Annotated in this window: 744 protein-coding genes, 28 tRNA genes, 1 other RNA gene, 35 pseudogenes and 2 riboswitches (1 of these 810 cut by a window edge); of the genes and pseudogenes, 372 read left to right on the top strand and 436 right to left on the bottom strand. The window is 40.0% G+C overall.

Annotated elements, in window-relative coordinates:
- The 3 genes from HBH39_RS10155 to bioA all read right to left on the bottom strand — a co-directional run.
- Window positions 1–871, bottom strand: partial view of a diguanylate cyclase domain-containing protein gene (locus HBH39_RS10155; protein ID WP_167677928.1) — the 5' portion only. It extends 83 nt beyond the left edge of the window; the window shows 871 of its 954 coding nt (coding positions 1–871); it begins with the start codon at window positions 869–871; its stop codon lies off the left edge, out of view.
- Window positions 871–5,748 carry a PAS domain S-box protein gene (locus tag HBH39_RS10150; RefSeq protein ID WP_167677926.1) on the bottom strand — a complete coding sequence of 1,626 codons (4,878 nt, stop codon included), beginning with the start codon at window positions 5,746–5,748 and terminating at the stop codon, window positions 871–873. Before HBH39_RS10150 ends, HBH39_RS10155 begins: the two co-directional genes overlap by 1 nt.
- Window positions 5,749–6,048: 300 nt before the next feature.
- Window positions 6,049–7,413, bottom strand: a complete 1,365-nt coding sequence (bioA, locus tag HBH39_RS10145; RefSeq protein WP_167677924.1) for an adenosylmethionine--8-amino-7-oxononanoate transaminase — start codon at window positions 7,411–7,413, stop codon at window positions 6,049–6,051.
- Window positions 7,414–7,511: 98 nt separating this feature from the next.
- Here bioA and bioB point away from each other — a divergent pair.
- The 4 genes and pseudogenes from bioB to bioD all read left to right on the top strand — a co-directional run bounded on the left by bioB (window position 7,512) and on the right by bioD (window position 11,246).
- A pseudogene (bioB, locus tag HBH39_RS10140) lies at window positions 7,512–8,563 on the top strand (biotin synthase BioB).
- Window positions 8,564–8,592: 29 nt separating this feature from the next.
- The gene (locus HBH39_RS10135) at window positions 8,593–9,726 is read left to right on the top strand and encodes an aminotransferase class I/II-fold pyridoxal phosphate-dependent enzyme (protein WP_167677922.1); all 1,134 of its coding nucleotides are present in this window, start codon (window positions 8,593–8,595) and stop codon (window positions 9,724–9,726) included.
- A 39-nt stretch (window positions 9,727–9,765) separates the two neighbouring features.
- Window positions 9,766–10,560: a methyltransferase domain-containing protein gene (locus tag HBH39_RS10130; protein WP_167677920.1), complete on the top strand. Its 795-nt coding sequence runs from the start codon at window positions 9,766–9,768 to the stop codon at window positions 10,558–10,560.
- Between the two features lie 2 nt (window positions 10,561–10,562).
- Window positions 10,563–11,246: a dethiobiotin synthase gene (gene bioD, locus HBH39_RS10125; protein WP_167680040.1), complete on the top strand. Its 684-nt coding sequence runs from the start codon at window positions 10,563–10,565 to the stop codon at window positions 11,244–11,246.
- A 165-nt stretch (window positions 11,247–11,411) separates the two neighbouring features.
- On the opposite strand, the gene HBH39_RS10120 is transcribed toward bioD, so the two are convergent.
- Complete coding sequence (locus HBH39_RS10120) at window positions 11,412–12,479, bottom strand: 3-deoxy-7-phosphoheptulonate synthase (RefSeq protein ID WP_167677918.1); 1,068 nt, start codon at window positions 12,477–12,479, stop codon at window positions 11,412–11,414.
- A 226-nt stretch (window positions 12,480–12,705) separates the two neighbouring features.
- Complete coding sequence (ppsR, locus tag HBH39_RS10115; protein WP_167677916.1) at window positions 12,706–13,518, bottom strand: posphoenolpyruvate synthetase regulatory kinase/phosphorylase PpsR; 813 nt, start codon at window positions 13,516–13,518, stop codon at window positions 12,706–12,708.
- 127 nt (window positions 13,519–13,645) lie between these two features.
- Between ppsR and ppsA the strand changes: the two genes are divergently transcribed.
- The 5 genes from ppsA to HBH39_RS10090 all read left to right on the top strand — a co-directional run bounded on the left by ppsA (window position 13,646) and on the right by HBH39_RS10090 (window position 20,796).
- Window positions 13,646–16,015, top strand: a complete 2,370-nt coding sequence (ppsA, locus tag HBH39_RS10110) for a phosphoenolpyruvate synthase (protein WP_167677914.1) — start codon at window positions 13,646–13,648, stop codon at window positions 16,013–16,015.
- 146 nt (window positions 16,016–16,161) lie between these two features.
- Window positions 16,162–19,206: a D-2-hydroxyglutarate dehydrogenase YdiJ gene (gene ydiJ / locus HBH39_RS10105; RefSeq protein ID WP_167677912.1), complete on the top strand. Its 3,045-nt coding sequence runs from the start codon at window positions 16,162–16,164 to the stop codon at window positions 19,204–19,206.
- 16 nt (window positions 19,207–19,222) lie between these two features.
- Complete coding sequence (locus HBH39_RS10100) at window positions 19,223–19,663, top strand: DUF1285 domain-containing protein (RefSeq protein ID WP_167677909.1); 441 nt, start codon at window positions 19,223–19,225, stop codon at window positions 19,661–19,663.
- 131 nt (window positions 19,664–19,794) lie between these two features.
- On the top strand, window positions 19,795–20,211 hold the full coding sequence (locus tag HBH39_RS10095; protein ID WP_167677907.1) for a MarR family winged helix-turn-helix transcriptional regulator: 417 nt from the start codon (window positions 19,795–19,797) through the stop codon (window positions 20,209–20,211).
- Window positions 20,212–20,295: 84 nt separating this feature from the next.
- Entirely contained in the window at window positions 20,296–20,796 is a 501-nt protein-coding gene (locus HBH39_RS10090) for a GNAT family N-acetyltransferase (RefSeq protein WP_167680039.1), read from the top strand.
- Window positions 20,797–20,878: 82 nt separating this feature from the next.
- Here HBH39_RS10090 and fur read toward each other — a convergent pair whose 3' ends face one another.
- Entirely contained in the window at window positions 20,879–21,310 is a 432-nt protein-coding gene (gene fur / locus HBH39_RS10085) for a ferric iron uptake transcriptional regulator (RefSeq protein ID WP_167677905.1), read from the bottom strand.
- Between the two features lie 343 nt (window positions 21,311–21,653).
- Between fur and cobB the strand changes: the two genes are divergently transcribed.
- Together cobB and HBH39_RS10075 are read left to right on the top strand one after the other, a co-directional pair.
- Window positions 21,654–22,388, top strand: coding sequence for a Sir2 family NAD+-dependent deacetylase (gene cobB / locus HBH39_RS10080; RefSeq protein WP_167677903.1), 735 nt, complete (start codon window positions 21,654–21,656; stop codon window positions 22,386–22,388).
- Window positions 22,385–22,858, top strand: a complete 474-nt coding sequence (locus HBH39_RS10075) for an AAA family ATPase (protein ID WP_167677901.1) — start codon at window positions 22,385–22,387, stop codon at window positions 22,856–22,858. The genes cobB and HBH39_RS10075 overlap by 4 nt, the downstream gene beginning before the upstream one ends.
- Window positions 22,859–22,919: 61 nt before the next feature.
- Here the strand turns inward: HBH39_RS10075 and HBH39_RS10070 are convergent, their stop codons facing one another.
- On the bottom strand, window positions 22,920–24,206 hold the full coding sequence (locus HBH39_RS10070) for a citrate synthase (RefSeq protein WP_167677899.1): 1,287 nt from the start codon (window positions 24,204–24,206) through the stop codon (window positions 22,920–22,922).
- Between the two features lie 412 nt (window positions 24,207–24,618).
- On the opposite strand from HBH39_RS10070, the gene sdhC reads away from it, so the two are divergent.
- The 8 genes from sdhC (at window position 24,619) to sucD (ending at window position 34,223) form a co-directional block, all read left to right on the top strand.
- A complete protein-coding gene (gene sdhC / locus HBH39_RS10065) occupies window positions 24,619–25,014 on the top strand; it encodes a succinate dehydrogenase, cytochrome b556 subunit (protein ID WP_167677897.1) in 396 nt (131 codons plus the stop codon).
- Window positions 25,008–25,355, top strand: coding sequence for a succinate dehydrogenase, hydrophobic membrane anchor protein (sdhD, locus tag HBH39_RS10060; RefSeq protein ID WP_167677895.1), 348 nt, complete (start codon window positions 25,008–25,010; stop codon window positions 25,353–25,355). Before sdhC ends, sdhD begins: the two co-directional genes overlap by 7 nt.
- Window positions 25,356–27,122: a succinate dehydrogenase flavoprotein subunit gene (gene sdhA, locus HBH39_RS10055; protein WP_167677893.1), complete on the top strand. Its 1,767-nt coding sequence runs from the start codon at window positions 25,356–25,358 to the stop codon at window positions 27,120–27,122. It begins immediately after the preceding gene.
- 15 nt (window positions 27,123–27,137) lie between these two features.
- Window positions 27,138–27,845, top strand: coding sequence for a succinate dehydrogenase iron-sulfur subunit (locus HBH39_RS10050; protein ID WP_167677891.1), 708 nt, complete (start codon window positions 27,138–27,140; stop codon window positions 27,843–27,845).
- A 223-nt stretch (window positions 27,846–28,068) separates the two neighbouring features.
- Window positions 28,069–30,891 (top strand): 2-oxoglutarate dehydrogenase E1 component, encoded by a 2,823-nt coding sequence (gene sucA / locus HBH39_RS10045; protein WP_167677889.1) that lies wholly within the window; start codon window positions 28,069–28,071, stop codon window positions 30,889–30,891.
- A 27-nt stretch (window positions 30,892–30,918) separates the two neighbouring features.
- A complete protein-coding gene (odhB, locus tag HBH39_RS10040) occupies window positions 30,919–32,106 on the top strand; it encodes a 2-oxoglutarate dehydrogenase complex dihydrolipoyllysine-residue succinyltransferase (RefSeq protein ID WP_167677887.1) in 1,188 nt (395 codons plus the stop codon).
- A gap of 78 nt (window positions 32,107–32,184) precedes the next feature.
- Window positions 32,185–33,351 carry an ADP-forming succinate--CoA ligase subunit beta gene (sucC, locus tag HBH39_RS10035; protein ID WP_167677885.1) on the top strand — a complete coding sequence of 389 codons (1,167 nt, stop codon included), beginning with the start codon at window positions 32,185–32,187 and terminating at the stop codon, window positions 33,349–33,351.
- Window positions 33,351–34,223, top strand: coding sequence for a succinate--CoA ligase subunit alpha (gene sucD / locus HBH39_RS10030; RefSeq protein WP_167677882.1), 873 nt, complete (start codon window positions 33,351–33,353; stop codon window positions 34,221–34,223). The genes sucC and sucD overlap by 1 nt, the downstream gene beginning before the upstream one ends.
- Window positions 34,224–34,344: 121 nt before the next feature.
- Here the strand turns inward: sucD and HBH39_RS10025 are convergent, their stop codons facing one another.
- The 6 genes from HBH39_RS10025 to HBH39_RS09995 form a co-directional block, all read right to left on the bottom strand.
- The gene (locus HBH39_RS10025) at window positions 34,345–34,746 is read right to left on the bottom strand and encodes a CBS domain-containing protein (protein ID WP_167677880.1); all 402 of its coding nucleotides are present in this window, start codon (window positions 34,744–34,746) and stop codon (window positions 34,345–34,347) included.
- Complete coding sequence (locus tag HBH39_RS10020) at window positions 34,743–35,093, bottom strand: P-II family nitrogen regulator (RefSeq protein ID WP_167677878.1); 351 nt, start codon at window positions 35,091–35,093, stop codon at window positions 34,743–34,745. The genes HBH39_RS10025 and HBH39_RS10020 overlap by 4 nt, the downstream gene beginning before the upstream one ends.
- Before the next feature lie 13 nt (window positions 35,094–35,106).
- Window positions 35,107–35,877: a DUF1538 domain-containing protein gene (locus HBH39_RS10015; RefSeq protein WP_167677876.1), complete on the bottom strand. Its 771-nt coding sequence runs from the start codon at window positions 35,875–35,877 to the stop codon at window positions 35,107–35,109.
- Between the two features lie 9 nt (window positions 35,878–35,886).
- Window positions 35,887–36,621: a DUF1538 domain-containing protein gene (locus HBH39_RS10010; protein WP_167677874.1), complete on the bottom strand. Its 735-nt coding sequence runs from the start codon at window positions 36,619–36,621 to the stop codon at window positions 35,887–35,889.
- A 916-nt stretch (window positions 36,622–37,537) separates the two neighbouring features.
- A complete protein-coding gene (locus HBH39_RS10000) occupies window positions 37,538–37,972 on the bottom strand; it encodes a CBS domain-containing protein (protein WP_167677870.1) in 435 nt (144 codons plus the stop codon).
- Window positions 37,973–38,140: 168 nt separating this feature from the next.
- A complete protein-coding gene (locus tag HBH39_RS09995) occupies window positions 38,141–39,172 on the bottom strand; it encodes a Glu/Leu/Phe/Val dehydrogenase (protein WP_167677868.1) in 1,032 nt (343 codons plus the stop codon).
- A 410-nt stretch (window positions 39,173–39,582) separates the two neighbouring features.
- Between HBH39_RS09995 and HBH39_RS09990 the strand changes: the two genes are divergently transcribed.
- Window positions 39,583–40,023: a DUF4826 family protein gene (locus HBH39_RS09990; protein ID WP_167677866.1), complete on the top strand. Its 441-nt coding sequence runs from the start codon at window positions 39,583–39,585 to the stop codon at window positions 40,021–40,023.
- Between the two features lie 76 nt (window positions 40,024–40,099).
- Here HBH39_RS09990 and HBH39_RS09985 read toward each other — a convergent pair whose 3' ends face one another.
- The 6 genes from HBH39_RS09985 to HBH39_RS09960 all read right to left on the bottom strand — a co-directional run bounded on the left by HBH39_RS09985 (window position 40,100) and on the right by HBH39_RS09960 (window position 45,783).
- The gene (locus tag HBH39_RS09985; RefSeq protein WP_167677864.1) at window positions 40,100–41,230 is read right to left on the bottom strand and encodes a cupin domain-containing protein; all 1,131 of its coding nucleotides are present in this window, start codon (window positions 41,228–41,230) and stop codon (window positions 40,100–40,102) included.
- 86 nt (window positions 41,231–41,316) lie between these two features.
- Window positions 41,317–42,687 carry an adenylosuccinate lyase gene (gene purB, locus HBH39_RS09980; protein WP_167677862.1) on the bottom strand — a complete coding sequence of 457 codons (1,371 nt, stop codon included), beginning with the start codon at window positions 42,685–42,687 and terminating at the stop codon, window positions 41,317–41,319.
- Between the two features lie 40 nt (window positions 42,688–42,727).
- Window positions 42,728–43,339: a high frequency lysogenization protein HflD gene (hflD, locus tag HBH39_RS09975; RefSeq protein ID WP_432280153.1), complete on the bottom strand. Its 612-nt coding sequence runs from the start codon at window positions 43,337–43,339 to the stop codon at window positions 42,728–42,730.
- 25 nt (window positions 43,340–43,364) lie between these two features.
- The gene (gene mnmA, locus HBH39_RS09970) at window positions 43,365–44,480 is read right to left on the bottom strand and encodes a tRNA 2-thiouridine(34) synthase MnmA (protein ID WP_167677860.1); all 1,116 of its coding nucleotides are present in this window, start codon (window positions 44,478–44,480) and stop codon (window positions 43,365–43,367) included.
- A 152-nt stretch (window positions 44,481–44,632) separates the two neighbouring features.
- Entirely contained in the window at window positions 44,633–45,091 is a 459-nt protein-coding gene (locus tag HBH39_RS09965; protein WP_167677858.1) for an NUDIX hydrolase, read from the bottom strand.
- The gene (locus tag HBH39_RS09960) at window positions 45,091–45,783 is read right to left on the bottom strand and encodes an rRNA large subunit pseudouridine synthase E (RefSeq protein WP_167677856.1); all 693 of its coding nucleotides are present in this window, start codon (window positions 45,781–45,783) and stop codon (window positions 45,091–45,093) included. Before HBH39_RS09960 ends, HBH39_RS09965 begins: the two co-directional genes overlap by 1 nt.
- A gap of 457 nt (window positions 45,784–46,240) precedes the next feature.
- Here HBH39_RS09960 and HBH39_RS09955 point away from each other — a divergent pair, with 457 nt between their 5' ends.
- A complete protein-coding gene (locus HBH39_RS09955) occupies window positions 46,241–48,466 on the top strand; it encodes an NADP-dependent isocitrate dehydrogenase (RefSeq protein WP_167677854.1) in 2,226 nt (741 codons plus the stop codon).
- A gap of 118 nt (window positions 48,467–48,584) precedes the next feature.
- Here the strand turns inward: HBH39_RS09955 and cspD are convergent, their stop codons facing one another.
- The gene (gene cspD, locus HBH39_RS09950; protein WP_167677852.1) at window positions 48,585–48,791 is read right to left on the bottom strand and encodes a cold shock domain-containing protein CspD; all 207 of its coding nucleotides are present in this window, start codon (window positions 48,789–48,791) and stop codon (window positions 48,585–48,587) included.
- A gap of 196 nt (window positions 48,792–48,987) precedes the next feature.
- On the opposite strand from cspD, the gene clpS reads away from it, so the two are divergent.
- Complete coding sequence (clpS, locus tag HBH39_RS09945; RefSeq protein WP_167677850.1) at window positions 48,988–49,296, top strand: ATP-dependent Clp protease adapter ClpS; 309 nt, start codon at window positions 48,988–48,990, stop codon at window positions 49,294–49,296.
- A gap of 45 nt (window positions 49,297–49,341) precedes the next feature.
- Window positions 49,342–51,600 (top strand): ATP-dependent Clp protease ATP-binding subunit ClpA, encoded by a 2,259-nt coding sequence (clpA, locus tag HBH39_RS09940; RefSeq protein WP_167677847.1) that lies wholly within the window; start codon window positions 49,342–49,344, stop codon window positions 51,598–51,600.
- Between the two features lie 134 nt (window positions 51,601–51,734).
- Here clpA and infA read toward each other — a convergent pair whose 3' ends face one another.
- The 3 genes from infA to aat form a co-directional block, all read right to left on the bottom strand.
- On the bottom strand, window positions 51,735–51,953 hold the full coding sequence (infA, locus tag HBH39_RS09935; RefSeq protein WP_011496276.1) for a translation initiation factor IF-1: 219 nt from the start codon (window positions 51,951–51,953) through the stop codon (window positions 51,735–51,737).
- A gap of 78 nt (window positions 51,954–52,031) precedes the next feature.
- Complete coding sequence (locus tag HBH39_RS09930) at window positions 52,032–52,751, bottom strand: arginyltransferase (RefSeq protein WP_167677845.1); 720 nt, start codon at window positions 52,749–52,751, stop codon at window positions 52,032–52,034.
- Window positions 52,741–53,448: a leucyl/phenylalanyl-tRNA--protein transferase gene (aat, locus tag HBH39_RS09925; RefSeq protein WP_167677843.1), complete on the bottom strand. Its 708-nt coding sequence runs from the start codon at window positions 53,446–53,448 to the stop codon at window positions 52,741–52,743. Before aat ends, HBH39_RS09930 begins: the two co-directional genes overlap by 11 nt.
- Window positions 53,449–53,543: 95 nt before the next feature.
- Here aat and HBH39_RS09920 point away from each other — a divergent pair, with 95 nt between their 5' ends.
- Window positions 53,544–53,990, top strand: coding sequence for a glycine zipper 2TM domain-containing protein (locus HBH39_RS09920; RefSeq protein WP_244325795.1), 447 nt, complete (start codon window positions 53,544–53,546; stop codon window positions 53,988–53,990).
- A 64-nt stretch (window positions 53,991–54,054) separates the two neighbouring features.
- Here the strand turns inward: HBH39_RS09920 and HBH39_RS09915 are convergent, their stop codons facing one another.
- Window positions 54,055–54,441 (bottom strand): hypothetical protein, encoded by a 387-nt coding sequence (locus HBH39_RS09915; RefSeq protein WP_167677839.1) that lies wholly within the window; start codon window positions 54,439–54,441, stop codon window positions 54,055–54,057.
- 282 nt (window positions 54,442–54,723) lie between these two features.
- On the opposite strand from HBH39_RS09915, the pseudogene HBH39_RS09910 reads away from it, so the two are divergent.
- Window positions 54,724–55,499, top strand: a pseudogene (locus HBH39_RS09910) (Nif3-like dinuclear metal center hexameric protein).
- Window positions 55,500–55,558: 59 nt separating this feature from the next.
- Here the strand turns inward: HBH39_RS09910 and HBH39_RS09905 are convergent.
- The 9 genes from HBH39_RS09905 to kdsB all read right to left on the bottom strand — a co-directional run bounded on the left by HBH39_RS09905 (window position 55,559) and on the right by kdsB (window position 63,478).
- Window positions 55,559–55,894, bottom strand: a complete 336-nt coding sequence (locus HBH39_RS09905) for a YdbL family protein (RefSeq protein WP_167677837.1) — start codon at window positions 55,892–55,894, stop codon at window positions 55,559–55,561.
- Between the two features lie 14 nt (window positions 55,895–55,908).
- Entirely contained in the window at window positions 55,909–56,100 is a 192-nt protein-coding gene (locus HBH39_RS09900; RefSeq protein ID WP_244325635.1) for a YnbE family lipoprotein, read from the bottom strand.
- 10 nt (window positions 56,101–56,110) lie between these two features.
- A complete protein-coding gene (locus HBH39_RS09895; protein ID WP_167677835.1) occupies window positions 56,111–59,251 on the bottom strand; it encodes a YdbH domain-containing protein in 3,141 nt (1,046 codons plus the stop codon).
- 66 nt (window positions 59,252–59,317) lie between these two features.
- Window positions 59,318–60,163: a D-hexose-6-phosphate mutarotase gene (locus HBH39_RS09890; RefSeq protein WP_167677833.1), complete on the bottom strand. Its 846-nt coding sequence runs from the start codon at window positions 60,161–60,163 to the stop codon at window positions 59,318–59,320.
- Window positions 60,164–60,309: 146 nt separating this feature from the next.
- Window positions 60,310–60,897, bottom strand: a complete 588-nt coding sequence (locus HBH39_RS09885; protein ID WP_167680036.1) for a DUF938 domain-containing protein — start codon at window positions 60,895–60,897, stop codon at window positions 60,310–60,312.
- Window positions 60,898–60,905: 8 nt separating this feature from the next.
- Window positions 60,906–61,568, bottom strand: coding sequence for a response regulator transcription factor (locus HBH39_RS09880; protein ID WP_167677832.1), 663 nt, complete (start codon window positions 61,566–61,568; stop codon window positions 60,906–60,908).
- A gap of 370 nt (window positions 61,569–61,938) precedes the next feature.
- Window positions 61,939–62,325, bottom strand: coding sequence for an acyl-CoA thioesterase (locus HBH39_RS09875; protein ID WP_167680035.1), 387 nt, complete (start codon window positions 62,323–62,325; stop codon window positions 61,939–61,941).
- Window positions 62,326–62,526: 201 nt separating this feature from the next.
- A complete protein-coding gene (locus tag HBH39_RS09870; protein WP_167680034.1) occupies window positions 62,527–62,718 on the bottom strand; it encodes a DUF2897 family protein in 192 nt (63 codons plus the stop codon).
- Between the two features lie 22 nt (window positions 62,719–62,740).
- A complete protein-coding gene (kdsB, locus tag HBH39_RS09865) occupies window positions 62,741–63,478 on the bottom strand; it encodes a 3-deoxy-manno-octulosonate cytidylyltransferase (protein ID WP_167677830.1) in 738 nt (245 codons plus the stop codon).
- Between the two features lie 211 nt (window positions 63,479–63,689).
- Window positions 63,690–63,789, top strand: a riboswitch (TPP riboswitch).
- A 184-nt stretch (window positions 63,790–63,973) separates the two neighbouring features.
- On the opposite strand from kdsB, the pseudogene thiC reads away from it, so the two are divergent.
- From thiC to HBH39_RS09825, 9 genes and pseudogenes are all read left to right on the top strand, one after another.
- A pseudogene (gene thiC, locus HBH39_RS09860) lies at window positions 63,974–65,946 on the top strand (phosphomethylpyrimidine synthase ThiC).
- Entirely contained in the window at window positions 65,946–67,736 is a 1,791-nt protein-coding gene (locus tag HBH39_RS09855) for a bifunctional hydroxymethylpyrimidine kinase/phosphomethylpyrimidine kinase (RefSeq protein WP_167677828.1), read from the top strand. The pseudogene thiC and the gene HBH39_RS09855 overlap by 1 nt, the downstream one beginning before the upstream one ends.
- A complete protein-coding gene (locus HBH39_RS19970; protein WP_280117325.1) occupies window positions 67,733–67,861 on the top strand; it encodes a hypothetical protein in 129 nt (42 codons plus the stop codon). Before HBH39_RS09855 ends, HBH39_RS19970 begins: the two co-directional genes overlap by 4 nt.
- A gap of 8 nt (window positions 67,862–67,869) precedes the next feature.
- Window positions 67,870–68,538 (top strand): HesA/MoeB/ThiF family protein, encoded by a 669-nt coding sequence (locus tag HBH39_RS09850; protein WP_244325634.1) that lies wholly within the window; start codon window positions 67,870–67,872, stop codon window positions 68,536–68,538.
- Complete coding sequence (gene thiS / locus HBH39_RS09845) at window positions 68,535–68,774, top strand: sulfur carrier protein ThiS (RefSeq protein ID WP_167677826.1); 240 nt, start codon at window positions 68,535–68,537, stop codon at window positions 68,772–68,774. Before HBH39_RS09850 ends, thiS begins: the two co-directional genes overlap by 4 nt.
- Before the next feature lie 2 nt (window positions 68,775–68,776).
- Window positions 68,777–69,553, top strand: a complete 777-nt coding sequence (locus tag HBH39_RS09840) for a thiazole synthase (protein WP_167680033.1) — start codon at window positions 68,777–68,779, stop codon at window positions 69,551–69,553.
- Window positions 69,553–70,662, top strand: coding sequence for a 2-iminoacetate synthase ThiH (gene thiH / locus HBH39_RS09835; RefSeq protein ID WP_167677824.1), 1,110 nt, complete (start codon window positions 69,553–69,555; stop codon window positions 70,660–70,662). Before HBH39_RS09840 ends, thiH begins: the two co-directional genes overlap by 1 nt.
- Window positions 70,663–70,747: 85 nt before the next feature.
- A complete protein-coding gene (locus tag HBH39_RS09830; RefSeq protein ID WP_167677822.1) occupies window positions 70,748–71,029 on the top strand; it encodes a chemotaxis protein in 282 nt (93 codons plus the stop codon).
- 19 nt (window positions 71,030–71,048) lie between these two features.
- The gene (locus HBH39_RS09825) at window positions 71,049–72,377 is read left to right on the top strand and encodes a putative metalloprotease CJM1_0395 family protein (protein WP_167677820.1); all 1,329 of its coding nucleotides are present in this window, start codon (window positions 71,049–71,051) and stop codon (window positions 72,375–72,377) included.
- Window positions 72,378–72,391: 14 nt separating this feature from the next.
- Here the strand turns inward: HBH39_RS09825 and HBH39_RS09820 are convergent, their stop codons facing one another.
- The 6 genes from HBH39_RS09820 to HBH39_RS09795 form a co-directional block, all read right to left on the bottom strand.
- Window positions 72,392–73,291, bottom strand: a complete 900-nt coding sequence (locus HBH39_RS09820) for a LysR family transcriptional regulator (RefSeq protein WP_167677818.1) — start codon at window positions 73,289–73,291, stop codon at window positions 72,392–72,394.
- Between the two features lie 229 nt (window positions 73,292–73,520).
- Window positions 73,521–74,177, bottom strand: coding sequence for a nitroreductase family protein (locus tag HBH39_RS09815; RefSeq protein WP_167677816.1), 657 nt, complete (start codon window positions 74,175–74,177; stop codon window positions 73,521–73,523).
- A gap of 311 nt (window positions 74,178–74,488) precedes the next feature.
- A complete protein-coding gene (gene asnB, locus HBH39_RS09810) occupies window positions 74,489–76,153 on the bottom strand; it encodes an asparagine synthase B (protein WP_167677814.1) in 1,665 nt (554 codons plus the stop codon).
- Window positions 76,154–76,484: 331 nt separating this feature from the next.
- Window positions 76,485–78,140, bottom strand: a complete 1,656-nt coding sequence (locus HBH39_RS09805; protein WP_167677812.1) for a M28 family metallopeptidase — start codon at window positions 78,138–78,140, stop codon at window positions 76,485–76,487.
- Between the two features lie 115 nt (window positions 78,141–78,255).
- Window positions 78,256–79,002, bottom strand: coding sequence for an HAD-IIA family hydrolase (locus HBH39_RS09800; protein ID WP_167677810.1), 747 nt, complete (start codon window positions 79,000–79,002; stop codon window positions 78,256–78,258).
- Between the two features lie 137 nt (window positions 79,003–79,139).
- Window positions 79,140–80,516, bottom strand: coding sequence for an L-serine ammonia-lyase (locus tag HBH39_RS09795; RefSeq protein WP_167677808.1), 1,377 nt, complete (start codon window positions 80,514–80,516; stop codon window positions 79,140–79,142).
- A gap of 204 nt (window positions 80,517–80,720) precedes the next feature.
- On the opposite strand from HBH39_RS09795, the gene nagZ reads away from it, so the two are divergent.
- Entirely contained in the window at window positions 80,721–81,749 is a 1,029-nt protein-coding gene (gene nagZ / locus HBH39_RS09790; RefSeq protein WP_167677806.1) for a beta-N-acetylhexosaminidase, read from the top strand.
- A 282-nt stretch (window positions 81,750–82,031) separates the two neighbouring features.
- Here the strand turns inward: nagZ and HBH39_RS09785 are convergent, their stop codons facing one another.
- The 3 genes from HBH39_RS09785 to HBH39_RS09775 are packed head-to-tail and all read right to left on the bottom strand — an operon-like array spanning window position 82,032 to window position 87,244.
- Window positions 82,032–83,054 carry a peptidoglycan binding protein CsiV gene (locus HBH39_RS09785; RefSeq protein ID WP_167677804.1) on the bottom strand — a complete coding sequence of 341 codons (1,023 nt, stop codon included), beginning with the start codon at window positions 83,052–83,054 and terminating at the stop codon, window positions 82,032–82,034.
- Window positions 83,054–86,563: a transcription-repair coupling factor gene (gene mfd / locus HBH39_RS09780; protein WP_167677802.1), complete on the bottom strand. Its 3,510-nt coding sequence runs from the start codon at window positions 86,561–86,563 to the stop codon at window positions 83,054–83,056. The genes HBH39_RS09785 and mfd overlap by 1 nt, the downstream gene beginning before the upstream one ends.
- A 30-nt stretch (window positions 86,564–86,593) precedes the next feature.
- Complete coding sequence (locus tag HBH39_RS09775; RefSeq protein WP_167677800.1) at window positions 86,594–87,244, bottom strand: hypothetical protein; 651 nt, start codon at window positions 87,242–87,244, stop codon at window positions 86,594–86,596.
- Between the two features lie 156 nt (window positions 87,245–87,400).
- Between HBH39_RS09775 and HBH39_RS09770 the strand changes: the two genes are divergently transcribed.
- The 4 genes from HBH39_RS09770 to HBH39_RS09755 are packed head-to-tail and all read left to right on the top strand — an operon-like array spanning window position 87,401 to window position 90,895.
- Window positions 87,401–88,645, top strand: a complete 1,245-nt coding sequence (locus tag HBH39_RS09770; protein WP_167677798.1) for a lipoprotein-releasing ABC transporter permease subunit — start codon at window positions 87,401–87,403, stop codon at window positions 88,643–88,645.
- Window positions 88,645–89,349, top strand: a complete 705-nt coding sequence (gene lolD, locus HBH39_RS09765; RefSeq protein WP_167677796.1) for a lipoprotein-releasing ABC transporter ATP-binding protein LolD — start codon at window positions 88,645–88,647, stop codon at window positions 89,347–89,349. Before HBH39_RS09770 ends, lolD begins: the two co-directional genes overlap by 1 nt.
- Entirely contained in the window at window positions 89,346–90,587 is a 1,242-nt protein-coding gene (gene lolE / locus HBH39_RS09760; RefSeq protein ID WP_167677794.1) for a lipoprotein-releasing ABC transporter permease subunit LolE, read from the top strand. The genes lolD and lolE overlap by 4 nt, the downstream gene beginning before the upstream one ends.
- 59 nt (window positions 90,588–90,646) lie before the next feature.
- Window positions 90,647–90,895: a DUF3624 domain-containing protein gene (locus HBH39_RS09755; protein ID WP_167680032.1), complete on the top strand. Its 249-nt coding sequence runs from the start codon at window positions 90,647–90,649 to the stop codon at window positions 90,893–90,895.
- Here the strand turns inward: HBH39_RS09755 and HBH39_RS09750 are convergent.
- The gene (locus HBH39_RS09750) at window positions 90,892–91,395 is read right to left on the bottom strand and encodes a DUF2062 domain-containing protein (RefSeq protein WP_167677792.1); all 504 of its coding nucleotides are present in this window, start codon (window positions 91,393–91,395) and stop codon (window positions 90,892–90,894) included. The two genes, HBH39_RS09755 and HBH39_RS09750, sit on opposite strands and share 4 nt — an antisense overlap.
- A gap of 31 nt (window positions 91,396–91,426) precedes the next feature.
- Here HBH39_RS09750 and HBH39_RS09745 point away from each other — a divergent pair, with 31 nt between their 5' ends.
- Genes HBH39_RS09745 through HBH39_RS09730 form a run of 4 tightly spaced genes read left to right on the top strand, consistent with a single transcriptional unit; the run spans window position 91,427 to window position 97,014 of the window.
- Window positions 91,427–93,979 (top strand): DNA internalization-related competence protein ComEC/Rec2, encoded by a 2,553-nt coding sequence (locus HBH39_RS09745; RefSeq protein WP_167677790.1) that lies wholly within the window; start codon window positions 91,427–91,429, stop codon window positions 93,977–93,979.
- A gap of 36 nt (window positions 93,980–94,015) precedes the next feature.
- Window positions 94,016–95,815, top strand: coding sequence for a lipid A export permease/ATP-binding protein MsbA (gene msbA, locus HBH39_RS09740; RefSeq protein ID WP_167677788.1), 1,800 nt, complete (start codon window positions 94,016–94,018; stop codon window positions 95,813–95,815).
- Window positions 95,815–96,834 (top strand): tetraacyldisaccharide 4'-kinase, encoded by a 1,020-nt coding sequence (lpxK, locus tag HBH39_RS09735; RefSeq protein ID WP_167677786.1) that lies wholly within the window; start codon window positions 95,815–95,817, stop codon window positions 96,832–96,834. Before msbA ends, lpxK begins: the two co-directional genes overlap by 1 nt.
- The gene (locus HBH39_RS09730; protein WP_167677784.1) at window positions 96,835–97,014 is read left to right on the top strand and encodes a Trm112 family protein; all 180 of its coding nucleotides are present in this window, start codon (window positions 96,835–96,837) and stop codon (window positions 97,012–97,014) included. It begins immediately after the preceding gene.
- A gap of 85 nt (window positions 97,015–97,099) precedes the next feature.
- Here the strand turns inward: HBH39_RS09730 and metG are convergent, their stop codons facing one another.
- Complete coding sequence (gene metG, locus HBH39_RS09725; protein WP_167677782.1) at window positions 97,100–99,166, bottom strand: methionine--tRNA ligase; 2,067 nt, start codon at window positions 99,164–99,166, stop codon at window positions 97,100–97,102.
- A gap of 157 nt (window positions 99,167–99,323) precedes the next feature.
- Here metG and apbC point away from each other — a divergent pair, with 157 nt between their 5' ends.
- The 9 genes from apbC to HBH39_RS09680 all read left to right on the top strand — a co-directional run bounded on the left by apbC (window position 99,324) and on the right by HBH39_RS09680 (window position 107,668).
- On the top strand, window positions 99,324–100,439 hold the full coding sequence (gene apbC / locus HBH39_RS09720) for an iron-sulfur cluster carrier protein ApbC (protein WP_167677780.1): 1,116 nt from the start codon (window positions 99,324–99,326) through the stop codon (window positions 100,437–100,439).
- Between the two features lie 8 nt (window positions 100,440–100,447).
- Window positions 100,448–101,086: a uridine kinase gene (gene udk / locus HBH39_RS09715; RefSeq protein WP_167677778.1), complete on the top strand. Its 639-nt coding sequence runs from the start codon at window positions 100,448–100,450 to the stop codon at window positions 101,084–101,086.
- Window positions 101,087–101,299: 213 nt separating this feature from the next.
- Window positions 101,300–102,148, top strand: a complete 849-nt coding sequence (pabC, locus tag HBH39_RS09710; protein ID WP_167677776.1) for an aminodeoxychorismate lyase — start codon at window positions 101,300–101,302, stop codon at window positions 102,146–102,148.
- Window positions 102,149–102,161: 13 nt separating this feature from the next.
- Window positions 102,162–103,172, top strand: a complete 1,011-nt coding sequence (gene mltG, locus HBH39_RS09705; protein ID WP_167677774.1) for an endolytic transglycosylase MltG — start codon at window positions 102,162–102,164, stop codon at window positions 103,170–103,172.
- Window positions 103,169–103,813 carry a dTMP kinase gene (gene tmk / locus HBH39_RS09700; RefSeq protein WP_167677772.1) on the top strand — a complete coding sequence of 215 codons (645 nt, stop codon included), beginning with the start codon at window positions 103,169–103,171 and terminating at the stop codon, window positions 103,811–103,813. The genes mltG and tmk overlap by 4 nt, the downstream gene beginning before the upstream one ends.
- A gap of 24 nt (window positions 103,814–103,837) precedes the next feature.
- Window positions 103,838–104,797, top strand: coding sequence for a DNA polymerase III subunit delta' (holB, locus tag HBH39_RS09695; protein ID WP_167677770.1), 960 nt, complete (start codon window positions 103,838–103,840; stop codon window positions 104,795–104,797).
- An 80-nt stretch (window positions 104,798–104,877) separates the two neighbouring features.
- Entirely contained in the window at window positions 104,878–105,204 is a 327-nt protein-coding gene (locus HBH39_RS09690) for a PilZ domain-containing protein (RefSeq protein ID WP_167677768.1), read from the top strand.
- 45 nt (window positions 105,205–105,249) lie between these two features.
- Window positions 105,250–106,038 (top strand): TatD family hydrolase, encoded by a 789-nt coding sequence (locus HBH39_RS09685; RefSeq protein WP_167677767.1) that lies wholly within the window; start codon window positions 105,250–105,252, stop codon window positions 106,036–106,038.
- Window positions 106,039–106,537: 499 nt separating this feature from the next.
- Window positions 106,538–107,668, top strand: a complete 1,131-nt coding sequence (locus HBH39_RS09680) for a porin (protein WP_167677765.1) — start codon at window positions 106,538–106,540, stop codon at window positions 107,666–107,668.
- Window positions 107,669–107,747: 79 nt separating this feature from the next.
- Here the strand turns inward: HBH39_RS09680 and rsmF are convergent, their stop codons facing one another.
- Entirely contained in the window at window positions 107,748–109,211 is a 1,464-nt protein-coding gene (gene rsmF / locus HBH39_RS09675; RefSeq protein ID WP_167677763.1) for a 16S rRNA (cytosine(1407)-C(5))-methyltransferase RsmF, read from the bottom strand.
- Window positions 109,212–109,621: 410 nt separating this feature from the next.
- On the opposite strand from rsmF, the gene HBH39_RS09670 reads away from it, so the two are divergent.
- On the top strand, window positions 109,622–110,848 hold the full coding sequence (locus tag HBH39_RS09670) for a nucleoside recognition domain-containing protein (protein ID WP_167677761.1): 1,227 nt from the start codon (window positions 109,622–109,624) through the stop codon (window positions 110,846–110,848).
- Window positions 110,849–111,060: 212 nt separating this feature from the next.
- Here the strand turns inward: HBH39_RS09670 and HBH39_RS09665 are convergent, their stop codons facing one another.
- The 8 genes from HBH39_RS09665 to HBH39_RS09630 all read right to left on the bottom strand — a co-directional run bounded on the left by HBH39_RS09665 (window position 111,061) and on the right by HBH39_RS09630 (window position 118,673).
- Window positions 111,061–111,882: an alpha/beta fold hydrolase gene (locus tag HBH39_RS09665; RefSeq protein ID WP_167677759.1), complete on the bottom strand. Its 822-nt coding sequence runs from the start codon at window positions 111,880–111,882 to the stop codon at window positions 111,061–111,063.
- Window positions 111,883–112,032: 150 nt separating this feature from the next.
- On the bottom strand, window positions 112,033–112,713 hold the full coding sequence (locus HBH39_RS09660; RefSeq protein ID WP_167677757.1) for a M15 family metallopeptidase: 681 nt from the start codon (window positions 112,711–112,713) through the stop codon (window positions 112,033–112,035).
- A 14-nt stretch (window positions 112,714–112,727) separates the two neighbouring features.
- Window positions 112,728–113,855, bottom strand: a complete 1,128-nt coding sequence (gene dapE, locus HBH39_RS09655) for a succinyl-diaminopimelate desuccinylase (protein WP_167677755.1) — start codon at window positions 113,853–113,855, stop codon at window positions 112,728–112,730.
- Window positions 113,852–114,202 carry an ArsC family reductase gene (locus HBH39_RS09650; RefSeq protein ID WP_167677753.1) on the bottom strand — a complete coding sequence of 117 codons (351 nt, stop codon included), beginning with the start codon at window positions 114,200–114,202 and terminating at the stop codon, window positions 113,852–113,854. Before HBH39_RS09650 ends, dapE begins: the two co-directional genes overlap by 4 nt.
- A gap of 154 nt (window positions 114,203–114,356) precedes the next feature.
- Complete coding sequence (gene crr, locus HBH39_RS09645; protein WP_167677751.1) at window positions 114,357–114,872, bottom strand: PTS glucose transporter subunit IIA; 516 nt, start codon at window positions 114,870–114,872, stop codon at window positions 114,357–114,359.
- A gap of 77 nt (window positions 114,873–114,949) precedes the next feature.
- Window positions 114,950–116,686, bottom strand: a complete 1,737-nt coding sequence (ptsP, locus tag HBH39_RS09640) for a phosphoenolpyruvate--protein phosphotransferase (RefSeq protein WP_167677749.1) — start codon at window positions 116,684–116,686, stop codon at window positions 114,950–114,952.
- Window positions 116,687–116,695: 9 nt separating this feature from the next.
- Window positions 116,696–116,953, bottom strand: a complete 258-nt coding sequence (locus tag HBH39_RS09635) for an HPr family phosphocarrier protein (RefSeq protein WP_167677747.1) — start codon at window positions 116,951–116,953, stop codon at window positions 116,696–116,698.
- A gap of 151 nt (window positions 116,954–117,104) precedes the next feature.
- On the bottom strand, window positions 117,105–118,673 hold the full coding sequence (locus tag HBH39_RS09630) for a methyl-accepting chemotaxis protein (RefSeq protein ID WP_167677745.1): 1,569 nt from the start codon (window positions 118,671–118,673) through the stop codon (window positions 117,105–117,107).
- 274 nt (window positions 118,674–118,947) lie between these two features.
- On the opposite strand from HBH39_RS09630, the gene HBH39_RS09625 reads away from it, so the two are divergent.
- The 4 genes from HBH39_RS09625 (at window position 118,948) to HBH39_RS09610 (ending at window position 122,772) form a co-directional block, all read left to right on the top strand.
- A complete protein-coding gene (locus tag HBH39_RS09625; RefSeq protein WP_167677742.1) occupies window positions 118,948–119,658 on the top strand; it encodes a DUF3334 family protein in 711 nt (236 codons plus the stop codon).
- A gap of 38 nt (window positions 119,659–119,696) precedes the next feature.
- Window positions 119,697–120,731: a LacI family DNA-binding transcriptional regulator gene (locus HBH39_RS09620; protein ID WP_167677740.1), complete on the top strand. Its 1,035-nt coding sequence runs from the start codon at window positions 119,697–119,699 to the stop codon at window positions 120,729–120,731.
- A gap of 125 nt (window positions 120,732–120,856) precedes the next feature.
- Window positions 120,857–121,795, top strand: coding sequence for a transporter (locus HBH39_RS09615; protein ID WP_167677738.1), 939 nt, complete (start codon window positions 120,857–120,859; stop codon window positions 121,793–121,795).
- 20 nt (window positions 121,796–121,815) lie between these two features.
- Window positions 121,816–122,772, top strand: coding sequence for a DUF808 domain-containing protein (locus HBH39_RS09610; RefSeq protein WP_167677736.1), 957 nt, complete (start codon window positions 121,816–121,818; stop codon window positions 122,770–122,772).
- Between the two features lie 62 nt (window positions 122,773–122,834).
- On the opposite strand, the gene HBH39_RS09605 is transcribed toward HBH39_RS09610, so the two are convergent.
- The 8 genes from HBH39_RS09605 to HBH39_RS09570 all read right to left on the bottom strand — a co-directional run bounded on the left by HBH39_RS09605 (window position 122,835) and on the right by HBH39_RS09570 (window position 138,336).
- Complete coding sequence (locus HBH39_RS09605; protein ID WP_167677735.1) at window positions 122,835–123,224, bottom strand: DUF805 domain-containing protein; 390 nt, start codon at window positions 123,222–123,224, stop codon at window positions 122,835–122,837.
- Between the two features lie 160 nt (window positions 123,225–123,384).
- Window positions 123,385–125,844 carry a glycoside hydrolase family 15 protein gene (locus tag HBH39_RS09600; RefSeq protein ID WP_244325633.1) on the bottom strand — a complete coding sequence of 820 codons (2,460 nt, stop codon included), beginning with the start codon at window positions 125,842–125,844 and terminating at the stop codon, window positions 123,385–123,387.
- Window positions 125,845–125,876: 32 nt separating this feature from the next.
- Window positions 125,877–127,439 carry an MFS transporter gene (locus tag HBH39_RS09595; RefSeq protein ID WP_167677732.1) on the bottom strand — a complete coding sequence of 521 codons (1,563 nt, stop codon included), beginning with the start codon at window positions 127,437–127,439 and terminating at the stop codon, window positions 125,877–125,879.
- A 366-nt stretch (window positions 127,440–127,805) separates the two neighbouring features.
- Window positions 127,806–129,884 carry a glycoside hydrolase family 97 protein gene (locus HBH39_RS09590; RefSeq protein ID WP_167677730.1) on the bottom strand — a complete coding sequence of 693 codons (2,079 nt, stop codon included), beginning with the start codon at window positions 129,882–129,884 and terminating at the stop codon, window positions 127,806–127,808.
- A gap of 243 nt (window positions 129,885–130,127) precedes the next feature.
- Window positions 130,128–132,062, bottom strand: a complete 1,935-nt coding sequence (locus HBH39_RS09585; protein WP_432280108.1) for an alpha-amylase family glycosyl hydrolase — start codon at window positions 132,060–132,062, stop codon at window positions 130,128–130,130.
- 16 nt (window positions 132,063–132,078) lie between these two features.
- Window positions 132,079–133,968: a glycoside hydrolase family 13 protein gene (locus tag HBH39_RS09580; protein ID WP_167677728.1), complete on the bottom strand. Its 1,890-nt coding sequence runs from the start codon at window positions 133,966–133,968 to the stop codon at window positions 132,079–132,081.
- Window positions 133,969–133,990: 22 nt separating this feature from the next.
- On the bottom strand, window positions 133,991–135,496 hold the full coding sequence (locus HBH39_RS09575) for a tryptophan halogenase family protein (protein WP_167677726.1): 1,506 nt from the start codon (window positions 135,494–135,496) through the stop codon (window positions 133,991–133,993).
- Between the two features lie 83 nt (window positions 135,497–135,579).
- A complete protein-coding gene (locus HBH39_RS09570; RefSeq protein ID WP_167677724.1) occupies window positions 135,580–138,336 on the bottom strand; it encodes a TonB-dependent receptor in 2,757 nt (918 codons plus the stop codon).
- A gap of 489 nt (window positions 138,337–138,825) precedes the next feature.
- Here HBH39_RS09570 and HBH39_RS09565 point away from each other — a divergent pair, with 489 nt between their 5' ends.
- The 4 genes from HBH39_RS09565 (at window position 138,826) to HBH39_RS09550 (ending at window position 145,750) form a co-directional block, all read left to right on the top strand.
- Window positions 138,826–140,448, top strand: coding sequence for an alpha-glucosidase family protein (locus HBH39_RS09565; protein ID WP_167677722.1), 1,623 nt, complete (start codon window positions 138,826–138,828; stop codon window positions 140,446–140,448).
- A gap of 104 nt (window positions 140,449–140,552) precedes the next feature.
- Window positions 140,553–141,821 carry a sugar MFS transporter gene (locus tag HBH39_RS09560; protein WP_167677720.1) on the top strand — a complete coding sequence of 423 codons (1,269 nt, stop codon included), beginning with the start codon at window positions 140,553–140,555 and terminating at the stop codon, window positions 141,819–141,821.
- A gap of 113 nt (window positions 141,822–141,934) precedes the next feature.
- Window positions 141,935–143,149, top strand: a complete 1,215-nt coding sequence (locus HBH39_RS09555) for an RsmB/NOP family class I SAM-dependent RNA methyltransferase (RefSeq protein WP_167677718.1) — start codon at window positions 141,935–141,937, stop codon at window positions 143,147–143,149.
- Between the two features lie 354 nt (window positions 143,150–143,503).
- The gene (locus tag HBH39_RS09550) at window positions 143,504–145,750 is read left to right on the top strand and encodes a sensor domain-containing phosphodiesterase (protein WP_167677716.1); all 2,247 of its coding nucleotides are present in this window, start codon (window positions 143,504–143,506) and stop codon (window positions 145,748–145,750) included.
- Window positions 145,751–145,918: 168 nt separating this feature from the next.
- On the opposite strand, the gene ald is transcribed toward HBH39_RS09550, so the two are convergent.
- Window positions 145,919–147,034 carry an alanine dehydrogenase gene (gene ald / locus HBH39_RS09545; protein WP_167677714.1) on the bottom strand — a complete coding sequence of 372 codons (1,116 nt, stop codon included), beginning with the start codon at window positions 147,032–147,034 and terminating at the stop codon, window positions 145,919–145,921.
- Window positions 147,035–147,216: 182 nt separating this feature from the next.
- Here ald and lrp point away from each other — a divergent pair, with 182 nt between their 5' ends.
- From lrp to serS, 6 genes are all read left to right on the top strand, one after another.
- A complete protein-coding gene (gene lrp, locus HBH39_RS09540) occupies window positions 147,217–147,720 on the top strand; it encodes a leucine-responsive transcriptional regulator Lrp (RefSeq protein ID WP_167677712.1) in 504 nt (167 codons plus the stop codon).
- Window positions 147,721–147,931: 211 nt separating this feature from the next.
- Complete coding sequence (locus tag HBH39_RS09535; RefSeq protein WP_167677710.1) at window positions 147,932–150,619, top strand: DNA translocase FtsK; 2,688 nt, start codon at window positions 147,932–147,934, stop codon at window positions 150,617–150,619.
- A gap of 11 nt (window positions 150,620–150,630) precedes the next feature.
- Window positions 150,631–151,272, top strand: coding sequence for an outer membrane lipoprotein chaperone LolA (gene lolA / locus HBH39_RS09530; RefSeq protein WP_244325632.1), 642 nt, complete (start codon window positions 150,631–150,633; stop codon window positions 151,270–151,272).
- A gap of 6 nt (window positions 151,273–151,278) precedes the next feature.
- The gene (locus HBH39_RS09525) at window positions 151,279–152,610 is read left to right on the top strand and encodes a replication-associated recombination protein A (protein WP_167677708.1); all 1,332 of its coding nucleotides are present in this window, start codon (window positions 151,279–151,281) and stop codon (window positions 152,608–152,610) included.
- Window positions 152,603–152,977 carry a fluoride efflux transporter CrcB gene (crcB, locus tag HBH39_RS09520; protein ID WP_167677706.1) on the top strand — a complete coding sequence of 125 codons (375 nt, stop codon included), beginning with the start codon at window positions 152,603–152,605 and terminating at the stop codon, window positions 152,975–152,977. The genes HBH39_RS09525 and crcB overlap by 8 nt, the downstream gene beginning before the upstream one ends.
- 18 nt (window positions 152,978–152,995) lie before the next feature.
- Entirely contained in the window at window positions 152,996–154,282 is a 1,287-nt protein-coding gene (gene serS, locus HBH39_RS09515) for a serine--tRNA ligase (protein WP_167677704.1), read from the top strand.
- A 250-nt stretch (window positions 154,283–154,532) separates the two neighbouring features.
- Here the strand turns inward: serS and HBH39_RS09510 are convergent, their stop codons facing one another.
- The 6 genes from HBH39_RS09510 to punR all read right to left on the bottom strand — a co-directional run bounded on the left by HBH39_RS09510 (window position 154,533) and on the right by punR (window position 157,668).
- Window positions 154,533–154,883: a TusE/DsrC/DsvC family sulfur relay protein gene (locus HBH39_RS09510; protein WP_167677702.1), complete on the bottom strand. Its 351-nt coding sequence runs from the start codon at window positions 154,881–154,883 to the stop codon at window positions 154,533–154,535.
- Window positions 154,877–155,173, bottom strand: a complete 297-nt coding sequence (gene tusB, locus HBH39_RS09505; protein WP_167677700.1) for a sulfurtransferase complex subunit TusB — start codon at window positions 155,171–155,173, stop codon at window positions 154,877–154,879. The genes HBH39_RS09510 and tusB overlap by 7 nt, the downstream gene beginning before the upstream one ends.
- Window positions 155,170–155,526, bottom strand: coding sequence for a sulfurtransferase complex subunit TusC (gene tusC / locus HBH39_RS09500; protein WP_167677698.1), 357 nt, complete (start codon window positions 155,524–155,526; stop codon window positions 155,170–155,172). Before tusC ends, tusB begins: the two co-directional genes overlap by 4 nt.
- Before the next feature lie 12 nt (window positions 155,527–155,538).
- On the bottom strand, window positions 155,539–155,928 hold the full coding sequence (tusD, locus tag HBH39_RS09495; protein WP_167677696.1) for a sulfurtransferase complex subunit TusD: 390 nt from the start codon (window positions 155,926–155,928) through the stop codon (window positions 155,539–155,541).
- A 59-nt stretch (window positions 155,929–155,987) separates the two neighbouring features.
- A complete protein-coding gene (locus HBH39_RS09490) occupies window positions 155,988–156,647 on the bottom strand; it encodes a Bax inhibitor-1/YccA family protein (protein ID WP_167677694.1) in 660 nt (219 codons plus the stop codon).
- A 118-nt stretch (window positions 156,648–156,765) separates the two neighbouring features.
- On the bottom strand, window positions 156,766–157,668 hold the full coding sequence (gene punR / locus HBH39_RS09485) for a DNA-binding transcriptional activator PunR (RefSeq protein ID WP_167677692.1): 903 nt from the start codon (window positions 157,666–157,668) through the stop codon (window positions 156,766–156,768).
- A 113-nt stretch (window positions 157,669–157,781) separates the two neighbouring features.
- Between punR and punC the strand changes: the two genes are divergently transcribed.
- The 6 genes and pseudogenes from punC to HBH39_RS19775 all read left to right on the top strand — a co-directional run.
- Window positions 157,782–159,068: a purine nucleoside transporter PunC gene (gene punC, locus HBH39_RS09480; RefSeq protein WP_167677690.1), complete on the top strand. Its 1,287-nt coding sequence runs from the start codon at window positions 157,782–157,784 to the stop codon at window positions 159,066–159,068.
- 90 nt (window positions 159,069–159,158) lie between these two features.
- A tRNA-Ser gene (locus HBH39_RS09475) sits at window positions 159,159–159,248 on the top strand.
- Window positions 159,249–159,335: 87 nt separating this feature from the next.
- On the top strand, window positions 159,336–160,316 hold the full coding sequence (locus HBH39_RS09470) for a tyrosine-type recombinase/integrase (protein WP_167677688.1): 981 nt from the start codon (window positions 159,336–159,338) through the stop codon (window positions 160,314–160,316).
- 137 nt (window positions 160,317–160,453) lie between these two features.
- The gene (locus HBH39_RS09465) at window positions 160,454–160,654 is read left to right on the top strand and encodes a hypothetical protein (RefSeq protein ID WP_167677686.1); all 201 of its coding nucleotides are present in this window, start codon (window positions 160,454–160,456) and stop codon (window positions 160,652–160,654) included.
- 298 nt (window positions 160,655–160,952) lie between these two features.
- Window positions 160,953–161,555: a methyltransferase domain-containing protein gene (locus HBH39_RS09460; RefSeq protein ID WP_167677684.1), complete on the top strand. Its 603-nt coding sequence runs from the start codon at window positions 160,953–160,955 to the stop codon at window positions 161,553–161,555.
- A 287-nt stretch (window positions 161,556–161,842) separates the two neighbouring features.
- Window positions 161,843–161,980 (top strand): annotated as a pseudogene (locus HBH39_RS19775) (transposase); the annotation flags it as partial.
- Between the two features lie 170 nt (window positions 161,981–162,150).
- Here the strand turns inward: HBH39_RS19775 and HBH39_RS09455 are convergent.
- Window positions 162,151–162,462, bottom strand: a complete 312-nt coding sequence (locus HBH39_RS09455; protein WP_167677682.1) for a helix-turn-helix domain-containing protein — start codon at window positions 162,460–162,462, stop codon at window positions 162,151–162,153.
- Between the two features lie 101 nt (window positions 162,463–162,563).
- On the opposite strand from HBH39_RS09455, the gene HBH39_RS09450 reads away from it, so the two are divergent.
- The gene (locus tag HBH39_RS09450) at window positions 162,564–163,091 is read left to right on the top strand and encodes a hypothetical protein (protein WP_167677680.1); all 528 of its coding nucleotides are present in this window, start codon (window positions 162,564–162,566) and stop codon (window positions 163,089–163,091) included.
- Window positions 163,085–164,452 carry a DEAD/DEAH box helicase gene (locus tag HBH39_RS09445; protein ID WP_167677678.1) on the top strand — a complete coding sequence of 456 codons (1,368 nt, stop codon included), beginning with the start codon at window positions 163,085–163,087 and terminating at the stop codon, window positions 164,450–164,452. The genes HBH39_RS09450 and HBH39_RS09445 overlap by 7 nt, the downstream gene beginning before the upstream one ends.
- A 262-nt stretch (window positions 164,453–164,714) precedes the next feature.
- Here the strand turns inward: HBH39_RS09445 and HBH39_RS09440 are convergent, their stop codons facing one another.
- Window positions 164,715–165,758: a helix-turn-helix domain-containing protein gene (locus tag HBH39_RS09440; RefSeq protein ID WP_167677676.1), complete on the bottom strand. Its 1,044-nt coding sequence runs from the start codon at window positions 165,756–165,758 to the stop codon at window positions 164,715–164,717.
- 162 nt (window positions 165,759–165,920) lie between these two features.
- Between HBH39_RS09440 and HBH39_RS09435 the strand changes: the two genes are divergently transcribed.
- The 4 genes from HBH39_RS09435 to HBH39_RS09420 all read left to right on the top strand — a co-directional run bounded on the left by HBH39_RS09435 (window position 165,921) and on the right by HBH39_RS09420 (window position 173,075).
- Complete coding sequence (locus HBH39_RS09435) at window positions 165,921–166,391, top strand: hypothetical protein (protein ID WP_167677674.1); 471 nt, start codon at window positions 165,921–165,923, stop codon at window positions 166,389–166,391.
- A gap of 163 nt (window positions 166,392–166,554) precedes the next feature.
- Window positions 166,555–167,244, top strand: a complete 690-nt coding sequence (locus HBH39_RS09430; RefSeq protein WP_167677672.1) for a DUF4386 domain-containing protein — start codon at window positions 166,555–166,557, stop codon at window positions 167,242–167,244.
- Between the two features lie 431 nt (window positions 167,245–167,675).
- The gene (locus HBH39_RS09425; RefSeq protein WP_167677670.1) at window positions 167,676–170,546 is read left to right on the top strand and encodes a tyrosine-type recombinase/integrase; all 2,871 of its coding nucleotides are present in this window, start codon (window positions 167,676–167,678) and stop codon (window positions 170,544–170,546) included.
- A 1,569-nt stretch (window positions 170,547–172,115) separates the two neighbouring features.
- The gene (locus HBH39_RS09420; RefSeq protein ID WP_167677668.1) at window positions 172,116–173,075 is read left to right on the top strand and encodes a sensor domain-containing diguanylate cyclase; all 960 of its coding nucleotides are present in this window, start codon (window positions 172,116–172,118) and stop codon (window positions 173,073–173,075) included.
- Window positions 173,076–173,142: 67 nt separating this feature from the next.
- Here the strand turns inward: HBH39_RS09420 and HBH39_RS09415 are convergent.
- Window positions 173,143–173,842: pseudogene (locus HBH39_RS09415) on the bottom strand (IS5 family transposase).
- A 215-nt stretch (window positions 173,843–174,057) separates the two neighbouring features.
- Here HBH39_RS09415 and HBH39_RS09410 point away from each other — a divergent pair.
- The 4 genes and pseudogenes from HBH39_RS09410 to HBH39_RS09395 all read left to right on the top strand — a co-directional run bounded on the left by HBH39_RS09410 (window position 174,058) and on the right by HBH39_RS09395 (window position 178,284).
- Window positions 174,058–175,326 (top strand): sensor domain-containing diguanylate cyclase, encoded by a 1,269-nt coding sequence (locus HBH39_RS09410; protein ID WP_167677666.1) that lies wholly within the window; start codon window positions 174,058–174,060, stop codon window positions 175,324–175,326.
- Window positions 175,316–175,483, top strand: a complete 168-nt coding sequence (locus tag HBH39_RS09405) for an XdhC family protein (protein ID WP_208764143.1) — start codon at window positions 175,316–175,318, stop codon at window positions 175,481–175,483. The genes HBH39_RS09410 and HBH39_RS09405 overlap by 11 nt, the downstream gene beginning before the upstream one ends.
- Before the next feature lie 28 nt (window positions 175,484–175,511).
- Window positions 175,512–175,991 (top strand): annotated as a pseudogene (locus HBH39_RS09400) (IS66 family transposase); the annotation flags it as partial.
- Between the two features lie 166 nt (window positions 175,992–176,157).
- Complete coding sequence (locus tag HBH39_RS09395) at window positions 176,158–178,284, top strand: EAL domain-containing protein (RefSeq protein WP_167677664.1); 2,127 nt, start codon at window positions 176,158–176,160, stop codon at window positions 178,282–178,284.
- 501 nt (window positions 178,285–178,785) lie between these two features.
- On the opposite strand, the gene HBH39_RS09390 is transcribed toward HBH39_RS09395, so the two are convergent.
- From HBH39_RS09390 to HBH39_RS09380, 3 genes and pseudogenes are all read right to left on the bottom strand, one after another.
- On the bottom strand, window positions 178,786–180,177 hold the full coding sequence (locus HBH39_RS09390) for an alpha-amylase family glycosyl hydrolase (protein WP_167677661.1): 1,392 nt from the start codon (window positions 180,175–180,177) through the stop codon (window positions 178,786–178,788).
- A 138-nt stretch (window positions 180,178–180,315) separates the two neighbouring features.
- Window positions 180,316–180,519 (bottom strand): annotated as a pseudogene (locus tag HBH39_RS09385) (transposase domain-containing protein); the annotation flags it as partial.
- A 629-nt stretch (window positions 180,520–181,148) separates the two neighbouring features.
- The gene (locus HBH39_RS09380; RefSeq protein WP_167677659.1) at window positions 181,149–181,568 is read right to left on the bottom strand and encodes a BLUF domain-containing protein; all 420 of its coding nucleotides are present in this window, start codon (window positions 181,566–181,568) and stop codon (window positions 181,149–181,151) included.
- A 356-nt stretch (window positions 181,569–181,924) separates the two neighbouring features.
- Here HBH39_RS09380 and HBH39_RS09375 point away from each other — a divergent pair, with 356 nt between their 5' ends.
- The 12 genes from HBH39_RS09375 to HBH39_RS09320 all read left to right on the top strand — a co-directional run bounded on the left by HBH39_RS09375 (window position 181,925) and on the right by HBH39_RS09320 (window position 193,705).
- The gene (locus tag HBH39_RS09375) at window positions 181,925–183,109 is read left to right on the top strand and encodes a methyl-accepting chemotaxis protein (protein ID WP_167677657.1); all 1,185 of its coding nucleotides are present in this window, start codon (window positions 181,925–181,927) and stop codon (window positions 183,107–183,109) included.
- Window positions 183,110–183,160: 51 nt separating this feature from the next.
- A complete protein-coding gene (locus HBH39_RS09370) occupies window positions 183,161–183,445 on the top strand; it encodes an STAS domain-containing protein (RefSeq protein ID WP_348272993.1) in 285 nt (94 codons plus the stop codon).
- A gap of 24 nt (window positions 183,446–183,469) precedes the next feature.
- Window positions 183,470–185,119 (top strand): SpoIIE family protein phosphatase, encoded by a 1,650-nt coding sequence (locus tag HBH39_RS09365; protein WP_167677655.1) that lies wholly within the window; start codon window positions 183,470–183,472, stop codon window positions 185,117–185,119.
- A gap of 2 nt (window positions 185,120–185,121) precedes the next feature.
- Complete coding sequence (locus HBH39_RS09360; protein WP_167677653.1) at window positions 185,122–185,487, top strand: response regulator; 366 nt, start codon at window positions 185,122–185,124, stop codon at window positions 185,485–185,487.
- A 28-nt stretch (window positions 185,488–185,515) separates the two neighbouring features.
- Window positions 185,516–187,483 carry a chemotaxis protein CheA gene (locus tag HBH39_RS09355; RefSeq protein ID WP_167677651.1) on the top strand — a complete coding sequence of 656 codons (1,968 nt, stop codon included), beginning with the start codon at window positions 185,516–185,518 and terminating at the stop codon, window positions 187,481–187,483.
- Window positions 187,473–187,976, top strand: coding sequence for a chemotaxis protein CheW (locus tag HBH39_RS09350; RefSeq protein ID WP_167677649.1), 504 nt, complete (start codon window positions 187,473–187,475; stop codon window positions 187,974–187,976). The genes HBH39_RS09355 and HBH39_RS09350 overlap by 11 nt, the downstream gene beginning before the upstream one ends.
- Before the next feature lie 5 nt (window positions 187,977–187,981).
- Window positions 187,982–188,122, top strand: a complete 141-nt coding sequence (locus HBH39_RS09345) for a hypothetical protein (RefSeq protein ID WP_167677647.1) — start codon at window positions 187,982–187,984, stop codon at window positions 188,120–188,122.
- A 215-nt stretch (window positions 188,123–188,337) separates the two neighbouring features.
- On the top strand, window positions 188,338–190,308 hold the full coding sequence (locus tag HBH39_RS09340) for a methyl-accepting chemotaxis protein (protein ID WP_167680027.1): 1,971 nt from the start codon (window positions 188,338–188,340) through the stop codon (window positions 190,306–190,308).
- 75 nt (window positions 190,309–190,383) lie between these two features.
- A complete protein-coding gene (locus tag HBH39_RS09335; RefSeq protein ID WP_167677645.1) occupies window positions 190,384–191,220 on the top strand; it encodes a CheR family methyltransferase in 837 nt (278 codons plus the stop codon).
- A gap of 2 nt (window positions 191,221–191,222) precedes the next feature.
- Window positions 191,223–191,843: a chemoreceptor glutamine deamidase CheD gene (cheD, locus tag HBH39_RS09330; RefSeq protein ID WP_167677643.1), complete on the top strand. Its 621-nt coding sequence runs from the start codon at window positions 191,223–191,225 to the stop codon at window positions 191,841–191,843.
- Entirely contained in the window at window positions 191,836–192,888 is a 1,053-nt protein-coding gene (locus tag HBH39_RS09325; RefSeq protein WP_208764142.1) for a protein-glutamate methylesterase/protein-glutamine glutaminase, read from the top strand. The genes cheD and HBH39_RS09325 overlap by 8 nt, the downstream gene beginning before the upstream one ends.
- Window positions 192,889–193,024: 136 nt before the next feature.
- Window positions 193,025–193,705 (top strand): substrate-binding periplasmic protein, encoded by a 681-nt coding sequence (locus HBH39_RS09320; protein WP_208764141.1) that lies wholly within the window; start codon window positions 193,025–193,027, stop codon window positions 193,703–193,705.
- Window positions 193,706–193,928: 223 nt separating this feature from the next.
- Here the strand turns inward: HBH39_RS09320 and gloA are convergent, their stop codons facing one another.
- The 15 genes and pseudogenes from gloA to HBH39_RS09245 form a co-directional block, all read right to left on the bottom strand.
- Window positions 193,929–194,339: a lactoylglutathione lyase gene (gene gloA / locus HBH39_RS09315; protein ID WP_167677637.1), complete on the bottom strand. Its 411-nt coding sequence runs from the start codon at window positions 194,337–194,339 to the stop codon at window positions 193,929–193,931.
- Window positions 194,340–194,651: 312 nt separating this feature from the next.
- Window positions 194,652–195,293: an endonuclease III gene (gene nth, locus HBH39_RS09310; protein WP_167677635.1), complete on the bottom strand. Its 642-nt coding sequence runs from the start codon at window positions 195,291–195,293 to the stop codon at window positions 194,652–194,654.
- Between the two features lie 5 nt (window positions 195,294–195,298).
- Window positions 195,299–195,994, bottom strand: coding sequence for an electron transport complex subunit E (locus HBH39_RS09305; RefSeq protein ID WP_167677633.1), 696 nt, complete (start codon window positions 195,992–195,994; stop codon window positions 195,299–195,301).
- Window positions 195,987–196,610 (bottom strand): electron transport complex subunit RsxG, encoded by a 624-nt coding sequence (gene rsxG, locus HBH39_RS09300; protein WP_167680026.1) that lies wholly within the window; start codon window positions 196,608–196,610, stop codon window positions 195,987–195,989. The genes HBH39_RS09305 and rsxG overlap by 8 nt, the downstream gene beginning before the upstream one ends.
- Window positions 196,611–196,634: 24 nt before the next feature.
- A pseudogene (gene rsxD / locus HBH39_RS09295) lies at window positions 196,635–197,686 on the bottom strand (electron transport complex subunit RsxD).
- Window positions 197,687–197,688: 2 nt separating this feature from the next.
- Window positions 197,689–200,097, bottom strand: coding sequence for an electron transport complex subunit RsxC (gene rsxC, locus HBH39_RS09290; RefSeq protein WP_167677631.1), 2,409 nt, complete (start codon window positions 200,095–200,097; stop codon window positions 197,689–197,691).
- Window positions 200,091–200,672, bottom strand: a complete 582-nt coding sequence (gene rsxB / locus HBH39_RS09285; RefSeq protein ID WP_167680025.1) for an electron transport complex subunit RsxB — start codon at window positions 200,670–200,672, stop codon at window positions 200,091–200,093. Before rsxB ends, rsxC begins: the two co-directional genes overlap by 7 nt.
- Window positions 200,673–200,674: 2 nt before the next feature.
- Window positions 200,675–201,253, bottom strand: coding sequence for an electron transport complex subunit RsxA (gene rsxA, locus HBH39_RS09280; protein WP_167677629.1), 579 nt, complete (start codon window positions 201,251–201,253; stop codon window positions 200,675–200,677).
- Between the two features lie 154 nt (window positions 201,254–201,407).
- Entirely contained in the window at window positions 201,408–203,306 is a 1,899-nt protein-coding gene (locus HBH39_RS09275) for an EAL domain-containing protein (RefSeq protein ID WP_167677626.1), read from the bottom strand.
- Window positions 203,307–203,615: 309 nt separating this feature from the next.
- Window positions 203,616–203,691: transfer RNA gene (locus HBH39_RS09270), tRNA-Asn, on the bottom strand.
- A 30-nt stretch (window positions 203,692–203,721) separates the two neighbouring features.
- Window positions 203,722–203,797, bottom strand: a tRNA-Asn gene (locus HBH39_RS09265).
- 30 nt (window positions 203,798–203,827) lie between these two features.
- A tRNA-Asn gene (locus tag HBH39_RS09260) sits at window positions 203,828–203,903 on the bottom strand.
- 18 nt (window positions 203,904–203,921) lie between these two features.
- A tRNA-Asn gene (locus tag HBH39_RS09255) sits at window positions 203,922–203,997 on the bottom strand.
- Between the two features lie 18 nt (window positions 203,998–204,015).
- Window positions 204,016–204,091 (bottom strand) — tRNA-Asn (locus HBH39_RS09250).
- A 32-nt stretch (window positions 204,092–204,123) separates the two neighbouring features.
- Window positions 204,124–204,199, bottom strand: a tRNA-Asn gene (locus tag HBH39_RS09245).
- Between the two features lie 1,014 nt (window positions 204,200–205,213).
- On the opposite strand from HBH39_RS09245, the gene uvrB reads away from it, so the two are divergent.
- Window positions 205,214–207,247 (top strand): excinuclease ABC subunit UvrB, encoded by a 2,034-nt coding sequence (gene uvrB / locus HBH39_RS09240; protein WP_167677624.1) that lies wholly within the window; start codon window positions 205,214–205,216, stop codon window positions 207,245–207,247.
- A gap of 75 nt (window positions 207,248–207,322) precedes the next feature.
- Here the strand turns inward: uvrB and asnS are convergent, their stop codons facing one another.
- Window positions 207,323–208,723, bottom strand: a complete 1,401-nt coding sequence (gene asnS / locus HBH39_RS09235; protein WP_167677622.1) for an asparagine--tRNA ligase — start codon at window positions 208,721–208,723, stop codon at window positions 207,323–207,325.
- 188 nt (window positions 208,724–208,911) lie between these two features.
- On the opposite strand from asnS, the gene HBH39_RS09230 reads away from it, so the two are divergent.
- The 9 genes and pseudogenes from HBH39_RS09230 to HBH39_RS09190 form a co-directional block, all read left to right on the top strand.
- Window positions 208,912–209,247, top strand: coding sequence for a hypothetical protein (locus HBH39_RS09230; protein WP_167677620.1), 336 nt, complete (start codon window positions 208,912–208,914; stop codon window positions 209,245–209,247).
- A 312-nt stretch (window positions 209,248–209,559) separates the two neighbouring features.
- The gene (malQ, locus tag HBH39_RS09225; protein WP_167677618.1) at window positions 209,560–211,737 is read left to right on the top strand and encodes a 4-alpha-glucanotransferase; all 2,178 of its coding nucleotides are present in this window, start codon (window positions 209,560–209,562) and stop codon (window positions 211,735–211,737) included.
- 6 nt (window positions 211,738–211,743) lie between these two features.
- Window positions 211,744–213,981 (top strand): 1,4-alpha-glucan branching protein GlgB, encoded by a 2,238-nt coding sequence (glgB, locus tag HBH39_RS09220; RefSeq protein WP_167677616.1) that lies wholly within the window; start codon window positions 211,744–211,746, stop codon window positions 213,979–213,981.
- Window positions 213,982–214,012: 31 nt separating this feature from the next.
- A complete protein-coding gene (glgX, locus tag HBH39_RS09215) occupies window positions 214,013–216,121 on the top strand; it encodes a glycogen debranching protein GlgX (protein ID WP_208764208.1) in 2,109 nt (702 codons plus the stop codon).
- 203 nt (window positions 216,122–216,324) lie between these two features.
- The gene (locus tag HBH39_RS09210) at window positions 216,325–218,790 is read left to right on the top strand and encodes a glycogen/starch/alpha-glucan phosphorylase (RefSeq protein ID WP_167680024.1); all 2,466 of its coding nucleotides are present in this window, start codon (window positions 216,325–216,327) and stop codon (window positions 218,788–218,790) included.
- Between the two features lie 96 nt (window positions 218,791–218,886).
- Window positions 218,887–220,149: a glucose-1-phosphate adenylyltransferase gene (gene glgC / locus HBH39_RS09205; RefSeq protein WP_167677612.1), complete on the top strand. Its 1,263-nt coding sequence runs from the start codon at window positions 218,887–218,889 to the stop codon at window positions 220,147–220,149.
- Between the two features lie 9 nt (window positions 220,150–220,158).
- Entirely contained in the window at window positions 220,159–220,737 is a 579-nt protein-coding gene (locus tag HBH39_RS09200; RefSeq protein WP_167677610.1) for a glycogen/starch synthase, read from the top strand.
- Entirely contained in the window at window positions 220,712–221,629 is a 918-nt protein-coding gene (locus HBH39_RS09195) for a glycogen/starch synthase (protein WP_167677608.1), read from the top strand. The genes HBH39_RS09200 and HBH39_RS09195 overlap by 26 nt, the downstream gene beginning before the upstream one ends.
- A 16-nt stretch (window positions 221,630–221,645) precedes the next feature.
- A pseudogene (locus tag HBH39_RS09190) lies at window positions 221,646–222,227 on the top strand (IS110 family transposase); the annotation flags it as partial.
- A 20-nt stretch (window positions 222,228–222,247) separates the two neighbouring features.
- Here HBH39_RS09190 and tnpC (HBH39_RS09185) read toward each other — a convergent pair.
- From tnpC (HBH39_RS09185) to tnpA (HBH39_RS09175), 3 genes are all read right to left on the bottom strand, one after another.
- Window positions 222,248–223,804, bottom strand: a complete 1,557-nt coding sequence (gene tnpC, locus HBH39_RS09185; protein ID WP_167677606.1) for an IS66 family transposase — start codon at window positions 223,802–223,804, stop codon at window positions 222,248–222,250.
- A gap of 111 nt (window positions 223,805–223,915) precedes the next feature.
- The gene (gene tnpB, locus HBH39_RS09180) at window positions 223,916–224,263 is read right to left on the bottom strand and encodes an IS66 family insertion sequence element accessory protein TnpB (RefSeq protein ID WP_167675104.1); all 348 of its coding nucleotides are present in this window, start codon (window positions 224,261–224,263) and stop codon (window positions 223,916–223,918) included.
- Window positions 224,260–224,586 carry an IS66 family insertion sequence element accessory protein TnpA gene (gene tnpA, locus HBH39_RS09175; protein WP_167675102.1) on the bottom strand — a complete coding sequence of 109 codons (327 nt, stop codon included), beginning with the start codon at window positions 224,584–224,586 and terminating at the stop codon, window positions 224,260–224,262. Before tnpA (HBH39_RS09175) ends, tnpB (HBH39_RS09180) begins: the two co-directional genes overlap by 4 nt.
- A 155-nt stretch (window positions 224,587–224,741) precedes the next feature.
- On the opposite strand from tnpA (HBH39_RS09175), the gene HBH39_RS09170 reads away from it, so the two are divergent.
- Window positions 224,742–224,951 (top strand): glycogen synthase, encoded by a 210-nt coding sequence (locus HBH39_RS09170; protein ID WP_167677604.1) that lies wholly within the window; start codon window positions 224,742–224,744, stop codon window positions 224,949–224,951.
- 27 nt (window positions 224,952–224,978) lie between these two features.
- On the opposite strand, the pseudogene HBH39_RS09165 reads toward HBH39_RS09170, so the two are convergent.
- A pseudogene (locus tag HBH39_RS09165) lies at window positions 224,979–225,553 on the bottom strand (CoA pyrophosphatase).
- A 143-nt stretch (window positions 225,554–225,696) separates the two neighbouring features.
- On the opposite strand from HBH39_RS09165, the gene HBH39_RS09160 reads away from it, so the two are divergent.
- Entirely contained in the window at window positions 225,697–226,590 is an 894-nt protein-coding gene (locus HBH39_RS09160) for a DMT family transporter (RefSeq protein WP_167680023.1), read from the top strand.
- Window positions 226,591–226,657: 67 nt separating this feature from the next.
- On the opposite strand, the gene HBH39_RS09155 is transcribed toward HBH39_RS09160, so the two are convergent.
- Complete coding sequence (locus HBH39_RS09155; protein WP_244325791.1) at window positions 226,658–227,974, bottom strand: anti-phage deoxyguanosine triphosphatase; 1,317 nt, start codon at window positions 227,972–227,974, stop codon at window positions 226,658–226,660.
- Window positions 227,975–228,228: 254 nt separating this feature from the next.
- On the opposite strand from HBH39_RS09155, the gene HBH39_RS09150 reads away from it, so the two are divergent.
- Window positions 228,229–228,894, top strand: a complete 666-nt coding sequence (locus HBH39_RS09150; RefSeq protein ID WP_167677600.1) for an SDR family oxidoreductase — start codon at window positions 228,229–228,231, stop codon at window positions 228,892–228,894.
- A gap of 112 nt (window positions 228,895–229,006) precedes the next feature.
- On the opposite strand, the gene yfaE is transcribed toward HBH39_RS09150, so the two are convergent.
- The 5 genes from yfaE to ubiG form a co-directional block, all read right to left on the bottom strand.
- Window positions 229,007–229,405: a class I ribonucleotide reductase maintenance protein YfaE gene (gene yfaE, locus HBH39_RS09145; protein ID WP_167677598.1), complete on the bottom strand. Its 399-nt coding sequence runs from the start codon at window positions 229,403–229,405 to the stop codon at window positions 229,007–229,009.
- A complete protein-coding gene (gene nrdB / locus HBH39_RS09140) occupies window positions 229,380–230,510 on the bottom strand; it encodes a class Ia ribonucleoside-diphosphate reductase subunit beta (protein WP_167677596.1) in 1,131 nt (376 codons plus the stop codon). The genes yfaE and nrdB overlap by 26 nt, the downstream gene beginning before the upstream one ends.
- Window positions 230,511–230,584: 74 nt before the next feature.
- Window positions 230,585–232,873, bottom strand: a complete 2,289-nt coding sequence (gene nrdA / locus HBH39_RS09135; RefSeq protein ID WP_167677594.1) for a class 1a ribonucleoside-diphosphate reductase subunit alpha — start codon at window positions 232,871–232,873, stop codon at window positions 230,585–230,587.
- A 508-nt stretch (window positions 232,874–233,381) separates the two neighbouring features.
- Window positions 233,382–234,059 (bottom strand): HAD family hydrolase, encoded by a 678-nt coding sequence (locus HBH39_RS09130; RefSeq protein WP_167677592.1) that lies wholly within the window; start codon window positions 234,057–234,059, stop codon window positions 233,382–233,384.
- Window positions 234,060–234,091: 32 nt separating this feature from the next.
- The gene (gene ubiG, locus HBH39_RS09125) at window positions 234,092–234,814 is read right to left on the bottom strand and encodes a bifunctional 2-polyprenyl-6-hydroxyphenol methylase/3-demethylubiquinol 3-O-methyltransferase UbiG (RefSeq protein ID WP_167677590.1); all 723 of its coding nucleotides are present in this window, start codon (window positions 234,812–234,814) and stop codon (window positions 234,092–234,094) included.
- A 382-nt stretch (window positions 234,815–235,196) separates the two neighbouring features.
- Here ubiG and gyrA point away from each other — a divergent pair, with 382 nt between their 5' ends.
- The gene (gyrA, locus tag HBH39_RS09120) at window positions 235,197–237,896 is read left to right on the top strand and encodes a DNA gyrase subunit A (protein ID WP_167677588.1); all 2,700 of its coding nucleotides are present in this window, start codon (window positions 235,197–235,199) and stop codon (window positions 237,894–237,896) included.
- A 165-nt stretch (window positions 237,897–238,061) separates the two neighbouring features.
- Window positions 238,062–239,153: a 3-phosphoserine/phosphohydroxythreonine transaminase gene (serC, locus tag HBH39_RS09115; protein ID WP_167677586.1), complete on the top strand. Its 1,092-nt coding sequence runs from the start codon at window positions 238,062–238,064 to the stop codon at window positions 239,151–239,153.
- 69 nt (window positions 239,154–239,222) lie between these two features.
- On the opposite strand, the gene HBH39_RS09110 is transcribed toward serC, so the two are convergent.
- Entirely contained in the window at window positions 239,223–240,413 is a 1,191-nt protein-coding gene (locus HBH39_RS09110; protein WP_167677584.1) for an amino acid aminotransferase, read from the bottom strand.
- A gap of 440 nt (window positions 240,414–240,853) precedes the next feature.
- On the opposite strand from HBH39_RS09110, the pseudogene aroA reads away from it, so the two are divergent.
- The 10 genes and pseudogenes from aroA to HBH39_RS09060 all read left to right on the top strand — a co-directional run bounded on the left by aroA (window position 240,854) and on the right by HBH39_RS09060 (window position 251,102).
- Window positions 240,854–242,139: pseudogene (aroA, locus tag HBH39_RS09105) on the top strand (3-phosphoshikimate 1-carboxyvinyltransferase).
- Between the two features lie 176 nt (window positions 242,140–242,315).
- Complete coding sequence (gene cmk, locus HBH39_RS09100; RefSeq protein ID WP_167677582.1) at window positions 242,316–243,002, top strand: (d)CMP kinase; 687 nt, start codon at window positions 242,316–242,318, stop codon at window positions 243,000–243,002.
- 135 nt (window positions 243,003–243,137) lie between these two features.
- Window positions 243,138–244,805 carry a 30S ribosomal protein S1 gene (gene rpsA, locus HBH39_RS09095; protein WP_167677580.1) on the top strand — a complete coding sequence of 556 codons (1,668 nt, stop codon included), beginning with the start codon at window positions 243,138–243,140 and terminating at the stop codon, window positions 244,803–244,805.
- A gap of 76 nt (window positions 244,806–244,881) precedes the next feature.
- Window positions 244,882–245,169 carry an integration host factor subunit beta gene (ihfB, locus tag HBH39_RS09090; RefSeq protein WP_167677578.1) on the top strand — a complete coding sequence of 96 codons (288 nt, stop codon included), beginning with the start codon at window positions 244,882–244,884 and terminating at the stop codon, window positions 245,167–245,169.
- Window positions 245,170–245,296: 127 nt separating this feature from the next.
- Entirely contained in the window at window positions 245,297–245,590 is a 294-nt protein-coding gene (locus tag HBH39_RS09085) for a LapA family protein (RefSeq protein WP_167677576.1), read from the top strand.
- 2 nt (window positions 245,591–245,592) lie between these two features.
- Window positions 245,593–246,753 carry a lipopolysaccharide assembly protein LapB gene (gene lapB, locus HBH39_RS09080; protein WP_167677574.1) on the top strand — a complete coding sequence of 387 codons (1,161 nt, stop codon included), beginning with the start codon at window positions 245,593–245,595 and terminating at the stop codon, window positions 246,751–246,753.
- A 28-nt stretch (window positions 246,754–246,781) separates the two neighbouring features.
- The gene (gene pyrF, locus HBH39_RS09075; RefSeq protein WP_167677572.1) at window positions 246,782–247,483 is read left to right on the top strand and encodes an orotidine-5'-phosphate decarboxylase; all 702 of its coding nucleotides are present in this window, start codon (window positions 246,782–246,784) and stop codon (window positions 247,481–247,483) included.
- A 19-nt stretch (window positions 247,484–247,502) separates the two neighbouring features.
- Complete coding sequence (locus tag HBH39_RS09070) at window positions 247,503–248,315, top strand: SDR family oxidoreductase (protein WP_167677570.1); 813 nt, start codon at window positions 247,503–247,505, stop codon at window positions 248,313–248,315.
- 21 nt (window positions 248,316–248,336) lie between these two features.
- Window positions 248,337–248,888, top strand: coding sequence for a DUF2058 domain-containing protein (locus HBH39_RS09065; RefSeq protein ID WP_167677569.1), 552 nt, complete (start codon window positions 248,337–248,339; stop codon window positions 248,886–248,888).
- Between the two features lie 462 nt (window positions 248,889–249,350).
- Window positions 249,351–251,102 carry an acyl-CoA dehydrogenase family protein gene (locus tag HBH39_RS09060; RefSeq protein ID WP_167677567.1) on the top strand — a complete coding sequence of 584 codons (1,752 nt, stop codon included), beginning with the start codon at window positions 249,351–249,353 and terminating at the stop codon, window positions 251,100–251,102.
- A gap of 84 nt (window positions 251,103–251,186) precedes the next feature.
- On the opposite strand, the gene dacB is transcribed toward HBH39_RS09060, so the two are convergent.
- Window positions 251,187–252,707, bottom strand: a complete 1,521-nt coding sequence (dacB, locus tag HBH39_RS09055; protein WP_167677565.1) for a D-alanyl-D-alanine carboxypeptidase/D-alanyl-D-alanine endopeptidase — start codon at window positions 252,705–252,707, stop codon at window positions 251,187–251,189.
- A 485-nt stretch (window positions 252,708–253,192) separates the two neighbouring features.
- On the opposite strand from dacB, the gene pssA reads away from it, so the two are divergent.
- The 5 genes from pssA to HBH39_RS09030 all read left to right on the top strand — a co-directional run bounded on the left by pssA (window position 253,193) and on the right by HBH39_RS09030 (window position 258,011).
- Window positions 253,193–254,506, top strand: coding sequence for a CDP-diacylglycerol--serine O-phosphatidyltransferase (gene pssA / locus HBH39_RS09050; protein WP_167677562.1), 1,314 nt, complete (start codon window positions 253,193–253,195; stop codon window positions 254,504–254,506).
- Window positions 254,507–254,588: 82 nt separating this feature from the next.
- Window positions 254,589–255,350 (top strand): tRNA-uridine aminocarboxypropyltransferase, encoded by a 762-nt coding sequence (locus tag HBH39_RS09045; RefSeq protein WP_167680022.1) that lies wholly within the window; start codon window positions 254,589–254,591, stop codon window positions 255,348–255,350.
- A gap of 58 nt (window positions 255,351–255,408) precedes the next feature.
- Complete coding sequence (locus HBH39_RS09040; protein ID WP_167677560.1) at window positions 255,409–255,762, top strand: hypothetical protein; 354 nt, start codon at window positions 255,409–255,411, stop codon at window positions 255,760–255,762.
- Window positions 255,763–255,778: 16 nt separating this feature from the next.
- Window positions 255,779–257,746, top strand: a complete 1,968-nt coding sequence (locus HBH39_RS09035) for a RecQ family ATP-dependent DNA helicase (protein WP_167677557.1) — start codon at window positions 255,779–255,781, stop codon at window positions 257,744–257,746.
- Window positions 257,736–258,011 carry a hypothetical protein gene (locus tag HBH39_RS09030; protein ID WP_167677555.1) on the top strand — a complete coding sequence of 92 codons (276 nt, stop codon included), beginning with the start codon at window positions 257,736–257,738 and terminating at the stop codon, window positions 258,009–258,011. The genes HBH39_RS09035 and HBH39_RS09030 overlap by 11 nt, the downstream gene beginning before the upstream one ends.
- 82 nt (window positions 258,012–258,093) lie before the next feature.
- On the opposite strand, the gene eco is transcribed toward HBH39_RS09030, so the two are convergent.
- The gene (gene eco, locus HBH39_RS09025; protein ID WP_167677553.1) at window positions 258,094–258,606 is read right to left on the bottom strand and encodes a serine protease inhibitor ecotin; all 513 of its coding nucleotides are present in this window, start codon (window positions 258,604–258,606) and stop codon (window positions 258,094–258,096) included.
- Between the two features lie 265 nt (window positions 258,607–258,871).
- Here eco and HBH39_RS09020 point away from each other — a divergent pair, with 265 nt between their 5' ends.
- Window positions 258,872–259,900 carry a GGDEF domain-containing protein gene (locus tag HBH39_RS09020; RefSeq protein ID WP_167677551.1) on the top strand — a complete coding sequence of 343 codons (1,029 nt, stop codon included), beginning with the start codon at window positions 258,872–258,874 and terminating at the stop codon, window positions 259,898–259,900.
- 31 nt (window positions 259,901–259,931) lie between these two features.
- On the opposite strand, the gene iadA is transcribed toward HBH39_RS09020, so the two are convergent.
- Window positions 259,932–261,095, bottom strand: a complete 1,164-nt coding sequence (iadA, locus tag HBH39_RS09015) for a beta-aspartyl-peptidase (RefSeq protein ID WP_167677549.1) — start codon at window positions 261,093–261,095, stop codon at window positions 259,932–259,934.
- A gap of 9 nt (window positions 261,096–261,104) precedes the next feature.
- Window positions 261,105–262,553, bottom strand: a complete 1,449-nt coding sequence (gene yfcC, locus HBH39_RS09010; protein WP_167677547.1) for a putative basic amino acid antiporter YfcC — start codon at window positions 262,551–262,553, stop codon at window positions 261,105–261,107.
- A gap of 614 nt (window positions 262,554–263,167) precedes the next feature.
- On the opposite strand from yfcC, the gene HBH39_RS09005 reads away from it, so the two are divergent.
- Window positions 263,168–265,450 (top strand): bacteriohemerythrin, encoded by a 2,283-nt coding sequence (locus HBH39_RS09005; RefSeq protein ID WP_167677545.1) that lies wholly within the window; start codon window positions 263,168–263,170, stop codon window positions 265,448–265,450.
- A 262-nt stretch (window positions 265,451–265,712) separates the two neighbouring features.
- Here HBH39_RS09005 and HBH39_RS09000 read toward each other — a convergent pair whose 3' ends face one another.
- Window positions 265,713–266,630, bottom strand: coding sequence for a LysR family transcriptional regulator (locus tag HBH39_RS09000; protein ID WP_167677543.1), 918 nt, complete (start codon window positions 266,628–266,630; stop codon window positions 265,713–265,715).
- 292 nt (window positions 266,631–266,922) lie between these two features.
- On the opposite strand from HBH39_RS09000, the gene HBH39_RS08995 reads away from it, so the two are divergent.
- From HBH39_RS08995 to HBH39_RS08920, 16 genes and pseudogenes are all read left to right on the top strand, one after another.
- The gene (locus HBH39_RS08995; protein ID WP_167677541.1) at window positions 266,923–267,657 is read left to right on the top strand and encodes a histidine phosphatase family protein; all 735 of its coding nucleotides are present in this window, start codon (window positions 266,923–266,925) and stop codon (window positions 267,655–267,657) included.
- 48 nt (window positions 267,658–267,705) lie between these two features.
- Complete coding sequence (locus tag HBH39_RS08990) at window positions 267,706–268,476, top strand: SDR family oxidoreductase (protein ID WP_167677539.1); 771 nt, start codon at window positions 267,706–267,708, stop codon at window positions 268,474–268,476.
- A gap of 74 nt (window positions 268,477–268,550) precedes the next feature.
- Window positions 268,551–269,675: an NADH:flavin oxidoreductase gene (locus tag HBH39_RS08985; RefSeq protein WP_167677537.1), complete on the top strand. Its 1,125-nt coding sequence runs from the start codon at window positions 268,551–268,553 to the stop codon at window positions 269,673–269,675.
- Window positions 269,676–269,739: 64 nt separating this feature from the next.
- Window positions 269,740–270,951, top strand: coding sequence for an acyl-CoA dehydrogenase family protein (locus HBH39_RS08980; protein WP_167677535.1), 1,212 nt, complete (start codon window positions 269,740–269,742; stop codon window positions 270,949–270,951).
- 87 nt (window positions 270,952–271,038) lie between these two features.
- A complete protein-coding gene (locus HBH39_RS08975) occupies window positions 271,039–272,073 on the top strand; it encodes a phosphotransferase family protein (RefSeq protein WP_167677533.1) in 1,035 nt (344 codons plus the stop codon).
- 38 nt (window positions 272,074–272,111) lie between these two features.
- On the top strand, window positions 272,112–272,873 hold the full coding sequence (locus HBH39_RS08970; protein ID WP_167677531.1) for an SDR family NAD(P)-dependent oxidoreductase: 762 nt from the start codon (window positions 272,112–272,114) through the stop codon (window positions 272,871–272,873).
- Between the two features lie 75 nt (window positions 272,874–272,948).
- Complete coding sequence (locus HBH39_RS08965; RefSeq protein ID WP_167677529.1) at window positions 272,949–274,754, top strand: acyl-CoA dehydrogenase; 1,806 nt, start codon at window positions 272,949–272,951, stop codon at window positions 274,752–274,754.
- Between the two features lie 294 nt (window positions 274,755–275,048).
- Window positions 275,049–275,510, top strand: coding sequence for a MaoC family dehydratase (locus HBH39_RS08960; protein ID WP_167677527.1), 462 nt, complete (start codon window positions 275,049–275,051; stop codon window positions 275,508–275,510).
- A 70-nt stretch (window positions 275,511–275,580) separates the two neighbouring features.
- Complete coding sequence (locus HBH39_RS08955) at window positions 275,581–276,501, top strand: SDR family NAD(P)-dependent oxidoreductase (RefSeq protein ID WP_167677525.1); 921 nt, start codon at window positions 275,581–275,583, stop codon at window positions 276,499–276,501.
- 57 nt (window positions 276,502–276,558) lie between these two features.
- Window positions 276,559–277,740 (top strand): acetyl-CoA C-acyltransferase, encoded by a 1,182-nt coding sequence (locus tag HBH39_RS08950; protein ID WP_167677523.1) that lies wholly within the window; start codon window positions 276,559–276,561, stop codon window positions 277,738–277,740.
- Window positions 277,741–277,755: 15 nt separating this feature from the next.
- Window positions 277,756–278,244: pseudogene (locus tag HBH39_RS08945) on the top strand (AMP-binding enzyme); the annotation flags it as partial.
- A gap of 45 nt (window positions 278,245–278,289) precedes the next feature.
- Window positions 278,290–279,348 (top strand): patatin-like phospholipase family protein, encoded by a 1,059-nt coding sequence (locus tag HBH39_RS08940; RefSeq protein ID WP_167677521.1) that lies wholly within the window; start codon window positions 278,290–278,292, stop codon window positions 279,346–279,348.
- A gap of 76 nt (window positions 279,349–279,424) precedes the next feature.
- Window positions 279,425–280,423 carry an NADP-dependent oxidoreductase gene (locus HBH39_RS08935; RefSeq protein ID WP_167677519.1) on the top strand — a complete coding sequence of 333 codons (999 nt, stop codon included), beginning with the start codon at window positions 279,425–279,427 and terminating at the stop codon, window positions 280,421–280,423.
- Window positions 280,424–280,518: 95 nt separating this feature from the next.
- Window positions 280,519–281,160, top strand: a complete 642-nt coding sequence (locus HBH39_RS08930) for a cytochrome P460 family protein (RefSeq protein WP_167677517.1) — start codon at window positions 280,519–280,521, stop codon at window positions 281,158–281,160.
- Between the two features lie 253 nt (window positions 281,161–281,413).
- A complete protein-coding gene (locus HBH39_RS08925; RefSeq protein WP_167677514.1) occupies window positions 281,414–282,247 on the top strand; it encodes an AAA family ATPase in 834 nt (277 codons plus the stop codon).
- 21 nt (window positions 282,248–282,268) lie between these two features.
- Window positions 282,269–283,441, top strand: a complete 1,173-nt coding sequence (locus HBH39_RS08920) for a vWA domain-containing protein (protein ID WP_167677512.1) — start codon at window positions 282,269–282,271, stop codon at window positions 283,439–283,441.
- A gap of 218 nt (window positions 283,442–283,659) precedes the next feature.
- Here the strand turns inward: HBH39_RS08920 and HBH39_RS08915 are convergent, their stop codons facing one another.
- The 3 genes from HBH39_RS08915 to HBH39_RS08905 all read right to left on the bottom strand — a co-directional run bounded on the left by HBH39_RS08915 (window position 283,660) and on the right by HBH39_RS08905 (window position 286,678).
- Entirely contained in the window at window positions 283,660–284,352 is a 693-nt protein-coding gene (locus HBH39_RS08915; RefSeq protein WP_167677510.1) for a crotonase/enoyl-CoA hydratase family protein, read from the bottom strand.
- Window positions 284,353–284,585: 233 nt separating this feature from the next.
- Window positions 284,586–285,248: a nitroreductase gene (locus tag HBH39_RS08910; protein WP_167677508.1), complete on the bottom strand. Its 663-nt coding sequence runs from the start codon at window positions 285,246–285,248 to the stop codon at window positions 284,586–284,588.
- 206 nt (window positions 285,249–285,454) lie between these two features.
- Entirely contained in the window at window positions 285,455–286,678 is a 1,224-nt protein-coding gene (locus tag HBH39_RS08905; RefSeq protein ID WP_167677506.1) for a serine hydrolase domain-containing protein, read from the bottom strand.
- Window positions 286,679–287,562: 884 nt separating this feature from the next.
- On the opposite strand from HBH39_RS08905, the gene HBH39_RS08900 reads away from it, so the two are divergent.
- The 16 genes from HBH39_RS08900 to HBH39_RS08825 all read left to right on the top strand — a co-directional run bounded on the left by HBH39_RS08900 (window position 287,563) and on the right by HBH39_RS08825 (window position 310,856).
- Window positions 287,563–288,615 carry a porin gene (locus tag HBH39_RS08900; RefSeq protein ID WP_167677504.1) on the top strand — a complete coding sequence of 351 codons (1,053 nt, stop codon included), beginning with the start codon at window positions 287,563–287,565 and terminating at the stop codon, window positions 288,613–288,615.
- Between the two features lie 32 nt (window positions 288,616–288,647).
- On the top strand, window positions 288,648–291,779 hold the full coding sequence (locus HBH39_RS08895) for an ExeM/NucH family extracellular endonuclease (RefSeq protein ID WP_167677502.1): 3,132 nt from the start codon (window positions 288,648–288,650) through the stop codon (window positions 291,777–291,779).
- 62 nt (window positions 291,780–291,841) lie between these two features.
- Window positions 291,842–294,457: an endonuclease gene (locus tag HBH39_RS08890; protein WP_167677500.1), complete on the top strand. Its 2,616-nt coding sequence runs from the start codon at window positions 291,842–291,844 to the stop codon at window positions 294,455–294,457.
- A 235-nt stretch (window positions 294,458–294,692) separates the two neighbouring features.
- A complete protein-coding gene (gene ushA, locus HBH39_RS08885; protein WP_167677498.1) occupies window positions 294,693–296,387 on the top strand; it encodes a bifunctional UDP-sugar hydrolase/5'-nucleotidase UshA in 1,695 nt (564 codons plus the stop codon).
- A 1,032-nt stretch (window positions 296,388–297,419) separates the two neighbouring features.
- Window positions 297,420–299,726: a hypothetical protein gene (locus tag HBH39_RS08880; RefSeq protein WP_167677496.1), complete on the top strand. Its 2,307-nt coding sequence runs from the start codon at window positions 297,420–297,422 to the stop codon at window positions 299,724–299,726.
- 418 nt (window positions 299,727–300,144) lie between these two features.
- Entirely contained in the window at window positions 300,145–300,471 is a 327-nt protein-coding gene (tnpA, locus tag HBH39_RS08875; RefSeq protein WP_167675102.1) for an IS66 family insertion sequence element accessory protein TnpA, read from the top strand.
- A complete protein-coding gene (gene tnpB, locus HBH39_RS08870) occupies window positions 300,468–300,815 on the top strand; it encodes an IS66 family insertion sequence element accessory protein TnpB (RefSeq protein ID WP_167677494.1) in 348 nt (115 codons plus the stop codon). Before tnpA (HBH39_RS08875) ends, tnpB (HBH39_RS08870) begins: the two co-directional genes overlap by 4 nt.
- Before the next feature lie 111 nt (window positions 300,816–300,926).
- Window positions 300,927–302,483, top strand: coding sequence for an IS66 family transposase (tnpC, locus tag HBH39_RS08865; RefSeq protein WP_167677492.1), 1,557 nt, complete (start codon window positions 300,927–300,929; stop codon window positions 302,481–302,483).
- 14 nt (window positions 302,484–302,497) lie between these two features.
- Entirely contained in the window at window positions 302,498–302,971 is a 474-nt protein-coding gene (locus HBH39_RS08860; RefSeq protein ID WP_167677490.1) for a hypothetical protein, read from the top strand.
- Between the two features lie 79 nt (window positions 302,972–303,050).
- The gene (locus HBH39_RS08855; RefSeq protein ID WP_167677488.1) at window positions 303,051–303,527 is read left to right on the top strand and encodes a hypothetical protein; all 477 of its coding nucleotides are present in this window, start codon (window positions 303,051–303,053) and stop codon (window positions 303,525–303,527) included.
- Between the two features lie 30 nt (window positions 303,528–303,557).
- On the top strand, window positions 303,558–305,312 hold the full coding sequence (locus tag HBH39_RS08850) for a caspase family protein (protein WP_167677486.1): 1,755 nt from the start codon (window positions 303,558–303,560) through the stop codon (window positions 305,310–305,312).
- 81 nt (window positions 305,313–305,393) lie between these two features.
- On the top strand, window positions 305,394–305,918 hold the full coding sequence (locus HBH39_RS08845; RefSeq protein ID WP_167677484.1) for an AAA family ATPase: 525 nt from the start codon (window positions 305,394–305,396) through the stop codon (window positions 305,916–305,918).
- 48 nt (window positions 305,919–305,966) lie between these two features.
- Window positions 305,967–307,123 (top strand): IS3 family transposase gene (locus HBH39_RS08840; protein WP_167677482.1). Its coding sequence is split into 2 segments (ribosomal slippage): window positions 305,967–306,213 and window positions 306,213–307,123, totalling 1,158 coding nucleotides; the frame shifts between segments, so codons are not numbered across the junction.
- Window positions 307,086–308,450, top strand: coding sequence for an ATP-binding protein (locus tag HBH39_RS08835; RefSeq protein ID WP_167677480.1), 1,365 nt, complete (start codon window positions 307,086–307,088; stop codon window positions 308,448–308,450). Before HBH39_RS08840 ends, HBH39_RS08835 begins: the two co-directional genes overlap by 38 nt.
- A gap of 110 nt (window positions 308,451–308,560) precedes the next feature.
- Entirely contained in the window at window positions 308,561–309,484 is a 924-nt protein-coding gene (locus HBH39_RS08830) for a hypothetical protein (RefSeq protein WP_167677478.1), read from the top strand.
- Between the two features lie 55 nt (window positions 309,485–309,539).
- Entirely contained in the window at window positions 309,540–310,856 is a 1,317-nt protein-coding gene (locus tag HBH39_RS08825) for a DUF3644 domain-containing protein (RefSeq protein ID WP_167677476.1), read from the top strand.
- 434 nt (window positions 310,857–311,290) lie between these two features.
- Here HBH39_RS08825 and HBH39_RS08820 read toward each other — a convergent pair whose 3' ends face one another.
- Window positions 311,291–312,580, bottom strand: coding sequence for a tyrosine-type recombinase/integrase (locus tag HBH39_RS08820; RefSeq protein ID WP_167677474.1), 1,290 nt, complete (start codon window positions 312,578–312,580; stop codon window positions 311,291–311,293).
- Window positions 312,581–312,763: 183 nt separating this feature from the next.
- Complete coding sequence (locus HBH39_RS08815; protein ID WP_167677472.1) at window positions 312,764–312,964, bottom strand: hypothetical protein; 201 nt, start codon at window positions 312,962–312,964, stop codon at window positions 312,764–312,766.
- Window positions 312,965–313,128: 164 nt separating this feature from the next.
- Between HBH39_RS08815 and HBH39_RS08810 the strand changes: the two are divergent.
- Window positions 313,129–314,698, top strand: a pseudogene (locus HBH39_RS08810) (DUF3369 domain-containing protein).
- Here HBH39_RS08810 and HBH39_RS08805 read toward each other — a convergent pair.
- On the bottom strand, window positions 314,695–315,159 hold the full coding sequence (locus tag HBH39_RS08805) for a hypothetical protein (protein ID WP_167677470.1): 465 nt from the start codon (window positions 315,157–315,159) through the stop codon (window positions 314,695–314,697). The pseudogene HBH39_RS08810 and the gene HBH39_RS08805 overlap by 4 nt on opposite strands.
- A gap of 270 nt (window positions 315,160–315,429) precedes the next feature.
- Between HBH39_RS08805 and ccoN the strand changes: the two genes are divergently transcribed.
- The 11 genes from ccoN to ttcA all read left to right on the top strand — a co-directional run bounded on the left by ccoN (window position 315,430) and on the right by ttcA (window position 325,419).
- Entirely contained in the window at window positions 315,430–316,863 is a 1,434-nt protein-coding gene (ccoN, locus tag HBH39_RS08800) for a cytochrome-c oxidase, cbb3-type subunit I (protein ID WP_167677467.1), read from the top strand.
- Window positions 316,864–316,875: 12 nt separating this feature from the next.
- Window positions 316,876–317,490, top strand: a complete 615-nt coding sequence (gene ccoO / locus HBH39_RS08795) for a cytochrome-c oxidase, cbb3-type subunit II (protein WP_167677465.1) — start codon at window positions 316,876–316,878, stop codon at window positions 317,488–317,490.
- A 9-nt stretch (window positions 317,491–317,499) separates the two neighbouring features.
- Window positions 317,500–317,676, top strand: coding sequence for a cbb3-type cytochrome oxidase subunit 3 (locus HBH39_RS08790; RefSeq protein WP_167680021.1), 177 nt, complete (start codon window positions 317,500–317,502; stop codon window positions 317,674–317,676).
- Window positions 317,677–317,681: 5 nt separating this feature from the next.
- Window positions 317,682–318,638 (top strand): cytochrome-c oxidase, cbb3-type subunit III, encoded by a 957-nt coding sequence (gene ccoP / locus HBH39_RS08785; RefSeq protein ID WP_167677463.1) that lies wholly within the window; start codon window positions 317,682–317,684, stop codon window positions 318,636–318,638.
- Window positions 318,639–318,755: 117 nt separating this feature from the next.
- Entirely contained in the window at window positions 318,756–319,235 is a 480-nt protein-coding gene (locus HBH39_RS08780) for a FixH family protein (protein WP_167677461.1), read from the top strand.
- A gap of 16 nt (window positions 319,236–319,251) precedes the next feature.
- The gene (locus HBH39_RS08775) at window positions 319,252–321,645 is read left to right on the top strand and encodes a heavy metal translocating P-type ATPase (RefSeq protein ID WP_167677459.1); all 2,394 of its coding nucleotides are present in this window, start codon (window positions 319,252–319,254) and stop codon (window positions 321,643–321,645) included.
- Window positions 321,642–321,851: a cbb3-type cytochrome oxidase assembly protein CcoS gene (ccoS, locus tag HBH39_RS08770; RefSeq protein WP_167677457.1), complete on the top strand. Its 210-nt coding sequence runs from the start codon at window positions 321,642–321,644 to the stop codon at window positions 321,849–321,851. Before HBH39_RS08775 ends, ccoS begins: the two co-directional genes overlap by 4 nt.
- Entirely contained in the window at window positions 321,848–322,534 is a 687-nt protein-coding gene (locus HBH39_RS08765) for a sulfite exporter TauE/SafE family protein (RefSeq protein WP_167677455.1), read from the top strand. The genes ccoS and HBH39_RS08765 overlap by 4 nt, the downstream gene beginning before the upstream one ends.
- A 58-nt stretch (window positions 322,535–322,592) precedes the next feature.
- Complete coding sequence (gene etrA / locus HBH39_RS08760) at window positions 322,593–323,345, top strand: electron transport transcriptional regulator EtrA (RefSeq protein ID WP_167677453.1); 753 nt, start codon at window positions 322,593–322,595, stop codon at window positions 323,343–323,345.
- Window positions 323,346–323,447: 102 nt separating this feature from the next.
- Window positions 323,448–324,377 carry a universal stress protein UspE gene (uspE, locus tag HBH39_RS08755; protein ID WP_167677450.1) on the top strand — a complete coding sequence of 310 codons (930 nt, stop codon included), beginning with the start codon at window positions 323,448–323,450 and terminating at the stop codon, window positions 324,375–324,377.
- 79 nt (window positions 324,378–324,456) lie between these two features.
- Window positions 324,457–325,419, top strand: coding sequence for a tRNA 2-thiocytidine(32) synthetase TtcA (ttcA, locus tag HBH39_RS08750; protein WP_167677448.1), 963 nt, complete (start codon window positions 324,457–324,459; stop codon window positions 325,417–325,419).
- 95 nt (window positions 325,420–325,514) lie between these two features.
- Here the strand turns inward: ttcA and HBH39_RS08745 are convergent, their stop codons facing one another.
- Window positions 325,515–326,156 carry a DUF2987 domain-containing protein gene (locus tag HBH39_RS08745; RefSeq protein WP_167677446.1) on the bottom strand — a complete coding sequence of 214 codons (642 nt, stop codon included), beginning with the start codon at window positions 326,154–326,156 and terminating at the stop codon, window positions 325,515–325,517.
- Between the two features lie 142 nt (window positions 326,157–326,298).
- On the opposite strand from HBH39_RS08745, the gene yvcK reads away from it, so the two are divergent.
- The gene (gene yvcK / locus HBH39_RS08740; protein WP_167677444.1) at window positions 326,299–327,207 is read left to right on the top strand and encodes a uridine diphosphate-N-acetylglucosamine-binding protein YvcK; all 909 of its coding nucleotides are present in this window, start codon (window positions 326,299–326,301) and stop codon (window positions 327,205–327,207) included.
- Window positions 327,208–327,262: 55 nt separating this feature from the next.
- Here yvcK and HBH39_RS08735 read toward each other — a convergent pair whose 3' ends face one another.
- The 5 genes from HBH39_RS08735 to dnaQ form a co-directional block, all read right to left on the bottom strand.
- Window positions 327,263–328,456, bottom strand: a complete 1,194-nt coding sequence (locus HBH39_RS08735) for an amino acid aminotransferase (RefSeq protein WP_167677442.1) — start codon at window positions 328,454–328,456, stop codon at window positions 327,263–327,265.
- Between the two features lie 201 nt (window positions 328,457–328,657).
- Window positions 328,658–328,734 (bottom strand) — tRNA-Asp (locus HBH39_RS08730).
- 58 nt (window positions 328,735–328,792) lie between these two features.
- Window positions 328,793–328,869, bottom strand: a tRNA-Asp gene (locus tag HBH39_RS08725).
- Between the two features lie 130 nt (window positions 328,870–328,999).
- On the bottom strand, window positions 329,000–330,352 hold the full coding sequence (locus HBH39_RS08720) for a TIGR03503 family protein (protein WP_167677440.1): 1,353 nt from the start codon (window positions 330,350–330,352) through the stop codon (window positions 329,000–329,002).
- Window positions 330,352–331,089, bottom strand: coding sequence for a DNA polymerase III subunit epsilon (gene dnaQ / locus HBH39_RS08715; RefSeq protein WP_167677438.1), 738 nt, complete (start codon window positions 331,087–331,089; stop codon window positions 330,352–330,354). The genes HBH39_RS08720 and dnaQ overlap by 1 nt, the downstream gene beginning before the upstream one ends.
- 72 nt (window positions 331,090–331,161) lie before the next feature.
- On the opposite strand from dnaQ, the gene rnhA reads away from it, so the two are divergent.
- The gene (gene rnhA, locus HBH39_RS08710) at window positions 331,162–331,635 is read left to right on the top strand and encodes a ribonuclease HI (RefSeq protein ID WP_167677435.1); all 474 of its coding nucleotides are present in this window, start codon (window positions 331,162–331,164) and stop codon (window positions 331,633–331,635) included.
- A gap of 3 nt (window positions 331,636–331,638) precedes the next feature.
- Here the strand turns inward: rnhA and HBH39_RS08705 are convergent, their stop codons facing one another.
- Window positions 331,639–332,385, bottom strand: a complete 747-nt coding sequence (locus tag HBH39_RS08705) for a class I SAM-dependent methyltransferase (protein ID WP_167677431.1) — start codon at window positions 332,383–332,385, stop codon at window positions 331,639–331,641.
- A 105-nt stretch (window positions 332,386–332,490) separates the two neighbouring features.
- Here HBH39_RS08705 and gloB point away from each other — a divergent pair, with 105 nt between their 5' ends.
- Both gloB and HBH39_RS08695 read left to right on the top strand, forming a co-directional pair.
- The gene (gene gloB, locus HBH39_RS08700; RefSeq protein ID WP_167677429.1) at window positions 332,491–333,276 is read left to right on the top strand and encodes a hydroxyacylglutathione hydrolase; all 786 of its coding nucleotides are present in this window, start codon (window positions 332,491–332,493) and stop codon (window positions 333,274–333,276) included.
- A 152-nt stretch (window positions 333,277–333,428) separates the two neighbouring features.
- A complete protein-coding gene (locus HBH39_RS08695) occupies window positions 333,429–334,985 on the top strand; it encodes a LysM peptidoglycan-binding domain-containing protein (protein WP_167677427.1) in 1,557 nt (518 codons plus the stop codon).
- A gap of 75 nt (window positions 334,986–335,060) precedes the next feature.
- On the opposite strand, the gene HBH39_RS08690 is transcribed toward HBH39_RS08695, so the two are convergent.
- Both HBH39_RS08690 and HBH39_RS08685 read right to left on the bottom strand, forming a co-directional pair.
- Window positions 335,061–336,890: an AsmA family protein gene (locus HBH39_RS08690; protein WP_167677425.1), complete on the bottom strand. Its 1,830-nt coding sequence runs from the start codon at window positions 336,888–336,890 to the stop codon at window positions 335,061–335,063.
- Between the two features lie 48 nt (window positions 336,891–336,938).
- On the bottom strand, window positions 336,939–337,424 hold the full coding sequence (locus tag HBH39_RS08685; RefSeq protein ID WP_167677423.1) for a putative 4-hydroxy-4-methyl-2-oxoglutarate aldolase: 486 nt from the start codon (window positions 337,422–337,424) through the stop codon (window positions 336,939–336,941).
- Between the two features lie 196 nt (window positions 337,425–337,620).
- Here HBH39_RS08685 and HBH39_RS08680 point away from each other — a divergent pair, with 196 nt between their 5' ends.
- Window positions 337,621–337,935 carry a ribonuclease E inhibitor RraB gene (locus HBH39_RS08680; RefSeq protein ID WP_167677421.1) on the top strand — a complete coding sequence of 105 codons (315 nt, stop codon included), beginning with the start codon at window positions 337,621–337,623 and terminating at the stop codon, window positions 337,933–337,935.
- A gap of 156 nt (window positions 337,936–338,091) precedes the next feature.
- Here the strand turns inward: HBH39_RS08680 and pgm are convergent, their stop codons facing one another.
- Window positions 338,092–339,735, bottom strand: coding sequence for a phosphoglucomutase (alpha-D-glucose-1,6-bisphosphate-dependent) (gene pgm / locus HBH39_RS08675; protein ID WP_167677418.1), 1,644 nt, complete (start codon window positions 339,733–339,735; stop codon window positions 338,092–338,094).
- Window positions 339,736–339,750: 15 nt separating this feature from the next.
- The gene (gene seqA, locus HBH39_RS08670; protein WP_167677416.1) at window positions 339,751–340,434 is read right to left on the bottom strand and encodes a replication initiation negative regulator SeqA; all 684 of its coding nucleotides are present in this window, start codon (window positions 340,432–340,434) and stop codon (window positions 339,751–339,753) included.
- Between the two features lie 312 nt (window positions 340,435–340,746).
- Between seqA and HBH39_RS08665 the strand changes: the two genes are divergently transcribed.
- The 8 genes from HBH39_RS08665 to HBH39_RS08630 all read left to right on the top strand — a co-directional run bounded on the left by HBH39_RS08665 (window position 340,747) and on the right by HBH39_RS08630 (window position 347,683).
- Complete coding sequence (locus HBH39_RS08665; protein ID WP_167680020.1) at window positions 340,747–341,514, top strand: alpha/beta fold hydrolase; 768 nt, start codon at window positions 340,747–340,749, stop codon at window positions 341,512–341,514.
- Window positions 341,515–341,620: 106 nt separating this feature from the next.
- Entirely contained in the window at window positions 341,621–341,842 is a 222-nt protein-coding gene (locus HBH39_RS08660) for a DUF2788 domain-containing protein (RefSeq protein WP_167677414.1), read from the top strand.
- A gap of 8 nt (window positions 341,843–341,850) precedes the next feature.
- Window positions 341,851–342,123: a LexA regulated protein gene (ybfE, locus tag HBH39_RS08655; RefSeq protein ID WP_167677412.1), complete on the top strand. Its 273-nt coding sequence runs from the start codon at window positions 341,851–341,853 to the stop codon at window positions 342,121–342,123.
- Between the two features lie 51 nt (window positions 342,124–342,174).
- Window positions 342,175–342,702, top strand: a complete 528-nt coding sequence (gene fldA / locus HBH39_RS08650; protein ID WP_167677410.1) for a flavodoxin FldA — start codon at window positions 342,175–342,177, stop codon at window positions 342,700–342,702.
- A gap of 69 nt (window positions 342,703–342,771) precedes the next feature.
- On the top strand, window positions 342,772–343,962 hold the full coding sequence (gene earP / locus HBH39_RS08645; protein WP_167677408.1) for an elongation factor P maturation arginine rhamnosyltransferase EarP: 1,191 nt from the start codon (window positions 342,772–342,774) through the stop codon (window positions 343,960–343,962).
- 45 nt (window positions 343,963–344,007) lie between these two features.
- Window positions 344,008–344,568 (top strand): elongation factor P, encoded by a 561-nt coding sequence (gene efp / locus HBH39_RS08640; protein ID WP_167677405.1) that lies wholly within the window; start codon window positions 344,008–344,010, stop codon window positions 344,566–344,568.
- A 239-nt stretch (window positions 344,569–344,807) separates the two neighbouring features.
- Window positions 344,808–346,022 (top strand): pyridoxal phosphate-dependent aminotransferase, encoded by a 1,215-nt coding sequence (locus HBH39_RS08635; protein ID WP_167677403.1) that lies wholly within the window; start codon window positions 344,808–344,810, stop codon window positions 346,020–346,022.
- Between the two features lie 248 nt (window positions 346,023–346,270).
- Window positions 346,271–347,683, top strand: coding sequence for a TonB-dependent receptor (locus HBH39_RS08630; protein ID WP_167677401.1), 1,413 nt, complete (start codon window positions 346,271–346,273; stop codon window positions 347,681–347,683).
- Window positions 347,684–348,736: 1,053 nt separating this feature from the next.
- Here the strand turns inward: HBH39_RS08630 and HBH39_RS08625 are convergent.
- Window positions 348,737–350,752 (bottom strand): NADPH-dependent 2,4-dienoyl-CoA reductase, encoded by a 2,016-nt coding sequence (locus HBH39_RS08625; protein ID WP_167677399.1) that lies wholly within the window; start codon window positions 350,750–350,752, stop codon window positions 348,737–348,739.
- Between the two features lie 163 nt (window positions 350,753–350,915).
- Here HBH39_RS08625 and sppA point away from each other — a divergent pair, with 163 nt between their 5' ends.
- Both sppA and ansA read left to right on the top strand, forming a co-directional pair.
- Window positions 350,916–352,760: a signal peptide peptidase SppA gene (gene sppA / locus HBH39_RS08620; protein ID WP_167677397.1), complete on the top strand. Its 1,845-nt coding sequence runs from the start codon at window positions 350,916–350,918 to the stop codon at window positions 352,758–352,760.
- A gap of 134 nt (window positions 352,761–352,894) precedes the next feature.
- Entirely contained in the window at window positions 352,895–353,908 is a 1,014-nt protein-coding gene (gene ansA / locus HBH39_RS08615; RefSeq protein ID WP_167677395.1) for an asparaginase, read from the top strand.
- Window positions 353,909–353,999: 91 nt separating this feature from the next.
- Here ansA and HBH39_RS08610 read toward each other — a convergent pair whose 3' ends face one another.
- From HBH39_RS08610 to HBH39_RS08560, 11 genes and pseudogenes are all read right to left on the bottom strand, one after another.
- Window positions 354,000–354,281, bottom strand: coding sequence for a YeaC family protein (locus tag HBH39_RS08610; RefSeq protein WP_167677393.1), 282 nt, complete (start codon window positions 354,279–354,281; stop codon window positions 354,000–354,002).
- Window positions 354,278–354,594: pseudogene (locus HBH39_RS08605) on the bottom strand (zinc ribbon domain-containing protein). Before HBH39_RS08605 ends, HBH39_RS08610 begins: the two are co-directional and overlap by 4 nt.
- 52 nt (window positions 354,595–354,646) lie before the next feature.
- Complete coding sequence (locus HBH39_RS08600; RefSeq protein WP_167677391.1) at window positions 354,647–355,771, bottom strand: M14 family metallopeptidase; 1,125 nt, start codon at window positions 355,769–355,771, stop codon at window positions 354,647–354,649.
- A gap of 118 nt (window positions 355,772–355,889) precedes the next feature.
- Window positions 355,890–356,552 (bottom strand): response regulator transcription factor, encoded by a 663-nt coding sequence (locus tag HBH39_RS08595; protein WP_244325765.1) that lies wholly within the window; start codon window positions 356,550–356,552, stop codon window positions 355,890–355,892.
- Between the two features lie 116 nt (window positions 356,553–356,668).
- Entirely contained in the window at window positions 356,669–358,435 is a 1,767-nt protein-coding gene (locus HBH39_RS08590; protein WP_167677389.1) for a DUF885 domain-containing protein, read from the bottom strand.
- Window positions 358,436–358,763: 328 nt separating this feature from the next.
- Window positions 358,764–360,023 (bottom strand): DEAD/DEAH box helicase, encoded by a 1,260-nt coding sequence (locus HBH39_RS08585; RefSeq protein WP_167677387.1) that lies wholly within the window; start codon window positions 360,021–360,023, stop codon window positions 358,764–358,766.
- Window positions 360,024–360,090: 67 nt separating this feature from the next.
- A complete protein-coding gene (locus tag HBH39_RS08580) occupies window positions 360,091–360,486 on the bottom strand; it encodes a DUF2391 family protein (RefSeq protein WP_167677385.1) in 396 nt (131 codons plus the stop codon).
- A 129-nt stretch (window positions 360,487–360,615) separates the two neighbouring features.
- A tRNA-Ser gene (locus HBH39_RS08575) sits at window positions 360,616–360,703 on the bottom strand.
- A gap of 119 nt (window positions 360,704–360,822) precedes the next feature.
- Complete coding sequence (locus HBH39_RS08570; RefSeq protein WP_432280152.1) at window positions 360,823–361,446, bottom strand: YchE family NAAT transporter; 624 nt, start codon at window positions 361,444–361,446, stop codon at window positions 360,823–360,825.
- A 602-nt stretch (window positions 361,447–362,048) separates the two neighbouring features.
- Window positions 362,049–364,094 carry an alpha/beta hydrolase family protein gene (locus HBH39_RS08565; protein ID WP_167677381.1) on the bottom strand — a complete coding sequence of 682 codons (2,046 nt, stop codon included), beginning with the start codon at window positions 364,092–364,094 and terminating at the stop codon, window positions 362,049–362,051.
- Window positions 364,095–364,238: 144 nt separating this feature from the next.
- Entirely contained in the window at window positions 364,239–365,786 is a 1,548-nt protein-coding gene (locus tag HBH39_RS08560) for a fumarate hydratase (protein ID WP_432280140.1), read from the bottom strand.
- A gap of 140 nt (window positions 365,787–365,926) precedes the next feature.
- Here HBH39_RS08560 and pabB point away from each other — a divergent pair, with 140 nt between their 5' ends.
- A complete protein-coding gene (pabB, locus tag HBH39_RS08555; RefSeq protein WP_167677378.1) occupies window positions 365,927–367,351 on the top strand; it encodes an aminodeoxychorismate synthase component I in 1,425 nt (474 codons plus the stop codon).
- 72 nt (window positions 367,352–367,423) lie between these two features.
- Here pabB and HBH39_RS08550 read toward each other — a convergent pair whose 3' ends face one another.
- The 6 genes from HBH39_RS08550 to zwf form a co-directional block, all read right to left on the bottom strand.
- Window positions 367,424–369,607 carry an OsmC domain/YcaO domain-containing protein gene (locus HBH39_RS08550; protein ID WP_167677376.1) on the bottom strand — a complete coding sequence of 728 codons (2,184 nt, stop codon included), beginning with the start codon at window positions 369,605–369,607 and terminating at the stop codon, window positions 367,424–367,426.
- A 158-nt stretch (window positions 369,608–369,765) separates the two neighbouring features.
- Window positions 369,766–371,139 carry an IS4 family transposase gene (locus HBH39_RS08545; RefSeq protein WP_167675638.1) on the bottom strand — a complete coding sequence of 458 codons (1,374 nt, stop codon included), beginning with the start codon at window positions 371,137–371,139 and terminating at the stop codon, window positions 369,766–369,768.
- Window positions 371,140–371,283: 144 nt separating this feature from the next.
- Window positions 371,284–371,925 carry a bifunctional 4-hydroxy-2-oxoglutarate aldolase/2-dehydro-3-deoxy-phosphogluconate aldolase gene (locus tag HBH39_RS08540; RefSeq protein ID WP_167677374.1) on the bottom strand — a complete coding sequence of 214 codons (642 nt, stop codon included), beginning with the start codon at window positions 371,923–371,925 and terminating at the stop codon, window positions 371,284–371,286.
- Between the two features lie 19 nt (window positions 371,926–371,944).
- Window positions 371,945–373,771 carry a phosphogluconate dehydratase gene (gene edd, locus HBH39_RS08535; protein WP_167677372.1) on the bottom strand — a complete coding sequence of 609 codons (1,827 nt, stop codon included), beginning with the start codon at window positions 373,769–373,771 and terminating at the stop codon, window positions 371,945–371,947.
- A 12-nt stretch (window positions 373,772–373,783) separates the two neighbouring features.
- Window positions 373,784–374,482 (bottom strand): 6-phosphogluconolactonase, encoded by a 699-nt coding sequence (pgl, locus tag HBH39_RS08530; RefSeq protein ID WP_167677370.1) that lies wholly within the window; start codon window positions 374,480–374,482, stop codon window positions 373,784–373,786.
- Window positions 374,483–374,492: 10 nt separating this feature from the next.
- Window positions 374,493–375,962, bottom strand: coding sequence for a glucose-6-phosphate dehydrogenase (gene zwf / locus HBH39_RS08525; RefSeq protein WP_167677368.1), 1,470 nt, complete (start codon window positions 375,960–375,962; stop codon window positions 374,493–374,495).
- A gap of 325 nt (window positions 375,963–376,287) precedes the next feature.
- On the opposite strand from zwf, the gene HBH39_RS08520 reads away from it, so the two are divergent.
- Both HBH39_RS08520 and pyk read left to right on the top strand, forming a co-directional pair.
- On the top strand, window positions 376,288–377,142 hold the full coding sequence (locus HBH39_RS08520; protein WP_167677366.1) for a MurR/RpiR family transcriptional regulator: 855 nt from the start codon (window positions 376,288–376,290) through the stop codon (window positions 377,140–377,142).
- A 316-nt stretch (window positions 377,143–377,458) separates the two neighbouring features.
- On the top strand, window positions 377,459–378,898 hold the full coding sequence (gene pyk / locus HBH39_RS08515; protein WP_167677364.1) for a pyruvate kinase: 1,440 nt from the start codon (window positions 377,459–377,461) through the stop codon (window positions 378,896–378,898).
- Window positions 378,899–378,995: 97 nt separating this feature from the next.
- Here the strand turns inward: pyk and HBH39_RS08510 are convergent, their stop codons facing one another.
- From HBH39_RS08510 to smrA, 4 genes are all read right to left on the bottom strand, one after another.
- A complete protein-coding gene (locus HBH39_RS08510) occupies window positions 378,996–379,415 on the bottom strand; it encodes a DUF4019 domain-containing protein (RefSeq protein ID WP_167677362.1) in 420 nt (139 codons plus the stop codon).
- Window positions 379,416–379,577: 162 nt separating this feature from the next.
- Complete coding sequence (locus HBH39_RS08505) at window positions 379,578–381,857, bottom strand: acyl-CoA dehydrogenase (protein WP_167677360.1); 2,280 nt, start codon at window positions 381,855–381,857, stop codon at window positions 379,578–379,580.
- A gap of 24 nt (window positions 381,858–381,881) precedes the next feature.
- Window positions 381,882–382,523, bottom strand: coding sequence for a TetR/AcrR family transcriptional regulator (locus HBH39_RS08500; RefSeq protein WP_167677358.1), 642 nt, complete (start codon window positions 382,521–382,523; stop codon window positions 381,882–381,884).
- Between the two features lie 454 nt (window positions 382,524–382,977).
- Window positions 382,978–383,577 (bottom strand): DNA endonuclease SmrA, encoded by a 600-nt coding sequence (gene smrA, locus HBH39_RS08495; protein WP_167677356.1) that lies wholly within the window; start codon window positions 383,575–383,577, stop codon window positions 382,978–382,980.
- A 111-nt stretch (window positions 383,578–383,688) separates the two neighbouring features.
- On the opposite strand from smrA, the gene HBH39_RS08490 reads away from it, so the two are divergent.
- Together HBH39_RS08490 and HBH39_RS08485 are read left to right on the top strand one after the other, a co-directional pair.
- Window positions 383,689–384,270 carry a DUF4440 domain-containing protein gene (locus HBH39_RS08490; RefSeq protein WP_244325764.1) on the top strand — a complete coding sequence of 194 codons (582 nt, stop codon included), beginning with the start codon at window positions 383,689–383,691 and terminating at the stop codon, window positions 384,268–384,270.
- 41 nt (window positions 384,271–384,311) lie between these two features.
- Complete coding sequence (locus HBH39_RS08485; RefSeq protein ID WP_167677354.1) at window positions 384,312–384,818, top strand: YchJ family protein; 507 nt, start codon at window positions 384,312–384,314, stop codon at window positions 384,816–384,818.
- Here HBH39_RS08485 and HBH39_RS08480 read toward each other — a convergent pair.
- The 3 genes from HBH39_RS08480 to HBH39_RS08470 all read right to left on the bottom strand — a co-directional run bounded on the left by HBH39_RS08480 (window position 384,815) and on the right by HBH39_RS08470 (window position 388,205).
- Window positions 384,815–387,058, bottom strand: coding sequence for a sensor domain-containing phosphodiesterase (locus HBH39_RS08480; protein WP_167677352.1), 2,244 nt, complete (start codon window positions 387,056–387,058; stop codon window positions 384,815–384,817). The genes HBH39_RS08485 and HBH39_RS08480 overlap by 4 nt on opposite strands.
- Before the next feature lie 209 nt (window positions 387,059–387,267).
- Entirely contained in the window at window positions 387,268–387,555 is a 288-nt protein-coding gene (locus tag HBH39_RS08475; RefSeq protein ID WP_167677350.1) for a DUF406 family protein, read from the bottom strand.
- A 152-nt stretch (window positions 387,556–387,707) separates the two neighbouring features.
- The gene (locus HBH39_RS08470; RefSeq protein WP_167677348.1) at window positions 387,708–388,205 is read right to left on the bottom strand and encodes a VC2046/SO_2500 family protein; all 498 of its coding nucleotides are present in this window, start codon (window positions 388,203–388,205) and stop codon (window positions 387,708–387,710) included.
- A gap of 125 nt (window positions 388,206–388,330) precedes the next feature.
- On the opposite strand from HBH39_RS08470, the gene HBH39_RS08465 reads away from it, so the two are divergent.
- From HBH39_RS08465 to HBH39_RS08450, 4 genes are all read left to right on the top strand, one after another.
- Window positions 388,331–388,415 (top strand) — tRNA-Tyr (locus HBH39_RS08465).
- Between the two features lie 89 nt (window positions 388,416–388,504).
- Window positions 388,505–388,589, top strand: a tRNA-Tyr gene (locus tag HBH39_RS08460).
- 28 nt (window positions 388,590–388,617) lie between these two features.
- Window positions 388,618–388,702, top strand: a tRNA-Tyr gene (locus tag HBH39_RS08455).
- 170 nt (window positions 388,703–388,872) lie between these two features.
- Window positions 388,873–389,946 (top strand): PLP-dependent cysteine synthase family protein, encoded by a 1,074-nt coding sequence (locus HBH39_RS08450; RefSeq protein WP_167677346.1) that lies wholly within the window; start codon window positions 388,873–388,875, stop codon window positions 389,944–389,946.
- On the opposite strand, the gene queE is transcribed toward HBH39_RS08450, so the two are convergent.
- A complete protein-coding gene (gene queE / locus HBH39_RS08445) occupies window positions 389,943–390,611 on the bottom strand; it encodes a 7-carboxy-7-deazaguanine synthase QueE (protein WP_167677344.1) in 669 nt (222 codons plus the stop codon). The two genes, HBH39_RS08450 and queE, sit on opposite strands and share 4 nt — an antisense overlap.
- A 243-nt stretch (window positions 390,612–390,854) precedes the next feature.
- On the opposite strand from queE, the gene queC reads away from it, so the two are divergent.
- The 5 genes from queC to HBH39_RS08420 all read left to right on the top strand — a co-directional run bounded on the left by queC (window position 390,855) and on the right by HBH39_RS08420 (window position 394,609).
- Window positions 390,855–391,562 carry a 7-cyano-7-deazaguanine synthase QueC gene (gene queC / locus HBH39_RS08440; protein WP_167677342.1) on the top strand — a complete coding sequence of 236 codons (708 nt, stop codon included), beginning with the start codon at window positions 390,855–390,857 and terminating at the stop codon, window positions 391,560–391,562.
- A gap of 30 nt (window positions 391,563–391,592) precedes the next feature.
- Window positions 391,593–392,216: a rhombosortase gene (gene rrtA, locus HBH39_RS08435; protein ID WP_167677341.1), complete on the top strand. Its 624-nt coding sequence runs from the start codon at window positions 391,593–391,595 to the stop codon at window positions 392,214–392,216.
- 184 nt (window positions 392,217–392,400) lie between these two features.
- Window positions 392,401–393,078, top strand: coding sequence for a PAQR family membrane homeostasis protein TrhA (trhA, locus tag HBH39_RS08430; protein WP_167677339.1), 678 nt, complete (start codon window positions 392,401–392,403; stop codon window positions 393,076–393,078).
- A gap of 102 nt (window positions 393,079–393,180) precedes the next feature.
- Complete coding sequence (locus HBH39_RS08425; RefSeq protein WP_167677337.1) at window positions 393,181–393,534, top strand: MGMT family protein; 354 nt, start codon at window positions 393,181–393,183, stop codon at window positions 393,532–393,534.
- Between the two features lie 64 nt (window positions 393,535–393,598).
- Window positions 393,599–394,609, top strand: a complete 1,011-nt coding sequence (locus HBH39_RS08420) for a DUF3108 domain-containing protein (RefSeq protein WP_244325763.1) — start codon at window positions 393,599–393,601, stop codon at window positions 394,607–394,609.
- 90 nt (window positions 394,610–394,699) lie between these two features.
- Here HBH39_RS08420 and HBH39_RS08415 read toward each other — a convergent pair whose 3' ends face one another.
- Window positions 394,700–395,482 carry a class II glutamine amidotransferase gene (locus HBH39_RS08415; protein WP_167677335.1) on the bottom strand — a complete coding sequence of 261 codons (783 nt, stop codon included), beginning with the start codon at window positions 395,480–395,482 and terminating at the stop codon, window positions 394,700–394,702.
- A gap of 236 nt (window positions 395,483–395,718) precedes the next feature.
- Between HBH39_RS08415 and fadE the strand changes: the two genes are divergently transcribed.
- The 3 genes from fadE to HBH39_RS08400 all read left to right on the top strand — a co-directional run bounded on the left by fadE (window position 395,719) and on the right by HBH39_RS08400 (window position 399,557).
- Window positions 395,719–398,166, top strand: a complete 2,448-nt coding sequence (gene fadE, locus HBH39_RS08410; protein ID WP_167677333.1) for an acyl-CoA dehydrogenase FadE — start codon at window positions 395,719–395,721, stop codon at window positions 398,164–398,166.
- 73 nt (window positions 398,167–398,239) lie between these two features.
- Entirely contained in the window at window positions 398,240–398,671 is a 432-nt protein-coding gene (locus HBH39_RS08405) for a PaaI family thioesterase (RefSeq protein ID WP_167677331.1), read from the top strand.
- Window positions 398,672–398,900: 229 nt separating this feature from the next.
- Window positions 398,901–399,557: a class I SAM-dependent methyltransferase gene (locus HBH39_RS08400; protein ID WP_167677329.1), complete on the top strand. Its 657-nt coding sequence runs from the start codon at window positions 398,901–398,903 to the stop codon at window positions 399,555–399,557.
- A gap of 338 nt (window positions 399,558–399,895) precedes the next feature.
- Here HBH39_RS08400 and nadA read toward each other — a convergent pair whose 3' ends face one another.
- The 5 genes from nadA to astE all read right to left on the bottom strand — a co-directional run bounded on the left by nadA (window position 399,896) and on the right by astE (window position 406,030).
- Window positions 399,896–400,963 carry a quinolinate synthase NadA gene (gene nadA, locus HBH39_RS08395; protein WP_167677327.1) on the bottom strand — a complete coding sequence of 356 codons (1,068 nt, stop codon included), beginning with the start codon at window positions 400,961–400,963 and terminating at the stop codon, window positions 399,896–399,898.
- 110 nt (window positions 400,964–401,073) lie between these two features.
- The gene (locus tag HBH39_RS08390; RefSeq protein WP_167677325.1) at window positions 401,074–402,645 is read right to left on the bottom strand and encodes a dihydrolipoyllysine-residue acetyltransferase; all 1,572 of its coding nucleotides are present in this window, start codon (window positions 402,643–402,645) and stop codon (window positions 401,074–401,076) included.
- Between the two features lie 8 nt (window positions 402,646–402,653).
- Entirely contained in the window at window positions 402,654–403,631 is a 978-nt protein-coding gene (locus tag HBH39_RS08385) for an alpha-ketoacid dehydrogenase subunit beta (protein WP_167677323.1), read from the bottom strand.
- 3 nt (window positions 403,632–403,634) lie between these two features.
- The gene (locus HBH39_RS08380; RefSeq protein ID WP_167677321.1) at window positions 403,635–404,813 is read right to left on the bottom strand and encodes a thiamine pyrophosphate-dependent dehydrogenase E1 component subunit alpha; all 1,179 of its coding nucleotides are present in this window, start codon (window positions 404,811–404,813) and stop codon (window positions 403,635–403,637) included.
- A gap of 167 nt (window positions 404,814–404,980) precedes the next feature.
- A complete protein-coding gene (gene astE, locus HBH39_RS08375; protein WP_167677319.1) occupies window positions 404,981–406,030 on the bottom strand; it encodes a succinylglutamate desuccinylase in 1,050 nt (349 codons plus the stop codon).
- A 276-nt stretch (window positions 406,031–406,306) separates the two neighbouring features.
- Here astE and msrA point away from each other — a divergent pair, with 276 nt between their 5' ends.
- On the top strand, window positions 406,307–406,786 hold the full coding sequence (gene msrA / locus HBH39_RS08370) for a peptide-methionine (S)-S-oxide reductase MsrA (protein WP_167677317.1): 480 nt from the start codon (window positions 406,307–406,309) through the stop codon (window positions 406,784–406,786).
- 174 nt (window positions 406,787–406,960) lie between these two features.
- Window positions 406,961–407,914, top strand: coding sequence for a thioredoxin-disulfide reductase (gene trxB, locus HBH39_RS08365; protein ID WP_167677315.1), 954 nt, complete (start codon window positions 406,961–406,963; stop codon window positions 407,912–407,914).
- 95 nt (window positions 407,915–408,009) lie between these two features.
- Here trxB and HBH39_RS08360 read toward each other — a convergent pair whose 3' ends face one another.
- On the bottom strand, window positions 408,010–408,582 hold the full coding sequence (locus HBH39_RS08360) for a GNAT family N-acetyltransferase (protein WP_167677313.1): 573 nt from the start codon (window positions 408,580–408,582) through the stop codon (window positions 408,010–408,012).
- Window positions 408,583–408,753: 171 nt separating this feature from the next.
- Here HBH39_RS08360 and HBH39_RS08355 point away from each other — a divergent pair, with 171 nt between their 5' ends.
- The 5 genes from HBH39_RS08355 (at window position 408,754) to HBH39_RS08335 (ending at window position 418,214) form a co-directional block, all read left to right on the top strand.
- On the top strand, window positions 408,754–409,953 hold the full coding sequence (locus HBH39_RS08355; RefSeq protein ID WP_167677311.1) for an efflux RND transporter periplasmic adaptor subunit: 1,200 nt from the start codon (window positions 408,754–408,756) through the stop codon (window positions 409,951–409,953).
- Between the two features lie 2 nt (window positions 409,954–409,955).
- Window positions 409,956–413,159 carry an efflux RND transporter permease subunit gene (locus HBH39_RS08350; RefSeq protein ID WP_167677309.1) on the top strand — a complete coding sequence of 1,068 codons (3,204 nt, stop codon included), beginning with the start codon at window positions 409,956–409,958 and terminating at the stop codon, window positions 413,157–413,159.
- Window positions 413,160–413,672: 513 nt separating this feature from the next.
- Window positions 413,673–414,470 (top strand): LysR family transcriptional regulator, encoded by a 798-nt coding sequence (locus HBH39_RS08345; RefSeq protein ID WP_167677307.1) that lies wholly within the window; start codon window positions 413,673–413,675, stop codon window positions 414,468–414,470.
- A gap of 23 nt (window positions 414,471–414,493) precedes the next feature.
- On the top strand, window positions 414,494–417,193 hold the full coding sequence (locus HBH39_RS08340) for a bifunctional acetate--CoA ligase family protein/GNAT family N-acetyltransferase (RefSeq protein ID WP_167677305.1): 2,700 nt from the start codon (window positions 414,494–414,496) through the stop codon (window positions 417,191–417,193).
- A 268-nt stretch (window positions 417,194–417,461) separates the two neighbouring features.
- Window positions 417,462–418,214 (top strand): outer membrane protein OmpK, encoded by a 753-nt coding sequence (locus HBH39_RS08335; protein WP_167677303.1) that lies wholly within the window; start codon window positions 417,462–417,464, stop codon window positions 418,212–418,214.
- Window positions 418,215–418,360: 146 nt separating this feature from the next.
- Here HBH39_RS08335 and HBH39_RS08330 read toward each other — a convergent pair whose 3' ends face one another.
- From HBH39_RS08330 to HBH39_RS08260, 15 genes are all read right to left on the bottom strand, one after another.
- Window positions 418,361–419,797 (bottom strand): MBL fold metallo-hydrolase RNA specificity domain-containing protein, encoded by a 1,437-nt coding sequence (locus tag HBH39_RS08330; protein ID WP_167677301.1) that lies wholly within the window; start codon window positions 419,795–419,797, stop codon window positions 418,361–418,363.
- A gap of 506 nt (window positions 419,798–420,303) precedes the next feature.
- The gene (locus tag HBH39_RS08325) at window positions 420,304–420,696 is read right to left on the bottom strand and encodes a type II toxin-antitoxin system death-on-curing family toxin (RefSeq protein WP_167677299.1); all 393 of its coding nucleotides are present in this window, start codon (window positions 420,694–420,696) and stop codon (window positions 420,304–420,306) included.
- The gene (locus HBH39_RS08320; protein WP_167677297.1) at window positions 420,696–420,866 is read right to left on the bottom strand and encodes an acetyltransferase; all 171 of its coding nucleotides are present in this window, start codon (window positions 420,864–420,866) and stop codon (window positions 420,696–420,698) included. The genes HBH39_RS08325 and HBH39_RS08320 overlap by 1 nt, the downstream gene beginning before the upstream one ends.
- Before the next feature lie 514 nt (window positions 420,867–421,380).
- Window positions 421,381–424,113, bottom strand: coding sequence for an SIR2 family protein (locus HBH39_RS08315; protein WP_167677295.1), 2,733 nt, complete (start codon window positions 424,111–424,113; stop codon window positions 421,381–421,383).
- Between the two features lie 990 nt (window positions 424,114–425,103).
- On the bottom strand, window positions 425,104–426,504 hold the full coding sequence (locus HBH39_RS08310) for a tyrosine-type recombinase/integrase (protein ID WP_167677293.1): 1,401 nt from the start codon (window positions 426,502–426,504) through the stop codon (window positions 425,104–425,106).
- A gap of 98 nt (window positions 426,505–426,602) precedes the next feature.
- Window positions 426,603–426,692, bottom strand: a tRNA-Ser gene (locus HBH39_RS08305).
- A 574-nt stretch (window positions 426,693–427,266) separates the two neighbouring features.
- The gene (locus HBH39_RS08300; protein WP_167677291.1) at window positions 427,267–428,472 is read right to left on the bottom strand and encodes an MFS transporter; all 1,206 of its coding nucleotides are present in this window, start codon (window positions 428,470–428,472) and stop codon (window positions 427,267–427,269) included.
- 537 nt (window positions 428,473–429,009) lie between these two features.
- On the bottom strand, window positions 429,010–431,562 hold the full coding sequence (locus HBH39_RS08295; RefSeq protein ID WP_167677289.1) for a TonB-dependent receptor: 2,553 nt from the start codon (window positions 431,560–431,562) through the stop codon (window positions 429,010–429,012).
- Window positions 431,563–432,303: 741 nt separating this feature from the next.
- Window positions 432,304–433,311, bottom strand: a complete 1,008-nt coding sequence (gene ruvB, locus HBH39_RS08290) for a Holliday junction branch migration DNA helicase RuvB (protein WP_167677287.1) — start codon at window positions 433,309–433,311, stop codon at window positions 432,304–432,306.
- Window positions 433,312–433,355: 44 nt separating this feature from the next.
- The gene (gene ruvA / locus HBH39_RS08285; protein ID WP_167677285.1) at window positions 433,356–433,973 is read right to left on the bottom strand and encodes a Holliday junction branch migration protein RuvA; all 618 of its coding nucleotides are present in this window, start codon (window positions 433,971–433,973) and stop codon (window positions 433,356–433,358) included.
- Complete coding sequence (ruvC, locus tag HBH39_RS08280; protein WP_167677283.1) at window positions 433,970–434,491, bottom strand: crossover junction endodeoxyribonuclease RuvC; 522 nt, start codon at window positions 434,489–434,491, stop codon at window positions 433,970–433,972. The genes ruvA and ruvC overlap by 4 nt, the downstream gene beginning before the upstream one ends.
- 74 nt (window positions 434,492–434,565) lie before the next feature.
- The gene (locus HBH39_RS08275; protein ID WP_167677281.1) at window positions 434,566–435,312 is read right to left on the bottom strand and encodes a YebC/PmpR family DNA-binding transcriptional regulator; all 747 of its coding nucleotides are present in this window, start codon (window positions 435,310–435,312) and stop codon (window positions 434,566–434,568) included.
- Between the two features lie 117 nt (window positions 435,313–435,429).
- The gene (gene aspS / locus HBH39_RS08270; RefSeq protein ID WP_167677279.1) at window positions 435,430–437,208 is read right to left on the bottom strand and encodes an aspartate--tRNA ligase; all 1,779 of its coding nucleotides are present in this window, start codon (window positions 437,206–437,208) and stop codon (window positions 435,430–435,432) included.
- Window positions 437,209–437,487: 279 nt separating this feature from the next.
- Window positions 437,488–439,077 (bottom strand): diguanylate cyclase domain-containing protein, encoded by a 1,590-nt coding sequence (locus HBH39_RS08265; protein WP_167677277.1) that lies wholly within the window; start codon window positions 439,075–439,077, stop codon window positions 437,488–437,490.
- Window positions 439,078–439,100: 23 nt separating this feature from the next.
- Entirely contained in the window at window positions 439,101–440,321 is a 1,221-nt protein-coding gene (locus HBH39_RS08260) for a transporter substrate-binding domain-containing protein (RefSeq protein WP_167677275.1), read from the bottom strand.
- 318 nt (window positions 440,322–440,639) lie between these two features.
- On the opposite strand from HBH39_RS08260, the gene cmoA reads away from it, so the two are divergent.
- From cmoA to HBH39_RS08225, 7 genes are read left to right on the top strand one after another with little or no spacing between them, the layout of a single operon-like run.
- The gene (gene cmoA / locus HBH39_RS08255; RefSeq protein ID WP_167677273.1) at window positions 440,640–441,371 is read left to right on the top strand and encodes a carboxy-S-adenosyl-L-methionine synthase CmoA; all 732 of its coding nucleotides are present in this window, start codon (window positions 440,640–440,642) and stop codon (window positions 441,369–441,371) included.
- Window positions 441,368–442,360: a tRNA 5-methoxyuridine(34)/uridine 5-oxyacetic acid(34) synthase CmoB gene (cmoB, locus tag HBH39_RS08250; RefSeq protein WP_167677271.1), complete on the top strand. Its 993-nt coding sequence runs from the start codon at window positions 441,368–441,370 to the stop codon at window positions 442,358–442,360. Before cmoA ends, cmoB begins: the two co-directional genes overlap by 4 nt.
- 25 nt (window positions 442,361–442,385) lie before the next feature.
- The gene (locus HBH39_RS08245; protein ID WP_167677269.1) at window positions 442,386–443,159 is read left to right on the top strand and encodes an ATP-dependent zinc protease family protein; all 774 of its coding nucleotides are present in this window, start codon (window positions 442,386–442,388) and stop codon (window positions 443,157–443,159) included.
- An 8-nt stretch (window positions 443,160–443,167) separates the two neighbouring features.
- Complete coding sequence (locus HBH39_RS08240; RefSeq protein WP_167677267.1) at window positions 443,168–444,673, top strand: inactive transglutaminase family protein; 1,506 nt, start codon at window positions 443,168–443,170, stop codon at window positions 444,671–444,673.
- Window positions 444,673–445,617, top strand: a complete 945-nt coding sequence (locus HBH39_RS08235) for an alpha-L-glutamate ligase-like protein (protein ID WP_167677265.1) — start codon at window positions 444,673–444,675, stop codon at window positions 445,615–445,617. Before HBH39_RS08240 ends, HBH39_RS08235 begins: the two co-directional genes overlap by 1 nt.
- A complete protein-coding gene (locus HBH39_RS08230) occupies window positions 445,592–447,397 on the top strand; it encodes a hypothetical protein (RefSeq protein ID WP_167677263.1) in 1,806 nt (601 codons plus the stop codon). Before HBH39_RS08235 ends, HBH39_RS08230 begins: the two co-directional genes overlap by 26 nt.
- A complete protein-coding gene (locus tag HBH39_RS08225; protein WP_167677261.1) occupies window positions 447,375–448,523 on the top strand; it encodes a DUF3541 domain-containing protein in 1,149 nt (382 codons plus the stop codon). The genes HBH39_RS08230 and HBH39_RS08225 overlap by 23 nt, the downstream gene beginning before the upstream one ends.
- 142 nt (window positions 448,524–448,665) lie before the next feature.
- Here HBH39_RS08225 and HBH39_RS08220 read toward each other — a convergent pair whose 3' ends face one another.
- Window positions 448,666–449,007, bottom strand: a complete 342-nt coding sequence (locus HBH39_RS08220; protein WP_167677259.1) for a Grx4 family monothiol glutaredoxin — start codon at window positions 449,005–449,007, stop codon at window positions 448,666–448,668.
- 229 nt (window positions 449,008–449,236) lie between these two features.
- Between HBH39_RS08220 and sodB the strand changes: the two genes are divergently transcribed.
- The 8 genes and pseudogenes from sodB (at window position 449,237) to HBH39_RS08180 (ending at window position 463,668) form a co-directional block, all read left to right on the top strand.
- A complete protein-coding gene (gene sodB / locus HBH39_RS08215) occupies window positions 449,237–449,818 on the top strand; it encodes a superoxide dismutase [Fe] (RefSeq protein WP_167677257.1) in 582 nt (193 codons plus the stop codon).
- 287 nt (window positions 449,819–450,105) lie between these two features.
- Window positions 450,106–452,040, top strand: coding sequence for a PrkA family serine protein kinase (locus HBH39_RS08210; RefSeq protein WP_167677255.1), 1,935 nt, complete (start codon window positions 450,106–450,108; stop codon window positions 452,038–452,040).
- A gap of 69 nt (window positions 452,041–452,109) precedes the next feature.
- Window positions 452,110–453,381 (top strand): YeaH/YhbH family protein, encoded by a 1,272-nt coding sequence (locus HBH39_RS08205; protein ID WP_167677253.1) that lies wholly within the window; start codon window positions 452,110–452,112, stop codon window positions 453,379–453,381.
- 9 nt (window positions 453,382–453,390) lie between these two features.
- The gene (locus tag HBH39_RS08200) at window positions 453,391–454,947 is read left to right on the top strand and encodes a SpoVR family protein (protein ID WP_167677251.1); all 1,557 of its coding nucleotides are present in this window, start codon (window positions 453,391–453,393) and stop codon (window positions 454,945–454,947) included.
- A 322-nt stretch (window positions 454,948–455,269) separates the two neighbouring features.
- Window positions 455,270–456,358 carry an efflux RND transporter periplasmic adaptor subunit gene (locus HBH39_RS08195; protein WP_167677249.1) on the top strand — a complete coding sequence of 363 codons (1,089 nt, stop codon included), beginning with the start codon at window positions 455,270–455,272 and terminating at the stop codon, window positions 456,356–456,358.
- A 12-nt stretch (window positions 456,359–456,370) separates the two neighbouring features.
- On the top strand, window positions 456,371–459,640 hold the full coding sequence (locus HBH39_RS08190; RefSeq protein ID WP_167677247.1) for an efflux RND transporter permease subunit: 3,270 nt from the start codon (window positions 456,371–456,373) through the stop codon (window positions 459,638–459,640).
- Window positions 459,637–462,701: pseudogene (locus HBH39_RS08185) on the top strand (efflux RND transporter permease subunit). Before HBH39_RS08190 ends, HBH39_RS08185 begins: the two are co-directional and overlap by 4 nt.
- 76 nt (window positions 462,702–462,777) lie before the next feature.
- Entirely contained in the window at window positions 462,778–463,668 is an 891-nt protein-coding gene (locus HBH39_RS08180; RefSeq protein ID WP_167677245.1) for an MBL fold metallo-hydrolase, read from the top strand.
- Window positions 463,669–463,757: 89 nt separating this feature from the next.
- On the opposite strand, the gene HBH39_RS08175 is transcribed toward HBH39_RS08180, so the two are convergent.
- The 4 genes from HBH39_RS08175 to dapA form a co-directional block, all read right to left on the bottom strand.
- On the bottom strand, window positions 463,758–466,850 hold the full coding sequence (locus HBH39_RS08175) for an efflux RND transporter permease subunit (RefSeq protein WP_167677243.1): 3,093 nt from the start codon (window positions 466,848–466,850) through the stop codon (window positions 463,758–463,760).
- Window positions 466,847–467,929 carry an efflux RND transporter periplasmic adaptor subunit gene (locus HBH39_RS08170; protein ID WP_167677241.1) on the bottom strand — a complete coding sequence of 361 codons (1,083 nt, stop codon included), beginning with the start codon at window positions 467,927–467,929 and terminating at the stop codon, window positions 466,847–466,849. Before HBH39_RS08170 ends, HBH39_RS08175 begins: the two co-directional genes overlap by 4 nt.
- Window positions 467,930–468,428: 499 nt before the next feature.
- Window positions 468,429–469,529: an outer membrane protein assembly factor BamC gene (gene bamC, locus HBH39_RS08165; RefSeq protein WP_167677239.1), complete on the bottom strand. Its 1,101-nt coding sequence runs from the start codon at window positions 469,527–469,529 to the stop codon at window positions 468,429–468,431.
- Between the two features lie 3 nt (window positions 469,530–469,532).
- Window positions 469,533–470,417: a 4-hydroxy-tetrahydrodipicolinate synthase gene (gene dapA / locus HBH39_RS08160; protein ID WP_167677237.1), complete on the bottom strand. Its 885-nt coding sequence runs from the start codon at window positions 470,415–470,417 to the stop codon at window positions 469,533–469,535.
- A 353-nt stretch (window positions 470,418–470,770) separates the two neighbouring features.
- On the opposite strand from dapA, the gene HBH39_RS08155 reads away from it, so the two are divergent.
- Together HBH39_RS08155 and bcp are read left to right on the top strand one after the other, a co-directional pair.
- Complete coding sequence (locus HBH39_RS08155; RefSeq protein ID WP_167677235.1) at window positions 470,771–471,307, top strand: glycine cleavage system protein R; 537 nt, start codon at window positions 470,771–470,773, stop codon at window positions 471,305–471,307.
- A gap of 101 nt (window positions 471,308–471,408) precedes the next feature.
- On the top strand, window positions 471,409–471,873 hold the full coding sequence (gene bcp / locus HBH39_RS08150; protein ID WP_167677234.1) for a thioredoxin-dependent thiol peroxidase: 465 nt from the start codon (window positions 471,409–471,411) through the stop codon (window positions 471,871–471,873).
- A 185-nt stretch (window positions 471,874–472,058) separates the two neighbouring features.
- Here bcp and HBH39_RS08145 read toward each other — a convergent pair whose 3' ends face one another.
- From HBH39_RS08145 to HBH39_RS08120, 6 genes are all read right to left on the bottom strand, one after another.
- Window positions 472,059–474,215: a cation:proton antiporter gene (locus HBH39_RS08145; protein ID WP_167677232.1), complete on the bottom strand. Its 2,157-nt coding sequence runs from the start codon at window positions 474,213–474,215 to the stop codon at window positions 472,059–472,061.
- 497 nt (window positions 474,216–474,712) lie between these two features.
- Complete coding sequence (gene prpF, locus HBH39_RS08140; RefSeq protein ID WP_167677230.1) at window positions 474,713–475,888, bottom strand: 2-methylaconitate cis-trans isomerase PrpF; 1,176 nt, start codon at window positions 475,886–475,888, stop codon at window positions 474,713–474,715.
- Window positions 475,889–475,962: 74 nt separating this feature from the next.
- The gene (gene acnD, locus HBH39_RS08135; RefSeq protein WP_167677228.1) at window positions 475,963–478,551 is read right to left on the bottom strand and encodes a Fe/S-dependent 2-methylisocitrate dehydratase AcnD; all 2,589 of its coding nucleotides are present in this window, start codon (window positions 478,549–478,551) and stop codon (window positions 475,963–475,965) included.
- A 68-nt stretch (window positions 478,552–478,619) separates the two neighbouring features.
- Window positions 478,620–479,744: a bifunctional 2-methylcitrate synthase/citrate synthase gene (gene prpC / locus HBH39_RS08130; RefSeq protein WP_167677226.1), complete on the bottom strand. Its 1,125-nt coding sequence runs from the start codon at window positions 479,742–479,744 to the stop codon at window positions 478,620–478,622.
- 92 nt (window positions 479,745–479,836) lie between these two features.
- Window positions 479,837–480,715 carry a methylisocitrate lyase gene (prpB, locus tag HBH39_RS08125; RefSeq protein WP_167677224.1) on the bottom strand — a complete coding sequence of 293 codons (879 nt, stop codon included), beginning with the start codon at window positions 480,713–480,715 and terminating at the stop codon, window positions 479,837–479,839.
- Window positions 480,716–480,779: 64 nt separating this feature from the next.
- Window positions 480,780–481,436: a GntR family transcriptional regulator gene (locus tag HBH39_RS08120; protein WP_167677222.1), complete on the bottom strand. Its 657-nt coding sequence runs from the start codon at window positions 481,434–481,436 to the stop codon at window positions 480,780–480,782.
- Window positions 481,437–481,780: 344 nt separating this feature from the next.
- Here HBH39_RS08120 and HBH39_RS08115 point away from each other — a divergent pair, with 344 nt between their 5' ends.
- Genes HBH39_RS08115 through HBH39_RS08105 form a run of 3 tightly spaced genes read left to right on the top strand, consistent with a single transcriptional unit; the run spans window position 481,781 to window position 484,558 of the window.
- Window positions 481,781–482,524 (top strand): (Fe-S)-binding protein, encoded by a 744-nt coding sequence (locus tag HBH39_RS08115; RefSeq protein ID WP_167677220.1) that lies wholly within the window; start codon window positions 481,781–481,783, stop codon window positions 482,522–482,524.
- A 10-nt stretch (window positions 482,525–482,534) separates the two neighbouring features.
- Complete coding sequence (locus tag HBH39_RS08110) at window positions 482,535–483,920, top strand: lactate utilization protein B (protein WP_167677218.1); 1,386 nt, start codon at window positions 482,535–482,537, stop codon at window positions 483,918–483,920.
- Complete coding sequence (locus HBH39_RS08105) at window positions 483,920–484,558, top strand: LutC/YkgG family protein (protein WP_167677216.1); 639 nt, start codon at window positions 483,920–483,922, stop codon at window positions 484,556–484,558. The genes HBH39_RS08110 and HBH39_RS08105 overlap by 1 nt, the downstream gene beginning before the upstream one ends.
- A 212-nt stretch (window positions 484,559–484,770) precedes the next feature.
- On the opposite strand, the gene HBH39_RS08100 is transcribed toward HBH39_RS08105, so the two are convergent.
- Window positions 484,771–485,664, bottom strand: coding sequence for a LysR family transcriptional regulator (locus tag HBH39_RS08100; protein ID WP_167677215.1), 894 nt, complete (start codon window positions 485,662–485,664; stop codon window positions 484,771–484,773).
- 103 nt (window positions 485,665–485,767) lie between these two features.
- A complete protein-coding gene (locus HBH39_RS08095) occupies window positions 485,768–487,414 on the bottom strand; it encodes a methyl-accepting chemotaxis protein (RefSeq protein WP_167677213.1) in 1,647 nt (548 codons plus the stop codon).
- A gap of 470 nt (window positions 487,415–487,884) precedes the next feature.
- Between HBH39_RS08095 and HBH39_RS08090 the strand changes: the two genes are divergently transcribed.
- Both HBH39_RS08090 and HBH39_RS08085 read left to right on the top strand, forming a co-directional pair.
- Window positions 487,885–488,598 (top strand): histidine phosphatase family protein, encoded by a 714-nt coding sequence (locus HBH39_RS08090; RefSeq protein WP_167677211.1) that lies wholly within the window; start codon window positions 487,885–487,887, stop codon window positions 488,596–488,598.
- Between the two features lie 12 nt (window positions 488,599–488,610).
- A complete protein-coding gene (locus tag HBH39_RS08085) occupies window positions 488,611–489,360 on the top strand; it encodes an SDR family oxidoreductase (protein WP_167677209.1) in 750 nt (249 codons plus the stop codon).
- Window positions 489,361–489,452: 92 nt separating this feature from the next.
- Here HBH39_RS08085 and HBH39_RS08080 read toward each other — a convergent pair whose 3' ends face one another.
- The 13 genes from HBH39_RS08080 to HBH39_RS08020 form a co-directional block, all read right to left on the bottom strand.
- Window positions 489,453–489,986, bottom strand: coding sequence for a cell division protein ZapC (locus HBH39_RS08080; protein WP_167677207.1), 534 nt, complete (start codon window positions 489,984–489,986; stop codon window positions 489,453–489,455).
- A gap of 170 nt (window positions 489,987–490,156) precedes the next feature.
- Window positions 490,157–491,176 (bottom strand): quinone-dependent dihydroorotate dehydrogenase, encoded by a 1,020-nt coding sequence (gene pyrD, locus HBH39_RS08075; protein ID WP_167677205.1) that lies wholly within the window; start codon window positions 491,174–491,176, stop codon window positions 490,157–490,159.
- Between the two features lie 59 nt (window positions 491,177–491,235).
- Complete coding sequence (locus tag HBH39_RS08070) at window positions 491,236–496,080, bottom strand: NAD-glutamate dehydrogenase (protein WP_167677203.1); 4,845 nt, start codon at window positions 496,078–496,080, stop codon at window positions 491,236–491,238.
- Window positions 496,081–496,350: 270 nt separating this feature from the next.
- Window positions 496,351–498,660, bottom strand: coding sequence for an efflux RND transporter permease subunit (locus HBH39_RS08065; RefSeq protein ID WP_167677201.1), 2,310 nt, complete (start codon window positions 498,658–498,660; stop codon window positions 496,351–496,353).
- Between the two features lie 33 nt (window positions 498,661–498,693).
- Window positions 498,694–499,701: a YCF48-related protein gene (locus HBH39_RS08060; protein WP_167677199.1), complete on the bottom strand. Its 1,008-nt coding sequence runs from the start codon at window positions 499,699–499,701 to the stop codon at window positions 498,694–498,696.
- A gap of 58 nt (window positions 499,702–499,759) precedes the next feature.
- Window positions 499,760–501,124 (bottom strand): DUF1329 domain-containing protein, encoded by a 1,365-nt coding sequence (locus tag HBH39_RS08055; protein ID WP_167677197.1) that lies wholly within the window; start codon window positions 501,122–501,124, stop codon window positions 499,760–499,762.
- 13 nt (window positions 501,125–501,137) lie between these two features.
- Complete coding sequence (locus tag HBH39_RS08050; protein WP_167677195.1) at window positions 501,138–503,174, bottom strand: DUF1302 domain-containing protein; 2,037 nt, start codon at window positions 503,172–503,174, stop codon at window positions 501,138–501,140.
- A 316-nt stretch (window positions 503,175–503,490) separates the two neighbouring features.
- Entirely contained in the window at window positions 503,491–503,706 is a 216-nt protein-coding gene (locus HBH39_RS08045) for a DUF2835 domain-containing protein (protein WP_167677193.1), read from the bottom strand.
- 63 nt (window positions 503,707–503,769) lie between these two features.
- A complete protein-coding gene (gene pepN / locus HBH39_RS08040) occupies window positions 503,770–506,328 on the bottom strand; it encodes an aminopeptidase N (RefSeq protein WP_167677191.1) in 2,559 nt (852 codons plus the stop codon).
- 67 nt (window positions 506,329–506,395) lie between these two features.
- On the bottom strand, window positions 506,396–508,447 hold the full coding sequence (gene prc / locus HBH39_RS08035) for a carboxy terminal-processing peptidase (RefSeq protein ID WP_167677189.1): 2,052 nt from the start codon (window positions 508,445–508,447) through the stop codon (window positions 506,396–506,398).
- A gap of 20 nt (window positions 508,448–508,467) precedes the next feature.
- Window positions 508,468–509,088, bottom strand: coding sequence for an RNA chaperone ProQ (proQ, locus tag HBH39_RS08030; RefSeq protein WP_167677187.1), 621 nt, complete (start codon window positions 509,086–509,088; stop codon window positions 508,468–508,470).
- Window positions 509,089–509,353: 265 nt separating this feature from the next.
- On the bottom strand, window positions 509,354–509,812 hold the full coding sequence (locus HBH39_RS08025) for a GAF domain-containing protein (RefSeq protein WP_167677185.1): 459 nt from the start codon (window positions 509,810–509,812) through the stop codon (window positions 509,354–509,356).
- Window positions 509,813–509,879: 67 nt separating this feature from the next.
- Window positions 509,880–510,164, bottom strand: coding sequence for a YebG family protein (locus HBH39_RS08020; RefSeq protein WP_167677183.1), 285 nt, complete (start codon window positions 510,162–510,164; stop codon window positions 509,880–509,882).
- Between the two features lie 186 nt (window positions 510,165–510,350).
- Between HBH39_RS08020 and HBH39_RS08015 the strand changes: the two are divergent.
- From HBH39_RS08015 to HBH39_RS07995, 5 genes and pseudogenes are all read left to right on the top strand, one after another.
- Window positions 510,351–510,982: pseudogene (locus HBH39_RS08015) on the top strand (paraquat-inducible protein A).
- Window positions 510,983–511,040: 58 nt separating this feature from the next.
- On the top strand, window positions 511,041–511,637 hold the full coding sequence (locus tag HBH39_RS08010) for a paraquat-inducible protein A (RefSeq protein ID WP_167680016.1): 597 nt from the start codon (window positions 511,041–511,043) through the stop codon (window positions 511,635–511,637).
- Entirely contained in the window at window positions 511,624–514,305 is a 2,682-nt protein-coding gene (locus tag HBH39_RS08005) for an MlaD family protein (RefSeq protein ID WP_167677181.1), read from the top strand. The genes HBH39_RS08010 and HBH39_RS08005 overlap by 14 nt, the downstream gene beginning before the upstream one ends.
- A gap of 189 nt (window positions 514,306–514,494) precedes the next feature.
- Window positions 514,495–515,112, top strand: a complete 618-nt coding sequence (gene can / locus HBH39_RS08000) for a carbonate dehydratase (protein WP_167677179.1) — start codon at window positions 514,495–514,497, stop codon at window positions 515,110–515,112.
- A 212-nt stretch (window positions 515,113–515,324) separates the two neighbouring features.
- Complete coding sequence (locus tag HBH39_RS07995; RefSeq protein WP_167677177.1) at window positions 515,325–516,920, top strand: ABC-F family ATPase; 1,596 nt, start codon at window positions 515,325–515,327, stop codon at window positions 516,918–516,920.
- A 251-nt stretch (window positions 516,921–517,171) separates the two neighbouring features.
- Here the strand turns inward: HBH39_RS07995 and HBH39_RS07990 are convergent.
- The 3 genes from HBH39_RS07990 to HBH39_RS07980 all read right to left on the bottom strand — a co-directional run bounded on the left by HBH39_RS07990 (window position 517,172) and on the right by HBH39_RS07980 (window position 519,029).
- A tRNA-Leu gene (locus HBH39_RS07990) sits at window positions 517,172–517,257 on the bottom strand.
- A 41-nt stretch (window positions 517,258–517,298) separates the two neighbouring features.
- Window positions 517,299–517,374, bottom strand: a tRNA-Gly gene (locus HBH39_RS07985).
- Between the two features lie 218 nt (window positions 517,375–517,592).
- A complete protein-coding gene (locus HBH39_RS07980; protein ID WP_167677174.1) occupies window positions 517,593–519,029 on the bottom strand; it encodes a glyceraldehyde-3-phosphate dehydrogenase in 1,437 nt (478 codons plus the stop codon).
- A gap of 203 nt (window positions 519,030–519,232) precedes the next feature.
- Here HBH39_RS07980 and HBH39_RS07975 point away from each other — a divergent pair, with 203 nt between their 5' ends.
- Both HBH39_RS07975 and gap read left to right on the top strand, forming a co-directional pair.
- Window positions 519,233–520,075 (top strand): DUF2989 domain-containing protein, encoded by an 843-nt coding sequence (locus HBH39_RS07975; RefSeq protein ID WP_167677172.1) that lies wholly within the window; start codon window positions 519,233–519,235, stop codon window positions 520,073–520,075.
- A 188-nt stretch (window positions 520,076–520,263) separates the two neighbouring features.
- The gene (gene gap, locus HBH39_RS07970; RefSeq protein WP_167677170.1) at window positions 520,264–521,274 is read left to right on the top strand and encodes a type I glyceraldehyde-3-phosphate dehydrogenase; all 1,011 of its coding nucleotides are present in this window, start codon (window positions 520,264–520,266) and stop codon (window positions 521,272–521,274) included.
- Window positions 521,275–521,339: 65 nt separating this feature from the next.
- Here gap and HBH39_RS07965 read toward each other — a convergent pair whose 3' ends face one another.
- Window positions 521,340–521,756, bottom strand: coding sequence for a VOC family protein (locus HBH39_RS07965; RefSeq protein WP_167677168.1), 417 nt, complete (start codon window positions 521,754–521,756; stop codon window positions 521,340–521,342).
- A gap of 111 nt (window positions 521,757–521,867) precedes the next feature.
- Here HBH39_RS07965 and soxR point away from each other — a divergent pair, with 111 nt between their 5' ends.
- The gene (gene soxR / locus HBH39_RS07960) at window positions 521,868–522,329 is read left to right on the top strand and encodes a redox-sensitive transcriptional activator SoxR (RefSeq protein WP_167677166.1); all 462 of its coding nucleotides are present in this window, start codon (window positions 521,868–521,870) and stop codon (window positions 522,327–522,329) included.
- Window positions 522,330–522,449: 120 nt separating this feature from the next.
- Here soxR and HBH39_RS07955 read toward each other — a convergent pair whose 3' ends face one another.
- From HBH39_RS07955 to HBH39_RS07935, 5 genes are all read right to left on the bottom strand, one after another.
- Entirely contained in the window at window positions 522,450–522,899 is a 450-nt protein-coding gene (locus HBH39_RS07955; protein WP_167677164.1) for an Hsp20 family protein, read from the bottom strand.
- Window positions 522,900–523,153: 254 nt separating this feature from the next.
- On the bottom strand, window positions 523,154–523,846 hold the full coding sequence (locus HBH39_RS07950; RefSeq protein WP_244325762.1) for an alpha/beta hydrolase: 693 nt from the start codon (window positions 523,844–523,846) through the stop codon (window positions 523,154–523,156).
- Between the two features lie 18 nt (window positions 523,847–523,864).
- Entirely contained in the window at window positions 523,865–524,092 is a 228-nt protein-coding gene (locus HBH39_RS07945; RefSeq protein WP_167677162.1) for a DUF3389 family protein, read from the bottom strand.
- Between the two features lie 150 nt (window positions 524,093–524,242).
- Window positions 524,243–524,725 (bottom strand): FKBP-type peptidyl-prolyl cis-trans isomerase, encoded by a 483-nt coding sequence (locus HBH39_RS07940; protein ID WP_167677160.1) that lies wholly within the window; start codon window positions 524,723–524,725, stop codon window positions 524,243–524,245.
- 92 nt (window positions 524,726–524,817) lie between these two features.
- Window positions 524,818–525,999, bottom strand: a complete 1,182-nt coding sequence (locus tag HBH39_RS07935) for a lytic murein transglycosylase (RefSeq protein ID WP_244325789.1) — start codon at window positions 525,997–525,999, stop codon at window positions 524,818–524,820.
- 204 nt (window positions 526,000–526,203) lie between these two features.
- On the opposite strand from HBH39_RS07935, the gene HBH39_RS07930 reads away from it, so the two are divergent.
- Together HBH39_RS07930 and HBH39_RS07925 are read left to right on the top strand one after the other, a co-directional pair.
- On the top strand, window positions 526,204–526,563 hold the full coding sequence (locus HBH39_RS07930) for a DUF2750 domain-containing protein (RefSeq protein WP_167677158.1): 360 nt from the start codon (window positions 526,204–526,206) through the stop codon (window positions 526,561–526,563).
- 88 nt (window positions 526,564–526,651) lie between these two features.
- Window positions 526,652–527,314: a hypothetical protein gene (locus HBH39_RS07925; RefSeq protein WP_167677156.1), complete on the top strand. Its 663-nt coding sequence runs from the start codon at window positions 526,652–526,654 to the stop codon at window positions 527,312–527,314.
- Window positions 527,315–527,331: 17 nt separating this feature from the next.
- On the opposite strand, the gene HBH39_RS07920 is transcribed toward HBH39_RS07925, so the two are convergent.
- The gene (locus tag HBH39_RS07920; RefSeq protein ID WP_167677154.1) at window positions 527,332–528,282 is read right to left on the bottom strand and encodes a chemotaxis protein CheV; all 951 of its coding nucleotides are present in this window, start codon (window positions 528,280–528,282) and stop codon (window positions 527,332–527,334) included.
- A 193-nt stretch (window positions 528,283–528,475) separates the two neighbouring features.
- On the opposite strand from HBH39_RS07920, the gene HBH39_RS07915 reads away from it, so the two are divergent.
- From HBH39_RS07915 to HBH39_RS07895, 5 genes are all read left to right on the top strand, one after another.
- Complete coding sequence (locus tag HBH39_RS07915; RefSeq protein WP_167677152.1) at window positions 528,476–529,000, top strand: lipocalin family protein; 525 nt, start codon at window positions 528,476–528,478, stop codon at window positions 528,998–529,000.
- Window positions 529,001–529,063: 63 nt separating this feature from the next.
- Window positions 529,064–529,708 carry an LON peptidase substrate-binding domain-containing protein gene (locus tag HBH39_RS07910; RefSeq protein ID WP_167677150.1) on the top strand — a complete coding sequence of 215 codons (645 nt, stop codon included), beginning with the start codon at window positions 529,064–529,066 and terminating at the stop codon, window positions 529,706–529,708.
- 102 nt (window positions 529,709–529,810) lie between these two features.
- Window positions 529,811–530,461 (top strand): sigma-70 family RNA polymerase sigma factor, encoded by a 651-nt coding sequence (locus tag HBH39_RS07905; protein WP_167677148.1) that lies wholly within the window; start codon window positions 529,811–529,813, stop codon window positions 530,459–530,461.
- Window positions 530,454–531,137 carry a ChrR family anti-sigma-E factor gene (locus HBH39_RS07900; protein WP_167677146.1) on the top strand — a complete coding sequence of 228 codons (684 nt, stop codon included), beginning with the start codon at window positions 530,454–530,456 and terminating at the stop codon, window positions 531,135–531,137. Before HBH39_RS07905 ends, HBH39_RS07900 begins: the two co-directional genes overlap by 8 nt.
- A gap of 506 nt (window positions 531,138–531,643) precedes the next feature.
- Window positions 531,644–531,817, top strand: a complete 174-nt coding sequence (locus HBH39_RS07895; protein WP_167677144.1) for a hypothetical protein — start codon at window positions 531,644–531,646, stop codon at window positions 531,815–531,817.
- 110 nt (window positions 531,818–531,927) lie between these two features.
- Here the strand turns inward: HBH39_RS07895 and HBH39_RS07890 are convergent, their stop codons facing one another.
- Window positions 531,928–532,920 carry a 1-aminocyclopropane-1-carboxylate deaminase/D-cysteine desulfhydrase gene (locus tag HBH39_RS07890; RefSeq protein ID WP_167677142.1) on the bottom strand — a complete coding sequence of 331 codons (993 nt, stop codon included), beginning with the start codon at window positions 532,918–532,920 and terminating at the stop codon, window positions 531,928–531,930.
- A gap of 209 nt (window positions 532,921–533,129) precedes the next feature.
- On the opposite strand from HBH39_RS07890, the gene HBH39_RS07885 reads away from it, so the two are divergent.
- Window positions 533,130–533,543, top strand: coding sequence for a YccF domain-containing protein (locus tag HBH39_RS07885; RefSeq protein WP_167677140.1), 414 nt, complete (start codon window positions 533,130–533,132; stop codon window positions 533,541–533,543).
- Window positions 533,544–533,610: 67 nt separating this feature from the next.
- Here HBH39_RS07885 and HBH39_RS07880 read toward each other — a convergent pair whose 3' ends face one another.
- Complete coding sequence (locus tag HBH39_RS07880) at window positions 533,611–534,366, bottom strand: substrate-binding periplasmic protein (protein ID WP_167677138.1); 756 nt, start codon at window positions 534,364–534,366, stop codon at window positions 533,611–533,613.
- Between the two features lie 65 nt (window positions 534,367–534,431).
- Between HBH39_RS07880 and HBH39_RS07875 the strand changes: the two genes are divergently transcribed.
- The gene (locus HBH39_RS07875; protein ID WP_167677136.1) at window positions 534,432–534,899 is read left to right on the top strand and encodes an EVE domain-containing protein; all 468 of its coding nucleotides are present in this window, start codon (window positions 534,432–534,434) and stop codon (window positions 534,897–534,899) included.
- Between the two features lie 120 nt (window positions 534,900–535,019).
- Here HBH39_RS07875 and HBH39_RS07870 read toward each other — a convergent pair whose 3' ends face one another.
- Complete coding sequence (locus HBH39_RS07870) at window positions 535,020–535,775, bottom strand: TIGR00266 family protein (RefSeq protein WP_167677134.1); 756 nt, start codon at window positions 535,773–535,775, stop codon at window positions 535,020–535,022.
- Between the two features lie 140 nt (window positions 535,776–535,915).
- Window positions 535,916–536,843 (bottom strand): annotated as a pseudogene (locus HBH39_RS07865) (LysR family transcriptional regulator).
- Window positions 536,844–537,112: 269 nt separating this feature from the next.
- On the opposite strand from HBH39_RS07865, the pseudogene HBH39_RS07860 reads away from it, so the two are divergent.
- From HBH39_RS07860 to HBH39_RS07850, 3 genes and pseudogenes are all read left to right on the top strand, one after another.
- Window positions 537,113–538,272: pseudogene (locus HBH39_RS07860) on the top strand (homogentisate 1,2-dioxygenase).
- An 87-nt stretch (window positions 538,273–538,359) separates the two neighbouring features.
- Complete coding sequence (gene hppD, locus HBH39_RS07855) at window positions 538,360–539,400, top strand: 4-hydroxyphenylpyruvate dioxygenase (protein WP_167677132.1); 1,041 nt, start codon at window positions 538,360–538,362, stop codon at window positions 539,398–539,400.
- Window positions 539,401–539,500: 100 nt separating this feature from the next.
- Complete coding sequence (locus HBH39_RS07850; protein ID WP_167680013.1) at window positions 539,501–540,118, top strand: LysE family translocator; 618 nt, start codon at window positions 539,501–539,503, stop codon at window positions 540,116–540,118.
- Between the two features lie 48 nt (window positions 540,119–540,166).
- On the opposite strand, the pseudogene HBH39_RS07845 reads toward HBH39_RS07850, so the two are convergent.
- Window positions 540,167–541,278, bottom strand: a pseudogene (locus HBH39_RS07845) (GNAT family N-acetyltransferase).
- 211 nt (window positions 541,279–541,489) lie between these two features.
- On the opposite strand from HBH39_RS07845, the gene ggt reads away from it, so the two are divergent.
- From ggt to HBH39_RS07815, 6 genes are all read left to right on the top strand, one after another.
- Entirely contained in the window at window positions 541,490–543,199 is a 1,710-nt protein-coding gene (ggt, locus tag HBH39_RS07840; protein WP_244325788.1) for a gamma-glutamyltransferase, read from the top strand.
- Window positions 543,200–543,683: 484 nt separating this feature from the next.
- Complete coding sequence (locus HBH39_RS07835; protein WP_244325761.1) at window positions 543,684–545,294, top strand: methyl-accepting chemotaxis protein; 1,611 nt, start codon at window positions 543,684–543,686, stop codon at window positions 545,292–545,294.
- Window positions 545,295–545,404: 110 nt separating this feature from the next.
- On the top strand, window positions 545,405–546,601 hold the full coding sequence (locus HBH39_RS07830) for a porin (RefSeq protein ID WP_167677130.1): 1,197 nt from the start codon (window positions 545,405–545,407) through the stop codon (window positions 546,599–546,601).
- Window positions 546,602–546,613: 12 nt separating this feature from the next.
- Complete coding sequence (locus tag HBH39_RS07825; protein WP_167677128.1) at window positions 546,614–547,009, top strand: phosphate ABC transporter substrate-binding protein; 396 nt, start codon at window positions 546,614–546,616, stop codon at window positions 547,007–547,009.
- Window positions 547,010–547,701: 692 nt separating this feature from the next.
- Window positions 547,702–549,735: a bifunctional 2',3'-cyclic-nucleotide 2'-phosphodiesterase/3'-nucleotidase gene (locus tag HBH39_RS07820; protein ID WP_167677126.1), complete on the top strand. Its 2,034-nt coding sequence runs from the start codon at window positions 547,702–547,704 to the stop codon at window positions 549,733–549,735.
- A gap of 116 nt (window positions 549,736–549,851) precedes the next feature.
- Window positions 549,852–550,445, top strand: coding sequence for a histidine phosphatase family protein (locus HBH39_RS07815; RefSeq protein WP_167677124.1), 594 nt, complete (start codon window positions 549,852–549,854; stop codon window positions 550,443–550,445).
- A 117-nt stretch (window positions 550,446–550,562) separates the two neighbouring features.
- Here HBH39_RS07815 and HBH39_RS07810 read toward each other — a convergent pair whose 3' ends face one another.
- Window positions 550,563–551,642: an AI-2E family transporter gene (locus tag HBH39_RS07810; RefSeq protein ID WP_167677122.1), complete on the bottom strand. Its 1,080-nt coding sequence runs from the start codon at window positions 551,640–551,642 to the stop codon at window positions 550,563–550,565.
- 44 nt (window positions 551,643–551,686) lie between these two features.
- Complete coding sequence (locus HBH39_RS07805) at window positions 551,687–551,902, bottom strand: sulfurtransferase TusA family protein (RefSeq protein WP_167677120.1); 216 nt, start codon at window positions 551,900–551,902, stop codon at window positions 551,687–551,689.
- 170 nt (window positions 551,903–552,072) lie between these two features.
- Between HBH39_RS07805 and HBH39_RS07800 the strand changes: the two genes are divergently transcribed.
- From HBH39_RS07800 to HBH39_RS07785, 4 genes are all read left to right on the top strand, one after another.
- Window positions 552,073–553,542 (top strand): M48 family metalloprotease, encoded by a 1,470-nt coding sequence (locus HBH39_RS07800; RefSeq protein WP_167677118.1) that lies wholly within the window; start codon window positions 552,073–552,075, stop codon window positions 553,540–553,542.
- Window positions 553,543–553,579: 37 nt separating this feature from the next.
- On the top strand, window positions 553,580–553,933 hold the full coding sequence (arsC, locus tag HBH39_RS07795) for an arsenate reductase (glutaredoxin) (RefSeq protein WP_167677116.1): 354 nt from the start codon (window positions 553,580–553,582) through the stop codon (window positions 553,931–553,933).
- A 6-nt stretch (window positions 553,934–553,939) separates the two neighbouring features.
- A complete protein-coding gene (locus HBH39_RS07790) occupies window positions 553,940–554,320 on the top strand; it encodes a DUF2069 domain-containing protein (protein WP_167677114.1) in 381 nt (126 codons plus the stop codon).
- Window positions 554,321–554,435: 115 nt separating this feature from the next.
- Window positions 554,436–556,376 carry a PKD domain-containing protein gene (locus HBH39_RS07785; RefSeq protein WP_167677112.1) on the top strand — a complete coding sequence of 647 codons (1,941 nt, stop codon included), beginning with the start codon at window positions 554,436–554,438 and terminating at the stop codon, window positions 556,374–556,376.
- 59 nt (window positions 556,377–556,435) lie between these two features.
- Here HBH39_RS07785 and hda read toward each other — a convergent pair whose 3' ends face one another.
- Both hda and HBH39_RS07775 read right to left on the bottom strand, forming a co-directional pair.
- A complete protein-coding gene (gene hda / locus HBH39_RS07780; protein ID WP_167677110.1) occupies window positions 556,436–557,146 on the bottom strand; it encodes a DnaA inactivator Hda in 711 nt (236 codons plus the stop codon).
- Between the two features lie 76 nt (window positions 557,147–557,222).
- Window positions 557,223–558,311, bottom strand: a complete 1,089-nt coding sequence (locus HBH39_RS07775; RefSeq protein WP_167677108.1) for a DUF2066 domain-containing protein — start codon at window positions 558,309–558,311, stop codon at window positions 557,223–557,225.
- Window positions 558,312–558,389: 78 nt separating this feature from the next.
- Here HBH39_RS07775 and HBH39_RS07770 point away from each other — a divergent pair, with 78 nt between their 5' ends.
- On the top strand, window positions 558,390–559,622 hold the full coding sequence (locus HBH39_RS07770; RefSeq protein ID WP_167677106.1) for a uracil-xanthine permease family protein: 1,233 nt from the start codon (window positions 558,390–558,392) through the stop codon (window positions 559,620–559,622).
- A 55-nt stretch (window positions 559,623–559,677) separates the two neighbouring features.
- Here the strand turns inward: HBH39_RS07770 and HBH39_RS07765 are convergent, their stop codons facing one another.
- From HBH39_RS07765 to HBH39_RS07755, 3 genes are all read right to left on the bottom strand, one after another.
- On the bottom strand, window positions 559,678–559,878 hold the full coding sequence (locus HBH39_RS07765; protein ID WP_167677104.1) for a DUF1289 domain-containing protein: 201 nt from the start codon (window positions 559,876–559,878) through the stop codon (window positions 559,678–559,680).
- A 15-nt stretch (window positions 559,879–559,893) separates the two neighbouring features.
- A complete protein-coding gene (locus HBH39_RS07760) occupies window positions 559,894–560,592 on the bottom strand; it encodes a DUF445 domain-containing protein (protein WP_167677102.1) in 699 nt (232 codons plus the stop codon).
- Between the two features lie 179 nt (window positions 560,593–560,771).
- Window positions 560,772–561,125 (bottom strand): GNAT family N-acetyltransferase, encoded by a 354-nt coding sequence (locus tag HBH39_RS07755; RefSeq protein ID WP_167677100.1) that lies wholly within the window; start codon window positions 561,123–561,125, stop codon window positions 560,772–560,774.
- Window positions 561,126–561,423: 298 nt separating this feature from the next.
- On the opposite strand from HBH39_RS07755, the gene HBH39_RS07750 reads away from it, so the two are divergent.
- From HBH39_RS07750 to HBH39_RS07735, 4 genes are all read left to right on the top strand, one after another.
- A complete protein-coding gene (locus HBH39_RS07750) occupies window positions 561,424–564,474 on the top strand; it encodes a DUF748 domain-containing protein (RefSeq protein ID WP_167677098.1) in 3,051 nt (1,016 codons plus the stop codon).
- Between the two features lie 95 nt (window positions 564,475–564,569).
- Window positions 564,570–564,926, top strand: a complete 357-nt coding sequence (locus HBH39_RS07745; protein WP_167680010.1) for a glutathione S-transferase N-terminal domain-containing protein — start codon at window positions 564,570–564,572, stop codon at window positions 564,924–564,926.
- A 120-nt stretch (window positions 564,927–565,046) separates the two neighbouring features.
- Window positions 565,047–565,499, top strand: a complete 453-nt coding sequence (locus HBH39_RS07740) for a hypothetical protein (RefSeq protein WP_244325760.1) — start codon at window positions 565,047–565,049, stop codon at window positions 565,497–565,499.
- Window positions 565,500–565,580: 81 nt separating this feature from the next.
- Window positions 565,581–565,781: a DUF2986 domain-containing protein gene (locus HBH39_RS07735; protein WP_167677095.1), complete on the top strand. Its 201-nt coding sequence runs from the start codon at window positions 565,581–565,583 to the stop codon at window positions 565,779–565,781.
- Window positions 565,782–565,887: 106 nt separating this feature from the next.
- On the opposite strand, the gene fadR is transcribed toward HBH39_RS07735, so the two are convergent.
- Complete coding sequence (gene fadR / locus HBH39_RS07730; protein ID WP_167677093.1) at window positions 565,888–566,607, bottom strand: fatty acid metabolism transcriptional regulator FadR; 720 nt, start codon at window positions 566,605–566,607, stop codon at window positions 565,888–565,890.
- A 472-nt stretch (window positions 566,608–567,079) separates the two neighbouring features.
- On the opposite strand from fadR, the gene nhaB reads away from it, so the two are divergent.
- Both nhaB and dsbB read left to right on the top strand, forming a co-directional pair.
- Window positions 567,080–568,666, top strand: a complete 1,587-nt coding sequence (nhaB, locus tag HBH39_RS07725) for a sodium/proton antiporter NhaB (RefSeq protein ID WP_167677091.1) — start codon at window positions 567,080–567,082, stop codon at window positions 568,664–568,666.
- Window positions 568,667–568,786: 120 nt separating this feature from the next.
- Window positions 568,787–569,299 carry a disulfide bond formation protein DsbB gene (gene dsbB, locus HBH39_RS07720; protein ID WP_167677089.1) on the top strand — a complete coding sequence of 171 codons (513 nt, stop codon included), beginning with the start codon at window positions 568,787–568,789 and terminating at the stop codon, window positions 569,297–569,299.
- Between the two features lie 83 nt (window positions 569,300–569,382).
- On the opposite strand, the gene HBH39_RS07715 is transcribed toward dsbB, so the two are convergent.
- Together HBH39_RS07715 and HBH39_RS07710 are read right to left on the bottom strand one after the other, a co-directional pair.
- Entirely contained in the window at window positions 569,383–569,823 is a 441-nt protein-coding gene (locus HBH39_RS07715; RefSeq protein WP_167677087.1) for a YcgN family cysteine cluster protein, read from the bottom strand.
- Between the two features lie 22 nt (window positions 569,824–569,845).
- Window positions 569,846–570,124: a YcgL domain-containing protein gene (locus tag HBH39_RS07710; protein WP_167677084.1), complete on the bottom strand. Its 279-nt coding sequence runs from the start codon at window positions 570,122–570,124 to the stop codon at window positions 569,846–569,848.
- 120 nt (window positions 570,125–570,244) lie between these two features.
- Here HBH39_RS07710 and minC point away from each other — a divergent pair, with 120 nt between their 5' ends.
- Genes minC through minE form a run of 3 tightly spaced genes read left to right on the top strand, consistent with a single transcriptional unit; the run spans window position 570,245 to window position 572,007 of the window.
- On the top strand, window positions 570,245–570,907 hold the full coding sequence (gene minC / locus HBH39_RS07705; RefSeq protein ID WP_167677082.1) for a septum site-determining protein MinC: 663 nt from the start codon (window positions 570,245–570,247) through the stop codon (window positions 570,905–570,907).
- A 27-nt stretch (window positions 570,908–570,934) separates the two neighbouring features.
- A complete protein-coding gene (gene minD / locus HBH39_RS07700) occupies window positions 570,935–571,744 on the top strand; it encodes a septum site-determining protein MinD (RefSeq protein ID WP_167677080.1) in 810 nt (269 codons plus the stop codon).
- Window positions 571,745–571,746: 2 nt separating this feature from the next.
- Entirely contained in the window at window positions 571,747–572,007 is a 261-nt protein-coding gene (gene minE, locus HBH39_RS07695; RefSeq protein ID WP_167677078.1) for a cell division topological specificity factor MinE, read from the top strand.
- 80 nt (window positions 572,008–572,087) lie between these two features.
- On the opposite strand, the gene rnd is transcribed toward minE, so the two are convergent.
- The 12 genes from rnd to thrS all read right to left on the bottom strand — a co-directional run bounded on the left by rnd (window position 572,088) and on the right by thrS (window position 584,132).
- Window positions 572,088–573,203: a ribonuclease D gene (gene rnd / locus HBH39_RS07690; RefSeq protein WP_167677076.1), complete on the bottom strand. Its 1,116-nt coding sequence runs from the start codon at window positions 573,201–573,203 to the stop codon at window positions 572,088–572,090.
- Between the two features lie 59 nt (window positions 573,204–573,262).
- Window positions 573,263–574,936 carry a long-chain-fatty-acid--CoA ligase FadD gene (fadD, locus tag HBH39_RS07685; RefSeq protein WP_167677074.1) on the bottom strand — a complete coding sequence of 558 codons (1,674 nt, stop codon included), beginning with the start codon at window positions 574,934–574,936 and terminating at the stop codon, window positions 573,263–573,265.
- 213 nt (window positions 574,937–575,149) lie between these two features.
- Window positions 575,150–576,082 (bottom strand): alpha/beta hydrolase, encoded by a 933-nt coding sequence (locus HBH39_RS07680; RefSeq protein ID WP_167677072.1) that lies wholly within the window; start codon window positions 576,080–576,082, stop codon window positions 575,150–575,152.
- A gap of 3 nt (window positions 576,083–576,085) precedes the next feature.
- The gene (locus HBH39_RS07675; protein WP_244325787.1) at window positions 576,086–576,868 is read right to left on the bottom strand and encodes a class I SAM-dependent methyltransferase; all 783 of its coding nucleotides are present in this window, start codon (window positions 576,866–576,868) and stop codon (window positions 576,086–576,088) included.
- Window positions 576,869–576,930: 62 nt separating this feature from the next.
- Window positions 576,931–577,638, bottom strand: a complete 708-nt coding sequence (locus HBH39_RS07670; protein ID WP_167677068.1) for a M50 family metallopeptidase — start codon at window positions 577,636–577,638, stop codon at window positions 576,931–576,933.
- Window positions 577,639–577,728: 90 nt separating this feature from the next.
- On the bottom strand, window positions 577,729–578,151 hold the full coding sequence (locus tag HBH39_RS07665) for a hypothetical protein (RefSeq protein ID WP_167677066.1): 423 nt from the start codon (window positions 578,149–578,151) through the stop codon (window positions 577,729–577,731).
- A gap of 39 nt (window positions 578,152–578,190) precedes the next feature.
- A complete protein-coding gene (gene tsaB, locus HBH39_RS07660) occupies window positions 578,191–578,898 on the bottom strand; it encodes a tRNA (adenosine(37)-N6)-threonylcarbamoyltransferase complex dimerization subunit type 1 TsaB (RefSeq protein WP_167677064.1) in 708 nt (235 codons plus the stop codon).
- A gap of 43 nt (window positions 578,899–578,941) precedes the next feature.
- Entirely contained in the window at window positions 578,942–580,840 is a 1,899-nt protein-coding gene (locus HBH39_RS07655; protein WP_244325786.1) for an ATP-dependent DNA helicase, read from the bottom strand.
- Window positions 580,841–580,996: 156 nt separating this feature from the next.
- Window positions 580,997–581,356: a 50S ribosomal protein L20 gene (rplT, locus tag HBH39_RS07650; protein ID WP_011637486.1), complete on the bottom strand. Its 360-nt coding sequence runs from the start codon at window positions 581,354–581,356 to the stop codon at window positions 580,997–580,999.
- An 18-nt stretch (window positions 581,357–581,374) separates the two neighbouring features.
- The gene (rpmI, locus tag HBH39_RS07645) at window positions 581,375–581,569 is read right to left on the bottom strand and encodes a 50S ribosomal protein L35 (protein ID WP_055023949.1); all 195 of its coding nucleotides are present in this window, start codon (window positions 581,567–581,569) and stop codon (window positions 581,375–581,377) included.
- A gap of 88 nt (window positions 581,570–581,657) precedes the next feature.
- Window positions 581,658–582,200 carry a translation initiation factor IF-3 gene (infC, locus tag HBH39_RS07640; RefSeq protein WP_167680007.1) on the bottom strand — a complete coding sequence of 181 codons (543 nt, stop codon included), beginning with the start codon at window positions 582,198–582,200 and terminating at the stop codon, window positions 581,658–581,660.
- Between the two features lie 3 nt (window positions 582,201–582,203).
- Complete coding sequence (gene thrS, locus HBH39_RS07635) at window positions 582,204–584,132, bottom strand: threonine--tRNA ligase (RefSeq protein ID WP_167677062.1); 1,929 nt, start codon at window positions 584,130–584,132, stop codon at window positions 582,204–582,206.
- A 283-nt stretch (window positions 584,133–584,415) separates the two neighbouring features.
- Between thrS and HBH39_RS07630 the strand changes: the two genes are divergently transcribed.
- On the top strand, window positions 584,416–584,616 hold the full coding sequence (locus tag HBH39_RS07630) for a CPXCG motif-containing cysteine-rich protein (RefSeq protein ID WP_167677060.1): 201 nt from the start codon (window positions 584,416–584,418) through the stop codon (window positions 584,614–584,616).
- Window positions 584,617–584,620: 4 nt separating this feature from the next.
- On the opposite strand, the gene HBH39_RS07625 is transcribed toward HBH39_RS07630, so the two are convergent.
- Window positions 584,621–585,241: a riboflavin synthase subunit alpha gene (locus tag HBH39_RS07625; RefSeq protein ID WP_167677057.1), complete on the bottom strand. Its 621-nt coding sequence runs from the start codon at window positions 585,239–585,241 to the stop codon at window positions 584,621–584,623.
- A 28-nt stretch (window positions 585,242–585,269) separates the two neighbouring features.
- On the opposite strand from HBH39_RS07625, the gene HBH39_RS07620 reads away from it, so the two are divergent.
- A complete protein-coding gene (locus tag HBH39_RS07620; protein WP_167677055.1) occupies window positions 585,270–586,631 on the top strand; it encodes an MATE family efflux transporter in 1,362 nt (453 codons plus the stop codon).
- Window positions 586,632–586,693: 62 nt separating this feature from the next.
- On the opposite strand, the pseudogene HBH39_RS07615 reads toward HBH39_RS07620, so the two are convergent.
- A pseudogene (locus HBH39_RS07615) lies at window positions 586,694–587,395 on the bottom strand (IS6 family transposase).
- 122 nt (window positions 587,396–587,517) lie between these two features.
- Window positions 587,518–589,265 (bottom strand): annotated as a pseudogene (locus HBH39_RS07610) (methyltransferase domain-containing protein).
- Between the two features lie 251 nt (window positions 589,266–589,516).
- On the opposite strand from HBH39_RS07610, the gene tnpA (HBH39_RS07605) reads away from it, so the two are divergent.
- Entirely contained in the window at window positions 589,517–589,816 is a 300-nt protein-coding gene (gene tnpA, locus HBH39_RS07605) for an IS66 family insertion sequence element accessory protein TnpA (RefSeq protein ID WP_167677053.1), read from the top strand.
- A gap of 214 nt (window positions 589,817–590,030) precedes the next feature.
- Here the strand turns inward: tnpA (HBH39_RS07605) and hisIE are convergent, their stop codons facing one another.
- From hisIE to hisG, 8 genes are read right to left on the bottom strand one after another with little or no spacing between them, the layout of a single operon-like run.
- The gene (hisIE, locus tag HBH39_RS07600) at window positions 590,031–590,654 is read right to left on the bottom strand and encodes a bifunctional phosphoribosyl-AMP cyclohydrolase/phosphoribosyl-ATP diphosphatase HisIE (protein ID WP_167677051.1); all 624 of its coding nucleotides are present in this window, start codon (window positions 590,652–590,654) and stop codon (window positions 590,031–590,033) included.
- A 28-nt stretch (window positions 590,655–590,682) separates the two neighbouring features.
- Window positions 590,683–591,456 (bottom strand): imidazole glycerol phosphate synthase subunit HisF, encoded by a 774-nt coding sequence (gene hisF, locus HBH39_RS07595; protein ID WP_167677049.1) that lies wholly within the window; start codon window positions 591,454–591,456, stop codon window positions 590,683–590,685.
- On the bottom strand, window positions 591,438–592,175 hold the full coding sequence (gene hisA, locus HBH39_RS07590; protein ID WP_167677047.1) for a 1-(5-phosphoribosyl)-5-[(5-phosphoribosylamino)methylideneamino]imidazole-4-carboxamide isomerase: 738 nt from the start codon (window positions 592,173–592,175) through the stop codon (window positions 591,438–591,440). Before hisA ends, hisF begins: the two co-directional genes overlap by 19 nt.
- A complete protein-coding gene (gene hisH / locus HBH39_RS07585) occupies window positions 592,172–592,825 on the bottom strand; it encodes an imidazole glycerol phosphate synthase subunit HisH (RefSeq protein ID WP_167677045.1) in 654 nt (217 codons plus the stop codon). The genes hisA and hisH overlap by 4 nt, the downstream gene beginning before the upstream one ends.
- A 9-nt stretch (window positions 592,826–592,834) precedes the next feature.
- Window positions 592,835–593,902, bottom strand: a complete 1,068-nt coding sequence (hisB, locus tag HBH39_RS07580) for a bifunctional histidinol-phosphatase/imidazoleglycerol-phosphate dehydratase HisB (RefSeq protein ID WP_167677043.1) — start codon at window positions 593,900–593,902, stop codon at window positions 592,835–592,837.
- A gap of 54 nt (window positions 593,903–593,956) precedes the next feature.
- The gene (hisC, locus tag HBH39_RS07575) at window positions 593,957–595,000 is read right to left on the bottom strand and encodes a histidinol-phosphate transaminase (protein ID WP_167677040.1); all 1,044 of its coding nucleotides are present in this window, start codon (window positions 594,998–595,000) and stop codon (window positions 593,957–593,959) included.
- A gap of 31 nt (window positions 595,001–595,031) precedes the next feature.
- The gene (hisD, locus tag HBH39_RS07570) at window positions 595,032–596,324 is read right to left on the bottom strand and encodes a histidinol dehydrogenase (protein WP_167680006.1); all 1,293 of its coding nucleotides are present in this window, start codon (window positions 596,322–596,324) and stop codon (window positions 595,032–595,034) included.
- A gap of 33 nt (window positions 596,325–596,357) precedes the next feature.
- Window positions 596,358–597,257: an ATP phosphoribosyltransferase gene (gene hisG, locus HBH39_RS07565; RefSeq protein WP_167677038.1), complete on the bottom strand. Its 900-nt coding sequence runs from the start codon at window positions 597,255–597,257 to the stop codon at window positions 596,358–596,360.
- A 748-nt stretch (window positions 597,258–598,005) separates the two neighbouring features.
- Here hisG and HBH39_RS07560 point away from each other — a divergent pair.
- Together HBH39_RS07560 and HBH39_RS07555 are read left to right on the top strand one after the other, a co-directional pair.
- Window positions 598,006–598,082: transfer RNA gene (locus HBH39_RS07560), tRNA-Val, on the top strand.
- A 27-nt stretch (window positions 598,083–598,109) separates the two neighbouring features.
- Window positions 598,110–598,186: transfer RNA gene (locus tag HBH39_RS07555), tRNA-Val, on the top strand.
- Between the two features lie 789 nt (window positions 598,187–598,975).
- Here the strand turns inward: HBH39_RS07555 and HBH39_RS07550 are convergent.
- The 5 genes and pseudogenes from HBH39_RS07550 to pheS form a co-directional block, all read right to left on the bottom strand.
- Window positions 598,976–599,750, bottom strand: a pseudogene (locus HBH39_RS07550) (mechanosensitive ion channel family protein); the annotation flags it as partial.
- A gap of 51 nt (window positions 599,751–599,801) precedes the next feature.
- Complete coding sequence (gene lpxM, locus HBH39_RS07545) at window positions 599,802–600,737, bottom strand: lauroyl-Kdo(2)-lipid IV(A) myristoyltransferase (protein ID WP_167677036.1); 936 nt, start codon at window positions 600,735–600,737, stop codon at window positions 599,802–599,804.
- Window positions 600,738–600,900: 163 nt separating this feature from the next.
- On the bottom strand, window positions 600,901–601,206 hold the full coding sequence (gene ihfA / locus HBH39_RS07540) for an integration host factor subunit alpha (RefSeq protein ID WP_167677034.1): 306 nt from the start codon (window positions 601,204–601,206) through the stop codon (window positions 600,901–600,903).
- 3 nt (window positions 601,207–601,209) lie between these two features.
- A complete protein-coding gene (gene pheT / locus HBH39_RS07535; protein WP_167677032.1) occupies window positions 601,210–603,597 on the bottom strand; it encodes a phenylalanine--tRNA ligase subunit beta in 2,388 nt (795 codons plus the stop codon).
- A gap of 15 nt (window positions 603,598–603,612) precedes the next feature.
- Entirely contained in the window at window positions 603,613–604,596 is a 984-nt protein-coding gene (gene pheS / locus HBH39_RS07530) for a phenylalanine--tRNA ligase subunit alpha (protein WP_167677030.1), read from the bottom strand.
- Window positions 604,597–605,088: 492 nt separating this feature from the next.
- Between pheS and HBH39_RS07525 the strand changes: the two genes are divergently transcribed.
- A complete protein-coding gene (locus tag HBH39_RS07525) occupies window positions 605,089–606,594 on the top strand; it encodes a methyl-accepting chemotaxis protein (protein WP_167677028.1) in 1,506 nt (501 codons plus the stop codon).
- A gap of 124 nt (window positions 606,595–606,718) precedes the next feature.
- On the opposite strand, the gene HBH39_RS07520 is transcribed toward HBH39_RS07525, so the two are convergent.
- From HBH39_RS07520 to speA, 7 genes are all read right to left on the bottom strand, one after another.
- The gene (locus HBH39_RS07520) at window positions 606,719–607,600 is read right to left on the bottom strand and encodes a RimK/LysX family protein (RefSeq protein WP_167677026.1); all 882 of its coding nucleotides are present in this window, start codon (window positions 607,598–607,600) and stop codon (window positions 606,719–606,721) included.
- 40 nt (window positions 607,601–607,640) lie between these two features.
- On the bottom strand, window positions 607,641–607,991 hold the full coding sequence (locus tag HBH39_RS07515) for a DUF3802 family protein (RefSeq protein WP_167677024.1): 351 nt from the start codon (window positions 607,989–607,991) through the stop codon (window positions 607,641–607,643).
- An 86-nt stretch (window positions 607,992–608,077) separates the two neighbouring features.
- Window positions 608,078–608,653: a YceI family protein gene (locus HBH39_RS07510; protein WP_167680005.1), complete on the bottom strand. Its 576-nt coding sequence runs from the start codon at window positions 608,651–608,653 to the stop codon at window positions 608,078–608,080.
- A gap of 160 nt (window positions 608,654–608,813) precedes the next feature.
- Window positions 608,814–609,266 carry a YaiI/YqxD family protein gene (locus HBH39_RS07505; protein WP_167677022.1) on the bottom strand — a complete coding sequence of 151 codons (453 nt, stop codon included), beginning with the start codon at window positions 609,264–609,266 and terminating at the stop codon, window positions 608,814–608,816.
- Between the two features lie 12 nt (window positions 609,267–609,278).
- Window positions 609,279–609,920: a pyridoxamine 5'-phosphate oxidase gene (pdxH, locus tag HBH39_RS07500; protein ID WP_167677020.1), complete on the bottom strand. Its 642-nt coding sequence runs from the start codon at window positions 609,918–609,920 to the stop codon at window positions 609,279–609,281.
- 132 nt (window positions 609,921–610,052) lie between these two features.
- Window positions 610,053–610,997: an adenosylmethionine decarboxylase gene (locus tag HBH39_RS07495; protein WP_167677018.1), complete on the bottom strand. Its 945-nt coding sequence runs from the start codon at window positions 610,995–610,997 to the stop codon at window positions 610,053–610,055.
- Window positions 610,998–611,107: 110 nt separating this feature from the next.
- Window positions 611,108–613,021 carry a biosynthetic arginine decarboxylase gene (speA, locus tag HBH39_RS07490; protein WP_167677016.1) on the bottom strand — a complete coding sequence of 638 codons (1,914 nt, stop codon included), beginning with the start codon at window positions 613,019–613,021 and terminating at the stop codon, window positions 611,108–611,110.
- 581 nt (window positions 613,022–613,602) lie between these two features.
- On the opposite strand from speA, the pseudogene HBH39_RS07485 reads away from it, so the two are divergent.
- The 4 genes and pseudogenes from HBH39_RS07485 to HBH39_RS07470 all read left to right on the top strand — a co-directional run bounded on the left by HBH39_RS07485 (window position 613,603) and on the right by HBH39_RS07470 (window position 616,997).
- A pseudogene (locus HBH39_RS07485) lies at window positions 613,603–614,432 on the top strand (CvfB family protein).
- Between the two features lie 124 nt (window positions 614,433–614,556).
- Window positions 614,557–615,210 (top strand): YceH family protein, encoded by a 654-nt coding sequence (locus tag HBH39_RS07480; protein ID WP_167677013.1) that lies wholly within the window; start codon window positions 614,557–614,559, stop codon window positions 615,208–615,210.
- A 60-nt stretch (window positions 615,211–615,270) separates the two neighbouring features.
- Window positions 615,271–616,098, top strand: a complete 828-nt coding sequence (locus tag HBH39_RS07475) for an ABC transporter permease (RefSeq protein WP_167677011.1) — start codon at window positions 615,271–615,273, stop codon at window positions 616,096–616,098.
- Window positions 616,095–616,997: an ABC transporter ATP-binding protein gene (locus tag HBH39_RS07470; protein WP_167677009.1), complete on the top strand. Its 903-nt coding sequence runs from the start codon at window positions 616,095–616,097 to the stop codon at window positions 616,995–616,997. Before HBH39_RS07475 ends, HBH39_RS07470 begins: the two co-directional genes overlap by 4 nt.
- Window positions 616,998–617,224: 227 nt before the next feature.
- Here the strand turns inward: HBH39_RS07470 and HBH39_RS07465 are convergent, their stop codons facing one another.
- The 3 genes from HBH39_RS07465 to HBH39_RS07455 form a co-directional block, all read right to left on the bottom strand.
- Window positions 617,225–617,434 (bottom strand): cold-shock protein, encoded by a 210-nt coding sequence (locus HBH39_RS07465; RefSeq protein ID WP_025009607.1) that lies wholly within the window; start codon window positions 617,432–617,434, stop codon window positions 617,225–617,227.
- Between the two features lie 246 nt (window positions 617,435–617,680).
- Complete coding sequence (rlmA, locus tag HBH39_RS07460; RefSeq protein WP_167677007.1) at window positions 617,681–618,547, bottom strand: 23S rRNA (guanine(745)-N(1))-methyltransferase; 867 nt, start codon at window positions 618,545–618,547, stop codon at window positions 617,681–617,683.
- A 19-nt stretch (window positions 618,548–618,566) separates the two neighbouring features.
- Window positions 618,567–619,373 carry a hypothetical protein gene (locus HBH39_RS07455; protein ID WP_167677005.1) on the bottom strand — a complete coding sequence of 269 codons (807 nt, stop codon included), beginning with the start codon at window positions 619,371–619,373 and terminating at the stop codon, window positions 618,567–618,569.
- Between the two features lie 179 nt (window positions 619,374–619,552).
- Here HBH39_RS07455 and sbcB point away from each other — a divergent pair, with 179 nt between their 5' ends.
- Both sbcB and cdd read left to right on the top strand, forming a co-directional pair.
- Window positions 619,553–620,968 carry an exodeoxyribonuclease I gene (gene sbcB, locus HBH39_RS07450; RefSeq protein WP_167677003.1) on the top strand — a complete coding sequence of 472 codons (1,416 nt, stop codon included), beginning with the start codon at window positions 619,553–619,555 and terminating at the stop codon, window positions 620,966–620,968.
- A gap of 48 nt (window positions 620,969–621,016) precedes the next feature.
- Complete coding sequence (gene cdd / locus HBH39_RS07445; RefSeq protein WP_167677001.1) at window positions 621,017–621,907, top strand: cytidine deaminase; 891 nt, start codon at window positions 621,017–621,019, stop codon at window positions 621,905–621,907.
- A gap of 93 nt (window positions 621,908–622,000) precedes the next feature.
- Here the strand turns inward: cdd and HBH39_RS07440 are convergent, their stop codons facing one another.
- From HBH39_RS07440 to yceD, 10 genes are all read right to left on the bottom strand, one after another.
- Entirely contained in the window at window positions 622,001–622,873 is an 873-nt protein-coding gene (locus HBH39_RS07440) for an NAD(P)-dependent oxidoreductase (RefSeq protein WP_167676999.1), read from the bottom strand.
- Window positions 622,874–623,059: 186 nt separating this feature from the next.
- Window positions 623,060–623,548 (bottom strand): acyl-CoA thioesterase, encoded by a 489-nt coding sequence (locus HBH39_RS07435; RefSeq protein ID WP_167676996.1) that lies wholly within the window; start codon window positions 623,546–623,548, stop codon window positions 623,060–623,062.
- Window positions 623,549–623,687: 139 nt separating this feature from the next.
- Window positions 623,688–624,926 (bottom strand): beta-ketoacyl-ACP synthase II, encoded by a 1,239-nt coding sequence (gene fabF / locus HBH39_RS07430; protein ID WP_167676994.1) that lies wholly within the window; start codon window positions 624,924–624,926, stop codon window positions 623,688–623,690.
- Between the two features lie 151 nt (window positions 624,927–625,077).
- Window positions 625,078–625,311 (bottom strand): acyl carrier protein, encoded by a 234-nt coding sequence (gene acpP / locus HBH39_RS07425; RefSeq protein WP_011496723.1) that lies wholly within the window; start codon window positions 625,309–625,311, stop codon window positions 625,078–625,080.
- 163 nt (window positions 625,312–625,474) lie between these two features.
- Window positions 625,475–626,221: a 3-oxoacyl-ACP reductase FabG gene (gene fabG / locus HBH39_RS07420; RefSeq protein ID WP_167676992.1), complete on the bottom strand. Its 747-nt coding sequence runs from the start codon at window positions 626,219–626,221 to the stop codon at window positions 625,475–625,477.
- A 10-nt stretch (window positions 626,222–626,231) separates the two neighbouring features.
- A complete protein-coding gene (fabD, locus tag HBH39_RS07415) occupies window positions 626,232–627,158 on the bottom strand; it encodes an ACP S-malonyltransferase (protein ID WP_167676990.1) in 927 nt (308 codons plus the stop codon).
- Window positions 627,159–627,190: 32 nt separating this feature from the next.
- Window positions 627,191–628,150 carry a beta-ketoacyl-ACP synthase III gene (locus tag HBH39_RS07410; RefSeq protein ID WP_167676988.1) on the bottom strand — a complete coding sequence of 320 codons (960 nt, stop codon included), beginning with the start codon at window positions 628,148–628,150 and terminating at the stop codon, window positions 627,191–627,193.
- Between the two features lie 9 nt (window positions 628,151–628,159).
- Window positions 628,160–629,188 carry a phosphate acyltransferase PlsX gene (plsX, locus tag HBH39_RS07405; RefSeq protein WP_167676986.1) on the bottom strand — a complete coding sequence of 343 codons (1,029 nt, stop codon included), beginning with the start codon at window positions 629,186–629,188 and terminating at the stop codon, window positions 628,160–628,162.
- A 15-nt stretch (window positions 629,189–629,203) separates the two neighbouring features.
- Window positions 629,204–629,374 carry a 50S ribosomal protein L32 gene (gene rpmF / locus HBH39_RS07400; RefSeq protein WP_011496728.1) on the bottom strand — a complete coding sequence of 57 codons (171 nt, stop codon included), beginning with the start codon at window positions 629,372–629,374 and terminating at the stop codon, window positions 629,204–629,206.
- An 18-nt stretch (window positions 629,375–629,392) separates the two neighbouring features.
- Window positions 629,393–629,917: a 23S rRNA accumulation protein YceD gene (yceD, locus tag HBH39_RS07395; RefSeq protein ID WP_167676984.1), complete on the bottom strand. Its 525-nt coding sequence runs from the start codon at window positions 629,915–629,917 to the stop codon at window positions 629,393–629,395.
- Between the two features lie 235 nt (window positions 629,918–630,152).
- Here yceD and HBH39_RS07390 point away from each other — a divergent pair, with 235 nt between their 5' ends.
- The gene (locus tag HBH39_RS07390) at window positions 630,153–630,779 is read left to right on the top strand and encodes a Maf family protein (RefSeq protein WP_167676982.1); all 627 of its coding nucleotides are present in this window, start codon (window positions 630,153–630,155) and stop codon (window positions 630,777–630,779) included.
- Window positions 630,780–630,801: 22 nt separating this feature from the next.
- Here HBH39_RS07390 and HBH39_RS07385 read toward each other — a convergent pair whose 3' ends face one another.
- Window positions 630,802–631,449 (bottom strand): HAD-IA family hydrolase, encoded by a 648-nt coding sequence (locus HBH39_RS07385; protein ID WP_167676980.1) that lies wholly within the window; start codon window positions 631,447–631,449, stop codon window positions 630,802–630,804.
- A 78-nt stretch (window positions 631,450–631,527) separates the two neighbouring features.
- Window positions 631,528–632,484, bottom strand: coding sequence for a 23S rRNA pseudouridine(955/2504/2580) synthase RluC (gene rluC / locus HBH39_RS07380; protein WP_167676978.1), 957 nt, complete (start codon window positions 632,482–632,484; stop codon window positions 631,528–631,530).
- Between the two features lie 653 nt (window positions 632,485–633,137).
- Between rluC and rne the strand changes: the two genes are divergently transcribed.
- Together rne and HBH39_RS07370 are read left to right on the top strand one after the other, a co-directional pair.
- Window positions 633,138–636,587, top strand: a complete 3,450-nt coding sequence (gene rne / locus HBH39_RS07375) for a ribonuclease E (protein ID WP_167676976.1) — start codon at window positions 633,138–633,140, stop codon at window positions 636,585–636,587.
- A gap of 150 nt (window positions 636,588–636,737) precedes the next feature.
- Window positions 636,738–638,294, top strand: a complete 1,557-nt coding sequence (locus tag HBH39_RS07370) for a SulP family inorganic anion transporter (protein ID WP_167676974.1) — start codon at window positions 636,738–636,740, stop codon at window positions 638,292–638,294.
- Between the two features lie 94 nt (window positions 638,295–638,388).
- Here HBH39_RS07370 and HBH39_RS07365 read toward each other — a convergent pair whose 3' ends face one another.
- The gene (locus HBH39_RS07365; RefSeq protein WP_167676971.1) at window positions 638,389–639,294 is read right to left on the bottom strand and encodes a bifunctional methionine sulfoxide reductase B/A protein; all 906 of its coding nucleotides are present in this window, start codon (window positions 639,292–639,294) and stop codon (window positions 638,389–638,391) included.
- Window positions 639,295–639,462: 168 nt separating this feature from the next.
- On the opposite strand from HBH39_RS07365, the gene HBH39_RS07360 reads away from it, so the two are divergent.
- Both HBH39_RS07360 and ylqF read left to right on the top strand, forming a co-directional pair.
- A complete protein-coding gene (locus tag HBH39_RS07360; RefSeq protein ID WP_167676969.1) occupies window positions 639,463–640,302 on the top strand; it encodes an isopenicillin N synthase family dioxygenase in 840 nt (279 codons plus the stop codon).
- Between the two features lie 103 nt (window positions 640,303–640,405).
- A complete protein-coding gene (gene ylqF, locus HBH39_RS07355) occupies window positions 640,406–641,347 on the top strand; it encodes a ribosome biogenesis GTPase YlqF (protein ID WP_167676966.1) in 942 nt (313 codons plus the stop codon).
- A 104-nt stretch (window positions 641,348–641,451) separates the two neighbouring features.
- On the opposite strand, the gene HBH39_RS07350 is transcribed toward ylqF, so the two are convergent.
- The 3 genes from HBH39_RS07350 to HBH39_RS07340 all read right to left on the bottom strand — a co-directional run bounded on the left by HBH39_RS07350 (window position 641,452) and on the right by HBH39_RS07340 (window position 646,294).
- Window positions 641,452–641,922 (bottom strand): low molecular weight protein-tyrosine-phosphatase, encoded by a 471-nt coding sequence (locus HBH39_RS07350; RefSeq protein ID WP_167676964.1) that lies wholly within the window; start codon window positions 641,920–641,922, stop codon window positions 641,452–641,454.
- A gap of 301 nt (window positions 641,923–642,223) precedes the next feature.
- A complete protein-coding gene (locus tag HBH39_RS07345; RefSeq protein WP_167680004.1) occupies window positions 642,224–642,823 on the bottom strand; it encodes a glutathione S-transferase family protein in 600 nt (199 codons plus the stop codon).
- 42 nt (window positions 642,824–642,865) lie between these two features.
- The gene (locus tag HBH39_RS07340; protein WP_167676962.1) at window positions 642,866–646,294 is read right to left on the bottom strand and encodes a hybrid sensor histidine kinase/response regulator; all 3,429 of its coding nucleotides are present in this window, start codon (window positions 646,292–646,294) and stop codon (window positions 642,866–642,868) included.
- Window positions 646,295–646,581: 287 nt separating this feature from the next.
- Between HBH39_RS07340 and acs the strand changes: the two genes are divergently transcribed.
- From acs to HBH39_RS07325, 3 genes are all read left to right on the top strand, one after another.
- Complete coding sequence (gene acs, locus HBH39_RS07335; protein ID WP_167676960.1) at window positions 646,582–648,534, top strand: acetate--CoA ligase; 1,953 nt, start codon at window positions 646,582–646,584, stop codon at window positions 648,532–648,534.
- 205 nt (window positions 648,535–648,739) lie between these two features.
- Window positions 648,740–650,515, top strand: coding sequence for a DEAD/DEAH box helicase (locus HBH39_RS07330; RefSeq protein WP_167676958.1), 1,776 nt, complete (start codon window positions 648,740–648,742; stop codon window positions 650,513–650,515).
- Window positions 650,516–650,593: 78 nt separating this feature from the next.
- Window positions 650,594–650,854: a GrxA family glutaredoxin gene (locus HBH39_RS07325; protein ID WP_167676956.1), complete on the top strand. Its 261-nt coding sequence runs from the start codon at window positions 650,594–650,596 to the stop codon at window positions 650,852–650,854.
- Between the two features lie 66 nt (window positions 650,855–650,920).
- Here the strand turns inward: HBH39_RS07325 and HBH39_RS07320 are convergent, their stop codons facing one another.
- The 15 genes from HBH39_RS07320 to HBH39_RS07250 form a co-directional block, all read right to left on the bottom strand.
- Window positions 650,921–652,084 (bottom strand): DcaP family trimeric outer membrane transporter, encoded by a 1,164-nt coding sequence (locus tag HBH39_RS07320; RefSeq protein WP_167676954.1) that lies wholly within the window; start codon window positions 652,082–652,084, stop codon window positions 650,921–650,923.
- A 311-nt stretch (window positions 652,085–652,395) separates the two neighbouring features.
- A tRNA-Lys gene (locus HBH39_RS07315) sits at window positions 652,396–652,471 on the bottom strand.
- A 205-nt stretch (window positions 652,472–652,676) separates the two neighbouring features.
- Window positions 652,677–652,752, bottom strand: a tRNA-Lys gene (locus HBH39_RS07310).
- Window positions 652,753–652,876: 124 nt separating this feature from the next.
- Window positions 652,877–652,952: transfer RNA gene (locus tag HBH39_RS07305), tRNA-Lys, on the bottom strand.
- A 123-nt stretch (window positions 652,953–653,075) separates the two neighbouring features.
- Window positions 653,076–653,151 (bottom strand) — tRNA-Lys (locus HBH39_RS07300).
- Between the two features lie 124 nt (window positions 653,152–653,275).
- Window positions 653,276–653,351, bottom strand: a tRNA-Lys gene (locus HBH39_RS07295).
- A gap of 42 nt (window positions 653,352–653,393) precedes the next feature.
- Window positions 653,394–653,469 (bottom strand) — tRNA-Lys (locus HBH39_RS07290).
- 397 nt (window positions 653,470–653,866) lie between these two features.
- On the bottom strand, window positions 653,867–654,604 hold the full coding sequence (gene ybgF, locus HBH39_RS07285) for a tol-pal system protein YbgF (RefSeq protein WP_167676952.1): 738 nt from the start codon (window positions 654,602–654,604) through the stop codon (window positions 653,867–653,869).
- Between the two features lie 51 nt (window positions 654,605–654,655).
- Window positions 654,656–655,201, bottom strand: a complete 546-nt coding sequence (pal, locus tag HBH39_RS07280) for a peptidoglycan-associated lipoprotein Pal (protein WP_167676949.1) — start codon at window positions 655,199–655,201, stop codon at window positions 654,656–654,658.
- Window positions 655,202–655,224: 23 nt separating this feature from the next.
- Window positions 655,225–656,553 carry a Tol-Pal system beta propeller repeat protein TolB gene (gene tolB / locus HBH39_RS07275; protein WP_167676947.1) on the bottom strand — a complete coding sequence of 443 codons (1,329 nt, stop codon included), beginning with the start codon at window positions 656,551–656,553 and terminating at the stop codon, window positions 655,225–655,227.
- 41 nt (window positions 656,554–656,594) lie between these two features.
- Window positions 656,595–657,533: a cell envelope integrity protein TolA gene (tolA, locus tag HBH39_RS07270; protein WP_167676945.1), complete on the bottom strand. Its 939-nt coding sequence runs from the start codon at window positions 657,531–657,533 to the stop codon at window positions 656,595–656,597.
- Window positions 657,534–657,962, bottom strand: coding sequence for a protein TolR (gene tolR / locus HBH39_RS07265; RefSeq protein ID WP_167676943.1), 429 nt, complete (start codon window positions 657,960–657,962; stop codon window positions 657,534–657,536).
- Window positions 657,962–658,651 (bottom strand): protein TolQ, encoded by a 690-nt coding sequence (gene tolQ / locus HBH39_RS07260; RefSeq protein WP_167676940.1) that lies wholly within the window; start codon window positions 658,649–658,651, stop codon window positions 657,962–657,964. Before tolQ ends, tolR begins: the two co-directional genes overlap by 1 nt.
- Window positions 658,641–659,042, bottom strand: a complete 402-nt coding sequence (ybgC, locus tag HBH39_RS07255) for a tol-pal system-associated acyl-CoA thioesterase (RefSeq protein WP_167676938.1) — start codon at window positions 659,040–659,042, stop codon at window positions 658,641–658,643. Before ybgC ends, tolQ begins: the two co-directional genes overlap by 11 nt.
- A 924-nt stretch (window positions 659,043–659,966) precedes the next feature.
- Window positions 659,967–660,836, bottom strand: coding sequence for a flagellar protein MotY (locus HBH39_RS07250; protein ID WP_167676936.1), 870 nt, complete (start codon window positions 660,834–660,836; stop codon window positions 659,967–659,969).
- A 197-nt stretch (window positions 660,837–661,033) separates the two neighbouring features.
- Here HBH39_RS07250 and rnt point away from each other — a divergent pair, with 197 nt between their 5' ends.
- A complete protein-coding gene (rnt, locus tag HBH39_RS07245) occupies window positions 661,034–661,717 on the top strand; it encodes a ribonuclease T (RefSeq protein ID WP_167676934.1) in 684 nt (227 codons plus the stop codon).
- Window positions 661,718–661,796: 79 nt separating this feature from the next.
- On the opposite strand, the gene HBH39_RS07240 is transcribed toward rnt, so the two are convergent.
- A complete protein-coding gene (locus tag HBH39_RS07240; RefSeq protein WP_167676932.1) occupies window positions 661,797–662,402 on the bottom strand; it encodes a peroxiredoxin in 606 nt (201 codons plus the stop codon).
- A 308-nt stretch (window positions 662,403–662,710) separates the two neighbouring features.
- On the opposite strand from HBH39_RS07240, the gene HBH39_RS07235 reads away from it, so the two are divergent.
- Window positions 662,711–664,036 carry a Na+/H+ antiporter family protein gene (locus tag HBH39_RS07235; RefSeq protein WP_167676930.1) on the top strand — a complete coding sequence of 442 codons (1,326 nt, stop codon included), beginning with the start codon at window positions 662,711–662,713 and terminating at the stop codon, window positions 664,034–664,036.
- A 129-nt stretch (window positions 664,037–664,165) separates the two neighbouring features.
- On the opposite strand, the gene upp is transcribed toward HBH39_RS07235, so the two are convergent.
- Window positions 664,166–664,792, bottom strand: coding sequence for a uracil phosphoribosyltransferase (upp, locus tag HBH39_RS07230; protein WP_167676928.1), 627 nt, complete (start codon window positions 664,790–664,792; stop codon window positions 664,166–664,168).
- Window positions 664,793–665,031: 239 nt separating this feature from the next.
- Here upp and purM point away from each other — a divergent pair, with 239 nt between their 5' ends.
- Both purM and purN read left to right on the top strand, forming a co-directional pair.
- Window positions 665,032–666,069 (top strand): phosphoribosylformylglycinamidine cyclo-ligase, encoded by a 1,038-nt coding sequence (gene purM / locus HBH39_RS07225; protein ID WP_167676926.1) that lies wholly within the window; start codon window positions 665,032–665,034, stop codon window positions 666,067–666,069.
- The gene (gene purN, locus HBH39_RS07220; RefSeq protein ID WP_167676924.1) at window positions 666,069–666,713 is read left to right on the top strand and encodes a phosphoribosylglycinamide formyltransferase; all 645 of its coding nucleotides are present in this window, start codon (window positions 666,069–666,071) and stop codon (window positions 666,711–666,713) included. Before purM ends, purN begins: the two co-directional genes overlap by 1 nt.
- 88 nt (window positions 666,714–666,801) lie before the next feature.
- On the opposite strand, the gene cysB is transcribed toward purN, so the two are convergent.
- Window positions 666,802–667,776, bottom strand: coding sequence for an HTH-type transcriptional regulator CysB (cysB, locus tag HBH39_RS07215; protein WP_167676922.1), 975 nt, complete (start codon window positions 667,774–667,776; stop codon window positions 666,802–666,804).
- A gap of 402 nt (window positions 667,777–668,178) precedes the next feature.
- On the opposite strand from cysB, the pseudogene HBH39_RS07210 reads away from it, so the two are divergent.
- Window positions 668,179–668,960: pseudogene (locus tag HBH39_RS07210) on the top strand (hypothetical protein).
- Window positions 668,961–669,047: 87 nt separating this feature from the next.
- Here the strand turns inward: HBH39_RS07210 and HBH39_RS07205 are convergent.
- On the bottom strand, window positions 669,048–670,061 hold the full coding sequence (locus tag HBH39_RS07205) for a rhodanese-related sulfurtransferase (RefSeq protein ID WP_167676920.1): 1,014 nt from the start codon (window positions 670,059–670,061) through the stop codon (window positions 669,048–669,050).
- Between the two features lie 219 nt (window positions 670,062–670,280).
- Between HBH39_RS07205 and HBH39_RS07200 the strand changes: the two genes are divergently transcribed.
- Window positions 670,281–670,955, top strand: coding sequence for a glutathione S-transferase (locus HBH39_RS07200; protein ID WP_167676918.1), 675 nt, complete (start codon window positions 670,281–670,283; stop codon window positions 670,953–670,955).
- Between the two features lie 461 nt (window positions 670,956–671,416).
- On the opposite strand, the gene HBH39_RS07195 is transcribed toward HBH39_RS07200, so the two are convergent.
- From HBH39_RS07195 to hinT, 10 genes are all read right to left on the bottom strand, one after another.
- Window positions 671,417–671,965 (bottom strand): NAD(P)H nitroreductase, encoded by a 549-nt coding sequence (locus HBH39_RS07195; RefSeq protein ID WP_167676916.1) that lies wholly within the window; start codon window positions 671,963–671,965, stop codon window positions 671,417–671,419.
- 63 nt (window positions 671,966–672,028) lie between these two features.
- On the bottom strand, window positions 672,029–672,646 hold the full coding sequence (locus HBH39_RS07190) for an HvfX family Cu-binding RiPP maturation protein (protein ID WP_167676914.1): 618 nt from the start codon (window positions 672,644–672,646) through the stop codon (window positions 672,029–672,031).
- Window positions 672,647–672,766: 120 nt separating this feature from the next.
- Window positions 672,767–673,867 (bottom strand): phosphotransferase, encoded by a 1,101-nt coding sequence (locus HBH39_RS07185; RefSeq protein WP_167676912.1) that lies wholly within the window; start codon window positions 673,865–673,867, stop codon window positions 672,767–672,769.
- Window positions 673,864–674,538 (bottom strand): nicotinamide riboside transporter PnuC, encoded by a 675-nt coding sequence (gene pnuC, locus HBH39_RS07180; protein WP_167680003.1) that lies wholly within the window; start codon window positions 674,536–674,538, stop codon window positions 673,864–673,866. Before pnuC ends, HBH39_RS07185 begins: the two co-directional genes overlap by 4 nt.
- 5 nt (window positions 674,539–674,543) lie before the next feature.
- On the bottom strand, window positions 674,544–674,804 hold the full coding sequence (locus HBH39_RS07175) for a YkoF family thiamine/hydroxymethylpyrimidine-binding protein (protein ID WP_167676910.1): 261 nt from the start codon (window positions 674,802–674,804) through the stop codon (window positions 674,544–674,546).
- 72 nt (window positions 674,805–674,876) lie between these two features.
- Complete coding sequence (locus tag HBH39_RS07170; RefSeq protein ID WP_167676908.1) at window positions 674,877–677,066, bottom strand: TonB-dependent receptor; 2,190 nt, start codon at window positions 677,064–677,066, stop codon at window positions 674,877–674,879.
- Between the two features lie 59 nt (window positions 677,067–677,125).
- A riboswitch (TPP riboswitch) is annotated at window positions 677,126–677,234 on the bottom strand.
- 123 nt (window positions 677,235–677,357) lie between these two features.
- Entirely contained in the window at window positions 677,358–677,753 is a 396-nt protein-coding gene (locus HBH39_RS07165) for a YcfL family protein (RefSeq protein WP_167676906.1), read from the bottom strand.
- 36 nt (window positions 677,754–677,789) lie between these two features.
- A complete protein-coding gene (locus HBH39_RS07160; RefSeq protein WP_167676903.1) occupies window positions 677,790–678,269 on the bottom strand; it encodes a PaaI family thioesterase in 480 nt (159 codons plus the stop codon).
- The gene (locus HBH39_RS07155; RefSeq protein ID WP_167676901.1) at window positions 678,262–678,774 is read right to left on the bottom strand and encodes a PaaI family thioesterase; all 513 of its coding nucleotides are present in this window, start codon (window positions 678,772–678,774) and stop codon (window positions 678,262–678,264) included. The genes HBH39_RS07160 and HBH39_RS07155 overlap by 8 nt, the downstream gene beginning before the upstream one ends.
- Entirely contained in the window at window positions 678,771–679,127 is a 357-nt protein-coding gene (hinT, locus tag HBH39_RS07150; protein ID WP_167676899.1) for a purine nucleoside phosphoramidase, read from the bottom strand. The genes HBH39_RS07155 and hinT overlap by 4 nt, the downstream gene beginning before the upstream one ends.
- A gap of 160 nt (window positions 679,128–679,287) precedes the next feature.
- On the opposite strand from hinT, the gene HBH39_RS07145 reads away from it, so the two are divergent.
- Window positions 679,288–681,048, top strand: coding sequence for a M61 family metallopeptidase (locus tag HBH39_RS07145; RefSeq protein ID WP_167676897.1), 1,761 nt, complete (start codon window positions 679,288–679,290; stop codon window positions 681,046–681,048).
- Window positions 681,049–681,230: 182 nt separating this feature from the next.
- On the opposite strand, the pseudogene HBH39_RS07140 reads toward HBH39_RS07145, so the two are convergent.
- The 9 genes and pseudogenes from HBH39_RS07140 to HBH39_RS07105 all read right to left on the bottom strand — a co-directional run bounded on the left by HBH39_RS07140 (window position 681,231) and on the right by HBH39_RS07105 (window position 686,945).
- Window positions 681,231–681,937: pseudogene (locus HBH39_RS07140) on the bottom strand (CsgG/HfaB family protein).
- A gap of 94 nt (window positions 681,938–682,031) precedes the next feature.
- Window positions 682,032–682,496: a curli assembly protein CsgF gene (locus HBH39_RS07135; protein WP_167676895.1), complete on the bottom strand. Its 465-nt coding sequence runs from the start codon at window positions 682,494–682,496 to the stop codon at window positions 682,032–682,034.
- A gap of 12 nt (window positions 682,497–682,508) precedes the next feature.
- Window positions 682,509–683,087: a curli production assembly/transport protein CsgE gene (locus tag HBH39_RS07130; RefSeq protein WP_244325757.1), complete on the bottom strand. Its 579-nt coding sequence runs from the start codon at window positions 683,085–683,087 to the stop codon at window positions 682,509–682,511.
- The gene (locus tag HBH39_RS07125; RefSeq protein ID WP_167676893.1) at window positions 683,084–683,716 is read right to left on the bottom strand and encodes a LuxR C-terminal-related transcriptional regulator; all 633 of its coding nucleotides are present in this window, start codon (window positions 683,714–683,716) and stop codon (window positions 683,084–683,086) included. The genes HBH39_RS07130 and HBH39_RS07125 overlap by 4 nt, the downstream gene beginning before the upstream one ends.
- A gap of 133 nt (window positions 683,717–683,849) precedes the next feature.
- A complete protein-coding gene (locus HBH39_RS20110) occupies window positions 683,850–684,140 on the bottom strand; it encodes a hypothetical protein (protein ID WP_432280151.1) in 291 nt (96 codons plus the stop codon).
- 390 nt (window positions 684,141–684,530) lie between these two features.
- Window positions 684,531–685,508, bottom strand: a pseudogene (locus HBH39_RS20105) (beta strand repeat-containing protein); the annotation flags it as partial.
- Window positions 685,509–685,528: 20 nt separating this feature from the next.
- Window positions 685,529–686,089 carry a curlin gene (locus HBH39_RS07115; protein WP_167676888.1) on the bottom strand — a complete coding sequence of 187 codons (561 nt, stop codon included), beginning with the start codon at window positions 686,087–686,089 and terminating at the stop codon, window positions 685,529–685,531.
- 352 nt (window positions 686,090–686,441) lie between these two features.
- Complete coding sequence (locus tag HBH39_RS07110) at window positions 686,442–686,648, bottom strand: hypothetical protein (protein WP_167676886.1); 207 nt, start codon at window positions 686,646–686,648, stop codon at window positions 686,442–686,444.
- Window positions 686,649–686,651: 3 nt separating this feature from the next.
- Window positions 686,652–686,945, bottom strand: coding sequence for a protein kinase domain-containing protein (locus HBH39_RS07105; RefSeq protein WP_167676884.1), 294 nt, complete (start codon window positions 686,943–686,945; stop codon window positions 686,652–686,654).
- 3 nt (window positions 686,946–686,948) lie between these two features.
- On the opposite strand from HBH39_RS07105, the pseudogene HBH39_RS20100 reads away from it, so the two are divergent.
- Window positions 686,949–687,143, top strand: a pseudogene (locus tag HBH39_RS20100) (transposase); the annotation flags it as partial.
- A 21-nt stretch (window positions 687,144–687,164) separates the two neighbouring features.
- On the opposite strand, the gene HBH39_RS07095 reads toward HBH39_RS20100, so the two are convergent.
- The 9 genes and pseudogenes from HBH39_RS07095 to htpX all read right to left on the bottom strand — a co-directional run bounded on the left by HBH39_RS07095 (window position 687,165) and on the right by htpX (window position 697,821).
- Window positions 687,165–687,797, bottom strand: coding sequence for a LuxR C-terminal-related transcriptional regulator (locus HBH39_RS07095; RefSeq protein ID WP_167676882.1), 633 nt, complete (start codon window positions 687,795–687,797; stop codon window positions 687,165–687,167).
- Window positions 687,798–687,952: 155 nt separating this feature from the next.
- Window positions 687,953–688,279, bottom strand: coding sequence for a nitrite reductase small subunit NirD (nirD, locus tag HBH39_RS07090; protein WP_167676880.1), 327 nt, complete (start codon window positions 688,277–688,279; stop codon window positions 687,953–687,955).
- Window positions 688,276–690,881, bottom strand: a pseudogene (gene nirB / locus HBH39_RS07085) (nitrite reductase large subunit NirB). The gene nirD and the pseudogene nirB overlap by 4 nt, the downstream one beginning before the upstream one ends.
- 238 nt (window positions 690,882–691,119) lie before the next feature.
- Window positions 691,120–691,782 (bottom strand): ANTAR domain-containing response regulator, encoded by a 663-nt coding sequence (locus tag HBH39_RS07080; protein WP_167676877.1) that lies wholly within the window; start codon window positions 691,780–691,782, stop codon window positions 691,120–691,122.
- Window positions 691,770–692,984 (bottom strand): glycosyl transferase, encoded by a 1,215-nt coding sequence (locus tag HBH39_RS07075; RefSeq protein WP_167676875.1) that lies wholly within the window; start codon window positions 692,982–692,984, stop codon window positions 691,770–691,772. Before HBH39_RS07075 ends, HBH39_RS07080 begins: the two co-directional genes overlap by 13 nt.
- Window positions 692,977–693,849 (bottom strand): uroporphyrinogen-III C-methyltransferase, encoded by an 873-nt coding sequence (gene cobA, locus HBH39_RS07070; protein WP_167676873.1) that lies wholly within the window; start codon window positions 693,847–693,849, stop codon window positions 692,977–692,979. Before cobA ends, HBH39_RS07075 begins: the two co-directional genes overlap by 8 nt.
- Window positions 693,849–695,579, bottom strand: coding sequence for a nitrate reductase (locus HBH39_RS20045; RefSeq protein WP_167676871.1), 1,731 nt, complete (start codon window positions 695,577–695,579; stop codon window positions 693,849–693,851). The genes cobA and HBH39_RS20045 overlap by 1 nt, the downstream gene beginning before the upstream one ends.
- Before the next feature lie 20 nt (window positions 695,580–695,599).
- Window positions 695,600–696,661 carry a molybdopterin-dependent oxidoreductase gene (locus HBH39_RS07060; protein ID WP_167676869.1) on the bottom strand — a complete coding sequence of 354 codons (1,062 nt, stop codon included), beginning with the start codon at window positions 696,659–696,661 and terminating at the stop codon, window positions 695,600–695,602.
- A gap of 296 nt (window positions 696,662–696,957) precedes the next feature.
- Window positions 696,958–697,821 (bottom strand): protease HtpX, encoded by an 864-nt coding sequence (gene htpX, locus HBH39_RS07055; protein ID WP_167676867.1) that lies wholly within the window; start codon window positions 697,819–697,821, stop codon window positions 696,958–696,960.
- A 346-nt stretch (window positions 697,822–698,167) separates the two neighbouring features.
- Between htpX and pepE the strand changes: the two genes are divergently transcribed.
- Window positions 698,168–698,875, top strand: a complete 708-nt coding sequence (gene pepE, locus HBH39_RS07050; RefSeq protein ID WP_167676866.1) for a dipeptidase PepE — start codon at window positions 698,168–698,170, stop codon at window positions 698,873–698,875.
- A 66-nt stretch (window positions 698,876–698,941) separates the two neighbouring features.
- Here pepE and HBH39_RS07045 read toward each other — a convergent pair whose 3' ends face one another.
- Window positions 698,942–700,456, bottom strand: a complete 1,515-nt coding sequence (locus HBH39_RS07045; RefSeq protein ID WP_167676863.1) for an MATE family efflux transporter — start codon at window positions 700,454–700,456, stop codon at window positions 698,942–698,944.
- 23 nt (window positions 700,457–700,479) lie between these two features.
- Window positions 700,480–701,328, bottom strand: a complete 849-nt coding sequence (locus HBH39_RS07040) for an ion transporter (RefSeq protein ID WP_167676861.1) — start codon at window positions 701,326–701,328, stop codon at window positions 700,480–700,482.
- 222 nt (window positions 701,329–701,550) lie between these two features.
- Here HBH39_RS07040 and HBH39_RS07035 point away from each other — a divergent pair, with 222 nt between their 5' ends.
- Together HBH39_RS07035 and HBH39_RS07030 are read left to right on the top strand one after the other, a co-directional pair.
- Window positions 701,551–702,006, top strand: a complete 456-nt coding sequence (locus HBH39_RS07035) for a L,D-transpeptidase family protein (protein WP_244325784.1) — start codon at window positions 701,551–701,553, stop codon at window positions 702,004–702,006.
- A gap of 39 nt (window positions 702,007–702,045) precedes the next feature.
- Window positions 702,046–702,606, top strand: a complete 561-nt coding sequence (locus HBH39_RS07030; protein WP_167676857.1) for a VOC family protein — start codon at window positions 702,046–702,048, stop codon at window positions 702,604–702,606.
- A 467-nt stretch (window positions 702,607–703,073) separates the two neighbouring features.
- Here HBH39_RS07030 and HBH39_RS07025 read toward each other — a convergent pair whose 3' ends face one another.
- The 4 genes from HBH39_RS07025 to ndk form a co-directional block, all read right to left on the bottom strand.
- On the bottom strand, window positions 703,074–703,925 hold the full coding sequence (locus HBH39_RS07025; protein WP_167676855.1) for a M23 family metallopeptidase: 852 nt from the start codon (window positions 703,923–703,925) through the stop codon (window positions 703,074–703,076).
- A gap of 6 nt (window positions 703,926–703,931) precedes the next feature.
- On the bottom strand, window positions 703,932–704,804 hold the full coding sequence (locus HBH39_RS07020; protein ID WP_167676853.1) for a 6-carboxytetrahydropterin synthase: 873 nt from the start codon (window positions 704,802–704,804) through the stop codon (window positions 703,932–703,934).
- A gap of 389 nt (window positions 704,805–705,193) precedes the next feature.
- Window positions 705,194–707,635, bottom strand: coding sequence for an EAL domain-containing protein (locus HBH39_RS07015; RefSeq protein WP_167676851.1), 2,442 nt, complete (start codon window positions 707,633–707,635; stop codon window positions 705,194–705,196).
- A 244-nt stretch (window positions 707,636–707,879) separates the two neighbouring features.
- The gene (gene ndk, locus HBH39_RS07010) at window positions 707,880–708,311 is read right to left on the bottom strand and encodes a nucleoside-diphosphate kinase (RefSeq protein ID WP_167676849.1); all 432 of its coding nucleotides are present in this window, start codon (window positions 708,309–708,311) and stop codon (window positions 707,880–707,882) included.
- A 510-nt stretch (window positions 708,312–708,821) separates the two neighbouring features.
- Here ndk and HBH39_RS07005 point away from each other — a divergent pair.
- Entirely contained in the window at window positions 708,822–710,684 is a 1,863-nt protein-coding gene (locus HBH39_RS07005; RefSeq protein WP_167676847.1) for an ATP-dependent nuclease, read from the top strand.
- A 193-nt stretch (window positions 710,685–710,877) separates the two neighbouring features.
- On the opposite strand, the gene fdx is transcribed toward HBH39_RS07005, so the two are convergent.
- From fdx to trmJ, 9 genes are all read right to left on the bottom strand, one after another.
- Entirely contained in the window at window positions 710,878–711,213 is a 336-nt protein-coding gene (fdx, locus tag HBH39_RS07000; protein ID WP_167676845.1) for an ISC system 2Fe-2S type ferredoxin, read from the bottom strand.
- An 8-nt stretch (window positions 711,214–711,221) separates the two neighbouring features.
- Window positions 711,222–713,081, bottom strand: coding sequence for a Fe-S protein assembly chaperone HscA (hscA, locus tag HBH39_RS06995; protein ID WP_167676842.1), 1,860 nt, complete (start codon window positions 713,079–713,081; stop codon window positions 711,222–711,224).
- Window positions 713,082–713,172: 91 nt separating this feature from the next.
- Window positions 713,173–713,697, bottom strand: coding sequence for a co-chaperone HscB (gene hscB, locus HBH39_RS06990; RefSeq protein WP_167676840.1), 525 nt, complete (start codon window positions 713,695–713,697; stop codon window positions 713,173–713,175).
- Between the two features lie 45 nt (window positions 713,698–713,742).
- Window positions 713,743–714,066, bottom strand: a complete 324-nt coding sequence (iscA, locus tag HBH39_RS06985; RefSeq protein ID WP_167676839.1) for an iron-sulfur cluster assembly protein IscA — start codon at window positions 714,064–714,066, stop codon at window positions 713,743–713,745.
- Window positions 714,067–714,081: 15 nt separating this feature from the next.
- A complete protein-coding gene (gene iscU / locus HBH39_RS06980; RefSeq protein WP_167676837.1) occupies window positions 714,082–714,465 on the bottom strand; it encodes a Fe-S cluster assembly scaffold IscU in 384 nt (127 codons plus the stop codon).
- A gap of 56 nt (window positions 714,466–714,521) precedes the next feature.
- Window positions 714,522–715,736, bottom strand: a complete 1,215-nt coding sequence (locus tag HBH39_RS06975) for an IscS subfamily cysteine desulfurase (protein WP_167676835.1) — start codon at window positions 715,734–715,736, stop codon at window positions 714,522–714,524.
- 82 nt (window positions 715,737–715,818) lie between these two features.
- Window positions 715,819–716,280 (bottom strand): Fe-S cluster assembly transcriptional regulator IscR, encoded by a 462-nt coding sequence (iscR, locus tag HBH39_RS06970; RefSeq protein ID WP_167676833.1) that lies wholly within the window; start codon window positions 716,278–716,280, stop codon window positions 715,819–715,821.
- A 330-nt stretch (window positions 716,281–716,610) separates the two neighbouring features.
- A complete protein-coding gene (gene cysE, locus HBH39_RS06965) occupies window positions 716,611–717,432 on the bottom strand; it encodes a serine O-acetyltransferase (protein ID WP_167676831.1) in 822 nt (273 codons plus the stop codon).
- 23 nt (window positions 717,433–717,455) lie between these two features.
- Entirely contained in the window at window positions 717,456–718,175 is a 720-nt protein-coding gene (trmJ, locus tag HBH39_RS06960; RefSeq protein WP_167676829.1) for a tRNA (cytosine(32)/uridine(32)-2'-O)-methyltransferase TrmJ, read from the bottom strand.
- 150 nt (window positions 718,176–718,325) lie between these two features.
- On the opposite strand from trmJ, the gene suhB reads away from it, so the two are divergent.
- From suhB to HBH39_RS06930, 6 genes are all read left to right on the top strand, one after another.
- Window positions 718,326–719,129, top strand: a complete 804-nt coding sequence (suhB, locus tag HBH39_RS06955; protein ID WP_167676827.1) for an inositol-1-monophosphatase — start codon at window positions 718,326–718,328, stop codon at window positions 719,127–719,129.
- Window positions 719,130–719,270: 141 nt separating this feature from the next.
- Window positions 719,271–719,675 (top strand): phosphate-starvation-inducible protein PsiE, encoded by a 405-nt coding sequence (locus HBH39_RS06950; protein WP_167676825.1) that lies wholly within the window; start codon window positions 719,271–719,273, stop codon window positions 719,673–719,675.
- Window positions 719,676–719,833: 158 nt separating this feature from the next.
- Window positions 719,834–720,136 (top strand): PilZ domain-containing protein, encoded by a 303-nt coding sequence (locus HBH39_RS06945; RefSeq protein ID WP_167676823.1) that lies wholly within the window; start codon window positions 719,834–719,836, stop codon window positions 720,134–720,136.
- 123 nt (window positions 720,137–720,259) lie between these two features.
- On the top strand, window positions 720,260–720,928 hold the full coding sequence (locus HBH39_RS06940) for an AAA family ATPase (protein WP_167676821.1): 669 nt from the start codon (window positions 720,260–720,262) through the stop codon (window positions 720,926–720,928).
- Window positions 720,915–721,262 (top strand): ribbon-helix-helix domain-containing protein, encoded by a 348-nt coding sequence (locus HBH39_RS06935; RefSeq protein ID WP_167676819.1) that lies wholly within the window; start codon window positions 720,915–720,917, stop codon window positions 721,260–721,262. The genes HBH39_RS06940 and HBH39_RS06935 overlap by 14 nt, the downstream gene beginning before the upstream one ends.
- A gap of 63 nt (window positions 721,263–721,325) precedes the next feature.
- Window positions 721,326–721,688, top strand: a complete 363-nt coding sequence (locus HBH39_RS06930) for a VF530 family DNA-binding protein (RefSeq protein ID WP_167676817.1) — start codon at window positions 721,326–721,328, stop codon at window positions 721,686–721,688.
- Between the two features lie 28 nt (window positions 721,689–721,716).
- Here the strand turns inward: HBH39_RS06930 and HBH39_RS06925 are convergent, their stop codons facing one another.
- The 4 genes from HBH39_RS06925 to HBH39_RS06910 form a co-directional block, all read right to left on the bottom strand.
- On the bottom strand, window positions 721,717–722,550 hold the full coding sequence (locus HBH39_RS06925) for a hypothetical protein (protein WP_167676815.1): 834 nt from the start codon (window positions 722,548–722,550) through the stop codon (window positions 721,717–721,719).
- A gap of 43 nt (window positions 722,551–722,593) precedes the next feature.
- Entirely contained in the window at window positions 722,594–723,208 is a 615-nt protein-coding gene (gene ribA, locus HBH39_RS06920) for a GTP cyclohydrolase II (RefSeq protein ID WP_167676813.1), read from the bottom strand.
- A gap of 129 nt (window positions 723,209–723,337) precedes the next feature.
- Window positions 723,338–723,694: a YibL family ribosome-associated protein gene (locus tag HBH39_RS06915; RefSeq protein WP_167676811.1), complete on the bottom strand. Its 357-nt coding sequence runs from the start codon at window positions 723,692–723,694 to the stop codon at window positions 723,338–723,340.
- A gap of 116 nt (window positions 723,695–723,810) precedes the next feature.
- Window positions 723,811–724,272 (bottom strand): MerR family transcriptional regulator, encoded by a 462-nt coding sequence (locus HBH39_RS06910; protein ID WP_167676809.1) that lies wholly within the window; start codon window positions 724,270–724,272, stop codon window positions 723,811–723,813.
- Window positions 724,273–724,346: 74 nt separating this feature from the next.
- Between HBH39_RS06910 and HBH39_RS20095 the strand changes: the two are divergent.
- Window positions 724,347–725,589, top strand: a pseudogene (locus HBH39_RS20095) (NADH:flavin oxidoreductase/NADH oxidase family protein).
- Window positions 725,590–725,665: 76 nt separating this feature from the next.
- Here the strand turns inward: HBH39_RS20095 and nrdG are convergent.
- The 3 genes from nrdG to rssA all read right to left on the bottom strand — a co-directional run bounded on the left by nrdG (window position 725,666) and on the right by rssA (window position 729,441).
- Window positions 725,666–726,133 carry an anaerobic ribonucleoside-triphosphate reductase-activating protein gene (gene nrdG / locus HBH39_RS06900; RefSeq protein WP_167676807.1) on the bottom strand — a complete coding sequence of 156 codons (468 nt, stop codon included), beginning with the start codon at window positions 726,131–726,133 and terminating at the stop codon, window positions 725,666–725,668.
- Window positions 726,133–728,250, bottom strand: a complete 2,118-nt coding sequence (gene nrdD, locus HBH39_RS06895) for an anaerobic ribonucleoside-triphosphate reductase (protein ID WP_167676805.1) — start codon at window positions 728,248–728,250, stop codon at window positions 726,133–726,135. The genes nrdG and nrdD overlap by 1 nt, the downstream gene beginning before the upstream one ends.
- A gap of 234 nt (window positions 728,251–728,484) precedes the next feature.
- Complete coding sequence (gene rssA, locus HBH39_RS06890; RefSeq protein WP_167676804.1) at window positions 728,485–729,441, bottom strand: patatin-like phospholipase RssA; 957 nt, start codon at window positions 729,439–729,441, stop codon at window positions 728,485–728,487.
- Between the two features lie 137 nt (window positions 729,442–729,578).
- Here rssA and HBH39_RS06885 point away from each other — a divergent pair, with 137 nt between their 5' ends.
- The 3 genes from HBH39_RS06885 to HBH39_RS06875 all read left to right on the top strand — a co-directional run bounded on the left by HBH39_RS06885 (window position 729,579) and on the right by HBH39_RS06875 (window position 732,147).
- Entirely contained in the window at window positions 729,579–730,952 is a 1,374-nt protein-coding gene (locus tag HBH39_RS06885) for a DEAD/DEAH box helicase (protein WP_167676802.1), read from the top strand.
- Between the two features lie 56 nt (window positions 730,953–731,008).
- Complete coding sequence (locus tag HBH39_RS06880) at window positions 731,009–731,446, top strand: DUF3010 family protein (RefSeq protein ID WP_167676800.1); 438 nt, start codon at window positions 731,009–731,011, stop codon at window positions 731,444–731,446.
- Window positions 731,447–731,547: 101 nt separating this feature from the next.
- Complete coding sequence (locus tag HBH39_RS06875) at window positions 731,548–732,147, top strand: YgjP-like metallopeptidase domain-containing protein (protein ID WP_167680001.1); 600 nt, start codon at window positions 731,548–731,550, stop codon at window positions 732,145–732,147.
- A gap of 66 nt (window positions 732,148–732,213) precedes the next feature.
- On the opposite strand, the gene HBH39_RS06870 is transcribed toward HBH39_RS06875, so the two are convergent.
- The 13 genes and pseudogenes from HBH39_RS06870 to HBH39_RS06810 all read right to left on the bottom strand — a co-directional run bounded on the left by HBH39_RS06870 (window position 732,214) and on the right by HBH39_RS06810 (window position 751,760).
- Window positions 732,214–733,506: a peptidoglycan DD-metalloendopeptidase family protein gene (locus tag HBH39_RS06870; RefSeq protein ID WP_167676798.1), complete on the bottom strand. Its 1,293-nt coding sequence runs from the start codon at window positions 733,504–733,506 to the stop codon at window positions 732,214–732,216.
- A 288-nt stretch (window positions 733,507–733,794) separates the two neighbouring features.
- A complete protein-coding gene (locus tag HBH39_RS06865; RefSeq protein WP_167676796.1) occupies window positions 733,795–737,538 on the bottom strand; it encodes an AAA family ATPase in 3,744 nt (1,247 codons plus the stop codon).
- Window positions 737,535–738,812: an exonuclease subunit SbcD gene (sbcD, locus tag HBH39_RS06860; protein ID WP_167676794.1), complete on the bottom strand. Its 1,278-nt coding sequence runs from the start codon at window positions 738,810–738,812 to the stop codon at window positions 737,535–737,537. The genes HBH39_RS06865 and sbcD overlap by 4 nt, the downstream gene beginning before the upstream one ends.
- A 30-nt stretch (window positions 738,813–738,842) precedes the next feature.
- Window positions 738,843–739,607 (bottom strand): TSUP family transporter, encoded by a 765-nt coding sequence (locus HBH39_RS06855; RefSeq protein WP_167680000.1) that lies wholly within the window; start codon window positions 739,605–739,607, stop codon window positions 738,843–738,845.
- A 164-nt stretch (window positions 739,608–739,771) separates the two neighbouring features.
- Window positions 739,772–741,757 carry an NERD domain-containing protein kinase family protein gene (locus HBH39_RS06850; protein WP_167676792.1) on the bottom strand — a complete coding sequence of 662 codons (1,986 nt, stop codon included), beginning with the start codon at window positions 741,755–741,757 and terminating at the stop codon, window positions 739,772–739,774.
- Between the two features lie 147 nt (window positions 741,758–741,904).
- Window positions 741,905–742,287 (bottom strand): annotated as a pseudogene (locus tag HBH39_RS06845) (ribonuclease E inhibitor RraB).
- Window positions 742,288–742,297: 10 nt separating this feature from the next.
- Window positions 742,298–742,519, bottom strand: a complete 222-nt coding sequence (locus HBH39_RS06840) for an RNA-binding S4 domain-containing protein (protein ID WP_167679999.1) — start codon at window positions 742,517–742,519, stop codon at window positions 742,298–742,300.
- 66 nt (window positions 742,520–742,585) lie between these two features.
- Window positions 742,586–743,392, bottom strand: coding sequence for an SDR family oxidoreductase (locus tag HBH39_RS06835; protein ID WP_167676790.1), 807 nt, complete (start codon window positions 743,390–743,392; stop codon window positions 742,586–742,588).
- A 9-nt stretch (window positions 743,393–743,401) separates the two neighbouring features.
- A complete protein-coding gene (locus HBH39_RS06830) occupies window positions 743,402–744,601 on the bottom strand; it encodes an HD-GYP domain-containing protein (protein ID WP_167676788.1) in 1,200 nt (399 codons plus the stop codon).
- A gap of 108 nt (window positions 744,602–744,709) precedes the next feature.
- Window positions 744,710–745,195, bottom strand: a complete 486-nt coding sequence (locus HBH39_RS06825; protein ID WP_167676786.1) for a DUF2919 domain-containing protein — start codon at window positions 745,193–745,195, stop codon at window positions 744,710–744,712.
- Between the two features lie 40 nt (window positions 745,196–745,235).
- A complete protein-coding gene (ligA, locus tag HBH39_RS06820) occupies window positions 745,236–747,242 on the bottom strand; it encodes an NAD-dependent DNA ligase LigA (protein WP_167676784.1) in 2,007 nt (668 codons plus the stop codon).
- Window positions 747,243–747,332: 90 nt separating this feature from the next.
- The gene (zipA, locus tag HBH39_RS06815) at window positions 747,333–748,316 is read right to left on the bottom strand and encodes a cell division protein ZipA (RefSeq protein ID WP_167676782.1); all 984 of its coding nucleotides are present in this window, start codon (window positions 748,314–748,316) and stop codon (window positions 747,333–747,335) included.
- An 18-nt stretch (window positions 748,317–748,334) separates the two neighbouring features.
- On the bottom strand, window positions 748,335–751,760 hold the full coding sequence (locus HBH39_RS06810) for a chromosome segregation protein SMC (protein WP_167676779.1): 3,426 nt from the start codon (window positions 751,758–751,760) through the stop codon (window positions 748,335–748,337).
- Between the two features lie 161 nt (window positions 751,761–751,921).
- Here HBH39_RS06810 and cysZ point away from each other — a divergent pair, with 161 nt between their 5' ends.
- Window positions 751,922–752,695, top strand: coding sequence for a sulfate transporter CysZ (cysZ, locus tag HBH39_RS06805; RefSeq protein ID WP_167676777.1), 774 nt, complete (start codon window positions 751,922–751,924; stop codon window positions 752,693–752,695).
- Window positions 752,696–752,966: 271 nt separating this feature from the next.
- The gene (locus HBH39_RS06800) at window positions 752,967–755,264 is read left to right on the top strand and encodes a carbohydrate binding family 9 domain-containing protein (protein WP_244325756.1); all 2,298 of its coding nucleotides are present in this window, start codon (window positions 752,967–752,969) and stop codon (window positions 755,262–755,264) included.
- 82 nt (window positions 755,265–755,346) lie between these two features.
- Here the strand turns inward: HBH39_RS06800 and HBH39_RS06795 are convergent, their stop codons facing one another.
- Both HBH39_RS06795 and HBH39_RS06790 read right to left on the bottom strand, forming a co-directional pair.
- Window positions 755,347–756,576 (bottom strand): response regulator, encoded by a 1,230-nt coding sequence (locus tag HBH39_RS06795; protein WP_167676775.1) that lies wholly within the window; start codon window positions 756,574–756,576, stop codon window positions 755,347–755,349.
- 20 nt (window positions 756,577–756,596) lie between these two features.
- Window positions 756,597–757,718 (bottom strand): beta-ketoacyl-ACP synthase III, encoded by a 1,122-nt coding sequence (locus HBH39_RS06790; protein WP_167676773.1) that lies wholly within the window; start codon window positions 757,716–757,718, stop codon window positions 756,597–756,599.
- Between the two features lie 345 nt (window positions 757,719–758,063).
- On the opposite strand from HBH39_RS06790, the gene cysK reads away from it, so the two are divergent.
- Window positions 758,064–759,029, top strand: a complete 966-nt coding sequence (gene cysK / locus HBH39_RS06785) for a cysteine synthase A (protein WP_167676771.1) — start codon at window positions 758,064–758,066, stop codon at window positions 759,027–759,029.
- Window positions 759,030–759,409: 380 nt separating this feature from the next.
- Window positions 759,410–760,321 carry a LysR substrate-binding domain-containing protein gene (locus tag HBH39_RS06780; RefSeq protein WP_167676769.1) on the top strand — a complete coding sequence of 304 codons (912 nt, stop codon included), beginning with the start codon at window positions 759,410–759,412 and terminating at the stop codon, window positions 760,319–760,321.
- 101 nt (window positions 760,322–760,422) lie between these two features.
- Here HBH39_RS06780 and focA read toward each other — a convergent pair whose 3' ends face one another.
- Complete coding sequence (gene focA, locus HBH39_RS06775) at window positions 760,423–761,859, bottom strand: formate transporter FocA (protein WP_244325781.1); 1,437 nt, start codon at window positions 761,857–761,859, stop codon at window positions 760,423–760,425.
- A 1,084-nt stretch (window positions 761,860–762,943) separates the two neighbouring features.
- Here focA and HBH39_RS06770 point away from each other — a divergent pair.
- The 3 genes from HBH39_RS06770 to pflA all read left to right on the top strand — a co-directional run bounded on the left by HBH39_RS06770 (window position 762,944) and on the right by pflA (window position 768,148).
- Window positions 762,944–764,476 (top strand): DUF3360 family protein, encoded by a 1,533-nt coding sequence (locus HBH39_RS06770; RefSeq protein WP_167676765.1) that lies wholly within the window; start codon window positions 762,944–762,946, stop codon window positions 764,474–764,476.
- A 554-nt stretch (window positions 764,477–765,030) separates the two neighbouring features.
- On the top strand, window positions 765,031–767,313 hold the full coding sequence (gene pflB / locus HBH39_RS06765) for a formate C-acetyltransferase (protein WP_167676763.1): 2,283 nt from the start codon (window positions 765,031–765,033) through the stop codon (window positions 767,311–767,313).
- A gap of 97 nt (window positions 767,314–767,410) precedes the next feature.
- The gene (pflA, locus tag HBH39_RS06760) at window positions 767,411–768,148 is read left to right on the top strand and encodes a pyruvate formate lyase 1-activating protein (RefSeq protein ID WP_167676761.1); all 738 of its coding nucleotides are present in this window, start codon (window positions 767,411–767,413) and stop codon (window positions 768,146–768,148) included.
- Window positions 768,149–768,181: 33 nt separating this feature from the next.
- Here pflA and yfbV read toward each other — a convergent pair whose 3' ends face one another.
- Window positions 768,182–768,625, bottom strand: coding sequence for a terminus macrodomain insulation protein YfbV (yfbV, locus tag HBH39_RS06755; RefSeq protein WP_167676759.1), 444 nt, complete (start codon window positions 768,623–768,625; stop codon window positions 768,182–768,184).
- Between the two features lie 171 nt (window positions 768,626–768,796).
- Between yfbV and ackA the strand changes: the two genes are divergently transcribed.
- The 4 genes from ackA to HBH39_RS06735 all read left to right on the top strand — a co-directional run bounded on the left by ackA (window position 768,797) and on the right by HBH39_RS06735 (window position 773,830).
- Window positions 768,797–769,999 (top strand): acetate kinase, encoded by a 1,203-nt coding sequence (gene ackA / locus HBH39_RS06750; protein WP_167676757.1) that lies wholly within the window; start codon window positions 768,797–768,799, stop codon window positions 769,997–769,999.
- A 22-nt stretch (window positions 770,000–770,021) separates the two neighbouring features.
- Window positions 770,022–772,169 (top strand): phosphate acetyltransferase, encoded by a 2,148-nt coding sequence (pta, locus tag HBH39_RS06745; protein WP_167676755.1) that lies wholly within the window; start codon window positions 770,022–770,024, stop codon window positions 772,167–772,169.
- Window positions 772,170–772,512: 343 nt separating this feature from the next.
- Window positions 772,513–772,947: a hypothetical protein gene (locus tag HBH39_RS06740; RefSeq protein ID WP_167679997.1), complete on the top strand. Its 435-nt coding sequence runs from the start codon at window positions 772,513–772,515 to the stop codon at window positions 772,945–772,947.
- 658 nt (window positions 772,948–773,605) lie between these two features.
- Complete coding sequence (locus HBH39_RS06735; protein ID WP_167676753.1) at window positions 773,606–773,830, top strand: hypothetical protein; 225 nt, start codon at window positions 773,606–773,608, stop codon at window positions 773,828–773,830.
- A 111-nt stretch (window positions 773,831–773,941) separates the two neighbouring features.
- Here the strand turns inward: HBH39_RS06735 and hrpA are convergent, their stop codons facing one another.
- The 3 genes from hrpA to HBH39_RS06720 all read right to left on the bottom strand — a co-directional run bounded on the left by hrpA (window position 773,942) and on the right by HBH39_RS06720 (window position 779,600).
- Window positions 773,942–777,826, bottom strand: coding sequence for an ATP-dependent RNA helicase HrpA (hrpA, locus tag HBH39_RS06730; protein WP_167676751.1), 3,885 nt, complete (start codon window positions 777,824–777,826; stop codon window positions 773,942–773,944).
- 117 nt (window positions 777,827–777,943) lie between these two features.
- Window positions 777,944–778,360: a CBS domain-containing protein gene (locus HBH39_RS06725; protein WP_167676749.1), complete on the bottom strand. Its 417-nt coding sequence runs from the start codon at window positions 778,358–778,360 to the stop codon at window positions 777,944–777,946.
- A gap of 199 nt (window positions 778,361–778,559) precedes the next feature.
- On the bottom strand, window positions 778,560–779,600 hold the full coding sequence (locus HBH39_RS06720; protein WP_432280150.1) for an isoaspartyl peptidase/L-asparaginase family protein: 1,041 nt from the start codon (window positions 779,598–779,600) through the stop codon (window positions 778,560–778,562).
- Window positions 779,601–779,718: 118 nt separating this feature from the next.
- Between HBH39_RS06720 and HBH39_RS06715 the strand changes: the two genes are divergently transcribed.
- The 3 genes from HBH39_RS06715 to HBH39_RS06705 are packed head-to-tail and all read left to right on the top strand — an operon-like array spanning window position 779,719 to window position 785,734.
- Window positions 779,719–781,569 (top strand): autotransporter assembly complex protein TamA, encoded by a 1,851-nt coding sequence (locus tag HBH39_RS06715; protein ID WP_208764190.1) that lies wholly within the window; start codon window positions 779,719–779,721, stop codon window positions 781,567–781,569.
- A complete protein-coding gene (gene tamB, locus HBH39_RS06710) occupies window positions 781,569–785,477 on the top strand; it encodes an autotransporter assembly complex protein TamB (protein ID WP_167676745.1) in 3,909 nt (1,302 codons plus the stop codon). The genes HBH39_RS06715 and tamB overlap by 1 nt, the downstream gene beginning before the upstream one ends.
- Before the next feature lie 11 nt (window positions 785,478–785,488).
- On the top strand, window positions 785,489–785,734 hold the full coding sequence (locus HBH39_RS06705) for a DUF2164 domain-containing protein (protein WP_167676743.1): 246 nt from the start codon (window positions 785,489–785,491) through the stop codon (window positions 785,732–785,734).
- Between the two features lie 57 nt (window positions 785,735–785,791).
- On the opposite strand, the gene rplY is transcribed toward HBH39_RS06705, so the two are convergent.
- The 4 genes from rplY to HBH39_RS19765 all read right to left on the bottom strand — a co-directional run bounded on the left by rplY (window position 785,792) and on the right by HBH39_RS19765 (window position 788,782).
- The gene (gene rplY, locus HBH39_RS06700) at window positions 785,792–786,076 is read right to left on the bottom strand and encodes a 50S ribosomal protein L25 (RefSeq protein WP_167676741.1); all 285 of its coding nucleotides are present in this window, start codon (window positions 786,074–786,076) and stop codon (window positions 785,792–785,794) included.
- Between the two features lie 143 nt (window positions 786,077–786,219).
- Window positions 786,220–786,771, bottom strand: coding sequence for a DUF882 domain-containing protein (locus HBH39_RS06695; protein WP_167676739.1), 552 nt, complete (start codon window positions 786,769–786,771; stop codon window positions 786,220–786,222).
- A 239-nt stretch (window positions 786,772–787,010) separates the two neighbouring features.
- The gene (locus tag HBH39_RS06690; protein WP_244325755.1) at window positions 787,011–788,102 is read right to left on the bottom strand and encodes a L,D-transpeptidase family protein; all 1,092 of its coding nucleotides are present in this window, start codon (window positions 788,100–788,102) and stop codon (window positions 787,011–787,013) included.
- Window positions 788,102–788,782 carry a hypothetical protein gene (locus HBH39_RS19765; RefSeq protein WP_244325754.1) on the bottom strand — a complete coding sequence of 227 codons (681 nt, stop codon included), beginning with the start codon at window positions 788,780–788,782 and terminating at the stop codon, window positions 788,102–788,104. Before HBH39_RS19765 ends, HBH39_RS06690 begins: the two co-directional genes overlap by 1 nt.
- Before the next feature lie 239 nt (window positions 788,783–789,021).
- On the opposite strand from HBH39_RS19765, the gene HBH39_RS06685 reads away from it, so the two are divergent.
- On the top strand, window positions 789,022–789,294 hold the full coding sequence (locus HBH39_RS06685; RefSeq protein WP_167676737.1) for an HU family DNA-binding protein: 273 nt from the start codon (window positions 789,022–789,024) through the stop codon (window positions 789,292–789,294).
- Between the two features lie 583 nt (window positions 789,295–789,877).
- Here the strand turns inward: HBH39_RS06685 and HBH39_RS06680 are convergent.
- From HBH39_RS06680 to rnm, 6 genes and pseudogenes are all read right to left on the bottom strand, one after another.
- A tRNA-Leu gene (locus HBH39_RS06680) sits at window positions 789,878–789,963 on the bottom strand.
- A 407-nt stretch (window positions 789,964–790,370) separates the two neighbouring features.
- The gene (gene rluB / locus HBH39_RS06675) at window positions 790,371–791,243 is read right to left on the bottom strand and encodes a 23S rRNA pseudouridine(2605) synthase RluB (RefSeq protein ID WP_167676735.1); all 873 of its coding nucleotides are present in this window, start codon (window positions 791,241–791,243) and stop codon (window positions 790,371–790,373) included.
- Window positions 791,244–791,248: 5 nt separating this feature from the next.
- Window positions 791,249–791,853 (bottom strand): annotated as a pseudogene (gene scpB / locus HBH39_RS06670) (SMC-Scp complex subunit ScpB).
- 69 nt (window positions 791,854–791,922) lie between these two features.
- Entirely contained in the window at window positions 791,923–792,711 is a 789-nt protein-coding gene (locus tag HBH39_RS06665; RefSeq protein WP_167676733.1) for a segregation and condensation protein A, read from the bottom strand.
- Window positions 792,712–792,823: 112 nt separating this feature from the next.
- Complete coding sequence (locus HBH39_RS06660) at window positions 792,824–793,444, bottom strand: L-threonylcarbamoyladenylate synthase (RefSeq protein WP_167676731.1); 621 nt, start codon at window positions 793,442–793,444, stop codon at window positions 792,824–792,826.
- Window positions 793,444–794,300, bottom strand: a pseudogene (gene rnm / locus HBH39_RS06655) (RNase RNM). The gene HBH39_RS06660 and the pseudogene rnm overlap by 1 nt, the downstream one beginning before the upstream one ends.
- A 411-nt stretch (window positions 794,301–794,711) precedes the next feature.
- Here rnm and HBH39_RS06650 point away from each other — a divergent pair.
- From HBH39_RS06650 to xthA, 10 genes are all read left to right on the top strand, one after another.
- On the top strand, window positions 794,712–796,295 hold the full coding sequence (locus HBH39_RS06650; protein ID WP_167676728.1) for an anthranilate synthase component 1: 1,584 nt from the start codon (window positions 794,712–794,714) through the stop codon (window positions 796,293–796,295).
- 17 nt (window positions 796,296–796,312) lie between these two features.
- Window positions 796,313–796,927 carry an aminodeoxychorismate/anthranilate synthase component II gene (locus HBH39_RS06645; protein WP_167679995.1) on the top strand — a complete coding sequence of 205 codons (615 nt, stop codon included), beginning with the start codon at window positions 796,313–796,315 and terminating at the stop codon, window positions 796,925–796,927.
- Window positions 796,924–797,991 carry an anthranilate phosphoribosyltransferase gene (trpD, locus tag HBH39_RS06640; protein WP_167676726.1) on the top strand — a complete coding sequence of 356 codons (1,068 nt, stop codon included), beginning with the start codon at window positions 796,924–796,926 and terminating at the stop codon, window positions 797,989–797,991. The genes HBH39_RS06645 and trpD overlap by 4 nt, the downstream gene beginning before the upstream one ends.
- A gap of 14 nt (window positions 797,992–798,005) precedes the next feature.
- On the top strand, window positions 798,006–799,421 hold the full coding sequence (trpCF, locus tag HBH39_RS06635) for a bifunctional indole-3-glycerol-phosphate synthase TrpC/phosphoribosylanthranilate isomerase TrpF (RefSeq protein WP_244325753.1): 1,416 nt from the start codon (window positions 798,006–798,008) through the stop codon (window positions 799,419–799,421).
- Window positions 799,422–799,498: 77 nt separating this feature from the next.
- On the top strand, window positions 799,499–800,704 hold the full coding sequence (trpB, locus tag HBH39_RS06630; RefSeq protein ID WP_167676722.1) for a tryptophan synthase subunit beta: 1,206 nt from the start codon (window positions 799,499–799,501) through the stop codon (window positions 800,702–800,704).
- Window positions 800,697–801,506, top strand: coding sequence for a tryptophan synthase subunit alpha (trpA, locus tag HBH39_RS06625; protein WP_167676720.1), 810 nt, complete (start codon window positions 800,697–800,699; stop codon window positions 801,504–801,506). The genes trpB and trpA overlap by 8 nt, the downstream gene beginning before the upstream one ends.
- A gap of 97 nt (window positions 801,507–801,603) precedes the next feature.
- A complete protein-coding gene (locus HBH39_RS06620; RefSeq protein WP_167676718.1) occupies window positions 801,604–802,494 on the top strand; it encodes a hypothetical protein in 891 nt (296 codons plus the stop codon).
- Between the two features lie 255 nt (window positions 802,495–802,749).
- Window positions 802,750–803,298 carry a septation protein A gene (locus HBH39_RS06615; RefSeq protein WP_167676716.1) on the top strand — a complete coding sequence of 183 codons (549 nt, stop codon included), beginning with the start codon at window positions 802,750–802,752 and terminating at the stop codon, window positions 803,296–803,298.
- A 60-nt stretch (window positions 803,299–803,358) separates the two neighbouring features.
- The gene (locus HBH39_RS06610) at window positions 803,359–803,658 is read left to right on the top strand and encodes a YciI family protein (RefSeq protein ID WP_167676715.1); all 300 of its coding nucleotides are present in this window, start codon (window positions 803,359–803,361) and stop codon (window positions 803,656–803,658) included.
- Complete coding sequence (gene xthA, locus HBH39_RS06605) at window positions 803,658–804,467, top strand: exodeoxyribonuclease III (protein ID WP_167676713.1); 810 nt, start codon at window positions 803,658–803,660, stop codon at window positions 804,465–804,467. Before HBH39_RS06610 ends, xthA begins: the two co-directional genes overlap by 1 nt.
- Window positions 804,468–804,547: 80 nt before the next feature.
- Here the strand turns inward: xthA and HBH39_RS06600 are convergent, their stop codons facing one another.
- The 6 genes from HBH39_RS06600 to HBH39_RS06575 all read right to left on the bottom strand — a co-directional run bounded on the left by HBH39_RS06600 (window position 804,548) and on the right by HBH39_RS06575 (window position 811,460).
- Window positions 804,548–805,990 carry a methyl-accepting chemotaxis protein gene (locus HBH39_RS06600; RefSeq protein ID WP_167676711.1) on the bottom strand — a complete coding sequence of 481 codons (1,443 nt, stop codon included), beginning with the start codon at window positions 805,988–805,990 and terminating at the stop codon, window positions 804,548–804,550.
- 202 nt (window positions 805,991–806,192) lie between these two features.
- The gene (locus tag HBH39_RS06595; RefSeq protein ID WP_167676709.1) at window positions 806,193–808,436 is read right to left on the bottom strand and encodes a xanthine dehydrogenase family protein molybdopterin-binding subunit; all 2,244 of its coding nucleotides are present in this window, start codon (window positions 808,434–808,436) and stop codon (window positions 806,193–806,195) included.
- Between the two features lie 2 nt (window positions 808,437–808,438).
- Window positions 808,439–808,903 (bottom strand): (2Fe-2S)-binding protein, encoded by a 465-nt coding sequence (locus HBH39_RS06590; protein ID WP_167676707.1) that lies wholly within the window; start codon window positions 808,901–808,903, stop codon window positions 808,439–808,441.
- 3 nt (window positions 808,904–808,906) lie between these two features.
- Entirely contained in the window at window positions 808,907–809,581 is a 675-nt protein-coding gene (locus HBH39_RS06585) for a nucleotidyltransferase family protein (protein WP_167676705.1), read from the bottom strand.
- Complete coding sequence (locus tag HBH39_RS06580; RefSeq protein WP_167676704.1) at window positions 809,581–810,651, bottom strand: XdhC family protein; 1,071 nt, start codon at window positions 810,649–810,651, stop codon at window positions 809,581–809,583. Before HBH39_RS06580 ends, HBH39_RS06585 begins: the two co-directional genes overlap by 1 nt.
- A 164-nt stretch (window positions 810,652–810,815) precedes the next feature.
- Window positions 810,816–811,460: an MBL fold metallo-hydrolase gene (locus HBH39_RS06575; RefSeq protein WP_167676702.1), complete on the bottom strand. Its 645-nt coding sequence runs from the start codon at window positions 811,458–811,460 to the stop codon at window positions 810,816–810,818.
- Window positions 811,461–811,651: 191 nt separating this feature from the next.
- Between HBH39_RS06575 and HBH39_RS06570 the strand changes: the two genes are divergently transcribed.
- Entirely contained in the window at window positions 811,652–812,941 is a 1,290-nt protein-coding gene (locus HBH39_RS06570) for an alpha/beta fold hydrolase (RefSeq protein ID WP_167676700.1), read from the top strand.
- Window positions 812,942–813,301: 360 nt separating this feature from the next.
- Here the strand turns inward: HBH39_RS06570 and HBH39_RS06565 are convergent, their stop codons facing one another.
- The 3 genes from HBH39_RS06565 to HBH39_RS06555 all read right to left on the bottom strand — a co-directional run bounded on the left by HBH39_RS06565 (window position 813,302) and on the right by HBH39_RS06555 (window position 818,823).
- The gene (locus HBH39_RS06565; RefSeq protein ID WP_167676698.1) at window positions 813,302–815,305 is read right to left on the bottom strand and encodes a DNA topoisomerase III; all 2,004 of its coding nucleotides are present in this window, start codon (window positions 815,303–815,305) and stop codon (window positions 813,302–813,304) included.
- A gap of 297 nt (window positions 815,306–815,602) precedes the next feature.
- Window positions 815,603–818,086 (bottom strand): ABC transporter permease, encoded by a 2,484-nt coding sequence (locus HBH39_RS06560; RefSeq protein WP_167676696.1) that lies wholly within the window; start codon window positions 818,084–818,086, stop codon window positions 815,603–815,605.
- Window positions 818,086–818,823, bottom strand: a complete 738-nt coding sequence (locus HBH39_RS06555) for an ABC transporter ATP-binding protein (RefSeq protein WP_167676694.1) — start codon at window positions 818,821–818,823, stop codon at window positions 818,086–818,088. Before HBH39_RS06555 ends, HBH39_RS06560 begins: the two co-directional genes overlap by 1 nt.
- On the opposite strand from HBH39_RS06555, the gene HBH39_RS06550 reads away from it, so the two are divergent.
- From HBH39_RS06550 to HBH39_RS06540, 3 genes are all read left to right on the top strand, one after another.
- Window positions 818,789–819,439 carry an arylesterase gene (locus tag HBH39_RS06550; protein ID WP_167676692.1) on the top strand — a complete coding sequence of 217 codons (651 nt, stop codon included), beginning with the start codon at window positions 818,789–818,791 and terminating at the stop codon, window positions 819,437–819,439. The two genes, HBH39_RS06555 and HBH39_RS06550, sit on opposite strands and share 35 nt — an antisense overlap.
- A gap of 166 nt (window positions 819,440–819,605) precedes the next feature.
- Complete coding sequence (locus tag HBH39_RS06545; RefSeq protein ID WP_167676690.1) at window positions 819,606–820,673, top strand: DUF3083 family protein; 1,068 nt, start codon at window positions 819,606–819,608, stop codon at window positions 820,671–820,673.
- Window positions 820,674–820,893: 220 nt separating this feature from the next.
- Window positions 820,894–823,536 carry a parallel beta-helix domain-containing protein gene (locus HBH39_RS06540; RefSeq protein ID WP_167676688.1) on the top strand — a complete coding sequence of 881 codons (2,643 nt, stop codon included), beginning with the start codon at window positions 820,894–820,896 and terminating at the stop codon, window positions 823,534–823,536.
- A gap of 113 nt (window positions 823,537–823,649) precedes the next feature.
- Here the strand turns inward: HBH39_RS06540 and HBH39_RS19635 are convergent, their stop codons facing one another.
- Window positions 823,650–823,820 carry a hypothetical protein gene (locus HBH39_RS19635; protein ID WP_208764189.1) on the bottom strand — a complete coding sequence of 57 codons (171 nt, stop codon included), beginning with the start codon at window positions 823,818–823,820 and terminating at the stop codon, window positions 823,650–823,652.
- 33 nt (window positions 823,821–823,853) lie between these two features.
- On the opposite strand from HBH39_RS19635, the gene HBH39_RS06535 reads away from it, so the two are divergent.
- Complete coding sequence (locus HBH39_RS06535) at window positions 823,854–824,864, top strand: SO2930 family diheme c-type cytochrome (RefSeq protein ID WP_208764188.1); 1,011 nt, start codon at window positions 823,854–823,856, stop codon at window positions 824,862–824,864.
- Here the strand turns inward: HBH39_RS06535 and HBH39_RS06530 are convergent.
- From HBH39_RS06530 to HBH39_RS06520, 3 genes are all read right to left on the bottom strand, one after another.
- Window positions 824,847–825,908: an AraC family transcriptional regulator gene (locus tag HBH39_RS06530; protein WP_167676686.1), complete on the bottom strand. Its 1,062-nt coding sequence runs from the start codon at window positions 825,906–825,908 to the stop codon at window positions 824,847–824,849. The genes HBH39_RS06535 and HBH39_RS06530 overlap by 18 nt on opposite strands.
- A 10-nt stretch (window positions 825,909–825,918) precedes the next feature.
- Window positions 825,919–826,929 carry a protease SohB gene (gene sohB / locus HBH39_RS06525; RefSeq protein ID WP_167676684.1) on the bottom strand — a complete coding sequence of 337 codons (1,011 nt, stop codon included), beginning with the start codon at window positions 826,927–826,929 and terminating at the stop codon, window positions 825,919–825,921.
- 117 nt (window positions 826,930–827,046) lie between these two features.
- Window positions 827,047–829,524, bottom strand: coding sequence for a VolA/Pla-1 family phospholipase (locus tag HBH39_RS06520; protein ID WP_167676682.1), 2,478 nt, complete (start codon window positions 829,522–829,524; stop codon window positions 827,047–827,049).
- Between the two features lie 260 nt (window positions 829,525–829,784).
- On the opposite strand from HBH39_RS06520, the gene HBH39_RS06515 reads away from it, so the two are divergent.
- Window positions 829,785–830,522: a YciK family oxidoreductase gene (locus HBH39_RS06515; RefSeq protein WP_167676680.1), complete on the top strand. Its 738-nt coding sequence runs from the start codon at window positions 829,785–829,787 to the stop codon at window positions 830,520–830,522.
- Between the two features lie 65 nt (window positions 830,523–830,587).
- Here HBH39_RS06515 and HBH39_RS06510 read toward each other — a convergent pair whose 3' ends face one another.
- The 6 genes and pseudogenes from HBH39_RS06510 to pspA form a co-directional block, all read right to left on the bottom strand.
- Complete coding sequence (locus HBH39_RS06510) at window positions 830,588–830,944, bottom strand: ComEA family DNA-binding protein (protein WP_167676679.1); 357 nt, start codon at window positions 830,942–830,944, stop codon at window positions 830,588–830,590.
- A 168-nt stretch (window positions 830,945–831,112) separates the two neighbouring features.
- Window positions 831,113–832,158 (bottom strand): annotated as a pseudogene (locus tag HBH39_RS06505) (TIGR01620 family protein).
- A gap of 93 nt (window positions 832,159–832,251) precedes the next feature.
- A complete protein-coding gene (locus HBH39_RS06500; RefSeq protein WP_167676677.1) occupies window positions 832,252–833,709 on the bottom strand; it encodes a YcjX family protein in 1,458 nt (485 codons plus the stop codon).
- A 49-nt stretch (window positions 833,710–833,758) separates the two neighbouring features.
- A pseudogene (gene pspC, locus HBH39_RS06495) lies at window positions 833,759–834,153 on the bottom strand (envelope stress response membrane protein PspC).
- The gene (gene pspB, locus HBH39_RS06490) at window positions 834,140–834,379 is read right to left on the bottom strand and encodes an envelope stress response membrane protein PspB (protein WP_208764187.1); all 240 of its coding nucleotides are present in this window, start codon (window positions 834,377–834,379) and stop codon (window positions 834,140–834,142) included. Before pspB ends, pspC begins: the two are co-directional and overlap by 14 nt.
- A 20-nt stretch (window positions 834,380–834,399) precedes the next feature.
- Window positions 834,400–835,083, bottom strand: a complete 684-nt coding sequence (gene pspA / locus HBH39_RS06485) for a phage shock protein PspA (protein ID WP_167676675.1) — start codon at window positions 835,081–835,083, stop codon at window positions 834,400–834,402.
- A 180-nt stretch (window positions 835,084–835,263) separates the two neighbouring features.
- Here pspA and pspF point away from each other — a divergent pair, with 180 nt between their 5' ends.
- The 7 genes from pspF to fabV all read left to right on the top strand — a co-directional run bounded on the left by pspF (window position 835,264) and on the right by fabV (window position 843,145).
- Window positions 835,264–836,337: a phage shock protein operon transcriptional activator gene (gene pspF, locus HBH39_RS06480; RefSeq protein ID WP_167676673.1), complete on the top strand. Its 1,074-nt coding sequence runs from the start codon at window positions 835,264–835,266 to the stop codon at window positions 836,335–836,337.
- A gap of 160 nt (window positions 836,338–836,497) precedes the next feature.
- A complete protein-coding gene (locus HBH39_RS06475; protein ID WP_167676671.1) occupies window positions 836,498–838,153 on the top strand; it encodes an ABC transporter substrate-binding protein in 1,656 nt (551 codons plus the stop codon).
- A gap of 2 nt (window positions 838,154–838,155) precedes the next feature.
- The gene (locus HBH39_RS06470) at window positions 838,156–839,187 is read left to right on the top strand and encodes an ABC transporter permease subunit (protein WP_167676669.1); all 1,032 of its coding nucleotides are present in this window, start codon (window positions 838,156–838,158) and stop codon (window positions 839,185–839,187) included.
- Entirely contained in the window at window positions 839,174–840,064 is an 891-nt protein-coding gene (locus HBH39_RS06465; RefSeq protein WP_167676667.1) for an ABC transporter permease subunit, read from the top strand. Before HBH39_RS06470 ends, HBH39_RS06465 begins: the two co-directional genes overlap by 14 nt.
- Before the next feature lie 3 nt (window positions 840,065–840,067).
- A complete protein-coding gene (locus HBH39_RS06460; protein ID WP_167676665.1) occupies window positions 840,068–841,075 on the top strand; it encodes an oligopeptide/dipeptide ABC transporter ATP-binding protein in 1,008 nt (335 codons plus the stop codon).
- On the top strand, window positions 841,056–841,838 hold the full coding sequence (locus tag HBH39_RS06455; RefSeq protein ID WP_167676663.1) for a peptide ABC transporter ATP-binding protein: 783 nt from the start codon (window positions 841,056–841,058) through the stop codon (window positions 841,836–841,838). The genes HBH39_RS06460 and HBH39_RS06455 overlap by 20 nt, the downstream gene beginning before the upstream one ends.
- 104 nt (window positions 841,839–841,942) lie before the next feature.
- On the top strand, window positions 841,943–843,145 hold the full coding sequence (fabV, locus tag HBH39_RS06450) for an enoyl-ACP reductase FabV (RefSeq protein ID WP_167676661.1): 1,203 nt from the start codon (window positions 841,943–841,945) through the stop codon (window positions 843,143–843,145).
- 71 nt (window positions 843,146–843,216) lie between these two features.
- Here the strand turns inward: fabV and HBH39_RS06445 are convergent, their stop codons facing one another.
- From HBH39_RS06445 to HBH39_RS06400, 10 genes are all read right to left on the bottom strand, one after another.
- Window positions 843,217–844,101, bottom strand: a complete 885-nt coding sequence (locus tag HBH39_RS06445; protein ID WP_167676659.1) for an AraC family transcriptional regulator — start codon at window positions 844,099–844,101, stop codon at window positions 843,217–843,219.
- Between the two features lie 70 nt (window positions 844,102–844,171).
- Window positions 844,172–846,046 carry a peptidylprolyl isomerase gene (ppiD, locus tag HBH39_RS06440; protein WP_167676657.1) on the bottom strand — a complete coding sequence of 625 codons (1,875 nt, stop codon included), beginning with the start codon at window positions 846,044–846,046 and terminating at the stop codon, window positions 844,172–844,174.
- A 215-nt stretch (window positions 846,047–846,261) separates the two neighbouring features.
- Window positions 846,262–846,534 carry a nucleoid-associated protein HU-beta gene (gene hupB / locus HBH39_RS06435; protein WP_167676655.1) on the bottom strand — a complete coding sequence of 91 codons (273 nt, stop codon included), beginning with the start codon at window positions 846,532–846,534 and terminating at the stop codon, window positions 846,262–846,264.
- Between the two features lie 262 nt (window positions 846,535–846,796).
- Complete coding sequence (lon, locus tag HBH39_RS06430; RefSeq protein ID WP_167676653.1) at window positions 846,797–849,148, bottom strand: endopeptidase La; 2,352 nt, start codon at window positions 849,146–849,148, stop codon at window positions 846,797–846,799.
- Window positions 849,149–849,278: 130 nt separating this feature from the next.
- Window positions 849,279–850,559: an ATP-dependent protease ATP-binding subunit ClpX gene (clpX, locus tag HBH39_RS06425; RefSeq protein ID WP_167676651.1), complete on the bottom strand. Its 1,281-nt coding sequence runs from the start codon at window positions 850,557–850,559 to the stop codon at window positions 849,279–849,281.
- Between the two features lie 144 nt (window positions 850,560–850,703).
- Entirely contained in the window at window positions 850,704–851,315 is a 612-nt protein-coding gene (clpP, locus tag HBH39_RS06420; RefSeq protein ID WP_167676649.1) for an ATP-dependent Clp endopeptidase proteolytic subunit ClpP, read from the bottom strand.
- 90 nt (window positions 851,316–851,405) lie between these two features.
- The gene (gene tig / locus HBH39_RS06415; protein WP_167676647.1) at window positions 851,406–852,710 is read right to left on the bottom strand and encodes a trigger factor; all 1,305 of its coding nucleotides are present in this window, start codon (window positions 852,708–852,710) and stop codon (window positions 851,406–851,408) included.
- Window positions 852,711–853,042: 332 nt separating this feature from the next.
- Window positions 853,043–853,118, bottom strand: a tRNA-His gene (locus tag HBH39_RS06410).
- A 9-nt stretch (window positions 853,119–853,127) separates the two neighbouring features.
- Window positions 853,128–853,204: transfer RNA gene (locus HBH39_RS06405), tRNA-Arg, on the bottom strand.
- A gap of 86 nt (window positions 853,205–853,290) precedes the next feature.
- Window positions 853,291–853,367: transfer RNA gene (locus HBH39_RS06400), tRNA-Pro, on the bottom strand.
- Between the two features lie 294 nt (window positions 853,368–853,661).
- On the opposite strand from HBH39_RS06400, the gene folD reads away from it, so the two are divergent.
- Complete coding sequence (gene folD, locus HBH39_RS06395; protein ID WP_167676645.1) at window positions 853,662–854,516, top strand: bifunctional methylenetetrahydrofolate dehydrogenase/methenyltetrahydrofolate cyclohydrolase FolD; 855 nt, start codon at window positions 853,662–853,664, stop codon at window positions 854,514–854,516.
- Between the two features lie 64 nt (window positions 854,517–854,580).
- Here the strand turns inward: folD and cysS are convergent, their stop codons facing one another.
- Window positions 854,581–855,960 carry a cysteine--tRNA ligase gene (gene cysS / locus HBH39_RS06390; RefSeq protein WP_167676643.1) on the bottom strand — a complete coding sequence of 460 codons (1,380 nt, stop codon included), beginning with the start codon at window positions 855,958–855,960 and terminating at the stop codon, window positions 854,581–854,583.
- 143 nt (window positions 855,961–856,103) lie between these two features.
- On the opposite strand from cysS, the gene HBH39_RS06385 reads away from it, so the two are divergent.
- From HBH39_RS06385 to HBH39_RS06365, 5 genes are all read left to right on the top strand, one after another.
- A complete protein-coding gene (locus HBH39_RS06385) occupies window positions 856,104–856,595 on the top strand; it encodes a peptidylprolyl isomerase (RefSeq protein ID WP_167676641.1) in 492 nt (163 codons plus the stop codon).
- A gap of 3 nt (window positions 856,596–856,598) precedes the next feature.
- On the top strand, window positions 856,599–857,324 hold the full coding sequence (locus HBH39_RS06380; protein ID WP_167676639.1) for a UDP-2,3-diacylglucosamine diphosphatase: 726 nt from the start codon (window positions 856,599–856,601) through the stop codon (window positions 857,322–857,324).
- A 91-nt stretch (window positions 857,325–857,415) separates the two neighbouring features.
- Window positions 857,416–858,183 carry a tRNA isopentenyl-2-thiomethyl-A-37 hydroxylase MiaE gene (gene miaE, locus HBH39_RS06375; protein ID WP_167676637.1) on the top strand — a complete coding sequence of 256 codons (768 nt, stop codon included), beginning with the start codon at window positions 857,416–857,418 and terminating at the stop codon, window positions 858,181–858,183.
- 367 nt (window positions 858,184–858,550) lie between these two features.
- A complete protein-coding gene (locus HBH39_RS06370; protein WP_167676635.1) occupies window positions 858,551–859,147 on the top strand; it encodes a Yip1 family protein in 597 nt (198 codons plus the stop codon).
- Window positions 859,148–859,282: 135 nt separating this feature from the next.
- The gene (locus HBH39_RS06365; protein WP_167676633.1) at window positions 859,283–860,656 is read left to right on the top strand and encodes an IS4 family transposase; all 1,374 of its coding nucleotides are present in this window, start codon (window positions 859,283–859,285) and stop codon (window positions 860,654–860,656) included.
- 45 nt (window positions 860,657–860,701) lie between these two features.
- Here the strand turns inward: HBH39_RS06365 and fabB are convergent, their stop codons facing one another.
- Window positions 860,702–861,913, bottom strand: a complete 1,212-nt coding sequence (gene fabB, locus HBH39_RS06360) for a beta-ketoacyl-ACP synthase I (RefSeq protein WP_167676631.1) — start codon at window positions 861,911–861,913, stop codon at window positions 860,702–860,704.
- A gap of 150 nt (window positions 861,914–862,063) precedes the next feature.
- Here fabB and mnmC point away from each other — a divergent pair, with 150 nt between their 5' ends.
- On the top strand, window positions 862,064–864,088 hold the full coding sequence (gene mnmC, locus HBH39_RS06355) for an FAD-dependent 5-carboxymethylaminomethyl-2-thiouridine(34) oxidoreductase MnmC (RefSeq protein WP_167676629.1): 2,025 nt from the start codon (window positions 862,064–862,066) through the stop codon (window positions 864,086–864,088).
- A 63-nt stretch (window positions 864,089–864,151) separates the two neighbouring features.
- Here mnmC and purF read toward each other — a convergent pair whose 3' ends face one another.
- The 14 genes and pseudogenes from purF to HBH39_RS06285 all read right to left on the bottom strand — a co-directional run bounded on the left by purF (window position 864,152) and on the right by HBH39_RS06285 (window position 883,007).
- Window positions 864,152–865,666: an amidophosphoribosyltransferase gene (gene purF / locus HBH39_RS06350; RefSeq protein ID WP_167676627.1), complete on the bottom strand. Its 1,515-nt coding sequence runs from the start codon at window positions 865,664–865,666 to the stop codon at window positions 864,152–864,154.
- A gap of 35 nt (window positions 865,667–865,701) precedes the next feature.
- Window positions 865,702–866,190 carry a CvpA family protein gene (locus HBH39_RS06345; RefSeq protein ID WP_167676625.1) on the bottom strand — a complete coding sequence of 163 codons (489 nt, stop codon included), beginning with the start codon at window positions 866,188–866,190 and terminating at the stop codon, window positions 865,702–865,704.
- 427 nt (window positions 866,191–866,617) lie between these two features.
- Window positions 866,618–867,292, bottom strand: coding sequence for a cell division protein DedD (gene dedD / locus HBH39_RS06340; RefSeq protein ID WP_167676623.1), 675 nt, complete (start codon window positions 867,290–867,292; stop codon window positions 866,618–866,620).
- Window positions 867,293–867,321: 29 nt separating this feature from the next.
- A complete protein-coding gene (gene folC, locus HBH39_RS06335) occupies window positions 867,322–868,590 on the bottom strand; it encodes a bifunctional tetrahydrofolate synthase/dihydrofolate synthase (RefSeq protein ID WP_432280149.1) in 1,269 nt (422 codons plus the stop codon).
- 53 nt (window positions 868,591–868,643) lie between these two features.
- Window positions 868,644–869,429 carry a tRNA pseudouridine(38-40) synthase TruA gene (gene truA, locus HBH39_RS06330; RefSeq protein ID WP_167676619.1) on the bottom strand — a complete coding sequence of 262 codons (786 nt, stop codon included), beginning with the start codon at window positions 869,427–869,429 and terminating at the stop codon, window positions 868,644–868,646.
- 108 nt (window positions 869,430–869,537) lie between these two features.
- Window positions 869,538–872,999, bottom strand: coding sequence for a FimV/HubP family polar landmark protein (locus HBH39_RS06325; RefSeq protein ID WP_167676617.1), 3,462 nt, complete (start codon window positions 872,997–872,999; stop codon window positions 869,538–869,540).
- 245 nt (window positions 873,000–873,244) lie between these two features.
- Window positions 873,245–874,261, bottom strand: coding sequence for an aspartate-semialdehyde dehydrogenase (locus tag HBH39_RS06320; RefSeq protein WP_167676615.1), 1,017 nt, complete (start codon window positions 874,259–874,261; stop codon window positions 873,245–873,247).
- 164 nt (window positions 874,262–874,425) lie between these two features.
- Window positions 874,426–875,568 carry a 4-phosphoerythronate dehydrogenase PdxB gene (gene pdxB, locus HBH39_RS06315; RefSeq protein ID WP_167676613.1) on the bottom strand — a complete coding sequence of 381 codons (1,143 nt, stop codon included), beginning with the start codon at window positions 875,566–875,568 and terminating at the stop codon, window positions 874,426–874,428.
- Between the two features lie 63 nt (window positions 875,569–875,631).
- Window positions 875,632–877,302 (bottom strand): glutamine--tRNA ligase, encoded by a 1,671-nt coding sequence (gene glnS, locus HBH39_RS06310; protein ID WP_167676611.1) that lies wholly within the window; start codon window positions 877,300–877,302, stop codon window positions 875,632–875,634.
- A 157-nt stretch (window positions 877,303–877,459) separates the two neighbouring features.
- Window positions 877,460–879,769, bottom strand: a complete 2,310-nt coding sequence (gene feoB / locus HBH39_RS06305) for a Fe(2+) transporter permease subunit FeoB (RefSeq protein ID WP_167676609.1) — start codon at window positions 879,767–879,769, stop codon at window positions 877,460–877,462.
- Window positions 879,766–879,999 (bottom strand): FeoA family protein, encoded by a 234-nt coding sequence (locus tag HBH39_RS06300; RefSeq protein WP_167676607.1) that lies wholly within the window; start codon window positions 879,997–879,999, stop codon window positions 879,766–879,768. Before HBH39_RS06300 ends, feoB begins: the two co-directional genes overlap by 4 nt.
- A gap of 186 nt (window positions 880,000–880,185) precedes the next feature.
- Window positions 880,186–880,680 (bottom strand): GNAT family N-acetyltransferase, encoded by a 495-nt coding sequence (locus HBH39_RS06295; RefSeq protein ID WP_432280148.1) that lies wholly within the window; start codon window positions 880,678–880,680, stop codon window positions 880,186–880,188.
- A 102-nt stretch (window positions 880,681–880,782) separates the two neighbouring features.
- Window positions 880,783–881,061, bottom strand: coding sequence for a peptidylprolyl isomerase (locus tag HBH39_RS06290; RefSeq protein ID WP_167676605.1), 279 nt, complete (start codon window positions 881,059–881,061; stop codon window positions 880,783–880,785).
- 111 nt (window positions 881,062–881,172) lie between these two features.
- Window positions 881,173–883,007, bottom strand: a pseudogene (locus tag HBH39_RS06285) (DUF885 domain-containing protein).
- Between the two features lie 73 nt (window positions 883,008–883,080).
- Here HBH39_RS06285 and HBH39_RS06280 point away from each other — a divergent pair.
- Window positions 883,081–883,590: a diguanylate cyclase domain-containing protein gene (locus HBH39_RS06280; protein ID WP_167676603.1), complete on the top strand. Its 510-nt coding sequence runs from the start codon at window positions 883,081–883,083 to the stop codon at window positions 883,588–883,590.
- Between the two features lie 63 nt (window positions 883,591–883,653).
- Here the strand turns inward: HBH39_RS06280 and HBH39_RS06275 are convergent, their stop codons facing one another.
- The 9 genes from HBH39_RS06275 to HBH39_RS06235 form a co-directional block, all read right to left on the bottom strand.
- Window positions 883,654–884,901 carry a tetratricopeptide repeat protein gene (locus HBH39_RS06275; protein WP_167676592.1) on the bottom strand — a complete coding sequence of 416 codons (1,248 nt, stop codon included), beginning with the start codon at window positions 884,899–884,901 and terminating at the stop codon, window positions 883,654–883,656.
- Window positions 884,901–885,521, bottom strand: coding sequence for an energy transducer TonB (locus tag HBH39_RS06270; RefSeq protein WP_167676590.1), 621 nt, complete (start codon window positions 885,519–885,521; stop codon window positions 884,901–884,903). The genes HBH39_RS06275 and HBH39_RS06270 overlap by 1 nt, the downstream gene beginning before the upstream one ends.
- A 1-nt stretch (window position 885,522) precedes the next feature.
- Window positions 885,523–885,927 carry an ExbD/TolR family protein gene (locus HBH39_RS06265; protein WP_167676588.1) on the bottom strand — a complete coding sequence of 135 codons (405 nt, stop codon included), beginning with the start codon at window positions 885,925–885,927 and terminating at the stop codon, window positions 885,523–885,525.
- A gap of 13 nt (window positions 885,928–885,940) precedes the next feature.
- Entirely contained in the window at window positions 885,941–886,468 is a 528-nt protein-coding gene (locus HBH39_RS06260) for a MotA/TolQ/ExbB proton channel family protein (RefSeq protein ID WP_167676586.1), read from the bottom strand.
- On the bottom strand, window positions 886,468–887,823 hold the full coding sequence (locus HBH39_RS06255) for a MotA/TolQ/ExbB proton channel family protein (RefSeq protein WP_167676584.1): 1,356 nt from the start codon (window positions 887,821–887,823) through the stop codon (window positions 886,468–886,470). The genes HBH39_RS06260 and HBH39_RS06255 overlap by 1 nt, the downstream gene beginning before the upstream one ends.
- On the bottom strand, window positions 887,823–888,605 hold the full coding sequence (locus HBH39_RS06250; RefSeq protein WP_167676582.1) for a DUF3450 domain-containing protein: 783 nt from the start codon (window positions 888,603–888,605) through the stop codon (window positions 887,823–887,825). Before HBH39_RS06250 ends, HBH39_RS06255 begins: the two co-directional genes overlap by 1 nt.
- Before the next feature lie 1,004 nt (window positions 888,606–889,609).
- The gene (locus tag HBH39_RS06245) at window positions 889,610–892,468 is read right to left on the bottom strand and encodes a TonB-dependent receptor (protein ID WP_167676581.1); all 2,859 of its coding nucleotides are present in this window, start codon (window positions 892,466–892,468) and stop codon (window positions 889,610–889,612) included.
- Between the two features lie 424 nt (window positions 892,469–892,892).
- Window positions 892,893–894,101 carry a porin gene (locus HBH39_RS06240; RefSeq protein ID WP_167676580.1) on the bottom strand — a complete coding sequence of 403 codons (1,209 nt, stop codon included), beginning with the start codon at window positions 894,099–894,101 and terminating at the stop codon, window positions 892,893–892,895.
- Between the two features lie 213 nt (window positions 894,102–894,314).
- The gene (locus HBH39_RS06235; protein WP_244325751.1) at window positions 894,315–896,741 is read right to left on the bottom strand and encodes a DNA polymerase II; all 2,427 of its coding nucleotides are present in this window, start codon (window positions 896,739–896,741) and stop codon (window positions 894,315–894,317) included.
- An 80-nt stretch (window positions 896,742–896,821) separates the two neighbouring features.
- On the opposite strand from HBH39_RS06235, the gene dinG reads away from it, so the two are divergent.
- The 6 genes from dinG to HBH39_RS06205 all read left to right on the top strand — a co-directional run bounded on the left by dinG (window position 896,822) and on the right by HBH39_RS06205 (window position 902,413).
- The gene (gene dinG / locus HBH39_RS06230; protein ID WP_167676579.1) at window positions 896,822–898,897 is read left to right on the top strand and encodes an ATP-dependent DNA helicase DinG; all 2,076 of its coding nucleotides are present in this window, start codon (window positions 896,822–896,824) and stop codon (window positions 898,895–898,897) included.
- Between the two features lie 7 nt (window positions 898,898–898,904).
- Window positions 898,905–899,678, top strand: a complete 774-nt coding sequence (locus HBH39_RS06225) for a TSUP family transporter (protein WP_167676578.1) — start codon at window positions 898,905–898,907, stop codon at window positions 899,676–899,678.
- Complete coding sequence (locus tag HBH39_RS06220; RefSeq protein ID WP_167676577.1) at window positions 899,675–900,337, top strand: primosomal replication protein; 663 nt, start codon at window positions 899,675–899,677, stop codon at window positions 900,335–900,337. Before HBH39_RS06225 ends, HBH39_RS06220 begins: the two co-directional genes overlap by 4 nt.
- Window positions 900,338–900,346: 9 nt before the next feature.
- Window positions 900,347–901,090: a DUF2057 domain-containing protein gene (locus tag HBH39_RS06215; protein ID WP_167676576.1), complete on the top strand. Its 744-nt coding sequence runs from the start codon at window positions 900,347–900,349 to the stop codon at window positions 901,088–901,090.
- 39 nt (window positions 901,091–901,129) lie between these two features.
- Window positions 901,130–902,038 carry a histone deacetylase family protein gene (locus HBH39_RS06210; RefSeq protein ID WP_167676575.1) on the top strand — a complete coding sequence of 303 codons (909 nt, stop codon included), beginning with the start codon at window positions 901,130–901,132 and terminating at the stop codon, window positions 902,036–902,038.
- A gap of 93 nt (window positions 902,039–902,131) precedes the next feature.
- A complete protein-coding gene (locus tag HBH39_RS06205) occupies window positions 902,132–902,413 on the top strand; it encodes a late competence development ComFB family protein (RefSeq protein WP_167676574.1) in 282 nt (93 codons plus the stop codon).
- A gap of 24 nt (window positions 902,414–902,437) precedes the next feature.
- Here HBH39_RS06205 and ffs read toward each other — a convergent pair.
- Window positions 902,438–902,535, bottom strand: an RNA gene (gene ffs, locus HBH39_RS06200) — signal recognition particle sRNA small type.
- A 344-nt stretch (window positions 902,536–902,879) separates the two neighbouring features.
- Between ffs and HBH39_RS06195 the strand changes: the two genes are divergently transcribed.
- The 5 genes from HBH39_RS06195 (at window position 902,880) to HBH39_RS06175 (ending at window position 911,810) form a co-directional block, all read left to right on the top strand.
- The gene (locus tag HBH39_RS06195) at window positions 902,880–903,590 is read left to right on the top strand and encodes a hypothetical protein (protein ID WP_167676573.1); all 711 of its coding nucleotides are present in this window, start codon (window positions 902,880–902,882) and stop codon (window positions 903,588–903,590) included.
- 348 nt (window positions 903,591–903,938) lie between these two features.
- Window positions 903,939–906,383 carry an OmcA/MtrC family decaheme c-type cytochrome gene (locus HBH39_RS06190; protein WP_167676572.1) on the top strand — a complete coding sequence of 815 codons (2,445 nt, stop codon included), beginning with the start codon at window positions 903,939–903,941 and terminating at the stop codon, window positions 906,381–906,383.
- A gap of 242 nt (window positions 906,384–906,625) precedes the next feature.
- A complete protein-coding gene (locus HBH39_RS06185) occupies window positions 906,626–908,620 on the top strand; it encodes an OmcA/MtrC family decaheme c-type cytochrome (protein ID WP_167676571.1) in 1,995 nt (664 codons plus the stop codon).
- A 128-nt stretch (window positions 908,621–908,748) separates the two neighbouring features.
- A complete protein-coding gene (locus tag HBH39_RS06180; protein ID WP_432280147.1) occupies window positions 908,749–909,711 on the top strand; it encodes a DmsE family decaheme c-type cytochrome in 963 nt (320 codons plus the stop codon).
- A gap of 11 nt (window positions 909,712–909,722) precedes the next feature.
- Window positions 909,723–911,810, top strand: coding sequence for an MtrB/PioB family decaheme-associated outer membrane protein (locus tag HBH39_RS06175; RefSeq protein ID WP_167676569.1), 2,088 nt, complete (start codon window positions 909,723–909,725; stop codon window positions 911,808–911,810).
- 296 nt (window positions 911,811–912,106) lie between these two features.
- On the opposite strand, the gene HBH39_RS06170 is transcribed toward HBH39_RS06175, so the two are convergent.
- Window positions 912,107–915,331 (bottom strand): DEAD/DEAH box helicase, encoded by a 3,225-nt coding sequence (locus HBH39_RS06170; RefSeq protein WP_167676568.1) that lies wholly within the window; start codon window positions 915,329–915,331, stop codon window positions 912,107–912,109.
- Window positions 915,332–915,563: 232 nt separating this feature from the next.
- Between HBH39_RS06170 and HBH39_RS06165 the strand changes: the two genes are divergently transcribed.
- A complete protein-coding gene (locus HBH39_RS06165) occupies window positions 915,564–916,349 on the top strand; it encodes a tRNA (adenine(22)-N(1))-methyltransferase (RefSeq protein WP_167676567.1) in 786 nt (261 codons plus the stop codon).
- Between the two features lie 79 nt (window positions 916,350–916,428).
- On the opposite strand, the gene HBH39_RS06160 is transcribed toward HBH39_RS06165, so the two are convergent.
- From HBH39_RS06160 to HBH39_RS06140, 5 genes are all read right to left on the bottom strand, one after another.
- The gene (locus HBH39_RS06160; RefSeq protein WP_167676566.1) at window positions 916,429–917,613 is read right to left on the bottom strand and encodes a trans-sulfuration enzyme family protein; all 1,185 of its coding nucleotides are present in this window, start codon (window positions 917,611–917,613) and stop codon (window positions 916,429–916,431) included.
- A 247-nt stretch (window positions 917,614–917,860) separates the two neighbouring features.
- The gene (oleD, locus tag HBH39_RS06155) at window positions 917,861–918,910 is read right to left on the bottom strand and encodes a 2-alkyl-3-oxoalkanoate reductase (protein ID WP_167676565.1); all 1,050 of its coding nucleotides are present in this window, start codon (window positions 918,908–918,910) and stop codon (window positions 917,861–917,863) included.
- Window positions 918,910–920,607, bottom strand: coding sequence for an olefin beta-lactone synthetase (gene oleC / locus HBH39_RS06150; protein WP_167676564.1), 1,698 nt, complete (start codon window positions 920,605–920,607; stop codon window positions 918,910–918,912). The genes oleD and oleC overlap by 1 nt, the downstream gene beginning before the upstream one ends.
- Window positions 920,608–920,705: 98 nt before the next feature.
- The gene (locus tag HBH39_RS06145) at window positions 920,706–921,602 is read right to left on the bottom strand and encodes an alpha/beta fold hydrolase (protein WP_167676562.1); all 897 of its coding nucleotides are present in this window, start codon (window positions 921,600–921,602) and stop codon (window positions 920,706–920,708) included.
- A gap of 46 nt (window positions 921,603–921,648) precedes the next feature.
- Entirely contained in the window at window positions 921,649–922,698 is a 1,050-nt protein-coding gene (locus HBH39_RS06140) for a 3-oxoacyl-ACP synthase III (RefSeq protein WP_167679992.1), read from the bottom strand.
- Between the last annotated feature and the right edge of the window lie 48 nt (window positions 922,699–922,746).

The following is a 922,746-nucleotide window of genomic DNA, read 5'->3' as shown; positions in this document are numbered from 1 at the left end:
CTAATTCAATCAACAGGTCATGTAAATGTTCTTGTTCAGGTATTGTGGTGGCAACACCTGCGCTAATTGTTACATGTTTGGCCACATTGGAGTATTCATGCTGAATATTAATCGCTTGCACATTGGCGATTATTTTTTGTGCGATATGTTGAGCTCCAATAAATGTGGTGTTTGGTAATATACATATAAATTCTTCTCCTCCGTAGCGGGCGACGAGATCAAAAGGTCTGTTAACGGTATCACTTAGGGCTTTAGCGACCTTAAGCAAGCAGTCATCTCCTTGCTGATGGCCATAATGGTCGTTATATTGTTTAAATTGGTCAATGTCTAACATGATGAGAGATATGGGTTTTTGTTCGCGCGCGCACAAACGCCAATTTTCGGAAAATCGCTGCTCAAAGTGGCGTCTATTGGCAATGCCCGTTAATCCATCATACAAAGCAAATTTAAGTAATAAATCATTTTGACGTTTTAGCATAAACTGATTTTTTACTCTGGCTTTGGTAATAATCGGGTTAATCGGTTTATGAATAAAATCCACCGCGCCTAATTGAAAACCCTGGACTTCTTTTTCTTCGTCGAAATGGCCTGTAATAAAGATAACGGCAATGTCCGTTGTTTTTGGGTTATTTTTTAACTCGCGGCATACCTCAAAGCCATTTAAGGTTGGCATTTCGATATCAAGTAATACCAGATCTGGCTTTACACTTGAGCACATCTCTAATGCTTGATGACCGTCTTTGGCCATATGAATATCATAATCATCATGCAGTAACTGCCTTAAAATTTTGATATTAATAATCTGATCATCAACAATTAAAATTTTCCCTTTTACTTCTCGCTGGGAAATAAGTAAGTCAGAAATATCCATTATTTATTCCCTTTTATAATCTTATTTGCTGTGACTATTGCTTGTTTGAAATCTAGATTATTAATCTGATTCTTAAGTGTTAACCACGTTTCTGTTGCATTAACTTGAGTGAAAATATCTTGAAAAACATCTAAGGCATCTAAATTTTGTTCGGTCAAACAGGTAATTAATTTTATCATTTGTTGATTAATATCAGTTTGCGAAATCAGTGTCTCTTTAGGGCCTGCAGTGGGCACTGCTGTGTTTTCACTTTTTGTAACGTTTGGAAAGGCAATATTAAACATCTTCATACTATCGTTTAGTAATTGCTCAAGTTTATCTAACCAGATTTGTTTATCTTCGGTAGCTATAAAATATTTACCTTGTTGTTCGAGTTTCTCTGCATGAAAGGCTAAACTCTTAGCGCCCAAATTACTCGCAGTACCTTTAATTGTATGCGCAATTCTGACGATATTGCCCGTGTTGTCTTCGGTGAGTGCGCTGGCTAAAGATGCTAGCAATTCAACAATTTCACTTTCAAAACATTGAATAACCTCGATGACAAAATCTTGCTCACCACCAAATCTTTTTAATATAGATTCAGTTGATTCTAGAACCGCTGGCTCGGCTTGAGTGATGTTCGTGCTCGACTCTGTAGGTGCGGCTGAAGAGCTTGCTAATGTTTCGCGCCCAAGTAACTTTAACATGCAAGGAATGACTTTTTGCATATCAATGGGCTTGCCAATATGATCATTCATGCCAGCAGCGATACAGGCATCACGATCTGCTGGGGATGCATTCGCTGTCATTGCAAGAATGGGTAAATCATTATGACCATTGGCTCGAATTTGTCGGGTTGCTTCTAAACCATCCATATCTGGCATTTGCATATCCATAATCACAATATCAAAGGCGTTAGATGGATTAAGTACTTGTTTTACACCTTCAATTCCTCCGTTTGCTAATATGACTTTAGCACCTTGAAGAGTGAGTAATTCTTTGATTACCTGTCGATTTAATTGATTATCTTCAACTACCAGTACATGAGTATCCATTAGTGTTTTTACACTTGAGAGATTGTTTTGAATAGCAAATACTTTACCTTCTATAGCATTGTGTACTTTCTCTAATAATAATCGGCTAGTAAAAGGTTTACTTAAGTGGCCAAAGTAAGCTGAAGGATTATATTGTAGTATTTCATCCTGAGCCTGTTGTTCAAATGCCGTTAGAATGATGGTGGGTAATTGTTTGCTAGGCACAAGTTCATTGATAGCATCAATTGTATTTTGTCCATCGGCGACTATTGCTTGCCAATCTATTAACAATGCATCTATCGGATGCTCAGAACAAAGCGCTTGTTTAAAGATTGAAATGGCCTCGGTTCCGTTAGATGCCTGTATGGTGTCTGCGCCTGCTTGAGTAAGAATGTTAACGGTGGTATTACGATACATGTCTGAGCTATCAACTAATAGCAGCCTTTTTTGGTCTAGTCTGTTGACTGTAATTGGTTTGATATCTGATAAGACGGTAAAGGTTAAATTAAAGGTAAATTGACTACCTTGATGTAATTGGCTGATTACCTTTAACTCACCCCCCATTAATTCCACCAAGCGTTTGGTGATCGCCAGTCCTAACCCCGTGCCGCCAAATCGCCTTGACGTTGAAGATTCTGCCTGTACAAAGCCCTGAAAAATCTTATCGACATGTTCAGGATTAATGCCAATGCCTGTGTCTTTAACACTAAATTGTAAGGTAATTTGGTCATCTATTTGTGCCAAGGTGTTAATACTGATTGATACATAACCATGCTGGGTAAACTTTAATGCATTACCGGCTAAATTAATCAAAATTTGTTTTAAGCGTAATTGATCGATTTGCAAGGTGGTTGGAATGTTAGGATCAATATCAAACACGACTTCAATATTGGGGTTATGCATGTTAGCAGAAAGCACCACAGCCAGCTCGCGGAGCAAACTTTCAAATTCACATGCATGTATATCAAGTTCAAGCTTACCGGCATCTATTTTGGAAAAATCTAAAATGTCATTTAATAGTCCTAACAAAGATTTTGCTGCTGTTTCTGTTTTGAGTATGTAATCCATCTGCTGTGTGGTCATATTGGTGTGCTGGATTAATTGCAGCATGCCTAATACAGCATTCATGGGAGTACGAATTTCATGGCTCATGTTAGCTAAAAAAGCCGATTTAGCGGCGCTGGCGGCATCAGCTTGTTCTTTGGCATAACGTAAAGTTTGTTCCAATGCTCGCTGTGCGGTGATATCTCGATTAATTCCCACTACTTTAATTGGGCGACCAAATTTATCATGGCTGATTTGTGCACCAGCCTGCACAAAACGTACCGATCCCGTTGAGGTGACCACTCTAAAAATAGGATCATAAACTTGCTGACCTTCAACAGCCGCTTTCAACTTGGCTTCTGCTGCTGCGATATCATCTTTATGTACTCGCTCACCCCAATGTTGATAAGTTAATCCTTGCTCTCGAAGTGATAAAGGGTAGTCATAAATGGCGAACATTTGATCGTTCCATTCAAGTTCATTGGTCACTAAATCCCACGCCCAAACACCCAGTTCTGCGACTTCTGCTGCTTTGGTTAGTTGATTACTGGCTGCAATTAATTGGTCTTGTTGCTTAAGCATTAAGTCAATATTCACTGCGATACCCAGATAACCAAGAATATTTCCATTATGGCTTCGCATGGCCGTGAAGGATAAAGAGACTTGGCACTCTGAACCATCCTTACGCACATAAGTCCATATTCTGGTCTCTGGTTTGCTTGTACGGGCTTTATAAATGAACGTTTCGAATCCGCTAATTTCAACACCGTATTCTTGGGTTAATTGCTGGCTTCTTAATTCAACTTCTTCAGCGACATGTAACAGGGCCGGGCTTGTTTTACCCACTAATTCTTGTTGTTGATATCCGGTTAATAGTTCGGCACCACGATTAAATAAGGTAATTATTCCTCGTTCATCAGTGGCGATAATCGACACCTCGGTTGCCGCATCCATCAAATTAGTGAGTAATGACCCGAGTTCGTCTTTTTGTATTTGAAATAGTTTTCGCTCTGTGATGTTAGTTTGCAGCGATACATAACGTTCTATCTCATTTTGTTCATTGAAAATGGGCGCAATGACAGTATCAAACCAAATCAGTTCCCCTTGTTTATTACGGTTACAAATTTCACCATGCCAAGGTTTTCCGGATTGAATTTGTTGCCAAAGCGTTTGCCAAAATAATTGATCATGCTCACCAGATTTGATGATGTTGTGTGAATTTCCCATGATTTCATTATGTTGATAACCGCTGGTGGTGCAAAAGTTGTTATTCGCTTCCAATATTCGACCTTGGTTATCAGTGACTGAATACATCAGTTGTTGATTAATGGTGTCCAGTAGGATTTTATTTTCTGACAGTGCTTGTTCTAGCGCTTGCGTTCTAATGGCAACTTTACGTTCAAGATTTGCATTTAATTCAAGAATTTGCTCTTCAGCATTGTGCTCTGCGGTGATATCTCGGATGGTTTGGCTAACGCCAACGATCTTACCCGACTCATTATATAGCGCCATGGCCGTTTTACTGGTAAATAATACCGTACCATTGTGATCTACGTGGGTTGATAAATGATTAAGAACCGGTTGTCCTTTCAAGGCGCGCTTAAAAAGATGTTCCTCGTCTAATTGCAATGCATCTGGGCAAATTAGTTTGATACCATTTTGACCAATGGCTGATGAACTTTCATGACCAAAAATTTGTGTTGCGCCATTATTCCAGCCCGTAATAATGCCTTCACTGTCATAGCTAATAATGGCATCAAGAGAATGTTCTAATATGTTGGCTCGCCTAGCATTTTCAGCTTGTATCAGTTTTTTTCGGTGGTTTTGATAACCATATAGTCCAGCTAAAATGGTTAATAATAAGCTAACAAATAGTCCATTAATCGCAATTAGCTCTGTCGGTACTAGGTTTAAATTATTCAAAAAGCTAGGGTAAGGTTGTAAAGAGATTTGCCATTGACGTCCAAAAACATCAAATGATTTTATTATCTTCTCTGGACGAAGTGTGTGATTGTCACCAAGGTGGGTTTCGTAAAAATTAACCGGCTCTTCGGTTACGTCAGTTAAGATTAATTTAGTTGTACTTTTGTAGAGTCCTAAGTCAGCTAACACCTCGTTAGTGACCAAAGGAGCATAACTCCAGCCATAAGCTTGTGCTAACCGCTCTTGTTCTGTTGCTGGTGTGCTAGCGGTACGATAAATCGGCATCAAAATTAAAAACGATTGCAGAGGGTTACCGGTTGCTTGCACTAAGGTGATAGGGCCTGAAATTTGTACATTACCCGAAATAATCGCAGCATAAGCGGCAGTCTGCCTTGTGACTTCTGATGCAATATCAAGCCCAACTGCGGCTAAGTTACGCTCGACTGGCTCAATGTATTCAATAACATAGCGCTCGTTATCGTGAGGGTTTAGCTGACGTATTGCAAATGTAGGCCAATCATCTAATTGGGCTCGCTTTATAAAATCGGCTTCATGCTCAGGCAATACTCGGCGGATAAAACCAAAACCTCGTGCACCAGGAAATTCAATATCAACATCTCTAGACTGACTATATCGTTGAAACCGTTTTCGACTAATAGCATGCTCACCAGCGGTTAAAATTGTGCCACGAGCACCGCGTAAACCATATTGATAAAGTGTGAAACGTTCATCCACTCGATATTCAACATCATGGGCAGCGTCTTCTAGGGCAGACAGGATGGTTTTTTGATTGTTGTGGTTCGCCCAATAGGTAACAAGTGTTGTGATGAGTACACCTGATAAGAAAACACCTGCGGCTAATTTTGAGACGACTTTAAATTTAGGAAGTTGAATCATAGGTCACTTTGGCCAAATTAATCTAGATTAACTTTGAGTGACTATGTTGAATTAAGCAAGTTTTACATCCACTTAAATGGATTTTTGTTTCAGTTAATTTTATCTGTTTGAAAAAATTAAACCGCTATCTTGGATGAAATCAAGCAGGTAAAGCGACTAACCCATATTGAGACGATGTGCTCGCGAAGCTGGCCAAACTTAAACTCGTTAAGTGTTTTAGAAAACGTAACAAGCCAAACAAAATAAATGTTCAGCTTTTGGTGGTGAGTGATGCTTCAAGTTTGCTAAATCTGACTCTATTTAGCCATGGCTAATGAAATTGATATTTCTATTATTAGCATTGATGTTTTTAGCAACGGTTTTCATAGCTTGAGTGAGTTGTGTGAGTTGGCAAGATGAAATGGTATAGGGCGGCATGATATAGATGAGGTTGCTAAATGGTCTTATCCATACTCCTAAATTAACAAATGCTTGCTGTAGGCTAGCAGTATCAACTTGTTGATGCATTTCAATGACGCCAACAGCGCCTAATACTCTGACGTCTTTGACTTGCGGTAATGTGATGGCATTAGCTAACTCGCTTGTTAATTGGGTTTCAATTTGGCTTACTTGCTGCTGCCACTGATTTTGCTTAATCAAGTTTAAACTGGCTTGAGCTGCTGCGCATGCCAGCGGATTTGCCATAAAAGTAGGCCCATGCATAAATACTCCAGCGGGTGATTGACTAATCCCTTTTGCTACCTCATCACTACACAATGTCGCCGCTAAGCTAATATAGCCGCCGGTTAATGCTTTTCCTAAACATAAAATATCCGCTGTGATATTGGCATGTTGATAGGCAAATAACTTACCAGTGCGGCCAAAACCTGTGGCAATTTCATCTAAAATTAATAGCACTTGATACTTATCACATAGTTGTCGCAGTTTTTGTAAGTAGGCAGGTGCATAAAAACGCATTCCTCCCGCGCCTTGCATGATGGGTTCAATGATCACTGCCGCCACATCTTGATGATAAGTCGCAAAAGCCTTCTCTAGTGCCATAGTATCCGTTTCAGTTAATTCTCTATCTGCAAACGCAGTGCTAGGAGCATCTATAAAGATTTGCTGAGTCACATTCTGGCCAAACATAGTATGCATCCCACCTTCAGGGTCACAAACACTCATGGCAGCGAAGGTATCTCCATGATAACCGCGTTTAACGGTCATCAATTTGTTTTTGCTATTGCTCGCCTGTCCTTGCCAATACTGCAGCGCCATCTTAATGGCGACTTCAACAGCGATTGAGCCTGAATCAGCAAAAAATACCTTGGTTAAATTTGGGCTGGTCATTTCAACTAATAACTTACTGACTTCAATGGCTGGCTGGTGAGTAATACCGCCAAACATCACATGACTCAGTTGTGTGAGTTGCTGTTGCATTGCCGCTAATATAACAGGGTGGCTATAGCCATGAACGCACGCCCACCAAGAGCTAGTACCATCAATTAAAGTACGACCGTCATCTAAGGTTAATTCACAATCTCTTGCCGATACCACGCCATAAACCGGTAGTGCATGAGTCATTGAAGTGTAAGGGTGCCAAATGTGCTCACTATCAAACCCATAATCGATCGACTGGCTTGACGCGGTTGATGACAATGATGGAGGATAAATTGAGTTGCTCATAAATTAACCGTTAGTAAAGTTTGTTGGGTTGGCTGCGTTGACAGTTTACGGGCTATAGGTATGCTAGCCAACAGAAAATCAAAATAAAGGAAAAATCAATGTCGTTAGCAGAAGTTCGCCATGATTGGCAAAAAGCAGAAATTGAAGCGTTATTTGCGCTGCCAATGAATGATTTGCTGTTTAAAGCCCATAGTATTCATCGTGAGACGTTTGATCCTAACGAAGTCCAGATAAGCCGTTTATTATCAATTAAAACAGGTGCTTGTCCGGAAGATTGTAAATATTGTCCTCAAAGTGCTCGTTACGATACCGGCCTTGAAAAAGAACGTTTACTGGAAATCGAAAAGGTTATCACCGAAGCAAAAAGCGCAAAAGCAGCAGGCGCTTCCCGTTTTTGTATGGGAGCTGCATGGCGTAATCCACGAGATCGCGACATGCCATATTTGACTCAAATGGTAAAAGATGTCAAAGCGTTGGGGATGGAGACTTGCATGACCCTTGGCATGTTGTCAAAAGAGCAATCTGATCAATTGGCCGCAGCGGGATTAGATTATTACAACCATAACTTAGACACCTCGCCTGAATATTATGGCGATGTGATCACCACTCGTACTTATCAAAACCGGATTGATACCTTAACCAACGTTCGTCAATCAGGCATGAAGGTCTGTTCTGGGGCATTGTAGGTATGGGCGAAAAAGCACAAGATCGTGCTGGTTTATTGCAACAGCTGGCTAACCTTGAGCAACACCCAGATTCAGTGCCAATCAATATGTTGGTCAAAGTGGCGGGTACACCGTTTGAAAAACTCGATGATTTAGATCCGCTAGAATTCGTACGTACGATTGCGGTAGCGCGAATTATTATGCCTAAATCCCGTGTGCGTTTATCGGCTGGGCGTGAAAATATGAGTGATGAATTGCAATCAATGTGCTTTTTTGCGGGAGCGAATTCAATTTTTTACGGTTGCAAATTATTAACGACACCAAACCCAGAAGAAAATGATGATATGACATTATTTAAACGCTTAGGCCTACATCCTGAACAAGGCCCATCAGCCACTATAGAGCAGGATAGTGATTTAGTCGCAAAGGCAAGTGCTAAACAAGATAAGGCCACTAAACAGTTTTACGATGCTGCAGCGCTTTAGTTTGTTTAAACATTACGATTATTAACATTATGTCGCATCCAGTATCGACCAGAATCGCTCAGCAAATGGCTGAGCTTAATTCACAAGGGTTAGTTCGCAGTAGACGTTTGTCATGTGAGATTCATGATGGTGTCGGCATCGTGGATTTTAGTCATAATGATTACCTTGGATTGGCAAGCGAGCCTTTATTAGCCCAAGCACTGTATCAGGGTGCACAGCTTCATGGCGTTGGCAGCAAAGCATCGCCCTTAGTCAGTGGTTACAGTAAGGCTCATCAAGCATTAGAGCAAAAGTTGTGTGAGGTAACAGGGCATCAAGCCTGTATGTTATTTTGCTCCGGCTTTAGCGCTAATAATGCCTTAATGAAAACCTTATTTACCCATCACGATACCGTTATTGCGGATAAATTAGTTCACGCCTCCATTATTGATGGCGTTCAGAGCAGCGGCGCAAAATTAGCTCGCTTTGTGCATAATGATATTGATAGCGCCACTAGGTTGGTCATAAAACACCCTAATAGTGCTTTAGTGACTGAAAGCGTTTTTAGTATGGATGGCGACTGTGCCCCGATAAAGCAATTAAGTGATGTTTGTCAGCAATATAACACTTGGTTAATTGTTGACGATGCCCATGGCTTTGGGGTTGTTAATCACACTTTGTGCAATGCATCTTTTGTGGATATTCAAGTGGTTACATTTGGTAAAGCATTAGGTTGTCAAGGGGCGGCTATTTTAGCCAGTCAACATGTGATTGATTATTTAGTCGCAAATTCACGACACTATATTTATTCAACCGCATTGTCTCCTGCTAATGCTTACCTTGCCTTATCGGCTATTAATCTGCTTGAGTCTGAGCCGCAACGACTTGAGCAATTGAATAATAATATTTATTTTTTTAGGCAATTGGCGACAAATGCCGGTATTGCATTGAGTGAGTCAATCACGGCAATTCAGCCGGTGATTATTGGTAGTAATCAACAAACCATGGCCATTGCGACTCTGTTAGCTCAAGACGGATTTTCTGTTGGCGCGATACGTTCACCGACTGTGCCCAAAGGCAGTGCAAGGCTTAGGATCACCATAAATTCTAACCACACTCAGCAGCAAATTACGGATTTAGTGAATAAGTTAGCAACGCAATTGCACAGTGCTGGTTTACTCTAAAAATCAATAATTAACCGCAAATCTATTAAGAGAAATAAGATGTTAGATAAAACGGTTGCCAATACTTTCTCGAATGCGGCAAAGCATTATAAGCAGCATGATGTCCTGCAACGATTGACTGCAGCAAGTTTACTTAAACACGCACAGCTGCATGGTCACTTGGCTGATATTGGTTGTGGCCCTGGCACTTGTTTTAAGCATTTTGATGCGATATCCGAAGTCACCGCAGTTGATATTGCGCCAGGCATGCTAACCCAAGTGCAACACGATTATCCGCACTATCAAACTCTGTGCTGTGATGTACAAGCATTAAGTTTTGATTCCAGTTCGATAGATAGTGTTTATTCCAATTTGGCTTTGCAATGGTGTCAAGACTTTGCACAAGCTATTCATCAGTTGCACCGGGTGTTAAAAGTGACTGGCAGCTGCCATTTAGCGATTGTTGCCCAAGGTAGCTTACCCGAGTTAACCACATTAGGCTTTAGAACCAATGAGTTTTTAAGTTTACCCTCTATGCTTAGGGCATTTGGGATTGCCGAAATCGATGATCAATCTCAAATGAAGAGCGATAAATGGCTAATAAATGATGCCAAAATAGAAGCGGTAACGGTATATTTTGACGATTTACGTAGCTTACTTTATTCCATAAAAGGTGTTGGGGCTTCAGCACCGAATGCGCTAAATCAACTAAACCTTAACCAACCATCGACTGTGCTAACTAAATCTCAATGGGAACAAAAGTTGCTGTTAGCTCAACGCTTGCGCACCGAGAAGGGCATTCCATTAACTTATCAAATCGCGTTTATTCATGCTCAAAAGTGCAAGGAGAGATAATGATTGTTTTTGTAACCGGAACCGACACTGACAGTGGTAAAACCCTTATTTCATCTGCATTGCTACATAACGCTACGGGAAAGAAGTGCGGTTTTAAACCTATTGCATCAGGCTGCGAGCAAACTGTGGATGGTTTGCGTAACTCTGATGCATTAGCGCTGATGGCGCAATCAAATATGGGATTATCCTATTTACAGGTTAATCCAATTTCCTTTAAACCTGCCATCGCTCCCCATATCGCCGCCCAAAAAGTGGGCGTTTCGCTAACAGCCAAAGTGGTTACAGATCACCTTGTGGCTTCGCCGCTATTAGCTGCTGATTTTGCATTAATAGAAGGTGCTGGTGGATGGCGATTACCCTTAGGTAATGGTGAGTATCTATCTGATAGTGTGCGAGAATTAAATGCCTTAATACAGCAAGATGATCACACCATCAATGTTGGTATTATTTTAGTGGTTGGTATGAAACTGGGTTGCTTAAATCATGCTTTATTATCCATTGAGGCAATCAAAGCCGATGGGCTGAATATAATTGGCTGGGTGGCTAACCAAGTTGATCCTAATATGTGTGAAATTGAAGCAAACCTTATTAGCCTAAAATCATTGATCAGTGAGCCATTTTTAGGGTACGTACCCTATTTGGCAAATGCTAATGCGCAATCAGCAGCCAAGCACATCAAGCTTTGATTGGCTTTTGAACATCACTAGCTACCTTAAACAGGATAACCATGGCGACTGGAAAGAAAATAAAAGCAATAAAAGAGCGTCAGTAAAGACGCCCTGAGAAGGTTAACTCAAATTGCAAGTCATCCTTGAAGGCTAAGAACTCGCTTGCCTCTTGAGCAGGATTTGTTACTTGGCAGCCAGAATCGCTTTTCTGTCACGCGATGCTTGTGCTAAATCACGGAGTAATTTTTCTGAATCTTCCCAATGCAGACAGGCATCAGTAATGCTTTGGCCATAGGTTAGTGGTTTACCTTCAACCACTTTTTGATTACCTTCAATGATAAAGCTTTCTGCCATAATCCCCGCCACAGCAGTTGAGCCCGCACGCAGTTGACTCATAATGCTATCAGCCACTTTGAGTTGGTTTTTATGATTCTTTTGGCTATTGCCATGGCTAAAATCGACTACCATGCGCTGTGAAATTCCCACTTTTTCAAGCTGAGCGCGCACAGATTCGATATCTTTTGCTTCATAATTAGGCTGTTTACCACCACGCAGAATAATATGGCCAAACGGGTTCCCATGGGTTCGGTAAACCGCCATCGCACCATCTTTGTCTGGTGAGTAGAAAATATGGGGAACTTGAGCTGCACGAACGGCATCAACTGCAATATTGATATTGCCATCGGTACCATTTTTAAAGCCAACAGGACAAGAGAGAGCAGATGCCATTTCACGGTGGATCTGGCTTTCAGTAGTTCGTGCACCAATCGCGCCCCAAGTGATGAGATCGGCAATATATTGTCCATTAACCATATCTAAAAATTCAGTTGCTATGGGTAATTTGAGCTCGGTGATTTGTTGTAATAAATGACGCGCCATACGCAAGCCTTTATTCGGGCTAAAGCTGCCATCAAGATCAGGATCAGAAATTAAGCCTTTCCAGCCAACGATAGTCCGCGGCTTTTCAAAATAAACTCGCATTAAAATACATAAATCATCTTTCAATTCATTATGTAGTTTTGCCAATTTTTGAGCATAATCGAGTGCCGCATTGGTGTCATGAATTGAACATGGGCCTATGATGACCAATAAGCGTTGGTCGTCGCCTGAAATAATGGCTTCAACTTCACGACGCTGCTGCACTAAGTAGTCTGCGGCATCTTGAGTAAGAGGGTATTCAGACGCAAGTTGCGCAGGAGAAATTACCTTACATAAAAGGGATGTACGAAGTTCGTCTGTTTTGATGGTCATTCATATTACCGCTAAATCGTGAGATGCTTATATGCATCATAATAGTGCTGATTATAACCCCAAATGGTCGACTTTTGCGAGTCTAGCGCCTTGACGATTGCTGAAAATTATTGAAGTTACGCCATGTTTACAACATTGTGATTTTGATGACCACGAAAGCATGCTATTTATCAGTTGGTTTCGTGGTCAAAAAGTGCATAAAAGATTGTTTATAAAATCAAACAGCTTAAAACATATGGCGCTCTAATCCGGTAATGTCGAGTATTTTTGTGGCAATTTCTTCAACAGAGTGATTGGTGGTATTTACAAACGGGATTCGCTCTTTTTTGTAGAGCATTTCGACTTCTTTCACTTCAAGGCGACACTGTCTTAGTGATGAGTAACGACTATTTTCCATGCGGCTTTGCCTAATTTCATGTAAGCGCATCGGGTCGATGGTTAAGCCAAACAGCTTCGATTTATTACGTTTTAATGCCTCTGGTAACTTTAAATTATCCATATCATCTTCAGTAAATGGGTAATTGGCTGCTTTTATACCAAACTGCATCGATAAATACAGACTAGATGGTGTTTTTCCGCAACGCGAAACCCCGAGTAAAATAATGTCGGCTTCATCCATATGTTTCATGGTTTGGCCGTCATCATTTTCCATTGAGAAGTTAATTGCATCTATTCGGGCTTCATAACTGTGATTGGCTTTACCATGGGTACGATGCAAAACGGGTTTAGCTTCAACACCCAAATGTTGTTCTAATGGCGCAACAAAGGTGTTTAAAAAATCATAATCCATCCCTTCCGATGAATAAATAACGTTGCGAATGTCAGGATTCACAATGGAATGAAAAACCAAAGGTCTTTCACCTGTTGTAATAAAACAATCATTTATTTGTTGTTTCACTTTTTCTGCTCGTTGCAGGGTTTCTACGAAGGGAATAGTAAGTGCTTCAAATTTAATGGGAAACTGCGAAAGTACAGCATGCCCAAAAACCTCTGCTGTGATCGCCGTCCCATCTGAGATATAAAATACTTTTGGTGCCATTATGACCTCTTGTAGTAATAAAATTACAAATAAAATTATAGATTTACGAGTGTTATTGGGGAGTGTAGAATGCCGTTGCCCTCATGTGAAGTGGCCACTGAAATAAAAAACTTGCGGAGATAAAACTGTGCAGCAATACGTACTCTGGTATCAAGAATTAGGCATGGGTGATGTAAACAAGGTAGGCGGCAAAAACGCATCCCTTGGAGAGATGATCAGCAATCTTGCCAATGCAGGCGTTCAAGTACCTGGTGGTTTTGCAACTACCTCTCATGCGTTTAATGAATTCCTTGAACAAAGTGGTGTAAATCAAAAAATTTACGACCTGCTAGAAACCTTAGATGTAGATGATGTAACCGCGCTGGCGAAAGCAGGTGCACAGATAAGACAGTGGGTAATTGATACCCCGTTCCAACCAGAATTTGAAGCCGCAGTTCGTGAAGCATACGAGCAGTTGGCTAGTGAAACCTCAGATGCTTCATTTGCAGTGCGTTCATCTGCTACTGCTGAAGACATGCCAGACGCTTCATTCGCGGGACAACAAGAAACCTTCCTAAACGTTAAAGGCTACGATGCTGTTATTTTAGCGATTAAGCACGTATTTGCCTCGCTATTTAATGACCGTGCAATTTCCTATCGTGTACACCAAGGTTATGAACACCAAGGCGTTGCTTTATCAGCCGGTATCCAGCGTATGGTACGTTCAGACAAAGCCTCATCTGGTGTGATGTTCACCATGGATACTGAATCAGGTAATAATGATGTGGTGTTTATCACGTCTTCTTTCGGTTTAGGTGAAATGGTAGTACAGGGCGCAGTGAATCCTGACGAGTTTTATGTTCATAAACCAATTTTAGCGCAAGGGCACCAAGCCGTTGTGCGCCGCAATATCGGCAGCAAGTTAATTCAAATGGTTTACTCTGACGATGCGTCACACGGTAAACAAGTTAAGATTGAAGATGTGCCTGCTGAACAAAGACGTTTATTCTCCATCAATGACGCTGAAGTGATGGAACTTGCTAAACAAGCGGTGGTAATTGAAAAGCATTATGGCCGTCCAATGGACATCGAATGGGCCAAAGATGGTAACGACGGCAAGCTTTATATTGTTCAGGCTCGTCCTGAAACGGTTCGTAGTCGTGAAGATGTTCAGTTAATTGAACGTTATCATTTAAAAACTAAAGGTGATGTGATCTGCGAAGGTCGCGCAATTGGTCACAAAATAGGTAGCGGTGTCGCTAAAGTATTGGCATCAATTGACGATATGGACCAAATCCAACCGGGTGATGTACTGGTAACTGATATGACAGACCCTGATTGGGAACCTATCATGAAACGTGCCAGTGCAATTGTGACAAACCGTGGTGGGCGTACTTGTCATGCGGCAATTATTGCCCGTGAGCTTGGGGTTCCAGCCGTTGTAGGTTGTGGCAACGTAACGGATTTAGTTGGAAATGGTGAGATAGTGACTGTGTCATGTGCTGAAGGTGACACAGGATTAATCTACTCTGGTAAGCAAGAATTTGATGTGGTGTCTAATCGTGTTGACTCGCTACCAGACTTACCAATGAAAATTATGATGAACGTAGGTAATCCAGACCGAGCATTTGACTTTGCGCGTTTACCTAACGAAGGTGTTGGCCTTGCTCGTTTAGAGTTTATCATCAACCGTATGATTGGTATTCACCCTAAAGCGTTACTTGAATTCAACCAACAAGATGCGGCATTACAAACTGAAATCAATGAGATGATTGCAGGTTATGATTCACCTGTTGAGTTTTATATTGCCCGTTTGGTTGAAGGTATTGCCACGATTGCTTCTGCGTTCTACCCGAAAAAAGTGATTGTACGTATGTCAGACTTTAAGTCTAACGAGTACGCAAACTTAGTTGGTGGTGAACATTATGAACCAGAAGAAGAAAACCCAATGTTGGGTTTCCGTGGTGCAAGCCGTTATATCTCTGAATCATTCCGCGATTGTTTCGCGTTAGAGTGTGAAGCGATTAAACGTGTTCGTAATCAAATGGGCTTAACCAATGTTGAAGTGATGATTCCATTTGTTCGTACATTAGGCGAAGCGTCTCAAGTTATCGAACTGCTTAAAGAGCAAGGATTAGAGCGTGGTAAGGACGGCTTACGTGTCATTATGATGTGTGAATTACCGTCAAATGCGCTATTAGCAGATCAGTTCCTTGAGTATTTTGATGGTTTCTCTATTGGCTCAAACGATTTAACTCAGTTGACTTTAGGTTTAGATCGAGACTCTGGCATCATCAGTCATTTATTTGATGAACGAAACGATGCCGTTAAAGCCTTACTGGCAATGGCAATTAAAGCTGCCAAAGCAAAAGGGGCTTATGTCGGTATTTGTGGTCAAGGTCCATCAGATCATGCTGACTTTGCAGCTTGGTTAGTTGAGCAGGGTATCGACACTGTATCCCTTAACCCTGATACTGTGATTGATACTTGGTTATACCTTGCTAAAGAGCATGCATAAACCTATGAATTGATTAAATGGATAGCGGCATAATGAAGAGTTCTGCTAGCTAACATGCATTTTTATCAAGTTGTTTAAAAAGCCGCTTTGTAGCGGCTTTTTTTTGTTTATAATGGCTGACAACTAATAATAAATAGACGTCAGCCATGTTACCTTTGCTATCACATAAACAAACCTTAGAGCCCATTTATTTAGCGTATTTAGATGCGTTAGAACAAAGTGACTTCGAAGGTGAAATAGACAAACGCTACTCAGCTAGATTAGTACAGGCTACAGACAATTCTGTTTATCAATTTCTTCCCCAAGCAGTGGTTTATCCATCGAGTCAAAAAGACGTTGAAATTGTCCTGACTTTAGCGGCAAAACCAGAGTTTAAAGCTGTCACATTTAGTGCTCGTGGTGGTGGTACTGGTACTAATGGCCAATCATTAACCCATGGTTTAATTCTTGATGTTTCACGTCATATGAACCAAGTCTTAGAGGTGAATGTTGAGGAAGGTTGGGTGAAGGTACAAGCGGGCGTGATTAAAGATGCCCTCAACGATGCGTTACGGCCACATGGTTTCTTTTTTAGCCCTGATTTATCGACTTCCAACCGTGCAACAATTGGTGGCATGATTAGTACGGATGCATCTGGGGCTGGTTCATTGGTGTATGGCAAAACGTCAGATCATATTTTGGGGTTAACCAGCGTATTGATTGATGGCAGCGTACTTGAAACTCAACCAATTAGTGCACAAGACACTCAAGTTTCAGCGACTAATAATCCATTGGCTGACACCATTATTGCTCGCATTGCTGAAACCTGCCTTGAAAAACGCACCCAAATCGAAAATCGATTCCCAAAACTTAATCGTTTCCTTACTGGGTATGATTTAAAGCACGTTTGGAATGAGGATTTAACAGAATTTGATTTATCACGAATTTTAGCTGGTTCAGAAGGCACGCTAGCGGTTCTAACTGAAGCGAAACTAAATATTACGCCTCTGCCGAAAACCCGCATGATGGTCAATATAAAATATGATTCTTTTGAATCCGCTTTACGTCACGCACCCTCGTTAGTTGAGGCTAAGGCTACCGTTGTTGAAACCGTGGATTCCAAGGTACTTAATCTAGCGCGTGAAGATATTATTTGGCATTCAGTCGCTGATCTTATTAAAGATGTGCCGAACAAAGTCATTGAAGGCCTCAATATGGTTGAGTTTGCCGGTGATGACCAAGAAGTCCAACAAAAAGTTGCTAAGTTAGAAACTGTATTAACTGAGCAATTAAACAGTAACCTTTATGGTTTAGTGGGTTATCAAGTCACCAGTGATAAAGCCAGTATTGAACAAATTTATGCTATGCGTAAAAAATCGGTTGGTTTATTGGGTGCAACCAAAGGCAATAGAAAGCCTATCGCATTTGCTGAAGACACAGCCGTCCCGCCAGAAAACCTCGCTGATTTCATTATGGAGTTTCGCGCTCTTTTAGACGAACATCAATTGCAATACGGTATGTTTGGTCATGTTGATGCAGGTGTATTACATGTTCGGCCCGCATTAGATATGTGTGATGTGGCCGATGAAAAACTGCTAAAAGTAATTTCTGATCAAGTGGCAGCATTAACTCTTAAATATGGCGGATTAATGTGGGGCGAGCACGGCAAAGGAGTTCGTGGAGAATATGGTCCCGATGTCTTTGGTGATGAACTTTACTCAGTACTAGAGCAAGTTAAAGGTTTATTTGATCCAGATAATCGCCTCAACCCAGGTAAACTTGTCGCCCCCCCCAAATCGGGGCCATTGTTGTTTAATGTCGATAGTACTAAACGGGGCACTTTTGATAGGCAGATCCCCGTACAAGTGCGTGATGCTTTTCCTGATGTGATTAACTGTAATGGAAATGGGCTTTGTTTTAACTACAGTGCATACTCACCAATGTGCCCATCATTTAAGGCAACCGGAGATAGAATTCACTCGCCTAAAGGCCGTGCAGGTTTAATGCGTGAGTGGCTTAGATTGCTTGAAGCTGAAGGTGTAGATGTAAATGAACTCGCAAAGTCAAAACCTTATAGTCTTTTGCAGCGCACTCAAAATACGTTAAATGCCAAACGTGATTATGATTACTCCCATGAAGTGATGGAGTCGCTAAAAGGGTGTTTAGCCTGTAAAGCTTGTAGCAGCCAATGCCCTGTTAAAGTCGATGTGCCCAAATTTAGAGCTCAGTTTTTCGATATTTATTACAAGCGTTATTTAAGGCCAGCTAAAGACTATCTCGTCGCAGGCATTGAAGATGCGTTACCGTTAATGGCTGCTATACCTAAAGTCACCAACTTTGCCTCGCAAAATCCAGTTAGTCAGTGGGTGATCAAAAAAACAATTGGCTATGTAGATTCCCCCAAATTGTCAGTGCCCACTCTTAAACAACGTTTAGATGGCCACCCTAGCCGTGGCTACGATTTAGATGCACTTTATGCCATACCTGAAGCAGAACGTCATCAATATGTATTGGTGGTTCAAGACCCATTTAATACATTTTATGATGCCGACATTGTATTCAGATTTATTCAATTGATTGAAAAATTAGGCTTAAAACCTGTGTTGTTACCATTTAAACCTAATGGTAAACCTAGCCATATTAAGGGTTTTTTAACTAAGTTTGCCAAAACCGCCCAACATAGTGCTGACTTTTTAAATAAGGTTCACTCACTCAACATGCCTATGGTCGGACTCGATCCAGCATTGGTACTGTGTTATCGCGATGAGTATAAAGAAATACTTGGACAGGGACGTGGTAATTTTGAGGTGAAATTGGCTAATGAATGGCTGATGACTGTAATTAAACAATTTCCTGCAAGCCAAAGTGACGTGCCAAAAGCGTTTACTTGGTTCAGTCATTGTACAGAATCGACCGCAAAACCGAATACGGCTAAAGAATGGCAGGCGATATTTGCTCACTTTGGGGCGAGTATTGAAAGCCTGAATTTAGGCTGCTGTGGTATGGCGGGCACTTATGGCCATGAAATGGACAATCTCGAGCGTTCCAAGCAGTTATTTGAAATGTCTTGGCAATCCAGCATTGATAAAATTGCAGATAAAAGCCAAATACTGATTTCAGGTTATTCTTGTCGCAGTCAGGTTAAGCGTTTTGCTAAGTTTAAACCTAAACACCCAATCGAAGCATTATTAGCCTTAATGACGCAAGAATAATTTATTCAGGAATATGATGAGTAGCACACACAACAATATTTCAAGTCAAATGCAAAGTTTCACCCACAAAGATGGCGTGCAACTTTGCAGTGAGCAAGCTCTTTTCCATATTCAAGCTGATGGTGTCTGGCAATACCAACAAAGCCCACTTCCTACAAAGTTTGCTCGAATGTTTAGTCATATACTTCATTGTATTAATGATGAGCATTTACTCATTACACCTGTTGAAAAGGTGAGGGTCAGCATTGAGCGCTGGCCAATTTTATTGGTAGATGTGGTTAAAATTAATCAAGAATTTCATGTGACTTCTAATTTAGATACGCAATTTGTCGTTAGCGAGTTGGATATAATTGTTACAGAGCAAGAGATTACAGTGAGATTGCCAAGAGGCTTAACAGGTACATTAAGTCGAGCTTGCTACTACAGATACATTAATGAGTTTTTAACTTTTGACTAAAGTTGTCGATTTTAACGTAGATAATGGTATGTTTAATGAAGTCTGCATCTAGGCATTACAGATAAATTTGACTCACTATCAGTTGTCGTTGAAAACAAAAAATCAACATTGAAGCAGTCAGGAGGTCTAAATTGAAACGCTTTGAAAGTCTAAACTATTTAGTATCACATCTAAATTTAACTTTGCAGCAAGAGTTAGATATTCGATTAAAACGTTATCAGCTTGATATTAAGCTTTGGCCTGTATTATTTACTCTTTGGCAAGAAGAAGGCTTAACCCAGACCGAATTATCTAAACGCTGTGACGTTGCCAACTACACTATGACACGTTTACTAGATCAACTTCAGGTTCAGGGTTTAGTTACACGACATCAAGAAGCGGATAACCGCCGTGCATTTCAGATTTACTTAACCGATGATGGTAAGGCGTTAGAGCAAGATTTAGTGCATGAAGCGGAATGGGTTAATGAGCAATATCTTGCATTACTGACCCTTGATGAACAACAAGAACTTATGAGACTACTTAATAAAATCAATAAAATAGCTTAATCTCAAGCCACCTTTTTTGATACCATGACCGTTAAATTGATATAACGATAACAAGGACGCTGCATCATGGTTGGCACTACCGACATAATTACTGAAACAGAAAGACTTATACTCAGGCCATTTACACAGGCTGATGTTCCCGCACTGTTTATGATGAACAGCATAAAAGAAATGCTGACTTATATTCCAATGGAGCCGCTAACTGAAGAATCTCAAGCGACAGAGCTTTTTAATAATGTGATTTTGACCGACTATGCAAAATACGGCTTTGGTCGATGGGCAGTGCAGCACAAACAAGATAATAAAGTGATCGGTTTTTGTGGGCCTAAGTTTTTACCAGAGTTTAATAAAGTTGAGCTAGGTTATCGTTATTTTCCTGAATATTGGCGACAAGGTATTGGTTTTGAAGCGGCACAAGCTACTGTTAATACTTTTAAAACTCAGTTTAATATAGATTTATTTATCGCCTTGATATTGCATGGTAATGTAGCTTCAGAAGGTGTGGCTAAAAAATTAAACATGTCGATAGTTGAACAAAGTGATTATATGGGACATAAGGTTCATGTATATCAACGTACTTTATAATTTGACTGTATTTTTTCAATAAAAAACCAGCTTGATTAGCTGGTTTTTGATTATCTAATAACTATTATCTGTTAGTTTAATGCTATTGGTCAGCGTGGTCACAGGTATCGTTAGTGCAATGCCCGTATAAATATAAGCTGTGATGAGTCAATTTAATGTTATGACGCATTGCAATTTCATCTTGACGACGTTCAATAATTTCGTCTGAAAACTCAATTACTTTATCGCAAGTTAAACAAACTAGATGATCGTGATGCTTTTGAGTCGACATCTCAAAAACGGCTTTGCCACTTTCAAAATGATGCCGATGTAAGATTCCTGCATCGTCAAATTGGTTTAAAACCCGGTAGACAGTAGCCAAACCGATTTCTTCTCCAATTTCTAATAGTTTTTTATATAAATCCTCAGCACTAATATGCTGATTATCAGGATCTTGCATCAGTTCTAGAATTTTGACGCGCGGCAGGGTTACTTTTAATCCGGCTTTTTTAAGCGCTTGATTTCCATCTGTCATTGCTAATCTCTTGATTGCAGAACCAATTGGTTCGTCCGTGGATGTTACCCCATTATATGTGCTGAATTTAAAAACTTAAACCTCTTAAATTACATTATGAATGTTATTGCTGATTATTTACGAAAAAGACGCTGTTTTATTCGAAATCGCTTGTTAAATGAGTGATATTAAGCTTACTTATACTAAGGGATTATTGATGATTTGTCTTGATTTGGTGACACTTGATATTATGGAACTTAATCAAATATGAGTTAGCTGGAATCTTATTCATGACAATTTGCAGCTTATAACCCATTATTCAATATTAAGTAGTAAGCAACGCTAATAATTATAAGGAAAATCCATGTACCGGAATATTGTGATATTAACCGGCGCAGGCATTTCTGCCGAGTCAGGCATAAAAACGTTTCGTGATCAAAACGGTTTATGGGAACAACATTCAATCGAAGATGTTGCCACACCTGAAGGTTATGCGAATGATATCGAACTAGTCGAGCGTTTTTATAGTAGCCGTTGGCAGCAATTGCATTCTGACGAAGTCTCGCCAAATCCAGCACACTATGCTTTGGCAAAGTTAGAGCAAGCATTTGATGGTAATATATTGGTCATTACCCAGAATGTGGATGATCTACATGAGCGCGCAGGCTCAAGACGCTTGCTCCATATGCATGGTGAGCTAAATAAAGGTCGGTGCCCAAAATCATTACAAACATTTATACTACGCGAGCCCTTTGGGCCAGATAACTGCTGTACCTGTTGTATTCCGGCTAAACGTTTACGTCCTCATATTGTATGGTTTGGTGAAATGCCCTTTGGCATGGATAGAATTCATGACGCTTTAGATCGATGTGATTTATTTATCGCAATTGGTACCTCTGGAACGGTTTATCCTGCCGCAGGTTTTGTTGATAGTGCCAATCATCATGGGGCACAAACGGTTGAAGTTAACTTATTGGAGCCTGATAGACATAGCCAGTTTCAATATCATTTTACTGGTAAAGCGGGCGATATCGTTCCTCAATTGGTTGACGATATCCTCGACGGAAAAGTTATCGGTAGCGAACCAATAGCCCTATGAGTGATGTGAAGCAGCCTCAAAATAGCAGTAAATTAGTGATTATTATGCGCGGTTTACCCGGCAGTGGAAAATCCCACTGGGTTGAGCAATTTATTCTGTCTCAACCGCTTGCAGTGGCGGCTAGAATTAGGAAAACAGGCTACTTCTCAACAGATAAGCTATTTTTTGTCGATGATAAATATCGATTTGATGTCAATAAGCTGCCACAAAACCATCAAATTAATCTGAGTCTCTTCATTGAGGCGTTAGCACGAGCCGAACCTGTGGTATTTTGTGATAATACTAATGTATGTCATTGGGAGTATTTAGCGTATAAAACTGCCGCGATAGCGTTAGGTTACCAAGTAAAAATAGTACTTGTTGGCGATCCTAAATCAGCAGCACATCAGGTGCTATGCTCACAACGAAATACCCATCATGTATCGCTAAAACAGATTCAGAGAATGGCAAAGTTATTTGAAATAGATTAGGTTTCAATTACATAAAAAAGCGCCACAAGGCGCTTTTCGTTTGGTTATAACCGTTAATTGATTAACGTTTATCTAAGCTGACAAAATCACGCGCTGATTCACCAGTATATAACTGACGAGGACGGCTAATTTTGTGACCTGGTTGATCTAACATTTCTTTCCAGTGAGAAATCCAACCAACGGTACGAGACAATGCAAATAACACTGTAAACATATCATTAGGGATACCAATGGCTTTCATAATCAAACCAGAGTAGAAGTCAACGTTCGGGTAAAGCTTCTTAGAGATGAAGTATTCATCTTCAAGAGCAATACGCTCGAGTTCCATTGCTACGTCGAGTAATGGATCAACCACTTTGAGCTCAGATAATACTTCATGACACGTTTCACGCATGACTTTAGCGCGAGGGTCAAAGTTTTTGTAAACGCGATGTCCAAAGCCCATTAGACGGAATGGATCATTCTTATCTTTCGCTTTTTCGATAAACTCTGGGATACGGTCTACTGAACCAATTTCTTCGAGCATGGCAAGACAAGCTTCGTTCGCGCCACCGTGAGCCGGGCCCCATAATGATGCAATACCCGCAGCAATACACGCGAAAGGATTTGCACCAGAAGAACCAGCTAAACGTACTGTTGACGTTGAAGCATTCTGTTCATGATCTGCGTGAAGAACGAAGATACGGTCCATTGCACGTTCAACTACTGGGTTAACTTTATATTCTTCGCATGGCGTTGCGAACATCATAGATAAGAAGTTACCCGCATAGCTTAAATCATTACGTGGGTACACAAATGGTTGACCCATTGAGTACTTGTAACACATTGCTGCAATTGTTGGCATTTTTGACACCAAACGGAAAGCGGCAATTTCACGATGCTTTGGATTGTTCACATCAAGAGAATCTTGATAGAACGCAGAGAGTGCACCTGTTACACCACATAGCATCGCCATTGGATGAGCGTCACGGCGGAAACCACGGAAGAAGAATGCGATTTGCTCGTGAACCATAGTATGCAGTTTGACTGTGGTTTCGAATTTTTCGAAATCAGCTTGAGTCGGCAACTCTCCGTAGAGTAGCAAATAACATAAGTCTAAATAACTTGATTCAGTTGCAAGTTGTTCAATTGGATAGCCACGGTGTAATAAAATACCTTGGTCACCATCGATATATGTAATAGCAGACTCACATGATGCTGTTGCTAGAAAGCCAGGATCAAAAGTGAAATAGCCTTTCTTTCCTAATGTACTGATGTCGATTACATCGAACCCTTCAGTACCTTTCTTAATTGGTAAGTCGATTGAATCGTTACCTGGTAACTCTAATTTGGCTATATTATCAGCCATACCCCGTTCTCCTTACTTCATTCTTTTATATGAGTGCGGCATGTTAAGCGGTCATTACTTTACAGTGAATTTGTGTGATAGATCAATTTAAATAAGCGTTTAAATTTGTTAGACCATGGTATATATGTTGTCAGACCCGCATGTAGCTTGCGTTAGAATAAAAAATTAATAAAAAAACATAATTTGCATAATGTGATGTTTGTATTTGACAATTCTCGCGAGTATACTTGCCTGCGCCACTAAAGGCGACAAGCATCACAGTTTGGAAATTATTGCTTTACAAACTAAATTAGTGATCTCTCAACTGGTTAGGTGTTTGATAGTAGTTTGTTTTCTGGTTAAACATTTTATCAACATGAAAGATTGTTGAATGTTTAAGCAAAAAAGAAATGCATAACAAAAATAATGCTCAATGGAGCTGAGTGAGCAGAACGTGAAAAAGCAAAGACCTGTCCATATAGACCTGCAGACGATTCGCTTCCCTGCGACAGCGATCGCATCAATCCTACACCGTATTTCCGGTGTCATCATGCTGTTTGCTATTGGTATTCTTTTGTGGTTGTTAAATTCAACTTTAACTTCAGCAGAAGGGTTCGCTAGCATACAAACCTTGTTTGATAGTTTCGTTATGAAGTTTATCCTTTGGGGCATTCTAACCGCACTTGGTTATCACTTATTAGGTGGCATTCGTCATTTAATTATGGATACAGGTCGTTGGGAAGAACTGTCTTCAGGCATTGCTTCAGCTAAGGCAGTTTTTGCATTAGCAATAGCCTTTTCGATTATCGCGGGGATTTGGGTATGGTAACAAATGCAGCAAGTTTTGGACGCAGTGGTGTTCATGACTTTATTTTATTACGCGCCAGCGCAGTTATCCTAGCTTGTTATACCATTTTTATGGTTGGATTCATTGCCTGCAGTGCCCCATTAACTTTCGAAATTTGGCAAGGCCTTTTTAGTTCACTGCCAATGAAAGTGTTTACTCTGTTAGCGTTAATTGCGTTACTAATTCATTCATGGATTGGTGTATGGCAAGTGTTAACAGACTATGTGAAGTGTACCTCGTTACGTGGTGTATTACAGTTTACCTTTGTTGTGACCGCATTCAGTTATTTAGCGGCCGGCATTGTCATAGTGTGGGGTGTATAAGTGAGTATTCCAGTACGCGAATTTGATGCAATCGTTATCGGCGCTGGTGGCGCAGGTATGCGAGCAGCATTACAGATTTCTAAAGAAGGTAAAAGCTGCGCGCTTTTATCTAAAGTATTCCCAACTCGTTCACATACGGTTTCTGCTCAAGGTGGTATCACCGTAGCATTAGGTAATGCGCACGAAGATCATTGGGAACAACACATGTACGATACAGTTAAAGGTTCCGATTTTATTGGTGACCAAGATGCAATCGAATTCATGTGTCAAACTGGCCCTGAAGCGATTATCGAACTTGAACATATGGGCTTGCCATTTTCACGATTCGACAATGGCAAAATCTACCAACGTCCTTTTGGTGGTCAATCAAGAAATTTTGGTGGTGAACAAGCCGCACGTACCGCAGCAGCTGCTGACCGTACAGGCCATGCTTTACTTCATTGCTTATACCAACAAAATGTTAAGCACAAAACTCAGGTTTATTCTGAGTGGTACGCTTTAGATCTTGTTAAAAATGAAGATGGTGCCATTGTTGGTTGTACTGCGATTGAAATTGAAACCGGTGAAGTGGTTTATTTTAAAGCCAAGGCAACAATTTTAGCGACAGGTGGTGCAGGGCGTATTTATGCATCCACAACAAACGCTCACATTAACACTGGTGATGGTGTTGGTATGGCAGCTCGCGCTGGCGTTCAATTACAAGACATGGAAATGTGGCAGTTCCACCCAACGGGTATTGCTGGCGCAGGTGTTTTGGTTACTGAAGGTTGTCGTGGTGAAGGTGGATATCTACTTAACAAAGACGGCGAGCGTTTCATGGAGCGTTATGCGCCAAATGCGAAAGATTTAGCCTCTCGTGACGTAGTAGCACGTTCTATGATGACTGAAATTCGTGAAGGTCGTGGTTTAGATGGTCCATTAGGTCCACATTGTTTATTAAAACTCGATCATTTAGGTAAAGAAACCTTAGAAGCTCGTTTACCGGGTGTATGTGAATTATCTCGTACCTTTGCGCACATCGATCCAGCAGACGGCCCAATTCCAGTATTGCCAACTTGTCATTATATGATGGGTGGTTTACCTGCTAAAGTTAGTGGTCAAGTCATTCATATGAATGAAGATGGCACTGAAAAAGAAGTGACAGGTTTATTCGCAGTGGGTGAAATTGCTTGTGTGTCTGTTCATGGTGCTAACCGTTTAGGTGGTAACTCGTTACTTGACCTAGTGGTATTTGGGCGTGCAGCAGGTCAGCATTTAGGTAAGGCTTTAGATGAGACCGCTGATCCGAAAGAAGCTACTGAAGCAGAAATTAATGCGTCTTTAGCACGTTTGAACCGTTGGGAAAATAACAAAGACGGTGAAGATCCTGCAGTTATCCGTAAAGATTTACAACTTTGTATGCAACTAAACTTCTCTGTTTTCCGTACAGGTAAAGCAATGGCAGAAGGGTTAGAGCAACTAAAAGCGATTCAAAAGCGTTTAGAAAATGCCAAGCTTTCAGACAACTCTAAAGAGTTCAATACACAACGTATTGAATGTCTTGAGCTAGATAACCTTATGGCCACAGCGTTAGCAACAGCATATGCTGCTAACTTCCGTACAGAAAGCCGTGGTGCGCATTCTCGTGAAGACTTCTTAGAGCGTGATGATGACAATTGGTTATGCCACAGTATTTTTGACCCAGTAACTGAGTCGATGGCAAAACGCGATGTCAACATGGCACCTAAGTTACGTGAAGCCTTCCCTCCGAAGAAACGTACCTACTAAGCAGGAGTTGCAAAGATGAAATTAACATTTGCAGTGTACCGTTATAATCCTGATGTAGATACAAAACCGTACATGAAGGATTACACCTTGGAAGTGCCTGATGGCTCTGACATGATGGTGTTGGATGCATTAATTAAACTTAAAGAACAAGACTCAACACTTGCGTTTCGTCGTTCATGCCGTGAAGGTGTATGTGGTTCTGATGGTATTAATATGAACGGTAAAAATGGTTTAGCGTGTATTACGCCTGTTTCTACCTTCAAAGGTAAAAAACTAGAGATCCGTCCTTTACCTGGTATGCCAGTTGTGCGAGATTTAGTTGTTGATTTAACTCAATTCTATAAGCAATATGAGAAAATCAAGCCTTACTTAATTAATGATGAAAAAACACCAGCACGTGAACATTTACAATCACCTGAAGAGCGTGAGCATTTAGACGGTTTGTATGAATGTATTATGTGTGCATGTTGTTCAACTGCTTGTCCTTCTTTCTGGTGGAATCCAGATAAGTTTATCGGACCAAGTGGTTTACTCCATGCTTATCGCTTCTTAATCGATAGCCGAGATACCGCCACAGAAGCGCGTTTATCTGAGTTAGATGACGCATATAGTGTGTTCCGTTGTCACGGTATTATGAATTGTGTTGATGTTTGTCCAAAAGGATTAAACCCAACCAAAGCTATTGGCCATATTAAGTCAATGCTATTGAAGCGAGCAGTTTAATGCACTTAGAAGAGCCTTTAATACCCTTTAATTAGCTCTTTATGAGAGTCATCTTCCTCGCCGGAGATGGCTCTTTTGTGTGTTTATGGATTACCCTTTGTCACAAATTTGTTAAATCCATTGTTGTACAAGTCTTTGGCAGAGATAGAAAGTTAAGCATAATAATTATGTTGATTGTTATGCATTATGGCTAGCACGTGTATCAAGTTTGAAAGGAATAACAATGCACCAAGGCATCATGAAAGCCTGGCTTGAGTCATCACATTTAAGTGGTGCAAACTCAACCTATGTAGAAGAGATGTATGAAGCCTATCAAGAAGATCCGCAATCAGTAACTGCTGATTGGCAGCTTGTTTTTGATAATCTCCCTCCGGTTAACGGTGCCTCAGTAGATGTACCAGAAACTGCCCACTCTAAAGTTCGTGACTACTTCCGTAGCTTAGCATTAGAAGGTCGATTTAAAGGCGCTGCGCGCGTGACCGATCCTGAGCTAGATGCAAAGCAAGTTAAAGTTCTTCAGTTAATCAATGCCCACCGTTTTCGGGGACATCAAAATGCCAACCTTGATCCATTAGGATTGTGGAAACGCGAAGCTGTACAGGAGCTAGACCCTGCTTATCACGGATTAACCCAAGAAGATATGCAACGTGAGTTTAATACGGGATCTTTTGCCTTAGGCGGAGAAACCATGAAACTCCAAGATATTATTCATGCCCTAAAGAGTAGCTATTGTGGCTCTATTGGTGCGGAATATATGCATATTACTGATACAGATGAAAAGCGTTGGATCCAGCAACGTCTTGAACCAACCTTAGGCAAAGCTAACTATAGCCCAGCGATTAAAAAGCGTATTCTTGAAGGGTTGAATGCGGCTGAAGGTATTGAAAAATATCTTGGAGCTAAGTTCCCTGGTGCTAAACGCTTTTCGTTAGAAGGTGGTGATGCACTTGTGCCAATGATGCGCGAAATCATTTATCGTGCAGGTGAGGCGGGTACCAAAGAAATCGTAATTGGTATGGCGCACCGTGGTCGATTAAATTTATTAGTCAATATTTTAGGTAAGCGTCCTGGTGAATTGTTTGATGAGTTTGCTGGTAAGCATTCAGATACTCATGGTTCTGGCGATGTTAAATACCATCAAGGATTCTCATCAGACTTTGAAACACCTGGCGGTAATATTCATTTAGCACTTGCTTTTAACCCATCACATCTTGAAATTGTTAATCCTGTTGTGATTGGTTCAGTTCGTGCTCGTCAAGATCGTCGCGGTTGTAAAGACGGTTTACAAGTCATGCCAATTACCATTCATGGTGATTCTGCTATTACTGGCCAAGGCATAGTACAAGAGACATTTAACATGTCTCAAACTCGTGGCTTTAAAGTGGGTGGTAGCATACGTATTGTAGTGAACAACCAAGTTGGTTTTACAACGTCTAACCATGCTGATGTGCGTTCTACTGAATACTGTACTGATATCGCTAAGATGGTTCAGGCACCGATTTTCCATGTTAATGCTGATGATCCTGAAGCGGTAGCGTTTATTTCACAATTGGCAGTTGATTACCGTAACGAGTTTAAACGTGATGTGGTTATCGACTTAGTGTGTTATCGCCGCCATGGTCATAACGAAGCTGATGAGCCAAGTGCTACTCAGCCGCTAATGTATGCAAAAATCAAAAAGCATCCAACTCCGCGTAAAATTTATGCCGATAAGTTGATTGCAGAAAACAGCATCGCAGCGGATGAAGTCACAGGCCTGATAAATGAATATCGTGATGCACTTGATGCCGGTGATTGTGTTGTAAAAGAGTGGCGCCCAATGACGTTACATACAGTCGATTGGACACCTTACTTGAACAAAGAGTGGGATGACAGTTACCAAGGCTCTATGTCGATGGAGCGTTTGCAAAATCTTGCTAATAAACTCGTTGATATTCCTGAAAATCATAAGTTGCAGTCGCGTGTTGCTAAAATTTATGCTGACCGAGTTTCAATGGCTAAAGGTGAAAAACTTTTAGATTGGGGTTTTGCAGAAACACTCGCCTATGCTTCGATACTTGAAGATAACAAACGTGTTCGCATTACCGGTCAAGATTCTGGCCGTGGTACTTTCTTCCATCGTCACGCTGTTTTACATAATCAAAATGATGCCACGACATACATGCCACTGCGTAATATTGCAGATGTACAAGCACCGATAGATATTACCGATTCTGTATTATCTGAAGCTTCGGTATTGGCATTTGAGTATGGTTACGCCACAGCGGAACCTAGTGGCCTAACCATTTGGGAAGCGCAATTTGGTGATTTTGTTAACTGTGCCCAAGTTGTGATTGATCAATTCTTATCATCAGGCGAGCAAAAATGGGGACGTTTATGTGGTCTTACCATGTTGTTGCCTCATGGATATGAAGGTCAAGGCCCAGAGCACTCAAGCGCCCGCTTAGAACGTTTCTTGCAGTTGTGTGCCAACCATAATATGCAAGTTTGTGTGCCATCAACACCTGCTCAGGTTTACCACATGCTACGTCGTCAAGTGGTTCGTCCAATGCGTCGTCCATTAGTGGTTATGTCACCAAAATCTTTACTGCGTCACCCATTAGCTGTCTCTAGTATGGAAGAACTTGCTGAAGGTTCGTTCCAAAATATTATTGGCGAAATTGACACTTTAGATGCAAGTAAAGTTGATCGCGTCGTGTTTTGCAGTGGTAAGGTGTATTTTGAATTACTTGAAAAGCGCCGTAGAGAAAATATTACCAATATTGCACTGATCCGTGTTGAGCAGCTGTACCCATTCCCGGATGCGGAAATGCGCGCTGCATTAGAAGCTTATCAGCATGTAAAAGACTTTGTATGGTGTCAGGAAGAACCTCAAAACCAAGGTGCTTGGTACTGTAGCCAGCACCATTTCTGGGCTAATATTCCAGCAGGTGCTCAGTTAACTTATGCGGGGCGTGAAGCATCAGCTGCACCAGCATGTGGTTATCCAGCGTTGCATGCTCACCAGCAAGAATCATTAGTGAATAGCGCATTAAAACTGTCGTAATAGAAATAATATAAAGGGAAGCTTTCCATGAGTATCGAAATTAAGGTACCTGTTCTGCCAGAATCTGTTGCTGATGCAACGATTGCTACTTGGCATGTTCAACCTGGTGAACAGGTGACTCGCGATCAAAATCTTGTAGATATTGAAACGGATAAAGTTGTATTGGAGGTTGTTGCACCTGAAGATGGTTCAATTTCCGAGTTTCTTTTCCAAGAAGGTGACACTGTTCTTGGCGAACAAGTGATTGCGAAGTTTGTTGCTGGAGCTGTAGCTGGTCAAGAAGTGACTAAAGCTGAAGCATCTGCTCCAGCAGTCACTCAAGCAGATTCTGATGAAACTAATGACGCGTTAAGCCCATCTGTTCGTCGTTTAATTGCAGAGCATAATCTTGATGCAAGTAAAATTAAAGGCACAGGTGTTGGTGGACGCATCACTAAAGAAGATGTTGAAGCTTTTGCTAAATCAGCTCCTGCTGCGGCGAAAACCGCTACAGCACCAGTTGCACCTTTAGCTGGTCGTAGCGAAAAACGTGTTCCTATGACGCGTTTACGTAAAACAATCGCTACGCGTTTGTTAGAGGCGAAAAACTCCACTGCCATGTTAACGACGTTCAACGAAGTTAATATGAAGCCAATTATGGATATTCGTAAGCAATATCAAGACATCTTTGAAAAGCGTCATGGTATTCGTTTAGGCTTTATGTCTTTCTATATCAAAGCCGTAACTGAAGCTCTGAAACGTTTCCCTGAAGTTAACGCTTCCATTGATGGTGATGACATTGTTTATCATAATTATTTTGATATCAGTATTGCTGTATCAACACCTCGTGGTTTAGTTACGCCAGTATTACGTGACACAGACACCATGAGTTTGGCTGAAATTGAATTAGCAGTGCGTGAACTAGCGATTAAAGGCCGTGATGGCAAGTTATCGGTAGCTGACATGACTGGCGGCAACTTCACTGTCACTAATGGTGGTGTATTTGGTTCGTTAATGTCGACTCCAATTTTAAACTTGCCTCAAAGCGCAATCTTAGGCATGCATGCAATTAAAGACCGCCCTATGGCGGTTAATGGTCAGGTAGAAATCCTGCCTATGATGTACCTAGCACTCTCTTATGACCATCGTATTATTGATGGCCGTGAGTCAGTTGGCTTCTTAGTCGCGATTAAAGACTTCTTAGAAGATCCAACTCGTCTATTGCTTGACCTATAAGAGTCAGCTAGACACACCCTCGTCGCTGGCTCAAATTGAGCCAGTAGGATTTGATTAGAAGTATATGGATAGATCATCATGAATTTGCATGAGTATCAGGCAAAATCTTTATTTGCCGAATATGGTTTACCAGTGTCGGAAGGCATTGCGTGTGATACTGCACAAGAAGCAGTTGAAGCTGCGAGCAGCATCGGTGGCGATTTATGGGTTGTTAAGTGTCAAGTACACGCTGGCGGCCGTGGTAAAGCGGGTGGCGTTAAAGTCACTGGTAACAAAGATGAAATCAGAGCTTTTGCGGAGCATTGGTTAGGTAAGAACTTAGTGACATACCAAACTGACGAAAAAGGTCAGCCAGTTGCTAAGATTTTAGTCGAAACTTGCACTGATATTGCTAACGAATTATACCTAGGTGCCGTAGTTGACCGTAGTACACGTCGTGTTGTATTTATGGCTTCAACTGAAGGTGGCGTTGAAATTGAAAAAGTTGCTGAAGAAACACCAGAGCTAATTCACAAAGCTATCATTGATCCATTAACAGGTCCTCAGCCATACCAAGCACGTGATCTTGGCTTTAAGTTAGGTTTAAACCCAACTCAAATGAAGCAGTTCACCAAAATCTTCATGGGTCTTGCGACCATGTTTAATGACCATGATTTCGCTTTACTTGAAATCAACCCATTGGTGATTACGAAAGAAGGTAACTTACACTGTTTAGATGGCAAAATTGGTATTGATGGCAATGCATTATTCCGTCAACCAAAAGTTAAAGCGATGCACGACCCATCACAAGATGATGCTCGTGAAGCGCATGCGGCTAAGTTTGAATTAAACTATGTTGCACTAGATGGCAACGTAGGTTGTATGGTTAACGGTGCTGGCCTAGCAATGGGTACTATGGACATCGTAAACCTACATGGCGGCAAGCCAGCTAACTTCCTAGATGTTGGCGGTGGCGCAACAAAAGAACGTGTTGCTGAAGCATTCAAAATCATTCTGTCTGATAGTAATGTTAAAGCCGTTTTAGTTAATATTTTTGGCGGTATTGTACGTTGTGACATGATTGCTGAAGGTATTATTGGTGCGGTTAAAGAAGTTGGCGTGAAAGTGCCAGTTGTTGTTCGTTTAGAAGGTACTAACGCTGAATTAGGTCGTGAAGTATTGGCTAAGTCTGGTCTTGATATCATCGCTGCAACAAGTCTAACTGACGCGGCTGAACAAGTTGTTAAAGCTGCGGAGGGCAAATAATGTCTGTTTTAATTAACAAAGATACCAAAGTGATCTGTCAAGGTTTCACTGGTGGTCAAGGTACTTTCCACTCAGAACAGGCGATTGCTTATGGCACGCAAATGGTTGGTGGTGTTTCTCCTGGTAAAGGTGGTCAAACTCACTTAGGTCTTCCAGTATTTAATACTGTAAAAGACGCGGTAGCTGAAACTGGTGCAACAGCATCTGTTATCTATGTACCAGCGCCATTTTGTAAAGATGCTATTTTAGAAGCAGTTGACGCAGGTATTGAGCTTATCGTTTGTATCACTGAAGGTATTCCAACTTTAGATATGCTACAAGTGAAAGTGAAGCTTGAAGAAACTGGCGTTCGCATGATCGGTCCTAACTGCCCAGGTGTTATCACTCCAGGTGAATGTAAAATTGGTATTATGCCAGGTCACATTCATAAGCCAGGTAAAGTCGGTATTGTTTCTCGCAGCGGTACATTAACTTACGAAGCGGTTAAGCAAACTACTGATGAAGGTTTCGGCCAATCAACCTGTGTTGGTATTGGTGGAGACCCAATTCCTGGTACTAACTTCATCGACGTATTGGAAATGTTCCAAAACGATCCACAAACAGAAGCCATCGTGATGATTGGTGAAATTGGTGGTACTGCTGAAGAAGAAGCTGCTGAATACATCAAAGCAAACGTAACTAAGCCTGTTGTGTCCTACATTGCTGGTGTTACTGCTCCAGAAGGTAAGCGTATGGGCCATGCTGGCGCAATTATCGCTGGCGGTAAAGGTACTGCTGCTGATAAATTTGCTGCGTTAGAAGCCGCTGGTGTGACGACTGTTCGCTCTTTAGCTGACATTGGTAAAGCACTTCGTACTCGTACTGGCTGGTAATAACTACTTGTCCCCAAAAAGGCGCTAATTAGCGCCTTTTTTGTTTCAACTTAGTCTTGATTAAATCAACCTCAATTTACACCCACCGAGCAGCTTAGCGGATCTGTTATGTGACTTGATGTTAAGTATCTATCATGCCTTTGAGGACAATATCATCATAGGTAACAAAGCCCATAATATTACCATCCTCAACTACGGGGGCTTTATTAATGCCAAAACGTTCAAATAATCTTGCGGTGTAACGTACATCCATATCAGCTGATACTGAAAACACGGGCTTAATCATAATCTCATAGACATTGGTACGTTCAGGCGACTTGTCTTGTGCAAGCACTTTTCGTGCGATATCACTCATTAACACTAAACCATATTCATCATGCTTAGTGCGCTTATTGACAACTAAAATTTTAACTTGTTTGTGACTCGCTACCGCAATTGCTTCAGATACAGTATGTGTACCATCTACCATGGCAAAGTCTTGACTTAAAACGTCACGGTTACGAATGTGTTTTTTCGGATTCATAGTTGATCCTCTATTTCTTTTGTGAGTTCTTGCACTTGATGGGCAACACCAACGGCATCTCCAACATCAATTTGAATCGCTATGCCGCGTCCCTTGTTGGTATCGAATTTACCAACACTTGCGATGGTTTCTAAAATATGGCGTGACATGTGTTCTTCAACTAACCATAAAATCACATCTCGTTGCACATCTAACCCTAAGCCCATAAAGGTTTTTTTCTTTACTAAGCCTTCTCCGCGTGCATGGTTAATTACCGTTGCGCCAGTGGCACCTGCATCACGTGCGGCATCTAAAATTTCATCGGTACAGTCGTCATCAACAAAGGCGACAATTAATTTAAAGCGCATTTGTATGCTCCTCTTACTGCTCAGCGGCAGCTTTTCGTTTAGAGATATATTCAGCTATTTGGGCGTAGGCCATTACAGAGATAATCGGAAATAAACTGGCAAAGGCAATAAGGCCAAAACCATCAATTAAAGGGTTACGGCCATCTACATTGGTGGCTAAGCCAAGGCCTAATGCAGCAACAAGTGGCACGGTAACTGTTGAGGTGGTCACGCCTCCAGAGTCATATGCCAGTGGAATAATTATTTTTGGGGCGTAAAAGGTTTGAATGACCACAATAATATAGCCACCCATAATGTAGTAATGAATGGGGTCGCCAGCCACAATACGAAAACAACCTAAAGAAATCCCAAAGGCAACGCCAATAGCAACAGAAACTCGTAATCCTTGAATGCCAATGGTGCCGCCTGAAACTTCATTAGCTTTAATAGCTACAGCAATTAGAGATGGCTCGGCGATGGTGGTGCTAAATCCAATAGCAGCTGCAAAGATGTAAACCCATAAATAGTCTTGCCAGATAAATGGGGTCGGTGCACCATCAGGATGTAAAAATTCAGGCATGGTTAGTTGATTTGCCATGCTTTCCCCTATTGGGAATAAAGCTAGTTCAAGCCCGACTAAGAAAAATGTTAGCCCTATGATGACATACACAAACCCCAGAGCGACTTTACGCCAGTTGGGGATAGGGCGCTTTAGTACGCCTAATTGAAACCCAAATAAGATTATGGCTATGGGCACAACGTCTCTGGCAGTCAGTAATAAGGTTTCCAAAAGCTGATAAAACATGTTGGCTCCCTATAAGAAAATCATGCCGTAAATCATGACAAAGATCATTGGTGTGAGACTTGCAAATGCAATTAATCCAAATCCATCAAGCATTGGGTTACGTCCCTTAATGACGGTTGCTAACCCGACACCCAGCGCGGTAACTAAGGGGACAGTAATGGTGGAAGTGGTTACGCCGCCTGAGTCGTAAGCAATACCTATGATGCTTGGTGGGGCGAAAGCGGTAAGGGTCATAACTAAAATGTAGCCACCAATAATAATGTAATGAATTGGCCAGCCTTTTAAAATCCGCATTACGCCAAGTAAAATGGCTAAGCCAACTGAAATCGCCACTGTTAGCCTTAAACCCATTGCATATTCATCTAATGATTCTTGATTATCCTTAATAGCACCTGATTCAGCAGCGACTTTTGCAGCTTCATTAGCCACAGCAGTAAGTGCTGGCTCAGCTAGTGTTGTGCCAAATCCTAATGAGAAAGAAAATATTACTAACCAAAAGACGCTGCCTTTACGAGCCAGTGCTTCAGCTAAGGACTCACCGATGGGAAACAACCCCATTTCTAGGCCAAAAACAAAGAAGGTTAACCCAAGTACAATAAAAACCAGACCTACTAAAATTGACCCAAGGTTTTCAGGTGCTTGTTGAAGGATGAAAATTTCAAAAAATCCAACAACTAAAATGATTGGAATTAGATCTTTAAAACTATTCAACATGGCAGTTAATAGTTTTATCACTGCAGACATCCATTTCCCTTATAGTTGCTTATTAGACATTTTTAAGTTTGCCTTGCTGAAACGAAAATACAACATAATGATAACCTTCATCGCTATTTCTTTGATGTAAGTCAATAAATTGGAATTTATAACTCGCTAGGAGAATTTTAAATATCTGGAATTTGCCTATATATGAAAAACAGGCTTTTAATATTACATTTAGTCTGTTTGTGAATGGTTTTGCCGACGTTCATGAGTTGTTATAAAAAGTAATTCATTTTTTATCATTCAAAATCCATTAAACTACCAGGTAGATACTCAGTAGTGAGCACATCATGACAACTAATCCTACTTCTAATACTCTTTGGCTTTTTTGTAGCTGCTGCTTACTTTGTTTTAGGACAGTTAAAAGGCGGTGTTGTTTGTAGATCCGACACGTGAGCAATTCCGTTTTTGGATCAACCAATAGCTGAAAACTGTATTTAGCGCCATTTTTCAGTAAAACATCGTGTTTACTTAACACGCCGAAATTGAACTTTTTTGACACAACTTGTCCATTTACAACGACTTTTTCTAAACCCGACCAATTACTTGCTTGTAACTCAAAATTATCTTGATTGAGGTGATAGTTAAACCTGATCATGTCTAGGCTCCTGTATTTCTGCAATCAATATCGATGCATTAATAAAAGCAAACCAATGTGACATTTTCCAGTTGGAGAATATGAATATTTGATGATCATTTGCTAATTGCTTGCTACATAGAGGAATTTAAATTTTTGCTCTTTAAGCTTGCTAAATGAGTCAACATATACTTCTTTGGTGTTATTTGCTGATGGCAATATTCAGCCAAAAGCAGGGTACCAACAATCAAATGGCCTATGAGGGGTATGAGTTTAATAAAATGAAAGGGTTATGAAGGCTGAATTAAATCAGCAATAAACAAGTTATTCATCATCTTTACCATCTAAGCAATAGGCGCCGAGTAAGTCTTTCCAAGTCACAATACCCTCAAGTACGCCATTGTTTAATACAGGTAAACTGCCAATGTTGTTCTGTAAAATGATTTCACTTGCTTGCTTAACCGTTATATGAGGGGAAATGGTAATAGGATTATGTGTCATTACCTGATGTATTCGCTTATTAAGGGTTTCTGTATCACGCACTAGTTCAGCAGCTGTACCAATATTGGGGCTTAATGCATGCAAAAAATCACGATGCGACAAAATACCTTGTAAAATATCATCTTCATCAATCACTAATAAATGATGAAAATTAACATTATCAAATATTTGCTTTGCAACGGATAATCTATCATCCATATCAATAGTCACTATTCGAGTTGTCATAATTTGTGATATTAACGTTGTAGCTGCAGGCATGGTTATCTCTCCAAAGTCATAATCTAAATCAATTCATGAGTAGATTATTGAATACAAGCTAATCATATATTGTGGATAAATTATAGTACAACAAAGAGTTAACTAAGTTAGAAATCAAAAAAAGGGAGGCTAAGCCTCCCTAATCAACATTATTTTACATGTTAACGATTAACGTGCTGCATCAATAATGGCTTTAGCCATTTCATCAGCAACAGAGCCTGTTGTGCGGTTTTCTGCTTCAGCACGAGCAAAGATAGTTAACAATGTTTGATAGATTTGTTCAACTTTAGCAGTCGAAGCCGATTCATTATAATTGTTTTCAAATGACACATTAATAATGCCACCAGCATTAATCACATAATCAGGCGCATATAAAATGCCCATGTCTTTGAGTTTTTCACCATGACGAACTTCAGCTAACTGATTGTTAGCGCAGCCAGCAATGATACTAGCTTTTAATAAAGGCAATGTTGCATCATTAATAGTTGCACCTAAGGCGCATGGCGCATAAACATCAACGTCTTGTTCATAGATGTCTTGTGGCGCGACAACTTTAGCACCAAATTCAGTCGCAACTCGGTCAAGGGAAGCCTGATGAATATCTGTGACAACCAGCTCAGCGCCTTCTTTGTGTAAATGCTGACATAAATAATAGCCAACGTGGCCAACACCTTGTACGGATACTCTAATACCTTTTAAGCTGTCTAAACCACGTTGATGTTTTATGGCCGCTTTAATGCCTAAATAAGTGCCTAATGCGGTGAATGGGGAAGGGTCGCCGGATTTACCTTCTGTGCCTGCCACAAACGGAGTTTCACGGTTAGCGATCATAATATCTGATGTCGATACGCCAACATCTTCTGCAGAATAATATTTCCCACCAAGCGAATTGACAAAGCGCCCGAAAGCCAAGAACAGTTTTTCACGGTCGGTTGTTTTGGGATCGGCAATTATCACTGCCTTACCGCCACCCATAGCTAAACCCGCAAGGGCGTTTTTATAGGTCATACCACGAGATAGACGCAAGACGTCGGTTAATGCTTCATCATCAGATGAATAGTTCCACATACGACAACCACCGACACCGGGCCCTAGGTTGGTATTATGTACTGCGATAATTGCTTTTAAGCCACTTTCTTTATCATGACAAAACACGACTTGTTCGTGCTCATCAAACGAGACATGATTAAATACCGCCACGTAAACTCTCCACTTACTTTATGGTCGCGTGTTAGCGTTACTAACACTTCATTATAAAACTCACTTTTAAATAGCTACTTTATTTAAAGCGGTAAAAATAGCCATTTTTTGATACTACATCGATTAAATCGTCTTATTAAAGGCAGATTACAGCTATGGTTGTATGTGTTTTAAACGCTATTTTTATTTGTTGCTTAGTATGATTTAAAAATGGAATTTAGTATTGCAGCACGATAGCATTTAGCGATACTCTCAACAAAGGTTGATTTACTAATTTTTGTGACCAAGCTGGCAATTTAGCTTGCCGCTTTACGTAAACGTAAAGTATTTTAGGCAAGCGAATGGTTTATATTATTTTGGTGCTGATTTTTTAGTCAGCATTAATAGATAACAATAAGATAGGAAGAGTTATGACAGATGTAGTGATAGATAAGGTTGCTGAACAAGCCCCTGATCAAGAAGCATTAAGACAAGAATGGGTAAAAACACAATTTCAAAAAGCGAATCGATTTCTCGCAGAAAAAGGCGTTATCCCAAATAAAGTTTATGCTGATGAAAGTCGTTATCTCGCGCCTTATCTTGCAATTTGGAAAATGGATTCTAAACAGCCAACTAAGCAAACGTTTTGGGTGATGTCGGGTGATTTACCGTCAGATTATGTTGATGTAAAAGTGGCAAAAACAGCTCGTGAAGCTATGCGTCATTTTTCTATGATGTGGCAGTTGAAAGCTGAAAACTTACACAAATCTGGAGCCACACGTGACGAAACCCAACGTAAATTTGCTAACTTACTCGTATCTCGTGCTGAAAGTTTATACAAGATGCATGAAGATGAAAAACTTTGGTCTTAGTGATTAATTAATTGGCTGTTAAACTAAAGGCACTAAAAGTGCCTTTTCTTTATTATTCAGTTGTTTATCTAAGTTTTCACTCAGTTAAATAATACATGCCCTGATTAATTAATTGAGCTAAAAACTGAGTTATCTCAGCGGTTTTACACAATTTAGCTGCAGCTTGGTTATCAATGTAAAATGCATTTGCTAACAACTCGAGTTCATTTGAAGCGGTATTGACTAAGGGATAAACTTCACCATTTATAAATAGCCTTTTCTGTTGATCATTTTCTAAGCGCAACACCTTCAAACCGCCAATACGATTAATTGAAGCACCATCTTCAATAGCATCTAATAAATCTTGTGAATTCAAAGGGGCTTCACCTTCACAAATATCCAACTCGAAACGATTTTGACTGAGCAATTTACCTAACATTGTTTGATAGTTTTCTGGTTGGCTGGCCAGTTCGGCAAGTAGTTGCATGATACCTCGCTGTTGTTCATCACTGACAAGGCCTGGCTGGTTGGTTTCGTTTATGGAAGTAAACCGCTTATGGCCAGTATTGGAGTCGATTAATGAATCAGCTAGTTGGGTTAATAGCTCTTGCTGACTTGGTGCTCTAAAGCCAATTGAATAGCTTAGCGCTAAGTTAATTGTTTCACCACAATGTGGATAGCCTGGTGGTATGTATAACACGTCGCCTTTTTTGAGCACAACATCAATAATGGGCTCAAAATCGTCAACTAATGGTGAGTTTGCATCGCCACCGCGACGTCGGTGGTTGCCTATATCACCCACTCGCCAACGTCTTTCACCTTCGCCTTGTATGATGAAAACATCATAGTTATCTATGTGTGGGCCAACACCACCCTGTGGTGTTGCAAATGACACCATTAAATCGTCAAAGCGCCAATCGGGTAAAAATCGAAATGCTTCAACCAAAGGTTGTGCGTCGGGATACCAATGGTTAACGGCTTGGACTAACAACTGCCAGTTAGACTCACCATATTGATCGTAATCTTCAAATGGTCCTTGGATGACATCCCAACCATCCTTTTTGGTTACTACGATCCGAGACGATATTTCTTCTTCACAGGCTAGACCTGCTAATTCGTCAGCGGCGATTGGGTCAATAAAATCAATAAAAGCCTGAGTCAGTACCACAGGCTTTTTTTGCCAATGTTGTTTGATAAAGGTTTGGGTGTCGAAAGTTAATTGATACATGCTCAGACTCTTTGTTATTCAAATAAAAAGCGGCAACTCGATAATCAAGGTGCCGCTGATATTGCTAATTGATAGGTAAAGACAGACTATTTTAATTCGTCAACAAAGGCTTCTGCACGGCCAATGTAGTTTGCTGGTGTCATTTTTTTTAGCTCAGTTTTGACATCATCAGGTAACGCGAGACCATCAATGAATACCGCTAATTGCTGGGCATCAATTCGTTTGCCTCGAGTTAACTCTTTTAGTTTTTCATATGGCTTTTCAATGCCATAGCGACGCATTACGGTTTGTACAGGCTCTGCTAATACTTCCCAGTTGCTGTCTAATTCTTCACGTAGATGTGTTTCGTTAACTTCTAATTTGCTGATACCTTTTAATGTCGCTTGGTATGCAATCAAGGCATGCGCAATACCTACCCCTAGGTTACGCAAAACAGTAGAGTCGGTTAAGTCACGCTGCCAACGTGATACTGGTAATTTAGCCGCTAAATGCTGCATTAATGCATTTGCAATACCGAGGTTGCCTTCAGAGTTTTCAAAGTCGATTGGGTTTACTTTATGTGGCATGGTTGACGAACCGATTTCACCCGCAATTGTGCGTTGCTTGAAGTGACCTAATGCAATGTAGCCCCAAATATCACGGTCAAAATCAATCAAAATCGTGTTGAAGCGTGCAATGGCATCAAACAATTCGGCGATATAATCATGCGGCTCAATTTGCGTGGTGTAAGCATTCCAGTTAATGCCTAAGCTCGTCACAAAACGTTGTGAAAGTGCATGCCAGTCAACTTCTGGATAAGCCGATATATGGGCATTATAGTTACCCACAGCACCGTTAATTTTACCCATAATTTCGACAGCTTGAATTTGCTTTAATTGGCGTTCAAGACGCACAACCACGTTAGCCATTTCTTTACCTAATGTAGAAGGTGAAGCGGGTTGGCCGTGAGTACGTGACATTAAAGGGACTGTTTTGTTGTCATGGGCAAGTTTTTTGATCGCATCAACAATTTGCTGGCAATATGGTACAACGACTTGTTCACGGGCTTCATTTAGCATTAACGCGTGTGAAAGGTTGTTAATATCTTCTGAAGTACAAGCAAAATGCACAAATTCATCAATAGCCACTAACTCAGCATTACCAGCAATTTTTTCTTTGATGAAATATTCAACCGCTTTTACATCGTGGTTGGTGGTGCTTTCAATGGTTTTAACGCGCATTGCGTCTTCTTCGCTGAAATTGTCTTTAATGCTGTCTAATAAGGTTAAAGCCGCTTCGCTGAACGGTGGCACTTCTTCAATTTCTGGGCAACTTGATAATAGTTTTAACCAGTTTATTTCAACTTGAACACGGTACTTAGTAAGACCGAACTCGCTGAAAATCCCTCTTAAAGAGGCGGTTTTACTACCATAGCGACCGTCTACTGGAGAGATAGCAGTTAGTGCGGAAAGATCCATTTGAAGCTCCTTGATGAACTTTTGTTGTAGGGTGATTCGGTTAGTTATTTTTTTGGCTGTTCACAGCCATATCGAATATGGATTTGCGCGCAAACACCAAGTGACGACGCTTACCGCCCAATTGGCGCCATAATACAGCGCTACGCATGGCCGCTAACAGCAATGCACGAATTTTATTCTGAACCTTGGTTTGCTTTAAAAATGCCGGATTGCCTGAAATTTGTAATTTGGGCCCAAGTTCACTGATCACATCACTGTAAATACTGGCAAAGTTAGCAACGACTTGCTCATCAGTGATGTTGAAATGATTCAGTTGGCGATGTACTTGATTAATACGCTCAGCAAGCATACCTAAACCATTGGGGGAGCGAGCCAATTTTCGTTCAAGCGCTAGAATCCCCACTAAATAGCGGGTGGTTTCAACGTCTTTATTACTCCCATCACCTAGCTGATTTTGAATTAGCTGATAGCCTTTGTTTAGCAATTGCTTATCAGGATATACATCACTGGTGCTTTCTGGGTTGGTTACTAAAATCGTTTGAAGACTTGCTGCCAATGCTTGTTCGTCACTTTCACCATGACGGGCAATGTATTGGACTTGGCCTACAGCTTGTAAAATACCGGCAAAGGCCATTGTGCGTTCGTATAAGATGCTGTCAGTCACTGGGTGGCTCACCTTATCCTCTGATTAAATTGTCAATGATGCCGCCGCCTAAGCAAACTTCACCATCGTAAAATACTGCGGATTGCCCAGGCGTTACAGCAGCGACAGGGGCATCAAAAACAACTTCAATAGTATCAGTATCAATTAGTTTGATTTGGCAGCTAACATCTTGCTGGCGATACCTTGTTTTAACACTGATATTACTGCCATCGGCAGGGCCTTTTCGGTCAACCCAATGAAGTTGATTAACTATCATACCAGTAGACATAAGGCGAGGATGATTGCCACCTTGAGCAACGATTAATACATTGCGGTCTAAGTCTTTATCTACAACATACCAAGGGTCATCATTGCTGTTTTTTAAGCCGCCAATGCCCAAGCCTTTGCGTTGGCCAAGGGTGTGATACATTAAACCTTGATGGGTGCCGATGACTTCACCTTCAGCGGTTTCTATATCACCAGGCTGAGCAGGTAAGTATGTTGATAAGAAGTCGGTAAACTTACGTTCGCCAATAAAACAAATACCGGTACTGTCTTTTTTATCGTGGGTGATTAGACCCATTTTTTTAGCAATATCACGTACTTCATGTTTTTCTAGTTCACCCACTGGGAATAAACTACGAGCAACCTGCTGATGACTTAACGTATATAAAAAATAACTTTGATCTTTGTTATTATCGACACCACGAAGCATTTGTGTGCTGCCATCGGCATTGTCACGTCGACGAACATAATGACCCATGGCGATATAGTCAGCATCTAATATTTCATCAGCAAATTCTAAAAATGCTTTGAATTTGATTTCTTTATTACACATGATATCAGGGTTCGGTGTACGACCTGCTTTGTATTCCGCTAGAAAATATTCGAACACATTGTCCCAATATTCAGCAGCAAAGTTAACCGTATGAAGTTTGATACCTAGCTTGTCACACACAGCTTGGGCATCTTTTAAATCTTCACTGGCAGCACAATATTCATCCGTGTCATCTTCTTCCCAGTTTTTCATAAACAGACCCTCAACCTCGTAGCCTTGTTGCATTAGCAAATAAGCTGAAACTGATGAGTCCACACCGCCGGACATGCCAACGATGACTTTTTTAGCAAGAGTGGGTTCTTTTGATGTCATAGATCCTAAAACCATGTTGTGTATCAGCAAAGCACATTAGTTGCTTTAAACTGAGAGAAGTCAAACTGCAAATTCTGCGGCGCGTATTCTATCACGCATTCCCTTTATGGGCTATGTTGGGGCGTGGATTATAAATTTCAATTCTAAGGCAATTACAAATAATCACTATTTAGCAGCGTTGTGGGAGTATGCTGGCCTCGTTGAGCGATAAAATCGTCAATAGTTTTAAGCACTAAAGGGCTTCTTAATTGAGCTGATTTTTGTTCAATTTGTTCGCGGGTAAACCAATGAGTACGAATAATACTGCTGTCTTGAGGTTGAGCTTTTACCATGACGGGTAATGATGCGCAGAAGGTATAGCGAATAAAGGCAAGTGTTGGATTGGCTGTATATTGGTAAATTCCCACCAAATTGGTTGCTTCTATGACTAGCCCTGTTTCTTCAAACACTTCTCGTTGACATGCTTCAATTATCGACTCGTTTGCTTCAATATGGCCTGCGGGTTGATTGAATTTAGTTTGGTTGTCAATCAGTTCTTCGACGAGCAGAAAATGATCATTGCAATGTATCACCATTGCCACAGTCGTATTGGGTTTATAACGCTCGTTCATCAATTTGCTCCCGTATTGATTACTTTAAACTCACCATTAGCGATACCATCAAGGCTCCATTGACCTATTTTATAACGGATTAGCCTAAGGGTTGGGTGTCCTACATGTGCTGTCATACGCCTAACTTGACGGTTTCTTCCTTCACATATTTGAACTTCTAACCAGCTTGTTGGTATAGATTTACGCTCGCGCACAGGTGGAGTACGAGGCCATATCGATGGTTCAGAAATGCGTTTAACTTTAGCAGGCAGTGTTTTACCGTCTTTTAACTCTATGCCATCGCATAGGGCTTTGATTGCCATCGGAGAGGGTTCACCCTCAACTTGTACCCAATAAGTTTTAAAGGTTTTCTTTTGTGGTTGGGTAATTTGAGCTTGCAATTGACCATCATTTGTTAAAAGCAATAGGCCTTCACTGTCTCTATCTAATCTGCCTGCTGCATAAACATCTTTAATGGAAATAAAATCTTTAAGCGTCTGTCTTCCTGCTTCATCGGTAAACTGGCACAGCACATCAAAAGGTTTGTTAAATAATACAATCACAGGGTTTGCAACTCTGGGTTTACTGGCTTTGGCTTTAGTCCATACATTAGGAGAATGCTTTTTTTTAGATGACAGTTTATTACTCGCCGTATGAGCTTGTTTTGGCTTTTTAAAAGTTTGAGATTTACGGGGTTTAGCTGCAAGCACCATAACAATATGTCGTAACCTGGTATTGGATCCTCATTAAAAGGAGGAAAAATAAAATCATGAAATACAGTTTACTGGTTATTCGCCATAAGTGGAATTTGAATATTCTTGAGAATGCTCTATGATGTTGGCCTAAAAATTGTGATCTGTACCTAATTATCAGTGATATTGGTCAGAAATCAGCCTTACTTAGGTGAGGTGTTGACCAGTTTGGTATTGTGTAGCGTGTTTTATGCGCAATTAACAATACTCGATATATTCAAATAATAATAAAAAATGGGATAGGGGATTTCACAATCGTTGGTTTCACTATTCACGCTTGGTTTGGGGTGGATTGTTAAACTAACTACATCACAGCTTAAGATATCATCTTACTTGATGGAACCATGGTGAAGTCCTCAACATATCTGCACAGAATTATTCTAAAAAATTATTAATTTACAATAATGTAGGAAAAACCATGAAAGATAACTCTCCAACGATAATTTATACTGAAACAGATGAAGCACCCGCATTAGCAACGCTTTCTTTGTTGCCTATTATCCGTACCTTTACTAACGCAGCAGGTGTGCAAGTTGAAACTCGCGATATTTCTTTATCTGGTCGTGTCATCGCAAACTTCCCTGAAAAATTAACCGCAGAACAAAAAATTGGTGATGCACTGACAGAATTAGGCGAATTAGCCAATCTGCCAGAAGCAAACATTATCAAACTGCCTAACATTAGTGCGTCAATCCCTCAGCTAAAAGCTTGTATTGCAGAACTACAAGCTAAAGGTTATGACATCCCTAATTATCCGGATGAGCCAAAAACTGACGCAGAAAAAGAAATACAATCGCGTTATGACAAAATTAAAGGTAGTGCAGTAAACCCTGTATTACGTGAAGGTAATTCTGATCGTCGAGCGCCAACATCTGTCAAAAATTATGCGAAGAAGAACCCACACTCAATGGGCAAATGGGCAAGTGACTCAAAGTCACATGTCGCGCATATGTCTGAAGGCGATTTCTATGGCAGTGAGCAATCAGTTACTTTAGCTGCCGCAGATAAAGTCAGCATTGTTTTAGCTAAAAACGATGGCACAGAGCAAGTATTGAAATCAGGCTTAGCGCTATTAGCGGATGAAGTAATTGATACCGCTGTCATGAGCAAAAAAGCCTTAGTTGAGTTTTATGCCCGTGAAATTGAAGCCGCTAAGTCTGAAGATGTTTTACTTTCTCTTCACTTAAAAGCGACCATGATGAAAGTGTCTGATCCAATTCTATTTGGTCATGCAGTAAAAGTATTCTTCAAAGACGTATTTGACAAGCACAGCGCCCTTTTTGCTGAACTAGGTGTAGATGTAAACAATGGTTTTGGTGATGTGTATGCAAAAATCAAAGCTCTTCCTGATGCCCAACGTGCTGAAGTAGAAGCGGATATCGCAGCCGTTTATGCCGCGCGTCCAGCATTGGCTATGGTTGATTCAGACAAGGGTATTACAAATTTACACGTACCAAGCGATATCATTATTGATGCGTCTATGCCTGCCGCCATTCGCTCATCTGGTCAAATGTGGGGCCCTGATGGCCAATTAAAAGACACTAAAGCATTAATTCCAGATCGCTGCTATGCCGGTGTTTACCAAGAAACAATTGCATTTTGTAAAGCCAATGGTGCGTTTGACCCAACGACTATGGGTAGCGTACCAAACGTAGGCTTAATGGCGCAAAAAGCCGAAGAGTACGGTAGTCATGACAAAACATTTGAAATTAGTGCGCCAGGAACGGTTAAAGTAATTAACCAAGCTGGTGATGTACTAATGAGCCATGTGGTTGAAACGGGTGACATTTTCCGTATGTGTCAGGTTAAAGATGCACCAATTCGTGACTGGGTTAAGTTAGCGGTCAAGCGTTCGCGCTTAAGTAACACTCCAGCTGTATTTTGGTTAGACAGCAATCGTGCTCATGATGCTGAGTTAATCAAAAAAGTGAATGTGTATTTAGCTGAGCAAGATACTAATGGTTTAGATATCCGTATTATGAGCCCAGTCGATGCGACGCGTTTCACTTTAGAGCGCATCATCAAAGGTGAAGACACAATTTCAGTGACCGGTAACGTTTTACGTGATTATTTAACTGACTTGTTTCCAATCCTTGAACTAGGAACAAGTGCGAAAATGTTATCTATTGTGCCATTAATGAATGGCGGTGGATTATTTGAAACTGGTGCCGGTGGTTCAGCACCTAAGCACGTTCAACAAGTTGAAAAAGAAAACCACTTACGTTGGGATTCTTTAGGTGAATTTTTAGCCCTAGCGGCGTCGTTAGAGCATTTAAGCCAAACGACTGACAATGCACAAGCTCAAATTTTAGCAGATGCATTAGATGTGGCTATTGGTCAGTTCTTGGACAGCAATAAGTCACCTTCTCGTAGAGTCGGTGAATTAGACAATCGTGGTTCTCACTTCTATCTTGCAATGTATTGGGCCCAAGCTCTTGCTGCACAAACAAAAGACACTGAATTAGCAGCTAAATTTAGCACCTTGGCAGAAAATTTAACCAGCAATGAAGCAAAAATTGTTGCTGAATTGAATGACGCACAAGGCCCCGCAGTAGATTTAGGTGGTTATTATCGCTTAGATGCGGCTAAAGCTGAAAAAGCGATGCGTCCTAGTGCAACCTTAAATAGCTTTATTGCGGGCTAATTAGGTTTTAACTATAAAAAAATCGCGCATTTGGGCGCGATTTTTTATTCAAATTTGCACAAAATAAAAAGACAGGGATTAAAATCCCTGTCTTTTTGTTTTATAGTTTCATCAACAATTACTTTGTTGGTGAAATGGCTGATGCATGCATCCCCTTAGGGCCTGCTTCGACTTCAAAAGAAACTGGTTGTCCCGCTTTAAGCGTTCGATAACCTTCCATTTCAATAGTTGAATAATGTGCAAAAACATCTTCGCCACCCTGATCTGGGCAAATAAACCCGAATCCTTTGGCGTTGTTGAACCATTTAACAGTTCCGCTTGCCATACTTCCACTTCCTTCTCTTGTCTACTTACCAGTAAGATAGTAAAACTTATTATCCAGCGGTCTGTTATTCGCCGCCTGACAAACAGAATGAAATTTGTGCGAAAAGATGTCAAGTAGAAATTAACAAAAAGGCAACATTTAATTAATTTTATAGTTATCAATGGTCGACATTGAAATGAGAGGCTAGTATTAAAGCATGGCAAAAATAGGCAGCATTGAACAAACTGATCAAAAAGTTGAATCGGAATTACAAAGACCCAATATGTATAAGGTGGTTCTAAATAATGACGATTACACTCCAATGGACTTTGTGGTTGAAGTGTTACAACGTTTTTTTGATAAAAATGAACAGCAAGCAGTAGATATCATGCTGGCGATTCATCACAAGGGAAAAGGCTTGTGTGGTGTTTATCCATTTGGAATTGCAGAAACAAAAGTTTTACAAGTAAATCAATTTGCAAGAGAAAACCAACATCCGTTACTGTGTACATTAGAGAAAGAGTAAAAATATCTTATATCTGCAGTCTGTGGTTAATTTGAGGGGATGCTTATGCTGAACAAAGATCTGGAAGTCACCCTGAACCTAGCGTTTCAGCAAGCTAGAGATTCGCGTCATGAATACATGACGGTAGAACATTTATTATTAGCATTATTAGATAATCCTGCCGCATACGAGGCTTTAGTGGCCTGTGGTGCTGACATTAATAAACTTCGTGAAGAAGTCAGTAACTTTATAAAGCAAACTACACCCATTATTGCAGAAACCGCTGAAGATCGTGAAACTCAGCCTACATTGGGTTTTCAGCGAGTACTGCAGCGTGCAGTTTTCCATGTTCAATCTTCTGGGCGCAATGAGGTTACCGGTGCCAATGTGCTGGTTGCCATATTTAGTGAACAAGAATCTCAAGCCGTTTATTTGTTACGTCGTTGCGATATTAGCCGCTTAGATGTGGTTAATTTTATTTCCCATGGTTTTTCTAAGGATGAAGATAAAGCGGATAATCAAGACAACGAGCGTTTAGAAGAACAATCAGAATCTAGCGAAGATAGCAGCATGCTGGCGCAATTTGCGGCAAATTTAAATCAAATGGCCAAAGATGGATTGATTGATCCCTTGATTGGCCGAGACGCAGAAGTCGAGCGTGCAATACAAACCCTTTGCCGCCGTAGAAAAAACAACCCGTTATTAGTTGGTGAAGCTGGCGTGGGTAAAACAGCAATTGCTGAAGGTTTAGCTTATCGAATCGTTAAGCAAGAAGTACCAGAGGTTATGGCAAATGCTACTGTGTACTCATTAGATATGGGATCGCTATTGGCTGGTACTAAATATCGCGGTGATTTTGAAAAGCGTTTTAAAAGTTTATTAAAAGAATTATCGACAGATGAACATGCGATTTTATTTATAGATGAAATACATACCATTATTGGTGCTGGTGCGGCATCCGGTGGGGTTATGGATGCTTCTAACTTACTGAAACCACTCTTATCTAGCGGTAAATTGCGCTGCATGGGCTCTACAACTTTCCAAGAATACCAAAGTATTTTTGAGAAAGATCGCGCATTAGCACGTCGATTCCAAAAAATTGATATTAATGAGCCCTCTGTAGCCGAAACCACTAAAATTTTGATGGGCTTAAAGTCTAAATACGAAGAGCACCATGGCGTTCGCTATACCCATGCTGCTATTAGCAGTGCTGCTAGTTTATCTGCTAAGCACATTAATGATCGTCATTTACCTGATAAAGCAATTGATGTCATTGATGAAGCCGGTGCTCGTATGGTAATGATGCCTCAAAGTAAGCGTAAGAAAACCATTGGACAGGCCGAGATTGAAACCATTATTGCTAAGCTTGCTCGTATTCCTGAGAAGTCGGTATCATCGACTGATAAAGACTTACTTAAGAACCTTGAGCGTAACCTTAAAATGGTTGTGTTTGGCCAAGACAAAGCCATTGAGAGCTTATCATCGGCTATACGCTTGTCTCGAAGTGGTTTAGGTAACGATAAAAAGCCTGTGGGAAGTTTTATGTTTGCTGGTCCGACAGGGGTTGGTAAAACAGAGGTGACAAACCAATTAGCGGTGGCGTTAAATTTAAAACTGATCCGTTTTGATATGTCTGAGTATATGGAGCGCCATACCGTTTCACGTCTAATTGGCGCGCCTCCTGGATACGTTGGTTATGATCAAGGCGGCTTACTCACTGATGCTGTGATTAAAAATCCGCATTGTGTAGTGCTGTTAGATGAAATAGAAAAAGCCCATCCTGATGTGTTTAACTTGTTATTGCAGGTGATGGATCATGGCACATTAACAGATAATAATGGCCGTAAGGCTGATTTTAGACACGTAACCTTAGTGATGACCACTAACGCAGGTGTACAGGAAACTATTCGTAAATCGATTGGCTTCCAGCAACAAGATCATACTCAAGATGCCATGGCTGAAATAAATAAAGTGTTTTCACCAGAGTTTCGCAACCGACTCGATTCAATTGTTTGGTTTAACCATTTAGATATGACAGTGATTGCCAAAGTGGTTGATAAATTCTTAGTAGAACTTCAAGCACAGTTAGATGACAAGCGCGTTGTGTTAGAAGTGAGCGACGAGGCTCGAACCCTCTTAGCTGAGAAGGGTTACGACAAAGCCATGGGCGCACGCCCAATGAGCAGAGTAGTGACAGAACTACTAAAACGACCTTTAGCGGATGAGATTCTATTTGGTAAACTCGAATCTGGTGGTATTGCCCATATTGATGTGCAAAACGGTGAGTTACACATTGAGTGTGAAGTGCCAGAAAAAGTCTCGTAGTAGTTCATAAACTATTGATTAAAATAAGATGGTATTTGCCATCTTATTTTTTTCAACAACAAAAACTGAAAACTACGCCATAAAAAAACCGACATTATGTCGGTTTTTTTCATACGAAAACTAAACTTACATCATTAACGTGCGCGGAAGACGATACGTCCTTTTGATAAATCATAAGGAGTCAACTGAACAGTGACTTTGTCACCCGTTAAGATACGGATGTAGTTTTTGCGCATTTTGCCAGAGATGTGGGCTATCACCACATGACCATTTTCAAGCTCTACGCGGAACATTGTGTTTGGCAAGGTCTCAAGGATAGTGCCCTGCATTTCAATGTTGTCTTCTTTCGCCATTAATTAGTTATCCCATTAGCCTTCAAATATGAAAAATCGGGCGTATCATGCCGCAAAATTGCCTTGCTGTAAAGGCCGTTAACAAGAAAGAGGTGTATGTGCGTCACCATTTTGCCAACCATTTGCTGTGAGTATCTGATAAGGACGATATTGGCGCTTATAAGACATTTTTCGGTTGACATCGATCTGATAACCTAAATATACAAAATGTTTAGCCAATGTTCGTGCTAATTGACATTGGATTAAAATCATTAACGATCCTAGTGAGCGCTTTTGATATTCAGGATCAAAGTAACTATAAATAGCCGATAAACTGTAAGTTAAGTTATCGGTTACTGCTACTCCAATTAATTTGTCATCATCGTATAGCTCTATAAACATGACAGAAAGCCAATCACATAACAAAAAATCGTCAAACTGTGCTTGAGAAGGTGGATACATAGGGCCATCAGAATGCCGTGCTGTTATATAGCGCTCATAAAGCTGGTAATGTGCTTCAGTCGTTTTGTCGACGACTTTCCAATGTAAATCCTGATTAGCCTTTAACGTTCTTTTTTGACGCTTTGATAGGGTAAAGCTTGCCACTGGTACCCGGATAGACTGGCAAGCTTGGCAACTTGGGCAGCGAGGCTTATATATTGCATTGCCATTGCGCCTAAAACCCATAGCAAGTAACTGCTCAAACAGGTGGCCATCAAGTTCGGACTCTTGAATAACCAACAGCTGTTCTTGATTACCTTTAATATAATTACAGTCAAATGCTTTGCTAAGCCCGACAGATACTGATTTAGAATTCAAACTGAACCTCTTGTTTTTGCCAAGATGCGCTAGGTACTGGCGCATCTCTTTGTTGACGCAATATAGCTAAAAACTCATCACGACTGATTGCTTTGGCACCTAAGTTAGTCAAATGTGGATTAACTAACTGAGCATCAATTAATGCAAAATCAAGTTTAGCCAGATGCTGATTAAGCATAGCAAACGCCGCTTTAGATGCATTAGTTTGTCGATGGAACATGGATTCACCACAAAATACTTTACCGACAGGTATGCCATATAAACCACCAACAAGTCGTTGTTGATCCCAAACCTCAAATGAATGTGCTTTACCTTGTAAATGCAATTCGTAATAGGCCATTTGGATTTCTGCACTGATCCAAGTGCCTTGTTGGTCTGGGCGAGGTTGGGCACACGCAGCAATCACATCTAAAAACGCATGATTAATGGTGAAACGCCATGATGTCCTTTTAATATACTTGCGTAAACTTCGACTACCAAAATGCAGTTGAGGTACAAAAACGGCTCTTGGGTTTGGCGACCACCACAAAATTGGGTCACGTTCATTAAACCATGGGAATATGCCGTTATAATAAGCCTCGAGTAAACGTTTGGGATGTAAATCACCACCAATCGCCAATAAGCCATTAGGATCTTCTAAGGCTTGTTCAGGCGCAGGAAAGTATACGTGTTCATTTAAATAAGACAGTGAATTCACAATTGATTATAGTTAGTAAATAAGCCCTATTATTAACTTAGCGGAAAATACCTATGTTGAAAATCTCAAGTCGTGTTTTAACGCTTTTTTTACTGATGTTTTGTGGGATTGGCTTGATGAATAACCATACACAAGCCAAATATGAACGTAATCAAGCCGTGCCTGTTGAAAAAGTGCTCTATGGTCATATTGGATCGGTGAGAAATATTACCGAAAAACAGCTAGTGGAAGATCGTAATCAAGGCTGGCGAACTTTTGGTGGCGCATTAATTGGTGGGGTTGTAGGCCATCAATTTGGCGGCGGAAGAGGTCAAGATGTGGCCACCGTATTAGGAGCTTTATTGGGTGGTGGACTGGCTAATCAGTATGGAAACCGTGAATATTATCTAGAATATCAATTGGTGGAATTAATGATTAACCAAGAAGACGGTACGCAAGTGATGGTTGTTCAAGATCTTGATCCCGGGATGATATTTAATGCAGGGGATCAAGTGAGGGTTGTTTATTTAAAGGGCTATGTGCGGGTAGATATAGCGATGTAATTCTTGTTATTAAGTGTAAGAACTTTTAAAGGCGCTCGACAGCGCCTTTAAATTTATCAACACATTAAAAACCACGAGGTAAAGTTTGTTTACCTGAAGCTTGTGCTAATTTTGCTCGCCATAGTTGTTTTGGGGTAAGACCCACTGATTGGGTATTTTCAGATGTGGCAGTTTTTGTTGCTTCACCTTCACCTTCACCTTCACCTTCACGTTCAGTTTCAGCCTTAGCTGGTTTTTTCGTCTTCGCTGGTGTGCTGTCAACTGTGACTTCCGTTCCCGCTGCGTCACTTAATTGAGCCAGTTTGGCTTCAAGTTCGCTAAAACGTACAGATTTACCGCCATCAATTTTATACCAGCTACCAGATTGTTCGATTGAAACTGCTTTACCCGTTTGCTTTTCTAGTACAGCTTTTAGTGAACTAATCACCTCATCCTTTGTTAATGTTGTCATAATATAACCTATATTTTATCGAGCCATTTTTCTTTGGTTTCGGCTAATTTTAATGGTTAATAAGATAAAAAGTCCAATTTGCCGAGTTAATCCCTCGTATCAGCCCATTAACCCTAGGCTGTTTTCGGGTGGTCTAAGCATATTTTACTTATTGATATTATGTACTGATTCAATGAGATGAGTTTGCATAAAAATAGCCAAATATTGATATCTATGATGTTGTAATACCATGGATGAGGTAAACTAAAGTTAAGTGAATATGGAAGCTTCAAGGTTAACAATATGGCTATTTATCAATCTAATAGTGTTCAACGTCAAGCGCTAGAAAAATATCTAGCTGAGTTTTTAGCGGTTGATAAGTTTAAAGATTATGCGCCAAATGGTCTGCAAGTGCAGGGTACAGAGACAATTAGTACCATAGTGACCGGGGTGACTGCATGCCAGTCGTTAATTGAGCAAGCTGCAACATTAAATGCCGATGCGATTATCGTGCATCATGGTTTTTTTTGGAAAAATGAGCCAGAAGTGTTGACGGGTATGAAATATCGCCGAATTAAAGCCTTAATGGACAATGATATTAATTTGTTTGGCTACCATTTACCTTTAGATGCTCATCATGGTGTGGGGAATAATGCGCAATTAGCACATCAGCTGGGCATACTTAATCCCACTGTTTATGAACAGGTTGCGCAAGATTTATTGTGGCATGGCCATTTAACCCATCCTATGACGGCAAAAGATTTCTCTGCACATATCAAGCAAGTGTTGAATCGCGAAGCGTTACACATTGGTGATCAAGCTAAGTTAATTAGTACCATTGCATGGTGTACGGGGGGGCACAGGATTATATTGATTATGCCGTGCAAATGGGAGTTGATGCGTTTATTAGCGGCGAAGTATCAGAGCGAACCTTCCACAGCGCATCGGAACAAGGCATACATTATTTTGCAGCGGGGCATCATGCTACCGAGTTATATGGTATTCAAGCATTAGGTGAACATTTAGCTGAAAAGTTTGCTATAAAACATCACTTTATTGATGTGAGTAATCCCGTTTAAGCGAATTTAGTTCGGCCAATCAAATTATCGATAACGGTTCTATTGTTTGATATGAGCCGTTATTTTATTTGCCACTCACCTTGTTTATTTTGATACGCATGGCCTTTATCCGCTGCGGCAATGGCTTTTTCTGCGGCCAATTTAGCAACATCTTCAGTACTTATTCCATTCTTTTGAGCAATTCGTTGATAGTGCTGTTGTCTTTTTGAATTGACGTCTTTTACAAGTGCTTCTACTTCAACTGAAGGTTTGATGATACCTAAATAGCCATTTGTTTGCTCACCAACAACGGCTGTGGATTTAGCTTGTTGCAAGGTTATGGCATGCACATCAGTTGACAATAATATGCTGACGAATAAACCACATAGGACCAAAACAGATAAGCTGTGTTTCATTGTCGCTGCTCCAGTTAAAATAATTGCTCATTTTCGATTAAATTATCGAGCTCTTTGTCGACTTTAATTTTAATTTCGTGCTCAATTTTAACGTTTAGGTTAATTACAATTGGCTTGTCGGGCGGTTCAATTTTAACCGTTGGTGAGCAGCCAGATTGTAAACTAATAAAAATGAGTAAGGGTACAAAAACAACGGGAAGTTTCACTATATGTTCCTTAATTGATTGACTTCTCAATCGTCGATTCTAGTTGATGACCAATTTGGGTGCTTTTGTAAAGTTGGATCAAATTCTCTTCATGAGCATAGTTGAGATGTATTGGCCTGACAATATCTTTACTTTTACCTTTCACCGAAATATTGATTTGTGCATCACCATTGGTTTGCATATCAAAAGTGCTAGACAGTTGTTGATATTCTAAATGGGCTAGGGCGTCAAACACTAAGGTTAAATAGGGTTGAGTTTGTTTAAGTTCCTCTATTGCTGGGTTGTCAGCTACTTGGATCAAGCCTCCTGGTTGCCTTGCCGCAAGATTCCCACCACTAAAGCTAAATTTGCCATCTGCAAACTCGGCAGGTAGTACGCCATCAAAAATACCATCAGCATATACCCCAACTTGAGGCTGTTGTTCTAAAAATTTCTGTAAGCTAAGCCCTTGTAACAATAAATATCCAGTTGATTTATCATGCAATTTAACCACAAATTCAGGCACAATGAACTTACCATCGAGTAGCTCTCCTTCAGCCGTCAATTTGATATCTGTATTACTTAAGCCGGTTATTTTTTGCAACCAGTTGTTTAACGGTTTATCAGGGTTTACGCCAAGATCAATATTGGCTGTTAATTTTAGATTATCAAATAATAAACCTGATTTTCCTTTGGCGATGGTGATCTGACTCTCAGGACAACTTAAATGGCTAGATGCATATTGCTCTTCAGTGTTTTTTTGCCAGTTAAATTGACATTGACTGAAGATATAGCCATCTAAAATATAATTGTCTAAATAATCAATATTCAAGCGTGAAAACTCTGGGTTTAAGCGCATTTCAAATAGTTGCTTATCGGCTCGTTCAGTAAAGGAAAAACTACTGTTAATTGATGCTTTGCCCGCTATGTTTAAGCCAGTCGCTATAGGTTGGTTTTTACTTACCGTCGGCATGGCATCAATGAGTTCAGTGTCTAGCTGCCATTGACCCGCAATGGTTTTTGAAGAGGGTTGGATTAGATGCTGGCTATTGGCTGTGATGGTGTCAAATTGCCAATGATCTTTACTGCTTATAATACCATCTTTAATTTTGAGCTTTTGACTCAGGTTGACTAAATCTAGATTTAATAATGTTTGCCGACGCGACTTACCGGAAGCCTGATTGATTGAAGTTTGCTGAAGCTTAATTTCTGATAATGTCGCATCGATAAGGTGTTGGCTTGCTTGATTTTTTAGCTGCACATCAAGGGGGTGTTTGTCATCATTAATAAAGTCAAATTTTGTGTTTGGCTGCCATAACACATTGATAAGTTTTGATTGAAAAGTCTTAGTTAAAGACGATTGAGGTAAAGACTCATCAGTACTTAACCCTTGTTGATTATTCAAGGTTGCGTCTTTGATGACTAAGCTCAACGGGCTTAATTGTAACTCTGTTTTACCAAGTTTATTCACCAGTGTTGATGTTTGGGTTAAGTTAAGCTCAGCCTTAGCTGCCAGCAATGAGGATGTGGTTTTATTTTTAAAATGGATAAGGCTTCCATTTAGATGAGAGTTGGGTTTGATGGTGAAGGTTTGCAGATATTCATCGGGTAATTGCTCATCAAATAAAGTTTTGCTGAACTCAGATTGTAAGTCTAATGATAGATTGTTATAGGTGAGGCTATTAGCGATAAGTGCCTTATCTAATGTTGGTTTTGCAATTACATCAGCGGGTAATGCTAAGGAGAGTAAGTCTGTTTTTGTGGCGCTTTTTAAGGCGAGTTTCACATCAAACTTTACTTCTGCTTTATCATTCAGCGCAATATTTGTCAGTAAAAACTGATTATCGAAAATTAAGTTTTCAAGGCTAGCTGTAATCTTGCTGGTGTTAAAACTGAATGATGAGTTTTGGTTATCATCAAGGTTAATCCACAATTGACTTGGACCGTTAATACTTAGCTTAAAATCTAATGGTGTAGCGGATTTATTGGGCTTTTCAGCAATGTCGCCAGCTCTAACGCCAGCCTTAAATCGATTGATGAAGGCGAGATATTCTTGCGCCTTTTTGTCAGTAGTGATGCGTGTGATTAGCTGAAGTAATTGCTTATCTGACAGCTGAAATTGCTGATTTACCGGTGGAATTGACACTAACGCACTATAAGTTAATGCTGGCGGGGTATTGAGTCTGTGAGGCATTAATTGATTGCCAATATCAACATCGAGTTTAAATGATTCAGCAAGGCTGAATCCAAGTTCTGGCCACAACTGAGAGGCCACTGATAATTCTGTAAAGTGATGTGTCGATTGAATGGATTGGCTGGGTAAATCGTAATTAATTTTAGCATGCCAATTACCGTTAAATGCGATTTGGTTATCATTAATGGGTTGTAAAATAGCTTGTAATCGCTGCTGAGCCTCAAATATAGCCCCATGTGATACTGAAGTATTAACCGCTTTGTCATCAGATGTGGCATCTAGTTTGAGTGCTGCGGTTAAATAATGAGATAACGCATTTAGCCCTAGCTGGCTTTGAGTGAAGTTAAGCTTTGATTCAAAGCTCCACATAACCGGGGTAAACATGGCCGATAAGCTAAATAACTGCCTATCATCAAAACGCCACTGTGTATTTAATTCGCCAGCGGGAGTGAGGATAAAATAATCCATTTTTAACTGATGACGGATTTTATCTGCAATTAAGCCCTGACTATGTATTTCGGGTAATAGCAGTAACACTTCCCCTAGATCAATATGAGGAATTTGATTAAACACCAACTGCCATGCTGCACTGGTTTCGGTTTGTTGCTTAGCTTGACGATTGAAAAAACTCTCACCTAAATCAACATATATGCTTTTGGTAGTGAGTTTAACAATATCACTCGGTGCTAACCGCTGATTTTGGATGATGGATAGAGTATCGGTTAGCTCAAGTTCAAAGTCCTGAATTGCGATGTAGCTATCTTCGGTTTGTAAAATAAGCCTTGGAATGACCAATTGATTAATTGATATAAATTGTGAGTCTAAATTCAGTACCTGAATATTATAGGGCGTAAGTAATCTATTTAGCAGTTTGACACTTAATGGGGTTAAGTTTTGGCTAACGTACCAGCCTAAGCCGATAAGAATTACCAGCAAAAGGGTTAAAGTTCTTTTTAAGGTAATTAAGCCGTTAATCATTAATCATCTACATATTAAAAAGCCAGAGGATTAACTCTGGCTTAACAGTGTTGGCATAAAGTATAACTAAACCCAACGGATATGAGTAGTTAGGGTGTGGCTTTCCCCAGGTGCTAATTGCAACTTATCTTCTAATACGTTTGCCGCCTCTAAACATACCATAGACAAATAATCATCAGCATTGAAGCGCGATAGTCGGATTGATTTATCAATCCATGGATTCCACAATACGGCGGAATGACTATTCTCGCGGCTGATCTCAATGACACCATTTGGAGTCTGTAAGGTTTGCACTGCTGACAGATTGGTATAAACACGATCGGTTTCTTTATCAAATGTCACTTCGTCTTGGGATTGCTCAAAAGGCCCTTCACCAAACTCAATGTATTTTGAACCTGAAAAACCACTGGCTGATAGTTGGTGGATATCTCCAATTGGGAAATAAGTATGCAGCGCTTGAGTTAACGTGACAGGGTAGTTTGTAGTGTTTCTGTTTAGCAAGCTTACAGATAAGGTTTCGCCTAAGGTAAATAGCATTTTTACCTCAGTATCGTGAGGCCAATAGTGCTTGTTTGGCTTGGTTATTTTTAAACTGAATACCAAATCAATGAGTTCATCGCGCATATTAACAGAATCAAGTGACCAAATACTGGTGCGCGCAAAACCGTGTTGTGGGAACCCCTCAACGTCACTCATACCAAACCAAGGCCAACAAACGGGAATGCCTCCCCGAATGCCATTCCCAGGTTGATAATCATCAGCATCTGATACCCAAAGTAAAGGTGCTTTATTGGTGGGAGTAAATTGATCTATTTGTGCGCCTTGCAAAAAAATTCTGGCTTGGCATAAGCGGGTGTTGACCTCAACATAGTCGAGGCCGTTGGGATGCTTCTTGAAAGTCACTGAACCCATAATGCATGTCCTTGTGTTCAATTATTTATTGTGATTGGTCATATTGTCATTGTATGGAAAACAATGTACCGATTTTTGCTAATAAAAGTAAGCTGTTAAACAGTGTAAATAACCCTTTACTGGCGAGTATCATCATTTGAATGACTTTAGCGGCTAAAGTGCAGTAATCGATTATTTGCAGGCATCTCAAAATCAGTTTGCAGTTGAAAACCTTGCTGAACAGCGAGATCCATAATCCACTCAATATCTCTGATCCCGCTCAAAGGATTATTTTGAGTTAACCAAACATGAAAGTCGGCATTGCTTTGGCTAGTAAACTGGCCTTGATAATTAAATGGCCCGTAAATAAATAACTGGCTATTAGATTTACTCACAATTGCTAACCCATTGAAAAATGATTCAACTAAGGGCTTACTCATAATATGCAATGTGTTTGCTGTGTAGATGGCATCAAAGGTACTGACTGGCCAATTACCACTGACATCAAGCTCAATGGCCAAAGGTAAATTGCCTAATTCAGCTAGGTTAAAGCGGCAATTTAAATGGGGTAGGTTTATTGCCTGATCACTTGCCTGCCAACGTAAATGTGGTAATTGTTGGGCAAAATACTCAGCATGTTGTCCTGTACCACTTCCTACTTCAAGTAGTGTCTTAGCTTGTGTGAGAAGCGGGGATATCACTTTCAAAATAGGATGTTTGTTGTTTTCACAGGCTTGGGAAAAAGGTAAATGAATTGATAAGCTCAAGACAAATCAACCTTTTCCATTTCCAATTGTTTTAGAGCGATGACAGCCTGAGTACGATTACGAACTCCAAGTTTTCTAAAAATCGCTGTTGCATGGGCTTTGATGGTGGCCTCTGAGACCCCAAAATCATAAGCTATTTGTTTGTTAAGTAATCCTTCGGCAAACATTTGCAACACTTTATATTGTTGTGGGGTTAAATCTGAGAGTTTACCGGCCATTTGGTCTGTGGCATCGTCGCTGACGGGGACTATTTGAGTGCCCTCTGGCAACCAGATATCACCATAAAGCACAGCATTTAGCGCTTCGGCAAGGGTTTCCATAGATGATGATTTCGGAATAAAACCGCTACTACCATAGTGAATGGCTCGGCTTACGGTGTTGATATCTTCATGCGCAGAGATAATCACAACGGGTATATCAGGATAATGGCTACGCATATGGATTAGGGTGGAATATCCATGTGAGCCTGGCATTTGCAGATCTAATAAAATTAAATCAAATACAGCCGGCGCTTCATCCATAAGCTTCTGCAGCGCATCAGCACTGTCAGCTTCATACCATTGAGTGTTGTTAAATGTTGAGCTGAGTGCTTGGCGTAATGCGTTACGAAAAAGAGGGTGGTCGTCCGCAATGATAATATTTAAATTTTCTAGCTTCATGGCTGTTTTATTCTTTGTTGCACGTGAAGATTTATTTAATGTAACAGAAAAGTTACCTGATATTCCATTGCTTTCTTAAGTGTTTGCGGTGGGAAGGATACGTTATTAGACTTTAGTCTAATAGGTATAACCGCTTCAGTGCTAAGGATATTATTACCTTTGACAAAACATTGATGCTGACAAAATCGATGTTCTTCAAGAACAGCTCAGTTCAACAGCACATCAATCAAAAGCATTGGTTGGTGACGATAGCTTTGTTTGCGTTGTAAAAAGTAAACTGGCAGCAAGCAAAGTGTGGTTTGTTCTGCCACACTTTGTTTCTTTAAACTAGATAATAACGGCGTTTAATACTTTCACACTGAAGGCGATATTAGCAGTTGGACCATACTTTTACGGGATTGCGGTTTTCATCCACTGCGACAAAAGTAAAAACGCCGCGGATAGCATGTTCACGTTCGTCTTTGTACATGTCCTCAACGAAAATATTCACCTCAACTTTCAGAGATGTATTACCCACATGAATAACTCTGGCGATCAATTCAGCCAAGCTTCCGGCTGGAATGGCCTTTTTAAAATCAATGCGATCAGAGCTCACAGTAACCAAAGATTTACGACAAAAGCGCGTGGCGGCGATAAAGGCGGTTTCATCCATCCAAGCCAAGGCATCGCCACCAAATAAGGTGTTATGGTGGTTAGTGTTTGATGGAAAAATGGCTTTAATGACTCGCGCTTCTGATTTATCTATTCGCGCTAACATTTTATCTGACAATGTTTGAGTTGTGTTGAGAGTATTTAGGGTGTTTTGTTTAGTATTTACATCATGATTTGTAGAAAGTGGCATACTGCTTACATTACCAATATTTAAGGAACGTTTGAGAGTGCAGGCTACATTTTGCAGCCTGCATGAAGTGTTGCAATTAAGATTTAATGTGTTTAGATATAGATGATTATGGCTTAACTATGGTGCTTTAGTGTCATCGTCAGAATTAGGTGTTTCAGCTGAATGAGATTTCCCATCATCAATTTTTTTATCTTTGTGATCGCCTAACTGTGGCATTTTAAATTTAGCACTGTATTTGAGCACCGCTAAATTACTGGCAATGACACCCACAACCAAGATAATGATGAGCCATACTTCCAAACCGGACAAGTCCATGTTTAACCTCTTTGTGTTAATCAACCGCTAGACGAAGTTCGCACTTTTTAATATCTTCAGGTGTGTCAACATCTGGCCAGTCAAAGGCGCTGATGGCGATTTTAATTTTATGTCCGTATTCTAATGCGCGTAGCTGCTCTAACTTTTCAATATCTTCTAGTTTACCCAAGGGAAGTTTTGCAAAAGCATTGACGAAGCGGCGAGTATAAGCATAAACCCCAATATGTTTGTAAACAGGGTATTCATTGGTATCACGACCAAATGGAATACGAGCTCGAGAAAAATACAAAGCATAATGATTATTATCAAAGACCACTTTGACATTCATCGGATCGTCTAATTCGCTTTTATTGGTGATCTCAACACCTAAAGTGCCCATTTCAAATTCACCAGGATGCTTTTTAAATAGCGTGACTAATTGTTCAATCGAAATAGGGTCAATTAAGGGTTGATCGCCTTGCACATTAATCACTAAATCATCGTCTGCAAGCCCTAAGTGTCCAATGGCTTCATTGATGCGGTCGGTTCCAGAAGCTGCATCTGGACTGGTCATCACGACTTTTCCGCCAAAGCCTTCAACGGCTTGTTTAATGCGTTCATTGTCGGTTGCAACAAAAATATTATCGACACCTTTTGCTAAACTCGCACGCTCATATACGTGTTGGATCATGGGTTTACCATTAATAGGTGCTAATGGTTTTCCGGGAAAACGAGTAGAGCCATAGCGTGCAGGAATTAACAGAGTGACTTTCATTAATAAAAACCTATATTGACGGTAAATATAAAGCGCTACAGAGGCTTTATTTTTAAGGATAAACAACATTATATACCAGTGAATAACTTAGTCAGTAATTGATAAGAAACTTTTTTAAAAAGCAAGGTAATGTTTGATATGCGGTAAAAGTAATCAAACAGGACTAACCAGTTAGCACTTGTTATTGTGAATTAAATCTGATTATACTGCTGCCATCTTGTCGGAGTGCCAATAAGGCTGAGACCGTTAATTCGGGATCCGTTGAACCTGATCAGGTTAGAACCTGCGTAGGTAACAAGCATAATAATCTTGTGTGATTATTCATGCGTAAAACGTAAGTGGTTTTACCATGCCCACTTATTTTATCCGTGTTTATTCCTTTAGATTATTGACAGCAACTTGAGTCGAACACTTATTAATGTGTTTTCATGTTGCTCGCTCTCAACATATTTCCTCCAGACAAGCAACTTTCACTCATTTAATTCGAGGTTGCTCATGTCGAATCGTCGCCAAACCCGTGCCAGCGCACAAGCTTTTATCGATAACTTAAAACCGCTACAACACCCTAATTCTGAAAAAATATATCTGTCCGGCAGTCGTGATGATTTGCGGGTAGGGATGCGCCAAATACTGCAAACAGACACCCTAATAGGGGGCGATGAACAACACCAATCATGGAAGCGAATCCGCCGATTAAGGTCTATGACTGTGCAGGCGCTTATTCTGATCCGCAGGCAAACATCAATGTGCGTGAAGGCTTAGCAAAGCTAAGGCAATGCTGGATTGAAGAGCGCGATGATACAGAACAACTCGACAATGCTAGCTCGCATTTTACTCAGCAAAGATTAGCCGATGATGGCTTAGACCATTTACGTTTTGATGCGCTAGTGCCGCCGCGCCGAGCTAAAGCGGGTAAACGGGTGACCCAAATGCATTATGCTCGCCAAGGGATTATTACTCCTGAAATGGAGTACATTGCCATTCGCGAAAACATGGCAAGACAAGAAGTGACCGATACAGTGCTAACGCAAAAAGCGCAAGGCGAATCTTTTGGCGCTGAAATTGGCCCGTTGATCACCCCTGAGTTCGTGCGCAGCGAAGTGGCAAGAGGCCGAGCTATCATCCCGCTGAATATCAATCACCCTGAATCTGAACCTATGATTATTGGGCGTAACTTTTTGGTTAAAGTGAACGCCAATATTGGTAACTCAGCGGTGACATCTTCAATTGAAGAAGAAGTCGAAAAACTGGTCTGGTCGACGCGTTGGGGCGCAGATACCGTGATGGATTTATCGACAGGGCGTTATATTCATGAGACCCGTGAATGGATCATCCGAAATTCACCCGTACCCATTGGTACCGTCCCAATTTATCAAGCGCTGGAGAAAGTGAATGGCGTTGCTGAAGATCTTACCTGGGAAGTCTTTAGAGATACCTTGATTGAACAAGCCGAGCAGGGCGTTGATTACTTTACCATTCATGCTGGGGTGCTGTTACGTTATGTACCGATGACAGCAAAACGCTTAACGGGCATTGTGTCCCGTGGCGGTTCGATAATGGCTAAATGGTGTTTAAGTCATCATAAAGAAAGTTTTTTATACGAACACTTTCGTGAGATATGTGAGCTTTGCGCAGCGTATGATGTGTCGTTGTCTTTGGGGGATGGCATGCGTCCAGGCTCGATTGCCGATGCTAATGATGAGGCTCAATTCGCAGAATTAGAAACCTTGGGTGAACTGGTGAAAATTGCTTGGGAATATGATGTGCAAACCATCATAGAAGGCCCTGGGCACGTGCCAATGCAGCTAATAAAAGTGAATATGGACAAGCAACTTGCCCATTGTGATGAAGCGCCATTTTATACCTTAGGCCCGCAAACAACCGATATTGCACCGGGATATGATCATTTCACCTCAGGAATTGGCGCCGCGATGATGGCATGGTATGGCGTAGCCATGCTGTGTTATGTCACCCCGAAAGAACATTTAGGTTTACCCAATAAAGAAGATGTTAAGCAAGGGCTTATTGCTTACAAGATTGCTGCTCATGCTGCAGATGTGGCTAAAGGTCATCCGGCAGCACAGATACGGGATAACGCCTTATCAAAAGCGCGTTTTGAATTTCGCTGGGAAGATCAATACAACCTTGGGCTTGATCCTGATACCGCCAGAGCCTATCACGATGAATCCTTGCCGCAGGAGTCTGCAAAAGTGGCCCATTTTTGTTCAATGTGTGGCCCTAAATTTTGTTCGATGAAAATTACCCAAGATGTACGTGACTATGCCGCAAACATAGAGAAACAAGCCGAGAAAAAAGTTGAGGTGATTTCACCTGCGGACTATCGGTCTTATCTGACGGACAGCAATAGTTCCGATGATATTGCACTGCAGATGGCGCAAAAGTCTGCTGAGTTCAAAGCAACAGGTTCAAAGCTTTATCATCAAAAAACATTAGATGAGGTTGAATAATGGTTGCTAATGAACTGTCGTCGCAAATACCTGAAGTGGCAACGGCTAGTCGCCAACACGCATCGGTGACTAAAATTGTTTGGACGATAGCCGGTTCAGATAGTGGCGGCGGTGCGGGTATTCAAGCCGATTTAGCCACTATTCAGGATTTGGATTGCCATGCTTGTACCGTCATCACCACGCTGACTGCGCAAAACTCGGTCAATGTGACTTTGGTTGAAGCGGTATCTGATGCAATGTTATTGGCCCAATTAGATACCCTGAAGTTAGACATGCCGCCGGATGCAATCAAAATTGGTTTAATGGCTAATCAGCAGCAAGTTAATCAATTGGCAAAATGGTTAAAGGAGAGTTTTGCTAAAGAGGCTGACGTTCCGATCATTTTAGACCCAGTGATGGTGGCAACCACAGGTCAGCGATTAAGCCAAGCAGCAGTGGATTTTTCGCCATTTCGCGGTGTTGTTAATGTTATTACCCCAAATCAATCAGAGTTGATTACTTTGGCTTGTGAAGTTCAAAGGCAAACTAACCAGCAGTCACTTGCAGTTCCTGTGTTGGATTTATCCCAAATGGTGTCAATGGCGCAGCAAGTAAGCCGCTTTTTTGATTGTCATCTTGTTGCCAAGGGCGGCGATGCTAGATGGCAAGCTGATAAAGCAATGGATGTGTATGTCTGTCAGCATGTTGAGGGTGGCAGTATTGAACATAATAACAGTGTTTATGTGCTCAGTAGTGAGCGAATTGACACGGATAATAATCACGGCAGTGGCTGCATGCTATCCAGTGCCATAGCCTGTTTTTTAGCTCATGACTATGTGTTACATGATGCGGTGGTACTCGCTAAATCCTATGCCACTCAGGGGCTAAAACACAGCATTAAAATGGGTAAAGGCGCTGGCTATTTAGCCAAAACAGGTTGGCCTTCAACCCTTAATGTTATGCCACATATTGTTCAATTGACTGGGGCTTCTCGCCAATCGGTATTGCTGGATAATGCTAGTATTGAGCAACAAATGAGTCAGTCAATTCACCAAAAATTGCAGCTATCATTTACAAGGTTATCCTTACCGCTTGAAGTTTATCCTGTAGTTTCAAGTGTCTCTATGCTGGTGTTGTTGTTACAAGCGGGGTGTAAAACCCTGCAACTGCGGCTAAAACAAGAAATAAGCTGCTGTGATAAAGGCATCGCCTTTAAAAATCAACAGCAAAAAATCCTATGGATTGAGCAGCAAGTGGCTAATGCCATTGAGCTTGGCCGAAAATATAATGCACAACTTTTTATAAATGATCACTGGCAGTTGGCACTTAAATACGGTGCATTTGGTGTTCACTTAGGTCAAGAAGATGCCTTATCTGCTGATTTGGCGGCTTTAGCGGAAAATAACATCGCACTGGGGTTATCCAGCCACAGTTATTTTGAAATATTACTCGCCACGCAAGTTAATCCATCTTATATCGCACTGGGGCATATTTTTGCTACTACTACAAAAAACATGCCCTCAAAACCACAAGGGATTAGCAAACTCGCTCAATATTGTTCGTTGTTGAAGGATCATTTTCCAACGGTTGCCATTGGAGGCATCACGAGTGAAAAGCTAAACGATATTGCTGACACTGGTGTGGATAATGTGGCTGTGGTGAGGGCGGTCACTCAAGCGCACGATCCTGTTGCAGCTTTTCAAGCATTAAATCACATGTGGAGGTCTCTCAAAGGCTTATCACCTATCGCCCATTCAAAGAAATTAGCGAAAAGCGTCATTAACTCTGAACATTATCAGGAGGCATTGTGAAAACGAGTTTGAACGATCATCAATACATACTCTATTCCAAGCAAATGTTATTGGCTGATGTGTCTGAGCAAGGGCAACTTGCCTTGATGAACGCTGAAGTGGTGATTATTGGTATGGGGGATTAGGTCAGCTGGTGGCCCAATATTTAGCAGCATCCGGAGTAGGGCATCTGCATTTGCTTGATAATGATAAAGTTGAATTGTCTAATTTACCGAGGCAGATACTGTTTAATGCTAATGACATTGGCGTTGATAAGGTTAAAGTGGCGGCCAACAAACTGCAACAGCGCAATCAAGATTGTCAGATTGCAGCTCACCCCATTCGGTTAACTTCAGATAATTATCAAGCGTTATTTAATCAAATTACACCGCAACTACTATTTGATTGCTGCGATAACTTTGCCACGCGTCAATTAATCAATCGAATCGCAATAGAACGACAGATCCCGTTGTTCAGTGCAGCGATATCAGCCGATGAAGGTCAATGGTTTGCCTATGCGCCGTTATCGGATGACAAACAAGCATTCACGACAAATATATCGCCTTATGGCTGCTATCACTGTGTTTTTCCTGCGGATAGTCAATTGAGCCAAAGTTGTAGCCAAATGGGGGTTTTAGGACCTGCTGTTGGGGTGATGGCATCAATCCAAGCTTTGGCTGGTATCAATTATATTATTGGTCGGCAAGTTGAGTTTGGCGTGTTGCACCGCTTAGACGCAAAGTACTTGTCATGGTCGAAAGCGAAAATGAGCCTTGATCAACAATGCCGTGTATGTCGCAAAGCATTTATCTCCGCCCAATGAAAGTTAGACAAGTCGTAAATGAAGGGATCACCGTGATAGAAATACACATAAATGGCGAGCCACACCAGCTTGCAGCCACTATTAGTTTGACAAAGTTACTGAAGGCTAGGCACATCGAACCACAAAGCATTGCAGTGGTAGTGAATGAAATTATTATTCCACGCAGCCAATGGCCACAACACCAGTGTGAAATGGGTGATGTTATTGAACTATTTTCGGCCGTAGCAGGAGGATAATGATGTTAACGATAGCCGATCATCAATTTGAATCACGTTTATTTACTGGCACAGGCAAATTTACCAATTCAACAACCATGCTGGCATCAATAGAAGCTTCGGGCTCAGAGTTGGTGACCTTAGCCATGAAGCGCATCGACTTTAAGATGGGATCTGATGACTTACTTAAGCCATTACAATCTCGCGGTGTTAAGCTTTTACCTAATACCGCAGGAGCAAGAAATGCCAAAGAGGCCATATTTGCCGCAGAGCTTGCTTATGAAATGTTAGCCACTAAATGGATTAAGTTAGAGATCCATCCTGATCCTAAGTATCTACTTCCGGATCCTATTGAAACCCTCAATGCGGCCAAGGTCTTGTGTGAAAAAGGCTTTATTGTTTTGCCGTACATTCATGCTGATCCTGTGCTTTGCAAACGCTTGGAAGAGGTGGGTTGTGCTGCGGTTATGCCCTTAGGTAGCCCCATTGGCAGTAATCAAGGCCTGGCTACGGAAGCTTTTTTGAAAATTATTATCGAGCAGTCATCAGTTCCTGTGATTGTTGATGCAGGGATTGGCGCACCTTCTCAAGCGTGTCGAGCGATGGAGATGGGCGCGGATGCAGTATTGGTCAATACAGCTATTGCCAGTAGTGCTATGCCGGTTTTAATGGCGCAATGTTTTCAACAAGCGGTACAAAGTGGACGTAAGGCTTATGAAGCGGGGTTAGGGGCGATTAGCCATAATGCCAGTAATACCAGCCCTCTTACTGGCTTTTTAGCCACTAGCAAGGTGGGTTAATGACTTTTTCAAACCATTTCAATCAGTTAAATGTTGATGATTTATCCATGAAGCTCTATGCCTCAACATCGGCTGATGTTGAGCGCGCATTGCAACAGCCTAGTGGCAATTTAACTAGCTTGATGGCGTTATTATCTCCAGCAGCAGAACCTTACCTTGAACAAATGGCCCAAAGCGCAGCGCAAATAACCCGCCAGCGTTTTGGTGCCAACTTAGGCTTGTATTTACCATTATATCTATCAAATTTATGTGCCAATGAATGTGATTATTGTGGTTTTAGTATGAGCAATAAAATTAAGCGCAAAATCCTTAATGATGAAGAGATACTCGCCGAAGTCGATATCATCAAATCGCGAGGGTTTGATTCGATTTTATTGGTTTCTGGTGAGCATGAGACTAAAGTCGGTGTTGAATATTTTTCCCATGTGCTGCCACTAATTAAACAGCATTTTAGCTATGTTGCTATGGAGGTGCAGCCATTAAAAACAATAGAGTATCAGCGACTTGTTACCTTAGGTTTAGATGCGGTGATGGTTTATCAAGAAACTTACCGGTCACACACTTATGCCAAACATCATACTCGGGGTAACAAACAGGATTTTATTCACCGTCTCGATACCCCTGACAGAGTCGCACAGGCTGGCGTGGATAAAATTGGTTTAGGGGTATTACTGGGGCTAGATGATTGGCGACTAGATGCATTGCTGATGGGATATCATTTGGATTATCTAGAACGTCAGTATTGGCGAACTCGTTATAGTATCTCACTGCCCAGGCTTCGCCCTTGTACCGGAGGTATTGAACCCAAAGTGCTGTTAACGGATAAGGGCTTAGTGCAAATGATTTGCGCTTTTAGATTGTTTAATCAACAACTTGATATTAGCTTGTCTACACGAGAAACGCCTGAGCTTAGAGATAACTTGTTAGCACTTGGTGTCACCCAGTTAAGCGCGGGTAGCTCGACTCAACCTGGTGGTTATCAGCAACCTGACAGTCAATTAGATCAATTTGACATTAGCGATGAACGACCTGTAGCGGAAGTGATCGCCGCCATGAAAAACCACGGCTTTAATCCTGTGTTTAAAGATTGGGAAAATGGCTGGCGGTAAATTGTGTAATGGTTAAATACTGTACATTTTAGCTTGACTGAGCGATACTGTTTATCAGGCTCACCTGTTATTTTAAGGACGCGTTATGCAAATTCAATCGGCTTATTCATCGGGTGTTCAAGGTTTACAAAGTGCTCAGCAAGGTATTGCACAAGCAACAACGGCTGTCGCAACCCCAGACCCAAAACCTACTGCGGCACAATCCACCCAAGATACAGTGACGTTAAGTAGTCGTGCTGTTGAACAAACGGATAAAAATGCTGCCTTAGTGTCTGCAGTGGAATCTCAACAGCAAGGAGAAGCTTCGGTTAGAGTGATTGAAGCGGCCTCTGAAACTGTTGGCAGTATTATTAATATTGAGGTCTAAAGGTTAACGGCGGGTCGATATGGATATTCGTCAGCAATCTTCAGTTATCACTCAGCACTTTGCTGCGTCTACAACTAAGGCGCAGCAGGTTTCACCCAGTGCGTCGTCAATCTCAAGTGTCGTACCTAATAACCTCAGTTATTTACAGACAAAGCCATCAAGCCCCTCTGTTAGCAAACCTATTGTCGACACCAATCGACAGCTTGATATTGATGTCCATGAATCAAGTCAATACAGTCATTCGTCTGTTGAATTGCAACAGACATCAGCGGTTAAACGCTCACCGATACTGTCTTCTTCAACCCCCATATCCAGCCTTGCCAAATCCAGTGCTAATCATCAATTCAGTTTAAAGACTGGGCCGATGAGCATTGCCGCTATTAATCCAGCTCAAATCAGTGAGTCAAATAACATCAATTCTCAAGATGTGAATTCATTAGGTGATGCTCCTGTGGATGTGTTTACTGAACAAAACCCAACTTCGCCAATTAATCCTTTTGAGGCGCAACAAGAACAACAAGCTAAACCGCTATTTGATGCTGATGGTGAAACCCCGTTTGGTAACCGTGAAGAAGGTCAACAAAGTCCTCAACAAGTCAATGCAAGTAATGCTGAACAACAAGAAACTAGCCATGAAAATCAGGATGAAGATAAACAAGCCTCCAAAATAGAGCAAGTTGAAAAAGCCATTGAAAAACAGCAACAAAAAATTGAATTAGCAGAGCAACAACAAATAGATGAATTAGCTAAGCGTGATGCAGAAGTTAAAACCCATGAGCAAGCACATAAAGCCGTGGGCGGCATGTTTGCCCAAAGTCCAAGTTATAGTTATGAGAAAGGACCCGATGGTAAGCGCTATGCAGTAGACGGCGAAGTACAAATTGATGTGTCTGTCGTGAATGGCGATCCACAAGCTACCTTTAATAAAATGCAAAAAGTCTACGCAGCAGCCATGGCACCTGTTCAACCTTCTGCAGCTGATATTCGTGTGGCAGCCGAAGCCATTCAAAAAATGAACCAAGCTAAAGCTGAAATGGCGCAGCAAAGACAAGAGAAAATAACTCCTGCAGAAGATATTCAGCACATTAATGAATTAGCGAATACTTACAAGCAAACAATTGAGCAGTCTCAAGGATTTGAGCAAAGTCAGTTAGCGCCATTTAGTCAAGAAGAGTCCCCCACATCGGATCCACAAAGCCGCTTTATTGATAAGCTTAATCAACAAATCGACACTCAAAATCCACAAGTTCCCAATGCCACTTTGGCGTATCTTAATAATCAATTTAATTCACAAACGTCTGAAATCAACAGTCAGCAGCCGAAACAAACCTTTGAATTTACCGTGTAGAGATATAATTTTTTCTAGCGACTCGGATGAATGTCGTGTTGTTCAAGGATTAAGCTTTCTAATAATTTACTCGCAGGACCTTGGTTATCACGATTTGGAATCACCAAATTTAATGTGATTCTACGTTGTAAATTTCCATGTAAATTGAGCCTGTGTAATTGACCTCGCTCTAATTCCGCTTTTACCAAAAAGCTGGGGATCCAACAAAAGCCCATTTCGCGGCTTAAAATTACTTTGGCTTCATGAAAGTTAGAGACGGTTATGCGCTGCTCGGCTTTTAACCAACCTGTATCATTGATGGCATTAGATCCTGTATCCCTTATGACAATTTGTAGATGTTGTGCAAGTTGTTTGTCATCTTCGATTAAATCAAATTGCGCTAAAGGGTGGTTAGGGTGACACACTAAATCAAAGTCGCATTCACATAATGGCTGAGCTAAATAGCCTTTTGGAGGCATGGCACAAATAGCGATATTAACCATCTTTTGATTGATTAAATCATGAGTGCCAGAAATAACAGAATCAATGATAGTGACTCGCGTTCCTCGACCTCGCTGAATGAAAGACTGTAATGCATCAACAAGCTTGTCTGTTGGGTAAACAATTTCTTTGGCAATAGTAATACTGGGCTCCCAGCCTTGGCCTAAGTTAGTGGCTAATTGCTCAAGCTCGTCTACAGATTGGGTTAAATGACGCGAACGGCGCAATAATACCTCGCCTTGTTCGGTTAAAAAGGCTTTGCGGCCTTTCACTTCTAATACTTGGATGCCAAGCTGATGCTGTAATTTGGCAACCGCATGATTCAATGAAGACTGACTTTTATTAAGCTTTTCTGCAGCCTGAGCATAACCGCCGTAGTCAACAACGGCTTGTAAAATGCGCCATTGCTCTAGGGTTGATTTGGCTCTGTTCATGGGTAACCTCATATCTGCAAGCATTGCAAAAGAATAATGATGTTAGCATTAAGGATGTTAGGTTTCAAAAGTAATGATTAAAAAAATATTTTAAAACAGCAGCTTATTTATATCTATTTTGATACCGCTCGCACTTTTTGTTTGGTTTTATATCCCTCGGGCAGCAACAATAAAAGATCGCTGCAATAGCGATCTTTTATTTAGGTATTCAGGTTGTCATTATTGCTTTTTATAGCACAGTCAAAACTTGCTCTAACGGTAAGCGTGACTTAGGTAATGCAGCGTTATAATCTTCATCTGGATGATGGTAACCTATGGCTAATGCAACATCACATTGATAACCATCTAATTCTTTGGCAAATATTTCACCTATTAATTCTCTATCAACACCTTCCATTGTTGTTGAGTCAATTCCTAAGCGTGCTAACACATGCAAGGTGTTGCCTAACGCTAAATAAGTTTGCGCCTTGGTCCATGCACTGGTATCACCATTTTCATCTGTATTTAACTCAGCAAAAGAAAAGCTACCAAATGCTTGTTCACGTTCTTCCGCTTTAGTGCGCTTATCTGCAATGGCTTGGTCGACGACTTTAGCATAGTCTTCCCGGGTATATTTCGGGTTATAGGCAAACAAAATGACATGTGAGCTTGCTTTAATATGGGGTTGGTTGAACTGGAATTTGTTAGCAAAGGTGTCATACATGCGCTGTTTAGCGGCATCACTTTCTATAACAATAAACTTCCATGGTTGTGAGTTTATCGAGGAGGCGGACAAACGCATTGCTTGGAAGATAACATCTAATTGCTCTTGAGGTACGCGCTTTGTCGCATCATAACGTTTAGTGGTATAACGAGTTTGTAAGTCACTGATAATAGGGTGGGTCATAATATGCTCCAAAACTTAACCTTGATAACATTATCAAAATATGGTGTTTAAATATTGATGAGTGAGTAAATTGCTCTCTATTTAACTTAATAGGTTAATAGGCTTTCAAAGTACTCATGATTGCGATAATGATAGACTTGTCAGGTGAGCAAATAAACAGGCGAGTATTTGATTTATTATCAAAAATAAATTGTTAATGAAGTCTTTACAAAAATCCCTTCATCACTCAGTGATGAAGGGATTTTGTTGAATGCTATTGAGTACCTTGAGCAGTATTTAGCTGAGAGTAATCTGCCGAACAATGTCGTAGATTAATAACTGCTGGTGTGAACGTTTCTTACTGCACGACCTGATGGGTCAATAATGCCTTGTAAACTTTCGTCCCAAGCTAATGCTTCTGGTGTTGAACATGCCACCGACTTCCCACCAGGAACTGTTTCAGCAGCACTTGCCAGTGGGAAAAACTCTTCAAAGAAACAACGATAGAAATAAGCTTCTTTGGTTTCTGGTGTGTTATATGGGAAACGGAATTTAGCATTGGCTAATTGCACATCATCAACATGACTGGCAGCATGGTCTTTTAAACCGTCAATCCATGAGTAACCCACACCATCACTAAATTGCTCCTTTTGACGCCATGTAACTTCTTTAGGTAGTTTATGTTCAAATGCCTGACGTAAAATATGTTTTTCAATGCGGCCATCTTTAGACATTTTGGCTTCTGGGTTTATCCGCATAGCCACATCCATAAACTCTTTGTCTAAGAAGGGCACTCGCGCTTCTAAACCCCAAGCCGCCATGGCTTTGTTCGCTCGTAGACAATCAAATAAATGTAATTTATCTAATTTACGCACTAATTCTTCATGGAAAGCTTGTGCGTTTGGCGCCTTATGGAAGTATAAGTAACCACCAAATAATTCATCTGCGCCTTCGCCTGATAACACCATTTTGATGCCCATAGCTTTGATTTTTCGTGCCATTAAATACATAGGTGTTGCAGCGCGAATGGTGGTGACATCGTAGGTTTCTAAGTGATAAATCACTTCTTTAATAGCATCTAAACCTTCTTGGAAAGTGTAAATAATCGGATGATGGATTGTACCGATAGCATCTGCTACTTTTTGAGCCGCAACTAAATCAGGCGATTCTGCTAAGCCCACGGCAAATGAATGAAGCTGCGGCCACCAAGCACCTGTTTCGCCATCATTTTCAATACGGTGTTTTGCGTAAGTTTGGGTAATGGCCGATACCACTGATGAATCTAAACCGCCTGACAATAATACGCCATAAGGTACATCAGACATTAACTGACGTTTAACCGCAGCCTCTAGTGCATCGCGTAATTCTTCTACGCTAGCAGGGTTATCTTTAACAGCATCGTATTCCATCCAATCACGAATATAATACTTAGTAGGTTCTCCTTTTGCTGACGATAAATATTGGCCAGGTAAGAATTCGGCAACGGTTTTACAAACTGGCATTAATGCTTTCATTTCTGATGCTATATAAAAGTTACCAGCCGCATCATGACCACTGTAAAGTGGAATAATGCCCATATGATCACGACCCACTAGGTATGTGTTTTGCGCTTTGTCGTATAACACAAATGCAAAAATACCGTTGAGTTTATCTAAAAATTCGCAACCATATTCTTGGTAAAGTGACAGGATAACTTCACAATCAGAATTGGTTTGGTAGCTATATTTGTCACCGAGCTCAGCTTTGAGTTGTTTGTGGTTATAAATTTCACCGTTAACGGCTAAAACAATATTGCCATCTTGGCTAATAAGTGGCTGTGCTCCATGATCAACATCAACAATCGCTAAACGTTCATGAGCCAAAATTGCATGTTCGTCCGCATAAATACCTGACCAGTCAGGGCCACGGTGACGCAATAGCTTAGACATTTCTAACGCCACTTGGCGTAATTCACTTGCATCAGATTTGATATCTAAAATTGAAAATATTGAACACATAACACCACTCCAACTACATTGTTTAATCTTTATCTGTGTTTTACTTTGCCAGTATTTTATTTAATTTCCAAGACATATTTTTGATAAAAACTCATTAATATGGTCAATTTTGTGATTATTGTTTTGAATAACACTTTGCTAATTGAGCTTTATTTATATTATTGTGCATTTTATTGAGGATTGTTTGTTTTTTATCGAGTATAGGCAATGTTTTTGAAGATTTGTTAAAGATTTAGCAGAATATAACTTATTGGAAGTACATAGGTTAATTGCATAAAAAACCAACAAAAAAACGCATCCGAAGATGCGTTTTGATTAATTAAGCTACAAGTTATTTGGCAGGACGTAAATGATTAAACTCAGAACCTTTAAAATATCCAGGCCAATCTTGATTATTACCAAGCGTATGGGCAACATCAAAATACACTTGTAAATCTTGTAGTGCGCCTGATAAGTCCCAGTTTTCATGATAATGGTCGCATACGTTATGGTAACAGCCCTTCATGGTTTGCTGCATTTGTATTTTATATGCAGCGGTTGCTTCATCTAATGGCTCATTTCCGCCACCGGCAAAGACAGCAGGAACACCGTATTTTGCAAAGCTAAAATGGTCTGAGCGAAAAAAGCCTCCAGATGCTGGATTACGTTCTGCAGTCACTTGACGATTTTGCTTTGCAGCAGCCTCAGCCAAGTAATTTTCAAGCTCAGATTGGCCTTTACCCACTATGGTATAGTCTTTGGTTTTTCCATATATATTAGTGCTATCTAAATTTAGTACAGCAACCGTCTTATTTAATGGAAATATTGGATTGGCCGCATAAAAACGTGAACCTAATAACCCTTGTTCTTCACCGGTTGTCGCCAAAAAGGTAACGGATCGCTGCAATGGCTTGTCCTGCTTGGCTTGCTTTACAAATTGTCTGGCAATTTCCATGATACCAGCGGTGCCTGAGGCATTATCTAATGCTCCGTTGTAAATTTGATCACCGTCTTTTGTTTCATCTTTGCCAATATGGTCCCAGTGGGCAGTAAATAGAATATGTTCATCTGCTTGGCTAGTGCCAGGCAATGTGGCGACAACATTATAACTATCGCTATATTGGGTGCTGTTAGTAAATGAGATAGAAGCTGTCTGTTGTAGATCAACATTCATTGAACTACTGGCAGCTCTTGCCATTAAGGTCTCTAGTGAAAATCCAGCTTTCGCAAATACATTACTGGCAGAATCCAATGAAATCCAGCCTTCAACTTGAACTCTGTTTAACACTTCATCAGTGTTGAGGGCCAAGTCTTGTTGAGGGCCAGTCCAGCTATTTTCAACTACAGACCATGGATATGCCGCTGGCTTGGTATCATGAATAATGATTGCTCCTAATGCTCCTTGTCGGCTGGCCTCTTCAAATTTGTATGTCCAGCGTCCATAATAGGTCATGGCTAAGCCATTAAACAAATCACCATCAGGATTGGCAAAGCCAGGATCGTTAACCATGATTAGGGCAATTTTGCCTTTCATATCTAGCTGTTTATAGTCATTCCATTGATATTCTGGTGCATTAATTCCGTAACCAACAAAGACTAAAGGCGCATTCTCAATATTAATTTGTTGATTGGGGTGACGGCTACTTAGCACGATATCTTTACGGTACTGTAGTGGTAGATCTGCTAAGGTGATGGTTTGTTGCTCGCTGGCGGTATAGGTCACCATAGGAACGGCTTGTAAAAAACTACCGTTATTGGCACCGACCAAGCCCATTTTGCTAAATTGTTCGCTTAAATAATTTAGGGTGAGTTTTTCACCTTTTGTCGTTGGTGCGCGGCCTTCAAACTCGTCTGAGGCTAATACTTGAATATCTCGACGGAACAACTGTTCATCAAATTGAATAGCTGTTGCAACTATTTTTTCTTCAGAGGTGTTAGGCTTGGACGTATCATTGTTACAGGCGCTAATGAGTAAAGCCATGGCGCAAAGGGGAAACAAGTGTTTCATTGGGTTTCCTATTCTTATTGTAGTCGGTTGCATAATGAAGTATGCCAGCACCTTAAAACAAGGTGCTGGCTTCAAAAATATGTTACCTAATGTAAATTGACTTTAAGTTAAGTCACTACACAACATCTATGTCACCTGCACAAGAGAATACATGGTTAGGCCTGAATGGCTCTTTTTCGATGTCACTTAGTTGGCTTACCCCGCTGGTGACTAAAATGGTTTCGAGTCCAGCTTGAAAACCAGCCAATATATCAGTTTTCATGTTGTCGCCAATGATGACAGTGTTTTCTGAGTGAGCTTGCATATGGTTCAACGCCGAACGGATAATCCATGATGAAGGTTTACCAACGTAAAATGGCATTTTGCCAGTAATGCGTTCAATTGAAGCACATAATGCACCGCAAGCGGGGGTAAAGTTAGGGCCATGAGTGTCTGGATTGGTCGCAATAAAGCGAGCTCCACCTGCAACAAAGCGAGCAGCTTTATGGATCATATCCCAGTGATATGATCGGGTTTCGCCAACGATAACAAAATCAGGATTAATATCGGTAATGGTAAAACCAGCATTATAGAGCTCATGGGTGAGGGCGCCTTCACCTACGACATAGGCTTTGTTCCCTTTTTGATGTTTTAGAAAATCTGCGGTTGCCATAGCCGAAGTATAAAAACAGCTTTCAGGTACATTAATACCTGCAGCACCTAAGCGATTTTGTAAGTCTTTTCCGGTTTGTACAGGGTAATTAGTCAAAATAACCAGCGGGTTGCCTTGTTCTAACACCCGGTGAATAAATTTATCGCTACCCGGAATTAATTTATTGTCGTGCATTAATACACCGTCAATATCGCAAATAATATTTTTCATTGAGTATTTATCCTTTAATACAAACTGACTACATATAAAGCTAAATCTAGACATAACACAATCAATAAATAGCAAAATGCCTGTTAGGATCACTAACAGGCATTTTTTCATTTCGGACGTTAAGTGTTAGCTAAAAGTTAACATTCAACAATGTTCACGGCTAGGCCACCTTTGGCTGTTTCTTTGTACTTACTGCGCATATCTCTGCCTGTGTCCATCATGGTTTTAATCACTTTATCTAATGATACTTTATGATTGCCGTCGCCTCGTAGCGCCATTCTAGAAGCGTTAATTGCTTTAACAGCGCCCATGGCATTGCGTTCAATGCAAGGCACTTGCACTAATCCACCAACTGGATCGCAGGTTAACCCTAAGTTATGCTCCATGCCAATTTCAGCGGCATTTTCAACATGCTCAACTGTGCCGCCCATAATTTCGGTTAATGCAGCGGCTGCCATTGAGCAAGCAACGCCCACTTCACCTTGACAACCTACTTCCGCACCTGAAATTGAGGCATTTTTCTTATAAAGAATGCCGATTGCGGCAGCAGTTAATAAGTAGCGAGAACATACATCAATATCAACTTCCTGAACAAACATGTCGTAGTAACATAATACCGCTGGGATAATTCCTGCTGCACCATTTGTAGGGGCGGTAACGACTCTATCTCCCGCAGCATTTTGTTCATTAACAGACAAGGCAAATAAATCTACCCAGTCCATTGCGGTTAATGGATCGATATTATTACGACCTTCTGCTTTTAGGCGACGATATAAGGCTGGTGCACGTCGTCTTAATTTAAGGCCGCCGGGTAAAATACCTTCTTTTTGATAACCTCGTTCAACACAAGTTTTCATGGTTTGCCAGATATGCCATAAACCTTGTTTAACTTCATCTTCAGTGGCGATACTTAATTCGTTTGCCATCATCAAGGATGAAATACTTAAACCATTGTCGCAGCATTGTTGTAGCAGTTGACTGGCACTATTGAAATCAAAAGGCGCTTCTTTGATGGGCGTCGCTGGTGAGGCATTACGTTGGGTGATTTCATCCTCATCCAAAATAAAGCCGCCGCCAACGGAATAATAGGTACGCTGGTAAATTACTTCGCCCTTGTTTAAAGCGTATAGGGTCATGGCATTGGCATGAGCAGGCAGTGTTTTACGTCTGTGATAGGTAATACCCGATTCACGAGTAAATTTGACTAATCTACCATTGGCAATTTTTAGCGTTTGTTCATTGGAAACGGTTTGCAAAATGGTGTCAATATTATCGGTATTGACGGTTTCAGGTGCTTCCCCCATTAAGCCAAGAATTACCGCTTTACCGGTTCCATGGCCTTTACCTGTTTGACCGAGTGAGCCAAATAACTCAGCTTGTAACTCATCGGTGGCATCAACTAAGTTATTATCTGCCAGGTTTTGCATAAAAATTTTACCGGCTTTCATTGGGCCAACAGTATGCGAACTGGATGGGCCAATGCCGATTTTAAACATGTCAAATACGCTAATCATGATATTTAACCTTTATATGGTCGTTTATTGTTGTAATTATTAGAGAGTATAATGACTATAGATAATCGTGAGCCAGATACTCATTTGTAATGTGAGTATCCCACATTTTTTCGGTGGTCGTTCATTAGATTTTTTTATGCGATTTTTTCAGATTAGCCAAGCTTATCTGTGATTAAGTTAAGGTTAATATTTTAAGGGGTATGTTTGAGCTATTTAATGATGGACCTATGTGGTCTTACGGTTACTGAACAAGAAGCGCTGCAATTGCAACATCCCCAAGTTGGCGGGATCATTCTTTTTAGTCGTAATTTTGACAATAAAAACCAATTAATAGAGTTGGTTAAGCAGGTTCGAGCAATACGCCCTGAATTATTGATTGCGGTTGATCATGAAGGTGGCCGTGTTCAACGATTTAAGCAGGGGTTTACTCATATTCCCGCAATGGGGGATATTTTTCCTGCTGCAAAAGGTGATATGACATTAGCAAAGCAATGGGCTACAGAATGCGGTTTTCTAATGGCAATAGAATTATTAGCTTGTGATATCGATTTAAGCTTTGCGCCAGTTTTAGATGTCAACGGCGTTAGTGATGTGATCGGCAAGCGCAGTTTTAGTCCTAATCCAGATGAGGTTACCGCGTTAGCGTCGGCGTTTATTATTGGAATGCAACAAGCTGGCATGGCTGCGGTGGGCAAACATTTCCCAGGACATGGCAGCGTCGCCGCTGATTCACATATTGCAATGCCCGTGGATGAGCGAACAAAACAGCAAATTGAACAGTTTGATATGCAGCCTTTTGTTAACTTAATTGCCAATGGTCAACTGCATGGTGTGATGCCAGCTCATGTTGTTTATAGTCAAGTTGACCCCAATCCTGCAGGTTTTTCACCGTACTGGTTACAAACTGTGTTACGGAAGCAATTAAAGTTTAATGGCGTGATTTTTTCAGACGATTTGGGTATGAAAGGCGCAAGTTTTGCTGGCGATTACCTAGGACGTGCCAAAGCGGCATTAACTGCGGGGTGTAATATGATATTAGTATGCAATGATCCTGTTGGCGTAAAAACACTATTAGATCATTTTAGCTGGCCAGAGGTGTCACCAAGTGCCAATGCTATGATGTTGCGTGGCAATCAATCACAGATGATACTCTCCTTGCAGCAAGATACGCGATGTTTAGCTGCTATCGAAATATGTAAAAACATTTGGACGTTGGCAAACAATAAACACTAATAGTATGTAGCATGGTTTGCTGTTTTTTTAGACACTTAATTTGCTGTTATGCACAAGTATTGGTAAACATTCCAATGACGTGATACAAATTGTTGCAGATGGCATTTTAGATGCGACTATAGTGCTGTCTATTAAAGTCATATTTTACTCTTTATTGCATTTTTGCAGGCGGTCATCATGGATGGCCGCTTTTTTATGGCTCTTTAAAATGAAAAACCGGAGTCTTGGCTCCGGTTAATGTACTAAATAAATTGCTTAAAGCGCATTTAATGATGCAATCTTTTAGGGTAAGTAAGTTTGGCTTTCAATTTGTTGATTTTGAGAGTGTGTTGCTGACTTTTCCCCTAAATCAATCGGTCTTGCCATGGTGGGTTGTTCCATTTTCCTAATTTGCATCACAATGCCCATTTTAGGGTGGTCAAAATAATGCAATTCACCACTACGAACCCTGCGGTTTTGTTTTAACGGTATCGCTTGTAAATAGGGCTGCATTGACTTTTCAACTTGTGTATTTAATGCGTCATATTGATTAAATTCTGTTTTATTTGTCTCAAGCATTTTTTGCGTTTCTTTACGCAATGCAAAATTATTTTCAATATATAAATAATGGCTTAGATAAATATTAATGGTGCCATCTAACTCCCAAACCGGTTTTGTTTGTTCAGTTTCAAACAGGTTTCCAAGGCTTGCAAACTCATTAACCGTTAAATCAATGCTTGGCTGGTTATTTTTCTGTGTGGTGACACGCTGACCATGATAGTCATATTCATTAGAAAAATCCTTACCAGCAAAAATGCGTACTGGTTTAGCATTGCGTCGCCCTTGCATGTTTTGTTGCCAAGTAAGATGAATTAAAGGTTTAATATTCGATTCTCTACTGACGGTTTTTATAATATCTGCAAATTGGCTCTGGCTTTGGGCAAGTAATGTTGGCCCATCTCCCAAATAAGCTTTATTGGGCTGAGTGGCGGCAATACTGAAGGGAACTTGACTAGGGTGGCTTCTTACTTTGCTACTGGTTAAGTTGTCACCACAATCAGATTGCTGCGCTAATGACCAATCATTCGAGGTGCAGCCGTTTAAGCTAGCCGCTACACCAGTTATGTCTGTGCTGATAAGTGGCGTGATAAAGTCAATGGCTCGATTATCCACTTTCGCAGCAGGTGTATCTGGCCATTGCTCCGTGGAATTGTTTTGACGCTCAAAAATGAACATTTCAACTTCAAACCAAGTTGATGCTTGGACTGGTATTGTAGTCGACAGTATGCCTAATGCTGTTACTGTCATCGCGATTTTACGAAGCACTATTGCTCTCCAGTTTGATGTTTTGCAAGCTGCTCAAGTAAGGTTTTTAGTAATGCTAATCTGTCTTTACTTGTTTCAGTTGGAATGGTGAACTTTAACTTATTTGGGCCATCCATTCGATAGATTTGTGGCTGCTTTTGCAATAAATCGATAATAAACATTGGATCTATCTGGTGATGTTCACCAAATTCAATACTGCCACCTTTTGCATGCATTTCAATTTTTTGTAAACCCAAACTAGTTGCCTGATGCTTAAATACGGTTAAATCCATCAGATTGCGGGTTTGATCTGGCAGCATTCCAAAGCGATCAATAAATTCGACTTTGAGCTCATCAACCATAGATTCAGTATGACAATTCGCAATACGCTTATACAAGGATAAACGCATGTTGACATCACCGACATAGTCTTCAGGTAACAATGCGGGTATGCGTAAATCGATATCGCAAATTGCATTTAACATATTGGCCAGTGATGGCTCTTTACCTTGTTTTAGAGATTTTACTGCCGATTCAAGCAATTCCATATACAAACTGAAACCAATTTTACTGATATGGCCGCTTTGCTCATCGCCAAGTAATTCACCCGCACCACGAATTTCTAAATCTTGAGTAGCCAATAAGAATCCTGCACCTAAATCTTCTAATGCGTCTATGGCTTCTAAGCGTTTACGTGCATCGGATGTCATTCGTTTTGGGTGAGGAGTCATCAAATACGCATAGGCTTGATGGTGAGATCGACCCACACGACCACGTAGTTGATGTAATTGGGCTAGGCCAAACATATCAGCGCGGTGGATTAAAATAGTGTTGGCACTGGGTACGTCAATACCGGTTTCAATGATGGTGGTACACACTAATACATTGAAGCGTTGATGATAAAAATCTGACATGACCTTTTCAAGATCGCGTTCGCGCATTTGACCATGGGCGGTTACCACTCGAGCTTCTGGCAGTAAATCACGTATATCTTGTGCCGCTTTTTCAATGGTTTCGACGTTATTATGTAAATAATATACCTGACCACCACGTAAAATCTCACGGGATATGGCTTCTTTAACTGTGGCTTTATCATATTCACGCACAAAGGTTTTTACCGCAAGTCGCTTAGCGGGTGGGGTGGCTATGATGGATAAATCACGCATTCCCGACATCGCCATATTAAGCGTTCTGGGAATAGGTGTAGCAGTTAAAGTTAAAATATCGACATTGGCTCGTAGGGCTTTGATTTTTTCTTTTTGACGAACACCAAAGCGATGTTCTTCATCAATAATTAATAAGCCTAAATTATCAAATTTAGCTTCTGAAGACAGTAACTTGTGGGTGCCAATTATAATATCGACTTTACCTTCTTGCAGTGAGTCTAGTACTTGATTTTGCTCTTTGCTGGTACGAAAGCGTGACATAACCTCAATCACGACAGGCCAATCGGCAAAACGGTCTTTGAAGTTTTCAAAATGTTGCTGGGCAAGCAAGGTGGTAGGCACTAATACGACGACTTGCTTGCCGGCATTGACGGCAACAAAGGCTGCGCGCATTGCGACTTCGGTTTTACCAAAGCCGACATCTCCGCACACTAAGCGATCCATTGCCATTGGCGCTTGTAAATCGGTTAGAACGGCATCAATGGCAGTTTCTTGATCCACAGTTTCTTCAAACGGAAAAGCTTGCGCAAATACAGCATATTCTTCTTTATCAAGGCTTAAGGCCTCACCTGGTCGTGCTTGACGTCTGGCATACACATCCAGTAACTCTGCAGCGACGTCTCGAATGCGTTCAATGGCCTTTTTCTTGGCTTTTGCCCAAGTTTCGTTTCCTAACTTATTCAGTTGGGTGGTTTCTTCATTGCCTACACTATAACGGCTGATTAAATGCAAAGATGACACAGGTACGTATAATTTGTCGCCACCGGCATATTCAAGTTTTAAGTATTCAGCGACTAAGCCTCCGGTATCAAGAGTTTCTAAGCCTTGGTAAAGCGCAACCCCATGCTCTAAATGCACTATGGGTTGGCCAACCCTTAATTCTGCTAAGTTTTTGACTAAAACATCAGAACTGACTTGTTTTTGTTTTTCGCGGCGTCGTTGCTGCGAAATCCGATGACCGAACAACTCGGTTTCACAAATAACACTGACATTGCCCTTTGGCTCAATATCGATTAGTGCCCCACGAGACAAAGGCGATACTAATAAACCAATTGGATCTTTGCCGCTAAGGTAATCATCTAAGTGCTTAAATAATTTAGGCTTAATATCAATTTTGGCGAATAGTTCAAGCAATGCCTCCCGTCGCCCTTCAGATTCTGCCACAAACAATATTTGCTGTTGTGTTTGACTGAATTCTTTAAGCGCGAGTAGCGGCTGTTTTAATTTGTGATTCGCGTTGATATCAGGAAGCGCTGTGGCTTTGGCGCTTAATGCATGTTTTGGTAAAGCATCAATATCAACTTGTTTGGCTTCATTAAGCGGTAGATTAATGAGTTGGCTGCGCTGCATGGGTTTGAAGGCGCTAAACAGTTGATCGCTTAATAGGTATAGCTCTTTGGGTTCAAGTAAAGGCCGCAGTGGGTCGACTCGGCGATCTTCATAGCGAGTATGTATTTCGTCTAGGTGTTGCTGACACGACTTTTCAATATCACCAAGGGTGATTAATTGGCTTTGTTCTGGTAGGTAATCAAACAAGCTAGCCGTTTCATCAAAGAATAATGGCAGATAATTTTCAATCCCTGCAGGCATTAAGTTACGACTGACCAGCTGGTAGACGGATTCAGGTTCTTTTGAAATCACTTCAAAGCGGCGACGATAGCGTTGTCTGAAACCTTCAATGGCTGCACTGTCGGTAGGAAATTCTTTCGCTGGCAACATGCGAATTTGGTCGAGCGCCATGCCTGAACGCTGGCTATCAACATCAAAAAAGCGAATAGATTCGACTTCGTCGTCAAACAATTCTATCCGCAATGGCTGTTTTGAACCCGTAGGAAAAATATCAATAATTGAACCGCGAATAGCAAACTCACCGTGTTCGTATACTTGGTCGACAACATGGTAACCTGTGTCGGTTAAATGTTGGCGTACCTGACTTAATCCATAAATGTCACCTTTTTTTAGGATCATGACATTTGCGGTTAAAAACGATTTTGGCGGTAAGCGAACCATTAGGGTGTTGACTGGCACAATAACCACATTGTGCGAGCTCTGGCTAATTTGCGCTAATGACTCTAATCGTTGAGATATTAAATCTTGATGCGGTGAAAAATTGTCGTAAGGAAGCGTTTCACGATCAGGAAATAAACACACATTGACGGGGTGATTGGCTAATAAATAACTTAACTCGGCTTCTAGGGTTAATGCGCTGGGGGTATCGTGAGTGACAATAAGACTGGTGCCTGAGTGCTGTTTAATCAAATTGGCGATGGTGAGTGCTTGAGAAACTCCCCCTAGTGTGGCTAAGGTTTGAAGTTGTTGGCCTTTTTTGACACTGGGTGGCGCGATAACATTAAATTGCTTCATTTAATTAATAACTTGTTTTGATTTAAAAAATTATAAGGTGTCTTTGCGATGTTGTTTACGCAGTTTGAGCATTTTTTGTTGCACAGTTAAGCTAGCTTTAACGAGCTGCTCGACATCTTCATCCAATATTTGATTGAAAGCGAGTTCTGTTTGCCACTGCTCAGCCGGCTCCTTAGCACTGAAATTATCTGGCGAAATGTGGCTTGAACTTGTTTTATGCGTGCTCGATGGTGGTATTGGTCGTAAAGAAGATTGCGTCACTTCACAAATACATAAAACGGCAACCACTTCATTGTGAAGGTAAATATGTGCTTTGAACAGATCACCAATATTGAAAGGTTTATCTGACATAACACTTAAGCCACTGCCACCAAACTGGTAGCCTTTATATTGAATCCCTGATTGCGCTTCTTTTTCAATGACATGTTGTAAAACTAAATCAATTTTTCGTGATTGAAGTTTTAAAAAGTCAACAATGGCTTTGGTCTCAGAATCGAGTTGTCGCAGTTGCAGCAGGCAATTGGCTTCTAATGCCTTGACTTCAGAAAGCAATTTAAGCCCAGTCGATTGCATCTGTCTCAGTTGATCGTCATTGGGTAATGGCAAGCGTTTATCCCATGGTTCAAGATAAACGTTAAACTCATGAGGCACGCTAAAGTAAGAATTGCTGTCTGTTAACAAGGTTTGCCTCTTTATTTATCAAATTAATACCCCTATTATCGTGCCCAACTTGATGATTTAGCAAGTCATAAGCCTAAACGGAGCTGCTAATATGTATTTCCACTGGTTCAGTCTGCCAATATACGCTTGATAAAGAGCAACGGATGACTATTTTTTATGAATTTTAGATTTTCTTTATATGTCGGATTTCGATATTGGCGATCTCGTAAAGCTAATGCGTTTGCGTCATTTATTACCTTTTTTGCTGTTACAGGGATTTTTTTAGGCGTGTGTGCTCTGATTGTCGTTAGCTCGGTCATGAACGGGCTCGAAGGACAGTTGAAAAATCGGATTTTAGGCGCAGTGCCGCAATTAACAATATTGCATGAGTCTGGCTTCGAAGATTGGCAACAACAAATACGCTTACTGCATCAAGAAAAAGATCTTAAAAGCGAGATATTAGGGGTAGTTCCGTCTGCTACGACTCAAGGTATGTTGCAATCAGCGGCCAATATTGCTGCTGCGCAGGTTTTTGGGGTTTATCCTGAGTTAGAGCAAGGGTTATCGCCGATCATTTCTCATACCTATTCGAATGCTTTTGATGAATTAACTGCGGATAGCTATGCCATTGTGTTAGGCAGTGAGCTTGCACGTAAATTGAATGTTAGAGTGGGTGATAAAATCCGCTTACTCAGTGGTGATGGTGTGGTTTACTCCCCATTTGGCCCTGTACCTAGTCAACGTAAATTTGTCGTTGCAGGCGTGTTTGAAATGGGATCGCAAGTCGATGGAACTGTAGCTTATGTGCATTATCAAGACGCGCGTAAATTGATGCGACAAAGCCCTGAGGAAATTTCAGAATTAAGAGTGTATTTAGACGACCCATTTAAAGCGGCACAAATTGGCCCTAAAGTGATTGAAAACTTTAACCAGCATGGGATAAAGGTAACCGCGCGTGACTGGCGTGATGATTTTGGTCACTTATTCGCTGCGGTTAAAATGGAAAAAAACATGATGTCACTGATGCTCAGTTTAATTGTGGCGGTGGCGGCGTTTAATATCGTGTCAGCCTTAGTCATGATGGTTGTGGATAAAACCACTGATGTTGCTGTACTGAAAACCCAAGGATTAACTACTACGTCAGTGATGAATATTTTTATTGTTCAGGGCTCATTAAATGCCTTATTGGGCTTGTCATTCGGAACAATTTTTGGGGTGATATTAACCTTAAATTTAAACAGCATACTTAATACTTTAGGCGTGTCTATTTTAGGCGCAGGACAAATTTTGCCGGTGCAATTATCGATTAGCCAGTTAGTGATTATTGTTGTTGGCACCTTATTGATTACCCTAATCGCTACCATATACCCAGCACTGAGAGCCGCTAAGGTTCAACCCGCTACCGCATTGAGATACGAATAATGATTCAAAATCAACAGCTTTTATTGCAAGTAAAGCATGTTAGCAAACAATATCATGATGGTGATGTCACCACCCAAGTGCTTAAAGATGTCAACTTAGAGGTTTTTAAAGGTGAGCAATTGGCGATTGTTGGCAGTTCAGGTTCTGGCAAAAGTACCTTGTTACATTTAATGGGCACCTTAGATACTCCAAGTGATGGACAAGTATTGCTGGACGGCGAAGATATTTATCAATTGTCTTCTGCTCGCCAAGCTGAGTTACGTAATCAAGACTTAGGCTTTATTTATCAGTTTCACCACCTTTTGCCCGAGTTCAGTGCCCTTGAAAATGTTGCCATGCCCGCCTTTATTCAAGGTAAAAATAAGCAACAGACTCTAGCAGATGCCAAACTTTTGTTAGAGCGGGTGGGGTTAGGCCATAGGTTAGCGCATATTCCTGCGCAGTTGTCTGGGGGGGAGCGTCAACGAGTGGCGATTGCCAGAGCATTGATTAATCAACCGAAACTGGTTTTAGCTGATGAGCCAACAGGTAATTTAGATGCTAACAGTGGCGATGCTGTGTATGAACTGATCAGAGAATTAGCACAGCAATTTGGTACCGCCTTTGTGGTTGTGACCCATGATCATAAATTGGCCGCAAAAATGGATAGACAATTAACCATGAAAGACGGTGTTTTGCAGGATGTAGTAGGGACTGATGCATGAGTAAATGGTTACCTTTGCTGATCGGTTGGCGCTTTTATCGCGCTAGGCAGTCTAATGGTTTTATTGGCTTTATCTCGTTTGCATCAACCGCAGGTATCGCATTGGGCGTGGCGGTGCTGATTATTGTATTATCTGCGATGAATGGTTTTGAGAAAGAGTTACAAAATCGCTTACTTGGGGTGATATCTCATGGTGAGCTCGTGGGGGTTAATGAGCCCATTCAAGATTGGCAGGCTATTGCTAATAGTGCGCAGAATATACCTAATATCACCGGTGTCGCCCCTTTTATTCGTTTGCAAGGGTTGGTGCAAAAGCCCGGTGGTTTTCAAGGCATCGTAGTAAACGGTATTGATGTTCAGCATGAGCCTAATGTTTCTAGCATTGCTCAGTATATGAATGAAGCATCGTGGCGGTCACTGCAAGGTGTCGATAATCATATTGTACTTGGGCGAAGTCTACTTAATAAATTGCAGTTAGAGGTAGGCGATACCTTAGCCATGTATACCCCAGCTGCTGATAACAGCCGTTTATCTGCAGCTAAAAGTCACCGTTTTGTGGTCAGCGGCGTTTATGATCTCGGAGGAGAAATCGAATCAACTCAAGCCTATGTACCCATCGGCTATTTGAGCGAACTACTTGACCTTGGTACTGGAGTCAGTGGTTTGCGGATTCAGGTGGATAATGTCTTTAGCGCACCACAAATCATTAGAGATTTAGGTTATGCCCAGAGTGAATATTTATATTTAAATGATTGGACAAGATCCCAGGGACACTTATATCAAGACATTCAACTGGTACGAATGGTGATGTATTTAGTGCTGGCATTGGTGATCGCCGTGGCCTGTTTTAATATTGTGTCAACCTTAGTGATGGCTGTGAGAGATAAAGCCTCTGAAATCGCAATCTTAATGACCATGGGTTTAAAGCGAAGTGCCGTGATGGCCATTTTTGTGATGCAGGGCGGCTTAAATGGTCTATTAGGATGTAGTTTAGGCGGCATCATTGGGGTTGTTGTTGCCGTTAATTTAAGCGCAATTGCCAAGGGTGTGGAATCTATATTTGGGGTTCACTTTTTAGATTCAGATATTTATTTTATTGACTTTTTGCCATCACAATTGCAACAAAATGATGTGATATTTGTGGTGAGCTTGGGATTAGTGATGAGCCTGATCGCGACCTTATATCCTGCATGGAAAGCCACTAAAATAGCCCCAGCTGCAGCATTAGCCGGTCGATAGCTAATAAAACTCTAGGTAATTTGTCTCCTGATTTGCCAAATGAGAAAGTGAAATCAATGATGCGTTGTACTCAATGCGAAGAATCAATATTTCGTCAAAAACTAGGTCGCTGCTATCGCTGCATGGCCCAACTCGCATTATTGAGTGTTGTAGGTTGGCCATTATGGTTTCACCTGTTTGTGGATAATGCGACTGATGTTAAGTCTATCGCATTATTATTTTTTTGCTGTGCTTTTAGTGGGTTATTAGCGGTACATTTATTTATGTGGCTTTACTATCGTTACATCGGGAGCAACGAAAGGCATTAACCACGTTTTTTCCACTTGAATAAAATTGAATAGCGCCACAAGCTTTTGATCACTAAAAAACCAACGAGTGCGGATATTAATCCTAACGCAAAACAGCCTAATAAAAAGGGTGGGCCTATAGTCGATAAAGATGATTCAATCCATTGCCAACTGGCTTCAAAATGAAAATTTTCCGTTGGATGACCTAACATCCACGCCCCAAATAAATAGGCGGCATAAAACATAACAGGCATGGTGAGAGGGTTAGTTATCCACACCAGTGCCACAGCCACTGGAATATTGACATTAAACAGTATGGCCAAACCTGCCGCCGCAACCATCTGAAATGGCATTGGCATCCAAGCCACAAATAACCCCACAGCAAAAGAGCCAGGAGCTGATTTTCTATTTAATGCCCATAGATTGGGCTTATCTAATAGTTTGCCAAAGACTTGCAAATACTTATGTTTTTGCAAGGCTTTAGGATCAGGCATAAATCTTTCTATGAATTTTTTTGGCATCTTGGTTGGTTTCTGTCTTTACTAATACGCTATGGATCGTTTTATCTTTGGCTTCTGTATTAGTTGCCTAAGTGCATTGCTTTGGCCTGTTTTACCTGCGCAATGGTGCTTACCTTACTTATTATTTTTTGTCGTTATCTTTGTGCGTAAAGCTCCGAGTGTTAGTGGCGTGCTGTTTGCGGTTTGGTGGTTAAGTATCTATTTCTATTCTTTAGATTTTCAACCCAAGATGATTTCAAATAATAAGACGACAATTTCTGCGCAAATAGTATCACTTGTTAGTGAGCACCGCGACTGGATAAGTGCAGATGTGCGCTTAATTGAACCAAAATTAACCAGCTTTAATGTTTCGCAATTATGGCGACTTCCTTGGGCTGATAAGTATTATCGTTTAACTTGGCAAACGCCGCCTGAGGTAAGAGTCGGTCAGATTTGGCAACTCGATGTAAAACTTAAACCCATAACGAATATTGCCAACCAAGGCGGTTTTAATCAGCAACGCTATTATATTAATCGACATATAGTGGCGAAAGGCAAGATTAAGGCAGGTGAGTTGATAGGCCATAAGCTGAGCTTTCGACAACAATTGCTTACTCAATTTAAGCTTATAAGCCCGAAATTAGCCAATGGTGACTTACTGTTGGCGTTATTGTTTGGCGAAAAAGGGCAAATAAACGATCAACGATGGCAACAGTTAAGGCAAACCGGCACAGGGCATTTAATTGCTATTTCAGGATTACACTTATCTGTGGTGTTTGCGCTGTTTTATGGTTTTATTCTAGGCATATTGAAGTTGCTGTTTGGCTCTAAAATCTATAACAGCTTGATAGCAAGAGGTTATTTTCGCGGAAATACATTTAAATACAGTTTGTTTAGTATTCAAAGTGCTTTATTGATTGCGCTATGGGTGACGGTGGGATATGCCTATCTAGCCGGTTTTGCAGTGGCAACTCAACGTGCGCTATTAATGCTGGCAATGTTAGTCATATTTAGTTTTTTAAAACAGTATCATAGCCAATGGCAACGCTTAATGTATGCGCTGGCTGGTGTATTGTTATTTGACCCATTAGCCATCTTAAGTGGCGGTTTTTGGCTATCTTTTTGTGCCTTAGCGATTATTTTACGCTATGTAGATAAACAAGACCTGAATAGCGAAAAAGCGGATGTTGCAAAAGTGGAGCAAGAACGGCAAACATCGACTAGGCCAAAAAAGGGTTTATGGCTGCGCATATCAAGCGCTATAAAACAACTTTGGGCTATTCAATGGCGTCTTGCTTTAGGGCTTGGATTATTACAAGCCATATTATTTGGCACTATATCTGTTCATAGTATTTGGATTAATTTACTGGTGGTCCCTTGGTTTAGTCTGCTGGTAATTCCTGCGGCAATGATTTGTTTTATCCTGTGGTTGCTTTTATTGGTGGCCTTTCATGGTCAACATGAATGGCTTGTGCTGAAAATTGCTGATGCCTTGCTACAGCCGTTTAGTTATCTATTGTCAATGTCTGAAAACTTCTCTCATAGCATTATTTATTTAAGTGAAGCTTGGATTATTGCAGGCATATTCAGTTTGGTTGGTTGTGGTATTTTAGGCATGATTAGCTGGCGTGGGCGCTTAACCATGTTTGGCTTAATTCAAATCGATAAACAACTTGTGTATGGCAAGGAAGCTGGGACTTTTACGCGCACACTGTTCATCCTATTTGTGAGTTTGTTATTAAACCTGCCAATAATACAGTTACTATTTGGCAAGTTTGTAGTGGCTGATGATCTTGCTTGGCAAGCTTCTACATCAGTTCATGTTTTAGATGTCGCTCAGGGAACCGCTATTGTAATTCAGCAAGGTGATCATGCCATTATCTATGATACTGGGGCAGCCTTTGGTGACTTTAGTTATGCAGAGCGAGCAATATTGCCTTTTTTACGTGCCAAGGGGATTGATGCGATTGATTACTTAATTATTAGCCATCAAGATAATGATCACAGTGGGGGCTTAAATTTGCTGCTTAATACATACCCGAAAACACATTTGATTGCAGATTCTATTGAAGATGGCGTCCATTTGAAGCCGCTGACTAAGCACAGTTTATGTACCGCGAAAGAGATTAACTGGGGCAGGGTTAAGCTCAATTTTCTGGCTAACCATTTAGTTTCTGTCAGGGATAATAATCTTTCATGCGTAGTAAAATTGTCTATCGAGTCAACTTCTTTATTGTTGACTGGGGATATTGAGAAACTACGTGAGCTAAATATGTTAGAAAATCAACAAGATGTCAGCGCAGATATTTTGTTCGCTCCCCATCACGGTAGCCGAACATCATCATCGGATGCGTTTATTGAAGCTGTATCGCCAAAGGTGGTGATTTTTAATGCGGGTGACAATAATCAATATGGTTTTCCTAAGGCGGATGTAAAAGGGCGTTATCTAGCTAGAGGTATTGACGCTTACACCTCAGGCGAAACAGGTCAGTTAAGCATTAAAGTTAGTCACTCTGGTTATCAAATAAACACCTATCGGCAAGATTTAGCTCCTTTTTGGTATAACCGTTTGTTTAGATTTGGTCTGATTGTTAAAGCAGAGTAGAATGCCCGTCATGTTAGTTAGAGAAGAATTAGATTAATGTCATCACCCAAAAATGAAATGTGGACCGTTTTTAAACGCTTAATGACTTATGTTGTCCCCATGAAAGGTATGTTTATCATGGCCGTATTAGGCCTGTTAACTTATGGCGCTGTTGATGCTGGTTTTATTGCCTTTATTAAACCATTCATTGATGAAGGTTTTGGTTCTAATGCAACAACGGTTGCTGGAGTAGATGTTCCAACTCACGGCGGTTTTAACTCCGATAACAAGGTGTTGATGTTAGCGCCTCTAGTTGTCATGGGGATGTTCATTCTAAGGGGCTTAGCAAACTTTGTTTCTACCTATTGCATATCATATATGAGCGCTAAGTTGATTATGGACATGCGTCAGCAAGTGTTCGAACATTATCTTCGCTTACCGGTTAGTTATATCGACCGTGAAAACAGTGGTAATTTAATCTCACGCGTGACCTTTGATACTGAACAAATTGCTCGTGCATCAGGAAGTGCGTTAATTTCAATTGTAAGAGACTCAATTACCATCATAGGCATGTTGGCGATTATGTTTTTTTATTCCTGGAAATTGTCTTTGTGTATTTTGGTTATCGGGCCAGTAATGGGTGTGGTGATCAGTGTTGTCAGTAAGCGTTTTCGTAAGGTATCTAAGCAAATTCAGTCAGCAATGGGCGGGGTAACTGCTGCGACAGAACAAATGATCAAAGGCCATAAAAATGTATTATCTTTTGGCGGTCAACAAACTGAGATAGAACGTTTTTATAAAGTTAATAACGCTAACCGATATCAAAATATGAAGCTTGCTGTGGCGCAATCAGTTAGTCAGCCGCTTATTATGGTGATTGGTTCTTTTGCGTTGGCTTTTGTGTTGTATGCAGCCAGTTGGGATAGCATGAAATCAGAATTGACCGCTGGTACATTTGCGGCAATTTTGGGTGCAATGTTAGCTATGTTACAGCCTATTAAAAACTTAACCCGTGTTAATGCTGAATTTCAGCGAGGTATAGCAGCCTGTACCACAGTGTTTGAGCTGTTAGATACGGCACCCGAATCAGATAATGGAACTCATACGGTTGAACGTGCTCAAGGCCACTTACAATTTAAAAACGTTACCTTTAGCTATCCTGAACAAGATAGAAAAGCATTAGATAATATCGAATTTGAAGTGAAGCCAGGGAAAACGGTTGCGCTGGTTGGCCGCTCTGGATCAGGTAAATCTACTATTGCCAGTTTAATTACGCGCTTTTATGGTGGTTTATCTGAAGGCGATATTTTACTCGATGACACCAGTATTTATGACTATCAGCTGAAAAACTTGCGCGATCAAGTGGCGTTAGTATCACAACAAGTGACACTGTTTAACGACACTATTGCCAATAACATTGCTTACGCTTATCCAGGTGATGTCACCCGAGAGCAAATTATTAAAGCCGCTGAGTTGGCCTATGCAATGGAGTTTATTGATGCTTTACCAGAAGGTTTAGATACGCAAGTGGGTGAAAACGGCGTATTACTTTCAGGTGGTCAGCGTCAGCGTATTGCCATCGCTCGTGCCATGCTACGTGATGCCCCAGTATTGATTTTAGATGAAGCGACTTCAGCATTGGATACTGAGTCTGAAAAGGCAATCCAAAAGGGCTTAGATAATCTTCGCCATAATCGTACTTCAATTGTGATTGCCCACCGTTTATCAACGATTGAATCTGCCGATGAAATTTTAGTGATCGATCAAGGTTCAATTATTGAACGCGGGGTACACAAAGACTTAATTATGCAGCAGGGTGTTTACGCTAACCTATATCAAATGCAATTTGGTCATTAATGCAAACTTGGATAAATAAAATTTGGTATCAAGGGCATTGGGCTAAATGGGCCTTACTGCCCTTGTCGGCATTGTTTTGGTTAATCAGCTCCATTAGGCGTTGGTTATTTCAATGTGGTTTCAAGTCGATTTATCGACTGCCTGTGCCTGTTATTGTTGTGGGTAACATTACCGCAGGAGGTAGTGGTAAAACGCCAACGGTGATTTATTTAATCAATCTACTTCGAGCTAATGGTTTAAAACCTGGCGTTATAAGCCGTGGCTATGGGGCTAAAATTGACGGTGTTACTGCGGTTACTCAACACAGCAAAGCTAGTGATGTTGGTGATGAGCCGTTAATGATTGTTAGCCGTACTCAAGTTCCTATGGTTGTGGGTTCCAAGCGGGTACTTGCTGCGCAAACGCTTTTGGCTGATTATGATGTAGATATCATCATTAGTGATGACGGTTTACAGCATTATGCTTTGGGTCGAGATATTGAAATTGCCTTGGTTGATGGCGCTCGACGTTATGGAAATCAATGTTTAATACCAGCAGGGCCCTTACGTGAAGGCTTGTGGCGGTTAAATAATATTGATTGGATTATCAATAATGGTGGTCCAGTGATTAACAACTCAGAAAGTAAAGAGCAATTAATGTTACTTGAGCCTGCACCATTACAACCCGTGTTAATACCTAAAGGCCAACATGCTGATCTTGAAGTGATGAAAACACAGCCTATTGTTGCTATGGCAGGTATTGGTAATCCACAACGATTTTTTGATAGCTTGGTTGAGCAAGGTTATCAACTTGCCCATACCATCGCCTTTGAAGATCATCAAGCTTATGATCAAACCCAATTACAGCAACTTTCTGCCAATTATCCATTATTGATGACAGAAAAAGATGCGGTTAAATGTCGCGATTTTGCTGCACACAACTGGTGGTATTTGCCAGTAAATGCGAAGCTTAGCGAACAATTCGATAAACAGTTTATGAGTCAAGTGACTCAATTGATCCAACTTAAAAAGGAAATCTAAATGGCTTTTGATAAAAAGTTACTTGATATCGTCGCTTGTCCAGTATGCCAAGGTAAACTGGAGTTTGATAAAGAAGCGCAAACATTGATTTGTAAGTTTGATAAACTGGCTTACCCGATTGATGAGGGTATTCCGGTATTACTTGAAAACCGTGCCATGCCATTAGTGCCTAATGAATAAAGGCCGTTTAATACAGAGTTAAAGCTAATAAAAAAGCTGCAATTGAATCAATTGCAGCTTTTTTGTGTTGAATCAGAGTGAGGTTTTATTTCACTCGCATACCGGGTTGTGCACCTTCATGTGGTTCTAAAATCCACAAGTCTTTACCGCCAGGGCCAGCCGCAAGTACCATACCTTCCGACATGCCAAAACGCATCTTACGCGGTGCAAGGTTGGCGACCATGACCGTTAGTTTGCCTTCTAAATCTTCAGGTGCATATGCCGATTTGATTCCTGCAAACACTTGTTTGGTTTCACCACCTAAATCTAATTGTAGTTTTAGTAGTTTATTGGCTTCAGGAACATGTTCAGCTTTAGCTATGCGTGCAATACGTAAATCTAACTTAGCAAAATCATCAAATTCAATGGTTTCACTTATTGGGTCATCTTCTAGAGGATTACCACTTACCGCTTTGGCATCTAGAACTGGCGCTTTGTTATCAGCTTTAGCTGCTTGAGTCACTTGGAGGTTTTCTTTAGATGCATCTACCATGCTAGCCACTTTGTCTAAGTCAACACGCTGCATTAACGCTTTGAAAGGTAGAATTTCATGGCCAGTCATATCTGTGGCTAAGCTGTTCCATGTTAGCTCCATTTGCAGGAAGGCTTCTACATCTTGGCTTAAGCGAGGTAAGACAGGCTTTAAGTAAGTGACTAAAATGCGGAACATATTTAATGCATTTGAACATACTTCGTGGGCTTGCTGTTGCTTGTCTTCGTGCTTCACTAGCTGCCACGGAGCTTGATCAGCAACATACCCATTGGCAATATCCGCCATGGCCATAATTTCACGCATGGCTTTGCCATATTCACGGCTTTCATAATACTCAGCAATTTGCTCTTGTTTAGCAATAAAGCTTTCAGCAAGGCTATTGTCGCTAACTTGGGCTAATTTGCCATCAAAGCGCTTACTGATGAAACCTGCTGTACGTGAGGCTAAGTTGACTAATTTGCCGACTAAGTCAGAGTTAACACGTTGAGCAAAATCTTCTAGATTAAGGTCTAAATCATCAATACGGCTACTTAATTTAGCTGCGTAGTAGTATCGTAAATATTCTGGATCTAGATTGTCTAAATAGGTACGTGCTTTGATAAAGGTCCCTTTTGACTTAGACATTTTGGCACCGTTAACTGTCACATAGCCATGTGCATAGACACTGGTTGGTTGGCGATAATTTGCGCCATATAGCATGGCTGGCCAAAATAAGCTGTGGAAGTAAACAATGTCCTTACCAATGAAGTGGTAAACTTCTGCGGTTGAATCTTTTGCCCAAAAGTCATCAAAATTAATACCAGGGTTTTTATCGCAAAAGTTTTTAAATGACCCCATATAGCCGATAGGGGCATCTAACCAAACGTAAAAATATTTACCTGGTGCATCTGGAATTTCAAAACCAAAGTAGGGTGCATCACGAGAGATATCCCACTGCTGTAGTCCTTGCTCAAACCACTCGCCCAGTTTATTGGCCATTTCTTGTTGTAATGAACCCGAATTAATCCACTCTTGCAACATACCCTCAAATGCAGGTAAGTCGAAGAAGAAGTGCTCTGAGTCTTTCATTACAGGCGTTGCCCCTGAGACTGCTGATTTAGGATTGATTAAATCCGTCGGGCTGTATGTTGCACCGCAGCTGTCACAGTTATCGCCGTATTGATCTTCTGATTTACATTTCGGGCAAGTCCCTTTTACGAAACGATCGGGTAAAAACATCGACTTTTCAGGGTCAAATAACTGTGAAATCGTCTTTGATTTGATGTAACCATTGTCACGCAACTTGATATAAATATCACTTGCTAGTTCACGGTTTTCAGGGCTATGGGTACTATGAAAATTGTCAAACTGGATGTTGAAATCAGCAAAGTCTTGCTCATGTTCTTGTTGAACTTGAGCTATCATTTGTTCTGGCTCGATACCCAATTGCTGTGCTTTAAGCATAATTGGGGTGCCATGGGCATCGTCAGCACAGATATAATGACATTGGTGACCACGCATTTTTTGGAAACGCGACCAAATGTCTGTCTGAATGTATTCAAGCATATGGCCTAAGTGAATCGGGCCATTGGCATAAGGAAGAGCACTGGTTACCAGAATTTTACGCTGTGAATGTGTCATTTTTTCTCAACATCGATTTACACTAAAAATATTGCCCTGATACTAACCGATAAAAGCAGTTTTTTCATTAAAACATGAACTAAAAGTGCTTATTAATAACTAATTATTTATCAAGTTCTGATACACTTGCACAAATTTGCCAATGGGAGCCTTGCTTTTGTCTATTTCCTATACTGATTACCAACTCGATGCACAATTATTATCCCCAGTGCTCGCTATTCTGGATGCTTATGTCGATCCGTATTTAAAACAAGGTTTAGTGTCTGCGGGCTGTGTGGTTAAGCTTGATATTGAAGGTAAACGATTACAGTTGGGATTGGTTTATCCCTATCCTTGTATGACCCAGTATCGTGACACCGTTATGGCTATTACCAATCAATTAGCGGTGTTAGATGCCATTGATGAAGTCGAGTGCGAAATCGATTTTCAACCACGTGTTTATTCTGCCATTACCTCCGTTGCCCCTATCAACAATGTTAAGCAAGTCATTGCGGTGGCCTCTGGCAAAGGCGGCGTGGGTAAGTCAACAACGGCAGTTAACCTTGCTTTAGCGTTGAAAGCCGAAGGTGCTGAAGTTGGCATTTTAGATGCTGATATTTATGGTCCTTCAATACCTATGATGCTTGGTATCCCTCATTTCAGACCGCAATCGCCTGATGGAAAAATGATGACGGCTGCTTCTGCTCATGGCATTTCGGCGCAATCAATTGGTTTTATGCTAGCAGAAGGCGAAGCGGCGGTTTGGCGTGGCCCTATGGCAGCTGGTGCCTTGGTTCAATTACTCAATGAAACCCAATGGCCTGAGCTTGATTATTTAATCATTGATATGCCACCCGGGACCGGTGATATTCAATTAACACTGTCGCAAAAATTTCCTGTCAGTGGCGCGGTGATTGTCACCACACCGCAAGATATAGCCTTAGCTGATGCGCAAAAAGGCATCACCATGTTTAATAAAGTACAAATCCCTGTGTTGGGGATTGTTGAAAACATGAGTTTCCATTTATGCCCTGAATGTGGTCATAAAGAACATCCATTTGGAACTCATGGTGGTTCTAAAATTGCCGAGCGTTACAATGTGCCATTATTAGGTGCGTTACCGCTAAACATTAATATTCGAGAATCGATGGATGACGGTGCACCTTGTGTTGCCAAAGAACCCGATTCAGAAGTGTCAGCAATTTACCGTGAAATAGCCCGTAAACTGGGTGCTCAGCTGGCGCTTCAACAAGTACAATCTACAGTTTCCATTAGCATTTCAGACGACGAGTAAGGTTTAGCATGAATTCTCCACAATGTGTCATTATTGGTATTGCAGGGGCATCTGCCTCAGGTAAAAGTTTAATTGCCAATACCATTTATCATGAGCTTTGTCGTGATTTAGGAACTAATCAGATAGGGGTGATCAACGAAGATTCGTACTACCGTGATCAAAGCCATTTAACCATGGAAGAACGAGTGAAAACCAATTATGATCACCCAAAAGCACTTGATCATCAGTTACTTGCTAGTCACTTAGTTAAGCTTAAACAAGGTGAAGCCGTTGATATTCCTTGTTACAGTTATACCGAGCATACTCGAATTGCCGATGTGACGACAATGCAGCCAAAAAAAGTAATCATTCTTGAAGGCATTTTGCTGCTAACCGATCCTAAATTACGTGATTTAATGGATGCGAGTATTTTTATGGATACTCCATTAGACATCTGTTTTTTACGTCGCTTAACTCGTGATGTTGCAGAACGCGGCCGCACCATGGAAACGGTGATTTCTCAATATAAAAAAACTGTTCGCCCGATGTTTTTACAGTTCATTGAGCCCTCAAAACAGTATGCAGATATTATTGTTCCCCGTGGCGGTAAAAACCGAATTGCAATCGATATTTTAAAATCTCGTATTCAAGGTTTACTTGCTAAGTAAAGTCGTTTCACAGTAGGTAAGCGGTTATCGGTCTAACATAACAAAGGCTCAAATGAATTGAGCCTTTGTTATCTATATAAACAGGTTTTTTGGTTAATTTGCTTGGCAATAGATATGCGTTAGCTTTTAAGTGCACGAATTGAAAGTTTTGATAATGCTAACTTGTTAACGAGCGAAGCAAGTGATTGCTTGATGCATAAATCAGGATGAATAATGACCACAATTTGGGTAAATCAACAACCTCAAAATACGGTAAATGCAGCCGATCGTGGCTTAGCATATGGTGATGGTGCCTTTGCAACTATGCGTAGTTTGCCGATAATGCAACAATCAGCTCAACAGCGGATATTGTTTCTGGATTTACACCTCTCACGGCTTGAACAAACCTGTGCTCGGTTAGGTATTATGTGGTCTGCCTCCGCAAAATTAATTGATCATTTATTACACCTAGCCAGCAATCACCCAAATGCATGCATTAAGTTGTTACTTAGCAGAGGAGTCGGAGGGCGCGGTTATCAAGCGCCGGCCAATCAAACTGAATTACAAGTCACTGAAGTGACTTCAGTTCATGCTATTCCAGCGCATTACCTTTCTTGGCAGCAGCATGGAATTAAGCTTGCTACGTCAGCAATTAATCTCGGTCGGCAACCGCTTCTTGCAGGGATGAAACATTTAAATCGATTAGAGCAGGTGCTGATAAAATCACAACCCATCAAAGATGGCTTTGATGATTGGCTGGTCTATGACACCCAAGGCGTTTTAGTTGAAGCATCAATGGCCAATGTTTTTTTGGTCAAAGACAAGCAGATATATACTCCTGCGATTAATCAAGCCGGTGTTAGTGGTGTAATGCGAGAGGTGGTGATTGATACCATACTGGCTATTGGTTTTGCTGTAAATGCAACAACACTCACTGAAGATGATATTTATCAAGCCGATTCATTAATGATGAGCAATAGCTTATTAGGTTTAATTGATGTGGTTCAAGTTGATACTAAAGCACTTAAGCCGTGGCAGCACACCAAGCAAGTGGCTGATATATTAAAAACACATTTACAATAATTTATAGAATTTTATGAATACAATAAAAACGAGAATTTTTGCCAGTCTTATTCCAGTATTTACAATCATTTGTCTTGGTGGATATTGGTTTGCTAAAGACTTTATCGATTATAAAAAACAGCCTTTATCAATCACCCAAGCAACGACATTGAATGTTGCACCAGGTACATCTGTCCTTAAACTCACCCAGCAATTAGAAGATCAGCAAATGCTGACCGATAGTTGGAAAACTCGCTTTTTGGTAAAGCTCGAGCCTCAACTTGGGCAAATTAAAACCGGTTTATATCAAGTGCTTCCGGGTGATACCTTGGCGGACTTTTTGAATCGAGTCCGTTTAGGTCAAGAAATAGTTTTTTCAGTCACTTTAATTGAAGGTAAAACCATAAAAGAATGGTTACCTGTGTTGCAAAATTTACCACACATGACATTTGATGAGGATGTGTTTATTAAAGTGCTTGAAGCTAATGGGGATAACTCCGGATTACCTGAAGGGAAGTTTTTTCCTGAAACCTATCATTATCACGCCGGTGAAAACTTAGCATCTTTACTTCAGCGAAGTTACAGCATGATGCAAACTCATTTAGCACAAGCATGGCAACAACGTGATCCTGATTTAAAACTGACAACACCTTATGAATTGTTAATTATTGCCTCGATCATTGAAAAAGAAACCGCAAAAGCAGATGAGCGAGATTGGGTGAGTGCCGTATTTAACAATCGCTTAAAGAAAGGCATGCGATTACAAACTGACCCAACTATTATTTATGGTATGGGTGATCGTTACAAGGGTAATATTACCCGCAAAGATATACGCGAAAAAACCGCTTTTAATACATACCAGATCAACGGTTTACCACCAACTCCGATTGCCGCACCAAGCAAAGCATCGCTATACGCTGCAGCGAATCCTGCCAAGGTGGATTACATTTATTTTGTTTCTCGCAATGATGGTAGCCATGTATTCTCTACCACTTTGCAAGAGCATAATCGCGCCGTGAATGAATATCAGAGAAAAAGAAAATGACCCAGCAATTAGGAAAGTTTATTGTTATTGAAGGACTTGAAGGCGCAGGTAAATCAAGTGCTATTAATTTGGTTAAAAATATCATTAGCCAACACACAGGCCAAGATCCTGTCTGTACTCGTGAACCCGGTGGCACGCCATTGGCTGAAAAAATGCGCGACTTAGTTAAAATCGCAGACGAAAGCGATCCTTTATGTGATGAGGCAGAATGTTTGCTGTTTTATGCCGCCAGAGCACAGTTAATTACCAACGTTATTAAACCGGCAATGAGCGCAGGTCAATGGGTACTAGGTGATCGACACAATCTCTCCTCCTTAGCTTATCAAGGTGGAGGTAGGGGGCTTATGCCGTTGGTAAAGGCTATCAGCGATGCAACTTTAAAAGGCTTTAAACCGGATCTCACCTTATATTTAGATATTGATCCCACACTGGGTTTACAACGCGCTTCAGCCAGAGGCGCTTTAGATCGTATCGAGCAGCAACATATTGCTTTTTTTGAACGTGCGCGTGCTACATTTTTAGAATTTGCCGCTCAAGATGACAGTATTATTGTGATAGATGCTAGCCAAAATATTGAAAAAGTTCATCAAGATATTGTTAAGCAATTAACAAATGTCTGGGCGGTTGAGCGTATTAATTAAATTGATTTATATAGGCTTTTTATTATGACTGACTATGCTTTAACACAACTGCCATGGTTACAAATGCCGTTTGAGCGTTTTGCTCAGTTGTGCTATCAAAATCGTCATAGTCATGCGCAATTATTGCCGGTGGATGAGGCCTTAGGTGGCTATTATTTGGCAAATGAGATGGCGCAAATGGCGCTTTGTTTAAACAAAACCCCATTTGGGGCTTGTCAGCAGTGTAAGTCTTGTTTGCTTTATAAATCCGGTAATCACCCTGACGTCCATTGGGTACGCAAAGATGGCGCGCAAATTAAAGTCGATCAAATCCGCGAACTCTGTCAATCGTTACTGCATACCGCTCAGCAAGGTGGCGCTAGAATCGCTGTCATTGAAAACAGTGAAAGGATGAATACTGCAGCGGCGAATGCATTATTAAAGACCTTGGAAGAGCCGGGAGATAATACCCTGCTGATTTTGCAAACCGATACTCCAGCTAGTTTACTGCCGACAATTACCAGTCGCTGCCAAAAAATTGCTTTTATCGCCCCCCAAAAAAGCGATATCGTTAAGTGGCTAGATGAACAACACTTATTGCCACGGCCAGACGCTCAAGGAAAGCGCCATGATGTGACTTGGTGTTTAGGTGTGGTCGGTGGGCCGTTAAAACTGGCTGATAGCTTATCCTCAAAGCACTATCAGCAATTGCTAGATTATCGTCAAGATTGGGCGGCAAGTTTAAAAAATGGCCATTTACAAAATAGCTTATTGAAGTTGTCGGAACAACAAATTATTGATGCTCTTAAGGTTTTATATTTGTACTTAAGACAATATGTGTTAAAAAGTACTAAGCTAGATCCATTAAACCAAGCAAAGGTCATTGAGTTAGCGGGAAGTGTCATGCAAATGAGCCATAAATTAGCTACAATGGCGAATGTGAACACACAAGCATTATGTCAGCAATATCTACTGCAATTCAGGCATTTACTGGCCCTATCATAGGGCCTACTTAACGTAGTTTTTGCTATTAGGCTGTTTTAAGCAAATTGTTAATTTTTAGATTAGAGAATGAAGATAAAACTATGGTTGATTTGGTTGTAAATTACGATACCCTGCATCAGCTTTATCGAGCCTACATGCCGTTTATTAAACCAGCTGGCTTATTTGTCGCGACCACAGAAAGCCATTTTCTTGGTCAAGAGTTAACCATCGCCTACAGGCTACCAAGCAGCAGTCAAGTGAACGAGTTTAAAGGCACTGTTGTATGGATTAATCCTATTGGTGCATCTGGTGGTAGGCCTGCTGGCATTGGCATAAAAATAAAAACCGATGTTGATAGCCATAAACACCATATTGAAAAATTATTATCACAACAATTATCATCAGCTGATTTGACCTGCACCATGTAGGTGAGTATCCTCAGCATCCCATTTGTTTAGTACAGCATTTTAGTTATGTTAATTGATTCACATTGTCACTTGGACCGTTTGAAAGCGGCACCCGATCAAACCAGCCTGCAATCTATTATGGACAACGCCAAAGCACAGGGCGTTGACTATTTGCTATGTGTTAATGTTAGACAGCAAGGCTTTGAACAAATGCGTGATAAAGTTGCTCAGTTTGACAATGTTTTTCTATCTTCAGGTGTTCATCCATTAGATGTAAAAGATGGTTTAGATGTTGAACAAATTCGACGTTTTGCCTGTGATCCTAAAGTCGTCGCAATCGGAGAAACCGGGCTAGATTATTTTTATGCAGATGAAACTAAAATATTGCAGCAACAATGCTTTGAGCAACAGATTGCTTTAGCCGTTGACGTTAATAAACCGTTAATAGTCCATACCCGAGATGCACGAGAAGATACTATCGCTATGCTTAAAAATGGCGGTGCTGATAAAGTATCAGGTGTTCTGCATTGTTTTACAGAAACTTGGGAGATGGCTAAAGCGGCTATCGATTTAGGATTTTATATTTCAGTTTCAGGTATTGTTACGTTTAAAAATGCCGGAGAACTCAGAAGTGTCATTCGTAAAGTACCCAAAGATAGATTATTAGTTGAGACTGATTCACCTTATTTAGCGCCAGTGCCGCATAGAGGTAAAGAAAACCAGCCCGCTTATGTTCGTGATGTTGCAGAGTTTGTTGCTGAACTGCGTGGGGAGAATTATCAAGATTTAGCTGACTATACCAGTGAAAACTTTTTTAATCTGTTCAAAGATGCCGCCAAAATCATTGGCCGATAACACCAAAGCGTTTTCATAAATTACAGACAAAAAAAGACCCAAAACGATCCGGTTGTTTTGGGCCTAGGGAAATGGCTCATTAAAGAGCCGTGCGCTAGAGTTGAGAACATCTCTGAACAAATTATAGGCAGTGTTTTCAGCTTTAGCGAATTTATGAGTAAATATTTTTTATTTCCAAATTATTTTCCTCAAGCTATTGTTTTAAATTGGTTTAAATTATCTTCTTGCCACATATCATTCATTCAAAATTTAAAACCTTCATTTTTCTGCTTATTTCAAAGCATCATTTTAACTTGCACAGCGCATTAGAGATTAGTTAACTGTGTTAATTCTTCTGCAAAATGTAATCAGCCGATAAATATATCGTCCTATTTTTTTATCAACGGATAATTAAAGCAGAACTTGATGTTAGGTTTATGTAAAATAATGCTAATGGCATTATGGATGTTAAGGGAGTGAACAGTAAATGATTAAAAAAATGATTGGAGCTTGTCTTTTTTTGACAATTTTTCCAGCTCAAGCGGTCGAGGTATATAAGTCAGATTTATTGAATTTGGATATTGGTGGCAACCTGCAACTAGGTGTTATTAATCAAGAAAATAACAGTGGTGAGAATGCCACCACGGTATTTGATAATGGCACCCGTGCACACTTTGATTTTAGCAGTGAAGTGAACTCTGCATTAACTTTTAGAGGCTTTATTGAGTGGAATATCAATGCTGTTGCTCGAAATAGTATCGACAGCTACAACATTGGTAATAACTCGATTTCATTAAATAATGGAACGACGGATTTTTTAAAGCTTCGCCGTGGATTTTTTTCCGCTGAACATGACACTTGGGGCGAGTTTTCAATTGGTAAAAGAGTGGGGGCTTATGCTTCAGTTACCTCATCAACGGATATGTTTAATGTGTATTCTGCGATAGCCTCATCGACCTATGTATACGGTGATGGGGGTTTAACGGGAACTGGCCGAGTTGATAATGGTATTTATTGGAAAAAAGCATTTGGAAGTGATGAGCATAATTTTACTGTTAACCTTCAGGGGCAATTCATTGACGATACCACAGTACTAAGAGATGAAAATGGCGATCCAATAGAAGATGAAAACGGTAATGAAGTCAGCCTTAAAACCTCTGGTGGTCAAGCTGCCAGCGTAATTTATGCTTTTGACAAAGACAAACTGACCTTTGGTTTAGCGTATGTGAATGATGAAGCTGAAGGCAAAGGCATTGCGGTTAAAAATCCAAATGCAGTTGCAGGTACCATAACATCAACAATGGATGATTGGTATTTTGCTGCTGTTGCGGCTCATTCTGAAGGCATGTACCAAGACAATACGAATCAAATATTTGAAGGTACAGGTTTTGAAGTGATGCTGAGTAAAAATATTGGAAATTGGAAACCTATGATTGGCTGGAGCCATATATCGCCAGACAGTTATAATATTGCAGGTTTAACCAAGGCCAGCCAGTATGAGTTAGATATGTTCACATTGACCCTAAATTATAATATTAAGTCTCTTGGATTTTTTGCTTTTATTGAAGGTGTGATAGATAACGGCACCAATGCTGATGGTAGTGACAGTCAAGATGATTACGTGTCTGTTGGCATGTACTATCCATTTTAATGGCTAGATTGTGATGCAATTAAAAACTAACTGGTGAGGATGTTTGCCAGTTAGTTTTTTATCAATTTGGTGATGTTTATTAAAGAGATACTTTATCTCTGACCAAATCTCTTGGTAAATTATTTTTCAATCTATGACCTAAATGCTTTACCACACCAAGTGGGCGTTGATGATAACTGACAATCATTTCTCCCTGAGGATGTGTTGCTAACCATGCTTGTTGTTGAGCAGAGAAACTCGTGGTTTCAATATCTCTACCCATTAAAAAGTGTTGGGCTTGTGTTGCATCTAATTCAATGGCATTAGTGTGTTGTTTAGTGTTTTTCACTAACGCAATAATGGCTTCATGTTTAACTTTAAACCCTTTTTTGAGTGCATCAGCGAGTTTTAAGCCAATTCGCTGGAAGCGCATTTTACCAATAAGCGGGATGAACTCTGCAGGAAATAGCCAAAACTCATCATCACGTTGCATGATTTGATCCCCTTGCTGTAATTGAATATCAAAACGTGTCGCTAGGTAATCGGTTAATGCAATGAATTGTTTAGTCGCAACGGGTGTAAAAGGGAAATTCTTTTGCAACTTAGGTTGCTTTTTAATCCGTTCAACTGAAGCCGTTTTACGGATTTTGGCAACAAAGAAACCCTCACTATCATATATTTGTGGCCAAACGTGTAAAAAACCTTCTTCTGTACAGGCTTTGTCAGCATTTGGGAATAAGTTATTTAATGACACAAACTCTACAGCTTCTGGGTAAGTTTGTTGTATGTGATGACAAATTTGCTGATTTTCAATTTGGCTTAATGTACAAGTGGAGTAAATTAAGATCCCGCCAGGTTTTAAGGCTAGAAATGCCGACTCAATTAAGTCTTTTTGCGTTTGTGCGATTGCGGTAACATCGTTTATATCCCAGGTTTTTAATGCGTTGGGATCTTTTCTCACTGTGCCTTCGCCGCCACAAGGGGCATCTAATAAAATGGCATCAAAGGTTTCATAAAGGTATTCACCAAATACGCGTCCATCAAAATGGGTTAGGGCAGTTTGACTAGCCCCCATTCGTAGCACATTGGCATGCAAAACCTTTACCCGACTCGCGGAATATTCATTGGCTATTAATAAGCCATTATTTTGCATCAAGGCGGCAATTTGAGTGGTTTTAGAACCTGGGGCAGAGGCGACATCTAAAATAATGTTAGCTGTTGTATCTTGAGAAAATAATGCTGTTGGCGGTAGCATGGAACTGGCTTCTTGGATATAAAACAGCCCTTGTATGTGCTCGATGAGATTACCAAGTTGCTGTTCATTTTGAGGCTCATCAGAATCAAAGGTTATCCAAAAACCATCTTTACACCAAGGAATTGGTTCAAATTGCCAGCCTTTAGGCTGCATTAAAGTGATAAATTCATCGCTAGTGATTTTAAGGGTGTTTACCCTAATTGATTTACGCAGCGGTTTATCACAAATAGCAATAAATTCATCAAGCGACAGGTGGTCGGGTAATTCAGCAGCGATGTGTTTGATAAAGTTTGGATTTAGTTGAACCATAATGCAGATTATTTTGAGTCTCGTGGCATAATTAGTAAAGATCATAACATGGACCGCACATTAGAAGGCATAGAAAGCATGACAAAATAGCGATTGTCTTGGTTTTGATGAGCTTATCCTCATCATAATAAATAACTGATCGTTCAAGCTTGTGAAAATAACGGATAATAGCGTTAATTTTTTTGATTGTAGAATAACTACTTATCAAAAAATCTGCCTAGCTAGCATGCATTTCTCCTAGGCAACCTCTGTTTCATTATTGATTGTGATCAATGGAATGAATGATTAGTTTTTATGTAGTTAACCACGTTTAGTTGTGAGAGTTGGACTCATAGTTCGCCTTCTTTACGAGTGATACAAGACAAATAAAAGGCTATAACGTTTTAGGCCCAAAATACCAAGGAGCACATGTGTTAAATCGAGTTTGGTTTGGATTTTTTATTTGTGCATCTTTTGCCATTATCTTGCAATTGTTTGGTGGTAACACACAGGTGTTGGCTGATTCTGTGAATGGGCTGTTTGCCAGTGCTAAGCTCGGGGCTGAAATTTCCTTAGGTTTGATTGGCGTGTTGGCTTTGTGGATGGGGTTAATGCAGGTTGGTGAAAAAGCTGGAGTGGTTGGCTTATTTGCCAAGTTATTTGAACCTTTATTAAGTAAGTTAATGCCTGACGTGCCAAGAGGGCATCCGGCCTATGGCAGTATCAGTATGAATCTCACAGCGAATATGCTGGGGTTAGATAATGCTGCAACGCCATTAGGTTTAAAGGCCATGCAAGATTTGCAAAGTTTAAACCCCGATAAAAGTGTGGCAACTAATGCGCAAATCTTATTTTTAGTCCTGAATACTTCTTCTGTTACCTTAGTACCTGTGACGGTTTTTTTATATCGAGCTCAACAAGGTGCGGCTGCACCTGCAGATATATTTTTGCCAATTCTATTAGCGACCTGCGCGTCAACTTTAGTGGGTTTGTTAGTGGTGGCAATGGTGCAGCGTATCTCGTTATTGAATACTGTTATTTTAGGCTATGCTGCCATTTTATTATCACTATTATGTGGTTCCATTTTTTATTTAATGACCTTAAGTGCAGCGGCCATAGGTCAAGTTTCTAGTGTCTTAGGCAATGGCATTTTATTATTTCTTGTGCTGAGTTTTGTGATGGTGGCAGGTATAAGAAAAGTTGCCATTTATGATGAGTTTATTGAAGGTGCAAAGGGTGGCTTTAATCAAGCCGTGCAGCTTATTCCATACTTACTCGCCATGTTAATCGCTATTGGCTTGCTTAGAACATCTGGTGCACTTGATTACTTACTGCAGCTTTTAGCGAGTTTGGTGTCAATGATAGGGTTTGATACCCGATTTATTGATGCGATGCCTACAGCAATCATGAAGCCCTTTAGCGGTTCTGGTGCAAGGGCCATGATGCTTGAAACTATGGATTATCATGGTGTTGATTCATTTGCAGGGCGATTGGCGGCGATATTTCAAGGCAGTACAGAAACCACATTTTATGTATTAGCTGTGTATTTTGGCTCGGTAGGGATCCGAAATGGTCGTCATGCTTTAGGTTGTGGGCTTGCGGCTGACATTGGCGGCATTATCGCCGCGATAGGCGTATGTTATTGGTTTTATGGCTAGTTAACCTGATCAGCGGATAACAGCTTGCTTTCTAGAGGCTATTTTTACTGATAACTGCGTTAAATTTGTTTGCAATAGGCCATCTATTGACGCACAAATTTGCCTTGTTCTAAGCAAAAATATCTCTCTAGAAATCTATTCTAAAGTAAATTTCAATAAATTATTGTGTTAGCTAATCTCTTATCCGCAGTTCAGGTTAGTCAGAGTAAGTACTAAGCGTGTTTGTTTAGGAACTCGCTTATTACTTGAGTGACCTGTTCAGCTTGCTCTAGCATCGCGATATGACCCGCCTGCTGAATATGGATCAATTCACTGCCATCAATATCTTCACTCATCAGATAGCTTTCAAGTACAGTGCGTAACTTATTTTCGACCCCTACCATGACTAATGTAGGCAGAGTCAATTGTTCACACAGGTCTAATGTATCGCGCTTGTAAATCGCCATTTTGGCAAATTTTGCCAAAGCTATCGCTTGGTCTGCATTGTAGTTTTGTAAACGACTGCTAATTTGATCGGCAAAGTCTGTTTCTTGTGTAAGATTTTTTGCCAGCATTAGCGACGCAATCGTGTCTGCTAACTGTGGTTGAATTGCCTGCTGTGTGTGAATATCTTCTAACCATTGTTGGTATTTGAGGCAGTTAATCTGTGGCTCAAATCCAATAAAACTATTGAGCATGACTAATGATTTGATTTGGGTTGGCCTGTTTAGAATCATTTCCGCCGCAATTGCAGCGCCGCAATCATGGCCAACTAAATGATATTCCTCAATATTAAGTTGCAGTAATAGGGCTTCAATCTGACTCGCTACATCTAATAAACTGTAGGTGTTTTCAGGGATTGCACTTGACTGCCCGTGGCCCCACAAATCGATTGCAATACAGCGATAGTGGCTCGAAAGCTGGCTGAGTTGATGTTGCCACACCTGGCTATTTAAAAATAAACCATGAAGAAAAACCACAGTTGGCCCTTGGCCGACATCAATAAAATGCAATGGCTGATCATCGATTAAACCATGCTGAGAGGCTGAAAACATAAAAAACTCAATATTAATCACTTAAAAAATTAGCCGAGATTATACAGGACGAAATCATGACAGGACTATAGCTAATCGGCATTGGTTTCTACTTTAACTGTATTTGAAGGGTAAGATTAAATCGTTTGGATCAATGTTGGTTATTTGGCTTTAATCTGGTGCAGGTGCCACAAATCGAACATAATGTTCAACCAAATATTCAAGCTTGTTAAGGATTTGCGGTTTTAGTTCAATATCAGCAAACTCAATCACTTTCACTAATTGTTGGCTATCGTATTGAGCTAAAAAGTCATTTGATACAGGGTAATAGCTGATATGCCAAGGCTCAGGGCTAACGCCACTTAAGTGTTGCTGGTACGGAAAGTAGAAGCCAAATTGTTGTGCATATTCGCGCAACCAAAGGAAAAGCCTGTGACATGGACCGCCTGATTGATATTCATCGGTCGTTAAGCGGAGTTTGTCACGGCTAATGGTGTTTAAGTCAAAAACATCAATGTCTGTTCCCCAATGATGGCGTGAGCTACCAGGTAATGCAGACCAGAGCAAAATGGCTTGCATTAGCTGATCTTTGGATAAACTTGTAAAATCGAGTGGCTGATTATTGATATCGAGCAAGGTGCGTTTTCCACAGGCTTTGGCATTCCAGATGGTGAGCTGTTTATCAAAATTACGATGGGCTGAGCAAATGTTGATAGCGATACCTTCTTGAGCCGCTGCAGCTTGCATTTGTTTAAATGCGTTTAGAGTGTTTTGTTCAAGAAAAAACGCCTCAAAAGGTTGTAAAAAGCTGGCATCCAAACCATAAAGATGTGGATGCTCAACAGGGGACATATTATCCAACAAGGTTAGCAAAGTAACTTTTCCAGAATCCGCTCATAACATAATGCCAATAGTTCTAAATCGGCAGTATTAACGCATTCGTTCACTTTGTGGATAGTGGCGTTAACAGGGCCAAGTTCAATCACTTGAGCTCCAGTGGGCGCAATAAATCGACCATCTGAAGTGCCACCGGATGTTTGTGGGTCGGTATCGTAGCCAGTGATCTCGCGGATACTTTCTTTAGTGGCTTCAAGTAATGGGCCGTCACCCGTTAAGAAAGGTAAGCCGTTGTATACCCAGTCAATATCATAATCTAATCCATGAGCATCAAGAATACTCAATACTCGGGCGATTAGTATTTCGGCGGTAACTTCGGTTGAATAACGGAAATTAAACATCACGTTGAGATCGCCTGGGATCACATTTGAGGCGCCGGTTCCGCCATTGATATTAGCAATTTGAAAGCTGGTCGGCGGGAAGAAGTCATTGCCATTATCCCAATGCATTTGTGCTAATTCAGCTAAAGCGGGAGAGGCTTTATGGATCGGGTTGTCGGCTAAGTGAGGGTAGGCCACATGGCCTTGAATGCCCTTTACGGTTAAGTGACCCGTTAAACTGCCCCGACGACCATTTTTAACCACATCGCCTAATTTATGTGTTGATGAAGGTTCACCCACTAATGCCCAAGTGATTTTTTCATTACGGGCCTCTAACGTATCAATGACGCGAGTCGTGCCATTAATAAACGGGCCTTCTTCATCACTGGTGATCAAATAAGCAATTGAACCTTTGTGATCTGGATGTTTAGCAACAAAGCGTTCTGTGGCAATAACCATTGCAGCTAATGATCCCTTCATGTCTGCTGCACCGCGACCATGAAGATAATCGTCGATAATTGTTGGCTGAAAAGGCGGAGTATGCCAGCGACTTAAATCACCTGTTGGTACTACATCGGTATGACCGGCAAAGCAAAATACCGGGGATTCAGTGCCGCGTCTTGCCCACATATTGGTGGTGTCTTCAAACACCATTGATTCAATATTAAAGCCAATTTGACTTAATCTATCAGACATTAAACTTTGACACCCTTCATCAAGCGGTGTGACTGATTGACGTGAAATTAATTCTTTGGCTAAATCGACAACATGACTCATTTTTGGCTCCAAGCTTGGTATTGTGCTTCTTTAAAGCCGACTAGACAGTGTTGACCGTCATCTAATACTGGGCGTTTAATTAGGGTTGGGTGTGTCAGCATTAAGTCAATTGCTTTTGATTCGGTTAAATCGGTTTTTTCAGCTTCATTTAAACTTCTAAAGCTGGTGCTGCGTTTATTAAAAACGGTTTCCCAGCCCAGTTTGTCACACCATTGTATAATGGTGTTTTTGTCTAGACCTTGCTCGCGAAAATCATGAAACTCATGTTCAACTTGATTGGCTTCTAGCCATTTACGCGCTTTTCTTACTGTGTCGCAATTTTTTATGCCATAAAGTTTCAACGCCATTACTCCCAATATTGATTTTTATTTAGAATTTTTAACTATTGTGTCATCGAGGTACGCGTGGAACAAGCTAAAGGAATGTGTTTGAGGATATTTCAATCGCTGATACGAGTTAGCGTTGCAGATAACCAAAAGGCTATCTGCATAAGCATGCCATTCAAGACAGTTGCACTGTGAAAATAACGTCTTTACCCGCAACAACATGCCCTTCATTGATCTTATCGAGTCTTTTTATATCTTCCATATTGGCTAGCACTACGGGTGTTAATAAGCTTTCAACTTGGCCTGTTAAAAACTCAAGATCGAAAGACAAAATTTTATCACCTGCTTTAACCTGTTGGCCTTCTTCTGCTAGGCGAGTAAAACCATTACCACGCAATTCAACGGTGCCAACACCAAAGTGGACGAATAACTCTAAACCTTGAGCCGACTCAATGCTAAATGCATGATTAGTTTCAAAAATTTTTCCAATAGTACCGTCAATAGGCGCTAAAATAAATTGACCTGTTGGGTTAATTGCTATGCCATCGCCAACGATTTTTTCGGAAAAAACAACATCTGGAACTTTTTCTATTGCTATTATTTCGCCTGACACTGGAGCGAGTATCGCGATACCACCTGTTAACTCTTGTTGACCAGACATCAGACGCCGTATACGGCTTAAAAATCCCATTAGAACCAGCCTCTTTTCATTATTATGCTTTCATTGTAAACGTGATTTAGGTGATTAATAAATACTAGTATTTATTTTTAGTGTGTTAGCTTCACATTATTTACTAAGCTAAACTGTTTTATTGCTTCGTCAATGGCCGAAATCGTATTTAATTGGTTAATATGAGCCGCATGTTCAACAAATTGGGAATATTGACCTTTAACGACTTGTGACTTTACGGCTAATAGATGGTTAGGATTAATGCTGAGCTCATCTAATCCCATGCCCATTAGCAAAGGCAACACGGTTTCATCTCCGCCTATTTCACCACATAAACACACCTTAACACCGGCTTGTTTGCATTGAGCAATTATCATGGCAACTAATTTTAACACCGCTGGCGACAGTGTCGGATAACTGTGAGCGAGTTGTGTGTTGCTGCGATCTGCTGCCAAGGTGTACTGGGTTAAATCGTTGCTACCTATACTAACAAAATGTAAGTAGGGCAACATGGCATCGAGTGTCAATGCTGCTGCAGGTGTTTCAACCACAATGCCATATTCCACTTCAGCAAATTTTTGCTGTTGTTCAATCAATTGAGTTTTGGCTTGCTCAATTAATGCAAAGGCTTGTTGTAATTCTTCAAGTTTGCTGATCATTGGAAACATTAATCGCACCGAGCCAGTATTAGCTGCACGTAAAATGGCTTTTACTTGAGTAATAAACATATTTTGATGAAGTAAACTATAACGAATACCTCTTACACCAAGGGCTGGGTTGTCTTCGTTGTTTTGTTTTAAGCAAGGGATCTCTTTATCTGCCCCCACATCAAATGTACGTATAGTGAGTGGTTGGCCGTTTAAGGTATGTATTGCATCACAATAAAGTTTGTATTGTTGGTCTTCATCTGGCATTGCTTTGGCATTCATCAGTAAAAATTCGGTACGAAACAGTCCTATGCCTTGAGCGCCGACTTCCATCAAATGACTAATTTCATTTAAATTGCCAACATTAGCCCTCAGAATTATTGCTCGACCATCAATGGTTTGGCAGGGGAGATCTTTAAAAGCCATTAAGGCTTGTTGATGCGCAATTTGTTGCTGTTGTTTTTGCGATAACTGCTCGACTTGCTCGGGATCAGGTTTGACATACAATACGCCTTCGAATGCATCCAGCACTAATGGTGTGTTATCGGCAATGGTGCCAACTTGATTTATCCAAGGGCAATTTAACAATGCTGGAATGCCAGCCGCACGGGCCAAAATGGCGGTATGGCTGGTTAAACCACCGGACTCAAGCACTATGCCACTAATGTAATCAAGGGGTAACATGGCAAAGTCTGCTGGGGTTAAATCATCGGCGAGTAATATAGTCGCTTGAGTTAGGTTAGATAAATCGTGCTGACTAGAGCCTTGTAAAATTGCGATTAATCGCTTGGCTAAAAACCGAATATCTTGGCTACGATTGGCAAGATAGGGGTCGTCCATTTGTGCCAGTGCTTGGGCTTGTTCATTAAAGGTACGATTAACTGCTACTGGCGCACTAACGCGATATTGACTGATGTGTTGGCTGATTTCATCAACAAGCTCTTCATCTTCAAGCAGTAAAATATCAGCATCAATTAATTGGAAGTTTTCGCAGGTTGGGCAAACACGTTGTTGGCTTTTTTGTAAATGCTGAATTAATAAGGCAATGGATTGGCGTAAATGGTATTTTTCGGACTCGATTTCACTTAGTGGTAATAATCGAAGATCTAGCGGTTGTGGTTGTGTACTGACATTGAGCGCTTGCCCAAATGCAATACCCGAAGAAACCACAATACCGTTTACCTGCATAAAAACCTCTTAACTTAAAGTGATAAGTAATTCCGATACTTTTTCAACCGCTTGTTGAGCCTGTTCACCCTGTGCAAGTACCGTGACTTCCACCCCTTGATACAGTCCAAGAGTTTGTAATTTGAATAAACTTTTTGCGCTTGCTTGCTTGCCATTACATTCAACAATTACATCACAGTCAAAGCTTTTCGCTTCTTTGACCAGCAATGCCGCAGGGCGAGTGTGAATACCATGTGGGGCGGTAATGGTGACTGTTTTTTGATACATATTGATTGTGTTCGTCATGATATAAATTTAACGTGCCTAATATACCTTAATGCATTGAATCATCATAGCGACATAAAAATACCATATAATTAATCATCATGTTTCAAATGATTAATTACAATGGTATTAGCTGACTTAAGGTAAGAAATGATTAAATTTTAAATTGTTTTAGTGTGTTATCGATACTGGCGCTGATTTGGCCAAGCATTTGAGCTTGTTGTTTATTGGATTCATTTGCTGCGACTTCTTTGTGGGTTAAATCAGAAATCGCATTAATATTTAGATTAATTTCTTCTGTTACCATCGCTTGCTGTTCAGTGGCACTGGCTAATTGTGCTGTAACATCGCTTATGTTTGCTATAAGCAGTAAAATATTTTGCATTGCATCACTTGATTGGCTGGCTTTAAGTTGTAACTCATCTGACTGTTGTTGAGTTTGATTATTGCTGCGAAGTAGTGAATTTATCCCCTCATTAATTTTACTAACGATTTGGTTTATTTCATTAGTCGAATCTTGAGTGCGATTGGCAAGTGCTCGGACTTCATCTGCAACTACCGCGAAGCCTCGGCCATGGCTTCCTGCACGAGCAGCTTCAATTGCCGCATTTAAGGCTAGTAAATTTGTTTGTTCGGCAATGCTCTTAATGACATCTAATATAGACGTAATTTCACTGGACGATTTTGATAGTACTTGGCTAACTTCCACATTTCGTTTTAACTCTTGGCCAAGTGCCTCACCTTGGTCAACTGTCGTTTGCATCAATTTCAAACCTTGTTCTGCTTGAGTTTTTACTTCTGCAGCACTTTGTGCAGCTTGGCTGGTATTGCCCGCCATGTCTTGAGTTGTGGTTAACATTTCATGCATTGCTGTTGCCACACTTTGTGTTTCTTGATTGACGTTTTGACTGCTTTGTTGAGCGGTATTGACGTTGGTTAATAAATGCTCTGAATGAGTCGTTAATTGATCACTAATTGGATGTAACTGTGCGACCACATTCGCAATTTTTTCGACAAACATATTGAATGCTATGGCGAGTTGTGACACTTCATCTTTGCCTTTTTCATCAAGTCGTTGTCGTAAATCGCCTTCTCCAGCAGCAATATCTTTCATGGCATTAATGGCAACATTGATTGGCTGGGTGATAGAGTGATTCAATAGTAAAAAAAACAGGAAAATGGGCACAGAAATTAATAACATGATAATCAGGTAATCAATCATGGTACTTTTAAGGGCGCTATGGATTTCATCGGTTGGAGCTTGGGTAACAAAATATTTTTGCAGGGAGCTATCAAATTTTGCCAGCATAAATAAATCCGTTTGCTGATTGCCTTTTGAAAAACGTAATTCTGCAATTGCTTCCTTAGTATGGCTTTGTTCAAGCAAATTATTGACTGCGCTACTTCCTAACCAAACTGGATTGGCCATTGTGGTGACTAAACGTTTGTTATTGTGCAATATATAAATCGGATGAGAGGTTTGTTGATTAATATGTTCTACCAAATCGTTTAGTGTTTCATCTGAAGCGTGTTGTTGCAGAAAATCCAGTGTGGTGACCAATTGCTCGATTCCCACAGCAAGCTGGGCATATTTATCGGTTACTAAATTATTATATTGTTCCTTCACTGAGAAACTGCCAAAACAAACGGTGCCTATTGCCGCTAAAATTAGCATAATAAACAAGCGTTTTAAGATGGTTAGTTGGCGTAACATTGCAATCATTCCAGCAGCCTTTTCACATGAGATATATAGCAATCGATTATAAATATTTATCCTAACTTGAGGAGTGTCTTGTTAGTAAACTGTGACGTAAACAAGAGTTGTTAGTCAAAAGTGTTATTAATATTTGATTTTAACTAAACTATCTGTAAAACAGTAGGTTAACGCATTTGTGTTTGGTGTCGGTTATTATATGTGCTAATGATTTGTTTTTGTTTTGATTTTTTCTTCATTTACCCGCAAGATTAACCATAAGTTTAAATATAGGTATATTGCTATGAACTCGTCACAAACGGTTAACAACGACGATATTTTACTCAAGCTTTGTCATTCAGTTTCTCATGTCCTTTCAAGTACGAGTGCGAGCCATGTAACTCATGCTGGTATGGTGCAATCTATTTCTAAAACCCGCTTAAAGCCTGATCTTGGCTGTTTTTCAATTTTTGACGGAGGGTTTTCAGGTTTAGTTGTGATTAATTTTTCTGCCGATGCAGCCATTGAGATTTATCGACGTTATATGGTCAATATGGGCATGCCCGAAAGCGAATTAGCTTTTTCTCATACATCTGATGATGTAGCCAATGTGATGGGCGAATTGATGAACCAAATTTTAGGGGATTTTATTGGTAAAATCTCAAAAGAACTACAAACATCAATTAGTCAAAGTCAGCCTAAAATGTTGACAATTAATAAAGAATTAACGATTTCAGTTGATACTAATCTTGATGACGCTGTTGCACGTCGCGTATCGTTCAAAACAGAGAATAACCATATTTTCTATCTTGAATTTGCAATGGATAAAACAGAGTTTATCCGTTCATATGATTTTGAAATGGACGAAGAGTTTGATCCGGATTCACTCATTGAAACTCATCAAAAAACGGCCAATAAAGTCGCAGTTGAAAAAAGTAAATTATTAGCCGATCCCAGCGTAAAGGGGATTGTAGCTGATGATGCGGATGATTTATTGAACGAACTTGGATTATAAAATTTAATTATAAAAGTAATCATTAAGGCGAAGAACAAATGGCATCTAAAGCAACATCAATAGATATTGCTTATCGTGCCGGGGTATCGCAATCAACGGTATCCCGTGCGTTAAGGAACAGTCCTTTAGTTAATTTAGAAACCCGGCAGCGTATTCAAGCGATTGCCAAAGAAATGAATTATAAAGTTGATAAAAACGCCAGTAATTTACGCACCCAAAACAGTCATACTTTGGCATTATTAATTTGTGAAGATCCAACAAATGATGACTCACTCATTAATCCCTTCTTCTTATCTATGCTCGGGTCTATTACGCGGGCTACTGCCCAGCAAGGTTATGACTTATTAGTCTCATTTCAGCAGTTATCGAGTGATTGGCACGCAGATTATGAAGACAGTAATAAGGCTGATGGCATTATTTTACTCGGGTATGGCGATTACATGGACTACGCCCATAAACTGGAAAAATTGTTAGAACAAAATACTCACTTTGTTATTTGGGGAGCTGAACATAACAATAAATCAGTACTTTCTATCGGTTGTGATAATCATCAAGGTGGCTTGATTGCAACTGAACACTTAGTGAAACAGGGTAGAAAAAGCATTGCCTTTTTGGGCGATGCATCCAGTCGCAGCCCTGAGTTTAGAGACCGTTATTTAGGCCACTGTGAAGTGCTAAAAAACAATGGTTTAAAAGTGGATAAACGCTTGCAGCTTGAGGCTATCAGTACCGAAAGTTCAGGTTTTGATGCCGCTGAGCAATTGCTTGATAAAGGCATCGCGTTTGATGCCATATTTGCTGCCAGTGATCTAATCGCCATTGGTGCCATGCGTGCTCTTAAAAAACACGGGATTAATGTACCTGAAGATGTCGCTATTGTAGGGTATGATGATATTCCTGTCGCGACTTTTGCTAACCCCAGTTTGACCACCATCAAGCAAAATACCCAGTTAGCGGGTGAAATCATTGTTGACAGCTTATTAAAGCTAATACGTGGTCAAGAGGTATCTGGGATGTTGATACCAACTAATCTTATTGTGCGTCAATCATGCGGTAATATTGAGGAAAACTAAAATATCACTACCTTTACCGGGTTGTATATTGGCAAAATTAATTATCAGACGGGCTCGCTTTTGCTTGGAGTCCATTATTCATCATTTTTCAGCATTAAATTGCATAGTGACTCTAGGATTGAGTAATGAGACCTGCACTCACCCATGGCCCAATCATCTCGATACTGCCTATAAGGTTGTTAAACAACATTGTGTTATCGACGGGTTTGATAGCCTTTGCATCAAATGCACAAGATCTTGAACCAAGAAGTTACACTAATATTCCTATCGGAATGCATTTTTTAGTAGCGGGATACGTCCATTCTGAAGGCGATTTATCCCCAGCCCCGTCAGTTCCTCTACAGGATGCCAAACTTGCTATTGATAGCGCCGTTTTAGCATATGCCACAACCTTTGATTTTCTGGGGAGTTCAGCCAAAGTCGATTTATCAGCCGCTTATGCATGTGCAGATGGATCCGCAACCTTTCAGGGGGATTACGTATCCGGTACTGTTTGTGGCTATGGCGACCCTGTGGCTAAATTCACTTGGAACTTTTATGGCGCGCCAGCGTTAACTTTATCAGAGTTTGCTGGCTATCAAGAAGGGTTGGTGATGGGGTTAAGCTTGCAAGCCCATATTCCGTTGGGTACTTATGATGATGATAAATTACTCAACATTGGTACTAATCAATGGGTTTTTAGACCGGGCATTGGTATGTCATATCGTAAAGGTAACTGGTATTACGGCCTAAATGCCACTATCAGGTTTTATGAAGACAATGATGATTTTTATCAAGATGTGCTATTAAAAAAACAGCCACAGTACAGTATTCAAGGGCATTTAGTTTATTCCTTTACACCAAAGCAATGGATGTCATTAAGTGCGAATTATTTTTTTGGTGCAGAAACAGAAAAGAATGGTGTGGCATCAAATGATGATGAAAACAACTCACGCATAGGTTTAACTTATTCATATGCATTTAACCGCCAACATAGTATTAAAGTGAATACCAGCTTGGGGGTGATTACGCGAGTGGGAAATGATTTTACCACTGCGGGTGTATTTTGGTTATACGCGTTTTAGTACCATAAGAAGGACGTCATATGGCAGGGGCAAGTTTATTAACATTGTTAGATGATATCGCCACCATTTTGGATGATGTGGCGGCGATGAGTAAAGTGGCTGCAAGAAAAACGGCGGGCGTATTAGGAGATGATTTAGCCTTAAATGCCCAGCAAGTTTCGGGAGTCGCTTCAGAACGAGAGTTGCCTGTTGTTTGGGCGGTTGCGCTAGGATCGTTTAAAAATAAATTGATATTGGTACCACTGGCCATGCTCATTAGTGCCTTTATCCCTTGGGCTATCACGCCGTTACTAATGTTTGGCGGATTATTTTTATGCTACGAAGGCTTTGAGAAGGTTTATCACTCTTATCAACACCCAAAAGCAAAACAAGATCCACATCTTGATGACAGTGAAGTTGAGCAAAAGCTTCAGCATGATATTGATGATTTACACACTTATGAAAAACAAAAAGTCAAAGGGGCTATTCGTACTGACTTTGTATTGTCGGCTGAAATTATTGCCATAAGCTTAGGTGTTGTAGCGGGGTCGGCGTTGATGAATCAATTTTTAACCTTGTCAGTTATCGCCGTAGTCATGACCGTCGGGGTTTATGGTTTAGTGGCTGCTATTGTAAAAATTGATGATGTTGGCTTATACCTGCATCAACGCCAAGGTGAAGGAATGATGACTCGCATTGGGCGTAGTATTGGCTTAAAGCTTGTCACGAGCGCACCATATCTGATGAAAGGTTTAACCCTTGTTGGCACCATTGCCATGTTTATGGTTGGTGGGGGTATTTTAACCCATGGCATTCACGCTATTGCGGTTTGGATTGAATCAGCGGCCTTATGGACTGAACAAATTGCGGTTGTGGGTGGTCTGTTGGGCTTATTAACGCCCAGCTTATTAAATGCGCTGTTTGGTGTCGTTGCAGGTGGATGCGCGGTGGTGGTGATGAGCCAAGTTGAAAAATTTAAAACTAATCATGTAAACTGATATAAAATTAAAAAGCATATTGGAATCAATATGCTTTTTTTGCTGAAACTAAATATAAAATATTAACTGGCAAAATGGGTATCAGGTTCATTAATGGCTTTTGGGTTGGGGCCATACTCATTATCTTCTTTACTGTCGAAACAGAATACAACCAGTAAAAATAATACACCTATCAGTGGAATTAATGCCAAAAATAACCACCAACCTGAATGATTAGTATCGTGTAAACGGCGTACTGAAACGGCAATGCTAGGAATGAAAACCGCGAGGGTATAAATACCACTGAATAAACCATAACCTGTGGTGGCATCTAATGTGCCAATACCTAAATCAACAAGGTTTAACACAACAGTGATCACTAAATTGATTAGGCCAAACATCCAGTATTCTTTACGACGTGCTCGACCGCTGAATACAAAATAATTTTTTAAAACTTTTACATACCATTCCATTGATTTATTTCCTAATTTTAATTTAAAAGTAACAAAGCAGTTTATATAAATTTAGTTCTAATAATCAACAAAAAACGCATCTAAATTAATTAGATGCGTTTTTTCATGGGTAACAGTTACCTTGTTGGAGGCAATTTAAATTAATTGACTCGTAGAAACGTTACTTCAACTTATCTGTCACGATAGGGTAATGATCCCATACATTTTCATCTGTCATTGAGCGCACTAGCTTGACGTATTCTGCGTGAGTCCAGGCTAATGGGGTGGCGGCATTAGTGCCTTGACCCATTTTGTAATTGTAACGGGTAGGGTGACCGACACCGTCCCAAGACTGCTCGGGTAACATTAAGCCTTCGTTGGCAAAAGTCTCCATACCTTTAACATAGGTATTGATCAATTGCTGTTTATTGGCTGCTGTTAATGTACTAGTGGACTTGGCTAATGCCAATTCATAATGACCGCGTTCACCAGTAAAGAAAGGCCATACGCGTCCACGTTGATCTTCTGTGTTACCTTGCTCTGCATAGCTAAAACCAGTCACAATATCTTCACCATATCCATCGTTACCATATCGACGATAGCCAGGTACAGTTGTGCCATCTTTAGCGGTAAACTCATATTTAACCCGAAGATTGTGCTCAAGATCGGTATTATCAATCAACATTAAGCTGTTTTTTATCACTGGGTCTTGGGCATCTTTTACGCCATAACGGACGAGCTCTAAAAAGCCGCCATCTAAAATTTGGCGCTGGTCTAGGCCAGATTTGCCATTGTTGTCTAGTAACTTATCAGCACTATTAGGATTGCCATTTGGGCTGATGCGTACATAGTATGGCGCAATTTCACCTTGGGCATTTTTAGCAAAATCACCTGTGGTGGCTACCATTGATTGTTCAAGTTCTGCGGTTAATTTTTTCGCTGCAAGTAAGTAGGTTGCAGCGTTGTCATCCTTGGCTAATATTGCCAGTTCATTAGCTGCTACTAAACCAGCAATAACCGCAGCTGTAGTAGAGGGGGAGTAGCCGGCTTGTTCTTCCCAGCGTTCTTGCTGAGTGCTTGGTGGTGTGATGCTGGTATCATTCCAATCAAGTTTAACTTTACCGCCGCTTATTAAAAAATCGGCTGCGGGCTTGAGCATTTCTTGATACCACTTTGTTGCTTCAGCGTCAGTTAATACGCCAGCTTGCCATAGTTTCCAACCAAGCATGATTGGCATTGCGGTTTGATCAAGCTGTACACCCACCCACTCAATTTCACCATCTACGTGAGTTTTTTGTAAAAACCAGCCAGGTGTGCCTTCATAGCCAGGGGTGTTTTCTGTGACTTGCACTTTTTTAAGATATTCAAACGCCACTTTTGGCGTTTGCGTATCGCCCATGGCTAAAAATGCCATGGCGCATTGATAGAAATCGCGAGGCCAAACGGCTTTATAACCCGTACTACCTACTTTAGCCGATACCGTATCTCCCCAAGGATTGGAAAGGGAAGCAATTAAAGCTCCTGCATGGGTTTTATCTTCTTGGGCCTTTAATACTAAGGCGCTGGTATAGAGAAGTTTGCCATCATCAGTGGTGTTATTAGCCATCTCTTTTAATGGAGCTAGTGAGGCGAGGTAATCTTTCCAACCTAGATGTTTTTCATCGCCTAAATAGGCACTGAGTACCGCATCGTAACCATCTTTTAATGTGTTATCAGCGTTGGCTAAACTGTCTTTTTTATTACTCGCAAAACCAATAGCAAAATTGACTGTGTAGCTATTGTTATCCAGCGTTGGGTATTGAGCTGTTAAGGCTACATTACCAACGATGTCAGTGCCTGTGGTTTGATAAAGGTTATCTAACTGGCCATTATCAACAAGATCAATTAACCCATCAGACTGACCTACAAATCCGGCGCTCGCTTTCACAAAATCAACATCTGACTTAATGCTCATTACAGATGAATCAGCGGCGGTAGTATGTGCAATTAACGTATTACCTTCCACACTGGCAACATCGTTTGCACCGCTATTATCAATATGTGGGTTGGCATATAAGTAAGGGGTTATACCTTGTTCAAATGCGGTAAATACCACCTTCATCATCAAGCTATCACGATTAGGATCGGTAAAAATATGCTTTTCAATTTGATATTTACCGTCTTTATCTTTATTGATAATTTTATAAGCAAGTGAAAGAGGGCGGCCTTGCTCATCTTGATGCAGGTACTCAATAGTACTGATGGTGTCTTCTTTTTCGGTGTCAACAAACCCTTGACCTGCGATAACAAATTGCAGTTCTTTTAACTGAGCATTGTGGATCATACCGTACATGGTTTCAGTCAAAATGCCTTGTGCAACCGAAAACCACACTTTACTCACTGGGTTGCTAGCACTGTCTTGATACTGACCTGCTACATAGGGTTCATAAGATGTACCGATACCTGTTTTACCAGCAAAAGCCCATACGGGATCATTACCGGGTGCCCCAGGCGCAACGGTAGTATTAACAACAGGATTTGATACCGTAGCAGTTGTGACTTGTGACTGCGGCGCATCAGAACAGGCTGATAAACCGAATAAGCTCAATGTAACCGTGCTAGCAAGCAAGGTTTGAGTGAATCTTGAGTTTGTGGTTAACATTAATATCCCCATTTCATTGTTATCTTACTGAATTATTGTGTTTTATTATTTTGTTCAACAAATAGCACGGCAATACCTGAGATGATCATAAATACCCCGCCTAGCACAACGGCATAAATTGGTTGACCATCAAAAAATAACTTGAGTAATAACCCCAAAATGCTTGCGGCCAGCAGTTGCGGGATCACAATAAAGAAGTTGAAAATACCCATATACACGCCCATTTTAGTTGGTGGGATCACACCCGATAACATGGCATATGGCACAGATAAAATGGATGCCCAAGCAAAGCCCACCCCAATCATCGGCAGCCACAATAGTGAAGGGTCAGTGATAAAGTAGAAACTAATTAACCCAATGCCACCAATAAACATATTGATGGTATGAGTCAGTTTTATTCCCACTGCTTTTGCTAAAAAGGGGATAATAATGGCTGCAACAGCGGCAAATCCGTTGTAAGACGCAAATAACATTCCGACCCAATCTGCACCGTCGTTATAGGCTTGTGATACCACATCGGTAGTGCCGTAATGGTGCGAGGTTACTGCAGCTGTGGTGTATATCCACATGGCAAATAATGCAAACCATGCAAAAAATTGTACTACCGCTAACTGACGCATTGCTTTAGGCATGTGGAACAAATCATCTACCACATTAAATAGCATACCTAGCTCACTGCGATCTCTAGTTTGGTTATGCTTAAGCTTGAATGAACACAGCAGCTGTAAAGGGCCAAAACAAAATATACCTAAACTTAATATATACAGCTGCTTATCTAATTCTTGAGTGATAATAGCCGTAGTAAATACTGCACCAATCGTCATCCAAATCATCGCGCCTAAACGGTATTGAGTGCTGCTACGTTGATGCGTAGAAGGTATTGTTTGTTGCTGACTCTCGTGTTGATGGTATTTAGCCAGCTCCTCTGGCGAGTATTCTTTCGAGCTGACAATGGTCCAACCGACGGCAAGAAATAACACCGCGCCACCAAAATAGAAGGCATAGCGCACAGAATCTGCAATTTCACCTGCTGGCGCGGTATTAGCCACGTCAAAATAGTTAGTTAAAACGTAGGGCAGTGCAGATGCGATGACCGCACCAATACCAATAAAGAAGCTTTGCATTGCATAGCCAGTGGTGCGCTGTTTTTGTGGTAGGTTGTCGCCGACAAAGGCACGAAATGGCTCCATAGCAATGTTAATCGATGCATCCATAATCCATAACATACCTGCGGCAATCCACAGAGTAGGTGAGTGCGGCATGATAAATAGAGAGAGGGTTGTGAATACTGCACCAACAAGAAAATAGGGGCGGCGTCGTCCTAACCAGTTCCAAGTATTATCACTTAAATAACCAATAATTGGTTGTACGATTAGCCCTGTCAGTGGGGCGGCAATCCAAAGAATGGGGATTTCATCTATTTCTGCACCCAAGGTTTGAAAAATACGACTGACATTGGCATTTTGCAACGCAAAGCCAAATTGAATGCCTAAAAAACCAAAGCACATATTGAATATTTGCCAAAAGCTTAATTGCGGTTGGATGTGCTGGTTTTGCTGTATACGGTCTTGTTGATTATTGTTATCAGCCGACATGGATCTTCCTATATAGTGAGTAAGTTGATGACTTACTTTTATTGCTAAATCGATAGATAAAAAAATGGCGAATACACATCTCCCTAAGACGGGTATTCGCCAATGACCTAATACCTTTATCTCGCAAAGTGCCAAACAAAGTTAATCGAGGTACTCTAAAGCTGATACTTCCCCATGGCTGGATAGGTATCAGAAACGACCTAGCCCTTTCATCTCCACAAGCAGAGAGTGAAATTAGCAGGTTTTATAGTAGCCTTGTGGTCTGGATTGACACAACTAAATACATACGTATTCATCGTTTTTAGGCAACTTTGTTGGTACATTTTGGTTACATGTTTAGCGTTATCGTTAATGTATAAGTTATTGTTATTTAGTCGCTTTAAGCCGAATTGCGACTCCGCCACTTGGTGCCATTTTTAACATAACTTTGTCGTTTGCGGTTACGTTTTTCTGCTCAATAACATAATCATATGGGTTAGTTAACCAGTCGGCTTCATCACCATCACGATATATTTGAGCTATGTATTGAATATTAGGTTCTAAAAAATCTAACTTGATATCGATACTGCGAGCATTTTCGTCGGTTAACCCACCTAAAAACCAGTCTTCACTGTGGCGTTGTTTGCGAGCAAACACCACAAAATCACCCACTTCTCCGGCAATGGCTTTTGAATCGCTCCAATCTGTGGGGACATCTAAAATAAATTGGAAGGCATCGAGGCGCTCAACATAATTGCGCGGTAAATCTGCAGCCATTTGAATAGGGCTGTATAAAACAACATAGAGGGCTAGTTGCTTCATCAGCGTGGTTTGCACCCTATTTACGGCATCTAAGCCTTGTGGTGCAAGATTAAAAACCCCGGGAGTAAAGTCCATTGGCCCTGATAACATTCGGGTATATGGCAAAATGGCGGTATGTTCAGGATTATTGGGCGGTGTTCCCCAAGCATTGTACTCTTGACCGCGCGCACCTTCGCGGGCAATCCAATTAGGATAAGTACGACGCAGGCCAGTATCTTTAACCGGTTCGTGGGTATTAATGCTTATCCCGCGTTGAGCGGCCTCGGTGACACTGTGCAAGTATTCATTTACCATAAATTGGCCATCATGCCATTCATGGCGGGTGATCCCTTGATCATCTATCCGTTTAATATCTCCACCATCGGCGACGTAGCCTGTTTTAATTTGAGTTACGCCATGTTGTTGATACAAATCATATGCTTTGCTCATTTGCTGACGATAATTGGTGACCGAGCCTGAGGTTTCGTGATGACCAATTAAACGTACATTGTGCTTTTTACCATATTCACTGATGGCGTTAATATCGAAGTCAGGATAGGTTTTGGTAAAGCTAAATACATCACCATTATGGAACCAGCTGCCATCCCAGCCTTCATTCCAACCCTCAACCAATACGCCATCAAAACCGTATTTTGCGGCAAAATCCATATAGCGAATAGTTTCTGATGTGGTTGCGCCATGTTTGTCACCTGAGCCCCATGTTTTTTCGTTAACATGCATTGCCCACCAAATACCTATGTATTTACCGGGTTTAACCCAAGATACGTCGCCAAGTTTATTGGGCTCGTTGAGGTTTAAAATTAAATCTGAATTAAGTAAATCGGTGGCTGTTGAGCCAATTTGAATGGTGCGCCATGGGGTAGTAAAGCCGGGTTGCGTTTTTACCAGTATGCCATCAGACCAAGGAGTTAAATCGGCTCTGAAGGTACCATCTCGACGTTGATCGAGCACCATGGCCGCATAATCCGTTAATGCTGCTTCGTGGATGCTTAAATGGGTTCCTGTGGTCAGCTTGGCGGTAAACGGTGTATGAGCGCGATCAACTTTAGCCAATGAGGTGGTGTTATATAAGTATTCGTAGCGATTCCAGCCTCGACCTGGGATCCACCAAGCAGTGGTGTGATGGGGATCCGGTAGGCTAAATTCAGTGAGCTCTTGGGTAATATCTAGCGTGCTATATTGTGCTAGCCCAGTTTGTTTGGGAACCAAATAACGAAAACCAATCCCATCATTAAAGGCTTTAAATTCAACATCAATATTAATCTTGCCATTGGTGAGTGTCGCGATGATGGCGTTATGATGATCGCGAATAAATTCTCGTTCTCCCCAAGGTTGTTGCCAAGTATTGTCGTCAGTGTGTTGAGTGAATTGGCTAATGGTGAGTCCTTCACCTAATTCTCCTACTTGCTTGAATACTATCCCTAAACGACTTGGGTTAACGACGGTTTCACCTTTAAAACTGACTTGATATTCAGGACGACCATTATCATCTGAAAGTTGAATGTTTATTTGTTTGTCTGGTGAACTCACAGTGACTGTTTTTGCATGGGCATTAGGCATCAACGCCGCATAAGATAACGCAACTGCGCATGAAATGGCCAGTTTACAGGGGTTAAAGGCAATCTTAGTGTGATGTTGGATCATGAGGCATCCTTGTTGATTATTGTTTTTGTTGTTAAGGAATATATGCCGCTTTAAGACTCAACCGCAAAGAAATACATACGTATTCAGTCAATACAAATTCACCTTGTTATTGGCTATTTATCACGATTGGTCATATCTGGCTTTAAAACAACAATGCCCTGATAGATGATCAGGGCATTAGGGCTAATCTTTTATCCACAGCTCAGGTTAACTAAGTGGATTCATGCTAGCTTGGTCGTCAAATTAAAGAACCATTACCATTGATTGTAGTGGCGCTAGGGTAATTTCAAGCTTAGCTGTGCCATCAGCTTGAGTTTCAATAGGATAGACAACTTGTATCTGGCTCAATACATCATGCATATATTGAGTTTCAGTATGATTAAATTGCCAAGCCTTTAATAATGATTGCGGCAAGGTTAAACTAAATTGCTTACCGTTGTGTTGGTCAAAATTGCTGATCACCAGCATTTTTTGTTGTTCACTAAAACGGCTGAAAGCAAATACTTTATTATCATAACCAACCACATTTTGCTTACGTTGATAGGTGTCTAATTCTTGATACTCGCCTTTTAGCGCAGGTGCGCTATGGCTCAAGTTTAACAATCGTTGATAATAATCACGCAGCGCCTTTTCTTGTTCTGTAGACTGGCCGCCATCAAACTTGCCGTTATTCATCCAGCGTTGATGGGCTGGCACCCCTACATAATCAAAAATACTCGTTCGTGTGGCTTGGCCAAAACCGCCGTTTTCTCGAGCTGGTTCACCCACATCTTGACCAAAATACACTAGTGTTGGTGAACGGCTAATAAGGGTTGAAACTACCATCGCAGGTAAGGCTGCTTCCGGTGTGCCTGCAAAATCTGGGGAGTTTATCCGCTGCTCATCATGATTTTCTAAAAAATGCAGCATATGCGCTTCAATATCGGCGACTTTTGCTTGGTCCACAGCAATTTGAGCCGTCGATTTTTTATCGTGAATGATTGCTTTTAAGGTGTCGTATAAATCAACTTTATCATACAGATAATCCATTTTACCTTGCTGAATATAAGCGCGGTATAAGTTAGGGTTATACACCTCAGCTAATAAAAAGGCGTCAGTTTTAGCATGTTTTATATGGCTATTTAAATAACTCCAAAACTCAACCGGGACCATTTCGGCCATGTCATATCGAAAACCATCAACACCTTTAGCCAACCAATATTGCGCAATGTGTTCAAACTTACGCCATGAGTTTGGAATATCTTTAGCGTCTTGTTGTTGCCAAAATTGGTAATGTTCGGCGGCTGACTTATGCTCAAAACCAGCGGGCAGGCGAGGGAAGTCATAGCTACCATCTGGTTTAACGCCATAATTGATTTTTACCGTTTCATACCAGTCATTGGCATCAGGTTTGGCAAGGCGAGAGCCATTACCGGTCCATTTAGCAGGTGACTCTTTAAATTGACCATCGCTAAGCGGATGTGCTTCACCGCCTAAAGCTTGGTAACCATTAATGGCATCAGGTACGCTAAAATCTTGGCCAATTACATAATAAAAGTCATTATTTTTGGCGTATTCTACGGTGTTGTCATCACTAAAGCCAAAATCTTCTACGCCCTCAGGGGCAGAGAGTGATTGGTAATTACGGGCCACATGATTAGGGACAATATCTATGAGGACTTTCATACCATTTTGATGAGTACGAGCGATAAGCGATTCAAACTCGGCTAAACGGTTGGCGGGGTTATCGGCCAGATCGGGATTGACATTGTAATAATCCTTTACCGCATAGGGCGAGCCTGCACGACCTTTAACCACATCAGGATCATCATTACTGATCCCAATCTGAGTGTAATCATTAATCACTGCATGATGGGGTACACCTGTATACCACACATGGGTCACGCCTAACGATTTAATATCTTTAAGGGCGATATCGGTAAAATCGCTGAATTTACCCACGCCGTTTTCATCTATCGTGCCCCAAGGCTTATTGGTGGTATTAGTATTACCGTAAAGACGAGTGAACACTTGGTATACCACCGCTTTATGAGGTAAAGATGATTCAGCCTGTGCCAAGGTTTGCTTGTTTGATGCTTCTACCTGTTGCGCCTGACTGGTGTCATAAGAGGGTGAGCATCCAATTAACATGACTAAGCCTATGGGGCTTAACTTAGATAAGGACATAATACTTTTCATGATGACTTCTTCTTATTTATTTTATCGACAGCATAGTGACACTTTTAGGCGATAAAGTGAGTAGTTTGTCTAATGAATACGTATGCTGAGAGATAATACTGCGGCCTTGTTTGGCACCTTTTATGTGCTCGTTAAAGCGGTTCAAATCAAGTTTTGTGGTGTGCTCGCCTAAGTGATAAATGACCATTAGGTTTTCATCTTTAAATTGTCTAAATTGAACATATACACCATCTTTAGGTACATAGTGGGCAAGGGAGCCTTGGCTAATTGCTTTAGAATGCTTGCGATAATTCAGTAAGGTTTTAATAAAATGCTGCGCCGCTTTTTGGGCACTGTTTAACCCTTGACCGGTCAAGGCATTAACCGTGTCACCTGCAAACCCGCCCGGGAAGGGACTACGCACCACTCCATCATGGCGGCCTTCTTTAGGACTTGTCATTAACACTTCTGTGCCGTAAAAAATCTGCGGAATACGATTACTGGTAAGCACATACGCTATTGCCATTTGATAAAGCCCAAAATCCTCATTCAATAGGCTATAAATACGGTTAGTGTCATGATTGCCTTCAAATAGCACAAGTTTTGTTGGGTCGGCATACACCACATCGTTAGCGAGCATCTCATATAAATCCATTAGCCCTTTATTGGGATCGGTGTGAGTGAGACTTTTATGCAACATTTCAGCAATCGGGAAGTCCATCATGCTCGGAGTAAATGATTGATAGCCATCGTGGTTCACTTTACCTTGTTGCCAATAGCTAATAGTGATGGGGTTTTCGCTCCATTCTTCACCCACAATATTAAAGCTTGGGTATTCATCCATAATGGCTTTGCCCCACTTGGCTAAAAAGGCTTTGTCAGCATAGGAATAGGTATCTTCACGAATACCTGATAGACCTGCATATTCAACCCACCAAATACTGTTTTGAATTAAATAGGTGGCAAGGTGAGGATCGCGCTGATTAAGATCGGGCATGGTTGGCACAAACCAGCCCTCTTCAAATTCAGATCTATCAATCTTGGTGGCGTAGAGGTCTTGCACTGTGGTGCGATGATGACTGGTATAAACTTGTTCTTGATCAGGTTTACCTTGGCCGTTAATCCAAGTGCTACTTGGAAAATTAGACATCCATGGGTGATTTGAACCAATATGGTTAACCACCACATCTTTAATCACGCCGATGCCATGATCATTTGCCGCTTTAACGAGGGCTTTATAGTCTTCATTGGTGCCAAAACGAGGGTCAATTTGATAATAATCGGTAGTGGAATACCCATGGTAGGAGTACTTTTCGTGATTATTTTCAAGCAGAGGGTTAATCCAAAGCTGGGTGACACCTAAATCTTTTAAATAAGGCAGTGCTTGTTTAATACCTGCGATATCACCGCCAAAGCGACCGCCATAATCTGGTAAGTCAGGATTGATCTTTTCAAGCATATCTGGGTGATTATCGTTAGATATATCGCCATTCACAAACCTGTCGGGCGTTATAAGATAAATGACATCCTGATTGTTAAAACCCACACGCTTAGCTGAATTGGCTGCGCGTTTGAGTAATTGATAATCAAACTGACCAATGACTTTATTATTATCGATAATATCAAAGGATACGGTTTGAGGTGATGCGCCTTTTAAATCAAGGGTTACAAACACATGATTGTGGCTGTCCGTGGTATCAACCTTGACAAGTTTTACCTTCTTGCCTTGTTTAAGCTTAATTTGGTGTTTGGCAATATCTTTACCATAAATAAGCAGTTGCAACTGACTGTTGTGCATTTCTGCCCACCAAAATTGCGGTTCAACAGCAAAGTCTTGAATCGAATTGTCAAGGGCGTTTGCATGAGTTGCTACAAAACTAAAACTGATGCTTGCACAGAGTAGGCTAAGTTTAAGAAAAGATTTCATATAGACTCCTAATATCTTATGGCTAGCCACAAGTAGATAAAAACTGTTGATGGCTTGTGATCTGAGATAAGTTTTGCGCATAGATCGCTTTTAGATTGGCCAAAAACTCAAGCCTTTGTGCGTTAGTTATCACATTTGCAAGGGGGTTATAATCTTCAGGAATGATGCCTTGCCCGACCATGACTTGTAGCCACGCCTCATTGGTAAAGAGATTTTCTTGCTGCCTAAATAAATTGCCTGTGTCTTTGAATAGGGCAATTTTTTGCTGTAGCGATTCAGGAATGTCCATTTCGCGGCAAGCTTGCCAAATATCGTCGCTATTATCTGTTTCACAACTATCTGCGCGATGATTTAAGTGATAATGCAAAATAATAAAGTCACGAATTTGCTCAAACTCTAGTTTGGCTTGACGGTTATACTCATCAATCAGCGACGGATTGATTTGAGCATGGGGCATTAATTTGGTTAAGCGGATAATGGCTGTTTGCACTAAATGAATGCTGGTGGACTCTAAAGGCTCTAAAAATCCTGAAGATAAGCCAATTGCAACACAATTTTTCACCCATTGCTGTTGACGACGACCCGGCGTAAAACGAATTAATCGTGGCTCGCCAATGGCTGGAGCATCAAGGTTATCAAGAAGCAGTTGTTTTGCATCCGCATCTGACATTTTACTGCTTGCAAACACTAGCCCATTACCAGTTCGGTGCTGAAGTGGAATGCGCCATTGCCAACCATTTTTATGGGCAATTGAGCGGGTATAGGGGATAATTGGCTCGACTTTTTCACAAGGAACCGCCCATGCGCTATCACAAGGTAGCCAATGCTGATAACTGTCAAACCCTACCTTATATACTTTATCGAGTAACACTCCATGTAAGCCTGAACAGTCAATAAACAAATCGCCCGCAACAGTGTTACCGTTTTCTAGGGTGAGGGAGGTGATGAATTCATGCTCATCTTGATTCACTTGACTCACTTTACCTTCAATGCGGTTAACGCCTTTTTCAATGCTGTATTCGCGCAGCAGTTTGGCATAAAGCCCTGCATCGAAATGATAGGCATGGGTAAGCCCTGCAAGTTGATTATTGTGAATACGAGGCGTGGGGGAAAACTTACCTTGAATAGCCGCTTGGTAGTTAAATGAGTAATCCCATAACGATTTAGGATCAGGGTTATCGGCTAACCAGTAATGATGAAAGGCAGTATAGCCAATATCTTTACCAAACTCGCCAAAGGCATGCATGTATTTATCACCTAATTTGCCCCAATTTTCAAATTGGATCCCAAGTTTTATCGTCGCTTGAGTTTGGTGAATAAAATCTTGTTCGTTAATTCCTAATACATTATTAAAAATTTGCAGTGGCGGGATAGTGGCTTCTCCTACACCAATGGTGCCGATGGTGTCAGATTCAACCAAAGTAATGTCAAGCTGAGAAGGATATAGTTTTGAAAGCATTGCCGCGGTCATCCAACCTGAGGTCCCGCCGCCTACAATTACAATGTCTTTTATTTTGTTATTATTCATAGTAATCGCCTTACAATTTTATTGTTTTTTAAAGTAAAAAAGCCCCTGTAACAGGTTACAGAGGCTTTATTGTCATATTCAAGTTAGAACTTGTAGTTCGCACCAAACATGAAGTTGCGACCATAGTTTTGGTAGTCACGAACTAGACGCTCATCATCACCAAGATATGTGGTAAATGGTTCGTTAGTTAAGTTGTTCACTTGGAATACCACTGATAGACCATATAGTGCGTCAATACCACTTTCGCTAAAGTCATAACCGATTTGTGCATCAACAACGGTTTCTGCTTTAACATCAACGTTAACACGAGTTAAGCTGATTGCAGTTACTTCACCTAAGAAGTCACTACGGTAGCGAGAACTGATACGCGCTTGGAAACCTGAGTTTTCATAGTAAACAGTTGCGTTAAAGGTTTTCTCTGAAAGACCTGGTAGCGTAGTTGGTTCACTATCGTCAGTTTCTTTCACTTCAGAGTCGTTATAAGCACCGTTTAGAATAGTACCAAAGCCATCTAACACTTCAGTAAAGTAACCAAAGTCGATAGATAACGATGCCTCAATACCTTGTACATAACCACCGTTACCATTTTGCGGGCTAGAAACACGTCCTAGGCCATCACCACAGTTCGGGTCACTTGGTAAAATGGTACAGAAATCAACAAACTGATCTTGGTTAAAGGTATAGTTTTCTAAATCTTTATAGTAAGCGGCAACAGAGAAGTAACCCATATCGCTAAAGTAGTTTTCATAGCTGATATCGTACTGACGCGCTAACCAAGGACGTAGTTGTGGGTTACCACCACCGCCAGTCCATTTTGGATCTGCACCAGAAGGATTAGGGTTGTATGTATAGTTGATGTTTGAATTCATCTGATCCATACGGCCACGGCTTAATGTACGTGCAGCTGCAACACGAACCATTTGGTTTTCAGCAACTTCAAAGCCTAAGTTGATGCTAGGTAACCATTCCACATACGAGTCACCCGCTGTACGTGGGGTAAGCTCAATTGTGCCATCATCTAGTTTAGAAACTGCAGTACCCTTTGAACTTTGATCAGTATCAACTACTTGAACTCCAAAGTTACCAGTTAAAGGAATATCCCCGACTTCTGTGTCTAAGTCGGCTTTTACAAAGAAGGTGGTCACTTGCTCTTCGACTTGCCAAGAGTTAGTGATACGCTCTGGTTGGACTTCTTTAGCATTTAATTCGTTATAGTTGCCATCTTTATAGAAGCGAAGTGCATCATAAGATAACACATCACCCATACCGAAGAACGCAAGTGAGGTTGAGCCAGTTGAATATTGACTAGGTAACGTGAGCATATAATCTGGGTTAGTTACTGCATCGTAACCTTTCAGAGTTAAATAATAACCGTTATCTACTTTAGTTTTTTCACGATTAGTATAATTTATACCAAATTGGATTTTGCTAATCGCACCTTCATCAAATGAATAAGTTGAAGATAAGCGGAACGATTGTAACTCATCTTCAATTTCAGGTTTGTTGATAAAACCATCTTGGAAGTTCGCGCGTTCAGCGTCTGGTCCCCAACTAAATGCGCCACCTAAACGAATTAATTCTGGATCAGCATAGTTTAGTGATGGCTCGAAGATGTAACCGCCTTTGCCATCATAAGTAAAGCCTAAGTTTTCTACTTGACCATTACCGTTACCGCGACCTGTACCCGCATAAGTTTCAATACCAATATCAGTACGTTCTACTTTAGAAATCGCCACATCTGCTTCAATCGACCAGTTTTCATTGAAGATATATTCATTATTCCAGCCTGCAGAAATAGAATCTGCATCACGGGTATTCATATCATTACGAACAAGCACCATAGCATCATTGATAGTGCCTTTAGTGACTAAACCGTTTTCGGTTTCAATGGCTGTTATACCAGAATTTGCCCAACCGGCACCCCATTGGCCAGGTATTTCAATCCCTGTTAGTCTTTGTTGGTCAAAAAAACTAGTGTAAAACACATCAACAACAGATCGGAATTGATCGTTTGGTTGGAATTCTAACACCACCATAACACCATCACGTTCTAATTCTGATGAACGAACGTAAGGTTTAGCACCGCCAAGTACGAGTGGATTTGCATCGTTATAATCTAAGTTTGGGTAACCCCATGCTTGCCAGCGTTCTTCTTGGTTAGGTGACTGCATGCGTGAGTAACCTAATGCGATACCGATAGTATCGTCAGCAAATTGGTCTATATAAGACACACTTGCGCGATAGCCTTTATCGTCGGAGCCCGCGTTTAAAGAACCTAAGTCGTTCCACTCACCACGAGCGTTGATCGCGAAGGTTTGTTCGCCATGTTTAAGTGGGCTGATTGTTTGCATGTCAACCGTGCCGCCAATAGCTTGAGCCATTAATGCAGCATCAGGAGTTTTATATACCACAACCGAGTTTAATAGCTCTGAAGGATATTGGTCGAATTCTACGCCACGATTGTCGTTAATTGACGCTTGTTCGCGACCGTTCAAGGTCGCGATAGTGAAATCAGGACTTAAACCGCGAATTGAAACAACGTTTGCACGACCATCTAGTCGCTGAGCAGCAACCCCAGGAAGGCGTGCAAGTGATTCAGCAATACTGACGTCTGGTAATTTACCGATATCTTCAGCTGAAACAGCTTCAACAACAGAAGAGTTAGTCATTTTAACCGCTTGTGCTTCTTGTAAGCTGCGGCGTATACCGGTGACTTTAATCACTTCAATGTTTTCATCTGCAGTATTGGCTGTGTCGACTTCATCAGCAGCATAAGCGCTCATGCTTGCGCCAGCAGCAACAAGTGCGAGTGTTAGTAGGCTTGGTTTAAATAGCAACATTCATCTTTCCCCTTTAGCGAATACTTAACAACTTGATGTCCAGGTCTGGTTGTTAGTGTCCTTTTGATTTTGGTTACAGTCTTTATTGTGTTTGTACCAACGTTTAATTGACTGCATAAACGTTGGAGTTATGACCAAATTGTTGCACAACGGTGATGATACTACTCCTAGGGTTGTTTGGCCGACAATATTATGCATACGTATTCAAAAGCTAAGGCAGTATAATTTAGATGTCATTTAACATTTCTTTAACGGTTTTAATGGCTTTTTTATTGCGCTTAAGTCTTTGTAAATATGTAAATAAATCCATTAAACGCTGGTTTGTGTTTGGTTCTATTTTGTTGCATACGTATGCAGGCGTATTGAACCTGATTTCCTTATTCACGTATCCTCGCTGTAACAAGAATATAACGATGGCGTGTTAATGACGCTGTAACATGTTGTTAGCATTTAAAGAGTTTGGTGTTAGCGACTATTTAAGGGGAAGCAATGGGTCAGGTTAACTGGTGGCGGGGTGGTATTATTTACCAAGTGTATCCGCGAAGTTTGATGGATTCGAATGACGACGGTGTCGGAGATCTTCAAGGCATAATTACAAAGCTTGATTATATTGCTAGCTTAAATGTTGATGCGATTTGGATATCTCCTTTTTTCAAATCACCCATGAAAGACTTTGGTTACGACATTAGTGATTATTTAGAAATTGACCCAATGTTTGGCACCATGGCAGATTTTGATGAGTTGATTGCTAAAGCCCATGAATTAAATATCAAGATCATCATCGACCAAGTGTTAAGTCACACGTCAGATCAACACGCTTGGTTTGAAGAAAGTCGTCAAAGCCGAAACAACCCCAAAGCAGACTGGTATGTTTGGGCTGATCCTAAAGAGGATGGCAGTGCACCAAATAATTGGTTAGCTATATTTGGTGGTTGCGCTTGGGAGTGGGAACCGCGTCGTCAACAATACTATTTACATAATTTTCTGAAAAGCCAGCCCGATCTTAATTTTCATTGTGATGAGTTACGCCAAGCCGTACTAAGCAATGTTGAATTTTGGCTGAAAAAGGGCGTAGATGGATTCCGGTTAGATGCGATTACGTTCTGTTATCACGACGAGCAATTACGTGACAACCCAGCAAAACCCAAAGATCAACGACAAGGTAGAGGGTTTAGTGAAGACAACCCTTATGCTTATCAATACCATTATTACAATAACACTCGGCCACAAACCGTCGGGTTCATTGAAGAGTTACGGGCACTGATTAATCAATACCCTGGGGCGGTTACTTTAGGAGAGGTATCATCTGAAGACTCATTAGCCACCATGGCTGAATACACTCAAGGTGATGACCGATTACATATGGCCTATAGCTTTGAGTTATTAACTGATGATTTTAGTGCAGCTTATATTCGTCAAACGGTTGAAGAATTAGAAGCAAGCATTGGTGATGGCTGGCCATGTTGGGCTATTGGAAATCACGATGTTCAGCGGGTTGCGACGCGTTGGGGCAAAGGTGAAACGGATCCTGCGATGGTGAAAATGCTCAATGCGATGTTGTTTTCATTACGTGGCAGTATTTGCAGTTATCAAGGTGAAGAGCTTGGCCTAACCGAAGCCACCATTAGTTATGATGAACTGCAAGATCCTTTTGGCATTGCATTTTGGCCAATGTTTAAAGGTCGTGATGGTTGCCGTACACCAATGCCATGGGTTAAATCCCAATTGCAAGCAGGTTTTAGTCAAGTGAAACCTTGGTTACCTATATCGGGTGAACATGCAGACAAAGCGGTTGATATTCAGCAAGATGATCAACATTCGACGTTAAATAGTTACCGCAACTTTTTAGCATGGCGAAAAACCCAACCATTATTAATTGATGGAGATATTGAATTTTTGGATGCCGATCCCGCTATTCTGGCGTTTAAACGCACTAAAGCTGATAAAAGCATGCTGGTGTTGTTTAACCTTTCGAATGCCAATGTTGAATTTAATTGGTCTAACTTGGCTATTTCATCCGTGTTAGAAAACCATGGTTTAGTGGCTGGGCGAATTGAAGATGATGCAATCAAGCTTCCGGCTTATGCTAGTTTTTATGCTTTGATCGACTAATTAAATTGGTTGATTAAAGTTAACGGTTTGTTCTAGCTTAAAACGCTCGAAAATAGTGTATGTGTGTTTCATACAAAATAACAATAATTGATAAGTGATTTTTTATGGCGTCTACAATTTCAACTAGCAGCACCAGTGCTGCCCCTGTTAATAGTGGCAGTTATCGTTTTGCTCTGGTGTCGCTGACTTCTTTGTTTTTTATGTGGGGATTTATTACCTGTTTAAATGACATTTTAATACCTCATTTAAAATCAGTTTTTTCATTAAGTTATACCGAAGCTATGTTGATTCAATTTTGCTTCTTCGGTGCATATTTTTTGGTGTCTCTACCTGCTGGATCATTAGTTAAAAAGCTTGGTTATCAAAAAGGCATTGTGACAGGTTTGTCGATTGCCAGTTTAGGATGTTTGCTATTTTATCCTGCTGCTGATTATGCTGTTTATGGATTGTTCCTTGGGGCCTTATTTGTACTGGCATCAGGCATTACCATTTTGCAAGTTGCCGCTAACCCATATGTTAATGCATTAGGCAGTGCTGAAACCGCTTCAAGTCGCTTGAATCTTACCCAAGCTTTTAATGCATTGGGTACAACGGTAGCGCCATTTTTTGGTGCGGTGTTAATTTTATCGGTCGCTTCTGGTGCTACCGCTGAGTTAACCCACGCGCAAGCAGAAGCTGCTGTGGTTAAAATGCCATACCTATTGTTAGCTGGCATGTTAGCTTTACTGGCATTAATATTTTCAAAACTATCATTACCAAAAATTGTAGAGCACAGCGAACCTGCCGATGTAAACGGCAAAGTGAGCCACAAAGGTAAAACTAGCGCAACACAATCAGTACATCTTGTTCTTGGTGCGGTTGGTATTTTTGTCTATGTCGGTGCTGAAGTATCAATTGGTAGCTTTTTGGTTAACTTTTTAGGTGAAGAGCATATTGTCGGCCTACAAGAAGCTGATGCGGCAAAGTACATTACTTATTATTGGGGCGGTGCAATGGTAGGGCGCTTTATTGGTTCTGCCATTATGCAAAAAGTTTCCGCAGGAACGGTATTGGCATTTAATGCCTTTATGGCCGCTGTGTTAGTCATGGTAGCCATGAATACCGCAGGGGCTATCGCTATGTGGTCAATTTTGGCAGTTGGATTATTCAATTCAATTATGTTCCCAACAATCTTTAGTTTAGCGTTACGGGATTTAGGTCCACACACTTCTCAAGGCTCAGGCATTTTATGCTTGGCCATTGTTGGTGGCGCAATATTACCCCTGTTACAAGGGGTTTTGGCTGACTCAATGGGATTACAACCTTCATTTATACTTGCGGTTGTCTGTTACGCTTTTATTCTATTTTACGGCGCGAAAGGTTCAAAAATGTAAAAGCAGAACATCATTAAAGCGAAAGCGGCCTAATAGGTCGCTTTTTTATTGCTATCAGCTGGCTAAATACCTATGATCGCGGCTGTTTTCTTTTTTGTATTATTGAGAGTGTTATGCTGACTTATCCTTTATCTGGCAGTTCTTCTGAATTGGTGTTGAACGTATTAACCATGGTATTAACCCAAGGTAAACCGTTAGACCGCGCCTACTCACATAACTTCTCTGGTGTAAAATTAGACCCCACTGAGCAAGCTCGGATTACCGTTGTTACTGGTGATATTTTGCGCCGCCTAAACCTATATTGTTTTATCGTTGATATAGAGCCCACAGAGTTTGAACGTTTAGGCTCAAAGCTGTTAAACGGCTGGCATTTGTTTCACGGTCTTGAGTTACCCAAAATGCAGTATTCATTGCAAGTGGACGCCAAGTTATTAGCCGAAAAAATTGAGCAAGCTAAATTAAACCAAGTATTGTGGGATGGTTGCCCACAATGGTTAGATGAATTAGGCCAAGCACAGTTACAAAAGAAATGGCCTGCTGAGCGTCAAGCATTAATGCAAGCACCTAAACGTTATCTTCGAGTCAATACTTTAAAGTGCGATCGACAAAGTTTATTAACTAAGCTAAGTAAAGAAGGCGTGCAAGCTAAAGAGGTTGACGATGTTGATAGTGCAATTGAAGTTATTTCAGATTCAGCATTATTTCGTACCGAATCTTTTAAAAATGGCTTATTTGAGCAACAAGATGCTGGCTCGCAACTTGTTGCTGCAGCCGTTGATGCCAAACCCGGTATGCGCGTTGTAGATGCCTGTGCTGGCGCAGGAGGCAAGACATTACACATTGCAGCTCAAATGCAAGGTAAAGGTCGTTTATTGGCCATGGATATTGAGCAGTGGAAACTCGATAACCTTAAAACTCGTGCAAAACGCGCAGGTGCGCATAATGTCGAAACCCGTATTATTGCAAGTTCAAAAACCATTAAGCGCTTAAAATTGACCGCAGATAGAGTTTTACTGGATGTACCTTGTTCTGGACTTGGTGTATTAAAACGCAACCCAGACTCTAAGTGGCGTGATACCGCAGAGCGTCTACCTGTGCTTATCGATTTGCAAAAGCAAATTATTGATAGTTACAGTCGTATGGTAAAAGTAGGCGGCATGCTTATTTACGCGACATGTTCAATTATGCCAGATGAAAATCGTCATCAAGTGGATCGTTTTTTAGCAGAACATCCACAATTTGAGTTTATTGATGACGAAACAATATTGGTATCAGAACGTGGATTTGATGGTTTCTATTTAGCCAGAATGAAACGTGTTTCTGAATAGCTAAACATCACATTGAATCTATACCCATAATTAAGTAGTTAATTATGGGTTTTTTATTATCTGTTAGTGTTTCAACATAAACTATTTTTTGCTAGATAAATTTGATTTTACCATTTTATTTATAAGGTGATTTTTCTTAAAAAGTTAACCATTTACACTCATTTTTTTGTTATATACCGCTCATTTTTTTACATCAAAATTAAATTAAATATCTGTGAAAACTTAACTGGCTGTTTATTTAATCATCAAGATAAATTTATTCACTATTAAAGTTTGATAATGTTTGTCTTTATGCATAATCTAATACTAATCATTTAGCAGTTTTCGGCATTTAGTCTCTGTTTTTGGAGTTTTATGGACTCGGGTCAGCCAGATATGAAAGATTACCTTACTCAAGTTAGTACGAGTGATTATCGTTCTAGTATTGAGCGTTATAGTGCTATTTTAAACATGGTACTTGAAGGCCTACCTTTAGGCGAAATTCTACATGCATTGGTTCTACTGATTGAAGCACAAAAAGTGGGGACAAAAGCGTCTGTTTTACTGTTAAGTGATGATGGTAAACGATTGTTGTCAGGAGCCGCACCTAATTTGCCTTCTGAATACAATGAAGCAATAAATGGTGTTGGAATTGGCCCTAATGTGGGTTCTTGTGGAACCGCTGCTTTTTTATGTCAACGAGTGATTGTTGAAGATATTGAGAATCATCCATATTGGGAGGCTTATAAGCAACTTCCATTAAAGGCGGGTCTTAAAGCTTGTTGGTCTGAACCTATTTTTGATAGTGTTGGAAAAGTGTTAGGTACATTTGCTATGTATTACGACACAATAAAAGCCCCTACAGATCAAGATCTCAATTTAATTCAAGAAGCAGCAAGACTGGCAAGTTTAGCGATCGAACGCAGTCGTGGCCTTCATCTGCAACGTTTAAATAGTAAAATATTTGAAAATTTGCCCATTGCCTTAGTGATCACCAATGACAAGCATGATGTGTTATCGGTAAATCCTACCTTTTTAGAATCTACTCCAAGTTACATTGCGGATTCAAAATTTTTTGATATTGTCCAGTATTTGAGCTGCTCAGATCCTGAACTTGTTAACGATTTAATGCTTAGTATAGAGAGAGGGCATGCTTGGCAAGGGCAACTTAAAGGGTTAAAAGCGGCAGATGATATCATTGACATCAAATTAATTGTCACTGTGATCCGTGATTCATTGACACGACAAAATTGTTATGCATGGATGTTTACTGATATTACAGCGCGTAAAACAGCTGAAAAATTAATAGATTTTCAAAACAATTATGATCAGTTAACAGGCTTGGCTAATCGTAAATACCTATTCAAAAAATTAGAAGAGCTAATTAAGCAGGGAACAAACCAAGATTACCAATCAGCTAAATTCAGTATCATGCTGTTAGATTTAGATTATTTTAAACAAATCAATGATACCTTAGGGCATGACAATGGTGATCTTGTTTTGCGTAACGTGGCGAGCCGCTTAATTAAGGTGTTGCCTGAAAACAGCTTACCTGCACGAGTCGCCGCCGATGAATTTGCGATTGTCTTTTCCGGTAATCAAAATTCTGAAGATTTAGTGTCCCTTGCAAACCTTGTCAGTAAAGAAATTGGCCGTGAAATACTCATTAATGGTCAGCATATTTCACTGACAATGAGTATCGGTTTTGCGCGTTATGGTAGCGATGCCATAAGTGCCGAACAACTGCTAAATTGTGCCAGCCAAGCCATGTATAATGCCAAAGCAAGAGGGCGCAATTGTTATCAATTTTTCAATCAAGAAATTCAAATAGAAGCTGAACGTACCGCTAAGATTCACTTTCATTTAAAGAAAGCGATTCACCAGGGGGAATTACAACTTTATTATCAACCCATTGTAGAGCCCAAATCAGGTAAAATTGTTAAAGCAGAAGCTTTACTGCGTTGGCGATATAATGATGAGTTTATTCCTCCTGATGAATTTATTCCTATTGCTGAACAATCTGGCTTGATTGTTGAGATTGGCGCATGGGTGAGAAAGCAAGCTGTGATCACAGCTATAGAGTTACAGCAAAAAAACATCACTATGCCAATTTCAATTAACGTTTCAACGTTAGAGTTTTGGTCTTCTGAGCTTCAACACAACTTTATCCAATTTTTCGATGACATCTTACAAGAGCTCGATATTGATGTTTTTCCATATAAGTTAATTACTTTAGAGATCACAGAATCACTATTGATGAAGCAAAAAAATGAAGTCAATGAGTTGTTATCTATGCTGAGAAAGCGAGGTATACGTATTTCAATTGATGATTTTGGTACCGGATATTCATCATTGTCCTATTTAGTTAATTTTCCTGTTGATCAAGTTAAAATAGATAAATCATTTATACAGCAATTAGAAACCGATAAACGCCATAAAGCCTTGATAGAAGCAATTGTCAGTATCAGTAAAGCGCTCGATCTGAATGTGATTGCTGAAGGGGTAGAAACCGAAGCACAATTAGCCTTTATCAATCAACAGAACATCCCTTTTGTGCAAGGCTATTATTTTTATCGTCCTATGCCTAAGAACGAATTTATCTCTTTATTATCCGATAGTTAACCAGTTAGATTGCACGATTATGTCTTTCAATCATTTGTATGATTTAAAACAGTTGTTTATTTTGAGTTTCAATATAATAACCACACTTTATTCTGTTTAAGATGAGCCTTTTTATCAAAAAAAATACCGCTAATTTAGCGGTATTTTTTTATTACAATAGGCTAAAGTCTACGCCAATAGAGCTTTAGGATCAGTGAAAGGCAGATTTAATGCTTCTGCGACTTCCTTACAAACCAACTTCCCATGGATAACATTTAAACCATTAAGTAAATGTTTGTCATGTAACAATGCTTGTTTGTAACCCAAGTTCGCCAATTTAATGATGTAAGGTAAGGTAGCATTGTTCAATGCAAACGTTGAAGTTCGTGCCACAGCTCCTGGCATGTTTGCCACACAATAGTGAACGACGTCATCTACTATGTAAGTTGGATCTTGGTGAGTGGTGGCGTGCGAGGTTTCAACACAGCCGCCTTGGTCAATAGCTACGTCAACAATGGCACTGCCAGGTTTCATGCGCTTGATCATCTCTTTGGTAACAAGTTTTGGTGCAGCTGCACCTGGCACAAGTACACCACCAATAACAAGATCGGCTTCTAAAACATGGCGCTCAATCGCATCGGCAGTTGAATATATAGCTTTAACGGCAGAGCCAAACTGGACATTTAAGCGTCGTAAAGCATCAATGCTGCGGTCAAGTACGACCACGTCAGCACCCATACCTACAGCCATTTGCGCAGCATTTGTTCCCACCATGCCGCCGCCAATAATAACAACTTTGGCAGGCTCAACACCTGGTACGCCACCTAATAACATGCCACGGCCACCTAATGACTTTTCAAGAGCACGAGCGCCAGCTTGAATTGACATTCGTCCTGCGACTTCAGACATAGGAGCAAGTAATGGTAAGCCACCACGGTCATCTGTCACAGTTTCATAAGCGATACATACTGCACCGCTGTTAATTAAATCTTCTGTTTGCGGTAAATCTGGTGCCAAATGCAAATAAGTAAATAAGATTTGGTCTTCACGTAACATTGCACGCTCAACAGCTTGCGGCTCTTTTACTTTTACAATCATGTCAGCTTTAGCGAAGATTTCAGCTGCAGTAGCCAAAATTGAAGCACCTGCTTCGATATAATCTTGATCAGTAAAGCCAATACCAACACCAGCATCAGACTGAACAAAGACTTCATGACCTTTACTTGTCAATTCGCGAACGCTTGAAGGAACCATACCAACACGATATTCGTGGTTTTTGATTTCTGTTGGAACACCAATAATCATTTTTGAGCCTCGATTTGGATTGAACTCGTAGGAGTAACGAGTATTTTTCTTATAAATTCTTATCCCTGAACGTGCTTATTTCAGAGGTGTCTAGTATAGTACCGGCTAGGTAGTTTATGCTGCTGAAGTTTGATAATAAAAAGATAAAAATGTTGTTAAAGTGGTAAATTAGAGTTATAAATATGGCAAATAATAAGAACTATTCAGTTAAAGATTTAGACCGTATTGACCGTAACATTTTGAACGAACTCCAATCGGATGGTCGTATCTCTAATGTTGAATTGTCAAAGCGTGTTGGTCTTAGCCCTACACCTTGTTTAGAGAGAGTTAAACGACTCGAGAAACAAGGTTTTATCAATGGTTATGCTGCATTGGTCAACCCACATTACCTTGGTGCATCACTGTTAGTGTTTGTTGAAATCACCTTAAATCGTGATACTCCAGATATTTTCGATCGCTTCAATCGTGCTGTTCAGCTACTTGATGATATTCAAGAATGTCATTTAGTATCTGGTGATTTTGACTATTTGTTAAAAACCCGCGTGTCGGATATGTCTGCATATCGTCGTTTACTGGGTGAAACCTTGTTAAAATTACCCTCAGTTTCTGATACCCGTACATACGTGGTGATGGAAGAAGTTAAGCAAACTAATAAAGTCGCACTTAACCTTATTTCTGAGTCGTAAAAGGGCTGTAAATTGTTAACCCCTAAGAAAAATAGCAAGGAAACTTGCTATTTTTGTTCATAAAATCAGCTTGAAAACTTTATCACCCAGTAAGCGGTGAAATCCTCTTCACATTCCATTGAGCTTATCGTCTCGAAAGTGCATAATCACTGAAAATACTAACAAATTCTGTTATGTTAAATTCTTCTAATTTCAGGTATGGATAATTCGTTTGACTCAAGGAAATAGTGTAAAAACCCTAAGTGGTCTTCAGCGACTTCTTGAAGGTGGTTTAATTTTTTGTTGCATGATTGCAACCTACATTTTACTTGCTCTGTCTAGCTTCAATCCAAATGATCCGGGTTGGAGTCAGTCACATTTTCAAGGTGAAATACACAACTGGACTGGTGCTGTTGGTGCTTGGACTGCGGATGTATTATTTTATTTCTTTGGTTTTATTGCCTATCTAATTCCTATCATTATTGCGACAACAGGTTGGTTTTTCTTTAATCGAGCTCATCGATTATTGGAGATTGACTATTTCTCTGTGGGATTACGCATTATCGGTTTTATGTTAATGGTACTTGCGCTTGCCTCACTAGTGAGCATGAATGTTGATGACATTTATGTATTTTCTGCTGGTGGCGTTGCAGGGGATGTGATCAGTCAAGCCATGCTGCCATATTTTAATGTGTTAGGTACCACACTATTATTGCTGTGTTTTATTGGTGCAGGTTTTACGCTTGCTACGGGGATAAGCTGGTTAACCATTATTGAATTACTTGGTCATGGTTGTATTTGGTTAGCACTTAAAATATGGTCTATTCCTCAAAGCCTGACACGTGAGCGTGAAACAGAAGATACACGAGGCTTTATGTCTGTGGTTGATAACTTTAAAGCTCGCAGAGAAAAGGGTTTTGAAGAAGACAATGTAGAAACGGTAGCCGATATAAAACCAACAAGAGCTGATTCTGATACTGGTGCATCACCCATCATTAACGAACAACAACCTGAAACTAAAACTAAATCTTTTGAAGTGCCTATCTCAAAAGCGGATAAAAAGCGTAGCTTTTTTAGTCGAAAAGCGAAACAGGAATCCGTTGAGATTCAGTCTGATTTTGATGACGATGACACATTACAACCCTTAATGACTCATCAAGATATTAATGATATTGAACCTTCTTTTGTTCCTTGGAATGCTGAAGAGGAAGATAAAACCCCAAGTTTTTCCGCTATTGATGATGTTGAAGAGCTTGCCTCATTAGATCAAGTTACTCGTAATATTGACGAACAGGCACCTGAATTTGATACCACACATTCTACTGGGGCACTGGTAGCACGCCAAGCGCCTAAAAAAGAAGCCAAAATTGTAGATGGTATCGTGCTTATTGATGGCCAGACACCTCAAGAGGCCAGAAAACCAATGGCGCCACTACCAAGCATTAGCTTACTTGATGTGCCAGATAGAAAGAAAAATCCAATTAGCGAAGAAGAGTTGGAACAAGTTGCTAGATTGGTTGAAGCAAAATTAGCAGACTTTAATATTATAGCTAACGTGGTGGGCGTGTTTCCTGGGCCGGTAATTACCCGCTTTGAACTAGAATTGGCACCGGGCGTAAAAGCATCAAAAATCACAAATCTATCAAAAGATTTGGCGCGCTCATTGTTGTCTGAAAACGTACGTGTGGTTGAAGTTATCCCTGGTAAAGCTTATGTCGGCTTAGAGTTACCGAACAAATTCCGTGAAACAGTATTTATGCGCGATGTGTTAGACAGTCAAGAATTTAGAGACAGTAAGTCAACCTTGTCGATGGTATTAGGCCAAGATATTTCAGGTGAGCCAGTGGTAGTTGACCTTGCAAAAATGCCACATCTTTTGGTTGCAGGTACAACGGGTTCTGGTAAGTCTGTTGGCGTGAACGTGATGATCACCAGTTTGTTGTATAAATCTGGTCCTGACGATGTTCGCTTTATCATGATTGACCCTAAAATGCTTGAGTTATCTGTGTATGAAGGGATACCACATTTACTCTGTGAAGTGGTCACCGACATGAAAGAGGCCTCGAATGCTTTACGATGGTGTGTCGGAGAAATGGAGCGTCGTTATAAACTCATGTCCGCATTAGGTGTGCGTAACCTTAAAGGTTATAACATCAAAATTAAAGAAGCCGCTGCTATGGGCGAATACATACCCGATCCCTTGTGGAAGCAATCTGAAAGCATGCTAGATGAAGCGCCGCCGTTAGAAAAATTACCCGCAATTGTTGTTGTCGTTGATGAATTTGCCGACATGATTATGATTGTTGGCAAAAAGGTTGAAGAACTTATTGCCCGTATTGCGCAAAAAGCCCGTGCGGCTGGGATCCACTTAATTTTAGCCACACAACGCCCATCGGTAGATGTGATCACTGGCTTAATTAAGGCGAATATTCCAACACGAATTGCATTCCAAGTCTCATCGCGTATTGATTCTCGTACCATTTTAGATCAACAAGGTGCTGAAACCTTATTGGGTATGGGAGATATGTTGTATTTGCCACCAGGAACCAGTGTTCCAAGCCGAATTCATGGTGCATTTATTGATGATCATGAAGTACACAAGGTGGTTGCTGATTGGTGTGAACGTGGTAAACCGCAATATATTGATGAAATTTTAAATGGTGTTTCTGATGGTGAGCAAGTGTTATTGCCGGGAGAAACCTCAGATAATGAAGAAGAATTAGATGCATTGTATGATGAAGCTGTGGCATTTGTTACCGAAACCCGTCGCGGTTCAATTTCAAGCGTTCAACGTAAATTTAAGATTGGTTATAACCGCGCAGCACGTATTATCGAAATGATGGAGTCACAAGGTATTGTGAGTTCCCAAGGTCATAATGGTAATCGTGAAGTATTAGCGCCACCGCCACCAAAGCATTAATAGGAAAAAGTATGCTATTTAAGCAAGCTATGAAAATTTCAATTATGGCATCTACATTGATTTGCAGTGGAGCTGTATTTGCTGATGATGCCAGCGCACTTAGAGATAAACTGAGTAACATTGATAGCCTGCATGCAAAATTTGTCCAGCAGGTTACCGATGTAAACAATAAGCAAATTCAATCAGGTGAGGGTATCTTTGCCTTATCATATCCGAATAAGTTCTATTGGCATCTAACTCAGCCAGATGAATCGTTAATCGTTGCTGATGGTTTAAACTTGTGGATCTACAATCCATTTGCAGAAGAAGTCACGGTAATGGATGTGTCGCAAGCGGTAGATGCCTCACCAATAGCTTTATTGGTTCACCGTGATGAGCAGACCTGGTCACAGTATTCGGTTACCTCTGTTCAGGCTAAAGAGGACTGTTTTGATATTCAGCCTAAAACTGTCACTGGCAATGTGGTGTCAGTGAACGTGTGTTTTAAGCAAAATCAGTTATCATCTTTCAATTTAACTGATGAACAAGGCAATTTAAGCCAATTTAGTTTGTCTGAGCAGCGCGTAGTCAACGAAAGCGAACAAGCTATTTTTAGTTTTGCTATTCCTGAAAATGTTGATATTGACGATCAACGTTTAAAGCAGGTCCAATAAGTTACTGTGGCAAATTTAGATTTTAACTTCGCCCCTGATTTCAGGCCGTTAGCGGCTAGAATGCGACCACGTGTCATTAGTGAATACATAGGTCAAAAGCATCTGTTGGGTGAAGGGAAACCTTTACGTCAAGCATTAGAAGCTAACCGTGCTCATTCTATGTTGCTTTGGGGGCCGCCAGGTACCGGAAAAACAACCTTAGCGGAGCTTGTTGCGCATTATGCCAACGCACATGTTGAGCGGATTTCAGCTGTAACCTCTGGTGTTAAAGATATTCGTGCAGCGATTGAACAAGCGAAAGCTATTGCTCAAAGTCGTGGCCAACGTACCTTGTTATTTGTTGATGAAGTTCATCGATTTAATAAAAGTCAGCAAGATGCGTTTTTGCCTTTTATAGAAGATGGCACAGTGATCTTTATTGGCGCAACCACTGAAAATCCCTCATTTGAAATAAATAATGCGCTACTTTCCCGTGCCAGAGTCTATTTAATTAACCGCTTAACCGATGATGAAATAATTCAGATTGCTCAGCAAGCATTACAAGATAAAGAACGTGGCTTTGGTGAGAAGCAGTATGTATTACCAGACTTAGTCGCACAATCCTTAGCTAATATTTGCGAGGGCGATGCCCGTAAGGCACTTAATTTAATTGAATTAATGAGCGATTTAGTAGCGGATGGCGGTGAGTTTAGTTTAGATATGCTGACTCAAGTTGCGGGCCACCAAGTTGCAGGTTATGACAAAAATGGCGATCAATTTTACGATTTAATTTCAGCAGTGCATAAGTCTGTACGTGGCTCTGCACCCGATGCTGCACTTTATTGGTATTGCCGCATATTAGAAGGCGGTGGCGACCCGCTATATGTCGCACGCCGTTTACTGGCGATTGCTTCTGAGGATATTGGTAACGCAGATCCAATGGCAATGACGGTTGCATTAAATGCTTGGGACTGTTTCCATCGTATTGGCCCAGCTGAAGGCGAACGTGCGATTGCTCAAGCGGTTTTGTATCTCGCTAGCGCGCCTAAAAGTAATGCGGTTTACACTGCGTTTAAACAGGCGCGAGACCTTGCTCGTCAAACAGGCCATGAGCCAGTGCCTCATCATTTACGTAATGCACCAACTCAACTGATGAAAGACATAGGTTTTGGTCAAGAATATCGGTATGCCCATGATGAACCAGGAGCTTTTGCTGCAGGCGAAAACTATTTTCCAGAGTCATTACAGCATAGTCAATTTTATCAACCCACAGCTCGTGGTTTTGAAAAACGAATCAAAGATAAATTGGCTAACTTGCACCAATTAGATCAACAAAGTGAGCATAAACGATATGACTAATATCCTTTTTGTTGCCCTGGGTGGCTCGATTGGTGCAGTTTTACGCTATCTTATTTCATTATTTATGATCCAAGTATTTGGAAGCAGTTTTCCTTTTGGTACACTGATGGTCAATGTACTGGGATCGTTTCTAATGGGAATGGTTTATGCTCTTGGTCAGCTTAGCCATTTAAGTCCTGAACTAAAATCGATGATAGGTGTTGGTTTGTTAGGGGCATTAACAACGTTTTCAACTTTTTCCAATGATACTCTGCTGCTCATGCAGCAAGGTCTTTGGTTTAAAAGTATTCTTAATGTGTTGTTGAACGTCATACTGTGTATTTTCATGGTGTATCTGGGGCAACAACTAATATTTTCTCGCGTTTAACTTAAAAGAACTGACAACATGCTAGATCCAAAATTTTTGCGTACCGAATTGGAATTCACTGCTGAGCGATTAGCAACCCGTGGTTATCAACTTGATGTTGATCATATTTCCTCATTAGAAGAAAAGCGTAAAACGCTCCAAGTGCAAACAGAAGAGTTACAAGCTTCGCGTAATGCCATCTCTAAGTCGATTGGTCAAGCTAAGTCACGCGGTGAAGATATTGCACCTATTATGGCGCAAGTGGGTGATTTAGGTTCGCAATTAGACGCAAAAAAAGCGGAATTAGCCTTGTTATTGCAAGAGTTAAACATGATTGCAATGAGCATACCTAACTTGCCCGATGACAGTGTTCCAACAGGCGCTGATGAAAATGATAATGTGGAAGTTCGTCGCTGGGGCACACCAAAAGCATTTGATTTTGAAGTGAAAGATCATTTAGATCTAGGCGAAGGTGTTCAAGGCTTAGATTTTAAAAATGCGGTTAAAATTACCGGCTCTCGCTTTATTGTAATGAAAGGGCAAGTCGCACGTTTAAACCGTGCTCTTGGTCAGTTCATGTTAGATATGCACACTACCAAACACGGTTACACTGAAGCATATGTCCCTTTATTAGTGAATGAAGATAGCTTGCTTGGTACTGGGCAGTTACCAAAGTTTGGTGAAGACTTATTTCACACCAAACCTGCTACAGAAGAAGCCCAAAGCTTGTCACTGATCCCTACCGCTGAAGTTCCGTTAACTAACTTGGTCCGTGACACCATTGTTGAAGAAGCTGACTTACCGATTAAAATGACCGCTTTAACAGCGTGTTTTAGAAGTGAAGCAGGCTCATACGGTCGTGATACTCGTGGTTTAATCCGCCAGCATCAGTTTGATAAAGTTGAGCTTGTGCAAATCGTACATCCAGAACACTCTATGGCAGCATTAGATGAGTTAACTCAGCATGCAGAAAACATTTTGCAAGCATTAGAGTTGCCTTATCGTACCGTGGTGTTATGCACGGGTGACATGGGCTTTGGTGCAAGTAAAACCTTTGATATTGAAGTTTGGTTGCCAGCACAAAATACCTATCGTGAAATCTCTTCTTGTTCGAATATGAAGGACTTCCAAGCGCGAAGAATGCAAGCTAGATATCGTAACAAGGCAGATAACAAGCCAGCTTTATTACATACGCTTAATGGTTCTGGTTTGGCTGTAGGGCGTACGCTAGTGGCAATTTTGGAAAACTACCAAAATGCAGATGGCACTATTACAGTGCCGACTGTATTACGTCCATACATGGGCGGATTAGAGGTTATTGGTTAATCAGATTGTTGATGTAAGCTCACTTTTTCATTAGCGATTATTTGAAAAAGTGAGTGCTTGGGAAAGCAAAAAATGGCGCCACGGCGTAAAACTAATGTAATTTATTCTTTAATCATGTTTTTCTTTGGATTATTGGTATTGATTCAATTTGGGCAAGCATTGTTTATCGTATTTGAAAACGCTTTACCAAAATAATAAAAGCCTTGTTGATTATCTCAACAAGGCTTTTTTGTTTTTAAATTATCATGTGCTATAGGCATTTGGCCGGTTTAGGTAAACCTGCAATTTTAGTCGCTTGTTTAGCAGGTCCAACAGGAAACAGAGTGTAAAGGTATTTAGAATTACCTTTATCAGCACCAAGGCTTTGACCTATGGCTTTAACTAATACGCGTATAGCGGGACTGGTTTTATATTCCAAATAGAAATTACGCACAAAATGAATCACTTCCCAATGTTGCTCAGTCAACTCAATATTTTCAGTAGCAGCAATTATGGGCGCCATTTCCTCACACCAATCATAAACCTTTTTTAAATAACCTTGTTTGTCTGTTTCAATGCTAACCCCATTAAAATCAAACTGAAATTCGAACGCGTTTACCATGTAATTACCTTTGAGTGCTGTAATGACTGAGCGACAAACTCATTATAATCAATAATAGTAACTTGCACTTGGCTTAGACTGTCGATCTTTTCTTGCAAACCTCTTGCTTGCACATCATCTTGCAAAACAAACACTTGGTATTGCATAAGCTGTTGGCGTAAGTGTTGGTATAACAAGGCATTGATGGCGTCATCAGCCAGTAAAATGCTGTCAGCTGCTTGTATGTAACGTAAACAGGTGCTGAGTGCATTGTCTGATGTGGCAGATGTTTGAATGTGATGTAAAATCAAAATACTAAAACCTCATCGGCATCTTGTAATTGCTCTGCAATCACTTTTGCATTAACAATGTTTGCTTCAATGGCTAAATCATTAGCGGTCAAACCAAGTAAATTCATTGAATCTTGACAGGCTAAAACGGTTTCAATTTCATAAAGCTCAAAAGCTTTAAACACGGAAATATAATCTTTAGAGCCAACTTTTTCAGGCTGTTGGTTAGGTAATAAGTGCAACAATGCCTCGTTACAAAAAACTAAACTGACTTGTTGCTCAAAACTGGCACTAAGTAGTGCTAAATCAATTCCTTCGCGATTAGTCGTGCTGCCATATGGGCTATGCCTGAATAAAATATATATTTTTTTCATCGTATACAGACCTTAAAAGCTGATGAAACGATCAGCTTTTTCAATACCAATGACTAACTCACCTAAACCACCCATAGTGAATTCTGCACTGCTGTTCCATTGTGGTTTACCGTTTTCAGTCGCATCTTGAGGTGACAATACACCACGACGTAAAGCCGCTGAAACACAGTTAGTTAGCTGAATCTGATGTTTATTAGATAAATCCTGCCACATTTTATGTATATCATGTTCATCAGAAGCAGGGCAGTTAAGCGTGTTACTATTTAGCACTCCATCTTGATAAAAGAACACCCGTATAATTTGATGGCCTGCAGCAATGGCAGCATGACAAAATTGAATGGCCCGATAACTGGCGGTAGAGCCATAAGCTGGCCCATTAACTTGAACGATGAATTTACTCATTATAAAAAAAATGACCCTATTAATAGGGCCATTTTAGCGTAAAACTCTCACAATGACGATTAATCGTCGTTACCCATACCTAATAAATGTAATAGGCTCATAAATAGGTTTAAGAAATCTAAGAATAATGAGACGGTTGCGCGAATATAGTTCGTCTCGCCACCATTAACGATGCGACTTGTATCATATAAAATAAAACCGGTCATTAGTAATGCAATACCTGCATTCATTGCCATAAATAATACAGAGCTACCAACAAAAATATTAATAATGGCAGCACCAATCATCACCAGCAGACCTGCAAATAAGAAACCGCCCATAAAAGAGAAATCTTTTTTAGTGGTTAATGCATAAGCAGATAAGGAAACGAAAATAATTGATGTTAAACCAAAGGCTTGCATAATTATGGATGGGCCATTAGCCATACCAACATAATGATTTAAAATGTAGCCTAATGAAGCACCTTGCATACCAGTGAAGGCAAAAACCCAAAAAATTCCTGCAGCACTATCTGCTTTTTTCAAGGTCACAAATAATAAGACTAAACTACCTAGAGACAGGCCTAATGACATCATAGGACTAATATGTAATGCCATTGCTAAACCAGCACAAACGGCGGCAAAAGCTAATGTCATCGACAATAACATATAGGTGTTTTTAAGCAGCTTGTTGACTTCGGTTGTCGTTAAGCTGGGTGAAATTGTGGAAACTTGACTCATATTGCTCTCCATTTTAATAACTGTTTTTACAATGTTTTAGCACAGCTATTGACTGATATTTGTAGCGTTAACCATCATAACCTAGCTATGGCTGAGGTTAAAGCCATCTATACATGTTTTATGCTAGCCATTCTCTATGTAATTTTTCAGTATCACCTAAGTAATCTAATACCCATTGAAGTGCAGGTGACATTTTATCTTGAGCCCATGCTAAACAACACGGGCTTGTGGGTTTTGGATTAACTAACGTTTTTTCAATTAACATACCGCTGGCAATAAAAGGCTCGGCTAAATGGATTGGCATATAGCCAATGCCAAGACCTGCTCGAAAGCAATTGATTGCTCGAATCCAATCTGGCACCACTAAACGACGTTGGTTGTCCAAAAGCCAAGTTGTCCGTTTAGGAATTTCCCTAGAGGTATCTTCAAGACAAATTGCTGGATATTGTTTTAATTCCTCGTCAGTCAATGCTCGATCTATTTCCGCTAGAGGGTGGTTTTTACTGACTAAGAATGCCCATTCAATGTCCTTCATGTCTCGATATTGATAAACACCCCCAACAGGAATCGCAGTTGTAGCGCCAATTGCAATCATACTGCGGCCACTGGCTAATGATTCCCATACACCATTAAAGACCTCAATTCTGATAATAAGTTCCACATCATCAAAGTGGCGATAAAAATCGGCAATAAGTGAACTAATCCTGTCGGCTCTAACAATGTTGTCTAAAGCAATTGATAACGTTGGTTTCCAGCCATTAGCAACCCGCTGAGTTTCGCGCTTTAACTCATCCATTTGCCTCAGTAATTCCCGGGCGTGCTGCAAGAAGTGCTCACCAGGTTCAGTGAGGGTAACTGAGCGATGATGACGTTCAAATAACACCACCCCAATGTCAGACTCGACTTGCTTAACGGCATAGCTCACAGCTGAAGGCACTTTGTGTAATTCATTCGCAGCGGCCGTGAAGCTGCCAAGTCGAGCTACGATATCAATCATATTCAGAGTTTGTTCCGATAGCATATAAGGATCCTTGCTGTGATTTATTTTGAAGGCAGTATGCAAAATATAACGTTTCACGCCAGCCAAACTAATAATTAAAATGCCGCTTAATTTCAATTAACTGAGTGTCGATTATGACTAATCAATCATTTACGCCAAGTATTATAAGCAAATTTGGCTTTTTCCTCTATCTAACAGTACTAAGTATGTTGTGTTTTATTGCAACAGATATGTATTTGCCTGCATTTAAATCAATTGAAAGCTCATTTGATGCATCGACCAGTGAAGTGGCTATGTCACTTACAATATTCCTTGCTGGATTGGCTATGGGACAATTGTTATACGGTGCATTAGTGGAAAAGTGGGGTAAACGTAACTCACTTCTGTTTGGTTTAGGCGTTTTTGTTGCGGCAACTGCTTTAATTGCCGTAAGCGAATCTATTATGGTGATGAATATTGGGCGCTTCTTTCAAGCGATTGGGGTTTGTAGTGCCAGTGTAATTTGGCAAGCATTAGTGATTGAAAAGTACGATGCTGATGAATCACAAAAAGTGTTATCCAACATCATGCCGTTAGTGGCTTTGTCTCCAGCTGTAGCCCCTTTGATTGGTGCATTCTTTTTATCTAGTTGGGGCTGGCAGAGTATTTTTATCTGTTTAGCCATTTTAGGTGCTGTACTTGTGTTGTTAACTCAAGTGTTTGTAAAAGCGGATAATCCAAGCAAGGCTTGCAAATTAAACATAACAGCAAACTCGACAGAAGAAGCGAAATCAATGAGCTTTCGTCAAATGCTCAGCAATCCATTTTATGTGGGCAATGTGATGATATTTGCCGCATGTTCGGGTGCATTTTTCTCATATTTGACTTTATGGCCAGCAGTGATGGACAAGTTTGGTTATGATGCAACTGCAATCGGCTTAAGCTTTATTCCGCAGACGATTATGTTTATTTTAGGCGGTTATGGTGGCAAATTATTAATTAACCGTTTTGGTAGCGCCAAGGCATTAAGAATTCAATTAGGATTATTTTTTGCCAGCGCACTGCTTATCTCAGTGATGACCTTAGCTGTTAAAATGACCAGTATCTACCCATTATTAATTGTGTTTGCATTTTTGGCTGCTGCTAACGGCGCAATATACCCAATTGTTGTGAACAATGCCCTGCAAACATTTAAAAATGATGCAGCCAAAGCTGCTGGTTTACAAAACTTTATTCAAATCTCGATTGCATTTGGCGCATCAAGTATTGTTGCAGCTTTTGCGTCAGCAGGTGAACAAGCAATTGGTTTTGGTATTTTAGTGTCAGCAGTAATGGTATTTTGTGCTTTATATGCAAGTGGTTTTAAATCATGGTCGGCATTAAGGCAGTCATTTGTTATGCCAGATCCTGCAAGCGTTGCGTTAAGAAAGTTTAAAGACTAAACAATTTGACTTTTAAATCGTCAGCCGAGTAATTATTTTTTAAATAGGGCTTTACAGGTTAATCTGGTTGTCATATTATTCGCGGCGTTCGGAGGGATGGCAGAGTGGTCGAATGCACCGGTCTTGAAAACCGGCAACGGTTTACCCCGTTCTAGGGTTCAAATCCCTATCCCTCCGCCATATTAAATACGAAAGAAGCCGTTGATTATCAACGGCTTTTTTTGTTTTTGGCGTTAGAGAGGCTTTCCAAGAGGATTGACTCAGACAATGTACCTTTATCGAGCCCCCAATAACGTGTATTTCACACGTATCTGTTTAGCCAAGTCACTCCGTGATAAAGGCTTTCCTTTTGATGTTAAAGTGTCGCTATTAACCTCTGACAGAGCAGAGGCGGTCATTCGTAACATTGATGTTGCTGGCACACTGAAAAGAATCATTAATTCAATAGACCACAAAACCCGTATCAATGACTTTATTCGTTACGTCGATGAAGTGATAAACGAGATACGTGCTGAGTTTGATAACAACAATTCAGCCAGCACTGCGCAAGCGAAGGGGCACAAAATCCCCATCAGAGAAACAAAGCTGTATGAACACCGAGAAACCACGGCTATAGTCCAAGCAATGCCTGCTGTTACCCTTGATGAAGCATTAGTCGAATTTGTTGTTTCAAAACAGAAATCAGGCATTAGGCCACTGTCGATTAAACAACTCTCACAGCGAACCCGCCACTTCATTGAGCTATTGCCAATAATAGCTAACCGGTCATCAAAAAATACCCAAGCAATTTGCACTAACGACATCACCTCTGCCGATGCGATGAAGTACCGTGATGAGCTACTCACGCAAGGCAGAAGCTACAAAAGCAATAAAGAATATTTAGCGGCTGTCTTTCAGTTTTTTAAATGGTGTCAGTTAATGAACTACTGCAATCAAAATCCTTTTGAAAACGTGACAGTAGGGCAAAAGCCCAAAGTGAAAGCCAACCAAGAAAGAGACCGTTGGGATGCGAGCGAATTAAAAAGGCTTTTACACTCAGCTGAATTTAACGCTTCAACACCCGATTTTAAGTGGGTCACCCGATTGATGCTTTATGGTGGTTTAAGGCCATCAGAGGCGTGTCAGCTTAGACCTAGTAATATTAAGCTAATGGACGGCATTTATTGCATTAACATTGATGATAGCGGTGATAACCAGCGCCTTAAAAACCTAATGCTAAACGAACTACGCCCATTCATCCCAAACTGATAGCGCAAGGCTTCATTGAATTTGTCACACAACGACAATGCCAACCCCAGTTATTTGATTATAAGCCAGTCGGGGGCAATGAAGATTGGTCAAAAACCTATTGTAAACAGTTAGCTAAACTGCAAAGCCAAATAGGGATGAAGTCGAATCAACGTCCGACTTCATACGGTTTTAGACACACATTTATAGATGAAATGAAGAAATTAGATGTCAGTGAGCATATTGTCGCGCAATTGGTAGGGCACAGTAACCCAAACATCACCTACGGCCGCTATGGCAAAGATGTTCAGGTTAAAGCATTACTGCAATACCTTGAAAAAATTGAATATGATATTTGATGATCGGGTGATTAAATTTGAGGACATAACAGGGCAAAGCTAACAAGGTCTTGCTACAAATCAGTTTCGAGACTCTCGGCCAACTTCATTCAACTTTGACCAAATTTTAGTAATGTCTGTAAATCTTTGCTTGCCGAATTGGAAAAGCTACCCGCTTCCAAAATTGGAATTAGAGTTTAATAGTTTCCATTTATATACAATAAGTTAAAATTAGTTGACTAAAATAGCTTGATTAAGTTCGTGCTTCACCAATAATGCTCAAGCATTTTTAACTACTTATTGTTGCATGGATTCCTAGATGACAACCGACCAAATATTTGCCTATTTCCAAAACACTAAAAATCGTGATACTCGGGACGATCTTGTTTTTGCAGTAAGCAAGATGAAGCATGCAAGCGTTGCCATCGACTGTGGTTGTGGCGCTGGCTCAGATATTTTGTATTTACGCAAACAAGGATTTACTGTTTACGCTTTTGACATCGAATCTCAAGCTATTTCTATATGTGAGGAAAGATTTGGAGTAGACGATAAAGTGATTCTTACAAAAGATAGCTTTACCTCTTTTAACTATCCTTCTGCATCTCTAATAAACGCTGATGCTAGCCTATTCTTCTGTCGACAAGAGGATTTCGACAATGTTTGGGCCAATATTTCTGGCGCACTTGTGCAAAATGGCATTTTTTGCGGATCATTTCTCGGACCAGAAGATTCTATGGCAAGTGGTGATATAAATAAAGGTGCATATTGGCCAGATGTCCTAGTTTTTCAGGAACATGCACTTAAAGCTCTATTTGACGGTTTTAACATATTAAAGTTCACTGAGCATAGAGTTTCTGGCAAGTTATCAAATGGTTCTCCAACTTTCTGGCACATATACTCAGTAGTCGCTCAACGAATTTAACAAATATGAAATGCGGTGAAAGGTCCGACATTGATTAAAGCACTTAAAATGAAATTGCCCCTAAAATGTGTTGGCTTTGAATTGTGACGATAAAAGTAAGCCGACTTTGGCCTCAGAAAAACTCATCATGAAATCTGTCTTTGGAGCCTATCGTATGAGTCATTTCAACTCATGCTTGGGCTAGGTTACTAAAAGTATTCTAATTGTAATCATTTTTAGATAACTATTATACACCGCACAAGACAACAGTGGCCTAAGAAAAAATAAGTGCCACCCACATCAATCAAGGCAACGGGCTAAAACTGACAACTGATTTTGGCCAGCTACTCAATGGACCTGTGGGTTCGCAGCAAGAACTAACTCAATATTGTGAGCATTTACAAATGCGGCGACGGCACTTCGCAACAAGCTGCCAGTATTTTTAATAAATTGGCATGTTGATATAGGCTCTTCTGAGCCTATATCAACAGCGATACCAACAAAGTAAATTGCTTAATCTCATCACTGTTCCAACATATTACTGAAATATCTAGAAAAAATTGAATATGATATTTGATGATCGGGTGATTAAATGTGCGAACTTAACAGGGCTCAACTATTCACCTGAGCCCTGTTTGAGTGTTTTTAATAGTAAGCTTTTTTCATCATCACTTAGTGATGCAATAACAATAGCTAATTCCGCACTTTGGTCATCTTCACAAAAAAAGTAATTCAACGGCACATTCAACTCATTCGCCATTTTTTTTAACGATTGAATATCTGGAACATGTCGACCTTTTTCGTAGTGATTCATGCGGCCACTGGCTGAACTCTCATCCATACCGACTCTTATTCCAAGTTCTTTTTGTGAAATACCAAGTTTTTTCCGAGCCAGTTTGAGGCGTTCGGGGATTGGGCTGTTATACAATTTATTGTCATCATAAAAATCTCTCGTACTTAGATTGTCTAAGTTTTACTTATTTATGTATACTTAGCAATCCTAAGTTTTTATATTTTTGAGATCGAAACATGTCAAGCGAATCAATTTCTTTGAATCTAAAATTCAAAGAACTACTTAAAAAAGTACAAGAGAACCCAATTAGTCGTAAGAAATTCATAGAATTAGCAGAAAAAAACCTATTACTTACAAATGAGCAAGCAACAGGTTTTATCGCTAGAAACATTCATGTTTTGACTAAAGAAAACCTCATCATTGCTACAGGTGAGAGCCCTAATAGAGCCTATTTAATCACCGATACGCTTTTAACTTCTATAAATGCCGTTATTGAATCCAAAAAAACTGAAGTGTCCTTATGCAAGAATTCAATATCAAAAGACTTGCGTAATCAGGAGTTGAAAACAAACTCAGAATTAAAGTTAATATTAGGTGAAATAGAGACTTATCAGGGATATTTACAAAAATACCCTCAAAATCATAAAGAAATACTGCCACTTCTAGAGTCCTCTCGGGACAGCGCTGCAGATTTGTATGGTCGTCTCAATGCGATCAAAAAAATCATTAAAGCAACAGAGGCTAAGGAAAGTATGACATGTTAAGGGAGTGGCAAAAACAGTGTGTACAGCATGCAATAGAAGCTTATAAGCATCAATCTAGCTATCTTTTACTTGCATCACCAGGTGCAGGGAAAACCATTACAGCTGGGTATATTGGTAAAGGGCTTATCGATAATGACAAAATTGATTTTATTGTTTGCTTTTCACCTTCTCGTATAGTCTGTCAAAGCATTGAACACACTTTTGAACAAGTATTACATCGAAAATTCAACGGAAGGTTGGGCGCTTTAGGGATATCAAGAACATATCATTCTCTTATAAACACTACTGACTTGATTAATGATTTAAGTAACAGCAGAGTCTTAGTTATATTCGATGAAATTCATCATTGCGCAGGGGATGGTGATTCACCCGCTAATGCTTGGGGAATGCAAATTCTTGCGACTATTCAAAACTTAGCAACTTACACTTTGTCGTTAACGGGCACCCCTTGGCGCACAGATACTCTTCCAATACCGTTTGCAAAATATACTGATCCTGATGGGAATATTATCTGTGATTTTTCATATGATATTACAGAGGCTATTAGAGATAATGTCTGCAGAATGCCGCAAATAACGGCGATTGATATTGAACAAGTGGTAGTAAAAAACCATGATCAGTTAAGTACTTACCATAATTTAGAGACTTTAATTGAAGAAGGTAATATTAGTTACCAAGCCATTATAAAGCACCCAGAGGTCATCAAACACTTGCTATCTGAAAGCATAAGCAAGCTTGATAAACTGCGAATGAATGCACCAAATGCAGGCGGTTTAATCGTAGCATCCTCTTATCAACATGCCTTACAAATCCAAGCCATTTTAAATGGACATTTTAACAAAACATCCACTCTTGTTTCTTGTCGACAGGATGATTCTCCAGAGTTAATTAATCACTTTAAAAATGGGGTATCAGAATGGATCATCAGTATTGCCATGATAAGCGAAGGAACCGACATACCAAGATTACAAGTGTGCTGTAATCTTACTGATGTCACCACCGAACTTTATTTTAGGCAGATTTTGGGCAGGATTATACGAGTCACTAAGTCGCAATCGAATCTTGCATATATGTTTATGCTGGCAGAGCCTAAGTTGGTAGAGTATGCAAAACGACTAGACACAGCAGTACCAGGAAGTTACGTCTATAAAAAGTCGACTCAGTTGCTTGACAGTTTTGATAACTCTAATCCTGATGGAACAGTCAAAGCTGCAGTAGATCCATTCTATATTAATACTGACTTAGAGCTTACTCTAGGAAAAATAGATTTAAATCAAAATGAACGCTATATACCGGTCTCAGAGTTACAAATGTCTATGTTTAAATCAAAGATTCTGACGAGTTATTTAGAAAAGTTTTAACTGATACTGATATAAGTCAAAAATCCAGGGCTAAACTAATTGAAGTTTGATTAGCCCTGCCAGCCTTAATGATTGCTGTGGATGCGAGTGGTTACTTTTATTGTCGCTAGTGTCTGAATTTTCGTGTAAAAGTTGATATTTGTAACTCATTTCTGCCCCAAAGTAAGTTAGCTTAAAAGTTCTAAAAAACCGTCAACTGACTTACATTCAGCTCCAACTATTTGTTCGAAGGAATTAGGTTAATCACCAACTAAATAATCCTTTAATTTGAAGATTGTTGCTTTCTGTATTGCCCCGGAGTGCAACCAGTAAATTCTTTAAATGCTCTTGTAAAGGGCGCGGCAGACGCAAAACCGCTTTCGATACCAACAACAAGTACAGGCCAGTCTTGTTTGTCAGGTGCTTTTAATATCGTTTTTGCATGCTCAATCCGCATTTGATTTACATAGTGGTTAAAGTTTTTTGCATTGAATTGGTTAAGCATGACAGCTCTTATGCGATATTCTGGAACGTCTAACTCGCGAGCTATATCAGCGACACGTAAATTCGATTCCAAAAAAAGTTTTTCCTCAACCAGTAATACCTGAATGCGAGCAGCCAATAACTTCTCTTCGTCATCGGATGGTGTCGAGTTGCTTTTCTGTTCAAGCAGATGTTGGCGAAAACGAATTAAACTATGGGTGCTAGTTAGTATTACTAAAAATGCGAATGCCGAAAGCCAATCTTGTACTGCTCCATCCATAAAGCCTGATGGCAGAGTTGCTCCTATTAACATAACGCTGAAGACACAAAAAACAAACGAGGACAGATAAATGGTCGCTATTTTTCGCTGAGTTGCTGTCGTGTTATTAAGTACTCGATAGCCTTCCCAAAAAATAAGAATGAGCATACCAGGGTACAAGATATCAATTAGCTCAGTTAAAACGGTTGCTAACGCTGAAATCCACTCAGAATTTGTGAGCCAAATTTTTCCTAAAAACTGTATCAAGTGCCAAAGTATTAAGCATGATGAGAGTAACCCAACAAATAGAAGATGATGGTGATTGATGGGGTTACTTTTTCGAAAAAATGCGCGCGCAAATAACCAATATCCACTTGAGGTAAAAATGCCAAACATACCGATTAAATGATGATAAGGACTCCAATAGTTGCCGGTTAATTTATATGCGACGTACATGGCAGTAGAGGCGCAAAAAATTGCAAAGACGATATGAAAAAGGTGCTTTTCTCTGAGTTGAAAATGAATGACAGCAAAAGTTAGGCTGACAAAAACAACTAATAATTGCGCAAAATTTAATAATTCCAACTTTATACTCCATACACATTGTTCGTTAATTATAAATAAACTCTCCTCTTTTTTAAATCCTTCTAGTTTATTGCCTTTTTCGTGTATCGATTTTCAAATTAGACGCTTATGAAAGCCTTATAGATGGCACCATAGCGGTGAATTATGAAATTGAGGTTAGTTATGAATAGTAAATCAGTTATTGATATTGAAATAGAAAATGGTGCGCCAATAGTGCCACTTTGGAAAATATGGGGGCTTAGATTATTTTTCGCTGGAATGGTGTTTGTTCTGGGGAAAAATCAATTGCTTTATATTTTTGAGGGTGCGTCTGAATGGACACGTTGGCGAGGACTTGGCCATTCAATGTTGTTTGCCCTTGCCTTATTTGCAATTGGTGGCATGTTCCGTCCTTTGGCATTTCTTCCATTAATGATTTATGAAATCGTTTGGAAAGGCATTTGGCTTTTGGTCGTAGCGCTTCCACCTTGGTTAATAGGTGAGGAAATTCCAACAATCGTCAGTGTAAAAGGCTCTTTAATTGGCATTTGCTTAATTGCGATCTGTATTCCATGGAATTACGTCTGGTGGAGATATTTCAAACAGCCGATTGAGCCTTGGAGACGCAAAAAGCAATTGCCGGAGCAAAGCTAATAGAGAATGCAACAAAGGCTGCTAAAACAAAACAAATTTTTCAACTATGAATATGCTAGTCACACCTTTGCAGCCTTTATCTAATCAGCCAGTTATGGTTCAAAGTCAACTTAAAAACTAGGTGTTTGAGTACATGAGACAGAATATTTTAGGAGTAAACCATATGTCTAAAAATACAACAGCCCGACTCGCTGGTTTTATTTACTTACTGCTTGTCATAACTGGAATTTATAACTTGCTCTATGTGCCCTCGCAACTAATAGACATGAAAGATGTATCTTCAACCATTGAGAACATCTCAAATAATGAATTGTTGTTTAGGTCTGGTATTGTCGTCGGTATTTTCAGTTATATTATTTACCTAATATTACCGTTTGTGCTGTATAAACTTTTTCACGAAATTAACAGGGAAATTGCAATCATGATGGTTTTACTTTCTTCCGTTAGTGTGCCAATTTCTCTTTTTAATATGGTGCATAAACTTGATGTATTAACTTTGACCAGCAACGCTGCATATCTCAGTCATTTCGAGATGCAAACCATTCAGGCTAAAGTTATGTTGTCACTCAAATCATATAACAATGGCATTTCGGTAGTTCAAATATTTTGGGGGTTATGGTTATTACCATTTGGCTATCTTGTATTTAAATCTGGTCATATTCCAAAATTCCTAGGGGTTTGTCTGATGTTAGGCTGTTTTGGGTATTTGATAATTTTTCTAAAGAACATGCTTTTTCCTGAAATCCCGATACCTAGCTTCGTTTCTAAGCCTGCTTCTATAGGGGAATTGGGAACGTGTCTATGGCTATTAGTTATGGGAAGTAACCGCATCAGATTCAAAAATAAATTATAAGTGAGATATTTTAGTCTAGAATGCTTTGTTTACAATCACTGCAAACATTTACAAAATGTTATTGTGAAAAGTAAAACGAGAACTCAAGGTTGGCTGGGTGTTATTGAACGGCTGCTTTTTCACTTTAAGTTCAAATACAAAGAATTTTGTAAGCGACCGAAAATAGCAAAATAGCAGCCATTCGGCTCTAACGCATTTTTGTCCAAAACTGTGTGTGCATTAAGATAATTTTCGGCCAGAATCCGCCTAGCAAACCCTTGGTACACTACTCATACTTTGTGCGCTTTTCAAAAAGCTTGTCAAAATTGAACCTCAGTAATATACTTTTAAATCAATAGTTTATTTGAATAACACTTGTATTTTTCTTCATAAGGCGTATTATTATCACCAAGAATAAAGCTGGCTAAATAAAAGCAGCAGAATAGGGGATAATGACTCAAACAGTTAATCACTACATCGAAGTAAACCTCGCCTTTAGACCAATCAAAACCGCACCCTCTACCTTGCGCTCTGAACGCAGCAAAGCCGCTACACTATCTAAGTTAATTGGTCATCGTGATATTGCCTTAGTCACGCACAGTGATGTACTGAAGCTTATTCAGACGCTAAATAAACGATACGCCAACAAAACCATCAATGAGTTTTTAATCATTCTGCGAGCAGTGTTTCACTGTGCAGAACGTGATGGGGTGATTAGTAATAACCCCATGACAAACATTAGCAATCTGAAAGTGTTTCACGAAGAGCCACAGCCTTTCACTCTCAGTGAATTAGCGTTAATGAGTCAAGCAAAGACTGAATGTGAAAGTGGCAAAAACTTATATCAGTTGGGCGTATTAACCGGATTGCGCATTAGCGAATTACTGGCATTAAACTGGGAGTCGGTGGATTTAGCAAAGTCGTTGCTGCATATAAAAATCGCGCTAGTTGATAACATTTATAAGACGCCCAAAACAGCTGGTTCGGTTCGCAAAGTTGAATTATGCGAGCCAGCGATTGCGCTATTAACGCAGCAACATTCGATAACCGGTCACAAAAAAGCAGTTAACATTGCGGTGTTGCAAGCTGATAATAAAACGAAAAAAATTGAACGGCTTTCACCCGTTTTTTACAACAGCAAAACGAACAAACCGTTTCTTCACGCAAAACAATTCAACAAAACCTTCTTTACGCCCTTGCTCAAGATTGCAGGTGTCGCTCACCGAGGCGCGGGCCAATTAAGGCACACCTTTGCAAGTCAAGCGCTCACAGCGGGCATCTCGAAAGAATGGATAGCAAAGCAGCTTGGGCACACCAGCACGGCAATGATAGATATTCATTATGGTCGCTGGATGAGTCAAGATGCGCCTGACCATATTGCCGCCGTCGCTGAGCAATTTTCAAGTGTCTTTCGTCGTGTCAATAACGACAACAAAGCGGTTCAATCGCCACCTTCTGCGCCAGGTAATGACATCGCGCTCACTCCAGAGCAGTTAAAAGCTTTTCTACAGCAACATCCAAAATTGTTGATGCAGTGTGTGGGTCTGCTGCTTGAGCCGTCTGACGGGGGAGGGTGCAAGATGAAGATTATTAGAGCTTTTTTCGGATGCCTAAACTTTTCTTATAACATAAAAGGCCGCCGAACGGCCAAGTCATCACTTATTCATTCACTGCGTCTAAATGGTCCCTCAATTTCAGGGGTGCCGTACTTGGACAAAATGCAAAAATACTTTAGAACAAGAAATGAATTGCAAGCAGAGTGGAATGCATCATTATCGGATGACAATTTAATCGATACAAAAGAGGGGATTGTGCCACTGAATTCAATATCGCAAGAGCAGCGAATACAAATATTACAAGAAGTGCTGGGAGAGACAGCAAAAACCCCCGGCTTATATGAAAAACAAAGTCAAGACAAAGCAAAATCTAAAAGCAAGTTAAAACAATGGCTTGTGAATGGTAGTCTGCCACCTCAAATCGCTGAGTTAGTCGGAAGGTGCATAGCGTCCACGGACTATATTGATGCAAAAGAGATGAGTGCTGAATTTAATCAGTTTGAATTCCCGAGGAAAAATCAAAAACTAAAACAACTGAACAAATTTATCAGCTCACATAACGCACTTATTGGTAAACCCAAAACATTAAACTCAACTAATATTCAAGAGATACTGCTTAAAATCCCCATCAAATACGGCATTAGCGAAGATGAGATAAGTCATGTCGAGATGATGAACGCGATGAAGTTGTATTTGAAAACCTTTTTTCCGGAATATCCCATAAAGCTCATGGTGTTGCATCATGATGAACGTCTACCGACAGAAAAAACGGGCGGCCATGTTCATGTCTTTCTAAGTGCTCAAAATAGCATAACGGGCAAATATGATTTACGAGTGTCGCAAATTAAACGTGTGAATGAGTTTTTGATAAAACGCGGGGATGCTGCTGACTGCCTTCCTGAGTCAGGCAGGCTGCTCTACATCCAAGCAAGTGAAGTTTATAGTTATATGCAGCAGATGTTCTATGAATTTATCAATGCAAATTTATTTCACAAAAATGGTTTACATCTCGAGCTTTCGCCGGCATCCGAGCGTAATTCTGAGTTGAGAAAGAAAATGAGAGCTGATGCCCGACTACCCAAGCATCAACGAGAATTTAACTATTATAATCGCGTAATTGAAGAGTTTCAAAAGCAGGCCATCGAACTGGAAGAGCAATGTCAATCGATGACTGAACGCATCGAAAATGGCGAGCAAACACTGGCTAAATTACACTATGAAAACAAAGAACTGCAGCAGCAAAATCTTGATTGGCAACAAAAAACATGGGGATTACAAAATGAGTATAAACAATTGCTCGTTAAGCGCGATAACATAGGTGCTCATATTCAAGAAGCTCAGACGTTTATTCGCGAGCAGGCGTCTGTGAGAGACCAGTTAGATGTTGAAATCGAAAGCAAATATGCTGAAGTTAATAAGCTAATTCAAGTGGCCGCGGAAAAACAGAAGGAGGTCATTGAGCTTGGTGAGGAAATCGGCAAAAGACAGGCAGTATTAGCGCGTCTAAAAGAGCTTACCAATCAGGCTATACAGCCGATACAGCAGATGATATCAAAACTCATGATGCGTTTTGGCAGTAAAGATAGCAGCAAAGCAAAATACTATTTTAATCTTGTTATAGATGTATTCGACGATAAGTTATCACCTGTCTATCGTGATATTTCTATCGGTATGGCTAAAGCGCTCGGTGATAATGAACTAGAGGCGGCATTAATCAAGAAAAATAAAAAGCTAACGAATAATAGCCCTAGCAACCCTTATCAATAAAACGAAGATAGCTGACGTTACCCCTCAAAGCTTGTCAAAAAGGCTTATTGCGCCCATCTGTGCCAATAAGCCTTTTGCGTGCTTTATTTCAGCTCAGCAAAAGTATCAGTGACAATATTCCTCTGCTTTTTGTTATGGCGCACAGCGTCGCCTCTCGCAGGTGTTTGGGTAAATTAATCTGTTATGTCTAGCTATTTGATTAGTCTTTGCAGAGAGCCATTTTCGAATTATATGTGGTTACCATATAATTCAGCCTCAACCTCTTTTTTAACCGTCACAACATCAAACCCAAATACACATCTTTTAGGCTTTACTAATCAATATTGACAATAACAGTGTCAAAGCTGGCAGTAACAGTGTCAAAGCTGGCAGTAACAGCGTCAAATCTGGCAGTAACAGTGTCAAATCTGACAGTAACAGTGTCAAATCTGGCAATAACAGTGTCAGAGCTGGCAGTAACAGCGTCAAATCTGGTAGTAATATTGTATTTGAAAGTGTTATATCACTAAAAAACGGTATAACGACAAAAAAAAGTATGAACAACCCGTGGTCATTGTTGAGCTATCTAAGCGTAAATAATGACTGAATTGGCGTTTAAGCCGTTTAAACAGCAATAAAAGGGGAGACAACCTTATTATTGCGCTGAAGCGAATCAGAGGGCATTTAGCACTATTATCGAGTGGTTTATTTTCTTATAAAAACCGCACTCTACGAGTGCGAAAAAGCTTGTCACCGCAGTCTAGACTGCGAAAAATATTAACCCACTTGAAAAGTGGGATGACATAGTAACCCGGTACGCACCTATCCCACTTTTGGGTTCCCCAAGAGATGTGATAGGTGCTACGGGCAAGGGGAGTACCCCTTTGAACCCAACAGCCACATGCAAGCATGTGAAAAAATCAAAAGCGTCAGCAGCGTGTTTAATGAAAAGTATGGTTTGCAGTTAGCTTGCTTTTAATCCAACATTAGCTTGCTTTTAATCCAACAGTTGTCGGCGTAAAAAGCTCGTCCAAATTAGAGCTCAACTGAAAAGTAAAGTGAAAGACATCCCAGCAGTAACCACTGACACATTAGGTCACTAGTCCTGCCCCAAGTGTGCACTGGGCGGTTGAAGTTTGTGGGACTGGTGCCAATGCTAATAGTGTTGGCGCGTGAAGCGTAGTTAACCTTGTCTGGATAGTCAGAATAAGTGAGGGTGTGTCAGCAATAAAAACAGGGGTAGCTAGTTTTAAATTAGGTGGGGCGACACCCCATAACCTAATAGTGAGAAACCAGTAAATAAGGTATTAATAGAACAATGAAAAAAGATGAAAACCAACAAAATCGACCTTGAAAGGTACAATCAGAACATACAATTAGCTGAAAGGTTGTACAAAATACCACTACCGATATAAAGCAAATTCTTATAGCATAAATCATATTGATTAATTTGGATGTGGCATCGGCCAAGTCCAGCAAGCGATTTATGCCTTGCAAACAGCGCAAGCGTAACTCATAAATACTAAAACGTTATGCCACTACATTGTAAAAACACTCTACAATTAAGTAAATTTCAAAATAGGTGTAGATATGATTAAGCCTGAATTCCCGGACAATGAAGCAGAGAGACTTCATGCCTTAAGAACGCTCCAAATCCTCGATACGTCACATGAAGAACGCTTTGATCGTGTCACTCGAATGGCCAAGCGTATGTTTGGGGTGGAAATGTCACTGGTTAGCCTCGTTGATGACGATAGGCAGTGGTTTAAATCCAAACAAGGTTTAGATGCAACTGAAACACCTCGTGATATATCCTTTTGTGGTCATGCTATCAATCAGGATGGCTTATTCATTATTCCCAATGCGATTGAGGATGTGCGGTTTTCTGATAACCCTCTAGTTACCGATGCGCCTAATATCCGTTTTTATGCGGGTTACCCTTTAAAGTTGAGACAAGGTATAAATCTAGGGACATTATGTTTAATTGACTCGAAACCGAAGCATCTGAATGAAGAGGATAAGCAGCTATTAAACGATTTGGGTGCCATGATTGAGCAAGAAATCAGGTCAATTCAACTGTCAACACTGGATGAATTAACCTTGATATCGAACCGGAGAGGATTCCTGACATTGGCTGAACATGTCCAAAAGGTCTGCCGACGCAAGAAAATGCCGACGTCAGTTATTTTATTTGATCTTAATAAATTCAAACCGATTAATGATAATTTCGGTCACCACGAGGGTGATTTTGCATTAAAGCAGTTTGCAGAAGTGATGCGCAGCGTTTTCCGTGAGAGCGATGTGATTGGCAGACTCGGTGGGGATGAGTTTGTTGTTATGCTGACAGATACCAGTGATGAAAAAATTACGATCACCCTGGAGCGCTTTAGAACAGCAATAGACATAATGAATAAGGGCATTAATAAACCTTACCTTATAGAATACAGTGCCGGTGTAGCGAGCTTCTCTTTTGATACAGAGCAATCGTTAGAAGAAATGATTGCGGAGGCTGATGCCGCAATGTACGAAAAAAAAAGACAGGGCGCGTGAGAGCTCGTGAACGTGAAGAATCGCGTAATCCGGGTAGCCGGAGGTATCTCTAGCCTCCACATTTTACTTAGCAATACATCGGCAGCCACATTATAGTAAACGCCAGTGATACCATACTGGCGTATTTTCTTACTAACTTATCATATCTCGTTGATATTGTTTGGAAATGCTTAATCCTTGCGAAAGCATTCTCAACCAAATATCGATACTTGTAGAGACAACAAACCATGCTTTCTTTGTCGATATCTTGTCCATAATTTCGCTTTGGTATAATCGTCTCACCACCTTTAGAGTCAACATATGCCCTTAACGCGTCGCTGTCATAGCCTTTATCAGCGATAAATATGTTCACTTCCTACAAGACTTTCGGCACGAGCAATATCATTTTTCTGGCCTTCTGATAGCTCGAAATAGATTGGTAATCCACCACTATCCACGACCAGATGAATTTTCGTTGAGTTACCGCCACGACTCTTTCCAATACATTCATTATCTTGGGTCGCAGCTCCAGCGCTATGCTGATGAGCTTTGACTATTGAGCCGTCTGCAAATACCCAGTCATAATTGGAAAGTTTTGATAACTCTTTGAATAATATATCTAACAGGCCATTTTTTGACCACGGGTTAAAGAGGCGATAAACCTTGCTCCAGTCCCCAAACTCTGTTGGTAGATCACGCCATGGAATACCAGTTCGCAAGCGGTAAAGAATTCCTTCAAAGGTCATCCTATGTTCAGATTTTTTATAAATGCGGACAGTGTCCTTCATCGCTTAAAGCAGCTTTTGTCTCCGCTTATCAGTTAGCATTAGTCTCGGCATGGTATGGAGTTACAGTTTATTTTGTCGAAACAAATTATAATTCTTTACCATGCTGCTCAAAAGTCATCACGAAAGTTCAACACGCCCTAAGCTTGGGTATAGAGTTTAGTATTAATTTATTTTTGGCCTACAATTATTTATGGTCATAAATAAGAGACAAATAAATGGAAAATAATCCTTTATCCCCTTTTGAGATAGTTGAATCACTATTTGAAGGGGTTGTGATTCATAGTGCAACAACTGAAATTATTTATGCCAATCCCCGCGCTTTGGAGATTTTGAGGGTTACAGAAAACCAAGTGCTTAATAAAGATGTTCTTAATCCTAAATGGCATTTTTTATGTGGTAAAGGTAATGCTCTGGCATTTGAAGACTATCCTGTCAACATCGTTATCCGCACTAAACAACCGATTTTTAATGTCGAAGTTGGGTTTGTTGATAAATCTTCCGGCGACATTACTTGGATACTTTGCAATACATCCCCAAAATTTAACCAAGATGGCACAATCAAATACATCATTTCCAGTTTTATTGATATCACCAGTAGAAAAGTTGCAGTGCCACTCGAAGCAGTCGTCGCTAATGCTAACGATATCATCATTATTACTAAAGCCAATACCGATGATCCGCAAATTGTATACGTCAATGCTGCTTTTACAAAACTTACCGGCTACGAGCCTGATGAGGCCATTGGCAAGACGCCGCGTTTTTTACAAGGCCCAAATACAGACAAAGACACTCGCTCAAGAATTAGAGACGCCCTTAGGAACAGTCACGGTATTAGAGAGACCATAGTTAACTACACTAAAACTGGCGTGCCCTATTGGCTTGATATAAATATATTCCCGCTGAAAAATAGCTTAGGACAAATCACCTACTTTGCCGCGGTTGAACGTGATGTCACCAATGAAGTCATAAAAGTCGAAAATCTTACTCATCTCGCGTTAGAAGACCCGCTTACTGGATTACTCAATCGACGTGGCTTTGAGCAAGCAGTAACTAATACTTTTGCTGATAAAAATTTTTCCTTTCATACACTTGCACTTATCGACATTGATTATTTCAAAAACATTAACGACACTCATGGTCATGACGTGGGAGATATAGTACTGACTCAATTAGCAAACCTGCTAAAGAAATTCTTCAGAGATAGCGATCTTATCTGTCGTTTTGGTGGAGAAGAGTTTATCGTATTGATGCAAAAGTCAGATATAAATAACAGCTTAGTTAAGTTTGAACAGTTTCGAACCGGTGTTAAAGAAACGAGCTTTAGCATCAATAAGCAACTCAATTTATCCATTACCGTTAGCCTAGGTTTAATTCAAATACCCAGCAGCGATATTCATTTGGAATCCCACATAAAAAACGCAGATATCGCGCTGTATCAAGCTAAACGTGGTGGACGTAATCGCATACAGGTATTTGAGTTTTGAGCGATTGCAGCGTATTGGTGAATTAACTGATGCTCAAATTGATAAAATCTATGCGCCTATCGGATTGCAAATTGGCAGTAAAACCCCATTTGAAATTGCTGTTTCGATAATTGCTGGTTTAATTGATAAACGCCATAAATTGAACGCTCAACGTTAACATAACTCAACTGTATTAGTGTGATTACCAAGGGAAACTGAATAAAACCGGCAAAGCCGATGTGGTATTAAGCCTTATCCAAAAACTGTACGCAGTTAAGTCACGCGTTAAAGATAAAAGTACTGATGAAAAGTACATCGCCAGACAAGAGGCTAGCCTGCCTATTCTTATCAAGTTAAAAACTTGGCTTGAACAGCATCAGCTAAATTTGGTGGGTAATACTAAGCTGATAGAGGCAGCTAATTACTTGGCTAATCAATGAGACAAGCTCATTCGTTATGTTAATGATGGCAGACTAAGTATTGATAATAATCGTGCAGAGCGAGCGGTAAAACCGTTTGTGATAGGCCGAAAAATAGGTTATTTAGCCACACGGCAAATGGTGCTTATACTAGTGCAACACTTTACAGCATTGTGGAAACCGCAAAGGTAAATGGCTTGCCTTAATGAACTGTGCAAACCAGCACCGGATATCGACAGCTTGTTACCTTGGAATTTTAAACGATAGGTGTAGCTGCCCAGACGCTTACGGTTGATCGCAGTTCACGCCAGTTTTATTTAGATTGTGAATTTATTAACAATACAGTAAAGCGGAACTTAATTGATTTAAAAATTTGCATTATCAGTTAATGTGCATCAATACTGTAAACAAATAATTTTAATAATTTGTTGGTATGAAAAATAATCTTCTGAATAACCTGATTGAGTATATTCCCGTAGGGATAGTGGTTCATGGTTCTCAGTCGGAAATTCTTTTTTCTAATAAAATGGCCTCAGACATTCTCGGCCTCAGCAGAGCTCAGATGCAAGGTAAAGATGCTCTTGACCCTGCATGGCATTTCGCCCATCCGGATGGCTACACCCTAGCTGTAGATGATTATCCTGTTAATCGTGTATTCAAAAGCAAGGAAGGCTTATGGGGGATGATTCTTAAGGTTTACAGACCTATTTCACATGATAGTGCATGGGTATTATGTAACGCATTTCCTAGTTTTGATGAGTGTGGCGAGATATCTGAAGTTATTACCTGCTTTATTGATATAACGTCAGTAAAAAATGCAGAAAATGCTCTTAAGAGCTCTGAGGAGCGTTTGAATCTTATTTTGCAGGGTACCAATGATGCGGCTTGGGATTGGGACATTTGTCAGCACAATGTCTATTTATCTTCACGATGGTGGCAGATGATAGGAAGAGAACCTAATGAGCTAGAAGCCACAGAGGATTTGCTTTTCAAATTGCTTCATCCAGATGACTTAAAAAAAATCATGAATAGAGTAGCCGAGTTGATGCTTCCTTTTGGGCCTTCTAGTTTTGAGGCCGAATTCAGATTGCAAACCAAATCCGGTGATTATTTGCCTGTACTTTCCAGAGGGGTGGTTCTCAGGGACTCCGATGGCACAGCCTTACGCTTTTCTGGCGCCAATATGGATCTAACTGAGCGTAAAGAATCTGAAGATCGCATTTATCGATTAGCGTTCCACGATGTGCTAACAGGCCTAGCTAACAGAACCTTTTTGATGGAACATCTCAAGAGTGTACTTGCAAGATATGGAAATAGTAAACAGTTTGGCGCGTTACTTCTTATTGACCTAGATAATTTTAAAATCATCAACGACACCAAAGGACATGATGTTGGTGATGAACTCTTGAAATTAGTTTCTAAACGTCTACTTACGGCAGCTCGAGACTGTGATTTCGTCGCACGTTTAGGTGGCGATGAGTTTGTAGTTGTTTTGGATTATCTGACTTCAGAAAAACACTCTGCCTCGCATATGGCTGAGTCAATCGGAAAAAAAATAATAGAATTGTTAAGTAAGCCATTTGTATTTGCTGACCAAACGTTACTCACTACCCCCAGTATCGGGATCACTATGTTTGGCCAGCGAAATAAACAGCAGGATGAGCTACTTAAGCAAGCTGATTTAGCAATGTACCATGCCAAGGAAAATGGCAAGAATACTTTAAGTTTATTTGAGCCAGCTATGCAGTTCAAGGTAGAAAAGAGGGTTGAGCTGGCAAAAGATTTACGAGATGGGCTCGTAAATGACGAGTTCATACTTTTCTGCCAACCTCAAATGGACGCACTTGGCAAGCTTTGTGGTGGCGAAGTATTGATCCGTTGGCAGCATCCAGTACTAGGCTTAGTTATGCCCAACGAATTTATCCCCTTGGCTGAGCAAACTGACTTGATTATTCCTATTGGAGAGTGGGTATTGCGCAGAACCTGTGAAATATTGTGTGAGTGGGAGCAAAATTCAGCCCTAAAGCACCTTACACTGTCGGTGAATGTCAGTGTGAATCAGGTTTTAGCCAGCAATTTTGTCGAAAGGGTGTTAACTATAATTGATGACAATGGCGCTAATCCTAGTCTGATTATTTTGGAGTTAACAGAAAGTTTGTTGGCCGAGCATGTTGAAGATATCATTTTCAAAATGAATGAACTGAATAAGCGCGGGGTTCGATTTTCGATCGATGATTTTGGTACAGGCTATTCTTCTCTCAATTATCTTAAACGTTTCCCATTAACTGAACTCAAAATCGATCAATCCTTTGTAAGAGATATACCTTCAGATAAAAATGATGCAGTGATTACAGAGATTATTATTACTCTGGCTCAAAAGTTGGGATTGAGAGTGTTGGCTGAAGGTGTTGAAACCGAAGAGCAATTGCAATTTTTGTTGGATCATGATTGCCAATATTTTCAGGGGTATTTGTTTGGTAAGCCCAGTCCCATCGAATTGTTTGCTGGCATTGCTGAAGCCAATTCTGCCAAATTGTTGTATTCATTTGGAAAAAGATAGTTTATAAACCACTGATTAAAATTTTGGCTATATAACTAGCCCTTTCCCATTCGGCAAATGAAAGCGATCTTAATAATCGATAATTTGAGGCTTTCAGTCTGTGGCGACCGAGCCGCGGACTGCTATCGCAGCGCGCTGCTTTGGGCGTTAGGCGTTTTATCTAGTTTGGTGTTTTCTGATAGTTTGGAGGAATTATGTTGATTTCAATTGTTCTCGTTTAAATCTGGGCTTTATTAATGTTTCGATCAGGTTTGGCTGAATATAAGTATTATAAATCGGTCAAAACACTTGTGTTAATTTGCACTCACTCACCCACTGAGTTGAATTTATTTTTGGTAAATATAAGCAAAATACTCCCCACCAAAGAACGAGTAAGGTAATTTTTAATTGTGATATATTGATGCTCATGCAAATAACTAAATATATTTGTAACAAATATATATGCTACTCACATGATTATCTTAATTTAAAAACCTTAAATAGCCGCTTAGCCTTTAAATATTACTGAACATAAACTCTATACTCCCAAGGCGCCAACTTAAGGCTTGTGTCTTCAGTAAGCGTTGCCTTTTGTTTGCTAAATAGCTCTGTATATACTCCAGCTGTTTGTGGCCCCATAAATTGAATATCATGATCTTTATCAGAAAAATTAATCACAACAAACACTTTGTCTTTGGTATTTTCGCGGATAAAACTAAACACCTCAGTCGGATTAGTGTTATAAATACGCTCCATTGTCGCGCCATATTTACCATGCCACAACGCACTATTTTGTTTCTGCAAAGCTAAGAGCTTCTGAATCAATGGCTTAAATTTATGTTCTTTCCATTCGATAGGATCTTTTTCAAAAAATTCAAGTCGCTTACTATTCCCTGCTTCAAGTCCATTATAAATTAATGGCATACCTTCACCGACAATAGACAATACAATAGCTGTTGCTACTTTTTCTTCACTACCATAACGCTCAAACACGGTTCCTTCCCATGAATTAGCATCGTGATTTGAAACATACGTCATCCGATAGCTATTTTTCGGATACGCTCCCTCATTCCATGAATAGTATATAAACAATCTATTTAAATCAGCGTGACCACTTAAAATATCATGAATAGCTTCCTGCCAAGACCATGCATAAGTAGCATCAAAAGCTTGAGCATGTAAATCACGCATTTCCCATTCTGCTAACATAAAAACGGGCTTGATAGCGTCTAGCTCCGCTCTAACGTTTTCCCAAAAATCTATAGGAACAAAACCTGCTACATCACATCGATAACCATCAATGTTTGCTTCTTTGACCCAATACTTCATTGCATCGGTCATGTATTCACGCATTTCAGGTACGTTATAATCAAAGTCTATTATGTCTGACCAATCCCACCAAGGCGTAGGTTGAAAATTGCCTTGCGAATTTTTTGTATACCAATTTGGATGCTTATATCTTAATTCATTATCCCAAGCACTATGATTCGCTACCCAATCTAAAATAACGTACATACCTAATTCGTGAGCAGCATTAACAAAGCTTTTTAAGTCCTCTAAGGTACCAAATTCAGGATTTACTCCGTAATAGTCTTTTACTGAGTAAGGGCTGCCCAAGGAACCTTTTCTGTTTTCTTCGCCAATTGGATGAATTGGCATTAACCAAAGAATATCGACGCCAAGCTCTTTTAATCGTGGTAATTGATGCTCCGCGGCTTTAAATGTTCCTTCAGGGGTGAACTGCCGCGTATTAATTTGATATAAACTTGCGTTCCTACTCCACTGTGGGTGCGTTAACTTTACATACTCTTGAGGAACATAATTAGAAGAAATATTCGTTGCCTTAGTTTTTTTACTTATATTAGTGCAGGCACACAACCCTAAAACTAGTAATATTATTGTAAAGCTTTTCATATAGGAAACCTCTTAAACGATTAAGTTATAAGAATATGCGATGTTGCGAAGTTATTTTCAACAAACCGTTAACATGAATACGTATGCGATCCTTTATACCTGTGTATCATAGTAAGCGTAAAACCAAGCAGTGAAACGTTAATCCAAATTGCTCAGATCCACATTCCACGGTATTAAATCGGTTAAATCATTGGTAGGAAGACGCTTGGGTAACTCGGTAAACAAGTGTCTGAAGTAGTAATATGGACTGATATCGTTCGCGCGACAGGTCATCACTAAACTGTATAAATTCGCACTGGCATGCGCGCCATTGACTGACGTTGAGAACATCCAGTTTTTACGCTTATGTGAACGTCCACATAAGCGTAAAAACTGGTTATTTAGCCAAACGGCAAATGGGGCTCATGCTAATGCACCTTATTAATCCTAAATACTATGCGGTATGGGTAAAACCAAATTGATTTGACAATTTTTCACTTCAATCATATAGTCAATCTTAGTTAGCAATTGCAGGTTATGAGTATGTGTTATCGATGCAAGCTAATGAATTTAAACGACTTATATTATATTTAATACGGAAGCCTTGGGTTCAAATCCCTATCCCTCCGCCATATTAAATACGAAAGAAGCCGTTGATTATCAACGGCTTTTTTTGTTTTTGGCGTTAGAGAGGCTTTCCAAGAGGATTGACTCAGACAATGTACCCGCTTTTCACATGAGCGGAGCCCCAATAACGTGTATTGTACACGTATCTGTTTAGTCCAATCTCTTTGCTTTAAAGGTTTCCTTTGTATTTAGATGTTTAAATCTATCTTTCTAGTCTCGTGCATATCAACACTGAAGCTATTTTAGAATATTTAGATGTAGAAATACCACTGTTGTTGACTGTCTTAAGTATCATCGACGCAATAATTCATGAATTTATATAAATGAATATCTGCACTAATCATCGCCTTGTTCAAAATCTCATGTTAAACAGAAATAAGATTGTTTCGAAGTTCTAAAAGCATTAGAAAAGCTGCCGAGCCCGATATGTTATAGGGGTTAAATTCAGTTGAGGTTGTAAATTTTAAATTTATGGGCTCCATGTTTTTAGTTGCTGGCACATAAGCCATATCCCAAGAACTAAATTCCCTAGAGCATATTTCGCTATAATCAATAATGACTATATTGGAGTGTCGAGTATCTTTAAGAATTTTGTTGTAGGTCTCATTGACACTCTCTCTACTTCCTTCAAGACATTGAATAAAATAATTATTACTAAAGCAGAGCATGCCAGTGATACCCTGTTTTGCATTATGTAAACGGGCTTTTTTAAGAATATCTTCCAGAGAGGATTCGTTAAAGATTCCTGTAACTGAACTAGCATAGATTAAACGAGTTAGGTACATAAAATTCTCTTTTTTAGGGCTAAAGACTTATTAAATATAATAGAAATTTCCACAAATGCTATCGAGTAGTCATCAATAGCGAAAATTGAGATTTTGTGAACAGCCCAAGCCAAACACATGTTCGCAAGTTTATAAGTTTATCGTCTTTTGGCACGCGATTTAGATAATGTTGCAACTTAACTCTCTCGTTGGTCTGAGCTGTGTCTTGTTTACTTATGTCCAGAGATTAAATTGCCTCCATACGAGCGAGTTTACTAGCAAGACTTTGTTTGTCGGTAAAAAAGTAAAAAAAAAAATTAGCACTTAAAGAATTACTGTCTACACTGTAATTATTAGAGCTAATAAGGGACAGCCTTTTGAAAAAAAAGCTTTTTATTGAATCACCATTAACACTTCTTGTTTTAAGCACATTCATTGCTTTTATCGTCGGTTTGATATTGATGAATTGGCTTCCAGGGGTGCTTGTATTGGTTATCGCTTTGGTCGTTAACGCATTAGCAATGTGGCGATCATTACGATTGCTACCATCTGCTTTTGCAACAGAGACTAAAGTTGACATCAAGGCGGAAGCCTCTTCAAAACCAACTATTACGTCTGACGCTAGCCAATTACAACAACTTCTGGATACTCTTAAATCTATCCTTATTGAATGCAAGCAAAATGTAAATGATGTTAATGACGTACAATCAGATGCTATTGAAACTCTGGTTACTTCTTTTTCTCAATTAAAAGAGTTAGCAGAATTACAGCAAGCTAGGGTAACTCAGCTGCTCGCTTCTGAAAGTGATGAAAATGGTAATTGCTGGATGACGTCCTTCGCTCAAGAAACCAGTGAGACGCTAGAGCAGTTTGTTGAAACCACCGTTAATATGTCAGCAGCTTCTATGGATTTAGTCGAAAAGGTTGATCGAATAAATAGCATGGTCCCTGATGTCATGAAAGCGATGAAGGATATTGATCAAATTGCTTCTCAAACTAATTTACTTGCTCTTAATGCTGCTATTGAGGCTGCTCGTGCAGGTGAAGCAGGCCGTGGTTTCGCAGTTGTTGCAGATGAGGTTAGGTCGCTTTCAACACGGTCGGCGGGTTTTAGTAATCAAATCCAACAAAAACTGAAAAATATGGCAGTACAAATTGAAACCTTAACAGCAGATATTGGTGGTGTTGCTTCGCAAGACGTTACTTATGTAATGGAATCTAAAAAAAATGTCCACAAGGCTATTGAGAAGTTAATGGAAAATGCCGCTGGTAATCAACAGCACACTTCAGCCCTTGATGAACATAACCAAATATTACAACAATCTTTGCATGATGCGATGCGCGGGCTTCAGTTCGGTGATATTAATTCACAAAATCTAACATTTACTGCTGAACAGTTAACTCAAATTTATGAACAATTAACTATATTAATTAAACCGGGCAGCATGCAAGATGAAACAAAATTGAAAGAATGTAATGAACGACTTATAGAGTTTAGGAATCAGAAGCACAACCCTGTTTCTGCCAGTTCAATGGCTAGTGGAGACATTGATCTATTCTAGGGGTTAAATATAACAATTATAAAATATTAAAAAAGCCTGAGGATAATAGTAGTGGATATATATAATATTAGGTTACCAAATCGTTTTGATTTTAGTCACCACAAGATTTTTAATCAAGAGATTGAGTCTTTGTTTAAACAGTCGAATGTTAAAGAAATTCATTTGGATTTCTCTCAGGTAAATTATTTAGATAGTTCAGCGCTTGGTATGTTAGTTTTATTATCAAAGAAGAATGAAAAATTGTTTGGTGCTAAGCTGAGTATTAAAGGTGCTCATGGCAGTGCGTTTGAAATTCTTGAAATCGCTCAAATGGGTAGACTTTATGCCTTCATTTGAACGATATTATTCTAGCCGGCCCCAATGTCAGTATTGATTATTGAGGATAGCCCGGTCTTTGGTTTAATGTATAAGAAATTTTTTAAGGGAAAAGGAATTTCAATTGTTATATGTCAATCATTAGAAAAAGCAAAGCAAGAGATTGAAAATCCACAATACAATTTTGAGCTTGTGCTTTTGGATAATCATTTGCCAGATGGTAAAGGTATTGAAATATTATCTGACTTGAAATCGAAATTACCTTTAGTTGCTATCATTATGGTCAGCGCAAACAGTGAAACAGATTTTTTTGTGGAAGCATTCAAGCAAGGTATTGATGATATTGCACTAAAGCCTATTGATATGGAATTATTATGGCTTAAAATGAAAAAGTCATTTCATCAGCGTTATTTAGAAATACTCAATAATAATCAGCGTGAAGCATTAAACATTTGGCGAGATTCTCAACTACAGGAGCAAGCCCTTGCTAAACATTTAATTGGAGCCATGCATGGAAAAATTCACTCAGATATATCAGCAATAAATTACTGGGTTAAACCGTCATCATTATTTAGCGGCGATAGTATTATTCACTGTGATGGACCTGATGGAAGTCACTATGTGATGTTGGCCGATGCGATGGGACATGGGTTAGCTGCAACTGTGTCTTTAATGCCAATGATGCAGGCATTTGGTGCAATGGCTGATAAAGGTTTACCGTTATGTAATATTGTTTTTGAGCTAAACTCTAAGTTAAACCATCTATTAACAGAAGATCGTTTTGTTGCTGTCGTCATTATTCATTTGCAATTGATTAATAAAACTATTGAGGTCTGGAATGGTGGCATGCCGCCAGTAATAATTGTTGATGATCAATATAAAATAATAAAGCAAGTTAAGTCAGCCAACATGGCATTAGGTGTTTTGTCTGATAATTTGATTAGTGTTAGTACTGAAAAACTTGATTTAGTTGATAACCAAAGACTACTTCTTTTCAGTGATGGAGCCATAGAGACTCCATCAATAGAAGGTAATATGTTATCTGTCGATGACTTAGTATCGTTAGTTAAGTCATCAGAAGAACCGCTAGAAGCCGTAAAACTGCATTTTAATGATAAATGCGAATCGCCACCAGATGATATTTCTATTGTAGTTATTGATACCCACGATATTTTACAGACTTTAATTAAAGATGACGAAGTTATTTATACACAAGAGAGTGCATTTATTATTGAGCATACCTTACAGGGTAAATCTATGGATTTATTAGATGTACCAAGTCATTTGTGTGAATTGTTATCTAAGCAGTTACCGTTATCTTTGGTGTCTAAAGTTTTTACCGTATTAACAGAGTTGTATTTAAATGCGTTTGAACATGGCATACTTGAACTGAAAAGTGAGATTAAGTCAGAAGAAAATGGATTTTTAAATTTTTATGAGCAAAAACAGGAGAGAACAAATCATTTATCAAATACAAATAAAATCAAGTTGAAAATTCAATGGCAAAGTAATACGCAGCGTTTAGAAATATATATCGAAGATAGTGGTCATGGATTTTTTAATAAAGATATAGAACCAAGTGCTTTGTTTAAAAGTTACGGCCGAGGTCTATCTTTGATTGAGAATATAGCTGATTCCCTTGAAATTATACCTCCTGGTAATGCAACTAGAGTGGTATTGGTAGGAAAAATATAATTATGAGTAAAAGTATTTTAATTGTTGATGATTCAGCTTCAATTCGTCAAATGGTAGAAGTAACACTTAAATCAGCCAATTACCAAGTAACATTAGCATCAGACGGTCAAGAGGCTTTTGATTTATGTAAAGTAAAAAACTTTGACTTCGTATTAACGGATCAAAATATGCCACGGATGGATGGGCTGACTTTAATAAAATCGTTAAGAGGTTTAGCAGCCTATCGAATGAAGCCAATTGTGGTGCTAACCACAGAAGCCAGTGATGAAATGAAGGCCCGTGGTAAAGCTGCAGGTGCAACTGGTTGGATGGTTAAACCTTTTGATCCAGCTAAGCTTTTACAAGTGGCTTCTAAAGTGTTGGGATAAATCCTTTTATTAAATAGTTGGTAACATTATGTCAATGGATATGAGTCAATTCCATGGTGTTTTTATTGAAGAGAGTCAAGAGCATCTTGATGAGATGGAGCACCTATTACTAGCCCTTGATCCAACTTCACCCGATATCGAAGAGCTAAATAGCATATTTCGTGCAGCGCATTCAATAAAAGGTGGTAGTGGCATGTTTAGCTTTGATGCGCTAATTACTGTTACCCATGTTATGGAGAGCTTATTTGATAAAGCACGACAAGGTAAATTCAATTTCTCATCTCATATCATTGATGAATTATTAATTGCTGTAGATGTTCTTCGTAAGCTATTAAAAAGTTATGCAGAAAATACCGCAATAGATTGGGCTTTGGTTAATAGCGCGACGGCATCATTAGAAGTTATTTTAGATCCAGATTGTCGGCCAGAAGTACAAGATGATAAAAAAGGCTATGGATTTTTTAAACCACTTAATTCATCTAATAAAGAGAGTAGTAAACACGAAGAAGTCAAAGTTGAGGATGACGAAGGTTTTGGTTTTTTTGAACCAATAGGTGAAGAAAAGACAACAGATAAAGAAGAAGATTTTGGATTCTTCGTTGAATTAGACGATAACTTATCTGATTCAAATATTGCTCAACAAGAGATATCGAATAATCAGGATGATGATTTTAATACTGAAGCAGATCAATCAACTGCTCAAGCAGATGATTCAACGGATCAGATAACGAGTTATTCCCCGCAAACTAAGTCCGCTTCCCCTTCAAAATCAATTACAGAAACCAAAACTAAGGCTGATACTAGCGAAAGTAGCAGTATTAGAGTTGATATCGCAAAAATTGACAGTTTAGTTAATTTGGTCGGTGAGTTAGTGATCACCCAATCGATGCTCAACCTTATTGGTGATGAAATTACTGGTGTAGCTAGTGAAAAACTGCATTCTGCTTTATCAGAATTAGAGCGAAATACGCGCGAACTTCAAGAGGGCATCATGTCTATTAGGATGTTGCCTATGTCTTTTGTATTCAATCGCTTTCCTCGTGTTGTTAGGGATTTATCTAAAAAATTAAATAAAAAAATTGATTTAACAATTATCGGTGGACAAACCGAAATCGATAAAGGTCTCATTGAGCTCTTGGTTGACCCATTGACTCACCTTGTTCGCAACAGTCTAGATCATGGGATTGAATTACCTGAAGTCAGAACAGCTAATGGTAAACCGGAAACCGGTGTTCTTACCCTAAAAGCTGAGCAGAAAGGCGGTAACATATTGATTTCAGTATTAGATGATGGAGCTGGACTAAACCGTGATCGCATACTAGCCAAGGCACGAGAAAATAATATAGATATTCCCGAACATCCAACTGACCAACAAGTTTGGCAATTAATTATGGCCGCAGGCTTTTCAACTGCAGAACAAGTTACCGATGTTTCTGGTCGTGGTGTTGGTATGGATGTTGTGAAACGAAATATCGAGTCTATGGGAGGGCGGTTAGAAATATTTTCTGAAAAAGGCTTAGGATCGTCATTTCAAATCCGCTTACCTCTGACCTTAGCTATACTTGATGGAATGTCTATTTCCGTTGGGGGACAAATATTTATCATTCCACTTGTCAATATTATTGAATCTGTGCAACCACAAAGCGCTCAACTAAAGTTTATTGGTAATGAACAAGTTTTGGATTTACGAGATGCATACTGGCCAATTGTTAATTTATCACACGTGATGGATTTAGAGCCTAAGTCTTCATTAATTACAGAAGGTATTTTGGTGCTAGTTGAAACAAATAATACCCGCTTCGCATTGCTTGTTGACGAGTTAATTGGCCAACAACAAGCTGTAATAAAAAGTTTAGAGCAACATTATCGCCGAGTACAAGGCGTAGCTGGGGCGACTATTATGGGCGATGGCAGTGTTGCATTGATCTTAGATGCAGAATCATTGGCTTTGAAAATCGATGAGTCTTTAAAGCAAAGGGTTGAGTATGATAACTGAACAAAAAAAAGATGCTGATAGTCAAAATGGGACCACGCATGAGTATCTAACCTTCATCTTAGGAGATGAGCATTATGGATTAGATATCATGAAGGTACGTGAAATTAGGGGATATGAGCCAGTCACAAAAATCGCTAATGCCCCAGCCTTTATAAAAGGAGTATTGAACCTTCGTGGCGATATAGTTCCGATTGTTGATTTAAGGCTTAAATTCGATGTTGGTGAAGCTTCATATAACGAATTTACGATTGTCATTATGCTTCATATTAATGATCGTATTGTTGGTATTGTGGTTGACGCTGTGTCAGATGTTATCAATATGAAAGCTTCAGAAATAAAACCACCACCAGAATTTGGTGTTGCTTTTGACAGCCAATATTTATTTGGATTAGCGCCAGTTAATGAGCAAATGATTATTCTACTTAACATTGAAAAATTGATTTCCAGCCAAGAGCTGGGGTTATTTGATTCTACAGCATTGCCATCGGAGTGAGAAATATGGGTATCGGATCTTGGTTTGGAAATAATGGACATCAACAACAAGCGTTAACTCGTGCGGGTTTGGTTTTAGACAACAGTAGTACTTGTTTTATGATTGCAGACCCCAACGGATTATCGTCTATGCAAATAAAGCGGTGATTAATTTATTAACCGTTGCACAAGATGATATCCGTAAAGAGTTGCCGCATTTTTCAGTATCTTCTTTGATTGGAAGCAATATTGATATTTTTCATAAACAGCCTCAACATCAAAAAAATATACTCTCTCAGCTAACTCAAAGTCATACGGCAGAAATTAATGTCGGTGTTCGTTGTTTTAAACTCGTTCTCAATCCTTTACGTGATGAGCACGGCATGTCTCTTGGTACTTCAGTTGAATGGCATGATATTACTCAGCAGAAAAAACACGAGTTGCTGTCATTAAGAGTGACATCAGCATTAGAGGCAACCTCTTCAAATGTCATGGTTGCTGATAACGACCGTCAGATTATCTATATGAATAATGCTGTTGAGGCTATGCTTAGAGAAGCAGAACATGATCTGCGCAAAGCGTTACCACATTTTTCTGTAGATACCATCATTGGTAGTAATATGGATATTTTTCATAAAGATCCATCGCATCAGCGTAAATTACTAGCGGCTTTGGATAAAACCTATGTTGGCAATATTGTGGTGGCTGGCAGAAGTTTTCGATTAATTGCGAATCCTATTTTTGACCAACACAATAACCGTTTAGGTTCGGTAGTTGAGTGGATTGACCGTACCAAGGAAGTGGCTGCCGAACATGAATTAAGCCGTATTCTTGGGGCGCTTGAAACCACAACAACCAATGTCATGATTGCAGATGTGGACCGTAAAATTACCTACATGAATAAGTCAGTGGAAAACATGCTGCGAGTGGCAGAAGCTGATCTAAGAAAGGTACTTCCTCACTTTTCTGTTGATAAAGTGGTTGGCAGTAATATGGATATTTTCCATCAAAATCCTGCTCACCAAATGCACCTTCTTGAGAAACTAACGAAATCCTATACTGCGAATATTGTGGTTGGTAATCGACATTTTCGTTTAGTTGCTAACCCAATTTTTGCTAATGATGGTACTCGATTAGGTTCAGTGGTTGAATGGTTAGATCGTACTCAAGAGGTATTTGTTGAGTCTGAAGTGAATACGGTTGTTGAGTTAGCGGCAGCGGGTGATTTCACCAGTTTAATTTCAACTGATGGCAAAGAAGGGTTTTTCTTGAAATTATCCGAAGGGTTAAATTCTCTCTTGCGGATCACTGAAAGTGGCTTAAATGATATTAATCGCGTACTAAAATCGATTTCAGAAGGGGATTTAACTGAGCGTGTGACCGCTGATTATCAAGGATCATTTGAATTACTTAAAAATGGCTGTAATCAAACTGCGGAAAATCTCTCGCAGATGTTAGGTGAGATCCGTCAGGCTGCCGATACCATTAAAACGGCATCAAGTGAAATTTCTCAAGGAAATACTGATCTATCAAGTCGAACAGAAGAGCAAGCATCGAGTCTTGAAGAAACCGCATCAAGTATGGAAGAGCTGACAGGGACTGTGCGACAAAATGCTGATAATGCCAGACAAGCCAACACATTGTCTGCTAAGGCTTCAGAAGTTGCAATTAATGGTGGGGAACTCATTGATCAAGTTGTTGTTACCATGGCATCCATTAATGAGTCGTCACAAAAAATATCAGACATTATAGGTGTTATTGATGGAATTGCTTTCCAAACAAACATCCTAGCATTGAATGCTGCGGTTGAAGCCGCCCGAGCTGGTGAGCAAGGACGAGGCTTTGCGGTTGTTGCTTCAGAAGTAAGAACCTTAGCGCAACGTTCTGCTAATGCAGCTAAAGATATTAAAGCGTTAATTTCTGACTCTGTTAGTAAGATTAATAACGGTAATGAATTGGTCGGTAAATCTGGTGATACGATGAAAGAAATCGTGACATCAATTAAGCGAGTGAACGACATCATGGCAGAAATTGCTGCGGCATCGAGTGAGCAAGCTTCTGGGCTTGATGAAGTCGGTAAGGCCGTCAGTCAAATGGATGAAATGACCCAGCAAAATGCGGCATTGGTTGAGGAAGCCGCAGCGGCTGCAGAAAGTTTATTATCTCAAGCTGCTCAGTTAGCCACTAATGTTGCCCAATTTAAACTTGATGATAGTCATCAATATCATCAAGCTTCAATCGGTCACTCGTCACCTAAATCACGCATGATTTCTCATGATAAGGGTCCTGCACCCAAACGTGGCGTAATGAAGCCGTCAAAACCACAAGATGAGGATGAGTGGGAAAGTTTCTAGTGTTGAATTAGTCAATGGATGTAAGCCCTCATCAACGAGATGAGGGCTAAAATAGGTGAACACTGGGATATTATAATGACAAGCTCGGAAGGCTCGGATAATAGAGAATTTAGCTTTGCTAAAGCTAATTTTGAAGCTGTGAGAACCTTGTTATATCAATTAACAGGAATACGTTTAGCTGACAGTAAAGACTCGATGGTATATAGCCGGTTGGCTCGTAGGGTGAGGGCGCTAAAGCTACAAGGTTTCTCTGACTATTTGCAATATTTAAATCAACATCCACAGGAAGAAGAGCATTTTATCAACGCGTTAACGACGAACCTAACGTCTTTTTTTCGTGAACCCCATCACTTTGAAATTCTAAAAAAATATTTGTTGTCTCATGCTAATGTGAAAACGATTTGGTGCGCAGCAAGCAGCACAGGTGAAGAACCCTATTCAATTGCTATGGTCGTTGCTGAAACATTGGGTAAGTTTGATGTGCCCATTAAAATTATCGCTTCAGACATAGACAGCCAAGTGCTGAAAAAAGCCAAAGAAGGGATCTATGCAATTGATAAAATTAACTCTTTGTCAGAGGAACGTAAAAAACAATTTTTTTACAGAGGCAAGGGTTCGTTTGCAGGGATGGTTAAAGTGGTGCCTGAGTTACAAAGAATGATAGAGTTTAAGCAGGTTAATCTTCTTAAGCCCGATTGGCCTTTAAAGTACCCAATAGACATTATTTTTTGTCGTAATGTCATGATCTATTTTGACCGTCCAACTCAGCTAGTAATATTAGAAAGGATGGTTAATTTATTACCGAGTCATGGGCTTTATGTCGCAGGTCACTCAGAAACTTTTAATAATGCAACTCATCTAGTCAAACCTGCTGGCAATACTACTTATTATCCTAATAAGACTGTGAGGTAAGTTTGTTAAACTTTGATGTTAATAATTCTCACCTTGCCCCTAACCGATATTATGATCGGCATTTTCAGTGTGAGGCAGTAAAGATTTCACCAGGTGAATATTTTGCTACCACACAAAATACCCTTATTGTGACGGTTTTAGGCTCATGTGTATCAGTTTGTTTACGAGATCCTGTTTTAGGGATCGCGGGGATGAATCACTTTTTGCTACCACAAGATAACTACCCACAAATGGGCTGTGTAAATGAGTCAGCTCGTTATGGTGTATATGCGATGGAAATTTTAATCAATCATCTACTTAAGCTAGGTGCAAATAAAAATAGGCTTGAAGCTAAGGTGTTTGGTGGAGGTAATGTATTGGAGGGCATTACAACAGTGAATGTTGGTGAACGTAATGCTGAATTTGTGCAAGATTATTTACGAATGGAGCACATCCCTATTGTTGCGTCTGATTTATTGGACATTTATCCACGTAAAGTTTATTTTTTTCCTGACACGGGACGTGTATTAGTAAGAAAAATCAAGGTTATGCATAACAGTACGATTTTAGACCGTGAAAGTGAATATAAGTTGAAGTTACGATCACAAGCAAAAAGTGGAGATGTGGAGTTATTTGATGACTAAACAAATAAAAGTATTAGTAGTTGATGATTCAGCGCTGATCCGAAGTTTATTAGGCGAGATTATTCGAGCCGAGCCAGATTTTACTCTTGTTGGTGCTGCACCCGATGCGTTTGCCGCTAAGGATATGGTAAACACTTTTAATCCTGATGTAATTACATTAGATGTCGAAATGCCTAAGGTTGATGGGTTAACATTTTTAGACCGGTTAATGAAGGCTAGGCCCACTCCAGTGCTTATGGTTTCAAGTTTGACCGAGCAGGGCGCCGAGGTCACACTGAAAGCGTTAGAAATTGGAGCGGTGGATTTTTTTCCTAAACCTAAACTGGACATTGCTAACAGTATGGAGGCTTATCGTGCTGAAATTGTTGCTAAGATACGCTCAGTTGCTATGGCAAAGGTTCAGCCTAAACTGACTAGGAAAACGCCAACAAATACTGCATTTAAATATAAAACAACGGAAAAAATTATTGCTATTGGTGCCTCAACAGGGGGAACAGTGGCGCTCAAATCGTTACTTGCTGAAATGCCAATAGACAGCCCAGCCATAGTTATCACCCAGCATATGCCACCAGGTTTTACCAAAACCTTTGCTGAGCATCTTGATAAAATAAGTGCACTCCATGTAAAAGAAGCTCAAGATGGTGAAAGACTTATTCCTGGTTGTGTTTATTTGGCGCCAGGCGATCGACATCTTTTGGTGGTTCGTAGTGGTGCTGATTATCGAATCAAATTATCTGATAGCGAACGAGTTAGTGGTCATAGGCCTTCAGTCGACGTGATGTTTCAATCGTTAGCACAAACAGCAGGAAGCAATGTTTTAGGTATAATTTTAACGGGAATGGGTAAAGATGGCGCCGCGGGTATGTTAGAACTACTCAATTCTGATGGCATCACTATCGCACAGGACGAAGCAAGCTCGGTTATCTTTGGTATGCCTAAGGCTGCAATTGATTTAGGCGCAGCTCAGATGGTGTTGAGTTTGCAAGACATACCGAGCCAAATTGTACAAATACTTAATCGTCTGGGTAAAGAATATAGAATTTGATCGTAGATAACGGCTTTTATCGCGCTTATTTAAGGGGACATTAACTAATGGAAATACATGATATTTCAAGTTATTAGACCGTTAAGTCTGTATATCTTGGTATGTTTGTTATTGGTCCCTAGTGGCCATGCTAAGCATGCCTCTTATCCTTGTCGCCGCAGATAGCGCTCCGACTGCTTATATGGACAATGGTCAAGTTAAAGGAATACTTGTTGATATCGTGACAGAAGCTTTTAAAAGGGCTGGTTATACAGTCAATATTCAACTAAAACCTTGGGCACGTTGTTTGAACGAAGTACAAAACGGTACTGTAGACGGGATATTCTCTGTCTTCAAATTACCTGAGCGAGATGCCTACCTCACTTACACTGACAGCCCTATTATCAGTCAGGTTGAATCATTTTTTGTTCGAGCTGACTCTACAATTACCTTTGATGGTGATTTGACCAAATTTGAAGATGTTGAGATTGGTGTTATTCGAAATACCAGTTATGGAAGCAGTATTGATGAGATGATAAATAATAAAATTTGGAAACAGGTCACTAAAACCAATAATATTGACAGCCTTGTTGCAATGTTAGTTGGTGAGCGGTTTGATCTGGTTCCGAGCTATCATCACGTTTTTCTTCATGCAGCCAAGCGGCTAGGAGTGAGTGACAAAATTAAAGAACTGACGCCAATCGTGTATGAACTGCCCAGCTATTTAGCATTTTCCAACAAGCGTGATTATTCGGCAATTGTGGTCGATTTTGACAAGGCGCTGGCTCAGATGAAGAGTGATGGTACATTTGACGCTATCTATGATAAATATCTGTAGTCGTAACAAACGTAATAAACCTGCCTTGTACCAGATATTTCCCCTTCTTTTTCAGAGTACTTTTTTACTGTGATTGGCAGTCGAGCTAAGCTTACAATGTGACTTGATAAAAAGGCCGCTAAATTACAACGGCCTTTATTTGTACCCTGAAACTGTTACGAATAATTTTTATTAAAGGTGATTTATGGCTTACTAAGAGGGTAAATCATCTCACATTAACAGCCTATCCTAGCCCCTGTGTTGCAAATTTTTTTTGAATTAATTCAATTTTGTAGCCATCAGGATCTTCAACAAAAGCAATTTCTGTCGTGCCACCGGCAACCGGTCCTGGAGCTCGGGTTATTTTACCGCCAGCTTGGGCTATCGCTTCACAGCGAGCATAAATATCTTCCTCGCCTATGGCTAAATGACCAAAACCGGTTCCTAAATCATAGCTATCTTTGCCCCAGTTATAGGTTAATTCAATCACGGCTTGGCCTGTTGATTCCTCATCAAACCCAACAAACGCTAACGTATATTTATATTCTGGGTTGTCTGATTTTCGTAATAACTTCATTCCCATTACTTGGGTATAAAATTCAATGCTGCGGTCTAAATTACCAACACGGATCATTGTATGGAGTATCTGGGACATATGTGTAACCTCAAAACTAAAAAATTAATGATATCAGTAGGCAATGTATGTTGAAAGCCAATTAAAAAATGTTTGCTTAACTTCACAATTATGTTGTATGTGACTAGGAAATCTCATGTTATTCGTTATGATTTGTTTATAGCAAACGGGAGATTAAAATGACTACAGAATTAAAAATGGCTTTAGGCACAACAGTAATAATCGCAATTTGTTTTAGTGCTTTCTTTGTTTCGATGTTTTAGTAAACATAGCTCTAAAAGTAAAAAGCCGCATTGAGCGGCTTTTTGTATTTTGGGTGATTAACACAAGCCACTATTCTTCTGGGTAGACTTTATCTGAGTACTCACATAAGTCTTCAATAATGCAACTTCCACATCTTGGTTTTCTTGCGATGCAGGTATAGCGGCCATGTAAAATAAACCAATGGTGTACATCGACTTTAAATTCAGCCGGTACAACTTTAAGCATTTTTTCTTCTACTTGATCAACATTTTTACCCGTAGCAAATTTGGTTCGATTCGCCATACGGTATATATGAGTATCAACTGCGATTGTTGGCCAGCCAAAGGCTGTATTTAGTACTACATTGGCGGTTTTTCTGCCGACACCAGGAAGTGCTTCTAGTGCTTCACGGTTTTCAGGCACTTGACCTTCGTGAAGATCAATCAACATCTTACATGCTTTAATTACGTTAATGGCTTTGTTGTTATAAAGGCCGATGGTCTTAATATATTGTTTTAATCCATCAACCCCGAGATCGTAAATTGCTTGTGAAGTATTGGCTACGGGAAATAATTTGTCTGTGGCTTTATTAACACTAACGTCAGTGGCCTGTGCTGACAACGTAACCGCTACCAGCAGTTCAAAAGGCGAGCTAAAATTTAGCTCGGTTTCAGGTTTTGGATTATTGTCTCTAAGTCTTTGTAGAATTTGTATACGCTTATCTTTATTCATCTGAACTAACTAACCTTGGTAATGCGGGCACGCGTTACAGCTACCATTTCTGCTTTAGGTTGACGTTGAGCTATTTGGCTATCGATAACATTTTTTAATGCTATCAGTAATCCCATCGCGATAAAGGCACCAGGAGGCAGCATCGCAAGCAAAAATGGACTGTCTACTTGCCAGATTTGAATTGTCAGTGATTTGGCCCAATCACCAAGTAATAAATCTGCACCATCAAATAAGCTTCCTTGACCTAATATTTCGCGAGTTGCCCCTAATACAATTAACACCGCAGTAAAACCTAACCCCATCATTAACCCATCAAATGCTGAGTGGGCAAGGGTATTGCGGGATGCAAATGCTTCTGCACGACCTATGATGACGCAGTTGGTGACAATTAAGGGTAAGAAAATCCCCAAAGATAAATACAATCCATAGGCATAAGCATTAACCAGCAATTGTACGCAGGTTACTAGGGCTGCAATAATCATGACAAATACCGGAATTCTGATCTCTTTAGGCACAAACTCGCGAACCAAAGACACCATCACATTTGAACCCACTAACACAACCAAGGTGGCTAAACCTAAGCCTAAGGCATTAGTGATGGTGGCGGTCACAGCCAACAAGGGACAAAGGCCAAGCAATTGCACTAAACCAGGATTATTTGACCACAAACCTTGTTTAGCAAGCTCTTGATATTTACTCATGAGGGACTCCACACTGACGACCGCCTTGGTATAAATCTTTGCGGTTTTGGTCAATAAACACTAAGCCATTACGAATGGCTTTGACATAGGCTCTAGGCGTAATAGTAGCTCCGGTAAATTGATCAAACTCACCGCCATCCTTTTTTACATGCCACGCTTGATTGTTTTTTTGCCAAACTTTATTGGTAAAAGATAGTACCCAGTCTGATTTTCTAAGATCAATTTTATCACCTAAGCCAGGGGTTTCTTGATGGGATAATGTTCGTATACCTAACACTTGGTTGTGGTTATCAACACCCATAATTAACTTGATCTCGCCGTTATATCCATCAGGTGCGATCATCTGGATGGCAATAGCCTTTGGTGCGCCATCTTTAATTGCAATATATGCTGACAAATCATCCTTACTGCCCAGTAACGTGGGCGAATTGATGGCTACGCAATTATCAACGAGTAAATTATCCTGATATTGCATGGGAATAACTTGGGTAAGCGTTTGGGTTAACTCGGCTAATTCTTGCTGGGCAATGGTATCTTTAGTCAAACCATTCACAATAGCCACTAAACCTGTACACAGCAAGGCGAATAAACCAAGTAAAGCACCGTTCTTCAACATTAAATTTTCAGTTTTCAAAGCACATTAGCTCCCAGACCTGTGGCCATAGGTACGCGGGCGTACATAATGATCAATAAATGGTGCGCACATGTTGGCAAGTAAAACAGCAAAGGCGACTGCATCAGGGTAACCGCCATAGGTGCGAATGACATATATCAGTACGCCAATCATAGCGCCAAAAAGTAATCGACCTTTTGGGCTTGTGGCTGCGGTAACCGGATCGGTGGCAATAAAAAATGCCGCTAACATGGTGCCGCCTGAAAATAAATGCATTAAAGGGCTTATATGGGTATCTGGGCTCATGATAAAACCGGCAGATGAGCAGATAAATAAGGCTAATAAAATGCCGCTACTGATATGCCAACGGATAACTTTTAACTTCAAAAGGGCAAGTCCACCGATAAGGTAAGCAAAGTTTACCCAAAACCAGCCTATGCCGCCAAAGCCAGAAAATATCGGCTTGTTTAAACTTTCGGTTGTGGTTAAACCCATTGATAAATCTGTTTTTAAAGTATCAAGTGGTGTAGCCATCGTTGTGCCATCAATGGCTAATTTATGCCATTGACTAAGGTTATCACTTGGTAATTGTAAAATAGCGTGTATCGCTGACATTAACTCAACGGGGTGCTGGGCAACAACTGCTGGCGCTACCCAATCGGTCATTTGAACGGGAAATGAAATTAATAATAAAACATAAGCAGCCATTGCAGGATTAAAGAGGTTGTTTCCTAGTCCACCATATAAATGTTTGACAATGATAATGGCAAATAAGGTGCCAATTACAATTAACCACCAAGGGGCTAAGGGGGGATGGCAACGGCCAATAAAGCCGCTGTGACTAAAGCGCTGTTATCGGCTAATGTCGCTTTTACCGGTCTTTTGCGTAGATATAGGAATGCAGATTCGGCTAAGTATGCTGTTGCAATGGCAATAACTAATTGAATTAGTGTCCCTAAACCAAAAAAGTAACTTTGCACCACAATGCCGGGGATTAAACACAAAGCGACTCGTTGCATCACTGTGGATGTTTGCAATGTAGCGCTTACATGTGGTGATGAGGCAATTTTAAATGCCATTATTAATCCTCTTTACTTAATTGTTGTGCCAATTTTTTAGCTTTAGCTTTTGCTACAGCGGCTGCAATTTTTGCTTTTTTTTCCATCTGCTCTGCTGTCTTAGGTGCAAGAGGAGCCTCTAGCTCAACTGACTCAGGCATTGTGTCGGTATTGAACTCTGATACTGTTTCCGGTGGATTATTTGGTGTTTCTTTCTGTTCAGTATCATTTTTTTGTTGTGCTTTTTTGGCCTTCGCTTTGGCGACAGCCGCAGCTATTTTTGCCTTTTTGGCATCGATTTCAGTCGTATTGTTAGTTTTAGAGTCAAGCTGTTTATCTGCTTGCTTAGGTACTGAACTAACCAAGATATCGCTATCTTGAGGAGAAGTTTGTTCCTGATTTTCTAACGCTTTTTTAGCTTTTGCTTTGGCTATTGCAGCAGCAACTCGTTGCTTTTTAAGATCATTCTGACTGATGACGCTTTCATTGGCCAATGTGTTATTCACTGCTAATGGATGACTTTCTTTGTTAGTATCTTTCGTTGCTGTTTGTGCGATAGACTCAGACTCATTACTTAAAGCTTGCTTAGCCGCTAAAGCGGCTTTTTTTGCCTTAGCTCTCGCTACCGCTGCAGCAATTTTATCTTGTTGTAAACTGGCTGTGTTGCTTAAATGTTCAGTGACATCTGTATTATCAGATGCTGTGATATGTTTGGACTGAATACTAACATCGTTCGCGGTTTCAACACTTGAATAGGATTGTTGAGCTTGCGCCGCCTTCTTGGCTTTAGCTCGTGCAATTGCTGCACTGACTGCAGATTTTTTATCAATTACTGAACTATTATCTGAAGATACTGGTTCTGTCACATTAGATGGTGTGTTTGAACTCGCTTGTGCAGCTGCTTTTTTGGCTGCAATTCTCGCCATAGCGGCAGCTACTGCGTCTTTATCAGTGGTTTTCATATTAGCTTGGCGTTTGGCAGCTGCTTCTTTCGCTTTCGCTTCACGAGCTAGCTTTTCATCTTCAAGACGTTTTAATCTTGCTTCAAATCGCTGTTTCGCTTTTTCTGCTTGTATTTTTTCCTCTGCTTCAATACGTAAAGCAGACTTAGCAACCCGATAATACTCAACTAATGGAATATCACTGGGACAAACGTAGCTGCAACAGCCGCATTCGATACAATCTTTAAGGTTAAAACTGGCTGCTTTATCATATTCTTGAGCTTTTGAGTGCCAAAATAATTGTTGTGGTAATAATAATGCCGGGCAGGCAACGGCACATTCACCGCAGCGAATACAGGATTTTTCTATTGCATCTGGACCGATTTCGTCAGCAGAAGGCGCTAATATACAGTTAGTACCTTTTAATATTGGTACATCAAGTTGTGTTATCGCATATCCCATCATAGGGCCACCAACAATAACCTTATGCTGGTCTTTTGCTTCAAAACATACCTGCTGAAGCGCTGCGGATATTGGTGTACCAATGGGTAACCAATAATTGCCGGGCTGTTTAATTTGATTACCCGTTAAGGTCACAACCCTTTCTATAAGTGGTTTTCCATTAATAACAGCATCTTGAATCGCGTATGCCGTCCCCACATTGTGAACCACAATGCCCAGCTGTGATGGCAGGCTACCGCTGGGGACTTCTTTACCTGTGATAATTTGGATTAATTGTTTTTCACCACCCGATGGGTATTTAGTTGGAATAACCGTCACCCGAGCAATACTTGCTAATTTAGAGTTGGTTTTGATTGCCTTTTCCATCGCCTTAGCGGCTTCTGGTTTATTGTCTTCTATGGCAATAATGATGCGTTCGGGGTTTAAAATTTGATGAATAATTTCAATGCCGTTTGTTATTTCAAGGCTATGATCTCGCATTAAACGATCATCTGAGGTGATATAAGGCTCACATTCAACCCCATTGATAATAACTAAATTAATCTCACTAGCGGTGTTTAATTTTATATGGCTTGGAAAGGCGGCGCCGCCCATTCCGGCTATACCTGCAGCTTTAATTTTGGCGATTATTTGTGATGTTGATAAAGACGATAGCTCGTCACTTGCTAATGGGCACCATAAATCTTGGCCATCGGCTTCAACAATACAACTTAATTGCGGCAGGCCTGAAGGGTGATTACTAGCAACTTCCTCAATGGCAATAATTTTGCCTGATGTGGGTGCATGTACAGGTAGATAAAGAAAACCACTACCTTCTGTTAATACTTGGCCTTTAAGCACATGTTGACCAACTGTAACCAGTAACCGAGCTTGTTCTCCGACTTGCGGTACAGGCACGATAAACTGCTGTGCAAGTGGTAAGCGCGCAATAGGCTGTTGATTTGAATATTGTTTGAGCTCTGGAGGGTGAATGCCACCGGGTGATTGCCAAAGCGTTCCTTTATCTAATTGTTCTAATAAAGTTAGCACGGCTTTTCCTCTTGGCTAGCGGAAGTCACAACATTGACTGGAATGGCATTTAGTTTCCAATTCCAATTTTTTAACGTGGTTTCAACGGGCAGCATATCAATACAATCTACAGGGCAGGGTTCAACACACAAATCACATCCGGTGCAGTCTTTAGTGATAACGGTATGCATGAGTTTGCCCGCACCGACAATGGCGTCTACCGGACAAGCTTGGATGCATTTGGTGCAACCAATGCATTCTTCTTCTCTGATATAAGCCACTTTTTTTACAGTATCTTGGACTTCTGCATTCAATGGTTCAGGATCAACCCCCATCAATTCTGCCAATTTTTCCATTGTCGCAGTGCCACCTGGCGGGCATTTATTAACTTTATCGCCATTGGCAATTGCTTCAGCATAGGGACGACAGCCGGGGTAACCGCATTGTCCACACTGAGTTTGTGGCAGTAATGCCTCAACTTGATCTATGATTGGATTGCCTTCAACTTTAAATTTGTCGGCAGCAAATCCTAAAATAATACCAAAAATAACTGCAAGAATAGTTAAGATGGCAACCGCAATAGCAATACTAGACATCATTATTTCACTAGCCCCGCAAAGCCCATAAAGGCTAAAGACATCAAGCCTGCGGTGATCATGGCAATCGCTCCCCCTTTAAATGGAACTGGTACATCAGCCGCCGCAAGTCTTTCACGCATAGCTGAGAATAAAATAAGCACCAATGAGAAACCTACAGCAGCACCAAAACCATAAACGGCAGATTCGATGAAATTATGGTCTTCATTCACGTTAAGTAATGCCACACCTAATACTGCGCAGTTGGTGGTAATTAAAGGCAGGTAAATACCTAATGCACGATGTAAAGCAGCACTGGTTTTTTGAACGAGCATTTCAGTGAACTGCACAACTACTGCAATCACTAGAATAAAACTCATTGTTCGTAAATAAGTTAATTCAAATGGCTGCAAGATAAACTCATTGGTTAAATAGCTCAGTATTGAGGCTAAGGTCAATACAAAGGTAGTAGCCATGGACATACCAATAGCCGAAGCCAATTTACTCGAAACACCCATAAAAGGGCACAAGCCTAGAAATTTGACCAATACAAAGTTATTAACCAGTACAGTACCAATCAGTAATAATAGATAGTCTGTCATTTTGTTAAATAGGTTACTTAAATAATTGCTTATTATCTAAGTTTTGCGACCCAGAAACAACGGATAAAAAATAAGGTTAACGAGATTATCGTTAACCTTGTAAGTTTTTTGTTCAATTAGTTTGCCATTAACCTATAAGCACAGCTCAAATTGACTATTTAGTGACAGTGACAACTTCTGGCTGAGCAATATAGTAACCTTGTAAACCATCGACTAATAGCTTTTCAAGAGTGAGTTTTTCATCTTGGCGCTCAACACCCGTGGCGATAACTCGAATGCCAATCCTTCTTGCAATATCAACAATCATTCTAACAAAAAATTTATTATTGTTGTCTTGCTCAATCGCATCGCTGTAACTACTATCAAGTTTGATGAAATCAGGTCTAACTTCACGGAAAAATTTAAATGAAGTGAAACCAAGGCCGAAACGCTCTACCGCCACTTTGGAGCCGACTTTGTGTACTTCAGATACAAATTGATAGCTAGCCGCTAAATTGGCTTGCATACCGGCTTCATTGATTTCAAATATGAGTCTTGAGGCTACTTGCTTGTGATGAGACAAAATATCTTTTAACCAAAAAACAAACACATCTTGTAATGCGGAGGTTGCACTAATATTGACGCCAAAACCACCTTGTAAGGTTGGGTTTTCACTGAGTAATTTAATTGTGTTAATCACAATCATTTTATCGAGCTCTACACTCAAGCCGTGACGTTCTGACATCGCAATCACTGTGGATGTGGGTAAATGTTTGCCTTCACTATTGTAAAAACGCGCTAATAGCTCTCGGTAAACTTCGGTATCGTGATTACAAGGTTGAATGGGTTGATTGAAAAACTTCAAACTACGACGATTGATTAAGTCATTAATTGTCACTTTCCAGTGATCATCACCAAATTTATCATTGCCATTGAACTTTTCAAGCATGTGGTAACGATTAGGTCCAAGGGTTTGTGCGATACTAACCGCCGCATCCGCCATGGCCATTAAGGTGCTAGGATCACTTTTGGTTTCATAGGGCACCATACCTATGTGTCCTGCCGAATCAAATTGACTAATTTGTGTGTATTCATCAAATTGGTTTTTGATTTTTTCTAGAAACTTTTCACCTTCTTTTAAGGTGATACCATCAATGAAAATGGCAAAATCGCCACTGGATACGCGAAATATTTCTACTTGACCAGCTTGACGACTTGCTTTGCGAATACAAGTTGCCAGATTTGATAGGTAATCATCACCGGCAGCCCGACCATGAAGCTGATTGATGTTGGCAAGCTCAGATGCTTTTACTACCACAAGCACACCAAAAAGATGCTTTTCTGAGTTGGTAATTTTTTCCAAATAAGCATTGAAGCGTTGACGAGTTGAAAATAGCGTAATGGGATCTTGAAAAGCTGCTTTTGTTAATTGATCATTCTCCAAACGAATAACTTCAAGATTTTGTTTTAATTGTGAACGGCAGTTTTCTAAGGCTTTTCCGAGTGGTTTTAATGAGCCTTTAAATCTTGATGTTTCTATGGCCTGAAAAGATAGAGTACCGATATTGTCTATATATTGTGCGGCATAGTTAATACGACGACGGTGCATCACCATTAATAATGCGAAAATCAACATCAACAATAAATAAGCCCCAATGAGTAATCGTGCTACCGTTTCGAGTTCTTTAAAGTTGGTGTTGATAACTGAGCTGGCATCAAGGCGAACTTGCAAACGTCCTTCTGGGAATTGTTGAATATGGCCAAGATCGATGTTGAAGAGTTTGTCGGCAAAAATTTGTTGTTTTCTTGCTAGAGAGCCATAAGAGAAATTATGTTCACTGTCAGTTTGGTGAATATATTGGAAAAATTGAAATGAGTAATGTTTTCTCAGAGTATTAAAAAGGTCTTCACCATCACCTGTCCAATGACTATACCGTGCTAAATCTTCAGTAAATTGTTTACGAGCGGCTTCACCTTGAATCTGCACTTCATTGTTTTCAATCGTGTAGATTTGAAATAATAATAAGCCAAATATAACAAAGAGTATGATTTGAAAGGATTTTGATAAGCCCATAATATATCCATTTTATTAAGGTTTAAATGCAATTAATTCAGCTTGCTCGGTTGGATATGAGCGCTGCGACTACATATCCTAAAATGTCGATTCAAATCCGTTGATTATAGTCATTATCCGGCTTGCTGTGTTATAGGTCGAAATTAATAACTAAAATATTTTTAATTAAAATCACTATTTTAAACTCTAAAGGAGCCTAACAGATAATATCTTGAAAAATCACTAGCCGAATTGACTATATTTTAGCAGTTTTAATAATTTTTGCTGGATATATGAAAGAGATAACCCAGATAGGGTGACGAGAGATTGTGGCTCCCCAGACTGGACTTGAACCAGTGACATACGGATTAACAGTCCGCCGTTCTACCGACTGAACTACTGGGGAATCGAACTACTATAATTGTAGCTATTTAGATGGCTCCCCAGACTGGACTTGAACCAGTGACATACGGATTAACAGTCCGCCGTTCTACCGACTGAACTACTGGGGAATCGATACTAAATATTAATACATGTTTTGATGGCTCCCCAGACTGGACTTGAACCAGTGACATACGGATTAACAGTCCGCCGTTCTACCGACTGAACTACTGGGGAATTGATCAAAATGTTAAGTGGCTCCCCAGACTGGACTTGAACCAGTGACATACGGATTAACAGTCCGCCGTTCTACCGACTGAACTACTGGGGAATACTTAAATTTATTATATGGCTCCCCAGACTGGACTTGAACCAGTGACATACGGATTAACAGTCCGCCGTTCTACCGACTGAACTACTGGGGAATATATAATAATGCTTCAACTTAACCTTGCTATGGCTCCCCAGACTGGACTTGAACCAGTGACATACGGATTAACAGTCCGCCGTTCTACCGACTGAACTACTGGGGAATCGTTTAGCAATGTATTGCTGAGAACGGAGCGCATAGTAAAACGCTCTGTAGCATGAGTCAACTCGAGTTATAAAAAAAATTGAAATAATCTTGTTAATTGCTCATGTAATGCGCATCGTGCGCGACATTTCAGCATTAATCACAAATTTTGTTCAATTAAACATGAGTCATCGGTTTGCAAAAGATTAAATCATTCCATGACATAGCTTTAGCAATAGCCATTTTGAGGCGTAATAAATGTCAAGATGCTATGGATGTGGCTAAATCCTTTGATGACATACCTATCTCATCAGTGTCACAAATTTATTGCCCGCTATGAATGAAGCTGTTTTGAGCGAATTTTCTCACCTTATGCAAGGTCTGATAAATCTGATTGTGGGTTGGCATTAGTTCATCATTATCTGTGTCGAAAGGTGGCGAATTTACGTTTACCGTAAAGGCTGCTGTCAATCAATCTGGTACTTTATTAATAGAAAATTTTAGTTTTTATGTTGGGGAGACTTACAAATGTAATAAACTTTCATCTAGTCTCGATGACAGTTTCATGACATCACCATGACAGCAATCCCGCATGATGACTGGCGTTGAGTGACTTATCCACTAAATCTGTGGATAAGCTTGTGGGTTACTATGGCTTTTGGCTTGCAAACACTGATTAAGCCTAGCTTGAACTTAAAATGGCATATTTATTTAGCACTAACTTATGTATTTGATATATAGGTTATTTTAAAATGCAAGTGCTTTTTATATTCTACCAAAGCTTAACGTTGCAAAAATGTAATGAGTTTCACGACGATGTTGTGTATTAAATTCAAAAAATCAACCATATTTAGGCGATATCTTATGCAATTAAGCCATTGTAAGAATGTGTTTGTTTGTTTCAAATTATATTTGTCATATTGTGATTATTGATCTTAAAAACAAATTTAAATAGATCATGTCCTTGGTTTACTAGTCTATAAATTTGAATTTGGTTATGATGTCAGGCTAGATATTTTATGAGTGAGTGCTTGTGTCAGAACCTATTTTTCGTCTTGAATCGCAATTTGCACCAGCAGGTGATCAACCCACGGCCATTAAACAACTAGTTGAAGGAATAGATAATGGTATTGCGAGTCAAACTCTCCTTGGGGTAACAGGCTCTGGAAAAACCTATACCATTGCAAATGTTATTCAAGCAACGGGCCGGCCGACCATTATCATGGCGCCCAATAAAACATTAGCAGCACAACTCTACGGCGAGATGAAAGAGTTCTTTCCGCATAATGCAGTTGAATATTTTGTTTCTTATTATGATTACTATCAACCTGAAGCCTACGTGCCTGCATCAAATACTTTTATCGAGAAAGACGCTTCAGTTAATGCCCACATTGAACAAATGCGCTTATCAGCAACTAAAGCCTTATTAGAAAGAAGGGACGTGGTATTAATTGCCTCGGTGTCAGCTATTTATGGGTTGGGTGATCCTGATTCATACATGAAAATGCTACTGCATCTTCGTCAAGGCGATTTTATGGGGCAGCGTGATATTTTAATTCGATTAAGTGAGTTGCAATATACTCGTAATGATATCGAACTACAGCGAGGCACTTATCGCGTTCGAGGTGAAGTCATTGATATTTTCCCGGCTGAATCTGAGCGTGAGGCAATTAGAATTGAGCTATTTGATGACGAAATTGAACGCTTGAGTGAGTTTGACCCATTAACGGGGCAAATTAATAAGCGGATAGCACGAACCACCATTTACCCCAAAACACACTATGTTACCCCAAGAGAAAAGGTATTAGCGGCGACCGAAGAAATTAAGCAAGAGCTAAGAGAAAGGCGTCAGTTTTTGCTTGATAATAACAAGCTGATTGAGGCACAACGAATTACTGAGCGTGTCCAATATGATGTCGAGATGATGGTTGAACTTGGCTATTGCTCGGGCATTGAAAACTATTCACGTTATTTATCCGGTAGGGCGCAAGGCGAAGGCCCACCAACCTTACTGGATTATTTGCCAGCAGATGGTTTACTTATCATTGATGAATCCCATGTCACAGTGCCGCAAATTGGCGCCATGTACAAGGGCGATCGCAGCCGCAAAACCACCTTGGTTGAATACGGTTTTCGTTTACCTTCGGCATTAGATAATCGGCCATTGAAGTTTGAAGAATTTGAAAACTTGATGCCGCAAACCATTTTTGTGTCAGCAACACCCAGCCAATATGAATTAGATAAAAGTGACGGCGAAATTGCAGAGCAGGTGGTTAGACCCACAGGTTTGCTTGATCCTGTACTTGAAGTACGGCCGGTTTCGATTCAGGTAGACGACTTATTATCGGAAATTCATAAACGGGTACAAGTTAATGAGCGGGTATTAGTTACCACGTTAACCAAACGCATGTCAGAAGATTTGACTGACTATTTAGATGAACATGGCGTTAAGGTGCGTTATCTGCACTCGGACATAGATACGGTTGAACGCATGGAGATCATTCGCGATCTGCGCTTAGGACACTTTGATGTCTTAGTGGGCATCAACCTACTACGTGAAGGTTTAGACATGCCAGAGGTGTCTTTAGTGTGTATTTTAGATGCCGATAAAGAAGGTTTTTTACGCTCAGAGCGATCATTAATACAAACCATAGGTCGTGCAGCTCGAAACGTGAACGGTAAAGTGATTTTGTATGCAGACAGGATCACTAATTCAATGGCAAAAGCGATAGGAGAAACGGATCGTCGCCGCGAGAAACAAAGGTTACATAATGAAAAGTACGGCATTGTGCCTAAAGGTGTGGTGAAGCGCATTACCGATGTGATGGATGTTGGCGAAAGCAAGCAAGGCAGCCGAACATCTAACAAGGGTTATCAACAATCGGCACAACAAAGTAAAGTTGATGAGTCAAAGGCGCATTATGTAAGTGTGAGTGAGTTAAGTCATCAAATTGATCGGTTAGAAAAGCAGATGCATGAGCATGCTAAAAACCTAGAGTTTGAGCAAGCCGCAGCATTACGGGATGAAGTAAAGCATTTACGAGAGCAAATCATTGCAATTTCATAGACATTGATTAATAAAAAACGCGCTAAATTAGCGCGTTTTTTAGGGGCAATTTAGCTTGCAATTCTGCTTAATTGATTAGAAATTAGCAGAGCGTGGCGCGCGCGGGAATGGGATCACATCACGAATGTTGCTAACACCAGTCACATAAGAAACCAAACGCTCAAAACCTAAACCAAAACCTGCGTGGGGGACTGTGCCATAACGGCGTAAATCACGATACCACCAGTAATCTTCTTGGCTTAAATTCATTTCAGCTAAACGTGCGTCAAGTACGTCTAAACGCTCTTCACGTTGAGCACCACCGATGATCTCACCGATACCTGGCGCAAGTACGTCCATAGCAGCAACTGTCTTACCATCGTCGTTTAAGCGCATATAGAAAGCTTTAATGTCTTTCGGATAGTTTTTTACAACGACAGGAGCTTTGAAATGTTCTTCTGCTAAATAACGCTCATGCTCTGATTGTAAGTCAATGCCCCATTCAACTGGGAACTCAAAAGACTTACCACAGGTTTTTAAGATTTCAACTGCGTCAGTGTAATCAACTTGCGCAAAGTCACTGCTAACAAATGACTGCAAACGTTCAATTACGGTTTTATCAACACGTTGAGCAAAGAAAGTTAAGTCATCCATACGCTCAGCAAGTACGGCATTAAAGCAATATTTCAGCATATCTTCAGCCAGTTTTGCTGCATCATTTAAATCCGCAAAGGCGACTTCCGGTTCTACCATCCAAAACTCTGCAAGGTGGCGAGTGGTGTTAGAGTTTTCAGCGCGGAAGGTTGGCCCAAATGTATATACCTTTGATAATGCACACGCATAAGTTTCTGCGTTTAACTGGCCAGAGACGGTTAAGAAAGACTCTTTACCAAAGAAGTCTTTGTCGTAGTCAACTTTACCCGCATCGGTTAGCGGTAGGTTTTCCATATCTAAAGTCGATACACGGAACATTTCTCCCGCGCCTTCACAGTCTGAAGCAGTAATAAGCGGGGTTGATACCCAGATAAAACCTTGCTCGTTATAAAAACGATGAATAGCTTGTGATAAACAGTTACGTACACGGGCAACCGCACCAATAATATTGGTGCGTGGACGTAAATGTGCTAGTTCACGTAAATGCTCAATTGAATGACGTTTGGCTGCCATAGGATAGGTGTCTGGATCATCAACCATACCTGTTACATTGATAGCATTAACTTGTAACTCGAATGCTTGTCCGGCACCAGGAGATTCAACAACTTCGCCTGTCATTTCAACAGAACAGCCTGCGGTTAGTTTTAAAACTTCCTGTTCATAATTTTCTAGGCTATTTGGTACAACACCTTGAATAGGATCAAAACAAGAACCGTCATACACGGCTAAAAAAGAAATACCCGCTTTAGAATCGCGACGGGTTCTTACCCAGCCTTGGACGGTGACTGATGAACCAACGGCGTGTTCACCTTTAAATACTGAAGCGACAGATGCAATGCTCATTGTTGCTTTTTTCTCCAACACAAAATAGTAATATAAAATTGTGTTTATCTTACCTTTATGGTGGCTTTTCTCAAGCTGAAAACGCTATTCTAACGAGATAATTGTTATACTTTTATCTAATTAGATTAAATAGGCTTTAATTCGCACTCGTTTAGTGCTGTTAAGTTTATTCTTCAAGGGAATAATTAATGAATAAAATTGGCGTACTTCAAATCATATTAACGATTTTATCCTTGTTAGGTTGGAGTCTTGCGATATATGCTTTATTGATTTTCGGTGAAGCCCGACCAGACAGAGCTGTAGGCTATTTTTTATCACAAGGGGTTGAAGTTCGTCTTTATTGGGACCCTGAATTAACGGTGAGATTGGAATACATTATTTGGTCTTGTGCCGCTATCAGCTTTATGAATTTAGCCGTTAACTTTTATGCTAAAACGACTGCAAGGATTGGTTATTGGTTCAATATTCCATTGTTGTTATTAGTGTCTTTATCTGCAGGACTCTATATTCGCTACGTTATTTAATCATGAGTAGTAGTTGTTCTTTAATGGACACGAATCGCTATATTTTCTTCAAAATTTCTTGCCTCATTTTCGCCCTAAATCAGCTACAAAATGCACCAGTTTAGCAATCAGTGAACTATTTTGGTGCGCGAGTCATTATTAAAAAAATTAATTAAACGTATGTTTTAAAAAAGCTTTTAAATTTTAAGTTGTTAATTCATCAACATTTTCTGTTGTCACTTTTCTGCCATATAACTGTCGTCTCGTTGTTATATTCAACTGGCATGGTAACTGCTGCTTATTAACCAGTAGTTTATATTGTGGGGAACAAATATGGGGCTGGAGAAGTTACTATATTTGCAAGGCGTAGGTTCAGAGTTTATCGATTGCTTCGGTCAGTTAGTTCATATTCCGTCTAAGGATAGACTTGGAATATTAACGTCTATGCGAGCAAGTACATCTTTAATAGGTCTTTCTGAGCAACAACTTTGTCAGCTCAATGATTTACAAGTGCATAATCAAGTTAATGATGCGATTTATCAATTAGATGTACAACCTTGGTTATTACCATTGCACGGTTTTCAATGGTGTCTAAATCGTTTGCCCCATATTGATGTGTATTTACCTGAGGCCGATCCAAGCCAATTAGCATTTGAAATTTTTCAAGAAAATCAATTTATTGATAATTTTACTGCAACAGTCGCTCAGGCGAACATCGTCGGTGAATATTATTATGACGGCATTCGCTATTGTCAGTATCGTTTTGCTGTAGCTAACCCATTATTAATGGGTTATTACCAAGTCAAACTGACTATTACCTTTCAACGAAATTTTAAGGTTTATCGCGGTACTCTGATGGTGAGTCCCGATAAAACATTTTCGATTGATAAAGATGTTCAAATAAAAAAACGCTGGGGGCTTAATGCTCAGCTTTATGCGTTACGTTCTGACAAGCAATGGGGAATGGGCGATTTTGGTGATTTAGCTGATTTGATTGAGTTTGCGTCTGGGTATGGCGCTGATTTTATTCTGTTAAACCCATTACATGCGCTTGATATTAGTCAACCCGATAACCCAAGTCCTTATAGCCCTACCGATAGACGGCGGATAAATCCACTGTATATTCATATTGAATCAGTAACAGAATATTCAGCTATTCAAGCACAAATTGAATCAACGCCGTGGTTACAAAAGCGAGCGTTACTCAATCAATCCAGCCTGATTAATTATCAAGATGTTCAATGTGTAAAATATGACATATTTGCACTTTTGTATGAAATATTTTGCCAGAAACACGTCAACACCAATAGTAAGCGATATCAGGACTTTTTAACGTATATCGAGAAAGACAAAGTTGCATTGGAACAGTTTGTTGCCACAGAAGTAAGACTGGCATCAAAATATTTCAATCATGAAAAAAACTTCTATCTCTATTTACAGTTCATTGCTAACGAGCAATTTGTTCAATCCCAATTAACGGCAAAGCAATGCGGTATGCAGCTCGGACTGATAGGAGATTTAGCCGTTGGCGCGGTCAGTCATGGTGCTGAAATAAGTCAAAATGAAGAAGTGTTTTGTATCAATGCTAGTATCGGTGCTCCGCCAGATCCCTTTGCCGAGCAAGGTCAAAACTGGGGACTTGCGCCATTGGATCCGGTCAAGCTTAAGCAGCAAAATTTTACTCATTTTATCCAATTAATTCGCAGTAATATGCAACATTGTGGTGCGTTACGCATTGACCATGTGATGGGGTTACTGCGTTTGTGGTGGTGGCCAGCTAATCGACAATTAGGTAATGGCAGTTATGTTTATTACCCGGTTGAAACCCTAATCGCCATTATATGTCTTGAAAGTCATTTAGCACGTTGTGTTGTTATTGGTGAAGATTTAGGCATAGTGCCGCCAGAAATTGTCTCGAGCCTTGAAAATGCTGGCATTTTGTCTAATGAATTATTCTATTTTACTAAGCAACACGAGGGTTTTACCTCACCACAAGATTACAAATCTCAATGTTTAATGATGTTAGCTAATCACGATGTACCTACGCTTAAAGCGTGGTGGTTAGGTGATGATTTACTTTTGCGAAGGCAACTACAGCTTATCGACTCAGAGCAGAAGTTAACTGATTTACTCACTCTGAGACAAAATGAAAAACGTCAATTAGTGAGTTTGCTAGGTCAATATTTTGAGCAATACGCACAACAAAGCTCGCTAGATGAGATTGAGTTTGAACCACTGTTATTGGCCTGGATTGCATTAGGCGCTTCAGGAGAGTCGCAATTATTCAGTGTGCAGTTGAGCGATTTAGTCGCAGATAAACACAGTGTCAATATTCCTGGTACATGGAAAGAATATCCTAATTGGCAACAACGTTTGCCTATTACTATTGGCCAAATGCAAATAAGCCCACAAATTAATCAACGTTTAGCCGTTATTGCTGAAACCAGATTACATGGCCTCAATCAAGATTTGCTGGCCTGTCAACCCGATAACCCATCTAAAAACGGATAAATTGATATGAATGTAGCCAATCCATATTTTAGCCAAGGTAGCGATATTGCACTGTTAAACGGTGAGTATTCAGATATTTTCTCGTTATTAGGCATGCACAGTATTAATGATGGTAAAGCACTGATTGTTAGATGCTATTTACCAAATGCACTCGCAGTTGATGTGATAAGTGTTAAAGATGGTCGCAAAGTAGCCAGTCTTGAAATGGCCAACGAGCAAGGTCTATTTGCTGGCAAGATGGGGCGCAGAGTTAAGCCATTCAACTATGTGTTAAGGGTGCAATATCCATTGTGTCAGCTAGATATTGACGACCCGTATCAGTATTCAAGCCCTTTAAATGACCAAGATGTATATCTGTTTAATGAAGGAAGTCAGTTACAAGCTTACGCGTTTCAAGGTGCAAATTGGCTTAAACATCACAATAAGGAGGGCGTTCATTTTTGTGTCTGGGCGCCCAATGCACAATCTGTTGCCTTGATAGGTGATTTAAATCATTGGGATCGTAGACGTCATATCATGCGTAAGCATCCAGCGAGTGGTTTATGGGATATTTTTATTACAGATGTTGAAGCCGGACAGCATTATAAATTTGCCATAAAAAATAGTCAGGGTGACAGTGTGATTAAGTCGGACCCTTATGCGGTTTGTATGCAGCCATCACCAGATAACGCTTCAAAAATCCCACCGAAACAAGTCTACCAATGGCAAGATAGTCAGTGGTTGAGCAAAAGAAAAACACTAACATCTCATGATAAACCCATGTCGATTTATGAGGTTCAGTTGGCGTCATGGCGTCGAACAGGGGATGATGGCCAAAGTTATACCGACTATCAGCAACTGATTGCTGAGCTAGTGCCATATACCAAAGAAATGGGTTTTACCCATTTACAATTGATGCCCATCAGTGAATATCCCTTTGATGGCTCATGGGGGTATCAACCAGTAGGTCTTTATGCACCCACATATCGTTTTGGTGATGCAAATGGCTTAAAAGCTTTCATTGATGCCTGTCATCAACAGGATATTGCGGTATTACTTGATTGGGTACCAGCACATTTTCCTAAAGATCCCCATGGGTTAGTGCAATTTGACGGGACTCATTTGTATGAACATCAAGACCCGCGCAAAGGTGAGCATCCAGACTGGGATACCTTAATTTATAACTTTGATCGCGCTGAAGTGCGCAGCTTTTTATTAAGCAATGCCCATTATTGGTTAGCTGAATTTCATTTTGATGGCTTACGACTAGATGCTGTGTCTTCAATGCTATATCTCGATTACAGTCGTGAGCATGGGCAATGGCTACCTAATCAATATGGCGGCCGAGAAAATCTTGAAGCCATCAGCTTTTTACAAGAACTTAATGCACGGATGTATCAATGTTTTCCGGGCATTAACATGATTGCAGAAGAATCAACTGCATGGCCCGGAGTGACGCAATCAACGGATAATAAAGGCTTAGGTTTTGGGTACAAATGGAACATGGGTTGGATGAACGACAGCTTAGCTTATCTAAGTTGTGATCCCTTGTTTCGTCGTTATCACCATGGCGAACTGACTTTTAGCCTTGTATATGCTTTTACTGAGCAGTTCATATTATCGTTAAGTCATGATGAAGTTGTTCATGGTAAAGGCTCGTTACTGCACAAAATAACTGGTGATGATTGGCAAAAGTTCGCCACTTTACGAGCCTACTACGGCTATATGTGGTCGCATCCCGGTAAGAAACTCTTGTTTATGGGGAACGAGTTTGCTCAGCGAAATGAGTGGAATCACAACCAATCTTTAGACTGGCACCTATTAGAGTATGCACCGCACCAAGGGGTGCAAGATTGGGTAAGAGATCTTAATCAAATTTATAGCCAACACCCTGCGTTGTATGAGCTTGATAATCATTATGAAGGTTTTCAATGGTTAGATTGTGACAATGCTGACGCAAATGTTTTGGTGTATTGCCGCTTTGCAAAAGACAAGCAACAGCATCTGGTTGTGATCGTTAATATGTCTCCTGAGGTCTATCACCACTTTAGGGTTGGTGTACCCGAGAAGACGGAATATAGCGAATATTTAAGCAGTGATCATCGCCACTATGGTGGTAGCGGCGTGGTTAATAGCGAGCCACAGTTGGCTGAATCAATAGCTTGGCAAAGCATGCCACACAGCATTGTTGTGACCGTGCCTCCCTTAGGTTGTTCAATCTGGGGCATAGCAGAAACACTTGATGCACAAGAATTGGCTAAGTAGCGTAAAAGAGGCGATGGATGAGGGCATGTTTATGCGAATGACTCGAGGTTATCCATACCCGTTAGGGGCAACCATTGATGAGCAAGGTGTTAATTTTTCTTTGTTTTCAGCTAATGCGACTAAAGTTGTGCTGTGTATATTTGACCCAACAGGCAAAACAGAAATTGCGCAATACATAATGCAAGCTAGCACTCGGCAGATCTGGCACTGTCATTTAGCGGGTGCTCAAGCTGGTCTACTTTATGGTTATCGGGTATTTGGTCCTTATCAACCACAATTAGGTCATAGATTTAATCATCACAAGTTATTGCTAGATCCTTACGCTAAAAAGCTTGTCGGTAAATTGATTTATCACAGTGCGCTATATGGTTATGACATAGATTCAACTGAAGAAGACTTGTCATTTGATACTCAAGATAGCGCGCCCTATTTACCAAAGTGCCAAGTGATCGATCCGGCTTTTGCTAAAGGTATTCCAATTGAGCCGTTATCTATCCCACTTGAACGCAGCATAGTTTTTGAAACCCACGTAAAAGGCTTTACCCAACAAAATAGCGACATTGCCGAACACCTCAGAGGAACGTTTGCAGGTTTTGCATCAAAGCCTGTGCTTGATTATTTGCAACACCTAGGCATTACCAGTGTTGAGCTATTACCGGTACACGCTTTTTTCGATGAACCCTTTTTAATTGAAAAAAAGCTTAATAATTACTGGGGCTATAACAGTATTGGTTTTATGACACCCCATAGCGCGTATTTGTCAGGTGAAACGGATTTTGAAAAAGATGTCGCAGAGTTTAGGCAGATGGTGTCAAGCCTACACAGCGTTGGGATTGAGGTTATTTTAGATGTGGTGTTTAACCATACAGCAGAAGGTAATCACCTTGGACAAACCTTAAGCTTCAGAGGTATAGATAACGCCAGTTATTACCGCTTATTACCCAATGAAAAGCGCTTTAACATTAATGATACTGGCTGTGGCAACACCTTTAACCTGAACCATCCTCAAGTGTTGATGTTAGTCATGGATTCGCTGCGCTACTGGGTTGAAGTAATGGGCGTTGATGGATTCAGGTTTGACTTGGCCAGTTGTTTAGGCCGTGAAGCCTATGGTTTTGATCCTGGTAGTGGTTTTTTTGATGCGATCACCCAAGACCCAGTGTTATGTACGGTGAAATTAATCGCTGAGCCTTGGGATATTGGTCCGGGAGGCTATCAATTAGGTAATTATCCGGTTGCATTTAGTGAGTGGAACGATAGATACCGTGACACAATGCGCCGGTTTTGGCGTGGCGACACTGGATTATTACCAGAGTTTGCCAAGCGCTTTCATGGTTCGAGTGATTTCTTTGAACACAATGGCCGTGGTCCTGGAGCCAGTATAAATTTTATCACCAGTCATGATGGTTTTAGCCTGCATGATTTAGTGACATATACCGACAGACATAATCTTGCCAATGGTGAAGATAATCGTGATGGTCACCAAGAAAATTGTAGCCACAATTACGGCATCGAGGGCGAATGTGACGACCCACAAATAAACGCAATTCGTCAGCGACAAAAGCGCAATTTACTGACCTGCTTAATGCTGTCTCAAGGCGTGCCTATGTTGTTGGCAGGCGATGAGTCAAGCCAAACTCAGCGCGGCAACAACAACGCTTATTGTCAAGATAACCCCATAGGTTGGTTCGATTGGCAAAATATTGATTGGGATCTCGTCAATTTTACTGCGCAACTTATTCGTTTGCGGAAGAAGTTTCCTATTTTATGCCACCAAGCCTTTATTCATAAACCAGAAGCCTTATTTGATAACGGCTTAGCTTGGTTTAGTCGTCAAGGTGAACCCATGACAAAATCTTTATGGGGCGAATATCAAACACGCACTTTAAGTGTCATTTTAACCGGAAATTTAGCAGAGGCAGATGGCGCCGCAACTGAGAATACGGCTGCATTATTGCTGATGATCAATGCTGACGATAAAGCCAATGAATTTACCTTCCCGAAAATCGCTCACTTACAACACTGGCATTGCTTGCTACATACCCAAACCGTCGAACCTGTATTGCAAGCGGGTCAGCCTATTCGCTTAATTAGTCACAGTTTAATGTTATTTCATACCGAATTTACGAGGAGTCTTTAATGACAACCACTAATGAAAAAAACAGCCGACAAAAGGCCGCAGCTGACAGTAAGTCAAACAAAGAGACGAAAACTGCTAAAACGACCAAATCCACAGCAGCTAAATCTGCAAATAAGCAGACTAAAACTAGCGCAGATGCGAAAAGCAGTAAATCCACTAAAGTTGCTAAAGCACCTAAGGCAAGCAAAACGGATAGCCTTGCCATGCAACAAGCTGACAAACAGTTAAGCCCTATTATGAAAGGTGAAGGACCTTGCGATCCTTGCGACAGTTTGCCAGCCTTGTTTGCGCGTCATATTCGTTATGGTTTATGTCGAGGAGAGCAAGATAAGCATGAACTGTTTAATGCTACCGCTTTAAGCGTTAAAGAGCAGATGCTAGATAACTGGCGTCAAACAAGACTTAATGACAACAGCTATCAGCAAAAACAAATTGCCTATTTATCGCTTGAGTTTTTAATGGGTAGGACGCTTGGTAATGCATTGTTAAACCTGAATTTAGCCGATGAAACTCGAACAATACTGAATCAATATGCAACCGAGTTAGAATCGATTGAAGAGTTAGAAAACGATGCCGGCTTGGGCAATGGCGGTTTAGGGCGTTTAGCCGCCTGCTTTTTAGATAGCTGCGCCAGTTTAGATTTATCGGTTACAGGTTATGGTATTCGTTATCAATATGGCATGTTTGTGCAAAAAATTGTTGATGGTTATCAAGTTGAACAACCCGATCGCTGGTTACGTTTTGGCAATCCGTGGGAAGTACGTTTACCGCATCGTATTGTCACAGTTCCATTTTTTGGCCATACCGAAACTTATGTCGACAAAGACGGCAAGCGACAGCATGTTTGGAAAGACACCAAAAATGTATTAGCTGTTCCTTACGACATGCCCATTCCTGGTTTTAATAATGGCCGCATTAACACCTTGCGTTTATGGAAAGCCGAAGCAAATGATGAGTTCGATTTAGCTGAATTTAATGACGGTGATTATGCGGAAGCCGTGGCAACTAAAAACCTTGCTGAACAAATTACCATGGTGCTTTACCCTAATGATGCCAGTGTTAATGGCAAAGAATTACGTCTTAGACAGCAATATTTCTTATCGTCAGCCAGTTTGCAAGATTTACTCAATCGCTATGTCAGCCATCATGGTGAAGACTTTAGCCAGTTTAGTGCAAAAAATGTCATGCAATTAAATGACACGCATCCCAGTATTGCTGTGCCTGAGCTCATGCGTTTACTGATGGATAAATATGGCTTGGGTTGGGATAAGGCGTGGGATATCACCAGCCAATGTATGGCTTACACCAACCATACTTTATTACCAGAGGCATTAGAGCGCTGGCCATTAGCCATGATGCAAAACATGTTACCGCGGATCGTCGAAATCATTTTTGAAATCAATGCTCGATATTTAGAGTTAGTGGCTCATCATTGGCCGGGTGATATTCAAAAGTTACGCGATATGTCAATTATTGAAGAAAGCCCACAACAGCAAATACGCATGGCGTATTTAGCCATAGTTGCCAGTTTTTCAGTTAATGGTGTGGCAGGTTTGCATACTAAGTTATTAAAAAGTGGTTTGTTCAATGACTTCTATCAACTATGGCCTGAAAAATTCAATAACAAAACCAATGGTGTTACCCCAAGACGTTGGTTGGCCTATTGTAATCCGAAGTTATCTTCACTTATCACTCGGCGGTTAGGTGATGAGTGGGTGACTGACCTTACTAAACTTGCTGCTTTGAATGCTTTTACCAGTGATAAAGCCTTTGTAAATGAGTGGGCTGAAATCAAACTGGCGAACAAACAAGCCTTAGCTGCGTTTGTTAAACAGCAATGTCAGGTTGAGTTTGACCCTAAAATGATGTTTGACGTACAAGTAAAACGTATTCATGAATATAAGCGTCAATTACTGAATATTCTCCATGTTATCCATTTATATCGCCGGATTTTAAATGGTGATACTCAGGGGATGGTACCGCGTTGCGTATTGATTGGCGGTAAAGCTGCACCGGGTTATGCCATGGCAAAGCAAATTATTAAATTGGCCAACAATGTTGCTCATATGGTCAATTCTGATCCGCAAGTGACGCCTTATTTACGCATGGCGTTTTTACCTAATTACAACGTGAGTGCCATGGAAAAAATCTGCCCAGGTACTGACTTGTCAGAGCAAATCTCGACAGCAGGTAAAGAGGCCTCTGGCACGGGCAACATGAAGTTTATGATGAATGGCGCATTAACTATTGGTACGTTAGATGGTGCGAATATTGAAATGTTAGAGGAAGTCGGCGAAGACAACTTCTTCTTATTTGGCTTAAATGCCGAGCAAGTTAGCCAAACTAAATCACACTACAATCCACAGCAAATCATCAATCAATCAGCAGCCTTAACCGGGGTAATGGACATGCTAAGTAGCGGTCATTTTAACCTAGTGGAGCCAGGCATATTTGACCATATTATTGCCTCCATTAAAGAGCCCCATGATCAATGGATGACAGCGGCTGATTTTGACAGTTATCGCTTGGCACAAGAAGCGGTTGCTGCAACCTATTTAAATCAAGAAAAATGGCAAAAAATCAGCATCAGAAATACTGCCTGCAGTGGTAGGTTTTCAAGTGACAACACAATAGCTGGCTACCGCGACGAAATTTGGATGAAAAAATAACGACATGGATGTGTTGCATCCAACCTAAATACTTAGCGTGTCGTGTTAATTGCTTGTTTATATAACTCAATGATGGGTTTATTGGAGTCAAAACTTATGAGTAACGTTCGATATATTAGTAATTTAACTCGGGATACTTATGCCATTATTCTTGCTGGTGGACGTGGGTCAAGGTTATATGAGTTGACGGATTGGCGTGCCAAGCCTGCATTATATTTTGGGGGTAAATTTAGAATTATTGATTTTCCATTATCCAACTGTATTAACTCGGGGATCCGCCGTGTTGGTGTGGTTACTCAGTACAAGTCTCACTCCCTTATTCGTCATGTTACTCGTGGTTGGGGCCACTTTAAAAAGGAATTAGGTGAGTCAGTTGAGATTTTACCTGCATCACAACAAACTTCAGGTAATTGGTATGAAGGAACTGCTGATGCCGTATTTCAAAATATTGATATTATTCGCCACGAAATCCCTAAATATGTGATGATTTTATCTGGTGATCATGTTTATCGTATGGATTATGCGGGCTTACTGGCTGCGCATGCGGAATCCGGTGCCGACATGACGGTTTGTTGTCTTGAAACTCCAGTAGCAGAGGCTGCTGGAGCATTTGGGGTGATGGAAGTTGATGAAAATAATCGTGTTATAGGTTTTGAAGAAAAACCAGCTAATCCGAAAACCGTGCCGGGTAACTCTGAAAACTGTTTAGCTTCAATGGGCAACTACGTGTTCAATACTAAGTTTCTTTTTGATCAATTAAAAAAAGATGCCAATAATGAACACTCAGACCGTGATTTTGGTAAAGATATTATCCCATCAATAATTAAAGATGCTAACGTATTTGCCTACCCATTCACCAGTGCCGTACCAGATCAACCTGCCTATTGGCGTGATGTGGGTACCTTAGACTCTTTCTTTCAAGCCAATATGGAACTACTTTCGCCAACTCCGGCATTGAACCTATACGATGCTAAGTGGCCAATTTGGACGTATCAGGAGCAATTACCTCCAGCTAAGTTTGTTTTTGATGATGAAGATAGACGAGGAATGGCTGTCGATTCGATTGTTTCTGGAGGCTGTATTATTTCTGGCGCAAAAGTTAAACGCAGTGTGCTGTTTGATGAAGTCAGAGTGTGTTCATACTCGTCTGTCAAAGATTCAGTTTTACTGCCCGATGTGGTGGTGCTGAAAAACTGTAAAATTCAAAATTCGATTATTGATCGCGGCTGCATTATTCCCGAAGGTATGATTATTGGTTACAACCAAGATCAAGATAGAGCTCGTGGTTTTAGGGTGTCAGAAAAAGGCGTTACGTTAGTGACCCGCAAAATGTTGGGTTTAGCTGTCGGTTATGAATAAGGAATAAAAATGAGCCAACAAGGTCATAAACGGGTGTTATTAGTGGCGGCAGAAAACGATGCCCTCAAAGGTGCAAAAGTCGGCGGAATGGCTGATGTTATCCGTGATTTACCACCAGCTTTAAGTGAGGTAGGCGTTATTGCTGATGTCGCTATGCCCAATTATGGCTTTTTGGCTCAGCAATACCATGCCAAGTACTTGACTGAAGTTGCGATACACTTTGCTGGTAAAGCTGAAAAAGTGATTATCTATGTGATGCGTCGACCAGAAGCTAAGCATCAATTTAGCGGTCATGATCAGATAACCTCATCTGATCCATTAATATATTTATTTGAACATCCCTATTTTAATCATCAGGGGCAAGTTTACTGTAATGGCTCGCCAGACAGACCATTTGCACAAGATGCGACAAAATTTGCTTTGTTTTCGTTAAGTGTCGCAACGGCACTTAAGAATAATTTGCTCAATCATTATGATGTAATGCATCTTCATGATTGGCACGCGGCTATGGTGGCCATGCTACGAAGTTGTGTCACAGAGTTTAGCGCTTTGCAAAATATGTATGCCTTGTATTTTTACCATCCATAACTTGGCTTTACAGGGGATCAGACCTTATTCAGGTGATGAGTCATCATTTTGTCATTGGTTTCCACAATATGTATCAACGCTATTGCCAATCGCAAATACTAGTGTGTTTGATCCAAGATACACTAATTGTATCAATCCGATGCGGATGGGAGTTGTACTGAGTGATAAAGTACATCTTGTGTCAACCACTTACGCTGAAGAAGTGTTAAAAAGTTCTGATTATCAAAAAGGATTTTTTGGTGGAGAAGGGCTTGAAGCTGATTTAAAAGCCAAGGCAGAAATGGGCTGCGTTATTGGCATTATTAATGGCTGTATGTATGAAAATATGCCAAAAATTGAATCTGAACAACCCAAGATATCCTCTGTTGATTTGTTGGTGGATGCTGAAAATGCGCTGCTAGCTTGGCAGGCAAAAACGGATGTGGTGTCAGCAGTAGATAGCATTGCATTAAGTCGTATCAATCAATGTAAATGGCAACTTATACAGCAACAACATAACCAGTCATCGTCTGATGCAAGCACCACCAATCATTGCTGGCCGTTTTTAATGACTTCAGTTGGAAGATTAACCGAGCAAAAAGTGCTTATTTTATTGCAACATTTACCAGATGATGTAGAACCTGCACTCTCTGGTAAATCGGTTTTGGAAGGCTTGTTAATCATATTGGCCCGTCAACAGCCACAAGGGATATTTATTTTACTGGGCAGTGGCGACAAGCACATAGCCAAAGCTGTGCAGTCTATTGCTGCCAAATACAGTAACTTTTTATTTGTTAATGGTTATGATGAGACATTATCGAATACGCTTTATCGCCAAGGCGATTTATTTTTAATGCCAAGTTCGTTTGAACGTAAGCAATGGGATGGACTCCTCCTCAACTTGAATTGTTGACCTTTTTTTGGTCAATATGATGAGTTACCAATATTCAAATCAGGAGAAGCCCATGAGTCAGATCACTAGAGTCGGTGTTGATATTGCAAAGTCTGTTTTTCATGTCCACGCAGTTGATAGATTTGGAGAACGGCAGTGGAAAGGTAAATACTCTCGAACCAAGTGGCTGAATGCCATCACAGACAAAGTGCCTCAAGGTGCAGAAGTTGCGATGGAAGCGTGTGGTTCGTCGCACTATTGGGGAAGAGAGTTACAAAAACGGGGTTATAAAGTCAAAATTATACATGCTCAGTTTGTTAAGCCTTATGTAAAGAGCAATAAGAATGATGCGATTGACGCAGAGGCAATTTGCGAAGCCATGAGCCGCCCGAACATGCGATTTGTATGTGTAAAATCAAATCGGCAACAAGACATTCAGTCTATGCATCGGATCAGGGATAAACTGATGGTGCAAAAATCCTCCAAAGCAAATCAAATACGTGGTTTGGTCAGTGAATATGGATTGGTTGCGCCAGTAGGTATCAATAAGCTGAGAGAAGCGATCCCTCTTTGGCTTGAAGATGTCGAAAATGGTTTGTCAGCACTATTTCGTTCGTCTAGGCAAATACACCTAGCCATTTACCTTTGCTTTATATTCCATGGTAGTAAAAGCTCAACATCACTTGGGTTATCCGCCAAGCCTTGCAGGCAATTAGCGATATACTCATGTACGACTAGGTCGTTGGCCTTCGCCGTTTCGATGAGACTGTAAAGGATTGCGCTGGCACGTGCACCATGCGGTGTATTTGAAAATAGCCATGCCTTGCGACCTATCACAAAGGGTTTTATCGCCCGTTCGGCGCGGTTGTTGTCGATACTTAATCGGCCATCATCTAAGTAGCGCCTGAACTTTTCAAATTGATTCAGCGCATAAATGATGGCTTTACCTAATGCCATTTTCGGGGGGATTTTATCTTGATGCTGTAATAGCCATTGATGAAGTTCATCGATGATAATCTTGGATTTTTGCTGCCTTATGGCATATTTATCATCAGCAGATTTACCTTTAATCTGTTGCTCTATGCCATAAAGTTTACCGATAAGGTTTAATGCTACATCAGCTTTGCCTGTTTTTTTGTTATTCCCTTTAGCTTCGATAAATTTACGACGAATATGCGCCAAACAAGCTACCAAGGTCGCATCGGTTTGGGCGTAAGCTTGATAACCGTCCACTTGCAGATAACCAGAAAAACCCGCAAGAAAGTCAACGGCACATTGGCCTGCACGGCTGTTGTGATAATCATAGAGTACGATGTTAGTGTTGCCCTTGGGAGCATCATCACCACAGCAATATAACCACATGTAGCTAGTCGGTTTATCGGCTTTTAATACCTTAAGCGGGGTTTCATCCGCATGGATAATGTCTTGCGCTAGTAAACTGACTTTCAGGCGTTGATATAAAGGCTCAAGTAAATCGGCGCAGCGTATCATCCAACTCGACATGGTCTTGCGATTGAGCATAACACCAATATCAGAAAATAGGGTTTCTTGGCGATATAAAGGCAAGCCAAACTGATATTTGCAGGTGATGATATGACTAAGCAAACTTGGCGTTGCCATGCTTTTTGGGATAGGCGTTGCAGGCATGGGCGCAGTTTTTATCGCGACCTTAACACCTTGCTGCTCACATTGACGACAAGCATATTTCGGTCGAATGGTTTTTATTACCTTGATGTGCGCGGGGACAAATTCCAGCGTCTCGCTACAACTTTGCCCCATTTGATGCAGCGCCCCTTGGCAACAATCACAGTATTTGTCGGCTTCATCAATATCAACAACGACCTCTTCACGAGGAAGTTCAACTGGCAATGGCTTTCGCTTGGGTTGCTCTAATGATTTATCAAGCGTCGGTAGCTCTGTAAGTAGCGCTTTATCTTGCGCATCAAGGGTATCGACTTGTTCTGTACCTAATTCAGCTTCTGCTTCATTAAAGACTTCCCCCGCGCCAGGCAGTTTCTCTGATTTTTTAGCAAATTCTCTGGCGAGCTTAGCGTTGTATTGGACTAGTAAGTCATGAATTTGTGCACTTTGCTCGGCAATCAGGGCATCTTTTTCGGCCAACGTTTGCTGCAACTCAAGCAGCATTTGCTTGAGTTGTGCTGGGTCGTCAGGTAATTCATGGGGCAAGGTTTTCATGCCCGCAGTGTATCAGAAATAGCAAGCCAAATAAGGGGTTAAGCATTAATCCATGTCAGGGGTAGTGTCAACGATCCTTCACTGCAAAACGATCGCCCTTATTTGTCTCATTTAAGCTAAAGATTGATAGTTAAGTGATTGATGCCCAATCACATCAAAGCCTGATAACAACCATGAAAGCTGCTGCTCGGTTAAGCTGTAGGCTTGGCGGTCAACTTTACTGGGCCATTTAAATCTTTGCTTCTCCAAGCGCTTATACCACAGGGCAAATCCCGTTTTATCCCAATACAGCAATTTGAGTTTATTTTTAGCCTTATTACAAAACACGAATAGTGCGCCAGTATAAGCATCATGGGCGAATTCTTGTTCAACAATCGCCACAAGGCCATCAATGGATTTACGAAAATCAACGGCATCACGATGTAAATAAATGGCAGGTGGGTCGATAAACATCTTCATGGCGCAAGCTCTCGCAATAATTGCGCAAGAAAACTCGGCGAGACTGAGTGAGGCAAGTGCAATTTGGCATGAGCGAGTTCTAATGTGATAGCAACGTTTGGCGGCGCGAGTTCGAGTTGAGTCACTTGATGCTCAATGACTTTATGTTGTGAGATTTGGGCGCAGACGAAAGCGCCCTCAGTTGATGCCAAGCGCTTTTTGTGGGCATAAAAGCTCGATGTGGATAATTTATGTTTGCGGCAATAAGCACTGATATTTAAGCCGCTTTGCTGCTGCGCAAGAACGAGCTCTTGCCACTGCTGTTTATTACGAAAGGTTTTCATTATGTATCTCCCAATAAAACATGGGAACAAAATAAATCAACAGCATAGTAAGCGGTATGTGCCTTTGGGCAGACGCTTACGTTTGAACCGTGCGGCATTAGTCAGATGCTTGCCATGCGCGCTGGCAGCCATGCTTGGTACATGGTGTTGGCGGCTTGAAAGATACCATTGATAATAATGTCACTGGCTGGATATTTAATGGTGACAGTTTAGTGGAACAAGGATTGAATTTAATTAAACGATTTTCTGAGGTTTTGGATTTACACGGATCAGATGAATATAACCATGTTAGCCATAATGCAGCGAAACAACGATTTACTTGGTCTGCAGTAGCTAATGAATATTTACAAAAACTGTATAACTAAACGCTAAAAAGTTGTGGCTCTAATTAATTAATCTTCTAAATGGCGGCAAAGTAAATCAATAATTGCCGCCGTAACCCCCAAATAAACTTGTCTTGATAAGGCATAAAATGCACCTTATAGGGTATGCCTTTTCGCCAGTGTTCCGCTTGATGGCGATTAGCGGTTTGCTTAAAAAAACTTAATGGCACACTAAAGCAACTATCCACTTCGCCAGGGTCTATTTTTAGTTCGAAAGGCTGCCTTACCACCCCAACAACGGGAGTGATTTCAAATCCGGTTAAGGTTTTATGTGATGGGAATGTCCCCAATATTTCTACGTTGTGGCGTGCGAGTCCAATTTCTTCTTCAGCTTCACGCAGTGCGGTATCAATGGCATCAATATCTTGTGGCTCAAATTTACCACCCGGAAAACTAATCTGCCCGGGGTGATGACGTAAATGCATGGGTCTTTTAGTTAATAGGATATGAATTTGCTGATTAATCTCTTGAATAGGGATCAATACAGCTGCCTCTCTGCCGGGGAAGTGATCTGGTGCTGAAGTAATATTATTCACTGATAGTACTTGTAACTGAAATCGCACAATAAAATCATTCAAATGCATAAGTAACAACTAATGAAATATCTTATAAGTAGGCTAACGCATGTTATGCGAATGGCAAAGAAATAGTTTTCTATCTATATCACTTGAGCTTAGCAAATAACTTCCGTACTCTCGGCTTTTCTAATATTGAGTTGAGAACAATTGTGGTTGCCAATTTACTGTTATTACTTACGGCTGCTATTTGGGGCTTAGGGTTTGTAGCGCAAGCCTTGGGAATGGATCATTTAGCACCATTTATGTTTAATGGCTTGCGATTTTTGATAGGAGCTCTCAGCTTAGCGCCCCTGTTATGGTTTTTTGCAAAACGTAAAAAGCTGTTAATTGGTGCCCCACGGTCTTTGATGATAGCGTCAATCAGTGCCGGTTGTGTGTTGTTTATTGCCGCTTCTTTTCAGCAAGTTGGTTTGCTCTACACTACCGCGGCAAATGCGGGTTTTATTACCGGTCTTTATATTGTTTTGGTGCCTGTTTTTGGGTTGATTCTAAAACATCAAACAGGGATTAATACTTGGCTTGGCTGTGCGATTGCCGTTATAGGGCTGTTCTTACTGAGTGTTAAAGATGACATGACCATAGGCTTTGGCGACCTGTTACAGCTTATGGGGGCTTGTTTTTGGGCGATACATATTCTAATCATCGATCATTTTGCCCGTAAACATTCGCCTATATTACTTTCTCAGTTGCAATTTATCTTCTGTGGTCTTTTAAGCATTATGGTGTCATTGGCCATAGAAACTACCGAGATTGCTAATATTGGTTTAGCCTGGGCAGCTTTAGCTTATTCTGGTTTAATCTCTGTCGGGGTCGGTTATACACTTCAGGTTGTGGCACAAAAGAATGCGCATCCTGCACACGTGGCAATTATTTTAAGCTTAGAAACCGTATTTGCGGCCATTGGTGGCATTATGATTTTAGGCGAGACGTTAGATTCAAAAGCGTTAATGGGCTGTGCTTTGATGCTAGCAGGTATGTTAGTGTCGCAAATACCCTTGCGCTATTTTGTTAAGTCTTGGGGGCAAAAACCAAAGCTAAACTAAATCGATCCAGCTAATTTAAAAGCCAAGTTTAGTATTAATCTGAACTTGGCTTTTTTATGTTAGTAAATCATAGTTCGCGGCTTAAATCTAAAATCGCTGTGGTTTTAGAACTGAACAATTGTTGATGTAGCTTTGCTGCAAATTCATCTGTCATTCCCGATATGTAATCGGCTAGTACGCGCATTGGATTGTTATCTTCTGTAGCTGCATTTGACCAACGTTCAGCGGTATTGAGGGGTAACAGGCGTTCAGGATCTGAGGCAAAGGCTTCAAATAGTTCCATTACAATTTGTTGGCCTTTATATTCCAGCATTTGTATTTCAGGCTTACGGATCACAAACTTATACACAAACTGCTTGAGTACATGTAAAGCTAGTGCAAAATCGGCTTCTAACTCTGCATGATATTTTAGTAAGTGTTCATTGAACTCTGGTTTCGTTTTAATATTAATTGCAGTCACAAACGCATTGACTAAGGTTCCTATGGCATCTTTTCTCAGGTGATGTTCATAGGAAAATAATTTATCACCGATTTTAAGAATTTCAGCTTTAAGCCAAACATCATTGATCGATTGCAGTTGTTCGACAACATAAGCTTGCCATTGACCTCGATTAACAATCTCCATCACAATCGCATCTTCAAGATCATGCACTGCATAAGCTATGTCATCGGCCAATTCCATAATCGAACAATCTAATGATTTATATATTGTTTTCAAATGTGGGTAATTCGGCGGTGTATCAGTTTGTTCACTGCGCATGATCAGCTGTTTATCATTATCAGTTAAGCTTGAAAGCACCCACTCTAAAATTGGCTTATCGTCATCAAAAATACCTTTGACTGCCGGCCATTCAGATGGTTTTAGTTGACGATGGTTATTCACTGGTTTTTGATTGGTATCAATGACTAGCTGCGAAAACGGCGCAGGATATTTTAAGACGCCTAATAAGGTTCTGCGAGTTAAGTTCATACCCCATGAAGGAGTATAGGGCTCAAGGCGAGTTAATATTCTAAAGGTTTGGCCGTTTCCTTCAAAGCCACCGTGATCACGCATCATATAATGCAGCGCGATTTCACCACCGTGCCCGAAAGGAGGATGACCGATATCATGGGCTAAACATAAGGATTCAATTAAACTCATTGAATCTAATAAATACTTAAGTTGTGGGTATTTACGTCTTAATTGAGCCGCAATACCGGTACCGATTTGTGAAACCTCTAACGAATGAGTCAATCTTGTGCGGTAAAAATCATTCATGCCAATACCAAGCACTTGGGTTTTAGCTTGCAGGCGACGAAAAGCCGCAGAATGTAAAATACGTGCTCTGTCTCGTTGAAATGGGCTGCGGTGATCGTTTCTACGCTGTTTAACTTCACCTAACATGCGCTCATGCCAGAGATTTTGGTGGGCTTTGATATCTGTTGGTGCACTAATAGGGTCGGAAGTAGACTTAAAAGCGGATGACATAAGGCACAATCCTTTTATTACATCTTATGTAATTACTTTACGCATAAACCCTTGGTTAAGCCAGTAAACTTCAATGTGAATGATGAAACATTTTCAAAGTGAATTTGTTTTACTTTGCTCAATTGTGGCACTATTTAGGATTGATGTTGAATCGATTGAAAGAGAACACTATGCCAAAAAATATTGTTATTACCGGTGCAAATCGAGGTATTGGTTTGGCTTTAGCCAAAGCATTTAGTCGTCAAGGTGATACGGTTTATGCGTTATGTCGCCAGTCATCTGCTGAATTAGCCGAAATGAATGGTAAGGTGATCACTGGCATTGATGTGACCGAGCAAAGCGGTATTGATGCTATGACTATGGCCTTGAATAATATCAATATTGATGTGCTAGTTTGCAATGCTGGTATTTTGCGTGATGAGAATTTAGCTAAATTCAATTTAGATACATTACGTGCTCAATATGAAGTCAATGCACTGGCGCCCCTTAGAGTGGTACATGCGTTACAAGCTCAGCTTAACGAAGGCAGTAAAGTGGCGATGATAACGTCAAGAATGGGCTCTATTGCTGACAATGGCTCTGGTGGACGTTATGGTTATCGTATGTCTAAAGCCGCTTTAAACGCAGCTTCAATGTCACTCAGTATTGATTTAGCGCCTAGAAACATTGCGGTGGGTATTTACCATCCAGGTTATGTGCAAACTGAGATGGTTAATTATGGTGGTGATATATCTTCAACTGAATGCGCCAGTCGTTTGCTTCAATTGATCGATGATTTAGATATGTCGCAAACGGGTGTGTTTAGGCATTCAAATGGACAAGTTCTACCTTGGTGATGCTCTAGGCTAAAGCAAATTATTGAAGGAGAGGGCGGTATTTAGGGATAAATTAATGAATATTTTTGATTTGGCCTAAAATATTGTTTTGTATGTTGTTAATCTTGCTTGGTTATGCTTTTTCTAGATTGACGGTGTTGAGTGTTGAACTATTTTGATGTTTGGTTGCCTCACCATTAGCTCTCACTTTACGTGTCACTAATTGCAGGTTGTCTGTAGGTAATGCCAAATTAACATCGGTTTTAGGAATACAGCAACAGGGTAGGCATTCATTGGCCTCAAGATCCGCTATCGGTTGTTTAATATAACTAACTTCACCTGAAATAACCTGTGTCTTACAAGCGCCGCAAAAACCATTGCGGCACTCTGAAAATACCTTCACTTTCTTAAACTCAAGCGCCTCAAGCAAGGTGTGTTGCTTACCATCAAATAAGATAGCCGGTTGGCCGCTTAAACTGACAATCGGCGCTTTTATAAAGAAGTGTTTATAGGTCAAAGTCTGAAAACTCATCGCTGTCTACAGATGAATCGATTTGACCAACAAGATAGGAAGATACTTCAACTTCTTGTGGTGCAACTTGTACCGCATCGCTTTCTAACCAGTTTTTCATCCATGGCAATGGGTTGGATTGCTCGTCATAGGGTAGTGGTAAGCCAACGGCTTTCATGCGCTGGTTAGTGATGTATTCAACATACTGACATAAAATCTGTTCATTTAATCCAATCATTGAACCATCTTTAAATAAGTACTTTGCCCATTCCTTTTCTTGTTCTGCGGCTTTTACAAATAAATCATAAGAATCTGAATAGCACTCAATGGCAATTTCCGCCATTTCAGGATCATCCTTGCCAGCTTGCATTAAGGATAAAATATGTTGAGTGCCATTTAAATGTAATGCTTCATCTCGGGCAATTAGACGGATGATTTTAGCGTTACCTTCCATTAAGCGACGCTCAGCAAAAGCAAATGAACAAGCAAAGCTGACATAGAAGCGGATCGCTTCGAGTGCATTAACCGACATCATACAAAGATAAAGTGATTTTTTTAAAATACGCTGGCTAACAGTGACTTCTACACCATTAATCAGATGCGTACCTTCACCATGAAGATTGAATACCTGAGTTAAGGTAATTAAATCATCGTAGTACTTAGCAATATCACTAGCACGTTTTAGTATGTGCTCATTTTCGACGATATCGTCAAACACCACTGAAGGATCGTTAACAATATTTCGAATGATGTGAGTATATGAGCGAGAGTGGATGGTTTCAGAGAATGACCATGTTTCAATCCACGTTTCTAACTCTGGTAGTGATACCAAAGGCAAAAATGCCACGTTTGGTGAACGCCCTTGAATGGAATCAAGTAATGTTTGATATTTCAGGTTAGAAATGAAAATGTGCTTTTCATGATCTGGCAAACTTGAATAGTCAATTTTATCACGACTGACATCGACTTCTTCAGGACGCCAGAAAAAAGATAATTGTTTTTCAATTAACTTTTCAAAAACTTCATATTTCTGTTGGTCATAGCGAGCAACATTGACACTTTGACCAAAAAACATTGGTTCTTTGGTGGCATCATTAGATATTTGACAAAATGTAGAATAAGCCATTGTTCATGTATCCCAAAATAGCGGGGGTAATCCCCCGCATAAAACTTTCCATTCAACGCAAAACCTGTTTGAGGTTAAATCTTACAAGCGCCGCCTTCACAACCTTCATCTTCTTTTTCAACTGTGGTGATATCGTCAAGTTGATCAGAAGCTCCATCACGGGTGTTGTGATAGTAAAGTGTTTTAACACCTAATTTGTAAGCACCTAATAAATCCTTTAATAGGGTTTGCATTGGTACTTTACGGTTCTCAAATTTTGTGGGGTCATAGTTAGTGTTTGCTGAAATTGCTTGGTCAACAAACTTTTGCATAATGCCAACAAGTTGCAGATACCCATCGTTATTTGGCATGTTCCAAAGTAACTCGTATTGATCTTTTAAGGTGTCAAAATCTGGAACGACCTGCTTCAATTGGCCATCTTTACTGGCTTTAACACTGATTAAGCCGCGTGGAGGTTCAATACCATTGGTTGCGTTTGAAATTTGTGATGACGTTTCAGACGGCATTAATGCAGATAAAGTCGAATTACGTAAACCGTATTGTTTAATATCACTACGTAATGTTTCCCAATCCAGGTGCAAAGGCTCATCACATATTTTGTCCAAATCACGCTTGTAGGTATCTATTGGCAAAATACCTTGAGAGTAGGTGGTTTCGTGAAATAGCGGACATGCGCCTTGTTCTTTGGCTAATGTCATTGAAGCTTTTAACAAGTAAAACTGAATGGCTTCAAATGTTTTATGGGTTAGATTGTTTGCTGAACCGTCTGAATATTTCATGCCATTTTTGGCCAAGTAGTTAGCAAAGTTAATCACACCGATACCTAAGGTGCGGCGATTCATTGAACCCAGTTTGGCAGAGATTATCGGATAATCTTGATAATCCAATAAGTTATCTAATGCACGTACTGCAAGTTCAGCTAAAGGCTCAAGCTCGTTAAGATCTTTTATTGCACCAAGGTTAAGTGCAGATAAAGTACATAGCGCGATTTCACCATTTGGATCATCAATGTTGGTTAATGGTTTGGTCGGTAGCGCAATCTCTAAACATAAATTGGACTGCTTAATTGGAGCGACTTTTGAATCAAACGGGCTGTGTGTATTACAGTGGTCGACGTTTTGAATGTAGATACGACCTGTTGAAGCACGTTCTTGCATCATCAGTGAAAATAGCTCTACAGCTTTAATTTTCTTCTTACGGATGCTTGGATCTTGTTCATATTGTAAATACAAACGTTCAAACTCAACTTGATCTTCAAAGAAGGCATCGTATAAGCCTGGTACATCTGATGGGCTAAACAAGCTAATATCACCGCCTTTGATCAAGCGCTGATACATTAATTTATTTAATTGCACACCGTAATCAAGATGACGGACACGGTTGTCTTCAACACCGCGGTTGTTCTTTAGTACCAATAAAGACTCGACTTCTAAGTGCCATAAAGGATAGAACAGGGTGGCCGCACCACCGCGAACACCGCCTTGTGAACAAGACTTAACCGCGGTTTGGAAATATTTATAAAAAGGTAAGCAACCAGTGTGGAATGCTTCACCGCCACGAATTGGACTCCCTAAGGCTCGAATACGGCCGGCATTAATGCCAATACCTGCACGCTGACTGACATACTTAACAATTGAGGATGCGGTAGCATTGATTGAATCTAAGCTGTCATCACACTCAATTAATACACAAGAGCTAAATTGACGTGTTGGCGTGCGCACCCCTGCCATGATTGGCGTAGGTAAGGAAATTTTAAAGGTTGAAGTGGCATCATAAAAATCTTTGATGTACTTCAAACGAGTGTCTTTGGGGTACTTAGCAAACAAGCATGCAGCAACTAAAATATATAAAAACTGAGCACTTTCATAAACTTCGTGGGTAACACGGTTTTGAACTAAATATTTACCTTCTAGTTGCTTAACGGCAGCATAGGAGAAGTTCATATCACGCCAATGGTCAATATAGCTATCTAAGGTGTCGATCTCTTCACGAGAGTAATCGGCAAGGAGATGCATATCATACTTGCCCATTTCAACTAGGCGGGTGATATGGTCGTAAAGTTTAGGCGGCTCAAATTGGCCAAATGCTTTTTTGCGTAAATGGAAAATAGCTAATCGTGCTGCAACAAACTGATAGTCAGGTGCTTCAGGTGAAATTAAATCTGCCGCGGCTTTTATGATGGTTTCATGTATGGCTTCAGTGGGGATCCCATCAAAAAACTGTAAATGCGATCTCAGTTCTACTTCAGATACTGAGACATTTTTTAATCCCTTGGCAGCCCAAGTGATCACGCGATGAATTTTGTCTAAATCGATGGTTTCACGCTCGCCACTACGTTTAGTGACAGTCATATTGCTATTCATTGAAGAGAGGCCTTGATTATATCTATTGTAGTGATTGCTTGCGTCTATACATGATGACGATCGACAGTAATCACGCTTACGTTCCCTTGTAAAAACAATCATTGCGAAGCATTTACGGCGACGATGTTATTTGCTTGATGAAGTAACCCGTTCAGCTTAAGTCTACAAAAACAAATTGTGTCTTTGTAGTGTCTGTGATTGCATTTGACACACAAGATATGGTGTTATTTAAAATCTAACATACAAGATAGTGAGGTTGAGCGCATATTGCAAGCCACAATTTTTTTAATATCTTGTGGATAAGTTGAGGATATTTTTCAGTGTTAGTGAAAGCTAACCCTAGAGCCCAAATTTATATAGCTTTTCTACAGGATGATGAATCTTTGAGCTATTTTTAATGTTAAATTGATCGCAAAAAAAATCAGCGATCGAAATTTGAGGTGAATCTTTAGATTGATCTTTTATCAAATCTGATGTTAGCCAAAACTATGACCGCAAATGTAACTGGCTAAATTGATTTTACGGCTTTGAATATGTATTCATACAGCGATTCACTCGAAGCAAAATGCAAATCTGCTGGCCATGATGTCGGTGAATCGGTTGCGGATAAATAACCCCAATGGGCAGCACCAGCAATCATATTGGCATTGTTAGCCGCAACAATATCGCGCTCTGCATCACCTAGATATAAGATATGTTTAGGCAGTGTATTTAACTGTTGCGCAGCTAAAAGCATTGGCGCTTTATGTGGTTTTGGATGAATAGTGCTGTCGCCACTGATTAAAGATTTCAAACGGTGAGTTAAGCCCAATTTGGCAACCAATGGTCTGGCAAAAGAAGCATGTTTATTTGTTACCACACCGTACGGCATACCTACAGAATCCAAATGGTCAAGCAGTTCAGCCATTTTTGGGTACAAGATACTTTTATGCCCATTGATATGAGTGTAATGACGTAACAAAGCTTGCTGAAGCTGTTTTTGCTGTGATTCTGCTAATTGAGGTTGGGCAGCTTTGACTAACGCTAAACTACCATGAGTTACCGCATGGCAAACTTTATGGTAGTCAGTAGAAGGCAAACCTGATTCAAGTAAACTTAAATTAAGGGCATGAACTAAATCGGGGGCCGTATCGGCCAATGTACCGTCAAGATCAAATAAAATCGCTTTGATATTATATTGCTGCACACTGGCCTCGTTAAATCGGTTAAGAATAAAGATCAATCAATCTTTTGGGTCGCTATCATGTAGTTCACTTCTACACTTTTGGTATACTTAAACACCCCATTGATTGGGTTATAGGCAATACCCAGTGCATCTTTACATAGCAAATCCGTTTTATCGACTAACGACATTAATTCAGACGGCCTAATAAATTTACTGTGGTCATGGGTGCCAACGGGTAATATCTTTAGTAAGTATTCAGCGCCAACTATGGTTTGCAGATATGACATCCAGTTACGATTAATCGTTGAAAAAAACACATAACCATTGGGTTTTACCATATCGCAACAGGCTTTAATAACGGATAATGGATCAGGCACGTGTTCAAGCATTTCCATACAAGTAACAACATCATAATGTGCTTGATGAGTTTTACTGTGATCTTCAGCAGTTGTTTTTAGATAATTTACGCTCACTTGGCTTTCTAATGCATGTAAACGCGCAATTTCTAATGGCTCATTACCCATATCAATTCCATCAACATGAGCACCAATTTTAGCCATGCTTTCAGATAAAATTCCACCGCCACAGCCTACATCTAATACCTTCTTATCAAAAATACCGCCAGCAGTTTGGTCGATGTAATTTAACCTTAATGGATTCAGTTGGTGTAATGGTTTGAATTCACCGTTGGGGTTCCACCATGTTTGTGCCATTGCTTCAAATTTAGCAATTTCTTGTGGGTCGACATTGATAGGTGAAGAGGATTCTGTAGACATAGCTGTAACCTAAGATTATTCGATTGCCGCCATTATAACGACTAGAGCAATATTTAATAGAGAAGCGAATAACATTTAACTGGGCTTTTAAATAATAATTCAGCGTAGATGCTCGCAAAATAATCAAACGCGCTTTCAAATTGTTTAAATGCTATTCAAAAAATGCTGTAAATAAAGTTAAGGTAAAGCAAAAAGGAATCGATAATAGATAAACCTATAATACAATTAATACCTTAGTAATTTTTTAATCGATTGTTCAATTTGATTCGCGTTAACTCTGGCGACAATATTTATCTGTGTTAGAATGCCAAATCACGTTTTAAAGCATGACGATTTTATGGAATAACAATCGTTAGCTCATTTTCAGGGGAACGCGCAGTTTATGACTGATCTGGCTTCATCTATTTCGCCAATTAACATTGAAGACGAACTAAAGAATTCGTACCTCGATTACGCTATGAGTGTAATTGTTGGACGTGCATTACCTGACGTGCGTGACGGCTTGAAGCCGGTACATCGCCGCGTATTATTCGCCATGAGCGAACTCAAAAACGATTGGAACAAACCATATAAAAAATCCGCTCGTGTTGTCGGTGACGTTATTGGTAAGTATCACCCGCATGGTGACACTGCAGTTTATGACACCATTGTTCGTATGGCGCAGCCATTCTCGTTACGCTACACCTTAGTTGACGGCCAAGGTAACTTTGGTTCGGTTGATGGTGATTCCGCAGCGGCAATGCGTTATACCGAAATCCGCATGGAAAAGTTGGCGCACTCATTGTTAGCTGACTTAGAAAAAGAAACCGTAGACTTTGTGCCTAACTATGATGGCACTGAAATGATCCCGGCGGTTTTACCAACTCGTGTACCTAACCTATTAATCAATGGTTCATCAGGTATTGCGGTAGGTATGGCGACCAATATTCCGCCACACAACTTAAGTGAAATTGTCAAAGGTTGTTTAGCATTAATTGATGAGCCAAGCTTATCGATCGAACAGCTAATGGAATATATTCCTGGACCAGACTTTCCAACAGCAGCATCGATTAACGGTCGTAAAGGCATTATTGATGCCTACAAAACGGGTCGTGGTCGCGCAATTATGCGTTCAAAGGCTGAAATTGAAACGGAAGAGAATGGCCGCGAACGTATCATTGTTCACGAAATTCCATACCAAGTGAACAAAGCTCGTTTAATTGAGAAAATTGCTGAGTTAGTTAAAGATAAAAAAATTGAAGGTATTAGCGGTTTGCGTGATGAGTCTGATAAAGACGGTATGCGAATTGTTATCGAGATCAAGCGAGGTGAAGTAGGCGAGGTTGTGCTTAATAACCTGTACGCTCAAACTCAAATGCAGTGCTCTTTTGGTATTAACATGGTGGCATTAACCAACGGCCAGCCTAAGTTATTCAACCTAAAAGAAATGCTTGAGTGTTTCATTCTTCATCGCCGTGAAGTGGTAACTCGTCGTACCGTTTTCGAATTACGTAAAGCTCGTGAACGTGCTCATATCCTTGAAGCATTAGCGATTGCACTTGCTAACATCGATCCTATCATTGCGTTAATTAAAGCCTCGCCAACCCCAGCGGAAGCAAAAGCGAAATTAATTGCTCAAGGTTGGGCACTTGGTCATGTACAAGGCATGCTTGAAAAAGCAGGCGATGATGCAGCTCGTCCAGAGTGGTTAGAACCCGAATATGGGATCCGAGATGGACAGTACTATTTAACTGAACAACAAGCGCAAGCGATTCTTGAACTCCGTTTACACCGTCTAACTGGTTTAGAACATGACAAGATCCTAGCCGAGTATGAAGAGTTATTAGTTTTTATTGCTGGTCTTTTACATATTCTTCGTAGTCCTGAACGTTTGATGGAAGTCATCAAAGAAGAATTGGAAGAGATTTTAGAGCAATATGGTGATGAACGTCGCACTGTCATCAATGCCAATGAAATTGACATGAGTCTTGAAGACTTAATCACTGAAGAAGATGTTGTTGTGACCCTTTCTCACTTAGGGTATGCCAAGTATCAACCACTGTCTGATTATCAGGCACAGCGTCGTGGTGGTAAAGGTAAAGCAGCAACGAAAGTAAAAGATGAAGATTTTGTTGAGAAACTTCTGGTTGCCAATACTCACGATACCATCTTGTGCTTCTCTGACTTTGGTAAAATGTATTGGTTAAAAGTGTATCAATTACCACTTGCTAGCCGTACTGCTCGTGGTCGACCCATTGTTAACTTATTACCATTGTCTGAAGGTGAGCGCATTACCGCAATTTTACCGGTACGTGAATATGCTGATGATAAGTATATTATTATGGCGACTGCTGACGGTACCGTGAAGAAAACCGCGCTAACGGCTTACAGCAATCCTCGTGCAAACGGTATTATTGCGGTGAATCTTAAAGAGGGTGACCAGCTAATTGGTGTTGCTATCACTGAAGGTAGTGATGACATCATGTTGTTCTCTAATGAAGGTAAAGTCGTCCGCTTTAACGAGAAAGCACGTGATTCTGAAACCGGCGAAGCTAAAATTGATCCTGAATCAGGTGAAGAAATCGTAGCGCTTCGTCCTATGGGTCGTACAGCTACAGGTGTCCGTGGAATCAAGCTTGAAGATGGACAAAAAGTAGTCTCTTTGATCGTACCAAAAGGTGATGGCGCTATCTTAACCGTGACTGAAAACGGTTATGGTAAGCGTACTGAATTAAATGAGTATCCTGCTAAGAGCCGTGGTACGAAAGGTGTGGTTTCAATTAAGGTAAGCGAACGAAACGGTGCTGTTGTTGGTGCGGTACAAGTTGGTGATAACGATGAAATCATGTTGATCAGTAATAAAGGCACTTTGGTTCGTACACCTGCTGATGGCGTATCAATCATTGGTCGAAACACTCAAGGTGTGACCATAATTCGTACTGCTGAAGATGAAAAAGTAGTTGGCTTACAACGAATTGACGAAATTCAATCAGATGATGAATTAGACGAAAACGGTCAACCAATTACTTTGGAATCGGATAGCACAAATACTGTGGTAGCTGATACTGGCGATGTGTCTGCAACTGATAATTCTAACGAATAATTGTTAGCTTTTATTCTTTAAACGAGCGCCTAATGGCGCTCGTTTTGTTTTGCGGAATAAATTTCATCTAAAACGGGCAATTTTACGCTATTCATCAAGTTATAAAATCCTTACTATTAGTTGAATCAAAGAATACATTTATCAAAGTGCTGTAAGGAGTTGTTTGTGAGCGCAATTTATAATTTCTGTGCCGGTCCCGCAATGTTGCCACAAGCGGTAATGCAAAAAGCTCAACGTGAGTTTATTGACTGGAATGGTCTTGGGGTTTCGGTGATGGAGATTAGTCACCGTAGTAAAGAATTTATCGCGCTAACCAAACAAGCAGAATCCACATTACGTGAGTTGATGGCCATACCAGATAATTACCATGTACTATTTATGCATGGCGGTGGTCGTGGCCAATTTACTAATGTTGTGACTAACTTTTTAGGCGACAATGGCCGTGCTTTATATTTAACCACAGGGCAATGGTCTAGGTCAGCTATACAAGAAGCTAGACGTATCGCTGGTGATCAACAAATTGATGAAATCAATATTGTTGAGACAGTAAATGGTTTACAGCAAGTTACCTTGCCAGACTTACACTCACTGGATAACGATTATCGTTATGTGCATTATTGCGCTAATGAAACCGTTGATGGTATTGAAGTTTTTGACTCTATTGATAGTCCATGGCCAGTGGTTGCTGATTTATCATCAACCATTATGTCGCATAATATCGATGTGAGTCGTTTTGGACTAATTTATGCTGGTGCACAAAAAAATATTGGACCATCAGGTTTATCTATCGTGATCGTTCGTGATGATATGTTGAGCTTGCCTAGTTTAGTGCAGTCATCAATTATGGATTACAAGATCACCAAAGATAACGATTCAATGTTTAATACACCGCCTACCTATGCTTGGTATTTAGCGGCGGAAGTGTTTGAATGGTTAAAATCGATCGGTGGTATTGATGCGGTTGAAAAAGTAAATCAACAAAAAGCGGATTTACTGTACGCATGTATCGATAGCAATCCTTTTTACAAAAACGGGGTGGCTAAAGTAAATCGCTCTCGTATGAACGTAACATTTCAGTTAGTTGATGACAGTTTAGATGCTAAATTTTTAGCACAAGCCGAGGCTGCTGGTCTTGTCGCGCTAAAAGGGCATCGTATTGTTGGTGGTATGCGTGCCAGTATTTACAATGCTATGCCTATTGAAGGTGTGCAAAAGTTGGTTGCCTTTATGAATGAGTTTGCCAAGCAAAACAGCTAGCTTATACTTAATTTGAAATAAAGGGCTGTTACCCAATAAGGTTAACAGCCCTAGCTTTTTTAAATCTAATTAAATGACACTCGCAATTGACTTTGCGAGATAATCTACGTTTGCTTCACTAATACCAGCGATACTAATTCTGCTTGAACCCACCATGTAAATACTAAAGTCTTTTTTAAGTACTTCGACTTGATTTGGATTTACACCCAGGAATGAAAACATGCCTTTTTGTTTAGCAATAAAACTGAAATCACGATCAACACCATTTTCTATTAGCTTATCTACTAACATCTGACGGTTACCGTTGATGCGATCACGCATTACGGTTAATTCATCGAGCCATTGTTGCTTTAACGAATCATCAGCCAAAATGGTTTCAACTATCGCTGCACCATGAGCCGGTGGCATGGAGTAAATGCAACGAATTACATATAACAATACAGAAAATGCAATATCAGTTTGGGCAGAATCTTTGCCTATGATTGAACAAGCGCCAATTCGTTCACGATATAAGCCAAAGTTTTTAGAACATGAACTGCATAAAATCATGTTTTCAACTGCTGCAGCCATTTGGCGAACGCCATAGGCATCTTCGTTAACACCCACACCAAAACCTTGGTAAGCCATATCGATAAGTGGCGTAAAGCCTTGATGAGCAGTGACACTAATGACTTCATCCCATTGGTCATTGGTTAAATCCATGCCGCTTGGGTTATGACAACATGCGTGTAGCAAAACAACATCATCTTTTGAGATCTGTTTAAGAGCATCTATCATTTGTTGAAACTTTAACGTTTTACTGTCGTAGTCATAATAAGGATAAGTTTTTACGGTAATACCAGCTGCTTCGAACAAACCAGTATGATTTGCCCAAGTCGGATCACTTACCCATAAAACTGCATTGGGGTTACAGCGTTTGATAAAGTCAGCTGCCACACGCAGTGCACCGGTACCTCCTGGTGTAGACACTGTTCGAATACGATTTGCAAGTAAGGCAGGGTGATCATGTCCAAAAGCCAATTCGGTCATTAATTGATTAAAGTTAGCTGAGCCTGTAGGGCCGATATAAACCTTGGTATCTTCAGCGTCAGTGCGACGCTGTTCAGCTATTTTGACACAATCTAGAATTGGGGTGTGGCCTTGTGGGTCTTTATAAACCCCAACACCCAAATCGACTTTATTCGAATTATTGTCAGCTCGGAATTGGGTTAATAAACCAAGAATAGGATCTGCAGGAAGGGCACTTAGGCTTTCAAACATGTGTTTTACCTTTTATATTTTGTCTGTAGGTAGACTTTGTTTAGTATATTTGAGCTAGCATACCGTGGTTTAAAGCGTTAGTTAAATATAAAAATAGCTTGACAAATTTTCAGTTGGAAACTTTAACTGACATTAAAATAATGCTGTAATCTCTCCAAGGAATCTGCTGTAATGCTAGTCCATTACAAATTGAGTTGCACGTTATTTAATTTATCGCTGAACCTTCATTGTAATAGCGATTTTACTTGTAACTTAATTATCAATCACTAACGTATACCTTTGTATTAACAGATTGATTTAAAGTGTTCTTTGTAAATTTTTATGTAATGTATTTTTTCCACTTGAATTAGCTAAAAGCAACTTTCGCTGTCAGGCAATAAAAAGTGATCTGTAAACCTAGATTAAGCTAGCTTAATCTCTTGTTATTAAGAAGAAAGCGAATGAAGCAACTGCGTTTAGACCCTATAGCCAGAATGAATGGCGAAATTAATATCCCTGGTTCAAAAAGTATCTCAAACCGAGCATTATTATTAGCAACTTTAGCTAAAGGAACCACAACATTAACCAATTTGTTAGATTCAGATGATATTCGTCATATGTTGGCAGCTCTGACGCAATTAGGTGTTAAGTATTCATTAAGCGATGACAAAACCACTTGTACTGTGACTGGATTGGCTGGTGCAATCTCGTCTACACATGCTCAAACCTTATTTTTAGGAAATGCTGGGACTGCAATGCGACCACTGTGTGCGGCATTAACTTTAGGTGAAGGTGAATTTACCTTAACCGGTGAGCCAAGAATGGAAGAAAGACCGATTGGCGATCTTGTTGATGCTTTACGACAACTTGGTGCTCAAGTTGATTATCTTAAAAATGATGGTTTTCCACCTTTGACTATAAAATCAACAGGGCTAAGTGGTGGTGATGTAGACATAGCTGGTGATTTATCTAGTCAGTTTTTAACCGCTTTGCTAATGGTCTCTCCACTTGCAAAAGATACAGTCAATATCCATATCAAAGGCGAATTGGTATCTAAGCCCTATATCGATATTACTATTGCTTTAATGGCGCAATTTGGTGTTGAAGTGATTAATCATCAATACAGCCGATTTGAAATTAGAGCAGGACAAGAGTATGTATCACCTGGAAAAGTCTTAGTTGAAGGTGATGCCTCATCAGCTTCATATTTTCTTGCCGCAGGCGCTATTCAGGGGGCGAGGTTAAAGTTACCGGCGTTGGAAAGTTAAGTATTCAAGGTGATGTTAAGTTTGCCGATGCATTGCAGCAAATGGGGGCTGATATCGAGTGGGGTGATGATTATATTATTGCGCGTAAATCAAACCTCACTGCAATTCAAATGGATATGAATCATATTCCAGATGCTGCCATGACAATAGCTACCGCAGCGTTATTTGCGAAAGGGTCGACATCGTTGACAAATATTTATAACTGGCGCATTAAAGAAACTGATCGACTAGCCGCAATGGCCACTGAGTTACGTAAAGTAGGGGCTATTGTCGAAGAAGGCCATGATTACATCACCATTACCCCTCCTAAGGTGATTAATACTGCTGCTATCGATACGTATAATGATCATCGTATGGCAATGTGTTTTTCATTAGTTGCATTTGCTGACTGCGGTATCACAATTAATGATCCTGACTGCACATCGAAAACATTTCCTGATTACTTTAATCAATTTGCAAGGCTAGCTAATAGAAAGTAAGCATTTGTGAATCACTGTGTGGCAATTTGATCTGTTTTGTCAGTTTGCCACACGCTTCAATACTTATTTTGAAATTACCACGGTTTTTATTCCTAATTTGGTTTACAATACCGCCGCTTATTTTTCAGTAAACCCTTTTTATTTATTCAGGGATGATGTGTTTTTCGGAGGAATTTATGACTGAACAAGCTCCAATCGTGACTGTGGATGGTCCAAGTGGTGCAGGAAAAGGGACAATTTGCCAATTATTATCAAAGCATTTAGGTTGGCATCTACTTGATAGCGGTGCGATATATCGTGTACTTGCGTTAGCGGCAATTCATCATGATATCGAACTCGAAAACGAAGAAGCCTTAACATTAATGGCTGCACATTTGGATGTGCAATTTTTGACAAACACTGATAGCAACGCCATCAAAGTTGTATTAGAGGGCGAAGACGTAACTACCACTATACGTTCACAAGAATGTTCGGATGCGGCTTCAAAAGTAGCCGCTTTACCGCGAGTTCGAGAGGCGTTATTACGTCGCCAGCGTGCATTTAGTGCGATGCCTGGTTTGGTCGCAGATGGCCGTGATATGGGAACTGTGGTTTTTCCAAAAGCTCCGGCAAAAATTTTCTTAACCGCCTCTGCAGAAGAGCGTGCACAAAGACGCTTTAATCAGTTGCAGGACAAGGGCTTCGATGTTAAAATCGACCGCCTTTTAGCTGAGATCATAGAGCGAGATGAACGTGATATTAATCGTTCAGCATCGCCTTTAGTCCCTGCCGAAGATGCGCTTGTAATTGATACCAGTGGCATTGAAATAGAAGGTGTGCTTGACTTAGTGTTACAGCACGTTAACAAAAAAATTACGCTATAATTTAAATATTACTAACTTTATTAGTAATTTAAGCTTAAACTATACGTAGGTATTCATGTTAAGGACGACATGAATAATATTACTAGACTCCACATCTAGGATGGATGGTGGTTTATTACATTAAGTAAATTAAACATGACTGAATCTTTTGCTGATCTATTTGAACAATCCCTTCAACAACTTGAGTTCCGCCCAGGTTCTATCGTTCGTGGTACTGTAGTTGCCATCGAAAACGGTATGGTACTTGTTGACGCTGGTCTTAAGTCTGAAAGCCCAATCAATGCTGACGAATTCAAAAACGCACAAGGCGTTTTAGAAATTCAAGTTGGCGATGAAGTTGATGTTGCGCTTGACTCTGTTGAAGATGGCTTTGGTGAGACTCAATTATCTCGCGAAAAAGCTAAGCGTCATGAAGCTTGGATCGTTCTAGAAAAAGCGTACGAAGATGCTGAAACTGTAATCGGTATCATTAATGGTAAAGTTAAAGGTGGTTTCACTGTTGAATTAAACGGTATCCGTGCCTTCTTACCAGGTTCTCTAGTTGATGTGCGCCCAGTTCGCGACACCGCTCACTTAGAGTACAAAGAATTAGAATTCAAAGTTATCAAGCTTGACCAGAAGCGTAACAATGTTGTTGTTTCTCGTCGTGCTGTTATCGAATCAGAAAGCAGTGCTGAGCGTGATGCACTTCTTGAAAATCTACAAGAAGGCCAAGCAGTTAAGGGTATCGTTAAGAACCTTACTGACTACGGTGCATTCGTAGATTTAGGTGGTGTTGACGGTCTATTACATATCACTGATATGGCGTGGAAGCGTGTTAAGCACCCATCTGAAATCGTTAATGTTGGTGACGAAATCAACGTTAAAGTACTTAAGTATGACCGTGAGCGTACTCGCGTATCATTAGGTCTTAAGCAACTTGGCGAAGATCCATGGTTAGAAATCAGCAAACGCTACCCAGAAAACACTAAGTTAACTGGTCGCGTAACTAACTTAACTGACTACGGTTGCTTCGTAGAAATCGAAGAAGGCGTTGAAGGTTTAGTACACGTTTCTGAAATGGATTGGACTAACAAGAACATTCACCCATCTAAAGTTGTTAACTTAGGTGATGAAGTTGAAGTGTTAGTATTAGATATCGATGAAGAACGTCGTCGTATTTCTCTAGGCCTTAAACAGTGTAAAGTTAACCCATGGGATGACTTCGCTACTCGTTTCAACAAAGGCGACAAAGTATCTGGTAAGATCAAGTCAATCACTGACTTCGGTATCTTTATCGGTCTTGACGGTGGAATCGATGGTCTTGTTCACTTATCTGACATTTCTTGGAACGGTACTGGCGAAGACGCAGTATCTGAATACAAGAAAGGCGACGAAATCCACGCTGTAGTTCTATCTGTAGATCCAGAGCGTGAGCGTATCAGCTTAGGTGTTAAGCAAACTGAAGATGATCCATTCAATGCTTACTTAGCAGACAAGAAGAAAGGTACTGTTGTAAATGGTACAGTTTCTGCTGTTGACGCTAAAGGTGTTACAGTTGAACTAGCTGACACTGTTGAAGGTTATATTCGTGTTGCTGACATTTCTGCAGAGCGCATTGAAGATGCATCTACTGTTTACACAGTAGGCGATGCAATCGAAGCTAAGTTCATGGGTGTTGATCGTAAGAACCGTTCTATCAGCTTATCAATCCGTGCTAAGGATGAAGCTGAGCAGAAAGAAGCGATCGCTACTTTGAACAAGCAAGATGACGCAGTTATCAGCAATGCAATGGCTGAAGCGTTTAAAGCTGCTCGTAAGTAATCTAAATCGCCTGTCGTATGAGGAGTTCGCTCCTCATTAGGCGACTGTGTTTGGCTTGGAAAAAGGGAAAGCAAAGATGACAAAATCTGAACTTATCGAAAAACTCGCCACTAGGCAGTCGCAACTGTCGGCGAAAGAGGTAGAAGCTGCTATCAAAGAAATGTTGGAGCAAATGGCGACAACATTAGAAAGCGGAGAACGTATTGAGATCCGTGGCTTTGGTAGTTTCTCTCTTCATTATCGTGCGCCACGTATTGGCCGTAATCCTAAAACTGGCACTTCAGTTGAATTGGATGGTAAATATGTTCCGCACTTTAAGCCGGGTAAAGAACTGCGCGAACGCGTTGACGCGATTAATGCATAATTAGTTAGCTAGTGAATAAAAAGCCTCCATATGGGGGCTTTTTTGTATCTAATCAAAGTCAAAGCTGGTCAGGGATGCAATTATCTTAGATAATCAGATGATAAGATGTTAGCAAATGGAGATTAGTGTGAAAGCATTTTTTGCGTTTTTAATTGTTGGATTATTATTTTTGTTAGCAATCCTTTTTGGAGCTCAGAATGAGCAACTTGTGACAGTGAGTTATTTTGTTGCTGAAGGTGAATATCGCCTACCTGTGGTTTTAGCAATTGTCTTTTTATCGGGTTTTGTATTGAGTTGGCTTTTTGCTAGTTATTATTTATTTAAAATGAAAATGTCGCTTATAAAAGCACAAAAGTCATTAGTGAAACTAAATGCTAAATTGAATCAAGATCAGCAAAGTCATACAGGTGTTACGCCATAGATATGCTTGAAATTTTGTTCTTATTATTGCCTATCGCAGCAGGTTATGGCTGGTATATGGGTCGCAGAAGTATTCTTCAGCGCGATAGTCAAAATAGTAAAAAGTTAAGTCGTGATTATTTTACTGGCTTGAACTTTTTGTTGTCGAACGAATCAGACAAAGCCGTTGATCTCTTTATCAGTATGTTAGATGTTGACGACGAAACGATTGATACACACTTGTCTCTTGGTTCATTGTTTCGTAAAAGGGGCGAGGTTGATCGCTCCATTCGTATCCATCAAAACCTAATTGCACGGCCAAGCTTAACCAATGATCAGCGAGATATTGCCATGATGGAATTGGGCAAAGATTATATGGCAGCTGGATTTTATGACCGAGCAGAAGAAATCTTTTTAAACTTGGTTAATCAAGACGACCACACTGAAGAAGCTGAAACACAGCTTATTTTAATTTATCAAGTCACTAAAGAATGGCAAAATGCCATTGATATTACTAAAAAACTTCCTCGTAAAAGACAGCAAACCTTAAAGAATACCATTGCACATTTTTACTGCCAGATTGCCGATGAAACTGCTGATATTCCTCTAAAAATCAGAAAGCTTCAAGCCGCTATTAAACAAAATAGTACATGCGGGAGAGCTTGGTTAACCTTGGCTAAGATTTATCTTGATCAAGGTAAAATCAGTGAATGCAAACAAGCCTTAACAGAATTAAAATCAGCAGACATTGATTTGTTCGCTGACGGTTTGAATATAGCTAAACAAGTTTATCGAGAGTCTGATGATAGCCTTGGCTTTGAAACATTACTACAAAGTGCGTTATCTGAAGGTGCCGGTGCGAGTATTGCCATTGCATTAGCAGAACAAAAGCTTTCACAAAAAAATACTGAAGAGGCTGAATCTATGATGTTAGATACGCTCTATCGTCAACCTACGATGAAAGGGTTTCAGCACTTAATGAAGTTACATATTCAGCAAGCTGAAGATGGAAAAGCTAAAACTAGTTTATCTATGCTTGAGCAATTAGTTGAGCAACAAATTAAATATCGACCAAGCTATCGCTGTCATGCCTGTGGTTTTCCTGCACATGCGCTTTATTGGCATTGCCCATCCTGTAAAGAATGGGGCAGTATTAAACGCATTAAAGGCCTAGACGGCGAATAAACACATCTATAAAACTGTTGGAGAAAGCATGCCTAACAAATCCATCGTCGTTGCGTTAGATTATAATGACAAAGCTGAAGCACTTACCTTAATCGATAAATTAGACCCAAGTATGTGTCGATTAAAAATCGGCAAGGAAATGTTCACTTTATTTGGTCCAACTTTGGTAAAAGATATTCATCACCGAGGTTTTGAGCTGTTTCTTGATTTGAAGTTTCATGATATTCCTAACACTGTCGCCAAGGCGGTAAGTGCGGCGGCTGATCTTGGGGTTTGGATGACTAATGTCCATGCAAGCGGTGGATTGGCTATGATGCAAGCGGCTAAAAAAGCACTTGAGAGCTATGGCAATGATGCGCCGTTATTAATTGCAGTAACAGTGTTAACTTCAATGTCGGATGAGGATTTAGCATTATTAGGTATTAATGTGCCAGCATCCGAGCATGTACTTAGATTAGCAAAGCTTACGCATCAAGCCGGTTTAGATGGTGTGGTGTGTTCAGCTCAAGAGGCAACTTTATTAAAATCAACATTTGGTCGTGACTTTAAACTCGTTACCCCCGGAATTAGACCCGCTGGAAGTGATGTCGGTGATCAGCATCGTATTATGACACCTTCAAAAGCAATAGCGGCAGGTTCAGATTATCTTGTGATAGGACGCCCAATAACTAAGGCGGCAGATCCATTAGCTTCACTAACGGCAATACACCAATCGTTGTTAGCCAATTAATTTTATTAAAGGATTGTCAATGTTTGATTATTCAGATCAGAATGTAGTTGTTGTCGGTGGTACTTCAGGTATCAATTTACAAATTGCAGTCAGTTTTGCTAAAGCTGGTGCAAATGTTGCGGTGGCAAGTCGCAATATTGATAAAGTGAATGCAGCACTTGAACAACTCAGGATCGTTAATCCTTCAGGCAATCATGTCGGTGTGACATTTGATGTTAGAGACGAAGTCGCCCTTGCAGCAGGATTTCAAATCATTGAGCAATCTTTTGGGCATATTGATACCTTAGTGAGTGGTGCTGCGGGTAATTTTCCCGCCAGTGCCGCAAAGTTATCTAATAATGGCTTTAAATCCGTAATTGATATCGATTTACTTGGCAGTTTTCAGGTTTTAAAGCAAGCATATCCGCTTTTAAAACGTCCAACAGCATCAATTATTCAAATCTCGGCGCCGCAAGCTTATATCGCTATGCCACTACAAGTACATGTGTGTGCTGCAAAAGCTGGTGTTGATATGTTAACGAGAACATTAGCTATTGAGTGGGGATTAGAAGGGATTAGGATTAACTCAATTGTTCCTGGACCGATTGCTGATACAGAAGGTTTTAATCGTTTGGCACCTAGTGAAGCTTTACAAAGCAAAGTTGCCGAAAGTGTACCCTTACAACGAAATGGACAATGCCAAGATATTGCTAATGCGGCATTGTTTTTAGCTTCACCAATGGCTTCTTATATCACAGGTGTTGTGTTACCGGTTGATGGCGGTTGGTCATTAGGTGGTGCCAGTACAGCTATGACAGAATTAGGTAAATTGGCTGCTACCAAAGGGCTTTAGAAAAGTATAAAGGTTTTTAAAATGGCAAATGCATTACAAGATCAATTATTAAAAGCGGGTTTAGCAAGTAAGCAAAAAGTGCGTGATGTTAAAACCCAAAAGCGTCGAGATAAAAAGGCGAAAGTCGATGATGGTAGCGCAGCGCTCAAACAGCAAATTGCTGAACAGAAAAAACAACAAGCGATAAAAGACAAGCAGTTAAATGAACAAAGATTCAAACAAGCAGAAGAGAAGGGACAAGTACGCGGGTTAATTACCGAATTTGGTAAGTTTGCCATTGATATACCGAAAGAAGCTGAAATTAAATTTAACTATACATTAGAGAATAAAATTTACTCTGTGTACATTACAGACAAAATCCAAACTCAATTGTTAAATGGTTCCTTAGGTATCATACGTTATGAAGAAAAAAGTTATTTGGTGCCACATAAATTAGCTGAACGAGTGAATTTATTGGTACCACAATGGTGCGGTTATCTTTGGGATGCGAACGATACTGCATCAAAAGCTCAGGTCACTGAAGAAGATGATCCATACGCAGATTATGCGATTCCAGATGATTTAATGTGGTAACACTTGAGTTTTATTCCGTTGAAAATGCCTCTTATGAGGCATTTTTATTATAAAAAATTTTAAATTTACGGACTTTTTCAGTTTGGCAAATTGAGTCACTTATTGACCAAATCGATACTGAGTTTCAAGATAAATACTAGTCAATACAGATTTAAATATTAATAAATTGATTTATAAGAATATATTTGTATTGGTTCCCTGACACTTTGTATTAGTCATTTAATTATTTTTCAGTAGTCGTCAATGCAATATTTGTCAGTCTGCGGCAAAGGCCTGATATCAAGTGTTCAAATTTTAAATGATTCTAGGTTAAATTTATGAGTTAACTGTTTAAAAATCTGAACACTTATACCCAAAATTCAATTCTGCTCACTTAATTTGATTTATGCAAATAGCTTGTATTTGTAAGTCAAATTGGCTAGATTTAAACAACCGTTTTAATTACCTGTTTAAGAGAACAATATGAATCCATACCAAGCTCCATTGAAGGAAATGCAATTTCTATTAGAAGATGTGTTTGATGCACCAAATACTTGGCAACAATTGCCAGAGCTAGCTGAGATGGTCGATATTGATACTGCTAATGCCATTCTAGATGAAGCCAGTAAAATCAGCCGTGATCTTATTCATCCTTTAAACAGAAGCGGCGATGAACAAGGCGTTATTCATCAAGATGATAACGTCATCACACCAGACGGTTTTAAAGAGGTTTATAACCAGTTCTCTGAAGGTGGTTGGGCTGGTTTGTGCGGTGACGCCGCCTTTGGTGGCATGGGTATGCCTAAAATGTTAGGTATTTTAGTGGATGAAATGAATTATAGTGCATGTAATTCATTCACTTTGTATGGTTCTCTGACTGCCGGAGCTGCATTGTGTATTAATGCGCATGCTAATGAAGAACTAAAACAAACTTACCTACCCAAATTATATTCTGGTGAGTGGTCAGGTGCCATGGATATGACAGAGCCTCACGCAGGTTCAGATCTGCGTGGAATCCGCACTAAAGCAGTTCCACTAGATGATGGTAGTTATGCGATAACGGGTAATAAAATTTTTATCACTGGTGGCGATCATGACCTAACCGAAAACGTAATCCACTTAGTTTTGGCAAAACTACCTGACTCTAATGGTATTTCCTTATTTTTAGTGCCTAAAATTCGTGTCCATAGTGATGGCAGTCTTGGTGAAGCTAACGGCGTTACAGTCGGTTCTATCGAACATAAAATGGGCCTAAAGGCGTCAGCTACCTGTGTGATGAATTACGACAGTGCTAAGGGATTTTTAGTAGGGGAGCCTGATCGTGGTCTTGTTTGCATGTTTACTATGATGAACTACGAACGTCTAGCTATTGGTATTCAAGGTTTAGGTAGTGCTCAAGCGGCATATCAAATGGCTAGTGATTATGCCAAAGACCGTTTACAAGGTGTTCAAGCAGGTAAAAAACCTGGTAGTGAGTCGGATCCAATCATTGTCCATGGTGATGTTAGACGTATGTTGTTAACCATCAGAGCCATGACGGAAGCTGGCCGAGCGCTTTCGGTTTACACTGGCAAGCAGTTAGATTTGGCAAAGTATGCACAAGGCGACGTGCAAGCGAAAGCAGCTAAATATGTTGGCTTATTAACCCCAGTTTCTAAAGCATTTTTAACTGATCGTGGTTTAGATGCAACCATTATGGCTCAGCAAGTGTTTGGTGGCCATGGTTATATCCGTGAAACGGGCATAGAGCAATTAGTTCGTGATACCCGTATTGCTCAAATCTATGAAGGTACAAATGGAATTCAAGCCATCGACTTCTTAGGCCGTAAAGTGACTGGCGACAATTTAGCAACGCTCACACAGTTTGTTGATGAGACTTTAACTGAGCTCGAAGCATTAAACGTTTCTGCTGAACATAAATACGCTGTTAGTAGTCGTTTTAACGCATTGTTAGCCAGTGCACAGTTCGTTAATGATAATAAGTTAACTCAACCTGCGTTAATCAACGCAACTGCGGTAGACTTTTTGGATGCCTTTGGTTACACATTATATGGATTTTATTGGTTATTGATGGCTGATAAATCGTCTAATAATGTTGATACTGATTTTAGTCATCAAAAGCAGTACTTAGCAGAATTTTATATTCAAAAAATATTAGCCAAGGCTGATTATCACTTATCACAAGTTAACAATGGTGATAGCAGTATTATGCAAGTCCCTGAGTCTATGTTCTAAGCATCTTTAGAGTCTTATCAAAAAAGCACCGTCTAGCGGTGCTTTTCTTTTTCTTACCCATTAAATACTTATTATATCAGTTTCTTATTGGATGTTGGTTTGTTGGGCCTCTGGCTGAGTAACCAAGGGAATGTCCATCAGGTTTTGCAACACAATGGCTGAAAAAGGCGCTTTTTGATGTTTTTTAATGGTTGGACTTAAGCCATTTTCAATCAATACAAATAAGTAACGCTTACCATTTGATGCAGTAAATTCTCCAGCTAAATTTGCCACACCTAACATACTCCCCGTTTTTGCTTGGACTTTATTCTTTAAGGGGGCTTTATTGTAATATCGTTTGTATTTGAGGGTGCCCGACTTTCCAGCAATCGGGAGGCTGCTTAATAAATATTGGTATTGCTTAGTGTTGGCCATCAACTTTAATACAGCTAAAACTTGCTGTGCAGATAACAAGTTATAACGCGATAATCCTGAGCCATCAGCAATGTTAGCGTTAGTTAAATCAATGCCTAAATCAGTCAAAATATCAACCATAGCTTGAGTTGTCTGACTAAAATTAACCGAATGGCTAAAATAGTGTTCCGCACTGGTTCTTAATAAAGCTTCAGCAATCAAATTGTCAGAATCTAACAACATTTCGTCAATAAGCTGTGCGACTGGTTCTGATAAATGTTCTGCTACTAAGGTTATTTTTCTATCAATTAGCTGGTCTTCAGTGATAGTAAAACTGCCAGCGATTGTTAATTGCTGCTGTTCAAAAATGTTTTTTACTACATTGACTGCATAGCTTTCAGGATTGCTAATCGCAATAGCTAATGGCAATGATTTTGCGCCTATATGGCATCCGGTTAAAGTAAACTGATTATTATCATGTCTAATAAGTTGTAAGTGACAATTGTTATCTTTTGAGCTTGGGTTAACAAAAAAAGCATTATTTTCGACAAAAATTGGTTTATTGCCCATAACCTTAAGGGTTGCTTTCTGATTATAGCCATTGGCACTTAATCTGGCATAGACACAGTTTTTATCAATGATAAAACTGGATAAAGGGGCTGCGTAACAAATGCCTAAATCGTCCCACACCCAACCTGGTGCTTGTAAATATTTGTTGTTGTGTCCAATTAGATAAACATTGCCAGAGATATGCTTTATTCCCTTGGCTTTTAGTGAAGAAACTAAATTAGTTAGCTCACTATGGCTTAACTTAGGATCACCGCTGAACTTAAGATAGACATCGGCGTCTAGTATCTGGGCATTATTGATGGCTGGCGCTGACGTTAATAATTGGGTCTGGTAACGAAAATCAGCCCCTAACTGTTTTGCGCTGACTAAAGCTGTTAATAATTTTTGAATGCTGGCAGGGTTCATCAGCATTTGATCATTATGTTGATATACACTGCGATTGTCTTCAATATCCCAAACAGATAATGCTGTTATCGATTGTTGTGGTGCTAAAAGGTTTATTATTGCAGAAATATGTTGTTCATCAGCACTTAGGCTATGTTCCGTTGCGTTGAGTGATTCAGTAATTGGGGAGCGTTGTTCTTGTGCCGGTGTAATTGCTAACGGTAATGTTATGGTTGCCGATGCGTTTATACTTAACATTAAAAATGTAATGCTGACTAATGGCAGAATAGGGCGATAAGGCAATTTTAGAAACATATCAAGCAGAGTAAAATTAACATATTCTATAAACTACGCCACTTCGATGGATATTTAAATGGTTAACATAAAATAAAAACTTGCACTTTAATTGTTGCTAACTTATCAAGCTTGTATGATTTATCATCAAAAACCTTAGCTTGTTACCCCTTACAGTTAGAAATATCTTGCTCAACAGCGGCTAAATAGGTAGTTTCTATGACAATTCATTTATTTATATATTAGTTTTACCTTATAAGTCGCAGTAACTAGCGAAATATTAATTTAAAAGCATGTACCTGAAGTCTATGTATTTAAACATGGTGATGTAATCATTAGACAATGATAGGTATTTGGTTAAAACCGATTATTTTATGTCTAGCTCAGCTAGAACATTCGTTTTGATTATGTCAAATCCAATAATTCGGTACTAATTTAAGGAGGATGCCTTGCTTGATAAGCTTGGTGGAATTTCATTAGCAGCAGATTCGATTACCTGGTTGTTAACACCCCATAACTTTAAACAAACGTTAATCAATAGAATTTCGACAGCGACCCATTCTATTTATATTGCTGCACTATACCTTGAAGATGACGAGGCTGGTCGAGAAATCCTGTACGCTTTACTGGATGCGAAATCGAGAAACCCCAAATTAGACGTAAAAGTGCTAGTGGATTATCATCGTGCACGTCGTGGGCTCATAGGCCATAAGGGCGATAGCGGTAATTATTTACTTTATCGTAAAGCGATTGCAGAAGCTGAAATACCGATTGAGATTATCGGTGTACCGGTCAAATCTCGCGAATTTATGGGAGTATTGCATTTAAAAGGCTTCATCATTGATGATGCGGTAATATTCAGTGGCGCGAGTATTAATAATATTTATCTGCAACATGCTGATAAATATCGTTTTGATCGCTATCATTTAATTGAAAGTGCGCCGCTGGCAGACAGTATGCGACTTATGATCCAACAATATATTATTTGCGATCCTGCCGTCACTTCATTAACACAACCAGCTGAAACAGAAGTTGTTGCCGAGAAAAATGATGTACGCAGTTTTAAAAATCGTTTAAGTCACGCTAAGTATGAGTATAAAGCAACACGCACCGGAAATCGGGTGACACCTTTGGTTGGCTTAGGTAAAAAGAAAAACCAATTAAACAAAGCGGTAATTGACCTAGTAGAGTCTGCCAAAAACAAATTATTTATTTGTACACCATACTTCAACCCACCAGCAGCGTTATCTCGAGCATTAACTAAGCAGTTAAAAGCTGGGGTGAAAATTGATATTGTTGTCGGTGATAAAACCGCTAATGACTTTTATATTCCACCTGAAAAAGATTTTTCCACCATTGGTGCCTTGCCATACATGTATGAGCAATCATTACGTAAATTTGCTAAGCGTCAACAATGGGCTATTGAATCCGGTTTGTTGAATATTCATTTATGGAAACATGATCATCACTCGTATCACTTAAAGGGGATAAGCTGTGATGATAGAAAACATCTAATTACAGGTTCAAATTTAAACCCTCGTGCATGGGCATTGGACTTAGAGAATGGGTTGTTACTTCACGATGATTCAGGTGTGTGGAAGGCTCAGTTTAATGAAGAAGAAGAATTTATTTTGCAGCATACCGAGCGTCTATTTCATTACAGTCAGTTAGATTCACTTCGAACTTACCCAGAACCTGTTAAAAAAATTATGAACCGTATACGTAGATTAAAAGCAGACTTTTTGCTCAAACGTATCTTATAATTCAGCTCATTGAGTACTTTGAAAATCATCACTCTAATGAGTGATGATTTTTTTCATCTATCGAGATAATAATATGGCGCCCTTGCCAATCAATGAACATGCTGTTCATCGGTTATATCAATACAGAAAATCCTTATCAACAAAACCATTTGCTGCCCGAGGTAACAAATTAATTCGTTGCAATTATTGTTTGCTAGGCACGCAGTTTTGTACCTGTCACTTAAGGCAAGCTTTACAAACATCCATTAGCTTCTTACTGATCATGTATGACGATGAAGTCTTAAAACCAACAAACTCAGGTCGATTGATTGCTGATTTAGTCCCAGATACCCATGCCTATATTTGGGATAGAACCAAACCTAATGATGATATGATGGCACTTATTAGTGATGACAAATATCAACCCTTCTTGGTTTTTCCTCAGCAGTACCTTGAACAAGGACAAGCCGTTGTTGGACAGGTCAATATTAACGATATCGCAGGTAAAATACCTTTGTTGGTGATGCTTGATGGCAGCTGGCGTGAAGCAATAAAAATGTACCGTAAAAGTCCATATTTACATACGATGCCAGTTTTATCTTTTTCACCGGAAATACTGGCCACCTATGCATTACGTAAGGGAAGTCATGACTTTCAACTCGGCACTGCTGAAGTTGCTTCATTAGCCTTAGAGGCTTGTTCAGAACCATTAAATGCACAAGTACTTAGTAAGTGGTTTGATTTGTTTGTTGAATCATCATTACTTGGCCGAAATCGAAGAGCTAAGCACACTTTATTGCCCATTGAGGGGTTTATCAGCGAATATCAACAAGCAAGGGAAAAAGCACAGAATCGAAGTGAATAATTAGCGATATAGCAAGATACGCAGTAAGCTGGAGAAAGCAATTTATGGAGGAGTTAATATGTCCGATCTATTATCTAATCTTGATGATAAATTAGTTATCTTATTCAGACTTGAACCAGGATGTTTGGGACCTGATGGATTAGAGCATATTGAAGTGTTTTGCAACATTGCGGAGCGAGCCTTGCAATCGTTAAATCAATCAGTATGTCGTTGGCGATTAACCCCGCGCTATGACAAAAGCTTAGATGAAGTTCAATACAGCCTAGCCGGAAAAGTATTACCTCTTGATAAAGCAATAAAGTATTTACAGGCTTGCCATACTGAACATAGTCAATTAATGGGGGCATTTGAAGATAAATTAACCCAATTAATCAATCAGTACCTTGATCGTAAAGCTTCGTTAAAAACTTAAAAAGATACCAAATCCTATGATAGAGTCGCGAGATTTTCATACCACCCATTGCGAAAAGCTAAAGCAACTTTTCGGTTTTGAGGGCTTTAGACCTGGACAATTTGAGGCAATTAGTCACATTTTAAAGGGGGAGTCATCGCTGGCAATATTTCCAACAGGTTCTGGTAAATCATTATGTTATCAACACTGTGCGTTACAATTGCCTTATCTAACCGTCGTTGTTTCCCCATTATTAGCCTTAATTCAAGATCAGATTACTTTTTTACACAGTAAAAACATTGCCGCAGCCAGTATTGATTCCAGTCAAAGTCGTGAACAAACACAAGCAACAATGCAGGCGGTAAAACAAGGGCACTGTAAAATTTTAATGGTATCGGTAGAACGGTTCAAAAATGAACGTTTCAGGCAGTTTTTATCCAGTTTAACCATTTCACTATTAGTAGTTGATGAAGCGCATTGTATTTCTGAATGGGGACATAACTTCAGGCCCGATTATTTAAAACTGCCTCAATTGCGAGAGTCTTTCAATATTCCACAAGTATTATTGTTAACTGCGACAGCCACTCGTAAAGTGAAACAGGATATGTGCGCACGTTTTGGGATTTCATTAAATACCGTGGTGCAAACAGGTTTTTATCGCAACAATTTGTATTTAGATGTTGTACCAATCAGTTCTACAGAAAAAGACAACGTCTTGACAGCTAAGATAGCCAGTATGCAAGGAGCAGGAATTGTCTATGTCACCCTGCAGCAAACTGCAGAGCAAGTGGCTAATCAATTGTCTGAACAGGGAGTAAATGCAGCGGCTTATCATGCTGGTATGGATTCTGAAACTCGTAAATCAATCCAGCAGGCCTTTATGACCAATGAAGTGAAGGTCATTGTTGCCACAATCGCCTTTGGTATGGGAATAGACAAAGCTGATATTCGTTTTGTTATTCATTACGATTTACCCAAATCCATTGAAAATTACAGTCAAGAAATCGGCCGAGCAGGACGTGATGGTTTGCCATCTACTTGCATAACATTGGCTAATTTGGATGGATTGAACACCATTGAAAACTTTGTTTATGCCGACACTCCAGAGAAGGATGATATAGTCACGCTATTGACTTTGATAGCACAAGAAACAGATAGTCAAGGTAAGTGGGAGATGCAGGAGTTAACTGTGTCTAAAGCATGTAATATAAAACAGTTACCCTTGAAGACCTTGTTGGTTCAATTAGAGTTAATGGGTATTATTAGCCCAAGTTTTGCTTATTATGCAGAATTTAAATTTCAACTACGGCAAGATAAACAAACCATATTGGCTAAATTCAACCCTGAAAGAGCAGCATTTTTATCTTCTATATTTGCTCACACCCAGTTTAAAAAAATTTGGGGGCAGTTAGATTTTGATAGTTTACAACAAGATACAGGCGAGCAACGAGCCCGAGTTGTTTCTGCTTTAGAATACTTAGCTGAGAAAGATTACATTTTGTTAGAAACCAAAAAAATGACTCAAGCCTACCAAGTTAATGTTAACTTGATAAAAGATAGTCAATTAGCAAATAAATTATTTGCATATTTCAAAGATAAAGAAACCAAAGAAATCAATCGAATAGCTCATTTAATACGTTTCTTTGAGCTTGAAACGTGCCTATCTTATAATCTTTCTGCGTATTTTGATGACCGGCAAGCGCGTAATCCTTGTTATCATTGTAGTGTCTGTGATGGAAGGCCTGCTCAATTGAGTTCAAGTTTAGTTAAACAAAACATAGATACTGAACAGATAAGACACTTTTTACACAATCTTGATGAAATTGCCTTACAAAAAAATGCACAAATATCCGATGGTTCAAAAGTAAAGTTTTTAATGGGTATGGTTGTGCCAAGTTTAACAAGATTAAAAATTAAGCAACTACCCGGTTTTGGCATTTTAAGCCATTGGCGCTATAAAGAGATATGCGACTTAATCATATCAAAGGGATCAAATGAAATCTGACAGTGACGAACTACTTAAAAAGCATTCAAATTTAATTCATAGCCACGATGTAACTGTTGCCTCTCATACTCAGCGCGAAGAAGGTGAGTGGATGTTACAAACATTGATGATCAAAGGGTATGATGTACCATTCAAATACAAAAGAAACAAGAAATACCAAAACTTGACGGGCAAAAGAGTTAACTTAACATACTATCCTCGAGAACAAACTGTTGCTGGCTTTAAAATTGAAACGATGCAAGTGGTGCGGATCCGACTCGCTTAATGTGAATTATTCACGACTCAGTATTATAAAAAGGCTTAATACAGAATGTATAAAGCCTTATTTTGCTAATTAGTAGAATACTTTACTGCTGGCCACTGAAGCGAAACTCACTACTAACCTGCCAAATTCGATAGCGCAATTCAATATTCTCAGGTAAGTAAAAAACTTTAGCCAAGCGGCTGTCATAAGCCATTTTGATCCCTTCGCCCAGCATGACAAATTGAGCTTTTTCGGGTTCAGTGCACATTCTCATGGTGCTGCTCCCATCTAGCACCTTATCAACTTGGTAGTATGAATATCCCCAACCATCTAACGTTTTAAGTTCAACGGATCCCATCAATCGATGTTGGTTGCAATCAACCATCTGATTCTGACCAAATTGCACTTCTATCATGTAATTCGATTCATCTTCGAGTTTAGGTAAGGCCAATATATGTTGTTTATTACCCTGTTGAGGTTTAGGGAACATCTTAGTATCAGAATCCATATTCTCACTAATATGGCTGTAAACTTTTGTTTCAATGGCGATGTGATCGAATGCATCCTGACTTACGGGAGATATTGCTTCAGCAGCGCCGATAAACGCTATACTCATAGATACAATTGCGAGCGTTATAGGACTGGGTGTCTTGATCATAAAAACCTCTGTTTAATCTGTTAATGCTAAAATTTGAATTAACTTACTATTGCTGTAAACGGGTGAAACGTGCAAAAGGGTTATCAATTTATAAAAAATGTATACCTAAAATAATTTATAAGATTGAATATTCCATTATATGTAATCATTTGTTTTTTATTGATAACTATGACATAAAACAGATAAGTATATGTTTGTTCGACCTCAATTAAGGTTATGAAAAATGATCCAACATAGTCAAAGTTTAGAAAAATCAGCAGAAATCCTCCGCATTGCTGTACCCAGAATGACAGCGCTTAGTATCCCCATTACCCCTGAAAATTATGCCGTTTTGTATGAGTATTATACAGAGTCTAACTTAAACCTAACGCGGGCAATTGATGGTTTAATCGCCAACAATGTGTTTTTTTCAGCAAGTGTCAATACTGGCTTGTATAACCGTTTTATTGAAGAAAGAACACCAGAAGTTATTGAAAATGTACAAATTGAAACCCAAATTCTAATCAAAAGTTTATTCAACAAAGTTGAAGAAATATCTCAAGGCACGGGTGCATTTGGTGAAAACTTATCTCAGTTTGGTGAACAGTTGCAACAAAGCAAGAGCGCTGAAGAGCTAAATAGAATTGTGCTGAACATTGCCAGCGAAGTCGAGCAAGTGCTTGTAGATAACAATCGTATGAAGCAAGATTTAGTTACCTTAGGTAACGAATTAAGTTCGCTAAAAGCTGATATGGACAATTTAAGCAAAGTGGCGATGACTGATGAGCTTACCTCATTAAATAACCGCCGAGCGTACGAAAGCTTTGCATATAACCAACTCAAGTTATTTGAAGATAATCAAGTTGAATGTTGTTTAATGCTGATTGATATCGATCATTTCAAAAAATTTAATGACACTTATGGTCATCTAATTGGTGATAAAGTGCTTTCTTATGTGGCTCTTGCATTAAAAAATGCTGTTAAAGGTGATGACTTTGTTGCTCGCTATGGTGGCGAGGAATTTATCATTATGCTTCCCAATACTCAGTTGGACGATGCGGTCTCGATTGCAGAAAAGATCCGTCAACGTATTGCTGAAAAGCAACTCACCATTGGCAAAGAAGTGAAGCAAAGTTTAGGGCTTATTACAGTGTCTATTGGCATTGCTGCTTTTAGAACGGGAGATGATATTGACACGTTATTGGCTAGGGCTGATGAACAAATGTACTTAGCTAAATCCAGTGGCCGCAATTGCGTTAAATTTTTGAAATAAAACCATTTTTACGCAACGTTAATGTGCTGCGTTAAAATGGTGTACTAAATAACACTTCCCCAGCAGCAAGAGCATGTTTTCCTTTTGCATAAACTGAATGAATATTTAGGCTTTCAGCGTGAAGTAAGTTAATGTCTGCATCTACGCCTTTAGCTATCACGCCTTTATGATGAAGATTGAGAATCGTTGCCGGAGATTGTGTCACTGCCGCTAAAGCCAGCTCTAAAGGCACCTTATGTAACTTAACTGCATCCACCATGGCAAGGTGTAAGCTACTAACTGCTCCGACTTGTAAATTCACTAACTTACCTTTGCTATCAAAAACCGGCAGACTGGCATTTCCATCAGAACTCATGGTGAGCTGACTAATGGGTACATTAGCGTTAAGTGCCAGTGCTAAAGCTTTCGCGGCAGGTATTTCACCTTGTGCAATAATTTGTGCTGTCGTGCTAGTCGTAAAATCAATTACACCACCGCGCTTAGCAAATTCAACACCGGCTTTGAATAACGCCTCACTTCTATTGATATGAGTTGGGTAATATTGCGCAATTGGGATATCGGATTCTGCAATTACTTGATTAAGTAAGGTTAGCTTAGCGGGTTCATCTCCTACATGAATACTGACTATTCCCGCTTTACCGGCAAGCATGCCTGCAACCCTTGCCTCAGAGGTTAACCTTGCTAGCTCGTGTACCGACAATTGTGAACTACGATGATCCGCGATTGCGACTTCACCCACGCCAATGAATTTATCAATTAACATAATGTCATGCTTAATTGATTGGGTAATCGTCACCATAGGGTAATGGTATGAGCCGGTGTAACAAAATACCGATAAACCTTGCGCTTCTAATGCGTATGCTTTAGCTAATAAATTTTCAAGACTCCGCGTTTGTGCATCAGTGCCAAGCACGCCAACCAGTGTGGTGACGCCGCCTTTAATTGCATCATTCACATGCATTTCTGGCGTGCGGGTGGCATAACCACCTTCACCTCCGCCGCCAGTGATATGCACTAAAGAATCAACAAAACCAGGAGTTAAAATTAGATCCGAAGCATCAATGGTTTCAATTAAATTGTTGCTATCTAACTCGATAGAATCTTCTATTCCGATAATCTTAGTACCACCAATAAGTACGTCTTTACGTCCTAAAGGTGAGGGGGCATACACTTGTGCATTTTTAAACAGTTTCATGTTGATAACCTAACTGAAATTAATGGTTACGGCGAACACAATAAAAGCAATTGAAATCGATACCAGTAACAACATAAATCGCCAAATAAATTTAGCCCAAACAAACCAATCAACTTTAGTTACACCTAAACAGCCGATCAAAGACGCAGAGGTTGGAATGATGATGTTAGTAAAGCCATCCCCCAATTGGAAAGCGAGCACAGCAATTTGTCTTGGTAAGCCCAAAATATCAGAAAGTGGTGCCATAATAGGCATGGTTAATGCGGCTTGCCCTGAACCCGAAGCGATAAAAAAATTAAATACGGATTGAAATAAATACATACAAATTGCTGAAATCGTTTGTGGTAAGTCACCCAGAAGCAAACCTGTATAATGAAGCAGGGTATTCAGTACTGAGGGAGTATCAGCTTGATCTCCTCCCAATACAATGACAATTCCTTTAGCCATACCCACAATCATAGCGGCTGGCAATAAATCTTTTGCCCCCTCTTTAAATGCGTTGGCGACTTCATTAACACGCAATCTACCACAGATGATAGCAATCAAACCTATAGCACAGCCCAAGGTAAAAAATTGACTGGCCAATTCTGGAATGTAATAACCTCTGGCTATCACCCCCCAAATAACCCACACAATACCCAATAGAAAGGTGATTAAAATAATGCTGTCGGTTAAAGAGAACTGAGTATTAATTTCCGTTTTCAATGGTTTATCATGTTCGGTAAAACAAGGTGAAAGCTTTGGGTTATGTTTCACTTTTGATGCATAGCGCATGGTAAAGATAATGCCGACAGTGGTAAATATTATCCACATGACGACCCTGAACTCTAAACCAGACATCAATGGCAGATCGGCAATGCCTTGGGCAATGGCAACACTAAATGGATTCATCCAAGATGCAGCAAAGCCAATTTGGGTAGCCACATAGGTTACCAGTACCGTCACTATGCCGTCGTAACCAATCGCCCGCATTAACGGTAAAAGTACAATACAAAATGCGATGGCTTCTTCACCCATGCCAAATATTGCGCCACCAGCAGAAAACAACACAAAAAGAATCGGTATAAATGCCATTTCCAGTTTTTGTGTTTTAGCAATAAGTGTCAAAATTCCATTATCAACCGCTTTGGTTTGCATAATGATGCCAAATGCGCCCCCTGTGATAATGATAAACATCATTACCCCAATAGATGAGCCCCATTTACTTCCTGAAACCATACCCTCAAATGCGAAATTGAGAAAACCGACATTGCCATGCTCAGCAAATAAGGGCACGCCTTGGTAGTCTTGTGCAAATTGAAAACTACCCGCAATTAATTCTGATTTATTGGTATCAGGATTGACCATGACCTCGAAAAAACCAGCGGGGACAATGTGCGTGGTCAGCGCCGCAAATAATACGACAAAAAATAAAATGACAAATGCATCGGGCATCTCTCGAACTGTTATTGGCTTCATATTGTTTTTCATTTTTTGATAAGTGGCAGAAACAGAGTAATTAACAGGTGTTTATAACGCGTAGCTTACACCATATAAATGAGTTTATATTAAGGGCAAAAGTATAACGTAAATTTTGTACTCTCCCATCTGTTATATCTTCATTTAACGAGGTTTTTTGTTCTTTATTGATACGCTTGACATAGCTTTGTGAACATGCTGTTTTAAAAATGGGCAGTATCACTCCGATGAGGGAAAGTATCACAAATTTTATGAAGACAAATCTGCAACTTACAATCTGCTACTATGGAATATTTTTTATATTGTAAGCATTCCATGAATAAAGTGACTATAGTGATTATAGTGATTATGTAGATTGTTGTTTAGCCGTTCGTTAACTTTGTGTGCAATCTTATGAATTTTATTTAAGGCTGATATTCAATTGTATGGGGGCTTCAATGTGTATTGATAATGTTCTTTGTTAGCAGAGTTAATTGAATAAAGAGTAATGCTTGCTTAACTGTTTTGACATTTAAGTAATTGATTTTATGAAGCAAGTTTTCCCCGTGATGTTGTTTGATTTATTCAGGCTCGGCAAATTCAAGTTCACTTGTTAATTATATGGATATAACGCAATGACAGAGACTTATGTAGATATATTTCCTTGGAATGACAGCTTTAATGTAGGTGTGAGTGAAATCGATCAACAGCATGAGGTTCTTGTTCGCTTGCTCAATGAGGTTGCTAGTTGTATTGCCTTTCAACGGGCTGATATTAATTTAGACAAGTTGATTACTGAGTTAGTGAATTATGCAGTTTACCATTTTGAAACCGAAGAAAAGTATTGGAATGAGATGCTGCCAGCGAGCGTCCATACTGAGCAACATAAAAAGGGTCATGCAAGTTTCGTTAATCAGGTTAATGATTTAAAACAAGATATTAATCATTTGCCGGAAGATGTCTGGCTAGAAAAACTACTATCATTTTTAGCCAGTTGGTTGGCGTCTCATATATTAGAAAGCGATAAATATATGGCTCTGTTAGTGTTCGCCATCAAATCAGGAATGAATTTAGAGCAAGCAAGTATTGTAGCCGATGATAAAATGGTAAAGGCATCTAAAGAAACCATTAATGTGATTTTAGCGGCTTACAAAAGCTTGTCTGAAAACACCATTAGATTAATGCGTGAAATCAAAACAGGTAATCAAACACTCGAAAAACTGATTGAGATCGATCAGCATTTACAAGATGCGATGGATTATGCACAAATTGGACGGTGGTCTTTCCCTTATAATGGCAAAACGGCTGATTGGTCTGTGCAAATGTATCGCATCTTTGGACTAGAGCCTGATACTGAGGCTGGACCAGAAACACTTTGTAAGATAATGGATGAGGATTATCAGCAAGCTTTTTATAATTCATTACAACATTGCTTTGCAACAGGTGAGGAGCATCATGTTGAATATCCAATCGTCAGACCCAAAGATGGGCAAACGCGTTGGATAGAATGCCGCGGAAAACTCATTTATGGCAATGACGGTAGCCCGTTAAAAATTTCAGGATTTATTCAAGATATCAGTGTCCGAAAAGAGAATGAAGCGAAAGTAAGCCAACTTGCTTACTTCGATCCGTTAACGTCTTTACCTAATCGACAGTTACTATTTGATAGGCTGAATCAAGCGATTGCATTAAGTGAGCGCAATAAAGATTTCTATGCCTTACTGTTTATCGATCTCGATGATTTTAAAACTATTAATGACAGCCGTGGCCATGAGTATGGCGACATATTGCTTCAACAAGCAGCGATTCGTATTCAGCAATGCATTCGTAAAGGCGATACTATTGCTCGTTTTGGCGGAGATGAATTTGTAGTCGTATTATCCGAGTTAGATAAAACCGAGCTTAAAGCAGCAGCCATATCTAAACAGATTACCCATAAAATATTATTATCCTTATCAGCACCTTATGAAATACTAACCCAGCAATTTGATAGCAGTGCTAGTATTGGCATTATGATGTTTAATGGCAGTCAAATATCAGCGTCTAAGTTGATGAGGCAGGCTGATATTGCCATGTATCAGGCAAAAAAATCGGGTAAAAATTCAGCCTGTTTTTATGATCCTGAAATGCAAAATAAGATTAACCTCCGAATAGGGCTTGAAAGAGATTTACGTATAGGGATAAAAGAACATCAATTTGAATTATTCTATCAACCTCAGGTAGATAACAAGAATTGTGTTATTGGCGCTGAGGCCCTAATTCGTTGGCATCATCCCAAGCAAGGAATGATTTCTCCTGATTTATTTATTCCTATTGCCGAAGAAACCGGTCTCATACTTCCTATTGGTCATTGGGTATTAGAAACCGCTTGTAAACAATTGCAACAATGGCAAAAAAATTCTCAAACAGCCCATCTAACGCTTTCAGTCAATGTAAGTTATAAACAATTTCGCCAGGTTGAATTTGTTAGCCAAGTTACTCATTTACTCAATGAATATCAGCTTGAACAGGGAAAACTTAAAATAGAACTCACCGAGTCTATGTTAGTCGACAAAATGGAGTTTATTATTTTATCTATGCAACAATTGCAATCTCAAGGTGTACAAATTTCTTTAGATGATTTCGGAACAGGTTACTCTTCGCTGCAATATTTAAAGCGTTTACCTTTGAGTCAATTAAAAATTGATCGCTCTTTTGTGAGTGATTTGGAAAAAGACGCTAATGACAAATCGATTGTCGAAACAATCATTTTAATGGCTAAGGCTTTAAGCCTTAATGTGATTGCTGAAGGGGTAGAAACACTTCAGCAAAAAGAATATCTGGCAGAACATGGTTGTTTTTGCTACCAGGGTTACTATTTTGGTAAACCCATGCCGATAGGTGAATTTGAATCTCTTGAATCCATTAAATCTGATTAACACTCATAGAAAACGCTTTAATAAGTTGTACTAATCTATTTTTAAAACTTCATTATAATTTATTTCATTCATTAGCTATGTCGGTATTGACTCTAAATTCCCTTTATTAACAGGTGTATGCACTGGTTGGCTTCTTGTTTTGACTATAAATACAAACTGACTTGGTCTTATTTTTAGTTATCAATCAAATATATTCACGCCAACATACTTTTGTTCATCTGCATCATAGCTAGTATGTATTTAATCACTAACAATCTGCACTTTATTTATACTGCTGCGTTTTAGTATTCAATGCGGCCATAATCATCTTGTTACGAAGCCATTTATTAGCAGGTTCTTTGTCGACATTAACATGCCAATATAAATGCACATCGATACTCGGTAACTCAACAGGTAGTGGGTAAATATTGATATCTAGCATACTGCTGTACATCTCTGCGGCAGTTTTATGCAGTGTGAGTAACATATTGCTATTCATCACTACACGACAAGCTGATAGCGCATGTTGGCATCGTAAAGAAATATTGCGATGAAGGCCAATTCGCGACAGCTCAAAATCTTCAACGCCAGGACCTGTAGAGCGCGAAGAGACGAGTACGTGATCAAGTTTGAGGTATGTATCTAAATTCAATTGGTCAGAGATTTCTGGATGATTTTTACGGCTAACAACGACTAGCTCGTCACGTTGAAGTTGGGTATGTAAGATGTTTTCACTTACAGGTATCAAGGCATCAATGGCAAAGTCGATATCTCCACTAGCAAGCTTATTCTCCAACTCTGTACGTCTAACGCGTTTGATACTGCGTAAATGAATTGCAGGCGCTTCTTTAGCTAAACTCTCTTGCAATATTGGTAGGTAATAAGGCTCTAAAGAACCATGTAATGACATTGAAAAGTTTTTTCTTGAGGTGAGTGGTTCAAACTGTCTTGATTGAACTAAACAAACTTGTAATTGATGCAAAGCTTCCCGCACATCAGCAATTACATTTTTTGCAACAGGCGTTGGCCGCATTTCATTGCCTTGACGGATGAACAAAGCGTCATCGAAATAGGCGCGCAATTTACCTAAAGAGTGACTAACAGCTGGTTGAGATAAATTAAGTACCGATGCCGCTTTAGTGATATTACCTTCACAATAAATAGCGTCGAAAACCACAAATAAATTTAAATCAATTTTCATACATACTCCATTGCTTTTAGCTAATTAATCAATAAGCAACTTAACCATAACTGCAAACAATAATATTCGTTAAATTAATAATAGGGTATAAGAACTATTCATTTGCTCAATTTAGAGGCTGAGTCTAGCATAGTCAAGTGATTTAGATAGGACGGTCTAGGTGATAAAAAGATAAATTTGTACTGAAGTAATTGATATTAGTGCCAATTTCTCCTTTAGCAACGGATTTAAGATTAACTGCCTATTTTTCGCAACAGAGATCATTAAAAATTATTTAGGAATGAGTGCTCACATGGCTGCAATTTATTTAATTCGACACGGGCAAGCTTCATTTGGTAGTGCAGATTATGATCAGTTATCTGAAAAGGGCATTCAACAAGCTAATTTGCTAGGTAAATATTGGCGTGCTAGGCCTCTACCAAGCAAAATTTACTGTGGTGATTTATTAAGACATAGTCAAACATTAGCTAGTTTTAACAATGGTTTAGATGGGATTGCGGCCCCAACAATCATCCATTCTGGCTTTAATGAATTTGATCATGTTGAGATCCTGAAAAAGTACAAAGCTGAATGGCAGAATTTTGCCAAGATGAGTGAAGAGATCAATAAACTGGCTGAGCCCCAAAAAATTATTCAAAAAGAATTTGCACAGGCTCTTCATCGCTGGATATTTACTGACAATAGTAGAGATTATCAAGAAACTTGGTTGCAATTCAAAGCGCGTTGTATTCGTGCATTGCAAAATATTATTGATCAGGAGTTAGCCAAAAAGCGTCAGTTTAAGACAGAAGCTTTATCAAACCCGCAATCTAAAGACATTTTGGTGTTCACATCAGCAGGAACTATTTCTGTCATAGTGCAACATATTTTACAGTTAAATGATGAGCAAGCTTTAGCAATAAAACAGCAAATAAGAAATACCAGTGTTACTAAATTATTGTTTTCAGAAAATATGTTAAGCGTTGATTATTTGAATAATTATGGTCATTTAGAACAGGCCGGCGATGACTGGGTGACCTTTAGATGATGAGTTAATCGATCATTTGGGATAAACATTAATAAAAAGGGATTTAACATGGGCAATACAAATTTATTTGATTTAACTGGAAAAATTGCACTTGTAACAGGCGCAAGCCGTTGTATTGGTGAAAGTATCGCTATTTTGCTCGCTCAGTATGGCGCTCATGTAATTGTATCAAGTCGTAAAATTGATGGATGCCAGACTGTTGTGGACAAAATTGTTCAAGCTGGGGGAAGTGCGCAAGCGATTGCATGCCATATTGGTGACATGCAACAGATTGAGTCGATTTTTGCCGCAATAAAAGAGCAGCATGGCAAACTCGATATTCTGGTTAATAATGCAGCCGCTAACCCTTATTACGGACACATTATCGATACCGATTTAAACGCCTTTCAAAAAACCGTTGATGTGAACATTCGTGGTTACTTTTTCATGTCAAGTTTAGGCGCTAAATTAATGCGTGATACAGATGGCGGCTCAATCATCAATGTTGCGTCAGTAAATGGTGTTATACCAGGTGATATGCAGGGGATTTATTCCATTACTAAAGCAGCGGTTATTTCGATGACGCAAGCTTTCGCAAAAGAATGTGCGCCGTTCAATATACGCGTTAATGCCTTACTCCCGGGTGGTACAGACACCAAATTTGCATCCGCATTAGTCGATAATCCAGTTGTGTTAAAACAAATGATGCACCATGTACCTATGAAACGGGTGGCACATCCTGATGAAATGGCCGGTACTGTTTTGTATCTCGCGTCCAATGCATCTAGTTACACCACTGGTGCCGCCATCAATGTTGATGGCGGGTATTTAATCGGTTGAACTAACAATCCCAACCATATTGTCAGCTCAAAAGTTTACATATATTCATGATAAGAACAGATCAGGGAACAGAAATGAGTAGTAGCAAAAATACTAATATCAATAAATTATTTGAGCCTTTTTCGTTAGGTAAATTGTCGTTAAAAAATAAAACCGTAATGGCGCCAATGACTCGTGCCTTTTCACCTAACTATGCGCCCAATGATGAGGTTGCTGCTTATTATCGCCGTAGAGCAGAGGGTGAAGTCGGTTTAATTATTACCGAAGGCACTTTCGTTGGTCATGAAGGTGCAAATGGCTATGAAAATGTCCCCGCTATTTATGGCGAGCAAGCACTAGCCGGCTGGAAAAAAGTGGTTGATGAAGTTCATAGTGCCGGAGGCAAAATCGCGCCACAACTCTGGCATGTGGGATCGGTTAGAAAATCTGGCATTGGCCCTAATAAGAGTGCACCTGCCTATAGCCCATCTGGTCTTTATAAACCTGGCGCACCCAATGGGGTGGCCATGAGTCAAGATGATATCAATGAAGTGATTGCCGCTTTTGCCCAAGCCGCACTGGATGCGAAAAACATAGGCTTTGATGCCATTGAAGTGCATGGAGCCCATGGGTATTTAGTCGATCAATTTTTCTGGCAAGGCACTAATCAACGTGATGATCAATATGGTGGCTCCCTTGAAAACCGCACCCGTTTTGGGGTAGAAATTGTACAAGCCATTCGTGCAGCGGTAGGAGAAGACTTCACCATCATTTTCAGATTTTCTCAATGGAAACAACAAGACTATTCCGCAAAGCTTTGTGAGACGCCTGACGAGTTAGCACAATTTTTATCCCTATTAAGTGATGCCGGAGTTGATATTTTTCATGCCAGTACCCGTCGTTTTTGGGTGCCAGAATTTGAAGGTTCAGATTTGAACTTGGCGGGTTGGACGAAAAAGCTGACTAATAAACCTGTCATTACTGTCGGTAATGTGGGTTTAGATTCAGATTTTATCGGTGAAGGAAATGCAGATTTGTCCGGCACTTCAAATCCAACAGGTATTGATGAACTACTGGTACGGTTAAACAATGATGAGTTTGATCTAGTCGGTATTGGTCGCGCGTTATTAGTTGATCCGCAATGGGTTAATAAAATCAAACATAACGCGATTAGCGATATTAAGCCATTTAACAAAAAGTCATTAATGTCATTAAGTTAACATGTAATCTCAATGTTTTAGCGTGTCATTACTAAGCAAATATAACAATAAAAAGGTAAATATAATGAATTTTGAATATAGCGACAAAGTGAAGGACTTAATTGCCCGTGTTACTGAGTTTATGGACTTATATGTTTATCCCGTAGAAGCTGAAATGCACAAACAAGTCGAACTAGATCCTTGGTCAACACCACCATTAATGGAAGATCTAAAAGCCAAAGCTAAGGCGCAAGGTTTATGGAACTTATTTCTACCACTTAGTTACGGTAAATACAGTGCAGGGCTGACAAATTTAGAATATGCACCACTAGCTGAAATCATGGGAAAAGTATTATGGGCTCCTGAAGTATTTAACTGTGCAGCACCTGATACTGGCAACATGGAAGTGCTTGCAAAATATGGTAATGAAACACAAAAAAAACAATGGCTCGAGCCATTATTAGAAGGCAATATTCGCTCAGCTTTTGCAATGACTGAGCCAGATGTTGCCTCAAGTGATGCAACTAATATTGAATTGAGTATTGTCCGCGATGGCGATGAATACGTCATCAATGGTCGCAAATTTTATATTAGTGGCGCCTGCCGCAAACAATGTGAAATTATGATTGTCATGGGTAAGACTGATCCTGAAAACAGCAATCGATATATTCAGCAGTCACAAGTACTTGTCCCAATGAAAACCCCCGGTGTCACAGTTGTTAGACCTATGAAAGTGTTTGGATATGATGATGCTCCTGAAGGCCATGCCGAAGTAGTTTTTGACAATGTACGTGTTCCGGTTGACAACATTATTATGGGTGAAGGCAAAGGTTTTGAAATTGCGCAAGGACGTTTAGGCCCAGGCCGTATACATCACTGTATGCGCTCGATTGGTGCTGCCCAACGTGCATTAGATTTAATGTGTAAGCGTGTGAGTGAGCGAATCGTATTTGGCCAACCTATGATCAAACAACAATCTATTCGTGAAGATATTGCTAAATCAGCGTGTCAGATTGAGCAAGCTCGCTTAATGACATTAAAAGCAGCACAGAAAATGGACACTGAAGGTAATAAAGCCGCCAAAGATCTCATTGCAATGATTAAGATTGTTGCACCAAGCATGGCACTAGATGTTATCGATAGAGCCATTCAATGCCATGGTGCAGCAGGTGTAGGCCAAGATACCTTTTTAGCTCATGCTTGGGCTGCACAGCGTTCTTTGCGCCTAGCTGACGGTCCTGATCAAGTACATATGATGCAGCTTGGTCGAGATTTAGTGAAAAAAGTAGCTGGCTAATTGCCACACCTTTTGCCAAAGGGCTTCGCTAAATGGCAAGTTTCAAGATTTCATTTTAAACAGAGTCGTAATGAAGAGTATTCCTAGATGTCACAAGTTTCTGAAATAAATATCGATCAACTTACAGCATACCTAGAACAACATGTTGAAGGATTTAATGGGCCTATAATCCTGGATAAATTTCCCGGAGGCCAGTCTAATCCAACTTATAAAGTTTCTGCCCAATCCGGTAACTATGTTTTACGTAAACAACCTTCTGGAAAATTACTCAAATCAGCCCATGCGGTTGATAGAGAATATCAAGTCATTAACGCACTACAGCATACCGATGTACCAGTAGCTAAAGTTTACCACTTGTGTGAAGACACCAGTATTTTAGGGTCGATGTTTTACCTTATGGAGTTTTGTGATGGCAAAGTGTACTGGAGTGCTTCCTTGCCTGAAATTGCAACCAATGAGCAACGCAGCGCTATGTATGATGCCATGAATAAAGCATTAGTCGCCTTACATAGTGTTGATGTCACTAGTGTGGGTTTAGCTGATTATGGTAAAGCAGGCAATTATTTTGCCCGACAACTTGGACGTTGGACATCGCAATACCGTTTGTCAGAAATGCGTGAAATTGCTGCGATGGATCAATTAAGTCAATGGCTTGACGAGAATTTACCTGAAGATGATGGCCGTTGCTGTCTTGTACATGGCGATTTTCGTCTTGATAACATGATGTTTGCTAAAGACAAACCAGAAGTTATTGCAATTCTTGATTGGGAGCTATCCACTTTAGGTCATCCGTTTGCTGATCTAGCTTACCAATGTATGCAGCTAAGAATGCCTGCTGGAATGGGCAGTATTGATGGATTAAAAGACATAGATCGCGCCAGTTTAGGTATTCCTACAGAAGAGGAATACGTGGCTGCGTATTGTCAACGAATGGGTATCGATAAAATTGATAACTGGCATTTTTATCTAGCTTTTAGCTTTTTCCGCTTAGCGGCCATTGCCCAAGGTGTCGCTAAACGAGCAAGTCAAGGAAATGCTTCAAATGAACACGCTAACAAAGTGGGTTCATTTGTTGAGCCGTTGGCACAAATGGCACTGCAGGTAATTAAGCAACAAGCCTAATTGCCCAAATTGTATTGTTACTTAGAGGAATTACCTTCATGGATCCGTTATTAGATTTTACTGGAAAAGTTGCTGTTATTACTGGTGCCGCACAAGGATTTGGTAAGTTACTTGCGCAAGAGTTAGCTAAACGAGGTGCCAAATTAGTCATCAGTGACATCAATGAAAAGGGAGTGCTTAGCGTTGCTGATGAAATTTCGGCAACTGGTGCAGACGTTATTGCGATGAAATGTGATGTGTCTAAAAATGATCAATGTAAATTAATGGTTGATAGTGCCATTAAAGCTTTTGGCCGAGTTGATATTGGCGTCAATAATGCAGGTATCGCTCATGAGTTTATGCCGCTTCATCAGACCGATGAATCCATCATGGATCACCAGTTTGCAATCAATGTAAAAGGTGTGCAATTTGGCATGCGTTACCAAATTCAACAAATGCTGACCCAAGGCGAAGGTGCCATCCTGAATGTCAGTTCAATGGCTGGTATCGGTGGTGCGGCAAGAGCGAGTGCTTATTCAATGGCCAAACATGCGGTCATTGGTCTCACTAAAACTGCTGCGGTTGAATATGGTAAGGCTAATATACGTGTCAATGCTATTTGCCCATTCTTTACTCTTACGCCAATGGTAACCAATTTTGCAGATGATGAATTACAGCAAAAAATGGGTCAAGGAGCACCAATGAAGCGTCTAGGTGAACCTAAAGAAATTGTGGCTGTGATGTTGATGATGTTGTCACCAGCCAATACGTACATGACAGGGCAATGTATTGCGGTTGATGGTGGTGTTTCAGCCTTTTAACCCAACGTAACATCAATTAGCGACTAGTTGCTTTAACTCAGTTGAAGCAACTTTATGATAAGAGAGAGATTTTTGATGCCAGCAACGTTAATGAACCAGCGTGATCTTGAGTTTATGCTTTATGAATTATTTGATACCGAAGCATTAATTAATCGCCAGCGTTATCAAGATCATGATCGGCAAACATTTAATGAAGTTATCAATACTGCAAAAACCATTGCTGAAAAGTATTTTCTACCAATACGTCAAAAACTTGATATTGAGCAGCCAACCTTCGATGGCAAAAATGTACATATTATCCCTGAGTTAAAAACTGCTATCGATGCCGTTAATGAATCCGGTATTGGCTCGGCGACATCGGATTATGATGTTGGCGGTATGCAATTACCACCTATTATTGCCAGCGCGGCCAATGCTTATTTAAGTGTCGCTGGGGGCGTGGGAATGGGTTACAACATGCTCACCACAGCAAACGCCAATTTACTCGAAGCGCATGGTAGCCAACAACTGATCGATACTTGGGTGAAACCAATGCGAGAAGGGCGGTTTATGGGCACGATGGCAATGACTGAACCGGGAAGCGGTTCTGGTTTAGCTGACTTAACGACAAAAGCTGTGAAGGCTGAAGATGGAACTTACCGTATTAAAGGAAATAAAATTTTCATTTCAGGTGGTGATCATAACCTCAGTGAAAATATTGTCCATTTGGTGCTTGCTCGTCTCCAAGGCGCACCGCGAGGGGTAAAAGGTATTTCGCTTTTTGTTGTACCCAAATTTTTATTAAATGAAGATGGCTCTATTGGTGAAGATAATGAAGTCGCCTTGGCAGGATTATTTCATAAAATGGGCGGTCGAGCTCAAACGTCCACGGCGCTAAGTTTTGGTGAAAAAAACGGTTCTGTCGGCTATTTAGTCGGTGAAGAAAATTGCGGTTTAAAATACATGTTCCATATGATGAACGAGGCCCGCATCATGGTGGGTACCAGTGGTGCTGTGTTAGCCGTTGCCGGTTATCAGTATTCAGTGGACTATGCTAAAAATCGCCCTCAAGGACGTTTACCATCCTGTAAAGATCCTTTGTCACCCATGGTAAATATTATTGAGCATGCTGATGTCAAACGCATGTTATTAGCTCAAAAAGCCATAGCTGAAGGCGCAATGTCGTTGGTCTTATATGGTACACAGTTAAGTGATGATGAACGTACAGCAGACACCCCTGAACAACGACAGTATGCTCATACCTTGCTTGATTTTCTTACCCCTATTATTAAAACTTGGCCATCCGAATATGGCCCTAAAGCAAACTCTTATGCCATACAGGTATTAGGTGGCCATGGTTATATCAATGAACATCCCGTTGAAATGTTCTACCGTGATAACCGCCTAAATCCGATTCATGAGGGCACCACAGGCATACAGTCATTAGATTTACTGACGCGTAAAGTCCCGATGAATCAAATGAAGGGCTATCAAGCAACATTAGATGAGATGGCTAAAACCATCGAGCAGGCTTTGCAATATGAAAGTTTACAAGAATATTCAACCCAGTTAACCGAGGCAATTGCAACCCTAAAGAAAACTACCGATGCCGCCTTAACAGCCATGGCAACAAACAATATAGATTTGGCTTTAGCTAATTCAGTTAAATATTTAGAGCTATTCGGACATGTCATCATAGCCTGGCTATGGCTTAAACAAAGTATTGTGGTGACTAGAGCATTAGCTCAGGGGCCGCATAAAGAGGATGAATTGTTTTATAAAGGTAAATTACAGGCGGCGCAGTATTTTTATCGTTATGAATTACCTAAAATCTCACTTTGGGCCAAACTGGTTACCAGCACTGACAGTACCAGTTATGATATGCAAGCTGATTGGTTTTAAAAAGACGGTTAATAGCTGCTGCTTTTATTAATCTCATTCATGGAGATGCCCTAAAAAGCATTACTTATTATAAGTGATGCTTTTTTATTGATATTAATCAATGACTAAACAATATTAAAACTATCTTGAAAGCCAAAAAAACACTTCTTACCTAAACCTTCTGTATTCAATGTAGTTATATCATGATATCAAAACTATTCATTTGTTTTATTAAGTTGTGGCGATTAGCATGATAAAAACTTGTTAAATTTTAACCATAGTTCGACCCGTATTATGACAAAAGGAAAAGGAATAATGCCGACAATAATCAATAGAAATGACATTGCTGACTATGTAGGTTTTCAAGCTCAGCCAACAGAATGGTTTCAAATCAATCAACAACAAATCAATCAGTTTGCAGATTGCACCCTCGATCATCAATTTATTCATGTTGATGAACAAAAAGCAAAAGCAACCCCATTTGGCAGCACAATTGCGCATGGATTTTTATCATTATCTATGCTGTCGCATTTTGCAGAGCAATTCAGTGTGTTAATCGATGGCTTTTATATGGGGCTCAATGCTGGTTTTGATAAAGTCCGTTTTTTACAACCTGTCACCGTCAACAGTCGCATTCGTGCCCATGCCAAAATATTATCCATTGAAGAAAAAAAACCAGGTCAATTTAGATTATCAACCGAAGTGACAATAGAAATTGAAAATGGTGAAACGCCAGCCTTGGTTGCCGAGTGGATTTCGGTACAAATGGTTAAATAATAGGGCATGACGCTCGGGTTTGTTTGTAAGTATATGTAAATAAAGAATAACAATAATTAAGAGGTTTATTATGACAATCAGTTTTGAAGGAAGAGTCGCCATTGTTACTGGTGCAGGAAATGGTCTAGGACGTTCACATGCGCTGGAGTTAGCCAGACGAGGCGCTAAGGTAGTGGTTAACGACTTAGGTGGTGCACGAGATGGTAGCGGTGCCTCATCTGCAGCTTCCCAAGAAGTGGTTAAATTGATTGAAGATATGGGCGGTGAAGCAATTAGTCATGGTGCCAATGTAGCGAACTTTGACGAAGTACAAGACATGGTGCAACAAACCATGGACAAGTGGGGCCGAATTGACATTTTAATCAATAATGCTGGGATTTTGCGTGATAAATCGTTTTCAAAAATGTCTTTAGATGACTTTAAGTTAGTGATGGATGTCCATGTAATGGGGACAGTAAATTGTACTAAAGCAGTATGGGAAATCATGAAAGCGCAAAATTATGGCCGCATTGTCATGACAACTTCTTCCAGTGGTATGTATGGAAATTTTGGTCAATCAAATTACGGCGCAGCTAAAATGGCAGTCCTGGGTTTAATGAATACTTTGGTACTTGAAGGTGCAAAGAACAACATTTTAGTTAATGCACTTGCGCCTACCGCTGGAACGCGGATGACTGAAGATCTAATGCCTGAAGAGATAGTCAAGGCTTTTGCCCCAGAAGCAGTCACAGCAGGTTTATTAACCTTGTGTGATGAACATGCCCCTAATCGCTTTATTCTATGTGCTGGCGCAGGTGGTTATTCCAGTGCAACGATATTTGAAACCGACGGTTGTTTTATTCCTCAAGGATCACAAAATCCAGAAACCGTCAGAGAATTGTGGCCACAAATTACTAACACTGATAATCAAAGGGCTTTAACTTCAGGTGCACAGCAAGGTGAAAAATTTGTACTTAAAGCCATGGCGTATAGGAAGTCATTACAACAATAATCCTCAAACTAAACGACTTAGCCAATAATAAAAATAACCCTCAAGTAAGGAAACATTATGAGAGAAGCCGTCATTGTGTCTGCAGCGCGCACGCCCATCGGTAAAGCCTACCGTGGCGCATTTAATGATCTTTCTGCACCAACCTTATCTGCCGTTGCTGTCAACGCCGCCATTGCAAGAGCGGGCGTTGCCCCCTCAGAAATTGATGATTGTATATTTGGTGTAGCATTAACACAGGGTAATCAAGGGATGAACTTTGGCCGCCAGGTTGCAATGGCGGCAAAGTTACCGGTTTCAGTGCCCGGTATGACAGTTGATCGACAATGTTCGTCCGGATTGATGTCCATCGCCATTGCCGCAAACCAAATTATTTGTGATGAAGCCAAAGTCATAGTGGCAGGCGGATGTGACTCAATCAGTTTAGTGCAAAACGATAAAATGAATATGCACCGCGCGGTTGACCCAAGTGTTAAAGCCTATCGCCCCGCGATTTACATGCCGATGCTTGATACCGCAGAAGTGGTGGCCGATCGCTACAACATATCTCGCGAAACACAAGATGCTTATGCATTAATGTCGCAACAACGTACCGCAGCGGCACAAGCTCAAGGCAAGTTTGATGATGAAATTGTGCCTGTTAGCTGCACCAAGCTGGTTATGGATAAAATCACGGGGGATATCAACCAGCAACAAGTCACACTTTCTCAAGATGAAGGCAATCGCCCCTCGACAACGCTTGAAGGCTTGTCGGCTTTAAAAGCGGTGAAAGACAATGGCACCATTACTGGTGGTAATGCGTCGCAATTGTCTGATGGCGCAGCCGCTGTTGTCGTTATGGAGCATGAACTGGCCAAGCAACGAGGATTGACACCACTTGGGGCTTATCGTGGCATGGTCGTTGCGGGGTGTGAACCTGATGAAATGGGCATTGGCCCTATTTATGCCATTCCCAAGTTGCTTGAGCGACATGGTTTAACCATGGCCGATATTGGATTATGGGAAATAAATGAAGCGTTTGCTGTGCAAGTCATCTATTGCGCACAATATCTGGGTATTCCTGAAGAACGCCTTAACGTCAATGGCGGAGCTATTTCAATTGGTCATCCTTATGGTATGAGTGGTGCCCGTATGGTGATGCACGCATTAATCGAAGGCAAACGACGGGGTGTGAAGTATGTTGTCATCAGTATGTGTATAGGTGGTGGTCAAGGTGCTGCTGGCTTATTTGAAGTTTTATAAATATGAATTGTTCATAAGTTACTTGGCGCAGATGGCGAAGAAGTTGCCATTGGCGAGCCAGGAGAAATGTGGGTAAAAGGCCCACAAGTAATGAAGGGCTATTACAAACAACCTCAAGCGACAGCCGCGGTATTAAAAGACGGCTGGTTAGCGACAGGTGATATTGCCACAATGGATGAGAACGGCTTTTTTAAAATTGTTGATCGCTTAAAAGATATGATTAATGTGTCAGGCTTTAATGTATTTCCCAATGAAATTGAAGAAGTACTCGTTATGCATGAGGGCGTACTCGAAGCGGCTGCGGTTGGAGTTTCGTGTGATGCTACAGGATAAAGGGTTAAAGTTTTTATCGTTAGAAAAAATCCAGACTTAACCGAGCAAGATATTTTTGAACATTGTAATAAACACTTAACTAACTATAAACGTCCAAAAATTATTGAATTTATGGCAGAGTTACCAAAAAGTAACGTGGGTAAAGTATTACGAAAAGAACTACGACAATAAGAACAGTGTATTGGCTAAGTTTTAGACGTAACAAAAAAGAGCACTATGTTAGAAATATATGCTGGCGACACCGCCTTGAAGACCATAGGGGAAAAAGGCTTTTCCCCTGATCTTTTCACCTCTTTTCTTGGGGCTAGTGGAGGGCCTAAATGGTTCACTTTATTAGGCTTAGATAAGTATATTTTTGGTGATTTTTTTAAAGGTAGGCAGGTGCCTTTAAACCTAATTGGTTCAAGTGCAGGCGCATTTCGTGCTGCCTGTTTTGCCCAGCAAGATCCAGTTGCTGCCATTGAAAGACTTGCAAAAAGTTACAGTGAAACCGTCTACTCAGATAAACCTTCACCTCAAGAAATAACCACTAAAGCTATCGAATTACTTGATGATTTATTGGGGCACTCAGGTGTGGACGATATCATTAATAACCCTGTGTTTAAGGCTCATTTTATCGTGGCCAAATGCAATGGCTTAGTTGCTTCAGAAAACAAAGCACAACAAGGGATTGGATTATTATTAAGCATGCTTAAAAACAGCATTAGTCGCTCGTTACTCAATGGTCAGTATGAGCGGTTTATTTTTAAACCTACAAGCAGTGATTTAGTTATACAAGACCCAGATAACATCAGTACTTCAATAAAGGATTTTAGCTATAACAATATTAAAACCTCGTTATTAGCGTCAGGTTCAATCCCTATGGTGATGCAAGGCATAAAAGATATTGCTGATTGTCCAGAAGGTATGTATCGAGACGGTGGAATTATTGATTATCATTTTGATTTTAAAATACAAAATGATGGGTTAGTATTGTATCCACATTTTAATTCAAACTTAAAAGCAGGCTGGTTTGATAAAAATTTGTCTCGTAAAGTTCGCCTACAACATTATGACAATACTGTGTTACTTTGTCCCTCAGCACAGTTTATTAATACATTGCCCTATCAAAAAATCCCCGACCGCAGTGACTTCACCAAAATGCGCCCCGCGCAACGTTTACAATACTGGCAACAAGTTTTTGTAGACAGCCAGATACTTGCAGATGAGTTTAAACAGTTTTATCAGACTCAAGATATTAAACGAATAAAGAATATAAATCAGTTGCTTAACTAGCATGTTGAACTAGAACGACAATAGAATAATTATTTTTAACCCCCGACCTTAACACAAACAGTAAAAGAGAATAAAAATGACCACATTTAAAGCAATCAACTTAATCGCTCGACCAAAAGCAGGTCCAATCGGCCCAGATATTTTTGAAGTTGTTCAAAAACAAATGCCAACGGTTGGCCAAGGGCAGTTTTTAGTGAAGCAAAATCACATGTCACTTGATCCTGCGATGTTTGGTTGGATGAGTCCTGATACTGAGAGCTATATTCCACCCGTTGCGCTAGGCGAGGTGATGCGCAGTTCTGGTATCGGTGAAATTGTTGAAAGTAATCATCCTGATTACAAAGTTGGCGATCGGGTAATGGGATTAATGGGTTGGCAAGAATACTTTTTGAGTAATGGTCAAGGCCTCAATAAGGTGACAGCGCCGCTGCCTGATGAAGCCGTGTTATCAGTATTTGCCTTACCAGGTTTAACTGCAACGCAAGGGTTATATGGTGTGGGCAAACCGCAAAAAGGTGAAACCATTGTTGTATCTGGCGCAGCGGGTTCTGTTGGCTCGATTGTTGGCCAATTAGCTAAAGCGGATGGTTTAACCGTTATCGGTGTTGTGGGGAGTGATGAAAAAGCAGATTGGATTGTGAACGAGTTAGGGTTTGATGGTGCGATCAACTATAAGAAGGATGATATTGCAGCAAAACTGGCAGAACTTACGCCTAATGGTGTTGATGTTTACTTCGAAAATACAGGTGGACCGATTCAACACCATGTTTTTGCTCGTATGAACGCCCACGGTCGCATTGTCGTGTGCGGCATGATTGCTGATTACGCCAAAGAGGTACCGGATCTTGGCCCTAATTGGATCCAAGTGATTAAAAAGCGTTTAACCATTCAAGGCTTTACTATGCCAGATCACTTTGGTGATGTGCCAAAACTACTAGAAAAGTTAACTCCTTATGTGATGAAAGGCCAGATAAAGCACCGTGCCCACGTGCTAGAAGGACTTGAGTCTGCCATGACAGGTTTGAATCTTTTCTTTACTGGTGAAAACAAAGGCAAGCTTATAGTTAAGTTATAAGCTTTTAAATTAAATGGTTTTAGTATTTTAATGACCATAATGCCCCATAGTTAACCTGTATTATTAGCTATGGGGAAGGTGAAATGGATTTTAACATGACTATACGTGCAACATTATTTACCACAGCAACAGCGAGTTTAATGCTGTTATCTATCACATCAGCAGCGGTTTTAAGCCAAACAGTTCAAGCAAGTGAAAATACAGCGGTTGTTATAGATCAGCAAAGCTTTAGCTGTATTAGAGACATGACACCGGTTCGCCATTTTTATGTTGATAACTTATTAGGCAATCTTGATGGCACACTTGCCGTGGCAAATGCACCTGAAGGTGCTAAATACCCAACTGGTACAGTGATTCAGCTAGTACCAACGGAAGTCATGGTGAAACGTGAACCCGGAACGTCGCCAGCAACCGGTGATTGGGAATTTTTTGAATTAGAAGTTGATGAACAAGGTTCAACTATTGCCAAACGAGGCTTTACTGATGTGAACAATCGTTTTGGTGGAAACTGCTTCGCATGTCATCTTCCAGCAAGAGACAAATGGGACTTTGTGTGCGAATCCGATCATGGTTGCGAACCAATCCCTATCGATCACAGTATGACTGGTGCGTTGCAGCGATCTGATCCTCGTTGTGGAGAGCCTGCACTTGAGTCAGGTGATAGCATGGCCTTGTTTAAGCTTAAAGCAATGGTAACAATCGGTGCGGTTATGCAATGGTTTAAAGATATTTTTTAACTAGCTTTAAAAGAGAAAAATGAATTTGTTTTGCTCTTTATATAGCAGGTCATCAGCAAACCACGCTTGGGAATAGCACGAGCGAGATCTGCAAATAATGAAGGTTGCTGGACTATTTTTGCAGGCTTGTTTTAGTTCATAGCCAATATTTAGGTAAATATTTTCACTATGTTACAAAATGTAAGCCGATAAAGTCGCCTACATATAAACCGCTTAATCTCTAGAATAACAATAATATTTAATAGGTAAATTCATGTTTAAAAGTACTGATAATTATATTGCATCAAGCGACCTTACCATGGCGGTCAATGCCGCTATTGCCTTAGAAAAACCATTATTGATTAAAGGTGAACCCGGTACAGGTAAAACTCAACTAGCAGAAGAATTAGCCCGATCGTTTAACTGTAAACTTTATCAATGGCACATTAAATCAACCACTAAAGCACAACAGGGCTTATATGAATATGATGCGGTTTCTCGCCTACGTGATAGTCAGCTAGGGGATGAGCGGGTACATGACATTAGTAACTATATTGTCAAAGGTAAGCTATGGCAGGCCTTTGAAGAAACTGAGCGTCCTATTCTGTTAATTGACGAGATTGACAAAGCTGACATTGAATTTCCCAACGATTTATTGCAAGAGCTTGATAAGATGGAGTTTCATGTTTATGAAACCCAACAAGTCATCAAGGCAAAGCAACGGCCGATTATCATTATTACCTCAAATAATGAAAAAGAACTGCCAGATGCTTTTTTAAGACGCTGCTTTTTTCACTACATTAAGTTTCCCACGAAAGCAGAAATGCAAAAGATCATTCATGTACATCATCCAGATGTTAAACAAGATCTGCTTAAACAAGCGCTAGAGGTGTTTTTTGATTTAAGAGAGGTCAATGGTATCAAGAAGAAACCGTCGACCTCTGAGTTAATTGATTGGATTAAATTGTTGATGTCTGATGATATTTCCAAGCAAACCTTGTTGGATAACCAATCGGATATTATTCCGTTATTTGGTGCCTTATTGAAAAATGAGCAAGACGTATCACTGATTGAAAAACTGGCCTTTATGAGCCGTCGAAGTCGTTAATCACTATAGGTAATGTAAACAATGTTTATCGACTTCTTTCTGACTTTAAAAAAACACCAAGTTCCTTGTAGTTTACGTGAACTATTGGATTTAATTTCCCTGATAAAAAAAGGGGTTGTGTTTGCCAATGTGGAGGACTTTTACACACTGGCAAAAATTGCGCTGGTGAAAGATGAAATCCACTATGACAAATACGACAAAGCCTTTGCTGAGTACTTTAAAGGAATAGAAAGTATTGATATTTTTGATCAAATTTTACCTGAAGAATGGCTTCGTAAAGAATTTGAAAAACAGTTAACTCAGCAAGAAAAAGATAAATTAACATCGCTAGGTGGCCTTGAACAGTTAATGAAAGCCTTAAAAGAGCGATTAGAAGAACAAACGAAACGCCATGCTGGTGGCAATAAATGGATAGGAACAGGTGGCACATCGCCTTTTGGTGCTTATGGTTATAACCCCGAAGGCATAAGAGTTGGACAAGATAAAAATCGTCAATACAGTGCCGTCAAAGTGTGGGACAAACGTGAGTTTAAAAACTTCGACCAAGAGCGTGAGCTAGGAACCCGTAATATTAAGTTAGCCCTTAAAAAACTAAGAAAATTTGCCCGTACCGGAGCCAGTGAAAAATTAGATATCAATACCACCATTCGCTCAACAGCAAAAAATGGCGGTTTATTAGATGTCCACATGGAGCCAGAACGCCACAACGCGGTAAAAGTGTTAATGTTTTTTGATATTGGTGGCTCGATGGATGAGTATATTCACACCTGTGAAGAGTTATTCTCAGCTGCCCATAGCGAGTTCAAACACCTCAAGTTTTATTATTTTCATAACTGTTTATATGAAAAAGTTTGGCAAGATAATCGCCGACGTTATCAAAATACGATTGATTTGGAAGAGGTTATCCGTACTTATTCTGCTGATTACAAAGTTATTTTTGTTGGTGACGCTACCATGGGGCCCTACGAGATAATTGCAAGAGGTGGCAGTGTAGAGCATTGGAATGACAAGCCCGGAATCGATTATATGAATCGCGTTTTGAATCATTTTAATAAAGTCGCTTGGTTAAACCCTCAACCAGAGCATTACTGGACTATGCATCATTCAATCTCGATTATTCAGCAATTAGTTGCAAATAAAATGTATCCATTAACCGTCGATGGAATTGGTCGGGCCATTAAGGATCTTAGTTAACACTGGTTACAGTATCAGATTGACTCGCTCAAACTAAACCGCCCTGTATGTAATGTCATACAGGGCGGTTTGATGCACACTAACTCACTTTCTGTTTCAGATATCTGCGCCAAGCCAAAGCTGAGTTAATATAATCAGATTTTTCTTTAGGTACTCATTTGTAAATGCTTGCTGTCTTGCTGTGATTTGAGCTTAGATTGGCCATTTATCAATGTACTTTAAAATTTGAAGTTGATTTTTGTATCTAGCTCGATGGCGTCATCTAACGAGGCAAGTATGGCTTGTCTTTCTTTTAGCTTAGTCGCGTGATGCGATTTAAAATGAAGCGTTTGCAAGTGTTTCGCAACAGCTTGTGCCGTGTCCATTAAGTGTTCAGCGGGAACCACTTGATCTAGAAATCCTGCAGATACTGCCGCTTCAGGTGAATAGAGTTCAGCCATGATCACCGAGCGAGTTAAGTAATTACGCGGTATACGATTACGGGCGATTTCAATACCGGCTTGATGCATTGTCATACCAATTGCAACTTCATTTAGGCCAATTTTAAAATTGCCCTCACAACCGATCCGATAATCGCAACTGAGTAACAAAAAACCACCTTTTGCGATAGCATGACCTGAACAGGCACCAATAATCGGCGTTGGGAAAGCGAGCATCCTGCGAGATAATTTAGACCCAGCCGTGACAAGCGCAATAGCATCGTCCGAACTTTTTTTCATGGTTTTTAGATCATAACCACCTGAAAATATGCCTGTTTGACCGGTTAAAATCACCACAGCCTTGTCTTGTTCAGCTTTATCTAAAGCAGTATTCATTTGCTGAATAACTTCAGGTGAAATCGCATTCACTTTGCCATTATTTAAGCTAATTACATGAATATTGTTGTCAATTGATACCTTAATAAGTTCCATTTACTGCCTTCTATATATTGTCGTTAAGGGGTGTTAATGTCAGATTGCTAAACACACGATAGCTTGATGTCACCTTAAAGGGGTACTCTATACAGTAATTACTCTAAAAAAAAGCCTTAACCCTGTTTAGCCGCTAATTAATAAGCGGGTCTTAACCTTACATTAGCCATAGACGGTATTCACTACAGTAGGCTGCTTAATTAAAAAATATATTCTTTATGTTTTTACTTGGGTTAATCAAAAAAAGCCACAGCGTTATCGATAGACTCTCGCTCAGTTCTGGTCTTATTGATTAAAGCGTCATCATCGGCATAACCAAATGACATGCCAAATAATATTCCTCGGTCTTGTGGAAGATTTAGCACTTCTCTAACGGGATCAGGGAATTGGCCTAGTGCGCCTTGCATACAGCTTGATAAACCATGTTCTGACAAGATTAATGATAAGGTTTGGGCATATATGCCTAAATCGACGGCTCCCATAATGTCTAAGTATTTATCCATGGTAAAAAACACCGCGTGGGGAGCATCAAAAAATTGCCAATTACGAACCATTGCCATTTGCCGGGCTTTTTTGTCATCTCTGGCAATACCTAAGGTGCTGTATAGTGCATTGGCTGAACCAAACTGACGCTCACGATGAATACCGTTATATTTGGCGTACCAATTGAAATCAGGATTAGGCGTGGCACCACTCATTAATGTTTCCATGAATTTTTGTTTGAGGATGTCTTTGGTTTCTCCTGACACCACACAAGCTTGCCAAGGTTGCACGTTGCAGTTAGAGGGAGCGAGTTGTGCACTAGCAAAAATTTGCTTTAATGTTTCTTTGGGCACGGGTTTGTCAAGGAAGGCGCGTGTCGAATAACGTTGTTTTAAAATAGATTCAATCAGCATACTAGTTCTCTTGTTTTGGTTGATTAGTCATTTTTCAAGGTTTGGTTCTTTGTCAGCCTGTTATAGTACTATCAATTTCTATAGTGAATCACTTAAGCCCTGTACAAATAATCACTGCAATTATTATAAAAGATTAACAGAGCTTAGATAACTCTCATGTTTTAAGTCACTATGATGGTTTTTATTTTTTAAGCATTTCTAGAAACTTAAATTAAGGTAGTCAAAGTAAGCCTGCAGTTAAACAATGAAGTTACAATTGCACGAAAAAAAGCAATGGTTTCTAGTTTTGAGTTCAGCTCATCTTGAAAGCCAATGTCTGCACTATTTTTAACTATCACCACATTATGCTGCTGATTAACATAAATGTATTGACCATAGACACCAACACAAAAGAACTCACCATCTTCTGCCTCAGGCGGTAACCAGATTTGATAACCGTAACCCAGCTTACCTTGCTGAGGTTGTAAATAATCAGCTTGTGCTGTTGTAGCTGCTTTTATCCAATCAGCAGACACAATTTGCTGACCATTCCACTGGCCATTATTAAGTAACAAACGGCCAAAACGGGCATAATCCTGAGTGGTTACATTTAAACCTCCCAGTGCAAATGCAGCTCCTTGAGAATCGGTTAACCAAAATGCATCATCCTGCATACCGATATTGTTCCATATATCCTGTTGAAGCAGTTCAACCAATGATTTGCCAGTAACCTTTCTGATAATCATGCCGATAACGTGGGTATCCATACTGACATAATGGAAAGCTTGCCCAGGCTGTGACTCATTCACTAATTCGCTGGTCATTTCATCTAACGAGCCTCCTATAGCGAGTACTCGGCCCATTTTATTAATGTCGGAATAAAAATCTTGGTAATCCTCGTTCCATTTGACACCTGATGACATTTGTAAAACGTGTTTTACTTTAACATTGGCATAGCCTGATTGCGCGAGCTCGGGTAAGTAGAATTCAACTGATTTTTCGATATCAATTTTGCCTGCATCAACTTGCATACCAAACAGTATGGACACAAAAGATTTAGCCATTGACCAAGAGATCCGCTTATCTTGCTTTTTAGTTCCTAAAAAATAATTTTCATAAGAAATCTTGTCGTTTTTTATGACTAACAACGCGGTTGTTGCTCGGCGAGTCAGAAACGCTTCGGTATCTGTTACTTGATCACGGTAGACAAATGAATCAGGTAACGGCTTCAAATTGGTTTCAAACAAAAAAGGAACGCCTGTCTGGGTAATTTTTTGATGATGAAACGCCTTAGTTATATTCGAAAAATTATCTACAATTAAGGACTTATCGAACAAAGTGATCACTGTGTATAGTCGGGTTACATTTTGCCAGTTAAACGCCAGTAGGATTAGGCTGAAAATCAACATGGCTAACAAAGTGCGTTTGATGAACAGAAATAGAGCAGGCATACAGCCTCACAAATTTAAATACTAATGTTTACAGTAACCTATATTGATACTCACAATAAATCAACAAATTTACCTTTATCGAAACGGCTTAATATGAATATTGAAATTTCAAATCTAGTTACAGATCTAGGGCCAGCCTGTTCTATTTATAGAATTAATCAATAGCTATGTTATAAAAAATTTTTTTCATTAAAAATTAAAGTGTATATAAAATAATGTTTGTAATTATATTAAATATAGAACAATCGTTATTTGTTAATAAATAAATTAGTATTAACAGAATAACTTGTTGATTTATGTTTAGGTGACTTTAATTTGCTGTACGTTTTTTAATCAGTTGTGGGGTGGTGAATTTTATTACTTTTTAATTAAGACATATCTTTTATTTTTCTCAGTTATCTATCTTTTAGTTAATAACAAAGTTTTCAACTACGTAGGACTTGTTATATAGGTGTTAACCCTGGGAGCTATACATGTTTTTGTGATATTAATCCGAAGTTTTAGCTTGCTAATGAAGTGTGACTTACCTAACATTGGCTTGTTGATTTTAAGGGCTTCTTATAAAAAAATATCGAGATAAATGTTGCGCTTTTGTTGTGTTGCGTTGTTTTTTGTTGATGGGTATTTTAATTAATTCTCACAACTAAAGTAATTACTCTAGTTATCAATAATATATAACTTATTGCAATTTGTGTAGGCGCTTTGCTGAATCGTGTTAATGTTTTTGTTTCAATGTTTTTTTAGTACATAGTAATTTTAACGTTATATAGGATGGCGTTCGATAATAAACTTTGCCTTCAAATCAACCTCACATGAATAATCAATAAGTCAGAACACAATCTATTGCTTATCAAGATTGATGTTCACAAATGGAAATAAATGCGATGCTTAAAAAAACAACAGTTGCAATCGCCTTAGCCTCTTTATTTTGTGTGAATGCTGCCAGTGCAGTATCACTAAAAGAAGGAGACAACGGAGATTATATTCGCCTATTCGGTGAAGTGGGTGTTGGGGGTCATTTGGGTACCAATTCAGATTATAACCATGATGAATTTTATGATACCAAAGGTTATGTCGATGATAGTTTTGCCACTCTAGGCGTTAAAGGCCAAAACAGAAACTTTATCTATCGATTAGAACTAGACTACCAACGTCGGAATTGGCTTGGTGGTGATGGTGAGTTTGAACTTGCTATCGACAAAATGTATGTCGGCTATGTATTCAATGATTATCATTGGATTGAGCTGGGTTTAACCGATACGGCGTTTGACGAATACGATCACTTTGGTGACTTCACCTTTAATAAAGCAGTTGAAACTGGCGAAGCTGGCGATCAAGAAAACACGATTAAGTATGAAGCCAAATTTGAACACTTATTCTATGGTATTTCATACTCTTATGAAGGCAAACATAAAAGTGGTTTAGCACAAGGTGATATTGTCAACGGTTATCTTGGATGGAAATCAGACTTTATCTCGATTGTTGCCGGTGTTGAAGCGCGTGGTGGCTCTGAAGGTGTTTCTAAGTATGGCGAACAACAACTGGTTGGCTTAGGGATCCGAGTAAAAGTTATTCCACAATTTTCTCTTGGTTTTAATGGCTTCTTAGAAGACGAAGACCTATCTACTCGTAAAAGTGGTGATGTCCACCTTGGCTACGAAACATTCCGTAATTATGGTTTAACCCTGAGTGGTAAATATGATTTTAATGACTCATGGGAATTTATCGCTTCAGTTAATCATGAGCAATATGAAGGGTGGGACGTAGAAAGTCCTAACTACGATTATACCGAGCTTCCAGCTGAATACGGTAAAGATCGCCAATGGGCAAGCTTAGGTTTCAACTACCGTCCTGCAAGGGACATTGTATTGTCAGTTGAAGGCCGAGTTGGCGAAGCTCCAGAGGCAGCATATGCATATGCACGCATGTACTTCTAGCTCTATTCCAAGATAAAAATATCGAGTTTACTATGAAGAAAAGTTTTCTTTCATTGGCGATTGCCAGTATTTTCAGTTGTGGCGTTAACGCAGGTGTTAATGACCTACTGATCACCGAAATGGTGCAAAAAAATTATGGAGCCGAGTTGGGCTCAGTTGAAATTACCAATACCCATGCTACTGAATCATTTACCTTTAGTGATGATACAGCGGTGTTTATGTGGGGTAATGGAAAATATGAAAACCAAATGCGTAAAGCAGATGGTGAACCTTTATTAACTGGTATTACGATTGAACCAGGCAAGTCGGTTGTGGTTCTGAATAAAGACGCCAGTGACGAATATAAAAAAATAATTACTGATAATGGTGGTAGTTACATTATTGGTGAAGGCAATGGCAATTACAGCGATTTTTACTTAAGTGGCAATGACGGTTTTTATATTAAAAACGGCTCAACGATTATCGATCGCGTAGGCGCTGCTGATAATACTAGCGTCTGGGCACCCGATACCACTTTACGTCGTCGTATGGACAGTGAAGGTAATGCGCCAGCACCTTCAGCAAGTTTTAATGCTTCTCAATGGGAAGTTATTAGTCCGCTTGATATATCTACCGTCGGCATGCCTAATTTGGCTGAGGCTTATGAACCATTCGTATGTGCTGATTTAACCACTATTGCTGAAATTCAAGGCGAAAGTGGTCCATCGCCATTAAAAGGTAAAAAAGTCGCTGTTGAAGGCGTGGTGACAGCCGTTGTTAGTTTACCTAAAAAAGGTTTTTACTTACGTGATGTCGTTGCTGACGGTAATCCGTTAACTTCAGATGGTATTTTTGTTGAAAGTGGCAGTGCTGATAGCCAACTAGTTGGTCGTACTATTTGTTTAGGTAGTGAAGTTGCTGAAAGCTATGGCCAAACTCAGTTAGCGGCAGATGATTGGGAAGTTACCAATAGTGAGTTTACTCCAACTGTTGCTACCGACATTGAAATACTGGAGTCGGATGGTAACTCTTTTGAAACGACATTAAATCGTTACGAAGGTATGTTGGTGAATTTACCTGCTGATTTAAATCCTCTTGAGGATGGCAATCAAGACATGCGTGTTTCTCGTAGTTTCAGTTTTAACTACGACAGCTTCCGTAATAACATCACGTTGGCTTATAAACGTCCTAACTTGCAACCGAATCAGTTAAATGTGCCTGGTACACCTGAGTCGGAAGGGGCAGCAGCACAAAATGATGATTACCGTTTAATTGTTGAAAGTGCAACTAAAGCTAGCGACGGCAATATCCCATATTACCCTAACTTCAACATAGCGCCTGAGCATAACTACATTCGTATTGATGATAGTGTTGTGGGTATGCAAGGGGTAATTAGTTACAGTTTTGGTGACTACGCGTTAACTGTAACTAATGAACTCAACAATACTAACTTTATTCACAATCTACCAAGAACGGATAGTCCAGACATTTCTGAAGCGGTAGATACTGATCAATTTGCTATTCGTATCGCGAGCCAGAATTTGTTCAACTACTTTAACTCTCCGTTTGGTGGTGATCAGAATCAGTTTGGTCAAAGCCGTGGTGCCGATACTTTTACTGAGTTTACCCAACAAAAAACCAAACTTGTTGAAGCAATTCGTGCGTTAGATGCTGATGCCGTTGCGTTTATGGAAATTGAAAACAATGGTTATGGCTTGAAAAGTGCTATTGCCGATTTAGTCAATGAAGTAAACGTATACTACAACGACGAATATGCGAACAATTATGACAAGCCATACTCAACGGAAAACCGTTATGTATTTGTTGGCTTTGACCATAATGGTAATGGCATGTTTGATGAGTTGGATTCAGTGGGTTCAGATGCAATTGCTACCGGTATTATTTACCGTCCAAGCAAATTAAGTATCGAGCGTACTCGTGTTGTCACCATGCCTCAGCAAAAGGCACCAACCATTGTTAACGTGAACAATGAAGTGATTAAAGATGGCAAAGGCGAAATTTTAGAAAGTGGTCAAAACTATCATCGTGATGCCCTTGTTGTGACTTTCTTAGTGAACCAAACGGGTAAGCGATTAACCTTAGCAGTTAACCACTTTAAGTCAAAAGGTTCAACTTGTTGGGAAGACTGGCAAGGGGTTGAATTTGGTGACGCAACAACATGGACTAAAAAAGCACCGGATCCTGATTTCCAAGGTGCGTGTTCTGAGTTCCGTATCTCAGGTGCAGTACAATTAGCAGAAGAGCTTAAAAAAATCGAAGGTGACAAAATCATCTTAGGTGACCTTAATGCTTACGCTAAAGAAGATCCACTGTTAGTATTAACCGAAAATCCACGCAACAAAACGTTAATGACTGCAAGTCATACCTTTGTTGGTGCTAAGCCACAATTTAAAGTTGATGGTTCTCCTGTGGCGATCACCCATAGCTATGGGTACGTCGATATTATCTCTAAAGTATTTGAGAAAAAAGGTAAAACACCTTGGAGTTACTCATTCAATGATGAAGTGGGCTCTTTAGACCATATCTTAGTTTCACCTTCGTTAGAACCACGCGTGATTGATGCTGTAGATTGGCACATCAATGCTGCCGAATCTAACTTGTTTGACTATAACAATGAGTACAAAGGTGACTACAGCAATGAATACAATAAGTTCTATGCTGCAGATCATTTCCGCTCATCAGATCATGACCCAGCATTAGTTACATTAAGTTACTTACCTGGCGAGGCTGACTCAAACCGTTCAATTTATCTACCCAAGTTACAAAAGTTAATGAAAGTGCCTTATCAAATTCCAACTAAAGCTGCTGCTTTAGCGGGTGATATTGCCACTATCAAACTGACACCAAAAGACGATAAAGAAAAACTGGACTTAAGCCAAATGGTCGAGCCAAATGTAGTGCTTACCAAAGATGGCCAAGCTCTTGTTAATTTTGAAGTATTTGGTGCACCGTCAGCCGACTACCGAGTTAAAGTTGCACTTGAGCGTAACGGTGAAGTGGTTGAGGGTTCTTCAGTATCATTTGACATCGAAGTGGCAAATAGAGACGGGTTAGTTCCTCAAATAATTGAAGAAAAACATGATGGTACTGGTGGCAGTACAGGATTGTTTAGCTTGCTTAGTCTATTTGGATTATTGGCGTTCCGTCGCCGTAAAAGCCTATAACTTGAACTAATGATGAGGTGCTGGCTACGGTCGCACCTCTTCTATTGATAAAAGATATGATTATGAATAATAAAATCAATGCCGTAGCTAAAGCAGTCACACTGTTATTGGCTACAGCGGCAACCAGCGCTCATGCAGATTTGGTGATAACTGAATATGTAGAAGGGAGTAGCAGTAATAAAGCCGTTGAAATATCAAATCTAGGCACAAGCACTATTAACCTTGATGCTGATCAATATGTATTATCGCTTTACTCAAACGGTGCAGTAGACACCAGTAACACAGTTACCTTAACTGGAACGCTTGCAGCAGGTAGCAGTATTGTTTATCACAATGCTTCTGCAGAAGAGCAATTTAAAGTGGGTATTGAATCAACCGTTACTTATTTTAATGGTGATGATGCTTTAGTGTTGACCAAAAATGGCGCTGTGATTGATCGTCTCGGACAATTGGGGGTTGACCCAGGTTCAGAATGGACAGATCCAAACGATGCCAATTTTTCAACTAAAGATAAAACCCTAAGACGCAAAGCCAGCATTACCACAGGTGATACCAACGCAACAGGTGTGTTTCCTAATGCGGTAAATCAGTGGGTTGTTTTTGATAAAGACACGGCTGATGGTTTAGGTTGCCCAGGTGAAAGCGCTTGTTCTGCCGCGCCTACAGAACCTGGTGTACTGTTGATCACCGAATATATTGAAGGATCTGGTAGCAACAAAGCTGTTGAACTTTCAAATGTGGGTGGCAGCGATATTGACCTAGATGCGTCAGTTTACAAACTCAGTTTATATGGTAACGGCAGCGAAGAGGCTGGAAATACAGAAACCCTAACAGGTATTTTAGCTGCGGGGGCCAGTATTGTATTTCATAACAGTAGTGCTGATGAAGAGTTTAAAGTCGGCACTGCTTCAACGGTAACTTTCTTTAACGGTGATGATGCACTTGTGCTCACTAAAGATGATGTTGTTATCGACCGTTTAGGTGTTTTAGGAGAAGACCCAGGCAGTGCTTGGACAGATCCTAATGATCCTAACTTTTCTACCGCCAATAAAACGCTAAGACGAAAAGCAAGCATTACTGCGGGTGATACCGATGCCAAAGCACCATTTCCAGGTGATAACAATCAATGGTTAACCTTTGATATTAATACTTCAGATGGCTTAGGTTGTATGGGTGAAGTAGCCTGTGGTGATGTGCCGGTGATTCCAGATCCGGATCCTACACCTTGTTCAGGTTGTGAAGAGCTAACACCGGTAGCAGACCCAAATACTTTTGACACCAACATATACTACACCAACGTACTGAGTGGGAGTTTTGATGATCCACAAGCGCTGAAAAATGCAATATCAGTTGTTGTTGCCACAGGTCATAAACAACTGACATACAAACAAGTGTGGACAGCGTTAACTTATTCAGATGAAGATCCAAGCAACAGCAGTAACGTCATTGAGCTATATACTGGCAAATCAGTGTCCAAGCAAAACAATGGTGGCAACACTACCGATTGGAACCGTGAACACATTTGGGCAAAAAGCCATGGTTTCCCGAGCGAGTCTCAACTGGGTTATACCGACGCTCATCACTTACGCCCAACCAATGTTAAGGTAAATTCAACTCGCAGTAACTACGACTTTAATGAGTGTAGCGATACAGGAACTGAAGTTGCTGAAGCGCCAGGAAACTACCTTGATGCTGCTGCACGCTGTTTTGAACCAAGAGATGAAATCAAAGGCGATGTGGCACGTATGATCATGTATATGGATACACGTTACCAAGGTAACGATGCCAATATGCCTGATTTGGTCGCGGTCGATCGGATCACAACCGCTGAAGAAGTTGCTAATAACGAACCGCTTCATGGCAAGTTATGTACTCTTTACACTTGGCACCAACAAGATCCTGTCGATGCGACTGATATCAAACGTAACAATGCTGTTTATACCTACCAAGGAAACCGCAACCCTTACATTGATTATCCTGAATGGGTACAACAAGTCTATGGTGATGAATGTGGCGATCCCGTTAATCCAGTTCTAGATGTTGATATTATTATTACATCACCGGAAATGGTTAACGAAGGTGAGTCGTTAACGCTTGACGCTTCTGCGACCGTCGCAAAAGATGAAGCAGAGCTTAGTTTTAACTGGGTACAAACTTCGGGTCCAGCATTAGAGTTTGAGCCTACAAGCTCAGTGTTAACTTTAACGGCACCTGAAGTCAGTGAAGATGTTCAATTGCAATTTACGTTAACCGTCAGTGATGGTTCTCTAGAGAGCTCTGAAGTGGTTAGCGTAAAAGTAGTCAATGTACCACTTGCATTTGATATCAGCTTTACAGGTAACACCGACATTAATGAAACCGAAAGCACAGTGATCACCGCTGCCATAGCAAATGAGCCTGCTGGTTTGCAATACAGCTGGGAACAAGTTTCAGGTATGTCAGCTGATTACAGCGCTGATGGCTTGGTTCTTAATGTCACCGCACCAGAGGTATCGGTTGATCAAGCATTAGTATTTAAGCTTGTGGTCAGTCATGGCGAAGAGCAATACAGTACAACGGTCAGCATTAATGTGAAAAACCAACAAGAAAGCGGTTGGACTAAACCTGATGGAGCAGGCAGCTTAGGAGCAGGGATGTTACTACTTCTGCCGCTTCTATGGCGTCGTCGTCAATCTTAAGCTTGTGATCCTTAATTTTTTTGATAAAAGTTAAGTCACATAAGTCCAGCAGTATCAAGGTTTCTTGGTACTGCTGGTTTTTTTGTGTATTACTGAATGTGGATTAAACCCAAAGCTCAGTAAATTTCCTGAATTTAAATCAATAGCTTAAAACTATGTTAAGTCGCAATATACTGTTTAAGTTAAAAGTTGCATTGACCATATCAGGCAAAAATATTTAACAATAGGAATTTCTATGAAACCGTTTTTTAATCCTATTACCACTTTTTTATGTAGTCTTTTTTTATTGTCGGGCTGCTCTGATAACGAAAATCTAGCTAAAAGTTGTACAGAAGCCGCGGAACAGTGCGTTACATTTACAGTACTTCATACTAACGATCATCATGGGCATTTTTGGGCTAATAGCAAAGGTGAGTATGGTATGGCTGCCAGAAAAACCTTAATAGACAGCATAAGAGCAGAAGTTACCGCTCAAGGTGGGCAAGTACTATTGTTATCTGGTGGAGATATTAATACCGGAGTACCCGAGTCAGACTTGCAAGATGCCAAGCCTGATTTTATGGGAATGAATTTATTAAAGTACGACGCCATGGCTGTGGGAAATCATGAATTTGATAATCCGCTAGAGGTACTTGATCAACAGCGGGAGTGGGCAGAGTTTCCAATGCTATCGGCTAACATTTATCGTCAAGTAGGTGATAAATGGCAACCCTATTTTGAACCCTACAAACTCTTTAACATTGGTCATTTAACACTCGCAATTATTGGTCTTACTACCGAACAAACTGCGATCATAGGCAATCCAGATTATGTAAAGCCACTGCGATTTACTCCTGCACAAATTGCCTTAAAAAACCACCTTGCAACCCTGAGAATAAATCAACAACCAGATATGGTATTTGCACTTACCCATATGGGGCATTACGCAAATGGTAAACATGGAAGTAATGCACCAGGTGACGTTTTGCTTGCTAGAAGCTTAAAAAAAGGGCAGTTGGATGCCATTATCGGTGGGCATTCTCAAAATCCAGTATGTATGGAAGAAGACAGTGATCAGTATGTTGATTTTACCCCTGGTGATAAGTGTCTGCCAGATAAACAAAATGGCACGTGGATTATGCAAGCCCATGAATGGGGTAAATATGTCGGCCGCGCAGATTTTGAATATTACAACGACCAACTTCATTTAGCGAACTACCAGCTGATCCCAGTTAACTATAATGCTGCAGAAGAAGAAAACAGACCGGTAGTTAGTAATCCAATAGCCCAAGACGCTCAAATGCTTGAGTTATTAACGCCTTATCAACAATATGGTGAAAGCATTTTGAATAAGGTTATTGGTTATACACAGCAAAAGATAGAGGGTGATCGTAAGATAGTTCGCGACCAAATTACGACTTCAGGCGTGTTAATTGCTAAAGCACAAAGTAGTGGGCCAGTCAAAGCTGATTTTGGTATTTTAAATTCTGGAGGTATCAGGGGATCTATTGCTCAAGGGCCGATCCAATACCGTGATGTGTTAACTGTGCTACCATTTGAAAATTCGATATCTTTGGCAAAAATGCGTGGAGTTGAACTAAAAACATATCTCGCAAGAGTGGCAACTCAAACGAGAGGATCTGGTGGTTTTGCTCATTTTAGTGGCATTGAAATGTCTGTAAATTGCCAGAAAAAATCAGTCGATATTAAACGTATTGCAGGCAAACCATTTGATGCTATGAAACAATATAGTTTCACCTTACCTCGTTATAACGCAGCCGGCGGTAATGGCTATCCTGTTTTGACCAATGCTGTTGACACAGGATTAATTGATGCTGATATATTTTTGCAATACTTACAACAACATAACCCAATTAATCCAAACAGCCCAGAGTATAGCAATACGGTAAAATTTACTGATGCCAAAACACCTTGGGGTTGTGATAGCTAATTTTGTTTATAAGATAAAGTTACATTAGACACTTAGAGCCATTTGTGCAAAAGCAAATGGCTTATTAATTATTTGATAATAATGGATAATATCTGAATTAATGATTATCAAATTTTGTTCCAGTCTATTTTAAAAACTTACTAGAACACGTCTTTATACTATTGGCTTTCGACTTGATTGCTAGAAGGTAGAACAGAAAAGTTTAATAAGTCTGCTAATTCACGTTTTAACTTTAAGACTAAAATCCATTCTAAAACCAGTCAAAACTCTAACCACATGCTGAAGGAGTTTTGAGGCATCTAATTAAACCCAAAAGCGCTCTAAATAAAAACTTTGCACTAAAATGGTGCGGCAAAATAGATTTTTAGGTTGTATATGACTGATTTTAAAACCTAAAGCTCTAGATCCACGAAATGACAATAAAACCATTTGGAATGAAAAACCACAATGTAAATGGCACTTTAAAGCTGGATCAGTTTAACTGATTTTAAAGAGGAATTTTTATATTTTGACTGGATCACTTATTTTAAAATGACACTATAAGATAAGATCCGATTAGTTTTTGAAATGATAACGCTGGATCTTACTTAAAATAACCTAGAAGCCACGTAAATAAAGGGCTGAAAGAAAATAGATATACAGACATATATTATATGAAAATGCTAATAATGTCGAGTTTTTAATCACTCTGAATATAGAGTATGTAAAGGCTATTAACTCATAAGAAAATAAGCTCAACCAACTATAAATTTGCTGTAAGCAGCCATTCAGATTAACTAACTTCTGCTCCAAACGTCATTAGGGCTGACTGTACCATCAAGTAAGTTTAACTTTTGTTAAAGTACATTTTCTCATAGTGAAAAATATGAATCTGAGTTATCCGATTAGGTTCGTTTTTATTCAATTGAGAGTGGCTATTACCTGATTTTTCTGTGATTATTGATTGAACTAAAATTTTTCATATAGGTTGGCTGCTTCCAAGAAGCAACTCATCCTACTAAACCGCTTCACTATATAAATGGATGTCAAACTTTGCTCGATAAATCCAAATTGCACTGGAAAAAGATAAAAAAGATGCCCCGTACTCTTATATCAAGTGTAAAGAACTCATTGTCTCTCTGGCACGCTAAAGGATGGCAAAAATTATATTTCTTGAAGAATTGGCTTTTCAGTTTCAGGTCTAAATATGCTGGTAAATTAGGCTTTGTACATGTGGTGGGTCTAATGATGGTCACAGCAAATTTTGTACCGGCCCTTCAAGTTCAACTAGAACCACACTTTGACCAACCAGAACGACTAGCTTCATTTAAGGCACTATTTCTTTCTCTTGGCGGGGCAATGATAGGTGCTACCGCAATTGCTTTCTCACTCATAATGTTTGCAATGCAAGTAAATGTCGAACGTATGCCACATGGCTTATTCAGAAAGTTCAGCTCAGACATCAGGTTGTTGGGGGCATTTATCGCGACATTTTCATTGGCTGTCATCATCCCAGGATTTTCGTTGATACCAGATAAATCTTGGGTAGCAGGCGCTACTGTAGTAACAATTTGGTGTATGTCTTTAATTATATTGTTATTTATACTCGCGTATCGCAGAGCGCTTGCGTTGATTAGTCCTACTATGCAATTAAAATTGGTGGTCGCTGACACGAAAAGGGACTTTGAAATATTGGACAAAGCCGTAAGGCGAATGAGGCCCATACTTCGTGCCAATGCAAGTATTGATAAAGAGAATGAGGATATCATGGGTAAATACGATATGGACCGCCTTACCTATTTTCAGTTATATCCAAATTGGGCAGTATCAGCTGAGCAAGCAATTTCCTACTGTATTACATATTCAAGACGCCACGCAGAACAAGGCGACCACGAAGTTTCACGGGTTGCACTACATGGGATCGTTGCAATCAATGCATTCTATATAAAAACGAAGGGCAAAACTTTTTTTCCAAGTAACCCTTTTATTGATAATCCGCTAGCATCTGATAGCTTTCTAACAAACACACTTGAACATTTGCGGCAGAATGTGCAAGTAGGTGTTTCCCGGAAAGATGAGCAATTCATTGAACAGAATTTACACAGCCTACTTAAACTTACAGAACTCTACCTATCTATTGAATATGGTGAAGAGTATGACCCAAGGTCGCATGCACATTTGGTATCAGGTTATCTCACAGGTGCTGTAGAAAGTGTTGTTCCACATGACATGGCTGATGTTTTGCTTGAAGGTGTATCAATACTAGGAAGTGCGGCCCGACTTATCGTCGTACATGACAAGCCCGAATATATTGCCTCCATTTCGGAGAAAATCGCACTTATTGCTTGTACTGGGACTGTTAATAAAAACTACCAGCCTGTATCTCAAGTAGCAGTTAAACAGCTAGCAATGCTCACTTTTGAACTACTTCGGAGCAAGTCGTGGGAAGTGCGTTATGCAGTAAAAGAAGTGCGGGATGATGTAAAGCTGATTGCAGATATGTACCTCAAAATACCAGATTCCCCGCTTACGAGTGTTCATAGCTCAAGTCTAGCACCATACTACTCGGGAACCAGCAACGACACACTAATGGCATGGCTGTCGGAACTAGTAAATGCTTTATCAATGGCGGATGCTGATGACGAAAACGCACAACGAGTTGTTCACCACTTAGAAGAGTGGGCTGATGGACTGTATCAAACAGAAAAAGAAGTACTATTGCAGGCTATTGAGAAAAGATCTCAACTTACGTTCGATTTAATCCACTGGGTAGTACACACAACAAAACTACTTCTCGCTGTTTCTTGTTCTGATGTTTGTGATGATTATCATAGAGACAAACTAAGAAAATCGGCTTCTTGGTTGATTAGTGTGCTCTCTTGGATTCCTGACGACGAAGGAACAATAAAATATATAGAAACATACCGTATCGCAGATAATATCTTCGAATCCGCAGTAGATGCTCATAAACGTGGTTGTGATATCGAAGCGCTTGAGATTCGAAGCTTACTTCTTAGTTGGACACGTAAGGTCGGTAAATATCAAACTGGTTGGTCATCCTTAGAAACTGCTTGTTGTGGCTTGGCATGCTTGAATTTAATCCTTGAATTGCCAAATGAGAAACTGTTCACGGATATTGATACATATATTTCCAAGGACGATGCCCCTAATTTTGATATCCGTTCAAGGGCCGCTTCTGACCTACATGAAGAAGCAGATAAATTCCGCTCCGGATATGGTCGCAGCAATATAGATATGGCAATGGTGCATGCCGACCAATCAAGGCTTAGCATACTTCTGCATGGAGTAGCAGAACGCTTATGTCCAGAAACTAATGATGCTGGAATAGTTGAAGATTAGAATGAACACTAGGATGTACCATACAGTAGAGGATTAGTTCAAATTGGACAACTACGTTTAGGCTTGTCCCATAATGCAAATACTAAACGTACTCAGAAAGATTGGAATGTTCGAAAGAGCGTGACTTAGAGTTAGTTGGGTTGGGGCTTCGTAACTGTGGGCATCCTACTCTGAGTGTCGGATGCCCAGTTTAGTTAGCCAACTCTCTATATCAGCATAACCTAAAACACAGGCTCGCCGTCAAAGTCCATTGCATCTTTAAATGTTTTTCGGTCAACGAGAGCGATATTTTTTCCGAGTTTAGATACTTTCAAAAAGCCATCTACCTCACTTCCATTGTAAGCGTCTGCCCAAAGGCACATACCGCTTACTATGCTGTTGATTTATTTTGTTCCCATGTTTTATTGGGAGATACATAATGAAAACCTTTCGTAATAAACAGCAGTGGCAAGAGCTCGTTCTTGCGCAGCAGCAAAGCGGCTTAAATATCAGTGCTTATTGCCGCAAACATAAATTATCCACATCGAGCTTTTATGCCCACAAAAAGCGCTTGGCATCAACTGAGGGCGCTTTCGTCTGCGCCCAAATCTCACAACATAAAGTCATTGAGCATCAAGTGACTCAACTCGAACTCGCGCCGCCAAACGTTGCTATCACATTAGAACTCGCTCATGCCAAATTGCACTTGCCTCACTCAGTCTCGCCGAGTTTTCTTGCGCAATTATTGCGAGAGCTTGCGCCATGAAGATGTTTATCGACCCACCTGCCATTTATTTACATCGTGATGCCGTTGATTTTCGTAAATCCATTGATGGCCTTGTGGCGATTGTTGAACAAGAACTCGCCCATGATGCTTATACTGGCGCACTATTCGTGTTTTGTAATAAGGCTAAAAATAAACTCAAATTGCTGTATTGGGATAAAACGGGATTTGCCCTGTGGTATAAGCGCTTGGAGAAGCAAAGGTTTAAATGGCCCAGTAAAGTTGACCGCCAAGCCTACAGCTTAACCGAGCAGCAGCTTTCATGGTTGTTATCAGGCTTTGATGTGATTGGGCATCAATCACTTAACTATCAATCTTTAGCTTAAATGAGACAAATAAGGGCGATCGTTTTGCAGTGAAGGATCGTTGACACTACCCCTGACATGGATTAATGCTTAACCCCTTATTTGGCTTGCTATTTCTGATACACTGCGGGCATGAAAACCTTGCCCCATGAATTACCTGACGACCCAGCACAACTCAAGCAAATGCTGCTTGAGTTGCAGCAAACGTTGGCCGAAAAAGATGCCCTGATTGCCGAGCAAAGTGCACAAATTCATGACTTACTAGTCCAATACAACGCTAAGCTCGCCAGAGAATTTGCTAAAAAATCAGAGAAACTGCCTGGCGCGGAGGAAGTCTTTAATGAAGCAGAAGCTGAATTAGGTACAGAACAAGTCGATACCCTTGATGCGCAAGATAAAGCGCTACTTACTGAGCTACCGACGCTTGATAAATCATTAGAGCAACCCAAGCGAAAGCCATTGCCAGTTGAACTTCCTCGTGAAGAGGTCGTTGTTGATATTGATGAAGCCGACAAATACTGTGATTGTTGCCAAGGGGCGCTGCATCAAATGGGGCAAAGTTGTAGCGAGACGCTGGAATTTGTCCCCGCGCACATCAAGGTAATAAAAACCATTCGACCGAAATATGCTTGTCGTCAATGTGAGCAGCAAGGTGTTAAGGTCGCGATAAAAACTGCGCCCATGCCTGCAACGCCTATCCCAAAAAGCATGGCAACGCCAAGTTTGCTTAGTCATATCATCACCTGCAAATATCAGTTTGGCTTGCCTTTATATCGCCAAGAAACCCTATTTTCTGATATTGGTGTTATGCTCAATCGCAAGACCATGTCGAGTTGGATGATACGCTGCGCCGATTTACTTGAGCCTTTATATCAACGCCTGAAAGTCAGTTTACTAGCGCAAGACATTATCCATGCGGATGAAACCCCGCTTAAGGTATTAAAAGCCGATAAACCGACTAGCTACATGTGGTTATATTGCTGTGGTGATGATGCTCCCAAGGGCAACACTAACATAGTACTCTATGATTATCACAACAGCCGTGCAGGCCAATGTGCCGTTGACTTTTTAGCAGGGTTTTCCGGTTATTTACAAGTGGATGGCTATCAAGCCTACGCCCAAACCGATGCGACCTTGGTAGCTTGTTTGGCGCATATTCGTCGTAAATTTATCGAAGCTAAAGGGAATAACAAAAAAACAGGCAAAGCTGATGTAGCATTAAACCTTATCGGTAAACTTTATGGCATAGAGCAACAGATTAAAGGTAAATCTGCTGATGATAAATATGCCATAAGGCAGCAAAAATCCAAGATTATCATCGATGAACTTCATCAATGGCTATTACAGCATCAAGATAAAATCCCCCCGAAAATGGCATTAGGTAAAGCCATCATTTATGCGCTGAATCAATTTGAAAAGTTCAGGCGCTACTTAGATGATGGCCGATTAAGTATCGACAACAACCGCGCCGAACGGGCGATAAAACCCTTTGTGATAGGTCGCAAGGCATGGCTATTTTCAAATACACCGCATGGTGCACGTGCCAGCGCAATCCTTTACAGTCTCATCGAAACAGCGAAGGCCAACGACCTAGTCGTACATGAGTATATCGCTAATTGCCTGCAAGGCTTGGCGGATAACCCAAGTGACGTTGAGTCTTTACTACCGTGGAATATCAAGCAAAGGTAAATGGCTAGGTGTATTTGCCTAGACGCTTACCCTTTAGGGGACAGTACTCAAAAGTTGAAGAGCTTGTTTACTCAAAGTTTCTGGATGCTTACCAGAACAAGTATGAAGTTAGTCATAACAAAATGATTGCAGACGTTGAATTGGATATTCTTCTTACAGGCAAACATATGCTAACTAAAGACTACATAGTGGAAGTGAAATATATAAGAAAAGGGTTTAACTTTGGTTGGCTCAGAGAGGCTTATCTGAAAAACATCTATGCCAAGAGCGTTTATTCCCAAATTACAAATAGATTGCCGAATACATTATTGCTCATTGTGATCGGCTCCGATGCATATGATGAAGATAAATATAACGGATTACTTCAGAGACTGGGAAAAGATAGTATAGGTAGAAAAGGAAAAGATATAGTCCGTTTAATAACTAAACAGGAACTTATGAGTATTAATAATTCCGATTTGCAAGATAAGGTAGGAATACATGCCTAACAAATTGCTGCACTCGGATAAATTACTCGCTACGCTCCCAATTTTCCGGTGAGCAAGGCTTTAGCTTTTAAGGATAAAAATGAACATTGATGAAATAATAAAGTTAGCCAAGCTTGAAAATAAAACGCTATTTAAAGCGCTTTTTGTATCATTATTTCTATTTTTTGTTTTTGCACCTGGATGTGCGCTCTTAATCCTAGAGGGTAAAAGTGAGTTATTTAATTCACAATTAACCGTTACATTAGGTACTGGTTTGCTAATTTCTGCTCCTTTTATTTTTCTTGGGGTTGTTGTTTACATGCACCCATATAAGACACTATGCGAATTTAGACATAAAAGCGCTACAGAAGCAGCTTGGAACTTATTGATTGGAGCCGGTATCTGGTCTCTTCTTTCAGCAGGCGTTTCATTTTCTTTTATCCATACAGCAAATGAATGGCTCATGCTGAATGTATCAGAAAATATATTAATTCAATATGGTGCAGTTTGGTTTGTACTTTTTTCGGTATTCGGCGGTATTTTTTATATCAATTCGTCCCGTGAAATTAAAAGCTAACAAGGCAATAAGCGCTCGGGGAGAGAGCAGATGCGAGATTTAAAATACATATTAAAACAGAGTTATGAAAGCAGCAGAGCTTTGATCATAGGCATAAACGAATATCAAAATGCCTCTCCACTTGGATATGCCGTAAATGACGCAAAAGAAGTAAAAGATATTCTCATTGGAGAGCTGGGGTTTGAAGCTGAAAATGTTACTTATCTTACTGATAGTGATGCAACCAAATCTAACATCCTAAAATCATTTCTTTCGTTCACATCAGAGAGTGTGAAGGTCGATGACAGGTTACTCGTCTTTTTTGCCGGTCACGGGCACACTAAAACAGGGTTTCGAGGCGAAGTTGGTTATTTAGTCCCCTACGATGCAGATATGAATGATTACTCCACATTCATACGCTGGGATGAACTTACGAGAAATGCAGAGCTCATTAGAGCGAAGCATATATTATTTGTTATGGACGCATGCTACGGCGGTTTGGCCGTTAATAGAGACATCCGAGCTGGAAGTAGTCGATTTCTAAAAGATATGTACCAAAGATTTTCTCGCCAAGTAATAACAGCGGGAAAGGCAAATGAAGTTGTTTCAGATTCAGGAGGCCCGATACCAGATCATTCTGTGTTTACTGGCCATCTAATTGAGGGTATTCGTGGCAAAGCTGCAAATGAGCATGGTGTAATTACAGCTAGCGGCCTTATGGCCTATGTGTATACAAAAGTAGCCAACGATCTTAACTCTAAGCAAACTCCGCATTATGGACAGTTTGATGGAGACGGTGACTTTATAATTGCCGCGCCGAATATCGATGAGCTTTCAGGTGATGAGAAGAAGGATATAGATGAGCTTATATCGGTGCCATATGCGGAGGTGTCGAGGAATAATGTAACGCTGGAAGAAAAAGTCGATTACGTTAAAGAACTTTTATCTTCGCAAAAGTCTCACATTAAACTCCATGATTTTGCCATTGAAGAAGTGAGGTTGTTTCTTTCAAGAACTAGCGAAGATAATTTTGCGGTAAGTGGAAGCTATTCTGATGAAGAATTCTTAAATCGAATTTCGTCTTACGAGAAGTACACCAGAGATCTTGGTGCAATAGTTGCTGTAATGGCATATTGGGCGACTGAATCAGAAGTTGAGGTGCTGCATAAAATTATATCGAGAGCTAGTGATAGGCTTATTGAATCGCAAGGAGGCCTGAATGTTTGGTTAAATCTCCGGTGGTATCCGTTGTTATTGCTGCTTTATCAGGCTGGAATCGCGGCTGTAGAAAGTAAAAACTACCAAACTCTATCGGCAATCCTTTATACGAAACTTGGCGAGTCAGACTTCAGCAATCATGAACCTTATTTTGCCCAAAAACTATCGAGCGGAATTCTTGAGCTCACAAGGGCTGATGTATTTAAACGAATCCCGGGACATGAGCATCAATATACGCCTACAAGCGAATATTTATTTAAACAGGTTCAGCCTTTATTAGATGACCTGTTTTTTTTGGGTAAGGGATATGAAGCCAGCTTTGATGAATTTGAAATATTGTACGCCTTAGTAGTAGTGGACCTCAGACTTCAAGGAGAGCAAAGCATATGGGGACCGATCGGTAGGTTTGGATGGAAGTATTCGAACAGAGGTGAAAATTCACCTTTTGTAAGGCTTGCGACTGAATCTTCTAATTTGAAAGAGCATTGGCCACCGATAAAAGCAGGCATGTTTGGAGGTTCATATGAGCGCTTTGAAAAAGCTACAAACGAATTCAAAGATGTTCTTGGGCGGCTCAATTGGTGGTAGCACTCTAACAAACGCGTCAATCAGGACGCTCGCTAGCTCGCGCTAATTACGTGGGCGTTATAACCCTTAAAAGGAATTTTTATGAAGCTTGTATCTGTAGAAATCGAAAACATACGCTGCTACAAAGACCCTGTTAAGGTTCAGATTGATGACCTTACTACGTTTATTGGCAAAAACGATATAGGAAAGTCTACAGTATTAGAAGCATTAGAGATCTTCTTCAACAATGATACTGTGAAGATTAGCCAAGATGATGCAAACATCTCTAATGAGAATAAAGTGGTTTGTATCACCTGTGAATTCACGAATCTGCCAGACAGAATAATTCTTGATAGTGGGCATGAAACCACCCTAGAAAATGAATATTTATTGACGCCTGAGTCAACCTTAAAAATTAAAAAAACTTTTGATTGTGGAAAGAAAACACCAAGTTGTGATGTTTTTATTATTGCCTACCACCCGACAGCTGCTGGTGTAAGTAACTTACTTGAACTTAAAGAAAAAGATCTTCAGAAAATAATAAAAGATCAAGGCATTGATAGCGCCCTGAAAGGCAACCCTCTAATGCGAAAAGCCATATGGGATAATGTGTTGTGGTTGAATTAGCCGGACACTTCAATAAAGGAATATAATAATGCCATTATTGAGGTGAATATGACTAAACGAATAAGTAAACAATATCCAGATGACTTTAAACAAGAAGCTGTCGCTTTGGTTCTTGAACAAAATTACACAATAGTTCAAGCAGCAGCTTCTTTAGGTATCACAGATAAAATCCTTTACAGCTGGGTTTCTAAACACAAAAAGCAGGCACAAGGTGATACCTTATCTGTCGATGAACGCACCGAACTTATGCTGTTACGCAAAGAGAATAAACGCTTATTAATGGAGCGTGAAATCCTAAAAAAGGCCAGTGCCTTCTTTGCGAAAGAAATGAAGTAAGGTACTCATTTATCAAGACTCTTGTGTCGAAATACCCTATTTCGTTGGCGTGTAAAGTGATGCAGGTCAGTTCGTCAGCGTATTACGTTTGGCTTAAAAGGCCTGGTGAGCTTATCACTGCTGACACACTAGAATTATTTCGTCGAGCTAAAGCACTATTCAAGGCCAGTAGAAACAGCCTGGGTAGCCGAGAATTAGCTAAAGCATTACGCAAAGAAGGGTTTAGTATTACACGTTATCGCACTATTAAGTTAATGGCGCGATTGAAACTGGTGGTAACGCAACGTCTGGCTTATAAAGTCACCACGAAGCGTAAACACAGTGATAGCGTGGCTGATAATTTGCTTAATATGAATTTTAATCCTGTTGGGCCAAACCAAGTCTGGGCAGGAGATGTGAGCTATCTTAAAACAGGCGAAGGCTGGCTATATCTCGCAGTGGTGATGGATTTATATTCTCGCAGAATCGTCGGCTGGCATATCTCTAAGCGCATGACGAGAGGCTTAGTGGAGAAAGCATTTTTGAAGGCTTATAACTTGCGAAAACCACCTAAAGGCCTAGTTTTTCATAGCGATAGAGGTTCGCAATATACTAGTAAAGGCTATCGACGTTTATTAAAACAATTGGATTGCAGAGCAAGTATGGGCGATGTGGGAGCGTGTTGGGACAATGCTGTTGTAGAGCGATTTTTTGGTAGTTTGAAACACGATTGGTTATTAAAAGTACCACAGCCAACTCGTCATCATATGTGTGATGATGTGGCTAAATATATGAAATATTACAATGTAGAACGACTGCATTCGGCAAATGCTGATCAGTCACCTATAGACTTTGAAATCTCTTTTAGAAAAGTGTTCGGTTGGAGTTGACCAGAACAATGTTAAAAACCTCGAACTTCAAGAAATAGAAATACAGGTAACAAAACCCAAAGAAGATAGCAAAAGGATCTGGGAGCAACTTGATAAGTACTTGCCTTTGTTTGCTCTGTTTCAAAGTGACAGAAGTAGCAAAGATTCAGATGGAGAGGTCCAAGATCCTATGAAGGCTGCTGTTGCTACTGCAATAGCTGAAGTTAAGGATGATATCGAACGGATTCAGCAAAGAGTAAAAGCAAGGACGGAGGAGATTGCGAATAATACTCATAAAGCACTTGAAACCATTGATAAAACTCTTGCATCAGAGCTAGTGCCAGATTTTATTCCGCCGACCCCAGCGAAATGGACAGGCTTATTTTCCGTAAGTCTTAGTACAGATGGTATACCATTAAACAAGCGTGGAAGCGGCGTGCGCCGATTGGTCTTAGTTAGTTTCTTTAAAGCTGAAGCGGAAAGGCTCCTCACACAAGGTAGCAAAAAAGGAATTATATACGCAGTAGAGGAACCTGAAACCGCACAGCATCCCAACAATCAAAAGATACTTCAACAAGCATTTTCAGATCTTGCAAGTGAACATAATTGTCAGGTAATACTTACGACTCATAGCCCTGGGTTTGCTAGTGATCTTCCAATTGAGGGTATTCGTTTCGTTACACGAGATGAAAATGCAAAACCTTGCATTGAAAGTGGTGTAGATGTACTCGGAAAAGTAGCAGAAGCACTTGGAGTGACGCCAGATAGTCGAGTTAAGCTAATTTGTTGTGTTGAAGGTCCAACAGACGTCAAAGCATTAAAAGCGCTAAGCCGTGCATTACATCTGGAAGACAATTCGATTCCTGATTTAACTAATGATGATAGTGTCGCTTTCGTTGTTCTAGGTGGTGGTAATTTAAAACATTGGGTGAACGATAATTATCTAAAAGGTTTTGGACGCCTTGAATTGCACATCTACGATGCTGATGTGCCTAGCTATGTGGGTGTAATTGAGCAAGTTAATGCTCGTGGCGATGGTTCAATTGGTTTCATTACGCAAAAACATGAAATCGAGAGTTACCTGCACTCGGATGTAATAAAAGCGGCTTTTGATGTGGACGTTGTTGTAACAGATCACCCCAATGAAGATGGAAAAGCAACGCCTAAGGTTTTCGCAGAAGTATATTCTGTTGCACAGGGATATGATGGTGTTATGAAAGACAACAATGCCAAAATACGCCTCGCTGAAAGAGCTTTCCCACTTATGACTGCGGATATGATTCATGAGAGAGACCCGAATGGAGAAGTGAAAGAGTGGTTCACAGCAATGGCTGGTTTTTTAAATTAGTGCATCGGGTTATAACAAGTCAACTCTCGCGGACGCAGCGTTGCTGCGCCGGTGCTTGAAGCGTTACCTACTTTTCAGCACTTGAGTTAAATATCAAGTAAGGAGGCTACATGGGTGCATATGAATCAAATAGACGAATAAAGTTTGCCTATCAAATGGAACATTGGAGCTACGAAAAGGGTAATCCTGCATTGCTAAGAGCTAATGCAAAGAAAATTATTCCGTCTGAATATAAAACTGATATGGATGGAAGCTTATTCTGCCCAGGTTGCTTTACTAATCTTAACCGTGTTCCAAAAGAAAAGGAACATTTTACCAATGGACGAGAAGCATATTTTGCTCACATTAGAACTTATAAAGACGTTAAATGCGATCTAAAGTCAATTAAACCAGAAGGTAAAAGGTACGAAAACTGGGAAGAAGCCAAGAAAGCAATTGACGATGAGAACTTGGTTATTATAAGTAGTTTTTTAAAAAGCAAACCTGAACCTAAAGAAGATCAACCTGCAATTTATGATGAAACTCCTGTAGAAGATCAGGCGGGACCGACTACAGAGGTTGCAATTGGACGCCATAATGGAGAAACGTTTGCCTTGCCTAGTCGGATCAAAACTGTAGCTGGTCTCTGTCGAAATTTTGATGAAAACTTATATAAATACTTCCATTTACCTAATAAAAAATATGCCATTCGACTTATAGACCTTTTAAAAAGTGTTAAAACAATTTCAGAAGAAACTGATGTCCCGAGTTTTTATTACGGAAAAATTGTAAGTACAGCACATTTGGGTGAGCACAAAAAGCCAACTAACTTTAGAATGACTTACCTTGAAAATAATGCAGAAGCCGTTTGGGATTTTTGTCTAAAGTCGCAAGATAAAGATCAAAAAGCACATGGTATTGACGACAATTCAGTTGGCCGCATATTGATAGTTTATGGCACAGTAAAACAAAATGGTACAGGCTTGTGCTTTCAAGGTTTAGGTTGGGGGGAGTTTAGTTTACTTCCTGAAAAGTATAACCATTTGTTAGATTAGGCACATAACAAACGCTTCTCAAGGAAATCGAGGCTAAGGCAATAGGAGAGTAGGGATGCCAGTTAAAAAAAAGGATGATCGACAACAAAAATTCTTTACCTTTCTACAGAAAAAGCAAAACGCTGGCCAACTGTTTAGTCGTGAAGATGTAATTGCTGCCACCGGTTGGGAGGCAAATACATTTAAGACGTATTTAAACAAGCGTCAGATATCACAATTCTTGGTTGAGGTTTCCGCTAATAAGTTTGAGGCTATAAATACCGTTGGTATTACGCTAACTGAGTTTAAGAAGCGGTTATCTCAAAGCAAGCACTTTCAAGAACTTGGGCATAAGTGTAAAAGCAATCTAGCCAAGGCTCTACTTAAAAAGTCTAAAGATAATATGATGCTGGCATTAGAGTTGTATAACAGACCCTCATTGGAGAATAAACTCGATGGCTTTGTGATGTTGTTCTGTACAGCATGGGAACAATTATTAAAAGCTAAACTAATTGAGAGAGATGGTGAGCACAAGATATACGAAAAAGTTAATGGTAAGAAAGGGTTGAAACGCACGATACCGTTACGTGTGTGCTTAGACAGGATCTATGAGCAAAAAAATAATATTCGCCGCAATATTGAAATTATAGCGGACTGGCGCGATGAAGCTGTTCATTTATTAATGCCAGAGATTCAATCGATTGCGTCCAGAATATTCCAGTCAGGCGTACTAAATTTTTCAGCTGAGTTTGAGTCATTCGCTGAAGTGCCATTTATTTCTTCCCAACATACAGGCATGTTATCTCTGGTTGGAGACTTCCAACTACCACCGGCGTCACTATTAAAGTCGCTTTATGGCTCCGCCGCAGATCAAATATTAGAATTAGCTAGCCAATTAGAACAAGATATCGAAGCAGCGGATGACATTACGTTTGCCATACCGATTAACGTGTCTTTGATGTATACGCAGGATCAGAATGGAACACAGGTGATACTTGCCAAGGCCAATGGCAAGAAAGAAGACATTGAGAATCTCAAGAACGTACTGATGGTAGAAAAAGCGGTAAACCCTGAAAAGTCTCATCCATTTACACGAAGCAAATTGCTGTCTAGCGTTTTAGAGAAGCTGCAAAAGTATGATGACGTAAAACTAGGGCGTTGCTTAGTGTACACAGCTGGTGCAAAACCATCTTTGAACACCAACTGTATCGACGCTTGTATTCATAAGTTGAAATGGAAATCCAACGACAACGAGTATCATCATTACATTAAAGTATCAGACAGACACCTTTATTCGATGAGTGCGGTCGATGAACTTGTAAAGAGAATTACAGAAAACGAAAACTTTGTAAGAGAAGCTAAAGAGAAATACAACCGGCGTAATAAAAAGTGAAAGATATGACGCGCTACGTAAATAAATAGGCGTTGGTGTACGCATTTAAATTTAATTCACGTAGCGTCGCGTTATTAGCATATACAAATAATGTCAGTTTTCAGCCATCAAATGGCAGAATTGTTCAAACCCAATCCCAAAAAAGGGATCCAGCGTTAAAATATCAAAATTTAAATTCCTAAAATCTAATGTATGTGTAACCAGTTGAATAGTGGTGTAAATTTTTGACACACAAAACTGGATCGATCCAGAGTTAAAGTGCTAATTACAACAAATAAGGGATGGTTACATGTACACCGCATATTCTATTTAACATAATATACATTGTGCGCAGTTATATATAAAAGTTTATCAATAGGTACTAATTTTACTGTTGCGCTCTAATGATAAATTTGATGCATTTTATGGTGTAAATTTAGCGTGTCTTCTAATTATTAATAATCACCTAAATGATTTAGTGGTTTATTCTGTGCACTTTGGTCTCGTTCGGTTTGACTGGTATGTAAATATTGAGAAGTTGTATCGATACTTTCATGACCTGCGTCGGCTTGAACATGTGATAATGGTCTTAAATTGAAATTAATATCATGAGTAATGCCAGTATGCCGTATGTTGTGTGCAGTGAGTTTTCTCATTAGTTTGCTTTCATATTCAAAGCCATCATTAAATGCCTTATCTGCAGCAAGATTTATGAGCGTATTAATTTCTTCGCGTATTTGCCTAATACCAAGGTTTGCATTTAGCATGCCTGAATCTCGTCCATGTCCAGCGGCTTTGTGACGTATAAAAATTGGATTGGTTTCATCTGATGCTGGTAATGGTGGCAAGCCTAAATAGCTTCGGTAATTTTTAAGACCTTGAAGCAATGATTTAGATACAGCGATGTTTCTTGCCTTACCACTTTTAGAAAAAGGTACATGAAAATACCAAACACCTGTATGGGGATTCTTTTTAAATTGGCTCATCAGTGGTGAATATCCAGATCTAGCACTGATTTCAGATATTCTTAAATAGCAACTATAAAGTAGATTAATTAAAAACAAACTTCGTTGATGCTTTTCTGGTTGTGATAATGCAAGTTCGGTTACGGTCGATACAACATATGACCATTGTAATTGAGTAAATGCATGTTGATTATCATCTTCATCAAGTGAGAATTTCTTTTTTGCCGCAAACCGACTGTGTTTTAACCATAATTGTGCAGGGTTTCTTTCAGTATATTCTTCACTGATAAGATAACCATAAAACGATGAAACTATAGCAATTTTTGTTTTCAATGCGTTATCACTCAATCGATAAGGTTGAATTTTTCCATCGATTTTCTTACCAATAAAGGGTCTCCAAGCACTATTTGGGACTCTGTCATTGATTGATTTATCATTCTTAAATTGCGCGACATTGAAATAGCCTATTAGTGATGTTGGTGGCGATTCGCAGTAAGCAATGTACCTGCCAATATCTTTGCGAGTCACTGCAATTGGCGAAAGACTGGCAACATCAAAGCACCAATGCAAAAAGGTGGTCAACTCGCTTCTGTAAGCTTTATAGTTATTTTCTGAATGACGCTGTTCATATAGCCAATCTGCACAATGCTCAATGATTAAACCGGCATCGGTCACACTACCTATAGATAATTGAGTGATATATTGGTTTACGAAGCTGTTTCCTTCGAGCAGATAGTCAGAAGAATCAAATAGTGGCAATACTGGAGGTAGCATATTCATAGCAAAGATTAATCTTTAAATACAATGCCTTATTATACACATAGTTAATGCCGATAACGTTATTTATCGGCATTAATTGACATCAGTAATTATTAAGTTTTACTAATACATTTAAATTTTACTTAAGTCGTTGCTGACTAAAACCTATTCTCGCCACTTATTATTTTTCTTTAAACACAATTGTCATGCTATTTCATGTTCATTCATTGCTTCATAGGTTAGCTTGTTACAATGAATTTTTTGCTGACAATGTACTAAACATATTTTCCATATAGCCTTCTTGGTTTCTTTATCTAAACACTTCAAATCAGCAGCGCAGAGCTCCCCTTTGTTGATTAAACTTGCGACTTTTTGATAACAAATGGCAACTTTTAATTCATTCATTAGAATCCCCTTTATTGGTGATAATGATTCTCAATTGCATTAAATTTAATCCATCTATACCATTTTTACAACCAATAAATTTAGTTGTACTACACTTAATGAAGCATCAACATACCCTTTCTTTCTTCTTATTTATAAGTAAATACAAGGCTTGAGGTATTTTAATGAGTGTAGAAATTATTAATAAGCGATCTTTATTTTCTTCTAAAAAAACGGTTAAGCCTAAAAATACCCTACCTAGTTGGAAAATATTGATTGTCGACGACGAGCCAGATATTCATACAGTAACTAAATTTGCCCTATCTCGTTTTGAATTAGACAAGCGCCCTCTTGAATTCATCAATGCCTACAGCGCTGCTCAAGCTCAAGAAATATTGAAAAAGGAGAAAGATATCGCTATTGCTTTTATCGATGTCGTCATGGAAAGTGATCATGCTGGACTTGAACTTATAAAATGGATACGTGATGTGTGTAACAATCACACCATCAGAATTATTTTACGTACAGGACAACCTGGTCAAGCGCCTGAAGAGCACGTCATTGTTAATTACGACATCAACGACTACAAAGCTAAGGCGGAATTAGACTCAAGAAAATTAATGACCTGTGTACTCTGCCCTAAGATCCTACCGAGACATTATGGAAATTGAACAAGCTAGAGCTTGTCAAGCTCAACATCGCTTAGGGCTTGAACGCGTTTTAGAAGCCACTTCAGGCTTATTTGAATTAAGAACTTTACACCGTTTTGCTGATGGCTTGTTAACTCAAGTTGCCTCGCTACTGAAACTCAATAGTGAAACGCTTTTATTAACCTGCAATGCACTCGATGTAATGAGTGGCCATATAGATAACCAAGATATCGAAGTACTTGCTGGCACAGGTAAGTATCAAAATTGCGATAAAGATTCGATTCCTACAGAAATCATCTCTTTGCTTAATAAAGCATTAGATGAAAGAAGATGTTTATATGAAGATAATTGTTTTATTGGCTATTTCCCGACTAAGTCGAGTCAATTAATCAATATCCTTTACATGGATGGTTTAGATCTCATTAGCGATTTGGATAAAAAATTAATTGATATATTTGCAATTAATGTAGGCATTGCATTCGAAAATCTATTGTTAAATCAGGAAGTAGAAGATACCCAATCGGAATTAATTTTACGCTTAGGGGACGTGGTAGAAAGTCGGTCTAAAGAGGCAGCAAATCATGTAAAGCGGATGGCAGAATACAGCTATGAGCTAGCATTGCTTGCAGGACTTTCAGAAGAGGAAGCAGAGTTAATAAAGCGTGCATCACCTATGCATGATGTTGGAAAAATTGCTACTCCAGATTCAGTGCTATTAAAGCCAAGCCAATTAGATGATTCAGAATGGGACATAATGAAGCAACATCCGCTGATTGGTCATCAAATAATGGCTGATTCTGAACGCCCAATTTTAAAAACAGCCTCAATCATTTCATTGCAACACCATGAGAAATTTGATGGTACGGGCTACCCTTCTGCTTTGTCTGGTGAAGATATTCATATTTTTGCACGAATAGTGGCCATAGTAGACGTTTATGACGCGCTTTCACATAAGCGTTGTTACAAGGATGCATGGCCAATCGATCGGGTTTTAGATGAAATGAATCAGGGCGCAGGAAGCCACTTTGACCCTGTTTTATTAAAGCTATTTATTGATAATATCCACGTATTTGAAAGGATCAGAATTCATTGGCTTGATACTTAACTGTTTGACGGTGCATCAGCTAAAAAATCGAACCACACTCGATACGTTTTGCCTTCTTGCGCAAAGCTAATATTCGCTCGCCAAACCATATAACCGCTAGCACATGATCCGTAAATTAAATTACCGTTGTAAACCTTATAATCCATGTTTGCAATTGGCGTTAGAATTACAGGGATTACGCCCATATACATGTCTCTGCCTTCTACTACTACATTAACGTCAGACACGGTTTCTGAAAATGCCAGAGAAATTTCAATTGGCTTTTCGCTTGGAGCGTGTTTTTTATCGAACTGCATTGATACAAGATTACCATTAACAACTTGTTCACATGGCTTTATTTGAAACTGGCATAGGCTGTCATCTTGACCATATTTTTGCTGTTCAATTTTATCAGCTGGCTCACATGCTATTAAAAAGTATGATGAAAGTATCACTAATAAACGAGCTGTTTTTGATTGCATACTTTTTAGCCTATTCGTTAATTTTTGTAACATTATCTTTCAGAGATTGATCTAGATCAAAATTCTACAAGAGAGTTAAGTTTCTTTTTTGATGTAGCTCAAGTATCATAACCCCGCTGCATAATACTTGAAAGAATTGTGCGGTAACACCTTGACAGTCATTAACAAAAGAGGCAGGAAGCTGTTACTTAATTAAACGATTGTCAACTAAACAGGTGGAGTTTTACTCTGCCAATATTATAAGTAAAAGTAATAAGCCGTGGAAGCATTATGATGAACCATTCCCAGTCTACAGGCGCTGATTACAACTACACTATTGTTCGCCAATTTGCATTAACCACAGTATTGTGGGGAATCGTTGGTATGGCAGTGGGTGTATTGATTGCAGCTCAGTTAATCTGGCCGCAACTGAACTTTGATACTCCTTGGTTAACGTATAGTCGTTTACGACCATTACATACCAATGCAGTTATTTTCGCGTTCGGTACTTCAGCCCTATTCGCTACATCCTACTATATTGTACAAAGAACCTGTCAAACCCGTTTATTTGCACCTAAATTAGCTGCATTTACATTTTGGGGATGGCAAGCAATTATTCTATCTGCAGCAATAAGCTTACCTTTAGGTATCACCTCAGGGAAAGAGTATGCTGAGTTAGAATGGCCAATTGATATCGCAATTACCATTGTTTGGGTAAGTTATGCGATTGTTTTCTTCGGTACCATTATCAAAAGAACAACATCACATATTTATGTGGCTAACTGGTTCTTTGGTGCTTTTATTATTACTGTTGCTGTTTTACATATTGTGAACTCAATGGCTATGCCATTAACACTGACTAAGTCATATTCAATGTACTCAGGTGCCGTTGATGCGATGGTTCAGTGGTGGTACGGACATAACGCAGTTGGTTTCTTATTAACAGCAGGCTTCCTTGGTATGATGTACTACTTTGTACCTAAGCAAGCAGGACGTCCAGTATATTCATACCGTTTATCTATTGTTCACTTTTGGGCATTGATTGCGTTATACATTTGGGCTGGTCCTCACCATTTACATTACACAGCATTACCTGATTGGACTCAGTCTTTAGGTATGGTTATGTCGTTAATCCTTTTCGCTCCATCTTGGGGTGGTATGATTAACGGTATTATGACTCTCTCTGGTGCATGGCATAAGCTTCGTACTGACCCAGTACTTCGTTTCTTGGTTGTTTCATTATCTTTCTATGGTATGTCTACCTTCGAAGGTCCAATGATGGCAATTAAAACCGTTAACGCCTTATCTCACTATACGGACTGGACTGTCGGTCACGTTCACTCTGGTGCGTTGGGTTGGGTTGCTATGGTGTCTATTGGTTCTTTATACCATTTGATACCAGTACTGTTTGGCCATGGCCGTATGTATAGCACTAACTTAGTTAACGTTCATTTCTGGTTAGCGACTATTGGTACTGTGTTATACATCGTATCTATGTGGATTTCAGGTGTGATGCAAGGTCTGATGTGGCGTGCTGTGAACTCAGACGGTACATTGACATATAGCTTCGTAGAAAGTCTTGAAGCTTCGTATCCTTTCTATTTTGTTCGCTTTATTGGTGGTGCGTTTTTCTTAGCTGGTATGTTAATCATGGCATACAACGTTATTCGTACAGTTAAAGCAACAAAAGATTCTTTGCCAGCACTTGCTGAAGCAAAAGCATAAGGAGCAGATTCGATGAAATTTAGTCATGAATTAATTGAAAAGAACATCGGTCTGCTTGGTATTTTCACTGTACTTGCGATTAGTATCGGCGGTTTAGTGCAAATTACCCCACTTTTGTTCCAAAAAGATACAACTGAACCTGTAGAAGGGTTAAAGCCGTATAATGCTTTGCAGATTGAAGGTCGCGATATTTATGTTCGTGAGGGTTGTTATAACTGTCACAGCCAAATGATCCGTCCTTTACGTGCTGAAACTGAACGTTATGGTCATTATTCTGTTGCCGGCGAATCAGTTTGGGATCACCCTTTCCAATGGGGTTCTAAGCGTACTGGTCCGGACCTTGCTCGTGTTGGTGGTCGTTACAGTGACAAGTGGCATGAGGTTCATTTAATCGACCCTCGCGCTGTTGTTCCTCAGTCGAACATGCCAGCTTATCCATGGCTTGCAGAAAACATCCTTGATGGGAAGTTAACTCGTAAGAAAATGGAAATCCTGAGTAATTTCCATCCACAACACAACCTTTACACAGAGGCTGAGTTGGCTGGAGCGGAAAAAGCGGTTCAAGGTAAAACGGAATTGGAAGCATTAATCGCATATTTACAGTCTTTGGGTTTAGCACTCAAATAGGAGGTAATGATGGATTATGGCACTTTTCAAGGAATTTTAACCATTATTGTAATGGTGACATTTGTCGGTATTTTCTTCTGGGCATACAGTAAGCATAGCAAGTCAAAATTTGATGAAGCCGCTAACTTAGTATTTGCAGATGATGAACAACAAAAAATGTCGCAAGACTCAGGAGAGCAGAAGTAATGATTATGAGTAACTTCTGGAGTATTTGGATTACTGTACTCACCATCGTTGTGATCGTAGGTTGTATCGTTATTCTTCGTGTAATGTCAAAAAATAATACTGGCGTTGAAGAAGGCGAATCAATGGGTCATAGCTTTGATGGTATTGAAGAACTAAATAACCCACTGCCAAAGTGGTGGTCTTATATGTTCTACATTACTATCGTATTTGGCATTGTATATCTTGTAATGTATCCAGGTTTGGGTAATTACAAAGGCTTATTTGGTTGGACAAGCTCTAATCAAAGTGTGCGTTCTTTAGACGAGTCTAAAGCTGCTGTAGAAGCTGCAAAAGCTGAAAACCGTTTATCTCAGTATGACCGTGAAGTGGCTCATGCTGATGAAAAATACGGACCAATCTTTGCTGCATATTTAGCGACCCCTCTTGAGGAGTTAGTTAAAAATGAAGAGGCATTAAAAGTTGGCGGCCGTCTGTTTCTACAAAACTGCGCTCAATGCCATGGATCAGATGCTCGCGGTTCAAAAGGTTTCCCTAACCTAACGGATAATGCTTGGTTATACGGTGGTGAATTAGCCGATATTAAAACCTCGTTAATGAATGGCCGTAATGGCATGATGCCTCCAAAAGGTGGTTTACCTATCGAAGATAGTGAAATCAAAGGTTTAGCTGAATATGTAGTTAAACTTTCAGGCGGTGAACATGACGCCGCACTTGCAGGCCAAGGCCAAGCTTCATACATGAAAGGCTGTTTTGCTTGTCATGGTATGGACGGTACGGGTAACAAGTTCATGGGCGCACCTAATTTAACTGACAATGCTTGGTTATATGGTGGCAGTCGTGGTGCAATTGAAGAGTCAATTAAGTATGGACGTGCTGGGGTGATGCCTGCATGGAAAGATATACTTGGTGAAGAAAAAGTTCACGTATTGACTGCCTACGTTTATAGCTTATCTAACAAATAGTTACATATGCTTAACAGAATTGGCCTCGATATACTCGAGGCCTTTTTTTTAAGTGATTATTAAGCATTTACCCTGTAAAATGCTCCACATAATAACAAGTTTAATTTAGGGATCCTCATGTCAGATGTACAACCTTGGTATAAGCAATTTTGGCCGTGGTTTTTAATTCTCCTCCCCTTATGTGCCGTCATCGCCAGCATCAATTTACTTTTTACTGCATTAGATAATTCAGACTCGTTAGTCGCCGAAGAATACTATAAAGAAGGTAAAGCCATTAATATGGATTTGCGTAAGATTAACTACGCCAAACAAATTGGTATGAAATATCTTGTCGCCATCGATGATAATATGATTGAAATCACTCAACACGGTGGTCCAGCTTATTCTGCCGCTCTTAATGTGCATTTTTATCATCGAACACTTGAGCAGCATGATTTAAAACTTAAGGTTACAGCTGATGGTTCTGGTATTTACCGTATACCATTAGATGAAAGTATTTCAGGCCCATGGGAAATCAGACTTGAAAGTTTTGATGGCGAATGGCGTATTCAGCAACGTATCGATATCACTGATAACGTTGAATATTGGTTAAACTAAAATTGTGAGTTAACCAATGAAACCATGTTTTCATTGCAGTGAACCAGTTGTTACTGCAAACAAATTTGTGACGGTTATCGATGGGCAGCCACAAGATATGTGCTGCCCAGGTTGCCAGGCTGTTTCGCAAGCAATTATGGATGCGGGTTTGACCAATTATTACCGCTACAGAAGTGAACCTGGAAGCAAGCAAAATGCATTAGTACCAGATGCAATCAATCAATTTACCGCTTATGACCTTCCAGAAGTTCAAAAAGATCTGATCCATAGTGATGCTGATAAAGACACGATTTCTCTTTCAATTGACGGTATAACTTGCGCAGCTTGTGCTTGGTTGATTGAACATAAACTCAAAACCTTACCTGGAATAGTCAATATAGCCGTGAACACCACGACTCAACGAGCGGTAGTGTCATGGATGCCAACTAAAGTAGCTTTAAGTGAAATATTGCAGCAAATAAGCCAAATTGGCTATCAAGCAGCTCCCTACCAAGTCGATGAACAAGAGAAACATAGTAAAGCAGAAAGCCGTAAGTTCCTGCTGCGTCTTGGCTTAGCTGGTTTTGCGACTATGCAAGTGATGATGTTTGCTTTGGCTTTATATTCTGGGTATTTCACCGATTTAGACGTAGAGTTAAGAGATTATTTTCGTTGGGTGAGCATGATTTTTGCTGCGCCAGTGGTGTTTTACTCTGCACAGCCGTTTTACTTTAGTGCTATTCGTAGTTTACTCGGTGGCAATTTAAACATGGATTTATCTGTGTCTATTGCTATCTGTGGAGCTTATATCGCCAGTTGCATTGCGACCATTAATGGTACCGGCGAAGTGTATTTCGAATCAGTATCAATGTTTACTTTCTTTTTGCTATTAGGTCGATACTTTGAGCAACAGGCAAAGCAAAAAGCCTCAGTAAGTTCTAGTAATTTACACAAGCTGGTACCTGTTACTGCACAAATTGTCAAAAACGGTCAAGTAACTGAAATTGCCGCGAAACAGCTTAAAGTTGCAGATATTATTTTGGTGCGCCCTGGTGATGTGGTCGCTGCTGACGGCATCATTACTCAAGGCAAAACCTCCATTAATGAGTCCATGCTGACTGGCGAACAAATGCCGGTAACAAAAGAACTTGGCTGTTCAGTTTTTGCTGGCACAATCAATATTGAGCAGCCCATAGAGGTGGAAATTACTGCGCTTGGGCAAGATCAATTAGTGTCTGAAATTATTCGATTACAAGAGGTTGCTTCAAATAATCGTCCCCATATAGCCTTACTAGCAGACCGACTAGCGCGATATTTTTCCGCCACTATTTTAACCATAGCTACCCTTACCTATTTTAGTTGGTTAACCTTTGCTCCAGAGGATGCATTTTGGGTAACCTTGTCCGTGTTAGTGGCAACCTGCCCTTGCGCATTAGCACTGGCAACCCCAACAGCGGTAACCTGTGCAACAGCAATTTTTACCCGTTTAGGGATCATTACCCGTAAATCAGGCGTGTTTGAAAAACTGCCCATGATTAATCACGTAGTATTTGATAAAACCGGCACCTTAACGTGCGGTAAATTAAGCCTTGGTAATGTCTTACTTCATGCCAACTTAACACAAGATGAAGTGCTGACTTTAGCGGCCAACCTTGAACAAGGCTCATTGCATCCTATTGCACAGGTATTTTTACCTTTTGCGGATAAAAATTTACCGGTAACTGATATTCATCATCACGTTGGCTTAGGGGTTGAAGGCACCTATAACAGCCAAACTGTTCGTTTAGGCTCTAAAGTATTTTGCTGTGAGTCTCACACTGAACCATCTAAAAATGAAATTGAAAATCAGCTGATTTATTTAAGTCTAAATAAGCAGTTAATGGCTACATTTGAACTTAACGATGACATTAGACAAGATGCCAGTGACACCATAAATTCACTGAAAAAATCACATATTGACGTCAGTATGGCCACTGGAGATAGTTCAGGTCATGTTAAGTACTTAGCGAGCAAACTTGCTATCAATAATGTCCATTCAGGCATGAGCCCTTCTTCTAAATTATCATTAATCAAACAGATACAAAAAACACAACAGGTTGCTATGTTTGGTGATGGTATCAATGATGCTCCTGTACTTGCCGGTGCAGATATATCCATTGCCATGGGCAGTGGTAGTGCTATTGCGAAAAATAGTGCTGATTTAATTTTGCTTGGCGATCATTTGTCCCGCTTTAATGATGCAATTGAAGTTGCAAAACAGACTAACCGCATAATCAAACAAAACTTAGCATGGGCGTTCGGGTATAATGTGATTATTTTACCATTAGCGGTTACAGGACATGTTGTGCCCTATATTGCTGCGATTGGCATGTCATTAAGTTCAATTATTGTCGTCTCAAACAGTTTAAGGCTGCTTAGGTTAAAATTATGAGTATTATTTATGTGTTAATTCCTATCGCCATGATATTTGTATTAATTGCGGTAGCGGTGTTTTTTTGGGCGGTGAAATCGGAACAATTTGACGACTTAGATCGCCAAAGCGTTTCAATATTGTTTGATGACGCACCGACTCCTCACACATCCGTTGAATCATCGATAGCGGCTAATAAAAGTAGCAATAAAGAGCCTAATTTGTGATTGAATTTAATGTGTTCGGGGCTTTTTTAGTTGGGCTAATGGGGGCCGCTCATTGCTTTGGTATGTGTGGCGGCTTAATTGGTGCCTTTTCTGCAAGCATCCCGAATAAAGCCGGTAATCAACTGGCTAATCAATTGTTATTCCTCGTCAATTATAATCTAGGCAGAATACTGAGTTATTCATTGGCCGGTGCATTAGTTGGTGGCGGCGCTGCCGCATTAGGTCAAATGTTTGCTGCCGATGAATACCTTATCTACTTACGATTTTTCGCCGGTTTTATGATGATCATTACGGGTCTTTACATCGCCCAGATTTGGTTTGGTGTGGTGTATATTGAAAAACTCGGCAAAGGTTTATGGCGATTACTTAAGCCGTTTACCCAAAAGCTGTTACCCATCACCCACCCATCTCAAGCCTTACTTGCAGGTATGCTATGGGGTTGGTTACCTTGCGGATTAGTTTATAGTACCTTAACTTGGTCTGTGGCTTCAGGTAGCGCGTTACAAGGTGGATTAATCATGTTCGCTTTTGGTTTAGGAACCATGCCAGCTTTATTAATGGCAGGCTTGGCTGCGCAAAAACTGGCTATTTGGATTCAAAAAAAAGCGGTTCGGATAATCAGCGGCTTGCTATTAGTTATTTTTGGTTTACAGACAATCTACATCGCGATTAATCAACTTTAGTAGCTGACAATATTGATTTGGTTTACCATATACAAAGTGAAATGAACTAGGAATTGCTATGCCAATTGAACAAAACAAAGCTCGCCGTCCCAACACTGGTGGATGTGCCATACATTGCCATGATTGCAGCATGGGTACGCTTTGTATTCCTTTTACATTAAACGACAGCGAGCTAGACAAGCTTGATAATATTATTGAGCGGAAAAAACCAGTTCAGAAAGGCGATCAAATTTTTAAGTCTGGCGATGCGTTAAAGTCTTTATATGCGATTCGTTCTGGCACAATTAAAAGCTACACCATCACCGAGCAAGGTGATGAGCAAATTACGGGGTTTCATCTGGCCGGTGATGTTATTGGTTTTGATGGCATCCATTCACAAATGCATCAAAGTTTTGCTCAGGCACTTGAAACCTCAATGGTGTGCGAAATTCCATTTGAAACCCTTGATGAACTATCAGGTACCATGCCTAAATTACGACAACAGATCATGCGGTTAATGAGTAGTGAAATCATGAGTGACCAAGAAATGATTTTATTGTTGTCAAAAAAGAATGCTGAAGAACGTCTTGCGGCATTTATTCATAATTTAGCAAATCGCTTTGGCAGCAGAGGGTTTTCGCCCAATGAATTTCGCCTGACTATGACTCGTGGTGATATCGGTAATTATTTAGGCTTAACTGTTGAAACAATTAGTCGTTTGTTAGGCCGTTTTCAAAAATCTGGCTTAATTGAAGTGAATGGTAAATATATATCAATTGTTGATCATCAAGCGTTAGGGATATTAGCGGGTAACGCACGAATTGCCACATAAGCGTTATTTTTATGATCCAGTTCAAAGTATATTAGTGTCGATAAAGCCATACTTGAATTGGGTAATAACGTATTAAAATATAAAGGCTTTGAAGGAGGTTATATGAAGGAATATAAAAAGATACTGGTTGTTATCAACCCTACAACTGACCATCAAGCAGCCCTGCATCGAGCCATTGAGTTAGCAACCAAAAGCCAAGCTGAAATTACAGCATTTCTCTCAATATTTGATTTTTCATATGAAATGACATCGATATTGTCTGCCAACGAGCGTGAAGCCATGCGACAAGGTGTCATTGATCAACGTATAGCTTGGTTAAATGATTTAATTTCTGATTTAAAAGAAACACAAGTTAAGATTAACACTGAAGTGGTATGGCATAACCGCCCTTTTGAATCCGTCATTAATTTTGCGATAGCTGGTAACTTTGACTTAATTGTTAAAAGTACTCATGAGCACGACAAATTAAAATCTATTATATTTACCCCAACCGATTGGCATTTAATGCGTAAAGCGCCAATGCCTGTATTAATGGTTAAAGAGCATGACTGGCCTATTGAAGGTAAAATATTATGTGCGATTAACGTAGCCTCGGAAGATGAAGATCAACTTAATCTCAACACTAAGATTATTAATTATGCTCAAGACTTAGCCCGTAAGTTTTCTGCAAGTGTCCATTTAGTGAATGGTTTTCCTGGAACACCGGTTAATTTAGCCATTGAACTCCCTGATTTTGATGCGAAAACATACAATGATAGTGTCCGTATGCAGCATGAAGAACGGGTACAAAAACTGGCACTTTCTTATAATATTCCAGTTGAAAATTGCCATGTTGAAGAGGGGTTGCCTGAGGATGTCATTCCTGATTTAGCCATTCAATTGGATGCCGAATTGGTTATTTTAGGCACTATTGGTCGAACAGGCTTTTCAGCCGCGCTCATAGGAAACACTGCAGAACATGTTATTGATAGTTTACAGTGTGATTTATTAGCGTTAAAACCTGATGGCTATAAATCGCCATTAGAGGATTAATCTACAGTTAGGCTTTACGCTACTCCTGATTACTGGAATAATACGCGCCCTGAAACATAAGGTTACTGGGCGCATTTTTATGTCTGACATTGAGCAACAAAAAGAACACATCATCAAAAAAAATATCACCCGCATGAATAAGCTACAAAAACGCTTACGTCGTGAAGTTGGCAGTGCAATTGCTGATTACAACATGATTGAAGATGGTGATTTAATCATGTGCTGTTTATCAGGCGGCAAAGACAGCTACGCCATGCTTGATATTTTAATTAATCTTCAACAACGTGCGCCAATCAAGTTTGACATTGTTGCTGTAAACCTTGATCAAAAACAGCCCGGCTTTCCTGAACACATCTTACCTGCCTATTTAGATAGCTTAGGTATTGCATACCATATTTTAGAAAAAGATACTTACTCGATTGTTAAGGATAAAATTCCAGAAGGTAAAACGACCTGTGCATTATGTTCACGTTTACGCAGAGGCACCTTGTATGGATTTGCTCAACGAATTGGCGCCACTAAAATCGCTTTAGGCCACCATAGAGATGACATCATAGAAACTTTATTTCTAAATATGTTTTATGGTGGCAAGATGAAAGCCATGCCTCCTAAACTATTATCTGATGATGGCGCCAATATGATCATTCGTCCACTGGCCTATTCTAGAGAAAAAGATATCGCAGAATATGCACAGCTAAAGCAATTCCCTATCATTCCATGTAATTTATGCGGGTCTCAAGAGAATCTTAAACGCGCAGCGGTAAAAGATATGCTAAAACAATGGGATAAGCAACATCCTGGTCGAATAGAAACCATCTTTACCGCAATGCAAAATACCGCACCGTCGCAAGGTGTGGATCGTAATCAATTCGATTTCTTAGCATTGACCAGAGATAAGGACGCCCCTTTACGTGGTGATGTTGCAGAATCTGATTTACCCGCTTTTGACTTTTTAGATACGAGTAATAATGGTCATATTGATCTTGATGCCGCGCAAAAGAATGGCGCTAGAATTGATATTGTTACCACGTTTAAGCCATAACTGATGGTGAAGGTATTTAAGCTTTAAAAACAACGCCCTGTAAAATTACAGGGCGTTTTTGTATATCGGTGTAGATAGTACAATTTCTAACAAAGCTAATTAACCCAAGGGCTAATCATAATTGGAGGTTGTGAGAATTCAATTTGTTTAACGTAATTAACTTGCTCGGTTGTGAAGGTCATTTTATTTGATATGGTTTGGCTAACACCATCGACTTTCATAGTTAAATCTTGCTGGTTGTCACGGGAAAATTCAAAAGTCAATCCACTCAATGGTTTACGGAAGTACTTCATAGGGAAACCTTGTAGTGCATCCAACAAACCATTCATATCATCCAAAATACGTTGCAGTTGATTATGACTATAATGAGTCAATATAGTTTTACCACGTACTTGCATTGCAATTGCACATTGGCTAGCATCGCCAGCAACCTCAATATTAACCAAACCTCTATCAGATTTTAGGCCAGCATCAAAAGGTAAAAATATCTGCTGTTGCTTGGTATAAGTTAAAGGATAGTTTTGCGACTCGGTGGTAATACTACCAGATAAAATTTTGCAATTATCATCAAGCGGTACACTAAATACTAGCTCAGCATTTGGATAACTATTTTTATTGACTCGTTTTAACCTATCATAAAATCCACTATATTCTAAAGAAACGGTATCGGCATGAGCAAATTGAGCAGATACACACACAATCACAAACGCTAATATTCTGATTTCACTACTTGTCATAAATCAATCCTGTTTACACAATAAGCTTTTGCACCAAATGGAACAAAAAACACTAATAATATTGTCATAATTATGACAAGCTATCATTCACTTAAAACGGATTATATCACAATAAAACTCAAGGAAAGAGAGTGGTAATTTCATGTTAAATAAACGTTTATCTGCTTATAACAAGGTTGTCGCGATTGGTGGCGGTCATGGGCTAGGTCGTGTTTTAGGCGCACTTTCATTTTTAGGAGATAGGTTAACTGGGATTGTTGCTACAACTGACAATGGAGGTTCAACTGGGCGATTACGCCAAGATCAACATACTATTGCTTGGGGTGATCTGCGTAACTGTTTATCACATTTAGCACCTCGCCCTTCATTAAGTTCAATGCTGTTTGATCATAGGTTTGTCGGTGAGAATGAACTTGCAGGTCATAATTTAGGAAATGTGATTTTACACGCATTGGATCAATTATCGGTTAGACCACTGGATGCAGTTAATTTAGTACGTAACTTGCTAAAAATTAACACCGCCATTATTCCAATGTCTGAATCTCCCACACATTTAGTTGCGATTAGTTGCAATGGTAGCAAGATCATAGGAGAACTTAACGTTGATAAAATGGCAGAAATGCCATTGGCCTTAAGCCTAGAACCCGAAGTTAAAGCAACGAAAGAAGCATGCGATGCCATCACGGAAGCAGATTTGATTATTCTAGGACCAGGAAGCTTTTTAACAAGTATTATTCCAACCCTACTGCTGCCTGAGATAATTCAAAGCATCAATAATGCCAATGCGAACGTTATTTTTATCGATAACTTAACCGATCAATGTTCATCAGCTATCCACTTTTCGATTGAGGAAAAAGTTACTTGGATCCATAACATATTGGGAAAGGAGATTATTCAACATGTGATCCAAGATAGTCACAAAAATAAACCTCATTTAGAAATATCTGCCCCACCACGTGTGCACCAATTTAATTTGGTCAGCCAACATCATCTTGGTTTGCATGACAAAATCGCTCTTGGTGATGCCATTTGTAAAGTGAGCAATCTATGAAAAAGGACTGCTATATGCAGTCCTTTTAAAATTTAACGCTTAGTTTGTTAAGTCGTTATAACACTTGTGCAATGGCCTTACACACAATAGGTATATTTTGTTGGGTTAATCCAGCCACACTGATACGGCCTGAACCTACAATATAAATAGCAAATTCATCTTTTAAACGGGCGACTTGTTGTTTATTTAAGCCAGAAAAACTGAACATACCATTTTGACGTGAAATGAAACTAAAATCTTGCTCAACTCCTTCTGCTTTTAAGCTGTCAACAAACAGTGTGCGCATTTTTGCAATGCGAAGTCTCATTTCTGCTAACTCAAGCTCCCATTCAGCACGCAACTCGTCATTACTTAGAATAGTACTAACAATTAATCCGCCATGTGCAGGCGGGTTTGAATAGTTTGCGCGAATGGTCTTTTTTATTTGACTAAAACTACGTAGTGCAGTCTCTGCATCTTCAGCGACTAAGGTAACGGCTCCAATTCGCTCATTGTATAAACCGAAATTTTTAGAAAAAGAATTAGCGACTAACAATTCTGGGACAATTGCCGCTACAGCACGTAGCCCCTGTGCATCTTCTTCAATACCAACCCCAAAACCTTGATAAGCAAAATCAAACAAAGGTAATAACGATTTTTCTAAACATAATTGCCCGATAATTTTCCATTGCTCGATGTTTAAATCTATTCCCGTTGGGTTATGACAACAGCCATGCAATAACACCACATCACCAGCCGTTGCATTGGATAAATCCTCAACCATGGCATCAAAATCCATGTCATGAGTTTCTGGTACATAGTAAGCATACTGTTTAACAGTTAACCCTGCGGTTTCAAAAATATTTTGATGGTTGGCCCAAGTAGGATTGCTTACCCAGATTGTACGAGAAACAGTATTACTCAGTAAAAACTCTGCAGCAACACGTAAAGCCCCGGTGCCGCCTGGCGCTTGAGCAGTTGCGGCGCGTTTGTCAGTGATAATTTGACTGTCTTTACCAAATAATAAACTCTGAACGACTTGGTTGTATGCCAACACGCCTTCGATACCGAGATAGTTTTTAGTTTGTTCTGTCTCAAGTAAAATTGCTTCGGCTTTTTTTACCGAATTTAAAACTGGGGTTTGTCCTGCTTCGTTCTTATAGATACCCACCCCTAGATTAACCTTATGTGGGCGTTCGTCAGCTTTAAATGCATCTGTAAGACCAAGAATAGGATCAGCTGGAGCCTGAGATACTTGAGTGAAAATCATTACAACATTCCTAATGGTAGAGTTCGAATATAGTTTTGTTCTTTATATCATTGAGCAGGCTTTGAGAGTAGTGAGAATTTTAAATGATGAGATAAAAATCTTATGAAATATAGATTCAATAATAAATTAATAAATAATTATTAAATTAATAATTTACCTAAAACAAATAAGCCTCATCGCATGATGAGGCTTCTCTGAATTTGGCGGAGCGGACGGGACTCGAACCCGCGACCCCCGGCGTGACAGGCCGGTATTCTAACCAACTGAACTACCGCTCCAAATTTTATTTAAATTAATTTTCTAATAAGTTAAAAAACTAATTTAAAGTCACTTGATTGGCGGAGCGGACGGGACTCGAACCCGCGACCCCCGGCGTGACAGGCCGGTATTCTAACCAACTGAACTACCGCTCCACTCAAGTGCGATGAATAATAAAGTTGTCTTAATATTGCGTCAACCCTTTTTTATATTTTTAATTCTGTTTAGTTAAAAAATGTTCAATTTCAATTGAAAAGCATTAAAAATAACCAAGTTTTACTCAGACTACAGTTTTTCATCAGGAATGGTTAAATCTAAATCGTCCAAATCAAGTTGCCCTTCTGATGACTCTGTTTTCGGCTTATCTTTATTTTCTTGTTGAAGCCTTAGCTCAGCAGCGGCAATCGCTTTTGCTAAGCTTTGCTTCTTGCGCCATATAATGAGTGCAACGATTCCTAAAATGAGTAAACCAATATTCACCGCCACAATCCAAAATATGGCATTTTCTCTGGCTTTAGCTTCTTCAACAGCGGCAATAGCTGCAGCACGTGCATCAAGCTCCTCTTGGCTTGGAGGTGGCTCTGGTGGCTCAATTAAGTTAAAAAACATTTCCGGTATGCTGAGAAATATTTCTCGTCCACGAATTGTGGTACTGACCACCGTCCCTTTAACCCGATAACTTCCAAATTCAGTTACTCTAGGCAAAGCGAGCATAAGCTCAGGTTTTGGCATATCCAATAGCACAATCGGCAATTGCAAGCCTGCAGGCCCAACAAGTTCAAAATGAAAATGTGTTTGTGATAATAAAACTTCCGCTTCATCAACTTGTAATTGTAAATGCCATGTGCCTTGCAAAGGGTCTTCTGGAGCAATCATTTTGACCGTAACAGGTTGACGAGATAGTAGGAATGGCATGGTAAATTCACGCTCAAAAATATTATTTCGTGCAGTGACTTTAAAAGTGTAATGACCTGCGGGTTGGTCTAGGTTTTTACTTCCGGTAAAGACACCATCATCAGGCTTCTCATCTAAGCCTTCTCCATTATCTTTGTATGCACCAACAATTATCGTGCCGGTAGCAAAGTTGTCATCACCAGGGCGATGATCGCTAATAAACTTTGAGGTCCACTCCACCATATACTCTAAACCCGGCATACGCATGGTTAAATCATCTGCTGTAAGTCTAGCTGTTACTTTAAGGCGTTCACCTTGATAAAGTGGCTGCGGAAGCGGCTCAACATCAATATTGATATCCGATACTTTTTCTATTTTAGAATCAGGCAAAATATCGCCTAACAATTGCCAAGGCCCCGGCATTGGATTCTTAATAGAAATAAAGTCCCCTGTTATACCGTCTAACCACTTCACAGATTCCGGATGACGTGATGCATACCATTTGCTGCCATCTGGAAGTACAACAACCACAGGGGAAGAACCATAATTACGTTGAATGATTAAGGTAACTTGCTCGACCTTATGATCGATTCTGAATCGATTTTTAAGTTCCATTGCATAAGATGCAGGCACATAACCTGCAAATTCTTGAGATGGAGTTGTTTCAGTGCTAGCTTGCGATACAGAGATAGCGCAGGCAAAAAATAACACACTACTGAAAAATGATAGACGCAGCCATTGCATTAAGTATTTGATCCTCTCCAGAGGCACTTTCCTGATTTAGCTACTAAATCAAGTCTTTGTTCATGTAATACTATTTCATCGGCCGAAGCTGCGATCACTTTAAGATTAAACGCATTTGTATCAATTCTTTTAATGCCCCCCGCTTCTTGGCCTGGCTTTTCACTGGATAAATTAAATTTGATTTGACCACCGGTCATAATCAAATAAACATCCGCTAGAATTTCAGCATCTAAAAGTGCGCCATGGTAAGTTCGACGACTATTATCGATACCGTAGCGCTTACACAAGGCATCTAGATTATTCTTTTGCCCCGGGTGCAGCAGTTTTGCGATTGCTAAACTATCGAGTATTTGGCATATATCTGCGGTTTTAGGGCCTACAGGATTAAGTTTGGAAAACTCATGATCCATAAAGCTCACGTCGAAGTTAGCGTTATGTGCAACGATTTCAGCTCCATCAATAAAATCGATAAATTCTTTAGCGATTTGATGAAATCTTGGTTCATTGGCAACACGTTCGTTGGTTATTCCATGTACTTGAATTGCTTCTTCATCAATTGATTGTCCAGGATTGATATACTGATGGTAGGTTCTTCCGGTCAATTTTCTATTGATGACTTCAACGCAACCAATCTCAATAATGCGGTGGCCGATATAGACGGGACCTCCAGCTTGGTTCATCCCCGTGGTTTCTGTATCAAGAATAATTTGACGTGGAGCAGAAGAAACAATATTCATTTATTTATTCATCTTAAGGTTGTAATGCGTATACTAGCGAAAATGACTATGCGGACTTAGTGTACCAACTGAATGAAAAATCTGAAACAACTACGCATTTTTACTGATGGTTCTTGTTTGGGTAATCCTGGCCCCGGTGGATATGGGGTGGTAATGAAATACAAAACTCAAATCAAAGAGCTTTCTGGTGGATATGCACTAACAACTAATAACCGCATGGAACTGTTAGCGCCAATCGTTGCATTAGAATCTTTATATGATGAATGCCAAATCATTTTAGTCAGTGATAGCCAGTATATGCGCCAAGGGATCACATCCTGGATCCATGGTTGGAAAAAAAATAACTGGCAAACTTCCACTAAACAACCCGTAAAAAATGTCGATTTATGGCAACGATTAGATATAGTTGCACAAAAACATCACATTGATTGGCGTTGGGTAAAAGGCCATGCGGGCCATATTGAAAATGAACGCTGTGATGATTTAGCAAGACATGCAGCGATGGGCAACAATCTTCAAGTTGATGAAGGTTATCAAGCCAACTGATCGTTATTTGTCGATATTATTTGGATTAATTTTAAAGCCTGCTCGTCCGGCGGTGGGTGCGGTTGCCCAACCTTTTGTTTTAACGCTTTGCTTTTCTCTAGTTGGTGTTAGCGGGCAATCTAATTTTCTGGCTACGATAAAATATAAGCTGCCAGTACTTGGTAACCATTTAGCTAATAATTTTTGCCAATAAATACTTTTAGACGGTTCAGATAATAAATGGTGATATACCATGCGCTCATCAGCTAAAACCTGATAACCCAATAGTCCCATCCAATCTTTTACTCGTGAAGGCATAAAAAATTGTCCATTCCAAGGTATACGAGTTTGGTATTTGGGCAATAATTTGCCAATAAAAGTCGGACTAACAGGATTGAAGCCGATAATAAAAATATAGCCCCCTGACACCAGCACCCTGTCCGATTCTCTTAATACACGATAAGGATCTTGTTCGTATTCAAGCAAATTTGCCATAAGTACAGCATCTATACTGTTATTTTGTAAAGGTAAGTGCTGATGAGAAGCTTGTACGTCTGCGCCCTCTTCTTCATAAAGGCTGAAGTGATGATTGATTTGACAGTGTAATGTATTAATGTCAGAGCTTAATGGGCCCAATTTAAGAAAATGATAACCAAAGATCCGCGGCCACCATAAGGCTAAGTTTGCTTCTATTTCTTTTTCAATCAATGACCCACAACACAGATCTTGCCATTGCATGGGCTTGATTTGTTCATTTGAAGCAATATCCATTAGCCAACTGACTCCACTTAACTTAACTCATTTCAAGCTATACATTACTATACCTTGGCGGTATCTTAACTCTACCAAAACTAATAGCGTTATTCGAGATTTAACATGATTCAAATACACACAATTCCCGCATTCACCGATAACTATATCTGGTTAATCAGGCCCACAAATAGAGCGGCGATTGTCGTTGACCCTGGTTGCGCTAAATCTGTTATAAGCTATTTAGAACAACATGAAATTCAGCTTGCGGCAATTTTAGTGACCCATCATCACAATGATCATACGGGGGGCATAGAGTTACTCCAACAACATTATAACAATACACTTGCGGTTTATGGGCCCGGTAATGAAAACATCAGCGGTATAACCGTACCGATTGTGTTAAGTGAACATTCGCAAATGACGCTAAATATTGCAGAGTTAGATTCATCTATAAGGGTGATATCTGTACCAGGACACACAAGCGGACATCTTGCATATTTGATTGACGGAAACTTATTTTGTGGTGATACGCTATTTAGTGGTGGCTGTGGGCGTTTATTCGAAGGCACAGCGGAGCAGATGGCGAAGTCGTTAAGTTTACTGGCGGCTCTTCCTAAAGAAACCAAAGTATATTGTGCACATGAATATACCGAAGCTAACCTTGCCTTTGCTAAAGTTGTTATGCCAGATAATGTTGCGTTGTCTTCATATCAAAAAAAAGTCATTTCACTAAGAAAACTTAACCAAGCCACAATTCCATCTACAATCGAAACCGAATCACAAATCAATCCATTTTTAAGATGTGAAACAACTGAAGTTCAACTACAACTTTCCTCACATTTTAACCAAATTATATCTAATGAAATTCAAGCATTTACTTTACTTAGACAATATAAAGATAACTTTTAAGCTAGTTAAATATAGATTAATAAGACAATGAATTTGATTTCATCTACAATGTGCGATTCGCGGTTATAAAATAAGGTTTTTACCCGCATAACTTTACTGTGTAAGTTTAATAAATTCAAAGCTATATCGCTGATTTGTAGGATGTTTAATTAATGAAAACAAAGTTATCGCTGCTTGCGGCCACTATCATGCTAGTTACTGGTTGTCAGACAGTTACACCTGAAAATGACATTAATATCATTGAAACCCCTCAGCCGATAAAAAATACCACTCAGGCAAAAAAAGTAACCTCTACTTCTTTGGCTGATATTGAGCAAGATGTTGCAGAAGTTACCGAAATTTGGCAACGGATCCGTGACGGTATGCAATTGACAATTGTTGATAAAGACCTTGTTGCTCAATATCGACAGTGGTACATAGACAATCCAAAACACCTTGAAATTGTGACGGAACGCGCGGCACCATTTTTATATTATATTGTTGAAGAAGTTGAAAAACGTAACTTACCAACTGAACTGGCTTTGCTGCCTGTCATTGAAAGTGCATTTATTCCAACAGCCTACTCTCAAAGCCATGCATCGGGTTTATGGCAGCTAACCGCGCCAACCGCCGCCACCTTTGGTGTCAAATCTGATTGGTGGTATGACGGTCGTCGAGATATTAGAGCGTCCACAATTGCCGCATTGGACTTATTAGAATACCTGTATAAAAAAATGGGTAATAATTGGAACTATGCTATTGCAGCTTATAATTCTGGCGAAGGCAGAGTATTCAATGCGATCAAGAAGAACGAAGGTAAAGGTAAAGAAACCACCTTCTGGAAGTTAGATTTACCAAGAGAAACAGCGCATTATTTACCTCAGTTATTAGCGCTAGCTGACATTATCAAAAACTCCCAGCAATTAGGGTTACCACTGTACCCAATTCAAAACCGGCCTGCGATTGAGATGGTTAATATTGACAGTCAAATAGACCTCAATTTAGCCGCTCAATTGGCCGGAGTGAGTTTAGATGAAATTAAGCGGTTAAATCCTGGTTTAAAACGATGGGCAACAGCCCCTACAGGACCACATTATCTTGCTATACCATCTGACAATGCAGATCAATTTAAACAGTCTTTAGCAGCAATTGATCCAGACTCACGAATTAATTGGGTGAGATACAAAATTAAGTCTGGTGACAGCATCAGTGAAATCGCAAGTCGATTTGAAACATCAGCCAGTTTGATCAGAAGCAGTAATGGTATCAAGGGAAATAATATTATCGCCGGACGGTACTTAATTATTCCTGTAGCTACCATTGACCCTGATTTACCAGCACTTGCAACGGAACAAACTTTGGCACGTAAACCAGTTGTACTGAGCAGTAACACACAGCAGGTTTATAAAGTGAAATCTGGTGATAGCTTATGGGGTATTTCTCGGTCTAATAATGTGACCGTTGCTCAGATTTTAAAATGGAATAAAATTGATCAAAGTAAACCATTAAAAATAGGACAAAATATCATTTTTTATCCTAAGCAAGTAGTCAACACTAGTGATATAAATGGCAAAATTGTCAGTTACAAAGTTCGTTCTGGTGACTCGCTGGCTCGAATAGCGGCTAAATATAAAGTCACGGTATCAGAACTCATTGAGTGGAACAGCTTGCAAGATAGTAAGTATATTCAACCTGGACAAATGCTAAAGTTATTGATATCTAACTCTTAAATGACATCAAGACAAATGATATAAAAAAAGCGGCTTGTTTAGATACAAGCCGCTTTTTTACTAGTATTTTTTAATTTAAAAAGCCCCTAGCTTTTTAAATAAACTGTCTTTAAGTTTATCTTTCGCTTTATCCGCCTCTTGCTTTAGTTGACCTTTCATTAACGCTTCTGTATCTAAACCAAACTTTGGTTGTTTAAAACTACCACTGATAGATAAAGGGATATCAATACCAGCCATAGATGTGCTATCTCCTTGACCAGTCAATGAACCAACAATTTTGGTGGTTAATTGGTAATCAATTTCTTCGGTGAGAATATTTGCCCCACCCTTGCCATTAATTCTTATCAGCGGTGAAGACATCGCTAAATCAGGGTTATTAAACAATCCTTCTTTTAAACTAAATGTACCAGTTAAACTGGTAAAATCTGTTTTTAATTCTTGCACATCACTAGCAGATAAGTCACCACTGAGTTTTTTCTGTGCGCTTCTTATCATTTGTGGGATATTAACTCCATAAAGTGAACCATCAGTAATCTCAAATTGACCATTCGCTAATAGGTTTTGTTTCAGTGAGCTGGGCTTCAAACTTTTACCGTTTCCTTTGGCTGTAAAATTTGCGTGGCCAGATAATAAATCCATTTCGGCTAAATCAGTCATTAATGGCCGGATCTGCACGCCTGAAAGCGAATTTTCAAACTGATAGCTTGGCACTTTATTTCTGGCATCAAGTTTAGCGTTGAGAGCTAACTTGCCTTCATATAACTCAGCACTCAGTTTATTAATATCAACAATACCGTTTTTTATCCTAGTTTTCATTTGCCAATTTTTGGTCACCAAATTGCTTACTTTGATAGATTTAGCCGTTAGATTAACAGTTACATCAAGGGTTTTTAGTGCTGATAAATCTGGTTCTTGTTCAGCGACAACCTCTTTTGGAACTGTTGACGCCGTAGATGCTTGCGAGTCATCCTTGGGTAATAAGGAATCTAAATCAATATCACCAAAATCTAAATCCGCTTTGATTACAGGAATGGCATTAGCGTAATTAACCGCAACTTTAGCAACAACCTCAATATCAAGTAACTTCATGGCAGTTAGGTCTATAGCCATTTGTTGTTTACCTAAATCAATTGCTATATCGCTGGTAAAATTGGCCTCTAATGCCTGATTGGGCAATGAATCGCCCTTGGCAAGATTGGCCATCTTAAGCTCGCTAATAATGATATTTTGTTGATCTTGTGAAATTTTAAATTGGCCACTACCAGTTGAGGTTAATGTTATTTCCGGTAATTGAACTTCGAATTCATAAGCCATATCAGATACTTGCCCCAACATGAATTGACTAAGCGTAAATGAATTTAACTTAAATGACTGTTTAGAATCCTGTTGTTGATCAATAAGATTAATTTGAATATTCGTGAGCGAAACGGCCCCGACGGCAAAACCATTTAACCCCGCTTGTTGATCAGTTTTAGTCACATCAGGCGCTGAATCTGATGTAGCGGCTGGCTTCGTTGAATGTAAACCGTCAAAACTGGTTTTGCCTTGCTTGTTAGTCACTAGGTTAATTGTCAAACCATCTAATGTAAGTTGCTTAAGCTCGACTTGTTTACTTAGCAGGGGCATAAATGCAACACTCGCCGTTGCTTGATTGACTTCAAGCATATGCACTGGATTAAATGATGCTGGATTACTAAAGGTTATCGCACCGATATTAATACCGAGAGTAGGAAAAAAACTCCAACTGAGATCTTGATTAATTGCTAAATCACGACCAGTTTGCTTTTTGACTGCTTCAACAACTTGCGGTTTGAAATCATTAATGTTGAAAAACACGGTAAGATATATCGCGATACTGGCAAAAAATAACAATATTGCAATGACTAGCCACTTTATAATTTTCATTACGCTTCCTTACTTATCAACAAGGCTTAAATTTATATAGTTATAGATCTATTTAATACTTAATGCATGACGACTAACCGCGACACCATTTAAATCAGCATAGATATACATACCGTTAGTGACACGGGTTGAATTTAATTCAAGAGTAATTCCTACATCGCCAATGTCACGCTTGTCTGTTTTTATTGGGTTAGTGCCAATCGCCTTTACTCCAATGTTCATGGTATTAATTGTGGAAACATCCCTGATACATCCGTATATGACAATACCTTCCCAACCGTTATCAACAGCACAACTGGCAATTAAATCACCTAATAATGCTCTTCTTGTAGAGCCTCCGCCATCAACAACCAACACTTTGCCGTGACCAGGCTTTGCTAATTCAGCTTTTACCATTGAATTATCTTCAAAACACTTAACGGTCACTACCTCGCCAAAAAATAATGGTCTATTACCATAATGCTGCCAAGGGATTGATATAAGATGGAGTTCTGTGGGGTATTGGTCGAACAAATCTGGAAGTAAATCAAGCATAACGCCTCCGTGCAACAAAGTATTTTATATCATTAGGTTACTGAAAAATGTAACCATGCACAACTAAGTTGTTTACATTGTAACCACTATCTATTCCACTGTTTATCTTGTGTTGTACTTATATAAATAACTAATTCTAATGACTAATAAGCGAATGATGTTTATAATTAATTTTTTATCGCTTGAATTTTAACTTATGAAGAACGATTTAGAACTTGAACGTGTATTGAACGCTTTTGACGAATTTGAGTTTGAAAAAAAAACCACTAGCGATCTTAAAAATGCACGAAACAAACAACAAATGGCAGCTTATATCGAATCATTAGATTATAGTGTCCGTCGCCTTAAATTACTCCAAGAAACCATAAACGAAATCGTTGATGCAAAACAATCGGACTTGCTGAAACAAGAAAAAATACAAACCTATAAAACAAAAATTATTAATCTTGCGCGTGAATATGGTACCAGTTACCAAGAAGTGCTAAATGTGATGGCTAGGCTACGAAAGTAATTTAATAGAATTACATATGCGTCATAGCCTACAAAAATATCATTCAAACATCGAACCCTTAGCTTTCAAACAGCTCAAAATTCATTTTAAAATCGGTGACAACAAAAAATGGCGCACAAATTTTTGCGCGCCATTGAAATAGCAATAATTTATAAATTAATTTTTTAATGCACCATCTATCATCAGTTGTGCTTGCGCAACTATATCTTGTAAATGTTGTTCACTCACAAAACTTTCTGCATATATTTTAAATAATGCTTCGGTACCCGATGGTCTCGCAGCAAACCACCCATTAGCAGTCGTCACCTTAATCCCACCTATTGCAGCATTATTACCTGGAGCATGGGATAAAATGGCGATTATTTCTTCACCAGCTAATTCAGTTTCAATAAAGCTTTGTGCATTTAATTGTTCAAATTTTGCTTTTTTCTTCAAACTAATTGGGCTATCTATGCGGGTATAAAAACTCTCACCAAATTGTTTGGTTAACTCTTGATAACGCTGTGCAGGTGTTTTGCCTGTTACGGCTAATATCTCTAGCGCTAATAAAGCAAGAATAAAGCCATCCTTGTCTGTACACCAAGTGGTACCATCTCGTTTTAAAAAAGCTGCACCTGCACTTTCTTCACCACCAAAAGCAATAGAATTGTTGGCAAGGCCATCAACAAACCATTTAAAGCCAACAGGAACTTCTAAGCAGTTTCTTTGTAAGCTTGCACAAACCCGATCGATCATTGCACTTGATACCAGGGTTTTACCAATAGCTAGTTCTGCTGACCATTGTGGACGATGGGTTAATAAATAATCGATTGCGACAGCAAGAAAATGATTTGGATTCATTAAGCCAAAACCAGGACATACAATGCCATGACGATCATAATCAGGGTCATTTCCGACACACAGATCATACTGTTCACTGTATGCTAATAGGCCAGCCATAGCATAAGGAGATGAACAATCCATACGGATTTTGCCATCTTTATCTAAAGTCATAAAACTAAAAGTAGGATCTACCTTCTCATTGACTAATGTAATATCTAAACCATATTTATCGGCAATTTTCTGCCAGTAATAAATTCCTGAACCACCTAAAGGATCAACCCCTAAACGCAAGTTAGCTTTTTTAATTGCTTCAAAGTCAATCACCTCTGCCAAACCTTCAACATACGGGGCAATAAAATCAATCTCTGTTAGCCAACCTGATTGTAAAGCGACACCATAGTTTATTTTACATACGCCATTTAAATGGTTAGCAAGGTAAGCATTAGCAGTATTTTCTATCTGCTTAGTGATATTGCCTTCTGCGGGGCCACCATGAGGAGGATTATATTTAATTCCACCGTCTTGAGGAGGATTATGAGACGGCGTGATAATTAAGCCATCGGTTAAATCAGTAGATTTGCCTTTATTGGCAGCAATGATGCTTTGTGACACAACCGGAGTCGGTGTAAAACCATCATTAGCTTGAATTAATACTTTCACCTGATTAGCTGTTAACACTTCAACTACAGACATAAACGCTGCATAAGACAAAGCATGAGTGTCATAACCCACAATCATTGGGCCAGTGATGTTAGCGGCTTTGCGATAATCCACCACAGCTTGAGTTATTGCCCAAATATGATTTTGATTAAAGCTAGCGCTAAATGCACTCCCACGATGACCGGAAGTACCAAATATGACCTTTTGCTGTACATCTTCAACATTAGGGATGATTCGATAATAAAAGCTCATTAACTTAGGAATATTCACTAAATCTTGCTGTATTGCTAACGTCCCTGCTCGATCATGGATAGCCACTGGCACTTCTCCTATTTAAATAAAATTTGCAATAGATTGCGCTTTTTCTGTATCACAGCCCAATAAAACTAACGCTTCGGTCAAAATCCTCTTCTTTTTAGCGGTATTGTTATTCGTGGTAACCCAATAGCCACTTGAACCGATTTGTTTCGGGTTGGCAGATTGGCTTGCATCTAATAATTCTTGTTTTGAGCATGCAAAATATAAACGACCCTTACCTTGAATTTTGAGTACTTGGTTAAAGTCATTACCAACCAAGTTTGCAAGACCGCTAAGTAAAAACATAAACCTACCTACGGCCCCCTTTTGCTCGCTAATTAACTTTTTATCTTTTAAGTCATCAAAGTTAAACTCAGGCAAAGGAGAATCAATTGATTTGAGTTCACTAACTGACTGCGGCACAGACGTTTGAGCAACTTGTGGTTCTAAGACTTCTGAGTTGGTGACTGATAATGTTTTTGGACGATGAGTAACTAATTGCTCAACTATATTTTTAGCTTTATTAAATAAGGCTTCTCGGGCATTAGCATCTAATGCATCAAAACCAGGTTGGCTTATGGCTTCAGGACGCTGCTCGTCAACTTGCTCTACGGGCAAATTTAATAATCGACGCAGAATTTCAGAAGCACTTTCGCCTATACGCTCTGTTTTCCCAGCGATAAAACGATAAAGTTCTTCGTCAATTTCAATGTATTTCATTTCAGTAATCCTTTTGCTTGTAAACATTATTTAACAAAGCCACCCACACTAAGTTGTTAAATAACGGCTAGTTTACTATCTAGTTTTTATTTTTGATCAATATTGATCATTAGTATTGCCAGTTTAAGCTAAGGTTAAGCTAAGAATAAAGCTCAAAATCCGATAATTGATATATATTCAGCTTGAAAACATATCTTTGTAGATAAATGACGCTTTTGATGGCCAATATCTATCCATAAAACTTGATTTGATCTTCTCATTGGCTCAAAATTTGCCGCCACTAAATTTGTGATAATTAGATAAAACAACATGATGAATTACGCTATCTCAGGAAAAGGTCAGCCAGTCATTTTACTCCATGGACTATTTGGAAATCTGGATAATTTAAAGTCACTTGCTAAAGCCTTAGAAAACCGGTTTCAAGTTATTCGAGTCGATTTACCTAATCATGGTCAGAGCCCTCATTGGTCTTGCATGGACTACCCAGCACTGGCTCAAGCTGTGATTGATTTAATGAATGAGTTGTCTTTAAAAAGCGCCAAACTAGTAGGTCATTCTATGGGAGGCAAAGTAGCAATGGCTACTGCCCTCTTAAACCCACTAAAAATAGATGCACTTGTTGTAGCTGACATCGCCCCAGTAACATATCATCCTCGGCATCAAACGGTTTTTGCAGGGTTAACCTCGTTAGTACTTAATCATCAGACAACCCGAGTTTCCGCGCTAAATCATCTTATTAACGCCGGCATTGAAGAGTCTGTTGCTCAATTCTTATTAAAAAATCTACAGCGAACCGAAACTGGCTTTGAATGGAAAATGAATCTTACTGGTCTAATTAACAGTTATGACCGTATTATCGGTTGGCAGTTACAAGACTGCAGCACACCTTCGCCATACAATAAACCCTGTTTATTTATTCGAGGTGGTGAGTCAGATTACGTTACCGCCGATCATCGAGAGCAAATACTTGAGCAATTTCCATCTGCCAATGTTAAAACACTCAATGGAACTGGTCATTGGCTACATGCCCAAAAACCAGAGATATTTAACCGTATAGTGGCTGAATTTCTTGCCAATTGACTCTGAAAAATTGATGCATTTATCGATGATTCCGTAGCCCACAGAGCACCAATATGATATATTCGCGCCTCTTTTTTGCCGCAAAAGAAAATGTTTAGGGTAAAGTATGTTGAATCAATATATGGAACAGATTGAATCTATAGGCTTAAATTTGTTTTTCGCCGCAATTTTCTTTTTTATCGGCATGGCCATCAATGATGTGCTTAAGCAAGGCAAGGTACCCAAATTTGGTCGCTATGTAGTGTGGGGAGTCTTATTTTTAGGCTGCGCCGGATTTGTAACAAAAGGCATTATTCAAGTGTCCTGGGAAGGCTCAGGAATTGGTTAATTAGAGACATGGCAAAAGAAACTGCAGATAGAACTACCATTGATCTTTTTGACAGCGAGAAACGGCGTGGAAGACCCAGAAGTAATCCGCTCAGTCGTGAACAACAATTAAAGATCAATAAACGAAACCAAATTCAGCGTGATCGCGCTAATGGTTTGAAGCGAATAGAGTTAAAAGTATCACAAGATTTATATGATGCCTTGAACCAACAAGCTTTGGCCAGTAACATCAGTCGTAGCCAGTTAATCGAACAACTACTGCAACAGCAAATCGACAACTGAACCGTATTTAAAACATCGCAATTAGCGATTTAATATTGAAAGGAAACCCCCATGGCAACTGTAGGTCTATTTTTCGGTAGCGACACAGGTAACACCGAAGCTGTCGCCAAAATGATCCAGAAAAAACTGGGTAAAAACATGATCGATGTTAAAGACATCGCTAAAAGTACCAAAGAGCAAATTGCTGAATTCGACTTACTCATCTTTGGTATTCCAACTTGGTACTATGGTGAAGCCCAATGTGATTGGGATGATTTTTTCCCTGAACTTGAGCAGATTGATTTTAACGATAAGTTAGTTGCCATTTTTGGCTGTGGTGACCAAGAAGATTATGCAGAGTATTTTCTTGATGCTATGGGTATGGTTGGCGATATCGTTAAAGACCGTGGTGGCATTATCATCGGTCACTGGCCGACTAAAGGTTATGATTTTGAAGCCTCAAAAGGACTCGTAGATGATGATCACTTTATTGGTCTAGGTATTGATGAAGACCGTCAACCTGAATTAACTGAGGAGCGTGTTGACGCTTGGGTTAAACAGATTTACGAAGAAATGTGTTTAGCAGAACTTGAAGATTAATTGTCAAGTTACTAAATAAAAAGCGGCAATGGCCGCTTTTTTTGTGCAATAAATTAACAGGTGGTTTGAATGAGTCTGCCTTCTCAACAAACTAACACACGCCAGCAATGGGATATCTTTTGTGTTGTTGTCGATAATTATGGCGATATTGGTGTCACATGGCGGCTAGCAAAACAACTTGCCGCTGAATATTCAATCGAGGTTAATTTATGGATTGATGACCTTAACAGCTTTTCACATATTTTAGCTAGATTAAATCCAGAGCTTGCTAGGCAGCAGTTTGATGGCGTGAATATATTTCACTGGAAAGCTGAAAACCTTACGCATTTTAGTATAGGTAACGTGCTAATTGAGGCTTTTGCATGTGAAATACCTTCACAAATAATTGAATCGATAGTTAAACTAAAACAGCTTACCCCATCAAAAGTCCCCATTTGGCTGAACCTAGAGTACTTGTCAGCTGAAGACTGGGTTGAAGGTTGCCATGGTTTACCTTCATTTCAGGCTTGCGGATTACAGAAATTTTTCTACCTTCCCGGTTTTACATCCAAAACTGGTGGACTAATTTGCGAGAAAAACCTTTTTGTTGAGCGAGATGCATGGCAAGCAGACCATACCAATAAAATGCGCTTGTTTCAGCAATTGGGATTGACGGGGATAAAACCTGAACATCAAGTGATATCCGTTTTCAGTTACGAAACGCCAGCTTTGCTTAGCTTGATAACATATTGGCAAACATGCAAATCAAATATACATGTATTAATTCCCAAAGGTAAAAGTCTTAATAGCATTACAAGTCTACTCCCCTGTGAAATTGCAGATCTCATTGTCGGTCAGCAAATCTCATTAGGTAATGTCACCCTACACGTTCTGCCAATGACGGATCAACAAGGTTATGACCGGCTACTATGGAGTTGTGATTTTAACATTGTGCGTGGTGAAGACTCATTTTTACGTGCCCAATGGGCGGCAAAACCATTTATTTGGCATATTTACCCACAAGAAGATGATTATCACCTGATAAAATTACAAGCTTTTATGCAAATTTACTGCGATAATCTAGCGCCTGATTTAGCCAAGAATTGGTGCGAACTGAACCTAGCGTTCAACCAAGGTAACCAAATAACTGTTGCCAATCATTGGCAAAGACTCGATTTTACTAATTTGTCATTTGCACAACATGTGAAAAAATGGCCAATTACAGCAATAAATGATGCAGATCTGGCATCTCGACTAGTTCAATTCGTCAAAAATAGCTAAGATACTGCTCGAAATAGAAAACCTAAAATATAGGAAATTAATGTAATGAAAACTGCTCATGAAATCCGTCCTGGTAACGTGATCATGTTAGATGGCAGCCCATGGGTTGTTCAAAAAACTGAAACAACTCGTTCTGGTCGTAACGCTGCAATCGTTAAGTTAAAACTAAAAAACTTGCTTCTTGATTCTGGTACAGAACAAACCTTCAAAGGCGAAGACAAGTTAGAAGATATCATTCTAGAACGTCTAGATTGTACGTATTCTTACTTTGCAGATCCTATGTATGTATTTATGGATGAAGAATACAACCAATATGACGTAGAAGCAGATAACTTAGGTGATGCAGCTGCTTATATTGTTGACGGTATGGAAGATCAATGCCAAGTGACTTTCTACAATGGCAAGGCTATTTCTGTAGAGTTACCAGTTCATATTGTACGTGAAGTTATTTATACAGAGCCTTCTGCTCGTGGCGATACTTCAGGTAAAGTAATGAAGCCAGCTACCATTACTGGTGGTGGTACAGTTACCGTTGCTGATTTCGTAAAAGTTGGCGATAAAATTGAAATCGATACCCGTACAGGCGAATTCAAGAAGCGTGTTTAATCACATCTTGTAAAGTCTATAAAAGCCAGCTTAATTGCTGGCTTTTTTGTTTGTTTGCAGTGAAAAACACCAAGACCAGTCAGTATGGCGCTATCAAAATAGGCTTTATGTCTTTTAAGTTTATATTTATCAGCATAATTCACTAAATTTCTTTCAGTAATTACCAAATATCCACTTCCACAATGCACAATAATTCGTTATGGTTCGCTAACTTAGTTGTTATTTAGTTGAGAAGTAGAATGCGCCCAATTATCAAATCCAATAAATTAGATACTGTTTGCTACGATATCCGTGGACCTGTTCATAAAGAAGCTCGTCGCTTAGAAGACGAAGGTCACCGTATTTTAAAGCTGAATATTGGCAACCCTGCCCCATTTGGATTTGAAGCCCCAGAAGAAATTGTCAGAGACGTTATTCTCAATTTACCCAGTGCTCAAGGCTATTGTGAATCTAAAGGCTTGTTTTCTGCACGTAAAGCCATTGTGCAACATTATCAATCTCAAGGCATATTTGGTGTTGATATTGAAGATATCTATATTGGAAATGGCGCTTCTGAGTTAATCGTTATGGCAATGCAAGGATTGCTCAATCGTGATGATGAAATGCTGATTCCTTCACCTGATTACCCACTTTGGACCGCTGCAGCTAACCTTGCTGGTGGTAAAGCTGTTCACTATCGCTGTGACGAGGAATCAGATTGGTTTCCTGATCTTGATGATATTAAAAGTAAAATAACGCCAAGAACGCGCGGTATTGTATTGATTAATCCCAATAATCCGACTGGCGCTGTTTATTCGAAACAATTAATTGAAGATATCATTGAAATTTGTCGTCAACATAACTTGATTCTTTTTGCTGATGAAATCTATGACAAAATTCTTTATGACGATGCAAAACATATTCCTGCGGCTTTATTGTCCGATGATATTTTAACTGTCACTTTTAACGGCTTATCTAAAGCTTATCGTGCAGCTGGGTTTCGTGTCGGATGGATGATGCTTACCGGCAACTTAAAAGCCGCTAAAAGCTATATTGAAGGCCTTGAAATGCTTGCCTCGATGCGACTTTGTTCTAATGTGCCTAATCAACATGCAATTCAAACTGCTCTAGGCGGGTATCAATCAATTAATGAGCTAATTTTGCCTAATGGTCGCTTAACTGTTCAACGAGATGCTTGTTATGACTTGCTTAACTCTATACCTGGGGTTAGCTGCAAGAAACCAAAAGGTGCACTATACGCATTTCCAAAACTGGATATGAAAAAATTTAATCTAAGGGATGACGAAAGATTAGTATTAGATTTACTCAAGTCTAAAAAAATTCTTTTAGTACAAGGCAGTGCTTTTAACTGGCCAGAGCCAGATCATCTACGTGTGGTATTTTTACCGCACAAAGAAGATCTGACTAAAGCACTCAATGAGTTTGCTCGTTTTTTAGAAGATTATCGCCAGTAACAATTATACTTAACAACAATATACTGCTTGCGTATTTTTAAACGATTGTTCAGCGCCTTGTAATAAGGATTTAGTGTCGGTGAATGATCTTGCTCAATTAGTATCAAATTTGCACAAAACACAGTCTAATTCACTGTGTTTTTTGTTTTTATGGGGTTAATTTTGTGAACATACCATCAAACCATTTAAAAAATGTGAGCTTTACACTATGATTAGCAAGCTATTTTAACAACCATTCCGGAAGTCATATGGATAAGCAAGTCAGCTCTCGCAGTACCAAAGAAAAAGCCCTTCGACTCAATTTAGATGATAAAAAATACGGCACAATTGTAGAGATTGGTGCAGGCCAAGAAGTCGCACGTAATTTCTTTGTTGCGGGTGCCGCTGCGGGAACCATAGCTAAAACAATGTCTGCTTATGACATGAAGTTTTCAGATGCCATTTATGGTGTTCAGCAAAATGGTCGTTACGTCAGTAAAGGCCGAGTACTGGCCATGATGGAACAAGAATATGATTTAGTAGTTGAACGAGTGGCAGATGTGCGTTCACGTTCTTCTCGTTATTTTAGTTATGCCGCCACCGTAGCAGCAAAAAGCTTCAATCGTGATAACGAATGCCATGCTTGGTGCGGCGTTAGAGTACAAATGTATCCAGGGGCGGAGCCATCAGACATCGTGGTACATGTGCGCATGTTTGACGACAACGCTGAAGCACAGCAGCAAGCTCTTGGTATTTTAGGCGTTAACTTAATTTATGGCAGTTACTATTATTTTGAAGATCCTAAAACACTAATTGATTCTTTAACAGATAATATGAAAGCCAATCGGATTGAAATTGATTCGATTGAATTTAAAGGCCCATATTTTGAAGATATCGATAATAGAGCCAAAAATATTCATTTGATCCGCAGCTGGAAAACCCGTGCCGTTATGTTTAAACCCGATGGTAGCGTTGGCGTTCCTGCCGAAATGCTTTACAAAAAAAATGTACTTACCATTCGTGGTTCATTTAAACCTGTGACTAAGCTCAATGTTGATATGATTGAGCAAGGTCAAAAAGCATTTGGTGAAATAGAAGATGTTAATAGTGACAATACCGTTTTAATTGCTGAAATCTCATTGAATGATCTACAAGGTCATGATGCCAATATGACTGAAAAAGACATCCTCGAACGTGTCCGATTGCTAAACTTATTAGGTTACAACGTCTTAGTGTCAGATTACACACGCTATTTTTCTTTACGAGCTTACTTCCGTCAATTTACCAACTTACAAATCGGTATTGTCGTTGGGATGATCAACATTAAACAAATTTTTGATGTTGAATTTTATCGCGGTTTAGAGGGAGGCATTTTAGAAGGTTTTGGTAAACTATTCCCCGATAATACGCGTTTATATGTATATCCTGAATTAAATGATAAAGGTGAGCTCAACGATTTATCGAATGTACACGTTCCTGATAATTTACGTTACCTTTATCGTCACCTGCTCGATAACGGCTTTATAAGAGGCATTGAAACCAGCAATATAGAGCTCTTTAGTATTTACTCTCGTGAAATTCTTAAGCAAATTGGCCGTGGCCCGGGTGAATGGCAACAAGCATTACCAGAGAATGTAGCTGAAGAAATCATGACCAATAAGTTATTCGGTTATCGTGGTTAGATTCAATATATTACACTTAAAGACCGCCTAGTCGGTCTTTTTTTATGCGCTTCCCCCCCTAAATAGCCCACGATTTTTATGTTAATCAGTTAAGCCTAATCGATGTTCACAAAATGTATTCCATTAAGTTTACCCACTGCCTCACTATTGTCAGTTTGTGCGTCAACTTCTGAATCGGCACAAACGACAAATCCACATCCAAAAGCAACAGGTGAACAAGAAGCGCCATCAGTATATCAACATTTTCGGCTATTTTAGTGGCGTCTAAATTACAAATATCTACACCCAATTCTACCTCGGGTAGCAAAAATGAAATGACAACAGACAGTAACTTTAATGGCATTGTGAATGAGCATTTTTAAGTTGATAAAGGCTCAAAAGCATTAGTGATGAATATGAGAGGATACAAATTACGTAATGAATTACGTCTATTAGAATAACTTTAAAACTGACTTTCCCAATACCAGTTATCTGCTGAGTAAATGTAAATTAATTCATGTGGATCAGTTAAAAACAGTCTGCTAAAAATGACGAAATGACATTTTTATAATTACACAATAAAGGAACATTCGACAATGCAAACATGGTGTAGGTTATACCCCTCACCCATTATTGCGCTTAGTTTATGAGGGTGTTCGAAAAACGAATAAGGATAACTACTGGGCTGTGATCAAAAACAACAACGTTAAACACGTAAAGACAGCGGTAATCGTGATTCATCTATATGTAAAAATTCATATTTACGCCTAAATCTTGATCCACTGAATACTCAGGGTCTAACAAAGTTTGATATCAATGGGAAACTCTAAATTAATTATCAAAATGGATGGTGAAACTCGCGTAAATCATGATATCACCTACTGAAAATATATGTTTAGCTACTTTAAAACTGGTGTTTATAACCAGTTTAAGAATGGTAAAAGTGAAGTGCATTTTTACAGTCTTGATTACACGATTGAACAAAAATAGAATTATTCATAGCAAAAAAAAAAGCCTAACTTAAATTAGGCTTTTGATTTTATGAGTTAAATTGATTTCAAAACTAGGATTAAATTAAATACTCATTGCTAACTCAGCACCTTGACGAATAGCACGTTTTGCATCAAGTTCAGCAGCAACATCAACACCACCAATCAAATGTACTGGTAAGCCGGTTGCTTTCATCTCATCAACCAAACTACGATTAGACTCTTGCCCTGCACACAGTACAACATTATCAACGGCTAGGATCTCAGTGACATCATCAATTTTAATGTGTAAACCCTGGTCATCAAATTTTTCATAGCTAACACCTGTTTTCATGTTCACTTGATGTTGTTTTAGTACGCTTCTATGGATCCAACCTGTTGTCTTACCTAGGCCTTTACCCATTTTTGTCGTTTTACGTTGAAGTAAAAATATTTCACGGCTAGGAGTGTGTTCTGCCTCTTCTGTTAATCCACCAGCCTGTTGGTACGACTTATCAATACCCCACTGCTTCAGCCATTTGTCAGGTTGTAATGTGGAGGACTCTTTTTCACATAAAAAGTGTGCCATATCAAACCCAATACCGCCGGCGCCTATTAAGGCAACTCTTTGACCTATTTCTACTTCACCATTAAGTACTTGTTGATAATTGACCACTCGTGGGTCATCAAAACCAGGTAGTTTCAAATCACGCGGTACAACACCTGAAGATATGACGACTTCATCAAATTTTTCTTGTGCTAGTACATTAGCATCTAACTTAGTGTTTAAGCGTAAATCAACATGATGAATATTTATTTGATTGATAAAGTAACGAATGGTTTCATTAAATTCCTCCTTGCCCGGAATTTTACGCGCAAGGTTAAATTGCCCACCAACCTCTGACTTTGCTTCAAACAACACGACATCATGACCACGACTAGCAGCATAGACAGAAAACGCCATACCAGCAGGACCGGCTCCCATTACGGCAATACGTTTTTTGTTTTTAGTCGGAGTAAAATTAATTTCTGTCTCATAACATGCGCGAGGGTTAACTAAACAGGTTGCACGCTTCATTGAAAAAGTATGATCTAAGCATGCCTGATTACAGCCAATACAGGTATTAATGAGATTACTTTGATTTGCAGCAGCCTTGTTAACAAATTCTGCATCAGCTAGAAAAGGTCTTGCCATCGACACCATGTCAGCTTGTCCAGAAGCAATAATTTGCTCACCTATTTCTGGGGTATTAATCCGATTGGTCGCTATTAAAGGGACATTAACTTCATTTTTAAGTTTTTCTGTAACCCAAGCAAATGCACCTCTAGGAACACTCGTCGCAATCGTTGGCACACGCGCTTCATGCCAGCCGATCCCTGTATTAATAATGCTGACGCCTGCTTGCTCAAGTAACTTAGCAAGTTGTACCACTTCCTCCCATGTAGAGCCATTATCAACTAAATCAAGCATTGATAAACGAAATACAATGATGAATTCTTTACCAACTTTTTCACGAATGGCTTTAACAATTGCAAGCGGAAATTTTATACGGTTCTCATAACTGCCACCCCATTCATCAGTACGTTTATTGGTTCGTGAACAAATAAACTGATTGATTAAATAGCCCTCTGACCCCATGACTTCAACGCCATCATAACCCGCTTTATGAGCTAACAAAGCACTGCTAGCGTAATCTTTAATGGTGCCTAAGACTTGTCTTGAAGACATTGCCGAAGGTTTAAATGGATTGATTGGCGCTTGAATTTTGCTTGGTGCTAAACTGAATGGATGATAACTATAGCGGCCAGCATGTAGAATTTGCATACAAATTTTGCCACCTGCTTGGTGTACTGCATCAGTGACAATTTTATGTTTACTGACTTGCCATGGAAAACTTAATTGGCATGCATGAGGGGCTAAGCGCCCTCGCATATTGGGCGCAATACCACCGGTAACAATTAAGCCTACTCCGCCTGCGGCTCGTTCTTTATAAAACGCTGCCAGTTTCTCAAATCCGCCTTTTTCTTCTTCTAAGCCTGTGTGCATAGAGCCCATTAATACGCGATTTTTCAACTGCGTAAAGCCTAAATCTAAAGGTTCTAATAAGTGTGGAAACGACATTCAAACATCCTTTTTAAACAAGTGATTGAAACTAGCATAACCCTAAGACTCCTAAAGCTCAATCGTTGAAAAGATAGATTGTCAAAATCCTTTACAATTCAATTTACCATTTAGGCTGTTTTTCAGTTAGGATTACTACATTAGACAGTTAAAGGAGTGGTAAATGGCCGCTAAACCCCCGTTTTTAAAAAGATTGTTCACATGGTTATGGAAGGCGGTGAACACCATACGACTATTAATCGTTAATTTTATCTTTTTTACTTTGTTGGCAATTATTATCGTGGCTATCTCAGCAAGCGGTGATGACATCGTATTAGAAAATCAAACAGCATTGGTTTTAGATTTATCTGGACATATCGTGGATCAAAAACGCTATGTCGACCCTATTGAAGCCGCTTTTATGCAGGGTGAGTCCAATAATCCAGATGGGGAAATATTACTCGCTGATATTTTGTATGTCATACAAAACGCAACGCATGATACACGTATTAATAGTATAGTGCTTAATCTTGCAAATCTTCGTTCTGCAGGTATTAGTAAATTGAGCGCCATAGGAGATGCATTAAATGCATTTAAAGCTGAAGGCAAACAAGTTATCGCGATGGAAAACGGATATAGCCAAGAACAATATTTTTTGGCCAGTTATGCCAATACTATTTTCTTAAACAGCAAAGGTATGGTGAGTTTAGAAGGCCTTAGTCGTTATCGTTTATTTTATAAATCAGCATTAGAAAAACTCAAAATTAATACTCATGTATTCAGAGTTGGCACGTTCAAATCTGCTGTCGAACCTTTTATTCGTGATGATATGTCTGAAGCAGATAAAGTTGCCAGTAAAGAATTGTTAGGTGATATCTGGCAAAGCTATTCTTCGATAGTGGCAAGTAATCGAAATATTAAACCAGAACAACTTGTATTAGACACTGAACAATATCTTGCTGAACTTGATAGGGCTAACGGTGACAGTGCCATTATGGCAATGAATATGAATTGGGTTGATGAGTTAGTATCAGCAGAGCAATTCCGTCTTGCCATGATAGAACAAGTCGGTAGTAATAAAGACGGCAAAGATTTCCGTCAAATTAGTTTTCAAGATTATCGTTCACTCACTGCACCACTACCTCAATTTGTTGAAACGGAATCGGTTGGTATTGTTGTTGCTAAAGGTAACATTTTAAATGGTAGCCAACCTGCTGGCCAAATTGGTGGAGAAAGTACCTCTGAGTTTCTGCGTAAAGCACGCTTAAATGATAAAATTAAGGCCGTTGTATTACGTGTTGATAGCCCTGGTGGAAGTGCCTTTGCGTCTGAACAAATTCGTCAAGAAGTATTAGCACTTAAGGCTGCAGGTAAACCAGTTGTTGTCAGCATGGGAAGTTTGGCGGCATCTGGGGGCTATTGGATATCGGCCAGTGCGGATTATATCTATGCCACACCAACAACATTAACTGGATCGATTGGTATTTTTGGCATGTTTGCCACGTTTGAAGATGCCTTAGCCCATTTAGGTGTTAACTCTGACGGTATTGCAACATCAGACTGGGCAGGCCTCTCACCCGCTCGCAGTTTAAATCCACAAGTAAAACAAGTTATTCAGCGCCACATTGAACGAGGCTATCATGAGTTCATCTCCCTTGTGGCGACAGAAAGAAATATGACACTTGAACAAGTAGATAATATTGCTCAAGGTCGTGTGTGGACGGGTAAGCGTGCATTAACCTTAGGTTTAGTTGATGAGCTTGGTGACATGGAACAAGCCATAGCCAAGGCCGCAGAGCTTGCAGGTATGAACACATTTGATACAAAAGTGATTGAACAAGAGCTCACACCAGAGCAGCAGTTTATTCAAAGCTTAGTCGGCGCAAGTGTTGAATACATGCCAACAAATGTACGTAACTCATCATTACTTGAAAACATGCTTGCACAGTGGAGTGCCGTGATCGAAGATTTTGCTAAATTTGATGACCCACAAGGTATGTATCTTTATTGCGAGCAGTGTAATTATTAATGGCATATTAATTAGCCATTTAGAACAGAATTACACAATCCTTAATTTAAGCCTGCTATGCAGGCTTTTTTATTTTAGATCTTTAATAAATCTCGTATAATTTACACATTATTCATTTTTTTCTAAGTTAACTCATGCCCAAGCGTTCTATTTATGTTGCCTATACTGGCGGTACAATTGGTATGCAAAAAACTGATAATGGTTTTGTGCCAGTATCTGGCTTTCTTACTGATTGTGTACAATCAATGCCTGAGTTCTATCATGATGAAATGCCAGAATTTGTGATTCATGAGTATTGCCCTCTCATCGACTCATCCAATATGGCACCAACCGATTGGCAAATGATAGCAGATGATATAAAAGCCAATTACAGCCAGTATGACGGGTTTGTTATTCTGCATGGCACTGACACCATGGCCTACACAGCATCGGCTCTATCGTTTATGCTTCAGGGCTTATCCAAGCCAGTGATAGTCACCGGTTCACAAATACCATTGGCACAACTTCGTTCTGATGGGCAAACCAATTTATTAAATTCACTTTATATCGCTGCTAACTACCCTGTCGCTGAAGTTTGCTTATTTTTTAACAACAAATTGTTTCGTGGTAATCGTTCAACTAAAGCCCACGCCGATGGCTTTGATGCTTTTGCTTCGCCAAATTTTCCACTTTTATTAGAAGCTGGAATTAAAATCAATGTCAAAGCCGGTAAGATCAGCATACCTACGAATGCCCCATTACAAGTGGTCGATATCAAACCTCAACCTATTGGTGTGGTTACTCTCTACCCTGGCATATCTACACAGATATTTGAAAATATTCTTCAGCAACCGGTTAAAGCGCTTATTTTACTGACTTTTGGCGTTGGTAACGCACCTCAAGACCCACAATTATTGAATGCATTAAAACAAGCAGATCAGCGAGGCATAGTGCTAGTTAATTTAACTCAATGTTTTCAAGGGAAAGTCAATATGGGTGGGTATGCAACAGGTAATGCGTTAGCTAAAGCCGGGGTGATAAGTGGTGTCGATATGACCATTGAAGCCGCTTTAGCCAAGTTACATTATTTATTGTCTATTGACTTATCTCCTGCTGAAGTAAAACAAAAAATGCAGCAAGATTTAGTTGGTGAATTGTCTATCGACTAGTCTTTATTACCATTCGATTGAACATAAAAAACTCGCAATCAGTGCGAGTTTTTTTATGTTCAATCGAAACAATAGAAAAAGTTAAATCGCCTTAAATATCGGCTTCTTTAAACTCAGCAATCGATTCGCCTTTAAATTGCTTTTTAAGCTCAGATTTGGACAGCTCATTAATTTTACCGCCAGGCCCAATCGTAAAGTGGTCAGTTTGTTCAAGCTTACGGGCTTGATAAAGCATAATCACTTGTAGAGTTGACTCACGTTGAGCTTCAGATAACACAGTGCCATCTTCCCATTTACCTAATTCAGTGGCTGACACTAAACGCTGGTAAACTTCTTCTGGCATTTCATCAATGACTTTATTGATATCATTCATACCGACTTCCGTTTATGTAGCACAATGCGCACTCGCGCGATCAAATAACCAATAAACCCAATCACAAAACAACTTATTGCAATATAAGCTTGAATGCCTTGTGCTTGTTCACCCCCCAAAACCAGGCAATGGCGCCACCAATAAAAAGAGTTAAAAAGATTAGACTCTGATTCATCAGTTTATTCGATTGTTGTATATGACTAATTTTCATTAGTGATTCAGTATTACCAGACAAGTCAGCCTGACAATGCATGCATTGCTTGGCTTGACTGGAAATTCTTTTTTGACACTTGGGACAAGCGACTAATGCCATAACAAAAACCTTTGTTTATTACCTTACGTAATTAAATACCTTAAAAATTAGCTTAGAGATCATCCACTACAGCTAACATCGCAATTAACGATGCTTCGCCAAGATAAATACTGCGCTCAGGTGACCAACCTAAAAATGGATCAGCCAAATTGGCATTGTCTTTAAATGGCATTTCAAGTGTATTTGATAAACACTGGAAGGTATTGGCAACCCAGTTTGAACCAACAGTTAAGTTCGCTTGGCCCGGTTGGTCCTTTTCATATCCAAATTCAGTTTGAAAATCGGCACTGGCCAACTGAAGAGCACTAACAAACTTAGCTTGTAATTGTGCCATTTTGTCGGTGTAGTTTGGTACACCTTCACAACCAGCCAAAAATACGTAAGGTAAACCTTCATCACCATGTACGTCATAAAACAAATCTACACCTGTTTGGTGCATCTTATTAACAACATAATAAACCTCTGGGCTCTTTTCTAAGCTTGGGTTTTGCCATTCACGATTTAAGTTGGTACCAACGGCATTAGTGCGAAGATGTCCACGAGCACTGCCATCAGGGTTCATGTTGGGCACGATATAAAAGTTAGCTTTATCTAATAATGCTTTTGATGTTGGATTATCGCTATCTAATAGTTGATTAAGCAAACCTTCAACTAACCATTCGGCCATGGTTTCACCAGGATGCTGACGCGCTGTGATCCAAATGTTTTTCTTTTCTTGGTCACCATCACCAATTTTGAGTAATGTCATATCACGGCCATCAAGTGTTAACCCTAAATGTTCAAGGTTAACAGCAGGGTGCATTTGCACTTCACTGATTAAATCTAAATGACGTTCATAACTATAAGGGGCGAAATAAGCTATTTGGATAGCTTCACAATCGAGGTCTACTTGAATGGTTAATTTTCCATCTTGATATTGGGTTGGTAGGCGAAACCAAGATTGGCGATCATAACTTGCAACCGCTTGATAATCTTCCCAACCTTTAGGGTAGGAAGCTTGACCCGCATTGGTGATATTTAAGCTATATGTTTGCCCAACTTCGCCTTCAAATCGAAAGTTAAACCATTGATAAAACTCGCCGCCAAAATCAGGTCTGATAGCTAACTGTATATCATCGTGTTTGTCTATGTTAATGACTTCAATATTGCCGCCATCAAAATTTGCACTGATCCGCATAGGTAATCCTTTCAAGTAAGTTGCTATCGCATAGGGTCGAGTTATTTCACTGACCGTTTTTATCGGCATAGCTTACCAAATGCAGCAAGTAGAGTGAACCGTAAAAGCTTTCGATGGGTTAAAAGCAAATGCTGTAACCTTTCCCTCTAACGGTATTGATTAATTCTCGAGGTAAATTACCTTGTGCTAATTTACGCCTAGTATTGCTGATATGCATATCAAGGTTGCGATCAAACTTACCTAAACTCTTATGCAGTACTCGTTGTTGCAACTCGGCTTTCGTCACAACCGTCGGTTGCCTATCATAAAGGTATTTGAAAAGGCGAAATTCAGTATGAGTCAGCTCTATTTGAGTTTCTTGAAAATAAAGTTTGAATTGTTCATCGTCAAACTCAATATTAATCGATTGCTGCAAAGGTTGTTGTCTTGAGGTGTGTCTTTTAATTACCTTTAATCGCAGTTGTAATTCACGTAAGTCATGAGGTTTTGACAGGTAATCATCTACCCCTAGTTCAAACGCATTTAAACGTTCTAACAGGGTGTCTTTATCGGCTAAGGCGATAATCGGTGTGGTGCACTTTTTAGCCATTAAGAAGGTAAATGAATCTAATCTAGGAATCGATAAATCTAATAAGATTGCTTGAAAGGTATTTTCTTTTAACTGATTCATTGCCATTAAGGCATTGTCTACCTTATAGATATTAAATCCAACCTCTACAAGTTGTTCGCTAAACTGGTGCTCAAGGTTTTTATCAATTAATAATATTTGTTCCACTGCCACTTATCATCCAAATGATAATTATTTGCATTAAGATTAACATGAAGTTTTGTTAATGCCAATAAAATGCTAAAAAAAAGCCTGAAAGTTCAGGCTAATTTTTCGATATTCTACAAATATTAATTCATCAGTTGTTTAATGTATTTCACAGGTGCGCTGCCATAACTCAAAAATTGCTCATGAAACTGTTTCAAGTTAAAGGCTTCACCCTGCTTAAGTTTTAATTCTTCACGTAAATCGTATATTTCCCGATAACCAGAATAATAACTGGTTAGCTGCACTTGGCTTAGGGTCGCACGTCGCCACTTACCCTCAGCTTCTGCTCGTTGTTGAAATGCTTCGTTTTCCATTAAAGCAATGGCTTCTTCTTCACCCATACCATTAACTTGAATGCTGTAATCTAAAATAGTGTTGGCAATAACACGTAAGTTCCATTTGTAATACATCAGCCACATTTCGGGTTCAAAGTTTCCATAGCCTTCTTCCAGCATCATACGTTCCGTATAAACCGCCCAACCTTCTATCATCGCGCCATTGCCAAATAAGCTTTTAACCAAACTTGGAGATTCATTGGCATAGACCAGTTGAGTGTAATGCCCTGGTATTGCTTCATGGATATTAAGAACTTGAAGTATCCAATGATTATATTCACGTAAGTAACTCTCAGCTGATTCATTACTCATATGATCAAGTGGCGTCACGTTATAATAGGTATTGCCGCCTTTATCATAAGGGCCTGGCGCACTGATGGATGCCCCTGCGAATCCACGCATATATTCAGGAGTTTCACGAACCACTAACGGCTTATTAAGATCTAAAGTGATCAGATTTTTATCGTTAACAAATTTGATGAGTTCAGGTATTTGTTTGCGCACTTCCTCGACAAACTCATCACGTTTGACATGTTTAGCTGAAAGTTTATCAATAAGTAGTCTAATGGCTTTTTTGTCATCGGTAGGTTTTGGAATATCAAAGTACTTTGACCAAATCGTGGCTGTTATTTTGGCCATTTCCGCTTGAACTCGGTTTTTATCTGCCACCGCTTTTTCAAATAACTGCTTTGCCGTCATGCCTGCTTGAATATCTAAAGCAAACTTCTGTTCGTAAAGCTCCGCGCCAATTCTAAAATCACGTGAGCCTTCTGCTTTTAGCTTGGTTTCTAACGCGAGTAGCCAGTCAATATGTTCGTTTATCGCCTTGATTGCTGATGTAAATCTTTGTTGAAATAATGCCTTTTGTTCGTTTGATAAACCTGAATCATTAACTTTTTGTACAAGCTCATCGTTCAATACGGAAAAAGCGCCACGGTTTTGTTGAATGGCTAATTGGGTATGGGTCAAAGTGGGATCGTTTATATTGTCTCTTGCTGCTTGGTAATATGCTGGTACGTTTTCTAAACGAGCAACAACTGATGCTAAACGCTGATCTAAGGGTGCAAAATCTTCATTAATAATTTGCGCAAATCCCCCTGCTACGTTGTAGTTTGATGGATCCCATTGCCATGACTTAAACGTGGTGATTTGCCAATCTAGTTTATTTAAAAGGTTATTAATCAACTGATAATCAATTAAATTACTTGCAGATAATGTCTGTTGATTAAAAGTTTTTAGCCATCCCCGTTGTGTATTGATAAAAGCGAGGGTTTTGTCACGGTTAGCTTGATTAGGGATTTCTAAATAACCATCATTGATGTGTTTACCGTTATACATGGCCCATGTAGGTGACAATTGCCATAAATCATCAATAAACTGTGTTGAAAACTGTTCGAAAGATATCTGGGTAGTAAATTGATCTGCTTGCTGGTTGACTTGTTGTGGGCTTGACTGACAACCCACCATACCGGTTAATGCCAGTGCTATTGAAAGCGATATAAGGGCTTTTTTCATTATTATTCCTATATTTTTATCATAAATGACACAAAAACTTGGCTGAAAGCCATATTAAGATAGTTAACCACTTTCGGATTATAGTTGCAGTAGCTTTTATGTCTTAGACACGTTTTGTCACACTATTTAGGTGAGTTTTTTAATTTGGCGTTTAATGTTGAAAAATTATCAACAAAAAAAGACGATCCGAAGATCGCCTTTCTAATATTCCACTTTACCAACCAAACCTATTTAGGTAAGTTCCATGGATTGGGTGGTAACGGAGTTAAATGCTGAGTTTTTCCATGACGAGAAGCTCGTGAGTCTTGATGACGACTTTCATCTGATTTTATCGAACGACGATCCCCCTCACCTGAGGTTTTCCTTGGCTTAATGTAGGTTTGTCTTGTTGCTTATCATTGTCTTTATGCCTTCTGGCTTTAGGGACAAAATTCAACACAGAAATTGGAATAGGTTTTTTAGGCTCAAATCCTTCAATCTCTTTACGCTCAAGCAAATGACCTAATCGGCTTTCAATCATGCACAAATTTTTGAAATCATCTTTAGAGACTAAAGAAATCGCTAAGCCAGTAGCGCCCGCTCGGCCAGTTCGTCCAATACGGTGTATATAATCATCAGCAGGAAACGGTAAGTCGTAATTTATGACTATGGGTAAATCATCAATATCAATCCCACGGGCAGCAACCCCTGTGGCAATTAAAAACTGTATATTACCTAGCTTAAAGTCATGTAATAATTGTTCGCGCACCGCTTGGCTACGACCACCATGAATACAATCTGCAGTAATACCCCGTTTGTCTAATTGACTAACTAACTTTGCTGCACCTTGTTTGGTTTCGATAAAAATAAGCGCTTGCGACCAATTATTTTCGTTGATCAAATGGCTTAATAGAGCAGATTTTCTATCTTTGTCTACCGTGGTGATCCACTGTTCAATTTGTGGCTTACTAGACGCTTGCTTGTTTAAGGTAATCTCAACGGCATTACGTACCGCAGTTTTTGCTAAAACTCTTACTTGATTTGATAAGGTTGCTGAAAAAAGCAAATTTTGACGAGCTTCTGGTAGCTTTTCTAGAATCTTATTAATGTCTTCAATAAATCCCATATCAAGCATGCGATCGGCTTCATCTAAAACTAACACTTCGAGTTCATCAAAATGCAGCGCTCGTTGGGTATAAAGATCAAGTAACCTTCCCGGCGTAGCCACGACAATATCAATCCCCTCAATTAATGCTTTTTTCTGTGGCGCACTATCAACGCCGCCATACATTGCCATCGATTTAAGGTTTAGTCCTGTAGCATATCGTTCAATATTTTGCTGAACCTGAGAAGCCAGCTCACGGGTAGGTGCTAAAATCAATGCCCGCATACGCTTTTTACGCTGAGTTTCGCCACTCGCCAGCTTGTTTAATATTGGCAACACAAAGCTTGCGGTTTTACCTGTTCCTGTTTGCGCAGCAGCAATGACATTTTTACCATTTAAAATTAAAGGAATCGCTTGCTGTTGGATAGGTGTTGGCTGTTGATAGCCAACAGCAACAAGATTTTGAACAATAGCAAGATTAAGACCCAGTGAATCAAACGACATAATAAAAACTCGAACAAACAAAATTGTGGTTATTATAAATCAAATTGCTAACCAAAGATGTGTTTAATCATTCTTTGTCAAAACTATCCACCACAATCGCTCCCATCGATGCCGGCATAGCGATGACGATAATACGTTTAAAAGACAGCAAAGGTTCTGAAAATAATGGTAACTTATCTAAACAAAGTAAAACTAACGCCACCACTAACGCAGTAATAACGTAAGCAATAATCAAACGAAAAATAAAACTCCATTTACGAGTGCGGATATTTTTTTGAAACACACTTTGGTAACTATAAATAGCGAGAAAAAGTACTGACAAACCGAATAACATCAATAAATTGATAGTAGGAAGCGTGGCACCCAAACGCCATGCTTCTTCTGAAAAAGCAATTGGTACGGCTAACGCAAACGCCCCTACAAATATTTGGCTGGCATCTTCGGTATTAAAAGTTCGCAGCATAATGAGTCCTATATAGCTTAAATAACTACTGGCAATATAGTTAACCAAACAAGGGATAGATACAAATTTGATTCATTGTAGGGAAAAATCAGATAGCAAAAAGACGTCCGAAGACGTCTTTTTTTAAAATGGCGGTGACGGAGAGATTCGAACTCTCGAAAGGTTGCCCTTTACACACTTTCCAGGCGTGCTCCTTCAGCCACTCGGACACGTCACCAATAGATTGATTATAGAGTCATCAACTCTGCGGGCGCTACTTTACGCAAATGGGCATAGGTGGTCAAGTGAAAAAACAAACCTATCAAGTGTTTGCACAATTGCTGTGCAAATCTATCTTTATCCTAGTAGATTCGGGAACAGCCCTTTGATGCCTGCAGCAATAATCTCAATCCCTAGTGATAGCATTAATAGCCCCATTAAACGGGTAATAACGTTAATTCCGGTCTTTCCAAGTAACTTAAAAATGACTGGTGCCATATTGAATAAGGCCCAACTTAATAAACCAAAAATGATTACAGTGGCAAACATAGAAACAAAATCGATTAGAGTGTTATGTTCCGCAGCAAACACAATTACCGAACTAATTGCACCAGGCCCAGCCATTAGAGGTAAAGCCAAAGGAACAACCGCAACCGATTCCATTGCTGAAGATTCACGATCTTCTTCTTGATTACGTTTAACTTCACTGATCTTACCTTGCAGCATCGACATGGCAATAATACATATCAAACTGCCACCAGCAATTCTAAAAGCAGATAATGAAATACTGAACATATTCAGAATATGCTGACCAGCAATAATAGTGACTAACAAAATAACCACAACGGCAAAGTTTGCTACTTTGTTAGTATGTGCCCTTTCTATTTCGGTTTGATGACTGGTCAACCCCACAAACACCGGCAACAACCCAACAGGGTTGATAATGGCAATCAGTCCTAAAAAGAACTTGATATAGAGCATGTAATCCAATTAGTTATCCTCAAAAATAGATTATGTGGTTTGATATAAAAAAGAGCGCTACTTTAATGTAAGTTTGACTTTTTAGGTAATGAGTTTTTTTATCTATTTTAGTGCCTTTAAGATTAGAAATACTTATCACTTGTTGATGTTAAGGACCTCATATGCACGCTCTGTCATTGCGTAATTAAGCTACATATAAACAAATACGACGATCAAACATCGTACACCAAACACTCACTTACACTAAATAACAATAAATAATAGTCACATTGTGTAATTAAATGAAATTTAAGTGACGCTTTTTTGTGATTTAGCTGACAAATTACGCTATAATATGAACTTGTTTTTCAAATTTTTGTAATCAAAATTACTAAAGGATTTGTATGGCACTACGTAATAGAGTCAGCCAGAAAAATAATAGTCGTAAATTTAGTAGTTCGCGTAGAAGAATGACTTATTATTTATGGATTACCAAGCCTAACAAATCATCTCAAATTGCCATTCCTGAGTATCATTGTTTCGAGTATCTCAATAAAAAAACCGCGTAGAAACAAAAAAGTGATGTAGTTGCCTACATCACTTTTTGTTATTACAGTACTCGATTATTTTGCTGTCCAGCGATCCATCCAACCAAATACATTCTTATACCACTGTTGCAAGTTATCTTGATTCAAAATCCAATGATTTTCATCAGGGAACATTAATAACTCTGACGGGATACCTTTACGCTGCATAAAGCTAAACGCTGCAAGACCTTGCCCATAAGGTACGCGGAAATCTTTTTCTCCATGAATAACTAACATCGGAGTCTGCCAATTTTCAACGTAATTAACAGGGTTAAACTTCTCGTATAAGTCTTTGTTGTCATTATATGTACCACCGAATTCATATTCAGGGAACCATAACTCTTCTGTGACGTAATACATAGAACGCATATCAAACAAACCAGCATGGTTAATCAAACACTTAAAGCCATCATTCCAATGACCTTGGATCCAGTTCATCATGTAACCACCGTAAGAGCCACCTAATGCACACGCATTGTTTGCGTCTAACCATGGTTGTTGCTCAGTCACTGCCGCCATGCCTTTTTTTAAATCTTCTAGCGGCTTACCACCCCAATCTTTGCTGATTGAATCGGTAAATGCTTGGCCATAACCGGTTGAACCATGAAAATCGACCATAACAACGCCATAACCGGCCCCAGCCCACAATTGCGCATTCCAGCGACCACTAAACGAGTTGCCAAATGAACCTTGAGGACCACCATGTACTAGGTAGGCAATGGGATATTTTTCACCTTCTTTGAAATTTGCAGGCTTGATCCAATAGCCGTGAACAGTTTCATCATTCCACCCCTTAAACTTAAACTGCTCAAAATCGCCAAATTTGATCTTTGCCAGTTTATCTTTATTTACTTCAGTCAAACGGGTTAAGTTTTCACCTTCTAAGGTAACTGAATACAAATCCCCTGGCTCAACTAATGAAGCGTTTTTGAAGATAATCTTGTTAGGGGTTACCGCAACTAAGCTATTGCTACCATTGTTGTAGATTGGACGAACATCGCCAAACTGAGTATTGACTTCAAAGATTGACACTTGACCAACATCTTGAGCGCCAACATATAAGGTTCTGCCATCTGCGCTGAAGGTTAACGAGTGTGGACTTCTATCCCACAGTGGTGCGACTTCTTTTTCTTGGCCTGTGACATTGTCGCGAAGCATAATGCGGTATCTGTCTGCTTCAAAGCCAGGTTTCGTCATAGCAAGATAGGCTAAATAACGGCCGTCAGCTGAATATGTTGGCTGTGCATCCCATGCTTTGTTGTCTTCAGTAAGATTGATGGTTTCACCGCCGCTGACAGGAACTTGCCATAAATCATAGTTGGTTGTCCAAGACTGATCATTGCTAGGCGCTTTGGCACTATAAACAATGTGCTTACCATCAGGGGTAAAAGTCACTTCTTCCATACCCGAAAATGGCTTTGGTGGCGTTTCTGTATCACGCCCTGCAGTGACATTAACTGCATTGGTAATCTTTTGCCCATTGAGGTTCGCCACAAACAGATGATTTCGAGCATGATCTTCCCATGTATCCCAATGACGTACCATTAATTGCTTGTATTCGCGGCCAGTAGTTTTACGATCTTTTTCCGCTTGGAATTTTTCTTTTGAACAAGCGAGATCATTACACTCAGGAAATACGCGCATGGTCATAACCACTTGCTTGCCGTCTTGCGATAGTTTGTAGCCATTCACATCGAGCGGTAAATCACTGACTTGAACCGCTTCACCGCCATTTAGAGCAAGTTGATATAATTGGCTACTACCATTACGGGCAGCTAAAAAGTAAATACTTTTATTATCGGCACTAAAACTGACATCATGTTCAGTACCAGAAGCTGAAGTTAATTGACGTGGAGTGGCATTTTTATTGGTTAAATCTAAGGTATATAGATCAGAGCTAGCCTCACCTTTGTCGTCAATCACTTTGACACCATAAACCAAGGTATTGCCATCGCTGGAAACTGCGGTGGAATGCAGCTTATTCATATTGACTAAATGCTGAACGTTAAAGGGTTCAGCACTATACACTGAAGATGCCATTCCTGCGGCAACCAATGCAAATAATACAGAAGACGTTTTCATATTATTGATATTCTCTTGAATTGTTGTTTGTAAGCGTTAAGCAGCCTATCTAATACAAAACGCTCAGGCAACCCTAATAAACTAAAAGGCAAACCTGAGCGCGGTATTTTCGTGCTATCTAGTAATTATGCAAAAACGCACTGACTAAACTTTATTCTTGGCAATATTAATTTTCCAAATAGCTGGCCCCGTTTCATGGGCATTAACACCATTTGAATCAACCGCCACTGTTACAGGCATATCTTGTACTTCAAACTCGTAAATGGCTTCCATGCCTAAATCTTCAAAAGCCACAACACGCGATTTTTTAATGGCTTTTGAAACAAGATACGCTGCACCGCCAACTGCCATTAGATAAACTGCTTTGTGCTTTTTGATAGATTCAACGGTTTGTGGTCCACGTTCTGATTTGCCAATCATGCCCATTAAACCCGTTTTTTCTAACATCATGTCAGTAAACTTATCCATACGGGTTGCTGTTGTTGGGCCTGCAGGACCAACAACTTCATCGCCAACCGGATCAACCGGGCCAACGTAGTAAATAAACTTACCTGTAAAATCAACACCCTCAGGCAAACCTTCTCCTGAATCAAGTAGTGTTTGAATGCGCTTGTGCGCAGCATCACGACCCGTCAGCATTTTGCCATTTAGTAACAAGGTATCACCGCTTTTCCAGGTTTCAATTTCAGCTTGGGTAACGGTATCTAAATTAACACGGTGTGTGTTTTCACCTGCTTCACGGGTAATTTCAGGCCAATCGGCTAACGACGGTGGGGTTAATTGTGCAGGACCCTTGCCATCAAGATGGAAATGTACATGGCGGGTGGCGGCACAATTTGGGATCATGACCACCGGCTTTGATGCCGCATGAGTTGGGGCCGATTTAATTTTGATGTCTAACACTGTGGTTAAGCCACCTAATCCTTGTGCACCTATGCCTAAGTTATTAGCTCGTTCAAAAATATCTAAACGAAGTATTTCTTCTGCAGTTTGTGCGCCTTTCTCAATCAAGTCATGAATATCAACCGGATCCATTAATGACTCTTTTGCCATCACGGCAGCTTTTTCCGCTGTTCCACCAATACCTATGCCTAACATGCCAGGTGGGCACCAACCTGCCCCCATAGTCGGTAAGGTTTTTTCAACCCATGCCGCAATATCATCAGAAGGATTTAACATCGCCATTTTAGATTTGTTTTCAGACCCGCCACCTTTGGCAGCAATCATCACTTCAACTTGATTACCCGCAACCATATCAATGTGTACAACAGATGGCGTATTGTCACGAGTGTTTTTGCGCGCCCCAGCAGGATCGGCAACAATTGACGCCCGTAATGGGTTGTCTGGATTGATGTAAGCACGGCGAACACCTTCATCAACCATTTGCTGTACTGTCATATCGGTTTTATCCCAACTGACATTCATACCAATTTTAACAAACGTGGTAACAATACCCGTGTCTTGACATAAAGGACGTTTACCTTCAGCAGACATACGTGAGTTAATTAAGATTTGTGCAATAGCATCTTTGGCCGCTGCACTTTCTTCACGTTGATAGGCTTTATACATAGCATCAACGAAATCTTTTGGGTGGTAATACGAAATATATTGTAGAGAATCAGCAATACTTTCAATAAAATCGGCCTGTTTGATTACAACAGGTGTAGAGGAAGTCTCGATGTTCATAGACATAATGGGGCGCTCCAGCCTAACTTGTTTATCGTTTTTATTTAATGTTATGTAAAATAACTAATTTGAATCCTTTAGTAGCCGATATGATACTCTTTCCATCCTTTTTGGGCTACCGCACATTTTGAGATTAAGGTTAATTGATGAACTATCGCAGTGACAACACACTGACAGTTACCCCATTAGATTGGTCATTATCACCACATGATTTATTTGCTCTAATTTCAGATGAACCTTGGGCAATGTTACTTGACTCGGCCAATGCTTCTCATCAAGATGCACAATTTGACATCATGGTTTGCAAGCCTGTTGCCACGTTAGTTGGTCATGGCATTAATCCACAATTCGAGTCGAATCATCTCCCGCCAGAACTAACTCGCACCATCAAACAGTATCTAACTCAGCACACCCACATTGCCTTTGATGCGCTCAAATTTTGCCAGCAACAACTTTATCCTCAACAACATGCTTGTTCATTGCCATTTAGTGCCGGAGCTCTTGGTGCATTTGGGTATGACTTAGGCCGCAGTATAGAAAAATTGGCTGAATCTGCGATGAATGATATTCATCTCAATGAAATAAACATTGGCTTTTACGATGAGTCTTTTGTTTTTGATTACAGTAAAAAGTGCTGGTTTCATTGCTTTTTAGGCAGTAAAGATGCACATCAGAATACATTCAATCATATTCAAACAAAATTAAAAATTGCTGGAATTACTAAACCAAAAACTAAATTTACGCTACTAACAGATTGGCATAATCAAACGACTAAGGAAGACTATGTATCCAAGTTTAATCAAGTTCAGCAATATTTGTTGAGTGGTGACTGTTATCAAATCAATTTAACCCAGCGTTTTGAAGCCCAGTATACAGGTGATGAATGGCAAGCATATTGTGCTTTGTCAGCTCATAATCAAGCGCCCTTTTCCGCATTTATTCGCTTGCCTGAGCATTGCATATTATCTATATCGCCCGAGCGATTTATTCAGTTAGATGATCGGCTTATACAAACCAAACCCATAAAAGGCACACTGCCTCGGCTAAGCAATGAAATCGACGACAAGCAACAAGCGTTGAAATTACAGTCATCAGAAAAAGATCGCGCTGAGAATGTGATGATTGTCGATCTATTAAGAAACGACATAGGTAAAGTCGCAGCTGCGGGTAGCGTTAACGTGCCAACACTATTTGCCATAGAAAGCTTTCCAGCTGTGCATCATTTAGTCAGTACTGTGACTGCGATATTAGCGGATAGCTATTGTGCCACCGATTTACTTAAAGCTGCTTTTCCTGGTGGATCGATTACTGGTGCGCCTAAAGTACGTGCAATGCAAATTATTGAGCAGCTTGAACCGTCAAGGCGTAACATGTATTGCGGGAGTATTGGTTATATCAGTCAAGATGGAAAAATGGATACCAGCATTACAATTCGCACCCTGGTCACTGAAAATAATAAAATATTTTGCTGGGCTGGTGGCGGTGTTGTGGCTGATTCAAATGCTGAAGCTGAATATCAAGAAAGCTTTGATAAAGTGAGTAAGATCTTGCCGATACTGGCACAGTTATAAATTAAACAATATCAATACTCCAAGCCCATCAAATTGATGGGCTTGGGTTTATTTAATGACGGTATAACGCCTTTATACAACTGCTTTTGCGCGAGCATGATGAAGCTTTTTATAACTTTCAATCAAGCGTAAATGCGGTTCAATACCCTCAAGTTTAGTACTGGTTTTAGTCAAACCATAAAACCTAACATTACCTGATACAGAGCCTACAGCTGCGTTAATCACTTCTTCGCCAAACATCCGGCTAAAATTAGTCATGAAATGTTCGAGTGCTAAATCTTCATCTAAGGTGACTTCTAAAACTGCGCTAACTGCTTGGTAAAATAATCCACGTTGTACTGTGTTGTCATTGTATTGCAAGTAGGCATCAACCAAATCGACAGCATCTTCTAACTGACCTAAAGCAAGGTAGATTAAAATTTTCAATTCAATGATGGTTAACTGACCCCAAACTGTATTGTCATCAAATACAATGCCAATTAACGTTTTGATATCTGTGTAATTATCAAGCTGACTTTCTTCTAAACGCTCAACCAAATCAGCGAGTTCATCATCTGATAAAGAATGCAGATTTAAAATGTCTTCACGATAATCTAAGGCTTTATTAGTGTTATCCCAAATCAAATCATCAACAGGATACACTTCAGAATATTCAGGTACTAAAATACGGCAAACTGAGGCACCTAAACCAGTAAACTCTGCCACATATACTTCTTTGCCCATGGTTTCCAAAATGCCAAATAAGCTGGCAGCTTCTTGTTCACTTGTGCCCGAAAAATCCCACTCACAAAACTCGTAGTCGGCTTTGCTACTAAAGAAACGCCAAGAGATCACCCCTGTTGAATCGATAAAGTGTTCCACAAAGTTTTCCGGCTCGGTAACTGTCATGCTGTTAAAGGTTGGCTTAGGCACGTCATTTAAACCTTCAAAACTTCGCCCTTGTAGTAATTCCGTTAAACTGCGCTCTAAAGCCACCTCAAAACTTGGATGAGCACCAAAAGAAGCAAATACACCGCCGGTTCTTGGGTTCATCAAGGTGACACACATTACTGGGAATTGGCCACCTAAAGAAGCATCTTTAACAACAACAGGGAAGCCTTGAGCTTCTAGACCTTGGATACCCGCTAAAATATTCGGGAATTTCTCAAGCACTGTCATTGGCACATCTGGCAGAACCAGTTCTTGCTCAATAATTTGGCGTTTAACTGCACGTTCAAAGATTTCTGATAAACATTGCACCTTGGCTTCTTCAAGGTTATTACCCGCACTCATGCCGTTGCTTAAAAATAAGTTTTCAATCAAGTTAGACGGAATATAAACCGTTTCACCATCAGACTGACGAACATACGGGATAGTACAAATACCGCGCTCAATATTACCTGAGTTAGTATCGATTAAGTGTGAGCCACACAGTTCTCCATCTGGATTGTATATTTCTAGGCAATACTCATCCAAAATTCCTGTTGGTAATGAATCATCATCTTCCAGTTCAAACCATTTTTCATTCGGGTAATGAACAAATTCGCTGTTAGCAATCTCATCGCCAAAAAATTGATCGTTATAAAAGAAATTACAATTTAAACGTTCTATAAACTCTCCTAACGCTGAACAAAGCGCGCTTTCTTTAGTCGCACCTTTGCCATTAGTAAAACACATAGGTGATGCGGCATCACGGATATGTAGTGACCACACATTCGGTACGATGTTGCGCCATGAGGATATCTCAATTTTCATGCCTAAATCAGCTAACATGCCTGTCATATTGGCTATTGTCTGCTCAAGCGGTAAATCTTTACCTAAAATGAATGTGCTAGCATGACTATCAGGCTGCCCCATAAGCATTGCATTGGCGTCAGCGGCTAAATTATCAACGGTTTCAATTTTAAATTCAGGGCCAGTCTGTACCACTTTTTTTACGGTGCAACGGTCTATTGAACGTAAAATGCCCTGTTTGTCTTTATCAGAAATGTCTTCCGGTAATTCAACTTGTATTTGAAAAATTTGGTTGTAACGATCTTCAGGATCAACAATATTGTTTTGTGACAAACGAATATTTTCAGTTGGAATATCACGCGCTTTACAATACACCTTAATAAAATAGGCTGCGCAAAGCGCTGATGACGCTAAAAAGTAATCAAAAGGACTGGGTGCAGAACCATCACCTTTATAACGGATAGGTTGATCTGCTGTCACAGTAAAGTCATCAAACTTGGCTTCAAGTCTGAGGTTTTCAAGAAAGTTAACTTTTATTTCCATTGAATAATATCCAGTAGTAGGCGAGTTCAATCATGTCGATTGTAAAATTAGCTGGAATTATCGGTGTTTTTGACTCATTAGTCTTGAGTTAATTACTAAAAATGTTGTTTAGTAAAAATTTGCGATAAAAAAACCAGCTTATTCAGCCTGTCTCTTGATCACAAGTTTGACTCAAGAGACTTAGCTAACTCGTAGCCCTCAAGGATGGTTTGTAACTTAAACCATCCTTGCCATAATACCTTTACAGACGCACGCCCCGTGCGTTTTGTATCTTTCCAACCTCCTAGTTTCGCTAACTCTGCATAAGCCCAGTGCATATTTGGTGGGGAGTCAGGAAGTGGCGTTTTTATTTGTTTAAGCCACAGTAATTTCCACGCTTTCGGTGTTAAAACCTGCTCGCAACTTACGTTTGTTGCATGGCTATGAGCGAATTTTAGTTGCAGAATTCGAGTGGCTATAAAAGCGTTTATAGTCACCAATCTTTCTACATTACTTAAACTTTGCAGTCTTGAGCTTTCGATGTCGGTGCCATCTGTTTTCCAGACTTTGTGGTACTCCTCAACGAGCCAGCGATGTTCATAGTGACTGACAATATTGAGGGCGTCTTCTTTTGTATGTATTGGCTCGTTGGTGATTAAATGCCAGTTTAGGTTACTGTCTGAGTTACCTCTTTCCTCGCAACCCACATAATAAACAGGCAATGATCCACCTTTCTTATTCGAGGGTACTTTAAGTGTCACCGCAGAGAAGGTAATGTCTAACGTTGCTGTGCGGGCTTTTCGTCCTGCTTTTTGAGCTATATGAATTCTCTTTTGACCCGCACTGGTTAATTCAGAAGCATAGTGAAATAGTTTGTGCTCACCTTCTTCTATATGTCTACTCATCATCGAACGGACAACAAAACGCTGCTGATTGTTCAGCTTATACTGCAAATAATCATAGATGTCGGCCTCACGATCACAAACGGATATCACCTTATCAAGGTTATCTCCCAGCCGTTTAGCCATGTTGCGAGAAGCTCGCTCCCACTTATAGCTCTCTTTTTCCGAATAAGGTACTGGTGTCTTAGTTCGTCGTTTGCCTCGTGTATTTATATCTCGTGTCCATCGCTGCTGCTCAATAAGGCCAACGACTTCAGATGATTCTGGTGCAAATAAGACGATACTGTGAGCAAGCAAACCACGATGACGGTTGCCTTGGTTAATATGGCCCAATTCCTCACGAATAGAGCGATGGCTATAAACGATATTCGTGGTATCTTCTAAAGCAAGTAACAGATTGTGTTGTTGCGCGCCCGTTGCGGTGGCCTTAAATCCCGCTTCTGCAATGGTGGATGCTTCTATATTTTCATTACGTATGAACCGATAGGCTCCTTCCATATCGGCAGGTGACTGACTAATATTCACAATTGGTTTTCCAGGGTTAGCAGCTAAGGTTGACGCTAACTTTACCAAACGAGAGGTTCTTCTGGGATCACCTAAATTTACTTGACCAAACTGTTGCTCTGCCCACTGTTGGTGTTTATCAATCATCGTATTTCTCCAAATCATTTGGAGATCTGATCTCGAATTAGGGATTTAGTTCAAAAAAATCCCTGCTAATTTCTTAGCAGGGATTTGTGTATAAGAGACAGGCTTATTCAGCTGGTTTTTAACATAGGCAATACATTTACCGGCTTACAGACCGTTTAATGCTTCTTTACATAATTGGGTAATACGTCCCCAATCTTCTGAATCAACCGCATCAGTTGGTGCAATCCAACTTCCACCAATACAATCAACGTTACTTAATGCTAAGTAATTTTTGTAAGTAGCTGGACTAATGCCGCCAGTAGGACAAAAACGAATATCTGATAGCGGACCTGAGAAAGACTTAAGCGCATCAACACCACCCGAAGCTTCAGCCGGGAAGAACTTGAAATGGGTATAGCCTAATTCCATGCCTACCATCACTTCCGAGATACTAGCCACACCAGGGATTAAAGGCACATTGCCATTTTTAGCCGCTTTCAATAAATCGACTGTTGCACCAGGGGTGATAATAAATTGCGCACCGGCATCAATTGCTTGTTTAAGTTGCGCCTCATTCAAAATAGTACCCGCACCCACTAGGGCCTCTGGCACTTCTTTTGCAATCAGTGAAATGGCTTCTAAAGCACAAGGCGTACGCAGGGTAACTTCTAATACACTAATACCACCGGCGACTAAAGCCTTTGCTAAAGGTACTGCATGCTCAAGTTTATTGATCACCATAACAGGAACAATCGGGCTGCGTTTAAAAACATCTTGTGGTTGTAGTGACCAGTTATTTTCAGACATTCTTACTTATCCTTAATTTTTAGTAAATTTCGTCAATGGCACTTGTACTTCTTGCACCAGTTTCAGGACTGCTTAGATTGCTGCGTAATGCACCAAACAATTCGCGTCCCATGCCATAACTTGAATGCTTCAAATCAACAATACTGCTTTCACGAGCATTTAATATTGAATCATCAACAAGTAAACTTAATTCACCCGTTTCGGCATTGATACGGATCATGTCTCCGTCTTGTACTTTGGCAATTAACCCACCATCCAAAGCTTCTGGAGTTAAGTGAATTGCAGCAGGTACTTTGCCAGATGCACCCGACATACGGCCATCAGTCACCAAGGCGACTTTAAAGCCTTTATCTTGCAAGCTACCTAAGAAAGGGGTCAGTTTATGCAGTTCAGGCATGCCGTTAGCTTTAGGCCCTTGGCCTTTAACCACAACAACACAATCACGATCTAATTTACCGTCTTTGAACAGGGCATCAATTTCGTTTTGATCGTTAATTACGATAGCAGGAGCTTCAACAACTCGGTTTTTATCAGGTACCGCTGACACTTTGATGACCGAGCGACCTAAATTACCTTTAAGTAATTTAAGCCCACCATTCTTTTGGAATGGTGTAGCAAGATGGGTTAATACTTCTTTGTCTAGCGATTCAGAAATGCCATCAACCCAACGTAGTTCACCATCAATTAATTTCGGTTCTTGGGTGTATTTACGTAACCCAAAACCAGCAACGGTATTAACATCTTCGTGTAACAAACCGCCATCAAGTAATTCTTTAATCAATAGCGCCATTCCACCTGCAGCATGGAAATGATTGATATCAGCATGACCATTAGGGTAAACACGCGCTAATAAAGGTGTTGCATCAGAAAGATCTGAGAAATCATCCCAATTGACAATGATACCCGCAGCACGTGCTGCAGCCACAATATGCATTGTCAGATTGGTAGAACCGCCAGTTGCTAATAAAGCGACAATGCCGTTAACCACTGACTTTTCGCATACGACTTCGCCAATTGGGGTATATTGGGTGCCCATTTCAGTTAAGCGACAAACCTGTTTAGCCGCCATTTTGTTTAAGGCTTCACGTAATGGGTCGTCAGGATTAACAAATGATGAACCAGGCAATTGTAACCCCATCACTTCTAACATTAACTGATTCGAATTTGCCGTACCATAGAAGGTACAAGTACCAGCGCTGTGGTATGACGCTGACTCTGCAGCCAATAACTCATCACGCCCAACCAGCCCTTGAGCAAACTTTTGACGAACACGCGCTTTTTCTTTATTTGGAATGCCTGATTTCATTGGGCCAGCCGGTACAAAAAGCATTGGCAAATGTCCAAAACTTAATGCGCCAATCAATAAACCAGGTACAATTTTGTCGCAAATCCCTAGAAGTAAAGCACCGTCGAACATATTGTGAGATAACCCGACCGCCGTTGACATTGCAATGACTTCACGGCTAAGCAAACTAAGCTCCATGCCAGGTTGACCTTGAGTTACCCCATCACACATTGCAGGTACACCCGCTGCAACTTGGGCAACACTGCCTACCTCTTCGCATGCTTGTTTTAGCAACGTAGGGTAAGTTTCATAAGGTTGATGTGCAGAAAGCATATCGTTAAATGAAGTGACAATACCGATATTCGCTTTCGTAAACTGGCGTAATGAATCTTTTTCCGCAGGTTTACAAGCAGCAAATCCATGGGCTAAATTGCCACAGCTTAAGGCACTACGATGTACGCCTTTCGCTTTTGCATCATTTAAGGCCTGTAAATAGGCTTTGCGTGAGTTTTTACTGCGTTCGATAATACGTTCGGTTACCGACTGAACTACTGAGTGCATGTTACGACTCCTTTATGCGCTATAGAACACATCAACGGGCGTTTTACGCTGCGCTAATACTGCTCTGATAGGCATTTGGGTTACATCGTCATTTTCAAGTGCTTGACGATAAACGGTTAATTTTGATTCACCCACAAGATGTAAATAGATTTGGCGGCTATTTAAAATTGCATCTCTAGATAGGGTGATCCGAGCATGAGGTGCTGTCGTTGGATTGACCGCTGCGCAAACATCTGTTGTTGAAAGCGCATGCTGTAATTCTTGGCTACAAGGAAACCAAGAGCATGTATGACCATCGGTTCCCATTCCTAACACCACCACATCAAATGGCCGTGGAAAATTAGCCAATGAGTCCCCTGCCATTGCCGCACCAAGTTCTGGAGTAGCATACATATTTTTTAAACCACGAAACTTGGCATTTGCAGCACGATTTTGTAATAAATGTTCACGGACTAGTCGTTCATTTGAATCTTTTTCATCAGGCTCAACCCAGCGCTCATCAGCTAAAGTGATATATACATCACTCCAATCTATGCCTTTAGTGCTAAGTAAATTAAAAAGTTTCAACGGAGTTGAACCTCCAGAGACCACCAAGCTTGCTTTACCGCGCTTGTCTATAGCATCTTGTAACTCAATGGCAATTTTATCAGCCAATTTGGCTTCTAAATCTGCTGGAATTTCGAATGATTTGAAAACTGATTCTTTAATCATATAACTACCCTTACTCGTCCCAAGAACGGCCATCTTTGGTGATCAAGGCAACTGATGCAACTGGTCCCCAAGTACCCGCAGGATAAGATTTTGGACGTTCGCCAGTTTGTTCCCAAGACTGAATGATCCCATCAACCCAAGTCCATGCTTGTTCTACTTCGTCACGACGAACGAATAAGGCTTGATTACCTAACATGGCTTCAAGAAGCAATCGCTCATAAGCATCAGCAATACGTTCATTTTTGAACGTATCAGTAAAGCTTAAATCAAGTTTAGTCGTTTGCAGACGTTGCTTTTGCTCCAAACCTGGCACCTTGTTCATCATTTGGATTTCCACCCCTTCATGAGGCTGTAATCGAATGGTCAACTTATTAGGTGGTAAATTACGGTAGCTAGAACGATACAAATTATGTGGTGGGTTTTTGAAATAAACCACAATTTCACTGCTCTTGAACGGCATACGTTTACCACTACGTAAATAGAATGGCACACCAGCCCAACGCCAGTTATCGATATCCACACGTAAAGCAACGAACGTTTCCGTGTTTGACTTGGTATTAGCGCCTTCTTCTTCAAGATAGCCAGGAACTGGTGAGCCTTTTAGGAAACCTGCACTATATTGACCACGAACCGTGTTTTCATAAACATTATCAGGCGTGATTGGACGTAATGATTTAAGTACTTTTACTTTTTCATCACGGATACTGTCCGCATCTAGGTTTACTGGTGGGTCCATTGCCACAAGTGTTAACACTTGTAATAAATGGTTTTGGATCATGTCGCGCATTTGCCCTGCACCATCAAAGTAACCCCAGCGCCCTTCAATTCCGACTTCTTCAGCAACAGTGATTTGTACATGGTCAATCGTGCGATTATCCCATTTTGAAGCAAATAAAGAGTTAGCAAAACGTAATGCGATTAGGTTTTGTACGGTTTCTTTACCAAGGTAGTGATCGATACGATACACTTGGTTTTCATTAAAGAATTCTGCGACTTGATTATTGATGACATGAGAAGATTCAAGGCTAGTGCCAATAGGCTTTTCTAAAACGACCCGCGTATCTGAATGAATTAGGTTTTGTTCATGTAAACAGCGACAAATGGCACCAAAAATTGAAGGGGGTGTTGCGAAGTAGTTTACCATCACACGCTTTGCAGGCTCTAACAGGTCATGAAATGCTTGATAACCCTCAGGCTCTGTGAAGTTAGTCCCAATGTAATGACAACGCGATAAAAATCGCTCAAGTGTTACAGGACAAATTTCATCCTTTACAAAGGTATTTAATGCTTTGGTCACTAATTGAATGAATTCATCTCGAGTGAAGGCGTCTTTTGCGACACCTATCACCTTAGTGTCTTTATCCAATAACTCGGCTTTATCTAGTTGGTATAGAGAAGGTAATAGTTTACGTCTTGCGAGGTCTCCTTTAGTCCCAAACAAAACGAAATCACACGCCTTCGCACTTGTTGATTTACCCATTGCTAACAGCTCTCCTTATTATTTTGTGTTTTAAGACGGCAAGCTGCCGATGAATAAAAACACACATTTGTTGTAATATAACAACAGAATTGCATTATTGCATCTATATTTTGCAATTTATCTCTTGTTTATCAACTAGCCATTTTGATACGTTATCTGCTATGATTTTGTCTACTAATTGACTATAAATGATACTTTTATAGCCATCAAACGCACTGAAACTTTACTACAGTTAACTTTCAGAGGTAAAAAAATAACTTAATTACCTCCGAAAATTAAAATATTCGATGTCTCATTAAATTAGCCCATTTGCGGATACATACACATGAATACACTTGAAAAGGTCCAAAAGAACCTCGCACTTTTTAGTAAATCGGAACGTAAAGTAGCTGAAGTCATATTAGCTTCACCGCAAACAGCCATTCATTCCAGTATTGCAACCTTAGCAAAAATGGCAGATGTCAGCGAACCAACTGTTAACCGCTTTTGCCGTAGATTAGATACGAAAGGCTTTCCAGATTTTAAGTTACATTTAGCACAAAGTCTTGCAAATGGTACGCCTTATGTTAGCCGCCACGTCGAAGAAGATGATTCACCAGATTCCTATACTACAAAAATATTCGAATCTTCAATGGCTTCATTAGATACTGCTCGCCAAAGTCTTGATACTGCCGCAATCAACAAAGCTGTCGACATTCTCACACAGGCCAAAACTATTTCATTTTTCGGTTTAGGAGCATCTGCATCGGTTGCCCATGATGCTCAAAATAAGTTTTTCCGCTTTAACGTGCCGGTCATTTGTTTTGATGATGTATTAATGCAACGTATGAGCTGCATTAACTGTAATGAAGGCGATGTTGTGGTACTCATCTCCCATACAGGTAGAACAAAATCACTAATCGAAATTGCTCGCATTGCCCGCGAAAACGGAGCTGCAGTAATTGGGATCACAGCCCGTAACTCACCACTTTCGCTCGAGTGTACCTTACCTGTAACAATGGAAGTGCCCGAAGATACTGATTTATACTTACCTATGGCATCTCGTTTAGCCCAATTAGTCACGGTTGACGTACTTGCAACGGGTTTTACTTTACGCCGTGGGCCACGATTCCGTGACAATCTAAAACGAGTAAAAGAAGTATTAAAAGAATCTCGCGTCAATAAGGATTTAACTATATAGACAGACGGGCCTATATTTTGTTCGTTATTTGAATGTGAGTAACGACAATTAATGATTTCAAAGTTTATTGATAAAAATAGGCTAATATTTAATAAAGGCTAAAAGGCTTGCGTCTGTTAGCCTTTTTTATTGTAAAACTGTTTTCTCTGTCACAAAAAAATAACAGGAAAACGGTTCTCTTTATTCGTAATTTTACTACATTTCGTCTGAATGTCTGTTAATATAGATTCATAATTTTTAGTACCAATAGACGACAATCGTAAAGAGTACTTTTAATAACCAATTTTAATCTTTCATTTATTTAACGGAGTTTCTTATGTTCCGCAGAACTAAAATCGTAACAACTTTAGGACCAGCAACTGATCGCGATGATAATTTACGTAAAATTATTAAAGCAGGTGCTAACGTTGTTCGCATGAACTTTTCTCATGGTTCACCAGAAGACCACCAAAAACGCGCCAATGAAGTCCGTGCAATTGCTAAAGAGCTAGGTAAGCACGTTGCAATTTTAGGGGACTTACAAGGACCTAAAATTCGTATCTCTACTTTTAAAGACAACAAAAAAATCCACCTTAATTTAGGTGATACCTATATTCTTGACGCTAACCTTGCTAAAGGTGAAGGCGATGAGACTCAAGTAGGTATCGATTACAAAGAATTACCAAACGATGTCAAGATTGGCGACATCTTAATGTTAGACGATGGTCGTGTTCAGTTAAGAGTTGAAAAAGTTGATGGCGCCAAAGTGTTTACCACAGTCACAGTGGCGGGTCCGTTATCAAACAATAAAGGTATTAACAAAAAAGGCGGCGGATTGACAGCTCCGGCTTTAACTGAAAAAGATATGGCGGACATTAAAACAGCTGCATTAATTAATGTTGATTACCTCGCAGTATCATTTCCTCGTACTGGCGCTGATTTAGATTTAGCCCGTAAGCTTGCTGTTGAAGCCGGTAGCAACGCCTTAATTGTTGCCAAAGTTGAGCGCGCTGAAGCCGTTGAAACTGATGAAGCAATGGATGATGTTATTAAAGCATCTGATGTTGTTATGGTTGCTCGTGGTGACTTAGGTGTAGAAATCGGTGACGCTGCTTTAGTGGCAGTTCAAAAAAGTTTAATTCAACGTTCTCGCCAATTAAACAAAGCAGTCATCACTGCCACTCAAATGATGGAGTCGATGATTTCAAGCCCAATGCCAACTCGAGCAGAAGTCATGGACGTTGCCAACGCAGTGTTAGATGGAACTGATGCCGTTATGCTTTCGGCTGAAACGGCTGCAGGTGATTTCCCAGAAGAAACCGTTAAAGCTATGTCTAACGTATGTATGGGCGCAGAATCACACCCTAGTGTTAAAGTGTCAAAGCACCGTTTAGAGCAAAGCTTCACTTCAATTGAAGAAACAATTGCCCTGTCTACTATGTATGCGGCTAACCATTTAGAAGGTGTAAAAGCGATTCTTTCGCTAACTGAATCAGGCGCAACCGCTAAAGTTATGTCTCGTATCAGTTCTTCATTACCTATTTTTGCCCTATCGCGTCATGAGAAAACATTAGCTAGAATGGCAATGTATCGTGGTGTTCAACCAATCTTCTTTGACTCAACCGCTTATAGTGCTGATGAGTTAGCAAGAGAAGCATTAAATACTATGGTTGCTGCAGGTTATTTATCTAGTGGTGACATGGTATTAATGACTAAAGGCGATGCAATGGAAACAATTGGCGGCACCAACACTTGTAAGGTGTTAGTTGTGGCGTAATTATCTTTTAGCCAAGCTAGCTTTCAAAGCAAAATGTTAATTAATAACTAAACGCCAATCATGTGATTGGCGTTTTTTTTATCGCTTATCAATCGTCTTACTCAATAAAATAACCAATCACCTGATATTGGTTATCGATTCTCACTAGGGTTATGATTTCCTGTAGCGCAGGTTGATTGTCAAAATCAGTATCAATGATAAATACCAAATAATGACCATCAGGACCGCCTTCGATGCGATTAAAAGTTTTGACCGAATTAATGTGTCTAGAACCAACTGCGCCTAAAGGTTTTCTAACGGCAATAAGTGAGTCTCGCCAATCAAGCAGATTAACTTGAGAGCGGAAATATGCTGAAGTCTGATGCCAGCTTTGCTCATAAAGCTGCGCATCAACCACTGCAAGCCATTGTAAAGCAACAGGTAACACTTTATCAGCAATGATATTTCTATCAGTCGATTCAATTGCTACAGAAGGAGTATTGAATATCAATATGAGGAAAAACAGCAAACATCGCATCGCATGTCCTTAAACTCAATATTCGTAAAATCAGACTCACAAAAGTCAAATCATTTACCAGGTACCTTTAACGTTAGCAGAACATATTCAATTAACCAGTTTCACACTGGGCAAAAAAAAAACGCCGACAGAGTCGGCGTTTAGACAATCAACATTATTGAGTTACAGCTTGTCGAAATCGTTTACGTTAATTGCCGCAAGACGTTTGTTATCTACATCAAGCAATTGTTGGTATTCATCTTCGGTAATTATTTGTTTAGCTAATGCTTGGCTAAATAATTCAACCATAGGCAGTTTTGACTTTAAATGCCCACTTCGCTGTGCTTTTTTCAATTTTTTGAATAAATCTTTAGCGGCATACTTAGCTAAAAATGCGCTTTCGACTTCAGCAATACCACTCTTATCACCGTCAAACTCACCACATAAAAAGGTAATGCGATCACGCGCCGCACTCGGTTTAAGCATTGCAGTGACAAGTCCCACAGCAGCTTTGTCACTTGGTGCATTAAAATGATTACCTAATGGGAAAATGAGTACGCGTAACAGTACACCAGCAATTTTACTTGGGAAGTTACGAATCGCATCTTCTAGTGCTTTAGCTGCAAAATGTAGACGTTCTGTCAATACATATTCGACGGTTGCCAAATCGTCATGTTGACGGCCATTATCTTCGTAAAACTTCAGCGTAGCTGACGCTAAGTAAAGTTGGCTAAGAACATCCCCCATACGCGCAGAAATCATTTCTTTACGCTTAAGATCACCACCCATAATCAACATAGATAAGTCTGTCATGATAGCAAGTGCAGATGAAATACGTGTCATATCACGATAGTATTTTTTCGTTGGACCACTTACTGGAGAAGCAACTAATTGGCTAGCTGTTAATGCATTACCAAAAGCACTCAACGCATTACGGGTTGCATAGCCAATATGACCTAATAACAGATGATCAAAACGATCTAGTGCAGCGGTCTCATCTTCCATGCCAGCCGCTTCCATCTCTGCTAATACATAGGGATGACAGCGAGTGGCACCTTGACCAAAAATCATCAACGAGCGTGTAAGAATATTAGCGCCTTCAACAGTAATAGAAATTGGGTTGGCCATAAACGCATGGCCTAAATAATTTTTAGGCCCTAATTGTATGCCTTTGCCAGATTGAATATCCATTGCATCTTCTAAAACATCACGACCTAATTCGGTCATGTGATATTTAGCGATAGCAGTGACGACAGAAGGTTTTACCTGAGCATCAATACCTGTTGTGGTTAAGCGGCGCGCAGCTTCTAATTGGTATGTATTGGCAATAATACGTGCCAGAGCCTCTTGAACACCTTCAAAATGACCTATTGGCATACCAAACTGCTGACGAACATAACTATAAGCAGTGGTGGTTTTAGTTGTAACGTGACCTGATGCTGTAGCTAATGCAGGCAGTGAAATACCACGGCCAGCTGATAAACACTCAACGAGCATTCTCCAACCTTTACCAGCATATTGTGGCCCACCAATAATCCAATCAAGTGGAATGAATACATTTTCGCCACTGGTAGTGCCATTCATAAATGCCATCATTAATGGGTTATGACGACGGCCAATCTCTACGCCAGGATGATCAGTTGGTATTAACGCACAAGTAATGCCTAAATTTTTAGTATCACCTAATAAACCATCTGGATCGCGCATTTGGAACGCTAAACCAAGTACAGTAGCCACAGGAGCTAAGGTTATGTAGCGCTTATTCCAAGTTAAGCTGATCCCGAGTGTTTCTTCACCTTCAAATTCTTGACGACAAACAACACCTACATCAGGTATTGCACCTGCATCGCTGCCGGCTTCTGGCCCGGTTAACGCAAAACAAGGTAAATCTTTACCCACAGCTAGTGAGGGTAACCAACGATCTTTTTGCTCTTGTGTACCATAGTGAGTCAGTAACTCACCAGGACCTAAAGAGTTTGGAACCATTACCGTTACGGCAGCACTGACACTTCGAGTAGCTATTTTAGCTACAATGGTAGAATTAGCATAAGCCGAAAACTCACGACCACCGTACTTTTTAGGAATAATTAACGCAAAAAAACCTTCTTTCTTAAAGTATTCCCAGAGCTCAGGAGGTAAGTCCTTACGATTATGAACAATATCAAAATCGTCGATCATAGAGAGTGCAGTTTGCACTTGATTGTCTAAAAATTCTTGCTCATCAGCCGTTAGAGCTGGCTTGGCATAGCCGTGTAATTTATCCCAATCTGGCTTTCCACGAAATAACTCCCCTTCCCACCAAACATCGCCCGCTTCCATTGCTTCTTTTTCAGTACTGGATAAAGGTGGAAGCACTTTTTTAAAGAATGCAAATGTAGGACGAGTTATGAACTGCATCCTAAAATCACGCACACTAAACAGTGCAATTATTGCGATAACAACAAGCAATATAACAATACTCATTTTAAAACCTTCTTATGTTTCCAACTAGTTAGACTTTACGGGCACAGCAACACCTGCTGCCATATAGGGGATGACTTTTCTAAGGATTGCTTCAATATTGTTGTGTTCTCCATAGTCAGCCGCTGCAATTTCGTTTAACGCATCAGCAGATGCCATGGTGAATACAATGGTTCCCAAGGTGAAATGCAATCGCCAAAACATTTCAACGGGAGGAATATGAGGGGCACTTGCTGAAACAGCCTGCACAAATGTGGTTAAATATGCCCCATAATGGGTTGTGATAAACCAGCGTAAATGACCTTGGCTTTCAATATAACCACGACCCAATAATTGTAAAAATATGATTGTACCACCTGCTCTAACCTTATTTAGATCAAGTAATGGTTTGATTAAAGATGAAAAAATATCATCTAAGGAAGCTTGATGTGGTGCAATATGTAGACGTTGTATTTCATTTGATGCAGCCGGCATAAAAACATCTAAGTATCTTGCTAACACCGCTCTGATTAATTCTTTTTTAGATCCAAAATGATAATTGACCGAAGCCAAATTCACTTCAGCCTTACTGGTAATTAATCGCAACGATGTTTCTGAAAATCCTCTTTCAGCAAATAACTTCTCTGCTGCATCAAGAATTCTGGTTTTTGTATCATTACGGCTTGCCATTTTTTGATCCATGATTAATTTAAACACCCGTTTAAATTAATCATTGAGCGAACAGATGTCAATTTAAATTTGAGCTAATTAACATAACACTAGCCCGCCAAAACATTGAGTAATTGACATTATCTTAGCCATTTAGCGATCAACAAACTTCACTTGTATGACCTGAACGGCCAGTCTCAAATATATAAATCTTTTGGCAATCTACCTTTAAAACATCTGTATAAATTGTCATTGTGAATAGCAGTGTATTTGTCGATAAACCAATGGCCCTAACCCACAGCACCAATTATTATCATCAACAGACAATAGTGACTCGGAGATAGTGTTTTTTAATGCACTAAAACCGAGTAAGCAAGAAATCAGCGATGCACAAATTTTGGAAGGAAATAATTGAAGGATGAATATGATGAACAAAGTCAAACATGAATTTAGCTTTTCTATCAATGGTTAACAGTTATCTAAAACCATGACCTTTACGATTTAGCTCACTGTTCTCAATTCGCTTTTGCTGAGACTTTTTTAGCATGACAAATAATGCCCCGCTTCCCCCTTGTTCAGGTGTTGCACTATGAAAAGCCGCCACCTGTTCTATGCGTGTTAACCAGTCACAAACTGCACTTTTCATTAAGCCTGCGTAGGGTTTGCTGTGAAACCCTTTACCATGAATAATCAGTATATTACGCTCACCACGTTCGTAAGCACCTAAAATACAATTGATAATACTGTGTCTAGCTTGATACAGGCTATATTGGTGGACATCCAATATCGTTTTAATGTCATATTTACCTAAACGAAGGTGTTTGAATACGGCTTCTTGCATTCCATCATGGCGATGAAAAACAATCTCATCAGGAGCCTTTTGGTTAAATACATGTGGCTCAATAGACAATATTTGTAATAACTCATGTTCGTTCAAAGCGGCTTGTTTGGCAACCTGACCGGCAGTTGGTTTATATTCAATTGAATAGTGCTCGCGCTGAGTTCTGCTATCTGTCTTTAAGGGAGTCACATCTGCCATTTCCTGAAAAAACAACTCAGTTTCATTTAAATGCATTCTAACCTCCTACACACTTTGTAATGATTCTGTACTATGGTTGCTGTGAAGAATAATTTATAGTACACGCTATACTGTCAAACGTTATTTACTTGCGAGATAAGCGTTTTAATGAATGTGTTTAAAAATTTTCTGCTGCTCGTTGCTGTTAGTGTATTAACGCTAACGGTGTCATTTTCTAGCAATGCAAGTAGTGAAGTTGTGCCTGCTAACGATAACAAAGCAATTAATGATATTTACCATAAACTATCTAATAGCTTTACTATTTTGGATATATCTGTCATTGATGATATCTACATGAATGACGCAACCTATATTTCAGAAACCCAAGATAAAGAAATCGTGCTGGGTAAAAATCCCATTATTGATTTATACGCGACGTTCTTCAACAAGATTAAGCTCAAAAATGCAAAAATTGAAGTTGACTTTCGTTTACAGGTTCGTCAATACACAGATGGACAAGCTACTGATATTGGCTATTATCTAATGCGATTTCATCCAGGTGAAGAGTCCGGCGAGCCAATGAGTGAGTTTGCAGGAAAATTTGTAATGGTTTCGCGTAAAAACACTCAAGGTGAATGGAAAATAAGTGTTGATTCAAACACGCGATCGATACCAAAGTTTTATTATAATGCGACACCAATAGCAAATTTGTATTACGGTAAACAATACTCTCAAAAACCAGCGCAATAATCTTTATAATCAAAACTTAAAATTGTTAACTAAAGCCCTTTATGATCAATCAACAATTAGTTTGTCCTTGTAATAGTCAACTTGCTTATCATGATTGTTGTAGTCGTTTTCACAATCACCATGCGGTTGCGCCAACGGCTGAGGTATTGATGCGCTCACGTTATAGTGCTTTTGCATTAAAACAATATGATTATTTGATTGCCACCCACCACAAAGATTTTTTAAATGGTCTCAGCAAAGCTGATTTATCAAATCAGAACATAGTTTGGCTTGGACTGGATGTGATAGAGCATCAAAGTCGAATTACCCATTCAATACATCAATTTGATGGCTGTATACAAGCCAGCGTTACTTTTAAAGCATGGTATAAACTAGATGCAAAAGTTGATGTTATCTATGAAAAGTCTTACTTTGTAAAACAAGATGGCCAATGGTATTACACCAATGGTGAGCAGATGGTAGCGAAACTCCCCGGTCGGAATGATGCCTGTATTTGCCAAAGTGGCAAGAAATTTAAACAATGTTGCTTAAAAAATAACCTGTTTTAATGGGTTGTTGTTCCGTAATGAGTAATAATACGATCGTTAAATTCATTTACTCTAATAGCGGGGCTGTATAAATAGCCTTGAGCATGATCACATGCACACGCTTCTAAAAACTGCTCTTGTGCGGCAGTTTCAACCCCTTCTGCCGTTAATGAAATATTTAACGCTTTTGCCATAGCAATGATCGCGCTGACTATTTCTCTACTTTCTTTACTTGAGTCGATATCCATGATGAATGAACGGTCAATTTTTAGCTTAGTGATAGGAAACTGTTTGAGATACTTCATCGAACTATAACCCGTGCCGAAATCATCAATAGCAATACCAACGCCAAGTTCAACAAGCTCTTGGCATAAAATGGTAGCATAACGAATATCTCCCATTAATTCTGTTTCAGTGATTTCAAGAATTAGGCTTCCAGGTTTAATACGATATCGATTTAATAAATCCCATACTCGTTCGAACAAATCACCACTGAAAAACTGTCTTGCTGCAACATTAACATGCATCGCAATATTCACATTTTTGTGTTGCCATAGGTTTAATTGTTTACAAGCAGTCTCTAACACCCAATGACCAATTGAATTGATCATGCCAGATTTTTCAGCTATTTCTATGAATGCACCGGGATAGAGAACACCTTTTTTAGGATGATTCCAGCGGATCAACGCTTCTGCACCAATACATTTATGACTTTGTAAATCCATTAATGGTTGATAATAAAGTTCGAATTGACGACCTTTAATTGCTAACTGCAAATCACGTTCAATTTCAGCATTACTTTGAAATTGGGCCAGTAAATCTTGATTAAAAAATTGATATTGTTCTACTGATTTATGCTTTGCATGTTGCAAGGCAATATCCGCACAGGAAAGTGGAGAAAATTGACCAATTATCGACTCTATATCTACGACTGCTATTGCAGTTTTTATATCAACTTTTTCTCGACCAATTAAAATCGGTGCAGCTAGGTTGGTCATTAATTTTTTGATTAACTCATCCAGTTGATTGTGTGCTTCTGATGTATTTTCATTTTTAGGTAATAGCAAACAAAATTCATCGCTGCCAATTCTTGATACTGCTAACGCTTGTTGATTTGCGGCAAAATGCTTTAACCGCCTAGCAACCTCAATTAATAGTGAATCACCTTGGGAATGACCATTGGTATCATTAAATCGTTTAAAACCTAGTAAATCGATAAGAAGCAATACGCCAGTAGTTGCCTTGTCTAAACGAGACATAAAAAATGAGCGATTATGCAAACCTGTTAAGCTACAGTGCCATGCCAACCTTTCTAAGTCTGCTTTATGTTGATATTCAGCAGAATTATCATAACTCGACACTAGAGCATAACGGTTTCCTAGATCAGTCGTGAAGCCAATGACATGATAATGCAACCAGTAACGACTACCATCTTTGCGGGTTAACTCAACATCACCTTCAACGGTTTCATTATTCGCAATGGAGGCTAGAATATTGTCTAAAATTTTGGGTTTATTACGAAAAATATCAAGGTTTAACACACTATGATGTTCAATGTTGCTTCGTAGTAAGCCGGTCATTTTCTGATGTGCAAAATTGACATAGTCAACTTTTAAGGTATCGGTATTGACCAGCATGACGACTCTGTCAGACTGCTCTACAGCATTTCTTAAAAGATTGATTTGTTCAGTTTTATCATAGGAATAACGTGTTGCTAATGTCAGCGCAAGTTGATCGGCACATTGTATGACAAATTGAATTTCATCATGTTGCCAATCATAATGATGAGTGGATTCAAGACTAATAACCCCTTCTATATGACCATTGATACGAATGGCAACATCTAAAACGTTGGCCACCTGCTGACTTTTATAAAACTGGTATGACTTTATTAGCTGACAGTCAGGTGTTACCTCATCAGTAAGTACATAGCGATGATGCCTAAGTTCATCGAAGTAAGCCTGTTTAATAATGGTCTGCCGTTCATTATTATCAACGTCATAGATTGTATCGTTATCACCAACAAAGGAAGCGATGAGTCTTTTGGAGTAGTAAGTAAGAGGAGATACATTGTTAGTTGAAACAACAGCAGCAGGCTCAATTAATTGCTGATCAAAAAGCCACACAGAAACAAAAGAAGCATCAAGATTCTCTTGTAATAGCTCACATACAAGTTCAGAAGCTTTGGTGAAATTTCCTTGCTGTTTAGCACTAGAATTTACAATTAATTCTAAAAAGTGCTTATATTGTTCCTGTACCATTATTATCCCGAAAAGACATCATGTACTGTTGCTGCATTTATTATTGTTATTGACGACATGCAGTTAAACCAATACAAACCATGGGTGCTCAAAATTAAGCCATGTTATAACCCTATTAATATCATAGGGTTAATTTTAAATTTAAATCAGATGATACTCTTGTAGTTAACAAACAGCAAGCTGAAACAACAATTACATATACGCTTGTTTTACAAGCTATTTTCCATTTGAAACAACATTTTTTCAACAGTAACAGAAAAGGTTAATACAACATCAACCTTGTTATCGTTTTTATTAATGACTGCATCAACTTTATCAAATCGATTTTTGGCTTTTTCAACCACTAGTTGCGCTTCTTTTTCAGCATTTTCACCGTTAAAAATTAAATTTAGCACATTATCATTTTCATCAATTACCGCACCAATATCAACAAAGCTACCACAGTCGGTGCATGTATCATTTACGTTATCTTGCTGTTTTTTAATAGTATCGATCATTGGATGCCCCTATTTAATAGTTAACACTAAAAATTAAAAAATATTACATCAAGTAATGCAGGTAAGGATAATACTCATCCATATTAGATCAATATAAAGATACAAACTTAAGCTTTGGTCACAGAAAAAGTGATTTAAATCTCAAAAATGGGTTACGCCTCAATTCTTATCATGGTATTGCTGATTTGCCGTTGTCGTTCAAGTTGTTCGATAAAGTGCATATCTTCTTCAAAAGTTATTGATTGCAGGTCATTTTGATATTTTTGTTGAGTTAAGTAACTTGCATTCGCTAAAACTTGGGCAATTTCATCACTATGCTTGCCTCTTATGACTAAGGCCTCAGGGGTTAAACATTGCTGAAGTTGAAATTGACGTAAACTCTGCTGTCTATATATTGTCGAATTATCAATATGTTTCATATCTGTTGATAAATCATCACATAATTTTTGTTGCTGCGGTAACTCAAATTTTTTGTATAACTTTTGCTCAACATTTAGATCTTTATCAAATTGAAATTGCGCCATGTCTCTCGTATCAGCAGATAACATTGCTAACAACAAACCAAATTCACCACGACGATCATGTTCAATAGCCGAGTTTAATCGGCTACCTAACTGAAGCTCATTGGTTAATGGCGAAGCAATTTGCATAGAAAAACATCACTAAAATGATACGATGCTATTTTATCGACCAAACGCACTGAAACTTTACTAAAATATTTATATTTTGACTTTACATATAATAAGTTTCTGACTACTATGGCGACCGCAATTGAGGAGGGGTTCCCGAGTGGCCAAAGGGATCAGACTGTAAATCTGACGGCTCCGCCTTCGAAGGTTCGAATCCTTCTCCCTCCACCATTTGCACTACAATTTGTTAACTATTTTTTTAAAATAATTAGCGGCCAAAATTGTAGAAATTAGAAAAAGATAAAATGAAAGAAATTTGTGGAGGGGTTCCCGAGTGGCCAAAGGGATCAGACTGTAAATCTGACGGCTCCGCCTTCGAAGGTTCGAATCCTTCTCCCTCCACCATCTTTCGCTTCAATTTATCTTATATTGTGGAGGGGTTCCCGAGTGGCCAAAGGGATCAGACTGTAAATCTGACGGCTCCGCCTTCGAAGGTTCGAATCCTTCTCCCTCCACCATTTCTAATCCTCAAATCGATTTAGTTGCTCATTTTTAGCTTCATTCCAATTACGTATCCATTTATTTTCGTTTAATACCAAAATTTATATTTTTCTGGTTTATCCATACCTTTGTTTGTTGGCAATTTTTCATTATCATAAGCTTGATTAACAGCCTTTGAGAATGACTGATGACAACAAATTGGGTCAACCAAGCCATTTCTAAAATCAATGCTGATTATCAGCGCTCTGCTGATACGCATTTAATAAAGCTTGATTTACCAAAGCTTCATGGCATAGATATTTATTTAAAAGATGAAAGCACTCACCCGACTGGAAGTTTAAAGCATCGCTTAGCACGTTCTTTATTTTTGTATGCATTGTGTAATGGTTGGATAAATCAAGACACGCCTATTATTGAGTCATCATCTGGCAGCACGGCCGTATCTGAAGCTTATTTTGCTCGTTTAATCGGCTTGCCATTTATTGCTGTTATGCCAAAGTCGACAGCGAAAAAGAAAATACAACAAATCGAGTTTTATGGTGGCAAATGCCACTTTGTTGAACAAAGCAGCCAGATTTATGCTGAATCAGAAAAACTTGCAAAAGCATTAAATGGTCATTATATGGATCAATTTACTTATGCAGAGCGTGCAACAGATTGGCGTGGCAATAATAATATTGCCGATTCAATTTTTATTCAGATGCAACATGAACCCCACCCTATTCCTACTTGGATTATTATGAGTCCAGGAACAGGAGGCACATCAGCGACGATCGGCCGATACATACGTTATCAGCAACTCAGCAGCAAGCTATGTGTGGTCGATCCTGAAAATTCAGTTTTTTATGATTATTTTGTTCATGGTGATAAATCAATAACTAGCTCAAATGGCAGTAAAATTGAGGGGATTGGTCGACCGCGTGTTGAACCGTCTTTTATCGCGGGCGTTGTCGACAAAATGCAAAAGGTACCTGATGCCGCATCTATTGCCACAATACAATGGCTAGAAACCCTTATAGGCCGTAAAACGGGTGCCTCAACGGGTACTAATTTATATGGCGCACTAACATTAGCTACTCAAATGCAACAACAAGGTCAAACTGGTTCAATTGTGACCTTGATTTGTGATGCAGGTGAACGCTATTTAGATACTTACTACAACCCACAATGGATACAAGCCAATATTGGTTGTTTCAAAGAATTTGAAACACAGTTACAAGGATTTAACCAAACAGGTGTGTTAGCCCCTTTAGCTTGTTAATCAATATTTAAATATTTATGGGTTTGAATTGACAGTCGCCAATTGCGTGCAATACAAGTTTTCATCGCCAGCTCGGTAGCGCGTGGCTTTTGGCTGATTGGCTGTAAGCAAATGGTTTTATTGCTGATATCAATACCTGTTATTAAGGTGTCTAATTCATCAATATGTTTTTGGGTGGCAATAGGATGTTTAATTTCATTCGCGCGATTTAATGCTTGATTTAAAATAGCATAACCACCTTTCATGTTAACCTTGGGTGATACTGTTACCCATACCTTTTCATGACAGAGTACTTCGAAGGTCCCCGAGGTTTCTATTTGCACACTAAAACCAGCATTAATAAGTTGCTCGGTGATTTCACTCAAATCATAAAGACACGGTTCTCCACCGGTGATCACTACATGATTTGCAGTAAAACCTTTATCTTTAAATGCTGCAATTAAACTTAAACCGTCATGATCAGCCCAGCGCCCAATTGTGCCATCAACAGCAATGACTTGTTCAGGTGTGACTTTGTTTTCTATTAAAACATCCCATGTTTGTTTGGTATCGCACCATGAACAGCCAACTGGACAACCTTGCAGACGCACAAATAATGCTGGCACACCGGTAAATGAGCCTTCACCTTGGATAGTTTCAAATACTTCATTGACTGGATATTTCATGTGACACCTAACTTTAAAATGGGGCGGCATTTATAGTGTATTTTGAGTTCAGGATCAACCATAGCATGACTAAAATGCCATTCGCTTTGCTATTGACGCTATGACTAAGATAAAATCAGTATAATTCACTAGAACTGTTGATCTTTTACTGTTGTTTTTACAGCAAGTTGTTGGCCATTTGGCCAATAAAGTTCATCAGTCTTTGATACCATATTAAATAAATCACTATCTGGGTTGTTATTCATGTCAGAAATATCTTCACCAACAAAAGCGTTAGTCGTATTCAGTGGCGGCCAAGACTCAACAACTTGTCTTATTCAAGCGCTTGCTGAATATGATGAAGTTCATGGCATTACTTTTGATTATGGCCAACGTCATCGACAAGAAATTGAAGTGGCAAAAGATCTTGCTGCTTCATTGAAGCTTGCTAGTCATAAAGTACTCGATACTACACTATTAAACGAGTTAGCAATTTCAGCATTAACCCGTGATTCAATTCCAGTTTCGCACGAACTGATGAATAATGGACTACCTAACACCTTTGTACCCGGAAGAAACATTTTATTTTTAACACTGGCCGGTATATATGCCTATCAACTGGGCTGTCATACCGTTATCACCGGCGTGTGTGAAACCGACTTTTCAGGTTACCCAGATTGTCGTAATGAATTTATTCAGTCTATGCAAACTAGTTTATCTTTAGGTATGGATAAGCCTTTTAACATAGCGACCCCATTAATGTGGCTCAATAAAGCGGAAACTTGGGCTCTTGCCGATAAATATCAACAATTAGAATTAGTAAGGCAACAAACGTTAACCTGCTATAACGGTATAATCGGAGATGGTTGCGGTGATTGCCCATCTTGTTTACTTCGACAACGTGGTCTTGATGATTACTTACAAAACCAACAAAAAGTAATGCAATCACTCAATGATAAAATGTCCAAGTAAACTAACAAAACCGATTAACTGAGGTATTCAATGGCCAGACATCAAGACTCTACGGTTAAACCTTATCACTTTACATTCGTGATCAGCATAATTTGCATTGCCTTGTTTGCTTTGGCTTTACCTAACCTAGCAATTATACACACAAATGAATTACTTAATTATCAATATGATGCTATAGAGCATGGGGAGCTATGGCGTTTAGTGACAGGCAACTTATTACATACTAATGGCTGGCACTTAGCGATGAATTTAGCCGGTTTTTGGGTGATTATTTTTCTGCATGAATTACATTATAAAAATCATACTGGTAAATTAATCCTGTTATTTATTAGTCTTTGCTTATTAGAAGGTATTGGTCTTTTTCTGTTTTATCCCTCCTTAAAAGCCTATGTCGGTTTAAGCGGTTTACTTCATGGCTTATTCACTTTTGGTGCAATTATGGATATTAAAAAGGGATTATTATCAGGTTACTTCTTGTTACTTGGGGTCATAGCTAAAGTTGCCTTTGAGCAATATTTTGGCGCTAGTGATGGAATTTCAAGTTTAATCAATGCTAGGGTTGCGACAGAATCACATCTTATCGGAGTAGTTGCTGGGCTAATTTGTGCCTTAGTTTGGTCGCCAATGGCCCATAAATTTAAACATAGTAAATAATGCCATCTAGATCGCTACTTAGGTATATTGCTAATCCATTTTGCTAGCAGCGTATTATTTTACACCTCACTAAAATTAACAACACCACAAGCTCAGCGTACACATGTACACTTAAATGTGGTTTTTTGTTTTTTTGCCTGATAGACTGTTTGCACTAAATTTGTAAACCACAAATGGCATAACAATGAGCTTGGAAACGGATATCAAGATAGCAACCCCATTAACATCAAATACATCTGACTACAGTATTAATGAAGAGATCGCTAACAGCCTTTCTCATGCTGCAGGCGTTGTGGCTGGTATTATTGGATTAATTTTTATGCTCACGCATGCTAGAAATGATCTCACTTTGATGCAGTTAACTGGTATTACAATTTATGGTTGCAGCATCATAGTTTTATTCCTTGCATCAACACTTTATCATTCAAGCAAAACAAGTGTTTGGCGAAAGCGTTTTAAAATGGCTGATCACTGTGCTATTTACACACTAATTGCAGGTACTTACACACCGCTAATGCTTATATCTTTACAAAATGATAATGCATTAAATGTTTTAACAGCTATTTGGTGTTTAGCTTTTGGTGGAATTGTGTTTAAAACACTCTTCATAGGTAGGTTTAAGCAATTTAGTTTGGTGCTTTATCTGATCATGGGCTGGCTTTGTATCACTGTAATGAAAGATTTAATCGCTAATATGTCAGGAATGGCATTCGGTTTATTATTGGGCGGTGGGCTGTTCTACAGCTTAGGGGTAATCTTTTATATCAATAAAAAAATTCCATTTAATCATGCCATTTGGCATCTATTTGTTTTAGCTGGAGCGTTTTCTCATTTCTTCTGTATATACCTGACAGTAATTTAACATTTATAAAGATACGTCCATAAATTTATATATTTGAATTCCCCCGCTTTCACTGCTATCACATTTATTGCACAATAAAATAAATGTGATTATCTATCAGTTATGCAACCAACACAAAATCAATGGACACCTGTTGAAAGGATCTGTTTCGTCGTTAACATCATTCCTAGAGGTAAAGTATTGCCTTATGGGAAAGTTGCTGATTTAGCAGGATTACCCGGTAGGGCGCGTTTTGTTTCTCGGGCACTTAAACTTTCGCAATCACAAGACTTGCCTTGGCATAGAGTCATTAATTCTGCAGGTAAAATTGCATTTCCTAATGACTCAACACTCTATCGGTTACAAATCGAACGATTAAGATTAGAAGATGTCCAAGTGAACAATGGCAAAATATTGTTGTCAAACCACTTATGGCAGCCAGATATGGCCACATTGGTGATGACGTTGCCATTTTAATTAGGTTGTTATTAGATTAGCTTTACAGTCAGTTAAACTCACTTCTCAATTAGGGTGACAAGAATTGTTAAACACACTTTCGCAATCAAGAAAAGCAATCATTGCTGTTTCATCGGCAATGTTTGGTAGCTTTTTATCACAAATTGCCTTTGCACAAACATCAATAGATGTATTGCCAGAACAACCTGCCAAACAAACTATGCAAGCAGTAAGCCCTGACATTGCTCTTGCACCATTAACTCCTCATACCGCAGATTATAAGGTTTATTATGGAAGCATCGAGTTAGGCGATGCTAAGTATCGATTACCAGCAACCGATAGCGGTTATTATCAGTATTTTTTTAACAGCCGAGTAAGCCTATTAATGCTATCGGATGAACGCAGTCTTCAAAGTGATTTTACTATTGAAAATGGCACACTTGTACCCTTTCGCTTTGTCCATCAACGCAGCGGCACTGGGAGTGAATATTCAGAACAAACTTCTTTTGCAAAACATCAAAATTTAATTCATACCATTTATAAAAAAGAAGCGTTAAAGCTCGATTATCAGGACCTCATTTATGAGCCTTTAATGGTACAACTGCAATTTAGAATGGATGTCATTGCCAATAAAAGACCACTTGAATATAAGATGGTTAAAGAGAAAGAAATTGACGGCTATGAATTCAAAATTGTTGGTAATGAAACCATCACCGTCGATGGCGGCACTTTTGAAACGGTTAAATTTGAAGTGGTAAGAAATAGTAAAAAGCGGCAAACTTTTTTTTGGATGGCGCCTGATTTAGCTTATCTACCTATAAGATTAAGCCATTATTCAAAAGGCAGTAAACAACTAGATTTACAATTGGCCAAGTATCAATATGATAAGCCATTGCCTGTCATTCCCAAATTAGATTTGGTATTTGAACAACGTATATTCGAACAACACATGGCACAAAAAACGCTGCTAGATATAAATTCAAAAGAAGATGAAACCACAGACAAAGAAACAGATGAAAAAGTCGAGATAAACATTGCTAATGATGAATTATCAGCGGCTGAAATTGAGAGAATCAAACAATTGGTTAAGGATTAATTCAATAATGTCTGATCATTAATAGAAAACGCCAACTCACTGAAGTTGGCGTTTTTATTATTGGCTCAGCTCAGCCCTAAAAATAAGGCATCAAGGCTGACTTAATCTACTTGCACCTTGTCTGAATAATTGCCATTCACCTGGCTTTAAAATATGCCATTGCTCATTCTTGGTTAACGGCCGTGTTGCAATTACTGTGACAACATCATTTGGCGTGGTTTCTTTCTGAAAATCAATCACAACATCAGTATCAATTAAGGTGGCTTTGCCAAAGGGCGCACATCGTGTTATGTGGCATAGGTTATTAGAGCAATACGCCATTAAATCAATACCGTCACTTAAAATCATGTTAAACACGCCAAGTTCACGGATCTCATCAGCCAAAGTACTGATGAATTTAAATACTACATCCATATTCTCAGGTGCTGAGTCTCCAAATTTGGCAACCACTTGCTCCAGTATCCAACAAAATGCCATTTCACTATCTGTATCACCAACAGCTTGGAACCGGGTCACTTTAAACTTTTGTTGGTAATCGCTTAACTGGCCATTGTGCGCATAAGTCCAATAACGCCCCCAAAGCTCACGGGTAAATGGATGGGTGTTTTCTAACGATACACAACCACGATTAGCTTGACGGATATGACTGACTACAATTTCACTTTTGATTGGATACGACTTAATCAACTGGGCAATATATGAATCACTGCTTGGGCGAGCATCTTTAAAAGTACGACTACCTTTACCTTCGTAAAAAGTTATTCCCCAGCCGTCAACATGTGGGCCAGTAACGCCACCTCGCTCCGCTAACCCTGTGAAACTAAATACAATATCAGTAGGTACATTGGCACTCATCGCCAGTAATTCGCACATTTAATCGCCTTTATTGAACCGAAATTTTGTCGTCGGTCGTATTGTAACTTGACTAAATAACCAGTGGAATAACATTGATACATAAAAATTTAAACAATTGTTTGAAAAATACTTGTATTCGATCACTGCACAGGTTAATTTTATGTGGCACAGGTCAGACCACAGTCTATACTTGTGATTAGGATCAACATAAAACGAGTCATTCACATCTGAATAGACTTTAAGGAGTAAGTAAAGTGACCACCCTACTTTGGATCATCGCATTGATCTTTGTGATCGGCACAATGTCATACCTCAGGGTATCGCTTGTCACCACAACAGTTGCCACGGCAATTGTTATGGCTGTCGGTAGCACAATGGATATCATCGGTAATATTGCTTGGATAGTTTTCCTTGTAGTGGCTCTACCGTTTAACATTAAATCTTTTAGACAGAATTTTATCAGCCGCCCACTTTTAAAAGTGTATCGCGGTATCATGCCAGAAATGTCTACCACTGAAAAAGAAGCTATCGAAGCTGGTACTACATGGTGGGAAGCTGACTTATTCGCAGGTAATCCAAACTGGAAAAAATTACATAACTATCCTCAAGCACGTCTAACCGCTGAAGAACAAGCTTTCTTAGACGGTCCTGTCGAAGAAGTTTGTAAGATGGTAAACCAACATCAAGTTTCACACGAGCTTGGTGATTTACCGCAAGAAGTATGGCAATACTTAAAAGATCACGGTTTCTTTGCCATGATTATTAAGAAGAAATACGGCGGTTTAGAATATTCAGCTTATGCACAATCTCGCGTTTTACAAAAACTTGCTGGCGTAAGCAGTGAATTAGCTTCTACGGTTGGTGTACCAAATTCGTTAGGCCCAGGTGAGTTACTGCAACACTACGGTACGCCTGAACAACAAGACCATTACTTACCTCGTTTAGCTAAAGGATTAGAAGTCCCTTGTTTCGCATTAACAAGCCCAGAAGCTGGCAGTGATGCGGGATCTATTCCTGACTTTGGTGTTGTATGTAAAGGTGAATTCCAAGGTGAAGAAGTACTTGGTATGAAACTCACCTGGAACAAGCGTTACATTACCCTTGCTCCTGTTGCTACTGTACTGGGTTTAGCATTTAAATTGCGCGATCCTGAAGGCCTATTGGGTGGTGAAGAAGAATTAGGCATCACTTGTGCCCTAATACCAACAGACATCCCTGGGGTTGAAACAGGACGTCGTCACTTTCCGCTTAACTGTATGTTCCAAAACGGTCCAACTCGCGGAAATGAAGTGTTCGTACCACTGAGCTTTATCATTGGTGGCCCTAAAATGGCTGGCCAAGGCTGGCGTATGCTGGTTGAGTGTTTATCGGTAGGACGTGGTATTACGCTTCCTTCTAACTCTGCTGGTGGTGTGAAAACTGCTGCTATAGCGACAGGTGCATATTCACGTATCCGTCGTCAGTTCAAACTACCAATTGGAAAACTTGAAGGTATTGAAGAGCCAATGGCTCGCATTGGCGGTAACGCTTACCTAATGGATGCAGCAGCTAGTTTAACCACTACAGCGATTGATTTAGGTGAAAAGCCATCGGTGATTTCAGCAATCGTGAAATTCCACCTAACCGACAGAATGCAAAAATGCATTATTGATGCGATGGATATCCATGGTGGTAAAGGTGTGTGTTTAGGCCCGAATAATTACTTAGGCCGCGGTTATCAAGCCGCTCCGATTGCAATTACCGTTGAAGGCGCAAACATTCTAACGCGTTCAATGATCATTTATGGACAAGGCGCCATTCGCTGTCATCCATATGTATTAGCTGAAATGGAATCGGCATTCGACACCGATTCAGCTCGTGGTTTAACTAACTTCGATGATGCTATCTTAGGTCATATTGGTTTTGCGGTTTCAAATTTCGTGCGTAGCTTCTGGATGGGTTTAACTGGTGCTCGTTTCAGTAATGCACCCTATTCTGATAAAACAAAACGTTACTACCAACAGATGAACCGTTTCAGTGCTAACTTAGCGTTATTATCTGATTTAGCAATGGGAACCTTAGGTGGCAATTTAAAACGTAAAGAGCGTATTTCTGCGCGTTTAGGTGATTTGTTAAGTCAGCTTTATCTTGTTTCAGCAACACTGAAGCGTTATCAAGATGATGGTCGTCTAACTGAAGATTTACCATTAGTACAATGGGCTGTTGAAGATTCATTATACAAGTTGCAAGACTCGTTAGATGATTTACTTAACAACTTCCCAATGGGCTTAGGTCACGTATTACGCTTAGTGATTTTCCCATTTGGTCGTGCAGTTAAGCGTCCATCAGATGTCTTAGATCATAAAGTTGCCAAGATAATGCAAACACCTTGTGCTAGCCGTGATCGTTTAGGTAAAGGTCAGTTCTTTACTAACTGCGAACACAATGCCGTTGGTATTCAAGAACAGACCTTTATCGATATGTTAGCAGCAGAGCCTATATACGATAAAGTGTGTAAAGCCGCTGGTAAGCGTCTGCCATTCATGTATTTAGACAGAATTGCAGCCCAAGGCAAAGAATTAGGCATTTTAAGCGACAGCGAAATAGCTTTACTAGAACGTACTGAAATTGGTCGTTTAAAGTCTATCAATGTTGATGACTTTGACCCAGAAGCTCTACGTGCCAATGTTAAGGCTCCTGTTAAACAGGAAAAAGCTGCATAATCAATACTGTTGATGATTAAAGGGTAAAGCTTAGCTTTACCCTTTTTATTTTAACGAACCAATAAAGGTACTTATGAATATTCGTGAAATGACTGGACTGCAAATTATGCAAGCCATGTTAGCTGGTCATATACCTGCGCCATCCATTACTCAAACTATCCCCATGAAGGCAATAACGGTGAGTGAAGGTGAAATCACCTTCGAAGCTGTAGCGGATGAACGTCATTTAAACCCTATGGGCGGCGTTCATGGTGGTTTTGCCGCAACAGTTTTAGACTCGGCAACAGCCTGTGCTGTGCATTCTGCGCTTCCTGCTGGAGTTAGTTACGCCACCATAGATTTAAATATAAAGATGGTTCGCCCTGTTCCAAAAAATAAAGCTGTATTTGCCACAGGCAAACTTATCAATTTAAGTACCAGCCTCGCCATCGCAGAGGCGAGATTGGTGACACAAGATGGCAAGTTATTAGCCACAGCAACATCAAGTTGTATGATTAGCCGATAAACGGCTAATCAACGTAATGTTCAATTAACCAAGTGGTTGTTTAAATCAAGCAATACTTTTAGCGATAGCCATTCAAAAACTGACCGCACAATAGACTATTAAAATAGCTTATTGCACAAACTGTGCGTTAAAGCGTTACTTCGTATCCGTTTTACTATATTGTTGTGCAACATTCGTTTTGTCATTTATCTTAGATAGTTGGCTCAGCGCCATCATCATTAGGCAGCCAATGACAAATCTTCGCTTAAGCTATCAAACCGTTGAGTTTGATAAGCTTGATATTCACCTTTGTACACTTCGTAACAATCAAGAATTTTACGATCCAAACGGTTTAGCAGAAAGCTTAGGCATTTCCTCAGCATCTTGGCCTTTATTCGGCATTTTATGGCCATCAAGTTTAGTTCTGGCTCACCATATGTTTGTCCATGATACCCAATCAAAACGTATTTTGGAGGTCGGCTGCGGTATGGCTTTAGCCAGTTTATTACTAAACAAACAACAAGCTGACATTACCGCAACAGACTACCATCCTGAAGTCCAAACCTTCTTGAATCGTAATACTCATCTTAACAATAGCAAAGATATTGCGTTTGAGCGCGTAGGCTGGGCAGATGGAACTGACAGCTTGGGCTTATTCGACATCATCATAGGGAGCGATTTATTGTATGAAGATGAACATATTGAGCTGTTGGCTACATTCATCTCAAGCCACGCTAATACTCAATGTGAGGTAATTATTGTCGATCCCGGTCGTGGCAGAAAAAATAAGTTAGCCAAACTAATGACCACATTTGGATTTATTGCTAGCCAAGAGAAACCAGACAACACCGATTATCTGAGTAAAGAATTCAAAGGCCATATTTTGACGTTTAAACGTGGTTTTTAAATTCGCTTAAAAGCGTTAAGTTTGATGATAAATCGGCAAAAAAGCTGAGTTGCGGCAAGTTTGTAAACGAACAATAAACTAATTGAAGTAATGAAACTCAGCTTTACTCATCTACATATCATACCAATCACAGTAAATAAGTGGCCAGAAATAGCGTAGGAAAAATGCGTGATAACAAGGCAGATTTTTTTGATAAGTAGTTATTATCAGGTATTTTCACAAGCTAGAATGATCAGTTATTTATTACGATTGGTATCATGTATATTGGTAAAAAAAATCTCCACGCAAGCGCAGAGATTTACCTGAATAATAAAGCTTGTATAGCTACAAGCTAATCGTTAAGCATTACCTTTTACTTTCATATTTAAGTCTTTGGCAAAATCAAGCATTCTTGTTAACGGTATCAGCGCTTTAAGGCGTAATTCTTCATCGACAAAAATTTCATGGGTGGTTTTGTCTGTATCCGCCAGTGATGCTTCTATCGCTTGTAAGCCATTCATGGCCATCCAAGGGCAATGGGCACAGCTTTTACAGGTTGCGCCATTACCACCAGTTGGTGCTTCAATTAATGTTTTACCTGGAGCAGCTTGCTGCATTTTATAAAAAATGCCGCGATCTGTTGCCACGATAAACGTGTGATTACTCATGGTTTGTGCAGCTTTAATAAGCTGACTGGTTGAACCAACAGCATCCGCCATTGCAACAACACTTGCCGGTGATTCAGGGTGAACTAACACTGCGGCATCGGGGTATTGCTTTTTGAGCTCACGTAATGCTTTCGATTTAAATTCATCGTGAACAATACAATCGCCCTGCCACATCAGCATTTCTGCCCCTGTTTGTTTAGCAATGTATGAGCCTAAATGGCGGTCTGGTCCCCAAATAATCTTTTTATCTTGAGCATCTAAATGTTCAACAATTTCTAAAGCAATACTAGAGGTGACAACCCAGTCTGCACGCGCTTTTACCGCTGCTGAGGTATTAGCGTAAACCACAACGGTATGATCTGGGTGAGCATCACAAAACTCACTAAATTTATCAATAGGGCAACCTAAATCAAGTGAACAAGTGGCTTCTAAAGTCGGCATTAAAATCGTTTTTTCAGGGCTTAAAATTTTAGCAGTTTCACCCATAAACTTAACCCCTGCAACAATCAGGGTTTTAGCGGGATGATCACGCCCAAAACGCGCCATTTCTAATGAGTCAGATACACAGCCTCCTGTTTCTTCGGCTAAAGCTTGAATTTCAGGGTCAGTGTAATAATGGGCAACAAGGACCGCATTTTGATCTACTAGCAACTGCTTTATACGCGCTTTATATGCTTGCTTTTGCGCATCTGATAATACGGCAGGCTTTGGTGGGAAAGGATAATCAATTGTTTCGATTTGGGGTGCCGACTGACTCATAACGGTTCCAATAATGTGATTTCTAGCGCGAATTATACGGAAACTACACCTAAAACAAAAGGACGTATTTAACGTCCTTTAGGGTATTTTTACACACGATATAATAACGATTAACGCATAGCCATCATCATCTCTTGTGGATTTTCTAAATAGAACTTCCACAAGTTACAGAAACGGGCAATGGTCCCACCATCAATAACACGATGATCGCCTGACCAGCTTACTTGCATTAGCTTGCGTGCTTCGACTTCACCGTTATCATTAAAACGCGGTAAATTTTGTAGTTTACCTAGAGCAACAATAGCGACTTCTGGTTTATTGATAATAGGTGTTGCAATTGTGCCACCCAAAGCACCAATATTTGAAATCGTGATGGTTCCTTCTTTCAGATCGGCTGGCGATACCCGACCGCTACGAGCATCATTTGTTAACCTTGTTATTTCAGCTGCGACCTCTAAGATTGACTTCAGATGCACATCTTTAACATTAGGTACTAATAACCCCATTTTTGAATCTACCGCCATACCAATGTTATGACGAGACTTATAGGTCAATTCGGTACAATCAGCATTAACTTGACTATTTAGAATAGGAAATTCATTTAATGCCAAAGACATGGCTTTCATAAAGAAAGGCATCATGGTTAATTTAACTTCTTCGGTTGAATAACGCTGTTTCATGCTTTCACGCATGGCAACTAGATCGGTTAGGTCGAACTCTTCACAGTAAGTAAAATGTGGAATGGTTGACACAGACTCTGTCATCATTCTTGCCATTACCGCTTTAACACCTTTAATGGGTTCTACTCTATCTGTTGAATTGCTGACAGCAGTAGACGTTGTCACTTGAACCGATTGTGCAGATGCTGTGTCCGAAGTAGTTACGATTGCAGATGAATCATTTTGAAGATGGCGTTCAATATCTTCTTTATAAACACGGCCATTTTTTCCTGATCCTTTAACATCTGCAATGTTAATGTCTTTAGCTCTTGCCATGCGGCGAACCGCAGGACTTGCTAACGCTTTACCCTGAATCACCATTTCATTTGAACTTGATGCCATTGCTGCCACTGGTGCAGTTTGTGCTTCAACCTCAACAGTAACGCTAACATCAGCTTCAACTTCTATAGCAAATAATGGTGAATGCACCTTAGCTAATTGACCTTTGCGATAATAATGTTTAACAATTTTACCGGCTTTCATCGCAGGGATTTGAACTAATGCTTTATCTGTCATCACGTCAGCTATCGGTTGGTCTTCAACAACCATCTCACCTTCGGCAACTAACCAATCGACAAGCTCACATTCAACAATACCTTCGCCAATATCCGGTAAAAGGAAGTCTTCTACAGTTACACCCGATGTTGTTACTTGATGTTGTGTAACATCAACTTGCGCTGTTTCAGTGGTAACTTGTTGCACTGGTGCTTCTTGCTCGACATCATCAGAAATTTTAACTGCATACAAAGGCGCATGCACAATCGCAATATCACCTTTTGCATAATATAGTTTAGTGATGACTCCTGCATGGGGCGCTGGAATTTGCACTAACGCTTTGTCTGTCATTACATCTGCAATTGGCTGATCTTCAACAACAGTATCGCCTTCAGACACCAGCCAATCGACTAATTCACATTCAACAACACCTTCACCAATGTCAGGTAGAATAAAATCTTTAATCATAACCACTCCTAAAATGACATTGTCGCTTTGATGGCTTCAAACGTTTTGAATTCATCAGGCATATATTCTTTTTCATGAATGAGTGGGTATGGCGTATCTAAACCACAAACTCGGCTAATAGGTGATTCCAAATACAAGAAACACTCTTGTTGAATCGTTGCGGCTATTTCACCGGCAAAACCACCCGTTAATGGCGCTTCATGGTTAATCACTAAACGACCGGTTTTCTTAACAGATTTGGCAACAGTATCAACATCCCATGGCGATAGAGTGCGTAAGTCGATGATTTCACATGAAATACCTTCTTTAGCTGCCATATCACAGGCTTTTTCAACAATCTCCATTTGTGCACCCCAAGCCAAAACAGTGATATCGCTACCCTGCTTAACCACATCGGCTTTACCTAATTCGATTTGATAATCACCTTCAGGGACATCGCCAACAGAGGCGCGGTAAAGGCGCTTAGGTTCAAAGAAAATCACAGGGTTAGGATCGCGAATAGCAGCGAGTAGTAGGCCTTTAGCTTGTTCTGGATTACGAGGCACAACCACTTTCAAACCAGGTGTTTGCGTAAAATAGGCTTCAGGCGATTGTGAGTGATAATGACCACCAGCAATACCTCCACCGTAAGGTGTACGATACGTGAGGCCGCCAACATTAAATTCGTTACCACTGCGGTAACGAAATTTAGCTGACTCGTTGACGATTTGATCAAATGCCGGGAAAATATAATCGGCAAACTGAATTTCAGCAACCGCAGTCATGCCGTTTGCTGCAAGACCATTGGCAAAACCGGCAATCCCCTGCTCTGTTAAAGGGGTATTAAAGCAGCGATCGCGACCAAACTGCTCTTGCAATCCTGACGTTGCACGGAAAACACCACCAAAATGGCCGACATCTTCCCCAAAAACAACCATGCGCTCGTCGGCTTTCATGGCAATCGATAACGCCTCATTAATGGCGTGTAACATATTCATTTGAGCCACGGCTTATAGTCTCCCTGCACTTTTCGGATACGCTTTTGGATATTTACTGATATGTTCTTTCAGTTCTTTTAACTGTTTTTTCAATGCCGGCGTTGGTACGTCGTATACATCTTCAATAATTTGGTCCAAGTGAGGTACAGGTAGCTTTTCAGCTACTTTAACAGCAGCAAGCACCTCTTCACGGTACTTTTCATAAATACTGGTATCATCAGCTTCTTTTAACCAGCCTTTATTAATTAACCAAAGTTTAAAGCGCTTAACAGGATCATGCTGTTGCCATTTCGCTTCTTCTTCTTTAGAACGATAGCCAGATGGGTCATCAGAAGACGAATGCGCCCCTAAACGGTAAGTCATCGCTTCAATCAATACCGGTGCATTATTTTCAAGAGCATAAGCACGGGCTTGTTGAGTAGCCGCTAATACAGCTAACATATCATTACCATCAACGCGAATGGTGTGCATACCATAGCCCACACCGCGACTAGCAATCCCGTTACCTGCAAACTGCTCTTCGGTTGGCGTTGAAATGGCATAACCATTGTTGCGACAGAAGAAAATAACTGGAGCCTTTAACACTGCAGCCATATTTAAGCCTGCATGAAAGTCTCCTTCAGATGCAGCGCCCTCACCAAAATAACAAATGGTCACGTTGCGCTCGCCTTTTAGCTTTTGACTAAAAGCAACCCCTGTTGCTTGAGGAATTTGGGTCCCTAGCGGAGATGAAATAGTGTGATAATTAAGCTCACTACAACCGTAATGAATTGGCATTTGGCGACCTTTACCGAGATCTTTTTCATTACTGAACATTTGGTTCATAAACTGTTCAGTCGTAAAACCACGGTAGCGCAACGAAGCTTGCTCACGATATTGTGCTAAAATTACGTCGTTTTTGTCTAATGCTGCAGCACTACCAACAACGGCAGCTTCTTCTCCAATACAGGTCATATAAAAACTAATACGACCTTGGCGTTGGGCACCTAACATACGTTCATCAAGAACGCGGGTAAAAATACAAGTATCGTAAATTTTTGCAGCAAGCTCTTGGTCTATAACGGGTAGCACTGCATTCTCATATGTTGTGCCATCGGCTTGAAGAATACGCAAAATTGGAATGTGCAATGACGCTTTATCTAAGAAGCTGACACGGTGCACTGTTTCATTGTTCAGTGGTGCGTTGCTCATAATATGCTCTTGTTGTTGTTAGTCGCTACGCCAAATCGTAGCGACCTAATTATAATTTACTGTCAGACATTACGTTAACGTAAACTACCATACAATAGTTTCTAAATTAACGTTACGATTTTAGGAAGACTAACATTGTATATATTGCTTTACGCAATAGCTTTAGCCTACTGTACATCTTCGTTTGGCGCAGGTACCAAACACAATACTGTGCGTTGCCCAACGGGTACATTTGCATTGGGAAACACTATCGCTTCAACTGGCGAATTAACGGTTATCGCCTTACCTGCTTCTGTTGCTAATATTTCACCTTGCCTAAATTGACTAAAATTAGGTACATCGTTGGCAAAGGCAAAATTAAAGTCATCTGCGTTTTTATTAATCGAGCGTGAGACTTTGTATAAATTGAGTTGCTTTGGGTCGTATGGTTCAACAGTGACAGACGGCTGAGTGATAAGCATGGTTAACATGATCTGTGTCTGTTCAAAACGTAACATATCATTTTCACCAAATGGCATTACTTTACCTAATTCGACAGTAAAAGCATCGGCATTAAATTGCTCAGAAGAATAATAGCTAAATGTGGTTGTAGGTTCATGATGAAAAAGTATGGTATCAACACCACACGCAGCTAAAAACATCATTTGCTCTCCGTTATAACTGCGCCCTGAACGATATGGATAGATAGCAAATTTTTCATGTTTTGATGAACGAATCGCAGTATGTAAATCATAGTGAATACGCTGACTATTTGCTGAGTCGTTATTAAAAAAGTCGGCGACATATTTTTCTAATTTTTTGGCGCGGATACGTTCATCATTTATCAAGCCTTGTCCTTTAGAATGGGCACCACTAAATAGGCGGTTCATATTCTCTTCAATAAAGCGGGTTTTATTGTGGATAGCGGGTGGATTACCAATTAAAAATAATAATCGATGAGCTGTTTTAATGGTTTGATTTAATAATGCTGTTATTAAGGCATTACAAATTTCAATTGGAGCCGTTTCATTGCCATGAACCGCACATGAAAGGACAATGCTTTTGCTATGTTGACCAGTCGTAGTTTGATCTATTGGACTAAAAACAATCGCACCTGTATCAAGCACCTCAACCTGAGTGTGCTGTGCTAGTTCAAATTTAAATCCTGTTGATATGCCTGCTGGGTTGTCTAATGTAAAAGCAAGAAAATCTTTCTTTTCCATAAGTTGTGCTTGCAACTTAAGCTCCTTGAATATGTGGACTCTCAGTTTATTGTTGTTTTTATTGAGTGGATTTGGCTTTAAAGCCGATCAACAAACGCTAACGATCAATACTGAGTTTTTATTGTTGGCGCGGATTTTACCATAGCTTGAAACAAATTTTGGTGTGTATATTCAATATTGATAACTTACATACAAATATTATCAAAACAACTATTGCTTATTTAAGTAAAACTATTCACACTTTAGCCATCTAGACATCCACGAGTCATTTAATTATTTCAAGGAAGCATCATGGCGTTAGCAACATTTGGGGCAGGTTGTTTTTGGGGTGTTGAGTATTTCTTTCGTGAAGTTAATGGTGTAATTAACGCAACCTGTGGCTACATGGGGGGAAAAGACAGTGCGACAACCTACGAGGAAGTTAAAACAGGTACGACAGGACATGCTGAGGTAGTTCAAGTTGAATATGATGCTGATATTGTGAGTTTTGATGACTTATTAGATATCTTTTGGAAAAACCATAATCCAACTCAGCTCAACATGCAGGGTGGCGATATTGGAACTCAATATCGAAGCACTATTTTTTATCATGACAAACAACAAAAAGCCCAAGCAGAAGCATCTAAACTCGCTTTTGCACGGAGTGGACGTTGGGGGCAGCGCCACATAGTTACTGAAATCGTTCCATTACAAACATTTCATGTTGCTGAAGAGTATCATCAGAATTACTTAGAGAAAAACAATCTTCCTTCTTGCCATCTTTCATACTGAACAATTAGTTAGTTGTTACCGTTTTCGCTGTTGGCTTAACGTTAAGCTGACAGCATTTATTGACACATTAGATTACCGCAATCGAAATAGATAACCGTTTGTGCCCTTTACCCACAAAGGTAAATTCCCTACAATCTTTGCAAATTGCGTTATGCATCAATCTGGAGAATTAAAATGAGTGAAGCTCGTCATAGTAACCTATTAATTTTAGGTTCTGGCCCAGCTGGATATACTGCAGCGGTTTATGCTGCCCGTGCTAACCTGAAACCTGTGATGATCACCGGCATGCAGCAAGGCGGACAGCTAACTACCACTACTGAAGTAGAAAACTGGCCAGGTGACGCTGAAGACTTAACCGGTCCAGCATTAATGGAACGCATGCAAAAGCATGCTGAAAAGTTTGAAACTGAAATTTTGTTTGATCACATTAATGAAGTCACACTGACTGAACGTCCGTTTCGTCTTAAGGGTGATAATGGCGAATATACATGTGATGCATTAATTATTGCCACTGGTGCATCAGCTAAATATTTAGGTCTACCTTCAGAAGAAGCTTTCATGGGGCGCGGTGTTTCAGCTTGTGCAACGTGTGATGGTTTTTTCTATCGTAACCAGAAAGTTGCGGTTATTGGTGGTGGTAACACCGCTGTTGAAGAAGCTCTTTATTTAAGTAATATCGCTTCAGAAGTACATTTAATCCATCGTCGTGATACTTTCCGATCAGAAAAGATCTTAATTGACCGCTTAATGGACAAAGTGGCTAACGGCAACATCATCCTTCATCTAGACCAAACCCTTGAAGAAGTGGTTGGCGATGATATGGGTGTAACAGGACTGAAAAAGAAAAGCACCAAAGATGGCTCAATTACTGATTTAGAAGTCGCTGGCGTTTTCGTTGCGATTGGTCATAGTCCTAATACCGGTATTTTTGAAGGTCAGCTTGAAATGAACCACGGTTACTTAAAGGTAAACAGTGGCTTACAAGGTAATGCGACCCAAACTAGTATTGAAGGCATTTATGCTTGTGGTGATGTTATGGATCAACATTATCGTCAAGCCATTACCTCTGCTGGCACAGGTTGTATGGCGGCATTAGACGCTGAGCGCTACTTAGATTCTAAAAAATAGAGTTTAAATCAGTAATACTGTTGATTTTAATATAACAGTTAATCTAAAAGGCCAGTCAGTTGATTGGCTTTTTTGTTATCTAAACCATAGCCCTATTAGAGCCTTTTTTGATAAAACACTAACTCTTGCGCAACTGGGCCATCAGTATGCAGCGCTTTTTTAACAAACTGCATTGTCAGCTTTTTCATGACAGCGATTGACGCCAAGTTGTGCTCCAATGCAATAGCGGTAAACATAGTCACTTCAGGTTGCTGAGCGATAAAATCCATCACCGCTGTTGCCGCTTCAGTGGCAACCCCCTTTCCCCAGGCACTTTGCTTTAGTCGCCATCCAATTTCAATATTATGGTGATGCGGATTATCAGTATAAAAATACATAGGTCTTACTAAAATCCAACCTAAATATTGCCCTGATATTTCTGATGTAAATACTGATGGTTTTGCAGTCACCTTCCATAATCCAAAGCCTTTTTCTGGCAAATTATATCGGCGAAATCTTGGCAAAAAGCGTAAATGAATATCGTCGTGGCTACTTTTTACCCCGCCATTAATGTATTTCATTACCGCTTCGTCTTGATCGAGCTCATAAAATAATGGCGTATCATCTTCAGTCATCAACGACAATGATAATCTTGAGGTTTCGAGTTGATGTAGGTGATTGATAACCATCCAATGAACATTCCATATTGTTTATGCGTATTGTGCTGACGTTAGACACACAAGTTTACACATTGACACAACAACAAAACAACATTTAGCTTAATATAAGCTTAATTTTAGTCATGCTAAGTATAATTGGCAGATGACGTAGTATTAACACTAACAAATTAAGGATGTCTCGTGGCGACAACAAAACAGATTATATTACCCATTGTCGTACTAACCATAGGAATTGGTGCCTTTGCTGGAATTTCTGCGTTACAAAAACCCCCTGAAGAAAAACCGGCCATAGACACCACACCTTTGGTATCAATTGAGACAATTGAATATCAGCCTATGACATTTAGTGTCTCTTCTTATGGTGTTGTTAATGCAAAATACACAACAGATATCATTGCTCAAGTTAGCGGCGAAATAACCTATCTTGATCCTGCTTTTGTAAAAGGCGGTTTTGTCAAAGCCGGCACTGTTCTGGCGCAAATAGATGATAGTGATTACCAGTCAGATTTGCTCGATGCGCAGGCCAATATTGCAACGGCAAAAGCATCACTGGTTCAAGAAAAAGCGAACGCAAAGGTAGCTGAACTCGAATGGGCAAGAATTACCGACAGCGAGCCAACGGATTTAAGTTTACGAAAACCACAACTAGCACAAGAAATTGCTCGCCTAAAAAGCGCCGAAGCAGGTTTACAACGGGCAACCAGAAACCTTGAACGCACGATCATTCGGGCTCCATACGACGCCTTAATTGCTAGCCGAGAAATTGGTTTAGCATCATATGTCAGTAAAGGCACGCCTATTGGTACATTATTAAATACTGATATCGCTGAGGTGCGCCTACCCTTGGCAGATAAAGAAATTCAATATCTAGAATCAAAAGGCGTTAATGCTAATGTGACACTGGTGGGTAATTTCGCTGGCAGTAAGCACGAATGGCAAGCCAAAATTGTTCGCAGCGAAGGCGTAGTCGATAGTAAAAGTCGTATGACCTATTTAGTTGCTGAAGTCAGCGATCCCTACGGACTGAAATCAAATTCGCGAGAATTACGCTACGGCACTTATGTCACGGCTAACATAGAAGGCGCTCGAGCTGGAGATGTCACCATAGTACCGCGTCATTTAATCGCTAATGGCAAAGTAGCCATATTAGATGAAGATAATACCTTACGCTATAAAGACGTTACCATGCTAAGACAAGATGGTTCTAATGTGGTAATTTCTGGCGGTCTAAAAAACGGTATGCGTCTTATCACATCCGCATTGGATTATCCTATTGAAGGCATGAAGCTTAAATTACCGCAAGATAAATTACTTCAATCCGAACCCACAGACACATCATTAGAGGCGACTGTTCAACTTACAATGGACAGTGGAGAGTAGTCATGGAAGATACTAACAAAGGGCTAATTGCATGGTTTGCCCGTAACTCTGTAGCAGCTAACTTATTGATGATTATTATTTTAGTGGGTGGTTTATTAACAGCTAGTACTATTAGAAAGCAGTTTTTCCCACAAATAGAAATAAACTGGATTGAGTTTAGTGCCGTTTACCCGGGCACTGCGCCACAGGAAGTAGAAGAAGGTATAACGGTCAAAATTGAACAAGCCTTGGAAAGAGTTCAAGGGCTAAAAAGAGTTATCACCTATTCTAACCGCAATATGGCTAACGGTTACTTTCAAATCGAAGAAGAATACGATCCACAGGTGGTGTTAGAGGAAGTGAAATCGGAAATTGATTCAATTTCGACCTTTCCTGCAGGCATGGAGCCGCCAAAAGTAGAGCGGATCAAAATTCGTCAAGAAGTGATGTATCTAAGCCTATATGGAGATTTATCTGAACGTCAGCTCAAAGATCTTGGGGAACGCATTCATGATGAAATGATGCAACTACCTGGCGTGAATATTACTGAATTCTATGGTGGTTTAAATTATGAAATCAGTATCGAAGTCAGTAAAGACCGTTTGCGAGAATTTGGATTAAGTTTTAATGATGTGGCAGAAGCAGTTCGAGGTTATTCGCGCAATATGTCTGCGGGTCAAATTAAAGCAGAAAATGGCTACATTAATTTACGGGTGCAAAATCAAGCATATGTCGGATATGAATTTGAAGACTTACCACTGCTTACTCTAGCAGATGGCACCAATATTCTATTAGGTGATGTAGCCAAGGTAAACGATGGCTTTGAAGATGGGATTCAATACTCGAAGTTTAATGGTATGAATTCTGTTACCTTTTTTATCGGGGCTGCGCGCAATCAAAGTATTACCGATGTGGCTAAAACCATTCGCATGTATGTCGAAAATAAGCAAAAAACGCTGCCACAGGGGGTAACACTAGAACCTTGGGTTGATATGACCTACTACCTTGAAGGTCGCTTGCAGCTAATGTTAGACAGCATGAAAAGTGGTGCTTTATTAGTATTTCTAATTCTGGCACTGTTTTTACGGGTACGTTTAGCATTTTGGGTCATGATGGGCTTACCAGTCTGCTTCTTAGGGACTTTACTCTTTTTGCCTACGGCATTTATTGACGTGACCATCAACGTAATTAGCCTGTTTGCCTTTATTTTGGTTCTGGGTATTGTCGTTGATGACGCCATTGTCATGGGTGAAAGCGCCCACTCAGAATGCGAACAAAACGGGCAAAATATTGATAGTGTTATTAAAGGTGTAAAGCATGTCGCCATACCAGCCACCTTTGGGGTGTTAACCACCATTGCCGCCTTTTTGCCTATCACCTTAGATGACGGTCCTTCTTCTGCCTTTGGTCAAGCCATAGGTTACGTCGTAATTTTATGCCTATTGTTCTCATTGGTTGAATCAAAATTGATTTTACCTTCTCACTTAGCTCACATGAAAAAACCTAAAGTCGTGCAACCTGGCTCTAAAAACCCATTAGACTGGCTGCGTAATGGGGTCAATTTTATTCAAGGCAAAGTCGAAAAAGGCCTCAGTTGGTTTATTGTCACCGTCTACCGCCCTAGCCTAGTCGTGGCCGTTAAATATCGTTATACGGTGATCATGTTATTTATCAGCTTAATACTAATTTGTGCAGGCTTGTATACTGGTGGATTAGTACGCTTTATTGGCCAACCTAAAATCCCCCATGATTTTCCACGAGTCAATGTAGAAATGAATGTTGATGCTTCTGAAAAAGCAACCTTAAACGCAGCACTTTCAATCGAAGCAGCGCTTTATAAAGTAGATGCGGATCTTAAACAGCAATACGGTCAAAATATGATTGCAGAAATGCAAGTAGACTTACGTGGCCGGACTAACGCAGAAGTGATGACTAAGCTAGTCGACCCTGCCATTCGTCCAATTAATACCTTTGAATTGGCCGAACTATGGCGACAAGCCATCCCGCAAATTCCGGGGGTTAAATCATTCAAAGTACAAGACAGCCTGTTTGGTGGTGGACGTGAAGATGGCGATATTAGCTTTAGGTTAGAAGGAAAAGATGAAGCACAATTAGTGGCGGCATCGCTTGCACTTAAAGACAAACTTAATTCCCTTAAAGGCGTGAGTGACGTCAACGATAGCCGACAATCAAGTGCTAAAGAAGTGCAATTTCAACTTAAACCTTTAGCTCATAGTTTAGGCTTAACTCTTGCAAACATTGCCGGACAAGTTGGTAACAGCTTCTACGGGCTTGAAGCACAGCGGATTATTCGTAACGGTGAAGAAATTAAAGTCATGTTACGTTACCCAGAAGAGCAGCGAAACTCGATTGCTCTAGTACAAGATGTATTAATTAAAACCAGTCAAGGCGCTGAATTACCGTTATCTGAAGTTGCTGAAATTACCGTTGTACAAGGTGTTAATAGCATTCGACGTGAAAACGGCAATCGCACTATTAACGTTTGGGCATCTGTTGATTCTGAGCAAGCAGAACCATTTAAACTGGCCAAAGATATCCGCGATAATTTTATCCCAGAATTACTGGCCAAATATCCACGAGTAAGAAGTGAGGTCTCAGGTAGTATACAAGAGCAATTAGATAGTGCAGACACGCAATTAAGAGACTTTATTTTGTCTATGTTGCTGATTTACACCTTGTTAGCAATCCCATTAAAATCATATCTACAACCTATGATGATTATGTCTGTGATCCCATTTGGCGTTATCGGTTCTGTATTGGGGCATATTATTTTAGGTATTGACCTAAGTGCCCTGTCAGTATTCGGTATTATTGCTGCAGCGGGTGTGGTGGTTAACGACAGCTTAGTGATGGTGGATTATGTCAATAACTCACGTAAAAATGGGATGCCCATGCAGCAAGCGGTACTTGATGCAGGTTGTAAACGCTTTAGGGCGATAATGCTTACCTCGCTAACAACCTTTATTGGCTTAATACCTATTATGTCTGAAACCAGTATGCAGGCTCAAATGGTTATCCCAATGGCCGTGTCACTTGCTTTTGGTGTGCTATTTGCCACTGTGGTGACCTTATGTCTCATTCCATGTTTGTATATTGCTATCGAAGACAGCAAAACATTGATGAGGAAATTAATTGCCATATACAGACCTGCCGAAGTCAATCAAGAGGTCGCTAAACAGGTGTTAAATAATCACTCTGCATCATAGTCAGTAAAGTTTAAGTACAATGATGTATATTTAAATCACAAACGTCAGCAATAGCTGACGTTTTTTATGCTCTGTCACTTTAAAATAGCTCAACCTGAAAACCTTTAAACCGCACGTTTTTTCATTTCCATATCATTTCCATATCAGTGACAAATGATTATTGGTATATCCCCAAGCAACCTCAACATGCAAAGTGCAGAGCCTCTCATTACGTTCAGTTCTAGGCGAAAAGTCGACGTAATGAGTGGTTCCCAAAGGGCCAGTTTGATTGGCTTTCATCCTTTGTTGCTGATTATCAACGTACAGCAACTATGTATCAAATCAGCGCCGCGCCTGAAAGCCAATCAATTCTCGCTGAACTTGCATCATGAGGTTGTTTGGGTATAAAGCCAAAATAAGGTGTAAAACACATGATTTAACGGCAATATAAGATATGATGGCTTTTGTCGAAGATGAGTAGACTCAAGAGTTCAATCGATGTGTTATTCAACAAAAAAGTAATAATGGAATATTATGGATCTCAATGCATTAAATGTATTTGTCACCTTATATAAAGCTGGTTCAACCCAACGTGCTGCGATAAAGCTGAATCGTTCGCAATCTTTCGTTTCCAAAACATTGGCACAGCTTAGAGAAGATTTAAACGATCCATTATTTATTCGCACTGCAACAGGACTAAAACCCACGAGTTATGCCGCCCAAATTGCACCCAAAATTCAACGTGCTATTGAACAACTCTCAATAGCAATCGAGCCAGAAGAGTTTGATCCAAGTCAGCTGCAATATATTTCAATTCATATCGCTGAACCGCTTCTGGTTATCATTGGAAAACAATTAATTCATCGCCTAAGACAAGAAACCAATGCCACTATTGAACTAAGACAATGGCGCCAAGAAAGTAACAATAACTTAATAGACGGAATTGTTGATATTGGGATCCAAGCCTTAAAAGATCGCCCACAACAACTTTATCAAAAGAAAATAGCCAGTGGTGCCGCTAAAATGATCGGCAACAAAACCGGTGAATTTGTTAAGTTCTTAATCGATGATTACAACGAACACTTAAATTTATTGCGCATTTATGGTGAAGAACATCACAACGCCAGCATTATGGTCGATAATCATCTGGTGTTAAATCAACTGATGGATGAACATTATACTTATCATTTTCAACTACCAGATAGAAACAGCCAAATGGATATAGGGATTGATATCGCGCTTATTTGTTCTGCTTCTAAGCGCCACGAACCCAAAATAATTTGGCTATCCAATTTATGTGAATCAGTTATACACCAAGCTATCAATCGCTAATTCATATCACATGAGGATCATCTATGAGCCAACGTAGTATTGTTGCACTATTCAAACCGACATCAGTCGCTGTCATTGGTGCCTCTGATAACCCCAATCGTGCCGGTCGGGCAATTATGCGTAACCTGCTATCTGGCGGATTTTCTGGCCCTATCATGCCTGTCACCCCCAAATATACCGCAGTAATGGGTGTCTTGGCCTACCCCAATATTGATGCTCTGCCGGTAAAACCAGATTTAGCCATTATTTGTACTTCTGGACTAAAAATTCCTGCCATTGTTGAGCGATTAGCGCAATTTGGCTGTAAAGCCGCCATCATTATGGCCAGTGGCATGGGCGATTTAATGGATGAACAAGGTAATAATTTACTGACATTAACTCTGCAACACGCTAAGCGCTATGGCATGCGGATTTTAGGCCCTAATAGCCTTGGGATGATTTTGCCCAATATCGGATTAAATGCCAGTTTGGCCCATGCCAGTGCTGAACAAGGTAAAATTGCCTTTGTGTCGCAATCGGCTGCAATATGCACCACAGTACTAGACTGGGCGAATAATAAAGGCATTGGATTTTCATCTTTTATCTCATTAGGCGATGCCACAGATATCGACTTTGATGAACTGCTAGATTACCTCGGCCGAGACAGTCGCACGTCAGCCATCATGCTCTACATTGATTCAATCAATGATAAACGGCGTTTTCTTTCTGCCGCTCGCGCTGCTTCTCGTAATAAACCTATTTTTGTCATTAAGTCTGGTCGCAGTAAAGAAGGCTCACAAGCGGCCATGATCCACACTGGAGGAGTAAGGGGGAATGACGCAGTTTTTGAAGCGGCATTTAGACGTGCGGGCATGTTAAGAGTCAATGATTTAATCGACCTTTTTGCTGCTGTAGAAAGCCTTGCACATGCTAGTGTGCTTAAAGGAGAGCGCCTTGCAATCATGAGTAACGGCGGTGGCCCGGCTGTATTAGCCGCAGATGAGCTCATTATGACTGGCGGCAAACTCGCCAAATTATCAACGGAAGTAATTAATGATTTAAATCAACATTTACCCAGTACTTGGTCAAAACAAAACCCGATAGATATGGTAGGTGATGCTGACGTTAAGCGTTATTCACTTACCTTAAAGCGCTTGATGGATGAAGAGACCATTGATGCTATTTTAGTGCTCCATTCACCATCGGTGATGCAACAAAGTGAGCCAATTGCACAAGCAATTATTGATACATACCAACAGCATCCGCGAAAAAATAGAGTTAATATTTTGACCAATTGGAGCGGTGAAGATTCCGCTTATTTAGCACGTAAAAAGTTCAATAAAAACGGTATTCCGACCTACCGCACACCTGAAGGTGCGGTGCGTGCATTTATGCACATGGTAGAGTACCGCCGCAATCAAAAATTACTCCAAGAAGTACCACAATCCATTCCAGATAATATTCCTACCGACAGTGTGACCGCCAGAGCCTTGTTGCAACAGGCACAAGCTGACAACCAACTGGTGCTGACGACCCATAAAGTCAGTGAAATATTAAATGCTTATGGTCTTAAAACCATTGATACTTGGTTTGTTGAAAATATTAACGATGCGGTAGAAGTGGCTAATAAGGCGGGTTACCCCGTTGCACTTAAAGTGCAATCACCCGATTTACAATCTAAATCCGACGCCCATGGAGTAATGTTAAACCTCACCTCAGCAGAAGACGTTCATCAAGCGGCACACTCTATTATTGATAGGGTGCATCAAATCAACCCTAATGCCCGTATTGAAGGTTTAGTTATTCAAAAAATGGCATTGACGGCTGGCGCACAAGAGATCCGCGTATCGGTGATCAATGATCCGGTGTTTGGGCCAGCAATTTGTTTAGGGGAAAGCGGTATTCAGTGGGATCCAACTCAAGATGCAGCCGTTGCTTTACCACCATTAAACATGGCGCTCTCGCGATACATGGTTATTCAAGCCTTAAAAACTAATAAGTTACGTGACAGACACTTACCACTTGGGCTAAATATGAATGCATTGTGCGTAATGCTAACCCAAATATCTCACCTAATTATTGATTGCCCTGAAATCGCTGAAATTGACCTTAACCCTGTACTCGCCGCAGGCGAAAATATCACCCTACTTGATGTCGATGTTCGCTTACACCCCGCAGATTATGATGCATCAAATCGCTTAGCCATTTTGCCTTACCCTAAAGAATTAGAGGAAGTGTTAGTTTTAAAAAATGGCTTAAAAGTCATGTTAAGACCCATTTTGCCAGAGGATGAGCCCAGGCATATGGACTTTGATAATGCCTTATCAGATGAAGATCGTTATAAACGCTATTTTGGGGTTCGCTCAAAAATGACCCATGAAGAAATGGCAGTATTAACCCAAATTGATTACTCACGTGAGATGGCTTTTATTGCCACCACAAAACTAGAAGATGGCCAAGAATTAACGCTTGGGGCAGTTAGAGCGTCAACCGATCCTGATAATACCGAAGCCGAATTTGCAATGGCAGTTCGAACCGATTATCAAGGCATTGGTTTAGGTAAACGCTTACTGGAAAAGCTAATCCATTATTATCAAAATAATGATACTCCGGTATTAACTGGCTTTACGATGTTTGAAAACCGTAACATGGCCAACCTTGCTAAATCACTTGGTTTTGAGGTGAGCTTTGATATGGAAGAGCATTTGATCAAAATGCACATGGCTTTTGATAAAAAACCATAATTTTAAATAAAAAATTGAAATAAAATAAAAAAGCCCTGAAATGTAAGGGCTTTTATTTTATAAAGGAAATATCTTAATTTTCATATTTGTTGTCAAACTAACAAAGCAATCCATTCCCATTATAACCATCACTTAAACGCCCTAAATGTTACAGCGATTAATAGCAAACAATAAAAGCAGTTATGCGATAGAACTAACTGTATTATAATGCTGTGCGAACTACCCTATAAAACACATAAACAATATAACCTAATAACAAGGATTTAAGATGAAACGCTTGCTCATGGCATTGATCATTTTGTACTCACCGCTTAGCATCGCAAATGATATCGTTTTGTGGCAAAACAACAGCCTATCGTACCTTTATGGTAACCAATTTAAAGTTAATCCTAAAACACAACAAACCATTACTTATGAACATGTTAGTGGCTGGAATGTTGGCGACTTATTCATGTTTGTAGATTTTACCCAATATAATGGTGAAGAAGATTTTTTCAATGGTAGTCGTACCTACTATGGTGAATTTAGTCCACGCTTTAGCTTTAGCAAAATGACCGGTGCTGAGGTAAAAGCGGGCTTTATTCAAGATGTGCTTATCGCCACCACAATTGAATTTGGTAAAGGCAATGTTGAGTCCTATTTACTTGGAGCCGGTTTAGATTTAGCGATCCCCGGTTTAGATTTTTTTCAATTAAACGCTTACCGACGTTTTCCTGATGGCCGTGATGGTGATACTTGGCAAATTACCCCTGTATGGAAAATCTCATGGCCAGTGGGTGATTCAAGTATCGTGTTTGATGGATTTATAGATTGGGTGGTTAATTCTGATGCCAGTTACGAGAAAAACATCCACTTCAATCCGCAATTAAAGTATGACCTGGGTAAACAAATTGGCCTAAAAACAGCGCTTTATGTGGGGATTGAATACGATTATTGGAAAAACAAATACGGCATTAAAAATAGTTCGGCATTTAAAACCAACCAAAGTGTTGCAAGCTTATTAGTGAAGTATCATTTCTAATATTTACTATTTATATTATGCGCGACACATAGCACAGTGAAGCGCATAATATTAATTTTTCAGTCGTTTTAACTCGCCCCCCGACAACTGCATCACTCTCTTTCCAAGACGTTATCAACTTAATCCATCATCAATGGCCTCTGATACTATAACCACACCATTTGCGGCAAAGCATTTAAATCTAATTGCTGGCCATGGGCTGCTATCGCCAAGGATTTAGGTGCTGATGATGAGGCTTGTTTTATTGCATCTATTAAGCCTTGCTGAGCCTCAGCTTCCCCGTGAACCAACACCAAAGGTGGGCTATCATTAAAGTGAGAATACCAGCGTAATAACTCAGCTTGATCAGCATGTGCAGACAAGCCGCCTACGGTATGCAGTTTGGCAGCCACTTTAACGGAGTGACCTCGTATAGTCAGCTCTTCATGACCATCGACCAAGGCCCTACCCGGTGTGCTTTCTGCTTGGTAACCACAAATAATCACATCGCATTCAGGCCGCCATAAATTATGTTCTAAATGACAGCGAATACGGCCACCATTACACATACCACTACCAGCAATAATAATCAGCCCTTTATGAATTTGATTCAGCGCCATCGACTCATCTGTCGATTGGGTAAACTCAACATTGGATAATAAAGGGTGCTGTCCGGGATGCATGCGAGTAAAGCGTTTAAAATCGTCATCCATTAATGGATAATTGTTAAGATAAACTTGAGTGGCCTCTATTGCCATTGGGCTATCTAAGCAAATTTTCCAGCGAGATAGGTCCCACTCTTTGGCATACAGATGAAATAAATAAAGCAGTTCTTGTGCGCGCCCCACAGAAAATGCGGGTAACAGTATATTCCCCTGACTCTGGGTTATGGTTTTGGCAAATATTTGTTTTAGCTCAGCAATGGTTTCATCCCAACTGCGGTGTAGACGATTACCATAAGTACTTTCCATTAAAACCAAATCTGCGGTATCAATTAAAGTTGGATCGCGTAAAATTGGCATTCCTGCTCTACCCAGATCACCACTAAATACCAGTTTTTTCTGCTCACTAGCTTCGCCTAAAAATAGTTCGACAATCGCAGAGCCTAATATATGTCCAGCATCAACTAGGTTTACTCTAACATTAGTTACTATTTGGCAAACCTCATTGTAATCTAGGCACACAAACTGACTGATGGCCTTATCAACATCATTAGCATCAAATAAAGGCTCTAAGGGTTCAAGGTCTTTTTTAGCGCGTTTTTTATTCTGTCTTTGTGCATCACGTTGTTGCAACATGGCTGCATCTTTAAGCATTACGGCACACAATTCAGCCGTCGCTTTTTGAGTATAGATTGGTCCGTCAAAACCTAACTTTGCCAATAAGGGTAAACGACCTGAATGATCAATATGAGCATGGCTTAAAACCACCGCATTGATAGCTTTTGGATCAAAGGCGAATGGATCATGATTACGAAGTTCATCGGCCTTACCACCTTGAATTAAACCACAATCTAGCAGTACTTGTCTGTCGCCTATTGCTAATAGATGACATGATCCTGTCACCTCTTGGGTTGCGCCTAAAAACGTCAGTGTCATCCGCATGATAGTTCTCCTTAGCTACTATCATAAGCATAGTCAAAGCCCTAGAAGACCGTCGATTAAATTCCTTAATGAAGTGGATCGACGATGGAATATTGACAAGGCCTTTTTATCAAGAAATGGCTTCTGCTCTGTCGCAAGTCAACAAAGAAACTTTAATATCAAAAGGAAAGACTTTATCGCGTAACGATTTGGCTAAACAGATACGTGTGAAATACAGATTATTGGGGGCTCTGCTCATGTGAAAAGCGGGTACATTGTCTGAGTCAATCCTCTTGGAAAGTCTCTCTAACACCAAAAACAAAAAAGCCGTTGATAATCAACGGCTTCTTTCGTATTTAATATGGCGGAGGGATAGGGATTTGAACCCAAGGAATTCGCCATAATTAAAATTTAAAATACATTAAAATCAATAACTAATCGAAAAATCACCTTTCAGGTAGTGAACATTCGTAGTCGATATATGACATTTAAGTCTTTATCGGTTAGGTTGTCAATTGAAAACATAATTACTGATTTTCTTGGTTGTATTGTGCATACAATATATCAGCGAAATCTGTTTCATTTATAACACCAAGCACTAAATCTCTTACAGCATCAGCTAACAGTGTGTTATCACTCGTCAATTCAAAATCATTCAACGACAAATACTCAAGCGCAACAATCAAGCCAGTACGTTTATTTGCATCAGGCAAAGAATGAGCAATAGCGATACTTGCCGTATATTTGGCTGCTATTTCAAACACATCATCTAAGCCATCGTACACGATTGCATTATCTATACGGCCTAATGCTCCTTGTAATTTTGAGACATCGATTTGCCCTTTCATCCCAGGTTCGGTTTCTAAAATGAATGTATTGATTTCGATTACACGCTCAAATGGAAAGCAGATAATTTCCATTACATATCAGCCAATTTCTCGAACGTCTTTCGATGTGTTCTTAAAGCAAGCTTCGTCTCTGACTTTACTATTTGTTGACCATAAATCCCAGATAAATCAAGTTCTTTAGTTGCAGTGATTTTAGGTCGCACAACGGCATGAACACCATAAGCTTCAACTTTTTTATTCATCTAGAACTCCTTTATTGTGAAAATGTCAATTATAGTACCAAACTCACGGCACCATACAGAGTTAAGTATAAACAAAGGCAAACTAATTGAAAAATCACAATGTAACCACCTATGTCGTTTACACCTTAAATGAGCCTGAAACTAACTGTGCAAAAAGCACCTCTGACTTGAATAGTGCCATCTTAGGGTTAACCGATAAATGTCTCGGCTTTGGCTTCCTGCGCAGCCCTACCTCCTAAATCCATTTAGTCGTAGTGCCCCTGATATTTCAACGGATTGAAAAGCGTCAGGCAGCATTCTTTATGAATAAAGAAATCGCACTAAGAGCGCCTCTATGTGTTTGCATGCTGCTATTTTATAAAAGCACGATGATTTGACAGCTAAATGACAGACGAAGTAGATGAATTTGTTGATTGACCATCTTGGTTACTAAAGGTATTTGAGTGCAAAGGCTGTCAAATACCTTCTCTTAACAATCAAGCTCGAATATTGACTGGCGAAAGGCTCATATGTGTTATGGCTCGTTGAACCGTTTAAAGCTATTTTTCATTGCTTCTGTTAATTTCACAACTCCTTCAACCGTACCTTCAAAGCCTTTTAACTGTTCTTTTTTGATTTTTCCTAGTTGCTCGTTAATTATTGAGTAGTTGCTTGTAGTACTACCTTTTTGAATATGTTCATCAACTTTGAGTTTCAGTTTGTTTATTACAAACATCAATTCGGTTTCCGATAAAACTCCAACATTATATAAATCTAAGCCAAACATAATTGATGATTCAGAGAACTCTTCTTTTTTAGATTCTTCGAATGTTTTTTTCAACAACTCTGAAATCTTTTCTTTTAGCTCTCCAACAGCTAATGAATGGATTACGAATACAAATCCATTTATAGCTCTTAAACGCTCTTTAAATTCCATCGATGTGATATTTGAAATAAATCTTTCTAACTGTCTATTTCCTTCAAAAAAGCTGCTTGTATCATTTTCATTATCACTGATTAAGTATAAAAGGTTAGAGAAAAGCTGACCTCGCTCTTGAATTGGGATATTTTCGTTTGAATTGATTTTATCAACTTGCTTATCAAAAAGTAGCTTTAAATCCGCCACAGAAAATGAGGAGCCGTACCTATTAACTTGAAAGACTATAAATCTATTTACCGCTTCTGATAAAAGGAACCACCTACTCGTATCAAATGAGGCCGTTAAACGTTTTACTATTTCTTTGAGCGTCACTTCGGAGTGTTTTGCATAAGAAAGTAAGATAAGTGCATTAGACCAAACTTTAATACAATGTTCTTTTAAGTAGAATGAGCTTCCCGAAGAAATTGTTTGGATTGAGTTATCCAAAACAAGGAAAATATACTCAATTGTTTCTTCTGATATTTCTAATGATTTATCTTCATTTAATGTATCAGATAAAAACTTAACAAGGTCTTTTTCTTTAAACGAAATTATCGCGCTATAAGAAAGAAGCACATCAAGATCGACTTTCTTATCTAAACATTGTCTTTTTATTATTGCTTCAAAAGCAATATTACAAATATTTTTGTAATCAGAGGAATATAATGTCGTAATTTTATTTTTAGTTATAAACAGTACCATACAGCGAATTTGGTTATACATGGAGGCAAGCTTATTACTAAAAACCATCGAACCATTATTTATGCTATCGATTTCATCATCTATTTCTCTACTAAGATTAGATACGTCTCTGAATCGCTCTAATAGAAAAGAGTTATTGGAATCTAATCCATGAAATAAAGGCTTTTGCCTATTCACAATGCTTTTAGGAAATTTTTCAATTAGTTCTGAGATATTATCATTTCTTGATAATTGCTCTTCCATTGATGTTTCAAAAAAATCTTCAGCAAGATCCCATGGTATTTCACCCAAGCATAATTGTTTTTTATTAAATGAAGAGATCAGTGCTTTAATAAATAAGGACTTAGAAAAATACATATTAGCAACATGCGTAAATGTTTCTCTTGCTACATGCAACTTTTTTAAAAAATAATTGTCGTATGCATTTTGAAAATGCTTATCATGATTTTCATTTAAGTTAACTGGCGCTGTAGAAATACGATCAGTGATACGAGTAAAATTGAAAGATGTATACTCGTCAACAAATTCAAATTTAGATAAATTTTTTACTCGATAGTATTTACGAATCTCAAATGAAAGCCGAATTTCAGAAATAGGAATAACTTGTAATATTTTTAAGAGTTGTCTTCTAATTTCTCTAATTTTACCTCGGTTATATTCCTTCTCTTCTTCACTCAGGTTGTAAACAATCACATTTTGACTCGAGTCAAAATAAATTTTATTAATTTCAGTTGTATTGAACCTATTTTTAAAAAGTTGAACAAATACCGAAGGGTAAACAGTTTCCCAGCTAGAGATGTCAGTGGCAATCTCACCTATTATATCGAGCATTTCTGTTGATTCAGGGTGGGTTATTTTCGCTATTGTTTCAGCTACCCTCTGACTCTTAGCTGATAATGATGGGTATTCCGCTATATTGTTAGAATTTTCCTCACACAATAGGGGATATACACCTTTCTCTCTTAAATAATTTGATTCCGATAATGTTATTTTACTTTCGGTTAAAATTGTAAAAGCAGGTGGAGCATCTTGCGTTCTATTTCTTATCCAGCTTAAAACCTGATTTAAATTATAATCACTTATACTGTAACCAACAAAAACTACAACATGAGTAGAAAAAAGGCTTTTGATGAAATTTTCAATTAATGGAAATTTATCTGTATAAGCCAAATAATCAGATTCTTTGAACACTATATTTCGATGAGTCAAATCACCATGCATTTTTACCAATAGTTGTGAACTTGGTGACGAAGCGAGTTCATGATCATCTGCTACCGTAAAATACAAGTCTCCGTTAGAGCTTATCGACTTTTCAAGTAAATCATCCCAATTTGTCGTTATTATATGCTGTGGCTTTAGAGAGAGAAGCAGTTCATGAAGTTGATTTGGCTTACTATCCGATGGGAAAAAGTCATTGATTTTGCTGTAATACGTATTTCTTCCAAATTGAAGATAGTAATGTTCTGCTATTTTCAAATAATCATCCGTTCTAGGTAACTCCAAAGCACTTTTCATTAAACTAATTAGCTCTCCCCATGATGGGAGATTTGAATCAAAAGACACGGCAGAGCCAACAAACACTGCAAGTTTATTGTTTTCAATCGCTTTACGAATTGTTTTAAAGTGCTCTTTATTTGTTACATCCATTTACGTTCCTAAAATTACAAATTAATGCGAGAAGTTAGCCCAGAGCCATAACGCTTATTGAAGGGCTTGCGCAGTAAAGCCAGTCCCTTAACTTATTGATTAATAACATCCTACATTTGCTATCTTATTGATGTAAAGCAATTAATTGTATCAAGCAGACAAAAACAAACCGAGGTTGCGCGTAACGTAAGATATGCCTAGACGGTAATAAAAATTAAAGCTAATAAAATCATATTATTATGATTTTATTAGCTTTAATACGATGCAACTAAAGAACGATTTTCAATCCATTTTTATCATAAATTGATGATACACCATATAACTGTACATAAAAACAGTACAGTTTATATTAAAGTGGTGATGCTTCTTTTGTCTTTAACGCTTTTGATTTTTAACATGCGCAGCATGTGGCTGTTGGGTTCAAAGGGGTACTCCCCTTGCCCGTAGCTCCTATCCGACCTTTTGGAACAAAAGTGGGATAGGAGCGTACCGGGTTACTATGTCATCCCACTTTTCAAGTGGGTTAATCTTCAAAGCTATTTATTGTTGTTATCAATATTCAAATAACTCACTTTCGATGTAACAAATCTGCCAGTTAGAGCCTAAAAACAGCGCCTGTACGCGCTTAATAGCATTTTTTGGACATCAAAAAGCTAAGAATTAAATACAGCAATTTTTGTATGTTTTTTACTCTCATAGAGTGCGAAACATTTAATTTCCCAAAACAGCTCGCTCTCTGGTGTAGTAAAATGTTTACCGTTGTTCGTACCTGTCTGATGCCCTAACCCCGATAAAGGCCATTTACTGTCACATTTTGCGCTAATGTCGTTAAATTCCTGTCGGATGGGTATTTTTGAGCCATTTTCAGTGATTATTTTTGCCCGTAGAGATGACAAAACTCTCTGGAAATCACCGTCAATATGATTTCTAAGCGCTTTATTTGCGTTATTTGAGCGTATTTATGGTTCTCAATTCGCTCAGATTTTACGATTAATGGGTTAATTTTAAGCGCTCTGGCGAAATAATTAGCTCAAATTGAATACTATCTATGACGGGTTTGAGTGTTTTGACATCAAACTTTTTGCCGTAACGTCCGTAAGTGATGTTTTGATAAGCATGACCGACAATTTGTGCCACTAATGATTCTTCTATTTGTCCTTGTTTAAGTTCATCAATAAAAGTGTGCCTGAATGAGTAAGCTGTTGGCCGCTTGCCTGCTGTGAAGTTAAGTTGGTCGAGTAATTTGCCAAATTCACGGCAAAAGGTATGTGACCAGTTACCATCATGACTGGGTTGATAATGAAATAACGGCTTTGCTTTTGATGTCCGGTCAGCGCGTTTTTTTACAAAATCCATAAAACCAAGTTCAATCAGTTGCTGGTGTATCGGTACTTTGCGTTTTGATTGTTCTGTCTTGAGTTGTTGGCCTGCACTGGCGTTAGTGATGTTCATTAAGGCGATACCGTCTTTGACTTCAATATCATGAATATGCAACTGACAGGCTTCTGCTGGGCGTAAGCCGCCATACATCATGAGTAGCGTTATCCATTTAAAGTCCTGACTTTTGTCGATAAAGGCGGTGGAGTTTAAAACCTGCTTAATCTGGTGAGGTTGCCAGCGCAAACGCGCTAAATCGTGTCCAGCCTGATTAGCGGGTTTAGTGAGCTTGACTTCATCAAATGGGTTTTCAGCGGTGTAGCGCATTAACTTGCACCATTTAAAAAATTGCGACACAGCAGCTAAGTAATCTTTGTTACTTTTATGGCTTCTGCCCTCCTCTAATAAACAGTCTTTGTATTCCATTGCTTCAGCACTGGTTATCGCGCTGACATCATCTAAATGAGTGCGTTCAATAAAGTGACCTATACGTTGATTAAGCTGCTTGACCGTTAAGGCTGAGACAGACTGCTTTTGTTTGGAGGTAATAAATTTAGATAATGCGTCAGACAAACTTACATTAGCCATTGAATGTAAACTGCTTTTATTCTCTATTTTATTTAACGATACCCGATTATCGTTATAGGGATAATTGTCATATGTCGCTGTATTATGTGCTACTTGCGTTGGTCGAGTAGGTATCAATTGCGTGACTTCCCGCACTGGCTTGGCGTTATCATCAAGCGTATCTGTTACCCCAACAAAGCATGCTCGGGCATCATTAATCAACGCATTAACCTGAGCTTTAAACTCATCAGGCTTTGATTGTGGCGTTAAGTTGCTGATTAATGGTCGTAAGATACCCGCTATCACTAGGTTTCGGCCAATAGCGATAGAGCGTTGTTTGGTAAGCAGTGATACTTTGATGTCGGCAGAGAAGCCTTTATCACGCAGATAAGCAGGCAACACCATGCGGGTGTAATAGGTACAATTTGTGGCGCGAAATAAGTACATATGTCTCAGTCATCCGTTTTTGGCCTGAGAATATGATTTTTCAAATGCTAGAAAGCAAAAAAGCCATTGATTATCAATGGCTTTTTTGCTTTAAAATATGGCGGAGGGATAGGGATTTGAACCCTAGAACGGGGTAAACCGTTGCCGGTTTTCAAGACCGGTGCATTCGACCACTCTGCCATCCCTCCGAACGCCGCGAATAATATGACAAGCTAACTCTGCTGTAAACTACTAAATGATAGAAATAGTTTAAGTGTTGATAAAAAGTGCAGAATGACTATTTATTAGTTAATTTCGTTGATTAGTGTTATCGATCGTCTAGCCATTCTTATCGTTGACTTTATGCTTTTAAATTACAAGCGTCACGGTTTAATGTTTGCACTTAATTCGCTGTCATTTAACTCATCGTAATCTATAAACTTTCAACTTAGCTTTATCTCTATAAATGCTGCGATGAGACTTACTCCTCGAACCAATAGCCTTATAAAATTAATTGTTATGACAAATAAGTAAGTTACTAGTTATATCAAGCGCATGTCAGCAGTATTGAGTTGAGAGTTCGGACAAATAGAGGCTTATGGACATTAAACTACCTATTAATCGGCTTGTTTATATTGGCAAAGCTATTTTGATTAAATAAAACAAAAGTACTGCCACTGCTTCTCTCACGCAACAGCATACTGCATACTGATATAGCTCCCCCCTACTCCTCGGCAACAGAATTGGATGTAAACATAATATACTCTTAATTCATAACACAACTTAATAAGGCTTAGTGTTAGACCGTGAGGGTAAAAGATGAAGAACGCCCCCAGCAATAAGCACCAAAGGCAAAATAGAGATAAGTACTTTAGACTCTCCCATATCGGCGCTCAATAACAGCCCAATAATCAGCGGGCCAACAATAGCGCCAACCCGACCAGCAGCTACGGCCATACCCACTCCAGTCCCTCTAAAGCGTGTTGGGTAAAATGCGCCAGCTTGACCATATAACAAAAATACCAAGCCGTTAACAAAGATGCCAAGCATTACACCGGCTATAATCGCATTTAGCATATGATGTTCTAACATAGCAAAACCAATTAACGAAAACGCAATACCAGTTGTCGCTATAGCAAAAATGAACCTAGATCGACATCGAGTCATTAGCCAGCCTAGCAATATTGCCCCAGTTGAACCGCCAACATTAAACACCAACTGCACTGTACTTGCTTCATCATTACTGTAACCTTTACCTATTAACAGTATAGGTAACCAGTTGAGTAACATGTATAAAATCGCAACAGCACAAAAGAAACCTAACCATAAATATAAAGTAGCTAACGCTCGATTTTCGCTAAATAGGCCGCGTAAATTTGACTTGAGAGCGCTTTCACCTGAGCCATGTTGAGCTTTTAAAAATTTATTTGATTCAGATAAATACTTAATTAGTACAGGGGTCAACATTAACGGTGCTATACCACCAAGAATAAAAATATTACGCCAATCTTCCGTTGCTAATGTAATGTAGGTTGCAATAAATCCACCCATTGGGATGGCACTATACATCATGGTTACCACTCCAATTCGTGATTGGGGCGCAACTGATTCAGCACAAATAGCGATAACCATGGGCATGGCACAACCGATGCCTAAACCCGTTGCAAAACGAATTAAAGTCAGTGCATCGACGCTCTGTGCCCAAGGTGTTAACAGTGAAAAAATACTAAACTGAAAAATAGAGCCAATCAAAACCCATTTTCGTCCCACATGATCAGATAGCATTCCGGCAAACAATGCTCCAACCAAAAGTCCAAAAGAACTCGCACTGGCAATCACACCCATTTCATTTGAGGTTAGGCCTAATTCAGCAACAATATGAGGTGCTGCAACTCCCATTGATTGTAACTCTAACCCTTCAAAAATGGTCGTAACAAAACACAGTGATAAAGTTATCAAGCTAGACTTTCGCTGATTACTATATTGCATGAGTATGCCTTGGGAAGCGGTTATTGCATCAAGAAATCATCAAACACCTAACGATTTTCACACATTGAAAAGCGCTAAAAGCAGCTATTCGACACAGTAAACCCTTTGTGGTTAAGAGTATACAATCTAATACAGAATGATTATCTCGCGCAGAATATTTCAGTACAAAAGCATTATAAATTGCAATGTTTAAGGAATGATACCTAGTGAAACTCGCATTTTGAATTAAGTCACTTTTCTATAAAACAATGCTCTACATCTGATTCTCACCCCAGAACGCAAAAGTAATTATTACTGCAAGCACTTAGCTAAATAACGCGAGCAGAGTTTCATCACAGATCTTGCTAAGTATTACCCCATGTAGGATTCTAATGATGCCGAAACTATTGAAAGGCGCAAAACATAGTTAGCGAGCAAATAACAAGAATGAATATTCAAGCTCATTCTAATTAATTGTAGAAAAGGTTTTCGAGCTTCAAATATAAAAGCCAGCTTGCGCTGGCTTTTGATTGTAATCATGCTGATCACACTTGTAACTTAGAATTTAATCGATACACCAGCATAGAATTGACGACCAATAGTGTCGTAAACTTCTGGGCTTGTACCACCGTCGCTACCATTTGATACATAATGTGGCTTCTCGTCAGTTAAGTTTTTGATACCTAACGTTAAAGATGTTACATCGCTGACAAAGTAGTTAGCAGAGATGTTGTGATAAAGCATTGAATCTACTTTATCAGTGACTTCTTCACCTGTTGCATAGTCATCATAAACATCATTCATGCCACTGATATAACGGTTGAAGTAAACCACATTCCAAGTGTCAGTTCCTAACTGCACACTGAAATTGTTACGCCATTCAGCATAAGCACCAAACATACCATCGACTTCACCAGTGTAATCAACACCGTCTTGAACAAACTCAATTAAGTAGGTGGTATCGTTATTGATGCGCCAATCTAACCCTAAAGCTTCAAATGTATAAGCAACGTTAATATCTACACCGCTAGTATCTTGACTACCTACGTTAGTTAATGAATTAGTTAAGTTTTCTAAGTTACCATTTGGTCCGATGTTAAATAGCTCACAAGAAACTTGATCACCTGCGAAACAATCGTTTAAGCCTTTTTGCACATCTAAACGGGCAATAGCATCAGTAACTTCAAAGCTCCAGTAGTCCACAGTTAATGATAAACCATCAACATAACTTGGCGAATAAACTAAACCTAATGTTAACGACTCAGACTCTTCAGGCTTCAAGTTTTCATCAGATGTATAATTAACTAAAATTTGTGCATCTTGTTCGTTACCCCAAGGATCCGTTAGGTAATCATAAGAACCTGAATTACCACCGAACAATTCAGAAATACTTGGTGCACGGAAACCGGTTGCTGCCACACCACGAAGCATTAAATCATCTGTTGCTTCGTAGGTTAAGCCCACTTTCCACGTCGTTGCCTTACCAAATGTAGAGTAATCGTCATAACGTAGAGCAAATTCACCCGTTAGGCTTTCGGTAAATGGAATGCTTATTTCTTGATAAATAGAAAATACGTTGTAATCACCTGCAGTCGGATCTTGTTGAGCCGCAGTACCTTCACCTGCAACAATAACAGGATCTGGATTGTAGAAGCCTTTCTCATAACGATATTCTGCACCGATTGCAAAACCAACGGCCCCTGCGTCTAAATCAAATAATTCACCGCTTAAGTTTGCAGAGATAGTGTGTTGATCATTACCGCCTGTGGTTGTTTCTACATAAGAAACCGCATCAGCCATTTCAGGTGTAATGTTGCCACCGTAGAACCATGCGTCTTGGTTTTCGTAAATAGATTGAATCATACGACCAGCATGAATTGAGTTATGTACCCAAGTATCAGCACGGTTATAACCGAAGGTATAGGCAACATCCCATACAAAACCAGTATGAATATCTAAATCACCCGTTAATCCAACAGATGCACGAATAGTATCGGTATCTTGCTCGTAGACACGGTTACCCACATCGTTCATGCGCTTACGGAAGTTTACACGGCCTCTATCATCAGCTTTTATGCCAGCATCAATCATTGATTGATCTAAAGTCATACAGTTGACGGGATCAACGCCTGGCTCTCCACATACATCCAACATTAAGTTTGCAGGCTGCGCTGCCATCATTTGGTGTGATTCACGTTTGGTATAGATAAAGTCAGCATTTAACGTAATGTCATTTCTAAACTCTTCAATAGCATTTAAAAATAGGCTATAGCGCTTGTTTGGTGTTTGGTAATAACTATCTTGAGTGTAATCATAACCATACTGGCGGTCGCCCCAAGAAGACTCACCAGTTTCTTCGTCAGTCAGCCACTGTTTACCGCCTAAAGTACCTTCAGGGATAATTGAGCTACCACCACCAATCGTCCAATCACGATCGCCTTGGATAACACCTTTACGTTCAGTGTATGAAACGCCAATGGTGTAGTTACCGGTATCTGTGTTAAAACCATATAACGCACTTAATTCAACATTTTCACCGTCGCTTTCTGAAGTCGTACTTCCATTTAGATCAAGTTGGAAACCTTCAAAATCTTTCTTAGTGATGATGTTAACAACACCAGCAATAGCATCTGAGCCATATACGGCTGAAGCACCATCTTTTAAAATTTCAACGCGAGAGATCATCGCCACTGGAATGGTATTTAGGTCAACAGCGCTGTCTGCACCAGAACCTGAGTTCACCATACGACGACCGTTCAACAATACTAAAGTACGTTGCGAACCCATACCACGTAAGTCAACTTGTGCGACACCATCTGAACCATTATTTGAAGTAGCGCCTAAGGCTGCACCGGCCATTGAGGTTTGCGCTTGTAAAAGTTGGTCTACAGATGTGTAACCTTCGGCACGGATTTCAGCTTCACCAATGACGGTAACAGGAGATGCCGTTTCCATATCTGCACGTTTAATACGTGAACCTGTTACTTCAATACGCTCTACTTTAGCCGTCTCTTCAGCTGCAAAAGCAGACATGGATACACTGGATGAAACAGCTACAGAAGCTATCAATGCCGTTTTGATGCTTGTGGCAAGTAATGTTCTTTGGATCATATAAGTTAAGCTCCCTAGCTTTATTTGTTGTTATATTTACGTTAAGTAAATAAATATCCACTCAACGTTGCGTTGATATTGTAGAAACTAACAATCTACGTCAAACCCCATTCTATTAACCTAATTAGGTCTATTTGTTAATTAAGATGGTCTGATTAAGTTAATTAAAATAAATTCGAAAATACGTAACGCTTAACAATATCTAATACCCAAAACATATCCCTACTAAACAACAAAATCCCGATATATTTAGCTGCATCAAAGGCAACAAATAAATAACATCAAATATACCAAAAACGTGATCTGCATCACAAAATATATTATAAATTTAAATTAGACATCAGCCACATCACCAGTTTAGGCAAAACATGTCGAACACTACAAATCCAGAGATGGCGCAGGATATACAGATTTTTTAAGAGCAAGTGACAACGAAAGAGATGCGAAAGGATTAAATCCATCGAATTTTAAGACAACAAAAGAAATCAAAAGTGAATTATTTAATCATGGATTAACATTTAGTCATTCATTTATTTGCTATCGATCACGTAAACAAATAAATAATAGATATTATTTCTTTGCTTATTTTTAACACAAATATAGTATTTGGCTTAATCGACATGAATAAATACTAACAAATTGAATATATATTCAATTTAAAACGATTTAAAAATAAAGGAAGGTTAATAAAAGAACACATGTTAATTTATTGTGTATATGTTCTTTTATTAATTAATTTAATTATTTTACTGGCTGGACAATATTAAAATGCTGGTAGGCTCTTGCAGTAGCAATACGACCACGGGGAGTGCGCTGAATAAAGCCTTGTTGAATTAAAAATGGCTCCAATACATCTTCAATGGTTTCCCTATCTTCACCAATAGCAGCAGCTACGTTATCTAAGCCAACAGGACCGCCCATAAACTTATCAATAATTGCCAGCAGCAGTTTTCTATCTAGATAGTCAAAACCTTCTAAATCAACATCAAGTAAATCTAAGGCTTGCTCAGCAACGGCTTTAGTGACTACACCATCATGTTTAACTTCAGCGTAATCCCTTACACGACGTAATAAACGGTTAGCAATCCGTGGTGTGCCGCGAGAGCGTCTGGCGACTTCAATAGCACCTTCAGGGTCAATCTCTAAATTCATTACTCGAGCAGAGCGAGTAACAATGGTTGTCAGATCTTGAACATTATAAAATTCTAATCGCAGCGGGATCCCAAAACGAGCTCGAAGTGGTGAGGTTAACGCCCCTGCTCTTGTGGTTGCCCCAACAAGGGTAAACGGTGGTAAATCTAATTTGATTGAACGGGCCGCTGGGCCTTCACCTATCATAATATCAAGCTGATAATCTTCCATTGCCGGATAAAGAATTTCTTCAACCACTGGACTAAGACGATGAATTTCATCAATAAAAAGTACATCACCTTCTTCAAGATTAGTCAGTAGTGCAGCCAAATCGCCAGCTTTTTCTAAAACTGGCCCCGAGGTGGATTTAATATTCACCCCCATCTCATTGGCCACAATCATGGCTAAGGTGGTTTTACCTAATCCCGGTGGGCCGAAAATTAGCATATGATCTAATGCTTCTTTACGATTTATTGCCGCTTGAATAAACACTTTTAACTGAGCTCGTGTGTCATCTTGCCCAGTGTACTCATCAAGCATTTTCGGGCGCATGGCACGGTCTATCAGTTCATCTTGGCCTTGCACTTGAGGTTGGATCAGGCGATCAGCTTCAATCATTTTTTGTCCTTTACGCTTTCAAATTTTAAAGCAATCGAGTTAATTTACAGCATGGATTTAAGTGCAGCTTTAATTAATGTTTCAGAATCCATCCCTTCTTTAGCATTAGCACTCACAGCTTTACTGGCTTGTGCAGGCTTATAACCTAATGAGATTAACGCTGAGATAGCATCTTCCTGAGCGCTTTCAACCGCTGGCGCAGGGGTATAATTGGACTGCAACACAAATTCACGCTCAGAACCTACTGACGCTTCAAGCAAAGACTTAAGTTTATCGCGCATTTCAACCACTAAGCGTTCAGCGGTTTTTTTGCCTACACCCGGAAGTTTTACTAAGGTGACAATATCGTCACGCTCCACACAGGAAACAAACTCACCTGCTGTCATGCCTGATAAAATGGTGAGTGCCAATTTGGGCCCTACTCCATTGGTTTTGATCAGTAATCTAAATAATGCACGCTCTTGTTTTGTGATAAAGCCATACAATAATTGGGCATCTTCTCGCACAACAAAATGGGTATAAACCATCGCTTGTTGATTGAGTTCTGGTAATTCATAAAAACTGGTTAATGGTACCTGTAATTCATAACCGACACCGTTTACATCAAGGACAATTTCTGGCGCTTGTTTTTCCACTAAAATACCACTTAAACGACCTATCATTTATATCTTCCATATGTTCTTGAATTTGCCCGACCACCTAATGCCACTAGGCTTTGATTAGTGTGATAATGACATAACGCAACAGCTAATGCATCAGCGGCATCGGCTTGCGGGGCCGCGGGTAATTTTAATAATTGAGTTATCATATGTTGCACTTGTGTCTTTTGAGCTCGCCCAGTGCCGACTACCGCACTTTTGATCTGAGTTGCGCTGTATTCAGCAACAGGTAAATCAGCACAAGTAGCCGCAACGATTGCCGCGCCTCTGGCTTGACCAAGCTTTAACGCTGAATCCGCATTTTTAGCCATAAACACCCGTTCGATTGCAAATTCATCAGGTTGATATTGCTTAATAATTTCAGAAATACCAGCAAATATCTGTTGCAACCTTAAAGGTAATTCATCAGATTGTGTGCGAATACAACCGCTGCCTAAGTAAACCTGCGAACGGCCGATACATTTAATCACTCCATATCCCGTGATGCGAGATCCAGGATCAACCCCTAATATTATGGCCATAGTGAAGAGGTGCTGAGTGGTTTAAGCATTGGTAGCATCAAGATTTTTTTACCTTTAATGATATTGACTAATGGTTATTCTAAGGCTGCAAGCACATCATCGCTGATCTCTGCATTATGATAAACTTCTTGCACATCATCATGATCTTCAAGCACATCAATTAAACGTAAGAATTTTTCGGCATTCTCTAAATCTAATTCAGCTTTAGTCGAAGCAACCATGGTGACTTCAGCATTCACAGCATCAAAACCTGCGGCATCTAATGCATCTTTAACCTGACCAAATAACTCCGGGGCAGTATAAACATCTATCGCGTTATCATCATTCACGATCACATCATCGGCGCCCGCTTCAAGTGCGGCATCCATCAATGTATCTTCATCAACATCAGCGCCATAAGAAATAATACCTGATTTAGTAAATAAATAGGCAACGGAGCCATCGGTACCCAGATTGCCACCATTTTTACTAAACGCATTACGAACGCCAGACACAGTACGATTACGATTATCTGTCATGGTTTCAACCATCACCGCACTGCCACCCGGGCCATAGCCTTCATAAATGATGGTTTCAAGTTGCTGACCATCCATCTCACCGGCCCCGCGCTTGATAGCACGTTCAATTGTGTCGCGAGTCATATTATTAGAAAGCGATTTGTCGATGGCGGCACGCAAACGGGGATTCGCATCAGGATCTGAGCCGCCTTCACGTGCAGCTACGGTTAACTCACGAATGAATTTGGTAAACAGCTTACCACGTTTGGCATCTTGGGCTGCTTTACGATGTTTAATATTGGCCCATTTACTATGACCTGCCATAGATAACTCCTTATCGTATGAAAGACGCAATAGATTGCGTAAAGGGAGAAGTGCTATAAACACAGACCGAGGCATAAGCCTCGGAATGATAGTTAAAACCTAATAGACGAGATTATCTTATTCGGTATCAGTTTTAGGCTTTTCAATAACGCTAACACCTAATTCCACTAACTGCTGTGGATTAGCAAAACCTGGCGCATTAGTTAATGGACAAGCTGCAGTGGTGGTTTTTGGGAATGCCATCACGTCACGAATAGAGCTCGCGCCCGTCATCAACATAATGATGCGATCTAAACCAAATGCTAAACCTGCATGTGGAGGCGTACCATAACGCAACGCTTCTAATAAGAAACCAAACTTCTCTTTGGCTTCTTCTGCTTCAATACCTAGCAATTCAAATACCGTACTTTGCATTTCTGCATTATGAATACGTACTGAACCACCGCCTAACTCACAACCGTTTAATACCATGTCATAAGCATCTGACACCGCGCCGACAGGATCGGCTTTTAATTCAGCCGGTGTAATACCGCGTGGTGCGGTAAATGGATGGTGTACGGCATGTAACCCACCATTGATTTTCTCAAACATAGGGAAATCAACAACCCATAATGGACGCCATTGACCTTCTAATAAGTCAAAATCTTCACCCGCTTTTAAGCGCAATGCGCCCATCGCTTCTGCAACAACGTTGGCTTTGTCGGCACCAAATAAAATAATGTCGCCTGTTTGTCCGCCAGTGCGGCTGATAATTTGCTTAATAATATCTTCGGTTAAGAACTTAGCGACAGGTGATTGAATACCTTCCATCCCTGCATCTAAATCGTTTAACTTCATCCAAGCTAAACCTTTAGCACCATATATACCGGCAAACTTGGTGTATTCATCAATTTGTTTACGTGACAATGATGCACCCGTTGGAATGCGAAGTGCTGCTACGCGACCTTCTTGGTCATTGGCTGGGCCATTAAATACTGCAAATTCAACATCTTTTACTAAATCAGCAACATCAACTAATTCTAAAGGGTTACGTAAATCAGGCTTATCTGAACCAAAACGACGCATTGCTTCAGCAAAAGTCATGCGTGGAAACTCGCCTAAATCCACGTTGAGTAGATCTTGGAATAAACCACGCATCATTTGCTCAGTTTTTTCCATGACTTGTTCAGATGTCATAAATGAAGTTTCAATATCAATTTGAGTAAATTCAGGTTGACGATCTGCACGTAAATCTTCATCACGGAAACATTTAACAATTTGATAGTAACGGTCAAAACCTGACATCATCAGTAATTGTTTAAACAATTGTGGTGATTGCGGTAAAGCAAAAAATTGCCCTTTATACGTCCGGCTTGGAACTAAATAATCGCGGGCACCTTCAGGCGTTGCTTTGGTTAAAATTGGGGTTTCAATGTCTAAGAAACCATTTGAGTCTAAGAAGCGACGCACAGCGCTGGTGACTTTAGCGCGAAAAATGAGACGCTCTGCCATTTCAGGGCGACGTAAATCTAAATAACGATATTTTAAACGCTGTTCTTCACTGTTATTTTGATAGTTGTCCATGCTCAATGGCAACGGCGCAGATGCATTGATAATGGTTAATTCTTTACCCAATATTTCAACTTCACCAGTTTTCATTTGCGTATTGACTTGTGAATCTGGACGCGCTCGGACTATACCTTTTACTTGCACACAAAATTCAGCGCGTAATGAGCTAGCAACATCAAACACGTCTTTCAAATCTGGGTCATATACAACTTGAATTAAACCTTCACGATCACGTAAGTCTAAAAAAACGACTCCGCCTAAATCACGGCTACGATTAACCCACCCAACTAGGGTAACTTCTTGACCTAAATGAGACTTGTTGACGTCTCCACAATAATGGCTGCGCATTGAACTCTATCCTTCAAATAAAAGCGGCTTTAGCAAAGCAGAATTTGCATAATAAAAATGACAAAACGGCATTATATACCCAAAATGACACTTAGGTCTGCGCTTAACAACATTAATTGTCTGTTTTTAAGCGCATTGGATATACAGCAAATATTTTATGCTGGCAGTATCAAACAGATTGCATGAATTAACCAGTTTTGAAGTGGATAAAATGAATTAACCGAATAAAAAAACACCATAAAACCATTATTGGTAAAATTTATGTCAGTAATCGTAATGCTAAAAGCTAGATTTATATTGATGACCACCAATTCGCTTAGCTTGATACATAAGATGATCTGCATGCTTAATCAAGTCATGTGGTGATACACCATCTTGTGGGTATACCGCAATGCCGATGCTTGCTGAGATTTGGACAAATTTATCATCAATGCGAGTCACTGACTCTAATTTATCCAATATAACTTCCGCGATACGTTTTGCTACTTCAACACTATCAATATGGCTCAACAGTACTACAAATTCGTCACCGCCAAACCTTGCTATCGTATCCTTGGTTAAGATTGAGTCATTTAACAGTTGCGACACTTTAATCAGTAACGCATCACCTATATGATGTCCATGTTGATCATTAACAATTTTAAAACCATCTAAATCAATAAATAGTAATGCAAATTTTGATTTAGTTGCTTGATGCTTTTCAATTGCAGTTGCTAATTGTTTATCAAGAGATGTTCTGTTGGCTAAACCGGTGACATTGTCATGATTGGCTAAATAAATCAGTTGATGTTCAGCATCTTCCCGGCATTTTATCTCAATATTTAAACGTCGATTTGCAGCAAACACTGTGATGGTGACCAAACAGACCAATACCATCCCCAATATTAACCAATTCATCCAGCGTTGATAAAAGTTATTCTTTGTACTGACGTCTACCTCAATCCATTTTTGATATAACTGCTGTTGTTTTTCTTTATCGATGGTTTGTAAAACACGGTTGATCAGCGGCAATAATTCACTTAAATCGTTGAATACACCAATCCGGCTATGTTGATCGGCTAAATCTGCAATTAACGACAATTTTAAACTTGGAAACTGGCCGTCTTTTAACTGATCAGCTAATGCAGTTACTTTTTCGATAAACATATCTGCTTGACCATTAACCACTGAATCTAACCCTGTTTGAGTATCTTCAACCAAAATTAGTGTTACATTTGGAAATTGCTGCCTTAATTGTGAAACTAATTGATAACCTTTAATTACAGAGATTTTCTTATTATTCAATTGACTAATGTTTAAAATAGCAGGTTGCGATAAATCGCTTGCTATGGCCCAAGGTGATGGCCAATACACATCACTGACACTGACGCTATCTCCGCGCTCAGCATGTTGTGCTAAGCTAGCAACAAGTTGAATTTCTCCACTTTTTAGCTGGTGCATCATTTCATCAAAGGTATCAAAAGCAACCGGGATAATAGATAAACCGAGATGGTTGACCAGTAAATTCTTAATATCAGCATTCACTCCCAAAAACTCGCCATTTTTACCCTGAAATTCCATTGGAGGCCAATTATTCAAATAACCCATTTTTAACGCACCAAGCTTTGACAAATACGTTTTATCTTGATTAGTTAAATTAATCAGTTTGTCTTGTTCAGTGAAAAAACGATCTTCAGGATTGATTAGCCACTTTCGCTCAATTTGTAAATGCTCTTCTGGAGAAATCAATTTAAAGCCAGCTTGGATGCGCTCAGTTAACCCACTGTCATCATGTCGGGTTAACGCATAAATTTTAGCCGAGAATTCAATATCGGAATGCTGTTTAAATTCAGTCCATAATTTATTGTTTAGTAGGTAATGTGATGTCATTGCCGATGAAGCAATAAAACCTATTATATCCCCTTGATAGTGGCATTTGCCATTGCACTGGTTGTTTCATAAAAACGTAATTGCGCTTTGGGGAATAACTTATGGATCTCTGATAGGTATGGCGCTGTTGGGAAAACACCAATACGAATATTATCTTGATGTTCTATATTTTCTATGTCGTTTTGCAGACTAAAAAAACGGCTTTTTACCGATGTTAAATGCCAAGCTTGCTGCAATCCAGTGCGCATTTCATTACTTTCAGGGTAACCAATATGCACATCAGCAAAACCACGCTTTATATCCCCTATGGATGTATTCATATCGCCAATGATAAAATCAATACTTATACCGGTTTTTTCAGACCATAAATTCCATAAATCAACAAATAAACCATGTGGTCGACCATCGATGCCAATATCAACAAAGGGTTCGACATTGGTTTGCATCGCAATCATCACCCCTGAATTTTGGCGATTATACCCTAGCCAGCGACGTTCAATTTTTCTAATCTGCTCGACATCAATTTGCTTAAAACCCGCATTGATTTGATTAACTAGTTCGTCATTTCCTTTAATTACCGCAGGACTTAGGCCGACTTTGGTAATAGGTAAACGTGATGAACTATAATACTCATTCGCGATATCTTGCTCTAATGCTAAATTTCGCTGATACCCTTCAATCCCAGCAAATACTAACACCTCACCATTTGCAGCGCCGTCTAATAATGCTTCTCTGCTGGGATATTTTCTAAAAGTAAAATGAGGGTTTATATCTAGCAAAGTTTGTTCATGAGAAGAGCCCGCAACAATACCAATTTGATAAGGTAACAAATCAAGCAACTGTAATTTCTTTTTGATGGATTTATGAATAAACAAATAGGTTTGTAATGAAGTTATTGGGGAAGCAAAGTCAAATTTTTGTTGTCTAAGGGCATTTGTAGTCATGCCAATATGAATATCCCCGGTACCGTCTTGTAAACGCTGTAAAGATTCCCCCCAATTGTATGGGCGAATTTCTATGGGCGTTTGGGTAACTAAAGACCATTCTTGCCAAAGTTCAACTAAAATCCCTGCAGGTTTGTTGTTTTGATCAATAAATTGGAAAGGAAAGGTATCTTCACCCATCACAAGTATCAAAGGGGCATTGTTAGCTTTTAAAGGAAGTGTGCTTGTATCTTCAGCTAAGGCGCGTTGACCAAATCCTATGCAGACCAAAAAAAACAGCATTCCCGCAAATATTTTCAAGTGATGTCCCTATTACTAAGTGCCTTGTAAGCAGTACTAAACCTAGAATCTAAACGATATCCATTTCACCAGCGGTATTGAATAAACCAACTTGACGATGGGATATAATTTACCTTATTTTTCAGTTTGTTTCTAATCCAAATAGTTAAATATTGAACTAAACATGGCCATTTTTAACAAATAATTACCCATTAAGTCATTGTTGACAAAATTTAAGACAAGATAATGAAAAAAAATGATAAATTTTAGAGTCCACCACTTGCTGGTGTTCAGCTTGATTAGCTAAAATAAGTGCAGAATTTTATAAACTGATTTCTCATGAACTCTCAACAAGACACCATCTATGCTACGCCAGCCAGCCAAGTAGCTGACTTCGTATTCGACCAAAAAGTGGCTGGTGTATTCAACGACATGATCCGTCGTTCTGTCCCTGGATATGGTCAAATTATTAATACCATTGGTGATTTTGCCAATGAGTTTGTTACACCTAACTCAAATGTTTACGACTTAGGCTGTTCTTTAGGCACGGCAACATTAAGCATACGTCGCCAAATTGAACAGAGAAATTGCAAAATAATTGCGATTGATAATAGTGAACCCATGATCCAACGCTGTACCGAAAACCTATCAGCCTATGTCAGTGACACTCAGGTAGACCTTATCTGTGGTGATATTCGTGACCTTGAAATAACCAATGCGTCTATGGTTGTGTTGAATTTCACGTTACAATTTTTACCTATTAGTGATCGTGATGCGCTCATTAACAAAATTTACCAAGGACTCTTACCAAATGGTATTTTAGTTATTTCTGAAAAACTACGTTTTGAAGACAATACGATTCAAACTTTACTGGATTCACATCACCTTGATTTCAAACGTGCAAATGGCTATAGCGAGTTAGAGATTAGTCAAAAACGCAGTGCCATTGAGAATGTGATGCGTCCCGACACCTTACTAGACCACCAAACCCGAGCACAGCAATGTGGGTTTAAGCATTTTAATACGTGGTTTCAATGTTTTAACTTTGCTTCTATGGTGGCAATCAAATGATCAGTTTTAGTGCGTTTTACAAACAAATTGCCGATTCAAACCTACAGCATTGGTTAGAAACCTTGCCATCAATACTCGGAAATTGGCAACGCGAACATAAACACGGCAACCTACCTAAATGGGAAAAGGTTTTAAATAAACTTCAATACCCTACTCCAGACATCATCGACTTTAGCGCCAGCGTTACAATAGGTTCAGGTAAACAACTTACCGACGGACAAGTTGAAAAACTTAAAAATTTACTGGGTTTATTTCAACCATGGCGAAAAGGTCCTTTTTCTGTTCATGGTATTGATATTGATACAGAATGGCGAAGTGATTGGAAATGGGATAGAGTTAAGCCACATATCTCTTCTTTAGCCAACCGAACTGTATTAGATGTTGGCTGTGGAAGCGGATACCATATGTGGAGAATGTATGGTGATGGCGCAAAGTGCGTAGTAGGTATTGACCCTTCACCGCTATTTTTATGCCAATTTGAAGCAATTAAACGCATTGCAGGTAATCAACACCCGGTTCATCTACTACCATTAGGTATTGAAGAACTGCCACCACTTGATGCGTTTGACACGGTTTTTTCAATGGGTGTGCTCTATCACAGACGCTCACCCATTGATCACTTACTTCAACTAAGAGATCAATTGCGCATGGGTGGTGAACTTGTTATTGAAACTTTAGTAATTGATGGTGATGAAAACGCGGTACTTGTACCTAAAGACCGATATGGCAAAATGAACAATGTTTGGTTTTTACCCTCAGTGGCAGCACTAACACTTTGGCTTGAAAAATGTGAGTTCACCAACGTTCGATGTGTCGATGTTGATGTGACTTCTTTGGCAGAGCAACGCAGTACTGCATGGATGAAAAATGAATCTTTAGTTGACTATCTCGATCCAAAAGACGTGAGTTTAACAATAGAAGGTTACCCCGCACCTAAACGTGCAATAATTATCGCCACCAAAAATCAACCTAATTTAGATTTAATTTAACTTATAATAATTAACAGGAATTGACATGTTTAAGCAGGCACTAGCATTATTCGTTGCAGCAATACTTGTCTCAGGTTGTACCACAACACAACAACCTAGTAAGCCCAATATTTCAAATGCAGACATCCAAAGCACATTAAAAGCGTCACAAGCTGAAATAATTACTGCCTTTAATGAGCAGTGTAGTCAGCAATCCGCTGATATTAATGCCGTATCTGATGAATTACGAAAACTAAAAACACAGATAAGCGACGCAATGGCACAAAAACAAAAAGCAGCTGTAGCGCCTCCAGTGGCCACACCAAGGCCAGTTGCAGTGCCATCACAATGCCCTGAAGCCCAAATTGGTGAGAAATTTTTATTGGGCGAAGTTGAAAGTGTGTTCATCGATGAGCTTAAAACCAAATTTGCCACCCGTATTGACACAGGCGCCGAATCTTCATCTCTTGATGCCAGAAACATAGTACTCTTTGAACGTGATGGAGAACAATGGGTTCGATTTGATGTAATGACCAATGGTGCAGAACAACCAGGTGACACATTTGAGTCTAAAGTGGTCAGGTTTGTTCGTATTAAACAAGATGCAGATAGCTCTGACGATCGTCGTCCTGTGATCCATGCGCATTTGAAAATTGGTAAATACTCCGCTGAGACAGATCTAAATCTTACTGATCGAAGCCATTTAGATTACCCACTTTTATTAGGCCGTAAGTTTATGAAAGATATTGCAATTGTCGATGTTGGACAAATGTATATTCACGGTAAAGCAAAAAACCAAGTCACCACTTTAATTAAATAGGCAATAAGATGCATTCTCGTAAACCGTTTTACATATTTGTATTTCTGCTTTTTGTTGCTGGCATAAGTGCAAGTATTTACCGTGGAATAGAGCATAAAGTGCCGTTCCTACCCGGAGAACAAGTTCAAAGTTGGGCGATCGACGCAAAAGTTAGCTTTAGTGGTCGTAATGCACCTGCTGAAGTGAGTTTTTCACTACCTAATGACCCAGCTTTCGATATTTTAGTCGAGAATGCCACATCACCGGGTTATGGCCTAACCATTACAGATGATATTAGCCGTCGTGCTATTTGGTCTATCAGAGAAGCCCGTGGGCCGCAGTCATTATTTTACCGCGTCACACTCGTCCCTACAGGTAAATTAAGCATAACCACAGATGAGCAACCAGCTGTGCCTCAAGAGTACTTATGGCCAGCAACCGAAAAGTCTGCCGCAGATCAAATTGTTGATGAAGTGTGGGGCCGAAGTGCAACTAACTTATCTTTTGCTAGCCAGCTGATGTCATTGATAAATGATGATAACCAAAGCCAAAATATGGCATTGTTATTATCAACTAATACCTCGACCAATTTATTTCTACAAATGTTGCTCACCAAAGGCGTTCCAGCACGGATAGTCAGTGGCTTAAAGCTCGAAGACCAACGACGTCGCCAACAATTATCCAACTATGTTCAAGTTTACCAAGACGGTGAATGGCATTTATTTGATGTAGTCAATAACAAGCAAGGCCGAGATAACACCTTATTGTTATGGGAATACAACGATGGGTCTGTTTTAGATGTTATGGGTGCGACAAATTCGCAAGTTAACTTCTCAATGCTACAAGAAACACGTTCCGCATTAGCGACATCCATAGACATGCTGATAACTAACGATGCGTTAGATTTCTCCTTGTATCAACTACCACTAGAAGAACAAAGCTTATTCAAGGGAATTTTACTTATCCCAATCGGCGTATTGGTGGTCGTTTTCTTGCGAGTGATTGTTGGCATTAAGACCTCTGGTACCTTTATGCCAGTGTTAATCGCAATGGCCTTTATTCAAACAACCTTACTCACTGGTTTAATCGGTTTCTTATTGATTGTTGCTTTTGGTTTGATGATCCGCTCATGGCTGTCCACCCTGAATCTACTGTTAATATCCCGAATATCGGCGGTAATTATTGTGGTGATATTTATTATTGGTTTGTTCACGCTAATTTCATCTAAATTAGGATTAAGTGAAGGCATGACAGTCACCTTCTTCCCGATGATCATTCTTGCTTGGACAATTGAGCGTATGTCCATTCTTTGGGAAGAAGAAGGCCCGAAAAAAGTCTTTGTTTCAGGTGGCGGCAGTTTGTTTGTCGCAACGATCGCTTATTTAGCAATGAGCAGTTCACTTGTGCAACATTGGGTATTTAACTTCTTAGGCGTACATTTGATCATTTTGGGCTTAGTACTGGTAATGGGACAATATACTGGCTATCGCTTGACCGAGCTAAAACGCTTTAAACCCTTAGTGGGAGAGAAGTAATGAAATATGCTTGGCCTTGGGAGTTAAAGCGCAGCGGTGTGCTCAATATGAACAAACGCAACATTAGCTATATTGGCCGTTACAACCCGCGCAAATTTTATAAACGTGTAGATGATAAATTAATAACCAAGCAACTCGCATTGGCTAACAATATCGCCGTACCTGACTTAATTGGTGTAGTGCAAGAACAGCACACCATTGAAGAAATTCCGGCAATGGTTGCTGATAGAACTGGCTTTGTGATCAAGCCAGCCAAAGGCTCTGGCGGTAAAGGCATTTTAGTTATTACCAGAGTCGAACAAGGCCGTTATTATAAAGCCAATGGTCAAGAGGTAACTCCCAATGAGATATATCGCCATGTGTCTAATACTCTCAGTGGTTTGTTCTCATTAGGCGGTAAACCTGACGTTGCAATTGTTGAAGGATTAATTGAATTTGATCCTATATTTAACGGCGTCAGCTATGAAGGCGTACCTGACATTCGATTAATCGTCTTTAAAGGTTTTCCTGTTATGGGCATGCTTCGCTGCTCAACAGCGGCCTCTGATGGTAAAGCTAACTTGCACCAAGGCGCAGTTGGTGTCGGGCTAGATATCGCAACAGGTAAAAGTTTACATGCTGTGCAATTTGACGTCCCTGTTGATAAGCACCCCGACACTCATTTCCCTCTCTCTAATATTCAAGTGCCGCATTGGGAAACCCTTTTACATACTGCGTCAAGTGCTTATGAGATGTGTGAATTAGGCTATCTAGGCACAGACATGGTGTTAGATAAAAAACGGGGGCCATTATTGCTTGAGTTGAACGCCCGACCAGGTTTAACAATTCAAATCGCGAATGGCAAAGGCATTTTACCTCGCCTTAAACATGTTGAATCCCTCAAAGGTCCTAAAATGTCAGTTGAGCAACGAGTGGAATATGCTAAAAAGCATTTTTGCGGTTAGTATATTTTGTCGTTTAGCGTGTGTTTTTACTTTATTAGCCACAGCATCTGCTGTGGCTAATCCTTTAAGTCTGTTCACCGAACAGTGTTTGCAATTTCACACGCAAACATCAGTTCCCATTCCTTCAGCTTGGTTAAAAAAAGATGGCGACCAATTAGTAGTAAAAGCCTCGCCTGAAGTTCACTTACAGCAAATTGTCGATTTTGAGGCGGGTTTACTGAGTTTACATAACCTTAATGACCTTAATAATTATTACAGAAGCCAGACAAGCGCCCCTGAATATCAGCAAGCTTTGTTAATGTGCCAAGTTCACTTAGCAGATGAATTGACTTGGCTTGCCAGTCAACTTGATTCAAACAAACTCACGTCATCTGCTTATCAGTCTCTTGACACCAATACCCCATATCAAGTCTATTCAGCTAAATTAGCTAGCCTACTCAATAGACAATGGCCACAGAATACAAAAGCGCTAAAACATAGCTTACAGGCTAATATAGAACATTATTTTTCAAAAAAATATCAGTTAACCTTACCCGATATTTGCCAACTAAAAGAAGAAGCAGCTGATGAGCATCAAGCTGATTTTAACACCGAACAATCAATTGCATTTTATCTAGCACATCAACAAGACGAACAGTGTAGAAAACAAGCTTGGATAGCTTATCAAATTCGGGCAAAAGATTTGATTAAACCCAGCTTGCTTAAACTGCATCAACTACAAACGGATTTTTCCAAACAGCGTGGCTATCAAAATTTCACTGATTACCAGCTTAGTTTTCAAGGCTTGACAGAAAATCAAGTTGAAATTTTTTTAGCAAGCCAAACACATAATATCAATCAAGCACCCTGGAATTTAATTACCCAATTAAAAAAAATTCCCAAAAGTCATCAACCTAAAGTTAGCACAGCTCTGTTACTACAAACCGCATTCCAGCAACTTGAACAACTTGATATTCATTTTGAGCAAATAGACCTCATCAATCCGTCAAGTAAACAACAAGTTTATCGAATTTGGCATAAACAGCGTTTACTCGGTGAACTGTATTTACATTGGTTTGACGAAGCCTCATCAAGTCCTACCGACAAACTTGCGGGAGCACTCATTAAGTATCCGGTGTTAGGCCATCAGTTTGGTCAATACAGCTTACAATTACCCCAGGAATTAACTGACACAACACAGATGCGTTTGTTAACACTACTCAGTGAGAGCATAAGTCTACTGGCAAAAAGTGGGCAATTTTATTATTTCAATCAACAAAGTGTTGATAGCAGCAGCGCTGAAATTGGCAGTTTATGGCTTGCAAAATGGTTATCAAGGGCGTTAGATAAACCTCAAATACATAATCCAAGGCTCGTGTTAATCAAACAATACCAACAACAACACCAAGTATTTAAATCTAAAGTTGCTCTATATTTTTATCGGCAAAACAACGTCACGAACTGGCCATGGGTACAACCCATGCTAGATGCTCAAATATCACAAGCATTTCAGCGCAGTTTCGGCCATGATTGGCCACAAGCAAGTGATGCAATATATAGTTTGCAGGCTATTGCTAATCAAGGGATTAATCATTATCTTTTGCTATGGCAGCAAACGCTGGCAGAGTTAATTATGAATGAAGTTAACAATGACAGTAAAGCCAAGGAAATCTTTGAATTATTAGTAGTCAATGAGCACAACCAAACCCTCTATGATCAATTGTCTGCAATCTATCTACAGCCAATGGATTTTGAAAAACTTATATGGAGAATTAACCATGCTGGCTCTAAGCAAGAGTAAAACACTCTCGTTAGTCGCATTATCCGTTGTATTTCTAAGCAGCAGTGTTTTTGCTAAACAAACCTATGTAAAACCTGAACATGATTTAAGTGCTGAACAAGTTTACCAAGGAATTAAAACTAACTTAGAAACCAACCTTTATTCATTACCGCCCCGTGTTCAAGGACACTATGCAATTCGCCTGTTTAGAATGACTGGTGATGTCAAATATGCCAATGGTTCTCTTATTGATTTACTCACGGTTGCTGAACGCCAAGCTTATTATGCCTGTAACTTAGATAAGCCTGATTTTATCAAAGCCGAATCAGAGAAAGCTGCCAATAAGTTAGGTAATGGCCCACGGGCCAAAGCACGAAAGAAAGCCATTCAACCCTACCCTAATTTCATGCTTTTCAGCGACATACTTTTGCGCTACGCAAGTCGTATTGACGAGTTTGGTCTGACAGGACCATGTCACGAGCTAATGATCGATACCCTTAAAAAGCATAATTTTGAACCTGAATTAACCGATAAAAAAATGATTAAAGCTTGGGCTGCTCAATTAATTAATTATGTTTTTTGGGCAAAACAACTTGGCATTGGTGATTATTATCCAGCTTACAAAAAGGCTTTTATAAAAGCATATCCAGACAGTAAGGATGATAAATTATCCAAAGCACAATTTAAAAATAAAATTTACGGTATGACGCACTTTATTTTTGCTGCCAGTCAATACTATCAATATGAAGTTGATCCTAAAGAGTATCAGTGGATTTTAGATTATTTTGAAAAAAATATTGATAGGATTATCGCTGACACCACTGAAGATATAACAACAGAAGTTGGTATTAGCTTTTTGCTTACCGGTCACAAAAACCATCCTGTGACTGAAAAAGTGAAGCAGTTTATTATTGACTCTTACAATCCAGAGTATCAATTTATTCTGTCACCAAGTGGAAAATTCAATTTAGCATCTGGTGAACACAGAAACGTACTGGCGATGATGCTGCTCGATTGGCCTGAAAAAATGACCCCAGGCCCCTATTTAGCTAACATTGCAAGTACTAAGAAAAACTTACCTAGACTCGTTAAAGTCAAAGCAGCAACCACAAACCCTGTTGATGTTAAAACTGACAAGCTACATTGATATTGCTGTAAACAAAAAGCCCAATGAAATCATTGGGCTTTTTTATTTGACTCAATCAATTGCGCTGCCCTGAATCGTTTAACGAAAGTAATATTAAGTCGTTAATGTCTAATTCTAGTTCGCAGCATATTTAATCAGTTACTTATTCACTAGCATCGTCAGTGCGATATTTATCTGCCGTTGCTTTGATCAAAGGCTGAAGCTCGCCTTTTTGAAACATTTCAGTGACGATATCGCAGCCACCAATTAATTCACCTTCAATCCACAATTGTGGAAAAGTTGGCCAGTTAGCAAATTTGGGTAATTCAGCACGAATATCTGGGTGCTGTAAAATGTCAACAAATGCAAATTGTTCACCACAGTTAATCATCACTTGAGCCACTTGAGATGAAAAACCACAGCTAGGTAGTTTTGGAGAGCCTTTCATATAAACAATGATCGGGTTTTCAGTAATTTGCTGCTTTATCTTTTCTACAGTTTCCATTTTGATTCCTAATGGTTGTCAACACTTATAGCTCTATTGTACGACACCTTCAACAATAACAAAATCCCACAGTTTGTAAGGGTTTAGTTATTTTGTATTTTCTATCACCATAATCGATATTATTCAGCAAACAATGATTCACATCACAAAAATAATCAGTACAATAGCCACAGAGCAATGTACCTATTAGGTATTAATAACGATAACCTAAATCCATGGAGTGATAATAATGGCTTTCGAATTACCAGCATTACCTTATGCAAAGAACGCACTAGAACCACACATTTCTCAAGAAACTATTGAGTACCACTACGGTAAACATCACAACACTTATGTTGTTAAATTAAATGGTTTAGTTGAAGGAACAGAATTTGCTGGCAAAAGCCTAGAAGAAGTTGTTAAAACTTCTACAGGTGGCATGTTCAACAACGCAGCACAAGTTTGGAACCACACTTTCTACTGGAATTGTTTAGCACCAAACGCTGGCGGTCCTGCTACTGGCGCAATCGCTGATGCTATTAATGCATCATTTGGCTCTTTCGAAGAATTCCAAGCTAAGTTTACTGATTCCGCTGTCAACAACTTCGGTAGCGCATGGACTTGGTTAGTGAAAAAAGCTGACGGTTCATTAGCCATTGTTAACACTAGCAATGCCGCTACGCCATTAACTGATGAAACGGTTACACCATTATTAACGGTTGACGTATGGGAACATGCTTACTACGTTGATTACCGTAACGCACGTCCAGAATACCTAAATCATTTCTGGCAATTAGTTAACTGGGAATTTGTGAACAGCAACTTTGCTTAATCACCTCTCAGCGTTAACCCATTAAGGAGCCTATCGGCTCCTTTTTTATTGTCTATATGTTCATACCATATATCCCTATATTTTTTACACCTATTATTGCAACTGTTGCAAATGCTATGTTTGTCATTGTTTTTACTTAATTTATTTTAATAAACTTGCGCAAAATAACATTCTCTATTCTAGAATGAAAATGTAGGGGCTAAAAATGAATTGCTGATTTCACTAGCAAACCTTTTAAACCTCAACCAGTTTTGCCACTGCAGCATAGTCGTTTTAGGGGGTTACTTATGGGCATTTTCGAACACTATCAACAACGCTATGAGAAAAAACTCGATGAAGAATATACCTTAGAGCAATTTCTCGACATTTGTAAACAAGACAGAAGCGCTTATGTATCGGCCTCTGAACGTCTGCTAATGGCCATCGGTAAGGCTGAAGTTGTCGATACATCTAAAGATCCGGTATTAAGTCGTATCTTCTCCAATCGCTTAATATCACGCTATCCAGCTTTTAAAGACTTTTTTGGTATGGAAGAGGCCATTGAACAAATTGTGTCTTACCTAAAACATTCAGCTCAAGGCTTAGAAGAGTCTAAACAGATTTTATATTTACTTGGTCCTGTTGGAGGTGGTAAATCTTCTTTAGCTGAAAAGCTAAAATCATTGATGCAACAGGTCCCCATTTATATTCTCAGCGCCAATGGCAAACGCAGCCCTGTTAATGACCATCCCTTCTGCTTATTTGATTTAGAGGAAGATGGCGCCATTTTGCAACAAGAATATGGCATTCCACAGCGTTACTTAAAAACCATCATGTCACCTTGGGCTGTAAAACGATTACACGAATTTGGTGGCGATATTTCTAAATTCCGTGTCGTTAAAGTGTATCCATCGATATTAGATCAAATCGGTATTGCCAAAACAGAACCCGGTGATGAAAACAATCAAGACATTTCGGCATTGGTGGGTAAAGTAGACATCCGTCAACTTGAACATTTTTCACAAGATGATCCCGATGCTTACGCTTATTCAGGCGCATTATGCCGAGCCAATCAAGGGTTAATGGAATTTGTAGAAATGTTTAAAGCACCAATCAAAGTGCTACATCCATTGTTAACCGCAACGCAAGAAGGAAACTATAACGGCACAGAAGGTTTATCAGCCTTGCCATACACGGGTATTATTTTGGCCCATAGTAATGAATCAGAATGGTCGACTTTCCGTAACAATAAAAACAACGAGGCATTTTTAGACCGTGTTTATATTGTCAAAGTGCCCTACTGTTTACGCGTTTCGGAAGAAATTGAAATTTATCAGAAATTACTGTCAAATTCTGAGTTATCCGAATCCCCTTGTGCACCCGGCACTTTAGAAACCTTAGCCCAATTTAGTGTGTTATCACGGATCAAGGTTCCTGAAAATTCGTCAATATTTTCTAAAATGCGGGTTTATAACGGTGAGAGCCTTAAAGATACTGACCCCAAAGCAAAATCGTATCAAGAGTATCGCGATTACGCCGGTGTCGATGAAGGAATGAACGGACTTTCCACCCGATTTGCCTTTAAGATTTTATCTAAAGTATTTAATTTTGATAACACTGAAATTGCAGCTAATCCTGTTCATCTATTTTATGTGTTAGAAAAGCAAATCGACCAAGAGCAATTTCCAAATGATGTCAGCGAGCGATACTTAGAGTTTTTAAAAGGTTATTTAATCCCTAAATACGTTGAGTTTATTGGTAAAGAAATTCAAACGGCGTATTTAGAATCTTATTCTGAATACGGGCAAAATATTTTTGATCGTTATGTCACTTATGCAGATTTTTGGATTCAAGATCAGGAATACCGAGATCCTGAAACAGGGCAGCTATTTGACCGAGCATCGCTCAATGCAGAGCTTGAAAAAATAGAAAAACCCGCAGGTATAAGTAACCCTAAAGATTTTCGTAATGAAATAGTCAATTTTGTATTACGAGCCCGAGCTAACAACGAAGGCAATAATCCACTGTGGACAAGTTATGAAAAGCTCCGCACTGTTATCGAGAAGAAAATGTTCTCAAATACAGAGGATTTGTTACCTGTTATTTCGTTTAATGCGAAGACATCGAACGATGACCAACGTAAACACGACGATTTTGTCAATCGCATGATGGAAAAAGGTTACACCAAAAAACAAGTCAGATTGTTGTCTGAGTGGTATTTACGTGTACGTAAATCTTCTTAAACCAACAAGGGCTTTACTCAGTATTCAGCATATCGATGTAAAGCCCACTTTAAGGCTTGGGAGGTGCGTATGGCTAACTTTATTGACAGACGGTTAAATGCAAAAGGAAAAAGCACAGTTAATCGTCAACGCTTTATCGAGCGTTATAAAAAGCAAATTAAGAAAGCTGTCAGTGATGCTGTGACCAAACGCAGTGTGACTGATATCGACAAAGGTGAAAAAATCAGTATTCCAACAAGGGATATTAGTGAACCCCAGTTTCGTCAGGGACAAGGCGGTGTTCGCGAACGCGTTCACCCTGGCAATGATCAATTTAACCGAGGCGATCAAATTGAGCGCCCTAAAGGTGGACAAGGTAGTGGAGGTTCAGGTAAAGGAGATGCGTCTGATTCTGGTGAAGGTAACGATGATTTTGTTTTCCAAATTTCAAAGGATGAGTATTTAGAGCTGTTATTTGAAGATTTAGAATTACCTAACTTACAAAAAAATCGCCTTAATAAACTGGTTGAATACCAAACATATCGCGCAGGCTTTACCAATGATGGTGTACCGGCCAATATTAATATAGTGCGTTCATTACGCTCATCATTGGCCCGCAGAATCGCCATGACGGGCAATAAAAAGTCATTACTAAAACAACTTGAACAAGAACTAGATCAGCTCGAAAACACACCCGGTTCAAAAGCTGAATTAATAATCAACTTAAAAACGCAAATTGAAGAGCTGAAAAAGCAAATCGCCAAAGTGCCTTTTATCGATACTTTTGACTTAAGGTACAACAATTATGCCAAACGCGAAAAGCCATCAACCCAAGCGGTCATGTTCTGTTTAATGGATGTATCCGGCTCGATGGATCAGGCCACTAAAGATATGGCTAAACGTTTTTATATTTTGCTGTATTTGTTCTTAACCCGTACCTATAAAAATTTAGAAGTTGTTTACATCAGGCATCATACCCAAGCAAAAGAAGTGGACGAGCATGAGTTTTTTTACTCCCAAGAAACCGGCGGCACTATCGTGTCTAGCGCGCTTAAACTTATGCATGAAATTCAGCAAGAACGTTACCCAGCCAATGAATGGAACATTTATGCTGCACAGGCTTCTGATGGTGATAATTGGTCAGACGATTCTCCTGTATGCAAAGAGTTGCTAAAAAAACATATTTTGCCGATGGTGCGCTATTTTAGTTATATCGAAATCACCCACAGGGCCCATCAAACCCTATGGCGTGAATATGAGCAACTGCAAGAAACTTTTGACAATATGGCGGTGCAACACATTAAACAAGTTGAAGATATCTACCCTGTGTTTAGGGAACTCTTTAAAAAGCAGTCGGTATAAGGAGCGAATATGACACAATCACCTCGTAAACCTTTGGATGATGGCCCTGACTGGACCTTCGATTTATTACAGTCCTATTTAAATGAAATAGAACAAGCGGCGGCTTTTTATAAAATTGATGCATATCCAAATCAAATTGAGATTATTACTGCAGAGCAAATGATGGATGCCTATGCCGGTATTGGTATGCCAATTGGATACACTCATTGGTCTTTTGGAAAACGTTTTATTAAAACCGAACAAGGCTATAAGCGCGGTCAAATGGGCTTAGCTTATGAAATTGTCATTAATTCTGACCCCTGTATTGCCTATTTAATGGAAGAAAATACCATTACTATGCAAGCTTTAGTGATGGCGCACGCCTGCTTCGGTCATAACAGTTTCTTTAAAAACAATTACTTATTTAAAACATGGACGGACGCTAGTTCAATTATTGATTACCTTGTTTTTGCTAAAAACTACATTCATCAATGCGAGCTTAAATATGGCGTAGAACAAGTAGAACTTACCCTTGATTCATGCCATGCCCTAATGAACTATGGGGTAGATAGATATAAACGACCTTCTGAAATTTCATTTAGTGAAGAACAAGCAAGGCAAAAAGAACGCGAAGCTTACCTTCAAAGCCAAGTGAATGACTTATGGCGAACAGTGCCTAGCTTGAATGTTGAAAAAACAACTCAAAAACGCAAGGTATTTCCCAGTGAACCACAAGAAAACATCCTGTATTTTATTGAGAAAAATGCTCCTTTATTAGAACCATGGCAACGAGAAATTGTTCGAATTGTGCGTAAGATGGCGCAATATTTTTACCCACAAAAACAAACACAAGTTATGAATGAAGGCTGGGCAACATTTTGGCACTACACCTTACTAAACCATTTATATGACCAAGGTAAAGTGACTGACAGATTCATGTTAGAGTTTTTGCAAAGTCACACCGCAGTTGTCGCCCAACCTGCTTATAACAGCCCTTATTACAGCGGTATTAATCCCTATGCATTGGGCTTTAATATGTTTGTTGATATTAGACGAATATGTGAAAACCCAACCGATGAAGACAAGCATTGGTTTCCTGATATGGCAGGCAGTGACTGGTTAACCACAGTGCACTTTGCTATGCAGAACTTTAAAGATGAAAGTTTTATCAGCCAATACTTATCACCTAAAGTCATCAGAGATTTTAAACTGTTTGGCGTTTTAGATGATGAGAAAAAAGCATTTTTAAATATTTCAGCCATCCACAATGAGCAAGGCTATCAAGATATACGCAGCATGTTGTCGCAGCAATATAACTTGTCAAATTTAGAACCCAATATTCAAGTACAGCAGGTCGACATCAATGGCGATCGTTCACTAACTTTGCGCTATACACCACACAATGATATTCCATTAGCCAATAATTTTAGCGAAGTACTCAAGCATCTACATCGTTTGTGGGGCTTTAAAGTGAGCATTGAGCAATTAGACGACAAAGGAGAGGTTAAAACATTAGCCACTTGCCCAGTCCCCACTCCACCAGCCGAGACCCTGCCCGCATATAATCATCATAGTACTGTCATTTAAAACTCACTATGTATTCAGCTTTCGGTGATTAACCGTATAGCTGAATACCAATCTGTGCATCTCATCAGCATGTTAAGTTAATTATTCATATTTTAGCTATTTTAACTAATTGTTAAATTTACTCACTAAGCAAAACCTCTCCCACCAGAAAGGCACTCGCACAAACCACTGATATTAAAGGATATACATTGTTGGCACGCAAAATGCTACATATGCGCATCAAACTTACAACATTCATCATTTATAGTGTGTTAGAACTTTAAAGACGACTCAGCGTTTTAAATAAGTAAATGACACGCTACAGTTTAAAAGGCAGGTACCCATGGACAGGTTTAATCAATGTAAAAAAATGGTAGTTCCACTATTTTGTTTAGCCGTACTCGTTGGCTGTACAGGAGAAGAAGAAGAAGAACAACAAAAAGAACAAGAAAAATTCGCTGTTCCAGTAGAAATCACCTTAGTTGAAAAAGGTAATGTGTCATCATTTTATAGCACCACCGCCACATTAGAAGCACCGGAAGAAGCCCATGTGATGACACGTATTTCTGGCATCATTGAGACAATTAACGTTGAAGAAGGCGCTCGAGTCACTAAAGGGCAAGTATTAGCGGTTATCGATGCTAAACGCCAACAATATGATTTCAATCGCTCACAAGCTGAAGTGCAAATTATTGAGCAAGAATTAAATCGTTTACGCAAAATGAACAATAAAGAGTTCATCAGCCAAGATACCATGGCAAAACTTGAGTATAACCTGCAAGCCGCTATCGCCCAACGTGATTTAGCCCAACTTCAAGTGGAAGAAAGCCGCATCACATCTCCTATCGATGGGGTCATTGCAACTCGATTTGTTAAGCAAGGCAACATGGTCAAAGAGTTTGACGAACTGTTTTATGTGGTCAATCAAGATCAACTCCACGGTATCGTTCACCTGCCCGAACAACAACTACCAAGTTTAAAGCTCGGACAACAAGCCAGTATTATCTATCAGCACAGTGCAGCACAAAACGGTGGCCAACAGGCTATTCAAGCTAAAGTCCTCAGGATAAGCCCAGTTGTCGATCCACAAAGTGGCACATTTAAAGTGACCTTAGCGGTACCCAATACTGATGCTAAATTAAAATCCGGTATGTTTACGCGTGTCGAACTCAAATATGACACCCATAATGATGTGATCACTATCCCTTACAACGCCTTGATAAGCCAAGATGACAGTCAAGCCGTTTACGTGATCAATAATACGATTGCCGAACGCAGAGTAGTTAACTTAGGTTATCGTGAAGATAATAAAGTAGAGATTACCTCAGGTGTTTCACTTGGCGAGCAAATTGTTATCCGAGGACAACAAAACCTTAAAGATCAATCGCTAGTTGAAGTGATTACTCCGTTAAATATCGCAGCAGTTAAATAACGGAGAAAAACCATGTCAATTATCAATACCTCTGTTAACCGTCCGGTAACGGTGTGGATGTTTATGCTTGCCGTTATGCTATTCGGTATGGTTGGCTTCAGTCGTTTAGCCGTCAAGTTGCTGCCCGATTTAAGCTACCCCAGCGTGACAATACGTACAGCTTATGATGGTGCAGCGCCAGTTGAAATTGAACAACTGGTTTCCAAACCCATTGAAGAAGCCGTTGGTGTGGTTAAAGGCTTACGTAAAATTAGTTCTATTTCACGCTCTGGCATGTCTGATGTTGTCTTAGAGTTTGAATGGGGCAGTAATATGGACATGGCTAGCCTTGAAGTACGTGAAAAACTCGACACCATTGAGTTACCACTGGATATCAATAAGCCACTATTATTACGTTTCAATCCGAATCTTGATCCCATTATGCGTCTGGCGTTTTCGGTACCTGATGCCACAGACAGTAAGCTTAAGCAAATGCGCACCTTTGCCGAAGAAGAGTTAAAAAGGCGATTAGAAGCCTTATCCGGTGTAGCCGCAGTGCGCTTATCGGGTGGTTTAGAGCAAGAAGTGCACATCTTATTAAATCAGCAAAAATTAGCGCAATTAAATTTAAATGCCGAAGATATAAAACAAAAAATTAAATTAGAAAACATTAACTTATCTGCGGGTAAAGTCATCCAAAGTGATAAAGAGTATTTAGTTAGAACCTTAAACCAATTTAACTCACTACAAGAGTTAGGCAATGTAATTGTCTATCGTAATGGGCAAACATTAGTGCGATTAAAAGAAGTCGCTGAGATCCGCGATGCTTTTAAAGAAAGAAGTGACATCACTCGCATTGGTGATGTGGAGTCGATAGAACTCGCTATTTACAAAGAAGGTGATGCCAATACGGTAACCGTTGCTAAAAAGTTACAAGCTGAATTAGCGAAAATCAATCAAGCAGATGAAACGCGCCAACTGAATATCATCTACGACCAATCCGAATTTATTCAAAGTGCCGTGAATGAAGTCACCTCCTCTGCGTTAATCGGTAGCATATTGGCTATGCTATTGATTTATCTATTTTTGCGCAACATTGTAGCCACTTTGATTATTTCAATCTCGATTCCATTTTCTGTGATTGCTACCTTCAACATGATGTATTTTGCTGATATTAGCTTAAACATTATGTCGCTTGGTGGCATTGCACTGGCCATCGGCTTGTTAGTCGATAACGCCATTGTGGTGTTAGAAAATATTGACCGCTATCAAGCTCAAGGTTTGTCTAAAATTGAAGCGGCAGTACAAGGCTGCCAAGAAGTCTCTGGAGCTATATTTGCCTCAACATTAACCACTCTTGCCGTATTTTTACCCCTAGTATTTGTCGACGGTATTGCCGGAGCTTTATTTGCAGATCAAGCCTTAACTGTCACCTTTGCATTACTGGCATCATTGTTTGTGGCATTAACTGCAATTCCAATGTTGGCCTCACGCCAAGGATTTACCAGCTTGCCTCAACCACAACACATTGCAGTGGCAGCAAAGCCAACCACCAAAGGCGCTAAAGTATTTTATTATGGTAAAGCCATTATTCTATGGCCATTCAAACTGGTATTTAATTACTTACCCGCAGGTTTATTACATCTGTCTTTAATCTTAACCCGTTTTTTTAGTTGGTTAATTGGACTTGTAATGCGTCCTTTAGCTTCTGGCTTTAACTTTGTCTATAGGATAGTGGAAAAGCTGTACCACCAGCTATTGTCTGCCGTTTTACGTCATCAAGCACTTACCTTATTACTGGCATTAGCAATCACCTTAGGTTGCGGTAGCTTGTTTTCTAAACTAGGAATGGAATTAATTCCCCCGATGAATCAAGGTGAGTTTTATGTCGAGTTATTATTACCGCCAGGAACAGAAGTCAGTGAAACCGACAAGGTTCTTCAACAACTAGCGCTCTCTGTAAAAGACAATCCCGCTGTAAAACATACCTTTAGCCAAGCAGGTAGTGGAGGATTAATGACATCAGACACCGCCAGAGGCGGTGAAAACTGGGGACGATTGCAAGTGGTACTGGCTGATCACCATGCATTTGATCAAGTGAGCAGTATTCTTAGACAAACAGCAAAGCGCATCCCAGAACTCGATGCCAAAATTGAACATCCCGAGTTATTTAGCTTTAAAACTCCATTAGAAATTGAGTTGTCTGGCTATGATCTAGCCTTACTTAAGCGCAGCGCTGATACCTTAGTTAACGCCCTTGGTAGCCCACAAAATGGTCATGCTGTACGTTTTACCGATATAAATACCAGCTTACGTGATGGCCAGCCCGAAATTAGTATTCATTTTGATAATGAAAGACTAGCCGCTTTAGGGATGGATGCACCTACCGTAGCCAATCGTATTGCCCAACGTGTTGGCGGTACCATTGCGAGTCAATACACAGTACGCGATCGTAAAGTGGATATTCTAGTGCGAAGCGATATCTCTGAGCGTGACCAAATCAGCGATATCGATTCATTAATCATTAACCCTAATAGTCAGCAACCCATACCGCTTAGCGCGGTGGCAGAGGTAAAATTACAAGTTGGCCCATCTGCCATTAATCGGATCAGTCAACAACGAGTGGCAATTGTGTCAGCTAATCTAGCTTATGGTGATTTAACCGAGGCGGTGGCTGAAGCTCAACAAATTCTAAATCAGCAACAATTACCCTCTTCTATTCAAGCTCGCTTTGGTGGGCAAAATGAAGAAATGGAACACTCTTTTACATCATTAAAAATTGCCTTAGTACTGGCTATATTTTTAGTCTATTTGGTGATGGCTAGTCAATTTGAGTCTTTATTGCACCCGCTACTCATTCTTATTGCTGTGCCAATGGCGGTTGCAGGAAGCATTTTAGGCTTGTTTATCACCAACACCCATTTAAGCGTAGTGGTGTTTATTGGCTTAATTATGCTTGCCGGTATTGTGGTCAATAATGCCATTGTATTAGTCGATCGCATTAATCAACTTCGTCGAGATGGTGTTAACAAACTCATTGCCATTGAGCAAGCAGCTAAGTCACGCCTGCGCCCTATCCTCATGACCACATTAACCACAACATTAGGCTTACTGCCGATGGCAATTGGTATGGGCGATGGCAGCGAAGTACGAGCACCAATGGCAATCACAGTGATATTTGGTTTAGGTTTATCCACCTTCCTTACCCTGTTAGTGATCCCTTGTTTGTATGGTTTGTTTGATCGCAAGCACTATGAACCCCAAGTGGACAGTATTGAACCGAGTGTGGAGGCAAGTGTATGAACATAACTAAACTTGCTTTAAAACGCCCTGTCACTACCAGCATGTTCTTTTTAGCCATTATGTTGTTTGGCTTAGCGGCAAGCCGAATGCTGCCGCTTGAAATGTTCCCTGGCATTGATATTCCTCAAATCATGGTGCAAGTGCCATACAAAGGCTCGAGCCCTGCTGAAGTGGAGCGAGACATCACGAAAGTACTTGAAGAAGCGCTGGCTACCATGAGCGGCATTGAAGAAGTACATTCAGATTCGACCCAAGATGGTTCGTTTATTCAACTCAACATGAAATGGGGAGAAGAAGTTGCCACAAAAAGCTTAGAAGCGCGCGAAAAAATTGACTCTGTTAGACACTTACTGCCTAAAGATGTTGAGCGAGTGTTGATCCAGCAGTTTTCTACCGCTGATATGCCGGTATTAACCATACGTATTTCAAGTGAACGTGAACTATCAACCGCATTTGATTTACTAGATAAACAATTACGCAAGCCGTTAGAGCGTGTTGAAGGCGTATCTAAAGTTACCTTGTATGGGGTTGAGCAAAAGCAAATTGAAATTAGAGTTGATGCAGACAAACTCGTTGCTTCAGGTATTTCCAATCAAGTGTTACAGCAAAAGTTGCAGTCTCAAAACTTTGTCATCAATGCCGGTAGAATTCACAGTAATAACAAGGTGTACCAAGTCACCCCAAAAGGTGAATTTACCCATTTAGATGACATTGCCAACTTAGTATTGCTGCCAGGAATACGCTTAGGTGATGTTGCCAGTGTGCGCTATGCATTACCTGAAAAAATTGAAGGTCGCCATTTAGACCAAAAATATGCCGTTGGGATTGATGTATTTAAAGAGTCTGGCGCCAACCTTGTTGAAGTGTCAGATCGCGTTATGGCGGTGATTGAAAAAACCAAGCAAGATAAACAGTTTAACGGTGTAAACCTTTACATCATGGAAGATCAAGCCTATGGCGTGAAATCTTCATTACAAGATTTATTAGCCGCTGGTTTAATGGGTGCGCTGTTGTCATTTGGCGTGTTGTATTTATTTTTGCGCAACTTAAAGATGACCCTAGTTGTGGTGTCATCTGTACCTATTTCGCTGTGTATGACTTTAGCTGGGATGTACTTTTTAGGTTATAGCCTGAACATCTTATCCATGATGGGGTTACTACTTGCCGTTGGTATGCTAATTGATAATGCTGTTGTAGTGACAGAAAGTGTATTACAAGAAAAACAAGCTGGCCATATTGATGACACAACTCAGATTAAAGCAAATGAAAAAGCAGTGATAAGCGGTGTGGATAAAGTGTCGCTAGCAGTACTGGCAGGAACACTCACTACAGCCATCGTATTTTTACCCAATATCTTTGGCGTAAAAGTGCAACTTACGATATTTCTTGAGCATGTTGCCATCGCCATTTGCATTTCTTTAGCCGCTTCATTGCTGGTAGCTAAAACATTAATACCATTAATGTTAAACACCTTTCACTTTGAAATAGATCATCAAGATAAACAAGGTAAGTTAGTAGGCTTTTATCACCGAACCCTAGATTGGGTATTAGCAAGACCCAAACTGTCGACTTTAGCCGCTATCATCATCTTAGTCTCCACCGCACTGCCGTTATCTATGGTGCAACAAGATCAAAATGACGGAGATGCTGGTGATAGACTGTTTATTAACTATCAACTTGAAGGTCGTCATAATTTAAAAGTAACCGAAGCCATCATCAACCAAATGGAAGATTACTTATATTCCAATAAAGACAAATTTTTTATCGATGCGGTATACAGTTACTACGCGCCACATGACGTACAAACGACCATCATTTTGCAAAAAGATATTCCTATTGAAAACACTGAACTGAAAAAAATGATCCGCGAAGGATTTCCAAAATATTCTATCGCCCATCCACAATTTGGCTGGGGTGGCGATAACAGTGGTGTCAGAATTACCTTAACGGGACGTTCAACCAGTGAGCTTATCCATTTAAGTGAGCAAATAGTGCCACTATTAAATGGCATTGAAGGTTTGGTGGATGTGCGCTCAGAAGTGAACAGTACCCAACAAGAAGTCATTGTGATGATTGACCGCGAAATGGCCGCGCGATTAGACACGAAACTAAGCGATATTGCCTCAAGCATCGCCCTCGCATTAAGAGGCACGCCGCTGCGCTCATTTAGACACGATCCATCTGGCGAGCTAAGAATCGAACTTGCCTATGACAAAAAATGGCAAAACTCGTTGGAAAAGCTCAAGCAACTTCCGGTGTTGCGTAAAGGCGATCATGTTTATACTTTAGACAGCCTTGCACAAATTAACATTGTGCCACGCTTTGACACCATCAAACATTATAATCGGCAAACTGCGCTTTCCATTGGTGCCAATCTTGATGATATGACCACCGAAGAAGCGCAAAAACAAATTACCCGAGTAATGGATTCTGTTAATTTCCCTTATGGTTATAACTATTCATTAAGGGGTGGTTTCGAACGCCAAGATGAAGACCAATCGATAATGGCGGTTAATATGATTTTGGCCATTATGATGATTTATATTGTGATGGCCGCCTTGTTTGAGTCTTTATTGCTGCCAACGGCCATCATTACTTCAATTTTGTTTTCAATAACCGGAGTATTTTGGGCACTGTGGATCACCGCAACCCCAATGTCAGTGATGGCGATGATTGGTATTCTTATTTTAATGGGAATTGTGGTGAACAACGGTATTGTGTTAGTTGACCAAATTAATCAAAAAACGCCCGAATTAGACTCTCTATCACACACAATTAGCCAAATCTGTCTAACACGTTTACGCCCTGTATTAATGACTGTCGCGACAACCGTATTAGGCTTAGTACCTCTGGCGATGGGAGATACCCAAATTGGGGGGGCGGCCCACCTTACTCACCGATGGCAATAGCCATTATTGGAGGATTAACCTTTTCAACTGTAACCAGTTTGTATCTGGTGCCACTTTGTTATCAAGGGCTATATCGGATGCGCCATAATGCGGCAATTAGATTAGGTCTTGCCGACAAATTTGCTAAAAAAGTGCTACCTTGGACTGTGTAATAAAAAATTAAAATAAAGCCATCTTGATATTGTTAACGTATCAAGGTGGCAAATTCACAATTGAAGGGAAACAATAATGGTGCAATCCAGTTTTAAAACTACATTAAATACAAGCACAATATGTGGTTTAGTGCTTATTAGCAGCACACTCGCCAATGTCAGTTATGCTGATGAAGACAGATTTAAAAATGTTGAGATTAACGCACAGCAACTGACCGATACCACCTATATGTTTATTGGCTCTGGCGGCAACATCGGTGTGTCAGCAGGCTCAGATGGCATCTTAATTATTGATGACCAATTTGCACCACTGGCCGATAAAATTAGTGCCTCATTAAACAAAATTCAATCTGGCGTGCCTAAGTACATAGTTAACACCCATTATCATGGTGATCACACAGGTGGTAATGCACACTTTGGCGCAAATGGCACCATTTTAGCGCATCATAACGTGCTTAAAAGATTAGCGAGTGATGATAAAACCCCCGCATCAGCATTACCTGTAATCACCTATTCGGATCATATCTCGATTCATTTCAATCAAGATACATTAGAAGTACTTCACCTAGGTCCAGGCCATACCGATGGCGACAGTGTGGTTTATTGGCAAAAAAATAATGTAATCCACATGGGAGATTTGTTTTTTAAAGACAGATTTCCTTATATTGATTTGAAAGGCGGCGGCTCTGTCATTGGCTATCGAGATAATGTGGGCAAGATTGTGATGAAAATTGACGACAATACTCAGATTATTCCAGGTCATGGTGATTTAGCGACTAAAAGTGAATTACTCAAATTCAAACATATGCTTGATGACAGCATTAATTGGATGAAAGCAAACATTAATGAAGGTAAATCTTTAGAACAAATTAAAGCGGCAGGCGTGCCTGATAAGTACAAAGATTGGAGTTGGGCATTTATTAATGCCGATAAATGGATAGACACTCTCTATCAAGATTTGAAGTAATTTAAATTCACTTTCATGTTAACAAAACAAAAAGCCAGCACTGTTAAGTACTGGCTTTTTATTCAATTTTTGTTTATCAAGTTAATTGTTTACTGATTCAGTTCTTGTTCAAGCTGTTTAGCAACCGTATCTGGCGAGCCGCTATTTTTAGCAAATAAACTGTAAGCCACAGGAATAACCACCAAAGTAAAGAAGGTGGCTAACGTAATACCTGAAAGCACTACAACGCCAATTACATAACGAGTTTCAGAACCCGCACCTTGTGCCATCACCAAAGGTAAAGCACCTGCAGCCGTCGTAATACCTGTCATTAAAATAGGGCGTAAACGCTGCGCCGAAGCTTGTAAAATGGCTTCACTAAACTCAATACCTCTATCACGGAGTTGATTAGCAAATTCAACAATCAAAATACCATTTTTAGTTGCGAGCCCTACTAACATAATGATACCAATTTGACTGTAAATATTAAGGCTTTGGCCGGTAAACCATAGACCAATTAATGCCCCAACTGTCGCAAGCGGTACAGTAAGCATAATCACCATTGGATGGATATAGCTTTCAAACTGAGCGGCTAACACCAAAAACACAATACCTAACGCTAATACAAAGACAAAGTTCATTGAGTTACCTGACTCTTGGTAATCTAATGAAGGGCCTTTGTAGCTAATTACCGCTTCTGCTGGAAGGTAAGTTGAAGCAAGATTATTCAGATAATCAATCGCCTCACCTAAACTATAGTCATCCGCTAAGTTAGCTTCTAACGTAATTGAGCGCATGCGATTATAGCGATTTAAAGAACTGGCATCGGCAAACTCTTCAATCGTCACCAAGTTAGACAAAGGGATTAACTCATTGGTTTGCTCAGAGCGAACATATAAGTTTTCCATATCGCTAGCAGTACTCTGGTTATCACGATTACCTTCAATGATCACATCATACTCTTCACCATTTCGCATGAAGGTGGTCACTAGCTTTGAGCCCAACATGGTTTCCAAAGTACGACCAATTTGTGATATTGATACGCCCAAATCGGCAGCACGCACTTTATCAATAATAACCCGTAATTGCGGTTTGGTTTCTTGATAATCATGATCTAAACCACGAAGCTTTGGATTATCTTTGGCTTTTTCGAGCATAATGTCACGCCACAGAGCAAGTTCTTCATAGCTTGGGCCGCCCAAGACAAACTGTACCGGCTTACCCACACCGCGGCCAAAAGCTTGACGCATAATAGGGAAAGCACGAATACCAGCCAGATCAGATAATTTGTTTCGAATATCACCGATAATTTCATTTGCGCTGCGACGCTGGCCCCAATCTTCAAGCACAATAATCGCCATACCATTTGAAAAATCAGAACCGCTACCCCAACCACGCGGAGCACGTATCAATAAACGTTTAATATCACCACTGTCCACCAATGGCATTAACCGCCCTTCTATTTCGTCCATATATTTTTCAATATATTCGAAACTAGCACCTTGTGGGCCATTCACAATTAAGAACATTGAGCCTCTATCTTCTTGAGGAGCAAATTCTTGGGGCACTTTTTGAACTAAATAACCACTAATTGCAAATGAAATAATGACCAATAAACTAACTAATAAAGGTTGCTTGATTGCTTTTGACAAGGTCGCTTTATATAAGTCAATTACCTTATTCATCAACTTATCCACTTGTTTTACCAACCAAGTATCTTGCTCGGCTGGTTTTAACAACTTTGAACACATCATTGGACTGAGCGTTAACGCTACGATGCTTGAAAACATCACCGCTGCACTCATCGTCACCGCAAACTCTTTAAACAATTTACCTAAATCACCTTCTAAGAAAGTAATTGGCATAAACACGGCAACCAGTACTAATGTGGTAGCAACAATCGCAAAAGCAACTTCACGGCTACCTAGAAATGCCGCTTTTAATGGCGAGTCACCCTCTTCAATGCGGCGGTGTATGTTTTCTAGCATCACAATGGCATCATCAACCACCATACCAATCGCTAAAATCATAGCTAACAAAGTCAGTAAGTTAATGGTGTAACCTAATGCATAAAGCACGATGAAAGTCGCTAACAAGGATACCGGCACTGTAATGGCCGGAATTAGCATGGCCCGCACGCTGCCTAGGAACAGGTAAATCACCATAATGACCAATATCATGGCAATAAATAAGGTTTGATACACTTCTTCAATTGAACGCTCAATAAACACTGAACTGTCGTAAGAGCGCTTAATTTCCATTCCTGCTGGCAATGTTGGATTGATTTTATCAACCAAAGCATTAGCAGCTCGGGCAACCTCTAAAGTGTTGGCAGTAGATTGCTTGCTCACACCCAATCCAATCATCGACTCTGTGTTGCCACGGAAAATAATCCGCTCTTCTTCACTACCAATTTCAACTTTAGCAACATCACCTAACTTAACCAAATAACCATCGTCGCCTTGGGTGATCACCAAGTTAGCAAAATCTTCTGCTGTGCGGTAAACCCGCTCTAAACGAACCGTAAAATGACGGTCCTTTGATTCAACTGAGCCTGCAGGAAACTCAACGTTTTCAGACCTCAGTGCCGACTCAATATCACTTACGGTTAAACCTCTAGCAGCCAGTGCTTGCCGGTCAATCCATATCCGCATAGCATAGACCTTACCACCACCCAAACGCAGTGTTGATACCCCATCAATCACTGAGAATCGGTCAACTAAATAGCGATTGGCATAATCAGTAAGTTGTAAGGTGTCCATTTGATCTGAAACTAAGTTCAGCCACATTATCACCTCATCACTGCCATTGGCTTTATAAATAGCAGGTGAATCAGCCTCTTCCGGTAATCGATTAATTAAACCAGAAATGCGGTCACGCACATCATTGGTTGCCGCTTCAATATCACGGCTAATTTCAAATTCAATAGTGACACTAGAACGGCCATCACTACTTGAAGAACTAATATGACGTATACCTTCTATACCACTCACTTGATCTTCAATAAGCTGAGTTATTCGGCTTTCTACTACCGAACTACTTGCACCGCGATAACTGGTTTCAATTGACACAATCGGCGGATCAATATTGGGGTATTCACGTAGGGGTAATTTGCCATAAGATACTAGGCCTAGCACCACCAGTAAAATACTTAATACGGATGCTAAAACAGGACGTTTAACAGAAATATCAGTTAAAATCATGCTGATTTCTCCGCTGTTTCAATTTGTACAAAATTGAAGTTTTCCGCCTCTTGGATAGTAACTTTATCACCAGGTCTTACTTTCAAAATACCGCGGATAAGCACTTGTTCACCCACAGATAAGCCGTCAACAATCTCAACCCAGCCACGCATTCTAACACCAAGTTTGACCTCAATTTGGATCACTTCATTGTCTTGGTTAGTACTGTAAATATAATGCTTATCTTGAATAGGAATAATGGCAGACTCAGGCAGTAGCAATCCTTCACGGCTTTGTTTGATTAATTTTACTTTCATCAACATACCCGGTAACAGTGCAAGGTCATCATTTGGGATAATTGCACGTACCATAACGGCACGTGTTGCTGGGTTAACTCGACTGTCAATAGAGGTCACCTCACCTTTAAAAACACGACCAGGAAAGGCGACTGCGCTGGCTTCAACTAATTTCCCCGCTTGCAACTGCTGAATAAAGCGCTCAGGAACAGAGAAATCGAGCTTAATTTTACTGACATCATCCAAGGTAGTGATTTTCTCACCAGTTGACACTAAACTGCCCACACTAACTTGACGCAAGCCAAGACGACCGGCAAATGGCGATGAAATAGCCCTGTCGGTTAGTGCCGAATTAGCTTGATCAAGCTCTGCTCTGGCAGAGTCGATTAAGCTTTGTAATCTATCACGTTCTAACTCAGCAACGGTTTTACTGGTAACCAAGCTACTGATACGTTCAAACTCTCGCAGATGCTCTTTGAGCTTTACTTTTGCAGCATTAACTTTGGCCTGTTGCTCAGCATCTTGTAACTGAACCAGCACTTTATCTTTTGGCACTAAATCGCCATCCTCAAAGTTAATTTCAGTTACCACTTCGGTAATTTTTGAAGTAACCGTTATTGATTCATTTGCTTTGCCAGTGCCAATTGCCTCGACTTCATCACGAATGGGCATTAACTTGGCATATGCCACCACCACGTTAGGAATAGCCTTTGGACGTTGAGCCATTGTTTGTTGAGGTTGCATTGTTTTGTATGCATAAAAACCAATGCCACAGATAGCAAGTATTAGGAATATTTTTTTCATCAGTGCTAAGTTCTCAGTAGGGTTATATCGTTCTAGGCTGTGCTTAACTTGCAGCAGCGATGATATTTTTCATTATTAATTTTTCGAAAACAGTTTGTGTGACTTCAGCAAGATTAACAACCATTGCTAATAGTGATTTTGCTAAGAAATGGATCACTTTTTAGCTTATACCAATCGTAATACATAACTGATCACCCTAGCTTGTTAAAAACTCGATAACAGCATTAGACTTTTTGATTGCATAACAACTACTTATCGAAAAATCTGCCTCGTTACCAAGCGTTTCTCCTACGCTATTTTTGATCACTTACTTATCGTGATTGGTATTAGTTTCACTACCCATTAGATTGAATAAACAAGCAATGAGATCTAGTTACAATGATTGTACTCAGCAGCTTAGTGACTGCAAGCCGTTTTACCTTTGCTTACAAATTAGAAATAATTGAATAAAAAAAGAGATGCTCATGGCATCTCGTTTTATTGAACAACAATTTAGCTATTAACGATCTTTTCGGTCTTCTTTCATCAACGCAGAAATACGTTGATATACTTCGACAATAGCCTCATTAGGCAATGGCTCATTGGCCACATCGTGTAATAAAATTTTGGTCTGTTGCTCATCATCAGTTGTTCTTAGCATTATGCGGTAGTTGCCCTTTTGCAGACTGAGCTGTTCTTCACCCCATAATGAGCTCCAGAATCCGCCACTCTCTTCAAGATTAACAAAGAATAAGCCTTTTGAACTGTCCATATCGACAATATCAAAACCCATTTCAGGTAACACTAAACGTAAACGATCCCACGTTTGCTTAAAATTAGCTTGAGCTAACCAATAAGCCTCAGTGGTGTCGTTTCCATCAACTAAATCAACATCAATCCCCAAACTGGCTTGAATACGTGCAGCACGAATTGCGCGCTCACGTTCAATGCTCATGTATGCTACGGCATTATTCAACATATCAATGGTATAACGACGTTTATCTTCACCAGATAAGAAAATATCTTGTTGATCTTGGTCGTAATATTCTTCATGTTCAATCAAGTTGATACTGACATCACCGGTACGTCCATGAGGTTTAACATTGATATTGAATTGATAACGTTGGCGTAATAAATAAACTTTATCATTACCCCAAAGATTTTTCTCAATGACTTCCTCGTTTTCAATCCAGTCAGTTTCGATCACACCATTTTCATAATCATTTGACCGAACAGCCACGTTATTCTTATTTAAATAACCCAGTAATACATCATTGATTTCTTGTTTTAAATCTCGATTAGCATCGATAGATTCCACTATCACCTTGATACTGTCGGCACTTTCCTCAACATGAGTGCCCTCAGCCATTGCCAATACTTGTAACGGTGGACGAATATCCAAACGTTTGCCAATAATAGTTTTATCAGCTTTGCTACCTACTTCAGGAATATCATATTCTTTACTGTACTTAGGCTGATTTAAGCCTTCAGGTATCGTAAGTAATGGCGCAACAGGTGCTTGAATATATTCATCACTACCGTTTACTTGGCGACGGTCAATAGGCGTACTACAAGCCGCTAAAGTTGTGATCAGGATAATTGGGGTGACTTTCTTAAACATGTATTATTGCACCTCTATTTGTGCTTTTTTCATTGTATCTAATAACAGACCATGAAACTGTTCAGAAAGTTCAGTTAAAGGTAAACGTATATGGCCATGGTCAATCAAACCCATGCGATGAACAGCCCATTTAACTGGGATAGGATTTGCCTCACAAAATAGTGAACTATATAAACCGGATAATGGTTTATCAATTTGGGCGGCAAGTTCTGCATTACCAGCAAGTGCGGCAACGCACATATCTTTAAATGCACGCGGTACGATATTATTAGCAACTGATATCACACCATTTCCACCCGCTAATAAAAATTCACGCGCGCTGGCATCATCACCGCTATAAAGTAAAAAATCATCACCACACAATTGGCGTAACTTTGCTACACGGCTCACATCACCTGTAGCCTCTTTTAAGCCAACAATATTACTAACATCGCACAACTTGGCAACTGTTTCAGGCTGCATATCAACAGCTGTACGACCCGGTACGTTATATAAAATTTGTGGAATATCAGTACTGGCAGCAACGGCCTTATAATGTGCAACCAACCCTTTCGGGGTAGGTTTATTATAATAGGGTGTCACCCCTAACATAGCGCTAACACCTGTACTTTGTAGCGCCTTGGTTAATTCTATCGCTTCAGCCGTTGCGTTTGCACCATTACCACCAATAATAGGCAATCTGCCCGCGGCAAATGCAACCGTTTGCTTCACAACGTCAATATGCTCTTTCATTGGCAACGTGGCAGACTCGCCAGTGGTGCCAACGGCAACTATGGCATCTGTGCCTTGATTGATATGAAATTCGACTAGTCGCTCAAGACTGGCATAATCTACTGTGCCATCACTGTTCATTGGCGTGATTATGGCTACGATGCTTCCGTTTATCATCTCTATTCCCCAAGTTTTAAGGATTCGCTATGTTACTGATGCTAAGAACTAATGACAAGCTTTAGCAGTGTTCAAATCAAAATTACACTAAAAAGCCATATACTGCTGCAATGCCCAAGATATATAGCGTTTTATACTTTTATAACTGTGAATTTAACACTCTTGTGTCAGATAAGCGTTACTTGTTTAGTTCAAGTGGTGCAAAAACAAGCAATCACATAAACAAATACATTTTATTGACCGATTTTAGGTGGTTTTGAATCATGATATGTTAAGATTATTGATTGGATTTGCATTATTTACTCTTGCAAATTGCCGTTCGAAAATTACTCTCGAAACAATGAGGAAAATCCATGACCAACCACTTGGTTGTTACTGCGATGGGCACAGACCGTCCCGGTTTAGTTAGCCGTTTAGCCCGTTTAGCCAGTGAATGCGACTGCGATATTGTCGATAGCCGTATGGCTTTATTTGGAAACGAGTTTACCTTAATTATGATGATTGCCGGATCATGGCCTGCCATCACAAAAATTGAGTCACTACTACCCAGCTTAAGCGTTGAATTAGAATTGATGACTGTGATGAAGCGCACTTCTAAGCACGTACCGAAAAACTTTGTCTCACGGATAGAAGTGACATTTAGTGGTGAAGATCAACGCGGCACCATGAAAACCATCACTCAATTTTTAGCTGACCGCTCATTAGATCTGGCCGCGGTCCGCTCTCATGCTGAAGATAATGATGGCTTGCAAACTCAGTCGATATTTCTTGCCATCAACATTCCAGAGAAAGTCGATTTGGTTAATCTTGAAAACAGCATCTATGAATTAGCAGAACAAATGGCGCTTGAGTGCAACATTAAACGCATGCAGGGTATTGCGACACCATAGAAAATGATGGTAAACCCATTAACCACTTGCACCGTATAAAGGGCTGATAAATAGATGCCCTTTTTTATTATAAAATTTTTGCTTATCAACAAGGAATGAATATGAATACATTACAAGCCGGTGACATCGCCCCTTCTTTTGCTTTAAAAAACCAATATGATGAATTGATCACATTACAAGATTGTCTCAAAAAAGGGCCGGTTTTAGTTTACTTCTATCCTAAAGCGTCTACACCGGGTTGTACTGTGCAAGCACAAGGGTTACGCGATATAAAACAGCAACTTGATAGTGAAAATGTCACGGTATTAGGCATAAGCCCTGATCCCGTTTCAAGATTAACTAAGTTCTCTGACAAACAAGCGCTCAATTTTCACTTACTCAGTGATGAAGATCATGCCGTGGCCGACGCATTCGGTGTGTGGGGAGAAAAGAAATTTATGGGCAAAATATATGACGGTATTCATCGCTTAAGTTTTATGATTGGGACTGATGGTAAAATCAGCCACTTTATCAATAAATTTAAAACCAAAGACCACCATGAAGTCGTACTCGGTCTTTTGAAATAATTCATTTCAATCACTTGATTTATATCTCAGCGTTACAGCTTGGTTATCCCCAAAAAACGCAATATTTCTTCAAGCAGGCCTGACGCCTTTGAATAAATACCCAACAAAAAATTGGCTTAGTTTTCACTAAGCCAATTTTATCTATTTTGCCATCTATGTGACTCAAGCTTTGCGGTTAAGCCGCACTATGATTTTGTGACTGCAGGGGTATCAGCCATACCGTTAGCTTCAGCGTCCTGCTCTTCAGCACTGTTAACATGCAATTGTTGGCTTGATAAATTAGTCGCTTGTTCAATTTCAGCCGTTTTTTCACCTTGCGCCAGCTCAATTAAATCTGCCTGCTCTTGTGCCAGCAAAGCCGCTTGTTCTGCTTCGGCAAACTTTGCTAGTTCTTCTTCTTTTCGACGGGCTTTCTCAATCGCTCTTTGCTCTGCCTCTTGTGCTTCACGAATAGCGCGAGCTTCTGCCGCAGCTTTAGCTTCTTCTTCAGCTTTAATCTTAGCTAAACGAGCAGCTTCTTCATCTAACGCACGTTGTATTACCGCTTGTTCTTGTGCCTCTGCAGGTAATAAGCTGATAAGTTCAACCCCAACAGGGATCTTACCTGTTTCGGCGGTGATAATTCGCAGTTTGGCATCTTTAGTTATGTATACCAAAGGCATAGCGGTTTCACCGTAGCGTTCTCTGAACTTGTCGTAAGTGAAGTTTTCAGTGATATTGGTGACTTTTAAAATTGCACCTTTGGCCATTAAGCTGGCAATTTTGGCGTAACTAATATTTTCACCAAATAAACATAAACGCTTTAAATACGACTCAGATAATTGATGACGGCCGCTTCCCACATTGGCTTCACTGTTATTTAAACCAAACACTTTTTCTGAACCAAATATATCTTGGTAATGAAAACTGACCAGTGGGTTAATTGAACGATAAGGCGACATTACCAGCACACGACCAATACCACTGGTATCGAGATAGTTTGTGGCATGCTCTGACGCTGGGTTACCGAAATACACTGGAATATTTTCCATGCGTGCTTGACGGATACTATCCCAGTTACTGTCAGCTAATACCACTTTAAAATCCTTAGCGATAAGTTCTTTGGCTAAATCACGTGAGAACTTAGAAGCACCAAAAATAAGTAGTCCTTGGTTAGAACCTTCTTTTACCCCTAGATATTTAGCCCAAGGACCAGCCGTTAAGCTTTGTATAACCACAGTGCCGATAATAATAAAGAACACTAAGGGCACAATTGAACTAGCGCCATGAATCCCTAGCTCTTCTAATTTAATGGCAAATAGTGATGAAATGGCGGCGGCAACAATACCCCGCGGCGCAACCCAACTTAAAAACCACTTATCTTTAGAGGTTAAGTTAGTACCAAGACCAGAAATCCAAATACTTAAAGGGCGAGCGATAAACATCACCACAAACAAAACCGCAAACGCCCCTGCGCCAAGGCCAAGCATAGCATTGGAATCTAACCTAGCAGCAAGCAGTATAAATAGTGCCGAAATAAGCAGTACGGTTAAGGTTTCTTTAAATTCTAAAATATCGGCAATATCAACACCACGCATGTTGGCCAGCCAAATACCCATTACTGTTACTGTTAATAATCCAGATTCTTCTTGGATCATATTAGAGCCAACAAAGATACCCAGCATAATGGTTAACACTGCCGTATTACGTAAGTAGTGTGGGAACACATTTTTACGAATAGCAAAACCGATAAAGTAACCAGCAGCGGCACCTAAACCAAAACCAATGACCAGTGTGAGCCCCAATGCATAAAGCAAATGGGTTGTCGGATCCGCTGCTACAGCGATGTATTCATAGACTAAAACCGCGAGTAATGCGCCGATAGGGTCAATGACAATACCTTCCCAACGTAAAATGCTTGAAAGCTTAGATTTGGGCTGCACTGTTCGCAACATAGGCACAATAACGGTTGGCCCGGTTACCACGACTAATGCCCCAAATAGCAGGGCTACAGGCCAATCAAAACCCATTAAAAAATGCGCAGCAGGCGCAATACAAGCCCAAGTAATGAGTGCGCCGATGGTAACAAGGTGAGTTACCATGCGGCCATGTTCTTTAATTTCTTTAAAATTAAGTGTGAGTGCGCCTTCAAATAAAATGACAGCAACACCTAATGAGATAATTGGGAACAATAAATCGCCAAAAATTTCATCTGGATTAAGAATATTAAGTCCTGGGCCGAGTAATAAGCCGCAGAGCAATAAGGGTAAAATTGCCGGAAGACGTAGTTTCCAACCAGCCCATTGACACAAAAGCGAAAGTACACCGATTAATGCCAGCATACCCGTGATGTGTTCAACCATAATTATTTCCTTTTTTTATCTTCGTTTGAATAAACAAAACGAACTTATCTTTGCGTTGACCGCTACTCATCAAAGTAGCCCACTGCAATTAATGACAAAGGTGATCTAAGCAATCATGTCGATATCATAGCCAAAGTCACAAATAAATTAACTGCATTTAAATGAAATAATTGCAACTTAACAACTTATACTCTCCTTATGGCAAAAAAATAGCTATTTGTTTATTTTTTATCAGATAGTTATCTTGATATATAAACTATTTGTGAATGATAAAATTCAGCATATAACATACTAAATCACATTGAGGATCAAGCATTATTTTGATCAAAATCACAGTTTAGATTGCAACACAGAGTATATCCAAGCCATTGATTTAGAATCAAATTAGCGCTAAAAGTAAAAAGCCTGAATTTAATCAGGCTGTTTCTGATAGGCTATATTTTTAGCTCAATTAATCCATTTGGTGATTAAGGATTAATCGATTTGGTGATTAAGGATTAATCGATTTGGGGAATGCGCACTTGCCCTTCCATTAACACCCTTGCACTTCGGCTCATAATTGCTTTAGTGACTTGCCATTGACCGTCCACTAATGTGGCTTCAGCGCCAACTCGAAGGGTCCCTGACGGGTGACCAAAAACAACCGACTGCCTTTGAGTGCCACCAGCAGCCAAATTCACTAAGGTGCCAGGTATTGCTGCTGCAGTACCGATAGCGACGGCGGCGGTGCCCATCATTGCATGATGCAGTTTACCCATAGACAATGCCCGAACCGATAGGTCAATCTCGGCCGCTTTAATGCTTTTGCCACTTGAGCTGACATAATCCGCAGGTGGAGCCACAAAGGCAATTTTAGGTGTATGTTGACGAGCTTTCGCCTCATCAATATGGCTGATCAGCCCCATTTTAACCGCACCATACGCGCGAATTGTTTCAAAACGTGCTAATGCTTGTTCGTCATTATTAATGGCATCTTGCAGCTCAATTCCTGTGTATCCAATATCGGCAGCATTTAAAAATATTGTTGGGATGCCGGCGTTGATTAACGTAGCGCTAAATGTGCCAATATGAGGCACGTCAAGCTGATCAATCACGTTACCCGTTGGAAACATTGCCCCTTCCCCATCTGCGGGGTCAATAAATTCAACTTGTACTTCTGCAGCTGGAAAAGTCACCCCGTCCAGTTCAAAATCACCGGTTTCTTGCACCTCTCCGTTTGTCATAGGCACATGGGCAATAATTGTTTTTTTAATGTTTGCTTGCCAAATTTTGACCGTAGTAATGCCGTTTTCAACAATGTTACTAGGGCAAATCAAACCATTTGATATAGCAAATGAGCCCACCGCAGCGGTTAAATTGCCACAATTACCACTCCAATCAATAAAAGGTTTATCAATTGCCACTTGGCCAAACAAGTAATCTACATCATGATCAGTTTGGCTACTTTTAGCCAAAATTACCGTTTTACTGGTACTTGAGGTTGCACCGCCCATACCATCTGTATGCTTACCATAGGGATCTGGGCTACCAATGACTCGCAATAGTATCGCATCGCGTGCGCTACCTGGCTGCTGCGCCTCAATGGGTAAGTCGCTAAGATTAAAAAATACCCCTTTGCTGGTGCCGCCACGCATATAAGTTGCAGGTATCTTAATTTGAGGTTTAAAACGCATATTCTTTCCTTATAAAAAAGGCGGCTATGGATAGCCATAAACCGCCAATTTACCTTAGGTTGAAGGTTAAGCCATTAGCTATTCGATTCTAAAAAGTCTTGAGCAAAGCGTTGTAAAACCCCGCCAGCTTCATAAATCGAGACTTCTTCAGCGGTATCTAAACGACACTTAACAGCAACTGTCACTTGCTCACCGTTGCGTCGATGGATAATAAGGCTGAGTTGAGCACCGGGTTTACGTTCACCAATAACGTCAAAGGTTTCAGTACCATCAATCGCATAAGTATGACGGTTTTCACCCTTTAGAAATTCAAGCGGCAATACGCCCATACCCACCAAATTAGTGCGATGGATACGTTCAAAACCTTCAGCCACAATGACTTCGACCCCCGCAAGGCGTACCCCTTTTGCTGCCCAGTCACGTGATGAGCCCTGACCATAATCAGCGCCTGCGACAATAATCAGTGGCTGTTTACGTTCCATATAGGTTTCAATGGCTTCCCACATGCGAGTGACTTGACCTTCAGGCTCAATACGCGCTAATGAGCCTTGCTTGACCTTGCCATTTTCTTGCACCATTTCATTAAACAGTTTTGGATTGGCAAAAGTAGCGCGCTGTGCTGTTAGATGATCACCGCGATGGGTTGCATAAGAGTTAAAGTCTTCTTCTGGCAACCCCATTTTGGCTAAATAGGCACCGGCGGCACTGTCTAACATAATCGCATTAGAAGGTGATAAATGATCCGTAGTGATATTATCGCCAAGCACAGCTAATGGACGCATCCCTTTCATGGTGCGCTCACCTGCTAACGCGCCTTCCCAGTAAGGTGGACGACGAATATAGGTGCTTTGTGGTCGCCAATCATATTGAGGATTGATGTGCGAGCCATATTCCACTTTGATATCAAACATTGGGTTATAAACCTGACGGAATTGCTCAGGTTTAACACTGGATTTTACGATTTGATTAATCTCTTCATCTGTTGGCCAAATGTCTTTTAGGCGCACTTCGTTGCCGTGTTGATCAATACCTAGTACATCTTTCTCAATATCAAAGCGAATGGTACCGGCAATGGCATAGGCCACAACCAATGGCGGCGATGCTAAAAACGCTTGGTTAGCATGAGGATGAATACGGCCATCAAAGTTACGGTTACCGGATAACACGGCTGTGGTGTAAAGTTTACGATCTAAGATTTCTTTCTGAATAACAGGATCTAATGCGCCACTCATACCATTACAGGTTGTACAGGCAAAAGCGACCACACCAAAACCAAGCAGCTCTAACTCAGGTAACAAACCGGCTTGTTCAAGGTAAAGCTGAACGGCTTTAGACCCAGGCGCTAAAGAAGACTTAACCCATGACTTTCTCAGTAATCCTTTAGCATTAGCATTTCGAGCTAGTAAACCCGCAGCAATCATATTGCGTGGGTTACTGGTATTGGTACAACTAGTGATAGCGGCAATAATCACAGCACCATCTGGCATTTTTCCGGGCTCGTTTTCAACCACACCACTAATACCACGTGCAGCAAGATCAGAGGTTGCTACACGGTTATGTGGATTAGACGGCCCAGCAATGTTACGAGTGACCGTTGATAAATCAAATTGCAATACGCGCTCGTATTGAGCATGTTTTAAATCATCTGACCATAAACCAGTGGCTTTAGCATAGGTTTCAACCAAGGCAACTTGGTCATCTTCACGACCAGTTAGACGTAGATAATCTATGGTTTGTTCATCAATTGAGAACATCGCAGCAGTTGCGCCATATTCTGGGGTCATATTAGAAATAGTGGCTCGATCACCTAAAGTAAGATGTTTTGTGCCTTCACCATAAAATTCTAAATAGGATGACACCACTTTTTGTGCACGCAGATATTCAGTTAATGCAAGCACGATATCGGTAGCTGTGATGCCAGCATGGGGCTTACCGATCACCTCAACCCCAATTATGTCAGGTAGGCGCATGTATGATGCGCGCCCTAGCATCACGCTTTCGGCTTCTAAACCACCCACACCAATGGCAATAACCCCTAATGCATCAACCATTGGGGTATGGCTGTCAGTACCCACTAAGGTATCAGGAAATGCCACGCCATCACGCACTTGAATGACGGGTGACATACGCTCAAGGTTAATTTGATGCATGATGCCATTACCCGGCGGGATCACATCAACATTTTTAAATGCAGTTTTGGTCCAGTTAATAAAATGAAAGCGATCATCATTACGACGATCTTCAATGGCGCGGTTTTTGGCAAAAGCATCTTTTTCAAACCCAGCATGTTCAACGGCCAAAGAATGATCAACAATTAGTTGAGTCGGCACAACCGGATTCACTTTAGACGGGTCACCACCTTTTTCAGCAATCGCGTCACGTAACCCTGCTAAATCCACTAATGCGGTTTGCCCTAAAATATCGTGACATACTACACGGGCTGGAAACCATGGAAAATCTAGGTCACGTTTACGTTCAATAATTTGTTTTAAAGAATCCGTTAAGCTATCCGCAGGGCAACGACGTACGAGGTTTTCGGCAAGTACTTTTGAGGTATAAGGCAGTTTATCGTAACTACCTGGCGCGATGGCCTCAACGGCTTCGCGGGTGTCAAAATAATCTAATTGGCTACCTGCCAGCGGTTTACGAAATTGGCTATTCATAATGTCATCCACACATTGATAAATGAAACAGCAACGCATTTAGCTGCATTGCTGTTTATGTTGACTTGCTAACGTTGGCTGATTGGCGTAACCACACGAGGTTCGCTACCCACATAATCCGCACTTGGGCGAATAATGCGGTTGTTGTTACGTTGCTCCATCACATGTGCCGCCCAGCCTGTTAGGCGTGAACATACAAAAATAGGGGTAAACAACTTGGTTGGAATGCCCATGAAGTGATAAGCCGATGCGTGGAAAAAGTCTGCATTACAGAATAGCTTTTTGGTATCCCACATGTATTCTTCACATGCGACTGAAATGTCATATAAGGAAGTATCACCAAATTCATGGGCTAATTTTTCAGACCATGCTTTGATGATTACATTACGTGGATCGGACTCACGGTAAATCGCATGACCAAATCCCATAATTTTTTCTTTGCGCTCAAGCATTCCCGCCATTTGAATTTTGGCATCTTCTGGTGAGGTGAATTTTTGGATCATATCCATTGCGGCTTCGTTAGCACCACCATGTAATGGGCCACGTAACGAACCAATTGCACCAGTAATACATGAATACATATCCGATAATGTAGATGCACAAACACGAGCGGTAAAAGTTGATGCATTAAACTCATGCTCGGCATACAAAATTAATGACACATCCATAACTCGGCGATGTTGTTCTGATGGCGTTTCACCGCGGAGCAATTTTAAGAAATGACCACCAATAGAGTCTTCATCGGTAACACAATCAATTTCAACGCCGTCATGGCTATAACGATACCAATAACACATGATGGCAGGAAACGCCGCAAGCAAACGGTTAGCGGCTTGATGCTGCTGGGTAAAATCAACTTCTGGTTCGAGGTTTCCTAAAAATGAGCAACCCGTGCGCATCACATCCATTGGATGTGTATCAGCAGGTATAAGTTGCAATACTTGTTTCAGTGCTTGTGGTAAGTCACGCTGTGCCATAAGTTGTTTTTTATAGGCTGCAAGCTGTGCTTCGTTAGGTAATTCACCATTAAAAAGTAAATAGGCTACTTCTTCAAAGGTGGCATTATCGGCAAGATCTTTTACATCATAGCCACAATAAGTTAACCCTGAACCAGACTTACCCACTGTACATAACTTGGTTTCACCTGCGCTTTGACCGCGTAAACCTGCTCCGCTTAATTTTTTATCTACCATGATCGTATTCCTATTATTGTTACCATCTACTTTGTCACTTCAATGGTTGTAGGGTATTAAAAATGACAATATTATTTGAACTAATGATTTATTTACTTATTTTTGCCTTCAGCAAACAGGCTATCTAATTTTTGCTCGTAATCGTGATATCCCAAGTAATCGTATAATTCCATGCGGGTTTGCATCATATCGACAACCGCCTTTTGATCGCCTTGTTCTAAAATTGAGGTATACACCATTTCAGCCGCTTTGTTCATTGCACGAAAAGCGCTTAATGGATACAACACCATAGCTGCACCCCACTCGCCTAATTGCTTTTTATTCCAAAGTTCGGTTTGGCCAAATTCGGTGATATTCGCCAAAATGGGCACATCTAACGCATCAGCAAATGCACGGTAATGCTCTTCAGTTTTTACAGCTTCGGCAAAAATACCGTCAGCGCCTGCAGCAACATAAGCTTTAGCACGTTCAATGGCGGCTTCTAAGCCTTCCTGTGCAAAGGCATCGGTGCGAGCCATAATGAAAAAGTCAGGGTCTGTGCGTGCATCGACCGCCGCTTTAATGCGATCAACCATCTCATCTACCGAAACAATTTCTTTATTAGGACGATGACCACAGCGCTTTTGTGCCACTTGGTCTTCCATGTGAACTGCCGCTGCGCCGGCTTTTTCCATATCGCGAATGGTTTTGGCAATATTGAATGCGCCGCCCCAACCCGTATCAATATCCACTAATAAAGGTAAGTCACAAGCAGACGTGATGCGCTGCACATCGGCAATCACATCATTCAATGACGTCATGCCTAAATCAGGTAAACCATATGATGCATTCGCCACACCGCCACCAGATAGGTATATGGCTTGATGACCAATCTGTTTTGCCATCATCGCGCTGTAAGCATTAATAGTGCCGACAATTTGAAGTGGTTTATTTGCCGCCAATGCCTGACGAAACTTTTTACCTGCGCTCATATTAGATTCCTTGTCTTTTACATAAAGCATGGTTGATATTGACCTTGGTATGGTTAATACCGGTCTAACTCAGTTTGTTTTCAATATTATTTTTTGAATAGGTGATGTGACGACGCATTAGCATTTCGGCTAATTCTGGATCACGATTAGCGATAGCGTTAACGATATTTTTATGTTCATCAAATGCGGTGCTCACTCGTGGGCCAGCCATGCCAAGTTGCACCCGATACATGCGAACTAAGTGATAAATTCCATCAAATAGAATGGAGATTAAATGCTTATTTTTACTGCCTAAAATAACTCGATAGTGAAAGTCCACATCGCCAGCTTCTTGATAATATGATTGGCCATCTTTAATTTCATCAAAATGATTTTGAAGTAATCCCTGTAAATCGTTAATTTCATCTTCGGTCATATTCACCGCAGCAAGCCTTGCGGCCATACCTTCTAACGATTCACGTACTTGATAAAGTTGAGATAATCCCTCAGGGCTTAATGCCACAACTCTGGCACCCACATTGGCTTTTCGTTCAACGATATGACAAGCCTCTAAACGATTAATTGCCTCACGGATCACCGCTCGGCTCACCGCATACTTTGTCGACAACTCTGTTTCACTTAACTTAGATCCCGCAACCACTCTGCCTTCAACGATATCATTTCGAAGTAAAATAAAGGTTTTATCAGCAGCGGTTATTGGCAGTTCATTTGTTAAATACATATCGAATTCATATAAAACCATTAACATGTCGACAATATAACACCAAGAAAGATAAAAACAACCCCAACCCAGTCGATATTGTCGACAAAGTTTGATTCTGCTGAATCAAGGTCTACTTCATTAAATCTTAAGATACTCGGGCCAGATGAATATGATGGTTTAGTTGACTCATATTATTGTCGACAATCAAAAATGGGATCACCCACTAAATACCAATGCGTGTTTAGAATGAAGTTAGTTCTCAAAAATGAAAATATCAGCGGCTTTCATTACCGTTTTAATACTATTTAAATTTGCTAAATCTGCTTAAATTAGTCGCACATAAAATTTCTTGGCTAAATCATATGAAAATCGCGTTATTTATTCCCTGCCTAGTCAACCAAATGATGCCCGATGTGGCCATTGCCACTTTGTCACTGCTTGAAAAGCTAGGGCATGAGGTCATCTTCCCTGAGGGTCAAACCTGCTGTGGTCAACCTATGACAAACTCAGGTTGTTTTGATGAAGCAAAAAATACCACTCTGAAATTATTAAACGCATTTAAAGGCGTTGAGTGCGAAGCAATCGTCTGCCCTGCAGCCTCTTGTCTTGTGGCGGCAAAAGAAAATTTTCATGAGTTTGACGACAGCCCAGAAGCCAAAGAAGTTATCGATAAACTTTATGAGCTAACAGAGTTTTTACATGATATTTCGCCAATCCCTCGTTTTAAATATCCATTTAACCATACGGTTAGTTTGCAAATGAGTTGTCATGGCTTACGCATGTTAAGTCTAGCAACCCCAAGTGAATCAATGGGACAACAGTTCAATAAAGTTGAAGCTGTTCTACAAGGTATTGAGGGCATAAACATTGTCTACCCAGATCGCCGCGATGAATGCTGTGGTTTTGGTGGTACGTTCGCCGTTGATGAAGGCGCAGTGTCTGCAAAAATGGGCAAAGACAAAGCTCAAGCCCATGCAGCGACGAATGCCCAGTATGTAGTTGGCTTCGACCCATCCTGTTTACTTCACCTTGATGGCATGATCCGCCGCCAATTGCTGCTGATCCAAACACGCCACATTGCGCAAATTATTGATGCCGCTTTATAAGGACAAAGATATGACACAATCTAAAAACCATGCCGATAAGGCAACCATATTTTGTCGTGATGAAAATCGTGTAGATTGGCACAATAAAGCATTATGGACATTACGAGAAAAGCGCGACCGTGCAGCGGCAAGTGTGCCCGAGTGGGAAGATCTAAGACAATTAGGTTCTGAACTTAAACTGCACACCTTAGCTAATTTAAGCCATTATTTAGTTGAATTTGAGAAAAACTGCCAAGCTAATGGGATCCATGTACATTGGGCCAAAGATGCGGCTGAGCACAATCAAATTGCGTTATCGATTTTAGCCAAGCACCAAGTCAAAAAACTGGTTAAATCAAAATCAATGCTGACTGAAGAATGTCATCTAAACCCCTATTTAGAAAAACATGGCATTGAGGTAATCGACACTGATTTGGGCGAGCGTATTATTCAATTAAACAATCAACCGCCCTCACACATTGTGGTACCAGCCATCCACATGAAAAAAGAAGAAGTGGGTGATCTTTTTCACGAGAAGCTGCATACGCCCAAAGGTGAATCAGATCCGACACGCTTAACCCGTGCAGCCCGTGCGCATTTAAGAGAACAGTTTTTATCCGCTGACGCAGCAATGACAGGCGTTAACATGGCTATTGCTGACATTGGCGCAGTTGTGGTGTGTACCAATGAAGGTAACGCAGACATGGGGGCAAATTTGCCTAAGCTGCAATTGCACTCCATGGGAATAGATAAAGTTATTCCATCAGCAGATAGCGCCATGGTGCTCATGCGAATGCTTGCTAGAAACGCAACAGGTCAGCCAAGTACCACTTATTCTTCTTTCTATAAAGGCGCGAAACCGGGCGGTGAAATGCACGTTATCATCGTTGATAACGGTCGTAGTGACATCATGCAAGATAAAATTCTTGCTGAATCATTAAAATGTATCCGTTGTGGTGGCTGCTTAAATACTTGCCCTGTTTATCGTCGCTCAGGTGGTTACAGTTACAACTACACCATTCCTGGCCCGATTGGTATTGCTGTAGGTGCCAAGCATGATGAAACTAACTCTATTCCTTGGGCGTGTACCCTTTGTGGTAGTTGTAGTTATGTCTGCCCTACAAAAGTACCATTAGATAAAATTATTGCCCATCATCGCAGACTAAAAGCGCAGCAAAGAACACTGCCATTTGGCAAAAGCAGTTATATGCCTTTGGTGGGCAAGTTAATGAGCAGCCCAACCGCATTTAATTGTGCAATGGGTAGTGCCCGAATAGCATTAAGAGTGTTACCACACAGTCTTATCAAGCCATTTTCAGGTGCATGGGGTAAGTACAGAGAGTTACCTGTAGCACCAAAATCAAGCTTTGATACATGGTACAAGCAAAACAAAGCGAATAAATCGGAGGCGAAATAATGTCCAGTAAACAAGCTATTTTACAGGCGTTAAGCCAAACCTCTCTATCGCCGGTTAAGGATACAACACAAGCATCGATGCCAAACCTTGCCCCTTTTGCTGATGTCAACATGACTCAGTCAGAGATAGAAGCCAAATTTAAAGCAAGCTTACAAACTGTTGCAGGTGAAGCGGTTTTAGCACCCGATGGCAATACCCTTGGCTTATTACAAACCGATGTGAATACCTTAATCAGTCAAGGTAATCAGGTACTATCATTAGTTGCAGGCATAGAAGGAAATCAAATTCTTCCTGATAGCCCACATGAGCTGAAATCAATAGACTATGCCATTTTACCGGCGCAATTTGGTGTCGCTGAAAATGGGGCTGTGTGGATTGATAGCCAGCAATTAGCCAGCCTGACGAGTGATGAACAACAATATGTTCATCGTGTGTTACCTTTTATCTGTGAAAACTTGATCATTGCATTAAATAGTCAAAATGTTGTGGCGAACATGCACCAAGCCGCTAAATTAATCGATTTTAGCAACAATAGCTTTGGTACCTTTATCGCTGGGCCAAGCAAAACAGCAGATATTGAACAAGCATTAGTGGTAGGTGCACACGGCGCATGCAGTTTGAAAGTGTATATGTTGTAACAAGCAAGTACGGCTAAATAGTTCAATCTCTTAGCTTACTTGCAGTAAATCATGTGTAGCGCATTTACTGTATTAAGCCGCTGATGAAATAAGCAAGAGCTGCCCTAGTTTCGATTTTTTTATCACACTAGGTCACTCTTGCTTTTTACTGTTAAGATATTGATAAATAATTATAAAAATTACTTCTAGGTAGACGCTGTTACTGACACCCGTTAATGTAAATCAAAAAGTGTCTCAGATTTAGATAACATAAAGTCGATAAATAACTTCACTTTTTGCGGCTGTTGTTTACGTTGATGATACAACAAACAAATTCGTCGATTTTCTCCACGCCACTGCGGAAGTACCTTCACTAGTTGCCCTTGTGCTAATTGTTGTTTGACGAATAGCTCTGGACCATACAGGATACCGCCATCATTGACCGCTAATCTCACCGCAGCATACAAATCTGCTAAAGTAATTTTAGCCTCACCATCATAATAATACTGCTCAGTACCTTTAGTTAAATTCCAATTAAATAAAGGCCATACCTTAATTAAATTGTGTTGGTTTAATGTTTGTGGATGATTTATTTCTGCGGCGCTGGCGAGATAATTTTTCGAAGCAAATAAACCATAGTTGAGTACACCTAGCGACTTAGAAACCCAAGATGAATCAGGTTGCGCCCCGCCAACAATCGCAACATCAACTCCTTCATCAATTAAGTCAATTGTTTGATTATTTTGACTAATGTGTAAATTGATCTCTGGATACAATTTTGAAAACTCATTAAAGGCTTCAATCAAAATCATCGAAGTGATAGAGATAGGCGTAGCAATTCTTAATGTGCCCGTAGGGCGGCTTTCTCTGTGCTGTAATTCATCAAACTGATAGATTAACTTGCTATAACGCTCAAACAGCTCAGCCCCCTCTTCTGTTAATCGTAACTTTCGGGTACTTCTCATAATCAACTGGGTATTTAACGCTGCTTCTAACTTGGCAATTTTTCGACTGACTGTTGCAACAGGCATATTAAGCTTAGTGGCGGCCTGTGAAAAACCACCGACACTAACTAAATGGACAAAAAGATGAATGAGTTGTAATTCGATGGCACTATTTTCGTTCATTTAACTCTCAACTGAAAAAACCTTGAATATTGCTCTTGCCAAATGCAAGAGCCATATAACAAGTTATAACATACACCTACAGGACTAACACTTTTCAAATATGTTAAATTTTGAAATGCGACACCAGCTGCGCAAGTTTGTGTGAACCTTGCTCAATTTGCAAGCTGCTATCATTAATTTGTTGATTATGAACATGGTTTTCAGCTGACATATCATTTATACGGGTAATATTCATATTTAACTCATTAATTACCGCACTTTGTTCTTCAGTTGCGCTAGCGATTTGAATATTCATTTGAGATATCTCACCAATAGATGATTTTATAGCATTAAGCGCATCAACCACTTGACCCGTCTCAGACACAGTTTCGGTTGATTGATGTGTAGCACGCTCAACTGAAGAATTAACGCTATCGATAGCATTACGAATTGCATCAATAATACTATTAATTTCACGAGTTGAATCTTGCGTTCTGCTCGCTAAGGTTCGCACTTCATCTGCAACAACCGCAAAACCTCTACCAGCTTCGCCTGCTCGCGCGGCTTCTATCGCAGCATTTAATGCGAGTAAATTAGTTTGATCAGCAATGCTCACTATCACCTCAAGTATTTGGCCAATTTTACTTGAACTCACTTGCAGCCCGTTGCCAACGTCTTGTGTTAACGCCAACTCTTTGGATAACGCCTGAATTTTCTCCATTGCATTATTAACAACCACTAACGTATTGTCTGCTTCTGAATCTGCATTATGGGTACTCTGCGCTGCAATTTGCGCATTAGAGGCGACCTCAGATGCGGTCATCGACATTTCATGTATCGCGGTGGCAACATTCGACGTTTCACTTTGAATATTATTAGATGTGTCATTCGCTTTAACTGCAATGACTGACATATCCGTTGCTACGTTAGCGCTTTGTTCAATTGACTCACTCACTGTCGCGATCAATTCCTGAATTTTAGTGATAAAAATATTAAAATTCGCTGCGATTTGTTTTAGCTCATCCTTACCATCTTCAGATAAACGTAGGGTTAAATCGCCTTCTCCTTTAGCCACATTTTCAAAAGCAGCAATCGTGCTTCGCATAGGAATGGCAATACTTTGTATTATCATCAATAGTAGTAAAATAACCGGCCCCCACACTAGAACAAGGATCAATAAATAGCGAATGACAAAGTCAATCTTTTGAGATGTCACATCGTCAATGTAAATCCCCGTCCCCACTATCCATCCCCAAGGCTTAAATCGTTTCACCACTGACATTTTTGGGCTAGGGCTGTCTTCATTAGGCTTATTCCACATGTAATTAACACCGGCCTTGTCTTGATGTTTTGTCCGCTCTAACATCAATTCGAATAACTTGACTCCGTTGGGATCTTTCATCGCTAACACATTGGTATTAACTAGCTTCTTAGCAAAAGCGTGCTGCACCATTACACCTGTAGCATCAATACTAAAAAAGTATTCTTGACCTGTATATCGCAAGTTGTCCAATGCGTTAATTGCACCTTGTTTAGCTTGTTGTTCAGTGAGTGTCCCACTTACGCTTTGCTGATAGAAATAATCGACAACACTTACTGCCGAATCAACTAAAGCATCTAGTTTTGCTTGTTTTTCATTAATAAGTACGGAGTCAATCCGAGTTAATGCAAATAACAACATTAGTAATGTTGCTAACACTGAAAGCACTAACATACTTAATAAACGATTCGAAATAGTGGTTTTTCTTGACCAAAGATAAATTGCTTTCATATTTCCACCACGCTGTTTTTATTGATATTAATCACAGTAATAACAATATTATTTCTAATATTTTTGATGAATTAAATGCCAGTATTAATGTAAGAAATAAGCCAAAAGATTATCGATATTGCCAAAAGTATAGACCTTACGGGTAAATGAAGGATAAATAAACGATTGAAATAAGGTAAATACTGACAAGGGGCTTTAAAAAGGGTCAATACTATTTTTATGAGAAGATAAGACATGATACAGATCTGGCAATATCTCCCCTGTTAGAACTATCATGGAGTTAACAATAATTAATTCCCTATGTCATTGTATATAAATAAAATATTGAAGTAAGATAGGCTCTTGGGCACAATAAACTCATAGATTACGACTGAAATTGTTAACTGCTTGTGTCAAGTAGTTTGTAAAGTAACCGGCTTCATATTTGAATATTATGATTCGCTTATTAGCAGTACATAAAAAGGGGGGAAATGGCTAATGTTATTTTAGTCCGTCATGGTCAAGCCAGTTTCGCAACAGATAATTATGACAGATTATCAAGCATAGGCGAATTACAAGCTAAACAACTTGGTAAGCATTTAGCCAAGTGTCAGTATTTACCCGCTAAGGCGATTAGCGGTAATATGCATCGTCATATCACCACTCAAGAACATAGCTTAGCGCCATTATCCTTAACCCAATGCCAATTTGTCATTGATCCTGCCTGGAATGAATTTGATCATGAAAATGTATTGAGGGTATTTGATAAACGGTTTAACACTCCCGAATCCACAAAAGCATTTTTAAGTAGTCAATTGCATCCTCAAAAAGCCTTTATAACAGCTATGACCAAGGCGATGGAACAATGGCAACAACAACCTGAAAATAATCAATATAGCGAAAGTTGGCAGCAATTTAATGCTCGCATTAATGAGGGTTTAGCAAGATTAGCCACTGGCTTAAATAGTCATGATAATGTGATAGTTTTCACCTCAGGAGGCGTAATTAGTGCGTTAGTGTTGTCTATTTTGGGATTACCTGCGAGTGCAATGATGAGTATTAATCGTCAATTAACAAACGCTTCAATGACAAAACTCTATGTAAAACAACATCAAAACTACTTGGTAAGTTTGAATGAACATGCATACTTATTGGCTAACTCATGTAACAAAGCGCCAAATGATCAACTTGTTACGTTAATTTAAAAAGGACTATTTATGTTAAGGAAAAATATTCTCATCACTGGTGCCAGCTCAGGGCTAGGTCGTGGGATGGCCGTGGAGTTTGCTAAAAATAATCATAATTTAGCGTTATGTGCTAGAAGGCTTGAACAGTTAGAACAACTAAAAACAGAATTATTAGCCCTTAATCCTGATATTAATGTGTATATTCATTCATTAGATGTGAATCAACATGATGATGTTTTTGCCGTTTTCCAACAATGTAAACAGCAAATGAGCTGTCTTGACCGCATTATAGTTAATGCAGGTATTGGCAAAGGTGCCTCAATCGGAACTGGCTTTTATAAAGCAAATTTGCAAACAGCCCAAACAAATTTTATTGCCGCGATTGTGCAATGTGAAGCCGCAATGGAAATCTTCAGAGCACAAAATGCAGGCCATTTGGTTACTATCTCCTCAATAAGCGCCATGAGGGGTTTTAGACGGGCGTTGACTGTTTATGCGGCAACAAAGGCTGCAGTATCATCTTTAACAGAAGGGATCCGCATTGATGTTATGCATACGCCAATCAAAGTGACCTGTATACACCCAGGTTTTATTCGAACTGAAATTAATGAAAAAGTTAAAAATGTTCCCTTTATTGTTAGCCTTGAAAAAGGCTGTAAATCGATAGTAAAAGCGATTAATAAAGAGAAAGGCAACGCTTATGTGCCCAGCTATCCTTGGGCAGTTTTACATTGGATATTACGTATAGCACCGTTAAATATGCTGCGCAAAATGAGTTAAGCTAAATATAGTTACTCAGTGAATTAAAACAAAAAGCCAAACTTATCGTTTGGCTTTGTTTAAATAAGAATAATTAAAAATTTAAATACTGATTACGCTGCAACAACCTGCTTGGCTTTACGAAGAGGAAACAAGCGATTATGCATCACTTTTATGATCTCAAATTGCGCTAAAGACTTTGTATCAGATAAACGACAAGCTTTAGATAACAACATCACTGTCGCAGCCTGTAAACTGTTTTCCACCACTAAAACCAATACACCTGTTCCATTACAGTTTAATTGGAATAGTTTACCAACCTCACAAAATACACATTCATCACTGCTATCAAAATACCATGATTTTGGCATTTGGGGGTTTAATAAAAAGTGAGCAGCGGTTGCATTAAGGGCAGTTTGCACAATACCAGCATCAGAAATATGAAGCACTTTAGGAAGAATTTCAGCCAAGTGAATATAGAACTTAGCGTGTTCGACACTAAACTCACAACCCCCTTTTGCATCAGGGATTAATTGCTTTGTTTTATATGGGGTTAAGAACTCCATCTCGGAACTCAACGATATACTTAACTGCTGATATCTTGTGTTAAATTCCCAATGCCAGTCCTTATTTGGCATTAATAACATTGCGCAATTCACCTAAAATTTTGGATACATGTCAATATTAGATGATATTTCAGCCAATATCAAAATATTTTACTGAAAATATGATTTATATATCAGAATGTTAGCAAAAATGCGATCGCCCCAAAACGATCGCGGCATGATTTTTGATCAGTAAAATTGATCGTTTGATGCTATTTTGCGCGATAAGCTGAAACGATCTCTGACACTAATTGCGGGCCTTGGTAAATAAAGCCTGAATATATCTGTACTAAGCTTGCTCCTGCAGCAAATTTAGCACTGGCATCTGCAGCAGAGTTAATCCCACCCACACCTATGATCGGGATCTGACCTTGCAAACAATCTGCTAGTTTTTTGATCACTTTAGTCGAAAGCTCAGTTAATGGCTTACCACTTAAACCACCTGTCTCTTCAGCATGTAATAAACCCGCAACGGCATCACGATTTAAAGTGGTATTTGTCGCAATGACTGCATCAAATTTGTTGTTAATAAGTGAGTCAGCAATAGACTGAATTTCTTCATCGGTTAAATCTGGCGCAATTTTTAACGCTACAGGCACATACTTTTGATATTTTGCAGCTAATTCAGTTTGCTTAGCTTTTATAGAACTTAACAAATCATCTAATAGTTCACCGTACTGTAAAGTACGTAAACCCGGTGTATTTGGAGATGAAATATTGACCGCTATATAGGCACTGTGTTGATAAACTTTATCCATACAGATGAGGTAATCGTCTTTACCCTGCTCTACTGGCGTATCTTTATTTTTACCTATATTCACGCCAACCAAAATATCAGATTTTTTGGCCATTAAATTACGAACCAGGTTATCTACACCTTTATTATTAAAACCCATGCGGTTGATAATGCCTTGAGCAGGCTTGAGGCGGAACAAACGTGGTTGGTCGTTACCCGGTTGAGGTCTTGGTGTAACCGTACCGACTTCAACATGACCAAATCCCATCGCATGAAATGCATCAATTGATTCACCATCTTTATCTAAACCCGCAGCTAACCCCACTGGATTAGGGAAAGTTATCCCCATACATTCAACCGGAGTGTGGGCGATTTGTTGACGATAAAAGCAATTTAACGGCGTATTGCCAGTCATTTTCAGACTGCCTATTGCCACGTTATGGGCTAATTCAGGGTCCATCTGAAACATTACTTTTTGTGCGAGTTTGTAAAACATGTTTTCTCCTTGGACTAAAAAAAGCCCCGGCAATCGCCAGGGCTATTTATTATAAAGAATTACTTATGACTTTCACAATGTAAAATCAGTAAGTTAAGTTCTCGTAGGGCGACTGAGAACTTAGCAAATTCATGAGTTTGCGATACTTTAAAGTCAGCTAGCATATGATACCAACGCTCAAGTAACGCTGTATTATTAGTAATCCACTGATTAATAACAAAATCTGCATCACAAGTATTACTACATGTTCTTAACACTGCAGAACTAAGTGCGCGTTGTTGCCAGTCTAATTCTTCTCGGAAAGCAGCTCTTGCAAGCGCTTGCCAATGATTAGCAACTGGTTGAGCACTAATTTGTTCTAAGAACCAATGGATCTCAATCTTAGCACCTAGTTTGAAATAAGTTTCAGAGACTAAATCTACTGATTTATTTTCAATTTCAGCAATTTGCGCAATATCCAATGCTGAGAACAAGGTACTCATCTTAGCGACAACTTGAGCAACTTCTACTGGCACATTCTCATTAGTTAGCGAACGGATCTCAGCAGAAATAGCGTGAACTTCTGCTTCAATCATATATTGATCAACTTTTTCTTTAAGCTGTTCAAATACAGGTTTAAAGAACTCAACCGTTTGTTCAATATTATGATTTCTATTGCGGTGACGAATAAACCAACGGCATGCACGACGCATGTTACGTCTTAACTGATGCAGCATTTCACTCTGCACAATCGCAGGCGTAATGTTGTCCAAGTCAGTAATCGATTTAGTTAATGCCGCTAAGCCAAATACTTCACGCGCCATAGTATAACAAATTGCCGCTTCAGCGACTGAGGCACCCGTCTCATCTTGCATACGTTGAACAAAGTTGAAGCCCATATCATTAACAAGTTCATTTGCTAATGAAGTTGCAATAATTTCGCCACTTAATGGATGATTAACCATTTTGTCAGCATATCTAGCTTGCAACTGTTGTGGAAAATAATTCACTAAAAGTTGGCTTAAGAATGAGTCTTGAGTGATTTCAGGAGTCACTAATTGCTCTTTCAATACCATTTTTGCATACGCAACTAATACAGATATTTCAGGACGTGTTAACGGACGTCCGTTGGCTAAACGATCAGCCAAATCATCATCGGTTGGTAAAAACTCTAAAGCACGATCAAGTTTGCCGTCTTTTTCAAGATACTGAATAAAACGGATTTGCTCTTTAAGTTGAGCGACTCCACTAACTTGAGTCACCGAAATAGTACGAGTTTGATCTTTACAATCTTGCAGTACGATTTCGCTCACTTCATCAGTCATTTGCTCTAATAACGTATTGCGTTGCTTAACCGTTAACTCACCTTCTGCAACCAAAGTGTTTAAGAAAATCTTTATGTTTACTTCATTGTCTGAACAGTCAACACCACCAACGTTATCAACAAAGTCAGTATTCATTCGACCGCCATTGGCAGCATATTCAATACGACCTAACTGCGTACAACCGAGGTTTCCACCTTCACCAATAATTTTGGCGCGAACTTCGTTACCATTGACTCGTAATGCATCATTAGCACGATCGCCCACTTCAACATGAGTTTCTTTACTTGATTTAACGTAAGTTCCAATACCGCCGTTCCAAATCAGATCGACTGGCATTTTCAGTAGTTCTTTTAACAATTCGATAGGATTCATGCTGTCCTTTTCAGTATTCAGCATGGTTTTCATTTCGGCAGTTAATTTAATTGATTTTGCTGAGCGTAAGAAAATACCACCGCCTTTTGAAATCAAATTGGCATTGTAGTCTTCCCAGCTTGAACGAGGTAAGTCAAATAATCGCTTACGTTCTATATAACTTTGTGCTGCATCCGGATTAGGGTCGATAAAGATATGCATGTGGTTAAACGCGGCAACAAGTCTAGTATGCTTTGAAAGCAACATGCCATTACCAAAAACATCGCCCGCCATATCACCAATCGCCAAACAACTAAATTCAGTGGTTTGACAATCAATGCCTATTTCACGGAAATGACGCTTAACTGATTCCCAGCCGCCTTTGGCGGTAATGCCCATTTTTTTATGGTCATAACCGTTACTGCCACCCGATGCAAACGCATCTCCTAACCAAAAGTCATATTCAATGGCAATAGAGTTAGCGATATCAGAGAAAGTCGCAGTACCTTTATCCGCAGCGACAACAAGATAAGGATCATCATCATCGTGACGTACAACATCGACTGGCGGAACAACTTCACCGTTTTTAATATTGTCCGAAATGTCTAACAAGCCACGGATAAATAGACGGTAACATTCTTGGCCTTCAGTGAAGAAGGCTTCACGACCACCTTCTGTCGGAAGCTGTTTGCATACAAATCCACCTTTAGCTCCCACAGGGACGATTACGGTGTTTTTAACTTGCTGTGCTTTAACTAAACCTAATACCTCGGTACGGAAATCTTCACGTCTGTCAGACCAACGTAAGCCTCCTCGAGCAACTTTGCCGCCACGTAAATGAACCCCTTCTACTCGAGGTGAGTAAACAAAGATTTCATACTTAGGCAATGGTTTTGGCATCTCTGGAATTAAGTTTGGTGCGAACTTAAATGAGGTATAAGCCTTATGCTCACCCTTGGCATCAGATTGATAAAAATTGGTTCGTAATGTGGCATGAATTAAGTCTAAATAACGACGAATAATGCGGTCATCATCTAAACTTGATACATCGTCTAACTGTTTATCAATCTGCTCTAAAAATTTACTTAGCGTACGCGTTTTTAGTTTTGGATTAAATTTACGAATGAACATTTTCACCAATAAATCGGCAATCTTTGGATAGCGATTAAAGGTTTCTTCAATATAAGATTGGCTAAATGTTGCATCGATTTGACGCATATACTTGGCATAGGCACGAAGTATTGATACTTCACGACCCGTTAAGCCTGTTGATAATACCATGCGGTTAAAACCGTCATCTTCCAGTTTTTTCTGCCAAACCAGCGATAAGGCATTTTGGAAACGCTCTTGGCTATCTGCCAAATTATCAATAGCAGCACCTTGAACTGTCATTAAAAAGTCAAGGATCCAGAAGGTACAACCATCAGTGGTTTTTACTTCATAAGGACGTTCATTAATGACACGCAAACCAAAGTTTTCTAGCATTGGTAACACATCAGATAAATGAATAGGCTCATCTTTATGGAATAATTTTAACCGAACTTTATTGTTATCTAAGGCGCTTTCTTGTGGCTGATAGAACAACATCCCGAGTTTATGTTCATCATCTAGCGCTTCTAAGTGCTGTAGATCAACCACGCTCGAACTCGGTAATACATCATCTTTGTAGCTTTGAGAGAAAGCATTTGTGTAACGTTTGGTTAAACCGGTACCAGCTTGTTCACCTAGCGCATTATTTAGTGCACTGTGTAATTTGTCATCCCATGAGCGTGCAGCTTCAATAAGATTGTGTTCAATTGCAGCCACATCGACATCCATATTATTATTATCGACTTTAATAATGTAATGCGTACGAGCCAGAGTAGACTCCGAAAAATACGTAGTAAATTCCACATCTTCTGTACTATTAAAGTGTTGGGCAAGAATTCGTTGGGTATCTTGGCGGAACTTAGTATTGTAGCGGTCTTTCGAGACATACACTAAACATGATAAGAAACGCCCAAAACCATCTTTACGAACAAATAATTTAAGCTTGTCGCGGTCTTGCATTTCAAGCACACCGTGAGCCATCTCAGATAGCTGCTCAACTTTCGCCTGAATTAACTCATCACGAGGTAAGTTTTCCAAGATGTTCATCATGGCTTTATAATCATGAGAACGTGGCGCAAGACCAGAACGCTCAAGCACTCGCTCAACTTTTTGAGCTAATAGCGGAATTTCACGCGGACTGCGGTTGTAAAGATTTGATGCATATAAACCAATAAAACGGTCTTCACCAATTACATTGCCTTTTTTATCAAAGCGTTTAATGCCGATGTAATCGACATATGCCGGACGATGTACTCGGCTTTTCGCTGAGCTTTTGGTTAATACTAATAAACTTTGATCTAACGCTTCTTTACGGGCACTTTCTGATAAGGTAGATAATAACAAACCACGATCGCTGATGTTCGCTTTTGACCGAGTCATTAAACCTAAACTTGAGCTAAAATCCGGTATTAACTCAACATCACCTTCTATACGCTTTAAATCGTAATAACGATAACCAAGTAAAGTAAAATGGTGATTGTTTAAGTAAGTAAGAAAATTGATTGCCTCTTCAAGCTCTGATTTATCTCCCGGAAAAGGTCTTTTAGCTAGCTGCTTAATGGTTTCAGTCAATTTAGCAGACATGTTCTCCCAATCGACAACGGACGCTTTAACATCGGCTAATACTGATTGAATTTCTTTTTCGATGACCTTAATGTCGGCATCACTATTTTGTTTATCAATTTCAATCAAGAAAACTGCGATATTATCACTATTTTTTGGCGCATCATTAATAAAAGTGATTTCCGTAACAGCGTTATTTTCACGGGCAACTGATAACGGTGTATGCAGTAATACGTGCGCAGTAATCCCCATTCTATTTAACGCCATAGACAAAGAGTCTACTAAAAATGGCATATCGGGTTGGATCACTTCAATTACGCTATGAGTTGACTGCCAGCCATGTTTAGACTGACTTGGATTAAACACACGAATGTGGGTTTGATCCGCAGGTGTTTTATTTAACGCATTCCACAGGCTCACTACTGCGCCATATAAATCACTGTCATTTCGGACATTGAGGTCGTCTTTTGACATATGGGTGTAGAGGCAATGGGCAAATTGCTCCACTTGCTTTGCTTGTGAATTAGGGATTTTTGTATGAATTAAATTAACTACGTTTTCTAGTAGTACAGAAGGCATTGCATCTTTAAAGGCCATTTTGCAGATTCCTTAAGCGTCTATGGCAGCGCTTTTATCATTATATGGATGCTTCGGCTTGTTTGACTCAAAGTGGTCTACTTTAAGATCTGGCGCAAAGTTTATTACTAAACTGCTGCTATATCGAGAAAAATTTTAGTGGTAGATCCTCTATTTAGCGACTTTTAGAATGGATTTTTTGTATGAAATGCAATAAAAATCGAACTTTTAGACTAACTATGCAAAAAAAAATGGAGAGCATCGCTCTCCATTTGGATTAATTTCTTGATCTTATTTAGTTTTAGGCCAAAACATTGCCGAAAGCGCAGGCAGAATAATAATTGCCCCTAACATATTTACTAAAAACATAAATGTTAACAAAATCCCCATATCCATTTGGAATTTTAAATCGGAGAAGAACCAAGTACTCACCCCAATGGCTAATGTTAACCCGGTAAAGATCACCGCACTGCCCCGCTCAACTAATGCTTCAAAATAAGCTTGTTGAACTGGCATGCCATTAGAGAGTTTACTCGACATAGTGGATAAAATATAAATGCCGTAATCCACTCCAATACCGACCCCTAATGCAATCACAGGCAAAGTACTTACCGCCAGACCAATATCCAATAGGGTCATTAACGCTTGAGCTAAGGTAGACACCACATACAAAGGGATAATCACTGCAATGGTAGCCTTTAGTGACTTGAAGCTAATTAAACACAAAATAAATACTGCACCATAGACATAAAGCATCATAGGCAATTGTGCTTCGCTAACAGCTTCGTTTGTTGCCGCCATAACCCCAACAGGGCCAGAGGCAAGTTTAAACTGTAACTTGTCAGTATTGAGCTGACTTGCCACACTTTTCACTTTTTCAACAACTACTTCAATTGTTTCGGCTTTATGATCTTTTAAGAAAAGATACACCGGCATTACCGAGCAATTACCGTTAAGCAAACCAGAAGTTGTAGGAACTTGACCCACAGCTTGCACTAAACTTGCCGTGGTGCGAGGTAAAATTTGCCACTTAGGATTACCCTCGTTAAAACCAGAGTTAACCTTTTTTGCGATCGAAGCTAAACTTGCGGTAGATTCAACACCCGGTGTGTTAGCAACCATCCATTCAAATTGGTCGATTTGATTTAATAGTGAATGGTAAGTACAGGCCTCAGGCTCAGCTTCCACAATCACCGACATTACATCTGTGGTAATTGAAAAATGGTCAGTAATAAAGAAAGTATCTTGGTTATAGCGTGAGTCTTGATGAAGCGCTGGCGCTCCTCCCTTTAAATCACCAATTTTCATCTGTGTCGCCTGCATAAAACCTACCGCATATAAAACGGCGGTTGACACCAACACAATTACCGCATATTTGGGCGTGGCGAATTTTGACAAACTACGCCAAATATTTTCAATTTTCTGAGTTTGTTGCGGATTATCTTTCGCATTTGACAAGTTAGTGTATGAAATGACTAAAGGCAGCAAGATTAAGTTGGTTAAAATAATAACCGCAACACCTAAAGATGCTGAAATGGCTAATTCACGGATAATGCCAATATCAATTGCCAGTAAGGTTAAAAAACCCACTGTGTCAGACAATAGCGCAACACCACCGGGAACTAATAAACTTCGAAAAGCAGAGGCCGCTGCCGCCTTTGTTGCTTGACCATCAATAACTCGACGCCGAACAGCGTTAATCATTTGCACACCATGGCTAACACCGATAGCAAACACCAAAAATGGTACTAATATGGACATTGGATCTAAACCAAAACCGACTACGGTTAATAATCCTAATTGCCAAATTACGGCCATCAAGCTGCATAGTAGAGGTAATACTGTGAGTATGATTGACTTAGAAAATAGATAAACCATCACGGCAGTAATCGCAATAGCTATCAAGAAAAACAGCACAACGCCTTTGGCACCGTCAGCAACGTCACCGGCCATTTTAGCAAAGCCAATTATATGGATTTTTATATGCTCATTTTCAAACTGACCACGTAATTCCTCTTCTAACTGAGTGGCAAATGCAATTGTGTTAAGTGCTTCACCAGTTTGCGGATCAAACTCCATTAATTGAGCAGACACCATTGCCGCAGAATAATCATTCGCAATTAAGCGTCCAACAATCCCCGCCTTTTCAATGTTGTCTCTAACAATGCCTAAACCATAGTCATCCGTAGTAAAATCCGCAGGTATAACTGGACCACCGGCAAAGCCATCTTCGACGACTTCAGTAAAACGCGTTGATGGAGAATATAACGACTTAACTTGTGAACGCTCAACACCAGGAATAAAAAATAATTGGTCGTGAACGTTTTTAAGTGCTTCAAAAAATACCGGATTAAAGATATTTCCGCTGGTATCTTCAACTGCAACCATAATGCTGTTTGCACCACCAAATTCTTTTTGATGCTTAGTGTAGGTTTGCATATAAGAATGGTTCAGCGGAATATTCTTGCTGAACGCAGCGTCCATTTTTAATTGGCTAGCTTGGTACCCTAGAAATACCGTGATCAGAATAAATGATAAAATCACCCACATCCGATTACGAAATAAATGTGTTTCAAAACCATTGACCAGTTTTTCTAACATCTTGTCGGCCCTATTATTGTTATATTTTTAGAATTATTTAACGAGTTGAAACAGCCCTTTCGAACCAGCAAACCAAATTTCCCCTTGGGTATTTTTGGCTACAGCGACAACATTTTCGCCCTGACGTCGAGTAACTACTTCAGCTTTTCCATCTTTAATTTTTAAAACCATCCCAGCATTACCAACAAGGTATAAATCGCCGTCATGTACTAAAGCTGAGTTGATTGATGACTCAACGGGCAACTCAATTTGTTGCCAGTAGCTTAAATCTGCAGGAGCTTGAAAGACATGACCACGTAACCCCATAACATAAACATCATCACCTAGAGTGATCGCATTAAACATTGAGCCATCATAATCAAAGTCAACTTTGTCGAAGGTTTGTCCTAAATCGGAAGAAACGGCAACCAAGCCTAATTCACCAACCAGTAATAATCGGTTGTCTTCAAGACTAATGATACGATTGAAATGAGGTAATAATGCGGCCCGTTCAGATAAATAAAGTTGCTCGTCTTCAAGTTTTAAGTCGTTTAGATATGAGACATCTTCTTCAAATAACAGTTCTTGATGAAACTCATCTTGCCAAGTCTGACCACCATCTTTAGTGCGATAAAATAAGCCATAAGCCCCTATCGCCACGCCATGCGTAGCTGAAAAAAATCGTACATCAAGAAAAGGCTTTTCAAGCTGAGTAGATTGCATTTGTAGTGACCATGTTTGACCACCATCTTGAGTATGAATAATAGTAGCATCGTGACCTACGGCCCAACCTAACTTATCATCCAAAAAAAACACTTTTGTTAATTGAGAGACAACGGGGCTAGAAACCTGTTGCCACTGTTGCTCGAAAACTAATACATGACCTCGCTCACCTACTGCTACTAATTTATCTCCAACATTGGCGATATCAAGTAACAAAGACGACTGAGCTAATGGTTGTATTTGTGCAGATAAAGGGTCAAATTGTGCGTTGACTGAAGCAGTATATAAACATGCGCTTAAACCAATCGCTACGACACTGCGAAGCATGCTAACCGGCATACAAACTTCCTTACGTTTAGGGGCGCAAAGCGCCCCATCAATAACAGACTAGATAGAATTAACGAATACCAGCTCGACGCAATGCATCTGGGGTAAAGTTTGCTTCAGATAGGTTCGCATCAAAATTATACATACGACCTTCATTATCTAAGCCCATTGCAAGATAACGTCTAGATTGTAGGTCATGGAATATTTCTAACGTACTCCAATGTGTAGGCACTTCATAGTAGTTAATGCTATGTGCTGTACCAACACGGTATAACTCGTCACGGTTATCGTACATGTCAGTTAATGAAACTTGCCAAGAATCTTCATCGATATAAAAAACACGAGTTTTATAGATATGACGCATACCTTCTTTCAAGGTTGCCTTCACTTCCCAAACGCGGTGTTTTTCCCAACGAGCGTACTCAGGATTAATATGCCCAGGTTTCAAAATTTGGTCATATTTAAGATCGCTTGAGTGAAGCTTATAGTCGTTATAAGGAATAAAGATTTCTTTTTTACCGACTAATTCCCAGTTATAACGTACTGGAGATCCATTGAACATATCAAAGTCATCGGTTGTTCTTAAGCCATCAGATACTGTACCTGGCGTATCAAAGGATACGTTAGGCGCTTTACGTACACGACGCTGCCCAGTGTTATAAGTCCATGCTTGACGAGGCAACGCCTCTTGATCCATGGTTTCTTTTACTAATAACGCCGTACCCGCAAGACGTGCAGGTTGAGTCACAACTTGTTTAAAGTAAAACAAGGTGTTGGTCTCTTTTAACTTATCTAACGTGATTTCAGGGCGAGTATATTCAAAACGAATTTCTTCTGCGTTTTCAACTAAAGTATATGAACCACCTGCTGTTGGTGCAGCTTGGCTACGATAGGTTTCTACATCGACACCACGAAAACGTAGGATATGATTCCAAATCACTTCTAAACCGTTTGAAGGAATAGGAAATGGCACGCCAATAGTCGCACCAGTGATACCATTTCCTTGAGCGACTAATTCAGCCGATGTGGCATTCGCTTTGATGGCTTCATAAACATACTGCGGTGCCGAAGCGGTACGACGGGTTTCATAGACATTCATTTTGTAAGTGTCTGGATACAGCTCAAATAACTTGTTTTGACCTGGCGTTAAATATGCCTGATATTGCGCTTTGTTAGCGTTGGTAACAGTAAACAGTATTTTGTCGTTAGGAAATGGATCTGGGTGATGCATTCCTTTTTCATAACCCGCAACAGGTTTGGTAATACCACCATCCCAAGCAGGGATTGAACCATCAGCATTAGCGGCTTTTTCTGCGCCCATTGGCGTTAAACTGGTACCTAACTTTGCAGCATCAGCTTCTGATACTTTCGCCATCGCAACAGGAGCACCTAGTGCCATAATCACTGCTGCCGATAATATCGTCAGTTTTTTCATTATTATTATCCTTTTAAATCGAGTACTTGACGTTAAACGAGACATAATCTCGATCTTCCATCGCGTTAGTCGTTCCTACACCACCAAAGAAGCTATTGTATGAAAAATCAACGCCCCAACGATTTTGGTAGTCAAAGTTTAGACCCACTGCCACTGATTTCTTACCTTCAGTGAACAAAAACATAGGATCTGGTGTAATACCATCAACGTCATGAGAGAAAATGACTCTCGGTGCCATGTTTACACCGGCAAATACGTTGTTAAAGTCAGCCTTAGCAACTAAACGGTAACCCCAAGCAAAATCAGTAGGAAATGGATTTGTTTCAGGCCCATTATGTAACGCTTGAATAATACCTGGCATATCTGGATTTCCACCAGAACGAGCTGTCCCTGGTCCATTTAAACGTAACTCATCAAATCCAGGCATATCATGGATCCAAACCCCACCAATTTCAGCTAAAGTGGTTAGATTATCCATACCTAAAGTTGGGCCCCATAGATGGGTAAAAGTCATTTGTGCTTGCGTGGTATCTAATTGAATAAAACCATCAACGGTCTCACCTGGCGCATACACATCCATTTGCGAGATGCCATCAAGATCGGGACGCAAACCGGCATTGGCTAACTGCTGTGGCATGGCTGCAAATAGTAACTCTACATCATCAATCTGCAAAGGTTCATCCACGCGGTGAGCAATTTCACCAGCAACAGAAGTGTCGCCTAGTAACGTATTGAAACTAAAACCATATAGTTGAATATCTTCTGGATAAACAATTTGAGCTTTAGTGAACGTTTCCATACTCAACATAAGTTCACGATCAATCACACCACCACTGGCGGCTAAACGGCCATAATCTCGACCAATTGCTTCTGCAGTGAAGTTTGACGCTGTACCGCTGATTAATGGGCGACGGCTATGGTAGTTCATGTAGTATAAACCAAATTCGGTTTCACCAAGCTCAGGTGCGTAATAACCTAACTTGATACCATATTGACCGCTGTCCTCAGGTTCTGCTTCATCTTGAACCAAAGCCACTTTGGTTGAATAAGCGACCATAGCAGAGGCTAATGCTGGATGAAAATTAGCCGCTGCAGCTTGTCCATATAACGCTTTGTATTCAGACATCAAAAACTCTAAATTAATGTCTGGATTAGAGTTAAAACCTAACTGCGCGTTTTGGGCATAACCGCCAAAACCGGCAAAATCGTTGGTGGCAAAGTTAGAGCCCGGTGTTGGAACCCAAATTGGCTCCCAATCATATTGGTAGAAAGCTTCAACGTTTAAGTTTTCTGTTAAACCTAAAGAAGCCCATACCATCCCCTGTGGGCGGAATGCTTCTTTTAGTTCAGCACCTGGTGCATTAAGGATGTTTAAATCAACGGCGTTGATAATACCAATACCATGAGGAATCAAGGTACTTTCACCCCAAGAAACTACTTGATTACCAACACGAACAGTTAAAGGATTTGCACCGTCGTTTAAATCCCAATTGGCATAAACAAAAGCATCCAGTAAACGAATGTCTTTGCATTGAACTTCAGAGGCTCTGTCATCTTCACAAGGGTCAAACCCGTTACCGGTTAACGGGTCATTGAAGTCATAATCACCATCATTCAATTTACGATCATAAAAATACATACCACGCACAAATAAGCCGTAGTTTTCATATTTTAGTGATAATTCATGAAGGCCTTTGAATATCTCAGAGGTGGTATCACCACGAGAATAAAGCAAGTTACTTAAGTCGTTGTTACTTGAATAACTACCTGGTTGGGCCCAAATTTGCGCAGAAGTATATCGCGTGTCACCAAAGGCTGAGTAACCAGTCCAATCGAACTGTGGCTGATTAACTTTACCAATTTGATCTTTCCAATTGCGTTCACCGACACGCCAGCTAGCACCGACAGTCCATGTAGAGTCGAAACTACCATCTACTTCACCCCAATTGAATGAAACAGCTGAAACATTCGGACTCATTGCGAAACACAATGCCGACACCACCCCCAAAGCAAGTGCCGACTTGTTAAATTTTTTCTTAACAATATTCATTTTAGCTTTTCTCCGTAACCTGCTGGATTCGTTGTTATAGGAATTAAAACCAACATCTTGTTAGCCTACAGGTAACACCATTGTTACAGCATTTAACCTACTTGGGCAAGGTCAAAACAGAGAAAATAGTTAATAAAATTAACGTAGTTAACACAAATAACACACGTGAATTTAGCTGTGTATTTGAAAAGCAAGTAACCCAATATTTAAAAGTAATTACTCTAAATATTAAAAGTATAAAAATCAGCATGTTGCAGATAGTAAAAATAAAAATCAGATAGCCACAATAAACAGCCGTTTGTTTGAAGTAATTGCTCTATAATTTATTAAGCGATTGATACTTTCCGTTACTATCAAGTACTAATTTAAATCGTCCTTGGATGCCATTGATTGTTAAAAAAGGTCGGAAATATTTCGCGTTTACATAAAGATTTCGGCCATGTATGTCTGTGATAGCGACTTTATCTGCAATTCCTTTATAGTATGCTAAAAATGCATCATAACTGATGCTTATACTAAAAATAAATTCCATAAATCCTCAGATTCAATGAAAAAGGAGAGCAAGCTCTCCCTTATAAAAGTTAAGATAATTCGTTTACTTTAACGCTTTTTCAACTTTTTCGTATAGATCTTTCGATAAATCAGGTAGTTCTCTTAATGTTACTAACGCTTGCTTCATCAGATCTTGTCTATGTGGATCAAACTTGGCAAATTGAATTAACGGCGTGATCATTCGTGAGGCGACCTGTGGATTAGATTTATTCAACTTAATTAGAATAGATGTTAAATATTGATAACCCAAACCATCATTCCGGTGAAACTGATAAGTATTCGCCGCAGCAAAAGCGCCAATCAATGAGCGTATCCGATTAGGATTTGCAAAGCTAAAACTGCTGTGGTGCGTCAATGATTTTATCTTGTTAATCACATCGGCATCATTGGCAACCGCTTGTAACATAAACCATTTATCCATCACTAATGGCGTATCCTTCCATTTAGATTCAAAATCGGCTAGTAACATTGGTAAGCAAGCAAACTGCCCTTGTGTCGCGGCTTTAAGCGCAGCTAGACTATCAGTCATATTGCTTGCATTTTGATATTGTTTAATAACGTACTGCTCATATTCATCTGACACTGTAGCAAGTAAAAGCAATGCCGCGTTTTTGAATGCCCGTTGTGGTGCACAGTCTTTATCACTTAATTCACGATATCGAGCAATCAACTCATCTTCACAAGCCGATGCAATTTGCTCAATAACAAACTCTCTTGCTATCTGTAATGCATCTAAATCAACATGGTCAACTTGTTCAATTAATGAGGCGGCTGTAGTTAAGGTTAAAATTTCAGCAATAAGCGCATGATCCAGCTCATCGCTTAATATCACCCCACGGAATGCTTCAATAACCCTTGAATCCACCATCATTGATTGTTTATCTTGCAACTGTGCGACATTATGCCAAACACTTTGGCTAAACAATTGGACAGAAGCCTCCCAGCGAGCGACTTCACTGCTAGCAAATCGCATTAAATGTACTAATTGATCAAAATTAACATCGTATACCAGTTTAACTGGCGCTGAAAAATCTTGTAACAAAGACGCAACAGGCATACTTGTAAAACCGTCAAACGTAAAGCATTGGCTGGCTTTAGTAAAATCAAGTACTTGATTTACCTTCGACTTGCCAGTCGCATCCAATAACTCGATACTAAAAGGAATGTGCAGTGTTTGCCCTTTCACACCTTGGCTCGACACCGTTTGTTTTAATTCAATTTTGTATTGACCCGATTGTGGATCAAATGTTTCATTTACAGTGACAATCGGCGTGCCAGCTTGAGAATACCAGCGACGAAATTGCTGTAAATCGATGCCACTGGCGGTTTCCATTGCATTAACAAAATCATCACAGGTTACGGCTTGCCCATCATGACGTTCAAAATAACATTTCATCCCAGCTTGAAAGCCTTGTTCACCAAGAATGGTATGCATCATCCGGATAACTTCTGCACCTTTGTCGTATACCGTAACAGTATAGAAATTATTCATTTCAATAACAGATTCGGGTCGAATTGGATGCGACATTGGCCCTGAGTCTTCAGCAAACTGTTGGTTCTTCATTACCTTGATGGCATGAATACGATTAACTGCACGAGAACCCATATCAGAACTGAACTCTTGATCGCGAAAAACCGTTAAGCCTTCTTTTAAGCTTAATTGGAACCAATCACGACAAGTCACTCGGTTACCAGTCCAATTATGAAAATACTCGTGGCCGACGACCGATTCAATGCCGTGATAATCTTCATCGGTTGCGCTGGCTTTATCAGCAAGTACATATTTGGTATTAAAGACATTAAGACCTTTATTTTCCATTGCCCCCATATTGAAAAAATCAACCGCGACAATCATATAAATATCTAAGTCATATTCAAGATTAAAGCGCTCTTCATCCCATTTCATTGACTTTTTCAACGACTCGATGGCGTGACCCGCTTTATGTAAGTTACCTTTATCCACAAAAACTTGTAACTTAACCTCTCGACCAGATTGGGTTATAAACTTATCTTCCAGTAAATCAAAGTCACCAGCCACTAAAGCAAATAAATAACTTGGCTTTGGAAAAGGATCTTGCCAGCGTACAAAATGCCTTCCTGAGCGTGGCATTTCGCCCTGTTCAATTAAATTACCATTACTTAATAAATACGGAAATTGTGCTTTATCAGCTTCGATACGCACAGTATATTTTGCTAATACATCAGGTCTATCTAAAAAGTAGGTAATGCGACGGAAACCTTCTGCTTCACATTGAGTGCAATAGGCACCGTCCGACATATATAACCCTTCCAAGCTAGTATTAGCTTCAGGGTTTAGCCCAGTAATAATTTCAAGCTGAAATTCTTTTTCATCAGTAGTAATAACGAGAGTCGAATCAGTTTGACGATACTCACAAGGTAAGCCATTTAATTTAACTGACTTCAAGGTAAGCTGCTCACCATCTAATACCAAATCAAATTGATGATCATGACTACGCTTAATATGGCTATTGGCTATCACTTGAGTATTTTCGCCATCAAGTATGACATTTAAATCAATATCACTAATGGAAAAATGTGGTGCGCTATAGTCTTTTAAATGTTTAGCTTGATTCTGCGACATAATATTTCCTGCTTATTTTTATAACAAAAAACGCGCTAATGCGCGTTTTTATATTGTTCTGGTGAAACTATTTAGCGTTGTTTTTAGCTAATTTTTTTGCATCGACCATATCGAGGGTGATCAATGCTGTTTCATCTAAAAATGGATCCGGCACTGTGACATCTTTATCATCCTCAATATCATCTAGAGATTTTACAGGCTCTAATCCTTGACGAATTCGACGGTCGTTTGCTCTATCGAGTGCACGTTTGTCATCATCTTCACGGGAAGCTAGACGTTCACTCTCAACTAACGATATCGTTTTATCATTATGATGTTTTTTGAATTCGCTAATATCTTGATAAATATAACTGAATTCAACATCTGACTTGATACGGTTTTGATGTTTTACATCAAGTTGACTAACCAGTTCTGGGGTAATATTGCCCAAGGTGCCATATTGTGCAACGGGTACTTTATCCCATGGTAAGGCATTTTTCTCTTCAGACTCACCATACTCTCCAGGCTCAAGCGCACTTGGGAAACGAATATCTGGCGTCACCCCTTTTAACTGCGTACTACCACCATTTATACGGTAAAACTTAGCGATGGTATATTGAACATGGCCAATCGGTTTGTCGTACATATCATAAATTCGACCAAGGCTTTTATGTTGCTGAACTGTGCCTTTACCAAAGGTTGATTCACCCACAATTAATGCACGCTCATAATCTTGCAAAGCTGCGGCAAAGATTTCAGAAGCTGAAGCGCTGTAACGATCAACCATCACAGTTAATGGACCATCATATGCACTTTTACCATCATTATCGCGGTTTTGGTTTATTCGACCATTAGCATCACGTATTTGCACCACTGGGCCCATATCGATAAACAAGCCTGTTAATAAGGTAGCTTCCGTTAATGCACCACCACCGTTTGCACGTAAATCGATGATCACCCCTTCAACATTCGCTTCTTTTAACTTAACTAATTCTTTTGCGACATCTTCAGACAAATTCATGTAAAAACCAGGAATTTGAATTACGCCGACTTTACGGTTAGCGTATTCGCCATCTGATGGCTCGATAATTTTTGACGTTGCAGCTCGATCTTCTAGACGAATTTTGTCACGGACAATGGTTACCTCAAATGGCTTGGCATTGGCACCGCCTTTTTTAGGTAAAATTTGCAAGACAACTTCACTGCCCTTAGGTCCTTTAATCAGCTCGACGACATCGTCTAATCGCCAACCAATTACATCAACGATTTCTTTATCTTTTTGACCAACGCCAACAATTTTATCTTCAGGTGATAATTTTTCACTGATAGCAGCTGGGCCACCAGCAACTAAACTTTTAATAACAGTATAATCATCATCCATTTGTAAAACCGCCCCAATACCTTCAAGGCTTAGGTTCATTTCCATTTGGAAACGCTCGGCATTACGTGGAGATAAATAACTGGTATGAGGTTCAACCGTTCTAGCAAAGGCATTCATCACACTTTGGAATACATCTTCACTTTTGGTTTGACTTAAACGTTTAATCGCATTGTTGTAACGCTTTGATAAGATTTCAACAATCTCATCCCATTTTTTTCCCGTTAACTTAAGGTTTAACGCATCATACTTAACGCGCTGGCGCCATAGTTCGTTAACTTCAGCTTCATCTTTTGGCCACGCCGCATCCTTACGATCAAACTCATAAGCATCACCTGCAAGAGTAAAGTCAAATTCGTTTTCAAGTAAAGTTAGGGCATAAGCAAAACGCTGGTAACGACGGGTTTGTACTAAATCAAACATTTTATATGCAGGTGAGATATCGCCTGATTTAACCATGTCATCAAATTGATGTTGATACTGATTAAAGTTATCTATATCGGCTTGAGTAAGCACATTACGGCGGAAATCCAGCTGTTCTAAGAAACGGGCATATATTTGTTCTGAAAACGCATCATCTAAATCGAACCGATGATAATGCGCTCGAGTAAATAAATTGGTTACACGTTTGCTGGCAACCTGATGTTGCGGTTCTTGGGCTAGCTTGGGTAACTCGCTGATTTGAATAGTTGGTGAAATTGCCCATGCCGAAAATCCGACAAATAAACTGGCAATTGACGCAGCCAAGGTAAGTTTTCGCATCAACAAGTTACTCCTTAAATTTATAATAGTATGTGATCTACACGTACTTTGATCGTCAAGCCAGTATCTAACTGAACATGCACATCATCTTTCTTGATGTCGGTGATAGTGCCAGCAACTGGAGATGCACCAAGCTTAACATTAACACGTTGATTAGTAGAAAGTTCTTCCATTTTAGCTTGAACTAAATTCACAACAGGAGCAACCGTTTTTACTGGACGGTCTTTTTTGACTGCTGGGCGTTTAGCCGGTGCTTTTTTAGCAGGCTTTTTAGCGACCACTTTAGGCGCTTGAGCAAGACGCTTTGCTTTTGCTTTTTCTTGGCTTTCTTTTAAGGTTGCTTGAGCATGATCGACATGTTCTTGCTCTAACTCACCGCAATCGTTGCCATCTAAGTCAACACGTTGAACACCTGCTTTAACACCTTTTAAATAGCGCCAGCTACTTGTGTATCGACGTAACGCAACACGTAATTGTGTTTTACTTACTCTAGAATCATCAGCTAACCGTTCAGCCAAGTCTTGAAATAAACCAATTTTTAAAGGCTTAGTTTCGCCCTCAGCAATAAAACATGCTGGAAAGGTTTCGTATAAAAACGCTAAAATTGCGTTGGTGTCGGTCAACTTGTCTGTTGATTCCATTTTTACTTCCACGTTAAATAAAGGGACTTTTCAGCTTTATTGCTTGAAGTCGTTCATCATTTGCTAAGCTTTAACACTTAACCTACAAATTAGCACTAACAGTTGCAGAGCTAAAGGTCTAGACACAAACCTTAACAAAATAACTGGTGCCATCACTAGTATAAAATATTGCCAACTCACAATGAAATGTAATTTAGCTCTAGCTGCCTATTATAAAGCTCATGGCAGCGATTGCGACAATCATTTAGTCATAATTGATGGCTATTTAACCAAATAAGCATGTTTCAAACTGTTTAACGAGTAATTCAATCCCAAGTTGATCTTGTTCATCGAATCTATCGAGTAACGGACTATCAATATCAAGCACCGCGATGACCTTACCATTTTGATGGACAGGCACAACTATTTCAGAGTTGCTGGCAGAATCACAAGCGATATGCCCTTCAAACTGGTGTACGTCGGCCACTCTTTGTGTGGTATTAGTTGCAGCAGCAGTGCCACATACCCCTTTACCCATTGCAATTCTGGTGCAAGCGACTTTGCCTTGAAAAGGACCTAAAACTAATTGGTCATTTTTGACTATATAAAAACCTGCCCAATTTAAATCATCAAGGTTATCATTGATTAAGGCAGAGAAATTAGCCATTGCAGCAATTAAATCATCTTCACCAGATATCAAGGCTTCAACTTGACGCACTAAAGTTTGGTAGAACTCGGTTTTCATTTTTATTCCTTTAACACAACAATTTGGCTCAACTTATCATTCGATTTTAGAAGTTGAGAAAATAAAGTTAATCTTGTTTAGTGGCTTTCTTTTTGGGTTTAGGGTCTGCAGGAGCTTTAACGGTTGTGCCACCTTTTAGCAAGTTAGTTAGCTCATCTTTTTTGCTTGCAAGATAGAAAGCAAGTTTTTCACTGGTTGATTCGTCAAGTTCAACATCTGAGTCCATTAAAAAAGGCACGAGGTTATCAATGATATCTAGCATTTTGTCGTAAGCATCGGCTTCTTTTTTGGATGTAAAAGTCATCTTTTCAACCCCTTCTCTTACCACGACAAATTGGGTAATTACTGCCATGAATTCATCTCCACTGTTTTTATATACAGTGCAAAGGTTGACATATTTTTAGTCAATTAAGCAAGAGAATAACGACAAAAACATTCATTTAGTTAATATTTTACGTTAGAGGGCTAATCTAATTTGTAAATATAAGTATAATGAATACCTCAATTTGAGACTATTCATCCTAACAAGATAATAATAATGTCTGAGCAAAAGTCATATAACGCTATAATGCTATGTCGGTCGTGTGATTTGGTAACTCGCAAACGAGCGTTACCTTCTAACGTTCGTGCACTTTGTCCGCGATGCCACACAGCCCTCTACGACACACCCTATTGCTCTGTTAATGGCATGCTTGCCTTGTGTATTGCAGCATTAATCATTTTTATTCCAGCCAATTTATTACCTGTACTTGAAATCCATTTTCTGGGCAGCATAAGAACTACCACGGTTGTAGGGGCTGCAATAGCAGTATGGGAACTGGGTTATTGGGTTGTTGGAGTGGCTGTTTTAGTGGCTGCGGTTATTGCCCCGCCTTACTAATAATGTCGGTTTTATTTCAAATTATTATTTTAAAACTCAAGTTAACATCAGCCTTTTGGCAACAAGTTTATCGTAGTTTACTCAAAAACCATGGCTTAATTTCACAAATGACCATGTTAGAGATCTATGTGATCAGCTTCCTGGTTTCCGCCTTCCAACTTTCTGATTTTGCTGATGTATATTTTAGTATGGGGTCATTGAGTTTTACCTTCTTATTTTTGGTTATTTTATTTTTACAGCGAGAATACAATTTAGAGCACATGTGGAGTTTTATTGATGACCGAAAATAAACCGTCTATTGCTCAACCGTTAGAAGAGATTACTCAAACTGCACCTTTAGGCTTTAAAATGGGCATTTGTTTATGCTCAGTGTGCCGAAAAATTAATCATCTCAGCTCAGATAACTGTATACGTTGTGGGACTAAACTCACTGCCAGACACTATGCCAGTGTTCAACAAAGTTGGGCGTTATTAGTTACAGCAACTATTTTACTCGTTTTAGCCAACATCTACCCCATCACCATCTTAACGAATAGGGGTGTTGTTACCAATGACACCATTTTTAGTGGCATTGCACATCTAATTCATACCGGCATGATCCCAATTGCGATTATTGTATTTACCGCCAGTATATTGGTACCTTGGTTAAAAATTATTGGTCTAGCTATCTACTTAACCGCTATCAGTTTTAGAATACCAATATCAAAAAGAAAAATGATGGTAGGCTTTCATATTATCGAGTGGATTGGGCGTTGGTCTATGCTAGATTTATTTGTCATCTCTATCACGGTTGCGTTAGTCAATATGGGGCAGTTGTTAGATGCAAAACCAGCCCCTGCTGCAACCGCCTTCGCTTTGGTTATCTTGTTAACTCAACTTGCTGCAAAAGTTTTAGATACGCGCTTACTTTGGGACCGTTTGGAAACACATAATGACACAAATTGAATCGCCAAAAATTGTTAAAAAGAAGCTTTTTTCACCCATTTGGTTACTGCCAATTGTGGCACTGATTCTTGGAGCTTGGCTTGGGCTAAAAAGCTATAAAGAAGCAGGTATTGAAATTAGCATTCACTTTCCTAGTGCTGCGGGTATTGATATTGGTAAAACCTTAGTCAAATACCAAGGTTTAACCGTTGGCAAAGTCACTGATGTAAGTATTGATAAAGATTTAGATGGTGTCGATGTTAAGGTCACCATGGATTACCGTGCAGATCGGTTTTTAAACCAAGAAACCCAGTTTTGGTTAGTTAAACCTAAAGCCAGCATCACAGGGGTTGAAGGACTTGAAACCTTATTTTCTGGTAACTATATTGCCATCCAACCAGGTGAAGGAAAATCGACCACAAATTTTGAAGCACAGCGTGAAGCTCCTGCCATTACACCAGGTAGTCAGGGGATTATTATAGAGCTCAACTCGGCAAAACTTGGCTCAATTGACGTAGGCTCGACCGTATTTTATCGACAAATACCAGTTGGGAGCATAGTAAGCTATCGTTTATCAGGCAGTAAAAAAGTCATTATTAGTGCTTTCATTCAAGAACAATATGCCCATTTAGTTCATAAAGATTCACGTTTTTGGAATGTCTCCGGCTTCAAAATTGACGCGTCATTGGCGGGAATTAAAGTGAATACTGAGAGCTTAGCGTCCATATTAGCCGGCGGAGTTGCTTTTGATACTGGCAGTAAAATGGAAAAAGCCGTTAATGGCGATACTTTTAACTTGTTTGCCGATGAAGAAAGCGCATTAGGTGGATTTCAATTTAATTTACATTTAGCTAATGCTGAAGATATTAGCGAAAACGCCAACATTGTCTATCGCGGTATTAATGTAGGTCACATACAACAAATATCACTGACCAACGATGGAGTATCTTTAGTTGCCAACATCGATCATCAATATAAAACGCTAATCACTGCAGACAGTCGTTTTTGGATAGCCGGTGCAGATATTTCCTTGGCAGGTGTAAAAAACTTATCGCGCTTAGTGACGGGGAATGTCATCAATCTCTTACCTGGTACTTCAGAGCACCCTCTTCCAGACAGTTTTGAATTAACCACTAAGGAGCCTGATTTATTAAGCAAACAAAAGTTAACCATTACTTTAACAACAGACACACATACCGGCATGAGCCTCGGTGCAGATGTGCGTTATAAGCAACTGCCAATTGGTAAAATTGTTGCAACCCAACTTAGTGAAGATTTTTCTGCTGTTGAATATCAAGCTCAAATTTTCCCTGAGTTTATCCCTTTAATTACCAAAGGCAGTTACTTCATTGCCGAGCAGGCAGTAAAACTAGATGCATCGCTTGAGGGGGTAACCTTTGAAACACGCGATTTATCAACCCTTATGCAAGGCGCAGTGACACTCGTACCAAGTAGAACAAAATCTTTAACAAAACAAGGTGATAAGTTCAAGCTTTATGACAGTATGGCCAGCGCACAAAAACAATTTAATGACCTTCAAAAGTTAAACTTTGTGCTAACAAGTCACGATGGAGCAGGTTTATCTGCCGGCTCACCTGTGTACTATAAAAAAATGGCTATTGGCGAAATCACTAACGTCGAATGGCAACCCAGCCAAGATAACTTTGCTTTATATGTGGCATTAGATAAACAATTTAGCCAATTACTAAAAGAAAACACGGTATTTTGGCGCAATGATGCAGTGAGTGTAAATGCCAGTCTGGCCGGAATAGAAGTTAATATGGCGCCTTTAGTTGGCGTGATTAAAGGCAGTATCTCACTAGGATTTCTTGAGGAGGCTTTAATTAATAAGGCTGAGCCAACAAATGCCCTTATGGCATCATCACAGCTTTATGACACACAACACCTTGCATTGACTCAAGCAAAGGCGATCACATTAACTCTTCCAGCTAACGCTAAAATATCGCCCAAAACAGCTATTCGCTATCAAGGTCATCAGGTAGGAGAAATTCAACAAGTTAAACTCAACCAAGATCTATCCTCACAACTTGCAAAGGCTTATCTCTATGGTGAATATGCTACGCACTTTAGCAAACAAGATAGTGAATACTTTGTCGTTGATGCACAAATATCACTGTCAGGCATTAAAGATGCTGAAACCTTAATCACTGGTGCTTATATTGGTGTAATACCCGGTGAAGATGATGTTTTGGCAACACAGTTTACCGCGCTGCAATCTGCAAAATATGACGCCAATAGACCCAAAGATGCCATCAATTTTACCTTAATAGACAAACAATTAGGTTCTATTAAAGTTGGTACTCCCATCTTTTATCGCGGCATAGCGATTGGTCAAATAGATGGCTATAACCTGTCAAACTCAGGCCAAAGAGTGCTAATGTTTGCACATATTCGCAACGAATATAAACACTTAGTCAATAATAGCAGTCAATTTTGGGACGCCTCTGGTATTGAGTTAGAAGTAGGCATTTTTTCAGGCGCACACATTGAAACAGGCTCTTTGGAAACCTTGCTAAGTGGTGGCGTTTCGGTTGTTACTGAAGAAATTACTTCAGCAAGTAATCAGATCACCAACGGAAGTGAGTTTAAGCTGCAAAACCGAATGAAAAAAGAATGGCAATCTTGGCAACCTAATCAGTCAGATCAGTCAGATCAGTCAGGCCGCTAACCACACAATTCAATGATTTTTAAAAGCGAGATAGGCCATATCTCGCTTTATTTTTTAATCTCAAGTTGAAATTTTATAAACTGTGGGATTGGATAGACCAGATTGCTAACCTTTACTGGTATACTCGCCAGCTATTACATACTGTATTAGCTGACATATACAGATTATCCCTATTTCATGTGAGCAATAATGAAACTGCTTAAACCGCTTTTCGACAATAACCGGAACTGGGCCGCAAGGATCAGTAAAGAAGACCCGCATTTTTTTGAAAAACTCGCAAAACAACAAAACCCTGAATACCTATGGATAGGCTGCTCAGATAGTCGAGTACCCTCTAATCAAATCATTGATTTACTGCCAGGTGAAGTGTTTGTTCATCGCAACATTGCCAATATGGTCATTCATACTGACTTAAATTGTTTATCCGTACTCCAATATGCGGTTGAGGTGTTAAAAGTAAAACACATTATGGTTGTGGGTCATTATGGTTGTGGTGGCGTAAGAGCAGCCATGGGCACCAAACGTTTAGGTTTAATTGACAATTGGCTAGGGCATCTGCGCGACATTTACCGCTTACACAACGAAGAACTAGATTCACTAGATGACGTCAAAAGATTTAATCGTTTGTGCGAATTGAACGTTATCGAGCAAGTCGCCAACGTGACATCAACAACAATCGTACAAGAAGCTTGGGAAAGAGGCCAAAATGTGTCGGTTCACGGTTGGATATACGGTATCGATAATGGCCTACTCACCGATTTGGATGTCACGATTGATCGTGAAACCGCGATAAACGCGACAAAATAACTTGCTAAATAGCCATAAGATTATAGAAACTTAGCTGTTCTCGGTTTTATAATCTTATTCGGTTAAATTGTGACATCTCATTTTAAATCGACAATTAACCTCTTACCTGTATAATCCGCGCCCTCAATACTCTTTGGTATCAGTCTTATTCTCACAACGCTAAACCTAGCCTTCTGTCAATATATTCTGTAGCACTCATTTGGAAACTTGCTTTGATTTCTACCGCAAATATTACTATGCAATTTGGTCCTGAACCATTGTTTGAAAACATCTCTGCTCAGTTTGGACACGGCAATCGATATGGCTTAATCGGTGCCAATGGATGTGGAAAATCCACTTTCATGAAAATCCTCAGTGGCGAACTCGCACCAACCTCAGGTAATGTTTCCATTTCACCGGGTTTAAAAGTGGGCACACTTAGCCAAGACCAATTTGCTTTTGAACAATATAGTGTTGTTGATGCGGTGATCATGGGTGATGTTAAGCTTTGGAAAGTAAAACAAGAGCGCGATTTCATCTATAGCAAAGCTGATATGACAGACGAAGACGGCATGCGTGTTGGCGATCTTGAAAGTCAGTTTGCCGAAATGGATGGATACACAGCCGAAAGTCGTGCAGGTGAAATATTATTAGAAGCAGGTATTGAAGAGTCATTTCATTTTGGGTTAATGCAACAGGTTGCGCCGGGCTGGAAATTACGTGTATTACTCGCACAAGCCCTATTTGCTAACCCTGATATATTACTATTAGATGAACCGACCAACAACTTAGACATTCATACAATTAGTTGGCTAGCCACAGAGCTCAATAAACGTAAATGCACCATGATCATTATTTCACATGACCGCCATTTCTTAAACTCGGTCTGTACTCATATGGCTGATATTGATTATGGCGAGCTACGGATCTATCCCGGTAACTATGAATACTTCCTAGCGCAATCAAGTTTGTTGCGTGAGCAACTGCTTGCGGGTAATGCGAAAAAAAGCGCTGAAATTGATGAGTTACAAGATTTTGTTAACCGTTTTGGAGCCAATGCATCTAAGGCAAAACAAGCCAGCTCTCGCGCAAAAAAAATGGATAAAATTAAATTAGATGAAGTTAAATCATCAAGTCGCTTAAGCCCCTCGATTCGCTTTACTGAAAGTAAAAAACTTCACCGCCAAGCTCTGGTTATAGAAGAATTAGGTCATGGTTTTGATGAAGTATTATTTGAACATGGCAACCTCATTTTGGAAGCAGGCTCAAAGCTTGCCATTATTGGGGAGAACGGCGTTGGTAAAACCACCCTGCTTCGCTGTTTAGTGAACGAAATACCTCATAATCAAGGCCGTATTAAGTGGTCTGAAAATGCAGCGATTGGTTATTGCCCACAAGACAGTAGCGCTGATTTCGACAATGACATGAGTCTATTTGATTGGATGTCATTATGGCGCACACCCAAGCATAACGACTTAATGGTGCGCGGTATGCTAGGACGTTTGTTATTTACCGAGGATGATGCCAACAAAAAAGTTCGCAATTGCTCAGGTGGTGAAAAGAACCGCCTATTATTTGGCAAACTTATGATGATGGACATTAACGTGCTTGTCATGGATGAGCCAACAAACCACATGGATATGGAAGCGATTGAAGCCCTCAATCAGGCGTTAAAACTGTTTGAAGGAACCTTGATATTTGTCAGTCACGATAGAGAATTTGTTTCATCACTAGCCACGCGTATTATTGACGTTAAAGATAACAAATTAATCAATTTCCAAGGTACATTTGATGAATACCTTGCTAGCCAAAATCCGCTTACAAGTTAAGTCGCCATTTTACTGATAACCAGTGAAGCATTTAAGTGATTAACACAATAAAAGGCTTGAAACATGAATTGTCTCAGGCCTTTTTATCAATGTGTCATAATATTAATCGCCAATGAAACACAAACACTGTTAATGTCATTGCTTGTAAAAAATAGCAATGACAGAAGTAAGCTAACTCAAATTACAGACATAAAAAAGCCCCGACTAATGTCGAGGCTTTTTTATCCATCACTTGCAAGCAAGCTTAATAATGGTACCCGAGGCCAGACTTGAACTGGCACGCTTATTCAGCGAGGGATTTTAAATCCCTTGTGTCTACCGATTCCACCACTCGGGCAAACTGTTGTTCAAATCGTAACTTACAATCCAAACTCAATTTGGAGCGACATATCGGGTTCGAACCGATGACCTATACCTTGGCAAGGTATCGCTCTACCAACTGAGCTAATGTCGCTGAATCTTTATTGCACTTGGGCTAATTCAGCTTTGACGGCTTAAGTTCCCCTGAGTGCGGATTGGCATTCTACCGATTTGGCTTAAACTGTCAATCAATAAAGTTAGAATATTTTTAAATTTAAGCTCAATTGCTGTTTAAACATTCAAATCGCGACTTTTTTTATTTTTGAAAACAACAAAAGCACACAAGGGTGCTTTTGTCACACAGTTAACTGATTAACTTTGTGGTAAAGATAAAGTCGTTAAACCAAGCATTTTTTGCATCACGCCAACTACCTGGCAGCTATAGCCAAACTCGTTGTCATACCATACATATAAAATGGCACGCTTGCCCTGTGCAATAGTCGCTTGCGAATCAACAACACCTGCATAACGAGAGCCAACTAAATCACTTGATACAATTTCTGTTGATTCAGTAAAATCAATTTGATTTTGTAAATTAGATAACAATGCGATGTCTTTTAAATATTCATTTAACTCATCACGATTTGTTTCAGAATTTAAATTCACACTAATGATCGCCATTGACACATTTGGTGTTGGAACGCGGATAGCATTTCCGGTTAGCTTACCCTCTAACACAGGTAATGCTTTAGATACCGCCTTGGCTGCCCCAGTCTCGGTAATCACCATGTTTAATGGCGCACTTCGACCACGACGGTCGGCACTATGATAGTTATCGATTAGATTTTGGTCATTAGTATAAGAGTGAATGGTTTCGACATGACCATTTTCAATACCATATTTATCGTTTACTGCTTTTAAAACCGGCGTAATAGCATTAGTCGTACAACTTGCTGCAGACACAATTACATCTTCAGCTAAAATGTCGTTTTCATTTACACCGTACACAATATTCTTAATTGCACCTTTTGCAGGTGCTGTGAGTAATACTTTGGATGCGCCTGGGCTCTTTAGGTGCAAGCCTAAACCGGCCTCATCCTTCCAAATGCCAGTATTATCAACAACTAAAGCATCTTTGATACCGTATTTGGTGTAATCAACTTGATCAGGTGAATTAGCATAAATCACTTGAATGTAAGTACCGTTTGCAATGATAGCGTTATTTTCTTCATCTACTTCCACAGAACCATTGAATGGTCCATGAACTGAATCTCGACGCAATAAGCTGGCGCGTTTTTCTAAATCGCCTTTCTTGCCGCCACGTAACACGATAGCGCGTAAACATAATTTATTACTTTTACCGGTACGTTCAATTAACAAACGGGCTAAAAGACGACCAATACGACCAAAACCGTAAAGCACCACATCTCGGGCTGGTGTATCATCACCATGGTTAATACCTAAAGATAATTCAGCAGCCATGTAAGCTTCAATTTGCGAACCATCGCTATGATCACGCCAATAATTGATTGCTAACTTACCGATATCAACTTTACAATGCTTCACGGCAAGTTTACTAAGTGCTTGAACGAACGGGAAACTTTCACGTAAACGTAATTTTTCACCTACATGACGACGTACCAATCTATGTGATTTAATGATTTCAATCGTCGATGCGTTTAATAATGGCTTCCCGTAAACTACCACTTCAACACCTTGGTTACGGTAGAGTTTCCCCAGCAATGGTTGCATTGCTTCGGCCATTTCAAAACGTTCTTGCCAACTTTGTAGATGTTTATCTGCGCTCATGTAGGGTTCCTTTATCTCACTTTTCTTTAAAAACTTTCAGAAAGGTTTGAGTAACAAAAAGAAAAGGCCAATAATTAACTTATTTTAGGGCATTTGGCCTGCTAGGTCGGCGACATTGTAATGAAATACGCAGCATTTCGCCAGTAACAAATTTTCGCTAAATATGTAATTTTATTAGACAATTTAGCACCACGGAGCCCCTTTTGAACCGAAATCTAGTAATAATTACATCATTTACTTTTATTGGTGCTTTTTTTGGCCTTTTTGGCTGTGAAAATGACCGAAATAGCGACGTTATTTGTAAAAATAATCCTGAACTTTGTGCAGATTTGCATCGAGATAGTTGGTGTAGATTTGAAAAAGCAGATTTAATTCTGCACCGTTTACAATTAAAAAATACCGAAAGTCCATCAGGTAAGCAGTTATTCCAGCACCTTATCTACCTTGAAAACTACAGCCAATGTGTTGAGCTAGCGGCAGGTGTTCAACATGTTTTGAATACCCAGCGTACCAGTGATAGACAAAGAGCTTATGCAGTTAGTACTCAAAACCTATCTGAGTTGCAAGAGTTTACTAAAAACAATAATGATGTATATCTAGCCTATTACCGTTGGATCCGCTTTAATGATCAAGCGTCATTACAAATTGTGATTGACCAATACAAAGCTGGCATGATTTATGATATCGATATTTTGGCACAGCTTGGTGCGCACTACATACGCATCTCGCCAAATGAAGCTAAACATATCTATCGATACTTGTTTGATACCGTAGATACCGAACAATTTAATCCAGATTGGTTACTGGCTATTGCTTCGCTTTATCAACAAGAACAAAACTTTGAATATGTTTACATTTTTACCAAAGCTTATAGCTTGATTGGTGATGAAAAGCTGGATAGTTCTCAACTTCTGAGTTTAATTGGCACAAATATGTCACTTGCCACCTCATTAGATAGTCAGGCTTCTGCTTTAATTGATGACATCCGTGGTAACCGATTTTCTAATAGTGAAAGTGCTGTTTTGCTAGAAGATAAAAAGAATTGATGCTTAGTGTACTTTCAATTTTATGTATAAACTTTAACCACAAAGGCAAAAATGTAAAAAAAATACGTAAATTCGCTGTCTAAAACACCAGTTTTGATGGAATTCACTTGACGAACACAGCCAATTTGGTAATTTTACTACTAGGCGAAAGACGTGCCACCAAATTTTTTTTCATTGAGGGATATGAGATGACTATCCGTGTTGCAATTAACGGCTATGGCCGTATCGGTAGAAATGTGTTACGCGCTTTATATGAAAGCGAAAAAGATTACCCAATCGAAATCGTAGCCTTAAACGATTTAGGTGACGCGTCAATTAACGCCCATCTAACCAAGTACGATTCTGTACATGGTCGTTTTAACGCTAAAGTTGATCATGATGATGAAGCAATTTACGTTAATGGTGACAAGATTTTAACTTTCCAAGAACGTGATCCTGCTAAGCTTCCATGGGCTGAACTAAATGTTGATGTTGTTTACGAATGTACCGGCATCTTCACTTCTAAAGAGTCTGTTCAACCACATTTGAACGCTGGCGCAAAAAAAGTAATTATTTCTGCACCAGGTAAAAATGTTGATGCGACGGTAGTTTATGGTGTTAATCAAGATGTACTAACCAAAGATATGACGGTTATTTCAAATGCATCATGTACTACTAACTGTTTAGCGCCATTTGCAAAACCGTTAAGTGATGCCGTTGGTATTGAATCAGGTTTAATGACAACTATTCATGCTTACACTAATGACCAACGTTTATCAGATGTATACCACACTGATTTACGTCGTGCTCGTGCAGCAGCAATGTCGATGATCCCAACTAAAACCGGTGCTGCTGCAGCAGTAGGTTTAGTGGTACCTGAATTACAAGGTAAATTTGACGGTTTAGCAGTACGTGTACCAACGGTAAACGTGTCTTTAGTTGATTTAACCTTCTTAGCATCACGTGATACTACTGCAGAAGAAATTAATCAAATCGTTGCTGATGCAGCTAAAGCTTCTCCATTATGTGAAGTATTAGCGATTAACGAAGAACCGTTAGTGTCTATCGATTTCAACCACAACCCATTCTCTTCAAACTTCGATGCGACACAAACACGTGTTAATGGTCGTTTGGTTAAAGTAATGGCATGGTATGACAACGAATGGGGTTTCAGTAACCGCATGTTAGATAACACAGTTGCATTAATGAACGCTAAGTAATTAAGCCCATTGTGTTAAAAATGCCGCTTTTGATAAGCGGCATTTTTGTATCACGCTTTTACATTTTAAAGGTACTGATTTCGCTCACTAGGAATGTCTGATAAATATTGAACAAACTCTACCTCGTAGCCATCTGGGTCTATAAAATAAACACTTTTGGCATTGGGTTGATTTCCGCCCCAAATTCTTACTTCAAAGCCAGCATCCTTTAAGCGGGCCACTAACGCATCTAGATCGTTCACTACATAGGCAAAATGCCCTAAACCAATATCGTTAGACACTAACTCTCGGTTTACGCCTGTACCTGAGTCATTCAATGACAAATAATGATAATCATCACCAAAGTGGATCCAATTGCGTTTTGCCCCATGCCATACTGATTCGCCACCACCCCTTACCTGCCAATGAGGCATGGCTGCTTGATAAAAGCAGAGCGACTTTTGAAGATCTTTCACCACTAAATTGAGATGTTCTAAATACATACTATTTCCTTGTGATTTGCATGATTGTTTGTAAACTAAACACAGCATAAAACCTCAAGTTAACTTGAGGTAAAGAGTTTTATTTATTTTTATTAAAAGTGGGGCCATGCGATGCAAGAATACGAATTGACGGTAGGCCAAGTGGCAAAACGCTGCGGAATTAACGTCTCTACCTTACATTTCTATGAGCAAAAAGGCTTGATTAAGTCTCTGCGTAACGCGGGCAATCAACGCCGATATCAACGCGATGTATTAAGGCGAGTATCTGTGATTAAAGCAGCGCAGCAATTTGGCATTAGTCTGCAGGAGATCCAACAAGCATTTAGTCAGCTTCCTAATCAAAGAACCCCAGGCAAAGATGATTGGACCCAATTGTCACTCAACTGGAAGGCCAAGTTAGATGCACGGATAGCAGCATTGGAAGATTTGCGCAATTCACTTGAAGAATGTATTGGCTGTGGTTGCTTATCAATGAGCAGTTGCCCAATCTATAATGCTAACGATAAACTTCAAGCCTTGGGAAAAGGCGCAGTATTACTGAAAAATATTGAAAATAAGAGTAAAAATGGCTAGCAATAATGAAAAAGGGGTTAGCAACTCAATTTGATTGGCTATAAAACAATCAATTATAGCGGCTAACCCGGATGTAAATATTCATCTAATGGGAAGACTGGAGAACAAGGCTACTCAGTTTTAACCTTCAACTAAACGAGAACGAGTAATTTCAATTTTACGCGCTTTCATCGCCTCAGGGATCTCACGAACCAAATCAATGTCTAACAAGCCATTTTCAAGTTCAGCACCTATCACTTTGACATGATCAGCAAGTTGGAAGCTTCTTTCAAAACCTCGTTCAGCTATCCCTTGATGTAAATATTTACGCTCATCTTTTGTTGGATTCTTATTACCTTTTACTAATAGTTTTTCGCCTTCACTGGTAATTTCAAGCTCTTCCATGGCAAAACCAGCCACAGCCATTGTGATGCGATAACGATTTTCGCCAAGCAATTCAATATTGTAAGGAGGGTAACCATTGTTACCATTATTGGCAGCCGTTTGTTCAGCGAGTTTAGCTAAACGGTCGAAACCGATGGCGCTACGATATAGAGGAGTTAAATCTGGAGAAATAGAAAAATTACGCATAATCATATCCTTGTCTAAAGCAATATGTAAAAGTTAAGCCACTATTGGCATTCGCTACTGCCCTTTCAGCGCAGTGAGTAACAAACTAAGAAACCTCATTCGAGCGGATCTGACATTGTGCCTGCTACAAATTAGATATGCGGATGCAAAATGTTTTTTCAAGTCTATGTATTAAAAAAATTTCAAAAATTAAAAAGGCAACCTAAGTTGCCATAACGTCATTTTGATTTAATGGTTAACATCAATAACGAGTTTTAACTAAGCACCTTGCTTAGCCATTGGCCAATTTCAGATAATTGATTAGGTAAAACACTGTGAGCCATAGGGTAAGTTTTCCAAACCGTGGAATACCCAGCAGCATTTAAGGCCTCATTAGCCATTTTCCCCGCATATAAAGGAACAACATCATCTTGCTCACCATGATTTTGCCAAATAGGTGTGGATTTATTTTCAATAGCAAGACTCTCTGGCAACACTTCACCATTTGGCAGATAACATGACAATGCCATAATACCAGCAAGTTTTTGCCTAAAGCGTAAACCGGTAAATAAGCTCATCACTCCACCTTGGCTAAATCCTGCTAACACAATCTTATTAGCTGGAATGCCTGCCGCAATTTGCTGTTCAATTAACAGCTTAATAAGTTGCTCTGATGCCAAAACCCCTTGAATATCAGCTCGGTCATGTAAGTCCATGCTTTTAATGTCATACCATGAGCGCATTACATAGCCACCATTAATAGTAACAGCCTGTTCAGGTGCATGTGGAAATATAAATCGAATACTATGATTTGCAGATAAACCTAATACGGGGACAACAGGTGCAAATCCAGCACCTGAATCACCTAATCCATGAAGCCAAATCACACAGGCTGTTGCTGTGGTATTCGGTTCAACCACAATAGCATCGTTCATTAAATCTAACGTACTGGAAGTTAAATCAGACATTATTTGCATATCCTTGGGTTACAGAGCTTGTATGCCTGTCTCTTGTAATAATTGTTCAAATTGTGCTGCGGTATCTAAACGAATACTCCATTTTACAGTGGCTGCATCTGCCGCAATGACAAAACCAGAATGAAAGCAACTGATATCTTCTATCGCTGCACTCAACACAATAGAGCTTTGCTTAATTCGGCATTGAACTTCATTAGGAGTAATGATGAACTTACCTTGAGAGAATTCGAGAACCATAATCAGATGACTATCTTGATATAATTAATCCCAAAACCCCCACTCAAGTGACAGACTCAAGCCAACGCTTTGGGATAAATAAAAAACTTAAAACCAACAACATTTAGTATTGTTAGCCGAGGGAAGACACAGCTAAACCGACACTACAACCTAGTGATGATGTCCACCAACACCATGGGCATGACCATGGGCGATTTCTTCATCGCTAGCGTCACGCGCACCAACAACCTCAATGTCAAATGTCAGTTCACGACCAGCAAGTGGGTGATTTACATCAACCGTTGCCATAAATTTACCCACTTTCAGCACAGTCACTTGGCGCTGACCTTGATCAGTATGTACCATAGCTGCCATACCAGGTTTCCAAACTTTAGCACCGACTAAATGCTTTACCGAAACACGTTGTTCAGCACCTTCTTGACGCTCACCATAAGTATCTGCCGGTGCAGGAGTGACACTAAATTTGGCTCCAATTTCTTTCCCTGCGATAGCATTTTCAATCCCTGGCATCATATTATCGTGACCATGAAGGTAGGCAATAGGATCGCGGCCTTCATTCGATTCAATTATGTCACCTTTTTCGTCGCGCAATGTGTAATTAAATTGCACAACCATATCGTCTTGAATGACCATTGTTTTTCCTTTTTAAATTCTGTCTATCTCAGTACAAAGTATTAATTCAAACAATACTGAAACATTAAATGTGGCGTGAGCTTATCAAATGCTTATTGCTGCGGCAATCCGTTAATCTTGATTCCTAATTTATCAAAAGTGGTTTGATCAGGGTATCCATCTGCAATTAATCCTTGTTGACGTTGATAAGCTTGCAAACCAGCAACAGAATTACTGCCCCATATACCATCGGGTTTGCCAACCTCAAAGCCAGCATCATTTAGCTTTTGTTGTAATTCTGTCACTGTCGCTCTGTTTAAACGTCTATGTGCAGGTATTGATTTAACAATACCTGTTGCACCATTAATTTGATCGGCAAGCTTGCCCACCGCAATGGCATAAAACTCTGAACGATTCCAACGCATGATGACATTGAAATTTTCATAGCCCAAAAATGCTGGTCCTGTGTGCCCTGCTGGTACGTATAATGCGGCATTCATGTCAGGGGTAGGAAGCGGTTGCCCATTGACCTGTTTAATATTTAACTTCGCCCATTGACTCAAAGGTTGGGCAGCATTTTTGCCAAGATGAGCAAAATCGTAATTATCTGGCAACAGTACTTCCCTTCCCCAGCGCTCAGTAGCTTGCCAACCTAAATGCTGTAAAAAGTTTGCTGCTGAAGTTAAGGCATCGGCAGTACTGTTCCATAAATCGGCTTTACCATCACCATCACCATCTACGGCATATTTAAGATAATTAGTTGGCATAAATTGGGTATGCCCCATCGCACCAGCCCACGAACCCACCATTTGATCATCACTGAATTGATATCGCTCTTTTAATGTCAAAGCTTGCATTAATTCTTGGGTGAAGTACTCACTTCTGCGAGGGTCACAGGCTAGCGTTGCCAGCGAGTTGAGTACTGACATTTTACCTTTATAGCTACCATAATTTGTCTCTAAGCCCCAAAAGGCAATAACATACTGACCCGGTACACCGTATTGTTGTGTCAACTTATTGAGTAATTGGCGATGCGTTGCAAATAATTTTCGACCTTCTTTTACCCGCCAATCTGTCACGCGTTTCTCATAGTAATCTTTGAATGTGGTGGTAAATTCAGGTTGTTGTTGATCTAACTCAATCACACGAGGAACAAAGCTTAAATTAGCCACAGTGGTATCTATGGTGGCTTGTGAAATACCATGCTGTTTGGCTTTAACCTGAAGCTGACTGACGCACTGCTCAAAATCAGTATTAGCATAAACATGTTGAGAGAAAGTGAATGTTATCAGCATGGCTGGCGCGATAGAACAAACTTGTATACGACTCAAGTGGCACCCAATCATAAAAGGAAATAAGTGACAGATATCGTGACTGATACTGTCCAAGTTCACAAGGGTCTGAATCGATAAAATAACTGATTTTGAATAAAACCTTTCGCTTAGAGTTTCATAAAGTATAATGATCTTGATTTTTAATCCTTATTAAAGAGAAACATCATGACTGAACAAAACCCAGCGTTAGAAAACTTCATTGAAAATGTAAAAGAGCATCAAGTTGTTTGGGGTCTTCAAGACGAAACGGGTGAAGGTTGGGTCGTTTGCGACTCATCTGAATATGAAGAAACCGATGTCATGCCTCTTTGGTCAACAGAGCAAGCAGCTAAAAGCCATTGCACTGAAGAGTGGGCTGATTATCAAGCCGTGAGTATTTCATTAAACGACTTTCTCGAGTATTGGGTGGGTGATTTAAATGATGATGGCGTTATGATTGGTGTCAATTGGGAAGCTGAGCAAGAATGCTTTGAGATTGATCCAATTATTCTTGCTAAAAGCCTAGTTGATATTGAATCTGAGTAACTATACCGATTAAATCAAATCACCATTCAAATGGGTAGCCTTTATAGCTACCCTTTTGTTTTTATTTTAATTTATCTAATTAATCAATATGACATGTCAGACGCCAACCTTAGTTGATATTCCTTTCGAAAAAAGACACATATGCTGGTTTTGTGAAGAACCTTGCAATACTCAAGTCAACTATTGGCGCATGTCTCATACGCCGCACCCATCATTAAGCGTCCCAGCTTGCAAAGAATGTCAGGGGCTAGCAAATAAACACTTATTAACTTCTATTTGGGAATGTCGTGCCGCAGTAAAAGATCAATTAATGCACATTTACCGCAAAGATCTCGCCATTGGTATTAATTGGACTGAACAAGAATTAGCCGAATCTGAATTTGATTGCAAAATTTTTGGTGGCTTTAAAAAAAGTGCTTGGATGATGTTCCAAATTGCCCAACAAAGGGTAAATGCTCAAGGTTGGCAACTAAGTATTGATGGCCAAGTGCTTGAAAATGATCCCTTATATGCTAACACGAACACCCTTGCATTCGAATTTGACGATTTAACCTTTAATCATATCAATAAAGCCATTAAACATTATGTGCAAGTACTTGGTGTTGATGAACTATTTTTACAACAGCTTGTGAATTTATTAGGTAAAGAAAAGTTTGGACATGCGGTCAAATTAGCAAGATTACACATCGGTGTTACACCAAGTATGCATAAAAAAATCCTCAATGAATTGATTGAGGATTTAGATAATTAAGTACAACAAGTATGTGTTTAGCACGATGCAGCTAAAAGTGTTCGTAACCTATTTTGAACCTCTGTCACCAATAAGTCAGGCTGAAATTTTGAAATAAAGGCATCACAACCCACTTTATCGACCATAGCATTATTAAAACTGCCACTCAGTGAAGTATTTAAGGTAATAAATAGCGACGCCATTCGAGGATCTGCTCTTACTTCTGAGGTTAACTTGTAGCCGTCCATTTCAGGCATTTCTGCATCAGTAATCATCATTAACAGTTCACTGGCCACATCTTTGCCTTGCTCGAGCCAATACTGTAGTAAGTTCAATGCCTGTAAACCATCTGATGCTTCAATAATTTCAAGCCCTAATTGACCTAAGGTTTCTCTGACTTGCTTTCGTGCAGTGCTTGAGTCATCAACAACTAATATTTTACGGCCGACTAATTTATCTGTAAGGCTTTCGTCAAGGATGCCATCTGATAAACGAATATCATAATCAATAATCTCAGCGAGCACCTTTTCAACATCAATGATAGACACAAGTTGAGAAAGTCCATTTTCTTCTAATTTAGTGATCGCTGTTAGGTAATTATGCTTACCTGCAGTTTTTGGAGGAGGCATAATATCGCCCCAAGTCATGTTGACAATGTGTTCAACTTTACCCACCAAAAACCCCTGAACACTGCGGTTGTATTCGGTAATAATTAAATTACAGTCTTCGGTAATTGGAAGTGGCGAAAATCCAATTGCACTGCGTAAATTAATCACTGGAATTGAAGTACCACGGATATTAGCAACACCACAGATGTTGTTGTTACTACCCGGCATAGCCGACATAGGAGGTACTCTCACCACTTCTTTTACCTTAAACACATTAATGGCAAAAAGTTGGGTTGAATTGATTCTAAATAACAATAATTCTAGTCGATTTTCACCCACCAAATTGGTACGTTGATCAACAGTATCAAGCACTTTTTTCATTAAACTTTACCACCTGTTCATCCTCTTACAGAACGAACTCTTATTAGAAATACAGTGTATAGCGTCATTATAAACATAAATATTCTCAATGAATGACTTATACACTCACAATTGTAGATCTAAATAGGCCAAATGCACGTAATGAATGCCAACAAAACATTAACCCAATTAATCACAACGTTAAGGAAAAACTATGCGTCATCTCGTTTGTATTTTGACACTCTTTACATTGCAAGCTTGCACTGTAATTGATAACAAAGTCAGTGTTGTTGATAACTTTGATGTCAAACAATACATGGGAAACTGGTATGAAATTGCAAGATTAGACCATTCTTTCGAAAGAGGTATGGATAAGGTTACAGCAAATTATCAATTAGAAGACAACAAAGTGATTGTAACCAATAAAGGGTTCAATCATTTTTCAAATCAATGGGACCAAGCAATCGGAAAAGCCTATTTCATTGAAGAAGAAAACAAAGGCTTACTAAAAGTATCATTTTTTGGCCCATTTTACGGTGCCTATCAAATTCATGACTTAGTGATACAGGAAGATGGCAGCTATTCCGATTCTTTGGTGATAGGACCAAACAATTCTTATGCTTGGATTTTATCTCGAAATAAAACTTTACCAGCAGACGTTCGGCAACGTTTCATGCAGAAGCTTGATAACTTAAGTATTAATCAAACAGACATTATTTGGGTAAAACACACAAATTAATTGAACTAATAGCCGCATGAAATCGTAAGTAATTATATTAAATTCAATCATATAAGGCTTGTTATGAACATCCCCATATTCCCCTTATCAATGTGCTTACTGCCTCAGGGATATAGTCAACTTCGTATCTTTGAACCTCGCTATAAACGGTTAGTGACTGAATCACTCAAAAGTGGCCAAGGCTTTGGCTTATGCATGATAAGTGATGATAAAAAATCAATTTTGCCAATTGGCACCTTATGTAAAATAACTGACTTTGAAACATTAGCAGATGGCCTATTAGGAATTACTATCTATGGCGAGCAAAAATTTGTTATTGAGTCCATAGCAGTAGAACATGATGGATTAAAACGGGCGCAAGTGAAGATGCTAGCCAGTTGGCCGTCAATGTCAATTTCAAAAATATTGTCCTCAGATATGGCTTCCACAACAGGGAAAACCAATAACAAACTGATTGTAAATAAAAAACAAAAGAGTAAAACCATCACTCAAGCTGAAGAAAAAATGCTTAGTGAGACACTGAAAGATTTACTCAACCAATACCCCCAACATTTAGCTCATTATCATGATGACAACTTTGATGACATAGCTTGGGTTTGCCAACGCTGGCTGGAAATTATTCCACTTAAGCCATCTGAAAAATATCAATGCATTAATAGTGATGACCACAAAATGGCGCAATCTTTGATTTCAGATATCATAAAATAAATTTTTTAATTTAAACTTATTTTGATCCTATCCATTAATGAGCTCGTAATACTGAGTAATAAAACAACAACATCAATCTTAATCTAGTTGCGAGTGAAGATAATGGAAAATTTTCAATCACAAAGCGTACAAAATCGTTATGATAAGGTAACACTTACAAATAGAAACGGTACGTCAAAATTGTCCGACAAAAAAACACTTACGGCTGAGCAATTATCAGAGTTAATGATGCGAGTGGCCAATCAAAGATGTAAAGCTTCTTTCGCTAAGCTTTTCAATCACTTTGGCCCTAAAATTAACGCTTTTGGGAACCAAAGATTAAATCAGCAAGGTTTAGCAACTGATTTAGTACAAGAAACAATGGTTCGTGTTTGGACAAAAGCCCATTTATACAATGCAGATAAAGCAGCTGTCAGTACTTGGGTATTTACTATTATGCGTAATCAGTGCTTCGACATGCTGCGCAAGGTGCAACATAACCGTGAAGATGCTTTTGGTGATGACATTTGGCCAATCATTGATAGTGATGATGCAGAAAACAATGAAGATGATTTTAAATTAAATTCAACACTTCTACGTCATGTAGATGATTTGCCTCTTCTGCAACGACAAGTTGTTCAAGGCATTTACATGCAAGAAATGACACAGCAAGAACTCGCAGATAAACTCAATATACCAATAGGTACAGTAAAATCGCGCTTACGCTTAGGTTTAGAAAAATTGAAAGGCTTTATGGAGAAACATTATGATTAATTATCATCCGGATCAACATTTACTCACTCTCCATAGTCGTGGTCAGTTACCCTTATCTATGTCTATTGCCATTTCAGCACATGCAGAAATGTGCAAGATTTGTCAGCAAAAGTTAGATGCGCTGACTACTGAAGAATCTAAAAACGTGTTTGAAGCATCAAGCAATGACCTAGTTGATATTGATGAGTCCAACTTCGACATGGCTTCAATGCTAGAAGACCTTCTCGACAACAAGCTTGATATGTTAGATTTAATGCCGTCAACAATAGCCCAACCAGTTTCTACAAGTATAACCATTAAAGGCAAAACCTTTACCTTACCACGAGCGTTACGAAAGCAAGTTGATGGCCAGTGGCAAGGAATTGGAAAAGTCAGTCGTTTACGTATGAATACTGGGGAAGGTAAAGCAAGGGCAAGTTTGCTACACATAGAAGCACAAGGCGAAATTCCAGAACATAGCCATAAAGGCTCGGAGTTAACCTTATTACTTGCTGGTGAATTCAGTGATGAATTTAATAGTTATAAACCTGGCGACTTTATGCTGCTAGACGAAAACCACCAACATTCACCCAAAACCACTGAAGGTTGCTTGTGTTATACAATCGTTGATGCGCCACTGTATTTCACCAAAGGATTTACTAAACTGCTAAACCCCATAGGTGAACTGCTCTACTAAGCTGTATAAAATTAGATGCACAGGCATGATTGGTAATAGGTTATTTTGTATAGCCTATTGCCATCATAGTTGATTAAGTATATGATCCACCTCATTCAAGTACCTTGTTTATTTGTTTACCTAAAGAAAGTCTGCTCAACTTCCATACTGTAAACCTCATAAGCCTTTGTAAATCAACATAATTTACATTAATATAGTGTATTTTATTGATATATATTGACGCCTTTCAGTGTCATTGCTTTGTCATAAACCTGTGGTCAACTAGTGTCATCAAGTAAATTTTACTTGGTGTGTTTTTTGATACTTATCAAATTAATGATATATATATTGAATGGTAAATATTGAAATATCACATCTTTATAATTTAAAACTTGATTGATGTGTGACTCATAAGGTAACTTGTTTAAGCTAACTTAAATATTTCGCATCACGAAAATGTTAAGGAAACTTTATTGTTAAATTTATTTTCACCAAGCGTGAAACAGCAAATTATAAGGAGTATGAATATGTCATACCATGTAAACGGACACGAAATTACAGTTAACTTTCCAGTTAATTCAATTTCATCAAACAAAAACTCAATTGCTTTTACTGATTCTCAAGGTAAAAACAAAACAACTTTTGCAAAACGTACTGAAGCAATCAATTTTTTAAAATGGTTGATCAGTTCTAACAAGTAAAATCCTTCGCTTCGCGAACGTCATTTGCTCTGTTAAGTAATAAACTCGCCCTCGGTATTCTCCTCTCACTTACCGACGTTTATTATCAACAGAGCAAACTGATAAATACCTCACAGTTTTCTTAATTTTTTATTTTTCTGTTTACGTAAATATCTCGGTAGCATAGTAACATTACCCAGTAAGCCCCCTTGATGAATATATAAAACTTCTCTTCCTAACAAAGCTCTTGTTTGTAGTTGATGCTTTAATACAGCTAAACCAATCGGATCATAGAGTAAATCGAACGTAATACCAGTTGTTGCCAACACCTCTTGCCATAACTCAAACAGGTTTAAATACAGCTTGCCAAAATGGTATTTATTTCCATCTGTTACTATTTCTGGAAAACATGAAATTGTTGAAGATAAACGTCTAAATTGAGAAACCAGATAATCATCGCCACCAACAGTACTGCATGTCATCACCTTTATATCTAAATGCTGATCACATTTTTCATTAATAGATTGTTGTAAATATAAAGCTGTTGTCCCGGTACCTGAGGGTAAGAACACTGTTAGCTTATCAATATCATACTCAATAGCCCAATTAATAATTTCACTCGCTAAAATAGCTACACCTGTTTTAGCATATTCACAGCGTCCCCCTTCCGGAATAAATAATACTTCTTGCTTGCCATAGTGTAGATAATAATCACTTTTTAACTGTTCGACGGCATCATCTAAATGCTGGCACTGATTAAATCGTTTGTCTGACCAATTAACGGCTTTAACATTTGCACCATTTTTTACAGCTTGTACATAATTACTATTGACTGGCGAAACGCTTAAAAGTTGCTGGGTTAATGCATCTGAAATATGACTCACATAATAATCTAAGTCCCACCCTTTAAGCTTAGCTAAAACAGAAAGTGAATAGAGTGAATTAGCCTGAGCAGATCCAGAGCCTACAACACACTTTACATGGTTATTATTATTACTTTTTAAAAAATGGAAGAATTTGCGCGCTTTGTTACCGCTAAAATCGGGGTGCAATAAATCATCTCGTTTAACAAACATCTTATGACCTGCAAAAAATATTTCTTGGGTAGGACTATCGGTAAACATATTAATGACTAGCTCAGATTATTTAGTCCATCTATTTTACCTGTTGATTAGTTAAAATCACTCAAAATTAGTCAAAATGACGATTACCATATTAGTTTATGCAACACGCAAAATAAAAAGCTATATTATATCAACAACTTAAACTTGGCACGATTCTAGCTAAGATAGAATAAAAAGTGAGTTAGTTTTAAAGTTAATAAGGAAAGTAAATGGCCATTTTAAGATTAATCTTTAATATCGCATGGTTTGTACTAGGTGGTTTTATCATGGGCTTAGCTTGGTGGTTAGCCGGTCTACTCTGTTTTATCAGTATTATTGGTATTCCTTTTGGCCGAGCTTGTTTTGTTATTGGCGAAATGGCTTTCTGGCCCTTTGGTCAAGAAACTATAAATCGCCGCCATCTGACTGGTTCAGAAGATATCGGTACAGGTACTGCTGGTATGATTGGAAATGTAGTCTGGTTTGTATTTTTTGGCATATGGTTAGCTATAGGGCACTTAACCCATGCACTGGCTTGCTTTATTACCATCATAGGTATTCCTTTTGGTATTCAGCACCTTAAACTCGCCTTATTAAGTTTAACGCCAATTGGACAAACTGTAATAGCAAAAGAGCAGTATTAATTTATTGATAAGTAATGCTCTTTGCGAGTCCCATAAATATCACTTATAAATTTGTAAAAATTGATGCTTATTTAGCTTGGTCTAGATAAGCATCAATGATTTGTTGTACTTGAAGCTGCTTTAAGCCTTGATTAACAATATTGTTCCACTTATCCCCTTCTGGGCTATTTTCAAAAGCGATGTGCAGACTTTTATTGGCTATCACTTTGTCATTTACTTGTAGTAAATCAATAACTTTTGCAATATCAGGATCATTTTTTAAATATTGATAAACATTGAGATCAATAATAATCAAATCAACACGTTTGGCGGCTAATTTTAAGATACTTTGTTTCTCATGATTTGCTACATCAAATTTTTGCCTACCGTCCTTAATCATTAAATCGATTTCATCGGTATTTACATAACCACTGATAACCCCCATTGTGTAAGGATTTAAATCAGAAACTTGTTGCCATTTTATCGGGTTACTTTTACGTTCTACTATTCCAATGGGACTTTCCCCAATTGGATCAGAAAAAATATAATTGTCTGATTCAAGCTTGTATTCAGGATAATAACCTGTAGATTTTCCGGTTATGACCATACGAACAGCTCTATTCCATGGCAATATTTGGCTAGTTAATTCATGACCTTGAGAATTAAGTGAACGGCGAATAATTTGCGTTATAATACCTTTCCCAGCCAGTTGCTCACCAGTAAAGGGAGGCCACTCTAATGTGGTAAGAGTAAGCGTTTCTGCCCTTACGCTTGAGTAAATACTTTGCATTGTAAGCAATATACAAAGTAAAACAGCGTTGTAATGAATGGGAAAGCGAGTCATCAGTATCCTTTTGATGATTAAGTCCACATTCAGTGTAAGACAAAAAAATTATTTTTGAGAAATTTATGAAATATTGGCTAATGAAATCTGAACCGGATGAGTTCAGCATAGATGACTTGCTCAATGCAGAGAAGCAAACAACAGCTTGGCAAGGGATCCGTAATTATCAAGCAAGAAATTTTTTACGAGATGATGTTCAATTGAATGATCTGGTTTTATTTTACCATTCAAGCTGTAAAGTGCCTGCCATTGTCGGAGTCGCTAAAATCACTCAAGCGGCTTCAATTGACATCACTGCCTTTGATATTCAGTCTAAATATTATGACGCTAAATCTGATCCTAACAATCCTCGCTGGTTTCAAGTAGATTTAAGCTATGTTGAAAAATTCGCAAAACAACTTACGTTAACCGAATTAAAAGCCGATCCTGCTTTAGCCGAAATGGTACTAGTGACTAAAGGGACTCGTTTAAGTGTGCAGCCTGTCACTGAACAAGAATTTATGCATATCAAACGCCTTGCTCAAGCAAGCTGATTTGAAGGTTGAACCATAGGTGAAAATAAAAACGTTTAGAATTTTTACTGCTAAACGTTTTTCTTTAATATCGAAAACTCAATAAATAACCATGATTATTGAAGATCTATTGTCACAAATTTAATTTTCACCACGTGGTTTGCCGCCCATTGAAGGGGCGTGAGAGATAATTCGATCTGCCATTCTGGAAAACGGTAAGCTTTGCAACCACACTGTACCATGTCCTTGTAAAGTCGCTAAAAACAAACCTTCTCCACCAAATACCATCGACTTTAACGAACCTGCTCGTTGAATGTCGTAATTAATCTCAGGGGTAAATCCGACTAGGCACCCCGTATCAACCCTTAAGGTTTCACCGCGTAATTCTTTCTTAATTAATGTGCCACCAGCATGGATAAATACCATGCCATCGCCCTTTAAACTTTGTAATATAAAACCTTCTCCGCCAAAAAAGCCTGCGCCTAATCGACGATTAAATTTCATGGTTACATTCGTACCTAATGCTGCGGCTAAAAAGCTATCTTTCTGGCAAATCAGTTCGCCTTGATATTGTGCTAAATCTAACGCCAGAATACTTCCCGGATAAGGCGCTGCAAAGGCCACTTTCCGCTTTTGATGCCCTTGATTAGTAAAATGTGTCATAAAGATGCTTTCGCCAGTCAACGCCCGTTTACCGGCACCTAAAAGCTTACCGAAAAAACCGCTTTCAGGCTCTGAACCATCACCCATTTTAGCTTCAAAATCAATATCCTGCTCGATGTAATTCATAGCACCGGCTTCAGCAATAACTGTTTCTTGAGGATCAAGTTCAACTTCGACAAGCTGCATACTTGAACCAAGAATTTGGTAATCAACTTCGTGGCAACGCCTATTCATTATCTTCTCCCTGATATCACTACATTCAATTTAAACCAACATAATGCGACAGACATATTATGTCAACAAGTGACGGGTTATCATAAGTCACTAAAAGTAAGTTGCATGACGAATGTCAACGCATTTATAAATCCAATAACTTAACCCAATCCAAGGGCGTTCTGCTCTTTAGATGCTTGTAATTCAAACAGCCTAAACTCTTCCAAAATTAACTCAGTAAATAACTGGCCAGCACGGCCTAACGGTCTTTCTAATGTTGACACTAATTGGGGTGTGAAACTAAATCGATTACCCCCGACAAAATCGACCATAGCTAAATCCCCCGAAGAGAGTTCTTCAGCAACAAGAAAATCAGGCATCCAACCAAAACCTAACCCTTTCAGCAAGGCATTTTTTTTCATAATAAAGCCAGATAGGTAGAATACTTTGTCGCCACCAAATTGCATTTCATCTCGAACTAAACGTTGTGGTGATGAATCTTCAATAGTCAGTTCGACGTGTTGTTGTAACTCGGTTAAGCTCACATTAACTTGATTGACTAATGGATGCTGACGACTTGCCACTAGCAAACTGGTAATGGTTGGCAATGCTTTAGGCAAATAATTAGGACCTGTGAGATAATCTTTAACTAACATCAAATCTGCCGCATCACGTTCAAAACGATGCTGCACCCCCCTAAAAACTCCATATTAAGCTGCACTTTTGTGGGATATTATGCTCTGACATCCGCTTTAAGGCACTCATGATTGGCTCCATAGGCAATGCACCATCAATCACTAACTCAAGTTTTGGCTCCCACCCCTCGCTAAAGCGACTGGCCAAATGTTCAATATTCGCTAAGTGCTGCAGTAACCTTTGCCCCTCAGCTAAAATAACTCGCCCTTCAGGTGTTAGCTCTGCACGATATTGATCACGGTTAAACAGGCTGACACCAAGATGTTGCTCAAGCTTCTTCACTTGATAACTAACGGCAGATTGCGCTTTATGTAGGCGTTCAGAGGCCTTAGCAAAACTGCCCTCTTCGACTAGCACTTGCAAGACATTAAAAGTATCGACATCTATACGCATACATTTCCTTTAGAAGTTAACATTTACCCATGTTTGTACCGAATAACTGCCACATTTGTATTGAAAACAATACAATCAAAAAAACTGATTATGTTTAGCTATTAATTATTCTTTTTTTTGTTCATTCAAGCAACTAGATTAACTATACCTCTGTTATCTAGATCACATATTTATTAACTAAAACCTGCTAGCGCTAAACAACTAAAAATTAATACCCAGTCAAGTTTCATATAGGGTTAAAACTGCAATATCAGGTTAAGGAATCCGTTATGCCATTTTATGTTAAACAAGGTCAGATCCCACATAAACGCCATATAGCCTTTGAAAAAGAAAATGGTGAGCTTTACCGTGAAGAATTATTCTCTACTCATGGCTTTTCAAACATATATTCTAATAAATATCATCATAACATGCCGACTAAGGCTATCAATGTCAGCCCTTATGAGGTCAATCACGGTGAGGCTTGGCAAGACACGCTCATACAAAATTATAAGCTTGATTCACGCAGTGCAGATTGCGAAGGTAACTTTTTTACTAGCCGTAACAAAATTTTTTATAACAATGATGTCGCACTTTACACCGCCAAAGTCACTGAGCCAACCAACGAGTTTTATCGAAATGCCTATGCTGATGAGGTGATATTCATTCACGAAGGTGAAGGACAACTGTTTAGCGAGTATGGGGTGATTGAGGTTAAAAAGTGGGATTATCTTGTTATTCCACGGGGTACAACTTATCAATTAGCATTTAATGACTTTAGTAATGTCCGTTTATTTGTGATTGAGTCTTTCTCAATGGTTGAAGTGCCTAAGCATTTTCGCAATGAGTACGGCCAACTACTTGAATCAGCCCCTATTGCGAACGTGACTTACGCACACCAACCTTAACCGATGCCGTGGTTGAAAAAGGCGAATTTCCATTAGTATGTAAATTTGGCGACAAATACCAGTTAATGACCCTTGAATGGCATCCTTTTGATTTAGTTGGCTGGGATGGTTGTGTTTACCCTTGGGCATTTAACATTACTGAATATGCACCCAAAGTGGGCCAAATTCATTTACCGCCGTCGGATCACTTAGTATTTACTGCACATAATTTTGTGGTGTGTAACTTTGTACCGCGTCCGTATGATTTCCACCCAAAATCCATTCCTGCCCCTTATTACCACAATAATATCGATAGTGATGAAGTTTTATATTATGTCGATGGTGATTTTATGAGCCGTACAGGCATTGAAGCAGGCTATCTCACCTTACATCAAAAAGGTGTACCTCATGGGCCGCAACCTGGTCGTACCGAAGCCTCAATCGGCAAAAAAGACACCTATGAATATGCTGTAATGGTAGATACGTTCGCCCCACTCAACCTGACCTCTCATGTAAAACATTGTATGAGTGAAGATTACAACCGCTCTTGGTTAGAAAATTAATCTTAAAAATTTAGTGACTCAACCGATAACCAAACTTTTTAAGTCGCCACAGAGTGACGGCAAGATGCAAATAACGAGGAAATAACAATGGCAAGCCAACAAAACCCACTGGGACTTTTAGGAATTGAATTCACAGAATTTGCTACCCCAGATACAGATTACATGCATCAAGTCTTTATAGATTTCGGCTTCTCAATGTTAAAAAAGGCCAAAAATCAAGACATCATTTACTACAAGCAAAACGACATCAACTTTTTACTAAATAAAAGTCGTAACGGATTTTCAGCAGAATTCGCAAAAAACCATGGTCCTGCGATTTGCTCAATGGGTTGGCGTGTTGAAAATGCCGATCTTGCCTTTAAATTAGCCGTTGAACGTGGTGCAAAACCTGCTGATGATGACAATAAAGATATGCCATATCCTGCGATTTACGGTATTGGTGATAGCTTAATTTATTTTATTGATACCTTCGGCCCAGAAAACAATATCTATGCCACTGACTTTGACGATTTACCTGATCCAATTATCACGCCAGATAAAGGCTTTATTGAAGTAGACCACCTTACCAATAACGTCTACAAGGGCACCATGGAAAAATGGGCGAACTTTTATAAAGACATTTTTGGCTTTACAGAAGTCCGATACTTTGACATTAGTGGTGTACAAACAGCATTAGTTTCTTATGCCCTGCGCTCACCAGATGGCAGTTTCTGTATCCCTATCAATGAAGGTAAAGGCAATAACAACAACCAAATTGATGAATATTTGAATGAATATAATGGCCCAGGCGTGCAACACCTTGCCTTTAGAAGCCGTGACATTGTCGGTTCATTAGATGCTATGGAAGGTACAAGTATTTCAACGTTAGATATTATTCCAGAATATTACGACACCATTTTTGATAAATTACCCCAGGTCACTGAAGATCGTGAGCGCATTAAGCATCACCAAATTTTAGTCGATGGTGATGAAGAAGGTTATTTATTACAAATTTTCACGAAAAACTTATTTGGGCCAATCTTCATCGAAATTATTCAACGTAAAAATAACTTAGGTTTTGGCGAAGGTAATTTCAAAGCATTATTTGAATCCATTGAACGAGATCAAATGAAGCGTGGCGTTTTATAAGCCGATGCAAAAATAGTGAATAATAAAGCCAGCTTTGTGCTGGTTTTATTATTTGTCGTTGATTACAATCGCCGTTTCAATTAATCATGAAATTAACTCCATGCCTGATTACGCTTTACTAGCCGTATTTATCCCCACTTTCTTTTTTGTCTCTATTACCCCTGGTATGTGCATGACACTGGCCATGACCTTGGGCATGAGCATTGGCGTACGCCGCACTTTATGGATGATGATCGGTGAGTTGGTCGGCGTGGCCATCGTCGCTGTTGCGGCGGTATTAGGTGTGGCCAGTATTATGCTGAATTACCCTCAAGCATTTGATTTGCTCAAATGGTTTGGCGGGGCTTATCTAGTCTATATTGGTATCAACATGTGGCGCGCTAAAGGCAAAATGGCAATTATTGATGGCCAGCAAGTTAACACCGGCAGAATAAGCTTGATTAGTCAGGGATTTATAACCGCTATCGCCAATCCAAAAGGTTGGGCGTTTATGATCTCTTTATTGCCCCCTTTTATTAATGTCGATCGCCCTGTAGCCCCACAATTATTTGTTTTACTTAGCATTATTATGATCACCGAAAGCCTATCCATGCTGGCTTATGCCAGTGGCGGCAAGAGCCTAAGGTTATTTCTAGCCCGTGGTAACAATATCCGCTGGATGAACCGCATTGCAGGTAGCTTAATGATGTTAGTTGGAATTTGGTTAGCCTTAGATTAAGCGATGCAGATTAGTTTCATCCTCTAACAGCATGAGATATCCATTCGTTTAGCCTTTGTCTTTAAACGGAAGTTGTTGTGAAATTTGTTGTTGATAAATCTTCATTTGCTGTTGTTCTTGCAGACAATAATCGGCTATCGCATCTGCAAAAGAGGAATGTTGAATAAGGTGCTTTGAATACGTCATAACAGGCTCAAATCCACGGGCAACTTTATGCTCGCCTTGTGCACCTGCATCAAACACGGTTAACTTGTTCGCAATCGCATATTCGATACCTTGGTAATAGCAGGTTTCAAAATGTAAGCCATTTATTTCTTGCAAACAGCCCCAATAACGCCCATATAAATGGGAACCTGACGTAAAAAACAGCGCTGCTGCAATCAAATTATCTTGGTTATTTTTTACCAATAATAATTGAATTGCCTCCCCATAGAATCACGTAGCAACATGAAAAAATCAGGGTTTAAATACCCTCTATGCCCAGAACGTTTTAAATAGGTCGTCTGATAACAATCAATAAAATGCTGCCACTGTTCAAGGGTTGCTTTATCACCTTGGACAAATTGATAACTTAATTGATACTCAGTTAATAACTGGCGCTCTTTACGAATATTCTTGCGCTTTCTTGATGACATACCAGCCAGAAAATCATCAAAGTCGTAATAGCCCTTGTTTAACCAATGAAATTGACAACCAACACGAGTAATTAAGGTATCTTGAGGCCAAATAGCTTGCTGCTCTGGTGATATAAACAGCCCATGCCAAGATGATAACTGCTGTTCTAATAAGCATTGTTGTAGAAAGTGGGTCACTAAATGGATTAATTGAGCTTTATCCGCTTGTGTCAATGTCTGCGAGATAGCCAAACGTTGCCCTTGGGCGGGTATAAAAGGCACACTGGTTACTAACTTTGGGTAATAGTTGAGTCCATTGCGTTGGTATGCATCCGCCCATGCCCAATCAAATACATACTCACCCCAAGAATGATTCTTTTTATACATGGGCATAATGGCGATGATATGATTTGTTTGCTGATCACGAGCAAGCAAGTGGCACACTTGCCAACCCGCTTTAGCACCTAAACAATGGCTTTGCTCTAACGCCAGTAAAAACTCATAACGAGTGAAAGGGTTGTCATCACAAAATAGCGCCGACCACACCTCTTTACCAATTAATCTTATATCTGCACAAAGTGAAAACGAACAATCAGTTAGCAATCCATTTACCTTTTATTGATGTAAAAATCACGAACAGCATACCAATTTATTCTAAGCTATGGCACAGTCTATTGATTAATAGGAATTCACCTACCTAAGTTAAGGACTTTTTGTGCCAGCTAATATTCAATTGAAACCAATTATTCTCTCAGCACTGATTACATTAACTTTTACAGCAGCCACATTTACCTCTCCCACAAGCTATGCCAATGAAAGTTCAATTTTTAGTGGCATGGCCACCGCTCAACCAATATTTGCCAAACATGGCATGGTGGTAAGCCAAGAAGCCATCGCTAGCCAAATTGGAGTGGATATTTTAAAACAAGGCGGCAATGCAGTTGATGCTGCGGTCGCGGTGGGTTTTGCGCTTGCGGTGACATTACCTAGAGCCGGTAATATTGGCGGCGGTGGTTTTATGCTGGTACATATTGCCAAAGATAACAAAACTATTGCTATTGATTATCGCGAGACCGCACCCAATAAGGCCCATAAAGATATCTTTTTAGATGAAAAAGGCAATGCGGTTGACAAGCTCAGCCGTGAGCATGGTTTAGCCGTAGGTGTACCAGGCACAGTCATGGGCATGGAACTAGCACTCAAGCATTACGGGACGATGAGCTTACAGCAAGTTATCGCCCCAGCAATCAAGCTCGCCCAAGACGGCATCATTGTCACATTGGATCTAGCAAATTCTTTGGCAGGGCTTAAGCGCCGAATTGCGCAATGGCCTAGTTCAAAAGCGATATTCTACCGGCCAGATGGCAGCAACTTTGAGGTTGGAGACACCCTTAAACAACCTGAACTGGCCCATTCATTTAGCTTAATTGCTCAACAGGGCAGTAAAGGGTTTTACCAAGGTGAAACCGCTGAAAAAATTGTCAATGCAGTTCAGCAAGCCGGTGGCGTTATGTCCTTAACCGATTTAGCTCACTACAAAGTGGTCGAACGTGAGCCCATCCGAGGGCAATATCGAGGTTATGAAGTGATATCAATGCCTCCCCCCTCTTCTGGTGGCGTGCATATTATTGAAATGTTGAATGTGCTTGAGCATTTCCCTATCGACAAACTTGGCCATAACACAGCACAAACACTACATGTGATGGCCGAAACTATGAAATATGCCTATGCCGATCGTAGTGAGTTTTTAGGTGATCCTGACTTTGTTACCGTACCGACTCAGCACCTAACTAGCACAGACTATGCGAAAAAAATTGCCAATAAAATTGCATTAAATAAAACCACCCCTAGCAGCGAGATAAAACCTGGCCAAGTTGATGGTGATGAAAGTCCACAAACAACTCATTACTCGGTAGTTGACCAATGGGGAAATGCCGTTTCCAACACTTACACACTCAACTTCAGTTATGGATCTGGTTTAGTGGCGCAAGGCACAGGTATTTTGCTAAACAATGAAATGGATGATTTCTCCGTTAAGCCGGGTGTCCCAAATGGTTATGGCTTGATTGGCGGGGAAGCCAACGCAGTACAAGGCAATAAACGGCCATTAAGTTCAATGAGCCCAACCATTGTAATGAAAGATGGCAAACCGTTTTTAGTAACAGGAAGCCCTGGGGGCTCTCGGATCATCAATATCACTTTGCAAATCATCATGAATGTCATTGACCATCAATTAAACATTGCTGAAGCAAGTGCAGCACCACGAATACATCATCAATGGTTACCAGACTTTTTATGGGCTGAGCGTAGTTTAAATAACGATACAATTTCGCTATTGGAGGCAAAAGGTCATCAAGTAAAAGTGCAGCAATCGATTGGCAGTACGCAATCAATCATGATTACCGAGCAAGGAAAGTTTGGCGCATCGGACCCACGTAGAGCAGGTTCTGCAGCCATTGGTTATTAATTGTAAATCACTTTAAGGCTTATTGATTCGCGTTGAGGCCAACTCCAACTTTGCCTCAACGTAGGGACAAGTCATTCCAAATAAAACGGTCCTAATAATATTAATCCATATATTGATCAACTTGTCTGTTACATGCGCCACCATATAAATAGATGAAACATTTAAACCCACTCTATTAATAGACGTTTTAAACAAACGAAATTTATTGCGCCCTATTAAATCGACATTTAAATCTCGACAATAAAGTAGCTGAGTAATTCGGTCGAACTTTTAGGCAATGACGCTATATAATAATAACCATTTTTAACACTGCCACTCTACTTGTTAAAAAATACCACAAACCACTATTTTAAATAAGAAAAATAAATACCAGCGCTCATACTTATAACTTTGGATACAAAAAGATACCAAATCATGTTATAAAAAAACAATACAACTGATATAATTTCATAATATTGCAGCATTATATTCACAAGAGCTAAATTTGAAAAACCTAAAAATCAAGCATCGTATTGCACTACTTACTTTTGTTGCATTAATCAGTTTTGCCATCTCGTTATTTATTAACAATCAGACAACATCAAATAACGCACAGCGTTTAACGTCTTTGCAATTGCAACTTTACCCGGTATTAAATTTAGCAATTGTCAATGAAGGTTTAGTCATTCAACTTGATCAACTTATTCAATCGACAGTGACCACTGGCGAAGAGGATAATCTGGTCATTGTCAGCAAGATGGTGGAACAAATAAAAGATAATTTATCTCAAATAAGTACTTTGTTGCCGAGTGAGTCAAACACAAGCCAACGCTTGTCTCGCGATATTAGCACCTATCATGATAACGCCAACAAGCTAGTTAAGGCTTTTTTAGCTGATGATGTTGATCTTAATAGCATTACATCACAAGCAGCTACAAACGCAGATCGCTACCAGCAATTAGCCAAAGATTTCAAACAGCAACACTTAGCTTTTGAACAGCAATTCAAAGCTAACATTGAAAACACAATTAATGAGGCCAATCACTCACAAGTTGCAGTACTAACAGTTGGGCTAATTGCCACCATAATCATGATTATTATGGGACTTATAGTTAACCAATCCATCATAACAACCCTTAGTAACGTCACCGCATCATTGGAAAATATCTCCCAAGGAGAAGGCGACCTTCGCTCTCGTATTCAATATGACGGAAAAGATGAGATTGCTGAATTAGTTTATTGGTTTAATCAATTTGTTACTAAACTTCAGTCATCCATTGCCGATACTAAACAAACGACTGATAGTCTTAGTGCGGTTTCTACAACCTTATTAACCGGTAGTAAAAACAGTGAACAAACAGTAAAGCAGCAAAATGATGCTATTGAGCAAATTTCACATGCAATGGCAGAAATGTTTATCAGCGTAACCCAAATAGCAGAATATGCTGCTGATGCAGCATCAGAAGCCGACAATGCCAATACTGAAGCGAATTATGGAAAACAAGTTGTCAATGATGCCGTTAATACCATTAAGAAATTAGCTGAGGAAGTGCAATCAACCTCTGTTGTAGTTAATCAACTCGATGCATTTACCAGTAATGTCAACGACATTCTAGATACCATTAGAGGCATTGCCGACCAAACCAATTTACTAGCTTTAAATGCGGCCATTGAAGCAGCAAGAGCCGGTGAACAAGGTAGAGGATTTGCGGTTGTAGCCGATGAAGTTAGAACACTTGCTTCAAGAACCCAAGCGTCAACTCAAGAAATACAGCAAGTGTTGCAAGAATTGAGAACAACCTCAAAACAGGCCGTTGATGCTATGCAGCGTGGCGTAGGCACCGCAACTGACGGTGTAAAATCAACCATTTTAGCTGGGGATGCACTAACCAGTATTACCAACAAAGTCAGTGCAATCAGTGTTGTGAATGAGCAAATTGCCACAGCAACAGAAGAGCAGCACAATACATCCGTTTTGATCCAGCAGTATGTGGCTGAGATTGAAGCGAATGCATTGAAAGTAAAATCCACGACTGAAGATATGGGCGGTATTAGTTACGATATTCTTAACGTGAGTAAACAGCTTCAAGTCATAACCAATCAGTTTAAAGTGTAAATTTAATACACAACATTATTGGTTGGCATGCTAAAAACCAACTACAAACATATAGTTACAAAAATTATAAGCCCTTGTGGCATGATGAGTGATGAAAAAGGAGTAACACGATGAAGTTTAATTTGAAAGCGCTACCTTTAGCGATTTCTATCGCTTTGGTTCCAACAGCTGTATTTGCTAATGAAACCACCGATGAAAAAATCGAAAAACTAGAGCAACAGGTTGCAACATTACAAGCGCAGCAAACTAAAAATTTAACTGAAAAATTCAGTTTTAACGGTTTTATCAGCGGTGCTTATATCAGTTCTAATAATAGCGCAGGCTACAATAATGCCACGACTAGTTCAGATTTTAGTCAAGACAGTAAAATAGGCTTCCAAGGTACCTTTAATATCAGTAACCAAACTCAAGCAGTTTTACAGTTAATGATGAAAGGCGAAAATAATTGGGACGTTGAAGCGGAATGGGCATACCTTTCTCATCGTTTTGATAATGGTATTAAAATCCGTGGTGGTAAATTGCGTTTACCATTATTTATGTATTCTGATTATCTAGATGTTGGTCATGCTCAACCTTTTGCACGTCCACCTGCAGAGGTTTATGATCAAGTTTCCTTCACTTCATATACTGGCGGTGATATATCCTATGATGTTGAATTTGAAGACTCAACTTTAACATTTCAGGGATTTGGTGGTGAATCTATCATTGACAACAAAACTTCAGATATAGAACTTTCTAATATAGCTGGGCTTAATGCAAACTGGACAGATTTAACTTGGACTGTTCGCGGTGTCTATGGTTATGGCAATTTAGGTGGTTTTTTACTCGATAACACAGGCTCTCCATTTCTTACTATTGATGATGAGAAATCAACATTCTTAGGTTTTGGTGGCGGTTATGATAATGGTGCGTTCTTGGCTATCGCTGAATGGACACAAGTGGAAGTAAATGGGCTTTTACCTGATATGGAATCAGCCTATTTAACACTAGGTTACCGGATTAACACATTTACGCCTTATGTTACTGTGGCTTATTCAAAATCCACTGATGATAACGAAAGAGCTGCGTTACCTCCACAATTAGGGATACCGTTAAGTCTTGGGCTAAATGAAAAACGAAATGCATACAGTGTTGGTTTGAGATGGGATGCTCTTGATAACGTTGCATTGAAATTTGATGTTACCTATGCAAATGATTTTGGTGACACTTCAGGAGGTTTGTCAGGTAACAGCTTTAACCCATCAACAGGTGAGTTTATGCTAGATGACACTCTTGTTTATACCGTTAAATTCGACGCAGTATTTTAAAGGAGCGACGATATGAAGAAGTTATTATCTGTATTAGCGCTCTCTATGGGTGTGGCATTTACGGCATCTGCAGGTGTTGTTGTCATTGGTAATCCAGCTGCGGCAGACATGTCACTAGCTGATGCTAAAAAAGCCTTTTTAGGTAAAGGTAATTCATCACTTGTCGTTTATGAATTAGACGAAGGTAATGCAACCCGCACTGAGTTTCACAGTGCTGTCACCGGAAAATCAGACTCGCAGCTAAAAGCATTTTGGTCAAAGCAAGTGTTTACCGGTAAAGGCAACCCACCAGCAACAGTATCAAGTGCTGCAGCGATGAAGTCAGCCGTTGCGTCAAACCCCAGTGCAATTGGCTATATTGACGAAGCTGATCTTGATGCTTCAGTAAAAGTAATACTAAAACCTTAATACTAATACCTTAATACAAATACCTCGAAAGGTTAACTGTGTAAAGTAAAGGTAGATAACAGTGGTGTGATGCAACAATGTGTCACACCACTTTTTTATTAGTATGTACCTATAAGGATCTCAAATAGTGGAACTTTAGCAAGGTAAACATCGCTTAATATTAATAAGCTGTTAAATTTCACTCTTAAACTATTAAAAACAGAGGTTGATATAAAAATCGAATTTAATAGCAATCACAGTAAATAAGTGATTAGTAATAGCGAATAAAAATGCATAATAACAATGCTGTTTTTATAATAATCCATTATTATTAATAAAAATCCAACACAATTGCCGAATGTTTTCACAACCTAAAATCAGTCAGTATTTATTACGACTAGTATAATATCAGCGTCATAATAAACTGGCCAATCTGTACAGCTCCGCTAAATTATTTAAAAATTTAACATAAATTAATCTATACCATAATATTAAAGAACAAATAATAAACAACAAAACGATTCGATAGTTTAGTTATTAACCACCTCACTTTAGCCATTAAAAATTACAACTAAAACGCGACAAATATCACACCACTGTAACGTTCATGTTATATAATCCCACAGGTTATTAGCAAAAAATCAAATATAATCATAGATATATTGTTATAGAACAGGGGCAACATCGCCTCGGGGTCAAATAGGATAAATAATATGCACAATAAAAAAGTATTAGCACTTGCTATTGCAGGTGTGATGGGGTTATCTGCCTGTAATTCTTCAAATAATGATATGGTAGAATCAATTGAAGTTGATTTACGTATCTTAGAAACCAGTGATATTCATACCAATATAATGGATTATGATTATTACAAATCTAAATATGATCCAACCATTGGTCTTGCCCGCACAGCAAGTTTAATTAAGCAACAAGCCACTGATGCGACAAACTTTGTACTTGTTGATAATGGTGATTTATTGCAAGGCAGCCCTATGGGCGATTATATAGCCAATAATTTCAAACGTGATAACACCATTGGTGGAACACATCCCGCTTACAAAGCAATGAATACCCTAGGTTATTCGGTTGGTAATATTGGTAACCATGAATTTAACTATGGTTTGGATTTTTTAAAAGAATCCATCGATGGTGCAAACTTCCCCTATATTAATGCCAATGTATTATGTAAAGCGGATTGCTGGGAAGGCAAGCAACAAGGTGAAAACTTATTTACGCCTTATATCGTCGAAGAAAAAACCGTTTTCGATAATAACGGTGACCCACAAACCATAAAAATTGGTTATATCGGCTTTGTTCCACCACAAATTTTATTATGGGATAAACAAAACCTAACAGGTAAAGTCACTGTGATGGGCATTGTTGAAGCGGCTGAAAAGTTTGTGCCGATGATGAAAGCTGAAGGTGCTGATATTATTGTTGCGATTCCACATTCTGGTGTGGGTTCTTCTAGCAATCCTACTGATGTAAACGATGAAAATGCAACTTGGGCACTGTCTAAAGTGGCAGGTATTGATGCTATAACCTTTGGTCACAGTCACTCTGTATTCCCTTCTAGTACATTTACTGGTTTAGAAAATGCAGATCTTGAAAAAGGCACCATTAACGGGGTTGCCGCCGTTATGCCTGGTCGTTGGGGAGATAACCTAGGTGTTATTGACTTTAAATTAACTAAAGTTGACGGTAAATGGACAATTGTTGATAGCGTCGCTAAAGCGTTACCAATTTATGCAAATAAAACTGAATTAGTCGCAGCGGATTATGGTGTACGTGACGCAGTAGCAAAAGAACATGCTGAAACCATCACTTATGTATCACAACCCATTGGTGTTGCAACATCAGACATGTATAGCTTTTTGAGTTTGGTGCAAGATGATCCAACGGTCCAAATTGTGTCTAATGCGCAAATCGCTAAAGTCCAACAAAACCTCACACCAGCCTTAAAAGATATTCCCGTTTTGTCTGCATCGGCGCCATTTAAGGCCGGTGGACGTCATAGCACAACAGCAGATGCCGAAAGCTATGTTCAGGTTCCCGCTGGAAACTTAACATACAAGAATGCCGCTGACCTCTACCTTTATCCAAATACTATGGTTGCAGTAAAAGTAACTGGGGCACAAGTAAAAGAGTGGTTAGAATGTAGTGCAAACCAATTTAATCAAATTAATCCAAACTCAACTGAACCACAGTATTTGATTAACTGGGATACCCACCGTACATATAACTATGATGTTATTGATGGGGTGTCATACAAAATTGATGTCACCCAAGCTAATCGAACTGATGGTGATTGTAAGGTTGTAAATGCCGACGCTCATCGTATCGTAGAGCTAAGTTATACTGACGGCGACATGGTTTATACAGGAGCTGAATTAGATAGCAAAGAGTTTATTATTGCGTCTAACAATTACCGTGCCTTTGGTGGTAAATTTGCCGGTACTGGGTCAGAATATGTCGTAATGGAACTACCAGATACTAACCGTGAGGCTCTAGCGCAATACATCACAGCACAAACAGAAGCCAATGGTGCAGTTGATCCAAGCGCAGACAATAACTGGGACTTTGTTACTATTAATTCAGACGTTAAACTAGACGTTCGCTTTGAAACACAAGACAGTGCAATTGCTGATGAGTTTGTTACTAAATACCAACAACGCAATATCACAAAACGTACTGATGTGGCTGATGAGTTTGGATTTGCCGTGTATAATATCGATTTACAAAACTAACTCTATTATCAACTAATTAGTCTTGTTCACGAATAACCAAAGCCCTGTATACGCAGGGCTTTCTTTTATTAATTTACTAATCAATAATAACTCAAACCGACCACAAAAGTTACAACATGATAAATCAAAAAATATTAACAGCAGTAATTGTCACAGCTCTGACTGCCCTACTTCAATTAACCAGCTATAGCAGCACTGCCGAAACTCTGAAAGTCAACCAACAGCAAACTCATTTAAATCCAATCCAAGCTTCTAACGACAATCAACAAATATCACCTGCTCATTGGACATTCTTTCTCGTTCGCCATGCTGAAAAAAATAAAGGCGCAGATCCAGAATTAACCCCTGAGGGTGTTAAACGCGCAAACCGCTTAGCATCTATGCTGCAATACATTCCACTAGATAAGGTTTATTCAACAGATTATCGCCGAACTGAACAAACTGCATTACCTACAGCAAACTTAAACAATCTTGCTGTAGAAAATTACCAAGCGTCTGATTTACTGAGTTTTAGTGAACAACTGCTGACCACTCCAGGAAATTACTTGGTGGTTGGTCATAGCAATACAACTCCGGTTTTAGCCTCCTATTTATCAAAACATAAAACATCAAAAATGGATGATCTGAAATCCTATGATCGCCTATATGTAATTGAAGTATTTCAAATGGGCTTAGAAAAACATGCCACCTTAAAAGTGATAAGCTACTAAACTGGCAAAGTTGAGTTAAAGCAATATTGTTTGTAATTTTAACTATCAAAAAAAACATGCACAGCAAAAACTGTGCATGTTGATAAAGTTAATAAGTCTAGAACGAATACCCTAGTATCACTCTGAATCTAACTGTTGTTGTGGCTCACTATGGTTAGGCCAAGCATTAATGACTGCTTTGACTAATGAGGCTAAAGGGATCGCAAAAAACACGCCCCACACCCCCCACAAACCACCAAAAACCAATACTGCGGCAATTATCACAACAGGGTGCAAATCTACAGCATCACTGAATAAAATCGGCACAAGCACATTACCATCAAGCGCTTGAATAATAGCATACCCCAACATGAGGTAACCAAATTCTGGCCCTATTCCCCACTGTACAAAGGCCACTAATGCAATGGGCAAGGTCACTAGTGTTGCACCAACATACGGGATCAATACCGATAAACCAGTTAATACGCCTAACAATGCCGAGTAGCGCAATCCCATTAAGGCAAAGAATACATAACTAAAAATACCCACAATAATAATCTCAATGACTTTACCGCGAATGTAATTAAAAATCTGTTGATCCATTTCAAACCATACTTTACGTGCAAGCCCTCTATTGGCAGGGAAAAAGCGCTTACTACCATCTAACAGTTGTTGTTTATCTTTTAAAAAGAAAAACACTAAAAGTGGGACCAAAATGGCATACACCATTAACACTAATAATGAAGCCGAGAAGCCAACTAATTGCTTAGCAAAATCTAACAGGTGTTGTGTATCAAGCAATTTTTTAACTTCGGTTAGCATGGTATCTATTTGCTCGGCACTGATATATTGAGGGTAATCTTGGCTTAAATCACGGATCACCACCATCCCCTTATCAAGCATGGTCGGTAAATCAGATGCTAAACTAATGCCTTGGCGCCAAATGCTGGGCATCAATACTAATAACAACACCATCATAATGCCTAAAAAAGCGACCAAAACGATTGATGCACCAGCGGCACGGTTAATGCCTAACTTATTCATTTGCGCTACTGGCCATTCCAGTAAAAACGCCAGTACTAAAGCCACCAACAAGGGGGCCAAGAGTCCTGCACCAAAATAGATAGTTAAACCGATCCCCAATAAAATAAACACCAAAGTAATAGCTTGTGGATCACTGAATCGGCTTTTATACCAGTCTTTTAAAAACTCTAACATCGCAACACCCTGTATATACGTATAAAAACTAACCTTTCACGAGGTTATTTTTCAATATTGATTGCCATTATTGCGTTATCTTGTTGCAATACCGTCACTAAAAAACCACTTTTTTTTGCCCATGCGGGAACATCTTTGAAAGAACCGGGGTCTGATAATAAAACTTGTAATATTTCGCCTGGTTGCAATTGCTTTAAATGCAGTTTTACCTGTACTAAAGGATAAGGACAGCGATATGTGGTTAAATCAATTTGTTTCATACTGAATTTGGTTTTAATAATCTGGAGCTATTATCCTTGCTTGCATAGTAAACCTCAAGCTAACAGAGTAAACTCCTATACCTGAAAAGCATAAATTTTTGATGTAAATCTTAAACTTGCTAGGTAAATAAGAGGTTATAAGCCAATTCATTTGTTTTTAAAGGTGTCACTTGCGAAATTTATCTTTTGTTAATATTTCAAAAACCATTGTAGCCAGTGCGCTAGCCGTTATGTTTTCTGCCTTTATTGCTAGCAGTCATGCAAACAATGATTTACCGGATTTAGGTACTGCAGCAGTAAATACCTTTAGTTTAGAAAAAGAAACCATTTACGGCGATGCCTATATGAGAGTTATTCGCTCATCCGCACCAGTCCTAAATGATCCTGTGCTAAACCAATATTTATCTGAGCTTGGCAATCGACTTGTTGCTCATGCAACAGGAGTGAAAACACCTTTTTATTTTTTCTTACTCAGAAATGATGAAATTAATGCCTTTGCTTTTTTTGGCGGTCATGTGGGTGTTCATACCGGGTTATTTCTCAATGCTGATACAGAAAGCGAACTCGCCTCTGTACTTGCACATGAAATTACCCATGTCACTCAGCGCCATTTAGCACGCTCATTAGAAGCTCAGCAAAAAAGCTCAACAGCAACGATAGCAGGTTTACTCGGGGCAATTTTATTAACCATTGCCGCACCACAAGCTGGTATGGCGGCGCTAGCAACCACCCAAGCCTTAGCCACCCAATCAAAAATCAATTACACCCGCTTACATGAAAAAGAAGCCGATCGTATTGGCATGCAAACCCTGGTTGAAGCAGGCTTTGACCCTAATGGGGCCTCCAATTTTTTTGCTGAATTAGCAACCCGCTATCGTTTTACCACCAAACCGCCTCAAATGCTATTAACTCACCCATTACCAGAATCTCGTATTACCGACGCACGCAACAGAGCTGCCCAATATCCTAATCGATATATTCCAGATAATTTAAACTATCAGCTTGCCAAGGCGCGAATTCAGGTACGCTTTTCTAGTTACAGCGATTCTGCAGCATTATATTTATTCGAAGAACAATTAAAAAAGAACAATTATACGTTTAAACAAGCCGCGCTTTACGGCAAAGCCTTAGCGTTATTTAGATTAAAGCGTTTTACAGAAGCTGAAGTAATTATTGATGATTTACTCAAGCAAGATAGCAATAATCTATTTTATATTGATACTAAAACCGATTTACTTGCAGAACGTAAAGCATTTGATGAGGCCATTGTATTTTTAGAAACGCAACGCAAAATAAAACCCGCTTCACAAGTTATTAATGCCAATTTGGCGCACATCTATGTTGAAGCCGATAAACCTAAACAAGCAATCCCCTTACTTGAAGAGTTAATCTTTTTAGATAAGCAAAACACTTTACCCTACCAAATGATGACAGATGCTTATCGAAAAATGGGCAACAAAGCATTAGAGCATTACGCTAATGCAGAAGTCATGGCGTTGAGTGCAAACTATAAAGATGCCATAGATCAGCTTAATTATGCGTATCGTTATTCGGAGGGACAACAATTACAAATTGCCAGAATTGAGGCGCGTATTCGCCAATTCCGTGAAGCTGACAGAAATCTTGAAGCGCTGAAATAAATTTTTTAACCAAGAACCAAAAGATAATAGAAAAACTATGACAAACATTACTATTTTACATAATCCACGCTGCTCAAAAAGCCGTGAAACCTTGGCATTAATTCAGGCAAAGTCAGATAATATCAACATTGTTGAATACTTAAAAAATCCGCCAACAGAGGCTGAAATCAGCAATATTTTGAATTTGTTAGGCTTAACTGCTCGTCAATTAATGCGTACTAAAGAAGATGAATACAAAGCCCAAAATCTTCAAGATGAATCCCTAACTGAATCACAATTAATTTTAGCTATGGTGAATACCCCAAAATTAATTGAACGCCCAATTGTGCTTGCAAATGGCAAAGCGGCAGTAGGACGTCCTCCAGAAAATGTGCTAGCAATAATAGAGTAACAATTGATGACCACTCAAAGTTTGTTTCAACTGTGCCGTGTAGGCTATATTGCGCTTGTTTTACTATTATCCGGCTGGTTCATACAACAAGGGCTTGAAGGCACTTACTCTATGGTGTTTTGCTTGATGTTTATTGTGCCTTTATTAATGCCATTAAAAGGCATTATCCAAGGCAATCCTTATACCTATGCCTGGGCAAGCTTCATTCTATGTTTATATTTATTGCATGGATTAACCTTAGTGTATGTCACTACAGACGCGTTAATATTCGCCGTGATTGAGTCAACTTTAATCGGCGCGTTACTGATAGGGTTTCCTTATTATGCCCGTATGCGTGGTCGCGAATTAGGCTTAGGATTAAAGAAAAAATCAAAGCAAGATGAATAGGTTAACTCACATCATTGATATCTAACAAAGCGCCGAAAGGCGCTTTTTTTTAATTTTTGATTCGAAAAAATGTCATGCTATAGTTTGATACTATTGATAACATTTGGAATAAAAGATGAATAAGCCATCCTTAGCCATATCTTACTTATTTACGATTTGCTGTTTATCTGCTTGTGGTGGCTCGGACTCTTCAACTGATCCAGAGCTTGGTACGCCTATTTCACAATGTGATAATCCGGTACAATGGAATACCATTGAAACCTCTGATTCATTAATGTTTTTGGTTGAGAAAACATACCCTGTAAATACACCTGCTAGCATCATCGCTAAACATACCAGTCAAGATAGTCGCGCCCTAAGCTATACATGGCAACAAATCTCAGGGCCCACGTTAGCATTAGCCAGTGTTAATAGCCCTGTATTAAGTTTTACCCCAACACAAGCAGGAACTTATCAGTTTCAAGTTAATCTGGCTGGCAATAATACTGCTATAGAACAAATTGTATCGATTGATACGACAACCAATAACAACCAGTTAGGTTTAGCGGTCAATAGTGACCATCAAGTGGTACAAGGTAATGGTGTGAGCGTTAGGCTTGAACGAGTAAATGGACAAATTGCCACAAATATACAATGGTGCTCATATGCCAATAACCTTCCTGCTATCAACCTTGATTTAACCAATCCTGAACGCCCGTTATTTATTGCGCCAAACGTCCCAGAAGATAGCGTTGTTTCTCTTCGCGCGTCTGGTCAGATTAATGGTGAAACATTAACCGATGATGTGCATATTTTAGTCACCAAAGAAAATCCTATTAGCTCAACCTATTTCGATGAGCCTGTCGCAAGAACCTATGCTTACAACAGAGACTCGCCATATCGACAATATTTACCAAGATGTGTTTATTCTAATTCACTTAATAACAGCTGCACCATTAACCAGTTACCTTTAATCGGTCAACAAACTAGCAATCCAACCATTGATGATATTATGGATAGAGTTGTCGTTTCCCATGACTGGATGGGTGAACGATTTAAACAGTTTTTACAACAAAAAGATCCAATTTCAGATTTTATTACCTTATTGCAATCTGTCACTGCAATTGTGATCAGCTACGACGTTCGCCCTTCTTTTTACTGGGTCGTTACTGGCGCAATATATCTTGATGCCGACAACTTTTGGCAAACTCCTGCAGAGCGAGATACCATTAATGAAGCACCCGATTACCGCAGTGATTTTGGTAAAGATCTGCAATTTTTAATGCCATGGCGTTATGTAAAAAATAACGATTATGCCTATGATTTTTATCCTTATTATGAAAGAGAGTCTCGCACCATCGATGACTTTACTCCAAGACTTGCCTCATTGCTTTATCATGAGCTAGCCCATGCAAATGACTTTTTCCCTCGAAGTATTCACCACCAATTACAAGGACCAACATTATTAGATGACTATGCCAAGAGAAGTGAAAACAATGCATTAATATCGGATAAACTATCAAGTATTTACCCGTTACAAAGCTCACAAATGACCAGCTTGGCAACAGTCAGTTTTAAAGGCGAAACAGCAACGGCAACTCAAAAAGCCTATCTTCCAAGTGATATCACCCACTTTTTTAGTCAAGATCATGCATCTGATTATTATGCCTACTCTTCTACTCGTGAAGATGCGGCAATGCTATTTGAAGAAGCGTTTATGAGCCATCGATATGATATATTTCGAGATGTTGCAGTCACTGACAACCCAGATAATGAAACGGGTTCAAGTATTATTGTAGATTGGGGGCAACGAGGTCGAGTAGGCTCAACTGACATCCGCGAGCGCGCAGAATATGTTATCCAGCAGATCATGCCGGAAATGAACGCCGGTGATTTAATTGCTCAGTTACCTGCGCCAATACCCATGCAAGCTGGGTTGTCTTGGCTTGATAATTTACCCCTCAATCAAACCATGACAAACGCAGCTTTTAATATACAACAAGCCCCTAGCATGAAAGCCAGCAGTACTCGAGGAATTGATAGACCCATTGAACTCAGCGGCGCTTCACATAAATAAATCATCATAAAAAAACCTAGCTCGGTGGCTAGGTTTTTATGATTACACTGCAAACAGGATTATAGGCGCAGCATCTCTTTAATAAACGGTATTGTCAGTTTGCGTTGATGCACCATTGACGCCTTATCTAATTTATCCAAAACATCAAACAATGTTCGTAAATCACGCGCCATTCGCGTTAATAAAAATCGTCCAACTTCGTCCGACAACTGTAAGCCTCTCATTGCAGCACGGCGTTGTAATGCAACAAGTTTCTCATCATCAGCCATTGGCTGCAGTTGATAAATTAATCCCCACTGCATCCGTGAAACCAAATCGGGTAACGAAAATCCTGCCTCTGAAGGAGAGGCACTGCCAGTCACAATTAAGCGACAATCTTGCTGCTCTGCAATTCGATTATACAAATGAAACAACGCTTCTTCCCACACTGGATGACACGCAATTGCATCAATATCATCAATACAAATTAAATTCAGTGTCTCTACACCTTCAAATAAAGCAGGTGAAATACTCGCATGGATCCCAAGAGGTATGTATAACGTTCGCCTATCTAAATCATTGGCATGAGCACAAGCTGCATGCATTAAATGTGTACGACCTGATTTATGCGGCCCATAAAGATAAAGTGAAGATGACTGAGTGCCTTCTGCACAGGCTTGCAGTTTTTGAATTAATTCATCATTACCTGACGCAGGATAATAACTATTAAAAGTTTCATCGTCAGGTAGATAAACAGGCAAAGATAATTGACGTGGAGAGGATTGGCTCACTCAAACATTCTCAAAAGTAAACATAACGCAGCCGCTATCATATCATAAGCGGCTATATGGTTAAATCGTACTGTTACTATTGTCCAATCCATTCATAGATTAACTGCACAGTTTCAGCGTTTGGTGTTTGTCGATAAGCATCTACACCACCCATGGCATCAATTTTTGAGAGACGCTTATCAATGTTCAGCAACCGTTGTAAATCATCAACACTCCCAAATAAAGAGACATTAAAAGCCACGATATTGTTTTGCAATTGCTTTACTGAGATTGCCTTAACTGCACTAAGTTGTTTTAAGTAGCTTTCTAACTCGACTAACTGACTCATGCTGTCAATGCCAACAAAACTTACACTAGTCTGTATACTGTTGCCCGTTGAGGCAATGGCATATTGACCAATATAGTAATCGGCCAATAATGACACTATTCGATTTACTGCAGCGTTTTCATCAACCGTTTGCCCTTGCTGCATAATTAATGGCTGTAAAAGACCATTTTGACGGGTTTTATCAAATAAAGATATTTGAAAACGAACAGCTCCCACTGTAGGTGTTATATCTGCTATAGCAAAATAGTCCGCCTGATACCGTGCAGAAGAATCACTCACGACATCAGTAAACATACCTTTGACATCGGTCGCTGAAACTGCCATTAAATCATCCAAATCCATCAATGGTAATAAAAGTGGAATACCTTTATTAATGGATGACGACGCAAAGCTTGCTCGAAGTGGGTTGTTACTTGAATCGGCTAAAATAACGGTTTCATTGTCTTGCTCTACCGTTAACCACAAAAGGGTTAATGGTCGCTGAGCGCCCCAAACAGCTAAATCGGCTTGGCGGAGTGTGTCAATAATCCGCTTATGATCAAAACTCGCACTTAATACTAAGTTATCATCGACTTGACGATAACCATATTGAGTTAATAGCACTTCAGGATTATCAATTTGCGCCTTAACCAATGGGTGCATAACCACACTAGGACTGCCAGAGTTTTTCACAAATACCTTTGCTAGCGCTTCTTTCAGTGCTTCGACTTTAATATTACTGGCACGAGAAGGCACAACAATATCCGCCTCATCAAGTTGAGATACCTCAACTGCCACTGTCGCATGACTATAAATAGCAATAGATAACGCAAAGAGTTTGATTATATTTTTTAGCATTAGGTGACATAAACGCGATTAAAATAAGTGTTCAAAGTGTAACATATTAAAAAACATAATATCTACGGAGATTACCCTATGCATCGCTTGTTCATCCCCCTGCAAGGCGCACAAATGTTGTTTGTGGCCTTTGGGGCATTAGTTTTAATGCCACTTTTGTCCGGATTAGATACCAGTGTGGCATTATTCACTGCCGGCATTGGTACCCTTTTGTTCCAAATTATTACCAAAAGACAAGTTCCTATCTTTCTGGCATCTTCTTTTGCCTTTATTGCCCCCATTCTTTACGGCGTTCAAACATGGGGTATCCCCGCTACCATGGGAGGTTTGATGGTCGCAGGCTTTGTTTACGTACTGCTCGGCTTAGTGGTTAAATTAAGAGGAAGTGACTTTATTCATAAACTTCTGCCTCCAGTGGTTGTTGGCCCAGTGATTATGATAATTGGCCTTGGACTTGCGCCACTTGCAGTTAACATGGCACTGGGTAAGACAGGTGATGGTAGTGTACAGCTAATTGAAGGTAATACCGCATTAGTTATTTCATTAGCTTCATTAATAACAACAATATTAGTCGCCTCTTTTGCAAAGGGGATAGCTAAATTAATGCCTATTCTTGCCGGTATTATTGTCGGTTATAGTTTGAGTTTACTTTATGGAGTAGTCGATTTCACCGCAGTGAATAATGCGGCTTGGTTAGCGGTGCCAAACTTTGTTGCACCAGAATTTCACTGGCAAGCGATTCTATTTATGATCCCAGTTGCGATTGCGCCTGCGGTAGAACATATTGGCGATATACTCGCAATTTCTAATGTAACAGGTAAAGATTATTTCAAAAAACCAGGTTTACACCGCACACTTACAGGTGATGGTATTGCAACCATGGCCGCATCAGCTTTTGGCGGTCCACCAAATACAACCTATTCAGAAGTCACTGGTGCAGTCACCCTAACCAAAAGCTTTGACCCTCGTATTATGACTTGGACTGCCATCACAGCCATTACTTTAGCCTTTGTGGGTAAACTTGGCGCATTATTACAAACCATTCCAGTACCTGTAATGGGGGGAATTATGTGTTTATTATTCGGCACGATTGCTGCCGTTGGACTAAACACACTGATTCGTCACCAAGTCGACTTATCTGAGCCAAGAAACCTTAGTATCGTCGGGGTAACTTTAGTATTCGGGATTGGTGGCATGGCATTTGGTATCGGCGAGTTCAGTTTAACTGGGATCAGCTTATGTGGCATGATCGCCATTGTAATGAATTTGATTTTGCCTAAAACCTCACTAACTAATAAAACGGCAAGTTAACTAACTGCGAGCCATTAACATTGGTGTTTTAATGGCTCGCCACTATAGCTAACATTCAGTATTTAAAAGGTTTCGATCTTTTTAATTCGCGCGCTTTAAGCGTTTCAACAAGATCCGCTTTTTGTGTTTCTGTTAAATTTTGCCAAGATAAGATTTCTTTTAAGCTACGATGACAACCCAAGCAAATATCTTGCTGATCTAAACAGCATTGGCGTATGCAAGGCGATGGAATAAACTCCGTATTGTCAGAATTCATGTGACCCAAATCTAATTATTGAACAAGTGCAGCAATGGCGCCGATAACACCACCAAAAATACCGCCCCAAACCACTAGCCAGCCTAAATGGGTTTTAATCATATCTTGAACAATTTGTTTAACTAACTGAGGAGTTAATTCATTTAAACGCTGTTCAACAATGTTAGCCACTTTATTTTGAATATCAGCAATCACATTGGGCTGTTCTAGCTCATTGATCAGAATTTCATTGAATTGATCACTTTGTGCTAATTCAACTAAAGACTGTTTCATTTTCTCAATAAATGGCTCTTTTAACGGAATAAGCGCTTCTGTGCCGCCAAGCATTGCTAACATGCCTGCAAAAGATGACTTTTCGATAGTACTTACTAATGCATCAAAGGATGGCGCTAAGTCGACTTTATCGATAACTGGGGTTAAGTCGATAGCATTGCTGTTACTCACAGTTAAAAATCTGTCGATGTTTTCTTCAGTAAAAAACTGCTCCATCATCAGATGTTTAATTCCAAGTTTAAATTCTTCAAACCGTGATGGCACCACGCCAGAGCCATATAAGCCAGGCACTTTTTCAAATAACATATGAATAGCCAACCAATTGGTAATTGCACCTGATAAGGCAAACAGACCAATAGTGAACACGATTGGTTGGTTGCTTGCATAACCCACTGCCACAAACATCGCTGCGATAAGGTTGGTTAAAAGACTTTTATTCAAACTGACTTCTCCAAAAGACAAAATAAAACCCCAATATTTTAACAGTAAAATACCGGGGTCAGTATACAGCCTTAATACATAAGGCTGTATTTTTTGAAAATTAATGAAATGTAAACCATCTAATTATCAATAAAAGCTCATTAATTGCTCCCCATTAAAGCCATCAAGACGCAATTCCGTTAGTTGTCGATGAGCATCAAATCAATATTGGCCGTCTGAGCAATCATTTTAGCTTTAGTTAACATTTCATCAGCAATACCTTGCTGACGATACGCTGGAAGCACATAGAGATCAGCACATTTCCAACTTGTATTAAGCATTAATGAACAATAAGCAGGGTATATTTGAACAAAACCAACAATCCCAAGCTCATCGATAGCCAAAAAGATAATCGAGTCTTTCTCAGCTAAACGCTGATTTAAAAAATTAAAGCAGGCAGCTAGATCACTTTCATATCCCTGCTCTTGTCGATATAAATCTAATAAATGACATAATGGTTTGAGATCTGCTTGAATAGCGAGGCGTATTTGCATTCTTCATCCTTGAATATCATCTTAAGTTAGCGATGATGTTACATATCCATCTAACACTTTTTGCTAAGCCTTTTCATCTGAAGCTAGTGAACTTGACACAGAAGGTTAACTAGGTTCAAAGGAAAGGATTCAAAGTGCATCCATAGCACTACTTTAGTTACCTCCTTCTTAATTGTCCAACCAATTAAAATTAAGCCATAAACCTGACAAAAAACTCTCAAAAGTCTGATAATTTGGTTAAAATAACCTAAGACAATTGATCGCATATCACCTTATTAAATAATATAAAGAGTAAAACATGACATCTATGCTGAGCATTTTCAAGCAACGTCCTCTTTACCAAAAACTACTTTTCATTGGGTTGAGTTGTTATGGTGTTTTTTGTATTTCATTAGGGTTAATAGCTCCTTACATCGCAAAGAAGCAACTTGCGCCATTTATAACTCAGCAAATAGGAAGAGAAACAAGCATTGAAGATATTCGGTTCAACCCTTTTACTTTCGAACTCACTGTCGACAAATTTGCCATTGCTGAACAGAACAACAATCAAGTATTTATTGGCTTTGACAAGCTATATGTAAACGCATCTCCATGGAAATCATTGTTTCAATTATCAGTATCGCTTCAAGAAGCCACACTGACTGCGCCAATGTTTAATCTTGAACGCTTAACTGAACAAACGTTTAATTTTTCTGATATTGCAAATAAATTACAACAAAACGATATGGTGACAACTGACTCTGAAACGGTTCAAAACACCAGCCCTATCGCAATACAAATTAAAAAAATTAATATCCAACAAGGTGTTGTTGCAATAAAAGATGTCGTTAGCGATAGTCAAGTTATCTATCCAAAGATAAATCTAGAATTTAACGACTTTGATAGTGTCGCCAGCACAGTTGAGACATCTAAGGGGACGCAGCAAAAACACAATCTATATGCTATCAGCTTATCAGATGAGCATGGCAGCCAGCTTGATTTAACTGGTCAATTTGAGTTATTTCCACTCACAGTTGAAACCAATATTACCCTCTCTCAATTTCGTTTAGCTAAGTACTGGCAATTTATTGATGAATATTTTGATATTCAATTGAAGCAAGGCTTGCTTAACATAGACAGTAAAATCACTGTCAAAGCTAGGGCTCAACAACCTACTCCGTTTCAATTTGTTGTAGAAGATACAAAGATTCAAATCACAGATATCAATGCAACTCATGCAAATGAAGAAAAAATTGTTATCAATTCGATTGGGGTAAACCAAGTCAATTTGGATAATTTATCCAAGCAAATCACAATCGACAGTTTTGAGGTAAATAAAGCTAAAATTGCATTGAATGTCAGCACTACAGGAGCAGATTTGTTAACTCTGGTAATGCCTAAAAGCATGGATTCTAACAGTAATGACAATACTCAACACAGCCTTAACGAAGAGCCACCAGCAGAATCACGCCCTTGGTTAGTGATGTTACAGAAAGTCGATATCAGCGAGTTTGATGTTAATTTAGGTGAATCAGTTGCTAGTGATAACACCATTAAATGGCAGATCAGCCAAATCAATCTTCAAACAGGCATGATTAAGTCAGATTTATCAGAGCCATTAACTTATAATTTATCAGCAAAAGTGAATACCAACAGCGAATTAGCATCATTGGGTACAATTAATTTAATTGATCAAACATTGTTGGCTGATTTTAGCTATAAAAATATGCATCTTGTAGCACTGCAACCTTATATCGGTAAATTTATCAATGTGACAATTGAAGATGGAATTTTCAACACTCAAGGTAAACTTAAAGTCGATGCTAAAAATGAACTAAATTACCAAGGTAGTGTATGGGTTGATCAACTTGCTATTAAGGATAATGTGTTACATCAACCATTATTGAACTGGCAAAAAATGTCGATTAATCAACTTCAGTTTGATCGACAAACCAGCACAATCGCTATTGATGAAATCCAACTTGATGAACTATTTTCTCGAATAATTATTGCTGAAGATCGCTCAACGAATATTAGTCACTTATTGATTCAAAATGACAGTGAAGCTAAGCAAGCGAGTACAAGTCCCTCAATTGACACCACAGAAGATAGTGCACAATCCGCTATTGCCCCTGTCATTTCAATTAATCAAATAAAACTGACCAACAGTTCAGCATTTTTTGCAGACAACTCGTTAACGCCAAACTTTGCTTCAGGAATTGAACTATTAAATGGCACCATTAAGCAGTTGACCAATAACCCTCAAACAACCGCATCGGTTAATTTAGCAGGTAAGATAGATAAATATGCTCCAGTCACGCTTAAAGGTGACGTCAATCCATTACTTGATCAACCTTACCTAGATTTAAACTTGAATTTTAAAAATGTTGAGCTAACTTCAGTCAACCCATACTCTGGTACCTACGCAGGTTACTATATCGATAAAGGAAAAATTTCTTTAGACTTAACCTACCAACTGAAAAATAATGCTTTAATAGGTTCAAACCACATTGTGATAGATCAATTGCAATTAGGTAAACCGAGTAACAGTGATTTAGCAACAAGCCTACCCGTGACATTAGCCATTGCTTTATTACAAGATCGCCATGGCGTCATTGATTTAGGCGTCGATGTCGAAGGAGATCTAAACTCACCTAGCTTCAGTTTTGGCAGTATAATTATGGGCGCTATTGGTAATATCATCACTAAAGCCGTGACCGCGCCTTTTAGCTTGCTGGCCAGCTTAGTATCAAGTGATGAACCTTTAGATAAAGTTAATTTCGACTTTGGTAGCTCACAACTGAAATCTGAACAATCATCTCATTTAACCACACTGGCAAAAGCATTAGCGGAAAGACCTTTATTAATCGTCAATCTAAAAGGTAGTATCGATGCCGTTAATGACAGCCAAACAATGGCTGAAACCAAATTACACACTAAACTAGCAAACTTGGCTGCAATCGAAGTAGCACAAGTACCGGATAATCTATCTGCTAGTCAATTTCCGGCATCTGGACCATTAACAACAGCCTTGTATCAGTTATACCAAACAGAATTTAACCAAGACCCAGAAGACGTAAAGCAATCCATACTGACAGAAGTGGGATCTGAAAATACAAATCAACAAGTCGCTTTAACTGAAGAACAATTGTCAACAAAATGGCATATCGCCTTGTATAACCTGCTTAAAAATAATCAGCAAATCACTCAGACCGAGTTGGGTATACTGGCTCAAAACAGATCAAAAACGGTAAAAACATTCCTTGTAGAACAAGGTCAAATTGATCCTAAACGCATTTTCATTATGGAAAGTCGGATAAATACGGCACAGGAGTTGGCCGAAGTTCAACTTGAACTGCAACCCAATTGATAATATCTAATATCCTTCTCTTTAAAGGGCCACGACTATCAAGTAAAATCGTGGCCTTTATATTTACCCGTTTTATTAATCATTATGAGGTTTTTATGTTTGTCATCCGTTGGATACTTGGCCGTATTATTTTGTTGTTAGATTTTGTTTTTTCACCGAAAAAACGCCAACGCCCACAAGATGAACAAACCAGTATTGATCAACAAACAAAAAATTTAGCGTTGTACCAATATAAGGCATGCCCTTTTTGCGTCAAAGTTCGCCGCGAAATGAAACGCCAAAATCTAAACATTCCTGTTGTAGATGCCAAACAAGACCATAATAAACAACAACTTTTAACAAATGGCGGCCAACTTAAAGTTCCCTGTTTAAAAATTGAAGCTAACGGCAAAACACAATGGTTATATGAATCTAAAGCAATTATTGAATATTTAAACCAACGCTTTGCTTAATCAAGCCACATAAAAAATACCAATGGGTTAGTACTCATTGGTATTTTATTTATTAGCGCTTTCCAGTACGAATGTATTTGGTTATCCTCGTATCAGTTTGTCAATCAAGGATGTTTAGTTGTGTTGAGATTAATTTTCGTCAGTTTTACCATTTTCATTCTAGCTGCATGTAGCAGTAAAACCGATATTGAGCCAATGGATTTTGCTGGACAATTTAAAGATAAATTTAGCACACAAATTAAAGGGGATGGCATTAAGTTATTTGTGTATACCGCCAAAATAGCCACTGCCTCTGACCGAAACCTCAATGATGTCCCTCCTCATCAACAGCGGATTGATCGTAGAAAACAAGATGCCCGCAGTTATGCCAAAGAAATGCGTAATAAAGAAGAACTTTTGCAGATATGGGCACAACAAGTACAAGTAGGACTAGACAAAACAATCGCAATGACTGGCTATTGTCAAAATGGCTATATTGAATTAAGCCGTTACGTAGAAGCCGAGCGTGGTGAGATCCGTGGTGAATGCCAAGATGGTGCCACAGAAGAAGATAGAGTAAAGTTTGGACGCTAGGCAAACATACGCTAAAATGGGCCTAATATAATGATGGCTAGACAACTTCTGGTCATTTTTTCTGCTTACTGAAGATGTATTATGAACAAAAAACAGCAAATGATTAAGAAATTGGCCAAGCGTGCCAAGGCTCGAAAAAATAAAATAGAACCAGATAACCCAAGTTTAAAGCCTAAAGATCGCTATATTTCTAAGGCTGAAAGAGCCAAAATGGAACTTGAAGCTCAACAAGCAAACGACAATACATCCATTGATACTGAAGCAAGTATTACTGAAAAATGACACAATTTAGTTTTTAGCAAAATCACAACATAAAAAAAGCCAATCAAATGATTGGCGTTTTTTTATTTAATTCACGCACAAGAGTTCTAAGACCATTGCGGGGAAATTAATTATTGTCATGAGCAATTTCAGCTGGCATATCGTCTCTTAACTTTTGCCACATTTTGGCACTTTCTATACCATTTTGTTTCATTAAGCTCGGCACGGCTTGATAGTCTTTTGTCTGTGCTAATTTATTGAGCTCAACATAAAAATTAAAAGCAAGTTTACGGGCATCTGCACTAGAAAAATAATAGCGCCCAACCCGACTATATAATCCTTTAAAGCCATTTAGGATTAAAACATATAATGGGTTACCAGATGCAAAAGCAAGGGTATGATGCAATCGATAATCAAAATCTGCATAGGCCTCAGCATCATCACTAAGTTCATTAATCATATTCAGAACTTCGGTCACTTTTTCAGGGTTATGTCTAATTGACGCTCTGAAATAAATGATGCTGACATCTGCTCGAGCTGACATCAATTGATCAACAAGCAAAGGGAAACCATCTGGATTTAAATCAGCAATAGTCTCAAGAATATTTAAACCCGATGTTTCCCAAAAATGATTTACTTGAGTGGGTTTCCCGTGCTGAATTTTTAACCATCCATCCCGAGCTAACCGCTGTAAAACTTCACGTAACGTTGTGCGCGTAACGCCGATAAGCTCAGATAATTCACGCTCTGCAGGTAAAATTGAGCCTGGTGGGAACTTGTTTTCCCATATTGAACGTACTATGTACTTCTCTGCAAAACTTGCAGGTCCTTTGGCATTGATAATCATCAGCCTAAATTTCCTATACTTAACGGTTGCGACAAAGTATCGCCACTAGATAGTACTGATCATACCAGAGCAGCGAAAAATAAAAACCATTGTTTACTGCCAACATTTATAACGCTGAAATATTAACCACAAACATGCTACTTTTGTGTAATAAATCGAACAATTTTATGACCTCGCGCAACTTTCATGATTACATTTAAGGTTTAATTCAGCTAAACTAGCGCCGAAATGAAGTGTGAACGATGGTTGTCGCGTTAAAATCAGTCATTATATGTCATAAAAACATAAGCCTACAGCTTTGTTTACCTGATAGAACGCTAGGTATTTCTTCACATTATTTTTTGATTGTTCGAATTTCAGACAAATCAAGTTAGTGTAAACCGATGATTACTAGTAACGACAATATGACCTGTTTGATGTTTAGCCATTTATCACTTTCGATGTCAACATCACAATTAATGGAGTGGCTTGTATGCCTGCAACTCAAGGTCAGGCGTTGTTTAGTAACTTTTTAGGTAATTCTCCTACTTGGTACAAACTCGCAATTTTGTCTTTTTTAGCTATTAACCCCCTACTTTTCTTCTTTGTCAGCCCATTCATTGCAGGTTGGGTGCTTGTTATTGAATTTATTTTCACGCTTGCCATGGCGTTGAAATGCTACCCGCTCCAACCAGGCGGATTATTGGCGATTCAAGCTGTAATGATAGGTATGACATCACCAACTCAGGTTTTGCACGAAATAGAAGCGAATCTAGAAGTATTGTTGCTGTTAGTCTTTATGGTGGCTGGCATCTATTTTATGAAGCAACTATTGCTGTTTGCTTTCACGAAGATGATCACTAAGATCCGCTCGAAAATTGTGGTTTCTTTGATGTTCTGTATTGCATCAGCATTTTTATCAGCTTTTTTGGATGCACTAACGGTTATCGCAGTTATTATTGCTGTTGCTGTCGGCTTTTATTCCATTTACCACAAAGTCGCTTCCGGTAAAGATTTTAGCTCTAACCATGACCATACCGACGAAGGAAATACCCAATTAAACGCTCAAGAATTAGAAGATTTCCGAGCCTTCCTACGTAATTTATTGATGCATTCAGGTGTAGGTACTGCTTTAGGTGGTGTTTGCACCATGGTAGGTGAGCCACAAAACCTGATCATCGCCGCGCAAGCACATTGGAGTTTTGGTGAATTCTTTATCCGTATGGCACCGGTTACCATACCTGTGTTATTGGCAGGTGTATTTACCTGTTTTATTGTCGAAAAATTTACATGGTTTGGTTATGGTGCTCAGTTACCTGAGCCGGTTCACAAAATTCTTACCGATTATGCTAGATACGAAGATGAACATAGAACCAAGCAAGATAAGGCCAAATTAATCGTTCAAGCCTTAGTCGGTATTTGGTTAATAGCAGGTCTGGCTTTACATTTAGCATCGGTTGGTCTAATAGGTTTATCCGTTATCATTTTGACCACGGCTTTTAATGGTGTAACTGACGAACATGCAATCGGTAAAGCATTCGAAGAAGCCTTGCCTTTCACTGCGTTACTTGCCGTATTTTTTGCCGTTGTTGGGGTAATTATTGATCAGCACTTGTTTGCTCCTGTCATTCAATGGGCATTAAGCTATGAAGGTAACTCGCAATTAGTTATTTTCTATATTGCCAATGGCTTGTTATCCATGGTCAGCGATAATGTGTTTGTAGGTACCGTGTATATTAACGAGGTTAAATCTGCCTTAATGCAAGGTCAAATAACTCGTGATCAATTTGATTTATTAGCCGTAGCGATTAATACAGGTACTAATCTTCCTTCTGTTGCAACGCCAAACGGTCAAGCTGCGTTTTTATTCTTATTGACGTCTGCTCTTGCCCCCTTAATCCGTTTATCATACGGGCGTATGGTTTGGATGGCACTGCCTTATACGATTGTGCTATCAATTGTGGGCGTATTAGCGATTGAAACCGGCTTTTTAACCGATATGACGAATATGCTTTATGAAAGTCATTGGCTTATTCATCATTCAGCAAAAGACGTAGGCGGTATGGTCACTGGCCATTAAGCGTCAAAAACCTTTGCAAATGATAGACATTATTTTTGAATTACCCTATTGTCTATCCTTTGAAACACCCTCCTTTGAGGGTGTTTTATTATCTTTATGGTGAAATATTAAGGTAGTATTTTGATTCGATTACAACATTTTGCTCATAGCCGTTTATCTTGGGGCTTACTCTTTTTCTCAGGGTTAGTATTAGAGATAGCCGCATTATATTTTCAATATTATATGGATTATGCTCCATGCGTGATGTGTATTTACATTCGAGTAGCGGTATTAGGCATTATGATCTCAGCGCTAATTGGCGCAGTTAATCCTAAATTTTGGCTATTACGATTTGCAGGCATGCTTGGTTGGATTATTTCAGCAGTTTGGGGAGCTAAACTTGCTTTTGAATTAAATGAGATGCAAGTAAACCCATCACCTTTTTCGACTTGTTCATTTTTTCCAGAATTTCCTGAATTTATGCCATTAGATGAATGGCTTCCTCAAATATTTTCGCCGACAGGTATGTGTGGTGAATCGGTTTGGTCATTTTTATCGATTAGTATGGTTCAATGGATGATAATCGGCTTTGTCGTTTACTGCTTTGTTTGGTTATTAATGTTATTACCAGCACTTACACCTAAGCGCAATTAAATCCAATTGATAAGTATCAGCCGAAAAAAAACAGACCACATTATGGTCTGTTTTTTCGAGAAGCTCACTTATATAAATAGTCACTATTCAATGTCTTGTAGCGGCCAAAGCACAATATTATCTTCTAGGTATCTCACTTTATTTTCATTGACGGTTTTATCTTTTACCGACATCCCATTTTGATGCATTAGCGCTTTACTCCCCGCTATCAGCGGATGCCAACTCGCGAGTTTTCGCCCCGAATATAAGCGACGATAGGCGCAGCTATCAGGCAACCAAGTTAAAGAGGCAATATTTTCTTGTGTGATCACAGTACACTCGGGTACATATTTAAAGCGGTCATCATAATGACGGCACTCACAAGACTGATCATCAAGTAAATGGCAAGCGGCATTGGTGTAATACAGCTCATCAGTTTCATCATCAATAATTTTGTTTAAACAACATTTACCACAGCCATCGCAAAGCAGTTCCCATTGCTCTGTGGTCATGTCCTTTAGTGAGGTGGTTTCCCAAAAACTCATGTTAGTACTTCTATTTGTCTTGTTAATCTTTTATGCCAAGGCTGGCTTTGTGTGCTTCTAGCAAATTTTCTTGAGGTGGAGGAATTTGCAAGTAATAGCCTTTTTCTTTCAATTCAGTTTTTACTTTTTCAATATCTGCCAAAGCTAAAGATTCTCTTTTAGATAAAGGCACCATCATAACCAATTTAGGTGTGCCAAACATTTGCATTAATGGCTCTGGAACCGCTTCAAATACATCACGTTTCTCTACAAAAAGATACGTATCAGCACGACGACTGCTTTTATATACTACACAAATCATTTTAGTGTTAATTTCCGATGGTTGTAACTTGATAGTCCACTACACACACTATAACATGGAGTCCCAATAAAATAATTGTAAATCATTTTACAAGCTTAAAATTTGGAGAATAACGACGAGATGGCGAAACAAAATCTCGAGTTAAAAGCCACATCTTTTACTCTATCTGTACTTTATATAAATAATAGTAACCTTGAACTGGTTGCATTAGAGCTAGATAAGAAACTGGCCCAGGCTCCACAATTTTTTCGTGGTGCACCATTAATACTCAATTTAACAGCCATTGATGGCGAAGATGTTGATTTAGCAAAATTAAAATCAATACTGAATGAACGTCATTTAATCATTGTTGGTATTACTGAAGCCTCGATACCTTTTTCTGCTCAGGCTAAACATCTAGGGTTAGCTGTTGTAAAATCAGGAAAACAAGCTGCTAAACCAAGTATACCGCCAAGGCAAACTAAAATTGTTAAACAAAATGTACGCTCCGGACAGCAAATCTATGCAAAAGATGCAGATTTGATTGTTTTTGGTGCGGTAGGTAATGGCGCAGAAGTTATTGCAGATGGTAGCATTCATGTATATGGTGCTTTGCGTGGCAAAGCAATGGCTGGCGCGGCTGGTGACACAAACAGTGTCATTATTGCACAGACACTCGATGCTGAATTAGTTTCTATCGCAGGACAATATTGGACAGCAGATACTTTGCAACAACGTTGTCAGTCACAAAGAGGTTGTGTCCGCCTTAATGGCGAGTCTCTCACGGTTGAACTATTGCCTTAAAGGCAAATTTAAAGGATATAAAAACACATGGCACAAATTATTGTTGTCACATCAGGAAAAGGCGGTGTAGGTAAGACAACCTCCAGTGCTGCTATTGCCACAGGTCTAGCATTGAAAGGCAAGAAAACCGTTGTTATTGACTTTGATATCGGTTTGAGAAATCTTGATTTGATTATGGGGTGTGAACGTCGGGTTGTTTATGACTTTGTTAATGTGATTAATGGTGAAGCAAACCTTAATCAAGCACTGATAAAAGACAAACGCTGTGATAAGTTGTTTGTATTACCGGCATCTCAAACCCGAGACAAAGATGCGTTGACTAAAGAAGGTGTTGGCAAAGTCCTTGAAGATTTAAGTAAAGATTTTGACTATATTGTGTGCGACTCGCCAGCAGGAATTGAGCAAGGTGCAATGATGGCACTTTACTTTGCAGATATCGCGATTGTCACTACCAACCCAGAAGTCAGCTCAGTGCGAGATTCAGACCGTATTCTTGGCATGTTACAAAGCCGCTCTCGTCGCGCCGAACTCAGTCTAGAACCTATTAAGGAATATCTCTTGTTAACCCGTTATTCACCTACGCGTGTTAAAACAGGTGAAATGCTTAGCGTTGAAGATGTGAATGAAATTTTAGCAATTGAATTACTAGGTGTTATTCCTGAGTCTCAGGCAGTATTGAAAGCGTCTAACTCAGGTGTACCCGTCATCATTGACCAAGAAAGCGATGCTGGTCTTGCATATAGTGACACTGTAGATAGATTATTGGGTGAAGATGTACCGTTACGTTTTATCGCCGAAGAAAAGAAAGGGTTCCTCAAAAGGATATTTGGTAGCTAATTATGTCCATACTTGATTATTTCAGAAGTAATAAAAAACCAAACACAGCATCTTTAGCTAAAGAGCGCTTACAAATTATTGTCGCACATCAGCGTGGTCAACGTGGTGCTCCGGATTATTTACCTAAGATGAAACAAGAAATTATTGAAGTCATCCGTAAATATGTCCAAATATCCGAAGACCAAGTGTCTGTGCAGCTAGATCAAAATGATGACAATTTATCTGTGCTTGAGCTAAACGTGACCCTACCGGATACCAAGTAGCGGTTAATAAATTAAAAATGCCATTTGTTTTCCCCAAATGGCATTTTTATTTTTGCACAAACACAAAACTTGATGATTAATTAACCATCAAAACTGATGCTATCTAAACGATTGCCAATAAGCACACCGCGCCAGCCAGACAATATCAACGGGGTTTCGGTTTGCTTGTCAAAATATAGCCATAACATTAATTGATGAATGAGCCTTTTTGAACCAATAAACTCCATTGCAACATTTTGCTGTTCACTGACCTCAGTAATAATATTCTTTATCGCTTTAAAAGTTGCTTTATAGGTTGGTTTTAGCGCGATAACATCCAGCTCTTCAGGTAGTTGCTTTAAATCAGCTGTCGCCATCACTTTTAATAAATCTTTTCCATGAAAGCGTTTTTCATGCTCAGTGAGTTCGCTCATACGATTTAAATCAGCTAAATTCTGCGGTTGTTTTTTGGCTAAAGCGATAAGCGCATGATCTTTAATAACAAAACCGAGTGCAAGATTGCGCAAAACAGCTTTCTCAAGGCGCCATCTGGCCAACACCTTTAAATAAGCCAATTGTTCACGCGTTAACTGAAAAGCATTCTTAACTTTAATATAGGCTGTTTCTGGCTCAACCCCCTCAAGACGCCCTTCTGTGAGCCGCTCACCTTCTTCATATAACCAATCTAATCGATTAAGCTCATTTAATTTAGCTAGCACTTGTGGGTAAAGTTTATAAAGATAATAAACATCATTGGCTGCGTATTGAAGTTGTGCGTCAGATAAGGGGCGTTTCATCCAATCTGTTCGAGACTCGCCTTTGTCTAACTCAACACTTAAACACTGCTCAACTAATTTAGCGTAGCCCAAACCATGACCCATTTGCGCTAAACTGGCTGCTATTTGGCTGTCAAATAATGGCTTAGGCTGGCATTTGCCGTAATGAGCAAATACTTCTAAATCCTCACTACATGAATGAACCAGCTTAATGATGTTTTCATTGGTTAGTAATGCCCAAAATGGGGCTAAATCTTTGATGGCAATGGGGTCAATTAAGGCTAACGTTTTACCGTCATAGGCTTGGATCAAGCCAAGATTTGCATAATAAGTTCTAGTGCGAACAAATTCGGTATCTAACACTAATAAACTTGTTTGTTGATACTGCTCTACTAATGATAATAAAGATGCATCATCACTGATATATTCAAACGCTAACACAGTTTACTCCGTGAGATTTTAGGCTAATAAAAAGCCGGCGATTATGCCGGCTTCATCATTTACGCTTTTTTAGCTTCGTCTCGAAGCTGTCTGCGTAAAATCTTACCCACATTTGTTTTTGGTAATTCGTCTCTGAATTCTACCAGTTTTGGTACTTTATATCCCGTTAAATGATGACGACAATGATTAATCAAATCTTTTTCAGTTAATGATTTATCTTTTGCAACCACAAATATTTTGACAAGCTCACCACTGGCATCATTAGGAACGCCAACTGCAGCAACTTCTATCACTTTAGGGTGCAGGGCAACAACATCTTCAACTTCATTTGGAAATACGTTAAAGCCAGAAACTAGAATCATATCTTTCTTTCTGTCAACAATATAAAAGAAGCCGGTTTCATCCATATAACCAATATCGCCAGTCGCTAACCAGCCATCTTTGTCAATCACTTTAGCCGTTTCTTCTGGACGTTGCCAATAACCTTGCATAATCTGTGGGCCTTTAGCAAATAGCTCACCGGTTTCGCCTTGAGCAAGCACCTTGCCATCTTCATCTCGTACTTGAATCAAAGTAGAAGGTGCTGGAAAACCAATGGAACCGTTATAACCGTCTAGATCGTAAGGACAACAGGTTACTAATGGGGAGGCTTCTGTTAAGCCATAGCCTTCCAATAAACGAGTTTTAGTAATTGATTGCCACTTATCTGCAACGGCTTTTTGAACTGCCATTCCGCCGCCAATTGATAGTTTTAGCCCAGAAAAGTCTAAGTTTTTAAACTCATCATTATTCACTAAAGCATTAAAAAGCGTGTTAACACCCGTTAACGCAGTAAAAGGGTATTTTTTAAGTTCAGCAACAAAAGCAGGAATGTCTCGAGGATTAGTAATCAATAAGTTTTGACTACCTTTGTGTAAAAAGAGTAAGCAATTTACTGTTAACGCAAAAATATGATAAAGCGGTAGTGCCGTTACCACAAATTCAATGCCATCCTTTAGCGCTGGCGAATAGGCACCATTGGCCTGTAAAACGTTTGAAACCACGTTTTTATGGCTCAGCATTGCCCCTTTAGAGACACCTGTTGTCCCGCCAGTGTATTGTAAAAACGCGAGATCATTAGCTGATATCTCTGGCTTAACATATTGTAAACGACGCCCTTTTGACAAACTATCACGAAATGAACGCGCATGAGGTAAGTCGTATTTAGGCACCATTTTTTTAATGTACTTAACGACAAAATTGACTAAGGTTCTTTTAGTCGCACTGAGCTGATCGCCTAAGCGAGTGATTATCACCGACTCAACTGGAGTTTGATCAACAATTTCTTCCAAGGTCTTGGCAAAATTCGATACCACAACAATGGCTTTAGCACCCGAATCCACTAATTGGTGTTTTAACTCTCGTGGTGTATAAAGTGGGTTAACGTTTACAACCACCATGCCAGCACGTAACACCCCAAATAGTGCAATCGGATATTGCAACAAATTTGGCATCATAAGTGCGACTCTATCACCCTTTTCAAGCTTTAACTCATTTTGTAAGTAAGCTGCAAAGGCACGACTACGCTCTTCAAGCTTACGATAAGTCATCGTAGCACCCATATTAACAAAGGCAGGTTGATCAGCATATTTAGCCACCGCATGCTCAAACATTGCGACAAGTGATGGGAACTGGGCTGGGTCGATTTCTGCTGGTACTTTAGCTGGTAAGTGATTAATCCAAGGCTGATCCACAGGTGTCTCCTATTAAACGCCACTGTGCTAAGACGTGCATTCCCCGTCAGTGGCTATCGCGTTCTGATACCTGTCGCTTTTATTCTAATATGGCAATCAATAACAGAACGATTGTAATTTTTATGAGCTTGCAAAAATCATACAAGCGTTTTAATTTTGAACATAGTCACATATTTAATACAAAAATAACAGGGATTTTGCTCGTACAACGCACTATTTTAGAATAAATGCTCGAATTTGTTGCAATAATGCACCAGCATTGCCCATATGGACATGATGATCACCTTCGAGATGCGATATTGTAATGCGGCTAAACCATTTATCCGTATGCTCAAGCATCAATTTTAACTGCTTAAAGCCTTGTTCACCTAATACTAATAAAGTTGAGGTATCGCTTTGGCTCATTAAAGCGTCAACCTGCTCAAAAGTCATTCGGTACAGCGAATCTAATTTTAAACGAGGGTCACTTCGCCAGTAAAAACGTTGATTAACTAATTGCACATTACGCTGACTGATCATTCTGCACCAAATTTCGTCTAGTCCGGTTAATTGCTGTCTAGCCTTGATAATCACATCAAGATTTGCATAACCCCTATCTTGAAACGCAGGAGATTGTTGCTTTTTGGCGTTAAATAATCGATGTTGTTTTATGCCATCTTGTAAGCGTGTTTTAGTGAATTCTGCTGGCTCATTTATAGGCGATAATGCTTCTATTAAAATAAGTTTTTCAATTCGGTTAACAAAACTAGCATTGTATGCAGCGGCCACTAACCCACCTAAAGAGTGCCCAAGTAGCGTAATGGGTAAATTATTATCATGGGTTAAATACTCGACAACAGCGTCTAAATCATAAACATAATCTATAAAATGCAGAGGATAAGTACCCGGTCGATGTTCAGAAAAACCATGTCCAGGCCAATCAAACGTAATTAATTGATAGTGGTTAACTAAATCTGAGGCTAAAAATAATTCAGCCAAAGGCAGGAAACTATTTAAATTATCTAACCAGCCGTGACACGCTAAAATGATAGGTTTATTTTCATCACCATAGCGCATCGCGGCAATACGTATATGAGCCAGAGGTAGAATCAGTTCGGTTTGCGCTTTTTCGGCAACTTTTTCAAACTCTAACTCATTGACAGACATATATTACTTAGCCTTTTTAATAAACTTCAATGTCATACGGTCACTCTCGCCGATATCTAAATATTTTTGTTTATCTTCTTCACCTAGGGCTAAGCGAGGCGGCAAGGTCCACACACCTTTGGCATAGTTTTTCGTATCTTTGGGATTGGCATTTACTTCTGAACTTGCTGCTAATTCAAAACCGGCTTTTTGGGCTAATTCCACCATTTGATTTTGTTCCATGTAACCACTTTCTGCCGCCATGCCGGGATTAGCTCTGTGCTCAACAACGCCAAAGGTACCACCTTCTTTTAGTACTGCATAAGCGGCGTTAAACACCCCTTCAAGTTGGCCTTTCATCGCCCAGTTATGCAGGTTTCTGAAGGTTAAAACATGATCAGCAGAATTGTCAGCACCCAAATTTAATTTAACTGGCGGGTTTAACGTAACAAATTGGACATCTCCAACGACAGCTTTGTTATCTGCAACCCATTTTTCAAATTTTTCACCGGCAGATTTAAAATACGCTGTTTGTCGAGTATCTTCTGTAGGTTCGGTTTCAAAATTTGCCGCAACATATTGGCCTTGTTCTGCTAAATACGGTGCTAAAATTTCAGCATACCAACCACCACCGGGCCACAACTCAATCACAGTTTGATCCGCTTTAACATCAAAAAATGCCAATGTTTCAGCAGGATGTCTATATACATCACGTAGCTTATTGCTATCGCTACGAAAATCACTTGCTACCGCGGCTTTTAATTTATCATTAATTTTCACCTCTGCAGCATGTGCCGAATTGAACATTGAATCGGATACAAAACCAGCACTTACCATGCCCAAAGTTAGAGCGAGAAATAACTTAGCTTTCATTTAATATTCCCTTTTGTTGAATCCACTTTACGCCAACTGAGCCATAGCATGAAACAGCTAAAAGCTAACCATAACACCACCCATATCCAGGCTGGTATCCAGGTCATACTTGCTAATGCTACCGCATCACCTTGACCAGCTAAACCAAACAACACCATAGGGCTAGCCATGGCATTGAGTATTATCATCAAGCCTAATATACGCAGTAAACTATTTAAAGGACGACTATTTTTCAATTTAAGTGGTAACAAAATAAGTCCAGCTAAACAAAGTAAAATAATAATCGTCAATAAATCACGTGACCAAAGTACAACTGAGGCCAAAATCGTCATTGCTAAAAAAGATAAGGTGAACCGAATACCATCACGCCAAGTTGCTAATAAAAAAATTAAATAGCCCCATATTGCTGCACCTAAATAGCCTGAGAAAGCAATCAACACGCCATTGCCGCCAAGGCTGTAACACAAACCAGCACCATTAGGGAATAATTGAATTTGACTAACAACACCACCTGAAACCACTGTCGCAATCCCATGAGATAATTCATGAAAATAACTTTCAAACCACTTAAAAGGAACACTAATAAAAGGTAATCGGGTTAATAAGAAGGCCACTATCAATTCAAAAACAAATCGCCCACGGGTAGGAATACCACTTTGATAAGCTAATTTGTCGTTTATTGAATTATGGTTAGGTAATGTCATAATGGATTGGTATTAAACAAAAAGTTAGGAAGCTGAAAGACAGTAAAACAGATTTGCATCAGAGCATAAACTACTTATTGGCTTACCTAATTAGGCGTATAAATCAATACCTACCATTTGTTGGATTTCATCTCGCTTTGCTGCGTGCATAGTCATCATGTAAGCACTAATAGCACCTCGAGAGGACTCTGAACCTGCATCATATTCAACCTTCGACTGCTGTTTAACTGTGATAGATTGTGAAGGCTCAGACTGAAAAACGCCAGAATCAACAACGGCACGTTCACGTTCGCTTTGTGATAAATCGTTTTCAATCTGATTGACATTTGCTGCAGCTGATTGAGTACGTTGAATTGACGCTGAAGAAGCTAAGGCATTAACCTCTTGTTTTGGATTTGCTTCTTTAATTGGTGGACTGACAGTTGGACGATTAACGGCAACGGCTTGGTTCAAATGCACTTGTGATGTTTGCACTTGAGTTAAATGTTTAACTGATGCTTGATTTATCTGCATTATTCAAACTCTAGACTGTCAGTATCTTATCGACTTCAGCTATTCTCTGCCTGGTAGTTTTTTCCAAGTTACCGTATCACGAAGATAAACGGGGGCTAAGTCTTCAACACTGGTGTGTTGTTTCTTTGCTACACCATCTTCTGCAAGAATAAGCATAGCACGAGCATCTGGGTAGGTAACCTGTGTTAATAAACAAATCTTATCTGCCATTGCTAATAAATCCGGATAAGCAGTAAACCCGGTACCACATGCAACAATAGGTTCATTAGTGTTTAATTGTAGTTCAATTAAATCAGGAGTGCAGACTTGCTCTAAACCAACCAGAGTTGCTATGCCATTTTCTGACACAAACTGGCCAACATAAACTTCATTCATTCTGGCATCAATAGCACAAAACACTTGCTCTGCATTGTGTTCACTTATCGCCATTTGCGCCATTGCAGCTAAAGTGGAAATACCGATAACAGGTAAATCTTGGCCCAATGCTAAACCTTGAGTCATACTGGTGCAAATTCGGATCCCAGTAAAGCTGCCGGGCCCTCTTCCGTAAGCAATAACATCAATATCAGCCAAACTTATATGAGCTTCTTTGAGTATCTCATCGACCATAGGTAATAGGCGTTGACTATGTTGACGAGGCGCATCGGCAATACGAGAAAAAACCTTACCTTCATAAGTCAATGCAGCCGAACAAGATTCGGTGCAAGTATCAAGAGCAAGGATGCGCAAAGGAGTATGAAATGTCATTTATAAAACCAGTCAATGCAGTAAAAAGAGCCGCTATGATAACTTATGGGATTTGTTTTAAAAAGTGCAATGCACTATCTAAATCGCGTGTTCGTTGCATAGGAGGCAATGAATTAATAAATGCTTGTCCATAGTCACGATTAACAATGCGGTTATCACACAAGATCAAAACCCCTCTATCTTTCTCATCACGAATAAGCCGACCAACACCTTGCTTCAAACTGATAACCGCTTGGGGTAACGAGATATGAGTAAAGGGATCTAATCCTTGGCGTTCAGCATTGGCAGCTCTTGCACGATATAAAGTATCTTCTGGTGACACAAAGGGTAATTTATCAATTATTACGCAGCTTAGTAATTTTCCACGTACATCAACCCCCTCCCAAAAACTACCTGTTCCCAATAAGACCCCATTACCAAGTTGCCTAAACTTATTAAATAAACTTTGTTTGCTAGCTTGACCTTGCACTAGCAATGGGTAGGCAACTTGACTTCTCAGCATCTGCGCCACTTGTTCTAACATGTGATGACTAGTAAATAAGATAAAAGTTCGCCCTTGAGCCGCGTTAATTGCTTGCACACAAACTTCAACCAGCCGTTTTATACTTTGTTGGTTTTGGCCCACTTTACCTAAATGGCGTGGCACACAAAATAAGGCTTGATTAGGATAATCGAACGGACTGTCTAAAATAACTTGCTTTGAATTAACAAGCCCTAATTCTTTAGCAAAATGCTCAAGTTGTCGATTCACTTGTAAAGTAGCCGAAGTAAAAATCCAGCTGGTATTTTTATCAAATAATTGCTCACACTGCTTGGCAACATTTATTGGTGATGACCGTAAACTAATAAATCGAGGACCATATTCGATACTATATGCGGCTTGTGGATCTTGACACTCAAAATAATCTTTTAGTTTGTCATTTAATGCAATTAGACGTTCAAAAGCAATGTCCAACTCTTCGTCTCTACCTATATGATGCTGCATATTATTAGCTAATTCAGCCAACATTTTATGCAATTGCCAACTAGCCATCATTAAGCTTTTATTTGCTAAAACTTGGCGCCAATCAGTTGCACCGAAGTTAAACATCTCATTATGCCAGTTGCCTAATTGAAGCAAAGCTCGTTGCGATAGCTGCTCTAATTGAATGCTATCTCGAATATTTTGCTTATGAATAGTCATAATTTGATTAAGAAGCTTGTCTATTTCACGACTACCTACATGATTTCCAAAATAACTTATACATATATCTGGAACTAAGTGAGCTTCATCAAATATGACAACATCAGGATCTGGCAACAATTCAGCAAACCCCGTGTCTTTTAATAACCGGTCAGCAAAAAACAAATGATGATTAACCACCACCAGTTTGGCATCCATGGCGTTAACCCTGGCTTTACGCGTGAAACAAGCTTCATAAAATTCACATTTTTTCCCAGTACAACTTTCCTTGGAGCTTACGACATAAGGAATAACTGCCGAGTGCTCTGAAACGGATGTGAGATTACCAATATCGCCATTAGTACTTAAAGCAGCCCACTGATTGATTTTTAATAAATCATCCAGTAAATCTTCGTGACAATGACTCGCTTGCTGCATTTGCTTATCAAGCCTTAATTGGCACAAGTAATTACTACGCCCTTTTAATAAGGCAATTCGAGGATGAATATCTAACATCGACAATAATGCGGGCAAGTCTTTTAAAAACAATTGCTCTTGCAGGTTTTTACTGCCTGTACTGACCACAATTTGCTTGCCACTAAGTAATGCGGGGATCAAATAAGCATAGGTTTTACCTACACCGGTTCCCGCTTCTAAAATCAAATTTTCTCTACTAGCGATAACTTGACTGACTTCGATAGCCATATCAGTTTGACTTTGTCGACTGCGATATTGATGAACATGCCGAGCTAATGCACCATCGTCACTAAACTCATGAATAACAAGTTTTGTTAAGTTAGCGCACTTGGAATTATAACGAGGAGAAGATGCAGGCAAAGTAGTAAAAGTCCATTAATATATACTCTATGAGTATAATCATTTTTAGATATAAAAAAAGGAACCCGAAGGTTCCTCTTTCTAAAGCCGACTAACTAATTACTTAGTTAAAGCTTCTTTTGCTTTTTCAACTAAAGTTGCAAATACAACTTTGTCGAATACAGCGATGTCAGCCAAAATCTTACGATCGATTTCGATAGACGCCTTTTTCAGACCGTTGATGAAACGGCTGTAAGACAGACCATTTTGACGAGAAGCCGCATTGATACGTGCAATCCATAATTGACGGAATTGACGTTTCTTTTGACGACGGTCACGGTAAGCATATTGACCAGCTTTTGTTACTGCTTGAACAGCAACACGGTAAGTACGGCTACGAGCGCCATAATAACCTTTAGCTAATTTAAGTACTTTCTTGTGACGAGCACGAGCGGTTACACCACGCTTAACTCTAGGCATTGTTTATCTCTCCTTTAATTAAGCGTATGGTAGTTGACGTGCAATTGCTGGCACATCAGACTTAGCTACTAAACATTTAGCACGTAAGTGACGTTTACGCTTAGTGCTCTTCTTGGTCAAAATATGACGTAAGTGTGCTTGTTTACGCTTGAAACCATTAGCGGTTTTTCTGAAGCGCTTTTGTACACCCTTGTCTGTTTTCATTTTAGGCATTTCTAAAACTCCGCATTGGGATAATTAATAAAACGTAAGGCGAGTGAAGTCCTCAAAAGAGTCTTCACTACTTTAGTTGGTTGCCCTACTATTTCTTTTTAGGTGCTAGCACCATAATTGCTTGACGACCTTCCATTTTCGGGAAAGATTCGACAACCGCATACTCTTCCAAATCTGCCTTGATACGATTCAAAAGATCCATACCTAGGTTTTGGTGTGCCATTTCGCGACCACGGAAACGCAGCGTAATTTTCGCTTTGTCCCCATCTTCTAGAAAACGAATCAGGTTGCGTAGTTTTACCTGATAGTCGTTTTCATCAGTGCCAGGACGGAATTTAATTTCCTTAACCTGGACCTGTTTCTGCTTCTTCTTTTGTTCCTTTTGGGCTTTTGCCTTATCAAATAGGAACTTACCGTAGTCCATTATGCGACAAACAGGAGGCTCAGCATTAGGGCTAATTTCAACAAGGTCTACCCCTGCTTCATCTGCAATATTTTGAGCTTCTTTAATACTAACGATACCAATGGCTTCACCATCTAAGCCCGATAAACGGACTTCTGGAACACCGGTGATTTCTTCATTGATTCTATTAGGCGCGGCTTGTCGCCCTGCTGTTCTTTTGATCTTTATGACCTATTCCTCCAACAATTTGAGACTACGGAGCGAAATCTGTTGACGTATCTTGGTAGCAAAATCTTCTATTTTTAACTTACCTAAATCGATACCATCACGTGTACGCACCGCGATTTCCTTATTTTCCATTTCTTGATCACCAACGACCAATAAATAAGGCACACGTCTAAGTGTGTGTTCGCGTATTTTAAAGCCTATTTTCTCATTCCTCAAGTCAAAAGATGCTCTAATTCCCTGTTCTTTGAAGAATTTAACAATTTCTTCAACGTATTCAGACTGTTTGTCAGTAATATTCATTACAACAACTTGCATTGGAGCAAGCCAAGTTGGGAATTTACCAGCATATTCTTCAATCAAAATACCGAGAAAACGTTCTAAAGACCCTAAAATAGCACGATGGATCATTACCGGTGTTTGACGACTATTGTCTTCTGCAACGTAAGTTGCCCCCAAACGAGTAGGTAATGCGTAATCTAATTGTACAGTACCACACTGCCAAGCACGATCTAAACAATCGTGTAATGTGAACTCAATCTTAGGTCCGTAAAAAGCGCCTTCACCTGGCAATATCTCAAATTCGATATTATTAGCAGCAAGAGCTTGTTTTAATGCTTCTTCAGCACGGTCCCACATTGCATCATCACCAATTCGCTTTTCAGGGCGAGTTGATAATTTAACAACGATATTTTCGAATCCAAAAGTAGCATATGTGTCATATACCATTTGAATACAGGCGCTCACTTCTTTTTGTACTTGTTCATCAGTACAGAAAATATGTGCATCATCTTGGGTAAAGCCACGAACGCGCATTAATCCATGCAATGAACCTGAAGGCTCATTACGATGACAGCAGCCAAATTCAGCCATACGCAGCGGTAAATCACGGTAAGATTTTAAACCTTGATTGAAGATTTGCACATGACCAGGACAATTCATTGGTTTAACGGCATATTCACGGTTTTCGCTGTTGGTGGTAAACATAGCTTCTGAGTATTTATCCCAGTGGCCTGAACGCTCCCACAACACGCGATCCATCATCAATGGACCCTTCACTTCTTGATAAGTGTATTGACCAAGTTTTTGACGAATAAATTTTTCAAGCTCTAAGAATAAGCTCCAGCCATCATTGTGCCAGAACACCATACCAGGTGCTTCTTCTTGCATATGATATAAATCAAGCTGTTTGCCAATCTTACGATGGTCACGCTTGGCAGCTTCTTCTAAACGGGTTAAATGTGTTTTTAGGGCTTTTTTATCGGCCCATGCTGTACCATAAACACGTTGCAACATTTTGTTGTCTGAATTACCACGCCAATATGCACCTGCAACACTCATTAATTTAAAGTGTTGGCAAAAACGCATGTTAGGTACATGAGGACCACGACACATGTCGGTATATTCTTCGTGGTGATATAAAGCTGGTGTGGCATCTTTACTGATGTTTTCATCTAAGATGGCAATTTTATAGTCTTCACCGCGTTCACTAAATGCATCACGCGCTTCTTGCCAAGATACTACACGCTTAACCACGTCATAATTTGTTTTAGCTAACTGAAGCATACGCTTTTCTAAAGCGTCGATGTCTTCTTGAGTTAACTTATGGTCAAGATCGATATCATAGTAAAAACCATTATCGATTACAGGACCAATCGCCATTTTAGTTTGTGGCCATAATTGCTTAATTGCATGGCCTAATAAATGTGCGCAAGAGTGACGAAGGATTTCAACACCCTCTTCATCTTTAGCCGTGATGATAGATAAATCCGAATCTGTAGTGATTAAATCACAAGCATCTTTTAATTCGCCATTGACGCGACCAGCGATACAAGCTTTTGCAAGACCAGGGCCTATATCGGCAGCAACATCAAGAGTAGAAACAGGATTGGCAAACTCGCGTTTGCTGCCATCAGGCAATGTAATAACAGGCATGAAAATTCCTTGTCCAGTGGTGACCCACACGTAGGGCCACTTGGTAATTTAATGAAATAAGAAAACACATCTGAACGAAAGACATTACAAGAGTCTTAATTGCTCAAATATGTAACCGCTAATTGTATGTGACAACCATTGGTAGACGCAACCTTAATAGGCCAACTATATGGCAAGTGCATGCTAAATTTCATACCTTACATTGAATGCAAAAAAGTAAGGCACCAACTATATTTAATAAGGTGTTCTACACCTTAAATGGCACACATTAAGGAGCAAAGTGATGAAGTTAATATCTAAACCCATTAGTTGCCCACATTGCGGTCATCATCAATATGTCACCATTGACGCAAGTTGTGGTGACCAAGAATATTATGATGATTGTCGGATTTGTTGCAATCCAATCCATATTAGAATGCATTTAGATGAAAACTTACGCAAAATTCAGCTTTTTATTGATTCAGATGATGAACAAATTTACTAAAAAACTAGCCATGTTTAACGCTTTTTTTAGCTAAAATACGTTCTACTGTGTCAACAATAACTTGGGTCTGACTGTCAATTTCAATATTGAATTTATCGCCAGCTTTATATTGGCTTAAATTTGTTAACCGCAATGTTTCTGGAATTAAATGCAGCATAAAACCCGTGTCAGTTAATTTACCTACCGTTAAGCTACAACCATTCACAGCAACAAAACCTTTATAGAAGATGTAATCTTGCCATTTAGCATCGATTGCCAATTGGATATTATAATGGGCTTCTGTATCACTAACAGCGACGACTTCAGCTTGCGTGTGTATATGACCAGATAAAATGTGACCGCCGATTTCGCTGCCAAAGGTCAGTGAGCGCTCGATGTTAACTTGATCACCTTGTTTAATTAAATCCAAATTGGTTAATGCTAATGTTTCTTCCATTACATCAAAGAAAACCTTATCATTCACCATCTTTGTGACAGTGAGGCACACTCCATTGGTGGCCACGCTAGCACCTATTTTTAAGCCTTGGGTTAATTCAGACGGCAAGGCAATTTCAAACGTTTTTAATCCAGCTTGCTGTTGAATCGATACCACTTCACATGTGGCTTGAACAATTCCTGTAAACATAACTTTGTCTCGTACTGATGGGCTATATATGAACAACACCGGCTTTCAAGCCATGCGATTAATACAACTTGCCTTACCTATCTTGATCGCCCAAGTAACACAAACCATGATGGGATTTATTGACACAGTCATGGCTGGTCGAGTCAGCGCGGTTGATATGGCAGCGGTTGCCGTTGGCACCAGTTTATGGCTGCCAGCAATATTATTTGTGCAAGGTTTATTAATTGCCTTTACCCCTGTATTTGCACAACACCATGGCGCAAATAACAAAAGGGTAATTCCAAACCTACTCTTTCAAGCCGCTTATATTGCCATAATTGGATCGATGGGTGTGATGATCTTTCTCGCATCATCTAACACCATACTCAATTTTATGGATTTAGAGCCTGAACTACATAAGTTAACAGTGGGTTACTTAGATGGTATTTTATGGGGTGCACCCGCTTTTGCTTTATATCAAGTACTAAGAGGATGCAGTGAAGGGATCTCTTATACCCTACCAACAATGGTCATTGGATTTGTCGGTTTGGCCGTTAATATACCCGCTAACTACATCTTCATATATGGCAAATTAGGCGTACCAGCAATGGGTGGTGCGGGCTGCGGTATCGCAACTGCAATGGTTTTTTGGGCCATGTTTATCGCTATGACTATTTATATGCTTATTGATAAAAAGTTTATAGAGATTAAACCTTTTCATCAGTTTTATCGTCCAAAAATTGAAACCATGATATCGATGGTTAAACTTGGTTTTCCTATTGCTATGGCGTTGTTTTTTGAAGTAAGCCTTTTTGCCGTTATTGCACTATTTTTAGCACCATTAGGCGCCACAGTTGTAGCGAGTCATCAAATCGCCCTTAATTTTTCATCCATTGTTTTTATGCTGCCTTTATCAATTGGAGTTGCAGCTTCAATTAGAGTTGGCTATTACCTTGGGCGTGAAAAAACAGATATAGCCAAGCGTGTCACCTACATTGCGCTTGGATTATCACTCTCATTAGCCTTTATAACGGCTATTACCACTGTTATTTTTAGACAAGAAATCGCCCTACTTTATAACGACAATCCTGATGTGGTCACACTTGCTGGTAGCCTTATGTTAATGGCGGCGCTTTACCAAATTTCAGATTCAATACAAGTGGTTGCTGCTGGCGCTTTGCGTGGATACAAAGATACCCGCAGCGCATTTTACATCACTCTGTTTTCATATTGGTTTATTGGAATGACAAGCGGATATGTATTGGCTTATACCGACGTTATTGTTCCTGCAATGGGAGCTCATGGTTTTTGGGCAGGTTTAATTGCCGGATTAACATCAGCGGCATTTTTATTCGGCTGGCGACTTTTATACATTCAGCGTAAAGGGATCGCCTATGTTGACATCAGCTAGCTTAACTTAAAGGATACTGTTAACTTATTGGATTTATGCGGAAAAATCTAGTTTATTAACCACTAATTCAAATTTTGGATATAACTCGCCCTTTCCCATTCGGTAAATGAACGTGATCTTAATAATCGATAATTTGCAGTATTCAGTGTGTGGCGACCAAGCCTAAATAGAATGTTAACTACGCCATGCACAGATAAAAATCTTTAAGCTTGTCCATGTGATTTGAAACTTTGCATTTGATATTCTTGCTGCCTTGTAGGTTGATGAGATTTCTCGCACAAGTTATTTTCATATTGCTTAACGGTATGACCTACACTGGACAAAACCCTCTTTTTCGCAGCTCGATAACTCGGCAGCTTATCAGTGACGATACTATCTGGAATACAATGTTGACCTTTGAGTAACTTCTTGAAAAACCTGATGGCTGCACGTTTATCTTTGCGTTTCTGAACAAGGATATCTATTTCCTCACCATTGCTATCGACTGCACGCCACATGTAATGAAGTTGACCATTTATCTTGATGGACACTTCATCTAGGTACCAAGATGAATTGAAAGGGCCACGTTTTGTTCGGATGTTATGACTGAATTTATTGCCAAATTTCAGGCACCAATGGCTGATAGATTCATAGGTTACGTTTATACCTCGATAAGCGAGGATCTCTTCAATATCACGTAGACTCAAAGTAAAACGATGATAGAGATAAACGGCATGACTAATGATTTGGGCCGGATATCTGTGGCCAGAATAAATACTTTTCATACTGCTATGATGCCACATTAAGGAAGCTGCAGCTTAATTTGACAGTACCCCCACTGAAACGTCAACTTAAGTCGAGACTAATACAACTTAAGAATGTTTTCCTGTATCTTGATCTTTCATATTTACCACTCCTGCAATTGTTGCATTTCGCGCAATCTACCTCGTTGAATAACCAATGCTTCAAACAAGTCATCTAATGAATTATTGCTAGAATCAAGCCCCGGAAGCGCAATGTTCGCTTCAGCAAAAAATCTTTCAGTTTGTGAGTCTAACCAAGCTTCTTTCCACCACTCTGTGATTCTGGACTTAGCATTTAGTAACTTTGATTCTGTTGGCAGTTTATCGCTTTTTTGGTTGTTAATAGTGCTATCTGTCGGCAACAGGTTCCATAAATCATTATTAGGCCACCGAGCGAAAGGTAAGCTATGATCAATATCGTAACTTTTATTGAGTTTTTTAGCAGACCAGACACATTGCATTTCATGGTATTTCTTAAGTTCTTCGAATCGATCTCTAACTTCTATTGTTGTCCGTTTTGGCTCAAGCCAATTCAAAGCTCTATATAAGTGGTGGTGAGTATACGGCTTTCTATATCTTGAGTTGCCCTTATAGCTTGCCATTGCTTTAACCCACTCACTAATTAGAACCGGCTCTATCCAGCAAGCATAACGGTTGAAAGCTAACCAAGTAGATTCTGGTAATGAAAATTCCCCCATTGCTCCAACGTTGGTAAATCGAGGAATATACTATCTTTTGCTCTCACCGTTTTATTATCGACTTCAAATACCGTTTTATCGCTATTTGGTAACGTGATGTAGGTACACGGCATTGTTTTTATATTTTTTACTGCTGCCGAAATGGTTTTATACAAGGCAATGGCATCATCCCCTGTAAACAAATTTCCAATGCGATAATCTGATGCTGTGCGGTGAGTTAATTTGTGCCAACCATCATCTTTCATAAACCCCATATTGGGCTTATTATTTGGCGTTTGAAAAAGCTTATGTTGGTCAATTAAATCTTTATATTGATGGCACCAATACAAAGCGACCAGACCTACAGGCAATATGACTCTATCACCAAATATTGACGGTTCTCTTCTTATTACGGCTCCGGGATGGCCATCGGCAATCCTCAATAAAACACGCAGTAATGCAAGCTTGTGTGTGGCTGACTTTCCATCATTTATGGCAACGTGCCTAATGAAAGGGAATGCCCCCGTGCCATCGTCTGGCATCTGTAAAACAACAGTTTGCCAAGAAACATGATTACGACCAAGTTTGTCTGTCTCTTTTGGCGTTTCTAACTTACAAAACAGCCCTACATTAGAAGCGAGCTTTTTTAACTCATCTGCACAAACAACGAACATTGTACGCTTAGTAAAATCTTCTTCAGTCTGCCCATGCCTAAGTGAGATAACAATTTTCCCACCAGGCTTAAGAATGTTAGCTAGCTTACGTCTGGCTCTCGCACGGTCACTGGGAGCTATATGCATCCATACAGCACTATGTAGTATTAAATCAAAACTGACTTCTAATTTTGTTACAGAATCAAGAGCTGGAAGAGTATCACTTAACCATTTAACATTTAAATCATGAGTAGTCTGTTGTCCGATCTTTGATAGATCTAAAGCCGGTTCCACTGCTAGTACTTGGATATTATTATTTGCTTGATGGGTGTCCTGAGCTAAGGAAGCTAGATATTTTGCATCTCGCCCAGCACCAGCGCCAACATCTAAAATTCTAGCATTGGGATTACTAATAATTGATGGCAAAAAATCTGCCCAGCTTTCATGTACCTCCTCAAATGACTTTGAAAGATATTGCTGTGCTAGGTTGCTTGCGTTTTGATTATAAAATTCTTTCGCCAATGATCTACCCTAGAACGATAGTTAATATGCCAAATCTGATTAATTTATGATTAAGTGATAAAATAATAGCATTACCCATCTTTGTATCATGTAATCAATACGACGGTTTATCGTTAATTTCCTTAATGTTACTCATGATTTGATAATGACTAAAAATGGTATGAAGATAATGTATCTAAGCGGTAAATAAACCCCACATACTCAATCAAAAAAATATTTGTCATAGTACCTCACCAATTTAAGGAGGTTCTATGAACGCACAAGAAAAACACCAGTATTGGTCTTCATTAATCGAGCAGCAAAAACAAAGTGATAAAAGCATCACTCAGTTTTGTGCTGAGCAGAACATAAGCTATCAAACCTTTTATACATGGGCCAAAAAACTTCGAACACAGCCAGAGCCTCAACGATTGCAACCCATTCTTGTGACAGATGTATCCGTCGAGAATGTAAACGTTGTCACGCTAGTCCTTGCTAATGGTTTGCGTGCTCAGTTGCCAATTCATTTAAGCGCTAGCCAAATCCAGCATTGGGTTGCAGCATTACAATGACACCATCGGCTCAAGTTTATCTCGTCACGGGAATCACCGATATGAGTAAGTCCATCAATGGACTATCACTTATCGTTGCACAACATCTTGAAATATTCGGATTGTGCTCAATACCCAGAATTAGGATTATGTCCAATACTACCGTCATTCCGGCAATACTTTTGGGCCGGAATCTATTCTGTTTTTTGAATATCGCTTTTATTTGTTTAACTACCTACTTAGTTGCTTTACTATGTCTATCTAAGAGGTTTTTATTCACTTCAGCCATTGATAAGCCTTGGTCTTCTAACAACACAATCAAGTGATACATTAAATCAGAGGCTTCATTGATAAGCTCTTCTTTATCATGAGTTGCGGCAGCTAAAGCGGTTTCCAAGCCTTCTTCACCGACTTTTTGTGCAATGCGTTTGGTGCCACGTTCGAACAAAGATGCAGTGTAGCTTGAATCTGCACTTTGGCCTTTGCGTGAAATAATCACATTGGTCAAATTATCAATAAAAGGGTGGGCGTTACCATCTGGCCAGCAGCTTTCGGTGCCGGTGTGGCACGTTGGGCCATTTGGAATCACTTGAACCAATAAGCTGTCATTGTCGCAGTCTTTATCAATGGCAATTAGCTCAAGGCTATTTCCTGAGCTTTCACCTTTAGTCCATAAACGCTGTTTGGAGCGGCTATAAAAGGTCACCATTTTAGTGGCTAATGTTTTGTCTAAAGCCGCTTGGTCCATATAGCCTAGCATAAGCACTTTGCCCGTTAAGTGGTTCTGTACTACGGCTGGCATTAAGCCATCTTGCTTATCCCAAGCAAGGCTTGAGCTATCAAATGTTATTTGTGTCATAGGTTTTCTCTTATTTGTTAGCGCAAATTTATAGTCGAATCGCAATATTGTGACTATGCAAGTACTGCTTTAACTGACCAATATCAATGATCCCTTTGTGGAATACACTTGCGGCTAAGGCCGCATCGACCTTGGCTTGGTCAAAAACATCTTTAAAATGTTCCATGGTGCCAGCGCCTCCCGAGGCAATCAGTGGCACATCACAAATAGCCCGTATCATGCTTAATTGCTTAATATCATATCCACCGCGAACGCCATCTTGGTTCATAACATTTAATACGATTTCACCACAGCCACGTTTTTGAACTTCTTCAACCCAATCTTGAGTGAACCATTGAGTATCTTTAGTGGCTGCTTCATCTCCGGTAAATTGCTTTACTTTATAACTGTTTGACTCCGCGTCATAAAATGAATCAATTCCAATTACAATACATTGGCGACCAAATTCATCTTGCAAGCGCGAGATTAAACTTGGATCGGATAATGCGGGTGAGTTAATGGAGATTTTATCGGCACCAAAAGCCAGTTTTTCCCGTGCTTGTTCAATGGTTTTAATGCCACCAGCTACACAAAAGGGAATATCAATTTGCTCTGCCACTCGACTTACCCAAGACTTGTCGATAACTCTATCGTGGGCACTGGCCGTAATGTCATAAAACACCAATTCATCAGCGCCTTCTTGGGCATATCTAGCGGCTAATGGGACTATGTCGCCAACAATTTCATGGTCGCGAAATTGTACGCCTTTGACAACTTTTCCTTCACGGACATCAAGACACGGAACTATGCGTTTGGCCAGCATTGAATTGCCTCCTTAACCGTAAAGTTGTTAATCAATAAAGCCTTGCCAATGATAATGCCGCCAGCTTTACTGTCACGTACAGCGGCAACGTCATCGAGTGTTGCAATGCCACCTGAAGCTTGCCAGTTTATATTAGGGTATTGAGTTGCTAGTTCGGTATATAACTCAGTATTAGCGCCTTGTAAGGTGCCATCGCGGCTAATATCTGTGACTAACGCATGTTGTAAGCCAACGGTTTCAAACTTGGCAACCAGTGATTCTAATGATTTACCACCACCAGCTTGCCAGCCAGAAACCGCGACAATTTTTTCACCGGCTTCATTAATGTTGACATCCAATGCTAAACAAATTGCATCACTGCCATATTTTACAAACCAACTTTTTACTAATTCAGGTTCTTTTACTGCTAATGAGCCAATAACCACTCGCTTAACGCCAAGTTCAAGTAACTCTTTTACCTGTTGTTCGCTGCGGATCCCGCCCCCAACTTGAATGTCAACATCCAGTCCGGCAACCAATTCTCCAATCAGGGTTATTTGGCGCTTTTGGGGATCTTTTGCACCGGTTAAGTCCACAATATGAAGTAATTTAGCTCCTTGATCTTGATAAGATTGCAGTTGGGCGAGGGGGCTTAAATCAAAGGTGGTTTGTTGTTGATAATCACCTTGATATAAGCGAACTACCTGACCATCAATTAAATCAATTGCTGGAATGATCATTGTGTTTTCCCCATGTTTAAAAAATTTTGTAGTATTTGGGCCCCCACAGCAGCGCTTTTTTCTGGATGAAATTGCACGCCAAAAAAGTTGTCTTTACCTATGGCTGCGCTAAAGGTTTCACCATACGTGCTGCTAGCTAAAGTGTACTGACTGATTGGGGCGCGATAACTATGGACAAAATACACATAGCTGCCATCAGCAATACCATTAAACAGTGGATGATCTGACACGGTTATTTGGTTCCAGCCTATGTGTGGTAAAGGTAAGCCCTGACTGTCTATGTCACTGATTTCTGTTGGCACTAAACCTAAGCACTGAATATCTTCAAGCCCGCGTCCGCCGCGTTCTTTTGATATATTGGCAAGCATTTGCATTCCTAAACAGACCCCCATTACTGGTTGTTTCAGGCTAACAATTAGCTCAACAAGTTGCTTTTGCTTTAATGCTTCCATGGCTGCGCCTGCCGTGCCAACACCGGGTAATACCACCCGTGCAGCACTGCGGATAACATCAAAATCTGCCGACACAATAACATTGGCTTGCAAGCGTTCAAACGCGAAGCGTACTGAGCTTAAATTGGCACAACCTGTGTCGATAATGACGGTTAAGTCATGTTGATTAAGTGCTGTATTTGCTGAAGTTGTTGTCACATTAGCTCCTTACAAAACACCTTTACTTGATGGCAAAATATCACCTTCAACTTTAACGGCTTGACGAAGTGTTCGACCCAGTACTTTAAATAGTGCTTCAACTTTGTGATGGTCATTGTCACCTTCAGAACTGATGTGCAAAGTACAACGTAATCCATCAGCAAATGATCTAAAGAAATGCGGTACCATTTCGGTAGCCATTTCACCGACCATTTCACGATTAAAGTCAGCGTTAAATTTTATGAATGGGCGACCAGATATGTCCATTAAACACTCGCCATTGGCTTCATCCATTGGCAAACTAAAACCAAATCGCGCAATGCCGCGTTTATCACCTAATGCTTGGCGAATGGCATCACCAATAGCCAGTGCGGTGTCTTCAACGCTGTGGTGATCATCTATTTCTAAATCGCCATCAACAGTGACATCCATTTTGAAATTACCATGAGTTTGAATTTGATCTAGCATGTGATCAAAAAAACCGATACCAGTGTCTATTTTACCTTTAGTTTGGCTATCTAAATCAATGGTGACTTTGATGTCGGTTTCTTTGGTGGTACGCACTACAGTTGCTTGACGTCCTTTGCTTAACAGCGCTTCACAAATGTCGTCCCAATTCAGCGTTTGACGATTATATTGGAAGCTTTTAATACCCATGGCGTTGGCCAGTTCGACATCGGTGTGACGATCGCCAATCACGGCGGATTCTGTAAAATCAACTTTGCCTTCTGTTAGGTAGCTTTTTACTAAACCGAGTTTAGGCTTGCGGCAACTGCAGTTTTCATCGTCAAAGTGTGGACATATCACTACATCGTCAAATTTAACCCCTTGGCTTTCGAAGATTTGCATCATCATATTATGCGGTGCATCAAAATCATCTTTTGGAAATGATGGCGTGCCTAGGCCATCTTGATTACTCACCATCACTAATCGAAAGCCCGCTTTTTGCAATTTAAGTAATGCAGGGATCACTTGTGGTTCAAATACCAATTTTGCCAAGCTATCTAATTGTTTATCAATTGCAGGCTCTTCAACCAAGGTACCATCTCTGTCAATAAAGAGGATTTTCTGTTTCATACTGCCAACCTTAAAATGTAGGAACTGATTATATTTTTATACGGGTAAATGTTGTTATTTACAGCTTAACAACACATCGATTAATTTGTCTGTTTGTGCTGCTGAGGCAAAGCTAAAGCGAATTGCATCGATAAGGCGAGGGTCTTTATAGGCTCTGGCCACTATCCCATTGGCGGTTAATGCATTTGCTATGCGAGTCACATCATCAAAGCGTGCTAGAACAAAATTCCCATTTGCGCTTAAGACATTAGCGCCAATAGTTTCTAGGGTTTTTGATAAGCGTTCGCCTTGGTTTTTCAGTTGCGCGACTTGTTGACGCATTTGTGATATTCCATTTCCGCTCAGTGCTTTAACGGCCAGTTCTGATACGGGTAAAGGCACAGGATAAGGCGCAATAACTCTCATAACCAGTTCAATGATGGCTTCGTTCGCCAACATAAACCCGCAGCGCGCTCCCGCTAGGGCAAACGCTTTTGAAAGGGTGCGTAATACCACAAGATTTGGATAACGCTCAAGTAAATCCGCAACAGAGTACTCAGGACAAAACTCAATATATGCTTCATCAACCACTACAATCGAATTTGGCGCACTGGCTATCGCCACTTCAATATCATCTTTATTGATAACCGTGCCGGTAGGATTGTTAGGGTTGCAGATAAAGACCAATTTAGCCGCTCCAATTTCAGCTGGCCAACCTTCTGGTAATTGGTAATTATCTGTCAGGCTTAATGTATTAACGGCAATATTAAATGTAGCTGCGCTTATTGCGTACATACCGTATGTAGGGCCGAAGATGGCGATACTGTCTTGTCCTGGAATACAAAAGGTGCGAATGAGTAATTCAATGGCCTCATCTGCACCACGGCTAGTCACGACTTGAGTCGTGTTTACACCTGCATAATCGGCATAAGCGCTAATTAATTCAGGAGGCTGACATTCTGGATAGCGATTTAGCTTATCTAAGTCACTATTATTAAAAGGCGACTCATTGGCATTTATCCAAATGTCACCGCGGCCACCAATACGTCTTGCACTTTGATATGGGGTTAATGTTAATAATTCAGGTCTGGCTAATTGGTTTGCATCAAAGCTGTTCATGGTAATTCCTTTGCATCACAACATAACAAGGTTAGTTAGTTAAACTGGCCAAACGAATGGCAACGGCTTGTTTATGCGCATCTAATAATTCATTTTCAGCTAATGTCATCACGGTTTGACCTAAATTTTGCAATCCTTGTGGGGTTAGCTCTTGTACGGTAAAACGGCGGCTAAAGTCAGCTAATGACAAGCTTGAGACTGCTCGGCTATAACCATAAGTTGGTAACACATGGTTAGTCCCGCTGGCATAGTCACCTACAGACTCAGGGGTATAAGCGCCAACGAATACCGATCCAGCTGCGCGAATTGCCCCTAATAGATCTCGTGGAGATTGAGTTTGTACAATTAAGTGCTCAGGCCCATATTGATTTGACACTAACACGGCTTCATTCAAGTCATTAACAACAATACTGCGACTACAAGTGAGTGCCTGTTTAGCAATATCTTGTCGTGGCAACTGTGCCAGTTGACTGACTAACTCGCTATTAACGGCTTCAGCCTGTGCTTGAGAATTAGTCACTAGCATTACTTGTGAGTCAACACCATGTTCTGCTTGTGATAATAAATCAGCCGCAATAAAAGCGGGGTTGGCATATTCATCTGCGATAACCAGTACTTCAGATGGACCAGCTGGCATATCAATGGTGACACTAATACGATTATCCTGCGATACAAGGCGTTTAGCTTCAGTCACATAACGATTGCCGGGGCCAAAGATTTTATCAACCTTAGTAACAGATTCTGTGCCAAAGGCCATGGCGGCAATTGCTTGAGCGCCGCCAACTTGGTAAATTTCAGTAATACCACACACTTTAGCTGCATAAATAATGGCATCATTAATTGGCGGGGGGCTAACCAGTACGCGTTGTTGGCAACCGGCGATTTTTGCAGGCAGCGCAAGCATCATCACAGTCGATATTAAGGGGGCTGTGCCACCCGGAATATACAGGCCAACTTTTTCAATGGCTTCAGTTCGCAGTTCACATCGCACACCAGGCATTGTTTCAATATCAATAGCGTTAAACACTTGTGCTTTATGAAAGGTTTCAATATTGGCAACGGCAACAGCTATACTTTGTTTGACAGGTTCAGCAACTCGTTCACACGCCGCATCAATTTCCTGTTGTGATAACGCTAACGACTCAACCTTGACGCCATCAAATTGCTGATTGAACTGCTTAAGTGCAACATCGCCATTGGTAACCACTTGCTCAATAATGCGAGTCACTTGTTGTTCAACACTGTTATCACCAATCAAGGGTGAGCGAGTTAGCGCTTGATTTTTATCTGAGTCAGATAACGCATTCCAATTTAAAATTTCCATTGGTGATGATGTTTGCGAATTAGCCATCAACATTTACCCCATCATTTTTTCAATTGGCATGACAAGAATGGAAGATGCACCAAGTGCTGTAAGTTCTTCCATTGTGTCCCAGAATAAATCTTCAGTACTGACCGCGTGAATGGCAACGCGATTTGAATCATCATTGAGTGGCAACACTGTTGGGTTTTCAGCGCCCGGTAATAAAGCCACAATTTGATCTAAGGTTTCGGTTGGCGCGTGCAATAAGATGTACTTACTTTCGCGAGCACGAATTACGCCATTAACACGAGATAAAATTTTGTCTATTAGTGCTTGTTTTGATGGCGTTTGTGTTTGAGTTGACTGAATAACGCATGCCATTGAGCGGTAAATGACTTCTGTTTCATATAGGCCGTTTGCTTCAAGTGTTGCACCAGTTGAGACGAGGTCACAAATGCCATCTGCTAAACCTGCACGTGGGGCAACTTCAACAGAGCCTTTCAACATACAATCACGGTAGTTAATGCCTTTTTCCTGCATAAAGCGGCGCAGTAGATTAGGGTATGACGTGGCAATACGTAAGCCTTCTAATGATTGTGCATCGTTATAACTAAACTCGTTTGGCACTGCTAATGATAAACGGCAAGCCCCAAAATCTAATTGACGTAATTTTATAAACTCGGCAGGTTTGTTCACGACTTGACGTTCAATTTGTTCTTCCTCGAGAACATTTTCACCGATAATCCCTAAATCAACCACACCATCCATTACCAAACCTGGAATATCATCATCACGAACACGTAATAAATCGATGGGCATATTGTCTGCATGCGCAATGAGACGCTGTTCATTGACATTAAATTTGATCCCACAACTTTTCAGCAATTGTTGTGATTCTTTTGATAAACGACCTGACTTTTGGATGGCGATACGTAAACGGTTTGACTCAATCATTTGCTACTACCTTTTATAAAATTAAATTGTAAAAACTGTATTAGAAGAAAAAAATATTTTGTAAATCATAATCTAGAAAATAAAAAACCCCTGAAATTCCTTCCAGGGGTTAGTGATATTTTCACCGCCAGAAGGATATAAACCTCCGGCAGTAAGCATCCGAAGGCTACCGCATATGATGGTGATGATGAATTGTAGTCACTTGGATAAACATAATTTTTAGCTCTCAATTTTTGCCATTTGGCGTTGATAAATTCAGTTGTCATGTGAACCGTTTAAGGCACTTAATTTAGGCTTAAACTTGACTTGCTTTAAAACTTAACCGCTATCGCGTTTGTTTGCAATAGCGAATAAAGCCAATTTGTAATTTTTTTACCAATTTATTGTAATAACATAGAATTAAATGAGTTTGGTATATAGTGTCACTTTATTTTGCTAAGTGCTAGGTGCTAGGTGTTAGTTACTAGGTATTGTTATTCGTTGTTGAGTTAATTCATTTAATGAAAATTATGACGGCATAAAAATGACATCTAACCTGTCAAGCAATATGTTTTGGCGTCATAAATTTTATGTTTAGCTGTCCTAAAGTTGATGATTCTTAAGTTGTTAACTTTCATTTTGCACAGCAAATCGCCATTTGAGCAAATCACGTCAACTTTTGCTTGCATGCATTTGTTAACGCACTTAATATAGCGACCGCTTTGAAAGGAAACTTCTTCAGTTTTCCTTCGCGGTAATAAAAGTCAATACACCCGTAGCTCAGCTGGTTAGAGCACTACCTTGACATGGTAGGGGTCGGTGGTTCGAGTCCACTCGGGTGTACCAGTTTTATTTCCTTAAGCATCCCATAATACACCCGTAGCTCAGCTGGTTAGAGCACTACCTTGACATGGTAGGGGTCGGTGGTTCGAGTCCACTCGGGTGTACCATTTATTATTTAAATTCATCATCTTACAAAATAAATTCAATTCTTTATTTGTGGCCATCCTTGTGTCCATTTAAATTTTGTGTGATTTTACGCCTTGTATTCATCAAAACAGTCTCACTGCTTAAATTAACGTCACTTTCTTACATTTTCCCTCAAAATACCCTGAAATTGCAATTTGTGGCCAAACTGTGGCCACGAACATAAAAATTACACATTTTTTATGTCGTTTTTTTGTCTAATTTTGAAGGTGATTTTGTGACCATCAAAAACAGTAGTCAGGTATTTTTTCTGTTTATAGATGAGTAAGGAAGAGAGCATTTTGTGACATTCCAACAATTCAGTATGGTGCTCATTTTATTCTAATATTATACTTATAAAAAAATGCACCGAAATGTCGGTGTTGAATAAATATTCATTTAAAGTGATTTTTATCATCAGTGTCTCATCACCTCATAAATGCCTTTTCAATGATATTTAGCAACCAACCAGCTTCTCTCGCACGTGGGTCATTCTTACATGTGTGCAACGCTGCAAGTACGTTATTTGTCACCGTTTACAAAAAGTGATGATTAAACGGTGTTGATGTATTAATCGAACTTCTATCTGTAATTTCGGTTTATATCACCGCCCTCATTGGGAGATGGTTTACATCGATTTTACTAAACCACTGATAATGATTCGATAGTCAATCAACACCAGATTAAAGTTCGAAGATCTTTACGCCTTATATCCCCGTCCTAATCGGGCAAGGGTTTAATGCGAAATGGCTAAATCACATTTTGCTGAGACGTCGTCTGAGATCGGTTTCTGATCCGGCGTTAATCCAAAAGATCATGTCGAAAATTAACGCATTGTCGCCAAAATCTTCAAACATGACTATGGATTTACGGGTAGGTAGAATGTCATCGTGCTCTTCAATAATTTTAAATAGCAACTTCTGTACTAAATACCACATCTGAACCGTATGCAACGCCAACATTCACAAATGTTCGTGTATTTTTATCAATTAAAGCCCAATTGGTTACCGTATTCTCTAATAATTGGCTAATTATTGGCTGTTAGGGACTAACATATGCACACCGTCATTTCGGGGTATCAATGTTGAGCGAGTATTGATGCATTCAACGCCCCTTCTTGCATCGCCTACTTCTAAAAAATCACCTATACGTATTGAGCGCTTCCACATTAATATCCAGCCAGAAATGAAATTGTTAATGATGTTTTGAGCACCAAAACCTACACCAATGGCTATGGCTATGGCTATGGCTATGGCTATGGCACCAGATACAAAAGCAAACGCTGTGAGTGGGATATTTAAAATATCCATAATGGTTGTCCTGAAACCACAATGGTGAGTACCAAATACACACGTGAAAACAAATGTACCGCGTCTGCACTAACATGACGCTTTCGTAGCGCATTCACAATTATTTTGCCAATGCGGCTGAATAAACCACGCTAGAAATATATAGCGGTACTTGAATGATTTGCAGCAGCGTTATGGGTCTATTGTCATAGTTATAAACCACAAAGGCTAATGCTTCGAGTAGCTCATAACAATCTATATAGCGTTCTTACTTTGTTGTTATTGTCATGGAGCCAATACACTGCAATGATTAATAGATCTTCAGCTCACCTTCTGGGCGCGTTTTTAAAATTTTTAAAAACCACATGTATTGCTCAGGGTAAGCATTAATAACTTGTTCAACAATTTGATTAAGCACTAAAGCTTCACTTTCTTTGCTATTCATTGAGTCGGGATCAAGCGCTGGCAACACGGTTAAATCGAAACATCGTGCTTGATAATTATAACCAATAGTTACGGGCATCACTTTAGCATTTCCGGCTTTTGCTAACCGCCCCACAACAGGTATCGTCGCTTTAGTGGTTGCAAAAAATGGAGTAATAACACTTTGTTCTGGCCCTAAGTCTTCATCCGGCAAGTAAAAAAAACTAAAATCATTTTTTAGCTCAGCCAATAATGCACGAATGCCTGCTTCACGCATATAAATCCGAGCACCTAAACAACTTCGTAACCGATTACTAAACCAATTAAACAAACCATTTCGATGGGCTTTTGCCATTGAGACCATGGGAATTTCAAGATTTAACCTTAGCCCAGCATAATCAATAGGCCACACATGAGGCATGATAAAAATAATCGGATGTCCTTCAGCCCTAACTTGTTGCACATGTTCAAACCCATGCAGTTTTACTCGGCGTTTAAGATGATTGTTTGATCTTAACAGTAATTCAGCTTGTGAAAGTAAAGCTAATACAAACGCATCTACATTTTGTTTAATTAATTGTTCAACCTCAATTGAGGTTTTATCTGGGAAGCATTTACTGATATTAATACGGGCAATATTAATGGGTTTATGAGCAATACGTATCACAAGTTTTGCCATCAGTTTAGCAATAGGATCACGTATGACGGCTGGCATCAGCCCAAAAATAAATAATACAGCGATTGCTAACCAGGTTCCCCAGAAGCGAGGATGAAGAAGGCCAATATTAAAACTACGATCAAAATGCTTTTGTTGACGAGCCAAAAGAAATACCTCATGTAAATTTGTCTAATAATAACAAACTTAAATCACTATAGTCATGTAGCAAAAATACCTTAGCTTAGCGAAATTAAAAATAAAAAAGCCACTCAAACCTGAGTGGCTTTTCTAAACTCTTAATTTAGCTAACCGCTAATTAACTGATAGGTTATTTTTTAACTGCTTTTGCAGCTTCAATTTCTACGCGAGTTTTTAACTTCTGTCCTGGACGGAAAGTAACGACTCGGCGAGCTGAAATTGGAATATCCTCACCAGTTTTTGGGTTCCGTCCCGGTCTTTGATTCTTGTCTCTCAGGTCAAAATTACCAAAGCCAGATAACTTGACCTGCTCACCGTTTTCGAGTGCTTCACGAATTTCTTCAAAGAAAGACTCAACCATCTCTTTAGCGACACGCTTGTTAATGCCTAGTGTTTCAAAAAGATGTTCTGCCATTTCGGCTTTGGTAAGTGCCATACTTTAATCCCTCAACGATGCGTTGAACTCAACTTTCAGAGCAGAAACCACAGCGTCCATAGTCGCAGTAATGTCCTTTTCTTCCAGTGTACGAGTAGTGTCTTGTAACGTTAGTGCTATAGCCAAGCTCTTTTTACCAGGCTCAACACCTTTACCTAAGTATACATCGAACAAGTTTAAGCCAACCAACTGATTTTCGCCAACTTTTTTTATCAAATTCATAACATCGATTGCAGAAATGTTTTCATCTACAACAACAGCGATATCACGTCGATTAGCAGGAAACTTAGATACAGCTTGGGCTAGCGGCAAACTGGCATGTAATAACGCGTCCAGTTCTAACTCAAAAACTATCGTTTTACCATTGAGTCCAAAAGGCTTTTCCAAACTAGGATGAACAGCGCCAATGTGACCAATGACTCGATTATTTCTCAATATTTCAGCACATTGTCCTGGATGAAGCGCAGGATGAGTTGCTGCTTTAAAGCTAAATTCTGAAGCGGCAACTGTCAAGCCTATTATTGCTTCTAGATCGCCTTTTAAATCAAAGAAGTCAACAGCTTTTGATTCCATTGACCAATGTTCATCGTTTTGAACACCAGAAATAACCGCACCCAGCATCGCTTGTTGACGAACACCAGAATCTGCTTGTGCATCAGGAACAAAGCGAAGACCACTTTCAAATAAACGTACCCGTCCCTGTTGTCGGCTTTGGTTATAACCCACCGCAGTTAACAGACCGGTGAACATAGACAAACGCATTGCCGACATTTCAGTTGAAATTGGGTTTGGTAAAACCATCGACTCTTGTTCTGGATGAACAAGATTTTGCATTTTAGGATCAACAAAGCTGTAAGTAATCGCTTCTTGAAAGCCTCTTGCGACTAACAAATCACGCACGCGTTTTAATGGAATATCTGATTCTTTATGATCTGACATTTTTAACGCAGCTTGCGGGGCAATATTTGGGATATTGTTATAACCGTAGATACGGGCAACTTCTTCGATTAAGTCTTCTTCGATTGCCATATCAAAACGATATGTTGCGGTTGTCACCGACCAAGTTTCACCATTGGCAACAACAGTAAACCCTAGACGTTCAAGAATTTCGATTACATCAGCATCCGGAATATGATGACCTAATGTTTTATCGAGTTTAGCTCTGCGTAATGTTAAGTTAGCAGCTTTTGGCAAGTGTTCTTCAGCAACCGCCTCCACAACTTGTCCTGCTTCACCACCACAAATGTCTAATACAAGACGTGTAGCACGATCCATTACTTTATGTTGTAGCTCAGGGTCAACACCACGCTCGAAACGATGTGAGGCATCAGTGTGTAAGCCTAAGCGACGAGATTTACCCATGATGGCTAATGGAGCAAAGAAAGCACACTCTAATAAAATATCCGTGGTATTTTCATTAACACCTGTAGACTCACCGCCAAACACGCCAGCTAAAGCAATGGCCTTTTTATCGTCAGCAATCACCAGTGTGTCATTAGGAACGGTAATTTCATTGCCATCAAGTAAGGTTAACTTTTCAACGCCATCAGCTAAACGTACCGTGATGCCACCATCAAGGGTATTTAAATCGAAGGCATGCATTGGCTGACCAAATTCGATTAATACATAGTTGGTGATATCAACAATTGGGTCAATTGAGCGAATACCGCTACGACGCAACTTTTCTTGCATCCATAATGGGGTACTGGCTTTGACATTGATATTTTTAACGACACGACCTAAATAGCGTGGGCATGCCTCTTTTGCCTCAAGTGTAATGGCAATAGGCGCATCAATCGTTGCTTCAACAGCAGTCCACGTTGGTTCGGTAACCGCTTGACGATTTAGCACACCAACTTCACGAGCCAGACCAGCCATACCTAAACAATCTGCACGGTTTGCGGTTAAATCAACATCAATAACTGCGTCATCTAAGTTTAAATATTCGCGAACAGATTGCCCAATTGGCGCATCTAATGGCAGTTCAATAATGCCATCGCTTTCAATATCAATGCCTAATTCGCCATATGAACACAACATGCCAAATGAAGGTTGACCACGCAACTTGGCTTTTTTAATTTTAAAATCACCAGGTAAAACGGCACCCACCATTGCAACAGCCACTTTTAAACCTAAACGGCAATTTGGTGCGCCGCAGACGATATCAATTAACTCGTCCTCGCCGACATTGATTTTTGTTACACGCAGTTTGTCTGCATCGGGATGTTGACCACACTCGACAACTTCACCAATGATGACACCGCTAAAATCTCCAGCTACAGCTTCTACGCCATCAACTTCAAGGCCAGCCATAGTGATTTGGTGAGATAATTCGTCACGACTTACTGATGGGTTAACCCATTCACGAAGCCAAGATTCACTAAATTTCATCTGTATTTTGCTCCGTTATTTAAATTGCTTAAGAAAACGTAAATCGTTTTCAAAGAAGGCACGTAAATCGTTAACGCCGTAACGCAACATGGTCAATCGTTCTACGCCCATACCAAAAGCAAAACCAGAGTATTTTTCAGGATCAATACCGACACTGCGAAGTACATTGGGATGCACCATGCCACAGCCAAGCACTTCAAGCCACTTACCATTTTTACCCATTACATCAACTTCAGCTGAAGGTTCTGTGAATGGGAAATAGGATGGACGAAAACGCACTTGTAGATCTTCTTCAAAAAAGTTAAGTAAGAAATCGTGTAAAACGCCTTTTAACTCAGCAAAGTTCACGTTTTCAGCAACCATTAAGCCTTCTACTTGGTGGAACATTGGCGTATGAGTTTGATCATAGTCATTACGATAAACACGGCCTGGAGAAATAATACGTAGCGGCGGCTGCTCATGCTCCATGGTGCGAATTTGTACACCCGACGTTTGCGTACGCAACATCACTTTAGGGTTAAAGTAGAAAGTATCATGATCAGCACGAGCTGGATGATGCTCTGAAATATTTAATGCATCGAAGTTATGAAAATCATCTTCAATTTCAGGGCCATGCTTAACGGTAAAGCCTAGCTCACCAAAGAAAGCTTCTATACGCTCAATAGTACGAGTGACCGGATGTAACCCACCATTACCGATACTGCGCCCCGGTAAAGTCACATCAATTTTTTCAGCCGACAGCTTGGCTTCTAATTCTGATGCTTTTAAGCCATCAATACGTTCAGATAACTTCTGTTGTACTGCTTGTTTGGCTTGGTTCACGGCTTGACCAAAAGCAGGTTTCTCTTCTGCACTTAGTTTGCCCATCATTTTCATCATGTCAGTGATTTTACCTTTCTTTCCAAGGTAATCGACACGGATATCATCCAGTGCCTTTAGATCACTGGCCTGCTCTATCACCGCTAAGGCTTGTTCTACGATCTCTGTTAACTGCTGCATGTATTCATCCACTGCATCTTTGCATTTATTAATGCGCTGTTGCCATTAGTCATCTGACCGACATTAGGCGAGATAGAAAATACAATTCCTAAGTACTCATGTACTTTGGTCTATAATCTATCGGTTAAAATAAAAGAGATAAATTTTACGTGAGCAAGCGGCATATTACTAGGCTTTTTAGTGGTGAATAATACTAATTATTCTGATTTATCTGTATATTGCAAAATTTGATTCACTTGCAATGTTATAGAAATCAGCAACAAAATAGTCAGCCATAAAATGCTTAACACCATACATGTAAATTCCCCTCTTATTGATGGAAATAATTGACTCGCCCCACCTACAACGCCTAAAAAACACTCAATCACATCCTATTTAACAGATAAGAGTTAAAGTAGTCGTAATGATCCCCGATAACATAAAAACTACCCCGTATTTCACGTACACCAAATACCGGCAACTAAATCAAGCCAGATACTAGCAGAGGCACAAATGAAAGAAGTCAAATTTAGATGGATAGATCAATACCTTATCCACATGACCTTAAAAACAAAATTTACCATCTTAGCAGTTGTTCCCATGCTAATGATTATTGGACTGACTTTGTTTCTTAATCATCAACACTCTAAAAACTTAATCAGCAGTAGCATCGAAAATCAGTTACAGCAGATCAAACAAACTAATGAATTTATCGAAAATGTTTATGACCTCATTCCAGCTGATACACGGAAAAATTTAAGCAATCAATTAAATAACCATAGCAAAATCGTGACGGTTAATGAGCTTGATAATAGATTAGGTAACCTAGCTCAGCAAGGCGGCGGTGTATTGCAACCGGGTGATTCAATCCAGTTAGTTAGCGGTATTAATCTTCATGATTATGTCATTGTCACTGAGCTATCTAAACAACAGTTAAGCCAAGACAGTACAGACAAATTTGCTGCTTATGCTGTAATTGCTGGCTTGCTATTTGTTTTATTTTTATTCGCTTATTACATTTCAACTTTTGTTGGCGGTGCTTTATGGACAACTGTTACAGCGCTAAAACGTGCTGCTAATGGTGATTTAACGGGTCGATTAAATTTTTTTGAAGTTAAAGATGAGTTTAGTACACTTGCAATTAGCATCGATGCTTTAGTTGAACGCCAGCATACTTTAGTCAAGCAAATAACTCATGCTACAAATCAAATTCGTTCCGTTGTAGGTGGCTTTAGAGCCACAGCCCAAGACGGTCAAGTTATGGCTGTTAATCAACGTCAGCATCTTGATTCCCTTGCCACAGCAATGGAAGAGATGACAGCTGCGGTAAAGGAAGTGGCGCGTAATGCTGAGCAATCATCTAGCGAAACAGAAGAAACCAATATTCAGGTATCAGCAGGCTCTAAAGATATTGAAACCACAGTTCATGCAATTGATGTCCTTTCACATGAAATAGCGCAAGCATCTGATGCGGTAACGGTGCTGAATGACAATGCTAGTAAGATTGATGCAGTTGTGACCACCATTAACGCCATTTCAGAGCAAACCAACTTACTGGCATTAAATGCCGCAATTGAAGCTGCTCGTGCGGGTGAGCAAGGTCGTGGCTTTGCTGTTGTTGCCGATGAAGTCAGAACGCTAGCTGGTAGAACACAGTCAGCCACGGTTGAAATCAAAACCATGATTGAAGCGTTGCAATCAGGCACACGTAATTTGACTCAAGTGATGTCAAGAACGGTAGAACAAGCGGAAGAAGGCAAAAAGCATGTTTTACGAACGGGTGAAGACTTAGTCAACATAGCCCATCACAGTAATAAAGTTTTAGAAATGAGTGTATTGATTGCGACTTCTGCTGATGAACAATCCGCAGTGGCTAATGAAATTGCTACCAACTTGATGGAAATTAGAAACCAATCACATAACGTTGAAGCCTCGGCAAATCAATCTGTGTCAGGTTGTGATGAACTGCATGCCACTGCGGAACAATTAGATAATTTACTAGTGGGATTAAAGCTTTAATCTTCTAATACAATCAATCCACCTTACGCAAGGTGGATTGATACTTAAGTATTTGATAATCAATTGCTAGTTTACATGCCTACCCTTAAATTATATGACAGCCATGTAGACATTTATGAATTGATTACTTCTTAGATACGTCTACCAAATAGTGACCCTGTAGCCAATTACGACCAATCAATAATTTATGAGTCATTTTAGTTCGGTCTTTTAAGTTCACGTCCACTAAAAACTCTTGGCCAGGCTCTCCGATACTTAACCTCACCATGTAACGAATTTCACTACCTTGGGCATTGCGGATCAGGGAAGTACCTCGAATTTTGGTACGAACATCCACTTTTTTACCATGCTCATTTTCAGTCGTGAAGGTCATCATTTTACCGATGTTATTTTCCATATTATTTTTGTCTTCATTCTCAATACGGATATTCACTGCATGTAGCGAATTTTCAACAGCACCTGTGTCAATACGCGTGTAAAACATAAGATTAGCTTGCTTAACGTTCAGTTTAGCTAATGGCCCAATCGTTTTCTTTTCAGCAACATCAACGATATAACCTTTTTTCAGAAAATTACGTCCAATTAATAACTTATAATCCATATGGCTTCGGTCACGTAGATTCACGTGCACTCGTTTTAAATCATCAGCAAAACCAATATCCAGTTTAACAATGTAGCGAGTTTCGGTTCCTTGTGAGTTCTTTACCGTTGACGTATCGACAATCTCAGCTTGAATGCGTTTCTTTTCGCCTTTTTCATTTTCAGTGGTAAATTCAATCATTTTACCAATGTTGTTTTTCATCTTTTTATCTGCACCACCAATCACCTTGAGATCAATAGCATGTAAAGATGAATTAGCAGCACCGGTATCCATTCTGGCTTCATAGATTAGACCGGATTTAGCGACTGTCATTGTTTCAACTTGTTTTAATATTTGTTTTTCTGCAGCAAATACAGATGACAAACTTAAACATAGTACAACTGAAATAATGATGTTTTTAATCATGCGTAGACCTTTCGATTGAAATAATGAGAGTATGGATAAATTAACGCAGCAAATTATCGATTTCTTGATCAAACAAGTTTTTGATTAAACCAGAAAACTCAGTGATAAAAATGCTTTGTTCTGGCGTAGCATTATGGTTAGCAACACCGGCTAAAATTTCTTCTAAATCATAAACAATGGCATCAATTTCACGAATAACCATGTTTCGTTGCGCAAATGACAACTGCGGGTTTTGCCCGCAAACCATAATAATTTGAGCAGACAGTTGCTCCTCAAACAATTCCATCACGGTTTCTGAAGCGAGTGAATGATTGTCTGATGTCTCAAATAAACCCAAATGTTCAGTTAAATACTGAATCAAATGTATATAACCGTCTTTATCTGTGACCATTTCAACTCCACTATCTTACACATAGAGCGGCAATAAAATATCACCGCTAACATTTTGAATACTTGATATATTAAAAGTATCAAAAATTACTTAGTCAATGTTACCACAAACGAAACCGGTACAGCCAAGCTGATACTGCTTAATCCAGCGATATCACGTAACTTTTCGACACCTGCCACTAAACCAAATTCCTGAGCTTGCACGATGACAGGTTTCAAGCTAGTCACTAGCATTTTGTCCGCCGACAATTGAGCAACAACCACATCAAAGGTTTTAGTTACTTTTTGACCATGTAGTTCAATTTCACCATCAACTTGCGTTGTTAACATTTCACCAATGACTAGACTTTCTAGTAATTTGGGGTTAACCGCAGCTTTAAGTGTTAGCTTAGGAAACTGAGCAACCTCAAATAATAAACTTTGCATGCGTTCATCACGAATTTCAATGCCACTGTTAACACTGCTTAAATCAATAATTAGTGAAAATGTGCCGCTTTCGGTTAACTTACCGTCTACATTATTAAAACGATGAATTTCTGCAATATTTTCCTTTTTTACCGAGATAAAACTAATTATCGATTGGTCGTTATTTACTTGCCAATCACTTGCCATTACTGCATTTGACAATATGGCGAGTGCCAATACCGAAAGCCATTTTTTCATCATTAAAGTCCTTTTGAATATAAAAGTGAAAACGCTAATTTAGTATAGTTCAGGAATGCTATCTATTTAACATTATGATCATATTTTCATCTTTAACACTGACATGATGAAGTGATTACAGCCCCGAAAATCCATTCGCGGTGATATCTATCAAATAAAGTTAACTCTGCTTAACTAGCCATTTATCTAACGATTGCGCAAATGCATGTTTATCAGCTTGTGAAAAGCTATTTGGACCTTGCAAATGCACGCCGCTGCTTCGCATTTCTTCCATAAAGTCCCGCATGGTCAAGGTCTGCTTAATGTTCTCTGGAGTATAAACCTTACCACGAGGATTAATCGCTAGCGCCCCTTTATCAATCGCATCTGATGCTAAGGGAATATCTGCAGTAATGACTAAATCACCTGCCATTAATTGCTCAACAATATAATTGTCGGCTTCATCAAAGCCTGAACTAACTCGGATCATTTTAATTAAGGGTGATAATGGTACTTTAATCATTTGATTAGCAACCAACACTAGTGGAACAGATTTTCTCTCTGACGCGCGAAACAACATCTCTTTGACAGGGTTTGGACATGCATCTGCATCAACCCAAATAGTAGCAGGCATAGCGCCTCCCTTTTATGGTGCTAAACGATCTATTTGCCAGTTTGAATCGGTATCTTTTTGGTAAAGAAAGCGATCATGTAATCTATGCTCTCCGCCTTGCCAAAATTCAATACTGTCTGGGCGAACAAGATACCCTCCCCAAAATTTGGGTAACGGCACATCCCCTTGAGCAAACTTAGCTTTCATCTCGGCAAATTTACCTTCTAAAGCTTGGCGAGCAGATATTTTACTGGATTGTTTAGACACCCAAGCAGCTATTTGGCTATCTTTAGGTCGGCTCATAAAATACTTTGCAACTTCAATCATAGATAAAGGTTCTGCATGTCCTGTTACAGCCACTTGACGGTCTAAATTGTGCCAAGGAAATAGCAAACTGATTTTATTATTGGTTGCCAATTGTGTAGATTTTCGGCTTTCTAAATTGGTAAAAAAAACAAAGCCATTATTATCAAAACGCTTTAGTAACACGATACGTTGATAAGGTTGACCTTGTGCATCAACGGTTGCGACACACATTGCAGTCGGATCAGATAAATGGGCATCTTTAGCTTGAGTTAACCAGGTTTCAAATAAATCCATTGGGTTATTTGGTAAGTCGGCTCGCCTTAAACCACCTTGGGTATACTCCCGACGAATATCACTTAAATCACTCATGAATTATCCTAATTATGTTGTTCAAAACGCTTAATTAATTCGAGGTAAGAAACCAACACTTAGCTGCTGATCTCACGTTCAACAATAAATGACTTGTCAATTAATCCCATTGGTTAATCAATAAATATGCCTTTACAGCAATTCAGGATTAAGTGCTTCTGGACACAATTGCTGATAGTGGCTGAAGTGTACATTATAATCTTTATCAATAGGATAAGAACAATATCCTAAGCATAAATTTTGCGGTGCTGCTGGTACGTTAGGCTGAACATTAAAACCGATAATATCCCAACTTCTTGGCTGCAAGATGGAAACCAAATAACTGATGATATCAATCGTGTATGTTGAAAGTTCTATGTTAGTCTCAACACTTACGTAAGAGCTTTGCTCTTGCGGAGTAATGTGAATGGTAAAATACTGTTTACCTTTAATGCCATTTATTGAAAAACCAAACGGTGAAAACAAATGCGCATCAGTAATAAAATCAGTAAATAATTCATCTAGTTGAAGATACTTTTTAATGTCTACTAATGTTTGGTTATCGGCACGAAGATAATCAGCAACCGGCCCACTAATGTGATACATCAATAGTTCACAACAGGTATCACCAATAGCACTCAAGTTTGCTTCTAGCCCTGTGTGCAAATCGGTAGTGAATAAGTAATGATGATGACTATCTAAATGGCCAATTCGACAAGCTGTCCCCTTAACTCGTTGTCTAAGTATGGAGATGTCATCAATAAATGAGCTAGATTGTAGATGAGCAGCAAACTCATTTTTTCGCTGATAACAGAGGTATGCAACATTGTGCTCACCCAAGCGACTGATTAATTCATTTGCAGCATCAACCAACGTGGATAAACCACAAGTTATCAATACAATACGATGATTCCACACAAACAAACTAGACTCACTCAACAAATAAGCATCACAGTCATCATTGCTAATACTTGACAGAACTTCTGCTTTGGCAAGCATAAGAACTTCCTGCCAAAATAATAAAGGCAATAGCCTTAATGACCCACAGTCTTGTGCAATCACTAGCTCTAGTTTTTTTTCTGCACCTTCAAAAAACATCTATTTGTGGTCTACTCATCTAAGGAAAACAATTAAGGCTTAGTTATGCTATAACTAAGCCTTAGTATTGATATCATTGAAGCTGAAGCTGCTCAATTGAAGTCGCTAGTTTATGAAAAGTCTTCTAAATAGGTATAACCGTCAAGACCAATCTGTAACTCTTCAAGAATACTTGCACGCTCTTCTTCAACGATGTGCTGATTAACTAATTCTTCATATGTTCGCATAAACACATCAGCATCTAGGTTAACATAACGAAGTACATCAGCAACCGTATCACCTTGTAATACAGATTCTATATTTGTTAGGCCTTCTTCATCTAGACGCACAACCGCAGAATTCGTATCACCGAATAGATTATGCATGTCACCTAAAATCTCTTGATAAGCACCCACCATAAAAAAACCAATTAAATATGGGCTTTCGGCACTCCACGCTGGAACTGGTAGCGTAGTTTCAATACCTTGGCCATCAACATATTGGTCAACGATACCGTCTGAGTCACAGGTAATATCAAGCATGACAGCACGACGCTCAGGGGCTTTGTCTAAGCCCGATAGCGGCAATACCGGGAACACTTGATCAATCCCCCATGCATCAGGCAAAGATTGAAATAGTGAGAAATTAACAAAAAACTTGTCGGCTAATTTTTCATTTAATTCATCAATAATCGGGCGGTGATAACGGTTATTATTACTTAATAAGCCTTTTACTTCATGACACACACGTAAATGAGTTTGTTCAGCCCAAGCACGATGTTGCAAGCTTAATTGGCCAACAGCAAATAACGAATGCGCTTCTGCGATGTCACTTTGGGTGTCATGGTAAATTTCGATAATCGCACGTTGATCTTGACCACCACTGATTTCTACCCACGAATTCCACATATTGTGAAGTAGTTGTGGAGCATCATCTTCAGGGGCTGTGAGCACTTCTGGCATGTAAGCTTCAGTACCAATTACATCGGTGATCAACACTGCATGATGCGCGGTTAAGTGTCGGCCTGATTCAGAAATAATGCGCGGCATAGGCTGCTCATATTCATTACATAAGTCTGTCAACACATTAACGATGTTATTGGCATACTCATTCAAACCGTAGTTCATTGAGTTATTGCTTTGGCTTCGAGTACCGTCATAGTCAACGGCTAAACCGCCACCTACGTCAAAACATTCAATTTTTGCACCCAGTTGGCGAAGCTCACAATAAAAACGCCCCGCCTCACCCACACCTTGGCGGATATCACGAATGTTAGCGATCTGTGAGCCTAAATGGAAATGCAATAACTGCAACGACTCAAGCATGTCAGCGCTTTTTAACTGCTCAACCGTTTTTAAAACTTGCGCGGCAGATAACCCAAATTTAGATTTCTCACCACCACTGGCTTGCCACTTTCCTTTACCTTGGAAGGCTAAACGAACGCGTAAACCTAAGCGAGGCGTCACACCCAGTTTTTTTGCTTCCGTTAAAATCATTTTAAGCTCAGACATCTTTTCTAAAACGATGTAAACTTTATGACCTAACTTCTCGCCAATCAGTGCCAAACGAATGTATTCGTTATCTTTATAGCCATTACAAACAATAACAGAGCTTGCCTTTTGCGCCATAGCTAACACAGCCATTAGCTCAGGTTTACTACCCGCTTCTAAACCAAGCTGTGGTACTTCTTTTGACGTTTGGCTCGCTAAAATTTCCTCAACAACCGTTTGTTGTTGATTAACTTTGATGGGATAAACCAACAAGTAATCATTTTGATAGTCATACTTTTGAATTGCTTCATTGAACGCTTCACACAAACTTTCTACACGATGGTGTAAAATTTGTGGAAAACGCACCAATACAGGTAAAGACACACCTGCGCTTACCATATCTTTGGCAAGTGCATTTAACGCTATTTTATGGCTTGGTTGATATGGATTAGGCGAAACGGTAACTTCACCATCTTCACGTATCCCATAAAATCCTTGGCTCCAATGCGTAACGTTATAACCTGCGCGAGCATCTTCAATAGACCAATCAGACATAATAATTTTCCGTATTGTTTTACCGCAGCAACGAGCTCAATGGCTCGCCAAACACGATAAACTTGTTAATAAATTCTACATAACGTTATCACATTATGAGATGTATACTAGGTTATGCAAAAAATCACCTGAAAAGCATCAAACTGCCTTTACTAAGAAATTGATTAGTTAACAGCACCTATACGTACTTATTCGCCCTCATCATTTGCGCATTTTATATAATAAAAACAAATGATTAGGCAAATTATTGTCTAAGTTTGATTACCCAAGTATTGAATATTTATAATTCAATATTGCATAAATACTTAGTCTGAATTTTGAGGTTATAAAGACTTGTACGTCAATGTGTTACCTCTTAAAAGTCGACTTACTAAAATCGGCGCAATTAAACCCCGCATTTCACTGTATTGCAAGTTAAATAGCCTCTTAAAGATTAAAAATTATGAGCCAACTTTAGCCATCGCTAATTTTCTATAACTCCAAATCAAAACAAGTCAGTTAGAAAAAATTTGTGTATACTAACGAACCGTGAATACATTAGGTATTCAATCCCTTTTTAGCGTTACAAAGTAGAGAAAAACATGATTCAAATCGGTAAAAGCTATTCACTCGACGTTGTCAAAGAAGTTAGTTTTGGCGTGTATTTAAACGCCCAAGAACTTGGACAAGTCTTATTACCGAATAAATTTGTACCTAACGATTGCCAAGTTGGTGACAAACTAAACGTCTTTTTATATCTCGACTCTGAAGACTGCGTCATCGCCACGACACAAACCCCTTTAGCTCAAGTTGGTGAATTTGCCTATTTAAAAGTTGCAGCCATCAGCCAATACGGCGCATTTTTAGATTGGGGTTTAGATAAAGACTTATTTCTGCCTTTTGGTGAGCAACACAAACCTGCTGAAGAAGGTCGTTCATATTTAGTCTATGTCCATGCAAACCGAGCAGATGAACGTATCGTAGCCTCCTCTAAAATCGATAAGTTTTTAGATAAAACACCAGCAAATTATGTTGTCGGCCAACCCGTAGATTTAATCATCGGAGGCACAACAGATCTGGGCTACAAAGCTATTGTGAATAATCAACACTGGGGGTTATTTACGAGAATGAAGTATTCCAAAAATTACGCTTCGGCCAAAAACTGAAAGGTTTTGTGAAAACCGTTAGAAGCGATGGCAAAATAGACCTAGTGTTGCAAAAGGGCTCTAAACAAGAGTTAGATAAACATGCCTCACTCATTATTAGTAAGCTCAACAAATCAGGCGGCTTTTTACCATTACACGATAAAACCGATGCTGATGTGATATATGCCCAACTTGGTATGAGTAAAAAAGCCTTTAAAAAATCAATCGGTGGTTTATTTAAAGCTGGCCAAATTACCATTGAAAATGATGGTATTCGTTTAAGCTAGCAATAAATCTGCGCAAATTGGTTACGACATAATCGATTACATTGATTTAATGGATATCGTTTTAAAAAACAGCATAGCTCTGATATAACAGAACTATGCTGTTTTTTTATATAAGGACCCATCAATGGAACTAACTGCATTAGAAGCAAGAGTCATCGGCTGTTTGATGGAAAAAGAAGTTACGACACCGGATCAATATCCTCTTTCACTCAACTCACTGACATTAGCATGTAACCAAAAAAGTAGCCGAGATCCTGTTATGTCACTTTCAGAATCTGATGTGCAAATCATTATTGACGGGCTATCGAAAAAGCGACTTATTAGCGAACAATCCGGTTTCGGTAGTCGAGTAATTAAATATAAACACCGTTTTTGTAATACCGAATTTAGTGAATTAAAACTCAGTTCGGCTGAGTATGCATTAATCTGCGTACTACTATTACGTGGTGCTCAAACACCTGGCGAACTCAAAACCCGCAGCAACCGATTGCATGAATTCAATGATGTTTCACAAGTGGAATCTTTGTTAATTCAATTAGCAAAACAAGATGCACCATTTATTGCGCAACTTGCCAGGGAATCAGGAAAAAGAGATTGCCGATACATTCAGCTATTTAGTGAAACAGTCGATAGTCATCAGTTGAATAGCCCATCAAGCATGGAAGTATCAGCTCAATCCCAGCAATCAATTGCTCAAAATGATCGAATTGCACATTTAGAGCAACGTATTAGTGTTCTGGAACAAAAAATTACGGCTCTGGAAGTTCTTCTGGACTAATTCAGCTGAGTTCCAAGCATATTTTACCTTAATAAATATAAAACACATTTAAGGACAAACATGACAAACCCTCCGAGCGCAGCAAGCCATATATGGCAACTTGCTCAATTTGAGCTAAGTAAACGATTCAAAAGTCGAAGCGGCATAATTGCATTAATTGCATTTATTTTAGTGTGGAGCATTTTATTGGTTTTCCCTATTAAAGAAGCCTCTAACATTATTATGCAACCTAGCTTTAAAGAATTTATAGCTTCTTTGTTTGGCCCCAATACACTCAACGAATTATTCAACTGGCAGGTTGCTGAATTTGCTATGTTTTGGGTTGCAGCCCTTTATTTATTTCCCTTATTTAGTATTTTCATTTCAGCAGATCAATTTAGCTCTGACAGAAATCGAGGCACATTAAGGTTTATAAGCTTAAGAGTCAGCCGTAGCAGTCTGTTTTTTGGCCGTTTTATTGGTCAAGTGTTTATTCAAGCGATTCTCATCGTGATTACATTAATTGCAACAATCATGTTAGCAATTAGCCGTGAAGCAGATCTATTGTTACCAGCAATCTACACAGCGAGCATAGTCTTTATTAACTTGCTGATCGTTGTTTTGCCATATACCGCTACCATGGCACTGATTTCATTAATTGCTAACAGTGCTAGACAAGCCAGTATTTTCGCCATTATTTTATGGATTGTTATTTCGTTGCTGATCACTTTAATTAGCACCCAATTCCCTAGTTTTGAATTGATTAGTTACTTATTGCCAGGTTCGCAATTATCAAGCATGGTCAACACCCAAGGTTTTACCTCATTAGCTTTTGCGCCAATTCCAATAATTCAAACGTTAATTATTTTGTTTACCGGCATGCTGGTTATGCAAAGGAGCGCACTATGAGCATCATAAAATGCCAACAACTCAGTAAGAGTTATAACGGTAAATCCGTGTTAAATAATATCAATATTGAATTAAATGCAGGTGCCCCCATTGCCTTAGTAGGTCCTAATGGCGCAGGCAAAACGACCTTATTTAGTATGCTATGTGGCTATATCAAACCAAGCTCTGGCACGATACAAATTCTTGATTTGCCGATTGGTAGCACTAAATTGCAAGGTAAACTGAGTGCCCTACCTCAAGATGCTCAGCTCGATCCTGACTGTACTATTATCAGTCAACTGATTTTATTTGCCCAACTACAAGGAATAAAAGGAAAAGCAGCAAAAGTTGAGGCAATGCGGGTTTTAGAATTAGTAGATTTGGTCAATGTTGCAAAATCAAAACCCAAGAGTTTAAGCCATGGTATGGGCAAACGTGTAGCTATTGCACAAGCACTCATTGGTTCACCACAGTTAGTACTTTTAGATGAGCCAACAGCAGGACTCGACCCAGCAAATGCTAAAAAAATTCGTCAAATAGTTAAACAGCAATCTGATAAAACAACCTTTATGATCAGTTCCCACAATCTTGACGAGCTTGAAAAGCTATGCGATCAAGTACTGTACCTTGAAAATGGTGAATTAAAACAATCTGTTTCAATGCAAAGCAATCAAGATACTGAATTTCTCACTATCGTGATGAAAAAAGCTGATCCATCCTCAGTACATCAAGCGCTTTTAGGTTTAGCCTATGTTATTGCGGTGAAACAAAGTGGAGATGATCAATTTATTATAGAATACCCTCGCCAACCTAATTTTTCCCTTGAGCAGCAGCTACTTAGCTTACTAGCACAACATAATTGGCAATACAAAACGTTGCTTAAAGGTAGAACACTTGAGGATACCTTATTCTCCTATTAGCCAATAGAAAAAAACGCAGCGATAAAAGCTGCGTTTTTTATTTTCAAGCACGAACTATACCGTCATATACTCATTTGAACCTAAGGGATCAAGTCTCTGCATTAGCTTTATAATAAAAGCCACCTGAAGCATTTCATTTATAAATGATAAATTTCAGTAAATTACAGGCAAAAAAAAGCTGCGGCATATATGCCACAGCTTTATGTCCATTTCGCTATAGCGAAATATTAGCCGATAACAGAAACGTTTTCAGCTTGTGGACCTTTCTGACCTTGAGTCACAGTGAAAGAAACTTTTTGACCTTCGTCTAAAGTTTTGAAACCGTCTGAGTTGATAGCACGGAAGTGAACGAAAACGTCTGGACCAGACTCTTGCTCGATAAATCCGAAACCTTTATCAGAGTTGAACCACTTAACAACACCAGTAACTTGAGACATGATATAAATCCTGTAAATATAAAATAAAGCCTTAAACGGCGGTAACGCTGGAAAATGCCGGTATTACTTATGTTCACAGGACGAAACTGGTCGTATTGAAACACATAAATATAAGCCCAACCTTCAAGCTCCAATGACTATAAACCATTTTCAGGATAAGTCAACTAGCATCAAGGTTTGCGTCATAAATATTTCACATTTGTCTGAGGATGTTTATCTAAATTCATCAATATGTTATTGGTGTATTTACTCAGTTTTTTGACGTCTATGAATCTCTATTTTAAAATCAAGTTCGCAACTAAATCCCGCTTGTGCCATTTGTTGCTTTTGTAGATCTGACAATTTCCAAGCATAAGGTGTCATATTTAATAAATGATTTATATCAGCTTCATTTTTCAATTCAAGCATATACTCAAGTTGATGATGCTCAATATAGTCAAAACCCTCCAAAATCAGTGACTCTTGAGAATGTAATCTTGGTTCTGCATATATTTTTTGTTTAATCGCAAAATGATGTTTAGGGCCCGGTGATACCGTAATCAAAATACCGTCAGGCTTAATGACTCGCTGTAACTCTTCCACTTTTGAAGGCGCATAAATTCTAATTGCCAAATCGAAAAAATTATCAGCAAACGGCATTTCAAACACACTTGCCACACAAAAATTCATATCTGGATAGCGCTTAGCAGCATACTTGATAGCCGTTTTTGAAATATCTAAGCCATAAAGCTGACAGGCCCTAGTGCTATATTCTGAAGCGTTATGTATCATATTTCGTTGATTGTGGGCTTGTAATGCATCCACCAACCGATGACTGTAATAGCCTTCGCCACAACCAATATCTAAAACCATTGCAGCTTGAGGCTGATGTTTTAACGCTAAAGAATTAACTTTGTCACTTAACGCTTGGTAATAACCTTTATTTAGAAACTCTCGTCTAGCAAGCATCATCTCTTTATTATCACCAGGATCTTTAGACTTCTTTTTTTGAACAGGAAGAAGATTTACATAGCCCTCTTTGGCTTTATCAAACTGATGATTATTACAACAAACCCAATTTTTTGTTTGAAGAAGAGACAAATCTTGCTGACAAATCGGACAAATATAAGGCATGAACCACTCTTAAAAATAATTAATTGAAATCATCAGATAACTGATTCACTAACTCAGTAACATCAATAGGTGCAAGTAGTGAATAGCAATCTAACTTCTGTTGTAATTTTTCAATATCTAATGACACTTCGTTTGACGCTTTTGATAAATTTGGACGTTCAATAGATTGATGATATGAGCGTAATAGCCACTGACGCTTATTTTGCAGTAAATGATCTATTTTTAATAGCTCGGTTGAAATACCGGGATGAATTTTGCCAGACTCTCCCCGCATATAGTCACAAATATCCCGCCTAACCTGTTCAAGCTCACTAATATGCACAGCTAATGACGCAGATGTTTCATCATGTTTTGGTTTAAGACCTAAAATACTCTTCGCTACCACTAATACTTGCGGTTCACATAATAAACGTAAATCTTGCTCCAGCGGAATGAGTTCAAACTTATCATCTTTACAAACACTAAAATAAACACTTTCATCAGCTTGGAGAAGTATTTGGACACCTTGCTTTAGTTTTTCTATGCATAGCCTTGGTGAGACAGCCATGCGAGAATATAAACGCACACCTTGACCGAGTAAACGAGTCACATCATATTGTTTGGCAATATGATGGGTTGGATGATATTCAATATTGATAAAAGATTGTTGACGAATAATTAAAGCACAATCAACGCCTTCCACCTGACTGATAATGATTTCAAAAAGTGGATTGGTCAAACAGGCAAGTACCAACAAATCATCAACATCGTTAGACAATTTAATCGTCATCAAAACAGGTTGGGTCACTTGCTTTACTTCAGGGTGACTAAAAATAAATTGATGCATTAGTGGCTCCTTTAATTGGTGTAACGCTATAGGCTGCCATCTCAATACTCATTAAAGCATCCATTAAGTATACCGACTGCATGTAAAAATAGCAGTTAATGGTTTAGCAACGCAACAAGCACTTAATCCTTGATAAAAAAATGCTAAGATAATGAAATCATTCAGCGAGATGTTCAAATATGGCCAATTCAATTCAACCTACTTTATTCTGGCACGATTATGAAACTTTTGGGGCAAATCCTTCAAAAGATCGCCCATCTCAGTTTGCAGGGATCCGTACAGATTTAGATTTGAACATTCTTGGCGAGCCAGAAACCTTTTACTGTAAAGTTGCGCCTGATTACCTGCCTTCCCCTGAAGCCATTTTAATTACAGGAATAACACCACAACTAGCCAATATGAAAGGCATGCCAGAGGCTGAGTTTATGCAGCGTATTAATCAGCTGTTTAGTCAGCCTAATACCTGTGTGGTGGGTTATAATTCCCTGCGATTTGATGATGAAGTCAGCCGCTATGGTTTTTATCGAAATTTTATCGACCCTTATGCGCGAGAATGGCAACAAGGAAACTCACGCTGGGACATAATTGATTTAGTTAGAGCCTGTTATACTTTTCGCCCCGAAGGCATCATCTGGCCACAAAAGCCCGATGGTTCACCTAGCTTTAAGCTTGAACACTTGACAGAAGCCAATGGCTTAAGCCATGAGAAAGCTCATGATGCAATGAGTGATGTCTATGCTACTATCGCAATTGCCAAGCTGATTAAACTCAAGCAACCCAAACTTTACCAATATTATTTTAAATTACGTCGTAAACAGGCAGTCAGCGACCAAGTCGATGTGCTTAAAATGCAACCTTTAGTACATGTTAGCTCAAAAATTAGTGCCCTAAATGGCTGTACCACTTTAATTGCACCAGTGGCTTACCACCCAACAAATAAAAATGCGGTTATTTGTGTCAACTTAGCTATGGATATCAGCCCACTCATGGATTTATCCGCTGATGAAATTCACACTCGAATGTATACATCTCGCGCAGATTTAAGCACTGATGAATTACCTATTCCGGTCAAACAAATACATATCAATAAGTGTCCTTTTATTGGTTCACCTAAATTATTAGATGATACCGTGGCTGATAGAATTAGCTTTGATAAAGATTTTGCTCGTGAACAATATAAACGTTTGAAGCAAACTCCTGAATTACGTGAAAAACTTAATGCAGTGTTTGAAATTGAAACCGATAGACCTGCCATAACCGATCCCGATTTAATGCTATATAGCGGTGGATTTTTCAGTCCTGCGGACAAAGAAAAAATTGATATCATTCGTCATACTCAACCACAAAACCTTGCTGCGCTTGATTTACAGTTTGATGATAGTCGAATAGCTGAAATGCTTTTCCGTTATAGAGCACGTAATTATCCGCAAACTCTTGATTATCAAGAAAGCATTAAGTGGCGAGAATTTTGCCAACAACGCTTGATGGATCCCGATTATGTGATTAAGCTCGAAAACTTGGTTGAAGAAACCAGCGACAATGAACACAAACAAAAGCTATTAAAAGCCCTATATCAATACCTTCAGTCGCTATAGCCTTTATGCCATTGCGACTAGTTATTTGCTACATAAAAGGATAAGGGAATGCAAAACAGATTTATAGACAGTGTGAGTGAGTTACCAAAGCCTCTTGCTTGTGCATTGGTACCATTATTGGGTGATGATTTTTGTGGGTATATTGATGCCAATCAACTTGCAAATTTAGTTGAACAAAGTCAATTATCTGAACAGGAATTGTTACTAAAAATATTACCTATAGCGGCAGCTTTAGCTAGCCCAACATTAAGTCAATTTTTTGTTGGCGCAATTGCTAAAGGAGCGAGTGGCGATATATATATGGGCGCTAACTTAGAGCTACCCGGTGAGGCGCTATTTCATACCGTGCATGCCGAACAAAGCGCAATTAGTCATGCTTGGTTAAGCGGTGAAACACAAATTGTAGATATCATAGTTAATTTTAGCCCTTGTGGCCATTGCCGTCAGTTTATCAATGAGTTAGTAGATGGTAGTACTATCAATATCCATCTGCCTGGCCAACAAACACAACCTTTATCGCATTATTTGCCTTATGCTTTTGGTCCAAAAGATTTAAATGTAACTCGACCTTTACTGACTAAAAACGAAGTAGAGTTTGTACTTGAATCAAATGACCCGACGATTATAGAGGCGCTTGATCAAGCAGGCTTAAGTTATGCGCCTTATACTCAATGCCACGCTGCCGTTGTGTTAGAAACCCATGATGGCGCAACCTTTTGTGGTCGCTATGCTGAAAATGCTGCTTTTAATCCTTCAATGCAACCTATGCAAATGGCTTTATCTAATCTTGTCCGCCACAACCGTGAGTACAGTGAAATAAAACGTGCAGTACTTGTTGAGTCATCAAAAGGACAAATAAGCCTTGTTGGTGCAGCAATGGATGCATTACATACTATTGCCGCTGTTGAACTTGAACATATCGTCGTTGAACCAATTTAACAACAGTATGTTAGCCTCAATGAAAAGGACAGCCATGACTGTCCTTTTTGCATTAAACGAAGATAAAACGTAAAACTGAACGAAAGAAAATCATCACCGATTTTTTTCTAGACGCGCCAATAAGCTTGAAGTATCCCATCGATTGCCTTGCATTGCTTGTACATCTGCATAAAACTGGTCAACTAGCGCAGCGACAGGTAATGTTGAACCATTTCGACGAGCTTCATCCAAAGCGATACCTAAATCTTTGCGCATCCAATCAATCGCAAAACCAAAATTATATTCACCTTGCCACATGGTTTGATAACGGTTTTCCATTTGCCAGCTTTGTGCCGCGCCTTTACTGATCACTTCAATAACCTTTAAGCCATCTAAACCGGCACTTTTAGCAAAATGTAATCCTTCAGCTAAACCTTGTACAACCCCAGCAATACAAATTTGATTAACCATCTTGGTTAATTGACCAGACCCAACAGGACCCAATAATTCTGCACAGCGACTGTAAGCGTCAATAATAGGTTTAACAGATTCAAAGGGCGCTTGATCGCCTCCCATCATCACCGTTAGTACACCATTTACAGCGCCAGCTTGCCCCCCTGAAATCGGTGCATCGAGAAAGGCAATGTGATTAATCGCTAGAGCGGCGTATAACTCGCGGGCAACATCAGCAGAAGCCGTTGTATGATCGACCAAGATAGTATTTGGACTCATCCCATGAATCGCACCATCATCTCCCATAACAACCTGACGTAAATCATCATCGTTACCCACACAAGTAAATACCAAGTCTTGACCTAAAGCAGCTTCTTTGGGGGTTGCAGCCATCTTACCTTGATACTGCTGAATCCATAATTCAGCTTTTGCTTTAGTGCGATTATAAACGGTTACCTCATGCCCAGCAGCGGCTAAGTGACCTGCCATCGGGAACCCCATGACACCTAATCCAAGAAACGCAACCTTTGCCATAATAGCCTCTTATTTATTGTTATAATGTTATATCAATCGTAATAAATAAGTGAGACTGATAACCTGTAAAAGACTTGATAACCGTGTTACATTTTTTGATTATAGAACAACTATTTATCTAAAAACCTGACTTGTTATCACGTATTTTTCTACGCTATTTCTGTCACTTATTTTCTGAGATTGGTACTATTCTATGATGGGTTTTACATGAGCTTCCATCTCTGCACCAATACGTTTACGCATATCCATTAAACGCAGAGCGGTGTCTCTTAAGCGTACATCATCTTCAGTTTGTGGCAGCCATTCAGGTACCGATGTTGGTTTACCCTCATCATCTACCGCGACCATGATCACAATACAATGTGTTGTAAGATGACGCTCAGCATTTTTAGGATCGCCCGCTTTGACATCAATAGCGACATGCATCGATGATGTGCCAGTGTAAATTATCTTACCCGTCACTTCGACGATATTACCTACATGGATTGGTTTAACAAAGCGAATACCGCCAGCATATACAGTGATGCAATACTTACCGCTCCAACCTGCTGCTGTAGCATAAGCGGCTAAGTCAATCCATTTCATTACTGCGCCACCGTGAACTTTACCGCCAAAATTGACATCTGCCGGTTCTGCTAAAAATCGAAGTGTTATCGCTCTATCTACTCCAGCCATGATGCTTCCTTTTTAAAAATATAATACCTTGAGTCTACTTTAAATTGGCAACTAAACGGAATTATAAATACTAATCTATGGCAAATTTTAAGCATAAAAAAGGGAAGATTCACTCTTCCCTTACTTGCTCATATTATTGTTACACTTTTTTGAACAACAACGAGCCATTTGTGCCGCCAAAACCAAACGAATTACATAATGCATAGTCGAATTGATGCTCTCGGGCTGTATGCGGAACAAAATCTAAATCGCATCCTTCATCTGGATTATCTAAGTTTATCGTTGGCGGTATAATTTGGTCCTGCAAAGCCAGCAAAGTAATAATTGCCTCTACAGAACCCGCTGCACCTAATAAATGACCAGTCATCGATTTAGTTGAACTTACCAACAAATTATATGCATGTTCGGCAAAAACAGATTTAACCGCAGCAGCTTCGGCTTTATCACCAGCCGGAGTCGAAGTGCCGTGAGCATTAATATAACCAACTTGTTCTTTTGCAATGCCGGCATCATTGATAGCATTAAGCATAGCCGCAGCTGCACCCGCACCATCTGCTGGCGGTGATGTCATATGAAAAGCATCACCACTCATCCCAAAACCAACAAGCTCACCATAAATTTTAGCACCGCGCGCTTTTGCATGTTCGTATTCTTCCATCACTAACACACCCGCTCCATCACCAATCACAAAACCATCACGGTCTTTGTCCCATGGACGACTCGCTTTTGTTGGATCATCATTACGGGTTGACAAGGCTTTAGCCGAACCAAATCCTGCTACTGCAAGAGGACAAGTTACATCTTCTGCCCCGCCGGCAATCATTACATCTGCGTCACCATAGGCAATTGTACGTGCAGCAAAACCGATATTATGTACACCGGTTGTACATGCTGTGGTCACAGCAAAGTTTGGGCCTGTCATGCCATACATTATTGAAATATGGCCCGCTATCATATTAATGATGGTACTGGGCACGAAAAAAGGCGATACCTTACGTGGGCCACCATTAAGCAAAGCTGCATGGTTTTGCTCAATTAATGGCATACCGCCCATGCCGGCTCCAATAGCTGTACCCACACGGTTTGCTTGCTCTTGGTTCATATCTAAACCAGAATCTTTAATTGCTTGAATACTCGCAGCCATACCGTACTGGATAAATAAATCCATCTTTCGAGCATCTTTTTTTGTTAAATATTGCTCGATATCAAAATCTTTAACTGAACCACTAAAGCGAGTGCCGAACTCGGTTGCATCAAATTTGGTAATCGGTGCAATACCACTTTGACCAGCTAACAAAGCTTTCCAAGATGATTCAACATCATTACCAACAGGAGTGACTAATCCTAATCCAGTAATAACAACACGACGTTTAGACATGATTTAAACCTTATACTAAGTGTTCTAGCATGAGGGATTAACCGTAAAGGAATAAAAATGAAGACAGGTTAATTGACTAGAACAAGCGTTTACATTTGCTAGAAACAAAAACAGGCGACATTAAATGCCGCCTGTTTCTGTGAATTCGTGATTACTGATTCTTTGAAACGTAATCGATCGCTGCCTGTACAGTAGTGATCTTTTCAGCTTCTTCATCAGGGATCTCAGTATCAAACTCTTCTTCTAGAGCCATTACTAATTCAACGGTGTCCAGAGAATCTGCACCTAAGTCGTCCACAAAAGAAGCAGCTGATTTAACGTCTTCTTCTTTAACGCCAAGTTGCTCAATGATGATTTTCTTTACACGTTCTTCGATGTTGCTCATTAGTTTTCTTTCCTATTCAAATTACGCACTTGCGTAAGATTGCGAGTAGTTTATTCGATTTAGATAACATTGCAAGCTTAGATTTTGTGGTCTAACCACAAAGAATAAATTTACACTGAATCTAATTCTGACTCAAATTAAGGTAGTCTCCTACCTATCGCCCTTAAACCATGTACATACCGCCATTCACATGCAATGTTTCGCCTGTGATGTAAGCAGCTGAATCTGAGGCCAAAAACAATACTGCGTTGGCAATTTCTTGCGCTTGCCCTAAACGTTCCATCGGAACTTGTGACATAATAGCTTGTTGCTGCTCTGGTGTCAGCTCATCTGTCATATCAGTTTGAATAAATCCAGGTGCAATAGCATTCACTGTTATGTGACGAGATGCAACCTCTCTTGCAAGAGATTTTGTAAATCCTATCAAGCCAGCTTTAGCCGCTGAATAATTTACTTGTCCTGCATTACCCATAGTGCCAACGACTGAACCGATACTGATGATACGTCCAGAACGTTTTTTCATCATAGATCGCATTACTGGCTTAGACAATTTAAATAATGAAGTCAGGTTGGTGTCAATAATATCTTGCCACTCATCATCTTTCATTCGCATTAATAAATTATCACGCGTGATACCTGCATTGTTTACTAGAATATCAACATCGCCAGCTTTGTCTTTAATTTCTTTATATAAATTTGCAACTGAATCATTATCTGTGACATTCAGCACAAGTCCGAAACCTTTGTCTCCAAGATAATCTTGAATCGCTGCAGCACCTTTTTCACTTGTTGCAGTACCGATAACCACAGCGCCCGCTTCGACTAATGTTTCAGCAATGGCACGACCAATACCACGGCTAGCGCCTGTGACCAAAGCCACTTTCCCTTGTAAATTGAAGCTAATGCTCATTTAATTTTCCTTACTCAGTTAATGCTGCAAATGAAGCTGCATCATTAACAGCTTTAGCTGAAACAGCCTTATTAATTCGTTTTGCTAAACCTGTTAATACTTTACCAGGACCAATTTCTACCAATTGGGTCACACCTTGTTCAGCCATAAATGATACGCTTTCACTCCAGCGCACAGGACAATATAACTGACGCACTAAGGCATCTTTTATATCTTGTGCTGACGTTGGCATTGCAACATCAACATTATTGACAACATTTATCACAGGAGGGTTAAAAGTGATATTCTGCAACGCTTGCGCTAATTTATCTGCAGCAGGTTTCATCAGTGCACAATGTGAAGGCACACTCACGGGTAATGCTACCGTCATTTTAGCGCCAGCAGCTTTACAAGCCGCAGCAGCTCGCTCAACGGCGTCTTTTTGACCTGCAATAACCACTTGACCGGGGCTGTTGTAATTAACCGGACTGACTACTTCACCTTGGGCTGAATCCTCACAAGCTTTTGCAATACCCTCATCATCTAAGCCGATAATGGCATACATTGCACCAGAGCCTACAGGAACAGCTTGTTGCATGAGCTGGCCGCGAAGTTCAACCAATTTTACAGCATCTTTAAAATCAATGACGCCAGCACAAACTAAAGCAGAATACTCACCTAAGCTATGACCTGCTAATAATGCAGGGTTTGGCTTACCACTGGCCTGATAGGCACGCCATATCGCAACACTAGCGGTTAACAAAGCAGGTTGTGTTTTATCAGTTTGATTTAACTCTTCTGCAGGACCATTATTAACTAACGCCCATAAATCGTATCCAAGTGCGTTGCTCGCCTCAGTAAAAGTTTCTGCAACAATTGTTTCAGAAGCTGCTAGATCAGCCAACATGCCAACAGCTTGAGAGCCTTGACCTGGAAATACAAAAGCAACATTTTCCATTGTTATGTACCTGTTTTTATTTTAAATAAGAATTAAAAGCGAACTAATGCACTGCCCCAGGCAAATCCTGCACCAAAGGCTTCTAATAATAATAATTGACCACGTTGAATGCGTCCGTCACGTACGGCCTCATCTAATGCTATCGGCACAGATGCCGCTGACGTATTTCCGTGCCTTGCCAATGTTAATACCACTTTATCTAAACTCATGTTTAGTTTTTTGGCAGTAGCATTGATTATTCTGAAGTTAGCTTGATGTGGAACCAACCAGTCAATTTCTGATTTATCAACATTATTAATACGTAAGGTTTCTGTTACCACATTTGATAATTGAGTAACGGCTACCTTAAAGACATCATTGCCTTTCATGGTCATATAACCAACGGCTTCAGAAGATTCATTAGCTCTAGGTGGAAATGAACATTTTAATAAGTCACCTTGGCTACCGTCAGCATAAATGTGGGTATTAATGATACCGGGTGTATCACTTACACCAATTACCGCAGCACCAGCGCCATCGCCAAATAATATAACAGTGGAACGATCATCTGGTTCACATAAACGTGATAATACGTCTGCACCAATCACTAAGACTTTTTTGGCCGCGCCAGTTTTAACAAATTGATCCGCAACAGATAAGGCATACACAAAGCCTGAGCAGGCCGCAGCAATATCAAAGGCAGGAATGTTATTAACTCCTAGCATGGCTTGAATTTCACATGCTGCTGCAGGAAAAGCGTTTGGCGCACTTGTTGTACCACAAACAATCATGTCGAGTTCAGATGCTGCTATGCCAGCCATTTCTAACGCTTTCAATGCAGCTTGGTACCCCATGGTGGACACGCTTTCGTCGATTGCAGCAATACGGCGCTCTGAGATACCTGTTCTTTCAACAATCCATTGGTCACTGGTTTCGACCATTTTCTCTAAGTCTTGGTTGCTACGGACTTGCACAGGCAGATAGCTACCTGTTCCTAGAATTTTTGTATGCATATATTGAGATCAGCTATTGATGTCTAAAAGAATCGACTCCAAACGATCATTGATCATTTCAGGAAGACGACGTTTCGCTTCTGTTGCTGCTAAATTAATTGCTTGAAGATAGGCAGCTTCGTCAGCATTTCCATGACTCTTTACTACTATTCCGCGCAATCCTATCAGACTTGCACCATTATAGTGGTCGGGGTTCATCTTACTGAGTACAGCTTGTATACGGGGGGCGATGAGTTTGGATAAAAAACGCACAAAAAAACCACTATTTAAGCCACACTTAAGTTGATGTACCAACAACTTAGCAATACCTTCAGAGGTTTTTAAGGTTATATTGCCGACAAAACCATCACAGACAATAACATCAACATTGCCAGTATAAATTTCGTCGCCTTCAACAAAACCAATATAATTAATTTGATCTGTATGCTGCAGTATCTGACCGGCCTGCTGCACTTGATCATTTCCTTTTATTTCTTCTATTCCCACATTCAGCAAGGCAACCTTTGGCCGTTGCTTTTTATGGATAGCTTCACAAAGCACTGAGCCCATCACAGCAAACTGAAATAAAGCTTCTGAATCACAGACAACATTAGCGCCTAAATCGAGTAAATACACGGGTTTGCCTGTCACAGTAGGTAAACATGTTACCAATGCAGGTCTATCAACGCCGGGAAGTGTTTTAAGTAGTACTTTAGACATTGCCATTAACGCACCGGTGTTACCGCCACTAATGCAGGCACAGGCTTTCCCATCTCGAACCAATTCTAATGCTAGGCGCATTGAACTATTTTTTCGGGTACGTAAGGCATGCACAGGTCTGTCATCCATGTTGACGACTTCGGTCGTATGGATCTGTTGAATTCTATGTTTAATCGAAGGTTCTGCATCATGCAGTAATGGATCAATTTCGACTTGATTGCCGACAATGATAATATGAAGTGAAGAATTAGATTTCAATGCCTGCAAGGCTGCAGGCACTGTGACGAGGGGACCATAATCGCCCCCCATCGCATCTAACGCAAGCGTCAGACTCGTCATAAAGTCGTCAACAAATTACTTGTTGATAACCTTTTTACCGCGGTAGAAACCATCTGCAGTCACGTTGTGACGTAAATGTAATTCACCGCTAGTCGCGTCAACTGATAATTGAGCAGTGCTCAATGCATCATGTGAACGGCGCATACCGCGCTTTGAACGAGATTTTTTATTCTGTTGTACAGCCATTTGACCTGTCTCCTACGATTACTTGCTCTTCAGTTTTTCTAACACTGCAAACGGATTTGGACGCTCCTCTTGAGCGGGTTCGATCTCGCCTACAACTATGTCTTTTGACCCCAGGTTGCAATCATCACTTTCATGCATTGGGATAATCGGCATAGCGACTATCAATTCATCTTCAATCAATTGATGCAGACGTACTTCACCAATCTCATTACACTCAATTGGGTCATACGCATCCGGGAGCTCATCGATTTCTGCCAAAGTCTTACAAGGACTAAAACAAAAGTCGACCGTAACCTCAGTAGTAAATTGTGTCATGCAACGTTGACATAGCAGAGTGAGCTCCGTCACAGCCTTCCCGCGAAGGTAGACTATCCCCTGTAAGTCGACACCACATTCCAACGACACAACTACGTCGGAACAGTCGCCGGCACATAACTCATTTAATCGCTTATTTTGCTTAGCGGGTACAATACCTTCATATCGAAGGCCACTGGTCGCTGCGCGAATAGGATCAATTGAAACCGGTATCTTTACTGTTTGCATAAGGCGCGCATATTATAGTTTGAAAACGCTGGAGTCAAAGAAAATTTCCGCTAAATGCAGTTAAACATGCTATTGGGCACATTGATTTTCTTAAATACTTCAAACGTTGAATTTGAATGATGGCAAATTTTACCCAACACCCTAAGCATACACAAGCATTTGCCGGCTAAATTTACTGCAATTAAACGATTAATGTTAAACTCGACCTTATTCACGTAAAAAACGAAAAAAATCTATGCAAACTACGTTAGTTTTAGCCTCAACATCTGTATATCGCCAACAATTATTAACAAAATTGAATCTTCCCTATATCAGCGTTAACCCGATGACCGATGAAGCACCACATAATAATGAGTCGGCACAACAATTGGTATTACGACTTGCCGAGCAAAAAGCACTCGCTGGCAGTCAAATAGTGAATGATGATTTACAACATGGAAAGGATAAAAACTATCTTGTGATTGGCTCAGACCAAGTTGCAGTTATCGATAAGCAAATTATCGGCAAGCCACTAACCACAGAGAATGCCATTAAACAATTAAAACAGGCTTCAGGTAAAGCCATTACCTTTTATACCGGCCTTGCTGTATACAATACACAAACTAACACAATGCATAGTTGCATCGAGCCGTTCACGGTTCACTTTAGACAGTTATCGCTTCAACAAATTGAATATTATGTCGCAATAGAGCAGCCTTTATACTGTGCAGGAAGTTTTAAAAGTGAAGGCTTAGGAATTGCGTTATTTGAAAAACTGCAGGGTGATGACCCAAACAGTTTAATAGGCTTACCTTTGATCAAATTGATTGATTTATTAGCGCAACACGGCATGCAAGTTTTAGCAACTCAGCATGCCGACTAAAAGTGGGTGTAAGTATAAAAGGTTACAGATGTAACGCTAAATCGCTAACCTTATCCACTATGGCAATGGGGTTAGCACTCGTTAACTGGGCAACCAGATTAGCTCCGTAACTAACCCCTATTGAAGCAATGCCAGCATTATTGGCCATATTTAAATCATGAACAGAATCACCAATCATCACTGCCCGATGTGCTGGTACATCAAAATGAGCCAGCAAAGAATGAAGCATCAGTGGATCCGGTTTGCTCTTTGTTTCATCAGCACAGCGACTTGCTTTAAAAAGATGTTCCACACCAGAAAGCGCTAAAGTGCGATCTAAACTCTGCCTTGCTTTACCCGTTGCGATGGCTAACGTGTAACCAGAATCTGATAGATCAGATAATAGTTGTTCAGCGCCTTCAAATAGCGGGCTTGCAAAACGACCTGACAAATAATGAAAACGATAGCGTTCGGTTATGCTGTCATGTAAATGAGCCAAATGACCAAATAAGGTATCTAGAATTTTCGGCAGGGATAGCCCGATTAAATCTCTGATTGCACGTTCGCTAGGCACATCAATCGATAATTCTTTGGCTGCACTTTGCATACTTTCAACGATAGCTCCGATTGAATCCATCAAGGTTCCGTCCCAATCGAAAATCACTAAATCATATTTATTTTGAAAATGCATAAGGCTCGTCTTTTTAAATAACACTTTACTCAATCACGCATGGCTTATTGTAAGTAATAAGAAAAACTTAAAAACAAATCATGCTTTTTTCAGCTTATCCAAGGTTTGTTGTAATACCTCATCCAAAGGTGCACTAACTTGCATCGTTGTGTCTGATTCAGGATGAACAAATTTAAGCTCGGCAGCATGTAAAAATAAACGATTTAAGCCAATCGCTCGCATACTGTCGTCAAACTGTTGCTCACTGTATTTATCATCACAAGCAATTGCATGGCCAGCAAATTGGCAATGCACGCGAATTTGGTGAGTTCGGCCTGTTACTGGACTTGCTTTGACCAAAGTTGCCCCTTGGTAGCGCTGAACAATACGATATCTTGTTTCTGACTCTTTACCTTCAGCATTTACGCGAACGATTCGCTCACCTGATTTTAAAGTAATTTTAAGTAAGGGAGCTTTAATCGCTTTATCTTTTGCTTGCCATTCGCCACGTACCAAAGCTAAATAATCTTTCTGCATAGTCTTTTTACGGAGCTGATCATGGAGATGCTTTAAAGCACTTCGCTTTTTCGCCACCAATAACACTCCCGAGGTATCTTTATCTAAACGATGAACTAATTCTAAAAATTTTTGCTGTGGCCTTAATGATCTTAAGCCTTCAATCACACCATAATCAACGCCACTGCCGCCATGCACGGCAATACCCGCGGGCTTATTTAGCACAATAAGATGCTTATCTTCATGCAAGATACGCTCTTCAAGTTGTGACACTCGAGATAAGTTCGCCGAAGGTGCGGTTCGATAATCTTTTTCAGCAACGCGTACAGGTGGGACTCTGACAATATCGTCCATTTGCAACTTATATTCAGGCTTAATGCGTTTTTTGTTGACCCGCACTTCTCCTTTACGCACGATTCTGTAAATCATGCTTTTAGGGACACCTTTGAGTTTAGTCAGTAAGAAATTATCAATGCGTTGTTCAACATTATCTTCATCAATAGTGATGAATTGAACTTGAGGGGTGGTTTCAGTATTCATGATGCGCCAATTTGTGAGAACGCCGTTATTGTAACTTATTTAGATAAAACTTGGCTATCTTAAGAAGACACTCGCCCTCCCAATAAATATAACTTTGATACAAAAGAAACCGCCCTTTTGATTGCTGAAGTTACCTATTGTTGCTATATTTGCGCTCTGGATGAGGACAAACAGTGGATAAAGTGTTCACAACCCCCATTCAAAATGAAAATTTTAGCGATATAACTGTAATTTACGAATGAGCTTTATCGGTAGCAAACCATTGATTTGCAAATTATAAAAAATAAAAGAAACGCCAAAACAGCGTTTTTATAATTAAACCGTAAGTTTCATATAACATTCTGTAAATTTGCATGATCTCGCCACCAAATTCGAACAATATTTTAGCTTGTTATCAAACAAACCATTCGATTTTGGCATTAACGGAAAAAGTATAATCATTTATGGGGTTGGTTGCTTGGCAACGGATTCCTTGTTTTTGTAAACATTAGAAAATAAGCCATAAATTAGGTTGTGACACGCAGAGAATGCGTCTTACAGTGATACTGCACACCTAAATTGCCTGTAACAAGCCGCGAGGCTGTTATTATTCGCAGGCCCGTAATGCAACGATTGCGCTGTTTGATGACCTTATTTAGAAGAATCACGTCATCATGAAACGTATGTTAATCAATGCAACTCAATCTGAAGAGTTGCGTGTCGCCCTAGTTGATGGGCAGCAGTTATATGATTTGGACATTGAAAGTCCTGGTCATGAGCAAAAAAAATCGAACATCTACAAAGGTAAAATTACCCGTGTAGAACCCTCTTTAGAAGCTGCCTTTGTTGATTATGGCGCTGACCGTCACGGTTTTCTACCACTGAAAGAAATCGCCCGCGAATACTTCCCTAAGGGATACTCTTTCCAAGGCCGACCGAATATCAAAGAAGTGGTATCTGAAGGTCAAGAAGTTATCGTTCAAATAGATAAAGAAGAGCGCGGTAACAAAGGCGCGGCATTAACCACCTTTATCAGTTTGGCAGGCTCTTACTTAGTTCTTATGCCTAATAACCCTCGTGCTGGCGGTATTTCTCGTCGTATTGAAGGCGATGAGCGTACAGAATTAAAAGCCGCAATGTCAGAGCTTGAAGTTCCTCATGGAATGGGCCTTATCGTCCGTACTGCCGGTGTTGGTAAAGAAGCTGCTGAACTAAAGTGGGATTTAAAAGTACTTCAACATCACTGGGATGCGATTCAAGAAGCCGCTCAAAGCAAGAAGGCTCCTTTCTTAATTCACCAAGAAAGTAATGTTATAGTCCGTGCCATACGTGACTATCTGCGTCGTGATGTAGGTGAAATTCTCATCGATCACCCACGTATTTATGAAGACGCCAAAATGCACATCGGTCTTGTGCGTCCAGACTTTGTTGAACGTGTAAAAATGTACAAGTCTGAAGTGCCTTTATTTACACATTATCAAATTGAATCTCAAATTGAGTCCGCCTTCCAACGCGAAGTGCGTTTACCATCTGGTGGTTCAATCGTAATTGACCCAACAGAAGCACTTACCTCTATTGACATCAACTCTGCCCGTGCTACAAAAGGCGGAGATATTGAAGAAACTGCGTTAAACACCAACTTAGAAGCCGCTGATGAAATTGCTCGTCAGTTACGTTTACGTGACTTAGGTGGTTTGGTTGTCATCGACTTTATCGATATGACACCCGTTCGTCACCAGCGTGAAGTTGAAAACCGCATGCGAGATGCCGTGCATCATGACCGTGCACGCGTTCAGTTAGGTCGTATTTCACGCTTTGGCTTAATGGAAATGTCACGCCAACGTCTTCGCCCTTCATTAGAAGAGTCAGCAGCCCATATCTGCCCACGTTGTAGTGGCCAAGGTACTATCCGTAGTACTGAATCGCTTGCCCTTTCAATTTTGCGTTTAATGGAAGAAGAAGCCATTAAAGAACATACCACGCAAATTGAAGCTGTTGTTCCAGTTGATGTTGCTGCTTTCTTACTCAATGAGAAGCGTAAAGCAATTCGCATTACTGAAGAGCGTCATCAGGTAGAAGTTTACGTCATTCCTGATGCGCATATGCAAACCCCCGAGTATCGTGTTATCCGCCGTAAAAGTGATGATGAAATCAGTGAATCAAGCTTTAATCGCGTAGAACCGCCAAAAACAGATCTTTATGAACCACGTAAATTAGAACGCTCAGCAGCGCCAGAACCTGCCTTAAAAGGTTTTGCAGCGCCAGTTAAATCAATCGAAGAAGCAACACCAAAAGCAGCGACAAAGCCTACGCAAGCCCCTGCTATTAAACCCGGCCTATTTGCGCGTATTATCTCAGGTATCAGTGCTTTATTTAGCAATAACGCCGATGATGATAAAAAAGATAACAAAGAAGCCAAACCCGTTAAAACAGATAATAATCGTCGCAACCGTCGCAATGAATCTGGCAATTCACGAAATGACAATCGCAATGATAATCGTCGTAAACGCGGTGATAAAGAGCTTGCTTCAGACAATAAAAACCCACGAACTCGTAACAAAAGAAATCGTGATCAGGATGAAACCAAGCCAAATGGCAAAGCAGTACAAGCGGATAAAGCATCGATTGTTAGTGACGATAAGCACAATACTGTAAAGCGTGATACTAATGACAAAGTTGAAAAATCGCCTAAGCAGGAAGCCGCACGTGAACGTCGCCAACGTCGTAACATGCGCCGAAAAGTACGTATTGAAAATGAGCAATCGAACGAACAAGCTGCATTATCGGCTAAAGACGATACTCAAGCCATTGCTAAAACATCCCCTGCGGTCAAAGACGTTAAAAAAGACATCATTGAAAATGAAGTCAATTCAGTCATAGCTGCTGAAACAAAAGTTGACGATAAAAACGTTGACGCGAAAACAGCGAAACCAACTCGAAAACGTCAACCTCGCAAAGAGAAACCAGTTGAAGCTTCAGCGATAACTACAACGGTAGATAACGCAGAGCAACCAACTGAAAGCGCTAAAGCAGTTGAAGCACAAGTATTAGAAACACCAGTGACCTCTAATGACACAGAAGTCGCAGCAGAAACCGTTGCAACTGAAGTTGCAGAACAACAGGTAACGCAAGCGACAGAGTTAACAGAAGAGTTAACAGAAGTGACAACGGAAACCACACCACAAGAAGGTGTAGCTAACTCTGAAACTAATGCTGAAGATGATAAGCGTGAAGGTCGTGACGGTCAGCGCCGCAGTCGCCGTAGTCCACGTCATTTGCGTGCAGCCGGTCAACGTCGTCGTCGTGACGATGAAGAAGGCTCAACAAATAGCACTCCGGTATTTACGCCTGTTGATGAGTTAGAAAGACAGTTATCAGCTGAGTTAGCCCAACAATCATCTGCGACTAATAACACAGAAGCTAAAAATGCTGAAACAGCTGAAACAGCTGAAACAGCTGAAACAGCATTAGCTGATGTTAAAGTCACAGTTGATGTCAAACAGGACGAAGTCGTTAACGAACCTCAGTCGGAAAATCAAGCAGCTGCTACAGAAGAAGCTGAAGCATCGCCTGTCGTCGTTGCAGCAGCCACAGAAGTGAAAGTGGAGTCAGCCAACGTTGAAGTTGTCATGACGGAAACAGTCACTGATACTGTTGAACATAAAACCGAGGTTGATGTTGAACCTGTAGAAGCAAGCATTGTTGAACCAACAAAACAAGAAGCGGCTAAAGCAGAAGATAATCTTAATACCCAAGCAAACGTTGAAGGCGAAGTGTCAATTGACTCTCACGCTAATATTAAGGTTAACACTTCAGCTAGCAATTCAATTGCCTCAGCGCCAATGGCTAAACCTGCACCGATTGCTAAAAAGCCTATTGCGAAAGTCGACACCTCGCAACCAGTGCAAGCAGAACAAGCAGTTGCCGAAGTTGTTAAACCTGTAGCAAAAGCCAGCCGTTTTGGCTCAATGGTAAGTTCAACTACCACTAAACCAACGGTAGAAGTGCGAGCGCAACAAGCAGTGCCACCAGGTAAAACTTACCAAGCTAGCGCAACGGTGCCCCCAACAAAATCAAGCTTTGCTAATAGTGCAAGTGCTGATATGACTAAACCAAATAGTTAATATCTCATGATTTTGCCAAAGCCATGCCTAATGCATGGCTTTTTTTTGCCAATTTGTTATCAACTTCGTGTTTGCGGTTTAGAACTGGTATGAATTTTGTTAAGATTGCGCCCCTAAAATCATTGTTAAAAATAATTTAAAAGAGGCTAAATGTTCGATTTACTTCGTCATAAATCTGCTAGTAGTAAGGCAGACATTTTATCCGGTTTAACGGTTGCGCTTGCTCTGATCCCTGAAGCAGTCGCATTTGCTTTTGTTGCTCACGTTGAACCCATGGTCGGACTATATGCAGCCTTTATCATGGGTTTAATTACGGCCGTTATTGGCGGACGTCCTGGTATGATTTCAGGTGCAACTGGGGCGATGGCCGTAGTAATGGTCTCACTGGTGGTGGAACATGGAGTGCAATACCTTTTTGCGGCAGTGGTGCTTGCTGGCATTATTCAAATTCTTGCCGGCGTATTTAAACTGGGTAAATTTATTCGCATTGTTCCCTACCCTGTGATGATTGGTTTTGTGAATGGTTTAGCGATTGTAATTTTTCTGGCCCAGCTGGGGCAGTTTAAAGTCAAAGATGCTGCAGGCAATATGGTATGGATGGCGCAAGAACCTCTAATGATTATGCTTGGATTAGTTGCGCTTACCATGGCGATTATTCACTTTTTACCTAAATTAACCACAGCTATTCCATCATCATTAGTGGCTATTTTAACGGTAACCGCATTAGTGGTTGGTTTAGATGTGGATACTCGTAATGTACTTGATTTCCTCAAAACCATGAGTGGCAATGATGCGGCAACTATTGCAGGCTCGCTGCCAAGTTTCTCAATTCCTAGCGTACCGTTTAATTTTGAAACCTTTTACATTATTTTGCCTTATGCTTGTATTCTTGCTGCCGTCGGCCTGATTGAATCTTTATTAACCTTAACTGTCATTGATGAAATGACCAATACTCGTGGTAAAGGTAATAAAGAATGTGTCGGTCAAGGCGTGGGCAACATCACGAGTGGCTTCTTCGGCGCTATGGGTGGCTGCGCCATGATCGGTCAATCAATGATTAACATAAACTCAGGTGGTCGTGGACGTTTATCGGGTATTACAGCCGCATTAGCATTATTAGCATTCATTCTATTTGGTGCAGCATTTATTGAAATCATCCCGCTAGCAGCATTAGTTGGCGTGATGTTCATTGTGGTACTCGGCACATTTGAATGGGCAAGTTTTAAAGTAATGCGCAAAGTGCCTAAACATGATGCTTTTGTGATTATACTGGTTACGACTGTTACCGTCTTTACAGACTTAGCCTTTGCTGTATTCGTGGGTGTGATAGTGTCAGCGTTAGTCTTTGCATGGGAACATGCGAAACACATTAATGTTGATATCAGTGAAAATGAAAACGGCTGGAAAGTTTATCGCCTAAATGGACCATTATTTTTTGGATCTGTTGCACATTTCCTTGAACTGTTTGATGCTGCTAATGACGCTGATGATGTCATTATTGATTTCAATAACTCTCGGGTTGCAGATCATTCTGCATTAGAGGCCATCGATACACTGGCCGAACGTTATATCAATGCAGGTAAACGCCTGCATCTCCGTCATCTAAGCCAAGACTGTAAAGCGCTGCTACATAAAGCAGGTGATTTAGTCGAAGTTAATTTTATTGAAGACCCACACTACAAAGTGGCCGATGATAAACTTGATTAACATCAGCTGGCTAATAGCATTAAGCATTTAGCTCGTGATATTCCATTAAAATAAGGGGCGATTGGATCAACAATCGCCCCTTATTTGTAGCAAATTATTTTAATTTATCTGCAAACAACTTTTTAAATTTATCCACTTTAGGTTTTACAACCATTTGGCAATATGGCTGCTCGCCATGTTTTGCAAAATAATCATCATGATAACTTTCAGCTGGATAAAAATTCTCAAAAGCGCTGATTTCAGTCACTATGGGATTGGGCCAAATGCGCGCTTGTTGTAACTGCTCTATCATCTGGTTAGCCTTAAGGATTTGTTCGGCATTATGAGTAAAAATGACAGAACGGTATTGTGTCCCCTTATCATTCCCCTGCTGATTTAAAGTGGTTGGATCATGGCTTTTAAACAGCACCTCCAGCAGCTCATCATAACTAATCATACTAGGATCAAACTCAATATGAACTACCTCAGCATGGCCTGTTCTACCAGAACAGACACTATCATAATTGGCATGTCTCGCTTCGCCACCGGCATAACCCGATTGCACTTTAATTACTCCTTTAAGCGCAGCAAAAATTGCCTCAACACACCAAAAACATCCTGCACCAAATGTGGCAAACTCAGAAATTGATAAGTTGGTAGTCGAGTCTGGGGCAGCTTGAAAAATCATAGAAACTGAATTAACGCAATGACGGACATTTTTAGGAGTTAACTGCTCCCCCTCAAACACATGACCTAAATGGCCTCCACATTGAAAACAGGTAATTTCAACTCGTTGACCATCGGCGTCAATAGTACGTTTCACCGCTCCTGGAATTTCATCATCAAATGCAGGCCAGCCACAGTGAGCGTTAAATTTATGCTCACTTTTGTACAAAGGAGCTAAACATTTTTTGCATAAATATTGCCCCTTAGCATCATGATTGACGTACTCACCGGAAAAAGGTCTTTCTGTGCCTTTTTGCTCAATAACATATTTTTCAAAATCCGTTAGTGGTTTCATACTTCCCTCGATACAAATAATTGCGTCAACTTATGCCAATCCTATTCTACGGCAAAAATACTAAAAAGGTTCACTAGAGTGATAAGTTGCTCAAATAATTGCAGCAAAGTGCGACTTTGATTACCATGTGCGCGGGTCAAATATAATAATGTTAAAAAGAATTAAAATATGAAACTAGAAACCATAGATTATCGCGCTTCAGACAGCGCAGAACGCTTTGTTGCCTCACTTCATGAAACAGGTTTTGGAGTGCTATCGAATCACCCAATTCAACAAGAACTTGTCGAAAAGATATATCAACAATGGTATGCCTTTTTCAACTCAGAAGAAAAACAACAGTATTTATTCAAACCAGAAACCCAAGATGGCTTCTTTCCAGAGTCAATTTCAGAAACCGCAAAAGGTCACAAAGTAAAAGACATCAAAGAGTATTATCACGTTTATCCTTGGGGACGTATTCCAGATAGCTTACGCGATGATATTATTCAGTATTATCAACATGCTAATAAATTTGCCTCAGAGTTACTTGGCTGGATTGAGCAATATTCGCCTGCGGATGTGGCAGCCAAATACTCTATCAAGTTATCAGACATGATAAAAGACAGCCAAAAAACCTTACTTAGAGTGTTGCACTATCCGCCAATGAGTGGTGATGAAGAATTAGGAGCCATTCGCGCAGCAGCCCATGAGGATATTAATTTAATCACAGTGTTACCCGCCGCCAATGAGCCTGGATTACAAGTTAAAACCAAACAAGGTGAGTGGATGGACGTGCCAAGTGATTTTGGCAACATCATTATCAATATCGGTGACATGTTACAAGAGGCTTCTGGTGGCTACTTTCCGTCAACCTCACATCGCGTCATTAACCCTGAAGGCACTGACAAAACCAAATCACGTATTTCATTACCTCTGTTTTTACATCCCAATCCTGAAGTCGTGTTGTCAGATCGCTATACTGCCGACAGTTATTTAATGGAAAGACTGCGTGAACTGGGCGTAATTTAATCCAAACACACCACCAAAGCGCCTTAGGGCGCTTTTTTTATGCTTTTATTCACTGAATTAGGTACAATATCGCCTTTGTTATTCGCAGTAAAAAGGCAACATCATGGCAATTCAGTGGTATCCAGGACATATGCACAAGGCACGCAAAGAGATTGAAGAGGTCATGCCTCAGGTCGATCTTGTGATTGAAGTGCTAGATGCGCGTATTCCTTACAGTAGCGAAAACCCAATGGTGTCAAAGCTTCGCGGTGACAAGCCCTGTATCAAACTGCTTAATAAATCTGATTTAGCCGATCCTAAAGTGACCGAGCAATGGATTGAATACTTAGAGCAAGAACAAGGTGTTAAGGCTTCAGCCATTACGACTTTACAGCCAGCAATGGTAAAAATGATCCCTGATTTATGCCGTAAACTTGTGCCACATCGAGATAAAATCGAAAAAGACATACGCACCATGATCATGGGCATTCCTAACGTTGGCAAGTCCACAATAATCAATACTCTAGCAGGTCGCGTGATTGCCAAAACCGGTAACGAACCTGCTGTAACAAAAAGCCAGCAACGCATAAACTTACGTAATGGTATTGTACTATCGGACACGCCAGGTATTTTATGGCCTAAAGTGGATAATGAAGCCAGCAGCTATCGACTTGCAGTCACCGGTGCTATTAAAGATACCGCGATGGAATATGAAGACGTTGCCATGTTCGCTGCTGAATACTTTTTACAAGCTTATCCAGAGTTAATCTGCGAACGTTATAAAATAGATAATGTTCCTAATTCAGATTTTGAATTATTGGAAGAAATTGGCCGCCGCCGTGGTGCGCTTCGTCCTGGTGGCAGAATCGACTTACATAAAGCTTCGGAGTTATTACTTCATGAATTTCGCTCAGGTAAAATTGGCTTATTAAGCCTTGAAACGCCAGCAATGGCAGAAGTTGAAAAAGTAGAAGTGGCTCGTATACTTGCTGCAAAAGAAGAAGAGCGTTTAGCACGCCTTGAGCAGAACAAACTTAAACGCGCCGGTAAACGCCATCAAGGCTAATTCTGCACAGCCTATTTAATAAAGCTACTACGCAAAGCCCCGCCTATATTGAATCAATAACCTTAATTGGCGGTAAATATATCTGTATATTTATCGCCTTTTGATTAGCTATTCGCAGTTAACTGACGAGTTAATGCTGACAAACTATTTTCTAAAAGATCTAATACCTTATCAAAGCCTTGGTTGCCTCCATAATAGGGATCTGGCACCTCTTCAACACCACAATCGCCAAAAGATAACATCAGCTGTAATTTATACTGTAAATCAACAGGGCAACGCTGTCTTAAATCAGCCATATTGGCATGATCAGCCGCTAAGATTAAATCAAATTTAACAAAGTCCTCGTCCGTCACTTGCCTTGCCCGAATACCAGAAAAATCAAAGCCACGGGCTGTACCCGCTTTAACACTTCTAGGATCAGGTAGATTACCTTGATGATAAGCAATAGTGCCTGCCGAATCGATGATCACTGATAAATTTGCTTGCTGCGCTTTCTTTCTAAATACCACCTCCGCCGTTGGCGACCGACAAATGTTACCCATACAGACAAAAAGTACTGAGTTAATTGTTTTCATTAAATTTATCCCTATGACCAAAACATTTTCAAAACTCAAGTGAGGCAAAGTTAATACCAATCACAGTAAATATGTGGACAGAAATATAATATTACAAATTACTTGATTAGATAATATGAGAGCTAGATAAAAATCATCGATAAATACAGCCAGAAATAAGTGATAAGCAGACAAATGTGCTAGAAATAGAATTTTAATGACTATTTTTACCGAAATAATTCACATGCCATAATTATTTAAAATACAATTTATAATACAAATAAACCTGATTTAACATCAAATTTATAACTCAACAGCGTTTTCAATCTAACATTGGGACAAATCCAGGTTGCGACTCAACATTTTTTAGCCACTTTTGAATGTGAGGGTATTTTGCCAAATCAAAGCCACCTTCATGCGCCACATGGGTGTAGGCAAACAAAGCAATATCAGCGAGACTGAGCTGCTCACCTATCATAAAGGTGTGCTTAGCTAAATGATTATTAAGTAAAGTCAATACCCGTGCGCCCTTAACTTGCAAGCTTTGATATTCAGCTTTTCGTTCTACAGGCATACCTTGGTATATTTTTATAAATCGTGCCACAGCAATACATGGCTCATGAGAGTATTGCTCGAAAAAAAGCCATTGATACATTAAGGCTTTCTCAAAATTATCCTCAGGAATAAGCACTGTTCCAGCAGCTAGGTAGCCCATAATGGCGTTTGATTCCGCTAACACTCTCCCATCACTAAGTTCAATAATGGGCAATTTACCATTAGGATTTTTGGATAAAAAATCTACTGTTTGAGTGCCTCCGGCCATGATATCCACACTATGCCATTGATAATCTATCTTAAGCATAGCGAGTGTCAGTTTGACCTTGTAACAATTGCCAGACTTAGCATCACCATATACCGTTATCATTGCTTATCCTTTTGCGATTAAATTTGAGACTGACTTTTGCTACTTCACTAAACTGGAAATGAGTGCCCGTAATGCAGCAGGTTTAACCATTTTTGCCATGTAGTGATAACCCCGTTTTTCAACCGCTTCAACCAACTGTTTATTGGTATTGGCAGTAATCAAAATACCCGGTAAGTGTTGCCCATAACGTGCTCGAATACCGTCCATTGCATCAACACCATTTTGGTCATCATCTAAATGATAATCCGCTAATACGATATCCGGTGCAACACCTTTAAGACCAAGTTTAATTCTTGCATCGGCCAGATCTTTGGCACAAATAACTTCACACTGCCAACGACTTAATAATGACTCAAGACCTGCTAAAATTGCTTCTTCGTTATCAATACAAAGTACTTTCACGCCAGCTAGTGGCTGGGCCAAACTTGATGGGACTATGGTTTGAACTGAGTGAACGGTTTCGCCTAAAGGGACTAAAATAGAGAACATCGACCCCTCACCCAATTTAGATTTAACATTGATCGGGTGATCTAACACCTTGCTAATTCGATCTGCAATAGCAAGACCTAAACCTAAGCCGCTCACATTACGACTACTTGGGTGATTTAATCGTTTAAACTCTCTGAATATTTCTTGAATGTCGTGCTCGGCAATACCACAGCCAGTATCATAGACTTGAATTTCGATAAACTCACCTCGACGGCGACAGCCAAGTAAAACTTTACTGCCTCTTGCATAGCGGTAAGCATTGGTTAAAAAGTTCTGCAAAATACGTCTAAGTAGCGCAGGATCAGAATTAACCGTTAGCTTAGAGGGGACCAAAGTGAAACTTATTTGGTTATCCTGTGCCATCGCTTCAAACTCAACCGCTAAACCATTTAACACTTCACCTATAGCGAAGTCTCGTCGATTCACCTCCACCTTACCAGAGTCTAACTTACTGATATCTAACAAATCAGTGAGTAACTCACCGGCAATTTTTAATGAGCTATTAACATGGGTTAATGTCGTTCGTGCTTCTAAGTCAAGGTTGGGATATTGTGACAGCGAGGCTGTAAATAGCCTTGCCGCATTCAATGGCTGCATCAAATCATGCCCTACGGCAGCTAAAAAACGTGTTTTAGAAGCGTTCGCGAGTTCCTCTTGCGCCTTGGCTTCTAATAACTCACTGTTTAGCATTGCAAGTTCATAGGTACGTTCTTTTACGCGACTTTCTAACGTTTCGTTCGCTTCAATAAGGGCTTTTTCTTGTAGGCGATATTGAGTGATATCGGTAAAGGTCATGACAAAACCGCCATCAGGCATTGGATTACCTTGTATTTTGATGACCTTACCATCTTGACGCTCACGTTCTGAGGTATGAGGAGTACCATTACGCATATGTTGTACACGTACCTTAATTTGCTCTTCAATATCACCAGGGCCGCAAAAGCCACGCTCAGCGTTGTAACGCACCACTTGGCTGATAGGCATCCCCTGCTTTAAAAACCCCTCAGGATATTGATATAACTCGGCATATTTATAATTCCATGCCATTAGATTTAAGTCTTTATCAACGACGCTCATCCCTTCATAAGCATGTTCGATAGCACCACGAAGCATATCTTGGCTTAAAATAATTTTCGATGAGGCTTCATCAACCAAACTAAATACTTCGTCTAATGCTAAGTCTCTGCCTTGCAATACAGAATCCATGACTAACTTAGCACTTGATGCCCCTAACACACCGGCAAGCATGTGTTCTGTGTGCGCAATAAGCTCATCAGGTGCTGCTTTGTGCCAGCTATCACTTTTAACCGCGTCGATTGAAAATCGGCTAAAGCTTTCATAAGCCCTAGTCGGACTAACAAATCGGCTGGCTAAAATCAGTAAATCCTGCTGAGAGATTGGACCTTGGCGCTTATTGTCATTGTGCTTTAATAGCCAAGGTTTAACAAAGTTACTCGCCTGAATACGCTCTGCTACTCCCGCTCTGAACCATAAAGACCCCAACACATAACAAACAATATTAGCCATAAGTGCAATTAAGGTGTCGCTAACATTAGGCGTTATTGACTCTAAAATTCCACGATTGGCGCCAAAATATGCCACTGCACTGGAGTCATAAGCACTATTTAATAAGATGTAACACCACAATCCAAAACCGACGCCTAACCCTAAAAACACCCCATTTCGATTACCATATTTCCAGTAAAGCCCTCCCACCAAGGCCGGCGCTAATTGGGCAAAAGCCCCGAAGGACAACATACCCAAATGCGATAATGAATCACTATCTGCCAGGGTTAAATAACTGCCATAACCAAAACCTAATATCATCACAATCGCTAAACGTCGTGTGTTTAATAATAATTGTGAAAACTGGCTAAAGTTTTTCTGTTTAATCTGCCCAGTCCTGAGTAAAACAGGTACCAACCATTCATTACTGATCATCACACTAATGGTCACCACAGCAACAATCACCATACCTGTTGCAGCAGATAATGTGCCCAATAAGGCAATAACAGCCAAAATAGGCTGGTCTAATGCTAATGGAAGGTTTATCACATAGGTATCAGCAGCGACGCTATCACCCAATAAAATCTTACCGGCTAACGCAAGTGGCGCAACAAATAAACCAAATAAACCAAGATAAATAGGAAGTATCCAGCGTGCTTTTTTGAGTACTTGTTCGCCACTACATTCAACAACCATCACATGAAACTGACGTGGCATGCATAAGAATGCGGCCATACCAACAATGAGCTCGGGTAATAGCGACCCCAATCTTAATTGACCAACTTCAATTAAATCTCGTTCACTGGCTTGCTGCCAAATATCACCAAAACCATCAAAAACCCCAAAGCAAATCACCACACCAACCAATAAAAAAGCGCTTAATTTAACCAAAGACTCAAACGCAATTGCCACCATCATGCCAGGGTTATGCTCGGTGGCATCAAGCTTTCGAGTGCCAAATAAAATTGCAAATATAGCCAAAATTAATGTAATAAAAAGCGGCACCCATTGCGGATTAACCGGCGTATCAAGAGGCTGAAATAAATTAAGAGAAAAGACCATAGCTTTTAATTGCAACGCGATATAAGGCATGATGCCGAACAATGCAATTAAGGTCACTAATGCGGCTAATAGTTGTGATTTGCCATAACGCGCAGCAATAAAATCTGCTACTGAAGTAATATTTTGCGCTTTAGACACCACCACCATTTTGCGAAGTAAGCCAAAACCAAATGTAAAGATGATAATTGGACCAATAAAGATAGGTAAAAATGACCATAAATCATTCGCAGATTGGCCCACTGTGCCAAGAAAACTCCAAGATGAACAATACACCGCCAAACTGAGACCATAAATCCAAACTTGTACTTTTTGGGTGATTTTACTAAACCAGCGCTCAGCCCCCCACGCTAGAATAAACAGCAGTGACACATAGCAAATGGCAATAGTGGCCACAAATAAAGTTAAATTCATATAGTAAAAGCTACCTTGGTTAGAAAAAATGAATAAGGTGCGTTATAAAAATATCATTCGATAAGATTGTTATTGTTTTATAAGAATCTTTTAATTTTGCATAAATATTGTGCAGCAAATAATCTTTATTGGACAGTGTATAAGCAATCGGTTAATTTAAAAACAGTTTAACATGTGCAACAGATTAAATAATAAGGATTTTCTTAAACTAGACCAAGGTCTAATAGTGTTTAGAGTCTGTTGCAGATGATACTTTCATCACGCCATTTTTAGAAAGGGAAGCCCACATGAGCTCGCAGTCTCTCTACAAAGTTCCTAGCGACATCGCTAACAACGCACTGGTTAATAACGATCAATATAAAAAAATGTACCAGGAATCCATTGTTAATCCAGAAGGTTTCTGGAGAGAACACGGCAAACGTATTGATTGGATAAAACCGTATACAAAAATCAAGCAAACCTCATTTGATGATCATAACCTGTCAATCAACTGGTTTTATGACGGCACCTTAAATGCATCAGCAAACTGCTTAGACCGCCACCTAGAAAGTCATGGCGATAAAGTTGCTATTATTTGGGAAGGTGACGATGCCAACGAGCAACGTAAAATCACCTATGCTGAACTCCATGCCGATGTATGTAAATTTGCTAACGCGCTTCGCAGCCAAGGGGTTGCCAAAGGCGATGTTGTAACAATTTATATGCCTATGGTGCCAGAAGCCGCTGTCGCAATGCTAGCATGTGCTCGCATCGGTGCGATTCATTCTGTGGTATTCGGTGGTTTTTCTCCTGATTCAATCGCATCACGAGTTATTGATGGCAAGTCAAAAGTATTAATCACCGCAGATGAAGGCGTTCGTGGTGGTCGCAAGATTCCGTTAAAACGCAGTATCGATGAAGCCATTGATAACCCTGATGTTACCTGCGTAGAAAAAGTCATTGTGCTTAAGCGTACTGGTGGTGATATCGATTGGGTTGAAGGTCGTGATGTTTGGTGGGATGCATTAATGGATGTTGCATCAGAGCATTGCCAATATGAAGAGATGAATGCCGAAGACCCATTATTCTTGCTTTATACATCTGGTTCAACCGGTAATCCAAAGGGTGTTTTACACACCACAGGTGGTTATATGGTTTATGCCTCAATGACTCATGAATATGTATTTGATTACAAAGACGGAGAGGTTTATTGGTGTACTGCTGATGTTGGTTGGATTACCGGCCATTCCTACATGGTATACGGTCCATTAGCCAATGGCGCAACAATACTCATTCATGAAGGTGTGCCAAATCATCCTAGCCCTGCTCGTCTTGGTGAAATGATTGACCGCCATAACGTCAACATTCTTTATACTGCTCCCACCTTAATCCGCGCATTAATGGCTGAAGGCAAAGAGCAGTTTAGCAACTATAAAGGCGACTCGTTACGCATTATGGGCTCTGTAGGTGAACCCATAAACCCTGAAGCATGGCGCTGGTATCATGAGGTAATAGGTCACGAACATTGCCCAATTGTGGATACTTGGTGGCAAACAGAAACCGGCGGTATTTTAATTAGCCCACTACCAGGCGCCACAGATACCAAACCTGGCTCAGCTACTCGACCATTCTTTGGTGTACAACCTGCGCTAGTTGATAACATGGGTAACATCATTGATGGTGCGACTGAAGGTAACCTAGTGATACTTGACTCTTGGCCAGGTCAAATGCGAACAGTTTATGGCGATCATGACCGCTTTGCACTTACCTACTTTAAAACCTTTAGAGGTATGTATTTTACTGGTGATGGTGCGCGTCGTGATGAAGACGGTTATTACTGGATCACTGGCCGCGTTGATGATGTGATTAATGTATCAGGTCACCGATTAGGGACTGCTGAGGTAGAAAGTGCATTAGTCGCTCATGAACTAGTAGCAGAAGCGGCTGTTGTAGGTTACCCACATGATATTAAAGGCCAAGGTATTTATGCTTATGTTACGCTATCTCGCGGCATTGAGCCGACTGAGGAGCTAAGACAAGAACTTCGTCAATGGGTGCGTAAAGAGATCGGCGCATTAGCGACTCCCGACTTAATCCAATGGGCGACTGGCTTACCAAAAACTCGTTCAGGTAAAATTATGCGTCGATTTTTACGCAAAATTGCTGCCAATGAAGTCGGCAACTTGGGGGATGCGTCAACATTGGCAGATCCTGCGGTAATTGATACCTTAATTGAAACACGTTTAAACAAGACCGAGTAAGTAGTTTTTACCAATCAATCACAGGCAATAAGTGATCTGTTAATTATTACGATTATTGTTACCTCCACCTAAGAGGAATTCTGACCAGTTTCTCTTCTTTGCCCTTCACTTGATGAAGGGCTTTTTTTATTAAACTATCTTTATCAAAATGTCTTCATGTTATGATTTAACATAAATAGCCCATGCCTTATAGTGCCTTACTGAAATGTCGACACCGCCAGTTACACTTCGTGATTATCAACAAGATTCTGTAAATGCTGCCATTAAGCACTTTAAACAAAGTTCAGATTCTGCAGTTATTGTATTACCCACTGGAGCAGGCAAAAGTATTGTGATTGCAGAACTTGCCCGCATCGCTAATGGTAATGTGTTGGTGTTAACTCATGTAAAAGAGCTTGTTGCCCAGAATGCTGAAAAGGTTGGACTATTAACCGCTACAGCCAGTATTTATTCTGCCGGTCTGGCGCAGAAAAAAGCCAATGGTAAAACGGTGGTTGCCAGTGTTCAATCTGCAGCAAGGGCATTAGATCAATTCAGTCAGCCGTTTTCATTAGTTATTATCGATGAATGCCACCGAGTCAGTAATCAACAGACCAGTCAGTACCAACAGATCCTTAATCACCTTAAGCAACAAAATCCTCATATCAAATTATTAGGACTAACCGCCACCCCTTATCGCTTAGGTTTAGGTTGGATTTACCATCATCATTACCACGGTAAGATCGGCAATCCTGATAAGGCTATATTTGAAAAATGTATTTTTGAGTTGCCCATGCGACCATTAATTAAACAAGGTTTTTTAACAGTCCCTAAATTATTTGATGGTCTCAGTGCTCAATATGATTTTAGTTCGCTAATACCGAATTCATCAGGTGAATACAATAATGAGCAACTAACCTCACTATTAAATCATCAAGGCAGAGCAACCACAGCGATTATTCAACAAATATGGCAATTAGCTGAGCATCGAAAAGGGGTAATCATTTTTGCTTCAACCGTGCGCCATGCAAAAGAAATCATGGGCTTATTTGAAAAAAAACCTACCCATATTGAAACTCAAAACAGCGCAGCATTGATTACTGCAGACACACCAGCTGACGAACGAGATAGCATCATTGAGTTATTTAAAGCACAAAAAATCAAATATATAGTCAATGTAGCAGTTCTGACTACAGGTTTTGACGCCCCCCATGTTGATTTGATTGCAATTTTGCGACCAACGGCCTCTGTGAGCTTATTTCAGCAAATGATCGGCCGAGGACTACGTTTAGCACCAAATAAAACTGATTGCTTAGTCATTGATTATGCGGCCAATGGTTTTGATTTGTATTTCCCAGAAGTGGGTCAAGCTAAACCCAATAGTCGTTCTGTTCCTGTACAAGTACACTGCCCAGTGTGCCAATTTGCTAATACTTTTTGGGGCATAGTAGATAATGATGGTGATATTGTTGAACATTTTGGCAGGCGTTGCCAAGGCTTGGTCGCAAAATCAAATGCCACTATGCAACAATGCGACTTTCGATTTCGTGCCAAAGCCTGCCCAGATTGCGGTGCAGAAAATGACATCGCAGCAAGAGTTTGCCAAACCTGTCAATCCACTTTAATAGACCCTGACAAACATCTAAAACAAGTATTACAAGCTAAACATCATCATTTATTTAAATGCCAAGAAATGCGATTTGGCAAATATGAAGACAAGCTACTGGTGCAATATGTTGATATCGAAGGCAATGACTTTAATCAATACTTTAAGTTTGATACTTCAGCACAAAAGCGAGCCTTCTACGCAGTATTTGTATTAAGCCATACAAAAATCCCAGGCATGCTACATCCTAAATTTGATACTGTTGAACAAGTTTTATCCGAACAACATCGCTTTAGAAAACCGGATTTATTATTACTGAAAAAACATAAAAATCATTGGAAGCTATTGGAAACTGTGTTTGATTATCAAGGCAGACATAAAACTGATTTTAGTTAGCACAAAATTCTTTTAATGCGTTATCAATTACAAGACAGTTATGCTATAAACACAGCATATTACTAAGTAGGAGTTATTATGTTTGTTGTTATTTTTGGCCGTCCTGGCTGTCCTTATTGTGTACGCGCGGTAGAATTATCAGAAAAACTGACTGAACATCGTGATGACTTTAAATTCAAATATGTTGATATTCATGCTGAAGGCATTTCAAAAGCAGATTTATCAAAGAGCGTAGGTAAGCCAGTAGAGACAGTGCCACAAATCTTTATTGATGAGCAACCAATTGGTGGTTATACCGATTTTGAAGCTTATGTACGTCAAAATGGCTTGTTAGATTAATTTTTAAGTTTAACTAAAAAGCCCGAGCTAATAATTAACTCGGGCTTTTGTTTTTATATTAATAGCTTATAGAACATATTTGGCTGAAAAAATGATTCGATTCAAATCACCATCAGCACCACTCTCTTTCTTATTCAACGCATACATATACTCAACACCGAATGTTAATGGCTTTGAAGGCGAATATAATAAGTTAACGTAACCAGAGTAAGCTTCTTTATTAACAGCATCCCCTGTTAATGATGCGTCATTATCCACACTAACACCTGATAGCGTAAAGCTTGAGCGAAATTGCTCATTCCACCAGTGGCGGTAAGACACAAAACCACCATATGAAGTGATTGTGTTAATGTCACCACTAGCATCAAGTACACCAGCATTAGCAAAGTTTAATGACATGTAGCGCCCTAACCCTTCACCGTAGGTCGCAGTAAACTTAAAATCATCTTTACCAACCGGAACAACGCCGGCAAAACTAACGCCATAACCAAACTCTGAAGAATCAACGTGATTAGGATTATTGGTATCGCCTAAATTCTCTTCAACATTCAACTGTCGCAAAACCGCTGCAAGCGAAAATGCCGATCCGCCATCTGATTTGAAATTATAACGACCAATAACATCCGGTATCATGCCACTCCCACTGGTAATTCTTGCTCCGCCTTTATTCGGAGTTAAAGTGGTCTCTGGATTTTCTAATGCTACTTGAAAGTTTCCATTTGTATATTTTATTAATGCTTGACGAACAAAAGGCGTACCATCTGCTGCACCGACAAAATCTAAGTTTTCCGGTAAAGCTCCAGGGTTTTGGAACGTACTCCACGTTTGACCAATCGTCCAATTATCATAACTAACAAACGCATGGCGTATTCTTGGAGAGTAACTATTAGAAACACGCTCATTACCATCAGTGTGGGTCATAAAATCAAGCTCAATAAAGCCTGTAAGCTTGTGACCATCAACATCAGTAACCGTCTTGAAATTAAATCTTGATTCACGGGCTTGAAAATCAACGACTTGCTTACCATTACCCGCGGTACCATAAATAGTACCTGGCACATAAAATTGACGCGATAAACTACCTGAATCTGGGGCCCCATTGCTGTAATCGCTAAACATTACATCAGTTTTAATATAACCGCCAAAGGTCATATCAGTTGCCGCTTGTACAGTACCAGTCGTCGCTAACATAATGCCTGAAACCAATACCGCTAATTTTGAATGTTTCATCCATGCTCTCCCATATTGTTCTAATAAATCCCAAGCTGGCTTTTTCACAGTGTAAGTAGTGATTTAGATAGATTGGGTAAAAAGCAATATGATGCATTTAACAATCAATCAACATTAGCAATAGGTCTATGAGACAAAAGTAGAAAAGCAAATGCTAATAAAAAGAATGTACAAAATTAGCAGAAGATGTGAATGACGAGAATGCTAGTAATGGTAAATGATTAAAACAATTATGCGGAATCAATATTTATCCAACACTAAGTTGAATCTTTTAGACAAACAATGATAAAAGGGAGAGAGAACTTAAAAAGTGGTGGGTCGTGAAGGATTCGAACCTTCGACCAATTGGTTAAAAGCCAACTGCTCTACCGACTGAGCTAACGACCCATCTTGGTTTTATTAACCTTTACGGTTATCTGGAACAAAAGCCAACTGTCTATATTTCAAGACCGACTGAGCTAACGACCCATCTTGGTTTTATTAACCTTTAAGGTTAACTGGAACAAAAATCAACTGCCTATGTTTCAAGACCGACTGAACTAACGCCCCATTTGATATAACATTTAAATTGTTTAGCCACTATTTAATAAAGTGGTGGGTCGTGAAGGATTCGAACCTTCGACCAATTGGTTAAAAGCCAACTGCTCTACCGACTGAGCTAACGACCCATCTTGGTTTTATTAACCTTTACGGTTAACTGGAACAAAAGCCAACTGTCTATGTTTCAAGACCGACTGAGCTAACGCCCCATTTGATATAACATTTAAATTGTTTAGCCACTATTTAATAAAGTGGTGGGTCGTGAAGGATTCGAACCTTCGACCAATTGGTTAAAAGCCAACTGCTCTACCGACTGAGCTAACGACCCATCCTGGTTTTATTAACCTTTACGGTTAATTGGAACAAAAGCCAACTGTCTTTGTTTCAAGACCGACTGAGCTAACGACCCATCTGATATAACAATTAAATTATTTAGCCACTATTTAAAAAGTGGTGGGTCGTGAAGGATTCGAACCTTCGACCAATTGGTTAAAAGCCAACTGCTCTACCGACTGAGCTAACGACCCATCTTGGTTTTTATTAACCTTTACGGTTAACTGGAACAAAAGCCAACTGTCTGAGTTTCAAGACTGACTGAGCTAACGACCCATTTGATATAACAATTAAATTATTTAGCCACTATTTAAAAAGTGGTGGGTCGTGAAGGATTCGAACCTTCGACCAATTGGTTAAAAGCCAACTGCTCTACCGACTGAGCTAACGACCCATTTGATATAACAATTAAATTATTTAGCCACTATTTAAAAAGTGGTGGGTCGTGAAGGATTCGAACCTTCGACCAATTGGTTAAAAGCCAACTGCTCTACCGACTGAGCTAACGACCCATCTTGATTTTATTAACCTTTACGGTTAACTGGAACAAAAGCCAACTGTCTGTGTTTCAAGACCGACTGAGCTAACGACCCATCTTGGTTTATTAACCTTTACGGTTAACTGGAACAAAAGCCAACTGCCTGTGTTTCAAGACCAACTGAACTAACGCCCCATCTAATTTCGTTAACCATCAATGATTAACTGGAAAAGTAACTTATTGGCTATGTTTCAAGACCTACTAAGTTAGGGTTCCATGAACATCTTAAATTGCTTTAAAACATCCCTCAGAATGATGTGCCGTTCTGAGGGCGCCTATAATACCGTTTTCATTTTGTCATGCAAGTGCAAATTTCCAATTTCTTGTTGTTTGCATGAAAAACAGACTACGAGGGTAATTTTTAGCTAATGTTAGCCGTTCAATGCTGCTAGTTGCTGCTGTGCTAAGCGCGCAGATGCACTATTAGGGTATTCTTTCAACACCTTATTATAGAGTGCTTTAGCCCCTACTGGATCATTATCTTTTTCTGCAATCATTCCAAGCTTAACCAAACTGTCACCACGCTTGTTGGAATCTGCAAATTGACTCACAACGGTACTAAATGCAGCCTTGGCTTCTGCATGCTCACCTTTGTTGTATAACAACTGACCTAACCAATAATTTGCATTCGCTGCATAAGTTGATTGAGGATATTGTTTAATAAAGCTTTGGAAAGCAGGAATGGCCTCATCATATTTACGATCTTTCAAAACTAAGTTAACTGCAGCCTCATAACTCCCCGTTTCACCCAACGATGATGTAGTGATGGGATTTGCAGTATCATTTTCAGCAGATGACGAAATAACTGGCTCGGCTTTACTTGATAAATTGGCAATATCTTCGTAAAGCTGACGTTGACGCTGTAGCATCTGTTCCATTTGATAATTTTGTTGTTCAGTAATGCCTCGTAAATCCAACACTTCTTTTTGCAAGGCATCTAGACGACGCTGCATATCGAATTCACCTTGTTGCTTTGCTTTAATGATGCGCTCTAATCTTGCGATTCGATCATCACTTGAACCACCAGCAATGTCTTCTACTGGCGCAGGAGCTGCAACAGCAGAACCGGCGCCTAAGAACATTGCCGCAACTAATACGGCATATTTCATTTTTATCTCCTAACAGGCCAAGTTAAAACTTTGACCTTCCTGCATTAACCCTTAGTAAACTAAAACACCACGACGATTTTTAGCAAAACCACTATCAGTACGTGAAAAGTCTAATGGTTTCTCTTCACCGTAACTAACAATACTCATTTGGCTGGGTTGTACACCCATGCCTTGTAGGTATTTTGCAATTGCCTTAGCACGACGTTCGCCTAGTGCAATGTTGTATTCCGGTGTGCCACGCTCATCGGCATGACCTTCAATGAGTACACGAACATTTGGGTTTTCAACTAAATAGTTGCCGTGTGCCATTAAAATTTCAGCATTCTCAGTTTGTACTTCACTTCGATCGAAATCGAAATAAATGATGTTCTCACGGCGTAATGCTTGCTCTTTTAAACGCTGCTGCTCTGCTGGACTTAAAACAGCAGTTGCACCACCCGTTTCAACACCACCATTAGAAGAACCATACTCTCCGCTGGTTGTGCCTGAAGTAGACCCACTAGCATCAGTTTCAGAGTCTGAAGTTGAGCTACAGGCACCGAGAGCCAAAAGCGGAACTGCAACCATCATAGCTTTGAACAACTTATTCAGATTCATGTTAATTCCTTATCAATACTTAATTAAAGAAATGGAGACCAGGCAGGAGATTTAACCTCGCCTTGTCCGACAGGCAATCTTGCCTTAAAACGACCATCCGTAGAAACGGCGGCTAATACTTGTTTACCTTGGTGAGTCGTACCATAAATGACCATAGTGCCATTGGGAGCAATGCTTGGAGACTCATCAAGTTGTGTTGAAGATAAAACCTGCATAAAACGTGTCGCAAGATCCATTCTGGCAATATTAAAACGGCCATTGGTACGATTTACAAATATCATACTACGACCATCAGGAGTCACGGAACCGCCTAAATTCCATTCACCCTCAAAGGTCATTCGAGTCACTTTATTAGTTGCTAAATCAACTCGATATAATTGTGGTCTACCACCTCGCTCAGAGGTAAATAAAATAGATTTACCATCTGGAAACCATGACGGTTCAGTATCAATAGCATAATGATTAGTAATTCGTTTAATCGCTTTCGTTGCTATATCAATGGTGTAAATCTCTGGTTGGCCATCTTTGGACAATGTCACGGCTAGCTTGTTTCCATCAGGAGAGAAGGCTGGTGCACCGTTAATACCATCAAAACTGCTCACTAAAGTGCGGGTTTGGGTATAGATATCTTGAACAAAGATTTCAGCTTTACGGTTTTCAAAACTCACATAAGCTAATCGACGGCCATCTGGTGACCAAGTAGGAGACATTAATGGCTCTGGTGATCGTAATAACATCTGCTCGTTAAAACCATCATAATCAGCAATCATTAAATGGTAAGGAGATTTTTCACCTTGCTTAACAACTACATAAGCAATACGCGTTAAAAATGCCCCACGAATGCCCGTTAATTTTTCATAAACGACATCACTAATTCGATGAGCATATTGTCTAAATTGATTGGCATTGATTACAGTCTCACGACTTTCTAGCAATAACTCACTTGCCGCAATAGGCCCTTTACCGGATTGTAATTGCGCCTTGACTAGATCAATTAATTCAAAGCTCACTAAATATTGATCGCTTCCATAAGGTTTTACCGAGCCAACCACTAAAGCATCAGCAGAAACAGTTGACCAATTGTCAGCAGTAAATTGTGAAACTGAATGAATAGCTTGCTGCGGTAAAGAACGCACATCCATTGGATTAAATGTGCCGCTACGTGATAAATCTGACATCACAACATCTGAAATAGATGCGGGTGCAGTGCCTTCTCCTTGCCATACAAACGGAACAACTGCAATCGGACGCGCGGCATCAACACCTTCAGTGATGACGATATCTAATGCAGCTCGAGCTGGTGAAGTTAACACGATACAGATCAGTGCAAACCATTTAACCAAGTTTTTCATGATACTCCTCTATATTCCTTGCATACCATTACGCAGAGATATTAATTAAATTCAGGCGAAACCGTTAAGTTAATTTCTTTTAACTTGTTATATACATCAGCTTCAGTCGATACAGGTAAACGACCAGCTTTATTAATCGCAGCTTTTGCTGCTCGGCATACTACTTGATCGCCATCAAGGGTTTGACTTGACGTTACAAAACCATCTTGTGCTAAGCGAATAAATACCCGACAACTCTTTCCGCGCATTGATTCATCGACAACTAAATTTCGTTGAATCGTGGCTCTGATCATCGCAGTAAAACGATCAACTTCTGACATCACTTGTCTGTTTCTGGTTTGTGACAAAGCGGCTTGCTCTGCGGCTAAAGCGTCGGCCATTTCTTGTTCCTGGCGTGCTTTGGCTTCCGCTTCGGCTTTGCGTTTACGTTCAGCCTCCGCTTTTTGTTTACGCTCTTCTTCTGCTTTTTTGGCCGCGGCTTCTTCTAGCTTACGTTTTTCAGCAGCTTTAGCAGCAGCTTGTTCAGCTAACAGTTTTTCCTGTTCTTTTTGCTTACGCGCTGCTTCAGCTTTATCCGCTAACTCTTTTTCTTGCTGCTGCTTTATTTTAGCTGCTTTAGCTGCTTCATTGGCTTTTTGGGTTTCCAGTTCTTTTTGCTTACGCTCAATTTCCAAATTCTTTAGACGTTGCTGTTCTTGCTCACGCGCTTTACGTGCTTGATTAGCTTGTTTTTCTAATTCTGCTTGGCGTGCTTTTTCTTTATTTTCAGCATCTTGTTTTTGCTTCTTAAGCTTTTCAACGTGCTGTGCAATTTGCTGCTGGTCCACAACAACCGCCTTTATCGCAGGCGCACTTGGAGCTGATGGCACCGGCTTAGGCTTGTCTTCAAAACTGATACCTAATGCAAGAATAATAATCGCACCAATATGAATACCTGCAGAAATGCCTAATGGTATTTTTAAATTAGCTTGATCAGCCACCTACTTCTCCTTGGGTGAATCAGTCATTAATCCTACAGCAGGCACACCGGCATGCTGCAGACTAACCATTAATTGAATAACGCTTTCATAAGCAATACTTCTATCAGCTTTAACCACCACCGGACGCTCGGGCTCAAGCTGGATCATTGCACCGACTTGAATACTAATTTCTTCTAAATCAAGCGGTTCACTATTTGAGCCAGTTCCAACATTTAAATAGTACTCGCCTGCTGCATCAATAGAAGCAACAATTGGTGGTTTACTTTCTGCGGGCAATGGCTCGGCCTTACCTTGAGGCAATTCAACCTTAACGCCCTGAGAAACAATTGGAGCGGTGACCATAAAAATGATCAGCAATACCAACATTACGTCGATATAAGGGACAACGTTAATTTCGGCAACGGGACGGCGACGCTTACGCTGGTACATTACACAGCTTCCTTATCGCTGTAGGCTTGACGTTGCAAAATATTTGAAAACTCTTCCATAAAATTGGCATAGGCTATTTCTAACTTTTCAACTTGTGTAACAAAGCGGTTATAGCCTATGACCGCAGGAATAGCGGCAAATAAACCCATTGCAGTTGCAATCAAGGCCTCTGCAATACCAGGGGCAACCATGGCTAATGTGGCGTTTTCAACAGCACCAAGAGCAATGAATGAGTTCATAATCCCCCAAACAGTTCCAAACAGACCAATATAAGGACTGGTTGAGCCAATTGTTGCTAATAAGGGTAAGTTATTTTCAAGCTTTTCCATCTCGCGAGATAAACTCACACGCATAGCACGAGATGTACCATCCATAACCGCGTCAGGTGACTTACTATTTACTTTTATCAAGCGAGAATATTCTTTAAATCCTGCAACAAACATGGCCTCAAGACCAGTGTTAGAGTCTCCCCTTGCCGTTAATTCTTTATATAGGCGATTTAAATCAACCCCAGACCAAAAAGTATCTTCAAAACGTGCAGACTTAATTTTTGCCATGTTTAACATTTTTCTGCGCTGGATGATAACCGCCCATGAAACAATAGAAAGCCCCAGCAAGGTAAGCATAACTAATTTGACTAACACACTGGCTTCTAGAAATAGGCCAATAAATGAAATTTCAGCGTGCACTATTAAACTCCTGAACGATATTTGCTGGGATGGCTCGGGGACGCATTTTAGATAAAGACACACATGCCACTAGGACTGTTGCTTCACAATAACATTCACCTTGCTGATCGACTAAACGCTGCTGAAATGTCAGCGACGCTTTTTTTAAAGATGTGAGAGAAGATTCAACAATAAATTCTTGCTCAAATTTTGCAGCTTGACGAAAATCTAATTCAGCGTGTTTAACTACAAAAGCAATGTCATCAGCCAATAAATTAGTTTGGCTAATCCCCATCGATTTAAGCCACTCTGTTCTTGCTCGTTCGAAAAACTTGAGATAGTTGGAATGATAAACCACTCCACCTGCATCTGTATCTTCATAATAAACAGAAATTGGCCAATTAAACGTCATTGAAATCAATCATTCTTTGCTAGCAAAAGTTGACTTACTATACCGAGTAGCAAGTCAGTTGTGAATCATCTGTCTAGGCTAAAACAGACTTTATTTAATGCAAAACTGACAAAAATGAAGCAATTGCCTGAATATGCGCCTTAGATGAAGATTGTTTAATGTTTAATGGGTTTTGGCTGCCCTCTCATTGTATTAAAAAGCAACTAGTAACATATTAATGTCAGCTGATTTATATTCTCACTGCTTATGAATTTAACGTATAGACAGAAAGTATTTTTATATTAAAAGATATCGTCAAAAAATAATAATGACTGCACATCAACACTACTTTAATTGAATCTTAAAGACCTAACTGGCTATGGCTGATGTTCAAAATTCATTTCAAGCAGTTCCTTAGCCACACAAACTCATATTTTTGAACAAATTTATAGCCAAAACCACAAAAAATAAATGACTAAAACAAAGCGTTTTGAATGAAAAAACCTTCACTTACGATATTTTTTAACATATTGACATTAGCAGCAATGCAACTTATCCGAATAAATATGCACCCTTTAACCCACTTTAATACCAAAAGTCTTTATTGTCAGTCAATAATGAAGGCTAATCACTAAATCAAACCTTATATATAGATTAGTTTTACTAATGGAAAGGTAAAATTTTTCTAGCTTGTTCAATTAGAGCATTCAATCTACTATAGCCTTGTTTTCGAGATACATCACTTGATGTAGAAAACAATGAACTTCAAGTTGGTGTTTGTGAAACATCAATTTATCCATAGTTCGTATGCTTGACTTCCTTCCTTCAATTTGTTGATTGCAAATTATTTAGCCCACTCGGTTTGAGTGGGTTTTTTTTATCTTTTTCCGCAACAAAAAAGACCTGAAGAAATTCAGGCCTTGATAGTTTCATATAAAAAACCGTTTAGATGGGTTTAGTAATTTTTATCACTACACGACGGTTAGTCTGACGTTCAGCCTCTAGATCATTACCTGTTACGTGACGCTTTTCGCCATGACCTTCAGTAATAATCCGATCCTGAGAAATGCCACTGGCAATCAATAGATCTTTTACTGAGTCAGCGCGTTTTTCAGATACGCGTTGATTGATACTTCGCCCACCAAAACTGTCTGTATAAGCATCGACAAGCACTAGCTCTACATCAGGATCGTAGGATAAGTATTCTTGCACCTTTTTAAGCTGATATTTTGAAAATCGCGTTAACTCTATGCCACCTTCTTGGTAGTTTAATACGGTAAAGGCAATATCATCAAAACTATAAGGTAATAAATTAGCCAAACATGAACGAAAATCTCGGTATTTACTAGCAAAGTTTGCCGCTGAAATACCAACAGCCACTTTACTGTCGCGGTTATACCAATCAGCATAATAAAAAGTTGGTTCACGACCTTGGCTTAGCTCATTTAGCATGGCCCAAGCCGCTTTTTTAGGTACTTCACCATTGAACTGCTTTTGATATTTTAGCGAAGTAATTGATTTCGCGGCATCACCGGGGCGCCATGATGGAGCGCGGCTAATCAAAGTCGCATCGGTTACGGCATCGGGTTTTTGCCACATATCTAAAGTAAACAATAAATTGGTATCTTTGCCTGCTTTACTTGAAAAAATCGCCTTACCGTATTCAGGAATATCGTGTTCTAAACGACACTCTATCGGGTTGTTTTCACCAATTCGCCATGCCGAGTTTTCTAAAGAGGCAACATAATGGCGCAGATCAGCGCTGGCAGACGCACTGATACACAAGCTAGATAATAAAAGTAATTTTTGCCACATAATGTCACCTTACATTGTCGTTACACTCTCTTTATCGGCGCATATTTTTATTTCTAAAGTACAAAGTTCAACAAAAATCGACATCAAACATGACACTCAGGCTGAGTTTAAGCATAATACCCCACCTAACAGCGGTAGCATCATCAGTCGATGACACGTTCATCCATAGAACCAGTTATAAAAGGGTAAGAATTTACATGAGTGACATTTGCGACAGCAATAAATTTAAGCATCGTTTCCGCGGTTATTTCCCGGTGGTGATAGATGTTGAAACAGCAGGCTTTAACGCTAAAACCGATGCCTTGCTTGAAATTGCAGTCACCATGTTAAAAATGGATGAACAAGGCTATATCAGCTTAGACAAAACGCTGCATTATCATATTGACCCATTTGAAGGTGCTAATCTTGAGCCTGAAGCGTTAGCTTTTAATGGCATAGATCCAACCAATCCTCTTCGAGGCGCGGTGGATGAAAAATCAGCTTTTTTAGAAATATTCAAAGAAGTTAAAAAAGCCCAAAAAGCTGCTGATTGTCATCGCAGCATTATTGTGGCTCACAATGCCGCATTCGACTTAGGCTTTGTCAATCAGGCTATCGAGCGTAACAGTCTTAAACGTTCTCCATTTCACCCTTTTGCTAGCTTTGATACTGCATCTCTTGCCGGTTTAGCCATAGGTCATACAGTACTGGCAAAAGCGTGTAAGATGGCCGGAATCGATTTTGATAGCAAAGAGGCTCATTCCGCTTTGTACGATACAGAGCGGACGGCAGAGTTATTTTGCCATATTGTTAATCGCTGGAAAGATTTAGGTGGCTGGCCACTTGCCACGCCAGAAAATGATCAACAAGCTGAAGAAGATAAACAAGACAGTGAAGACTAACTAAAAATCTGTATTAGGCTGATTGATATAGAAAACAAAAAAGCTGCCTAGGCAGCTTTTTAAACATCAAACAAACTGATTATAGTTTGTCAGAATTGTCTTTTAAGTAAGCAGCAACACCTTCAGTGCTTGCAGTCATACCTTCATCGCCTTTTGACCAACCAGCCGGACAAACTTCACCGTGCTCTTCATGGAATTGAAGTGCGTCAATCATACGGATCATTTCATCAACATTACGGCCTAATGGTAAATCGTTAACCACTTGGTGACGTACTTGGCCTTCTTTGTCTACTAAGAATGAACCACGGAAAGCAACACCAGCTTCTGGATGCTCAACATCATAAGCTTTACAAATTTCGTGTTTTACGTCAGCAACCAAAGTGTACTTAACTTGGCCAATACCACCTTTATCTACAGGGGTGTTACGCCATGCATTGTGAGTGAACTGCGAGTCAATTGACACACCAATTACTTCTACACCACGTTTGGTGAACTCTTCCATACGGTGATCAAAAGCAATAAGCTCTGATGGACATACGAAAGTAAAATCTAAAGGATAGAAAAAGATAACAGCTGGCTTACCTTTAATTGCTGTTGCAAGGTTGAAACTATCTACAATTTCACCTGAACCTAATACTGCAGCTGCTGTAAAATCAGGGGCTGGACGGCCTACTAATACGCTCATTTTATATCTCCATTAATGGCTTTATTAAAAATCCCAAGGGCTTGCGCTATACCTTACCTCTTATTTGCTCTGCCGATAAGCAGTTTTCAATGAATTTTGTTTTACATGCTGAAAAAGCCAACATCACAACCATGCTGTTACTGGGGTTATGTTACATTTGCACTACAAAATCCGATACAAGCTACTTAATCTGCTTTTACAAACAAATAGTATCTCAGTAAAAATAACCAAAAAATCGCTATGCTGCTGGACAACGCCGCTAATAAGCGTCATAAATATGCGTTTATCATATAAAAGAATGAATTGTAATGAATGCTGTTGTGATTGCGGTGTGCCTAATGCTCGCATTAAGTTTTGCCCGAATTAATGTTGTTATTGCCTTAACCATTAGTGCTTTAGTTGCTGGTTTAGTCGGTGGCTTAGATATAACTGAAACCATCAAAGCGTTTAATGATGGCTTAGGTGGAGGCGCTCAAATTGCCCTAAGTTACGCATTATTAGGTGCGTTTGCTGCAGCCTTATCACACTCAGGGCTAACAACACTAATATCAAACTCAATTATCAAAAAGTTGGGTAAAGAACCAAATAGCACCAATACTCAAGTTGTTAGATGGATGATATTAGTTGCAATTTTGGCAATGGCAATTTCATCACAAAATATTTTACCGATTCATATCGCGTTTATTCCGATCCTTATCCCACCTTTATTACATGTTTTATCATCGTTAAAAATTGATCGACGTTTAGTCGCTTGTTTATTAACGTTTGGGTTAGTGACAACTTATATGATTTTGCCAATTGGCTTTGGCGGCATCTTTTTAAATGACATCTTATTGGCCAACTTAAACAGTAATGGCCTAGAGGCTGTCCAATCACAAATACCAACCGCAATGCTACTCCCTGCTTTTGGCATGGTAACTGGGTTATTGATTGCCATGTTTATTAGTTATCGTAAGCCGCGTGAATATCAAATTATTGAACAAGAAAAACAAGTTGGCGAAAACACGCCAACCATAAATGGTAAGAGTATTGTTATTTCTCTAGTTGCCATTGTGGCAACATTAGTTGTGCAATTAAAAACAGACTCTATGATTTTTGGTGCATTGACAGGTTTTATTATTTTCCGTTTTTCGGGCATTATTAAACAACATGTTGGCCAAGATTTATTTAATCAAGGCGTACACATGATGGCCAATATTGGCTTTATTATGATTGCAGCAGCAGGTTTTGCAGCGGTGGTTAAATCAACAGGAGAAGTCACCACCCTTGTTGCCTCGCTCAGTGATTTTATTGGTGATAATAAAGCACTCGCTGCCATATTAATGTTGATTGTCGGATTATTGATCACCATGGGTATTGGCTCTTCCTTCTCTACCATCCCAATTATTGCCACTATTTATGTCCCGTTAGCATTAAGCTTTGGATTTTCAGTACCTGCTACTATCGCATTAGTTGGAACTGCCGCAGCATTAGGCGATGCAGGCTCACCGGCTTCTGATTCCACCTTAGGTCCAACCGCAGGCTTAAATGCCGATGGCCAGCACGACCATATTCGTGACAGTGTGATCCCGACCTTTATTCACTACAACATTCCACTGCTAGTTTTTGGTTGGTTAGCCGCTATGGTACTTTAGTTTTATATTAACTCTGTACTGTTATACATAGCATAAGCTTTTAACATCAATGAAAAAAGGGAGCCAACTGGTTCCCTTTTTTCATGTCGTTCAAACAAGCTAACGGCAAATTGTTAGCTTAGTCAGCTATTATTTTGTGCCAAATATCTTGTCACCCGCATCACCCAAACCTGGCAAAATATAACCCTGCTCGTTTAGGCAATCATCAATAGCAGCTGTATAAAGTTCAATATCAGGATGCGCCGCTTCTAGCGCTTTAATCCCTTCTGGTGCCGCCACTAATACCAATGCTTTAATAGAAGTGCAGCCGCGTGATTTTAATAGATCAATTGTTGAAATCATTGAACCACCGGTTGCTAACATTGGGTCAACCACCAGCGCAATGCGCTCATCGACGTTACTGACTAACTTTTCAAAATAAGGAACAGGCTCTAAAGTTTCTTCATCGCGGTAAATACCTACCACAGAAATTCTTGCACTTGGAATATGTTCAAGTACCCCGTCCATCATACCAAGACCAGCACGTAAAATTGGCACCACAGTGACTTTTTTACCTTTGATTTGATCAACTTCTACCGGGCCATTCCAACCATTAATAGTGACTTTTTCTGTTTCAAAGTCTGCTGTCGCTTCATAAGTTAGTAAACTACCAACTTCGGTTGCCAATTCACGAAAACGTTTAGTACTGATATCGCCCTCGCGCATGAGTCCAACTTTATGGCGAATAAGAGGATGCTTCACTTCAACAACTTTCATTTTTCTCTCCCAGCTTGTCAATATATGGCCAAATTCTTTAAATGTTAGTTCATTTATCCCACCTATAAAACATAAAGTTTTATAAATACTGTAAATCGTGAACTAACCCATTAAAAATCGACCAATTAGATGTTTTATATGGCGGATAAAGCAAAATCATGACTTTCGAGTGTCGGCACAAGCTGATAGAATACCGCCGCATAAAATCCCTTAAAACGATGTACCCGAGAGGATCCTCCGTGAGCACTCCAACACCTTTAAGCTACAAAGATGCCGGCGTTGATATCGATGCAGGTAATGCGCTAGTAAACAACATTAAATCTGCGGTTAAACGCACTCGTCGTCCCGAAGTTATGGGCAATTTAGGCGGTTTTGGCGCACTGTGCGAATTACCAACTAAATATAAACACCCAGTATTAGTTTCTGGTACTGATGGTGTGGGTACCAAACTTAGACTTGCCATTGACTACAAAAAGCATGACACAGTAGGTATTGATTTAGTCGCTATGTGTGTTAACGACTTAATTGTATCGGGCGCTGAGCCATTATTCTTTTTAGATTATTATGCAACTGGCAAATTAGATGTTGAAACTGCAACATCCGTTGTGAGTGGGATTGCAGAAGGTTGTGTTCAATCTGGTTGTGCATTAATTGGTGGTGAAACCGCTGAAATGCCAGGTATGTATGAAGGCGAAGATTACGATTTAGCAGGCTTCTGTGTTGGTGTCGCTGAAAAAGCTGACATCATTGATGGCACAAAAGTGAAAGCGGGTGATTCACTCATTGCATTAGCATCAAGCGGCCCTCATTCAAATGGTTATTCACTTATTCGTAAAGTATTAGAAGTAAGTCAAGCGGATCCTCAACTCGATCTTGCTGGCAAGCCACTTATTAATCACTTACTTGAGCCAACAAAAATTTATGTTAAGCCATTACTAAAACTACTAGAACAAACAGAAGTTCATGCAATGGCACATATCACGGGTGGTGGATTCTGGGAAAATATCCCACGCGTTCTACCTGATAATTGTAAAGCGGTTGTCAAAGGCGACTCTTGGGAATGGCCAGTAGTATTCGACTGGTTAATGGAGAATGGCAACATTGCTAAACGCGAAATGTTCCTAACCTTTAACTGTGGTGTCGGCATGGTGATTGCCTTACCTTCAGACAAGGTTGATGCTGCACTTGAATTATTAAAAGCTGAAGGCGAAAATGCTTGGTTAATCGGTGAAATTGCTTCTCGTCAAGCAGACGAAGAACAAGTGGAGATTATCTAATGTCAGCCAGCTGCCGAGTTCTGGTATTAATTTCTGGTAATGGAAGTAATCTTCAAGCCATTATTGACGGTTGTGATGATAATTTGAATGCTGACGTTGTCGGCGTTATCAGTAATAAGCCAGATGCTTATGGCCTAGTTCGCGCTCATCATAACGAGATTGATACCAGTTGTGTTATTGCACATGTCGGTGAATCCCGTGAAGAATATGACGAGCGCCTGTCTGCTTCGATTGAAAAATATCAACCTGATTTGATTGTGCTAGCAGGCTTTATGCGCATCTTATCTGATAAATTTGTTCGTCGCTATTTAGGCAAAATGATTAATATCCACCCATCATTGTTGCCTAAGTATACTGGTTTACACACTCATCAACGTGCAATAGACGCTAAAGACACAGAGCACGGCGCAAGTGTGCACTTTGTGATCCCTGAGCTTGATGCAGGCCCGGTTATTTTACAAGCCAAAGTACCTGTATATCCAGAAGATGATGTTCAAACATTGGCTGCGCGAGTTCATGAACAGGAACATGCAATTTACCCATTGGTTGTAAAGTGGTTTAGTTTAGGCCGATTAGCCATGAAAGATAATCAAGCCTTCTTAGACGGAGAATTGATTGGCGCTAATGGCTATGCTCCTGATTAATTAGTAAAATATTGAGTCAAAAAAAATCTCGCCAAGGCGAGATTTTTTTATATTAGTCACGGTTCAATCCAGAACCTGAAATAGGAAACTACCTAATAGGTAACGTCATACTGGCAAACATTTCATCAATCAATTGTTGATCACGTAACGCTACGGCTTTTTCAACCACATCTCGCGATAAATGCGGCGCAAAGTGCAGCATAAAATCATACATATAACCCCGTAAAAAACTGCCTCGTCTAAAGCCAATTTTAGTCGTACTGTGAGCAAATAAATGACTAGCATCAATTGCAACCAAATCTTTATCAATATTGGCATCTATCGCCATTGATGCGATCACGCCAACCCCAAGTCCTAAACGCACATAGGTTTTAAGCACATCGGCACTGGTGGCACTGAATACGACTCGAGGGTCTAAGTTAGCGCGCTTGAATGATTTTTCTATTTCAGATGCCTTATCAAAACCAAAAACATAAGTAACTAAGGGGTATTGAGCAAGATCTTCAATAGAAGGTTTTGTTATTTTCGCTAAAGGGTGATCTCGTGTCACTACGATAGAGCGATTCCAATGATAACAGGGCAGCATAATTAAATCGGTATATAAATGCATGCCTTCAGTTGCAATAGCAAAATCAGCATCACCTCTTGCAGCCTGCTCGCTAATTTGACTCGGTGTCCCTTGATGCATGTGCAAGTTTACTTTTGGATAGCGCTTAATAAACTCACGAATAATCTGCGGTAATGCATAGCGCGCTTGGGTATCTGTCGTTGCAATATTCAACTCGCCTTGATTGGGCTTAGTATATTCTTCAGATACCTTTTTGATGCTTTCAACTTTACTCAAAATATCATTAGCAATATCAATAACCTGCTGTCCTGCTGGGGTCACATGAGTTAAATGCTTGCCACTTCGACCGAAAATTTGAATCCCTAACTCATCCTCCAACATCCGAACCTGTTTACTGATCCCGGGCTGGGATGTGTATAAATTTTCAGCCGTCGAAGACACATTTAGGTTGTGTTTAACCACTTCGGCAATATATCTAAGTTGCTGCAACTTCATACATGATTCCCTTGCTATTATATTGATTATATGTAAAAAAGGTTTCGGCTAAGTAAATCTCAATTGGCACTACTATAACCATTAGTTCTAGTTAAATAGAAATGTAATACAATTAGCTATATGTAACAAGAGAAAAACATTGATATATCATGATAAAAATTAATCTACATCATGCTGAAGAGTAAAACTGAAATACAAAAGTATGCCAGATAACGCAGTTTTAATTCACTTAAATATCTCAGCCAATATTTTTATTACTAAATGGACTTACTTTTCAACGACAGTCGCTATAACTTACGCTAAGATATAACAATATTTGGATTTTAATCTTTATTGGTTTACCGCAATAAGTTGATGCTTAGTTTCTAGCACCAGCAATAACAATGACAACACGGAAAATCTATGTCTTTAATTCTCATATTACTGCTGATTGGTGCGTTACTTTTGCTCATCATCGGCTTTAGTATTATTCAACAACAAAAAGAGCGTGCCGAAGCAGAACGCAGACAAGAAATATCTCGTCAACGAGCCATTATTGATGAAACAGAAGCTGTTTTGGCTAACACTGGTATTGCTTCATGTTCAAGCCACATTATTCTTGTGCTATATAAGCGCATTAAAGATGCCTTAGAGCAATCCATTTCATTCTCATCTGGTCAACAACTAGCTGATTACCAGCGTAGGTTAACCGATATTAACAACCAAATAGCCAGTCTTACTAATACTTCGCCTCAAATCCCCCAGTTGAAAGTTTTCGCTTACCTGATAATGACCGGCAAGTTCTTGATTTAGTGAAGACACTTAAAAAATTAAAAGCCATTTTACGAGCTGAACATAATAAAGGAAAAGTTGACCCTGTTGTTTTCAGCACAGAAGAAGGACGCATAGATAGCCTACAACAACGGATCAATGTGGAATCGATGATCACGCGTGCTCGTGCTGCCTGCTATATGAAACAATATGGATCAAGTAAGCAGATGATCACCAAGGCATTAGGAACTCTTCACCTTATTAAAGCACAAACGCCTAATGATCCGTTTATCACACGTAAAGTGGATGAAGCCAAACAACTGCTCGATGAAATCATGGGAGCGCAAAAATCAGCTGGGCCAGCTGAATCTCGCTCCCAAAAAGAAGATGATGATGACTTAAATATGTTATTCCAGCCAAAAAAGAAATGGTAATAACATTGATATAAGCCCATATATAAAAAGCCTCTAACAAGAGGCTTTTTTTACGGGATTATGTTTCAACTAGCTAAGTTTAAACAGTTATAACAACTCATTTTCTTGAGCTTGTTTTAGCATTTCTTTTTGCTTACGACGTCTTTCTATCACCTGATTAACATCGCTACCAATATGCGCTTCACCACGTTGTTTAGCCAACTGTACCTGGCGCTCTCGCTCAATAAACCTTTGTCTTTGTTCAGGTGTGATTTTATCAACACAATGCGGACAGCTCACCCCTTGTATAAAGGCTGGGCTTTGCTTTTCTTCTTTGGTTATTGGCATTCGACACGCATTACATTGGTCGTACTGACCTTTTTCTAATGTGTGGTTAACCGCTACACGATTATCAAACACAAAGCACTCACCTTTCCACATGCTTTCTTCTGGCGACACTTCTTCTAAATATTTTAAAATGCCACCTTCAAGGTGATAAACCTCATCAAAGCCCAGCTCTTTTAAATAAGCGGTAGACTTCTCACAACGGATCCCTCCGGTACAGAACATAGCAACTTTCTTATGCTTAGCCGGATCTAGGTTTTGTTTTACATACTCAGGAAACTCACGGAATGTGTCTGTGACGGGATTCACTGCATTTTCAAATGTGCCAATTTGAACTTCATAATCATTACGAGTATCAACCAATAAAACCTCAGGATCTGAAATTAATGCGTTCCAATCCTTAGGTTTAACATAAGTGCCAACCACTTTACGTGGATCAATACCTTCAACCCCCATAGTGACGATTTCTTTCTTCAACTTTACTTTAGTTCGATAAAAAGGCATTTGATCATCAAAAGATAATTTAGTAACAATATTATCTAATCCAGGTTGTGAATTTAACCAAGCTAATAAGGCATCAATACCCGCTTTTTCGCCAGCGACTGTGCCATTAATCCCTTCTTGAGCGAGTAATAATGTGCCTTTAATACCATGATTTTCCATAATATCAAGTAGCGGTAAGCGCACCGTTTCGAAGTGAGGTAAAGCAACAAATTTATATAACGCACACACAACAACTTGTGAATGTGATTGACAGTCTGAACCTGAGTTTTGCATTTTTATCTCCGCTGGCTGGAACTTAATTTCCAGTGCATAGGGCGGCGAAGTGTGAGCCGCATCAAAAAAAATCGACCGAATTATAACTAAATCACAAAAAATTAACAGACTTTATCAGTAATGACTTAATTTAATACTTCGAACCCTATTACCAATCAAGATTGCGAAGCCAATTTCAGGTAAGATTATTGAATTAGATTAACGAGTTAGGAAAAAACGTTGAATTACTTATATTCTTTCAGGCGCTGCCCTTATGCAATGAGGGCACGAATAGGGCTGCATTTGAGTCGGTTAAATCCTGCCGTCAGAGAAATTGAGTTAAAAAATAAGCCAAGTCATATGCTTGAAATCAGCCCGAAAGGCACTGTGCCCATATTGGTTTATCAAGGTGAATCATCACCACAAATCATTGCTGAAAGTATTGATATATTTAAATTTGCCATCAATCACTTCCCTACTGATACCAGCCCTTATTTAAACCAAAAACAATACCAATTACTCCAGAAAAGTCTTAATGATGAGGATTCAAATAACTTGATTTTTGTACATGACAGCCAATTTAAACCTTGGCTTGATAAGTACAAATATGCTGATAGACACCCACAAATGAGCCAAATTGAATATCGAATACAAGCAGAAGTATTCATTAAAGAGTTAGAAGCTAAACTCACAAAGAATGAATATTTATTTGCCGCTAGTCCCACCTTTGCCGACTTTGCCATTTTCCCTTTTATTAGGCAATTTGCAGCGGTTGATCAACAAGCCTTTGCAATCAGTAACTATGTACACACAGAAACATGGTTAGCTAAACTCATCTCAAGCGAGCTATTTATACAGGTTATGAAAAAGTATCCTATCTGGTTACCTACTCAAGAAACCATATATTTAAAATAGTCAACTTACAGATGATAAGTGGACATACTCTATAAAAACAGTCAATTATGCTTACTTTTTCTAATTACAAAAAATTTATTTCTTGCTAGAATAAGCATAGTTTGTATCAATTAACCCAATCATAAGATGGATTTTTATTATTAACGGTAATTTGCACTAAAATGGTTACCATTAAGATAGTCATTGCATAAAGGCAAAGGAAAGTGACATGAATAATATGGATATTATGTTAGTTTTACTTTTGATATTGCTGTCGATGTTGCACATATTATTTTGCTATCGAGCGGTTACATCAACTGCACATATCACTAATGTAAAAAAATGGACTTGGGGTGTCTGTAGTTTAATGCTGGGGCCACTCGGTTATTACGCCTTTCAAAATCTTCTCCCCCTAGAGTCTCTCGAATAATAGATCCCAAAATAAGCACTCATAGAGTGCTTATTTTCTATAGACCCACATTTTATATTTGTCGACTAAACTGACGTCCTGGCTTTAAGGCTTTAATTGGCGCCTTAACTGCAGGGGTACCCACATATAAAAATCCGACAATTTGATCGGCTTCATTCAAACCTAAACTTTGATGAACATTTGCATCAAATGCGAAACCGCCAGTACGCCAAACTGCACCTAAACCGATTGAAAACGCTGCTTGTTGCATTGCCATAACAGCGCAACCTGCGGCAATCTGTTGTTCTAAAACCGGTACCTTGGGATGATGTTGAGTTTTAGCAACGACAATAATGACCAAGGGGGCCCTCATTGGCATTTTTGCCGCTTTCTCAATAAAAGCGTCATCTGCATTATTGGCTTTGGCAGCATTAATAAAAATGTCCGCTAATCGAGTTAGCCCATCTCCTTGAGCAAGAATAAATTCCCAAGGCGTTAATGCCCCATGATCTGGCACCCTTGCACCAGCATTTAGGATAAAATCTAATTGCTGCTCATTTGGGCCAGGGGCAATCAATCTTGGCGCTGATTGACGGGTTAATAATAATTCCGATGCTTGCAAGTTACTTATCCTTTGTCGTTATAATTTAACTGATAATAACAAATGTCCCAGCAATTAGGTGGGTTATTTTGACTCAGACTGAGTTTGAAGTTTGTTGAAAAATCGCGCTAAATAATAGTCAACACTTAAATATCTTCCCCCACCGATAAAAAATAACGCTAACAACATAATGAAATAAGTAATGGCAAATTCAATACCATTATTTAAAATCACAAAATTACCTGAGCTTGTTAGCCAGTCATAATTACCATGCTGCTGAAGGATCTCTTTCGCGGCGGCAAGCTTCTCACCGGCTTGTTGTACGTTATCATTTGCAAGCCATGAGCTAGCATCGGCAATCGCCAACCATCCATTAGGCCAATGCACTGCAAAAGCCGCAACAAGCATTGTGACCATCATAGGAATAGACACCAACCGAGTTGCCAAACCTATAAGCAATAAAAAGCCCCCAAATAGCTCGGTACCTGCTGCTAATGCGGTCAGTAACTCTGGCATAGGTAAGCCTAAACCCCATTCAGAATTACCAAACCAGGCCGCCGTATTATCAAAATGTGATAACTTGTTGTATCCAGCTTGCATTAATACTGGGGCTAAATAAATTCTTAATGCCAGCGGGGCTAATCCGTCTAAAGAAGACAATTTTTTTAATATGTGGTGATAAAGCTCATAGAGGGTGTTCATGTGGTGTCCTTGTTATTTTCTTTAATCAACACAATAAAGCCAAGCAAGTTTAGTTGATTCATTAACAAAACCTTGTCACAAACAAAAAACTTTCAATTATTTTGCCCTCTTTTATAAGGGTTACTGACACTCGCTTGTACAAATCAATTGAAAGTATTGTTCAAATAATGGCAAATGCGCTGCATTCTCATCGTCCACAAGCAACAACGACCATATTGCTGCAAATAACCAATAGCAGTTTATGGCACAATCAATGGCGTTTATCGCATCAGGTTTAAGTGACGGAGAGTCGGATTGAGCCTGCCAAGCAAAATAACCTTCAATTAACCGCCTTACCTGCTTATCTGATAACTGATGGCTGGCTATGACGCTAGCTAAATCAAATAAAGGGTGGCTTGCTGCTGCATACTCAAAATCAATGCAAAGTAGCTTTGGTGGACATATTTTTGAACTCGACAGTCTTGATTGCTGTGTTGGCAATTCGTCACTTAACCCTGAATACAATAACAAATTAAAAGGTGATAAATCGCGATGACAGAATGTCGGTCGAATTAAGCACTGCGCTAATCTATCAAGCCAACGATTAATTAAAGGTGAAATGGCTTGCAACTCCTCAAAATGCCGCAGCCAAACTGGATTACGGCAATGCTTACTATAATCAACTAGCCGTTGATGATAACTTTGCCATTGTTCAGTCACGCTAATCTGTTGTTTAGGCAGTGGGAGTTGTTGTAATTGTTGCAGTAGAGCGACTAAGTACTCAACAGGCTGGTTATCATGGGTTTGGTTTTCAAGATAGATGTGACTTTGACGTAGGCTTTCTACGCCATACTCTTGATAAAACTGCGCCCAAGATTCTGACTGTGCGATATATTCACTTAAATATAGCTCTTTGTTAATACTGCTAAAAATTAACCTAGGTGCAAGGTTTGCTTGATATGCTAGCAGCCAACTTCTCACTTCATCATCCCTATCACACCACAATGCTTTAGGTTGATTAATACGAAGTACCTTAGGTTGATATTCGCCATTAGACAGTTGGCAATTTAGTAAATAATTTTGATTGCTTATTCCTGCTGTAATCACTTCCACATCGATACATTGTTGAGCAAGCTCTAACAATAATGGCTGTGGAAGTAATTCATGCAGCATCATTTTTACATTTATAGGTAACTGATTAAGCCCGCTACATGACTTAAATAAAGGCGGATTAACTATCATCCAGTGTGACTAACTTGAGGTGATGCATTAACAACAGACTCTGATTGCAACCATGTTTTGCGCCACATAAAGTACCCCACAATGGCCATCACAACATAGGCAACAAATAACACTGTGGTTAGCATTAACCCCTTACTAAAATATAAGTAAATAGATACGGTGTTGATGATAATCCAGTAAAACCAATTTTCGAGTACCTTCTTAGCCACAAGGTAAGTTGTCATGACCGCAAAACAGGTAGTGGCAGCATCTAGATAAGGAAAAGAAGCCTGAGTGTAATTCGCCATTAGATAGCCCACGGCAAGTGACAATATACTGGTGACAGCAATTAAAAATAAATGCGTTGTCAATGACCAACTGATAATGACCGAGCCTTTATCATTAACTTCATGCTTATTATCAGCTTTGGGTTGCTGCATCCACATCCAATAACCATAAACTGCCATGGCCATGTAATAAATATTCAGCACCGATTCCATCAACAATGACACTTTCCAAAAAAGAACCGTATAAATAGCGGTACTAACAAATGCGGCAGCCCAACACCAAATATTGGTTTTCATGGCTAATGCTAAATAGGCAATGGCCAGTACAACCGCAATGGCTTCCCAAAAGGTCATCATGCCCATTTCATTGAATGCTTGGCTTAATGTTTGACCGAGTTCAAACATCATTTTTACTCACTATGGCTTAAATCTAATTCACCACCAATAAACTTACATACAAATACCGCTTTCCCCCACTTTGCATGTGCAGCTTGCATTTCAATGGCTAGCATTGACATCACATCGGCATATTCCCCAGTCACTTGGGTTGCCATAGCGTTGGTCACACGATGAATATTGCTATAACTGTCAACTCGACCAATAAACCATTGGATGGGATCTAAATAATTTTCATTGAATGGATACATACTGATTTCGGCGGTTAATTTCATAATAAATACCTAACTAAAATGACATTTGAAAAAAAGTGGCGACATTTTCAAATGTCGCCCTAACATTAAAATTTACATAAATTTGTAATCGAAGGTAATGCCTAACTGACGAGGATCACCATAACGAATATATTGTTTATCCGCCCAATCTAAGTCAGGCTCGTTACCGAAGTAAAAGCCTCGAACACCGTATTTTTCATCAAATAAGTTACGCCCCCATAAGTAGGCTGACCAGGTTTGGGTTTCGTAACCGACTCGGGCATTCACAATATTGTAAGCTTCTGACTTTGAGTCGTTACTGTCTGAATAATAAAACTCACTCTTACCACTGGTATTAATGTTGGCAAACCAGCCTGAGTCAGCCAAATAGGTCATACCAACACTATAAGTAAAGTTCGGTGAATGGGCTAATTCTCGACCGGTTAGGTCAACAGTGTTACCGTACTTGTCAGAATATAAATATTTACCATATTCAGTTTCTAACCAACCGACACTGCCATAAACTTGCAGGTTTTGGGTTGGATACCAATTGCCATCCACTTCAAGACCATAATTATTGGAGGAACCTGCATTTTCGGTAAATAATACAAAGCGTTGTGGGTTATCTGGATCTTGCAATGATGCCGCGACTTGCTGGTCTTTTCTGTCCATATAGAAAAGCGCGATATTAGTATCGACATAACCGTCTAACCAGCTCGACTTCAAACCTAGTTCGTAGTTATATAAGATTTCAGTAGTAAATTCTTTTTTGTCTGCCAATTCTGCAGGTAAAGTCATATTAAACCCACCCGCTTTATAACCGCGAGCGACTTTTATATAAGTGTTATGATCATCATTAATCGCTTTAGATAGTGCAATATGGCCACCCCACATGTTTTCTGAAGGTGAAAAATTATCGTTATTACTATCAGAATACTCGCTATTACGACGCTCAAAACGTAAGCCTACCGATAACAAATAATCACTGCCTAAATGGCTATCGATCTGACCAAAAATAGCATAATTTGTTGCTTCATATTCTGATTGCAGCACTTCATCAGGCCATGAGTTATATTCTGAATACAAGTCATTATCTTCAGTCAGGTTCATGGCATAAACGCCCACCAGCCAATCTGTAGATTGATTAAAAATTCTGCCCGCTTGGTTTGACGACAATCTAAACTCTTGTGATACCGTTTGACGATCACCTTTTTTATCCCAGATGTAATCATACACACAAGGTTCTTTACCAATCACATTCCAGTCATCATCATAGGCATCGCATTGTTTACCTGCCCAGTAATCAGGATTAGCCCAGTCACCATCATACGCATGTTGATGGTCAGTTTGAGCAAACGAGGTCAGCGAGGTTAACTCAAAATATTGCGCCCCCGTGTAAGAGAGTTTAAGTCCCACACCAGTGGTTTTTTGATTATCAACGCCCGGTTTATCGGTTAGTGTATCAAAGCCGTTGTTATCTAATGTCCAAGCATCGTAGCCATTATCAAAATTAGCATGCAGTAAAGTTAAGTCGGCTTGTAAGTCATCAGTAGCATACCAACGTAATTTTGCTCTTGCAGTAAACTCATCACGCTGATTGGTGTCATCTCGACCTAAATAGGTATTGTCTCTAAATCCATCCTGAGAGTGTTGTTCCACAGATACCCGATAAAGTAATTTACCCGAATCAACAATCGGGCCCGAAGTAAAACCAGAGAATGTTTGTAAGCTATCATCACCTAAGCTGACTTGAACGCCATGCTCGAAAGTATCCGTAGGATCATTACTTTTTAGGTAAATTAAACCAGCAAGTGCATTAGCGCCATATTGCGTCCCCTGTGGGCCGCGCAACACTTCAACCTGCTGCATGTCGTACATGCTTGACACCATACCTAGGCCAGATAGATCAATATCGTCAACAATAAAACCGACTGAAGAATTCGGTGCGCCTTGATATTGCTCTTGTTCACCCACGCCACGAATTTGAAAATACTTAGGGCGCGAGCTACCGCCTGACCAGTTAAAATTGGCAATTGAATTTAGCACATCTTCAAAATGCTGTGCGCCTTCATCTTCAAGCTGCTGCGCATCAATTACTGTCACGCTAGAAGGCATTTTGTCTAAGCTGATATTACTAAAATCAGCATTAACAACAATCACTTCCATTTTTTCAGCTTCAGGAGCAACACGCTCAACCGATTCTGTTGCGGCGTAAACACCTGTGGTAGAAAGTATTGAGAGAATAGCAATCGCAAGTGGCGATTTAGGTTTTACAGAATACATAGGACCTCAAAGATTTATTTTGAGATCCGGCAAGTAGCGATAAAGAAGTGCACATCCATTGTTACGAAGTGGCCCATTCCTACGCCGGTATTAGCCGGATCAGGTTCTAAGGGTTCATCGAATCGATATCTCAGTCTTCCTGTAGCGAAGACACCCCTTGGCGCGACGGATTATATCTTAATTATTACGATTAAACAGACAAAAATCATACTTTTTTATAACACTAGCGAATAAAGCCGACACAAAACAGCCAGCAATAAATGCTGGCTGTTAAAAGATAACTTAGGCAACTTAATTTGAAAAAGCTTTACGCACGTATACTTCAAACCTCACCGCGGTCGCATTTGGCGCCACAGCTGCAACTTGCAACTGTTGTTTACCGTGCAACTTGACTGACTTCCAGCTTGTAGCCTCATCTTCAACAGTCAACCCATTAGCATCAAACCAAGTAAATTTGTATTGAATGCGTAAATCAGACGCAACCAAACTAGTTAACTGCGCTGATGCTTGAATTAAATCAGCGGCTTGTTTAGATATCACATTACTCACAGCCACTTCACGAGCAAACGAAGTGTTATCTACTCGTACTTCACCTTGAGAATTAACTGAAACTCCCGCGGTATGATTTGCACAGGCACTTAAAAATAAGCATAGGGTCAATAGCAAATAGTTTGAAAATTTGTTCATAGTGCCTCCATTCAAAAGTCAGTATCAATTAGTCTGCTATTCAATTAAAAAGTGTGCTCTTGCGGTTGCAATTAACTGCTTACGATTTGTTTGCCAACAGTTAATACTAACATTAGCCACTCGACGCCCTTGACGAGTAATTTTACACTCTGCGAAGGTGTCTTGATGCAAGCCGGCACGTAAATAATCTATTGAAAAATCAACGATTTTAGGTACCTTTTTAGCTTGCATAAATACCATTAATTGCACAATCGCAGACATTTCCATAAATCCAGCTATCACGCCACCATGAATAGCGGGTAAGATCGGGTTACCAATGTTGTCATCCTTTGCAGGCAGCTTGAACACCATTTCATCGCCAAAACGCTCTACCGACATCCCAATAAATTGTGAATAAGGTACTTTTGCTAATAAATAGCTGTAATCATTGAGCTCAATGGCACGCTTAACCACGTTTCTTACATCCATGATTTCGCTGCTTGATGCGTTAATTTGCTCAGTAGTTAAATCAGTCATGCTTGACCTCCGTAACATTACCCATCAAAGCTTGGCGGAACTCTTCACCCACCATTTCTGGGCTGATCCGCATAAACGAACCCACTGCATGGGCAATAGGATCATCAATGCTACTTTGATAGGCAATCGCACGGGTAAACGCCACACTGGATGATAAACGATAACACTCAGCAAAGGCATAAACTGGTTTATTAGGCTCTGCGGGTCTCATGTAGTCCACTCGTAAATCTAATGTAGGAGATATTTCGAGTGACTTATATTTATCTAGGATCGCGCATACAACCGCGGTTCCACAAGTGGTATCGATTAGCGTGGTGATCACTCCTCCATGGATAACACCAGTGTCAGGATAACCAATAATATCTTGGCTATAAGGCAACTCAATTAACACATGATGTTCACTGGCCTCTTTTACTGATAACCCTAGACGGCGACAATGAACTAACTGATTAACAAAACGGGTTGCAACGTCAGTTAATGGAAAAAATTCGCTATTAATTATCATTCGCCACGGCTCAACATTGGTCCTAATGGCTTGCCACCTAACAAGTGCATGTGGATATGATAAACCTCTTGGCCACCATGTTTATTGCAGTTCATGATTAATCGATAGCCATCTTCTGCAATGCCTGCTTCATCTGCTAATTTGGCTGCAACCGTCATCATTCGACCTAATGCCTTTTCATCAGAGGCTTTCACATCATTCGCTGTAGGGATTAAGTGATTAGGAATAACCAAAATATGAGTCGGTGCTTGGGGTGAAATATCACGAAATGCAGTCACTAACTCATCTTGATATAAAATATCGGCAGGGATTTCACGACGAATAATTTTACTAAAAATGGTTTCTTCGGCCATTTGATTGTCCTTATGCAATTGCTTAACTCAACTGGACATAAGTTTATAATATTTTACGCCAAATATAACGGGAATTATGATTTTTCGTGGTGGTGTTTGCGTAAATCACACAATTTTGGCAGCATGTGCGTTTGTTGTTTCTCTCCTTTGGATAAGTCTTATGTATCACCATATTCATGCTATCGATCCTAAAGCACATTTATTTGCCGTTACTGCCACTCTAGATTATGCACAACCCAAGCAAATATTTACTTTGCCTGCTTGGTTACCTGGCAGTTACATGATTAGAGACTTTGCTAAAAACCTTATCGACATTCAATTTTTTGATGAACATCAACAGCAAATACCCTTTGAACAATTGGATAAGCAAACTTGGCAAACAAATAATAAATCCGCCATTATTACGGTGAGTTACCAGGTATATGCTTGGGATTTATCCGTCCGAACAGCCCACCTTGACACTAACCATGGATTCTTTAATGGAAGTTCTGTATTTTTAGCGGCTAAGGGGTTAGAAAATCACGCTCAAACTGTCACCATTGATAAACCAGCATTATCTGAGCTTGCACACTGGACATTAGCCACCAGCATGTCGCGTACCCAAGGTGAGCAATTTGGGTTTGGAGAGTTTAGTGCTGAAAATTATGATGATTTAATCGACCATCCTGTCGAAATGGGCGAACTCACCATTGATACTTTTATGGCCAATGGCGTGCCGCATGATATCGTGTTAAGCGGTAAACATAGAGCCAACATGGCAAGATTAAAACAAGATCTTCAGGCCATTTGCGAATATCAAATCCAATTTTTTGCAACCCCAGCCCCTTTTAAACGTTATGTGTTTATGACTACCGTATTAGATAACGGTTTTGGTGGGTTAGAACATAAGGCATCTACTGCGTTAATGTGTTCACGCAATGACTTACCCAAAAGTTTAGAGGGGAAAGTCGACAAGGGTTACCGGACCTATTTATCACTTTGCAGCCATGAATACTTCCACAGCTGGAACGTCAAACGCATTAAGCCCGCCCAATTCAGCCCTTTTGACTTATCCCAAGAAAGCTACACCGAACAACTTTGGGCTTATGAAGGCATCACCTCTTATTATGATGACTTTATTACCTATCGTTCTGGATGTATCGATCAAGCAAGTTATCTCAGTTTGCTGAGCGAGATCATGACGCGAGTTTATCGTGGTAAAGGCCGCTTTAAGCAAAGCCTTGCATCATCAAGCTTTAATGCATGGACCAAGTTTTATAAACAAGATGAAAATGCTGCGAATGCCATTGTCAGTTATTACACCAAAGGAGCATTATTTGCATTAATGCTTGATTTAACCTTGCGGATAGAAACCGAAGGAAAACATAGCCTTGATGATGTAATGCGCATATTGTGGCAACAATATGGCTTAACCAATAAAGGGACAGACAATGGCAGTCATCAACGTATTGTTGAAACATTACTGAACCGAAATTGTGATGACATATTTAGCTACCTACATAATACCGTAGACTTACCCTTAGAAAATTTACTCGCGAAAATGGGGGTTGAATTCTCACTACGAGCCAGTGAAGGGATTAACGATACCGGCGGCGATACCTTAACAGGCTATAAAATAGGTTTTGGTGCGCGATATAAAGCAGAAGCTTTCGGTTTGAAAATTCTTGCGGTGTCACAAGATAGTCCCGCCCATCAAGCAGGCTTAAGTGCGGGTGATTTACTGATTGCTGCGGATAACTTACAGGTTAATGCAAAATTTGAAACCTTATTACAAGATTATAATCTGGGCGAGTCAATCCCATTGCATTGGTTTAGACGAGATGAGTTAATGCAAGGTGAGTTAATCATTCAAGCAGCCATAAAAGACACTGTGACCTTGAGTTTAAAAGATAAACACTTAGCAAAATTATGGTTAGGTTGATTAGTAGGTAGAAATCTAGCTAGCTTTAGAATAGGAGCTGCCTACATTGAGTCATAAAGAATGAGTGCTGAGCGTTAATTGCTCAGGTTTACTCACTCAGTAGTAGCTGTTTTTGTTGTAAGATTGAGACAAAGCAAGCAGGCATCCAATCTGGATGCCTGTTAATCAAACCTAAAAATGAATCATTTTTGCTGACTTTGCTTTATACGTGCACTGACCTGTTGTTCACTATGCGCCTCTAACCAATACTTTTGCAGTGTTAGGTTTTTAACACCAGAAGATTGATCCAGCAAATTCCAAGAGCCTTTCCAAATTCCATCAGCAATTAAATGCACGACGGCACTTTCTATTGCGGCGGCAATACATAAACTCACAGGTTCATTTGAGGTATAACCCGCTTCAGCTTCAAGTAACTCTTGAGCATCAAGAAATTTAAATACCCCTGCGGTAATTTCTATCGACACCACTGATTTAGTGGTTGTTACGCTGCTAAGTAAGCGTCCTGAACGAATGTCCACCGCACGTAAATTCACCGTAATGCTGTCTACTCGATATTGGCCTGAAGCCCCAATGCCCAAATATCTGGCACCAGCCCCCCCGTTTTAATATTAGTATCATAGGCCACAATCCCACCTTCCATTAGGATCTGTGCACTATTTAATTGGGGAAGCTTACCCGCATCACCATTTAATCCCGCTCTGACAATTTTGCGCTCAGTAAGTAGGTTTTGTAATCCTTCTCGCTCAACCGGAATAAACCAGCTTGAGTCATTTAATGCCTGAGCTAAAAAAGCCGTCCCACTTTGCGGAACTGCGGTTGAAAAGTTGCTCGATGGAATAGGCTTATATTGGCCAGTTTGATCTCTAAAATCATAAACGGCAGCAATCATGCTCCCCTGTGGCGGTGGTAAACTCACTAGATCATAGTAAGTCTCACCTTTTGGCATCAAACTGGTGGACGCTTGAATATTATCAAACTCACTTTCAATTGATGAGCACGCAGTAAGTGAAAGCATTAACAAACCGACAAATATCCGTTTCATCATTAGCCCCTACAGTGGTATTGCCAACAATGCCACCGACTTCAATGATTGTTGTCTCACCCGTCAACAAGTCAGTGATATGAACTAGAAGTGTGCCGTCTTCATTTACCACATTAATTTCAAAATCATCGGTTTTTAAATATCCTTCGCCGCCATTGGCCGCATCATTAAATAACTGACTCATCAGTCTAGATTGTAACGAGCCAGCTAAACGCTCCAATGCGGTTGGAGGGGTATAACTGGATCCACCTTGATGCTTATTTTGAGCTGACGCATTCGCTAAAAGGTAGCCGCCATTAAGATAACTGCCACCAAATGACGGATTAACGGGGGTATAAACTAACTCTGTGGCACTAATGGGTAAACTTAAGGCTGAAATAGCCAAAAATAGTATTAACTTTTTCATTTGCTTTCCCTGCTAAAACTCATCGGATGCAAGATCAGGATCTGAAAATGCATTCCATTGTGCTTGTTGTTGATATTGCAGCAGAGAAACATTCACTCTTTTTGCTGCCATATCGGCTTGTTCGTCTAAGTTGCGTGAGGCTGGAGACACAAACGTAACAAAAATAGGTTTTCTATTATGTAGAACTAAAATTTTACTGCCGCTTCTTGCGGTTGCCTGCTCGACAATGGTTAAGCCGCTATGTTCACTCATACCATTGATATCACGATAAGCACTGACAAATTCTCGATAAAATCTGTGTCCAAAGCGAGTCATAGCTCGATTCAATATAAGCCCATCAACTAAATCGGTTTCACGCTGAGGCTTAGCATCACTAACATCAACCACTTTATCAACAGACTGCTTAAGCGAATTTTCTTGAGCAATCGATGCCTTTGATTCAGGAATAACATCATCGGGATTTGAAGCAATTTCAGCTTGGGTAAACTCAGCGACATTGACCTCACTGACGTTTTTTTCATGTGCATACCCGTTATTCATCACTAACATTGATAAGCATGCTAGCGCGAAAATCATGATCTTGTTGGTCACACTCTAACCTCATGAATGTGAGTTTGTGCCCACGCAATTGCTTGGCCACGACTTGACACCCCTATTTTTCTAAATGCGCGGTATAAGTGGGTTTTGATTGTTGACTCACTCACAAACAATTGATTGGCAATATCTAAATTAGTACTGCCTGACAATAAAGCTTGTAGCACTTCACGTTCACGTATAGTGAGTTGCTCACTGTCGTCCTCGTTGTCTAGATTCAGCATAGATTGATGTAAATCTTGTGGAATAATACTGCGACCTTTGAGGATTTCATTGAATCCATTGCTCACTTCAGCAAGTGTCGCATCGGAATAAAACACGCCAGAAGTCGTGGCGGGATGAACTAAAAACTTAGCATCCATTTGCCTAGGAAAGTTGATAAAAACGCTGTGAATACCATTATGCTCACGTTCAATGATGCGCTGAAGTTGATAGGCTTGCTGAAGATCTATCGTTGATAAATCAATTATAACTAACGAATTATCTTGCACAGCCAACATTTTCACCATGTTACCTGGTTGAGCTTTAGCAAGCTTCACCAAAAACTCTTGTGGCCAGCGGAAATTAAGTAAATCTATCAGTAACTGCGATCGTGAAACAATCATCCAATTTACGATTTTAAACATCTGACACTCCATGTGTTCTGTTTGAAAAGAATTGAATAAAAACCAGTAGCAATAGTTTGCAAGCTTAACAATGCTTTTACGGAATAACAATTAGCCAAAAGGGTGCTTACGCACCCTTTACTAGACTTTTGTACTACATACCTTGGGTAATCATCACGCTATTATTTGAACCCAATGTGTTAACGACAGCATTGTTGTTCATATCCGTTTGCATCACACTTACGGTATTTAGACCTACACCACTGACATACACATCAGCAAAGTTATCTGAACCCGTTTGCGATACATAAATTTCGTTATCAGTACCCAACCAAGATTCAGCAACAGCTTCGTTGCCAACACCATCTTGGTCAATATCGACCACTGATGAGTTATCAGCTGAGTCAGCATAAGCAAGGTTACCAGTACCTAGTTGATCAATCATTACAACGTTGTCAGCACCATAAGTACCCGCACCAATATCATTACCGTACCAGTTATTGGCGTTTGCATTACCTGTAACCATGTTACCAGTACCAGTTTGATTAACGGTAATGCTGTTAGTGTCACCTAAATCACTGGCAGCGCCCACATAGTTACCGCTACCCTCTTGCATCACATTGATATTGTTACCAAAGCTGTTTGAACCTTGATCAATAAACGCTTGGTTAAGCTCACCTAATTGTGTCACCGATGAAACATCATCACTACCCACTTGCATTACGGTTGCTAAGTTCCCCATGCCTGCACTTGAGCCACTTTGCATGACTGCTGTACTGTTGTTTGAGCCTTCCTGATCGACATTTGCCACGTTATCATTGTCATATTGAGTTACAGTAGCTCCATGCTCAGAACCCGTTTGGTCAACATAAGCGGTGTTATTAAAATTATATTGGCTTACGGTGGCTGTGTTATTGGTGTTACCCATTTGCATCACATAGGCTTGGCCGTTTTCACCAAATTGTTTTACATCGGCAGTATCACCATTACCTAACTGATCTACATCTGCCATATTGCTAGCGCCAGACTGCTCAACCGTTGCATCATTGCCATTACCCATCTGATAAACATCAGTATTATTGTCTTTACCTGTTTGGTCTACATTACCAGTGTTACCAGAGCCTTCTTGAGTTAATACCGCAACCGTTGTGTCAGATGTGGCATTGTATGCGTATACTTCCGTCTCTTGAAAAATATTACCTGTGTTGTTATCGCCTGTTTGGGTGATGGTGGCATCAGCGCCATCAGAAGCTTCTTGGTCGATAAGAGCGTTGTTTCCAATGCCACCATTTTGATTAATAGTGGCATCAGCAAAATCTGACCAATGATTATAAATAGTCGCATTATCACCACTAGAATTTTGATTAATGGTTGATGTTGCACCATCACCATTAATTTGGTCGATATCTGCAATGTTGTTATCGCCGACTTGCATGATGGTGGCTTGCGCATTAGCGCCATTATTCACTTCTTGCACAATATCAGCTTGGTTTGAATTACCCGTTGAATCAATGGTGGCCAGTGCGGTATCAGTGTTAACTCGTTGAGTAATAGAGCCTATGTTTAAGGTACCATCTTGGCTGATATCTGCCGTACTAAAATCCGTATTTGCTTGTGTTACAGTTGCGGTGTTGGTAGTACCCATTTGATCAACCGTTGCAACGTTATCAGCACTATTGACTTGTTGAGTTACCGTTGTCACGTTACCGTCACCACTTTGGCTCACGGTAGCTTCATTACCATCACTTGCATAAGCACCCGCTGATGCAAATAGAGCTGTCGAAACTAATATCGCTAATTTAGAATGTTTCATCTTTGTCTTTCCCTATACTCTTAGTTAGATAAATTACCTTGGGTCACAACAACATGTTGTGATGTCCCCCATTGAGTTACACCTACAGCATTTCCGGAGCCATACTGCTGGATCCAAATCACATTCTCACTACCGGTTTGATTCACAATCGCAACGTTATCAATACCAATTTGTGTTAAATCAGCCATCAGGCTGACACCCACTTGATTAACTAACGCCACGTTGTTAAAACCGGATTGCAAAATATTGGCTTCGATATCGCTTCCTGACTGATTCGCAATGGTATGATTATTTGTACCTTGCTGGGTGGTAGAAAGTTGATTACCAAATCCTGATTGAGTTGAAATAAAATGATTATCTGCCCCCTGTTGATTGAGGTTAACGTTAAGGTCATCACCAAGCTGTAAAACATTGGCACGATTTCCTCTTACAGCTAACTCATCAATATCACTAATGTCTTGGCTCAGACCAGGGAGGGAAAAAAAGCACATTATCAACGCTAACAAACCTGCGTTTATTCTTATGCCATCTGTTGTTTGACGCTTAATCAAGGTCATGCTTCCTGCCCCTAGGGTATTCATTTAATCCGTTATTCTTTAGCACTCTCAGACAATTTATTTCTGAGCCTTGTGCTATCGGTAGTGTCAATATTATGACGCTGCATGAACCACAATGAGTCCTCCCACAGTATGAAAGCGCCATAGACCTTCAGACTAAATGTGTTTTATACCCCCCACTTTATTACTAGTAAGTAGACGTAATTATGTAAAAAATCATAACGTTAAGATATGTAAAATATATATAACTATGTGAGAAACAAGCAGATTAAAGATCTGAAGGCACAGATGATGTGGGATGTTTAGAACCTAACGTCCTAATTCAGAGACAGAAGTTTTCAGGCCAGTAAGAAAAGCTTACAAATACTAAATTGAATTAATTAACCAGAGAAATAACCAAAGATATAAATAAAATAATTGACGTGACACGCCAAAATTTAAGTGGATTTCGATCAATCAGTGTCACACTGACTTTTGTCGCCCCCTCCTGTTTTCGCGTACTCAGTTGGTAAATAAACTCACAGGTATCAGCATGTCTAAATGTTGGTTCAATGCTCATCGCTTGCTTGAGTAATTTATCCATCCATTAGGGGACCATAGGGTTAAGTTTATGTACGCAAACATATTCTAATTTCAAAAAATCTTGTCGTGTATGGCACTTAATAAGTTGACCTTTAAAGGGTAATTCTCCCGCTAGCATTTCAAAAGCAATCACTGCAATTGAGAATGAATCAGCTCGACCGTCGAGTTGATAACCCAGTATGACTTCAGGTGCGCTGTAATCGGCAGTGCCTAAGGCATGTTGATCTTTCGTGATGACTTTTGAGCAGCATGGTAAAGAGTTATAATTTGTTTCGACAAAAATAAACTGTAACTCCATACCATACCGAGACCAATGCTAATTGATAAGCGGAGGCAAAAGCTACTTCAAGTGATTAAGAACACTGGCCGCATTTAAAAAATATCTGAACATAGAATGACCTTTAAAGGAATTCTTTACCGCTTGCGAACTGGTATTCCATGGCGTGATCTACCAACAGAGTTTGGGGACTGGTGCAAGGTTTATCGCCTCTTTAACCAAAGATGTACTGCAAGTAACCTAAACTCGTACTTCGTGCATATGAGTTTGTGCCCATGCAATAGCTTGCCCCCGACTCGACACACCTATTTTGCGAAAGGCACGATACAAATGGGTTTTAATCGTTGACTCACTCACAAATAACATATTGGCAATATCTAAGTTAGTACTTCCAGATAATAAGGCTTGAAGTACTTCACGCTCACGTATGGTTAATTGGTCAGTGTCATCTTCATTATCAATATTAAGCATAGATTGATGCAGATCTTGTGGGATAGCACTCCGGCCTTTAAGGATTTCATTTAAGCCATGGCTGATATCTGCCAGCGTGGTATCGGTATAAAATACCCCAACAGAAGTTGACGGATGAATTAAAAACTTAGCGTCCACTTGTTTGGGGAAATTTAAGAAAACAGTCCGTATTTCGCTATGTTCACGTTCAATCACTCGCTGTAATTGATAGGCTTGTTGTAAATCAATAGTAGATAAATCAAATAACACTAACGAATTGGTTTGTTGATCTAACAATTTAGCCATGTTGCCAGGCTGAGCCTTAGCCAACTTAACCAAAAATTCTTGCGGCCAACGACAGTCTAATAAATCAATTAATAATTGTGAGCGAGATACGATCATCCAATTAGCAACTTTAAACATTTTTAACACTCCATGTAAGATAACCAACAATGATTGATACCGACCCGTATCAACTCTTGCTAAAGATTAGCAAGCTATTAACTGTTTAACAATTAGCCAAAAGGGTGCTTATGCACCCTTTTATTGACCTTATTTCACTAAATGGGTTAAGTCAGTTAAGCTTTTGCTAACACAAACACTTGCCCCTGCTCAGTTTTAATCGCAAATGGGCTAGCCACCAATTGCGGGTCTTCTAAACAAACACCGGTTGTTAAGCTGTAATGTTGCTTATACAAAGGCGATGCGACACAAAGTTGGCCTTCTATTTCGCAAATCAAACCTCGCGCCAATAAACTCACTCCTGTGGCGGGATCAATATTATCAATTGCATATAAACCGTGTTTTCCTAAATTAAAAATCGCCACCGCTTTACCCGCTACCCACGCAGCAATTCCAGTGCCTTGAGGCAAACTTTCTTCATTACATACATTTATCCAACTCATGCTACGACCTCCTCTGTTGCGGTGTCTGTTTCATCTGTGACATCTTTGATGGCAATGGTGCCAGCTCCTGCGTTTTTGCTTAATGCCGGAAAACGTTGTTCTCGAATACGCTCATAAGCGTTAAACTCTGCCGTAGGCGCAGCATCAGGATTTACAAACTCGTTAAATCGCGCTAAGAATGATGGCCGTTCAAGACTGGTTTTCCATTCACATTGATAACTGCCAACAATGTGATCCATTTGTTTTTCCAACTCAGCATTGATGGCTAATGCATCGTCAATCACAACCGATTGTAAGTAAGGAAGCCCACCTTCTAGCGACTCCATCCAAGTCGAAGTTCGTTGTAATCTGTCAGCCGTTTTGATGTAAAACATCAAAATTCGATCAATGTATTTATACAAATCTTCTGTAGACAAATCTGTCGCAAATAAATCTCCATGGCGTGGACGCATACCACCATTACCGGCAACATATAAATTCCAGCCTTTATCGCTAGCAATAACGCCAATATCTTTGCTTTGCGCTTCTGCGCATTCACGCGTACACCCCGATACCGCAAACTTAATTTTATGTGGCGCACGTAAGCCTTTGTATCGGTTTTCTAAATCAATGGCTAAGCCAACAGAATCTTGCACACCGTATCGACACCAAGTACTACCAACACAGGATTTCACTGTGCGTAAGGATTTACCGTAAGCATGGCCAGTTTCAAAACCTGCATCAATCAACTTGCGCCAGATATCAGGCAATTGTGATAACTTGGCACCAAACATATCAATACGCTGCCCACCAGTAATTTTGGTATAAAGATCGTATTCTTGGGCAATTTCTCCGATTGCGATCAGCTTTTTAGGCGTAATTTCACCACCAGCAACGCGCGGAACCACAGAGTAACTTCCGTCTTTTTGCAAATTACCTAAGTAAGCATCGTTAGTATCTTGCAGTTGTACATGGCCTTTATCTTGATCTAATACATAGTGGTTTTTAAGACTGGCAAAAATAGACGCGGCGGCAGGCTTACAGATGTCGCAACCATAATGATGACCATCTGCAGAAGGCTTACCATGCTGGCTAATTAAGGTTTCAAAATCATGAATATCTTCCACTTGGCAGATGTGGTACAGGCTTTGACGATTATGATCAAAGTGTGCGCAAATCCCAGTGTTAAAATCTAAGCCTTCAGCTTGTAATGTTTGGTCAATAATTTTTTGCACTAATGGGGCACACCCGCCACAACCTGAAGCAGCCCGGGTACATGACTTAATTTCAGCCATTTTATGATTGCCCGCTTTCACCGCATCAACAATGTCAGCTTTAGTGACTTGATGACATGAACACACAATAGAGGTGTCTTTGAGATCGGCTTCTGATTCAGCTCCAGTAAGTAATAATTCAACTGCAGAGCCTTCAATTTCATCTTGTGATAAATACAGATCTAACAAACGATTATAATCGCTGTTATCACCCACTAATACAGCACCTTTTAAAAACTTACCGCTTTCATCTAGCCATAGTTTTTTGTAAATACCACTTTGGTTATCAGACAATTCCACAAACTGAGCGTTATCAAAGCCACGACTCGCACCAATAGCCGCAACATCAACCCCTAATAATTTTAATTTGGTGCTCATATCCGCACCTTTAAATGCTATTGGCAATGCTGCTGAAACTTTAGATGCAATGTGCGACGCCGCGACACGGGCCATGTGATAACCCGGCGCGACTAAACCAAAAATCTTTTGCTCCCACAGAGCACATTCTCCAATGGCATACACATCGGCTGCAGAAGTTAAGCAGTAATCGTCAATCACTATACCACCGCGTTCACCAATATTAATATTCGACACTCTTGCTAAGGCGTCTTGTGGGCGGATCCCCGCTGAAAACACTATCATGTCGGTTTCAAGATAAGACTCATCACTGAATGTCATTCGATGTAAAGCGGTTTCACCATCAATAATTGCTGTGGTTGCTTTAGCAGTGTGAACACTCACCCCCAAATGCTCAATTTTACTGCACAATAATTCACCTGCTTTATCATTTAACTGCACAGGCATCAATTGCGGTGCAAATTCAACAACGTGGGTTTTTACCCCCAATTGTTGCATGGCATTTGCGGCTTCAAGTCCAAGTAGCCCCCCCCTACAACGACCCCCACTTTACTATTCGCCGCGGAGGCTTGAATGTCTTGTAAATCTTCAATGGTGCGATAAACCAAACATTGTGCGCGGTTATTACCTTGAATAGGGGGAACAAACGGAAATGAACCCGTAGACAATACGAGGTAATCATATTGATACGCGTCACCTTGAGCACTGGTCAGGGTTTTATCTTTCGTGTCTATGGCTGTAATTTGAGTATTTAAATGCAGTGTAATACCCCAATCAGCATAATCTTGTGCACTGGTTAACATCAATGAGTCTGCACTATTGGTTTCAAAATATTTTGATAGTTGCACCCTGTCATAAGCTGGACGCGGCTCTTCACCAAATACATGTACATCAAATTGTTGATTAAGCCCTAGACTACACAATTGCTCAATAAAGTGATGACCGACCATACCATTACCGACGACCATTAATTTGGATTTTGTGACTGCCATATACGGCTCCTTTTACCTGTTTAACTATGAAAGCAAAAAGGCGCCACCCCCTGATGGGAGTTGGCGCCTTTGCCTGTATAGAACCAAAATGTAATATTAAATATGTCTTTAATCTGTTGGGTTAGTTACCGTACAGATGAAATTTGATGTATCGATATTTACTTAGCTAGCATCGTGCGTGCCAGAATAACATCAACATGTAAACCATTGTTTTTAATCATCATTATTTCATATGCTTTTATAGGTTAATCTGAGTCATGTCCACCTTAGTGATGTGCGCACCATAATGAGGCGCACCAAGTTCAACCTTTGAGCCACCAGGGTTCATTATTGCAATGATTTGTGTCGCCATTTGCACCACTGATAACCCTTTTTGCATGGCCTGTTGCAGAATAATCTTATGCGCTTTGGTTTCATCAAAACCTTGTTGCATCACAATTAACTTTGCCTGATTAATCAACTTGGCAGATCTCATCTCCTCATCTAACTTTTGTAATTTTGACCAAGTTTTTGATGCTGCGATAAATCGTGTTTGTGCCAAATTCACTAAACTCACTAAACGGTCTGCTGCAAGATCACCAGGGACAAATGTTATCCGTCCACAATCAAGTAACCCATTTAACTGATCTTGATGCCATTGTTGAGCATTCACTATGATGGTGAGAGGCTTATTATTTAACAATCGAAGAACGAAGCCGTGTAAAACCCCGGTGAGTTTTGCGGTAATCAGGATTAACACATCAAAATCTTGTTGTGGGATCAACTTTTCAACCTGGCTCACTGAACTTGAAACCGTAACCTGTCCCAACGTGGCCAATACCGAAAGATGCTGATCTAATTGCTGGGATTGTTGACAACTTTTTGAAGAAATATCAGCTTCACAGAATACTAAAGCGCGCATAAGCTTTGCTCCTTGCGGACGGTTTTAGGGTTCGACATTAATGATTCAAAACGATTTCGCCAAACCATTTTGCTTAACTTTATAAGCTGTTCATTACAATCAACATCGGCATTTAATACCTTTAACTGACAGAAAAATGATGGCGTTGTATTTGGTGATAAATCAGCTCTATTTTGGCAAATAAGGGGAATTAACATCACCAAAGTGGCTTCAATACTACTTATGGCCTGCTCAATCATCGCAGCAGACATGCGCTCAGCGAGTGCTTTTGAACCAAACGGTGACACTTCGCGCCACAACAGTGCAAGTACATCAGCAGACAGCTCCGCTTGACCTGTTTTTGCACCACAAAACCCCTCTAGCAAAGTTGGAATACTGATTTCAGACACCAGAACCTCACCGGCCATGCTATTCACAATGCGCACTTGGGTTGTGACCCTTGGGTTAATTTCAGTTTCACCTTGCAGCCCTTTAAAAATAGCAATACTGCCATTTGTGTATTCATGCTCAGCAATTAAAATTTGGCAAACTTGCTGATGTAAATCATCTAATCCCGGATGAAAGTAACTGCGCAAACTGATTGGTGCATTAGCCGGATTCATACAACGAGATGCGGTTTGAATAATACTTCTAAGGCCTAATTCTTGGTGGAGTAAACGGCATTCATCTAATACCGCTGTAAAATTGCCTGCACCTACATAAACAATATTATCCGCCGCTAATGCTGCTTTTGCTTGCACAGCAGTGACACAAGCTTTAATGCCCAAGGCCTGAATACAAGACTCAACATGTCGACGATGCGGTAAGGCTTGGCTATCACCATGCAGCATCACTTTAATGCCTTTATTAGCCAATAATTTAGCCACCAACAAAAGCCATGGTAATTGTTCTCGCTTGCCCGCATAAACTGGCCAATCAATATCGACCACGAGTTCAGACCAAGCCCGATGGCAAATTTGGCGTAACCCCGCCACCACGCCAGCAACTTCGTTAATGGTTTCACCTCGCACTCGCATGAGCATCATGGCAGCAGCCATTTGAGGACGTGAAACCTTGCCTTTAGCAAACCCTTGTATCAGCAAACTAGCTTCAGCGAAAGTTAAGCTGCGTGACCCTTTTTCACCTTTGCCTAGGGCTTTTATCAATAGCCGAAAATCAAATTCGTCCACGGATGTTAATGGAATCTCACCAATCTTAGGCATACTCAACCTCACAAACCATGTGATCATAATGAGCTGATGAATAATCAATATCGGCTAATAGTTGTGCTAACTGCTGGCCAATAGACACCACTTCACCAATGATGATCAGCGTTGGGCCAGAATCGTTAATGGTTAACGCCGCTTGGCTCATCTCTGCCACCGTTGAATAAGTCACAATTTGGTTGGCACGACCACCGTTAGTGACAAAAGCAACCGGCAACTCAGGCGAACAGAGCACTGACATCAATCCTATTGAAATACGGCTTGCTTGTTCTTTGCCCATATAAAACACTAATGTCGATTGCGCCGCTAACAGAGCTTGCCATTGAGCTGGGGCATAAGCACTGTCTGCATCAGTCATTTTTGTGCCAGTAATTAACGTCACGCTTCTGGCTAACCCACGAAATGTTAATGGAATACCGGTACTAGAAGCACTGCCTAATGCCGCGGTGACTCCCGCATAAAATGATGACTTAATACCTTGCTGCGCCAAGTACAAAGCTTCTTCGCTACCACGGCCAAAAATATGTGGGTCGCCACCTTTTAACCGCACCACTTTCAAACCTTGCAGGGCTAACTCATATAACAGCGCATTAATATCTTCTTGCTTGGTGCTGGGCTGGCCACAACGTTTACCCACAAAGTGACGCTGACAATTAGCATCTATCAGAGTCAAAATATCGCTACTGACTAAACTGTCATAAACTAAGGCATCAGCTTGAGACACCACCCGAGCAGCTTTAATGGTCATTAAATCTAACTGACCACACCCAGCGCCCACAATCGCCACTTCCCCAGCTTGAAGCTCACTTTTATTTGTTGCACAAGTTCGCTTTGAATCAATCAGTGTTTTGACATTATTCATTATGCTGCGCCCTCTTTGGCTGAAGTGGTTTGTTGTGCATCATGCTCAACAACAAACGACAAGGCATCTTGCCACCCCCTTGTTGCACATTGCTTAACCTCACTGTTACAGCTACCACATTGGCGGCCACAACCTAAGCTTGATTGGGTTTTATCTAATGCAGCATTAAAGTCGAGCTGGTCAATGCCACTTTGCATCAGTTGATGATCAAATTGCCGACTTATTTCATTGCTAATGTCTGCTTCACTCACACCCGTGCATGCGCATACCAGTGGACTATTACCCGCACGAATCTGAGCATGAATTTGTTGTATTAATTTGCGGTCTAATACTTGACCAACAAAAGATTGCATCGGCTCCAGTGCCACTAGCACAGGTTTATCCGACAAGATTTTTAACGAGGCTAATACGCCTTTTTCTTGATGACATTGAATGTGTAATATCTGATCTGCACAAATTTGAGTGGTTAATGTCATGGTCCACGTCAAGACATGAGGCGAAGGCTGATGAGCAAAACCATCGTGATCGTGTTCAAATCCAATATGATGACAAACACCATTAGTCAGTTTTTGAGGTACTTGCCAACATAATCCCCCAGCTTCGCTATCGTGCAAACCAAAAACCACACCTTGCAAGGACAAATGCAGTGGCGACAAAGCAACAGGTTGGCACTTAAAGGCCGCTTGTTGGGATACAGGATCAAAAGCTGCGCTAATGGCTTGATTAACCCCTCGCGTTAATGAAAACTGCTGCGACCAGTGCATTGACATAAAAGCTTGATTAACCGGAATATCACCATCAGCAATAACTCTTGCAGCAGTAAAAGCTGATAAGCGCTCGCTAGCAGACTTGATTTTAACTAACTGGAAAGGCTTTAGACCCAATATCCCGAGTTGTGTTGGATTGACGCTAATCTGTGGTTCGGGAATGCTCGCCCGTAAACTTGCAATATGACCAGTTCGAGTCATTGTGTGCCATTGGTCACGACTGCGACCGCTATTCAATAACAACACTGAAGCGGTGGCCATTCTCTCAGTGGTTGCTAACTCAAGATCCACTAATTTAGTCTTAATAAACTGTGCTTTGCCTGAATGGGTAGCAAATTGACCATCCGTAAATACACGAGTGTTAGCTTGACCTATTTGCGAGGCATCCTTCACCGGCCATTGAGTTGGCGGTAAATCATCATAGGCTTGAGGCGATAATTGAGTTAAACCAGACAGGTCAAAACGCTTATAAGGGAAAGTTTGAGTTACTTTGGATGACAGTTGTGCATGCTCTTTAAACACTGCAGCACTATCTGCAAATGAAAAGCCTTCAAAGCCCATTTTTGTTGCCACTTGAGAAACCGCCCACCAATCAGGTTTAGCTTGTCCCTTAGGTTTAGCAAAACCACGTTGACGAGTAATAGTCCGTTCACTATTGGTCACAGTACCGCATTTCTCTGACCACCCTTGTGCGGGTAGTAACACATCGGCAAGTTTGGCAGTGTCAGTATCAGGGATCACTTCAGACACCACCACAAATGGACAATCAGCGAGAGCTTTGGCCACTTTGTCACTATTAGGAAGCGAGACGACCGGGTTAGTCCCCATAATCCATATCGCTTTAATTCGACCATCGGCAACAGCATCAAACATATCTATGGCCGCTAAGCCTTTTTGCGCTGCAACATCATCGCAATGCCAAAAGTCAGCCAGTAACTGCTTTTCTGGCTCACTAAAGCCCATATGACAAGCTAACTGAGTCGCTAGACCACCAACTTCTCTGCCCCCATGGCGTTAGGTTGACCCGTTAACGAAAAGAAGCCGCTGCCTACCTGACCAATTTGGCCTAATGCTAGGTGGCAGTTAATAATAGCGTTAGTACAATCTGTGCCGATTATGGATTGATTGACCCCTTGGCATGAAGCCGTTACCACTTTGGTTGAGCTGGCAAATAAATCATAAAATTGCAGTAACAACTCAAGATTTAACCCAGCATGTTTTGCCAAAGCGGCTAAATTGCTACTCAAATGTTGAGCCGGTTGAATAACCTCGTCGAAGCCTTCTGTATGAGCTGCTATGTAAGAATGGTTTAACTTGTTGTTGTCGGCTAAATAGCCCAATAACCCTGTAAATAGACTTAAATCGGCTCCGGGATGAATTGCTAAATGCAGATCGGCTTGTTTAGCTGTTGCGGTTTTAATCGGATCGATCACCACCAATTGCGCATTGGTTAACTTTTTAGCCGCTAAAATGCGCTGAAATAACACAGGATGGGTCCAAGCTGTGTTCGCGCCAATTAATACAATAACTTCAGCTTGCTCTAAATCCTCATAGCAACCCGGTACTACATCTTCACCAAAGGCTCGTTGCATTGCGCTAACTGCTGACGACATACAAAGACGAGAGTTAGTGTCAACATTCGCGGTTTTTAAATAGCCTTTGGCAAACTTATTGGCAACGTAATAGTCTTCAGTTAATAGTTGACCCGATAAATATAACGCAACCGAATCAGGACCAAATTGTTGGCGAGTTTCAGCAAATTTTTGCGCAATAAGTTGAGTTGCCTCGTCCCACTGAACGACTTTCCCTGAAGCCAATCTGGGATAACGTAACGTATTAGGTTGAACTAAGCTTTCTAATAAACGCTCACCTTTAGCACATAACTTACCCAAATTAGCCGGATGTGATTGATCCCCTTTCAGCGTAAAAGCAGCAGGCGTTCCATCAAGTTGTGGTGATTCTGACGACAATGGGGTTGAGTGTGAGGTAATGGTTAACCCACAGCCGACCCCACAATATGCACAACTTGATTGAAAAACTGTCATTCCAACACCTATATCATTGACTCAATAATTACCTTCACAATCGCAACTACCGTGCCAAAAATATATATCACTGAAACTTATAGATTTTCTCCAAACCCCCTCAAATTTACTACCCACTCTGCGCAACATAAGTGCAACAAACCGCACCAGTTTTGCGCATCTTATTGAAAAACAACAAGTTTATATACCTATTTAGAGGTATATAAACTTGGTTAACTCGATAGGTAACACCTAAACTCAACAAAAAAAATGGAGTCATCAAGACTCCATTTAAGGTTTAAAAAGCAAATGCCTTATTAGCTGTTGCGTAGAGCAGCAATGCGTTTTTCTAATGGTGGATGGCTCATTAAAAATTCCGCCATTGAACGCTTACCATTAATACCTAATGCTGACATTTGAGCTGGCATAGCACCGGTTTCTGGGCCTGTCTTTAAGCGTTCTAACGCAGCAATCATCTTGTGCTTACCCGCTAAGCGCGCTGCACCTTCGTCAGCTTTAAACTCACGAATGCGAGAGAAGTAAGCCACAATCATTGATGCCAAAATACCAAATAACATATCAAGCACAAACACTACGGCCATGTATGCGAACATACCAAGACCTTCGCCCTCTTCGTCATTGCTAGCAACCACATTGTTAATAATGCCAGCAACAACACGTGCCGCAAAAATAACAAAGGTATTCACCACACCTTGGATTAAGGTTAGGGTTACCATATCGCCATTAGCAACGTGGCTTACTTCATGGGCCAATACGCCTTCAATCTCGTCTTGAGTCATGCCATAAAGCAAACCAGAACTTACAGCAACCAACGAATTGTCTTTACTTGGGCCTGTTGCAAACGCGTTCATTTCTGGTGACTGATAAATAGCCACTTCAGGCATTTTAATACCAGCTTGCTTCGCTTGACGCGCAACGGTTTCTACCAACCAACGCTCTGTGTTGTCACGTGGATTAGTGATCACTTCACAACCCATGGTTTTCTTAGCCATCCACTTTGAAATAGCTAAACTAATAAATGCACCACCAAAACCAAAAATGGCAGCAAATACTAATAATCCACCCATGGTTGAGGTGTTCACCCCTAGAATAGACATTACAATTGAGGCCACTAGCAAAATTGCCATGTTGGTCGCAATTAACAAAAATATACGCTTCATTTTAGCTCCTGTGTTGGCATAATTGCCGATATCAATTTAGTCTACAGACATAATATGTCTGAATGAATCATTTTCAAGGTTTTGAGAGATTAATAATTATTTAACTGACAAAATGGCTCATTTACGCGAAGTCTAGGTATGTAAACTTAACCGAATATTAATTTACCCCCAAATCAAGCTACTAGTTCATTTGTCGGCGAAACAGATGTCAAAAATTGAACAAATCTTGGCAGAACATGTATATAAATCAGGGTTATGCTTCTGAGCTAACTTTGTTAAGATAAGTACATGGCAAATTTCAGCCACCATTAAGCTTGCTCATTTGCGATTGAAAAAAGGAAATTTTATGTCTGCTAATGTTCTACTTTTAAGTGCTTCACGTGAGGCTGATACTCCTTATTTGCACCACGCCATCCCTTTTATTAAGCCACTATGTCAACCTAAACAACAGTGGATTTTTATCCCCTATGCAGGCGTAGGAATGAGTTTTGATGACTATTTAGCTAAGGTACGCCAAGGGCTAGCTGAACTACCGATAACCATCAATAGTATTCATGAGTTTGGCGATCCTAAACAAGCCATAAAAGATGCCGATGGTATTATTGTGGGGGGTGGTAATACCTTCCAATTATTAAATGAGCTCTATCGTTATGATTTATTAAACTTAATCAAAGAACAAGTGAGAGAAGGTAAGCCTTATGTGGGGTGGAGTGCCGGCGCAAATATCGCAGGCCAATCCATTAGAACCACCAATGATATGCCCATCATTGAGCCGCCATCGTTTGTCGCAATAGGATTAGTGCCATTTCAAATTAACCCCCATTACACCAATTACCAAGCCCCTGGCCAAAATGGGGAAACACGCGCACAGCGTCTGTTTGAATTTACTCAAGTTAATCCACTGACACCTGTTATCGGCATTCAGGAAGGCTCTGCACTGCGTTTAGAAGGCCATAAACTTAGCTTAGTCGGCGATAAAGAAGGCTATTTATTTCATTGTCAGCAGCAAGCCATTCCGATACCTGCTGGTAGTGATTTATCACATTTTTTATAAGCTTAACCATCTGCTTCATCATAAAAAGTGACGTTAAAAATAACACCACTTTTTAGCTTACTATTTTCAAGGCTTGCTTTTCACTCCGTTTGACTCGCCTCTGTGCTGGGTATTTCGCTCCCCTAGTTGCTCACACAAAGGCTCTTCATCCAACTGCGCCATTTGTGCACAAGCAGATGATAACGGTGATGACGATGCCACACCGCCCATCGCTAACTCTGACTCTTTAAATACTTGCGCAGCGAGCTCAGCTTCTGCTGTATGAGCTAATTTATTGACCAAACGATATGCCATTATCACGCCGGCGACGCCAAATATAATTGATCCAATAACCTGACCAATTAACACCCCGTAGACTTGCCCCCATTGGGCGCCAAAATACACAAAGGGAATCGTACCCAGCGTTGCCTTACCAACATTAAAAAACGTCGAATACTTAGGTTTACCTAAGTTATTAAAAGATGCATTGGCAACAAACAAAATACCGGAAAAGATAAAAAATACTGCAATATATTGGCAGAAGAACAAAATCACCGCTGCGGCATCCCCTTTCATGTCAAAGCCACTGATAATTTGATGCCGCAATAAAAACAGCACTGACGACACCACAAGCACATAAACCACACAAAATTGAATCGCTTTGGTTAAGCTTTGCTTCACTCGACCAAATTCATTCGCCCCAAAGTTTTGCCCAACAATGGGGCCAACCGCGCCAGATAAAGCAAAAATCATCCCAAAGCTGACAGGAATTAAGCGCCCCAACACCGCCCAGCCGGCAACATAACTGTCGCCAAAGTCAGCGATTGCTCGAGTCACTACAGCATTACCAATCGGCGTTGCCACATTGGTCAACATAGCCGGTCCGGCAATAGCAAAAATGACCGGTAAATCTTGTCTAAACTCATCAAAGTTAAACTTGCCCAGCAATTGATGTTTCACAATCACCCCATGACCCGCAATCAATAACACTGCACAGCGTGACAATACTGAAGCAACCGCAGCACCTTCAATACCCATGGCAAATAAGAAGATAAAAATGGGATCAAGCACTGCATTCACGCCGCCCCCGGCTAAAGTTGACATCATAGACAACTTCGCATCGCCAACCGCCCTTAATGCACCGCCTAATGCCATGGCCAAGCAAATAATTGGCAGCGATGGAACTAAAATATACAAATAGCTTTGGGCTAATTGTGCTGTATAACCCGTTGCCCCCACCAAGGCTAATAGTTCTGGCACAAAAATCAGCACGGTTATCGCCACCAAAATACCGGTAATTAATGTCACCACAGCACAATTCATAAATAAGCGCTTAGCTTGATGACTATTTTTCGCCCCCACAGCCCGAGAAACTAATGCACCTAACGCAATAGATAAACCAATGCCAATGGAAGTTGTAAAAAATGAAATAGTACCGGCATACCCCACTGCAGCGGCAAGCTCTTGTTCTCCCAGTAAACTTAAAAAGAAGATATCCAGTAAATCAACGACAAATAGCGCCGAAATGCCGATAGCAGCGGTAGAGCTCATCACTAAAATATGGCGTAGTATTGGGCCTTCAACAAACTTCGCTGTGGTCATTTATATCCTTATAAAACAGATTTTTACGATTCAACCAATGAGGATAAGCTTTCTAGCTCGCTACCGCAGTGGTTACAAAATTGCGCATCATTATCATGGCCTTTTTTACCACAATTGCTGCATTTACGTAGATCACGAACCCTTACAATCTCATGGGAGATTTCAGCCGTTAATATGCCGGTAGGAATGGCGATAATCGAATATCCAATCAACATAGTAATTGCCGCAATCCCCTGCCCTAATGGGGTTTGTGGCGTGATGTCGCCATAACCTACCGTGGTAATTGTCACTATGGTCCAATAAATAGACTTGGGGATGGAACTAAAGCCGTTATTTGGCCCTTCTACTACATACATAATCACACTTAATACCAGAATGATTAGGCTAACTGAAAAGAAAAACACAAACACTTTGCGACTTGATTGCATCATAGCTCTAAGTAGCAAGTTACCGTCAGCTAAAAAGCGTAATAATTTAAGCACCCGAAAAACCCTAAATAACCTCAGTACTCTAAGTGCTAACGCAAAATTGGCTCCCGGAAATATTAACGCAAGATAACTAGGTAAAATTGACAATAAATCAACTACCCCAAAAAAACTACGAGCATACTGTAAGCGATTTTGTGAGCAATATAAGCGCAATAGATATTCAATGGTGAATAACAGAGTGAAAAACCACTCGCCTATCAAAAAATACTGCCCATAATCAGTATGTAAACTATCAATGGTATCTAGGCAAATAAGTAAAATGCTCAGTACAATCGATATCATCAAACCAATATCAAACGCTTTACCTAAGGGGGTGTCAGTACCAAAAATAATTCTTCTTAATTGTTGTTTTAAAGCTGACTCTTCTGATATTTGTTGGTTCATATCCTATAAACTCATTTTTCACAAAGTAACGTTTTAACCATACCATTTGTAAACTGATAACGTTAGAATCTAAGCATCACAGGCACACTTTAGTCGAAATCGACCACTCTTTTCTGAGTGAATAATTCAACTGAGTTAACAAAATTATAATAAAGCTCATTATACGGAGATCACATGCGTTTTGGTTATTTGTTTTTAATCATTGGTTTATCTTTTCCTTTTATGGCAAGCGCATCATCAAATCAAACTCATTCTAAAATTGATTTAGTGATAGTGAATAAATCAGAATCCAGCATGTCTGTACTTCGTGATGGTCAGGTGATCAAAACCTATGCAATTGCGATGGGAGATGCGCCAATAGGGCATAAATTAACAGAAGGCGATCAACGCACGCCTCAAGGGCGATACATACTCGATTACAAAAAATCGGATAGTGCCTTTTATAAATCAATTCATATCTCATACCCTAATGATGAAGATAAACTCAGGGCAAAAGCCTTAGGCATTAGTCCTGGAGGAATGATCATGATCCACGGTCAAAACCCTCGCTCAAAAATGTCGCCCGAAGAGGCACAGCGATATAATTGGACCAATGGTTGTATTGCGGTGACCAATAAAGAAATGGACGAATTATGGCGCATGATTGACGAAGGCACGCCCATTGAAATTTGGCCATAACCTCTTAGCTTGTTGTATAAGCAGATTTTTAGGAAGCAGATGAATTATCAATACCTCAATGACACATGGCCGGAGTTTAGCCTGCGTGTGCAACATTTTATTCAACAACTCGGTTTAGATAAATTGGCACTTGATTGCGACCATTGTGCATTACGAGTTAACCATCAGCAAAAAGCACAATTATTGGTAGATGAATTTAGCCAACATGGTGAGATTATTTCCAATAACATGATTAATGGTCGCCCTATTTTAATCATCAAATTAGCAGAACCATTAATGTTGGCAGGTACACCTATTCAATGTGTCGAATTGCCTTTCCCATCAGATAAAACCTACCCTGTTGAAGGTTGGGAACATGTAGAATTGGTCTTGCCCTCAAATGCGCAAACCTGTGATGAATTAGCCGATGAGTTAGTAGCTAAGCTGCCACAACTTGCCCCAGTGATTGCCGGTAACACCGACATTAAGGTCAAACAAAGCTCACCCAAAGGTGACAACGAACGTTTAGCGAATCCGACCATTGCTTTTAAAGCCAATGGGATATGCGTTAAAGTACACCCCCACGGTATTCAAAAAATAATTGAGAGCGAGCAAGCTTGATAGCACAACCGAAGAATACTGAGCATGCTAGCTAGGCTTGGTTAATACCAATCGTAATAAATAACTGATCACCCTAGCTTGTTAAAACACTCGATAACAGCGTTAGATTTTTTGATTGTAGAATAACTACTTAACCTGAGCTGCGGATAAGAGATTAGCTAACACACTAATTTATTGAGATTTACTTTAGCAAAGATTTCTAGAGAGATATTTTTGCTTAGAACAAATTTAACGCAGTTATCAGTAAAAATAGCCTCTAGAAAGCAAGTTGTTATCCGCAGCTCAGGTTACTTATCGAAAAAATCTGCCTTGTTCTCTAGCATTTTTCCTACGCTATTTTTGATCACTTACTTATCGTGATAGGTATAAGCTAAACATCTTGTCATCCAAAGCACCCATTAACAAAAAGGGCAATCATGATGATTGCCCTTGGTTTAAATGGTATTAAATCATTTGAAGTGAAACCGCTAATTAGCCGTTTTCTCAGCGGCTAAAACGCTCGACATTGGCGGTACAATTGAAACGGGATCTAAGCGCATTTGAAACCAATTTAAACGCCAATCCAAATGCGGCCCTGTGACTCGACCAGTTGCGCCAATCTCAGCTAACTTTTGTCCTTGAGTGACCACATCGCCATTCTTAGCGTAGATTTTGCTCAAGTGTAAAAAAGTCGAGCTCACACCGTAGCCATGGTCAATGATTAACGTGCCACCTGAATAAAACATATCAGGTACTGCCAAGGTAATAACACCATCAGCAGGAGATACAACAACGGTGCCCGTTGGGCGGGCAACATCAACCCCATAATGTGGATTACCTGGCACATCATTGTAGACCCGCTGACTTCCATAAACACCAGAAATACGCCCTGTTGCCGGCCAGATAAAGTCTTGCATAAAAGCATCATTATCAATAAAGGTATCGCGGGCGGCTCGGGTTTGTTTAGCATCTTGTGCCGCACGCGCTTGAGCAACAGGATCGGGTTTCATAATCTTTTGGCTAATACCGCTCACGCGATCAATCTTGTACTCTCGGCTGGCTATTTTTAATGGTTTAAGTTCTGTTAGTCCCGAAGGATAAATCACTTCTAACATTTGCTCAGCTGCCGCCTCGCGCTCAAACCCCATCGCAAAATGACCTTTTGGAGTAACCTTTAACGGCTTACCATTGAGCTTGACTTCACTTCCAACTGGCACATTGCCACGCACTAAAGCACCTTGTTCAAATTTGCCTTTGAACTCAACCTGTGCATTAACGTTATGGACAATGCCGAGTGTAGTGAATAATACAGCACTATTAAGAAGTGATAAAAATCTCATGAAAAATTAACCTCTAACCGCAATGGCGCCCTTACCAATACCTTCAAATGCTATCACTTTGAAATGACTTTCAGGCACCTCTTTGGATAAGGTATTTGCCATAAACTCGGCTAACAATTCTACCGTGGTATCGTGAGGGATAATGTCACATAAGGCTTTAGGCATCGCTAACTGAAAATCGCCCTGAGGTGCTTGGTAATGAAATCCAAAATGAGTGTCATCACTGACACAGGTTTGTTTCGACAAAGACAAAGTATCAACCGAGACAAGATCATCTTCACAACCTAAGTAAATATCCTGCCAACGCTTGGCCCAATATTCATCCCAGTTGGGTGCGGCGATACCATTTTCGAAAATGGTGACTGGGCTACGATGGCCATGGGCAATTCGTTGACAATTACCATCATGCTTACGTAAACCATGGCTGTAGTGATAATAAGGCGTGCTCAGTACTTCATTACGCAGCGTTAAACTGATCCCTTGGACGTTTTCAGGTAAGGCTTCTCGTAATGCTTTCTGTAAGAAGTCATTCACACTTTCAAAGTCGATGACTTCGGTAGGGATCAAAGCAAATGCTTGAGATGGACAAGCTAAATGAATATCGCCTTTTTGACTGACAAAATCCATCCAGACTCTATCGCCTTGCTGCTGCCATCTGACTTGGTTACAGGCGGTTGGGATCAGCAATCGATGATCTGCAACATCGTCAATGGTATTTTTAATGGTTTTTTTGACTTTAGAAAAGTCGAGCACCATATTTTGCTCATCTAATCCGCCGTCAAGTAACACATCGACAATCCAGCTCTCGCCGACCATGCCACGAATTGGACAAAGATATGAGAAATCGATGACAGTTAAGTCTTTTACGAACAGTTGCATTAATGCTCCTAGGTAGAAAAACAGTCCACCTCAGTGAAAATCACTTCCATTTGGCAATTGGCCAAAGGAATCATAGCTGAACATTCTAAACAAAAGTGACGCCATGAGCGAGTATCCATAAAAGATAATATAAAAAAAGCCAGTGACATCGACCTTCACTGGCTTTTTTGTGTTGCATAAAGATAAGTTAACCTGAGCTGCGCATAACAACTTGCTTTCTAGAGCCTATTTTTACTGATAACTGCGTTAAATTTGTTTGCAATAGACCAGCTATTGACGCTCAAATTTGCCTTGTTCTAAGCAAAAATACCTCTCTAGAAATGTACTCGAAAGTAAAAATCATATGAATCAGTATATTAGCTAATCTCTTATACGCAGCTCAGGTTAAGTTAAGTTAAAAAATGTTCTAAATCTTCCGCTAATTCAGGGCGACTATATAAGTAGCCTTGGGCTAAATCACAATGATTAGCGAGTAAAAAATCAGCCTGAGTTTGAGTTTCTACGCCTTCTGCAATAACTTGTAAATTTAACGCATGCCCTAAAGCAATAACAGCTTTTGCAATGGCGGTATTATTAGCATCAAAAGGAATATCTTTAATAAAAGATTGATCAATTTTTAGTTTATTAATAGGTAATTTTTTTAAATAGTTTAATGATGAATAACCCGTACCAAAATCATCCACACTAATCGCAATCCCCATGTAACCAAGTAATTCTAAATCTCGGATAATTTTATCCGGCTCAAGCATCATGCATGACTCAGTGACTTCTAACTCAAGAAATCTTGGCGGTAAACCGGTATCGATTAATACCTGTCTAACTTGGTCAACAAAGTCACTTTGCTGCAATTGCAAACTGGCGACATTGACAGAAATACGGTCAAAATATTTACCTTCATCGAGCCATTGTACTCCTTGTTGACAAGCCGTTTGCAATACCCAATTACCAATTTCATTGATTAAGCCAATTTTCTCCGCGATAGGAATAAATATCCCAGGTGATATCATGCCCAATACAGGATCATGCCAGCGCAGTAATGCTTCAAAACCACAGACTTGATTGTTGCGCATATTTACTTTTGGCTGGTAAACCAAGTAAAAACTCTCATTAACAATCGCTTGATGAAGGGCTGAATGTATTTGAAGTTGCTGAACAGATTGCCGAGTCATCGATTCAGTATAAAAAGCAAAACTATTACGGCCATTTGTTTTAGCACGATGCATAGCCGCATCGGCATGTCTTAATAAACTATCAGCACTGTCGCCATCTTCTGGCGATAAAGCAATACCAATGGTCGCGGTGAGCCTGATTGGCGGGTGATTTTTAATAATAAATGGCTTTTCAAATACCCTGCGTAAATCATTTACCTTAGACGCCACTGAGTCGGTATCGTTAATATCACAAAGCAACACCACAAACTCATCCCCACCTAATCGTGCAATGGTGTCGATTTCTGAAATGGCAAAACACAGGCGTTTGGCTAACTCAACAATAATTTCATCACCCACTAGATGGCCTAAACTCTCATTGATATGTTTAAACAAATCAATGTCGATACACAGCACAGCAAGTTGTTGATTCCCTCTATGATTGTGCTGTAACTCTTTCTCAAGAACAGATAAAAACTGCATTCGATTTGGCAATTGAGTTAATGCGTCGACATAAACTAAATTATTGAGTTTTTCCTCAGTTTGCTTTTGCACCGAAATATCAGCAAAAACGGCAGCAAAATATTTAATTTGATTGTCACTATCATAAACAGCACTAATGGTGACAATTTGCGGGTAAATGGCGCCATTTTTACGCCGATTCCAAATCTCACCGCTCCATCGCCCTTGAACCAGTAAGGTGTTCCATAATTTTTCATAGAAATCTTTTTGATGACGACCAGACTGTAATAGGCGTGGGTTTTGGCCTATCACTTCATCAGCCTGATAACCCGTTATATTGGTAAAAGCATCATTGACTTCAACAATATTGCCAAACTCATTGGTAATCAGTACCCCTTCGATGGCATTTTTAAACACACATGCCGCTAACTCAAGTTGCTCTTCAGCCGCTTTGTGTTTAGCAATGTTTCGTGTTACCCCTAATACACCTTTTAGGTGATGTGCTTTATCATAAAGCGGGGCTTTAAGCGTTTCTAACCAAACAGTATTATTATTTAAATCTGTGTCTTGGCACTGAGAGACAATAACATTTCGCCCTTTTTTAATCGCCCTTTTATCCCCTTCAATAAACAGTTTTGCCGTAGGCTCATCAAATAGCTGTGCATCAGTTTTACCAACAATCTCGGCTTTGGACATCTTCCATGCTTTTTCGACACTTGTGTTGCAAGCAACATAAACCCCGTCGGCATTCTTTATCCAAACATGCTGGTCTAAAGAGTCGATACACATTTGTAGATCAAAACTTGTTAAATCTGTCGATGTCGTCAGTTCGGACAATTGGTTTTGCAGTTGTTGATGGAGTAAATTCAACATAGCTAGTGCTTTAGGCGAGTCATCAACAATAAATAGGGCGGCAAAAATGTTACCGTTCAACACCAAGGATTTTATCTGGGTAGTTGTTGAAAGCTCTTGATGCGGCACTAATAAACTTGAACCAGCAAAGAAACTGTTTAGCTGCTGTAAAATATCAATTTTTTGTTGCGAAGTTTTTAGATGGGCTTTGACATCTTGATTGAAAAGGATATCGTCAAAAATAATGGGCTCAGTTGAGTGTAATGCTATCCCGATGACACCATCAAAAAGGAGCGAAGCCTGCTTTAATTGGTCTCGATAATAGATAATTTGTTCATCAATGCTAATGGGGTTATTGCACTTACTCATAGATAGTAATCGATATGAAACGATATCAAGAAATAATTGCTACATTATAAATGTATCCCATCGATGAAGAACGGTTAAATTTGTGACTAAGTTAGTAAATACCGATATTGCTTAGCTTGAGCTAAAGCAAGTGGCTTGAGCAAATTGAAATACAAAAACCAATTTTTAAAAATTTCATTGCTTAAAATCAGATAATGACAAAAAAGGCGCCGCAGCGCCTTTTAACGTCAAACAAAGATGAATATTAACGAGTGCGTGGGCACAATTCATCAGCGCTGAAGAAGTAAGCAATTTCACGCTCAGCTGAAGCAACTGCGTCAGAACCGTGAACCGCGTTTTCGTCAATGCTTGCAGCGTAGTCAGCACGTAAAGTACCGCGAGCAGCATCAGCAGGATTAGTTGCGCCCATGATTTCACGGTTAGCTAAAACTGCGTTCTCGCCTTCTAAACACTGAACCATGATAGGACCAGAAGTCATGAAAGACACTAATGCGCCAAAGAAAGGACGCTCGCTGTGTTCAGCATAGAAACCTTCGGCTTGTTCTTTAGTTAGGTGAACCATTTTAGAAGCGATGATCTTAAGACCAGCTGATTCAAAACGGTTGTAAATAGCGCCAATGTGGTTTTTAGCAACTGCATCAGGTTTGATAATAGAAAATGTGCGTTCGATCGCCATTACGAGCTTCCTTTATGTGAGCTAGTTTATAAAATTCGCGCGGATTATACGTAATTTCGAAGCGAATGCATAGCGTGTAAAAGCTTTTGTGATCAAATAAGTGACTGAGTTAAAAATTACCGCAGCTACCGCTCAATTTATGATACACAACCAATCAATTTGTTAACCATTTGATACAGAATTTTCTCGTTCATTAAGTGAACAAGGCTAATCTGACAGTTGGCAACGTGCCAAAGCGGGCGTTTGGATCTAACTCGCTTTTGCCCCGAAATAATTTAGCAGTCGATTCCCGATCCCTTTCCCACGCCAGTTCTTGACCTACATTTTCTAATAGCAGATTATGAGCCTAATTGAGTATTTGCAACTATACAGACATGACCTGTAATTTGTGAGTGCTAGGGACAATAAGCCCATTGAACAGTCTTTTCTGTCATGGTTCCCATATATTTTAAATATTATAAATACAATGTCTTCTGAGAAAGGCACTGTTATATACCTTAAAGGAATAATATGTCTTTCTCTATATTGTTAAACACTACAATTCAGAGCCACAATGGAAATTTTAATCGTGAAATTACCATTCGAAATGGGCTGACAGTACTGATAGGACCTAATGGAAGTGGTAAAACACACCTGCTTAGAGCCATAAAAAATGCGCTACCACAGCATATTCAAGGTAAGAAGGTTAGATTTATTTCTGCAGGAAGAATGGGAACGCTTGAACATAGTCGGTCGGATTATGACGGCCACAGAGGTGGTCGGATATCATATGAAAGCACTAATTTTGGTAGCAGAAGTGACGTAGATAGGCGTCATAAAATTGAAACGTTAAATGGTGACTTCCAAACTTTATCGGAGAGAGCTGATATTTTGGTTAAAGTGCAAGAGCGCCTTAAAAAGTTATTCAAAAGAGATCTTATTATTGAATGGGATGCGGGTACTTTAAAGGTTGTTTTTGCAAGATTGGATAAGGAAGGTGCGCCATACTCTTCAGGTCGAGAGGCGTCAGGGTTACTTCATTTAGTTGGCTTATTATCAGCGCTTTATGATGACGATGTAGGGGCTTTGATGCTAGATGAACCTGAAGTCTCCCTGCATCCGCAGTTACAAGCATTTTTACTTAATGAGATTGCTTCAGCTGCTGGCCACTATTCTGAAGGAGGCTTTAAGAAGATAATAGTTATGGCAACTCATTCAACAGAAATGTTGAATATATTAAAATGTGACGACCTTTTATCTCTAGTTTTTTGCCATGACTTAGATACAGCACCTGTTCAAATCTCTCCAGAATCTGGCGAACTTCAGAACAAAAAAATACAGGCATTAATTGCCCGGCTAGGACAAGAACATAAACTTTCTCTATTTTGTAAAAAGCCACTATTAGTTGAGGGGCCTTCAGACGCCCTCATCTGTAGCTTTTTGTCTCAAAAGTTAGGGGTTCACTTGGAAGCATCTGGCTCTCAGTTATTGCCAGTAATTGGCACAGGTCAAATGCCTGTAGTTTCAAAATTTATAAGACTAATGGGAAAGACTCCAGTAGTTTTAGCAGATGCTGATGCTTTTGCTGATAGCCTTGAATTAACTAACTATTATCTCAACGGATGTATAATCGCAGATCAAAAAGCCGCAGAGTCTGGAGCTGCTTCTGCAGCTTCGCTTGCCAGTGCTGCTTTTAATGATTTCTGTCAATTGGCAAATAACAAATGGGAAGAGATCAAGGATATAGCTACCCCGCACCCATATTGGGTAGATAGAGGGGAAGGCGAAGAGACTAAAGCAAAACGAAGATCCGTATTCTGTGCTTTATTTAGTCATGATGAAAGTACGTTATCTGATTTAAACGCTGACAGGTCTTGGATCACAATTAGAAACCGCTTGGAAGCTGTCTTGGGGCTATTAGAACTAGCGGGTTGTTTTATCCTAAGAAGAGGGGCAATTGAATCATATTATCAGTCGTCTGACACCTTCACTTCTGAGGGAAAACCCAGCGCTGCTGTGGATGAAATCGAACACTTGGATAGCTTGGATCCTTCAATGTTAGAAGTCGTTCTGCCTGAAGTAACTAAGTGTATCAAGTTTGCGTCTCAAGGTGAAGAAATCAATGAAGCCGAATCATTAAGAGATGTGCTGCTATCAATAGCAGCACCTGCTATAGCTAAGCTAAATACAGGCTCTAACACTCAAGAAATGAAGATACTTTGCAAAACAATCCTAAGAGAAAAATCCGAACTTTTTGATTTAACGGTAGAGGGCGAACAACTTTCAATTGCATTGAAAAGCAATATTTTAAATGTTCGTGGATTTCCTATTACCATTGAAAAAGGCGAGGATGTAGTAAGTAAGATTGAACGTATCTTGAAGCCAAAAGCTTAATAAGAAACTCAAGGCTTCGACATACTTTTTCTAATCTGACAGAAACGTTTTAGAGCAAGAGACCTATCACGTTTTTGTCCAAAGGCAAGTTTGTCCGACCGTCAGTTACTCGCACATAAACCCGATATAAAAAAGAGTAACAACATTCGTTGTTACTCTTTCTATTCATTCAGTGCTGGCACTTAATAAGCTTTTAGCCTTCACTTACCATGTTAACCGTGTATTTTGGTATTTCAATAACCAAATCACAATCAACCACTTTAGCTTGGCATGACAAACGGCTTTCAGGCTCTAGGCCCCAAGCTTTATCAAGCATGTCATCTTCTAACTCATCACTTTCTTCAAGCTCGTCAAAACCTTCACGAACAATACAGTGACAAGTAGTACACGCACATGACTTTTCACAAGCATGTTCAATATGAATGCCATTGCGTAAAGCTACGTTTAAAATTGTTTCACCCACTTCGGCTTCAAGCACCGCCCCATCTGGACATAATTCTTCATGGGGTAAAAATACTAATTGTGGCATGTTGTCACCTATATATTATCGACAGATTGGCCGGTTAATGCGGCTCTAATCGAATTATCCATGCGTCTAGACGCAAAATCTTGAGTTTGTTCATCTAATTTACTGATAGCTTGCTCTATCGCATCGACATCATCAGCTCGAGCAATTTGAGCTAAATTGGCAATGGCTGCTTCAAGCGCTGTACGCTCTGCTAATTCAAGTAAATCGCCATCTTTTCTCAGTGCTGCGGTTAACGATTCTATCACCCTCGCTGCTTCAACTTTTTGTTCAGTAAGCATACGCCGAGTAATATCCTCTTTAGCATGTTTCATTGAATCTTTCAGCATGCTGGCAATTTCAGTATCAGATAAACCAAATGACGGTTTAACTTGAATACTGGTTTTCACTTGGGTAGATTTTTCCATTGCCGTAACGCTAAGTAAACCGTCAGCATCAACCTGAAAAGTCACTCGAATATGTGCAGCCCCTGCAGCTAAAGCAGGGATGTCACGCAATGTGAAACGAGCTAAAGAGCGACAATCATCAACAAGTTCACGTTCGCCTTGCACCACATGAAATGCCATTGCAGTTTGGCCATCTTTAAAGGTAGTAAACTCTTGCGCTCTCGCAACTGGAATTGTGGTATTACGAGTAACCACTTTTTCCACCAAGCCGCCCATGGTTTCAATACCTAAAGACAAGGGGATCACATCTAATAACAGTAAATCAGACTCAGGCTTATTGCCCACTAAAATATCAGCTTGTATCGCAGCACCAATGGCAACCACGCGATCAGGGTCAATAGACGTTAATGGTGTCTTTTTAAAGAACTGCTCAACTTGCTGACGCACCAAAGGCACGCGTGTTGAGCCACCAACCATGACGGTTTCGATAACTTCATCAGTTGATACACCAGCATCACGCAACGTACGACGGCAACTCGAAATGGTTTTTTTAACCAGAGCTGCAATTAACGATTCAAAATCTGCTTTAGTCACCACTAACTCTAAAAGTTGACCATTTTGATTCACTGTTGCAATAACTTGATCTTTGTCAGTTAAAGCTTCTTTAACACGACGAGCTTCAATAAGTAGCTGACGATTCACTTGTTTTGATAAATCAGTTAATTGCCATACTTGCTTGAAATGCTCAACTAACAGATGGTCGAAATCATCACCACCTAAAGCAGAGTCGCCACCGGTTGCCAACACTTCAAATACACCACGATTTAAGCGCAAGATTGAAATATCGAATGTGCCGCCACCTAAATCATAAATGGCAATCACACCTTCTTGTTTGGTATCTAAGCCATAAGCGATTGCAGCTGCAGTTGGCTCATTGAGGAGGCGTAATACTTTGACACCTAGTAACTCAGCCGCATCTTTGGTGCCTTGTCGCTGAGCATCATCAAAATAAGCAGGTACGGTGATCACCACACCTTGAAGCTCACCGCCTAAAGTATCTTCGGCGCGAGCAATTAATGGGCGCAAGATTTCAGCCGATACTTGAATTGGATTAACTTTAGCTTGCTGGGTAACAAAAACGGGTAAACCATTTTCACTGGCTTCAAATTGATAAGCGAGCTGGCTATCGGCTTGGGTGATATCCGAAAGGCTGCGCCCCATAAAACGCTTCACCGACACGATAGTATTTTGCGGATCAGTGGCAGAATATGCTTGGGCAGCATCGCCCACTAGAATGCTATCCGGACCGTAATAAACTACAGATGGCAGTGAATGTTGTCCTTGTTCATCGGCTAAAGTTTTGGCTTCACCACTGCGAACCGCAGCAACAAGCGAGTTAGTCGTACCAAGATCAATCCCCACGGCTAAACGGTGTTGATGTGGGGCGGCGCTTTGGCCAGGTTCAGCAATTTGCAACAGTGCCATAGTATTCCAACTTTTTTATTAATAACGCAATAAGGCATTATTACAGGAAATTTCTGTTAATTTTAGTTTTTAACGACAGTAATGGCGTTAACTAATCTAATAGCGCGTCTTCAATACGCGTTAATTCGACCTGCAATTTTGCCATAAATTTTAACTTACGAATTTGATCTGCCGCTTGATTATTGGCCTCTTGTTCATCGCTATTGAGTAATTCTTTTAATGAAGAAAATAGTGATTTTTCATAAGTGGCAAAAGAGTCGTATAACTCATCAATCAAGTCTTGTGGGTCAGTGGCATGATTAATATCATCTAGCAGTTCACGCCACTCCATTTGTTGCATTAAAAACGCAGTGTCTTTTAATGTCGTGGTTTCATGACTTAGCTCAATACCTCGTAAACTCAGCATGTGCTCAGCACGTCTTAAAGGATTTTTGAGCGTTTGATATGCGTCATTAATTTGCGCAGTTCGCTGTACAGAGAGGAGTTTTTGTTGCTCAGAATCATGAGCAAATTTATCAGGGTGCACCGCACGTTGCAGATCGCGATAGCGTTCTGCAAGGTTGGCGGTGTCAATATCGAAGGCTGGAGCTAAATTAAATAGTTCGAAGTAATTCATTAAATAGCATTCGTACTTGCGTATTGAATAGTAAGTAAAGCGTGATTAAACGGTGAAACTCTCACCACAACCACACTCACCTTTTGCATTCGGATTATTGAATTGAAAACCTTCATTAAGGCCTTCTTTGACAAAATCTAACTCGATGCCTTGTAAGTAAATAAAGCTTTTGGCGTCGATGATAATATTGACACCATCAATGGTGTACAACTCATCATCGTCGTTTAGTTCATCTACAAACTCAAGCACATAAGCCATCCCTGAACAGCCAGATGTTCTCAACCCTAGGCGTAAACCAAGGCCTTTTCCGCGATTTGCTAGAAAAGATCTTACCCTGTCAGCCGCAGCTGGGGTCATTGAAATTGCCATCTTTAACTCCAGGTATTACTTAGATTGTTTAGATTTATACTCTTCGATTGCCGCTTTTATAGCATCTTCGGCTAAAATAGAGCAATGAATTTTCACTGGAGGCAAAGCCAATTCTTCAGCAATATCAGAATTTTTAATGCTTGCGGCTTCGTCAACGGTTTTACCTTTTACCCACTCAGTCACTAATGAGCTTGATGCAATTGCACTGCCACAACCATAGGTTTTGAATTTTGCATCTTCAATAATGCCATCTGCACCGATTTTAAGTTGTAGCTTCATTACGTCGCCACATGCTGGTGCACCAACCATACCGGTTACTACCGAAGGGTCATTCTTATCAAAAGAACCCACGTTACGTGGATTTTCATAATGATCGATTACTTTTTCGCTATAAGCCATGATACTGCTCCAAAATCTCTGTCGGTAAACAAAATTATGTTAATGGGTTATGCCCATTAATGATGTGCCCATTGAACTTGATTCAAGTCGATACCATCTTTGAACATTTCCCAAAGTGGTGACATCTCACGTAATTTGTCAATTGATTCAGTGATTACTTTAATTGCATGATCAATTTCTTCATCGGTAGTAAAGCGACCAATTGAGAAACGAATTGAACTGTGTGCCATTTCATCGTTTAAACCTAATGCACGAAGCACATAGCTAGGCTCTAAACTTGCAGATGTACAAGCAGAACCTGATGAAACCGCTAAATCTTTTAATGCCATCATCAGTGATTCACCCTCAACAAAGTTGAAGCTGACATTGAATATACCGCTGTAACGCTGCTGCATATCACCGTTAATATAGGTTTCTTCAATGTGCTTGATGCCATTCCATAATTTGTCACGTAAACGGGTAATGCGTGCACTGTCTTCTAGCATATCTTGCTTGGCAATTGCCGCAGCTTCACCTAAACCTACAATTTGGTGAGTAGCTAAGGTGCCACTACGCATACCGCGCTCATGTCCGCCACCGTGCATTTGAGACTCTAAACGAATACGTGGCTTGCGACGAACGTACAAAGCACCAATCCCTTTAGGTCCATACATTTTATGGGCTGAGATTGAAATAAGATCAACTTTGGTTTTTTGTACATCAATAGGTAATTTGCCTGCGCTTTGCGCAGCATCCATATGGAAGAAAATACCCTTTGAACGGCATAGTTCACCAATCGCATCGATGTCATGTATAACACCGATTTCATTGTTAACATGCATGATGCTGACCAGAATAGTGTCATCACGCATAGCCGCTTCTAAACGTTCCATTGGAATGATGCCGTTCGCTTCTGGCTCAAGGTAAGTGAGCTCATAACCTTCTCGCTCTAACTGACGACAAGTGTCTAAGGTCGCTTTGTGCTCAGTTTTGCTGGTAATGATATGCTTGCCTTTCTTATGATAGAAGTGAGCAATACCTTTAATGGCAAGGTTTGACGATTCGGTGGCGCCTGATGTGAATACAATTTCACGATGGTCTGCATTGATTAAATCTGCCACTTGATTACGGGCAATATCAACGGCTTCTTCAGCCTGCCAGCCATAGCGGTGAGAACGTGATGCAGGGTTACCAAACACTCCGTCCATTGTCATATGTTGAACCATTTTCTCTGCGACACGCGGATCGACAGGGGTTGTTGCGGCATAATCTAGATAGATAGGAAGCTTCATAACACACTCCGTACTGGGTAGCCTCAGATGAAGCTACATACAACGTACAAATAATAATTATATTCAAATCAACAACGGAGAGTTATAGACTCACACGATGTTCCTTTTGCAATTCATCTTGTTTAATCGAGATAAACTGCACATCTCGCTTTTGCATTAAACCCGCAAGCGAAATGCCATTTAAAAACTCAGAAATCTGCGTACTTAAGTCACCCCATAATGAATGGGTTAAACAGCGAGTACCGCTTTGGCAATTACCTTTACCTTGACACCGAGTCGCATCAACTGACTCATCAACAGCATGGACAACCATACCCACTGATATATCGCTAGGCTCAAGACCTAAACGATAGCCGCCTCCGGGCCCGCGTACACTGGAAACCAAGCCATGTTTTCTTAATTTTGCGAAGAGTTGTTCAAGATAAGACAAGGAAATCCCCTGCCTTTCAGATATATCTGCAAGTGGTACTGGACCTGTAGCAGAATGAATCGCAACATCCAGCATAGCTGTCACTGCGTAGCGACCTTTTGATGTAAGTTTCATAACTTGTTACTGCTCCCAAAAAGTATGGGGCAATTTCAACATACCTGAGTAGTTTAGTCAACTATTAATCCGACTAATTTACTCAAGTATTAAAAAAAGAGAAGCTAAAACAGCTAAAATTTAGCGCGTGTATTTAACCTTTTTATGACTCAGTTTTCAATGCCAAAGCGGGATTAATTCCCAATTCAGTAGTAAATGGTGATTAAGCTAGCAATTGTAGAATTAAAAATCGGTTTTACTTGCTAGATATCCCAATAAAAAAGCCACTATAAAAATTCATTTTTAAGTGGCCTATTAAAAAATTAGCAAGAACACCATTAATAATTGTATTTAAATACTCGGGTCAAACTCTGCTAACTCGTGCTGACGTTTGTGCGCGGCAGCTTTCTCTGCTTCATTAAATTCGCCTACATCAAGTTCAGGTAACTTGTCTGTACACACTTCTCCGCCCATTGACTGGATCGCTTGGCAAAGCTCTTGCACTTTAGAATCCATTAAATGCATATGATCTAGCATTTGACCAATCGCATTAGCCACGGGATCGGGATTATCTGGCGATACCGCATAAGCATCAAAACCATATTTTTTTGCCATTTCAGTGCGGCGTTCTGTTTTTTCCTTAGAATGCTCGCTAGGAGAGGCAACCACCCGACCAGGTATACCCACAACAGTATGATCTGCAGCAACATCTTTTACGACAACAGAATTTGAGCCAACACGGGCGCCATCATGCATAGTAATGGGGCCAAGCACTTTTGCCCCAGCACCAATTACCACATTATTACCTAATGTTGGATGACGTTTACCTGCTTGCCAGGTAGTTCCGCCCAATGTTACCGAATGGTATAAGGTGCAATCATCACCAATTTCAGCAGTTTCACCAATCACCACTCCCATTCCGTGATCAATAAAAAATCGACGGCCTATGGTTGCCCCTGGATGTATTTCAACCCCTGTAAGCCAGCGTGAGAAAGTAGATAAACATCGAGCCGTTAGTCGCCAGTTTCCACGCCATAGTTTATGGCTAATACGATGTAGCCAAATGGCATGCATCCCTGGGTAATTTAGCAGTATTTCAATCGTGCTATTGGCTGCAGGATCGCGATGATATATAGACTCTATATCTTCTTTTATTCTAAATCTAACGCTCATGTGAACTCCCTATTCACCACTCATTACTTCTTATCAATTTTTTTATCGATTGAAGTTAAAATACCACGCAAAATATTCATTTCTTGCGCTTCAATTCTGGCACGGCTATATAAACGGCGAAGCTTGGTCATCACCTGACCGGGATGATTTTTGATCACAAAACCAGTATTTGATAGCGTTGACTCTAAATGCACAAAAAAGCGCTCTAAATCTTCAGCCAATGGGTACTCTTCTTCCGGCGCAGGAGCATCATGCAAAGCTAAATGCGCGACCCGCGTTTCATAACAAATAATTTGTACGGCTTGGGCTAAATTTAATGAGCTGTATTCAGGATTGGCAGGAATTGCCACATGATAAGTACATTTTTGTAGTTCTTCATTACTTAATCCATGATTTTCACGACCAAACACAATCGCCACCGGCCCTTTGATGCTTTCTAATGCTAATTTTTCACCAGCTTGGCGAGGATCAAGCATGGGCCAATCAAGAGTGCGGCTTCGGGCACTGGTGGCAATCACCAAGCTACAATCAGCAATGGCTTCTTCTAAAGAATCAACCTTAGTCAAATTTTTTAAAATATTCGATGCACCAGCGGCCAAAGCAATGGATTGTCCATCTGGCTCTGTTCTTGGCTCAGCAAGATATAAATTAGACAAGCCCATGGTTTTCATCGCACGAGCTGTAGAACCGATATTACCGGGATGAGATGTGCCAACTAGCACTACACGAACATTACTTAACATTGAACCACTTTTTTCACTAAAAATATTAATCGTATGCTATCACATTGGACGTTTAGACTGATATATGAAAATCTGCATTTGATATAACTATCGAATAAGGTATAATGCTGGCCGCTATTTTATTCGTTCTTTAACATCCAGGGGATTGCAATGCATCCGATGCTGACTATTGCCACACGCGCTGCGCGCGCTGCGGGCCAAACTATTATGCGCGCCTATACTGAACTTGACCGTATTGAGGTAAGTTCTAAAGGTATCAATGATTTTGTTACTAGTGTAGACAAGGAAGCAGAAGCAACTATCATTTATCAAATTCGCAAATCTTACCCAGATCACACGATCGTCGGTGAAGAAGAAGGTGAAAACCGTGGCGAAAACAAAGATTATGTCTGGATAGTCGATCCTTTGGATGGCACAAACAACTTCGTTCGTGGTATCCCTCATTTTGCTGTTTCAATTGCCGTTCAATATAAAGGAAAAATTGAAGTGGCCGTTGTTTATGACCCAGTTCGTGAAGAGCTCTTCTCTGCTGTTCGTGGAAAGGGAGCCAAACTCAATGATTTCCGTATGCGTGTCACAAACGTTAATGAACTAACCAACACCATCATTGGTACTGGCTTCCCGTTCAAAGCACGTCAACACACTGAAAGCTACATGAACATTCTTGGTGAAGTATTCCCACAGTGCGCTGACCTACGTCGCGCGGGTTCTGCTGCGCTAGATTTAGCTTATGTTGCAGCAGGTCGTTTAGATGGTTATTTCGAAATAGGTTTAAAACCATGGGATATCGCAGCTGGCGACTTAATTTGTCGTGAAGCTGGCGGTACAGTAACTGACTTTACTGGTGGTCATAATTATATGGCTTCAGGCAATATTGTTGCTGGTAGCCCTAAAGTAACGACTCAATTAGTGAAAATTATGCGCCCACTGTTAAATGAAGGTTTGAAGCGCTAATTTACTAACGCCTAATATTAACCGCTAAATTTGATATATTTAGCGGTTTTTTTGTGTCTGTGATTTAGATCACTGGGCAATTAAGCGCCGGTACATAATAATAACCTTATCAGCGAATCCTACCTCAACTACTGAGTAATTATGAACCGAGTCAAACACCTAAGTATCAATAGCCTAAAGTCGATAGAATATCTTGTTCTATTTATCATTGCCTTAGCGACCATATTTGCTATCGGTGAAGAAATTCTTCACATGTTTAACATCAAAACCGTTGAGCTAGCCGACTTACTGCTGTTATTTATCTACCTCGAAGTATTAGCCATGGTAGTGAACTATATCGAATCAGGTAAATTACCCATTCGTATGCCACTCTATATTGCCATCGTCGCCCTTGCTCGCTACCTTATTTTAGACATGAAAGGCATGGATGACTGGCGAATTTTAGCCATTTCAGTATCAACCATACTGTTAGCTTGTACGGTTATTGTGATTCGATGGGGACAATTAAAAATGCCCTACCCCAAAAACCAAGATTACGACAGTTAATCTACCTTCCATTAATGCCAAGCAACATGCTTGGCATTTTTTTGCCACATAAAACGGTCTTGAGGTGATGTGTAATTTTTTATAAAAAACAGTTTGGTATTGCTTAAAAAAGCCAATATGCTAAAACTAAAGTAACAAGAGTGATAAGGAGTATTCAAATGGATCAAGAACCCACTGGTTTTGATGAGAAACGCAGTTCATTACGTGTTGATATGGAAGCAGAAAGAGTCAAACTTCATTGGATATCCAAAGCTGGCGAAAGCTTTGAGGAAGATGGGATTTGTATAGATTTAGCCCGAAAAGGTGTGCTATTTGATTATTGCAAACCTTTTGAAGTGGGTGAATTAGTTGCCATCACCTTTAACCCCGGTACTGATAAACAAAATACTATTAAAGGCCAAGTATGCCGCTGTAGTAAAAGTAATGAGCAAAGCTACCATATCGCCATGCAGTTACTTTAATCGGGTAATTGCGATTAATAACCCAACAACTTACCCAGTTTGTCTTTCCTGTTCTATACTCAAAAAGACTGACAATGTACCAAGTTCGATGCATAGATATCATTTAATTTAAGGGAGATAAATATGATACTGCTTGTAGGCGGTGAAAAAGGTGGCAGTGGCAAAAGCTGTTTGGCGCAAAATATTGCCGTTCATATTACCCAAAAATATAATGCTAATGTACTCATGGTGGATTGTGATCCGCAGCGAACCACATCGGATTGGATCCAGGCGCGCAACAATGACCCAAGTTTAACACCAATCAACTGTATTCAATTATATGGCAAAATCCGAAACGATTTACTCAGTCTCGATGAACGCTTCGATTATGTAGTGGTGGATTGTGGTGGACAAGATAACCTTGCCATGCGCGCAGCTATGTCAGTAGCGACCTATGTTGTTATTCCATTGCGACCTAAACGTCGTGATTTAAAAACCTTACCACACATGGAAGACATGCTAAGTACCTGTAAAATGGTAAACCCGAAAATGGTCGCCACCATTGTTATGACCCAATGCCCCTCTCTTCCTTCACAATACAAACGAATTCTAGAAGCGAAAGAAGTTGTAGAGTCATATAACCTTCGCGCACTCAACTCAGTGACCTTCAGCCGCAACATCTATGATGACAGCGAAGAAAGCGGTTCATCTGTGTTAGAAATTGAGCCCGATGGCAAAGCTGCAATAGAAATTCGCGCTATCGCTGATGAACTTTTTGCAATCCCACCAGATAATAGCTATGAGTTTAACTGATCTTAAGCGTAAGAAGCCGAAACAGATTAGAAAAGCCGTTTCGGTTGACGACTTTATCGAAGATGCCAATAACTATGCATTTGGTAAGCAAACGGTTGTGGGTGAATCGCCACAAATGCAGCAATCTACTCAAGATTTTTTACAAGGTTTAGACAAAAAGTCCACTAAAATATACCGTCACGCCACCTTCACCTTGACTGAAAAAAGTATTGCTCAGTTAAATGAACTTTCTAAAACCACACAAATTGCAAAATCTAAATTATTACGGATGTTAATTGATGACTTTTATCGGTTAACTGATGCCAAACAACATGCAATGTTAAAACGTAGATAGTTCAATACAAAACAGCTTGATGTATACTAACAAAATTGATTTAAGCAATTAGGCTAGTATTTTATGACCCAGCAAAATAACCCTCTCCACGGTATAAAACTTGAAACCATAATCATCTATTTGGTTGATAAATATGGCTGGGAAGAATTAGGTAATAGGATCAATATAAGGTGTTTTAAAGATAACCCAAGTGTTAAATCAAGCTTAACCTTTTTACGAAAAACCCAATGGGCACGTGATAAGGTTGAATATTTATACTTAAAAAGCAACAAACTGCCTTTACCTGTCCGTAATGATTTTGCAGCCAAGCCAGCAGCAAGAAAGCCATCACAAATAAAGAATATCAATAAAACCCAATCAATAAGCAATTCTACTAAAAATACAGTGGATGGCTCAGTTAATGCCCACATTTGGGGTAAAAGCTAACCATTAGTCCTGTTAGGTTACCAAGTGATTACAGTGGGAATTGAAAAACGATTCGCCATACCTGCAATCCACCACCCACTTGGTAGCTCAAGCCTAAGCGTTCAAACTTTAAAATATCTGAACCAAATAAGTCAAAGCCAACCGGTTTAGTAAACTTTAGCGTTGCACCAAATTCATAAGCATGCTCTGTCATCACATCTTTACCGAAAGGCGTAATAAACCTTAATCGATCAAAATACCAACGCGCAGCGCCAAACACTCTTGGTTCAACTTGATAATTCCCCCACTGCCATTGAACCCCTAGTCCGATATCTAAGCTAGTTTGCAGTACAGAGTAACCTTCTGAGCGATCATTAAGGCTACTTCTGTAACCTGCATAATAAATGCGATTAACCCATACAGGTGTATATTTAGGGCTATCAAGCGAATATAACGATGATATGCCAGTGGAAAAGATACCGACATTACTACTATTGGCCAAATTATGGCCATAGCCTAAATCTAAATAGCTTTCTATGGTCAATTTATCGTTAACAAACCAATGATATTCTATTCCTGGCGTAATGGTTAACGTGCCAACCTTATCAGGAATTTCGCCTTCAGGAAGTTCTTCAAAAGAGTAATCAAAAAAGCCCAATGACAAAGGTAAACGTAACTTAACTAAGTGATCTTCTGCTTCATCAATATCCCAAGACATTGGAATATTCACTACCGCAGCACTTTGTCCTGAGGTTCGGTAAATACCGCTACCTATATAATTAGCAAAAGCATAATGGGAAGCATCTGGATTATTCTCGCTAACTTGAGAAAAACTTGCGGGGAAAAACAAGTAAGCCACAGCAAAGGCCATGGCTTTTATCAATATGTTGTCCTTGATCGGCAGACAACCCAGGGCAGCAAAAAGGTTATTTCTGCTCGTCATTAAAGTGATGCTCAGACATCATATGCCCAAGTTGGGTTGACTTGGTTTTAAGATAATCTTCATTGTAGCGGTTTTTACCCACTTGTAATGGGACACGTTCAGCCACTTCAATACCTACATCTTGCATTGCGATGACTTTACGAGGGTTGTTCGTCATTAAACGAACTTTTTTAACCCCAATTTGTTCAAGCATAGGCTTAATCATATCGTATTTGCGCATATCAGCTTGAAAACCTAAGCGCTCATTTGCTTCAACAGTATTCGCCCCTTGGTCTTGCAGCTGGTAAGCGCGAATTTTGTTCAACAGACCAATGCCACGGCCTTCTTGACGCAAATACAAAATAAAGCCCTGCCCAAGCTCTGCGATGGTTTGCATAGCTGTTTGCAACTGAAATCCACAATCACAACGCAAACTAAATAAGGCGTCACCAGTTAAACATTCTGAATGGATCCGCCCTAATATTGGTTCATTCGTATCTAATTGACCAAAGGTTAAGGCGACATGTTCTTTGCCAGTTTCAGTATCTTCAAAACCATGCATGTCAAACACGCCCCAAGGAGTGGGTAATGTTGAAGTGGCGATATATTTAATCGTCATGAATTAGACCTTACGACAACGCTCATTACTTGAGACTTATAAAACAAACCTAAAGACCAAAAGTAAGAGACCATATGGATTAAACTTACTGGTGTTTGACTAGATTTTTACGCTAAAACAGGGCTGAAATTAAAACTTATTCGGTGCGAAACCGGTTACCGCCTTTATGCCCATTTCACGACCAAGAGCCGTCATCGGATGAACAACAACTAAACCTTTAACAGTCTTTTTTAACTTACCCATGTCAGCTTGTTCAGCTTTGGTCAATTCACGTTTAAAAGGTAAATTTCTAACTTCACCACCCTCTTTGTTAAGCTGACGTGTTTGTTGACCTTTAACATTGGCTATGCGCTTTGTAACTGCCGTAATTTCTCTTTTGAACTGCATAATAATCGCTGTATCGCCACGCTGTTCAGCAGCGGCTAATTTACGACGAAACTTGTCTAGTTTATCATTAAGTGATTGCAGTTCTTGCTTTAAATTCATTACTTTACCTTTAAACTCACATTGAGTTGCATCAACAATCACAATGAAAGTAGCCAACTCGACAATTATAAATAAACCGCTTTGCGATTTAAGCTGGGAATTATATACCCAAAGCCTCATATTTTGCGAACATCTAGCCAAGGTTTATCAATAATTTTATTGATTTCATCAGATTTTGTAGGGGTATCTGCTAACACTGTCATAATCTGCTTGGGTTCAATACAAGCATCGTCGACTTTTCGGTCGCTTAACATTGACACTAATTTATCTAAGGCTTGCTGTTTCTGAATAAGCTCTTCAATTAACTGCTGCATGTGTTGCTGTTTTTGCTGCAAAAAAGTCAGTGCATCTTGATGATCCACTTTAGATGCGATCCCCAAAAAAGGCTTGATTTCTTCTAATGTAAACCCCAAGCTTTGACCAAGTTTTATCAACTGCAAATTGGCCAGCACATTATTTTGATAATCTCGATAGCCATTTGCTGCACGCTGCGGGTTAGCAATTAATCCTTGTTGTTCATAAAAACGGATCCGACTGGTTGTTAATCCACTTAATGATGCGACCTCACTTATCTTCACGCTATTGCCTATTGACCTTAAAGTTAGCTTTAAGGATATGCTACCAGCAAACTGGTAACAACAAACCATAAAAGATGAATATTAGCCCATTAAGTAAAGTATCAATATCTTCGCGTTTGAATTTGAAAAATCGTATCGTCAAAGCCGCAATGGAAGAAAACTTAGCCAATGCAAACCAGCAACCAGATGATGCGCTATACACCTTGTACCGTCGTTGGGCTAATGGTGGTGTGGGATTAATTATTACCGGAAATGTAATGGTTGATCGCCAAGCCATGACAGGCCCAGGCGGTGTCGCATTAGATGAGTTATCTGACTTATCAGCGTTTAAAAAATGGGCGGAAAGTGGTAAACAGAATAATACCCGTTTATGGATGCAAATTAATCACCCAGGCAGACAAGTCTATAAGGCCCTTGGAGGTAAAAATATTGCCCCTCGGCAATTGCTCTAGATCTAGGTAAACATTCAAGGTTATTTACTCTTCCTAAAGCCATGAACGAAGCGGATATTTTAGATGTGATTAAACGCTTTGTTACCACTGCGACACTGGCAAAATTAGCGGGGTTTGACGGGGTACAAATTCATGCTGCTCATGGCTATTTATTAGCCCAATTTTTATCTCCGCTCACTAATCAGCGAAGTGATAAATGGGGAGGGAGTTTAATTAATCGAGCGCGTTTATTAATCGAAATAGTCAAAGCCATTAAGTATGCATGCGGTAATGATTTTGATATTACGGTTAAGCTTAATTCGGCAGATTTTCAACGTGGGGGATTTGACATAGACGACGCTCGTCAAGTGATTGATATGTTGAGTGTCATCGATATAGATTTGATTGAACTTTCTGGTGGTAGCTTTGAAGCGCCCGCAATGCAAGGCAGGACTGCCGATGAGCGAACATTAGCACGTGAGGCTTATTTTTTAACCTTTACTCAGCAACTCGCGAAAACCTCACCAGTCCCCTTAATGTTAACTGGCGGAATTTATCGCTTAGCCACAGTGAATAATGTTTTGCATGCAGGTTTTGCATTATGTGGTATTGCTAGCGCACTTGCCTATACGCCAGATTTAGTAAATCGTTGGCAATTAAACCCAAACTTTTGTGTGAAAATTAATCCCCCAATTGGCACAATAAACCACTAGCAAGTTTAGCTACCATGGCATTAGTGAAGCGGCAATTGAAACGAATGAGCTTGGGTGATAAACCGCGATTAACCGACTCAGCCCTGTTCACTTTAATCACAGATAGAATACGCTTTACCCAAAAAGCGAAAGCATATAAACAACAACTAGATAGATCTAATCTGAAAAAATAATCACTAAAAAAAGATAGCTACAAAAAAGGGTTAACAACCGTTAACCCTTTAATTTTTTTAATAATTAGCTTTAGATCTACTCATTGAGATAATGTATTTGTTGATTACTGCTGCCACGCCACTTGAGTGAAGGGTCAGCTTTATCTTGTTCAAACTTGCCGTCAATTAACACATCAACATGATCAATCACAGCCTGTTGTTGCGGGGTTAAATTAGCCCGTTTATAACCCGACCATAACCAAATATCTTTGCCAATACATTCGCTTTTCACCCGTTTAACCAACTGTAATACAGCGCTTAAATTTGCTGGATACAGCGGGTCTCCGCCACTTAACGACAAACCTTTACGAACAATACGTGTGTCTTGTAAATCAGTAATAATTTGATCTTCTAATGCTTGGGTAAACTCATGCCCAGAATCCACTCGCCAAGTTGACTGATTGTAGCAGCCACGACAGGCATGGTCGCAGCCACTCACAAACAAGGTACAACGGGTACCAGTACCGTTAACCACGTCAACCGAATGATAGACATGATAATGCATTAGATGTGCTTCACTCTGCGCTTCACTTCTTCTTGTTTACCATAATTAAATGGTCTTGCATCTGGACTGCCCAAGTAGCCGCATACGCGACGAGTAACCGACACGCGACTAGGTTCATGATTGCCACATTTGGGGCAAACAAAACCTTTACTAGTACAGTTAAATTCGCCCACAAAGCCACAGTCGTAACACTCGTCGATTGGGGTGTTAGTGCCGTAATATGGCACCCTTGTATAACTGTAATCCCACACTTGCTCTAACGCTTCAGTGTTGTGCTGCATGTTAGGGTATTCACCGTAACAGATAAATCCACCACTGGTGATTTCTGGGTAAGGCATTTCAAAATCAATTTTGTCAAACGGATTCACTTTTTTCTCAACATCTAAATGGAAGCTGTTGGTGTAGTAACCTTTATCGGTTACGCCTGCAATGAGGCCGAATTGTTTGGCGTCAATACCGCAAAAACGACTGCACAGGTTTTCACTTGGCGTACTGTATAAGCTAAAGCCATAACCGGTTTCTTCGGTCCATCTGACAGTGGCTTGCTTCATGTATTCAATAATGGCGATGGCTTTTTTACGTAATACTTCATTGTCATAAACATGCGTATCATTGCCATAAAGAGCGTTAATGGTTTCATGTAAACCGATAAAACCTAATGAAATTGACGCGCGACCATTTTTGAAAATTTCAGACACATCATCATCAGCTTTTAATCTCACCCCACAAGCCCCTTCCATATACAGAATGGGCGCAACACGGGCTTTAACACCCACTAAACGGGCGATGCGCGTATCTAATGCTTTACGGGCAATATCTAATCGTGCATCTAATAATTCGTAGAATGTCGTTTCATTACCACCAGCTTCGATAGCAATACGCGGTAAGTTAATGCTAACCACCCCTAAATTATTACGACCTTCATGAATTAACTGCCCATCTTGCTCAAATGCCGATAAAAACGAACGACAACCCATTGGGGTTTTAAATGAGCCAGTTACTCGCTCAACTTGCTCATAATTAAGGATATCGGGATACATTCTCATGCTGGCACATTTTAGTGCCATCTTTTTGATATCATAATTAACGTCTTGCGCTTTATGGTTAACACCATCGCGGATAGCAAATACTAACTTAGGGAAGACCGCTGTTTTATGGTTTTTACCTAAACCAGCCATGCGCACAGTTAAAATAGACTGCTGAATTAAACGTGATTCCCAGCTTGTTCCTAAACCGAAACCAAACGTCACAAAAGGGGTTTGTCCATTGGCGGTATGTAAAGTGTTCACTTCATACTCAAGTGATTGAAATGCGTCATGACACTCTTTTTCTGTTTGCGCCATCGCAAAAGCGTCAACGTCTTTTACATCCCATTTTTGCGCGACAATGCGATGCTTTTGATAACTTTTTTGAACAAACTCAGCTAGCACTTCATCTATACGATTAATGGTCGTGCCGCCATAAATATGACTCGCCACTTGAGCAATAATTTGTGCGGTGACAGCTGTTGCAGTTGAAATCGATTTGGGTGTCTCAATCTCTGCATTACCCATTTTAAAACCGTGGGTGAGCATGCCAGCCAAATCAATCAGCATACAATTAAACATTGGGAAAAAAGGTGCATAGTCAAGATCGTGATAATGGATCTCACCACTTTCATGAGCAGCGACAACATCTTTTGGTAATAAATGAGATTTAGCATAATGCTTGGCCACAATGCCCGCTAATAAATCGCGCTGGGTAGGAATAACCTTGGCATCTTTATTGGCATTTTCATTCAGAATGCTTGAGTCACTTTGCTCAACTAAGCCACGGATTTCACAATTTAGTTTACTTTTCGCTTCACGGCGAACATCACGATCATGACGATACTCAATATAATGCCGTGCAACCTCTTTATAAGGCCCCGACATCAGTTCATTCTCAACCGCTTTTTGCAGGTGATGAATCTCGACTTCGTTTTGATTGCTAAATTGCTGCTCAACAATAACTGCTAAAGTTTGAGCGTAGTCATTATCTGATTGGCCTGCAGACTCCATTGCTGCAATAACAGCGTCTTTAATTCGACTATGATCGAACTCTGTACGGCAACCATCCCTTTTAATAACAACCAACATAACAAACTCTCCAACGCAACACAGATACCTATATATCTGTACAAAAAGCAAACCAAACACAATATATAGTGTATTAGGCGCTAAATTTACACTAGGCGTCTTGATCTAGATCATGATTTTAAAGGCTAAGAACAAGCAAAAAGAATTTGTGTCGGTAGGGCCAATGAAACAAAATTTGCCACTTGACCCCACAGTAAAAAGTCGATAATGAGCCGTATATGATAACAAGCTGATCTAGTTTTTTATGATAGCTTTAATAAGATGACTGATGTTTTCTACGGCTTGTCTGCCCGCTAATATGGCATCTTTTGCACGATGAAACTCCATGGTGCCAATACCACTGACATCTGGCACGATGCAAATGTCAGGCGGGTCTCCCATCAAGCGCGCACGTTTATGGCGCTGTTCAAGAATCTCCATAGATTGTGACATCACCGCCAGCATACCTGGAGTTGATTTGCCTCGTTGAGAAAACTTATCACTAATACCTGTTAAGTACTCTTTTCCCTTACCCCATAAATCCATAAACCCAGACTCTGGCTGCTCATCCCTTGCAACAATGCCGGTAAATTTGGGTGACTTACTGACCAACTGCTGTGGTAACAACTGTAATTGTGACCGACGATGACCGTGAAGATCCACCGCAATCACAATATCTACCCCAAGTGAACGACATAAAGAAACCGGTACAGGATTAACCACAGCACCATCAACTAACCAATGACCATCTTGTTGCAACGGCGGCAAAAAGCCGGGCATTGAGCAAGATGCTCTAACTGCATGGCGTAATTCACCTTGCTTAAACCAGACCTCTTGACCTGTGTATAAATCTGTTGCAACCGTTGCAAAAGGCCGTTTCAATTGTTCAATATTTATGGCACCGATTTGTTTTGACATAACATCAAACACTTTTTCACCACTGATAAGGCCACCCTTTCGCCAGCCAATATCCATCAGTCCAAGTACATCCCAACTTGAAAACCCACTTACCCAGGCTTTTAATTCAGGCAAATGATCATTAGCATAAGCTGCACCCACCAGCGCACCTACTGAACAACCGGCAATTTTATCGGGGTAGATACCTAACTCGGCCAGTCCTTCTAACACTCCAATGTGTGCCCAACCTTTAGCAGCACCACTGCCTAAGGCTAACCCAATCGTTAAACCATTATTTTTATTTGATTTATCCATAAATACTGCATGACTCCTTACAAGTAGTTAATGGCTCAATGATATTTCGCAAATAGCATAAACAAGCACGGCTTTGTTGGCTATAGTCAGAGTAACCAGTTATAATACTCGGCTATTATTTTCTAGGGGATTTACCGTTGCAGTTTACTGATTTTTCGCTTGATAAACGCTTGTTAGACAGTTTAAAACATATGGGTATCAGTACCCCTACTGAAATTCAACAACAAGCCTTACCTATTGCTTTAGCTGGCAAAGATTTGATGGCCTCATCAAAAACCGGCTCTGGTAAAACCTTGGCGTTTTTATTGCCAGCGATGCAACGGATTATTTCATCTCGCCCGCTTTCTAAAAAAGACCCACGAGTACTGATACTGTTACCAACCCGAGAATTAGCCCAACAAGTCTATGGCCAATTACGCTTATTGGTAGCAAACACCCAATATAAAGCAATTAGCGTATTAGGTGGGGAAAACTTTAACGATCAAGCTAAAGCCCTATCCCGCGACCCACACTTTATTGTCGCCACTCCAGGCCGCATTGCCGATCACCTACAACAACGTCATTTGTTTTTAAATGGCCTTGAGTTATTAATATTAGATGAAGCGGATCGCATGCTTGACTTAGGCTTTGCCGAGCAACTCAAAGCCATTAATGTCGCAGCAGACCATAAACGTCGTCAAACCTTAATGTTTTCTGCAACCTTAGATCATGACAGTATTAATGACATTGCCACAACTTTATTAAATAACCCAAGTCATGTGGCAATTGGTGCCAGTTATGCTGAGCACAAAGACATTGAGCAAAAAGTGTTTTTTGCCGATCATTTAGATCATAAGCAAGCGTTATTAAGCCACATACTTAAGCAACCTGAACATAAACAAACGATTGTGTTTACCGCAACCCGTGCCGATACTGACCGATTAGCAACATTGTTGGCCGAGCAAGGGTTTTCTACTGCGGCGTTAAGTGGTGATTTAAAACAATCTGCTCGTAATCAAATTATGGACCAATTCAGTCGTGGTCAGCAGCAAGTATTAATCACCACTGATGTCGCTTCTCGCGGCCTAGATTTAGTTAACGTATCTTTAGTGGTTAACTTTGATATGCCTAAATTTGCTGAAGAATATGTGCATCGCATTGGACGTACGGGTCGTGCCGGCGCAAAAGGGGTGGCGATTTCGTTTGTTGGCCCCAAAGATTGGCAAAACTTTTTACAAGTGCAAACTTTTTTACGCAAAAACTTCAATTTCAGTACCATTGATGGCTTACCCGCTAAGTTTTCTGGTTTAAGTGCCAAAGCAGACAAAGCCGTAGGCCATAAAGTCGCTGCTAAAGCAAAGGCTAAAACCAAAGCTAAGAGTGCAGTAAAAGCAAAAGCGGCACCTAAACGCGATAAGCGATTTATTACTGGTGTGGATATTGGTGATGCGCCTATGCGCCGCAAAGCCAAACCAACAGCCATTGTTGAACAAGATATTTTTGACAAAAATAGTCAAGATTTAGATGATTAATTTTTAGTCGCCAATTAAATTACCTTGGCACTAATATTGTTAGATTAGGAAAAAACATGAAAGTTTGTGGTGTAGAATTAAAAGGTGGCGAAGCCATCATCGCATTATTAAATTATGAAGGCGAAACCTTCAATGTACCAAGCTGTCGTCAAATGTCGTTCAGCATTTCAAACTCAGCAAGCACTGAATCGCTTCGTGAGTTTCATTTTGCTTTCCATAAATTAATGGCTGACTACAAGGTCGATCAAATTGCCATTATTGAACGTGAGCAAAAAGGTAAATTAGCTGGAAGTGCCACCTCATTCAAATTAGAAGCGGCAATTCAAATCACTGAACTACCTGTGGCAATCATTTCACCTGTTACCATTAAAGAGCAAATGAAGCGCAACCCTCCTCAAGCAGACTTTGACTCATTAGATTTAAAACGCGTGCAAAAAAATGCCTTTGATGTGGCTTATGTTCACCAAAATCGTCTGATTTTTGGTAAAGCGTAAATTAGTTATAAATTAGGGCTTTATGACAACATAAAGCCCTTTTACTAAGCAAGATGCCTATGACAAACATCAAACCTCGCAAACCTCAAGCGCCCCCAAAAATGCCGCTAAAATCGGCCAGCCAAGCATTAAAACCTAAAACCGATATTCGCCAGTTAGTCACCAGCGCAGACATTAGCAAGCAACACGCTGAACGCAGTCCTTTACGCTATATCAAGGGGTATCGACCTGAACTTATCGCACAAATTCAAACCCTAGTTGATAACCATGCTTTAGCTGATCATCTACTCAAGCGTTACCCGCAAGTGCATGACGTGAGAACCGATAAAGCCCTATACGAATTAGCGATGTCGCTTAAAAATGAATTTATGCGTCAGTCTGATCCTCTGTCAAAAGTGATTTACGATGATAAAATCAGCTTAAGCCATCAGGCATTAGGTTTGCACACTTACGCAAATCGCCGACAAGGCAATAAAGTTAAGGCTAAAAACGAAATACGCATTTCATCACGGCTTAAAACCATACCATTTGATTTACTAAAAATGGTTGTAGTGCATGAATTGGCGCATTTACGGGAAAAGGAGCACAACAAAGCTTTTTATCAGTTGTGTACATTTATGCAAGCAGATTACCACCAGCTTGAATTTGATATGCGGTTATTATTAATTGCTGAAGAAGTAGAACAATCGCCCTACCCATAAAAAATCCCCGAATAAGCCAGTTTATTCGGGGATTATTTTTTATAGATTCATGTTTGAATGACTTATTTAACCCAATTCCATCATCATTTTGCGACTACGCACAATTGAACTGAACTCTGATAGTTCTTTTTTCGGTAAGGTTTTCGCTTCAGCGATATTGGCTTTCATCGGATCAACCGGACGACCATTTACGTGGAATTCATAATGTAAATGCGGGCCTGTTGATGCACCGGTGTTCCCGGATAATGCAATCAATTGGCCGCGTTTAACTCGCTGACCCTTTCTCACTTTAAAGCTTGATAAATGCAGATAACGAGTGCGCACTTTATTGTCGTGCTCAATCACTATGTACTTACCGGCAAAAGCATGATTTGCCACCATAGTCACGACACCATCACCTGGCGCCACAACAGCAGTACCAACGGGTGTTGCAAAGTCAGTACCATTATGGGGACGCACACGCCCCGTAATAGGATGCTTACGCTTAGGGTTAAAGCGAGAACTCATGCGGTAATTTTTATTTAATGGAATACGCTGAAAAGCAGGCGCTAAACTCTGGCCTTTTTCATCATAAAAATTACCATCAGTGTATTGAAACGCAGTAATTTTACGACGTCCCGAGTGAATTTCAATGCCATCAATATTAGAGTTACCCGTTAATTCACCTTCAACATATTGATCATTGAGGAGTACTGAAAAACGATCGCCAGCATGAAGATCACGAGCAAAATTTAATTTACTTTTTAATAGTCGTTCAATTTTTTGAATTTCACCGGCACTTAAACCAGCGGCTTTGGCTGACACGTAAAAAGAGCCATTAATTTCACCACCAATGATCCGATTTTGCCAAATTCCATCAATGTTGATGTCTTCAACACCATAACTACCATCATCAAAACGAGTAAAAACCACTTGCCTTGCAGGGTTGAAATACAATTCCATCTTAATCAGGTTGCCTTGAGCATCATCCCAAAATTGAATGCGGTTGCCTGGTAATAAGGTATCTAAAGCTAATACTTCTAAATCAGCCTCTAATACCTTGTACATGACTTGTTGATTAATACCGGCCATTTCAAACAACTTGCTTAACGTGTCGCCGGTTTCGATTACATGATCAAGAACAGGGATAGGGTCTTCTAGATTGTCAACAAATTCAGATTCATAAGCAACGTTTGGTAGTAATGATTCAATATCTAATGCAACAGGAATACGTTGAGATGAAAACTCTTGAGGTGTTGGCCACAGCAGTGCTGCACCAATAATAAATACACTTGCCAATAAAGTTTTCTTATGCAAGTTGGGTAAGTTATTAAAACTTACTATCGGCTTATTCAAGCCCAAATTTTTACTTGTTTGCAATGAATATTCCACCTAAAAGACGTTATTTTTATTTTGTTGTTATTTTATTATTAAGCTGTCGATACAAACTATTTATCTGATAAAAATCAACGCTTTTATGGCACAGCTTGGCATACAAACGATTAATTAACCTTTGTTTCAGCAAGAAAGTGCCACATAAATTAATTTATGAGGCTCTTTTATATCAAATAAATGTCATATTACAAATATAAAACAACTGTCTTTTACATTAATTATTGAGCTAGATTGCACTATTCATCGTAGTTTGCGACAAATCACCAACAAAATTTACTTTGCAATTGCAAACTCTTTTTGTAGTTTACTTACGCCAAGTCCATTCATTTTATGTACTTTAATTTGTACGGCTATGCGCTCTTTCATCGCCTCAATATGACTAATCACACCAATCATTTTGCCTGATGCATTTAAATTATCTAATGCATCTAAAGCGATATCTAAGGTTTGGCTGTCTAAGGTACCAAAACCTTCATCTAAAAATAACGAATCAATACTGGTTTTGTGACTGACCAAATCAGATAAAGCCAAAGCCAAAGCCAAGCTAACTAAAAAGCTTTCTCCGCCCGATAAAGTGCGCGTATCTCGCACTGCATCGGCTTGCCAAGTGTCTAGCACTTGCAATTCCAGTGCCTCGCTATCTTTACGCTGCAATTGATAGCGGCCATGTAAACGACCTAATTGACGATTAGCTAAGGCAACCAAATGATCTAGGGTTAGCCCTTGAGCAAACTTACGGAATTTATCGCCTTTTTGAGAGCCTATCAGAGCATGCAAGTAGGCCACTTCATCATACTGCTGTTTTGCATTGTCATAGCAGGCTAATAGTTCACTTTGATGTTTACGCAGCTCTTCATCTTGTTTGATTGTATGTCGCAATTGCCATAAGTTTTGCTGCAGACTTTGTTGCTGCTCTTTCAGTGCGAGGTTCTGCTGAGTGATCAGTGGCGCATCGGTTAATTTATATTGATTTTCAGCCGCTTGGTGTTGCAAAGTTTGCTGTTGCTTTTGGGTTTGTGTGAGTAATACCTTGCGTTCGTGAAGCTGACTATCAAGTGATTGTTTCAATGCCTGCAGTGATTGACGCTGCTGAGGGGAAATCAACGCTTGCTTAAAGTCTGCAGCATTCTCAAATGGGCTAAGCTCAAGCGCCTGTGTCCATTGACTATGTGATTGGCTATGCTCATCTTTCACTTGTTGTAACTGCGCTTGCAAGCTTTGTAATTGGGTAGATTGTGTATTGCGCCTAGATTGAATCTGTTGCAATAACTCAACTTGAGTTTGCAATTGCTGCTCACCTTGGGCAATGGCTTGCTCAACTTTATGTTTTTCTGTTTGAGTCTTTTTATCACCAAATAGCGCTATCCGCTGAGCGATTTTTTGCTGCCTGCTTTGTTGTAACTGCTGCAAGTTCTGCTCACCGGCTTGCTGCTGTTGAATCAGCGCTGCGACTTGCAGTTGTAGCTGTTCATCTTTTTGTTGCAACATGGCTAATTGCTGGCGATTATCAAGCAAACCTTGACTCGCTTGTTGCCATTGCTGCATTGAAACAGATAAACCGGATAACCAAAAGGTTAATTCAGCTAAAGTTACACTTTCGCTTAACCTTGCCCCAGTTGTTTGAGTTACATGAGTTGGCAGCTCTAAACCACAAGCGTTAGCTTGATGATTAAGATTGAGTAATATTGTATTTTTTTCGGCAATAAGGTCTGCTATTTGCTGATACTGGCGTTCAAGAAACTGCTGTGCAGAAGCTGTTTGTTGCGTGAGCAGTTGAAGTTGATTGGTCGTTTGCTGCAACTTCTTATCATTGTGAGCTTTTTGCTCAATGAGCTGACTTTTGAGCTCATTTTGCTGGGTCAGTTTGTCTAATGTCTCAGCAAGGGTTTGCTGCTCAAACTGCTTATTTTCAGTGAACTGAGTTAATAAGCTTTGTACATTTGGCTGGGTAAAATCACCAGCAAATGATAATGACGCAGCCAATTGTGCAGCCTGATTTAATGTATTGTTAATTTGTTCGACAAGCTTTTGTAATTGCTGCTGTTTATTTTTCTGCTCCACGGTGTATTCGGTTAAGCGATGTTTCTGCTGCTCACCTTTAGTTTTTAAATCATCTAACTCAGCTTGCAAGCTTAATTCTCGCTGCTCAGTTTGCGATAAGTTGATGGCTTGATATTGCTCAACAAGCGGATGACTGGTTGAGCCACAAAGCGCACAAGGTTGGCCTTCAACTAATTTAGCTCGCTCATGCGTCAAGTCTGCAATATGACGCTCTTGCTTTAGCAGCTGTTGAACATCTTTAACCTGTTGATTTTTATCTGACCATGCTTGTCGCGTCTGCGCTAACATTTGCTCTTGCTGACTAATCGTATCGCTAAGTTGTCCGAGCTGATGAGTTAACTGCTGTTGTTCATTTTCCGCATGAGTATATTGTGTATAAAGCTGCGTTAATTGAACGCGCTGCCCCTGCTGGGCAAGCAATTGCTGATACTGTTGGGTTAACGCTCGCTCTGATTGACCATTTAATAACGTCGTAATTTGTTGTTCAAGGGTTTCAAGCCGCTGGGCTTCATCAACAGCCTGTTGATTTAAAACTTGTATCGTCGTTTGTAATTGCGCAGTGCTCTGCTCATTTTCAAGCAATTGGCTGTTTGTTTGGTTAATTTCGGTATCAATATTGGTTAATTGGGCGTGCTGTTGCTGCAACTGACTTAATTGGGTTTGCCAGCCACTGATATGTTGGCAAATTAGCTCCCCTTTGGGGTAGGCAGAAACTTGTGGCATTAATGCGCTGTTTTGCTCATTAATAAGGGTAATTTGCTGAGAAATCTGCTGCTGTTCTTGTCTTAGTGTTTGCTGCTGACGGCTAGTTTGATCACAATTGGCTTGTTGCTGCTGAACTTGCTGTGTTAACACCTCAATATCATGATCAAGTGGTACAACTTGGTTATCGATTAACTGTACTAATTGCTGATATTGTTGCTTAGCGGCTTTTAGCTCAGTTTGCAGCTGCGCGGTCAAAGGCTCGCTAGTAGCAAGCTCCTGCTCGGTTTGTTGCAAATGTTCACTGATTTCATTTATTTGTTTTTCAACTAATGCCACTTTATCGGCAAGTTGCGATTGACGCTCATACAAGGTTAACAGCTTTTCAGCGGGTTCACTATCGGCCAACTTTTGCAAGGCTGTTTGTTGTTCATCCAGCGCCTGCTGCGCATCTAGTAAGGCATTTTGGCAAAGCAATAACTGCTTATCCGCTTGCTCCTTATCGGTTAACCACAATAAAAATGCCTGATATTTGGTTAAAGTAAGCTCTATTTGACTTAGTTCTTTGCTAAGAGCTTGTTGCTGCTGTTGGTTATCACTTATTTGATCGTCGCTTAGCAACTTAACATGACCTATTTGGCTTTCAAGTAATGCTAATGCTTGCTTTGATTGACTAAAGTGCTGATGCACTCTTTCAGATATTTGACCATAAATTTCCGTGCCCGTTAGCTCTTCAAGTAATTCTGCACGTACATTGGCATCGGCATTTAAAAAGGCGGCAAACTCACCTTGAGACAACATCATCGACTTAGTAAATCGGGCAAAGTCTAAACCCGTTATTTGTTCGATTAACTCTGCTTTTCGCTTGATTTGACTGGCAATAATTTTACCATCCGCCATTTTTGCCAATTCAACTTGAGCATCTTGTAAATTGCCATCAGCGTTATCGCGTGCACGACGTTGACTCCAAAAAGCCCGATATCCCACCCCTTTTACTTCAAACTCCACTTCAGCTAAACACTCACTCGTGCCACGCGTCATGAGTTCATTGGTGGTTTTAGAAATCACCGATAAACGCGGTGTGCGATGATACAGTGCCAAGCAAATAGCATCTAAAATGGTGGTTTTACCTGAGCCTGTCGGGCCAATAATGGCAAATAAGCCATTCTCGGCAAATGGGCTTTGGCTGAAGTCAATTTTCCATTCATCTTGTAATGAATTGATGTTTTTAAAACGCAGGCTCAATATTTTCATGATTGCGCCTCCTGTTGCTCAAGTTTGACCTCTTCGACGACTTGCTCGAAGCGCTGACAAATACGGACCTTAAACGCTTCATCATCAATCTGCTCTTGAGCTAAACGGCGCTGAAACACCTCACTGACCGATAATTCATCTAAGGTTTCATTTTGGTGTTTTGTCATAGTCGATTGTTGTCGCCCACGAGCCCGTTTCAACTGTAATACTTCAACGGCTTTATTTGCGGTCATGGCTGCTATGCGGTTTTGTAAATCGGACAAAAAATCTTGCTCTGTGACTTCAATACTTAGCCAAGTTTGACTGAAAGCAGAGCTTGACTCTGTAGCGGTGTAAATATCTGCAAGTCCTGCGATTTGCTGCTCAATAAAGGCCAAATTACCTGTCAGATATTGCATTGGCTGGAACATTGGCACAGCCAATGTGGTTAAACTCAGTTGGCATTGATGATCAAACTCCACTAAAAAAACACTTTTATTGGCCTGATTATCTTTGTTTAGCTCATCAAAGCTTAATGGTAATGGTGAACCGCTATAACGAATATGATCAGTTTTAGCAATGCTTTGTGGACGATGAATATGCCCAAGGGCAATGTAATCTGCAGGAGGAAACAACTGAGCGTTAAAGGCATCTAAACTGCCAATATATATATCTCTGACTGATTCTGAAGTACTGGCGCCAACGGTGGTTAAATGACCCGTTGCCACTATCGGTAAGCGGCGGCCTAAAGTGTCAAGGTATTGTTGATTCAGACTTTGAGCCTGCTGGTAACTGGCCTGATAATAGTCGGCAATGGCATTGCCTAGTTTTAGCTGTTTATCTTTTGCAGACTCGCCCATATTACTTTTGACTAATTCACGGGGACGCAGAAAAGGCAAACCACAAATCAGCGCACCGGGTTCGCCTTGACGGTTATTGACCACAAAAACATGTTCTTCGGGAGTGTCATAAGCGCCGGGGATCACCTTGGTATTTAAGCAAGCAAGTAACTCTTTAGATTCACCAAGCATAGATACCGAATCATGATTGCCCCCTAATATAATCAGCTGACACTCAGCCTGCTGCATTTGCACGATAAACTGGTTGTATAATGCGCGGGCATAACTTGGCGGCGTGCCTGTATCAAAAATATCACCAGCGACAATTAGCGCATCAACTTGATGCTCAGCAATTTGGGCTAACAACCACTGCATAAAAGCTTGATGCTCAGCGCCTCGGCTTTTGCCAAAAAAGTGTTGGCCTAGATGCCAATCAGAAGTATGAATAATGCGCATATTGTTCAGCTCAATTAATTTAAAAATACATTACATGTATTGCGACCACAAGAGTTTAATACTCATGGTAAATGACATGATGACCACCAATGGTTTGATGATTTTAGTCCCTTTGGTCACAACCAAACGCGAGCCTAAGGTTGCCCCAATTGCTTGACCAACTATCATGATTAACCCAAGCACCACTGCTATTTGACCACCAATAATAAAAAAGATTAACGATGCAACATTGGTTGCAAAGTTCAATACCTTGGCATGGGCCGTTGCCTTAGCTAAACCGAAACCAGCTAATGACACAAAGGCTAACGCAAAAAAGCTACCCGTACCGGGCCCAAAAAAACCATCATAAAAACCCACACCTAAAGCGGCCGTAAAGGCAAATAGCGTAGGAGTTAATACTTGTTGGCGATCTTCTTCAGCTATCTTTTTTGAGAACAAAAAATAACAACCAATAATTAAAATAAGAAATGGCAATACCAATTCAAGCAATTCAGCATCGATCATTTGCACTAATATGGTGCCGATTGCCGAGCCAACAAAAGCGCAAATGAGGGCTAATCTCATGGCGTTTAAATCAACCATGCCTTTGCGAATAAAGTACAAGCTGGCAAAAAAACTGCCACCACAAGCCTGCAGTTTATTCGTGCCCAGTGCTGCAGCTGGCGGTAAACCTGCCCACATGAGTGCAGGAATAGTCAGTAAACCTCCACCACCTGCAATAGAGTCAATAAAACCGGCTAAAATAGCCACAGCAAAAAGGATCACAGCGAGTTGTAGAGTGAGTTCAAACATGATTATCAGATAAGAAAAAGTCAGACTGTTATTAGACATTCTTTGTAGACAAATTACAAAGTATCAATCAATAAATCAGCGTCAGAAGATGATAAAAGATGCCTTGTTTACTGCAACAAGGCATCTTTGTAAAAAACCAATTGTTAACTCAAAAGCATCACTCAGCCTTAAAGGCCAATGTTATTTACTTCAGAGGCTGAAAATCCAAGTTGCTCAGCATAAGTTTGATTGGGTGAAATTCGAAACTCAAAGCGTAAAATTTGCAAGCAGGCATCAAAAAAAGCCTCACCTAACCAAGCCTTATCATATTGCATTAACGCATTAATAATACCATCAGCTCCACAATCACCTTTGTAACTGTCAGGCACTAAGGCATCAACAAAGCTAGCAACAAGTCCATATAAATCTTTTTCTGCTTGGCCTTCAACTTCCCACAAAACCGGATCAGCGTATTTAGCAGCATAATGCGTCGCAACTACATCGAGGCCCACGCCAAAATTCACTAAAGTGGCATTGCCATGAGCACAGATAATATTTTTGGGGCAAATTGCACCATGGTAAATATCCAAGCTGTGTAGGTACTGTAATGCACTGAGTATTTGCACAAACCAATTAAACGGCTGTCCAATTTCAATATTTTTTATTTCGTCTAAGGTTTGCCCTTGAGCCCAGCTACGAGCAATAAACAACTCGCTAGACTGAGGCAACTGACCAAATGCTAAGACTCGTTCAATATGGGGATGATAAATTTTAGCCACACTGCGATACATATTACTCAGTGATGGCCAGTGGGCATCAACTTGTTGATAAACACTGATCACACAAGGGTAGTTACCTTGAATGTGTCTGGCTTGCCACAACTGACTGCGCTCGCTTGCTTCTAGCAAAGTAGTTAACTTGTAATGGTGGTCGATAACGGCGCCAGGCTCGATAACGATTTTATCAGGCAAACTATCGCATACACCGAGGTCAATTAAGGCGGATAAGTCACAGCGAACAGCATCTAAATCAATGGTTTTACCTTGAGCAGCATCCCGATACCAATGATAAATTCTTGGTTGATGAGTACGTTCAGCAAGCTTTAAGAAAGCATTAGCATATTGGGCGATATCTTCTGAAGTATTAACGTTATCTCTGATATCAATAAATTCTACGTCGGCGTCATCAGAAACAAACACACAATGGCTTTCCCAACCGCCAATGGTAAAACCACGACGATGAATTTGCTGCAAACCGGTTATACTACGGCGCAATATTTCAAGTAATTGATATGTACTTTGCTGCTCAACCTCAAAGACATTGAGCGGAATACCACGCGGCATTCGGATGGGCAGAACGATTTGCTCACCGTCATTTATAAGAGGCGCGCAAAACGGCACACAACTGCAACCCGACAATGATTGCATGCGTTTAAACTCATCTCGTAATTTTTGTTCATGGGCTTCTGCTTCGAGCTGGTTTTCAAATTGGCTAAAAACTAAGGCTTTGAGTAACCAAGGCGCGGTCCAGCCTCCAGGGTTGTATTCAGCCTGCCAAACCTCTAAACCTTGCTGTAAAAAAAGGCATTTAAGCTTAATGAAATCTTGAATTTTATTATTGCGCTGCTCAACAATCGCCACTTGGCCAATGGTGTCTAATACCATCTCTTTTTGAGCCGCTGTAACGGGATGTTTATGGGGTGCGGTTAACCCCCACTCTTTAGTCAACGCGGCAATAATTTTGGCTGGTGTGTAAATACTCAGACTACCATGATCTTTTTCAACTAAAATCTCTTCGCCTTTCCGTCCTGTCACAAACACCATGCCCTGACACCATGGCGCATAGACACCGACAGGGATCTTATGTTTAAGCCGTCCAGCTAATACTCTGGCAACATAATTCGCTTTTGATAGACTGTTATCAATATCACGGCCATCTAAAGACCAAGCATGTAAGCCGGCATTTAATCGACCTATATACCCTTTTACGTCAACAACATAGACGCCCCACTCACCAACAACCAAGGCATCGACTTCCATTGCTTGCCCGCTATTTGTGGGAATTTCGACATTGGTAAGCAGTAGATAATCTTCAGGCAATTCGTCAGCCAGTAGTGAAAATGCCCAACATTCAGCATCGTTAACAGGAGTTCCAAAGCTAATGTGTCTTGCCATAAGGTCATTCAATTCCATTTATCTTCAAGGATTAACAGGCATCCTAAGTTTTTAGCAACAAAAAAACCACCATTACGGTGGCTTTTAAACACTTATTGATAACGTTTAATCAAAAATATGCGATTGACTAACCGTGTGGGCAATAAATCAGTGATGGCAATGCTCATCACAATCGTGATCATCACCTAGATCGCTATCGCCATCTTGATGTTGCATAACCCCCAACCATCAGAAATACCATCAAACTGTTGAGCAAAGGCATTCAACTGGGTTTCTTTAGCCACTAATGCATCATACTCTGGCACCATAGGCACGCACACAATCACTTCCCATTGATTGCTTTCTTCATCAAAGTTCAGCTCTAATTCACCAGCTTGATCGCTTTGGCTTAACTCTTCTAACGCAGATTCTGCATCACGCTTATCTTCAAAGACTAAAAAGAAATCCACTTCTAGTTCACGGCTTAAATCAATACCCGCTTCGGCCATAGCCGCTAGCATTTGTCCATTATCGTCATCAGGGAATTGCATTTGAGTATCCTTAAATTGATGGCACAATTTTAATTGTATTACCGTTGAATGAAATCACATCACCCACGACACACTTTTTACGCTTACGGGTATCAACATCACCATTGACGATCACTAACCCTTCAGTGATAACGTGTTTTGCTTCGCCACCACCATTTACTAATCCTTGAACTTTTAATACTTTATAAAGTTCTACAAATTCATCACCGCTTAATAACGGAAATTCAACCATTTGGCCTGTCACGTTTATCGCCCTATATTACTGCAACTGCAAACAAAAATTATACCGCAAGCTTGCTTAGCAAGCATCAAGCATTTCAATGGGATCGCTATGCTGATAGACAAAACCCAACTGCTGACAAATTAAATCGCCATTAATAATCTTACTTGGCAGCACTTGTTGATTAAATTGCGGCGCTTGTAAGCCTAAATGTTGCGCAGCTTGTGGGTAAAACTCACCACGAGTCGGATGAATTGGCGCACATAAATTATAGTAAGGTGCTATTTTTTCGGCTTTAATAACACAAGTGACTGCGTTAATACAGTCCTCTAAATGCACTAAATTAACCGCAACGTTTGCACCACTGATATCGGTTTTTCCGGCAAAAAAACGCCCAGGGTGTCTTTGTGGTCCAATTAAGCCTGCAAAGCGAATAATGCAGGCATTTGAGTAATCAGCAAACATTGACTCGGCTTCCAGCAATATTTTACTGCTGTCATTATATGGGGCAGCATCGCTTTCAAACTGGATCATGTCGTTATTCGGATACACTCCCGTTGTGCTGATAAAAATCAGCTTTTGGTACTGCCTTGTTCCTATCAACTTTTTAAGGGTGGCAAGATTAGACAAGTAATCGGTTTCACCTCTCCTTAGCCCTGGCGGAATATTCACCACCAACACATCACTGTCAAATAAACCTTGGACGAGATCGGTATCGACTTTAGCGGCTAAATCTAACGGATAAGCCTTAATTCCTACTTGGGTTAATTGCTCAAGAGAGGCAACATTACGCTTGTTGGATTTAACTTGAATACCTTGGCGAATGAGCGACTTAGCAAACGGCAAGCCGAACCAGCCACAGCCAATAATGCTGACAGAAAACATGACATTCCTTTAATTTGAAAAACGACTAAAATAAAAACTGATCGGACTCTTTGCTTGCAGGGTTTTGATGGCTCCGTCGGTTAGACTGTCTAATTTAATCACCTCAACAATCTCGATAGTTTCATCAACTAAAAAACGTAAACTGGCTTGTGCACCCGATTCATTACAGGTCCATACATGGGGCTGTTTTACATCTTTTGTTGTCATCATCACTTTACCTATGGTGCCATCTGATAAACGCACTAAGGTACCCGGTGGATAAATGCCCAACACCTTAACTAAAATGGCAATCAACTGTTCTGTATGTTTTTCTGAGTGCAGTTTAAATAATGTCCCTAATGCAATTTGCGGTGAATGATACTTTTGCAATAAATCATCAAAGTCATTGGCTAACGATACAATTTGCGTAGTGATAGGGATTTTTTTAGCGGTTAAACCATCAGGAAAACCACTACCATCTATGTATTCATGGTGATGCAATACAATGTCCAACATGGCTTCAGGAAACAGATTCACTCGGTTGAGCATATCAAAGCCAAAATTGGGATGCATTTTTAAAAAATTAGCTTCTTGTTCTGTTAACTCGCCCCGCTTGCGGCGAATAGAATCGGGTACTTTTAACTTACCAATATCATGAAAAATACTGCCAAGTGAAATATCTCGAATTTGCTTTTTGTCTAAGCCATATGCATAGGCGATCATCATTGAAATAACAGCTACAGAAATACCGTGCTGGGTGACACTTATATCATTATCACCATTAGTCACTATGGTTAAGCATGGGTTTTCGACTTCATAAAGATGGTCAACTAAATCCTCAACTAAGGTGGCCACTTCACGGTAACAACCTTCAGGATCACTCACGACTTTACCAAAAATTGAACGGCTATCATTAATCGCTTTAACAAAACGCTGTTGACCTAATCGCATAGTTTTGCGAGCTTCGCCTTTAAAATCTTGCTGTTGCTCCTGCTGATTTTCTTCTACTTGTGGCTGTTCAACCTCATCGATTGGCAGCAATAAATCGTGACCTGCAAGCACATAAACAAAAGACACATCTAAGCCTTTAATCAGCTCGATTTGCGCTTGTTGCTCTAATTTTATTTTATTGATCAGAAATGGGTGCTTGTTCCAAGATAATGGCAACTTAACCGTCAACCCTAACACCATCTGCGAGACGGGTATTTGTGTTAATTCAGTTTTAGCCAAGATTTGAATTCCTTAGATAAGCGCATTAATTAAAAAGGGTAAATGGCTGAACTAGTTATAATATCTTGTTAACTATAGATGAAAAATAATAAATTGTGTTAAGAAAAATCATACTTTGTCATCATGCTTATCAATAAACTGCCAATCTTTAAAGTAATAGTGCAATTGTTTCGATTTTAATACGTAAATAGCCGTCCAAAATAAGAACAATGCATCCAGCGCATAGCTAATCTTAAAATAGAAACCATCATGCAAAAGTCGTTGTATTAAAATGGCGCCATCCACCGCGAGTAACAACCAAAGCAAAATTTTACTGCGTTTAAAAATAGGGATTGCCCAGCCCCACTGACGCTTACGTTCCGCAATAATAATGCCGTATAACAACACAGCCCCCAGCCCAGCGACTAAGGCTAATATGAAATCATTTTTGTGAGGGTAAAAGAGTTTAACTAACGCAGCCCTGTCATTAAACTGAGTCAGTGATGCAATAAAAATGCACCACCCTCTGGCTAAAAAGACCAAAATCACATACAAGAACAAAGGGGGCTTAATGTGGCCTTTATCGTCAAGCCAAGTAATATGACTAAAATTCATTATCAACTCGACTCGAATTTACACTAAATAACATATGTCATTAACCTTGTAAAATCGCCAATAATGCTTGCTCATCAATTACTTTGACGCCTAATTCTTGTGCCTTAGCAAGCTTTGAACCAGCAGCTTCACCGGCCACCACACAATCTGTGTTTTTAGACACACTACCGGCCACCTTTGCCCCTAGAGCCTGTAATTGCGCTTTGGCATCATTACGATTTAACTGTGTCAAGGTGCCCGTTAGCACCCAAGTTTGTCCTTTTAGACTTAATTGGCTTTCATCTGCTTGCTCAATTGCGGGCCAGTTAACGCCGCTGGCTAATAATTTATCGATCACCTCAAGGTTGTGAGATTGCTCAAAAAAGTGTTTAATGTGTTGAGCAACAACGTCACCAACATCTTCAACCGCTAATAAATCATCAATGCTAGCTGTGCGAATCACCTCTAATGATCCAAAATGATTTGCAAGGTTTGCCGCAGTGGCTTCCCCAACTTCACGAATACCTAAACTATATAAAAACCGCGCTAAGGTCGTTGTTTTGGCATGGTTAATAGCAGCAACCAATTTAGTGGCCGACTTCATCGCCATTCTATCTAGCATGGTGATAGCCGATGCTGACAAGCTAAATAAATCAGCAGGACTGGCCACAAGCTCTTTATCAATTAATTGCTCAACCACTTTATCGCCCATACCATCAATATTGAGCGCTTTTCTTGAGGCGAAATGTTTAATGGCCTCTTTACGCTGGGCTTCACAGAACAAACCACCACTGCATCGGGCAACCGCCTCGCCTTCTATACGCTCAACATCGCTTTGACATACAGGGCAAGATTCTGGAAACACAATATCGCTAGCATTATCTGGGCGCTTCTCAGCCACAATTGCCACAATTTGTGGGATAACATCACCGGCACGGCGAATAATTACGGTATCGCCCACTTTCACCCCCAAACGGGCGATTTCATCAGCGTTATGCAAAGTGGCATTGGATACGGTTACTCCACCGACAAACACAGGTTGCAAGCGAGCGACAGGGGTAATCGCACCGGTACGACCGACTTGAAAATCAACCGCTTCAAGTATGGTCATTTCCTCTTGAGCAGGAAACTTATAAGCAATTGCCCAACGCGGCGCTTTTGCAACAAAGCCTAAATTGAGTTGTTTTTGAATGTCGTTAACTTTAATGACAACACCGTCGATTTCATAAGCAAGCTCACTACGGCGGGTCAAAATATCTTGATAATAAGCGTAAACTTTATCGAGTGCGTCACATATTTTTACTTCTTGGCTAACAGGTAAACCCCATATCTTTAATTGGCTTAATTGGCCAAAGTGGGTTTGAGCCATGGGTTGGCTTTCGCCCTCAACAACCCCGAGTGCATAGGCATAAAAGCCAAGCGCACGCGATGCCGTAATTTTGCTATCCAATTGTCGCAAACTGCCAGCAGCAGCATTGCGTGGATTAACAAATACTTTTTCATCTTTAGCGATTTGACGTTGATTTAATGCATCAAAAGCCGCCTTGGGCATAAATACTTCACCGCGAACTTCAACAAGTTCAGGGTAACCTTCACCACGTAACTTTAACGGAATAGATTTAATGGTACGCACATTCTCAGTGATATCTTCACCCACACTACCATCACCACGAGTGGCGGCACGCTCAAGCATACCGTTACGATAAGTAATCGAAACGGCTAAGCCATCAAGCTTGGGCTCACAAACATATTCCACACCACCGACTTTATCGGTTATCCGTTTATTGAAATTATCAAAATCAGTTTGCTCAAAAGCGTTATCTAAACTTAACATCGGCTTTAAATGCATGATTTGATCAAATTTAGCTAACGCCAAACCACCAACGCGTTGGCTAGGCGAGTCTGGCATTTTAAATTGCGGATAAGCTTGTTCTAATTCAATTAAACGCTGCATTAAACGGTCATATTCTGCATCTGGAATTGTTGGCGCATCATCAACATAATAATGAATATTATGTTGATTGAGCGTGGAAGATAATTCGGCGATTTCAGTTTGAATTGATTGCATGATATTGATCCGTAAAACAAAAAATAAAGATAAAATGAGTCAATAAATAAGGCCGCAAAGGCGGCCTTAGAACAGTATAACTAAATTGAATTAAGCGGCTTCAATACGGCGCTTATAATCCTGCTTGGCAGCATCATTCCATGGTAAACGTTTACCATCTAATAGTTCAGCGCCTAAATCGTCAGCCAGTTGTAAAGCTGAATTCAACATAATGGTAAAGTTCATTTTGGGGTCGCCATAGCAAGGCAGTGTCATAAATAACACCACGCCTTCAGTGACAAACTGCTCCATATGATCAGGGTCAAATACACCAGGCTTCATCATATTAGCTAAGGAGAACAGTACGTTACCAGTACCAGCGTTATCAATATGACGATGAAAAATGTCCATATCACCAAACTTGAAGTTTAATGATAATAATGCCGGTAATAGCTCAGCGCCATGTAATTGCTCACCCGCTTTAGCAACAACATGTAATACCAAAACATCGGTAGGATCAGCCAACGGTGCACTTGACTGTTTTGTAGTAGTTTGCTCATCAGACACAGTGGCTAAGTTTTGTTCTTGCTCGTCATAATCATAATCAGTCTCAGCTTGGTCATAGTCCAGTTCTTGCTGGTGATACGCTGAGGAAATTGGGGCAGTAACTTTCGGTTCTTTGGCCGTGGTATCGTTTTCAATTGAATGCGATGATAACTCCACATCATCCAAGGCGGTCAGTATAGGCTCATTTTGGGGCTTCACTGTATGGTTATTATCAGTAATCTCTACCCTAGGTTCTGTCGCTGTGTGGGATTTACCTTGAGCTTTGGAGGCTGCATGAGCATTTTTAAAGATAGGTTTAATAACAGGCGGTTCTACTTCATTTGCCTTACGAACACGCACTGCACCAATGCCATCATTATCAAAACCTTCGGCATCTCGACGCTCAGCTTGATCTTTATAAAAATTCGCCATAGGACTTTCTTTCATTGATTTAGGTTGTTGTTTACGTATCGACCAAAAACCGTGCACAAGAACCGCAACAATTGCGACCGCACCTAGAACAAGAAACACTAACTGTAAATCATCCATCTTCTAATTTATTCCTATCTATACTGCGTCGGCCAATGCCACCGCGGCTTCAATATCTACTGCGACTATACGTGAAACACCCGGTTCATGCATAGTAACGCCAATGAGTTGATCAGCCATTTCCATGGTTATTTTATTGTGGCTGATATATACAAATTGCACACTTTGCGACATCTCTTGCAATAATCGGCAAAACCGTTCTACGTTAGCGTCGTCCAAAGGGGCATCTACTTCGTCCAGCATACAAAATGGTGCTGGATTTAATCTAAATATGGCAAACACCAATGATAAAGCGGTTAACGCTTTTTCTCCACCACTAAGTAAGTGAATGGTACTATTCTTTTTTCCCGGCGGTTGAGCCATGATGGTCACGCCTGTTTCCAACAAGTCATCATCAGTTAGTGCCAAGTAAGCTTTACCACCACCAAACACTTTAGGGAATAACTGCATTAAGTCTGCATTGACTGCTTCAAATGTGGCTTTAAAGCGTGTTCGGGTTTCTTTGTCTATTTTACGTATTGCATCTTCAAGTGTGCTTAAACCTTGGTTTAAGTCAGCATCTTGATTATCTAAATACAACTTACGTGCATTCTGTGTGTCGTATTCTTCAATGGCAGCCAGATTAATGGCGCCCAATTGGATGATTTGCTCACGCACCTTATCTAGCGCTTTGGCGCAAAGCTTTAAATCTAACTGTTCAGGTAGTAATGCAATTGCAGCTTGTAGCTGTATTTGTTCCTCTTGCAACAATTGCAATTGGCTATCCGCCTGCCCTTTTAATCCTTCACGACGTAACTTTAACGCGCCTATCTTTTGAGTCAAGTCTTGTAAGCTGACAAGCTGTTGTTTTTGCATCAATAGTGATGTATCTAAACTTTGTTGTAAGCTTAATTGCTGGCTACGATTGTCATCTAATTTCTGTTGCAGTGTTTGTTGATTTAACAATTGCTGCTCTAACTGTTGCTGGATTAATTGTCGCTGAGCTTGCCATTGCGAGTGATGACTTTGCTCATCAGATTGTTGTAATGCCGTTTGACGCTCTAGCAATTCAGCTATTTTCTCATCTTGTTGTTCAAGCTGTTGATGACTCACAGCCACTTGCATATTAATTTGTTGTAATTGTTGGTTTAATCCTGCTTGTTGTCTTTCAAGTTCTGCCCTATTGTTTTTTAATTTTCGCAACTGTGCACTGGTTCGATCATACACTAACTGCGCTTGTTGCTGCTGCTTTTGTAAGTTTTGAGCATTATCCTCTAATGCTTCAACTTGCAATGCTAATGCTTCAACATCAATCATATGGCTTTGTTGCTGCTGCTTTGCGAGGGTTAATTCTTGAACCAATGCTTGATGATTTGCTAAATGATTTTTTTGTTGCGCATTTAAAGCCTCAACTCTTGCCTGTCCCCGAGTCTGGTCAACATAGTATTGCTGTAATAGCTGTTGATGCTGTGCTAATAACACATGGGTTTGTGCCACTTGCTGTGTTTGTTCAGTTTGTGCGGCTAATGCATTTGCCGTAGATTGTGCTAACTCTTGTTGTTTATCTGTTAACGCTTGCTGTTCAACGGTTAAACTAAGGGCGGCTTGTTGGTTAGCTTGACTGAGTATAAAACCATGACCTAATAAATAGCCGTCTTTAGTGGCGATCAATGCTGATGGCGGTAAATCAGGCAACATCGATTTTGCGGCCGTTAACGATTCACTAAAACGGACATTCAGCAACCACGGCGCTAGATTCACAGGACTGGTTACAGCAGGATGTTCAAATAATTCGCTGGCATAAGTAAACCCACTTTCAACCATCTTGGCGTTTTCAGCTTGGGGCAATATATTTGCGTGACTAATCCCCTGCAATAATACATCCAATGCTTTTTCATAACCGGGCGTAACATCAATAACTTGCCATAATTGCTGACATTCACTCTGGCCAGTTTGTTTGATCAGCCACTCGCTAATTAACGCTAACCGAGCTTGAACGCTTGCTAACTCATGCTGACATTGCTGATAATGATGCTGGCATTGACTCAATTCAGCTTGCTGCGCAGTGAATTGTTGCTCTAACTGACTTTTAGCGATTAATTCTGCGGCAATTTGCTCATCTATTTTTGCTAATTCTAGTTGTTGCTGCTTAATTTCAGCGCCAAAATCTTGCTCACTGACTTGGGATAATTTTTGTTGCAAAGCAGGAATAATCTGTTCTTGCTTAACTAAAAGTATCTGCTGGTGTTCAAGACGAGATTGGTAAACCGCTAGCTGAGTGTGAGTTTGGTTAAATTGATTGCCACTTTGATTTAATGCATGGCGATGGTCATCACAAGCCTCATCAACAATATGAATTTGTTCGTCAAGCACTTCGAGTTGCAATATTAATTCAGACACTTGAGGCTGGAGCTTTTGCTGCGCCTCTACAGCGAGTTGATGTTGTTCGATAAGTTGTTGATGCTTTTGCTTTGCTTCAAGCAAACTTTGGTTTAACAGGGTTAACTGTTGCTCACGTTGAGAGTCCTGCTGCTGCTGATGCTTCAACTGCTGTTCAAATTTAGTAACTTGGTTACCAGCTTGGTAATAGTGTGCGACTAGCTTTTGCTCTTCATCGGTTAACACAGCAATTTGTTGCTGTAATTGTAAAACCACTGTGTCGGAAGATTGCTGACTGGCGGCAAACTGTGCTTCTTGAATTGAAAGTTGACTTATTTGTTTGTCAATCGTTTCTAATTGAGCCAACAACTCTTGATAGCGCCCCACAAGTAGTTGGGTGTGCCACTCACGTTCTTGTTGTTTGTATTCACGATATTGTTTAGCGGATACCGCTTGCTGTGACAAACGTTCAAGTTGGCTGCCGAGCTCTTGACGAATGTCATTAAGTCTTTCTAAATTTTCACGAGTATGACGAATGCGGTTTTCAGTTTCACGACGGCGCTCTTTATAACGAGAAATGCCAGCCGCTTCTTCTATAAACACTCGCAGCTCTTGCGGCTTAGACTCAATTAAACGTGAAATAGTGCCCTGTTCAATAATGGCATAGCTACGCGGCCCTAAACCTGTGCCCATAAATAAATCGGTAATATCTTTACGACGACATTTTTGGCCATTAAGAAAGTAACTCGATTCGCTATCTCTGTTCACTTGACGTTTAACAGAGATTTCTTGATAACTAGCATATTGACCCGTTAAGCGGCCTTGAATGTTTTCAAATACCAGTTCAACACCCGCAACCGATATTGGTCTCCGGGCAGATGAACCATTAAAAATAACATCTGTCATGGAATCGCCACGTAAATGCTTGGCGCTACTTTCACCCAATACCCAACGAACCGCATCAATCACATTGGATTTTCCGCAACCATTTGGCCCAATAATGGCCGTCAGAGGATGATCAAAAGGGATTTTTGTAGGGTCTACAAACGACTTAAATCCAGCAAGTTTTATTTGTTTTAATCGCATGATTGCCAGTTGATAGACGTTAAAAAAAATGAAAAGCAAACTACTTTAACAATAGCAGAACTCTTTGTAACGATTTTTTGCTTTTAGATACAGTTTATTGCTTGTTTTATGGCTACTCGATTGTCAAACTCACCTAATCGACAACCATAAGGAGTCCATTAATGGCCGTTTCTATCCCTTCTATCCGTAAAAGTGGTGTGAACTACTTTCTTGAAGGCTTTGCATTGATTAAACAACCGGGTTTGCGCACCTTTGTATTTATTCCTTTAACAATCAATCTCGTGCTATTTGCCAGCGTAATGTATTTTGCTTTTGGTCAACTGGAGGCTTTTTTTAACTGGATGGATGGTCAATTACCAGAATACCTGACTTGGCTAAACTTCTTTCTATGGCCGCTGGCTGTGTTAACCATGTTGGTGGTGATGTCGTTCATTTTTAGTTCGGTCATGAATTGGTTAGCCGCACCATTTAATGGTTTATTAGCGGAAAAAGTTGAAAAACATCTCACAGGACAAAATTTGAATACAGGCGGCACTGTCGATTTAATTAAAGACTTACCGCGTATTTTAGGCAGAGAGTGGATAAAGCTGAAATATTATTTACCCCGCGCTATCCTGTTTTTAATTTTATTTTGGGTGCCCGTTATCGGTCAAACTGCCGCGCCAATATTATGGTTTTTATTTACCGCTTGGATGATGGCCATTCAATATTGCGATTACCCCTTTGATAACCATAAAGTGCCATTTAACGACATGAAATTTGCGTTAAAAAACACCAAAGGAACTAGCTTTAGTTTTGGTGCATCTGTTACCTTGTTTTCAATGATCCCTATTGTTAATTTTATCGTCATGCCTGTGGCGATTTGTGGTGCCACGGCAATGTGGGTTGATAAGTATCGCGAAGCCTACAAAAATCCTCATATTGTGGGTGAATAAGGCGACATTCCCCTTCACGATTGCCTGACAAGATTAACTAAACTGGCCTAGTGTTTAATATGCAACAACACTAGGCCAATTCACTTTAGACAAAACCTTATAAAGACAAGCAAACCCTGTAACATTTTGATAATCTTTTCACAGCATTAAAGGTCGGATTTTGCGCCATTGTTTGCGACAATGACCGCAAATAAAATAAAACAATATAAGACTTATAGTGAAAAATTACTCAACTCACCTTTTGGGGCTCAGTTTATTCTGCGCATCGACTTTGATAAGTACTCATGCCTGTGGCGGATACGCTGAACAGTTTCATGCCAAGATTCCAACTTTAGCTCAAGGCGTTGACATTGATGGTGAGTTTAATGAACCGCAATGGCAGCATGCAGTAGAGATTGAATTAAAGTATGAAACATCACCAGCTGAAAATACGCTTGCCCCAGTAATGACTAAAGCGAAGATGTTTGCCACGGACACTAGCTTATTTTTTGCTTTTATTGCTTATGACCCTCACCCTGAAGCGATACGCGCCAACCTGCGTGACCGAGATAAATCATGGGGCGATGATTTAGTCGGTATCAAATTAGATACCTTCAATAATGCGCGATTGGCTTACCAATTTTTTATCAATCCATTAGGCGTGCAAAGTGATTCTATTGAGAATGAATTAACTGGCCAAGAGAGTGATGCATGGGATGGCATTTGGTATAGCAAGGGCAAGATCACCGTTCAAGGTTATCAAGTCGAGGTTGAACTGCCACTTCGATTATTTAATTTTGATGATAACAAGGATATCCAGACGTGGGGCTTTGAGTTAATCCGCTTTTACCCTCGGAATGAAACCCACCGCTTTTCAACCCATAAAATTGATCGTAACGTGTCTTGCAAATTATGCCAATTAGGCACGATAGAAGGTTTAGCTGGTGCAAGTCAGGGGCAGGATATTCAGCTCACACCATCTTTAGTCGCCAATCAAAGCAATCAACGACCTTTAAACCCTGTGGGTGAATGGGATGATGATACCAATGTTGAAGTGGGATTAGATTTACGCTGGGGGATCACCCCAACCACCTTACTCAACGCCACCATTAACCCGGATTTTTCTCAAGTAGAAGCCGATGCTGGACAGCTTGATGTAAATAACACCTTTGCGCTTTTCTACCCTGAAAAACGGGCATTTTTCCTCGACAACAAAGACTACTTTGATAGCCAATTAAACTTACTGCATACCCGTAATATTAGCTCGCCTGATTATGGGCTAAAACTAACCAGTAAAACAGATGATCACACCATTGCGGTGTTGGCCACTAATGACACTCAAACCCAATTTTTGGTGCCGGGCAATTTAAGTTCTGACATTGCTACCCTGAATCAAGAAAGTTATAACGTTGCGGCTCGTTATCGGTTTGATCCCAGCAATCAATTTTCAATCGGTGGCATTGTCACCTTAAAGCAAGCTGAGGATTACCATAACTATGTATACAGTGGCGATGTAAAATACCAACCTACAGAGCAAGATACTTTTACTGCGCAATACGCATTTTCACAAACCCAATATCCTGATGATTTATTTCAATCATTTTGTCATGGCGCAGATTGTCAAATTCCGCCAACCACATGTGATCTCAGTAATTGCGATTACAATGAACGGGTTTTAAGAACCAATAAACAAGGTCAATTTAACGACAACATGTACAAATTGACTTATAACCATAACCGCCGCAATTGGTATGCTAACGCACGTTACGAATCAATTGGCGATGACTTTCGTGGTGACTTAGGTTTTATTGAAAAAGTCGATAGCGCTAAGTTTGTTGCTGGAGGCGGCTACAAGTGGTATCCGTCTGACAGTTTTTTCAGCAAAATAAATCTGGGGGGCGACTGGGATATTACCCACACTCAAAATGGTGAGCGCTTAGAGCAAGAAACTGAAATGTTTATTGAGTTTGAAGGCGGTTATCAAAGTTATATCGCCTCTGGTATCGCCACCCGTGAACGTGTTGGCCGACGCCACAACCCATCCATTATCGACATAGACAACAATACCCAAATGTTCAATGAAGTCATGGGCTGGTTTTACACCAACTTTGTACCAACACAAGCATTAAAATTAGAATTGGATGTTAACTATGGTGACAACATTGACTTCGCCAACGATAGATTAGGCACGCTGACAATGTTTAACCCAGGACTTGAGTGGAAACTCACTAACTCAATCGTAGTCAATGCTTCACATCGATATCAAACATTAGATGTTGATGGTGGTCGCTTGTTTAGGGCAAACTTAACCGACGTGCGACTAAACTGGCAGATCAATCTTAATAGTTTTATTCGCCTTACCAGTGTTTATACCAATATTAAGCGCGATCCTAATTTATACCTTTATCAAAATCCCAATAAGCTGTATCAAGATTTAGGTAATGAAGTGTTATATGGCTATAAACTGAATCCTCAAAGTGTATTTTACCTTGGTTATTCAGACGCATTTAGCGCCAATGATGATATCGATTCGCTCACCCAAAATGAAAAAACTTACTTTATGAAAGTCAGTTATGCTTGGCTACTATAAATTTTTAAACATGGAATATTAACTAAAAAGCCCTTCATTGAAATCAATTAAGGGCTTTTTTAATAGGGTATATTCTATTATTTTACGCTTCACTGATCACTTGGTTGCGCCCAGCTTGTTTGGCTTTATAAAGTAAATCATCAGCTCGCTGTAACAAATGGTCAATATTTTGGTTTAATGTTGCCACCCCGCAACTAAAAGTAACATAGAGTTCACCACAGCTAGTTTGAACCGGCTTAGCTTCTGATTGAGCTCTAAACTTATCCATAATGGTACGGGCTTTTTGACTGTCTAAACCTTTAAAGGCTACGACAAACTCTTCTCCGCCAAATCTTGCCACAGTAAAATGTTGCCCAAACGCGGTATTTAGTCGGCGGGCAAATTCAACCAATACTTGATCACCAACATCATGACCATGGGTATCATTCACTTTTTTGAAAAAATCGATATCAATAAGGGCAATTGAAAATGGATTAGCTTCTTTATGCTCATCTTGATGCTTATTAAAAAAATAACGACGGGTGAAGGCGTTAGTTAAAAAGTCCCGATTGGCTTTTTCCCATAAACTACGGATCATGTCTAACGAATCAAGGGTATTTAATACTCGACAGTGAAACTCTTCGTGCACAAAAGGTTTCTGTAAAAAATCATTGGCCCCATTTTTGATGAAGCGCGCAGATAAACTTTCATCGTTATCGTTTGATAAACCAATGATAGCCAAATCTTCACGATTAAAACGCTCTCGCACTTTTAAAATAAGCTCAAAACCGTCCACATTTGGCATATTGTAGTCAGTAATAAGCAATTGAATATCTTTTTGTTTTTCAAGAACAGCTAGCGCTTCTGCACCATCATTTGCCTCCAAAACTTGAAACAAATGCTGTTCAAGCAGTGCCTTGATAAACTTTCTACTAACGGTTGAATCATCCGCCACTAAAACTTTGACTTGCTGATTGCGGTGTAGTCGATCAATCAACTTAACCACATAATGATAGCTAAAACGATTCTCTTTAATGATGTAATCTGCAATACCTAATTTAAGCAGCTCTTTACGCTGCAAAGCATCAAGATTGCCAGTTAGTACAATACAAGTCGTGTTGTACGTTGAAAGCACTAACTTAACGATTTCACCATTAGGCGCATCGGGCAGATTGAGATCTGCCACAACAATAAAATATTGATGCTTATCAAGTAGTACAACAGCATCAGCTAAGCTAGGTGCAACATCAATTTCGCACCCTAACTCGTTTTTTATTAAATGGTGAAGAATTTTTGATACGACTTTACTGTCTTCAACAATCAGAATTCTCAATTATGCCCACCTGAAAATATTTAGCACTTTTCTAGCACTATACTGCCAATAGAGTAACCCGCCCCAAAAGAACATAATAGACCAAGATCACCTGTTTTAAAGTCATGGTTAAATTGATGAAACGCAATAATAGAACCTGCCGAAGCAGTATTTGCAAACTCATCTAGCACAACTGGCGCAGTTAAAGCGTCAACATCATCACCCAGCAGTTTTTTAACCACAAACATATTCATATTAATATTAGCCTGATGTAACCATAAGCGCTTAAATTCTTGCGGTTTAATTTGCTCATCATTAAATTGCTCATCTAAATGCTGATAAATCATTGGTAGTAATTCTTTAAACACTTTACGCCCCTGCTGATGAAATAACTTATCAGCCGTATTGGCTTTTTCTGGATCACAACGATTAACAAAACCAAAATTACTGCGAATATTATTTGAATATTGGGTGACACAGCGTGTAGAAAGAATATTAAAGGCATGCTCAGATTGAGCTAACTCTCGGCGTTCTAGCACAAGTGCTGTAGCGACATCACCAAAAATAAAATGGCTGTCTCTGTCTTTAAAGTTACTTTGCGGTGAAGTTAGCTCTGGATTAATCACCAACACACGATTAGCGCTACCACCTTCAATGGCATTAATGGCATTAACAATGGCAAAAGTAGCAGAAGAACACGCCACCAACATATCATAAGCAAATCCTTTAGTGCCTAATGCTTGTTGTATTTCAATTGCTATCGCTGGATAAGCACGTTGAGTATAAGCACACGCGACAATCACTAAGTCGATATCCTCAGCATTGACTTGAGCTTGAACCAAGGCATCTTTCGCTGCGGCAATCCCCATACTGGCTTGCATTGATACTTCTTCAGACGCTTGATCGGCAATGAGAGGCATCATGATATTAGGGTCTAAAATACCTTCTTTAACCATGACATAACGATTTTTGATCCCAGAAGCCTTCTCAATAAATTCCGATGATGAGTAAGCTAATGGCTCAACTTCTTGTTTATCAATTTGAGCACTGTTTAATTGATTGTGTAAGTCAACATAGCTGTTATAGCTTTCAACTAACTCTTGATTAGAGACTGAATATGGAGGAATAAATAAACCGCTACCTGAAATAACCACGTTTTTCATAATAATCTGCCATTGTTGAGAGTTTGAGTTAACTCATGATCTTGCTAGCATGATAGTCTGCATTATTAACTTGCTATAAAACATTAGAATTAACCGCTTGATAATGTGAATATGGTAATTCGTTATCAATAATACTCTTAATACTAAATCAGTTTTATCTCTATGGTCAGACCATCAATCGCTTGCGCTAAACTATTCGCTCAAAAAAACAACTGTAAGAAAGCCTGTTTAGAATAATAGAATATTTTTTAATAACCAAATGGAATAAAGAATAACAAATTTTCACTTCTAAATTCTCAGTTGGGGATTATGATTAGACAATGCATAAAAAGGAGCAAACAACCCATGAGCAAAATTTTCGAAGATAATTCATATACTTTAGGTAATACTCCACTAGTTCGTTTAAACCGAGTGAGCAATGGTAATGTGTTAGCAAAAGTTGAAGCTCGTAACCCAAGTTTTAGCGTTAAATGTCGTATCGGTGCCAACATGATATGGGATGCCGAGAAAAAAGGCTTACTCACTAAAGATGTTGAGTTAGTAGAACCAACTTCAGGCAACACAGGTATTGCCCTTGCTTATGTGGCTGCAGCTCGTGGTTATAAGCTCACCTTAACTATGCCTAACACCATGAGCCTTGAGCGTCGTAAATTACTTAAAGCTTTAGGTGCTAATTTAGTATTAACTGAAGGCGCAAAAGGTATGAAAGGCGCGATTGATAAAGCTGAAGAAATTCGTCAATCCGCCCCAGAAAAATATTTAGTATTGGGCCAATTTAGCAACCCTGCTAACCCTGAGATTCATGAGAAAACCACAGGGCCAGAAATTTGGAATGACACTGACGGTGCCGTTGATGTATTTGTTGCTGGTGTCGGTACTGGTGGCACAATTACCGGTACAAGCCGCTTCTTAAAAGCACAAGGTAAACAAGTAGTTTCAGTTGCAGTTGAGCCTGTTGACTCGCCAGTTATTGCACAAGCAAAAGCAGGATTGCCAATTCAACCTGGTCCACACAAAATTCAAGGTATTGGCGCAGGCTTTATCCCTGAGAACCTCGATTTATCACTCGTTGACCGTGTTGAAGCCGTTAGCAATGAAGATGCCATTGAAATGGCTCGCCGTTTGATGAAAGAAGAAGGTATTTTAGTCGGTATTTCTTCAGGTGCAGCCGTTGTTGCAGCCAACCGTATTGCTGCATTACCAGAGTTTGCTGATAAGACAATTGTGGTAGTGTTACCTTCTGCTGCAGAACGCTACTTATCATCAGTTTTATTTGCGGGCGAATTTGGCGACAGCGAAAACGTGCAATAAAACAAGTTTAATTCAATTAGCCCAGCTTATTAGCTGGGCTTTTTATTGCACTAAATTCGCTACAAATTTCCTAAAAATTATTATAATCATTATTTTTCATATGCTTATATCAATTTAATTTACTTAACTCTCTCGATGAACCTCAGGATTAGAATTCAAGCCCACTTTTCGCTAGTAAAAAATAAGGCCAGATATACTCGAACATTAACGGGTTAAAACGGTCAACATTCTTAAAAGAGTGAACAGGATCTAGATTCTAATATTTAAATCAGCAAGTTACTTGTTTGAATAATTAACACCCCATAAAATCCTCGTTAGCAACCATCAATTAATTTGATAGGTTCCAATCCCATATCCGCTATAAGGAACCAATCACAGCTATGAAATATTCCCTCAAACAGATAATGGTATTTGATGCGGTAGCCAGCTTAGAAAGTGTAAGCGCTGCAGCACGTAAACTTTCAATGACTCAATCAGCCGTCAGTATGTCACTCGGCCAATTAGAGAACATTCTCGATCGGCCATTATTCATTCGTCAGGGAAATCGGCTTACCTTAAGTCATTGGGGCAATTGGTTACGCCCTAAAGCAAGAGTACTACTTCAAAATGCCCAACAAATTGAATTAGGTCTGCATGATCAACATCTTATAAGTGGTATTTTCCGCTTATGCTCAAGCCAAACAGCTGCAGAGCATCTATTACCCCAGCTAATCAGTAAAATTGATACCGATTTTCCTGAACTTAGGATCGATCTCACAGTTGAAAATACCGAAAATGTCATTGATGGTCTGTTAAATTATGAATATGACTTTGGCATTATTGAAGGACGTAACGATGATAGTCGGCTGCATCAAGAGACTTGGTTAGATGATCATTTAGTTGTAATTGCTTCGCCTCATCATCCTTATGCTCGTTATGACAGCACAAGCCTATCTCAATTAGAACAAGCGAAGTGGGTATTACGCGAGCAAGGTGCAGGGACTCGACGTATTTTTGAAGGTGCAATCCATGGTGTGATAGGTAAACTTAACGTATGGAAAGAATACGAGCATGTGTCTTTATTAAAGGCTCTGGTAAAAAACGGACCTTATCTCAGCAGCTTACCATTTTTAGATGTGGAACAAGATGTGGCAGCAGGTGAGCTAATCATTTTGCCAACCCCGCAATTAAATATGCAGCGGCACCTATCATTTGTGTGGCGCTGTGATTCAGGTGAAAACCCATTAAGAGATTGTGTTATCACAGAAGCGAGAAGAATGAGTAAACAACGCCAACGCAATAAGTATATTTAAACTGTTGTACGCACAATAAATGGCTTTATGAGGGTTATTCATTATCACTATTATAATAGGAAAATGGGGCTATGCCCCATTCCTAGCGATGAACAAATTAATTAAGCATAAACAGCAGAAACTTTTGCTGCAATGTCTTCGCGGGTAATCACCCCTACCAACTTCCCTTCTTCTAACACTGGAAAACTACTTGGTTTATTGGCATATGCATGGCGTAATCGCTCTTCATAGCTCACAAAAGAATTTCCGGTTAACACGCCCATATCGCTAACTGGGAACAATTTATTTCTATCCACCACCATCAGCTCAATTAAATCTGCAATTGAATCATTAGGCGCAACAGTTAGCACTTGCTTTTGCATTAAATCAGCGACTTTATATGAAATTCCACGCATATATTCCTCTGACCACAGACTACGAAGTAAATCTTGTTGCGATATAAATCCTAACAACTGCTGTTGGCTGTTCAAGACTGGCGCACCGCGCTCACCTGCGTCTGATAAACGCTTAAGACCTTCATAAACAGATAACTCGGGAGATAAAGAAAAAGGGCTCATATCCATAACTTGATTAACAGTTAGTTTCTTGATTGTTTTAGGCATGGTGGTTTCTCCAAATGGTACTTCAGATGATTGAATATCGTTAGATAAAATGGTGTGTTTAAAATTGATGGGGTCAGCTAGGGGCGACAGACACTCTGCCAATACGGGTGTTGTGATATGTAGCTTGCTATTGCTATTTGATTTACTCTCAATAGCCCAATAGCCAAGCCCAACAACAATGCCACCACCGACTATATTGCCTAGTGTGACAGGGATAAGATTATTGAAAATAAAGCGGCTTAGGGTTAAGTCTGCTAATTGGGAAGTACTCAAACCTGCCAATTCAAAAAATTCTACAGACGCAAAATGACTAATTAAAATGCCCAGTGGCACCATAAATAAATTAGCAATACTATGCTCAAAGCCACTGCTAACAAACATAGCAACAGGCAGCATGATCAACACAGACTTTGTCAGTATGTCTTTGCTGGAAAATGTCATCCAAATACCCAAGCAAACCAGCATGTTACATAGCACGCCTAATGCAAAAGCCTGCCCCCAACTATGGTGTAGTTTGTGTAAAGCAATATTGAGAGCATTAGCCCCCCAAGCGCCACCATCGAGCTCATACAAGCGGGCAGACATAATAAGCACCAGCATCAGCAAGGCACCCAGTAAGTTACCTAGATAAACTCGTCCCCAGCATTGCATTAGCTTTTTTGTGCTAACTAACTTTTGCGCCCAGGCAATCGTACTTAACACAGTGCTAGTAAATAACTCACCACCACAAACAACAACCAGTGTTAATCCCAAGCTGAAAGCCAATCCACCAACAAATCTTACTAGCCCCCAAGAGCCAGTTGCCCCAGTCGTAACAGTGATATAAAACACAAAGGCTAGTGCGATAAATGCGCCGGCAAAGGTCGCTAAGCCCAAAGACTGCCAAGTTGATTTATTAACTTTTGCTACACCATACTTCTCAGCCTGTTGGTACATGGATATTGTTGGTACAGTAGTAATTTGAGCCTTACTCAATTGTGCTTCATTAGGTATTTGCTTGTTGGCTATAGATTCATATTCGGTACCTAATTCAGAAGCGGTATTTTGTTGTCCCTTAACCCTTGGATTAGACAATATGGAGTTCATCGCTAGACTCCTTATGACTAAAAAATGAATCAATACTGCTTAATAACATCTTGTTCTCCAATACCTATAGGCTGAATTGCTAACTTTTGATTGCCACTAAATTAACCTCAACCTCACCAAAATAAAATTTGATAATATTGAATCAAAGCATCAATAATATTGATAAACAAAAATAGTGTTATAGAAATGCTACGCAGAGAATTTACAGCTAAGGTAATGTTTTAATTGACTATAAAATTAAAGTAGGCAGACATAAAAAACGACTAAGACTGAAAGCCAGTCACAGCCAAAGATAAGGATGATGAAATGGACGGCAAGAAATTGATTTTTGCCTAAGCTATAAGTCACCGTGATGACCCAAAGCGATTCAACAGTAAGAAAATAAACAAGCCACAACAATAAGTTGTTCGTATTTATTCGCATCACCTATCAAGCAAAGAAACGTGGTCTAAGCAACAAAATCAGGCAAATTGAGAACTACAACAAACTACCAATTAGGCAAATTGAGCATAACGTCTAAAAAGCGCTAACAAGGCGACTCGATAACTTATCACAGTGCTATGAGGCCGATTTGCAAAACGCAATTTATATGCCTAATGTAGGAACAACTAAAACACATAACTACAAACTGTTAACTAAGTCGCAAATCATTAAATCAGTAGTTTCAAGATTATTGATACTTAATGTCAGACCAGTTTTGTTATGTTAATATTTATGAGGTAAATTGGTCTTACCAATATTGACAAGGTTTTAGTTAGAAAAAAGGGCTTTACTAGATACCTCAAAATGACATTTTCATCATGGTGTATCGGACAGGTTTTTCGAATTTTGATGACGTTATTTCATGGCACATAATTTGATTAACTTAACAAATTCAGTTGAAGCCATTATCAAATATTTGAGCAATTAAGTTCTTCTCGGAGAATGAGAAATTATGTCAGAAACCACTAAAAACAATGATATGGAAGCCTCAGAGCTGACATATAAAGAACTCCACCGCCCTGCGTCAGAGTTCAATACTCGTGAAGAATATCTCGATCATGAATTAAAAATCATGAAACCTAAACGTTGGGGCCTAAACCTACCAGGTAGAGATTTTCGGTTTGAATGGGAAGATTTAGTACCCGCCATAGCTGGAACCATCGGGATTACCGTCATGTATTCAGCGGTAATGGCTGCATGGGCCGCTGGCCTAACTGAGCGTTGGGAACATGTTAACCTAGGCGCTGAATTTGCCATTCAAGTTGTTCGAGTAGAAATGCTCATCCCTGCTTTACTTTTCTGTATTATCAGCTCAGGATTTATTAATCCTCGAGCCAATTTAGCCGGTAACCACGGCCCGATGATCCCATTAATTGGTGCCATCGCTTTAGCCGGTGCTCACCCTCTCGCCTTAGCTATTTTACTTGGTCTATTTGGCTTACTCCTGAGTTACGTTAAAGGAGGGTCAAGGTTGGTAAACCTCACGTCCAGCGGGGTAGCCGGAGGCCTACTTGTGTTCTTAGGCTTTATGGGCGCAAAAAGCCAAATCACTTCGCTATTCACTTGGGCTGGTGAGCTGCAAACTAAGCATCAGCTTGATTATAGCTTAGGCTATGTGGCTTTCTTTATTCTGTTAGCTAATGTTATTTTATATGCCTATCTTGCCAAAGTAGGTAAGCGCTGGTTAGCCATTCCGCTTTGTTCAATTTCAGCGATTGTATTGGCATTTGCGCTTGGTGCAGGTTTGGATTTACAGTTTGTCACCGAACCAGGTATTCCGAACTTGAATCCAGTTTATTGGTGGGGTTCAACAGAACAAGGTTGGCAGTTAGGTTTACCCAATCTTGAACATTTTATTGCTTCATTGCCTTTCGCGATTCTTGCCGTGGCAATGTGGTCTCCTGACTTCTTAGGTCACCGTATCTTCCAAGAGTTGAACTACCCTAAAGGTTCTGAAAAAGTGCTAATGGATGTTGACGATACCATGACCACATGTTCACTTCGTCAAATTGTCGGTACTGCAGTAGGTGGTGGTAACATCACTTCGTCTTGGGGAACTTACATGATCCCTGCTGCTATTGCTAAACGCCCAATTCCAGCTGGTGCCATTTTACTTGGATTATTGTGTATCATTGTTGCCGTAATTGGCTACCCAATGGATGTCACAGTTTGGCAACCGGTTATGTCTATTGCGCTATTAGTAGGGGTATTTTTACCTTTATTAGAAGCGGGTATGCAAATGGTTAAAGATACTCAAAACAGCCAAGCTGCTGGTATCTGTATTTTTGCATCATTTGTGGCTAACCCAGTGTTAGCCTGGGCATTAACCATGTTTTTAGATAACAATGGCCTTATTGGCGACAAAGAACGCGCAAAAACATTAAGCGTGGCAGACCGTCTGATTATTCCTGGTCTAGCGTTTGTTATCTGTTTAGCTGCTATGTTAGCCGTGGGCATGATCCAAGGGATCCCAGCCCTGCTCTAAGCTACTAAATGGTTTATTCCTCTTTAATAAGAGAGCTTCGGCTCTCTTATTTTTTGCCCCCCTTTTCACGTTCAATCTAGACAATTTTCAATTATTGCCTACAAAAAAAGTTGAGCAAAAAAACACAGTCATCGTATTGCTATAAGTCATTATCTAAAAATTGAATCAAGTTTCACTAAATAACCGACTGCAACACTTTAAGCAAATTTTAAAAGCACTAAAAATGCTATCTGGGTAACACTTTTTGTATTTGAATGGTTGATTTTGATGCGATAACCAGTTTGTTGTGATATATTACTACGGTAAATTGGTCTTACCAATAATATCATGAGTTAGTCGCACTGTATATTTAGATTAATCGTCTATATTTTATTACATGACATCTGAAACGAATTTCCATCGACACGCACACGCGAATCGATAAATCAGTTCCCGTCACTAGGACAATGCGTTGAGGGGAGCTTTGACAGAATAGCTATTGGTGTATTTCCAAAGTTGTTTTCAACTTTACTAATACCCAATAACCCATATCTCAAATAGAAGGTATTAGTATTATGACTGAAAAAACTGAACAGTTTGCAAATGCATGGAATGGTTTTGTTGCCGGTGACTGGAAAACTGAAGTCAACGTTCGTGATTTTATCCAAACTAACTACACACCATATGAAGGTGATGAGTCTTTCTTAGCGGGCGCAACTGATGCTACTTTATCTCTATGGGATAAAGTGATGGAAGGTATCAAGCAAGAAAACACAACTCACGCTCCAATCGATTTCGATACCAAAATGGTATCCACTATTACTTCTCATGATGCTGGTTATATCAACAAAGACCTAGAAACAATTGTTGGCTTGCAAACAGATGCACCGCTTAAACGTGCGATGTTGCCAAACGGCGGCATTCGTATGGTTGAAGGCTCATGTAAAGCATACGGTCGTGAGTTAGATGCTGATGTTGAATACATTTACTCTGAACTTCGCAAAACACACAACCAAGGTGTGTTTGACGTTTACTCACCAGAAATCATGGCTTGCCGCAAATCAGGCGTATTAACGGGTTTACCAGATGCGTATGGCCGTGGTCGTATCATTGGTGATTATCGTCGTGTTGCACTTTATGGTATCGATTACCTAATGCAAGACAAAAAAGCCCAGTTCAATTCTCTTCAAGCGCAAATGGAAGCCGGTGAAAACCTCAACGACGTTATCCAATTACGTGAAGAAATTTCTGAGCAATACCGCGCTTTAGGCCAAATCAAGGCGATGGCAGCTAAATATGGTTTTGATATTTCTGGTCCTGCTACATCAGCTAAAGAAGCCATTCAATGGACTTACTTTGGTTATTTAGCCGCAGTGAAAAGTCAAAATGGCGCAGCAATGTCTTTAGGCCGTACTTCTACCTTCCTAGACATCTTTATTGAACGCGACATTAAAAACGGTGTAATCACTGAAACTCAAGCACAAGAAATGGTTGACCATTTCGTTATGAAACTACGTATGGTTCGTTTCTTACGTACTCCAGAATACGATGAGTTATTCTCTGGTGACCCAATTTGGGCAACTGAGTCAATCGCTGGTATGGGTGTTGACGGACGTACACTTGTAACTAAATCAAGCTTCCGTTTCTTACACACTTTATACAACATGGGCCCAAGCCCTGAGCCAAACATCACTGTTCTTTGGTCAACTCAGTTACCTCAAGGCTTCAAAAACTACTGTGCAAAAGTATCAATCGATACTAGCTCTATTCAGTATGAAAATGATGACCTTATGCGTCCTGATTTCAACAACGATGATTATGCAATTGCTTGTTGTGTAAGCCCAATGATTGTTGGTAAGCACATGCAGTTCTTCGGTGCTCGCGCTAACCTAGCTAAAACAATGCTATACGCAATTAACGGCGGTGTTGACGAAAAACTGAAAACTCAGATTGCACCTAAAACAGATCCAATTACATCAGAAGTACTTGATTTTGATGATGTGATGGCTCGTTTAGATTCACAAATGGAATGGTTAGCGACTCAATATGTGACAGCACTTAACAGCATCCATTACATGCATGACAAGTATTCATACGAAGCATCATTAATGGCATTACATGACCGAGACGTACGTCGTACTATGGCGTGTGGTATTGCTGGTTTATCAATTGCGGCTGACTCTTTATCTGCAATTAAATTTGCGAAAGTTAAACCAGTTCGTGATGAAAACGGTATTGCCGTTGATTTCGAAATCGAAGGTGACTACCCTAAATTTGGTAACAATGACTCACGTGTTGATGACATCGCTTGCGATTTAGTTGAGCGTTTTATGGCGAAAATTCGCAATAAAAAAATGTATCGCAACGCGATTCCAACTCAGTCAATCTTAACCATTACCTCAAACGTTGTTTACGGTAAGAAAACCGGTAACACACCTGATGGTCGTCGCTCTGGTGCTCCATTTGCTCCAGGTGCAAACCCAATGCACGGACGTGATGAAAATGGTGCAGTTGCCTCATTAACATCTGTAGGTAAATTGCCATTTGCTCACGCACAAGACGGTATTTCTTATACTTTCTCTATCGTGCCAAATGCACTTGGTAAAGAAGAGCATGCTCGTCGTAGTAATCTAGCTGCATTGATGGATGGTTACTTCATGCATAGCGTTCACCAAGAAGGCGGTCAACACTTAAACGTTAACGTGATGAACCGTGAAATGCTTGAAGATGCTGTGGTTAATCCTGACAAGTATCCACAATTAACCATTCGCGTTTCTGGTTATGCTGTACGCTTCAACGCTTTAACACCTGAGCAGCAACAAGACGTTATTACCAGAACCTTCACCAAAGGTCTGTAAAGTTTGCTAAAATTAGCTGTATCGAATATTCGATACAGCTTTTTTATTGCTAAACTTTTATCAATGCTTCATTTCACCTAATTTTAAAGGGTATTAAATGACTATCGGACGCATCCACTCGATTGAATCATTCGGCACTGTTGATGGCCCTGGTATTCGCTATATTGTCTTTATGCAAGGCTGTTTAATGCGATGCCAATACTGCCATAACCGTGACACTTGGGATTTAGATGATGGCAAAGAGATGGTTGTTGATGAGTTGATGTCACAGATTAAAACTTATCGCCCTTTTCTAGAATCAAGCGGTGGAGGTGTGACAGCCAGTGGTGGTGAAGCAATTTTACAAGCGGAGTTCGTTGCTGAACTATTTAGTGCTTGTAAAAAAGAAGGCATCCATACTTGCTTAGATACCAATGGTTTTGTCAGAAAATATGAACCGGTTATTGATGAGTTACTCGATAACACTGACTTAGTGCTATTAGATATCAAACAAATGGATGACCCTACCCATATCAACCTGACTAAAGTGAGTAACCAGCGCACTCTGCAATTTGCTGAGTATTTGGCTAAGCGAGGTCAAAAAACTTGGATTCGTTACGTGGTAGTTAATGGGTTTACTGATGATGTTGCCTCAGCAATTAAATTAGCTGAATTTATCAAGCCTATGAGTAACGTCGAAAAAGTCGAATTGTTACCCTACCATCAACTAGGTGAACACAAATGGCAAGCGTATGGTGAAATCTCGCCCCTTGCCAATATATCGCCACCCAGTAAAGAAACCATGTTAGCAATACAAAATGTATTTACTGAACGCGGGATCAAAGCGACTTTCTAAATACATAGTGGACTTTAAATGGGAGGAACTAGGTTAAAGCTCTTCCCAATATTGGTGATCTAGTCGTTCAAAGGCTACTTTTAATAGTGCTGCCAAATCTAAATAACATGCTTTGGCGCCTAGGGGCTGACAACTCACGCCCATTTGATTCAACTTACGACTTAACTGGTTACTCCAGTCAAATAAGGCTAACGGTAAGGGATGGCGAGCTCGCCAACCTAGCCATAATAATCCTTGAACAGGTAAGCTGATGATAAACAGGGTCATAGCTAAAGTTTGCGGTAAATGGCTCCAGCCAAAAACATAAATTTGGCTTAATGCGACACAGACTGCCACAACCGGCATAGCCAAAAAGGCAATTTGAGTCGCTTTAACCACGCGGTATTCAGGAAAATAATACCCCAACTGGCGCACCATGGGCCAAGTGGTCATGTATTTTCGACCATCGCGAAGCAGTTTTATAACGGGTAGCACCAAAGATATACCTAAACAACATGGGACATGTCTTACACAATAGCATATTGCCAGCTATGTCCCAAACATGCAGCCAAAAGATAATCGGCTGAAAGGGTTCAAATACGGAGATCACATTCGATTACGAATACCGTATTGAAAAGAATATTTCTCTTAAACTTACAAGGTTTAATTATGTCTGAAAATTTAGTATTGGTTTTAAATTGTGGCAGTTCTTCACTTAAATTTGCAGTGATTGATGCAACATCGGGTGACGAATATATTTCTGGCCTAGCTGAATGCTTTGGTCTAGAAGACTCACGGATTAAATGGAAAGTTCAAGGTAACAAGAATGAAGCTAAATTAGGCGCATTTACCCATCACCGTGAAGCCGTTGAATATATCGTTCACACCATTCTTGCTGCACAACCTGAATTAGCTGCACAAATCAAAGCCGTTGGACATCGTATTGTTCATGGCGGTGAAAAATTTACTCGTTCAGTGATCATTACTCCCGAAGTAATTCAAGGTATTGAAGACTGTGCATCACTTGCACCTTTACATAACCCTGCTCACTTAATTGGTATTCGTGCGGCAATGGCTTCATTCCCATCTTTACCACAAGTAGCAGTATTTGATACGGCTTTCCACCAAACCATGCCTGAAAAAGCCTATGTGTATGCCCTACCATACAAGCTATATCGTGAACATGGTATTCGTCGTTATGGCATGCACGGTACTAGCCACCTATTTGTAAGTCGTGAAGCTGCTAAAGTATTAAACAAGCCAGTTGCTGACACTAATGTTATTGTTGCGCATTTAGGTAACGGTGCCTCTGTCACTGCAATTAAAGGCGGAAAAAGTGTTGACACCTCTATGGGCTTAACCCCATTAGAAGGCTTAGTCATGGGAACACGTTGTGGTGATTTAGACCCATCAATCATTTTCCATCTTGTTGACCAACTAGGTTATACCTTAGCTGAAGTCAACAACTTACTAAACAAGCAAAGTGGTCTTTTAGGTATTTCAGAATTAACCAATGACTGTCGTGGTATTGAAGAAGGTTTTGGCGATGGCCACAAAGGCGCCACGTTAGCGCTTGAGATTTTCTGCTACCGTCTAGCGAAATACATCGCGTCTTACACTGTGCCATTAGGCCGTTTAGATGCTGTTGTCTTTACCGGTGGTATTGGTGAGAACTCTGATCTTATCCGTGCTAAGGTTTTAGAATTACTGACTATCTTTAACTTCCAAGTTGATGATACTAAAAATAAAGCAGCTCGCTTTGGTAAGGATGGGATTATCACCGCAGACAATACCCCTGTTGCAATGGTTATCCCAACCAATGAAGAGTGGGTTATTGCAGAAGACGCGGTTAAGTTAATCTCAGCCAAATAATTACTGATTGTAGAGGTTTTATATGTCTCGAAATATCATGCTCATCCCAATTGGTATTGGTGTGGGTTTAACATCGCTAAGTTTAGGTATGGTACGTGCTCTGGAACGCAAAGGCGTCAAAGTGCAGTTTTTCAAACCTATCGCCCAAATCCGCTCAGGCGATAAAGGCCCTGAACGCTCTACGACGATTTTAAGCAAGTCGCCAACGGTAAATCCGCTTGAACCATTTTCAATGGACCATGCTGAAGCCTTGATCCGTTCAGAGCAAACTGATGTGTTAATGGAGCAAATCATTGCTCGCGCTGCGGAGTGTGCTTCTAACACTGAAACTATCGTTATCGAAGGTTTAGTGCCAACACGCAGTCATCCGTTTGCTGATGATATTAACTATGAAATAGCTAAAGCACTTGATGCTGATGTGATCTTCATAGCAACCCCAGGTAATGATTCACCAAACGGTTTAATGAACCGTCTAGAGATCGCTTATAACTCATGGGGTGGTAATAAAAACAAACGCTTAATTGGTGCCATTATCAACAAAATTGGTGCACCAACTGATGATGAAGGCCGTGCTCGTCCTGATTTATCTGAAGTATTTGATCACACAGAAAGCCATGCGACTGACACATCCGGCATGTTCCAACTGCCAGGTAAGAGCCCGCTACGCATTTTAGGTAGTGTGCCATATAATTTAGAGCTAATTTCACCACGCGCATCAGATTTAGCTAAGCATTTAAACGCAAAAATCATTAATGCCGGAGAAATGCACACTCGTCGTATGCGTCGGGTGACTTTCTGTGCTCGTTCAATTTCAAACATGGTAAACCACATCAAAACTAACTCACTGTTAGTGACATCTGGTGATCGTTCGGATGTTATCGTAGCAGCCTGTTTGGCAGCGATGAACGGTGTTAAAGTTGGTGCATTGTTGCTTACCGGTGGCTATGAGCCAGAGCCAGAAATCATGAAGCTTTGCGAACAAGCTTTTGAAACCGGATTACCTGTATTCTTAATTGAAAGCAACACTTGGCAAACATCGCTTAATATCCAACGTTTTGATCATGAAGTACCAGTAGACGATGCTGTCCGTATTGAACGCGTTCAAGAATTTGTTGCCAGCCACATTGACCAAAACTGGATTGAAAGCGTGACACAAGGTTCTCCTCGTGAACACCGTTTATCGCCTCCAGCTTTCCGTTACAAGTTAACAGAGCTTGCTCGTGCCGCGCGCAAGAAAATTGTATTACCTGAAGGCGAAGAGCCTCGGACAATTAAAGCGGCAGCCATTTGTGCTGAGCGAGGAATTGCACGTTGTGTGTTATTAGGTAACAAAGAAGAAATTTTACGTATTGCCTCACAGCAAGACGTGGTGTTAGGCGAAGGGGTTGAGATCATCGATCCAGAAACCGCTCGCGACAGATACGTAGAACCAATGCTAGACCTTCGTCGACATAAAGGTTTAACTGAAGTTGTTGCTAAAGAGCAGCTTGAAGACAACATGGTGCTTGGCACTATGATGTTAGCGGGTGATGAAGTTGATGGTATTGTATCTGGTGCAGTTAACACAACCGCAAATACGATTCGTCCACCTTTACAATTAATTAAAACGGCACCTGGTTCAAGTCTTGTATCTTCAATCTTCTTCATGTTGATGCCTGATCAAGTGCTTGTCTATGGCGACTGTGCAATTAACCCAGATCCAAATCCTGAGCAGTTAGCTGATATCGCTATTCAATCAGCCGAATCTGCTGCTGCATTTGGTATCGAGCCTCGCGTAGCCATGATCAGTTACTCAACCGGTAATTCGGGAACAGGATCTGATGTGGATAAAGTACGCGAAGCTACACGTATTGCCAAAGAAAAGCGTCCAGACTTAATCATAGACGGTCCGTTACAGTACGATGCGGCGGTGATGCCAAATGTGGCACAATCTAAAGCGCCTAATAGCCCTGTCGCGGGTAAAGCGACTGTATTTGTATTCCCAGATTTGAATACCGGTAATACAACCTACAAAGCAGTACAACGAAGTGCAGACTTGATCAGTATTGGCCCAATGCTTCAAGGTATGCGTAAGCCTGTTAATGACTTGTCACGTGGTGCGTTAGTCGACGATATTGTTTACACGATTGCATTAACCGCAATTCAAGCAGCTCAAAACGCGGATAAATAAATTAGATTAATCTAGTTTACTGATTTAAAAGCACTGTCATTGACAGTGCTTTTTTATTATTAAAAGAAAAAAACCTAGAAGGCAATTTTTAACCAAGAATAAATAACGATATAAAACATAATGTTATGTATCATATTCTATTTCGTTAACATACTTGTCCACAGATTCTGTGGATAACATTGAGGATGAAGCAGTTTGACTAACAAGATTGTTAGCAAAAATCGGGACATAATCGAATAATTCTATATCGATCAACATAGCAATTTTATATCCCGCCTTGCCAGCATTAATTTAATTCTGGATACTAAAGGTGTATTTTCTAGACAGTATATTGGTAATTATGATTAGAGTTTTATTGTTAATAAGTATGCTAGCTTTATTTGGCTGTGAAAAAGTTATTGAAAAAGGTGAGCCACCTCAATCACCCGAAAGTGTCACATTAAGTTTTTTTAAAGCCATTTACACAGACCGAGATGTGAGTAAAGCACTTCCTTACGTGACCCCTGAAATGCGAGAAATATTAGAGCATTATCATATAGCTGCATCGGTACAGCGTCATGTTTTAGGCTTATCAATGACAGATGTCAAAGTCAGTATTGATGAAATTGATATCGATTTTTTTCGTAAATTTACTGATGAAGTTACCGTAATTGTAAAAATGGAAGGCTTAAAAGGCGGTAAATATTGGATAGATGATCGCACTTTGCGACTAAAAAAACAGGGAAAGAAGTGGATTATTGTCGAAGTGTTACCTGAAAAAGGCAAAATAAATGGTTAATTCGCAATGACTTCAAACTGGATACCGATCATCCATGGATCGAATCCCATAAAAATAGCAGCCTAAGCTGCTATTTTTATGGGTTGCTTGCAATGTCGCTTGGAGCACTCAATCTTATGCTAAAGACTGTTATTCCTCGTTCAATTGTCTTACTCTTCTTCAGAAGGCAAAGACTCTAACACGTCATCTTTTACTTGATAGTAAGCATTTTCGTATTCATGAACTTCCATAATCACTCCAATCATTTTTTTCAGGTCGTTTGTAGGTATCAGGTATGTTTTATTTTGTTGGCTATGGTTGCCGGTAACATATTCCTAATGGCAGAGAAGAGTACCAGTCATGTTCTTCTGCCAGCGAGTATATCAATGAATAAAGACTAAACTCCACAGTAAAAACCATAAAATTACAAAAAACTTTCAAAAATGTACCCACAAAACTCAAAAAACAGTGTTTTACTAACAAAAAACTGAAAGACTTACACAGGTGAGATCAATTTTAATAACCAAAACCACCTCAACAGTCAACATTTAACTCAAATTGTTATAACCCAAAAGTCATGCTCTGCTAGATTTAATAGAGAGTGACTTTAATTTTTTTGCCTATAAGATGCTGGCAAAAACTGATTAAAGCCCCCGTTTAGTCATTATGGGGAAATAAAATGAATACACTTATAGAATATGAAGCAAGTAAATTAGCGGATCTATTTGATCAAGGAGATCGTATAGCGATGCATATGTTTATGGAAAATATGCATATGCCAATTGATGTACAAAACAAATTAATGGAAGAAATTTCTGCGCTTAATCACATCGATCAAAATAGTATCGGAAAAATCATCGAAAACTATGGTCAGAGCCAATTTTCAGAACGTTTAACCCTTTAGCCTCCTCCATCAACCCTCAACTCAAATGGTATAACAAATGAGTTGAGGTTATATCGAAGCCTAAAATAGCGTAAAAAAATAGATATTACTCTTAACGTTCGAGCCCAAACACTAGACTTGATTGATATGGTTTAAAATCCGTTTTTCTGAAATAGGATATGCAGTACCTAAAACCTGAGCAAAACAAGATACACGATACTCTTCCAACATCCATCTAGCTTCTATCAACGCCTCAGGCACTGGTTGTAATTTTGGAACCTTGGCAAGTTGAGCAGCTAACAAACCTTCTAGCTTGGTAATACTTTGCATATGGATTCGATCGCGGTTTGGATCCACCGGCAATTTATCTAATCGATTTTCAATTGCGCTGATATAACGCGCAACATCGGTTAAACGGTTCCACCCACACTCTTGTACAAAACCTTTATAAACCAATTTATCTAAATGATTTTGTATATCGCTCATAGCAAAGGCAATATCTAAACTAATCTTTCCTTTCAAACGCTTTTTAACTCGCTGATAAACTGTGAGAATTTTTTCAACTTTTAGCGATAGCTGTTCAGTGGTCGAGTTTAACTCTTGTCGTACCCAATCTTTAGCTTGTTCAAACTGAGCTTGATTACGAATATCGAGATTTTTTTCATCCAATAGTTGCTGTACTGCAGCTTGAATAATGTCATCAATCAGTAATTGCACTTGACCAAAAGGGTTAAAATACATGGCCAGTTTGGCTTTGTTGGGCAGTGATTGTTGTAGGTGTTTTACTGGCGATGGAATATTGATTAACAGTAAACGCCTAAGGCCTAATCTATGCTGTTTTGCCGCTTCATGCTCATCATCAAATAACTTGATAGCGACATCCGTTTTATTATCAATTAACGCCGGAAAGGCTTTGACTTCATAATTGCCTTTTCGTTGCTGGTATTGACTAGGTAAATCACCAAATGACCATGTGGTTAATTTTTCTTGCTCGATACCTTTATCCGCAACTTGACGGATTGCTTTAGCCACCACACCTTGTAGTTGTTCTTTTAATGGTTCAATTTGCCGGCCTTGGGCTATTAAGCGGCCATTATCATCTTCTACTTTAAAGTTAATTAATAAATGAGCTGGCAGTTGGCTAAAATCAAAATCCTCGGCGCTTAAACGTGTACCGCTCATGCGAAGCAGTTGTTTGCATAAACTATCAATTAACGGCAGTTCGAAGGGTGTCATCGCCTGTACACAAGCTTTGGCATAATCAGGTGCAGGTACAAAATTACGCCTTAATGCTTTGGGTAATGATTTGATCAAGGCAATAATTTTTTCTTCGCGCAGACCTGCAACGAGCCAATCAAAATCTTCATCGTCAATTTGATTTAGCAAAGCCACTGGAACATGTACCGAAACGCCATCGTCAATATCGGCAGGTTCAAAATGATAACTCACTTTTAACGCTAAATTGCCTTTATGCCATACTTCAGGGAAATCCAATGCTGAAATGTGATCAACACTCCGCTGCATTAATAAATCGACATTAAAATCCAGTAAATCAGGCTGTTTTTGACGTGTTTTTTTCCACCATTTAAAAAATAATGGCGCGTTATAAATTCCGTCAGGTACTCTTGGTTCGTAAAAATCCACCAGCACATCTTCATCGACCAAAATATCGCGGCGACGTGATTTATGTTCTAAGTTTTCAATATCGTTCAATAAACGCTGGTTATTAACAAAAAAAGCTTCTTTAGTTTGCAACTCCCCTTGGGCTAAACCGCTTCGAATAAAGATTTCACGGGCTTCTATTGGGTTAATTGGCCCGTACTGTACGCGACGTCGATTAACTATGGTTAAGCCATATAACACCTGATTTTCAAATGCAATCACACTGCCAGCTTTGGCTTCAAAATGCGGCTCGACTTGATTTTTTTTGACTAAATGTGCAGCTAAATCCTCAAGCCATTCTGGTTGAATTTTAGCGCAACAACGGGCAAACAAGCGGGAGGTTTCTGTTAACTCTGCAGCCATAATCCACTTTGGCCCTTTTTTAGCCAATGGGGAACCTGGGAAGACAAAAAACTTACGATTTCGGGCACCTAAATACTCATTATTAGCATCTTTAAAGCCAATATGGCTTAACAGCCCTGAAAGCAATGATTTATGTAAATTATCATAGTCCGCTGGCGAGTCATTTAAGCGCCATTTTAACTCATGAACGGCTTGTTTTAATTGAGCATATAAATCCTGCCATTCACGAACGCGCAAGTAGGCAAGGTACTCATCTCGGCATTGTTTTCTAAATTGGCTAGCTGACAATTCACGTTTTTGATCTTTAAGGTGATCCCACAGTTTTATCCAACTACTGAAGTCAGAATCTTTATCAGCAAATCGATTATGGCATTCATCTGCAGCTTGTTTTTTATCAATGGGGCGCTCTCGAGGGTCCTGAATTGATAAACCTGCGGTGATGACTAACGCCTCATGTAAGCAGCCATTGTGGTTAGCTTCAAACACCATACGAGACAAACGAGGATCGAGCGGAATGCGTGATAACTGACGTCCTAATGGGGTTAGCACTAAATCGCCCTTTTGTTTTTTAACAGCTTGTAACTCTTCTAACAGTAAAAAACCATCACGAATATGTTTTTGTTCTGGCGGTTGAATAAATGGAAAACCACCAATATCCCCTAGTCCAATGGACAGCATCTGCAAAATAACGGATGCCAAGTTAGTGCGTAAAATTTCAGGATCAGTAAACTCTGGACGTTGAATGAAGTCGGTTTCATCGTATAAACGAATACAAATCCCTGGGCCAACACGACCACAGCGCCCTTGTCTTTGATTAGCACTGGCTTGTGAAATTGGCTCTATTGGTAATCGTTGTACTTTGGTGCGATAACTATAGCGGCTGATACGTGCAGTGCCAGGGTCAATAACATAACGAATACCCGGTACGGTTAATGAGGTTTCAGCAACATTAGTGGCTAATACAATTCGCCGTCCAATGTGACTTTTAAAGACTTTTGACTGCTCACCATAAGATAAACGAGCATATAACGGCAGGACTTCGGTATCTCGATAATTCTGCTTTCTAAGCATCTCTGTGGTATCACGAATTTCTCGTTCACCATTCATAAAAATAAGAATATCGCCGGGTCCTTCAGCGATTAACTCATCCACTGCGGCAAAAATACCATCACTGACATCTAAATCAGCATCGTTGTCTTGTACTAAAGGACGATAGCGGGTTTCAACAGGGTAAGTACGCCCTGATACTTCAATGACAGGAGCATTATTAAAATGCTTTGAAAAACGTTCAACATCTATGGTTGCCGATGTAATTATAATTTTAAGCTCTGGGCGTTTTTTTAAGATTTGTTTTAAATAGCCTAAGATAAAATCGATATTAAGACTGCGCTCGTGCGCTTCATCGATAATTATGGCGTCATATTGATTTAAGTATTTATCAGATGTGAGCTCAGCCAATAAAATACCGTCGGTCATTAGCTTAATGTAGTTATTTTCACTGATGGCATCCGCAAAACGTACTTTAAAGCCTACCACTTCACCTAACGGGCTATTTAACTCATCTGCAATTCGGGTTGCCACACTTCGAGCGGCTAATCGACGCGGTTGGGTATGTCCAATAATCCCACGAGATCCTAAACCTAAATCAAGACATATTTTTGGTAATTGAGTGGTTTTACCTGAACCGGTTTCACCCGCAACAATTACCACTTGATTATTGGCAATCGCGCTGGCAATTTCATCACGTTTTTGTGAAATGGGCAGTTCTTCAGCATATTGAATAATAGGACGTGATTGCAGACGTTGATTAACCTTTTCGACTGAGGCGATAGCACGCTTCTCTAACTCAATAATGGCCTGCGTTTTGGCTTCTGAGTGAGGTTGCTTATTCAAGCGGAACAAACGACGGCGAATAAATGCAGCGTCGCTTTGGACACAACGCTCTAAAAAGGCTTTTGACAGAGGCTTAAGTGGACTTTGATCCGTATTCAACGCGGTTTCCTTGCTAATCTTTCAGTAAAAAAGTAATGAAAGTGCGATCCTAGCAAGGAAGCCAACATATTGGTATGGGGTAGCACCAAACAATATGTGTTTTTAAATGGCTAAGCGCTATGCAGGCTTAAGGTAACATTGTTGCATATAAGTGTTCATCGCTTTAAGGACATCCTGACGGGTTATCACGCCAATCACTTTTCCATCAGCCACCACAGGATAAATTTTCGGTTTAGCTCCCGTCATTTGCTCCGCTAAATGCAGCATACTGTCTTCAGGGCCCACACTTAACACATCTGTACGCATACAATCACTTACCGTACTGGTTAAATCACAGTGATAACTACTTTTCAGCATCACAGACAAACAATCTTGTTGCGATAAAAAGCCGACAAGCTGACCTGTTTCACCAATAACAGGTGCTCCAGGTCGACTGCTAGTTAGCAAATGTTCAACTGCAACTGCTAACGACATATTGGCTTTTAATAAAACAGGTCGTCTATCCATATAATCTTTTATTTTTATCGAATCCATATTACCCCCAAAAAATTTAACATGCATCAACTCGGTTTAGTAAACAACTAATCTTACGGTTCTATAACGAAAGCAGGCTTTTCTTTAATTAAGGCAAGTTCAGAACTATATTCAGTTTAGTCTAAATAAATTAACTAGTTGTAAAATTAATACGATTAATCACATCGAGTAAATAGATTAACCTGTTTGTTGACTATCGCTACTTGTCACGCCAAATCATAATATTGGTTTTTTCATCACCCACTTTTGTCGCTCGGTACATCCCTTTAGTATTAAATGGCGTGGCAATATTTCCTTTCGCATCAATAGCGATAACGCCACCTGTTCCACCAGCATCAAGTAGTCTTTTATTGATCACATCATCCGCAGCCTGAATAATAGAGTGTTGTTGGTATTTCACCCTAGCGCAAATATCAGCCGCGACGTTATAACGTATAAAGTATTCGCCATGGCCTGTTGCAGATACAGCGCAAGCACCGTTTTCAGCATAATTACCGGCACCAATGACAGGTGAATCACCAATACGCCCAAAGCGTTTAGCTGTCATGCCTCCCGTTGATGTACCCGCTGCTAAATTGCCATTTTTATCTAATGCTACGGCTCCCACTGTGCCAAATTTATAATTAGCATCTAATTGATTTACCGAGGCTTGATAATCATAATTTTTGGCTTCAGATGCTAAAATTTTCTTTTTAGCATCTAATAACTGATCATAACGATGAGGTGTATCAAAATGATTATTGGGTACAAGATTAAGGCCTTGATCAATAGCAAACTCTTCTGCGCCTTGGCCGTATAACATGACATGAGGTGATTTATCCATCACCAATCTTGCAAGGTTAATCGGGTTTTGAATGTGCGTGACGCCAGCAATCGCACCAGCGGCCATGGTTTTACCATCCATAATAGAGGCGTCTAATTCATGCTTACCATCAAAGTTATAGACTGCACCAACACCCGCATTGAACAATGGGCTATTTTCTAACACATTAATAGCCGCCTGTACCGCATCAAGGCTATCGCCTCCCTTAGCTAAAATCACATGTCCAGCATTGATTGCTTGATTTAATTTATCCCGATAAGCTTGCTGCTGCACTTCACTCAAATCAGCCTCATTAATCGTACCCGCACCACCATGAATCGCGATAGCATAGCTTGGTGTGTCATTGGCATTAATCGCAAAACTCATTCCTAAAAGCAAAGGTATGCTCAGCAAATGCTTAGATATTTGAGTTGATATATTTTTTTTCATTATTATTGCTCCATTTATGCTGATTCTGTTCGAGGTTAACTTGCGACTTTAGCGCTTTGTAGCGACAATATATACATAAGTTTTCTAACCCATAAGTTTGACCAATTTGTTAACTAATTACTTAAAAATCAATCTTTTTATTTTGATAGCGATAACAGTATTATGTTGCAAAACGGTTGTCGCGGCCGATGATTGGCTGACAATAAAAATTACTGGGGTAAAAAGCTCGGTTGAAGACAATATTCGTGCGCATATAGGTACCCCTCCAGCAAATGATGTACAACGCCGTGCGTTTCTATTTACTGTTGAAGATTATACTACTGAAGCCCTTGAATCTATTGGTTACTATCATTCAAAAATTGAGCTAAATGTCATTGAAAAAGACAAAGGCCCTTGGCAACTTAATATCAATGTCGATGCGGGAGAACCCGTTACCCTTCAATGGATCGATATAAACTTTGATGGCGACATGCTTGAAGACGAAGCATTTAGACGTTGGTTGGATGGACTCACGATAAAACCTGGTGATGTGCTACATCACGGTAAATACGAAAATATTAAATCGCAACTCGTCACCTTAGCACTGGCTCGCGGCTATTTTGACGGGCAATTCACGCGATCAGAAATAAAAATTAATCGTGATAATAATAGTGCACAAATTAATCTGCATTTTAGTTCAGGTAAAAGATACCATTTCGGTGAAGTAAATTTCACCGGGCATACACTTAATAGCAATATTGTTGAAGAGTTAATCCCTTTTGAAACAAATACACCTTATGCCACCAATCAATTAAGCTCTTTAAATCGAAACTTACTTGATACTGGCTATTTCAGTAACATTAAGGTTCTACCTGAAACAGAAAACATTAACAATGGTGCCGTGCCAATCAAAGTCGAGCTCAGTCCAAGACCCAATCATTCAATTGAGGTTGGTGCGGGGATTGATATTGGTAATGGCAGTGCAGATAACAGTATCGACCCCAAACTTCGTATTACTTGGCGCACACCACAAGTCAATCGCTTTGGCCATAAACAAGAAAGCACTGCAGAGTGGTCGCCAGACAGACCTAAACTGTTAACCACTTATACTATTCCACTCTCGCATCCATTAGATGACCAACTCAAATTACGGGTTGGTATATTAAGAGATAAATATGGCTTAACCCAAGACTACTCTGTCGATGACCGTAAATTTAAAAACACCGGTCAACTCGAGTCAGAAAAATACCAATTAGGGGTTATTCGCCAGTTCCGTACCGCTAGCAACTGGTTAATGGGCTACTCCCTTGAAGCAATGAGAGAAACCTATTATCAAGAAAATACCAACTATTCGCCCAGCTTTATATTGTTAGGCTTTGGCGTAAGTAAAACCCAGCGTGGTGATAATAGCCTTGATCCTAAATCAGGCATAAGGCAAACCTACAGCATTGAGTATGCCGACCCATTTCTAGGTTCAGAAATCCGCTTGACTCGTTTACAAGCAAAACTTAAATGGATAGATACATTTTTTGATAAACATCGTTTTGTTGCCAGGCTAGACATGGGGGCTAACCTTGCTGCAGCAGAAAATATTCCAAATATTGCGCCCTCTTTGCGCTATTTTGCTGGCGGAGATCAATCAGTAAGGGGTTACAGCTATCAAGAATTGGGACCTTATACAGACTACATCAACAATGAAGGAGGATTGTCTCGTGAAGTTATAGGTGGTCGCTACTTAGTTGTCGGCAGCTTAGAATATCAATATTACTTAACCCCGACTTGGCGCTTAGGCACCTTCGTAGATGCAGGTAATGCATTTGATACTGATCAATTTGAGCCCATAATATCTGTTGGTGGTGGAGTTCATTGGATATCACCCATCGGCCCCATCAGACTTGATTTAGGTTTTGGCTTAAAAGAAACCGAAACGGTCGATCGCTCATTTCGTTTCCATTTAACAATGGGGACAGATTTATAATGACAACACCTAACCAACAGTCAAACGTTGAACACCAAACAGATTTGCCATCAAATACGCATGCGACTGAACATCAGCCAAATAGCAATATTGATAAAAAGCTCACCACTGAAAAACTACACATTGGCCTATTAAAACAATTATGGCGCACAGTGAAGTTTTATACCCGAATGCTAGTCTACATCCCACTCATTGTATTGGTGTTGTTAGCCGTCGGCATTGGCACGCCTTTTGGTAGTAAAATCGCTATAACCCTTGTGAGTCAATTGGTGCCAAATCTGCAACTTGATTATCAATCGGGCACAATCAATCATAATCTAAAATTGGATTACGCTTATTGGTCAATAAATGGCATTGAAGTTGAGCTGAATGATTTATCGCTAAAATGGAACCCCAGCTGCCTAGTACATAAACAACTCTGTGTTGACACCCTGCAAGCCAGTGCCGTTAAGGTTGATATACAAACAGCTTTGCTAGGCGCAAAAACAGAAGATACCCATGATGTTGATGTTGATGAAAGTGCAAACCCACAAGATAACGAACTAAAGCTTCCGATAAGTATTAACCTTGATAAAGCTGCATTAGCTCAGGTTAAAGTGACAGTTAACGATATGCACTATAATGCTAGCACGTTAAACGGTAGCGCTTTTTGGGGTGATTCCGGTTTAAAAGTAGAATACTTAACCAGTACAGATCTCGAAGTCATTTTGCCATTAGATGAAAAAACGCCTGCTAAAAACGATAAAGATAATCAATGGGCGATGGCTGACTTGCCTGATGTGTACATGCCTTTCCCTTTGTTTGTTAAACAGCTTGTCGCCAAAAAAAGTTTATTGCAAATAGGCCAACGTCAGGATTTATTTGAACACATTGACTTAGCGGGTACTTACATTGGTTACCATATTAGTCTGAGTCAATTAAATGTGAATCATACTTATGGTGACGTTGAGCTCATTGGCGACCTCAGTTTAGTTGATAATTATCCACTGAACATTAAAGCCGCAGCCAATATTAAACATATTGACGAATTAACAGGATTTTACAATCAGCAACTCGCGCTTGAATTAACAGATGACTTTAGCCAATTAGGCATTACTGCCAAACTAGAAGGCGACACGCAAATTAATTTACAAGGTGTCATCGATCTAACCCAATCAAACATACCGTTTGAGGCAACGCTAATTAACAGCAAATTACAATGGCCATTAAACCAAGCAGAATATATTGCCGACATTAACAACTTAATGGCAAAAGGCACATTTAATCACCAACAAGTCAATCTTTTGGGTCGTTTTACCAGCCCTTATCATCCAACGTTAACTGTTGCCTCTATATTTAACCAGCAATCAAATGCGCTTGATTTCTCTCAATTAACGATTCAGTCTGAAGCAGGCGACCTTGACGTCGTTGGCAAACTGAACTTTAACAATGGTTTAGAATGGCAAGCTACTGTAAATACGAACAATATTCGCATACAAAATATCAAAGCGCTTAATCAGCAAGCTAATATGCGCAGCAAAGTGAATGGACATTTTACCAGCCAAGGCTTTTACACAGACCAGAAATGGACAATAGGGATAAGTGATGCCGCCCTCACAGGGAGAATGAATGGGTTTCCACTTAGTCTAGAAGGTCAAGCAACCTTTGATCAAAATCTTGCCGTCAACGCCAATAATTTCAGAGTCACCGCGTTAGGCGCAGAGCTTTATATAAATGGTACTGCAGATAAGATTTGGGATATCGATGCACAGCTTGATGTGCCAGATTTAAGCCAATGGTTAGTCGGCGCAAGGGGTAATATTCATGCTCGAATCGATGTCAATGGAACCAGTGACAATCCGATTGTCTCTGTGCAGGCCAATATGCAAAAGAGTAGTTACTCAGGGGCAAAGTTTGATGGCTTAATGCTAAAAGCTCAATATCAACCGTACCAAAACCACCTATATTCCATTGACTTAACAACAGACAATTTATTTTGGAAAAATTATACTCTCGATACTCTAACTATTGCGAGTACTGGGGATGACACTGAACAAGTGACCTCAATCAACACATCGGGTGATACTGAACTGAATAGCTTGTTAACAAGCACAACCGATATAATAAAACAAACTCTTGCGGCACAATGGAGTCGATTAAACTTCAATAATGCGCTAGGTCAATGGCACTTAGATGCCCCTATCACCTTCGCATGGGATAACATCAAACAAACTGGACAAATTGATGCCTTTTGCATTAGTCATCCACATAATAAATTTTGTTTAACTGATACTGTTAATTTAGGTGATCAGGGCCAAGCAAATATTAATTTCAGTGGTAATCCTGGACAACTTTTTGCTCCTATACTCTCTAAAAATATTAATTGGGACGGTGAAGCCGTATTCACAAGCCAAATTAATTGGCAACCCAAAACCAAACCAACAGCACAGCTTAATTTTTCTCTGTTGCCAGGTAACATTGAACTTATTAGAAATAAAAACAATACTGTCAGCATTGATTACCAACAATTATTGCTTACTTCAACATTAGGTGAAAACCAACTCCGTACGAAAATAACTGCCGATTCTGAGGGTATTGCAAGTTTACTATCTGAAATAAATATCAATGTTACCCCAGATAGAAGTCTTGATGGGTTTATTAATATAGCAACATTAAACCTTGAACCTTTTGGCAACTTCTTTCCAAGACTGGCTACCTTTGCTGGAAATCTATCAAGCAACATAGCGCTTGCTGGCACACTTTCATCACCCGAGTTAAGTGGTACCATTAAATTAAATGAGGGAGCACTAGAATTATCCAGCAACCCCACTTTAGTCGACAAAATTAACCTTGGGTTAGTTCTAAATGGCCAACAAGCTCAAGTTAATGGCAACTGGCAAATGGGAGAAGGCCAAGCCAGCGTTGACGGAAATATTTATTGGCCAAATGGCCAGGTTTCCGCAGATTTAAATATCAAAGGAGACAACCTCTCCGTTATTCAGCCACCTATAGCCATTGTAAATATATCACCGGATGTAAACTTATCATTCGATTCAACCCAATTTGCAGTTCAAGGACATGTTGCCATTCCATCTGGACAAATCAAAATTATGCAATTGGCAGATGGTGGTGTTGCCTTATCTGATGACGTTATTTTTAATGACTCAATTTCAGAGCTTGAACAAAAAGCGAGCCCATTTGCCATTATTGCTGACGTCAATATTGATGTCGGCAATGAGCTCACTATTGATGGAATGGGCTTAACAGGTAAGTTAATTGGTAACTTACGTTTGCAACAACAAGCGTTTAAACCGCCACTGTTATTTGGTGATATAAAAGTGGCAAGCGGTAGTTACAAGTTTATGGGTCAAACGTTAAAAATTAATGCAGGCGAAGTGCAGTTTGTCGGCCCATTAGAAGTGCCCAACTTAAATATTGAAGCCGTGAAAGAAATCAAAGATGAAGATATGACTGCTGGCGTAAGGGTAACAGGCACACCAATGCGCCCATCAGTGACCATTTTTTCAAACCCCGCCAAAGAGCAAGCTGAAGCACTATCTTATATTTTAACCGGTAAAGGGTTTAACAATACCAGCGATCAGCAAAACAACTCCTTAATGATGGGGGCAGCATTAAGCTTAGGGTCCCAAGTTGATGGTGGCGCCATCAATAATATAGGCTCAACAGCCAAAAACGTGATTGAAACCTTTGGCTTCTCGAATGTACAGCTAGATGCCAATGACGATGGACGCGTTGCAGTGAGTGGCTTTATTGGTGACAGCTTAATGGTTAAATACGGTATTGGGGTATTTAACCCAGGTTATGAAATGACCGTAAGATACTATATTTTCTCGCAGTTATACCTTGAAAGCGTATCAGGCACATTAAGCCAGTCATTAGATATTTATTACAGCTACGATTTTGATTAACAGGATTTTATATGGCTAAAATCAAATTTTCTAACCAAGATAAAAGCGCGCTGATTAATAAACTACAATCTTATTTTGAAAATGAATTAGACCAAGAGTTAGAACAATTTGACGCTGAGTTTTTGCTGGATTTTTTTAGCCAAGAGTGCGGAGCATATTACTATAATCAAGGCCTTAAAGATGCCAGAGCGATATTTGAAACCAGAATGGAAACCGTCGATGCTGAAATTTATGCTATCGAACAAGATACCAAATAACCTTGTGGTTTAGGCACAAAAAAAGCGCCAATTGGCGCTTTTTTAGCAAACTAGCAATTAAGCAAATTTGAAGTCAACATGTTCAATCATTGGCTTATAAACGTGACGTTGAATAGCTTGTGGGATCACCTTGATCTCTTTACCATCAACAACAAGAGTTAAACCTTCATAAAATTCTTTATGCTCAGCTAGGTTGATGATGTCTTTATGTAAAAACTTGATAGAGATAGATTCTTTACCTGGGCCATAGATTACAGCTGGTACTTGACCCGCATGACGTAGGCGGCGGCTCGAACCTTTCCCGATTTCAGTACGGATTTCAGCATTGATTGTATAAGACATGTTATTACTCACTTAATAATAAAATAAAAGGCGTCATTGTTTTCGACCAACAATGACTCAAATAAAGCGCGCGGATATTAACATACCCACGCGCCAACTACTATTAATAATTAAAGCTTGAGCGAATTATTTGCACAAGCCAGTTAACCCCAGCTTCTAACAGGACCGCAATCAACGTGTACAAAACCCGATTGAGGATAATAACCAACTCCACCCATTTTTAGCGACAATGCCGCTTCGCGTAATTCTTTCAAATTGACACTTGGTATTGCAATATCCATTGCCATACCTTTCATATGATAACTTTTCTTCGCCACACCATTACTTTTCGCGGCAAGCATTTGGTTAGTTATTGGTGAACGGTAGCCAGAAATAACATGGATCTCATCTTTGTTATTTAATACCGATTGTAATTGGTATAAATATTCATATAAGCGCTTATCCATTGGCGCAGCAATATTCTGACGATGATCTCGTAATACTTGGCTAAAAGTATCTAAGGTCTCTGGTTGATATTGACCATCAACCCAAAAAAGCCCCTCACCTCGTTCACCAGTATGACGATTATAAAAACTAAGCTCTTTTATTCCTTTAGTAGATCGACTTGCGTAAGCGTTTTTAGGCATCATAGACACCAGGGCCGCGCCACCTAGGCCCAACAAAATCTGCCGACGGGCAGAACAAACTAAAGACATTCGCGCACCACTTTCAATTTAATTATAGTTTTGTTGTTTTTTTACCCAACTGGCGACAAATTAAACCGATGCAGTAATAATTGCAAGTCTAAAACAAGCATGTGAAATAGTTAAAAAGCCCTTAAAACAGGAGTCTTTTAACCCAGTCAATAAGTTAACTAAAATTAGGAAATTTCAATTTTTTTAAACGAAAGGAATAAACTTACAAAAATGCGGCAAAAAAAACATTTTTATAACAATTATCGCTGAGTCAATTGTTTGTGCAACATAGGTGATATAGCACTGGTCGTTACATTTTTTTCAGTTTGATGATTCACTAATGCGGCGGGAGCCGTTGCAGTACTTAATGAATAAATATCGCTTCGATATTGCACTTGATGCTGGTTATCGACCCATGATGTCCAATAGACAAAATGAACAGGTAAGGTCTCTTTTAAAGAAAACCATTGAATCTTGTCATAGTTAGATTGAATTCTGCGCCATGTACGTTTATCAATCACCAAATTTTTAGCAAACCAATCGGCTAATTGCTGCACTTTTTCGATTCTGACACAACCCGATGATAACGCTCGCTCAGATTCTGCAAATAATTCTTTAGTAGGTGTATCGTGCAAATACACATTGGAATCATTGTTAAAATGGAACTTATATCGCCCTAATGCATTATGACTACCGGGGCGCTGTACTAAGCGATATGGAAAGCTCTCCCCTGCCACTTGTTGCCATTGCTCTGCCGTTTTCTCAACAAGCTCACCTTGATAGTTAAACACATCAAACTGACGTTCAGTAATATACTCACCATCTGCTCTAATTTGCGGTAAAATATCGAGTCGCATCAAATTACGTGGCACAGTCCACGTAGGATTTACCACCACATTTGAAATTTGTCCCACCATTAATGGAGTTTGACGGTAAGGCTTACCAACGATCACCTTCGAATGAAGCGCAAGCTTATCATCATCAACTAAAAACATTTCATAAGACGGAATGTTGACCAACAAGAAACGTTTAGGCAAAGATGCTAAATATATCGTTTTGTTGATGAAATTTTGCGCTAACAATTGAGCACGTTCAAAGGGAGTTTGATTTATCCAAAATAAGGTTTTGGGCCCAATCACTGCATCAGGTTTTAAACCATGGCGGATTTGAAATCTCACCATAGCGTTAACTAACTCGCCTTGATAAGTGTATTGAGCAGGATCATAACTATTTAAATCGCCAAGCAACCAAAGGCGCTGGCTAATTTCACTAACAGCAGCATGACCCTCTCCCGCTTTTAACAAGCCATTCATTTGAATATCTTGCCATTGATACTCTTGATGAAGCCACATTAAACGACGAATGTGACTAATAACTTGAAGATAATCTTTAATAGGGGTTCTAACGCAAAATAGTTATCTATTGGTTCGACGTTTCCATCAGAAAGCACATTTTGAGAAGCCAACGGATCAGTGATGGTGGAAACTGCAAGGGTCGATTCACTCTGTGTTTGAAAATGATATGGTAGTCTCACCTGATGCGCCAACCAAAAATCAGCAATATCTTTGGCAATGGTATCAACATACTCTAACTTTTGTTGCTCACTTCCCTTATTAAGCATCTGCCAATAACGATAAAACTTTTTATCATCACTCCCCAAAGCCAATAACTGCAAGTGCTCAAACAACAACTGCTGATTATATTCTTGTTGTTTGGGATGAATGACATGGCTGATATTGGCAGTTTGTAACTCAGATGAGAAGACTAACGTAGGGACGCTATTCTCATTTAAATAGTAAGTAGAATCACTTTGAGCCTGCTGCAAAGCTTGTGGCGGTTGGATTGACAACTGAGAGGCCAATTGCACGCTAATTTGTGCAGATGTTAACGAGGGGGAGTCTGTTATTTGCTCACGGCTTGGTAAAGAACTGACAGCATTCGCAGATTGACACATAAGCAGGACATACGCACTGATCATCGCAATGGTGACATTGATCTTACTAAAATCATTTTGTGTTACCTGATATGCCATATTTGACTACCTCGCTTTCCTACTCGCGCACCTATTTCAGTATGGCAAAAAAATTCACATTTGGATGACAAAAATTTTAAATCTTAAAATGTAAGTCTTACGAATGAGAGCAAAACCCAAGCAAGCTAGTAACATTTGCCCAATTTGTCTGCAATCAATTTACTGATTAACCATAGTTCACTGTGACTTAGCTAGAATAGTTGTTATAAAGCTTGCCTTATTCCTTATTGATGACACACATGAATAAAAAGCAGTTAATTGAAACCATGGCTAAACAACTTAATATTTCACAAGCCCAATGCAAACCTCAATTAGAGCAAATCTTAGCGACTATTCATCAAGCACTCACTGAAGGTGAAAAGGTGTATATCCCACAGTTTGGTACATTTGAATTACGATTTTATTTACCCAAAAACGGCCGTAATCCACAAACAGGTGAATTAATAGAAATTCCAGGATTCAATCAGCCTAGCTTTAAAGTCTCCAATTATTTAAAAGCCTGCGTTAATTGACGTTCTAACCGACACGCCAAACACTTCTCAACACCGTCATTCCAGCCATGCTTTTGGACTGGAATCTGCTACCTCAAATAAATAAAGATCCTCGATAACAAATCTCGAGGATAACGCAGCAAATCATCAATTTCAGGCAATAAAAAAGCCCCAACTTATCGTTGAGGCTTAATTATCCATCACTTGCAAGCAAGCTTAATAATGCTACCCGAAGCCAGACTTGAACTGGCACGCCTGCTTTTATCAAGCATTACCAAAACACTTCTCAACACCGTCATTCCAGCCATGCTTTTGGGCTGGAATCTGCTACCTCAAATAAATAAAGATCCTCGATAACAGATCTCGAGGATAACGCAGCAAATCATCAATTTCAGGCAATAAAAAAGCCCCAACTTATCGTTGAGGCTTATTTATCCATCACTTGCAAGCAAGCTTAATAATGGTACCCGAGGCCAGACTTGAACTGGCACGCCTGCTTTTATCAAGAGTGCGAGGGATTTTGTATCGTTAAATTTCAGACATAAAAAAGCCCCAACTTATCATTGAGGCTTGTTTATCCATCACTTGCAAGCAAGCTTGATAATGGTACCCGAGGCCAGACTTGAACTGGCACGCTTATTCAGCGAGGGATTTTAAATCCCTTGTGTCTACCGATTCCACCACTCGGGCAAACTCTGACAAACTGAAGTTCAGTTCGTTAAAATTTGTTGTCAACTTAGCAACTTAGGCTGCGCCGCTGAACGTGGTGCATACTTTACTGTATTTTATTTTTAGCGCAACTAAAAATTACCGAATAGAGTTTTAAGTGATTTAAAAAACACCAAAGCGAACTTTTTTCAGCCATAAGTGACAAAAATCAAGCGGATACTTTGTTAGCCTATGTCGTTCGCTCGCAATACAGATAGTCTAACGTCAACACAAAACCCGTTAGTAAAATAGAACCAAATCCTAGTTGATAGGGCAAAAAAGTAATACCAAACTAAAAGCCAATAATTTTATCCACTAATGACATGCAATAATTAGTCATAAAAAAAGCCGCATTAAGCGGCTTTCATCGGCTGACGTAACTATGTGTATTAGCTACGCTGGCGAGATGGCTTTGTCTTACTGCCCGTCACTTTATGCTTACGCACTGCACGACGAATTTTAGCGCTTTTCACTTTTGAACGTGCAACACTGTGTTTATCATGCCCCAACATTGAACGAGTTTCGGCGTCTAATCCTGCGAGTTGACGCAAATAGTTAACTTGCTCAAGAGGTAATTCAACCCAACCACCACGTGGTAAGGTTTTTGGTAACTCAACCATACCGTAACGGACACGGATCAAACGGCTAACCTGCACTTCTTGCGACTCCCATAAACGACGAACCTCACGGTTACGACCTTCACGTAAAGTAACATGCCACCATTGATTGATCCCTTCACCACCGGCAGGCTTAATACTGTCAAATTGTGCAGGACCATCTTCAAGGGTTACGCCTGTACGTAAACGCTGTACTGCGGCTTCTGGAACTTCACCAAAAGTACGTACAGCGTATTCTCGCTCCACTTCGTTTGACGGATGCATTAAGCGATTAGCTAACTCACCATCTGAAGTAAACAATAATAGACCAGAGGTGTTGATATCTAATCGACCTACAGCCACCCAGCGAGAATCACGAATATTTGGTAAACGCTGGAAAACCGTTGGACGACCTTCAGGATCTTTACGAGAACAAATCTCACCTTCTGGTTTGTGATACGCCAACACACGACAAATCATGTCTTCAGTTGACTTTAATGATATTGCTCGACCATCAATACGTATTTTGGCATCAGCCTCTACACGATCACCTAAATTAGCAATTTCACCATCAACACTAACTCGGCCTGCAGCAATCCATGCCTCCATCTCACGACGGGAGCCATGGCCTGCACGGGCCAAGACTTTCTGCAATTTTTCGCTCATTAGTATTACTCTTTAAGTTGTTCTTGCGATGTATGTTCCACATCCAGTGGAGCCTGTTGGGCTTTTTCAAACATCGCTTGTAATGACTCAATATCATTTAGCTGAGGTAAATCAGCTAATTTTTTTAAGCCAAAATAAGATAAAAAATCTTTGGTAGTTGCATATAATGCAGGTCTTCCCGGCACTTCTTTGTGCCCTACCGCTTTTATCCAGTTTCTGTCAGCTAAACTTTTTATGATATGGCTGCTGATGGCCACACCTCTTACTTGTTCAATATCGCCCCGTGTAACAGGTTGGCGATAGGCAATCACGGCTAAGGTTTCCATGGTTGCACGAGAATACTTAGGGGCTTTTTCATGCCATAAAGGCTGTAAAAAAGGGCTAAGTACTTCTTGAGTTTGAAAACGATATCCCCCGCAACTTTAACGAGTTGAACACCTCTTTCTTGATAATCTTGTTGTAACTCATCCAATACGGCTTTGATCCTTGAACGAGACACACTGAAATCAGTCAGTACAGTTTCTTTTAATGCTTGAATAGTCATTGGTTTAGCTAAAACAAATAAGCTGGCTTCTATTAATTGCTTTAATTGCGTTGAGTTAATCTGCATACGTAATTTTGGCGCCTAAACTAATGATACCTAATAACAATTTTAGGGTTTACTTTACCCTTTAGTTACTTATTTTGCTTTCACATATATTGTTGAAAAAGGTTCATTTTGAACCACATCAACCAATAACTCTTTGATGAGCTCCATCAAAGCTAAAAAACTCACCACCACGCCAGCTTTACCTTCACTCACATCAAATAACTGCTCAAAGTGCAGGTAACTTGTGCTAGAAAGCTTAGCTAAAATTTGGCTCATTCGCTCACGCGTCGAGAGTGCTTCACGTTTCACATGATGCTCTTCGTTGGCATCAATACGTTTAAGTACTTCACCAAATGCACGCGCTAGTTCTAATAAAGTGGCATCAGGTGGCACAACAACAGGTTTGATACTTGGTGCTCTCGCAGCACGGGCTTGAAATACATCTCGTTCTAAACGAGGTAACGCGTCAATATCTGCCGCAGCTTGTTTAATCACTTCATAGGCTTTTAATTGCCTAATTAACACCACGCGCGGATCTTCTTCTTCGTCGTTTTCCATGACCATTTTGGGCAAAAGTAAACGCGACTTAATTTCAGCTAAGGTGGCAGCCATGACTAAATAATCTGCTGCTAACTCAATTCTCGCTTCGGTTAATATTTCGATATACATCAGGTACTGATGGGTAATTTGTTGGATAGGTAAATCAACCACATCCAACTTTTGCTTACGTATCAAGTACAAAAGTAAATCTAATGGCCCCTCAAATGATTCCAAAAACACTTCCAGCGCTTCAGGCGGAATAAATAAATCAGTCGGCATAGTATCTAGTACTTGCCCACGCACCACAGCTAATGGAAGGCTTTGTTGATGACCCTGCATAAAGCTCCGTATCGATGATTTATTGAGGAGGCTAAACCAAACGCGCGATTATACGCATTTATGAATAAGGATTAAACAAATATCTTTGATCCGCATTTAGGGTGAAGCCCGCTTATTCAAAAGCAGAGGTATCTCCTGCACCATGGCGTAAAATATTCATTTCACCTTCTGACATATCGATCACTGTGGTTTGCTTCTCAGGTAAATAACCACCATGAATAATGCCTTCAACGTGATTTTCAAGAATATCGCGAATATGCTCAGGATCAGACTCTGCATGCTCTTCATTTGGCATCACTAAACTGGTCGACATTAAGGGTTCTCCCAGAGCTTCTAATAGCGCCTGAGCAATCACATTATCAGGCACACGTATGCCAATAGTGCGTTTCTTCTCACACTGTAGTCGACGCGGTACTTCTTTGCTGGCCTTAAAAATAAAGGTATAAGGCCCTGGCGTGCAGCTTTTTAGCAAGCGATATGCTTGATTATCTACTTTGGCAAAATTGGCCAGTTCAGATAAGTCACGACACATCAGCGAGAAGTTACGATCATTATCAATTTGGCGAATACGCACCATGCGCGTCATTGCATTTTTGTCGCCAATCATGCAACCCAGCGCATACCCAGAATCAGTAGGATAAACAATTACCCCGCCTTGTTTAAGAAGATCGACCGCTTGGTTGATTAACCTTGCTTGTGGATTTTCATCATGTATATAAAAAAATTGACTCATTATCTTTCCGTCCAAATTGGTGATTGCCACACCCAAGTTACACCTTGAGGTTGGTATAAATTTTTACCTAATTCAATCCAGTTACTGACAAAGTGAAAATCACTGCCAAGTGAAGCTAGCAACTGGTGTTGATGGCTTAGTGCCAATAAATTATTTCTATCTTCAATCGTTTGCTGGCCCAGCACCACTTCCATTGCATCACCACCAGCGTCTTTAAAATCTCGCACAAGTCGTTTTAACCATTTCGCTGATAATTTATAGCCACTAGGATGAGCAAGCACCGCAAGGCCGCCAGCTTGATGAATAACCTCAATAGCGTTAGCCATGTCCCCCAATTGTTAGGGACATAACCAGTTTTACCTCGGGCTAAATAGCGTTTAAACACACTGGGCATATCGCTGGCATAGCCGTTATCAGCTAACCATCGCGCATAATGGCCACGACTTAATGCCGCATCACCAGCTATCGCTTTAGCGCCTTCGTAAGCCCCTTCAATACCAGCCTTGGCTAAACGCAAGCCAATTTCTTGGGCTCTGGCCTCACGCAGTTCTCGCTGCGAGCGTAAAAAACTCAGCAGTGTGGCATCATTCTTATCAATATTTAAACCAACGATGTGGATATCAAAATTATTCCAGCGAGTGGATATTTCAGTGCCATCAATAAGTATAAGCGGTTCAGGTTGCTGCTGGTTAAATGCATGGGCTTCAGCTAATCCTTTTACCGTGTCGTGATCAGTAATGGATAACATTTGAACCCCTTTTTCAAGGGCGCGAGCAACTAGCTCAGAAGGCGTTAACACGCCATCAGATGCTGTTGTGTGGCTGTGTAAGTCAGCCAATATAGATTGGGTAGTCATGCACCTATTGTACTTGATACTCACGCTAAAAGCTTTGTGATTGTGTAAAAAATCTTTAGCTGTTAACGAGATAAGCTTAACAAACTAACAACGAGGAAAAGCAGTAATGAGCGGATACGATTTTATTTCACTTGAAACCACGAAAATGAGCAATATTCAATTGACATTAAACGCTAGCTAAGGTTTCCTATAGGCACAAACAAATACAACTGAAATGACATATGACTAACCTTATCGCTTCACAACACATTACTTGGTGGTGGCACTTCCCAAATTAACGGGTTGTGTGAAGCATTGCGCTCATTTTAGAGACAAAATTTTACAAGAAAGCCCGCAGAGATGTGGGCTTTCTTGTTATCTGGCCCATGTTCACAGGTTAATTAATAAATTCAAATAAACGAAGGCAGCAAGATGAAACCGAATCAAATAGCCCAGGTCAGTACCGAAAAACAGCCGCTAACCTATCATGCTGATCCATTAAGTCTGTATGAACATGTGACCAATAATGCACCTCATACTATGTTGCTTGAGTCTGCGGAAATAGACAGCAAAGACCATCTAAAAAGCATTGTACTGACCCATGCAGCCTTGATGATCCGCTGCGATGGTTATCAGCTTACCTTAAGCGCCTTAACCATAAACGGCCAAAGCTTGTTAACGCCTATTGAGCAATTTTTTACCGAACAATTTGATTGCCACACTCAATTAAATCTAGCCAGCCAAAATGACGTATTAGCATCGTTAACCATTCACCTTCAAAAAGCCACCAGCTTGCAAGATGAAGATGCCAGACTCAAATCAACTTCCCCTTTAGATGGTCTTCGAGCGCTGGTAAAACATATCAAAACCGATAAAGATCCACAGTTTGAAGACTTATTTTTAGGGGGGGTACTAGCCTATGATTTAATTGATACCGTAGAGCCACTGCCAGCAGTACCCAACGCAAATAACCAATGCCCTGATTATCTTTTTTACCTTGCTGAAACCTTAATTCTAATCGATCACAAACAGCAACAAGCCGACATTATCACTCAGCAGTTTACAAAAGATGTGCAAATTAGTGCTGCACTTCATACCCAACGTCAACAAGTCATTGAGCTATGCCACACCATCACGCCAGCTAAACCTCTGGCGCCAATTTCGGAGCAAGTCCAAGTTAACATTAGCGACGAAACCTATAAGCAAATCGTGATTGATTTAAAAGAGCACATTGTTGCTGGCGATATTTTCCAAGTGGTGCCATCACGCTGCTTTAGCTTACCTTGCCCTAATACCTTAGGGGCTTATCGTGCCCTACGTAAAACCAACCCTAGCCCTTATATGTTTTACTTTAGAGGCCCTGACTTTACCTTATTTGGTGCCTCTCCAGAGTCAGCCTTGAAATATGAAGCGCAAAATAATCAAGTAGAAGTTTATCCGATTGCTGGCACACGAAAACGTGGCAAAACGGCCAATGGAGAGATTGATTTTGACTTAGATAGTCGTATTGAGCTAGAACTGCGCTTAGATAAAAAAGAGCTTTCTGAACATCTTATGCTAGTGGATTTGGCTCGTAATGATATCGCCCGTATTAGCCAAAGTGGCAGTCGCAAAGTCGCTGAATTACTTAAAGTGGATCGTTATTCACACGTGATGCATTTAGTCAGTCGGGTGACTGGGCAGTTGCGCCATGACTTAGATGCCCTACATGCTTATCAAGCCTGTATGAACATGGGCACACTGGTTGGTGCTCCTAAGGTACGAGCATCACAACTGGTGCGCCAAGCAGAGCAAGCACGTCGAGGAAGCTATGGTGGCGCAGTAGGTTATTTAAATGGTTTAGGTGATATGGATACCTGTATTGTTATCCGTTCAGCGTTTGTTCAACATGATATGGCTCATATTCAAGCCGGTGCAGGCGTGGTATTTGATTCAGATCCCCAAGCAGAAGCCGATGAAACACGCCAAAAAGCACAAGCGGTCATATCCGCAATCCAATTAGGAGGTGGACTATGAGTGATTTAACCCAAGCAATGAAATTGTATTTACTCGATAACTTCGACTCATTTACCTACAACTTGGTTGATCAATTCCGCAGCCTTGGTTTTGAAGTGGTTATTTATCGAAATGATGTAAGCGCCGACTATTTAGCCCAAAAATTGTTAAACGAAACCCAACGCTCAGCACTGGTATTATCCCCCGGCCCTGGCGCGCCCCATGAGGCAGGTTGCATGATGGAGCTTATTGCTAAAGTGGCAGGTAAAGTACCCATGTTGGGTATTTGTTTAGGCCATCAAGCCATGGTTGAATACTACGGCGGCAAAGTGGAACGCGCGCCTTTTGTGGTGCATGGAAAAGCTAGCCCGACCATTCATAGCGGTAAAGGGGTGTTTGCCAATCTTCCCTCACCTTTACCGGTTGCTCGCTATCACAGCCTAGTTGCCACCAAGGTACCCGATTGCCTCGAGGTAATTGCTGCTACCGATAATATGCCAATGGCAATTTTGCACGATGCCCACAAAGCAGTGGGGTTTCAATTTCATCCAGAGTCAATTTTGACAACTTTAGGCAGCCAATTGTTAACCCAAACGCTCAGCTACTTAACCCAAACATCATTAGCACCTATAACTCAAGGAGGCCAGTCATGACGAATGAGCCGACTCAAGTGTTGCTCGATACGCTTTATCAGGGTAACCCATTAACGCGCCAACAAAGTGCCAGCTTATTTGCCGATATAGTCGGAGGGAATATGGATCCAATAGCCATGGCTGGCATGTTGATCGCGCTAAAAATGCGTGGTGAAACCATTGATGAGATCGCCGGAGCCGCCGATGCTCTGCGCCAAGCAGCCAAAGCATTTCCACGCAGTGAGGAATCACTTAGCTCAGGTGTGGTTGATATTGTCGGTACAGGGGGTGATGGCTTTAATACAATTAATATCTCGACTACCGCGGCATTTGTTGCCGCCGCCGCGGGAGCCAAGGTTGCCAAACACGGTAATCGAGGAGTGTCGAGTAAATCAGGCTCATCGGATTTGCTGTCACATTGTGGCATTGCACTGACCATGAGCCCACAAGGCGCCAGTGATGCAATTGATACGTTAGGCTTATGCTTTTTATTTGCACCGCATTACCATGCAGGGGTACGCCATGCGGTGCCTGTTCGTCAAGCACTAAAAACCCGCACCATTTTTAATATTCTTGGGCCATTAATTAACCCTGCCAAGCCAGAGTTTATGCTTTTAGGGGTATACTCACCAACACTACTAAAACCCATAGTCAATGTATTAAACGCATTAGGGGTAAAGCGTGCAATGGTCGTTCATGGTAGTGGTTTAGATGAAGTCGCTTTACATGGTATCACCCAAGTGGCCGAGTTAAATAATGGTAAAGTACACTTTTATGACTTATCACCCGAAGATTTGGGCGTTATACATGCCGACATTAACCAGTTAACCGGAGGCGAACCCAGTGACAACGCCCTCATTACCAAAGCCATATTGCAAGGCAATGGCAGTGATGCTCAGCGTGATGCTGTTGCCATAAATGCTGGCTGCGCTTTATATGTCAGTGGCGTAGCAGACTCTGTCAAAGCCGGAACTCAACTTGCGTTACAAACCCTCGCGAGTGGCAAAGGTTATCAGGTATTAACCCAATTAGCTGCCGCTAGCCAAATCGATGAACAACATTCTGCAAACAATAAGGGCGTGTAAACATGGCATCTCAAATGAATATCACTGATCAGGGTGCAAAAGAATCGAATGTGTTAACCCGTATTGTCGACACCAAAGTAGCCCATATTGCCGCGCTAAAACAGCGCTTTCCTGAGGCGGACTTACAACCGAAAATATCTGACCGCAGTTTATTTGCCGCTTTAAAGCAGCCCAATGCGCAGTATATTTTTGAATGTAAAAAAGCGAGCCCATCAAAAGGATTAATTCGTCCGGTATTTGATGTCGAAGCCATTGCAGATATCTATGCAAAATACGCTGCTGGGATTTCAGTATTAACCGACGAGCAGTTTTTTCAGGGCGATATGAATTACATACCTTTGGTACGATCTCGGGTCACTCAACCTATTTTATGTAAAGATTTTTTTGTTGACCCATACCAAGTCAAGCTGGCTGCCCACCAAGGCGCAGACGCGGTATTACTCATGTTGTCGGTATTAGATGATGATCAGTATCGTTTACTGGCCGCAGAGGCGGCTAAATATCAGCTTGATACGCTCACCGAGGTAAGCAACGAAGCAGAATTACAACGGGCAATTGATCTTAATGCGCCAATTATTGGTATTAACAACCGTAATTTACGGGACTTATCAACGGATTTAGCCACAACAGAAGTATTAGCACCGCATATTCCTGCCGATCGCGTGGTGATCAGCGAGTCAGGTATTTATACCCATGATCAAATCCGCCGTTTAAATCCATTGGTAGACGGATACTTAGTAGGCAGCTCAATTATGGCGCAGGATGACATTGATCTAGCCTGTCGCCAATTGTTATTTGGCAACAATAAAGTGTGCGGTTTGACCAATATTGATGATGTGCAAGCTGTTGCAAAATCAGGCGCCGTATTTGGTGGGCTTATTTTTTACCCTAAATCACCACGCGCTATCACCCTTGAAGCGGCAACAGAAATAGTGACCAGCATGAAAAGCCAACAAATTGGTTTGAACATGGTAGGTGTCTTTGTTAATGCAGAACTTAACGAGATTGTTATCGCAGCTAAAAACCTTCGTCTGTTTGCAGTGCAATTACATGGCGATGAAACCGAATTAGAAATTGCAGCCCTCAATCAATGTTTCAATGATGAAGCAATTAATTGTCAAATTTGGAAAGCCATTGCGGTTGATAACCAAACCGGAAAAGTAGCCAATAAGCCAACGGGTGTAAAGCGCTACTTATACGACAGCAAAAGTGGCAGCCAATTTGGTGGGACAGGCGAGCGTTTTAATTGGCAAGCCATAGATGATAAATCAAAAGCCATATTGGCAGGCGGTTTAGCGGCCAACAATGCTTATGAAGCCAGCCAACAAGGATTTTACGGGTTGGACTTTAATTCGGGAGTTGAATCATCCCCAGGCATCAAAGATCAACAAAAGTTAACGGCAGTTTTTAATGAGTTAAGAAAAAACTAACGCCCCCTATTTTGCACTTGTTGTATCACGCAGTGAGTGTGTTGAAAGTATTATCGATTTAACTTTAGGATACTATTATGGCAGAGCTCAAGCTTAACCCTTATTTCGGAGAATACGGTGGTATGTATGTACCACAAATCCTTGTTCCAGCTTTAAAACAGCTTGAAAGTGCATTTGTAGACGCTCAGCAAGACCCTGAGTTTCAAGCCGAATTTACCGACTTGCTCAAAAACTACGCAGGTCGTCCTACGGCGCTGACCCTAACACGTAATTTAAGCCCTAACCCATTAGTAAAAATTTACTTAAAGCGTGAAGATTTATTACATGGCGGCGCCCATAAAACCAACCAAGTGTTAGGCCAAGCCTTACTTGCCAAACGTATGGGTAAAAAAGAAATCATTGCAGAAACCGGCGCGGGCCAACATGGGGTAGCTACGGCACTAGCTTGTGCCTTACTCGACTTAAAATGTAAAGTTTACATGGGTGCAAAAGACGTAGAACGTCAATCACCAAACGTATTCCGAATGAAGTTAATGGGCGCCGAGGTTATTCCTGTCACTTCTGGCTCATCAACCTTAAAAGATGCCTGTAATGAAGCCATGCGTGACTGGTCAGCCAGTTATGATAAAGCTCACTACTTACTCGGTACCGCAGCGGGCCCTCATCCATTTCCAACCATAGTGCGTGAGTTTCAACGCATGATTGGTGAAGAAACCAAAAAACAAATTCTTGAAAAAGAAGGTCGCTTGCCAGATGCCGTTATTGCCTGTGTTGGCGGAGGCTCAAACGCTATAGGCATGTTTGCTGATTTTATTGATGATGAATCCGTTGAGCTGATAGGTGTTGAACCTGCGGGTAAAGGCATCGATACCCCTATGCATGGCGCGCCACTAAAACACGGTAAAACCGGTATTTTCTTTGGTATGAAAGCGCCATTAATGCAAGATACCCATGGCCAAATTGAAGAGTCATATTCAGTATCTGCAGGGCTAGATTTTCCATCAGTTGGCCCACAACATGCACACTTAAATGCCATTGGTCGTGCTCGATATGAATCCGCGACCGATGATGAAGCGCTAGAAATGTTCCAACTGTTGGCCCGTACTGAAGGAATTATTCCTGCACTTGAGTCTGCTCATGCAATTGCATATGCAGTTAAACTGGCTAAACAAGCCACCAAAGAAACCATTTTAGTCGTCAATCTTTCAGGACGTGGCGATAAAGATATCTTTACCGTATCTGACATTTTAACTGCCAAGCAACAGGAGAGCGGCAATGAGTAATCGATATCAGGCAGCCTTTGCCGCCCTAAAAGCTAAACAACAAGGTGCCTTTGTTCCCTTTGTTACCTTAGGTGACCCAAGTCCACAAATATCGTTAAATATCATCAAAACCTTAGTAGATAATGGTGCTGATGCATTGGAGCTAGGGTTTCCATTTTCAGACCCACTCGCCGATGGCCCAGTTATTCAAGGTGCAAACTTACGTTCATTAGCAGCTGGAACCACCCCAGATGATTGCTTTGAGTTGCTCACTCAAGTTCGTGCTATGTATCCTGAATTACCCATAGGTTTATTACTTTACGCAAACTTAGTTTTTGCCAATGGCATTGATGAGTTTTATAACAAAGCGAAGGCCGCTGGCGTTGATTCAGTATTAATTGCAGACGTCCCCGTTGAAGAGTCAAGCCCTTTTACTGAAGCTGCCAAAAGGCATGGTATCGCGCCTATTTTCATTGCGCCGCCAAATGCTGATAGCGACACCTTAAAACAAGTGAGCAAGTCTGGTGAAGGTTATACGTATTTATTATCACGCGCTGGGGTGACAGGCACAGAATCTAAAGCGGGCACACCGGTTGAGGAAATCCTTGCAAAATTAGCACAATTTGATGCCCCCCCACCATTATTGGGCTTTGGTATTGCTGAGCCATCTCAGGTAAGTGAAGCGATTAAAGCCGGGGCAGCTGGCGCCATTTCAGGCTCTGCTGTGGTCAAAATTATCGAAACACATCAACATGATGAAGCAACATTATTAACTAAACTGGCTGAATTTACTCAAGCGATGAAAGCAGCCACGCATTACTAAATCCCTTAATGTCATAAAAATTAAATTGGAGCTTTATACGGCTCCTTTTTTATTGCCTGCTATACTCTGGTGAAAAGGAAAAAACAGACAAGGAACTATGTCAAAGAAACTGATTATCTTGTTACTTTTGTCATTAAGCTTGCTGGCTTTGTGCCCTCGCCTATACGCGCAACAAGATCCGCTAATCACTGAAGTTAGATATAACTTTTCAGAACAATTTATCGATCCTAAACAAAATTACTATATTGCACTGCTCGATTTAGTATTAAAAAAAAGCGAACCTAAATATGGTGCTTATAAGCTAACCCCAGTTCCTCTCGAAATGCCTCAGGGTAGAACCATCAAGTTGGTCGAACAAAATAAACACATTGATATTGTTTGGACCATGACATCCATAGAGCGAGAAAACCAACTCAAAGCTATCTATATACCACTATTAAAAGGTTTGATGGGCTATCGCATTGGCATTATTCGAAAAGGAGAACAGGGTAAATTCGATGAGATAGACACCCTAGCATCATTCAAAAAAATCACTATAGGCCAAGGCAAAGACTGGCCTGATGTTGAGATCCTCAGACTTAATGGATTTAACGTTGTGCCAGGTGCTGATCAAAATCTACTTGCTATGTTAGCAAAAAATCGATTTGATTATTTCCCACGAACACTAAACGAGCCATGGCATGAATTAACTCTCAGAGAGGATGTTGAACTAGAGCAAAATTTATTACTGCATTATCCTGCTCCAATATACTTTTTTGTTAATAAGCAAAATCATCTGCTCGCAGAACGAATCGAGTTTGGCTTAAGGGTCGCGATTAGTGACGGCAGTTTTGATGATCATTTTTTCAATAACCCAATTAACAAAAATATGATTACAAAATCAAACTTATTTAACCGGCAAGAATATGAAATTGCTAATCCACTTTTATCGCCCCAAAGTGCAGAAATCCTGAATGAGACATCACTATGGTTAACGGTAATTATGTAAAACAACCAGGGTGTCACTAACCAATAGTTTACTGATATTTGGTATTAAAACTCATTTACTTCAATCAGCTTAAAAGCATTGAATACAAAACTAATGTTAAGACACTAACAAAAAATTCTGCGATGAATAATTGTTAATCATAAAAGCGTGTTTAAGGCGCTCCAAGGGTTCTCGGCATATGTGGATACATGCTACACTCGGGCCTAATTTTTAATGCGAATGGACCTTGCGATTTACTAACGGATCACATTAAACATGAAACAACTGCTCGACTTTTTACCTTTAGTTATCTTTTTTGCGGTCTATAAATTTGTCGATATTTATACCGCAACTGGCGCATTAATTGTGGCCACCGCCATTCAACTTATCGTCACTTATATACTGTATAAACAAGTTGAAAAAATGCATCTCATCACCTTTGCTATGGTGACTGTTTTTGGTGCCTTGACTTTGTTTTTCCATGATGATGCCTTTATCAAATGGAAAGTCACCATTGTTTATGGTTTATTTGCTCTTGCTCTTGCCGTTAGTCAGCTTATTGGTAAGCCTGTGCTAAAAAGTATGCTAGGTAAAGAAATGGATGTTGCAGACAAGCACTGGGCATATGTGACTTGGTATTGGGTCAGCTTTTTTATTGTGTGCGGTATCGTCAATATCTATGTGGCATTTAGTTTACCCCTAGAAACATGGGTCAACTTCAAGGTGTTTGGCCTAACAGCGCTAACCTTATTAAATACAGTAGTAACGGTAATTTATCTGTTTAAAAACATGAAAAATCCACCGTTAGAAGATAACAACCAATAATTTAAACCTAGTATTTTTATATACAATTATTCAATAAAACTCGCTACGGAGCCATTCATTATGTGGTATATGATTTCATCTCAAGATGTTGAAAATAGTCTAGAAAAACGTTTATCAGTTCGTGCTGAGCATTTAGCACGTTTACAAGCACTAGCCGACGAAGGTCGTTTACTAACAGCCGGGCCGCACCCAGCAATTGATAATGAAAATCCAGGTGAAGCAGGGTTTACTGGCTCATTAGTGGTGGCAGATTTCCCTTCATTAGAAGAAGCACAAGCATGGGCAGATGTTGATCCCTATATCGGTGCAGGCGTTTATAAGAGTGTTATCGTTAAGCCGTTCAAACGAGTTTTACCTTAATGAAGATTGTTTCATTCAACATTAATGGACTAAGAGCTAGGCTTCATCAATTACAAGCATTAATTGATAGCCACCAGCCAGACATTATTGGCTTACAAGAAACCAAAGTGCATGACGAAGCTTTTCCGGTCGCCGATGTTGTAGCCATGGGGTACAAGGTCCATTTTCATGGTGGCAAGGCCCATTATGGCGTTGCCCTGCTATCAAAAGTAGAACCGGTCAAGGTGTGCAAAGGTTTTGATACTGATGCAGACGATGCCCAGCGCCGTTTAATCATTGGCCAGTTTGAACAAGCTAATGGTCGATTGCTCACAGTCATTAATGGTTACTTCCCGCAAGGCGAAAGTATCCACCATGAAACCAAATACCCTGCTAAGCGCAAGTTTTATCAAGATTTGATGAGCCATCTTGAAATGCATCATCATCCTGATGAAGATATCGCGATTATTGGTGATATTAATATTTCGCCCATTGATTTAGATATTGGCATTGGTGAAGTGAACGCTAAACGCTGGCTAAAAACGGGTAAATGCAGTTTTCAACCTGAAGAGCGTGAATGGTTAGCCCGCTTAACAGATTGGGGATTTATTGACAGTTTTCGTCATTTACATCCAACCCGTGAAGCGCGTTACTCATGGTTTGATTATCGTAGCAAAGGCTTTGATGACAACCGAGGTCTACGTATTGATGTGATTTTAGCGACCCAGTCGTTAGCCGCAAGAGTTATCGAATCGGATGTAGATTATGATCTACGCGGTATCGAAAAGCCTTCAGATCACGCGCCTATCTGGTCAACGTTTAGCGAATAACAAAATCCGCTTGATAAAAAGGCTTAACACGATAAGTGTTAAGCCCTTTTTTACAAATCCCCATTCAACACAAACTTGCATCAAGCGATTTTATATTGGCTCAATATCTGGCTTAATCCTTTTGAAGAGGTATTTAAATCATTGGCAATGGTCAATGCTTGGCTAGCATTGTCTAAAATGGTATCAGACTGACCTCTAACTTCATTAATTTGTGACACTATGTCAGCAGAAGCGACACTTTGCTCTTCGGCAGAGGCCGCTATTTGGCTACTCATATCAAATACGGCATTAATAGAATCTGCCATATGAGTAACATCAACGCCTACTGCACTAATACTCGCACTACCTTCATCGGCCTGCTCAACAATCTCGGTTGTAATTTGGGTCAGCTTGGTTGAACCTTTTTGTAAGCCTTCAATCATGGCTTGAATTTCAACTGTGGCTTGCTGAGTACGCCCTGCTAATGTACGAACTTCATCGGCAACCACAGCAAAACCACGCCCTTGTTCTCCAGCCCTTGCCGCTTCAATTGCCGCATTAAGCGCTAACAGATTCGTTTGTTCTGAAATTGCATTAATGGTTGTTACCACGGCATTAATTTGGGTTGCATCTTTTGATAACTGTTCAACCGAAGCAAAAGCTTCTGAAATACGCGATGTTAAGAAAGCAATACGAGTTTCAGCATCTTTAATTTTCTTACGGCTGTCATTTACTTGTTGTGCGTTTTCTTTGGTGTGTTCTGAAGTGGCTGAAGCATGATGTGATACATCAGAAATTGCCGCGGTCATTTGCTCCATCGAATGAGATACCGAATCTAAATAATGATGCTGCTGCTTAATCAGTTCATCATTTGTGCTGGCTTGCTGTCCAAAAGTGGTGGCCGCCATTGATAAGGTATTGGCATTATCGCCAATGGCTCTGACCATTTCGCTCATATTATCAGCACAACGGTCGATTTCTTTGGCAATCAAACTAAAGTCATCAGTACCAAAAAAATTAAGGCGTTGGGTTAAATTGCCATCAGCAAGACGCTTAATTGCTACATACATATCCCATAAACCACCACCAAGGGAGGTAGAAATCCAATAACACAATTGGAATAAGGGCAACAAACCGATTAACGCATACCAAAATAAACGGTTATCTGACTGAGATTGTTCCCAATTAGCCACATTTTGATCCAAGGTTAAAAACTGGCCATTAACCGATGATGATACCGTTAAGTTGTCACCTTTGCGGCTTGAGGTCGCTAGATCTGACACAGACAACTGGTGCTGCTGAGCAAAATTTCGCAGCGACTCACCCGATAAATCTTGGTTTATTGCCACTTGGGCATAAGCTTCTATGGTTGCTGTCGCTTTTGCCATTGAGCCTGCTTCTATTAGTTTTTGATTTTGCTGTTGATTTAGTAATGCGATGGTGAGGGTGATAATTGAAACCAATGAACATATAAGCCAAAACTTACCGTTTAATGTCAGCTTGATCAGCATTGCATCGATTTTTCGAAACTGGATCTGCTTCATAAAGTTTTCCTAGTAATTCAAATGTGACCGACAGATATCTCAGTCAATAATAGTTTGAGTGAATTATTTTATCTGCTTTTTTTGTTATAAAACGAAAATAAGCCTGCATGTTGACCCCAACACATAGACTTATTTAATCATCGGCTTAAACCGTGGTTTTCTTTAAAGAAATTTTACCGTTTTGCCAGGGATATCACATACTTTATACCCTTAATACACGATTAAGCGGTAAATCTCGGTAACGCTTGCCTGTCGCAGCAAATATCGCATTAGTTAGGCTTGGCGCTACAGGAGGCACACCTGGCTCGCCAACCCCAGCCGGATTGGCAGTTGACTCAATATGAATCACCTCAATATCAGGGCTTTGCGGTAAGCGTAATACAGGATAATCGTGAAAATTGGCTTGTTCCACCTTGCCTTCTTTAAAGCTAATTTCCCCCATCATGGCTAAACTTAAACCAAAAATAATCGCCCCTTCCGTTTGCGATTTTAATCGGTCAGGATTAACCACCAGCCCGGCATCAATAGCACTGATCGTTTTAAGCACTTTTAACTTACCGTCAGTTACATCAACCAAGGTTGCAACAGCAACATAGCTTGTAAAGCTGCGATGAATAGCAAAACCCCAACCTTGGTTAGCGGCCACGTTAGGCTGCTCAGATAATCGTTGTTCGATAACATCGAGCAAGTGATGATAACGACCGACATCGACCGGATGATCAGCCAAGGTTTCACCGTAATTACCGTATTTGAACCCTTGATCAGCAAAGGTTTCTTGCCTTGCTTCCCCTAACAATTGTCGCCACATTGCAATGCAGGGCTTACCTGCTTTAACCGCCAGTTCATCAACAAAACTGCCAATACCAAATGCATGTTGAATATTGCATACAGAACGCAACCAACCAATGCGGGTATGCGCTTTAGCTTTAACGGCTTCTAATTGAATTTGCCCCAGGGCTAATGGTACATCAGAGAACCCTAAATCTAGCTCACCAGCTGATGGAGTATCAACACCTTCAGCAAAAGTGGAACTAATGGAGGGAAAACCCGTTCGAGCTAATAAGGCTTGTGGTTGGTTATTCGCATCGAGTTTTGCCTGGTAAAATTGGGCACTAATTGCATGGTAATAACCATGCTGAATATCATCTTCTCGCGTCCATGATACTTTCACAGGTTTATTTAATCGTTGCGACAACATCGCAGCTTCTACGCTAAAATCAGGCTTAGACTTACGCCCAAAGCCACCACCGAGTAAAGTCACATTGACTTTAACTTTATCTTCACTCAAACCAAGTACAGCTGCCACATTTTGTTGGGTACTTTGAGGTGTTTGAGTTGATGCCCATATCTCACAACCTTGCGCCGTTACATTTGCAGTAGCCACTGGCGGCTCCATCATGGCATGGGCTAGATAAGGCACACTATAAACTGCATTAATTGTGGATGCTTGCGGCCAATCGGTTACACTCTCGCCTAATTGACGCATCACTTTGCCGGGTTGCTTCACTTTTTCCACGAGCTCTGCCATGTACTGTTCGGTATCGTGGCTATCATTTACCGATTTTGTCCAAGTGATTTTTAATGCTTTACGGCCTTGTACGGCGCTCCACGTATTGGTGGCAATAACCGCTAAGCCACCTAAAGCTTTAAATAATGGCGCACCTTGTGGTACTGGCAATTGAATGACATCAATTACCCCAGCAACTTTACGGGCGTCACTATCATCAAAACTGGCTACGTCACTGCCTAATACTGGTGGGCGTGTAATGCTGGCATACACCATACCGTCCACTTTAATATCGTAACCATACATGGCTTTTCCGCTAAGCATGTCATCCATATCAACAATGGTTTTAGGCTTACCAATAAAGTTAAAATCGCTATCGGCTTTAAATTTGATACTGGCAACATCAGGGGTGACAACCTTGGCCGCTGCCAGAGCAAGTTCACCAAAGGTGAAGTTTTTTGCCGAACCTTTATGATGTACTTTATTAGCTTTGGCATACACTTCAGATATCGGCACTTGCCATTTATCTGCGGCAGCTTGCTCTAACATGGTTCTGGCCATGGCACCCATCTGGCGCATTTTGTAGTACTGCTTGCGAATACTGCGACTGCCATCAGTATTTTGGTCACCATAACGCTTATCACCTAAGCCTTGCACCACCACAATTTTGTCCCAATCAGCTTCTAACTCATCAGCCAACACTTGTGGAATACCGGTTCGGATCCCTTGCCCCATTTCAGAACGATGACAAGTTAAGTACACCTTGTCGTCTTCACCTATGGCAATAAACAAGTTCATCAAGGCTTGTTTGTCTTGAGCAAGAGCCATTGGACTCCATGCAAGTCCTGTCGCACTTAATGCTAAACCACCACCTGCGGCACCAAAAAGCTTCAATACATCACGACGGCTAATATTTTCTATTGCGGTAAATGTTGTCATGATCACACCTCCGCCGTATCAGCGACAGTCGCTTTTATCGCCGCTTTAATGCGTGGATAAGTACCACAACGACAGATATTGCCCGACATAGCTTCATCGATTTGCGTGTCACTCGGGTTAGGCGTTTTAGTTAATAATGCTGCAGCTGACATAATTTGCCCCGCTTGGCAGTAACCACATTGCGGAACGTTATGTTCCGCCCATTTTGCTTTTAGGCTATCGGCTGCAACCCCTTCAATAGTGGTAACATTTTTACCCGCGACTTGTTTTAAGCTAGTTAAACAACCTCGCATTGGCACACCATCAACATGGATAGTACAGGCACCGCATAAACCAGAGCCACAGCCATATTTGGTACCCGTTAAGCCAATAATATCTCGTATTGCCCATAACACAGGCATATTGGGGTCAGCATCTAAGGTAAAATTTTTACCATTAACTAAAAGTGTTTGTTTCGGGTTTGTCATCACTTACTCCTTGTTAGCCAACCACCAACTTAAATCGGCAGGCGTATCAATATCAATTGCCGCATGAGTTAACTCGACTTGAGTTAAGCTATTGGCATTTTGTCTTTGTTTTAATACTTTTTTAGCACCATTATCACCGTCTAACTCTCGTAAGGCGTCAAAATCATCAGCTAAAAAGATAGCCGGCACTCCAATGTCCTGTTGATAAAAAGCGCAGGTTGTTTGCCGAGTGCGGTCCCATTGCTGGATCAATTGGGTAAAGTCTAACGCAGTTATGGCCACTTGATCCCCAAGCGCGATTAATAACCCATCTGCTTGATGCAACATTGCAAAATCAACGGCTCGATGAATCGAGCTTGATAATCCCTGCGCCCAATTGGGATTATCTATTATATCTACCATGGTTAGCAGCTCTTTTGGGCTTGATACTAATTGCTTTGCAATTTGCGATTGATTCGCCCCCAGCACGACGGCTGATGCCACAAACTCAATATCATTTAACGGCACTTTTTCTACGTAATGTTGAATTGTAAGGTTCAATTGCGAAATGGTTTGAGCCAGTAAATATTGCGATTCGGTTAATTGGGCTAATTGTTTTACCCCGTTAAAACGCCGACTTGCCCCCGCTGCTAATATCACGCAGACCAGTTTTTTAGTCATGGTAACCAACTCTGGCACTACAACATCACCTTATCAAGACTGAGTAATTTGCTTTGGTGCAATACCCCATGACATTGGGCTAACATACTCAACGCAACCGAACTGGGCAATTCACCGCCTAAGGCGATTCCGGCCGGTGCTGAAAAGTAGCCATTAAAATCATCTGCAACAAGCTGTGCTAACTCGAGCACTTTATCACGCCTGTGAGCGGGACCTAATAAAGCGATGTAACCTAATGGTTGCGAGACCAAAACCCTCAAGGTTTTGGCATCTAAATTTAGATTATGATTCATAATAAACGCGCCATTAAGTGAAGCTAACAGCTCATGTGCCACTTTATCTACCGGCATTTTATATACGGTACAATGAGGAAAATCATAACTTCGGGCATAAGCGGTACGCTCATCAAATACACTAATCTTCCATCCCAAATTATGGGCAATTTGAGCCAAAGGTTGAGCATCTAAACCGCCACCAAAAATACCAATATGAATGGGAGGACTAACCGGAATAATTATCCTATGTTTATGCGGATAATCGGCATCAGTGATCGGCATAATTTGAGTTTTGATGGCAGTTGGGCTTACTGAGTGAGTCGCTGTTTGTGACTCATGGTCTACGTCAATGGCAGAAATAACCTCATCAGTTTGCCATAACCCAGTTACCGAAGAACAAGGTGAACCATCTTGAGCAATATCGAGCTGATATTGGCCTTTTTTACCGCTTTGTAAATCAAAATAAAGTTGTTGTAACCCCAAATACTGATTAGCCGAATTGACCGCTAACATCATTATATTAACAATACCGCCGCAGCCTAATTGGTAGCTGGTATCGGATTCATCGGTGGCATCATAGGTTAACTGTATCACTTGCTGTGTTTGAATTGCCCGCTGTGCATGACGGCGTAAATCGGCCTCAAGACAGCCACCGCTTAACATGCCAAGGGTTTTGCCCAAAGGGTGAAATAGCATGATGGCACCGGGTTTGCGGTACGATGAGCCTTGGACATGTGTAAGAACGGCGACAACCCAATCATCTTGATAATCAGCTTGCCAAACATCTAATAAATCAACAAGGTGTTGGCGCATAAGACATCCGTGGCTTAGATAATAAATGAGTAAATTAAGCTAACAGACTGGGCCAAAGATTAATAGCAACAAAGCGTTTCAATTTGTGAATACAATCGATAAAACAAAGGGGAAGAACTGTTCTTCCCCCAAAATACTAAACCGCAATATCTGAAACGAAAAACTTAACCTAGCAGTTGATCGGCCACAAAAGGATTATGCTCACGCTCTTCTGCAAATGTCGACATAGGGCCATGACCCGGAATAAAGCTAACATTGCTGCCTAACGGCCAGAGTTTTTGAGTAATAGATTGAATTAAATCTTGATGATTTGATTGCGGAAAATCAGTTCGACCAATTGAGCTTCTAAATAATACATCCCCTACCCAAGCAAGTTTGCTGACCGCTGAGAAAAATACCACGTGCCCTGGGGTATGTCCGGGACAATGCACGACATCAAGGGATTGTTCACCAACAGTAACCTTATCACCATCATTAAGATATTGTTGTGGCTCAAAAGCATTCACCAATGGAAAACCAAAGTTTTGGCTTTGCTTGGCTAAGTTTTCTAACCAAAATTTATCGGCAATATGTGGCCCAATAATCGGCACATTTAAACGCGTAGCCAAATGTTGTGCGCCACCAACATGATCAATATGACCATGTGTTAGCAATACCTTTTCTACTGCTAAACCAAGCTTTTCAACTTCCGATATAATGCGGTCAATGTCTCCACCTGGGTCGACAACAGCGGCTTTTAAGGTCTTTTCACACCAAATCACACTACAATTTTGCTGAAACGGTGTTACGGGAATGATTTGATATTTCATAGAAAGTCTCTTAAAGGTTACAGTCCTGACATTATTATCTAATTCTAACCATCCAAAATTGATCTTGATACCGATTTATTGAGTTTTTACATTTAACCGTTAAAACCCGGCATCCATAATTGTGATATTGAGATTATTTAGAATGTGCTAGGCTTGATTTAGATATAAATTCCAATAGTTTAAGGTTAGGCATGAAAGTCGAACAAACATTAGCCGGTATTAAAGCACGCAAACATTATTTTTCAGTTCCTCTTGATTATCAACAAAGTCCCAGCCAGCAAATTACCCTATTTGCGCGTGAAATTGTTAGCATTGAAAACCAGCATAAAGCCTTACCTTACTTGGTATTTTTTCAGGGTGGACCGGGTTTTGGCGCTGCAAGACCTATTGCTAATTCAGGTTGGATAAAGCGGGCACTGCAAGAATATCGTGTGTTACTGCTTGACCAACGTGGCACTGGATTATCAACACCGATTAATAGTATTGCATTAAGTCATTTAAGTGCCAGCCAACAGGCTGAATACCTCTGTCATTTTCGTGCCGATAATATCATCCGTGATGCAGAGCTAATCCGCACTAAACTATGTAACGATGAGCCATGGACGATTTTAGGCCAAAGCTTTGGCGGTTTTTGTGTATTACATTATTTGTCTGCCGCGCCGCAAGGCATTAAAGAAGCTTATATCACAGGTGGTTTGCCATCATTAACTCGCAATGCTGATGATGTGTATCAGGCAACTTATTTACGAGTCATGGCTAAAAACAATGATTTTTTTGCTCGTTTTACGGATGCCAGAAAACTTGCCGATGATCTTGCAAAATACCTCTATGACAATAAAGTCTATTTAGCCACAGGCGAGCAATTAACCGTTGAAATGCTGCAATTACTTGGCATCAACCTTGGCATGGAGCAAGGCCCTGAAGCCGTATATTATCTTATTGAACAAGCATTAATTGAAACTGCCCAAGGTGTTGAAGTTAATCCACTTTTTTTACATCAATTTAGCCAATTTTTAGATTACAACACTAACCCCATTTTTGCGCTATTGCATGAGTCAATTTACTGCCAGCAAAATGCTTCAAAATGGTCTGCCCATAGGGTAAGAGACCAATATCCACAGTTTCACTATAAAGTTAACAAGCCGTTATTATTTACCGGTGAAATGATTTACCCGTGGATGTTTACTCAATTTGAGCAACTAAAACCGCTTGCCGCCGCAGCCGATTTGTTAGCGGCTAAAAAAGATTGGCCGCAACTTTATAATCTTGAGCAACTTGCTAATAACACAGTGCCCGTTGCTGCCGCAATTTACAGCGAAGACATGTTTGTAGAAATGCAATATAGCCTTGAAACAACTAAACAGGTGGCCAATTTAAAATACTGGCTTACCTCTGAATATGAACATAATGGTATTCGCATGGATGGTGAGTATATATTAGATAAACTCATTCAGCTTAATCGAGGTCAATGTTTACGCTAATTCAGTTTCGCTTAAGTATCAATCAGTAATATCAAATCCGTTCTACACTCATTTGTAACAACCAATTTGTTACCTTAAGTTTGTTTCCGTGCAGGTAAGTCTAATGACTTACCTTTTTTTTACCTGCATTTTTGCTCTTAGCTCTCATCTAATAACAATCACTGTAAATAAGTAAACAGAGATAGCGTAATGAAAAAGCCAGATAACAAGACAGATTTTCGATCAGCCGTTATTCAAAAATAGAACGCTGTTATCAGCTATTTTCACAAGCCAGAATGATCTGTTATTGATCAATGTAATATCACCTACCTTACTCACTACGATTGTTGTTTCAAATACATATCAATCTGATACTCGGTTTTAGCTGTTGTGTTTAAATTGAGTGGTAGATTTAACTTTTGTTCCAGCTTTGGTTTTTGAGCCTATCTTGGCTGATTTTGAATAGGCTTTTTTATAATTTGATTTGGCTTTAAAAGCCGGATTACCTTTACCTTTTAATCCCTGCAATGCAGAAGGTAATTGACTAGCAGCTTGAATGATAAGCTGAGTTAGCTGCTCGGTTAATGGTTGCATAAACGCTTGGTATTTTAATCTTTTGTGGCTAATCGCATCTAAACTGTTTTCCCACAATGCTGTCATATCAGGGGTGGTAGCGCTTAACGGTAAACTATTCACTAAACCTTTACCTACCTCTGTGGCTAAAATGGATTTTCCTTGCCGTTGTAAATAACCTCGTTTAAACAGCAGTTCAATAATACCGGCACGTGTTGCTTCCGTACCTATACCGTCAGTGTCTTTTAAAATCTTTTTAATCTCAGGATCTGCCACATATCGACTAATGCCTGTCATGGCCCCTAACAAGGTAGCATCGGTAAAATGTTTTGGCGGCTGGGTTGTTTTTTCAACTAACTCTCCGCGCTGGCAATGCAAACTTTGACCTTGGGTTAATGGCGGTAATGATTGTAAGTGCTGTTCATCATCTGACTCTGCGGCTTTGGAATTTGAAGTAAATAGTGCCTTCCACCCCAAATGTTTATCTTGTCTGGCTTTGGTTTTAAACAGTCCACCTTCGATGGTCACTTCGACTTGGGTTTCTGCATAGAGATAAGCAGGGTAAAATTGGGCTAAATACTGTCTGGCTATATGCTGATAAAGCTTGCTTTCATCATTGGATAAACTCGCTAAATTAGCCGTTTTTTCAGTAGGAATAATCGCATGGTGAGCATCCACTTGACTGTCATCCCACGCCTTTGATTTTCGTTGAGCATCAGGCTGCCCTGCTCCGTCAATTAAACTACTTGCGTTTTGTAATACGGCTTTGATCACGCTGGTAGCAAATTGATGTTGTTCCACAGGTAAATGACGACTATCGGAACGAGGATAGGTAATAAGCTTATGTTTTTCATACAAGCTTTGACAAATATCTAGCACTGCTTTTGCGCTAAAACCAAAGCGTTTTGCAGCATCTATTTGTAATGCCGATAAACTATAAGGTAATGGTGGATTTTGACGTTTATCTTTGGCTTCAAGCTTAGTCACAATAGCGGGTTTATCATTAATGCGTGATACCACATTTTGCGCCAACCCTTTGGCAAGAACTCGACCGTCTTCATCCATGTATGGCTCACAGGCTTTGCTTGGTTGCCATTTGGCACTAAAAGTTTGCTGTTGTTCGGTGGCTAAATGCGCTAAAACCTCATAAAAAGGTTTGGGCTGAAAATGAGCAATTTCTTCATCTCTACGCACTACTAACCCTAACAAGGGAGTTTGCACTCGACCAACCGATAATACCCCTTTATAACCCACTTTTTTACCTTGAATTGTATAAGCGCGGGTCATGTTCATCCCATAAAGCCAATCTGCTCGGCTTCGGGCTAATGCTGAAGTTGAAAGTGGAATAAACTCACGGTTACTTCTCATTTGGCCTAGGGCACGTTTCACGGCTTGTGGGTTTAAGTCGCTGATTAAAAGCCGCTGAACACTATCGAGTTTGCTGCCTTTCACCCCAAGGTAACTAATCACTTCATCCACCAAGAGCTGCCCTTCTCTATCTGGATCGCCAGCATTAATAATTTGCTTAGCGTCTTTGACCAATTTACGTAGCACGGTGAGTTGACTGCGTGTTTTGGCTTTAGGTTTAAGCTGCCATGTTTGAGGAACAATGGGCAAGTGTTCTAATTTCCATGACTTATAAGCCGTGTCGTAAGCATCGGGTTCGGCCTGTTCAAGTAAATGTCCTATACACCAAGAGACGCAATCGCCATTTGCCGCAGTGATAAATCCATCACCTTTTTTATGTGGTTTTGGTAACACATCGGCAATGGCGCGCCCCAAGCTGGGTTTTTCTGCTATGTATAAGTTCATTAAACACCAAGATACTGTATAAATTAACAGTAAAATAGCTTAGCTTATTCGGATTTACAAGTTTTGCTGGCGACAAGTATTCTTTAGGTTTAAATGTCGATCTTATCTATGCGCAATACCTTAAACAGACATTTCCTTGATTCATAGCTATTATTTTTAATCGAAATAGTCACTGTATAAATGCCACTTATGTCTATAACCATTAAGCTAAAGGTCTATCACCTCCACAATAATCAAGCATTAAGCACATAAAAAAGGAGAAGGGTTAGCTTCTCCTTTTAACCAGCAAACTCATGATCAACCTGCTTTTAATAACTCACTGCATGATTGATTCAGCAACTGACGACAGCGCCACATTCCCAGTACAGCGACAACCAATGCGCCTGATAATGGTGCAATTGCCCACCAAGGCCAATGCATATATACCACTAACTCAAACACTTGGGTTTTGAGCATGTATAAAGCAAATTCAGCGACAATCACTGCCAGCAATCCAGAGATTGCGCCAAGTAAAGCAAACTCTAACCCTGTGGCTGAACGCAGTAACCACCCTGAAGCCCCAAAGGTGCGCAATACTGCTAGCTCTCGTTGCCTTGTTGCCATACCGGCTTCAGTTTGAGCTATCAAGACTAACGCACTGGCTAATAACACCAATGCAAGTACTAAGGTCAACGATAACGACACTTGATCAATAATTTGCCTTAATTGCTCAACCATTGCCCCGACATCAATGACTGAAATGGTTGGAAATTGTTGGATCAATTGCAGCACAACCGCATTGGCGGTTAACTCGCTACCGGCCGCTTTTAATTTTGCATCATTAAGATGAAAACTGGCCATTGAAGTGTAATTAAACCCCTCAAGAGCTTTTGGCCTAAAAATCATAAAAAAGTTAGGCTGTAGGGTTTCCCACTGCACTTGCCGTACGCTGGTCATTTTAACGGTAATGGACTGATTATCGATATTAAAAGTGAGCGTATCGTTAAGCGCTAACCCTAAACGTTCCGCCACACCTGATTCAATCGATACTTCGTCATCCGCTTGGTTAAAGGTGCCCAAAGTAATTGGGTTGTTTGGCGGTAAGGTATCGCGGTAAGTTAAATTTAACTCACGGGAAATACCCACTCGGCCTTCAACACCGGCACGTTCTTGCTCACCAGAAATTAGCTCTTCATCATTAATATGCGTCAACCTACCACGAATAACAGGGTAAATATCTGTTGCTTGAATGCGGTTAGACTCTAAAAATTGTTGCAGTGGTGAGGCATCTTCTGGCGCAATATTAACTAAAAAGTAATTAGGCGCATTTTCAGGGAGTTGCTTTTGCCATTCATTGAGTAAATCTTGTCTAAGTGCCAAGATTGTTAATAACAAAACTAATGCACTGCTAAAGCCAACCAACTGCACCGCATTTTGACGTGCTCGGCGGCGAAGTCCAGCTAAGGCTAATTGTAAGGGGTTGGTGGTTTTCATACCAACGCTGTGGCCCATGCGGATCATGAAAAAACCCAATAGACTCAGCAGCACACCTAGCAACATCACAGTTAATACCACGGTCATGGTTAGTTGAATGCTTCGAGAATACAAGTATCCTAATAACGCCATGGCTCCAAGGCTTAACAGCAAGTGTAACCACATCCCCAGCTGCAGACCTTCTAATTGACGCTGTAATACACGCAGTGGCGGTATCGCTAACAAGCGCATCAATGGATATGCTGAAAACATAAATGCACTGATTAAGCCAGTTGCTACGCCTAACATTATTGGGCGGAAATAAGGGGGAGAATAAGCAGCTATTTCTGCAGGTAAATACTGATTAATGGCTAAATCTAATAACACACCACCAATCAAACCTAAGGCAATACCAAACAAAGTCACTAACAATAAATGCAGGCCAAACAACAACCGAATTTGTTTAGCGGATGCACCAAAGGTTTTAAGCATGGCAACAACATCATAATGCCGTTGGCAATATCGCTGCGCAGCAATACCGATAGCTGCACACGCCAGTGCAATACCTAACAAACTGGCAAGCAGTAAAAAGCGCTCGGCGCGTTTAACCGCTGAGGCAATAGGTGAATCACCAGATTGCACATCAACCCAACGTTGACTGTTATTTAAAAGTGGTTTGGCTTGGGCTTCAAACTCAGCTAATGCACTGGCCTCGCCAACAAACTGATAAATGTAACTTACTCGGCTACCTGGCTGAATAATGCCAGTAGCAGCCACATCATCAAGTCGCATCAGCAATACTGGCGCAGAAGCAAATGGATTAAATCCACCGTCAGGTAAACGGCTGATTTCTGCAGTAAGTGATAACTCACTATTACCCAGTTCAATGCTTGACGGATAGCCAAGTAAACCGCCTAAACGATTTTCATACCATGCCTCTCCAGTTTGCGGTAATGACGAGGTTTCCCCTGTCGAAAGTTCAACCTTACCTTTAAGTGGATAACCATCCGCTACCGCCTTTATGGTCACTAATTGGAATTTGTCTCCAGCATAAACCATGGAGTTAAATTGCATATTAGTCACACGTTGCAAACCTGTCTCATCGGCAATAGCCAGCACTTGCGGGTCTAGCTCAACCGGTGAGTTAATAATGCGATCAGCGGCAATGAAGGTAGCAGCCTCACCATTAATGGCAACTTGTAAACGTTCACTGACTCTGGCCAAGCCACTGACCGATAATACCGCTAAAGTGATTGCCAGAACGATAAGCAGCAACTGACCTTGAACTAACTCGCGCTTAAATAATCGCCAAGCTAATTGCCATTCCATTAACATGCCTCCTCAGTGAGTTGTTCCGCTGAAGGATCTTGGCTGGCATTTTCAGTCAACTGGCCATTGTCCATGATAAATTGACGTTTACATCGTTTTGCCAATTGTAAATCGTGGGTGACTAGCACTAAAGTTGTATCGCTTTCCTGATTCAACGCAAACAACATATCGGCAATTTTATCGCCATTGGCGCTGTCTAAGTTTCCCGTTGGCTCGTCAGCAAACAGAACTTTGGGCTCGCATATAAACGCTCTGGCAATGGCCACGCGTTGCTGCTCTCCACCCGATAACTGCTTAGGTAAATGCGTTAAACGATGTGCCAAACCGACTCGTTCAAGCATAGTTTGTGCTTTTTGTTTAGCATCTTTAATACCTGCCAGCTCAGCAGGTAACATCACGTTTTCAAGTGCTGTTAGAGTGTCAACCAACATAAAAGACTGAAAAATAAAGCTGACTTTTTGCTTGCGCAACGCGGCTTTTTGTTCTTCGTTTAAGCCTGATAACGCAGAACCAGCTAATAAAATCTCGCCGGATGATGGCGTATCTAACGCAGCAAGTAACCCAAGCAAGGTAGATTTTCCTGAACCCGATGGCCCAAGTATCGCCACACTATCACCCTGCTTGACATCCATGTTAATGCCCTTGAGGATAGTAAGCTCTCCTTCTTGAGTTACCACAGTTTTTATGAGGTTAGTTACTTTTATGGCACTAGAGTCTGTTGCAAAATTAGTCGACATAGGATCCTTCTTTACATTATCGTTAAAGCGCATCACTGCTGCGTTTTTAATATTATTTATATTCAGTAGTACCAGCTATGCTGCCACGATTTTGATCTTAGGTGATAGCTTAAGTGCTGGCTATGGCATGGAGGAAGAACAAGGTTGGGTTCAATTGTTACGTAATGAACTGCCTCAACATGACATTATCAATGGTTCTGTTAGTGGTGAAACCACGGCCGGTGGATTGCGCAGACTGCCTGATTTACTTAACTCTAGCCAATTTGACCTAGTGGTAATTGAACTAGGTGGTAATGACGGCTTACGCGGTTTTACACCAGCACAATTGAAATTAAATCTTACAAAAATCATTGAGCTGTCACAGCAAGCTGGCGCCAAAGTACTGCTAACAGAAATTATGGTTCCACCTAATTACGGGCCGCGTTACAGCAAAATGTTCAATGACGTCTATAAGCAATTAGCAAAAGAATATAATCTGGCGCTAATTCCATTTTTTATGCAAGAAATTGCCCCTAATCCTGAATTAATGCAACGAGATGGCATCCATCCCAATGTTGATGCCCAGCCTAAAATTACGCAGTGGATGTTGCCCTGGATCACAAACGCGCTTAAGTAACACAAGGCCAACAAAAATCAGTGAAAATCATGACAAAAATCAAGATATAGTCATATTATTTTAAGGTTTCTCGCTTACTATAACCTTATCACTATAATGGTTAACAAGATTTAAATGTACACATTGTACCATTGTCTAAACTCAATCATGACTTTAAGGAAACCCTATGTCCGTCAGTCGTCAAAAGAAAGTATATTTACCAACTACAACTAGAAAAAATCAATATATTACAGTTGGCTTCCCGTTAACGGATGAGTTTTTAGCCGCCTATGCTGATTTGGAAACTTGCTATCTTGAGTTTAGTAAGTTGGCTTATCAAGTAGCAGAGAAAAATGATCTGTTTAATGTCCATGTTGTTGCCAGTGATAAACTCCCCATGGTGCGTTTTCATAACGAAGCTTACTGTTTACCAACTGAAGAGCAGTTACGCTTTTTCTATAACCCTGCGCATCATGAAGCAAACCGTTTACATACCATTGCCGGTTATAGAGCCAAAAAACTTAAAGTAGTTTTTTTAGCTACTGGAACTGAAATTCGCAGTCACTCAGCTCTGTTCCACAGTCATGTGCAAAAGTTTATTGCCGAAATTAAGCCTTTGTTACCCATAAAAGACCTCACGATGAAGGTGCGCGATCATCAGCATATTTCATATGACTTTTTTGCTAAAAGTAAGGGCAATAAAGAAACTTACGGCTACAAACTCCGTAAAGTAGACAACCGCTATAAACGCCGTGAATGTAATTTACCGGAAAACGTTAGCGCACTTAACTATGTGACCGTAAACTTACCTGTTGGACGCCGCATTAAAAATCAATTACTTGCATCAAACTCTACTAACTTTAGTGAAAACTATCAAAACGTCGCTGACAAATTTATTGCCGCAACCAAAGCGCGCCAATTACTACGTGTGGCAATGGTAGCAAATAACAAGGTGCCATTGGTTCGCAACAGTAAATATGAAAAACTTGAAAGCACCAATGAGTTTCAAATGGTCGGGTTCGATCCTAATGCTGAAGCGCCAGCGCCAATTTTACATTGGGATGACAGCAAAATTGCCGATGTACTTCGTTTTGTTATTGTCGCTTCAAAAAGTGATGAAAATGATGAAGGATTCGGCCGCTTTATGAATCAAGTAGAAGACGCCTTACGTGCATTTACTAAAGATTTTGATATCGATGAAGAACATATTGATATGGTTATCCGCTTCCACCAGCACTTAAGTTATAAAATATAAATTATTAATTTAATTCAATAGCTTAAAAACCTGTTTCAAACGGCAACCTCGGTTGCCGTTGTTATTTATAGCCTTCAAAACACAAATGTTAATCAAATGTGGCCAGATTTCACATTGATTAACAATCTGCTTTCAAGGCATGTTGAATGGTGCGCGCTCAATCGTGCAGCTTAAAAATGATAAAACCAACAACAATAAATAATAAAAAGCAGGAGATGCTATGTTCAACAAGAAAATGCCTTGGCTAATGCCAACATTAGTCGCATCCGCAGTGGCATTAAGCCTTGCAGCATGTGGTTCAGATAACGATACCAAATCAGAAACCACCACTCCCCCTGTCGTCATACCGGAACCCGGTCCAAGCTTTCCTGAAGGCGCCATTATGGTTGAAGCTGGCGACAATCTCACCATCAGCATTCAAGAAGCATTAATTAATGCTCAATCAGGGGATGTGATTGTATTACCCAAAGGTAACTTTAAAATTCAATCAACCTTGTTATTTGATGGTGATGTAGATGGTGATGGGACGTTTGCCAAAAATGTCACCATTATGGGGTATGGTAAAGACGAGACCATTTTAGACTTTTCAGAAGCCAACTCTGGTGATGGGATTTTTGTTCAAAATGCTATCAACATCATTATTCAAGACTTATCGGTTAATGAAGCCAAAAATAACGGTATCAAACTTAAAAATACCAACGGCATCATCTTACGTCGTTTAGCCACGGTTTGGGATGGTGTACTTGACCAAGATAACGGGGCTTATGGTTTATATCCTGTTGAATGTGAAAACATTTTAATTGAGGACACCTACGTACGGGGTAGTGCCGATGCTGGAATTTACGTGGGCCAATCACAATACATTGTGGTGCGCCGAAACATTGCCAAAGAAAACGTAGCCGGTATTGAAATTGAAAACTCTAAATATGCCGATGTGTATGATAACGAAGCCATGGGAAACACAGGTGGTATTTTAGTATTCGATTTACCTATTAATAACCACCGCTACGGTTCAAGCGTTCGTATTTTTAATAACAAGGTTTATGACAACAACACCTTAAACTTTGCTAATGCCTCATCTAACCCAGCTGGCGTCCATATTGTGCCACCTGGTACTGGGATCATTGTGTTATCCACTGATGATGTTGAAATATTCAATAACGAGATCACCAATCATGACACCGTGGGCTTAACCATATCGAGCTTCTTTATTGCAGAACCCGATATCAGCAGCTTTGTCGGCAACTATGGTCAACCCGGCCAAGCCATTGCTGATGGCTGGCGACCAACGCCACGTAATATTCATATTCATGACAACGTGATAACCGATTACGGCAAAAAGCCTAAAGGCTATATCATCGAAGATATTATTAAAGCGTACTTTTTAACTCATGGTGCCATGCCAGGGATCTTATATGATGGCTTAGGTGAAATGTTATCCAACAATGGCACCGCAGCATACTTAGGACTCCAAGAACTGCCTTTTGCTGATGATGGCAGTGACAACGTATGTATTCAAAATAATGGCGAGGTCAGTGTTGGACGTTTGTTTGCCAATTCTAATACCGACATGAATATTCCTGATACTTTATATCAAAACCCGCAAACCGATTTATTATCCTGCTCACAGGTGAGTTTGCCAGTGCATACCGTTACCTTTGGCGAAGAAATTTTCGGCTGTGGAGTTGATGATGCGACCGAGGGCTGTGATGGAGGCACTTTAATTGGTGGCGGCGGCACTATTGGTGAAGGTGAAGGCGGTTTAGTCGGCGATGGTGATGTTAGCTTGTGTGTGGCTGAAGGTAACAATGTTAACTGGGATGCATTACTAAAAGCTAACTGCCCTAAATTGTCTGATTACAATTTATTTGCAGATATGAAAAACCCAACAACCGCTCCTAATTCTGGTGGCTTACCTTACGATTTAAATACGCCGTTATTTACCGATCATGCCACAAAATATCGTTTTGTTTATGTGCCACAAGGCACCAAAGCAGATTACAGCGTTAACGAATCATTTGATTTCCCTGTCGGGACTGTGATCAGTAAAACCTTTGCACTACCACAAAACACCAACAATCGTGGCTTTGAAAATGAAGATTTAGTAGAAACTCGTCTGCTCATTCATCGTGCAACAGGTTGGAGTGCGCTACCTTATGTATGGAAAGCTGATAAGTCTGATGCGGTTATTGCCAAAGCGGGTGCAATTCAAGGCAAAACTATTACTCACAAAGGTGAAGAATTAGGCTTTGATTATGTGGTGCCAAGCATGAATCAATGTAAGCAATGCCACCAATTTAAAGCCGATGAGCAAAGCAACGCAGTATTTGTACCCATTGGGCCTAAGGCTCGTCATTTAAATCGTGACTACGCTTATGCCGATGGCACCATGAATCAACTCTCTAAATGGCAAGCCGCAGGCATACTTCAAGGCCTGCCTGCATTAACAGAAGTCGATAGCGTGCCACAATATCAAGATGGTGACGAAGCTAACGTAGCTAGCCTCACTGATAGCCAGTTAATGGATACAGCTAAAGGGTATTTAGATATTAACTGTGCCCATTGTCATCGTCCTGAAGGCAATGCGTCTAATACCGGTCTAAAACTTGAGTATTGGCGAGCCTATGATGAAGATGCAGGTTTCTCGCACGGCACCTGTAAATCACCAGTGGCTTATGGTGGTGGCAGTTTAGGTTATGACATAGTGCCAGGTAACGCCGCTGAGTCGATATTACATTTCCGCATGGAAAGTAATGAGCCTGGTGATCGTATGCCTGAAATTGGTCGTAGTCTGTCTCATGCAGAAGGTGTGAAGTTGATCAGCGAGTGGATCAAACGTCTACCAGCTGCAAGCTGTTCGTAAACCAACTGTGCGTTGTTAAAACTGTGAGTTGTTAAAACTGTGAGCCAAACAATAGCCGGGGAAACCCGGCTATTCATTGTTACACGCTATCATATTGCAGGTATCAATATGCTTTATGTCTTTACTAAAAATGCCACTCTGAACGTTAGAACCATATTGATGATCACGATGTTCAGCACATTATCGGCTTGCACAGGTGATGATTCAAACACAGATACGCCTGATACAAGCGCGCCGCCAATCGTTAGCGTTCCACCTACCCCCCACCTCTCGATGACTGTCATGCACAAACCTCTGAAGTGAACTGGCAGGCGTTAATGAGCCAAGATTGCCAGACATTAAGCGACTATGGCTTATTTATTGACCCAAGCAATCCCACTCAACACCCAAGAAGCCCTGGCGTATTGTATCAATTATCCACTGAGCTTTTTTCAAACTATGCCAGTAAGTATCGCTTCCTATTTTTACCACAAGGCGCTGTTATTGATTATCAAGCTAAAGGGGTTATGTCACTGCCTGTTGGCAGTGTATTAGTCAAAACGTTTGCCCTCCCCTATGACACCCAAGTTAATAGCGCAGAAAACGAGTTATTAATAGAAACACGCCTACTGATACATCGTGAAACAGGTTGGACAGCTTTGGTATATCAGTGGCAAAACCAACAAGCCGAACTGATTATTGCCGGCAAAGATGTCCGCCACACCCTAAATAATCAAGGAGAAACACTAACGTTTGACTACCATATTCCTAGCAAAGCAGAATGTAAAATCTGCCACCAAGTCACCTCCAATGATGACAATCAAAACAGTAAAATTATGCCAATAGGTTTAAAAGCCCATGTATTGAACCGCAACATTAGTTCTGTCAATGGCCAACAACAAAATCAACTAAGTTTATGGCAACAAGAAGGCTGGCTTAATGGATTGCCACAACTTGATAGCGTTGCTAAGTCATTTGCGATTAACGATCAACACGCTGATTTAACTGCCAGAGCCAAAGGCTATTTGGATATCAACTGCGCCCATTGCCATAACCCCCAAGGTTTCGCCAGTATTTCAGGACTTAGGCTAAGTTTTGATGTTGATCATACGGGATTTGAATATGGCATTTGTAAGCAGCCACCGGGGTGGGATGGAGGTCCTAATGGACTGGCATACGATATCGTACCGGGCAATGGCGAACGTTCTATTGTTCACTATCGTCAAATATTATCATCAGCAAAAGATAGAATGCCTCCCATTGGCCGCGAGATAATCCACCACGAAGGAGCGGAGCTCATCAAGCAATGGATTGACAGTTTGTCACCAAGCTTAGGTAATTGTGGTTAAGCTTGAGGTTGCAGGGCTGTTATGCCTTAAAAAGTATCCCGGAGGATAACCTAACCAGTGTTTAAAGCTTTGGCGAAAATGGCTTACATCGCTATAGCCCAGTATTTCTGAAATTTGTTCAACATGCATGTTATCAGCAAGGATCATCTTGATCGCTTGCTGACAGCGCACTTGATCAATCAACTTTTGATAACTGGTGCCAGCCAAGGCTAATTTTCGGCGTAAACTTCGGTCGCTCATATGCATTAATTCCGCCATGCCTTGTAAAGTCGGAACCTTAGGCATGTGGAGCATTAGCTGGCGTAATACTTGCTCAATCAACGAAGGGCCAAGAGCGATATTAGTCTGGCAACTCGTGGGTTCAAACGAGTAAGTAATGGGGGTTTCTAACCAAGCTAGCTCAATACTCCATTCAAAATAAGCTTGATTGAAGCTTACCTTGGCACCAGTAAAATCTGTGATAAATAATGATTGTTGATCGGCTTCACAAGGCTGTAACTCAGCAAAAAAGACATCAGATATCATCACATGTTGTTTGGTTAACTGACGAGCCAGCCCCAATAAAGAACAGATGCTATGCTGAAATTGAAATGAATATTTTTCTGTTGCGGTTTTACCGGTATTTAACCAGCGCACCCAAAGTTTATTTTTATCGACTCGAACTAAGCTGTCTGTAAAACTGCCAACTAATTGCGGATTTTTCACCACAAATTGTAAACAATCCCCAATTGATTCAAATTGATCTAAATAAGGTAACAGCACATCTAAACTTGAAACTTGGTAGCTGGCACCTAATCTTGCCCCCATATCGTGCTGACCACTTTGCAGGCGCAGCGCCTCAAGGGCAAACTCCACCTGCCAAACGTACACAAATTGGCAGGCGGCTAATTCAGTTAGGCCAACGCCAATTTGTCGACAAACGGTAGCGGCAACTTGCTCGCCCAACTCTTGCTGAATAAACTGCAATAAATTACGCAACTCAAAGGCAGGATAACATTGGTCTCCCACCATTAAATTGGGGTTATAGCCACCTTGCTTCAACATAAGCTAATCATTAAACCGACTGATTACGTTCAGCCAGTTTATTAATAATGCTGTTAACGGATAGTGAAGCGCCGTGAGCAATTTTATCAGCCAATTTTTTCTTCATCTGATATTTCACTTTTAAAACTTGATGATCTTTTGCTAGTGTTAAAATCACATCGTCACTGGTAGAAATGGCATCAACAAGCCCTAACTCAATAGCTTGTTGACCATACCAATGCTCACCGGTGGCCACTTTGGCAATGTCCATCTCAGGACGATATCGGCTAACAAACTCTTTGAATAACACATGGGTTTCTTCAAGTTCTTGTTGAAATTTTTCACGGCCCTCATCAGTATTTTCACCAAACACGGTCAAAGTACGCTTAAAGTCGCCTGCGGTATGTTGTTCGTAATCGATATCATGCTTCTTAAGTAAACGATTAAAATTAGGAATTTGTGCCACAACCCCAATAGAGCCAACAATCGCAAAAGGCGCAGCAATAATTTTATTGGCAACACATGCCATCATATAGCCACCACTTGCAGCCACTTTATCGATACAAATTGTTAGAGGAATGCCCGCTTGACGTAAGCGATCTAACTGACTTGATGCCAAACCATAGCCATGAACCATACCACCGCCACTTTCAACATTGACGACAACTTGGTCTTCTTTTTCAGCAATGGTTAAAATTGCTGTAATTTCTTCGCGTAATGACCCCACTTCATTCGCATCAATGCTACCTTTAAAATCAATTACAAATACGCGAGCAGGTGTTTTCTCATCTTTTTCAGCCGATTTTTCTTCAGCCTTTAACGCTTTTTCATACGCTTTGAATTGCTTTTTAGTCAATAACTCTTGCTTTAGATCATGAGTTAGCTGCTTTAAGTCATCGCTAACATCAAATAACTTTAATTCACCTTTTTCAGCTTTATGCTTCACGCCACTAGCAATAACCACAATCACAACCGCTAAAATTGCGAGTACTATGGTTATCGCCTTAGCGAAAAACATCCCGTATTCATATAAAAATTCCAAAATAGACTCCAAAACAAAAATGATGAATTAGTTTACCAATATCTGATACCAAACGAACAATAAAAAACCCAGCATTTAGCTGGGTTTTTAAGCAATCAATGCATTTAATCGTAATGATTAATTACAAGCTTGGATCACATCTTTATCCGATACGACAATACCGGCCTCGCCCACAGCTGCGGTTCGAGCAAACATAGACACTTGCGATTGCATTTCAGCCGTTGCTTGAGCAGCCATACCATCAGTTGCAGGCGTTTCATTAGGGATCACAATTGAGCTGTGATGACCTTTAGAGAAACGCACCACACCTGAACCAGATGTTGTACTATCAACACACTCTAGACCTAGGGTCGCGATTAACGGCTCAGTCCCTGATAATGGGAAACCTTCAACACTGTTTGGTAGTGTTTGGTCTGGTAGGTTACCCGCACCATCACCAACAACCTCAATCAAATGAACAGGAGTCCCCGTTGCAGCTAAGGTTGCAGCATGGTTGATAGGATCTGCACTATCAAAGGCGGTTTGAACAGCAAAGGCGAAAGTTGGAATAAACTCAGCATATACTTTTTGCACTAAGGCATCATATTCTGGTGTGCCGGCTTCATAACCAGGATTAGCTTGGTTAACCAACTCCATAAACATCTCTGTTTTGGTAATGGTGGCAAATAGAACTGGACCAAAGGCTGCAGAACCTGCAAATGCTCCCGCTAAACCACCCGCTGGCGCCACTAACGATGCAGCATTAGTTGCATAAGGATTAGGTAATGCATTACCAGTAGCTGGATCAACTAAACCTGTGTTGGCAAAAGTTGAGAAACTGGTACCAACAATACCACCTAAGCTTAAACCTTGAGCACTGATTTTTGTGATGTCAAACACTTGCTGACCACCCACTTGGGCAATCTGTTGATACATACCAGTTAATAATAAACGCAAGGCAAGATGATCAAGGGTTGCCTGACGGAAGTTATCACGAACCGATAATGTGCTAGCGATGTTCACGAATGCCAACGGATTACCATTCTTAAATGCGTCAGGTTGACCAATTAAAGCCCCAAACGAGGGATCCGTTGCTGAGACTTCATAAATGCCGTCTTTGTTTAGATCAAAAGAACGTGCGCCATGAAGTGGCATATCGATTGCGATAGTTGCGACTCCCATAGCCGCATAAGCACCGGCATAAGATAACGCCATTTCTTTACCACCGCCTAAACCATGAAGGGCGATATTAGTAGGCCAGCCATTGGTTGGAGGAATGAAGGTCAGACCTTGAGATGCTTGAAATGCTGCCACTTTCTGCGCATTTGGCATCGCAATAAACACTGGTACTGTTTCATAAGATATTATTTTAGGGATAGGATTAAACTTGGTTAAATGCTTAGTTGGATCGGTTGGGGTTTCCCCATCTTCTAATGTCCAAGCATAACCAGCCAATAAGCTAGGGTTAGCAAGTGCAGCACTTGGATCAATACCGTAACCAATCGCTTGCTGAGCAAAACTTGCTTGGCTTAATTGACCAGATTGCACCGCTAATAAAACCGATACAGGACTATCACCTTGGGCAAGCCAACGTCCATTGATAAGCGGCTCAAATTCAGGGCTTAAACAGTTTACTGATGAACATTCACCATAAACAGGTAATTTTATGGCTGCACCATAAACATCTGCCATATCGGAAAGAAGATATGCTACACCATCTTCGGGTGTTAATTGTAAAGCTTGTGCCACTGTGTAGCCTAATGGCGTCGGCGTTTGCACAAATGATGGCTTATAAGCGTCTCTGCCAGCCATTAATAGCTTAGCGGTTTCATACACATCACTAACAGATTGAGTGGTAAACAAACCAGAATAACTAATGGTTTCAGGATCAACACCATGCTCAGCTGCCATGCCTTTTTCATAACTGTTAACTAAAGATTGCAGCATGAGTTGTTGTGGCGTCTCAAGTGGCTGGGTTTCGATATCTAACTTAAGCAAACCATAAGTTGTTGAAGGAGCAATACCACGACCTAACGAGTCTTGAATAAGATTGGTTGTGGCATAAATATAAGATTGCCCTGCCTTAAGCGGCTTTAATGGCACAATCGCCACTTTATTACCGGAAGCTTTAGAGACAAAATCAACACCGAATGTTAGCTCTTCACCCACTTTACAGGCAGAAACTGACGCCGCACTGGCACATTCTGGATCGCTTGATAACGGACCGCCAACTGTGGCTTCAAAAACACGTACTGCTCCAGGCTGGAAAACTGAAGCTTCATCAAGGCTAACTTGGTTTCCTTGAGCATCTTTAGCTAAATCGACAGTTAGACTAATAGGTGAAGTCGTTGACCAACCATCTAACGCGCCTAATGCAAGTTGTGGGTCGACATAATCAATCCCATCTTCACCCGGGATTTGTAAAGTACCATCAGTAGTACCACTAAAAAGTAAATCGTTTGGTAATGGTACTTTGCCGTTGGCTGGATCAAACTGCATGTGAGAAACAGGAACCAATACGTCAGCTTTGTCTTTAGCTTCGTTAAAGCTATCTTCAGAACAGCCAGTTAGGCCAAGAGCAGATGCAATTGCAACACCCAAAATGAGTCTTTTCATCTTTTTTCCCCAAATCTTGTTGTAATAATTTTGTTTTCCCCAAAAAATTGGTCACAATAGTCCAATCCTGTGACCACAAGAGCTTATTTTAGCTCTTAACAAGTCTCAAGTTAACGTAAAATTATATAGTTAGCTACAAGTTTATTACATCTACCTGAGTAATTACTTAACAATTTTCAGTCGCTTGTTTAAAACTGCCGTTTAATATTTGTGCGACAGTCTATTTTACGGGCTTTTTTACCCCAAGGAATTAATGAATCATGTTGGAATATCAAGCTAGAAAAGATTTACTTACAGACAAAACCATTTTAGTAACAGGTGCTGGGGATGGCATTGGCCGCGCAGCTGCTTTAGCTTTTGCAGAACATGGGGCAACGGTGATTTTGTTAGGAAAAACAGTCAAGAAACTTGAAGCTGTTTATGATCAAATTATCGCCCAAGGCTCACCAACGCCCGCCATTGTGCCATTAGATTTAAAAGGCGCCACAGAGCAAAATTACTTCGATATGGCTGAAACTATCGCAGAACAATTTGGTAAACTTGATGGACTTCTTCACAATGCATCACAACTTGGTGCTTTGGGTCCATTTGAACACATTGACCTTGCATCTCTTGAAGACATTATGAAAGTCAATGTCACGGCTCAAGCTATTATGACCAAAGCACTACTTCCGGTTATGCGTAAAGCTGATAACGCATCGATAATCTTCACTTCAAGTAGTGTAGGCCGAAAGGGACGAGCTTATTGGGGGCCTTATGCCTTTTCAAAATTTGCTACCGAAGGCATGATGCAAGTTTTAGCGCATGAATTCGAAGGGACTTCAGTTAGGGTTAATACTATTAACCCAGGGGCAACTCGCACTGAAATGCGTGCTAAAGCATACCCAGCAGAAGATCCACAAACATTAAAAACAGCTGAGCAAATTATGCCAACTTATTTATTTTTAATGGGTGATGATTCTATTGAAACCAATGGCCAAGCCTTAAGTGCTCAATAATTTTCCAATTGGAATCAATTAAATAAAAAGAGGAAACCATTTGGTTTCCTCTTTTACCTACTCACTTACAAGCTCATATTAGCCGCATTCTGAGCGATGAGTTTTTCGCCAATACCGCTAACTTCCATTAATTGTTTAATATCAGTGAACTTACCATTTTTAGTTCGATAATCAACAATGGCTTTCGCCTTCGCTTCGCCAATCCCTTTCAATGCTTGTAACTCTGACGCACTGGCCTTATTGATATTCACCTTAGTGATCTGACCAACTGTATTGCTTTTAACCGCTTTCGCATCTTTTTTTACCTCTTTTATTGTTTCTGCCTTAGTGACTTCTTTTGGTTTAGTGTCTGCAGCAACTACAGCCTGAAAAGGTAAAATTGACAACGCAGCGGCGATTAAACTTAATTTGATTAATTTCATCGATTTTCTCCATGATTCCATGTTTACACTTTTACTAAGTGCACTTAATCACTCCCCTACCGACTTCCATACTCCCTGGCGAGGGCTTAAAAACTCAACCGAAAAAGATTGAGGCTTAACGTTAGACCATGATTTGAAAATCGTCCAAACTTGAATGTAAATTTATAACTATTTATGCTTAATTTTATCTTTATTTGCTACTTTCGATTTACTCATAGCAGCGGTAGTTAACCCTTTTAGCTCAGATAATAAATGTTGATGGATCTGGCTTAGTTTAGGTCGATTATCTGCACTAAAACGAATGGGACGACATAGGCTCATGGCTTGATAACCGAGGCGAGCTGTTAATAATCCCCCCCTAATCCTTGGGCGACTCTTGCTGACAACTTGCCAGTCATTTCAACCGATAATAATTGAGTCCCTAGATCAGTAGCTACTTCTGTCGCTCCGGCATAGATAATATTGACTATGATGGCACGAATGAGCTTAATACGGCTCCAGTAACCTAACTCAATACCATATACCGAGGCAATTTTCGAAATCATCGCTTGATTACGCCATAAAATGAATGCCATATCTAATGCGGCTAACGGGCTCGCAGCAAGAAGCAGCGCTGATTCAGCCGCATAGCGAGTGACATATTTTTTCGCCAACATATCGCGCTCACTTAATACAATGTCATCAAACAGCATGACTTTTTCAGCATCATTATGCTCAATATGTACTTGGGCTAAATAGGTTTTTTTTGCTTGATTATTTGGATATTTTGCCAATAAGGATGCGATAAAAGGTTCTGCCTCACCCATTTGCATACTGTCAGCCAATCTCGCTGCGGTATCTTGCTCGGTCATGACTTTTTTAAGCTCGGTTAACTTTCGCCACTCTTTTAAACAAATGACGCTTAACCAACTTATTAATATGCCTAAAACAACCGTATAAAAGCCAAATAGTGTCGGACTTTGTTCAAGTGCATCAAGCAATCCTAAAACCGTTTGCACCAATACCAAAAGCCCAATGGCAACCAATGATAGTTTAGCTAATAAGGACCATCGCTTAGGCTTTGGTGGCTCGCGAGTAACCTCACCGAGTAAGCTATCTGCCACCAAATCGGTCAATTCGTCCCCCTCTAAAGCGCCATTCACCTTAGCTTGTAATGTCTGTTCATCAATAAATTCACCGCTATCAAAGTGTTTTAGCGGCTTAATAGCACTCATTTCAGGGCAGGAATTATCATCTTGCACTTCGCGATTATTTGATTCAAACACTTGCGGCTTCTTAATATGTTGTTCTGTCATAAATACTCATTACTAGGCCAATTTATCGCCTAACAGAAACTCCAATAAATGATCTAAGCGAATATGTGAGTAAAGCTTGTCTTGTGCAGCAATGTTATCCTGAGCGATTTTAGTATTAGCTGGCGGTAAAAATGAGCTGAAAGCAAAACCTTGTTGCTGCCAAAAAGCGCCACTCGGTAAAGACGACGGCACGTCACCGGGATACAAGGTGACAATTTGACCTGATTTATCAGTCCCTTTAATCACTTCTTGTTGCCCACTAGATGTTGGGATCATCCCATGCTCAGTGGCTTTGATCGCACTAATTGCCATGGTCTCAACTTCACAACCTTCAAAACGGGCAAAATGGTGGCTTTGTTTTAGCATGTCGGTCAGCAAGCTTAAAATATGACTTTGTTGGCTGCGAGTAACCCTATCAACCTGACTTGCGGCAAACAGTAACTTGTCGATTTTAGGAGAAAAAAGTCGACGTAATAAACTTGATTGGCCAAATTGAAAACTTTCCATAATGCTATTTAGGGCTTGCCCCATATCATTAAATTGCGCCTGACCATGATTTAGGCCATTCAAACAATCCACCAGCACAACTTGCCGGTCAAATTTAGCAAAATGATCTTTATAAAAAGGCTTAACAACTTGCGCAACATATTCGTGATAACGCTGTTTTAAAACTTGATAAACACTATCCGATGATGCTTGGCTAAGTTCGGCATGCTGCAGTGGCGTTAGGCTTAATAAAGGAAAAAAAGCCAATAATGGCGTGTTAGCAAACTCACCGGGTAATAGCATTCTGCCAGGTTGGGCGAAGTAAAATCCTTGCTTATGCACCATATCTTGCAAAAGTTGCTGATAAGTATCCGCGATAGTTTTTAACTCTTGCTCGTTTGCTAAGGCAGTTAAGTCAAGCTGCGTCACCAATTGAGCAAACTCGGGATATAACGATGAGCTTTGTAAGCGTAAAATCGATTGCTGCTGTGCCAAACACCAAGCAGTAAAATCCTGTTTTAGCATAGGTAAATCCAGCAACCACTCGCCTGGGTAATCAACAATATCAACATACAAAGTGGCGCTGTCGGTTAATTTAGCCAAAACCCCTTGTTCTGGCTGATACTTTATCGCCAAGCGAAGCTCAGTAATATTGCGGGTTGACGCTGGCCATTGAGCAGGATCACCGCCTAAAGCTTCCATCGCGGTTTGATAGTCAAAACTGGCAATGGCTAAATCAGGCTGTAATGTTCGTTTAACGCCAAGTAAACGACCATCGCGTGCAACCTGCCATAATGGCAAAGGATTTTTATCGTAATTAATCCCTGCATGAAGTAATTGGTTTACAAGACCAGTAATAAATGCTGTTTTGCCCGCACCAGATAACCCAGTGACAGCTAATCGCACATGACGGTCGGAACTTCGATGAACGATAGATTGTGCTTTGCGGCTAATTTTATTCAAAGAGCGGTCAAGTAGACTCATTTGGCAGGTTCCAACAATAAACAAAGGGCGGATAGCCGCCCTATTGTGATTACAAATTGTTGATTTGACGTTTCAAATCAAAGGTATCTGATGTGACGTGTTTTTCAAGCCTTTGTAAGCGCATTTCCAAGGTTGAAAACTGACGATTAACATCAAACAGTGCTTGTTTCGCAGGTTCCCCTGCTTGCCACACCTTTTTCTTAACCTCAATATCCTTATAGTTTTCATCGTGTTGCCGAACTAAAGGTTTTATATCTAAAATCATCCACATGGCGATATAAATTACCAAAATAACACCACTACCACCTAGTAAGAATATCGATACTGCAATCACTCTTACCAACCAAACCTCTGAATTAAGGTACTCGGCAATACCTGCGCATACCCCAGCTATTTTCCCCCCTGAGGGCTGCGATATAAGGTTCGTCCTTTAGACTCGCTCATGTTTTGTCCTCCACTCAGGTGATTCAGCGTCAAGAATGGCTTCCAAGGTTTCTATCCTGTGGTGCATTTTATCCGCTTTAGTAATCAAGTCATTTAATTGAGTAAATTCTTCCTCTGTGAGTCCTTGGCTCACTTGTCGCTTACTGCGGTAGTGAAGAATCAACCAAATTGGTGCCACCAATGCCATAAAAATGATAATGGGTGCAATAAGAAGATCCATGTCCATAACTCACCTCTGAAAAATTATTATGATTTTGATTTAGTTTGGTTTTTAGCTTTAACTTTCGCTTTAAGTGCTGCAAGTTCATCATTCACAGAATCTTCTGCTTCTAATGCTGCAAACTCATCTGCCAAGGTGTTCTTTTTGCCTATATCATAGGACTCAACTTGTGCTTCAAGCCCTTCAACACGACGTTCATATTGCTCAAACTTCATCATGGCATCATCAATTTTACTTGAATCAAGCTGCTTTTTTACCTCTAAACGCGAAGTTGCAGTTTGCTTGCGCATAATGATGGTTTTTTGACGAGCTCGAGCATCGTTTAATTTGTCTTGCAGCTGCGCAACTTCATCTTTTAAGCGTAAGATGTGTTCTTCAACAACTTGCAATTCCATCTCTAATGTTGATAACAATCCGCCCGTCTTTTGCTTTTCAACTAATGCAGCTTTTGCTAAGTCTTCACGGTCTTTAGCAATAGCTAATTCCGCTTTATCTTGCCAATCTTGCACTTGTTCTTGCACTCGACTGATGCGGCGAAGTAATTCTTTTTTCTCGGCAATCACTTTTGCTGAGGTAGAACGTACTTCTACTAATGTATCTTCCATTTCTTGGATAATTAGGCGAACCATTTTTTCTGGATCTTCAGCCTTATCAAGTAATGCGCTGATGTTTGAATTAACGATATCAGCAAAGCGAGAGAAAATTCCCATAATGTGTTCCTCAAAGTTTTATGTGGATGTCGGTTAAGTTAATACATTAAGTGTGCCAACATTAACAAAAACTATAATTTCAAAGACTTAAGCCGTACAGTATGTTTTTCTTTATTTATTATCGTAAGCCATCTATTATGAATTTAACCAATTATTAGCGTAAAAGACTAATTTATTACTGTGAATAAGCAATTTCAACAAGATAACCTTATCGGCCAATCCAATGCTTTGCTCGAAGTACTAGAGCATGTCTCGAAAGTGGCTCCCTTGTCAAAGCCTGTACTCATTATTGGTGAGCGTGGAACAGGTAAAGAACTGATTGCCGAACGTTTACACTACTTATCAGCAAGGTGGGATCAAGCTTTTATAAAACTTAATTGTTCTTCTTTAAGTGAAAGTTTACTTGAAAGTGAGTTATTTGGTCATGAATCAGGTGCATTTACTGGCGCAAAAGGTAAACATGAAGGCCGTTTTGAACGAGCTGATCGTGGCACGCTATTTTTAGACGAGTTAGCCAATACCTCAGGTCTTATACAAGAAAAACTACTCAGAGTAATTGAATATGGTGAGTTTGAACGAGTGGGTGGCAGTAAAACGGTACAAAGTGATGTGCGATTAATTTGTGCAGCCAATGAAGATTTACCCTCATTAGCCGACTGCGGTGAGTTTAGAGCAGATTTATTAGACAGACTCGCATTCGATGTCATCACCCTGCCGCCACTTAGAAGCCGTACAGAAGACATTATGCCTCTAGCAGAGTATTTTGCGGTGAATATGGCGCGCCAATTAAATTTAGAGTTTTTTGGCGGCTTTAGTCCTTTGGCTATTGAGCAGTTATTGAGTTATACATGGCCTGGTAATATTCGTGAGCTTAAAAACGTTGTTGAGCGAAGTGTCTACCGTGAAGGCAGTGATGGCCAAGAAATCGATCATATTATTCTTGACCCATTTGCCTCACCTTATCGCCCACAATCACGGGTTAAAACCATTGAGCGTCAGCAAGTGAGTCAGAAACCATCGACCAATCAAGCTGCGCCTCAAGAAGACTCAAACACAAAAACGTCAGAACCTATGACGAGCAACAACACTATCAGTTTCCCCATCGACTTTAAGCAATATACAGAGCAACAAGAAATTTCCTTATTGCAACAAGCATTAGCTGAAAGCCAATTTAATCAGAAGAAAACAGCCGAAAATCTGGGGCTAAGTTACCATCAATTACGTGGTATTTTGAAAAAATATGATCTGCTTTAGGCTAAAGACATGCCCCATGGCTCCGAGAGCGCCTGAGTGTTAATCAATACTCAGGCGCTGTTGTAAAATCTCTTATAGAAACAATTTAATAACTTGTTTGCCCCGAACAGATTTACACTGTTAAAATAACTTCTCAGACTCGCAAAAATACGATAAACCTATGCTCTTGCCAATTACGCTAGTGCGATTAATAGCTGCGCGACTAAAACCATTCTTTCAGTCTTTATTATTAGGCTTAAGTGGGGTATTACTTACTGCGTGCGGTCAAGCTACGCCACCATCAGGCTTGGTATATTGCAGCGAAGGCAACCCTGAAAGCTTTAACCCGCAGTTAGTCACCTCTGGCACGACAATCGATGCAACATCTCATCAAATTTATAATCAATTAGTAAACTACAGCCAAGATGCCGCTGACATCGTTCCCGGCTTAGCAACAAAATGGCACATTAGCCAAGATGGATTGAGCTATTATTTCACCTTAAGAGAACAGGTATTTTTTCATCAAACAAATCGCTTCACACCAAGCAGAGCCTTAAATGCTGATGATGTTTTATTTTCTTTTAATCGCATTATCGATCCACAGCATCCGTTTCATAATGTTAGCCGAACAGGTTACCCATTTTTTCAAAGTATCAATTTTAGTAACTTAATTAGAAGTATAGAAAAAGTGGATGATTACAACCTTGCATTTCATTTAAACCGCAAAGATGCTTCTTTTTTATCCAATTTGGCGACAGACTTTGCCGTGATCTTGTCGGCAGAGTATGGCGCAACTTTACTCGCTCAAGGTACGCCAGAAATTATCGACCAACAACCGATTGGTACTGGTCCATTCCAATTAACCGAATATGTTAAAAATGATTTTATTCGCTATGTCAAACATCCTAAATACTGGGGTAACAATGTTGAAATAGAGCATTTAGTATTTGATATTACCCCTCGCAGCACCACCCGCATTGCAAAACTAATTACTGGCGATTGCAGCGTGTCGGCTCTGCCTAAAGCCGGTGAGTTGGCTGTTGTTGATCAACATGAACACATTTTGGTGGATGCTAAAGCGGGGTTAAATGTGGCATTTTGGGCTTTTAACACTCAAAAACCACCGCTAAATGATATTCGTGTCCGTCGCGCGTTAGCCTATGCAATTGATAAACAGAATATTCTTGATGTGGTTTATAACGACATTGCCGTTGAGGCTACGGGGTTATTACCGCCAGCGTCTTGGGCCTATTCAGCTAATATTGCTGCCAATAGCTATAATCAAGCCAAAGCAAAAGCTTTGCTAGACCAAGCGGGGATCAAAAACCTCAGTATTAATATTTGGGCCATGCCGGTTGCGCGAATTTACAATCCTAACGCCTTAAAAACCGCAGAACTCATCCAGGCTGACTTAGCTAAAATTGGCGTCAAGTTGAATATTGTGTCCTACGATTGGAGCGTATTCACACAAAAACTTGCCAGTAACGATTATGACTCAGTATTAATAGGTTGGAATGCTGATAATAGCGACCCTGATAACTTTTTTACGCCTTATCTGAGTTGTGCCGCAATGATGTCTAATAACAATCGTTCAAAATGGTGTCACAAAGATTTCGACCATATACTCGCGCAAGCACAAGCTACCACTGACAAAGAAAAACGCAAAGCCCTATATCAAGCTGCCGAAGCCGTCATTAGCGACCAAGTACCTTTAATACCGTTAGCTCATGCGCAAAAAGTGCTGCTTAAAACTGATAAAATCAAATCTATGCAAATTCGTCCTTATGGCGGTATCGCATTCTCACAATTAGTACAAGAAAATCAAGAGACTAAATAACAATGTGGCGATATTTTTTTAGACGAGTCAATTTATTTTTTGCAACCTCATTAGTCATGATGGCTGTGCTATTTTACGCCACCCATCTATTCCCCGTTGACGAAACATATGCTTTATCAGGTATAAGCCAACCTTCTGCTGAACAAATCAGTCAAATAGAACAAGATTTCAAATTATCGAGCAATGAGTTATTGCAATTTTTTGCCTACGTTCAACAGCGTTTAACGGGAAATATGGGCATTTCGGTTAATTCACAGCAAGATGTCTTCAATGAGCTTAAAAGCGTACTGCCTGCCTCATTTGAGTTATCAATGTTTTCAGGGTTTATTGCGCTAGTTTTTGGCGTTCCCATTGGGGTAATTGCAGCACTCACCAATCATAAAATGCTGCAACGGAGTATTCTAGCCATCACACTAGCCGGCTATTCTATTCCTGTTTTTTGGTTAGGGATCACTTTATCGTTATGGTTTGGCGTTAATCTTGGTTGGTTGCCAATATCAGGTCAAATTAATCTGCTATATCAAATCGAACCTGTAACAGGGTTTATGTTGATCGATACATTACTGTCAGATACAAGCTACCGGATAGCTGCATTTACTGATGCCATTATGCATCTAATTTTACCAGCGATTACCTTAGCCATATTACCCTTTACGCTAATAGTAAGAGTGACACGCCAAGCAATGAACCACGTGATGAATCAAACCTACATTCGGGCTGCAGAGGCGCGAGGCTTACATACCTTTAAAATCATCATTCGTCACGCACTGCCAAACGCAATGATACCTGTGTTAAAAAGCATTGGCATAATGTTAGGTTCATTTGCAAGTTATGGTATTGTTGTAGAGGTTATTTTTTCATGGCCTGGCGTAGGAAGCTGGCTAGTATCGGGCATTTATCAACGAGATTACACTGTGATCCAAGCAGGTATTTTGTCTGTGTCTTTACTTATTATTTTCCTCAGCATATTAATTGAGTTTATCCATACAGCGATTAATCCAATCAATAAAAAGGAACTGTATGCCTCGCATTAAGATTTACCAGCAAGATTATATTGCTTCGCCCGCTGTGAGAGTGTGGAAAACCTTCGCACAAAATCCCTTTGCGCTCATTGGATTGTGGATGGTAATTTTTCTATTATTTTTAACGATCCTAGCCCCGTTTATTGCACCTTATTCACCCCACGAACAAAACCAGCAATTATTACTATTACCCCCTTCGTGGGACGCTAATGGGCGAGTTGAAAACTTTCTGGGTACTGATGATTTAGGCCGAGATATTTTTAGTCGAATTTTACATGGTGTACAACTGACATTCGGTATGTCTTTAATTGTAGTAACTTGTGCCTTATTTATTGGCTCAATTATCGGGTCGATATCTGGCATGATGCGAGGGCTCAAATCGAGTATTTTAGGCCACTTGCTTGATGCATTATTATCGATTCCTTCACTACTTATGGCAATTTTAGTCGTCGCAGTACTGGGACCTGGGCTAACCAACGTTTTTTGGGCTGTGGGCATTGCCATGGTGCCGCAATTTATTCGCACGATCCATCAAGCTGTGCATGAAGAGTTACAAAAAGAATATGTCACCGCAGCCAAATTAGATGGTGCTAATGATTTACAAATTTTTTGGTATGTCATTATGCCAAATGTATGGGAAGTATTGATAATCCAAGTCACTATGGCAATTTCAGCTGCCATTTTAGATATTGCAGCACTAGGTTTTCTATCCTTAGGCGCACAAGCACCAAGTCCCGAATGGGGGGCGATGATCGCTCAAGGTTTAGATAACTTGTTACTTGCGCCATGGATAGTCACCATTCCAGGCGTTGCAATATTAGTCACCGTGCTTGCGGTCAATTTAGTCGGTGACGGCTTACGTTCAGCAATCGCCCCAATAAGAAATTAATTTATGCCATTACTTGATGTAAGAAACCTGACCATCGAACTTGAGACTGAAACAGGCAGAGTCGCTGTGCTTGAAAAAGTTAGCTTAACCATGAATGCAGGTGAAATTCATGGTTTAGTCGGCGAATCAGGATCCGGTCGAAGTTTATTGGCCAAGGCCATTATGGGAATTTTAGATGCTAAATGGCATGTTATTGCTGATCGCATGATGTGGGATGGCAAAAACTTATTAGAAATGACCAGCAAGCAACGCCGATACTTAATGGGCTGCGAGATGGCCATGATATTCCAAGATCCCTCTGGCAGTTTAGATCCGGTAAAAACCATTGGTAGTCAGGTAATTGAAGCCATGGTACCTAATAAAAATGTCCCATTTTGGCGCAGAGGCAAGGATACCTACCTAAATGCTCAAAAATGGCTACATAAGGTCGGTATTAAAAGCCCGAAATCGTTAATGAAATGTTTTCCTTGGGAATTATCCGAAGGCGAATGCCAAAAGGTAATGATAGCCATGGCGGTCGCTAACCATCCTAAACTGCTCATTGCTGATGAACCTACCAACTCAATGGAGTTGAATACCCAAGCGCAAATATTTCGCCTTTTATCACAATTAAACCAGTTACAAAACGTCTCAATTTTGTTGGTTAGCCATGAATTGGAAACCTTAGTGCAATACTGTGATCACTTAACGGTATTGTATAGCGGCCAAATGATGGAAGCAGGGCCAACCGCTGAATTAGTTGCCAACCCTTACCATCCCTATACGCGCGCACTATTGAAAAACCTACCTAATTACACAGGTAAAATGCGCCACAAATCGAACTTACCAACGTTACAAGGTTCTTCGCCATCAGTGCAGCATTTACCAGCGGGTTGCCGCCTTGGACCACGCTGTCCTGAAGCAAAACGTCAATGTGTTAAACAGCCTCGGGTTGAACACATAAAAGATCGCGCCTTTGCGTGCCACTTTCCTTTTAATAATGAGCAAGAAGATGACAGCGCCTTTACTTAAAGTCACTAAACTAAGTAAACAATACTTAACCGGTTATAAAGGCTTTAAACCGCAGTATTATGATGCATTAATGCCGGTATCTTTTGAGCTTAATCGTGGCGAAACCTTAGCGATTGTCGGCGAAGTGGGTTCAGGAAAATCTACCCTTGCACGAATTTTAGTTGGCGCAGAGCAGCGTACTGGCGGGGAAATATTTTTTGAAGAAGAAGCGTTAGAAACACGTAACTTAAAACAGCGCTGTCGTTTGATCAGAATGATTTTTCAAGATCCTAAAACCTCATTAAATCCAAGATTAACGATTGGCGACTTATTAAACGAACCATTAAAGTTTAATACAGAATTAAATGCACAAGAACGAAAAATACAAGTACTCGATGCGTTAAAAAAAGTTGGCTTATTACCTGAACATGCAAACTTTTATCCGAGTATGATTTCTGAAGGTCAAAAGCAACGTGTTGCCGTAGCAAGAGCCTTAATGCTCAACCCCAAAATCATTATTGCCGATGAAGCATTAACCGCACTAGATTTGTCGGTTCGTTCTCAAATTCTTAATTTATTACTTAAATTACAAAAAGAGTTGGGACTTTCGTATATTTTTGTTTCCCATAACTTAAATATTATTCGCCATGTGAGTGACAAAATCATGGTGCTACAAAATGGCTGCATGGTTGAACAAGCGCCCACAGAGACCTTATTTAACTCGCCGCAGCATGAATACACTCAAAGACTGATCCAAGAACAAACTCAGTTCATGAAAAAATAACTGCTCCAACCACTACCCAAATTCGAGGCTTTAGGCAAAAATCAGTGCCATTTCGCTGACGAACTATTTATCCTATGGCCAACGTAAAAGGAAGAAACTGACTTATGATTATTAAACCGAAAATTCGTGGCTTTATTTGTACCACCACTCACCCTGTTGGCTGTGAAGCAAACGTCAAAGAACAAATTGAATTAACCAAAGCAAAAGGCAAAATTGCTAACGGCCCTAAAAAAGTCTTAGTCGTTGGCTCATCAAGCGGTTACGGCTTATCGTCACGCATTGCATCTGCTTTTGGTAGTGACGCCGCAACCATTGGTGTTTTCTTTGAAAAACCAAGTACTGAAACCAAACCCGGAACCGCAGGCTGGTATAACTCAGCATACTTTGACAAGTTTGCTAAAGCTGAAGGTTTATATTCCAAAAGTATTAACTGTGATGCCTTTAGCCATGAAGCTAAACAAAAGGTGATTGAGCTAATCAAGCAAGACCTAGGTCAAATTGATATGGTGGTGTACTCACTGGCATCTCCAGTGCGTAAATTACCTGATACTGGCGACGTTGTCCGCTCAAGCCTAAAACCTATCGGTGAAACTTATACCGCAACGGCAGTTGATACCAATAAAAATACCATAATTGAAACCTCTGTAGAGCCAGCAACTGAGCAAGAAATTGCTGATACCGTGACGGTTATGGGCGGACAAGATTGGGAGTTATGGATGAGCGCCTTAAGTGATGCAGGCGTATTAGCTGATAATTGTAAAACGGTTGCTTATAGCTATATCGGCACTGAAATTACATGGCCAATCTACTGGCATGGCGCGCTAGGTAAAGCCAAAATGGATTTAGACCGCGCAGCTCATAGCCTTAATGAAAAATTATCCAAAACGGGTGGTTCAGCTAACGTTGCCGTACTAAAAAGCGTTGTCACTCAAGCAAGTTCTGCTATCCCTGTGATGCCTTTATATATCGCGATGGTATTTAAGAAAATGCGCGAAGAAGGTGTTCATGAAGGCTGTATGGAACAAATTTACCGCATGTTTAGTGAGCGTTTATATCGCGCAGATGGTCAAGCTGCACAAACCGATAACGAAAACCGTCTTCGTTTAGATGACTGGGAATTACGCGAAGACATTCAGAAGCATTGCCGCGATTTATGGCCACAAGTAACCACAGAAAATTTAGCTGAACTGACGGATTATAACGAGTACAAAGAAGAGTTCTTAAAACTGTTCGGTTTCGGCATTGATGGTATCGACTACGACGCAGACGTTAATCCACACGTCACCTTTGATGTGATTAGCTTGTAAGGTCGTCATCGACAATTCAATCAAAAAGGCCAAATTTATCAGTTTGGCCTTCTTGATTGCTTACCTCAAAACTATCTATCAGTAATTCTAAGCCATACCTTGACATGCATATCTGAACTGTCCAGCCCCGCATCTAATCGCTCAAATATTAATGGCTGTTCGCACAATTTATAATCGCTACTCACAAGCCACTTACCATATAAGTATGCTAACTTTTTGTGTAAATCTGCTGCTGTACCGCGATGTGTAAATACCGCGTAGTGGCCATTTGGTATTTCAGCAAAATGAAAATAAGGCGATTGTTTAACTCGGTTTTGTAACGATGTGGCCTTTTCTACAGGCACACTGGCTGCAATATCAATGTGGTAGTTATCATCAATCCCATGTGGTTGATTATAAATAAAGTGAAAAGTACGGCTGTGCGTAGGCAGAAGTTGATGCTGCTGTCTAAAAGCGGCTAAGGCCTTAACAGATTGGGGAACATATTGCGCCTCAGCTCTATGTCTTATTAATACTAGGGGAATAGATTCTAGTGTTTCAATAGTGATGTGAACATCTGCCTCAGTGAGGCTGTCGTGCCCTTGAGCCAGCGTTTTAAGTGGTTGCTGTTTATGAAATAAATTGCCCCAGTCAGGAGAAAGCCTAAATTCCTGTGGAGTTTGACCAATACTTGATAAAAAAGTTTGATTAAAGGCCGAAACCGAGCCGTAACCGGCTGATTTAGCGATATCTTCAATTGAGACTTGCTTATCAAAACCTAACAGCTGAGCAGCTTCTAATATCCTCAGTAATGCAATATAGTCATCAAGTCTTGTGTGATACAAAGCTTGAAACACACATTCAAAATGATTGACGGGCACCTCAGTTAACCTTGCCAGTATAGACAATTCAAGTGACTGATCTAGGTGATTATCGATATATGTTAATACTTGTTCAAATTGCAGATCAATATTCATCGATACCACTCTTTTTTAGATACAAAAAAGCCAAGGTCAGTGCCTTGGCTTTCAAATCAAAAACGGTATTTTATTCCGCTACAGGATATTCAATCGTGGCTTTTGCCTTCAATGACTCGACCACTGCGCGGTAGTCAGCTTGACTAAATTGACGTGCTAATCCATCTTTTAAAGATTGAATTAAATCAGCGTCAATATTGTCAGCAGTGTTAACCTTATCAAGTATCACAACGGCATACCCAGCCCCCATTGCTGCAGTATCAATTGATACGCTACCAGCCTCTGGTGCTGGCATTTGGAATGCTTTATTGGTAACAGCTGCATTAACGTCCTGATTATAACGGTCAAGCTTTGCGACAGTCACAATTTCAGCATCTGTAAGTGAAAAATCACCCGCTTTAAACTGTGCCATATAAGTTGCAGCTTTTTCACGAGCGGCTTCTTGCGCTTTATCTTGCTTTAAGCGTTGCATGATTTGCGCTTCAACCTTATCAAAGCTCATCGTACCCGCTTCTTGATGTTCTTTAACACGGATAACAACAACATGATTGGGTGCGAGTTCAATCACGTCACTGTTCATGCCACTGTTTAGCACTTGATCAGAAAATGCCGCTTTTAGTAACTCAGGATTGTCTAATTTTGCAGGCGGATTGTCGCGTGTAAATAACGCTGTGGTTTGAACTTCTTTATTCACCGCTTTAGCTGTATCGAAAAGTGTATCTGGAATTTCGTAGCTGGTATCAGCAAGCTTAGTTTGAAGGCTATAAAAAATATCTAACGCTTTTTTCTGCTGAATTTGTTCTACAATTTTATCTTTAACGTCAGCAAATGGGGCAATTGCGCCGGCTTGAACATCATCAAGTTTGATAATGTGATAACCAAATTCACCTTTAACAACACCTGATACTTCACCTTTAGCTAAGCTAAATAAAGCTTGATCAAAAGCAGGATCCATTACGCCCTGTTCAAACCAGTCAATTTGACCACCTTGTTCGGCACTAAATTGATCATCAGATTCAGTTTTAGCAAGCTCAGCAAAATCTTCACCTTCCGCTAAACGCGCTGAAATCGCTTCAAGCTTAGCTTGATCCGCTGCATCATCACCACTTGCGGCATAAATATGGCTAGCTAAACGCTTTTCAGGGGTCTTATATTGTGCTTGGTTTTCATCGTAATACTGCTTAATTTCAGCATCATCAGTCGTGATGCCTTTGGCCATATCGGCAACGTCTAACTCAACATATTCAAGACTAATTAACTCAGGACTTTTAAACTGATTTAAATTAGTGTCGTAAAATGTTTTGGCTTCTTCGGCTGTCACACTTGCAGCAGCTAAAAATGGCGTTGCATCAACACTGACATAACGAATATCGCGCGTTTGGCTTTGCACTTGTGCAAGCTGATTGGCTTCGCCATCTAGAACAAATTCACTACCCACTAATGCATTCAATAACTGACGACGAGTCATATCTACACGCATCATGTCTCGAAACGTTGCCGGCTGATAGTTAAGTTGACGCAAAACAGCTTGATAACGATCGTTGTCAAAACGGCCATCGGTTTGAAATGCAGGCTCGGCGAATATCGCTTGTTTTATTTGTTCATCAGATACACGTAAACCTAAGTCAATAGCAGCTTGGTCAACTAATACATTAGCCACTAATCGGTCTAACACACTGTTTTTGATGCTTTGCATATAGGTGTCGTCAGCAGATAATGCTGCAAACATTTCACCATATTGCTGCTCTAAACTAGCACGTTCATTTTGAAATGCTTGTTCAAGTTCAGCTGCGCTAATTTCTGTGCCATTTACGATGGCTGCGGCGGCACCAGTGTTAGAGCTTAAATAACTGCTGACACCAGTAAAAGCAAATGAAAGTATCACAAGTACAAGAATTGACTTAGCAATAACCCCTTGTGACCCTTCGCGAATTTTTTCTAACATCTGAATTCTCGCTTGTTGCGATTAAAAATAAAAAGGCGCATCACCTGTTGATGCGCCTTCTTGTAATTTATGTAAGGAGTCATCAGTGCTACTACAGGTAGAAGCCAATACTCCTAATATCAACTTTACAATTGATATATCATCTCGTAAAAAGCACCGCCTCAGCAGTGCTTGAATTACGAATGCCTTACAAAGGCAACGTTATTAACTAATTTTTAGTTAACAGCGTCTTTAAGCGCTTTGCCAGCTTTGAACGCAGGAATGTTCGCAGCAGCAATTTTAATTTCTTGACCCGTTTGTGGGTTACGGCCAGTGCGTTCTGCACGTTGACGTACTTCAAAAGTACCAAAACCAACTAGAGAAATTTTATCGCCTTCTTTTAGACCTTCAGTTACCGCTGCGATAAATGAATCTAGTGCACGACCAGCAGCCGCTTTAGAAATATCAGCACCAGAAGCAATTTTCTCGATTAGTTCAGATTTGTTCATGTCATCCCCTTGAATGTTATTGTCGCGCCGCAACCAAATCCATGTTTAGAGCGGTCTGCGGAGGCTTTTTGTTTAAATTTTGGCACTATGCCAAATTTACTAGAAAACCAAAAAAATTAAAATTGGATACAGCTCAAAGTCAGATGCGCCAAGGGCTTGGTGTGTCTGACTCTCCACAAACCTAGGCTACCACAGGTCAGCGTTTTGTTAAGCCCCTTTTTTCACTTTTTTGATGCTCTAGAGCAATTTTTTCACTAAACAGCTATTTTTTAACCACTTCAAAGCCTTCAACTGGGCGTTCAAGCGATAATTTCAACACTTCATCTACCCAGCGCACCGGATGAATCTGTAAATCAGCTATCACATTTTGTGGTATCTCTTCTAAATCACGTTCATTTTCTTTAGGAATAAGAACATGTTTAATACCACCACGATGTGCTGCTAGCAGTTTTTCTTTCAATCCACCGATGGGCAACACTTCACCGCGTAGGGTAATTTCACCTGTCATCGCCACATCACTACGAACAGGATTACCAGTTAAACTAGATACTAATGCCGTACACATTGCCGCACCAGCAGATGGACCATCTTTGGGAGTTGCCCCTTCTGGAACGTGAACATGAATATCACGCTTCTCATAAAAATCAGCATTAATACCTAACTGTTCTGCACGAGCTCTAACAACGGTCATTGCTGCCTGAATAGATTCTTGCATCACATCACCTAGTGAACCTGTGTAAGCCAGTTTGCCTTTGCCTGCTACAGAAGTCGCTTCAATGGTGAGTAAATCACCACCAACTTGAGTCCACGCTAGACCAGTTACTTGACCGATTTGGTTTGTTGATTCCGCCTTACCATAATCAAAACGCTGAACGCCTAAAAATGATTTAAGGTTTTCTTGATTAACGTCAACAGTTTTAACGGACTTGTCTAATAAAATCTGTTTAACCACTTTACGGCAAATTTTAGACAATTCACGCTCAAGAGAACGAACGCCAGCTTCACGAGTGTAATAACGAATAATGCCTAAAATTGCACTATCATCAACGTTAATTTCTTTAGCTTTAAGGCCATTACGTTCAACTTGTTTTGGTAACAAATGTTGTTTAGCTATATTGAGCTTTTCATCTTCGGTGTAGCCCGACAAACGAATCACTTCCATACGATCTAACAAGGGGCCTGGGATATCCATTGAGTTAGACGTAGCCACAAACATCACATCAGATAAGTCATAATCCACTTCTAAGTAGTGGTCGTTAAATGTTGCATTTTGCTCCGGGTCTAAAACCTCAAGTAATGCTGACGATGGATCGCCACGCATATCTGAGCTCATCTTATCAATTTCATCTAAAAGAAATAATGGGTTTTTAACGCCCACTTTAGACATCTTTTGAATAATTTTCCCCGGCATAGAGCCAATGTAAGTTCGACGATGACCACGAATTTCAGCTTCATCTCGCACACCACCTAAGGCAACACGAACATACTCACGACCAGTTGCTTTTGCAATCGATTGACCTAAGGAGGTTTTACCTACACCTGGTGGCCCAACCAAACATAAAATCGGCCCTTTGAGCTGCTTAACTCGACTTTGTACAGCCAAATACTCAAGAATACGCTCTTTTACTTTTTCAAGACCATGATGATCAGTATCTAATACATCTTGCGCTTTGGCTAAATCACGTTTGATTTTAGAACGTTTTTTCCAAGGTACTGACGTCATCCAATCGACATAACTACGCACAACCGTGGCTTCGGCAGACATTGGAGACATCATTTTTAATTTGTTTAATTCAGCATTGGCTTTATCTTTAGCATCTTTTGGCATGCCAGATTCTTCAATCTTTTTGCCTAAGACTTCAAATTCATCATGACTTTCATCAATATCACCTAACTCTTTTTGAATAGCTTTCATTTGCTCATTCAAATAATACTCACGCTGACTTTTTTCCATCTGCTTTTTAACGCGAGTACGAATGCGTTTTTCAACTTGAAGCAAGTCAATTTCAGCTTCCATCATAGCCATCAGATATTCCAAGCGCTCACCGACATTGATCATTTCAAGCACAGACTGTTTGTCTTCAAGCTTTAATGGCATGTGGGCAGCCATGGTGTCTGCTAAACGTGCAGCTTCATCAATCCCAGTTAGCGAAGTGAGTACTTCTGGAGGGATTTTTTTATTAAGCTTGATATAGCCTTCAAACTGACCTATTGCACTGCGTACAAGTACTTCTTCTTCTTTTTCAGCAAGTGTTTCAGACTCTAAATACTCTGCAGTTGCAACAAAAAACTCATCGTCTTGAGTGTAACGGTTAATTTTAGCCCGTTGTCCACCCTCAACTAACACTTTGACTGTTCCGTCTGGCAGTTTTAATAACTGTAAAATTGAGGCGACTGTACCAATGTCAAAAATGTCATCTTTAGTAGGCTCGTCAAGATCTGCATCACGCTGAGCAACTAATAAAATTTGCTTGTCTTGTTCCATTGCCGACTCTAAGCAACGGATAGATTTTTCCCGTCCGACGAATAGCGGAATAACCATATGGGGATACACCACAACATCACGTAGTGGTAACACGGGGAGTTCGATATGCGCTTCACGCTCTTGGGTCATGGCTCGATTCCGTTTGATGAAAAGACTTATTACTGAGTATATTGGGGTGATGAGTTCAGTTTCAATGGTCAATACGAAAAAAGGAGCCCAATGGACTCCTTATTTTTAAGATCACGAACTAGCTGTTCAATTATTGTTCACCAGAGGCAGCTTGTGACTCATGATTCTCATAAATCAAAATTGGCGCTGACTCACCTTTAACCACTGACTCATCAACCACTGCTTTAACAACACCGTCTTGTGAAGGAATATCGTACATGGTATCGAGTAAAATACTTTCAACAATAGAACGTAATCCACGCGCGCCCGTTTTACGCGACATAGCCTTTTGAGCAATCGCCTTTAATGCATCATCACGGAACTCTAACTCAACACCTTCCATGTCAAATAATGCCGCATATTGCTTAGTTAACGCATTTTTAGGTTGCGACAAGATTTGAATCAAAGCGTCTTCATCTAATTCGGTTAGCGTGGCAACAACCGGTAAACGACCGATAAATTCAGGAATTAAACCAAATTTAACTAAGTCACCCGGTTCAACTTGACCTAATATTTCAGAAATAGTCGCTTTATCAGCCTCGCCTTTCACCTCAGCACCAAATCCAATACCCGTACCTGTGTGAGAGCGCTGTTCAATCACCTTCTCTAAGCCTGCAAATGCACCACCACAGATAAATAAGATTTTAGAGGTATCAACCTGCAAAAACTCTTGTTGTGGATGTTTACGGCCACCTTGAGGAGGTACTGAAGCGACAGTACCTTCGATTAATTTCAATAAGGCTTGCTGTACGCCTTCACCAGATACGTCACGAGTGATTGACGGGTTATCAGACTTGCGGCTGATTTTGTCTATCTCATCAATATAAACAATACCGCGCTGTGCTTTCTCAACATCATAATCACATTTTTGCAGAAGCTTCTGGATAATGTTTTCAACGTCTTCGCCAACATAACCGGCTTCAGTTAACGTGGTTGCATCAGCCATGGTAAAAGGCACATTTAGCGAGCGCGCTAAGGTTTCAGCCAGTAGAGTTTTACCACTACCAGTAGGGCCAATGAGCAAAATATTACTTTTACCTAACTCAACACCATCTTTTGGCGTGCCATTACGTAAGCGCTTGTAGTGGTTGTATACCGCTACAGCTAATACTTTTTTAGCTTTGTCTTGCCCAATAACGTAATCATCTAAATGCGCACGCAATTCTTGCGGTGTAGGCAATTTATCATTATCACGTTTAGGCGAAATCTCTTTAATTTCTTCGCGGATGATGTCATTGCATAATTCAACACATTCATCACATACATATACCGAAGGACCAGCAATCAGTTTTCTTACTTCATGCTGACTTTTTCCGCAAAAAGAGCAGTACAGCAGTTTTCCGCTGTCACCGTTATTTTTGTTATCGCCCATTATTCTACCTCTGGTTGCAGCCAAGACGTCTCGTCTTAGGCTCAGCTTGTCGATATGCTATGGCTGCATATCTGAGTCATTCATTCAATAGAATTAAGAATAACCCAGTATCAGCAAAAAATCAGCCCGTATAGGCAAATGATATTAGCTACGAGTGGTTAATACAGAATCGACTAATCCATACTCAACTGCTTGAGCAGCGCTCATGAAGTTATCACGGTCAGTATCACGTTCAATCACTTCAATGGGCTGACCAGTGTGTTCAGCAAGTATTTCATTTAGTTTATTCTTGATACCTAAAATTTCCTGAGCATGAATAGCAATGTCAGATGCTTGACCTTGGAAGCCACCTAATGGTTGGTGAATCATCACACGAGCATTAGGTAGACAATGACGTTTCCCCTCAGCACCACCAGCAAGTAAGAAAGCCCCCATGCTACAAGCTTGACCAATACATACTGTGCTGACATTTGGTTTAATAAATTTCATGGTGTCATAAATTGCCATACCAGCGGTCACCGAACCACCTGGCGAATTAATGTATAAATAAATATCTTTGTCTGGGCTTTCTGATTCTAAGAACAATAATTGAGCCACAATCAAGTTAGCCATGTGCTCTTCAACCTGGCCGACTAAAAAGATAACGCGCTCTTTTAATAAACGAGAGTATATATCATAAGAACGTTCACCTTTAGCAGTTTGTTCAACAACCATAGGTACAAGAGCATTAAGTACAGATTCTGGCGCTTTAAACATTATTCATTTCCCTAAAATAAAAAATGGCTCGTATGAGAACCTCATACGAGCCATTATAAATGGCGAACCGCTTGTTAAGTCAAGCTAAGGTTATGCGCGACCGGTAGCCTTGTTCATAAATTCTTCAAAAGCGACGTCTTTAACGGTAACTTTTGCAGTTTTAAGTAAAGCTTCAACCGCTTGTTCTTCTAAAGCAACATTACGCATGTTTTGCATTAGTTCTTTGTTGCTGTTGTAGTAAGCAACAACTTCTGATGGGTCTTCATAAGCTGAAGCCATAGATTCGATTAATGCATTAACGCGCTCATCTTCAGCTTTTAGCTCGTTAGTTTTAATCACTTCACCTAGAAGTAAACCAATTTTCACACGACGCTCAGCTTGTTCAGTGAATAAGTCAGCAGGAAGCTCAGGCATGTTTTTCGCGTTGCCGCCAAAACGTTGCATAGCTTGTTGACGAAGCACATTCACTTCACCGTCAACTAATGCTTTAGGAACAGTGATTTCGTTAGCAGCAAGTAAGCCTGTAATGACTTGCTCTTTCACGTTCGCTTTTAACGCTTGGTCAAGTTCACGAGTCATATTCTTGCGAATTTCAGCTTTAAGAGCTTCTAAACCACCTTCAGCAATACCAAATAGTGAAGCGAACTCGTCATTAACTTCTGGTAAGTTAGCCGCTTGAACTTCAGTTAGCGTAATAACGAACTTAGCCGCTTTACCTTTTAAGTTTTCAGCGTGGTAGTCTTCAGGGAAAGTGACTTCGATTTCGAATTCTTCACCAGTTTTATGACCTACGATACCGGTTTCAAAACCTGGGATCATACGGTTGCTGCCTAGTTGTAGTTCGAAATCATCAGCTTTTCCGCCTTCAAACTCTTCACCATCAACACTACCAACAAAGTTCATTTTAACTTTGTCGCCATCAGCCGCTTCACGCTCAACAGCAGCATAAGTTGCATGTTGCTTACGTAACGTCTCAATCATAGCGTCAACGTCAGTGTCGTTTACTTCAGCTTTAGGCTGTTCAACTTCAATTGAATCCAAACCCGTTAATGTTACTTCTGGGTAGACTTCAAACGTGGCGACGAACTCAAAGTTTTCACCTTCAGTTGTGCCAGGAGCGAAAACAGGCGCGCCAGCTGGGTTTAATTTTTCAGCTACGATTGCTTCAATGAAGTTACGTTGCATGATTTCGCCAGTCACATCTTGACGGATAGCTGCACCATAACGCTTCTCGATTACAGAAGCTGGTACTTTACCAGGACGGAAACCAGGGATACGTGCGCGCTTTGCTTCACGTAATAAATTGTCTTTTACCACTTTCTCAATTTGCTCAGCAGGAACAGAAATGGTTAGGCGACGCTCTAGGCCTTGTGTTGTTTCAACAGAAACTTGCATTGTTTTACCTCAAAAATATGTCTGACGTCCTTTGTAATAGCCGATAACTCAACTATTAAATATTCGGTTCTTGACTATTGTGTTTGACTAGGTGACCCAGCACAGCGATAAATGATGCTGAAGACGCTGTTGGCACTAGTAGCTCATAATTGATATTTATCAAGACGCGACATTATATACAGCGTTTTTTGTAGAGTCGAGCATGAATCATGCGGTTTGGGACATAAAAAAAGCGACCTGAGGTCGCTTTTTTTATGTTTGCACGTTTAATGTGCAAATGTTTCATCTATTACGTTATTCAAATTTCATTTTAATAACGTATTTCAGAATAATGGGGTGACTGATGGGGCTCGAACCCACGACAACCGGAATCACAATCCGGGACTCTACCAACTGAGCTACAATCACCATAAAAAATGGTACGCCCGGCAGGATTCGAACCTGCGACCATCCGCTTAGAAGGCGGATGCTCTATCCAACTGAGCTACGGGCGCATGGCACAGCATCATGCTGTTCCTGTCTGGCTTAACAAGTTTAGCACTTGTTGTATTACATGTTTATCTAAACATATAATTTAAATTGGTCGGTGATAGAGGATTCGAACCTCTGACCCTCTGCTCCCAAAGCAGATGCGCTACCGGGCTGCGCTAATCACCGAAAACTTTGCCTCTTAACAAGTGATGTCCTGTTGGGACGGCTTGTTCTCGAGAACGGAGCGCATCTTAACGAGTCACCTTGCTATCGTCAACGATTTTTTTGCATCTATTTCCTGTCTGTTGAATTTAACAGCAAAAAATGCGATTAGCATCAAAGTGCGAATAGTTTATTCACTGTATTTTGCTTGTCTAGCAAATGACACTCTTTCATACGCCTGTTAGAATAGCCGCCGATTTATTATAGATATTGATACCTTCTCTATAGCCGCGCCACTCAAAGGAAACTCGACTAGCCATGACTGCTCAAATTATTGACGGTAAAGCCATTGCACAATCTATTCGCAGCACACTCAAACAAAAAGTCGCTCTTCGTAAAGAAGCCGGACAGCGGGTTCCGGGACTTGCCGTTATTTTAGTGGGTAGTGATCCCGCCTCTCAAGTGTATGTGGGCAGTAAGCGCCGAGCATGTGAAGAAGTCGGTTTTGAGTCTCAGTCATTTGATCTTGATACTTCAACGTCAGAAGCCGATTTATTAGCATTAATTGACAAATGCAATAATGACCCAACAATTGATGGCATTTTAGTGCAACTTCCATTACCGGATCATATTGAAGACTCTAAAGTGATTGAGCGTATTCGCCCAGACAAGGACGTAGATGGTTTTCATCCATACAACGTTGGCCGTCTAGCACAGCGTATCCCTGTACTACGTTCTTGCACGCCAATGGGTATCATGACGTTGATTAAATCAACCGGAATTGATACCTATGGCCTTGATGCTGTTGTTATTGGTGCATCAAATATTGTTGGCCGCCCAATGACCTTAGAGTTACTTTTAGCAGGTTGTACCACAACAACCTGTCACCGCTTTACCAAAAACTTGGAACAAAAAGTCCGTCAAGCTGATTTAGTGGTTGTGGCGGTAGGTAAGCCGGGCTTTATACCAGGAGAATGGATTAAGCCAGGGGCTATTGTTATTGATGTGGGTATTAATCGTATAGACAATGGCTCACTAGTTGGCGATGTGCAGTATGACGTTGCCGCAAACAACGCTGCCTTTATCACACCCGTTCCTGGTGGTGTGGGGCCAATGACGATTGCTAGCTTATTAGAAAATACTTTATATGCTTGTGAGCAATATCACAGCTAATTGAGCATTTAATGTAGAGATATTAAAAAAGCCTGCTCGATGCAGGCTTTTTGTTATCTAAATATTACTTTTTGCGCCAAGTGGTCCCGCTAGGACCATCTTCTAAAATCACCCCTAGCTCGTTTAAACGATCACGAGCAACATCGGCTGCTGGCCAATCTTTTTCTGATCTTGCACGATTACGCTCAACAATTAACGCTTCAATCTCAGCCACTTCATCATCCGAGCCCTCTCCTTTAAAAAAGGCTTCTGTCGTTTGGCTTAGTAAACCCAATACCGACGCTAGTTGTTTAAGGCTGACACCAAGTGCAGATGCCGCAGCCATATCGGTTAATTTTAGACGGTTAATCTCACGCACTATATCAAATAATACCGAATAAGCTTCTGGGGTATTAAAGTCATCGTCCATCGCCACTTTAAACTTGGCTATATACTGTTCGGCCTCAGCAGGCTCAACGGTCAAATCAAGATCTTTTAACGATGTGTAAAGACGCTCAAGGCCAGCTCGAGCTTGTTTTAGATTGTCTTCAGAATAATTTAACTGACTACGATAATGCCCAGATAATAAGAAATAACGCACAGTTTCAGGGTCATAATGTTCAAGCACATCACGAATGGTAAAGAAGTTGCCCAATGATTTGGACATTTTTTCCCGATCAACCATCACCATACCAGAATGCATCCAGTAATTTACATACGGAGTATCGTGAGCACAGCATGACTGAGCAATTTCATTTTCATGATGAGGGAATTGCAGATCAGAGCCGCCACCATGAATATCAAAATGCACGCCTAAATGTTTGCCATTCATAGCTGAACATTCAATGTGCCAGCCTGGGCGTCCTGCGCCCCATGGCGATTCCCAAGTTGGCTCGCCCGGCTTAGACATTTTCCATAGTACAAAGTCCATTGGGTTTTGCTTGTTTTCATCAACCTCAACACGTGCACCCGCTTGTAATTGATCAAGATTTTGTCCCGATAAGCGACCATAATCTTTATAAGATGCCACGCTAAATAAAACGTCACCGTCAGCTGCAACATAGGCATGACCACGGTCAAGTAAGCGCTGAACCATGTCAATGATTTCAGGAATGTGAAGGGTAGCTTTAGGCTCAAAATCTGGACGCAACATATTTAATGCGTCAAAGTCTTTGTGCATTTCAGCCGTTAAACGCTCAGTTAACGCATCACAAGATTCGTTGTTTTCAGCGGCACGTTTGATGATTTTGTCATCCACATCGGTAATATTACGTTGAAAATTCACTTCGTAACCGACGTAGCGTAAATAGCGGACTATCATGTCAAACGATACAAAAGTACGACCATGACCGATGTGACATAAATCGTAAATAGTTACGCCACAAACATACATCCCAATTTTACCTGGGTTAATCGGTTTAAACTCTTGTTTCTCACGGCTTAGACTATTGTAAATCTTTAACATCGAGGTTCTCTTGTATACAAATTCAGTGGAAAAATAATTCTTGCCGAGTCTATCATGATGCGCACGCTTTTGAACACAGTGCTTTAAGCAACAATCAAGATAAGTTAGAATCGCCGCAAATTATTTATTCTAGGTGAGATCATATGATTACTTTACATACCAATTTGGGTGACATTACTTTACAACTTAACGAAGAAAAAGCACCGTTGACATCAGCTAATTTCTTACAATACGTACAAGATGGCTTTTACGATGGCACTATTTTCCATCGTGTTATTGATGGTTTTATGATCCAAGGTGGTGGTTTTACTGAGGATATGGGACAAAAACGCGTTAATGCTGCAATAAAAAATGAAGCCAACAATGGCTTATCAAACCGTAAAGGCAGCATTGCAATGGCACGTACATCAGATCCTCATTCAGCTACAGCTCAGTTTTTTATTAATGTGAATGACAACACCTTCCTTGATTTTAAATCAGAGACAACCCAAGGCTGGGGCTACTGTGTATTTGGTGAAGTTGTTGAAGGTTTAGACATTGTTGATAAGATCAAAGCGGTTGCTACAGGAAATCGTGGCATGCATCAAGATGTGCCATTAGAAGCCGTTGTTATTCAAAGCGTATCTGTTAATTAATTTATGCGCACTGCTTTTGTGGGCGATTTGCACTTAAGTGCAGACCGCCCCGATATCACTCACGCCTTTATTGATTTTCTAGCCACTGGTTTAGAAAATGTTGAAGCGCTTTATATTATCGGTGACTTATTTGAAGTATGGATGGGTGACGATATTGCTGAGCCTTTTACAGTAAAAATTGCCCAAGCGATTGCTAGTGCAGCTCAACACATTCCGATTTATTTCACTCAAGGTAATCGAGACTTTCTGGTTGGCAAAGACTTTTGTCAACAGGCAAGCATGACCTTATTGCCTGATATTTACATCACCACCTTGTATGGTAAAAAAACAGTCATATTACATGGTGACAGTTTGTGTACCCTAGATATTGGTTATCAGCGATTTAGACGTTTTAGAAGCATTGGCTTTGTGCGATGGATATATGCAAATTTGCCGCAACAAACTCGATTGAACATTGCCAGTAAAATCCGTCGAAAAAGCCAACAAGGTAATAAAAACAAAACCTATGAAATCATGGATGTTGAGCCCAATGCAGTGCTGTCATTACTTGCAAAAACAAATTGCCAAAGCATGATCCATGGCCACACTCACCGCCCTGCGATTCATGATATTCCTCTAGGAATGCACCGCGTAGTGGTTGGCGATTGGTACACTCAAGGCAGCGTGTTATTTGTTGATACCAATGGATATGAATTACAAAAATTACCATTTAAAAATTCGGTAGGTTAACTCTTTTTACTCAGTATTCTCTCAAGCAAAAGCGACTCGCTAACTTATTCCATGCTATTATTGGCCAAATTTTCAAAAGCTAGCATTTAAGATGTATCAAGACTTATTAGCCCCTATTAATTCTTTTTTAGCCTGTCCCACACCACAGCAATGGATCAATCAAGCCAAAGAACCGGGTAATTTAGAGGTGCTTTTACGCGATCACCTTCTATGTGAATTGAAAGCAGCCCAAAGTGCGATATTCCTTCTTAAACGTTATGTGCTAACCAAAGATGAAGCGAAACAATTAACAAATCTCACAGAACCTTATGAACAATTTGCTTATAAAAATAGTGGGGATTTATCCTCATTAAAAGGGAAAAGTCAGTTATCTAAATCGCTAGAATCAAAACCTGATTGCCCTTATGGCCAAGACATGATTGATAAAATGGTGCTGTTAATCAAAGAAGAATTGCACCATTTTTATCAAGTACTCGAAATAATGGTTAACAATAACATCGAATATCGTCCTATTAATGCTAGCCGTTACGCTAAGGGAATGATGAAACATGCCAAAAACCATGAGCCTGATACATTAATTGATAAATTAATTATTGGCGCTTTTATAGAAGCAAGATCATGTGAACGATTCGCAAACCTCGCTCCACATCTTGCCCCTGAAATCGGTAAATTTTATATCTCATTGCTACGCTCTGAATCAAGACATTATCAAGATTACCTCGCTCTAGCTCAACAAATAGCTGATTATGATATTACCAATCGGGTGGCATTTTTTGCCTCTATCGAGGCGGAATTAATCACAACGACAGACACCGAATTAAGGTTTCATAGTGGTATACCAACAAGCATAGGATACTAATGTTGAGCGGCAATTGTTTAACAAAAACCATGACAAACCACCATCAATAAGCATTTTGCATTAAATTCGATTCATAAACAGATCTTTTCTAAGCCGAATTGCGTAATACAACTTGACGAAACGCTCTTTATGTTCAATAAATAGTCTAAGCGCCACTAAAGTTAACTAACTGTTAACAGGCGTTGTCAATCACCTTAAGTAGATAGACTTCAAATTGGGAATGAGGTCATTACTTGGCATCAATTACTACTCAATTTTGTAGTGCTAGGTATGTGTTGGACTGATTAAGGCGATTGCTTAGGAGCTGTAGTCAGTTCGTCTGTCGTTTGGCGAGCTTGTAGTCATGTGCTAAACAAGGATAACTATAATGATACTAAATCACTTAATGGGACTTTACACTCATCCAAAACAAGAGTGGCAAACAATTGAAAAAAATCATGAGTCGTTAAAAAGCAGCTTAAGTCATGTTCTGCTTATTGCGCTCATCCCCGCAGTATGTGCGTACTTCGCAACAGCTCATATCGGTTGGCATCCAGGTGCCGGCGACCCGCTTTTCCTGACTAGTCAAAGCGCTATGTTTATGTCTGTTGGCATGTATTTTGGCTTAATCGGCGGTGTTTTAGCGCTAGCATATTTAGCTTATTGGATGGGGAAAACATTCGATGCTAACCCGACTTACACTCAGGCATTAGAGTTAGCTGCTTACACTGCCACCCCATTATTTATGGTCGGTATTTCAGCACTTTACCCTGTTTTGTGGTTTATGATGGTCGTTGGCCTAGTGGGTTTAGCATATTCAGTATATTTATTATATGCAGGTGTGCCTATCATTATGAACATACCTGAAGAAAAGGGATTCATTTACGCAAGCTCAGTCGTGACTGCTGGTTTAGTCTTATTAGTCGCATTAATGGCTTCAAGTGTCATTTTATGGAGCATAGGTTTTGGTCCAATGCTTCAATAGTTAATTCCAACTTAAAAAAAACCAGCCATTTGGCCTGTCTCTTATACACAAATCCCTGCTAAGAAATTAGCAGGGATTTTTTTGAACTAAATCCCTAATTCGAGATCTGAACTCCAAATGATTTGGAGAAATACGATGATTGATAAACACGAACAGTGGGCAGAGCAACAGTTTGGTCAAGTAAATTTAGGTGATCCCAGAAGAACCTCACGTTTGGTAAAGTTAGCGTCAACCTTAGCTGCTAACCCAGGAAAACCAATTGTGAATATTAGTCAGTCACCTGCCGATATGGAAGGAGCCTATCGGTTCATTCGTAATGAAAATATAGAAGCATCCACCATTGCAGAAGCGGGATTTAAGGCCACCGCAACAGGCGCGCAACAGCACAATCTGTTACTTGCTTTAGAAGATACCACGAATATCGTTTATAGCCATCGCTCTATTCGTGAGGAATTGGGCCATATTAACCAAGGCAACCGTCATCGTGGTTTGCTTGCTCACAGTATCGTCTTATTTGCACCAGAATCATCTGAAGTCGTTGGTCTTATTGAGCAGCAGCGATGGACACGAGATATAAATACACGAGGCAAACGACGAACTAAGACACCAGTACCTTATTCGGAAAAAGAGAGCTATAAGTGGGAGCGAGCTTCTCGCAACATGGTTAAACGGCTGGGAGATAACCTTGATAAGGTGATATCCGTTTGTGATCGTGAGGCCGACATCTATGATTATTTGCAGTATAAGCTGAACAATCAGCAGCGTTTTGTTGTCCGTTCGATGATGAGTAGACATATAGAAGAAGGTGAGCACAAACTATTTCACTATGCTTCTGAATTAACCAGTGCGGGTCAAAAGAGAATTCATATAGCTCAAAAAGCAGGACGAAAAGCCCGCACAGCAACGTTAGACATTACCTTCTCTGCGGTGACACTTAAAGTACCCTCGAATAAGAAAGGTGGATCATTGCCTGTTTATTATGTGGGTTGCGAGGAAAGAGGTAACTCAGACAGTAACCTAAACTGGCATTTAATCACCAACGAGCCAATACATACAAAAGAAGACGCCCTCAATATTGTCAGTCACTATGAACATCGCTGGCTCGTTGAGGAGTACCACAAAGTCTGGAAAACAGATGGCACCGACATCGAAAGCTCAAGACTGCAAAGTTTAAGTAATGTAGAAAGATTGGTGACTATAAACGCTTTTATAGCCACTCGAATTCTGCAACTAAAATTCGCTCATAGCCATGCAACAAACGTAAGTTGCGAGCAGGTTTTAACACCGAAAACGTGGAAATTACTGTGGCTTAAACAAATAAAAACGCCACTTCCTGACTCCCCACCAAATATGCACTGGGCTTATGCAGAGTTAGCGAAACTAGGAGGTTGGAAAGATACAAAACGCACGGGGCGTGCGTCTGTAAAGGTATTATGGCAAGGATGGTTTAAGTTACAAACCATCCTTGAGGGCTACGAGTTAGCTAAGTCTCTTGAGTCAAACTTGTGATCAAGAGACAGGCCATTTGGCTGGTTTTTTATTATCCCGTTTAAACTACTTATATTTACGCATAACTAGGGTTGCATTAGTGCCACCAAAACCGAAGCTATTACTCATAATGGTAGTTAACTCTGTTTCACGCATTTCACGTACAACAGGCATTCCTTGTGCTTTTTCATCCAAGTTATCGATGTTAATGCTAGGCGCGATAAAGTTATTTTCCATCATCAACATGCTGTAAATGGCTTCATGAACACCGGCAGCACCTAATGCATGACCCGTTAACGATTTAGTCGATGCTAATGGTGGTACATTACCGTTAAATACTTCACGCAAGGCTTCAAGTTCACGCATATCACCAACAGGCGTAGAAGTACCATGAGTATTAATATAATCAATTGGGGTATCTACATCAGCAAGTGCCATTTGCATACAACGCACAGCACCTTCGCCTGATGGAGCAACCATGTCATAGCCATCTGATGATGCACCATAACCTATAATTTCAGCATAAATTTTTGCACCACGCGCTAAAGCATGCTCTAACTCTTCAACCACAACAATACCGCCGCCGCCAGAGATGACAAAACCATCACGGTCTGCATCATACGTACGCGAAGCTTTTTCTGGAGTATCATTATATTTAGTCGACAAAGCCCCCATAGCATCAAAGCCCATGGTAAGAGTCCAATCTAACTCTTCAGCGCCACCGGCAAATACCATATCTTGCTTACCCATTTGAATAAGCTCCGCAGCATGGCCTATACAATGGGCTGAAGTTGCACAAGCAGAACTAATTGAATAGTTAACACCTTTAATTTTGAATGGGGTTGCTAAACATGCACTGGCGGTACTTGCCATAATACGTGGCACAATGTATGGCCCGACACGTTTTACGCCTTTAGCACGAAGGGTATCTGCAGCTTGCACTTGGTTTGCAGATGATGCACCACCGGTACCCACAACTAAACCTGTACGAAAATTAGAATATTGCTCTTCTGTAAGTTGTGCATCTTCTATCGCTTCTTGCATAGCGATGTAAGCATATGCCGCAGCATCGCCCATAAAACGCATGGCTTTACGATCAATGTGTTCTGCAGGGTTCATTTTAATATCACCCCATACATGACTACGCAATTGCATTTCTTCAAATTGATCTGAGTGAGTAATACCACTACGACCAGCTTTGAGTGAATCTATCACTTCTTGCTTATTGTTACCGATACTTGAAACAACACCTAGACCGGTGATCACGACTCTCTTCATTTTTTTGATATCCATTTTGTAGATGTCGGCACTTAATTGCGGCAATAATATATGCTTTCATGCTTTTAAGTGGTCAGCTTTCCATAAACACAGGTAAAATAATGCCAATTAATCCAGTTTGAGTAAAATATTTTGAGTAAAAGCACCAATTTGAACAGAGTACAGCACTATTCTCATTTGTTACAGTCGTTATTGCATAATTGCAATACTGAAAATAGGTTACTGCATATTGGTATTTTAGGACTCGATAGTGCTGATAAAATCGAGTCACTCATTATCGCTTTTAATCAAATTCAACAATCCGATACCCTTTATGCTCAGCACCGAATACATATTAGCTTGCTTGCTGGACTAATAACTAAACCTCATTGTATTAGTGACTTAATTAACATCACATTAAATTTAACAAGCACACTTGATAGCGATAGGCATGAGTTAGTTATTGCACCGATTGAAGGCTGCCAACGGATTAATATTTTCAGCAATATCACCCTTGATTGTCACTTTGGCGAACCGATTAAACAGCTTACAGGCATTGCAAATCATTCCCATAGAGTGTGCCATTGGTTTGCTTGCTCAAATACGTTGCAAGCTGACACTAAGGATCACTTTTATACATCGGCAGCATTGTGGCAAATGGGCCGCTTAAGTGACGATTTAACGGCTATTTCTTTTGCAGAGTCCCAGCCAGAGCATATCGATAACCGTATTGTAAATTTAGTTAAGCATTGCGGCTTTCATGTTGCTAGCGACACCCAGCCAGTAATGACTAAAGCAGACGAGATTGCTTGCAAAGAAAGGCAAGCACTGAGAAATCAGCAAGACCATCAATATGCATATTTGGGGAATTATCAATCAACACCATGCTTGCCCCCAAAAGACAAGGAAACAAATAACAATAACGACTGCATAGGAATTATTGGCGGAGGCATCGCCGCAGCTTCATTAGCATTATCATTAGCTGAGCGAGGTAAGAATGTAGTCATTTACTGTAAAGATAGCGCTATTGCACAAGCAGCATCGGGCAATAAACAAGGTGCGATTTATCCTTTACTTACCCCTGAAAATGGTCCTTTGAGTCAATTCTATCAACAGGCGTTTTTGTATAGTCGTCAGCGTGTTCAGCTGATGGAGAAAAACGAGCTGCGTATTGGGCATCGCTTTTGTGGCGTATTACACACAGGATTTGACCAAAGAAGCCAAGCAAGGTTAGATAAAATCATTGATGGGCAAGAGTGGCCAAGTGAGATTGGAGTTAAAGTCTCTGCAAAACAAGCTAGTTTGATCGCAGGAGTTGAAATACCACAAGATGGTTTTTTCTACCCGATGGGAGGATGGATTTGTCCATTTGAAATGGCGCAGGCAAGTATTGATTATGCGATGCTGATTGGTCATCAGCACAATTGTAATATCAATTTAAAGCTCAATTGTCGCATCAGTCAAATTCACCAAACAGACACTGGTTGGGCACTTTCTTCAGTTGATCCAACAGGCAACACAAATATTATCGCCCAACATAAACAATTAATTGTTGCTAGTGGCGCTGAACTAACCTCTTATCAACAAACAGCTAAAATTCCTTTATCTGGCTTTAGGGGCCAGGTAAGCCATGTTCCAGCGACCGGTGAGTTGGCTAACTTAGCCACAGTGATTTGCGCTAATGGTTATTTAACTCCAGCAAATAACAATATCCATTGTGTCGGGGCAAGCTATGTTAAAAACCCATCAAATATGGATTTCAGCCTGACAGAGCAATTGGCCAATGGCGAAAAGATGAAGCAAAGTTTTCCCAATGCGAAATGGCCAACGGACATCGATGTGAGTAGCAATGATGCCAGAGTGGGGATACGAATGGTCAGCCGCGATCATTTTCCTGTCATGGGCATTGCCCCAGACATAGATGCATTATTAGCGAAATATCAAGAACAACTGCAATCCAAAGATAAACCAAGCCAATGGCAAAAATACTGGCAACACACACCTGCCGCTAATTATGATGGTTTATATCTTTTAGGCGGATTCGGTTCACGTGGATTAAGTTCAGCCCCACTTGTTGCTGAATGTTTGGCCGCCAACTTATGCGGCGAGATCGCACCAATAAACTTACCAACTCAAGCTTTACTTAGCGGCAATAGAATGTGGATGAGAAAGTTATTGAAAGGAAAAGCGCTGTAATTTATCTGGGTGAAACATGCTCTAAGCTTAAATTTAATAAGCCTAGAGCATATATGATTTAATTTAAGGATGACAAACGTTGTGCATCTCTAAATTAGTGCCAATGTCTTTATTTCGATTAGCCTTGGCGTCGTCATTACGTAACTGCATGATGTGATCTAAGTAAGACTGGTCAACATCATTAGTAATGTAATTACCATCAAAGACAGAAGTTTCAAAACGCTTGATTTCAGGGTTTTCCATTCTCACGGCTTCAACTAAATCAGTTAAATCTTGGAAAATAATCCCATCAGCACCAATCAATTTGGCAATTTCATCCGAATCACGCCCATGAGCAATAAGCTCATTGGTCGTTGGCATATCGATACCATACACATTAGGGAAACGAATTTCCGGTGCTGCAGACGCAAAATAAACCTTTTTAGCACCGGCTTCACGCGCCATTTCGATTATCTGCTCAGAGGTTGTTCCACGAACAATTGAATCATCAACAAGTAAAACATTTTTACCTTTAAACTCAGCATTAATAGCATTAAGTTTACGGCGAACGGACTTCTTACGCTCTTGTTGCCCTGGCATAATGAAGGTACGGCCAATATAACGATTTTTAACAAAACCTTGACGATACGGTAAGTCCATACTGCGGGCAATTTCTAAAGCCACATCACATGAAGTTTCTGGAATAGGGATAACCACGTCTATATCGTTATCTTCCCACTCTTTTTTAATTTTCTCACCCAGTTTAGTGCCCATATTGACACGGCTTGCATATACAGAAACTTTGTCAATGCTTGAATCAGGACGAGCAAAGTACACAAACTCAAAAATACAGGGTGCATAACTTGGGTCAATTGCGCACTGACGAGTAAATAACTGACCATCTAATGTGACATATATCGCCTCACCGGGTGCAACATCACGCATCACTTCAAAGCCGACCGCATCTAATGCAACGCTTTCAGAAGCAACCATGTATTCAGTGCCAGTTGGTGTTTCTTGCTTACCCAAAACTAACGGGCGAATACCAAATGGGTCACGAAATGCCACTAAGCCCTGACCAATGATCATTGCGGCTACAGCATAAGCACCACGTGTTTGTGAATGTACTTTAGCAACCGCATCAAAAACTTCATCAGCGGTGAGTGACAAGCTGCGAGTTTCTTGCAATTCATCAGCCAGAAGATTTAATAAAATTTCAGAGTCTGAAGTCGTGTTGATATGGCGACGCTTTTTAAGCAAGTTTTCTGCTAATTCAGTGGTATTGGTTAAATTACCATTGTGCGCGAGTGAAATACCAAACGGTGAGTTGACGTAAAAAGGTTGTGCTTCAGAAGCGCTAGAGCTTCCTGCCGTTGGATAACGGACATGCCCTATCCCAGCGTTACCTTGTAAACGTTGCATATGTTTTGGTTCAAATACATCTTTTACTAAGCCATTGGCTTTACGTAAACGAAATGCATTTGCGTCCACGGTTACGATACCTGCCGCATCTTGACCGCGATGTTGCAGCACTGTCAATGCATCATAAATCGTTTGATTAACTGAAGACTTGCCTACTATTCCGACGATACCACACATGGGTAAGGTTCCTCACTGTAAGGTGTTTTATTGTTTTAGATTTTGGGTACAAAGCTTGACGTGTTTTCCAAGTAGTCAAAAAACCACTGAATAACCACACCAAATTCAGGTACGAGTACAGAGTCTTTCCACCAATCGGTAGAAGGGAACCCCGTAAACGCATCCATAAAAAACAGTATTGCGCTAACAATTAACGCTCCGCGAAGCGCGCCGAAACATAAACCAAGAACACGGTCTGTACCAGATAAGCCGGTTTTAGCAACCAGTTGACCAAGAAGATAATTTACCAGTGCACCAATTATTAGCGTCGCAATAAACAAGATAGCGATAGCAACACCGTTACGCAGCATTTCATCTTGCATTTGCGTCAGATGAACAGCTAAATCGAGATAAAATTGACTGGCGATAAAGAAAGCAGCAAACCAAACCACAAGTGACATGGCTTCCTTTGCAAATCCACGGATCAAACTAATGACGGTAGATAATCCAATAACGATAATGATTGCGTAATCAATCCAAACCATTGAGACGGGGATCCGAGTAAACTTTAAGACGGCGGGATTCTAACAGAGACGAAGATTATTCTCACCCCTGATTGTATAAATTAATCTTACTTGAATTAGAACAATCAATTTCAACTATCGTCTGATTGATAAACCGATTCTAGGAGGCCTTCTTGAAGGACTCTAGTTGATCTCAATCACAGTAAATAAGTGAACAGAGGTAGCGGATGAAAAATGCTTGATAACTGAGCAGTTTTTTCGATAAGCATTTACTCTACAGGCAAAAATCTAACACTGATATCAGGTATTTTTACAAGGTAGAATAATCAGTGATTTAATGGCGTTGATATTAATGCAACTCACTAATAATTGGTTAATAAATTGAGTAATAGTGAACACTTTTGAACATCATGTGGTGTAATAAAAAGCACCACATTTGATTCGTTTTTTACTTATCCATTGGATTAAAAGGAACAATTTTACCTTGAAGTCCAGTTAACTTTTTAATCGCATCTTGTCGAGAAGCTAATTTAGCCTGTGAAACTTCAGGACCAACAAAGACACGAGTGAGTTTTCCATCTACTGGGGTTTCAGGCAATGTATAAGCGGTATATCCGGATAATCGCAATTGAGCCACTAGCGCTGAAACATTTTTAGCATTATTAAAGCCGCCAAGTTGCAAGGTATAGCCAGCTGTTACAGGCGCTTTTGTTGGCAATATAGGCTTAGTCACACTCTTTTCAGGTACTACTGAAGAACCTTTAGCTTTAACTATTTGCTCTGTTTTAGCTACCGTATTTACAGGCTGATTGTTTGCCGCATTCTTTGCTATTGGCTCATGATCTTCTTCTGGAGCGGTGCTAATTGGCTGGCTCATTTCAACGTCAGACACCACACCTAAATCAACACTGGCAATGTCTAACACTTCAAATTGCTCAGGAATTTCATCGGTTGAACTTTGAGTGGCTAAAGTTTGATGCTGATTATTGGGCCGCAACGGAATGTCGGTAAACTCTTCAACCACACGCGCTTTTTTACCATCTAAAAGATCGGGTAAAAATATCACTCCCAGTGCTACAAATACGATGGTGCCGACTAATCGATTTTTAAATTGACGTTCCAAGATGTTGTCCTGATACCACATTAAAGAAATTAGGTTAACGATTTAAATGCCGCTACAGTATAAAAAGACCCAAACACAATTACTACATCATCAGGGCTAATTGTTTGCTTAACTGATTGCCATGCATTGTTTATATCATCAAAAGTATTGATTGTAACTGACTGATTTATTTTTGATTGCGCCAGATATGTATCAGCTAACTGTTTAGCACTAGCGCCTCGTTCAGTATTTAATGTGATCATATTCCATTGGTTAATAACTGTATCTAACTCAGTAAACACGCCACCTATATCTTTATCTTTAAGCATGCCACAAATAGCGACTATGTTGGCAGCACTGTGTTTTTGTAGTTGCTTAGCTAGATATTTAGCCGCATGAGGATTATGGGCCACATCGAGTAATACTAACGGTAATTGACTGATTATCTCCAGCCGTCCCGGCAAGGTCGCCTGAATTAATCCTTGGCTTATGGTTTGCGGCTTTATCTCAGGCCATAATTGACTAACCAGCGCCACTGCACTAGCGGCATTGGCAAGGGGTAAAGTGGGCAAAGCCAATTGGTCAAACTCAGCAAACTCAGACGTAAATCGCCAATATTCGTTAAACTGTTGATAACTAAAATCATCACCAACCCTAATGAGCTGACAATCAATCTGATTAGCATAAGCAATCACTGATTGCGGCAAATCAGGCTCACCCACTACGCAGATACATTGGCTACGACAAATGCCGGCTTTCTCTCGGCCGACAAGTTCTCGAGTGTCACCTAAGTATTCTTGATGATCTAAATCGATAGAAGTAATAATGGTTGCGGCAGAATCAATAATATTCGTCGCATCTAATCGACCACCTAGCCCGACTTCGAGTATCGCCACATCAAGCTTAGCTTGTTTAAATAAATATAATCCTGCAAGGGTAGCATATTCAAAAAAAGTTAATGATATCTCAGCTCTTGCCTGTTCAATTGCGTTAAACGCTTTGATAAAAGCTGCATCGCTACAATCTTGCTGATTAATTCTAACCCTTTCGTTGTATCGCAATAAATGAGGTGAGCTATAGACCCCAACGGTCTTACCTGCTTCAATCAAAATGGACTCCAGCATGGCACAAGTTGTGCCTTTGCCATTAGTGCCAGCAACAGTGATAACTTGTGTATCATTTAAAGTAAGCAAATCAAGTCGTTTGGCGACTTCAGACACGCGAGTTAACCCCATATCTATTTCACTTGGGTGTATCGCTAGTAAATAAGCTAACCAGTCATCTAATTGTTGGCATGTCGAATCAGGAGCAGTTGTGATTGTAGATTGAGGCATGGTTCACTCACCTATTTTTGTTATTATTTTATTTGTACCTAATCGAGCATAAATAATGGACCTAAGGCAAGCTTAGGCAAGTTATATTGCTCAGGGTAAGTCACATCAACCAAATACAAACCATTTGGTTTGGCGGTTGCTGCCGCTTGATTTCTATCCTTTGCGTCTAAAAGCTGCTTCATCCAATCTAGGGGTTGATTGCCTAACCCAATTTCAATCAATGACCCGACAATATTGCGCACCATATGATGTAAAAAGGCATTTGCTTGAATATCAACCATAATATACATGCCTTGGCGTGTGACACGTACATGGTGAATATTCCTAAATGGGGTGTTGGACTGGCATTGCACCGCCCGAAAACTAGTAAAGTCATGCTCACCAATCAGTACTTGAGCTGCTTGGTGCATTAACGATTCATCAATATCGCCATGATAATGGCTCACACCATGACGTAAAATACCAGGGCGTAACTGATGATTATAAATGATATAGCGATATCGCCTAGCCGTTGCACTAAAGCGTGCATGAAAACTGTCATCAACTTCTTTTGCCCAGCGCACAGCAATATTGTCTGGCAGTTTAGTATTGGTGCCAAACATCCAAGCTGTCATGGGTCTTTGAGCATTAGTTTCAAAATGAACCACTTGACCTGTTCCATGAACACCTGAGTCAGTTCGTCCAGCACAAAATACATCAATGGATTCATTGGCAATATACGATAAGGCTTTTTCGAGCTGTGCTTGAACAGAATCGACTTCAGCTTGGCGTTGCCAACCAAAATACTGACTGCCATCATATTCAATACCCAACGCAATACGCATAAAACTGACCCTATAGTTTGTAATGGCGCGCATTCTATCATAAAAAAAACGGTGCTTGTTAGGCACCGTTTATGAGTTGAGCTTTTGTGTGAAATTAAACGTGATTGACTAAGTTAATTTTTTTAATAAACCAGTAGCCTCTAACTGCTGACGCTCATTACCGTCCATTTGAACTTCTTTCAATAACGCTTTTGCACTATCTTCATCTTCAATTTCAATGTAAGCCCGAGCCAAATCTAATTTGGCATTTACCGAGTTTTCTTCATCATCCACATCGACCATATCAGCATTGCCAAGTAGTGACTCAACCTCACCCATGTCAACATCGACTTCTTTATATTTATCGGTAACAGGCTCATCATACTCATCAGCATCATTTAACAGCTTGTCAATATTGATAAAACCATTCTCTCGCTCAAAGTTGCTTAGTTCGGCTTCAGTAATGTCAGGTGTGCTATTTGTTTGTTTAGCATCAAGCGCGGCAAGAGCTTCGTCAACCGTTAAGTTATCATCAGACAGAACAAAATCATCTTCAGATGTATAGTCGTCATCACTTTCGTGATCATCTAAAGACTCTGAAAATGCTGCTAATAAGTCATCATCACTGAAATCAAAATCTTGCTCATCTGCGGCCAATTTATCCATTTCATCAAATTCAAGATCATCTGGCTTGGCTTTTGATGCCGCTTTAAACAGATCCGCCTCCCAATCGAGCATCTCAGGTTGTGGCTTCTTGCTAGCTTTTAAATCATTGAAAAATCCTGATTCTTTCTCAACAGCAAGCTTTTGGTCATTTTTAGTCGCAGCTGATAACGCTTCGGATGGCGATTCAGACAAGGCTGTTTGAGTGTATTCTTCTTGCTCTGCTTGGCGTAAATCACTTTCAAGAAGATTAAAATCAACATCGTCTTCGTCAGTTTGCGTTTCGCTGGCTTGTTCAAGTTCAGACAGTAAGCCAGATAAATCCTCTTCTTCGGCTGACTCTGGGGTTAAGCCTTGTGATAAATCCTCTTCACTTGCTGTCGCTAATTCAGTTAATAAACTGTCTAAATCAACATCGGTGTCACTATCAACAACACTTTCAGGCTCGTTAGCGGATAAATCATCTTGTAAAGTGAATGCGTCATCTTTGTTGTCAATCTCTGAATGACTTGCCAGTAAGCTGTCCAGTTCGGTTTCAGGAGAAAATGCTTCGCTTTGACTGACATCATTCTCAGCCAATAATGGATCAGTATCGTCCTCTGTATCATCATCTTTAACATCAATGTCGGTATCTAACTCTACGGCAATGTCATCTGCAAGGTTAGTATCAGGCTCAGTATCATTTGCCGATGTTTGACCGTCATCAGTATTAAAACCAGCTAATAATGCATCGATATCGTCATCAGCAACCTCATCTTTTACGTCAATTTCTTCGGCTAACTCTGATGCTATTTCATCTGCAAGGTTAGTATCAGTATCATTTGACGTTGGTTGGCTGTCATCACTATTAAAACCGGCTAATAATGCATCGATATCGTCATCAGCAACATCATCTTTTATGTCAATGTCTTCGGCTAACTCTGATGCTATTTCATCTGCAAGGTTAGTATCAGGCTCAGTATCATTTGCCGTTGGTTGGCTGTCATCAGTATTAAAACCGGCTAATAATGCATCGATATCGTCATCAGCAACATCATCTTTTATGTCAATGTCTTCGGCTAACTCTGATGCTATTTCATCTGCAAGGTTAGTATCAGGCTCAGTATCATTTGCCGTTGGTTGGCTGTCATCAGTATTAAAACCCGCTAATAATGCATCGATATCGTCATCAGCGACATCACCTTTAACATCGCTATCATGCTCTAACTCTGCTGCAATCTCATTAGCAAGGTTACTATCAACGTCAGTGCTATCAACGTCAGAGTTATCAATTGCAGATGGGCTGTCATCAGCATTAAAGCCTGCTAATAGTGAGTCGATATCATCTTCTGCAACATCATCTTCAATATCTATGTTAGTTTGAACTTCAGGCTCAAGCTCAGAGGCAATTTCATCAGCTAATTCATTTGAAGGGGGGTTAACATCATCACTTTCAAGATTGTCAAAGTCGAAATCAGCAAGAATATCATCAACATTATCATTTGAAGCTGAGTCTTGCTGTTCTTGTTCATTACCCAAATTAGCTAAAAGTGAATCTATGTCATCTTCATCTGCTTTAATTTCAGCATTAGGTTCATCAATAGGATCATCTAGCCCAGCAAGCAGATTGTCTAAATCATCATCGGTTTCTAACGGCTCAAGTTCCGAGTCTTGTTCATCCATTGCTTCAGCCCATAAATCATCCAGCGAGGTTCCTTCTTCATCGATTTCGGGCTCATCTTCAGTGTTTTCTGCAATGAACATTTCTGATGCCATGTCCATTTGGTCATCATCCATTTGCAATTGAGCTTCTGGTTGCAGATCAAGACTATCCAGATCCAATAAATCATCAATTGATGAAGCATGATCAGAATCAAGATGAACAGCTAATGCATCAAGATCATCTTCATCGCTGACTTTTGCTTGATTCGCAACACCTGTTTCTGTATCGGAGTCAACTGGCTTTACTGCTTCGTGAGAATCAATTGAATCGCTCGTTGAACGACGACGCATTAACCAAAAAATTAATCCAAAAATAACGATTAAAGGTAGCGCGGCCGCCGCAATCAATAACGCGGTATTGTTCGTTAACGTTCGCCAAAAATCGGTCGGTTGTTCTATTGCTGGCTGGTTTTCTTGTTGCTGTTCATTGATAAGCATCTCATGCTTGGCCATCAAGCTTTGATGCTTTTCACGAAGGAGCTGTAATTCTTCTTCTAATGTTCCAGTAATTAAACTCAACTCTTCAATTTTTTGCTTAAGCACTTGGTTATCAGTGCGAGTCACCATTAACTGATCTTGCGCACGAGCAAGCTCATCAGTAATCATGACATTTTTATTGTTCGCTTTATCAAGCTCAGCTGATAAATCTTTAATCGTTTGATTACTTTTAACGGTTTGTGCTGGAGTGTCAGGCGCAGTCACTGGTGCTTGTTGCACAATTTGTAACGGCTTTTCTGCAGAGGCGGCTTTGGGCGAGTTAACAACAGGAGCTATGTTATCAACTGTAGAGTTATTACCAGCAGTTTGAGGATCCGATTTAGGTGTTGTTATGCCTTGTTTAATGGCTTTATCATTATTTTCCGCTCTGATTTTCGCCTCTTGAGGTGAGATGGATGTCATCACATCAACGGAAGGAATGATTAAGATCATCCCGCGCTCTAACGTATTGTAATTATTACCACTAAAGGCATGAGGGTTAGCATCAAATATGGCAGCCATTACCTGATAAACACTGACTTTATCATTTGGCCGAACTTTTTGAGCAATACTCCAAAAAGTATCTTTAGAAGTCGTAGGGCCATATTGCTGTTGAGTTTGCCTGACCTCACCGTTAGGGCCAGTTATTTTAAGTGTTTCAGCGTGTGCCGAAGACATAAGTGGGGTGATAGTAACTGTAAAGGTGGTACAAAGAAGTAAACCAACCCAATGTGAATTACGAAATGTCATTCAATCCTTCCCTTTAAGCACGGTATATTTTGTCTGCTAGACAAGTGGCTGTAGGTCATTATTATCGTTAGTTGTTATTGATTAATGATTTTTTTACATTTCTAAGACTATAAACTAACTTTGTCTGCCCTGCTACATAGAGGCAAGTCTAAAACAAAAAAAGCCCACAAAATGCGGGCTTTTTAAGCTAAACAGTTCAATTACATGACGTAATCGTTAATGCGTAAAAAAATAAAAAACTTTGTTTAGTAATAGTCACGAATTAAAATTTCAGCAATCTGCACACTATTTAATGCAGCACCCTTACGGATGTTATCGGCAGTAACCCATAAATTTATACCATGAGAGTGTGAAATATCTTTTCTGATACGGCCAACATAAACTGGGTCTTGACCCGCTGACTCTGTTACCGCTGTTGGATATTCATCATCGCTTTCAAAAAGGACCACACCTGGTGCATCACGCAGTACAGCTTTAACGTCTTCAGCACCTACCGGCTGACGGGTTTCAAGATGAACCGCTTCCGAATGCCCATAAAATACAGGGACACGCACTGCAGTTGGATTAACAACAATATCATCATCAGCAAAGATTTTTTGAGTTTCCCACACCATTTTCATTTCTTCTTTGGTGTAGCCATTTTCCATAAATTTATCAATTTGTGGCAACACGTTAAATGCAATTTGCTTTGGATATACGCTAGGCTCAATCGGTAAACCTTGAAGCAGCTTTGCTGTTTGACCCGCTAATTCTTCAATGGCTTTTTTACCCGTACCCGATACTGATTGATATGTTGATACGTTAATTCGGCTAATGCCAAATGCATCATAAATAGGCTTTAATGCCACTAACATTTGAATGGTTGAGCAATTCGGATTAGCAATAATATTGCGGTTACGAAAATCTGCAATCGCTTCTGGATTCACTTCAGGTACCACTAATGGCACATCGATGTCATATCTAAAGTGTGAAGTATTATCGATAACCACACAGCCTGCTTCTCCGGCAATAGGTGCCCATTTAGCAGAAACATCACCACCAGCAGAGAAAAAGCCAATTTGAGCCTGAGTCCAGTCGAACTTATCTACGTCTAGAATTTCTACCTGTTTACCATGAAAGCTCACAGTTTCGCCGGCACTGCGACTACTCGCTAAAGGAAATAACTTAGCAACTGGGAAATTACGTTCTTCGAGGATCTCAATCATAGTTTGACCCACTGCGCCCGATGCACCTAAAACGACAACATTAAATTCTTGAGACATATTACCGCCCGACTCCTAATAATCTTATTGAACTGACAATCTACCTAGTTTATTCAGTATATGCTAGGTCTGATTTACTCTAAATTGGCTAATTGGATTGATTTTTTCTCAACTGGCTACTTAGCTTGAGTAAAACATCAACATATCATAATAAAGAGACTGATTTATTGTGAAAAACCTAATGCAGACAACATTTTTTCGCAATGATTACTTGCAGATTTTGCATCATTCGCCATTACCTTAAGCGACAACGCGCTAAATTCTCGTCTATGTGTATGTTGCTTTCGTAAAGCATCAAAACCTTCTGGTGTTGAAAAATATTGCCTAAATAAAGCATCGTCGTCGCGTAAATCAAATACTAACCGACAAAGTTTGAGTAAATCTGATTCAGATAGACCATCATTGGCACTCAGTTGATTAAACTGAAACGAAGGTAATAAATTTACTAAACTTTTATTGGCTTCAATCGCTAACACTTCGCACAGCTTTTCATACAGCATAAAAGTTCCACGCGCCTTGCCCTCGAGGCTGTAACCAGCAATATGCGGAGTAGCAAACTCAACCAAAGGAACCAACTCAGCCATAGGGTTAGGCTCCCCCTGCCACACATCTAATATAAGCTTTAAATCGCTTCTAGTTTGTTTAATGTTGATCAGAGCGCGGTTATCAATCACTTCGCCGCGACAACAATTGACTAGCCAAGTATTTGGCCTCAATTGAGCTAACCTATGCTCATCAAACATATACCATGTTTTGTGTTCACCTGTTTTGGTGATCGGCACATGTAATGAAATAACATCAGCCTTGGCAATTATCTCATCAAGACTGACAAATTCTCGAGGGTCGCCTTGAGCCTGCTTAATAGGATCGCAAAGCATTACCTTTAATCCATAAGCCTGCAGACATTTAGCTGCTGCGGTTCCCGTATTACCTGCACCAACTATGCCAATGGTTTTGCCTTTAAGTTGAGTCTGTAGCTTTTTGGCTAGTTCAAGCAAAGCGATAAAAACAAATTCCCCCACGGCTGTGGCATTACAGCCAGGGGCATTACTAAAAGGAATCCCGCGCAGTGCTAAATAATCGGTATCAATATGGTCAGTCCCAATAGTGGCACTACCTACAAATTTAAGTTTGGTCGCATCTTGTATTAAGGCTTGGTTTACCTTGGTAACAGAGCGAACTAGTAATACATCAGCATCTTTGACTTGGTTTGCGGTAAGCTTTCTTCCATTGACTAAAGTAATATCAGCAATATCGGTAAACAAAGCCTCGACATAAGGCATATTTTCATCGGCGACTATTTTCATGTTATTTCTTTATTTTTGGTAAAAAAAAGGCGCTAAAAAGCGCCTTATGTATTATTCAGTTAACTAAGCAAATGAGTCTCTTAGCGGTACCGTTAAGTTAAATACTAAATGATCTGCTGACGAGTCTTTGTTGTCGGCACAGAAGTAACCTTCACGCTCAAACTGGTAAGCTTTTTCAGCTTGAGCAGCCGCTAAACTTGGCTCTACAAGGCCATGAACAACGGTTAGTGAGTTCGGGTTTAACACTTCATCGATAGTCTCAAAAGCCGCTGGGTTTGCATCGGTAAATAATGTGTTATAGAGACGGAACTCTGCAGGTTTAGCAGAGCTAGCTTCAACCCAATGGATCACACCTTTCACTTTACGTCCATCCGCAGGATTTTTACCTAAGGTTTCATTATCATAAGTACAGTAAACGGTCGTGACATTACCGTCAGCATCTTTATCACAACGCTCAGCTTTAATTACATAGGCATTACGTAAACGCACTTCTTTGCCTAATACTAGACGTTTAAAGTGTTTATTAGCTTCTTCTTTAAAATCTTCAGCATCAATAAATAACTCGCGGCCAAAAAATAGCTCACGGGTCCCCATAGCTTCGTTGTTTGGGTGTGCTGCAGCATAGATGGTTTCTGGTGTGTTATGAGGGTAGTTTTCAATGACAACTTTGATTGGTCGCAGCACAGCCATGGCGCGAGGCGCATGTTCGTTTAACTCTTCACGAATACAGGCGGTCAACATACCGACTTCAACCAAGTTATCTTGTTTGGTGACGCCAATACGCTGACAAAACTCTCGAATCGCACCAGGCGTATAACCACGACGACGTAAGCCCGCAATAGTTGGCATTCGAGGGTCATCCCAACCCGCAACTAATTTGCGAGTCACTAAATCGTTTAGTTTACGCTTAGACATCAAGGTATATTCAAGGTTTAAGCGTGAAAACTCATATTGACGAGTACGGTTTGGCGCTTGAAAATCATCTAAATGATCTAACACCCAGTCGTATAAACGGCGGTTGTCTTGAAACTCTAATGTACAGATAGAATGAGTAATGTTCTCAATCGCATCTGAAATGCAGTGGGTAAAATCGTACATTGGATAAATGCACCATTTGTCACCCGTTTGATGATGATGGGCAAAACGAATTCGGTAAATCACAGGGTCACGCATACACATAAACGGTGAAGCCATGTCGATTTTGGCACGCAGTGCACATTCACCTTCTTTGAACTCACCTTTGCGCATTTTTTCAAATAATGCGAGGTTCTCTTCAACAGCCACATCACGATAAGGACTATTTTTCCCAGGCTCTTTCAAGGTTCCACGATATTCGCGAGTTTGCTCTGCATTTAAAAAACACACATAAGCTAACCCTTTAGTGATCAACTCAACGGCATATTGATGCAATTGATCAAAATAATTTGATGAATAACGAATATCACCAGACCATTGAAAACCTAACCAGCGCACATCAGCCTGAATAGAGTTAACATAATCGATATCTTCTTTCTCAGGATTTGTATCATCAAAGCGTAAATTACATTCACCTTGGTAATCTTTTGCAATACCAAAATTTAAGCAAATTGATTTAGCATGACCTATATGCAAATAGCCGTTAGGCTCCGGCGGAAAACGAGTATGCACGTGATCATGCTTACCGCTCTTTAGATCTTCGTCGATTATATTACGAATGAAGTTACTTGGACGTACTTCGGTGTCCACTTGACTCATGGAAATCCTCTTGGCACACATGGCAATATTGTCAAAAATCAGATAATCCTACAGATCATCCACAGTTACAACTAGTGTAAACTAAAAAGTGTTGAAAAAAACAATAAACCCAGCAATTGCTGGGTTTATAAGCAAACTTAACCAGTTTTATATTATATTAACCAGTGATGATTTTAATCCCTGGAATAATTTGCTGTGCTTTTCTACCTTGCTTTTTCAGCCACAGATAAAAAATCGCTAACGCCGCTACAAAAAAGCTGATCCAAGCAACAGACTGTATTGGATGCTGATTAATTGTTGCCAATTGATACACCACAGTCGCAGTGCCATAGGCTAGACCAAAAGTCCATAATGCAGCAAAACGAGCCCATTTAACGCCAAATTCATTCACCAGAGCGCCCATTGCAGCAACACATGGAGTGTAAAGCAGAATAAAGAGTAAATAAGAGAAAGCTGCAACTTGGCCGCTAAACCCTTTTTGAAGAGCACTGAATGTAGACTTATCAATTGCTAGCTCTTCGGCTGCTGAATCAATGTTTTCTACATTACCGATATCAATTGATAACGGATCTTCAGGGGCAATACCTAGTAGGTTTTCAGGGATAGTTGCCAATGCTTCTTTAAAGCTTTCACTTAAAGGTGCTAATTCTTCATCACCGCCATCAGCTGAGCTATATAAACTGTTAAGAGTGCCTACTACCGCCTCTTTAGCGAAGATGCCAGTAATAATACCAACCGTCGCAGGCCAGTTATCATTTTCAATCCCCATAGGACCAAATAAAGGAGTTACCTGCTGACTGGCAACACTGAGCAATGATTCTTGGCTATCTTCATGGCCAAAACTGCCATCTACGCCAATGGCGTTGACAAAGTTTAATAAGGTAACCACGATGACGATTGTTTTACCTGCCCCCATAATAAAGCTTTTGGTGCGCTTGGTGGTCCGAGCCATAACGGCTTTTAAGCGAGGCATTTCATAGCTTGGTAACTCCATGACCACTGCGCTGCTTGTGCCTGGTAATAAGGTGTTTCTTAATAATAAACCTGTTCCAATTGCCGCTAAAATACCAATGATATAAAGCAAAAATACCAAATTTTGACCCGATTCAGGGAAAAATGCCGCAGCAAATAATGCATATACTGGCAAACGAGCACCACAAGACATAAATGGCGCCATCATTCCAGTAACGATTCGCTCACGCTCGCTGCCTAGGGTTCTTGTTGCCATAATCGCGGGAACTGAACAGCCAAATCCCACAATCATCGGTACGAATGCTTTACCAGGTAAGCCAATACGACGCATTAATCCATCAACTACAAATGCAGCACGAGACATATATCCTGAAGCTTCAAGTACAGATAAAGCCAAAAATAAGGCTGCAATAACCGGAATAAAAGTAGCCACAGTTTGGATACCTTGACCAACACCACCTGCAAGAACCGTCACTAACCAATCAGGAGAACCGATTGATGTTAATAATGCAGAAGTATGATCAACAAAAATAGCCCCTGCCGTAATATCAAAGAAATCGATAAATGAACTGCCCACGTTAATGCTGAACATGAACATTAAATACATAACAAATAAAAAGACGGGGATGCCCAGTACAGGATGCAATACAAACCTATCAAGGCGCTCGGTCATACTGACATGCTCACCCACGCTAACTGCTGACTTAAAGATTATTTCAACAAAATTAAAACGTGTAGTAGCTACCATGACCTCAATGTCCTCACCACTTTGCTCAGCAATTTGGGTACATTGATTAACAACATCCTTGAGTAAGCTATTTTCACAACTACCACAACCGTTACCATTACCCAACATGGCTAAAGCACGTCCACGGCTTAATTCAGGTAAATTTTGCAGTCTAGCTTGCTCGACAAGTCGAACCACGCTTTGTTCGATATCAGGATGGTAGTTAAGACTTAGCGATTGCTCAACAATCTCACCACGAACAATTTTTAAGACTTGTGATTTAACAACATCAACATCAGTTTGCTCGCGTGAACAGACGCCAATAACTGGACAGCCTAATTGAGCAGCCATTTTATCAATATCGATATCGATGTTCAGTTTTTGAGCCGCATCAATTTTATTGAGAACAACCACCATGGGTATACCCAGTTCACGTAATTGAACCGTTAAATATAAATGGCGTTCAATATTGGTTGCATCAACCAAGTTGATGATGGCATCTACGGGTTGTTCTGCAAGATATTGTTGAGCAATTTGTTCATCTAAAGAACAATCACAGCTATTACCGGCTGGCAATAAATCATAAATACCAGGTAAATCTGTCAATGAGATCGTGTTGCTTTCAAGTTCGAAATAACCCGTTTTTTTCTCAACGGTGACACCAGACCAGTTACCAACTTGTTGGTTTGCTCCCGTCAAGGCATTGAATAATGTTGATTTGCCAGCGTTTGGATTACCAACGGTCACACAGTTAAACTGCTTACTCATGCTTTAACTACCTCGATAACATCAGCTAAATCTTTACGCATGCAAATTTTGCTGCCACGCAAGTCAAGTTCTACCCCTGAGCCCATCGGCGCTCGGCGAAGCAAACTAAAGTGAGTATTGGGAGTAATCCCCATGGAAAGCAGTTTGCGCTTCACTGTTTGTGGGAGTGATAAATGACCGATTTGACATATGGTCGCATTTTCACCCGGGTTTAACTCACTAAGCTTCATTCATGTTCGCCTTATACAACATTCAAATCCAAGTAATTCTAACTAAGATGCGTAAAATAAAACCTTACCTAGATCAAAGTTCCATCTCTTAACGCGAATAGTTTTCAATTGTATTTTCTATTGTGTGACAAACATCGAGTTAACTAAAGCAAAATTTATAAAATAAACACATCCATTGTGTTCTCGCTAGGTGAGTAAGCCATAAAGGTAATCATCAACCCAGTTATTGAACATTTTTGTATGTTTAACCAAAGTCCCCTCTTGAATAAAACCCGTTTTTAATAACACCTTTTGAGAACCGAGATTAGCACTTGAGCAAACTGCCACGTATTTATGAATTGAATATTGAAGCCTTCCCCAGTCGATAATCGCTTGCAAACTCTCGGTGGCATCCCCCTTACCTTGCATAGTTGGAGCAATAGCATAGCCGACCTCAGCTCGCTGAGATTTAGCATCCTGACAATAAAAACCTATCAAGCCGACAAATTCTTTAGTATCAGAGGTTTCTATAACTAATGTCAGCCAATCACCACTTTCGTAACGCCAGGGAATAAGTCTTTGAGCAAACTTTTGCTTAATAACAGACTCACTATCAATCGCTCTTATATATTGATTAACCGCCTCATTTTGTTGAATGGCTAAAAACGATGGCCAATCTTTCAGTTCCATATTTCTAATAATTAATCTATCTGTTTAGAGCACTATGTTCATGTCTATTCCATTACTCAATAAAAAAGGCGACTAATGCGTCGCCTTTGTTTACACAGCTGGTATTAACAAGTGTTAGCCGCGGCTAGTGACTTCTAATAGATGATAACCAAACTGTGTTTTTACTGGCCCTTGCACTTCATTCAATGGAGCACTAAAAACCACTTCGTCAAACTCTTTAACCATCATTCCTGGGCCAAAAGAGCCTAACTCACCACCTTGTGAACCAGAAGGACAAGATGAATATGCCTTAGCAACATCGGCAAAATCAGCGCCTGCCACTATTTGTTGCTTTAATTCATTACACTGCTCTTCGCTGCTCACCAATAAGTGTCTTGCGGTTGCTTGTACCATTTTTGCTCCTAAAATTAGTTCTGATTTATTCGAATAATATCGCTACATTCGACTAGTACCTTAGCATAAACCAAAACAATTACATTCTTTAATTAGATAAATTGTTGGCACTTATTGAGCTAATTGTAGTTTTACCCAGTTGTCCACTTTATGCTGCATAACTGCCATAGGTAATGAGCCGGTTGTTAAAATTTGATCGTGGAAACCTTTAATATCAAATTTATTACCTAGTTGCTTTTCTGCATCCGCACGTAATTTTAGTATCGTTAATTGACCAACTTTGTAAGATAGTGCTTGTCCTGGAATTGCCATGTAACGCTCAACTTCTGCAACAATGTCCGATTCAGCCATAGGCGAGTTGTCTTTCATATATTGTATTGCCTGTTCACGACTCCAGCCTTTGGCATGCAATCCTGTATCAACCACAAGACGCATCGCACGTAGCATTTCATCTGACAACTTGCCAAAATATTGGTATGGATCTGAAAATAGCCCCATCTCAATGCCTAAGTATTCAGCATACAAAGCCCAACCTTCTTCAAATGCAGTATATCCTTTAAAACGTTGAAACTCAGGTACCCCCGTTAGTTCTTGTTTTATTGCAATTTGAAAATGATGACCAGGTGCGGCTTCATGAAGAGAAAGTGTCGTCATCCCCCACTTCGGCTGCGCTTTTAAATTATAGGTATTGATATAAAACACGCCAGGACGAGAACCATCAACAGCAGGAGATTCATATGACGCCCCGCGGCTGATTTCTCACGGAAACTTTCAACTGGCTTCACCACATAATCCGCTTTGGGCATAACATTGAAGTAGTCAGGTAAAACTTGATTAATTGAATCTTTTAAAGCCATATAGCCATCAATTAAATCTTGTCTGTCGCTAAAGAAGTATTCAGGCTCAGATGATAATGAAGCAAAAAAAGCGCTCAAATCACCTTCAAATTTAACTTGCTCACGTACTTTATCCATTTCAACAAGAATGCGCTTAACTTCAGATAATCCTATTTGATGTATTTCATCAACGGGCATGGTGGTTGTTGTGTGACTATTGGCTAGATGTTGATACCATGCTTTACCATTAGGTAACCCCCACCAACCATCGGATGCTCGAGCATTTGGCAAATAAGTGTGTTGGACATAATCTCGAAGTCCGATTAAAGATGGAACTAACTTGTCAGCAATGAATTCACTGTACTGAGCTGTTAATTGCGCTTTTTGTTCTTCAGTGAAAGATTCGGGCATTAAATTAATCGGTGAATAAAACAAACTATCTTCAGGTTTATTGACCGCTTGAGCGGATAATTGAGGGATTATTCTATCAACCAGCACTTTAGGTAAAACTACTTTACTCTTTATCCCCTCATCCATTCGTTGCTTAGCTAAATCAATCCACTTGATAAAACCATCTAAACGAGATAACCAATTTTGATAATCTGCAACAGTATTGAAAGGCTGAGCACTTTCTCCTGTCCCCAATTGAACCATAGTGAAAACGGTACTATAAAACTGGTTTATTGGTAAAAAATGTTCTGGGAAAGTTTCTGCCATTAAAGCCATGTCACGATCATATATAAACATGTCATAACTAAGTTTTAAATCTTCAGGTAAAGCGTCAGAATCAATTTTTTTGGCTAATGAGAAGTACTTGGCGTTAAGATCATGGCGAGCCTTTAGGTATTCTTCCGAAAGGGCTCCACCAAACTCAGCGTTATAATCGTTTACACCAACAAAAGTGGCATAAATAGGCTCTAATTGTAATTGTTCTTTAAAAAACTGATCTACCATCTCCATATACTGTTGTTCTGTATTAGTATCTTGCAAGCTTACTTGGCTCTGCTTTATCGAACTAGTTTTATTGCTATTGGTTAGTTCTGTGGTATCGCTACACCCCTGTGTCCCTAGTAATAGCGAAACACTCAGTGCCAGAAGTGTTTTTGTCATTTTTATTATTCCTTTTATACACGTATCTAAAATCGTATCTATAATTAACAAAGAATATTCAATGGAGTTTTCAATGATCTATTCTTTTCGCAATTCAAGCTTTAGAGATCCTGAAACAGGCGTCTATAACCAAATATACTTTATGGAAGTATTTAATCGTGAATGGCACCGCCATCTTCGAGAAAAACAAACTTTGGCCTTATTGTATCTGTGCCCGCACATACATGAAACGGTTAAACAACCACATTTACTCGAATTATTCACAAATCAAGTTCAACAAGCATTATTAAGAGCCACAGATCTAATTGCTAGGATAGATACTAACCATTTTGCGGTTGGACTGTTTAACATAGATGAGCAAGGCACCCATGTGGTATTAAACAGAATTGATGAACAAATAAAGCAGTTTTTGGAAAAGTTTGGCAAAGAGCATCACTTCACCTTAAGTTATAAACTCGCAGGAGTGCTTTGTATTCCTACAAACGAACAAACAATTGAAAAGTTGTTTGTCAACGTTGAAGCGCTTTCCAATGAGCTAGAACGCGATCATACAAAACACCAAGCTCTTATAAATATGCGATAAATAATATCGATAAAAAGAACTAAAAAAAAAAGCCCCGCATGGGGCTTTTTTGAAGGTGCTTTATTACAATGCTACGTTGTGAATACGCGCTTTTTCTTTAATATAAGAAATATAGCTGTTTGCACTTTTAGCCGTCTTCTTATCTTTCGATGCTTGTAGCGCACGATTATAAGCAGACTTATATTGTTTCAAGCTTAAATGAGCTAAGGCTAACTCGAATTGCGCTTCGCCTGGGTTTTCAATACCCACATCTAACGCTTTTTCAAGTACTGGAATAGCTTCTTTATACTTTTGATCAAGAGACAAAATACGCCCTTGCTTCAGATATAATTCGCCATCATTACCAGCAACAGCTGCTTTTCCATAATAGCTAGCCGCTTCTTTTAACTCTTTAGCGTTATGATAGAAACCGGCAAGAATATTTAATGTCTTCTCTGTTTCTGGGATTAACCCTGATTTCATATGCTTTTCATAGATTTTAGCAGCTTTATAAGGTGAACCTTTTTGCGCTAAAAGTTGTGATAAGCGAGTGATGTTGCCATCAGTCTCTAGGAAACCATTCATGTAAGCTAAATTGTATGTAGCCAAAGAGCGATCGTAGTCTTCTGTCATCAAGTAAAACTGTGCTAACTGAACCCAAAGACGTTTATCATCCTGAAATAAAGGCACCATGGTTTCTAAAACCTTTACAGCATCCTTATATTTCTTTTGGTTGAAATACGCAGTCAGTTTCATTTGATATAAGCCCTTATCAGGCTCAGTAGCTAACGCAAGACCTTTATCTGCAACTTGAAGAACTTTATCCCACTCTTTAAGTTCACTGTGCGCAATACCAATACGTCGATACATCTGAGAATCAGACTTACAGGTAAACTCCATCCATTTGTAATAGTATGGAATCGCTTCTTTAAACTTCTTCTCTTGAAGTAATAAATCAGCATATAAGCGCATAGTAGCAGCGTGATCAGTCCCACCTAAAATATCAGCATCTACTGCTGTTTTTAGGTACTTGATCGCCGTCTGCATTTGACCTTTCTCTGCATAGAAATTACCTAGCATACGACCGACATAAGCTTTGTCAAAGTCATTGCTAGCGTTGGTTTCTAACAGGGTAGAGATCGCTTCATCAATATTGTTTTCGGTGTAAGCTTCAAATGATTTTTGTACTTTTTTAGCCACACTTTGCCCGACTGCACGAGACTGACGCTTGTCAATCTCACACTTCTCAGCCGCTACAGCATTTGCTGTAAACAAAGTACTACCACAAACAGAAAGTAGTAGTGCTGTTGCAATACTGGAAACTTTGCGCATTACTTACCTCCGTTATCTAAAGTAAAATCAAGTTGTACTGTCATGCCAGGCTGTTTTAGTGGCTTGCCATCAACAATCTTTGGCTTATATTTCCACTTCTTCAATGCACGAATCGCTTCGCGATCGAATAAGCGCTTAGGTTCTGCTTGGATTACAGTAACGTCTTCTACACCACCTAGCTCATTAATTGTAAATGAAAGTTGAACCCAACCTTCTTTACCATCACGTGCTGCTGCTATCGGATATTGAGGTTCAATACGCACGATAGGGGTAGCATCACCATCACGTGTCATCATATTACCTAGCTTAAAGCCAGTTGATGCTGAGCCCGCTTCAACTCCACCCATATTGAAAGACATATTGGTGTCAATGTTGCTAGACGATTCCGGAGGTGTTGTATCCGGTTTCGGCGGCTGCTCAGGTGGCGGTGGTGGCTTAGGAGTCACCCTTGGTTTCTTCTGTGCCTTCGAATCCTGCTTATCCATTGTAATTTCAATAACAGGAGTCTCAGTTGATTCGTCGTTACGCTTTGCGCCGCCGCCAACTAAGAATGCCATGAAGGCGAACAGACCAAAAGTCACTGCGGCACCAATGATGATTGATACGAGTGCTCTTAGCATATTACTCATTCCCCGCAGATACTGAAATTTTGTCGATACCTGCAGCTTTTACGTTATCAAGCACTTTAACTACTAAGCCATGCTGAGTGTCTTTATCTGCTTGAATCAATACAGCTGCTTCAGGTGCTTCTGCTAGCATACGTTCAACGTTAGCAGTTACACGCTCAATATCAACCTGACGGTTTTCCATCATGATCACACCAGTTTTGCTGATGCCGATGAAAATATTTGCCGACGGTTTAGACGTAGCCTGTGAAGCTTTAGGCTTGTTATAGTCTAAGCCTGACGGCTTAACAAACGATGTTGTTACAATGAAGAAGATCAGCATGATAAATACGATGTCTAGCATCGGAGTCATATCAATTTGCGCTTCCTCGTCTATACTGGAATGCTTCTTACGTGCCATGTTCAATCTCTCTCTAGTGGTGAGGCATGCTGTCTTTTAGCGTTTCTAATCTGATTCTCATTTGCGAATCTAAACGAGTGCTGAAAAATACACCCGATAAAGCCGCGACCATACCTGCCATTGTTGGCATTGTAGCCATTGAGATACCAGCTGCCATTAAACGAGCATTACTCGTCCCCTGAACTGCCATCACATCGAATACTGAAATCATACCGGTTACGGTACCTAATAAACCAATCATCGGACAAATGGCTACTAGTGTTTTGATAATCAGCATACGTGCATTCAAATCTTGCTTCGCTTGGGACACCCAAGCTTCACGGATGCGGTGCGCATGCCAAGAGTGTGTTTCATCTCTTGCTTCCCATGCAGCGATAACAGCTTGATGTTGTTTTGGTGATATCCAATTTAGATACCAGTAACGTTCAAGCATTAACACCCACATTAGGAAAAGCACAGCTGCTACCAACCAGAGGACGTCACCTCCGGAGGCCATGAAGCCCCTGACGGAATCCCATATGTCCATCAGGAATAGCATCATTAGTCAGCCCTCTTCTCAGCATGTTCTGCAATGATACCCGCACTTTGTTCTTCAAGAACTTGAACAATTGACTTACTACGAGCTACAACTACAGCATGTAATAACATTAATGGTAGTGCTGCAATCAAACCTTGAACAGTCGTTACAAGCGCCATAGAAATACCACCAGCCATCAATTTAGGGTCACCAGTACCGAATAATTGAATAGATTGGAAGGTTGCAATCATACCAGTTACAGTACCTAAAAGACCCATCATAGGTGCAATAGCAGCAAGTACTTTAATGATAGAAATACGCGCTTCTAAAGCAGGTGTTTCTTTTAAAATAGCTTCATCAAGTTTCAACTCTAACGTTTCAACATCAACATCTTTGTTGTCTTGATAAACTTTTAAGATACGACCTAAAGGATTGTTACCTGGGTTATCAATATTCTTACGTTGGCTATTAACTTTGCCACCAACAATAGTCAAAGTCACTAAACGCTCAAGGGCAATTAACGCACCTAAAGCTAATAATGCAATAATGATATAACCAATAGTACCACCAGCTTCTACACGATCTTGAATGCTAGCTTTATTGGTGAAGATATTTAGTAATACCCCACGAGCTGGGTCAATATAGAATGGTGATGTACCTGAAGTAGTCGCTTCCCATTTAGAAACTGCAGAAACTTGATAGCCTTCAGGTTGTTGAGAAAGTTCTTGAATCAGACCTAATTCTGGCTTGTAGACAACATATTGACCATCAGCTGTTAAGTTGAATGGTCCAACACGGTGAATTGTAGTGTTGATCACATTACCATCAATAGCGGTTACCGCGCCATCAAACTTAACCACTTTACCAGACTCAACCATTTCAAATAATTGAGCTTCCCAGAATTGTTCTAGTTCTTCAATTTTTGGTAATGATTTACGAGCGCCTAAATCAGCGATGAAAACATCACGACCAGGGTATTGCGCAGAAATGTTAGATGCTGCAAGTTTACCCGCGAAATCGCCAGCTTCACCTTTAACAACACCAAACATCTCACCCAAGTCACCTTGAGCTGTTTTTAAGTCTTCTTCTAACTGAGCAATTTTACGCTCGTTATCTAAAAACGCTTGATTAAGATCTTTACCGCGTTGTCTTTCAGCTGCTAAAGCGTCTTTTTCACGCTTTAATAAAGCCGCTTTATCACCACGCTCGTTTTGAAACTCTTTTTCACGTTTTGCATTGGTTTTGCTGTCGTTAGCACGTTCAACTTTAACTTGTTGCAATAATTGGTCGATAGTTTTTGGTGCATCAGCAGCAGAAACCATACCAGCAGTTAAAGAGAAACTTGCAGCTAATACAGCTGTAGTAATTAACTTCTTCATTATTGAGCAGTCTCCGCAGCAGGAATTGGTAATGCGAATAGATCTAGAGCACCTTGCTTACGAGCAATACGGATACCCTTGGTGATGTCACGTAAATAGCTGTCTTCTAACTTGTTCCAAGTTTTAGAATCAGCGTCATACATCCACGCAGTTTTTTGATCTAAGCTTTGTGCATATAGAGCAACACGGCCTAATTGGAAGAAGTCAACTAACACTTCTTTACCATCAATAGCCAGTTTACCGGTGTTAACTGCAACGAAGTTACCGTACTCACGCTCAATGCTGTATGCATCAAGAATCAAACGGTATTTTTCAGCTAAAGTTACTTCAGCTGTATTTAAAAGAGTTTTCAAGTTTGCAACACGTTCAGTACGAACTTCAGTGTTAAATGGTAGATCAAGTTGAACAAACTGTTCTAACGCATCAACCATTTTAAACATTAAAGGCACAACGCCCTGACGTAAACGGTCAACACCGTTGATGTCAGTTTGGATAGCATCCATTGTTTTTTGTTGATCTGCTACCAAACCTGCTACGTAGTCATTGTACGACTTTAAAGATTCGCGCTCATCGGCAACGCTACCGTACTCAAACAACATGTCTTGAGCTTGGTCAAAATATTTGTCAATTTTCTGTTGTGACGCTGCAGCATCAGCATGAATTTTGCTGTCCGCCTTTTGCACGTCGGCAAGAGGACCTGCAACTACGAAGTTGCTGCTAGCTAGAGCTAGAGCGCCAACAAGTGCAGTAGCGATTTTTGTTCTATTGCTTACCTTGGACATAGTTCCCAACCAATTTGAAGTGAATTAAAAAAGTGTAAACGTTAAATTTGTAACCGATTGATAAGAATGTAACAAAACAGTTAACAAAGCTAAGTCTATCTTTCTCTTGTGATTGTTAGTTTTTCTTCCCTTTTCCATGCCTGTTAGGGCATAGACCCGTTGGCATCATTTCACAAAATGTTGACCTGTGTCAACATTTGGGAACATCTAAAAGTTGCGAAAAGTGAGGTTTGTACAATGGATTTAACTGAAAGACTATTTTATGCACGTTTTAGTTTTTCCTGGAACACTTTGACTTAAAGAAACATTGTCTGCATATCAATTTTTTTACAATGGATAAATAATGGTTCTTAAATTAATGTTTGTGTAAAGTTGAGTCAGTCGATAATGTTTTTGTAAGAAGATCTGATTACGACAAAGGCAATTAGTTACTTTCTATTGTTATTTTCTTATGCGCAGCGAGGTGGATTAATACTAAGGATATAGAAGTAACGAATCATTTTGCTAATCAATGACACAAAGTTGTTCGTTACTTTGGTAATGGCAAATTGAGTATTGTTTAAAAGCACGAAGAGCGGGCAGAGGAAAGACTATTGTCAAATTTATCAAAACATATTGCAAAGAATTGGTCTTAATTACGCAAACTATCGTTAAACATGCTGAGCTAACAAACATCTAAGGGAAGTATCTCGATGAAACAAAAACATGCTTCGATTAAACCAAAGTGCTTAGAAGAATTTTTAAGTTTAGGCTTTGCTGGGCTGTGTAATTTTATCGATCATGCAGTTATCCTGACGGCTAACCCATGTAAAAAGTCATAAGCTCACAATCTTCAGGCTAGGCTTGCCTAATTTAATAAATTAAATCAGTTTATAGAGTTTATCTGAACTTTATGTAAAAAAGCACCGAACTTAAAGTACGGTGCTTTTTCATTGTTATGAACAATATAAAAGTAATTTATAAAATTTCACAGTTACAAATTTAAAACCCTATAAATTTTAATATTAGAACTTCAAGCCTGCACTTATGAATAAAAAACGTCCTAAAGAATCATAGAAGCCAGAAACAGTGTTAGCATTACTTGCTAAAGTATTTCCAACCATAGGAGGCTCTTTATCAAAGATATTATTAACACCAGCGGTTAATGTTAAGTAATCAGTTACTGCATAGTTACCTGATAAGTCGATATAATTGAAAGAGTCAATTCCACCTTTTTCAATCAATGTAGTATCAGCTGTACCATCATAATCTACACTATCAAAATAACGCCATTTCATAGAAACACTGTAATCATCAGCACTATATGTCGCAGTTAAATTGTGGCGCCATTTTGGCGATGCAAAACATGATGTACTGACAATACCAGAACAATCATATGATAGAGAATCATCTCCTAAAATTGGTTCAACTTCTTTCTTAATGCTATAAAAACCATTTAAATCAAAATTAAGAGTTCCGGAACCTAACTCTAAACTATAACTTGCTGTAGCATCAACACCTTCCCACTTACGACCACCGATATTAGAACCTAGATTCGAAACATAACCTTCCTGGCCTAACCATAGGCTTCCAGAAGAGCTACGTTCAACACTATCACAGAATAACGAATCGCCAGTAGTAGCACAGTTTGTAAGTATTCTTTCTGCACCAATTGTTCCAATTACTTCTTCCATTTCAATATTAAAGTAATCAACTGAGAAGTTAAAGTTATCAAATGGATTAGCAACAAGACCAACAGTAAATGTATCAGCCTCTTCAGGCTTCAATTCAGGGTTACCACCAGAGAACTGGTTATATTGTCCTGCTGGTGATTTAGTTATGTTACCAAACTGGGCAGCTGTCACTCCAGTATTCGCACACATTTCTTGTGTATAACCAGCTTCAGCAATCTCCGCTGCAGTTCCAGCACATGGATCATCTCCACTCCATAAGCCGATACTTTGTGAAGAGAAAAGCTCGCCGATATTAGGTGCACGCATTGCTTTTGCATAGCTGAAACGGAATTTATATGAATCAGCTAAGGTATAATCGGTTCCGACAGAATAAGTATAATCTGTGCCTGAAGTTGAATAATCAGAAGCTCGTGCTGCTAAGTTAATATTCCACTCGTCAAATACTGGAATTGCAATCTCAGCAAATGCTTCATTAACAATAATTTCACCATATAAGCTTGGGCTAGGTCCACCTTGGCCAAGTAATTGACCCTCTTCATACACAGTATCTGAAACTCTTTCGTAGGTTTGCTCACGACGTTCCAAACCAAAAACGGCACCAATGTTTGACGATGCTGTTGGTAAAGCAAGATCAAATTCACCAGATACGTAACCGTTATATATAACTTGTGTAACTAAACCTGTTTGAGTACCGACACCTGCTAGCTGTGCAGCTTGTTCAGGAGTAACTCCACCTAATTCGAAAACGTTATATAGTAAACAACCATCCTCAACATTACATTCTGTTCCAACAGCGCCGACTCGAGGAGGAATTTTAGGGGCAAGTAAGTCATTTTTATACACTGAACTAGATGTAGTTGCTGAATATGCAAAGCTTACATCATAAGCCCATGAATCATTTAGATCACCTTCCATACCAGTGAGAATACGGTAAGAGGTGTGTTCTAGATTGTCTGCTCGAGCACCACCTTCAACATTACGCTTACCGATATAAGCAACGAATTGATCATCAGGAGTTTGTCCGAAAAAATCTTGTAACTGTTGCTTTTGCAGATCACTTAAAAGCGGGTTATTGTAATCTAATAAAATTTCTTGGTTAAAGAATGTACCAGACTCAGCAATTTGACCTGCTGTTCTGTTGTGCATGAATGACAATTCCATATATGGACGGAAATGTTCATTGATTTCATAATTAATGAATGCACCAGTGGTAAAACGTTCATTTGGACGCATAAAGTGATTAACAGGTGCATAGTTATAACGATAACCATCATCTTCCATAAACCCTTCACCATTTGGGTTTAAATAGCCCCAATATTCTTTTGAATAATCAACTTCACCATTTACAACAGGGAACATGTCAAAGTGAGGATTCGGTGTAGTAGCTGAGCCACCACAAGTATTACCAGCACCATTTAGTGCGCAAGAAGCATAATCACGTGAACCTTGCAGTAATTCGTCGTTACGACGCCAAACAGCGTAAGCGACAGCATGGCCTTTGCCACCATCAAAATCACTACCCATGGTAATATCCATGGTATAAGTTTTCCCATCCACACCGGTACCGCCAGTTTCATAATCGAAACCTTTGTTATCCATTAAACCTTGAATGTATTTGTTATCATTATTGTGTTGATAACCCGAAGCTCCTGCATTAAATGCAAAACCATCAAAGTCATCGTTCATCACAAAGTTAACAACACCAGCAACAGCATCGGCACCATAAACCGCACCTGCACCACCGGTGAGGACTTCAACTCGCTTAATAAGAGATGCTGGAATTTGATTGATATCTGCTACTTGGGAAGTAATACTACCAGCTTGCATACGTCGACCATTAATTAAAACAAGTGTTCTGTTTGAACCCAATCCACGTAAATCTACTGTCGCAGTACCTGTTGCTCCGTTAGCTAAAAAAGCAGTTTCAGCAGCTTCAATTTGAGGTAATTGATTTAATACATCTTCTACACGATCGTAACCAGATGCTTTAATTTCTGTTGCATCCATAACAGTAACCGGGCTTGAAGTTTCTAAATCTGTACGCTTAATACGCGAACCCGTTACTTCAATACGCTCTACTTTTGCGCCATCTTCTTCAGCAGCGAATGCTACTGGAGCACTGAATGCAGCCGCAGCTGCACCGCTGATTAGTGCTAAACGCACTGAATTAGCTAATACGTTCTTATGCATTGTCTATCTCCCTGGACATATTTGTCTTTCTTATAATTCCAATCATCTTTAGTGAAGATTGGTTAAATTCGCACTGTAACAATTTAGTTGCAAAGCGACTTTTGCACCGCAATAAAATCACATTTGAAACAAGTAATCAACAATTGATACACCGTAAGCGCAAAAGTTAATCAAAACAAACGCCAATTAATGTTCAATTTTTTGAACGTCAACGATACCGATAGAGAAAAAACATAATAAAAACAGACCCTTAACTCAAAATTAAGCAACGGGAAGCGAAAGGTTAAATTTAACAAAAAAATAACAGCTTGCAAGTCTAAATGTATCAAAGGGAGGCATTAGGGAATAAAAAATAAAATAAAACACAAGCATAAAAAAACCTAGCCGAAGCTAGGTTTTTCATATAAATCAAAGCTAAATTAGCTTATAGCACGTAACGAACACCAAAACCGATACCATCATTATCAGATAACTTCATTTGGTCTTCTAAACTGCCACGGAAGTCACTGCTATCAAAACGTCCTTCGAAGTAAATTGTCGTGTTTGCATCCCAAATGTAATGCACACCAGCAACGGTGAATTGACGCTTAAACTTGTCACCTTCGTAGTCGGTAGAATATTGGTCGCCTGCATCTAAGATATTGTAAGAAAGAAAAGCACGAATATTGTTATCAAAACGGTATGAAAGCAAAGTTTCAACACCATATGCCTCAGCCATTAAACGACCTGCATTGTCAACATCGTGGTTTTCTTGCTTGCTGTAGTTAGCTGCAAAATAGATACCTTCTGCATCCCAGTTACCATAAGTCACACCTAGACCATAAATCTTATCAGTCGCATCAATGCTCGGACCTGAGCATTTATCACTAGCACCGATTTCGCAGATCACACCATCAAATTTACCCGTGTTATAACCCGCTGTGATCACAAACTTGTCAGTAGCTTGGTAGGTAAGTGCGACACCGTATGTGTTGTCATATTCAACCTCGGCAATGGCATCACCTGATAACGGCGCAATATCTTCCCCGTTCTCTCCGATTGAACCATCATCGAACACTTCAAACTTGTCATGCTTTAGTTGGGCTTGAACAACAAAACTGAAGTCACCAAATGCATTACGGTATTGGACAGTTTTATCGCCACGTCCAGTTCCATTTACTGAGCCGTCACCTTTATTGTAGGTATAAGTACCTGACGCATCACCGTCCCACACAAAACCATAGTTAGTGTTATAAACAACGTCGTACCAAGCGCCCCATTGCTTACCAATGGTAAAAGTACCGTAGGTATCATGACCAATACCGACATAACCTAAACGGTTAGCTAAAAAGTCACCATTTGCATATGATAATTGGTCATTGTTGTATTGAATTTTGCTATCACCAAATGGGTTTACTCCCCATTCAAATTTTGCAAATGTATTCCAGCCATCACCCATTTGGCGATCAAAACCGAAATTAATGCGAGATGCTCCATTTACTACTTCAGTTTCACCTTGACCGCTAAATATGCGTGCATCAATAAAACCACCGATCTCAACTGAGTTCTTTTCATCTTTATAGATTTCAATTGCAGATGCTGCTGGAACAAACATGACTGCCGCTAATGCCGAAGCAACTAAAGTTTTTTTCATCTCTATTTCATTTCCTTTTAAAAAGCACTTTAAAGCACTATTTATATGTTCTTGTTAATTGACAAGAAGGCTAGCATGAAAAAAATCATCGCCTCAAAGTGAAATAGTGAGAAACAGGAATAAAAAACTAAAGCAATACATTACACAAGATAAAAAACCATAAAGAAGATAAATAGCATTAACAAAACACCAAAAATGGACGCAAACTTAACACTAAAGCAACAGCATTTGTCCGTTAGAAAAATCAGCAAAACTTTGACCTAATAATGACAGTAAAGGTTCAGCAACGGGCTGAATTTGTTTTTCAATATAATAATCATAATCCATACACCATGCCTTATCGCAAACAGGCTGAACCCCGTTTGTTGTCATTAAGTATTCAATTAAGGTTCCGCGAGTTAACCATTTATTGTCTTGCTGATATTGGGCCATTAAAGATGCTGCCTTAACATGAGGGGCAGATTTGGCAGTGTAATCCTCTACGTTTCGTTTTAAACGTTTTTTAAAAATCAGCTCGTCATCAAATGCCCCCTGCTTCAACAGCAAAATTTGAGACTGCAGATAATCCACAATATCTTGCTGATTGAAAAATCGTTGATAAAGCTGATATTGAATTCGCTTTGAAAGTCCTGACCAATCACTTCTTACCTGTTCCATGCCCTTAAATACAATTTCAGGTTTGGATTGCTTATGAAGTTTTAATCCGACGTAGCGCTTTTTACTGCCTTGTTCACTGCCTCTTAGCGTCGGCATGATAAACTGCTGATAATGACTTTCAAACTCAAGCTCGAGATAACTAGTCAACTTGAAGTGCTGCTCACACCATTGATGCCATTTAGTGGTTATCATGCTTGCTAAAGACTGACCTATATCATGTGGCGCTTGTGTGGGGGTATCACCCAACCATACAAATGTAGAATCTGTGTCACCGTAAATCACTCGGTATCCACAGTCTTCAATCCAGGTTTTAGTCAACTTCATAATTTGATGACCGCGCATGGTTATTGAGCTGGCAAGCTTAGCATCATGAAACACACAGCCTCTGGAACCTAGAACGCCGTATAGTGAATTCATAATAATCTTAATGGCTTGCGATAACGGGGCGTTGCGGTCTCGCTTAGCTTGTTCACGCTGCTCAGCTAAACTGGCGATCAATTTAGGTAAGATTGGATTGTCGCGGCTAAAGTTGGCTCCTAAAAATCCAGCCACGCAGGTTTCAGACACTTGCTGACTATCAACGCTCTCGCCATTTTTTAGCCCTTCGACCAAACCTTTAGGGTCAATCAGAAAAGTGCGAATAATCGAGGGATACAAACTTTTAAAATCCAATACCAAGACATTTTTATAATATCCCGGAATAGAATCCATGACATAACCACCAGGGCTTTCTAAGCCTTGGCTGGTAGGCATTTTGGGGGCAACATAACCACTACGATGCAAATGAGGCAAATATAAATGATAAAAGGCAGCAATAGAGGCACCCACACGACCAAACTCTAATCCAGTTAGCTTTGCCCTTTCAATCGCAAAATCTAATAACTGAGTTTGCTCGAAAATGTCCCACACTAAACGACAATCCGTTAAGTTATAGTGGGCTAACGCCGATTTATCATGGGTAAATAGATAGCTAATTTCAGCCCCACGATTTTCAACATGATCAATCGCTTTACCTTCATTTAAAAGTTGTTGTGATACAAACTCTAATGAAAAACTGTCAAATTGATAAAAAGCGGCTTTAAGCCAATCAATACCATCTAATACTACCCGCCCAGGTAAATTAAGGGTTTCTGGACGAAATTTATCTTCCACTTTCCAGGTAAGTAGTGTGCCACCACGGCCTATGGTTAACGGTATATTATGATGCTGACAGCGTTTGTATAATAAGGCTATATCAAACACTACCACCGCCCAGCCAATAATCACATCTGGGTCAAAATCTGCAAACCACGCAATTAGATGATGAAGTAAATCCACTTCATCCTTAACCCATTCAATATAGGGTGCGGGGCTTTCGGCAGGCGCTTGGCCGACCATCAAGACTTTTTGATAATCCTGACCATATAAGCCAACAGAATAGAGCTCACCTTGCATGCTGCATTCAAAATCAAATGAAATCACCTTTAAGTTAACTCTTGCAGCTTGCTGGCTGTCTGACTCAGACAATACTTTGTGCTGCCTTGCTCGCTGACAAACTAATTTAGGCAATGACGGATTAGATGTATCAAGCACCCCTTCACACTCAATATCAAATGCGATGAATCGCTCAATTAAATATCGCTGCTCAGGCCGAATATCGGTTTCGTATAAAGGTATCCCCATATCATTGGCAATACGCTGAATTTGCTTAAGCGCCGAACTATTTTTGAGATAAATGCCACTAACGCTATCATGATTAAAAGTGGCAATATCAAGGTTAACAATGCGGCCTTGTGCTAAATGAGATAATAATTTTTCACTGTCTACTTGACGACAAAAACATAATATCTCACTGTTAGCTAATTCAACTAACACCGGCCCGTGCTGAGTTTTTAGGTAATATTGCAACGTTAACTGTCCATGCCAGTAATTTGCATGTCGAGTTAATACTTGGCCTGTGATGCGCGTCAGGCGATGATTTGATAATGAGGTCTCTGGATTCAATTTTATTATCTGTTTTAAGCACACTGATTCACTGTTATTATGTACAGCATAAATCAGACACGGCAGAATAAATACCCATCATGTTAACCGATAAGGTAAAAACTCAAATTCGTACCATTTATAAAGACATTGCAACCGCAATGCCTCAGTTTCGCTCTCGTCGCGAGCAAAACTATATGGTAGCTGAAATTTCTAAAACCTTAGCCGGCGAATATGACAAACAGCGCCCTATCATAGTGGTCGAAGCTGGTACTGGCATTGGTAAGTCACTTTCTTATATATTAGGGGCCATTCCTTTAGCTATCGCTAGTAAAAAGAAAGTCTGCATTGCCACCGCAACAGTGGCCTTGCAAGAGCAGCTGCTGCATAAAGACTTACCATTTTTTTTACAACACTCAGGATTAGATTTTAAATTTGGCTTGGTAAAAGGCCGTCAGCGTTATGTATGTTTGGCCAAGCTTGAAGGCATGATTGGCAGTCAAGACAGTTCGCAAATGGCCATGTGGCAAACTAAACCAGACCAAAGCCAAATTGATCAATTACAAAAGTTGCATACAGACTTTCACCAAAAAAAATGGAATGGCGAATTAGATAGCTTAAAAGATCCCATCCCGGATTTTTTATGGCAACAGATATGTTGTGATAAACACAGCTGCCACCGTCAAGTATCGGCTCATCACCACTGTCCATTTCATAAGGCGCGTGAAGATGTCGACACCTGGGATGTGTTAATTGCCAACCACAGCTTATTATTTGCAGATTTAGAATTAGGTGGTGGCATTATTCTGCCACAACCTGAAGACATGTTCTATGTCATAGATGAGGCACACCATTTACCCATAGTTGCAAGGGACTTTTCCAGTGGCCAGGCAACATTACGCGGTGCATGCGATTGGTTAGAAAAAGCCAGCAAAACCTGTAGTAAGCTGCAAAACCAACTTAAAACAACCCATATTATTGCGCCTGTGCAGGCCATGCTAGATCACATTACTGACACCATCAGTTTACTAAATCAAGTTGCACACTCATGTGACACCCAACCTCAGTTTTTTGCCAACCCGGAAGGACGCTGGCGTTTTGAGCATGGGCAACTTCCGCAAGCACTAATTATTCAAGCTGAAAACTTAGCCACAGCCACAGGTAGCGGATTAAAGCAATTTAACAAAATAGTCTCGGTATTAACTGAAGCCATTAAAGATGGCGAAGTGCCTAAGCATCAATCTGAAGCATTATTGTCAGAAACCGGTTTTATTTTACAGCGCTTGGAAAACTTACATAAACTGTGGAAAATGATCGCCAAAGAAGACAGTAAGAAAGGCGCGCCAACCGCTAGGTGGATTGAGTCCATAACCGGCAAACAGCAAGACTATTTAGTCTGTGCATCACCCATAGAAGTTGGCTTTATGCTTGAGTCAATGCTATGGCAAAAAGCCGCCGGTGTTGTGTTATGTAGCGCCACATTACGGGCGTTAAATAACTTTAACCATTTTGCTCATCAAGTTGGTTTATCAATAAATGATGGTACCCGTTTTTTAGCTTTACAATCACCGTTTGATTACCAAAATAACGCGACATTATTTATCCCACAAATGGATAATGAGCCCACAGATGAAAATTACACTGATGAACTAGCCTCCCAAATTGTTGCGTTAATTGATGGAGAAATGGCATCTTTGGTTTTATTTGCTTCTTATTGGCAAATGGAAAAAGTCGCAGATTTGGTTGAAGGAAAAATCCCAAAATCACAATTATTTGTTCAAGGCACTATGCCCAGACAACAAATTTTACAGCAGCATAAAAAGCGCTGTGATGATGGCGAACCCAGCATTATCTTTGGAACAGGCAGTTTTTCTGAAGGATTAGATTTACCCGGTGATTATCTGACTAACTTAATTATCACTAAACTGCCCTTTGCTGTACCAACGTCGCCAGTAGAACAAGCCCATGCCGAATATGTCAAAGTTAAAGGCGGCAATCCCTTCTTACAATTAACAATTCCAGATGCTTCACGTAAGTTAGTGCAAAGTTGTGGTAGATTACTGCGAAAAGAACAAGACTATGGTCGCGTCACCATATTAGATCGTCGCTTAGTAACTAAGCGCTATGGCAAATCTCTCATTGACGCATTGCCACCTTTTAGACGAGTGATTGAGTAGGTATCTTTTGGAATTATTGTTAGACCCAAACCAGCTAGCCCTATTAGCCTTAGTTGGTATTATTGCAGGTTTTATTGATGCCATTGTAGGCGGTGGTGGATTGCTATCTATCCCCGCGTTGTTAGCTATTGGTATTCCGCCACATTTAGCGCTGGGGACAAACAAACTCGCCGCTTGTTTCGGCTCAATAACCTCCAGCTACACGTATTATAAACAGCAATTATTCACACCTAAATTTTGGCAAACTTGCGCAACGGCAACATTCATTGGCGCAATCCTTGGTAGTGGTTTAGTATTTTTAATTAATGCAGATTGGCTTGAAAAGCTATTACCCTTATTAATTATTAGCATCGCCATTTACACCTTATTTAGCCCTAAAGCGATGGGTAATAAAGCAACTAAAGCGCCATGCAATAAACCATCTAACACCAAGCAAACGCTACAAGGGTTAGCATTAGGTGGCTATGACGGTTTTGCAGGCCCTGGCATTGGCGCATTTTGGACTGTATCGTCAATTTCACTATACAAGCTACCATTACTACAAAGCTGCGCTCTTGCGAGGATCATGACTTCGGTAAGTAATATTACTGCATTAGTCATTTTTGCCTCACTTGGGCAAGTTAATTGGATACTTGGGTTATGGATGGGAGTATGTATGATGGCAGGTTCATTTATTGGGGCGCGAAGTGCCATTCGATTTGGCATCCCTTTTATTAAGCCATTGTTCATTATTTCAGTGGTGTCTATTGCAACGCATTTAGCTTGGACTGCATGGGCATGAATACCAAACAACTTATCGATACCTTAAAATTACAACTCAATAAGCTTGAGCAAGAAGCATTACAGCACGATAGAAATTTAGCGCCTCAACAGAAAAAAACCTTACAAGAAACTGAGCGTTTTAATCATGCTGTATTTAATCAACAAGGTGCTCATTTAACCCCTTGTATTGCACAGCTAAAAAAAGACATCACACAATTAGAAAAACAAATAACAATGAAGCTAGCCAAAAGTACTATTGAGCTAAGCTGCCAACGCATCCAAGATAGATTTACAGCCTTGCGCCGAGCATTGTTAACCACAAATTTAAATTTAAAGTCGGCAGAACAAAAGAAAGCCAGCAACCGTGCTCGATATGCCAAGAAGCAACAAAAAACCATTACCGACAGTGGCTTTGGCTGGATTGCCAATAACATCATGCAAAATAGCCATCAACTTTATGAAGAATTGAATAAACACTTCAATTGGGCTAAAAGAATTGAAGATAAAATCTATCAAATGGAATCAAATCTTGAAATGTGTCATGGTGCTGACAAAATTACATTGCAAAATGATATTCTTTTAATGCATCGTCGTTTAGGAAAATGCCGCCAAGCCATTAGTTATATCGAAGAGCGGATCCAACACTTTGAGCGTCCCCGCCAAAGTTTTAATCGTTAAGGAGCAATAATGAAATCTTTCGTCACCACCAGCGCAATTGTGGCTTTACTTTCTTCGACATCGATAATGGCAGCTAATTTGACCATTCCCATGTCATTTGAATATCTTGCCCTTAACGGTCAGCAAATTGAAACCAATCGCTTTACCCATAAATCAGACATCTCACTAGACAAAGGTAATCATAAAATTGCCATTCGTTATCATGATATGGTGGAAGACCAATTCAGTGATAGCCCAAGCTTTATTAAGTCATCACCTTTTATTATCACATTAGAAGTCGATGGCGATTATCAGTATTTTCTGACACCTGCTGAAGGTGAGGTCATTAAGCGCCCACAAGAGTTTGCTAAAAATCCTCAAGTAGTAATAAGCCGTAAAGGTAATGGCCAAGTTAGCTACAGTGTCGAGCAAACAGACTTTAAAGAAGGGTCATTTTTTAGCAATTTATTCGGTAATAATAAAGGCAATGATATTGACGATGTCGCAACCCGTGCAACGAGCAGCGCACCAGTTGTGAACAACGCACAATCAACACAAGCTGTCACTACTACTGTTGCAGCAACGGCAATAGATGTTAATACTCCAACTACCCCTGCTGTTGCCACTGTTAGCCAAACTACCACTCAAACCTCTGTGAAATCCGCCACAGAAGTAAAGCCTGCCCAAGCAGAGCAAATGCTACAATATTGGTGGTTACAAGCAGATGAACAAACCCGTAAAGAATTTATGAGCTGGGCAATTAAACAGCTATAACCAAAATATAGCGATTAATACTATCGGCCTTAGTAGCAATTGAAAATCCCATTTGTTTATCACGCCAGCTATTCACAGCTGGCGTTACCTGCTAACCATCGATTCCCCACCAGCAAGTATCAAAATCTCTATGAACACGCTTTGCAGCACCAATTGGTTTGCCCCACCATGCAACATCAAGCTGACGCCATTAAGGTCAATGAATTAAAGCAAATTCACCATGCAGATTATGTCGATGCATTTATCAACGGCACTATTGATGGCAAAGCTATTCGGCGGATAGGTTTTCCATGGAGCGAGCAACTCGTCACTCGAACCCTTCACGCAATTAATGGTACCAAGCTCACTTGTGAGTTGGCGCTAGCGCATCAAATTGCGGTACATTTCACTGGTGGCTACCATCATGCTCACCATGACTTTGGCAGTGGATTTTGCATTTTTAATGATTTAGTCATCGCAGCAGATCATTTACTTAAGCAAGGCAAACTCGACAAGGTGTTAATATTTGATTGTGATGTCCATCAAGGCGATGGCACCGCGACATTAACCACTCATCGACAAGATATTATTAGCTGCTCAGTCCATTGCAAACAAAACTTCCCCTTCCGAAAAGCTGCGTCTCATTATGATATTGAGCTTGATAAAGGTTGTAATGATGAGGAGTATTTAGGTTATATTGAGACTATTTTTAACTATCTTGTCCAATTACATAAACCGGATTTAGTCATATACGATGCCGGAGTGGATGTTCATCAAGACGATGACTTAGGCTATTTTGAGCTGACAACCCAAGGCATTTTAGCCAGAGATAAGCTAATATTATCAATAGCAAAACATCAGCAGATCCCCATTGCTGCCGTTATTGGCGGCGGTTACAGCAAACAAGCCGCATTATTAACTGAACGCCATAGCCAATTGTTGATTGCAGCCAAGCAAATTTGGGTGTAAAAATAACCTATAACGATAACCCATATCATTAATAGCTATTTTAACCTTGTGTAAATATTGATGAAATAAAGCGAAGTCATAATGGAGTCAAAGATGCAATTAGAGTTCCGAAATTACTATGAAGTCTTGCTAATGGAAATTTTACGGGATGAAGGCTTGATGGAAGAATTGCCTGAAGACTATTTAGCCGACCTTTGCTGCGTCACCTTAAATCAATTACCTGTAAGATACATCCGTCATCTTGTTGATACTTATTTTTTTGAAGACTATAACGAACTTCAACAAATGAAAAATGAAATCAACCAAGCACTAGAACGTTCAAGAGCATTTTTAAAGTCGAATTTACAAAAACAATTACAAACAGATAAAGAATAGTACTGGGGGGAGAGTTTGGAGGCTCCCCTAGAGCCGACACCCCGGCACACGAGTCGCTTGCTGCGGTTGCTCCCTTCCAGGCCTGGCCGAGTTCACAAGTTATCGTTGCGGGGGGACCCTAGGGTCACCATAAATTTCTAAATTATCAAATAACATGACGCTTCAGAACGGGAGCGATTATCCCCTAAGCGTGTTTGGCAATCAAGGTCCAAAAGACACCTTTTTAATTAATTACTCTTAATTGCACAATCGTTACTCAATTACCTGAATATTTCAGCACATAGATAAACATCTTCTATACTTTTTAGACAAACCTTTAGTTTGTAACTCTTGGGTGCTATCACCAATAAACTACACATAAAAAAGTTAGTCGTCCAAGTGTAAAACTGACTAACAACCAAACATCTTATTAGGGAGAATAATAATGCTTTTACGTCTTTGTTGTTATTTTCTCTTGGGTTTATGTTTGACTCATTCAAACTATTTATTTGCTGCTAATACAGTTGCTAATCCTGACGATAAACTACAGCAAGAGGAAACACTCCCAGTTGTTACAGCGACAGTAAACCGCGTGTTTATCAATGATAAAAAACTCAGCACACATTTTGCTCCCCCATTTTTAGACAACCTATTCCTGAAGCCCACGAATCAAATAAAAGTTAACAACCTTTGGCAACTATCACCTAACATTGTGCTGAATAACTATTTTATCCACCGTCAGTCACAGTGGGACGGCTCTGCCAATGAACCAGTATTTGCATATATAAAAGATCGAGACACTTTATTTACTCCCAATGAACTAAGCAATGTCATTCCTCATTCATCTTTCCCAAGCAAAAATGAGGCATTCAGCTTAGGTAGTGAACTCTCACTTCATCACCTGCTTAACAATCAGCTTATTTTGGGGATTAACTTTCAAATAACCTTAAAAGATGAAAATAGACTTAATTCCTTTATACAAGATGATGAGTTTTCAACAACTTCATTTCAACAGCTTAATACCTATGCAAAATACCAAATCAGAGATAACTTTGATTTACATTTAGATTGGGTAATACAAAATTCTGAACAATCAAAAACCTCAAACAGCCATAATGGCAGCCATCCCGCCAACACACTGAAACGTAATGATATTTATTATCATTACCTACTGTTTTCAATGAGCTACAAAATGTGATCACGTTCTCATTTTAGAATCGAATTGCGGCTTTACGACAAAGTGTTCATTAAACATCCTTCATCAAATGCTAATATCTTATGTTAACTGAACATTAAAAAAATCCATTTAAACGAGAATAAAAGGCACAAGCTGATCACAAAATGCAAGCCTACTTTAGTCTAAATTTAACATATCAGCCCTTTGATATCGTGAAACAAATACTACTAAAGGAATAGCAGGATGTAGTTCACAACTCTTAATCCTTGAAAATGAATAAGAGTTTAATGTTAGTTAATATGCTGCCGGGTAAAACCAAGCACTTTGTAATAACTAGTATTTCGAAGTGATAATAATTGCAGGGAAATTATGATGAAACGATTTAACTTTAATACAACAGCAAAAGCTGTATTTAGCGCGGGAATTTTATCTTTCGCTCTAGCAGGTTGCGGAAGCGACGGAAAAGATGGTGAAGATGGCCCAGATGCACCCTATGGCGTTGATATAAAATCAGCAACAACGCTAAAAGCAAAAATTACACACGCAGCGGTCACTGACGGAATCGTCAGTGTTGATTTCAGCCTTGAGAACGCCAATGGCATTGCAGTAATCGGCTTGGAAGAGTTCACCGATATTAATACTCTTGGTTTTGGTATCGCAAAATTAGATGCATTACAAAAACGCACTCTTGTTGATACAACTGCTCCAGATGAACCAGCGTCTCGTAAAGGCACTAAGCCAACGCAGTGGACAAGCTACATTAACTCTGTAAAAACGCCGAATGAAGCTCATATTCCTGAAGGATTTGAAGCATTAGCCACTGAGCAAATTCAAGCTAGTATTGAAACTAGCTGCAAAACAGATTGTATTACTATGCTTTCGGCTGGCGAATACCGTTATACCTTCTCTAAAGCATTATCTGATTATGATCAAATTGACGGATTGAATACTGAATACAACCCTGAATTGGTTCACCGCGTTACTTTAGAGCTTCGTCCTACGTCTAAAACTCAAAATGCGACATTAATCAATACGCATTTTGATTTTGTTCCAGCTTTAGATCGTGAAGCAACACCTGAAGAAACGCGTAACCTTGTCAATCTACAAGAATCTTGCATTCGCTGTCACAGCGATAACTATGAACATGCTTGGGCACCAAAGCTTGCCATGCATGGAACTAAACGTACCGAAATTGAAAACTGTGTCGTTTGTCATACCACCTATAGTGGTGACCCTGAAACTCAGGCCACATTAGACTTCGGTTCAATGCTTCACCGCATCCACCAAGGCACATATGTCATGGCCGGTTATGGTGGATCTGTTCACGACTACACAGATGTAACCTTCCCTGCTGGTGATGGTTGTCAAAGCTGTCATATTCAAGGTGAAGATGCGCCAGCTCAAGCAGACAACTTCTTCTACCATCGTCAAGAAGCCTGTGCCTCATGTCATATGGCTGAGTTCAACCCTGTTGATCAAAAAGCATGGTTTACACCGCCAGAAAACCAAAAAGATCGTGGATTTGTAGGTAATTACTTCCACTACTATGCAACACCAGAAATGGATGGTGTACCTGGTGCAGACGTAAGATCGCATTTTGTCGCAGGTGATTGTTCAGCATGTCACGCTGACGATTCAAATCCTATGGGAGCAGCCAAATTCCATACAGCAAAAGCAACAGAAACTATCAATGTTCGCGATGCATATGCATATGAAGTAAGCAATGGTACTTATGATGCAGATAAGGGTGAATTAACATTTGCCTTAACGTGGGACAAAGCAACGCTTCCACATCAAGACACATCAATCAGCAGCTTCTACATCAATATTCAAGCATTTGATGGTGTTGAATTTGTAATGGGTCCTCGCCCAAGTTCTGGCCCACTAGGTCGTAACGAAGGTCGTATTTCTGTTGATTTAACATCTGTAGAAACAAATGAGTATTTAACAGCAGCAGCTGATGGCAACACTATCACTTATACGCTCAGTGGTATCGGCGCTCCACATACTCAAATCATGGATCTTAAACAAGGTTTCATTGATGGCAAATTATCGGTATGCGCTCAAGCACCAGATCAAACGCCAGAGTCTGCAAGCTTAGTTGACTGTGCAACAATGGCTGAATCAAATGCAAACTTCACTGTTTATGTTGGTTCAAACAAAGCATCATTCAGTGAAGATGGTAGCGATATTGCTATGCGCGCCATGGTGGCTTCTGAAGCAAAATGTGCAAGCTGTCATGAAAAGCAAGCAGATTTTTCAGAGTCGCATAGCTACAAGTACGCAGGCGCACCAGATAACAGTTGTCGTGCTTGTCACGCATCTGAGCCAAATACAGCAGTTAAGTTAGCCGATGGTAGCTGTGTGGCATGTCACAATGGTGCTCCCGCTCATGCAATTAAAGCATTTGATCGTGGCTTCGATTTCAAAGTATTAATTCACGGTTTACATGCCGATAAACGTACTGGCTACTATAACCCTAATAAAGCAAAAGGTGATATCACCTTCCCTAACCATTATGGTGATTGTGCGGTATGTCATGACAAAGGTCAGTTAACCATGACTAACCTTGGTAACAAACCTGCGTTCGCGGCTGCTGATGGTGAATATTCGCCAACGGTTGCGGCCTGTGCATCTTGTCATGCGCCAACCGCAGCAGGTAAAGAAGCTGCGGTACAGCATTTCATTGCTAACGGTGGTGTTTATCAAGGAACCGCTGGTGAATATGTACCAGGCTCAGAAAGCTGTGCAACTTGTCACGCTGAAGGCAAAGCCTACGGTATTGATAAAGTTCACCCTGTTAATTACAAATAAGCAGTACTAATTAAGAGAGGAGACTTTGTCTCCTCTTTCAGTTCTAACTACTCCTAAAGGAATACTTAGAACAGGGTCACACATTCACTGAAGCTTTAGAGATTTTTAAAGTTAGGTGCAGTAACCTTATTGATAGGAATACATTTTCCAACATCCACTTAACTGAATAATAAGTACCAATTAGGTACACCTTGCAGAGGACACTGCCAGTTAAGACGATGTATTACCTTTGCAGGGAAAATATGATGAATACAAAATACTCAAAAATAGCGCTGTTATTAGCAACAGCAACCTCTTTGACTTTAGCAGGTTGTGGTGGTGATGATGGCAAAGATGGCAAACCTGGTAACCCAGGAACCGAACCCGCAGATGCGATTCAAGTACTAAATCTTGATGTTACCAATGTGACTTATGACAACGGAACCCCAACCGTAACCGTTTTTGCAACCAATCAAGATGATCTGCCCGTCATTGGCTTACAGGACTTAGGAATTGTTGCTGCTCAACTGACCCCAATGGGTGCGACTGGAGCAGGCAATAGTGCTCAATGGACTCGAACAGCAAGAGCTTCGGGAACAAGTAGCTATACCGATAACAAAAATGGCCAATACACTTTCACTCTTGAATTGAGTGAATACAATCCTGAACTTACTCAACGATTAAATGTATATGCAGGTGGAGTCGGCTCTACCCTTATGGATGGTGTAACGACTGTACCACGTCGTGAAATAGTAAAAGACTACAGTGGTGACGGTTATGAAGCCATTTACACCAAAAATATTGTGTCTCACCAAACTTGTACATCTTGTCATGCTGAAGACAAGCCACTCACTAGTCGCCATAGCAACTATTTTACACAAGAAACTTGTGCTACCTGTCATAGCAGCTCAATGAGTATGGAAAAACAATGGAATCATCTGATCCATAACATCCATAACACCTCTAAAACTTTTGTAGATAGGTATGGTAAAGAATATACAGGTGTAGCAGCAGAAGCTTTAATTCAAAACAATTGCCAAACTTGTCACGTTGAGTCTGAAGAATTATCAGAATGGAACAACTGGTCACGTATTCCCACCATGGAAACTTGTACAAGTTGTCATACCAACATCGACTTTAAAGCCGGTCAAGGTCACTCTCAACAGTTAGACAACTCAAACTGTATTGCTTGTCATAACGCCTCTTGGACTGAAGAGCTTCATACCGGTGATTTTGTTCAGAAAAAAGCCTTCATCGACATGTATGGTATGAGTGCAACATTAGTAGCGAACAAAGCTGATGATGCAGATTTATCTGCAACCTTAACCGTCTCTATTTTAAATGCTAATGGTCAAGCGCTTGATGCAAATACATTAATCACCAAAATTCAACGTTTAGAAACTATTACTAACGTTGGTCCTAACTTCCCTATTATGGGTTACAACCCAAATCCTGAAAGCGGACTTGCTAAAATAGTTAAAGATTTAGTGTCTAAAGGTGCACTAGTTGATGGTGTAACGGTTAATGGTGATGGTCAGCTTCAATTTGTTTTTCCTTCGCTTCCATTTGGCGCTGGAGATACCGACACTGCATTCACTTTCATTGGTTTAGAAATGTGTAATGATGGTGTTGCTGCAATTGATTGTGCCGAGGGTGTTGCCACAACCAGTATGAAAGCCGAATTAACTCATGGCACATACTCTGGTGATGCACCAAGCTATCGTCATGTTGACTCAGTGAACTTTAGTACTTGTCAAAACTGTCATGGTGAGACCTTTGAACTTCATAAAGGACATCATGCTGGTTTTGTGATGACTGAGCAACTTTCTCACACCAACAATGCAGATGGCCAACCTATTATTGGTGTTGATGCTTGTGTGGCTTGTCACACTCCTGATGGCACTTATGCCTCTGGCGGCAATAAAGGTGCATTCGAGACGAAGCTTCACGTCGTTCACGGTGAGCAAGATATCATTAAAGACTGTACGCAATGTCACAATGACTTCAACTTAGACGCATTTAAAGTGAAAGGTGCATTAGCAACTGATAACCCAAATTATTCAGGTAGCTTATACACCACGCCTATCACTGCAACTTGTGCCTCTTGTCATGGCTTTGATGAAATCAAAAACCATGCTCAAAGCCAAGGTGCTGTCGTGAATGGTTCTTACCAAGAAGCAAACGATGCAGCACAGCTAGAAACTTGTTTCTTCTGTCACGCACCAAGCATTGAAAACCACGGCCAAATCAAAATGTAATTTGCCCATTGGGAGAAGTGATTTACTTCTCCCTTATTTCTTGGCAATGCGCTTCTGCTAAATTTTGAAGCGTTGATATGGACAAATTAGGAAGTCTACTAATGAAGACCAAAAATAACACAAACTCAATGATTGCAGCATTAATGTCAGCCGCCATTTTAATGGTAGGCATGGCAATGCCCGCACATGCTGCAAAATGGGATGAAACAATGTCGCCAGCCGAAGTAGAGGCGACATTAGATCAAAAGTTTGCTGAAGGTAAATACTCACCGAAAGGCGCAGACACTTGTTTAATGTGTCACAAACGCTCAGAAAAAGTCATGGACTTATTCAAAGGCGTTCATGGGGCAATTGATTCAAGTAAAAGCCCTATGGCTGGTTTACAGTGTGAAGCATGTCATGGCCCGTTAGGAGCACATAACAAAGGTGGTAAAGAACCAATGATCACCTTTGGCCCAAACTCAACATTAGCGGCTGACAAACAAAACAGTGTTTGCTTAAGTTGTCATACAGATGACAAACGTATCTCTTGGAACACCAGTCATCATGATAATGCTGATGTAGCATGTGCTTCTTGTCATAATGTTCACACTGCAAATGATCCTATTCTGTCTAAAAAGACTGAAATGGAAGTGTGTACAAGCTGTCACACTAAGCAAAAAACCGATCTTAACAAACGTTCAAGTCATCCAATGAAATGGAATCAAATGACCTGTAGTGATTGTCATAACCCTCATGGCAGCACATCAGATGCAGATTTGATTAAGCCAAGCATTAATGACACCTGTTATGAGTGTCATACTGAAAAGCGTGGTCCAAAGCTTTGGGAACATGCACCAGTTACAGAAAATTGTGTTAGCTGTCATAACCCACACGGTAGTGTAAATGATGCCATGCTAAAAACTCGCGCGCCTCAATTATGTCAGCAATGTCATGCCAGCGATGGTCATGCTAGCAATGCATACTTAGGTAACACAGGAATGGGTTCATCTGTTGGTGACAATGCATTTACCGGTGCTCGCAGTTGTTTGAACTGTCACAGCCAAGTGCATGGTTCAAATCACCCATCAGGTAAACTATTACAGCGCTAGGGAGTAACACAATGAAACATAAATTAAATATTATCACCCTAGCCTTACTAGCCAACACCAGTTTTGCCGTGATGGCAAATGGCTACGGCCTAGCAAACGCCAATACAAATAGCGTTAAATTGGACAAGTGGGTATGTAAAGGCTGTGTTGTTGAAACCGGTACCACTGGTAGTGTTACCGTTGGTGTTGGTTATAACAGCGAAGACGATATCAAATCTGCCAATGCATTTAAAAGTGCAAATGAATTTGCAGGTAAGTTAGATGCAAACATTAATTATAAAGGTGAAAATGGCTACCAGTCTAAGGTCGATATTACAGACCTAGGTATGGACAATGCTCGTGCTGATATTAATGTTGGCAAACTTGGTACTTATAACCTGAATGTTAACTATCGCTCAATTGCGACGTATAAATCAAACACCGCCCTAACGCCATATCAGGGTATCGGCGGTAATGATTTAACCTTGCCAGATAACTGGGTAACCGCAGGTTCATCAAGCCAAATGCCAATGCTTTATTCAAGCCTTAACCCTTTTGAGCTATCACTTGAGCGTGAACGTGCCGGTTTAGGTTTTGAATATCAAGCTGAGTCTATGTTTACAGGTTTTGTTAATTATCAGCGTGAAGATAAAACTGGTACTAAGCAAACATCTGGTAGCTTTTTCAACCAGTCAATGATGCTTGCAGAACCCGTTGATTACACAACCGATACATTAGAAGCCGGCATTAAGCTTAAAGGTGATAACTGGTTTACTAGCTTAAACTACAATGGTTCATCATTTAAAAACCAAAACAATCAATTAAGTTACGATAACGCCTTTAATCCAACATTTGGCGCACAAACTCGTGGTTATATGTCCTTAGATCCTGACAACGAAGCGCATACTATATCGTTAATGGGTCAATACAATGACTCAGTCAGCGTTGTGAGTGGCCGGTTAATGTTAGGTAAAATGAGCCAAGACCAGGATTTTGTTACCTCTGGTTATGGTTATCAATTACCGGCAGACTCACTAGATGCTTCAGTTGACTTAACGGGCATGAACATCAAAGCGGTATCGCGAGTAAATCGCAAAGTTCGCTTGAATGGTAGTTACGACTACAATGACCGCAAGAACAACACACAAGTTGAAGAGTGGACCCAAATTAGCATTAATGACGTTACAGGCAAGGTTGCTTACAACACGCCATACGATCATACCTCGCACCGTGCTAAATTAGGTGCTGATTATCGAATCAGTCACGGCTTAAAGCTTGATGCGGGTTATGACTTTAAACGCGATGAGCGTAGCTATCAAGATCGTGAAACCACCGATGAAAACACTGTTTGGGCGCGGATCAGAGTCAACAACTTTGATAAATGGGACATGTGGTTTAAAGGGAGTTATGGCCAACGTGATGGTTCTGACTACCAAGCCTCAGAATGGACATCAAAAGAGCAAAACCAATTATTACGCAAATACTATTTAGCAGATAGAAACAGAAGCCAAATAGAAGCACGCGTGAGCTATGTTCCAATGGATGCGTTAACCATCGACTTCGGTGCTCGTTATGCACTTGATGACTATAAAAATACTGAAATTGGTTTAACTGAGTCAAAAGACACTAGCTATGATGCGAATGTAAGCTACATGTTTAATGACGATGTTATGCTTAATGCGTTTTACAATCATCAAACCATTGATTCAGCTCAATCTGGTAGTAGCAACTTCACTACCGCCACTTGGCAAGCTGATATTGAAGATAAAGTCGATGTGGTTGGCGCAGGTCTAAGCTATAACAACCTAATGGATAGTCGTTTACAGCTAGGGCTTGATTACACCTACTCAAACTCAGATAGCACAACGCAAGTAAGACAAGGGATTACCGGTGACTACGGTGATTACTTTGCCAAAGTGCATAACCTGAATGCCTATGCGTTATACAAAGCCACAGAAAAAATGGATCTTCGTTTTGATTACAAAATGGAAAACTATTTAGATAACGATGCGGCAAATGATATTGCACCAGATGGCATTTGGAATGTCGTTGGTTTTGGCAGTAACAGCCATGACTATACTGCGCACATGATCATGCTGAGTATGAGTTACAAGTTGTAAATTAAACTCACATTAAATAAAAGCCGCTAATTTTTTAAGATTAGCGGCTTTTTTGTAAAGTTCTTGCAACACCACAAATTTAACACTATATTAACAAATGAATTATCTTGTGGTTTAAATTTAGGCAAAAGGATTTTACCTAAATTGTTATAAATGTGTTTAGTTAGATAGAGTCAACCTTGCGGCCCACTTGGTTGACTTTTCTCTTTCAGGGCAAAACTAATCCCATTTTTCTGCCAAATAAAGCAAAACCCGCAAAATGCAGGTTTTGACAAGTGCTGACTACAATGTATCACCTATCTAAGAAGCGCTAATAAGTCTTCTGCACTGCCCTTCCACGGCCCCTGCGTGCCATCGGATAAGATATTATCGGCAAGGCCTTGCTTATGCTGCTGCATGGCTTGAATCTTCTCTTCAACCGTCCCTTGCGCAATTAACTTATAGACAAAAACTGGGTTTTCTTGACCTATTCGATAAGCACGATCAGTGGCTTGGCGCTCAGCGGCGGGGTTCCACCATGGATCATAGTGAATAACCGTGTCTGCAGCCGTTAAATTAAGCCCTGTACCACCGGCTTTCAAACTAATTAAAAACACTGGATTGTCGCCATCTTGGAAAGCATCAATTTGCTGCTGACGCTGCAGGGTTTTTCCCGTCAGTAAACTATAAGGAATATCTAAAGCAGTTAACTCTTGCTCAATCAAGCTCAGCATCGAAGTAAACTGACTAAAGATCAAAATTTTACGTCCTTCTTCAATCATTTCAGGCAAGTTTTGCACTAACCAATTTAACTTGGCGTTGTCGGTCACTTTTTGCGCTTGCTCTAATTTAACTAAACGAGGATCACAGCAGGCCTGACGAAGCTTTAATAAAGCATCTAAAAACTCTATATGACTGCTAGACACGCCTTTTTTAGCAAACAACTCGCGTAGCTTTTTCTCCATCACTAAACGAATTGATTCATATAAATTTCGTTGGTCTTTTTCAAGCTCTAACGACTGAACAATTTCAGTTTTTTCTGGCAACTCAGCAACCACTTGAGTTTTAGTACGGCGAAGCATAAATGGCGAAATACGCTGAGTTAACAAGCGAGATTTTTCAATATCAGCCTGCTTTTCAATTGGGGTGCGAAACTCTTTATTAAAATAGGTCTGCTGCCCTAATAAGCCGGGTAAACAAAAGTCCATTAACGACTTTAACTCACCCAAATGATTTTCTAATGGCGTACCCGATAAACACAATCTAAAGTGGCCTTTAAGGGTTTTGATCACCTGAGTCGCTTTAGCTTGAGCATTTTTAATCTGCTGAGCTTCATCCAAAATAATATGCTCAAACACATGCTCATGATAGATATCTTCATCTCGAATGATCAGCGGATACGTGGTGACAATCACATCATATTGATCCAGCTCAGCAAGCCATTGATGACGCTGATTACCGTGAATAACGATGAGGTTTAAATCTGGGGTAAATTTCTCGGCCTCTTTTTGCCAATTGCCCACTAAGCTGGTTGGGCAAATAATTAAACTCGGTTTTCGCTTTGCGGGTAACGTTTGTTGTTTTACATGCAGTAAAAAAGCTAATGCCTGAACGGTTTTACCCAGTCCCATATCATCAGCCAAAATGCCGCCTAATTGATATTCTTTTAAAAAGCACAACCAATCAAAGCCCTGCTTTTGGTAGTCACGCAATGTTGCATTCAGATCATTAGGCAAGTCTATCGGTTGCACCCCATTAAAGCTGGCTAACTTACTAGCTAATAGCCGCACGCGCTCGCCATTGAGCAATCTTACTTCGCTTTCTGACAAATCATTCAGTAAATGAGCACGGCTGCGTGGAATTTGCAGTTCATCACTACTATGACGATGAAACAACTCTTGAATAATTGAAATTAATGGCTTGATGGATTTAGCTTTAATTTTAATAAATCGACCATTATCACTTGGCAAAAGCAACTCTTGTTCATCGTCTGGTTCACCATGCTGTTGCAACCAACGCGCAACCAATGCCAACAACGAAATCCGCTGACCATCGATATCAGCGTTTAATGACAAAGAAAACCAACCTGATTCATCCTCATCCACTAAATCAACATCTAGCTGAGCATCAACAATGTTAAGGTCAAAATCGCTGGCAAAGTGTACATCAAAACCTAATTCGGTTAACTCATCAATACGCTGTGATGATAATGCTGACCAATCAATAATGGCCTCAGGTAGCAACCCTATTGAAACAAAGTACTGCTTATCTAGGCTTGGCGGTAATATATCTACAGATAGTGCCTGTAAACCCAGTTCACGCAACTGAGCCATATTGTGTTGCTCTTGCTCTGCTTGGCGGTGAATCTGATATTGCACATTGCCCTTTTTCAGTAAGCTGATGTGTTCAAACTGTTCGCTTGCGGCAAATTTAATCTCACCGTAACAGTGTTCAACTTTAATTGCTGGCTGCAAAAAGGCTGGGCTATCGGCTCGGTCAACTAAACAAAAAGTTAGCCGAGTGTTTAATTGCTGGCTAATTTCTTGAAATTCAATCTCGGTAGGGATAGGCACCACTTTTGATGGAAAATGTAGAAGTAATGCATGGCTAATTTTATCTAATTGACTTTTATTTACCGGTGGCATTTTTTGCAATAACTGTAAGCGCTCAGCCGATAACTCAGTGTCAATTTTACCAAGTTGTAAATAATCTAGCTCGATATAAAGTGCTGGCTCGGTGGCAATAAATTCCCAGTTGTCCAAACCGGGCATCACCATTTGCATTTGACGATGATTTTTGTCCATTTCAGCCCATATAAACTCGGGTTTTATGGCTTGTGATAATTTGAGAGGAAAACGATTTTCTTCCCAAAAAGCCACTTCAGCATCAAGCATTTTCATTAAGGCAATATAACCAATTTCACCTTCAAGATAGATTTTATTGCCTTGTAAATTGTTAGCAAAAAGCAAGCCGATAAGCTGTTTATCTTCGGGGCTTATCCACCAAGGTAAATGCAGACGTAAATCATTAATGATTAATTTGCTGCCACGATTATAAGTGCCTTTTTTATTTAACTTGCTGTTTTTAAGCTCAACATAAACCCCATGCGGATCGCTAGATAAACAATAAATTATCCGGTTTGGTTCAGCATATTCATCATTAATAACAGGCTGGATAGTATCTAATTTGTCTAGTTGCGACAGCCATTGCGCCACTCGTTGCTCTTCAACTGGCTTATTGTCAATTAGAGCCAACAATGCGGCGGCCACATGCTTACAATCTCGGCGAACCGGACATGTACAATAGGAACGCATAATCACTTTATGATTAACATTCACTAAGCTGATATCTTGACGGTATGGTTCTTCTATCGCGCCTTGAGTATAAGCTTCAATATCGTGATTATCATGGCTAGCCGTGACCTGAAGAACACGGCCTTGGATCAGGTAATTTTGAGCCTTCTGAATTTGGGTTGCCGAAAAAAGCTTTCCGATTAATTCATGGGATAATTTGATTGGGAGATTAAAGAGTTTAGCCGACATCAATTACATCCAAGTGTGCTACAAAAAAACTGACACAGTAGCAAAAAAGTTAACTTGCCATTTTATGGGAGTCGCCCGCTAATATCTAGCAAAATCGGCATTTAAGGTGACTAGTTTAACGGTTAATTTGTCGCTACAATCGCTGCCTTTTACTTTCTCGTTTTTGATTATCTGAATCATGACCTGATGATTAAATCATTGAGCGTTACAAATTGACTGCAGAAATTTAGCCATGAAAATGAGTCACCGTTTAACTAGCCTTGCCGATATGGTCGAACAACCTTATACCCATATTTGGGATTGCTGTTGCGATCATGGTTTTTTAGGGGCTGAATTACTTAAACGCAATTCAGCAAAACATATTCACTTTGTGGATATTGTTGCGCCATTAATGCAGCAGTTAACCCAAAAGTTGCAGCTGTTTTTTCCGCTCGACGCTCAACAAACCTACAATTGGTCAGTGCATTGTATCGATGTGGCAACCTTACCCATTGATCAATTCGCTAATGCCAATAAGCCCAGCGAAAAAGATGCTCCTAATTCGGATTGCATTGATGAAGCCGACATTAAGCAACTGATTATTATTGCCGGCGTAGGCGGAGATCTAATGAAAGTGATGGTTGAAGCTATCATAAACTCAAACCCCAATATAGCGGTCGATTTTTTGTTATGCCCAGTGCATCATCAATTTAAATTGCGCCAAATGTTGGCACAATACGCGTTTATTTATCTTGATGAAAAACTGATTAAAGACAATCAGCGATATTATGAAATTCTCAAGGTTAGATACCAACCTAAAGCTGCCTTAATGGGTTTAGCAACTGCAACCGTCAGTCCTGTGGGCGAGAAAATATGGCAAGCACAAACAACACAACAGGCTGAAGTTGTTCAAGGCTATATCAACAAAACCTTAAACCATTATCGCCAGCGGTCGAAACAAGCCATTATGGATAATGAGGTTGAGTTGGCAATCATGGCTTATAGCGCCGTAGCAAAAAACTTGTCTGAAAGTGATTAAGCCTATTGATGCATCGGCGCGTCAATCACCCTTCAATGGAATCATGTTCAACTGAAGGGCAACAAGATGCAAATTCAACTCAGCTTAAAGCTTGCTCGATATCAAAAATCAAGTCTTCAACGTTTTCAAGACCCACTGAAATCCGTAGTAAGTTATCGGTTATGCCTGCAGCTAATCTTGCATCTGGAGTATAAGGTGAATGAGTCATAGATGCAGGGTGTTGAATTAACGATTCTGCATCCCCTAAACTGACCGCAATGGTAAAAAGAGCCAAGCGATTGACAAAATTAATGGCGTCTTGTTTGTCGCCTTTTAGCTCAAAGGCGATCACGCCACCGCCTCGTTTCATTTGGCTACCAATAAACTTATGCCCCGGATGCTGACGTAAACCCGGATAAAAGACTTTACCAAAAGCGGGATGCTTCTCTAAATACAATGCGATGGCTTCGGCATTGTCACAATGACGGGTTAACCGCACATCTAAGGTTTTTAAACCTCGTAAAATTAACCATGCATCATGAGGTGAAATTACCCCACCAAAATCTTTTAAAATCTCATACTTAAGCCGATGCAAATGCTCAGCACTGCCGCACACAATACCGGCAATCACATCACCATGCCCGTTTAGGTATTTTGTTGCGCTGTGGATCACCATATCAATCCCCATCGCTAAAGGCTGCTGCAATAACGGCGTCATAAAGGTGTTATCAACAATTGAGATTAACTGATGCCGTTTTGCAATTTGAGCAATCCCCGCTAAATCGAACACATCAAGGTTGGGATTAACCGGCGTTTCACAAAACAATACTTTAGTTTTGCTGGTAATTGCGGCTTCCACTGCGGCTAGATCTGCAAAATCGACCAAGGTGGTTTCAATGCCCAAGCGTGATAATTGATGAGTCATTAACGCATAGGTGCAACCATAAACGGCTTTGGATGCCACAAGATGATCGCCAGCTTGCAAGTGAGTTAACAAAGCGCTTGATACTGCAGCCATGCCAGAAGCACAAGCTGCCGCATCTTCAGCGCCTTCTAATAAGGCCATTTTTCGCTCGAGTTCTGAAGTGGTTGGGTTACCTAAACGCGTGTAAATATAACCAGCTTCATCACCCGCAAATCTGGCTCCGCCTTGCTCTGCGGTTTCAAATACAAATGTGGCACTTTGATATAACGGAGTAACTAAAGCCCCAAAAGCTTCTCGTTGATGTCCACCATGTATCGCTAAGGTCGCCTTATTCCATGTAGCGTGCTTGCTCTCTTGCATCTTGATCTCCTAGCCTACTGATTAGCGTTATTGTTGTCGTGGTAGGTGCTATCCCAAAGCTGATGAATAATTTGTTGGAACGGGAATTAGCATTGAAATTGCAATCAAGATAACTCAGTTGAAAAGATTACCAAGGCAGATAAAATAAAAAACCTCAATCACGCATGTAAAAACAATGTTACATGCATCATTAAGGCTTTATGGTATTGCTAAAACATTTTAATACTAACTGAATAAATTCATAATGTTAGCTTAAAGATTCACGTAACCGCTTCATCCCCTCATCAATAGAAACCAATGGCTGATAGCCCAAATCTTGTTTGGCTGCGGCTATATCAAAGTAGTGACTGGTGGAAAGTTGTCTAGCCACAAACCGAGTCATGATAGGCTCGCGAGTGATATTCAGCGCACTGTAAATCGTTTCTAAGGTTGCGCCAACGGCATAAGCTACGGCGGCAGGAACCCGTTTAGTGACTGGCGGTAAATCAACGCAAGCCAGAATTTTATTGAGCATGTTTGCCATAGTAATGGGCTCATCATTACTTAAAAAATACGCTTTTCCAGCAGATTTACCCACAGAAACTAAATCTAGCCCAGCCAAAATATGTGCATAAGCAGCATTATCGACATAAATGGTGTCAACTAATTTGTCTTGCTTGCCCACCAATTTTAAGCGGCCTGCTTGAGCGCGCTCAATGACGCGCGGCACTAGATGAGGATCATTGGGACCCCAAATCAAGTGAGGTCTTAATGCGGTGGTTTTTAATGCAGGGCTGTTTGCTGCAAGCATGGCCTGCTCAGCTAATGCCTTTGATTCACCATAATAGTTCAGGTATTTATTGGCATAAGGCGCTAACTCATTAATGCCATTTTCATCTTCACCAGCAAAGGTGACACTAGGAGTACTGGTATACACTAATGCATTGATCTCAAGGGTTTTACAAGCCTGAATAATATTATTGGCGCCATTAAGGTTAGGCGAATAATAACTTTGCTTACTGCCCCATACGCCAGCTTTTGAAGCAACATGAAACACTAAGTCACAGCCCTGCATCGCTTTAATAACCTGAGTTAAATTGGCAATATCACCTTGAATGGTGTCAACACCTATCTCGTTAAGCTTAGGATATTCGCCCCTCGCAAAACCCACCACTTGAATACCTGCGGCAATTAAACGCTGACAAATCGCAAACCCGAGAAAGCCACCAGCCCCCGTTACAAACACTTTATTCACTTTAGCAGCTAAGGCAGTAAGCGCTTGCTGCTCTTGTTGTGGCAATTTTGATAGTTGATTCATTATTCTTTCCACGTTTTTTGTGCCCAAACCGCCAGCTTTTCACGGAAGATTTTGGCGTTGTGCCTCACATCTACCGGAAAATCAGGGTGAATTAAAAATCGGCTTATCCCTTGGGTATGCTCATGCTTTTGGGCTATATTCAGTAACTGTTGATAAAGCGCTTTAGATGTTGAACACACCAGCGCTTTATCAAGTTCAACACACAATAAAGGCACCACTTGATGATTGACCGTCACTGCCACTAATGCTGAACGCTTAACTTGTGGATGAGTATTAAACACCCGCTCACAAGGGATTGAAAAATAGCGTTGTGGCAAAGGGGCGGGATGAGTTGCATCCACTCGATGTGCTTTACGACCACACATCCACAATAAGCCATGATCATCTAAATAACCCACATCCCCCATACGGTGTCGCATCGTATTAGCTTGTGTATCAGCAATTTTAGATACCCTAGTTGCATCAGGACGCTGGTAATATTGCTGGCTGACCATCGGGCCTTTTACCACTATCTCACCTATCTGGTTCGGAGTAAGCTGCAAGGCGTCATCCCAAGATGTAATCGCCTGTTCAGTAATGTCGATAATACTGATATCAACCCCTTCAATTGCTTTACCAACGCAAATACCGCCGCCATTATCAGTATGTTCAGTGGTACTAAATAATGCGCTGCTGCCAATTTTACTGATCGGCAATGACTCTGTCGCGCCATAGGAGTTAAGTACTTCAACATCATCATTTAACATCTGACTAAAGCGTTTTATTGATGAAATGGTGGCTGGTGCACCGGCAGAAATCACCCGTTTTATCGAAACTAACTTATGCTGAGTTTGCTCACCAGCCTGTCCCAAACGTTCTAACAAGGCCGGATTGACAAACATATTACTGCATTGATATTGCTCGATAGCAGCAAATAAGTGTTTGGGATTGGCTGTAATAGGCTTGCTGGCATCCATATCTGGCACAATAGATGCCATGCCCAAGGCGGGGCCAAATAACGAAAACAGCGGAAAGGTCGCTAAATCTCGCTCGCCAACTTGAATGCCGTAATCGTCTTTTAATGCACTTATTTGCGCTTCGAACATTTTATGGCTATACACCACGCCTTTAGGAACTCCGGTACTGCCGCTGGTAAACAGAATCGCTGCCATTTGATCGTCAGCGAGTTTTTCCATGGGGTAAGCTACACGGTCAAATTGTGGATGCTGGGCAAGTAATTGATCAATACTGTGGCAACCCGCTAGCCAGCGCTGCACGACACCGCCACCAACATTGATAACATGTTTTACGCTGCCTCGCCCCCAACCTAAAAGTCTGCGGGCGACATGTGCCTTAGGGATCCCAATAAATACATCAGGTTCAGATTCAATAAAACACTGCTTGAGGTTTTTAACCCCCATGCCAGGGTCAACTAAAATGGGAATAATACCAGCTTTAAATAACGCAAAAGTTAAACTAAAAAACTCAAGGCTAGGCGTCACCATTAAGACTGCTTTCATGCCTTTTACAATGCCGACAGCATTAAGGGTATAGGCAAGTCTATCTGATTGTTGATGCAACTGGGCAAAGGTTAACTCTTGATATTGGTAACTGTCACTTTTAGCTTGCTGCACTGCAACGGCAAGCAAGTCTGGACTATGCAATGCGGCATTGGCTAAGTGTTGACAAAGATTGGCATTATTGCTGGTTTGCGTCATAAAAGGCTACTCTGTTCGAGAATAATCAATATATTAAGTTAAACGATAATTTATAACAAAAAAGGCTCCTAAGAGCCTTTATGAACAAACAGTATCAGTTATTTATTTGTTTCAATAAACTGTTGGATAAGTCCAATCACTTCATCACTTGCATCTTCTAAAATATAGTGACCGCAATCGGCAAACTCATGCACTTGTGCATGTGGCATGCGCTCACGCCACTCGGCTAAAAAGTGCTTATCAAATACAAAGTCTTGTAAACCAAAACAAATCAGGGTTGGAACATTAGCAAACTGCTTTAAACTGTCACCAATCTCTGTCACTAAGTCATAATTACGATCACCGGCCTTCAATGGAATATCTTGCACAAACCGCAAAGTAGATATGCGGTTTTTCCACGAATTAAATGGAGCAACATACGCTTCTCGTACCGCTTTATCCATTGGCTTGCGCTTTACGCCAACATAAGAGGCAGCAGAAGAAAACGCATTCAAACCACGCACTAACAAGGTGCCTAATAAGGTTTCACGGCAAATCCATAGCGCCCAAGGAAACGGCTTGGTATCAGGCAAATGAAACGCCGCTGTATTTAAATACACTAAACGTTTAATGCGCTGTGGGTGTCTGGCCGCAAAACCTGTGCCGATCATCCCCCCCCAATCATGACACACTAGGGTAATGTTTTCGATTACCCCAAGGCTATCTAATAAGGCTTCTAAGTCATCAATTCGGTTTTTTAGGGTGTAATCGTAATCTGGATCGTTCGGTTTATCAGAGATACCACAACCTATGTGATCCGGCACAATACATTGATGCTGACTACTTAATGCCGAAACTAAATTGCGGTAGTAGTAACTCCAGCTTGGATTACCATGCACCATCACAACCGGCTCACCTTCGCCTTCATTGATATAGTGCAATTGATTGCCATTACGATTTAAAAAATGGCTTTGAAACGGCAATAACGCCTTTAACTGTTCAGCGTGTGTTGTCATGATGCTTCCTATTGAATTAGTTTTATTATTTTCAACGAGTAAGGGATTACCATTTAATCCCTAACATCATGCAATTTAACCCGCTACCTATGCCCAAAAAGCTGACTTGATCGCCTTGACGTAAAAAGCCTTCATCGTGAGCAATAGCGGCTGTTACGGGTAACGACACCGTTCCCATGTTGCCTAAGGTTTGATAGGTTGGGTATTCTTTTTCTTGGGGAATATTTAACGCAGTTAGCACTTGCTTACGATTAGATGCGCCAACTTGATGACATATCACTTTATCAACCTGCTCTACCACCCAATCACGCTGTTCCAGGAAGTGATCCCAAGTGTGCTTGGCTAACTCAACACCTTCTTTCAGCAACGCAACGGCATCGGTGCGCATAAACTCGCGGTAAAGCATATGACCCGCTTCTTGTAAGCCCCACTCACAAAGGTTGTGATGCTCTGGCGCAGACAAGTGGCTGGCACCAAGAAGTTGGTGTTGACGCGTATTTTTAAGCGGTAACGAGCCATCAGTTAAAATCACAGCTATTGCGCCAGAACCGCCTGTTAAGGTGGCAAGCGATTGGGCAAAGTTTTGCATTGTTGGCTCAGCAAGCATGTGATCGATTGTGGCTTCAACAATGTCACGAGCAGATTCACAAGACACCACCATACCGGCTTTAATTTGCCCAAGCTCAATTCGGTTTGCAATATCTAAAATACCTGACAGCACCCCTAAACAGGCGTTACTAATATCATAAATTGCAGTGTCTTTTGACACACCCAATTGCGCTGCGATACGACAAGCCGTTGCGGGTTCATGCTGATCACGACAAACACCGGTATACACTACAGCACCAAGATCTTGAACATTGATCCCTGTTTCATGCACCGCTTTGTTTGCAGCAGCAATCGCACCATCAGACAAACGATAGCCTTTAGGCCACCAGCGACGTTCGGTTATCCCTGTTAACGCCGCTAATTGTCCCATTGGAATGCGGAATTTTTGATACAAAGGCGCAAGACGAGATTCGAGATCAAGGCTTGAGACAATTTGAGGCGCTAACTCATAAGCTAGACTATTGATAAACACGCGTGAGTATTTCATTAAACCATTTTTCGCTTTGTTCAACACCACGATAAACTGAAGATTCTC

Source organism: Shewanella aestuarii (assembly GCF_011765625.1).
Taxonomy (GTDB): domain Bacteria; phylum Pseudomonadota; class Gammaproteobacteria; order Enterobacterales; family Shewanellaceae; genus Shewanella; species Shewanella aestuarii_A.
The sequence above is the reverse complement of the archived record's forward strand: the minus strand, read 5'-3'. Positions and strand labels throughout refer to the sequence as shown.

Excerpts from the sequence above, each read along its gene's own strand:
- HBH39_RS08600 (WP_167677391.1), bottom strand. The coding sequence starts at position 355,771 with ATGCGGATCAGTGCAAATTTTGATGGCGGCAATATTGAAGTCATTAAC.
- HBH39_RS07625 (WP_167677057.1), bottom strand. The coding sequence starts at position 585,241 with ATGTTTACAGGAATTGTTCAAGCCACATGTGAAGTGGTATCGATTCAA.
- HBH39_RS07240 (WP_167676932.1), bottom strand. The coding sequence starts at position 662,402 with ATGAGCGTATTAGTAGGCCGTCCAGCCCCTGATTTTACAGCAGCTGCA.
- pnuC (WP_167680003.1), bottom strand. The coding sequence starts at position 674,538 with ATGTTTGAACTCGGTCAAACATTAAGCCAAGCATTCAATGAAATGGGC.
- pflB (WP_167676763.1), top strand. The coding sequence starts at position 765,031 with ATGACTGAAAAAACTGAACAGTTTGCAAATGCATGGAATGGTTTTGTT.
- gyrA (WP_167677588.1), top strand. The coding sequence starts at position 235,197 with ATGACTGATCTGGCTTCATCTATTTCGCCAATTAACATTGAAGACGAA.
- HBH39_RS07455 (WP_167677005.1), bottom strand. The coding sequence starts at position 619,373 with ATGCATCAATTTATTTTTAGTCACCCTGAAGTAAAGCAAGTGACCCAA.
- HBH39_RS07620 (WP_167677055.1), top strand. The coding sequence starts at position 585,270 with ATGAACAACACCGGCTTTCAAGCCATGCGATTAATACAACTTGCCTTA.
- HBH39_RS09460 (WP_167677684.1), top strand. The coding sequence starts at position 160,953 with ATGACAACCGACCAAATATTTGCCTATTTCCAAAACACTAAAAATCGT.
- HBH39_RS08735 (WP_167677442.1), bottom strand. The coding sequence starts at position 328,456 with ATGATTTTCACTCAAGTATCTCAGGCTCCAGCTGATCCTATTCTTGGT.
- iscA (WP_167676839.1), bottom strand. The coding sequence starts at position 714,066 with ATGGCAATTTCAATGACCCCAGCTGCGGCTGACAGGGTAAGATCTTTT.
- HBH39_RS07115 (WP_167676888.1), bottom strand. The coding sequence starts at position 686,089 with ATGAATACCCTAGGGGCAGGAAGCATGACCTTGATTAAGCGTCAAACA.
- HBH39_RS08275 (WP_167677281.1), bottom strand. The coding sequence starts at position 435,312 with ATGGCAGGTCATAGTAAATGGGCCAATATTAAACATCGTAAAGCAGCC.
- HBH39_RS07525 (WP_167677028.1), top strand. The coding sequence starts at position 605,089 with ATGAAAGAAGTCAAATTTAGATGGATAGATCAATACCTTATCCACATG.
- HBH39_RS07505 (WP_167677022.1), bottom strand. The coding sequence starts at position 609,266 with ATGCCTGCTACTATTTGGGTTGATGCAGATGCATGTCCAAACCCTGTC.
- HBH39_RS06185 (WP_167676571.1), top strand. The coding sequence starts at position 906,626 with ATGATGAATACAAAATACTCAAAAATAGCGCTGTTATTAGCAACAGCA.
- HBH39_RS06320 (WP_167676615.1), bottom strand. The coding sequence starts at position 874,261 with ATGTCTCAAGAATTTAATGTTGTCGTTTTAGGTGCATCGGGCGCAGTG.
- rlmA (WP_167677007.1), bottom strand. The coding sequence starts at position 618,547 with ATGCCTTATATTTGTCCGATTTGTCAGCAAGATTTGTCTCTTCTTCAA.
- acnD (WP_167677228.1), bottom strand. The coding sequence starts at position 478,551 with ATGAATAGCCAATTTCGTAAACCGCTGGCAGGTAGCCAATTAGATTAT.
- HBH39_RS06810 (WP_167676779.1), bottom strand. The coding sequence starts at position 751,760 with ATGCGATTAAAACAAATAAAACTTGCTGGATTTAAGTCGTTTGTAGAC.
- HBH39_RS06385 (WP_167676641.1), top strand. The coding sequence starts at position 856,104 with ATGATTACTTTACATACCAATTTGGGTGACATTACTTTACAACTTAAC.
- xthA (WP_167676713.1), top strand. The coding sequence starts at position 803,658 with ATGAAGATTGTTTCATTCAACATTAATGGACTAAGAGCTAGGCTTCAT.
- HBH39_RS08790 (WP_167680021.1), top strand. The coding sequence starts at position 317,500 with ATGGATTATGGCACTTTTCAAGGAATTTTAACCATTATTGTAATGGTG.
- nadA (WP_167677327.1), bottom strand. The coding sequence starts at position 400,963 with ATGAGTCAGTCGGCACCCCAAATCGAAACAATTGATTATCCTTTCCCA.
- HBH39_RS08450 (WP_167677346.1), top strand. The coding sequence starts at position 388,873 with ATGACAACAAATTGGGTCAACCAAGCCATTTCTAAAATCAATGCTGAT.
- cmoB (WP_167677271.1), top strand. The coding sequence starts at position 441,368 with ATGATCAGTTTTAGTGCGTTTTACAAACAAATTGCCGATTCAAACCTA.
- HBH39_RS08325 (WP_167677299.1), bottom strand. The coding sequence starts at position 420,696 with ATGGAAATTATCTGCTTTCCATTTGAGCGTGTAATCGAAATCAATACA.
- HBH39_RS07515 (WP_167677024.1), bottom strand. The coding sequence starts at position 607,991 with ATGGTCACAGATAAAGACGGTTATATACATTTGATTCAGTATTTAACT.
- HBH39_RS08335 (WP_167677303.1), top strand. The coding sequence starts at position 417,462 with ATGAAACGCTTGCTCATGGCATTGATCATTTTGTACTCACCGCTTAGC.
- HBH39_RS08230 (WP_167677263.1), top strand. The coding sequence starts at position 445,592 with ATGCTAAAAAGCATTTTTGCGGTTAGTATATTTTGTCGTTTAGCGTGT.
- HBH39_RS06260 (WP_167676586.1), bottom strand. The coding sequence starts at position 886,468 with ATGATGCTATTCCTGATGGACATATGGGATTCCGTCAGGGGCTTCATG.
- HBH39_RS06725 (WP_167676749.1), bottom strand. The coding sequence starts at position 778,360 with ATGGATTCGATAAAAATAAAAGATTATATGGATAGACGACCTGTTTTA.
- folD (WP_167676645.1), top strand. The coding sequence starts at position 853,662 with ATGACTGCTCAAATTATTGACGGTAAAGCCATTGCACAATCTATTCGC.
- rplT (WP_011637486.1), bottom strand. The coding sequence starts at position 581,356 with ATGCCTAGAGTTAAGCGTGGTGTAACCGCTCGTGCTCGTCACAAGAAA.
- pepE (WP_167676866.1), top strand. The coding sequence starts at position 698,168 with ATGTCTGCTAATGTTCTACTTTTAAGTGCTTCACGTGAGGCTGATACT.
- HBH39_RS08630 (WP_167677401.1), top strand. The coding sequence starts at position 346,271 with ATGGATAAGCAAGTCAGCTCTCGCAGTACCAAAGAAAAAGCCCTTCGA.
- malQ (WP_167677618.1), top strand. The coding sequence starts at position 209,560 with ATGGGGCTGGAGAAGTTACTATATTTGCAAGGCGTAGGTTCAGAGTTT.
- prpB (WP_167677224.1), bottom strand. The coding sequence starts at position 480,715 with ATGAGCGCAGGTAAAAAGTTTCGTCAGGCATTGGCGGCAAATAAACCA.
- pheS (WP_167677030.1), bottom strand. The coding sequence starts at position 604,596 with ATGCAGCAGTTAACAGAGATCGTAGAACAAGCCTTAGCGGTGATAGAG.
- HBH39_RS09855 (WP_167677828.1), top strand. The coding sequence starts at position 65,946 with ATGGTTGCTAATGAACTGTCGTCGCAAATACCTGAAGTGGCAACGGCT.
- HBH39_RS07435 (WP_167676996.1), bottom strand. The coding sequence starts at position 623,548 with ATGGCTGGAGTAGATAGAGCGATAACACTTCGATTTTTAGCAGAACCG.
- HBH39_RS08815 (WP_167677472.1), bottom strand. The coding sequence starts at position 312,964 with ATGAATGAATTAAAAGTTGCCATTTGTTATCAAAAAGTCGCAAGTTTA.
- edd (WP_167677372.1), bottom strand. The coding sequence starts at position 373,771 with ATGCACTCAGTAGTTCAGTCGGTAACCGAACGTATTATCGAACGCAGT.
- HBH39_RS06255 (WP_167676584.1), bottom strand. The coding sequence starts at position 887,823 with ATGAAGAAGTTAATTACTACAGCTGTATTAGCTGCAAGTTTCTCTTTA.
- HBH39_RS08010 (WP_167680016.1), top strand. The coding sequence starts at position 511,041 with ATGGGCATTTGTTTATGCTCAGTGTGCCGAAAAATTAATCATCTCAGC.
- HBH39_RS06705 (WP_167676743.1), top strand. The coding sequence starts at position 785,489 with ATGGCTAAAATCAAATTTTCTAACCAAGATAAAAGCGCGCTGATTAAT.
- oleD (WP_167676565.1), bottom strand. The coding sequence starts at position 918,910 with ATGAATCAACTATCAAAATTGCCACAACAAGAGCAGCAAGCGCTTACT.
- HBH39_RS08085 (WP_167677209.1), top strand. The coding sequence starts at position 488,611 with ATGTTAAGGAAAAATATTCTCATCACTGGTGCCAGCTCAGGGCTAGGT.
- HBH39_RS09035 (WP_167677557.1), top strand. The coding sequence starts at position 255,779 with ATGATAGAGTCGCGAGATTTTCATACCACCCATTGCGAAAAGCTAAAG.
- clpS (WP_167677850.1), top strand. The coding sequence starts at position 48,988 with ATGGCAAAAATAGGCAGCATTGAACAAACTGATCAAAAAGTTGAATCG.
- HBH39_RS09605 (WP_167677735.1), bottom strand. The coding sequence starts at position 123,224 with ATGGAATGGTATGTAAAAGTTTTAAAAAATTATTTTGTATTCAGCGGT.
- tnpB (WP_167675104.1), bottom strand. The coding sequence starts at position 224,263 with ATGAAGATGTTTATCGACCCACCTGCCATTTATTTACATCGTGATGCC.
- HBH39_RS09320 (WP_208764141.1), top strand. The coding sequence starts at position 193,025 with ATGCCTCTTATCCTTGTCGCCGCAGATAGCGCTCCGACTGCTTATATG.
- eco (WP_167677553.1), bottom strand. The coding sequence starts at position 258,606 with ATGAGTATAGCGTTTATCGGCGCTGCTGAAGCAATATCTCCCGTAAGT.
- HBH39_RS08155 (WP_167677235.1), top strand. The coding sequence starts at position 470,771 with ATGACCAACCACTTGGTTGTTACTGCGATGGGCACAGACCGTCCCGGT.
- HBH39_RS06520 (WP_167676682.1), bottom strand. The coding sequence starts at position 829,524 with ATGAAAAGACTCATTTTGGGTGTTGCAATTGCATCTGCTCTTGGCCTA.
- HBH39_RS06290 (WP_167676605.1), bottom strand. The coding sequence starts at position 881,061 with ATGGTACAAGCAACCGCAAGACACTTATTGGTGAGCAGCGAAGAGCAG.
- sbcD (WP_167676794.1), bottom strand. The coding sequence starts at position 738,812 with ATGCGCATTATTCATACTTCTGATTGGCATCTAGGCCAACACTTTTTT.
- HBH39_RS07755 (WP_167677100.1), bottom strand. The coding sequence starts at position 561,125 with ATGCAAATACGCCTCGCTATTCAAGCAGATCTCAAACCATTATGTCAT.
- HBH39_RS09065 (WP_167677569.1), top strand. The coding sequence starts at position 248,337 with ATGGCAAATGCATTACAAGATCAATTATTAAAAGCGGGTTTAGCAAGT.
- sucC (WP_167677885.1), top strand. The coding sequence starts at position 32,185 with ATGAATTTGCATGAGTATCAGGCAAAATCTTTATTTGCCGAATATGGT.
- HBH39_RS07060 (WP_167676869.1), bottom strand. The coding sequence starts at position 696,661 with ATGACAGTTTTTCAATCAAGTTGTGCATATTGTGGGGTCGGCTGTGGG.
- HBH39_RS06325 (WP_167676617.1), bottom strand. The coding sequence starts at position 872,999 with ATGACATTTCGTAATTCACATTGGGTTGGTTTACTTCTTTGTACCACC.
- HBH39_RS07905 (WP_167677148.1), top strand. The coding sequence starts at position 529,811 with ATGGAAAATTTTCAATCACAAAGCGTACAAAATCGTTATGATAAGGTA.
- rne (WP_167676976.1), top strand. The coding sequence starts at position 633,138 with ATGAAACGTATGTTAATCAATGCAACTCAATCTGAAGAGTTGCGTGTC.
- HBH39_RS06620 (WP_167676718.1), top strand. The coding sequence starts at position 801,604 with ATGTCAAAGAAACTGATTATCTTGTTACTTTTGTCATTAAGCTTGCTG.
- HBH39_RS06615 (WP_167676716.1), top strand. The coding sequence starts at position 802,750 with ATGAAACAACTGCTCGACTTTTTACCTTTAGTTATCTTTTTTGCGGTC.
- arsC (WP_167677116.1), top strand. The coding sequence starts at position 553,580 with ATGACAAACATTACTATTTTACATAATCCACGCTGCTCAAAAAGCCGT.
- HBH39_RS07820 (WP_167677126.1), top strand. The coding sequence starts at position 547,702 with ATGCACAATAAAAAAGTATTAGCACTTGCTATTGCAGGTGTGATGGGG.
- ndk (WP_167676849.1), bottom strand. The coding sequence starts at position 708,311 with ATGGCGATCGAACGCACATTTTCTATTATCAAACCTGATGCAGTTGCT.
- HBH39_RS08990 (WP_167677539.1), top strand. The coding sequence starts at position 267,706 with ATGGGCAATACAAATTTATTTGATTTAACTGGAAAAATTGCACTTGTA.
- HBH39_RS09890 (WP_167677833.1), bottom strand. The coding sequence starts at position 60,163 with ATGGGTTCAGTGACTTTCAAGAAGCATCCCAACGGCCTCGACTATGTT.
- HBH39_RS06735 (WP_167676753.1), top strand. The coding sequence starts at position 773,606 with ATGAATACACTTATAGAATATGAAGCAAGTAAATTAGCGGATCTATTT.
- HBH39_RS09745 (WP_167677790.1), top strand. The coding sequence starts at position 91,427 with ATGGATCGTTTTATCTTTGGCTTCTGTATTAGTTGCCTAAGTGCATTG.
- trxB (WP_167677315.1), top strand. The coding sequence starts at position 406,961 with ATGAGTGAAGCTCGTCATAGTAACCTATTAATTTTAGGTTCTGGCCCA.
- HBH39_RS07095 (WP_167676882.1), bottom strand. The coding sequence starts at position 687,797 with ATGTTTAAAGTTGCTAATTGGATGATCGTATCTCGCTCACAATTATTA.
- HBH39_RS06865 (WP_167676796.1), bottom strand. The coding sequence starts at position 737,538 with ATGAAAATATTGAGCCTGCGTTTTAAAAACATCAATTCATTACAAGAT.
- HBH39_RS07775 (WP_167677108.1), bottom strand. The coding sequence starts at position 558,311 with ATGCTAAAAAATATAATCAAACTCTTTGCGTTATCTATTGCTATTTAT.
- dnaQ (WP_167677438.1), bottom strand. The coding sequence starts at position 331,089 with ATGAATATTGTTTCTTCTGCTCCACGTCAAATTATTCTTGATACAGAA.
- HBH39_RS07945 (WP_167677162.1), bottom strand. The coding sequence starts at position 524,092 with ATGGTTCTCGAATTCTCTCAAGGTAAGTTCATCATTACTCCTAATGAA.
- gloB (WP_167677429.1), top strand. The coding sequence starts at position 332,491 with ATGATTCAAATACACACAATTCCCGCATTCACCGATAACTATATCTGG.
- HBH39_RS06930 (WP_167676817.1), top strand. The coding sequence starts at position 721,326 with ATGACCCAGCAAAATAACCCTCTCCACGGTATAAAACTTGAAACCATA.
- HBH39_RS08005 (WP_167677181.1), top strand. The coding sequence starts at position 511,624 with ATGACACAAATTGAATCGCCAAAAATTGTTAAAAAGAAGCTTTTTTCA.
- oleC (WP_167676564.1), bottom strand. The coding sequence starts at position 920,607 with ATGACGCAAACCAGCAATAATGCCAATCTTTGTCAACACTTAGCCAAT.
- HBH39_RS09450 (WP_167677680.1), top strand. The coding sequence starts at position 162,564 with ATGTCAAGCGAATCAATTTCTTTGAATCTAAAATTCAAAGAACTACTT.
- ccoP (WP_167677463.1), top strand. The coding sequence starts at position 317,682 with ATGAGTAACTTCTGGAGTATTTGGATTACTGTACTCACCATCGTTGTG.
- HBH39_RS06300 (WP_167676607.1), bottom strand. The coding sequence starts at position 879,999 with ATGAAGCTTAGTGAGTTAAACCCGGGTGAAAATGCGACCATATGTCAA.
- HBH39_RS08850 (WP_167677486.1), top strand. The coding sequence starts at position 303,558 with ATGCGAGATTTAAAATACATATTAAAACAGAGTTATGAAAGCAGCAGA.
- HBH39_RS06265 (WP_167676588.1), bottom strand. The coding sequence starts at position 885,927 with ATGGCACGTAAGAAGCATTCCAGTATAGACGAGGAAGCGCAAATTGAT.
- hinT (WP_167676899.1), bottom strand. The coding sequence starts at position 679,127 with ATGGCCGAAGAAACCATTTTTAGTAAAATTATTCGTCGTGAAATCCCT.
- hisD (WP_167680006.1), bottom strand. The coding sequence starts at position 596,324 with ATGGAAATTTTAAATTGGAATGCGTTATCTGACTCAGATAAAAATCAA.
- HBH39_RS06475 (WP_167676671.1), top strand. The coding sequence starts at position 836,498 with ATGCTCTTGCCAATTACGCTAGTGCGATTAATAGCTGCGCGACTAAAA.
- HBH39_RS07895 (WP_167677144.1), top strand. The coding sequence starts at position 531,644 with ATGTCATACCATGTAAACGGACACGAAATTACAGTTAACTTTCCAGTT.
- HBH39_RS09560 (WP_167677720.1), top strand. The coding sequence starts at position 140,553 with ATGGCGTCTACAATTTCAACTAGCAGCACCAGTGCTGCCCCTGTTAAT.
- hscB (WP_167676840.1), bottom strand. The coding sequence starts at position 713,697 with ATGAATTACTTCGAACTATTTAATTTAGCTCCAGCCTTCGATATTGAC.
- HBH39_RS07020 (WP_167676853.1), bottom strand. The coding sequence starts at position 704,804 with ATGCAACTGTTCGTAAAAGACTTAACTGTCATCGATTTCTCATATCTT.
- HBH39_RS09650 (WP_167677753.1), bottom strand. The coding sequence starts at position 114,202 with ATGGCGTTGAAACTTTATGGCATAAAAAATTGCGACACAGTAAGAAAA.
- HBH39_RS09070 (WP_167677570.1), top strand. The coding sequence starts at position 247,503 with ATGTTTGATTATTCAGATCAGAATGTAGTTGTTGTCGGTGGTACTTCA.
- HBH39_RS06180 (WP_432280147.1), top strand. The coding sequence starts at position 908,749 with ATGATTGCAGCATTAATGTCAGCCGCCATTTTAATGGTAGGCATGGCA.
- glgC (WP_167677612.1), top strand. The coding sequence starts at position 218,887 with ATGAGTAACGTTCGATATATTAGTAATTTAACTCGGGATACTTATGCC.
- HBH39_RS07495 (WP_167677018.1), bottom strand. The coding sequence starts at position 610,997 with ATGTTTTTTGAAGGTGCAGAAAAAAAACTAGAGCTAGTGATTGCACAA.
- HBH39_RS06205 (WP_167676574.1), top strand. The coding sequence starts at position 902,132 with ATGCAATTAGAGTTCCGAAATTACTATGAAGTCTTGCTAATGGAAATT.
- HBH39_RS07925 (WP_167677156.1), top strand. The coding sequence starts at position 526,652 with ATGACATGTCAGACGCCAACCTTAGTTGATATTCCTTTCGAAAAAAGA.
- HBH39_RS09390 (WP_167677661.1), bottom strand. The coding sequence starts at position 180,177 with ATGAAAAGCTTTACAATAATATTACTAGTTTTAGGGTTGTGTGCCTGC.
- pspA (WP_167676675.1), bottom strand. The coding sequence starts at position 835,083 with ATGGGAATTTTCTCTCGCTTTGCTGATATCGTTAATTCAAACATCAGC.
- suhB (WP_167676827.1), top strand. The coding sequence starts at position 718,326 with ATGCATCCGATGCTGACTATTGCCACACGCGCTGCGCGCGCTGCGGGC.
- rpsA (WP_167677580.1), top strand. The coding sequence starts at position 243,138 with ATGACTGAATCTTTTGCTGATCTATTTGAACAATCCCTTCAACAACTT.
- HBH39_RS09420 (WP_167677668.1), top strand. The coding sequence starts at position 172,116 with ATGATTAAGCCTGAATTCCCGGACAATGAAGCAGAGAGACTTCATGCC.
- HBH39_RS07735 (WP_167677095.1), top strand. The coding sequence starts at position 565,581 with ATGAACAAAAAACAGCAAATGATTAAGAAATTGGCCAAGCGTGCCAAG.
- HBH39_RS07165 (WP_167676906.1), bottom strand. The coding sequence starts at position 677,753 with ATGAACAAATTTTCAAACTATTTGCTATTGACCCTATGCTTATTTTTA.
- tusC (WP_167677698.1), bottom strand. The coding sequence starts at position 155,526 with ATGAAAAAAATATATATTTTATTCAGGCATAGCCCATATGGCAGCACG.
- HBH39_RS08625 (WP_167677399.1), bottom strand. The coding sequence starts at position 350,752 with ATGTCGTTTCCACACTTATTAGAACCTTTAGATTTAGGCTTTACGCAG.
- HBH39_RS06570 (WP_167676700.1), top strand. The coding sequence starts at position 811,652 with ATGAAAGTCGAACAAACATTAGCCGGTATTAAAGCACGCAAACATTAT.
- HBH39_RS06560 (WP_167676696.1), bottom strand. The coding sequence starts at position 818,086 with ATGGAATGGCAATTAGCTTGGCGATTATTTAAGCGCGAGTTAGTTCAA.
- HBH39_RS08300 (WP_167677291.1), bottom strand. The coding sequence starts at position 428,472 with ATGCAATATAGTAATCAGCGAAAGTCTAGCTTGATAACTTTATCACTG.
- HBH39_RS06590 (WP_167676707.1), bottom strand. The coding sequence starts at position 808,903 with ATGACAAACCCGAAACAAACACTTTTAGTTAATGGTAAAAATTTTACC.
- trpD (WP_167676726.1), top strand. The coding sequence starts at position 796,924 with ATGACGAATGAGCCGACTCAAGTGTTGCTCGATACGCTTTATCAGGGT.
- HBH39_RS19765 (WP_244325754.1), bottom strand. The coding sequence starts at position 788,782 with ATGGCATATCAGGTAACACAAAATGATTTTAGTAAGATCAATGTCACC.
- HBH39_RS08195 (WP_167677249.1), top strand. The coding sequence starts at position 455,270 with ATGGACAGGTTTAATCAATGTAAAAAAATGGTAGTTCCACTATTTTGT.
- HBH39_RS08220 (WP_167677259.1), bottom strand. The coding sequence starts at position 449,007 with ATGGAAACTGTAGAAAAGATAAAGCAGCAAATTACTGAAAACCCGATC.
- trpB (WP_167676722.1), top strand. The coding sequence starts at position 799,499 with ATGGCAGAGCTCAAGCTTAACCCTTATTTCGGAGAATACGGTGGTATG.
- msrA (WP_167677317.1), top strand. The coding sequence starts at position 406,307 with ATGGCGTTAGCAACATTTGGGGCAGGTTGTTTTTGGGGTGTTGAGTAT.
- hisIE (WP_167677051.1), bottom strand. The coding sequence starts at position 590,654 with ATGACACAAATAACATTTGATAGCTCAAGCCTTGCTTGGGATAAGCAA.
- HBH39_RS08070 (WP_167677203.1), bottom strand. The coding sequence starts at position 496,080 with ATGGCCTTTAAAGATGCAATGCCTTCTGTACTACTAGAAAACGTAGTT.
- HBH39_RS08955 (WP_167677525.1), top strand. The coding sequence starts at position 275,581 with ATGACAATCAGTTTTGAAGGAAGAGTCGCCATTGTTACTGGTGCAGGA.
- HBH39_RS07390 (WP_167676982.1), top strand. The coding sequence starts at position 630,153 with ATGCAAACTACGTTAGTTTTAGCCTCAACATCTGTATATCGCCAACAA.
- HBH39_RS08560 (WP_432280140.1), bottom strand. The coding sequence starts at position 365,786 with ATGTCTATGAACATCGAGACTTCCTCTACACCTGTTGTAATCAAACAG.
- pheT (WP_167677032.1), bottom strand. The coding sequence starts at position 603,597 with ATGAAATTTAGTGAATCTTGGCTTCGTGAATGGGTTAACCCATCAGTA.
- HBH39_RS09815 (WP_167677816.1), bottom strand. The coding sequence starts at position 74,177 with ATGACCCACCCTATTATCAGTGACTTACAAACTCGTTATACCACTAAA.
- HBH39_RS07190 (WP_167676914.1), bottom strand. The coding sequence starts at position 672,646 with ATGAACACCCTCTATGAGCTTTATCACCACATATTAAAAAAATTGTCT.
- HBH39_RS10135 (WP_167677922.1), top strand. The coding sequence starts at position 8,593 with ATGTCGCATCCAGTATCGACCAGAATCGCTCAGCAAATGGCTGAGCTT.
- HBH39_RS09795 (WP_167677808.1), bottom strand. The coding sequence starts at position 80,516 with ATGATTAGCGTATTTGACATGTTTAAAATCGGCATTGGCCCATCCAGT.
- HBH39_RS08175 (WP_167677243.1), bottom strand. The coding sequence starts at position 466,850 with ATGATTTTAACTGATATTTCTGTTAAACGTCCTGTTTTAGCATCCGTA.
- fabD (WP_167676990.1), bottom strand. The coding sequence starts at position 627,158 with ATGGAAAATGTTGCTTTTGTATTTCCAGGTCAAGGCTCTCAAGCTGTT.
- HBH39_RS08330 (WP_167677301.1), bottom strand. The coding sequence starts at position 419,797 with ATGCGGATGACACTGACGTTTTTAGGCGCAACCCAAGAGGTGACAGGA.
- hisA (WP_167677047.1), bottom strand. The coding sequence starts at position 592,175 with ATGATCATTCCAGCAATTGATTTAATTGATGGTCAGGTAGTTCGCTTA.
- fabF (WP_167676994.1), bottom strand. The coding sequence starts at position 624,926 with ATGTCTAAACGTCGTGTTGTTATTACTGGATTAGGATTAGTCACTCCT.
- HBH39_RS08110 (WP_167677218.1), top strand. The coding sequence starts at position 482,535 with ATGACACAATCTAAAAACCATGCCGATAAGGCAACCATATTTTGTCGT.
- HBH39_RS08550 (WP_167677376.1), bottom strand. The coding sequence starts at position 369,607 with ATGGAAATAAAAGTTAACTTTCTTGAAAACCTCAGACTTGAAGCCAAG.
- HBH39_RS08050 (WP_167677195.1), bottom strand. The coding sequence starts at position 503,174 with ATGAATATTGTTAAGAAAAAATTTAACAAGTCGGCACTTGCTTTGGGG.
- ruvA (WP_167677285.1), bottom strand. The coding sequence starts at position 433,973 with ATGATAGGTCGTTTAAGTGGTATTTTAGTGGAAAAACAAGCGCCAGAA.
- HBH39_RS07665 (WP_167677066.1), bottom strand. The coding sequence starts at position 578,151 with ATGCAGATAAATCAAGCATCAGTTAAACATTTAACTCAAGTGCAAACA.
- HBH39_RS08055 (WP_167677197.1), bottom strand. The coding sequence starts at position 501,124 with ATGAAAAAACTGACGATATTATCGGCAGCAGTGATTATGGCACTAGGT.
- HBH39_RS06250 (WP_167676582.1), bottom strand. The coding sequence starts at position 888,605 with ATGTCCAAGGTAAGCAATAGAACAAAAATCGCTACTGCACTTGTTGGC.
- clpA (WP_167677847.1), top strand. The coding sequence starts at position 49,342 with ATGCTGAACAAAGATCTGGAAGTCACCCTGAACCTAGCGTTTCAGCAA.
- clpX (WP_167676651.1), bottom strand. The coding sequence starts at position 850,559 with ATGGGCGATAACAAAAATAACGGTGACAGCGGAAAACTGCTGTACTGC.
- HBH39_RS09595 (WP_167677732.1), bottom strand. The coding sequence starts at position 127,439 with ATGTCGGCTGATAACAATAATCAACAAGACCGTATACAGCAAAACCAG.
- ybfE (WP_167677412.1), top strand. The coding sequence starts at position 341,851 with ATGGCAAAAGAAACTGCAGATAGAACTACCATTGATCTTTTTGACAGC.
- HBH39_RS07370 (WP_167676974.1), top strand. The coding sequence starts at position 636,738 with ATGTTCGATTTACTTCGTCATAAATCTGCTAGTAGTAAGGCAGACATT.
- HBH39_RS08805 (WP_167677470.1), bottom strand. The coding sequence starts at position 315,159 with ATGCAATCAAAAACAGCTCGTTTATTAGTGATACTTTCATCATACTTT.
- HBH39_RS06175 (WP_167676569.1), top strand. The coding sequence starts at position 909,723 with ATGAAACATAAATTAAATATTATCACCCTAGCCTTACTAGCCAACACC.
- HBH39_RS06140 (WP_167679992.1), bottom strand. The coding sequence starts at position 922,698 with ATGAAATACTCACGCGTGTTTATCAATAGTCTAGCTTATGAGTTAGCG.
- lon (WP_167676653.1), bottom strand. The coding sequence starts at position 849,148 with ATGACCCAAGAGCGTGAAGCGCATATCGAACTCCCCGTGTTACCACTA.
- HBH39_RS08345 (WP_167677307.1), top strand. The coding sequence starts at position 413,673 with ATGGATCTCAATGCATTAAATGTATTTGTCACCTTATATAAAGCTGGT.
- HBH39_RS08570 (WP_432280152.1), bottom strand. The coding sequence starts at position 361,446 with ATGCTCTATATCAAGTTCTTTTTAGGACTGATTGCCATTATCAACCCT.
- HBH39_RS08895 (WP_167677502.1), top strand. The coding sequence starts at position 288,648 with ATGAAGAAAAGTTTTCTTTCATTGGCGATTGCCAGTATTTTCAGTTGT.
- HBH39_RS06220 (WP_167676577.1), top strand. The coding sequence starts at position 899,675 with ATGAATACCAAACAACTTATCGATACCTTAAAATTACAACTCAATAAG.
- HBH39_RS09730 (WP_167677784.1), top strand. The coding sequence starts at position 96,835 with ATGGCTTTTGATAAAAAGTTACTTGATATCGTCGCTTGTCCAGTATGC.
- HBH39_RS06575 (WP_167676702.1), bottom strand. The coding sequence starts at position 811,460 with ATGAAATATCAAATCATTCCCGTAACACCGTTTCAGCAAAATTGTAGT.
- HBH39_RS06935 (WP_167676819.1), top strand. The coding sequence starts at position 720,915 with ATGAGTTTAACTGATCTTAAGCGTAAGAAGCCGAAACAGATTAGAAAA.
- metG (WP_167677782.1), bottom strand. The coding sequence starts at position 99,166 with ATGACACATTCACAGCGTAAAATTCTGGTAACCAGTGCTCTTCCTTAT.
- tmk (WP_167677772.1), top strand. The coding sequence starts at position 103,169 with ATGACCCAGCAATTAGGAAAGTTTATTGTTATTGAAGGACTTGAAGGC.
- HBH39_RS08970 (WP_167677531.1), top strand. The coding sequence starts at position 272,112 with ATGGATCCGTTATTAGATTTTACTGGAAAAGTTGCTGTTATTACTGGT.
- HBH39_RS06280 (WP_167676603.1), top strand. The coding sequence starts at position 883,081 with ATGATCTATTCTTTTCGCAATTCAAGCTTTAGAGATCCTGAAACAGGC.
- HBH39_RS10020 (WP_167677878.1), bottom strand. The coding sequence starts at position 35,093 with ATGCGCTTTAAATTAATTGTCGCCTTTGTTGATGACGACTGTACCGAT.
- HBH39_RS09550 (WP_167677716.1), top strand. The coding sequence starts at position 143,504 with ATGGACTCGGGTCAGCCAGATATGAAAGATTACCTTACTCAAGTTAGT.
- lapB (WP_167677574.1), top strand. The coding sequence starts at position 245,593 with ATGCTTGAAATTTTGTTCTTATTATTGCCTATCGCAGCAGGTTATGGC.
- fabB (WP_167676631.1), bottom strand. The coding sequence starts at position 861,913 with ATGAAGAGAGTCGTGATCACCGGTCTAGGTGTTGTTTCAAGTATCGGT.
- HBH39_RS08510 (WP_167677362.1), bottom strand. The coding sequence starts at position 379,415 with ATGCGATGTTTGCTGTTTTTCCTCATATTGATATTCAATACTCCTTCT.
- sucD (WP_167677882.1), top strand. The coding sequence starts at position 33,351 with ATGTCTGTTTTAATTAACAAAGATACCAAAGTGATCTGTCAAGGTTTC.
- HBH39_RS09355 (WP_167677651.1), top strand. The coding sequence starts at position 185,516 with ATGTCAATGGATATGAGTCAATTCCATGGTGTTTTTATTGAAGAGAGT.
- gap (WP_167677170.1), top strand. The coding sequence starts at position 520,264 with ATGACTATCCGTGTTGCAATTAACGGCTATGGCCGTATCGGTAGAAAT.
- HBH39_RS08820 (WP_167677474.1), bottom strand. The coding sequence starts at position 312,580 with ATGAATATGCTACCTCCAGTATTGCCACTATTTGATTCTTCTGACTAT.
- tnpC (WP_167677492.1), top strand. The coding sequence starts at position 300,927 with ATGAAAACCTTGCCCCATGAATTACCTGACGACCCAGCACAACTCAAG.
- rnhA (WP_167677435.1), top strand. The coding sequence starts at position 331,162 with ATGAAAAATCTGAAACAACTACGCATTTTTACTGATGGTTCTTGTTTG.
- HBH39_RS08240 (WP_167677267.1), top strand. The coding sequence starts at position 443,168 with ATGCATTCTCGTAAACCGTTTTACATATTTGTATTTCTGCTTTTTGTT.
- HBH39_RS06580 (WP_167676704.1), bottom strand. The coding sequence starts at position 810,651 with ATGCGCCAACACCTTGTTGATTTATTAGATGTTTGGCAAGCTGATTAT.
- HBH39_RS08910 (WP_167677508.1), bottom strand. The coding sequence starts at position 285,248 with ATGCTGATTGAATCTATTTTAAAACAACGTTATTCGACACGCGCCTTC.
- HBH39_RS08480 (WP_167677352.1), bottom strand. The coding sequence starts at position 387,058 with ATGGTACAGGAACAATATAAGCACTTTTTAGAATTAATTGTAAATTCT.
- seqA (WP_167677416.1), bottom strand. The coding sequence starts at position 340,434 with ATGAAATACATTGAAATTGACGAAGAACTTTATCGTTTTATCGCTGGG.
- cysS (WP_167676643.1), bottom strand. The coding sequence starts at position 855,960 with ATGTTAAAGATTTACAATAGTCTAAGCCGTGAGAAACAAGAGTTTAAA.
- HBH39_RS07025 (WP_167676855.1), bottom strand. The coding sequence starts at position 703,925 with ATGAGATTTTTATCACTTCTTAATAGTGCTGTATTATTCACTACACTC.
- HBH39_RS08115 (WP_167677220.1), top strand. The coding sequence starts at position 481,781 with ATGAAAATCGCGTTATTTATTCCCTGCCTAGTCAACCAAATGATGCCC.
- HBH39_RS07770 (WP_167677106.1), top strand. The coding sequence starts at position 558,390 with ATGCATCGCTTGTTCATCCCCCTGCAAGGCGCACAAATGTTGTTTGTG.
- HBH39_RS08685 (WP_167677423.1), bottom strand. The coding sequence starts at position 337,424 with ATGCTTGATTTACTTCCAGATTTGTTCGACCAATACCCCACAGAACTC.
- HBH39_RS06555 (WP_167676694.1), bottom strand. The coding sequence starts at position 818,823 with ATGTCGACTAATTTTGCAACAGACTCTAGTGCCATAAAAGTAACTAAC.
- HBH39_RS08225 (WP_167677261.1), top strand. The coding sequence starts at position 447,375 with ATGCTGGCTCTAAGCAAGAGTAAAACACTCTCGTTAGTCGCATTATCC.
- asnS (WP_167677622.1), bottom strand. The coding sequence starts at position 208,723 with ATGAGCATTGCATCTGTCGCTTCAGTATTTAAAGGTGAACACGCCGTT.
- speA (WP_167677016.1), bottom strand. The coding sequence starts at position 613,021 with ATGTCTGATTGGTCTATTGAAGATGCTCGCGCAGGTTATAACGTTACG.
- HBH39_RS09750 (WP_167677792.1), bottom strand. The coding sequence starts at position 91,395 with ATGCCAAAAAAATTCATAGAAAGATTTATGCCTGATCCTAAAGCCTTG.
- ppiD (WP_167676657.1), bottom strand. The coding sequence starts at position 846,046 with ATGTTAGAAAAAATTCGCGAAGGGTCACAAGGGGTTATTGCTAAGTCA.
- HBH39_RS07035 (WP_244325784.1), top strand. The coding sequence starts at position 701,551 with ATGGCAAGCGCATCATCAAATCAAACTCATTCTAAAATTGATTTAGTG.
- HBH39_RS09410 (WP_167677666.1), top strand. The coding sequence starts at position 174,058 with ATGGAAAATAATCCTTTATCCCCTTTTGAGATAGTTGAATCACTATTT.
- fabG (WP_167676992.1), bottom strand. The coding sequence starts at position 626,221 with ATGAGCATTAGCTTCAATTTACAAGGGAAAGTGGCTTTGGTCACAGGC.
- HBH39_RS08025 (WP_167677185.1), bottom strand. The coding sequence starts at position 509,812 with ATGAAAACCGAGTTCTACCAAACTTTAGTGCGTCAAGTTGAAGCCTTG.
- bamC (WP_167677239.1), bottom strand. The coding sequence starts at position 469,529 with ATGTTTAAGAAAGTCACCCCAATTATCCTGATCACAACTTTAGCGGCT.
- HBH39_RS06145 (WP_167676562.1), bottom strand. The coding sequence starts at position 921,602 with ATGACAACACACGCTGAACAGTTAAAGGCGTTATTGCCGTTTCAAAGC.
- HBH39_RS08565 (WP_167677381.1), bottom strand. The coding sequence starts at position 364,094 with ATGAAAACGTCTTCTGTATTATTTGCATTGGTTGCCGCAGGAATGGCA.
- HBH39_RS09345 (WP_167677647.1), top strand. The coding sequence starts at position 187,982 with ATGGGTATCGGATCTTGGTTTGGAAATAATGGACATCAACAACAAGCG.
- hppD (WP_167677132.1), top strand. The coding sequence starts at position 538,360 with ATGGCAAGCCAACAAAACCCACTGGGACTTTTAGGAATTGAATTCACA.
- tolB (WP_167676947.1), bottom strand. The coding sequence starts at position 656,553 with ATGAAAAACTTGGTTAAATGGTTTGCACTGATCTGTATCGTGTTAACT.
- HBH39_RS08830 (WP_167677478.1), top strand. The coding sequence starts at position 308,561 with ATGGGTGCATATGAATCAAATAGACGAATAAAGTTTGCCTATCAAATG.
- HBH39_RS09755 (WP_167680032.1), top strand. The coding sequence starts at position 90,647 with ATGCGTTGTACTCAATGCGAAGAATCAATATTTCGTCAAAAACTAGGT.
- HBH39_RS07900 (WP_167677146.1), top strand. The coding sequence starts at position 530,454 with ATGATTAATTATCATCCGGATCAACATTTACTCACTCTCCATAGTCGT.
- cmk (WP_167677582.1), top strand. The coding sequence starts at position 242,316 with ATGACTGAACAAGCTCCAATCGTGACTGTGGATGGTCCAAGTGGTGCA.
- HBH39_RS08920 (WP_167677512.1), top strand. The coding sequence starts at position 282,269 with ATGTTTATCGACTTCTTTCTGACTTTAAAAAAACACCAAGTTCCTTGT.
- lrp (WP_167677712.1), top strand. The coding sequence starts at position 147,217 with ATGGCAAATAATAAGAACTATTCAGTTAAAGATTTAGACCGTATTGAC.
- HBH39_RS09580 (WP_167677728.1), bottom strand. The coding sequence starts at position 133,968 with ATGAAATCTTTTCTTAAACTTAGCCTACTCTGTGCAAGCATCAGTTTT.
- HBH39_RS08915 (WP_167677510.1), bottom strand. The coding sequence starts at position 284,352 with ATGGAACTTATTAAGGTATCAATTGACAACAATATTCATGTAATTAGC.
- ylqF (WP_167676966.1), top strand. The coding sequence starts at position 640,406 with ATGGCAATTCAGTGGTATCCAGGACATATGCACAAGGCACGCAAAGAG.
- serS (WP_167677704.1), top strand. The coding sequence starts at position 152,996 with ATGCTAGATCCAAAATTTTTGCGTACCGAATTGGAATTCACTGCTGAG.
- HBH39_RS06645 (WP_167679995.1), top strand. The coding sequence starts at position 796,313 with ATGAAATTGTATTTACTCGATAACTTCGACTCATTTACCTACAACTTG.
- HBH39_RS06165 (WP_167676567.1), top strand. The coding sequence starts at position 915,564 with ATGAAAATGAGTCACCGTTTAACTAGCCTTGCCGATATGGTCGAACAA.
- HBH39_RS08985 (WP_167677537.1), top strand. The coding sequence starts at position 268,551 with ATGAGTAGTAGCAAAAATACTAATATCAATAAATTATTTGAGCCTTTT.
- HBH39_RS07965 (WP_167677168.1), bottom strand. The coding sequence starts at position 521,756 with ATGTATTTAGAACATCTCAATTTAGTGGTGAAAGATCTTCAAAAGTCG.
- minC (WP_167677082.1), top strand. The coding sequence starts at position 570,245 with ATGGCGAAACAAAATCTCGAGTTAAAAGCCACATCTTTTACTCTATCT.
- HBH39_RS08400 (WP_167677329.1), top strand. The coding sequence starts at position 398,901 with ATGACAAATCTTCGCTTAAGCTATCAAACCGTTGAGTTTGATAAGCTT.
- HBH39_RS07915 (WP_167677152.1), top strand. The coding sequence starts at position 528,476 with ATGCGTCATCTCGTTTGTATTTTGACACTCTTTACATTGCAAGCTTGC.
- HBH39_RS07135 (WP_167676895.1), bottom strand. The coding sequence starts at position 682,496 with ATGAAAAAGTTAATACTATTTTTGGCTATTTCAGCCTTAAGTTTACCC.
- HBH39_RS08660 (WP_167677414.1), top strand. The coding sequence starts at position 341,621 with ATGTTGAATCAATATATGGAACAGATTGAATCTATAGGCTTAAATTTG.
- thiH (WP_167677824.1), top strand. The coding sequence starts at position 69,553 with ATGACTTTTTCAAACCATTTCAATCAGTTAAATGTTGATGATTTATCC.
- glgX (WP_208764208.1), top strand. The coding sequence starts at position 214,013 with ATGCGAATGACTCGAGGTTATCCATACCCGTTAGGGGCAACCATTGAT.
- HBH39_RS06190 (WP_167676572.1), top strand. The coding sequence starts at position 903,939 with ATGATGAAACGATTTAACTTTAATACAACAGCAAAAGCTGTATTTAGC.
- prc (WP_167677189.1), bottom strand. The coding sequence starts at position 508,447 with ATGCGAAAACTTACCTTGGCTGCGTCAATTGCCAGTTTATTTGTCGGA.
- HBH39_RS06275 (WP_167676592.1), bottom strand. The coding sequence starts at position 884,901 with ATGCGCAAAGTTTCCAGTATTGCAACAGCACTACTACTTTCTGTTTGT.
- rsxA (WP_167677629.1), bottom strand. The coding sequence starts at position 201,253 with ATGACAGACTATCTATTATTACTGATTGGTACTGTACTGGTTAATAAC.
- HBH39_RS07830 (WP_167677130.1), top strand. The coding sequence starts at position 545,405 with ATGAAGTTTAATTTGAAAGCGCTACCTTTAGCGATTTCTATCGCTTTG.
- HBH39_RS08585 (WP_167677387.1), bottom strand. The coding sequence starts at position 360,023 with ATGTCGTTTGATTCACTGGGTCTTAATCTTGCTATTGTTCAAAATCTT.
- HBH39_RS08390 (WP_167677325.1), bottom strand. The coding sequence starts at position 402,645 with ATGATTAAAGATTTTATTCTACCTGACATTGGTGAAGGTGTTGTTGAA.
- HBH39_RS09110 (WP_167677584.1), bottom strand. The coding sequence starts at position 240,413 with ATGTTTGAAAGCCTAAGTGCCCTTCCTGCAGATCCTATTCTTGGTTTA.
- HBH39_RS08580 (WP_167677385.1), bottom strand. The coding sequence starts at position 360,486 with ATGCTGCGAACTTTTAATACCGAAGATGCCAGCCAAATATTTGTAGGG.
- HBH39_RS07410 (WP_167676988.1), bottom strand. The coding sequence starts at position 628,150 with ATGCATACAAAAATTCTAGGAACAGGTAGCTATCTGCCTGTGCAAGTC.
- gloA (WP_167677637.1), bottom strand. The coding sequence starts at position 194,339 with ATGTCCCAGATACTCCATACAATGATCCGTGTTGGTAATTTAGACCGC.
- HBH39_RS08045 (WP_167677193.1), bottom strand. The coding sequence starts at position 503,706 with ATGGAATTTATTTTTAGTATAAGCATCAGTTATGATGCATTTTTAGCA.
- HBH39_RS08405 (WP_167677331.1), top strand. The coding sequence starts at position 398,240 with ATGAATATTCGTGAAATGACTGGACTGCAAATTATGCAAGCCATGTTA.
- HBH39_RS07940 (WP_167677160.1), bottom strand. The coding sequence starts at position 524,725 with ATGGTCATTCAAGACGATATGGTTGTGCAATTTAATTACACATTGCGC.
- HBH39_RS09875 (WP_167680035.1), bottom strand. The coding sequence starts at position 62,325 with ATGTTAGCGCGAATAGATAAATCAGAAGCGCGAGTCATTAAAGCCATT.
- HBH39_RS06530 (WP_167676686.1), bottom strand. The coding sequence starts at position 825,908 with ATGTTGAAGCAAGGTGGCTATAACCCCAATTTAATGGTGGGAGACCAA.
- cobA (WP_167676873.1), bottom strand. The coding sequence starts at position 693,849 with ATGAATAATGTCAAAACACTGATTGATTCAAAGCGAACTTGTGCAACA.
- HBH39_RS10010 (WP_167677874.1), bottom strand. The coding sequence starts at position 36,621 with ATGTCTGCAGTGATAAAACTATTAACTGCCATGTTGAATAGTTTTAAA.
- queC (WP_167677342.1), top strand. The coding sequence starts at position 390,855 with ATGTCAGAAATATCTTCACCAACAAAAGCGTTAGTCGTATTCAGTGGC.
- HBH39_RS09685 (WP_167677767.1), top strand. The coding sequence starts at position 105,250 with ATGTTAATTGATTCACATTGTCACTTGGACCGTTTGAAAGCGGCACCC.
- dacB (WP_167677565.1), bottom strand. The coding sequence starts at position 252,707 with ATGTTAAGTATAAACGCATCGGCAACCATAACATTACCGTTAGCAATT.
- fdx (WP_167676845.1), bottom strand. The coding sequence starts at position 711,213 with ATGCCACAATTAGTATTTTTACCCCATGAAGAATTATGTCCAGATGGG.
- dapA (WP_167677237.1), bottom strand. The coding sequence starts at position 470,417 with ATGATAAACGGAAGCATCGTAGCCATAATCACGCCAATGAACAGTGAT.
- HBH39_RS07930 (WP_167677158.1), top strand. The coding sequence starts at position 526,204 with ATGACTGAACAAAACCCAGCGTTAGAAAACTTCATTGAAAATGTAAAA.
- HBH39_RS06565 (WP_167676698.1), bottom strand. The coding sequence starts at position 815,305 with ATGAACTTATACATAGCAGAAAAACCCAGCTTGGGGCGCGCCATTGCC.
- HBH39_RS08080 (WP_167677207.1), bottom strand. The coding sequence starts at position 489,986 with ATGTTATTAATGCCAAATAAGGACTGGCATTGGGAATTTAACACAAGA.
- HBH39_RS09195 (WP_167677608.1), top strand. The coding sequence starts at position 220,712 with ATGCCTTGTATTTTTACCATCCATAACTTGGCTTTACAGGGGATCAGA.
- HBH39_RS07005 (WP_167676847.1), top strand. The coding sequence starts at position 708,822 with ATGTCTTTCTCTATATTGTTAAACACTACAATTCAGAGCCACAATGGA.
- iadA (WP_167677549.1), bottom strand. The coding sequence starts at position 261,095 with ATGAAACTGTTTAAAAATGCACAAGTGTATGCCCCCTCACCTTTAGGA.
- rluB (WP_167676735.1), bottom strand. The coding sequence starts at position 791,243 with ATGAGCGAAAAATTGCAGAAAGTCTTGGCCCGTGCAGGCCATGGCTCC.
- HBH39_RS09565 (WP_167677722.1), top strand. The coding sequence starts at position 138,826 with ATGGGTCAGGTTAACTGGTGGCGGGGTGGTATTATTTACCAAGTGTAT.
- HBH39_RS09960 (WP_167677856.1), bottom strand. The coding sequence starts at position 45,783 with ATGGTGCTTGCAGCTAAACCCCGTAAATCTCAAACTTTTAAAAAGCCA.
- infA (WP_011496276.1), bottom strand. The coding sequence starts at position 51,953 with ATGGCGAAAGAAGACAACATTGAAATGCAGGGCACTATCCTTGAGACC.
- rluC (WP_167676978.1), bottom strand. The coding sequence starts at position 632,484 with ATGAATACTGAAACCACCCCTCAAGTTCAATTCATCACTATTGATGAA.
- hscA (WP_167676842.1), bottom strand. The coding sequence starts at position 713,081 with ATGGCACTGTTGCAAATTGCTGAACCTGGCCAAAGCGCCGCCCCACAT.
- HBH39_RS08315 (WP_167677295.1), bottom strand. The coding sequence starts at position 424,113 with ATGGATGTAACAAATAAAGAGCACTTTAAAACAATTCGTAAAGCGATT.
- HBH39_RS08020 (WP_167677183.1), bottom strand. The coding sequence starts at position 510,164 with ATGGCAGTAATTACCCAATTTGTCGTGGTAAGAGAAGGGGTTGAAAAG.
- HBH39_RS10050 (WP_167677891.1), top strand. The coding sequence starts at position 27,138 with ATGAAATTAACATTTGCAGTGTACCGTTATAATCCTGATGTAGATACA.
- HBH39_RS08950 (WP_167677523.1), top strand. The coding sequence starts at position 276,559 with ATGAGAGAAGCCGTCATTGTGTCTGCAGCGCGCACGCCCATCGGTAAA.
- rnt (WP_167676934.1), top strand. The coding sequence starts at position 661,034 with ATGAGTGACATTTGCGACAGCAATAAATTTAAGCATCGTTTCCGCGGT.
- HBH39_RS09435 (WP_167677674.1), top strand. The coding sequence starts at position 165,921 with ATGAATAGTAAATCAGTTATTGATATTGAAATAGAAAATGGTGCGCCA.
- HBH39_RS06170 (WP_167676568.1), bottom strand. The coding sequence starts at position 915,331 with ATGTCGGCTAAACTCTTTAATCTCCCAATCAAATTATCCCATGAATTA.
- HBH39_RS10075 (WP_167677901.1), top strand. The coding sequence starts at position 22,385 with ATGAGTGATGTGAAGCAGCCTCAAAATAGCAGTAAATTAGTGATTATT.
- HBH39_RS06840 (WP_167679999.1), bottom strand. The coding sequence starts at position 742,519 with ATGGTTGAATTTCCGTTATTAAGCGGTGATGAATTTGTAGAACTTTAT.
- HBH39_RS08925 (WP_167677514.1), top strand. The coding sequence starts at position 281,414 with ATGTTTAAAAGTACTGATAATTATATTGCATCAAGCGACCTTACCATG.
- HBH39_RS06665 (WP_167676733.1), bottom strand. The coding sequence starts at position 792,711 with ATGCAGGGTCATCAACAAAGCCTTCCATTAGCTGTGGTGCGTGGGCAA.
- rsxB (WP_167680025.1), bottom strand. The coding sequence starts at position 200,672 with ATGTCTAGTATTGCTATTGCGGTTGCCATCTTAACTATTCTTGCAGTT.
- HBH39_RS09895 (WP_167677835.1), bottom strand. The coding sequence starts at position 59,251 with ATGATTAACGGCTTAATTACCTTAAAAAGAACTTTAACCCTTTTGCTG.
- HBH39_RS07105 (WP_167676884.1), bottom strand. The coding sequence starts at position 686,945 with ATGGAGTTACAGTTTATTTTTGTCGAAACAAATTATAACTCTTTACCA.
- holB (WP_167677770.1), top strand. The coding sequence starts at position 103,838 with ATGACTGACTATGCTTTAACACAACTGCCATGGTTACAAATGCCGTTT.
- HBH39_RS07385 (WP_167676980.1), bottom strand. The coding sequence starts at position 631,449 with ATGCATTTTCAAAATAAATATGATTTAGTGATTTTCGATTGGGACGGA.
- HBH39_RS07520 (WP_167677026.1), bottom strand. The coding sequence starts at position 607,600 with ATGATTAAAAACATCATTATTTCAGTTGTACTATGTTTAAGTTTGTCA.
- HBH39_RS07710 (WP_167677084.1), bottom strand. The coding sequence starts at position 570,124 with ATGATTTGTGTAGTATATAAAAGCAGTCGTCGTGCTGATACGTATCTT.
- HBH39_RS09020 (WP_167677551.1), top strand. The coding sequence starts at position 258,872 with ATGATCCAACATAGTCAAAGTTTAGAAAAATCAGCAGAAATCCTCCGC.
- fur (WP_167677905.1), bottom strand. The coding sequence starts at position 21,310 with ATGACAGATGGAAATCAAGCGCTTAAAAAAGCCGGATTAAAAGTAACC.
- HBH39_RS07935 (WP_244325789.1), bottom strand. The coding sequence starts at position 525,999 with ATGCTGATAACATTCACTTTCTCTCAACATGTTTATGCTAATACTGAT.
- HBH39_RS09825 (WP_167677820.1), top strand. The coding sequence starts at position 71,049 with ATGGATATTCGTCAGCAATCTTCAGTTATCACTCAGCACTTTGCTGCG.
- HBH39_RS06950 (WP_167676825.1), top strand. The coding sequence starts at position 719,271 with ATGAACCGAGTCAAACACCTAAGTATCAATAGCCTAAAGTCGATAGAA.
- HBH39_RS06835 (WP_167676790.1), bottom strand. The coding sequence starts at position 743,392 with ATGTTTTCTGTCAGCATTATTGGCTGTGGCTGGTTCGGCTTGCCGTTT.
- ccoS (WP_167677457.1), top strand. The coding sequence starts at position 321,642 with ATGAGTATTATTTATGTGTTAATTCCTATCGCCATGATATTTGTATTA.
- ribA (WP_167676813.1), bottom strand. The coding sequence starts at position 723,208 with ATGACGATTAAATATATCGCCACTTCAACATTACCCACTCCTTGGGGC.
- HBH39_RS08320 (WP_167677297.1), bottom strand. The coding sequence starts at position 420,866 with ATGAATAAAAAAGTTGAAGCTTATGGTGTTCATGCCGTTGTGCGACCT.
- HBH39_RS10150 (WP_167677926.1), bottom strand. The coding sequence starts at position 5,748 with ATGATTCAACTTCCTAAATTTAAAGTCGTCTCAAAATTAGCCGCAGGT.
- yceD (WP_167676984.1), bottom strand. The coding sequence starts at position 629,917 with ATGCAAACAGTAAAGATACCGGTTTCAATTGATCCTATTCGCGCAGCG.
- HBH39_RS09820 (WP_167677818.1), bottom strand. The coding sequence starts at position 73,291 with ATGAACAGAGCCAAATCAACCCTAGAGCAATGGCGCATTTTACAAGCC.
- HBH39_RS08610 (WP_167677393.1), bottom strand. The coding sequence starts at position 354,281 with ATGAATGATATCAATAAAGTCATTGATGAAATGCCAGAAGAAGTTTAC.
- HBH39_RS08485 (WP_167677354.1), top strand. The coding sequence starts at position 384,312 with ATGATCAATCAACAATTAGTTTGTCCTTGTAATAGTCAACTTGCTTAT.
- HBH39_RS09340 (WP_167680027.1), top strand. The coding sequence starts at position 188,338 with ATGTCTCTTGGTACTTCAGTTGAATGGCATGATATTACTCAGCAGAAA.
- HBH39_RS08065 (WP_167677201.1), bottom strand. The coding sequence starts at position 498,660 with ATGTTAGAAAAACTGGTCAATGGTTTTGAAACACATTTATTTCGTAAT.
- HBH39_RS08295 (WP_167677289.1), bottom strand. The coding sequence starts at position 431,562 with ATGATCCAAAGAACATTACTTGCCACAAGCATCAAAACGGCATTGATA.
- pspB (WP_208764187.1), bottom strand. The coding sequence starts at position 834,379 with ATGGACATGGATCTTCTTATTGCACCCATTATCATTTTTATGGCATTG.
- acpP (WP_011496723.1), bottom strand. The coding sequence starts at position 625,311 with ATGAGCAACATCGAAGAACGTGTAAAGAAAATCATCATTGAGCAACTT.
- cysE (WP_167676831.1), bottom strand. The coding sequence starts at position 717,432 with ATGAGCGTTAGATTTAGAATAAAAGAAGATATAGAGTCTATATATCAT.
- HBH39_RS07750 (WP_167677098.1), top strand. The coding sequence starts at position 561,424 with ATGACATCTATGCTGAGCATTTTCAAGCAACGTCCTCTTTACCAAAAA.
- HBH39_RS08975 (WP_167677533.1), top strand. The coding sequence starts at position 271,039 with ATGTCACAAGTTTCTGAAATAAATATCGATCAACTTACAGCATACCTA.
- HBH39_RS09465 (WP_167677686.1), top strand. The coding sequence starts at position 160,454 with ATGAAGTCGAATCAACGTCCGACTTCATACGGTTTTAGACACACATTT.
- can (WP_167677179.1), top strand. The coding sequence starts at position 514,495 with ATGAAACTGCTTAAACCGCTTTTCGACAATAACCGGAACTGGGCCGCA.
- crr (WP_167677751.1), bottom strand. The coding sequence starts at position 114,872 with ATGGGATTTTTAAGCCGTATACGGCGTCTGATGTCTGGTCAACAAGAG.
- HBH39_RS08090 (WP_167677211.1), top strand. The coding sequence starts at position 487,885 with ATGGCTAATGTTATTTTAGTCCGTCATGGTCAAGCCAGTTTCGCAACA.
- lolA (WP_244325632.1), top strand. The coding sequence starts at position 150,631 with ATGCTATTTAAGCAAGCTATGAAAATTTCAATTATGGCATCTACATTG.
- HBH39_RS08490 (WP_244325764.1), top strand. The coding sequence starts at position 383,689 with ATGAATGTGTTTAAAAATTTTCTGCTGCTCGTTGCTGTTAGTGTATTA.
- crcB (WP_167677706.1), top strand. The coding sequence starts at position 152,603 with ATGACTAATATCCTTTTTGTTGCCCTGGGTGGCTCGATTGGTGCAGTT.
- HBH39_RS06445 (WP_167676659.1), bottom strand. The coding sequence starts at position 844,101 with ATGAATATTGATCTGCAATTTGAACAAGTATTAACATATATCGATAAT.
- HBH39_RS07045 (WP_167676863.1), bottom strand. The coding sequence starts at position 700,456 with ATGACCACAGCGAAGTTTGTTGAAGGCCCAATACTACGCCATATTTTA.
- HBH39_RS08340 (WP_167677305.1), top strand. The coding sequence starts at position 414,494 with ATGAGCCAACGTAGTATTGTTGCACTATTCAAACCGACATCAGTCGCT.
- HBH39_RS06515 (WP_167676680.1), top strand. The coding sequence starts at position 829,785 with ATGTTGGAATATCAAGCTAGAAAAGATTTACTTACAGACAAAACCATT.
- minE (WP_167677078.1), top strand. The coding sequence starts at position 571,747 with ATGTCCATACTTGATTATTTCAGAAGTAATAAAAAACCAAACACAGCA.
- HBH39_RS06545 (WP_167676690.1), top strand. The coding sequence starts at position 819,606 with ATGTCCGTCAGTCGTCAAAAGAAAGTATATTTACCAACTACAACTAGA.
- HBH39_RS07880 (WP_167677138.1), bottom strand. The coding sequence starts at position 534,366 with ATGACTCGCTTTCCCATTCATTACAACGCTGTTTTACTTTGTATATTG.
- cysB (WP_167676922.1), bottom strand. The coding sequence starts at position 667,776 with ATGAAGTTGCAGCAACTTAGATATATTGCCGAAGTGGTTAAACACAAC.
- HBH39_RS07160 (WP_167676903.1), bottom strand. The coding sequence starts at position 678,269 with ATGACTGATTTAACTACTGAGCAAATTAACGCATCAAGCAGCGAAATC.
- HBH39_RS07475 (WP_167677011.1), top strand. The coding sequence starts at position 615,271 with ATGACAAACCCTCCGAGCGCAGCAAGCCATATATGGCAACTTGCTCAA.
- HBH39_RS08265 (WP_167677277.1), bottom strand. The coding sequence starts at position 439,077 with ATGACATCACATTACCTACTAAACAATAAATTATGGACTGAATTTAAA.
- HBH39_RS07920 (WP_167677154.1), bottom strand. The coding sequence starts at position 528,282 with ATGAAAAAAGTGCTTGATACTGTTGATCAACGTACCAATTTGGTGGGT.
- HBH39_RS09445 (WP_167677678.1), top strand. The coding sequence starts at position 163,085 with ATGTTAAGGGAGTGGCAAAAACAGTGTGTACAGCATGCAATAGAAGCT.
- HBH39_RS08680 (WP_167677421.1), top strand. The coding sequence starts at position 337,621 with ATGAAGAACGATTTAGAACTTGAACGTGTATTGAACGCTTTTGACGAA.
- HBH39_RS09570 (WP_167677724.1), bottom strand. The coding sequence starts at position 138,336 with ATGTTGCTATTTAAACCAAGCCTACTAACACTCGCACTTGTTGCTGCT.
- cobB (WP_167677903.1), top strand. The coding sequence starts at position 21,654 with ATGTACCGGAATATTGTGATATTAACCGGCGCAGGCATTTCTGCCGAG.
- ptsP (WP_167677749.1), bottom strand. The coding sequence starts at position 116,686 with ATGCAGGTAAACGGTATTGTGGTTTCTTCGGGTATTGCATTTGGGCAA.
- HBH39_RS08890 (WP_167677500.1), top strand. The coding sequence starts at position 291,842 with ATGAATAATAAAATCAATGCCGTAGCTAAAGCAGTCACACTGTTATTG.
- earP (WP_167677408.1), top strand. The coding sequence starts at position 342,772 with ATGAGTCTGCCTTCTCAACAAACTAACACACGCCAGCAATGGGATATC.
- HBH39_RS19635 (WP_208764189.1), bottom strand. The coding sequence starts at position 823,820 with ATGACAGTCATCGAGAGGTGGGGGGTAGGTGGAACGCTAACGATTGGC.
- ald (WP_167677714.1), bottom strand. The coding sequence starts at position 147,034 with ATGATTATTGGTGTTCCAACAGAAATCAAAAACCACGAATATCGTGTT.
- zwf (WP_167677368.1), bottom strand. The coding sequence starts at position 375,962 with ATGGGTAAATCAACAAGTGCGAAGGCGTGTGATTTCGTTTTGTTTGGG.
- HBH39_RS07675 (WP_244325787.1), bottom strand. The coding sequence starts at position 576,868 with ATGTTCAATTCGGCACATGCTGCAGAGGTGAAAATTAATGATAAATTA.
- HBH39_RS08380 (WP_167677321.1), bottom strand. The coding sequence starts at position 404,813 with ATGAGCAACGCACCACTGAACAATGAAACAGTGCACCGTGTCAGCTTC.
- sppA (WP_167677397.1), top strand. The coding sequence starts at position 350,916 with ATGGCCGCTAAACCCCCGTTTTTAAAAAGATTGTTCACATGGTTATGG.
- rpmF (WP_011496728.1), bottom strand. The coding sequence starts at position 629,374 with ATGGCTGTACAACAGAATAAAAAATCTCGTTCAAAGCGCGGTATGCGC.
- HBH39_RS09155 (WP_244325791.1), bottom strand. The coding sequence starts at position 227,974 with ATGTTAGGTGAAGTTAAACAGCGTAGAAACGATCACCGCAGCCCATTT.
- HBH39_RS09575 (WP_167677726.1), bottom strand. The coding sequence starts at position 135,496 with ATGAATAATAACAAAATAAAAGACATTGTAATTGTAGGCGGCGGGACC.
- HBH39_RS06595 (WP_167676709.1), bottom strand. The coding sequence starts at position 808,436 with ATGACAACATTTACCGCAATAGAAAATATTAGCCGTCGTGATGTATTG.
- mfd (WP_167677802.1), bottom strand. The coding sequence starts at position 86,563 with ATGAAGCAATTTAATGTTATCGCGCCACCCAGTGTCAAAAAAGGCCAA.
- ligA (WP_167676784.1), bottom strand. The coding sequence starts at position 747,242 with ATGCAATCAATTCAAACTGAAATCGCCGAATTATCTTCCACGCTCAAT.
- prpC (WP_167677226.1), bottom strand. The coding sequence starts at position 479,744 with ATGGTAGATAAAAAATTAAGCGGAGCAGGTTTACGCGGTCAAAGCGCA.
- HBH39_RS09325 (WP_208764142.1), top strand. The coding sequence starts at position 191,836 with ATGACTAAACAAATAAAAGTATTAGTAGTTGATGATTCAGCGCTGATC.
- HBH39_RS06460 (WP_167676665.1), top strand. The coding sequence starts at position 840,068 with ATGCCATTACTTGATGTAAGAAACCTGACCATCGAACTTGAGACTGAA.
- HBH39_RS07075 (WP_167676875.1), bottom strand. The coding sequence starts at position 692,984 with ATGCCTAAGATTGGTGAGATTCCATTAACATCCGTGGACGAATTTGAT.
- HBH39_RS09030 (WP_167677555.1), top strand. The coding sequence starts at position 257,736 with ATGAAATCTGACAGTGACGAACTACTTAAAAAGCATTCAAATTTAATT.
- pyrF (WP_167677572.1), top strand. The coding sequence starts at position 246,782 with ATGCCTAACAAATCCATCGTCGTTGCGTTAGATTATAATGACAAAGCT.
- soxR (WP_167677166.1), top strand. The coding sequence starts at position 521,868 with ATGCAAGAATACGAATTGACGGTAGGCCAAGTGGCAAAACGCTGCGGA.
- hisG (WP_167677038.1), bottom strand. The coding sequence starts at position 597,257 with ATGATTGAGTCAAACCGTTTACGTATCGCCATCCAAAAGTCAGGTCGT.
- HBH39_RS06850 (WP_167676792.1), bottom strand. The coding sequence starts at position 741,757 with ATGGCAAGACACATTAGCTTTGGAACTCCTGTTAACGATGCTGAATGT.
- HBH39_RS06660 (WP_167676731.1), bottom strand. The coding sequence starts at position 793,444 with ATGAGTCAATTTTTTTATATACATGATGAAAATCCACAAGCAAGGTTA.
- rrtA (WP_167677341.1), top strand. The coding sequence starts at position 391,593 with ATGGCCAGACATCAAGACTCTACGGTTAAACCTTATCACTTTACATTC.
- punR (WP_167677692.1), bottom strand. The coding sequence starts at position 157,668 with ATGCTATCGGAACAAACTCTGAATATGATTGATATCGTAGCTCGACTT.
- HBH39_RS07440 (WP_167676999.1), bottom strand. The coding sequence starts at position 622,873 with ATGGCAAAGGTTGCGTTTCTTGGATTAGGTGTCATGGGGTTCCCGATG.
- HBH39_RS06365 (WP_167676633.1), top strand. The coding sequence starts at position 859,283 with ATGATTGATAAACACGAACAGTGGGCAGAGCAACAGTTTGGTCAAGTA.
- HBH39_RS07325 (WP_167676956.1), top strand. The coding sequence starts at position 650,594 with ATGTTTGTTGTTATTTTTGGCCGTCCTGGCTGTCCTTATTGTGTACGC.
- asnB (WP_167677814.1), bottom strand. The coding sequence starts at position 76,153 with ATGTGTTCAATATTTTCAATTTTAGATATCAAATCTGATGCAAGTGAA.
- HBH39_RS07320 (WP_167676954.1), bottom strand. The coding sequence starts at position 652,084 with ATGAAACATTCAAAATTAGCGGTATTGGTTTCAGGCATTATGTTAGCG.
- HBH39_RS07670 (WP_167677068.1), bottom strand. The coding sequence starts at position 577,638 with ATGACATTACCTAACCATAATTCAATAAACGACAAATTAGCTTATCAA.
- HBH39_RS09590 (WP_167677730.1), bottom strand. The coding sequence starts at position 129,884 with ATGATCCAACATCACACTAAGATTGCCTTTAACCCCTGTAAACTGGCC.
- ccoN (WP_167677467.1), top strand. The coding sequence starts at position 315,430 with ATGATGAACCATTCCCAGTCTACAGGCGCTGATTACAACTACACTATT.
- glgB (WP_167677616.1), top strand. The coding sequence starts at position 211,744 with ATGAATGTAGCCAATCCATATTTTAGCCAAGGTAGCGATATTGCACTG.
- HBH39_RS07510 (WP_167680005.1), bottom strand. The coding sequence starts at position 608,653 with ATGAAAAAATGGCTTTCGGTATTGGCACTCGCCATATTGTCAAATGCA.
- HBH39_RS07170 (WP_167676908.1), bottom strand. The coding sequence starts at position 677,066 with ATGTATTCTGTAAAACCTAAATCGCCACTTGCGATTGCTATTCTCTCA.
- pepN (WP_167677191.1), bottom strand. The coding sequence starts at position 506,328 with ATGTCGCAGAATCAAGCTAAACATTTAAAAGACTATAGCGCACCACAT.
- pdxH (WP_167677020.1), bottom strand. The coding sequence starts at position 609,920 with ATGAGTGATTTAAGTGATATTCGTCGGGAGTATACCCAAGGTGGTTTA.
- HBH39_RS10130 (WP_167677920.1), top strand. The coding sequence starts at position 9,766 with ATGTTAGATAAAACGGTTGCCAATACTTTCTCGAATGCGGCAAAGCAT.
- HBH39_RS09380 (WP_167677659.1), bottom strand. The coding sequence starts at position 181,568 with ATGTACCTAACTCGTTTAATCTATGCTAGTTCAGTTACAGGAATCTTT.
- HBH39_RS09770 (WP_167677798.1), top strand. The coding sequence starts at position 87,401 with ATGAATTTTAGATTTTCTTTATATGTCGGATTTCGATATTGGCGATCT.
- HBH39_RS08775 (WP_167677459.1), top strand. The coding sequence starts at position 319,252 with ATGAAACCATGTTTTCATTGCAGTGAACCAGTTGTTACTGCAAACAAA.
- iscU (WP_167676837.1), bottom strand. The coding sequence starts at position 714,465 with ATGGCTTATAGCGAAAAAGTAATCGATCATTATGAAAATCCACGTAAC.
- HBH39_RS09990 (WP_167677866.1), top strand. The coding sequence starts at position 39,583 with ATGACAGATGTAGTGATAGATAAGGTTGCTGAACAAGCCCCTGATCAA.
- HBH39_RS09690 (WP_167677768.1), top strand. The coding sequence starts at position 104,878 with ATGGTTGATTTGGTTGTAAATTACGATACCCTGCATCAGCTTTATCGA.
- HBH39_RS06535 (WP_208764188.1), top strand. The coding sequence starts at position 823,854 with ATGAGCCAAGATTGCCAGACATTAAGCGACTATGGCTTATTTATTGAC.
- HBH39_RS07145 (WP_167676897.1), top strand. The coding sequence starts at position 679,288 with ATGTATCACCATATTCATGCTATCGATCCTAAAGCACATTTATTTGCC.
- HBH39_RS08705 (WP_167677431.1), bottom strand. The coding sequence starts at position 332,385 with ATGGATATTGCTTCAAATGAACAAATCAAGCCCATGCAATGGCAAGAT.
- HBH39_RS09360 (WP_167677653.1), top strand. The coding sequence starts at position 185,122 with ATGAGTAAAAGTATTTTAATTGTTGATGATTCAGCTTCAATTCGTCAA.
- HBH39_RS20110 (WP_432280151.1), bottom strand. The coding sequence starts at position 684,140 with ATGATTGATCAACTAGGTACTGGTAACCTTGCTTATGCTGACTCAGCT.
- HBH39_RS09425 (WP_167677670.1), top strand. The coding sequence starts at position 167,676 with ATGACTCAAACAGTTAATCACTACATCGAAGTAAACCTCGCCTTTAGA.
- hupB (WP_167676655.1), bottom strand. The coding sequence starts at position 846,534 with ATGAACAAATCTGAACTAATCGAGAAAATTGCTTCTGGTGCTGATATT.
- feoB (WP_167676609.1), bottom strand. The coding sequence starts at position 879,769 with ATGAGTAAGCAGTTTAACTGTGTGACCGTTGGTAATCCAAACGCTGGC.
- HBH39_RS09040 (WP_167677560.1), top strand. The coding sequence starts at position 255,409 with ATGTCCGATCTATTATCTAATCTTGATGATAAATTAGTTATCTTATTC.
- HBH39_RS08505 (WP_167677360.1), bottom strand. The coding sequence starts at position 381,857 with ATGAGTATTGTTATATTGCTTGTTGTTATCGCAATAATTGCACTGTTT.
- HBH39_RS09610 (WP_167677736.1), top strand. The coding sequence starts at position 121,816 with ATGGCAGGGGCAAGTTTATTAACATTGTTAGATGATATCGCCACCATT.
- HBH39_RS09230 (WP_167677620.1), top strand. The coding sequence starts at position 208,912 with ATGAATAAAATTGGCGTACTTCAAATCATATTAACGATTTTATCCTTG.
- HBH39_RS09395 (WP_167677664.1), top strand. The coding sequence starts at position 176,158 with ATGAAAAATAATCTTCTGAATAACCTGATTGAGTATATTCCCGTAGGG.
- HBH39_RS07885 (WP_167677140.1), top strand. The coding sequence starts at position 533,130 with ATGGCCATTTTAAGATTAATCTTTAATATCGCATGGTTTGTACTAGGT.
- pgl (WP_167677370.1), bottom strand. The coding sequence starts at position 374,482 with ATGATTAAAGAATCAGTTTTCAAATCATTCGAAATTCCAGCAGATTTA.
- tnpA (WP_167675102.1), top strand. The coding sequence starts at position 300,145 with ATGAAAACCTTTCGTAATAAACAGCAGTGGCAAGAGCTCGTTCTTGCG.
- tamB (WP_167676745.1), top strand. The coding sequence starts at position 781,569 with ATGACAACACCTAACCAACAGTCAAACGTTGAACACCAAACAGATTTG.
- HBH39_RS06770 (WP_167676765.1), top strand. The coding sequence starts at position 762,944 with ATGTCAGAAACCACTAAAAACAATGATATGGAAGCCTCAGAGCTGACA.
- HBH39_RS09830 (WP_167677822.1), top strand. The coding sequence starts at position 70,748 with ATGCAAATTCAATCGGCTTATTCATCGGGTGTTCAAGGTTTACAAAGT.
- rsxG (WP_167680026.1), bottom strand. The coding sequence starts at position 196,610 with ATGTTGAAGAACGGTGCTTTACTTGGTTTATTCGCCTTGCTGTGTACA.
- sdhC (WP_167677897.1), top strand. The coding sequence starts at position 24,619 with ATGGAGCTGAGTGAGCAGAACGTGAAAAAGCAAAGACCTGTCCATATA.
- HBH39_RS09985 (WP_167677864.1), bottom strand. The coding sequence starts at position 41,230 with ATGTATCAATTAACTTTCGACACCCAAACCTTTATCAAACAACATTGG.
- HBH39_RS07340 (WP_167676962.1), bottom strand. The coding sequence starts at position 646,294 with ATGAATTTAACTTTATTTGTGGCCACTATTGCCATTTGCTATGTGTCA.
- nhaB (WP_167677091.1), top strand. The coding sequence starts at position 567,080 with ATGCCTGCAACTCAAGGTCAGGCGTTGTTTAGTAACTTTTTAGGTAAT.
- HBH39_RS09490 (WP_167677694.1), bottom strand. The coding sequence starts at position 156,647 with ATGAGTCAAGTTTCCACAATTTCACCCAGCTTAACGACAACCGAAGTC.
- HBH39_RS08980 (WP_167677535.1), top strand. The coding sequence starts at position 269,740 with ATGAATTTTGAATATAGCGACAAAGTGAAGGACTTAATTGCCCGTGTT.
- HBH39_RS08845 (WP_167677484.1), top strand. The coding sequence starts at position 305,394 with ATGAAGCTTGTATCTGTAGAAATCGAAAACATACGCTGCTACAAAGAC.
- trpA (WP_167676720.1), top strand. The coding sequence starts at position 800,697 with ATGAGTAATCGATATCAGGCAGCCTTTGCCGCCCTAAAAGCTAAACAA.
- HBH39_RS07465 (WP_025009607.1), bottom strand. The coding sequence starts at position 617,434 with ATGTCTCAAGTTACTGGTGTTGTTAAGTGGTTCAACTCTGATAAAGGT.
- HBH39_RS06160 (WP_167676566.1), bottom strand. The coding sequence starts at position 917,613 with ATGCAAGAGAGCAAGCACGCTACATGGAATAAGGCGACCTTAGCGATA.
- mnmA (WP_167677860.1), bottom strand. The coding sequence starts at position 44,480 with ATGACATCAAAAGAACCCACTCTTGCTAAAAAAGTCATCGTTGGCATG.
- HBH39_RS06215 (WP_167676576.1), top strand. The coding sequence starts at position 900,347 with ATGAAATCTTTCGTCACCACCAGCGCAATTGTGGCTTTACTTTCTTCG.
- rpmI (WP_055023949.1), bottom strand. The coding sequence starts at position 581,569 with ATGCCTAAAATGAAAACAGACAAGGGTGTACAAAAGCGCTTCAGAAAA.
- focA (WP_244325781.1), bottom strand. The coding sequence starts at position 761,859 with ATGTACCAACAGGCTGAGAAGTATGGTGTAGCAAAAGTTAATAAATCA.
- HBH39_RS10025 (WP_167677880.1), bottom strand. The coding sequence starts at position 34,746 with ATGAATCCGAAAAAACACATTCGTAACCGTGACGTTTTAAGTCAAGAC.
- HBH39_RS06875 (WP_167680001.1), top strand. The coding sequence starts at position 731,548 with ATGCCGCTAAAATCGGCCAGCCAAGCATTAAAACCTAAAACCGATATT.
- HBH39_RS09365 (WP_167677655.1), top strand. The coding sequence starts at position 183,470 with ATGTCAGTATTGATTATTGAGGATAGCCCGGTCTTTGGTTTAATGTAT.
- HBH39_RS06685 (WP_167676737.1), top strand. The coding sequence starts at position 789,022 with ATGAATAAAAAGCAGTTAATTGAAACCATGGCTAAACAACTTAATATT.
- HBH39_RS08180 (WP_167677245.1), top strand. The coding sequence starts at position 462,778 with ATGGTGCAATCCAGTTTTAAAACTACATTAAATACAAGCACAATATGT.
- ubiG (WP_167677590.1), bottom strand. The coding sequence starts at position 234,814 with ATGTCTACAGAATCCTCTTCACCTATCAATGTCGACCCACAAGAAATT.
- HBH39_RS07185 (WP_167676912.1), bottom strand. The coding sequence starts at position 673,867 with ATGATAGTTAATCCGCCTTTATTTAAGTCATGTAGCGGGCTTAATCAG.
- HBH39_RS08905 (WP_167677506.1), bottom strand. The coding sequence starts at position 286,678 with ATGCCTGCTCTATTTCTGTTCATCAAACGCACTTTGTTAGCCATGTTG.
- HBH39_RS08235 (WP_167677265.1), top strand. The coding sequence starts at position 444,673 with ATGAAATATGCTTGGCCTTGGGAGTTAAAGCGCAGCGGTGTGCTCAAT.
- punC (WP_167677690.1), top strand. The coding sequence starts at position 157,782 with ATGACTAATCAATCATTTACGCCAAGTATTATAAGCAAATTTGGCTTT.
- HBH39_RS09600 (WP_244325633.1), bottom strand. The coding sequence starts at position 125,844 with ATGTTAACCACAAACTCAAGATTCACTCAAACCTTGCTTGCTAGCACG.
- ruvC (WP_167677283.1), bottom strand. The coding sequence starts at position 434,491 with ATGGCCATAATATTAGGGGTTGATCCTGGATCTCGCATCACGGGATAT.
- HBH39_RS07765 (WP_167677104.1), bottom strand. The coding sequence starts at position 559,878 with ATGAATTCTGACAATACGGAGTTTATTCCATCGCCTTGCATACGCCAA.
- HBH39_RS07745 (WP_167680010.1), top strand. The coding sequence starts at position 564,570 with ATGTTTGTCATCCGTTGGATACTTGGCCGTATTATTTTGTTGTTAGAT.
- msbA (WP_167677788.1), top strand. The coding sequence starts at position 94,016 with ATGTCATCACCCAAAAATGAAATGTGGACCGTTTTTAAACGCTTAATG.
- HBH39_RS08720 (WP_167677440.1), bottom strand. The coding sequence starts at position 330,352 with ATGCAATGGCTGCGTCTATCATTTTTCAGTAGTGTGTTATTTTTTGCC.
- nirD (WP_167676880.1), bottom strand. The coding sequence starts at position 688,279 with ATGAGTTGGATAAATGTATGTAATGAAGAAAGTTTGCCTCAAGGCACT.
- HBH39_RS07015 (WP_167676851.1), bottom strand. The coding sequence starts at position 707,635 with ATGAGTAAGTGCAATAACCCCATTAGCATTGATGAACAAATTATCTAT.
- HBH39_RS08900 (WP_167677504.1), top strand. The coding sequence starts at position 287,563 with ATGCTTAAAAAAACAACAGTTGCAATCGCCTTAGCCTCTTTATTTTGT.
- tnpC (WP_167677606.1), bottom strand. The coding sequence starts at position 223,804 with ATGAAAACCTTGCCCCATGAATTACCTGACGACCCAGCACAACTCAAG.
- HBH39_RS07235 (WP_167676930.1), top strand. The coding sequence starts at position 662,711 with ATGAATGCTGTTGTGATTGCGGTGTGCCTAATGCTCGCATTAAGTTTT.
- HBH39_RS09150 (WP_167677600.1), top strand. The coding sequence starts at position 228,229 with ATGCCAAAAAATATTGTTATTACCGGTGCAAATCGAGGTATTGGTTTG.
- HBH39_RS06940 (WP_167676821.1), top strand. The coding sequence starts at position 720,260 with ATGATACTGCTTGTAGGCGGTGAAAAAGGTGGCAGTGGCAAAAGCTGT.
- HBH39_RS09625 (WP_167677742.1), top strand. The coding sequence starts at position 118,948 with ATGAACTCGTCACAAACGGTTAACAACGACGATATTTTACTCAAGCTT.
- tnpA (WP_167677053.1), top strand. The coding sequence starts at position 589,517 with ATGAACGCACAAGAAAAACACCAGTATTGGTCTTCATTAATCGAGCAG.
- HBH39_RS09585 (WP_432280108.1), bottom strand. The coding sequence starts at position 132,062 with ATGAAAAGTATTATGTCCTTATCTAAGTTAAGCCCCATAGGCTTAGTC.
- HBH39_RS06510 (WP_167676679.1), bottom strand. The coding sequence starts at position 830,944 with ATGAAATTAATCAAATTAAGTTTAATCGCCGCTGCGTTGTCAATTTTA.
- etrA (WP_167677453.1), top strand. The coding sequence starts at position 322,593 with ATGCCAATTGAACAAAACAAAGCTCGCCGTCCCAACACTGGTGGATGT.
- HBH39_RS07815 (WP_167677124.1), top strand. The coding sequence starts at position 549,852 with ATGATAAATCAAAAAATATTAACAGCAGTAATTGTCACAGCTCTGACT.
- tnpB (WP_167677494.1), top strand. The coding sequence starts at position 300,468 with ATGAAGATGTTTATCGACCCACCTGCCATTTATTTACATCGTGATGCC.
- efp (WP_167677405.1), top strand. The coding sequence starts at position 344,008 with ATGAAAACTGCTCATGAAATCCGTCCTGGTAACGTGATCATGTTAGAT.
- HBH39_RS07040 (WP_167676861.1), bottom strand. The coding sequence starts at position 701,328 with ATGAACCAACAAATATCAGAAGAGTCAGCTTTAAAACAACAATTAAGA.
- ybgF (WP_167676952.1), bottom strand. The coding sequence starts at position 654,604 with ATGAAATATGCCGTATTAGTTGCGGCAATGTTCTTAGGCGCCGGTTCT.
- purN (WP_167676924.1), top strand. The coding sequence starts at position 666,069 with ATGTCAGCCAGCTGCCGAGTTCTGGTATTAATTTCTGGTAATGGAAGT.
- HBH39_RS06825 (WP_167676786.1), bottom strand. The coding sequence starts at position 745,195 with ATGAATTTTAGTCATATTACTTGGCTTGACGATAAAGGCCACATTAAG.
- sucA (WP_167677889.1), top strand. The coding sequence starts at position 28,069 with ATGCACCAAGGCATCATGAAAGCCTGGCTTGAGTCATCACATTTAAGT.
- HBH39_RS07175 (WP_167676910.1), bottom strand. The coding sequence starts at position 674,804 with ATGAAATTAACCGCCGAAATCAGTATGTATCCATTCAATGAAAATTAT.
- HBH39_RS06380 (WP_167676639.1), top strand. The coding sequence starts at position 856,599 with ATGCGCACTGCTTTTGTGGGCGATTTGCACTTAAGTGCAGACCGCCCC.
- sdhD (WP_167677895.1), top strand. The coding sequence starts at position 25,008 with ATGGTAACAAATGCAGCAAGTTTTGGACGCAGTGGTGTTCATGACTTT.
- aspS (WP_167677279.1), bottom strand. The coding sequence starts at position 437,208 with ATGCGCAGCCATTATTGTGGAGACGTCAACAAGTCTCATTTAGGTCAA.
- tolR (WP_167676943.1), bottom strand. The coding sequence starts at position 657,962 with ATGTACCAGCGTAAGCGTCGCCGTCCCGTTGCCGAAATTAACGTTGTC.
- trhA (WP_167677339.1), top strand. The coding sequence starts at position 392,401 with ATGAGCTTGGAAACGGATATCAAGATAGCAACCCCATTAACATCAAAT.
- hisB (WP_167677043.1), bottom strand. The coding sequence starts at position 593,902 with ATGAAACAGAAAATCCTCTTTATTGACAGAGATGGTACCTTGGTTGAA.
- hisC (WP_167677040.1), bottom strand. The coding sequence starts at position 595,000 with ATGAACAGCTTTGATGCAAACCAATTAGCCAGACCTGAATTATTAACA.
- nrdD (WP_167676805.1), bottom strand. The coding sequence starts at position 728,250 with ATGTTGGTTGTTATTAAAAGGGATGGTTGCCGTACAGAGTTCGATCAT.
- ruvB (WP_167677287.1), bottom strand. The coding sequence starts at position 433,311 with ATGATTGAAGCTGATCGCCTGATCCAACCTCAAGTGCAAGGCCAAGAT.
- glnS (WP_167676611.1), bottom strand. The coding sequence starts at position 877,302 with ATGAGTCAAGTGGACACCGAAGTACGTCCAAGTAACTTCATTCGTAAT.
- HBH39_RS07715 (WP_167677087.1), bottom strand. The coding sequence starts at position 569,823 with ATGAGTTTTTGGGAAACCACCTCACTAAAGGACATGACCACAGAGCAA.
- HBH39_RS10100 (WP_167677909.1), top strand. The coding sequence starts at position 19,223 with ATGAGTAGCACACACAACAATATTTCAAGTCAAATGCAAAGTTTCACC.
- HBH39_RS08745 (WP_167677446.1), bottom strand. The coding sequence starts at position 326,156 with ATGACAAGTAGTGAAATCAGAATATTAGCGTTTGTGATTGTGTGTGTA.
- ccoO (WP_167677465.1), top strand. The coding sequence starts at position 316,876 with ATGAAATTTAGTCATGAATTAATTGAAAAGAACATCGGTCTGCTTGGT.
- ihfB (WP_167677578.1), top strand. The coding sequence starts at position 244,882 with ATGACAAAATCTGAACTTATCGAAAAACTCGCCACTAGGCAGTCGCAA.
- purB (WP_167677862.1), bottom strand. The coding sequence starts at position 42,687 with ATGGATCTTTCCGCACTAACTGCTATCTCTCCAGTAGACGGTCGCTAT.
- HBH39_RS08940 (WP_167677521.1), top strand. The coding sequence starts at position 278,290 with ATGTTAGAAATATATGCTGGCGACACCGCCTTGAAGACCATAGGGGAA.
- mltG (WP_167677774.1), top strand. The coding sequence starts at position 102,162 with ATGAATACAATAAAAACGAGAATTTTTGCCAGTCTTATTCCAGTATTT.
- HBH39_RS08545 (WP_167675638.1), bottom strand. The coding sequence starts at position 371,139 with ATGATTGATAAACACCAACAGTGGGCAGAGCAACAGTTTGGTCAAGTA.
- HBH39_RS09350 (WP_167677649.1), top strand. The coding sequence starts at position 187,473 with ATGATAACTGAACAAAAAAAAGATGCTGATAGTCAAAATGGGACCACG.
- HBH39_RS06695 (WP_167676739.1), bottom strand. The coding sequence starts at position 786,771 with ATGTCTTTAGTTTGTTCTGCCCGTCGGCAGATTTTGTTGGGCCTAGGT.
- HBH39_RS06610 (WP_167676715.1), top strand. The coding sequence starts at position 803,359 with ATGTGGTATATGATTTCATCTCAAGATGTTGAAAATAGTCTAGAAAAA.
- ttcA (WP_167677448.1), top strand. The coding sequence starts at position 324,457 with ATGTCTGACATTGAGCAACAAAAAGAACACATCATCAAAAAAAATATC.
- HBH39_RS09305 (WP_167677633.1), bottom strand. The coding sequence starts at position 195,994 with ATGAGTAAATATCAAGAGCTTGCTAAACAAGGTTTGTGGTCAAATAAT.
- miaE (WP_167676637.1), top strand. The coding sequence starts at position 857,416 with ATGTATCAAGACTTATTAGCCCCTATTAATTCTTTTTTAGCCTGTCCC.
- dinG (WP_167676579.1), top strand. The coding sequence starts at position 896,822 with ATGTTAACCGATAAGGTAAAAACTCAAATTCGTACCATTTATAAAGAC.
- yfaE (WP_167677598.1), bottom strand. The coding sequence starts at position 229,405 with ATGAGTTTTCAGACTTTGACCTATAAACACTTCTTTATAAAAGCGCCG.
- HBH39_RS07890 (WP_167677142.1), bottom strand. The coding sequence starts at position 532,920 with ATGTTTACCGATAGTCCTACCCAAGAAATATTTTTTGCAGGTCATAAG.
- HBH39_RS07125 (WP_167676893.1), bottom strand. The coding sequence starts at position 683,716 with ATGTTTAAAATCGTAAATTGGATGATTGTTTCACGATCGCAGTTACTG.
- trmJ (WP_167676829.1), bottom strand. The coding sequence starts at position 718,175 with ATGTTAAGTAATGTTCGTGTAGTGCTAGTTGGCACATCTCATCCCGGT.
- ansA (WP_167677395.1), top strand. The coding sequence starts at position 352,895 with ATGCCCAAGCGTTCTATTTATGTTGCCTATACTGGCGGTACAATTGGT.
- HBH39_RS08635 (WP_167677403.1), top strand. The coding sequence starts at position 344,808 with ATGCGCCCAATTATCAAATCCAATAAATTAGATACTGTTTGCTACGAT.
- HBH39_RS06345 (WP_167676625.1), bottom strand. The coding sequence starts at position 866,190 with ATGGTTTGGATTGATTACGCAATCATTATCGTTATTGGATTATCTACC.
- HBH39_RS08695 (WP_167677427.1), top strand. The coding sequence starts at position 333,429 with ATGAAAACAAAGTTATCGCTGCTTGCGGCCACTATCATGCTAGTTACT.
- HBH39_RS10000 (WP_167677870.1), bottom strand. The coding sequence starts at position 37,972 with ATGCCTGCAGCTACAACGTTAATATCACAAATTATGACAACTCGAATA.
- HBH39_RS07365 (WP_167676971.1), bottom strand. The coding sequence starts at position 639,294 with ATGAAACCACTAACGGATTTTGAAAAATATGTTATTGAGCAAAAAGGC.
- odhB (WP_167677887.1), top strand. The coding sequence starts at position 30,919 with ATGAGTATCGAAATTAAGGTACCTGTTCTGCCAGAATCTGTTGCTGAT.
- HBH39_RS08190 (WP_167677247.1), top strand. The coding sequence starts at position 456,371 with ATGTCAATTATCAATACCTCTGTTAACCGTCCGGTAACGGTGTGGATG.
- thrS (WP_167677062.1), bottom strand. The coding sequence starts at position 584,132 with ATGCCTGTTATTACATTGCCTGATGGCAGCAAACGCGAGTTTGCCAAT.
- plsX (WP_167676986.1), bottom strand. The coding sequence starts at position 629,188 with ATGACGAGTCTGACGCTTGCGTTAGATGCGATGGGGGGCGATTATGGT.
- HBH39_RS08960 (WP_167677527.1), top strand. The coding sequence starts at position 275,049 with ATGCCGACAATAATCAATAGAAATGACATTGCTGACTATGTAGGTTTT.
- HBH39_RS08590 (WP_167677389.1), bottom strand. The coding sequence starts at position 358,435 with ATGAAAAAAGCCCTTATATCGCTTTCAATAGCACTGGCATTAACCGGT.
- HBH39_RS09840 (WP_167680033.1), top strand. The coding sequence starts at position 68,777 with ATGTTAACGATAGCCGATCATCAATTTGAATCACGTTTATTTACTGGC.
- HBH39_RS06600 (WP_167676711.1), bottom strand. The coding sequence starts at position 805,990 with ATGAAGCAGATCCAGTTTCGAAAAATCGATGCAATGCTGATCAAGCTG.
- dapE (WP_167677755.1), bottom strand. The coding sequence starts at position 113,855 with ATGAGTCATGTTGTCGATTTAGCCAAAGAATTAATTTCACGTCAATCA.
- rssA (WP_167676804.1), bottom strand. The coding sequence starts at position 729,441 with ATGGATAAATCAAATAAAAATAATGGTTTAACGATTGGGTTAGCCTTA.
- HBH39_RS09615 (WP_167677738.1), top strand. The coding sequence starts at position 120,857 with ATGAGACCTGCACTCACCCATGGCCCAATCATCTCGATACTGCCTATA.
- HBH39_RS09915 (WP_167677839.1), bottom strand. The coding sequence starts at position 54,441 with ATGACAACATTAACAAAGGATGAGGTGATTAGTTCACTAAAAGCTGTA.
- HBH39_RS09555 (WP_167677718.1), top strand. The coding sequence starts at position 141,935 with ATGCTGACTTATCCTTTATCTGGCAGTTCTTCTGAATTGGTGTTGAAC.
- HBH39_RS09805 (WP_167677812.1), bottom strand. The coding sequence starts at position 78,140 with ATGAAACACTTGTTTCCCCTTTGCGCCATGGCTTTACTCATTAGCGCC.
- uspE (WP_167677450.1), top strand. The coding sequence starts at position 323,448 with ATGAAGGAATATAAAAAGATACTGGTTGTTATCAACCCTACAACTGAC.
- HBH39_RS06370 (WP_167676635.1), top strand. The coding sequence starts at position 858,551 with ATGATACTAAATCACTTAATGGGACTTTACACTCATCCAAAACAAGAG.
- pdxB (WP_167676613.1), bottom strand. The coding sequence starts at position 875,568 with ATGAAAATAGTCGCCGATGAAAATATGCCTTATGTCGAGGCTTTGTTT.
- prpF (WP_167677230.1), bottom strand. The coding sequence starts at position 475,888 with ATGCGTTTTAAACCTCAAATTAAGATACCTGCAACTTATATGCGTGGC.
- HBH39_RS08245 (WP_167677269.1), top strand. The coding sequence starts at position 442,386 with ATGTTTAAGCAGGCACTAGCATTATTCGTTGCAGCAATACTTGTCTCA.
- fldA (WP_167677410.1), top strand. The coding sequence starts at position 342,175 with ATGGCAACTGTAGGTCTATTTTTCGGTAGCGACACAGGTAACACCGAA.
- HBH39_RS08825 (WP_167677476.1), top strand. The coding sequence starts at position 309,540 with ATGCCAGTTAAAAAAAAGGATGATCGACAACAAAAATTCTTTACCTTT.
- clpP (WP_167676649.1), bottom strand. The coding sequence starts at position 851,315 with ATGTTTAAAGCGCCAGAATCTGTACTTAATGCTCTTGTACCTATGGTT.
- rplY (WP_167676741.1), bottom strand. The coding sequence starts at position 786,076 with ATGTCTTATACAATCAATGCTGAAATCCGTACTGAAATCGGGAAAGGT.
- HBH39_RS10120 (WP_167677918.1), bottom strand. The coding sequence starts at position 12,479 with ATGACCATCAAAACAGACGAACTTCGTACATCCCTTTTATGTAAGGTA.
- tsaB (WP_167677064.1), bottom strand. The coding sequence starts at position 578,898 with ATGACATTTCATACTCCTTTGCGCATCCTTGCTCTTGATACTTGCACC.
- HBH39_RS08965 (WP_167677529.1), top strand. The coding sequence starts at position 272,949 with ATGCCAGCAACGTTAATGAACCAGCGTGATCTTGAGTTTATGCTTTAT.
- ushA (WP_167677498.1), top strand. The coding sequence starts at position 294,693 with ATGAAACCGTTTTTTAATCCTATTACCACTTTTTTATGTAGTCTTTTT.
- HBH39_RS08425 (WP_167677337.1), top strand. The coding sequence starts at position 393,181 with ATGCAACCAACACAAAATCAATGGACACCTGTTGAAAGGATCTGTTTC.
- HBH39_RS08310 (WP_167677293.1), bottom strand. The coding sequence starts at position 426,504 with ATGTACTTATTTCGCGCCACAAATTGTACCTATTACACCCGCATGGTG.
- thiS (WP_167677826.1), top strand. The coding sequence starts at position 68,535 with ATGAAAGTTAGACAAGTCGTAAATGAAGGGATCACCGTGATAGAAATA.
- HBH39_RS06945 (WP_167676823.1), top strand. The coding sequence starts at position 719,834 with ATGGATCAAGAACCCACTGGTTTTGATGAGAAACGCAGTTCATTACGT.
- ydiJ (WP_167677912.1), top strand. The coding sequence starts at position 16,162 with ATGTTACCTTTGCTATCACATAAACAAACCTTAGAGCCCATTTATTTA.
- HBH39_RS06550 (WP_167676692.1), top strand. The coding sequence starts at position 818,789 with ATGGCACTAGAGTCTGTTGCAAAATTAGTCGACATAGGATCCTTCTTT.
- nrdB (WP_167677596.1), bottom strand. The coding sequence starts at position 230,510 with ATGGCTTATTCTACATTTTGTCAAATATCTAATGATGCCACCAAAGAA.
- fabV (WP_167676661.1), top strand. The coding sequence starts at position 841,943 with ATGATTATTAAACCGAAAATTCGTGGCTTTATTTGTACCACCACTCAC.
- kdsB (WP_167677830.1), bottom strand. The coding sequence starts at position 63,478 with ATGAAAGTCACTCTGTTAATTCCTGCACGCTATGGCTCTACTCGTTTT.
- ihfA (WP_167677034.1), bottom strand. The coding sequence starts at position 601,206 with ATGGCACTTACCAAAGCCGAAATGGCAGAACATCTTTTTGAAACACTA.
- HBH39_RS09210 (WP_167680024.1), top strand. The coding sequence starts at position 216,325 with ATGCAACAAGCTGACAAACAGTTAAGCCCTATTATGAAAGGTGAAGGA.
- HBH39_RS09920 (WP_244325795.1), top strand. The coding sequence starts at position 53,544 with ATGTTTTGTGGGATTGGCTTGATGAATAACCATACACAAGCCAAATAT.
- HBH39_RS08200 (WP_167677251.1), top strand. The coding sequence starts at position 453,391 with ATGACACAATCACCTCGTAAACCTTTGGATGATGGCCCTGACTGGACC.
- pyk (WP_167677364.1), top strand. The coding sequence starts at position 377,459 with ATGTTCCGCAGAACTAAAATCGTAACAACTTTAGGACCAGCAACTGAT.
- tusD (WP_167677696.1), bottom strand. The coding sequence starts at position 155,928 with ATGAGTAAATTCATCGTTCAAGTTAATGGGCCAGCTTATGGCTCTACC.
- cysK (WP_167676771.1), top strand. The coding sequence starts at position 758,064 with ATGAGCAAAATTTTCGAAGATAATTCATATACTTTAGGTAATACTCCA.
- HBH39_RS06690 (WP_244325755.1), bottom strand. The coding sequence starts at position 788,102 with ATGTGGCTTCATCAAGAGTATCAATGGCAAGATATTCAAATGAATGGC.
- HBH39_RS08780 (WP_167677461.1), top strand. The coding sequence starts at position 318,756 with ATGTCAGATGTACAACCTTGGTATAAGCAATTTTGGCCGTGGTTTTTA.
- HBH39_RS09905 (WP_167677837.1), bottom strand. The coding sequence starts at position 55,894 with ATGAAACACAGCTTATCTGTTTTGGTCCTATGTGGTTTATTCGTCAGC.
- HBH39_RS07790 (WP_167677114.1), top strand. The coding sequence starts at position 553,940 with ATGACCACTCAAAGTTTGTTTCAACTGTGCCGTGTAGGCTATATTGCG.
- tig (WP_167676647.1), bottom strand. The coding sequence starts at position 852,710 with ATGCAAGTTTCTGTTGAAACAACACAAGGCCTAGAGCGTCGCCTAACC.
- HBH39_RS06455 (WP_167676663.1), top strand. The coding sequence starts at position 841,056 with ATGACAGCGCCTTTACTTAAAGTCACTAAACTAAGTAAACAATACTTA.
- HBH39_RS06470 (WP_167676669.1), top strand. The coding sequence starts at position 838,156 with ATGTGGCGATATTTTTTTAGACGAGTCAATTTATTTTTTGCAACCTCA.
- sbcB (WP_167677003.1), top strand. The coding sequence starts at position 619,553 with ATGGCCAATTCAATTCAACCTACTTTATTCTGGCACGATTATGAAACT.
- HBH39_RS09005 (WP_167677545.1), top strand. The coding sequence starts at position 263,168 with ATGACAGAGACTTATGTAGATATATTTCCTTGGAATGACAGCTTTAAT.
- HBH39_RS07480 (WP_167677013.1), top strand. The coding sequence starts at position 614,557 with ATGGAACTAACTGCATTAGAAGCAAGAGTCATCGGCTGTTTGATGGAA.
- HBH39_RS07205 (WP_167676920.1), bottom strand. The coding sequence starts at position 670,061 with ATGCAAAACTCAGGTTCAGACTGTCAATCACATTCACAAGTTGTTGTG.
- HBH39_RS09470 (WP_167677688.1), top strand. The coding sequence starts at position 159,336 with ATGTACCTTTATCGAGCCCCCAATAACGTGTATTTCACACGTATCTGT.
- HBH39_RS07630 (WP_167677060.1), top strand. The coding sequence starts at position 584,416 with ATGAAGTTAATATCTAAACCCATTAGTTGCCCACATTGCGGTCATCAT.
- cspD (WP_167677852.1), bottom strand. The coding sequence starts at position 48,791 with ATGGCAAGCGGAACTGTTAAATGGTTCAACAACGCCAAAGGATTCGGG.
- HBH39_RS06245 (WP_167676581.1), bottom strand. The coding sequence starts at position 892,468 with ATGCATAAGAACGTATTAGCTAATTCAGTGCGTTTAGCACTAATCAGC.
- cysZ (WP_167676777.1), top strand. The coding sequence starts at position 751,922 with ATGGCCGTTTCTATCCCTTCTATCCGTAAAAGTGGTGTGAACTACTTT.
- HBH39_RS09660 (WP_167677757.1), bottom strand. The coding sequence starts at position 112,713 with ATGTCCCCTGTTGAGCATCCACATCTTTATGGTTTGGATGCCAGCTTT.
- HBH39_RS08855 (WP_167677488.1), top strand. The coding sequence starts at position 303,051 with ATGAACATTGATGAAATAATAAAGTTAGCCAAGCTTGAAAATAAAACG.
- HBH39_RS08665 (WP_167680020.1), top strand. The coding sequence starts at position 340,747 with ATGAATTACGCTATCTCAGGAAAAGGTCAGCCAGTCATTTTACTCCAT.
- udk (WP_167677778.1), top strand. The coding sequence starts at position 100,448 with ATGAATTCTCCACAATGTGTCATTATTGGTATTGCAGGGGCATCTGCC.
- HBH39_RS09965 (WP_167677858.1), bottom strand. The coding sequence starts at position 45,091 with ATGAACGAGCGTTATAAACCCAATACGACTGTGGCAATGGTGATACAT.
- tnpA (WP_167675102.1), bottom strand. The coding sequence starts at position 224,586 with ATGAAAACCTTTCGTAATAAACAGCAGTGGCAAGAGCTCGTTCTTGCG.
- upp (WP_167676928.1), bottom strand. The coding sequence starts at position 664,792 with ATGAAAGTTGTTGAAGTGAAGCATCCTCTTATTCGCCATAAAGTTGGA.
- HBH39_RS08415 (WP_167677335.1), bottom strand. The coding sequence starts at position 395,482 with ATGTGCGAATTACTGGCGATGAGTGCCAATGTACCTACTGATATTGTA.
- HBH39_RS07680 (WP_167677072.1), bottom strand. The coding sequence starts at position 576,082 with ATGTCTGTCAATGAGTTAGAGTTTGAAAAAGTTGCCGAAAAAGCGCAA.
- HBH39_RS10015 (WP_167677876.1), bottom strand. The coding sequence starts at position 35,877 with ATGTTTTATCAGCTTTTGGAAACCTTATTACTGACTGCCAGAGACGTT.
- HBH39_RS06500 (WP_167676677.1), bottom strand. The coding sequence starts at position 833,709 with ATGAGTCTACTTGACCGCTCTTTGAATAAAATTAGCCGCAAAGCACAA.
- HBH39_RS09955 (WP_167677854.1), top strand. The coding sequence starts at position 46,241 with ATGAAAGATAACTCTCCAACGATAATTTATACTGAAACAGATGAAGCA.
- htpX (WP_167676867.1), bottom strand. The coding sequence starts at position 697,821 with ATGAAGCGTATATTTTTGTTAATTGCGACCAACATGGCAATTTTGCTA.
- HBH39_RS09000 (WP_167677543.1), bottom strand. The coding sequence starts at position 266,630 with ATGAAAATTGATTTAAATTTATTTGTGGTTTTCGACGCTATTTATTGT.
- HBH39_RS08205 (WP_167677253.1), top strand. The coding sequence starts at position 452,110 with ATGGCTAACTTTATTGACAGACGGTTAAATGCAAAAGGAAAAAGCACA.
- HBH39_RS06650 (WP_167676728.1), top strand. The coding sequence starts at position 794,712 with ATGAAACCGAATCAAATAGCCCAGGTCAGTACCGAAAAACAGCCGCTA.
- HBH39_RS06465 (WP_167676667.1), top strand. The coding sequence starts at position 839,174 with ATGCCTCGCATTAAGATTTACCAGCAAGATTATATTGCTTCGCCCGCT.
- HBH39_RS07785 (WP_167677112.1), top strand. The coding sequence starts at position 554,436 with ATGAATAAGCCATCCTTAGCCATATCTTACTTATTTACGATTTGCTGT.
- HBH39_RS07825 (WP_167677128.1), top strand. The coding sequence starts at position 546,614 with ATGAAGAAGTTATTATCTGTATTAGCGCTCTCTATGGGTGTGGCATTT.
- iscR (WP_167676833.1), bottom strand. The coding sequence starts at position 716,280 with ATGAAACTTACATCAAAAGGTCGCTACGCAGTGACAGCTATGCTGGAT.
- HBH39_RS07980 (WP_167677174.1), bottom strand. The coding sequence starts at position 519,029 with ATGAGCGCAGATAAACATCTACAAAGTTGGCAAGAACGTTTTGAAATG.
- HBH39_RS09620 (WP_167677740.1), top strand. The coding sequence starts at position 119,697 with ATGGCATCTAAAGCAACATCAATAGATATTGCTTATCGTGCCGGGGTA.
- HBH39_RS08995 (WP_167677541.1), top strand. The coding sequence starts at position 266,923 with ATGGCTGCAATTTATTTAATTCGACACGGGCAAGCTTCATTTGGTAGT.
- HBH39_RS08210 (WP_167677255.1), top strand. The coding sequence starts at position 450,106 with ATGGGCATTTTCGAACACTATCAACAACGCTATGAGAAAAAACTCGAT.
- smrA (WP_167677356.1), bottom strand. The coding sequence starts at position 383,577 with ATGCATTTAAATGAAACTGAGTTGTTTTTTCAGGAAATGGCAGATGTG.
- ybgC (WP_167676938.1), bottom strand. The coding sequence starts at position 659,042 with ATGACGTTTAATTGGCCAATTTCTGTTTATTATGAAGATACAGATGCA.
- HBH39_RS08360 (WP_167677313.1), bottom strand. The coding sequence starts at position 408,582 with ATGGTTATCAATCACCTACATCAACTCGAAACCTCAAGATTATCATTG.
- HBH39_RS07110 (WP_167676886.1), bottom strand. The coding sequence starts at position 686,648 with ATGGATAAATTACTCAAGCAAGCGATGAGCATTGAACCAACATTTAGA.
- lolE (WP_167677794.1), top strand. The coding sequence starts at position 89,346 with ATGAGTAAATGGTTACCTTTGCTGATCGGTTGGCGCTTTTATCGCGCT.
- HBH39_RS07805 (WP_167677120.1), bottom strand. The coding sequence starts at position 551,902 with ATGAAACAAATTGATTTAACCACATATCGCTGTCCTTATCCTTTAGTA.
- HBH39_RS06540 (WP_167676688.1), top strand. The coding sequence starts at position 820,894 with ATGTTCAACAAGAAAATGCCTTGGCTAATGCCAACATTAGTCGCATCC.
- nrdA (WP_167677594.1), bottom strand. The coding sequence starts at position 232,873 with ATGAATAGCAATATGACTGTCACTAAACGTAGTGGCGAGCGTGAAACC.
- HBH39_RS08095 (WP_167677213.1), bottom strand. The coding sequence starts at position 487,414 with ATGAAAGCAATTTATCTTTGGTCAAGAAAAACCACTATTTCGAATCGT.
- pabC (WP_167677776.1), top strand. The coding sequence starts at position 101,300 with ATGACCACAATTTGGGTAAATCAACAACCTCAAAATACGGTAAATGCA.
- proQ (WP_167677187.1), bottom strand. The coding sequence starts at position 509,088 with ATGGAATCAACAGACAAGTTGACCGACACCAACGCAATTTTAGCGTTT.
- HBH39_RS08690 (WP_167677425.1), bottom strand. The coding sequence starts at position 336,890 with ATGAAAATTATAAAGTGGCTAGTCATTGCAATATTGTTATTTTTTGCC.
- HBH39_RS09635 (WP_167677747.1), bottom strand. The coding sequence starts at position 116,953 with ATGTATCAAAAAACAGTCACCATTACCGCCCCACATGGTATTCACACT.
- HBH39_RS07870 (WP_167677134.1), bottom strand. The coding sequence starts at position 535,775 with ATGAATAGGCGTTGCCACGAAGTTGATTACCAAATTCTTGGTTCAAGT.
- HBH39_RS08475 (WP_167677350.1), bottom strand. The coding sequence starts at position 387,555 with ATGATCGATACTATTAAAAAACAGCAAGATAACGTAAATGATACATGC.
- HBH39_RS09430 (WP_167677672.1), top strand. The coding sequence starts at position 166,555 with ATGTCTAAAAATACAACAGCCCGACTCGCTGGTTTTATTTACTTACTG.
- nth (WP_167677635.1), bottom strand. The coding sequence starts at position 195,293 with ATGAATAAAGATAAGCGTATACAAATTCTACAAAGACTTAGAGACAAT.
- HBH39_RS07360 (WP_167676969.1), top strand. The coding sequence starts at position 639,463 with ATGAAACTAGAAACCATAGATTATCGCGCTTCAGACAGCGCAGAACGC.
- minD (WP_167677080.1), top strand. The coding sequence starts at position 570,935 with ATGGCACAAATTATTGTTGTCACATCAGGAAAAGGCGGTGTAGGTAAG.
- HBH39_RS08060 (WP_167677199.1), bottom strand. The coding sequence starts at position 499,701 with ATGCCGGTTAGCATGCTTCGCAGTGTCGTAGCGATTGGTTTAAGCGCA.
- HBH39_RS06915 (WP_167676811.1), bottom strand. The coding sequence starts at position 723,694 with ATGAATTTAAAGCAAGAACTGCAATCACTTAATGATAAACTAGACAAG.
- HBH39_RS10070 (WP_167677899.1), bottom strand. The coding sequence starts at position 24,206 with ATGGCTGATAATATAGCCAAATTAGAGTTACCAGGTAACGATTCAATC.
- HBH39_RS07155 (WP_167676901.1), bottom strand. The coding sequence starts at position 678,774 with ATGATAATTAATAGCGAATTTTTTCCATTAACTGACGTTGCAACCCGT.
- HBH39_RS08500 (WP_167677358.1), bottom strand. The coding sequence starts at position 382,523 with ATGGCAAGCCGTAATGATACAAAAACCAGAATTCTTGATGCAGCAGAG.
- HBH39_RS08350 (WP_167677309.1), top strand. The coding sequence starts at position 409,956 with ATGGAAGATACTAACAAAGGGCTAATTGCATGGTTTGCCCGTAACTCT.
- ackA (WP_167676757.1), top strand. The coding sequence starts at position 768,797 with ATGTCTGAAAATTTAGTATTGGTTTTAAATTGTGGCAGTTCTTCACTT.
- HBH39_RS20045 (WP_167676871.1), bottom strand. The coding sequence starts at position 695,579 with ATGGGCTTTAGTGAGCCAGAAAAGCAGTTACTGGCTGACTTTTGGCAT.
- HBH39_RS07080 (WP_167676877.1), bottom strand. The coding sequence starts at position 691,782 with ATGCGCGCTTTAGTATTCTGTGAAGCTGATATTTCTTCAAAAAGTTGT.
- HBH39_RS07850 (WP_167680013.1), top strand. The coding sequence starts at position 539,501 with ATGCCTGATTACGCTTTACTAGCCGTATTTATCCCCACTTTCTTTTTT.
- hisF (WP_167677049.1), bottom strand. The coding sequence starts at position 591,456 with ATGCTGGCCAAACGCATAGTTCCGTGTCTTGATGTCCGTGAAGGAAAA.
- HBH39_RS07950 (WP_244325762.1), bottom strand. The coding sequence starts at position 523,846 with ATGTCTGATTTAACTTCCAGTACGTTAGATTTAATGAACGATGCTATT.
- ppsR (WP_167677916.1), bottom strand. The coding sequence starts at position 13,518 with ATGGCACCAAAAGTATTTTATATCTCAGATGGGACGGCGATCACAGCA.
- sodB (WP_167677257.1), top strand. The coding sequence starts at position 449,237 with ATGGCTTTCGAATTACCAGCATTACCTTATGCAAAGAACGCACTAGAA.
- yfcC (WP_167677547.1), bottom strand. The coding sequence starts at position 262,553 with ATGAAGCCAATAACAGTTCGAGAGATGCCCGATGCATTTGTCATTTTA.
- trpCF (WP_244325753.1), top strand. The coding sequence starts at position 798,006 with ATGAATATCACTGATCAGGGTGCAAAAGAATCGAATGTGTTAACCCGT.
- purF (WP_167676627.1), bottom strand. The coding sequence starts at position 865,666 with ATGTGTGGTATCGTCGGAATAGTAGGCAAGTCTTCAGTTAATCAAACG.
- HBH39_RS09275 (WP_167677626.1), bottom strand. The coding sequence starts at position 203,306 with ATGGGCTTATCAAAATCCTTTCAAATCATACTCTTTGTTATATTTGGC.
- HBH39_RS07875 (WP_167677136.1), top strand. The coding sequence starts at position 534,432 with ATGAAATATTGGCTAATGAAATCTGAACCGGATGAGTTCAGCATAGAT.
- cdd (WP_167677001.1), top strand. The coding sequence starts at position 621,017 with ATGCAAAACAGATTTATAGACAGTGTGAGTGAGTTACCAAAGCCTCTT.
- cmoA (WP_167677273.1), top strand. The coding sequence starts at position 440,640 with ATGAACTCTCAACAAGACACCATCTATGCTACGCCAGCCAGCCAAGTA.
- lpxK (WP_167677786.1), top strand. The coding sequence starts at position 95,815 with ATGCAAACTTGGATAAATAAAATTTGGTATCAAGGGCATTGGGCTAAA.
- HBH39_RS09335 (WP_167677645.1), top strand. The coding sequence starts at position 190,384 with ATGACAAGCTCGGAAGGCTCGGATAATAGAGAATTTAGCTTTGCTAAA.
- zipA (WP_167676782.1), bottom strand. The coding sequence starts at position 748,316 with ATGGATGATTTACAGTTAGTGTTTCTTGTTCTAGGTGCGGTCGCAATT.
- pal (WP_167676949.1), bottom strand. The coding sequence starts at position 655,201 with ATGAATCTGAATAAGTTGTTCAAAGCTATGATGGTTGCAGTTCCGCTT.
- HBH39_RS08120 (WP_167677222.1), bottom strand. The coding sequence starts at position 481,436 with ATGTATTTAACAAATGAACTGCCAATAACCGCTGCTGATAAAACCTTT.
- HBH39_RS06780 (WP_167676769.1), top strand. The coding sequence starts at position 759,410 with ATGAAATATTCCCTCAAACAGATAATGGTATTTGATGCGGTAGCCAGC.
- HBH39_RS07250 (WP_167676936.1), bottom strand. The coding sequence starts at position 660,836 with ATGTGGCAAAAATTACTTTTATTATCTAGCTTGTGTATCAGTGCGTCT.
- HBH39_RS08170 (WP_167677241.1), bottom strand. The coding sequence starts at position 467,929 with ATGAAAAAAATATTCCTAATACTTGCTATCTGTGGCATTGGTTTTTAT.
- nrdG (WP_167676807.1), bottom strand. The coding sequence starts at position 726,133 with ATGCATTATCATGTCTATCATTCGGTTGACGTGGTTAACGGTACTGGT.
- HBH39_RS07030 (WP_167676857.1), top strand. The coding sequence starts at position 702,046 with ATGAATTATCAATACCTCAATGACACATGGCCGGAGTTTAGCCTGCGT.
- truA (WP_167676619.1), bottom strand. The coding sequence starts at position 869,429 with ATGCGTATTGCGTTGGGTATTGAATATGATGGCAGTCAGTATTTTGGT.
- HBH39_RS06270 (WP_167676590.1), bottom strand. The coding sequence starts at position 885,521 with ATGCTAAGAGCACTCGTATCAATCATCATTGGTGCCGCAGTGACTTTT.
- pyrD (WP_167677205.1), bottom strand. The coding sequence starts at position 491,176 with ATGTTTTACAAACTCGCACAAAAAGTAATGTTTCAGATGGACCCTGAA.
- HBH39_RS09510 (WP_167677702.1), bottom strand. The coding sequence starts at position 154,883 with ATGGTAAACGCGTTCGAATTTCAGTTTGATTTTAATGGGGTTAGCATT.
- HBH39_RS09630 (WP_167677745.1), bottom strand. The coding sequence starts at position 118,673 with ATGATTGCAATGTTACGCCAACTAACCATCTTAAAACGCTTGTTTATT.
- bioA (WP_167677924.1), bottom strand. The coding sequence starts at position 7,413 with ATGAGCAACTCAATTTATCCTCCATCATTGTCATCAACCGCGTCAAGC.
- HBH39_RS07470 (WP_167677009.1), top strand. The coding sequence starts at position 616,095 with ATGAGCATCATAAAATGCCAACAACTCAGTAAGAGTTATAACGGTAAA.
- HBH39_RS07810 (WP_167677122.1), bottom strand. The coding sequence starts at position 551,642 with ATGTTAGAGTTTTTAAAAGACTGGTATAAAAGCCGATTCAGTGATCCA.
- pta (WP_167676755.1), top strand. The coding sequence starts at position 770,022 with ATGTCTCGAAATATCATGCTCATCCCAATTGGTATTGGTGTGGGTTTA.
- HBH39_RS09665 (WP_167677759.1), bottom strand. The coding sequence starts at position 111,882 with ATGTTTTCAGCCTCTCAGCATGGTTTAATCGATGATCAGCCATTGCAT.
- HBH39_RS08145 (WP_167677232.1), bottom strand. The coding sequence starts at position 474,215 with ATGGTTGAACACATCACGGGTATGCTGGCATTAATCGGTGTACTTTCG.
- HBH39_RS07955 (WP_167677164.1), bottom strand. The coding sequence starts at position 522,899 with ATGCGTAATTTTTCTATTTCTCCAGATTTAACTCCTCTATATCGTAGC.
- HBH39_RS08930 (WP_167677517.1), top strand. The coding sequence starts at position 280,519 with ATGACTATACGTGCAACATTATTTACCACAGCAACAGCGAGTTTAATG.
- yvcK (WP_167677444.1), top strand. The coding sequence starts at position 326,299 with ATGTTAAATAAACGTTTATCTGCTTATAACAAGGTTGTCGCGATTGGT.
- HBH39_RS06975 (WP_167676835.1), bottom strand. The coding sequence starts at position 715,736 with ATGAAGCTTCCTATCTATCTAGATTATGCCGCAACAACCCCTGTCGAT.
- pflA (WP_167676761.1), top strand. The coding sequence starts at position 767,411 with ATGACTATCGGACGCATCCACTCGATTGAATCATTCGGCACTGTTGAT.
- HBH39_RS08520 (WP_167677366.1), top strand. The coding sequence starts at position 376,288 with ATGAATACACTTGAAAAGGTCCAAAAGAACCTCGCACTTTTTAGTAAA.
- HBH39_RS09200 (WP_167677610.1), top strand. The coding sequence starts at position 220,159 with ATGAGCCAACAAGGTCATAAACGGGTGTTATTAGTGGCGGCAGAAAAC.
- HBH39_RS07910 (WP_167677150.1), top strand. The coding sequence starts at position 529,064 with ATGAACATCCCCATATTCCCCTTATCAATGTGCTTACTGCCTCAGGGA.
- HBH39_RS07350 (WP_167676964.1), bottom strand. The coding sequence starts at position 641,922 with ATGAAAACAATTAACTCAGTACTTTTTGTCTGTATGGGTAACATTTGT.
- HBH39_RS08935 (WP_167677519.1), top strand. The coding sequence starts at position 279,425 with ATGACCACATTTAAAGCAATCAACTTAATCGCTCGACCAAAAGCAGGT.
- HBH39_RS06790 (WP_167676773.1), bottom strand. The coding sequence starts at position 757,718 with ATGAAAAACGTGGTTATTTCAGGTAGCGGTTTATTTATTCCTCCATAT.
- fadR (WP_167677093.1), bottom strand. The coding sequence starts at position 566,607 with ATGATTATCAATGCCAAAGGACCTGCAAGTTTTGCAGAGAAGTACATA.
- bcp (WP_167677234.1), top strand. The coding sequence starts at position 471,409 with ATGAATACATTACAAGCCGGTGACATCGCCCCTTCTTTTGCTTTAAAA.
- HBH39_RS08540 (WP_167677374.1), bottom strand. The coding sequence starts at position 371,925 with ATGTCTGAAAATAACTGGTCACTACAACCACAAGATGTTTTTAAACGC.
- HBH39_RS09800 (WP_167677810.1), bottom strand. The coding sequence starts at position 79,002 with ATGAAAAATATTATTTGCGATATTGACGGTGTATTAATGCACGACAAT.
- queE (WP_167677344.1), bottom strand. The coding sequence starts at position 390,611 with ATGAAATATCCAGTCAATGAAGTATTTGAAACTATCCAAGGTGAAGGC.
- HBH39_RS08470 (WP_167677348.1), bottom strand. The coding sequence starts at position 388,205 with ATGCAAATTGCTTCGCCATTAACCAATGAGCTTCAGTTAGGTAGCCGA.
- pabB (WP_167677378.1), top strand. The coding sequence starts at position 365,927 with ATGAACTATCGCAGTGACAACACACTGACAGTTACCCCATTAGATTGG.
- HBH39_RS06880 (WP_167676800.1), top strand. The coding sequence starts at position 731,009 with ATGAAAGTTTGTGGTGTAGAATTAAAAGGTGGCGAAGCCATCATCGCA.
- HBH39_RS09060 (WP_167677567.1), top strand. The coding sequence starts at position 249,351 with ATGAATCCATACCAAGCTCCATTGAAGGAAATGCAATTTCTATTAGAA.
- HBH39_RS08100 (WP_167677215.1), bottom strand. The coding sequence starts at position 485,664 with ATGAACGAAAATAGTGCCATCGAATTACAACTCATTCATCTTTTTGTC.
- HBH39_RS07330 (WP_167676958.1), top strand. The coding sequence starts at position 648,740 with ATGTCGACACCGCCAGTTACACTTCGTGATTATCAACAAGATTCTGTA.
- acs (WP_167676960.1), top strand. The coding sequence starts at position 646,582 with ATGAGCTCGCAGTCTCTCTACAAAGTTCCTAGCGACATCGCTAACAAC.
- HBH39_RS08105 (WP_167677216.1), top strand. The coding sequence starts at position 483,920 with ATGTCCAGTAAACAAGCTATTTTACAGGCGTTAAGCCAAACCTCTCTA.
- HBH39_RS06240 (WP_167676580.1), bottom strand. The coding sequence starts at position 894,101 with ATGAAAAAAACTTTAGTTGCTTCGGCATTAGCGGCAGTCATGTTTGTT.
- rsmF (WP_167677763.1), bottom strand. The coding sequence starts at position 109,211 with ATGGTTCAACTAAATCCAAACTTTATCAAACACATCGCTGCTGAATTA.
- HBH39_RS09880 (WP_167677832.1), bottom strand. The coding sequence starts at position 61,568 with ATGAAGCTAGAAAATTTAAATATTATCATTGCGGACGACCACCCTCTT.
- lolD (WP_167677796.1), top strand. The coding sequence starts at position 88,645 with ATGATTCAAAATCAACAGCTTTTATTGCAAGTAAAGCATGTTAGCAAA.